Here is a 922,746-nt window from a genome sequence, read left to right on the forward strand (position 1 = left end):
GTTTAGCTTTATAATCCCATTTAATCACCCTTATAGATCCTTCAATGTTCCCTGAAAAATCTTTAGCAACAAAAATTTCAGAATCTTTGAAATAGTTTAGTTCTTCATCGTACACTTCCTGAGTGTCGTTAACAAGTTCCTTTGTAGTTACATTTTCGCAATGATGACTGAAATTCTCTTCAACTACAAACTTTGCTAATTCTGTTAGCTGATCTAATTCTAATCTTTCTAAATAACTTTGTGTAATGTTCATGGGTCTTGGTTTTCTAACAAAGCTAATTTTCATATATTATAAATTCACTACACCAAATTGTAGTATTAAATTGAAAATGAACAAACTATACTTTTGTGTAGTTGTATTAGAATAAATCAGTACCAAAAAAAGCTGTAATTTTAACAAAGATGTTTATAACTACACATTTACAATATTTACCTCATATTTTTTAATATTTAATTGTTTGAAAATCAGTTAAAATCATGTTTTTTTTTCAAACATGTATCTGTTATATTTTTCATTTGATAAAAACACACTACAAATATGTAATTATTTTCATACACAGTAAAAAACAATTAAATTTGAATAAAACTAGATGTAAATGAATAGAGCAGATTTAAATTCGTTTTTTGATTCGAGAAATATAATTTCTGGCTTAACTGATGAAGAAATTTCTAAAAGATTAGAATATTTAGAGCCAATAAAAGCGTTTTCGAGAGCTACTTATACCAGTATTTATGTTATAGATTACTTAAAGCAAGGCTTTGAATTTGTTTCTGATAATCCATTATTTCTTTGCGGTAATACTGCTGAAGAGATACAAGAAATGGGATATTCTTTTTATTTCAAACATGTTCCCGAGGCCGACTTAGAGTTACTGCTAAAAATTAATTCTGCTGGTTTTGATTTTTATGAAAAATTACCCATTACTGAAAGAACCCAATATACCATAACATATGATTTTCATTTAAAAAATAAAGAAGGGAAGCTGATTTTAATTAATCAGAAACTAACCCCTCTTTTTTTAACTGAAACTGGTAAAATTTGGAAAGCAATATGTATTATTTCATTATCATCCGAACGTAAAGCCGGGAATATCAAGATATATAAAAACGGTGAAAATAAAGTTTATAATTATAATCTCAATAAAGGATTTTGGGAAGATTCAGAAAAAACATCCTTATCCAAAAGAGAAAAAGAGATTTTACAGCTTTCTACCAGAGGATTTACCATAAATGAAATAGCGAATGAAATATATGTTTCACCAGACACTGTAAAATTTCACAGAAGAAAATTATTTGAAAAATTAGAAGTCACCAATATATCTGAAGCAATTGTTTATGCGACTAATAACAAACTAATTTAAAAATAACGTTCTGTAACTATATTATTAATTTTATAATCTATGCTAAAGCGTATTCTATAACTTTTTCCATCTTAAAACTTGCCATTGTTTCATTTATTTCTGCCGCGAGTTTATCTAACATATCAAAATCTGTTAAGGTATTTTTTTCAAATCTATCAACCATTTCAAGAAAAACATTCCAGTAGTCAGGATTATCGTCAGGATGAGGAATATGCCCTGAAACACCTAATTCCTGCAGCCTTAATGCTATATCCTCACGATCGTAGCATTGAGTACCGATTGTTAGGGATGCCACTCTGTTCATTATTGGATAATTATAAATTGAAGCGCTGCACTGATGAATTACTAAATTTGAAATTCCACATATATAGTGTAATGGAAATAATCTATTATAAAAAACTTCTTGTTTGTATTTATCATTTATTTCACAATTACAAGTAGTGATAACAGCATAGTTACGTTTGACAAAAAACTCTATAAAATTTTCTATTGGAGTCCGGTCTACAGTGCCTGTTGTAATAAAAACTATTGGTTTTTGTTTATTATTATTTAAAAAATCCTCTAATCTGGCAGATAAATCCTTAGAGGGTTTATCCATAACAAGAAGTGGCCCTGAATAAAAGTAAGATTCCCTGTCTGTAATGTTGTCCGGTAAACGTTCAATTGTGGAGATTCCTGGAATAATCTTAGCTTTCGGTTTTATATATTTTTCCAAAAAACATAGATCTGCCGCCTTGAACATTGATAATTCTGAATTATATAAATTTGAAGAATCTACAGATTTTACAAAATTACTTCCTTTGTGAAAAGAATGAATATGCTTATCATTTCTAAAAAATTTATCAATATATCTAAAAATACCAGTACGCTGAATTGAAACCCTGGGCAAATCGTTCTTCTCGGCAATCAATGGTGTAAAACAGGCTGTATCTTCTATAATTAATGATGGCTTCACCATTTCATATGCTTTTTTTTCCATTTCAACTACACACTGATTAATTTTCAGCAAATCTTTAGACATAATAAGATTCTCGTCAAATCCATAATCAATAGGTACACAGTCTACACCTTGCATCATAAGAAATCTTTGCGAATTATTATTTACTAAAAACTGATTTTTAACCCCAGTTATATTTGTTAAATACTTTTGCTGTAAAACATATAACGGAATCAAATGAGAAATTCCGCCAGCGATATAAGGTATAGTAAGAATATTCATGATATTATTGTATTAAGCATTTAAAAATGAAATCAATTATACTGTATAAAAAGATTCTTATTTAAATATTTTCTATGATAAAGCATATTCAATAACTTCATTCATTTCAAAATTTGACATGGTTGTATTTATTTCAGCATGAAGTTTATCAATCATATCACGATTTGTCAATGTTTTTGTTTCAAATTTATGGACCATATTCACAAACACACTCCAATAATCAGCATTATCTGCAGGGTGTGGAATGTGACCAGAAACACCTAATTCCTGTAATCTTATGGCAATGTCTTCCCTATCATAACATTGAGTACCCAGAGTTAACGAAGGGACTTTATTGATTATAGGATAATGATACATACCGGAACCACATTGATGAATAACTAAATTTGAAATTCCGCATATATAGTTAAGAGGAAGTAATTTATTATAAAAGACCTGCTGCTTATATGTATTATTTATTTCATAATTACATGTAGTGATGACGGCGTAGTTGCGTTTCACAAAATACTCTATAAACTTTTCTACAGGAGTCATGTCAACAGTTCCTGTAGTAATAAAAACGATAGGCTTTTCCTTATTACTTTGTAAAAAAACACTAAGCCGCTCAGATAAATTCTTTGAAGGTCTATCCATAATAATAAGAGGTCCGCAATAAAAATAGGATTCTTTTTTTTCTATGTTTTCAGGCAAGCACTCAATTGTTGGAATTCCAGGAATTATTTTGACTTTAGGTTTTAAATATTGTTGAAAAAAATACAAATCAGAATTATTATACTTTGGTAGCTCCTTAATTTTAGAATCTGAAAAAATTACAGCTTTTTCAAAATTATTACCTTTCATTATAGAATGAACATGGTTGTTATTCCTGTAACTCTTATCTATAGTTCTAAAAAAGCCGGTACGCTGAATTGAAATTCTTGGTATATGATTTTTTTCAGCAATTAATGGTGAAGTAAAAGAAGTGTCCTCGATAATTAGTGAAGGCTTAACTATATTGTAAGCTTCTTTTTCTTTTTCAACCAGATATTCTGTTAATTTAAAATAATCTTTAGATTTGATTAGTTCATCATTATCAAAATAATCCATTGATACACAATTAACATTTTGAATTTTAAGCAATGTCTGCAAATTATTACCTACCAAAAACTGATTGTTATATTTGACATTATTTCTAAAATACCTGTGATGCAGAACATACAAAGGAATTAAGTGTGAAAGTCCTCCTGCAAAGTAAGGTATGTTTAAAATATTTATCACTGCTTGATATTTAAAGTTATTTTAATTATAAAATGAGTGGATAAATCAATTATTTTATTTAATCTTGACTTTATCTTTAAACAAAAAAAACAATATTATGACAAAAGTTATAATATATATACTATCCAGCCATGGCTTTTTGAGTGTCAAAGTACTAAAATCAAAATGTTTAAATATTATGAAACCCAAGATAATGGCTATGATTATGGCAATTGGCCGAAACTGATTGTTACTCATAATTCTGTAATTGAAAATGCAAATTAACTGTAAAAAGTTATCAAACAACCACTAAAAAGTGGTTGTTTGATATAATTTAAAACTAAATAAGGTTTTAAAATTCTATACATGCGAACCCAGCCAGCATAAACCAAAACCAATACCAGCACCTATCGCATATGCTACTACTGGTAAGATTCCACCAGCCAACATTTCTAATTGTTCTTCTGTTAGTTCCAGCTCATCCAAATTGATTTTAGCAGGAATGTTGAAATAAATTACAGATTCGTCTGTCTGGTCTTCAACAACAATTCTTTTATCGCTAGGTAATAAAGCTTTTCCTGTAACTTGCTCGATTGCCGCGATAGGGTCTTTGATCAATTGCTCTTTAAAAGCTGTACTTTCCCATGCTTTTTGTGCCAGAACTTTTACTAACTCTGCACCTTTTTCCTGTTGTTCTATTGTCGTTTTCATTGTGTTTTTTTTATGTGTTATATATTTTATATCGAAATATTATTATTGATGTGATGCTGCATAAATTGCAATCCCAACACAAACCCCATACAGAATTAATGGTAAGACTCCGCCTGCTACCTGTTCTAATTGTTCTTCAGTTAATTCCAAACTGTTAATATCTAATTTTCTTGGAACGTTGAAGTAAACTGTAGAAGCATCAGACTGATCTACTACTACTAGCTTTTGTCCTTTAGGCAAACTAATTTTATGCCCGGTTAATTTTTCTATTGCTTCTACAGGATTAGCTATTAACTCATTCATATACTGTTTATCTTCCCATGCTTTCTGTACAACCTGTGAATTCAATTTTTGTTCTAATGTAATTTCCATGATCTTATGATTTTGATTTGTTAATACTAAATTGCGTTTATAATAGTTCTGGTTCTGGCCCTGGAGGAAAGCAAATAATAGGAGGCCATTTTGGGACTACTGAAATTGGAGGCCAGATTGCAATAGTCTGTAATCCTCCGGCTACTGACTCTAATTGATCTGCGCTTAATTCAACATCTTCCAGTTGTTTTGCTGCAGGAATATTAATATAAACCGCAGATTCATCTGTCTGATCTCTTACCACTAATGTTTTTCCTTCTGGTAAATTCAATTCTTTACCAATAAATTTTTCAATTGTAGCGACTGGGTTAGCTATTAATTCTTTTTTAAATTCAGCATCTTCCCATGCTTTTTGCACAATTTCAGCATACATTTTTTGTTCTTGTGAAAATTCCATGATTTAAAAGGATTAGGTTACTATTTTTATAATATAAATATATCTTTTGGAAAAGTTGGAGTTGGTATCCATGGACCTGGCATTGGGATACATCCTCCAGGACCTATTATACCACCAGCAACAGCTTCAAGTTGTGCATCACTCAATTGCGCATCTACTGATTTTGGAGCTGCAGGAATATTAATATAAACAGCAGACTCATCTGTCTGATCCCTTACAATAATCGTTTTGCCTGCAGGCAAATTCAATTTTTTTCCTGTAAAATTTTCAATGACTTCAACTGGGTTTGTTATTAATTTTTTTTTGAATTCAGCATCATCCCATGCTTTTTGTACAATTTCTGCGTACAACTTTTGTTCTTGTGTAATTTCCATGATAATAATTTTTTAAGTGTATTAATAGTAATATTGTTTAATAAATCTATAAGGATAATGGAGTTGAATAGATAAGTGTTATTCAAAACCATGTTTATATTATTATGTAATTTTTTAATGCAGGAAATAAACTATTAATAAGATCAGGCCATACTGTTTGTCCGCCTCCGGCAATTATTTCTAATTGATCTTCTGTAAGTTCTATATCATCGATATTTGGTTCACTCGGAATGTTAACGTAAACCTTAGATGTGTCTGTCTGGTCATTAATTACAAGTGTTTTTCCCTCAGGTAAAACAATCTTAGCTCCCGTCAGATTTTCTATTGCCTTTATAGGATCTGAAACCAGGATTCTTCTAAAATTAACATCTTCCCATGCTTTGGAGATTACTAATCTTAAAACCTCTTCTTCTTTATTTTGTTCCATGATTATGTCCTTTTGTATAATGTAAAATTAGAAGTCTTTTAGATTATAAAAATGACAAATAAACTGACAAAAAACACTTAAATATGTATTTCATCGATTAAAATACTATTTTCATCGACAATCATATCTTGTTTTGAAACGAAATACATTTTGATTTCTCCTTTTCCTTTAGCATAAATGTTTCCACGGTACTCAAATTGGAAGCTTTTCTCCTGTTTGATAAGATTGTATAAAGACTCACTTATATTAACTTTACCGGCCATTCCGTTACTCTCTACCCTGCTGGCAGTATTTACGGTATCTCCCCAAACATCATATTGAAACTTTTTGACCCCAACAATACCGGCAACAATTGGTCCAGCATGTATACCAAGACGCATTTCAAAAGCCGGCTTATTTATAACTGAATTCTGATTTTTTCTTTCTATCATAAATTCCTGCATTTCTAATCCCGCCAAAACGATATTTTTTAGCGAGTTCTCGTCTGGGTTTGGTATCCCTCCGGCAGCCATATAAGAGTCGCCTATAGTTTTTATTTTTTCGATATCATATTTATCAGAGATCAAGTCGAAGGCTTTAAAACAAACATTTATTTCTTCTACAAGATCTTGTGGTGACATTTTTTCGGCAGTTTGCGTAAAGGATTTAAAATCGGTAAAAAGAATTGAAACCAAATTAAAATCCCTGGCGTTAACAAAACCTTTTTCTTTTAATTCTTCAGCTATTTCTTCAGGTAGGATATTTAGTAAAAGCTTTTCTGAACGGTCTTTTTCAATTTTTAATGCCTCTCTGGATTTTCGAACATAGTTTAGCCTATTCCATAAAGCAATTGTTATCAATATTATAAAACCCAGAGAAATAATAATTAGATTTTTTTGCTTTTCCTTCTTTTGAACTTCTTCTTTATGTTTAATTTCAAGAGTATGCTCTTTTGTTACATAGGCAATGCTATCCATCAACATAGCCTTCTGAAATTCCATATTCAATATCTTATTAGATGTTTCTTCAGACTTTAAGCTATCATTGTAAGCATTAGATTTTTCATAAAAATTAAGAGCCGATTTAGAATTGCCAGAAGACTTATAAGCTTGATAAAGACATTTACAAGCTTCTTTTTTTACTGATAAGGCTCCTAAGTTTTCTGCAATTTTAAGTCCCATTTTACATTTTTCAATGGCTTTGTCATTTTTACCCAATTGATTTAATGTAGTACCAATAGCGACTTGCGAAATAGCTGTATATTGTAAACTATTAATTTTTTGTGCCCACTTTAGACAGCTATTATAATAGGATAAGGACTTTATAAGATCGCCCTGGGTGTGAAATAGTTCTCCTAAATTATAAAGTACTTCTATCTTTTTTTGTTGATCATTTATCTCATCAGCAATTTTCAAAGCCTGATTAAAGTAACTGTAGGCCTTAGTATATTGCTTCTGCATCATGTAAATTTTTCCTGCACCATTTAAGTTATGAGAGATTCCTGTTGAATCTTTTAGCTCTTTATAAATAGCTTTGGCTTTTTGGGAGTAAATCATTGCATTAGTGTAGTCTTTAATATCAATATATATACCTCCAATATTTTGAGTTGTTGCAGCAATTATTTTTTTGTCTCCAATTTTTTTTTGAATTTTTATGGCCTGATTATAAAATTCTAATGCCTTTGGATAATTTCCTAAATAATAATAAACAGCCCCCATATTATTTAATGCTGAAGAAACCCCTTTTTTGAAATCAATTTTTTCATAAATTTCTTTGCATTTCTTATAGTAAGAAAGGGCTTTTAAATAATCTCCCTGATAATAATATGTGGTTGCAATTTTATTAAAGCTATCCCCAATACCTTTTTGATCACCTAATTTTTGATATAAACTCAGGCATTTTTCAAACAAAACCATTGCTTCTAAAAACTTGCCTGTATCCTGATATTTAATTCCTATATTTAACAAACTATCAGCTGTTTTCTTATTTTCGGCAATAGGTTGTACGATACGCTTATGTGTCACAATTGTTTTTGGATACGCATAAAAACTTATTCCATAAGTCAGAAAAAAAAGAAACTGAAAATATGTATGTAAAATTTTCATTGATGGTCTTAATTTAAATTCAAAACGTATATGTTCAAATGAGCATATACGTTTTTATTTCAAGATTGAGATCTTAAACAGAAATACTACTCGTTTTAAATATCAAATACAAATCACTATTTAACAATAATTGGAGGAGTTTGTCCATCTCCGCCTCCACCTGAAATGTAGTCTAATTGTTCTTCGGATAATTCTGCATCTTCCATGATTATCTCTGGATTAACCGGTATACTAATATAAATGGCAGATGCGTTTGACTTATCTATAACACTAATAGTTTTTCCCTCAGGAAGCTGGATTGGCTTTCCTAAAAAGCTTTCAAGCGTTTGAATTGGACTAGCTATCAAATTACTTTTAAAAACTGGATCATCCCACGCTTTTTTTACAATGGATTCCAAAATTTTCTGATCATTAAATAATTCCATTTTTTTATGTTTTTAGATTAAACTTGTTTCTTTACACTTGTAAAATTATTAGCATTAAATAATATAGAATTGCCAAATAGACTGACAAAAAGCAAATAAGCTTATTTATTACCTTTTTTTGTAGTCTTTCATAATTACTTTTTTTATATACTACTAGGCTGATTATTTTAAATAAAAAAACTGTGACGAATAAATCCGACACAGTTTTAATTAAAATATAATTTGTATTGAAAGAAAATTTTACCTATCCAATCGTTGTAAAATAAAACTCTGGAAATGTTTTTACAGATTTATTCGTAGCAATGTCAAAAGAGATTGAAGTACAGACAGCTGCTGCCTGCCATGATGCAACGGATAACTGAGGCGGAGGGAGTTTTTTCTTCTCCTTTTTATATCTATCAACTATTTCTTCGAGCCATTCCTGTGGATTTCCAGAATTTCTCATATAATTTGAAACGTAATCTACAACATTTAGTTCATTGAATCTTTCGTTTTGTTTTTCTAAAATATGTAAACCAGATTTTTTTGAAATTACAAGAACAAGTGCTGCCCAGCCTAAATTATATGGGTGCAAGACTGGTATATTTTTCTTTTGACATAGAGAATCAAACAGTAGCGGAACATCTGAAGTGAAGTCCAGTGCATTGATAGCTATTTTATGGTCTTTAATATATTGGCCAACATTATCAGTCGTTAAAAAACAATTATGAATAGTAATTTTTGCTTCACTATTAATTAAAAGCAACCTTTCCTTAAGGGCTTCTGCTTTATCTGTTGATATATCTTTTTCAGTATAATTCTGTCTGTTTAAGTTGGATAGTTCTACAGTATCACCATCAATTATCGTCAAAGTTTCAAAACCTAATCTTAATAAACATTCGGCGATGACACTGCCAATACCGGCTCCAGCTAAAAGTATGTGAGTTTTTTTTATTAATTCCTGATCTTCTTTATTGATATAAAGCCGGTTTCTTTCATGTCTTTTTTCCATATATTTTCTTATAAAAATAACTAAAAAGATACCTTTTAAAAAATTTTTTTCACAAAACTAGCTAAAAGACAAACGTTTAAAATAAAAAACCATATCAAACCTCACATGAAAATTGAGATTTAATATGGTTTAATTAAAAGAAAGTTTATCTAAAATCTTGTATAAACTTTTTTATAACTAAGAATTATGAAATTGCCTTTACCCCTTTATCAAACAACTTGATTTAGTAAAATAAAATACAATTAAAACTTATTTACAGATTCATTTTTTTTGCATCTTCAACAAATTGTTTTAAACCAATATCTGTAAGTGGATGTTTTAATAAACCTTTAATTGCAGACAAAGGTCCGGTCATCACATCTGATCCGATTTTGGCACAATTTACAATATGCATGGTATGCCTTACAGAGGCTGAAAGTATCTGTGTTTCATAATTATAATTGTCATAAATCTGTCTGATTTCGGCAATTAGATTCATCCCATCTGTAGAAACATCATCCAATCTTCCTAAAAAAGGAGAAACATAAGTAGCCCCTGCTTTTGCAGCTAATAACGCCTGACCTGCCGAGAATACCAAAGTCACATTCGTTCTGATTCCTTTTGAAGAAAAATATTTGCAGGCTTTTACGCCATCGCCAATCATAGGTAGTTTTACAACAATCTGTTTATGTAAAGCTGCCAGTTCTTCTCCTTCCCTAACCATTCCTTCATAATCTGTAGAAATAACTTCGGCAGAAACATCTCCATCAACAATATTGCAAATATCAAGATAATGCTTCAAAATGTTATCTTTTCCTGTAATGCCTTCTTTGGCCATCAATGAAGGATTTGTTGTAACCCCGTCTAAAACTCCCATAGCCTGGGCTTCTTTAATATCTTCTAAATTTGCGGTGTCTATAAAAAATTTCATTAGTTGTGGTTTTTCTTTTTGATTAATAATAGTGTTTTAATCCTCATTCAATAAATGAACTGGAAATAAATAAATTTTATGTATAACGAAAGATGGTGAAGAAAATCACCGTAAAAACTTGTTTCAACCATTTTTTGTAAAATCCAGTGATATAACCGTTGATTATTTAATATCAACGGTCAAAAATCACTAAGTAAATCCACTGGATTTTCTCCGGCAAATACACTAACCAAAAATATTTGCCAGAGATAAAAAAACTACAAAACAATCATGATTTCGGTTTTTGATAACCGAAAAGTTTCTTTATTCAATCAATTAAATGTATTGATTGATGATGTTTTCAAACAATTCCTGTTTACCGCTTTGAAGAGTTAGTTCTCCATTTTGGTTTGCGATATCGTATAAATCTTTAAGGTTTAACTTTCCATCAGCAAAATCTTTACCTTTTCCTGAATCGAATGAGCTGTATCTTTCTTTTCTTAATTTCTCGTAAGGAGAAGAAGTGATGATTTTATCAGCTGTCAGTAATGCTCTTGCAAAAGTATCTGCACCGCCAATGTGTGCTAAGAAAACATCTTCTAAATCTGTAGAGTTTCTTCTTATTTTAGCATCAAAATTAACTCCACCACCTTGCAATCCGCCAGCTTTTAAGAATACCAACATCGCTTCAGTTGTTTCCTGAATGTTATTTGGAAATTGGTCCGTATCCCAACCATTTTGGTAATCACCTCTGTTTGCATCAATACTACCTAACATACCTGCTTTTGCAGCAACTTCAATTTCATGCTGGAAAGTATGCTGAGCCAATGTAGCGTGATTTACTTCAATGTTGATTTTAAAATCTTTGTCTAAGCCGTACTCTTTTAAGAATCCAATTGCTGTTGCAGAGTCAAAATCGTATTGGTGTTTAGATGGTTCCATTGGTTTTGGCTCAATAAAGAAAGTTCCTTTAAAACCTTGTGCTCTTGCGTAATCTCTTGACATTGTTAAGAATCGTGCCATGTGGTCTAATTCTCTTCCCATATCTGTGTTTAATAAAGACATATAACCTTCTCTACCTCCCCAGAATACATAGTTTTCCCCATCAAGGGCAATTGTAGCATCCAAAGCTAATTTTACTTGTCCACCGGCTCTTGCCACAACATTAAAATCTGGGTTTGTAGCCGCTCCGTTCATGAATCTTGGGTTTGAGAAACAGTTTGAAGTTCCCCAAAGCAATTTAATCCCTGATGCTGCTTTTTTCTCTTTTAAGTATTCTGTAATGAATGCCAAACGTTTTTCTGATTCTGCGAAAGTTGGTCCCTCAGCAATCAAATCGTAATCGTGGAAACAGAAATAATCAAATCCCATTTTGCTGATAAATTCAAAAGCAGCATCTGCCTTATCTTTTGCAGCCTGATAAGGATCTGAAGACTGATCCCATGCAAAATTTTGTGTCCCTGGTCCGAATGGATCGCTTCCTTGTCCGCAGAAAGTATGCCAGTAAGCAATCGCAAATCTAAAGTGTTCACGCATTGTTTTTCCTGCTACAACCTGATCCGGATTGTAATATTTAAATGCTAATGGGTTGTCAGATGCTGCACCCTCAAATTTAATTTCGCCAATACCTTTGTAGTATTCTTTATTTCCTAAAGTTATCATTTTGTTTTTTTTATTTATTTGTTAATAGTATTTCTAATTCTTTTTTCCAGTTTTGGTAAGCCTTTTCATATTCTTCTTTATTTTTTAAAGGTAAAAAGGTCATTACATGATCATTAGTTGTAATTGCTGAACCAAATTTTTCGAAATCACCGTCAGTTAAGCCAACTGCTCTGGCTGCTCCAACAGCTCCGGTCGTATTGTAAATTTCTATTTCGTGTCCAATTAATGTTGCAACTGTATTGGAGAAAATTTCTGAACGGAATAAATTATCATTCCCCGCTCTGATCACATTAATTGTGGCATTATCATCTTTCAGACATTCCATTCCGTATACAAAAGAAAACGCAATTGCCTCTAAAGATGCCCTGTATAAATGTGCGTTTGTATGAATATTAAAATTCAGGTTTAAAATATGAGATCCAATGTTTTTATTGTTGAACATTCTTTCAGCCCCATTCCCAAACGGAATTACAACTAATCCTTGTGAACCAACATTTATCTGAGATGCTTTTTCATTCATCTCTTCATATGATTCACTTCCTATGTTGTTACGCATCCATCTGTATTGGATTCCGGCTCCGTTTATATTCAGCAATTTTCCAACTCTCGGATTTGATTCGGAATAATTTACATGTACGAAGTTGTTTACACGAGTACTTTTACCCGAATTGGTTTCAGTAACTGCATAAAAAACTCCAGATGTACCTCCTGTTGCCGCGACTTCTCCCGGACGCAATACATTAAGTGATAATGCGTTGTTAGGCTGATCTCCTGCTCTGTAAACAATCGGAATTCCAACAGGAAGTCCTGATTCCTGTGAACCTTTTTCGGTAACAATTCCCTGATTTGTAAAGTTCTCTACAATATTTGGTGTCAGGGACTGATCAATTCCGTAATAATCCAAAAGCCAGTCCGCTACTTTATTTTCTTTGTAATCCCAAAGCATTCCTTCAGACAACCCATTTTTAGTTGTTGTTACCTCGCCGGTCAATTTCAAAGCGATGTAATCTCCAGGAAGCATGTATTTAGCAATTTTACTATAAACCTGAGGTTCATTTTCTTTAACCCATTTCAATTTTGAAGCAGTAAAATTCCCTGGCGAATTCAACAAATGTTCAGCACATTTTTCAGCTCCTATTTCAGTATAAGCTTTGTTTCCAATTTCAACAGCGCGACTGTCACACCAGATAATAGAGTTACGTAGCGGATTCCCATCTTTGTCGACAATAACCAGTCCGTGCATTTGATACGAAATACCAATTCCCTGAATTTTAGAAGCGTCAATATTAGCTTCCTTGATTGCTCTTTTCGTTGCTGTACAAATGTACTGCCACCACATTTCAGGATCCTGTTCTGCCCAGTCTGGCTGTAATGACGAAATTTCCATTTCGTTTTGCGGCTCGTTTAATACAATTACTTTTTTCCCCGTTGCTGCTTCCACCAGGCCAACCTTGACCGAAGAGCTTCCGATATCATATCCTATATAATACATAATTTTATAATGATTCTCTTAATATTAAACTTGTTGGTACGTAACACTGAACTACTTCGTCATTTGTAATAAATGCTGCCGCTTTTGTTCCTATTTCTTTAAAATCAGTTGAAATAACTGAAATTCCTTTATAAATAAATTTTTTCATTGGCGTTTCATTATAAGACAAAAAGCCAACATCCTGACCAGGCTCAAATTCTTTCTCTTTACATTGTTCTAAAAAATGCCCTAAAATGCGGTCACTGATACTTATATAAGCGACTCCTTTTTCAATATTAAAGTTTTTCGGATCTGTACTAATTTCATTTTTAAAATTAAAATCGGTACAGAATTTCTTAAAGCTCTCCAGTGTTTCTTTTGGATGATTCGTGTAATCCGGATAAACAAAACAGATGCTTTTATATTTTTTAAACAAATCAACTGCTTCTTTTAATGCAGTGTAAAATGCTTTTCCAAAATCCTGAAAAACATAATTATTTTCTTTTTTCGAATGTATATTCCAGTCAATCAAAAGCAATTTATCATTCGAAATAGCCGACAAAGTTGATGACACCTCTTTATCATCAAAATTCATTACTACATATTTATAATACTTTCCGACACTATTATTGATAATCGTTTTAAAAACTTCAATATTATAATGATGAAATTGTACATCAGTAATAATATTATCCGGTAGATTATTCACAAATGAGTGATATAAAACCTCTTTATATGCTTTGAAAGTATCTAATACCAAAAGCACTTTTCTTGTTTCGCCTGAAACATAATATCCTTTATTAGGAACAGAATCAATTATTTTCTGATCTTTTAAAATTGAATATGCTTTAAAAACAGTATCTCTTGACAACTGATTTTCTTTGCAAATGGCATTTACGGACGGAAGCAAATCCCCTTTTTGTAAAATATTCTCTGCAATTGCATTATTTATGCCGTTAACCAATTGCTGGTATTTCGGAATATCACTATCATGATTAATTACAAATACAAACTTTTCCTGTTCTTCCTTTAGCATACTGTTCCGTTCTGTTCTGGTCTGCTAATTTAAAATATTTTGTTTATTAAACAAAATATTTTGTTTCTATTTTTCTCTTAAAAAATAGACTATATCAAATAATCAATAAATTATAACAACTCAAAAGCATATTTCATTCTTATCTACTAAAAAATCGAAATCTAAAATATGCTTTTGAGTTATTATCAGGCTAATTGTAATTTGATTAGAATTATAAAATCTAATGGTTACATTTCTTTTCTGTATGGATCAATTGTATTTATTGAACCATCTTCATTATAAGTAATTTCAGTTACTTTTATCGATCTCAAATGGGTTACACCTTTTGAAAGACTGGAATCATGATAAAAAAGATACCATTTTCCATCTACTTCACAGATAGAATGATGTGAAGTCCAGCCAATTACAGGATTCAGAATTCGCCCCTGATACGTAAATGGCCCATATGGATTGTCACCAATTGCATAACAAATAAAGTGAGTATCACCAGTAGAATATGAAAAATAATATTTACCATTGTATTTGTGCATCCATGGACCTTCAAAGAAACGCTGCTCATTATTTCCAGCTAATAATACATCGCCATTTTTATCAAGAATTTTAATTTCTCTGGGAGACTCATTAAATTGAGTCATATCCTCTGTAAGCATCCCTACTATTGGTCCTAATGCAGGCTCATTTTCACCCGGCTCTTCATTTTCTTCAGAGAATTTATTGTTTCGGTATTTTTGAAGCTGGCCACCCCAGATTCCTCCAAAATAAAGATAAAATTTTCCATCTTCGTCTTCAAAAACTGCAGGATCAATTGAATAACTCCCCTTAATTGCTTCCGGCTCAGGAATAAATGGCCCGGTAGGAAAATCGCTTATAGCAACTCCAATCTGGAAAATTCCGTCAACACGTTTGGCCGGAAAATACAAATAATATTTACCATTCTTACAGGCAGCATCAGGAGCCCACATTTGTTTCTCAGCCCATGGAACATCTTTCACATGCAATGCAACTCCATTATCTATTACTTCAGAATCTATACTTTCCATAGAGAACACATGATAATCCTCCATACCAAAATGGTCACCGTTATCGTTAAAAGGAATCCCGGCATCAATGTCATGCGATGGATATATATAAATTTTTCCGTTAAATACATGTGCCGAAGGATCGGCCGTGTACATATGTTTAACTAATGGTTCTGATATGGCAATTTTATTGATTACCTCAAAATTAATGTGTTCAATGCTATCCTCAGGCATAGTTCTTTTGTTTTAAATAATAGTATAATTTTATAATCTTCGTTCTTTTAAATCAGCCTCGATCTGTACTTCCATTTTTTTGTCAATTTCATAGAAAAACAATAATCCTACACCAATTAAAAAAGGTATTGCCGGAAAAATGCTTACTAATAATTTAATTCCGTTAATGGCAATATCTGTTTGTTGTGCTGAATTTGGAACATAATCAAAATGTCCTAAAAGTGATGTTGTTAATGCGCCTCCAATACTTAATCCTGCTTTTAATCCCACCATCATTGCCGAAAATATAATCGCTGTTGCACGACGGTTATTTTTCCATTCAGAATAATCAGCTACATCTGCAATCATTGCCCAAAGCAATGGAATCGTAATTCCGTAGAAAAACCCATGAAAAATCTGAGAAAAAAACATCAGGCTCACTGAGCTTGGAGAAAAGAAATAAAAAGCAATAACAAATAAGGTGGAAATAAATAAAAACAGTCCAAAAACATTTCTTTTACCATACTTGTCAGCAAATCTTTTTGATAATGTAATTCCGACTATCATAAAGATAATACCTCCGGCATTAAACAAACCAAATCCGGCAGAAACAGGATCATTCCCAAAGGTATTCAGCCCTATTGCTGAAAGAAAATCTAAGATAGGGTGTATAAAACTGGCGAGTTCCTGTTTGTTTACATAATTCTCAAAATAATACACATAAGAACCTCCTTTAATTGCCAGTGTTATAAAAACTAATAAAGTAAGCGCCAGCATAATGATCCATGGCTTGTTTTTGGCTAAATCTAATAAGTCTTCTTTTACACTTGATTTTTGTTCTGGTTTTGGTACGATTCGTTCTTTAGTAGTTACGAAAGTTATTAGCAGCATAATAGTTCCAATTATTGCTAAAGCAGTCATTACTTTTTCGATGCCAATTGCTTTATCACCATTTCCGGCACTTTTAATAATGCCAAGCATAAAAACCTGAACAAAAAATTGAGCAAACATTACAGCAACAAAACGATATGAAGACATACTGTTTCTTTCTCCCATATCCCCTGTTATAACACCGCTTAATGCTGAATAAGGCAAATTATTAGCTGCATAAAATAATAAAAGAAATGAATAAGTCAGAATTGCATAGATTACTTTGCCCTGATACGAAAAATCAGGTGTTGTAAACGCTAAAAGAGCAATAACCCCTAAAGGAACAGATGTCCATAAAATCCAGGGGCGAAATTTACCCCATTTTGTATGGGTTCTGTCAGCAAGTGCACCAATTATGGGATTAAATATAAAAGCTGCAATGAGCCCTACAATCAACATAATTATAGATGAATGTGTTGGTGATAATCCGTATATATCGGTATAAAAATAAGCCAGATAGGTCATTAAGGTCTGAAAAACTAAGTTCGCTGCTAAATCACCCAGACTGTACCCTATTTTTTCTTTAATAGATAATTTTTGAGAAGATAAATTCATTTATTTTAATTGTGTGGTTATGTATTAGTTAGTTTAGTTTTTAAAAAATGACTTTAAATAATCCTTTGCCATTTAATTTGGCGCTAAAGTAATAATAAAAACAATCGGTTGTGTAAAATATTTTAAAAATATATTTTTATGACAAATTGTTATAAAAACAACTGTTCTAAAAAACAATTTATTATATCCAGTTGTATAAACATATACTTTTTTGCTGACTTATTAAATTTAAATAATACTAAATAAGTTTTTAACAGTAACTACTCTAATTATTTAGGATATAGATGTTGTAATCTATATCCTAAATATCATAAGCAATGCAAATATTTTAGTTTCAACAAAACATGTCAATCCCATACTTGTAATTATATAAGGTCAAATCTTAATTGTATAAATAAAAACATATTGAGGAATATAAATTTGATAGTGAAAAGCAATCCATTTTAAACCTTTTAGCATCTTTAATTTCTTCAAGATTAGTGGAAATTATTTATAATAACAAAATTTAGTGTTAAGCTCAGGCACTTAATTTTTACTCCTGATGTATTAATTATTATATAGTATACGTATGGATATCTATGCAATTTTACAAATTTTAATAGCCACAATTGCAGCAACATCTGCTATGACACTGTTCAGCTATGCTGTATCAGCAAGTTTCAGGGAACTGTATAAAGAGCCTGTGCTTTTAACATTTCTCTTAAAGCAGCTAAAAATTAATGTTTCAAATAAAGGAAAAGCAACTTTAGCATGGTTATTACATTATTTTATCGGATTTATATTTGTTTACACCTACCATCTTTTTATGGGTGAATCACATTTTAAGTTTATCCTTACTGAATGCATTTCTATTAGGAAGCATATGCGGAATTATTGGAATTGCAGGCTGGATGACACTATTTAAATTAGCTTATTATAAGCCTGATATTGATTTTAAAGGCTATTATATTCAGCTTTTCTTTGCCCACATCATTTTCGGTCTTGTAGCAGTATTGTTTTATTATCTTACTTTAACCATCATCTTAATCGCGAAGTCCAATGTCACTATCTAAATACAATCAGAAAAGAGATTTCAAACAAACTAAGGAACCAAAGGGAAAGGTTGAAAAGTCTGAAAGCGAACTTATTTTTGTCGTACAAAAACATGCTGCTTCTCACCTCCATTATGATTTTAGACTTGAAATGAACGGAGTTTTAAAAAGCTGGGCTGTTCCCAAAGGCCCTTCAATGAATCCGGATGATAAACGTCTGGCTATGATGGTTGAAGATCATCCGTACAGCTACAAAGATTTTGAAGGTACCATTCCCGAAGGCAATTACGGAGCAGGAAATGTAATTGTTTGGGATAACGGAACTTATAGTTATGACAAGGAAACAACAACTCCGGAAAAAGCGATTTTGGCTGATCTCAAAAAAGGCCGTTTGAGTTTTATTTTAAAAGGCAAAAAACTTAAAGGAGAATTTTCTTTGGTAAAACTAAAAGGAAAACAGGAAAACGCCTGGCTTTTAATTAAGAAAAATGACAAATATGTAACTGATGCTGACATTTTAGAAAAAAACAAATCAGTACTCTCGAAACGATCTTTGGAAGAACTGGAGGAGAAATCTAAAAAAGCAGTTCCAGCTGCCAAAAAAGAAATATCTTCAAAAAAAAAGAATGATACGCTTGAAAAAGCAATTTTCGTTAAACCGATGCTCGCAAACACAAAAGAAAAACCTTTTAATGACCCGGACTGGATTTTTGAAAATAAATACGACGGATATCGCACTATTGCAATAATAAACCCTCCTGAAGCAGAGCTATTCAGTCGCAATGAAATTTCTTTTAACCTCAATTTTAAAGCTGTGGCTGAAGATTTAAAAAAAATAGATCATACTGCTATCTTAGATGGTGAAGTGGTAGTTGAGGATAAATCAGGAAAAGCAAATTTTCAGTTGCTTCAAAATTACCTTAAAACAGGTTCCGGAGAGTTGAAATATTATGTTTTTGATCTTTTGAATCTGGATGGAAATTCAACTACAGAATTATCGCTGCTTGACAGAAAAGAGCTCTTGAAAATCCTTTTCAATAAATATGATTTTACAAATGTTTTTTATTCGGATCACATAATTAAAAACGGAATGGAATTATTTGATCTTGCCATAAAAAACAAAGAAGAAGGAATAATTGCAAAAAGAGCTGATAGTACTTATACAACAAACAGACGCAGTAATGACTGGCTAAAAATAAAAACTTCAAATCAGGAAGAAGCGATTATAATTGGAATTACAGAACCTAAGAATTCACGAAAGTATTTTGGAGCGATATTATTAGGACAGTACTACGGCAAAAAGCTACATTTTATTGGAAAATGCGGAACAGGTTTTACAGAAGACACCCTAAAAGAATTATATAGCAAACTAAAGCCATACTTCACTGACAATGCAGCACTGACAGAAAAAACAGGATTACGTGACAAAATACAATGGGTTAAACCCAAAATAGTCTGCCAGGTTAAGTTTTCTGAATGGACTCAAGACAAGCACCTAAGGCATCCGGTATATCTTGGATTACGAATAGACAAAAAAGCCAGCGAGGTTTTTACTCCTTACAATATTAAAAACCAGAATTTAGCAACAAAAGAAGAAGCTATGGAAACTGAAACCAAAAAAAATAAAACCAAAAATAAAATCGAAAAAGATTACGATTTGAAAATTGGTAAAACGGTACTTCATTTAACCAATCAGAATAAAATATATTTTCCGAAAGACGGCATTAGCAAAGGAGATGTTGTCCAGTATTATAATGAAGTAGCCGATTTGATATTGCCTTATCTTAAAAATCGTCCTGAATCGATGAACCGATATCCAAACGGCATTGATGCTCCAAGTTTCTATCAAAAAGATGTTGACACAGAAAAAACACCTTCCTGGTTAAAAACTAAAAAAATATTTTCTGAATCAAACAACGAAAACATTAACTATTTGATTTGCAATAACAAGGAAACACTTATTTATATGGCTAATTTAGGCTGTATCGAAATAAACCCATGGAATTCTACCATTCAAAATATCGAAAATCCCGACTGGCTCGTAATCGATATTGACCCTGATCAACAAGATTTTTCTGTTGTTGTCGAAACAGCTTTAGTCGTCAAAGATGTTATGGATGGACTGGAAACAGAATGTTATTGCAAAACTTCAGGTGCTTCGGGACTTCATGTTTACATTCCGCTTGGTGCGCAATATGATTATGATTCTGTAAAAATTTTAGCTGAACTAATTGCCCAAAAAGTTCAATCCAGATTGCCGGACACAACGTCTTTAGAACGCAGCATTAAAAAGAGAAATCATAAAATTTATATCGATTATTTGCAAAACAGAATCGGTCAGACATTAGCCGCGCCTTATTCTGTAAGACCAAAACCAGGTGCAACGGTTTCTACGCCATTAGAATGGAGTGAAGTAAACAGTAAACTGCATCCTTCGCAATTTACAATTAAAAACGTATTAAAAAGATTTGAGAAAAAAGGGGATTTGTGGACTCCTGTTTTATCAAAAGGAGCAAATATTAAAAAGATTCTGAAAAAAATTGAAGACCAAAAAGATTAAGAAGATTTTTTCTTTTTGGTCTCTAAACTTGCTTTGAGCATATCAATTAAACTATCGCCTTGTTTATGAACTACTTTGAGTTTGGCAGGTTTTTTAGGTGCTTTTCCTTTAGCTTTCTTTTTGATAATATCCAAAAGCTTAGCAGTATATTCATCTTTAAAGTTGCTAATATCAAACTTTTCCGTCAATTGTTCAATTAGCTTATTCGCCATATCAATTTCTTTGGTTTTGGCCTTAGAAACCGGTGGAAGTTTTAATTCGTCTGTAGCACGAATTTCCTGTTCGAAACGAATTCTGTTTAAAACAATAACATTTTTATATGGTTTTAGAATAGCCAGACCTTCCTTATTACGCATTACGAAACTTGTAATCCCAACTTTTCCTGAAGCAGCAAGAGCATCACGAAGCAAGGCATAGGCATTCATTGCACCTTTGTCAGGTTCAAGATAATAGGGCTGTTCATAATAAAGACTTGCAATCTCTTTTTCATCAACAAAACTCTGGATATCAATCGTCTTTGTTTTAACAGCATCTGCAGCTTCAAAATCTGAATCTTCAAGTACTACATACTTATCGTCAATTTTATAACCCTTTACAATATTCGAAAAGTCAATTTCCTTACCTGTATTTTCATTTACTCGTTTGAATTTGATATTGGCATGATCTTTTTTATCGAGCATATCCATGTCGAGACTGCTTTCCTGAACCGCAGAAAATAATTTAACCGGAATATTAATTAAACCGAAACTAATTGAACCTGTCCATATTGCTCTCATAATGAATAATTTTAAAGACGACTTTTCAGGAATTAAATATTTCCTTCAACCCAATTCAGGGCTTTGTTAAATTCAGCTTTTTTAAATCCACGAAATTCTCCCGGGACAACATAGCTGAAACCATTTGTAAATGAAATAATCTCTTCTGTATCTGTAACAATTGCAGCCCTGTTCCATTTTCCCAAATGTTTTAGTCCTATTAGCGCATCTTGTAACCATGCACCTGCAGTAAAGTTTCCAATGTCGGTATCCAATACCAGCAAAAAATTAATTTCATTGATTCTTTTTACTAAATTATCTATAGCAGGGACAACAGTGGCCTGAAAATCATCTTTTGTTACTTCTGCGAGAGCTCTAAAAGCAACTATATTATCGGGTGTATCAATTATGTGTATCATCGTTTGTTAGTTTTAATTACCTCAAAATTAGAATACTCCAAGTAAAGTGGTTTATATGTTATCTTTAAAGTTTTATAAAATATCTATCTACTAAATCCAATAAGTATTTCTATAAATGAATTGCGTGTAATTTTTAGTTAACTTTTAAAAAATTCACCCAAATTTATTTGTAAAAAAATTACTTTTGAGAACCCAATTCATATTTAAAATTATGTTTCAAAAAAGAATTTTTCTCCATCTGTTCGTTGCCATAATTACTTTAATTTATGCTCCGAATGCCAGTTCACAAACAACATCTTCTAAAAAAGAGCGTTCAAAATTATTTGAAGAAACTACCACAGACAGTGATTACTTAATGGCTATCGAAAAAGCAGGCGAAGTAATGGAATCTGCTTATAACGATGCTGATTTTGACAGTGCTTCTCACCATTTATTTGGCGAAATCAAAAGAACGCAAAGCAAACTGGATCTTATCCTGACAAGTCTTAAAGGCGCAAATCCTAATGTCCGCAATCAGCAAATGTATCATACGGTGCTGAAAGAAATCGAGCTGGATTTAGAAGAACAAAATACGGCTATTAATTTGCGAAACGAAAATCTTGAAAAAATTAAAAGCCGGTTTATAGAGCTCCGCAAAGACAAAACTTTGATGGTACTTATAAAAGATACCATTCGAAGAAAGCAATTTAAAAGAGAATTTGCCAACCTTAGAAAAAAATATCTGAGCACCGATAGTCTGATGACTAAAAATCAGGGAATCCTGAACAACAAAAAAAGAAACACGGTTCAGCGGAAAATCGCAGTTTCTAATGCTTTGATTGCTGTCGAAAATAATCTTGAAAAATCCGGAATCAGTATTTTTCATAAAGAGCAGCCTTTTTTATGGAATATCACGGAAACAGTCCCGAGAAAAGCGGTACAAAATATTGGCTCAAAAATAGTTATTGAAGAAAGTGTTGCCGAATATTACTTAAGTTATCGTATTGGCGGACTCATTACATTAGTGTTTTTTATGGGGCTTTTAGGCTGGTATATTTCACGTAATTTAAAGTACCTGAAAACTAACGGATACAAAGACAATCTTTCTCTTTTTAACTTTAAATATTTAAACAGAGGTATTTTGGTTCCGGTTGCAGTGGTAGGACTAAGTATTGCAGTTGTCAGCAATTTATATGCTCCTGCCTTATTCATAGAGCTTCTGCAATTGCTTTTACTCGGAATTCTGACCTTGCTTTTCAAAAATCAATGGTCCGGAACATCAATGCGAAACTGGCTTTTGCTATTAGGATTGTTTATCACACTTTGTTTTCTGGATTTATTTATAGAAGTTGGATTGTTGCAGCGTTGTGCCTTTATAATCATCAATATTTTGGGAATCCGCTACGGTCTTATACAAATCAAAAGTTTAAAGGATCAGTTGTATATAAAAGCTTTCTTTAAATGGGCCAGTATACTTTTTGTCGGATTAAATGGATTGTCGATACTGTATAACCTTTTCGGACGAGTATCGCTTTCTAATATGCTCAGCCTGACAGCTTTTATTTCGCTTACGCAGATTGTGGCGCTGAGTGTACTTTTGAAAATTATTTTAGAAATTATTCTTTTGCAAATCTATACGACCAGAGTGAAACGCGGTATCGAAAAGATTTTTGACCATGAAAGTTTATCTGAGACTTTAAAAAAGCCATTTATAATTCTGATGAGTTATATGTGGATTATAGTTATTGCTTCTAATTTAAATATTTGGGAATCGCTTCGTTCTTCCTTGGCATCACTCCTCACCCATCCTAATACTATCGGAAGCATTACTTTTACTTTAGGAAATATTGTGTTGTTTTTTATCATTATTTGGATTGCACATTTACTTCAAAAATATGTGGCTTACTTTTTTGGAGAAATTGAAGATGAAAACGAAGAGAACATCAATAAAAGACAACATTCAAAATTACTAATTACCAGACTTCTTGTATTAATTTCCGGTTATTTACTGGCTGTTGCAGCCTCCGGGATGCCTTTGGACAAATTGAGTATTCTTTTGGGAGCATTAGGAGTTGGGGTTGGACTAGGACTTCAGAATGTGGTAAATAATTTTGTGTCGGGAATTATTCTAATTTTTGACAAACCGATTCAGGTAGGTGATGTTATTGAAATCAGTTCTGAATCCGGTCGCGTAAAAGCTATGGGATTAAGAACTACAAAAATCAATGCTCCAAACGGAGCCGAGATTATTATTCCGAACGGAAATTTATTGTCTCAGAACATTACCAACTGGACTTATACTGACAATTTCAAATTAGTAGAAATTTCAATAGAAGTTAGCGGTGATACTACACCTGATGGCATTAATGAAATTATAATTCAGGCACTACAAGACGTGACTCTCATTAATATGGAAAAAGCTCCTCAGATTTTTTACAGCGCTATTTCCGAAGGAAAATATAAAATACTCATAAAATTCTGGTGCAGTATTTATCGTACCGAAGAGAGTATCAGCAATGCGCGTCAGGTTTTATTCAGTACTTTTAAAGCTAAAGGATTGACTTTTTCAACTTAACATATACTTCGCTATAAATTAAAAACGCCTCCAATTTGGAGGCGTTTCTGTTTAACAAATCAAATTAATGTTTACCCTTGCCGTGAGAATGGTTGTGATCATTTTTAGGATTTCCTTTTCCTTTACCGTTTCCGTTGTTATGACCATGAGCATTATATCTTCCTTCAGACTTATAAATTTTATCTGGTTTTGGGCCTCTGTTTTTTTGAGGTTTTCCAACATATCCTTTTGGATAAGCTGCTCTGTGTTTAGAATGATAACTGTAAGGTTTACTTCCTCTGTAATCTCTTAAAACCACTTTGTAGCCTGAATAAAAATCGTAATTTCTGTATCGGGCAGGTACTCTTCTTTCCCTAACCCAAACTCCATTATTAAAATAAATATACTGGCTTTGAGTTACATCATAATAAATATCAATATCAGGCAAATAATAATATCTGCTGTCATCATATCCTACTGGTCCCCAGTTTGGTGGTGTGCCAATATTTACATTAACTGAAACCTGTGAATGTGCCAAAACACTCATAAAAAGTGCTAAGGCGAATACTATCTTTTTCATCTTTTTTTGTTTTTAATTATTAACTTCATTTATAGTCTAATCTAAATTAATGCCAATATTTTAATTTATCAGCTTCCTATATACGAAAACACTAAAAAAGACGACGTACAGCACTTTACAACCGATATAAAGACAAAAAAACGCCTCAGAACCGAGACGTTTAATTTTATATTTAACTGTTTATTTCCATCCTCCACCCAAAGCCCTGTATAATTCAACTATGGCCTGAAGTCTTTGCAAATTATCATTTACGCCGCTTAATTGTGCTGACAGAAGATTTTGTTCAGAAGTTAATACATCAGTATAGTTGGTTGCAGAACTATATTCTAAGAGTTGACGGGTGTAATCGACTGCTTTCTCTAAATTTTCGATTTGTTTTGCTCTTGATTCGAGTTTGTCTGTAGCCATTTGGTAAGAATACAAAGAATTAGATACTTCCTGACCTGCTACCAATAAGCTTTGTTGGAAATTATTATATGCTTGTAATTGTTTTGATTGTGCAGTTGTCAGTCTGGCTTTGTTTTGCCCCTGATTGAAAAGTGGCTGCGTCAATCCTCCTATAATGGAATAAAATATTGAACGGTCAAAGAAGTCCTTTAACTGTAAACTAGAAAGTCCGCCACTGGCTGTCAGCGTAAGGCTTGGATAGAAATAGGTACGTGCAAGGTTGGTACTTTCGAAAGCAGCTCTGAAATTGAATTCGGCCTGACGCACATCCGGACGGTTTTGAAGCAATTGTGATGATAAACCTGTTTTAATATTCTCAGGCATTGGCTGATCATCTAAAATCCCTCTTTCAATTGGGCCGGGCGCTTGCGCAATTAAAATATTCAAAGCATTTTCGGTTTCTCGTATTCTTTGTTTTAAATCCGGTATTGAAACTTCGGCAGCGTAACGGTTTGCCTCACTTTGTACTACAGCTGCACCGTTTACGATTGCTCCTTCTTTTAATAGTTTTATTGTTTCGACATTTTCAATACGGCTTTCCAGCGTTTTCTGTGTAATAGCCAGTTGTTTATCATAAGCCATCAATAGAAAATAATTGTTGGCAATATCCGAAATCAATTGTGTCTGAACGGCTTGTTTTGCTGCATCAGTCGCCAGATAAGAGGCTAAAGCTGCTCTTTTTGAGCTGCTTAATTTCCCCCAGATATCTGCTTCCCAGGAAGTGCTTAAACCTAATTTATAGGTTGTAGTTAAGGTATTAATATTTATTCCGGGTGGAAAGTTAAGTCCCGCTTCTGATTGTTTGTTGCGGGTAACACTGGCATCAAGATTTAAATTGGGATAATACGCCAATTTGCTTTGACGCAAAGTAGCACGGGCCTGAACAATATTTTCGATAGCATTTTTCAGGTTGAGATTCTGGTCGATTCCTTTCTGAATTAAAGCAGAAAGTTTTGGATCTTTAAAAACACTTTGCCACGGCATATCTGCCATTGTCGTCGAATCTGCCGAAGTTTCATCACGAAAGAGCTTTTCTGTCGAGACAGTTGCGGGACGTTCGTATTTTTTAACTGCACACGCACTCAAAAGTACCGTCGCAGCCAATAAAAAAATATATTTATTTGAACTATGAGTCATTTCTTCTTAATTAAATTATTCTTTGTGCGCTTCCAGTAAATGAATTTCGTCTTCATCGTCTTCATCATCATAACCATCTTTTGCCGGTCCGCTGATTTTTTCCTGTAAAGTCTGGAATATGATAAACAAAACCGGAATAACGAACACTCCCAAAATAGTTCCGATTAACATTCCGCCAACAGCTCCGGTACCAATTGATTTATTCCCGACCGCACCTGCACCAGATGCAAACATCAACGGAACAAGTCCGAGGATAAATGCAAATGAAGTCATCAAAATAGGACGCAAACGTGCTACAGCACCTTCAATTGCCGCCTGAACAATAGGTAATCCTTTTCTCCTTCTGTCTAAAGCAAATTCGACAATCAAAATACCGTTCTTAGCTAAAAGTCCGATTAGCATGATTAAGGAAATCTGCAGGTAAATGTTACTGTTCAGTTTGAATATAATCGAAAACAAATACGCTCCTGCCAGTCCAAAAGGAATAGAGAATAAAACTGAAAACGGCAGAATATAACTTTCGTATTGTGCACTCAATAAAAAGTAAACAAAAACCAGACACAAAATAAAGATAAAAATGGTTTCGCTCCCTGAAGCTAATTCTTCACGCGTTAATCCTGAAAATTCGTAACCATAACCTGCCGGAAGATTCTCTGCTGCTACTTCCTGAATAGCCTTAATTGCATCTCCGGAACTAAATCCTGGATTTGGTGCACCTGTAATCGAAATTGACGTGAACAAATTAAATCTAGAAATAGATTCTGGTCCGAAAACCCTGGTCATTTTTACAAATTCGGTAATTGGCGCCATGTTGCCTGAACTGTTTCGGACAAAAATTTTATTTAATCCTTCAGTATTCGTCCTAAACTCCGGTGAAGCCTGTATCATAACACGGTATTGTTTTCCAAACTTATTAAAATTCGAAGCATACAATCCACCATAATAGCCTTGCATCGTAGACAAAATCGAATTAACAGAAACGCCTGCGTCTTTGGCTTTAGCCAGGTTAATATCCATCATATACTGAGGAAAACCCGGATTAAAAGGGGTTGTTGCATATTGGATTTCAGGACGTTTTGATAATTTTTCTAAAAAATCGGTATTGACTTTAAAGAATTCGGCTGTGGTATGACCTCCTTTGTCCTGCAACTGAAACTCGAATCCGCCGCTTTGTCCAAATCCCTGAATGGTTGGGGGTGAAATAAAGAAAATATTGGCTTCACGAATCCCGCTTGTTTTGGCAAAAAGCTGTCCTATTACATCATTAACACTTAAATCACGTTTGTCCCAGGTTTCCAGTTTTACAATAACCATACTGTAGGCACTACCCGCTCCAGCTGTAAAGTTCTGCCCCACGATACGAAGCGTATTTTTGACCCCCGGAATTGTATTAGCAATACTGTCAACTTGTTTGGCAATTTTATCAGAACGCTCCATAGATGCTGATGGCGGTAAACTGATATTCGCAAAAACTGTCCCCTGATCTTCCGCAGGTACGAAAGCTGACGGAGTTGTTTTCATCATATAAAATAATCCTGCACCGGCTATAAGAATGGATGCCAGAACAATCCATTTTTTTACTGAAAGAAACTGAACTGAACGTTTGTATCTGCCAGTTACATTATCAAACGCGACATTAAAAGCAGTGTAAAATCTTTGTAAATAACTTTTATGCTTATGATCATCTGCATGAGGCTTTAATAATAATGCACATAAAGCAGGACTTAAAGTTAAAGCATTTACTGCTGAAAGGATAATGGCAACTGCTAACGTAATACCAAATTGTTTATAGAAAACTCCGGTAGAACCTGTGATAAATGTAACCGGAATAAATACAGCAGCCATTACAAGTGTAATCGAAATAATGGCTCCTGAAATTTCATCCATTGCATCAATCGTAGCTTTTTTAGCCGATTTATAACCATGGTCGAGTTTAGCATGCACGGCCTCGACGACGACAATCGCATCATCGACCACAATACCAATCGCCAGCACCATCGCAAAAAGTGTCAATAAGTTAATCGTAAATCCGAAAAGACTCAGGAAGAAAAACGTCCCCACAATCGCCACCGGAACCGCAATTGCCGGAATTAGCGTAGACCTGAAATCCTGAAGGAAAATAAATACTACGATAAAAACCAGAATAAAAGCTTCAATCAAGGTATGGATTACTTTTTCGATAGAAGCATCCAGATTTTCATTGACGTCCACCAAAAGTGTATATTTTACTCCTTTCGGGAAGCTTTTTGCGGCTTCTTCAATCAGTTTTTTGGAATTATTGATTACGTCACGGGCATTTGATCCCGGAGTCTGGCTGATTGCCATCGCTGCAGATTCTACACCGTTTGTTTTAATCGTTGAAGCATAACTTAAAGATCCTAATTCAACTTTGGCAACATCTTTCAATCGAAGCATTTGCCCATTGCCAACGGATTTGATCACAATATCTTCAAACTCTTTTGGACTGGTCAGGCGACCTTTGTATTTGATTACATACTGAAAAGCCTGGTTACCGTTTTCACCAAATTTACCCGGTGCGGCTTCAATATTCTGTTCTGCCAAAGCTGCCGAAATATCACTTGGAATCAGTTTGTATTGCTGCATGATATCCGGTTTGAGCCAGATTCTCATCGAGTAATCTTTGGCACCAAAAACCGTTACATCCCCCACCCCAACTACACGCTGAATTTGCGGAACAAGATTAATCTTTGCATAATTTTGAAGAAAGGTCTGATCATATGTTTTATCGTCACTATACAACGAAAAAATCAACAAGTTACTGCTCTGACTTTTCGTAACTGTTACACCTGCCTGAGTTACCTCTACTGGTAATAAACTCGTTGCTCTTGAAACCCTGTTCTGGACGTTTACCGCTGCTAAATCAGGATTTGTTCCTACTTTGAAGTATATTTTGATAGAAGCATTTCCGTCATTGGTTGCCGTAGAAGTCATGTACGTCATGTTTTCTACACCATTGATTTGTTCTTCTAACGGAATAACAATACTTTTCAAAACCACATCAGCATTCGCTCCTGTATAACTTGCCGATACGTTTACTGTAGGAGGGGCAATATCCGGATATTGAGAAATAGGCAGCTCCACAAGACCTAAAACCCCCAAAATGACAATAATAACCGATATTACAGTCGAAAGTACCGGTCTTTGTATAAATATTTTAAACATCTTTTTTTATTTTAAGTCGGCATAAACCGTTTCTGCACTCACATTATTCGCTTTAATCTCAGTTCCTTCTTTAAGTGAGGCAACTCCTTCTAACACAATCTGATCGCCAGGTTTTAAACCGCTTGTTATTACATAATAATTACCGGCTGTATTTTCAAGTTTGGTAATATTCACATTTTTCGTTTTTTTGTCTTTGCCCACAGTAACTGCAAAAATCTTATCCTGAAGTTCGAATGTAGCACTCTGAGGAACAATTATTCCTTCTTTAACCACATTTGGAATTCGCACTGTCGTACTGCTTCCACTTCTGATAATCCCTTTTGGATTTGGAAAACGAGCCCTGATATTTACTGTACCTGTTTCGGTATTAATTAATCCGTTTACGGTTTCAATCCTTCCTTTTTCGTCATAAGTAGTACCATCAGAAAGCACTAAAGAAACTTGAGGCATTTTTTTGATTTTTTGTGCTAGTGGAGCCCCTGAATTTTCCTGGGTAAAGTTCAAAAGCATTTTTTCATTCAAAGCAAAATAAGCATATACATTCCCTATACTTGAAACCGTTGTCATTGGCTCGGCTGTTGCTGAACTTACGAGGCTTCCTAAACGAAAAGGTATTGAGCCTACAACACCACTAACCGGACTTGTAACGGTTGTATATCCTAAATTAACTTTGGCATTAACCAAAGCTGCATTTGCCTGAGCTAAACTGGCCATTGCAGACTCATAGTTATATTGTGCAGATTCAAGTTCATATTTACTGATAATTCCTTTTTCAACTAAAGGCTTTACCTTATTTACGGCCAATTTTGCTGTACTTACTTCTGCCTGGGCACTTTTTACACTTGCAGAAGCCGTACGAACCTGCTGTTCATATTCCGGTGCGCTAATTTTAAATAAAGCCTGTCCTGCTTTGACAACAGCACCTTCATCTACAAATATTTTATCAATATAACCTTCAACTCTTGGTCGGATTTCTATGTTTTGCTGCCCCTGAATACTAGCCGGGAAATCTGTATATAATGTTGCTGATTCTGGCTGCAAAGTCATGGTTTTATATTCTTTAACTTGCGGTGCTCCTCCTCCCTGAGCTGACTTATCATCTTTTTTACCGCATGATGCGATAACTACTGATGCTATGAGAATGCTTAAAAATGATTGCTTGTTCATTGTAATAAATGTGAAATTATCGATTATACACTGGTAAAATTAAATAAAATAAAAGGTACGAAAATTTTCAATAGACAAAGACCTGTGTACAATCGATAGAGATAAGCTCACACCCGATGGATTTTTTAAATTAATTAAACAAGTGTTTAAATTTTGCCTCGTCGGCTCTAAAATGCTTTTTAAGGATTGTAACACTCTGTTGAGCGATTCCTTAAAAATAGTATGTATATTAAATGTAATATTGCCATAATAAATTATAATTCAAATGGCTCCAAATGTTTTCAGACCCTACTTATTTGCCGGATTGCACATCCTTGGCTGGTTACTTTTGGGGTTTATTATGCTATTTTACATTCCGCTTACATGGAAAGTTATTCTTCCGCCAGAATTTTGGCTGTGGCAGATTATTATCCTGATTCTGTTGATTTTTTTATTTTATTCTAATGCGAAAATCGTAGTACCGAAAACGATTATCAAAAATAATACATCTCCCTATTTGGCCTGGTCCTTCCTGACAATTTTTGTTATGCAGCTTATCGCTTATTTGTATTCTTCTCAAACAGATGTACATACAAAAGTGAGCCGGGTTTTAGGTTTCACAAAATACAGAAATCCTTATTTTGATAACTACGTTTTTATGCTTACCCTGCTTGTATTGGGAATTAGTACCAGTTGGGCAATGCTGCAATACTGGCAAAAAGCGGCTCAGCATAAACAAAAGCTGGAACAGGATAAAACTATGGCAGAACTTGCAATGCTGAAGGCACAAATAAATCCGCATTTTTTCTTTAATTCCTTAAACAGTATTTATTCACTTACTTATTCAAATATTGAAGATTCAAGAAATGCATTGCACACCTTGAGCCGAATGATGCGCTATTTGCTTTACAGCACCGAAGGTGAAAGAACTACATTGCTTAAAGAAGTTGAATTTCTTAAGGATTTTATCGCCTTAATGAAACTCCGTGCCAACAAAAAATTAAATATTATTACAGAAATACCAGAAAAACTAAACGACTACCCCATCGTACCAATGTTATTATTACCTTTAGTAGAAAATGCTTTTAAACATGGGATACATGCAACTGAAAAAAGCGAAATTATCATAACATTAAAACAAAATGACACCAATCTGACATTTGAAGTACTTAATACTTTTTTTGAAAAAACATTTAATACTGAACCTGGTGGAATTGGTTTAGCGAATACAAAACGAAGACTACAACTTATTTATCCACATAAGCACGCTATAAATTGCGGTGTCAATAAAGACGGGAAATATGAAGTTGAACTACAGATAACTTTAGAACAATGACAGTACTAAATTGCATAGCGGTAGATGATGAACCATTGGCCTTAAAACTGGTCGAAACTTTTATTGAGCAAACCCCTTTTTTACAATTAAGCTGCAGCTGTGACAATGCTGTTGAAGCCTTAAGTTTAATTCGAGAAAAGCAACCGGATATTGTTTTTTTGGATATAAACATGCCTAACCTAAGCGGAATGGAACTGGCAAGACTTTTACAGGACCAGTCACCACCGATTCCGAAAATAATTTTCACAACTGCCTATAATCATTATGCAATTGAAGGCTATAAAGTAAATGCAGTCGATTATCTTTTAAAACCTTTTAGTTACGAAGAGTTTTTGCGTGCTTCCAACAAAGTCCTGCAAATAACTGAAGAATCTTCAAATCACTACCAGCATATTGCAACTGACGATGATTTTTTCTTTTTAAAGGTTGAATATCAATGGGTAAGAATTTCTTTAAAAGATGTGTTGTATATTGAAAGTTTAAAAGACTATGTAAAAGTTCATCTTCTTGATTCTGATAAAACCGTACTATCTCTTATCTCTTTAAAAGCTCTGGAAGAAAAACTACCCTCTCCAAAGTTTATGAGGATCCATCGTTCGTTTATTGTTTCACTTGACAAAATAAACAGCATAAGTAAAAATTCCATTTTTATTGGAAAAACTGAAATTACTGTTGGCGAACAATACAAAGAAGCGTTTAAAACCATTGTAGACAGATGGTTAAAATAAAACAGAATAATAATGGAAAAAAGATCAAATAAATATTATCTCACATTAAGCTTAAAAGAATATGCAAATGGCGAAACAGCGCCTGCAAAAGAACTTGGAATTGAATTTGAAAACCACGACGAAATATTTAGCATCATTGAAAAAATGAATGCTAAAAATTTATTTGAAAGCGAGTCTGAAGCAACACAATTTGCATTGGGTTTAAAACTATTTGGGGAGATAAAACTAAAACACAGAAAGAATCCTCTTTTTGATGAAATGAATGAAGTGTTTCCTGTTTTCATGAAAAAACTAAAAAGCCTATAAGACATAAAATTAGCAGCTGAAATAATTTTACACATCTTAAGCTAATTAACCATTTGATAACATTTAGGTTATGATCTGTTTATATTTGTTTTTTTATTTTGAATAAAACAAATAGTATGAAATTCTTTAGCTTAAAATTTTTGGTTTCCATTAAAGAATGGCTTTTTCTAAGAGCTATGCATTCATCATTTATTCATTAATTTTCAAAATAAAAGAAAATACATTTGAATGAATAAATTAGAGAAGTCATTTTTAAATAAAGACCAATTTGGTCAGGATTTTTTGTGGGGTGTTTCTACTGCCGCTTTTCAAATAGAAGGTGCTCATGATAAAGATGGAAAAGGTCCATCAATCTGGGATGTTTTTACCAGCCAAAAAGGTAAAATCAAAAACGGGCATCATGCCATTAATGCATGTGATTTTTATAATTGTTATAAAGATGATATTCATTTAATCAGAGAATTAAATATCCCTAACTTCAGATTTTCTCTTAGTTGGTCTCGAATCATGCCTACTGGTCTTCATCCGGTAAATCAATCAGGAATAGATTATTACAATAAAGTAATTGATTTTTTACTTGAATGCGGAATTGAACCGTGGGTAACGCTGTATCACTGGGATTTGCCTCATGCACTTGAAGTAAAAGGCGGATGGACTAACAGAGAATGTGCTTTATGGTTTTCTGATTATGCCGAAGTATGTGCGAAGCATTTTGGAGAGAGGGTAAAAAACTGGATGGTCATCAATGAACCTTCGGTTTTTACTGGTGCAGGGTATTTTCTTGGTATCCATGCTCCGGGAAAAAAAGGTATAACCAATTATTTGAAAGCTATACATCACGTAACATTGGCAACCGTTGCAGGTGCAAAAAAACTAAGGCAATTTAGTCCTGATGCTAATATTGGTACTACGTTTTCATGTACTCATATTGAACCATTTTCAGATAGATCTGCAGATATTCAGGCTGCAAAGCGAGTTGACACATTATTAAACAGAACTTTCATAGAGCCAATTTTAGGACTTGGATATCCACAGGATGATCTTCCGGTTCTTAAAAAAATTAATAATTATATTCAGGGTGATGATCTCGATCACTTAGCTTTTGACTTTGATTTTATTGGTCTTCAATGTTATACACGTGAAATTGTAAAATCTTCATTATTGACACCATATATTGGAGCCGAATTAGTAAGCGCTGAGAAAAGAAATGTAATATCGACCGAAATGGGCTGGGAAATTTACCCTGCAGCACTCTATCATATCCTCCAAAAATTTAATTCATATGATGGAATAAAAAAGATTATAATTACAGAAAATGGAGCCGCATTCCCTGATACAGTTGCAAATGGAAAAGTATATGATATTAGACGAACACATTATATACAAGATCATTTAGAGCAATTACTTAAAGCAAAGAAGGAAGGCTGTAAAGTTGACGGATATTTTGTATGGAGTCTTACTGATAATTTTGAATGGGCTGAAGGTTACAATGCAAGGTTTGGATTAATCTACGTTGATTTTGAAACTCAAAAGAGAACCATTAAACAATCTGGAATTTGGTTTCGGGATTTTTTAGAAAATGGTAGAGAAATTATATAACCAAGTCAGTAAATTATATAATAAAGTAAATCCGATTCATTCTTAAATTTATTTTTAATAAACTAAGAATGAATGGATACATCAGCACAAATCTTCTGGCTTTTGATATTGGCTATCCCTATCGCATGCGTTAGTTGGACAGTTACTCACGAAGAAGTATTTCGCGAACCCAGAGAGTGGTGTGTGAATCGTTCTCAAAGCGATAAAAAACTTTTTAAAAGAAAGTTTTTCTATCTCTTCACCTGCGAATATTGCTTTAGCCACTATATTACCTTATTTTTTATAGCTCTTTGCAACTTCAGGCTTTTATTACCAGACTGGAGGGGCTATATCATTGCGGGATTCTCACTTGTGTTTATAGCGAATCTATATATGAGTTTTTTTGCACTGCTGAGACAAACGATTAAAAAAGAAAAAGTTGAAATTAAAAAAATAGAAACTGATACAAATGAATCTAAGGATCAGGCAAATTAGCAGAAAACAACCATTTTTATCAAACAATAATATCTTCGTTTTTATTTTTGAGTTAAAATCTACTTTTTTTTTAATTATTTTGAATAACAAAATCTGCTTTATCTTCCTTTTTTCGTTTAATTATTTTAAAATATTCAGATGGTGATTTTCCGGTGTGCTTTATAAAAGCGCTGAAACAAGTAGTTCTTGACTTGAAACCTGACCCCAAAGCCATACCCTCCAGAGATAGATCTTTCCATTCGGGATCATTAATTTTTTCATTAAAATATTCAATCCTTTTAAGATCTACAAAATCCTGGAAATGAACATGAAATTCTGAATTAATCAAAATAAAAAGCTGATGTACCGATATGCCGGTTTCGTCCGACAAATCACGAATTACAAAATCTTTTTTTTTTAAAGCTACATTTACAAAATAAGATACATATTAGTATTTTATTGTTTAGATTTTAAGTTTTCAGCTTTATGTAAACTTAGTAATATCCCTTATAAAAGTTAGTGACTCAAAAGATAATATTCTTCATCAGTTACTTTTTCTAACCAAGTTCCGTGTCCTTTGTCGATTTCTGTTATAATGGCAACATAAGAGAACTTGTCAAATGGAGTGGCTCCGTACCAATGTTCAACTCCAGGCAGAATTGTAACTACTTCATCTTTAACAAGCATGCGAACTGCATTTCCTCTTTCCTGATAATAGCCAACTCCGTCTTTGGCGATAATCATATGCAAGCTTGCATTACTGTGCCAGTTGCTTCTCGCACAAGGTTCAAAAGTAACTTCTTTAATAACAGTATTTTCAGGATGAATATCACTGCTTTGCTTCTTATAGGAAACGTCGCCCGTCATATAGGCACTAGGGACTTTTCCTTCTTCGATAACGGCTGAATAATTTGTTGACATAAAATTTAGTTATTTTCGGGATTAACTTTATTTGAAACTACATTAGACCAACCGTATCAGAATCAGAAACTAAATTAAAAAAGCCAGAAATTGCTTTATGAAGTATTGTTTTAGATCTGTTATAACTGATAGGTGATTACTACTTTAATTTCAAAACAAAATTAGATTAAATATGCTTTTTGAAAATAACAATATTCAAACAAAAAATTATGAATTTGAAACAATTTATGCTCTTAAAGATTTTGGAATCTTGCCTGTCAGCCTTTTAAAATAATTATTAAAATAGCTTGGATATTCAAATCCAAGTGAATAGCCAATATCTGCAATACTCCAGTCTGTATGCTGTAGTAAAGCTTTTGCTTCTCCGATAATTCTTTCTGTAATATGGGCTGTTGTCGATTTTCCGGTAATTTCTTTTACCGAACGATTTAGGTGATTTACATGTATTGAAAGGCTTTGAGCATAATCCTGCGGTGTTTTTAAGGCAAGCGGCTGATCTTTTGTTTCAACAGGAAACTGTCTTTCTAAGAGTTCTAAAAACAATGATGTTATTCTCGAAGAAGCATTTTTATATTTGAAAAAATTCTCCGAAGGCTGCATTTTCATTGATTCATGCAATATAAGATTGATATAATTGCGAATCAAATCATCTTTAAACACATAATCAGTTTCCTGTTCTTCAATCATTTTTACAAAAAGCGAATCTATAAATACTTTTTGCTTTGCAGATAATGAAAAGATTGGGCTGCCTCCTATTTTAAACAAAGGAGACTCATTAAGGCTTTCTGAACGGTCTTTTGCCTTTAAAAAATCTTCTGTAAAAACGCAGGCATATCCATGATAATCAGGAGAAAAAATTTCCCATGAATAGGGAATAACAGGATTACCAAAAAACAAAATAGTTCCCTCTGTTTCAATTCCCCTGTCTGCATAATGAATAAGGCTTTTACTGGTATTAATGCAGATTTTGTAATAGTCGCGTCGATTGTAGCTCGGAATTTTACTTACATCCCCATTTATTTCATATACTTTAAAACCTTTGAGTTTTAAATCATTTATACTCAATTCTGCTGTCTGGGATTCTATCTGATCTTTCATTTTTCAAAGTTATGAAAATCAAATAAAAATTTCAAAAAAGTCAATTTCAAAAATCAATATCAATTTGAATTTTCTTTTTACTAAATTGGAATTTGTTTTTTATAGGAATTAAAATTTACACTTTATCTTTGTTCTATGAAGGATTTACTGCCCGTTATAGATTATATCTCAAGATATGTTGATTTGACTGATGATGAAAAAAATCATCTGAGTTCTTTTATGAAGATCAACAAAGTCAAAAAGAGACAATTTATTGTGCAGCCTGGTTTTGTTTGCAGACATAAGAGTTATGTTGTTAAAGGGGCATTCAGAGGTTACCTGGTTGATAACGATGGAAAAGAACATACACTTTCATTTGCAATCGAAGACTGGTGGATTTCTGATTACAGCAGTTTAATTTATCAGGAACCAGCCACATTATTTGTAGAAGCTCTTGAAGATTCAGTTCTAATTCAGATCGAATACCAAGACGAACAGCAATTTTTAAAAGAAATTCCGAAACTTGAAAAATTCGAACGCATTATTACGCAGCGCTCATTAGCTTTTCATCAAAAAAGGCTTTTATCTAATTTAACTAAAACTGCTGAAGAACGTTATGATGAATTTATGAGTAAATATGCTGCAATCGCTAAGCGTGTTCCTCAATATGCATTGGCATCTTATCTTGGTTTCAGTACCGAATACTTAAGCAAAATACGCAACGGCAAAACCTCGAAAGGTTAAACTGGTTCAACCTTATTTCCTAAACCAGTTCATTTTTATTTTTCTTATTCTGTCCCAGTTTTGCATAGTCAATACCGACAAATAATTTAAATTAATAAAAATGAAAACTACCATTTTGATTACAGCATTTTCGCTTCTTTTTATGGCTTGCGACAGCGAAAAAAAATCAGGAGAAACTTCTGTTTCCCTAAAAAGTAAATACACCATTACTGATCCAGGGCTGTATCCTGAAGGAATTGATTACGATTCCAAAAACCAAAGATTTTTATTTAGCTCTCTACAAAAAGGAGCTGTTTATGCAATGAATCTCAAAGGTGAACTATCTGTTTTTGCTACAAGCAGTAAACTGGTTTTGCCCACAGGAGTTTACACTGATGAAATTCGTAACCGATTAATAGTATCCAATGCCGATTTAGGGATTTCACAAAAAAGTACGGAAGGAAGTGCCGGATCAGTTGCTACAGTTAGTATTTTTAATCTTACTTCGGGTGAATTAATCAAAGAAATTGATTTTAAAAATTTTACTCCCAATACAGGTTGCTGCCCAAATGATATTGCGGTAGATAATAATGGAAATATTTACATCACCGATTCATTTTCTCCAATTATTTATAAGCTTGACACTAATTACAATGCCTCTGTATTTAGTAAAAATATTTTATTTCAGCCAAAACCAAATGAATTCGGTTTAAATGGAATTGTTTTTCACCCCGACGGCTATTTACTTGCAGTTAAAACGGACACTTCTAAATTGCTTAAAATAGCACTTTCTGATCCTGAAAAAATTACAGAAGTAACAGGGGCAGCATTTAGCGCTCCCGACGGAATAGAACTAGACAAAAACAACAATTTAGTTATTGTCGAAAATGGTTTAGGCTTAGGCAAAACTCACACGTTTAAAAGTACAGACAATTGGTCCAGTGCAGCCAAGATAAATGAAACAAATATTGGAAAAGATGAATTTCCAACAACTGCTGCTTTGGCTACAGACGGTAATGTGTACGTTATTAGCTCTAAACTAGGCAAATTTTTATCAGGAGACAAAAGCCAGTCAACTTATGCTATCCAAAGGATAAATTAATTTTTTTGTTTCAGGTTTCAAAGTTTGCGCATAATAACGTGAAATTTGAAACCTGAAATTATTTTTTCAAAACTAAAGTTCCTGTCTTTAAACCATTGGCAGTACCCGATAAAACTACTTCAGCATCATTTTCGTCTTTTTGGATTATAATCTGAGCGTATCCGTTGAAAAGCTTTCTTTTCCATGCTTCTGCCGGAGTAATTACCTGAATAATTCCAGGATCGGTATTCATTACATCCCATTCTTTTACTTTCTGCAAAGGCGGTGCAATAATCTGAATGGTATTTGTGCCTTGTCTTAAAACATTAGCATTCAAAATATACTTATGAACATCTTCTGTACTTGGAACAATTTTATTTCCGTTTACAAAGACAACTGCATCAGTACCTATTTTTTTGTAAAAGAAATTAACTGAATTTTTGCTTGAATTGTTGTTTAATTCAAATTTACCACGATACACGTACGCCGGAGCCTGATTTTTATAATCGCGATCTTTAAAAGCTTCTTTCCAGCTTTTGTCATCCGAAGATATTGGGTTTGTAGTATTTGTTGAGGCTAGCTTCTTTTCTTCAAAATTAGTAATGGATACAAGTTCTACAGCATCAATGAATTGGTCTTTTTCCAAAGAAGTTGGATTACCGTTTCCAACGCCTAAAATTTTTCCCCCTTTTACAGAAAATGTAATTTCATGATTGGAAGTCGGTACATGCAATCCTTTTTTATCTGTAGTTTCAACAGTTACGACTACGACATTTGCATTAGGCTGATTCTCTTTATCAGCAGTAAGTTTTATATTTTGAGCGAGTTCTGTAGTTTTTTGAACTTCAGAAAGTACTTTTTTACCGTTTTTATATCCAATTGCTTCAAGGGTCCCTGCTGCGTATTTTACTTTCCATTCTAAATGGCTGTTTTGCTCCATTTTCTTTTTACCAAGGCTCTTTTTGTTCAGAAAAAGTTCAACTTCCTCACAATCCGAATGTACCCAGACATCTATTTCTCTGCCTTCCATTCCACTCCAGTTCCAGTGTGGCATAATGTGCAAAACCGGTTCTTTTCCCCACCATGATTTAAGATAAAACACATTGTCTTTCGGAAAACCGCAAACATCCATCATTCCAAAATAAGAGGTAACCGATGGCCAGCCATAAGGTGTAGGTTCTCCACGATAATCAAAACCGGTCCAGATAAACATTCCGGCTAAATAAGGTCTTTCAGCATAAAACTTCCAGCCTTCTTCGATACTGTAAAATGTCGGGCGTGGTTTTTTGTCGTAAGCACTTTTATAATGTTTGGTTTCATCATCAAAATAAATACCGCGGGTTGCAAATGTAGAACCTTCTTCTGTCCCCATTCCGGGCTGTTGTCTGAATTGATTTCGGTGTGCATCAATATCTCCGTTCCCCATATAATTATAACCCATAATTTCGACTACAGAAGAAATTCCGCTTTTAAAACCACTGCTTATTCCAACTGTAACAGGTCTTGTTGGATCAATGCTTTTTGTAAATCCCTGCATCACATTCGTAATACTTTCGCCAACAATACCGCCTTCAATATTCCATTCTTCATTTCCTACCGACCAGCAAAAGATACTCGGATGATTGCGGTCGCGCTCTATCATTCGCTTTAAATCATTTAGGTGATAATCGTTAATTCCCATGAGACGGGTTTCGTCAATAACCAGCATTCCGAGTTTATCACAGGCGTCAAGCAGTTCAGGAGTTGGCGGATGATGCGAGCAACGGTAAGCATTTGAACCCATCTCTTTCAGCTTTTTGATTCGGTAATATTGCAGTTCATCTGGCAAAGCTGTTCCAATTCCGGCATGATCCTGATGATTATTGGTTCCTTTTAGTTTAACGGGTTTTCCGTTAAGGGAAAAACCTTTCTCTGCATCAAATTTTATCGTCCTGATTCCGAAAGGAGTTTCATAACGATCAATTATCTTTCCTTTCTGTTTAATTTCAGTAATTAAGCGATATAAATTCGGATTTTCAATATCCCATAGCAATGGATTATTGACTTCTAATTTTGAACTATAAATCGATGTTTTATAAAAATCCGGAGCAGTTTTACTTTCAGAAACAGTTGCAGTTTGCTTTCCGGATGCATCCAAAATATGCTGAATAACTTCAATTGGACCTTTATAATTTCCTTTGTTTTCAACAGAAACTTCAGCAGTAACGTCAGCATTGTTTTCTTTTACTTCAGAGGTTACATAAGTTCCATTCGTTACAACATGAATCGGATTTGTTTTCTGTAAATAAACATGTCTGTAAATCCCTGCTCCTTCGTAAAACCAGCCTTCTTCCATTGAAGCATCGACACGAACAACGATCGTATTTTCACCTCCATAATTGACATAAGCGGTTACATCATATTCAAATCCGTTATAACCGCTTTCTTCAGTTCCGAGGTAATAACCGTTGAAAAACACTTTCGAATTTCTAAAAACCCCATCGAATTTTAAAGAGATAATTCGCCCCTTATCACTTTCCGGAATAGCGATTTTTTTACGGTACCAGCCGATACTTTTATCAGGAAAACCCTTTCCAGCTGTTTTAAATCCGTGGCTAAAACTGCCTTTTTCACTAAATTCCTGCTCAACTGCCCAATCGTGCGGAAGATCTAATTTTCGCCACGCACGGTCATCAAAATTTTGAGCCGCCGGGCCATCACCAAATCCTGTTTTAGTCAGATAGGAAAAATAGCCTGTTGCATGGTTGAAATCTTTCTGGGTATCATATAAATGTCCAAATGAAAAACGCCAGTCTTTATCAATTAAAATTAAATTCCTTTGAGTCTTATTTTGAGCTGAAACACAAACAGATATAAAAAAAATAAAATACAGGTAAAATCGATTAGAAGAAATAGATTTCATAAATAATTCCGGTTTAATTTGATAGTTAAGCAAGGTGATAAATATATCCTTTTTGCACTACTGGAATTAATAGTATTTTATCAAAGTGTAATGATTTTAATGTAAACTGATAATTTTTAAGAAGCTAATCCCGCTATTCGTTGCAATCTTTTACTTTTTTAAAGAAAAAAGCAAAAGGATTTTCACTGCTATCGGGGCTAGGCACTTGTTTTCAAAAGAATTTATCGGTATAGTTTTTCATCCTATGTTTGTATAAATATTGGATGACAAGATTGCGCATTGTCAACGGATTAAAATTCGTTGAAAACAAATATTCTAATAAATAAAAAAGATTATTTTTTAACTAATGAAACATCATCAACCTGACAGGAAGCATTTGCTTCACCATAAGAAAGGAAACCAATTTCAACTTTGCCATTCTTAACCGGAATATTTTTTATCACAATTGTTTTCCATGATATATTTTCATTTTTGAAATCATATTGGAGTTTTTTGTCGTTGCTCAAAGCATACATTTCCAGGTTCTTAAAACCTTTTGTGTTTCTAACTTTGGCTGTAAGCGTATATAATCCATCTTCTAATTTTACATAAGGTGAAGAAATTATGGTTTGAAAAGTTTTTCGTTTAAAATCAACCTTATCGGTAATATTTAAGCTTTTTTCGCCTATTACTATCTTTCTGTCGTTTTCAGTATTAAAGTAATTGATTACCGGAGAAGTCAGCGTATCCAGGCTAATTTTGTTTCCTTCGATTACCTCATTCGTCCATCCGGTTAATTCTGTTTGAATAGGTTTAACAGGACTTGGAATATGCCTGCGATCAGCTTCGAAACTTCCGTTTTTGACGTAATTATTATCTTTTGCTACTTTCCATTCGCCTGTTTTAGCATCGATGTGCCATGAATTTAGCGAATTAAAATAAGGTGTTTGTCCATCGAATGACATCGGGCACCATTGATTATACCCTAAGCCATTTCCTGCAAAATTAGCCCATCGATCGCCACAATATAGTATAGTTTCCTGTTTGCTTCCTTTTACAGAAAAGAAAAAACCAGTTTGCGAAACATGTGCAAAATCATCTGAGGCACCATTGGTTACCAGCATTTCGTTGTTAGGCAGATACGGCCCTCTGATATCATCGGCAACTAAATAATAGGCAAACGAAGCATCCCAGCCATAAATATTAGATGCATACATGTAATATTTATTTTGATATTTAAACATACAATTCCCTTCACGGCTTTCTCCCTTAAAAATCTGCGTACAGTCTAAAAGATTTACTTTGCCTTCTTTAACACCAATTTCAGAAACATAAATTTTGTTTCTTCCCTTTCCATAAGAATAAATTAAATAGGATTTTCCGGTGTCTTCATCGGTAAATACGGTCTGATCACCCGTATTGCTCGTTCCGATCATTTTTTCCATGTTTATTTTCTGATGCCAGACAAATCTTCCTGTTGGAGAATCTGCAAGCATAATCAACACTTCATTTCCATGCTGAACAAACATAGCATACTTATTCATTTCTTTAACAAAGGCTACTCCTAAACGCCCAACCCAGGTTTTGCCTGACTTATTCACATCATCTTTGGTAACAACATCCCCTTCAAATGTCCATTTAACTAAATCTGTAGAACTATAACAAGTAACCGATTTAAATGTAGCATTGGGTAAAGTGATATAGGGCGCATTTCTGTACATATCAGCTTCTTCATACTGAACACCGTACCAATAATACCTTTGTATTCCATCAACCGGCTTTGAAAATTTAAAAATACCTCCACCCTGACTGTTTAATGGTTTTCCGTCTTTGGTATTCCAGAAAATATCATTTTTGATATTGTTTTTTTGGGCATTAACATTAGTAATGAAACTTAAAGCCAAAATAGTCATCATTAAAACAGGGTATGTTTTTTTAATTTTCATGTTCTTACTTTTTAGAATAAAATGCTTTGATATGCTAAGCCATATAAATCATTTTAAATAATAGATTTTTCAACTTTTTAAAAGTAATTAAAACATGTTATTAAACTATCCTGCTTAAAAAAATCAAAATTTATAATATTCCTGCCCTTTATCATGTACAATACGGATGTATTCAATTTCGCCTTCCGTCTGGCGGTACATAATATTATAAAAATCGGCTTTTGATCTTTCTTCTTCATTATCAAAACCATTGAAGGTCGTAAAATAACCATTGGATAACGTAGTGAGAGAACCATCTTCATTTTTCGAATTCATATCAGCATCATAATATTTAATGGCCGGTAAATCTGCAGCTAATCTTTTTTTATTAATATCTGTTACCTTCATTCCTGCTTTTACTTCTGCTCCTTCAATATTTAGAGATTTGGAGTAAATTTTAAATGGATAAATGAAATTTTTTGGTGCATCTGAACCTGTTGTATTTCTTTCTTCTATCCTTTCATATTTTTCCTTTTTATACTCTTCTTCAAGCCAGTCTACATTTTTATCTTTTATTTTTATATATCCAACGGATACCCTTCCTTTGGCCTGTTCAAGTTTTCCTCTCTGTCCTAAAGGACTGTCTAAGTTCATAAAGAATATATGGAGTTCATCAATACTATTATCTTTATCGGATTCGGAAACATAAATTCCTAAATCGTCCCATATATAGACTGTTGTTTGAAATATTCTATCGTATTTACCAAAAATTTTTACCCATTCGGCTACTGATTTGCCAAAAGGTAATTCTTTGCTTTTATAGCTAATGCTATGTTCGCTAATATAAAAATCTGTTTGTGACATCGTTTCTTTTTTTGAAGTTTGGCATTGCATAAATATGCTGCTCAATATTAAAATTGCAAATTGTTTCATTTAAAATAATTTAAAATTTCCTGAACTTTTTTGTTGCTTACAGTTCGTTGAGTTACCTTTTCTGCATGCTCATATACAGTAGCACTTTGGAGTCTTGGTATAATAGTATCATTTTCATCAATCCACTTGTTAACCGTTTCATTAGCCCAATCCGTAATTTGGTATACAGGGTGTAGCGTGTATTTGTTTATTACATATTTGGCAAGCTCTTCCCCTGTTGGGTCAGTGCCTGTCTTCCAAATCTCCAAAATTCTTGTGGCTACATCTCTTACCGCTATTTTGGCGAGCTCAGACGCCAACGGATTAAGGGGATGATTAAGTGCGTCTTTGGCTACCTGGGTATGGGTTGGATCAGTTCCATAATTTTTATTGCTATTTTCTGTTTGCTCTACCTTTATATCATCATCTGCAGAACCTAAAAGTAAGTTGTATGCTATATTATTAAACGTAGCTAATGAATCTCCCATATAACTGAGCCCTCTGTCGATTGTTCTGCCTAACCAGCCTGTATATTCTACTGTTGCTGATTTAGCATCAATAATTACATAATTTATTATACACTACGGGTATCTTAAAATCTTTTTTTGTAAATAAAGGATAAATATTCTTTAATCTCAATCCGGTCAAAATGAACAATGAATTCTTCATATCCACCATTTCTATGATTTTCTGTATCAAATATTGAAAAATCTATACCTCTAACCTGTTTGCTTTTATCAACAAGTATTTTAAAGTTTAATAAATCATTTCTCTTTACATATATCTTTGTTCCTTGATTTTTTAATATATTCCTAATTTCTTTTAAAAGTTTATCTTGTTTTAAAAATAAATCTAATCCAATTCTTTTTCCAGTGTTTAAATCAAAACAATAATATTTAATTCCTTCCCAAGGCGAACCATAAGATTGAATACTAATCGATAAGTTTATTATATTATTTTTATCATAATAAATCTCATAATGCTCAAACCCTGAATTTGATTCTCTAAGTCTGTTTTCTAAAATCCTCTTTGAAAGAGTATCCTTTTTTATTTTAATTCTCTCTTCAGGTGTGTCAAAATAGAGTCCGTCAAAAATATCGTAAGTACTTTGAATTATTTTATAAATTTTAGTTCTTATTACCTCATTTTTGGAAATGATTTTTAATTCTTCTAATTTTAAATATGAATTATCAATAAGGATCGAATCGTTTAAAATTTTAAAATTTTGGCCATTAACAAATATCGGGAAGAATATTGTGAACAGAATTGTTTTTATAATGTAATTAATAAACACCTATTTTCTTTTTAAAATCATCTTTTAATATCATTTTTAAATCATTGTATGAAATAAAAATATTATTCTCAATTGCAATAGAACAATTAGGAAAACCATAATTAAAAATATATTCAATTCCTTTTTCACTAATAGAAAATGTATCCAAATTTTCTTTTTTAAATAAACTTTTTGAATGAATTAATGATTCATACACATCTGAATTATTTAATTCATCTTTATTTTCTTTATTTACTTTATTTAATCTGTCTAGCAATATGGAGTTAATTTTTTTCAACAATTCATATATTTTATTTTCTTTAATAATATCATTAAATTGTAGTATTTTATTTTTTTCAATATCAAAATTATAATAATAAGAATCAATATTTATACTACCAGCCATTGATTCATAATTCATATTAATACTTACTATTTTAAAATTATTAAATGTGACTTTATAATTTGAACCTATAAATCCACTATAATTATTGTTATCATTACATTCTTTTTTACGCATAAGAATAGCCATATTAATAATATCACTTGGTCTTATATTTTTTTTTTCAATATCTAAATCCAAATAATTTAAATAATCAGTACTCATAGAATTGTTAAAAAAATTAATTTCATTTTTACTTAGAATATCCGGAAATTCATAATAATATTTTTCATTATTACATTTAACAGAATCAATTATAGAATTTATCTCTATTCGAGAATCTTTACCCGCTTGACTTAAACAAGAGTTTACATTAAACAATATGAATATTAGTGAATAAATTGTTAGTTTCATTGTTTTTACAAAAACTATTTTCATTCGTTTTTATTTATAATTAAAACTTTAAGTATTTCCTCAATATTTACTGGTTTTCTATTTATCTCAGAAATCTTTAATTTGGATTGATATTTTTTATAGTGATATCTCGTTCCGTTAGAAAATATTTCCCTAATACCAATAATTGAATCAAATAAGTTTCTTTTGTTCTTATATAAATACTCATTTTCGGAAGCTCTTTCGTTTATTGACCTATTTATAATATATACATTATGTTTATTATTTTCTTTGACATGTATTTTGCTAAAGAGATTTTCTCCTGAAATATTTTTCAAAATCCCATTTTTATCATATTCATAAGTGAAATTGTAATTAAAAAATTGATCATCAGTTTGATAATTTTTATTTTTTATTTTTGCTTTAATAATCTTAAATCTTTTATCTTCATTTTGATTCCTCCAATTCTTATTTAACGGATCTAATGATTCCGCATAATCTCCATACCCATCTTTTAGAAAAAAAGTCAAATCTAAAACTGATTTTTCAACAAGTATTTTTTGCTTTAAAAAAATATAATACTCTTTGTTTACTTGATAAATATCATTATTAACAATAATACTATTTTGATTATTAAAAGTAATTTTTATTTCATCTCCCACTGAACAATAAAATGTTATTGATTGATTGTTTTTCTTTTTCGACCAAAAAGAAAATTTTTCCGGTTTTTCACTTGAATTCGGATTTGATTTATATATAGTAACAGTATCATTTTTTTGAGGAAAAATGCCAATAAATTTGATGGATATTTTTCCTTCTCCTTTATTATAAATACTATCACCAATATTATTATATGAATAATTGCCCTCATCAATGTATATATCATTTACAAAAGCAATTACACAGCTAGAGTTGTTGTTTTCTAGTTTCGAACTACAATTGAATAACAATAGAAAAGTAATGCAAAGAATATTAATTATTTTTCTCATTTTTTCATGGGTGTTTCACTTGTTAATCTCGTTTTTGTTCTTTTACAAAATATACTTTTACCCGCACTAATTGTTCCTGAAATACCATAAGTTTGTTTCACTCCTTTGATTGCACTTCGAACTTTTGGGTACCAATTTTAAAAAAAAGAATTTAATACAATGTTTATCGCTACTTTTGAAAAAAAGATCATTAACTTGTGTAATCATAATATTTCTGCAAATCTATTTCTCCCTTTTTGTGGATTGAAATTTTCAAAATAAAATTTCATTATTATGAACCCATTGATTTTTTTTATTCCAAAATCCTCCACAATCCGTTTGCATTCTATAAACTATTTTTGAGTTTTTAACATCAATAATTATACAGTTATAATTCTCATGTAAAATGCTATCATTTTGCACATATACATAACCTTTGATAATATTATCTAAAACAAAATACTTTTTGTTTTTTGATATTTTTATTTTTGCCCCACTGTAATTATTTTCGTCAAAAGCTGAAACTAATTTTAATTTACCTTTGTGTAATATTCTTGGGTTTGAATACAAATTATAGTCTTTATTATATTTCAGGAAGACTAATTCATAATCACTACTTATTTTTTGAGAAAGAGCATATTTAGCTAAACTCTTTTTTTGTGAAAATAAAAAATTTGAAAGTAGTGAGCATATTATTAAAAGAAAAAGTTTTTTTATCATAATTTAGATTTTAAATCATTGTATCTTTTGGTTGCGCTTGTCATAGTATAAGAACCCTCACCTCTTAAAGGACCATAAATCTCTAATATTTCATCTTCATAAGTTGAAAAATTGGTACCCCATTCTGATGGTATTTTTGAAACCTTTGGATTTTTTTTAAAAAATGAATCTAAAGCCTCTCCAAAGCAATCATCAACTTGTCCTGGTCTATTAACATCATTATCTAAAACTAAAGCTTTTCCTAAGTTAGAACTAACAAAAGCAGATATTTTCAATGAATAGCCAGTTGGTTTTTTGTCTAATGAACTGTTTAATCGTTTAATAAAATCTTTAATTTGTATAATTTGATAATCACTATCTTTCATTAACCTTATAATTGGCTCAATAGGTTCACAATTAACTTTTGTCTTAAATTTATTTTTTTCAAAGCCTTCACGAATTTTATCTTTAAGTTCTTTACCTGATAAATCTTTATATTTAGCTTTATATTTATAATTAGTGCTTATTACAATTCCTTTTTTATCTTTTTTTTCCTTTTTTTCTTCTTCAACTTTCCAATTACAATTTTCTAAATACAGTATATACTTTTCCGGATAATTTTTTTTGAATTCCCAAAATTGAATTGGCAATTCACCGTAACCTTCGGGATTAATTGTTTTTTGCATAGCACCTGCTGTTAAAATTTCACTATCATAAGATTGTATAGAATCTAATTTACCTTCATTTTCTGACATTGCTATTAAAATTGATTTCTCATCTGTAGTTATACTATTATTTTTTATCAAATCATCCCACTTTGGAAAATCTTTTAAGGGTAATTCCCCCCAATAAACAGGTCCATAAATACTTCCATATCTAGTACATTCAACTGTTTCTTGATATTTTTCACCGCAATTACAATATTTAACCTCTAATCTTTCACCATCTTTATTTATAAATTCCTTATTTACCTCAAAGATTTTTAGTTCATAGGCTGCGTCAGCGTTTTCGGCTTTAAAATAGAGGAAAGCATTTTTATCCGTTCGCTTGTCAAATTTATCTATTAGAGCCTTTACATCTTCTTTGCTTTTGGGTTGAAGCGTAATTTCTTTTGCATAAGTATTGGGTGTGACAATTATATCTTTATAAATTTCAAACTCAATCTTTGTTTTTTCTTCTTCTCCAATTAAGAATTTTACAGGATTGTCATAAACTGTTTCCGCATTGGTCAGTTTGTTTTCATTGATTTCAATAGATAGTTTTCCTGTTGTTCCATTACAAGTTGCAACTACCCATACTTTTTCCTTAATCTTGGCTTTTGTGATTTTTTTGAACGAAATAGAATCTCTTACTTTTTTTTTGTAAGTTATTGTTACTTTTTCCTCACCTTTGGCCTTTTCAAAAGCTGTTTCTGGATCATAATCAATTAGGTCCTCTTTCTTTATTTTATGTTCTGTAACAAATCGGGCTTTTATCTTTTTTTTATTTTCTCCTTTTTTTGCAACAATAATTTCTTCAGTATTTTCATAAACAGGAGTTAATATTCTTTTTGCAAAATACACCGCAGTAACTTCTGAGATATTCTCTTCATTCATCACAGGGGTTTGAAATCTCGGTTTTCCAAATTCTACATTTGCCATATCTGTTTATTTATTACCTTTAATTTGAACTTTTTTATTTGAAATCAATTTCAAATTTTCTTTTATAGCTACTATTTCTACCTTTTCGGCTGTTTCCAAAAAAGTTTGACTTTCACTATTATAGTTGCCTTTTAATCTCACATATAAATTCTTTGCATTTTTATTAATTGCCATAAAATTTTTTTTTAGATGTTAAAACATATTCGATTTTTCTGCACTATTTACTTCTACCGTTTTTTTACTACTTTCTAAAAGCATATTTTCTTTAGTGCTAAAAATTGTAACTTCATCGGCATAATGTGTTGATTCTATTGAGCTTCTAATATGTGTTTTTTCTATGATTTCAGTTTTGTTATTTGCACTTTCGGTTATATCTCCAGCTGCATTTTGTGTAAGGTCGTGTCCCGCCGTTTGAATTATATCTTTACTTGCATCAACTTCAACATTCTCCCCTGCACTAACAGAAACATTTTTACCTGCCGTAATACTAACACTCTCCCCGGCATTGATAGTAAAATTCTTCGGCGCATTCACATCAATATTTCCCTGACCATCCATTTTCCAGATATTACCGCTCGGATCTTCAATCAAGATACTTCCCTCAGCATCGTTTAGAACTATTTTTGTCCCGGAACGGGTATGAATAGCCTTTACATTATTTTGACCGTCGGCATAACCGCTTGTAGCATTTCCATTATACTGTGTTCCCAAAACATAGGGATTCTGTGCATTGTCCCCTTCAAAGCCTACCAAAACCTCTTCATCGATTTCGGGAATAAAATAAAAGCCTTTTCCGCTTCCTGAGTGCGGCTGAATCATTCGTAGCCACTCACTGGAATTGTTTCCGCCTGCCCAGTTGAATTGTACTTTTACGCGTCCCAATCCTTCCGGGTCGTTGTTGTCTTTTACTTTCGCTGGCTGTGTTTCGGCTTTCACAAATACATGTACGTCTGTATAATGAGGGGCTGCAACATCTGCCGGAATGGCCTTGAAATTACAGGAATAGTTTCCATGGACCTGAGAAACATGTGTTACTTCTGTCACAATCAGTTCGTGTTCTACAGTCTGGTTTATGATACTAAAAACCTGTCCAAGTCCTAACGGAAAATAAGATATTCCGCTATAATAAACACTATTGGCGTCGCTGCCTGCAGTCTGCAGTCTGACCATTTCCTGGATTTCTTCGCTGCTTTGGGCATTGGTGGTGTAAGCTCCATGATTCAAATCGTTTTGGGCAACGGTTCCCTGGTTATGTCCCACTACAGCAGAAAAACTGTCTTTGCTTCCTGATGAAGTTCTGGCTGAGGCATTACGAATGTTGGATGCCCCATTGTAATCATACCCTCCCAAAGAAATTTTATGGGAAGCCATGTTGGTCTGGATTTTAAAACCATGAAGCGAAGACCCGTTGATGAGTTTTATTTTGCTGGTTTTGGTTTGTCCGAACTGCATCCGCATTCCATCAAAATAGAACCACTGCCCGTATCGGCTGGCCAATCGTTTCAAGAAATCAAAATTGGTCTCATTGTACTGGGCCAGGTATTTGAATTCCTGAAGGTAAGTCGATTTTATAGCATCCCTTTCATAGAATTCTCCCGGTCCTTCTGCTAAAATATCGAGCACGATATCATTCATGCCTCTTTGCTGATAGGTTCTTGACTTTTTCATATCGTCCAGCACAATAGTGTGGCTGATGCCTTTGACATGCAATCCTTCGGCACTGCCGTGAAGGTCTATTGATGAAAGCTCGGTAATGATTCCTTTGCTCATCAACCTTATTCCGGTAAGGCTTTTAAAGGTAAAGATAACTTCATCGCCAAGATAGGTTCGCAATGCCTTTGCCTGGTCTGCGGGGTTTATGATCGCCTTGCCTGTGTATTGCCATACAAAAGAAAAATGATGGTGATCGGCCATCTTTTGTGACAGTTCTAAATTATGATAAACGACGTTTTGGGTAAAACTCCCTATGCTGATATGTACCTGTTCTGAAAAATGTCCCATAAATTATTTGCTGATATTTTAAGTAAGAATTTATTTTCAAAAATAGAGTTTAAAATTAAATATGCAAATAAATTCTGATACTGTTTTTCAAATAAAGATGTTTCGATTTTTTATAGATAATTCTTAACATAAGTGCAAAAAAAAAAGTTGCCAGAACAAAAATCCTGACAACCTCTATTTACTTATACTTTTTATTACAACGATCGAATAATACCTTCTTCAAGCCCTCTCAACTCGGCTAAACCTCTTAATCTTCCAATTGCAGAATAACCGGGATTGTTTACTTTTCCTAGATCATCTAACATTTGATGTCCGTGATCAGGTCTAAAAGGAATGGAAAGATTATTGTTTTTTTGTATCAACAATAATTCTTTTACTACAGCATACATATCGACATTTCCGTCTAAATGATCTGCTTCGAAAAAATTACCTTCTTCGTCCCTGCGTACATTTCGCAAGTGAATAAAGTGTATTTTATCACCTAAAGCTTTTGCTATTTCCGGTAAATTATTTTTTTCTGAAGCTCCAAGAGAACCGGTACAAAAACAGATTCCGTTTGACTTATAAGGCGCCTTAGAAAGAATAAAATCATAATCTTCCATTGAATTTACAATACGAGGCAATCCTAAAATATCAAAAGGAGGATCATCCGGATGAATGGCTAATTTTACTCCAACTTCATCTGCAACCGGACAAATTTCATTTAAAAAATAACTTAGATTTTCTCTTAAAGCTGCTCTGTCAATATTTTTATACGGCTTTAGTTTTGCCTGCATATCGGCAACAGTCATCTTTTTTTCCCCAGGAATCCCGAACATTACAACATCTGATAATGCCTGTAATTGCTCTTCGTTTAGCGTATTAAAGCGTTCTTTTGCTTTAGCTGCAATACTTTCAGGAAAACTGCTTTCTGCATTCTCTCTTTTCAAGATATAAATATCAAAAATAGCAAGGTCCACCCAGTTAAAATACAAAGCTTCTGAACCGTCTGGCATTTTGTAATCCAACTGCGTTCTGGTCCAGTCGTTAACGGGCATGAAATTATACGTGATAATTTTGATTCCGCAAGCCGCTACGTTACGAATACTCTCTTTATATTTATCAATATATAGCTGGTAATCCCCGGTTTTTGTTTTGATGTCTTCGTGAACTGTTATACTTTCCACAACATCCCATGTCAGACCGTATGCTTCAACTTCTGCTTTTCTTTTATTGATTTCATCAATTGTCCACACATCTCCATGAGGAACATGGTGTAAAGCTGTTACAATTCCGGTAGAACCGGTTTGTTTTATATGCTGTAAACTTACGGGATCATTCGGACCGAACCATCTCCAGGTTTGTATCATTCTGTTCATACTTTCTTTCTTAAAAATTATACACCACTAAAAATTGTAAAACCACCATCTATAGTTACTTTTGAACCGGTAGCAAATTTTGAAGCATCACTTAGCAACCAAATTAAAGCTCCAATTAATTCGTCCGGATTTCCAAAACGTTTGTAAGGTGTATTTGCTATGATTAAATTGCCTCTCTCTGTTAGACTTCCGTCAGGATTAGTCAATAACGTACGGTTTTGCTCTGTTAAGAAAAACCCTGGAACGATAGAATTCATTCTGATTTTATCTCCATATCTTTTTGCCATTTCAACAGAAAACCATTTGGTGTAAGAATCAATAGCTGATTTAGCCAGACTGTATCCCAAAACTTTAGTTATAGCCTGTTCTGTTGCTACAGATGAAATATTAACGATGCTTCCAATACCCTCATTATTTTTGATCACTTCTCCAAAAACCTGAGTTGGCAAAAGTGTTCCGAATAAATTCAGGTTCATTACTTTTTGCAAAGCATCCATATTAAGTTTAAAAATATCCTGATCTGACTGAATTACAGCGTCCGGCATATTTCCGCCGGCAGCGTTTACCAAACCGTCAATTTTTCTGTATTTTGAAAGAACAAGGTCACGTGCTTTTACCAGATCACTTTCAATCGTTACATCTGCAATTAAAGCGATGGCTTGTCCACCGTTTTTAACGATTAATTCAGCTCTTTCATTGGCTACTTTTTCGTTTCTTCCCAAAACACCAACAATACCACCTGCTGCAGCTATACCGTTAACAAAGGCTTCACCTAGAACTCCGGTTGCACCAGTAACAATGATTACTTTTCCTTCTAATGTAAAATCTGTTTTCAATTTTTTTAGTTTTTTAGTTTCAATCCAGCAAAAATACAATTAATCCTCTTGCGCCGTGTGCGCCCAACACTAAAGATTGTTCAATATCTGCTGTTTTTGAAGGTCCTGCAATAAAAGTCCCGAAACCGTACTCCATATTACCAATTCTTTCATAAGCCTGATGCATCATTGGTAATATGTCAACTTTATTAACAACAATTGCTAAATATTGTGCAATAAAAGGAGCAACGCGCTGTCCTAATAAATCATCTGTAACCCAGAGTGCACTATTTTCGGCAACACCAAAATGAGCTTTCACAATCGCTAATTCAACATTCTGCAGGGTATGAGGATCATCATTTTTCCAATCCAGCGATGCTACTTCGGCTAGTTCGGGAATGGTTGTAATTATTCTTCTGTCAAGTGCATAATTCTGTCTGATAAAATCTAAAATTTCACTGTAATTAGTCACTTCAACACTATCTCCTCCAATGTTTTTTAAAACTGTTTTATAAGTTTCCAAAACATTCGGCATTTCTGATCCCAAAATGTCTAAATCAGGTAAATCAGTCACTAAATCAGGCTGATTTTGTTTTATTTTCTTTAATATCTCAGCTTTACTGCTCATTGTCTTTCGCTTTAGATTCACGTGAATTTTTCTTGTACCATTCTCTGAAAGACTCTTCAGGAACATCTGGCATTTCACGCTGATCATACCATTTGTTCATCTTATTGTTTACTGCCGCTGGAATATTCTTCATCATGAATCTTCCTGATTTGCCTGCAATATTGAATATCGTTGGATTTGCCAAAACAGTTGCCATAGTCTTCATCGCTATTGTTTTTGCAGTTGGTGTATGGCCTTCTTTAACCAATACCTGACGCCATTTGTACAATTGATCGTGAATGTCAATTTTCACAGGACACACATTCGTACAGGAACCACAAAGCGTACTCGCAAAAGGTAAATCCGCATTTTTGCTCATATCTAAATTTGGTGCCAAAATAGAACCAATTGGTCCGGCTACTGCATTATGATAACTGTGTCCTCCGCTTCGTCTGTAAACAGGACAGGTATTCATACAGGCACCACAGCGAATACATTTTAAGGAGTTTCTAAATTCTTCTCTTCCTAATTGTTTGCTTCTTCCGTTATCCACAATAACGATATGCATCTCCTGTCCTTCTCTTGGTTTTTTGAAATGGCTTGAAAAAGTAGTAATTGGCTGTCCGGTAGCACTTCTGGCCAATAATCTAAGAAAAACTCCCAGATGTTTACGTTGTGGAATCAGTTTTTCGAATCCCATACAGGCAATATGCACGTCTGCTAAATGTGCTCCCATATCTGCATTTCCTTCATTCGTACATACTACAAATTCCCCGGTTTCTGCTACAGCAAAATTAACCCCGGTCAATGCTACTTTTCGGGTCAAGAAAGTATTTCTTAAACTTTGACGAGCCGATTCGGTTAAATATTGAGGATTAAAATTTCCTTTTTCAGTACCCAGATGTTCGTGGAAAGTTTCACTTACATCTTCTTTTTTAAGGTGTATAGCAGGTAAAACGATATGACTTGGGGGTTCTTTACGAAGCTGAACAATGTATTCCCCTAAATCAGAATCGATAACTTCAATTCCTTTTTCTGCCAGATAATCGTTTAAATGGCATTCTTCAGTAAGCATTGATTTGGATTTTACCATTTGCTTTACATCATGTTTTGCCATTATCGAATGTACGATTTCATTATGCTCTTTTGCATCGGCTGCCCAATGCACCGTTATTCCGTTTTTTTGAGCATTTTCTTCAAATTCAATCAAATAATCATGAATATTTGAGAGTACATTATGCTTAATTTGTGAAGCCGTTTCCCTTAGCAGTTCCCAATCCGGAATCTGGTGTGCGGCCTTGTCACGTTTTTCACGAACAAACCAAAGTGTTTCATCATGCCAGTTTACACGCTCCACATCTTTGTTAAAACGTGTCGCTGCTTCGCTATGTGGTATTGTTTTTTCTGAAGACATTTTAAATGATTTTGGAAGAATTAAATTTAGTAATTGATATCAGTTATGAAGTAATTAGTTTCAAAAAAGACTATCGACTGATTATTTTAAATTCTAAATCTTAATTTCTGATGAGTTTAATATCTCAGCAATATGAATAGTCTTTATAGGGCTTTTTTGCCTTTTCAGAATCCCTTCCAAATGCATCAGGCAGGACATATCTCCTCCTGTAATATAATCTACATCATGTTTTTCATGATCTTTGATTCTGTCCTGCCCCATTTTTACAGAAACCGCTTCTTCTGTTACGCAAAAAGTACCGCCAAAACCACAGCATTCGTCTTTTCTGCTTAATGAAACCAAATCAAGACCTTTTATATTACGAAGTAATTGTTCCGGTTTAGAGAAATGAGGCGAGTTCAATTCTGTCATCTGCGAAAGCTTTAGTCCACGTTGTCCATGGCAGCTTTGGTGCATTCCTACTTTATGCGGAAAATTCCCTTCGATGTGATCGACCTTAAGTACATCAGTAATAAATTCTGTTAATTCAAAAACTTTTTTGCGTATTTCTGCTGCCAGTTCTTCCTGTTTTTCATCATGCAAATGATCTTTTACATGTAAAACACAGCTTCCTGAAGGACAAACTATATAATCAAATTCTGAAAAATTGGCTATAAAGTTAGCATCACAGCCCTTGGTTAAATGTGCATAACCACTGTTTGCCATGGGCTGCCCACAGCAGGTTTGTTTCATTGGAAAATGAACATCACAACCTAATTTTAATAATAATTCATAGGTTGCTATACCTACTTTTGGATAAAATTGGTCGACGTAGCATGGTATAAAAAGTCCAATTTTCATATTCTGGGTAATTATTTTTTATTTTTTCACGCAGATTTTATTCTCATTTTTGTCATCCTGACGAAGGAAGGATCTTCTCAAGAAACTCCGCAAAGAAAATCACCAATCTTTGTAGAGTTTCTTACGAAGATTCCTCGTGCCTCGGAATGACAAACTACGCTCAAGACAGAACTAAATCTGCGTGAAACAAGAATCTTTTTAAATCCTTTAATCTTTGGTGCTAATTTAGTGCTTATAAAACTTCAAATCAATTAAATCATTTTGTATAGGCTTAGGATTCCAGTTTTGATGAATCGCCAATGCTGCTCCCAAGGCACTTGCCTGAGCCATTGAAGCCGCATAAACTTCTACATCTGGGAAAGCTTCTGCTAGTAAATTCATGAAAATTGAATTTTTACTAAATCCACCATCCACGAAAATTTTCTTTACCGGGCTGTTATGAATTACTAAATTAGTTGAAAAAACTTGTTGTTCAACAAGATCCAGCATTAATTGATGATATGCGATTTCGTATGTTTTGAAAACAGAAAGGTCTCTCTTTTGAAATGGGCATTCTTTCAGAATATCAAAATCATATTTTTTAGGATAAACGATTTGAAAATTTACCGCTCTTAAATTCGATACAATTTTTTTATCAAAATAGACATTTTTAAAAGTATCAAACGGTACTTTAAAATGTTCCGCCAGTCTTTTTGCCTGAACTTCATGTTCGTTACCAGAAAACAAACGTGCTGCTTTTACTGGTTTTTCAGTGTATTGCATGTAACACAAACAATCATTTTCAAGTTCTTCAAACGTTAATGGCTTATTGTTAAAAGGATTCAGGGAAATACTCCAGGTTCCGGTTGACAATAAAACGAAAGGTTCTGTGAAGTTTATCGTGTACGGAATAATGGCTGATGAACTATCATGCAAACCAATTCCGACAGCCAGATCATTTTCTTTTTTTATCACATCTTTTCCTGGATGTATTGGTGGGAGTTTATCTTTAATACCTTCATTTTTCATCCATTTGTGATATTTCATCTTTTTGAAATTCCAAAGATTTGTATGACATCCAATGCTGGTAATATCGGTATAAGCTTCACCAGTTAAAAGAAAACTTAAATATTGCGGTAGATGCAGGCAATATTTTACTTTCTCAAATAATTCCGGATTTTCTTCTTTTAATCTGTAAATCTGCATTCCTGAATTCAGACTTCCTAAAACAGGAGAAGCTGTTTTTACTGCAAAAACTTCTTCTCCTTTGTATTTTTTGTAAAAACCGTTTTTCAGTTCTTCCGGATAATCTTTCAAATAATTGTATAAAGGCGTCAAAGAGTTGCCATCTTCATCAATATAAACAAAACTAGCTCCGTAAGTACTGAAATTTATAGCTTTCAGAACATAGCTATTCAGTTCTTTTATTTCTGATAATCGTTCGAGAATCCAGTTTTTTAATACTTCAATATCTTCGCAGGGAAAACCGTCTTCATCAACCGTTTCGTCCAGATTTACTGATTTTTCCCAAACGATTTTATAATTTTCATCAAATAAAAATACTTTTTTGTTGGTTTTACCAATATCAAAAATTGCAACTACGTTCATTTCTTTAATTGTAAATTGTGAATTATAAATTATAAATTTTGAATTACAGAATTATGAGTTTAGTAAAATCTTTTTAGCTTACAACTCATAATTCATAACTTATAATTACAATCCTGTGGCCATCGTTTTTAATCCTCTTTCGCCAATTAGATTTCCTCTAACATCAAGGCTTCGGTATAATTCAACCGGGTTTAACGCTGCGCCTGAACGTAAACGAGCTTCAGCAACCAAAGCGCGAACATCGGTACGGAAAGCATTTTGAAGAATTTCCTGTGCTTTTACCACATCATTTTCTTCCTGCGCAATTTCTAACGCTTTTCTGTCAACTGAAAGTGCCTGAGCATAAGCAATCATAATCGCTTCAACAGATTGCAATAGATCTTCCAAAGGATCTTTTACGTTGTGTGAGGCATCAATCATCCATCCTAAATCTTTGGCGTGATTCATTCCTCGGGCATCCATTCCTTCAACCAATTCATTGAAAATCAAGAATAACTGGTATGGTTTTAAAGCTCCTGCAGTTAAATCGTCATCCCCGTATTTTGAATCATTAAAGTGGAAACCTCCTAATTTATTATCCATCAATAAAATAGAAACAATCTGCTCAATATTTGCGTTTGGTAAATGGTGGCCTAAATCAACAAGCGTTTTTGCTTTGTCTCCTAATTTCTGAACGTATGAATAAGACTGTCCCCAATCTGCAACTGTTGTAGAGTAAAAGTTTGGTTCAGCACATTTGTATTCTAAAAACAATTTCCAGTCTGAAGGTAATGCATCGTAGATTTCTTCTAAACTTTCCAGTGTATTTTGGTATGCTTTACGAAAGTTCAATTGTCCCGGGAAGTTAGAACCATCCGCTAACCAAACAGTCAATGAGTCAGATCCTAATTCAATTCCGTGTTTAATAACTTCAATATTGTGAGCAATCGCCTGTTTACGAACTGCTTTGTTTACGTTTTGTAAAGAACCGTATTTATAAGTATGTTCTGCATTTGCCTGATCCTGGAAAGTATTTGAGTTCATGGCATCAAATTTCAATCCGTGTTGTCCGGCAAGCGTTTTGATTGCATTATAGTCCGTTGGAATGTCCCATGGAATATGCAAAGAAATAGCACCCGAAGCATTATTTAATTTATGAAGTAAACCTACATCTTCGATTTTTTCTTCTAATGAACGAGGTTCCCCACCACCTGCAAAACGTCCAAATCTTGTTCCCCCTGTTCCTAAAGCCCAAGATGGGATTGCAATTTGAAAATCGATTAATTTTTGAATAATAGCTTCACTTTCTGCAATTTCAGAAGCTGTAAAAATTAATTTATTCTGATGTTTTTTTAATAAATCATCATTATGAGAAGTGATAGTGTTTGATTGAATTAACATACTTATTTATTTTTAAATAGGGTTTACAATATAAGGCTATTTCTATAAACCAAACCCTTGTTATACGTTACTTTTTTGTGTTTTTTTGTTGTTCTTACCGTGTTTAGGAAATTTATTTATAAAATACAATTGTCATAAAAAATCTAACGTCCGACAGAATCGAACGTTAGAAAACAAAAACCACTTTGTTAAATAAACTTAAAAAAAACTAAACAACTTATCGGTAAAAGCCCATTGTTACTCCGCCGTCTACATTCAGGGCATTTCCTGTTGATTTATTCAACAGACCTCCTACGAATGCGAAACATGCGTTTGCAATATCATCAGGCAATATAATTTCATTTAATAAGGTACGTTTCGCATAATAAGCAGGCAATTCTTCAACGGTAATTCCGTAAGCTTTTGCACGCCCTTCAGCCCATCCGCCAGACCAGATATTTGAATCTGAAATTACAGCATCAGGATTAACTGTATTTACACGAATTTTGTCAGCACCTAGTTCTGCAGCCATCAAACGTGTTAAATGTGCCTGAGCTGCTTTTGCAGAACCGTAACCAGGATTGTTTGGACCTGCTACTACTGCATTTTTAGAAACAATGTTTACGATGTCTCCACCAAAACCTTGTTTACGCATTACTTCGATTCCGGCTTTAGAAACAATAAATTGTCCTTTAACCAAAATGTCGTATAATCTGTCCCACTCTTCAAGAGTATGTTCTGCGATTGATTTTGAAATACTGATACCAGCGTTGTTGATGATAATATCAGCACCACCAAATGCAAGACAAGCAGCATCCAAAGCTTTTTCTGTACTTACTTCGTCAGTAACATTTAATAAAGTACTTGAAACAGCATCTTTACCAAATGTTTTGATAAACTCTGCTTTTGCACCTTCTAAACGCTCTTCGTTGATATCGTTGATTACTACACAAGCTCCTTCTTCAGCAAATCTTTTAGCGATAGCTTTACCAATTCCTCCTGCAGATCCCGTAACTAAAGCTACTCTTCCTGAAAGTGCTTTTGGTTTTGGCATGCGCTGTAATTTTGCTTCTTCTAACAACCAGTACTCAATATCAAAAGCTTCCTGATGTGGCAATGAAGTATATTCTGAAACTGCTTCTGCACCTTTCATTACATTTACTGCATTCACATAATATTCAGATGCTAAACGTGCCATCGTTTTATCTTTAGCAAACGTAAACATACCTACACCCGGATATAAAATTACAACTGGATTTGGATCACGCATTGCAGGCGAATTAGACTTTTTACAAGCATTGTAATAATCTTTGTACATTGCTCTATAAGCTTCAAACGCAGGAGTCAATTTTGTTTTTACTGCAGCTACATCAGATAAATCTTCGTTTGGATCTAATTCTAAAACCAAAGGACTGATTTTCGTACGTAAGAAGTGATCCGGGCAAGAAGTTCCAAGAGGAGCTAATTTTGACAAATCATTAGAGTTAATGAATTCCAAAACTCTGGCATCATCAGTATAATGACCAATCATCTGACGCTCTGAAGAACAGAAACCTCTTAAAATCGGAGCAACTTTTGCTGCTTTTAATTTACGGTCAGCCTCTGGAAGACTGTCAATTTTTTTACCTCCGAAAACCGGACGTTTTTTTCCGTAATTGCTTTCTAAATATTCAGCACACTTTTCAATTACTTCAAGCGTGTTAATATAACTTTCGTAAGCAGTATCTCCCCAGGTAAACAAACCATGAGAACCTAACATGATACCACGTAATTTTTTTCCTTTTTTCTCAGCTTCTTCCAGACAGCTTCTTAACTGAAGCCCTAAATCGAAGCCCGGACGCTGCCATCCTACCCAACCGATTTCTCCGTCGAATAATTCTTCAGTGATTTTTGCTCCGTCTTTTGCTGCAGCAATAGCAATAGCAGCATCAGGATGCAAATGATCAATATGTTTGAACGGTAAGAAACCGTGTAAAGGTGTATCAATAGAAGGTGCTTTTGAAGCTAAGTCAAAAATACAGTGATTGAATAGCTCCACCATCTCATCTTCAAATTCAATTCCTCTGTATACATTTTCAAGATTGCGTAATCTGTCTAAATATAAAGCAGCACAACCTGATTTTGTCAACGTTCCGATATCTCCACCAGAACCTTTAATCCACATTACCTCTGAGCTTGCGCCTGTCAATGGGTCTTTATCTGTAATTTTAACTGAAGTGTTTCCTCCTCCATAATTAGTAAGTCTTAAATCTGCTCCTAATAAATTAGAGCGATAGATAAAAAGAGCTACTTCATCTCCTGCTAGTGCTGCAGCTTTAGCATCATCCCAAAGATAGCTTACATGCTGAAAAGTCATATTGTTTGTGTTTATATTTGACATTTTAATATATTAATTGATTATTATAAAGAGTTCCCGATTCCGACTACAACAATAGATAACATGATGAGTCCGATGCCCAACATAAAGGTGTTGAACGTTTTTTTAGTTACACCGGTCCATTCTTTCAGATAGAATCCCCAGAAGTTAGCGGTAAGTATGATAGTTGACATATGTAAAATCCATGAGCTGGCTCCATTTCCTAATTTACTTTCTCCCATTCCATAGAAGAAAAACTGAAGAAACCACATGGTACCTGCAATCGCAGAAAAAAGTATATTTTTTGAAATAGGTGTTTTAGTATCTGTGTAATTACTAAAAGTTTTATTTTTAAAATTAAGATAGATACACCATATAAAGTTTGTTGTTAGTCCGCCCCAAAGTATAACAATGTAACTCACATTATTTTGAAACAGGAATTCTCCCTGATTTGGATGCATTACTTTCCATGCTTCATTAGCCACATCAGCCATTGGTTTTGCTGCTTCAATTCCGAAATTAAAGAAAGAGCTTAAAATACCGGATACAATAGCAATGATTAAACCTTTTACTAAACTAAAATCCTTGTCTTTATCTTCGTGACCTGTTGCAAAATCTTTCTCTTTTAACATTCCTGCTTTTCCTAAAATGGCAATCCCAATGATACATATAAGTACACCAGCCAAAACCATTTGTCCACCTGAGTTAGCAAACATATCACTAATTGACTCTTTGCCTTCTACTGCATTGAAATTATAATATATTGGCGGAATCAAAGCACCAAAAGCAGAACAAAATCCTAAAGTGATTGAATTTCCTAATGACATCCCTAAATAGCGAACACCCAATCCGTAAGTCAATCCTCCAATTCCCCAAATCAGTCCCATTGTGTACGCTAACGCCTTAACTGATGGAGCAGCTGTAGTTATAATTTCAGTAAAATTCGGAATAGTCAAATAAGCAGCTATTGGCGGTACAATTAGCCATGAGAAAAAACCTCCTATTAACCAGTAACTTTCCCAGGCCCAGTCTTTAACTTTTTTAAAAGGCATATAAAAACTGCCTGAAGAAAATCCCCCAATGGAGTGAAAAATAATTCCGAGTAATGATTCCATTTAATTCTTTGTGGTTTAGTTGATAGTTATTGGTTCGGTAAAATAAGAGAATGTAAAAAAGAAAACTATCCTGTACTGTCCTTTCTCTAATTTATATTTATATTAAATCATAAATTATTGCGATAAGATTGGCTTTATTGCATTTTTTAAATTTAAAATTCATATTTTAGCGAACGCATGAATATTTAATATCTTTTAGTGCTTTTTAAAGAAAATTATTACATATTATGCAATTTATAATCCGGACTCTGACATAAAAGAGAAACTTTACTACACCAACCATGATTAAGCTAATTAAAATAGATGAAGATTCAAGAGTACCTAAGTATAAGCAAATTGTAGATTCTATACTGCAAAATATTGCTAATGGTAACCTGAAAATAAATCAAAAGATTCCGTCCATAAATAACTTCAGTGAAGAGTTTTATATGTCCAGGGATACCGTTGAGAAAGCTTATAATATTTTAAAAGAAAGGAAAATTATTTCTTCAATACGAGGAAAAGGATACTATATTACCAGAACAAAATTGGAATCTAAAGTCAATATTTTGTTTTTATTTAATAAACTGAGTGCTTATAAAATGAAAACCTACAGCTCTTTTATTAATACATTAGGAGCTAATGCGCATGTCGATTTGCATATCTACCATTGCGATGAAACTTTATTTTTAAATCTGCTCGATAAATTCGAAGGTGCATACGATTATTATGTTATTACAACACACTTTAAAACAGATGAACTAAAACATTTGAGTTTTACTGATGAAGTTGCAAAAGCAATCCAGAGAATACCACAGGATAAGCTTGTTATTATGGATAACATCAAAATTGGATTAGGAAGTGAAGTGATCAAAATCTATCAGGATTTTGAAAATGATATATATAATGCTCTAAAAGAAGGACTTACCAAAATCACCAAATATAAAAGACTAATTTTGGTCTATCCTGAGAAAGCTGTATATCCTTATCCAAGAAGAATTTTACATGGTTTTAGAAAATTTTGTGTTGAACATGAGATTAATTTTGAAATTCTAAGTGAAGTATACGACGATATGATCCTTAAAAAAGGAGATTTATTTATTACTATAGAAGAATCTGATCTTGTTAATTTAGTAAAGCAAATCAGGGATGAGGAATATGTATTAGGAAGCGATATAGGTGTTATATCCTACAATGATACTCCTTTAAAAGATTTACTAGGAATCACTGTCATGTCTACTGATTTTAATAAAATGGGGGAAATTGCTGCCAGAATGATTTTAAACAAAGAAAAAGGAGAAATTAAAGTGCCATTTAATTTTATTGACAGACATTCTATATGACTCTAAAATTTGGCTCTAAATATTAATTTTTTAAATCTTGTTTTTTTATTTAGAATAAATATAAATAATATTTATCTTTGCTCCGCTTTGAATCAATACCGCCTGGATAATAAAATAATCCGTACAGGAGCTACATTATAGATGAATATTAATACCAGTTTCGAATCCGATAAATTTAAATCTTTTAAAAAGGGAGAAGAAGCTGCGTTTAAATATTTCTATGATAAATACTTTCGTAGAATTACCTCTTTTAGTGTTCAGTTTATTTACGATCAGGATGAGGCAGAAAATCTTGCTCAGGAAGCTTTTATTAATTTATGGCAGAAAAGAAAGGAAATTGATTCTATAAACGGAATTCAGTCTTTTTTATATACCTATGCCAAATCGAAATGTCTGAACTTTATTCGTCATAATAAAGTTAAGGACAAATTCAAAAACGATTTATTAAATCATAAAGAAAGAGAACTGGACATTGAAGTCTTAAATTCGATTCAGTTTGATACTTTAGAATTAACTGAATTAGAACGGATAATTAATGAATCAATAAACGATTTACCTCCCAAAACCCGTGAAGTTTTTATCAAAAAACGTTTTGAGAATAAAAAAAACGCAGAAATCGCAGAAGAAATGAATGTGACTATAAAAGCTGTAGAAGCCCATATGACAAAGGCTTTGAAAATTTTGAAGACCAAATTATCTGATTATTTATTTATGATTTTTATTCTTATTTGTAATAATTAAAAATTAAACATAGGGTTTTTTATTTCTGAAGTGTACTTATCATAATAAGAAGTTTAAAATTCAAATTATGCCATCAGAAATAATTTATAAGTACTTATCTAATGAAGCCTCAGAACAGGAAATTCAAACTCTTTTTGAATGGATTGATGCTTCTGAAGAAAACAAAAAGCAGTTTATCACAATAAAGAAAACCTGGGCTCTTACTGCCCTTTCTGAAAATATTTCAGATGATACTGTTCCAGTAATTAAAATTAAACCAAAAAATAAGGCTGCTAAATATTTACAATATGCTGCAGCATTTTTAGTGCTGCTTGGTTTAGGCAAAATTGCTTTTAATTTTAGCCAAAAAACAAAAAATTCAAAAGAAATTGTTCTTGAATTAGGCAATGGCCAGACAGAATATATCACAAAAAAAAATCAGACCAATTTAGTAAATGATAAAGGCGAACTGATTGCCAGAAAACTTCCGGGTCAAATTGTATATTTCGGAAAAGCTAAAGATAATGATATTGTATACAATTCACTAAAAGTTCCTTATGGTAAAACATTTAAATTGATACTTTCAGACGGAACTACTGTAAGTTTGAATTCCGGAACCACTTTACGCTATCCTGAACAGTTTGGTATTAACGGGAAAAGAACTGTTTATCTAACAGGAGAAGCATTTTTTGAAGTAGCGAAAGACAAAGAGCATCCTTTTATAGTAAATGCCAATCAGGCAGCTATTGAAGTTCTGGGTACGAAATTTAATGTAAGTGCTTATCCTGAGAATCCGTCTGTAAATAGTGTTTTAGTTGAAGGAAGTATTCAGATGTATGAAACTGAAAATGCATCAAATGCTGTTTTACTGAAACCAAATCAGATGGCTACTTGGCAAAACAATTCGAGAAAAATTACCACAAAATCTGTTGATCCAACTTTTTACTCAGCCTGGACAAAGGGTGAACTTACATTTAATGATACTCCATTTTCGACCATCACTAAAATAATTCAGCGGACTTATGATGTTGAGATTATTAATAAAAATTCAGATTTAGCCAAACAGCATTTTACAGGAACTATCAAAATCAGGGAATCTAGTGTCGAAAATATTTTAGAACTCTTAAAACGTGATACCCCGTTTGACTATATTATCGAAGAAAATAAAATTACCATCACCAATATCCAATAAGCCAGCTGAACATGATATTTACGACTTTCTCTCAAAGGAAAATTCTATTTTTCTTTGCTCTCCTTTTATTCAGTTATCAGGGTTTTTCACAAAACAAATCAATTACCTTACATGCTAATAATGAACCTATAGGTTTGATTATCAAATCAATTGAAGAGCAAACCGATTTTAGGATTATCTACAATGCTAAAAAAATAGATACGGATCAAAAAGCCAGTATAAATGTCAATAATGCGTCTTTGGAAAGCGTTTTAACGAAATTATTTAAAGACAGAAATATTTCATTTTATATTCAGAAAAAACAGATTTTGTTAACATCTACAGTATCAGAAACACCGAAATCTAATGTTAAGGAAACCGAAAGATTTATAAGCGGAATCGTATTTGATTCCAAAACAAAATTACCGCTTCCCGGCGCTACTATCCGAATTAAAGGAACAGGAATGGGTGCTGTAACAGATTTTAATGGAAAATTTGTGTATGAGCTGAAAGGAAATGATATTTCTAATCTGGTACTTGAGGTGGGGTTTTTAGGAATGGAAACCCAATCGGAAAAGGCAGAAAACAAAAAACAGTTTTCATTTTATCTTCAGGAAACGACAGATGAATTAAATCCTGTTGTGATAACCTCTTCTTACGGAACACAGAAATTAAAGGAAGAAGTTGTGGGAAGCATTTCGACTTTACAGGCAAAAGATATTGCGGTTGAACAAGCTACCGAAACTATCGACAAAATGATTACTGGGCAAATAGCCGGTGTTTTAGTTGAAAACACAACCGGAGTTGGCGGACCTGTAAAAATAAACATTCGCGGACAAGGTACTTTATCTTCTTTGACAGGTGCTATTACCGGAACTTCATCACAACCTTTAATAATTGTTGACGGTGTTGTTATGAGCGAAGAATATGCTATTGATAGCAGTTTTTTTGACGGATCAGGAGATTCTGCAGAAAATTTAGCGAATCCTTTAATGAAAATTGCTCCTGAAAATATTGAAACTATTTCAGTTTTAAAGGATGCTGCGGCAGTGGGTATTTATGGCGCCGATGGAGCAAACGGGGTTATTTTGATCACAACAAAAAAAGGAAAAAAGGGAAAAACACAATTTGGATTTTCAAACCAACTTGGAATTTCTTCTGCTATAAACCGAATTAAATATTTAAGTGGAGAGCAATATACCGAGCTTAGAAATGAGTTTGAGAAAAATACAAGGTCTGAAGGTTATACTCCTATAGCCTATAATGGTGTAAACACTGATTGGTTTGAATTATTAAACCGTACCGGGGTTTACAATAAATATAATTTTAATGTCTCCGGATCGACTTCAAAATTTTCATATCGCACCAATATAAGTTATTTAAAAATTGACGAACCCCAAATGGGAAACAGCACTGAGCAATTAAACGCCGGAATTAATTTAGGCTTTAATTCAGGCAAATGGAATGTAAATCTGATGCTTAATCCAAGTTATGTACAAAAAGATGCCCCAAATATATTTTATGGTTTTGCTTATTTGCCAACCAATGCACCATACAATGAAGATGGTTCTTTTGCTGGTTTAGGCGTTAGCGGTCAGACAAGAGGAAATCCTTTGGCAGCTATTGCTCAAAATACAAATATAACAAACACTTATGGAATTTTAGGAAGTTTAAATTTATCATATGAGCTTAATAAATCGGTAAAATTAGCTTCTCTCTTTGGTATGGATTATACTGATAAGGAACAAGATCGTTATTTTTCCGGAGAAAATGAAAGCGGACAGTTTAATGGATCATTTAATCTTAATGGTACTCTTTATCCTGCTTGGGGACGTCGTCTTATAAATCAAAGGAATTCGACTAAATGGAACTGGCAGGGACAGCTTTTGTTTAATAAGCAATTAGGCAAAAATCATAATGTTGATGGTGTTGCTGGTTTTGAGCTTTCTGAGGACAAAGGAAATTTTGATTATAAATCAGGAGTAGGATTTGTAAATCCAAATCAGATTAACAATGTCACTGATGCTATTAGGGATGATAATCCGGCAACCCCATTAGTAGATGAATCAACCAATGGTCAGACATACAGAAACGAGATTAGCTACAGTTCCAGAGTTTCATTACTATCTCAAATAAACTATAACTATAAAAAACGCTACTACGTTTTAGGAAATTTTCGCCGAGATCAAAGTTCTGTATTTGGTGATGATACTGATGTTGCTTACAATGGTGGAGCTGGTATCAGCTGGATTACCAGCAACGAAGATTTCCTAAATACAAATACGTGGATTGACTTCCTGAAATTTAAAGCCAGCTATGGTACTACCGGAAACTCAAGAATTGGTTCTTACCGTTCCAAAGGTTTGTATAATATTAGTCAAAACGGTTATAATGGTGCTATTGGAGCCACAACCGGAGAAGCACCAAACGGTGAATTGAGCTGGGAAAAAAATACAAAATTTAATGCCGGATTTGATTTTAATGTTTTCAACCGAATAGAATTGACAGTAGAATATTATTATGATAACAAAAGTGATCTGATTACCACGAGAGATATTCCAACAGAAACAGGTTACAATTCTCTCCAATTGAATGCTTCAAGTATGTATAATAAGGGTTTTGAACTTACTACAAGAATAAAATGGATAAAAAACGATGCCTTTAAGTGGACAACAGCTTTTAATATTTCTACTATACAAAGCAAAGTTACAGATTTAAAAGGTTTAGGAAGCGACTATTCTCAGGCAAATCTGGCTCTTGCTCAAAAAATAGGCTACAGCACTACTACAATCTGGGGTGTAAAGTGGGTTGGGGTTGATCCCGCTACTGGACGAAATTTAGTAGAGAAAAACGGTAAAATATACGATACTAAAACTTATAATGACCTGTATACCATTGCAGACTGGGAACCCATTGGCGATAAACAGGCAGATGCTTACGGAGGTTTTTACAATAATCTGACTTTCTATAATAATCTGACTTTATCAATTAGAGGGGATTTTCAGATTGGGGGAGAATTTTTAGCCTCAAATCTGCTTATCGATCAATACAATAATACATCAAACAGAAATTTATCTGTAAATGCTTATGACTATTGGAGAGCTCCAGGAGATAACGCTTCGCAGCCAGCAGCCACCAGTGCTCCGATTTTGCCAAACTTAACCAAATATCTTTATGACGCTACTTATGTCAGAATCAGTAACATCAATTTGACTTATAATATTCCTTTGAAAAATACTTTTTTAAGTTCACTTTCTGTATTTACCGATGCCTCTAATGTGGCATACTGGTACAAAGAAAAAAGTCCAAAAGGGATGAATGGAGTAAGAGAATATAGTTACATCTATCCGCAAGCCAGAACCATCTCACTAGGAGTTAATGCTAAATTTTAAAAAATGAAATATTCAAAATACATCACATTATTTTTTCTGATTTTTTCATTACAAAGCTGTAGTGACTTTTTAGAACAGGAACCGGGAACACAAACTTCTATAGATGAGCTTTTGCAAAATAAAAAAGGAGTTTTAACTGCATTGACTGGTTTATATACAGAACTTGAAGCTAATGTGAGAGAAGAACGTTTTGCTGTTTATGCCGATCTACAAGGTGGTAATTTAAAATTCACTCCCCTGGCAACAGGTTCAAATCGAGGACAAATTGACCCTGCTACAAATACAAAAAAAGTATATTCTTTCGAAGACGATGCATTGGCCAGTGATTATAGGTCTTTTTATGATGGTAGTTATGATATTATCAATCAGGCAAATCTAATTTTAGAATTTACTCCTGCGCTAACAGACGCTACAGAAACAGAAAAAAATCAGATTATGGCTGAGGTACTGACCATACGGGCATATATGCATTTTCTTTTGTCACTCGTTTACAGTCAGGATTACGGCTACACAACAGACGCTTCACATGACGGAATTGTCTATGCTACCCAATCTATAAAAGAGGGACTCTGGTATCCTGCACGTGAGACAGCTGCGACAACGTATGATTTAATTGTAAAAGATTTAAAAACTGCAATTTCGAATTATTCAGAGCAATCACTTCTGGCAGGTCCTTCGTATTCTTTTTTTAGTCGTAATAGTGCAAAAGCATTACTGGCAAGAGTATATCTTCACAAAAAAGACTGGATTAATGCTTATGAAACTGCAAATGATGTTATTGCCAATTCAGGCGTTATATTAACAGCTAAAGAAAATCTAATTACAGAATGGGAAAAAACAGATCTTCCTGTGTCTGAAATTTTATTGGAATTCTCAGTAAAAAAAGATTCAGAAGGAATAGTTGGAGGATCAATGTCGAAAAATTTTGGATATACATCGGCTACTAGTTTTGAAAAATATGTCGCTTCGAATGACTTGATCAATTTATATGAGCCCAATGATTTAAGAAAACAATTATTTCTGGAAAAACCACTTTTGACCTTAGTAAACGGAAAACTGATTGAGGTAAATTACAACTTTACAAAAAAGTTTCAGGATAATCCGGGTTATGTTGCTTTCAGATTGAGTGAAATGTATTTAATCCGTGCCGAAGCTGCTTTAGAAACCAACAGATCTGATCTTGCAATGACAGATCTCAACATAATTCGAGCCCGTGCTAATGCAATATTAGCAACAAATACTACGAATATTAAAGAAGATATTCTTTTGGAAAGAAGAAAAGAGTTTTGTTTTGAAGGTCATTTGTTTTTTGATCTAATGCGAAACCACAAAAATATTTCCAGAAATGACGGTTGTATTTCTACCAATTGCAGTATCAACTATCCATCTTTAAAATTTGTATTACCAATACCGACCTTTAATACTAATCTTAATCCAAATCTGAAACAAAATGAATCTTATTAAGGCACTTGCTTTCCTAATGATAGCTTCACTTACTACTTCCTGTTCAAAAGATGATTATAAAATGGGTTCTGAAATAGATCCATATGTAAGATTTCATTTTCTGGTAAAAAGCGACAATACTCCATTGGTTTATCCTGCTGTAAATGGCAGTTTAGTACCACAATCCAGTTATGTAAACAACGCAATCAAAACTTTAAAAGTGCCGGTTGCCCTGACAGCAAGTTCTTTAAAAGATCCTGTGACAGTTAATTTTAGCACTACTTCGTCAACAGGGAATACTGATAGTTTTAAAATTAATCCCGTTAACGAATTGGTATTTCAGGGAGCAAAACTTACTGATACTATTTTTATTTCTTTTGATAAAAGATGGCAGGACAAACAGACTATAACCCTGAAACTTGAAAATGCTTCGAATCCTCTGGTTCACATTGGAAATCTAAATACTGAAGCTATAAATGATATTTTCACCATCACTTTAGGAGAAATTGCAACCACTTATACTTTTCCTGAAAATCAATTTATAGTGAAAGGAGAAGCCGGTGAAAAGATTGATTTTAAAATCAATTTCCCCAATGAATTTATTCCTTCAGAAATTGAAAATCTTTCGTTTTTCAAGTTTTCAAATGGTTTTGATTATTCTTTGACACATGATGAAATCGGAGATAACAGAAATTCTATTAATTACCATCTAACACTTCTAGAAGACATACAAAATGATGATGTTCGCTATGAATCTAAAATTACATTAGTAAACATCCCTAATTATAAGGCGACCGGTAATACTACATTGCGAATTGTAAAACCTACCAAGTCACCTCGGGATATCTACGCAAATCCAGCTTCAAAATTCTATGATCTTTCTAATGCTTTTTACTTAACCTACGGTGAGCACTGGTTTGACAAAAGCGGTACTTGTGCATGGCAGACCTTTAATGCGTTCACATTTCCGGTAGTAGTTACAAAAGATAGTGAAAATGCCATATTGTATAGTGACAAAGGAACGACAAGCCCTAATGATGATGTATATCATGATGCCTTTAAAATAGGTTTTAATGTAGTTACCGGAACTAATACAGTAAATTCTTTTGGTTTAAAAAGATGGTTTTCCAATGAAAATAATTCAGCTGCAATCTCTCCTGGATTCAATATTACTTCTGCTTTAGAGTTTTTCCCCGAAAACGGAAATAGTAAAACTCAAGGAAGTGTACTTGTGATACCACAAGATATAACAGTTGGTGTAAACGAAGACAATACTCATTCCATTGCTATTGAAGGAGAAGGAACTTACAAGGAAATCAGTAATGGTTTATTTGAAATTTCTTTTGAATTAAAACTAACAAACGATAAACTTTTTGGAGGAACCGTTTCCACACAATACAGAATATACAATAACAGAGTTTATCCAAAGCCGGCTGCCTTAAATATTGATTGTCCAAAAGAAGTCACACTATAATTTATGAAATTAAAAAAATTAATAATACCAGTTTTATTGTTATTAAGTTTAACCGCTTATAAAACAATTGAAGAACCTGAATACACCGATATTCAGGAATTACGAAAGGCATATTCCAGCGGAGATCATTCAAAATGGCCTGCAGCAGAATTACACGAAAGTATCGACAAATCTAAATTTCAGGATATTGGCGTGCTTCCGGCTGTTCCTTATCCTTCTTACAATCCGTATTCTAAGGAGAAAGAAAGTCTGGGCAAAATATTGTTTTTCGATCCGAGATTATCTGTAAGCGGACAAATTGCCTGTGCTTCCTGCCACAATCCGGAATTGGGATGGACAGACAATTTAACCCGTTCTTTTGGGCACGACCGCCAGAACGGAAAACGAAATTCGATGACCATTTTAAATTCGGCTTATGCTACTTCCCTATTTTGGGACGGGCGTGCGAAAAGTTTAGAAGATCAGGCGCAGTTTCCTGTGAGTGATCCATTAGAAATGAACGAAAAACTTACCATTGCAGTCAATAAAATTGCAAAGATTAAAGGTTACAACCCGTTATTTTCAGCTGCTTTTGGAGACAAAAAAGTGACCCTTGAACGAATTCAGTATGCCATAGCAACATTCGAAAGATCCATTAACAGCCCAAAAAGCAAATTTGACCATTTCGTTAGCGGAAAGTCAGACGCTTACACAGATCAGCAGGTAAAAGGACTGCATTTGTTCAGAACTAAAGCACAATGTATCAATTGCCACAATACACCTTATTTCAGTGACAACCAGTTTCATAACGACGGACAGGTTTTATTCGGAACAAAAAATGAAGATTTCGGGCGTTACAATGTGACTAAAGATGTGAAGGATATTGGCAAATTCAGGACACCTACACTTCGTGAAGTTGTCAACACCAAACCATGGATGCACCACGGGCATTTTCCTACTTTGCTGGATGTAGTTGAATTTTACAATTTAGGAAATCCCTCTCCAGTTCAGAAAAAATACCTGGGAACGCCACGTGATTCTTTGATTCCAAAAGTTGATCCAATGCTTAAGAAATTAAATTTAAGCAAAGAAGAAATCAGTGATTTATTAGCTTTTATTGAAACATTGAGTACTCCAACCAGAAGAATAATGACGCCGGAACTTCCAAAATAAGATAGTAATAAAAGTTTGTTTTTTGCCCCAATAAATCACAAACCTAAAAAGTCCGTTTTAATGTATTTGAAACGGACTTTTTTACTGTTCATTTGACAGAATAGTTACTTTAAAGGAACCAGAACAATATTAGGTTTCGGAGCTGGCTGCATACCACTTCCCAAATAAAAACCGGTGTGAGGTGGCTGGTTATACCCTACATTTTGCCAGGCAATACTCAAACGATACTGAGGATCGTGCATCAAAGTATATTGTCTCACATTGGTTGGAATTGTCGTTGAGTAAATTCGTAATTCGGTATTGTCTTCGCTTCTTAAAATCAATTCTTCTCTCCAGTCACCAATCAGATCTGCAGAAAGTGCAGGAGTTGATTTTGTTCCGTTATTCGATACAGCTCCAGTTGCTGTAAACAATCTGCCTTTTCCGTATTTGTCAATATAATTTGAGTTTAAAAGCTCCCTTGAAGTATCGCCGTCCCAGTAAATAAGGAAATTAATAGATTTCGGGGCATCGCCAATTTTGTTTCCTTTCATATCATATAAAAATGGAGAACCTGACCACCAGCATTGTGCTCCTTTTCGGGTTGGATCAATGTTATCTGCTACACCGCGCCCAACATCTTCATTAAGAGAATCAGTAAATAGAACTTTTCCGTCAGCGGCTGAAAATACAGCTACGCCCGGACCTGTTGTTTTATTCTCAATTTCATGGATTCCAAATGCTTCCAAACCGGGAACTTCCGGATTCAGATCGGAAACATGTAAAGCATCCCCATGTCTGAAACCTGTTGTGTACAATCCTTTACCATTATCATCAACACACATTGATCCGTAAACGATTTCATCTTTGCCGTCGTTATCAACATCAGCAACTGTTAGTCCATGATTCCCCATACCGGAGTACGGATTCTCAGCATCTTTACTGTCAAAAACCCATCTTGAAGTCAGTTTTTTATTTTTAAAATCAAAGGCTGCTAAAACAGTTCTCCCGTAATAACCACGACACATTACCACGCTTGGGTGAATCCCGTCTAAATAGGCAACACAGGCTGTAAAGCGATCGATTCTGTTTCCTTTGGTGTCATTTCCTCCGCTTCCTCCATGTCCTCCCCAGCCAGCCAAATCACCACGTTCCGGAATATAATCTGTGGTTGTAACCAGTTTTCCGGTTCTTCCGTCAAAAACAGAAAGGTATTCCGGACCTTTCAGGATTTTACCAAAAGTTCCCGATTTTGGATCTCTGTCTACCCAGTCTTTAGAAGCATCTCCAACCACATTGCCCTGACTATCGGTAGTTCCGTCAGCCGTTTTACAAACCAGTTCTGCAATTCCATCACCATCCAGATCATAGACCATAAACTGTGTATAATGCGCTCCTTCGCGAATATTTTTACCTAAACTAATCTGCCATAAAAATTTTCCTTCTAAAGTATACGCCTGAAAAATAGGTGAATCAGTAATACCGGTATGCGAATTATCATGTCCTTTTCCGGTCATATGAACTATTAAATCATACTTTTCATCACCATCTAAATCCCCTGTCGAAAGATCATTCGGAATATAACCTTCAACAGGCTTTATAGCTATAGACAAATAATTTTTGTCTGCGCTTGAAGCCGGAATTGTAAAACTCCCTTTTGCATCTGTTTCATTGCCTTTTAAAACCGTTTTTACAAACCAGGTGTTTTCTTCTTTCTCATTGGCTTTGGCATCAAGAAAATTTGTCGCTCCGGTTATGGGTTTGTCGTTTAATTTTATGGCTTTCTGAGTACCGCTTTTTCGATATAAATTAAAAGCCAGATCATCAGAATCTGTCCCTAAAACACGCCAGCTGATAAAAAACTGACCTTTGTCTTTTATCGCAATTACGCCACGGTCTAAGTTTTCCATTTGTCTTTGGGCAAGTAAAATTGAACCTGACAAAAAGAATAACAGTAATAAAATTTTATTTTTCATAATTTGGTTTTGGTTGGTAAAGTTTTTATTTAGACAGGTTTTAGTCGATAAGGTTTACTTAGGAAAAAAATAATCTCGCAAAGTCGCAGAATCGCAAAGTTTGTGATTTTACATTTTTCTTTGCGTCTTAGCGACTTTGCGAGATTAAAAAACTTAGCTCCTCAGAATCTTAGCACCTTAGCATCTTCAAAAACTTAAAACATCTTTTTAAATCCTTCACTTTTAACTTTCCATGTTCCGTCTTTAGGAAAGCCCGGATTCCCAATTGTATTTCCTTCCCAACCTGCGCACATCATCGCAACAGCAGTAAGTAATCCTCCATTACCTGGAAGATAAAGCGTTAACCTTCCCGACTGATAATTGTGACCATTTTTCAGATAGGTGTTGGTTACTACATTCATAAAAAGCGCGTCAATCGCTTTTTCCGGCATTTGTAAACGGGCTGCAGACATCGCTGTCATCGGAAAATCCCATCCCCATGTTTTGTCCCATGACCAGGTATCCCAAACTAAATTGAAAGTGTTTTTCATGATCTTTTTATCCAAAAGTGAAGTCTCCGGAAGCATCCCGTAAGTTCCTAAAACTGATGGATGATCTGTCTTAAACTCTGGATTTGTGTAAGAGTCCGTAGCGCTTTCTGTTGCCAGATAAACATCTTTAGCAATTGGCAAAGGCGATAATTTTGCCAAAACCGTTTCCCACTTTTCAGGTACTTTCTGGTTTAGTTTTTTCTTCCAGTTGATTGCAGTTTTTAAAGCCCAATTCCAGTACGCCAATTCATACGTTGGATTAAAAGTTTCGATGGCTTTAAATCTTTCCTGCGCCGGAATAACCCCTGGCCCTAAAACGTAACGGTCGCTTTTACTGTCATAATTGGCAAAAGAAGCCATGAAATCAGCTGTTGCAAAAACACGTTCACTGTATAAATTTAAAGTTGCTGCTGTTGGTTTTGCCTGATAAATCAAATCGGCATAAGTAATAAAATGCGGCTGCTGCCAAATCAGGAATACCCCAACCGATGACGGACTTTCATTACCATCATAATCTGTCATTTTTTGCCATCTTGCCCCTTCAAAACCTTGTCTTTTGGCAATATTTTTAGCTTTTTCAAAAACTTTCTGATACCACGGAAGACTTTTCTCCAGTAATTCTGGTCTGTCCCAAAGTGCAAAATGTACTCCATGCCACCAATGCATTTCTAAATGTGGTTTCCCGAACCAACTGTTGTAAGTCAAACCCGTTTCTTGTGGCGGAACTTTTCCGGTACATTGCAATTTGGTAAGGTACTGCGAAAGGATTACACGACGCTCCAATTCATGTGCACGTTTGTCTGTACTTCCCGAAAAATCAACTGCTGCTCCGCTTTGCCAAAAAGATTCCCAACCAGCGATACTGCTTTTTTCAATCGCTTCAAAAGAAGGAATAACTGATTTGTTTTTATCCGTTTGAATGAACGAACAGCTCAATTCGATCGTATTGCCTTTTGAAGGTTCTACAAGAAAATAATGTTTTGCTTTTTCTTTAATCGATGCAGTTCCTTTCCATTTCAAATTAATATCATACGAAATACTGTCCATTATGTGTGTAATGATAGCTTCTGATTTATTTTTGATTTTCAGATTGCTTTTATAATCTTGTTTTCCTCCCCATTTTTTCCCCATTTCAGTCCCCGCAATAGCTACATTTGAAATAGCTACATCCTGTTTTTCTTCCCATTTCGTCCCCATATCGCCCCATAATCCTGTTGGAAAAGGGATTCGGACACGAATTTTCAAACGTCCTTGCTGAATTAAATCCGATTCTACTTTAAAGCCTACAGCATCTTTTGTCTGATCGCAGGCTGTTATCACTTTCACGGAAGTGCCTTCTACCTCAAAATAGCTCTCAATTTTTCCGGTCCATAAATTCAGCTTTTGATTAATGGCTTTAATATCTTCCGGTTTTACCAAACTTCCATCTTTTTTGGTGATTTCAAAACCTATATTTCCCAATTGCAATAAATGCGGGTTCTGACGAAACCACTCGACTGCTTCTTTTTTTCGCGCAGGTTCCTTGATTTGTGTTGAATATGAAATCTTACGACCATACTGATCTACATCTTTTAAAGTTTCGGAAAACTTATAATTCTCCGTATTTTTATAACTATCCCAACCCCATTCAGATTGCGTTCCAAGCGGAATTCCGTTTTGGTATTTTTCAGGAAAACTTTGCAATCCTGTGGCATCTACCGTAAACGCAAAACTGCCATTACCAACCGTCAAAGAAGCTAAAGTATCTATTGCAGTAATTTGAATATTATGCCTTGTTACCAATGCTTTCCTGTCTATTTTTTGCTGTGAAAAAACAGAAAAAGACAATACCAAAAAGGATACAGATAGTAATTTTTTCATATTATAGTTTTAAAATTTTATTATTGCCATTGTTATTGATTTTTGAAATTGACTTTTGAAATTGTTATTGACAAATTATCTAATTTTCAAATTGACACATTATCTAATTAAGGTAGCACTCATCAAACCAATAACCACATCATTGGCAATCGTTTTCAAAGTAAGACTTTTTAAAGTTTTATTTTTATCCAAAGGCAAATCTAAAATTGTGCCTGCCCCACCATCTATTCCAAAATTCGAAAATCCTTTGATTCCTGTAAAATCTTTGAAGGTTCTGGAAATTTCTCCCGATTTCAAATAGACTCTTGGCGGTTTTGGAGCATCTGTTGTAAATGCCAATCCGTCAACAAAATAATCCTGCTCAATTGGCCACCAGTTTTCAGGGTTTTTCAACTGTAAAATTTCTGAAGTCCCGTCTGTATAATTTACTTCAATTTCACCATTTACGATACGGCTTTGCATTGGATTTGTAGTTCCAGCAACCATAAAATAAATATGCGATGCTTTTCCGCTTAACGGAATATTGACACTTTTTGGAAAATTATCCCACTGTGATGTAAAAACAATATTTTTTAGATTTGAATCAGAAGGCGTTTTAAAAACAATTCCTTCGGGAGTTGTAATTTTTCCAGTTGATTTTGCTTTTTGACGCAATCCTGAGTCGTCCAGTTTTACAGAAACATTTGGATAACACCAATTTCCAATTCCGTTAGTTGGAAGCTGTAAGGTTACAGTTTGTGGTCTTGGAGACAAGTACTTTTCATTAAAAACATCTGTTACTTTCGAATTAAAAAAAGAAGAAAGCAAAACAGTTTCTTGTTTTTTCAAATGGTTAAATGGAATATCCCAGTTAGTAAAAGTTACTTCTTTTATTGTATTCGAATCATCTTTAACAGAAAACTTATTGGTTCCCGGAACTAATTTCTCAAACGGAATTACAACAGTTTCTTTCTGATTTGTACTTAAAGATATCTTTTGCTGAGTATCTTTTGCTGAAGCATCAAAAACTACATTTCCTTCGATCTTGTTTTCCGAATTATTTTTCAGGGTAATTTCAACAGAATTGTTTTTTAACTGAATGCTTTCTGATTCAATTTTAGGCTTTAAATCCACATCAACAGCTTGCCACCACGTTACATCTCCTTGTTTTAACTGAATAAAAAAAGTTTTATTCTTATTGCCATAAGCAATTGCCTGATATAATTTTTTGGTTTTTGAAACTTCGTTAAGAATAGACTGCGGATCATAAACTGAAATAATTTCTGCCTTAGCCGTTGCTATGTTGAAAGACTCTCCTGCTGTCAAAGACTTTATAGATTGTATTTCTTCGAAAGCTTCTCCCTTCCAGTTAATTTTCACATCATACGAAGTATTATAAGGTACTTCTATTGCAATTTTTGGATTGCCGATACTTTCCGGAATACTTTTCCAGCTACCCGATTTTCCATTAATCGTAATGTTCTGAATTCCATCAAAAGGTGCATTTACAATCAGTTTCAGGTTCATTTTTGCTGAAAACTGATTTTTTATGAGATACGAATCGGTTTTGTTTTCTCTTTTAAAACCAATTGAAATATCCGGAATATCTAAAGCCGCATGATCCCATTTTGCAGGAAATCCCGGCTGAATCGTCAGTACTTCAGCCAAAGCATCTAGCTGTATTCCAAAAAGCCCTTCAACCAAAGTTCTCGAAGCCATTCCAATTGGGTCGGCAAAATCACGATACAATTCACCACGAATTGCATCCTGATACATCAGCTGTTCAAAACCACCCGGAGAAGCGCCCAAATACATACTTTCTACTAAAGCACTTTCCCACATTTTAAAAGCTTTTTCTGATTGTCCGCCTTGCCAAAAAGCCAAAGAAGTATGCAGCTGTTCTGCCAAAGCTACATTGTTTATCGACCAGGTATAAGGCTGCCAGTTGGTTGTACTGATCATATAAAGATCGGTTTTATCAAGTCCTTCTGCTGAAATAGGAATGTGTGGAATCTGATTATCAACGTAAGAAAGCATCTGATAACTTTCAAAAGGATTCGACAATTCCGAATCAATAGTATGATAAATACTCCAAACACCCGGAACATCATGCAATAATCTGTTACCGAGAGCATCTTTATATTCTGCAAAAATTCCTTTTTTCGGAATCCAGAGTTGGTCTTTCGAAGCTTTTAAAATTTTATTCGCTTCATTCGTAAACGGCTTTTCATTCTGCTGGATCTTTTTGGCCACTTCGGCAACTGTTTTATTCGCATAAAAATTATAAGCCGAAGAATGAATCACACCGCCACCACTATATTGCAAAGCATCACTCGCCCAGATAGTCGCATAGGCATCATAAAGTCCATCATTATCAGGGTCAAAGTTTCGTTTTTCCCAGTTTAAATGTCTTTGAATTGTTGGCCACATTTCTTTCATGAACGAAGTATCTCCTGTCCACTTAAAATGTCTCAGCATCTGATCGAAAAAAACCAGATTCATATCATAATGATGTGCTACAGTGTTTTTGTTTGGATTTCGACTGATGTACCCGCTGCTGAACATTGAGGTTCCCAAAATTTCTTTCTGGCGGGCAAAATTCCGAACGGTATCCAAAACTAAAGGACCTCTTTCCGGAGTTATAACCTGTGATTTGCTGTAACTTGTAAAATGCGTTTTCGCACGGTCATGCCAACCTAACGGATCAGCAGTGTAAGCCCCACGCCATGCATTCAGGTACATACGCCATGCGATAGCTCCGTGAAGATAAGCCGGGCTCTCCCAAATTGCATCAGCAGCGATAGAAAGTGCTGAACCTAATGTATTGATATAAGGATCCGGTGTTGTAACTTTTACTCTATTCGCCAAAAGATGTGTTTCCTGAATCGATTTCTCATACAACTGTGATATTCCTTTTTGAGAAACATCCGATTTTAAATCTTCGCTTGAAAAAAGCCAATACAATTCATTTTTCGAAATAGTGTTTTTTCCTGTAACAAGCGTTAGGTTTTCCGGATTAGAACTGTATAATTCCAAAGGCGTTTTTTGTTGTTTTGGATTGGCTAACTTTACATCAGAACCCGGAAAATATCCCATCAAACTTTTGTTGTTACCCGTTTTCTGCTTATTGCTTTCAGAACCGTATTCGAGTAAAAAAGATTGTTTTTTTAAAGTGTATTTATTATTAGCACAATATTCAGGCTGCAGATAAAACACCGACTCAGGATCCGCACCAATATCGCCGTCACGGCTGAATTTTTTACCGGTAGCACCTCCGTAAGCCCAAACTAAGTTTATTTTTTTTGGTACATTTTCACCATAAATCTTTACAACAAAACCTTCTTTTTCTTTTAAGGCAACTACTTTGACAATCAGTTTACCGTTACCTAAAATAGGATCCTGAATTTCGTATTGCATCGTCCCTAATACATATTTGGTACTAATTTTTGCTACTTCAGTAATCCATTTACTTTCTTTATCGTTTATTAAACCAAATTTCAAATTCCCTCCCATTCCCGGCATGTACATCGCAAATTCAGGTAAATCTCCGGTTTCTACTCTAAAGCCTGTATTTGATCCGTAAAGTGCACGATTGAATTTTCGGGTGCCATTTTTCAAAACAAAACTATTTCCCTCGGGAACATAATGTATTTTACGCTGCGTTTTTTCCTGTCCAATAATTAGCGCAGGACACAGCAATAGCAAGCCAATGAGTGTGTGAATCGTATTGTTTTTGGTTTTCATAAAATTTGAGAATCAGAAGGCACATAAACATTATCAACGCATAATAACTTTGATAATTTAATCGCAATTTCTTCGTTTTTTTATGGTATTGCATCCTGTACCTACCTGATTTTTTCAATATCATAATTTACATTCTTTCATTTTTTTAACATCATAGTACAGGATACTATATAAATAAGTAACAGTTAGTTTTGAAAATACAATAATTTAAATAGAAAAACTTTGATAAACATTAAAACTTCCTTCTGTCTGTTTTTTTGCTTAGTAATGCATCTAAATTTATTTGCTTTGAATAGTAATTCTCTTACTGAAATTAACTCACAAGAGAACACTGAAAGTCAGTTGTTTAATTTTGGAACTGTATTAAAAAACAAAAAAGGAATATCCATAAACACTCCTTTACTATATGATGTTACCAAAGGATATGGTTTTGATCTTAATTCGGCATCTAATGTAAAAATCAATTCGAATACATTTTCCGTAAACAAACCCACTTATTTTTCTGTAAAACTTCCTGAAGGCAATTATCAGGTTGAAGTGGTTATGGGAAGTACTGAAAAAGCATCAAATATTACCATAAAAGCGGAATCACGAAGATTAATGCTGGATCAGTTTTCGATAAAAAAAGGAAAACCGGTAACCAAAATTTTTAATGTCAATGTGAGAACTCCGAAAATTGATGATAGCCAGAATGTTTCCCTTAAAGACAGAGAAAAAGACATCCTGAACTGGGATCACAAACTTACATTAGAGTTTTTAGGAGACGTAACCATTCAAAGTATAAAAATTACTAAAAAAGACAATCTTACAGTCGTTTATTTAGCGGGAGATTCAACCGTAACCGATCAGGATGTAGAGCCATGGGCTTCGTGGGGACAATTCATCACGAATTATTTTGACGATACAGTTGTGGTTGCTAATTACGCTGTTTCCGGTTCTGCACTAAGTTCTTTTAAAGGAAGCAATCGTTTAAAAAAGATTCTTTCACTTATTAAAAAAGGAGATTATCTGTTTGTAGAATTTGGACATAATGACGAAAAAATTAAAGGTGAAGGAAACGGGGCATGGGGGTCTTACTCTACGCTTTTAGCCGAATTTGTTCAGGCTGCCAGAGATAAAGGAGCGATTCCGGTTTTGGTGACGCCTACGCAAAGGCGTGCTTTTAACGAAAACGGAACTTTAAAAGAAACTCACGGTGATTTCCCTGCTGCCATGCGAACCGTGGCACAAAAAAACAATGTTGCGCTTATCGACGTTACCAAAATAACAACCGAATTATACGAAACCTGGGGCGATGAACCTTCCAGAAAGGCTTTTGTGCAATATCCAGCGAATACTTTTCCAGGGCAGGTAAAAGCTTTGGAGGATAATACTCATTTTAATAGCTTTGGAGCAAACGAAATCGCTCTTTGTGTTTTGAAGGGAATTCGCGAACTTGACATTCCGTTAAAAAAGCAAATCAAAAAAGAAGTGCCAGATTACAATCCAAAAAAACCTAATTCCTTTTCAAACTGGACACTTCCTATGAGTGACCGATTTGAAATTACTAAACCAGAAGGAAACTAACCAAACCCTACTTATGCTACTAAAAAATACAATTCAAAAACTTGCTATTGCTGCCGTTGCATTAGTTTTTAACCAAAATAGTTCCGCACAGCAAACCGATAAAGTTTACCTATCCGGAAAAGATTTTGAACATCCTGTGCAATGGGATTTTTTTTGTACCGGAGGCAACAACAGTCAGAAATGGTCTAAAATAAACGTTCCTTCACAATGGGAATTAGAAGGTTTTGGAGAATATACGTATGGAAGATGGTACAAAGAACTGAACCAAAAAGACCCCAGCAAGGAAGAAGGTTTGTACAAATATGAATTTGAAGTCCCTGCTGATTATAAAGATAAGGAGGTTATTATTGCTTTTGGCGGAGCTATGACCGATACAGAAGTCAAAATCAACGGAAAACTGGCCGGCCCCATTCATCAGGGTGGTTTTTATGAATTTAAATATGATATTACTTCTTTATTAAAATTAGGTTCTAAAAATACTTTAGAAGTACATGTGTGGAAACATTCTGCTAATAAATCCGTAAATGCAGCCGAAAGAAGAGCTGACTGGTGGCTCTTTGGAGGAATTTATCGTCCGGTGTGGTTAGAAGTTTCCCCTAAAACGCACATTCAAAATATTGCTGTAAATCCAAAAATGGATGGTTCAATTACAGTTGATCTGAATCTTAAAAATATTTCTAAAAATGTTACTTTAGAAGCTACACTTAAAGATTCAAACGGAGAAAATTTCCAAACCTTTACTTTTCCGATAAAAGCAAAAAGTACAAAGGAATCAATAGCAGCGCAATGGAAAAACATCAAACCATGGAATCCGGAAAGCCCGAATTTATATGATTTGGAACTGGTTTTAAGGCAAAACGGAAATATCATTCACAAATATGACAAACGAATTGGTTTCAGGACTTTAGAATTTAAAAAACAAGACGGAATATATGTAAACGGGACTAAAATCGTCATGAAAGGTATCAACCGACATTCATTCTGGCCGGAAGGCGGACGAAGCACCAGCAAACGCATCAGTGAACTGGACGGTAAATTATTGAAAGACATGAACATGAATGCAGTGAGAGGACATTATCCTCCTGACACCCACTTTTTGGAAGTTTGTGATTCTTTAGGTCTTTTTGTTTTAAATGAACTGGCAGGCTGGCAAAACTCGTATGATACGGAAACCGGAAATAAATTAATAACCGAAATGGTTACCCGAGATGTCAATCATCCATCGGTAATTATTTGGGATAACGGTAATGAAGGCGGTTGGAATTACAACGTTGATAAAGTTTTTGAAGATAATGATCCACAAAAAAGAATCGTAATTCACCCATGGGCTGATTTCAATGGTTGGGATACGCACCACTACCCTACTTATTTAACAGGCATGCATCGTTTTAATGCCGGAGAAAATGTATTTTTCCCAACCGAATTCATGCACGGAACTTACGATAACGGACACGGAGCAGCTCTGGAAGATTTCTGGACCAGATACAAACAAAGTCCACTTTTTGCCGGAGGATTTATGTGGGCGATGCTGGACGAAGCTGTTTTCCGTTCAGACTGGACAGGAGATGCTAAATTTGACTCAAAAGGTTCTTTGGCAGCTGATGGAATTTTAGGACCGCACCGTGAAAGAGAAGGAAGCTATTATACCGTAAAAGAAGTTTGGGCACCTATTCAGTTTCAGCCAAAACAGGTTACAGCCACTTTTGACGGATCTTTTCTAATTACTAATGATTATCTTTTCAGCAATCTGAATTCCTGTAAAATGGAGTTTAAAGTCCTGAAATCTGATAATGATGTTTTATATACTAATGGAACTTCAAAGGAAATAAGTTCAGGTAAAATTGAAATTCCGAGCATTAATCCGGGTGAAACACGTAAGATTCAGTTCGCTGTTCCAAACAATCTGGCAGAAGGAGATATTTTATCCATTTCGGCTTATGATCAGTTTAATAAAGAAATTTATACCTGGACGTGGCCAATTCATAAAGCAAAATATTATGCTGCTAAATTTTTAGCGGTTCAAAATACAAAAACAAAAGCTTCTGGTGTAAAAACCGGAAATGATGTTACTTTAAAAGGAAATGATGTTACAGTGGTTTTAGATGCTGCAACCGGAGAAATTACTTCAGTTAAAAACGGTACAAATACAATTCCGTTAACCAATGGTCCAAGACCAATCGGAATGAAAGCCAAATTAAAAGACATCCAGGTTTCTCAGGAAGGCGATAAAGCGGTTTGTACAGTTTCTTATAGCGGAGGTTTATCTTCCATCAAATGGATTATGGAACCGGACGGAAGATTCAAAATGGAATTGATTGCCCTGAAAAATGCTTCAGGCGGAGAAGGCTTTGACGGTGCCTTTTTTGAAGACAAAATAAACTCCTGGGGCGTTACTTTCAGCTTTCCTGAAAAGGACGTAACCGGCATCAAATGGTTTGGAAAAGGTCCTTACCATGTCTGGAAAAACAGATTAAAAGGAACTACTTTCGGAATCTGGGAGAAAGATTATAATACTACGATTACCGGAGAAAGTTTTGAAAATCTGATTTATCCTGAATTCAAAGGATATCATGCCAATTTATTGGGAGCAAACTTAAAAGCTGGAGCTTCATCATTCAAAGTTTTTAGTGAATCTGATAATTTATACTTGAGATTATTCACACCGGATTTGCCTAAAAATGGTTTCGCCGGAAGCTATCCGCAGCCTGCATTTCCTGAAGGCGATATTTCGTTTATGTATGAAATTCCGGCTATGAGAGATTTTAAACCTTTGGAACATCAGGGACCAGAAAGCCAGGCAACTAACATCAGAATTAAAAGCGGTGATGACGGAATCAAAATGAATTTATGGTTTGATTTTAGGAAGTAAAAATTTGTTTCAGGTTTGGCTTGTTTCAGGTTTCAGGTTTTGCTCTTCGTCTATAATTTATGTTCATAGTATGTTCATAGTTTTGTCATTCTGAGGAACGAAGACACGAGTGATAACGAACTGGCGAAGCAATCTTCGCGAGAAACTCTACAAAGATTGGCGATATAGATTGCGGAGCTACTTACGGAGATTCTTCGTTCCTCAGAATGACAAACTGGATGGAATTAAACAATACAAAAAATACATTTTACATTTCACAAAATACATTTCACACATATGAAATCGATTAAAATAATTACAATACTAATTTTGGGTTTATTATTTTTCAATTTTACTCCAAAACAAAAAGATAACAATAAACCCACAGTTTACACCGTAGGCGATTCCACTGTAAAAAACGGCAGAGGCGACGGGTCCGGCGGACTTTGGGGCTGGGGAGATTATATTGGGCAGTTTTTGGATACTATGAAAGTCAGAATCGAAAATCATGCTTTGGGCGGTACCAGCAGCAGGACTTTTCAGGATAAAGGTTTGTGGACAGCCGTTTTGAACAAACTAAAAAAAGGAGATTATGTCCTGATTCAGTTCGGACATAATGATGACGGGCCATTAAACGATACCCTTCGTGCCAGAGGAACAATTAAAGGAATCGGAAACGAAACTGAGGAAATCGACAACATGCTGACCAAAAAGCATGAAACGGTACATACTTATGGCTGGTACATTCAAAAAGTAGTTCAGGAAGCCAAGTCAAAAGGCGCTATTCCTATAATTTGTTCGCCAATTCCAAGAAACGACTGGAAGGAAGGAAAAGTGCCTCGCAACAATAAATCATACGGATTGTGGGCGAAACAAATTGCTGAAAAAGAAAAGGTAACTTTTATCGAGCTAAACGATAAAATGGCGATTGAAATGGAAAAACTCGGCGAACAGAAAGTAACCGGAACTTATTTCTACAAAAAAGACCATACGCATCCCTCTGCAAAAGGGGCTGCATTAGCCGCTTCTTTAATTATCAATGAACTTAAAACAAGCAAAAATTCATTAAAAAAATACATTTTAGAAAACCCGAAAATTGTATTGCCTGCAAAGAAAAAACTATACTTAATCGGCGACTCTACTATGGCAAGCAATAACAATGAAAATGCTGTTGGCTGGGGTGTTGCTTTTCCGAAGTATTGTGATACTACCAGAATTGAAGTGATCAATAAAGCACGTGGCGGCAGAAGTACCAGAACATTCGAAAAAGAAGGTCTATGGGATGCTGTAAAAAATCAATTAAAACCAGGGGATTATGTAATGATCCAGTTTGGTCATAACGATGCCGGAGCTGTTGATAAAGAAAAATTCAGAGGATCATTAAAAGGAAACGGAGACGAAACACAACAAGTAGTTCGTGACAGCTTAACCGAAACGGTACATACTTTTGGCTGGTACATGCAAAAATTCATTAGGGAAAGCAAAGAAAAAGGCGCAATTCCGATTGTTTTGAGTCAGACACCACGAAACGAATGGCCGAATGATAAAGTAGAACGCAGAACCGATACGTATGGAAACTGGTCTAAAATTGCAGCCGAAAGGGAAAAAGCATTTTATATTGACCTGAATGAAATTGTAGCTCTAAAATATGAAGCTTTAGGCAAAGAAAAAGTAAAATCGTTTTTTCCAAAAGACCACACACACACAGGTGCTGAAGGAGCTGATTTTAATGCTCTTGCGGTAACCGAAAGTCTTAAAAAGATAAAAGATTGCGGGCTTAGGGAATATATTGAAATTCCAAAATAAGTTATTTGTCAGATGTTATAAGTTAAATGCCAAAACTAATAACTTATAATTCATTAATGCTTCAATTTTTTCCAAAAAAAACCTCGTTTAATTTAAACGAGGTTTTTAGTATTATTTTTTTGATTCTTCGATAGAAACTTTTCTGAACTCTTTTAAAAGTTTTTCAATCTCTAAAGATGATTTACGTGCTCTTGCTCCTGCTGCTTTAACACCTTTTTCAGATAATGATTCAGATTCTGTTTTGAATACTTCTAATTCAGCGTTGATTTTTACTAATAGATCTTTCATGCTTGTATATGTTAAATTAAGTTCGCAAAAATATAAGTTTGCTTCATAGATAACGTAAGTTTAGTGTTAAAATTATCACAGTTTTTACCATATGAGTTAATATTACATTCACAACACACAAGAGTTACTTATAATCAATAGTTTACAAAATAAAAAAAGTTGTTATTTTACTTTAAAAAGATTTTTTTTGTTTGTTTGCAAGCCCTTACAAGGCATATAACTGTTAAATTATTATTTATTTTTGTCATAATTTACCTTTTTGGCATCTTTTTTAAATTGATTTTCCAAGGCGATTTCCATTTTTTTGGCTACAGACTTCTCTTCCTGTATCAAATTTTTCTTCTCTTCAGGATCTTTTTCAATATTATAAAGTTCTAAATCTGCAGGAGTATCGGCATGTCTGGTTCTGATTATTTTCCATGGCTTTCTGATTAAAGATTCCTGCAAATGGCCTCTTACATAAATTTCCTGATCTGCTATTGTTTTATTTTCTGAAATTACCGGCCAGATATTTTTGCCTTCAATGCTTTTCGGCAGATTATTATCTCCAGCCAAAGACAAAATACCGGGTAATAAATCTATTACCGAAATATAATTTTCATTCTTGTATTTCTCCAAATGATCTTTCCAGTAAAATATGCAGGGAACTCTTATCGCACCTTCATAATTTGATGTTTTCCAATCCCTGAGCGGAGTGTTATCTCCCAAAGTGGTATTGGATGGATGAATCCCATTATATTCATTTTTTGAATCCCAGTTTTCCATGGCACCATTATCGCTCATAAAGATAACCAGCGTATTTTCATCCAGTTTTTGCTGTTTTAACTTTTCAAGCAATATTCCGATACTATTATCCATGTGGCTCATGGCTGCGGCAAAATCTCTTCTCGAACTGTCTTTTATGGAATTTATATACGGATCTTTCCATTTTTGTTCTTCCTGTAAAGGAAAATGTGGTGCGCTGTAAGCCACTTCCAAAAAGAAGTTTTTCTTGGAATCTCTTTTTTCTGAAAGCCATTTTATCGCTTCATTCGTAATTAGATCAGTAGCATGACCTTGTTCTTCGATAAACTCACCATTTCGGTACCAGCTTTTGTCTCCGTTTTTATATAAATGTGTGTACTGATCGATTTGTCCGTGTAAAAAACCGTATGAATAGTCAAATCCGTACGCTGTTGGTCCGCTGCTTTGCTGTAACCCAAGATGCCATTTACCAACAAGTGCAGTTTGATAATTGTTTTTGTGCAATAATTTTGGCAATGTCGGAATAGAGTCCGGAAGCTTAAATTGGCTTTTATCGCTAATTGGAGCTACAATTCCCATACGGCTGGCAGGTCTTCCCGTAAATAAACTTGCCCTTGAAGGAGAGCAGGTTGGATTGGCATAAAACCGATCCAGTTCTACCCCATTTTTAGCTAAAAAATCAATATTTGGAGTTTTGATTACAGAACCGTGATACCCAACATCATTCCATCCGGCATCATCTGCAATAATCAAAATGATATTCGGTTTTTCTGATGAACTCATTTGATTTTTCTGACTATATGAAATTGAAAAACTAATCAACAATACAATCAAAAATTGCTTTTTTGTATTCATATTTTTTATCATTTTAAAAATTTAATAAAACTTGCTTCATTGAAAGTTTTTACATTAAAAGGGCTTCGACTCCGCTCAGCCTGACACTTGTTTTCAATTACATCAAACGATATAAATTATTTTACAGTGATATAATCCAATACAATTCCGGTTTGGTTTACGTTAATTGTAATCGTATGTTTTCCTTTATTTGCATTTGAAAGAGGCAGTTTTACAATAGCGCTGTTACGCAACACATTTTCTTTCCAGGTTTTGTCACGGTCTTTTGTATTGATTGAAAAAGACTGCGTTTTATTTCCATCTAGCTGTACTTCGATTTGATGATCAAAATTGTTGGCATGTGTTGGCAGCAAATGAATTTCTATTTCGTAATCGCCCGCATTTTCAATTTCGAATTCATAAGAAACAGTAGGTTTTTCAGTTCTAAAATAATTATGTTTTAACGGAAATAAAGTAATAGCGTTATTACTATAGCCTAAACCGTTAATGGTTTTCCATTGGTATTCTTTGGATTCTTTTTTAGAAATAAACTGATTTGCACTTATGAATTTTATCGCTTTTGAAGTTTCCTTAACTGAGACTTCTTTTGAAAATTCGGCTTTTTTAATAGAATCAAAAACAGGCAGATTTCTCGGACGCATTGACATCATGTGATTCCATTTGCCTTTGCTCAGCTTTTCATTATAAAAATCCGTCAGTTCTTTTATTTTGTTGTAGGCTTCATTAGATAGCGTTTCGTATTTTTTCTTCTCATTTGCATCCGAAGTTCTGCAAGCCAGATTCCAATATAAAAATTTATGGTTCATATAAGCCGCTGCTTCAATTGGGTAAATGACCAGTTGAAAATAGGCATCTTCACTTCCATCAGGAACAGCCGGACCAATACCTACAGCAACAGCAGAAGCCCACATCTCTACCTGGTCAATCAAATCATCGTAGGCTTTTATTCTTTCCAGGCATTCCTTTTCTGTAAAATCGGAAAACTTTATTTGCGTAGTTGGTTCTGTCTGACTCCATCCCATATATTCCGGTTTTCTGAGAAATGCAAGTCGGTAATGTTCTTCAAATACAGGACCTAAATATTCTGCAATTTGGGGAGAAAACTCTCTGACAAGCCATTGTTTTAAATATTGATTAATGCCATCTGACTTTATACTATTGATATCCCAAGCCAAATCCAGAAAAAGTTCTGTATCGTATTCTGCAGGTTTTATGTCCCCAACATTTACAATCCACATTTTTTTAGCTCCATTTTCATACGCTTTGGTCATTTCGTACCAAATTAAGCCCGGCTGAGTAGTACTTAACCAAAGATAATCGTGAGGTCTTCCCCAATAACTAATATGATAATAAACACCGCTTCCTCCCACCCTCTTTTGTTCTTCTTCATTACTTAATCGACGGATATAACCATAATTATCATCGGGCCAGACCAAAGTTATATCATCCGGAACTTTAAGTCCGTTATCGTATAATTCCAACACTTCTTTGTACGGAACAAAAGCCTGTGGAATCTCTTTTAAAGGTTTCTTAAACGTATTCGAAAGCATTTCACGCTGATTCAAAATGATCTTTTCAACCATATCGATGGATTCTTTCAAATCTTTCGCCCCTTCCATTTTGCTGTCGTGAACACCACGCATTCCTAAAGTCATAATGGTTTCGTTTTGAGCCGATTTTAATTCGTCTAAACGATCCTGCCAGTATTTGTCAACCTGAGTTTTATTGGTAAAATAATTATAGTCTCCATGAATTTTAGGTTTCCATTCGTCAACATTATTCCGAAGCATGGGCTCAGCGTGTGATGAACCGATAACCATATGGTATTTCTGCGCCATTTCTTTATTCCCCGGAAGGGTAAAAAAACCTTTTGTAGAGGGATGCATTGCCGGCCAGATGGTATTGGCTTTTAAACGCAGTAATAACTGAAATATCTTTTCGTAGGTTTTAGGTCCGATGTTTCCGACTTCCGGTTCGAATGTTTTTTCAGCCCAGGGTTCTAATCCCCAATCTTCATCGTTTAGAAAAATCCCTCTGTATTGTACGGATGGAGATGAAATAATCCCTTTTTTAAGAATGTTAAGTACTAATTTTTCTTTTTTTATCGGATGAACATCTGCCCACCATTTCCATGGCGAAATTCCCAGACGCTCCGTTATTTCGAAAATAGCATAGACAGTTCCTCTTACATCGCTTCCGGCAACCAAAAGATTTTCTTTCTCTTTTTTAATCGAAAATTTCTCCCATTGACCAGACAAATCTTTTGATTTTGACTTAAAAAAAACTGAAGAAGCCTGTCCGATATAAATTCCTTTTTTAGAAAACACAGCAGTTTCTATGATTTCTGGTCTTTTTCCTGTGATTTCTTTTACGTCATCTGCCAGTTCATTTACTGCCCAGACAATCAAAGGATCTGCATTTTTATCAATATAAATTGAAGCTGACTCATTAGAATTTGCAATCGTAAAATCAACTGAATTTTTATCCTGACTGTAAGAACTACTGCATAACAGAGCAAACAGCAACAGAAATCCAATAAATATATTTTTATTCATCTTTAAAACTATTAATCATCAAAGGACTTTTTTATATTTCCCTAAAAACAAAAGTTCAAAGTTTCTAAACCATTTACGTTAAAAACTTTGAACTCCTGCATTATTAAATCCTAAAAAAATTACTCAACTAACTGATTATTGATACGTACATTTTTTAAAGTAATTCCATCTACAATGCTTTTGTCAATAGCTGTTTTTGTTGCTTCGATATTCAGATTTTCAAAAGTAAAATTAGACAAACGAACATTTGGGTCTTTTTCTACGTTAAAAAATGTATCCGATTTCATATTTATATTTTTTAAAGTCACATGATCCCCATAAGATAACGGAACATCAGGACGTCCTTTTAGATCAAAAAATTGTTTCCACGCCAGCACAACCAGACAGTTTTTAGCTGTTCCTTTAATATCTTCAACCCTGATATACTCATATCTTTGAGGAGTATCCGGTCTCATTTTTAACCACAACATTCTCGTTGCGCCTTCGATTGTAGAATTACGCATGATGACATTTCGGTTGTGGATAGACTCGCTTCCGTTGGTTAAAGCTGAATGGCAAAATCCATACGTACAGTCCTCTATAATGATATTAACATTTCCTCCGTTGTTTTTGTCCTGATCTGCATAAGGGCCTTTTCCACCTTTTAAAGCAACTGCATCATCGTTTACCGACATATAACAGCCCTTTATTAAAACATTGGTACAGATATCTACATCAATCGCATCGGTACTTGGAGCCTTAATTTCTAAATGTGGAGAGAAAATATAAACATCAAGCAATTTGACATTATTACATTTGTAAAAATGATTCGTCCAAAACCCTGAATTGATCAGTTTTACATCCTGAAATTGTACATTATTAGAGTTCCATACAAAAACCAGTCTTGGTCTTGAAACTTCTAAATTGGTACATTTTGGATTAATTTTGCGCCTTGCCCAGAAAGCTTCGTAGTATTTATAACCGTTTCCGTTGATGGTTCCTTTTCCCGAAATAGAAAAATTATCTACGCCATACGCATTTACCAAAGCCGGAAAATAATCCAGATTCTGACCTTCCATTCGGGATGGCATAATTGGATAATTTGAAATATCATCAGAACCTTTTAAAGTTCCTCCTTCCGAAACATATAAACTTGTTTTAGGTTTAAAAAACAAAGCACCACTCAGGAAAACTCCTTTTGGAATTACAATTACTCCCCCACCATTTTTAGATGCTTTGTCAATTACTTTCTGAATCGCAACAGTCTGAATTTTGGTACTGTCTTTTTTAACTCCAAAATCTGTAATCGTATACTGTTTCCCTAAATCTTTTAGCTGAATTTTAGTATAATCCTTAAACCATGGTGTAATTTCGCTTCCATCAGGAAAAGTGTCGTCTTTATAATTTTGAGAAAATGCAGACTGAGAAATTCCAAAAATGCAGATTGCAAGTGTCAGTAATTTTTTCATTGTATCTTTTTGGTTTTTAAATTTTATGAGGCATAATTTTAGTCTTCGTGAGCTATTAAGAATTCTTTTTTTCTTAAATATTTAAAAATAGCATAATTATTTCGACTCCTTTTTACGATTCCAATTCTTAATTAATCAAATTTATTCTATTCTTATTTTTTTTGTATCCTGTACTATCTGTTATAAGTGTTAAATAAAAACACAGGATGCTGCAGGATAACAATGCTGCCATATTCTGCTATTTTTACTTTTATAAATATTTTTTATGATACAGAAATCCCGACACATCTTCCTGTTAATGACTGTTTTATTTACGCTAAGCAGTTTTAAAAATGACGAAATTAACCTCGAAGGCAACTGGCATTTTGAAATTGACAGAAACGATGAAGGAATTACCCAAAAGTGGTACAACCGAAATCTGGCAGATGTTATAAAACTTCCCGGTTCTATGGCTGAATTTCTAAAAGGAGATGATATTACGCTCAAAACAAAATGGACGGCTTCTATTTATGACAGTTCTTTTTATTTTATTCCGAGATTAGAAAAATACCGCCAACCCGGAAACATTCATATTCCGTTTTGGCTAACGCCTGCCAAACACTATGTTGGAGCTGCATGGTATCAAAAGGAAGTCAATGTTCCTGCAAACTGGAAAGGCAAACGAATTCTGCTTCATTTAGAAAGAGCCCATATAGAAACCAGAGTCTGGATAAACGATAAGGAAGTCGGTTTGCAAAACTCTTTAGTTGCTCCACATGTCTATGATTTAAGTGCTTTTCTCGTTCCGGGCAAACAACGCATTTCTATTCGGATTGACAATAGGATTACCAAAATAAATGTAGGTCCTGATTCGCATAGCATTACCGATCATACACAGGGAAACTGGAATGGGATTATCGGTAAAATAGCCCTAGAGTCATTTTCGCCGGTTTATATTGATGATGTTCAGATTTATCCTGATGTAAAAAACAAAAAAGCACGTGTAAAAGTCACGATAAATAACAGTACGACAAATGAATTTAACGGACACCTTTCTTTATTCGCAAAAAGTTTTAATTCTGTAAAATCTGACCAGACAAAAGAAATTATAGATGAAATAAATGTTTCTGCTTCAAATAGCAAAACTATTGAAATAGAAGTTCCTTTCGGGAAAGGAATGCTTACATGGGATGAATTTGATCCCGCATTATATCATCTGGAAGCAAAACTGAATGCTAAAGGAATACAATCTGAAAAAAAAGTTCAGTTTGGAATGCGTGAATTTAAAATAAAAGGGAATCAGTTTTTGATCAATGATGTTCCGGTGTTTCTTCGCGGAACGGTGCACAATTGCGAATTTCCATTAACCGGTTATCCTGCAACCACTGTAGAAGCCTGGGACAAAATTTTTAAAACTATCAAATCCTACGGCTTAAATCATGTACGTTTTCATTCGTGGTGTCCTCCCGAAGCTGCCTTTATTGCAGCCGATAAAGCGGGAATCTATTTACAGCCCGAAGGTCCTAGCTGGCCTAATCACGGCCCAAAAATAGGATTGGGTCAGCCGGTTGATCAGTTTTTGTATGACGAAACTATACGAATGGCAAGAGATTATGGCAATTATGCGTCGTTTACCATGCTTTCTGCGGGAAATGAACCTGCAGGAAAACAGGTAGAGTATCTGAATGCCTTTGTGGATTTCTGGAAAGCAAAAGACAACAGAAGGGTTTACACCGGAATGTCTGTTGGTGGAAGCTGGCCTGTTGTTCCAAATGCAGAATATCAGTCCCGTGGTGGTGTAAGAGGTCTAAACTGGAATAAATTACCAGAAACAGAATCCGATTTCAGTACCGGAATTGCTCCTTTTAAAGTGCCATTTGTAGCACACGAAATCGGTCAATATTGTGTTTTTCCGAATTTTGAAGAAATACCAAAATACAAAGGGGTTTACAGAGCTAAAAATTTCGAAATGTTTAAGCAGGATCTTCAGGATCATAATATGGCTGATCAGGCGAAAGACTTTTTGAATGCCTCCGGAAAACTACAGGTTTTATGTTATAAAAACGAAATCGAAAAAATGTTGAGAACTCCCGGATATGCGGGATTCCAGGCGTTAGGCTTACAGGATTTTCCGGGTCAGGGAACCGCTTTAGTAGGTGTTTTGGATGCCTTTTTTCAGGAAAAAGGATATACGTCGACACAAGAATATAAGCGCTTTTGTAACGAAACAGTTCCTTTGCTGAAAGTTCCAAAGTTTGTTTACACCAATACCGAAATTTTAAAAGCTGAAATAGCACTTTTTCACTCCGGCAAAACTTCTTTGCAAAATGTGGTAATTAGCTGGACTTTAAAAAATGAGAAAGGAATTGTTCTTACTGAAGGCAATTTCGATGCTAAAACTTTCGAAAACGGAAACGGAATATTCGTTGGAAACCTTACTTTTCCATTAAATAAAATTAAAGAAGCATCTAAATTAAATCTTGAAGTAAAAGTCAATAACACTGCTTTTATCAATGATTGGGACTTTTGGATTTACCCTGAATCTAATCCTGAAATTGCTTCTTCAATTTATTACACAACTTCTTTAGATGATAAAGCAAAAGAAGTTTTACAAAATGGAGGAAAAGTATTTTTGAATGCTTCAGGAAAGGTTGTAAAAGGAAAAGAAGTAGAAATGCATTTTCTTCCGGTTTTTTGGAATACCTCCTGGTTTAAAATGCGTCCACCTCATGTTACCGGAATGCTTATTCAGGATAAAAGTCTCGCCTTTGCCAACTTCCCAACCAGTTTTCATAGTGATTTGCAATGGTGGGAAATTCAACACCGTTCACAGGTGATGAACCTTGAAGATTTTCCGGCAGATTTCCGTCCGTTGGTTCAGCCTATTGATACCTGGTTCATGAACCGTAGATTAGCTTTGGTGTTTGAAGCCAGTGTTGGAAAAGGAAAAATCATAGTAAGCAGCGCTGATTTAAGACCAGATGTTGAAAATAAACCAGCAGCAAAGCAGTTATTCATTTCCTTGCAGCAATACATGAATTCTGCTGCCTTTAATCCAAAAGGAAATTTGGATTTTGAAGTATTAAAAGACATTTTCGTGAGTCCTTCAAAAGAGCAATTTAAAACTTTTACCAAAGACAGTCCCGATGAACTGAAACCGAATTCTAATCAGAATAAAGTGAAATAAGTACTTAAGTTATACTTTATATAAATACAATTAAAAACTTAATAAAGAAAAAAAAGGCGATTATAAAATATTTTTCACAATCGCCTTTTTAGTATCAATCAGCCTTAGAATTTTATTCTTCTATTTAGTAATTTGAATTATTTGACATTCCTTTTCAGCCATTCTTTTGGAACATTCACAATACAGATATTCATCGAGCGATTGTCTTCAGAAAGCATTGCCGACTGGATCTGGATTTTCGTTCCGTCTCTGTTAAACGTGGGATGAATATGATCAGCCGCCGTTGTTTTATGTCCTGTGGTAAGTATCATCATTTCGTTTGTATTTCGGTCAATTAAATATAAACTTCTTGAAAAATCATCTCCAACTGCCCAGCGTCCGTCAGCGGAACCGTGTACATGCCATAATCCGCTACCGCTTTTGGTTTGTCCGGCAATAATCATTTCTCTGGTTCTAAGATTTACAATTCCTAAGCCAGTAGGTTTTTCACGTGTTCCGGTATTGCCCCAATTGCTTTCCTGTCCGGGATTAACCGGATTTCTGATTTCGCCATTTTCAGCAATTGCTACGGGAGCTTCTTTCTGAATATCTATTTTTCGATGCCCCATAATCGCTATTGCTACTTCATCTTTAGAAATCACTGCTTCGTGTGTGACCCATTCAAAATCAGATTCGGGATACAAAGGTCTTAGGCCTGTTCCATCTGCCATAACGGTCCACGTTCTTTGAGGCGACTTTCCTCCTGTTTCCCAACAGAAAACCAGTTCACCCGGATTCCAGATATTTGACTGGATATGCCCAACTTGAAATGGTACTGAAACCACATGCTTAAATTCGCCTGTTTTTAAATTCATGCTGCTTATTCCGCCTGGTCCTGCACCCATATTTCTTGGACCAATGCTTTTCTCTATTTTTACATTCGGATCTAAGTGTCTTGCTGCTTCTTCTTTTCCGATTCTGAAATAAATTCGTTCTTCATCAGCATCCAGAGCCACATCGCCTGAAGCTCCCATTTCCGGATTGGTTACACCACAAATTCGTTCATAAGCAGAAACTGGTTTCATTTTTCCGTCCTGACTGTCTTTAAAAACAGCTTCCAGATTTACCTCTATGATCTGCATTTTATCACCTTCGCCTTTTCGCATAAAATACAATTTCATGCTTTTTTGAGCCATACATAAAGTCCCGCTGTAACCGCCTTCTGTAACCTGAACCATTATACCCGATTTTTCATTGACCGCCACTGCTTCACCGTTCGCTCTTTTAGTTCTGAAAATGAGCCATTCTCCATCAGCTGTCCATTGCGGATGCGTTGGGTAAGTTTTAGAATCTCCTGCTGATTTTGTGGTTAAAAATATGAGTTCGTGACCCGTGACAGGGTCTTTGATTATCTTTTTTTCCGATGGAAAACGGGTACCAATCTGACTAAAAACGGCTACGGTAAAGAAAAAGGAAATTATGTTTATTGTGGGTTTTAATTTCATCTTGGTTTCATTTTTAGGAATTGACAAGTCTGTTATTACTGCCTGCATTAATCTCGCAAAGGCGCAAAGACGCAAAGTTTTATTTATTTCGAAGTAATAGAATTTGACTAAAGCCCATAATGCAAGACAATTTTAACCTCCAGCTCAAGCTAGAGGCTATTCAATTTTATGGCTCGTAAAATAGTTAACTATAATTTTTTTAGAATAATTTACTTCAATCGTTAATATGACTAAAATTCAAAACTTCTAACTTCTCACAAATAACATTTTACTTTTAACTTACTTGTGCAGATTGTTTTTACCTTCAACTTTTAGCTGTATTGCACTGTCGTTTATCTGAAACTGATTGTCTTTTAACAGCAAAATCACTTCGGCTCCAGCCAATAAAACCGGACCATAACCGTGAGCGGCAAAAACATTTATAGGACGGTAATAATAAAAAGCAGGGTCAAAGCCCATGCCTGTTCCTACGCAGGTTCCTTCTACCTGTCCTTTGTCATTAACTTTTGAAGCAACTGCATTCCAGCCTAGTAAAACAGCAGGTCCGTAGGTCATTTTATCTACATATCCACGATTAATTGCTCTGGCAATAGAATACGTGTAAATAGCCGTTGCAGAAGTTTCCAGATACGAATCATTTTTATCCAGCAACTGATGCCAGAAACCGGTTCCGTGCTGATACTGCACCAAGCCGGCGATATGTTTTTGCAATTGTGCCAAAACCTGAGGATATCCGGGATGATTTTTAGGCAAAACTTCAAGTAATTCAACCATGGTCATTATTGCCCAGCCATTAGCTCTTGCCCAATGAAACTGCGGGTGCACTTCCATAGACTCAACCCAGCCGTGCATGTAGATTCCTTTTTGCTCGTTGAACATTCTTTTAGAAAACTGATTAACCTGTTTTACGGCATCATCAAAATATTTTGTCTCACCTGTGTAAGCTCCCATTTGTGCTAAAGCCGGTACACTCATAAACATATCGTCTAACCAGAGCGTATTGTCCTGAGGCCTGTTTCTGGCTAAAGTTCCGTCTTTTAACCTAAACTGTTCATTGCTGATAAAGCGGATGTAATTATTAACCAAAGGATCAATATTGGCTTTTAAACCATCTTTTTTTGCCTTAATAAAAGCGGTACAAAGCGCTCCTGCAAAATCCAAAGCTTCGGGATGAAGCGTTTTCAGCATGTCTTTGTCTTTGATGTTTTTTTCCTGAATATTTTCTGCAACATCAGCGATTAATTGTATTCTTTTATTGGAATAATCGGCAAAGTATTTCTCTCCTGTAGCTTTAGATGCCAAAAGCATTCCGGCATAGGTTACGCCCCATTCGTAACTCGTAAGCCTGAAAGCACCCGGTTCGAAAATTACGTCTTCTTTATTTTTCTTATAGTCTGTAATTTCAGCCTTTGTTGCTGCATTTACAATTTTTGAAGCTGAATTTTTATCCAAAAAACTATAAACTCTGTCCAATACTGCTTTTATATTTTCCTTTTGAGGAATAACATAAGGTGTAGGATAATCAGGCTGCATTAAATGTAAAGGCGTTGTAGCATCATTGGTTTGGGCATTTGCAAAACTGCAAGTTCCAAAAACAAATAAGGCTATAATTTTGGTTGATTTATAGTTCATGGTTAGATATTTTAGTTAGTGAAATTTTATTATTTGCTTACTTCAACCTTTATTTTGGCCGAAAGCTGTTTAGCAAGAGTCGTTACATAATTGCTGAAATAAGCAGCATCTTTAAAGTTTGGATCAGCGCTCAGTTCCCATCCTGCAACAGGATAATAACTAATTGGCTGATTATTTTTTGTACTCACTTTTATCAAATAGGAATTGGTCAGTTTACCTGTTTTTGGAGCTTCGATATAACCTTTGTAAGCCTCTTTTGGAATAATTATAGCCGTTCCCAGAATCCACTGACGCTCATAGGTTAATTTATCATGAAGGATAAAACAAACGTAATCTCCGGAATCAACTACCTGCAACGGATTTTGGTTATTAATATTCGAGAATGCAATAGCCAGCGTTTCATTTCCTTTAAGTCCGTTTAAAGAAACCGTATTTTTATATCCGTACATTCCCGGCCAGATGGAAGCAGTTTCCTGTACCTGATATTTATTGCCGGAAGCCTGCCAGTTTTGATATTTATAACTTAAAACCGAATTTACCGGACCTTCACTCACAATTTTAAAAGTCGTTTTTTCAACATTATTGATTGTATCGTTAATCAGAATTCCGAGTCTATTGATTTCTTCTCCAACAATTAATCCATAACCGCCTAATCCGGCAGAAGTTCCAACAGGAAAAATATCCCTTCCCCAATCGTGCATCTGATGATAATTATCTTCTACGGCGCCTTTGCTGCTAATACCTACATTTTCAGGCGTGATTCCGGGAGTTCTTTTACCAAAAACATCTTTACAGTTTCTTCCGTCCAGATAATGCCTGAAACCTACCTTATCATTTTCCCAGGTTGGGCCATCGGTCTGGTATTTTTGAAAACCTAATTTTTTATACACCTGATTCGCTAACAAAACTTCTTCGGTTGCAGGCTGAACAGGTAAATTTTCCGCTTCTCTTTTTCCGAAACGGGCACTGGTTTTTACTGAATATTTAGGATCTGTCTCTGACCATTTCAATTCCACTGTTTTCTTTTCTTTTGCCGAAAAATCAGCCACAAAGAATAATTCATCCCATTTTCCGTCACCATCCAGATCATTTACCTGAGCTGGAATAGTATCTGAATTCTGCAAAAGGATTGGAAAAGATTTTTCAATACCTTTAACCTTAAGCGTACTTCTTTTTATTGAAACCGTTTTTTGAGGCAATTCCAAATCCAAATTATTGGTTAAAACAATTTTAGCCGATTGTGATTTTTGAGCTTTACAACTTATAAAAATCATAGTCGATAAAGCGATTGAAAGACAGAGTTTAGTTTTCATTATTGTGATTTTATTTTACTACTTATTTTACGGCAACATCCCAGATTTTTGATAATCTTGATTTTCCTTTTGGGCCTGAAATCTCTAAAACTACGATATATTTTCCGGCCTCATTATATTCATGAACCGGATTTTTTTCTGATGAAAAACTTCCGTCCCCAAAATCCCATCTGTAAGATTCAATTTCGCCTACAGACTGATCGATAAAAGCTACCGTTCTTTTGTTTTTATCAATTACATTGAACGTCCATTTAGCATTTATTTCCTTTTGGAATTGTTTTTCCAAAGGCATTAATTTAAACGGAAGACTGTAAGAAGCATTTCCGTACATCGTATGTTCTTTGGACAGGTTCCAGAAACCGTTATTTTTTTCGTTATTTACATCATCATAATCAATGATGGCCCAGCAAAGTCCGATGTTTTTATTTTCCTTCAATATGGATTCTACTGCTCTTGACGAATCGTTTCCTGCATAATCAAAAGGAGTGATCCAGAATTCTAATGTCAGTTTTCCTGATTCTCCAGCTTTAAAATTATAACTGGAAGCAGCATTCGCATACGGAAGTTCCTTAATCCATGGCTGACTGCCCCAAACCAGTGTCCAGTCTTTTCCTTCGGCAGGAGTGAAAATATGATAGTTTTGTGCATGAACACCATGATAAGAAAAATAAGCATCCATAGTATTTGTTAATGCTTTATTAGGATGAAACCGGTCTATAAATGGTCCGCCCGACTGATCTGCATCAACAATCACTTCAAACGTATCATTATGTAGTCCCGGCAGAGAAAAATCCCAATAGTCATCATAAGCTTCATATAAAAAATACAGTCGGTTCAGTCCTTTAACCCATGCCACTTTTACGCTTATATCTATGTTTTTAGGATTTGCTTTTGCATGTTTTCCGCTGTCTTCCCATAGCTGATCCATTCCGACAATATAACTTTCAGGGACCATTTTCCAGTCATCTGATTTTCCGTCAATGGTTGGAATTTTATTAGCTGGAAACTGAAAAACCTTAAAAGTCCTTGTGTCTTGTGACCAGCATTGAAACATCATGCAAAATAGTATCGCTCCTAAAAATGTGTTTTTTGTATGAAGTCTCATAAGTATATTTTAAAAATTTTCCTTTCCCTGTTGCTGTATATTAAATTATGGTAAATCACAAAAATAATTAATCTAAATGAAAAACTTCCTTCAGACCAATAGCAACAGGAGAATTATCCGGATTCGTTTCCATAATATCGCCCATGTAAGCCCACCATTTTTTTACAATCGGATGGTTTGGCAACAAATCAAAATCAAAATCATCACTTATTTTTTGAACGGCAAAAAGTATCAGTGTTTCTTCATCCAGAAAAATACTATAATCCTGTATACCGGTTTCTGAAAGGAGGCTTGCTAATTCAGGCCAGATCTCGTCATGTCGCTTTTTGTATTCAGCTTCAAAACCTGGTTTTAATTTCATTTTAAAAGCATTTCTAATCATCATTATAAGTTTTAATAAAGTTATTTTTTAAAGATATTTACATTATTTTAAAGATAAACGAAGAAGCCGTTTCAAATTTCCCGCCTTGTGAAGCAGTAAATAAATATGTTGCTTTTCCGTTTTGGAATAACAACTGTGGACGTTCTGCACGCCCATAACGGTTGAGATGTTTTGGCGCTTCTGGCTGAGTTATATATTTATTCAGCGGCTGATAGGATATTGAAGGTTCAGACCAATGAATTCCATCATCCGAGTCCATATACAATCCGTTGTCTTGTCCGAAAACACCCAAATCCCTTGCCAGCATTTTAAATTTATTATTTTCATACCACACAAAAGCATCTTCGCATTGTTTGTTGTCTCCTAATTTAGAGAAATCGATAACAGGATTTCCTTCATATTTTTTATAAGGCCCATTAAGAGATTTAGCAACTGCTAAACCATATTTTCTGTTTCCTTTAATTGGAAATTTTGAATGTACATAATTTTCTGTATCCAATGATTTATAATATAGCCAGTATTCGCCGTTTGGATGTTTTAAAAAAGAAGGATTTGTAGTCAAAAGATCATCCCAAAAGCCTTCATTTCCCGGAAGCAGCAAAGGTTCATCCGGTCTTTTCCATGGTCCGTAAAGAGAACCTGAAGTGGCTAATCCAATACGTTTTGTATTCATTTTACCATTAGAGTTTCCCATGAAAAAAAGTGCATATTTTCCATCCACAAAATGAATACTGGGATTATGACAGGTCGTTGCATCCCAAAAGCCTTCGCCACGGGGAGCCAAAACGGTACTAACATACGTATATGGGCCTTCTGGTTTATCAGCGGTAGCATGAGCAATTTCAGACCCGTTAATCCAGCCGCTCATTGATTTAGACTTTTTCCAGCGCGAAAAAAAGACATGAATTTTACCATCGGGCCCTTCAATAGGGCTGTTGCACCATACGTAATAATCTTCAAATTCAAGGGCACGTCCAACCGGTTTCAGTTTTTTTTCAAAATCAGAAATTTTTGGATCAGTTTTAAAACTATTTGCTTTAAGTGAAAAAGGAAGATATAGCCCTATAAGAGCTAGCGAATTTCCAATTATGAATTTTCTTCTGTTCATTTAATATTCAAAATTAATGTTTTAAATTAATCTTAACTGGCTTATCACGATTACAGACAATTTCGCCATTATTATATTCCAATTCAGCAACTTGTATAGAACTTCTTCTGGTTTCAAAATTGTCGATTCCTTTATTTTCAGGAATCCTTCCCGGATGCGTAAAGTAGAAAACATATGCTTTATCGCCATTTACAATTACATCTGCATGTCCGCCGATTACTTTATCGTCTTCACCCGTTCCCGGAATCCGAAGAATGTTTTGTTCCTGTCTTTTCCAGTTTATAAAATCATCCGAAGAGAAAACAGCCAAGCCTTTCCACGGATCTGTAATCATCCAGTTTTTTCCTTTCCAACTAAAAATTTTAGGGCCTTCTCCCCTGTCTTTTACTACTTTTTTGCCACTGTCTGTCCAATGGTACAAATCTTTACTGTCGGCATAATAAATGGATTTTCCATCATTCTCATTATTATAGTACATACGCCAGTTTCCGTCAGGCAATTGAAAAACAGAAGCATCTATATAGCGTTCTGAAGCGAGTTTTAGTTGTGATTCAAATTTCCAATCTATTAGATTTTTACTGGTTAAATGGACAATATATCTCGGATGTTTCCAATCTTCAAAAATACCCGGAACAATCGTCAGGTACATATGGTATTTACTTTTATGTTAAATAACTTCCGGAGCCCAATACGTAACATCTTTAATTGAATAACCAATATTGCAATTCGTTTTATGTTTCCAATGTGCTCCATCTTCTGATTTGGCAATTCCAATTGGAGTTCCATGCACCCAGCTTACACCATTTCCGCTAATATTCGCCCTTCGATTGGTATAAAACATGAGCCATTTTTTATACTTTTTGCTCCAGATAATAGTTGGGTCTGCAGCGCCATCAAAAACAGGATCGCGATATAAAGGTTTATCTGCGATTTCATTATTTATTTTTTGAGGAATATTCTGAGCAAAAATGGGAAGGCAAAATAAGAGCTGTAAAAAAACTATTCTTTTGAAGTTAATGAGGTAAAATTTCATAGAACACAGTATGGTGGTTGCTTCAAATATATTTATTTATTCTTCGAATAGTATCCTGTGCTATACTGTAGTTTTAAGGCATAAAAAAAGAAGATTTACAAAAACTGTAAACCTTCTTTTTTAGAGTCCATTACGATATTACTTTTCAATCATAATTTTAAGTGTTTCGGTATCTTCATCGCTAATTACTTTTAGAAAATATACACCCTGATTTTGATTCGGAATACTAAAGGCAACATTCTGATCATTACCAGTAAGTTCTATTTCCTTTTTCATTACAACCTGTCCGGTAATATTAGAAATTACAACTGTAGCCTTAGATGATTTAAAACCATTGAATCGAACATTAAATTGTCCCGAGGAAGGATTTGGATAAGCAAAAACTTTTGTGCTTATTGAAGCAGCTGATTTTTTAACTCCTAAATTAGAAATATCTTTTATGGTAATATTGGATGTCGGAACCGGAGCCATATCATAACCAAGAAAAAAACTTGGATGCGGAGGCTGATTGTAAGCCGAATTTTGCCATGCAATTGCCGTACGATATTGAGGATCATGCATCAAAGTAGGAATTCGATAATCTGTAGCAATATTAGTTGTAAAAAGAATCAAAGCAGTGTTATCTGTACGGCGAAGAATAATTTCCTCTCTCCAGTCGCCTAAAATATCACCCGTAAGAGCCGGATTCTTTTTAGAATCATTATTAGAAGAAACCGGAGCAGCCTGATAAATAGTAAACAAACGGTTTAATGACTGTGTTGCCGGATTCCATTTGTCCATAATAGTACCGTCTAACAATTCACGGCCTAAATCACCATCCCACCAAACAGCGCCATTTACCGCCTGACTTCCGTTAGTTGGTTTACTGGTTCCGATCTGACCATCCTGAACGTTATACAAGTTCCCGGAAGAACTCCACATTTCGTATCCTCTGTGGTTTGGGTCAATATCTGCTGCCAGCGCACGGCCAACGTCTCCTGTCGTTACAGCTCCAAAAATCATTTTTCCGGTTTTGGCATCGTTAAGCCGGATTCCGTATGGGCTGTACTGACTTTCAGACTCCAGACACTGCCAGATCTCCTGACCGGGACGATCGGGATCCATATCCGACATGTGAAGTGCGTCTCCATGTCCCTGTCCGTATGTCCAAAGACGTTTTCCATCATCGTTAATAGCACTTGAACCGTTGATGATTTCGTCTTTTCCGTCACCATCAACATCGCCAATCGTCATCTGATGATTCCCCTGACTTGAAAGTGCATTATTCCCAGGATCGCTTGCGTCTTTACTATCGAAAATCCATCGAAGCGTTAATTGTCCGTCACGCCAGTCGTAAGCGGCACGCATCAGTTTATCATAATACCCCCGTCCTACAATAAGACTCGGGCGGGCACCATCTAGATACGCTACAGCAGAAACAAAACGATCCTGACGATTTCCATACGTATCTCCCCAATCTGCTGTATTTGCCCTTGCCGGCTGATAGGCAACCGTTGCCATCGCTGCTCCTGTCAGACCGTTGAAAACAGTCAGGAATTCTGGACCTTGTTGTACCCATCCGCCTGAATTTCTATAATCTACAGTTGAATTACCAATCACTACTCCCGCTCCATCAATTGTACCGTCAGCTGTTTTTAAAATTATTTCAGCTTTTCCGTCTCCATCAAAATCATACACCATAAACTGATTAAAGTGCGGACCGGCATTTACGTTTTTACCAAGATTGATACGCCAAAGCAAAGTTCCATTCATTTTATAACAGTCAAAAATCTGATCTCCCGAAAATCCTCCTCCGTTATGATTCAATAATGTAGGATCCCATTTTAAGAAAATTTCATATTCACCGTCACCATCAACATCACCAACACTGGCATCATTTGCCGTATAAGTATAAGCTGTCCCATCCGGAATTGTGCCTGCCGGTGGAATTTGTATTGGAATTGACAATTGATTATTTGCCCAAACCGAAACAGGAGTTGTTGCTGCACCTTCAGTACCATTTATAACTGTTTTTATGGTATAGCTTCCATCTGTTGCAATATTATCAATATAATTTGTCGAAGTCGTAATTGGAGCAGCATTTATTTTTACATTATCACGGTAAACATTAAAAGCAATACCTGAAGGATCATTTCCTAACAATCTCCAGCTAATGAAAACCTCATTAGCAGATTTACGCAACGCAACAACCCCTCGGTTTAAAAATTCTACCTGTTTAGGGGTATTCACAACTGCATCAGGCAATGCTAATGTGTTCAATCTGACATTTTCTCCATAAGTAGTACCACCATTAATAGCATAAGCTCTTGCATAATAAAGCGTAGCTGGCGAAAGTCCAGAAATGCTTACCGAAAAATTGCCTTTTCCGGCGGTACCTGCAACAATTTTGGTATTGGCTACCGTTGGATTGATACTCATACTGTAAACAATTCCCCTTTCTGTAATTGCCGTTCCTCCGTCAGAAGTAATATTTCCACCAGATTCGGCAGATGTGGTTGTGATATTGGCTACTGCATTTGTAGTCAATACTGCCGGCGGAGGAGCAGGAGCATAACTCCTAACAATAGGCGTTACAATACTGCTTGAATTCGTTTTGGTATAAACTACAAAAGGATATAAACTTCCTGCAGCCATAGTTAAATTACCAACAGGTTCATCAATTCCTCTTGTTACTGTTGGGTCTTTCATTTCTGTCCATGCTGTTGCACCAGCGACTTGTTTGAACACACGGGCAGAATAGGTTGGCGTACTGCTTACATTATCTATAAAAGAACAGTAAAGATTACCTGAAACATCTTTAATTAAACTTAAACTTGGTGAATCTCTCGAAGCTATTCTTGTTGCAGAGCTCCATAATGTGGTAGTTTTGTTATACTCAATAGCTGTTGCCCTATTTGAATCAGCTGTATTAAAATAAACAATAACCGGATTACCTGCCGAATTGATTGCTATACTGGTATGTCTGATACTGGCAGTAACTGTTGGTGTAATATAGCTCCATGATCCTCCGCTGAATTTATAAAAAGCCATTGTTCCAGTTGAAGCTGTAGCTGTAGCCAGACTACAAAACACCAGCCAGGGTACATCTGCTTCATCTATTACAAGGCTTACCCCTACGGCTATTTGTGCTGCATTTGTTGTAGTATTTAAAGGAATTGTCCCTACAGTAACCCATGAAGTTCCATCAAATTTTTTAACTGTTGGAGTTAAAGAAGTACCTTCACCAAAAGCAATGTAAGGATTGTTATCCGAATCAAAAGCCAGCGAACATCTTGGTGTTGAGCCGTATTGTGAAACAGAATTGGTAACTGAACCAGTAGAAACATAAAGATTATTGTCCAAATTATTCAATGGTTCCCAGGAATCAGTTGCATCATTATATATTTTTACGGCCAATTTATTTCCATTTTCGGCATCCACGTAAGTCACGAAAAATCGATTGGTCTTATCTAGTATAATTCTGGAAAAATTGAGATTACCTCCAATATCATTACCCACTTGTTCCCAATTTCCCGTTACAGTATTTCTCTTTTTTACCTTAACAACAGATCCTGTTCCTTCCCTGAGAACTACATAAGGAACATCATTTAAAACTGCAATAGAAGTATAACTTGAGGCAGCAGCAGATACCTGAGATTCGTTGCCTAAAATATTCCAATTTTGAGAAAAAGAATTGTGAGTTATTAAAAGATTTAAAATTGTAAAAAGAAAAATTTTATAAAAATTATTCCGAAAATGAATCCGAGCAAATTCAAAAAGTACATGTTTTTTCATAATTGGTGGTTAAAAGGTTAGTACTACTAAAATTATCCGGATAATTCTTTAACACCATCCTGTTCCACCCTGCTAATTTTCTGTAAATTAGCTTTTTACATCTTATAAACTCCAGTAAAAAAAATCAATAACCTGAAAATCAAACACATAGAGTTCAAGAATTTGTTTTATTATAAAACCAATTATGAATTATTTAATTATCTATTTATCAACAATTTAAATACAGTTTTTATAAAAATAAAATTCCCGGTTTATTCTCTAGTTGAGAATAAACCGGGAATGAATGCTTTCAAATATAATACAGACTCGATTTTAATTATTTAGATCAGTACGAAAAGGAGATGCCGGTAAATTTTCAGCATTAAATAAATTAGGTTCCGGAACTGCTTTCCATGCAAAACGAACTGATTTTGGATTTTTTACTTTGTCAGAAGAAACCACTATCATCTTTCCGTCAATTTTGGCAACAGCCGGATAGTAGGTTTTATCATCTCCAGCAATTTCAAATTCTTTTAAATTTTCATTTGTTTTTTTGAAACCTGAATCAACATAATCAAAAAATAGCTGAATTTTGTCTTTTTTGATTTTCATGTGATCATAAATCGGTCCCGAATACACCAGTTTTTCTTCTTTGTACGTTTTTGCCAAAGCTATTAATGCCAGTCTGTGTCCTACGGTTTGTTTGTCAATTGGATGGATATTGTTTGTATCGCCTACATCTGTTGTAACTGCCATTCCGCTATTTGGTATTGTTTTTAATGATAACAATTGCGCTTCCCTGATTTCAGGAGTCTGTCCTTTATGAGGTGTTATTTGTACATAATAAAAAGGGAAATCACCTTGTTTCCAGTCATCTCTCCAGTTTTTTACCATGGCCGGAAATAAGGTTTGATATAATTGTGCTTTACCTGAATTGCTTTCTCCCTGATACCAGATTACACCTTTCATGGTATAATTTATTAATGGATGTAACATTGCATTGTAAAGTACGTAAGAAGTTTTATTGGCTTCTTTTTTAGGTTTTTTAAGTTCGGCTTTTAAAGTGTTATTATTAGCCTGTTTTTCATTTCTTAAATTCAGGTAATAAGTTTCTAATTTTTCCTGATATACTTTTTCGTTTTTAGCATCTTCTTCCAGAATAGTTAAGAATTCCGGATTATCTTCCAAAACATTTTGAGAAGTCCAGGCTTCTGCTTTTGTACCACCCCAGGAAGTAGAAATTAAACCGATCGGAATTTTTAATTTTTGATACAACTCTCTTCCATAAAAATAAGCCACAGCCGAAAACGTTTTTATTGTTTCAGGTGAACATGCTGCCCATCTTCCGGTAACGTCGTAAAGTGGTTTTGGAGAAGCATTCGTTAAAACTGTAAACAATCTGATATTTGGAAAATTGGCATTTATAATTTCTTCTTCATAATTTTTAACACCGGTTTTCCATGTTCCTTCTTCTTTTCCAACAGGAAAATACATATTCGACTGACCGGAACAAATCCAAACCTCACCAATAAGGACGTTATTGAGTACAATTTTGTTTGAAGCATTAATTGTTATGGAATATGTTTTTTCACTTCCTTGCGGAGTATCAACTGCAACTTTCCAGTTACCTGCTGGATCTGCAATAACTTCTGTTGAAGCATTTTGCCATCCTAACTGAATGTTTATTTTTTCGTTTGGAGATGCCCATCCCCATAAATTGACTTTTGCCTTTTGCTGTAAAACCATATTATCACTTACCAAAGCAGGCAGTTTAACCTGAGCTTTTATAGAAAATGTCAGAGTTAAAAAAATAAAAGATAAAAACAGATTTCTCATGTAAATAAGTAGGTGTTAGATTTTAAACTTTATCTTTTAAAGATAAATGACTCAGACAGTATTGCTATCCTGTACTTTCCTGTCTATTAGAGATTATAAATAAAAAAAGAGCACAACAATGTTATGCCCTTTAAAATTAAAACCACTTAATTTTTTTTATCAATTACCATTAAATTCCCAAACTATATTTTGAAAGATTTAATGTTCAAATTTCCCCACTATATCTCTCTTAACAATCCTGTTGCACCCTGCTCTCAAGGATAAAAAAACCGTCTCAAAATTGAGACGGTTTAGAAAAAAAATAACAGATATATTAATAACCCGGATTCTGCATTGCTTGTTTTTCAGCAGAAGTCAAAGGAACTCCATTAGCAGTAATTCCATCTAAGAAAGTTTGAGGAATAGGACGCAAAACATGGGTATCTTTAATATTTGGAGAAGCTTCTGGATTATAAGCCTTAGCTCTGGCAACTAAAGTTTTGGTTCTACTCAAATCTTCCCATCTATGAAACTCACCGCAAAGTTCTCTTGTGCGTTCATTAAGTATCAAACATAGCATTCTGTCATAATCACTACTGTAACCCAATTTTGCAATTACTGCAAGATCTTCAGCTGGCAATGTTGTAATCGTACTGATTGACAAAGTAGTAGCATCAGTTGTTGGAGTGTTAATATTATTAGACTCATAATAAGAATTTTCACCTATGTAAGAAGGAGGCACATTATTTTGTCCAGATACTGTCCATCCCGCTAAACCATCTACATAAGCTGCACGATTTTCACCAGCTTTAAAAGTTGCTCTATTGCGAACAGCATTAATATAAGGCAGTGCATCACTAAATGAAGCCGACCCAGCTTTTGCTAAACGAACTTTGGCTTCTGCTGCCATTAAATACGTTTCTGCAGAACGAGCCAAAATTATATCTCTTGATCCTCTCGTATTTGTTAAATCAATCCTGGAACCATCTAAATATTTACTTAAAGATGCAAAATACCTGTGTAAATCAGCAGAGAATCCAATTTTATCTGCTGCATAAGCTGCTATTACAGTAGGAATTGTTTTGCCCGTTTTTGGATTAATTATGATATCATTATTTCTACTATTTGTAAAACGGGTATCAGTTGATGCATTTAATAAATACATAACACCTAAATCCCCATTTACATATTTGCCCGATGCTTTATTAACATTAAGTTTTGTTTGAAAACTTTTCCAAACACGGGAATCATTAACCTTATCAAATACATCGTAAGCGAAATACGTTGGAGCCAAACGGCTAAATGGTCTTCCTCCAGCAACGTTACGCTGCATATATGGCAATTGGTCATAGACGGAAAGGAAATACAAATGCTGCTGATTAGAACCCGTATTTAGCAAACTTGAATTAAACTGACCTGCTAATATTATTTCAGGCAATTTTTCATTAGCTCCGTCTGCCACCGTAAAACTCCATAAATTAGCAAAGTTAGCAGCTAATGGATGACGAGCAATAACCTCGTCTGACAAAGTAACCACTTTTTGCAAATCTGCCGTTTTTGTTGCTGAATTCCAACTGTCGTTTATTTCACTTGCACGAGCTAAATAAGTTTTTGCTAAATAATGTGCAGCTGCATCTTTTGTAATTTTTGCAGATCCACCTGCATTATCAAGCAAGTCGTATGCTTGTGTAAAATCGCTTATTATTTGTGTAAAAACCTGCTCTGCTGTTGCTCTCTTAAATTCTGTCTCTGCAGTGGAGCTAACATCTAATTTTAATGGAACACCTCCATATTGACTTACGAGTCTTAAATAATTGAATGCTCTCATAAAATAACCTTCGCCTAAAGCAGTCTTTTTTATAGCATTATTTGTTGAAACGATTGCTGTAGCAGATGCTATTAATTGGTTGGCATTTCCAATTCCAACATATAAATTATCCCAATTAGTGTTGGCGACAACAGTGTTTGCGTTAGTTATCGTTATAAAAGAACCAAATCCAGATGCATAAGAATTCCAAATGTAATTTGATGAATCACTACCAGCCTGAAATTCATCAGTACCTGATTCTCTGGAAGTTAAAGGTACTTCACCTGCAAACTCTAAAGCAAAAACCTGATAATAGGTTCCAATTGCTAAAGCCTGAATTCCCGCTTCCGTTTTAAAATACTCACTGTTGTATTCTGTTGTTAACTTTTCATCCAGAAAATCATCACTGCAAGAACTGCTGAGGGCTAATGCAGCAACCAACATCAAATTAATATATAGCGTTTTATATTTTTTCATAATTATCATTATTAAATTTTAATCTTAAAGTTCTACGTTTAAACCTAAAGTAAATCCTCTATTAGAAGCCGTTGATTGTGTATCCATGTCCATCCATTTTGTTTTAGTCAAAATCATACCTGGATTCATGATTTGAAAATAAAGTCTTAATTTGTTAACTCCTGCTTTGGCTGCCATATCTTCAGTAAAGTTATACCCAAAAGAAATATTTCGCATTTTCAAGAATGTTCCATCTTCATAACCCAAAGTTGTAAAAAAAGGATCTCCAGTACCTGTAGAATAAATTGGTTTTTGATATTCAGCGTTCGTATTATTATCATTGTAATAATTAATTGATCTTTGACTTGTTTTACCACCTTGATTCTCACCGCCTGCATTAAAAATATATCCACTTTTTCCATAAATAAAGAATGATAATTCAAAATTTTTGTATCTAAAAGTATTTGTTAATCCCCCAATATATTTTGGATTAGTGCTTCCGATTACTACACGATCATTATTAGCATCAATTTTATAATCTCCATTTTGATCGACCGGTCTTGCGTTACCAAATGTAAAAACCGGAGTTGCTGAAAAAGCATTAAACTTAGCCATTTCCGCAGCATCTTCTGGTTTCCAAATGCCATTTGATGCATAACCATAAACTACATTTTGCGATTCTCCAATAAATAAACTGCTTAAAATATCATTACCATTTTGTAATTTCACAACTTCACTTTCCTGATATGATGCACTTAAATTTGAACTCCACTCAAAATCTTTTGCTTTTACGTTTATAGTATTTAATGTAAGTTCTACCCCGTTTCCTTTAGTTTCTCCTACATTTTTAAAAGTATCCTTAAAACCTGTAACCGGAGGTATGGTTGCTTTTAATATCAAATCAGTTGTACTACTAGTATAATACTCTAAAGATCCGGCTATTCTGCTATTTATAAAAGAGAAATCAATACCGTAGTTAAACTGTTTTGTTTTTTCCCATCCTAAATCTGGATTTCCTAAAGTTGGATGATTTACCAATCCAGAACCTAAAGGGTAAACAATACCCGTGAATCGTGTTTGTGTATCATAAGGATTAACAGAAGCGTTACCAGTTATACCAAAACCAGCTCTAAGTTTTAATTGGTTTATCCAGGAAACATCTTTTAAAAAGCTCTCTTGATTTAGATTCCATGCTAATGAGAGACTTGGGAAAAAATCCCATTTGTTTCCTTCTGCTAATTGTGATGCACCATCAAAACGTCCAGATGCTGTAAGTAAATATTTATCATTATAACCGTAAGTAACCCTTCCCATGTATGATAATAAACCTGACTCTATTAAACTAGAAGAATAATTACTAAGAGTTACATTAGCCGGGGTCAAAGCATTCCATTTGTTTTCAGGATTTTTAATATCATTTGCAGCCATCTGACTGTCTTCATAATTATAAACAGTTTTACTCTGTAAAAATGTCACGCCTAAATCGTGTTTGCCAAAAGATTTATTATAAAAAAGTAAATTATCCAAAGTATACGAAATTGTTTGCGCCTTAATTAATGATGCACTGCTTTTCCCACCAGTTGAAGAAGATTTGCCATCTAAATAAGCACCATCACGATATGAAGTAATATCTGGTCCAAAATTTAATCTGTATTTTAGACCATCTAATGCAGGAATAAGTTTGCCTATATCCACTTGTCCATAAAAACTACCAAATGCTCTTAAAGTAATACGTTGGTCCTGAGAATACTTATCTTCATCAACAACCGTTCTGATTGTATTATCTCCTCCTGGAAAATCAATTCTATTACCATTACTGTCATAAGGAACTGCATAAGGTAAATTTTGACGCGCCGAATTATATATACCAGTTGTACCATTAACCGACGTCCTTCCAATATTAGATTGTCCGTATTCATTTACACTATAACTTGTATTAATATTAGCCCCCATTGAAAACCAATTTGTTGGAGTTATATCTACATTAGCAATACCAGAATAGCGTTTAAAACTTTGTCCTTTTAATGTTCCTGTACTTCCTGTATAACCAAAAGAACCATATCCCTTCATTTTTTCAGTCCCTCCACTAACAGCAATCGTATGCTGCTGTGTAATTCCTGTGCGGGTAACAAACTTAGTCCAGTCTGTTGTTGCCACTTTAGAACCATCCCATACATCTTTACCGTTAGAATCCTTACTCCAACCTTTCAAAATATTTGCCCATGCAGAAGGATCAGATGATGCTAAGAAAATATTTGCATCATTAGTTGGATTAGGATTATCTCCTTTTGGAGTAGTGGTTGGAGCGGCATAATATCTTGACCATCTACGAAACTCAATGTATTCTCCTGCTGACATCATCGGAGCATTTTCATGAATCTCTTCAGTAGTAACTGCAGTGCTATAATTTAAAGTAAATTTGCCATTTTTACCTTTTTTAGTAGTTACAATAATAACTCCATTAGCACCACGGGAACCATAAATAGCAGTCGCGGATGCATCTTTTAAAACATCGATTGACTCAATATCAGTAGGATTCAAGAAGTCAATACCTCCAGCATTTGAATCACTGGAATTAGCTATTGTTTGACCTAATGCCCCAGACAAAGGCTTGCCATTTATCGGAACGCCATCAACTACATAAAGAGGTGCATTTGAAGCTGAAATAGAACGAGGCGCACGAATAGTAACTTTACCTACTGTGCCAGGACGTTCATTTGATGTAATATCTACCCCGGCAGCCTTTCCCTGCATTGCCTGAACAGCATTTTGAACTGGTCTGGAATTTATTACCTCAGAACTTACGCTCACAATTGATCCCGTAAGATCTTTTTTCTTCTTTACCCCATACCCAACAACAACAACTTCTTCTAGGGAATTATCTAACTCCTTCATTTCAATATTATACACTCCGGCCTGAGTAATAATCTTTTCTTCTGTCTTAAAACCTATAAAGCTAAATACAAGAGTTGTTCCTGAGGAAACGTTAATTGTATAGCTACCATCCAAGTCAGAACTCGTTCCTTTTTGAGTTCCCTTAATAAGTACATTAACGCCCGGTACCGGAAGCCCCGAAGCATCTTTAATAACCCCTTTTACCGTTGTATTCTGCGCATAACCAGATACCTGTAATAATACAAATACCGTTATAGCCAACAGAAGGCTAAATCTGTTTTTCATAAAGTTAATTTTGGTTAATTGATAGTTAGTTTATTACATTATTAAAATCTACATTCTTATTAATTCATTTTAAATTCAATTACTTTAAGTGTTAAAATCCACAAAATAGTTTCCTACAAAAAGGATTAACAAAACTAAAATGTTAAAAAAAATTACTAAGAAAAAAGAATCAATTATGCAATCGATTACACAAATGTATTATTTTTTTTTATAATAAAATAAATAAGTTAAAATTATATTTAATAATTAATTAATTATCAATAAAAATAAATATAAACCAAATAACGAATAAAATAATATTCAAAAAAATAGATAAATTATCATAATATGTAATCGATAACATTATTTATAAACTGCAAACATTAAGGAAATCTTACAAATAAAAACAAAAAACCGTCCATGTTATGAACATGCCCCAAAAAGTTAGACACTATTTGGGGCATTTTTTATGAACAGAAAAGTAAAATTCAATTATGCATTTAAGTTAGAATGTGTAGAATTAGTTTTAAAGAAACATTATTCGAACGTGTATGTTTCAAGATTGAAGGGTTTGGACGAGTCCAATATCCGTAAATGGGTAGCTTTTTATAAAGCATACGGCAAAGACGGCTTATTACCTAGAAGGAATCATAATTATACGGTTGATTTTAAGTTAAAGGTTCTAAAAGCCATTAAAAAAGAATCACTTTCCTTACGCGAGACCTCGGTGAAGTTTAATATTGCCGATGCAGCTATTCTGTTAAAATGGCAAAAAGATTTTGCTAACTTTGGAGTTGAAGCATTACAACCAAAACCCAAAGGCAGGCCCAAATCTATGAGCAATTTCAAACGTAAAAAACGCAAATCAGACAAGCCATTATCCAGGGAAGAAGAACTTCTCTTGGAAATTGAAGCCCTGCGCTGTGAGAACGATTTGCTAAAAAAGCTACAAGCCTTAATTCAAGCCGAAGAAGCAGCCAAAAAGCGCAAGCCATAATGGAATTAAGGCATTTATATGATTTAGATTTACTTTTGAATCGTACTAATATGGCACGTAGCAGTTTTTACTACTATGAAAAACAAAACAAATCTGTGGATAAGTATCAAATCATAAAAGAATTTATAAAATCCATTTATCACAAGCACAAAGGTCGTTATGGCTATAGAAGAATTACCGACGAATTGAACAATAAAGGGATAACTATCAATCATAAAACAGTTTTCAGATTGATGAAGCTATTAGGGCTAAAAAGCATTATTAGAATAAAGAAATATAAATCATATAAAGGGGAACAGGGCAAAATCGCACCTAATATTTTGGAACGCAATTTTAAATCAGAAGCTCCAAATAAAAAATGGGCAACCGACATAACCGAGTTTAATGTATCAGGAAAAAAACTATATTTATCGCCTATTATAGACTTATTCAACCAAAATTATCAGTTATGAGCTAGCGGAACGACCCGTATTTAGTCAAGTGGTCGTGATGTTAAAAAAAGCATTTAAGAAAATACCAAACAATACTAATTTGACCTTACATTCTGATCAAGGCTGGCAATACCAAATGAAACAATACCAGCATTTATTGAAAAAAAAGGAATCGTACAGAGTATGTCCAGAAAAGGGAATTGTCTGGATAATGCGATTATAGAAAACTTCTTCGGGATATTAAAATCCGAATTGTTTTACCTTAAAAAGTACAGTTCTATAAGTCAATTAAAACAAGATATCGAAAATTATATTATCTATTACAATAGAGAAAGAATCAAGTCAAATTTAAACAAAATGAGCCCGATACAATATCGAGCTCATCATTATCAAAATTAATTATAAATTTGTCTAAACTTTTGGGTGCAGTCTATTATTGGACGGTTTTTTCTACAACAAAACAAATATTCTTTGAAACTTATTTATATTAATCATAGCCTAAGTTTTGATCATATAAACCAGGTACTGCCAGCATCTCCTGCAATGGAATTGGATAAAGCAACATATTTGCATCGATAGTCCTAATTTTATTACCTGTATCTTCTGCAGCTTTCCATGCATTCATAATTGTTATAGCCTTACCGGACCTGATTAAATCAAACCATCTTGTTCCTTCTGAAAAGAACTCTTTTCTTCTTTCCTCAAATAACTGATCCAAAGTAACATTAGAAGCATTTGCTGTTACTCCCGCCCTTATTCTTACCTGATTTACAATTCCATCTACATCTGCCTGGGTTCCACCTCCTCCATGAAGTGTACATTCAGCCATAAGCATTAATATATCTGTGTAGCGGATTACCATAAAATCGACACCCCAGTCTTCGCGACCGCCTGTTCCATATCTAGCAGGATCAATATATTTTTTGTAGACTGGAAGTGTATAACTTCCTTTGTAAGTCCCGGAAGCAACCGTATAACTTGTTGCAATCCCCACAGTCTTTCTGTTATCATTAGCAGCAAACATGTTTAAGAAACCCGTTGAAATTGGTCTTGGCTCCAAAGCCCCTTGATTTGAACCTATTCCAACCGAAGCAAAATAAGGCTCATATCCTACTTCAACCATAAAATTTCCTCCAACCGAACCGGTTAAACTTTGTGTGTAAGGAATGGTAAGAACATTTTCTTTATTTGCAATACCCTCATCTTTAAATATTTTTGCATAATCTGTCCCAAATGTATACAAACCACTTATTTTGATATCATTCAATTGCTGATATGCTTTATCCCATTCATTAAGACCAAGCATTGCTCCATCAATCCCGTAAGTAGGGCTTGAACGTGTCATGTAAACGAGACCCAACAAGGCTTTTGCCCCATATTTAGTAACCCTTCCAAAATTAGCTGCATCATACGATGGATTCAGATCCGGAATGGCAAGTTCTAAATCTGAAAGAATCAAATTATAAATATCCACAACTGGACTTCTTCCAATCTTTGCTGCTTCTTGCGCCGTCATTGTTTTGGTAATTAGCGGAACCCTACCAAACCATCTTATTAAGTCAAAGTAGCAAAAAGCTCTTAAAAAACGGGCCTCGGCAGCAATTGAAGCTTTATCTGCAGGATTTGTAAAAATCTGATCTCCTTTTTCAGCAATTTTTTCTAATAATTGATTGGCCTTATTTATGGCATTAAAATTACTTACATAAGCTTCCCTTACATAAGTATTAGAGCTTATAGAAGTATAAAAGCTGTTGATTCCTTCCCAATCTCTAGAGGCTGTGGTCAATGCCAACAAATTATCAGATCTCGTTTCACTTAAATTTAATACCCTATTTGCATAACCATAAGTACCCGTGCCATGAAAAGCAACCGAATATACTGCGTTTCTTGCCTGAATAAAATCTCCCGGTGTAGCATAAAAATTTTCTTCAGTTCCCTGTGATAAAGGAATCTGTGTAAGCTCATCTGTACAGGACGCTGAACCTAACAAAAGCATATTAGCAGCCAATAAATAAATATATTTTTTCATTTTAATTAAAATTAATGTTAAGACCTAAAACTACAGATTTTGCTAAGGGTGCACCTCCATAATCTACAGGAACAGCAAAATCGCTATTTGAGCTTCCTGACGTGTTCACTGCCTCAGGATTAAAACCACCATCGTATTTATTCCAATTAAACCAGTTTTCACAAGTTACATACAACCTGGCATTATCAATTCTTTTTAAGCTTTTAACAGCCTCTTTCAAATTATAACCAATTGAAAGACTTCTTATACTAAGATAATCTGATTTATACATCCAGTCAGAATTTGCCTGATAACCAAAAGAAGTCTTCCAGTTACCTCTGACTGCAGGATCAACATTTAATGCATTTTCTACAGAACCCATCCCTGTACGGTTAATTGCTCTTCCTGTTAACCCATAAACTGTTCCTCCATTTTGACCTTGAACCAATATGCTTAAATCTAAGTTTTTATATTTAAAAGTATTTGTTATACCCCAAGTGTATTTGGGAGTTGGGTTCCCTAAATCAACACGGTCTTCAGCGTTGATTTTTTTATCATCATTCTGATCCACATATCTTGGATCTCCCAAAACTAATTTATTACCGCCAATAGTGGTTCCTCCTGCATCGATATCTGCCTGTGTTATGACACCATTTTGCTGTAAGCCAAAAATTGTATACATCGGTTTTCCCACTTCTAATTTTATAAAAGGCACATTTGCAGCAAAATCGTTGTTAATTTCAATTTTAGTCTGATCGGGGCCTAATGCCAATACTTTATTCTCGTTATGGCTTAGATTTGCAGAAGTTCTCCATTCAAAATTAGAAGTCTTTACGTTTACAGTATTTAATTCAAATTCCCAACCCTGATTTTGCACTGCTCCAACATTGGTAAGATAACTTGTAAATCCTGATGCAGCAGGCACAGGGAGTCTAAGCAATAAATCTGTATTCTTTTTTCTATACATGTCGAACGTTGCAGAAATTCTGTTTTTTAAAATTGACAAGTCCAATCCGAAATCAATACTTCTAGATTGTTCCCAATGCAACGATGGATTTCCAATAGAATTAACTCCTTGTCCAATTGCATTAGCAGCACCAATTGAATAATTAAATGATGCTAATGTTGAATATGATGAATAACTTCCTATATTATTACTACCGTTAGTTCCTGTGCTTGCTCTTAATTTTAAATCCGTCAGCCAATCCACATTTTGCAAAAAGAACTCTTGTTTAACTCTCCATCCCAACGAAAGTGAATAGAATGTCCCCCATCTGTTATCGCTTCCAAACTTAGAAGAGCCATCACTCCTAACACTGGCAGAAAGCATGTATCTCTCTTTAAAATCATATTGAAATCTACTAAAAAAAGACAATAAAGTATTTTTTTCAGCATTTGTAAAACCAAGAGATCCTGTTGGCAGTGTTTCTATTGTTGAGCTATTATAAAGTCCTCCTGAAGAAAGATTTGATCGCGTAATTTTATACGAACTGAATGACTCTCCCAAAAGAACATTAAAACTATGATTACCTATAGATTTATTAAAATTTAAAGTATTCTCATTTACAATGTTCAACCTTCTGTAAGTATTGTATGCCCCACGGATACTTGCCTGTACATCATTAGGCGTATAGCTTTCAAATGTATTATCAGAATTATCAAAGTTTATAGTACTTTTCAAAATAAAGGCTTTTGCAAATTTATAATCAGCATAAGTAGATACAATATTTCTATACATCGAATTTTTACCTGTTCTGGCCAAGGCATTAAGCATATTTGTTGTACTGCTTCCCCATGCGTATCGGGTAGTGTATTTCTCACCAGCTGCATTTGGTGCGCTTTCAAAAACGGGAGTTGCTGTTAAAGCCTTGAATAATGTATTATCCTTCCCTTCAACGCCTGGATCATTTCTTTCAGAATAAGATGGAGAAAAATTAATACCTATTTTAAAGCTTTCAGATAATTTAAAATCTATATTAGCTCTTGCAGAAAACAAAGTATAATCTGTACCTACAATATATCCTGTATTTTTTTGATAATTTGCAGAAACGTAATAATTGACTACATCAGTTGCTCCCGAGGCAGATAATTGATAATTACTAAACTCTCCGGTACGAAAAACTTTATCCTGCCAATCAATATAATCTAATCCTGGATGTCCAGGCATGTCCCATCTGTCATCATATAAATATGTAAAATATCTGTTATTACTTGTAGTAAGTGGAGCTGAGGGATTTACTGCATTATAAGCTGCAATACGCTCAGCATTGGTTTGATTTGCAGAAGCACCAGCAATCCCTGAACTCACCCATTGACTATCAATCATTGTTTTTGCTCTTTTGATCCATCCTTCAGCAGACAACATATCAACTCTGTTAGCTTCTTTGTTTATACCACCGTAAGTGTTAAAAGTATATTTTGTTTTTCCCTTTGTACCTTTTTTTGTGGTAATCAAAACAACACCATTTGCTGCTCTAGAGCCATAAATAGATGCTGCTGCTGCATCTTTCAATACTTCAATAGAAGCAATATCATTTGGATTCATATTATCTAATGGGCTGCCGTTTGAAAATCCCCCATTAGCATTTGATCCTTCTGTTGAAAGTGGAAAACCATCAATTACATACAAAGGCTCATTACCGGCAGTGATTGAACCAGCGCCACGAATTTCAATACTAAAAGGCTGACCAGGTAAACCAGTAGTTTGTTTTACACGAACCCCAGCAATCTGACCAACCAGTCCCTGATCGACTCTGGAAATTGGTCTTTCTGTAAAACTTTCTGTTTTAATACCTGATATTGCTCCTGTAGTTAATTTTTTCTTTTGCGTCCCATAACCAATAACTACAACTTCATTTAAGCTAGAACTTTCATTCTCTAAAACAACATCATAATTATTTGTAGATCCAACTTTTAATTCTTTGGAGACGAAACCCACGAAAGAAAAAACCAAAGTCTCTCCTGATGAAACAGATATTTTATAACGACCATCGAAATCTGTACTTGTTCCTCTATTAGTACCTTTAACTAATACATTTACACCCGGTATAGAGAGCTTACCAGAATCAGTAACCGCTCCCGTCACCTCTTTACTCTGCGAATAAGCTGATGTATGCAACAATGCAAACATGGCAATAATTAGCAGAAGATTAATTTTGTTTTTCATAAAAAAGTTAAATTCGTTAATAAATTAGTTTAATCAAATTTATTTAGAACCGTATCCGACAGCATCCTGTAGTATCCTGTTAACATTCAATATATTATGTCCTTTATTTAATCTTTAATTAACAAGAAATTCACAACTTACTGATTAGCAACAGTAAATACAGCTGTGTATTTGAATTATAAAAAAACAAACTTTAACTAATTTTTTTTTTCACATTAGCACTTTTTTACCCAAAATGATATTAAATAAAAAAAAATATAATTTTATTATTATACACTAAAATATTATGAATAATAAACAACAGGACGGAACAGGATAGCAATTTCGTAAATCACATTTATATTTACTTTTCATGATTTATTTGCTTTCAATACCAACTTCAAATAATTTTTCTATCAATCACTGTATATAATCATCATAATGAAACATACGAAAACCCTGCTTGCCTTTTTATCTGTTTTTTGTTTTGTTCTTAATTCATTTTCCCAAAAGTCAGATAAATCCCCCTGGCCAGATTCCAGTAACATAAATCAGCCTTGGACACGTTGGTGGTGGATGGGAAGTGCGGTGGACAAACCTAACTTAAAAAAGAGCCTTATAGATTTTCATAAAGCCGGAATTGGCGGTGTAGAAATTACCCCTATATATGGTGTAAAAGGTGAAGAAAACAATTTCATCGATTATCTTTCTCCAAAATGGATGGACATGCTCGATTATACTATTCATGTTTCGGATAGTCTTCATATGCAGGTTGATATGGTTTTAGGTACCGGATGGCCTTACGGAGGTTCTCATGTTACCCTGCCTCATGCAGCCACAAAACTGATTGTCGAAAAATATCAGCTAAAAAAGAATGAGACAATAGATCGTTCTATTAAACTTGAAGATACTAAGGAAAAAACTCCGGCTGAACTTTTATATGTAATTGCATACGGCAGCGATGGAAGTTATGTTAATCTAACAGATCAGTTGAAAAATAAAAATTCAAAACTAAATGATAAAGGTATTGATGGAACTTCTCTAAGCTTACCTAACAATTCAGAACCAAACAAATTAAAATGGAAAGCCAAAAAAACAGATTACACTATTTATGCTGTTTTTAGCGGCAAAACCGGCCAAAAGGTAAAAAGGGCAGCTCCAGGAGGAAGTGGCTATACGCTGGATCATTATTCTAAAGAAGCATTAAACGCTTATGTAGTTCCTTTTAACAATGCTTTGAAAGGACGCGAGGGGAAAATCAGGGCTATTTTTAATGATAGTTATGAAGTTTACGGAACGGATTTTACGCCAAATTTTTTCACTGAATTCCAAAACCGTAGAGGATATGATCTTAAAAAACAATTACCTGTGCTGTTAAGTGAATCTGACAATGAAATAGCAAATAGAATAAGAAGTGATTACAGACAAACTATAGGCGACTTATTACTGAATAATTTTGATAAGCCGTGGACGCAATGGGCCAATTCAAAAAACTTCAAGACCAAACTTCAGGCACACGGATCTCCCGGGAATTTGATTGATTTATATGCTTCTGCGGATATTCCTGAATGTGAAACTTTTGGATCAATGCCTTTTGATATTCCGGGTTTCAGACGTGAAAAAGACGATATACGTGAAGGTGATGCTGATCCGGTAATGCTTAAATTTTCTTCATCGGCAGCACATATTTCAGGAAAAAACCTGGTTTCGTCTGAAACCTTTACGTGGCTAAGAGAACATTTTAAAACCGCGTTATCACAATGCAAACCAGAAGCTGAAGATTTAATGCTAAATGGTGTCAATCATATTTTTCTTCATGGCTCTACTTATTCACCGGAAAGAGCTGCATGGCCAGGATGGAAATTTTATGCTTCTGTAAATTTCAACGCAAACAATAACATTTGGGAGGATGCTCCTTCCTTGTTTTCCTATATTTCCAACTGCCAGTCCATGCTGCAACAAGGAAAATCAGACAATGAAATTTTACTTTACTGGCCTATTTTTGACACTTGGGACCAATATCATAAAGGAACTTTATTTTTTCAGTTCAAAATACATTCTTTAGATGAATGGCTGCACGGAACTGCTTTTTACAACACTACAAAAGAGCTAATGCAAAAAGGCTATGGAGTCGATTTTATTTCGGATAATTTTATTGCCGAAGCTAAAGTCGTAAATGGTAATATCGCTCTTCCAGGCGGTACTTTCAAGTCATTAATTGTTCCGTCCTGCAAAAAAATGCCTCTGGCCACTTTACAAAAGCTGATTGAATTACAAAAAGCCGGTGGTAAAGTAATTTTTCAGGGCTTACCTGAATCTGTGCCTGGTTTTAATGATTATAAAACTCAGGAGACAAAACTTCAGTCTGTTTTGACTGAAAACAAAGAGGCAGTAAAACCTGTTTTAAATATTTTTGAAACGTTAGAAAAGGCTCAGATATATCCTGAAACACTTGTCAATACAGGTTTGAAATTTATCCGAAGAAATATTGACGGCGAAAAAATATATTATCTGGTAAATCATACTCCAAAGACAATTGATGGATTTATTCCGTTAGAAATTGGCAACAAGGAAGTTGTCATTTTTGATCCTTTAAACAGAAACTTCGGAAATGCAGTCGTTCAGAAAACTGCCAAAAACACTTTGGTAAAAGTCAAAATTGAACCGGGACAATCTTATTTCCTTAAAACAGAGAATACTGCTTCGCAAAAAAAATGGAACTATTACGAGCCAGCTTCTGATGCAATTGTTTTGAAAGGAAACTGGAAAATTAATTTTGATAAAGGAGGACCAAAATTACCTCCAAGTGTAAACATTTCGAATCTGGAATCATGGACAAAATTTGGCGCGGAAGCCGAAGCATTTTCCGGATCAGCAACCTACTCACTTGAATTTGAAAATCCAAACGCTAAAACAGAATCATGGAGTCTAAATTTAGGCGATGTGCGCGAAAGCGCCAAAGTATGGTTAAACGATGAATTCATTGGCACGGCCTGGTCAGTTCCTTATAAATTAAATATCGGAAAATTAAAACCTGGAAAAAATATTTTAAAAATTCAGGTAACAAATCTTTCCGCTAACAGAATTCGCGATAAAGAATTAAAAGGCGAAGAATGGAAAGTTTTCTACGAAATCAATATGGTTGACAAAGACTATAAAAAATTCGATGCCACAAAATGGAACCCAATGCCTTCCGGATTATTAGGACCTGTTACGATCACAGCTTTAAAACAACAAAATTAATTCCTATAAAGAATACAAAAATGAGAAAATTACTTTTATTGTTTGTAGTATGCCTTTCATATACGAACACTACAAACGCACAGCAGCCATTTGATAAAAAATTAGTATTGAAGCAAATGATTCTGGCAAATGATTATTTTATGCAAAAATGGCCTGAAACTGGTAAAACTATTATAACTAACAAAGAACGTCCAAGCAACATCTGGACTCGTGGTGTTTATTATGAAGGATTAATGGCACTGCATGAAATTTTCCCAAAAGAGGCCTATTACCAATATGCTTATGACTGGTCAGAATTCCATAAATGGGGTTTTAACGGCGGAAACGTAACCCGCAATGCTGATAATTACTGTGCAGCACAAACTTATATTGATCTGTACAATTTAGAACCGGATCCCAAAAAACTAAAGAATACCAAAGCCAATATAAACATGCTATTGAACACGCCTCAACTAGACGACTGGTCATGGATTGATGCTATTCAAATGGGAATGCCGGTTTTTGCAAAATTGGGTGTTTTAGAAAAAGATAACCGCTATTACGAAAAAATGTATCAAATGTACATGTATTCTAGAAACAAACACGGTGATCACGGCCTTTACAATCCGAAAGATGGCTTATGGTGGCGTGACGCTGATTTTGATCCTCCTTACAAAGAACCAAATGGCGAAGATTGCTACTGGAGCCGCGGAAATGGCTGGGTAATTGGTGCTTTAGCGAAGGTATTGACTATAATTCCTAAAAATGCACCTCACAGAGAACAATATGTAAAAGATCTAAAAGCAATGGCAGCAGCTTTAGTTCCAATTCAAAGACCTGACGGATTCTGGAATGTAAGTTTGCATGATCCAACCAATTTTGGTGAAAAAGAAACATCCGGCACGGCTTTATTTGTGTACGGAATGGCTTACGGAATCAATAGCGGAATCTTAAAAAAAGAAACGTATTTGCCAGTAGTTGAAAAAGCATGGAACGCCATAACTAAAGATGCTTTACATGATACAGGTTTTTTAGGCTACCTGCAATCTACAGGAAAAGAGCCAAAAGACGGGCAGCCGCTATCCTACGATAAAATCCCTGATTTTGAAGATTACGGATTAGGTTGTTTTTTACTGGCCGGATCAGAAATTTATAAGATGAAATAATGTGGGCGTGCCCCTCCCAAAAAGGTCGGGTCGGGCTATACGTTCCCGCTTCCCGATAAAAAATCGGGGGAGCTCCACTTCTATCCCTCACGCAAACTAACCAAAGACCATCATGAAAAAAATACTCTTTTGTCTTGTTTTGATATTTCTCAATTCAGGTCTTTTTTCGCAAGAATTTAAAAGAGAAAAATACAATTTCAATTCCGATTGGAAACTAAAAACAGGAGATTTTCAAAATGCGGAATCTCCTGTTTTTGATGATACCAACTGGAGAAAAGTTACACTGCCTCATGCCTACAACCAGGAAGAGGCTTTTGAAAAGGATATTGACCACCATACCACCGGAATTGTATGGTACAGAAAGAAATTTAAACTTCCTAAAGGAGTCAAAGACAATAAGATTTTTATCGAATTTGAAGGAATTCGACAGGGAGGTGTTATTTATGTAAACGGAGAAAAAGCAGGCATTCATGAAAATGGTGTGATGGGCTTTGGGTTTGATATTTCTAAAATGATCAAACCTTTTCCGGCAGAAAACACAATTGCCTTAAGAATTGATAATGACTGGAAATACAGGGAAATAGCAACGAATTCTACTTATCAATGGAATAATATGAATTTTAATGCCAATTATGGTGGAATACCGAAAAACGTTTTTCTTCATATTACAAATAAATTATACCAAACACTTCCACTCTATTCTAACCTAAAAACTACTGGAGTGTATGTTTATCCATCTGATATAAATATTCAGGAACAAACTGCTATTATCCATGCTGAATCTGAAATTCGTAATGAATTTGATACAGAAAAAAAGGTAGAATACAATGTCGTTATTGAAGATATCGAGGGTAAAACAATTGCTTCATTTACCGGTGAAAAAGCAAGCCTTCTTCCTAATGAAACAAAAATTATTAAAGCCAGTAAATTCATTAATAATTTACATTTTTGGAGCTGGGGTTACGGCTATTTATACACAGTAAAAACCATTTTAAAAGTCGATGGAAAAGTCGTTGATGAAGTTTCTACTAAAACCGGCTTTCGCAAAACAGCATTCAAAAATGGCGAAATCTGGCTGAATGACAGAGTGATTCAGATAAAAGGCTACGCACAACGAACCAGCAACGAATGGCCGGCTATCGGAATGTCTGTTCCGCCATGGCTGAGTGATTTCAGTAATAAATTAATTGTAGAAGGGAACGGGAATTTAGTACGCTGGATGCACGTTACACCCTGGAAGCAAGATGTAGAATCCTGCGACAGAGTTGGCTTATTACAGGCAATGCCCGCCGGAGATGCTGAAAAGGATGCCAAAGGCGAACAATGGAAGCAGCGTGTCAACTTAATGCGCGATGCTATCATTTACAACCGGAATAACCCAAGTATTATTTTTTATGAGAGCGGCAATGAATCTATCAGCGAAGAGCATATGAAAGAAATGAAAGCCATCCGAAATCTATACGATCCCAACGGCGGACGCGCTATCGGCTCCCGTGAAATGCTCGACAGCAAAGAAGCTGAATATGGCGGGGAAATGCTTTACATTAATAAAAGTGCAGGAATCCCTTTATGGGCAACCGAATATTCAAGAGATGAAGGCCTTCGTAAATACTGGGACGAATTCTCTCCTCCTTTTCACAAAGAAGGTGCTGGTCCTCTATACCGCGATAAACCTGCTGAAGACTACAACCACAATCAGGACCGTCATGCCATCGAAAATATTACAAGGTGGTATGATTATTACAGGGAAAGACCCGGAACAGGAAAAAGAGTAAATTCGGGTGGTGTTAATATTATTTTTTCCGACTCCAATACCCATCATAGAGGCGAATCTAATTACAGGACCAGTGGCGAGCTAGATGCCATGCGTATTCCAAAAGACGGATTTTGGGCACATCAGGTAATGTGGGACGGCTGGGTTGATATCGAAAAACACCGTACTCACATTATGGGACACTGGAATTATGCTGATAAAGTGGTCAAAAACATTTACGTGGTTTCAACAGCCTCAAAAGTAGAACTTTTCATTAACGGAATCTCGCAGGGTTTTGGAAAACAAAGCAACCAGTTTCTCTTTACCTTTGAAAACATTGCTTTTAAAGAAGGTACTATAAAAGCGATTGGCTACAATGAAAAAGGAACTATTTTGAGTGAAGACTCCAAAATAACTGTTGGAAATCCAGAAGTAATCAGATTAAAATTAATTACGCAAAAACAGGGATTTTTGGCTGACGGTGCTGATGTAGCAATAGTTGATGTTGAAGTGATTGACAAAAACGGAAATCGCTGTCCAATCAGCAATGACATGATCGCTTTTTCTGTTGAAGGTCCGGTAACCTGGTTAGGTGGAATTGCACAGGGTCCAAAAAATTATATTCTTTCTAAAACGATTCCGGTTGAAAATGGCGTTAACAGAGTTATGCTACAATCTATGATAAAAAGTGGAAAAATAAAAATTTCGGCTACAGCCAAAGGATTAAAACCTGCAGAAGTGGCTTTTGAAAGTAAAACGATAAAGAATCAAAATGGACTTTCTACAGCAATTCCGGGTATTAATTTAGCGTCAAATTTAGAAAGAGGTCCTACTCCTAAAACACCATCATACACAATAAAAAGAAATCCTGTTGCTATAGTAAACGCTTCATCGCCTTCTAATAATAATGAGACATTTAAAAGTTATGATGATAACGAATTGACGGAATGGAAAAATGATGGGAATATAAAAAGTGGTTCCATAACGTATACATTGTCAAAACCTTCAATAGTGGATGAATGTGTAATTAAATTGACAGGATGGAGGTCTAAAATCTATCCAATTCGTATTTTAGCAGGTGATAAAGAAGTTTTCGAAGGAAATACAACGCAAAGTTTAGGCTATATCACTATTCCTTTAGAACCGGTTTTAGCTGATAAAATAACAATCGAACTCATCGGATCTAACACAGAAAAAGATGGATTCTCTAAAATTGTTGAAGTCGAAGCAAACAAAGATTTGGATTTATTTAAAGACCCAACAGCAGTAAATGCAAAAGGACAATTACGCATTGTAGAAATAGAATTTTATGAAAAAATCAAATAATTTAAACCGATTTAAGGCAGCCTTATTTTGTATTTCTTTAGGGATGAGTCTTTCTGTATTCTCACAAAAAAAGGAAATTCCGTTATGGGACAAAATTCCTGATGCGATTGAAAACAAAGAATATACAGAAAAAATAGTCACTAATAAAGATGGCATTGCTGTAGACGTACGCAAAGTAACAGTACCTACTCTGACAGCTTATTTTGCAGATCAGGAAAAATCAAACGGAACTTCCGTTATAATATGCCCCGGAGGTGCTTACGGAATGCTAGCCATTGACAAAGAAGGCTATAAAGTTGCCGAATGGCTTAACAGCTTAGGTATAAATGCTTTTGTTTTAAAATACCGATTGCCTAGCGATTTGATTATGAAAAACAAAACTGTCGGACCATTGCAGGATGCACAGGAAGCCGTTCGTCTGGTTAGAAGAAATGCAGTAAAATGGAAATTAGACCCTAACAAAATTGGTTTCATGGGATTTTCTGCCGGAGGTCATCTGGCAGCAACTTTAGCTACACATTATGACGATAAAGTTTATATTCCTTCTGATACAACAAGCGCAAAACCTAATTTCTCAATTTTGATTTATCCTGTAATATCTATGCAGGAAGGTATTACGCATCAGGGTTCTAAAGACAATCTACTAGGCAAAAATGTTCAGGGCGAAATAGTTGACAAATATTCTAATGAAAAACAGGTAACGGCTTCAACGCCCAAAACATTTTTGATTCATGCTACAGATGATAAAGCTGTGCCAGTAGAAAATAGTATCAATTATTACCTCGCTTTAAAAAAAGAAAAAGTCCCGGCAGAGATGCATTTATATGAAAACGGAGGTCATGGATTTGGTCTTGGCGTAAAAGGCACTAATGCATACTGGCCTGAAACCTGCAAAAAATGGCTGGCTGTTAACGATTATATTTTAAATTCTGATGGTTATGTATTCACTTATTTTAAGGGTAATGGCGAAGACGGACTGCATATGGCATACAGCGAAGACGGCTATAAATGGAATACTTTAAAAAATGATACCTCTTTTTTAACTCCTGAAGTTGGAAAAGATAAACTTATGCGTGATCCTTGTGTAATAAAAGACGGTGACGGCTTATATCACATGGTTTGGACTGTAAGCTGGACAGACAAAGGTATAGGTTATGCTTCCTCAAAAGATTTGATTCACTGGTCAAAACAGGAATTTATTCCGGTTATGGCACATGAAAACAAAGCAAGAAATACCTGGGCTCCGGAAATTACGTATGATGAAAAATCTAAAACTTATATGATTTACTGGGCCTCAACAATTGACGGAAAGTTTTTAGAAACCAAATCGGAAGAAGAAAAAGGATACAATCACAGAATTTATTACACAAAAACCAAAGATTTCAAAAAGTTCTCCAAAACCAAATTACTTTACGAACCTGGGTTTAATGTTATCGATGCTTCTATTGTAAAAACAGACAAAGGTTACACCATGTATTTAAAAGACGAAACCAAAGTACCGGTTCAGAAAAATTTAAAAGTAGCAACCAGTAAAAAACTCAAAGGTCCATACACAAAGGCAAGTGAACCTATTACAGGAAATTACTGGGCTGAAGGCCCTACTGCTATTCAAATAAACAATGAATGGATTGTATATTTTGATAAATACACTCAAAAGAAATATGGTGCCGTAAAACAAACCTCCAAAGGCTGGGAAGACATTTCTGATGAGGTTAGTTTTCCTAAAGGCACACGTCATGGAACTGTTTTGAAAGTTCCCTCAAAGGTAATTACTGAATTGAAAAAACTATAAGTTAAATATACCAATAACCTAATTGGGTTGTAAAATCTACTATTATAATTTGCTAAAAAACATTTTCATACTTTATTCCCATGTAATATATCATTACTTTATTATGTAGTAAAATAAATACAAATTATAACTTATTATATTTGTTAAAGTAATTTAAAATTCTATTTTTACAAAAAAAATCTTACTTAATAATTAATGTAAAAATAGTTATGGGACATTTTTCAGAACAGGTACATATCAGCATAGGGAGTTTTACCCAAAACGTCGTTTATCATAATTTAGAACTGTCACAAAAGATGGCCGATCACCATCATTTTTCTTTTGTATGGCAATACACAGGCAAGGCGATCATAAACCCCGCAGACCAGGCAAAGGCATTGCGAACCTATCTTGGCGATGAAGTTATCTTTACCTTTAAAAGCCTTACCGGAATAAGGTTGATGAGCAAAGGAATCATTACCGAGCTTTCATCAATAGACCTTCACGGCAGTGCCGAAGGATTGCATGTCAAAGGCATCAGCCACACTATTGTGCTGGACGATATGAAAAAGTCAAGAACCTATCAGCAAAGAGGCATGAATGATATCGTGCTCGATATTTTAGCAGAAGGACCGGGAGAATTCTATGAAAGGGATGCTATAAAATCGACTTACCTTCAGGAATTCAAATACCTGGCCCAGTACAATGAGACCAATTTTGATTTCTTGAAACGATTGGCCAGCCGATACGGGCAGTGGTTCTATTTTGATGGAATGCGGATGCAGTTCGGACAAACCAAAACCAGCAAAATAAAACTCATCAACGGGTCTTCGCTTCATGGTTTTAAAATCCAGACCAACATGGCTTCCCATAAAATTTCTTTGGGAGGGTATGATTACAATGGAGCATCCAACATTCGTAATGCCTCAGCAAGAACTTCATCAGGAAGCAAAGACAGTTTTTCTGCTGTAGTGGGACATAATCAGGGAACCGTTGCCCAAAACGATTTGAATAATGGAGCTTACACCACCAATGCCCAAAGCAGCGAAGAAATACAGGAAATGGTCAGACTGCAGACCGCAGGCAGCGACGCCAATAGTGTATATTACAGCGGAATATCTTATTTTCCGTTAGGACTTGGACAGGTTTTTAGTATCATAAACCAGACTGTAGAACACGAACTGATTGTGACAGAAGTAACACATGTTTCTCAGGTCCATGGAAACTATTCCTGTAATTTCAAGGCCATTCCGGCAGATGTTGCAGCCCCTCATTATACAGACGTACATGTATTTGCGAAAGCAGAAACACAGCCAGCAAAAGTAAAAGACAACAACGACCCGGAAGGATTGGGACGCGTAAAAGTACAATTCAACTGGGCAGGCGGAAACAATTCAAGTGATTGGCTTCGAATGATTCAGCCACATTCGGGTTCAGGAAAAGGATTTTACTTTATACCTGAAATTGACGAAGAAGTGCTGGTGGGCTTTGAAGGGAGCAATGCACAGAATCCGTATGTTTTGGGAACGCAATACAATGGAAATGCTACAAGCGGTTATGCAGACGGTCAGAATAATGTAAAAGCGATTCATACCAGAAGTGGACATATTCTAAAATTTACGGAAGACGAAAGTATCATTATCACAGATAAAATTGGTAATGAAATTCAGTTCGATACGATTGATGGAAATATCAATATTACGGCACCAAAAATCATAACCATGAATGCCTCTAATATTATTATGAATGCTTCTGAAAATATTACAACCACTGCAGGAATGAATATTACTGAAAGTGCAGGGGTTGATAAATCGACCTCTGTTGGAATGATGCATAGTACGATAGTTGGAGGTGATAGTTTATTAAATGTAACAGGAAGCCATTCAGAATATTTCGAAGGAGAATTACATTCGGAAACCAAAAAAGAGCGAAAAACCGTAAGTGAAGGTGAAATTGTTTCCCATACCACAGAAAAATACAAAATACATTCAGAAAAAGGAATAGAGAAAAACAGTAGTGAAAGTACCAATCAAAATTAATTCAAAACCATGGAAACTATTCACGGAATAACAATAATACAGAGAGAAGGTAGACTCCAAATGTTTTGCAATCATAAAAACCAAGCTGTCTATATAATAAATAACGATGAAGTAACCTATAAAGATCCGTTTGGCAATTCTATGTCAAACACATCCTGTCAAGTACAAATTAATGGGGAATCTTTTGAATTAAATCATCATGGTGAAGAGATCCGATTAAAAAACGGTACAACGATAATGCTATTGCCTAAAGAAGATATTCAGGATCTGGCCAACAAGACATTTTATGATGACGGGCAATTTAAAGTAATCGATTTTCTAACAAATACAATAACCTCAGAGTAAAAAGTATGTCAAGAACCAGATATGTAAAAGGTAAAATTACCGAGATCACTGGTGGTACTAACACCATATATGCCAAGAGCGGAATCAAATTTATTTCCGAAAAAAAAATCGAGATGTCTGCTCCGGAAACTACTTATGGAGAACCGGAAAAATATGTTCCCCCTCCTGTTAAAATTATAGAGAGCAACTATAAACTCAATAGTACATACGCACATGAACAATTAGTTTCCTTAGCTAAGCAATTGGATGAACTGCCATTTATGTTTTTTATGGTTGGGGTTTTTGGCAATGAAATTGAAGCCAGCGCCTTAAGCAAACTATACAGAGGTCTTAGTGATGGGACTATTAAAGTTCCTGAGATAGTCGTTACAAGAACTCCTATGAATGGAAGAAAAGCCAATTACAGTAACTATCAAAAAAAGATACTCGTATGGGAGCATTTTATAGATCTAGCAATAAAGGACAATGATGTGAGAGCAGAATTGATGGCTGCTTTGGTAGAAGAATATGGGCATCATATAGATAATTTATTAAGAACAGAGCTCGCAACCAATGGAATAAAAGATACCGATTATATAGACGAAGGTGCCAAGTTTGCCTACGCCTTGTTTAATTTTGATATTTTTAACGAAAAACAGCTTTGTTTTGCTACAGTAGAAACCTCAAATTTTGCAGGAGAACTTATAGTCGATTTTAGTGAGTTACATACAGAGCTAAAAGAATATGTAAACGAAGAAAAACAATATGATGCCAACCCAAACGAAGACAATGAAGGCTTTGGCGCAGGCTTTGAGGCAGGTATGCACGGGGGTATTGAAAGAGAAGCTTTAAAAGAGATGGTTAGAAATAGAAAACTAACCGAATTACAGGTAAAACAAATCTATTATGGCAACTGGCTTCGCGATTATTCTCAAATTATTTTAGAAAGCAGTATTAGGCTTGAAAAACCGGATATTGACAAAATAAAGCAAAGTGGGATAAAGCATCTTAACAGCCTGCTGAAAATGAATCCTTACAAAGTATCTCATGAGGGTTTGATAAAACTTTTAGAAATATTGGCCGCCAAAGAATTTGTGTTTGGCTCTGATAAATTCACTCCTAATTATCAAGATCATGTAAAGGTTTTTCAAAAAGATTATGGTGGGCTTACCAAAGATATTTTGGGAATCTATCGTCCTGAAGAACACATAGACAATCCAAAAGATTTAAATGATTTTAGCAGTCTGAGTATTTCTTTTCAGTATGAATACGCAAAAGGGCAGTACATTATGAAAAAGCTCTATGCAGGAGAAGACCCTAAATCACTAGTGTTAAATGACCTTAATGTAAAAAATTATATAGCGACAAAAGATACTCCTGATCCTTTAAGACCAACAGCAGATGCATATATGTTTCAACAAATAAAACTGGCGGTTCAATATGGTAAAAACAAAGACGGTTTCAGGCATTTGGGTGCCGCTTTTCATGTGTTGGAAGACTTTTTTTCACACACTAATTTTGTAGAAATTTCGTTGATAAAAGCAGGAAGTTTGCTACTGGACCAAAACAAAAATAGTACCTTAGGAAAAAATCTTTTGTTGGTATATCCATGGGTAGAAGGCAAACAGGGTCAGGATTACAGTACGATTCCTATAGTAACAGGTAAGTTTTTGTTAGACGATACCATGGCAAGCGTATTACCTAAAGTAGGCGAAAAAATGTTTCCTGTTGGAATACAGGATTATGTACAAAGAAAACCTGGGGACAGGACATTTCAGGATGCTTTTATACTCACCCTTTTAGAGGATTTATCAAAAGGACAGCAGTCTGATGGTCTGGAAAAATATCCGGTGTATATGGGAATGAAGGCCTCTGAAATATTGACTATGTATCAAAATTATTTAAAATTAATTGATGCGAAAGCAGCGGCAGTAGAATTTATTGGCTGGCCGGCGAGAATAATAGACAGGGGACTAAGCTATATGGGAGATTGTTTAACAACATTTAATAATATTGCATATAATTTATTTCTGGGTTCTGCAGATGATGATCTTAAAATAGAACAGACCGAACACAGTAATAAAAACTATGGTACCGACCCAACCCATACCCAAATTGCCAAAGATGCCCTTAATCATCCACTTAATCCTTTAGCGGCTGAGCTAGCCAAAATTGCAGTACAGGATGTTGCCGAAAAAATTCTGGAGATCTGGAAAACAAATAGCGATCCCACAGGAGAACAGCTTGCCAAATATGTAATAAACAAATATACGATACACCCAGTTTACCAGGCTGCTGACTGGGCGAATCAAACAGTTAACAAATGGAGTAATCAAAATAAAGATATTATACCAAGACTTCAAAGTGCTACTCTGTATGAACATGCCGAACAGGTAACCGAAAGAGTGATCAGCAACAAAAAAGTGCAGGAAATTTTAAACTATTTTAAATGAAACAATTAGCAATCATACTATTGAGTACTATACTCATGCAATGTCAAACCCCAAAAAAAGAACTCATGCCTGGAACCGAATTTTACATCAGCGAACATAGTATTACTTATAGAAATAATGAGTTACCTTTTGGTAAACCAATAGCCGAATGGATAAAGGTTTTTGGTAAATATGACAGAATATTTCAAACAACTATTTATATATGGGATGATTTGGGAATATATGTTTCTGAATCAGAAAAAAATACTGACATTGACGAACTCCATATATTCTTTATGAATCTCGACAGTCCTTTGGGACAGATGGGAAAACTAGAAGAAGCAAAAGGAAGAGTATCCGTAGCATTTATAAAAGAAAAAGATAAAAAAACAGGATGGTTTACTTCAGATGCGGATTACGCAGATATGGAAAAAAGTGAGACTGTAGGATCCGAAGCGCCAAAAAACTTCATTTATCCGTTTAAAATTTATTCAAAATCCTTAAATATAGAAGGTGCAGAAGTAAAAGCAGGGATGAAAGTATCTGATATTAATAAAAAAAGAGAAGAGGCAGATTTACCTGTCATCAAATATTATGATGCAGATCTTAATTCGAATCATGAAGACGGTTCAACGACTACTTTGTCAAATGGTTATTTCACTACTTTTAATGGTTTCCTGACTCCTGATGAACAAGCAAAAGCAGATTTTTATAACATCATGTACCGCCAGACCGAAGGTGAAATAGAATATATTCGTATTGTACATGATAAAGGACAGGAATATTATAAATATTAATTTTAACTTCTTTTAGTAGGATTTTAGTACAATACCAATAAAAAATTCATGAAAGAACAAGTAAAATACTTTGCAAAAATAACATCTGTAGCAGTTTTCAGTTTTATAAAAGTTAATTCATTAGGAGCAGTTAATACTTTAATTTGCTGTGTAATTGGATCTTTTTTATTGTCCGCAAATGTTGGTCATGCAGCACATACTAATTCCGGAGCACTACTACTATTAGTCTTTTTTACCAGTAAACCTGTTGGAACAACCTTGCTTGTCCTAATTTTTTTCGCACCTTTTTTATATATGCTACTTGGAAACAAATACATTATAAGTAAAATTATACATCGCTTGATAAAAGATAAGTCAGAGAGCATAATTACTCCATTATTAGATACAGTATTAACAAAATTCAAAAACAATCAACCTGATGGTTTAAAAAAAGGAGCCGATTTAGGATTAGCCAAAATTAAACTTTTAGATCAGGTAAAATCAGAAACCGATAATAAATGGTTGAAAAAAGTATTGTCATTTGGATTAAAAAAAATAAAATTGGACGATGTCGATTTAAGTCAGGATAATATTGACTTGAAAGATATTATAAAAACGAAAACAATAACTGCACTACATAATAGTACCGAACCTAGCAGAAAAGGTATTTTAGCAATTTTAATTTTACAATGGATTTTTCTATTAATGATTTGGATAATTAAACTTTGATTTTTTTATAAAATCTAAGTAAAAGCAAATTTGCCCTTCTTCAAATATTATGATCCAGATCTTAATTCGAAAAATTAGACGGCTCAACTACTACTTTGTCAAATGGTTATTTCACTACTTTTAATGGTTTCCTGATTCCCGAAGAACAAGCCAAAGAAGATTTTTATAAATTATGTACCGGTCAGACTAAAAATGCAAATGACATTGTGAAAAACCGATTTATATCAGCGAACATAGTATTACTTATAAAACAGGAGTCGCCATACATTAAAAAAGGGTTTAGCTTTAATTAAAAAAAGCTAAACCCTTTAGTTTAAACTATTACCGCAGGAATATTATTCCCCACTAATATGAAGTTCACTAAACTCTTTATCTACAATTAAAAAATGATTTGCTTCTAAAGTAAGTGGATCAAATTCAACTTTTTCATTGTCAATTTCTATTTCAGTAACCTTAAACGGCAGTCCAATTAAATTAATTTTGTATTTACTGTATGGTGTATCATATTTACCTTCCTTATGCAATTGAACAATAAGTTCTTTTTCTTTTCCAATAGTTCTGAAAGATAAAAAGCTGTAACGTCCTTTTTTATAATCATATCCGTCTTGTGCGTCCTCGTAAACTACTGATTTCTCTTTACCGTTTTTATAATATAAATCAAGAGTTAATTCATCAAATTCTAATTCCCCAACATATTGCTGAACCGGATATTTCGGAATAATAGACCCAGCCTTTACGAAAACCGGAATTTCATCAAACTTAGAGTCAACCCAAACTTCACGGCCTCCTGTTGCAAATTCATTTGTCCAATAGTTGTACCATTCCCCTCTTGGAATATACATACGTCTTCCTACTGCATTAGGCTCTAAAATCGGGCAGACTAAAATATGATTTCCGAAGATAAATTCGTCATTGCGGTAATGGGTCTGCGTATCATCCTGATCGTAGTATACCAAAGGTTTTAGCATAGGAATCCCTTCTTCGATATACTGCCAGAACATCGTGTATAAATAAGGTAATAACTGGTAACGAAGACTCACAAATTTTCGGGTAATATTTATCACCTCTTCATCAAAAGCCCATGGTTCCTGATTTCCGTGATCTCCTGAAGAATGTGTTCTACAAAACGGATGAAAAACACCTAACTGAATCCAGCGCGCATATAATTCGCCTGTTGGCTGTTCTGCAAATCCGCCAATATCAGAACCAGTAAAACCCATTCCGGAAATACTCATACGCTGTACCTGAATATTCGCAATCCATAAATGTTCCCAGGTTGCTACGTTATCACCAGTCCATGAAGACGTGTAACGCTGAGCACCCGAATAAGCTGATCTTGTAATGACGAATGGACGCTTTGGATATACAAATCGTTTCACACCATGATAAGTAGCTCTCGCCATTTGAGTACCGTAAATATTATGTGCTTTTCTGTGACTGCAAGGGTTTCCGTCATAAACGTGACGAACATCCATGGGGAAAGTTTTATTCGGAACTTCCATAACGGCAGGTTCGTTCATATCATTCCACACTCCTTTTACCCCAATGTCTGAAATTAATTCTTTGAATAATCCTGCCCACCATTCCCTTACTACAGGATTGGTATAATCCGGAAAATTACATTCACCCGGCCATACTTTTCCTTTCATGTAAGGCCCGTCGGCTCTTTTACAGAAGTAGTCTTTTTCAAGACCTTCCTGATAAACCCAGTAATTTTTATCTATTTTGATTCCCGGGTCAATGATTACTATCGTTTTAAAGCCATCTTCGGCCAATTCAGCAACCATTTTCTTTGGATCGGGGAAATAATCCTTATTCCATGTAAAACATCGAAAACCGTCCATATAATCAATGTCCAGATAAATGGCATCACAAGGGATTTTAAGTTCCCTGAATTTTGAAGTGATTTCTTTTACTTTGCTTTCCGGATAATAACTCCATTTACATTGGTGGTATCCTAAAACCCAAAGCGGCGGCAATTCCGGTTTTCCGGTCAAATCGGTATAAGTGGTAACTACATCCTGCATTTGAGGTCCGTAAACAAAATAATAGTTCATCTCCCCTCCTTCACTCCAAAAACTGGTCACGTTTCTTCTTTCCTGACAAAAGTCAAAAAAAGTACGGAATGTATTATCAAAGAAAATCCCGTAAGATTGTTTATTGTGAAGACCTATGTAAAAAGGAACTACCTTATACAAAGGCTCCTGATCTTTATGATAGGCGTATTGGTCGGTAGCAAAATTTTCTACTCTTTTTCCTTTTAAATTCATTTGAGTAGCTTTATCGCCAAGGCCGTAAAAACATTCACCATCTTTTGATGATTTACTCATTTTTACAATATTTCCGCCATATTCATAGCTTTCTTCCCAATGAAAACCAAGTTCGTCTTCGAGAATCAAAAAGTCGTTTAAATCATAAATCGACAAACGAAGATCTGCCTTTTTAATTTTGCATTTTACTTTGCTGGTCCTGATTTCAAAATGATTCTCTTCTTCGGTAACATTCAGAAAATTATAACCGTGCAGCTGGCTTTTATCAATAGCATACGAAAAATCATTACTAAAATAGCCTTTTGTAGTAAAACGAAAACGAATTAAACTGTCCCTGAGAATAGTGACTTTTAAGATTACGTTATTATCTGTATTAAAAGAAATGGAATCGCCTTCATGTTCATACGAAACTACTTTTGACGGAAATAAATTACCCTTGTATTCTAGTGCGGTATTTGTAATCATATGACTAATGGATTAAATTTAATGCTGCTGCCTTTAGTTTCAAACTTACAAAAAAACTTAGTAATACGCTATGAATAAAAGGTTTATTAACGAAAACGTTTTTTCTGACTGAGTGATAATTTAGGTATTAAAAAAACATCAATTCAGTAATTTAGAACCTTAAAATTAAAAAAATCACAGCACGCTGACAGCTATACTTTTTATACAAAAGAATAAACCGTAACACTTAATGGAGGCAAAGTTAATTCCACTGAAAAATCTCTTCCATCATAAGGATAAGATTCTATTTTCAAAGTTCTCGGATTACTTACTCCACTTCCGCTATAAACAGGAGAATCAGTATTGAAAATTTCTTTTAATTTTCCTTTCTGAGGAATTCCAATTCTATAATTCTCACGAACAACCTGAGTAAGATTACAAACAATAATCAAATTTTCCTGAGGATTATTTCCTTTTCGGATATACGATATAACAGCATTTTGATGATCTGAATAGTTGATCCATTCAAAACCTTCCCCGCTAAATTGTTTTTCATATAAAGCAGGCTGTGATTTGTAAAACTGATTCAAATCGGTAATAATCTTTTTTATTCCTGAATGATAGTCATATTGTAATAAATGCCAGTCCAGACTATTCTCAAAATTCCATTCGGCAGTTTGTCCAAATTCAGATCCCATAAACAATAATTTGGTTCCGGGATGCGTAAACATATAGCCGTATAGCAGTCTTAAATTGGCAAATTTCTGCCATTCATCGCCTGGCATTTTATATACAATAGATTGCTTTCCGTAAACCACTTCGTCATGTGAAAAAGGCAGCATGAAATTTTCGGTAAAAGCATAGGTCATCGAAAAAGTCAGATCGTTTTGATGGTATTTCCTGTAAACCGTTTCTTTTTGAAAATATTTTAAAGTATCGTGCATCCATCCCATCATCCATTTCATTCCAAAACCTAAACCTCCGGTAAATGTTGGCCTTGAAACCATCGGAAAAGAAGTGCTTTCTTCTGCAATCGTTTGAACTCCTTCAAAATTAGCATAAATCACTTCATTAAATTCCTTCAGAAAACTGATGGTTTCTAAATTTTCATTTCCTCCGTAAATATTCGGTTCCCATTCACCATCTTTTCTGGAATAATCCAAATACAGCATCGAAGCTACAGCATCAACACGCAAACCATCAACATGATAATTTTGAAGCCAAAAAACAGCATTACTGATCAGAAAAGCCCTGACTTCATTACGTCCGTAATTAAAAACAAGGCTCTTCCAGTCGGGATGATACCCCTTTCTGCGATCCGGATGTTCATATAAATGGGAGCCATCAAAAAAACCTAAACCGTGAGCATCATCAGGAAAATGTGACGGAACCCAGTCGAGAATCACTCCAATACCCGCCTCATGCAGTTTATCAACCAAAACCATAAAATCCTGAGGCTTGCCGAAACGGGAAGTTGGGGCAAAATAACCAACTAGCTGATAACCCCATGAAGGATCATATGGATACTCCATAACGGGCATAAATTCTACGTGCGTAAAACCTGTTTCTTTAACATAAACAACCAAATCGTCAGCGAGTTCCAGATAGGTTAAGAACTTGTTGTCATTACCCCGTTTCCAGGATCCTAAATGTACTTCGTAAACCGAATAAGGTTTATCTAAAGCATTATGTTCCTGACGTGACTGCATCCACTTTTCGTCTTTCCAGTTATAATCCAGATCCCAGACTACAGAAGCTGTATGAGGCGGTTTTTCGCAGTATAAAGAGAAAGGATCTGCTTTTTCAGTTACAACTCCGTTAATATTAGACTGGATTTTATACTTATAAATAGCTCCTTTATCTAAATTGGGAATAAAGCCTTCCCAAATACCGGAAGAATCCCAACGCACCTGAAGCATGTGTTCACCCTGAGTCCAGTAATTAAAATCACCTACAACTGAAACAGATTGAGCAGTTGGCGCCCAAACAGCAAAATATACTCCTTTTACGCCACCTACTTCGATTAAGTGTGCACCGAGTTTTTCATATAACTTAAAGTGTTTTCCGGCTTTGAATAAGTCGATATCAAAATCAGTAAATAGGGAATGCGTAATAACGTTGGACATATTTTAATTAGTAATTAGTGACTAGTACTTAGTAATTAGTTGTTTTTTAGTTTTGATAATAGTTTTTAGTCTTTTGTGATTATTACAAAGTATACTCTTTACTAATCACAAAAGACTAAGGACTAAAAATTAATCTATCCTGAAATTATCCGGAAGAATGGCTCCTTTTTTAATAACAACAATTCCATCTTTAATTGTATACAATTCATTTGTAAAATTTTCCAGATGAGTACCTCCGTTGATGTGGACATTGTTACCAATACGTACATTTTTATCAACTAAAGCATTTTTAATAAAACAGTTCTCTCCTATTCCGATTTGGATTTTATTGTTCAGGGAATCCTGATTCATCTCATCAATATCCTGATAAAAATCGTTACCCATAACATATGAGTGCTGGATTACTGTTCCGTCTCCAATTCTGGAACGAATTCCAATTACAGATTTTGATATTTCGTTTGCATTGATAATGCACCCCTCAGAAATTAAAGACTGATTTATATTCGAGTTTCTGTATTTTGAAGGAGGAAGTAATCTCGGACGTGTAAAAATTTTGCTGTAGTTGTCAAACAGGTTAAACTCAGGAATATCGTCTGTAAGACCAATATTTGCTTCGAAAAAAGAATCAATGTTTCCTATATCTGTCCAGTAGCCTTCATATTGGTAGCTAAGTATCTTATGCTTGCCTACTGCCTGCGGAATGATTTCTTTTCCAAAATCCTTGGTATCCGGATCCGCCATCAATTCCTCCAATAACTGACGGTTAAAAATATATATTCCCATAGAAGCCAGGTACTTTTTACCTTTTTCCTGCATTTGTTCGCTCACTTCAGATTCCCATTCCGGCAAAAGCGAAGCGTGTGGCTTTTCGATAAAAGCTTCAATACAACTTTCATTGTTTGCTTTAAGAATTCCAAAATCCGGTGCATCTTTTGCATTAACCGGCAAAGTAGCGATAGAAATAGGAGCACCAGATGCGATATGGGCATCCAGCATCTCGTTGAAATCCATCTGATATAACTGATCACCGGATAAAATCAGAGCATATTCAAAATCATGTTTTACGAAATGTGACATACACTGACGAACAGCATCAGCAGTACCCTGAAACCAGGTTGGATTATCAGGGGTTTGTTCAGCAGCCAAAATATCTACAAAAGATTCACTAAAAATACTGAAATTAAATGTGTTTTTAATATGCGCATTCAGAGAAGCCGAGTTGAACTGTGTCAATACAAATATTTTAAAAATATCAGAATTGATACAATTTGATATTGGAATATCAACTAATCTGTATTTTCCACCAATAGGAACGGCAGGTTTAGACCTCGTTTCTGTTAACGGATACAAACGCGATCCCTGACCACCCCCTAAAATAATTGCAACTACTCCTTTTTTGTTAACTTTCATTTTTCTGAATTATTTGGTTATATGTTTCGATGTATTCTTGGCAAACTCTTTCCCAGGAATGATCTGTAGCCATTCCTTTTTTTATTATTTTATCAAACCCGCTTTTATCATCATACAGATTTACAGCACGATTAATGGAATAACAGACATCCTCAACCGACGCCTGATCGTGACAAATTCCGTTCCCATCATCACCAAAATCAATTACGGTATCTTTCAAACCTCCTGTTCTTCTTACAATCGGAACCGTTCCGTAACGCAATGCATACATTTGGTTTAATCCGCAGGGTTCTACTCTTGAAGGCATTAATATAAAATCAGAACCTGCATAAATTAAATGGGCCAGTTCTTCATTATAACCAATGAAAACATTGTAATTTCCTTTGTAATTGTCTCGTAACTGCAATAATTGCATTTCAATATCAGGATTTCCAGATCCTAAAATCAGGATATTGATGTTTTTAAAATGTTCAGAAAGCGCTATTGCTGCAGCCTGAGGCAAAAGATCGCCGCCCTTTTCATCAAATAATCTTCCAATAAAACTAAACAAAGGTTTTGAGGGATCTAACTCAAATCGTTCACATAGCTTCTCCTTGTTTTTTTGTTTTCCTAATTCAAAATTATCAATCGAATAATGGGATTCCAGCATTTTATCTGTGAAAGGATTCCAAACTTCAATATCTATTCCGTTTAAGATTCCTTTTGATTTGCTTCGTACTTTATTAAATAATGATTCCAGTCCGTTTGCTGAAACATTAATTTCATCCAGATAACTCGGAGAAACTGTTGTCACAGCATCAGCACATTTAACGGCTACTGCCAGTGAATTCAAGCAATTATCCCATTCCAGAAAACCTGCATGACGCACATCAAATTCAGGGATATAATGCATTTTATCGTGACCAAACCATCCCTGATACAATCCGTTATGAATAGTGATAACAGTTCGGACCTTACTTAAAACTTCATATTTATAACTGAACTGCAGCATAAACGGAATCAGTCCCGTATGGTGATCGTGGCAGTTGATGACGTCTGGAATTATATTCTCAGCCAGAATCCAGTCTAAAGTAGCAATCTGAAAAGATATAAAACGTTCGATATCGTCTTCATATCCATAAACATTCGGACGGTCAAATAAATCCTTAATTTCAATCAGATATAATTCATACCCAAGTTTATCAGTTGTTTCCTTTAGAACATTATAAGGAAATATAAAATTGCCTAAAACAACATTGCCTGAATGTACGGTTTCAAAATCATTTTCGTGTTTAAACTTTGTATCATATGCAGGAACCACTACTCTTACCTGATGCCCGGCATTTTGCTGATACTTCGGCAATGCCCCGACAACATCGGCTAATCCGCCAACTTTGGCCATTGGATAACATTCTGCACTAAGATGAAATATTTTCATTTAAGACGGCTGTTTTATAAAATTGGTACTAAATCAAATTAATACGTAAATTGCTATTATTGTGTAATTTTATGTTTTTTAAATTTAGGAAAAAACTTAGTAGAATTTAGCTCCAAAATAAAAATTATCATTATGCTAAAAAAAACACCGAATCCTGTAAAATCCTTAAAAATCCCATTGTTTATTATTATTTCTGCGAAATTATGTGCCATTGTTTCCAAAAAACTCGTAACTGCTTATGCAGCAAAACTTTTTACAACACCTATAAAACATAAAATTCCGAAAAGAGAATTAAAAATGGATTCTGAAAGCATCCAGAATACAATTCATATTCCGGCAATTGATAAAAGTATCAGGGCTTATGAATATGGAAAAAGCGACAAGAAAGCATTGCTGGTTCATGGATGGTCAGGACGCGGAACACAATTATTCAAAATTGCAGATTCACTTTTAGAAAACGGATATTCAATTGTAAGTTTTGATGCGCCGGCCCACGGAAAATCCAAAGGCAGTACTACTATAATGTCTGAGTTTATACTATCAATTTTAGAAATAGAAAAGCAATACGGACCATTTGAAATTGCCATTGGTCATTCATTAGGCGGCATGTCTGTTTTGAATGCAATCAAAAACGGCTTGAATGTAAAGAAGGCTGTTATTATAGGCAGTGGCGATATTGTACAGGATATTTTGGATGAATTTGTTTCAAAATTGAGATTAAAACCCGAAATTAGTAATCGCCTTCGTGATTATTTTGAAAATAAATATCAGGTAAAAATGGATGACTTCTCAGCATATCAGGCCGCTAAAAAAATAGCAATACCTGTTTTGGTAATACATGATAAAAATGATCCTGAAGTTCCTGTAAAAGCAGGAATTCATATTTATGAGAACCTGCATAATGGAAGTTTATTTTTGACAGAAGGACTTGGCCACCGAAAGATATTGGGAAATCATGACGTAATTAAAAAAATTATTGAGTTCATACTAAATTAAAAACTGACATGGATTTATTTGGAGAAACGAGAAATTGGGAACAGGATTTAAAACCCATTTTAAAGAAATATAAAGGAAAGAAACATCCATTGGACTATGAAAACACCTACCAATTACTGGTTATGGTTGTATTGTCCGCACAGGATTCTGATGCAAATATCAACAATATTGCTCCTGCTCTGTTTGCCGAATTTCCAACCCTAAAAAGTCTTTCAAAAGCAGATTTAGAAACTTTTATGCCGTATGTGAGCAAAGTTCACAATCACGCTACCAAGGCCAATTGGCTTTTAGAAATTGCCAAAACGATTCAAAATGATAAAGATATTCCGTTAACCTTGGATGGACTGACCGCTTTAAAAGGTTTGGGAAGAAAATCTGCTAATGTAATATTAAGGGAAACCGGTCAGCCTGCTGAAGGTATTATTACTGATTTACATGTAATTCGTGTTGCCCCGAGAATTGGAATCGTTAAGGAGAGCAAAGATGGCAACAAGGTTGAAAAACAATTGATGGAAGTTTTACCCAAAAAAGTCTGGTCAGAGATTGGTATGGCGATTTCTTTTTTAGGAAGGGAAATTTGCCGACCAAAACCCAAATGTGAAGAATGCGTTTTGAATGATATTTGCTATTATTATTTGCACCTTAGAAAAGGAATTTGATCAACCCATAACTTTACGCAGAAAAAATTATTATTTCTTTTTTTTATATAAACATATATCGTAATATTGCAATATAAAAATATACTTATTCATGGGCGCAACCAAAACAGATCATTTCACAGATAAGCAAAATCAGATTGCCATAATTGCAAAAGCATTAGGTCATCCCGCCAGAATAGCTATTATCGAATATTTATTAAAAGTCAATAGCTGCATATGTGGTGATATTGTAAACGAGCTTCCTCTTGCCCAGCCTACTATTTCACAGCATTTAAAGGAATTAAAAAATGCTGGACTTATTAAAGGTAACATTGAAGGTAATGCTATATGTTACTGCATTGATGAAAAAACTTTTGATGTTTTGAAAGATTATTTTTCTAATATCATACTAACTGTTACAAATCAGAAATGTTGTTAAACATTTTTTTTATTATCAAAATCGTAATATTGCAATAAACAATTAAATAAAAAATCATGAAACTTTCAGAAATTAAAAACCTTCTGCAAACTGTAGAAACAGTAAATTTTCAATTGCCAAACGGGAATTTCGTGCCGGAACATTTTCATGTTACCGAAGTTGGCCTGATTACCAAAAACTTTATTGACTGTGGCGGAACTGTCCGAAAAGAAACAGTAGTAAACTTTCAGCTATGGAATGCGAATGATGTGGAGCATCGTCTAAAACCTCAAAAATTAATTGATATCATAGCGCTTTCTGAAAAAATATTAGGAATCGAAGATTTTGAAATTGAAGTGGAATATCAGGACAACACTATCGGAAAATATGATTTAGGTTTCAACGGAAAAGATTTCTTATTACTGAACAAACAAACGGCTTGTCTTGCTCAGGATAATTGCGGAATTCCTGCAGAAAAACCAAAAATAAAATTATCCCAACTAAATAATGAAAACACTAATTCCTGCACTCCGGGCGGAGGTTGCTGCTAATTTTTACTTAAATTAATATGTTAAATAAAGGAGGCTTACTACCTAATATAAATAAAATTAGGGAATCATTTAATTTTGAAGAAATCACATTTGAACGTAAAACTATTTTACAATCACTTATTGATTTTATCAAATTGAAAGTTCAAAATCAAGAAGACATTCGGTTGAACTTTATTTGCACACATAATTCCAGAAGAAGCCATTTATCGCAGATTTGGGCCCAGACCGCGGCACATTATTACGGAATTAAAAACGTTTCTTGCTATTCGGGCGGAACAGAAGCTACTGCCATGTTCCCGAAAGTTGCCGAAACTTTAAAAAATACAGGTTTTAAAATTCAAAAACTTTCTGAAGAAAATAATCCGGTTTACGCCATAAAGTTTGCTGAAAATCAATCACCAATTATAGGGTTTTCTAAAGCGTACGATGATGAGTTTAATCCTGAAAATGGTTTTGCTGCTATCATGACCTGCTCACAGGCTGATGGCGGGTGTCCTTTTATCGCAGGAGCTGAAAAACGGATTCCTATTACATATGAAGACCCAAAAGCTTTTGACAATACACCACAGCAAACTGAGAAATATCAGGAACGCAGTATTCAAATTGCTACTGAGATGTTTTATGTTTTTTCTCAAATAAAAAAATAATATGGCTGTAAATCATTGTGTTCCTGTTGTAAAAAGAAAAAAACTGGGCTTTTTAGACCGTTTCCTCACCTTGTGGATTTTTCTTGCCATGATAATTGGCGTTTCTATAGGTTATTTTATTCCGTCAAGCGGAAATTTCATAAACTCCTTTTCCAGCGGAACTACGAATATTCCGTTGGCAATTGGACTCATTTTGATGATGTATCCGCCTTTAGCAAAAGTGAAATACGAAAATATGGGAGAAGTTTTTAAAAACACAAAAGTCCTTGGCGCTTCATTATTTTTAAATTGGATAATAGGTCCAATTTTAATGTTTACGCTGGCACTTCTATTTTTAAAAGGTTATCCCGAATACATGATAGGTTTAATCCTTATTGGTTTAGCACGTTGCATTGCAATGGTAGTGGTCTGGAATGACCTGGCTGATGGAAACCGTGAATATGCCGCCGGATTAATCGCTTTAAACAGTATTTTTCAGGTTTTGCTTTATAGTGTTTACGCTTATATTTTCATCACTATTCTTCCTCCCTGTTTTGGTTATAATGGCTTTGAGGTAAATATAAGTATTGGGCAAATTGCAAAAAGCGTTGGTGTCTATTTAGGAATTCCGTTTATACTTGGTATCCTAAGCCGTTACAGTCTGATAAAACTGAAAGGAGAAGAATGGTTTCAAAATAAATACATTCCGTTTATTTCTCCTATTACCCTGATTGCACTCCTGTTTACGATTGTAATTATGTTTAGTCTGAAAGGGGAATTAATTGTACAAATTCCGATAGATGTACTTCGAATTGCGATTCCTTTAGTGATTTATTTTGCTGTTATGTTTGTCATTAGCTTTTTTACCGGAAAGTATTTTGGTGCGGATTATTCAAAAAGTACTGCAATAGCTTTTACAGCTACAGGAAATAACTTTGAACTGGCGATTGCGGTTGCTATTGGAGTTTTCGGAATCAATAGCGGACAAGCTTTTGCCGGTGTTATTGGTCCGCTGGTAGAAGTTCCTGCACTGATTGCATTAGTGAATGTCGCATTTTGGTTTAGGAAAAAGTTTTTTTCCTAATTACGCTTTTCAAACAACCATTTCGGAATTTCCTCTGTTAGTAAAAACGGAATAACAATATTATTGTGATTGAGTTTCCTGAAAGTGGTAAAAGTCATTTTTTTGTTTGATGAGAGTTTGCTAAACAATTCTACACTTCCGATATAAGGATTCTCGTCATCTTTTTCTCCGTGAATAAGCCATATATTTTTCCTGCTTACTTTTTTAAGATTTGAAAAATCAGGAACAGCAGCAACAGAAACCATAGCCGCAAATTTGTCTGGCGCTATATGTAGTAAATTTTGTGCAGTTGAACCGCCCATCGAATAACCAGTCAAGTAAATTCTATTAGTATCGATGTTTGGATATTCTTTTTCGACATTTTGAATTAATTCCAATAAAGCAAAAACATCTTCTGAAGGTTTTGAAACCTGAATACCCTCGCTATTCTTTTCATAATTTGAAGAACGCTTGCTGAATTGCGGTGCAATGACATAACATTGATATTTGTTATAAATTTCAGGTCTTAGCCAAATTTTCGCAAAGGGTTCAAGCTGATTTTCATTGTCATTCCCAATTCGGGTTGAGTTATGGAAAGTGATTACTAAAGGATATTTTTGGCTATTGCTTTTATCTTTTGGAATCAGAAGCCTGTAAGGAATTTGTATATTTTCTTTAATAAATATCTTTTTTTCAAAGGCATCCGTATTGAGGCTGTTTAGTATTTTTCTGTTATTTGCGAAAGTTAGGCTATCAACACTTGTTTCCCGGAATTCTTTTTTCTGGGCAAAAGCGAAATTAACAGTTAAGGTCAGAAAAAGTATAGCTATGATTTGTTTTGAGTTTGATTTATGCATTTTAGGATTTATATGATTGTGATAATTTTAGATCACTTTCTTGCCAGAATATGTTTTTCTTGTCTTACTTTGTGGGCACAGAATTCAATTCCGCGCTATCTGGGTTGCTATTTTTTAATTGGAATATTTAATACTTGATAAATTCTGCCTCCATCTTTAGAAGAAAATAAAATTGTCAATTGAGAGATGCTTCTTTTAAAATCCTTGTTTGTCGGCGCAATAAATATTTTTAATTTATGATTGCTTATCGTATCAGTAATAATTGCGCCACTTATTCTAAGATCCTCTAAACTTACTTTTTCCAAAACTACGTTCATAAGCATCTTTCCATTTGAATTGAGCTTTTCATTTTCTTCATCAAATGTCAGCGTAATTTTTTGAGTTCCTTCTTTACAAACCCATTTATCTTTTGCACATGAACTTAGAAATATTAAAACAATAATTGTGAGAAGCAGATTTTTCATTTTGTACTGTTATTTTCGACGTGTGCGGATTCAGCAATCTCTGGTAACGTTCCCTTGCTACAAGAGGTTTGGGGTTAAATTAAGCCTTATTTTCGGATTTGCCTAAACTTCCCAAATACAAGACCATTTTTAAATTAAGCCAAATGCCCAAACCTCTTGTATCAAGTGCAGCCGTTCGGTTTTTTTTATTAATCATTTTCTAAGAATAATGCCCAATATTCAATATCCATCCAATGATTATCATTTTTAGTTTTAGTTAAAAATAACTCTAATTCAGTTTCTGAAATTGGATTTTTCTTTATTTCAGCTGGATTTTGCCTATTGATTGATAAAATCCTTAAATCGTTTAAAATAGATAAAAAATTTTCAATTGAAATTGCTATGTAGTTTTCTTCCCATTCCCCATTTCCGTGTTGAGAAATAAAAACAGGTAAATTTGGATTTTCAATATCGACAAATATTGGATCATCCATATTATCATTAGCAATCACAATCCAATTTTCTTTCCAATCTCCTTTCTTATTCCCGACTAATGATTTTCCGTTTTCTGTTATGCTATCTCCAATTTGTTCTTTTTCAATACTCTCTAATTTAAATATATTTATTTCACTATAACCAATCGATATATCTTCTGCTTTTGAAATAAACTTTTTGAAATTTTCATTCTCGAATAATATATTTAAGTTTGGTTTTTCGTTGCTGTTAAATAGTTTACTGAAAATATTCATTTATTTTTCGCTTAATTCTTATTACATTCTGCCCTGTCAAACTGACGGCTAACTTATTTATATACGAAACATACATTCGCATATCTATCCAAATTTCACATATGTAAGAAATTTTGTTTCTTAATTATATTTTCAAATATATTTTATTTTTTTTTACAAAATATAAAACAGAAACATTTTATAAATCTTATTATGAAACCAAACTTCTTAGCCCTGATGGAAACGGCATCCTTTTTCCTGCTCCTTTAGCAGGGAAAAGATATAGTGGACAGCAGGAAATAGCTCCTTATCAAAAATCTCAAATAAATGCAATATTAACATTTCATTTAATTAGGGTTCAAAGATTTAATTACTATTTTTGGGACTCTTTCAAAAATATGATTAACGCTATGCGAAAAACACAGTTATTTTTACTTTTTTTTATCAGTATTCAAATTTCTTTTGCCCAGCAGCCACAAAAACCTAATGCTGTCGAAATTTATAATCAAATTCAAAAATTAAATTTTCTGGGGTCTGTTTTATACATTGCAGCACATCCGGATGACGAAAACACACGTCTTATTTCGTATTTATCTAATGAGGTAAATGCAAGAACCGGTTATTTATCATTGACGCGTGGCGACGGAGGGCAGAACTTAATTGGTCCGCAACTGCGTGAATTATTAGGCGTAATCAGAACTCAGGAATTAATTGAAGCCCGAAAAATAGACGGTGGGGAACAGTTTTTTTCGCGTGCAAATGATTTTGGATTTTCAAAAAACCCAGATGAAACTTTAAAAATATGGGATAAGGATAAAGTCCTTGCCGATGTAGTCTGGACAATCCGAAAATTTCAGCCGGATGTGATTATAAATCGTTTTGATCATCGCTCACCAGGAACGACGCACGGACACCACACCTCGTCTGCAATGCTTAGTGTGGAAAGTTTTAATTTGACGAACGATGCCAAAAAATATCCTGAACAATTAAAATTTGTAAGCCCGTGGCAGGTTAAACGCTTATTTTTTAATCCGTCATGGTGGTTTTTTGGAAGCCAGGAAAAATTTGATGCTGCTGATAAATCCAAATATACTGCTTTAGAAACAGGCGTTTATTATGCCGGAATTGGCAAATCGAATCAGGAAATTGCTGCTTTAAGCCGCAGCCGTCATCAGTCACAGGGATTTGGAAGTACCGGAGCAAGAGGTGAAGAAACTGAATATCTGGAACTTATAAAAGGCGAAAAAGCCAAAAACCTCAATGATTTATTTGACGGAATTGATACATCATGGAACCGTGTAAAAAATGGTAAACCTATTGGTGACTTAATTTCACAGATTATTAAAAATTATAATTTCAGCAATCCGTCGACAAGTATTCCTGATTTGGTAAAGGCGTATTCGATGATTCAGGAACTGGAAGACACGCATTGGAAAGATTTAAAATCAGATGCAATAAAAAACATTATCGCATTGAGTGCCGGATTATATCTGGAAGCTGTTGCTGATGAGCAGGAAGCTACACCGGGAAGCAGTGTAAAACTAAACATTGAAGCTATCAACAGATCTTCAGTAGAAATGCAATTGACAGGCTTAACTTCGTTGCCGGATAACAAAACTACGGTTAAATTCAAGCTTTTCTTAAAAAACAATAATGACCAGCGATTTAAACTTAATATTCAGCTTCCTGAAACTATGGAATACACACAACCATATTGGCTGAAAGAAAAAGCAAGTGTTGGGATGTACACGGTTTCAAATCAGGAAATCATCGGAATTCCGGATATTATCAGAGATGTAAAAGTTATTTTTAATATCAGGATTAACGGTGTCGATATTCCGTTTGAACGAACTGTTGTCTATAAATATAATGACGGCGTAAAAGGCGAAATGTATAATTTTCTGGATATCGTTCCGGAAGTTACAACTTCGATTCTGGAAAAAGTTTTAATTTTCAAAGACACGAAAAGCAAAATGATTCCTGTAAAAGTCCGTGCTGGAAAAGATGGAATTAAAGGGGATTTACAGCTGGAACTACCTAAAAGCTGGGTGGTTACTCCTGCTAAAATTCCGTTTACACTGGAGAAAAAAGGGATGGAACAAACGTTTTATTTTGAGGTTATCCCTCCTTCCAACCCTGAAGAAGCTATTGCAAAGAGCGTAGTTATGATGGAAAATAAAAGTTTTGACAAAGACCAGACTATTCTTGATTTCACTCATATCACAAAGCAATTGGTTTTAAAATCAGCTGAATCAAAATGTATTCGAATAGATTTAAAAACTACGAATGATGCAATTGGTTATATTATGGGTGCAGGTGATGAAGTTCCGGAAAACCTGACTCAGATGGGTTATAAAGTAACTATTTTAAAACCAGAAGAAATTACACCTGAGAGATTGGAATCTTTTAATGTGATTATTACAGGAATACGTGCTTACAATACCGTAAACGCTTTGGCAAACAAACAGCCAATCCTTTTTGATTTCGTTAAAAGTGGCAAAACGATGATTGTACAATACAATACAAATGGCAAGTTAGTTACGGATAAAATTGCCCCTTACCCGCTTAAACTTTCTAATGACCGTGTGACTGAGGAAAATGCAAAAGTTACTTTTCTTGCTCCGGATCATCCTGTTATAAACACGCCAAACAAAATATCAACAAAAGATTTTGAAGGATGGACACAGGAACAGGGATTATATTACCCTAATCAATTTGATGATGCTTTTACTCCGATTATTTCATCCCATGACAAAGGCGAATCAGACAAAAAAGGAGCTTTGTTAGTGGCTCCATATGGAAAAGGCTATTATATTTACACCGGCCTGAGCTTTTTTAGAGAACTGCCGGAAGGTGTTTCCGGTGCTTACAGGTTGCTTTCGAATATTATTTCGCTAAAACAGCCTATCGAAGCTCCAAAGCAGGAATTAAAAAACTAATTAAAATGGAAGCGAAAAAAGAAAAAAGATGGAAAAAAAGTTACACTTATGTATTAGTGGCTAATGCCGTTTACATTATTATTTTTTTCTTAATCATGCAATTATACTCATAACTTATGCAGCTATTTGACTGGATTGTACTTATTGTTACTCTTTTATTTATTGTAGTATACGGATCATGGAAAACCAAGGGAAGCAAAAATGTTGAAGACTTTATTTTAGGCAATAATGAAACTCCCTGGTATACCGTTGGACTTTCTGTAATGGCAACGCAGGCCAGTGCGATTACTTTTTTATCTACACCTGGGCAGGCCTATCATGACGGAATGGGTTTTGTGCAGTTTTATTTTGGACTGCCAATTGCCATGATAGTCATTTGTCTGACCTTCATTCCTTTATACCATAAAAACAAAGTATTTACAGCTTATGAATTTCTGGAAAAGCGATTTGATGTAAAAACACGTTCGCTTGCAGCCATTTTATTTCTGGTACAAAGAGGATTAGGAACTGGTTTGACTATTTATGCTCCGGCCATTATATTATCGACTCTCTTAGGCTGGAATTTAACTTTGATGAACATCTTTATTGGTGTTTTGGTTATATTCTATACATTTTCCGGAGGGACAAAAGCAGTAAATGTAACCCAGAAGCAGCAAATGTTCGTGATTATGTCCGGGATGTTTATCACATTCTTTCTGATTCTGCATTATTTGCCACAGGATATGACTTTTTCAAGTGCCATGCATATTGCGGGTGCTAATGACAAGATGAATATTGTGGATTTTTCTTTTGATCCCGAAGAAAGATATACTTTCTGGAGTGGAATCACAGGTGGTTTTTTCCTTATGCTTGCCTACTTCGGAACAGACCAGTCGCAAGTAGGCCGTTATTTATCGGGAAAATCTGTCAAGGAAAGCCAGATGGGATTAATTATGAACGGACTATTAAAAGTTCCAATGCAGTTTTTTATATTGCTTACAGGGGTTATGGTTTTTGTATTTTTTCAATTCAATCCTGTTCCTTTGAATTTTAATCCAAATAATAAAATTATTATTGAAAAATCTGCTTTTAAAGAGGAATATCATGCTTTGGAAGTTAAGTTAAGCAAACTTTCTGAAGATAAAAAAGTAATCAATCTTTTATATATCGAACAGTTGAATCAGGATTATGACAATCCAATTCTTCGAAAAGAATTAGTTACATTATCCAACAAGGAAAAAGATTTGCGTGACCGTGCGAAAGAAATCATTTCTAAAGCCGACAGCAATAGTGAGACCAATGATAAAGATTATGTGTTTTTCCATTTCATTTTGCATTATTTGCCAAAAGGGCTCATAGGATTATTACTGGCAGTCATCATGTCGGCTGCTATGTCATCAACCGCTTCCGGATTAAATGCCTTAGCATCAACAACTGCAATTGACATCTATAAACGAAACCTGAAAGAAGAGAAGTCTGAAAAGCATTATCTCAATGCTACTAAATTCTTCACACTTTTCTGGGGAGTCGTTGCGATACTTTTTGCGTGTGTAGGAACATTGTTTGAAAATTTAATTCAGTTGGTAAATATTATTGGATCAATTTTTTACGGAACTGTTTTAGGTATTTTTCTAGTTGGTTTTTATCTGAGACGTGTTCAGGCAAAACCAATGTTCTACAGTGCAATTATTAGCCAGCTGACCATTTTTATCATTTATTATTTTATGATTTATATTTACCCGAGTGGGCAGGAAAAATTAGGTTATTTATGGCTGAATTTTATTGGTGCAATCCTGACTATCTTATTATCTCTATTCATACAAATTACTTTCTACAAAAGAAATAATCCTGAATCAAATGAATTATAATTCTAACTTGAACATTTTACATTTTTTATGCTAAATTTTAACTTCACCCCTTTTCCGGTTATAGAAACTGAGCGTTTAATTTTAAGACGAATTACAGATGATGATGTAAATGAAGTTTTTGAATTGCGATCAAATCCGGAAACAATGAAATATATTCCAAGACCTTTAGTTAAAACTACAGAAGATGCTCTTGGACATATTGCAATGATTGAAGAAAAAATCGTAAAAAATGAAGGGGTCAATTGGGGAATTACATTAAAAGGCAGCCCTGAAATTATAGGAATTATAGGATTCTACAGATTGCAGCCAGAAAATTATCGTGCCGAAATTGGGTATATGTTACTTCCTGAATTTCATGGAAAAGGAATTATTACTGAGGCATTGAAACGATTAATTTCTTATGGTTTTGATGACATAAAACTTCACTCCATTGAAGCTGTAATTGATCCTGAAAATTTTGCCTCTGAAAAAGTTTTACAAAAATGCAATTTTGTAAAAGAAGCGCATTTAAAAGAAGCTGAATTTTATGATGGAAAGTTTTTGGACAAAGTTATTTACTCATTAATAAACCGTTAATTTTTATTTTCAATAAAATATTTTTTATTATAGTTATTCTTTTTATTCCGCTATATTTGCCAAAAAAAAAACAAGAAATTCCTTGTTTTAAACCAAAGAACATGAAAAAAAAACTTATATTACTTTTTATTATCTCAATAAACGCACATAGCCAAACCTATATAAAATTCAATGCTTTTTCAGCTTTAGCTCTTGTACCTAACCTTGGAGTAGAAACAAATATTGGAAAAAAAACAACTTTTAGTTTTGATGTAATGGCTTCCTTTTGGGAGTCATTTGATGGTAAAAAGCCTATGAAATTTGCTACTTATACTCCTGAAATACGATATAATTTTAAAGAAAAATATAATGGCTTTTATACAGGTGCACATATAGGTTTTGACACTTATGAACTCCAAAAATGGAATTACTGGAGGGATTTTCCAACATATTACGAAAAAGGCTTTGGATATAGAATAGGAGCAACAATTGGATACAACAAAAAACTTAGTGATAAATTTTTATTGGATATTTTTTTGAGAGGTGGCTGGCATCAGGGCTTTTATAAAGGCCATTATAATGATGGTACCCCAGGAAGATACGAAGTAGCAAAAAAATATAATAAAAGCGGGGAATGGATGCCATATGGAGGTGGCATTATGATTTCTTACAAACTAAATTAATTTTCACTAAACTTAGGAATTGATTTAATATACAGATTTTCCACTTTTTTTCTGGCCCAATCTGTTTTTCTTAAAAATGTCAGACTAGATTTTACGCTAGGATTTTCAGTAAAACATTTGATCGGAATTAACTCGCCTAAAGTATCAAAACCATAATAATCTATAAGTGTTTCAACAATTTTTTGAAGCGTTATTCCGTGAAGCGGGTCTTTAGATTTGCTTTGCATGTTTATATTTTTAAATGAATAACAAAAGACCGCGCTTAAAAAGTACGGTCTTTTGTGCAAAATTAACGAATTGACCCAAAACAATTCATTTAATTTTAGAATAAGAACTTAAATCCAAAAGAAAGTGGTGATGTTAGGTTTGGATTACTTCCTGCCAGAGCCGTGTTGTAAAATGGATCAACATTTGCAACGTGCGCTAGTCCAAAATTAGTAACTGTCGTTTTCTCTCCATTTTTAGGCTCTACAGTTGTGGTTGTAAAATTGGCTAAGTCATAAGAAAATTCAACTGAGAAATTTTTAGTTATAAAATAATCAAAACCTCCTGATACAGATAACCCAAACTGATTTACTTTTAATTCGCTTTCCTTTTCTTTTCCCGTAATTACCGGCAAAGCAGCTTGTCCGAAGAAATACAGTGAACCGGCTACATTCCAATATTTTCTTACCAAAGGCTGAACAACAATAAGATCAGTTTTTGCAGCTGTACCTGCGTCTGATTCGGACTTGATATTGATGTATCCAACTCCTGCTCCCACAGCCACAGATGGAGATACAAATGTACCAACAATTGGCAATACAGATAAACTTGTGTTTTTTTCATCAGCCATTTTGGTCTGTTGATAGCCAAACTGTGAAGTTGCGAACCATGTTCCTTTTAATCCCTGACTACCCTCCTGAGCTTTAACGGTTAAACCAATTAAAATTATGCTCACTAATGTTACAATTTTTTTCATGTTATTATGTTTATTAATTACATGACAAACTTATGGTGAACCTTTTGGGACAGGAATGATTAAAATCATAGATTAAAAAAAACTTTAATTATATTTAAGCACATCAAAGTTTACAATTTTACTTATTTTTGCATCATGTTAAAATCAGTCAATATACTTAATAAAAGAGCCAGGTTTGATTATGAAATAATCGATACCTACACCGCCGGAATTGTTTTGGCAGGAACTGAAATTAAATCAATCCGATTAGGGAAGGCTAATATTACCGAAAGCTTCTGTGAGTTTAGTAATAATGAGCTTTTCGCTATTAATACATACATCGAAGAATATTCATTTGGAAATCAGTTTAATCATAAATCAAGAAGCGAAAGAAAATTGCTTCTAAATCGGAAAGAATTAAAAAACCTTCAGAAAAGTGTTCAGGCAAAAGGATTAACTATTGTTCCTCTTAAACTGTTCACGAATGAAAAAGGACTTGCAAAACTTCAAATCGGACTTTGTAAAGGAAAGAAAAATTACGACAAACGTGAATCCTTAAAAGAACAGGACACAAAACGTGACTTAGATCGTATAAAAAAAGCGTTTAATTAATATCCTTTGTAGGAATTGTAGTTTTTCTTAAAAACAAGATATTTTAAAAAGCAATATTAATGTATTGCTTTTTTTTATTTTAAATCTAATGACAAATTAAGTCAAGACAAACTTCATTTAAAATGAAATCACTACTTAAAAACGCTCGTGAACAAAAGGGACTAAAAACCCGTGAAGTCGCACAATTACTAAGGATTGATCAGGCTTTAATCAGTAAATTTGAAAGCGGCCTTCGAAAACCAACAAAAGACCAGGTTACAAAATTAGCCACACTTTTAGAAATTGATCATGAAACTTTGATGATTGCATGGTTAAAAGAAAAAATTTTACACGAAATTGGAGATGAAGAATTTGCTTTAAAAGCGCTTGCTGCGGCCGAAAAAGAACTTCAATATCAAAAATCGGTGTCAAAAATAAAAGTGTCAGGTGCTTTAGAAAAGATGCTGCAGGAAATTGAATTTCTGAAAGCAAAACTGGATTCGTCTGTCCAAAACAATTTTTATGAAATTTCTCAAAAATCCGAATTAGAATATACTTTTGAAAGTAATCGAATAGATGGAAATACCATGACTCTGAAAGAAACAGAAATGGTGATTAACGAAAGTTTGACTATTTCGGGTAAAAGTATGAGGGAACACCTTGAAACTGTAAATCACCAGGAAGCTATCCGTTTTATAAAAGATTTAGAAAAAAACAATTCTTTTACTGAACGTAATCTTTTATCAATTCACAATTTAATCCAAAGAGGAGTACATTCTGAAAGTGGGAATTATAAAAAAACCAGAACAAGTGAGAAGGAGTCTAAACCATTTTTGATTTCCAGGGAAATAGAAGAATATTTCATTTGGTTCGAAGTCAATAAAAACAAATTGCATCCTATTATTTTAGCCGCAGAAATGCATTTCCGTCTTTTAAAAATTGATCCTTTTGACGAAGGAAACGGAAAAATATCCAGACTAATCATGAATTTAGTTTTATTACAAAAGGGCTATCCAATTGTGAACATAAAGGGAGATGAAGAAAATAAAAAAAACTATTCCAGATTGAATGAAAATAATGATTCCGAAGAATTTATATTTTTTATTGCACAAACCCTAAAAGAAGTATTAGAAAAATATATCAAAATGAGTAAAGGAAATTAATTTTCAAGGCTCAAAAATGCTTTTCCAAGGTTTTTAATAATATCAGATGCTATGAAAGACTGATAACCGGTTTCTGGTAAAGCAATATCAGCTGTTAATCCGTGAATAAACACTGCTAATTGTGCTGCCTGGACAGGCACATAATTCTGTGCAAGTAAACTGGTAATGATCCCTGTAAGCACATCACCGCTTCCGGCAGTTGCCAACGCTGCATTTCCGGTTGTATTTTGGTAAACTTTTGTCTGATTGATAATGTAAGTTGGGGCTCCTTTCATTACAATAATTACTTTATAATGTTCTGAAAAAGCGATTGCTTTTTGAAACTTCTCAGATTCAGAATCCCATTTACCAATTAAACGTTCGAGTTCTTTTGGATGTGGAGTCAAAATTGTGCTTTCAGGGATTAATTCTAGCCATGCCTGATTTTCTGAAAGAATATTTAAAGCGTCTGCATCCAGCACTAAAGAAATTTTATTCGTTCGTAAAAATTCAAATAAAGCTTTTTGTGTTCCTAACTCCTTCCCTATTCCCGGACCTATGCCTATTGCTTGTGGAATTAACGGAAGCTGAATATGGGTTATAAAGTTTGTATTTTCATCAGTGACAACCATGACCTCAGGAATTGAAATCTGAAGAATCTGATAACCGCATTTTGGAGCAAAAGTCGTTACAAGACCACAACCCGATTTAATACAGGATTTTGAAGCCAGGACAGCGGCTCCTACTTTGCCATAACTTCCTGCAATTATTACCGCATGTCCCTGAAGTCCTTTGTGTGTCAATGGATTTGCAGGTTTGTAAAATTTTAGGATTTCTTCTTTTGTAATCAAATACGTAGACTTCATCGCGGTGCTATTTATTCTAAAGTTACATTAAAAAATCAAAATCATAAATTATTCTTTGCAACGATTACTAGCCCTGGTAGCAGCGACATCCTTTTTATTTTTTCTTTAAAAATAAAAAGATATAGCGAATAACAGGAAAGAGCTCCAAATCATTGCGAAATTTACAATTTAACCATTCATATTTGACATTTTTTGAATAGATTTGCAAAACAATTTTATACATCAATACAATGAAAAATACTGCGCTTACGCACATACATGAAGGTTTAGGAGCAAAAATGCTTCCTTTTGCAGGTTATAATATGCCAATTACTTACGAGGGTGTAAATGCTGAACACGAAACAGTTCGTAACAGTGTGGGGGTTTTTGACGTTTCACATATGGGGGAATTTTTGTTGACAGGACCTAACGCTTTAGCTTTGATTCAAAAAGTGACTTCAAATGATGCATCAACTCTGACAATTGGAAGAGCCCAATATTCTTGTCTTCCAAACAATGAAGGCGGAATAGTAGATGATTTGATTGTGTATAAAATGAAGGAAGAACAATATTTGTTAGTCGTAAATGCTTCGAATATTGAAAAAGACTGGAACTGGATTTCGTCTCACAATGATTTAGGAGTTGAAATGAAAAATCTTTCAGACGATTATTCATTATTAGCCATTCAGGGGCCAAAAGCGGTTGAAGCAATGCAATCATTGTCTTCGATAGATTTATCGGCAATTGCTTATTATCATTTTGAAGTAGCTGATTTTGCAGGAATCGAACATGTAATCATTTCTGCTACAGGATATACTGGCTCTGGCGGATTTGAAATTTACTGCAAAAACAGTGAAGTAGAACAAATCTGGAATAAAGTTTTTGAAGCCGGGGCTCCTTACGGAATCAAGCCTATTGGTTTGGCGGCACGTGATACTTTGCGTTTGGAAATGGGATTCTGTTTGTACGGAAATGATATTAATGATACTACTTCTCCACTGGAAGCTGGTTTAGGATGGATTACGAAATTCACTAAGGATTTTACTAATTCTGAAGCGCTTAAAAAACAAAAAGAAGCTGGTGTTACTAAGAAATTAGTGGCGTTTGAAATGCAGGAACGAGCAGTACCGAGACATGATTACGAAATTGTTGATGCTGACGGAAATATAATCGGAATTGTGACTTCCGGAACCATGTCGCCTTCTATGGGTAAAGGGATTGGTCTGGGCTATGTTACAGTTGCAAACAGCACAGTCGATACCGATATTTTTATCAGAATCAGAAAAAATGATGTTCCGGCTAAAGTGGTAAAATTACCTTTTTATAAAAAATAAAAATTTTAGATAAAATAGTCAAAAAATGCATTGCTTAATTGTGATGCATTTTTTATTGAAACACTATTTTGATATAAGAATATTCCGGAAAAATATAACAATTAATAAAAAATTAAACGTAAATTTAATTCTGGAATTCTTCAAAATATGAAAAAAATAATATTGGTATTTCTACTTATTACAAACATTCTATTTTCTCAAAATAGTGACAAGACATGTGAAATACTTACCAAAATAAATCACCTGATTCAAAGCGAACACATTAGACCAAAACCATTGGATGATAATTTATCAATTTATGTTTTTGATAATTTAATGGATGAGCTGGATCCTTCCCGAAATATTTTTTTCAAATCAGAATATGATGAAATGTCTAAACAATATCGACTGAATATAGACGATTTGATAGTACAAGGAGATTGTAGTTTTTTGTCTGATATTACGAACAAATACAGAAATGGACTTCTGCGCAATAAAGCTATTTTAGAGAAAATTCAAACCGGAACAATTGATTACAATAAAAAAGACACTATACGGTTTTACAAAAAAGCCTTCAAGTTTTATCTTAAAAAAGAAGATCTGGAAAAAGTGTGGCTCAAAAAACTCCGTTACCAAATCCTGGATGATATTGCTGAAAAAAGTGACAATCTTGATTCTTTAAAATTAAATTTCAAGTCAATTGAATTACAATCGAGAACTACTATTTTATCAAACGAAATCTGCAGGATAAACACACTTTTAGAACGAAAAGACACACAGCAGGAAAACCTTTACAACTTTTTTTGTACCTACTTTGATCCGCATACAGCCTATTTTAGCGATGATTCTAAATCAAGTTTTGTAGCATCTTTATCGAAAGAACATTTTTCATTAGGAGTAAGTTTAAAATTAAATGAGAAAAATGAAATCATTATTGATGAATTAGATCCAAATGGTCCTGCATTTCAAACGGGACAGATTAAAAAAGGAGACCAGATAGTTTCAATTTCAAATCAAAAAGAAACCTTAGAGGTTTCATGTGCATCATTAGAATCCGTTTCAAGTATGATATTATCTGAGTCTAATAGAAAGATCACACTTACTTTAAAACGAAACTCTGGTAAAAATTTTGAGGTTTATATCGAAAAACAAATAATGAAAGATGAAGAAAATTCTGTTTATAGTTTCATTATTGGTAAAGAAAGTAAAATTGGATATATTAAGATTCCCAGCTTCTATGCAGATCTGGATCAAAATAACCGTAAAGGCTGCGCTGATGATGTAGTCAGGGAAGTCATCAAACTTGAGAGAGATAACATAAAAGGTCTTGTAATTGATCTGATTAATAACGGCGGCGGTTCTATGGAAGAAGCTATAAGGCTGTCCGGTATGTTTATCGATTACGGACCACTTTCTGTTGTTATAGATAATAAGCAAAACAGAACTGTAATAAACGACCCGTACAGAGGTTTGATTTATAAAGGACCAATCGTAATTTTAATAAACAGCAATACAGCATCTGCAAGTGAATTTTTTGCTTCAAATTTACAAGACTATAACCGCGCTTTATTATTAGGCAGTAGCACGTTAGGAAAAGCTACCATGCAGACAATCGTTCCTCTTGATGAAAATACAACTACTGATTTTTTAAAAATAAGTATTAATAAATTTTACAGGATAACCGGTAAAAGCCATCAAAATACAGGTGTTAAACCAGATGTTATTCTTCCTGAATTCTATGAAAATATCTTTCAAAAAGAAAGCAGTTTCCCAACTGCTATCCAAAATGACAGTATCGACCTTTCATTAAAATACAAACCTTATGTAAAAAGAAATCTGATTGATAAAATTGCCAAAAACAGTTCGGCAAGATTAGCTGACAATTTCTATTTTAAACAAATCAGGGAAATCAATTCAAAAATTGACGAAATGATAAATGCTCCAAAAACGGAAGTACCAATGACAATGAATTCAATCTTTGAGCAGAAAACTATCAGAGAAAAAATATGGAAGGAAATCAATGCATTTAGTGATACAAATAATCCGTTAGATGTACATAATTCAACTGTAAATCAATTCTTGCTTGGTGTATACCCCGCTGAAAAAACAATAAATCAGTATAAAATTGATAATCTGAAAACGAATCCTTACCTAAACGAAGCCGTAAATATTATTAATGAATTTAATACTTCAAAATAAATTTCAGATTATCTAAATTTCAAACTTTTTTTATTTTTTAAACTAAAAGCATAATTTTAAAAAGAATATAATTTGATTTTGGAAAAATAAGGAATAACTGTATTTTTGCATCACAAAACTAAAAATTAGAAATGGGAAGAGCGTTCGAATTTAGAAAAGGAAGAAAAATGAAACGTTGGTCAGCAATGGCCAAAACATTTACCAGAATTGGTAAAGATATCGTTATGGCTGTTAAAGAAGGCGGACCAAACCCAGACGCCAATTCTAGATTAAGAGCAGTTATACAAAATGCAAAAGCAGCCAACATGCCTAAAGATAATGTGGAGCGTGCTATAAAAAATGCAAGTAATAAAGATACTGCCAACTATAAAGAAATTTTATTCGAAGGATATGCCCCTCACGGAATTGCCATTTTGATTGAGACAGCTTCTGATAACAACAACAGAACAGTAGCCAATATCCGCAGTTATTTCAATAAATGCAACGGTACTATGGGTACTCAGGGTTCTGTTGAGTTTATGTTTGACCACACTTGTAATTTCAGAATTGCTAATAATGGTCTTGATGCCGAAGAATTAGAATTAGAACTAATTGATTTTGGTGCCGAAGAAGTTTTTGAGGATGAAGACGGAATCTTAATTTATGCTCCTTTTGGAAGTTTTGGAGCTTTACAAAAAGAATTAGAAAACAGAGGACTGGAAATCTTATCATCTGGTTTTGAACGTATTCCTCAAATCACAAAAGAATTAACAGAAGCTCAAATAGCGGACGTTGAAAAACTGATTGAAAAAATAGAAGAAGATGATGATGTAATGAACGTCTATCATACTATGAAAGAGCATTAATATTCTTTTATATATAAAACAAGAGCCCTGAAAATTCAGGGCTCTTTTGTTTATAATGATTTTAAACAAATTTAGAACTATATATATTTTGCGAATATTATATTTGCACCTCCAAATTTAAAAATAACCTATGAAAAATTCCAAGTACACTAAAGTTGCCATAATAATTATGGTAATATTATTTGTAATTGTAAGTATGTTAGGATGTACGGTACACCACAACCACTCACATCCTCATTCGCACCACAAATCAAAAAAAATGCCTCCTGGTCAGGCTAAAAAAATATCCGGAGACAAAAGTGCTAAATCACATGCACATGGTCATCGTTAAAAAATATTTTTATTCAAAGCCTTTTAATTTTTAAGAGGCTTTTTAGTTTCTGTCAATAAAGAAACAACAGTATTTGGCATAAATACATTTTTTCTAAAAGTTAACACTGCTTCTTAAAATAATCACAAATCTTCATCTGTAAATAGCAAATCCTGACTACATTTGCACTGTCAAAAAATCACAGATATGAATTTACAGCATATTCCACAAATTAAGCATACTGACAGTGGCAATTTCTTTTTATTAGCAGGACCCTGCGCTATAGAAGGAGAAGAAATGGCGCTTCGAATTGCGGAAAAATTAGTTGGTATTACCAACAAACTTCAGATTCCTTATGTATTTAAAGGATCATTTAAAAAAGCCAACCGTTCCAGAATTGATAGTTTCTCCGGAATTGGTGATGAAAAAGCACTAAAAATTTTACGAAAAGTTTCTGAAACTTTCCATGTTCCAACAGTAACGGATATTCATACGAATGAAGACGCTGATATGGCTGCACAATATGTGGATGTATTGCAAATCCCTGCTTTCTTAGTACGTCAGACTGATTTGGTTGTAGCTGCTGCTAATACAGGAAAAACAGTAAATTTGAAAAAAGGACAATTTATGAGTCCGGAAAGCATGAAACATGCAGTTCAAAAAGTATTAGATTGTCATAATGAAAATGTTATGGTTACAGACCGCGGTACTATGTTTGGTTATCAGGATATGATTGTTGATTACCGTGGGATTCCCACTATGCAGCAATATGCTACAACGGTTCTGGATGTAACACACTCTCTACAACAGCCAAACCAAACTGCAGGTGTTACCGGTGGAAGGCCAGATATGATAGAAACTGTTGCCAAAGCAGGTATTGCTGTAGGTGTTGATGGTATTTTTATCGAAACTCATTTTGATCCTGCAAATGCTAAAAGCGATGGTGCCAATATGCTTCATTTGGACTATTTTGAAGGACTAATGACCAAATTGGTAGCTATCAGAAAAACGGTTAATTCATTCTAATTTCATAATAATAAATTGAAAAATAATTTTTTATTCTTGCCTTTTTTCTTAATGTGTTTCGCTGTAAATACATTTGCTCAGGAAGAAATTGCAATACAAGACAAATACACAGCACACAATAAAGGAAAGTTTTTTATTTCATGGGGAGGTAACAGAGAAAGCTACTCAAAATCAGATGTAACTTTTAGAGGAAAAGATTACGAGTTCACTGTGCAAGATATGAAAGCGCATGATAAACCTAAAGGATGGAATGTAGATTATGTTAATCCGTCTCGAATGACTATTCCACAAACCAATTTTAGATTGGGTTACTTTTTTAGCGATCATTATAGTGTTACTATTGGAGTTGATCACATGAAATACGTAATGACTCAAAATCAAATTGCAAAAGTTAATGGAAACATTAATTTACCTGTCGATGAAGCTGGTTCTATTTATAATGGTGAGTACATAAACAGGCCTGTAGACATGTCTCTGGGTGGTGCTAAGGAAGGTGGTTATAGTAATGGTATTACCCCAGCAAACGGCCCTGCTTTTTTAATGTATGAACATACGGATGGTTTAAATTACGTTAATACTGAAGTTGCAAGATTTGATGATGTTTCGAAATGGTTTAAATTACCAAACATTGATAAAGTTCAGATTAACTTAACAGAAGGTTTGGGTGCAGGAATTCTATATCCTAAAACTAACACAACACTTTTAGGAAAAGAACGTCACGACGATTTTCATATTTCCGGTTATGGTCTTTCTGCGAAAGCAGGACTTAATGTTACTTTTTACAAACACTTCTATATTCAGGGTGAATTAAAAGGCGGTTACATCAATATGCAGGATATTAAAACTACGACAAGTAGTGATGACAGTGCTTCTCAGGACTTTTTCTTCTTTCAGCGAATTATTGCTTTCGGAGGAATTTTCAGAATCTAAAAAAACATAATCAACCATAATAAAAAGCAGGTTTCATATTTAATTTGAAATCTGCTTTTTGTTTTTACTCTGAATACATATTAAGCAGATTGGTAACGGTATTCAAGTTTCTAATTGTTGCCGTGACATTAAGTTTTTTCTCAATATATTTTTGATCAAATCTAGTTTTTCCGGCACCTATAGCATATTTCATAAAAATTCTGTTTCCGTCAATACTTGCTTCGTCCGGTTTAAACTGGCTGATTTTTAAATCATTTATACTTTCTTTTTTCAAAGCAATTGAGACAAAAGCAACGTAAAGTTTTTTACTGTCAACTTCTTTTTCTTTCAGAAAAGGATTATTTTTAAAACACAATTCCAAATCTTCTTTTGCGATTACCACAACAGGAACTTCGTGTCCAAAAACTTTAAAAATTTCCTGTTTAATCATAAATCCTACTTTTGAAGCACTTTCTTCATCGGTATCTACAAAAACATTCCCAGATTGCAAATAGGTTCTGACATTCGTAAAACCAATATTTTCCAACATCTTTTTTAATGCTTCCATTTTCATCATGTTATGTCCTGAAACGTTGATTCCTCGTAAAAGTGCTAAGTGTGTTATCATTTCAAAATATTTTATTCCCCAAAGATATTATTTTCTAAACTTTAATTTTCAAATTATCTCATTTTCAAATTTCCCAATTAAAATCTATCTTCGCTATTCTAAAAGATAAAATTAAAACTTAGTTATTTCCAAAATCTAAGCAAGTCTAAAATCTAAGAAATATAAAAACTAATGTCAAATAATCTCCTAGAAACTCCTATTGAATACTTAAAAGGTGTTGGCCCAAGCCGTGGCCAATTGCTCCGAAAGGAATTAGGTATTCATAAATATGGAGATTTAGTTAATTTTTTTCCAAATAGATATATTGACAGAACACGTTATTACAAAATAAATGAACTTCAAAATACAGGTTCTGAAGTACAAATTATTGGAAAAATAATTCACATTAAAACTGTTGAATTTGCTAAAAACAAAAAGCGTCTGGTTGCTACTTTTGTAGATGAGACCGGACAAATGGATTTAAACTGGTTTCAGGGTCATAAATGGATTCGGGAGAGTTTAAAACTCAATGAAGTTTGCGTGATTTTCGGAAAGTGTTCTTTGTATGGAAATCAATTCAGTATGGCTCATCCTGAAATTGAACTTTTAAGCGAGCATGAAAAAAGCCTTCGTTCTGCCATGCAGCCGGTTTATCCTTCAACAGAAACCCTGACTAACAGAGGAATTTCAAATCGTACGATTAACAAATTGATGGAACAGCTTTTCATCGAAACCCAAGCTTTGTTTACTGAAACTTTTCCTTCTTATTTAATTGAAGAATTAAAATTAATTTCAAAGAAAGCAGCTTTATTCAACATCCATTTCCCTAAAAGTGCCGATATTTTGGCGAAAGCCCAATTCCGATTAAAATTTGAGGAATTATTTTTTATCCAGCTCCAATTAATCACCAAAAACCTAATTCGGAAACATAAAATAAAAGGTCATCCTTTTACAAAAGTAGGTCAATTATTTAACGAATTTTATCAAAATCATCTTCCTTTTGAGCTAACGAATGCACAAAAAAGAGTAGTAAAAGAAATTCGTTCAGATATGGGTAGTAATGCCCAGATGAATCGATTATTACAGGGAGATGTAGGTTCCGGAAAAACAATTGTAGCTTTCATGAGTATGCTTCTCGCGATTGATAATGGCTTTCAGGCTTGTTTAATGGCTCCTACAGAGATTCTGGCCAACCAGCATTTTATTGGATTATCTGAATTGGCAAAAACATTAAATATTAATATAAAAATCTTAACCGGGTCAACTAAAACTGCAGCCAGAAAAGTTATTCATGAAGAGCTTGAAAATGGTTCTTTACATATTTTAATTGGCACACATGCCTTATTAGAAGATAAAGTAAAATTTCAAAATTTAGGATTAGCCGTTATTGATGAACAGCATCGTTTTGGTGTTGAACAGCGATCAAAATTATGGAAGAAAAACGAAATTCCACCGCATGTTTTAGTAATGACTGCTACTCCTATTCCAAGAACTCTGGCAATGAGTTTATATGGCGACCTTGATATTTCTGTAATTGATGAATTACCTCCAGGCAGAAAACCTATTCAGACAGTTCATCGATATGACAGTAACCGCCTTAAAGTGTGGAAATTCCTGCGTGATGAAATTGCTAAAGGAAGACAGATTTATATTGTTTATCCATTAATCCAGGAATCAGAAAAAATGGATTTCAAGGATTTAATGGATGGCTATGAAAGTATTTCTCGTGATTTCCCACTTCCTCAATATTCTATTTCAATTTTACACGGAAAGATGAAACCTGCCGATAAGGATGCTGAAATGAAGCGCTTTTCAGAAGGAAAAACAAATATTATGGTTGCCACAACGGTCATAGAAGTTGGTGTAAATGTTCCGAATGCCAGCGTCATGATTATCGAAAGTGCCGAACGTTTCGGTTTGTCTCAGCTACATCAATTGCGTGGCCGTGTAGGACGTGGTGCTGAGCAAAGTTATTGTATCCTGATGACAAGTCACAAACTCAGTTCAGACAGCAAAACCCGAATGGAAACAATGGTTCAGACTAATGATGGTTTTGAAATTGCAGAAGTTGACCTGAAACTTCGGGGTCCTGGTGACTTAATGGGAACTCAGCAAAGTGGTGTTCTGAACCTTCAAATAGCTGATATTGTTCGCGATCGCGATATTTTGATTTTAGCGCGAAACTATGCCATGAAAGTTTTAAAAGAAGACGGACCTTTACAAAAACCTGAACATGCAATATTGAAATCCGTGTTTATTGAACTCACGAAGAAAAAAAACATCTGGAATTACATTAGTTAATCATTATAAAATTCAAGTCATTTTAAATTATTTACATTACTGATTTTTTATATTCAACTTGTACTTTCGATTCTTACCTTTGCAAAAAAAATATCTATGTCAAATATCTATTTAGGGTATCATTTTTCAATTGAGCCCAAAGAACTGGGATCGGAAATATTAATTGCCGAATTGGGCGAAAAAGCTTTCGAGAGTTTCACCGAAACTGAAAACGGAATTTCGGCTTTCGTAAAGAAAGATTTATGGGACGAGAATATTTTAGATGACATTTATATTTTACAATCGGAAGAATTTAAAATCGAATATACGATTGAAGAAATTGATCAGGTAAACTGGAATGAAGAATGGGAAAAGAATTTTGAACCCATTGATGTAGATGGAAAATGCCATGTTCGCGCTCCATTTCACCCAAAAACTGATGCAGAATTTGATATCGTAATAGAACCAAAAATGAGTTTTGGAACAGGGCATCATGAAACAACACACATGATGATTCAGCATTTATTAGAAATGGATGTTCAGGGTTTAAAAACTTTAGACATGGGTTGCGGAACTGCTATTTTAGCTATTTTGGCTGAAATGAAAGGTGCCCAGCCTATAGATGCCATCGATATTGACAACTGGTGTTATTTGAATTCAATTGAAAATGCAGAACGTAATAATTGCAGTCACATTACCGTTTATGAAGGAGATGCAGCCTTGTTGACTGATAAGAAATATGATTTGATTATTGCAAATATCAATCGTAATATTTTGTTAAACGATATGCAGTCTTATGTAGATTGTCTAAATCCAAAAGGAATCATCCTTTTCAGTGGTTTTTATGAAGAAGACATTCCATTTATTGATGCGTCCTGCACTGAAAAAGGATTAACTTATGTTAAAAAGTTTCAAAGAAACAATTGGGTTTCATTAAAATACGTAAATTAGTTAATAGTAAATTACCAGAGTACAAAATTTAAAATTATGAGTACTAAAGAAAAAGTAAGAGAAAAAGTCCGCGAAAAAGAAGCTGTAGGTTTTAATAATGAAATTATAGTTTATAATGATGATGTAAACACTTTTGATCATGTAATTGATACTTTAATGCGTGTTTGCAGCCATACAGCAGAACAGGCAGAACAATGTTCCCTAATTGTACATTACAACGGGAAATGCACAGTAAAAACTGGTCCAATAGATAAATTAAAACCACAATGCACGCAACTTTTGGAAGCAGGACTTAGCGCCGAAATTGTTTAAATTTAAATACAAACATTAAAAAAAGGCATTCTATATTATTCTAATTGTTGAATAATATAGAATGTTTTTTTTAGATGAAGGCACAATATTTGCTTATCCTATCGGCATGATCTAAAATCTTTTTACATTTGTATTAACAGCAATACTAAAAATCGATGAAAAAAATAACTTTACTTATTGTTTTATTAATTACAGCAGTTTCATGTGTAAGTACAAAATCGACATTAAAAAATGTAGATGATAATGCTCCTGACTTGGTTTTAAGCAAAAATAATACGTTTATTATCAAAGAGTTCAGCAAAGACAAAAAGTATGGTTATAACCCTAATTATCCTATCAATATTTTCTTCAGAAATACCAAAGATGAAGCAATAAATGAAACCCGTTTTTTAAATGCTTTAGCGGGGCCAAATGGTGAAAAAATCACTTATACAAGATTAGAGACCTGTTGCCCATTTCCAACTAAACGAAGTGACATGGGTGCAGGATTTTTAAATGTATATGAATTAAAATGGGAAGGACAAAAAAAACCGGTTACACTCTATCTTAATATTTATGAAAAAGGTATTCTAATGGTTCCAATGGGATTAAGCTTAAAGAAAGAAAACAATTAGAACAGATTATAAAAAAAGAAAGCCGTTTCAAATTGAAACGGCTTTCTTTTGCAAATATTATTTTAAATAGATTAAGAAATTCTTTCATTCATAATACCTTCAACAACTTCAGGATTTAATAAAGTTGAAGTATCTCCAAAATTAGAAAAATCTCCCTCAGCTATTTTACGCAAAATTCTACGCATAATTTTACCGGAACGCGTTTTTGGTAATCCGGAAACAAACTGAATTTTATCCAATTTAGCAATTGGCCCAATGTGATCCGCAATATACTGATTGATTTCTTTTGCTAAATTTTCTTTATTTCTGACTTCACCTGTTTCTTTTAAAATGACGTAACCATATAAAGCATTACCTTTTATATCATGCGGGAAGCCTACAATGGCTGATTCAGCAACAGCAGGATGTTCGTTTATCGCATCTTCAATAGGAGCAGTTCCCAGATTATGTCCGGATACAATAACAACATCATCTACTCTTCCTGTAATTCTATAATATCCAACTTCATCTCTTAATGCACCATCTCCCGTAAAGTATTTACCCGGAAAAGCAGAGAAATAAGTTTTTTTATAACGCTCATGATCTCCCCAGATGGTTCTGGCAATTCCAGGCCATGGAAATTTAATACATAAACTCCCAACTACCTGATTACCTTCAATTTCGTTACGCTTATCATCCATCAAAACTGGCTGAATTCCTGGTAAAGGCAATGTTGCATAAGTAGGTTTTGTTGGTGTTACGAAAGCAATTGGAGAAATCATGATTCCACCTGTTTCTGTTTGCCACCATGTATCTACAACAGGACATCTCTTGTCTCCAACGTGATCATTAAACCAGTGCCACGCCTCTTCGTTGATTGGCTCTCCTACAGAACCAATCACTTTAAGTGATTTTAAAGGATATTTTTGAATATAGTCAAGACTTTCTTTAGCCAAAGAACGAATTGCTGTCGGAGCAGTATAAAATTGTGTTATTTTATGTTTCTCAATAATTTCCCAGAAACGGCTAAAATCCGGATACGAAGGAACTCCTTCAAAAATTACAGTTGTACCTCCATTCAATAACGGTCCATATAAAATATAGGAATGTCCGGTAATCCATCCGATATCTGCAGTACACCAAAAAATATCATTTTCTTCGTGACTGAAAACATTTTTAAAAGTATAAGCTGTATATACCATATATCCAGCTGTTGTATGCACCATACCTTTTGGTTTTCCTGTAGATCCTGAAGTATATAAAATAAACAAAGGATCTTCTGCATCCATGATTTCGGCTACGTTATAATCAAGGGCTGCATCTAACAAAGGCTGTAACCAAACATCACGGCCATCCTGCATTTTTATTTCAGTCTCTGTTCTTTTTACAACTAAAACTTTAGAAACCGATGGACAGCTTTCCAACGCTTCATCCACTATTCCTTTAAGATCAATCGTTTTATTTCCTCTGTAGCCACCATCAGAAGTAATCACCATTTTACATTCACTGTCATTAATTCTTGCAGAAACTGCTGAAGCTGAAAATCCTGCAAAAATAACAGAATGTATTGCTCCAATTCTGGCACATGCTAAAACTGCTACAGCGAGTTCGGGAATCATTGGTAAATAAATGCAAACTCTATCCCCTTTGGTTACGCCCTGCTCACGCAAAACATTAGCCATTTTTGAAACTCTTTCATATAGTTCATTATAGGTAATGTGTATTGCTTCCTCAGAAGGATTGTTCGGTTCGAATATTATTGCTGTTTTTTCTCCTCTTTTACTCAAATGTCTGTCAATACAATTCTTTGTAATATTAACTTTGGCCTCTGTAAACCATTTTACTTCTGCTTCAGCCATGTTAAAATCAACAACTTTTTCCCATTGCTGGTACCATGTAAAGTTTTCTTCAGCAATTTTACCCCAAAACTTTCTTGGCTCTCTTATTGACTTATTGTAATGTTTAAAATATTGTTCTAAATTTTCAATTTTATAATAACTCATAGTTGTTGTAATTTTTTTATAAATGTATTAAATAACAACGTATTCTTAAAATTATTTAATTCATAAATTTTATCAAAAAAAAACAAATCATAAAAAAAACACATCGATTTAATGAATTTAATATAAAAAATAAAGTTTTAATCAAAAAAACATATTACAAAAAAAGGTATGATATATAAATATCACACCTTTTAATTTTAACAATTTCAATAACAATTAATTTTTTGACCACCTATTTCATGTATAAAAATAGCCAACAACATTATTAATTATAACAGAAACTTCTACAAGTATATATACTAAAACATAATAAATAAGATTAGGGATTACTTCACTTAACCCTTTATTAATTCGAGTTAAGTGAATGTAACATGCGCCATATCTGTTATTATCTTAATAAGTGCTTACTAATTCAAAATATTATATAAAACTAAGATACAGTGCAAAATCCCAACACACAAACGTGGTGTGTAATATTTATATTATCCTATTTTTTTCATTGCAGTCATAGACTCTCTTAGCCAAGCTCCTACTTCTTCGATAGGATGCTGGCGAATTTCTTTATTTACAGCAATCAAAACAGCATTATCTACTGCGTTTGAAGTTGAAAATGGCTTACCAATAATATTTGTTTCTACTTTTTTCATGAACTCAGTCAATAATGGCTTACATGCATGATCAAATAAATAACAACCATATTCTGCAGTATCAGAAATTACACGGTTCATTTCGAATAATTTCTTTCTTGCAATTGTGTTTGCAATTAATGGCAACTCATGTAATGACTCATAATATGCTGATTCTTCGATGATACCTGCTTCTGTCATAGTTTCGAAAGCTAATTCAACTCCAGCTTTAACCATTGCAATCATTAATACCCCATTATCAAAATATTCCTGCTCAGAGATTGGAGCTTCTTGTGGAGCTGTTTTTTCGAAGTTAGTTTCTCCGGTTGCAGCTCTCCATTTTAACAAATTAACATCATCATTAGCCCAGTCAATCATCATTGTTCTTGAGAACTCCCCAGAAATAATATCATCCTGGTGTTTTTGGAACAACGGACGCATGATATCTTTCAATTCTTCAGCTAATTCATAAGCTTCAATTTTTGAAGGATTATTTAAACGATCCATCATATTTGTAATACCTCCGTGTTTCAAAGCTTCTGTAATAGTCTCCCAACCATACTGGATTAATTTTGAAGCATACGCAGCATCAATTCCTTTTTCAACCATTTTATCAAAACATAAAATAGATCCAGTCTGCAACAATCCGCAAAGGATTGTTTGCTCACCCATTAAGTCTGATTTTACTTCAGCAACGAAAGATGATCTCAAAACTCCTGCTCTGTGTCCTCCTGTTGCAACCGCATAAGCTTTTGCCTGGTCCAAACCTAAACCGTTTGGATCATTTTCAGGGTGAACAGCAATAAGAGTCGGTACACCAAAGCCTCTTTTATATTCTTCACGTACTTCAGAACCTGGACATTTAGGCGCACACATAATTACAGTGATGTCTTTACGAATTTGCATTCCCTCTTCAACGATGTTAAATCCGTGAGAATATGCTAAAGTAGATCCTTGCTTCATTAATGGCATAATGGCAGTTACCACAGCAGTATGTTGTTTGTCCGGAGTTAAGTTACAAACTAAATCAGCAGTTGGGATTAATTCTTCATAAGTACCTACTTTAAATCCATTTTCAGTAGCATTTTTAAAAGAAGCTCTTTTTTCAGCAATTGCATCTGCACGTAAAGCATAAGAAATATCAAGACCTGAATCTCTCATATTTAAACCTTGATTCAAACCTTGTGCTCCGCAACCTACGATTACGACTTTTTTTCCTGCTAACGCATCTATCCCATTTGCAAATTCAGATTGCTCCATAAATTCGCAAACCCCTAATTGTTCTAATTGTAATCTAAGTGGTAATGTGTTGAAATAATTGGCCATTTTTTTTTAATATTTAATATGTATGATGTTTAAATTTGAATGCTTTTTAACTATTTTAATTCATTTAATAATAACGATGAAATTTCCATTTTTTCTTTGGAAACAGAAATTCTTCCAGAACGTACAAACTGCATAATTCCGTAAGGTTTAAATTTGGCGTATAATTCTTCAATTTCAGAGCGTCTGCCTGATTTAGAAATCACAAAAAAATCACGGGAAACAGTCACTATTGTAGATTGACTTTCTTTAATAATATTCTGAATTTGTTTTTCATCAAATAATAAACTTGAAGCTATTTTAAACAATGCGTTTTCTAAATAAATTGTTTCTTCATCTGTATGATAAAATGCTTTGATAACTTCAATTTGTTTTTCGATTTGTCCAACAATGTTTTTAACCCATTTCTCTGTGGTTTCAACTACAATAATAAATCTCGAAACATTTTCTATTTCTGATTCTGAAACGTTTAAACTTAATATATTGATGTGACGTTTTAAGAATATTCCTGATATCCTATTAAGCAAACCCACATTGTTCTCTGAATATACCGATATGGTAAATGTTTTTTCTTCCATGTCTTTTTAACTTAATCTGATCTCTGAAACACAAGCTCCCGTTGGAATCATCGGAAACACATTATTTTCTTTTTCTACCATAACTTCAAGGAAATACGATTCTTTTGAAGCAAGCATTTCTGCAACAGCTTCATCCAGTTCTTCTCTCTTAGTTACTTTTCTTGATTTAATGTAATACCCTTCTGCAATAGCGCAGAAGTTTGGATTAATCATTACTGTAGAAGCATATCTGTAGTCAAAAAACAATTCCTGCCACTGACGCACCATACCAAGGAATTCATTGTTAAGTACAACGATTTTCACCGGAACTTTTGTCTGATGAATTGTACCCAGCTCCTGAATATTCATTTGAAAACCTCCGTCACCAATTACAGCAACAACCTCACGGTCTGGTCTTCCCATTTTAGCTCCAATAGCGGCTGGTAAAGCAAATCCCATTGTTCCTAATCCGCCAGAAGTAACATTACTCTTAGTTGTATTGAATTTGGTATAACGGCAGGCAAACATTTGATGCTGACCTACGTCAGAAACCATTATCGCATCTCCTTTTGAATGTTTGTTAATCATTTCAATAGTTTCACCCATTGAAATACCTTTACCGTTCGTTGGAGCTAACTCCTCATTAATAACGGCATCACATTCAATTTTATATTTTTCTTTGAATTCATTATGCCATTCTGAATGTGATTTTTTATCAATTAACGGAATTAAAGCCGTCAATGCTTCTTTCACATCAGCTAAAACTGCAACTTCGGTTTTTACGTTTTTATCTATTTCTGCAGGGTCAATTTCAAAGTGAATTACTTTTGCCTGTTTTGCATAAGTTGCTAATTTTCCGGTAACACGGTCATCAAAACGCATTCCCAATGCAATTAAAACATCACATTCGTTAGTTAAAAGATTCGGACCGTAATTACCATGCATACCTACCATTCCTACGTTTAAAGGATGATCAGTTGGCAATGCTGAAAGGCCTAAAATAGTCCATGCAGCAGGGATTCCTGATTTCTCAATTAACCTTTTTAATTGTTCTTCAGCTTCACTTAATATAATACCTTGTCCAAAAACAATAAATGGTTTTTTTGCATTATTGATTAAATCAGCAGCTTCTTGTACTTTTTTACTATCCAATACCGGTTTTGGATGATAACTTCTAATTCCACTACATTTTTCATAACTAAACTCAAATTCATCAAATTGAGCATTTTTAGTAATATCAATTAATACAGGTCCCGGACGACCAGAACGTGCAATGTAAAATGCTTTCGCAATAATTTCAGGAATTTCATGAGCTTCAGTAATCTGATAATTCCATTTAGTTACCGGAGTTGAAATTCCGATAATATCAGTTTCCTGAAACGCATCTGATCCAAGTAAATGTTTTCCCACCTGACCAGTGATGCAAACCATGGGTGTTGAATCAATTTGAGCATCTGCAATACCAGTTACTAAATTAGTTGCTCCCGGTCCTGAAGTTGCAATTGCAACCCCTACTTTTCCCGTAGCTCTTGCAAAACCTTGCGCTGCATGTGCTGCCCCTTGTTCATGACGTACTAAAACATGGTGCAATTGATCCTGAAATTTATATAATTCGTCGTAAACTGGCATGATAGCACCTCCCGGGTAACCATAAACCAAGTCAACTCCTTCTGCTAATAAACATCTAATAACGGCTTCTGCCCCTGATATTTTCATTTGTTTTATTTTTAAATCCCTTATATCTATCATCAAAAGATTTAAGAGATAGTTTTTATTAAATTATTTGTCGGTAACACATCCATGAGAGGCACTGGAGACCGAACGCATATATTTAAGTAAAACTCCTTGTGTAATTCCGTTTTCTGGTCTCTTCCAGTTAGCTTTTCTTTTTGCTAACTCTTCATCAGAAACTTTCATATTTATAGTGTTATTTACAGCATCAATTGTAATAACATCACCATTTTTTATTAATGCAATTCCACCGCCTTCATAAGCTTCCGGAGTTACGTGTCCTACCACAAAACCGTGTGAACCTCCAGAGAAACGTCCGTCAGTAATTAAAGCTACAGTACTTCCTAAACCAGCACCCATAATGGCAGATGTTGGTTTTAACATCTCCGACATACCCGGACCACCTTTTGGACCGCAGTAACGAATAATCACTACGTTTCCTGGTTTAACTTCACCCGCTTGTATTCCTCTGATTACATCTTTTTCACCTTCAAAAACTACAGCTGTACCTTCAAAAAATTCTCCTTCTTTACCACTAATTTTAGCTACACAACCTTCTGTAGCGATATTTCCGTAAAGAATCTGAATATTACCGGTTGATTTTAATGCTTTTGAAATTTCAAAAACTACTTGCTGACCGTCATGCAAATCAGGCACTGAAGCTAAGTTTTCAGCAATTGTTTTTCCTGTTACAGTTAAACAGTCTCCATGTAAGAAACCTTCTTTTAATAAATATTTCATTACACCTGGAACACCACCTACATTGTGTAAGTCTTCCATCAAGTATTTACCACTTGGTTTCAAGTCGGCTAATAATGGTGTTTTATCACTGATATCCTGGAAATCTTTTAATGTCAATTCAATACCTACTGAGTGCGCCATTGCAATTAAGTGCATAACCGCATTTGTAGAACCACCTAAAACAGCCACCATCGTAATTGCATTTTCGAATGCTTTACGAGTCATAATATCTCTAGGCTTAATATCTTTTTCTAATAATATCCTGATGGCTTTACCGGCATCAACACATTCTTGTTTCTTTTCAGGACTTAAAGCAGGATTAGAAGAACTGTAAGGCAAACTCATTCCTAATGCTTCAATCGCTGATGACATAGTGTTAGCCGTGTACATTCCACCACATGCGCCTGCACCAGGGCAAGCATTTTGAATAACTCCTTTAAAATCTTCAGGAGTAATTGTATTCTTAATTTTTTTACCTAAAGCCTCAAAAGCAGAAACTATATTCAAATCCTCCCCTTTCCATTTTCCCGGGTGAATAGAGCCTCCATACACCATAATAGATGGACGATTTACTCTACCCATAGCCATTAAAGCACCAGGCATATTTTTATCACAACCAGGAACCGCAATCATACCATCGTACCATTGTGCACCCATTACAGTTTCAATAGAATCTGCGATTACATCACGGGAAACCAAAGAAAAACGCATCCCGTCATTACCATTAGAAATACCATCACTAACACCGATAGTGTTAAAAATCAAACCGACCAAATCAGCATCCCAGACCCCTCTCTTAATATCTTTAGCCAGGTCGTTTAAGTGCATGTTACACGGATTTCCGTCATAACCCATACTCACAATTCCTACCTGCGCTTTTTTAAGATCCTCTTCTGTCAAACCAATTCCGTAGAACATTGCCTGTGAAGCTGGTTGAGTTTCATCTTGCGTGATTGTTTTGCTGTACTTGTTTAATTCCATTATGTATTATTTGTAATTTTCTAAATTTTATTCTTAAAAAAAACCTCCCAACTATGTGGGAGGCTATAATATATATTTTCAATTATATTTATATCATTCCCTATGCAGATGTGCTATACACATTGACAATAATGACAGAAGTAATAATAATTGAGATTTGCATCATTTATTTTTTGATGCCACAAAAGTAGTAAAACTGATGCGATCAAAAAAACAAAAACTCAACATTTTAAACTCTTCTTGTTAATTATTGCATTATTTAACAAAAAATATTAAACAATCGTAGATTGTCCGAGATGAACGTTGTCATTATTAAAATATAGTAAATCGTCTTTGCTAAAAATAAAGTTAGAAACAAACTCTCCAACCTCATTAGTCCCAAATTTTGAATCAGCTCTTAAATCTATTGTTACTACCTTAAATTCAATCGCTTTTTCTACTGCCTTGTAAATCACATTTGCTTCCTTAGACAACCCAAAATGTTCTAACAACATTGCTGCTGATAAAATAGAAGCTATTGGGTTAGCAATATTTTTACCTTTTGCCTGAGGATAAGAACCGTGAATAGGTTCAAAAAGTGCATTTTTTTCTCCTAACGAAGCAGAAGCCAATAAACCAATAGATCCGGTAATTACACTGGCTTCATCAGATAAAATATCCCCAAATAAATTCTCTGTCAAAATCACATCAAATTGTTTCGGATTCAAAATCAGCTGCATTGCGGCATTATCTACAAATAAAAAGTCTAAAACTACATCCGGATAGCTTTCGCTAACTTTCTGCACAACTTTTCTCCACAGTCTTGAGGTTTCCAGAACATTGGCTTTATCAACCATAGTCAGCTTTTTACGTCGGTTTTGAGCCGATTTAAAAGCCAAATGCGCAATTCTTGTAATTTCTTCTTCTGAATACTCACATAAATCCGAAGCATGCGTTCCTTCTTCATTTAAGGATTTTGCTCCAAAATAAGCACCACCTGTTAATTCTCTGAAAATAGTAAAATCAGCACCTTCAATGATTTCTCTTTTTAAAGGAGAAGATTCGATCAGTGATTTATAAGGTTTAATTGGACGTATATTAGCAAATAAACCAAGTGCTTTACGAAGTTTTAGTAATCCTTGCTCAGGACGAACTTTTGCATTTGGATTATTATCATATTTAGGATCACCGATTGCCCCAAACAAAACCGCGTCAGTGTTTAGACAAAGATTTAATGTTTGTTCTGGCAGTGGATTTCCTGTCTTATCAATAGCAATTGCCCCCATGAGAGCTTCTTCAAACACAAATTCGTGATTATACACTTCGCCAATTGCATACAATGCTTTTTTAGCTTGTGCAATTACCTCCGGTCCAATTCCGTCTCCTGGTAAAACTGCTATTTTCAAATTCATAATGCCTCGTTCTTTATGTATTTAAAATCTGATTTTTTCTAATTAACTTCTTATTAAATCTCCCTGGATTTTGGAAGCTTCAATGATCTGATGAATATCTTCGTCTAAAACTTCTTTTTTAATGTCAGCAAATTTCAAAAACTCAATATATATAGTATCCAATTGTGTTTTAGTAAGTTCATAACCTACTTTTTTGGCTCTGTATGCCAAAGCTGCACGTCCGCTTCTTGCTGTCAAAATAATCGAAGATTCATTAACACCTACATCAAGTGGATCCATGATTTCATAAGTAGCTCTGTTTTTGATTACACCATCCTGGTGAATTCCGGAACTATGCGCAAATGCATTCGCCCCTACAATAGCTTTATTTGGCTGAACAATCATTCCCATACTTTCAGAAACCAAACGACTCATTTCATTTAATTCTCTTGTATTGATGTTTGTATCTAAGTTAAGATAAGGATGTTGTTTAAAAATCATCACCACTTCTTCAAGTGCTGTATTTCCGGCTCTTTCACCAATACCATTAATAGTACACTCAATTTGTCTTGCTCCGTTGATTGCTCCTGCAATTGAGTTGGCAGTTGCCATTCCTAAATCATTATGACAGTGGCATGAAAGAATTACATTCTCAATACCTTTTACGTTTTCTTTTAAATATTTGATTTTTGCCCCATACTCTTCAGGCAGACAATATCCGGTTGTATCCGGAATATTTAATACAGTTGCTCCTGATTTTATTACCTCTTCACAAACTTTTGCAAGGAAAGCATTATCAGTTCTACCTGCATCTTCTGCGTAAAATTCTACATCTTCAACATATGATTTTGCATGAGAAACGGCAGCTTTTGCTCTGGCGATAATATCTTCTGGTGTGGTATTTAATTTATGGAGTATGTGAGATTCTGAAGTTCCGATTCCAGTATGAATCCTAGGTCTTTTAGCATGCTTTAAGGCAGCAGCCGCAACATCAATGTCGTTTTTTACAGCTCTTGTAAGCCCGCAGACCGTTGCATTTTCTACAATTTTACAAATCTCAGAGACCGATAAAAAATCGCCCGGACTTGACACAGGAAAACCTGCTTCGATGATATCAACTCCCATTTTGTCTAGTCGTTCTGCAATAACCAATTTTTGATTGGTATCTAACTTACATCCTGGGACCTGTTCTCCATCACGCAAAGTGGTGTCAAAAATTTGAACTTTCTCTCTATTCATATTCATTTATTTAATGTAATTTCACATCTTGAAACAAATATATATTGTACTTCTTAAGTACGAAATTCATTTTAATGGAATTATACTGTTTATAAAACAATTTAAAAGTATTTAACGTACTAAAAACCAATAAATTACATTATTATATTTTACAATGGCTAACCATCAAAAAGATTTCTTATTTGTACTGATTAAGTCACTTTCTAAATCTGAAAAAAGACAGTTTAAAATTTTTGCAAGCCGTTTAGAAACGAGTTCAAATACTAAATTCATTGAATTATTTAATATTTTGGATAAGTCTGAAACTTATGATGAAAAGCTTATTTTAAAAAGCGGAATCATCAAAAAAGTTCAGTTATCTAACTTAAAATCCTATTTATACAAACAGATCCTGGTTAGTATCCGCTTAAATATTCCCAGCCAGAATATTCGATATCAACTACGTGAGCAAATAGACTTTGCTGTTATTCTATATAATAAAGGGTTATATAAACAAAGCTTGAAAATTTTGGATAAAACTAAAATGATAGCCCTCGAAAATGATGAAAAATACATGGCCTATGAAATTGTTGAATTCGAAAAGTTAATCGAATCACAATATATCACAAGGAGTATCCAGGGACGTGCTGATGAGTTGGTTATTCAGGCTAAAGAACTAAATTATCGAAATACAATTTCAAGCAAATTATCCAATTTGTCATTACAGCTATACGGAATTATGCTAAAAACCGGTTACGTAAAAAACGATGAGGAATACAAATATATAGATGACTATTTCAACAAACATATTTCAAAATTAGACGAAAGCAAATTTGGCTTCCGCGAAAAATATTGGTTTTATAATGCCAATTTGTGGCGCAGTTTCCTTGTTCAGGATTTTCTTGCGAGTTATAAATATGCTTATAAATGGGTAAGATTATTTTATGACAACCCAAATATGATTTACCAGAATCCTGTATTTTTTCTAAAAGGGAATCACTACTTTTTAGAATCACTTTATATGCTGAAATACAAATCAAATTTCAAAAAATACCTAACGCTTTTGGAAGAAACAATTCAGGATCCAAGGTTTCCTGTTAATGACAACATTGCGTCGCTATCTTTTTTATACATCTATAACAATAAACTCAACTATCATATTTTGGAAGGAACTTTCGCCGAAAGCGAATATTTGATTCCTGAGATTTTAGAAAAAATTAAAATTCACAGCGAACATCTTGATGAACATCACGAAATGTTGTTTTTTTACAAAATTGCCTCTATCTATTTTGGAAACGAAAAATACAATGAGTCCATTTATTATCTTGACAAAATAATCAACAATAAAAACCTGACGATGCGCGAAGATTTAATGTGCTTTGCCAGACTCTTGTCATTAATTGCACATTATGAATTAGGAAAAGATTATTATCTGGAAAACCATCTTAAAAGCACCTACAAATTTCTATTGAAGATGAATGATTTACATGAGGTCCAGAAAGAAATCATTAAATTTATGAGAAACTTAAATAATTTTTATCCTGCCGATATTAAAAAGGAATTCATCAAAATGAGGGAACGATTTATCGAATTAGAAAAAAACACTTACGAAAAAAGAGCTTTCCTGTATTTAGATATAATTTCGTGGCTGGAAAGCAAAATTGAAAACCGTAAAATTGCTGATATAATAAAGGAAAAAGCAAAACTTTACAGTCGCTAATTAAATCGATAATTATATATTAAAAATCTTAACTTAAGTCCAACAAAGTAATAACAAAACCTTAACAGCAAAAGAAAGATATATATCAGACCTTTGTAATGTAATAAACTGGTTATTTATTATTTTGGTTTTGGTTAGTTAAATGATGCCGGCATCTTCGAGATTGCCGGCATTTTTTTTATATTTAAATTCCAGATAAAAAATCCAAATCCCAACCTTATTGAGTTGAAATTTGGATTTTGGAATTTTAAATATTGAAGTTTAATTTCTAAGTCTTTCGTGGAGTAATTTAAAATACGAAAAAGCTTTTAATAATCTGCTTCCATGCCAGGAAAACATTTCGCCATCAACAAAAATGGTTTTGGCGTGATGAGTGAAACGTCCTAGTTCAAAAGCATCTTCTTCTTTGAAAGGGTAAGGCTCAGAAGAAAGAAAAACCAAATCAGGATCACCTTCCAAGCGCATTTTTTTTAGTTCAACTTCAGGGTAACGACCTTTATCGCCGTAGATATTTACAAAATGATTCAGCTTTAATAATTCATCAATATAAGTATCATTACCGGCCACCATATATGGATTTTTCCAGATAAAATAGGCCGCTTTTTTGATTTCAATATCCTGAACGTATTTTTTAAAATCGCTTAAAGCGAAAGTTAACTTATCATTCCATTTTTGAGCTTCAGTCCGGCAGTTAAAAAGCTGCCCAAAATCTGAGATCATTTGAAAATTATCCTCAACAGAAACAATATTCGTTACCCAAACAGGACAGATTTCACTCAACCGTTCCACAATATCAGCAGTGTTTTCTTCTTTATTACAGATAACAATATCAGGCTGCAGTAACTTTATCTTTTCAAAATGAATCTTTTTGGTCCCGCCTACAATTTTCTTTGTGGATTTTAAATGATACGGATGCACACAAAACTTGGTAATTCCAATAATTTTTTCTTCTAAGCCTAAATCATATAATAATTCAGTTTGAGAAGGTACTAATGAGACAATACGCCTTGGAGCTGTTTCAAAAGAGTGCAAAGTACCTATTTGATCTATTAATTGTTTCATGTTCAGGTTGCTTCTTGTTTAAAGTTTGTAGATTGTGAATTCTAACACCGGTTTCACAAATTAAAACTTTTAAACCTTAAACTTTAAACTAAGAATTTCTTCCATTTCCTGCTGTACTTTCAAAGCCTCTTCCCTCGCTTTTTCAGCAAAATCAGTTCCATTTGAAGCATAAATAATTGCTCTGGCAGAATTTACAAGCAAACCAACCTTCTCATTCATTCCATATTTACAAACTTCAGACAAACTTCCGCCCTGAGCACCAATTCCGGGAACCAGTAAAAAACTATCGGGTACTATTTTCCTAATTTCAGTAAAATACTCCGCTTTAGTAGCGCCCACAACATACATCAGATTATGACTGTTTTTCCATTCTTTAGAAGTCTCTAAAACTTGTTTGTATAATAGTTTTCCGTTAATATCTAAAGTTTGAAAATCAAATGCTCCTTCGTTTGAAGTCAAAGCCAGCATTATAGTGTGTTTATTTTCAAAAGCCAGAAAAGGTTCAACAGAGTCTTTTCCCATATAAGGAGCTACCGTTACACTGTCAAAGTTCAAATCTTCAAAAAATGCTTTTGCATACATACTTGAAGTATTTCCTATATCGCCACGTTTAGCATCAGCAATCGTAAAAATTTCAGGAAATTTTTCATTTATATAATTAATTGTTTTTTGAAGTGAAATCCAGCCTTTTATTCCATACGCTTCAAAAAAAGCTGTATTAGGTTTATACCCCACAGTCAAATCATGGGTAGCATCAATTATGGCCTTATTGAACTCAAAAATAGGATCTTCGGTCTCTAATAAATGTTGAGGAATTTTGTTTAAATCAGGATCCAGCCCAACGCATAAAAATGATTTTTTTTGAAGTATTTGTTGGTGCAGTTGTTGTGTAGTCATTGGTATTTTTTTAGTTTTTCAATTCAAAAAACGATTTTTTAGAAAGTATGCAAAAATAAAAAAAGCCACTCAATTAAGAATGGCTTTTAGTATTTATATTTCGATCAGAATTAGAAATTGCCTAAATAAACAATTTCTGTTCTTCTGTTTGCTGCTCTTCCTGCAGCAGTTTTATTAGATTTAACTGGTTTTGAAGCTCCAAAACCTTGTGAAGTTAAATTAGCAGGATTTACTCCTTTTTCAATTAAAGCATCCATAATAACTTTTGCTCTTTCTTCAGATAATTTTTGATTTGCCTTAGCGTTACCTACATTATCAGTATGACCATAAATGGCAAATTTTGCGTTTGGATAGTTTTTCAAAATTTCTTTAATTGCATCAAGCCTTCCTGAAGTTTCTACCTTCTTAGCATCACTTAAGATAGCCTTACCAGATGTAAAGAAGATAGATTTTGCCTCAACCTGTAATTGAGCCAAAGTAGCTTTACTAACTTCAGGACAACCTTTATTTTCTGCTGGACCTGCAACTAATGGACAATCATCAACGTTATCAGCAACTCCATCTTTATCAGTATCTAAAACCGGACATCCTTTGTTTTCTACTAAACCTGCAACATTAGGACAAGCATCATCTTTATCCAAAACTCCATCTCCGTCTGTATCAGGCCATGGGCAACCTTTATTTTCAACTGGGCCTGCAACTGTTGGGCATGCATCAACATTATCTAATAATGTATCTCCGTCACTATCTTTCCATGGGCAGCCTTTGTTTTCAACAGGACCGGCAACATCCGGACAAGCATCATCTTTATCAAAAACTTTGTCACCATCAGTGTCTGGCCAAGGACAACCATTGTTTTCAATTGGCCCAGCTACTTTTTTACAAGAATCTTGTTTATCTATTACCCCATCCTGATCTCTGTCTTTAAATTTCTTTTGGTAAACCGGAATTTTAATCCCAACGTAAAAATCAGCTGCTTTTGATTCTTTAGAAACTAAATTAGAAACAATTGATCCTGAGCCAACAAATAAAGTACCTACACGTAATCCTGTACCCACTTGAGTTCCACTATATTCCATCCACGTAACAGGAACGTAAAAACTAAACCATCTGCTTTCGTATCGAGGTGCCAAACTTACTCTGTTAGCAATATTGGTCGCATTTAATTTTGTATTTGAAACCATACTGATATCTCCATTAAGATTCAGATAGAATTTATTATGGATATTCCAGTCAACATCAGCATGAAGTGCTGTAGGCAAATTTGTTTTTACTCCTTTTGAAGTTGATGTTTTAGTGTAATTGGCATTCAATAAATCGTATAAATTATCTGTATCGTCAATCATTTCCTGAGTAACTTGACCATCAATATCATAGGTGTCAAGTTTTGATTTTTTATAATTTATAGAGCCAATATCCGTAACAGACAGCCCAAAACGTACTTTGTATTTATTCAAATCCCTGAAATTATTATCAGCAGGTTTAGCTTTACTTAAATCATATTTATCATAATCCGGTCTCCATTCGTAAACCAAACCAAAATCAAAACCTACTCCGCTTGAATTAATATCAAATTCATAATCTTCATTAGCCTCCCAATCCTGGCTTCCACCTATAGTCATTTCTCCAGTTGTAATCAATTTACTGTTTTCCGGATTGATATCTTCTTGTAATGATGCAGTAGCATTCTTTCCTTGAATATATGCATTTCCAATACCTTGTAAATACTTAGCAGTTATACCACCCTTTAAAAAATGCTGACCATTTTGATATAAAACTGCAGCATAAGAAAGTCCTAATTCTCCCCATGCGTGTGCAGCTCCGTTTGGACTACCAGCATTAAGGTTAAAATTGCTTGAATGATCCAATCCATCTTTTACCTCGTCAACAAGACTACCATTAACATCTCTAAGATTTGTAATCGATCTTGCTCTGGTAAAAAGTGCCAATGTATGATTAGGCGCAATATTGAACATAAAAGACGGCCCCATAATATCCAGATTAACAATGGCACTATTTGCATTTGAAGGAGTCATTTTTGACTGACTATCAAAGTCATAACCATCTTTAAAAACGTCAAAAAGTTTAACCCCGTACAAGTCATTACTAACAGCACTACTGACAGAAAACAAATTTACATCTGTTTTAAAACGGGAATCGGCTATTGATGCAGGGTTAAAAAGCACACTTTGCACACCGGCATAATTATCATTAAAATAACCTAAATACGACTGTGCCGTAGCAACAGCAGACGTTAAAAAAATAAATAAAATGAGTAATTGTTTTTTCATTAAATTGGGGTTTTAAGTTTAATTGGCGGCAAAACTACAATAATAGATTTAAAAACAGGTTAACAAATCATTGAATCATATAACAACTTGTATTAATTATGTAGAAAATTATAGAATAGCGCTACAATAAATGCGAATTATAGAAGAGTTTGAAAAATTTATGTAACAAAACACAAAGAAAAGTTATTGAATTTTACATTATATAAATATTAAATAATAAAGTCATGAATAGTACAGAAATAAAAGGAAACTGGAACGAGCTAAAAGGAAAATTAAAACAAAAATATGCTGATTTGACTGATGACGATTTGCTATATGAAGAAGGAAAAGAAGATGAAATGTACGGAAGAATCCAGCAAAAATTAGGTAAAACAAAAGAGGAATGGAATGATATTGTATCAAATTTGTAAATCTCTTTCAACTTTCATAAATGCCGCTTAACTAAAATTAGGCGGTATTTTTTTGATTTTCAAAGTATAAAGCTTTAAAATTTCTGAATTAACATGAATTACTCAAAAACAAAATAAAATAGTTATCTTTAACCATATTTTTACAAAATGAAATTATTTATAAAATTTGATATTAATACAATTTGCACACTTTACCTAAAAGAAAAACTGGAAGAACAGAATTTGAATTTTTCTACTTTAGGATTTGGAGAAATTGAATTAGAAGATAATCTTACTACTGAAGCATTAGATGAGCTTAAAAATAATTTAGAGCCATTTGGTTTTGAAGTAGTTGAGAATCAAAAAAGCGTTTTGGTTCAAAAAATAAAGGATGCTATAATAGAATTGGTTTATACTGATGACAACAATAATTATAAAAGTTCAGCTTATCTTGCTGATAAATTAAACCACAGTTATGGTTACCTGTCAAATGTATTTTCCGAAGTAACGTATTCTTCTATTGAGAATTTTATAATCATTCAAAAAATTGAAAGAGCAAAACAGTTAATGATTGTAAACGAAATGAGTTTAACCGAAATTGCTTTTTTACTGAATTATTCGAGTGTTGCGCACTTAAGTACTCAGTTTAAAAATACAACAGGAATAACTCCTTCAGCATTCTTGAGAATTATTAAAAAGCGTAGAGAAAATTTAAAATAAAACCCAAATACCTTAATCAATGCAGAAAAACGCATTACACATTTTACTCGCCGACGACGACGAAGACGACAGACTTTTCTTTAAGGATGCTTTCGAAGAAGTAAAAGTACAAACCAAAGTCGAATTTGTTTTCGATGGTTTACAGTTAATGGAACATCTTATGAATCCGGATACTAAATTACCTGATATTTTATTTCTGGATTTGAACATGCCCAAAAAAACAGGTAAGGAATGTTTGATTGAAATAAAAAAGACAGAGCACCTGAAAAATCTGATAATTGCAATTTATTCAACATCTTCTTCAGATGAGGATATTGAAGACACATTTATTGAAGGTGCAAATATTTATATCAAAAAGCCAAGTGATTTTAATGCGCTTAAAAAAATTATTAATGAAGTTGTTACACTAAATTGGCATTATCATACATCAGGATTAAATCGTGATAATTTCTTATTAAGCCTTAAGTAATTACAATAATAATGAAATGGATTCCTAAGTTTAATTCCTCAAATTACTTGAGAGTTATTTTTATAATAGCTATTTTCATTTTAATTTTTCTTTCGTCAATAGCTTACAAACATAACAGGGATCTTAATGAATCTACTAAGCTGCTCATGCACACCTATGAAATTAACATAGAGCTTGAGCGGCTTATGTCTGCTATAAAAGATGCAGAAACGGGTCAGCGTGGCTTTATGATTACCCGAAACCATCGTTTTCTGGCTCCTTATCTTTTTTCGCGTGACAAGGTAAATACTTCCTTCATTGCCTTAAAAAAGCTTACAGCCAACAATCCGGTACAAAAACAAAATCTCGAAAAAATATACAAACTGATCATTAAACGCTATGTTTCATTTGAAAATTGTTTAAAGTACAGTGATCCCGAAACGTATGATAAAAGAAAACTAGACAATCATATGTTTGGAGGCCGTATATTAATGGATAACATTCGTTTTAAAGTAGATGAAATGAATGATATCGAAAAAAACTTTTTGAAAAAAAGTTTAAAGAAATACGATGAAGAAATTTCTCTTGGTCCAATTTTTTCGATACTATTATTCTTAGCCGCTCTACTCTTTATTTTACTTGCATACAGACAAATAAGCAAAGACCTTGAACGCTTAAAAATCTTCAATAAGAAACTCTTGATTTCTTCAGGTCTCATGGCCGAATCTGAAGTAATTGGTAAATTTAGCACCTGGCAATGGGATCTGGAAACAGGGAAAATTGATTATTCTGACAATCAGTTTCGCCTTTTGGGAGTTGAGCCAAACGCTTTTGAACCCAAAAACGACAGCTTTTTAGATTTTGTACATCCAGAAGACAAAGAAGCAATTAAAGCCTCTATGGAGGGAATTATCAATAACGAAGAACTTCCATTTACCTATTATAAAATAATTCAGCCTAATGGCGAAACCAGATATTTAAAATCTACAGGCAAATTGCTGGTTGACCAGAATGGAAACAAAATCCTACTCGGTATCAATTTTGATATTACAGACGAACACTTACTAAACATTGAACTTCAGGAACGAAACAACCAACTTGAAAAAAGCAATAAAGAATTAGCCTCTTTTAATCATGTCGCGAGCCATGATTTACAAGAACCACTGCGAAAAATTCAAACCTTTATTTCTAGAATTTCCGAAGAAGACAAGGCAGTTCTTTCTGATAGCGCAAAAGACTACATTATAAAAGTAGAAACATCAGCCAAAAGAATGCGTGTTTTGATTGATGATTTATTATTATTCTCCAGAACTAATACTACCAAAAAAGAATTCATTAAATCAGATCTGAATGAATTGCTGGAAAATGCAATATCAGAACTTACTGTAATAACTGATGAGAAAAAAGGAAGTATCAACGTTACTAAATTACCTAAATTAGAAGTTATACCCTACCAGATAGAACAGCTCTTTATTAATTTGATTGGTAATTCACTAAAATACAGTCTTCCGGAAACAGCACCTCAGATTACTATTGATTGTGAAAAAATATTATCTAATGAATATCCGGAATTGATTGATCGTCCTTTCAAGAAATTTTATAAGATTACATTTACTGATAACGGAATGGGATTTGATCCACAATTCAAAGACAATATTTTTGTGTTGTTTAAACGACTACATTCTAAAAATGAGTATCCGGGTACAGGAATTGGATTAGCAATTTGTAAAAAAATTGTTGAGAACCATAAAGGTTACATAACAGCTGACAGCAAACCAGGCGAAGGCTCCGTATTTACTGTATTTCTTCCTCAATAAATCCCCTCATAAAACTTTATTAAAAACGTTATATTTTTCCAGAATGGGAATTATATAACGTTTCTTTTTTATGCTGTAAAGCAAACCTTACTATTCGTTAGCATCTTTGTAATGTAATAATGAAGTAACTATTTAGACAGATGTTTTCATCAAAAAGATCATTCTTCAAAACAGCTTTTATAGTAATTGTAACAATAACTATTTCGTCTTGTAATGAAAATGAAAAACCGGAAAACAGGAAACCGGAAAACAAAAAAAACAAATACGTTCTTACAAAAAACACGGAACAAATTGAAGCTTATTTTTTTGTTGCAACTGCAGAAGTAACAAAAACGATGATTTCTAAAGCGCAACTGGCAAAACGTAAAAGTTTACAAAATTCAATAAAAATTGTCAGCAGTAAAATAGAAAATAATCAAAAAATGTTATTACAGGAAATCAACGAAATAGTCGTTCAAAAACTCATTATAATCAGTGAAATAAACACATCGGTTACCAATAAGGATTTGTACGAGCTCTTTAACAAAAAGAATGTTGATTTTGATGATGCCTATCTGAATTCTATTACACAGTCTTTAACTGAAATGATAGGGTTATTGGAATCCATAGCAAAAGAAACAAATGATATGGTAATACTGAAATTAGTTGCTCATTATTTACCAAAACAATACGAATTTTTAAGAGAAGCAGAAAAAATTAAAAAACAAATCAATTAAAATCAAATTAGAATTATTAACTAAATTTTTAAATTATGAAAATGCAATCAAATTTCTTATACGCCTTAGCTCTAACATTATCAGCTTCATTCGGAATGCTACATGCTCAGGACAATAATGTAAATACCGAATTTGGTATAAAAGGTGGGGTAAATATGTCTAACTTTTATAATGAAGATGCAGACGATAAGAACATGTTGTTCGGTTTTAATGCCGGGGTTTATGCCACACTTCCAATATCAGATTTCGTTGCAATCCAACCTGAAATTTTATTTACTACCAGAGGATCTGAATTAGAATATAACACCGCTTTAGCATCAGGTAGTACAAAATTAAAATTAAATTATATAGAAGTTCCTTTGTTAGTAAGAGTTAATCTTACAAAAAACTTTAATATTCATGCAGGTGGTTATGCTTCATATCTTGTAAGCTCTAAAGCTACAGGAGAAGGTGCTTTAGAATTTGAACAAGATTTTGATACAGATAACTTTAATAAATTCGATGCAGGTCTAGCTGCAGGAGTAGGATTGGATTTCAACCCAATAAGTGTTGGATTACGCTACAATTATGGATTAACCACTTTTGTTAAAGATGGTGACAATTCATCCGATTTAAAAAACACTAATTTTTCTTTATATCTATCATATAAATTAAACTAGAAACATAAATTATTAACCCTAAACATTAAAAACCATGTCAAATTTATTATATACAATCGCGGTTATTCTTGTCATTCTTTGGGCCCTTGGGTTTTTTGTATACAGTGCAGGAAGTATTATTCACATCTTATTGGTAATTGCCATTATAGCAATACTATTCAGACTTATCAAAGGTCGCGAAATTTAAAATCAAACATTATTTAAACATTTTATATTAATTTTTTAAAATCAAATATTATGAAAACTAGTAGCACACTTTTAGGAATTTTAGGAGCCGCAGCGGCAGGAGCTTTTTTAGGAGTATTATTTGCACCGGATAAAGGTTCAGAAACAAGAAAAAAAATCAAAGACAAATCGAAAGATTACGGAGATAACCTTAAAGGAAAATTCGATGGTATCTTAAGCACAATTAATTCAAATGGCAAAGATATCATTGAAGAAGGAAAAGCAAAATTCAATCAGGTAAAAGAAGACTTCAACTCTATGAAAGATGAAGCAAAAACTGTAAAAACAAACTACTAAGATTGATTTTTTTCTTCAACCATAAAAAACACCAATATCATGGAAACTAATGCAACAACAAACGAAAACCTAAATATGTATGAAAAAGCAGAAAACTATACCAAAACAAGTTTAGAATTGATTAAACTTAAAACGGTATCAGCAACTGCAGATGTTTTATCAACATTAACTTCACGGATAGCGGTAGGCGTTGTTGTTGCATTTTTTACTTTGTTTCTTAATATCGGACTTAGCTTATGGATTGGAAAAGAACTTGGTGAATATTATTATGGTTTCTTTGCGATAGCAGGTTTTTATTTAATCGTTGCTATTGTATTGCACAAAACACAGCATAAGCTGATTAAAACTCCAATTGGAAATTTAATTGTTTCCAATATTCTGAAAGACACTAAAAACTGATTTAATAATTAATACTATAAAAAAGACTATTTATGGAAACTATTTACACTATTGACTCATTAAATCAAAAGATTAAGCTTTTAGAAGAACAACAAGACAGGGAATGGTGTGATATCAAAGACGAAATCGATGAAATTAAGGAAAATTTAAAACCTCTTAATCTCATTCGGAACACAGTCCAGGAAGTCAATGAAGCCGTGGGCTTCAAGAGTGATCTTGCCCAATCTGCTATAAGCATTGGAATAGGTTACCTGGCTAAGAAACTGGTAATAGGAAAAACCGATTCTACATTTAAAAACATCCTAGGGTCTATATTACAGCTTGCTGTAACCACTTTGGTAGCAAAGCCTGCAGACCATCACGAACCTTCTGAGAAGGAATTGTACAAGGAAGAATCATTTGAAGGGTAATTGTATAACTTAAATACAACTATTATGGAAAAGATAAACGAAATAATAATTAAAAATGGTGTTTACATTTACTCGAATTTCTATAAATGTTTTGAATATACGAGAGTATTTTTAGGTATCTAGCTAGTTTATACGTTTCTGCTATAACAAACGGTTAAACAGTTAATACCTCACTATAAATCTCTGTTTAGTTAAATAGAGCCTTACAAGAAAAGCAAAGTTTGCAATTAGTAAACTTTGCTTTTTTGCATTAAAAAAAATCCGAACTTAAAAATATAAGTTCGGATTTTTGTATATTATCTCTTAATTAAAATCTAAGAAGCCTAAAAAAATCTACTATCTAGAAGTCTAAAATTAAAACACTTCAGAAGCTTCCTTCAGTTTCTCCATATTATTTACCAGTTGAAGCTCAGCAACAATTTTCTGAATATCACCATTCATGATATTTCCTAAATCATAAAGTGTAAGTCCGATACGATGATCCGTTACACGACCCTGGGCATAATTGTAAGTACGGATTTTAGCAGAACGGTCACCCGAACTAACCTGAGAAGTACGTTTAGACGCATCTTCAGCTTCTTTCTTTGCCAATTCCATTTCGTACAAACGGGAACGTAAAACCGTTAATGCCTTATCTTTATTTTTATGCTGCGATTTCTGGTCCTGACATTGTGCCACTAATCCGGTTGGAATGTGCGTTAAACGTACAGCCGATTTCGTAGTATTTACCGACTGTCCTCCAGGTCCTGATGAACAGAAGAAATCGACACGAACATCATTCATATCAATCTGTACATCAAACTCTTCTGCTTCCGGCAAAACCATAACCGTTGCTGCCGATGTATGCACACGACCCTGAGTTTCTGTTTGAGGAACACGCTGAACACGGTGAACACCCGCTTCAAACTTCAAAGTTCCATACACATCTTCTCCCGAAACTTCAAAAATTACCTCTTTAAAACCTCCTGAAGTTCCTTCGTTCATATCCACCACAGAAGTTCTCCAGCCTTGAGACTCACAGTATTTAGTATACATCCTGAACAAATCACCTGCAAAAATACTCGCTTCGTCCCCACCCGTTCCGGCACGGATCTCCACCATTACATTTTTTGCATCTTCAGGATCTTTAGGAATCAGCATAAATTTGATTTCCTCCTCCAGTTGCGGCAAACGTTCTTTTGCTTCATCCAGCTGCATTTTGGCCATTTCGACCATATCAGCATCGCTTCCGTCAGCAATAATTTCGTTGGCTTCGTCAATATTGGCCAAAACAAGAATGTATTCTTCTCTCTTTTCAACCAAAGCTTTGATGCTTTTATATTCCTGATTAAGCTGTACATAGCGTTTTTGATCCGCAATAACATCCGGCTGAATAATCAAATCCGAAATCTCATCAAAACGCTGCTTTACATATTGAAGTCTGTCTAACATTTTCTTTTCCTTTTATTGGACTGCAAAATTACGAAAAATAGTTGATAGTTAAAAGTTGTTCATTAATGGTTTTTTCAGGAGCCAATTCCTGCTATTCGCTATATCTTTTTAGGCAGAGAATTTGGGTTTTATTAAGATGTTTTCATTTGCCTGAAAAGGATGCCGCTGCTATCAGGGCTAAGGGATTTTAGGTTTTATAAATAGTATCATAAAGGAATATCTTAGAGTTTTATATGATGTATTTCGTTACAAATAAACTATATTTGAAAAAATAATATGAATCAAAACATGCGCATAACACACCAATTTTGTAATAAAACTAGTTCAATTTATGCGTTTATAAACTAGTTACCAGAGATTGCAGAAAAAAAACTAAATAAGATCTTATGAAATTGATAAGTACGATTATGCTTTTATTTGTTATTTTATTGCCTCAAAAAGATGAATTTATTTTTAAGAACGGTAATCAAAAAATAATTTTGAAAGTTGACAATGGAACTAAAAACTTAATATGGGGAAAAACTTCAAAGCTAATTCTTCAATTTGAAAATATCGAAGTTCAAAAACTATCAGTGTCAGCACCCGGAATTAAACCAATCAAAAATGAGAAAAACATAAACGAGCTGAAATTAGAAATTACGCCTGAAAAGGAATTATTTGAAAGTGATTCACTCAGCTTGAATGTTGGCTATAAAGACGAAAGTAATAATTACATACATCACGCATTTTTAATTTTAATAAAAGACAAATAACGTACAGAAGCAACCTCTGGTAACACTTGCTACAATAGATTTGGGCATTTGGCTTAATTTAAAAATGGTCTTGTATTTGTGAGATTTGGCAAATCCGAAAATAAGGCTTAATTTAATCCCAAACCTCTTGTAGCAAGGGGACGTTAGCGGATATTTTGGAGAAAAACTGCGGAATAAAGACAATATCGAAAACAAAAAATCGAAAAATTAACTATATGAAAATTAAGTTTTTAAAAGTATTATTCACAATATTTATATTTTCAAATTTATCTTTCGGGCAATCAAAAACACCATATTTAATAAATAACGAATTATTTGAATTACCAGGAAAGTGGAAACATATTGGAAAAATTGAGAATTCTGCACAATGGGGTTTTGCAAACAAAAAATTAGAACTTACTTTACTTATAAATGTTAGAAAACCAGAAATTTTTGAGTTTTATAACAAAGAAATGACTGAACTGGAATTTTTAAATAAATTCTATGCTTGGGAAACAGAATTTTGGAAAAAAGATGATGGAAACATAGAAATAGAGAAAATTGAAACAAACGAAACGGATAAATACATAATTTGGAGATTAAAAATAATCGACAAAAATATTGAAAGTTTCATTTTTAGCGGAATTAGAAACAGCAAATTAATTGGATTGAGCTTGACGGATGACAACAAAAGAGAACCGAAAAGTAGAGCCGAAAAAATTGAATTTCTCAAGAATATTTACTTTAAAAAATAAAAACATCCGCTAACCGTCGTTTGGCAATATGGCGGGATTTGGCTTAATTTGAAGATGGTTTTGTACTTGGAAAATTAGTCATTAACCGAAAAATAAGGCTTCCTTAATCCGCCACATCGCCAAGCGACCAAACGTTGGCAGTAATTATCCCGCAGAATAACGAAAAATATACTTATAAATGAAAACTAAAATAAATTTAAGCCTATTCACTGCTAATTATTTTATTTTTAGTCTGTTCCTATTACTCTTAAATGATTTCTATTTGAAATATGAGTTTCATAATTTTATAACTGGAAAATTATCCGATTTTGCGGGATTATTCATTTTCCCCTATTTCATTTCTGTTTTTTTTACCAACAAAACTAAAGAAATTTACATTTTTACTTTTGTATTATTTATTTTTTGGAAACTTGAAATTTCTGAACAATTTATTAAGTTTATTTCAAGAATTACTAATATTGCTTTTTACAGAACTGTAGATTTGTCTGACCTCATTGCTTTATTAATTTTACCTTTTTCTTTTAATTATTTTCATATCCAAAACAGTGAGCATAAGAATAATAAACATACGAATTTTGCATTAAACTCATTAATTGGTGTCATAACGATATATTCATTTATAGCTGATTCAAATCCAAGACAAGAAGTGAAAGTAAAAAGGAATTCAAAAAAGGAATTCAAAATACAAATTAATAAAGAGCAAATATTAAATAATTTAATACCGAGATTTAGTTATACAAATTTTTTAAAAACAGATAGTTTAATCACTATTTGTTATGATATTCCAGAATATAGAGCCGAAGCAACTGCCAAAGTAAAAATTCTAAAAATAGACAAAGAAAATACAGTGATTAAAATCGATAGTATTAATGGAGTGGAAATTACTGGGCGTTTATTTTTTGGATTTAGTCAAAGTGACATTGATGCTTGTGAAAAAATGAATTCTTCAGAATTTGAAGAAAACTTTAAAACAAACTTCATTGATATAATTACAAATAAGAGAGAAACAGAATATCCAACTTATAGTGCATACAAAACAGAATAACTAAAAATAACTACTGCCAACACTTGCTACAATAGATTTGGGCATTTGGCTTAATTTAAAAATGGTCTTGTATTTGGGAAGTTTATACAAATCCGAAAATGAGGCTTAATTTAATCCCAAACCTCTTTTAGCAAGGGAACGTTACCAGAGATTGCAGAAAAAAAACTAAATAAGATCTTATGAAATTGATAAGTACGATTATGCTTTTATTTGTTATTTTATTGCCTCAAAAAGATGAATTTATTTTTAAGAACGGTAATCAAAAAATAATTTTGAAAGTTGACAATGGAACTAAAAACTTAATATGGGGAAAAACTTCAAAGCTAATTCTTCAATTTGAAAATATCGAAGTTCAAAAACTATCAGTGTCAGCACCCGGAATTAAACCAATCAAAAATGAGAAAAACATAAACGAGCTGAAATTAGAAATTACGCCTGAAAAGGAATTATTTGAAAGTGATTCACTCAGCTTGAATGTTGGCTATAAAGACGAAAGTAATAATTACATACATCACGCATTTTTAATTTTAATAAAAGACAAATAACGTACAGAAGCAACCTCTGGTAACACTTGCTACAATAGATTTGGGCATTTGGCTTAATTTAAAAATGGTCTTGTATTTGTGAGATTTGGCAAATCCGAAAATAAGGCTTAATTTAATCCCAAACCTCTTGTAGCAAGGGGACGTTAGCGGCAACCTTAACAGCACCCTGCAAAAAACTGACATTTACTGAAATTATGGCGAAAAATAAACTTGACACATTTAAAAACCATCTGGGTTATGACGGCAAAAAAATCAATATGGACAAAGCCGTTTTAATATTGAATGAAATTGGTGTAACTGCAACCAACGACATTGGCGAGACACCTTTAATTATTGCATCTTACTTGGAACGAATTGAGATATTAAAATTAATAATTGAACAAACTCAAAATATTGACCATAAAGTTCAAGGAAGTATAACAGAGACGGCTCTTTTGGAGGCTTGCGGACAAAGACGCTTGGAAAGTATAAAACTATTAGTTGATGCAGGTGCCAATTTGGAGCAAGAAGACAGATTTGGATTGACCCCACTTTCCAAAATATTTACCAATACATTTTCCGACCCAATTCCGAGTGCTAAATATTTAGTTTCTATAGGTGCAAAAATTACAGACAAAGTTATTAAAATGGGAATGTCGTGGAATAAGGAAAAATTTACCGACTTTTTGAAATTCATAAACTATGACTTGGAAAGCGGTTCATTACCAGTAGATGATACAATTCAGCAGAAAGCACTAAAAATTTACACTTCAATCGACATAGAAAATTTACACAATGTTCTTAATAAAAATGATTACTTTAAAACAGCGAAAGTAATTTGGCAAAAACTTGTCCCAAAATCAGGTCAAGCAGACACAATTCAAGGGGAATTATTGAGAGCAATTGAAAAATTAAGAGATGAAGCTCAAAGGAATGGAAATATAAATTTTAACAAAAACTGTCACGGAATACTTATTGACTTTTTGAGAAAACACTTAATTAACAATAAAATTTTTGAACCAGAAATAATCATCCAAATAAATAGTGACATAGAAAGATTATCAAAAGCTAATTCCCCTTACACAGACGATGACATATATGATAGAATTACTGAAAGGATAGTTGATTGGTATTTGAACAATCCAATACAAATCCAACACGACCAAAATGACAAATTATATTGCTAAACCAAACAAGGCAGCCGCTAACAAGGGTTTGCCAAAAGCGGGGCTGAAGTGCTTCGATTGAACATTTGTGCAAAGTTCAACATTCGTTCTTCGATTGAACTTTTGTACTAAAAATCCCCGCCTTCGGCAAGCCCCGAAACGTTAGCGGATATTTTGGAGAAAAACTGCGGAATAAAGACAATATCGAAAACAAAAAATCGAAAAATTAACTATATGAAAATTAAGTTTTTAAAAGTATTATTCACAATATTTATATTTTCAAATTTATCTTTCGGGCAATCAAAAACACCATATTTAATAAATAACGAATTATTTGAATTACCAGGAAAGTGGAAACATATTGGAAAAATTGAGAATTCTGCACAATGGGGTTTTGCAAACAAAAAATTAGAACTTACTTTACTTATAAATGTTAGAAAACCAGAAATTTTTGAGTTTTATAACAAAGAAATGACTGAACTGGAATTTTTAAATAAATTCTATGCTTGGGAAACAGAATTTTGGAAAAAAGATGATGGAAACATAGAAATAGAGAAAATTGAAACAAACGAAACGGATAAATACATAATTTGGAGATTAAAAATAATCGACAAAAATATTGAAAGTTTCATTTTTAGCGGAATTAGAAACAGCAAATTAATTGGATTGAGCTTGACGGATGACAACAAAAGAGAACCGAAAAGTAGAGCCGAAAAAATTGAATTTCTCAAGAATATTTACTTTAAAAAATAAAAACATCCGCTAACCGTCGTTTGGCAATATGGCGGGATTTGGCTTAATTTGAAGATGGTTTTGTACTTGGAAAATTAGTCATTAACCGAAAAATAAGGCTTCCTTAATCCGCCACATCGCCAAGCGACCAAACGTTATGTGATACCCAACAAGAAAAATGCGTAAATGAAATTACCTTTTATAATTAAATCACTTCTTTTACTAACAATTGTGAGAGGTATAGTTGTGATTTTACACGAACTTGGACACGCAATTCCAGCAATCATATTAACAAAACAAAAAGTTTCTATATACATCGGATCATATGGAAATCCAAAGAAAAGTATAAATTTCAGAATTGGACTTTTGGATGTGTGGTTAAGTTATGAAATGCTTTCTTGGAAAAATGGTTTGTGTGTTCCATCAGCAGAAAATATTTCAATTAATAGACAGATTATTTATGTTTTAACTGGACCTATTTGTTCTTCTATTTTTGCTACACTTTATTTATATGTAGCCCTTTTTAAAAATTTTAGTGATTTATATTTGCATTTCGCAGTAATATTTTTCTTAATCTCAATATTAGATTTATTTGGAAATCTGATACCAAATGAAAACCCAATTGAGTTATTTGACGGAACAGTAACTTACAACGATGGTTATACACTATCTAAACTTTTTAAGTACAGAAAATTTCCAAATCAATATACTGAAGCAATTGATTTATTTAACAAAAAAGAATACAAGAAATCAATAAATCTTTTTGATTACTTCCTAAAAGTAAAACTAAAAGATGAAAATATTTATCGTCTAAATATGTTTGCAAATATGCAAATTAAAAACTTCGAAAGAGCAAAAGAATTATTTGATAATTTCGAACAAGAATTCAAATTAACATCGGACGATTATTCAAATGGAGGGCTTATTTATAGTAAACTAAATATGAATAATGAATCCTTACATTTTTATAATAAATCTATCGAACTAAACGCCGAAAATGTGTATTCTTTAAACAACAAAGGTTTTACTTTAACTTTACTTGAAAAATATTCTGAAGCAATTCCGCTTTTTGATAAAGCAATTGAAATTGATGAATTTTTTGCTTATTCATACAATAACAGAGGGCTTTCAAAAATTAAAACAGGAAGAGTTAACGAAGGTTTAGCTGACATAGAAAAGTCTATTAAACTTGACGAAAATAATTCATATTCATATCGAAATCTTGGAATTTACCATTTTGATATTGGAGAAATAGAAAAAGCAAGAGAACTATTTTTGAAATCAAAAGAGTTAGATGGAGATACTCATATGATTGATGAACTAATTTTATCGACAAGTATATCGTAGATATGGGCATCACATAACACTTGCTACAAGAGATTTGGGCATTTGGCTTAATTTAAAAATGGTCTTGTATTTGGGATGTTTAGGCAAATCCGAAAATAAGGCTTAATTTAATCCCAAACCTCTTGTAGCAAGGGAACGTCAGGCTGTGAAAAAACCTTCCTTCTTCTATTAAAGTCTTAAAATTTCGCCGCACTATAATTCCAATAAAGCCTTACACTTGACCGCTTTTTTTAGGCTGTCAATTTCTCTGAATAAAAAACTGTTGCTGTATTTAGCTTTAAATAACTCGTTTTCAGCAAAAACAAGACCTTTTCCTTATAAGGTGAGTTCCATTTTTGGAGTTTGGCAATAAGTTCGGGAACGCCCAATATATTGATACTGCGTTTAATATTATAGACCAGCATAATCAGGCTGTGTTCTCCATTTACTTTATCGAGTCCTGTTAAATTGGTGTGGTTATAGCCCCATTGCCGTTTGATGGTTCCAAAGATGTGTTCGTTTATTTCCTGTCGCTTGCGGTACAGCTGTGGATTTTCCTGATAACGTTTGTTGTTTTCTTCTACGGCATCTGCATATTGGCTACGGTCAATTTCCCTGCCTGCCGCTCTACTGGTGCATAAATGTTTTACAGGACATTCCCTGCATTTGGATGTACGGTACTTTTTAAAATTATAGCTGTCTTTATCGGTTGTTTTCTTATGCCATCTTCCCGTGGTTTGTAGCGTTTGCCCTTCTGGGCAAGTGTAGGTATCATTGGATTTGTTGTATTGAAACCTGGCAACCAAATAAGCAGGCTGTGTGCCGTTTTCGTTGCTTTTTCCTTGCCCGGGCTGCGCTACAATGGTAGTGATGCTGCCTTGTTTGCAGATCTCTATTTGTTTGCCGTTGTGATAACCTTTGTCTACAAGGGCAGTATAAGTTTCAATTCCTAAATTCTCTTTGGCTTCAAGGGCAATAGCCGATAAAGCACTGCGGTCGTTCTTGTTGATAGTGTGCGTGGCTACTACAAGATTGTGTTTGGCATCCACTGCAGCCTGAACATTAAAGGATATTCAACTACTTGTCCCTGCACTAATAATGCTCTGGCATCACTATCGGTAGTGCTGATTTGAGGCTCTCCACTGGCCTTTAACTTTTCTTCCAGCAAATCATAGCGAAGCTTATTTTGTTTTAAGCGTTCTATCTTTTGTTGGATGTTTTTGATTTTTGGAGCATTTTCTTTTGCATCATTTTCTTCCAAAGCATCTAGATATTCTTGGGTTTTAGCTTCAATGTATTCTAAATGTTTGTCTATTTTCTTTTGGTTGAAATTAGCTTTACGGCTATTGTGCGCCCTGCTTTTAGTTCCATCAATAGCAATGGTTTCACAGCCTATTAAGTCGGCGTCTTTTAAAAACACAACATAGAGTTTAAACAAGTTCTTTAATGCCAATGAATTATTCTTTCTGAAGTCTGATATACTGTGGTAGTTGGGACGAATGTCTTCTAATAACCACTGCATTTCAATATTTCTGAAGGATTCTCTTTCTAATTTTCTGGAGCTTCTTATTCCGTTGATATAGCCGTACAAATAGGCCTTAAGGAACAACGTGGTATTGTAGCTCGGACGGCCTTCTCTTTTAATGGTCTGTACTGAAAACCCTAGTTTGGAAAGGTCTATAAACATAACAAATGCATCTATAAACCGCACTTGATTATCGTGAGCTATAGTGTCTTCCAGACTGGAAATACGCATTTGGTTACGAGAAATTCCTGAGATATGTTGCATCCTTAAAAATACGAAATTTCCTGCTGTAAGAAAACTTTTTTGCTATATTTGATTCGAATACAAACGGAAGTTTTTTCACAGACTGACGTTATGGGCAAGCTTACAAAAAACAACATATGAAATACACTCTTTTATTTTTTATAATTCCTTTTTTTTCTTTTGCGCAAGTTGACACTGTAAAAGCTGTTGTGATAAAAGAAAATAAATCCAAAATTGACTCAATCGAAACAAAAACGTATACCGATTATGAAAACGGTTACTCAATTGAAAAACCAAAATGGCTCAAAATTAATCCTGAATTGCCTTCAAATCGATATGGTGGAACTATTCCAGCCGTAGAAGGAATTGAGAATGCAATTATGATAACTGCCTTAAAAAAGAATCGTTACGAAAATTTTAATGATTTCGTGCGAATCTTTATAACAGGGAATAAATTCGGACAACCTACTCTATTTAACGACCAATTTATTTTTTATGGTAGAAATGAAAAAGACTTTAAAAAAATAAAACACGGAGTAGCTTCACGTTTATTCTATATGTACAAAAATAAAATATATCATAATCAGTTTGTTCTACTTGAAACCTCAAGTTCATATTTATTTGTACATTTTAGTTCAACACCTGAAACTTACGATATAAACATAAAGAAGTTTAATGAGTTTTTGAAAGGACTAACCGTAGAATAAAGCCTGCCCATAACAGCTAGAGTTTCGTTGCGTGCGTAGCACGAACAATGAAACTTGTGTTGAACGGAACCGCTGTGATTCCGCAACTATGGAGTTATCGTAAAAGAGATTTGTAATTTTTCAAGAGGATTTAGTGTCCTCTTTTTTTGTGGAATGGTTTGGCTTGGTTTTTTTCGTGTTTTCCTTCACTTTTGGACATAACTTCCCTTACCCGTAAAATTAGTTTTCACAGGCACGCGAATTTTGGCTACCGCCAAGATACCAAGGTGGTGGACCACGCTGGTCAAAAACCGCTATTCGGTGCAAGTTGCCTGTTTTGCAACAGGGACATTTTGGCAAAAAAGGTTTTTTTTCTGCTTTTTCCAGTACTTTCACTTGCAGTTTTACCACTCTTGTGCTCGTTTGCAACGAGTACCTACATAAATTAAAAAAGTAAATCGTAGCGTTTGTAACGCGGCTACCAAAACAAAATATTATTATACATTTTATGTAGGCAATCTATCTAAAAAGCCGCGTTACAAACGCTTTATTTAGTTTTCACAAGTAAAATAGATACTCGTTGCAAACGAGCACCAGATTGAGTAAACGTTGCGATAACTTATGCTTTTTTTACAAATATCACAACTGAAGCTTAAATAATTCATCCAACAATTCCATTTCTTCTTCAGGCAGTAACTGCAAAGCAATTTCAAGTAATGTCATTACATTAACATCCGTGTTTACGGTATGACTTGATAAACTTGGCATATCATGATGAAGCAAAAAAATACTTGCTTTTAGCAAATCTGAAACCATTAAGTTTAATTGGTTATAACCGGATACTTTTAGTTTTACGTCAAACGAATTATTGGTGTTATTGTGTGATTTTAGCTTTTTAAACTTTTTCGACGTGTACATTGATTGAAGAAATTCTGCTATTTGTTCTTTATGTTGTATTTCCATGACTTAAGTTGGATTTGTTTATCTATTCCAAATCAAAAATACAAAAAAAATCAGTCACATACAACCGAATGCATACATTCACTTAAAAACAATCGATTACTTGTAATTTCATCACATGAAAAGAACAAGAAAAAGTGAGGTTCCAGAAGTTGTAAAGCAATTAGGAATCAAAATAAAAACAATAATTCAAGACAAACAATTAAAGCAAAGAGAGGTTGCTCATGATGCAGAAATGGATGTTGAAACTTTAAGAAAATACATTAAAGGTACTCAGGAAATGAAAATAAGTACCTTATTCAAAATCGCTAGATCTTTAAAAATAGAACCAAGTGATTTAATTAAAGACTTATAAAATCAATATTTAATTTCTAAAACAATATAAATGGATTATTCAGTTTTGGGTTTATTGATAGTTTTGGGTGTGATAGCATTTGTATGGTTATTACCAATATTAAGTATTCTTTTCTCCCGTAAAACTACTGGTGGAGAAAAATTAGCTTGGATTTTGGCTGTACTTTTTATATCATGGTTTGCCTGGATTTTTTATTTATTACTTGCACCTATTAAAAAGAAATAAAACATAATAAACCTTTGACAAACAAAGACTCATACAATAAAATTATTGACAACTGGATCAAGGCCAGTAACAATGCTATTGTAAACAAACCCATCATTGATTTTGCTGACCACGTAAATTCAAAAGGAACTATTTTAGACATTGGCTGTGGAACCGGAATGCCAATAGCCAAATATCTTTCTGATCGTAATTTTTCCGTAACAGGCATAGATCAATCAGCTAAAATGATCGAAACAGCCCAATCTCAAGGAATTAAAAATACCGATTTTTATCTCGCCGATTTTTTTGATTTTGAATCAGATGAAAAGTTTGACGGAATTATCGCCTGGGATTCTCTTTTTCATTTTCCAAAAGACCGGCAAGAACACATTTATAGAAAAGTATATAACTTATTAGCACCTGGAGGTTATTTCCTTTTTACACACGGAAAAGTAGAAGACGAACACATTGATAGCATGTTTGGAGAACCGTTTTATTACAGCTGTCTCTCTAAAGATTTTGTTCTCGACTTAATGAAGGAACTAGGTTTTGAAATACTATTTTCAATTGAAAATTTTATTGAAGAAAAAGATCAGCGGGACTGGGTTGTACTCGCAAGAAAAAAGTAAAATTTAAAATCAATTCGCACCAATCGCTAACGTATTATAAATCAATATTTCAAAAAAAATTATTTTTAATTATTCTAAATAAATTTTGTCCTTACCTAATAAGTATCTATTTTTGCCTCGCTATTTTTAATTAATCTGAATAATAATGAAGCATAAAATTTTACTTTCCACAGCAATTCTTTTTTCTGTTGTCACTTTCGCACAAGAGGTAAAAAAAGACACGATCAATTCTTTACATGAAGTTGAAGTCACCTCTAAATCTAAATACAAAAGAGAAAAAAGTACTACTGTATCGAAAATGCCATTAAAAGACATGGAAAATTCGCAGGTAGTGACATCCATTACTGCAGGAATGTTAAAAGATCAGGTAAACATATCTTTTGATGATGCACTTAGTAACGCAACAGGTGTTACAAAACTTTGGGAATCTACCGGTCGTGGTACTGATGGAGGCGGTTATTATGGCACAAGAGGTTTTTCTGTTCAGCCTGGTTTAAAAAACGGATTGCCAAATGTAGGCAACGGAACTCCGGATCCTGCAAATGTTGAAACAATTGAAGTTATTAAAGGACCATCAGGGGCATTATACGGCGGCGCTTTGACTTCACATGGTGGTTTAATCAACATTAATACAAAACAGCCTTTTGACCGCACAAAAACCGAGGTTGGCTATACTTTCGGATCCTTTAATACACACCGGGCAACTGTCGATCATAATCAGGTACTGACTAGCGATAACAAAACTGCTTTTCGCATCAACGCTGCTTATACCAATAAAGAATCATTTCAGGATTATGGTTTCTCAAAATCATTTTTTGTAGCCCCTTCCCTATTGTGGACGATCAATGATAAGTTATCATTTCTGGTTAATGCAGAAATTATGAATTCTAAAGGTACAAATCCTACCATGCTTTTTGTGGACAGAGCTTCTCCTGTTCGTGCCAATACAGTTGAGAAAACTGGTTATGACCCTAACAGATCTTATACAAGCAATGATTTGACTTTAGAAAATCCGTATTACAATCTTCAGGCAACGATGAATTATAAGTTTAATAGTCAATGGTCTTCTAAAACATCATTCTCAAATTATACTTCTTATTCTAAAGGATATTATACCTATTTGTATGAAGGTACAACAGCAATTGAACAAATGCTTGCTCCTGCATTTGGTGGTAACCTTACAGTAGATGGTGCCATTTATTCCCGCTCGGTAAGCAAGCAAAATACCAGAAATAAAGGGCTTGACGTACAGCAGAACTTTTTAGGCGATTTTAAAATCAATGATAATCTAAGCAACAAATTATTAATTGGAGGCGATTATTATCATGAAAAAATCATTACCAATAACAGTTCATACGGAAATCAGGGTTTTATTCACGTAGGTGGAACAAATAATGTTCAGTTTCAGGCTTTACTTCCTTATCTGCACGCCGCTTACGGAAGTCCAATGAAATTGAATGCACAAGGAGACGACTCAGGTGATTTAACAGAAAGTGGTGCCGATCAGGTAATTACCGCCCAACCGGAAACGAATGCTACATTAGACAATTACAGTGTTTATATCTCAGATGTTTTCAATATTTCTGACCGATTGTTTATTAATGCTGCAATACGTTTTGATGTTTACGAATCGAAATACAATACAGTAGGCAGTGATAATTTCAACAAAAACTTTTCGAGTTGGTCACCAAAATTTGGTTTGGTTTTTCAACCAGTTAAAGAAAGGGTTTCTCTTTTTGCTAATTATCAAAATGGTTTTGGCCGTCCTCAGCAAGTTGCTGATTATAATGCCGGGGTGGCAACAAATTATTTCGCAAAGCCAGAACAGTCTATTCAGTACGAAGGCGGTGTAAAAGTAGATTTCTTTGATGGTAAACTTAGCGGAACTTTAAGCTATTTTGACATTACAGTTAACGACAAAACCATTTTCGTAGGAGATTACACAGATGGATTTATTACACAAGACGGAAAACAGCGTAACACAGGTTTTGAAGCTCAGTTTTTATTTGTCCCTCTAAAAGGCTGGAACATTACTGCAGGATACTCTTATATTGAAAGCAAATTAAAAGAAGGAAATACGGATTTTGTTGGTTTACGTCCTGAAGATGCGGGTCCACGCAACGTTGCTAATTTATGGACAAGTTATAAGTTTACTGATAATTTTGTACAAGGTTTAGGTTTTGGTTTTGGAGCCAATTACGGAAGTGAATATGCAACTTTAAGCAGAAATGTTGCAGGAAAGTTTTATCTGCCGGAATATTTAGTATTAGGCGCCACAGCGTTTTATGATGCGAAACATTTCAGACTTGCCGTTAAAGTTGATAACTTAACCAATGAAGAATATTACAAAGGATGGTCTACAATCAACCCGCAAAATCCAAGAAGCGTTTTAGGTTCAGTATCTTTCAATTTTTGATACATATTATTTTTTGTTTTTTTTACTCCTCATGAAAATGGGGAGTTTTTTGTTTAAACCGTGGCTAAATCGACGAGACTAAATCAGCAAGTACTAAAAAAAAACATCCCGTTTTACGGGATGTTTCAATTACTAATATGCTAAACAAGTTTCATTTCTTCTACTTTCAGTATTTCTAGTTTCAAATCTCCTTTCCTGGAAGGCCATTCTATAAGTTTTCCTACCTTATAACCAGCGATTGCAATACCTTCCTCAGAAAGTATTGAAATTTTGTTTTTATTTACTTTAGATTTATCAGGAGCAACAAAAATTACTGTTCTTTCTTCGTTCTTTATATGATCTTTGTAAGTTACTTTGCGGTTTATAGAAACGACATCCGAAGGCAGATCGCGCCTTAACACTTGTGATGCTTTTTTAAGCTCAGCATGTAATAATTCTTCTTCTTTTGCTGTTACCTTCTTTCTTCGCACATGATCTTTAATCAAATCATATAATCCTGTTGTTAAAATGATATTTTGTGACATAATTTTCTTCTTTAGTTCACTTTAAATAAGAATGATACAAAACTCTTCATTGAATATATTGAAGCCTTAAACTTCAGATTCAATGATTATCATAATTCTTAAAATGAAAATTAAATAAACGAGCTATCTAAGTTAAAAATGATCCCTGCCCAGAGTTATGACAGGGCTTAATAAATAAACTCTTTTGAATTTTTTAAGAAAGTGTCATCATGCAAATATAATAATGGATGTATAATGCACATCAAGCGATTATTTATAAAATAAAAATTTGAAATCTTCATTATTACATTTGATTTATAAGATTTATAAAGTTACTGATTATAATTGGAAATAAAAAATAGTCAAGTTGTTACTCTTACCAGACGATGATTATACTGATTAATTTCTGACGCTAAACTTTAATTCTTAAAAAAAAACTCAGTTATCTGAAAAATCTTTCTAAACTAATCACAACATATTTTTTTAATTTATTTCTATGGTTTGATACCTAAATACAGCTGTTTCAAGACATTTTTTCAGACGTAAGTTCCATAATTGGTTAGTTTCAGGTCTTTAAAAGAGACTCGCAATAAATTAACTAAGAAATCCAATTATGAAAACTACCAGAAACCTATTACTTTTAATTACGCTAACTTCATTGTTAGCCTGTAAAAAGGATGCAAAAGAAGAAAAAGCTACTTACACAGCTGTAAAAAATAGCGTTGCTGCTTCCGAGTGTTTAGCTCCTGCTAATTGGTTTACAATCGTAAACAACACCCGCCAGACTCCTCCGCCAAATGAAGGGCCGACAAGCGTATTTGCCAACAATGCAACAGTAACTAATTGTGACTTTCATCAATGGTCATGGCAAAAATTTCTTTGGCTTACAAATGAGGTAAATGGGGTTCCATTCTTTATGACTAATATGATTCAGGTAAATGCGGCTGGGCAGAAATTAGATCCAAGTAATGGAATCGTTTTAACAGATACTGCCCAGGCAAGCTCTACTACTGATATTTTAAAAACTCCTGCTGTTCCAAAATCAGCTACAGTTTATTATTCTATATTCATGGATAATCTTCTTTACTCAACCATGCTAAAATATGGCCCTATAGCAAAAAATGACCCATCAAAAATTAAAGAAATGACGTTTCCTGTAGGTTCATTAGAACTAAAAACATCCTGGATTGATGCCAGTATTCTCAAAGACCCTTCTTCTTATTTTGTTACCCAGGGAGTAATTAATGGCGTAAAAACAAAAGTGGCCCTTTTAGGAATGCATGTAGTAGGAGTTGTAGAAAACCATCCAGAATTTGTATGGGCCACATTCGAACACGAAAATCTTGCCCCTGCTTACGACTGGTCAAAAGCTACACCAACATCCGATGCTCCGGTAACCAGTACAGTTGACTATCCGTTTTTTAATAAAAACAGCACAGCAACAGTTAAGAATATAACTTCAGGAAATGGAATTTATACTGATGTTTTTTCACTTTATAAATATGGTGTACCAGTTGAAAAAGCGATGAAAGGTTCTTTTAATGTCCAGCTTTTTATGAAAACAAGTCAAAATGGTTCAGAGAATTTAAATAATATTCGAACTATTAATCAAAGCGTTAAGTCACAGCTGCAGGGAATTTGGAATAATTATTTTTATAATGGCTCAATATGGATTAATACAGCCGGTTACAATACCCCTCAGCAACAGGCGGCATTATTAAATTCTTTAAGCTATAATCTTTCAAATTCAGAACCCGGAAAATTGACAAGAGGCTCTGTTGCTGCTTACAATATTACTATGGAAACTTATGTTCAGGCAGGATTTTCTCCAACTTCCATACATCAGACTTCAGTAAATGACCTTGTTAACTGTTTCTCCTGCCATAACACCTATTACAATACTAACAATGTTTCGCCGCTTTATTTTAGCCATGTTTTTACAGGATATGTACAAAACCTACAGGGTTTAAACAGAAAACAAATCAAACAGGAACATGTTAAGGAAATTGTGAGAGAGTTTAATTTGCGTTTAAAATTAAAAACCAAGTAACCCCATCTTACTTTAAAAGAATATTAAAAAATTATAAATGCAAAACCACAGACAGAAGTCTGTGGTTTTTATGCTTTAAACATAATCTCAATAACTAAAAAACAAACCATTTTTTCGATGTTTATTTTCAAAAATTGCAATAATAAGCCAGGCCTTACCCGACTTGTTAATACAGCTGTAATAGAAACAAGTGAAAAAAACAATTGATAATTTAAAAATAAGTGTCAAAATATTTTCTTTAATTGATATATCAATTATATTTGTATCAAATATTTTATTTATGAAAAATAATAAAACAGTAACAGTTCTTTATACTGTTGAACAAACCATAAAAGAATACAGAAAAATAGCACAGAAAAATATAAGCAAGGTAATAAATGATATTACCGTTGATCAATGTTTATTATTGATTTTTCTTAACAATAATTCTAGTCTCTCTCAAAAAGAAATTGCAGAATTAATTTTTAAAGACAATGCTTCTGTTACCCGAATAATTGAATTAATGGTAAAAAAAGATTATTTAATCAGAAATATAAATCCTTTAGACAGAAGGAAGTTTAATCTGGAAATAACTTCTAAAGGAAAGAAAACCATAGAGCTTTTAACACCAATCATAAACCAAAACAGACAAACTGCACTGCAAGGATTATCAAACGATGAAATTGAATTATTAGATAAATTACTAACTAAAATAATTACTAATTGTAAAAAATAGAATGAAAAAATTTAACCCACTAAAGAAATCATTACAAACTTTTATATTTCTGCTTTTTACATCACTATTTTTTGGTCAAAAGAATGTATCAGCTAACCTGACAAAATATATGCAGGCACAAGTTGACATTAATCAATTTAGCGGAACAGTATTAATATCAAAAAATGATACCATTTTACTTAAGAAAGCCTATGGTTTAGCTGATTACGAATGGAATATCAAAAACACTACAGATACAAAATTCAGTTTGGCTTCTGTAACCAAACAATTTACAGCCGCTGCAATTTTACAACTGGCAGACAAAAAAAAATTATCACTTACTGATAAATTAAATAAGTTTTTCCCGGACTTTCCAAAAGGAGACAGTATATCAATTCATATGTTACTTTGCCATATGTCAGGATTACAAATGGATTATGATGAATTATATTTAAGCAAAGTAGCAATAAAACAGGAAGAAGTAAAAAGGCATGTAATACTAAAAGATATTATTACGCAGGATGATGCATTAAAGCATATTGAAAAAAAAACACTTTTGTTTTCACCCGGTACTAATACATCTTACAGTAATATAGGTTACTATTTACTTGCTCGTATTATTGAAAAATTATCAAATACAACTTATGCTAATTATTTAAAAGTGAACATTTTTGAGAAATGTAAAATGAATAATTCAGGCGTAATCACTAACGATGAATTAATATCTGGTAAAGCAAGAAATTATATCCGGTCAGAAAATAAATATTTGAACAATCCTTATATTAACTGGGAATTTAACATCGGACATGATGGAATTTATTCTACTGTTGAAGACCTGGCATTGTGGGACAAAGCCCTTTATGGAACAGAAATTTTATCAACAGAGATGAAGAAGCTTATGTTTACTTCTTATAATGAACAAAATTGGGGATATGGTTTTATGATAAATCCTTTTTATAACCACGGACATCAGCTAATTGCTCATGATGGCGGTTTTTTTGGAGCCATGACTTCTCTAAATCGGTTTACAAATGACAATGTATTTATAACTGTTTTATCTAATAACCAATCATTATCACATATCATTGCTTATGGACTATCAGGGATTATATTTCAAAAAGATGTAGAAATTCCGTATAAACATTATCAAACTAAAATAGATACTTCACTATATGACAAATATAAAGGTAAGTACGGCAACAATATTGAAATACTAAAAATTGACAACAAACTTTATTATAACAGTGTAGAAACAGAAATTATACCGGAATCCAAAACGAAATTTTTCAGAGCAGACAATAATGACAGAACAATTGAATTTATTGATGAAAAATCAGAAAATTATAACGCTGTAATTATAACAAACGGAGGAGTAAAAGAAATTGTTAGAAGAAGTATTCCCTAAAAAGCACAAACGGATAAATCATTTTTTTAATAGTTAAACAACGAATAAAAACAAAAAAGCTCCTGGAAGTAAATCTTGCCACTTTTTTATTTATAAAGGTACTTAATGAACTTGCATCAATATTTTGTAATAAATTTGACTTTCGTATAACAACGAATACAACATGAAATATGAACAAAGACTTCTACTACAAAGCTATAGCCCCAGACGAACCACTTCTTGATTTTGTAGAAAACATTGGGATGTTTCATAACAAGTCAGACAACCCCATGGAAGTAGTCTTACTGCCAGACGGAAGAATTGATTTGTTTTTTATGCAATCTGAATCTAATGCATTTCAAATTGCACTTATTGGTCTTGAAAATGTACCGGAACAACAAATTATTCCGGCAAAAACACTTGCTTTTAAAATTAGTTTTAAACCTTTGGGAGTGGAATATCTTTTACAGACTTCTATTGCTGATATTTTAAACAGTGCCAAAATTTTACCAGAAAACTTTTGGGGTATTACCAATGAAGATCTGAAAAATTTTGATGCCTTTCACAATAAAATAGCCAGAAAACTAAAAGAACTGTTACCTAAAGAAACAGATGAAAGAAAGCGCAAACTTTTTAAAATGGTTTACGCATCAAACGGCGAAGTAAAAATAAAAGAACTTTCAGAAAAAATATCCTGGGGCAGCAGGGAAATCAATCGTTATTTTAACAAGCAATTCGGTCTTTCATTAAACGCCTTCTGCAAAATTTTGCGTTTCAAAGCATCATTGGAACATATTGCTAAGGGGAAACTATTCCCAGAATTAAACTTTACAGATCAAACTCACTTTATAAAAGAAATAAAGAAATTTTCAGGTGTAGTTCCCCGTGAATTATTAAAAAATAAAGATGACCGATTTATACTATTATCTGTTCTGAAACAGCAATAATTTTGTCCTGTATTAATTTTAAACAGGACAGAAATGCTACTAGAAAATAAAAAAGTCGCTATTATTGGCGGCGGTCCGGGCGGACTTACCTTAGCCAGACTTTTACAACTTCAAAATGTAAACGTAAAAGTGTATGAACGGGATGTGAATAAAGATGCACGTGTACAAGGTGCACCGCTGGATTTACATGACGAATCAGGTTTAGCTGCAATCCATAAAGCCGGCTTATTTAATGAATTTATAAATAATTTTCTGCCCGGAGCTGATAAAACCCTGATTACAGATGAAAATGGCACGATATTTTTCAGTGATCACGAAACAAATATTGAAAAGGATTTTGGCAACGAACATTTTCGCCCTGAAATAGACCGGGGTGCTTTGAGAAAAATTTTACTCGAATCTTTACAGCCCAAAACTGTTATCTGGGATAGTCATTTCGTCTCAATGGATAAGCAAAATGATGGCTGGCTAATTCATTTCAAAAACGGAAATTCTGTTTATGCAGATCTTGTGATTGGTAGTGATGGCGCCAATTCTAAAATTCGCCCGTACATTACAGATATCAAACCATTCTATTCAGGCATAACGATGCTTGAAGGCACAATTTATGATTCGGAAAAGTCTGTACCGGTTATTCATAAAATTTTAAATGGCGGAAAAATAATGGCTTTTGGGAATGAAAAAAATATTTTAATGGGGCAAAAAGGAGACGACGCTATTGGATTTTATGCAAGTTTCAGGGCAGCTGAAAACTGGGCTTTTAACAACGGTTTGGACTACACTGATAAAACACAAATCTTAAATTGGTTCAAAAACAGTTATCCTGAATGGAGCAATACCTGGTACGAACTATTCGAAAACGCATCTGTACCTTTCATCCCCCGTCTTATCAATTGTATGCCCTTAGACCAAACCTGGAAAACCCTGCCAAACGTCACAATCATTGGAGATGCTGCACATGTTATGCCTCCATTTGCCGGAGAAGGTGCTAATATGGCCATGCTTGATGCTTTGGAATTAAGTGAATATTTAACTTCTGATGATTATACTACAATAGTAGAAGCTATTTCTTTTTATGAAATAAACATGCGTAAAAGAGCATCAAAAGCAGCACAGGAATCACTTGAAAATGGGGAAAAAATGCATTCTGAAAATTCTCTAAAAACAATGTTGGCTTTTTTTAGTGTAGAATAAAAAACTATTTTTTACACCTTCATAACTTGGTTACGGAAAATCAGTGATTAATTAAGAAGAAAAATATTTCATAATCATAGTGAAAAAATTCCTACTTTGCAAAAACTTTTACAATAGAAATATACAACATATCCAAAAGGATGTTCATCTACGATATTTTAAAAATGTTAATCCAGTGTTTAAAAAATAAAAAGAAACCTATGAAACTATTCATTTCCACCTTATTTCTGCTTTGTAATCTTACTCTGTTTGCACAATCAAATCAATTCACTGGTGATTACACCCGTTCACTTAGCGAACAAGGAAAGCATACAATCGAATATAAATTGACTTTAAATCAGGATGGAACATTTGTATTTCATTCCTATAAGAAAATGCAAGGCGCAACCCCACCAGAAGTAAACAAATACGGTAAAGGAAAATGGAGTGTAAAAGATAACCTTATTTCTTTTACAGCAAACAAGCCAGAAGATTTAGATGATACATATACTTTGGATTTTAATAAGTCAACAGCACGATTCATAACCAAAAATCCCAGAGATAAAAGCGACAAAGTAGTTAAGACTAAACTTCAGTTTTTAGAATCTGAAATTTTCTGGATGGAAAGAATTGACCTTTTCAAAATATAATTCAGATTACCTATTTTACCCCGGCCGATACAGATAGTATCTCAAAACCTTAGTGGCTTTTTTGTAAAAAATCCTTAATTTCGCTTTCCAATAAAAGAGAAAATGAAGGTCTGTATTGCTGAGAAACCTAGTGTAGCACGAGAAATTGCCTCCGTTCTGGGAGCCAATAATAAACATGATGGCTATTACGAAGGTAACGGTTACGCTGTGACTTACACTTTTGGACATTTATGCACCTTAAAAGAACCCAATGATTACAAGCCTCACTGGAAAAGCTGGGATCTCAATAACCTTCCAATGCTACCTGAAAAATTCGAAACAAAAGTAGTTCAGAATTCGGGTATCGAAAAACAATTTAAAATCATAAAAAGTTTATTCGACAAAGCCGAAGTGGTCATCAACTGCGGTGATGCCGGCCAGGAAGGAGAACTCATTCAGCGCTGGGTGATGAACGAAGCGCACTACAAAGGTGAGGTACAGCGTTTGTGGATATCGTCCCTAACTACCGAAGCCATAAAAGAAGGTTTTGAAAACCTAAAACCTTCAGCCAATTACGATAATTTATTCTACGCCGGATTTTCCAGAGCAATTGGTGACTGGTTGTTAGGCATGAATGCCACACGTTTGTACACGGTAAAACATGGAGGGTATAAACAGGTCTTATCCATTGGGCGTGTGCAGACACCAACTTTGGCAATGGTGGTTGACCGGTTTAAGGAAATCGAAAACTTCAGGCCTCAGCCCTATTGGGAATTGCAGACTTTATACCGTGAAACGCTTTTTAGTTATGAAGAAGGACGTTTCCTAAAAAAAGAAGACGGAGAAATTCTGGCAGAAAAAGTCAAAGAAAGCGAATTCGAAATTGTTTCTGTTGATAAAAAGAACGGAAATGAATATGCTCCGAAACTATTTGACCTAACAGGTTTACAGGTTTATTGCAATCAAAAGTTTGGGTTTTCGGCAGATGAAACGCTTAAAATCGCACAAACTTTATATGAGCAGAAAGTAATCACGTACCCCAGGGTTGATACCACTTTTTTACCCGGTGATATTTATCCGAAAGTACCCGGAATCCTGGAAAAACTAACCCGTTATGCGGAATTGACTCAGCCTGTTTTAGAAAAGAAAATCAAGAAATCGCCAAAGGTCTTCAACGATAAAAAAGTAACAGATCACCATGCGATTATCCCAACCGGAATCGAGATCAATCTGCCCTATAACCAGCAGCAGGTTTATGATATTATTACAAAACGTTTTATTGCTGTTTTTTATGATGATTGTCTGGTTGCTAATACAACCGTTATCGGAAAAGCAGCAGATGTAACCTTTAAGGCAACGGGAAAACAGATTCTCAAAAAAGGTTTTCGGGTGGTTTTTGAAGATCCGAATGCTAAAGAAAAAGAACCAGATTTACTGCCGAATTTTGTTGTGGGTGAAAAAGGGCCACATGAACCCTCATTCCTGCAAAAAGAAACCAAACCGCCCAATCAGTTTACAGAAGCAACTTTATTACGTGCCATGGAAACGGCCGGAAAACAAGTTGATGACGAAGATTTGCGTGAGTTAATGAAAGAAAACGGTATCGGTCGACCATCAACACGTGCCAATATTATCGAAACGCTTTTCAAACGTCAGTATATCGTTCGAAACAAAAAACAGGTATTACCAACACCAACCGGAATACAGCTTATTGAAACGATTCAGAATGAACTAATCAAATCAGCCGAATTGACTGGTTCCTGGGAAAAGCAGCTTAAAGACATTGAAAGGGGAACTTTTACAGCAGGAGCTTTTATTAAGAACATGAAACGCATGGTAGAAGCTTTGGTAAACGAAGTCAGGAGCGAAACCAGACATGCTAATATTTCGCATGCTGCAACAATTCAGTTACCTGTTGTTAAAGCCGAAAAAGAAAAAAAGAAAGCTTCCGGAATTACAGCAGAAACTTGTCCGAAATGTCAAAAGGGAACTATTTTAAAAGGAAAGACAGCTTTTGGATGCAGTGCATACAAATCGGGTTGCGACTTTGTACTGCCTTTTGTTTTTCATGATAAAAAAATTACGGAAAGTCAATATATACGATTGGTTCAAAAAGGTTCAACTGTCAACATAAAAGGCTTTAAATTAGAAGCTGAAACAGTTGAAGGCTTAATTCGTTTTGAAGAAAATTACAAACTGAAGCTAGAGCCAAAGAAAACTAATAAAAAAACCGACACAAAAGAAAATTCGGATTCCTTAGCCTGTCCAAAATGTAAAAAAGGAACAATTTTAAAAGGTAAAACCGCTTACGGCTGTGCAGAATATAAATCGGGTTGTGATTTTAAAGTAACTTTTGATGAAGTGAGAGCAAAACTAAAAGATCAAAAACCGACAAAGGAATTAGTTTACGAGATTTTAAGGGCAAACGTTTAATTTTTTTTGCAGCGAATTTCACTAATCCCTACTAATTTTAAAAATCGCTTCACGCAGATTCGGCAGATTGAGCAGATTTATTTTGATCTTAAAATTAAAAAAAGTGTAAGATTCACTTAAATCTTTTAAAATCTGAGTGAAACAAAAAATCTCTTTAATCCGTAGTAAATATTTAAAATAATTCGAGAAAATTCGTGAGATTCGTAGCGAACACTTTTTTTTCCTACTTTAGTACCTGTTTACAAACCAAAACTCAAAAATATGCTTCAGAAAATTACTCTTATCGCATTTATAATAGCTTTCGTTTCCTGCCAGAAGAAAGAAAGCATCGAAAAAGACAAAATCAAAAAAGCGGACTGGCTTATCGGAAACTGGGAAAACAAAAATCCAGATGGGGTTTTAACCGAAAACTGGGAAAAAGTAAACGACAGTACTTTTTCTGCTACTTCTTATTTTATTAAAGGAAAAGATACTTTGCATTTTGAAAGTATCATTTTAGCTCAATTAGGTGAAACACTCACTTATAAAGCAACTGTAAAAGGTCAAAATGAAAACAAACCGGTCTTCTTCCCTTCTACTTTGGAATCAGACAAACAATTGGTTTTCGAAAATCCGAAACACGATTACCCTCAAAAAATTACTTATACAAAAGGTGCTAATAATACCTTGACTGCTGAGATTTCCGGGAAATTGAATGGGAAGCAGACAACGGAAAGGTTTATTATGACGAAGAAGTAGACTCTAATCCTAAATTTTATTTAGGCAGTAGAAAAAATAATGAGAAGAAAATTTATTATTGGAAAATTAGAAGTTAGAAAACTAATTCTTTCAGATTTACTATACCTGTTTTTATATATAATTGCAATATTCTATTATATATATATCATTAAATACAAACCAGAAGATAAATTTGCTTCTTCATTTATAATTTCTTGGATCATTGGCTTATTAACTATTTCTTCTCCTTTCGGATTAAGGTTTAGAAATATTTATTTTTCAATAATCTGGCTGCTATTATCAATTGCATTTTTGATTAACGCTACTTTTATAGCAATAATCCCATTATTAACTTTCCTTCAATATCATATAATTAGATTAATATTTTGGAAAATACACCGAAGAGAGTTTATTCCATATGAACTTGGAAGAGGGGCAATGTTTAGATACAAAAGTTATTTTGAGCAAAAAAGCGGGGATATTAAAGATAAACGTTTTACAAAAATTCTTCTATCGACTGGAATTCTAATAATCTTTTTCTGTTTAATATTTGTTATCGAAAATTGAGATAACAAACAACAATCAGATAACAAATATTTATCTCATTTAAACTCTAAAAATATTTCAAAATATATTGATATGATCAAATAAACCAATTAAAATCCGTTGCTACAATATTTATTTCTAAGTAATTTTTAAGCTCTTTGTGCTTGCTTAAATCTTTATGTCTTAGTTATAGAAAGGATCCAATAGAAAAAACCAGAATCTTAGCACCTTAGAAACTCTCAAAAAACCTACTCATTCTCCCCTATCTTATTCACCATAAAAATCATCAGAATACCCAAAAGCGCGATAACTAAAAACGCCCATTTCATGCTTAAATATTCAGAGATAAATCCTACCATTGGCGGAACCAGTAAAAAGCCAAGATAACCAATTGTAGATATAGAAGTTATGGCCGTACCACTGTTTAATTTTGATGACCTTCCTGCTATACTAAAAACAAGAGGTACTACACAGGAAACCCCAAAACCAATCAAAACATAACCAAAGATGGTTGGATAAGGATAAGGAAGGATAAAACAAATGGCAAAACCTGCCGTAATTAATATACCACTATAAAGCAGAATTTTTTTAATCCCAAATTTCGTTACACCGTAATCTCCAAATATTCGTCCTAAAGTCACCGCTGTTGCAAAAAATACAAATGCTGCACTGGTTAATTTTGGGGATGTCTTCAATATATTTTCAAAATAAATACCGCTCCAGTCATACATCGTATTTTCGCAAGCCATTGAAACGAAACAAATTACAGCAAATTTTATTAGATTTTTTTCCGGCATTGCAAAAAACTTCTTCTTAACAGGAACCGGCTCATTATGAATACTTAGCGGATAAAAACAAGCCGTTAGCGCCAGCATAAAAACACTTACGCCTAGTAAATGATGAGAAGGAGCAATATGCTGTGTAACCATAACATACCCTAAGCCTGCTCCCGAAAAAACGGCAATACTCCAAACCGCATGAAAACGGGTAATAATTGATTTTGGATATAATTTCTGCACCTCAAGCGATTGTGCGTTAATCGATAAATTAAAAATATTACGTGAAGCCCCGAAAATTAAAAGTACTATAACCAATTGCCATACAAAAGCCACTAAGCCGGGTAAAGACAATACAATATTAAACATAATAGCTCCCAAAAGCATAATATACCGGCTGCTGTGTTTGTTTAATAATTTTCCGGTAAAAGGCATTGTTAGCATTAAGCCAATCGGAAATGCAAACAAAACAGCTCCAAACTGAGCTTCAGATAAATGTAGTTGCGCCTGAATGTGCGGAATTCTTGATACCCATGAAGAATATCCAAAACCTGAAAGGAAAAAAAAGACAGTATTCGCTATACGATAGCCTCGCGGAGTATTTTGTATGTTTTTAAAGAAAGGTAAAATCATGAAGTCATTTTTCAGACTGCAAAATTAAGTTATTTTAAACCAACATCACTCCTTTTATCCTTTCTTAAAAAAGAATTGTACAGTTATTAAAATAAATATTTAAAAATCAAAATTTTAGAAATTTATACCTCCATATTTTTCACTTTTATAATATATCCAATTAAAATTATATTTATTTATTCTAAATAAAACTTGTTAAAAAGATATTAATTTTTACTTTTGCACTGTTTTTATTAATTCTAAATAAAAACAATTCCTAATCAAATTTATAATTATAATGAAGTATCTAAAAAAGAAAACTTTACCCTTTCTACTCTCAATCGGTATGCTATTTTCAGCAATTAGTATGTTTTCACAACAAAACCACGGAAAAATAAAAGGAATAATTACGACCTCCGATGGAGCCGCTGCTGAGGATGTTAATATCATCCTTAAAAAAACAAAATATAGTGCCTCTACTAACGAAGATGGCAGTTTTGAGTTTAACAGAGTGGTTGCAAATTCATATACATTACAAGTTTCGCTAACGGGCTATGAAACTTTAGAACAGGATGTAAATGTTTCTGAAAATGAAACGACTACCATTAATTTACAATTAAAAATATCCAATAAGGAACTACAGGAAGTTGTAATAAGTGGTAAAAAAAGTATATTATCGAAAAAAACAGATTACGTTGCCAGAATGCCGCTTTCTAATCTTGAAAACCCTCAGGTATACAGTGTCATTCATAAGGAGCTTTTACAGGAGCAAGTAGCCGTAAACATTGAAAGTGCTATAAGAAACAGTGCCGGTGCTGTACCAGTAAGTTACCCTTCGGGCGGAATTGGCATCGGATTCAGAGGTTTTACTGTTGGTGTTAATGCCAGAAATGGTATGGAAACAGTTACTGGACGTTCTTCTATTGATCTTTCAAACGTAGAGCGAATTGAGGTCATGAAAGGACCTTCCGGAACTTTATTTGGTTCATCTGTATCTTCTTTTGGTGGTGTTGTAAATCTGGTAACGAAGAAACCTTTTGAAACTACAGCCAGTGAAGTAACTTATACGGGAGGAAGTTTTGGCCTAAACCGTCTTACAGCCGATGTAAATACGCCTTTAAACAAAGAAAAAACAGTATTATTTAGAATTAACCTTGCTGTAAATAACGAAAAAAGCTTTCTTGACTATGGCTTCAACAAATCACTGGCTGTAGCCCCAAGTCTTACTTTTAAAGCAAATGAAAAACTTACATTCAATTTTGATGCAGAATTATATAATTCGAACAATACACGACGGACGTATAACACTTATGAGGCAACTTCTGGTATAAACAATCCGGAACAACTAAAAATAGATTATAAAAAGTCTATGTTTCATGACGATAACGATGCAAAAACTTCGGCAACAAAAGTTTTTGCTCAGGCAGAATATAAAATTTCCGAAAAATGGAAATCGACTACTATATTCTCTTTCGCAGGTGAAGACGTAGAACGCAGTTATCAGAGTTATGCCAACTGGACTTCTCCAACCAACGCCTCCAGAAGAGTTGGACTTTGGGGGCCTATTTTTAATAATTATACCAATTTACAGGAAAATATCAATGGACAGTTTTCTACCTGGAGATTCAAACACAAATTTCTTGCAGGTATCAATTTAAGAAAATATGAATCTAACTTTTCAGGAGGAAGAACTGCAACAACCTATCTGGATAACATTGATGTAACTAGCAATTTTGCACCAATCAGAAGAAAAGCGGTAGATGCACTATTAACGCTGACTACATCTCCCGTTGGTGACCAGGAAACTTTTAGTGCATACGTATGTGATGTAATCAGCTTTACGGGTAGATTATCAGCAATGCTGAGTTTACGTTTTGATAATTTTAACCGTGACCAAGCCGGAACTGCAACTGCATTTCACCAAAATGCCCTGTCTCCTAAATTCGGATTGGTATATGAAATTGTTAAAGATCAGGTTTCTTTGTTTGCAAATTACATGAACGGATTCCAGAATTATGCTCCTGTAAATCAGCCTTCAACAAATGATATATTTGTATTAGATCCTGTATATGCCAATCAGTATGAGGGAGGTATAAAGGCAGAAACTTTCAATAAAAAACTGAGTTTTACAGCGAGCTATTATAACATTACAATAGATAATAGCACCAGAACACTTGAAAATGGAGATACAATGCAGGATGTAAAACAAGAAAGCAAAGGTGTAGATTTTGAATTAATCGCCAAACCTATAAACGGATTAAGTATTATTGCGGGATATGCATACAATGATAATCGGATCCTGAGGGCAACGAACCTAGCTCTTCAAGGAAACAAAGCTGCAAGTTCCCCTGAAAACGTTGTTAATTTTTGGACAACCTATACGCTACAAAATAAACTTCAGGGATTAGGTTTCGGCTTAGGAGCAAATTATGTAGATGACAATTATTTTACAGTGGATAATACTTTTTATATGCCTTCATACATGATTTACAATGCTACTGCATTTTATGATCAGCCGAACTGGAGAGTTGGTGTAAAACTAAATAATATAACCAATGAAAAATACTGGGATATTTGGGGCGCATCACAAGCGCCAACAAATGTTCTGGTAAGTTTATCTCTAAAATTTTAATAACAAAAAGCACCTTAATTACGTAAAAGAATTAAGGTGCTTTCAATAAAGTGGCGGTTTTTATTGAAACTGTTATAACATTAGTAAACATGACATTTAAAAACTTTATAAAAAAAGTACATTTATGGCTGGGATTGTCATCAGGGTTAATTGTGTTCATATTAGGTATTACGGGTTGTCTATATGTTTTTGAAGAAGAATTACGCCCTATCGTTCATGACTATTATTATTCAGACGAGGTAAAAGGCAAAAAACTGCCTGTTAGCCGGTTAATAGAAATTGCAAAAGAAGCCAACAAAAACAATCTAAAGCAGACACTTTCCGGATGTAAAATAATGAGTGATGATAAACGTACCGTAATGATCTGGTTTTTTGAAGAACTGGATGAAAATGCCATTTGGTACTGGAATCGTTATCAAAGTACTTACGTCTATTTAGATCCTTATTCCGGAAGTATAAAAAAACTTGAAGAATATAACTTTGAGTTTTTTGTTTTTGTCCGGATGCTGCACCAGACATTATGCCTTAACAGCAAAATAGGAGATCCAATTGTAGGAACGGCAACCATTATATTCATTATTTCATTGCTTACAGGATTGGTACTTTGGTGGCCAAAAAATAAAAGTGCAGCCAAACAAAGGTTCTGGTTTAGATGGAAAAACACCACTAAATGGAAACGTAAAAATTACGATTTGCATAATATTCTTGGTTACTACATATTGATTTTTGCTTTAATCATTGCCCTTACCGGATTAGTCTGGGCTTTTGAGTGCTACGACAAAGGAGTGCAATGGGTATTTAATGGCGGTAAAACTATTGAAAAGGAGTCAAAAGTTATCGAATCTGATACTCTTTATTACACCGAAAAAAAACCTGTTGATACGATTTACTTCTCCCTAAAACAATTGAGACCAGATGCGAAAAGCTATTTTATATTTATGCCTAAAGCAAAAGATTCAACAGGAACCATTAGGGCATTTATTAGACATGAGAGCCGCTTCGATGATGTATCTATACAATTTGATCAGTACACAGCGAAAAAACTTGAAACTATAACATATGAAGATAAAAGCAATGGTGAAAAATTCCGATTCATAAATTATGATTTACACGTAGGCAGCATTTTAGGATTTCCCGGTAAAGTATTAGCTTTTATTGCCAGTCTTATAGCAGCAAGTTTACCTGTCACCGGTTTTTTAATCTGGTGGGGACGAAAGAACAAAAAGCAAAAAAAATAATTTTATAAGCTATGGAATTCAAATCTGAAAGCTATTTTTCTATCACTAAAAAATATATGTTTTTATTTCAAAATTCACTTCGATTTGAATTTCTATATTAGGGTGTTTTTCTTATAAAAACAGAACTTGAGACAACTATTTATAGGGGTATCAGTCAATAATTCACTTTTGTATTATTAAATTTTTAGATTTGCAAAAATACCAATAATACCAAAGAAAATGAACCATCTTAACCAAAGAATACTGCATCTTGTAATTTGCATATTCTTAATTTCAACCACCACCTCCCTTTCACAAAACAATGGAAAATTAAAAGGCATTATAACTACATCTGACGGAGAGCCAGCAGCAGGAATAAATGTCTTTCTTAAAAACACAAAATATGGTACTTTTACCAATGACGATGGTTTTTTTGAATTTAACAAACTAAAGGCAAATATTTACACATTACAAGTCTCTTTGACTGGATATGAAACCCTAGAACAGGAAATAACTGTTTCAGAAAATAAAACAGCTACTCTTAATCTGCAATTGAAAGTTTCGAATAAGGAACTAAAGGAAGTAACCATATACAGTAATGGAGCAAAAGTTTTCCCAAAGCAAAGTAATTATGTTTCAAAAATACCTCTTAAAAACATTGAAAATCCGCAAGTTTACAATGTAGTAACAGCTGATTTACTAAAAGAACAAGCCATAACTAATTTCGAGGATGCAATGAAAAATGTTCCCGGAATTCAAAAACTGTGGGAATCCACAGGTAGTGCAGGAAATGGCGGATCTTTTTATTCATTACGTGGGTTTCAACTACAAGCGAATATTGTAAATGGATTACCAGGATTAACAAATGGTACTTTAGATCCTGCAAATATTGAAAGAATTGAAGTTATAAAGGGGCCGTCCGGAACTTTGTTCGGAAGCAGTCTTATTAGCTACGGCGGACTTATCAATACCGTAACAAAAACACCTTTTGCCGGTTTTGCTGCAGAAGTATCTTATCTGACCGGAAGTTTCGGGCTTAACAGGGTTGCTGCCGATGTTAATACTGCTGTGGATGACTCTGATAATGTTTTACTCAGAGTTAATACTGCCTATCAAACAGAAAACAGTTTTCAGGATGCCGGTTTCCGTACTTCCTATTTTTTAGCTCCTGTGCTCTCTTATAAGGTTAATGAAAAATTATCTTTCCTGATTAATACCGAATTTATGCAGGAAGAAAAAACAACTCCTGCAATGTTATTTTTAGGAAGAAGCAAATACTTGCAATTTGCCAATATCGAAGAATTAAATTATAACACAAAGTTATCTTTTACCAACAATGATTTGTCTGTAAAAAACCCTAAATACAATTTGCAGGCCCAGATGAATTATAAAATATCGGAACAATGGACTTCGCAAACAGTACTATCAAAAAGTTCGACAAAATCTAAAGGATATTACTCTTATCTTTCCGATAATGAAGATGGACAGGGAGATTTTTCTATTTACATTACAAAAGAAAATTCTTTTACGACCACTACTGATATTCAGCAAAATTTCACAGGCGATTTCAAAATTGGAAAGATGCGCAACAGAATTGTAATTGGACTTGATTATTTTCAAAAAAATTTAATGTACGGAGGCACCGGATGGAATGGCGTTTACAAAGTTACGCCTCAGGGAGAAATCAGACAATATGATGAGAACAATCCATATTATCTAACCACTTCATCTGTAGATAAATTACTGTCAACTACCGGAACCAGCAATGATAATTTAAGAAACAGTACCTATAGCATTTACGCGTCTGATGTAATTAATATAACCTCTAAATTAATTGCAATGGCAAGTTTACGTTTAGATTACTTTGACAATGAAGGGGACATCAATAACGATAAAGATGATTACAATCAAACAGCATTATCTCCAAAGTTTGGATTAATATATCAGCCAATTGAAGACAAATTAGCCTTATTTGCTAATTATATGAATGGTTTCAAAAATGTTGCACCAAATAATAGTCCAACTGAACCTCAAACTTTTGAACCAGAACAAGCCAATCAGTTAGAATTTGGTATCAAAGCAAATCTTTTAGCAGATAAATTAAATGCAACTGTAAGTTATTACGACATCAATGTTTCAAATTTATTGACAGTCGATCCTGCTAATATGGGGAGAAGCCTACAAGGTGGTAAGTCAAAAAGTAAAGGGTTTGAATTTGATCTGAATGCTTCTCCAGTAAAAGGTTTACATATTATTGCAGGATACAGCTATAATGACAGCAAAGTAACAAAAGGAGATCTGGATAATGTATGGCTGGAAGAAGGAAAAAGACCCATGTGGTCAGGTCCGGAAAACTTAATAAACCTGTGGGCAAACTATAAATTTATTGACGGAGCCCTTAAAGATTTTGGTTTAGGTTTTGGTGGAAATTATGCGAGCGAAAATGCTGTAGTAAACAGTGATAAACAGGGGAAATTTATACTCCCATCCTATACTGTTATAAACGGATCAGTTTTTTACGGAACAAAAAAAATCAGGGTAGCGCTAAATATCAATAATATTGCAAACAGAGAATATTTTAATGGTGGCTGGGCTACTGTAAATCCTCAAAAGCCAAGAAATATAGTGGCTAGTTTTAGCTATAAATTCTAAAACATCTAATTAATTCAAAAGGGAGCTGATTTTAAAATTAGCTCCCTTTAATTTTTAATCTAAAGTGATAAAAACTTCTTTGCTACAGTTTCTAAAAACAATTTATCTATTTCATATTTTAAGGATTCGAATCTTCTGCTATTAGTCAAAATATCAATTCATTAAATGTTCTTTCATTTATTCATCGATATCGGACAAACCGAATAATGTTTTTGAATTTGCCGAATTTTTAACGCATAACATGATGGTTGTTTTCGAATTATTCAGAAGACTCTAAAAGTTAAATGAGTAAAAACAACGGTTATTGTTTTTAATTATTCTAAATAAATATTAAGTTTGTGAAATATAAATTTTCCAATATAAACAGATTGAACTATGAAATCAAATTCACTTAAAAAATTAACTCTCTTAATGCTGATGCTTATAGCAACACCTTCCCTATTTGCTCACGCGTTATGGATCGAAACAAAAGCTACAGGTACAAAAGGCAAAGCCCAGGAAATATCCATATATTTTGGAGAATTCGCAGATAACGATATTACTAAAGCAGACAAATGGTTTTCTGATTTAAAAGACTTTACTTTAGTTTTAGTTTCACCTTCAAAAAAAGAAACGAAGTTAACTTCTAAAGCATTAGAAAATAAGTACCAGGCATTTTTTACTCCTGATGAAGACGGGGTTTACACCATTGTAATGCACCATAAAGTAAAAGATGTTTATGGAACTATGGTTTTAGATTATAACTCAAGTGCTACTGTGACAATTGGCAACAAAACCGCAGGTAATTATGCTACAGCAAATAATAATATAATTGGATTATTTAGTCAAAATGCTGATATAGCTAAGAAAAATGCTAACATCAACGTATTTGCTTTGTACGAAGGTGCATCTGCCAAAAAGCAAAAAGTAAAAGTGATTGCCCCAAATGGATGGGAAAAAGAATTATGGACAAATGATAAAGGAGAAATCTCTTTTACGCCAATCTGGTCTGGAAATTACATGGTAGAATTTGCTTATACTGAAAAAGCGACAGGTGAACACAACGGAAAAAAATACGATGAAATCTGGAAAATGGCAACTTATTTAATTGCCGTAAAATAAATTTAAAATTTAATTGCAGTAAGCCTTTTTCAATCCCGAAAAGGGCTTTTTTTGTTTAAAGACAATGTATAATATAAATTTTTACTTACATTATTTTAAAAATATACTTAAAAAAATTTAGTAAATAATTAACAAACAAGTAGTTGTAAAATTAATAATAATTAATCTAAATAAACTTTTAAATAATAAACTTACCTTCTATATTTGCAGAAAATTATTTTAAATTATTCTAAATAAACACCATGAAATATATTTTACTTTTCAGTTTATCATTTCTAAGTTTTGCTGCTTATAGTCAGGATTATTCAAATAACGATACTGCATCTGCAATTAATGATACTGTAAAAAACAAAAAGGGTGAAATACTGAATGAAGTTATTGTTACCAAAAGTAAAGAACCAAAACCTGTAACAGCAGTTCGTTCCGGATTAAAGCCAATGGATAATCCTCAAACCGTACAGGTTATTAATTCTGAAGTTATCGAACAACAACAAGCTATTAGGTTGAGTGAAGTTATAAAAAATGCCAATGGTGTTTATGTGAGTTCTGCTCGTGGAGGTGCACAAGAATCTTTTTACTCAAGAGGATACGATATGTCTTCCAATAATATGTTTAAAAATGGTTTTCGTTATAACGCCGGTTCTATACCTGATGTTTCTGGTTTAGACAAAGTTGAATTCTTAAAAGGCGGCTCCGCTTTATTATTTGGAAATGTAGCTCCCGGTGGAATTTTAAACCTTGTAACCAAAACACCTTTATTTACAAAAGGTGGTGAAATCTCAATGCAAATGGGAAGCTATACCTATTACAAACCGTCCGTTGATTTTTACGGTCCTCTTAGTAAATCAATTGCTTTTAGAATTAATGGTTCTTATGAAAATTCAGAAAGCTTTAGGGATGTAGTAAAAAACGAACGTTTGTATTTTAACCCGTCTTTATTGTTTTTCATCAATCCAAAAACACAAATTACAGTACAGGGAGATTATTTGACAGCTGACTGGACTCCTGATTTTGGAACTGGAATTATTGGAAAAAATATTTTGGATATACCTCGTAACACCTATTTTGGAGCACTTTGGTCAAATGGAAATACAAAATCTTCTAGTGCATCTGTATTGCTGAACCATGATTTTAACAAAAACTGGAAACTAAGCTTCAATAGCTCATACCAAACTTACGACAGAACTCAAAAGTCAACAGCTCAAATGTCTAATTTAGACGATCCTATAGTATACCCTGCTTATGGTAAATGGAATAGAGGATTAGTTCAAAATAAAAACTTAGAACAAATTCTTGGAGATCAATTGAGTTTACAAGGAACTTTTAATACAGGAAAAATCAAACATCAATTATTTACTGGCGTAGACTGGGAAAATTCATTCGTGACAGCTTACACTTATGCTTTCAGTGAAAAAGCTGTAAAGGTTAGACAATTTGACGGTACATATAAAAATGATCCTACTCTTTATGATACTATTGATCTTTTTAATTTTGATCCTTCAACACAAAGAACCGATATTCCTAATGGCAGAGCTACTCAAATTTTAAAAACAGATACGAATCGTTTTGGAGCGTATTTTCAGGATTTAATTTCAGTTACCAGTCAAATAAAAGTTTTAGTCGGTCTTCGTTGGTCTTGGCAGGAAGCAGAAGTTTCAACTTATAAAGAAACATTAACAAGTGGAGTTCAAACAGTATCTCCTGAAAAAGCTATTCCTACAGTTGCAGAAAAAAGATTAGACAATGCTTTCTCTCCAAAAATTGGCTTAGTATATCAACCACTAACAGATATGTCTTTATTTGCAAGTTATTCAAGCTCATTTACCCCAAATACAGGAAACACATTTAATAATGAAGCTCTTGATCCTTCTATTATAGATCAATACGAAGCTGGTATTAAAACAGATTTTTGGAAAGGAGTATTAAGTACAAACATAACCCTATATCAAATTACAAATGACAATTTAGTTCAAACTGCCGCATTTAAAGCAGATGGTATTACTCCAAATACTGATCAGAACTTGAAAATTTTAAGCGGAGGAACAAAAAGCAAAGGAGTAGAAATTGATGTTACAGCCAGACCTCTTGAAGGTTTAAGTATCATTGCAGGATATAGTTACAATGATATGCGTTACACAAAAACATCTGGAAAAGAAGGAAGTTTTGTTGAAGGAGATCGTCTTGCAAGAACACCAAAGAACACAGCTAATTTAAGTTTTTTCTATACAGTGCCAACAGGTATTTTAAAAGGATTATCAGTGGGAGCAGTCGGGAATTATATTGGTGACCGAATTGGTGGATGGAATAATTTATACTATTATGAGACAATCTTTAACCCCGTTACAGGTTTACCATTTATTGATCTAACAGACCCAACAAAACCAAAGCCTTTAAAATCAACAACTCTGACAATCCAAGATAGAGAAATTCCTTTAGAAGGTTATGCTACAGTTGATGTTTCAGCAGGATATAATTGGAAAAAAATATCAGTTTTATGCAAACTATCAAATATTACAAATGAACTGAATTATACAGTACACGAAAATTACAGTGTAAATCCAATTGCTCCCCGTCAGGTAATGGTTAGTCTGAAATACAAATTATAAACTTCTTTAGTTTATCAACTTTTAAAACTTTTTCTGCCTCTTTCAATTTTGAAAAGCAGGAAAAGTTTTTCTTTTTAAAATAAATAGTATTTTCGCCAGCGAAATACTGAATTTATAAAAAACCTTTTAAAATAAAAAACATGCCTAGTCCAGTTTCAGAATGCCTGTATTGCCAAAACAATGAAACCTTACACCAATTAATGATCAAAGTTGCAGATCTAAAGGTATCGCAGCTTTTTCTTTTTAAAGAACAATCATATACAGGCCGTTTAAATGTAGTTTACAAAGATCACGCAGTTGAATTTTATGAATTAAGTGATGAACAGCGCAATTTATTTATGGAAGATGTTGCTACAACAGCAAAAGCTATTGCAAAAGCATTTAATCCTGATAAAATCAATTACGGTGCTTTTAGTGACACTTTATCGCATTTGCACATGCACATTGTGCCGAAATACAAAGATGGTTATGGATTTGGAAGTGTTTTTGAAATGAACCCTCAAAAAACCTATTTATCTGATACGGAATATGATGCTGTTATAGCAAAAATTAAAGCCAATTTGTAATCAGATTTTAAATAAAGCATTTACTAAAAAAGCTTTTTCTGCCTCAGAAATTTGAAATGCAGAAAAAGCTTTTTCATTACAAAAACACTTGGTATTAATGCTAGATAACCCCCATCTTCTGCATCAGGAAAGTGGCACTTTTATTTTTACAAATTCCTTCTCGGAGTTTATAATCAAAATGTAAATCGTTATCTTTAATTTCTACCTCAAAACATTGGTTGGTCAAAGTTTCTGGATATTCATTCGTTGTTAAGCAAACCTCAATATCATGGGTTGCGATGGCACCGATTGCCTTTTTAGCAATCACCTTTTTAACCACTTCGATAGTTCCGTTCCTTTTGTCATCAGAGTTGGTTCCTCTTAAAATCTCATCCAGTAAAACAAAAGCCGGTTTCTCTTCTAAAGCATCCATAATTTGTTTTAAACGTTTGATTTCTGCAAAAAAGTACGATTCACTATCCGCTAAAGAATCTGATAATCGCATCGAAACTAAAACTGGAAGTGGATGAATTTTAGCCTCTGAAGCACAAACAACTGAACCTATTCCGCCTAAAACCATATTAATACCAAGACTTCTTATAAAAGTACTTTTTCCGGACATATTTGAACCGGTTAAAATCATAAACGATTCCGGATAAAAATGCGTATCATTCCCTACCCTGCTCACCGGATTTAATAACGGATGACTCAGACTTTTGAACTCTATTTTATACTCCGAATTAATTTCCGGAAAAACAAAATCAGGATTATTGTACGCCAGATTAGCAAGACTACTCAAAGATTCAAACTCCCCTATTACATCAATCCATTTTTCAAGCTGGTCAGCATAATTATGTTTCCACTTCAAAAGTGCCCTTAACACATGAAGATTGAATAAAAAGCTTCCGTTAAAAAGTGTAGCAGTCACAAGATTGCTAATTGTATCCATACGGGAAAACAATTCTGAAAGCTGTTTTAAATGTGAACCGGCTGATGTATTTTTAAAAATTAGCTGGCTTTGTAAATCAATTAGTTTTTTAGACTCAAATTTTTCCTGTTCAATCTTCTCAACCAAAAGACCATATTGTTTGATGATTTTATCGATATTATCTGCGTTGGCGATTTCAGACTGAATACGTTTCGTTACCCTTCCTAAAACAATCAGATTCGCAATAAATATATAAGTCACATAGGAGAGCAGAATCGTTTTTGAAGTAATAAAATAAGCTGTCAGTAAACCTAAAAACAACGTTGGCAAAACAATTGACAACACATTCAAAACTTTAGGTAATGAATTATTTCTAAATGATTTCCAGTGCATTAATGAATCATAACAATCTTTACTGTCATGACTGACAATTCCCAATGCGTTGAATTCCTGACGCCAGTCTGTTTTTGATGCAAGTTCTTTTATTGCTTCCTGATTTTGAATTATAATTTCATTAGAATTCAATTTCAACAATTGATTTGCCAATGTCTTTTTACCTATAAAAGTTGCCGTTCTGTTTAAATTCTGAAATAAAGAATGTTCTCCAAAGATATCCAGATCGTAGGCATAGGGATGATGAAAATCATTGAACTCAAAACCATTTTCAAAAGGAAGTTTTTCTCTTTTTAGGAAAGAAATTTCGTTTTTATTGACTTTTAAAAGCACTGTTAAAAGTTTTTTCTGGAAAGATAAACGCGAATGAATGCGCATTAAAAAGACAAAACCAGCAAAAAACAATAACGCACCAATTAGGTATATAACTTCATCTTTTTTGATGTAATAAAACATCAGAAACAAAAAAATAAAAATACTTAAAATCCTTAGAAGACTGATGGTGTTAAACTTTTTGCTCGTTTTGTTTAATAAATCTGTATAATGGGAAAACCTGTTTTTGTAATAGTCCATTTTTTCAATTTTGCTGAACCACAAATATAGGTTTTACGACTTCAAAATTTGATTTAATTTCAACGTAAATTAGTCATTATGCATTATTAAAACCGGAATAGAAACTTCTTTTGTTATTTTTTTACTAAAACTGGAAGTAAAAAGACTTTCAAAAAAAGATCTTTTATGCGTAATAGTTGTCAAAACGTCAACATCTTTGTACAGTACAAAGTCAAGTATGGTCTCTTTAACATCATCACTTGGCAATACTAAAAATTCTACATTTTCATTGGCAAACTCAACTTCCCATTCTTTAATGGTTTCGGCAGCCACATCAGATTCAGAGGTTTTTACGTACAAGCTTCGGACTTTAGCATTCGTTTTTTTAGCAATTTTCAATACCTTTCTCAATTCTTTTTTATCTTTTTCGCGATAACGGGTCGTAAATCCAATCACTTTTATTTTTTTGAATTTAGCATCTATCGGCACACATAAAACCGGAACATCTACACCTGAAATGACCGAACTTGTATTAGAGCCTGTAAAAAAAGTAGTCCAGTCAGAAATTCCGTTTGTACCCATAATAACAAAATCTGCTTTTTCCTCTTCTACAGCATTTTTTAAGTTATAAAGCAAATCACCATCCATCAAACGATGCTTGATAACAATTTCTTCTAAATTTCTTTCCATTGCAATAGTTTTCAGTTTAGGAATCTCATCCTTAAACATCTCAAAATTAGCCAGCTCTATAGAACTGTAGATAGCGGCATAATTTTCAGGAAAAAACTGGCTGTCATATACGGGAATTTCGAAGGTATGCAGTAGAACAAGTTCGGCGTTTACGACTTTGGCAAACTCTAACGCATGTACAAATGCATTTGTTGCTGCTTCAGAAAAATCGGTCGGGAATATTATCTTTTTCATATTACATTTTTTAGGTTATCTACATAAAGTTACTAAATCGTACTTAGAAGTTACCTGATAATTATCAGTTTTACAAAAATTTAACCCTAATTGATTATAAGAGATAATCTAATAAATTTTTAAAGCATCTATTTAAATAATATATAAAAACTTCTATCAATTAATACTTTATAAAATATAAAATACCAAATTCATAAGCCTTATAAAAACTTTGTACCTTTGCACCCTTGCAATTTACAACATGATACATCAAGATTCTATAGTCGCCCTGGCTACTCCATCCGGAGCAGGTGCTATTGCCATAATTCGTATTTCAGGTGCTGAAGCTATTTCTATTGGAAATTCAGTTTTTAAATCTGTAAAAAACAAAGATTTAACAAAGCAAAAAACACATACACTGCATTTAGGCCACATTGTCGATGATTCAAAAACTTTGGATGAAGTGCTGGTATCTGTTTTTAAAGGGCCTAATTCATACACAGGTGAGGATACTATCGAAATATCATGTCATGGTTCAACCTATATTCAGCAGCAAATCATTCAGTTATTATTGAGAAAAGGTTGCCGAATGGCCGATGCGGGTGAGTTTACACTGAGAGCTTTCCTGAACGGAAAACTGGATTTATCTCAGGCAGAAGCCGTTGCCGATTTGATTTCGTCTGATAACGAAGCCTCACATCAAATTGCCATGCAGCAAATGCGTGGCGGTTTTAGTAATGAAATTGCAAAATTACGGGAAGAGCTTCTGAATTTTGCATCGTTGATTGAACTGGAATTGGATTTTGCCGAAGAAGATGTTGAATTTGCTGACCGGACACAATTTAACGAATTATTAAACCGAATTGAATTTGTTTTAAAAAGATTAATTGATTCATTTGCCGTTGGGAACGTTATTAAAAACGGAATTCCGGTTGCTATTGTTGGAGAACCAAATGTTGGCAAATCGACTTTATTAAATGCTTTACTAAACGAAGAGCGCGCAATTGTGTCTGATATTGCCGGAACAACCCGTGATACCATTGAAGATGAACTGGTGATTGGCGGAATCGCATTCAGATTTATCGATACTGCCGGAATTCGCGAAACAAAAGATGTTGTAGAAAGTATTGGAATCAAAAAAACATTTGAAAAAATTGATCAGGCGCAGGTTGTCATTTATTTATTTGATGGCTTGAAATTCAAATCATCCAGTTCAGAGTTTATAAATGAAATTGAACAGATTAAAAACAAATACCCTTTAAAACCTTTACTTATAGTTGTAAATAAAAAAGATATTTTATCCGGGGAGGATGCTTTAAACATTAGTGCCAAACTCGAAAACTTAAATGCGAAACTTTTATTACTATCTGCAAAAAACAAAATTGGTATCGACGAATTAAAGAATGAATTATTGTCATTTGTAAACACAGGAGCTTTACGTAATAATGAGACTATCATTACAAATACAAGACATTATGATTCTTTATTGAAAGCTTTGGATGAAATACAAAAAGTAAAATTTGGACTGGAAAGCAATCTTTCCAGCGACTTAATTGCACTGGATATAAAAGAAGCTTTGTACCAATTCGGGCTGATTACGGGTCAGGTCTCAAACGATGAATTATTAGGGAATATTTTCGCCAACTTTTGTATTGGAAAATAGCAAGACAAAATAACGCAAAACAACAACAAACAAACGATTTAAAGCATTGATAAACAATACTTTAACTCATTTTTTAATTCCTTTTTCTTTTGGATGTTATGTGATGTTTTGATTAAATTTGTACCTTATTTGTACCTCGCTTGCTCGAGGTACAAATAATATTTTTTTTTGGCCAAATTATGGCACGCGTAGACACACATAGTCACAGTGGGACACTTAAAGTCACATTTCTATGAGTACGAACATTAAGATTACCCGAATCTGCGAATTCTGCCAAAATGAATTCACGGCCAAGACAACAAAAACACAGTATTGCTCGCTAAAATGCAGCAGCAGAGCCTACAAAGCAAGGACAAGAAAGTCTAAAATTGAGGAAAGCAACAGACAGACAGAAATTGCCCGGCATCCACAACTTGAAGCTGTAAAAACAAAAGATTTTCTGAGCGTTAATCAGGCCAGCCTTTTGTTTGGAATTAGCAAAAGGACAATTTACAGAATCATTTCCAGAGGAGAGCTCGATGTAGCCAAATTTGGAGCAAGGACGGTTATTCGAAAATGCGATATGGATGCTTTCTTTTCCATTCCACTGGAAGAGGCATTACTGCGTCCAGTTCAGGAATTCCCGGGATTAGAGAACTGTTATACTATTACGCAGATACAACAGAAGTTTGGCATATCGCCAGGGGCTCTCTATATGCTGATTCAGCGTCAGGGAATAGCCAAATATTCCATAGGGAAGTTTAATTATGTTGCGAAGAAAGATATTGATATTATATTTAATGTAAGAGAAAAATGAAAAAGGGAAATGTAAAACTGAGAAAAAAACTTTTGCCAAGCGGAATGATATCACTTTACCTTGATTTTTATCCGCCAATACTAAATAAAGAAACGAATAAGTACACAAGACGTGAATTCTTAAAACTGTACCTTTTTGAGCGTCCAAAAAATCAAATTCAAAAAATTTCCAATATTGAGACTCTCCATACAGCAGAGCTGATTCAGATTCGGAGACAAAACGAACTTCGGAAGCACGATGTCTATAGTGAATTTGAAAAAGAACAATTGGAAATCCAAAGGATAGCAATCGGCTCATTTTTAGATTATTTTAAAAATCTAGCTGATAAAAAACAGGGAAAGAACTATCAGATTTGGAACACTGCTATTATTCATTTTGAAAACTTTCTTTCTGGCGGAGACATTCGTTTTAAGATATAACGGTGACTTTGATGGAGGATTACAAGGAATATTTATTAAAAGCCAAAAACAGACGAGATAATGGGAATACTCTGGCTCGAAATACAGCGCTCTCCTATCATAACAAGCTTAAGACTACACTTAAAAGAGCATATAAAGAAGGAAAACTACGAACCGATATAAATGCCGGAATCGATTCAATTAAAGAGCAGGAGTCACAGCGAAATTTTCTAACTTTAAATGAAGCTAAAAAATTATTTGCAACTCCTTGCTCGAAAGAAATAGTTTTTAGAATTTCTATGTTTTCTACCCTCACTGGAATGAGATATTCAGATATAGCTAAATTAACCTGGTCAGAAGTTCAGTATAGAGAAGATGATGGATATTATATCAGGTTTAAACAAAAGAAAACTGAAGGCTTACAGACCATGCCGATATCAATTGAGGCATTTGAAACTCTTGGAGAGAGAGCAACTGATAATGACAAAGTTTTTACTGGTCTAAAAAAGTGGGATGTGGACAGGGTTTTACCAGTCTGGATTGCCCAAGCTGGAATTACAAAACACATAACTTTCCATTGTTTTCGGCACACCTATGCTACATTGCAAATTTTCTCTGGAACAGATATTTTTACCATTTCAAAAATGCTTGGTCATAAAAGTGTCAAAACTACCCAGATTTACACTAAAATAATTGATGAGAAGAAAAGAGAAGCATCGCTAAGAATAAGCTTCAAATAGAATATTGCAAAATTAAGGAAGACTTCTTCCAAAAGTATGTGTTCCTTATTTATTTAAATGATTTACTAGGATTAAATTTTAATTCAGTTTCCTGCTGTATTTCAGTAATAGTTTTAATTCTACCCAATTTTATCCAATTTAGTAGCTCTGTCCGATAAAAATAAAGACGCTTACCCTGTTTATTGGCTGGAATCTCATTTCTACAAACTTTTGTATAAATTGTAGCCACAGACAATTTTAACAGTATTGCTGCTTCTGAAATAGTAAGTAATTCATCATTAGCTGCTACCGTATTTAATTTATTTTCTTGTAAAAGTTTTTCAATACTATCAATTTTTGTCAGGAGCTCACCAATAATATCTGGTAAATCTTCAAATTTATATGGTTTCATAGTTTGCATAATTTTTATGGATGTATAGTTTGTTCGTACATTTTCTGAATTTCGTAATTTTTATGAATGCTATTTTCTTTATAAATGAAAGTAATAAAGCAGTAAAACTCAATTGACCGTACTCAACTACATTATAATTATGTGTTTTCATACGTAAAAGTCTTTCCTAACCTTCCAAAATAGGTAGTTTGTAATTTGTATCGTAGGGTTCAACTGATTAATCATTTGGTAAGCGTCTTCTGCATTACGGCTAAATCTATCCCACTTCATAAAAAGAACATGTTGATTCTATTATTATATTTTTTCAGATCAGCAAGAAAATTTTTCCATTGAGGCCTATTGAAAGTCTTGGCCGAATGATCTTCATATATTACAGTACGTATCTGTATCTGGTTAATACTGCAATATTTCCTCAGCATTTCCTCCTGATTGCGTTTTGAGAAACCTTTATCTGCCTGTTCAACACTTAAATCGAATCCCTAAAATCTAAGCATTTCCAAAGCTTTTTCCTGTGTCAATTTTGAATTACTATCATCAATATAATTTTTCATAATTTACTTTTTATTATTTCAAAAAAAAAAAGATAATTTAATTATAGAAATGGAGATATACAACAAGTGAACTTGTCACTCTATGGAAGTCTTTTTCTCCTTGCATTCATTATAATTTATCGGAGCTGTCAAAAAAAGCAAATAGTATAATACAGAAGAAAAATAAATTATGACGTTATAGTAATATTTTATTAGAATATTATATTAAACAAATTTTAGAATAAAAATTTTAAATAGTTGCACCTCTATTCTAAACCTCTATTTTTGTAGGCTTAATTTAAAAAAAATGTAACATGAAAGATTTAATAGCAAAAATCAATGCGGAAATCGAAAACTTCAAGACAGAATCTGAATCTTTAGCAGAAAAAGGAGTTAAAGCTGCCGGAGCAAGAGCCCGTAAATCTTCATTAGAAATTGAAAAACTTTTAAAAGAGTTTAGAAAAGTTTCTATCGAGGAATCTAAAAAGTAATTCATCTTACTATGAGCCTTTCAGGATTTCCTGAAAGGCTTCTTTTTATATAAAAGGTGCAAAGTCACGAACTTTCGCATAGTATTCTATAAGAACCCCGGAGAGCCGGAAGACAATTGGTAACCCTACCGAGTTTTACTTAATGAAAAAAAAATCATAGCCGGATTCTATTTTTACGATTTCGAGTTTAAGTTTCTTCTTTACCTCAGTTATTCCTTCTTGATCAAAAATATAATTTGTTTTATAAACAAAATGATATTGATTGGCCTTTTTTAGCTTTTCCTCGTTTTTTAATTATAACTTTTATATGAAATGCTATGTTGTCGATTTCTGTATCTAGATCGGAGTATTTCCTTATAATTGAAATTTCATCGGGACTTATTTTATGCTTTTCATAATCAAATTCCAGGCAGCCATTTTCATTGAGTTTTTGATAAGTATTTTCGTCAGCTAGTAAAATATCAAAATCACAGAATGAAGTAGATAGCAGGTAGAACCTTTTTGAAGGATTGTATTTTATTTGTGTCAGGATTTCATTTAATACGATAGTAATTCTTGTACTGTCAATATAGTGGCTTTGTCTATTAAAGTAAGTGTTAAAAATTTTATCTTCAATTTGCATTTCTATAAAGTACTTATCATCCTTTTCATCAATATTTAAAATAGAATAATTGATATCTGAACCTAAAAGATGGAAAGATTTACTGAAAACATCTAAATAATCTCTACCTTCACAAATAGCATCCGGAACATCATAGAAGTATTGATTTTCTGGAATTAATGACTCTATTTTTTTAAGCCATTATAGTAATAGGCATCATTTTTAAATTCTAAATTTTTAATATCTAAATAAAAATTTAATTTATTTTCAAGCTTTAAAGGTTTTAAGCCTGAATCATCCAGATCCATAATATTTATTTCATCTTTTCCGCTTTCAAAAAATAATACTTTGTAATTATTATTGACTGCAAATGGAATAATATTTGAAAAATTGTACAGAGGATATAGTCTCTGCTTTAAGGTATGAGCTATTTCTTTAGTAATGTAGTTTGGGTTGTCAAAGTTATCCTCGGTTGTGTTATTATAATCTATGACATAAAAGGTTCCAAAAAATGGGATTTCAAATCCTATTTCCTTATTGCTTTTAATTCTAAATTTAAGAACTGCGCTGATAAAGTCGGGAATCGTAAGGTTTTGTTTGTTTTCAAAATCTCGTATATTTTTAAATTCTCCATTAAGCAAAAGCAAAATTTTTGAGGTTTTAACGACTACAACAAAAACGCCATATAAAATAAATATAATTCCTGTATAATTTAGAAAAACATATTCGGCAGAGTATAAAAAATAACCAACCAAACATAAAACGCAACCTATAAGTATATTTTGTAACTCTCTTTTCATATTTTTTTAAGTTTGACTCTGCTAATTCGAAAAAAAGTATGGTCATCAAAATGAATTCGGTAAATTTTTACTTCTAAGAATAAGTGCAACATCAGAGACATTCGCACAATATTTTACAAGAACACTTCGAAGACCTGAGCTTCATTTTATCAATGCTTTAGACATCCTAATATTCAACGCGTTTTGTTTTATCCATTGAATTGAAATGTAAAAAGGTATTGTTTTATCGATAGACGATGTATCGTGCCCTAAAGTTGGAAACAAGGTATATTCAAAAGGTTTGCCTTGAACTTTAAATGTGTTTAATTGCTCTATACATAACTTCACAGGAATTTGTATGTCCTTTTCACCAAAAAGCCAAAGACCGGGAATTGAAAGAGTACTCAAAGAAATTTTTGGGTCAGTTGCCACAAATTGATACTTGTCAGGGTCATTTTTAATATGTTCACGAGCGTCTGCATCTGCATGATTTTCCCAAAAATTATTATTTCCGTTCGTATAAAACTGAAATCGAAGTTGTTCTAAAGTTGTTATCGTAGGACAACTAAATAAAACCATAAATTCAATTTGTGAATTTTTGCTTGCTGCAATTGGAATTATCCATCCCGCCTGACTAAAGCCAACTAATCCAATTGGTGTTTTTTCGTTTTTCAAAAAGGCCCGAAATGTTTTTACTGCCTCATTCGCGTCATCAGATAATAAAGTAAGGTTTGTAGTGTCAATATTATTAGTACCAACAGAAGGTCCAACATACACACCACCAGATTCTCCAACCCCACGTTTGTCATATGTCAGTACAGCAATACCTTCCTTTGCAAGTCTCTTTGCGAACTCCAGTTCCCTTTTTACTGGGTCAGAACCGTGAACAATTACAACTGCTGCTACTGGATTTTTAGGTTTTAAAATTGAACCTGCAAGAGTTATGCCCTGACTTTCAAATTTCACATCTTGAATGGTAAAGTTATTTGATTGAGAAAAGACCATTTCTGGTAAAATTATTAATGATAACCAAAGATATAAGTAAGAAAAAAAGTTATTGTTCATTTTAGTCAATCTATTTTAGGACGTATTACCTACAAAGTTCTTACGCTTGGTTTCGAGCTTGGGAACTGAATATTTTCTGCTAAAGATAAAAATTCTTGCGAAATGTAAACGTCAATTCACAACAAATTCGCAATCTTGCCAAACACTTTTGTAGGTAGATTTTTCATCCAATATTTTCTTTTTCAATTATCAGGTCAACAAATTCAGCATCTCTCAGTAGTCTGATTATAAATTCAAAATCTTCTTTCCCAAATACTTTTTCAAATTTTTCAGTACCAATAATTTCAATTATACAATCTTCTGGAAATCCAGGTCCTCCCGCTGTTATTGCGTTATTAAAAGCTTGAAGATTCTTTCCGAATAATTTTCCAGATTCAGAGTCAATTTCCGCTACATATTTATTCCAAAAGTCTTCCTTAGTTTCACAAAATTCTCCGTTTATGAAAATCTTTCTGCGATGTCGAATTTTTCCGTTTTCATCTTCAATAATATTAACGAAAGTATCTTTTCCATAAGCCATTTTGTCAAACACTTTGGAATATCCGTAATTCAACCATCTTTTATAAATCAATTTGTCATTGAAATACAAGTAAAGCTCATTATCGTCCTTAATTTCTTTTCGTATTTTCACGGTTTCTTAAATGACTTACAACGTATTTTGGCTTTGCGTTCTGGCGGGAAATCGAAGCACAAAAGGTGATATTATTACTAATGTTCAATTGAAAAACTGCCGTTGAATTTCACACTACAGCCCGCCTTATGCAGAACCCGTGTTGGGTGTGTACTTATTTTGGTTCAAATTTATAAATAATGTTTTCGAACTGAATATTTTCTGATGAAAATGAATTCATGAACTCAATAAATTCGTCATAAGAGTTCAAGTCCGCAGATATTTTGTCGGTTACAACAGTAAGTTGATTATTATTAAATTGTGCTTTGAAAAAAGTTTCCGTAGGCAACATTTGCCCGCCTTTATTAAATAGATTTTTAAAATCTTTAAGATAGTCTGCCAGTTCTAATTCTGTTTGCAATTTTTTAAATTCGTGCTGTCTGTCATAAATTGAAACATCTTGTAAATATTCGGGATTGTCAATTAACAACGATTTTACGAAACTTAAATACCTTTCGTTTAAAACAAAGCCTTTTTCTGCAAAAGCGTTTTGATTATTCGTTATGTTTTTTGGATTGTCAATCGTTCTGTAAATGCTTTCTAATTCAGAACTATATTCTTTAAAAAAGGAATTAGATGCAAATAAATTTTCTAAATAAATTCCGTTAATAGAGATCCAAATTGGCGTTGAAGATGTTAATTCGATTTGGATTTCTAATTTAATATTATCCTTGGATTTTGCAACAAAATGATATTCATAAGCAAATTGTTCTTCTTCAAAGTCAGAAAATCCAAAGTCTTTCAAAAATTGAAATTCTGCAAATAATGTCGTTTTAAAGTGTTCAAAGAAGTTTGTCATACGCGTCTTCAGAAGTATAGCACACAACGTTTGGCTAGTAGGCGATGGTCGGGGTTAAGTAAGCGAAATATTTCGGTTAATCACCATTTTTCCAAGTACAAAACTATTTTTAAATTAAGCCTAATTCCCGACTATTGCTTACTAACGGTTGTGCGCTGGCAAACTATTTATAAACATTAAACTGAATTTCTCTTGTTTGTTTTTTTAATTGGAGTCCATAAGCACTTAAATTTTTAATAATTTCTTCAATATTATTTTTGTTTAAAATAAAATTAAAATTTGTCGTTAAGTTAGATTCGTCTTCAACAATATAATTAAATTTTTCAGATATTTTATTACAAAGATATTTTGTGTTGGTATTATTGAAGAAAAAATAACTTTTATTTTCTCTTAATTGATTAGGCAATCCATTATCAATAGAATTTTCTAATTTATTTTTATCAACTAAACTTAAAACATAAACTTCTGTAGTTTTATTTTCTAAGTATTCTTTTAGGTTAAGTGTTCTTAGTAAATTAAATTTCACATCGCTCTTTATTAATTCTTCAGTGTTATTTAATTTATCTAATCTATTTTTGTAAATGATGTTAAAATTTTCTAATCTATTTTGAGGTGTTATTATTTTTAATTCGCTAATGCTGGTTAAATTTGAAATGTGCCTTTTTAAGTTTTCATTAATACAAACATAAATTCCATCATCTATTTTATTAACTACTTTTTTTACGGACTGTTCTTTTCTTTGGACGCTTGATAATGTAAATGAATATTTTACTTTTTCATATTTACTATTGATATTTAATAAGAACTCGTCAGTTGCTGGAGTATCTGTATCAATGTTTGTTGCATAATTATTTTCATAATTATCTTTTACGCTAAAAATTGTCTTATTATTTAAGAAATTTTCAATTATTTCTTCATTTAAGTTCTTTGAAGAATCTATCCATTTAATAATTCCTTTATTATCAATAAGTATAGTTTCATAATCTATCCAAGCACCATAATCTCCTTTTCGAACTCTATCAAAATCTTTAAACGACTTAGCTGTTTCGTCTATTATAATATTAGTTTCAAAAGGAATTATTTTAATTATACTCTTAATTTCATCAATATTTCTATATGTAATTGATAAGAATATTAGGTTTTTATTAGATTTGTATTTTATTGCTAACTTGTTTAAATGCGATATTTCATCTAAACAACTCGAGCATTCAGGATTCCAAAAATCCAAAACTATAAATTTGTCCTCTAAGTTTATATTTTTTTTTAAAAATGAATTAGTCACATCTATGGTGGGGGTTTTGCTACCAACAGTTAATGTAGATTGGCTGTATATATTATTAATATAAAATAATGTAATTAGAATAATGTTAATCTTTGATTTCATTTTGTTAGTTTTTTTATTGCTTACGCAAAACGTTCTCTTGTAGCAAGTGTTAGCGGTCGTTGTTTTCTGTTATTTTCATTTCGTTTTTATATTCTTCCTTATATTCTCCATTTACATCAAACTTACTTTCGAATTGTCTGTAATTGATATTTCCCCAAATGGCATTCGATTTATTACTTCCCATTGAAAGTCGTAATTGAGTTTTATAATTTCCTTTAAAAATTGGTACTAATGTTATGGCTATTTCTTTTGGAGGCAAAATGATAGTTCCAACGCCATTACCACACATATAAACAAATCTTTCTTGTATAGGTTCCCATTTACCCAATTTATTTTTCGCTTCCAAAATCAAAGGAATTCTATCTCCAAAACCAATTGGAATGGTATCTTTTGTTCTATTTCTTAATAGTGCAGTATGAAAATTATTAATTTTTTTTGAGCTTATTTGAATTTCAACTTTTTGCTCTTTCATAAATGAATAACGATTTTTTTTGTCCCATTCAATATAATATTCTGCGTTTGGACGTTGTCGCTTTTCAATTTTTGAGCCTTTCTTTCTATTCTGGGGAAATTCAGCAATTGAAAAAGCTTCTATCCCTAATGATATAGAATCTTTCAATTTTCCTATATAGTTAAAATTGTAGTTTGCTGTAGAAATCCAAGTTGGATTTTCTTCATCAAAAAGTGACCCATACTTAATATTTCTTGGATTTGTTACTGTTGGAAAAATCGTTACTGGTTCGCTTTTCGGCACGACCTTTTTTACTTCATCTTTGCATCCAAAAAACAACAGTGAAACAGATAATATTAGATATGATTTTTTCATAGGTATGTTTTTTACAATGACCGCCAACATATTTATATTACGCTAGAAAGTAGCGCCAATCTACCCAAAATGGGTGTATACAGGAATGTCTAATTCGCTTTATACATTTCAAAAATAACCAAAAAAGATTACAAAACATCAAAACGATATTTAGTTACCTCCTACCCTTTTCAACATTAAGATTCTGTACAAAAATTTTTTAACTTTCCGAAGCTACATCCCCGAAACTTGACCATAAAAAAGTGCGAAGTCAGAGTCAGAGACGTTCGCCAGCATTTTAGATGAACACTTCGGAGATCGGGGCGTTTTTCGTTGCATATTTTGCCAAAGCGCTTTGTGAAGATCCGTCATTATGGCTTTTTGATTAGTACTTGGAAACATCAAAAGCTAAAGCTTTTACAGGAAAAACTGCAAGTGAAAGTACTGGAAAAAGCAGAAAAAAAACCTTTTTTGCCGAAATGTCCCTGTTGCAAAACAGGCAACTTGCACCGAATAGCAGTTTTTGACCAGCGTGGTCCACCGCCTTGGTATCTTGGCGGTAGCCAAAATTTGAGTGCCTATGAAAACTAATTTTACGGGTAAGGGAAGTTATGTCCAAAAGTGAAGGAAAACACGAAAAAAACCAAGCGAAACCATTCCACAAAAAAAGAGGACACTAAATCCTCTTGAAAAACTACAAATCTCTTTTAAGATAACTCCATAGTTGCGGAATCACAGCGGTTCCGTTCAACACAAGTTTCATTGTTCGTGCTACGCACGCAACGAAACTCTAGCTGTTGGCGGTAGTTGTTATTAATCTGCTCCGTGAAATTTAATTACACCTGTTTCAATACTAACTACTGCAAAATCATGCTTTCCGTATGAAATTGTAATTGTTAGATTATTAAATGTAAGAACTCTAATTTCAGGTTTTCCAATTTTTGGATTTCCTAGAATCTTAATTATGTTTGTTTCCCATTTCACTTTTCCGTTCTCATAAGCTTTAAGAGTTTGAAGATCATTTTCGATATAATAGATAATATTTGCAACTTCAATTCCTCGCATTTCAGGTTCAATAGAACGATTTATCTCGTGCTTTTTCGAAATTGTTTTTCTATCTAAAGATTGTGAAAAACAGAAAGACGAGATAAGAAGCAAAATTATCAGGATATTTTTTTTGTCATTCATAAAACGATTGTTGATTTTCAATTACTGCCACCTTATTTGTATACACTACAAAGTAGCGCCAAACTACCCAAAATTGGGTGTTTATACGAATGTTTGCATTCGTTTTATACATTTCAAAAATAACCAAAAAAGATTACAAAACATCAAAACGATATTTAGTTACCTCCTACCCTTTTCAACATTAAGATTCTTTAGGAAATTTTTTAACTCCCCGAAACTACATCCCCGAAGCTTGACCATAAAAAAGTGCGAAGTCAAAGACGTTCGCCTTTACTTTGGATTAGATAAAAAATTTTAATTTTATTCAAAGGAAAGCAGAGGTGAACTTTAGACATTTGTAGTTATGAACCATGCTGTGCATTAGTCCTCTGCCTTCTCCTTGAATCCCGTTGAATTGCTTCAAATAGAATGATAGACATGCAGGTCTAATAAAGGCTCTAAAGAAGTTCAACATTTTTGTTTATCCTAAATTCAAAGTTATGAAAAAGTATTTATTTTATGTAGGGATCGATGTATCGAAAGCAAAATTGGATATTAACATCCTTGATTCTTTAACTCTTAAATCAGAGCATTTTATCATAGAAAACAATATTGAAAGTATTTCGATTTTTATTAAAAAACTGGATACTAAAGTTGATAAAAAATGTACTCTTTTTTGTTGCGAGAATACTGGTGTTTACACTAATCATTTATCAAGTGTTTTAGTGAAAATTAATTTAGATTTATGGATTGTTCCTGCTATTGAAATAAAAAAATCAAAAGGAATTTCAAGAGGAAAAAATGATAAAACTGATGCTAAAGATATTTCTTACTACAGCTATAGAAACATCGATAAATTAAAACTTTACACCTTTGCGAGCCTAGATATTCAAAAACTAAAAATGCTTTATACTGAAAGAGAAAAAATGGTAAAAGCTTTAATGCTTATACAAGCGACAAAGGAAAGTAAGGAATTCACAAAAAAAATAGTTTTTAAGGAAGTATCACAAATTAACCAAACTCTTGTAAAATCTATTAAAAATTCAATACACAAAATTGAATCAAAAATTAAAGAAGTCATTAAAGCAAACGATCAATTAAATAAACAATCTCAACTTATCAGATCAATTCCTGGATTGGGAGAACAAACCAGTGTGTATTTGATTATTGCTACAAAAGGATTTACCGCTTTTAAAACTTGGAGACAATTTGCGTGTTATTCAGGTGTTGCGCCCTTTGAACATAGTTCAGGCTCCAGTGTAAAAGGAAGGACAAGAGTAAATCATATGGCAGATAAAAAAATGAAGTCATTATTGCAAATGTGCGCTATGACAACATTAAAATACGATTCTCAATTAAAGGAATATTACAATAAGAAAAAAGTGGAAGGTAAAAATTCAATGCTGGTATTAAACAACATTAGATGCAAACTTATAAGTAGAGTTTTCGCAGTTATTAACAGAGAAACTCCTTATATCAATACCTATAAATTTGCATCTTAATTTTTAATAATTTTATTTGTTTTTTATCATAGAATGCACAGCATTTCATAAAGAAGACTTCGTAGAGCTGGAAGTTTAGAAAAATTTCGAAAAATCTAAAAAGTAATCATCATACTTTAAGCCCTTTGGAAATTTCTCCACAGGGCTCAAATTTATAATCATAACCATACTTCAATAAGATTATTATACGAGAATCAATTTCGTAACTATTGCAACGCAGGATGCATCATTTCATTTAGAATTGATAAAGTAAGAGGATCAAACTTTCCTGCAAAAAAAGCATCTAAAACTTCTTGAAATATAGGATTAGTATTATTTGTTAAACTAAAAAGTGTCATTGAGGATTGCAGTTTGCGTGCATCGAGATCTTCAAAAATAGTTTCTATTGATTTCATTTTAAAACGTAGCAATGCTTCTGCGGATTCAATAAGATGTTTTCCAAGAATTGGATGCCCTAAGAATTCTTCGCTTTGTTGCAAATTTTCAATAGCATATAACTCCGATATTTCACTTTTTCCGAGTCCTTTTATCTGGGGAAATATAAACCACATCCAATGCGTTTCTTTTTTGCCGTCTTTAAGTTCAGAAAGAGCCGTAAGATATAGTTTGTTTTGTGCTTCTAAAAAGCGGTTTAGTCCATTATTTATTGCTGCCATTGGGGTGGTGGTTTTAATAATAAGTTTGAAAAATAATAAAAAATATAATACCACCTAAAAAATGTACAAAAATATGCGGTTAATTTAACCTCAAATTTTCTGATTGCTTGAAATGGATTACAAACATTCTTTTATGATTATGTTTCAGAACGGCAAAAATGGAAAATGATGGTCAAAGTAATCATTCAATCTTATTTAAATCGAGATAAAATCTAGACCCTAGAAAATTCAAAAATTAGGGTCTCGCTAAATTACCTCAACACTTGCAAACATTAGGTTCAAAGACATGTTCTTAGAATTTAGCACCAAAAAAATTGTAGAAAAATCAAAATGGTCCAGCGAACTATCTGAAATGAAAGGAACAACAGATGAAGCACGTTCAATCAATAGCTACCTTGATTTAATGAAATCAAAAGTATTAGGTGCTCAAATGGAGCTACTCCACCGCAACGAAGCATTATCATTGAAAACTTTAAAAATAAGTTACTAGGAACCGAAGAACGCCAAAGAATGCTCGTTCCTATTTTCGAAGACCACAACAACAAACTCACAGAGTTGATGGGAAAAGAATACGCACCAGGAACACTAGAACGCTACACTACTTCTTTGAAGCACCACCGCTACAACTAAAACAGCAATTCTGGACGCTATTATACAAGAAAGGAAAGTAGAACTATTTACCGAGCAAGGGCACGGATCGTTTGATCTAAAAAGAACAGCAAGGGAAGAAAATGTATTAAGTCCACTAAAACCCAATTGGCAAAACACACAATTGTTATTGCCTATTCCCGAAGCAGAACTACTGCTAAACACCAATCTTTTACCACAAAATACAGGATATTAGATGAAAATAGAGCTACAAATGGAAAAAATGGCTAATTGATAGTTTTAATTTTTTAATTATTGATTATTGTAATATTGAAAAGCCATCCCTGAACAGGAACAGCTTTTCACACACTTATAATTACAAATAACCAACTTGTAAAAGTTTACTATTTTATTGGTACCCCGGATTTTGTTTCAATTTACTATTTCTCTCCAATTGAACCTTCGGTATTGGAAGAATAGCTCTAAAATAGTCTTTAGGTTCTACACCGATGTCTCCTTTCTTTGAAAACCAGGACTTTCTTGAATATACTCCAAATCGTATTAAATCTTGTTTTCTATGTGCCTCTCCAACAAATTCCCAGGCTAATTCATCAAGGAAACCTCCATATTCAATATCCGCTCCTCCTTCGTAATTTGTAATTACTCCTGCCTTATAAGTACCGTATTTATAAACACTTCCTCCCAACAGTTTCGCACCTGTAACAGTTGCTTTGGCCGGATTAGTCTTTCTAAAATTTCTTTCTCTTACTTTTGTTACAATTGCTGCAGCTTCGGCAGCATTTCCTGTTCTTAACAAACACTCTGCTTTAATCATCATAGCATCGGCTAATCTGTAAAAAGGAACATCATTACTTGTTTGTGCAATTTGACCCTTACCAATTTCATATTTAACCATTCTATATCCTTCGTTAGGTTCGCAGCCATTAACATCTGTCAGGTAATTAAGATACTCGAATTGTATCTTTTTACTTGAATCATTTGGATCAGTTATCATTATTGGTTCTCCTTTACTATCAAACTGTTTTCCTCCTAACCAGCAATCTTTTAATCTCTGATCATCAGAATCATACGTATCTATAAATTGAGGTATTCCACCAGAACCATTCCAGGGCCCTCCTGCTAATTCATAAGTTGCCTGACTTTCAACCGCTAATGTTTTAAATGGCCAGTAACTTCCACCTGCTTTTTTTTGATCAAAAGGAATAGAAAATATCTGTTCTGAAGAAGATTGATTTTCTATTATGAAATTATCCAAATAATTAGTTGTCAAAGCAAACCCACCATTATTTATAACATCATTAACTTCAGCTAAAGCTTCGTTCCATTTTGGCGTTCCTATATAAACCTCAGCATTTAGATACAGTTTTGCCAAAGTCATCTCAGCAGCCCATTTTGTAACTTTTCCATAATACTTAGTTTCTCTCTTATTATTATCATTCAAATAAGGTAAAGCTCCTTTTAGTTCGCTTTCTACAAAATCATATACTTCTTTACCTGTATTTTGTTCTGGCAAAAATCCTTTAGGTAAATCATATTTGGTTACAATAGGAACATTTCTAAAATTATCTAATAATAAATAATAATAAATAGCTCTTAAAGCTCTTAGTTCCTGAAAAACAGTTTCTTTATTTTCAAGATCCGGTATTTGTTCTATCTGAAAAATAGCTTTATTGACATTATTTACACCTCCAAACAAATAAGCCCAATTCCCTTCTGCATGAGGTAGTGGAGCCTCATAAGTGTGTTGGTGCATTGTAATGTAATAATCTCCCCAGCCAATACCGTTTCTTAATGGCGTTACTATTAAATCTGATGATTCTTCGTATAAACAAAATGCCGCATCCCAGCCCCAATAAACATCTCTAAATGACGTATAAGCAGGTGCCATAAGACTTGCCAAATCTTCTGCCTTAAATTTAGTTTCCTCACCAATTACTTTATCATAAACATTCTCATCTAAATCGGTGCATCCTGTTCCTAAAAGTAGTAAGCCCGAAGCAAGGATTTTATATATTATATTTTTATTTTTCATTTTGAATTAATTTAAAAAGTTACATTTAATCCCAAAGTCATACCCGTTGTACTTGGATATTTATCCCTATTATCCATTCCTTGAGACGTAGGGTCTTCTCTTTTTATCTCCGGATCTAAACCTTTATATTTTGTAAACGTGGCTAAGTTATTCCCGGATACATACAATCGCATTGCATTGATGAATTTAAACGGCTTAACATCAAAATTATAGGATAAAGTTATGTTGTCAACCTTTACATAATCTCCTTGTTCAATATAATAACTTACATAAGTTGGATTATAATTTAATACCGCCTTACCATACACTTTGTCAGATGCACTGGACAGCATATTATAATCGGTTTTAGAATTTCCATAAAACATACGTTGACTATTTAGTATTTGAAAATCGAAAGCTCCTGTGAGCACCATACTTAAATCAAATTTTTTGTAGCTAAAAGTATTGGTCCAACCTGCATAATATTGCGGAATACCATTCCCTAAATATTGCTTATTCGTATCATTGTACATAGAAGGTTCAAGTGTTTTCCTTGTACCATCCGGCAATTCAACTATCCATTCTCCATTATTAGTAATATCTACCGATTTTAAACCCCAAAAATTACCTAATGATTGTCCAACTTCTAATCTATGCGTATCGAATGAAATAGGATCTCCAGTGTTTCCTCTATTTATATAATCTCCTTCAATTTGATATAAATTATTGGAAAGACTTGTTAACTTATTTTTGTTGTGTGAAAAAGTCATTGAGGAATTCCAAACAAAATTATCCGTTTTGACAGGAATTGTATTAAGAAGAATTTCTATACCTTTATTTTCCATTTTTCCAACATTGGCAGTAGTCCAATCATATACATTAGGAGGTTTTGGCACAGCGTATCTCCATAACATATCAATTGTTTTTTTACTATACAAATCAACACTTCCGCTAATTCTATTATTGAAAAATCCAAAATCAAGCCCCATATTGACTTCTGTTGTTTTCTCCCAACGCAAATCAGGATTAGGATTACTTACCGGTTCCAATCCTCTCACCCATTTTCCATCATTATAAAAATAGCCTTCATAATTGTACAATGTCAGTGACATATAAGAATCATTAGGAATTACTCCTGTTACTCCATAACCTGCTCTTAATTTTAAAGCATTTACAGTTTCAACATCTTTTAAGAAAGACTCCTTATTAATACTCCATCCTGCAGAAACCGCAGGAAAATTTCCCCATTGGTAATTTGCACCAAATTTAGAAGATCCCTCTCTCCTGATGCTAACCAATAAATCGTATTTACTATTAAAGTTATAATTCACTCTACCAAAGAATCCAATTAATGTATTGTCATCTTTATAACTTCCCATCCCTGCTAATCCATCCGTCAAAGCATTTCCTGAACCCAAATTATTATAGGAAAAAGCATCGGTAGGAAAATCAGAATTACTAGCCGAAAATCCTTGATTTACGATATATTGATAACTATAGCCTCCTAATACTGTAAACTCATGCTTATCTAAAATTTTATGGTATTTGGATGTTATCTCAACTAAATCAGTATCCGTCGTACCTGTATTCCTGGAAGCCACACCGTTTCGTAAATTTATCGAATTTGAATAATGTTTTTTGGTTTCTGCGTATCCGTTTAAGCCCGTGTTTTTATTCTTTGAAAATTGTGCCCCTACATCCCATCCTGGCAATAAATCAAGTGTCAGATTGGCTGAAAATCTTTGCCATGTATTATTTCTATCTTCTATTGTTTCATTTATAATAGCTACAGGATTATAATATTGAAACTTTGTTTTACCATCTTCTTTTTCAACATAAGTTCCATCTGAATTATATATAGGCGCAGTAGGATTTCTAATCATTGCCTGTCTGTAGGCATACGCTACTGTTCCTTCTGAAAGTCCCATATTTTGGGTTCCATTTAGTAAGTTCAAATTAATTTTTAGCTTATCATTGAACATACTATGATTAACATCAAATGAAAATCGATACTCTTTATTAAATGTATTGTTAAAAACACCTGTTTCATCTATATAATTAAGGTTCACAGTATAATTTGTTTTAACATTTCCTCCTTTTAAAGCTAAATTATGATTTTGAGCAAATCCACTTCCTGAAATTTGATCCAGCCAATTGGTATCAGCCCCAGCATCTACATAAGGTATTCTTAATCCTTGAGCGCGAAAATTTCTTTGTTGTGTGGCATCTAAAAAATCAGCCTTATTATAAAAATTATTTATTGTAGCAAATGTTGAATAGGTAATAGTTGGTGCGATGTCTTTGTTTACCGTTTTTGTGGTAATAAGAATAACCCCATTTGCACCTCTTGTTCCATAAATTGCAGCTGCTGAAGCATCTTTTAATATATCGATAGAAGCAATGTCATTTGGGGCAACGGTATTCATACTTCCCGGCACACCATTAATTAAGATCAAGGGACCAGCGTTTCCTAATAAAGTAGAAACTCCACGCAATGAAATATTAGATGATGCTCCCGGATCACCGGACCCATTACTAATTGTTAGACCTGCTACTTTACCTCTAATAAGATCTGAAGCATCTCTAATAGCACCTCTTGTAAAATCCTTCTCTTTTATACTGGCAATAGCACTGGTTACTCTTTCTTTTTTTTGAGTTCCATATCCTACAACAACTACTTCATTTAACTCTTGTGTATCTTCTTTTAGAATTACATCTACTTTATTCTTACTTTCAGTTGCTACTTCCTGAGAAATATATCCCATGTAACTAACTAATAAAGCAGAATTTTGGTTCTTAAGTACAATTTCAAAGTTTCCATCAAAATCTGACAAAACCCCATTGGAAGTACTCTTTTCCATAATACTCACTCCCGGCATAGGAACTCCGTTAACGTCTTTAATAGAACCCTGGATCTTTTTTTGCGCAAATGAGGTAAAAAAGATTAAAAGAAAAAAAGTAGTAAACCTCATTTTTTTCTTCCAAAGTTTACCTTCAAAAATTTGCATTACTGAAAAGTTGATAAAATTCATAACTTTTGTTTTTTGGTTTGGTTAAAAATTAATGCGCTATAATTAACATAATAATTAACATAATAATTACATAATGTTATTTTTATAATTGTAAAGTTATAGTATATGAACCTGTCGGTATAGCCAAGAATTTATCCTAAATCTATATTATATTATCCTGAAATTTGTTTTTTATATAAAAAACGAATAAGTATAAGAAAAAACGTATTGATAATGTTAATTAAATCAACAAACAATATCTATAAAGAAATTAACAAAACGATACCATTAAAAAATTCTAAAAAAAACTGATCAAAAAAAATATTATATTGACAGCTAAAATGTTAATTAATAAATAATTGATACTAAAAAACCAAATAGGCTCACCTTTTATAATAAAGATGAGCCTATTTGGTTTTAAGAAAATAATTATTTTTTTATTCTCCTAACCACATAGCTAATGCTTTTTGCTGCGTTTCGTTTATTGGTTGGAGAATCTTAAATGAATATTTTTTACCAGCAGCATTAGGTTCTTCATTTAATCGCAATCCAGCAAATGCTAAATAATAATTGTAATCTATTTCTTTAGTGGTATATACATATTCGAAAACAGAGGCTAAAGAAACACCTGCTGTAGCCTCGCAAGCCTGTTGAAATTCAGCATCTGTAAATCCACGCTGCATTTTTTTGTAATACTGCCAATACAAAAGACGCATCACATCATCTAAAGACTTGTTGTTTTCTGTAGCCTGACGAATAGCAAAGTCAAGTATAAGGCCTACCGCAGGTCCTTTTTCATAATAAGAAATGGTTTTATTAGCATCTTTACCCTGTTTGCCAAATGGTCCATCACTCCAGGTTTCAAAACTCGCCTGTACCAATGATTGATACGATTTTCCTGTACCATTCTCAAAAGCGTTAATACTATTTTCAAAATTACTAAATAGCATTTGATCACTAGTAAGTCCAGCCCTTTTTACAATTAAATATTCGTAATAAACAGATAATCCTTCACTTACCCAAAGTAGATTTGTTCGATTTCCTTTGTCATAGTCAAAAGGGCCTAGTTCCAGAGGTCTGATTCTTTTTACATTATAATGATGAAAATATTCATGTGCTAAAAAATTCATAACCGTATTCATTGCTTCCGGATTATCTAATCCGTTACCATCAAAACTTACAGTAGTATTGTTTAAGTGCTCTATCCCGCCTTGTCCGGGACCAATTCCTATAAAAGTATATTGCGTATATGGAATATCGCCAATAACAGCCACAGCAGCTTCAACAACTTTTTTGAGATTACTCATAAAAACAACCTTATCAAAATTACCTAATTTATACCCTATAAAGCGGTGTTCAATCCCTTTAACCTTAAACGAAGGCAGCTCTTCTAAATCTCCAATTAATACTGGGCAATCATACAAAATATCAAAATCGGGGGCGAAAAATTCATCCTCTTTTCCTGAAATAGTTTCCAGTCCTGTTACAATTTTAAATCCTTTTTTAACTCCTGCTATTTTTACGCTGACAGGTGTATTTAAATTTTCATCCCTATACACAAACAGGCTATTCGGAATTATATAGGTATAAGTTGCATCTAAAAAGCTATTGGCAACAAATTGCTTATCTGCTTTTACATCATAACTCAATGTAAAGGGTTTGTTTTTTAAAACTTTAACCCTCCAGGTATTTTCATTTATTTTATTTACAGCAATTTCTTTAGTATTGCTTTTGGCAGCAAAATTTTCTACCATTTTGCTATAATTCATCATCTGATAATAGCCTGGCATCCAGTTTGGCATTTTAAAATCAATAGTTTCATCTTTCCCTCCGGCACATTGAAGTTCTACATGAAAATAATGATTCTCAGGATTTGGCATTGAGACGGTATACCGCATAACAGGTTTTGCAGATTGCGAGTAAACATCTGTTTGAAATCCTGTTAGAATATTCAAAAGCAAAACAAACACAAAAACAGGTCTGTACATATTGAATAAAATTTGTTGATTTTTCATAAAATTACTAATTTACATACGCTCAAATGCCCCGAATATTAATCACTTGGCATTTCACTATCTTTACTAAAGCTAAAATTGCTACTGGATCAAATTCTACTGAATTGTATTTATCTTTTGGAAATTTTATACGAACAATGCTCTTTAAAGAAACCCCGTTCATCTCCTTTTTATAAAAGTTCCCATGAAGCGGAAACAGGACTCCCAATACTCCTCTTATCAATTTGTACTCATTAAAAGGAAAATCCACAAACCCTCTGGAATATTTAAGAACTCTTGAGATTGTTTATGCTTTCTGTTTCTTTGCATTTCTTTAAAATATACGGAATGGTAACCTCTGCATTCACTTCAATCTTTGGTTTCCAAAAATCATCCGTTAAATGAACATGGGTAAAATCGACAGGCTGAATGGGATAATCTATTTTTTGAGAATAAAAAACACTGCTTATTCCACATAAAAAAGCTAATGCTGTTCTTGTAATATTTGCTATCATGGTAATATCTGATTAATGTTTTGTTGATGAAGCCCTAAATGGTTTCTCTTATTTATCTTTTTTATCTTTATTCACAAAATAGTAATAGATTGGAATTCCTAATAACACAATAGCTAATCCCGGCAAAGAAGAACTGTATTTGTATATCAGCAACATAATGCAAATACTCGAAGCCGTAACGATATAAATGGCAGGTAATACCGGATAACCTATTGCCTTGTAGGGTCTGTCTAACTCCGGTTTAGTTTTTCTCAATCTAAAAATACCCGCAATAGTTAAGATGTAAAAAATTAAAACCACAAAGATTACATAATCTAACAATTCATTGTATTTTCCGCTCAAACACAGTACAGAAGCCCAGATACATTGCATCCATAAAGCTTTTTCAGGAACTCCATTTTTATTTAGTTTTGATAATTTCTTAAAAAAAAGACCATCTTTAGCCATTCGATGATACACTCTTGCTCCAGAAAGAATCAATCCATTGTTGCATCCAAAGGTTGACACCATCAACAATATAGCAATAATATAAGTTCCTGAAGCTCCAAAAATGTGCTGTGAAGCTGCTACACCCACACGATCATTTTCGGAATGTGCTATCTCATCTAAAGTAAGAACCGATAAGTACATTATATTGGTCGCAATATAAATAAGGCTCACAATCAGTGTTCCTAAAAATAGACTTCTACCAATATTTTTAGAAGGATTTTTTATTTCACGTGCAATAAAAGTGACATTATTCCACGAATCACTACTAAACAAACTACCCACAAGACTAGCTGCAACCGCTCCCATTATAGCAAATCCTGAATAAGGGATCAGTGTATTCCCTTCTAATTTGTTTATAGAAAAACCGGTACTCCAATTGGCTTTCCAGACATCGGCTCTTGCAGCCAATATGAAACCAAAAATAATCAGACCAAATAATGCAATTAGTTTTACCAATGTAAAAACGGTTTGGATAATCTTACCTTCTTTGACACCTCTGGTATTAATATAAGTAAGAAATACAACCAGAATAATAGAGGTTAACTGAGCCGCCGATATTTGCAAAAAACCTAAATCCAATAGTATATTATTTTCGCTCAACGAAGGAAAAACATAAGCCGAAAATTTGCTAAAAGCCACACCTACTGCTGCAATAGAACCTGTTTGAATAACAGCGAAAAAACTCCATCCGTATAAAAAACCAGTCAGTGAATTAAAAGATTCCCTAAGGTAAACATATTGCCCTCCAGCTTTTGGAAACATTGCACTTAATTCCCCATAACTTAAAGCCGCAGCGATTGTAAGAAATCCTGTAAGCAGCCAAACCAGCAGTAAAGCTCCAGCCGAACCTACATTACGAACAATATCCGCACTTACTATAAAAATCCCTGACCCAATCATAGATCCGGCAACTATCATCGTAGCGTCTAATAAACCCAGTGACCTTTTAAAATTGTTTTTCTTTGTTGATGATTTCATTAATTGGTTGGTTAATTTGGTTATTTTTTGGGTTAATTATTTTTTTAATATGAAACAGAAATATAAGTTTAAAGCAACTACACTTTTTACCCTAATTAAAATCTTTCTACCTCAAATGCTTTAATCTCTATACTTGTAGGCACTTCATTAATTATTTCAGAAACTAATTTTCCGGTACCAGGACCAAGACTTAGCCCCATCATAGAGTGCCCTGTTGCGACTACGACATTTTTATATTTCTTAATTTTACCGATATAAGGCAAACCATCTGCAGAACAAGGCCTATATCCGTACCAAATATCTTTTTCTGCTGGCTTTTCAATTTGAAATTCGGGTAAAAAATCCTTAACAGCATTTAATACACCATTGATTCTTTCGTATTGTGGTTTGGCTGTAGTTGGCACTACTTCCATTGTTCCGCCAAATCTGATTTTATTTCCATCCATAGGCGTAATTGCAACTCTTCCTTCAGCAAGAATCATCGGATGGTTCAGCTTATAGTCTGAATCTTCTAAGGTTAATGAATATCCTCGGCCTGGCATTAATGAAATCTTCGCACCTGCTAACTCAGCAATTTCTTTAGACCAGGATCCTGTCGCAATAACAACATCATCAGCTGGATATGCGTTTTCTTTAGTAATCACTTTAGTAACTGCTCCATTGCTTTTCTCAAAAGATTGTACTGTTTCGCCATATTTAAATTCTACTCCATTTGCTATTAGCAGTTTTTTTAAACCATCCATTAATTTATCCGGATAAACATGAGCATCACAATCAAATTTTATTGCTCCAATCGCATTTATTTTTGTTTGAGATTCCAAAGCCTGTAACTCTTCATAATTCAATAAGCTAACATCAAGTCCTAATTCTTTTGCTTTTTCGACAGTATGATGCGCATGTTCTGCAACTTTTTCTGTCTGAAAAACTTCTAACATTCCTTTGTGTTCGTAAGCAAAATTAAAATCAGGAATTTTGGACCATTCTTCAAACTCGTGCTGACTTAATAAAGAAATATCTCTGAGCGGAATTGCCGATTTAATAACATTTTTGTTTGTGGCGCTTTTTGCAAAATTCAGTCCCCAACCAATTAAATTTTTGTTTAAGGAAGGCTTTACATAAAATGGACTCTTAGAATTGAACATCCATTTGAACCCCTGCCAAATAATTCCTGGCGCAGCCAATGGTATAAAGTGACTTGGACACACATAGCCGGCATTACCGTATGAACAGTTGTTTTCAAAATTATCTTTATCGATAACGGTGACTTTACAGCCACTTTGCTGTAAATAAAAAGCGGAACTAAGTCCAATAATTCCACCACCAATTACTACTACGTTTTTCATACAAAATTGTATCTGATATTATTAAAATTTATAAAATTTCCAGTTTGTTTTAAAATCTCTTTCCAGCTTTTGATTTGTTAAAATGGCTCTCAACAATTCGATTGGCATACTGTTTTCATGCAAAATAGCATCGTGATATTGCTTATAACTCATTTTCCCGCCCGTTACCAATTCGTTTTTCAAAGACATAAACTGCAATCCTCCCAGCATATAAGCAATTTGATACAAAGGACTGTAGCCTCCTTCAAAAGAGCGTCGTACTTCGCCTTCGGCATTGGCACTCTCATGTCCCACTCTGTCTACTAAAAAGTCGATACACTGCTGTGGGGTCCATTTTCCTAAATGATAGTTTAATGAAAATATAATTCTGGCACAACGATGCATACGCCAAAACAGCATTCCTATTTTTTCTTCGGGTGTCTGAGGAAATTTTAAATCCCACAATAACATTTCCCAATACAATGCATTGCCTTCAATCCAAAATGGTGTATCAAAATGACGATAGGATTTATATCGGTTGCCCATAAATCCTTGCAAATGATGACCCGCAATTAATTCATGATGCACCGTAGCACGTGAAAAATTTGGATTATTTCCCCGCATACTCATCATTTTTTCATCATAAGTCATCGTATTCGTTGGGTACGAAATAATAAGTGATTCACCTCCTAAAAAGAAAGGATTTACCTTTTGTGCTTCTGGAGACATCATGTACATTCTCCAGGTTTCTTCTGCTATTGACGGAATTGTTACGAGATCATTCTTTTTCAAAAAATCAACCGATTGATTGTATAAGTCAAACATGGCCTGAGGCTGATCCCCAGGAGCAACGAATGAATTTTTTACTTTTTCCTGAGCCGCTTTCCAATTATCGCCAAACCCCATTGCCTGAGATGCTTTTAGAAGTTCAGTATCGCACCAGGCAAACTCTTTGTTGGCTATTTTTACCAAATCTTCCGGGGTGTAGGGAATATATTCCGTTTCAAGCTGACGGATTAATTCGTCTCTGCCAATTGGATTTCCGACAATGCCACTAGGATCTTTTTTTTGAGTTGCGGCAATAGTTTCTTTTGATTTTAAAACCGCTCCATAATCTGCTAAAAGGCCATCTAATTCTTCGTAGGTTTTAGGAACCCACCACGTAAATAAAGGATCATATCCGTTGTAAAAATTATAGTAATTTTTAAGTGCTCCCTGAAGTGCTTTTGCATGCAGTACTGCAAAAACAGCATATTCCTTTTCTAAATCTTTTGTTTCACCAACTGTTTTAATGTGCTCTTTGATAGTTTTACATAATGCGTTCATTTCTTTAGCAACCGATTCTGCATTGACTTTACTGCCCCTAAGTCGTGGTTTTACCATTGTATAAATCTGATCTTCAAAAGGAAAATAGGGTTTTATTTTGTCGTATTTTTTTTGCTGCAGGACCAATTCAGACTTTTCGCTATTCAAATTTTTATTAAATAGAATGTAATCCACTTGGCCATTAATATTCATAGTATCAAAATCCAACCCTTTAAGTGTTTCCTGATATTGTGCAATTAATTTTAATAGACGTTCTCTTCTTTCGGGAGTATTGTAATTATTGTTCTCAAAATGATTTCCATAAGTATCAGCTGTACTGACCACGGAATAAAATCTCATAATACTTCCCTTATCAGCTTCATATTGAATCATTGTATTGTTTACTTCACTGGTTTGCTGATACAAATCCATATTTGAAGTTTGTGCTGCGCTAGTTCCTGGTAACATTATTAATAATTTTAGAAAAAGAAAAAGTTTAATTTTAGTACAAATATTACCCATAGCTCTATATTTTTTTACGCTTACATATTTTTCGATCCAGAAACATTAGTATTGCTATAATAATTCATCGTTGTTTCTACTTGGAGCATCTACACCGAGTAAATGTTTTACAAAAAAATCACGCTTACGTTTTCTTCCATAAGGCCCACCATCGCTATGACCAACTCCTGGCAAAGGCAAAAATTCAAAGGTTTTTCCACATTTGATTAATTCGTCAGCCACACGATAAGTAGATTCCGGCGGAACATTTTCATCTGCCTCGCCAATGATTAGCAATAAATCTCCTTTAAGGTTTTTAGCATTAGTCACATTAGATTGTTCTTCGTAGTTTTTATCAACAGGATAACCCATCCATTGCTCGTTCCACCATTGTTTATCAACCCTGTTGTCATGGCAGCCACATGCCGCTACACCTGCTTTGTAAAATTCAGGATGAAATAAAAGACCTCCTAATGCATTTTGCCCCCCTGCCGATGTACCGTACAATCCTACTCTTGAATCATCTACATAAGCATATTTTTTTGCCAAAGCTTTTATCCAGAGAATTCGATCTTCAAAACCGGCGTCTTTTAAATTTTTCCAGCAAACATCATGAAAAGCTTTTGAACGATTAGCAGTACCCATACCATCAATTTGTACCACAATAAAACCTAACTGCGCTAAACTTTGCATTTCTGTAGTGTAACGGTCCATAAAATTTTTGGGAACAAAAGAATCCTGTGGTCCTGCATAAATACTTTCAATTACAGGATATTTTTTATTTGGATCATAATTAGCGGGACGGCATATTATTCCCCATATATCCGTAACACCATCTCTGCCTTTTGTATGAAAAGGTTCCGGTAAAGACATTCCTGTTGCCAAATAATCTGCAGCGTCTGATTTTTCAAGATCGATTATTTTTTTTCCATCTAGTGTTCGACGAAGTTCTATTACTGTTGGCACATTAGGTTCCGAATAAGTATCTACATAAAACTGCTTATTGGGTGAAAAATTGACTATATGATTTCCTTTAGCCGGTGTAAGATTAATTAATTTTTTCCCATCGAAACCAATGCGGTAATGATGTACGTAATAAGGATCTTCACCTGCATTTATGCCACTTGCTGAAAACCATATTTCTTTTTTATTCTCATCAATACTGTCAATGCTTCTTACCACCCATTCGCCTTTGGTAATCTGTTTTTCTTTACCATTCAGGCTATTTACCAAATAAAGATGTCTCCAGCCGTCTTTTTCTGAAGTCATAACAATCTGGTTGCTCTCTTTAAGATAGTGTGTAAATAATCGGGATTCGTAAATAAAAGTTTTCGTTTTTTCATCTACTATCGAACGCGCTTTTCCTGTAGCAGCATTTACTTCCAATATTCTAAATCGCTGATGACCGCGATCTACTTTTTCATAGGTAAAATAACCTAAATCCCCTTTTCTCCAATGCAATTCAGGAGCATCAAAAAAATCAATTATTGGTGTATCTACTTTTGTTGCTTTTTGATTTTCAACATGAAACAAATACATTTCTAAAGTTGTAAAAGGATCTCCGGGCTGTTTATAAGGTTCCGAATGTAATTCTCCTCTCGTTGTATTCGCTACAGAAGTTAAAACATAATAAACAGGTTTATCAATTACGGGTGTAATATGATATCCAACTACGTAATGACTATCAGGCGACCACGCCAAAGAACCATACGGTTTTTCTTTGGTACCATCTTTTGTGAATTGAATAGATTCACCTCCATCAACCGGCTTTACAAATACATTGTTTTTGTTGATAAAAGCGATCCATTTTTTGTTGGGCGAAATACTATCGGTTCGAAAGGAATTCCATCTAGCCCACTGACGGTTTAACTTAGGGTATTTTTTAGGGTCTTTAGTTAATGCGTTTATCTTTTTAATACTGTAGTCAGATAACAATACTTCAAAATAACTTTTATCATATTTCAGAGTAATCAATTTTGTCCCGGCATCATAATTTAAACTATCAATAACTAAACTTTTCTCAGAAAGTACTTTTCCGGTGTTTTCGCTTAACGCTTTTTTTAGTTTAGCGGTATCAAACAATTCACTTTTTACACCTTTTACAGCATCGACCAGTATATATTCCCTAACACTGTCTTTTAAAATATTGCAATACCAAAATGATTTTTCATCAGGCTGCCAATTTGCGCGTATACTTGTTTTGAAAACGGTATTCTTAACAGCATCATCTAATTGTGATGCTTTTTTGTATCGTTCTAAAATTTCACTTTTAGAAGGCTGATAAGGTGTAATTTCTTTGTTCTGCGCATAAAAATTACAACTAAGAAATAAGGCAAAAAATGTAACTGGTATAATATTTTTCATAAGTGACTAGATATGAGAACCCTTTTTTTTATACTTATTTCAAAAGCAACTTCATTTTTTATTGAAAAACAATTAGTTACCAACAATAGTAAAGAGTTTTTATTAATAAATTAGGAACACTTGATGTTTATGCAAAACAGTAATTTGCAGCACACAATGTCGGTAGGTTAAGGATTAAATGACAAATTGATTGCTGATTTTTGATTAACGATTTTTGATTTTAGATGTAAAAAAGCCTGATAAAATCTATAATCTAATTTTTATTCACACCTATCTGAAATCAAAAATCGTTAATCTTCAATCTAAAATCCCTTAACTTAATAATATTGCTACAGTACCTGGAATCCGTGAGCATACGGATCATCTTCTTCGTCAATTATTATATTGTTATACCCATAGACTTTTGCCCAGCCCTGAATACTGGGAACAATCGCTTTAATAGCTCCGATTGCCGTTTCTTCTTCAATTCGTCCCACGAACTTACTTCCTATATAGCTTTCATGTATAAACTCCTCCCCCATTTTCAGAAGTCCTTTAGCGTGTAATTGCGCCATACGTGCAGATGTACCGGTTCCACAAGGAGATCTGTCGATAGCTTTATCTCCATAAAAAACTGCATTTCTTCCTGATGAAGACGGATCGATTGGAGAACCTGTCCAAAGCATATGACTAACATCCCTAATCGTATCATTTTCAGGATGTATAAATAAATTTGGGTATTTTTCGTTTATTTTTTTTCTCACTGCCTGACTGTATTGCACGATTTTGCTTGCCGTAAAATCCTGAATTCCGGAGAAATTTTTCTGAGGATCAACAATTGCGTAATAATTTCCGCCATATGCTACATCAAAAACCAACTTCCCTAATTCCGGACAATCAATAGTTAAGTTTTCGGCTGCTAAATACGATTTTACATTCGTTAATTTAACCCATTCTACTTTTTTACCAACCTGCTTATACTCTATTTTAACTAATCCCGCAGGAGCTTCCATGTTTATTTTTCCTGCCACTTTCGGGCTAACTAATCCTTCCTCTATTGCAATGGTAATAGTACCAATTGTACCATGTCCGCACATTGGCAAACAGCCGGAGGTTTCGATAAATAAAATTCCGAAATCATTTTCAGGATTACTTGGCGGAAATAAAATACTCCCACTCATCATATCATGTCCGCGAGGTTCAAACATCAATCCTTTACGAATCCAATCATATTCGCTCAAAAAATGTTGTCTCTTTTCGCTCATGTTAGCCCCAATTAAATTAGGGCCACCACCAGCTACAACTCTTACAGGATTTCCACAAGTATGTGCATCTACACAAAAGAATGTTTTTCTAGCCATTTTTTAAATTGAATCAGTTGTTTGAACATTATTAACTAATCTGGAAAGTCCCAGAGGATTTTCATTTTGTAAAGCTTCAGGCAGCAAATCATTCGGCCAGTTCTGATAACTAAAAGGTCTGACCCATCGCTTAATGGCATCAATTCCAACTGCTGTAAATCTGGAATCGGAAGAAGACGGATAAGGCCCTCCATGTACCATAGCAGGACAAACTTCTACACCAGTAGGCATACCATTAAAAATGATACGGCCTACACGATTCCCCAGGGCATCTACAACATCATTAAAAGCCTTAATTTCAGTTTCTTCCCCCAAAACGGTACCGGTTAACTGCCCTTCTAATGCATTAATTACAGCAATTAACTCAGCTTTGTTTTCACACTGTACAACCATTGAAAAAGGTCCAAAAACCTCTTTGTGTAAAACAGAATTTTTTAAGAAATCTTTTCCTGATACCGTAACTATTTTTTGAGAAGCATAATTTGGCTTCTCATTTTTATCATAAGCAGCTACTACTTCTACACCTTCTTGTGAGCTCAATGACTGATTATTACTTTGATAATTTTTATGAATGGATGGATTCAGCATACAAATAGGATCAATTTTTAAAACCTCACCAGCCAATTGATTAATAAAAGTTTCTAAATCGTCATTTTTAATTCCTAATATCAATCCGGGATTAGTACAAAACTGTCCTGCACCAAGCGTCACAGAACCAGCACTTGCTACAGCCCACTTTTGCGAATTTTGTTTTAATGCTTCCGGAAGAATGACAACAGGATTAATACTGCCCATTTCTGCAAAAACCGGAATTGGTTCAGGTCGCTGAGCCGCCAAATCGTATAACGAACGACCTCCTTTTATACTTCCTGTAAATCCTACTGCTTTTACTAATGGATCTTGTACCAATTGCACACCCACTTCAATGCCGCTGCTATTCAAGTTGGAGAAAACGCCTTCCGGCATTTTTGTTTTCTGAGCGGCTTTTATAACTGCCGATGCAACCATTTCACTAGTGCCGGCATGCATCGGATGACTCTTTACAATTACCGGGCAGCCAGATGCCAATGCGGATGCTGTATCACCACCTGCAGTAGAATAAGCAAATGGAAAATTACTGGAACCAAAAACAACCACCGTACCTAATGGCCGCATCATTTTACGGATATCAACTTTAGGCAATGGCGTTCTGTCTGGAATGGCTGTGTCAATTGTAGCTTCTACCCAGCTCCCCTGTTCCACTAACTCAGCAAAGGCATTAAGCTGACCAATGGTTCTGCCTCTTTCTCCTTCAGCACGTCCTTTTGGCAAACCGGATTCCTGACAATAAACCTCAAGCAAATTATCTCCTAAAGCCATGATTTCTTCAGCAATTGTTCTAAGAAAAAGTGCTTTTTCTTTGCCGGAAGCTCTTTGAAAAGATAAAAATGCTTTATCTGCAATAGATGTGGCTAATTTTATTTCATCACTACTTGCTTCAGTGAACTGCCAGGGATTTTCTATATTAAGTTGTGGGTCAAAGGTTTTGAAAACTTTATCTCCACCAGCTAACAACTGACTGCCTATATAATTTTTTCCAGTAATCATTTTTATTTGTTTTTGATTGGGTATTGTATTTATAAGATTGAAAAACATTTTCAAAATCTAAACCTGAATTTATATCCTTTTATAGTCAGGAAGCGTCGGTCTTGTTGCTAAAGAACTATTAATAATAGCCAAAACCCTTTCTCTTTCAGCACCCATTAATGGTACTCTTGGAGCACGTACATATTCGGTCCCTAAACCTGCTCCAACTTCTGCTAATTTAATATTCTGAACCAATTGTGGATTAATATCCAACTCTAATAAAGGTAAAAACCAACGATAAATTGTCAGTGCTTCCTGGATTCTTCCCGCTTTTGCTAATTTATAAATCGCAACAGTTTCTTCCGGAAAAGCATCAACTAATCCTCCAACCCATCCGTCTGCTCCCATTAGCAAACTTTCAAGACCTAATGTATCCACTCCGGTTAGTACTTTTAATCTGGATCCAAAACGATTAATGATTCTGGTTACGTTAGAAATATCCCTTGTAGATTCTTTTACAGCCTGAATGTTATCAAAAACCATCAGTTCTTCAAACATATCCAGGGTAACCTCAATTTTATAATCAACCGGGTTGTTATAAATCATAATTGGCAGCGAGGTACTTTTAGCAACATCAGAAAAATACTTTACAGTTTCATAATCAGTTGATTTATAACGCATAGGAGGCAACATCATTAAACCTTTGGCTCCATTAAGCTCTGCTTTATTAGCCGCTTCAATAGCTCCTCGTGTTGTTTGTTCAGCAATATTCATTATCACAGGAACTTTTCCGTCAACGATACGAACAGTCTCTAAAATCAACTCTTTCTTTTCTTCCTCTAATAACGTACTGGCTTCCCCTAGTGTTCCTCCAAGGATAATACCTTCAACACCTGCATCTAATTGAGCGGTAAGGTTCTTACCAAACATTTTAAAATCTAATGTGTCTTCAGCAGTAAAATTTGTGGTTACAGCTGGCATTACCCCTTTCCATTTAATATTCATAATAATAGTATTTTTTTAATTAATTTATTTATTCAAAGGTATTAAGTCAGGCGTAATAACTTAATTAAGCATGTTATCTAAAACAAATACTATATTATCTTATTTGCGCCAATATTGTAAAAAGTAGGCTAATTTTAATGCACCTTTTAATTTAATTACTACCTTTCACTTAACATCCAAAAAAAACCACGAGCATGAAAATTTTTCCGTTTAAAATTCCCAAATCAAATGAGGGAGCCTTTATTTATCAAGAAGATAGAGAATATATTTTTTATGATAAATACCATCAACATGAAGAAATCCAGATTAGTTATATTAAAAGAGGAGAAGGTACCGTTTTAGTGGGAGATATGATCTCTGAATACAAGGAAGGTGACATCCTTATATTAGGTAGCAATTTACCGCATGTTTTTAAAAGTGATAAATCCGAAAGTAAAAAACTATCTGTTATGGTAACCATTTTCTTTACCAAAGATGCATTTGGAAAAAACTTTTTTAATATGCCGGAATTAAGCAATATAGAACCCTTTTTTGAGGCTATTAAAAACGGTGTAAAAATATCCAGCAACAAACCCTCTGTTTTAAAAAAATTCAAGAAGTTTAAAGAGGCTGACAAATACGATCAATTTTTAATTTTCTTTCATTTATTAAAAGCATTTTTCGAAGCTGAAAAAAAACTGCTTTCCAGTTATGTTTTTAATAAACCTTTTACAGACGCCGAAGGAAAAAGAATGCAAATGGTTTTTGATTTTGTCATGAACAATTATCAAAAGAATATCACTTTAGATGAAGTTGCTCAAATTGCCACCATGACTAAAAATGCTTTTTGCAAATACTTTAAAACGCGTACGAATAAAACTTTTTTTCAATTTTTAATTGAAATCAGGATTGAGCATGCCGCTAAACTACTTATTAAAAACAAAGAATTATCAGTCATTGAGATTTCGGAATTGAGCGGATTTAATAATATTTCGAATTTCAACAGAAAATTTAAGGAAATTAAAAAGAAGACCCCGTTTGAATTTAAGAACTCATTGGTCAATTCATAATATATTGCAATTTGCTTTTTATTTTCGCTTAGCAATGAAAGCAAACAGACCTTATGTTTTAAGAAATCTATATTTTTTAAAATATCCAATTTTTATATTTTTTAAAGAAAAATAGATGAATATAGTATTTAATATTGATAATAAAATCCATCTTATTCTTTAAAAAACCAGCTATTTTTGAAAAGCAGCGCTTTTTTTACTTAAAACAAGTTGCTAAACAACTATATGTAAACTTCTCAAAACTTAAACAACATGAATAAAAAGTATTTCCTAACTTTTATTTTTCTAGGTATTACTCTAATTTCTTTTGGCCAGAACACTAAAAAACATACGCTTGCAGATACTTTGAGAGGGAGTTTAACTCCGGAAAGGCAATGGTGGGACGTATTGCGTTATGACATTACCGTACAACCTGATTATGATAACAAAACAATACAAGGGAGTAATTTTATCACTTATAAAACAGTTAAGGGGGAAAAAAATACCAAAATGCAAATTGACCTGCAAGAACCTTTGGTCATTGATAGTGTTATTCAGTTGGGGAAAAAATTAAACTTCAAAAAAGAAGGCACTGTCTGGTATATCGAAACCCCTAAATCTAAGGCAGCAACCACTCATAAAATAGACCTTTTTTATCACGGAAAAGTTCATGAAGCCATAAAAGCGCCCTGGGATGGTGGCTGGATTTGGACAAAAGATTCTTTAGGACGCCCCTGGATGACTGTAGCTTGTCAGGGACTTGGAGCATCAATTTGGTATCCTTGCAAAGACCATCAAAGTGATGAGCCTGATCAGGGTGCCAGCCTTACTATGATTGTTTCTGATACGCTAACAGCTATTGCAAATGGAAGACTGGAATTTAAAAAAGAAAATAATAATGGTACTACAACTTATAAATGGGCAGTTGTTAATCCTATTAGCAATTATTGCATCATTCCGTATATAGGTAAATATGTAAACTTTAAAGAAAATTATAAGGGAGAAAAAGGAAATTTAGATTTGAACTATTGGGTGCTGGACTATAATTTAGATAAAGCCAAAAGTTACATGCCTACAGAAGTACACAATATGTTGAAAGCTTTTGAATACTGGATGGGTCCTTACCCTTTTTATGAAGACGGCTACCAACTCATTGAAACCTCGCACACAGGAATGGAGCACCAAAGTGCTGTTTCATACGGTAATCATTATAAGCCTGGCTACCGCGGAAACGATGGTTCCGGAACGGGCTGGGGAATGAAATGGGATTTTATCATTATTCACGAAAGTGGACACGAATGGTTTGGCAACAACATCACAACAAACGACTTAGCTGATATGTGGGTTCACGAAGGCTTTACCAATTACAGTGAAACTTTATTTGTTGATTATATTTTTGGGGAACAGGCCGGTAATGAATACAATGCCGGAACCCGAAAAGGAATAAGAAATGACAGACCAATCATTCCGGATTACAACGTAAATGCACAAGGAAGTGGAGACATGTATCCAAAAGGCGGTAATATGCTGCACGCTATTCGTCATGGAATTGATAATGATGCTCTTTTTCGAAATGTCATAAGAGGTTTAAACAAGGAATTTTATCATCAGACTGTTACTTCTAAACAAGTCGAAGATTATGTTTCGAAACAGCTAAAATTCAATTACGCTAAGGTATTTAATCAATATCTGAGAACAACACAAATTCCAAATTTTGAGTTTTATTTTAACAAAGACAAAACAAAAGTTTTCTACCGTTATACCAACTGTGCTGCAGGATTTAATTTGCCATTAACCTTAAAAAATGATGCTGCAAAGATCAGAATAGTACCTTCAGGTAAGTGGCAAAACAGCAGTGTAACAAAAGCACAGGAAGCGCTATTCAATGAAGAAGCTATAACAAAAATGTACTACATAAATCCAACTTTAATTTCACAATTAAAATAACATTGAACCTCCGTTACTAATTTATAATATCCTACGATGAAAAAAATACCACATCTCTTTTTTTATTTATTACTTAACTTATTTTTTATTTCCACCCATTCACAAAAATTAAAATGGACTAGTGACAGCAGTGGCTATTATACAGTAGAAAAAGGTGAAATCATAAAATATACCTTGCCCGATTTTACTCGTACTAAAATAATTGATGCTGCACAGCTTATACCGAAACAAGGTTCAAAATCATTAGAAATCAAGGATTATGAGTTTAGTAAAGATGGCAAATTAGTTTTAATTTATACCAACTCAAAAAAAGTATGGAGACGGGAAACAAGAGGTGATTATTGGCTGCTAAACACGGAGAAAAAAGAAATACATCAGATAGGAAAAGGAAAACCGGCATCTTCATTAATGTTTGCTAAATTATCACCTGATAACAAATCTGTCGCCTATGTAAGCAATCATAATTTATATGTGGAAGACATTGAAAGCCAAAAAATAACGCCATTAACCAAAGACGGAACAGACCGATTAATAAACGGGACTTTTGACTGGGCTTATGAAGAAGAATTTGATTGCAGAGATGGTTTCCGATGGAGTCCTGACGGGAAAAACATTGCTTTTTGGCAAATTGACGCCACAAAAATCAAGAATTTTTTATTAATCAACAATACCGATTCTATATACTCTTACACAGTTCCGATAGAGTATCCAAAAGCCGGAGAAGATCCTTCTGCCTGCAAAGTTGGGGTTGTCGATATTTCGACACAGCAAACCATCTGGATGAATGTTCCGGGCGATTCAAAACAACATTACATTACGCTCATGCAATGGATTCCTGATGGCTCGTCTATCATGCTGGAACAGTTAAACCGCAAACAAAATGAGGCTAAACTATTTTTATGCAATCCTAAAAATGGTGATGCCAAATCCATTTATGAAGAAAAAAACAACTCGTGGGTAGATGTACTGACTACTGAAAACCTGGGCTGGAAATGGATCAATAACGGAAAAGATTTTCTTTCTCTTTCAGAGAAGGACGGTTGGCGTCATCTCTATCGAATGGATAAAAATGGAAAATCAGAAACACTAATAACGAAAGGCAATTATGATATCATTAGCCTTGAAGCGATAGATGAAAAAAACGGATTTGCTTATTTTTTAGCTTCTCCGGAAAATGCAACGCAACAATATTTATATAAAATAGCATTAAACGGAAAAGGAAAACTAATAAAAATGTCTCCCGGTGAGCAAGTAGGGACACACAATTATACGTTGACTCCTGATGCCAAATATGCACAACATAGTTTTTCTAACCATAAGAACCAACAGGTTACAGAATGGATAAGTCTTCAAGATCACAAAACGATTAAGGAAATAAACAGTAATAAAACACCAGGCGGAAACGTAGAAATGATTCAAATCACTACTGCTGATAATGTTACGCTTGACGGCTGGATGATAAAACCAACCCCATTTGATGAAACAAAAAAATATCCGGTATTATTTTACGTTTACACTGAACCTGCGGGAGCAACTGTAAAAGATGCTGCCGGTTTTGCCGGAACACGTTTATACAAAGGAGATATTGCTGCAGATGGCTACATCCAGATCAGCTTAGATGGCAGAGGGACTCCAGTTCCTAAAGGTGCTGCCTGGAGAAAATCGATCTACCAAAACATCGGAATTATAAACGTTAGAGATCAGGCTATGGCTGCCAAAGAAATTTTAAAATGGTCCTTTGTCGATGCGGATAGAATTGCAGTCTGGGGCTGGAGCGGCGGTGGCTCTACAACACTAAATCTATTGTTTCAATATCCGGAAATTTACAAAACAGGGATAGCCATTGCTTCTGTTCCAAATCAATTATTGTATGACAATATTTATCAGGAACGTTATATGGGTTTGCCGCAAGAAAATAAACAACCTTATATAAATGGCTCCCCAATTACGCATGCCAATAACCTTAAAGGCAATTTATTACTTGTTCATGGTACCGGAGATGACAATGTACATTACCAGGGAGCTGAAATGCTTGTTAACGAATTAGTAAAAGATGGGAAATATTTTCAAATGATGAGTTATCCAAACCGTACCCATAGCATTAATGAAGGTGCCGGAACTACGGAACATTTATCGCAATTATTCACACACTATCTGAAAGAAAATTGCCCTGGCGGAGCAAGATAAACAAATACAAAAAACATGTTTAGTAAAGAAACTTATAGCAATAGAAGACAAGTCTTAAAAAAAGCAATTGGCAGTGGACTTATCATATTACCAGGAAACGAAGAAGTTGGAATGAACTACAGAGATAATATCTATCATTTCAGACAAGATAGCAGTTTTTTGTATTACTGCGGAATTGACACTCCTAACCTGTTTTTAGTAATAGATGTGGATGCCAATATTGAAATTGTATTCGGTGATGATTTAACAATTGAACAGACTGTTTGGACAGGCCCTCAGGAATCTTTGGCAATTAGCTCTGCAAAATCAGGGATTACAGCAATTCAGCCTCTATCTTTTGTGGAAGCAATGATCAAAAATGCCGTAAAGCAAAAACGCGCGATTCATTTTCTGCCACCCTACAGAGCCGCAATAACATTAAAACTAAGCAATTGGTTAGAAACTCATCCTTCGGCATTGGTAAAAAAAGCTTCGATTACCTTATCAAAAGCTATAGTCGCACAACGCTCTTATAAAACAAATGAAGAGTTAGTTGAAATAGAAAAAGCTATTGACATAACAGCAGCCATGCATTTGAAAGCAATGCAGACAGCACGACCAGGAATGACTGAGTATGAAGTTGCAGGACAAGTAGAAGGAACAGCTATTACAAATGGTGGTCAACTTGCATTTCCTATCATTTTAACAGTAAACGGACAATACTTACACAATCATGCAGGCGGCAATATTTTACAACACGGACAAATGGTTTTGTGTGATTGCGGAGCCGAAAACAATATGCACTATGCAGGAGATATGACCCGGACTTTTCCTGTTTCAAATACCTTTACTACTCAGCAGAAAGAAATATACAACATTGTTTTAAAAGCGGAAGAAGCTGCAATTGCAACACTTAAACCAGGAACTTTTTTTAAGGATTCCCATCTTGTTGCCTGCAAAGAAATTTTAACCGGATTAAAATCGCTTGGTTTAGTAAAAGGAGATTTAGACGAAGCTGTAGCCACTGGCGTTCATACGCTTTTCTTTCAATGCGGTTTAGGCCATATGATGGGAATGGATGTTCATGACATGGAAAATATTGGTGAGGAATATGTAGGCTATACTGATACTTTAAAAAAGAGCACCGAATTCGGACTTAAGTCATTACGCCTTGGAAAGGAATTAGAAGAAGGTTTTGTTTTAACTGTTGAACCTGGTATTTACTTTATACCTGAATTAATAAACCAATGGCAAGCAGAAAAAAAACATAGTGAATTTATTAATTATGATAAAGTACAAAAATACAACAGCTTTGGAGGTATCCGCATAGAGGAAGATTTTTTTATTACGAAAGATGCTTACCAATTATTAGGCAAGCCGCTTGCCAAAACAGCAGAAGAAATTGAGGAATTGAGAAACTATTAAAATTATTAGATGTTTAAAATCAGATAAAACATAAAACGAGCCATTACAAATAATGTAGTGGCTTTTTTTTATTGATTTCCCTATTCAAAAATTTCTATTGCCATTATAAAAAATAAACACTGGTTAACTTTTACTAATTTTCTGATAATTAAGTATATATAAAACACCCCAAACTATACCTAAATTGCTAATTAAATGATAGTTGCCTAAATATATTAAAAAACATCTGTTAAACCCACAAAAACGTTTTTCCTACAATTTATTTAAAACTTAGTAACTATTCCAATTCTATTAATTAACAATTAAAACTTACAGAGATGAAAGAAAAAAAATTACTTCATTTTTTTTCTTTCCTATTATTTAACATCGTTATGTTAGGTATAGGAAAGTTAAATGCACAAACTAATTTAGCTGGACTAAGTTCTACAAAGGTTACTACTTCTCATGTCTCCCCCTGGGAAAATCTTGAATCGGTCAAGGATGGGTTTACACCGATAAACTCAGAAGACAGAACTAACCCTGTTTACGGAAACTGGGACGGTGATGCAGCTTATAATACTTACAATTGGATAGAATATGAATGGCCTTTTGCCCACGAAATAAATTCAATTGCAGTTTACTGGTTTACAGATTATGGAGGAATTGCTCAGCCTACAAATGCCTACATTGAATACTGGGATGGAATTAACTGGATTAATGGAGGTGCACTGGGACTTGCCCTTAATCAATTTAATACTACTGCTAATTTAAGCTTCAAAACACGTAAACTAAGAATTTACATGAAAAGCGATACCGCAACTGGTGTAATAGAATATCAGGCTTTTGGAGTTGAAACTACACAATGTGATGCTACCGAATTAACACCTGGTGTTGTTATAAATAACGGAAGCCAAAAAAATCAAAATTATGCTGTAATTTCTCCAACTGAGAGCGTGCAGTTTAAACCCTCAATAGCCAATATTGGAACAAATCCTAAAATGAAATGGACTGGTCCAAACAATTTTCAGTCTACTAATCAAAATATCACTTTGTCCAATCTGCAGGCAGTAAATTCGGGAACATATACTTTTTTATATGTCAATGAGTGTGGTGCAGAAAGTAGCTTGGATTTCTACTTAACCATAAAAGAGGATAATGACAGCGATTATAGCTCATGGCCGGCTTACGATTCGACTCTGCATTATGATTTTGTAAGTGACTATCCTAATTTTCCAAAACCAACAAAAAATTTGGAGGATGATTATCCCGGATATAATGGCTGTAATGCGGCCTGGTCCAAAGATTATGGATCATGGACATTTATTGCAGGTCCAAATGCTAATCCTTTAATAACAGAAACTTCCGTATCTGTAGACTTAATGCTAAAGCGTCTTGATGGAGATTTTACTTTTCTTAGAGATAATATGGGATGGCCACCGGACAAATTGTACAGAGCAGGATATCGTAGTTCGGTTTATTTGTTTGGATCCGGATTATGTACTGACAATGCCTCAAATACTGATTTAGGAGGTTGGCAAAGTGGCGTTGGCACTCCAGATGGACAAAGCTGGCCAATGGTATTGTTATCGTATTACCCTGTGGCCAGTTTCGATCCTAATAGTACTTTCCCTGATGCCCAATATCAAACAGGAGCCTGTGTTCACGAAGGAATTCATGCCATCTATGCTTCGTTGCCTGGTTGCAGAAATTCGGCCTGGTTTCATGAAGGTTCAAACGTTTGGCTGCAAACTGTCTTAGATATCAAAAAAACAGGAAGCACCGATTATAGTAATGTGGACTTAGGATGGCTAAGTGCCGGTTCTGTTATTGCTCCTTTTATTCCAATAGAATGTTATAGCGGATGGCTTTCTGATGGCACTTTTGGCGGTCCTTCTGCTGAAGGGGTAGATTCCGGAGTACAAAATGAAAATGGTATTACTTTAAGAAAAACCAGAGATGTTATCGGAGGTGTTCAATATAGTTCTGTATTTCCAACCTTTTTAGGTGAAATTGTTGGAGAAAAAAGTTTACCATGGGTTTGGAACTATTGTGAAGGCCGCGTATTAGAAGGAATTGCTAACGGTAATGGAACTGTTAGTGGTATTGGAGACACTAAAATGCGTAAAATGGTTCAGGAATACAGAGCAAGATTGGCCTTAGCTGATTTTGGAAAATTCGAAAAACCAATCTTAAGTTTATATCGTAATAATATGGGAATGGATGTTGGTCCTGAACAGCCTGCATTAATCAATGTCGCGAGATGGAAAGCAACACCTTATGCGGCTACTACTGCAGATCAGGATGGTTATTTAATTCCTGATGTAAAAACGTTACCGGGCTGGTCCGGAGCGAATTTTGTTCCTATTCATGTTCAAGGAAATGAAGCTACCGTATTTTTTGAACCATTAGGAAAAAATATGTCTATACAATTGTGCTACCGAACTAAGGATGGCAAAACATTTTACTCACAACCAGTATATGCGGGTGATTGCACTATATCTTTTGATCAGGGTGTACCTGCCAACGGTGTAATCTTTGCTGTGATTTGTAATTCAGACTATATTTTTAATGGAGAATCAACCCGTACCGCAAAATTTAATTACAAACTTAAACTTGGAGATGGTGCAGTAAAAACGGCCAGTATAGATAAAAACTGGTGGGATTGGAAAGCTGCTATCACTGAAACGCTATCTGTAACAGATCATGGTTTACCTTCTAATTTTGTTATTTATCCAAATCCTGTAGATAATTCAAATTCATTTATGATCAGGTTATCCAATAATAATTCAACTGTATTTAGCTATAGAATAACAAATATGACTGGACAAGTATTGTTTAAAAAAGAAAATTGTATCAATGAAGACCAATACAATGCAGAGGCGCTGCCTGGAGGTATTTATTTTGTAACAGTAGAATCGCAAAACTCTAAACAAACAAAAAAGATTGTTGTAAAATAAAAAACCAAGAAGTTCTCTTTTTGGTAAATCTAACTACACCTTCTTAATTGGAGGTGTAGTTGTTTATTTTTAAATATAAAAAAACTAAAATTCTTAATATTGTACACTACCAAAACAGATAAAGAAAACTTAATTTCATTCTTTCTTAAAGGACTAATTTAATCCTATGGTTGTAAAATAAAAAATAACTTTTAAGCATATTCGTCTGCTTATTTCAAACAATATCTTTTGTAGTTTAATACATAGACTATCATATATATTTTTTTACCATAATATTATCGCCGTATTCTTTATGCTAAAACATCGCAATATTGTCTGTTTCCATCATACGGCTATAACTGTAGTCACTCTCTTTCGAATCATAATTATTATGCTCCGGAACCAACCAGACTTTTGCAGGAATGTATAACTTCTTTGCCTCGACTTTATCTTGTGCATGACTAATACCAATTGCAGATAAAAAAACAAGCACAATACCCATTATCTTTTGCTTCATCTCAGTATTACTTTTTAGTTATAATGGCAGACCAGCCTCCGCCTGAAGCCATTCTTGCAGTGATTTTAGAACTTTTAGTAACTTCTATTACTTCTTTTTTATAATCTTCCGCATACTTGTCCACATTGATACCATCTGCAAAAACTTCCATAGAGAAATTTCCGTCACCGAGGAAAGAAAGATCAACAGGCAATTCTCTTGCATCTGCATCGGTCATACCGCCAACATACCATTTATCGACTTTCTTTCTGGCCACTACAATATAGTTTCCAACGGAACCCTGAAGTACTTTTGTTTCGTCCCAGACTGTTGGTATTTGAGTAATAAAATCTACCGTTTCCTGTTCTTTATAATAAATAGAAGGCGATTCGCACATCATTTGCAATGGCGCTTCATAGACCACATACATCGCCACTTGATGCGCACGTGTACCCATACTCATTGGACGTGAATGGCTAATAGAAAAATTCTTATGCTGCTTGTTTATCATAGCGCCCGGTGTAAAATCCATTGGTCCTGCTGCCATACGAATAAACGGGATAGTTACGGTATGCTCAGGAGTAATGTCTTCACTCCATTTATTGTTTTCATTTCCTAATACACCTTCGTAATTCATAACATTAGGATACATGCGTTCTAAACCAGAAGGTTTAAATGCGCCATGAAAATCAACTAACAGTTCTAATTTGGCACATTCTCTGGCGATTTGTTCGTACGAATTGACCATATATTGATCATTACGCTGCATGTAGTCAATTTTAATTCCTTTAGCTCCCCAGTTTTTATAAGTTTGAAGAATCGGCAGTAAATTAGCATCCAAAGGCTTCCAAAGTACCCAAAGAATTATTCCAACACCTTTTTCTTTACCATATCGAATCAATTCTTTCACATCCATGTCCGGATTAAAATCAAGTATTTGAGTAGTCGATTTTGTCCATCCTTCGTCAAGTATTACATATTCAATTTTATTCTTAGCGGCAAAATCAATAAAATATTTGTATGTTGCTGTGTTTAGTCCTGCTTTAAAATCAACACCAAAAATATTATTATCATTATACCAGTCCCATGCTACTTTTCCCGGTTTTATCCAATCGGTATTTTTAAGAACATTTGATTTTGCCAGTTGATATGTTAAATTACTTTCTACAAAAGTGCGGTCATCATCACTAATAATAAATACACGCCATGGATACGCCCTGTTTCCGGAAGTTTTTGCTATATAATCAGCTTCTTTTGTAATGGTTTGTACACGATCTGATCGTCCACCTTTATCAACTGCTTCTAAAACGTATTTTGGAAACATAGCATCCAAAGTTGTATTTCCGTTTCCTTTTAAAAACAAGCCCGGATAATCGTGTAATGCGGTTTCTGTAAATAAAACCTTTGCCTTATCAGTTGTAAACAAAACTGGTAAACTGCAAAAATCTTTAGAGGTAATATCACTCAGGGATTTATCTAAATACAAACGCTCGTTATGGGAATACATTGATTCTTCCTGCGGAAATAAAGAACGGGATCCTTTTGGGAATGTAAAGGAAACATGCTCTGAAACAACATTACGTGCTGCTTTCGCTTCATCGATAAACTGATACGCTACACCATCGTTATACGCACGAAAATTCAGTTTGTAATTTCCCTGATACGTGATGGAAAGTTCTGTGTACTCATCTTTTATATCTGAATCTTTATGAGAAACTACAGCATATATTGTTTGCGATACACTCCTGATTGTATGCTTTTTGACCTTCTGATTAGCGCCAAAATCCGTATTAGAAGAAAAATCCATCCCAGCCTGCGCTTTCTCTATAATTAAATTTCCATTTAATGACGCAGACCATGAAATTTCCTTTGAGTTCGTAACTTTTATTTCAATACCCCCATCAGGAGATTTAACCTCAAAATTTTGTGCTGCCATCTGGTATAAGCTAAAAGTAAAATAGCAAATCGTTAGTATTAAATTCTTCATTATTAGATGGTTTTTTATTATTTAATTTTAGTTTCTTTGAAGTGTTTTGCTATTTCTTCTTTAGTTAAGGCATAATCATACATCTGTAAGGAAGCCATATAACCCGAGTAATTTTCTCCAATATCCGATGCGCCAATGATGATTTTGGCTTTATCAATTGCAGAGGACAACATCATATTTTGAGAATTATCCAATACACTATCCACATACATTTTCTCTACAACACCATCAAAAGTCAAAACGATATGATGCCATTTATTTGCTTCAGGAAGTTTGTTGTATCTCATATCAAAATGACCGTCCAAATGTGGCGCAGCACCATAATGACTGCTATTGTAAGCCAAAGCATTGTAAGAATTAGCCAGATTATAGGCTGTTCTGTCACACCACGATGCTAAAATTTCACCTTCTTTGGCTATTTCCGGATTTTTTACCCACGTGGCAATGCTGTAAGAACCATTCCAAGCCAGCATTTTTGGAACTGCTTTGTCTAATACCAAAGAGCCATTAGTAAATTTAAATGCCTTAACCCCTTCATTATCTTTTTCTATTTTGACTTCACCATTTTTTGCAAAAGTTCCTCCGATAGTGCCTTTGTTTGATAACTTAGTAAAAGAGCTACCCTCTTTTTGATTATTTACATTAAGGTCAATCAACATTTTATGAGTACTTACAACAGCAGCCTGCTTATTCGATTTTTTATTTTCTAATGGTAACGGAATCTCAAATAAAGAACTATATACTTTTATATTCCAAACAGCAGCATACAGCCCTGCCTTTTCAGTTCCCAAGACGGTTAATTTTAAGTAACGTGCCGATATATCATTATCGTCAATCATGGGACTGCCGGAAGTCTGATTTTTAGATTTATCAGCATACATGTTCCATTTTTTACCATCACTTGAATATTGTAAAGTGTATTGGTAATAATAACTGGCAAACTCAAATTGGGTCATAACCCTTTTTATTTCTTTTACCGCTCCTAAATCTATTATTAAATCTTGTGGTAAAGAATTGTTGGCTACTTTCCACATGGTGGCATTATTATCGTCTGTGGCAAAAGCCGGCTTATATTGATAATCATATTCCGAAGATTGTAAATGATAATAAGACGACGCAGTTGCAGCAGCATTTAAAGCTATATTTTCTGGCGTTGTGGTCTTTACAATGTTTTCAATACCTTTAGAAGTAGGAACCACCTTTTTTATGACAGAATCATTTTCAAAAACCATTTTATCTATACATACTTGTCTTGCAAGACCTCCACGAGTCATAGGATAATCATGTTTGTGGTACACTATGTAATACTCATTTCCATCTTCTAAAACCGAATGATGGCCCGGGCCATGTGTGGTTTTATCCTCAGTAGTACTCAAAATTGGATTATTCTGACCTTCTGTAAATGGTCCGTAAGGAGTATCACCATAAGAATAACGAACATTATAGGTTTCATCATGGCAGGAATCACCAGAGTACATCAGTATGTATTTGCTGCCTTTTTTCATCATATAGGCTGCTTCAAAAGGCTTAGGTGTCTGACTCAAAGGAATGTTTTTTGAATTTACCATATCCTTCATTGTAGCGGTATTGAGTTCACCTACAGCATAACCACCGTTGTAATGTACCCAGGTTCCCCAATAGCCATAAACTTTACCATCGGTATCTTTAAAAAACTGTGCGTCAAGTGATGGAAACCCTTCTCTTGGGTATCCATTCGAAATAACAGGAACGTCATTTTCGCTTAATTTTTTCCAGGGACCAACAGGTGTGTCAGATACATATCCATAAATATTACAGCCCATTTCGCAGTTGCCAAAATACAGATAGTATTTACCATCATTTCCAAGAATTATATCCGGCGCCCAAAAATTCGTAATCGGTTTTGCTGTAAAAGATGGTATTTCCATAGTATGGTTATACCAGTTTTTTAAATCTTTGCTATACCAGACTGTTGGAGCTCCTGAAGCCAGCATCTCATTATCTGTAGTAGCATAAATATAATAAATGTCTCCAAATTTTTTAATAGTAGGATCTGCAAAATAACCTGGTAAAATTGGATTTCCAGCATTAGACATGTTAACATTCACTTTGTCCTGTGCATAACTACTAATTGCAAAGAATAGCAAAAAGTGAATAACAAATATGTTTCTTCTTTTCATTTTGTATTTTGGAGTTCTTTTGTTATTTAAAATTATGTTCTTCACAACTCTAAAAAGTGTCGCCTTTTTTATTTTGGAATAACTTATAAAAATAGGAAGCGGCAACTAAATCTTCTAACGCATGACCCACCGACTTAAATAGTGTAATTTCAGAATCTGAAGTTCTTCCTGATTTAGTAGTACTGCACAACTCAAATAAATCTGCTTTTATAGTCTCTTTAGAAAGGATACCAGATGTTAAGGGTATTAAAATATCGCCACTTTCTTTTAAGCCTCCCTGATAAGTATCTACAAAAACACTTGATTTGATTATAGCCTGATCATCAGCTTCACGGGTATCTTTTTTATAAGCCCCTACTAAATCTACATGCTGCCCTTTTTTTAAGAATTCTCCAAAAACCAAAGGCGTAGTAGATAAAGTAGCCGCACAAATAATATCAACTTCTGCGATTTTGTCCTCAATTTTTTCTATAGCAATACAAGTGAATGATTCTGCTTTTAAAGCATCACATATTCTTTGGGCTTTCTCGAAACTTCGTCCCCAGACATAAACAGTTGTAATGGGTCTTACGCTGCAATGTGCTTTAATTAAGTTAATTGACAATGCACCAGTACCTAGAATAAGGAGCGATGAAGAATCTTTTCTGGAGAGATAACTGCTCGCTAATGCCGATGCTGCAGCGGTTCTTTTGGCGGTTAACGATTTTGCATCTAAAATAGCTTTAATATACCCTTTGTGTGCATCCAGATATAAATACATCCCCTGAATAGCTGGCAAATTGTATTTTCCATTATTGGGACTTACCGTAACTATTTTTACCCCCAATTCTTTGCCCGGATTAAAAGCAGGCATCAATAGTAATGTCGAATCTTTATCTTCGTCAGGATTCTGAAAATCATGATGATGACGCATGGGCACTTCAATAGCCGAAGTTGAAAATCCATCTTTAAGAGCTTCTACTAAATCATTGAAATGGCAATAGTTTTCAATGAAATCATCCGTTATGTAAGGAACATTAGTATTCATGTATGATTTTTTTTTAAATAACTAATTCAGAATCAAACCATTTTATTTACTCTTAAAGACAGATTTCTGAAAAAAAAATGAACTGACAACTATAATTTTATGGTTAAACTCTTTTTCTGTAAAGGAATCTCATAAGCTCCTCTCTCTTTGGTATAAGGCAGGGCAATATCTTTGTTAATTCTTAAATAAGCATTTGGTGTAAACTCATTGGCAGGATTTAATGTAATTGATACCTCATCTGTTTTTGTGTTATAGGAAACTTTTTCAAAAGTACCAGCGTCTAATGTTAACCACAGCTGCTTTTGGCTGATGAAAACTTTGGATTTTGCTGCAGTAGTTAATTTTACTTCTACTATATCATCTTTTGTTGTTAAATTCCCTCCAAAAGCTAACCAGCCTAAATCGTTTTCTTTTGTAATATAAGTCGCTGTATTAACGGCATAGCCATAAAATCCGGAACCATAATCTCCCGATATATAATCAATTCTCAACTCAGTTGGATACGAGTGAAATGCTGCCGGTCCAAATCCATCTTCAGTAATGTTTGAAATTCCTCCTAAAAGTCCTCCATACCCTACTTTTAACAAATACAAATCGTCTGATTTTTTTCTGTATTGTTTCAATACCGGAATAGCATTCAATGAAGACCCGTAATGATGAATCTGACGCTCTACTCTTGACAATTTTCCACCGTATAAAAAATCCCAGTATCTACGGGCATTTCCATTGTAAGCCCAATGTGGCATTGTTGGCATATAAGCTAAAATTGCATTCAAAGTAACAGCTGCTTTTTCATCATAGCCAAAATAATCAGACCACATGTATACTTCTTCCTGACCTGTTGAATCCCATGGCATTTCACTTCCAAAAGGATATTCTAAAGCTCTCCAATGATTCGCCCTGTCTTTCATTTTTGCTTCTAAATTTGACGCCATATCCGTAAATTTTTCTGTCTTCAAATCATCCAGAATGAATAAAAATACAGAACCTTCCATTTGACCAAACTGTGCGTAATAAGGCGCTTGTTCAACCATTGCAATGGAAGTATAATAGGCTTGCTTTAAATACCAATCCCAGGTATTGCTATCCACCAATCCTTTATTATATCTCGCTAACCGGTACATTGTCCAGTAGGCTGCTGCAGCGTGTGGATAATTGTAAGATCTTCCTGGGTCATTTGCCTCTTTATGTTTCCACGCTGCCCATGTAGAATAATCTATGTCTTTGCTGTATGTTCCTTTTGGTAAAGAATCGGGCTCATAATAAAATACGCTTTTTTTAACACCATATTTATTTTTGCCTTCATTGTACTGAATATTACCCCAAAGTGTTGTGTTTACAAACTTTTCTAACTTTTTAATTTCTTCTTTATCCGGTTGAATAAGCTGTTTCATAATAGCCGCTAACCAGCCTCCAGCTCCACCCTCATCACTTAAACCGGCAACCCATGCCCTGCTATCCTGCGTTAATTGTTTTTTAGTTTCGTAATCATAACTAATTACAGATGGATTCCTTTTAAAAATTGGATCAGGCTGATCAAACCACTGTTCATTAGTTAAGAAGTGACCAAAATCTTTTATGACTTCGGTTTCAGGCTTAATAATTTTATAGTTGATGGTTTGTTTCACACCATCTTTGTAAATGATGCTTAATCGGGCACGTCCCCATTTTACGCCGCTTACAGTATATTTTTTTAATCCTTTAGGTGTTTTTCCATTTTCTTTTATTTGAATTGCTCCTTTAGGCTCTATTTCAAAGGAACTTACATCACTTTTGTAATTCAAAAACAATTGTGATTTAACATCCTGTGGAAGCACATAACCCGGAACACTTGTTGCCACAGGAAGATTTTCTGTTACCAGCGTATTCTGAATGGCTTCAATTCCGTCAGAAAGCACTAATTTTAAAGAGAAATTTTTAGATTCTTTTGGTTTTAATAGCAATGACGATGGAACATTCCATTGATCTGCATTTTTCCATTCATTATCTGCATAGGCTTTACTATATACCATCCATTCATGAAAACCTTCGAAAACGATACTTCTTGGAGTTGGATCGTCATTTAAAGGACGATAAGCCTCAAAGTTCATGTTCTCCTTTGGCAGCACTAGTAAAGCGGGTCCCTCGCCACTTAATCTTTTTACTTCTAAATAGCCTGCACCCATACCAATATAGGGATCAAAAAACACATTCTGAGCATGCGTTTCATTTAGCGACTTCCCTTCCAAAATATTATTGAAAACCATCGGAATTCCTAAGGCACCAATCTCAATATTTTTATCAGATTTATTGGTTATTTCAAATCGAAGCACCAATTGACCGCCATCGTTTTCATAATAGCGCTTAATGGTTACAGGAATATCACCGGGTAATGTATTTGCTAAATCTGCAGCAGCTAAAATTTTATCTGAAGTTGGTAAAGCAGTAATCGATCCACGTTTTGCAGCGGTTGAATAACTTTTCCAATCAGATGCATTCGCTTCTCTAATTCTTAAATTGATATCTCCTAAATGATACAATCCGTCTTTGTCTCTAATTTCAAGCCTGTCACTTGGAGTAAAATCAAAATTCAAATTCTTAACCGGTCTTAAACCTGCAACAGTCTGTGATGCTTTTACCAATTTTAATTGAAAAGAAGGAGTATTAATTTTTTGATAGATCTCGGCAATACCCAAAGTAGGTTCTTTTTTTTCAATCCTGCTCCAATACTCTTGTGCCTGAATATTAGCAGTTCCTATTACAAATAATAATAAACCAATCCTAAAATTTATATTTTTCATGTTTGCTACGTTTCTATTTTTCTTTCTATTTAATTTTAATTGAAACTTCAAGAAGTTTTTTTTATTTGACACTTTATAATCAAATTATTCTAGTGTGACATCCAAATAAACCGAATGGCGTCCGTAGGTGTTATAAAAAGGTTTAAATTCAACTCCATCAATAGTAAACTCTAATTTCTCCGGATTTCCTTTTATTGATTTACTTATATCTTTAGCGTCTAAAGTCACTTTTCTCCATTCTTTGAGAGGGTCCACTTCCTGAGCAGCCAGTAAAATAGGTCCATAAAACAAACTGGCAACATTTTGCTGATCCGCAACTGGGTCTAAATGAAATTGAAAAGGCATTTGCAGCTCGATTGTATCTCCATCTTTCCAATTATTGCTTAAAGTAAGGTAGTTTCCGGGTACTGCTTTCTCTTTTACCTCTTTACCATTTATTTTTACAAAAAAGCCTTTGGTTGCCCAATAGGGCACACGCACATTTACATCAAATTTCCCTTTTCCTTTAATGGTTAAAAGGGTATGGTCTTCATTAGGAAAAGAAGTCGTTTGCTCTATAATTACATTTTTTTGAGTCCATTTTAAAGTTGATGGTACATATAGATTTACATATAAAGCCTTATTATCTAAACTCTTAAAATAAATCGAATTTTGGAATTTTGTATTACTTTCTAAAGCTGTACCGTTACAACATGTAAAGCCATCCATTTTCGAATTACCAAACTGTTTTATTGAACCTGGTCGCAGCTGAATATGATAGGTATTTGCTGGCGTATTCTCTGCTACAGAAGCAAGAATATCGTTGTACAAACCACGCTCATAGTAATCCATTAATTCCCCACGTTGTTCGTAAAGAAACAAATCGCTGGTTAATTTTAGCATATTATAGGTAGCACATGTTTCATTTTGTCCCACAGCAGAAAAACCATTTTCATAAATAGTTGCTGGCTGGCTGATAAAACATTCTGCATTGGCAGGGTTACTGGCTCCGGCAACTCCCCCAATACTGTACATATAATCATTTGTAGTTTTGTACCAAAAATTATCTGCAATGCGGTAATAATCAGGAATATTTGAATCCTGATACATTTCGAGAGCACCAATAATTTGGGGAATATGTTGATTGGCGTGTAATCCTCGGAAAGTATCTACATTTTTGGCCAAACCATCAGAATGTTTTGCATCTCCATAAAACACTTTGATATTATCGAATAATTGCGCTACTTCTAGATATTGTTTTTCATTAGTTATTCTATAAAGACGCGCCATCGCTTCATTCATTCCTCCAAATTCTCCAGCAATGTAGGTGTTCCACATACTAATAAGAGTTTCAGTTGGCAACTTGGCCATACGGGCATGAACCCAGCTTCCCATACCTTTGGCAATCTCAAGAGCCTTCTTGTTACCAGTCACTTCATAAATATCCATTAATCCGGCCAGTATTTTATGTAAAGTATAATATGGGGCCCAAATTTGTGTTTTCTGTCCACCGTATTTAGCTCCTTTTTCTAACATTATAAATTGATCTGGCGGATAAGCACTAATAAATCCTTTACCCCAATTCCAGTAATCGGTACGCATACCTTCTGTACTCAAATCTGAATCATACTCTGTTTTACCTGGTCCCATCGGTACCAGCGTTGGATCTGAAACAGAAGGTCCTCCAGCCTCTTTTGGCTGACCAGACATTTGTTCTAATTCATAAAGCGTATTGACCATATAATCCATCTTAGCTGCAAAATTGTCGTGCAACGCTTTATCATATCCTGTACTTGCATAAGCCTGTGCAATTGCTGTCAGGTAATGTCCGGTAGCATGCCCCCGTAATTTAGTATCCTGGGTATCCCAAACACCCAATGGCCCTGCTCCTTTTGGCTGTTGTTGACCAAAAGCATTGCGAAACATATACAGAAAAGAATCCGGATTTGTATCCGCCAGGGTATTGATAAACTTATCACGATTCTCCATAAACTTGGTATGGTGCCCATGAAGATCTGAGTTCAATGATACCTCATCCAAATTGAAAGTTGCAAGCTTTAGTTTAGGAGCTGCAGAGGCTTTGCCATCTTTTACCGTAACAAAAGCTTTTGGTTTTAAATCGGTACCCGCAACAATTCCGCTTATAGTATATTCTCCTGCTTTTACTACTGAACTATTATCTGTTGGAGCAGGCCAAATTACTTTTACCTCAGGTCCTTCAATTCCATTTTTATACACACCCTTGATATAACGTGGTAATCGTGGAAGACTTCCCACTACTGTTTGCACTTTAACGTCTGCTACACTTGTCAGGTATTGATTATACAACTGAGGTGTTGTACTTGGAAATTTTACTAAATCTCCAACTGCTAGTTCTGCTTCTTCCTCTTCATAGCTATCATCCAAAGCAGTGTGGTAAATTTTTCTTATTTGTTTTTCATTTAAAGGAATTCGGTACAATCTAAAATCATGTAATTTCGCATCTAAATAGGAATCTTCGGTAACAAATGATTTTCCAATATAAAGTTTGTTATTTTTAGTCAAATTGGTATCAAATAATTGTATTAAATCAAGATCCAAATCCTTAATTGTAGATACCAATCCTCCATTTACATATGTACTTACCGTTTTATATGGACTGTCTATAACAATTGTAATGTAATACCATTTATTAGCTTCCAGTATTGGTGAATTAGACTCATACTTTTTTCCTGTTTTTGCAACAATACCGGTAGTAAACTCCGTTTTATTACTACTTCCCATTGGAGCAGCAAAAAAATGGGATTTAGCACTTTTTCCAAAATCAAAAAAATACTGTCCACTTTTAGCAGAACGCAAGTAAATCCATCCCGAAATACTGAGTGATTCTTCGCCTGTAAATGCATCCCCCGGAAGGGAAATAAGACCTTTAGCAGCTGGCGATAATGAAAGTACTTTCCCGAATTTCGGATCTTCTTCAAAAACCAACTTTGATTCTACTGTGCTTCCATGAAGATTATTTCGGGACCAGTCTTTAAGATCTCCATTGAAAACATAACGGGCAATCAATCCTGTTTCTCCAATACCGTCTAAAATCTGATCACCACCTTGCGCCCAAGCCACTGTATTTACAGAACCAAAACTCAAGATTGCAGCTATAAAAAGTTTATACATTTTCATAATTATTCTTTTTCACTATTTAAAATTAAAATACAAAAACAAAGTTTTACTTTTTTATATGAAGACTTTTTAAAATAAGATGTTGTTTTTTTTTAATAAAGTCACAATTTGTTAGCATATCCTACATTTGTAAATTTAAAAGCATTCTATCGAATACTCAACCGGTATTTTATCCTAAGTCGATACTATATTATCTTCTAGTAAGTCGTTTATTTGTATTTTATGAATAAATGATACAAGAACCTAAATACAGTGAAAATGTACCTATTTAATTTTGCTTCAATTACCCAACCCTTTTGTAAAAGCCGATAGTATATTAAAAAAATTATGACCATTTAAAATGAAAAAGAGGCTGCCGAAAAATAATTTTCAGCAGCCTCCTTTTATCATCTTTACAAGCTATAAAAAGCTAAAATAATTATAGATAAATTCTTATTATTGTTTTATAAATGATTTGTTTACAATACTATTTCCAATTTGGATTTTCAACAAATAAACTCCGTGAGGCAAATCATGACAGTTATATTGAATATCAACTTTGCCCGCCTCGTAGATTTTATCAGTAATCACATCTACTTTTTTCCCGTTTAAATCAAACAATAAAACGGTAACTTTTTCTTTTTGAGTCTGACCAAAGGAAATGTTTAAGTTTCCTTCTGTTGGATTTGGATAAATTATTAAATCAAGGTCTAAATCTAAAAGTACTTCAGAAGTCTCTGCTCTTTTTGCTGTACTAGGAGCAAATTCAATGTAATCCAAAATACAAGGATCTGCTGAATTAATTCGGGTTGCATAAATTTCAATTGTGTCACCATTAGCTACAGAAACATTAGAGAAAGTTTTCATGTACCAGCCAACACTTGTTGCATTACAATTCCAGGATTGATCTAACTTTACAGTTGTACCTGTTTTAATAACAAGTCTAAAGGTTCCGCTATAAGCAGTCGATTTATCATACCAGGGTACCTTTACAGTATAGTTTCCTGTTGATCCATTAAATACCGTGGTACTTCCACGAAGATTGTTTCCACCGCTATACTTCCCATTTCCTGCGGAAAATTGACTGGATGGAAGCCCACTAACTCCATTTGATAAATTCGAATATCCGGAAACAGCAGATAAATTTTCAAATTCTATACGCGTGGTTGATCCACCTGATTGTATTAGCGAAAAATTTGCTGTCACACTTTGATTGGTAGTCATACTAAGATTTAGTGACGAGTTTGTTCCTAAAACAGTCGCCCCGGAAGTCCAATTTACAAACTGATAGCCTGTCGTTGGTGTGGCCGTCAAAGTAACTGCTGTTCCACTATCATAAGTACCGGAAGACGGAGAAACTGACCCTGATCCTGTTGGTGTAACGGAAGTAGAAAGCGTATAAGAGCTCGTTGTACATACTGGTGTTGTTGAAAAAGCCATTTGAGCAGCTGTAAAGTTTGTGAATGCAGCATTTATGTCTACATTAGATACATCTGTGGCTCCTTTACCATCGCAGTCTGTTCTGCCATTTCTCCAATAAGGAAACTGCAGATAAACACCCGGAGTAGAACAACTGCCTATTTCTGCATCTCCACCAACCACAACTGAACTTCCAAAATTTCCGGCAAACAACATGGCATTTCCTTTAATATTAGCCGTATTTGCAACAGAACCGCCTTCCATCCAGGCATTTCCTTCAACAATCGCGCTGCTTGATAATGTGGCGTTATACACACAGGCATTACCTCTCACAATTGCATTACCATTTATAGTTCCTCCGTCTACCATAGCATAGTCTTCTATACGGGCATTTCCAGAAATAGTACCTGCTCTGACAACTGCATAAGGCCCAACATATACTGTCGATGCAACACTCGCATTATTAGAAACCCATCCTCCTCCATTAGTATGCAAATGTCCATTTGTTTTTAGAAATGCCCTAAAATCGGCTGCAGGCTGAAATCCTTCAGGATTGGCATTGGCAATTTTTACTTCATACGGATATCGTCTTTGCTTTGGGTACCCAACATCCATATTGTAATTTACGTGCACTTTGGGAGCAGAAAATACGACTAAGAACATATTAGCTTCTGTTGCAGTGTTGAGCGTGAATGAAGCTTCTCCTTCAGAACTATACATAGGACTGTAACGAGATATAGTCCCATCAGACTTTGTAGTAACAAACCCGTATCTCCAACCCGCCTGGGTCGTATTTACTTCTGTATGCCCTTTAAATTTAATGGTAACCTTTTTTTGTGTACCGGTACAAGTTGGATATAATGGAATAACATTCATTCCATAATCCTGCGGCGCCCAGTCGTTATTCGTATAATATTGATCCGTTGTTCCCGCTACCTTCGTTAGAAGTGTATATTGCCTGCTGGTGTAACGTGGCATATTCGTTTTGATGCTATTGTAAACGGTTCTGATCGTCTTTCCAAAATTACTGGTCGTATTGATTTGAGAATTCCATTGAATAGGATAATCAAAGGCAGCTTGTCTTTGGGCATAACCCCAGAGATAATCATCGAGTTGTTCCTGTGTAAAACCCTTTAGTCTTTTAATGGTTTCTAATGGATGTTCTTCATTTATGGATTCTGCCCACATTCTTCTAGTGAAATCGAAACCTTCTTTTTCCTGAACATAATACATTAGATGAAAATTTGTGTAATGATGCCGATTGGAGGACCACATAAAATGTCTGGTTTGTATCCAACGGGTTAATGTTCCGTCAATTTCCGCCCACTGTGGATAAGCCTGTGCACGCATAAAATTGGCATGTCCCTCAAAGAACGGACCTGCCCAATCATATCCGGAAAATGCAGTTCCGTTACCAGGATTTTCCTGAATACGCATCATCATCTGCATCGTATGGGCAAATTCATGAGATAACGCCCCGCCGTCCCTTGTTGCCTCGGGATGTACAAACATAGCGCCAATGGTATTACTAAAAGAGCTCGCTTGTGCAAAAGCCTGCAATCTGGGATCTGTAGAATTCCAGGTGTTCATCATCATAATAATGATTTTATACTTTCCCAGATTTGTTGTGGCCGCATTACTAACAAAATTCAAATCGGTTATGTAGCGTTTAAAGCTGGTCTCCAGGGTATCTGCAACCGATTGAGGAGTAAACCGTAAAGCAGCGTCAGCATATGCTGCAGGATTTGTTCCCACTTTATCTCCCCAATAAAGTACAAAGTTTGTAGACTCATACTTTCTGGAGTTTGAAGTCTTGTTATAAAATTCATTATTGGGATCGCTCCATTCAGTAGGAATAAAAAGTGTTTTCTGCGCAATCGAAAAATAACTGCAAAGAAAAAGGACGACGAACGTAATTAATTTTTTCATATTACTCTTATTAGTAGGTTAATATTTGTTATTTATTTATAAATGTAAAAATCAAATCAAACTAATTAAGAGCCAATATTAACTACAACCAATACTATATTATCATATTTTACTTACTTTACAAAACTCAATGGCTTAGGTTTAAATTCTGAAATTTATTTTAGAACAGGATATTTAAAAATGGTCAATGCCAATACAAAATTGGGGATTAATTCTCAATCAGTTCTTAACTATATTTGAAAAAAGGGTTCAACTTTAATTAAAAAGTCAAACCCCATTATTTTTAAACTTACACGCTTTTTAGGACAATATCGGCTTAAAATTTGAGCAGGAAAAAACTTTTTTGGGTTCCTTAACCTCTTTTTACTAAACTCAATCACTCAAAATATATTTAGGAGAAATTTGATACAGGCTAATATAAAAGATACCCATAAAACAGTACATGATGCTATAAACAGCCAGGTAAATATTCTAATATATTTCATAATATTTTATTTATTCAGAAAAAAAATATACATATAGACTTTACATAGATAATAGTAGTATTCTAAGAGTTTACGATTATTTTATTTGACAAACTTTGAATTTTCGTATCTCTTTTAATACTAAAAACTGAAAAAATACTAACGAAAAAAAGGGATGTAAGCTTCTAATAATAAAACATTACTTTAAGCTTACATCCTTTCAATACTAAAATTAAATTAGAGAATTAGTTCATTGAAACAATTAAAAACTCACTTCTTCTGTTCAACTGATGCTCTTCCTCTGTACAATCTACATCATCTGAACATCTGTTAATCAATTTGCTTTCACCATATCCTCTTCCTGTTAGTCTTTTTGCATTAATTCCTCTTTTCACAAACCATTCAATAGTTGCTTTGGCCCTCCTGTCAGATAACAGCATATTGTATTTTTTGGTTTGTCTGCTATCGGTATGAGAACGAACATCAATTTTCATATTTGGATACTGTTTCATAACAGCTACTATTTTCTCTAATTCAAAAGCAGCGTCTTTACGAATAAACGATTGATCTAAATCAAAATAAATAATAGGAATGTTTAAGGTTTTGGCTAAATCTGTTCCAACACCAATTTCCTTAACTTGTTTTTCTAATTTAACATCCAGTTCTGATTTATCAATTGATGGCTGAATGGTGATAACACTTTCATTTGTTTCGTAATCTTTCTTTGCTACTCTTACATGATACGTTTTATTACACTTCACATCAAAATTATAAGTCCCATCTGCAGCAGAAATTACTTCTGCAATTTGTTGAAACTTGTCGTCAAGTAAAGCTACCTTTGCCTCGCTTAAAACTTCATTGATATCAGAATCTGTTATGGTTCCCAATAATTTCTTTTCGCAATCCAGTTTTCTTGTTTCTGAAAATTTATAGATATCATCACTTCCTTTTCCTCCTTCTTTATTTGATGAGAAAAACCCCTTTCTTGTACTACTTTCAATAATAAAAGCAAAATCATCAAATTTAGTATTTACCGGTTCTCCGATATTTTGAACGTCATAAAAACCTGAATCAGCTTTAATTTTTGCGACAAATATATCCAGACCTCCTAATCCCGGACGTCCATCACTGGCAAAATATAGTTCGTTATCTCCCGATACAAAAGGAAATGTTTCTCTTCCCTCGGTGTTAATTGCCGGTCCCAGGTTTTGGGGCTTGCCAAATGTACCATCTGATTTAATTTCAACACTATATAAGTCAGATTGTCCTAAACTTCCCGGCATATCAGATGCAAAATATAACGTCTTCTCGTCTGCACTCAAAGCAGGATGAGCAACACTAAACTGATCACTATTAAAAGGTAGTTCTGTAATATTGGTCCATTTATCATTTACAAAATCTGCTTTATAGAGCTTTAGCAAAGTAATTCTCTTACTGTCTTTTCCTTTCTTTCCACTCAAAAAGTTATTTCTTGTAAAGTACATCGTTTTTCCGTCTTTGGTAAAAACAGGAGTTGATTCGTTTAATTTTGAATTAATCTTTTTCTCAAATCGAACCGGATTTTCTAAACTGCCATCTGATTTTAATTCTGCAGCATATAAATTCGTAAAAGACTTATTAGTCCATTTAAATGTTTTACGTGCTACAATACCTGTATCTCTCGCAGAAGCGAATACTAGCTTATTATTAAAAATCGTACTGCCATAATCTGATTGTCTGGAATTAATTCCGATATCTGATATTTCGAATCTTCCTGAATTCAATTTTATTTGTTCCAGATAGTTTTTATTATTTTCAAACAGAACTCCTCTTGTATCTGTCTTGGTTTTTTGATTAAAAACCTCAAGCATTATGTCTGATTTAGCATAATCTCCAATGGATTTTAGAGATTGTGCATATCTGTAAAAGTATTCCGGTTCCTGCTCCTTGTTCAAAGAGAATAGGGCGTCATACCATTTCACAGCCTTTGTAAGTTCAGCATTAAAATAATAAGCGTTTCCCAATCTCTGAAACATTTTTTCATCCTTATACCCGCTTTCGGCCACTTTCTCATAAATCGAAATAGCATCTACATAGGCATATTGATTGTAGTTTTTCTCTGCTCTGTTCAAAACTGCTTTTTGAGCCATTCCGTTAAAACAGATAAAAGGTAAAAACACAGTGTAAATTATTTTTTTAATTTTCATAATTAAAAGAATCTTGGTGAAGTTATTCGTCCATGTTTGTTTAAGAATTCAAAACGCAAAAATATCTCGTGCGATCCTGAATTATAATTGACCAGTTTTGTTGTCTCACGATCGTAAGCATAACCTAAATACAAACTGTCCGTAATCTGAAATCCGGCCAATGCACTTACAGAAGCACTCCATCTGTAAGCAACACCAATTACAAATTTGTCGTTAAACATAAAATTTGCAGAGCCATCAATTTGCAGAGGTGCTCCTTCAACCATTTTAGTTAACAAAGCCGGTTTGAATTTTATGGTTTCATAATGATCTAAATCAAACACATAACCTGCAATAAGGTAATAGTTTATCTGATCCTTGAATATGGCTACTTCGTTATCATCATAACGATTGGTCTGAATGAAATTGGGTACCGATAAACCAATGTAAGCTTTGTCTGTATGCCAATAAATACCGGCTCCAATATTTGGTGAAAATTTATTTTTGAAGTTCTGAAACTGCGAATCTCCCTGATTTTCCTGTTTCAGTTTGCTTGGATCAAGGTTAAATAAATTTGCAGATCCTTTTATACCAAAAGATAATTTTGCTGTTGCTGATGTAGCTATAGAGTATGAAAAATCTGCTGATATGTTATTTTCATTTGTTGGACCTATTTTATCATTTACTAAAGAAACCCCTAACCCTACATTATCCCCTAAAGGTGTATTTACTGAAAAGCTGCTCGTTTCCGGTGCTCCATCTAAACCCACCCATTGTGTACGATACATTCCAAAAACACTCAAATTTCCTCTGGATCCTGCATAAGCCGGATTTATATTAATAGTATTATACATGTATTGTGTAAACTGTGCATCCTGCTGTGCAAAACCTGCACCCGAACAAAACAATAAAACTAAAAGTAATTTTTTCATTTATTTCATTTTTAAATAATGGCTTAGCCTTGACTAAGCCATTTTAATTGTACAGAATATTATTTGGTCAGGTATAAATACCCTGCTTTCTGATGTGGGTTAGACTGCATATCTTTATACTTGATAATGTAATAATAAGTACCTTCAGGCAATCCGTTTGAGTCTTTAACAGTAACACGTCCTTCTGAAATACCTCTAAAAGCGATGTCATTATTATTGTAATGCTGTCTTTCATACACTAAAACTCCCCAACGATTGTAAATCTGTACCGTATTATCCGGATAACATTCTATACCTTGTATATAGAATCTTTCATTCTTATTGTCCCCGTTTACAGAAACAGCGTTAAATATTTCGATTACGCAACCACTTAATTCCAGAACTGTTGGTTTGTCGCCATCAGAATCACTGTAATCTGATTTATCTAAAACAATGATTCCACTTTTGGTTATACCTGTTACTGTTGCCTGATTGCTTATACTTCCGGCATTTACATCTGCCTGTGTTAAAGTATAAGTTCCGGTAATTGAAGAACTATCTGTTTGACCAGCTCCTAAACTAATTGGATTTCCACTCATAACAATTCCTGGTAAAGGATCAGAAACTAATATATTTTCAAGATCTGTATTACCGTTATTACTTATAGAAAAACTATACGTTAAGGTCTCTCCTGCTTCAGCATATCCATTTTTATTCGTATCATTCAACACAACTGTTTTAACAATGGCAATTGCCGGAACTTCAACAAAAATCTTAACCGTTGCTGTACTACAATTTGTATTTGGATTTGCTTTTTCACATATTTCGTATGTTAAAGTATAATCCCCTCCTTTTGTACCCGGAGCTACATCAATTGTTCCGTCAGCATTCAGCGTAATTCCTGCTGGAAGATTTAATCCTTTTACAATAACATCTGAAGCTTTAACCGGAATTCCGTTTAATTTATCATTATCTAAAACATTTACTACTTCTAACGCTCCGTTAAGCCCGTCTGCCAACGTTACATCGTCTTCATTCTCTGCCTGAATGCTAAATGTTGGCATAGCATTACATCCTGATGTCGCATCTGGGTAATTAACAACTACAGATTTAGTCGGGTTTAATGTAAATTGCATTGTAACTGCCGGTCTTGTTAATTCAAAACCATCGTTTCCTGCTATCCACTGACCATTTACCAAAATCCATCCCGGCCAGTCTGTTGGATTATTATTACTGTCAACAATTGCTCCCGGCCATAATACATTACCACTTAATGGCATATTGTTTTGAGTCGCTACAACATTATTAGCACTATCTATCCAGTTAATTGTTAACAATCCTGTTGGAGTGAAATTATCTGCTGTCACATTATAAGTAACATAAGGTGTATTCTTATCACAATAACTACTTGCTGTTATTGTCATGGTTGGCGCAACAACTGTAACGGAAACTAGAGCAGAACTACAATTTCCAGGGTTTGCTTTTTCACAAATTTCATATGTCAGATAATATGTCCCTGGCAGGGCATTCGGAATCAACTCTATTGAACCATCTGCTTTTAGTGTTAATACTCCATTTGGATCTGGTGTCACTACCTTTAAATCAAGATCTGCAATTAGTGCCGTACTATGGTTAAAAGTATCGTTATCAAGTACATTTAAGACTTTTACAATCTTATCAATTCCAACAACATCAAGTATGGGATCTGCAACTGCACTTATTTGCGTTTTTTCTACTACTATTTTTATTGTTGCCGGTGTAGCATCAATTGCACCATTATTATCTATAGCCGTAAAAGTGAATAAATCCTCCCCTGAAAATGCTCCACTAGGATCATACGTAAGTGTGCCTGCTTCTAAAGGTGTCAATATCTGATTTATAACTATTGGTGTTCCTGATAAGGCTAAAGTTCCATTAACCGGCAAACTTAAAATAGTATAACTTACAATTGTTCCGTCAGTATCTGTTGCAATTAAAGCGTTTATTGGCGTTGCACCCGCTCTTGAAGGAATACTTGCATTAGTATCGTCATGAACTACTGGTGGATTATTCGCAATCGGAATTATTACAGTTGCATCCGATAAAGCTACAGCACCGAGATCATCAGTTGCTGTAAATTTAAAGCTGTCATTACCAGTAAATGTTCCGTTTGGATCATAAGTAAGCATTGTTGCTTCAGCAGGTGTTAAAATCTGATTGGCTGTTACAGCTAATCCTGATAAAGCTAAAACTCCATGAGATGGTAATGTTAAAACTGTATAACCCGCAATTGTTCCATCAATATCTGTAGCTGTTAAAGCATTGATTGCCGTTGCTGCTGCTGTTGATGGAATACTATCATTAGTGTCATCGTTTGCAACTGGCGCGTCATTGACTGAAGTTACGGTAATCAGTTCGTTGGCTGTAGCAGTCGCAGTCCCGTCTGTAATCACATACGGGATACTGATCGCGGCAGCCGAATTAAAGTTCGCTGAAGGCGTAAAAGTAATTACACCAGTAGCGGATATGTTCACTGTTCCATTCGTAACTGATATAGTCTGAACACCTCCGGTTAAAGTTGTTCCGTTGATAGATACAATTGTCAGCGTATCGCCGTCAACATCCGTATCCAGTGCTAATGGGGTCAATGTTACTGTACCGTCTTCGGCAACAGTGTAAGTATCATTTACAGCAACTGGCGCGTCATTGACTGCTGTTACGGTAATCAATTCGTTGGCCGTAGCAGTCGCAGTCCCATCTGTAATCACATACGGAATACTGATCGCTGTAGCCGAATTGAAGTTCACTGAAGGGGTAAACGTAATTACGCCCGTAGCGGAGATATTTACTGTTCCGCTAGTAACCGATATAGTCTGAACACCTCCGGTTAAAGTTGTTCCGTTGATAGATACAATGGTCAGCGTATCGCCGTCAACATCCGTATCCAGTGCCAATGGCGTCAATGTCACTGTACCGTCTTCGGCAACAGTATAAGTATCGTTTACAGCAACTGGCGCATCATTGACTGCTGTTACAGTAATCAATTCGTTGGCTGTAGCAGTCGCAGTTCCGTCTGTAATCACATACGGAATGCTGATTGCGGTAGCCGAATTAAAGTTCACTGAAGGGGTAAACGTAATTACGCCCGTAGCGGAGATATTTACTGTTCCGTTGGTAACCGATATTGTCTGAGTTGTTCCTGTCAGAACAGTTCCGTTGATGGATACAATGGTCAGCGTATCACCGTCAACATCAGTATCCAGTGCCAATGGGGTCAATGTTACTGTACCGTCTTCGGCAACGGTGTAGATATCGTTTACAGCAACTGGCGCGTCATTGACTGCCGTTACGGTAATCAGTTCGTTGGCTGTAGCAGTCGCAGTCCCATCTGTAATCACATACGGAATGCTGATTGCGGTAGCCGAATTAAAGTCTGCTGAAGGGGTAAACGTAATTACGCCCGTAGCAGAGATATTTACTGTTCCGTTGGTAACCACTATTGTTTGGGTTGTGCCTGTCAGAACAGTTCCGTTGATGGATACAATTGTCAGCGTATCGCCGTCAACATCCGTGTCCAAAGCAAGCGGTGTCAGGGTTACTGTTCCGTCTTCGGCAACAGTATAAATATCGTTTACGGCAACTGGCGTGTCATTAACTGCCGTTACGGTAATCAGTTCGTTGGCCGTTGCAGTCGCAGTCCCGTCTGTAATCACATACGGAATGCTGATCGCGGTAGCCGAATTAAAGTCCGCTGAAGGGGTAAAAGTAATTACACCAGTAGCAGAGATATTTACTGTTCCGTTGGTAACAGCTATTGTCTGAACACCTCCGGTTAAAGTTGTTCCGTTGATAGATACAATGGTCAGCGTATCGCCGTCAACATCCGTATCCAGTGCCAATGGGGTCAATGTCACTGTACCATCTTCGGCAACAGTATAATTGTCATTTACAGCAACTGGCGTGTCATTAACTGCCGTTACGGTAATCAGTTCGTTGGCTGTAGCTGTAGCAGTTCCGTCTGTAATCACATACGGAATACTGATTGCGGTAGCCGAATTAAAGTCCGCTGAAGGGGTAAACGTGATTACACCCGTAGCAGAGATATTTACTGTTCCGCTAGTAACCGATATAGTCTGAACACCTCCGGTTAAAGTTGTTCCGTTGATAGATACAATGGTCAGCGCATCGCCGTCAACATCCGTGTCCAAAGCAAGCGGTGTCAGGGTTACTGTTCCGTCTTCGGCAACAGTATAAATATCGTTTACGGCAACTGGCGTGTCATTAACTGCCGTTACGGTAATCAGTTCGTTGGCCGTTGCAGTCGCAGTCCCGTCTGTAATCACATACGGAATGCTGATCGCGGTAGCCGAATTAAAGTCCGCTGAAGGCGCAAACGTGATTACGCCCGTAGCTGAGATATTTACTGTTCCGCTAGTAACAGCTATTGTTTGGGTTGTTCCTGTCAGAATGGTTCCGTTGATAGAGACAATTGACAACGCATCGCCGTCAACATCCGAATCCAAAGCAAGCGGGGTTAGTGTTACTGTTCCGTCTTCGGCAACGGTATAAATATCGTTTACGGCAACTGGCGCGTCATTGACTGCCGTTACGGTAATCAGTTCGTTGGCTGTAGCAGTCGCAATCCCGTCTGTAATCACATACGGAATACTGATTGCGGTAGCCGAATTAAAGTCCGCTGAAGGGGTAAACGTGATTACGCCCGTAGCGGAGATATTTACTGTTCCGCTAGTAACCGATATAGTCTGAACACCTCCGGTTAAAGTTGTTCCGTTGATAGATACAATGGTCAGCGTATCGCCGTCAACATCCGTATCCAGTGCCAATGGCGTCAATGTCACTGTACCGTCTTCGGCAACAGTATAAGTATCGTTTACAGCAACTGGCGCATCATTGACTGCTGTTACAGTAATCAATTCGTTGGCTGTAGCAGTCGCAGTTCCGTCTGTAATCACATACGGAATGCTGATTGCGGTAGCCGAATTAAAGTCCGCTGAAGGGGTAAACGTAATTACGCCCGTAGCAGAGATATTTACTGTTCCGTTGGTAACCGATATTGTCTGAGTTGTTCCTGTCAGAACAGTTCCGTTGATGGATACAATGGTCAGCGTATCACCGTCAACATCAGTATCCAGTGCCAATGGGGTCAATGTTACTGTACCGTCTTCGGCAACGGTGTAGATATCGTTTACAGCAACTGGCGCGTCATTGACTGCCGTTACGGTAATCAGTTCGTTGGCTGTAGCAGTCGCAGTCCCATCTGTAATCACATACGGAATGCTGATTGCGGTAGCCGAATTAAAGTCTGCTGAAGGGATAAACGTGATTACGCCCGTAGCAGAGATATTTACTGTTCCGTTGGTAACCGCTATTGTCTGGGTTGTACCTGTCAGAACGGTTCCGTTGATAGAGACAATGGTCAGCGTATCGCCGTCAACATCCGTGTCCAAAGCAAGCGGTGTAAGGGTTACTGTTCCGTCTTCGGCAACGGTATAGATATCGTTTACAGCAACTGGCGCGTCATTGACTGCTGTTACGGTAATCAATTCGTTGGCCGTTGCAGTCGCTGTACCGTCTGTAATCACATACGGAATGCTGATTGCGGTAGCCGAATTAAAGTTCGCTGAAGGGGTAAACGTGATTACGCCCGTAGCGGATATGTTCACTGTTCCGTTGGTAACTAATATAGTCTGAACACCTCCGGTTAAAGTTGTTCCGTTGATAGATACAATGGTCAGCGTATCGCCGTCAACATCCGTATCCAGTGCCAATGGCGTCAATGTCACTGTACCGTCTTCGGCAACAGTATAAGTATCGTTTACAGCAACTGGCGCATCATTGACTGCTGTTACAGTAATCAATTCGTTGGCTGTAGCAGTCGCAGTTCCGTCTGTAATCACATACGGAATGCTGATTGCGGTAGCCGAATTAAAGTCCGCTGAAGGGGTAAACGTAATTACGCCCGTAGCAGAGATATTTACTGTTCCGTTGGTAACCGATATTGTCTGAGTTGTTCCTGTCAGAACAGTTCCGTTGATGGATACAATGGTCAGCGTATCACCGTCAACATCAGTATCCAGTGCCAATGGGGTCAATGTTACTGTACCGTCTTCGGCAACGGTGTAGATATCGTTTACAGCAACTGGCGCGTCATTGACTGCCGTTACGGTAATCAGTTCGTTGGCTGTAGCAGTCGCAGTCCCATCTGTAATCACATACGGAATGCTGATTGCGGTAGCCGAATTAAAGTCTGCTGAAGGGATAAACGTGATTACGCCCGTAGCAGAGATATTTACTGTTCCGTTGGTAACCGCTATTGTCTGGGTTGTACCTGTCAGAACGGTTCCGTTGATAGAGACAATGGTCAGCGTATCGCCGTCAACATCCGTGTCCAAAGCAAGCGGTGTAAGGGTTACTGTTCCGTCTTCGGCAACGGTATAGATATCGTTTACAGCAACTGGCGCGTCATTGACTGCTGTTACGGTAATCAATTCGTTGGCCGTTGCAGTCGCTGTACCGTCTGTAATCACATACGGAATGCTGATTGCGGTAGCCGAATTAAAGTTCGCTGAAGGGGTAAACGTGATTACGCCCGTAGCGGATATGTTCACTGTTCCGTTGGTAACTAATATAGTCTGAACACCTCCGGTTAAAGTTGTTCCGTTGATAGATACAATTGTCAGCGTATCGCCGTCAACATCCGTATCCAGTGCTAATGGGGTCAATGTTACTGTACCGTCTTCGGCAACAGTGTAAGTATCATTTACAGCAACTGGCGCGTCATTGACTGCTGTTACGGTAATCAATTCGTTGGCCGTAGCAGTCGCAGTCCCATCTGTAATCACATACGGAATACTGATCGCTGTAGCCGAATTGAAGTTCACTGAAGGGGTAAACGTAATTACGCCCGTAGCGGAGATATTTACTGTTCCGCTAGTAACCGATATAGTCTGAACACCTCCGGTTAAAGTTGTTCCGTTGATAGATACAATGGTCAGCGTATCGCCGTCAACATCCGTATCCAGTGCCAATGGCGTCAATGTCACTGTACCGTCTTCGGCAACAGTATAAGTATCGTTTACAGCAACTGGCGCATCATTGACTGCTGTTACAGTAATCAATTCGTTGGCTGTAGCAGTCGCAGTTCCGTCTGTAATCACATACGGAATGCTGATTGCGGTAGCCGAATTAAAGTTCACTGAAGGGGTAAACGTAATTACGCCCGTAGCGGAGATATTTACTGTTCCGTTGGTAACCGATATTGTCTGAGTTGTTCCTGTCAGAACAGTTCCGTTGATGGATACAATGGTCAGCGTATCACCGTCAACATCAGTATCCAGTGCCAATGGGGTCAATGTTACTGTACCGTCTTCGGCAACGGTGTAGATATCGTTTACAGCAACTGGCGCGTCATTGACTGCCGTTACGGTAATCAGTTCGTTGGCTGTAGCAGTCGCAGTCCCATCTGTAATCACATACGGAATGCTGATTGCGGTAGCCGAATTAAAGTCTGCTGAAGGGGTAAACGTAATTACGCCCGTAGCAGAGATATTTACTGTTCCGTTGGTAACCACTATTGTTTGGGTTGTGCCTGTCAGAACAGTTCCGTTGATGGATACAATTGTCAGCGTATCGCCGTCAACATCCGTGTCCAAAGCAAGCGGTGTCAGGGTTACTGTTCCGTCTTCGGCAACAGTATAAATATCGTTTACGGCAACTGGCGTGTCATTAACTGCCGTTACGGTAATCAGTTCGTTGGCCGTTGCAGTCGCAGTCCCGTCTGTAATCACATACGGAATGCTGATCGCGGTAGCCGAATTAAAGTCCGCTGAAGGGGTAAAAGTAATTACACCAGTAGCAGAGATATTTACTGTTCCGTTGGTAACAGCTATTGTCTGAACACCTCCGGTTAAAGTTGTTCCGTTGATAGATACAATGGTCAGCGTATCGCCGTCAACATCCGTATCCAGTGCCAATGGGGTCAATGTCACTGTACCATCTTCGGCAACAGTATAATTGTCATTTACAGCAACTGGCGTGTCATTAACTGCCGTTACGGTAATCAGTTCGTTGGCTGTAGCTGTAGCAGTTCCGTCTGTAATCACATACGGAATACTGATTGCGGTAGCCGAATTAAAGTCCGCTGAAGGGGTAAACGTGATTACACCCGTAGCAGAGATATTTACTGTTCCGCTAGTAACCGATATAGTCTGAACACCTCCGGTTAAAGTTGTTCCGTTGATAGATACAATGGTCAGCGCATCGCCGTCAACATCCGTGTCCAAAGCAAGCGGTGTCAGGGTTACTGTTCCGTCTTCGGCAACAGTATAAATATCGTTTACGGCAACTGGCGTGTCATTAACTGCCGTTACGGTAATCAGTTCGTTGGCCGTTGCAGTCGCAGTCCCGTCTGTAATCACATACGGAATGCTGATCGCGGTAGCCGAATTAAAGTCCGCTGAAGGGGTAAACGTGATTACGCCCGTAGCAGAGATTTTCACTGTTCCGTTGGTAACCACTATTGTTTGGGTTGTGCCTGTCAGAACAGTTCCGTTGATAGATACAATGGTCAGCGTATCACCGTCAACATCAGTATCCAGTGCCAATGGGGTCAATGTCACTGTACCGTCTTCGGCAACGGTATAAATATCGTTTACGGCAACTGGCGCGTCATTAACTGCCGTTACGGTAATCAGTTCGTTAGCTGTAGCAGTCGCAGTCCCATCTGTAATTACATACGGAATACTGATCGCTGTAGCCGAATTGAAGTTCACTGAAGGGGTAAACGTAATTACGCCCGTAGCGGAGATATTTACTGTTCCGCTAGTAACCGATATAGTCTGAACACCTCCGGTTAAAGTTGTTCCGTTGATAGATACAATGGTCAGCGTATCGCCGTCAACATCCGTATCCAGTGCCAATGGCGTCAATGTCACTGTACCGTCTTCGGCAACAGTATAAGTATCGTTTACAGCAACTGGCGCATCATTGACTGCTGTTACAGTAATCAATTCGTTGGCTGTAGCAGTCGCAGTTCCGTCTGTAATCACATACGGAATGCTGATTGCGGTAGCCGAATTAAAGTCCGCTGAAGGGGTAAACGTAATTACGCCCGTAGCAGAGATATTTACTGTTCCGTTGGTAACCGATATTGTCTGAGTTGTTCCTGTCAGAACAGTTCCGTTGATGGATACAATGGTCAGCGTATCACCGTCAACATCAGTATCCAGTGCCAATGGGGTCAATGTTACTGTACCGTCTTCGGCAACGGTGTAGATATCGTTTACAGCAACTGGCGCGTCATTGACTGCCGTTACGGTAATCAGTTCGTTGGCTGTAGCAGTCGCAGTCCCATCTGTAATCACATACGGAATGCTGATTGCGGTAGCCGAATTAAAGTCTGCTGAAGGGATAAACGTGATTACGCCCGTAGCAGAGATATTTACTGTTCCGTTGGTAACCGCTATTGTCTGGGTTGTACCTGTCAGAACGGTTCCGTTGATAGAGACAATGGTCAGCGTATCGCCGTCAACATCCGTGTCCAAAGCAAGCGGTGTAAGGGTTACTGTTCCGTCTTCGGCAACGGTATAAATATCGTTTACAGCAACTGGAGCATCATTGACTGCTGTTACGGTAATCAATTCGTTGGCCGTTGCAGTCGCTGTACCGTCTGTAATCACATACGGAATGCTGATTGCGGTAGCCGAATTAAAGTTCGCTGAAGGGGTAAACGTGATTACGCCCGTAGCGGATATGTTCACTGTTCCGTTGGTAACCGCTATTGTCTGGGTTGTTCCTGTCAGAATGGTTCCGTTGATAGATACAATTGTCAGCGTATCGCCATCAACATCCGTATCCAGTGCCAATGGGGTCAATGTCACTGTTCCATCTTCGGCAACAGTGTAAGTATCATTAACAGCAACTGGCGCATTATTTGTAACTTTTAAAACTGCTGTGTTCGATGAAGGCTGTGCACAAACATTTGAAGTACTTGTAACGTCTACCTTATATAAATAATTATTATATGAGTATGGAATATTCGTTAACGTCAAAGAATTTGTGGCTGCATTTGAAAAAACAGGATTCGTTCCTCCATTAGTAACAGTTGTCCAGTTTAAACCATTATCAATACTTTGTTTCCAAACATATACAAGTTGGTTTCCTGTAACTGCAGTTGTAAAAGTTGCATTTGAACCTGGATTTATATTTGCATCAGTAGGCTGAGTTGTAATCAAGACCTTATTCGATACTAAATAATTGGCCTTTGATGTACCATTCGTGTTTAGTGGAGCGGTATATGATGCCGCTGTTACCTTACCATCAGCCGCATTTGTTGCGGGAGGATTTCCAGTACCATAATATCCATTTGAATCCGGATCTACCGCAGTACTTCCATATGCTTCAACTGAATCCGGGCATCCGTCATTATCTGAATCTAAATCCAGTTGATTTATTATTCCGTCTAAATCCTCATCATACCTGTCATCAATACCATCAGAATTTATATCTACAAATCCTGCAGCATCTTTATCTACATAATTTAATTTTTTATCTCCATCCGCATCTCCAAAAGGATCTGGTAAAGCTCCTATCTCAACTGTATCTAAAATACCGTCATTATCATCATCCAAATCACATTCTACATTAAGACCATCATTGTCCTGATTTCCTTCATAATTAGGGTTTTCTATTGGAATGTATAATGAAACGCTTCCTCCGTTTGATCCATTTTGAGATCCATTTCTTTGTCCGTCCAAATGCTGTCCTCCAATACCTCCGGTAGAAATCAATGTTACATTTGCAGGAAGGCTTGCTAAAGAATAAAGCAAAGCACCTCCACCTCCACCTCCACCAGGACCATGATACGTATTTGTATTCAAGTCCTGTCCGTCACCTCCTTTTGTAGATACCGTTAAATTACCTGTAAAAACAGGAGTCTTTAAAACGACTGTCCCACCAGCACCTCCACCACCTCCACCATCTGGCGCACCTGTTGGATTAACCGCTAACGGTGCGAAGCCATCAGCTATGATGGAGTAACCATTTCCAACAATTTCATTCGCAAAAATGATAACAATACCTCCTCCATCTGCAGCCGAAGAAGGGTTACTTGTTGTTACATATCCTGATCCTCCTGCTCCACCAAGAAAAACTTTGTCCTGGGCAAAATAAGTCGACAAACTTACACCGCCTATACCTCCGGAATTTGCCCCATTAACATCGCACCATCGTTTTCCTCCTTCTCCTCCGGCTCCATAGTTAGATCCACCACCACCGCCTGAATCACCAGAAACTCCGGAACCTCCTCCATTTGCACGTGGTGATCGTCCTCTATTATTAGCATTATTGTCTAAAACAATCCCATCCCCTTTTGTAAAAGAAGCTGTATAAGTGCTGCTTTGAACATATTGAATATTAGGGTTGATGCTACAGTCATTATTAGGTCCATTTGTCAACATTTGAATTCCCTGATATCCTTTTCCTGCAACATCTATATTAGCATTAAAAGTTACCTTGTCAGCCTGAATAGCTAATACGCCTCCTGTTTTATCCGAAGTAATCCAGTCTTTCGCAGTCAAAGTGCCGTTGATATTTACTGCCCCGGTATATTTTGGAACCCTCACCACCTGAACCAAACCACTAATTGTATAGTTTTTAATTAATGGATATACAGGTGTTATTACATTACCTACAATGCTTTTAATTTCAAAAAACTCATAATTACCAGTATTATTAATAGCTGATATATTTCCACCTGCACTAGTATTGGTCACATCGATGGCAGCACCTTTCATCTGAATAATTAAAGCCTTATCTCCAACCGAAAGTCCGGCAGAATTACTAACTGTAATTGTATTAAAACAAGTTAGGTCGCAAGGTGCACAAACTGGCTGATTAATAGCTGTAACTGAAAAATAGCTATTTACTATCCCTGAAATATTGGTTTGGGAAAAACCATTCAGGCTAAACAATAAAAAGAAAAAAAACAGATGTAGATTCAATCTTCTTTTTTCATTAATCAACAACATTTTCAAACTAAAAATTATGCGTTCTTTCCTATGTGTTTTTAGCAAAAAAGACTTAAGAAAAATCGCCACAAGTAATGGCAACATTTTTAGTTTTTGAAAGACTTCCCAAAAATTAAAGAGTCGAGTTTTTTTCATAAAAATTAATATTCTATTTAGTAGCGTGCAAAAGAACAAAATGAAATAATTTCTCATTTACAAGCGCTTCTAAACATTGTCCAAAAACGAAGATTTTGGCAAACAAAATATTTATGTACAAACTCACTTACTTATTATACTCAGTAATTCAAATAGTTAAACAAAGGAAACAATACCCTTATTATTTCTAAATATTCTTTTAAAATTAAAACCCTAAGCTTTATTGAATTAAAAAAACGGAAAAAATGTTATCTGTTAGTTACGATTTGCAATAAAAAACGTCTCATTTTTTTTGTTGATTGAAAACATTTTTATGTCAGATACACTTACAAAAAATGCTTAATTTAAGATTATAACTAAATCTATATAATCACAGCTGAAGAAGTCTTCGATTATTAGAAAAAAAACTGAAAACTGCCATTTTGAGGAAATTTATAAAGCACAAGGAACAGTTCTTAATGTTATGTATGCTATTGAAAATTTAGTCCGGAGTATTTTATGCTAATGCAGCCTTTTGCGAAAATATCGAAAACATTCTGAATATTAATAAGCAGAAAACACTATCTATAAATCACTAAATACCTAATATTTAAAGTTTTATTTAAAAAATTATAGTTATCATTCAAATTTTGAGAAAAAATAGAATTTGAAATTAGAACTACTTCCATGAAAAAACAAATTACTTTGTTACAGCAAAATAACACTAATTTTAACTTTCACAATTAATTTAGTTTAATTCTTTCTCAAGAGTCGATTTCATTTTTAAATATTCTCCAGGGGTGCAACCTACTTCATCTTTAAAGGTACTTTGAAAAGAAGAACGTGAAGAAAATCCGGCTTTATTACCTATTGCATCAAGTGTTAATGAGTCCGAAAGTCCATCTTCAATTAGCTTTTTAGCATATTCAATTCTGAGTTCAGCACGTATCTTTGTCAATTTAACTTTCAATATACTGTTAAAACAATAATAAAGATGATGCTTAGGTACATTCATAGATCGGGAAAGTTCTTCCATTGAAAAATTAGCATTTAGAAAAATCTCACTCTCTTTAATATAATCTAGAATCGATTGAGATAATTCAATAAATCTTGGGTCAATATCTTTTTCCTGAAGTTCTTCCTGAACCTCATTGTCCTGTTCTCTTTGTAAAACATTTACAGTATTATTTTCTAGAAGTACTGATCCATCTAATTGTAACTGTTTTTCTGGTCCTAAGAAATAATCATTCTTATTTTTATCCCTTTGCGGAATCCCATAAAGCAATTCAGGGAAAACCAATAAACTCACAGGGATAATTAGAAGGCAAAAACTAATAATATCCATTGGCAGACTAGTTTTCAATTTTGTTAAGTCAGGATTCGGCTCTTTTAAAAAAGAATAAGACAGTACCGCAAAACATACAATTACAAATACAATTATAAATATAAAACTAAAAAGCCATAACAATACCTTACGAGTCTGGACTTTAGGAATTCGTTTATTGGTTCCCATTTTTGTCCAAAAACGAAACACCATAACTAATACCAATATCAGATAAAAACACAATAAAGCAGGTCTCGCAATAATATTAACAATATTAGGATAAAGTCCTACGGTAAATGTTTTTGCAACCATAGTATCCTTCACTAGTCGCCGTGCCAAAGCTAATTTATAAGAAAAAGGAGTTAGTAAGTAAGGCGTTATACTAATTAAATTGATAAAAGCAGGAACCAAATGCAAAAAATCTTTCCTGGTAAATTTACTGTTATCGAATAAAGTGCCTCTAACATAAAAATATAATAATGGTCCAATTAGGAAACCAATCGGAGCCGTATTATTATAAAAAATAGCCAGCAAAAACACACTCTTTTTAAAAAACAATACATAGTGTATTAAAGAATATGAGCATAACACGTAAATGAATCCAGATAAAAAAATGGAATTACGGTTAATGTTCCAATTATGATAGGCCATTAAAATCGCCAGAAAAATAGTAAGTATAGATATATAGGGATGCATCTGTATTTTCAAAGCATGTAAAGTAACATACTTTAAGCGCAACAAAGTTAATCAATGGAATTTCAAAAACAATATTTTAAAAAAAATAGAGACTAAGTTTCCCAGGTGCTAAAAACCACTGTCTGAATCTTTTCATTAAAAAACCTAAAAATATTTTATTTTGATTTGAAATAACAATTCTGTTTAAAAATCACTTTCAAATAAAAGTAATAATTATCTATATTTGCCCGCCTTAAATCTTGAAGAAACCGATATGTAATATTCTAAAATCAGCTCATCTAATTTTATCTTATCATTTGAACAACTCCTTCAAATAAATAAAATTTATTATTTAAAGCACTCTCAAAAATTTTTAAATTATTACAAGTGTCTCAATGAAAAAAAATATTCTGTTCCTTATCTTATTGGGACAATACACTTACTCACAACACGGGATTGTAAAAGACAGTACAAAAAACAATCAACTTGAAGAAGTGATTGTTACTGCAAATAAAGTAGAACAAAAAAACGTAGAGGTACCTGTAGCAGTTACTTCTATTTCGTCCAAAGGAATTTTAGATTCAAGGTTAGTAAACTATTCTGATTTAACAGGCAGAATTCCCAATTATTTATATCAGGGTTCGGGAGTTGGTTTTCAATCTATAAATTCAATAAGGGGAATTCAGGTATTTAGTTATAACCCTGCGGTATCCGTTTATGTCGATGATGTAAATTCATTGGATATTATGGCAGGTGGTTTTGAACTTACGGATATTGATCGTATTGAAATTTTGCGTGGTCCGCAAAGCACTCTTTTTGGACGAAATGCTATGGGAGGTGTTATAAATATTTTTACCAAAAAGCCCACTAACAAAACTACTGGATTCATTGAACTTGAAAATGGAAATTTTTCCTTGCAGCGCTATTCTGCAGGTGTAAAATTCCCTATTATTAAGGATAAACTATTTTTTGGGTTAAATGGATTATTCCAAAAAAGAGATGGTTTTATGAAAAATGACATCAAAGGAACTACTACAACCGATACTAGCCTGAATGGAAGAACCATTGGTGATGAAGAAAATACGTATGGAAACATTTTTTTTAAATGGCTTGTTAATAACAAACTAAGTTTTACAGCAAACGTAAAACATCAGAGAGATTTTTCAAATGCATCCGGATATCTGGTTTCTCAAAAATCAGAAAAAATTGCATTAGAAACCCCAACGGTTATCAATGTGGCCAGAATAGGAACACATGAGAGAGAAATTACCAATTATTCACTTACAGCAAAATATCAGGCACAGAGCTTCGAACTAACTTCTATTACTGCTTTCCAGCAAATTTCGTTTTTATTTAGAAACATGGATTTCCCTGGCTATTATGAATCATTTTACAGAAGTTCTATTGGGGAAAAATTACCAACACAAAATGTATGGACCCAAGAGATCCGAATTAATTCTGCTAAAAAAGAGAACAAATTTCAATATATTGCAGGTTTATACGGTTTTAAACAAATTAGCTACGATCCTACAAGTAATTTAGCCTATGAATTGTCTCCTTCCAATTACGTAATTTACAGAAATAAAAGAAATAATAGTGGGTATGCTGCTTTTGGAGAAATTAGTTATAGACTTTTTGACAAACTAAAAATAATTGCGGGAATTCGTTATGATATAGAAGAACGGGAATCTATTTTTAATGGTTTTGGCGATGCTGTTTTTGTAGGCGGGGTATTTACACAAATTCGTCCTGACCTCGAAAAATCAGTAAAATACAATGCTTTTTCTCCTAAAGCATCATTAATTTACAGCCTTAATGAAAAGTCAAATATTTACGCCACTTTTACACGTGGTTTTAGAGCTGGAGGAATAAGTTCACAGGCTGTTCCTGTAGGAGTTCGACAAGATTATGATCCTGAATATTCAGATAATTTCGAATTAGGTTATAAAACCAATTTTTGGAATAACAGAGTCAACTTGAATGCTGCTGCATTTGCAATTAATTGGCAGGATTTGCAATTCTCTAATCTGGTTGCACCAACTACTTATTCTATGGAAAATGTAGGTAATGCCTACTCTAAAGGTATTGAACTGGAAGCCAACATTATCCCTCTGAAAGGATTACAATTAGATTTTGCTTATTCTATAAACGATGCCCAATATAAAGATTTCGATTTAAAAAGAATAAACTTCATATCAGGTACACAAATTACAACACCAATAGGAGGCAATAAATTATCGAATGCCCCAAAAACAACATTTTATACCGCTACTCAATATTCAATTCAAACATCTGAAAAAGTAAATTTACTATTTAGAATTGAATTTAGAAATATTGGCGGATATTATACGGACATCCAAAATAGTCTTTATCAGCCTACCTATCAGGTTGTAAACACCCGATTTGGATTAAATTATGACAATTATGGTTTGTTCTTATGGATCAAGAATTTAACTAATGAACACTATTTATTTTATGGAAGTAGTGATACCAGTTTAAGAAGGTCATCTGTAGCAGCAATGCCAAGTCAGATAGGAGTTACATTATCTGCCAGGTTTTAAAAAATTATGCAGAACTTTTAAAATATGACCTATATATCTTGCTTTTAGTAAAATTAACTTAATAAACATATTCAATAATCCGGCGGTAATCTTCAACAAATGAGTTAGATATTTGAACGTTTCTTGTTACAAAAAAAAATCAAAACTTAGGCTTTAAACAAATGTAAATCAATTATTTATAAATTAAAATTCACTAAGTATTTTCATAAATGCAATAAGATTCTCTTTAGTAGTCACTTTTTTTAATTTAAAAATTTCAAAGATAAAACCTATTCACAAATGCTAGAGACGCCATTTAAAACTCTAAACGGCGAAAAAACAAACTGGTAAAAAACACTTTGTAGCCAGGAATTATAAGAACTGGAAATTCTTTATCACAGCAATGACAGACTTAATCATATAACTTTTCCTAAGCACATATACACCTTAAATTCTACGCTATGTTCCTCTGAAAAATTCAAAACCTTTGGAACCTAAACCATTTTTTATCCTCAACTTTATAAATCGATAATCCTGATTAATAATATTATTTGGATATTAAATTCTAGAATCTCAATCAGCCCGTTTAGCCCTTTCCCAATTTACGGATTGTGATTTTTTGACATACCTGAAAAATCCAAGTATCACACATAAATTCATGATGAAAAAATAATAAGGAACAAACAGAATTTTAATCCTTGTCTCTCGATTTTCTAAAAACCATCCTAACAGCGCAGCTGCATAGAAAAAAAGTTGCATCCAAAATAATATAGAATAAAATCCAAAGGATACAATCCCTTCATTAAACGCTATAATAGATAAAACGGGAATTAATAATATAAGGCATAAAGGGGTAAGACTCCAACGCAAAACGCGATGAGAAATGTACTGAAATGAAAGTGTTCCATATTTAAAAATATTCAATAAGGAACGTAATCTTACAATAGACTGAATACCGCCCGCAGAGATTCTGATTTTACGTTTAAACTCTTCTTTTACACTAGCTGAAGCTGTTTCAATAGCATACGCTTCTGGGTCATATTGAATGGTATATCCTTCTTGAGCGACTCTTAATGATATAATAAAATCGTCAAGCAGCGTATCTTTTTCAACATGCCGATACAGTTCTGTCCTAATAGCGAAAAGTTCTCCGGCAGCTCCAACAACAGAATATAATTCCGCATCCCATTTTTTTAATGCCGATTCATATTTCCAGTAAATTCCCTCCCCTGCTCCCGAAGCCACATCACTTTCTTTATTAACAATTCGTTTTTCTCCCGAAACACAGCCAACAGCAGGATTACTAAATAGATTAACAATGCGTCTGATTGATTCTTTGCCTAAATTTGTATTGGCGTCACTAAATATGACAATTGGTGTTTTTACAAATTCCATACCCCGGTTCATAGCCCCGATTTTTCCATTTCTTTCGTCTAAATGATAAACCGTAGTATTAGCGTACCCAGTTAATAAGTTGGGGGTCCCGTCATCAGAACCATCTGTAACCCAAATAATGTTTAATTTTTCTTTGGGGTATTCAAGTCCTAAGGTATTTTTCATTTTTGCCTCTACATAATCTTTTTCATTATAAGCAGCGATGAACAATGTAACTTCGGGTTCATAATTGGGATTACTATTTACCTTATTTCCAAGTTTTAAAAAACGCCTTATTTTGATAATTACAAATAATAAAATCCCATATCCAACATAGGTATAAACAATAATAAACAATAGAAACCAGAATATAATTTTTAGTGCTGACATAGCTTTCAATTTAAGATGGATATTTATGCTTAATAATTTTTTCGAGAACATTTCCAAATTCTACCACTCTGCCTTCCCAGGAATTAAGTCTTGCAAATTCGATTCTCTCTTTAATTAATACGTCATTATCATTTTCTAACTCATATTCAATATATGACTTGAAAAGTTTTTTGTTTTCTGCGGATTTAACCATGGATTTAAAATCGGTTAAATTGGCGAAAGCTGTCATAACCACAGGAACACCAACGGCCAAATATTCATTAATTTTTAGTGGATAAATGTTTTTATTAACCTCATCCATTTTATAAGGTATTATGCCTAAATCATATTTCGATAATAGTTCAGGCACCTCATGTGCCTTTACCGATTTAAAAAATGAAACATTATCATATTTCGATAATCTTTCTTTTATATTCTGGTTGAGCAAATAGCCCGTAAATTGAAATAATACCTGAGGTAATCCTTGAATTGCGTATTCCATACAATCGATATCAAACCTAAAATCTAAGGTTCCTATATAACCTACTTTTTTTTGTGCAGAAGAACTTGAAACAGTTTTTTTAGCGTGGGATTCAAATAATTTAAAATCAACCCCATTTTTAACCACATAGCTTTGCGTATTTAATTGCTGCTTTTCAGAATTTAAATAATCCGATGTTGTTATAATGCCATCAACCTGCCTGCAAAATTGCTGCTCAATAGTATAAATTCTTGATTTGTGCCTTTGTGTATCCATCCCGTCATAACAGTAATACACATTTAGATATTCGTGTAATTTGCCAATCATGGGCAGGCCATACATTGGGTTGTATGCAGTGATGATAATTGGATTATCTAACTTTAATTTCTTTATGGTTTTTCGAAGCTGTGTTTTATAAATAAATGCATTGATGCTAAAAAACTTTTGAAAAATTGATTCATTTTTAATAAAATCTACCGGCAAAACCGGAGGCATTACCAAATGCTTAACAACTGCATTACTATCTGTTTTTTCTTCTATGATTCTTTTTTTTAAGCCCAACATTCTGGATACTTGTGCTCTTTGTTTTCCCAATAAAGACATTATAACATCTTTGACTGTAAATGGATATTCAACAAAAACTATGGTGTTTTTTTCTGCTAAAAGTGATAACAATTGCACCGTAGATTTAGTAAACTCACCATGCCAGGTAGTTTGAGAAATGCAGATAATATTTTTACCTTCAATCATAATCTATTGTTTTTTTGAATGTTCTGAATAAATTAATTCGTAAAGTTTTAAATACTCTTTTGCCATATTTCTCCAAGAAAATTGTTTGCTGCGCTCCAAACCTTTGTCGCAAAGAGATTTTCTGTACGCGTCATTATTTATGATTTCAATAATTCCCTGAGTAATTTCTTCGGGATTAAATGGATTTATAATATGGGCAGCATCTTCTGCAATTTCAGGCATCGATGATGTATTTGACGTAATAACAGGCACGTTACACGACATAGCTTCCAACATTGGAATCCCGAAACTTTCGCGAAGTGACGGATACAAAAAAATATCGCATTGGGAATAAATAGCAGGTAAATCGGTATTAATTACATAACCTGTCAAAACAATATGATTGATAAGATTGGTGTCATCAATTTCGACCAAGAGAATATTGAGTTCAGTTTTATCATAATCGAGCATAACCAGTTTATAATCAGTCTCTGTCTGTTTTAAAAAATCTGAAAAGGCTTTTAGTGTTCCTTTTGTATTTTTCTTAGGATCCGTATTACCAAGGAAAAAGAAATACTTATCAGGTAAATTGTATTTTTCTCTAACGCGTTTCAGTTCGTCTTTACTGGTAACTGGTTTAAAATGTTCACTTACGCCATTATAAATAGCATCGAGTTTTTTATCGTCTTTAATTCCAAAGAATTCACCGATTCTGTTTTTTTCAAAATGGGATACTGTAATCACTTTTTTACTCCTTTTTACAACACGTGGTACTACGAGTTTTCTATATATATTTCCAAATTTTTGGTAGGTACTTGCACTGCTTTTGAGTATTTTTAAATAACCGCTTTCCATGTAAATAATGTCATGAAGAATCGTAATTAAAGGAATAGAAGTAAAAAATGGTGCCGTATTACTCGTACAATGCAATACATCGCAACCATATTTTTTGGCTGCTTTTGGCAATGCTATTTGTTCCCATGCTGGGTATGGTCCCCCATTTAATTCAATAATCTTAAAGTTTGAAGTTTCTTTAAGAACGGAACTGTCTTGATCTGGTTTTACAAATATAAAATATTCATTTTCGTGGTCTAGATCCTGGAGATTCTTTATTAGTTCTAAAGCTACCATGTCCATACCATGTTTTTTTTTACGAAAAAGCCGCTGTCCTTCTATACCTATTTTCATGATGCTCTTTTTTAGATTAATTGCTTCTGCATCTTGATAAAAATCAGAAGTAATTATTATGATTTTATTTTCCCATCTCTTAATTAGTGTGTTTTCCAGTATAATTTCAAGTTTGTTTATTTGAACTTGAAGTATGCTTTGTATGTATAAATGTTTTATTGGCTCCTTTAATTTTTAACAGAGACAGCAGCATCATAAACATACCTTTTGGCAGACTAGCCAAAGCATTCAAAGTATTAATAGTATAGAAATATTTTGGAACTGAAAAAACAAAAGACATTATGCAGGCTGTTACTAAGATAATCCAATAATTAGAGTAAGGATTTTGGTTATCTAAAAAATAATTGATTACAAGAAAGCCAATACTGCACAGCATTACAGCTCCTAACAGTAATATTCTAGGTGGCTGTATAAATTGAATTGCCTTATCAAAATAATCAATATTACCATTCAATAGTAAATGTTTGCAGGCACTTAGAATATCTTTCCTGAAATAATGTAATTGTGCAGAAAGCCATCGACGGCGCTGATTGCCAAACACTTCAGCTTTTTGTATTTTTTCGTCAAAAACTACAGCATCATTGAGATAAACAATTTTGTGACCTTCTTTAAGCATTTTGAGTTCTATTTCCTTATCAAATCCGCCAACAGCAGTAACTGTTGCCATAAGTGTTTTAAAATAATTGTACTTAAAAGCCATTCCGGAACCTATTATTGCAGATGAAAGCCCCAAAACCCTGTGTCCTTTCCGAAAAATGTTATTGTTTATTTCTTCGCTAATGGCATCAAGAACAGCCCAGGAGTTATTCGTATTTTTTGCTGTACGATGACCTTGAACCGCAGTAAAACCATATTCAAAAGCAGCATTTATTTTTTTTAGAAAATCATTATTCATCACATTATCCGCATCAAGAACAACTGCAATATCATAATTATTTCCTAAGGCATCCATCGCTTTGTTTAAAGCCTTAGATTTTGTACTCTTTTCAAAACTTACTTCAATAACTATAATGGGTAAGGTCTTTAATTTTGCTATTGTTTCCTTTTGAAAAGAATCGGCAATAATTACGATATCATAAAGTTCTTGTGGATAATCTTGCAGCAATGCCGCATTTGCAACTTCAATAATTACCTCATCTTCTTTATACCCCGGAATAAGAACCGCTATTTTTTTTATATTTCCGTTATCTGAATATTTTTTCTGTTTATAAAATAAACTTGCTGCGGCAAATATTAAAATATATAAAGTTGCTAAACCCAGAAGGCTTAATAAAACAATTTGTATGATATTAAATACTAGCATAATAAATTTTATAATTAAAACCGTTAGGACTCAAGATTAAATAGCTCATCTTATTTAAACTTTCTCAGTTTATCCCTAAGTTTTAAAGCGTATTTTCTAAGGAAAGGCAGATGCTTGCCACTTTTAAGGTTATACATAAAAGATTCCGATTCAAATATCATTTCGAAATTCTCTGTACATAAAACCGGTTTTTTTGTTAATCTGTTTATCTCTACTGCCTGATGGTATTCACTTTCTATAAACAGCACATAAGGTTTTGACAGGTAAGCTTTAGCCTTATGACCGCCATGATTATTAGCGCGCTGTCTTGCCTCCATATTGGGTAAATCGAGCATAACCAGTTCATTATATTTGATATTGTTAGCCGCTAACCAAGTTTCTGTTTCTTTGCGGTATTTTTCTAAACGAGATGTTACAATTGTTCCAATTTTGCTCCCTGGAATGAACAATGGCGGAGCATTTAAAATAAAATCGGTATATTTTTCTCCGTCATCATTTTGCTCAGGCAAAGGGTCTGCACATAAAACACCATCAATGTCAAAACACGCTTTTTCTAAAGTGGTATGATTGAGAATATTCCATTGAAAATACCTTGGCAAGGGTACAATTTCAAAAAAATAATCCACCATTTTTTCTTTACCTGGAATTACATAAACTGCACAATATTTTATATTGAATTTATCATCAAGATGTTTTAAACTTTCTTTAACCTCGACCATCGCAGCTCCCGAAGCAATACTGTCGTCAACCACAAGGATATTTTTAAATTCTGAGATATCAAAAAACTGGCTTCTGGCACCAGCTTTATAAATATGTCCATTCAAAAATGAATGAATATCGGTATAAGGCTTGTTGAGATATAATGCTAATAAATTTGCAGGAAGCATACCACTCCTAGGAACACCAACTATCAAATCTAAATCACGCGGTATTATACTTAACCTTTTAAGTATAATATTATTCAAATCTTTTACATTTCTGTAATACATAGTGCTAAGTTTAAGGATTACTGGTTGTATTCTGTTTTTCTAAATTGTTTTTGAATGCTTAACTGTTTATTGTTTAAGCAATTCAGCTTGATTTTCTTCAATCTCTTGTTCATAAACATCGGAATTTAAAATAATTGCCATTGTTGCATAGATTAATAAAGCAGTTGGCATTTGCCCTAAGACAGCATTTCCATAAGAAGCTACCATAATTCCCGCCATTCCTGCAATTAGTGAAGCCATTTTAAACTTCAATATTGGATCCCGAATTTTAAACATCACTTTTAATGAGGCTTTTATCATTACATAAAAAAGAATTCCTAAATGCAGTATTAAGCCAACAATCCCTTGTTCGACCCAGATTAAAACATACCAGCTGTCGGTGGCAACATTGGATAGAAAAGCATTTGGCAGGTATTTTTGAGCTTTAGTGCCTCCGTGGCCAATACCTCCGCCAAATGGTCTAGAAGCTAAATAATTTTTGAGTATTTTTTGATTATCAAGCCTTACCTGCAAAGAAGCATCATTTGGATCAAAGGCAGTTCGCATCCTTCGTACCTGTGCATTTCCCTGTGCAATAGTCGTGTATTTGAAGAATATAAAAACGATAGCTAAAAATGTGACACCAATAATAATAACTTTTACATTTTTACTTAAGATAAAATAAGTCATAAAACCGACTATAGGTACACTCAAAGCACCTCGTGTACCCGAAATGACCATTCCATAAATCCCTAAAAGGCCTACAAAAATGAAAAATATTTTTTTTAATTTCTTTTGCTGTGACATGGCGTAAATCAAAAAAACAACTCCTGTATATCCTTGATTTGCACCAAATTGCCCGGCATCACTATAAAATGAAAAAACTCTAAGTTTACCAAATAGAATATGTGTTTTGTAACTTCCTTCATTTAGCCACTCTTGTTCTGCACCATCTACGCCAAGAGTCATCTGCATAATTCCTTTTAATGTTGCCAGTAACGAAAAGGCGGCCCATATGTAAAAAAAATAGCTGAGTCTCTTTTCATTCCTGATAAACATAAAGGTTAACGGTATGAATAAAAACGGGTAAAAAGCAATTCCTCTTCCAGAAATCCAAGCCTGAACACTTCTGGCTTCTGGATTAACCAACTCAAAAACAGAATAACCCAGCCATAATATGGATAAAAATGTAATATCTCTTTTAGCTGGAGTCCAATCAATACGGGTTCTGAACTGATTCATAAACAAGGCTAAATAAGTCAGAACAAGTATACCATCAATTGCAAACCCTAATGGCAGCCCTTTTACATATCTGCCCATACCTATGATGACAAAGTTTAATGCAATTGCAGTATAATACCCTAAAACTGGATAGCAAAATAAATAATATAAAAAGACAGATCCGAAAATGACAGCCAACAACAATCCAATTCCAATAACACCTAATTTTACTATAATCAGAGCAGAAACTGACATTATACTAAAGAGCATAATCAAATTCCCTGGTTTAGAAATATTCAGGGATCCTGAATAACTTTCAAATGGATTTATGTTATTATATTCACTCATGATCTAAAATTATTTTCAATTTTCACACAACTATCATAACGATTATGTGTCAGCTTATTAAAAACTGAGATATAAAACTTTAAACCGCTCCTAAAAATTTCTTTGAATGAAAGGGATAACTCCTGATTGATAAAATACATCCCCATCCAAATGCCAATAATGGTAAATATAATAGAAGCAATAGCTACAAAAATTAAAGATTTAAATATAAAAATAGCCACTAAATCCCCTATAACATTGGCAATTACCATAACAAATACCTTGATGGCATTAATTCTTGGCTTATTGATACTATCCAGACCAACTCCTGTCATTCTATCAATAGGTAATAATAATCCATATATGGAAAATACGCGAACGATGTCAACAACATTAAACCCTGTTATAGGATCTGTTTTCAAGAATTGTTTTCCGCTTATAAGCATAACAAAGAATTCAGCAAATACAAATGTGAATAAACTTATTGCGACGAAGAGATAGGTCAAAGCTCCAGAATAAGTATAAAACAAACTTTTAACTTCATTAATTTGATTGTGTAAACTAGCTTTAGACATCTTTGGAAAGGCCGTAGCGACAAAACTGCGCAATGGTATCTGCTGTAATTCAGTCAGCTTCAAAGGAATACTGTAAAGGGCAACTGCTGCACTGCCTAACGGACTTAAACTAATAATTAAAGTATCTACGCTTCGTAATAAATTAGTTCCTATAAGGGTAAAGGTTGTGTATTTGCCAAAATGCAATAAAGTCTTATTGGTTTCTGCACTTGCTTTATTAATGAGAAAAATTCCATCCCATCCCAGAATAAAACTTATAATTGATGTACCTGCATTCACAATAATTAAGCCTATGACTAATTGATTCAGGCTTAAATTTAATAGTGAAAAATGCATCAGGATTATTAAAAAAAAACAACCGCTATTTATTGCTTTAAGTACTAGAATCTGCTTATATTTTCTATCAGCCTGCAACACAACTAAAGCAATATTCCACGGAAGATTTAAAAATGCAAGCAAAGGATACCATGTAAAGAAAATAGTATATCCCGAATTTTGAATTGCCTCAGGAAATAATAATTTACAAACAATCAAAACTAAGGCAACTAAAATTGTGGCACCTAAGCTTATTAGTGCGTTAGAACCAATCAGTTTAACTCTCGATGAATCATCAGCTCCGGAAAGATAGCGTATCAAACCGGTATTGGTTATACCAAATCTAAACATTTCTACAAATGATCCAGCGGCCATAAACAAAACCCATTCACCAAATACTTCTAAAGATAAACTTCTGGCAAGCAAAGCAAAACCACCAATACCTAAAATAGCAATGACAACATTTCCTAATAATGATAGAAAATTATCTTCGCTTACTATTTTTTTGAGTGTTTTCATTTGCTGTGCAGTTAATTAAATTTGGCTTTTAGAAAAAAACTGAAATTTGAATATCGATTTTATTTTTTTCCTAAAAATACTTCTTTTTTTGGGCAGATCTCCCAAAACCGATTCAATTTCATTGAGATCAACCCCGTTAACTATTACATTAATTTTTGAAGCTGATACTCCTAATAAATTACTTACAGCTGATTGATCGGCATCAGACCATACTCTATTTGACCGGCATACAAGAATACCTAAATCAGCAGACATTATTAGTTCAGCCGGATAATTGTAATTGATCAGAGAAGGTAATTCTATAATTACAAAGTCTGGAGTATAATTTAATATAATATTATTTTGCTTTAAAATGTCTTCAAAATTTTTAGCACTATAAAACGAACTATCCATAGTGTACGAATGATATTCTGAATCATCAAGGTAATCAGAAACATCAGCCAAAAAAGGATTATCAATGTCTATACGCGGATCTGGGTAGCCTAAAATTTTAGTAATAAATGGAAATTTTCTTTGCTTTTCAATAGGCTTTTGTTTCGTATCATAATTTAGAAATACTATTTTCTTCCCTTCTTGTTTCAATGTCTTGGCAATATTACCAGCCAAAACGGTTTTCCCTTCCATTTTATGAGTACTGAACACGACTATCGTTTTTACTGTTTTTTCAGAGGCATGTATGCCAAAGTATTGCAATATATTTTGAGTAATTATTTCAATTAGTCTTTTTTGAATAAAAACCAGATTTACATTTCCGGGATCTAATATTATTTTAGGTACCATTCCTAGTGTTTTTAGCCCTAATTGTTTGCTTGCTCTGCTGGCATTTTTTATAGTATCATCAAAATACTCCATCATCAAAATAATTCCCAGAGTTAAAATACCTCCCAGAAAAGCCGCACCAACAATGAGCAGTCCTCTTTTAGTTGGATTGGCCGATAAGGGATAAAAAGGAGGGTCAATAGATTTTATGTTAGAAGACATCTCATTGTCTTGTAGTTTTAGTTTAGCCAAATTTAATCCGTGAAGCAATTCTAAATAGCCTTGTTCTGAAACTGAAATTTCACGTTCTAATCTTTTTATAGTAGCACCTGCTGGCGCATAAGTAGCATATTGTTCTTGAAAATCTTTGTTTTGTTTGTCCATTACCTTTATTTTGGCCTTAAGGTTTTCAGACTCAACAACAGTATTCATCCAGTCAGGAAGTGTTTTAGTTAAAGGAACACCATCAACAGTGTTATTATAACTGTATATTTCATCGACACTTTTTTTGATTTCATTATTTAAAGACTCTCTCTCCTTTTTTAATGTATTGATCTTAGATGAAATATTTTCGCTGGCATCAGATTCTAAATTGGCTTCGTTAAATGCAATTTGATAATTAATGTATCCTAATAATTTCTTTTTTTCAAGAATTTTGTTAGTTTCATCCTGAATATAGTCTTGTACATTTAACTTTTCTTCAATTTTTTTAGTTGATGCCTGTGTACCGGCAAGCTGTGCTTTTTTGTTATTATAATCAACCTCCATGTCTTCTTTTACAACCGCAACTGCCTTACTCTGCTCATAATAATTTATGATTTTGTTTGCCTTATTGAATTCAAGAAGTTTATCTTCGGCTAGTTTTAAATCATTATTAGCCATAGCAAGCTGCTGTTCAAAGTATTTAACAACAGCATCTGATCTATTCTCTTTTATGTTTTTGTAATTTTTTATACAAATAGCATTGTAAATTTCAAGTGTTTGCTGGCAAATACCCGGATCATCCACCGTATAAGTCATTTTTATTAAATCACTGCTATTGATGCGAATGGCTTGTATACTTGATAAAGCTTTAATAGAATAATGCTTGTCATTTTCATAATTAAGCAGCTCATAAATATAATTATCGTTACTGCTTCTCATTAATTTCAATAGTCGACTGACTGTCTTTTCGTAATTGTATCTATTAATTTCTGGAGGAATTGGGCTAGTAACAGCTAAAGTGTCAGTTTCTAAATCTCTATTACTGCCTTTTTCAATATAATTATAAATCTCTTTTGGAACTTTTAATTTTAACTCATCGAAATTTTTTTTTGAAATAAACTTTGGATTGGCCTTAGGCAGCATAAGATGTGTAGCTAATAACCGTACAGCTACTTCTTCCTGGGTTTCTCTTGAATTAATAATATTGATTAAATTATCAAAAGCGGTATTAGTAGCAAAATAATTGAATGTTTTATCCATTTCAATAGAAGAACCTGTGGCAAGTCCAGTATAAAGAATGGTTTGGGATGTGTATTCTAAATTAGGTTTACTGGTAAGGATTAAGACCAGCAAAGCCACACATAATGGTACCATAATTAAAAGTACCAAGTGCCTTACTATTAGTCTAATGAAATCAATTATTTTCATTTATTTATTTTGAATTTGTTAAATTAAATACAAACCCTGCCATATCTTCAAGTAATTGTTTAGTAATGATAAATTCAGACTTTGCAATTTCGTAATCTGCTTCTAAATTTGAAGTTATACCTGTTATCCTGACATATTCTGAAACTGGAACTACACCGTTTCGAAATTCCTTTTCAACCATCTGCATATTAATTTTACCATCACTCAGGCTCTTGGATCTTATTAAAAGTAATTTTTGTTTTAAAATTAAATCCTGATAAAGTTTTATAACCGTTTGTCTTATTTCATCTTCCTGAAAATCAGCCATATTTTTTGCCTCATCTATCTCAAATTTTGCCAATTTAATCTGGTTTTTTCTGTTTAACATATCAAACACCGGAAACTTTACATAAAAGCCTACACTATAATTATATTGTGTCGAAAGTGTAGAGTAAGCAGTGTTAGAAACACCATTTTCACTGCTTGAAAAATTGTTTAAGGTACCGTATCTACCATCTGCCTGAAGTCCCATATTTCTTGTCCAATAGATCCGCTCAGATTCCAAAGTAGATTCTTTAACACCAATATGATTCTTTCTGAATTTAAGCATAGAGTTTCGTTTTAATACCGAATCGATAACCGCTTTAAGAGGAGGAAATTCAGATTCACTTTCATTTATTGAAAGATTATTATGTTCAATTGTTTGTGCCTGTGTAAAATTCAATGAAAACATCATTAAAGCAAAAAGGACAATTATTTTGAATCTTTTTTTCATATATACTATTTGGAAGCTAAACATTTTTAAACTGAACCTTTTTGTAGCAAAGCAGGGATCGTTCTTAAAATAAGTTTTATATCATACCAAAATGAATAATTATCTCCTTTAAAATGATCTGCATATTCATTATCGAGGCGCATTCTTTCTTCTTCAGACATTTGTCCGCCTTTACCTCTTAATTCTACCTGCCATAAACCTGTAATACCGGGTGGAGCCAAAAACCTTTTTGATATATCGTCTGCTGTCAATAACTCAGCTTCATATACAGGTAATGGCCTATTGCCTACAATAGACATATCCCCTTTCAATACATTTATTAACTGTGGTAATTCGTCAATACTCGTATTTCTAATGAATTTTCCAACTTTAGTAATGCGGGGATCATCGATAATTTTGACAAAAGTTGAATTATTTTTTGCAGCTTCCCGCTTTTGAACATTAAACCAATAATCACAAATCACGTGAGTTTCTATATACATCAAAGGCGAACATGATTCTCCTTTCGGCAGTTCACTACATTTAGGGCAAGGAATGTCCAAAGGATTATTTGTTGCTGTTGCCGGTTCTTTTTTATACTGGTTTTTTTCCTGAGCTAATTTTTTCAAAAGTTCGTCTGAACCGGTACGCATTGATCTAAGTTTGTAAAAGTCAAATGTTTTACGCCCTACCCTTTTTGAAATGTAATATACTTTCCCTTTTGATTCTAATCGGATTGCAAGTATAATAAGCAGTAAAAATGGCGATGCCACTAAAAGTACCGTAGATGCTACAAAAACATCAAAAATGCGTTTTGACAAAGGCATTATGTAATTCTCTTCAGAGGCTTTTTGTGTTATTTTTACTCTTGAAGGATTTTTATTGACACAAAGAAATTCAATTCTGTTTAAAATATCTTCTGGCTCTGTCACAGAAGTTACATAAAAGTCATCTATTTGTTTTTTAAATGCTAACTTATAAATATCAATATTAAATTTCTTAGATAACAAAATAAACGGGATATTGTCAAATTCTTTTTTTTTCCTGATCCAATCAAAAAGATATATTCCATTGTTTCCCGCCAAATTATAATCACAAATAATAGTATCGGGATGTTTTTGAGAGTTCAAGTAATTAGTAGCCTGGGAACTATTTTCTAAAGTTACTATTGACCATTTATCTTTCTCTTCTATGCTATCAAAATAGGAAGGGAAATTTCCAATGTATAAAATATTAAAATTTGGATTTATGGAATCTTCCTATACACTTTAGGGAAATGTATTTCAAAGGATCACTTCTCAATAATTAATATGAAACTTTTTCTAAGTTTTTGTTTATTGTCTTATTAAATATTTTATAAATTTTTAATTTTTGGTAATCTCAATTAATGTCAAGCGTAAAGAAAAATGTAGTTCCTTTGCTCAAATCGCTTTCTACCCATATCTCACCATTATAATACTGGACAATTTTTTTTACAATAGAAAGTCCTATTCCTGACGAATTTCCGGAGCTATCAAGCTTAGTAAATATATTGAAAATTTTATCTTTATAGGCTTTATCGATACCTATCCCGTTATCCTTTACATAAAACTCAGGTAAGTTATTTTTATTGATAGAATACCCGATTTCTATAATTCCTTTTTCTTTATCGTTATATTTAATGCTATTATCAATTAGGTTTTCAAAAAGCTGTTTAAACCTATAGTAATTACCATAAATTTTTGGTAGTTGATTTTGAAGTTTTATCTTACAATTAGCAGGAATCAAGGTTGTTCTGATAATCTCATCTAAAAGAAAATTAAAATCAACAATTCTATTTTCAGACTGCAATTTATCAATAGATGAATAGTCTAAAATACCTTTGATCAAAAGATCCATCTTCTCAACATTAAGTAGAATCAGGTTTAGTGAGTTTAAATTATCAGTTGAGAGATTATCTCTGTTATCAGTTATAAACCACTCTATAAGGGTATTTATACTTCGCAAAGGAGCTTTTAAATCATGAGATACGGCATGTGCGTAATCGCTTAGTTCTTGATTTTGCAACTCCAGATTTTTGAGTAACTTTTCTCTTTGCCCGTTAATTTTAATGATCTCTTCGGACTGTCGTTTTATATATTCGGTTGCACTAATTTTATCAGATGAATCATTATTTATGTCAAGATTCATTGAACTCAATATAAATTCAAGGTTATTATTAACCTCTTTTAAAGTACGCGCTTCTTCCCTTAATTTTTCATTAGCCTCAAACAACTCATCTGAGCTAAATTTCATCGCTCTTTGAAGTAATGCCATTTGCTCATCAAAATTAATATATGAGTTGTTCACTGCATTTAAGAAACTCTCAAATCCATCAGGAACAGCACCTCCAAGGTGTTTTGTTATTTGTCTTTTTAATAGGGAATTGAGATTCATTATTCGCTAAGAAGTGTTAAAGTCATTGTCTGATTATGTAATTGACAGTTTGTACTTGCAAAAAAAGGTGCCATTTCTCCGTACGAGTAAAAACCTGTTAAAACCGTTTCGCTATCCAGAATTGATTTTACTTCTTCTATTTCTTCTTCAACACGCTGATCCATCACTAGTTTTCGGCCGACACAACTGATAAGAATTGCCAGACTTGGTTTTACGGTTCTGTTTTTCATAGCATACTGAGCTGCTAGACTGGCTCCTTCAGCGATACCATCTACTGATGCCATCATGAGCTGTACCTTCGAGTTGAGGGGTACATCTCCCGCAAGGATCATAGATTGATTGTCATTGTCAATATTAAGTATTGTCCTTACCAGAGCATCTTCTTTTCCGGGAGGCGTCACATTTAAGGGATATAAAAGAGAAGCTTGTGGAAGTTCACTAGCCTTTTCTCCCAAATATTTTTTATACAGCTCTAATGCCGGCTGCCCATCTATCTCGTACAAAATATTTCCTTCAGAACGTGTAATTATTCTTTCTGGTCCAAATGGCTGCCAGCCTCCATAACTGGCAAAACTAATTTCTAAAGTTTCTCCGTAAAAACCAATTAAAATTACTTCTCCTTCTTTTGGCTTTTCATTATAAGATGCAAGTGTTTTTTCAAATTTTGCATCATCACCACACATACCGCCTGTTATAGATAAACTTGAATCGATACCATCCTCTAGTCCGTTTATTAAAGAACTCCCGTTAGTGAAACTTCCTTCAGACAGTACAAATAGGTGTTTTAAGTTTTCTTTTGGCATGCTTGCGTACAAACTTTTACCCAAGGCAGCACCATCCTTATTATAATCTAGAATATTACCAGTTTTAATTACAAAATTACTTCTTTCAAATTCTATAGCTGTTACTGTGGCAGAGTCATCAAGTACATTTATATCAGCAATCTCGCCAGCTGTAGAGCCGTAAACTATATGTTCATAAGGGAATTCTCTTTTAATATCGTTTAAAAAAAGTTCGTCTTCAAGCAGCAACCGGTTTGCAAATACCAGCACTAATGGATCCTTTAGGGTGATTTTATCGGTAAGATAATTCCATGTAAGGTTATCTTTTTTAAAAGCTTGTATTATTTTCATAATTTTATTTGTTTAGCTGTATATAAAATGTAGTACCATAACCTAAATCACTTTCTATCCAAATTTTACCTTTGTAATAATTAACTATTTTTTTTACTATTGATAATCCCAGACCTGTAGATTTTTCGCTATTTGTGAGTGATTGAAATGTTTTAAAAATCTTTTCAAAATGTTCTTCAGCAATACCTGGACCATTGTCTTTTACTGAAAAAACATAATATGATTCATGTTCCTCTGCATTTACCTCAATTATACCTTCGGGTTTATCGTTGTAAGTAACCGCATTTCCAATTAAATTTTGAAACAACTGATGTATTCTGAACTTGTCTGCATTAATAACAGGCATTTGATCTGATACTTTTAGGTTTATGTTCTCAGGAATATCTATTGTTTTTATAATATTTTGTATAATTTCTAATGTATTTACAGGTTGGAAAATTTCAGCACCACCGCTGTTAATTTTTGAGTACGTTAGTATTCCTTGAATCAACCTGTCCATCTTTTCGATTTTACCCTCAATCAAATTTAGGTATTGCATCGATTTTTCTCCTAATTTAGCTTCATTATCCTCTTTTATCCAATAAATTAAGGAGTTAATGCTTCTTAAAGGTGATTTAAGATCGTGCGATACAATCTGGGCATATTCTTCCAAATCATTATTACTCTTCTCCAAACTGGCTAAAAGCTGTTCCTTTTGTTCTTCTAATATTTTTCGTTCTGTAATATCTTCTTCTATAGCAAAAAAACGGGAGATTTCTCCCCATTTATTATATAAAGCCTGACCTTGAATTTTAACCCAATATTTTTTTTCTTGTTTAGAATAATTAATAATTTCACAGCTAAATGGATTACCTTTTTCAATTTGTTGCCTTAAATATTCAACTGTTTCGGGGTTACTTTCTACTCCTTGAAGTAATTTACCTGGTCTTAAGCCTATAATTTCTGAGGCTTCATATCCAGACATAGCTGTAAAACTTGAATTAACCCATTCTATCTTTCCTTCTTTATCGCAAATTATAACCCCATTTATGTTTTTTTCAGCAATTAATGACAATAGAATTAATTGCTCCTCCTTCTTTTTTTCATCAGTAATATCTTCAATTACGGCAAAATACTGCAAGAGTTCACCTTTTTTACCATAAACAGGCTGTCCTTTTGTTCGGGTCCAAAAATAAGATCCGTCTTTGCGACCATGTGTAATTTCTACATCAAACGATTCACCAGTCATAAAAAGATTAATCATTTTTTTTATAGCTTGTTTATCTGTATTAATCGTTCTGCCAACTTCAATAGGAGATTTGCCAATAATATCTTCCTTTGTAAATCCTGTAATCTTATGATATGCATCATTACACCAAAATATTTTTGCATCAGCATCAGTAAAAACTATGGCATTTTTGTTATCGCTTGCAACTAATGAAAGCCGGTTTAGTTCCTCACGATCCTTATTAAGCTCTTCTCTTTGACGGTTATTAATTTGAAGTAATTCATTAAGTTCCTGATTCTTTACTTCCTGATTTTTGAGTATCTGCAGTAAATCAAGCTGTGGGTCATAATTAGCGAAGTCAGACAGGGCCAAATTATTTTTTTTTACCTCTTCTACTGACGTTAACCAAGGTGAACCAACAAATAAAAAACAATTATCTACAGTAATAAACTGCCCTCTAATTATAGATCTGTTACCTACTATACATTCTAAAATCACTAGTTGATTTACGTTTTCAGCTATTGTTTGTGCATCTATCCTTTCCATAAAAGGCCTTTTAGATGCGAAATAATCGGAAACTTTGGTTTGTTGTTGTATTGAAGGCAAAACCTTTTTCAAACTTTCTCCATAAGAATAAATACTCATTTGCTGATCAAACAAAATGTAAAAAGGGAAGACTTCATTCAAGCTCTCAGGAGTAAAATTAATTGAATCCATACATATTACCAGCTTATTTTAAACACATCCTCAAATTTGTTTAACTCCCTGGATACAACATGCTCAATTAATACACTGTTTTCAAATACTTTTACTAGTCCGTTAAGATACCCTTGTATATACTCTTTCATTCCGGGCGTACTTGTGTAATAATGCAACATTAAAATAGTATCATTTACAACAGTTACTTTAAATTCAGGAGGAGTTAGTCTTGGGTATATCAACAACATCCGGTTATGAAAGCTAGGTAAATTTAGTAAATAATCTTTAAAATCACTGTCCCTAGACTGCATAATTAACAGATATTTCTCACGAGTTATCTTTACTACGTACTCGCCTAATTGAAAAAGGATTTTATCGATAGTTAAATTAGTCCTTTTTGATAATTGTTTTGCTATTTCAAAAGTAATAGCATCATTATAAGGCTGATCTATGGTTTTAGTATTCATAGAGACTAAACTTTTAGAAATAGTATTATTCCATGTTTCTACATCAAAAGTATCTATGACGTATTGCTCAAAAGCCTTATAAATTATACCGTACATTACGCTATTTTATTGAGAAATTAACTCATTTATACTCCAGTATTCAATCATTTTTTTTATTTTATCAACATATTCCTCATATTTCAGTGGTTTAAGCATGTATCCGGCTATACCTATTCTGTAAAACTCCAGAACATCTTTATGATTATTAGAAGTAGTCAATACTATAGCAGGTATGTACTTTAAAACATCATCCGCTTTCAGAATACCTAAAAATTCAATACCGTTTATTTTGGGCATATTGAGGTCCAATACAATTATATCAGGAATAATTACCTTGTCTTTCAGTATTGTAAGTGCTTCTTCACCATTATTCGCCTCTATTATTTTATGAACCTGTTCCAAGTTTGCTAAAACCCTATTAAATTTCATAATCTCAATAGCATCGTCTTCTATTAGTAATATATTTAATGACTTTGACATGTAGTTTCTATATAAATATTAGTTATCAAATTTAATTATAGCTTGGCTTATTATGTACATAAATTCGGTCAGCTGTATAAAACTGTAGTTGAATGGTATCTATTTGCCGTTAAACTGAAATAAAGAAAATAAATCATTTATCTTAAATTGATGCCTTTTTGGAAACATATAGAATATATAAATCGTACTAAAACAAGCAGTTATATCATGCTTTTTATGAGCATTGCAAATAAGGGATTTTTATCTCCCAATTTAACAGAAAAAGTAAAAAATCAAGAGCTTATATACCTGTTAACGATTCTCAATGTCTATTCGTCTACAAAAACGAACTAATTATCTAATAGTTAAGATAAAAAAGTAAAAAGCAACCGACATTTGTAATGTAATAATTGCATAGTCCCCCAACAAAAATTATTATCCAAAAACAATTTTAGTTAAGTAAAAGCTCCTCGCCACAAGGGGCTTTTTTTATTTTTTTGCAAATGAAATCCTCTACTCAATTTTAACAGAAACCGGATCACTTACAAACAATCAATTATGCTTGTCAACGATTTTCAAATACCATTAGTCTACACTAAAAAGCTAATCATCTAATAGTTAAGATAAAAAAGTAAAAAGCAACCGACATTTGTAATGTAATAATTGCATAGTCCCCCAACAAAAATTATTATCCAAAAACAATTTTAGTTAAGTAAAAGCTCCTCGTCACAAGGAGCTTTTATCATTCCATTTTCAAAAAAAATTGGTTCAAAATCAGCAAAATAATTGATTTCTGTAAGATTCTAAATGTTACAGTTGAAGACTAACAATTTTTAGATTTATTAGAAAAGTGGAATAAATCATGGTCAGCTTTTTTTAAATACCTATAATAGACTTTCCACAACTTGTTGTATTCGGAAAGAATTTAGAGGATTTTAAAAAAACACTCGCAGTCAAATAATAAAATTTGTTTAACAGTTAATAATTAATTCAAATGAAAAATTCAAATTTAAAAATATTAATAGCGGAAGACGACGTATTATTAACAAAAATCCTGAAATATATTTTAGAAAAAGAAGGATATCAGGTAAAATGCTGCTCAAATGGTCTAAATGCCATAAAGAAAATTTCGGAATTTTTACCAGACTTGATAATTACAGATATCATTCTGCCCTTACGTTCAGGATTAGAAATTATTTCGTATTCAAAAGAAAATTTTGAACATATACCAATGATTGTACTTTCTTGTTTAGGTCAAGAAGAAGCAACCGTTTTAAAAGCTTTTAACTTAGGAGTAGATGATTTTGTATCTAAGCCATTTAAGCCAAATTTATTATTACTACGATTAGAACGTTTAATTTCCAAATCAAAACAAGTAATGATTGCATAGGCTATATTCATCGCGACTAGAGATGTAAAGATTTTAGTAAAAAATTTGAGTCAAACTTTTATCTTGTTTACTGTTGCAATAACTTAAAACTATAAAATTTTTAAAAACTTGAATATGGCAACAAAAATTTAGTAATTTCATACTATGAAATAATTTTACTGATACAGAAAACTAATTTTCAACACATTAAAGTAAAACCTCTTGTATGCATAAACCTGAAATCCCTGTCAATGAAAATCTCCGTTCAAAATCCTTAAAGGAGTATAATATACTTGATACACTCGAAGAAGAAGAGTATGATGCCCTGACGAAAATAGCAGCTCAAATTTGTGGCACTCCCATCGCATTAGTAAGTTTAATAGATGACAACCGACAATGGTTTAAATCACACTATGGCTTAGATGCAACTCAAACACCAAGGGATTTTTCTTTTTGTGCACATGCCATAAATTCACCAAATGAATTATTTATTATTCCGGATGCCACTAAAGACGAAAGGTTTTTTGATAATCCATTAACAACTAATGATCCTAATGTAATATTTTATGCTGGAGCCCCTTTAAATACGAAGGACGGTTATGCCTTAGGAACCCTTTGTGTCATTGATACAAAACCTAGAGAAGATCTTACAGAAGGCCAAAAAGAAGCCTTAAGAGCACTGGGAAATCAAGTAATATCACAACTTGAACTTCGAAAAAAGAATAGATTTCTAGAAGAGTTAAACAATGAAATCAGTAGAAAAAACACTCAGTTAAGTCAATTTGCCCATCGCCTTACGCATGATTTAAAAGTTCCGATTAGTGGGATAAACTCACTAATAACTTTTATAAAAGAAGATTACAAAACGCTCATTACAAATACTGAACTTGAAGAATGGATTGATTTGATCTATTCCAGAAATGAATATATGGACTTTTTAATTAATGGAATTTTAGAATATACTAAAGTTACTAATGATGAAATTTATTTTGAAGATTTTAATGTAGAAGATATAGTTCAATATATACTGAGCAACGGTATCCTACATACACCAACTCATGTTAATTACATTAATTGTGATGTCATTATAAAACATTCTAAAATAGGTTTTGTGCAAATTATTCAAAATCTCCTATCTAATACAATAAAACATACGGATAAAAAAGAATGCTGTGTTTGGCTGACATTCACAGAAAACGAATCCAACTATTCTTTTAGATTTGAAGACAATGGGCCTGGTATACCACAAGAATATTGGGAAAAGGTTTTTGAATTGTTTGAAACTGTAAATTCAAAATTTACTAAGAATTCAGGTATTGGTTTAGCAACAGTCAGAGCAATATTAGACAGGACAGAAGGCAGTATTTTTTTACAAAAAAGAGAAAATAATCAAGAAGGCGTTTGTTTTTGTTTTGTTTTGCCAAAACAGCCTAAGATTTAATTTAAATACTGTTTTTAGCAACTCACTTATCTTATATCCATCAAAATGTGCTGAAGAACTTAATAACTAAAATTAAGATTTTTTACTTAATACCTTGATAGGTTTGGCATTTTCAGGATTTAGGAAATTATCAATTTGAATCTTACTGCAATTTTATAGATTCACACAAGTACACTTCTTTTCTAAGCCCACTACTTGAAAATCGATGATTGCGCTTGTTAAAAACCAACTGAATTTCCATATTTTCACAATATTTTCGGCCTGTAAAATTCACGTTTCGATATTCGTCTCCCAAAATGCGAACATCAACTGGTAGTGCCTGGAGAATATCTTCGAGATCCATTTCAGTTGTATATGGGATTATTTCGTCAACAAATTTGCAAGCCTTTAATTGAATGTAACGTTCTACAACTGTCTGAGTAGGTTTGTTTTTTTCTGGTCGGTCTATCGTGGGATCAGTCTGTAATCCAACAATCAAGTAATCACAATGCATTTTTACTTCTTCAAGCATACGAACATGCCCTGCATGCAATAAGTCGAATGAACTAAATGTAATTCCTATTTTTTTCTTTGCTGACTTCATATTAAATTTTATTAATTATTATAAAAAATGTACTATTATATTTTCACAAACTTCTTTTCGCATTAATTCTGATACAAATCTATTTCTATTGCATATATACAAGTACATTTTTAGATAAATAGAATATGTATGTCGACCAATGGTAATTTACTATGGATATATTAAAATCACAGAATTAAATAAGAGAATCTCTATCATTAAAAAAATTAGTATATTTACTACAACACATTTGACTTAACTATTGAATAGTCAGAGACCTATATAAAAAAATCTGTTTTTTATAATTAGGTAGTTAAATAAACAAATTGATTATCTTTATTTGTGATGCTTATGGAACAGCCAAATCTTAACTACGTGAATAATCTGTGTGGGAATGATATGGCTTTTAAGCAATTAATCATTATTACCCTAAAAAAAGAACTACCGCTCGAAATAAAAGAATACCAAAATAAAATTCAGAATAATAATTTTACAGCTACAGCAGAAATTATTCATAAGATAAAACATAAAATCATTATTCTTGGAATGGAAAAAAGTTATTATCTTGCTGAAGAGTTCGAAATTAACTTACAAAAAACACAAGCTTTCAAAAACGAAGTAAAAGTAGGTTTTGATGAAGTACTTAATAAAATGCAAGACTTTGTTGATTCACTATAAATCTAACTAGATGAATTGTATTTTAATAGATGATGAAGCGTTGGCTAGGGCAATTATTGGTCAGATGATTGCAAACCATCCTGCTTTAAATTTTTTAGAGGAATTTCAAAATGCAATGGAAGCTTTAAAGTTTCTTAATCAAAGTACTATTCCGGTAGATATTATTTTTTTAGATATACATATGCCCGGCTTTACAGGCTTTGATTTTATTCAAACCACTAAAAATCCGCCTTTAGTTATTCTGATAACATCTGATAGAAATTTTGCTATAGAAGCTTTTGAATATAAATGTATTGTAGATTATTTGGTAAAACCAATTACCGAGGAGCGCTTTTTAAAAGCAATAAATAAAATCGAAGAAAAAATGCTTAAATTGCCTCCATCACCTCAAAATTCTGATCCGTATTTTATACAACCTTCTGATACTGAAACTGATTTTTATATAAACATCGACCGAAGACTTATAAAAATAAACATTGCATCTATTAACTTAATTGAGGCTAAAGGAGATTATATCCTGATAAAAACTGAAGGTAAAAATTATACTGTACATTCTACTTTAAAAAAAATAGAAGATAAACTTCCTGTATCTTCTTTTTTAAAAGTACACCGAACTTATATAATTAATGTAAAAAAGATAATCGATATCGAAGATAATAGTGTTCTAATTGCAAAAGATGTAGTTCCGGTGAGCAGATCAAATAGACCAGAACTCATGAAGAGACTTAATATGCTATAAATGTACTCATTTTAGTCAATTTTATAAAGCGCTACCAATTTCCTTTACTGCCTGCTAGCCATATTGACAGTAACTCCTGTAAATTGGGAACCTGACTTTAATAATAAAAAAAAAATAAAAAGGAAAAACACGAACTTATTCTCCTCAATTTCTCAAGATCGTATTCGTGTGTCCGTGTATTGTTCTTCGCAGGGATTATTTAGAGAGCACGGTATTTACTGATATAGCAAACTCAAATTAGTATTGGTAAATCCTGATTTTCCTAGAAAGAAGAAAAATCGATACATCAAAACAGGTAAAACGTACGAAGATTTAGCCGAAATTTATACCAAAGAAGGAAATTTCCATCTTACTTTTCTTCTTGATGCCAGGAAAGTATCAAAACCTGGCACGCTGAAACTACACCTGATGAGTGGATTACCTAAATAAAGGTAATCTTTGATAAGAAAAAATAACATATTTAAGGAGAACTAAATATTTTAAACCATACGGATAACATACAGCAACTGAACATTGGAGTACCCTGGATACACGTAGCGGTCTTTATACAAGAACTACTAATATGACATCCGACATTTATTAGCATTAACATCAAGTATAAATAGTCAAAACTAAATTAAAATTAACTTTATAAAAAACCATAAAAGTCAATGGCCCTTGGTGGTTTATAATTTTGGTGAATGATAAGAGTATTTAATCTAATAGCATCTAAATGTCTTATAAAAAGATAAAAAAACAACACAGGTATATATTAATTTATAAATTTGCTTCAACCACTGAATTAATGTGTTCTTAAAAAAGATGTTTTTACAGTTTAACAAAATTCAGCATTCTATTAAAAAAGGATAAGTTTGTTTGTTTTTATTTCGTTTTATTTTGTTCGGATTTGTATTTTTTTTGTACCTCAAGATCTGAAAACCTTATTAAACACTGAGTTGTTAATTTCTGTATCGAAAAATAGAAAGGCAAATATCACAAACTAAAAAAACCTCTGCAGTTTCAGTGCAGAGGTTTTTTTACAAGTACCTAAATTCACTATTTTACTTCACTCAAATGAAATTTTAGCTTAAACATTTTGATATTTATTGTATTTCAAAAGCTATTGCTGTGTTAAATGGCATATTTTGAGGACATGTAATCACTAAACCTTCATCGCTTTGTGTCCATTTTAATTTATGTTTATAGCCCAGCAACTTAACATTCACAATTTTTTTTTCATAATTCTTCTCATTTTTAGCAAGAGATTTAATTTTTATTTGACTATTCGGAGCTGGTACATTCATGCAAAAAGCATATAGTTTTTTGTTTTTACCTACTGTAAATCGGATATCCTGATTATTAAATTTGAATTCAGCCTGGTTTCGGCCTAATTTTCCTCCTGGGAGCATTTTCAATTTTCCATTAACCATTTCTCCTTCAGCAGGAATTACCCAGGCGTGACTTCCATAAACACCTTCTCCATTAATACGCATCCAGTTCCCTACTTCTTTCAGCATCTTTTGACTCTCTTCATTAATAGAACCGTCTGGCAATAGAGAAATACATATTGCAGCATTTCCATCACGTGCAATGGCTTCAATTATATAACGAATCATCATTCCAGAATCATAGGTAAAATTCGGCGCATAAAACCAGTCTCCAACAGGAGCTTCAGCAATCCACGGCTGGTCTTTTTTAATCTCTGCCGGAATACCAAATTCCTCTGTATTCACTGTGCCATTAGTTTTGTGACGAAACTTAACTATACTAAAAGTATTTACTTTTCCGCGGCGTTGCAAAGCAGTATTATAAAAATCAGCCATAACGCTTTGCATTGCATTTGCTTTTATACCTGTTCCTGTTCCATCACCGTTAAATGGCCCCTGGACAGTTCCATCAGTATAAATAAAATCGGGATCATAATTTTTTACAACATCCATCATTCTTAAAGCCCAATTTGTCGTATACCATTTCGCATAATCTAAATGATTACTAAAAATTCCTGCCGGCGGCGGAGACCACTCTGAATCAGCACTCTGCTCTACACCTTTGTATTCTCTTAAATCGATACCATAAAGCATTTTTGGATCATATCCTTCCCACCATTTTCCTTTACCATCGGCAAGAGTAAGATGACCATCATAAGGAATTCCTTTTTTAGCTCCCTCTTTATCACTTCCAAATGCTGTTTGCCACCACCACCATGTATATTCATGATGGAAAGTTACTCCATATCGCATTCCGGCTGCTTTACAGGCTTTTGCCCATTCACCAATCAAATCTCTCTTAGGGCCAATATTTACCGAATTCCATGGCTGGTATTTAGAATTCCATAAATCGTAATTATCATGATGCACACCCTGAATCATTAAAAAACGTGCACCCGCATCTTTGTAAATTTTTGTCAGTTTTTCAGGATCCAGCTTTGTTGGATTCCAGTCACGCAAAACTTCTTTATATCCTGATTCCGAAGGATGACCATACTTTTTGATATGGTTTTGATATGCTAATTTATCCTTTTTATAAAGGTTACGCGCATACCAATCTCCACTTTCTCCGGCTGCTTGCGGTCCAAAATGGACCCATATTCCAAACTTTGCATCACGAAGCCAATCAGGCTCACCAGGATAATTTTTCTCTATAGATTCCCAGGTAGGCTCAAAAGGTCCTTTTGTAATTGGCAAATCTAATTTTACTTCTTGAAATGTTTCCAAATCTCCCATTGGAACAGTATTAACAGCTAATGGAGTTCGTACAGCAGGTATAGGGTTTTTATCCTGAGCATTAGCAAAAAGCCCAATAAAGAATATCATATAAAATATTGTCTTTTTCGAAAATTTTCTGGTCATAATTTGTTTGGTTTAAATAGCTATAAAGTCGTTTATAAAAAAAGCTTAATTATATATTTACGTTTTTATCAGTTATTAAATAAAACAAACTAGAAAAAACCGATAAATTTGAAGTATAAAAAACATAAATTATTGATATACTTTGAATTAAAATCATATATATCACCTATAAAATTTCATTCCTGATCTATTTTATCCTTTTCTTAAAAATGAGGTAAAACAAATTTATAATTCACATGAATCAAGTATATTATTCAAAAACGATTTTTTATTATATAAAAACGTTTTTATTAGATAATTTTTAACTTTTCAGATTAATGATCTACTTAAGAAGTTTTATTTATGAATGACAAAACGGCTTGAAAAACTGATAGAAAATAAAAATTGAATGTATAACATTAAAATCCAGATCTTTCTGTCGCTAAATTTTAAAATTGGTTATATTTAGTTATTGTGGCTTGTACAACCCTATTATTTGAAGATTAAATAATGAAAAAAATAATTCTCATTTTATTTACAACATTGATTCCTGCTATCACTTTTAGTCAGGACATTACCAAAATATGGGAATCAGATTCTCTTTTCTTAAAACCTGAATCAGCACTTTATGACTCTCCAAAAAAGATTCTTTACATCTCAAATATAAACGGCGAATATCTGGCAAAAGATGGCAATGGATTTATTTCCAGGCTTAAAACAAATGGTGAAATTGAAGTTTTAAAATGGGTTGATGGATTAGATAACCCTCAGGGAATGGGCCTATATAAGAAAAAACTATATGTTGCAGATCTTAACAGAGTGGTGCAGATAAATACTAAAACAGCTAAAATTGAAAAAGTATATCATGTAGATAATGCTATATTCCTTAACGATATAACAACAGATACCAATGGAGATATTTACTTTTCTGACTGCTTTGGGAACAAGATTTATAAAATATCTGATGGAAAAATAAATGTATGGTGTGAATCCGGTTTTCTTTCTAAACCAAATGGATTGTTATGTACTAAAGAGAATCTTTTAGTGTTGAATATGCAAAGCAAAACCGCTTACGTAATAAACAAACTAACTAAAAATTCTCATCAGATTTTTAGCGGAATTGATAATCTTGATGGTATTGTCAGTAATGGAAAAAATGGCTATATAGTTTCAGGAGCCTGGCAGGGACAACTCTTTAATGTTGATGCAGACGGAAACAAAAAATTACTGATTGATCTGGGAAAAGAAAAAATTATTACCGCAGATATAGAATATATTGCAAATGATAATTTGCTCATTGTACCTACTTTAGATAAAACGGTATTAGGATTTCGACTGACATATTAGGAATCATTAATTTTGCTTAATAACAGATATCCTTAATTTCACTAATGTTTGATAAAAAATGACAAATATACAATTCAATAATAAACTGATTTTTTAAAATTCAGAAAATCTAATAAATCTTTCTAAAATGACATAGCCATTGCAAGTCCATACTCTCTTCCATTATATACTGGCAGAATCATTCCGTTTAGGTTTTCCTTTTTTTTGAATATTTTTTTACTAATTACCGGATGAAGCCAATAGGCTATTTTAGTACTCAAAATTCCAATACCGGCTCCGGCTGCAACATCACTAAACCAATGTCTGTCGTTATACATCCTGAAAAATCCTGTACCTGCAGCGACCAAATATCCTGAAATACCGTACCATACAGATACATCTTTATATTCCTGATACAGAAATTCAGCCCCCATAAAAGCAGTTGCTGTATGTCCGGAAGGAAATGAGTTGTTTGAAGTCCCATCAGGTCTCATCTCGTTTCCAGTCATTTTAATTACATTTACCGTTGTACCCATAATTAAATAAGCTGAAGCGAGAATAATCGTACGGTCCTTGAAATTATTTTTACCTTTAACACCTGCTGCATTCAGAGCATAAACAGACAAAAAAGCAGAGTACTGCGAAAAATCATCAATAGTAAACTTCTTGTCAATATGTTCATTTATTTCATTTTTTGTATCTGAATTGATGTCCTTGAGTGTGTGACTTTCGAGCCCAATAACTCCATATCCAATTAAAGCACTTGGAATAATTAATGCTTCATATTTAAATTTTAGCTCTTTATTAAAGCTAAGACTATCTGGATATTTTGACTGTCCAAAGGTGCTTAAAGTCAAAAGGGTACTTGCAATAAACAGCTGTATTTTCATCATTTTATAATTTTACAGCCTTGAGTTTAGGCTGAAGGTTAAAAGAAATGTTTTCCCTAAAGATATTCCAGACATAGACAATAATTTCCTCAAATTTAAAAAAAATAATAAATTAGTCTTACAAAAAATAAATTTATACGCAGATTTTAATTATTAAATTAATTATTTTCTCTTAAAACTTTTATTCAATATTCAATCAAAAACAGAGGCCATCATAGCATAAAATTTGCTAAAATAATTGTCATTCCGGATTATTAGAAACATAATATGATTATTTCAAATATAACATAATTCTTTACCGAAAATAATCAGTTTTAAATTTAGAACCATTCTACATTTTTCTCATACAATTACATTCTTTTTTAATGTAATTTTATACTGAATTAAAACCAAAAACACTGAAATTAAACCCATTACAAACAAAACCACTTAGATTCCGTTCTCAAAAGGATTACTATTAAAAGTGATAACGTAAGTAATAAAACAAAAGCCTTTATTGAATTTCCCGGACTACATGAAAGAAAAGATGTTACTGAAAATTATCCGGACTGTGAAAACATACTAATTGTAGTTTCCAGACACACATTTCTAATGAAATTTAAAAATATAAATGTTGTTATATCAAGAATTAGATTCCAATTCAAATACAAAGAAGAATCATTTGTCTGATTTATAACAATGTAAAGATATTTCCGAAAACCAAAATCAGTTTCAAATAAGACAGCTTCATCGAACAAGCTTTGGCGGAGGAAAAGACAATAGTAATTCGTTCTGAGAAACTTAATAACTCAAAAGAAATGAAAACAGAAAACCATTACATCATCAGAAGTGGATGGCTAAGGGCTGCTGTACTGGGCGCAAATGATGGAATTTTATCGACTGCGAGTTTAGTAATTGGTATTGCGGCAGCAAGTACAACAAGAGGGCCTATTATACTTGCCGCTGCTGCGGGCATAACTGCCGGAGCTCTTTCGATGGCTGCAGGCGAATATGTATCGGTAAGTTCACAAGCAGATGTTGAAACCTCAGACCTGAAACGTGAAAAGCTAGAGCTTGAAACCGACCCTGAGGCTGAACTGGAAGAGCTCACCAATATTTATATTCAAAGAGGATTAAATAAAGAACTCGCCCGTAAAACTGCAGAAGAGTTAACCGCTCATAATGCGCTTGAAGCACACGCACGAGATGAACTAGGCATTAATGAAATTACGCAGGCCAATCCTTTTATAGCTGCTTTCGCTTCAGCTCTCTCTTTTGTGATTGGCGGACTCCTGCCACTGCTGACAGCAGTTTTTGCACCAGTACAAAAAATGGTTCTATATCAGTACTGCTTTTCAATACTTTTCTTAGCTTTCTCCGGAATCCTGGCAGCTAAAGCAGGCGGATCGCATACTTTAAAAGCTGTGTTGCGTATCTGCCTTTGGGGTACATTTGCAATGGCTGCTTCAGCCCTTGTAGGGCATCTTTTTGGGGTTCAGAATGTTTAAGTTTTACAGATTCAAAATTTAATCAAATCTTAAGTCTGATAAAAAACCAAAAAGACACATATTTCGTTAATTAGTATAATATAAAACATGTCATCAAGATGAAACTAATTACAATGTTCCTTTTATTAGGTATTCTTCCCGGAACTATAAAATGGGAAGCTGATTTTGACACTGCGAAAAAGACAGCCAGAGAGCAGCACCGCCTTATCCTGCTTAATTTTTCGGGATCCGACTGGTGCGGTCCCTGTATCCTAACGCGCAGGGACTATCTCGAGAATCCAGGCTTTACAGAAATGGCCGATCAAAAGCTCGTACTGGTCAATGCTGACTTTCCGCGCAAAAAGAAAAATATCCCGTCTGCCGATCAGGTAAAAAGAAATGAGGCACTGGCCGAAATTTACAACAAAGAGGGCAGTTTTCCCCTAACCCTTCTTCTGGACGCAGAGGGTAAGGTCATCAAAACCTGGCATGGAAAACCGGAAAGCTCACCTGAGCAGTGGACAGCCGAAATCAAATCATTATGTGAAAGCCAAAAATAAGATGGCAGCTGTACAGAAATATTCCCAGTCCCTGAAACTGATGGGAAATATGTTCACCATTACTGTTACAGCAGCTGATCAGGCTACAGCTGACGAACATATTAATGCTGCCATTGAAGAGATTAAACGCATTGAAAAACTTCTTACCACGTATAAAGATGACAGTCAGACCAATCAGATTAATGCTGCTGCCGGTATGCATCCTGTAAAGGTTGAGCCGGAAGTTTTTAATCTAATCGAAAGGTCACTTGGCATTTCTGGCATCACCCAGGGAGCCTTTGATATTTCATACGGAAGCATCGATAAAACCCTTTGGAATTTTGACCGTACCATGACCTCACTTCCAGATAGTGAAACAGCGTTAAAGATGGTACACCTGATTGACTACAGAAATATAATTCTGGATAAAGAAAATACGACTGTATTTTTAAAAGAAAAAGGGATGCGTATCGGCTTTGGAGGAATTGGTAAAGGTTATGCAGCCGAAATGGCAAAACAGATCCTGCTGAAACGCGATGTAAAGAGCGGAATCATTAATGCCAGCGGTGATTTATGTGCATGGGGGTTACAGCCAGACGGCAGCAGATGGACTATTGGAGTAGCTGATCCGGACACTCCAAATACAGCTTTTTCTTATATGGAAATATCCAATAAAGCAGTAGCCACATCCGGAAATTATGAAAAATTTGTAACCATTAATGGCAAAAAATATTCGCATACCATAGATCCCAAAACAGGCCTTCCAATAACAGGAATAAAAAGTGTCACTATTATCGCATCAAATGCTGAATTTGCAGATGCCATGGCTACACCGATAGCAGTTATGGGAATTAAAGCCGGTCTATTTTTAATCGATCAGATTCCGGATTTGCATTGTATAATAATAGATGACAATAATAAAATTTACACATCCAAAAACATTCGCCTAAAATGAAAAATCAAAAGCAGCAAAATCTCGTACTCTTGTGCAGTATTGCTTTAGCAGGCATTCTCACATCATCCTGTACTTCTGTAAAAGAATATCAGAAGGGAAAAATCAATGATTCTGAAATGGTACTTGCCAACAGGAAAGTTGAAAAAACAGAACTTAGTTTTCAATCCTACCGCGAGGGAGCTTCCGGGGCAAATGCAGGTAAAAGCGGCGGAGGCTGTGGCTGTAACTAATTTGATATCATAAACAGATGAAAAGAATATTCATTACAGGGTTTGCTTTATTGGCATTATTCCAATTAAGAGCACAAAATATACCTTCTGATTCAACGGCTTACAAAAGTAAAAAATTAAAACTCGAAGAGGTTAATTTGGTATCCAGTTATTATAAACAGGATGGAAATAATTCAGCTGTAGGCGGAGGAATCGGATCACAACATTTAACTGATATAGCAAATACTATTGATGTTAAACTGATTAAATACGGCGAAACCGGAATCAAACACACCTTTGATATTGAAGCAGGAATCGATCATTACACCTCTGCTTCTTCAGACATGATTGACCTTAGTGCCAACTCTTCTGCTTCTTCTTCAGACAACCGCTTCTACCCTTCTTTAAGCTACCTTAGGGAGAATGAAGAAAAAGGGAGGACTTTGGGAATTGGTGTTTCATCCTCAACTGAATTTGATTATCAGTCTTTTGGAGGAAATATCAGTTTTTCTCAAAAAACAAAAAATAAGAACGGTGAATTTACAGCTAAATTCCAAACCTTCATTGACCAGCTAAAACTTATTGAACCCCTTGAACTGCGCACTCCGGGCGAGGGTTACGGAAGCGCAAATAGAAACACTTTTGCCGGAACACTAAGTTATTCCCAAATCATCAACCAAAGGCTTCAGGTGATGCTTGTAGGGGACATTATCAGTCAGAACGGCTACTTAAGTCTTCCTTTTCACAGGGTTTATTTTGCTGATGGCCCAGTTAGACAGGAAAAAATGCCTGATACCAGACTTAAAATTCCGTTGGGAATAAGAGCCAGTTATTTTTTAGGCGATAATATTATTATAAGAGCATATTACAGGTATTATACTGATGACTGGAATTTAAAAGCCCATACGGCTGATCTTGAAATACCGGTAAAGCTGACCCAGTCATTTTCGCTTAGTCCTTTTTACAGATATTATACCCAAAGTGCCGCAAAGTATTTCAAGCCTTATGGAGCTCATACCGCTGCTGATGAATTTTACACCAGCAACTATGACGTGTCTAAGTTTGACAGCAGTTTTTTTGGAATGGGGATGAAATTTACTCCGCCTGATGGCATCTTTGGCCTAAAACACTGGAACACCCTTGAAATCCGATACGGACATTACGATAGATCTAACAATTTGACTTCTGATATTATAAGCCTTAATATTAAATATAAATAATAAGGTTTAAAGCTTTAAATTAAAATACATTTTGGTACTTTTATATACTAAATCCGGATTTTCTAAGAAGAGAATATCCGGATTTTTTAATACTTATATCTAGACAACAAAAATTAGAGTTCAATTGCTTAATTTAATTGTCAAGTTTTATTTATACAGTAATCCTCAATTTACAAATTTGCAGTATACCTTTTGAGTTCCCACTCTGTTTTCTCCAGCAGACGCTCCAAAAGCATTATTTTATCTTTATAAAGCTGCTCTACAAAATGATTGGAAAAATGTCTGGTCTCAATCCCACATTCACTGGCTTTCTTTCCAATTGAAGATAAATCATTTTTAAACTGTAGTATATCCTCAATTGTAATTTCGAATACAGTCGCAATTTCTTCTAATTTTAAAAGTGTCATTTCTGTTTTTCCTTTTTCTATTTTACTATATGCAGCCTGGCTAATATTTAGCCTGTCAGCCATATACTCTTGCGTATAATTCTTTAATTCCCTTATATTTTTAATATTTTCTTTTATGCCTGCTGTCATTATATTTTTCATTATAAAATTAAGTATAGAAATAATACGATATTTTTGCTTTTGCTAAGCAAATAAAGAAAAAAATCAGCTATCAAAACAATAACAAATGTTATTACTTTTATGATGTATCATTCATATATTTTAAACGGCTCAAATGAACAGGGGTAATATTAAGATAAGATGCAATACAGTGCTGGGGCACACGCTGGTGTATTTTTGGAAATCGTTTATCCATATCCCTGTAACGTACCAGGGGAGCATTCACATACAATGCTTTGATTTTTTCATTGACCAAAAAAAAGTATTCTTCAGTGATCCGTCTTCCCAATTTTTCCCCATGCTGTAAATCACGATAAATATTTTGAAGCATTTCAAACGATATTACAAGCACATCGGTATCTTCCATAGCCTGAATTGAAAAACTGGAAGGAATTCCTTTCAAAAAACTCTCATAATCAGTACCAAAAGTATTCTCTAAACAAAAATGAAATGTTTTCTCTTCACCCTTGTCATCTATAAAATAGATACGAAGCAGTCCTTTTGCTACAAAGTAAATTTTAGAACATACTTCACCTTCCTTTAAGAGTATCTCTTTTTTTTTATAAACTTCATAGCTTAGCATACTAAGGCAATATTCCAATTCTGAATCTGAAATATCAATATAGTTTTTGATAAGCTGATAAAGTGCGAATATCCCGTTGTTTTCTAACCACGAATCTTCTTCCATATAATTAATACGATACTTTATTATTTTTAAACAAAAATACGCATCAGTATATTGGGAAGTAAAATAAAATTGGAGAGCAGTTATTCATCTAATGCAAGAAAATCATCATAAAAAAACTCCAAAAACATAGCTTTTGAAGTTTTTTATTTATTGCAATTATTAGAAGTTCTAGTAATTCAGGTTCAAACCAAACCCTACTCCCATATCACTGTCGTAATGCGTGGTGAGTCCAAAATTCTTTCCTATTATATATTTCAAACCTGCCATATATTCTTTGTCGGTATTCCACATCAGGTTCATTCGCAGCCTTTTCGAAAGAGGAATATCCATCCGTTCCAGCTGAAAGCGAAAATTACCATCAGTAAAAACTTCTGCCTGTGCAACAATTAACATTGGCAGAGTATAATTAACTCCGGCACTAAACACAGCTCTTTCATTTTTAGTATTGGTTTGTCCAAAGAGGTTCTTTTCATACTCCCCCATCTCCATCTTACGGTATCGCCAGTCAAACCCGATAAAAGGCATCAGCCACTGCATTTTGCCAATATACCTTCCAATATGGGTCTCTGTTTCGTAACCATGCATATCGGTGTACCCTAGCCTCCATTCAGTTCCTATACTCCATCGCGTATTTTGATACATTGCTTCACCATCATTACCATTGGTAGCAAAATCATTTTCTGCCATAAAATGGAACATCCTGTCATCAGCAAAGAGTTTTCTTTGAGCCGCTTTAGAATTTTGAATTTCCGGGTTAGACTTTTGGTTTTCATAGCTAAAAATCCTTCCCATACCACTCATCATATGATAAAGAATATGGCAATGAAAAAACCAGTCCCCTTCAGCATTAGCAGTAAATTCTATTGTATCGGTTTCCATTGGCATAATATCAACCACATTTTTTAGTGGTGCATAATCGCCCTGATTATTAATCAGACGAAAATCATGGCCATGCAAATGCATTGGATGGCGCATCATAGAACCATTGTACAATACAATACGCACATTCTCTCCTTTCCTGATCAGGATTTTATCTGTTTCAGAAATTACTTTATTGTCCAGGCTCCAGACATAACGATTCATATTGCCGGTAAGCTCAAACCGAAGTTCTTTGACAGGTGCATCCTTGGGAAGTGTCGTTTTAATGGTAGATTTGAGCATACTGTAATTTAAGGTTACAATATCGGACAATGCATTACTGTTGTATTGCGAAGATCCTTCTTCAGTATGGTTTTTATGGTTAGATTTTTCATTTTTAACTGCTTTGCCTGTTATCTCAGGATACATGACTACATTCATATCCATTTGATTCAGGGACATGCTCATACCCATATCATCCAGATCTCCATTCATTTTCATCATACCGTTCATCATCTTCATTCCTTCAAAATATTTTAATTTGGGAAGTGGTTCAACAAGCTGTTTGATTCCCGAACCAATATACAAGGAAGCCGATTTAGTTCTGTCTTCTGGTGTAGCCAAAAATTCATACGCTGTCTGATCTGCCGGAATTTTTACCACAACATCATAGGTTTCAGAAACTGCAATAAGCAGACGATCCACTTCTACAGGTTCTACGTCATTGCCGTCGTTTGCTACAACTGTAATTTTACCTCCTGCATAGGTAAGCCAAAAATTACTTGAAGCACCGCCATTAGAAATCCTCAAACGGACTTTATCTCCCCCTTTAAACTGAGACAACTGACTTTCATTTTTGCCATTCATTAAAAAACGGTCGTAATAAACATCACTTACATCCATGGCGTTCATTCGTTTCCATTCATTGACCACTTTCGTAGAAAAATGTCCCTGCCTGATCGCTTCTCCATAACTTTGGGTTGTTCCTTTTTTTATCGCAAACCAATCACTGGCATTATGCAGAAGCCTGTGAATATTGTGAGGTTTCATATCAGTCCATTCACTTAAAATAACAGGAACGGTGGGCAGATCATCAATACCTTTTCTAAAAGTAGGATCATCTGTTTTTTTATTAATTATAAAGGATCCGTACATCCCAATTTGTTCCTGAAGCCCACTATGGCTGTGATACCAGTGCGTTCCATGCTGAATTATGGGAAAAGTATATTTATAAACCGTATGCGGTTTTATAGGCATTTGTGTCAGATAAGGAACCCCGTCTTCCTTGTTAGGCAAGAATAGACCATGCCAATGAAGCGAAGTTTCTTCATCCATTTCATTGTGTACATAAATTTCGGCAATATCGCCTTCTGTGAATGTAAGTGTCGGCATCGGAATTTGTCCATTAACGGCAATAGCTCTTTTTTGTGTGCCTGTGAAATTGACAAGAGTATCCCTGACATAAAGATCGTACCGTACCACTTTTTGCGCAGTTGCAGTAACAGCAATCAGCAATAGTATATAGATTGATTTCATTCTTTAAATTTGAATTATTGAATGGTTTCTACCGTTTTACCACAGCTTAGCATTTGGGAACCATAATACGGATTTTTTATGGTATTCTCTCTGCTTAGCCAATTAGCATCTGCCATTGGGCAATATTGATAATAAACAGGCGCTGCTCCTTTAGCCGTTTTGAGCAATTCATAAAGATTTTTAGACAATCCCTTAAAACTTTCCCTTTGTTTATCTATTCCTTTTGCTGTTGCAATCGCGCCCGACTGTGCAGTCAATACTGAATTTAATTTCATCCAGATTGTATGTTCCTGTTCAGATAACGATTCCATTTTTATACCCGAAACAGCATCCAGAAATGCTTTTGCTTTGGAAGCTACAGCTTCAGTATCAGACTGAATAAAAGCATCATTAAGAGCAAAATAAGCATCATAAATTCTTTGAAATGAACCTGCTTGGGCTGCTTCATTATGAACTTTATGAGAAGTAGACACCATTTCAGATTTTGGTTCATCCTTTTTTAATTCCCTTACATATTTACAACAATCAGGAAGTTTGTCATAAGCCGATTGTGTTGCTAAAAAACTGCTATTGTCATAACCGGCTAGAGCAATACGTTTTAAAATCTGATCGGTATTTGTTTTTTTGGGATCATAGGTTACAGAAGCCATTTTGGTATTTTTATCCCAAATAACGGCAGCCACATTTTTTTGATTACCTGCTTGTTCTATATTGTCCTTGCACATGGAACAATTTCCATATATTTTGATGTTCTCAGTACTATCATTTTTAATCTGAGACTGGCTACTAACTGATAGCAACAGGAATATTGCCATCATTATATTTTTGAATGGATACATAATAGTTTTTTTTAAAAGAATAATAAAAATCAAATTACAGCAACTTATTCAAAGCATGGTTGAATTGAAAAGAACTGATATAATTAAATCCTGAGCATTAACTGCTCGTAAATGGACAGACCTTTGGCTGTCACACAATTCTATTAGCCTATTTTAGGGATTAGCCAAAGTGATCTGTAACCTGTCGATACAAGAGTTTCCAAATCTGGGAATCTTTGTGCTGCAGAAGCAATTTCTATTACAGTATTTGAAGTGACTGTTGGGGTAAAGAATAAAAATACTGAGCATGAAAAACTGCAGGCACATTTTGTATGTGTACATTTTCCGCCATCACAATTATGATTTTTATTTTTGGAATCAGATGATTTACAGCAGGAATGTTCTTTCACATTCTTTGCAGACATCTCTTTATGAGAAGGAGATTTCAACGATTTAATAGTACAGGCCATACCGGTGCCGGGCATCAGCAAGAAGCCCAAAATAAATAATAATAAAAGAAAAATCCTTTTCATTATTCCTGTGATATTTTACAAAGATATGAAATCTATATTCATCTTTTTGCCCGATTAACGTTCCATTAGTAATGTTCTTTTTTGAATATTTTAAACACCTATCCAGGCAAAAAACATCATTTATTAAAAAGGCAAATACGGCTCCCTTTCAGAATACCGTATTTGTCCAACTAATTCAATTTTTATAAACTTGCTTTTACTTCACCGCAAGTCAGCATATTTTTTGGATAGTAAGGATTTTTGATTTCCTTACTGTCACTTGTCCACGCCGCCCCTGTCATTGGGCAAACCTGAAGATATAATGTGGCGTCCTCAGCCTTAAACTTTGGAGCCAGGTCCCAGAATTTAACTGAAAGTTCCTGAACAATCTCACGCTGTTTATTGATATTTTTCGTTGCTGCTACCTGACTTACAAGATCAATGATTACTTTTCTTTTTGCAGTAGCTTCATTCATTTGTTCAAGCGTCAGTTTTTTAAATTTGAAGTTTTTTAATGAGGTCTTTAATGCTTCTGCACTTTTAGCAGCAGCAAGACTATCTGAAAGGACAAGGCTGTTTTTTAAAGCCAGATAATTATTTGTGATTTCCTTTTTTTGTGCTTCACGTTTTGCTACTAACTCAGGTGTTACTTCTTGTTTTGATGTTAACTGTGCCTGCATGAATGTGCTTAAGCAAATAAATGCTGTAGCTAGTATTTTTTTCATATATCTGTTTTATTTAATTTTGAAATAATTTTGTCAATATCGATCAGAATACTTTCGAAATGATCTTTATTAATTCCTGTTGCTGAATTCATTAATCTGGTAACATCTGCCCTTAATTTTACTAAGTGCTGTTTTCCATACAACACTACATCGCTGCGTTGTGCCGTATTTGATGCTTTGCCAGGTTCTAATTCCTTTGGTAACAAAAGCATGCCCAATTTTTCGACATATGCCCGCTGAAGGCTTCTTCTGTAAAAATCCTGCTTTTCATCACCGCTGAATTTTATCCAAACTGTCTGCTGTAAATCGTTTAAAAACTCAGGAACCGTATAAGCCCCTTCAAATTGCAGTGATTTAAGACTAATATTATAAAGCATGCCTGAACTTAATAGCATATTTAATACCTGGTTTTGCTGATCTAGTATTTGATCCGCTGTCTTTAAACGAATAAGCTGGTCAATTTCCTGAGGGTACATCCACAGAGGAGGAACAAACAATTGTCTTCCTACATAATCGATAGCCGCTTTTACTTTTGCTTTAGGGATTGGCTGATATACAATTCCTTTTTCATCAACTGTTCTTTTTGTAACGTAGTTGTTGCCAATATTTTTCAGTACATGATACAAATACCTTGAATATTGCGCTAAAACCGCTTTATGCATGTCATCTAAATTATCATAAGCATCGTTTGGCTCGTAAGTCCATTCTATAAGCTTAGGTACAACACGTTTTAAATTTTTAATTCCGTAATCGCTGGCAAGCACTGAGTCATCACCCAAATCTTCTGACTGGCTGCGCGGATCTTCGTCTTTTCCTTCACCTCCAAACCATAATTTAGGGTTGGCAGTCAGACTATCCGTAGCCATTTTGCTTAGTATTTTTTCTTCTTCAAACTCATCTTTTGCGTTTGGAAGATAGCTGTAACCCCACTTAATAGCCCATTTGTCATACATTCCAATTCGAGGGTAAATCCCTGCCGGCCCAATATTATCTTCTGGTTGCGCTACATAATTAAAACGGGCATAGTCCATGATAGAAACTGTATGTCCATTCGCTTCGACCCATTTTTTATCACGAAGTTTTTCAACCGGAGTAGCACTGCTCGCGCCCATGTTATGACGCAAACCAATAGTATGACCAATTTCATGCGAAGAAACAAAACGGATTAACTGTCCCATTAATTCATCATCCAAATGCATTTTTCTGGCTTTTGGATCTAAAGGTCCAGCCTGAATCATATACCATCTTTGTACCAGTTTCATAACATTATGGTACCAGCCCACGTGACTTTCGATGATTTCCCCACTTCTCGGGTCACTTACACGCGGTCCGTAAGCATTAGGCGTTTCTGAAGCATAATATCGTATCACAGAATATCTTGCATCTTCAAGACTCATTGTTTTATCATCTTCCGGCCATTCTTTACCAACAATTGCATTTTTGAAACCTGCTGCTTCAAAAGCTTTCTGCCAGTCATTAATACCTGCAATTAAATACGGTCTCCATTTTTTTGGCGTTGCCGGATCAATGTAATAAACGATTTGTTTTTTAGGCTCAACCAGTTCTCCTCTTAAGTACTTTTTGATGTCTTTGTCTTTTGGTTCCAGACGGTAGCGTTGAATAATGAATTTTTTCTCGGCCCGCTGCTGGTCGTCATCAAACAAAACATATTTATTGGCAAAAAAACCGACTCTTTCATCTGCAAAACGTTTCCGCATTGGCGTTTTTGGCAGCAATACAATTGAGGTGTTCAATCTTATTGTTACTGTTCCGCTGCTTGCTAAAGAACTCGTATAGGTTCTTGTTGATTTTACCTCAATGTTGATTGGATACGTTTCAATACTTTCAATAAAAGATTTATCATCTGCAAGAGTGGTTAATTTTTTTTCTGTTTTTTCTTTGGTTTCCAGAGAAAACATGGCATTGTCTTTTTTGAAAGCATCCGTAACATCAATAACAACATATCCATTATCAGGATTGGTAGTTTTTATTGGAAAAGCGCCTACAATAGGATTCTCGTTACTGCCCGCCAATGCTTTTGCCAGCATTGAATCTGCGTTACGAACATCCTGTCTGTATTGTAGTGATCTTAAAAAAACAGTATTATTAGTCCCCTTTTCAAAATAAATAGTCTGCTCATTCGCTTTTTCACCTCCAAAAATCCCCATTCCTTCAGGTGTCGAAAGGTATCGGGTTACTACCAGTAAGTATCTGTTAAACAAACTGTCCGGAATTTGAAAGTAGTATTTCGTATCTACCTGACTTACTGTAAAAAGACCTGCTTTGCTTTTCGCTTTATCGGTAATTACTTTATTATAAGCCAGCATCCCTTTTGGTTGCGTACTGGTACTATCTGCTTTTTTTTCGGTCACGTTTTGTGAAAAACCATGCTGCTGCGTGGCCAGCAGCATGATTAAAATTAAAAATAATTTATTCATCAGGATTAAAATGGGACTTTTTCGTCTGTGTTTAATGTAAGTTTTGGATTTTTCATCAAAGCTGTTAAAGGAAACGGCACAATGTACAATCTGGAATTTGGCTGCAACGTATATGTTTTTTGCGGAACAGTTTTGTTAACAATTGGAAATACTCTTGTAATTGTTTTTGCATATTCCGGTTCCGTATTTAACCTTTTAAGATCGAAAAAGCGATTAAAACCAAACATTAATTCTTTTCTGCGTTCATTTATCACCAATTCCATTGTTTCTTTTCGGGTAGCCGGTACCGCTAAATTTACCGTACCAGACAAAATACGTTTTGCTCTTAATTGATTTAAGATATCAACAGCTTCAGTAAGTTTGTTTTCTCTCGCATAGCATTCAGCAAGCATCAGGTAAACCTCGGTCGTTTTCATTCCGACTGTTGGATAAAAAAATCGGGTATACTGTGTTGACCAGTAAGCGGTATTGGAACCCTGATCTAAATTGGTTGTACTGGTTGTATTAAAAAACAAATTAAAACGTGCATCATTAGTACCGAATAGTGTTCTCAGTTCAGGGCTTATAATATTTTGCTGTGCAAAGTTCATTTCATTATAACCTGTCATGTACATATAACTAAGCACCTCTATATTATTTGCAGCAGGTACAGCAACCGCTGTTGGCCCTCCCTGAGCGCTATAGGCTACCAAATCAAATATTTTGTTATTGTAGCTTAATGATTTCTCCGCGGCTTCTTTTGCAAGAGCAACTTCGCGTTTGAACAAATGGACTTTTGCTTTGAAAGCATAAGCAAATGCAAGTGACGGATGATAAACATCACGAGGAGTTTCTTTAAGATATGGCAATGCCTCTTCAATATCTTTTTGAATAAAATCATACACCTGTGCTACTGTTGATTTTGACGGCTGTGCTTCTAAATCGAATTTATCCATAATGCAAATACCTCCATCGGTAGCAGCAGTCTGCGGATCATAGCCTTTTGCATAGTGATTTACTAACAAAAAGTGATCGTATGCTCTGTAAATTTTTGCCTCTGCTTTTGCTAATTGTTTGGTACTTCCTTCACCCTTGCTGTCATCTACCAATGAAATAATAGTATTCCATCTGTTAATGTAAACGTAAGCCTGGTTGTAAAAGCTAGAGCCAGACATTAAAGAAACCCTGTCAGTAGTTTCGTCAAAGGTAAAATTGATCGTGTTGATATTAGGAGTTACTCCTATTACAGCTGATTCTCTCATCCATTGGTCGTCTACCAAATATTGAAAGTTGTTGATCGGATAACCTCTGTTTGGCAGGGACACCATTTCGTAAAATTGATCTGCAGTCTCTATTACTAAAGCTCCTTTAGGAGTAAGGTCTGTATACTCTTCGCAGGATGCTGCACCAAACATTACCAGCAACAGCATTATGATATGTATCTTTTTCATTTTTTTTAAAGGGTTAGATTAAAACCAAATAAGTATGTTTTAGGCAATGGCAAATTACGTGTTCCGGAGTTTGCAGAATAAACTTCGGGATCAATACGGTTTCCGGCTGCACTCCAATACCAGATATTGTTTACCTGGAAAGTAAATTTTGCTGATTCCATTTTGATTTTGTTTGCGAAAATCTTTGGAAGACTATAACCTAATGAAATGTTTCTAAGTTTGATATAATCTCCATCTACCACATTCACATCCGAATTTCTCCATTGGCTGCTGATTGTCCCGGCATAACTTCTAATGTTTTCTGCAAAATCTACATACAAACGTGTGTTGCCATTTGGATTTGCATCTGTATAACGATCTGAAATCCCTGAAAGGTTTACTGCATCTGTACTCATGTCGATAGTCTCTTTGCGCATTACGTTACCTCCGGAGAAAACAAACAGCATATTCAAATCGAATCCCTTATATGAGAATCGCTGTGAAAATGAACCTGTATAAGTTGGGGTTAAACTTCCCATTTTTACCAATGCATTTGGATTAGAAACTGTTTTTATACTCGTTGATACCGGGTTTCCATTAGCATCAAAAGTGATTGATGGATTTCCATTTTCATCCAGAACATATGGGTATCCATTAGTTGTACCTCCATATTTATAAGCATACAGGGTATTGAACACATCTCCATCAAAAAAGTAATTTGATGGCGCACTGACATAAACTGATGAAGATGATTGTGCTCTGGTAACTTTATCAATTGTAGTTTTGTTGTAACCAAAAACTACATTAGAATTAATACGGAAATTACCATTATTAAACCATTCAGAACCAACAGTAAATTCAACCCCTCTGTTTAATAAAGCACCAGCATTGATCCTTCGGCTTGTTGCCCCAACGGTAGGGTCTAAATCAGTTGTTACTAATAAATCACTGCTTAGTTTACGATACACATCAATACTACCTGTCAGTTTATGTTTTAATACAGTATAATCTAAACCTAAATTGGTTATTTGTGTTTTTTCCCATCTTAACATTGGGTTAGGCTGAGATGTAATATTTATATACTGTAGAGACTGATATAAATTGTCGTTTCTTCTTGTAGCTGTTACGTAAGGTGTTGTACTTTGATCGACATTTCCACTTACACCATAAGTAGCCCTGAATTTAAGCATGTTAACCCATTTTACTTCTTTCATGAAGTCTTCATTACTAATATTCCACCCTAAACCTGCAGACCATAATGGACGGTTTTTATATTTAGAATCTACTCCAAATAAATCTGCACGATCCACGCGGTAACTTCCTGTTACGTTATATTTAGATAAATAAGTATAACCTGCTGTACTGAAAACAGAAAAGAAGTGATGTAAAACTTCCGTTTGTGATCTTGACAAAGCTCCTAAAGTAGCGTTACTCCCATAAATATAACTAGGAACTCCTGTTTGGCTAAGTGAAAGGTTATTCAATGTAGCAGAAGTAAGTGTAACCGGATCGTAACCATATCGTATTTGTTCAATACCTCTTGGAACAAAAGTTTCGCGCATTTCAAAACCGGCAACTGCATTAAAAGAATGCTTCCCTTCACTAAAATCCTGACTAAAATCTAACTGATTTCTAAAAGAATAGTTACTTGCCTGACTGCTCCATTGTTTGTATCGCCCTCCTGCAGAAAAACCATCTACATAAGTGTAGACATTTGTAGTTGGGTTATATCCTGTCAAGGCATTGATGGCATAACGCATTCTGTATGAGTCAACGGCATAATATTGATCGTTATCATTTTTTCGTAATTCATATTGAAATTGTGTATTAAAGCTCAACCCTTTCCATATCTTAGCACGAAGGTTTGTAAAAGCTCTTAAACTTAATGAGTTTTCATGTGTGATACCTTCATTAAGTGCATCCAATACGTTAAAATTCACTGATTTAAAACCACTTAAACTGTTTATTTTTGCAGCCATAGCCGGGTTAATAACACTACTACCGGTAAAACCATCTTTAATACCTACAAACTGTGATAATACGCGGTCTCCGTTATCATCTGTAATACGTTCGTATCTTTTTTGAATATTATAATTACCGAAATCAAAATCAGTAACATCATCGTTGCTATAGGTAGCATTTACTCCGAAAGTTGCATTTAACCAGTTGTTTACCTGAAAGCTGCTTTTAGCATAAAGATTAAACGCCTGACTTGTGTTGTTTACGATACGATTATCTGCGGCGTCATAATTTAATGACACATACGTATTTTGTTTAGTGGTACTTCCTGAAAATGCTAAATTGTAACGTTGTCTGAATTCATTTTGCCATACATTATCACGATAATCTTTTATATAATCGTTCTTTCTCCACTGACCAATAGTTGTATTATAATCTGCATTGCTTATTTTTCCGTCTTCTAAGTCCCTGTTAAGCTGGTATAGAGGGCTGTAATATTTTGGGCTGCTGCTTCCAATATCCCCATAAGCGTTGAACATCGTAGCTGTATTGGCAAATCTGGCTCTTTCCCTGTTGTACACAGCTTGTTCAAAATCAATTAAATCGCTTGTTGAAGCATAATTCATGTCTTTAATATCAGGTTTGGTATTAATAAAGAAATCAGAATTTATGCTCACTTTTAATTTACCATTTCCTTTTTTGGTAGTCAAAACAATAATACCGTTTGCCGCTCTTGAACCATAAATAGAACCGGCTGCAGCATCTTTAAGCACGTTTACACTTTCAATATCATAAGGATTTATCTGATCAAGAGTCAATTCCGTTGGCAGACCATCTATAACCAAAAGCGGACTATAACCAACTTCTCCAACAGAAAAAGTACCAATACCTCTTAATATTGGCGTATCAGCCGAAGCTCCGGTTGGATTTTTCTGAAACATCAAACCCGCAACACGTCCCTCAAGGGCAGATGCTAAATTGGTGTTGATATTTTCGTTTAATACCTTTTCATCTACTTTAGTAATAGCACCTGTAGAATGACTTCTGGTAAGTGTTTGAAAACCTGTTACTACTACGTCTTTCATAACAGAGATTTTATCCTCAACAACAAGCGTTAATTCAGTGCGACCGCTAATAGCAAAAGATTTTTTTTCAATAGTTAGTCCAGAACACTCTAATATAGCGTCCAAAGGTGCATTATCAAAAGAAAAGCTACCGTCAAAATCGGTAATACTATGTTTATTTGTACCGAAAATTGTAACATTAACTCCCGGAAACGGCTCATTTTTACTATTTAATACTTTTCCTTGTATTCTTCCGGATCCGTTTCCCCGCTCCTCTTCTTTTTCTTTTGTTGCGGTTATTACTATGGTCTGATTGGTAAGTGAGTATTTTAAATTTTGTGCACTAAAAATTTGATTCAGTGTTTCTTTTAAACCAGAATTCTTAACATTAATTGTTACCGGTTTTGAATCTTTTAGTAATTTCTGCGTATAAAAAACTTCATAATTAGCCTGTTTTGCTACTTCTTTAAGAACTTTATCCAGTGGTGCGTCCTTAAAATTAATGGTAACATTTTGTGCATGGCTTGTAAAACTGCAAAGCAGCATTACCAAAACACTCAACATCAGGGAATAATCAGAAAAATTTAGCCTGGAAATTTTTTCTCTGAGTTTTTTGTAAGGTTTTTTTGGTTGTAAATTAAATTTCATACATTTACATTTAGTTATAGTTAAACAATAGTGGACACTTATATTGGCTATACACCTATTAACAACCAGAAGCATCGCAACTGCCTCTGGTTTTTTAGTTTATATAATCACAACATAATCCGTTACATTTAAAATCATGGATACACAATAATCGTTTTTCCTTCGACCTTAAATTTTATATTACTAAGCTCAAGCACTTTTAATACTTCAGACAAATTTTTATTCATAAATGTACCTCCGTTAAACCTCACGTCTGAAACATCGCCACGGTACTCAACTTTAATTCCGTACCAGCGTTCCAATTGTTTCATTACCGCTTTCAGGTCGGCATCATCAAATTTGAAGCGGCCATTTTTCCATGCAATAGCTGCTTCTGTATCCACTTTTCGAATGGTAATCCTGCTAATATTAGCAGACACATTAGATTGTTCTCCAGGCTTTAAGATTGCTTTTTGATTTTTAGAAGTAACTGCTACACTTCCTTCCAGTAATGTTGTTTTTACAGATGGTTCATTATGGTAAGCATGAACATTAAAATGAGTTCCCAGAACCTCTATAGACTGGGTATCTGATTTTACGATAAAAGGCTTATCTTTATTTTTGGCTACTTCAAAATAAGCCTCCCCTTCTAATTCTACGATTCTTTCTTTACCATTAAAACGGGTTGGATATTTAATAGAAGAAACGGTGTTTAGATAAACTTTGGTTCCATCTGCCAAAACAATATTATATTGCCCTCCTGTTGGCGTTGAAAGTGTATTGAACGAATTAGCATCAGCTTTTGAAACATCAGCATCAGGATTTATGGTATAAGTAATAACCCCGTTAGCATCCATTTTGATTGTAACTTCTTCTTTTTCTCCTTCGTGGGCAATAGTATCTTTTGCAGAAATATCAGACAGAACAATTTGTTTTCCGTTCGAAAGTGTTAAAATCCCTCTGTTACCTCCAGGGGCAATGTCCTTTGGTTTTTCAGCAACCTCAATAATTTGTTCTTTTGGTTTTGTAAAATAAAATATTCCTGTACCCAGCAATAAAACTATGGATGCTGCAGCAGCATATTTATAAAACTGATTTTTATTTTTTTCCGGACTGATGTTTTTGTCAATAGCTTTCCATGCGTCATCCAGATTTATATCCTTGATATCCGTTTGATAGTTATTTTGAACTTTCGCAAAATAAGCCCTATTGGCTGCAGATTGATTGTACCATAAATCAAAAACGGATTCTTCTTCGGGGGTAAGAGTATTATGTATTTTCTTTATGATCAGTTTAAATTCCATTTTCAGAATCTCTTTAAATTAACAATTACCTGATGTAATTTATAACTAAGACAACCGAAACTAAAGAATGGGTGACAAAAGTTTAAGAAAAAGTGAAGAAAAAATTAAATTTAACAACAAACTAGGTAACTTTCTTACTAATGAAGGGATAATAATGCTAATATAATAACCAATGATTCACTGATTTTTACCTTTGCTCTCTTAAGCTGCGTTTTTACAGTGTTTACAGAAATACCCATTTCATCGGCGATTTCTTCGTATTTATAATTTTCAATAAATTTAAGTTTGAAAACCTGCTGCATACTTTCCGGAAAAGTTTCTATAATCTTTAAAATATGATGGTAAAGAATTGTTTTCTCTTCTTCAGAAATCAAATCCAAATCTTCTTCTAAAACCAGCATTGAATTTAAATCAATTACATTTAAATCATCCGTTATTTTCACCGATTTCAGATAATTCAAGCATTTGTTGCGTACCATTGCATACAGGTAAGCTTTAAGAGAAGTTTTTATTTCAATGTTTTTTGCATTTTCCCATAACGAAATAAATACTTCCTGCACAGCATCTTCACTTGCTTCCTGATCGAATAAAAAATTGTTGGCATAGATAACCAGCCCTTTATAAAAATGGTTAAATACATTTTTGTAAACGGATTTATTTTGATTTTGAAGTTCTTTTAAGACAATATCTATTTCCAAAGTAAGTATAAAAAAGCAAATAGGCTACAAAAAACAAATCTATGTATTTTTAATTTTTCAGCAAATATGTATTGAATTTCTTTGAATAATCACAAAAAAGGCCGTTATATTTCCTTATTATTTTGAATATAAAAAAAATATAACATTAAAATTATAATAAAAAAACAATATTAGTACTTCTCTTACTATGCAAATAATGTTCTTTAATACTATTTATCTGAATGATATTTCTATCTATTACTAATGTACGAATATAATTAGGAACAACGTTTGTAAAACACTTCCATTTTACTATTAGGATTAAACTAAAAAAGGAGCCATGATCAGGCCCCTTTTATTTTTTAACTTAACATGAATTTATCTGATTAAATCAAATCGATCCAGATTCATTACCTTATTCCATACAGCAACAAAATCATTGATAAATTTTTCCTGTGCATCACTGCTTGCGTACACCTCGGCAATAGCTCTTAATTCTGAATTAGATCCAAAAACAAGATCTGCACGTGTACCAATCCATTTTGGCTGACCGGTATTGCGATCGTTTCCGGCATAAAGTTCTTTGTCATCAGATAAAGCCTGCCATTTTGTATTCATATCCAGTAAATTGACAAAGAAATCATTGGTAAGCTGGCCCGGACGATAGGTGAAAACACCATTTTTACTTCCGTCTGTGTTGATATCCAGAACACGTAACCCACCTAAAAGTACCGTTAGTTCAGGTGCAGTAAGTGTCAGTAAATTTGCTTTATCTATAAGAAGTTCCTCAGTAGATACTGTCGATTTTGCACTTCTATAATTACGGAATCCGTCTGCTTTAGGCTCTAGATAACCGAAAGATTCAACATCAGTCTGTTCTTGGGAAGCATCCATTCTGCCCGGAGCAAAAGAAATATTAACGGAATATCCTGCATTCTTAACAGCATTTTCTATTCCTGCATTACCCGCCAAAACGATTAAATCTGCCAATGAAACTTTTTTGTCATTTCCTTGTGCAGCATTAAATTCTGTTTGAATACTTTCAAGTTTGTCTAAAACCTGTTTAAGCTGCGCCGGATTATTTACCTTCCAGTCTTTTTGAGGAGCCAGTCTTATTCGTGCTCCATTTGCTCCTCCGCGTTTATCTGAACCTCTAAAAGTGGATGCCGATGCCCACGAAGTAGCAACTAATTGTGAAATACTTAAGCCTGAATTCAGTATTTTTTGTTTCAATTGAGTAATGTCATTTTCATCAATTAAAGTATGGTTAACTTCAGGAATAGGATCCTGCCATAATAACTCTTCCTGAGGTACATCAGAACCCAGATAGCGTGAACGTGGCCCCATATCCCTGTGTGTCAGTTTAAACCATGCACGTGAAAAAGCATCTGCAAAAGCATCCGGATTTTCAAGAAATTTGCGGGAAATCTTCTCGTAAGCAGGATCAAATCTTAATGATAAGTCAGTTGTAAGCATCGTCGGTAAATGCTTTTTAGAACTATCAAATGCGTCCGGAATAACAGGTTCTGCATTTTTAGCTACCCATTGGTGAGCTCCGGCAGGACTTTTGGAAAGTTCCCATTCAAAACCAAACAAATTTTCGAAGAAATTGTTACTCCATTGCGTTGGCGTTTTTGTCCACGTTACTTCCAATCCGCTTGTGATGGTGTCAGGGCCTTTACCTGAACCAAAACTATTTTGCCAGCCAAAGCCCTGTAATTCTATACCTGATGCTTCCGGCTCTTTATCTACGTGATCTGAAGAAGCAGCACCATGAGTTTTACCAAATGTGTGTCCTCCAGCAATTAGCACTACTGTTTCTTCATCATCCATTGCCATACGGCCAAAAGTATCCCGTATATCTTTGGCAGCCAGAATAGGATCCGGGTTGCCATCAGGTCCTTCAGGATTTACATATATAAGTCCCATTTGTACTGCTGCAAGCGGTTTTTCCAGATTTCTGGTATGAACCTGACCATCAGCATTGTCATCAGATGATACTACTCCATGGTCTTTCGGTACTCCATCTGAACCATCAGCATAACGTTCGTCTCCTCCCAGCCATGTGGTTTCAGAACCCCAGTAAACTGATTCGTCCGGTTCCCACACGTCTACTCTTCCTCCGGCAAAACCGAATGTTTTAAAACCCATAGATTCCAGGGCAACGTTTCCGGTTAATATCATTAAATCTGCCCAAGATATTTTTCGCCCGTATTTTTGCTTGATTGGCCACAAAAGTCTTCTGGCTTTATCAAGACTTACATTGTCAGGCCAACTGTTTAAGGGAGCAAAACGCTGTTGTCCGGCACCGGCTCCACCTCTTCCGTCATGAACACGATATGTTCCGGCACTGTGCCATGCCATACGAATAAACAAACCACCATAATGACCAAAATCTGCTGGCCACCAGTCCTGAGAATCCGTCATAAGCTCATGCAAATCCTTTTTTACAGCTTCAAGGTCAAGAGTTTTAAAAGCTTCTGCATAATCAAAATCATTTCCCATTGGATCTGATAAAGAAGAATTCTGTCTCAGAATGTTTATTTTTAACTGTTTCGGCCACCAGTCACGGTTTTTTGTTCCTGAGGCCGCGGCTTTGTCTATACTGCCATTATGAAAAGGGCACTTACTAATGTCATTTGATTGATTTTCCATACTATACTTTTTTGATTTTTTAGGATTAACCGAAAACGAATTTAAGAACTAAATGCTTAGACTTTATGCTTGTTTTATATTATATCAATCTGCTTTAATAGATAAAATCTATTGAAAAAATATTTTCAAAACTCTACAAAATTATTCGAATAAAAATTTTTAACTAAAATTACAAAAAATACTTTTTAATTTTTATGAGTATTATCTTAAAAAAATAAGTTGTAATCAATAAAGCTTAGACTACTAATAATTAATCATAATGAAGATCATGTAAAAAACAGGAATTATTATATAAACAACCAATTAAGAATTATAACTTTATTTAGGACAGTGAATACTGTTTGATAAAATTTATATACCTGTACAATGAGCGATATAGCACACCGATTTCCTGAAAATCCAATATTAATGCCTAAAGATCTGAAATCAAGCACCCCTGATTTACAAATTATCAGTCTTTTAAATCCGGGTGTTTTTGTATTTGAAAACAAAACATGGCTCCTGGTACGAGTGGCTGAGAGTATTTCGCAAAAAGAAGGTGTTATTTTTTTTCCTGTAATTAATGAATTAGGAAAAGTAGAAATTATTGAAATCCCTCTGAATGATCCTGATCTTGTAGCTACCGACGCCCGTATTGTTCAATATAAAGGCCTGGATTATTTGACTACGCTTTCACATTTACGTATTCTGTGTAGTGATGATGGTATACATTTTTATGAACCTGAAGGTTATAGTTCTTTATTTGGTTTAGGTACGCTTGAACAATTTGGTATAGAAGATGCCCGTGTGAGCAAACTGGAAGATACTTACTATATTACCTACACCGCTGTTTCTTCCAATGGAGTTGGCGTTGGATTGCGTACCACAAAGGACTGGATAAAATATGAAACAAAAGGCATGATATTTCCTCCGCATAATAAAGATTGTGCCATTTTTGAAGAAAAAATAAATGGCAAATTTTATGCGTTGCATCGCCCGTCAAGCCCACAAATTGGAGGTAATTTTATTTGGTTAGCCGAATCTTCTGACGGTGTGCATTGGGGAAACCATCAGTTTCTCGTTGGAACCAGAAAAGGACTTTGGGACAGTGCCAGAGTTGGTGCAGGTGCAGCGCCAATAAAAACAGATAAAGGCTGGCTCGAGATATATCACGGAGCAAATGCAGAACACCAATATTGCCTGGGAGCTTTTTTAATGGATCTAAATGATCCTTCAAAAGTAATTGCCCGAACATTAGAACCAATTATGATGCCTCAGGAAAATTATGAACTAAGCGGTTTTTTTGGCTATGTGGTTTTTACTAACGGGCATCTTGTAGAAGGAGACAAACTTACTATGTATTATGGAGCGGCTGATGAATTTGTCTGTGGGGCTCATTTTTCTATTGCTGAAATTTTATCTTGCCTGGTTAACGAATCCTTATAATCTTTATTACTCACTTAATTATTAATCGAATAGTTTCAAAAAAATAAAACCCGCAAAATAATTTACAGGCTTTTAAAACTAATAAGGTTAAAGTGTTTTATTTTTCTTTATTCTTAGCAGGCTTAACATCGACGCTGTCTTTTCTTACTCCTGAAGAGCTTGTATATACAGATCCATCATTAGGGTCAGGACCAGGTCCGCTCCCAGTACCAGCACTGCTGGCATTTGGGTTGTTTGTACCGGTATTAACTTTTGAGGCATTACTTCCTGCTGCATTAGCTCCATTACTTTTATCGATGTTTGTGGTATCTGAAATTATGCCTGATGTATCAACTGTAGTCTTATGTGTATCGATTTCATCGCTGTACCCGTCCTGATTATTTTTACAGGAAGAAAATATTCCCATCATAATAAGTAATAATAGGATTTTTGAATTGAATAGTGTTTTCATAATATTGATTTTAAAGCTTAAAATTCAAATTTAAATGATGAAACAGTGAATTTTTTACATAATTATTCTTTTATCTTACAGAACTAAATATTATATATCATTACTTTAAAAAACAATCATATAAATTAAAAAAAATCATAAAAAAACTCCATTACAAAATAATGGAGTATGGAAGTGTAATGAGTTTATGGTATTGACAACCTACATCTAAATTTCATCCAGATCAAATATTTTCCCTAAGTGTTCTTCCATAATAAAATAAGGATTATTGGTCTGTGTAACCGATCTGATGTGAATAAGACTTGTTTTACTCATCATTCTGAGCATCTGCCTGCGTTCACATTTTATGATTTCACCATTTTCTATACGCTGGCCGGCAACAAAAGCACTTCGTCCATGCGCGCACAAATGATTGTTTACAAAAATAAGATCTCCTGAGTTAGGAATGTAATCATTATTAATCAGCGTTTTTGCTTCGTCCCAAAAATCCATTAAGTTATTAAGAGCTTCAGATGACTGTCCTGCATTTTCATTAAATATTTGCTCAGCAGCATCGAATCGAATAAAAGGGAGTTCCCTATTGCCATACAAAACAGAAGCTAGAGGTGCAGAATCTGAAGTATCTTCATCTTCATAATTGGCATCTTTTGGACACTGATAAATAGGTTCAAATAGCTTTTCCATCACAGTATTGACCTCTCCGTGTGAGCGAATTGAATACAAAGTTGATGGCACTCTTTCTTCATTTCTCAGATAAAGAAAACTTAAAAAATCGGCCTGATGTGATAAAAAAGCGTCTTCGGTATGTACAAATAAATCGGTTTTAGAGCCTGATCCGGTCTGTGTCATAGACATATTTTCATCCGGAATTACAGCATGTAAAAGTCCTCCACCTTTTCTCTGGGCATAATACTGAACAGGTTTTGAAGGCACAGCTCCGTGCAGTAACGAACAGATAAAACCATATTTGTTTAACTTTCCGTAATCTGCTCCCTGCCAGTTAGGAGGTGTAGGCCCTAAATCTTCCTGATCGACTTCTAAAAGTCCTTTAAAGACAATCGCACCATATTGTTCAGCTGAAAAATCGGTTCCAAACTGACTCAGGATCCGGGTTATTCGTTCTGGCAATAATTGAAAAGCATGGAGATGAAGAGACGATATATATTCAGGGTTTTCATAATTGCCAAATGCTTTCACTAAAAGGCTGCCCACATTTGATAAAATATTTCTCTCCTGAGGTGTTATTTCTATTATTAAAGGCTTTGTAGGAATATCAAAAGACAATGGCTGATCAGTAGGTCTTTCAATTGAAATAATTGATTGTGATTTCATTTTTTAATCCGTTTTTAGGTTATTAAAATACAATTGAAACATTAAACACAATGCATTAAAAATAAGTATTATATGAAATTAATCTGAGATAATAATTTTATTTATGTACGGGCATTCGTATAAAATTTTTCACATTTATTTTTTTTATTCATTTTAATTTATACATTTGTTTTTACTTAGTCTAAATAAGATTTACTTACAAATATATTTTTAATTAATCTAAATAACAATAAATTTCTTGGAAAAATTTAAAAAAATATGAAAATTAAAGACAATCCCAGTAAAACCAGAGCTTCAGATTATTCTGATAAACCAAAAAAAATTTCAGAAAACATTCGGAACAGAAGAAGCATTTTTGGTGATCAATTTGTCAAGGGAGAATTGCCTGATGACCTGCTCGATGAAATTCTAATAAACGCTACCTGGGCGCCCAATCACAAAATGACTGAGCCCTGGAGATTTATTGTATTAAGAGGAAAATATCTTGAAGAATATGGCGAATACATGGCCGATTATTACAAAGAATCCTATGCAAGAGAACTCACACCTGATGCGTTAGAAAAAAAACTGGATTATCTGCGGAACTATCCTTTGAACGCAGTTTGCATGATTGGAATAATTCTGGTCCGAAACACTAAAATCAATCTTCCTGAATGGGAAGAGATTGCCGCTGTATCATCTGCTGTACAAAATATGGCGTTAACGTGTACTGCTAATACTATTGGAAGTTACTGGAGTACCAAAAATGTGGCTATTGATTACGTGAGCGAATTCGGTCTTGCTGAAAACGAAAAGTCCTTAGGTCTTCTCTATCTGGGATATTATGCGGATGATTTAAAAATATCCAAAAAGAAGAGAACTCCTTTATCCAAAAAAGTGATTTATCTGCAATAAATTATTAACAACCTTAAATAAAACCCATTATGAACAACACATTAATGAATGATGAGGCACAAAAAAAATCGGTGCTTACACCCGATCAGGATTATTATAAAGATATTTTTCATCAACATGCTAATGACGAATATGCTGAAGCCATACAATTAGCAAAAGATCGCGTTTCGGACTTTCTAAAAAACAACCGAAAACCTTTCAGCGGAATCAGACCTGATGAAATGAAAGCGAAAGTAGAAATTGTAGATTTAGACACTCCCCTTCCCGATTATGAAAGCTTATTAAATGAAGCGGATGATCTGTATGTAAAACACGCTACAGCCTACCATTTACCAGAATATATTGCGCATTTAAATTGCCCTGTGGTAATTCCGGCACTCGCAGCCGAAGTATTGATCAGCGCCATAAATTCATCTCAGGATACTTATGATCAGAGCGCCGGAGGTACTTTTATCGAACGAAAATTAATTGACTGGACCAGCAAACAAATTGGCTATTCTGAAAATGCGGATGGTATTTTTACTGCCGGAGGTTCCCAAAGCAACTTAATGGGATTATTACTGGCCAGAGATTATTTTTCTCTTGAATATCAAAAATGGAACATCAAACTTGACGGTCTTCCGCCTGATGCGAGTAAGTTTAGAATTTTTGTTTCTGATAAAGCGCATTTCAGCAATCATAAAAATGCATGGATTTTGGGTCTTGGTGAACAGTCCATTGTACACGTTGGTGTAGATTCGAGATATCGAATGGATCCTAAGCAGCTTGAAAAAGCAATTACTGCAGAAATAGAAAAAGGCAATATTCCGATTGCTATTACGGCTACAGCAGGAACAACCGATTTTGGAAATGTTGATCCATTAACTGAAATAGCCCATATTGCCAGTCGTCACAATTTATGGCTTCATGTTGACGCCGCTTATGGATGCGGATTATTGCTATCAGAAAAATACAGATATCTTTTAAACGGAATTGAACTTGCAGATTCGGTAACCATCGACTACCATAAATCTTTCTTTCAGCCGATTAGCAGCAGTGCTTTTATAGTAAAAAACAAACTGCATCTTAACATTATCAAGCACCACGCCGATTATCTGAATCCAAAAGAGCAGGATTATGATGCACTTCCGGCGCAAATCAATAAATCCATTATTCAGAGTACCCGTCGTTTTGATGCGCTTAAACTTTGGTTTACGCTCCGTTACATGGGCAAAGATAAGCTTGGGCAATACACCGACACCATCATAGAAACAGCAGAACAAACAGCCAATTACCTGGAAAATGATGAAAATTTTGAGCTTTTATGCCACTCAGATATGGGTGTATTGGTCTTCCGTTACATCAACGGTCTTGATCCGGCTAATTATTGCAACATCAATCAGTACATCAAAGAAAAATTATTTTTTAGCGGAGAAGTTCTGGTTGCCAGCACAAAAGTAAATGGAAATTTCTATCTCAAATTCACCATTTTCAATCCTTTGACTACGCTTAATGACATCAAAAACATTCTTAACCTCATTAAAAAAACCGGAAATGAATACCAACAACTCAACTAATTTTCATCAACTGGCAGAGCAGGTTAATTTTAAATCCCTGCTGAATTGTTATTGCAGGGAATTCAGGAACTGGAGCCGTTATGAAGGTATTCCGAAATACGATCCTACACTGGCAGATTATATGCAGACTATCAATCATAAATCATTTCTGCGGTTTGATTTTACTGATATCGGTCAGGAAGTTTTTGCTCCCCTAACCTACTTTTCAGAAAGCGGCGTACATTCTTTTGGTTTTCCAATTGTTGTCCGCAATAGTTCTTCAGACGATATCAAAGAGATAAGTCCATTCGATTTTGTAGAAATTGTATCAGCATTTGCTAAAACAGATTATCCAGAAATAGATTCGCTGCCAACTCAAAAACGCATGCAAAACAGTATTGATAATCTGGCTTTTTATCTTTCTGAGTATAAAAAAAGTGATCAGGCTGTCAATAGTCCTGAACAGACTTTTATTGAAGCCGAGCAATCGCTGATTTTGGGACACAGCGTACACCCTCTGCCGAAAAGCAGAGAAGGTTTTACCCACGAAGAGCTGAAAAAATATTCTCCTGAAACAGCAGGGCAATTTCCGTTGCATTTTTTCCTTATTCATCCGGATAATGTGCTCGAAAAAAGTGCTGAAGAGTATCTTATGACGAGTTATCTCAGAAATGAAATTTCAAAATATGCAGATAATAGCACTAAAGAATTACTGACTTTATATCCCGAATGGAAAGTAGTTCCAACACATCCATGGGAAGCTGAGTATTTATTAAATCAGACTGAAGTGAAAGAAATGCAGTCGAAAAAACTTCTTTTCAGTCTGGGGCAATTCGGACCATCGTATACAGCTACCTCATCGGTTCGTACAGTATACAATGCTGAAAGCGAATGGATGTATAAATTTTCACTTCATGTAAAAATCACCAACTCTTATCGTGTTAATTATCTTCATGAATTAAACCGTGGTTATGATGCCGGCAAACTCATGAAAACAGAATGGGGAAAAGGAATTAAGAAAGAGTATCCTGAAGTACAGCTTATTTGCGATCCTGCTTTTATTGCTGTGGTTTATGAAGATAAGGTAATTGATGGCTTTAGCACCAGTGTACGCCAAAATCCTTTCCATGGAACAAATGCCCGAAAAAATGTAAGCATGGTTGCCTCTTTATGTCAGGATGGTGTGCTTGGTGAATCAGCCAGAATACTGAATATCATTAACGAATCGGCAAAAAGACGGGACAAAGAAGTTACAGAAACAGCTATTGACTGGTTTAAGCAATATCTTAAAGTGACTTTACATCCGTTAGTAGGTATCTTCAATAAATACGGATTTGGAGCAGAATTCCATCAGCAAAACATCCTTATTGAATTTGATGACCATCTTTTCCCGTCTAAAATGTATTTCAGGGACAATCAGGGTTATTTTTTCCGTCAGGGAAAAGCGAAGGAATTGCAGAATCTCATTAAAGATTTTGGTGACGAAAGCCGAAATTTTATAGCAGAAAACCGAATAATTAACCTTTGGGGCTATTATTTTTTAGTGAATCACCTTTTTGGAATCGTAAATGTTTTAGGCAAAAACAAACTGGCTAATGAGTCATTACTTCTTCACATGATTTATGAAGCATTCAAAGCTGAAGAAGCAACGGATACCACAGGTCTGACTTCTCATTTTTTAAACAGCATTCAACTGTATGCAAAATGCAATCTGCTAACGAGCCTCAACAATATGGATGAAGCCAGTGCGCCAAGAACCAACCCTGCGGTATATTTGAATTATCCAAATCCTTTAAACAAATACTTTTTTTCTCAAAAGCTAATAAAGCCTAAAGGAGAAGATGTGGTTTTTAGCCGATACTTCGAAAAGGAAAATGTAACCATAACCTTGCGTCCGGTTAATCCTGAAGAGGATTTGGAAATGCTGCACGAATGGTTTCATCGTGAACATGCCTTAAAAATCTGGAAAATGAACTGGCCTGTTAAAGAGTTGGAATTGTTTTACCGAACGCTCCTTCCCGGAGATATTTCACACAGTTATATCGGCGAAGTCAATGGCGAACCTACTTTTAACATGGAAGTATATTGGGCGAACCGTGACATTGTTGGAGGTTATTATGACTCCCTACCATCCGATTACGGAACGCATCTATTTATCGCGCCAACAGATTCCAAACTAAAATTCACTTCTGCTGTAACGCAATCGATGATGGATTTTGTTTTTGCAGAATCAAAAGTCGGCAAAATGGTGGGCGAAGGAGCTGTAGATTCGATAGCATCAATGCTGAATAAAGCGCATGTTGGATTCAAAATCGAAAAAGTAATTGAAATGCCGCATAAAAAAGCCAACCTCAATTATTGCTACAGAGAATGGTATTGGGAAAAATTTCCTGCTGCCAAAGACTTTCAGAACATTCCGGTTTCAGCACCTCAGGTTTAATTAATTAAAAAAGTAACAATGAGTACAGAAAAAATATACTCGGTCATAGGTATCGGGATTGGTCCTTTTAATCTTGGTCTTGCCGCCCTTATGGAGCCGGTAGACGAACTTTCATCACTGTTTTTTGATCAGTCAGCCAGTTTTGACTGGCATCCGGGTCTGATGTTAAACAACGCCACACTTCAGGTTCCGTTTTTAGGAGATTTAGTTACAATGGCAGATCCCACAAGTCAATATACGTTCCTGAATTTTATCAAAGAAAGCGGGCGTTTGTACAAATTCTACATCCGTGAAAATTTCTTTATTTTCAGAAGAGAATACAATGAATATTGCAAATGGGTAGCTTCTAAACTTGATAATTTGAAATTCTCCCACAAAGTAGTTTCTCTGGATTATGTTGATGGTTTGTACAAAGTAGTTGTGATGAATACAGAAACCTGTATCACCTCAACCTATTATGCAGAAAAAATTGTTTTAGGAACAGGAACTTCTCCATACATTCCTGATTTTATTGAAAAAAAGGAACTGCCAAATGTAATTCATGCATCTAAATATTTATATTCCAAATCAAGAATCAAAAACAATCATTCGGTTACTATTATTGGTTCAGGTCAAAGTGCTGCAGAAGTATTTCGTGATCTTTTACCGGAAACTGAAAACGGTTTACAGCTCAAATGGTACACCCGTTCTTCCCACTTCTTCCCTTTGGATAACAAATCAAAACTGACGCTGGAACTTACCTCTCCTGAATATGTAGATCATTTTCATAGTCTGACGTACGAAAAAAGAAAACAACTTTTAGCCAGACAACACGGACTTTATAAAGGAATCGATCAGGAACTGATTAACGAAATTTTTGACAGCCTTTATGAAATGAGTTTAGAAAACAAGCCTTTGAATGTGGAATTACGCTCCAATCTGCGTCTGACAACTGTTACTGAAAATGCGGACAGTTCTTACACTATGGACTTTATTCATACCGAACTTGAACAGCCGTTTCAGGATCAGAGTGATTATATTATTCTGGCAACAGGTTACAGTTACAAAGAACCGGATATCATTAAAGGAATTGAAAACAAAATTAACCGTCTTGAAAACGGCTTATTCAATGTAAATCGCAATTATACCATTGATAAAGAGGGAAAAGACATCTTTGTTCAGAATGCAGAACTGCATACCCATGGACTTTCGACTCCTGACCTAGGCATGGGACCATATCGAAATTCCTGCATCATTAACCAACTCACCAATCGTGAGGTTTATAAAGTTGAAAAACGAATCGCCTTCCAGGAATTTGGTGTACTGAAATCAACAGATGATTTTTTACAAAAGGATGCTATGGCAAGCATCAACGAACAATTAGATATCGAGGTCTTACTAAAAACAAATTAAGATGATAACTCCTGAAAATATATTCAACGACACCAAACATCTCGACACAGAAATCTGGAATAAAGTCAACCGAAATCTGTTGGCTAAAAGTATCTCTGAACTGATGCGCGAAGATCTGGCAAAACCGGAAATCATAAGCAAACAAGAAGATGGTCTGACTCATTTTAGATTAGCAACTGATAAAGAAAATCTGCATTATACTTTTTCTGCTTATCCAAGATTTATCAATTACTGGCATATTGTAAAGGAAAGCATCCGCAGAAATGAAGACGGACAGGAATCAGGCACAATTGATGTCCCTAATTTCTTTATAGAATTTCAGGAAACTTTTGGCATAAACTCCTTTACGCTGGCCCATTATGCTGAAGAGTTATTGCATACTTTATACGCTGATGCCTTTATCCATTCTCAGAAACGTTTGTCGGCTTCGGAACTCGCAGATGCCGATTTTCAAACTATTGAACACAGTCTGGATGGACATCCATGGGTCATTGTAAATAAAGGCCGCATTGGTTTTGATTCACAGGATTATCAGAATTTCGCACCTGAATCTGGTCAGAATACACGTTTGGTTTGGGTTGCCGCTCATAAAAGCCGTACTACTTTTCGTTTATTAGAAACTATGGATCAGCAGCGTTTTTTTGAAAATGAACTGGGCAAAGAAAAAATAGACTCTTTCAGAAGTGTGCTTAATCAGGCAAATGTAAATCCTGATGATTACATTTTTATCCCGGTACATTCCTGGCAATGGCAGAATAAACTTGTGATGCAGTTTGCCCATGATATTGCTTCGAAACACCTTATTCTTTTAGGACTTTCAGACGATTTATACAGTCCGCAACAAAGTATTCGTACGTTTTTTAACCAAAGTCAGCCGCAGAGACATTATGTAAAAACAGCAATATCTATCTTAAACACCAGCCACATCAGGGGATTATGCGCCAAACAATTGTCCATTGCGCCTAAATTAACCGGTTGGATAAAAAATTTATTAGAAAAAGATTTGCATCTACAAAATATGGGTGTTGTACTCTTGGGCGAAGTCGTTTCGGTAAGTTACACACATCCAAGTTACAGTAAAATTGCAAATCCTCCTTATCAGTACAATGAGTTTTTGGGAGCGATGTGGAGAGAGAGTCCGGTTAGCTTTTTAAAGCCAGGAGAAAATCTGATGACGATGGCGGCTTTATTATATGTAGACAATCAGGACAAAAGTCTGATTCAGGAACTGATTGAAAAATCGGGACTTTCTACAGAGCAGTGGTTAAAAGCCTATATGACGGCTTATCTTAAACCTGTTTTGCAGATTTATTACCAGCATTCTCTATGCATTGATCCGCATGGGCAAAACGTCATCCTTATTTTAAAAGATTATGTGCCAACGCGTATTGCTTTGCAGGATTTTGTAGGCGATATTTTAATTAATGAAGAAGGAAAGAAAAAACTGCCTCAGGAATTCATTGAGAATATGTTTAATGCCTCTCCAAATCCTGAAAATGCCCCATTGGTTATTCTGATAGCGGTTTTTGATGCTTTTTTCAGATACCTGAGCGATGTGTTAATCACAACTACAGACTATTCGGAAGTTTCGTTTTGGAATTGTGTTTACGAAATCATCACAGAATACCAGGAAGAACATCCTGAACTACAGGATATGTTTGAAAAATATGACTTGCTTATTCCGGAGTTTAAACGCCTCATTTTTAACAGCCGACGTTTGTTTAATGGGTATGAAGAAACTTCCGGTTTTCCTCATATGAAAAAAAGCGGTTTTATCCCCAACCCTTTGTATCAGCTGGTTACATCGGAATTGGCAACTTTAAAAGAAAATTTATGAAAGAAGCCCTATTGAAAACACGTTCCTTTTTTAGCCTTTTAAGGCATTCCATTTCCGGAAAGGAAAGTAATTTTACCTCAGGCAGTATAAACAGAACGATTATTTTATTGTCTGTGCCAATGGTTGCCGAATTACTGATGGAATCTTTATTTGTCTGTTCAAACTTGTTTTTCGTTAGCAGATTAGGAACCAATGCCATTTCTATTGCCGGTGCCACTACTACTTTTATTACTTTTTGCTATTCAGTTTCTATAGGATTGGGAATTGCAGCTTCGGCTATGATTTCAAGAAGAATTGGAGAGAAAAAGTTTAAAGCAGCGGGCCAAACCGCCATGCAGGTTATTTACATCACAACTCCAATAGCTGTAATCATCAGTATCGTCTGCTCCGTGTGGACTTCAGAAATCATGAGTCTTATGGGACTCTCCCCTGCCATGGTTCAGGAAGGATATAGTTATGGAGTAGTCATGTTTGCTTCCAGCGGATTTTTGATTCTGCGAATCGTAATCAACGGAATATTTCGTGGGGCCGGTGATGCTTCTACTGCCATGCGGGTGTTATGGGTCTCAAATGCACTGAACATCATTTTATGTCCGATTTTCATTTTCGGATGGGGCGTTATTCCTGCTTTTGGTTTACTAGGAGTCGGAATCGCAACCTTAATAGCCCGATTGATCGGAGTCCTTTATCAAACATGGTATCTCATCAGAGGCAAAACCGTAATGAAAATCGGTTTGGCGCAATTGGTATTCCATTTAGAGATTTTCAAAAGAATTCTCAAATTAGCTTTTAGCGGGACCGTTCAGTTTATTATTCCTGCTTCCAGCTGGGTATTTATGATAAAAATTATGTCCCATTTTGGAGAAAATGCCCTGGCCGGATATATTTTGGCACAAAGAGTAACTTCAATTGCGACAATGCCTGCCTGGGGACTTGGAAACGCTGCCGGAATATTAACAGGCCAAAATCTGGGCGCCAGACAGCCGGAACGCGCGGAAAAATCGGTTTGGAGAGCAGGAATGCTGAATATGGGATTTTTGGTGTTTATTGCTGTCTGCTGGATATTTCTCGCAGTTCCCGTGGTAAAAATCTTTACTGATATTCCGGAAGTGATTTCTCAAAGTACGATGTATATCCATCTTATTTCGATGGCGTATGTTTTATTAGGATACACGATGGTGATCTCAAGGGCACTCAATGCTGCCGGAGAAGTAAAAGTCGTTACCTGGCTTTATATTTTGATGTTTTATATCGTACAGATTCCTTTTGCCTATTTATTGGGAATTGCTTTTGACCTGGGCTCTAATGGTGTCTTTACTGCGATACTGCTTTCAGAAATTGTATTGGCCATTGCCTGTATTATCATCTTTCGAAAGGGAAAATGGAAAACTACAAAAGTTTAATAAAAATTTAAATCAATTAAAAATTATGAATACAACAGAACAATTACACAACGTATTTGCAAGAGCTTTTGAAATACCTGTTGAAACTATAAACGATCAGTTAGAATATCAGGGAATAGCCGAATGGGATTCTATGAGTCACTTAGTATTGGTAGAAGAACTGGAAAGAACCTATAACATTTCAATAGACATGGAAGATATTCTGGATATGGGAAACGTTGAAAAAATAAAAAACCTTCTTAAAAAACACGGATTTGAAATTAATTAGCAACCAACATTAGAAACATGGAATTATATGAATTAATCTCAAAAAACGAAAATTTAATCTTTACGGATGCTGCTTCAGGTTTTTCTAAATCAATAAAAGAAATGCACCAGTCGTTGGAAATTGAAGACTTAAGATCTGTTGTTTTTATATATAATGACAATCAGTTACCGGCCATAGAGACTTTATTAAATTTTTATCAAAGCCGATTTACAATTGCACTACTCGGACAGGGAACCAATACCGATTTTAAGGAAAATTTAGAAGCAAAATATACGCCTTATTACATTTATGATCCGTCACGAAATAGTATCGAAGGTTACACTGCTGTACATGTTTCTGATACTATCACACTTTTCAGACGCAATGAAAATTCGATTTATCCAATTCATCCTAAAGTTAAGCTGCTGTTGAGTACTTCCGGAACAACCGGATCTCCAAAATTTGTTAGGCTATCTGATGAAAATCTGACAGAAAATGCTAAATCCATTCTAGACTATCAGCCTATTAAATCAGACGATGTAGTACCGCTGAATGTTCCGGTCCATTCTGTTTACGGATTGTCTATTTTTCATACCAACTGTATAAAAGCACATCAGATTGTATGTACAGATAAAGATGTTTTTCAAAAAGAATTCTGGTCAGATTTGAAGCATTATGGGTATGCTACATTGGGAGGTGTGCCCTATTTTTACGAAATGCTTCATAGCATCGGTTTCTTTAGAAAAGATCATCCATCATTACGTTATTTTACGCATGGCGGGGGAATGTTAAGCCACAAGCTGATCGAAATCATTTCAGAATATAACGAAAGATTTGACAAACAGTTCTTTGCTCAATATGGCCAGACTGAAGCCAGCGGACGCATGGCTTTTTTACCTCCAAAAGACCTGCTGAGAAAAGCAACTTCAATCGGACGCGCAATTAAAAACGGGAGTTTCGAAATAGACAATGAAACCTCTGAACTTATTTATTACGGACCCAATATTTTTGGCGGTTATGCCGAACGAAGAGCCGATCTTCAATTTTATGATCAGGAAGAAAAACTACATACAGGTGATCAGGCAAGAGTAGATAACGAAGGTTTTTATTATATTACAGGCCGCCTGAAAAGAATCGTAAAACTATTCGGTACCCGGATCAATCTGGATGAAATAGAATTGCTTCTTAAAAATACTTTGGGAGGACAAACTTTTATCTGTCTGAATATACATGACAAACATTTAGCTGTCTTATACACAGATGAAACCGTAAACAAAGAAGTAATTGTAAACGTTTTAAAGGCAAAGTTAAGCCTTCACTCCAGTTCGTTAAAAGTAATTTATTTAGATACTGTGCCACTTACTGCAAACGGAAAAGTGAATTATCCTGTTATTAAAGAATCTCTTGAATCTGAAATAGCTGTGTAAACTCTAAACTCTAAAGCAAAAAGACCTCTATCCTTATGAATAGAGGTCTTTTTTATTGAAATAATATATAGCTTAAAACTTAAACGTCAAACTTCCCAAAATAGTGGTTGGTGCCTGAGGTGCTCCCCAGGTACTCCAGTATTTTTCATTAGTCAAATTGTCAATCTTAACTCCTGCTCTCCATGTAGGCTGCTCGTAAAATACAGTTGCACTATAAATAGTATATGAAGGGATGTAGAAAGTATTAGCTGTAGTCATATAACTCTCATCTACATAATTTGCTCCAAATCCTGCACCTAAACCTTTTAATTTATTCTGAAGTTTATAAGAAGCCCAAAAATTCGCAACATGTTCAGGAGCATCTGCCGCTTTATTTCCTTCGATAGCTTTATTAGCTTCACTTGTTTTTTCGATACGGTTATCATTATACGCATAACCGGCTGTAATATCTAACCCTGGAATAGGATTCGCCAAAAATTCAAATTCAACCCCTTTACTTACTTGTTTTCCATCCTGTTGATAAACTAAATCTGCTTGTCTTATTAAGGCATTATCATTAGTGATTTCATAATAACTCACTGTTGTGCTTACTTTTTTATTGAATAATTCAGCTTTTATACCTGACTCCCATTGATTAGCATAAAGTGGTTCCGGAACAAATTGTGATGCATCAGGCTGATTAACCGGAGCTAAATTTTGAAATCCGTTCATATAATTTCCAAACAACGATAACTGATCATCAAGAAGCTCGAATACCAATCCAAATTTCGGAGATACAGATGTTTGTTTATAGCCCGCCACTGTACCGCTTTGTTGACGTTCGAAATCATCCAGACGCAAACTTGTCATAATATGTAACCTGTCTGCAATACCCATTACATAAGAAGCATAGGCACTATAGGTATTTTCGTCTCTGCCTGCCCGTATAACCGGAGCTAATAATACCGCATCAATATCTTTTTTTCTAACCGGTACAAAGTTAGTTGTCACATCAATTGTTCTGAATGGAGCTGTTGGCGTTGGTGAAGAAGAAAAAGTATCCGAATAATTTCTGTAATTTACTCCGGCAACTATTTTATGATTTAAGATACCTGTTTTGAATTCCCCATTAATATTTTCCTGAATATTAGTATAGTTACTGGATATTGGTCCAAACATCGTAGCACGAATAGTGGCTGTTGTTGGAGAAGTCCAGGTTGGCAAAACCTGATAACTGTATTCTACATTTTCACTTACATAAGAAAATAAGGTAGTTGATTTCCAGTTGTCTGATATTTGGTATTCTGACTGGACAAAAGCTTTTGAAGAGGTTGATTTAGCATCGGCATCATCATGAACCAGCGATTTTTTATAATCTAATTTGATATCGGCTGGATTTGTTACACCTGATGTAGCAGTTGCACCTGGATATAATGGTTTAGTACTTTTAGCATTATATAATTCTGCATCCAAATTAAAAGTAAGTCTGTCTGTTGCTTTAAAAGTAAGACTCGGAGTAAAAGATAAAGTATTAGAATACCCATAGTCAAGGAAACTTTTTGCTTTATTTACCCCTACGTTAAGTCTGAAAAGCACTTTTTTATCTTTGGTAAGCGGTGTATTAACATCTGCAGTAAGCTGATGTGTACCATAACTTCCGGCAGTATATCCTATCTCTGTAGCTGTAGTTTCAAAAGGTTTTTTAGTAACTAAATTGACTACACCACCAAAAGAAGAAGCTGTTGAACCAAATAAAGTTCCTGAAGGTCCTTTTAATATTTCAATGCGCTCAATATTTGCAATACCTACAGAAGAACGGCCTGACAATGTTTCCATTCCGTTTCTGGCATTAATACCAACCGTAAAACCTCTAAAAATAAGTGCAAACCCTCCAGAAGGATAATTAAGCGGCACTACTCCTGGTGCATTTCTCATTGCAGTTGTGATATCGATTGCTACCTGCTCCTGAAAAAGCTCTTTATGAATTACATTGTACACCTGAGGATTTTCAAGGTTTTTCAGTGGCATTCTTGCTACTGTTTCTGTTTTCTTCGATAATAAACTTTTTCTGCTGCTAATGATAACTTCCTGTAATTCTTTATTTGAAACTTTTAGTTGTAGATTAACCGTTGCTGTTTTATTATCTTCAACAACAACCTCCTGTTCAGAAGTTTCATAACCTGATAAAGATATTTGCAGTGTATAAGTATTGCTTTTTACTCTGTTTATTTCAAAAGTACCATCTTCATTAGTAGCAGTACTATATTTTGAGTTTTTAAGGATGATATTTACATCTGCAGCAGGTTTTCCCTCAGAAGTTGTAATTTGCCCCTTTATCTTTCCATGATTTTGTTGTGCAAAAGAAGAAATTGATATACATAAAAAGCTAATAATAAATAAAAATTGTGATGTTCTTAAACTAAGATATTTCATTGATTCTTAAATTTGGTTAGTATTTGTTTTTATTTAGAATTAATAAAAACAATGCAAAAGTAAAAATTAATATTAGTTTAACAAGTAAACGTCTTGAAATTATTTAGAATGATACTAAAGAATATTTAGATTGTCTAAAAATAAGTATAGATTTGCAGGAAAATTTAAATTCTTTAAAACGAATGAAGAAAAAATTAAAGAAAAAGATTGGACAACTTCATCTGTGGTTAGGACTTGCTTCTGGCCTGGTTTTATTTACAGTAGCTTTGACAGGAAGCCTTTTGGTTTTCGAAAAAGAAATTGATCAATTTTTTAATCCTGAATTTTATCACGTACCCAGTGTTGGCCCGAATAAAAAAACAATTGACGATTGTACGGCAGCCATTCAGAAAAAGTATACTGTTGAAAAGATAAACAGAATCACACTCTACAACGATCCTAAACGTACTATGATCATCATAGGAAAAGACAGCGAAGGTGACAGCCAGATTTTCTCTGTGGATCCTTACACAGGTAAAGTACTTGGGAATATCGCACAGGAAAACCGTTTTTTCTCTATTGTTTTAAACATACACAGGCATTTACTGATGCATGAAATTGGCGAAATCATTACCGGATGTTCCTGTTTGATATTTGTATTCATGCTGATTTCCGGTCTTGTTTTGTGGTGGCCTAAAAAGGCTAAAAACCTGAAACAACGTCTGACTGTAAAATGGAAAGCGTCTTTTAAAAGAGTCAACTGGGATTTTCATTCGACTTTTGGATTCTACACTTTTCTGTTCTTGCTGATTATTGCCCTCACGGGACTCACATGGTCTTTTAAATGGTTTGAAAATGGTATGTATTTCATCGCTAATGGCACTACAGAAAGACCATCACCTAAAGTTGAAAACCCTACTAAAGTTGATCCACAGTCTAATAAAACTGCTTTTTATCAAAACCTATATCGAAAAACAGACAGTATATTTCCATATAAAGGCAACATCCAAATCAGAATGCCTGCCGATACCATCAACAGTATTCTGGTACTAAAAGAAAACTTAGATTTCAGCATTCCAAATCAGTCGAGTGCTATTTATTTTGACAAATATACCGGCAAAGATATCGAAATCAGGCCTTATAAATCTTTCTCAAAAGGAGACAAACTAAAGCGTCTCATGTACCCAATCCATACGGGAAGCATTTATGGTTATCCAACCAAAATACTTGCTTTCATAGTATGTATTTTTGCTGTAACCTTGCCTGTTACAGGATTATTGATCTGGCTTGGGAAGAAAAAAAGGAAAAATTAATTTCTAATGATTTTAGAGATTATCAATTGAAACAAACAAAGCTTCGGAGTAATCTGAAGCTTTTATTTTTTATTTTGTTCAAATATATTATGCTACAATAAACCTTAAAATAAATTATATATTAGCAATGGCTTAAGTTCTTTTTCAATCAAAGTTTGCAACCTAATATAAAAACCACATGAGCAAAAAAACAATAATTTTAATAGGTTTCATTATTTTAAAATTTGTTTTACAGTATTCCCTGATTAATCCTGAATACGATTTACAGCGAGATGAATATTTACATCTGGATCAGGCAAATCATTTGGCATGGGGCTATTTATCAGTCCCTCCGGTAACATCGTGGTTTTCTTATATTATTCTATTACTTGGAAATTCTGTTTTTTGGGTGAAGTTCTTCCCTGCCCTGTTTGGAGCCCTGACACTTTTGATTGTCTGGAAAACCATCGCACTTTTAAAAGGAAATCTTTATGCTTTAATTCTTGGCTCTGTATGCGTTTTGTTTTCCTGTTTGCTGCGTTTAAATATGCTTTATCAGCCTAATTCTTTTGATATTTTATGCTGGACTGCGGTTTATTATATTTTAATACAATACCTGACTTCAGAAAATACAAAATGGCTATATTTTGGCGGAGTGATTTTCGCTTTGGGTTTACTGAATAAGTACAATATCCTGTTTTTATTGCTCGGATTAATTCCTGCTATTTTATTTTCTAAACAGAGAAAAATAGCTGTACAAAAAGAATTTTATTTTGCTTTGATTTTAGGGCTAATTTTAATATTGCCTAATCTTTATTGGCAATACAGCAATCATTTTCCAATTGTACATCATATGAAAGAGTTAAAAGAAACGCAATTAGTTCATGTTGATCTGGGTGATTTTCTAAAAGAACAGATTCTATTTTTCATTGGCGGATTATTCGTGATTTTAGCCGGACTTTATGCCGTTTTATTTTACAGACCTTTCAAAAAATATCAGTTCTTTTTCACATCATTTGTTTTCACTCTTTTAATTTTTATTTATTTCAAAGCAAAAGCGTATTACACCATTGGCTTGTATCCAATTTACCTTGCTTTTGGAGCTGTTTACATTTCGGAAATGATACATAATGGATGGAAACGTTATCTAAAACCTGTTTTTATCCTGATTCCGTTATTGCTTTTTATTCCGATTTATTATGTCGCTTTTCCCAATAAAAGTCCTGAATATATGGTTGCACATTCTGAGCCATACAAAAAACTGGGATTGCTTCGTTGGGAAGACGGAAAAGATCATCATTTGCCACAGGATTTTGCTGATATGCTTGGGTGGAAAGAATTGGCTGAAAAAACAGATTCTTTATATGCTTTGCTTCCAAATCAGAAAGAAACAATTATCCTTTGCGATAATTACGGACAGGCCGGAGCAATTAATTATTATACTAAAAAAGGAATCAAAGCGGTTTCTTTTAATGCTGATTATCTGAATTGGTTTGATCTTAGCATTAAATATAAAAACCTGATTCGCGTTAAGGATTTTGAAGAAAGCGACAAAGAAATGAAAGAAACGAGTCCGTATTTTGAATCAGTTACTATTGGCGGCCGGGTCACCAATCAATATGCCAGAGGATATGGTGCTACGATTTTTGTTTTCAGGAATGCAAAAGTTGATATCAACAAAAAATTAGAACAGGAAATCAAAGAAGAAAAAAACGATATCATAAATGATTAATTTTAAGGACATATCTTATTTACAAACCGGAAATCCTAAACAGCAAGCCGCATTTACTCTTTTAACCCATCATAAAATTTTGGAAAATCTTGCTGAATTTGATCCTGTTTTGGTTGGCACAATTCCCATAAATATTGATATTGAAAACAGCGATCTGGATATTCTCTGCCATTGGAAAAACAAAGCTGATTTTATCAAAAAGACAAAACAACTGTTCGGAAAAGAAAATCATTTTTCCATTCGGGAAGATAGTATTGATAACCCGAAATCTGTTATTGTTAACTTCATCATAAGTGGCTTTGAAATAGAAATCTTTGGTCAAAATATACCAACAGAACTTCAAAACGGCTACAGACACATGGTAATTGAACACCAAATTCTTAATTCAAAAGACGAAAACTTTCGATTGGAGATCATCAGACTAAAAGAAAAAGGCTTAAAAACCGAGCCTGCTTTTGGTTTGCTATTAGGCTTAAAAGGAAATATTTATGAAGCATTACTAGATTATAAAATCTGAGAAAAACATCTTTTTTTAAAATTTTAAAAAATAAAATCCTAAAATAAGTTGCATAACCGTATTTAGTATGTATCTTTGCACCCGAAACATCGCGGGATAGAGCAGTAGGCAGCTCGTCGGGCTCATAACCCGAAGGTCACAGGTTCGAGTCCTGTTCCCGCTACAAGACCGGACAAATGAGATATTGATTCATTTGTTCGGTTTTTTTTAATCAAATAACACCTTATTAATCAACAAGATAGACCTTGCAATAACATTAACTCGCGGGGTTCGATATGTAGTTCCATCAAAAACCAGTTTTTCAGGATATATCGAACTTATAACTTTCCGCTTAAGCTCTATGTCACCCTCTTTATAAACTCTTGATAGCTTGCTAACCATAACAATTGCTCCCTCAAGACTTTTCTTAATGTCAAGATTTTTGTGTTCCGACATAAAAGCTGATAGTTCCTCTTCTAAAGTTTCAATGCTTTTTTTACATTCCTCTTTGATCTCCTTGTAATCATCTGAATCTATTTTTTCGGAAAAAAGTAAATCTCTTGCCTTTGAAACCTTTGCATTATACCTGTCAATTTCCAACTTGATGGCTTCATGGAAAAACCGGTCAATTTGACCACCTAATTCCGGAGTAAATTGACCACCCGTTCCGGAGCAAACTGACCACCTAATTCCGGAGCAAATTGACCACCAAGTTTTGTGGTGAATTAAGTATTAAAAACTATTGATTTTTTCATGTTGTTAGAACCATACATTCGTTAAAAATTTACGGATTATGGCAAACAAAATAACAGACATGAGTAAAATTAGAAAAGTAATTAAATTCTATTGTAATGGAAAGAGTAAGTTATTTATAAGTAGCTACTTATCCCTTTCAAGAAATACGGTAAAGAAATATATTTCTTTATTTGAAGTTCTCGAATTAAGCTTTGAATTAATCGACCAAAAAACCGATGCAGAGCTGGAACTTTTATTCTCCCAGACTAGTGTAGAGGCCATTAGCCCGAGATTACAGACACTTTATGATTTTTTTCCTAAAATGGAACGTGAACTAAAAAAAGTTGGCGTTACCGTACAGCATATGTGGGAACAATATATTGCTGTAAATCCTGATGGTTATCGAACTTCACAATTTCATTATCATTACAATATATGGGGCAAACGAGTTAATCCGGTCATGCATATGAACCATAAGGCTGGTGATAAAATGTATGTTGATTATGCCGGAAAGACACTCTCAATTATTGATATAGATACTGGAGAAGTCAAAGAAGTACAATTTTTTGTAGCAATATTGGGCGCTAGCCAATACACGTATGCTGAAGCTTCCATGAGCCAGCAAAAGGAATACTTTGTTGACTCGGTAGAAAATGCCATGCGCTTTTTTGAAGGCACTCCTGTCGCCATTGTTCCAGATAATTTAAAATCTGCCGTAATAAAAAGCAGTCGTTTTGAACCGACAATCAATGAAACCCTGGCTGATTTAGCAGAACATTACGAAACCACAATTTTACCTGCCAGAGCTTACAGACCCAGAGACAAATCATTAGTTGAAGGAGCTGTTAAGATATTATATCGAAGGATTTATGTAACCATAAAAGAAACTAAGTTCTTTTCTCTGGAAGAATTAAACCAGCAGATCTGGGATTTACTTGACTCTCACAATAACAGAAAACTAACAGGACGCCCTTATTCCCGTTTTGAATTATTTTTAGAAGACGAGAAAGAAAAACTGCGTCCACTCCCACAAGATCGTTTTGAAATTAAATACCAGTCTTTTGCAACAGTAATGCAAAACGGTCATGTTCAATTAAGCCAGGACAAAAACTATTACAGCGTTCCGTATCAATATGTAAAGAAGAAAGCCAAGCTGTTATATACCAAATCAACGGTAGAGATTTATTATAAATACAATCGAATAGCTGTACATCCAAGAAACTACAAACCTTATGTCTATACAACAACTCCTGAGCATTTAGCCAGTACACATCAATTTGTAGCCCAATGGAGTGCTGCCCGCTTCATTGAATGGGCTAATAATATTGATGAGTCAGTAGGAGAATATATAATGCAGATAATCGAAAGCAGAAATCATCCAGAACAGGCTTATAAAAGCTGTTTAGGAATACTGAATTTTGAAAAAAAGGTAGGCAGACAGCGATTAATAAATGCCTGCAGGCGGGCACTTGATTTTAAAATTTACAATTTTAAGACCATACAAAACATTTTAGAAAACAACTTGGATCATATTGATTTTGATCAAGAACCTGAGCAGGAACTTCCCGATCACAGTAACATAAGAGGAAAACACTATTATAACTAAATTAAATCTTGAAAAAATGAATGAATCCACAGTAACCAAAATGAAACAAATGAAGCTTTATGGCATGTTTAATGCTTTTAAAACAGCCATTGAAAGCGGGAAAACAGATCATTATACCCTTGACCAGTTTGTATCGATGATTATTGATGCAGAATGGGATGAAAGGTACAATCGTCGTATTGAACGAAGTATCACTAATGCCAAATTCCATTACAAATCAAATATTGAAAGTATCAATTTTGATGTATCACGTAACCTGGACCGAAACATGGTACTGCGTCTGGCAGAATGCGAATTTATAGAGAAAAACGAAAACATTTTAATCACTGGAAGCACCGGTGTCGGTAAAAGTTATTTAGGTACTGCATTAGGTTATCAAGCCTGTATACAGGGTTTTAAGGTAAGTTATTTTAATACCTCAAAATTGTTCGCTAGACTAAAAATGGCTAAAGCAGATGGTACTTATCTACGGGAACTTACCAAAATACAAAGACAGGATGTTATAATACTTGATGATTTTGGACTCCAGGCACTTGACAGCCATAACCGAATTACTCTTTTAGAGATCATAGAGGACAGGCATAATAACGGCTCTATAATCGTGACATCACAAATACCAGTTCAAGGCTGGTATGATATAATTGGAGAAAAAACGATAGCCGATGCAATATTAGACAGACTTATACACCAATCTCATAGGCTTGAATTACATGGAGAATCCATGAGAAAGAAAAGAGGAATAAACAAAGAGTGATATTTTATTATATTTGAATACTAATTAACAGATGAAAAAATATAGTTTTTAATCAAAACGGAGGTGCTCACTTTGCACCGGAATTAGGTGGTCATTTTGAACTGGAATCAGGTGCTCACTTTAAAACGGAATGGGGTGATCAATATAACCGGAATTTGCAGTAAATCCTGTAATCTTATGATATGCATCATTACACCAAAATATTTTTGCATCAGCATCAGTAAAAACTATGGCATTTTTGTTATCGCTTGCAACTAATGAAAGCCGGTTTAGTTCCTCACGATCCTTATTAAGCTCTTCTCTTTGACGGTTATTAATTTGAAGTAATTCATTAAGTTCCTGATTCTTTACTTCCTGATTTTTGAGTATCTGCAGTAAATCAAGCTGTGGGTCATAATTAGCGAAGTCAGACAGGGCCAAATTATTTTTTTTTACCTCTTCTACTGACGTTAACCAAGGTGAACCAACAAATAAAAAACAATTATCTACAGTAATAAACTGCCCTCTAATTATAGATCTGTTACCTACTATACATTCTAAAATCACTAGTTGATTTACGTTTTCAGCTATTGTTTGTGCATCTATCCTTTCCATAAAAGGCCTTTTAGATGCGAAATAATCGGAAACTTTGGTTTGTTGTTGTATTGAAGGCAAAACCTTTTTCAAACTTTCTCCATAAGAATAAATACTCATTTGCTGATCAAACAAAATGTAAAAAGGGAAGACTTCATTCAAGCTCTCAGGAGTAAAATTAATTGAATCCATACATATTACCAGCTTATTTTAAACACATCCTCAAATTTGTTTAACTCCCTGGATACAACATGCTCAATTAATACACTGTTTTCAAATACTTTTACTAGTCCGTTAAGATACCCTTGTATATACTCTTTCATTCCGGGCGTACTTGTGTAATAATGCAACATTAAAATAGTATCATTTACAACAGTTACTTTAAATTCAGGAGGAGTTAGTCTTGGGTATATCAACAACATCCGGTTATGAAAGCTAGGTAAATTTAGTAAATAATCTTTAAAATCACTGTCCCTAGACTGCATAATTAACAGATATTTCTCACGAGTTATCTTTACTACGTACTCGCCTAATTGAAAAAGGATTTTATCGATAGTTAAATTAGTCCTTTTTGATAATTGTTTTGCTATTTCAAAAGTAATAGCATCATTATAAGGCTGATCTATGGTTTTAGTATTCATAGAGACTAAACTTTTAGAAATAGTATTATTCCATGTTTCTACATCAAAAGTATCTATGACGTATTGCTCAAAAGCCTTATAAATTATACCGTACATTACGCTATTTTATTGAGAAATTAACTCATTTATACTCCAGTATTCAATCATTTTTTTTATTTTATCAACATATTCCTCATATTTCAGTGGTTTAAGCATGTATCCGGCTATACCTATTCTGTAAAACTCCAGAACATCTTTATGATTATTAGAAGTAGTCAATACAATAGCAGGTATGTATTTTAAAACATCATCCGCTTTGAGAATACCTAAAAATTCAATACCGTTTATTTTGGGCATATTGAGATCCAATACAATTATATCCGGAATAATTACTTTGTCTTTCAGTATCGTAAGCGCTTCTTCGCCGTTATTCGCTTCTATTATCTTATGAACCTGCTCCAAGTTTGCTAAAACTCTATTAAATTTCATAATTTCAATAGCATCGTCTTCTATTAATAATATATTTAATGATTTTGACATGTAGTTTCTATATAAATATTAGTAATCAAATTTAATTATAATGTGGCTTATTTTTATATAAATTCGGTCAGCTGTATAAAACTGTAGTTGAATGGTATCTATTTGCCGTTAAACTGAAATAAAGAAAATAAATCATTTATCTTAAATTGATGCCTTTTTGGAAACATATAGAATATATAAATCGTACTAAAACAAGCAGTTATATCATGCTTTTTATGAGCATTGCAAATAAGGGATTTTTATCTCCCAATTTAACAGAAAAAGTAAAAAATCAAGAGCTTATATACCTGTTAACGATTCTCAATGTCTATTCGTCTACAAAAACGAACTAACTATCTAATAATTAAGATGAAAAAGTAAAAAGCATCCGAGATTTGTAATGTAATAATTGCATTGTCCCCCAACAAATTATTATCCAAAAACAATTTAGTTAAGTAAAGCTCCTCGCCACAAGGAGCTTTTTTTATTGTTTTGCAAATGAAATCCTCTACTCGATTTTAACAGAAACAAGATCACTTACAAACACTCAATTATGCTTGTCAACGATTTTCAAATACCATTGGTCTACACTAAAAAGCTAATCATCTAATAGTTAAGATGAAAAAGTAAAAAGCAACCGACATTTGTAATGTAATAATTGCATAGTCCCCCAACAAAAATTATTATCCAAAAACAATTTTAGTTAAGTAAAAGCTCCTCGCCACAAGGAGCTTTTATCATTCCATTTTCAAAAAAAATTGGTTCAAAATCAGCAAAATAATTGAGTTATGTAAGATTCTAAATGTTGCAGTTGAAGACTAACAATTTTTAGATTTATTAGAAAAGTGGAATAAATCATGGTCAGCTTTTTTTAAATACCTATAATAGACTTTCCACAACTTGTTGTAGTCAGAAAGAATTTAGAGGATTCTAAAAAATACACGCAGTCAAATAATAAAATTTGTTTAACAGTTAATAATTAATTCAAATGAAAAATTCAAATTTAAAAATATTAATAGCGGAAGACGACGTATTATTAACAAAAATCCTGAAATATATTTTAGAAAAAGAAGGATATCAGGTAAAATGCTGCTCAAATGGTCTAAATGCCATAAAGAAAATTTCGGAATTTTTACCAGACTTGATAATTACAGATATCATTCTGCCCTTACGTTCAGGATTAGAAATTATTTCGTATTCAAAAGAAAATTTTGAACATATACCAATGATTGTACTTTCTTGTTTAGGTCAAGAAGAAGCAACCGTTTTAAAAGCTTTTAACTTAGGAGTAGATGATTTTGTATCTAAGCCATTTAAGCCAAATTTATTATTACTACGATTAGAACGTTTAATTTCCAAATCAAAACAAGTAATGATTGCATAGGCTATATTCATCGCGACTAGAGATGTAAAGATTTTAGTAAAAAATTTGAGTCAAACTTTTATCTTGTTTACTGTTGCAATAACTTAAAACTATAAAATTTTTAAAAACTTGAATATGGCAACAAAAATTTAGTAATTTCATACTATGAAATAATTTTACTGATACAGAAAACTAATTTTCAACACATTAAAGTAAAACCTCTTGTATGCATAAACCTGAAATCCCTGTCAATGAAAATCTCCGTTCAAAATCCTTAAAGGAGTATAATATACTTGATACACTCGAAGAAGAAGAGTATGATGCCCTGACGAAAATAGCAGCTCAAATTTGTGGCACTCCCATCGCATTAGTAAGTTTAATAGATGACAACCGACAATGGTTTAAATCACACTATGGCTTAGATGCAACTCAAACACCAAGGGATTTTTCTTTTTGTGCACATGCCATAAATTCACCAAATGAATTATTTATTATTCCGGATGCCACTAAAGACGAAAGGTTTTTTGATAATCCATTAACAACTAATGATCCTAATGTAATATTTTATGCTGGAGCCCCTTTAAATACGAAGGACGGTTATGCCTTAGGAACCCTTTGTGTCATTGATACAAAACCTAGAGAAGATCTTACAGAAGGCCAAAAAGAAGCCTTAAGAGCACTGGGAAATCAAGTAATATCACAACTTGAAATTCGAAAAAAGAATAGATTTCTAGAAGAGTTAAACAATGAAATCAGTAGAAAAAACACTCAGTTAAGTCAATTTGCCCATCGTCTTACGCATGATTTAAAAGTTCCGATTAGTGGGATAAACTCACTAATAACTTTTATAAAAGAAGATTACAAAACGCTCATTACAAATACTGAACTTGAAGAATGGATTGATTTGATCTATTCCAGAAATGAATATATGGACTTTTTAATTAATGGAATTTTAGAATATACTAAAGTTACTAATGATGAAATTTATTTTGAAGATTTTAATGTAAAAGATGTAGTTCAATATATACTGAGCAACGGTATCCTACATACACCAACTCATATTAATTACATTAATTGTGATGTCATTATAAAACATTCTAAAATAGGTTTTGTGCAAATTATTCAAAATCTCCTATCTAATACAATAAAACATACGGATAAAAAAGAATGCTGTGTTTGGCTGACATTCACAGAAAACGAATCCAACTATTCTTTTAGATTTGAAGACAATGGACCTGGTATACCACAAGAATATTGGGAAAAGGTTTTTGAATTGTTTGAAACTGTAAATTCAAAATTTACTAAGAATTCAGGTATTGGTTTAGCAACAGTCAGAGCAATATTAGACAGGACAGAGGGCAGTATTTTTTTACAAAAAAGAGAAAATAATCAAGAAGGCGTTTGTTTTTGTTTTGTTTTGCCAAAACAACGTAAGATTTAATTTAAATACTGTTTTTAGTACCTCACTTATCTGATATCCATCAAAATGTGCTCAAGAACTTAATAACTAAAATTAAGATTTTTTTACTTAACACCTTGATAGATTTTGCATTTTCGGGATTTATTAACTCTAAACTGATAAGTAGAATAAAAAAATCATTTTTTGTTTAGATTCACGATTTAGGTAGTTAACAATTTGAATCTTACTGCAATTTTATAGATTCACACAGGTAGACTTCTTTTCTAAGCCCACTACTTGAAAATCGATGATTGCGCTTGTTAAAAACCAACTGAATTTCCATATTTTCACAATACTTTCGGCCTGTAAAATTCACGTTTCGATATTCGTCTCCCAAAATCCGAACATCAATTGGTAGTGACTGGAGAATATCTTCGAGGTCCATTTCAGTTGTATATGGGATTATTTCGTCAACAAATTTGCAAGCCTTTAATTGAATATAACGTTCTACAACTGTCTGAGTAGGTTTGTTTTTTTCTGGTCGGTCTATCGTGGGATCAGTCTGTAATCCAACAATCAAGTAATCACAATGCATTTTTGCTTCTTCAAGCATACGAACATGCCCTGCATGCAATAAGTCGAATGAACTAAATGTAATTCCTATTTTTTTCTTTGCTGGCTTCATATTAAATTTTATTAATTATTATAAAAAATATACTATTATATTTTCACAAACTTCTTTTTGCATTAATTCTGATACAAATGTATTTCTAATGCATATATACAAGTACATTTTTAGATAAATAGAATTAGTATGTCGACCAATGGTAATTTACTATGGATATATTAAAATCACAGAATTAAATAAGAGAATCTCTATCATTAAAAAAATTAGTATATTTACTACAACACATTTGACTTAACTATTCAATAGTCAGAGACCTATATAAAAAAATCTGTTTTTTATAATTAGGTAGTTAAATAAACAAATTGATTATCTTTATTTGTGATGCTTATGGAACAGCCAAATCTTAACTACGTGAATAATCTGTCTGGGAATGATATGGCTTTTAAGCAATTAATCATTATTACCCTAAAAAAAGAACTACCGCTCGAAATAAAAGAATACCAAAATAAAATTCAGAATAATAATTTTACAGCTACAGCAGAAATTATTCATAAGATAAAACATAAAATCATTATTCTTGGAATGGAAAAAAGTTATTATCTTGCTGAAGAGTTCGAAATTAACTTAAAAAAAACACAAGCTTTCAAAAACGAAATAAAAGTAGGTTTTGATGAAGTACTTAATAAAATGCAAGATTTTGTTAATTCACTATAAATCTAACTAGATGAATTGTATTTTAATAGATGATGAAGCGTTGGCTAGGGCAATTATTGGTCAGATGATTGCAAACCATCCTGCTTTAAATTTTTTAGAGGAATTTCAAAATGCAATGGAAGCTTTAAAGTTTCTTAATCAAAGTACTATTCCGGTAGATATTATTTTTTTAGATATACATATGCCCGGCTTTACAGGCTTTGATTTTATTCAAACCATTAAAAATCCTCCTTTAGTTATTCTAATAACATCTGATAGAAATTTTGCTATAGAAGCTTTTGAATATAAATGTATTGTAGATTATTTGGTAAAACCAATTACCGAGGAGCGCTTTTTAAAAGCAATAAATAAAATCGAAGAAAAAATGCTTAAATTGCCTCCATCACCTCAAAATTCTGATCCGTATTTTATACAACCTTCTGATACTGAAACTGATTTTTATATAAACATCGACAGAAGACTTATAAAAATAAACATTGCATCTATTAACTTAATTGAGGCTAAAGGAGATTATATCCTGATAAAAACTGAAGGTAAAAATTATACTGTACATTCTACTTTAAAAAAAATAGAAGATAAACTTCCTGTATCTTCTTTTTTAAAAGTACACCGAACTTATATAATTAATGTAAAAAAGATAATCGATATCGAAGATAATAGTGTTCTAATTGCAAAAGATGTAGTTCCGGTGAGCAGATCAAATAGACCAGAACTCATGAAGAGACTTAATATGCTATAAATACACATTGATTTACAAATTAAGTAGAAAATTCATAATCGAATCTTTATACATTACATGCCAATCTATTCTTTTAATAGTTTTATACTTCAAAGTGAGTGTTCAATTTTTATTCTTCAAACTAGTTAACATAATATCACAAAATTAATTTAAGAAACACATGCAATAATGCTATAATAATCTTCAAAAAATCGGTTAGATAATTGAATGCTTCCCGATACACAGACAAAAAGCTTCGGAGAAATCTGAAGCTTTTTTGTTTTAAAAAAGTAATTTAAAGTTTTTCAATTAATCTGTGATCAATTGGAATTTTACGGGTTGAAAAAATACATTAGAATTTTTCTCAAAATAAATCCCATTTTCTTTTTTATCTAATTTTACCTTATAATTATGAATCATGGTAGCTTGTGCAATTACATTTACATGGTAAATATCCCCAATTTTGTTTTCTTTTGATATATCCTGAACAATACCATTAATAACAATCGATTTAGGAACAACAGCAGCATTCTTTAATTCAAAACTAACTACATATCCTCTCTCACTATTCCTGCTATAACTTTTGTATGTTTGGTTTTTAATATCTAAAAGATGTCCTGAACACGAAAAAAGAAAAAAAAACCCGAAAAAAAATAATAGAAAGACGGTTTTTGGAATACTATTTCTCATACTTTTGGCGTTTTATAACCACAAATTTAACGATTGAAAAAACAATGAAATTAAAATATATTGTTAAAACATTACTTATAGGATTGTTTTTTACAGCTTGCAGCAAGGATTCTGATTCTAATGAAACTACAGCTAGCGAGCCAGACGAGATTAATAATTTTGTCTGGAAAGCTATGAATTCCTGGTACTACTGGCAACCCAACGTTACTAATTTGTCCGACAGCAAAATCGCTTCTACCACAACATATGACAATTTTATTAACGGAAAAACTCCCGATGCGCTTTTTTATTCACTCCTATATCAAAGAGGAACAGTTGATAGATTCTCCTGGATTGAAAACAGTAATGAAATAGTGAATGCTTCAAAAATTGCAGAAGTCGAAAAAAAAGGTGGTTTTAGCTATGGAATTTATCCTAAAGATGCATCCAATACAAATATGGTAGCTTTAATTAACTACATTGTACCTGGCTCACCAGCAGCTTTGGCGGGATTGAAAAGAGGCGACGTTATTACGAAAATAAATGGAAGCCAGCTTACTTCAAGTAATTATGACCAATTAGAAAATACACAATTCACAATTACTTTGGCAGCAAGCGTGCAATTTATAAACAGTAGTTTAGTAACCACTGACAAAGCAGGAACTGTGACTGTAACAAAAGCAGAAATTAACGAAAACCCGGTTGCTTATTACGAAAAGAAAGTATATGGCAGCAAAAACATTGGTTATTTGGTTTATAATGGTTTTAAATCAGATTATAATGACGAACTCAATGTGGCTTTCGCTAAAATGCAATCGGATGGAATTAACGAATTGGTTTTGGATTTAAGATATAATGGAGGTGGCTCATTAGAAACTGCAGTTGCCCTGGCGCAAATGATTAATGGCAGTTTTACCAACAAACCCTACATTTACTTAGACTTCAATAATAAACATAATAGTGAAGATGGCTATGAAAATCTTTCCGAAAAAGTAAACATTTTTAACCTGGTTGATAACGAACCAACTTTTCAGAGAGAAGAAAGTATAAACAGCCTTGCTTTGACAAAAATATATGTGCTGATAAGTTTTCAAACCGCTTCTGCCAGCGAGCTTACCATACAATGTCTAAAAAAATACATTAACGTAATCACAATAGGCGAAGAAACAGTTGGAAAATTTGTAGGATCCAACACGCTATACGATTCCCCTGCTTATAATTATATCTCCTATGCCAATCGAAATACTAAACACAAATGGCAATTGCAACCCATTACCTTTTCATATTATAACAAAGACAAAGACGAAAATCCAGCGAAAATCATACCTGATTACGAAATTAATCCATATAGTACTTTCTTTAATCTGGTTGAATTTGGAAACGTAAAAGATCCTTATTTGAAGAAAGCCCTTGAATTAATTACAGGCCAAACCCTGCGAACTACAGCAAAAGCCGCCAATACTTCTTTGTCCTTTAATATTAGTAATCTTGCTGCATTCAACCCTACAAATACTGCCAAAGGTTTATATATCGAGGATTTTAAAAGGTTGAAAAAACAATAAAAGCAACGGAATTAAAATCATCAGTCCCCAACTCTCTGAAGTGTTCCTTTCTAACGCACTTTTCATAAGGAACTCTTCGGGAAACAGCAAAATTTTTGACGAAACAATATGACCCATATGCTTTTATTCTCTGCCGATTGCTTAACTATCTATCATTTTATATTAACAATCAATAAATTTAATTAATTGTTTGGGCATGGCCTCCTGTTCTTTTCTGTTTGGATGGTTACCTCTTTCTTTATAAGGAAAAAATAAGGTATATATTTTTTTATCGTGCAACTGATCAACGGCTTTTTGGATATAGCCCGGCCATTCAGAACCAGTCCTTGTAGCATCCATATTACCTAATGCTCAAATTATACTCGACCCAAGGATATTTGCTTCTGACTGAACGAACAAAATTAGCGTACGACTGAATTATAAAAGTTTCTGATGGTTTCTCTGTGCAAAATCTGCGCTTAAACTGTTCATTTTCCGGTTTGTTTACGATCCATGAATCATTCTGAAAAAGATTAATCACTACAATATCTGGTGTGTACTTTGCAAAATTCCATTTACTTAAAGGATCCAATGAAAGCAAATAATACTTATATGTTTAGTTTTTTAAATTGATCATACTATAAAATTGAAAATCAGGTCCTGTCGCATTTATCAGAATTTAATATAAGTTTTTTTATGATTTTAACTTTAAGTCAACAATTTTCAGAATAACAATCCTTCATAATGATTCCTGTATTGTCTTAATTACTTTATTAAGACAAAAGATTCAGATAAATCTGGAATTTTTATGTTTCATTTAAACTTCTTATTTGCAGATATTATATTAAAAACTTAAAATCATGATCTGAATATAATGAGTATCATATTGTAATAAGTAAAACTTTTGCAAAAAATAAAGGCACCTGATTATCAGATGCCTTTATAATTAATGTGATAGTATAGTTATGCTACAACTACGTTTACTGCGTTTGGACCTTTACGGCCTTCTTCAATATCATATCGTACTTCATCATTTTGACGAATGTTTTCTGACAAACCTGAAACATGAACAAAAACTTCATCTCCGCCATTATTAGGAGTTATGAATCCAAAACCTTTTTCTTCATTGAAGAATTTTACTGTACCTTCTTGCATTTTAATATATTTAATTGTTCAAAGATAACTTTATTTAATTAGAACTAATTGAATTTGAGAATTTTATTTCCAAATAAATTATTATCTCATTAAAATTGCTGAAATATACCTTAAAGCATAGATCTTTTTAGAAAATCTAATAGTATAATTAAAAACGAAATCACTATATACGAAATTGATTGTTTGAAAATATGGATTCTTTGCTTTACAATTCACGTCTATACGTATAAGAATTAAAAAAAGTTATTTTGATATAAAAAGTAAAAATGGTAATATAACTTTATTTACATTTTAATTTTTACACAGAAAATGTCTAATCACTAATATTTAATACATCTTTCAAAATATTTTTTAAATCTTCAAAATTGTACGGTTTTGAAATAAAAAATTCATTTCCATTAGTCAACAAGAGCTGTTCAGCAGCTTCCTTAGAATAAGCCGAGTATAAAATAACAGGAATATCTTTTAATCGTTTTTCATTCCTGATTTGTATTATGAATTCCTGTCCGTTCATGTCGGGCATATTATAATCCAAAAAGATAATATCTGGCAGCAATTCAGACTTTCGGAGCTTTACAAGAGCTTGATTTGGATTTTTCTCATCTGTATATAGTATATCATTCCCAAGTGATTTGACTGCCTCTTTAAAGATCTCTCTGTCATCATCGTCATCATCTATTAAAAGTATATTTTGATACTGCATAACGTTTCTTTTTGACTGGCCATTATCATGATCTAACCAATAGTTAATTTTGTACTTCTTAACTCAAAATTCAATAATTATTTCCCATATAAACTTATTATTTATCATATAGAATACTTTAATCTAGCATATAAGTAAAATTAAACTATAATATACATGACAATTTATACAACCACTTGCAATTGTTATAGAATATAGACCTAAAAAGGATATTGTTTACAACCAGTGTATGCTATTCATAAGTTCATGTTCTTATCCTAATTCCAGGCAGATAAAAAACTACTAATATTAAATATAGTTTAGAATGAGGCACTTAAAATTAATTACTTATGTACTTTATAGAAAAGTAATTACACAACCATCCAAAATTATCTTAAAATTTTTGAAGTTTATCTAAATAAAACAATCGGGATAGCCTTAGCAGTCACTAATCCTCCATGGTATTGTTTTCAGAAATAAAAAATATTTTTTTTAAAGGATTTATTAGAGCTTTTTTCCAATAAAGAAAAAAGACTTTTTTTAAAACGAGAATAAAACCTGCAAATGAACTAGGTTTTTGTATATAGAGGTCTGCTCCTTTATTGAAAGTATCCTCTATATCTTTAGGATGATTGGAAGTTGATAACATAACTGCAGGAATGTCCTTAAGTTTTTTATCATTCTTTATTTCTGCCAATGCTTCCTTACCACCTTTAACAGGCATATTTATATCTATAAAAATAATATCTGGTTTCTGTTCAGTCTCATCCTTCAAGATGTCAACTAGTTCTTCACCATTTCCTACCGTAATAATTTCAGTAGGAACTTTTGTTGCATCTACTGCATCAATAAATAATTCCTTATCATCATTATCATCTTCAGCCAATATAATTTTCAATGGCTCATTTTCTTTTAAATCTTTATTATTTAAGGGTGAATTTTCAGCACTTATCATATTGAAGTAGTTTTACAATTCAAAAGTACAGCATAAATGCCTAATAAGTTTCGTTAAAACAGAAATCTTAAAATTAATAAAATTTGAAAACACAATCAAATACTACTTAATTTAACTGTTATGTAAGACTAAATAAATTCATTTTAAAAAATTATCGCTATTTTTAACCAGTATTTAACCTCAAAATAACCGACTACATTACCAAAAATGAAAAAAATATTCCTCATATTCTTAATTGCAACCTTATATTCGTTCAATATTAATGAAGAAATAATAATTGTTTCGGGTAAAATCATAAATACAAAAATAAAACAATTCGAATTAAGGGAGAATTACTCGACAAAGAAATAAAGCTCAAAACAGATGGTAGTTTTTCAGAAAACCTGGCATTAGAATTTGATGGCATATATAGAATCGAAACTACTAAAAACAGTATTCCTATATATCTGTCTAAAGATTCTAAACTGGAAATATATGCTGATGACGCAAAACTGAATACCACTTTAAAATTTACAGGCAAAGGATATATAGAGAATCAATATCTTGCCAAAAAACAGCTTATAATTTCTGCAACTCCCGATGATCAACTTTATAAACTTAATGAAAATGAATTTCTGAAAAGGCTTCAGGAAATAAAAACTTCGGTTAATAATTTATATCTCAAAACAAAATTTACTGATATGGGATTCAAAGAAAAAGAAGCCAGAAGCATTTATTATTTGGAGCAAAAGCATTTATTATTCTATAAAAAATATCATTCTTACTATGCCAAATTAGATAGTTTTGATGTTTCTCAAACATATCCAAAGTTTGATAAAACAATGGATTTAGACACTAATTCTGATTTTTTATTCTCAAATCAATATCAGGACATTGTTGTACAGAATTTCTATGAAAACATCAAAACTGATGAAGAAGGCAATCTAATGTATTTCGCTAAAAATGCAATTCCCCAAATTAAAGCCTTAAAAAGTCAAAGCATAAAAAATCGTTTGATTGAAAACTTATCATACGATATAAACATTGAGAATGAGAGTTATGATAAAATATATCACGAATTTTTATTGATTACAAATGATCCAATATTAAAACGAAAACTCACAGCCAATTATAATGCGGCAAATGCTTTACAGCCTGGAAATACAGCTCCAGGTTTTAATTATGAAAATCAAAAAGGAGGAAAAACTTCTTTAGAAAATCTGAAAGGAAAATATGTTTATATTGATCTTTGGGCAACATGGTGTGGCCCATGTCGTGAGGAAATTCCGTTTCTTCAAAAAGTAGAAGAAAAATATAAAGGCAAAAATATTGAGTTTGTCAGTATTTCAATAGATGCAATAAAGGATCAGCCAAAATGGAGTAAATTTATTGTAGATAAAAAATTAGGAGGAACTCAATTGTTAGCAGAAAATGAATGGGAATCCAAAATAATGAAAGATTATAGTGTTCAGGGAGTTCCCACATTTATCCTTGTTGACCCAAATGGTAATATTGTTACTGCACGTGCACCAAAACCATCTGACCCAAAACTTATTGAATTATTAAATAGTTTGAGAATTTAATTATCCGATGACGAGGATCCCACTCTTTCCATAATTTTATTTTCACCACCAATATCATGTTTAGCTAAGAGATACAACAAACCATTGTGTTTAATGGGACAAAGAAAGTCCCTCAAGTTTTAACGCTTTTTATCAAAACTTTTAGGTTAATCTATTCCTGTATCTTTTGCTTAACCATCTACCATTTTATATTACGATCAATAAATTCAATTAGCTGTTTTGACATGGCCTCCTGTTCTTTTCTGTTTGGATGGTTACCTCTTTCCTTATAAGGAAAAAATACCGTATATATTTTTTTATCATGTAACTGATCAACGGCTTTTTTGATATAGCCCGGCCATTCAGAACCAGTCGTTGTAGCATCCATATTACCTAATGCACAAATTATACTAGCAGAAGGATATTTGCTTCTGACTGAACGAACAAAATTAGCGTACGACTGAATTATAAAAGTTTCTGAGGGTTTCTCTGTGCCAAATCTGCGCTTAAACTGTTCATTTTCTGGTTTGTTTACAATCCAGGAATCATTCTGAAAAAGATTAATCACTACAATATCTGGTGTGTACTTTGCAAAATCCCATTTACTTAAAGAATCCAGCGGTGCTGTACGATCGTAGGTTTCAGGCATAATTTCAGGGAACCAGCTTACTGTAATTCCTATCCCACTGCGCGCAATGATAAACGGTTTAGCATTATAATGTCTGGCTGTTATAGCCGCATAAGTATAATAGTTGTTGAAATCTTCCGGATATCCTGAGTCATTACCTCGTTCCGGCACATCTACACCGTGTCCTGCTGTAATGGAATTTCCATAGAATTCAATTTTTCTGGTACGATGGTCAGGATTCTTCAATAATTTTGTTTCCCCATAAAGCTCAAATCCATAAAATACATTTACCGATGTAGAATTTGATAGCTTATATATTTCTAATGTATGGATACCCGGGCTAAGATCTTTTGCTATATTTATCGTTTTGAGGGTATTATCTGTTTCAAACTTAAAAGGCTTTTTATCGTCTTTATCAATGATGGCGTAAAAAAATGCTTTTTCTTTTAAAGACTTCATTTTTACTGAAACGCCTGATCCTTTAAAGGTTATACCAGCTGTAGTACCAGGCCAGTAAATCATAGTAGAGTCTGCTGTAACATCTACCCTGCCCGTGTAATTGATTCTGGCATTATCGGGCTTAACAAACTCTTGTGAATATGAGTACGAAATGAAAGCAAATAATCCTAATATATGTAGTTTTTTTAAATTGATCATACTATAAAATTGAAAGTTAAGTCCTGTCGCATTTGCCAGAATTAAATATAAGTTTTTTTTAAAGCAGTTTGAATGCTAATTTACAGAATGGATTTAATATAATATCCTTTCTTATTCTATTTTAGCGACACCCTTTTGTTTTCGTATCACGACTTAGCCGTTTCAGATATAAAATTTTAAAGTGTTAGTAAGTGTATTCCATTTAATGTCGGTAAATATCATTTTCCTTACAAAAAGAAAAAATTAAAGTAATCATAAATACTAAATTATATTAGGGAACTGTTTCGGCTTGGCACTTTTCTGAGACCTTCCACACAGCCTCTAACATAATTTAGGTTTAAATAACTATTTTTATCAACTTCTTTTACAAAAAATTAGTTCAAAATGAAGACATTCAAATTCTTAAAAAATAAATATAATGTTGAGCTGCTAATTGATATTGGTACATATAAAGACATTCCATATTATTTTTTTGAAAGTGAGCTCCATCATACAGATTTTTATGAACTTATATTTTTCTCCAAAGGAAATGGCTATTTAGAACTTGATCATCAAAGAATTGAAATTTCAGATAAAACCGTCCTTTTTATTTCACCATTTCAAAAAAGAAGATGGTTTTTGGACAAAACTAAAATTGAATCTTATTTTTTATTTTTCCAGGATAGTTTTCTGTCTGATTTTTTCTCAGATAAACTATTTTCCTTCAGGCTGCAGTTTTTCTACAACAAAACAAAACCACTATATCTAAAAGTGAATGATGACTTCTTTTTGCAGTTGGCAAATATAATTCAGGAGCTGATCAGTGAAATAAAAACATTCAAATCAGATAGCGAACATATTATAAGGGCATTGTTATATTTTATACTAATCAAACTCAATCGTACTTATGCACAGCATTATCAACTGTCTTCAGAAACAGAAAATAACAGCATTGCGTATATGTTTAAAGAAATTTTGCAAAGTAAAGTCTGTAAAGTAAGAAACATTGACTATTACTCGCAAGAGTTAGGTATTAGCAGAGTAACACTAAATAAATGCATCAAAAAGCAATTTGGGGTTACCGCCTCTGAAATGATAAACGAATTTATTCTCTTTGAAATAAAGACTCTGCTAAACTATACGAAACTTAATATAAATGAAATTTCGGCCCTGCTACAATTCTCCCATGCGAATCATTTAACGCGTTTCTTCAAGGCGCAAACAGGGATTTCACCAAAAGAATTCAGAAATACTTATCAAAATGGTAGTTCTTTTATCTAACTGGTCATTATCCTTTTTTTATGTGTACTATTTTTGTACATGAGAATATTTTCACCGAAAAACAACAGGCCATTTCGTATTAAAATCACTAGAGAATGTGATCTTCTCTATTTTGGAATCACCTAACTCTTAAAACATAAAATAGCATTTCAATGAAAAAGCAAATCCAGTTTATATCTACTTTGACATTATTTCCCTTATTTCTATTCGGCCAACTCCGACAAGACATTGATCTCGTTAATCTTTACAGTAATGGAAAACTCAAATCTGTAAATAGAGAAATTAAAATCGTTTCGGTTGATAGTGGAGCATATCTAAAAATAAAAGAAAATAAAAAGGAAGGTATTGTATGGTTGCCTGTAAAAGACTTTAAAAACGGTACAATTCAAATACAAATGCGGGGAAAAGACGTTTTTCAACGAAGTTTTATTGGAATCGCTTTTCATGGTGCCGATGATAATAATTATGATGCTGTTTATTGTCGTCCTTTCAATTTTTTTGCAAAAGACTCTGTTCGGAGAATTCATGCTGTTCAATATATTTCACATCCCGATTTTACCTGGGAAAAATTAAGAAAAGAAAGAAATGCAGTTTTTGAGAAAGAAATTATCAATCCGCCAAATCCTAACGATTGGTTTACATTGAAATTAGTAATTGATAGCACAACTGTTAAAGCTTATATAAATGATGCGGCACAGCCTTCGCTGATAGTCGAAAAACTCAACAACCGAAAATCAGGAAAATTAGGGCTATTTACAGCAGACAGCAGCGGAGGAGACTTTAAAAATATCAAGATAAGTGATAACTAATGGTAATATTAATGTAAAATTACAGGAACAAATCTAAATACCTTTTTCAGAAAACAAGAGAAAGTTTTAGTTTTACATGCACTACCATAATCAATTATTTATATTCTAAATTTAAAAAATCATCTAGCCATTTAACGTCAAACATATACTTTAAATACTCCGGAAAATCTTTAGAGAATCCTGTTCACAACTAATACAAATGGCTTCAGAAAAAAATCTGAAGCCATTTCTCTTTAAGCTAAATATAAAAATTACGATACTTGTAAAGAATTTATAATTCGTTACAAAGCAAAAAATACTTTATAGAACAAAATCACCAAATTGTTATTCTGTCTTTTTCTGGCAAAAACATTTTATCTCCAGGTTGTACATTAAATGCTTTGTAAAAAGGTGTAGTATTCATTAGGGGGCCATTAACACGCCAATTTGGTGGAGAATGTAAATTATTATTAATCCATAACCGCAGAAACTCATCTTTCATTTTTACTCTCCATATTTTAGCTATAGAAATAAAAAATCGTTGATCTGGAGTAAAACCATCAATTTTTGTATTCCCTTTTCCTTGTTGGGTCATTTTAAAAGCATCATATGCTACTGCTATTCCGGCAATATCTGCTGTGTTTTCGCCAACTGTCATTGCACCATTAATGTGTAGATTGTCCAAAACAGTAAAAGTACTATACAAATTAATAACCTGTTGTATTCTTGATTTAAACTGTGCATAATCTTCTTTTGTCCACCAGTTCTTCAAGTTTCCATCCTTGTCATATTGAGCCCCCTGATCATCAAAAGTATGTGTTATTTCGTGGCCTATAACCATTCCAATACCCCCATAATTAAGTGCATCATCCGCGTTATTATCAAAATACGGGGCCTGCAAAATACCTGCAGGAAAAACAATTTCATTTGCAGTAGGATTGTTATATGCTGTAACTGTTGGAGTTGTGGTATACCATTCTGATCTATCCACATGTTTTCCCAATTTTCCCAATTGAAATTGATATGCAGCTACAGAGGCTGAAACCATATTTTCAAAATAGGTATTTCTAGCTATATTTACGTTGCTATAATCTCTCCATTGATCCGGATATCCTATTTTCTTAGTAATGGCAAATAATTTTTCTTTGGCTTTTTGTTTCGTAGCGGTACTCATCCACTCCAGTTTATCTATTCTTTTTCCGTATGCTTTTTGCAGATTATTGACTAGCTCCAGCATGCGTTTTTTTGCATCCTCTGAAAAATATTTTTTCACATACAATTCACCCAATGCCTCGCCTAAGTAATTGTCAATGACAGTAGCCATTTTTTCCCCACGTGATTTCTGAACCGCCTGACCAGAAATTACTTTTGCATATTCAAAAGCAGCATCTGCAAAAGGCTTACTTAAATCATCTGCATATCTTTCTATAGAGTTTGCTTTCAGATACACTTTCCAATTTGGTATGGGAATAGTTTTTAGCAGCTTATTAAGGGCATCGTAATAGGCTGTCTGCCCTACATTAATAGAATCGGTTTTGGCACCCAAATTATTTAAAAAAGCAGTCCAGTTTATGTTAGGATGTTTTTTTACAAGATCTGCGACAGCCGTTTTATTATAATTTGCCTGCACATCCCTAAGTTCAACTTTAGTTTTATGCGAAACAGCGAGTTGTTTGTCAATATCGTAAACCAAATTAGCATTCTTTTTAGCTTCGGCGGAATTGGTCCCTGTTAGCTGAAATAATGTAGTAAGGTATTTTTTGTAAGATTCCTGTATGGCAATAGTTGATGAATCTGATTTGAAGTAATAGTCCCTGTCAGGCAGTCCAAGACCTGTTTGGTAAATCTGGGCAATATTCATATTGCTGTTTTTCTCATCTGGCGATACTCCAAAACCTATAATAGAAGAATTGTCTACTTTTACCTGATTACCTACAAACTTCATTAAAGAAGATAAATCTCTTATAGCTTCAATTTTGTCAAGAAGTGGCTTGATAGGTGCATAACCACGTTTGTCAATAGTTACAGTATCCATACCAGATGCATAAAAGTCACCTACTTTTTGTGCTATACTCCCTGCCGGATTCTCGCTTTGAGAAATACTATCCAATATTCCCTGAAGTCGAATTCGCTGCGGAAAATTCATAAACATATAGGCACCAACTCCAGACTGGGATGAAGGTATGGATACAGAATCATACCATTTGCCATTTACATATCTAAAAAAATCATTACCAGGCCGTAATGTAGAATCTATTCCCGTAATGGTGACATTTTTGTTACCGCTATGTTTTGAACACGCTGTAAAAGCTAGTAATACAATGAAGAGCACTAATGTATTTTTCATAATGTGATTATTTCTGTAAATGAATGAAAAACGTTTGCAGACAGCTATTTAAAATGGATATGTCTGCATATTAATTTTAGCACAACAAGATACGAATTCAGTTTTTAATTATGAAGTTAAAAAATAGCAGCATAAAAAAAGAGGCATCAGCCTCTTTTTCAATTAAAATTTATAGGTAATTTTAAAAATATTATCGTTTAGACTTCAAATTAATTTTACCTGTCTGAAGCCCTTCACCTGTTACTTCGAGTTGGATAGCCCCCGGGGTTTCAATTGCTTTAACCAAAACCACTAGTTTACCACTGAAAAGCTTCATATGATCCTGATGAAACACTTCTAATGATGTAGCATCACCATTACATGCCGCTCTGTAAGTTGCAGCACCAGTTACTTTAAACTGCAGTTCATTATCTGCAACAGGACATGGTATGCCGTTTTTATCTACAACTGAAACCGTAACAAATGAGATATCCTCACCATTGGCCTTTATTGTTTTTCGATCTGCATTCAGTACAATTTGATAAGGATCACCAGCGGTTTTAACCTCGCTTTTAGCAGCTATTTTTCCATTCGAATCAAAAGCCACAACTTTTACTGTTCCCGGCTCATACTTTATATCATTCCACATTAAACGATAACGGTTTTGCGGAGTTGAATTATTCTTCTTTTGGATTCCCATGCTCTTTCCGTTTACAAAAAGCTCGGCACTGTCGTAATTGGTGTAAACAAAAACCGGAGTAATCTCTCCTTCTCTTCCTTTCCAGTTCCAGTGTGGTAATATATGAAGTGTTTTGTCTTCCTTATTCCATCTGCTTCTGTAAAGATAAAAACGGTCTTTAGGAAGTCCTGCTAAATCTGAAATTCCAAAATAAGAACTTCTTGACGGCCATTTTTCATCGTAAGGCGTTGGTTCTCCTAAATAATCAAAACCTGTCCAGACAAACTCTCCAATAACCCAGGGTTTGTCATCCTGAAGCACGAAATCTTCATCAGGAACATTCGACCAGCTGCAGGCTTCAAGATCATAAGATGAACTTTGAAAATCATCGTACTGTTTATTCTTTTCCTGTACCACAGGAAATTTATAAATTCCTCTTGAACTAACTGTAGAAGCCGTTTCAGAGCCTAATATAAATCCTTGTGGGAATGTTTTATAGGCTTCTTCGTAAAGATGAACCCTGTAATTTAATCCCGGAATATCCAGCAAAGCTCCAAAACCAGATTCCATAGTTGCTTTTACCTGATCCATACCAACAGTAACGGGTCTTGTAGGATCTTCACGGTGAAAAATGTCCTGTAGCCATCTGGCACGTTTTACCCCTTCTGCTCCCCATTGATCCGGAACTTCGTTTCCTGAGCTCCACATTACAATGCAAGGATGGTTTCGTGTGGCTCTTACTAAATTTACAATGTCTTTTTCGGCATATTCTTTAAAAAAGCGATTATATCCGTTTTCTACTTTTGGCTTTGCCCATTCGTCAAAACTTTCTGCCAAAAACATAAAACCCATTTCATCAGCCAGTTCAAGCTGTTCAAAAGAAGGCATATTGTGAGAACTACGGATGGCGTTACATCCCATGTCTTTTAGAATGGTAAGCTGCCTTCGAAGCGCCGCTTTATTTATTGCCGCACCAAGAGGCCCTAAATCATGATGAAGGCAAACACCTTTGAATTTAGTCACTTTTCCATTCAGACTAAATCCTATTTTAGGCTCATATTTTATAAACCGGATACCAAACTTAATGTTTTGTTCGTCTTTTAAAGTTCCGTCTGCCGCATATAATTTGGTTACTGCTGTGTACAAATAAGGCGTTTCAGGACTCCATAAATTAGGCTTGGCAACTTCTATTAGCTGATGGAATTTCCCATCCTTTGTATCAGTACTTTTTTGTGTTGCAACAACCTTGTTATTAGCATCTTTTATTTGGGTTACCATCGACAAGTTACTACCATTAAACTCTGCTTTTATATCAACAACAGCACTATTACCTTTCATCTCAGGAGTAGTAATAAAAGTACCCCATTGCGCAAAATTTTCCTCTTCCTTAACTACAATACTAACTTTTCTGTACAAACCAGCCCCCGGATACCATCTTGAAGAAAATGGTTCATTGGTTAATTTTACAGCCAGTATATTTTCTTTTCCAATAAGAAGATCATTGGTAATATCAATATAAAAATAGCTGTATCCATAACCCCATTGCCCAACCTTTTTCCCGTTTAAATAAACCTGAGGTTCGCTCATTGCACCTTCAAACAGAAGAAGTGCTTTTTGGCCTTTTTTAAACTCCGGAATGGTAAATGTATTTCTATACCAGCCCGTTCCTATATGTGGCAATGCTCCGGTTCTTCCTGTTTTTTCAGTTGCTTCTTTTTCTCCGTTTTGCTCAATGATACCGGTCTGTATGTCCCATTTTTTATCAAAAGGTCCATAAATCGCCCAATCATGAGGAATACTGACTTTTTCCCACTCTGAAGTATTAAAATTAACTGCAAAGGCATCTCCTTTTACTTCTTTAGAAAAACTCCAGTTGTCTTTTAAAACAACAGTAGTGGATTGCGACCAAATTTTTCCAGATGAAAAAAAGAGCAAAAACGCGAGTAATATGGACTTAAAAATTATCTTCATTTTCGTTTGTACTTTACTATTAAGAAATTATAAAACTTAAATCTTTTAATTCTTTAATGGCAATTAATTTATTTAATCTCTGAAGGCATCCAGTGCCGGCGACGGTTTTCCGTTTTCCAGCCATGCATTTAGCTGATAACCGCTCCAGCTTTTTGTGCCTTGTGGTTCCCAGTAAATAACGCCTAAACCTTTATTATAAGGTACGTTTTTTAAGGCTTGTATAGTGGCTTCAAGCATTTCCTTGGTATTTTGTTCCAAAGTATAATCTCCCCCCACTTCAACTACCATTACTTCTTTATTATAACGCGAAACCATATCTTTTAGATTATTCTCTAAATCAGTAATGTTTTCTTTATAATCTGTTTTTAGCCAAAACGGGTAATATGACAGACCAATAACATCGTATTTCACATGTAGCTCTGTTGCTTTATCAAAAAACCATATGAATTTTTCATTTTTGTTCCCTTCGTCTAAGTGTACAATTACCTTAATTTTTGAATCTATAGCTTTTGTTGCCTCATATCCTTTATTCAACAATTGTGCCAATTGAGGAAAATTGTCAGTGTGCCCTTCCGGCCAAAGCATACCGCTAGGAATTTCATTTCCGATCTGAACCCATTCTGGTGTAACTCCGGCTTTTTTCAATAATTTCAAAACATCATAAGTATGTTTGTAAACATCGTTAAGCAATTCCGGAAAAGAATGATTTGCCCATGCTGCTGGTTTGTTTTGTTTGCCGGGATCTGCCCACGAATCGCTGTAATGAAAATCGATCATGATGCGCATTCCCATCTTTTGCGCGCGAACCGCCATGACTACTGTTTCTTGGGGGCTACAGTGTCCGCTGGCTTTATCATTATTGGGGTTTACCCAAACGCGCAAACGAATGGAATTGATTCCTCTGTCTTTTAATAATTGCAGGCAATCCTTTTCAGAGCCGTCTGTATCATAAAATTTATATCCAGTAGCTTCCATCTGAGATAGCCAGCCTACATCTGCTCCTTTAGAAAAAGAACCTTCTTTACTTGTCATTTTTGTTTTACATGAAGTAAATACAAGTGCTATGACAAGCAAAAAAGGTACTATTATAAAATGCTTTTTCATTCTTATTATCTGGCAAAAGCCTGCATTACAGATAATGCATTATTGTCAAAACTATATAAAGCCTGATTTTCATAAGTAGAACCGAATGAAGATTGTTTTCCTCTAAAAGCAACCAATTCGCCACCCCAATATGCAAATCCTTGTCCGTGTGATGATGCTTCAACTGCAGCTCTGACAGCAAGAACAAAGGCCTTTTGTCCTTTAGGAGTCGCCGGAAATTCAGGTATTATTTGTGAACTATTACCTATAATATTGTTTGTAAAATCGTTATACAAGAATGTAAATGGATAAGATGTTTCTGCGATCACGACTTTTTTACCATATTTTTCTCCAAGGGCATCAATTGTAGATGTTACTTGACTTACATCTTTTCCATGATACATAGGGTAGTATGATAATCCTATATAATCATAATCAATGCTATTCATTCTATTGAAAAACCAATCAGTTTTACCACCATCTACACCTGCAAAATGAATCATGATTTTTGTATTTGATGATTTTGCGCGAACTGCCTGACTTGCAGCAGTCAATAAAGCAATGCATTGTTGCTCATTGCTCGATAATTTCCCTTGTGGAAAAAGTAATCCATCGTTGATCTCATTTCCGATCTGGATAATATCAGGATTGATTTGGCTGATGATTTCTTCTGTATAAGCAGTTACCGCTTTTTTCAGGTCCTCAAAAGAAAGTTTTTCCCATTCTTTAGGAGTTACCTGTTTTTCCGGATCTGCCCAGCTATCAGAATAATGAACCGTTAACCAAACCCTAAGACCTGCTCTTCTTGATTTTTCTGCCAGTTCTTTTACTTCTGCCATACCTGAACGACCATTTACAGGATTTTTCCATAAACGGATTCGAACTGTATTACAACCTGCATTCTTAAGTGTTGTAAGCATGTTTTCTTCCTTGCCATTATTGTAGAACTTAGTCTGAATAGCTTCCATTTCTGGAAGAGAAGAGACATCAGAAGCTCTTATAAAAGTATCATCTGCAGGTGGCTGAGCAACACTTGGAGCTTTGTCATCATCACCTGAACAAGAAAACTGAATTGCTGCTATTACAAGCAATCCAAGAAATTTTATATGTTTTTTCATATATGTAAGTTTTTTATCGAGCTGTATGTGTAGCAGTTACTAAAAATTAAAATTTTAAAATAACACACCAATACGGACAGCTTTTTTGTTTTTTTAAATATAATTTTAAAAAAGAGGAATAAGAAGCCTCAAATAATAGGAAATTTGAGGCTTATACTTATTTTATTGATTATTGTACTTTGATAAAAGTATAACGACCATCTAAATCGTTGAACCAAATATCATATTTCCCTTCTTTTTCAACAATAATGTCTGGCCCCCATTCTGCCATCCATTGATTATCAGCATAAAACAACATCTTCCCTGCTTTTAAAGTTTGAGCTGAAGCTTTCCAGATATGAGGATTAAATGTTGACTTAGTTAAAGCAACTTCTGTATTCCAGCCTGAATCATCTCCAGTTATTACTGAACCTTTATAAGCAATTTTATTGTAAGTAGTTGTTGTTGATCCTGTGTATTCAGGAAGTTTATATGTTAAATCCTTAATATTGATTTCAAGAGTATAATAACCCGCAGTAGCAATGTAGAAGTTACCATCTTGTGCATCAGAAGTATTTATAAATATTTTATCCCCCTCATAAGTAGGATAATATGCAGGAAACCACTGACCAGGTTTTTCGATCAGCTTAAATTGACCTACATTAAAATATCCTGTATAATAATGTTTTGTATTGTCATTAGGATCTGCAAAAATTGGCATGTTATCGCTGTTATTCCAAGAATTAGCAGGAGTAGCTGCAGAAGTAGCAGGACCTACCAAATATAAAGTTAAGACCGGTTTTTCCAGACTTCCGTAAGGAGTTACTAAAATGGTAATTATGTCTGAGAATTTTGGCTCAGCATTTGCAGTTCCTGCAGTAGCCTTAATTCTTACATCAATTGAGTTTTCAGCATTTGGTGTTAGTCCAAGTTCCAATGCTCTTGTGTTAAGTTCCGCAACATCAATAATTGAATAAGTCGAAGTTGAAGATGTAACATCAACAGGTGCCGCAAATTCAGTATCACTTTCTGCAATCTGAACAGTATAGGTAACAACAGTTGGTGTTCCGTAACTTACTTTTTCCCAGCTAAGAGTAAGGGCTGTATTTGCAGGTGTAGCTTCATTTAAAATAACAGAAGAACCATTTTCTGGTGTGATGATTGAGAAAGCAGCTTCCTGCGGTTTCAAAATCATTAAATTTTCTTCGTTTTCACAAGACCATAATCCTGCAAGTACTGCTATAGCAATAAAAATTTTATAAATATTTTTCATTTTCTTATCTTTTATATTGTTAAAAAGGATTTAGTAACCAGTATTTTGAGTTAAGTTTTTATTAGATCCTAATGATCCCTGAGGAATTGCAAAAAGTCTTCTGAAAGAAGGAATTGAAATTCCTCTGGCAGCATTTCCTTTCCATGACCAGTTGTAAGTTCCTCCTGTGTATAATCCAAAACGGATTAAATCCTGCCTTCTGTGTCCTTCCCAGTATAATTCGCGTGCTCTTTCATCAATTATAAACTGCAGGTTTAATTCGCTTGCCGTAATGTTTGCTGTTGTAGCATTGTCATTAGCTCTCTCTCTCAATTTATTTACATAAACAAGTGATTGTGCGATGGTACCGTTTCCTCCTCTCAGTGTAGCTTCTGCATACATTAAGTAAACATCTGCTAATCTGAATAATGGAAAATCAGTATCTGCAAAATCAATATTTTTTCCATCAACTCCTGTAGAAGTTACATTAGAGAATTTAGATACAATATATCCTTGTGTTTTTACATTAATATCGGCAATATCTATTGTTCTCTGTTGCGTAGCAGTACCTGTTCCAATAGTGTTTCTGTCGTCCTGACTAAATTTAGCACCATCAAATTTTTGTACAAATTGTTTTCTGACGCGGAGTGCACCTGTCCATCCTTTAATACCAAAATCCGCTGCATTGTTTTCTATTTCTCCAATTTGCCCATTAATTAAAAAGGTTGTACCTCCCCAGTTTTGAGTAAGAATCCCGTCTGACTGAACTGTAAAAATCATTTCCTCAGATGTATGGTTATCAGCCATAAAGTTTTCAAGATACTTTGGTTTTAAGGCATATCCTCCAGCAATGATTTCATTACACATGGTAATACAATCATTAAAACGATCAGTATCTGTATATACCTTGGCATTCAAATAAATTTTAGCCAGAATCATACGTGCTACAGCCTGATCTACTCTTCCGTATACATTCGATCTTGCAGGTTTTAAATCTGGTAAAACCGCTTTTAATTCCGTTTCAATAAATTCAAATAATTGCGTTCTGTTATATTCAGGTCCTGCAAAATTTAAAGGATCATTTTCTGTGTACATAGGCGCTTTACCAAACAAATCCATCATGTTATAGTAAGCATATGCTCTTAAAACACGAACTTCTTTTCTGTAAAGTTCAATTTCGGCAACAGTTCCGGCATCCGTAATATTTCTTCCTTTTAATTTTTCAGGTGTACTTTCACGTAAAAAATCATTAGCATAAGCAACAGAAGCCATTGTACGGCTATACATCCCCAGAATGATAGGATTTGCAGCTGTCCATATATTTCGTTGTAATTCTGCAGTCCCTTCGTCATTTTCATAACTCCATATCATTTCGTCTGTAGTCATTTCCTGTAGGTTCAGTAAACATCTTACATACTGGCTTGTTCCCGCTGCTAAACCTTCTAATGAAGAAAAAACAGGTCCCTGAGTACCCGTTAGGGTAAGGTTTCCGTAAACACCTGCAAGTGCTTTTTTATATCCTGCCGGAGAAGAGAACAAAGCATCAGCAGAAAGTACGTCGTCATCTTTAGAAACTACATTCATGTCATCCGTACAAGAATGAAAAACGGTAGCTATTGCTATAATAGTTATTATATACTTTTTCATTTTTATTAAAATTTAAGGTTGGCACCAAACAAGAAAGTGCGTTGTCTTGGATAAATTGTTTTATCAAAACCGTTATTTGTAATTTCAGGATCTAAACCACTGTATTTAGTAATTACAAAAACGTTTTGTACTCCTGTTGACAGTCTTAAAGAAACTTTTTCATTAATAACATTATCGAAAGTATATCCTAAAGAAATATTGTCCATTTTTAAGAAAGAAGCATTCTCTACATAAATATCTGACATCAAGACATTTTCAGTAGTCTGAAAGTTCGTCTCATTGATCTGGGTAGGTATATTATTTAATACTCCGCCACTTGTCAAAGAGTTGTACTGTGCTCTTGCAGCATTTACTCCGTTAAATATATTGTTACCTATGCTTGCTCTTAAATTGAAAGAGAAATCAATTTTTTTGTAATTCATATTTGATGCAAATCCTAAAGTAACATCCGGATCCGGGTTGTTATAGATGTATTTGTCAGCTTCATTTTTGATGTTATCACCGTTCAAATCAGCAAAAGCGCCATCAATTGGTTTTCCTGCAGTATCGTATAATTGTTTGTAAACATAGAAAGAATACGGAGTAAAACCTTCTCTGAAAATTTGTGCAGTACTTCCGTTCCCGGTGATATTGTCTCCTAAAAATATATCAGAGTTAAAAGCTAATTCACTAATTCTTCTTTCAAATTTAGAAGCATTAAAATTAACGTTCCATGAGAAGTTTTCAGTTTTAACAGCGGCTGCATTTACTGTAAGTTCAACCCCTTTTGTGGTAAAGCTACCAATGTTTTGATATACTCTGTTAGAAAAATTACTTCCGTCAGATATAGCTACATTTGCTAATAAATCTTTAGAGTCTTTGTAGTACATATCTAAACTAGCAGAGATACGATTATCTAAAAATCCAAAATCTAAACCTCCATTATATGTAGTGGTTTCTTCCCATTTCAAACCTTTTGTTAGTCTGTATGGAAGTGCGATTGTAACCGGATCAGTTCCGAAATAATATTGAGAATTTCCTGTTCCTGATTCGTATTTTTTAAGATAACCGTTAGGTTCCGGAATATCCTGCTGACCTGTTATACCATAACTTAATCTTAATTTTAAATCAGATAGTGTTTTGCTCTCTTTAAAGAAATCTTCTTTAAGTTTCCATGCAAAAGCAACTGAAGGGAAATTACCCCAACGATTTTCTTTATCAAATCTTGAAGATCCATCTCTTCTATAAGATAAAGTCAGTAAATATTTATCTTTGAAGTTTAAGTTTGTTCTGGCAAAGAAACCGATTAAAACCGTTTCAGTATCTAATGTAGTTTCAGGGAATGTTGCAGGTAAATTTACGTCTAAAACATTACCAGTTTCGAATCTTGAACTTTCAAATCTTTGGTACGAATAACCACCTGTTAATTCAACATTTAATTCGTCGAAAGTCTTGTTGTAAACTAAATAGGCATCCAATAATTTATTCTGTCTTTTTGCATCAGTATATTCATTAGCACCATAAGGGAAGTTGCCAAGAGTTGGGCCTGAACCGGCATTTGGGTTCACCAGTCTTCTTCTGTCTCCATTAGATTCGTCGAAGCCTAAATTTACAACCGCTCTTACGTCCGGGAAAAAGTACAGCTTGTAATCTACTTCAAAGTTTCCGAAAAAACGGTTACTTTTTGCTATATCCCTTGTGTTAAGTAATTGTGAAACAGGGTTTCTGGCTGCATTTGGGTTCAGGGGAAAGTTCCCTTGACCATCTGCTGCACTAAGATATTCAAAATAACCATCATATGGTGCTCCTTCAACCCTTATAGGCTGTGTAGGGTCAAAACTAATTGCAGTACCTTCTACAGCATCTGTAAATCTGTTTTTTTCGTATGCGTAATTAGCAGAAAGCTTTATTTTTAAGCTATTTTCAAAAAATGCAGGATTCATTACCAATCCAACAGTATTTCTTTTAAACTCATTTGTAATACGTAAACCTTCCTGGTTTGTATTTCCTAAAGTAAAACTAGTAGGGATAATATCGAACAAACTACCTCTAACCGCTAAACTCTGATCAAAAGATGATGTGTTTCTGTAAATCGCTTTTTGCCAGTCTGTATTTGCTGTACCTAACTTACCTGAATCCTGAGGTCTTCTGTCTGCAATAAGTTTTCTGAATTCATCTGCACTAAAAACATCAACTGTTTTAGTAAGTTTTCCTGCAGCATATTGTGCATTATAATCAACTGAAAATGTACTGCTTCCTTTTTTAGTTGTAATAATGATAACACCATTAGAAGCTCTTGAACCATAGATTGCTGTAGCAGATGCATCTTTTAAGACTGTCATCGACTCTACTGTAGCTGGGTTTAAAGAAGCCAAAAAGGAGGCAGAACCTGTATTAGTTGTATTTTCTAATGGTAGTCCATCAATAACGATCAACGGGCTGTTACTTGCAAAAAGTGAACTTCCTCCCCTGATTCTTATTTCAGATAAAGAACCCGGTGCACCGGATGAATTAATAGACAAACCAGCTACACGTCCGTTTAGGAGGTTTTCAGTGGTAATATTATTTCCTTTATTAAAGTCTTTTGTTGTAAGTGCTACTACTGAGCCAGTTGCATCCTTCTTTTTTACAGAACCGTATCCAACTTGTACAACAACTTCCTGAAGAATGTTAGGATCTTCCTCTAGTGATACCGTAATGTCTTTTTGAGTCCCAACAGTAATAATTTGAGTTGTATAACCTGTAAATGAAAAAGTAATTTGCGCTTGTTCTTTCAAACCGCTAAACTGGAATTTTCCGTCAAAATCCGTAGTCATGCTTAAATTACCTTGTGATACTTTTATATTTACTCCTGGTATGGGCTGTCCGGTGCTTTTGTCCAGAACAATTCCTTTTACTGTGCTCTGAGCGAAAACACAGAAAGGAAGAAGTAATAATAAAAGTAAAAATTTGTTGTAAATTTTTTTCATACTTTTTTAAATTTATTTATTTGATTCGGGTTTTGTGATTCAACAGGCTTTGAACGAAAAATAAAATAATCCTTATTCAAACATTAAGGCTTATTAATTCACGTTGCAAAATTAAGGATACTGTAGGGTCTTAAGACAGGGAAAAATTCATTTATAAAGGGGGGTATTTTCGTAAAAACGCCAATATAAGTCATTATAAAAAAATCAGGCTTCGCTATAGTGTCCTAAAAAAATGACAAAACAAATAATCAAACATTTTCATAAATATTTTATAAAATCAGCCAAATTGCTGTTAAAACCAGTATACACTGGATAGAGAGCCTGCACTCTCAATATTTTAACAAAGAGAAAGAAAACACAGAAGCGATAACATTATATTATTCTCAAAAACAAATGCTATTTTTACGCGTTTTTAACAAATTATTAATTCGGAGAGTAAACAGATATCAACTTTTTCAAATAAAATATTGATTCAGCTTTCAGTTTATACTCTTCTATTTTTATATCAAATAGCAGCAAGCTTTTAAAATTTATGAAGCTAAAGTCATTTATCATTCTTCTTCTTTGTCATACTATATTTGGACAGAATTATCCAATAAAACATCTGGATATTTCATCAGGGCTTTCTAACAATTCTGTTGCCACTATCTATCAGGATCAAAATGGTTATATGTGGTTTGGGACTTTTGATGGACTTAACAGATATGACGGAAATGATTTTAAAGTTTACCGCCATGTTCATACAGATCCATACTCTATCCAGGGAAACGCAATTAGCTGTATAGAAGGTGACTTTGAAAACAATTTGTGGATAGGAACAACTGCAGGACCAGTAATTTTTAATGCAGAACGATCTTCTTTTACTCCTTTACAATATTATGACACAAACAAAAAAGTCAAACCATTAAGCTTTACTGCCTACGAAATAATTGCTGTGCATCCTTTACACCTTATTCTGGTAGCTACAAAAGAAGCTATCATACTTTTCAAAGAAGGTGAGAAAATTGGAACTGCGATACCCTTTAACGGTAAATTAAATTATATCGCAAGATCCATCGCTTATAATGCAAAAAAGCAAATCTTCTACGTTTTTATAACCGGAACCGGTCTTTGTCAGTACGACATCAAATCAAAAAAATTAACGCTGCTCAACGAAACAATTACAGCTACAAACTGCATTAAACTGACCCATGAAGGACTCTGGATTGGATCTGATGAAGGTGCCTATCTATATAATGAACACCTCAACACCTATTCTAAAAACTACTTTAAAATAAAAACAGTCGTACGTGATTTTTTCCAGCAGAAAAACAGGCTGTGGATTGCTACTGACGGAGCTGGGCTATACACCATTACAAAAAATGAGACTACTCCTGTTTCATATCGTGCAAACGGCCCTGTTTCGTTGCTTAAAAGTAAATCCTTGTATGATATATTTCAAAGCAAAAACGGAGAAATGTGGTTCGGATCACTACGTGGTGGCGTAAGCATGATGGGAGAAAAACCGCTCGATTTCAATCACTATAAAAATAAGGATGCCCTGGGCAATAAAGAAGGCGAAAACCCTGCCACGAACTTTATGCTTTCTTTCTGTGAAGATGAAAAGAAAAACATCTGGATTGGAACTGATGGTGCCGGAATGCGATATTGGGACAGAAAACAAAACACGTATGACACATACTCGACGACGTCATCTGCCGGCAGAAAAATACAGAGCGATTTTGTGACCAGTATCGTCCGGGATTCTGACAATGCCATCTGGGTTGCAATGTGGAAAGGCGGAGTGTGTCGTATTGATCCCAAATCAAAAGCAATTCAGAATTTCTCAATTTATAATCAGTTCACTAAAAAAGCCGAACAGGAATCATGGGTGCTTTTTTTAGATTCGAAAAAAACATTGTGGCTTGGCGTTACAAATAACGGAGCACTATATCAATTCGACAGAAAACAAAATAAATTCATCTGCTACAGCAACAAACTGCGCGATGTTACTTGTCTCTATGAAACGAAAGACGGGAAAATATGGGGAGGAACTTTTAATTCTTTTTTTGAGATAAATCCAAAAACAAAAAAAGTAAAAACCTATCATTCAGATTATACAGTTAGATGCATCACCGAAGATCAAAATAAAAATCTTTGGATTGGAACTATAGAAGGAGGCCTGTTTTTGTACAACCGAAAAACGGCCACTTCTAAAAAGTACACCACAGAAAACGGTCTTTCAAGCAATACGATACTCCGCCTTTTAGAGGATAAAAAAGGAAATTTATGGATGAGTACATACGATGGAATTTCAAGACTAAACCCTAAGAATAATACTTTCAGGAATTTCGGCGTATCTGACGGGCTTCAGGGCACTCAGTTTAGCTGGAATTCAGGTACTAAACTTTCGACAGGAGAATTTATTTTTGGCGGTATAAACGGGTTCAATGTTTTTGATCCTGACAACATAAAAGACAAAAAAAATACCGGCAAATTTTTATTAAATGATCTGCTTGTAAATAATCAGCCTTTAAAATCAGATAGCCCTTACATTACAGAAAAGAAACTTGAAATGATAAGCGCTGCCGAACTTCCTTATGAAAAATCGGCAGTGAGTTTTGATTTTGTTTATCTGGATTATATCAATTCCGAAAAAATAAATACTGCTTATTTTCTTGAAGGATGGGACAAAGACTGGAACTATACCTCAAAAAATAACAGGGCAAATTATTCGAGACTATCAGAAGGAACTTATCTATTTAAGGTAAAAACTACTGACGTTTTTGGAAACTGGACTACTGAAGTAACGCTCGCCACGATAAAAATCCTTCCGCCATGGTACAGAACATGGTGGGCTTATACATTTTATTTAATTGTTGTTTGCGGTGCCATTTATGCGTATGTGGGCTATCAAAAAAACAAAGAAAGGCTTCGATACGAAATAAAACTTACCCGTATGGAGCATACAAAAGACAAGGAACATGCCGAAAAACAATTTTCTATGTTTACCTACATGGCACATGAGTTACGCACTCCCCTGTCTTTAATTATAAATCCGCTAAAAAGTACCATTGACAGAAAAAATGCCCCTGAAGATGATCTTGACCTGAATCTCGCCTATAAAAATGCCAAAAGATTATTGAGCCTTACAGATCAGTTATTATTATTCAGGAAAGCAGACACAGATCTGGATGAGCTTAAAATTTCTAAGATTAACTTAAACAGCCTGTGCCGTGAAATCTATAACAGCTTTACGCAGATGGCAGCTGTCAAAAATTTAAATTATCACTTTGTTGAAGAAAACACTCCTACTGAAATATATGGTGATTACGAGAAAATAGAAATTACACTTTTTAATATAATCTCCAACGCTTTCAAGTTTACACCTAATGACGGAACTATAAGCATTGAGATCATCGAGAAAACTGACGATGTTTCTATTATTATAGCAGATACCGGAAGCGGAATTCATGAAAAAGATATTGATACTATTTTTAAAAAATTTAAGCAGATTCAGTCTAAAAGCAGTAACGGTTTTGGAATAGGCCTGTATGTGGCCAAATATTTTGTGAACAAACATCATGGAGAAATAACATGTACGAGTAAAGTCGGAAAAGGAACTTCATTCACTATTGTACTTCCAAAAGGAAGAACACATTTTGCAGAAATGAGCATCAATGAGAATCGTCATCAGATGTCACCTATTGTTGGGGAACTTCTTGAAGGAATGCCGGCAGATAACACCAATACTCCTGAAAACAGTAATGAATTATCAAATCCTGAAAATATAAAATCAGCATTAATCAGTCCAAAGAAAGTTGTACTGATTGTGGAAGACAATACCGCAATGAATCATTATCTGGTAAAGCTTTTCTCCAGCAATTATATTGTTTATTCGGCAGCTAATGGACTCGAAGGACTGAAACTGTTGCAAAAACACATGCCTGATATTGTACTGAGTGATATTTCGATGGAAGGTATGAACGGCTTGGATCTATGCAAAAAAATCAAACAAAATGATTATTCAAGCCATATTCCGGTGATACTTCTGACAGCTACAACAAGCAATGACATTCATTTGCAAAGTATTAATGAAGGTGCAGACGATTATGTAACCAAACCTTTTGACAACAATATACTTTTGGCACGTGTAGATGCTGTCTTACGAAACAGAGGCCAATTGCGCAAATATTTTCTGGACAGCATAACACTTCGTGAAAATGCAAATAAGGTCCCCCTTGAATATAAAGAATTTCTCGATAAATGCATCGAAATCATCGAAGCCAATCTCGAAAACAGCGAATTTAATCTAAAAAGTTTCTCTTCTGCAATGGGCATGAGCCATTCCAGCCTTTACAAAAAGATTAAAGCAATTTCCGGGCAAACTGTAAACGGTTTTATCAGATCTATCAGAATCCGAAGAGCCGCAGTAATTATGCTTACTGAAAGCATTAATATCGCACAGGCTGGCCATCAGGTTGGTATAGAAGATCAACGTTATTTCCGCCAGCAGTTTGTAAAATTGTTTGGAATGAAGCCTTCTGAGTATATCAAAAAATACAGGAATTCTTTTAATAAGGAATTGAATGTTATTCAAAAAGAAGATGATATTGTTTAAAATCTAAATCAAAGAATTACATATTCATATCTTTTTATATATCTCTCTAAAAAAAACTAAATAGCATCTAAAAAACAACAGTAATGAAGCGTCATTTATTGCTTTCATTTATAAATTCACAAATTTATCAGAATCGCATTTTTTGAATTCTCACTGCATTTAAGATCGCCAGCAGAGCAACTCCAACATCAGCAAAAACGGCTTCCCACATTGTTGCCAGTCCTCCGGCTCCTAAAATAAGCACTACCGCTTTTACCACAAATGCCAAACTTATATTCTGCCAAACTATTTTTTTGGTTTGTTTTCCAATACAAATAGCTAATGGTATTTTCGAAGGCTTATCATCCTGAATTACCACATCAGCGGTTTCAATGGTAGCGTCGCTTCCGAGTCCTCCCATCGCAATTCCTACATCACTAAGCGCTACTACGGGAGCGTCGTTTACACCGTCTCCCACAAAAGCAACTGTCCCCATTTTTGCTTTAATTTCTTTAACCTTGTTTACTTTATCTTCAGGAAGCAGGTCACCAAATGATTTATCAATTCCTAATTTATCAGCTACAAATTTCACTACAGCACTTTTATCTCCGCTTAACATTGTAACTTTTATATTTAATTTGTGTAACCCTTCTATGGTTTTCTGAGAATCTTCTTTTATGCTGTCAGCAATCGTAATGTATCCCACAAACTTTTTATCAAAAGCTACAGCAATTGTAGTGTACACAATTGAAGAAGTATCGACCTCATAACTAATACCAAACTTGTCCATCAGCTTGAAATTACCCGCCAGAAATTCTTTCCCATCAATGAACGCTTTTAGTCCGTGTCCGGCAATCTCTTCGGTACTTTCAATTTTTATTGAACTGTCTGTTTCACCAACATACTCATGTATAGCAGTTGCAACAGGATGCGAACTCTGACTTTCAACAGCATTGAGCAGCTTTAGTATTTCATCCTTATCAAACTCAGGTTTAAAGACAGTTTCCTGAACTTTAAAAACCCCTTCAGTCATAGTGCCGGTTTTATCCATTACCACATTTTGAATACTGGCCATCACATCTAAGAAATTGCTGCCTTTAAATAAAATTCCATTACGGCTAGCTGCACCGATTCCTCCAAAATAACCAAGCGGAATTGAAATAACTAAAGCACAAGGGCAGGAAATAACTAAAAATACAAGCGCTTTGTATAACCAGGTATTAAAATCGTAATTGTTTATAAAGAAATAAGGCAAAAAACAAATTCCGGCAGCAAGGACTACCACAATAGGAGTATAAATTTTTGCAAACTTTCTGATGAATAATTCTGTTGGTGCTTTTTGGGAAGTTGCGTGCTGTACCAGCTCCAAAATTCTGCTTAGTTTACTCTCTGTATAAGCTGTAGTCACTTTAACCTGAGCTGCTACATTTAAATTGATCATTCCGGCCAAAACAATTTCTCCTTTTGTTTTGGTATCAGGTTTGCTTTCTCCGGTCAGCGCAGCGGTATTGAATGAAGCACTATCTGTCAAAAGTTCGCCGTCAAGCCCTAATTTTTCTCCGGGTTTTAACTGAATTACATCTCCAATATTAGCATCTGCGGCCTTAATTATTTTTGGTTTTCCGTCAATAAGAATAGTAACTGCGTCTGGCCTTTGGTCTAAAAGGCTTTTAATATTTCTTTGTGCCCTCGAAACAGCAAGTGTCTGAAAAACCTCTCCTACTCCATAAAAAAGCATTACAGCTACTGCTTCAGGATATTCTCCGATACTAAATGCCCCAATAGTCGCAATACTCATTAGCAAAAATTCTGAAAAAATGTCTCCACGGATAATACTCATAATTGCATCTTTTATAACTGCATAACCCACAATTAAGTAACCCACAAGATACCATCCTAGTCTTACTGGTCCTGCAAACCACGACTGAGAAATCCAGTTATCCATGACAATTGCGGCAATCAGAAGCATGAAAGACAAAACAGGCAAAAGGAACATTTTAAACATACCTCCTTCCATATTGCCATGGTCATGCCCGTCATCATGACTGTGTCCGGAATGGTCATGACCATCATCAGCCGAATGGCTTTCTGCACTTCTTTTTTTCCCTACGTTTCCGTAAGCTTTTTCAGAATGTGCGCAGCAGGATTGTTCAGTATTTTTGTGAGCCTTATTTTCCATGGTATTTTTTATATTTTCTAATAAAGAGATCGATAAGTCTCTATTTGGATTCCGTATTTTTTACATTATACTATTTTAAACATTTATCGCATATTCCTTTGGCCAGAATCTGAATTTCATCAATCTGCAGCCTGGAATTCATGTTTTCAGGAAAAACAATTTCTTCCTTGCAGGTCGTTTCATGGCACTTTTTACAATAAAAATGCAAATGCATGTCTTTATGACTTTCCTCACTGCATATTTCGGCACAAAGCTTATACTTTGTGGTATTTTCATCCAGAATTTTATGAACCAAACCTTTTTCCAGAAAGGTCTGCAATGTTCGATATATAGTTACTTTATCTGCTTTATGAAAATATTTCTCAATTTCAGCTAATGATAAAGCAGCTGTAACCGTTTCCAGATATTCATAAATTAAGATACGCATCGTAGTTAAACGAATATCTTTATCCTTAAAAACATCCTCAGTCGATTTTTTCATTTTAGCTTACTTTACAGAACCAGAAGGTTTTAATTTTAATCATGCCATTCGTAAATTTACGAAGATATTTCCCTTTCATTTTCCACTGATTCTATTTTAACAACTCAATATTTTTCATCCGGTTAATGTTCGTGCTCACCTGAATTACTTAGTTTGGCATTGACAAAAAAGGTACCTTTGGTAATAATTTTAGTTCCTTCCGGAATTTCTTTCACAGGTGTAATTGCTGTGTAACCTAATTCTGAAACTCCCTTTGAAACTTCAATTTTTTCAAAATTCACACTATTGGAATTTATTTCCTTTTCTTTTTCTTCATTATGTTCCTCACCGGGTTCACCATCGTCTCCATGTTCATCATGCATTTTCGGTTTTTTATCCGTTTTGGCAAAAATGTAATATTTTCCATCTGCCTCAGCAATAGCATCATTAGGAACAGCAGCAGTCAAAGCATTTCCGATACTGATCATGGCAGTGATATTCATTCCGTCTATAAGCCCTGTTTTATTTCCTGTAACAGTACAATGAATCGCAACTGTTTTGCTTTCGTTCTCGAATGATGAGCCAATATTAAATACTTTTGCCGTATAAGATGTATTGGGATTATTGGTTAACGTGAAATTTACTGTTTGTCCAATTTTTACCATCGGAAGATCTTTTTCGAAAACCTGAAGATCAAGATGAATAAGGGTGTTATCTACAATTTCAACTACCGGGGAAGAAACATCTACGTAACTTCCGATTTTGGCAAACTCACTGCTTACTGTTCCACTTACAGGACTAGTGACTGTCAGTGCTGATCTTAAACCCGAAGCACTAATTCCTGCCGGATTTATTCCCATGAGCTGAATTTGTTTTTGAAGTGATGCTTTTCGTGCGCGAAGTGAATTCACTTCAGCCGTAGCACTTTGCAGGTTTTTTAAAGCGCCCGCATTTCCTTCCTGAAGCTCTTTCTGACGTCTCAATTCCTGGTCTGCCAGTATCATTTTACTTCCAATAGTCAGATATTCCTCCTGAAGCTGAATAAACTGAGGATTTTCGATTGTAGCAATAACCTGCCCTTTGCGCACGTGATCTCCCAATTGTACTTTGAGCGATTTAATCACGCCACCGTACAATGAAGTTGCATTGGCTTTATTGTTATTAGGAACCCGCAAGGCCCCGTTTACCTTAATCGAAGCAGTCAGGTTTTTGTTTTCAATAGTTCCGAGCGTAATTCCCACAGCCTTTATCTGATCTTCGGTTAGAGTTGCAATTGTGGCTTCTTCTTCTGTGTGTCCCTGTTCTTTTCCTGCACCGGGTTTTTCGGTTTCAGAAGCATTTTCATTATTTTTTTGTTGACAGCTAATCAAGGAAAAAGTAGCAACAACAGCAATTAGAATTTTTATTTTGACTTTCATTTATGCATTATTTTAAATGATCTGATGAAATTCTGTTATTCTTACAACAGAAATTGCATGACATTGTTATTTATTATTAAAGTAATTAAACTGAACAGCAGATTGATTGTACTGGTTTAAAATATCCAGATAATTCTGGCGTATCCCAACAGCCTGGCTTAGAAACTGCCCCAACTCTGCAAAACTAATTTCACCTGATCTGTAACTTAATGTAGAAGCTTTTATGATTTCTTCTGCCTGTTTTAATCCGGTAGTTTCATAATAGTTCAGCAAGGATAGATTCTTTTCTATTTCTGCAATTGCAGAAGCTTTCTGTGTATGCATTTGCTGTGTTTGATAAAGTAGACTTTTTTCCTGCACTTCTTTCTCTGCCGAAGCCGCTTTTACTTTGTTACGCGCATAACCTGCCCCAAATAACGGAAAAGATGCCGTTGCCGAAAATCCCGTATAAGGATCATTTGCTCCCCATAATCTCTGACTGAAAACCCTTCCTGAAAATTCCGGCATATTGCTGTTTTTTTGTACTGAAATATTAGATTCAGCAATTTTTACATTTTGTTCCTGAAGCACCAGAAGCGGATGAGCACCATTATTTTCAGATAGAACTACATCTGCTTTTTCTAAAGGAGTTTCTAAAGGAAGCAGCCATGCATTCTGATTCAAAAGCATCATTAACTGTTGCTGCTGAACGATCATATCCTTTTTATTCTGGTCCGAAAAAGCTTTAAGTTCCTGCAGTTTTGCATCGGCAGCAATTTTGTCCAATGCTGCTACATCACCTGCTTTCAAGCGAACTTCTGCCGTTTTAAAAAGCAAGGTATAAATACTGTCCAGACGTTTATACAATAACTGTTTGTCCTGCAGATACCACAATTTATAATAAGCCGTTCGCACATCTCTTTTAATTGTGGCATTTAAAAGTCCGGTATTTAATTCGGCATATTTTAACTGTTCATTAAAATAGTCTTTTCGTGCTGCGTAAAGACCCGGCCATGCAACAGCTTGTGAAATTCCGATTTTTAATATTCCACTATTATCTGAAGGCCGGAGATCTTCATTCTCTGCAAATATTCCTGTTTTTGGAATATCTACAGCCGTTTTTACATTCAGCCCGGCAGTTCGAATTTCAGCTTCATTGACCCCAATCTGCTGATTGTTTTTTAAAGCCATTTCTACCGCATGATCCATTGAAATCCTTTCCTGCGCATTTGCAGATCCTAAACCTGCCAGACAAAGCAGTATTATAATGGTTGTATTTCCCATTTTAAATTTTCCATTAAAATTGAATTTAGAATTAAAAATAATATACAGCAACGGCAGTACAAATAAGGTCAAAAACGTAGCAGTTATTAATCCGCCGATTACTACTGTTGCCAAAGGTCTCTGAACCTCTGCTCCTGCACTACTGCTGATTGCCATTGGCAAAAATCCTAATGAAGCCACTGTCGCTGTCATTAATACGGGACGAAGTCTGGTCATTGTACCTTCTTTTACTCTTTCAAATATATCTTTCATGCCTTCTTTTTCGAGCTGATTAAAAGTTCCAATCAAAACGATTCCGTTCAATACAGCAACTCCAAACAAAGCAATGAATCCGATTCCCGCGCTGATGCTAAATGGCATTCCGCAAAGCATTAAAGCAAAAATTCCACCAATGGCACTCATCGGAATTGCGGTAAATATCAAAATGGCTTGTTTGAAAGAACGGAATGTAAAATACAATAATCCAAAAATCAAAAGCAGCGAAACCGGAACCGCAATCATCAAACGTGCATTTGCCTTTTGAAGATTTTCAAACTGACCTCCATACGTGAAATAATATCCAGGTGGCAATTTTACTTTTTCCGATAATTTCTTCTGAATATCCTCAACAACACTTTGAACGTCACGACCTGAAACATTAAATCCTACTACTATTCGGCGTTTTCCTGCTTCACGGCTTATTTGTGCTGGTCCCAATTTATAATTTACATTTGCAACCTGAGAAAGCGGAATCTGATTTCCAGTATTAGTAGGAATCATCAAATTACTTACATCGTCAATTCCACTTCTGTGAATGCTGTCCAAGCGAACAACAAGGTCAAAACGTCTTTCATTTTCATAAACCTGACCTGCACTTTTTCCAGCAAAAGCTGTGCTCACTACGTCATTTACATCCTGAATGGTCAATCCATAATTGGCAATTCGGGTTCTGTCGTATTCAATATTGATTTGTGGCAAACCGCTAACTCGCTCTACTTGTGGAGAAGTTGCACCTTCTACATTCTGAATAACTTTGCTGACTTCTTTTGCATAAACCGAAAGTGTGTCAATATTTTCACCAAAAATCTTAACGGCAACATCCTGTCTAATTCCCGTCATGAGTTCATTAAAACGCATCTGGATCGGTTGGTTTTTTTCAAAGAAAACTCCCGGGATAACTTCCAGCTTTTCGGTAATGGCATCAGCCAGTTCATTATAATCCCTGCCAGATTTCCATTCTTTTTGAGGTTTTAAGACAACCATCAAATCGGTTGCCTCAGGAGGCATCGGATCTGTTGGGACTTCTGCAGCTCCGGTTTTTCCGACAACCATTTTCACTTCATCAAATTGTTTGATAATTCGGGATGCCTGCATTGAAGTTTCGATACTTTGTTTTAAGGAACTTCCCTGTGGAAGAATACAGTGAAATGCATAATCTCCTTCCTGAAGCTGCGGAATGAATTCTCCTCCCATTCTGGTAAAACATAAAATAGCGATCACAAATAAAAAACTGGTGAAACCAACAACAACATATTTAATACTGATCACTTTTTGAAGTAATGGCTGATAAACACTTTGCAACTTCTGCATCATTTTATCACTAAAATTTTCTTTATGGTTTGGTTTTTTAGATAAGAATAAAGCACACATCATCGGGATGTAAGTCAGAGACAAAATCAAAGCTCCAAAAATCGCAAAACCCACAGTTTGCGCCATCGGACGGAACATTTTTCCTTCAACACCAACCAGCGTCAGAATCGGAATGTAAACAATCAGGATAATAATTTCCCCAAATGCAGCACTCGTTCTAATTTTAGAAGCCGACTGAAAAACTTCTTCGTCCATTTCTTCCTGTGTCAGACTTCTCATTGTTTTTCGCATTCCTAAATGGTGCAATGTTGCTTCTACAACAATTACAGCTCCATCGACAATAAGTCCGAAATCAATCGCTCCAAGTGACATTAAATTGGCACTTACACCAAAAACATTCATCATTGCCAAAGCAAATAGCATTGCTAACGGAATCGCTGAGGCAACAATTAAACCTGCCCTCAGATTTCCTAAAAATAAGACCAAAACAAAAATCACAATCAGAGCTCCTTCAACAAGGTTTTTCTCTACGGTACTGATCGCTCTTCCCACCAAATCGGTACGATCGAGAAAAGGTTCGATTGTGACATCATCCGGAAGCGATTTCTGAATAGTAGGCAGTTTTTCTTTGATTCGTTTTACGACTTCATTACTATTTTCACCTTTTAGCATCAGGACTACTCCACCCACGGCATCAACTTCTCCGTTATACGTTAAAGCTCCGTAACGAACTGCTTTTCCAAATCTAACTTCGGCGACATCACTCACATAAATTGGTGCAGCTCCGGTATTTTTTACCACGATCTTTTTTACATCATCCAATGAAGTAACAAGACCTATTCCTCTGATAAAATAAGCGTTAGGTTTTTTGTCAATGTAGGCTCCTCCGGTATTCTGATTGTTTTTCTCAAGTGCGGTGAAAATGTCAGGAATACTTACTCCCATTGCTTTTAACCTGTCGGGATTAACGGCAACTTCATACTGTTTCAATTCACCACCGAAACTGTTTACCTCTGCAATTCCGGGTGTCCCGTACAATTGCCTGGCTACAATCCAGTCCTGCATCGTGCGAAGATCTTTTGCATTATATTTATGCTTGCTTCCTTTTTTAGGGTGAATAATATACTGATACACTTCTCCGAGACCCGTACTTACTGGAGCCATTTTTGGTGTGCCGGCGCCTGGGGGAATTTGATCCTGTGCTTCCTTTAGCCTTTCATTAATAAGCTGTCTGGCAAAATAGATATCCGTTTCATCATCAAAAACCACGGTTATTACCGAAAGTCCGAATCGTGAAATACTTCTGATTTCCTGAATTTTTGGAACAGTGGCTATACTTTGCTCAATTGGAAAAGTCACTAATTGCTCCACTTCCTGTCCCGCAAGTGTTGGACAGCTTGTAAAAATCTGAACCTGATTGTTTGTGATGTCAGGTACGGCATCAATGGATAATTTAGTTGCGCTCCATACGCCCCAAATTATCAAAAGCAAAGTCATTAAACCAATAACGATTTTGTTCTTTATACTGAATTTGATTATATTATCTAACACAATGTAATTTGTTTTACGCTTAGAAAATAGTCTGTTCCACCCAAAAGTGGCGAAAATAGAAATGTGCGCTAACAGATTGCATGACTGCAAAATTAATTTACAGCATGATTTTTAGTGATTCTTAAACAAGAATCACTAACTGAAATACACATCAAAAGAAAATTAAGCGAAAAATTTAGGAGGTTCCCATATACTTCCCGAGTATCTGGAAATAATCTGGCAGTCTTTTATAACTATTTTTTTAAGGATAATAGCGGGTTGCTGAAAATTAAATTCCGGAATTTTAAAATTAAATTTAACTACCGAAACACTACAGCAAGAGCACTGGCAGAATGGTGTACAATGATCATCATGATCTTCATTATGGTTATGTGATACCTCTTTCTGATACGATATAGAATCTGCACAATTATTATAAACATCACTACACGGAACTAAAAGAAGTCCCAGGATATAGATTAATAATATTGTTGTTTTCCATTTCATACCAGACAAATGTATAAAAAAATTTATGCAATCAGATTGCAAAGTGATATACTGACTACAATAGTTGACAAAGTGGTCTTTGTATGTACTTTTAAAGCAAACAAGACACTAATTAGTTAAGGATTAATAATATTGCGGTTCTACAATTAAGTTTAATTATGTAACCACTTATTCCAATTATATAAAATAAAACAAGCTAATCCATGTAATTTTAAAATAATTAATATACTAAAGATCACTTAATAAATAAAATCATGGAAAACTTAATCAATCAGGAAAATCTTGAGGAAATCAGAGAATTTATTGAAGATAAAATTGCGGATGTGCCGGGCAGCTATATACTTATTGGTGCAATTGGCTCCTTGCTTTTATCTTCATACCTTGATAAAACGGGTAAAAAACAAGCGGCTTCTGCAATTGGAAAATTAGCTATCCCTATCATCGGAATCGGACTTGCCAAATACAAAGATGTAATAAAATCTGAGATCGAAAATCAGTTGGAAAAAGTGCAGTCCTAAAAAAATCAGCATATTTTTTCATTTTATTATTTAAGTTGTGCCCACCAATAAAGCCTGAGATTCACCTCAGGCTTTTCTATTTTAAATTATAACTCATTTAATGTATATGAGATTGTGTTTCACTATCCCACACAATCATTCAATTATTGGGTTCTTAATCCAGATATAAATGCAGGCACATTTAATCGAATTTTTGATATCCTTTTTATTCAAAATTCTACATTGCTGCAGGTTTAATTTGAAATAAAACTTCTGGTATGAAATCAAAAACCAAACACAATTACGAAAGAAAAATCTCTCTTTATAACAATTTTAAAAAATAATTTTAAAATTATTCGATAGCATCGTTTAACATAAAACTATGTTTGTTACTTTTTGAGAATAAGGAACAAATTATTATTAATCAAATAAATGCATCAAAAAACAATACCATCTTTACAAATCATGATTTATTAAACTAGGATAATTTTAAAAAAAACTAACAGACTTATTAAAAAAACATCTTGTGTATTCTAAAATTAATTGTATTTTTGCACGCGAAATAAAAAAGCAGGTCCGTTCGTCTATCGGTTAGGACGCCAGGTTTTCATCCTGGTAAGGGGGGTTCGATTCCCCCACGGACTACTTAATTAAGAAAAAGCTTCAGGGAAATCTGAAGCTTTTTTCATTTTAAATAATTTCGAACTTATACGAACAAAAAATTATAAGGTGTGGAACAATGCACATTTTGAAAATACTTTACATTAAGAGAAGCAAAGTATTTTTACTTCCTATCTACTGAAATCATATTTGACTTATCTTCAATTACAATTTTAACTTTATAATGCACACTTTTATCTCTGTGAAAATTGGATGATATTGTATAGATAACCGGTCCTTTTGAAAAATCCTGCTGGTCACCAATAGAGGGCGAGATACTGTATTTATTGTTGTCTAAATCGAATTGTTTTAAGCTCAGCATCAAACTCTGATGTACAGCGGGAATGGTTATTTCAATCTCCCCATACTTTTTTTCCTCTCCTTTCGCTAATTCAGGATGCACTATTTTGATTTTCATAAAAGAAACTTCAGATAAAGGAAAGCTTTTCAATTGAGCATTTTCTAATTCGGGATCAGGTCTCATTTCATTTGAATCTTCTCCCTGGCATGATACCATCAGAAACAAACTAATAAACTGAAATACTAAAAAAAACTTGGCTGTTTGGGTTTTCATAGTTAACGGGCTTTATAGATTTGATACAATTAGAAGCGCTATTCCGGAAATGCAATTATGTTTTTTTAGAGTAAAAAATACAAACTGATATCAGTTTAAATTGAATTGTTATGAAACCATTGCTTTTTCATAAAATAATTATTTTGTAATCATTTACAACACAAATTAGTAAAAAAAATATTTATTTTACTACAATTTAAACCTATTTTTCTTCTATTTTTTTAAAATTTTGTGATATACTTTTCTAAAGAAAAATGAAATCATTAATCACGATTTTGATTAAACGTTTAAATCGAATCTGCATTCAAAATTTCTATCTATACCGTAAATCTTCAAAGTTGAAGAACTAATGTCAGGGACGCACATGATAAATATGCCAATCAGGAAGTTTCTTATTTGATGCAGCGAATTGAAAATCATCGCGGACTAGTCATTCTGGCATCAAATATTAAAACGAATATTGCCGCGGCTTTCACCCGAAGATTTCAATCTATAATTGAATTTGAAGTACCTTCGAAGAAGAAAATAAAAACATTAGCCTCAATCACCTTCTTCAGGGAATAAAAAAAGAATATGTAAAAATGGGAAAAATGATGTAGCCAGATATTATAAAAAAATACATCTGCCAATAAAATTTTTTAATGACAGATGTACTTACAAATTAAATTTCTAATAAATTTTATTTCATCGTATACGAAACACTATTAGCTTCACAAAGCCTAAAATATCCTAATGCAAAATCATTTGTCTCTTTAGTATTGACAATATTCCCTCTAATGTTTCCTGGTGTTGTCCCAAACGGATTTGCACTTGACGCCTCAAAAATTAAATTCATATAATTAAAAAAGTTTTTCGAAATTCCACGATGCACTATTTGAACAGTTTTTCCCGGTTTTAAATCAGTATCTGAAAATTCGTCTGTAATTTCGTTTCCGTTATAAAAATCATCATTAGACATTAAAGTATAAGGAATTTTCAAAAAATCTGTTGTAAAATACGACAGGTAAAAGTTTTGCTGATCAGCCGGATCATCATAAAAAATAGAGAGCACCAATAAGTCAGGACCTGATATGTCAGGTCTGTATTCTTGTTCTATTTTTTTAATTGGTGTAACAGAAATCATTTTTTCTACAGCGGTAAAACTTTTTCCCTCAACATCAACAAAAAGAGTGTACTCCATATTAAGTACTGGAATGAAGTCGTTACAAACATACGAACCCGCTTCTGTTTCTGCAAAAGTAAAAACAACACCTTCGCTGTTTTCAACACGTACCTGTGCTCCCGAAACTTTTGGCGTACTAGTATTATAATAAGGAGCCATTTTACTTATTTTTATAGTTTGTACCTTTCCGTCAGTATCTTTATTCCAAAGGATTTCAGCATCAATTACTATCTTAGCTTCTCCTGTTTCAAGATCAAGATTCACCACCTCTTCACAAGAAGATAACAATAAAATAAAAAGAAGACTACATAAGATTAGTACTTTACTTTTAAAATTATTTTTTACAGCTTTATTCATATTGTTAAAATTTAAAATTATAAGAAACACCTGGAACCAATCCGTAAATAGATAGTTTTTTTGTCTCGTTTACTCCTGTATCCTCATTTGTTTGAAATGTAATAGAAGCGGCATTTTTTCTGTTATAGATATTATAGATACTAAAAACCCAATAGCTTTGCCATCCTTTCTTTTTATCCGGTTTTGGCGTGTAAGTTGCTGCTAAGTCTAAGTGATGATAAAGTGGAAGTCGGTTTCCATTTCGTAATGAAAAATTAGGCACGTTAAAACCGCCAAATTCATAATATCCGTTTGCATAGGTCACAGGCTGACCCGATTGCAATGAAAAATTAGCATTATAAGACCACTTTGCACTTCGTTCATAAGTAGCGACAACGCTTAAGCTATGCAATTTATCATATCCTGATAAATACCAGTTGCCATTTGCAATTCCGGGTTCTTCCGGAGTTCTTCCCGGAGTTTTTTGTTCTGCTCTTGACAAGGTATAAGAAACCCAACCGTTAAATCGACCAGTATTTTTTCTGAATAATAATTCCATACCATACGATCGGGCTTTACCACTCAAGATTACCTGTTCTATATTGTTGTTTGCTAATAAATTGGCGCCATCTACATAATCAATACGATTTTGAATCTTTTTATAAAATAATTCTCCCTCAAAAGAATAATCACGGTCTTTTATATTCTGAAAATACCCTATCGCATATTGATCCAGTAATTGCGGTTTCATAAAAGGTCCGCTTGGTGTCCAGAGATTCATTGGCAAAGGCGATTGCGTGTTAGACAACATGTGAATGTATTGTGCCATTCTGTTATAACTTGCTTTTATAGATGCATCTTCGCTAAAAGTGTATGATAATGCCGCACGAGGTTCAAAATTATCAAATTTACTTATGATTTCGCCTCTTTTATAAGATATTGTTCCGGTTGGAGCACCCTCTTCATAAATATTGTATTTTGGATTGTACACGACTGATTGTCCATTGTCGTAAGTACTTATTTCCTCGTTTCCTAAACGATAGAACATACTATAGCGAAGTCCGTATCGGAGATTTAGTTTCTCTGTAATCTGATGTTCAAAGTCTAAGTAAGCAGCAGATTCTAAAGAGTATTTTCTATCCAGTTGTTGGTAATTGTACTGTGAATCTGAGCTTGAAGGCCGGACTGTTCCGGGATTAAAATTATAATAAGTACCTTCAACTCCGTAGTTGAGTTTAAAATTTGGATTAACGGATTGAATCCAATTGTATTTTAAACCATAGGTTTGAACCATGTTTTTCCATTTGAACTCCTGAATATCGAGGTTAAGATTAAATTTATAATCACTATAGAAAACAGCTAAGTTGGTGTTTAAGTTATCTGAGAATCTATGCTTCCAGTTGAAAATACCCATCGTATTTCCAAATTGAATGTCTACCAGATTGTTTAGGCGAATAACGTCATTTCCTAAATAACCAGAAAAGCTAACTGTATTATTCTCGTTAAGGCGATAATTAAATTTAGCGTTAAGATCATAAAAACTAATGCCAGCCCTGAGATCTGTTAATTTTAAAAACAAATTTGCATAAGTAGTACGCCCACCAATTATAAAAGAGCCCTTGCCTTTTTTTATGGGGCCTTGTACTAAAAGACGGCTGGAGATCAAACCGATTCCTCCGTTAACTTTATAATTTTCAATATCTCCTGTTTGTTGATTTACATCAAGAACAGAGGAAACTCTTCCTCCAAACTTAGATGGAATGCCACCTTTATACAAATCCATTCCGTTAATCATATCAGCATTAAAAACAGAGAAAAAACCAAACATATGCGAATCTCCAAAGACAGGAGCGCCATCCAGTAAAATAAGATTCTGGTCTGCTGCGCCACCACGAACATTAAAGCCAGAAGAAGCTTCGCCGGCATTAGTTACTCCAGGCAATGTCAATAATGATTTTAAAGGATCCGGCTCTCCCATAGCAGCCGGAATTCTTTTAATTTCTTCCATTGTAAGTTTATTGACACTCATCTGGGTATTTCTCACATCAACTGCTTTTGAGTTGGTAATAATCACCTGTTCCAGCTGCTGACTGTCAGCATTCATAATAAAGTTTATTCTTTCATCGTCAGAAATTGTTATTAGCTTTTCTCCATTTTTAAAGCCAACATAACTCACGATAACCGTATAAGTCCCTTTATTCAATTCTAATGAAAACATTCCGTTTCCATCTGTTGTAACACCTGTTTCCAGTTCTTTAATAAAAATATTGGCGCCAATAACAGGCTCTTTATTCTCATCTAAAACCTGTCCGGTTAACTTGCTTTTTTTTTTGGCCGTAGCGGGTTTACTATTTTTTTGCTTTACGAAAATATTATTGCCGACAATAGAAAACTGAATGGAATTGTTTTTGTTAAGCTCATTAATAAGTGCTTTTATTTCGATATTTTTATAAGTATGTTTTTGATCGAAATACTTTTGACTGGTATTAATCTGATCTGTAAAAGCAAACTTAAAATCTGTTTGGCTCTCAATTTGCTTAAAGACTTCTTTTAATGTCATATTTTGATCTACTGTTACTGTAATTGTTTGGGAGTAGATACATAAACTGAATAAAAAAAAGCACGTTGAAATTATATGCTTCATGAATTTTTGTATTTTTGAATTATTATTAAATGGGACAGCTCTATACTGCCCTGATTATGAGGAGGATGTTTAGTTTCGCGGCTAGTGCATCCTTTTTCTTTTCTATCGAAAAGTAATCTGTTTTAAATCTTCATTTATTTCAAAGTTTAGGTTATACATTTCTGATACTAATTGTAGAATTGTTTTTAAATCTTCTTTTTTATTGATTCGGATTGTAATCCTTTGATTATCGTATTGTTCAGGAATAATCATTTTATAGCCATAATTCGCCATTATATAATCACTTACAGCGCTTAATTTTTCGTTTTCAAAATCTGCAAACCTGTTAAATTCTAAAACTTTAGCAACATTTTTTCCGTAAATAAATTTTTCTCCCGGTTTAAGTATCCATTTCTTGTCCTGGTCTTTTATACTCATTTGAACACTTCCTTCGTAAAGGAAAACCGTAACTCCTTTTTGTACATTTCCCTGAACCGTAAAACAAGTTCCTAACACAGTAGTTGTTGTCTCATTGCAAAAAACCTGAAACGGATATTTTTTGTCTTTTTTGACTTTAAAATAAGCTTCTCCTTCTACAACAATCTTTCTGTTGGTTTCAAAATTATTGGCATAAGTAATTTTAGAATCCGGACTAAGTTCTACTCTCGAACTATCCGGCAGCCCAACTATTTTTATTGTAGAAGTCGTATTTTCAATTGTATTTGAAGTAAGGTAAAAAGTATCCTGTAATGGACTTGTGTTAAGATAAATGCCAGTTCCTGTCAACATACAAATGATAACTGCTGCTGCTGCAACATAACGCCAAATTTTAATCTTTGGTTTTTTAGCAGCAAAGGTTTTAGACTGGAATTGTTGCCAGGAAGCTTCTTTTTGATCCTCAGAATGCGAAAAAGGAATTTCACTCCATAATTTTTCAAATTCCTTATCCAGTTTTTCTTTATCCATGACTTTTTATGGGTTAAGTTTTTTACAATAAAATCCTTGCTTAGAAAAAACACTATACACCATTTCCTGAATGTCTCTGTTGGTTTCTATTCTAAGAATCCTTTCTCGGTTTTTAAAATCAAAATTGATAATACAATCAGAAATGATGAATTGTAAAAGCGTTACAAGCAGACTTGCATCCTTCTTTGTTCTGACATTCGTTTTATACGCTTCAATATGCATTTTTGTTCTCGTTTTTATATATAACAAACGAGAACTAAAAAGTTCCTAATCGTTTTCGACTTTTTTTCGAATAAATTTGCTGGCGAGATAAATATGATTAGCAATCGTTTTTTCAGAAAGGTCTGTAATTGCTGCAATCTCCTTATAGCTAAGGTTTTCCAGTTTATGTAAAGTAAATATTTTTTGCTGCTGCTCAGGAAGCTGATTTATGAAAGTTTGTAGTTTTTCCTGCCTTTCTTCAAAAATTCCTGTTTCAGTATCTTCCTGCTCTGGGTTAAATTGTGAAGGATCGAGCTGTATAATTTTATTTTCGCGGTTAACGTGATTAATTATGATGTTTTTGCATATTGTAAACAATTGTTTATCAAATAAAACATCTTCATTAAGTAATGCTCTTTTATCGTACAACCTTAAAAAAGTCTCCTGAAGAAAGTCCTGTGGAGTAAGAACAGTAAAATTAAATCTTTTGGCAATGTTAATCAATCTATCGTAGTAATTTAAATAAGCCTGTTTAAAAGCAGCTTCATTGCCTTTTTTCAAACTTAATATAAACTCTCTGTTCTCCATAATATATCATGATAATAGATAACTCAATGCCTAAAATAATATTGCATTCAAATACTATAACCTTCCGGTAATTTCGCGATTCTCAAATGAGTACAAAGAACAGCAATTTATTCTTAAAATTTATATGAAAATTAATTTTTAAGTCATTTTAAAATATAACTAACCCTTATGTCTTCTCATAAACTATAGCTTTTTTTGGTCTAAAACTTAATTTTTTGATATAATTTAAAAATAAAAATCCTACAATTAAATATTTTTGTACATTTACACAACTTTTAAAAAGTTTTAAAACTAAAAATTCATTTTAATCGTATATACAAGAAACGATAATCTAATTAGAGAAAATTCAATTCACTGAACTGTTTTTGGAAAAACATTGAATCCTATCTAGTTTCTGGTTGTCGTTTTTTTATTCATTAGAATCATCTGTAAAATCCTTCTCTAGTTCCAAATCATAATAAATTTCTTATTATTAGGATTAATAAATCAAATTGGATATTTATATTTACTTTATAAATTGAAATAAATTAAATTGGATTTTTTAGAGAAAGCGTATAGCTATAATTTTGAAGGCATTACTAACGACGTTTATCAATTTCGTTTCATTAGTGCAGGCATACAGGAAATAACGAAAATTGTTTCCATTTCGCCTATAAATAAAAAACTAAATTGGTACAGCGTAGGTTTTGGAAATCTGGAAAATCATGAAGATGCCATAACTGTTAATGATCTTGCCGAAATTAACAACAATGATTATGATGAGGTTTTAGCTACTGTATTTATGTGCATTCTTCATTTTTTCATTTCTAATCCTGATCATACTATTTTGTTTTTTGGAAACACACTTCATAAACACCGTTTGTACAAACAAAAAATTTCTTCAAATATCAACCTTCTAAAACAATATCTGGAAATTTCAGGAGGCATAACAGAAGAGAATATTAGGCTCATAGAAAAAAAACAAACGATCAACCGAAAAGGAAGGGAACACATCAGGACTATTAGGGAAAAAGATCTTACATCACTTAATAACAGTATTGAAATAAAAAGCATTGAGAAATACAACACATCTAAAACATCTGATTATCAATTTGTTTTATTTAAGTTAAAAAAAGATCTGTAATTATTGAAATAATAAAAAAATAGTATATTTGTAACATTATGGGAGCAAAACAATTAAGAGAATTAGTCGAAAACCAAATAGAAAAATCTACTAATTTCTGGGCTGGTCGTCCTAAGATGACTATCCAGGAGTTAGAAGCCGTAGAGAAATTTGCAAAAGAAAAAAGTAAGCTTTTTGAAAGAGTATTTGATTCTCCCGAAAAAATAGATAAAATAAGCAAAATGCAAAATAGCGCATTATAATTTATATCCTTACATTCAAATCTTAACCATCTAAGCAATTAGATGTTTTTTTTTATGTTTGGTATATATTTTATAATTCTGTAAATCCTGTAAGAAATTATATAAAGAGAAGTGTTTTTTAGTTTGTCAATTTGTAAAAACAAATGACATTATGAAAACTTTTTTACGCAATAATGGTTTAGGTATCTGCTTTTTAGCATTATTTATTGTAGCATTATTTGGGCAGATAATTTTTGGTTTTAAAGAACATAATAAAGAACTTATAGAAGAAGGCAGTACAGCCATTGAATTTTCGGCTTATCTTGTTTCCGGCCACTTTATCCAGTCTACTTTCGAAAATTGGGAAAGCGAATTTCTGCAAATGGCCTTATTTGTTGTATTTACCATTTTTCTGATGCAGAAAGGTTCTTCTGAATCTAAAGATTTTGATAAGGAAGAAGAAGAAGTAGACAGAGAACCATCACCTATCCGAAAAGACGCACCATGGCCTGTAAAAAAAGGAGGATTGGTTTTAAGCCTTTACAAACATTCACTTACCATTGTTTTATTTTTATTGTTTATAGCCTCATTTATAGCTCATTTTACGGAAGTCTTAAAGACGAGAACGAACAGCTATCACTCAAAGGGTTGCCTATGGAATCTGCATCAGATTATATTGGGGATTCGAGGTTCTGGTTTGAATCTTTTCAGAACTGGCAAAGCGAATTTCTCTCTGTATTTGCAATTGTAATACTTTCCGTTTATCTGCGGCAAATTGGATCTTCACAATCTAAGCCTGTAGATGCGCCACATATGGAAACAGGTGGATAATACTTAAATCTTAAAAAAGGGATTTTATCAATTAAAAACTTATCATTATGCACACAGTTACACCCTGGAGCGCAACTGCGCAGGCAGATATTGAAAATAGTGACATCCTTTTGGAAAGGAAATTTCTTAATTACACTTATCAATTTTACAATACAGGCGATTCGCTCTGGATTGTAGTGGTCATGCCAGAAAATGGAAAAATAGCCTTTCGTGCAGCATTTGGTATGAATAGCTGTTTTGAAATTGTCAATCTTTTTGATGACGAAGACACGATTGTCATTATACTAAATTCAAGACTTGGAGCGTATGAAATCCGGGTTAATTTTCCGGATCTGACAATACCTTTGTTACACTATACAACTACTTTCAAGGGAAATACGGCCTTGATGATTCCGTTTTCGCCACGGGACATACTTCCGCTTACCCAAAATGGAAATATAGAAAACACAAGTGGAAAAATTCATATGGAGCAATTTGGATCCAGATCAGGATTATTATTTGCGAGCATTACAAAACCACGAACAGGGTCTTTTTTTTATTTTCAAAATCTTACTTCATTGTCTGAATACTGCGAAGCAACTAAAACGGAATCAAAAAATACGGTTGGAGGAAACTGGCCCGAAATTGGATTTCAGCTTCCTGCTACTGACGAATTACCACTTCCATCAGGAAAAGCTTTTACAATTTCAGATGCTTATGTAGTATTTGATACTGAAATATTTGAAGAAACATCTGCCATCTGTGAACATTTTTTAAATAATCTTGTTAAGGTTTATAAAGTGCTGCAGCAGCCCAGAATTGAATATCATGACTGGCCTGAAATTGCTAAAAAAGTAGCAACAGATTTAACTAATAACAAAGGTGCGTGGACACAAAAAAACGGAATTCCGTATTTGAATGCCTACTTATGCGATTATGAAACACCTCCTGAAAGCATGGTTCAGTTTGCTGTACTTACTCCATTTAAAGAATATGAAGAATGGATTGCTGAAAAACAACCAGTTTGCCATGATTTGATTAAAGGTGTGCCCGCTTTTTACGACCCAAAAATAAATTGTATAAATCGCTGGCTTCCTTCAATGGTTGATAAACTGGATCAGTCTGAGGAACAAAAGAAGGAAATGGTGATGGATTCCTGGTATTTGCATCATCCGTTAATGAATTTGGCAAGACTGGCTTTGGCAGGTGACAAAACTTCAGAGAAACTGGTATTGGATTCTATAGAATATGTTATAAAAGTTGCTCATCATTTTAAATATGAATGGCCTGTATTTTATAATATGGAAACCCTTGAAATAATCAAAGAAGAAACAGAACCAGGTGCTGGGGGAGAAAATGATGTTCCGGGTTCTTACGCGCATTTAATGCTGCTGGTTTTTAAGTTAACTAAAGAAGAGCGCTATTTAAACGAAGCAAAAAAAGCAGCAAAAAAATTAGCAGATTTGGGGCTAAACATTTTATATCAGGCTAATAATACCGCTTTTGCAGCAGGTGCATTATTAGAATTGTATAAAATTACCAATGAAAAATTATACCTGAATTTAAGTTATACCTGCCTGACGGGATTGTTTAAAAATATTCAGCTGTATGATTGCAGATACGGGTTTGGCAAAAATTACAGTAATTTCTTCTCCATTTTCCCACTAAATGATGCGCCGTATACTGCTGCATATGAAGAGTTAGAAGTATATGCTGCTTTATCAGAATATATGGTTCAGGCGAAAGATGTTGAAATTTTGCCGGCACTAAAAACGCTGCTTCCTGAATTCATTAAATATGCTGTTGGCCGGATTGCTTATTATTATCCAACGATGCTGCCTAAAGAAATGCTCTCTGAAGAAGTCAAAACGGGAGAAATTCAGGCTGATCTGTGGGTTCCGCTGGAAGATTTATACAACGGCTGGCAACAAAGTGGTCAGGTTGGTCAGGAAGTATATGGAGCGGGAATGGCATTTGGCGTTGTTCCTAGGCAATACATCAAAATTGAAGAAGATTTTCTTCTTTTTATCGATTATCCTGCTCCATATCATAAAAGAGGAAAAGCTATCACAATAAAACTTGATGGAGATAAGGACCTGTGCTACAATTTAAAAATTATAAAACTTAATAATCACAAGATTCAGATGAAAGTATTTCAGAATAATGAAATTCTTAAACCATTCAATAAAAGTGCTGAAAGGCATGAATATGAAATTTCGGGTCTGGGTGTAATTAAAGTTCAATGGTGATATAACAAAACCAATATACCTCATTGTAAATATAACAATCTGACAAATTTTAATCAAACTCTTTATAGAACAAATATGGAAAATTTAACAAACTACTTTGGGCAAAACATAAAAGACAAAAGAATTGTGATTACTGGCGGTACAACCGGAATAGGAAAAGCAATAGCCGATTTATTAGTATCACTAGGCGGGCGCGTGCTTATTTTTGGAAGAGATCACGAAGATTTTAAAAATGCATTTGATGACATCAAACAAAAATTTCCTGACTGTGAACTTTATGGCACTCCGGCCGATGTAACTATAAAGGAAGATATAAATAAAATCTTAAAATTGGCAGATGATGAGCTTGGCGGAATAGACATTCTGATCAACAATGCCGCTTTGCCTGCTGACGGTCTTACCGGAACCAATTACGAAGACTATAAATATGTCATTGACACCAACATTACCGGGTATCTGGCCTTTGCAGAGGAAGCTGTTTCCAGGATGAAAAATCAAAAATCAGGGCATATTATAAACATCGGATCAATGAGTGCAGAATCAAAGTCCCCAAAAAGTACGATTTATGTTGCCACGAAACAGGCAATAAGAGGTTTCAGTACTTCTTTACGTAAGGAAGTTAATCCTTTCGGAATCAAAGTTTCTCTTATTGAGCCCGGAGCGGTAACAAGTGACATGCAGCCCGGTTCAAAAGAAGAGCACAACGAAAAAATAGATAAAATGGAAATGCTGAAAGCAGAAGACATTGCCATGAGTGTTTTATTTTGTTTGTCCCAGCCTCAAAGATGTGATATTGTAACTATGCAGATACGTCCACATCTGCAGATTATTTAGACAGTCTACAAAGAAATGGTAATTGTGAAATATAGTTAAGCAATTGTATAAAATAGCCGTTTTTATATCATTTAAATTTGAAAAACAGGAGACCCCTACAACATAACACCCTGTTAATCTGTATTTATAAATAACAGATTTCTAAAAAAGATCCTCCAGATTTTAATTTTAACTATGTAAAAATTCATTAATCAGTATGAAAAATTTTCAAGATGACAAACAACGCGATTTGTCTATAAACAAATCAGACGGAACCAACAAATTCCTGACTACCGATCAGGGTGTCCGAATTAATGACGATAATAATTCGCTTAAAGCGGGCGAAAGAGGCCCTTCCCTATTAGAGGATTTCATTTTAAGAGAAAAAATCACCCATTTTGACCATGAACGTATTCCGGAAAGAGTAGTTCACGCACGTGGCTCAGGAGCACATGGCTTTTTTGAAGTCACCAATCCAATTCCAGAATTGACAAAAGCTGGTTTTTTAAAAGAAGCCGGAATTAAGACTCCCGTTTTTGCAAGATTTTCTACCGTTGCCGGTTCTCGCGGATCTACTGACCTTGCAAGGGATGTTAGAGGATTTGCTGTTAAATTTTACACACAGGAAGGTGTTTATGACCTGGTTGGAAACAATATTCCCGTATTTTTTATTCAGGACGCATCAAAATTCCCGGATCTCGTTCATGCAGTAAAACCTGAGCCACACAACGAAATGCCTCAAGCCGCGTCTGCACATGACACATTTTGGGATTTTATATCTTTAATGCCGGAATCAATGCACATGATTATGTGGGCAATGTCTGATCGGGCGATTCCAAGAAGCTATCGTATGATGGAAGGTTTTGGAGTTCATACCTTTAGATTGATAAATGAAGCTAATGAATCTACTTTTGTAAAATTTCATTGGAAACCAAAATTAGGAACCCACGCTGTAGCCTGGGATGAAGCACAAAAAATTTCTGGTAAGAATCCGGATTTTCACAGAGAAGATTTATGGCAGGCAATAGAAATGGGTAATTTTCCTGAATGGGAATTAGGCGTCCAGGTAATCCCATCAGAGGATGAAAACAAATATGAATTTGATTTACTTGACCCAACAAAAATTGTTCCCGAAGAACTAGTTCCGGTTACTATTGTTGGAAGAATGGTACTGAATAAAAATCCCGATAATTTCTTTGCAGAAACAGAACAGATTGCTTTTCATCCTGGACATGTTGTTCCCGGAATTGATTTCTCTAATGACCCATTGTTACAAGGAAGATTATTTTCTTACACAGATACACAGCTTACCAGATTAGGCGGGCCAAATTTTCATGAAATTCCAATTAACAGAAGCGTTGCTCCCGTTCATAATAATCAGCGTGATGGGTTTATGCGTCAGGAAGTTAATAAAGGCCGTGTAAGTTATCATCCGAATTCACTAGGCGGCGGATGTCCGTATCAGGCTCAAATTGCCGAAGGCGGATTTTCTAGTTTTAACGAACGTATTGAAGCACACAAGGTGAGAGAAAGAAGCGAGAGTTTTGCAGATCACTTCGGTCAGGCAAAATTATTCTTTAACAGCCAGACCCCTGAAGAAAAAAGCCATATCGTAAAAGCGCTTCGTTTTGAACTTGGTAAAGTAGAAACTACTGCTATCAGAGTAAGAATGCTAGGACTTCTTTCGCAAGTGGATGCACAATTAGCTGAAAAAGTCGCATTAGGTTTAGGGGCTTCTGTACCTCCAATACCTGAATTTCCTGCTAATAAAGGAGTTTCTCCGGAAAACGAAGGCGGAAATCAGGAACCTAAAACGGTTGAATCCTCTGTTAGTGTATCAGAAGCATTAAGTATGGTTAAAAACCCAACTAACTCACCTACAATCGAATCCCGAAAAGTTGCTATACTTTGCTCAGACGGAGTTTCTGAGGCTGCAGTAATGAATATCAAAAGTGCCCTTAAAAAGCAAGGCGCAAAAGGATGTGTGATTGCCCCACATTTAGGATCTGTTCTTACGGACTCTGATGGAGCACTTGCTGCTGAATTTAGTTTCCTAACGGCATCATCAGTTTTATTTGATGCAGTGTATGTGCCTCACGGAATTGGACTTAATGTTTTAGCAGAAAATGATGATGCCCTGGAATATCTTAATGATGCATACAAACATTGCAAGGTTATAGGAGCTGACGGAGAAGCATCTGAATTATTGAGCGCAACCACTTTTGCATCAAAACTAACAAATGATGATCCCGGAATTATTATTACCAGCGAAGTAGGATCTGAAGCATTTGCCCAGGAATTTATCGATGCAATGGCAATGCACCGTTTCTGGGATCGTGAACCAAACTTATATATTTAATTAAAAAAAACAACCATGAAAAATTCAGAAAAACAAGGTCAGACAAATGCGACCCAAGGAAAAGCAACTGAAACAAAAGCTATAAAAAATAATGACAAAGCAAATATTGTAGCACCAGCCGCTGATGCAGCAACCGAATTAAAAGAACTTTTTGTTGACAGCCTGAAAGATATTTACTGGGCAGAGAACGCACTTGTTGTCGCACTGCCAAAAATGGCTGCTAATGCGAGTTCTCCGGGACTTGGAAGCGCAATTTTAGAACATCTTGACATAACTCAGCTTCAGGTCGAAAGGCTGAAACAAGTTTTCGACCTTTTAGGCGAAAAAGCCGAAGGGAAAAAATGCGAAGCTATGGCCGGATTACTCAAAGAAGGCGACAGTATTCTTGAAGAAACAACCCCGGGACCTGTTAGGGATGCTGGTATTATTGCTGCTTCCCAAAAAATTGAACATTATGAAATAGCTACATACGGAACGTTGGTTGCTTTTGCAAAAACACTCGGAGAAAATGATGCTGCAAAACTATTAACACAAACACTTGCAGAAGAAAAAGAGGCAGATTGTATACTTAACGATGTTGCTTTAAATGTTGTAAATATGGTAGCAGCTGAGTAATACTATTTATTTTAAATTATTTAATATCAATTTTATTAGAAAAACATCTGTTATAACGACAGATGTTTTTTGTATTTATTATATAATTTGTTTTTGTTATGTATAAAACTGCTTTACATCCTCTGGTAGATAATTCCAGCAAAATATTGATTCTCGGAACAATGCCCGGCGATCAGTCTATCGCTAAACAACAATTTTACGGTAATAAAGGAAACCATTTCTGGAAAATCATGTTTACTATTTTTAATGAAGATTACAGCCAGTCTTATGAGGACCGAAAAATCTTTTTGAAAAAACATAAAATTGCCCTCTGGAATGTTTTAGCATCCTGTGTGAGGGAAGGAAGCAGCGATTCTAAAATAACCAATGAAACAGTAAATGATTTTTTAAATTTTCATAAACAATATCCAAACATTCAGTATGTGTTTTTTGAAAGTAAATCGGCAGCTAAATTTTTCCATAAATATACAACTCCACGAGCAGGTATATCTTATCACACCCTTCCCTCAACCAGTGGCTTAAATGCAGGAATCTCATTCGATCAAAAAGTCGAAATGTGGAAAATTGTAGCAAAAACAGCAAATGATTGAAGCTAAATTAGATTGAAATTTTATTAAAAGGAATAATCTAATTATATAAATAAATTGTTTTATAGTGTAAAAATTCTCATTTGTGCCTTTAATACTTTTAATCATAATGAAATAATTAATGTGAATTTTATGGAAGAGTTTTTCAGGGATATTATAAATCATATAAAGGGATATTATAACAATATTGTTGACCTTACACCAAAATTACTACTGGCTGTTGCTGTCATTTTAATTTCATGGTTTATTGCATCACGTGTCAGGGGATTTGCAGACAGAAGATTAAAAATCAGAATGCATGACCCATTATTGGCAACTTTTATTGCAAATCTTCTTAAAGCAGTTCTTATTATAATTGGCTTCCTGTTTATGTTTCGTGTTATCGGACTTACGGGTGTAGCACAAAGTATTCTTGCCGGAGCCGGAATATCAGCTTTTATCATTGGGTTTGCCCTCAGGGATATTGGTGAGAATTTTTTAGCCGGTATTTTACTGGCATTCAAAAGACCATTTTCTGTAGGGGATATAATTGAAACTAATGGCGTAAAAGGGAAAGTAGTAGCCCTTAATTTACGTGATACCCAAATAAAAAGCGCCAGCAAAAACATTTATGTGCCGAACGCCCTTTTAATAAAAAACACACTCATTAATTTTAATAGCGATGGATATTTACTGCAGGATTTTACCATTGGACTTGAATATGGTTCTGATTACAGAAAAGCCTTAAGCTTAATTACCGAAGTATTAAAAAAAGATAGTGAAATCGTAGATAAGGATTATTTTAATTCGGCTGTAGTTTCCGGCATTACAGGAAATACCGTTCAGATTAATGTGAGATACTGGGTAAAAACAGATCTTTCTATAAGTGAGCATCTGTCAGAAATGATTATTAAGGTTACAGAAATGCTGAAAGAAAACGGATTTAATATTAAATAAATTATGGATTATATACATATAATAAATCCTAATTCTAAAGATGATTTAGAATTAGGATTTTATTTTTGATACAAACTATTGCCATGGATCTAATACAACTTTCACACAGCCGTCTTCTCTTTTCTTAAAAATATCATAAGCATGAGAAATTTCAGATAAGGGCAATCGGTGTGTAATAATATCATCCAGTTTTACTTTGCCCTGAACTACATATTCTAAAAGCTTATCGATATGTTTATGGGCAGGAGCCTGGCCACCTTTAAGAACTATTCCTTTGTCAAAAAACTGGCCAATAGGGAAATTATCATAATTTACCCCATAAACACCTAATACGGAAACAATACCGCTACGTCTCACAGCACTCATACAGGCCTCAAGAACTTTAGTAGACCCTTTTTCAAAATTTACTGTAGCTTTTACACGATCAGCAAAACTACGATCTGGCTCGAAACCAACTGCATCAATACACACGTCTGCTCCACGGCCTTGTGTAAGCGCCCGAATTTGCTCTACTACATCTTTTGCGCCATCTTCCCAAAGTATTGTTGTAGCTCCTGTTGTTGCTTTTGCTTTGTCGAGTCGAAATTGTAAGGTATCTACAATAATAACCTGACCAGCTCCGCGAAGCCAGGCACTTTTGGCAGCCATTAATCCCACAGGACCGGATCCAAATATGGCTACAGTCTCCCCTCCTTTCACCTCTCCCCAGTCTACTCCTGTATATCCGGTTGGAAAAATATCAGTCAGGAAAAGCACTTCTTCGTCTGTCAGATTCTCAGGAACGATTCTGGGACCATAGTTGGCATATGGTACCCGAACATATTGTGCCTGACCTCCATCATACCCGCCGTATAAATCGGTATAGCCAAAAAGTGCACCTCCTTTTTCCGTCAATATTCCTCCTTCTGGTCCATAATTTTCAGGGTTGCTATGCTCGCAATTTCCCGGCACATCATGATTACAGAAAAAACAATTTCCGCATGCAATTGGAAAAGGGACTACAACCCGGTCTCCCCTTTTAAGATGGGTAACGGCAGAACCTGTTTCTTCTACTATTCCCATAAACTCGTGTCCCAGAACCATTGGCCTTGGCTGGGGGAAACCTCCTGAATAAATATGCAAATCAGATCCGCAAATTGCAGTTGAAGTTACCTTTAAAATAATATCATCTTTCTCTTTTAGTTTAGGATCATCTACTGTATCATATTTAATCGATCCCGGTCCGTGTATGACTGCTGCTTTCATATTATATTTATTAAAAATTAGGATCGTAAGTAACTATTATTAAATATGTTAGTTTTACATTATTTATCACAACTCTTACATTAAATACACAATGGCAATCCTATAAAATTTCAAAATAAAATTGTAAGAATTCAATACTCATGCACAGTAGCTTTGATATTGTTTGCCTTAACAAACTTTAAAAAAAGGCCTTTTAATTGAAAATTTTTATTTTAAAAATTACATTATGGATTCAGAAAACACATTAAAAAACTCCAGCATAACTTCGGGTGAAAATGTTTCATTTTGGATTGATTCTTCGCCTATCATTTCTGGCGATAAGCCAAATAAGGATATTCACACAGAAGTACTTATTATTGGAGGCGGAATTGCCGGGCTAACCACAGCTTATAAATTGCTCAAAGCAGGAAAAAAAGCAGTAATTGTTGAAGACGGTTTCATTGGCAGCGGCGAAACCGGACGTACAACAGCCCATTTGACCTGTGCCTTAGATGACCGTTATTACTTTCTCGAAAACACTTTTGGAGAAGCAGCAGCAAAACTAGCTGCCGAAAGTCATGCTGCAGCTATAGATGAAATCGAAAAAATTGTTGATGATTTAAATATCAACTGTTCTTTTAAAAGAGTAAACGGCTATTTATTTCTTCATCCTACTGACAAAGAAGAAAACTTAGAAAAGGAATTTAACGCTACACAAAGAGCTGGATTGAAAACTGCTTTACTAAAAGGAATTCCTGCATTAGCAAATTGTGAACAACAATCGTGCGTAGCTTTTAGCAATCAGGCGCAGTTTCATGTATTACACTATCTAAAAAGGCTCACTGATGCTGTTATTTCGCTTGGCGGAATCATCTATACCGAAGCCCATGCAGAAAATATAACGAGAAAGGGAGCTAAAGTAAATGGCTTTACTTTTTCGGCAGATCATATTGTTGTAGCCACAAATACCCCGATTAATGATATTTTGACCATGCATACGAAACAGCACGCATACAGAACGTATGTAATTGCCGGTAAAGTTCAAAAAGGCACACTTCCCTATTCCCTTTGGTGGGACACGGGAGATCAGGAATCAAAATGGGTTTCGCAGCCTTATCACTATGTGCGCCTGGAAAGCTTTGATGATAATTATGACTTGCTGATATCTGGAGGTGAAGACCATAAAACAGGTCAGGCAGATGAAGAAAACATTCCTGAAGCAGCGCGCTATGACAGACTAGAGGCATGGACAAGAAATTATTTTCCAATGTTGGAAGATGATCTTACTTACAGATGGTCAGGTCAGGTAATGGAACCAGTCGATTCATTAGGTTTTATGGGGAAAAATCCTGGCGACGACAATATCTATATTATTACCGGTGATTCCGGAAATGGCATGACACATACAACAATTGGTGCTATGATTATTTGCGACAGCATTATGGGCATTAAAAACAAATGGGAAGATTTATATAATCCGTCAAGAATTACTTTGAAAACCACAGGTGATTTTGTCAAAGAAGCCGGTAATATGGCTTCGCATTACCTGGACTGGATACGTGGATCCGATTTGGATAACACAGCAGATTTGCCAGCCGGCGAAGGCGCCATAATTAACTCCGGTTTAAAGAAAATTGCAGTGTACCGTGATTATGACAATGCCTTAAAAGTCTTTTCTGCAGTTTGTCCTCATCTTGGGTGTGTGGTACAATGGAACAATGATGAAAAATCTTTCGACTGCCCGTGCCACGGTTCCCGATTTGATTCGGAAGGAACCGTAATCAATGGTCCGGCACAAGGAGATTTATCCAAAATTCATATTAAATAAATGCTGAAATTATGCTATTTGCAACGTTAATTTGGTAAAAAAAAAACATTCTTCTGTTGAACATATTACAGGAAATATTGCTCATTTTTTCTGCAGCATCGGAGTTACGCTGCATCATTATTCATCAATTGATTTTATTGGGAAGGTCATGCTAAAGATTCAAATAAAAACAAAAGCACAAATCCTCAAATATTATAAAGATAATTATGTGGGGATGCAGAATAGATATCTGATCTTTAAAAAACAATATAAATCGAATACATAATTTCTATATCTCTAACGTAATTACAAAAAATGTAAATTATATAATTCTTAAAAATCGTTTTGTAAGAAATAGCAAACATTTAAATCTATTTTTGTGGGATTCAAGTACAAATAAAACCATTTAAAGATTTAAACAAACGTAATAAAAGAGAAAATGAAATTAAATAAAACAACAACCGGAATTACATTTAGTGCATTTGATTTATTACATGCAGGTCATGTGAGAATGCTTGAAGAAGCAAAACAGCATTGTGACTATTTAATTGTAGGATTACAAACCGATCCAACGCTGGACAGACCAGAAAAAAATAAGCCAACGCAATCTGTTGTTGAGCGCTACATACAGCTCAAAGGCTGCAAATTTGTTGATGAAATTATTCCATACGCTACTGAACAGGATCTTCTGGATATATTGCAGGCACTTCCTGTTGATGTAAGGATTCTGGGAGAAGAATATAGAAATAAAAATTTTACAGGCCGTGATTATTGCGAAAAAATGGAAATCAAACTTGTTTTCAATAAACGTAATCATCGCTTCTCAAGCAGCGGACTCAGAAAAGAAGTATATGAACGTGAATGCCTAAAATTAGTCTGATTATGATACATCCGGACACCGAAATACGCTTTATAAACTAAGAAAAAGGTAAAATATGTTCCTTAGCAGCGAGTATTAATAATATAAACTAAAATCATATGCCTTCAGATATTGTGATGAGATGCAGTAAAGCAATTGCAGCAAAAGGATGGAATATTGCTTTTGCAGAAAGCGCTACTGCCGGCAGAATGAGCGCAGAATTTTCAATGACTTCTTATTCAGGAGAAATTTTGCGTGGCGGTATTGTTTGCTATGATGTATTTGTAAAGGAACAAATCTTAAATGTTCCCCACATAACTATTGAAAAATACACTCCGGAGTCAGCAGAAGTCACGCAGTTACTGGCACAGCAGGCAGCCAAAATATTCAATTCAAAAATAACAGTCGGCATCACCGGATTAACAAGTCCTGGAGGCAGTGAAACTGAAGAAAAGCCCGTAGGCACCATTTTCTTTTACATCATAACTCCCACTGAAAAAATAAGTCATAGAGAAATTTTTCAGGGAACTCCGGAAGAAATAGTATCAAAAACAATTGACAAAACAGCAAATCTTATTATGGACAGTATTGCCGGTTTATAACTTCAATAAAAAGCTGTAATCTTCATTCCATATAAAGTTTACAGCTTTTTACTTAAATTCTACGCATATAGTCGAAGTGACTAAAAATGATTACAAAACCTTCATTCCACCGGCTATTGAAAAACTGGCACGGCAAATTGATGAGATCAACTTTTTGTTTCTGATTGATACCAGGATTAAAAAATTTACAACTGCTACCTTGATTGAATAGGCTATCATTGCCACTGAAAGTTTAGGAAAATAGAACAAAGCTTCAATCGTAACAGATTCTGATAACGACATTTCTTTCATTAATAAATTCAGTTATATCGCCACTTGGAGAATTTTAAGGTTATAAAAAAGAATTCTTTAATGAAGCGTTAAACTGAATCCATGACAACCAAATCAAACAAATAACTAGTTAAAATATTAGATTGTGGACGACAAACAAAATAAAAAATTGATTAATGAACAGATGGCAAATGAGAGAACTTTTTTGTCATGGATTCGCACGGGCATCGGAATCATGGTATTCGGTTTCGTGATTGTAAAATTTTCATTGTTTGTAAACCAGTTGCCGGCAACATTTTTTAAAGACGCAACAATTCCTAAAAACGGATTTACCATATTTATCGGAATTGCATTAGTATTTACAGGGGCACTCACCATATTATTGTCTTATTGGAAATACAAACAAACACATAAGCTGCTTCAAAAAGGTGAATATTTATATTCTACTATGTTATTGACAACATTAACAGTGATCATTTTTGTTATGAGTATCATAATTATTTCTTATTTGATTATGGCTGCTTACCCTCTCATCTTACCAATTAGTTAAACTAACAACCTGTAAATTATGTAATTAGAGGTTCTTGTGATGTAAATTTTTGATTCTTAGTACCTGTACTTTAGCTATATAACCTCAAAATTTAATTATTATGAATATAGATGAAAGAGAAAACTACGATCAAAGTGATCTGTATTTTCAAGATAAGGAACAATTCAAAGATGATGATTCAGTATCAAATGTATTAGACAATTCAATTACGAATGACGAAGAACAGAGTATGTATAATCAACAAGATCCGGATGAAGATTACAGAGATCCCGATGATATGGATCCGGATCTGCTCGAAGATGAAAATTTTACAGATGCAGATGAACTCGAAGAAGAGGATGATTTGTTTGAAGACAACGATGAAACAGATGACTTACATGAGGATGATATTGAGAATAATTTAGATGATATAGATGACGACGACGATGATCTAAATGAAGATGATATTATAAGAAACAAAAGAGAACTATATCGTGACAGAGATCTTTAACCAATTTAAAATAAACCGTTCTCTCAGAGCGGTTTATTTTTTAAACATTCTATCAAATCCTTTAAAATACAGCTTAAGGATAAACACAGAAAATTTTATAATTTATCTGTAAAATAGTATAAACCAATATTTTGCTAATCTACTTATTTTTAACGTTTAAACTAAAAAAAAATATAATCGAGTAATATTAAAATAAAAATTATGGAAACCAACACATTTACACCGGCACCTGCACAAAAAAAATTAAAATTAAAAACTAACGTATCGACACTCGAAAGAATCGCGATGATAACCAGCGGAACGTATTTATTATACAAAGGCTTGTCGCAGGAAAAGAAAAGTCCTGTACAAATAGGCACAGGCAGCACCATGCTGCTAAGGGGATTGTCCGGATATTGCCCAATATATGATGCAGTTGATCATTTAAAAAATGATAAAGCTTCAAATGTAAATATCAGAATTAACAGTACAATCAATAAGCCCATAAGTGAAGTTTATGCTTTTTGGCGTGATTTTGAAAATTTACCTAAATTCATGAATCATCTTGATTCAGTTGAACCATTAAGTTATACCACTTCTAAATGGACCGCTAAAGGACCGGCAGGAATTGGGAAAATTTCATGGATAGCTGAAATTGTTAAAGACGAAAAGGAAAGAATGATCAGCTGGAATTCACTTCCTGATTCATCAATCAAAAATGCTGGAAAAGTTGTTTTCAGACCTAGTGGCGAAGGTACTGAAATAATCGTGACCATCTCTTATCACGCACCACTTGGAATTGCAGGCGAAGGCGCTGCAAAACTTCTTAATCCCTATTTTGAAAAAATGGTAAAAGATGATCTTTTAAATTATAAAACTTATTTAGAATCAAATTAGCATTAAATATAATGCTTAAAATATCAAAAAACCCTGTAAATCATTGGTATTTGCAGGGTTATTTATTTTAAAGAAATAAAAATGATGTTATATATGGGTATTATGTAATATAATAACGGAATTATATAAATTTAAAGTTAATTTGCGAAATATTTTTATAGGAATTAATTGACTTATAAAATTTAAACGTTATGAAAAAATCGTACTTAACCATTATTTTAATCGTTGCATTTGTCGCTATAATAAGCAGTAATTGTTCTCCTCACTGTGATGATGAAGACTATACAAGAGATCAACAGGAAGCAGTTCTGCATCAGAGAGATTCGGTTAAATCCTGATCGATTAATCTAATTCCAACTATTTAAAGATTTTTAAACTGTAATTTCTTATTATGAAAAAATTCTACCCTTCTATATAATTTGACGGTTGAATCTACTTTTAAAAGAATAATTTTTAAGTAATTATTTGAAAATAATTTCAATCAAAACAATTATGAGATATAAAAATATTTTACAAATTGATGATGATTATGATGACTGTGATTTCTTTCTGGAAGCGCTGGAAGAAGTATCAGCCACCGCCTCCTACACTGCAATTCATAATCCTGTTCAGGCATTACAAAAACTTATGTGCAATGAAATACATCCAGATGTTATTTTTCTCGACATTAACATGCCTGTTATGAATGGTATGGAGCTGTTAGTCGAAATGAATAAAAAAGGACTCATAAAAGACATACCTGTAATCATACTTTCTACCTCAATACCGTTGGATTTTGCAACTAAACTTGAGAATTTGGGAGCGACAGGTTATTATATCAAACCAAACGACTTTGGAGCTATGAAAACAATTTTACAAAATTGTTTAGGTTTTTATAAGAATTAACAAACGCCTGTTAATAATAATCTTGCGCTTTTAAGTGTAAATATTACATAATTCCCACATAATACTAAAACCGTTGGTTTTATAGTAAAACACTGGTTATATTTGTTGAAAATTTTTTTCTCATGAAAGTAACCCAAGCTGATGAAACCCGATATACAGTTAAAAAATTTCCAATTGTAGGTATTGGTGCATCTGCGGGAGGATTGGATGCTTTTAAAAAAGTAGTTTCTGCAATATCGACAGATTCAGGAATGGCTTATGTTATTGTACAACACTTGTCACCAAATCACCCTAGCAGTCTTACACAAATTCTATCAGAATACTCGCCTATACCTGTACATGAAATAATTAGCGATATAACCCTTTTACCGAATAACATCTACGTTATTCCTGAGAACAACCTCCTTATAGTAGAAGAAGGGGCATTAAGACTTAAGCAGAGAACACGAAGCGAAAGACGAAATAATACCATCGACGTTTTTTTTGAATCACTTGCTGATGTGTACAGGACTTTTGCTATTGGAGTTATACTTTCGGGCACTGGTTTTGACGGTACTGCAGGATTCAAAAAAATCAAGGAACTAGGAGGTGCTACGATAGTTCAGGATCCTGAAACGGCAGCTTACAAAGGAATGCCTCAAAGTCCTATAGATACTGATGCAGCCGATTATATTCTGGCTCCTGAAAAAATTCCGTCGCAATTGATGGAAATACGAAACAGTTATATTTCTAATTATGGTTACACAGAAGAAGAACATATTCCGGGAAATGACGAGGAAATCATCTTACAAATCATCAACCTTATTTTTTCAAGGACAGGTAATGATTTTAGACACTATAAACATCCTACGATAAGACGCCGTATAGCGCGGAGGATGGTTATAGCAGAAAAAAACACTATTGAAGATTACTATAATTTTTTAAGAAACAGTAAAAATGAGCAGGATCTTTTGTTTAATGATTTCTTAATTCACGTAACCTATTTTTTCCGAGATGAGGACGCTTTTGAAAATCTTTCCAGAACCGTTTTTCCATCCTTAATCAAAAATATTACAAATAACAACTTACGAATTTGGGTAGCAGGTTGTTCTACAGGAGAAGAAGCATACTCTTTAGCCATTTCTCTTCATGAATATTTTTTAAAAAACAACATCAACGATATTAAGGTACAGATTTTTGCTTCTGACATATCAGAAAAATGTATTACAAAAGCAAGATCCGGCATCTATTCTTACCAAGATGTTCAGACCGTTTCAGAAGAAAGGCTTCAAAACTATTTTACTAAAAGTGAGGGCAATTACCATATTAACAAAGTCATTCGCGACATGTGTATTTTTGCCGTTCATAATTTTGTAAAAGATCCTGCATTTGCAAGAATCGATTTAATTACCTGCCGCAATACACTTATCTATTTCGATCCTTACCTGCAAAATAAAGTTTTGGGTACTTTTCATTATTCTTTAAAAGAAAAAGGTATGCTATTTCTGGGAAAATCAGAATCAGTAACCCACTCTCCGGATTTATTTGAGAGCATAAAAAAACATGAAAGAATATATGCGCGTAAATTTGTACCGGGAAGATATACGACACAGTCATTTAAACCCGTTCCGGGCAATTTGCAGGTAAAACTGCATACATCTGAAATGAAAGCATCACCGGAAGATGATTTCAGGAAAATTACTTCAGAAATCTTATTAACGAAATATACTCCAGCCAGTGTCATTATCAATAAAAATCTTGACATTGTACATTTTCATGGTGATACGAGTCCGTTTTTAGCCCCTTCACCCGGAAAGCCAAATTTTAATATTTTAAAAATGGCACGTGAAGGTATTTCATTCGAATTACAGAATGCTATTTCAAAAATAAAAGAAGAAAAAGAAAACATCAGAAAAGACGACATTAAGGTCAACGGACAGCCCTACCAGATTTCTTTCGAAATATTTTTGCTTCCGAATGACGACGAACACCTTATGGTTCTTTTTTACAAGATGCCACTCCCTGATTCAGATAAAAAACTGCATGATAAATCTGCGCAAAAACGTATTAATGAACTTGAGAAGGAACTGACACAGTTAAGGGAAAACATAAAAAGAATTACGGAAGAGCAACAAACTGCTTTTGAAGAATTACAAACAAGCCATGAAGAATTACTGAGCAGTGGTGAAGAACTGCAGGCGATGAATGAGGAACTTGAAACGACAACTGAAGAACTTCAGTCAAACAATGAAGAATTAGTGTGTCTTAATGACGAACTTATAGATCGCCAGAAACAGCTTATATCCATGCGTAATTATTCCGAATTAATTGTTAATACCATTCGAGAGCCGCTATTAGTTACAAGTAAAGACTTCATTATTAAAAGTGCTAATCCTGCATTTTACGATTATTTTAATACAAGAGATAAAATTACTGAAGGCCATAGTCTTTTTGAAATTGGAAATTGCCAATGGGACATTCCGGAATTTAAGGAACAATTGATTAAAATTGATGCTGAATTCTCTATAGATAACTTAAAAGTAGATCTTGTATGTCCTGACAACAATAAAAAAACCATTATAGTAAATGCAAGCCTTATAGCTGACTCAACCCCTGAAGGCTTAATTCTTCTGGCACTGGAAGATATTACAGATTTAGTAGCCACAAATGAATTACTGACAAATAAAAACATTGAATTACAAAAGCATAATGAGCAGCTTGAAGCTTTTACTTCTGCAGCAAGTCATGATTTACAAGAACCACTCCGAAAAATTCATATGTTCTGCAAAAGAATTTTTGAAAATGAAGAAGGTTTGAGCGAAACTGCAAAACATAATCTCGAAAGAGTACTGTTCTCAGTTACCAACATGAGTCAGTTAATTGCCGACCTTATTAATTATTCGAAAATTACCTTTGTAAAGAAAGAATATAAAAAAACAGATCTAAATGTTGTTTTAAAAAAAACAGTTGCAGATATCAGGGATTCTATTGTAGAAAAAGAAGCCATAATTACTATTTCATCTCTTCCTCAATTAAATATTATCTCCCATCAGATACAACAGCTTTTTACAAATTTAATTCTTAATGCTATCAAGTACACCAAAGAAAATATTATACCGGAAATTAAAATTGAAACAACGCAGCCTTTATCTGAGGAAATACTTGAAATTGACGGAAACAAAGACAGCAATTATATAAAAATTACGGTAAGTGACAATGGTATTGGCTTTAATCAGGAATATGCAACTAAAATATTTGACCCATTCTATAGATTACACAACAATGATCAATATCATGGAAGTGGTTTAGGATTAACGCTTGTAAAGAAAATTGTTGCCAACCACGAAGGTTTTATAAAAGTATTTAGTAAAGTCGATCAGGGAACTACTGTGCACATTTATTTACCTGAATAACAACAAAAGGCACCCAAAATGGTGCCTTCATTTTTAGTAAAATTACGATTTGGTCTTTATCGTTTTTTTAGGATGCTGAATGACTGACTTTGATTTTAACCAGTAGTCAATTATTGTCTTTATCATTTTTTTGAATTCAAGATAATCATAAGGCCTGGTAAAATAACTCTGAATAGGTATTGAGTAAGGATCAATTACGTAAGTCTGATTAAATGATGTTGTAAAAAACAGATAAGGACAATTAAATAATGTCCCTACATTATCAAGGTTATTTTCAATCACTTTATGATTCATTACATTCAATAAAACAATATCAGAAAAGAAAAGAAATGGCTTGATTTTATGTCTGAGTAAATAATTACAGGCAGTTTCGGGGTTGTTAAAATAAATTATCTGATTTGGATAATTCAATTCGGAAAAAACCTCTATAAATAACTTACGATCTCCCTGTTTATTCTCAATAATTACTATGGGTCCTTTTTTGTTCATAAGTTATACATTAAAATTTGACGAAGAAATGGCTGAGTAACTTTAAATAAAAGATACTTTTCAAATATTTCAAAAAACGATCATAAAAACTTACAAAATCTCCATGTGTACTTATATAATTATCATTATTGATAAATTCATCCTACTGACTAGAGCACTTATAATTATATAATCGCAATCCTAAATTCTATAAACAAAAAGTCTGATTTACAGTTAATTTTGATTGTACAGTTTGAGAAAATATTAACTTAAACCATTTCAAATGACAACACAAAACAGGGAAAATTACGGTCGGGATGTTCGTAGTTTTCATCACCCGGAAGATGATATGAAAACCGTTTCGGATATAACGAACCAAGCTAATCAAAGTTATGCGGATGAATACGAAAGACAAAATGATGATGAGGAAGAAATTGTAAATCAGGATGATGATATTGTCAACAATGAAGATGAGGGGGTAAATAATTTTTATAAAGATGGCTCAGATAATATCGATTTAAATGACAGGGATATAAATGATTTTGCAAAAGAAAACACTAACAAAGACCTTCTCGATCAGGAATATGATATAGATCAGGATCTTGAAGAAACAGATCCTGTAAACCATCCCCGAAATTTCCAATATTAACCTTTATAAAAAACCATTAGCCAAAACTAATGGTTTTATTTTTGATATATATTTTCGGAATGCGTTAGGAAACAGCCAAAGCAGATAATTCGTCATTACCCGTATCTTTTACACTGGTAAAATTACCTTTCGATATATTTTCGGCAAGGCTTACCATCGAACTGATTCTTTTAGTAGTGCATATCAGAATATATGCTATAATATTTCCCGCTGCTTATTATGACTACCAATCCTGTATTGCTGTTCTTTTATCAGGCCTGGCAAGATTTCACCTCCTTTAAAATAAGAATCCAGAAAAGTTTCGTCATTTGTCAGCAAGTATCCTCTAAAAACACTCTGAATTTCAATAATAGCTTTATGTGTTTTATTGGAGTTTCGAATGATCTCTTCTGATCTGGCAAGAAACTGTGAATTAAGCTGTACCTTTTTAGACAACATGTGATTAGTATAGGAATCAGCAACAGACAATAAAATTATCAGGGTAAATGCCAAAAGTATTTGATAGGATAATTTCATTATTAAAATTCAAACTTTTTGCGAATATGGGATTTCTAAGCTAATAAAAAAAGATTCTTAAATCTATATTTTTTACTTTTATACTGCTTATAAATCTTATTTACTAAAACTACTCATAAATTAACCGCTATGCAAAAATTAACCAAAGAAGATATCTCTCAGGAAGTGTTTGATTTATACGATGATTATGCCCATAATAAAATCGGAAGAAGACAATTTATAGAAAAGCTATCTGTTTTTGCTGTAGGAGCTATTACCCTACCGTCTCTCCTAAGCTTCATGAGCCCAAATTATGCGGATAGCATTTTAATTCCGTTTAACGATCCAAAACTAAAAACGCAATACATCAGCTACGATTCACCAAAAGGCGGAGGTACTATCAAAGCCCAACTGTCAAAACCTGCTGAAACCAAAAATAAATTACCCGGAATTATTGTCATACATGAAAACAGGGGATTAAATCCTTACATTGAAGATGTGGGAAGAAGGGCTGCAATAGAAGGGTTTATTACTTTAGCACCTGATGCTTTATCTCCATTAGGCGGATATCCGGGCAATGATGATGCCGGACGTGAACTACAAAAAAAACGTACCCGTGAAGAAATGCTGGAGGATTTTATTGCCGCATACGAATATCTGAAATCACACAAAGATTGTAATGGTCAGGTTGGTGTTGTCGGATTTTGTTTTGGAGGATGGATTTCGAATATGATGGCAGTAAAAATACCTTCTTTATCAGCTGCCGTTCCGTATTACGGCGGACAGCCTACCAAAGAAGAAGCAGAAAAAATAAAGACTCCGCTCCTTTTACATTATGCAGGTATGGATACACGTGTTAACGAAGGCTGGCCCGCATTTGAGGAAGTACTTAAACAAAACAAAGTCGAACATACTGCTTATTTTTATCAGGGTGTGAATCATGGTTTTCATAACAATACAACACCAAGGTATGACGAAGCTGCCGCAAATTTATCATGGAAAAGAACCATTGATTTTTTTAAAGAAAAACTGATAAAAAAATAAATCTAAACCAGCATTTTTTGTTCATAAAACAATAATAATTAAACAGTTAATAGAAATGTTTTTTACACGAGGGAACAAAAACCATATTTTTATAACAATTTTAAAAAAAAGAGTTAATTTAGTGCAGCAGCTTTGTCAGTGTTTTAAAACATGTCAAAGCTGTTATTTTCTGGTATAAAACCATAAAAGCTAAAAAATTCTCAGCAAATAATAAATTAATAATACAATAATGAGATTAGAAGATTTTGATAATGATGAAGATAAAGTAATTCAGGATCGTTTGAAACAAAAAACGTGGAATGAAATCAGGACCAATGACAGTTGGGCAATTTTTAAAATCATGGCCGAATTTGTAAACGGATACGAAAGTATGGGGCGTATTGGTCCATGTGTTTCTATTTTTGGGTCTGCTAGAACAAAACCAGACGATAAATATTATTTACTGGCAGAAAAAATTGCTTATAAAATTAGTAAAGCAGGTTATGGCGTTATTACAGGTGGTGGACCAGGAATTATGGAAGCAGGAAACAAAGGCGCTCATTTGGGCGGAGGAACTTCTGTTGGTTTAAATATCGAACTGCCTTTTGAACAGCATTTCAACCCTTATATTGATCATGATAAAAACCTGAATTTCGATTACTTTTTTGTTCGAAAAGTAATGTTTGTAAAATATTCACAGGGTTTTGTAGTCATGCCCGGAGGATTTGGAACATTAGACGAAATGTTTGAAGCAATAACCCTGATCCAGACTAAAAAAATTGGAAAATTCCCTATCATACTAGTAGGTGTTGAATTTTGGTCAGGACTGATTGAATGGGTAAAAACAGTGCTAGTGGAAAAAATGCATACAGTGAGTCCTGATGACTTAAACTTATTTAAAATCGTAGATACTGAAGACGAAGTAGTTGATGTGCTGGATAAATTCTACAAGAAATACGACTTAAGTCCAAACTTTTAATATTTTAAACCATTATAAGTAATATAAGAAAATGTAAGTTTTGACTTTTTAGAGGAAAGTTTAAATAAACTTATATTACTTATATGATGAAATTTTCATAATTTTTGTAAAAAACTAAGAGCTGTATTTTAAACAGCTTTTTTTATACTATTTTTACAACAAAACCAAAAAAGCCATAAGCCCGTAAGTACTATTATACACCTAAATGTAAGCCTGTATTGAAACCATTTTTTAAAATCTTTGTTTCCATTTTTGTTTTGATGTCCTCATTAAAACAATTCGCGCAGCACCAGTCCAAGATAGAGGTGGCGGTAAATACTGAGCTTAAAACACTGCACATAAAACAAGACATTACTTATTATAATACTGCAAACGATTCTTTAGGTTCTATTGTATTAAATGACTGGAATAATGCGTTTTCTGATAAAAACACTCCACTGGCTTTACGTTTCTCAGATGAATTTTATAAAGGCTTTCACTTAGCCAAACCGGAAGAACGCGGAAACACAACTATACTTGAACTGACAGATGCCCAGTTTGTGGCATTAGAATGGGAAAGAACAAATAAAAATCCTGATTTTATTGTAATTAAACTGAAAAACAAATTGCCTCCAGGCAGCAAAATTGATTTACATCTTACCTATATTACTAAAATTCCGAGCGATAAATTTACACGTTACGGCTATAATCAAAATGGCGATATGAACCTGAGAAACTGGTTTTTGAGTCCAGCACGTTTTGAAAATCATGATTTTATAAAATACCACAACTATAACCTTGATGATATTGCAAATGCTGTAACTGATTACGAATTAGAAATAAAAGTCCCAAATCAATATACCATTACCACAGATCTGGATTCCGTTTCAAGAGATTCTTCTTCCACTGCCTTCAGCACGTACTTTTTTTCAGGAAACAGCAGAACAGATTTTAATTTATTTATTGAAAAGCAAAATAGTTTCAAGAGTTATAATAATGGTGAGCTTGAAGTTCTTACCAATTTAAAAAACAAAAGACTTGATGAGATACAAAAAGCAATAATCATCAATAAAATAATCACTTTTGCGAATGATTTTATTGGAAAATATCCACATAAAAAAATTACGGTATCCCAGACAGATTATGACCGGAATCCTTTTTACGGACTAAATCAGCTTCCTTCTTTTATGAGTCCGTTTCCGGATGAATTTATATTTGAAATAACATTTTTAAAAACATTTTTAAATAATTACCTTCAGTACAGCCTTCGTCTCGATCCCCGAAAAGACAACTGGATTTATGATGGAATCCAGATTTATGCAATGATGAAATTCATGGAAGAAAACCACATGGATCAAAAAATGCTAGGCAGACTTTCCAAAATGAAGCTTTTTAAAAGCTATAACATTACCAATCTGACTTTTAATGAGCAATACAGCTATTATTACATGCTCATGGCCCGAAAAAACCTCGATCAGCCATTGGGAGATCCAAAAAATACACTCATTAAATTTAATGAACAGATTGCAGGCAAATATCGCGCGGGCTTAAGCCTGAGTTACCTGGATGATTACTTAAATCACAATATCGTGCCTGAAAGTCTTCAGGAATTTTACAACTTAAACAAGATACAACAGGTAAACCGATCTGATTTTGAAAAAATACTGACCCAGAAAAGCCTAAAAAAAATTGACTGGTTTTTTGAAACCATTATTGGTTCACGCGAAATCATCGATTATAAGTTTTCAAATGTTTCCAGAACCCAAGACTCCATCCATTTTTCGATAAAGAATAAAACAAACACATTTGTTCCCATACCTGTTTACGGCCTTAAAAAGAACAATATTGTTTTTAAACAATGGATTGAACCTCAAAACAATGATTCTGTTTACATTTTCGAAAGAAAAAATGCAGATAAAATTGTTTTGAATTACAATAATGAAGTTCCTGAATATAATCAGCGAAACAACTGGAAGTCATTAAAAAGTCTGGTCATTACAAATCGTCCCATTAAATTTAATTTCTCCAAAGATTTAGAAGACCCTTATTACAACCAAATATTATATGTACCAACACTTACTTATAATTATTACGATGGTTTTACGCCCGGAATACGCTTACATAACAAAACCATATTAGAAAAACCATTTACATTTGATATTAACCCGGCTTATTCTATAAAAGCAGGAACAATTTCAGGATCATCTGCTTTTTCATTAAATCATTATTACAGGGAAAGCAGATTATACAATATCCGATATTCTATCAGTCAGAATTATTTTCATTACGCCCCGGATGCGACTTATTTCAGACTAAATCCAATGGTTCAGTTTAGAATTCGTGAAGATAATTTCAGGGATAACCGAAAACAGTTTATTATCGCAAGACAGGTAATCGTAAATCGTGAAGCGACGGAATATATTACTGATAATTCTACTCCAAATTATTCTGTTTTTAATCTCCGTTATGTGAATACTAAAACAGAATTGATTAACCATTTTAGTTTCATGACAGATACACAGTTTTCAGGGAACTTTGGAAAATTAGCAGGAGAAATTGAATACAGAAGGCTATTTGAGAATAATCGTAAATTAAATTTGAGATTATATACCGGAAGTTTCTTATATAATTCAACCAATTCAGATTATTTCAGTTTTGGTTTAGACCGTCCAACCGATTATCTATTTGACTATAATTTCTACGGAAGATCTGAAAGTACAGGTTTTTTCAGTCAACAATATGTTATTGCCGAAGGAGGATTCAAATCTATAATCGAGCCTAGATACGCCAATCAATGGATGACTACTTTAAACGCAAGCTATTCAATATGGAACTGGATTGAAGCTTACGGCGACCTGGGTTTTACAAAAAACAAACATCAAAATGAACATTTTGTCTACGACAGTGGGATACGTTTAAACCTTTTGCCTGACTATTTTGAGGTTTTTTTTCCTGTTTATTCGAATAACGGATGGGAAATTTCCCAGCCAAATTACAATCAAAAAATCAGATTTGTTATCACCTTGTCTCCCAAAACATTAGTTAATCTTTTCACCCGAAAGTGGCTTTAATCATTCGTATTTTAAACAAAAACATGAATAATTATTAACTTAATATTGTTTTTGGTACAAATTACTCAAAAAAAATACGTAGTTTTTTGAATTTAACTACAAATAATTAAATTATATTTATTTTAATGAATTATGATTATTGGTAGATTTTGAGTAATTTTGCAACCTAAACATGACCCTTCCAGATTATGATTACAGAAAAAAGCAATACTATATTAACCTTTGAGGATTTTAGAACTGAAGTATTAAATGACTATAAAATTGCAGTTACAAGTCGGGAATGCAGTCTGTTAGGCCGAAAAGAAGTATTGACAGGAAAAGCCAAATTTGGAATATTTGGTGATGGAAAGGAAGTACCACAGCTGGCCATGGCAAAAGCTTTCAAAAATGGTGATTTCCGTTCAGGATACTATCGCGACCAGACCTTTATGATGGCTATTGGCGAATTTACTCCTAAACAATTTTTTGCAGGTTTATATGGTCACACCGATTTAGATTTTGATCCAATGTCGGCCGGAAGACAAATGGGCGGACACTTTGTAACGCACAGTTTAAACGAAGACGGTTCCTGGAAAGACTTAACCAAACAAAAAAACTCAAGTGCAGATATATCTCCTACAGCCGCACAAATGCCCAGATTACTGGGATTGGCGCAGGCTTCAAAAATTTACAGAAACGTTGACGGAATCGAAATCAAAGACAAATTTTCTGTAAACGGAAATGAAGTGGCCTGGGGAACTATTGGAAACGCCAGTACTTCTGAAGGTTTGTTTTTTGAAACCATAAATGCTGCAGGAGTTTTACAGGTTCCGATGGTAATGAGTATCTGGGATGACGAGTACGGAATTTCTGTACACGCTAAACACCAGACTACCAAAGAAAACATCTCTGAAATCCTAAAAGGATATCAACGCGATGAAGATTCTGAAGGATATGAAATTTTAAGAGTAAAAGGCTGGGATTATGCCGAGCTGGTTTCTACTTACGAAAGAGCCGGTGCCATTGCACGCGAACAACATATTCCGGTTTTAATACACGTCAATGAACTTACACAGCCACAAGGCCACTCTACCTCAGGATCGCATGAGCGTTATAAAAATGGAGAAAGATTAGCCTGGGAAAAGAATTATGACTGTATCCGTCAAATGCGTTTATGGATGATTGCTACCAATATCGCATCCCCAGAAGAACTGGATGAAATTGATGCCCAATTGAAAAAAGAAGTTCTGGAAGCTAAAAAGGAAGCCTGGAACCAATTTATCAATCCAATTATTGAAGATCAAAAAAATCTTTTAGACTTATTGGAAGAAATTTCAGCTGCGAGTATCAATCATAAAGATAAAATCCAGAAATATATTGGTGAATTAAAAGCAATCAAAGCGCCTTTAAAAAAGGAAATGCTGATGATTACAAGACGAATATTACGTTTTGTAGAAGTTCCAAACAGCAAAATACTGGTATCAAACTGGATCAAAAATTATATTGGACTAACACAGCCTAAATTCAGTAGTAATTTATATTCTGAATCAAAGTCAAATATATTTTCTGTTCAAAAAGTTCTACCTGAATACGCCGAGAACGCAAAACCTGATTTAGACGGACGAATGATTCTACGTGATAACTTCGACGCTCTATTCACTAAATATCCGGAAGTCCTGATTTTTGGTGAAGATGTTGGAAACATTGGAGATGTAAACCAGGGTCTTGAAGGTATGCAGGAAAAATACGGTGAACTTCGTGTTGCCGATGTCGGGATTCGTGAAGCTACTATTATTGGTCAGGGAATTGGTATGGCTTTGAGAGGCTTGCGCCCAATAGCCGAAATTCAGTATTTAGATTATTTATTATACGCCATTCAGATCATGAGTGATGATTTGGCTACTCTACAATACAGAACTGTTGGAAAACAAAAAGCACCATTAATCATCAGAACCCGCGGACACCGTCTGGAAGGTATCTGGCATTCAGGTTCTCCAATGGGAATGATTATTAACGCTATTCGTGGAATCCACGTTCTGGTTCCGAGAAATATGACTCAGGCAGCGGGCTTCTACAATACACTTTTAGAATGCGATGAGCCTGCTTTAGTAATTGAATGTTTAAATGGTTACCGTTTAAAAGAAAAGACACCTTTAAATTTTGGTGAATTCAAAACACCAATTGGAGTTGTAGAAACCTTAAAAGAAGGTACTGATATTACATTAGTTTCTTACGGATCGACTTTAAGGCTGGTTGAACAGGCCGCGAATGAACTTTTAGATTTAGGAATTGACTGCGAGGTGATTGACATCCAGTCATTGCTTCCATTTGATGTGAATAAGGATATTGTAAAAAGTATTTCTAAAACAAACCGCTTGTTAGTAATTGACGAAGATGTTCCGGGTGGGGCTTCTGCCTTCATTCTACAGCAAATTCTGGAAGAACAGGATGCATACAAATATCTTGACAGCAAACCACAGACTCTTGCTGCAAAAGCCCACAGACCTGCTTACGGAACTGATGGTGACTATTTCTCAAAACCTTCTGCTGAAGATATTTTTGAAAAAGTTTACGATATGATGCATGAAGTTAATCCTGCTAAATTTCCAAGTTTGTATTAGAACCAGCTATCAATTTAATATAAAAAAAGCTCCAAATTAATTGATTTGGAGCTTTTTAAATTCTATAGACTTTCTCAAACAAGAATCAACTGTGCAAAGATTTAATTATAATAAGAAATTATTTAACTATTGTATAATTTTTTAAACATCAAATGTATTATATTACATATCTTTTCTGACCGCTTGCCTAGTAACCAGGCAAAGTCCAGTAATATTTTAAATTAATTGAATGGCTATAATTATTACTTTTTGCGTTTTACTGTTAGTGGCTTATCTGTTTGATCTAACTTCATCAAAGACAAAGATCCCTTCTGTTATATTACTATTGCTTTTAGGCTGGATCGTACGGCAAATTACCGGATTTTTACTTATTGACTTACCGGATTTCTCAATGGTCTTACCTATTTTAGGTACCATTGGACTGATTTTGATTGTATTAGAAGGATCACTCGAATTAGAATTAAACCAATCTAAAATTGGACTGATAAAAAAATCATTTCTGGGTGCTTTCTTTCCGTTATTAGCTTTGTCTTTTATAATTGCATATTTATTTCAATATTATGGCGGCTATCCTTTTAAAATATGTCTATCGAATGCTATTCCTTTTGCTGTCATAAGCAGCGCCATAGCTATTCCTAGTGTCCGCAACCTTAACACAAACAAGCGGGAATTTGTAACTTACGAGAGTAGTCTTTCTGATATATTCGGCGTAATTCTGTTCAATTTTGTTCTTTATAATTCTAGTTTTGGAGTACCAACATTTGGTTATTTCTTTCTTCAAATACTAATAATCATTGTTATTTCTTTTCTGGCGACTGTTTTACTATCCTTTTTATTAAACAAAATAGACCATCACATCAAATTTGTGCCTATTATTTTGCTAACTATTTTGATCTATGAAATTTCAAAAATGTACCATCTGCCAGCCTTGTTATTTATTTTGATATTTGGGCTTTCTATTAATAATTTCGACGAACTTAAAAGATACAAATGGAGTGAGCGTTTTAGACCTGACTCCCTGAGCAAAGAAATTGATAAATTCAGGGAGTTGAATGTTGAAGCCGCTTTTGTTGTACGCGCACTATTTTTTCTGCTGTTTGGATATTTATTGGAAACATCAGAAATATTAAATCCCGACACCTTTATCTGGGCTTTCGGAATAGTACTCATCATATTTTCAATACGTGCTGTTCAGTTATATTTGTCTAAAATACCTTTAATGCCTTTACTTTTCGTAGCTCCCAGAGGTTTGATTACCATATTGCTGTTTTTAACCTTGGGCACTTCACAAAATATTCCTTTAGTTAATAAATCACTTATTATACAAGTCATTTTACTGACCGCTTTTTTAATGATGTTTGGTATTTTAGGAACTTCAAAAAAAACGGAAGAAGAGGATCAAAAAGAAGAAGACAGAAAATTATCAGAAAATGATGAAAACCAATCAGAAGCTTAATATGATTTACATATTTTCCTAAATCGACTATTTTGCAGCCAGAATATCCCTTGCCTTTTCTAAATCTTCAGCCGTATCAATCCCAATTCCGACATGAGTAGTTTCGACCATTTTAATTTTTTTTCCGAATTCCAAATAGCGAAGCTGTTCCAGTTTTTCAGAAGCTTCAAGGGATTTCATTGGCAGGCTGTGAAAGTCTAATAAAGCCTGTTTTCTAAAGGCGTAAATTCCGATATGCTGAAAATATCGTACACCAGCATCCTTATCTCTAGGATATGGAATTACAGAACGTGAAAAATACAAAGCAAACTGTGACTGATCCACCACGACTTTTACATGATTTGGATTGTTGATTTCGTCTTCATCTGTAATTTCACGCATTAGCGAAGCCAGGTCAATCTTTTTATCTTCATCATTTTTAAAAACAGACAAAACCTGCTCTAAAGGGCCGGCTTCTGTAAAAGGTTCGTCTCCCTGAACATTCACTACAATATCAACATCAAGATTCGCAACAGCTTCTGCAATTCGGTCACTTCCTGATTCGTGTTCTTTGATGCTCATAATGGCTTTTCCTCCATTCGAAACAATTTCATTGTAGATCAAATCAGAATCGGTTACAACAAACACATCATCAAACAATTTTGTGGCAACAGAGGCTTCATACGTTCTTAAAATTACCGTTTTACCACCCAAATCCTGCATTAGTTTTGCAGGGAAACGTGTTGATGCATATCGTGCCGGAATTACAGCTATTATTTTCATTTTTTTATGTCATTGCGAGGAACGAAATAATCTCATCCTCAAATTAATTTATAGTTTTTCTTTGTGAATCTCTGTGAAATCTCTGTGAAATCTTTGTGTGGTTTTGTGAAATAGTTATCCCACTGAGATTAGCAAAGATCTCGCAGAGATACACAAAATATATTACATAATTTTTACCGAAGTCATACTCAACGAACCTGCTAATAACTTATCATTAAACAAATCCAATTCATCCGTTTTGTCTTTTAATCCTAAAGTATAGAGCAAAGGCAAATAATGATCAGGAGTAGGAATTGCCATCTGAACCGCTTTGCTCATTTTTTCGAAATCAATTAAAGGTTGAAAATTTCCATCCAACAGATACTTATTGACCGTTTCACGCGCTTCAATAGCCCAGTCGAAACCGTAATTGTCTTTATCGAAATTCCTGAAATCAACCAAACGGAGGTTATGAACAATATTTCCGCTTCCAATAATCAAAACGCCTTTATACCGAAGTGATTGCAGTTTCTTTGCCAGTTCAAAATGATACTGACCTGATTTGGTATAATCAATACTCAGCTGAATTACCGGAACGTCTGCATTTGGGTATAAATGTTTGATTACGCTCCAGGCACCGTGATCTAATCCCCAGTGTTCGTCTAAATCGACCAAAACCGGATCTAATATTTTTTGGGTTTCCAGAGCCAGCTCGGGACTTCCTTTTGCAGGATACTGCACATCAAAAAGCGCCTGCGGAAAACCTCCAAAATCATGGATTGTCCTTGGCATTTGCATTGAAGTTACTTTTGTGCCTTTTGTAAACCAATGCGCCGAAATACATAAAATTGCATTCGGCTGCGGCAATGTTTTTGCCAGATTGCGAAAACCAGCTACAAACTGATTTTCTTCAATGGCATTCATAGGGCTGCCGTGTCCTAAAAACAGAACCGGCATTTTATCGGTATTCGAAAACACAGATGAAATCGAATGTAAGTCGTTTAGTGTTGTCATTGTAAATAAATTTAAACACAAATTGCACAGATTTTCACTAATCTTAATCCAAAATCAATTCGTGCTAATTCGTGAAATTAGTGTTTTTATTCCTCAAAACTCTCGTCTTTAAATCCTATCAAATATAGCCTATTTTTAGCACGTGTCATAGCCGTATAAAGCCACCTGATGTAGTCACGATCGATTCCGTTTGGTAAATAAGGCTGTTCGATAAAAACAGTATTCCACTGCCCTCCCTGCGATTTGTGACAGGTTATGGCGTAAGAGAATTTTACCTGCAGACCATTAAAATATTCGTTCTCTTTAACTTTTTGAAATCTCTTGTATTTGGTTGTTTCATCAGCATAATCTTTCATGACTTCCTCATACAAACGATTAGATTCTTCATACGTTAAAGAGGGTGATTCACTTTTTATGGTATCCAGAATCAAAACCGTTTCAAAAGGTTTCTGATCCGGATAATCAACCATTCTGATTTTGACTTTCGCAAAAGTAAATCCGTATAATTCTTTGATTCCAAAAAGTTCCAGAATCTCAATAATATCTCCGTTGGCAATAAATCCGGCTTCATCGGTTTCCTTTAGCCAGAAGTAATTGTTCTTTACCACCATCAGAAAATCCCCAACCGATAGCTCGCTTTCTTTAAACAATATTCGGGTCCGGATTTGCTCATTATACTGGTTTGCTCTTTTGTTTGAACGCACAATAAAAGCAGTATCTTCAATACTATAATTGCTGTACGCAGTATTAATTGCATCCTGAATATCGTAACCATCGCTCAGGCGGACAATATCTTTAAACTTTTTTACATTAAACCTAAATTCAGTTATAAACGATTCTTTCAATAGTTCACGCAATTCGGTAGCATTAAATAAAATCCCTGAATTTTCTTCCTGACGCATTACTTCATCGAGTTCGATATGTTCAATTTCTTTATCGTAATGAATGCCTAAAGTCTGAATATCAAGTGCCGGGCTAATATCTAAATTCACCGGAGGCAGCTGAGCCGTGTCACCCAAAAGAATCATTTTACAATTCGTACCTGAATACACATAATTAATCAAATCATCTAAAAGAGAACCACTATCCAATGTACTGTCTGAAATCATCGAAGCTTCATCAACTATAAAAATGGTATTTTTATGCTTATTGACCTGTCTGGTAAAAGCGATTCCTCCACCCGATGATTTTTTAGGAAAATATATTTTTTTATGAATGGTAAATGCGGGATTATTCGAATAATTAGCAATGACTTTTGCCGCACGGCCGGTTGGCGCCAGCAGAACATATTTTTTATTGATATCCCCAAGATTATTCACAATTGTCGAAATCACGGTTGTTTTACCCGTTCCTGCATACCCCTTTAATACAAAAATGGTATCGTTTTGGGGCTCGGTCAAAAAAATAGCAATTTTCTGAAAAAAAATATCCTGTTTGTAAGTTGGTGCAAAAGGAAATCTTTTTTGCAGAACGCCATAAAATAATGCTGAATTCATAGGGGTAAAATTGAGGAACAAAGTTACCAATTGCAATAACAATTTCAAGACAAAAAAATTAATAACAATTTCAATGTGTCTATCAAATGAATTTTGTAAAAACTATTTGCGAATTTAATTTTAAAACCGTCACGATTGAATTTTATCAATATTTAATATTCCTATTTGTTTTTTTTACATTATCATTGAATTTTGATATTGTAATTGTCATTGATTTTTGAAATTGATATTGAAATTATTATTTGTAAGTTTGTGTTCGAATTAAATTCTTTCCTTAAACTACTGTAAAGGATTATAAATCAAATTATGGCATTTCAGAACACCAATATTACATCCAAACTTTATAAAAAACTTTCTATTCAGGTTTCACTGACCGGATTTTCTTTTTGTTGTTTCGATACCCTGAACGACAGGATTACTTCATTCAGCGAAATTAAATTTGACGTTTCAAAAAAAACAACCAAAATAGAGGATCATTTCGCTGAAGCTTTCAAAAAATACCCGGAATTAAAAGATACCTATGATGACATTATGGTTATTCATAATAACAATCTTTCAACTTTTGTTCCTTCGGCACTTTTTGATGAAAATTATCTGGGCAGCTATTTGCAATACACCACAAAAGTTTTTGAAACTGATTTTTTTACCTACGACGAAATTTCCAATTATCAAATGAATGCTGTTTATATTCCGTATATAAACATCAATAACTTTTTGATTGACAACGTTGGATCTTTTGATTACAAACATGTAAACAGCATTTTAGTCGAAAAATTACTTGAGGCTTCAAAAAACAATGATGACAAAAAAATGATTGTCAACTTTAATCCGGAACATTTTGAAATCATTGTAGTTGAAAATCAAAAACTGCTGTTATTCAATTCTTTTGAATACCAGACCCCGGAAGATTTTATTTATTATTTACTATTTACGGCCGAACAACTGAGTCTGAATCCGGAAATTTTCCCGCTCGAATTATTAGGCACTATTAATAAAAATGATCCGTTTTATGCTATTGCGTATAAATACATCCGAAATGTATCCTTTTTGGATGTAAGCACTTTACAGCAAAAAAACAACTTCTCGACTGCAGAAAATCAAAAACATTATATCTTATTTCAATCATGAGAATCATTTCTGGAAAATACAAAGGACGTCGCATTTTTCCGCCAAAAAACCTTCCGGTAAGACCTACGACTGATATGAGCAAAGAAGCATTATTTAATGTTTTGAACAATCATTTTAGTTTTGACGGCTTAAAAGTTTTAGATTTATTTTCGGGAACCGGAAACATCAGTTATGAATTTGCTTCACGTGGAAGTGCGCCAATAACCTGTGTTGATGGCGATTTTGGATGCGTAAAATTCATTAAACAGATTTCTTCAGAATATGATTTTGATATTGCTGCCACCAAAAGTGATGTTTATAAGTTTCTGGAAAATTGCAAAACTTCTTATGATATTATATTTGCTGATCCGCCTTACGGATTAGAGCAGGCTGCATTTGAAAAAATTGTTCTTACCGTTTTCGAAAGAGAATTGCTTCATGAAGACGGAATGATGGTTATAGAACATTCTAAGTATACCAAAATGGATCATTTGAGTAATTTTTCTTTTCAGAAAAGTTATGGAGGATCCTTTTTTAGTTTCTTCGAACTGAACTCAACTGGTGACGATTAAGAACTTCCTGAGGATTCATCCGTAAAGTCAACAGAAGAAGAAGGATAATCGTTATCATTTACAATAAAAACAAAAGCCCTTTTATTTTCACAAGGGCTTTTGTTTTTATATAGCTTAAACATAAAAAGCTTAGGTTTAAATTATTTTCCGATTACCCAACCTAAAGTAAAATTTCCTATCAGAACAAATTCTGTTTCATATTTATCGAAATTAACTCCCGGTCCGACGTTGAATTCAAGATTAAACCTTCCTTTATATGTACGCTGCAATCCCCAAAGCGCTCCAATGGTAAACGAAGGAATAACTTCTCTGTAATCATCATTTGTAGAAATAGACTCAAAATTATAAATCGCATTGGCAGCTAAAAAATTTCCTGAATTACGTGCAGTTCTTTTTCCTTTTTCAGCTCGTTTTTCAAGATTGTAATAATGACGAAACTGTTCGTTTATATTGGGATAAAAAGCAAAATTTGAATTATCCGAATTTGATGAATATCCTAAGCCAATGCTTGCCTCGGAATATAATGTATTCTTTGCGTCAAAACCATGTTCCCAAACAAATCCCGGGAGTAACATATTAATTTTAAATTGATTTTTTACTACAGAAACCGAAGTTTCATCCTGGGCATGAACAGCATTTATTGAAAGAACAGACAAAAGTAAAAATAAGTACGTTTTTTTCATTTTTTAGTTTTTAGAGGAAGGCGCAAAAATACTATTTAAATAAGACGAAACTAAAAAAAGAATATTATTTTCTTACATTTTTACTGTCTGAAAATCATATAAGGTTTGTAAATAATTGTATAACAGATTAGAAGATTTTATAGGATAAATTTGAATTGAACATTAAAATCAAAAAATCATGAACCTAAAAAGATTTTTCGGAGGATTACTGACAATTCTCGGAATAGTTGGACTTATTTATACTGCAGTAATTTTTGCAGACACTTCCGGAGGAACACGTGATATTAAATCGCTTATTATTTACGGAATACTTGGAATTATTTTTTTTACATCAGGAATCAGTTTAGTACGTACAACCAAAGACGAATCCTAGATTTTAAATACCACACTCTAAATACCACAAGTTAAACTCACAAAGCGCTTAAGCAGATACGAAAGTATTAAACTTAGCGCTTTGTGTATTTATAATAAAAATTATTCATGAACCGGATTCAGATTCAGTTCTATAAAATCCTTTTCCGTTTTTGAAATTATTAGGGTCGCAACTGTATTTCCAATCAAATTGGTTATCGCCCTTGCTTCGCTCATAAATTTATCAACGCCCAGCAAGAAAGCCAGTCCTTCAACCGGAATTTTATGTAATGCCGTTAAAGTCGAAGCTAACACAATAAATCCGCTTCCGGTCACTCCCGCCGCCCCTTTTGAAGTAATCATCAAAATGCCGATGACGGTCAAAATTTCAAAAAAACTCAAATGGACATCATACAACTGTGCGATAAAAATCACCGACATTGACAAGTAAATAGAAGTTCCGTCGAGATTAAATGAATATCCTGTGGGAATCACCAATCCCACAACCGATTTGCTGCAACCCATTTGCTCCAGTTTCACCATTATACCTGGCAAAGCGGCTTCAGAAGAAGAAGTTCCAAGAACCAATAAAAGTTCTTCTTTGATGTATTTTAAAATCGGCAGCATATTGATTTTGTAATATTTCAAAAGACCGCCTAGAATCAAAAATACAAATAAAGCCATTGTAATATAAACACACAGCATCAGCTTACCAAGCGGAATCAAAGTTTCCAGTCCAAATTTTCCAATTGTGTAAGCCATTCCTCCAAAAGCACCAAGCGGAGCGAAATACATCACATATTTTAATCCGGTAAAAACAACTTTTGAAAAGCGTTCCAAAACTAAAATCGTCTGCTCTCTCTTTTGATAAAAATTCAAAGCTATACCACAAACTATTGCAGCCAGAAGAACCTGCAGCGTAAAATTCGAAAAGAAAAACTGCAGCCACGAAAAGTTTTCTGCCGCATGATTCGTGTACTTGCTTGCATCCTGTAAATCCAATCCTGATTTATCTATTTTTCCGGGTTGAAATAAATAAGCCACTGCCACACCAATTGCTAAAGCAATAGTTGAAACCACTTCAAAATAAGCCAAAGATTTTACCCCTATTCGTCCCACTTTCTTCAGGTTTCCCATTCCGGAAATTCCCAAAACAATCGTCAGGAAAATAATCGGACCAATAAATAACTTGATAATATCGACAAATGTATCTCCAACAATTTTCATTTTCACACCATTTTCAGGAGAAAAATGTCCGAGCAAAACACCTGCAATAATCGAAATTAAAACCCAGAAAGTAAGATTAGTTACTACTGAACGAAAAATTGATTTCTTAGTTTTTGAAGAAAACTTGGGAGAATTTACATTCATGAAAATGAGTTAGCGCTTTCACAAATATATAAAAAATGCAGACCTGTAAGCCGGATTCTGTTCTTGTCCCGCCTAAGCGAAACAATACCTTATCATTTATCTAGATTCCGAATTACTTCGGAACTCAAGCTACCTACCCTTCAGCAACGAACGAGAAGCCCTTAAATGCTGATATACTTGGTATTTCACCGCATAGAGTTTACCTGGTTTCACTACAGCATTACCTGTACATACTTTCTGTTGCACTTGTCCTTGCCTTATTACTAAGACCGACGGGTGTTACCCGCTATGCTTCTCTGTGGTGTCCGGACTTTCCTCCCTCCCGATGAATCGGAACGACGATAAGGCGGTCTGCGCTGCAAAAGTAACACTTTATCACCGAAGAAGCTAAAATATAAATTTCAGATTTCCTTACATTTTCTTAACCCATTAATTTCAAATTGGTTATCTTTAAGATTCTATAATTTTAAATACAGTTTATTATGAAAAGAATGTATCATTACGCAACTGTTTCAAAGGCTTTAGATCAATTGCATGAAAAAGGGTTTACGTGCGATTTCAATCGAAATGCAGACGTGATTAAAAAAAATCCTGAAAAATTTGAAATTGTTCATGTGTATCGATACGAAGGGGAATCAGACCCGGGCGATGAGGCAGTTGTATACGGAATTAAATCAACTACAGGTAAAAAAGGAGTCTATGTAGCCGGCTTTTCTGCTGATTCAGATCAGGAAACCGCTAAATTTTTATTTGATTTAAGTATTAGGGGAAGGTAGAATTTAAAATTCCAATTGTTAAACTTAGACAAAATAAAATTCCAAATTCCAATGTTACATTTGTACTATTGGAATTTGGAATTTTTTTATTGAATTTTTTCAATTTTATAATGTTGGTATTTTTAGTTTCCATCCCGGCTGTATCAGATCCGGATTTGAAATAATATCTTTATTGGCTTCAAAAATATCCTGCCAGGAAACGCCGTATGATTTAGCAATTTTAGAAAGCGAATCGCCGTTTTCAACAGTATATTCCCTTAAAACTCCCTGCGTAACTTCGATGTTCATTACCACATCCGCTGATCTGTAATCGGGATCTATATTATTGTACGTATCCCACAGTTTGTCTTTATCAGCGACTGACTTAGCGTTGCCATCAATGTATAATACATTGTTTTGTTCTCTTACCTGTAAGGTATCTACTCCTAAATCGGCAGCCAGATTAATTAATTCACTGTATTTATGCTGTAAGCCCATAACGATTTATTTAATTATTAATTTGTTGTCGACTTTTTGAGGTTTCAATTCCTGTATGCTTTGGATTAACGGCTGTAACTGGCTTCTTTTAATTTCTCCGGAAAGCGTAACCACACCACCCACAACTGTCGCACTTACACCATCATAAGATTTAATGACTTTACCAACCGATTTATCTAAATCAGCATCCGAATTGATAATAACAGCCGCAGCGGCAGGTTCTTCATTTGCAACCGGAAACTGGCAATTATTCACCACCGATTTTACTCCTTTAACCGCTTTCACAGAACGTTCAATGTTTTTCTTAAAAGCATCATCTTCGCAGGTTCCCACAATGGTTGCAACACCTTCATGAATCGTAACCTGCACTTCAGGTGCATCTGCTAATTTTTCATTAATTTCTTTTTGAATATCTGCATCTTTAGGCGTGCAAGCCAGTAAAGTAAGAGGAAGACTTATTCCCAATGCAATTGATTTGAATTTCATAATACTATTTTTTAATAATTATCTGTTTTAAAATTAAACAGACTACTACTCAAAATTTTATATGATTATCCATAAAGATTTATATGGTTTTCAGTAGATCGATCTTTTTCAAACTCAAAATTAAAAGCATGCACCATTAATTCTGTAAAGCATTTGAATAATAATATAACTCGTTTATTTCTAAGCAGATGTATTTTTATAAAAAAATTAGAAATCATGATACATCAATTAAAACCTTCAATATTAGTAGAAACACCACTAGGAACTGGCCAGGCCATTTTTCTTATCGATTACGGAATGCATCAGAATACGTGTTGGGTTGTAGCTTTGCAAGAAAATGGAGTTATCAAGCATTTTGACTGTAACGATGTAATTCTTTCTACAAATTACACATATGGTATGAATCTTAGAAAAAATAATTTTGAAGACAAAAAAGAAGTTACTTAATATAACTTTACAATTGTTTTCTATGCTTTTGAAGTAATCAAACTCATTAATGAGTGGGACAACGAAATAACAAGAGGATTTATATGGTTCACAGACACTGTCCTTAAAAGTGTGTAAGTTTAAAAATAACGGGGTTTGACTTTTTAATTAAAGTTGAACCCTTTTTTCAAATATAGTTAAGAACTGATTGAGTATTAATCCCCAATTATGGATTGGCATTGTCCATTTTTTGGTAGCTTCTCTTAAAGCCAAATATACAGATTTTAAAACAGCTTCATCTGTGGGGAATGATAATTTATTTTTGGTGTATTTTCTAACCTTTCCATTTAGATTTTCAATTAGATTAGTGGTATAAATTATTTTCCTAATTTCTATAGGGAAGTCAAAAAAGACTGTAAGTTCTTCCCAGTTTTCCTGCCAGGATTTAACGGCATAAGGATATTTTTGATTCCATTTAAAGGCAAAATCTTCAAGAGCAGCTTTAGCAGCTTCTTTAGTTGGAGCATCATAAATCTGCTTCATATCTTTAGAGAACTCCTTTTTATCTTTCCATACTACATAACGCGCTGAGTTACGTATTTGGTGTACTACACAGATTTGAGTCTGTGATTCAGGGAATACATTTTTAATAGTCTGAGTAAAGCCGTTTAGGTTATCTGTAGCTGTAATTAATATATCCTCAACACCTCTGGCTTTTAAATCTGTTAAAACCCCTAACCAAAAGCTGGCACTTTCATTCTTGCCTAACCACATGCCTAAAACTTCTTTTTTTCCTTCTCGATTCAGACCAACAGCAAGATAAATAGTTTTGTTAATAACCTTTGAGTTCTCTCGAACTTTAAAGACAATCCCATCCATCCAAACGATTAAATAAACAGGTTCTAACGGGCGATTTTGCCAAGCTGTTATATCATTGGAAACTGATTCGGTAATTCTGGAAATAGTGGAGGTTGATATGTCAAATTTATAGACTTCTCTTATTTGTTCTTCAATATCACTAACAGTCATTCCTTTGGCGTAAAGAGAGATAATTACATTCTCTAATCCATCAATCATGCTTTGACGTTTTGGAATAATCATGGGATTAAAAGAAGCTTCCCTGTCCCTGGGAACCTGAATGTCTGATTCTCCAAATGAAGTTTTTATTTTCTTATTGGAAAAACCATTACGAGAATTCGATGAAGCTGTCTTTTCGTGTTTCTCATATCCTAGATGAGAATCCAGCTCCCCCGATAGAATAGCTTCTATTCCTCGTTTTTGTAATTGAGCCAGAAAACCGTTTAGGTCTTCACCTGTTTTGAATTGTTTTAAAAATTCATCTGATAATAAATCTTCTTTTTTCATAAGACTGTGTAAAAGTTAAAGTTAAAAAAAATGATGGTGATTTAATAACCCCATCATTTTTTAACTTACACAGTTAGTGAGACACTACCGGTTCACAGCAGGTTTGGTATATTACTTCCATCCAAAAAAATCTAGTAAAACCTTAAAGTTCATTAAATCAGGCTTTTCTGAAAATATCCAAAAGTTTATAAAATTCAATCAACGCTTTTTCTTCATCAAAGTTATTTCTTTCAAGAATCATGCGACAATATCCGGAAGTTGATTCAGCATAATTCAATTCTTTAGCGATGAAATCATTAAATGTATCCCATTTTGGAATTAAATTTTCATTTATTTCATTATGTGTAGTATTCAGTATATAACCATTTATATTATAATATAAAGTCGATAATTTCTTATCTCCAATATACAAATAAGGCTTTTCTCTAATTAATTCTAATAATGTATATAAGTTCATTTAATTTCATTAAACCCATTTTCTCTTAATACGCACATTACATGAATTTTATAATCAAGCCAATGTGAATCATTTTTATGTTCAAGACTTTCAATTTCAGCTAATAATTTAAAGGTCTCTTGTATTCCTTTTTCATTATCGTCTTCATTTTCAATTATATTATTGATCAGGTTTGATGTTCTAAATTCAAGTAAATATAATTCATCTACTTTTGAATTTGATTCAAAATAGCGACTCATCATCTTCATGTTTTCAAAATTTTGCTGAGAATATATTTTCATCTAAATTCATTTAAAACAGCAGCGATAAAATATTAATACCTCCAAAAAAATAGAGAGTCAATATTATAAAAGCTGCAAAAATTGCAATTACAATTAATCCGGTAAGAAGTAATTTTTTAAACATAAATTTTTCGAAATTACAATCGATTATCTCTTCCTTTAAAATGCTAAAATAATCCTTTTTATTATAATTAATTATCTCTTCTAATTGTTAAAAAAGAGTATTATTGTATTAAAAATATTCTTTATGAAATTGAAATATAACTCTATAATTGTGTTTGTCTTTTTCTTTAATTATTCTTTCTCTTGCGACTGCAAACCAATTGACCGAGAAAATATTATCGAAAAAGGGTTAAAACTATCTGAAATTGTATTTTATGGAGAAGTTATAAAAGTAGATTCTGTGTCTAAAACTTTTACTTTTAGAATTATAGAATTATTTAAAGGCAAATACAATTCTCAATATATCAAAGGGAAAGAATTTACTAGCTGTTCTATTTTACCAATCCAAAAACAACTTTGGATTGTTTATGCCGATTTTAGAAAAGATAAAACTATGATTGACATAAGTGGTTGTGCACCCAGTATTGGATTTAATCCGCCTCAAAACTCATTTCCACCTCCGCCTCAAATATCAAATCCTTATAAGAGAAAAGAAAAACAGTTAGAATTATTATCTGAATCTGTATGGAAATTGCAATTGGAAAATGAAAATTTGATAGATTGGATTTATCAATTAGAAAGGTTAAGAGCCTACAAAAAATCTCAAGAAAAAAATCATGACCAACAAAAAACGGAAGTAAAAAATGAAATTTACAGCAAATACATCATCATTTCTTTGATTGCCAACATCGTATTATTTCTAAGTTTAATCTTCGTGATTTTGAAGAAAAAGAATTTAGCCAAATAACTAAATTCCACTTTAAACAACGAAACAAAAGTCATATATTTGCTATCGAATAAAAAAGAATATGGAGCAATTTGTAGTATCGGCACGTAAATACCGCCCACAGACATTTAAAGATGTTGTGGGGCAGAAAGCTATTACAAACACTTTGCTGAATGCCATAGAAAGCAATCATCTTGCCTCTGCCCTTTTATTCACCGGACCGCGTGGAGTTGGTAAAACGACCTGCGCACGTATTTTGGCCCGTAAAATAAACCAGTCCGGATATGATGATCCAAATGAAGATTTTGCTTTTAACGTTTTTGAGCTGGATGCGGCTTCAAACAACTCGGTTGATGATATCCGAAACCTGATTGATCAGGTTCGAATCCCTCCCCAAACAGGACAGTATAAAGTCTATATTATTGACGAGGTTCATATGTTGTCTTCGGCTGCTTTTAATGCATTCCTGAAAACACTGGAAGAACCGCCAAAACATGCTATTTTTATCTTAGCAACTACCGAAAAACACAAAATCATTCCGACGATTTTATCGCGTTGTCAGATATTTGATTTCAAAAGAATTACAGTAAAAGATGCCAAAGAACATCTGGCTGACGTCGCACAAAGTCAGGGAATCAGTTTTGAAGATGATGCTTTGCATATTATTGCTCAAAAAGCAGATGGTGCGATGCGTGATGCTTTATCCATTTTTGACCGCGTGGTTTCATACTGCGGAACAAATTTAACGCGTCAGGCCGTAACTGAGAACCTGAATGTTTTAGATTACGAGACCTATGTTTCGATTACCGATTTGCTTTTAGAAAATAAAATTCCGGAACTTTTGCTGGCATACAACGATATACTTGCAAAAGGTTTTGACGGGCATCATTTTATTGCCGGTTTAGCTTCGCATTTCAGGGATTTATTAGTAAGCAAAACGCCTGCTACTTTAAGTTTGCTTGAAGTAGGCGAACAGGCACAGCAGATGTACGGCATACAGGCCCAAAAATGTTCTCAGGACTTTTTATTGCAGGGAATAGATATTGCCAACGATTGTGATTTAAAATACAAATTAAGCCAGAATCAGCGTCTGTTGGTCGAATTATGTCTGATGCAATTAGCCTCTATCAACTTTGATGGAGAAAAAAAAAAGCTGAGCAATTTATAATTCCGCCCACCTATTTTAAAAAGGCAGGGTATTCTATAGTTGAAAGTCCAAAATCCAAAGTTCAAAGTCTTCCTGCTGAAGCTGAAATTTCTACATCTAAGGTCGAAAACTCAGAAACTATAACTGAAGATATAGCATCACAAAAAGTAGAAACAGTTGTATCTCCACAAGTACAAACTCCTGTTGCTGCTCAATCTGAAGTTAATAATGAACCTAAAGTTTCTGCTTTTTCCCTGGCAAGTATCCGCAAGAAAAAAGAACTCGAAGCCAATGCTAAATCTTACGTAAAACCTAGTTCGGTTTTGCTTACAGAAGAATTTACTGAAACAGACATGTTATTGTACTGGAACAAATACGCACAGCGTTTAGGCGAAAAAGGTTTCAAAATCATGGAATCGCTATTATTGATTAACGACCCAAAATTAAACGGTACTGTTATCACAATTGAATTGCCGAATGAAGGTTCGAAATTAGATTTTGAAAGCCAGATTAACGGGCTTTTAGGCTATCTAAAAGGACACTTACACAATCATGATATTACGATTGAGATTATTGTAAACGAAGCTGCTGAAACCAAACGAAATCTTAACGATCAGGACCGATACAATCGTTTATTGGAAATCAACCCAAATATTGAACTTTTACGTTCGACATTTGGATTGGATTTGCCTTAGTTTTACTATTTTTTATTGTTTATTTTTAATTTTTTCTTCTCGGAAAATGTGACTATTTGTTTCTCATACCGAAATTATAAACTTTCTGCAACCATTTTTTTCTTTGCCCTTCATCAGCTGTTTTTACGATTCCGATATAACTTACTTTTACCGGTGTAATGCCACAAAATTGCAGGGTACATTTTTTTAGCTGATTCACACTTGGTCTTCCATAAACCAATCGGTAATACCAACCCGGTTGATCTAAAGTGGTAATAATATGAGCCGTTTTTCCTTTTAAAAGTTTGTCCCACCAAACCGAATTTTCACGGTATTGAAATGCCATTCCGGGTAAAAATAAGCGATCGATAAAACCTTTAGTAATGGCAGGCAAGCCTCCCCACCAAACCGGATGAATCCAGACTAAATGATCGGCATTTTCGATTTTTTTCCAGGCTTCAGCTAAATCAGGTTCTAATTCGGTTCGTTTTTGATAACCAAACTGTAAACTCGGATTGAATTGCAATTCGGCAATGATTATGGTTTCAACCTGAGAGCCAGAATCAAGTACTCCTTTATGGTATTCATTAGCAATAGTAAAATTGAAACTTTCAGGATTGGGATGTCCGTTTATGATTAGTATTTTTTTCATTGGATTTTTTTCCAAAAATACTATCTGACGCTTTTTTTCTACTGGACAAATGTCCTGAAAAATATTGATGCTATCTTATCATAAGTTTTTTTCTTATAACTTAATCTTTCACGCAGATTTGATTAGACTCACCTTACTTATTGATCTAAAAAAGATTTACACAGATTTTCAAAAAAATAATCTCAAAAGTTTACAGTAAAAAATTAATTCAAATAAAGTCTATAAAACCGCTTTTCTGATTCGGCTTAAATGTCTTGGGGTAATCCCCAAATAAGAGGCTAAATATTGCAACGGAATCAACTGCAGGTATTTTTGGTGTTGCTGAAAAAGTTCTTCGTAGCGTTGTTTACCTGATAATTTCTGGAACGAAATCATTCTTTTGTTCAGGTTTACGAACTCAATTTCGGTTAGTTTTCTTCCTGTTTCCTGCCAGTTGTAACCTGACTGATAGAGCTTTTCTAAACTTTTACGGCTTAAAACCTGTACTTCTGTATCGGTCAAAGCCTGAATATTTTCCTCTGCCCTTTCTTCTGTAATAAAACTGGCAAAAGAGGCCATAAATTCATTTTCGAAAGCAAAACAATTGGTAATTTCATCCCCTTTATGATTTATAAAAAAGGAACGGAGAATACCTTTTTTAATAAAAACAATTTCATTGCAGACCTGATTTTCCTTCTGTAGAAAGTCACCTTTCTTTAGTTTTCGAAACGTAATTAGATCATCTAAAAGATTTAACTCATCCTCAGTAAAATCCTGAATGGACTGAAAAACAGCTTTCATGATTAATTAATCTTTTGAAGTGAAAACTTTTTCAATTCTTTTATCCGGAATAAGCCATAATAAAGCCACTGCCAGATAAGCAGCACCAGAAATCCATTCAGTATAAAAAGAAGAAACAATACCAACAACATATAAAATTGTAGAAGCAATTCCTTTAAAATCGCTTCCTATTGCTTTTGCCAGTACCGAATTTTCTCCTTCATTACTAATGATAAGCCTTTGCAGGATAAAATAAGCGATTGCTGATAAAAACAAAACCACACCGTATAAAGTCATAGCTGCTGGTTCAAAATTATGTTCTCCCATCCATCCTGTTGCAACCGGAATTAAGGATAGCCAAAACAGCAAATGCATATTTGCCCAAAGAATTTTTCCGTTTACTTTAGACAAACCATGAAGTAAGTAATGATGGTTATTCCAATAAATCCCAACATATATAAAACTAATGACATAACTCAGAAACTTAGGAATAAGTGGTTTTAGATCGGCAAACTCATGTCCATGCGGCACTTTAATTTCTAAAACCATAATGGTAATAATAATCGCTAAAACGCCATCACTAAATGCTTCAAGTCTGGTTTTGTTCATTTATAATTCTAAGTTAAATTTTACCATAGTACATCGCTTTTACAATTCCGTCAGAAAGTCCGATTTTTGGAACATAAATCTGACGTGCCCCACTCCATTTCATTGCATTCAGATAAATACGTGTTGCATGAATGATTACATCGGCACGGTCGGAATTCAGACCTAATTCGGCAATTCTCTGCTCATAAGTCAACGAATTTAAAAATGCATATTGTGAATTAATATAAATATAGGAAAGCGGTTTTTCCTGCTGCTTGCCGGACATTTTAAATAACTTATTGATGTTTCCACCAGAACCAATAAGGGTAACTTCCTCATAATCTTTGGTATTGGCTTTGATCCATTTTTCAATCTCATCCCAAACCACATCATGAACCATATTATTGAGCAAACGGACTGTCCCTGCCTTGAATGATCTTGAATTGATCATTTTTCCATCTGAGAAAAGCGTAAATTCGGTACTTCCACCGCCAACATCTACAAAAAGATAGGTTTGGTCTGTTCTCAGCAAATGATGTAAATCTGTTGAAGCAATAATGGCTGCTTCTTTTTTTCCGTCTATAATTTCAATTTTTATGTCGGCTTTTTTCTTAATCAGGCCTACCACTTCTTTGGCATTATAAGCTTCCCGCATAGCAGAAGTTGCAAAGGCCATATAACGCTCTACTTTATGAACTTTCATTAAAAGGTTAAATGCTTTCATGGCATCTACCATTCTTTCTATATTTTCTTCCGAAATTTCACCAACCGTAAAAGCATCCTGCCCTAAACGTATTGGTACACGAACAAGTGAACTTTTATTAAACTGAGGCTCTTTGCCATCCTGCTCCACAACATTAGATATTAGTAGCCTCATGGCATTTGAACCGATATCTATTGCTGCATATTTTTTTATTTTAATCATGCTCACTTATGATTTGAAATTTAAAATTTGTGTAATTATTAATTTGTTTTTTGGACAGCTGTTTCGGCTATTTCGATTTTATTCTGATAATATTTATAGGTTTCCAATTGTGCCCTGAAAGGAGCATGATGATTTCGGGCTTTGTATTTATTGTCTAATTTATAAGAATGGTATCTCACTTTTACATTCCCTTTCCAGGCAATATTGAAATTATCTATTAATTCTTTTTTAATCGACAAATCATAAATAGGGCAAGTCACTTCTACCCTTCCATCAAGATTTCTGGTCATAAAATCAGCTGAAGAAATATATACTTCTGTTAAACCGGCATTTCCAAAAATATACACTCTTGTATGTTCCAGATAATTATCAACGATACTGATGGCCTCAATATTTTCGCTCATTCCCGGAATTCCCGGAATCAGACAACAAATCCCTCTTACCTGCAATTGAATCTTAACTCCTGCATTACTTGCTTCATATAACTTATCGATCATTTTAAAATCAGATAAACTATTCATTTTTAACTTAATGTGAGTTTTTCTACCTGCCAGAGCGTGCAAAATTTCACGGTCAATAAGTTTAATAAATTTGGTTCTCGTATAATGAGGTGATACAATGAGATGTTTGTATCTGTGTATCCTGTAATTGATATCGAAGAATTCGAAAATTTTAGAAACATCTTTTAAAATTCCCTGATGACAGGTTAAAAGCGTTACGTCAGTATAAATTTTGGCTGTAGATTCATTAAAATTTCCAGTAGAAATAAATCCGTAACGACGTGTTTTTTCATCTTCTACTCTTTCAATAACACATATTTTACTATGAACTTTTAAGCCTTTCACTCCAAAAATAAGTTCAATACCTTCAGTCTGCATTTGTTCTGCATACGAAATATTCGAAGCTTCGTCAAATCGAGCCTGAAGTTCTATTTGAACCACCACCCTTTTACCATTTTTGACCGCATTAATCAGCGAACTGATAATTTGTGAGTTCTTAGCCAGACGATATAAAGTAATTTTGATACTCGTTACTTTTGGATCTAAAGCTGCCTCACGCAAAAACTTAGTCAGGTAGGAAAAAGACTGGTATGGAGCATGAACCAAATAATCTTTTTTGTTTATTTTTTCTAAAATACTTCCGTCGAGACTCAAACCCGGAACCGGCAAAGGTTCATTTGGTTTATAGAGTAAATCGTAACGCCCTAAATTTGGGAAACTCATGTAATCACGGCGGTTATGGTATCTTCCGCCCGGAATAATACTATCTGTTTCTACGATTTTCATTTTCTCTAAAAAGAAATGCAGTGTATCATCTTCAATCTGGCTGTCGTAGATAAAACGAACCGGTTCCCCTATTCGGCGGTCTTTTACAGATGAAGCAATTTTTTCAAGCATACTTTTACTCAAATCGCTGTCAATATCTAATTGGGCATCACGTGTAATTTTGATCATATGTGCCGAAACACTTTTAAAATTAAATATATTGAAGATGCTTTTTAGTTTATAGCGAATAACATCATCGATTAGAATCACATATTGTTTTTCGTCTTCTGAAGGAAGAACAACAAACCTGTTTATGTTTTTAGGAATTTCAATTAAAGCATAACGAATCTCATCATTTGCCAATTCTAAACGAACTGCCAGATAACCCAAAGTATCTTTAAGAACCGGAAAAACGGCTAGGTCATTCAAAATAATCGTCACCAGTTCCGGACTTAATTTTTGCATGTAAAAGTCCTTTAAGAAATCTTCCTGGGATGGGCTGATCTGATCTTCCGTTATAATAAAAATATTTTCAGTTTCAAGTTCGGCTTCTATATTCCCTAAAATACGTAAACTTTCAGATTGCTGCTGAATAACAATTTCTGTAATATCTTTAATTAACTGATGTGCAGAAATACCTCCTAAATATTTCTCTCCGGAAATTCCTGAAAGGCTCAGTCTACGTATTGCAGCATATCGAACTCTAAAAAATTCATCTAAGTTGTTTGAAAAAATTCCAACAAAACGCAGTCTGTCTAAAAGCGGAACCGTATTATCACCGGCTTCCTGAAGTACTCTTGCATTAAACGCTAACCAGCTTTTTTCTCTGTCGATATATTTCTGTTCGTGCACGTTATTTATTTTAAATCTTTGGGGAAAATAGTTTTATGGGTTTTGCCTTTATCAATCGTATCCCATCTTTCTGAATCGAATTGCAGTGATACGAAACCTGAAGTTGGAACATTTTCTATAAAAACATCCCCAAATTTATTAACAAAATTTGTAATAGCCTCGTTATGTCCAAAAAGAATAACGCTTTCTAAACTATTATCACATGATTTGATAACTTTTTCAAGATGCCTTTCATCAAAAGTATACAACTCGTCTTTGAATAAAATACTTTCTAATGGGTAGGATAAATTTTGGGCAAAAATTATTGCTGTTTCTGAAGCTCTGGCAGCGGTACTGCTCCAGATTGTATAGGTTTTAGGGAGAAATTCCGCAATGGCACCTGAAACGCTGTGGGCATCTAAAATACCTCTTTTCATTAAAGGTCTGTCAAAATCTTTCAGAGGGGCTTCCCAACTGGATTTTGCATGTCTTATTAAAATTAAATTTTTCATAAACAAGGATATTTTTAAGTGTAGCTACCAGGAATAATTCAATTCCTAATTTACAAAAGATATTTTAATAGCCTATGATTTTTTTATTCTGTTAACATTTAAAAATAATTATTAACCCGAACAAAAACACAGGATAAATTGTTAATTAAAAAAGCGTCATTCAACTCTTAAAACAATCACTTAATCGATATTTCTAAAAAAACAAAAAATACATCATAACAATTGATATATAACAAATTATACAAAAAAACATCTTTTAAAACCATTTAAAAAACTAAAAAATCACTTTTTAAGTTGTTATAATTCTATTTAAAAAAGAAATTTTAGAATACATATTTAACAAAAAATATGCACTTAAACGTTTTTTCAGGTTAGTTACAGATAAAGAAAACATAATTTAACCAATGTATATAACTTTGATTCATAGATTTAATGTTAAAATTTTAAGATTATCATAACACCTCTTTCCCGCCTTTATTAAATCTAAAACGCACTTTAACTGAATAACCCCAAAAATTCATTAAAAGGCAAGAAGTCCAAAAACATTTTTAATCCTAACTTAATAAAATTAGAGATTATGGAAATCATTACTTATTTTTTTACATTTAAAAATATTAGAAACGTTTTCATAACGTTGATGCTAGTATTTGACATTCATCTTTCATTTTCACAAGTTGATTTAAGAACCTGTAACTATGATTGTACATCTAACAATTATACCCTAAAAGATGTCTATCTAAGTTTATCGAATGTAAATGGTGATCCAATAACCAATACAACCTGTACGATTGGTGAAGTTAGGCAGGTATATATTTTTCTTAATTATTCTTCTAATTCCAATTCAAACATTTATTTCGCCAGATTAAATTCTGATCTTACAATTGCAGGGGTAACCACTTTTGTAAATGTCTTATTGGGAACTATCGTGCCAGGAGATAACAAAAAATTACTGTATGGCCCTTTCAACTGGACTTGCGGGGACGAACTAAGCCTTAGTAACACCATAATAGCATGGAAGACCAACAGTAATAACGACCCAGGCTCCAATTACAGCTGCAGTAGTTACACTAATTCACAATGCGATTTTACAAATTCATTTATAATTTCAAAACCATTGGCAGTTCAGTTTACTTACAAAGCTTGTAAATCTGGTACAAATACCACCGTTAAATTTACATCAACAACCAATGGTGGGATTGCACCTTATACCTATGCCTGGGATTTCAAAAATGATGGCGGAACACCCGATTCTACTATTGCAAATCCTACCTTTACTTATACTACATCTAATAATACTGCAAAATTAACCGTAACAGATTCACAAAATCTCACCAATACTTACATAGTGCCAATTGTTGAGCCGAATGAAATTATGCTCAGTGAGACCCATGCGAATATTGGATGTAATGGAGGAACAACTACACTTGCCTTAAATGTCACAGGCGGAACTCCCGGTTACACCTACTCCTGGAATACTGGAGCAGTAACGAAAGATCTAACCAACATAGTTCCCGGAACTTATACCGTTACGGTGACAGATGCCAATGGTTGCACCAAAACACAGTCCTTTATAATTAATCAGCCAACAACTTTGACTGCTACTACATCACAAACAAATGCAACTTGTGCAGGAGGTTCTAACGGAACTGCTACAGTAACACCTTCCGGAGGAACAGCGCCATATACCTACATATGGTCACCATCAGGAGGAACAAATGCTACAGCAACAGATCTTATGGCAGGAAATTATAGTGTTCTGATAACAGATGCAAATAATTGTACCGTAACTAAAAATATAACTATTATTGATGGCGACTCGATTCCACCAATAATCAATCCGCTACCATCTTCAACAACAATCAATTGTCCTGCATTGCCTGTATTCGCAGAGGCAACAGCAACAGATAATACCGGAGTAGTTGCCTCACTAACATATGTAGATTCTACAACACAGGGGAATTGTACAGGAACTTATACTACAATCAGAACGTGGACTGCCAAGGATGCCTGTGGTAACACCTCACTTCCTGTTAGTCAGACTATAACTGTACAAGACAATACAAAACCTGTGTGGATAAACGTGGCAGGTTCCTTAAATACAACTCTCGAATGCAGCAATACAATTGGTTTAGCTAACGCCCAGACTTTATTTCCAGTCGCTTCTGATTTATGCGATTCTGATGTTTCTAATATTGTAAAAATAAACGGTCCATTCATCGCTAATATGGGATGCACAAATGCCGGAACTTACACCAATACCTGGACTGTTACAGATGATTGCGGAAATATATCTGATACTTTTACACAAACTATAACAATTACTGACACTATTGCCCCTACCTGGACAACCCCTGCTGATGCTTTGAATGTTACTTTACAGTGTAGTGACATCTCAGGTTTAGCAACAGCTCAGGCAGTTGCTCCAGTAGCAACCGATAATTGCGGAGGAACAGTAACGTATACCAAAACAAGCGGAACTTTTTCTGCAGGTTCTTGTGTGAACTCAGGAACTTACACCAACACCTGGGTTGCCAAAGATGTCTGCAACAACTCTTCAACCACTTTTACTCAGGTAATTACTATCGAAGACACAATTGCACCAATATGGACAACCACTGCAACTTCCTTAAATGTTACTTTGCAATGTAGTGATCTTTCAGGATTAGCAACAGCTCAGGCAGTAGCTCCGGTAGCAACTGATAATTGTGGAGGAACCGTAACGTATACCAAAACAAGCGGAACTTTCTCTGCAGGTTCTTGTGCAAACTCCGGAACTTACACCAATACCTGGGTTGCCAAAGATGTCTGCAACAATTCTTCAACTACTTTTACTCAGGTAATCACTATCGAAGATACTACTGCACCAATGTGGACAACTGCTGCAGCCTCCTTAAATGTTACTTTGCAATGTAGTGACACTTCAGGATTGACAAACGCTCAGGCAATGTTCCCAGTCGCTTCAGATCTTTGTGATGCCGATGTATCCAATATCGTAAAAGTTAGCGGTCAGTTCATGGCTTCTGAGGGTTGCGCAAATGCCGGAACCTACACCAACACCTGGACCGTAAAAGACGATTGTGGCAATACTTCTGATGTTTTCACGCAAGTGATTACTATCGAAGATACCACTGCGCCAATATGGACAACCCAAGCTACTTCTTTGAATATGACGCTACAATGCAGCGACACTTCAGGATTAGCAAATGCCCAGGCAATGTTCCCAGTCGCTTCAGACCTTTGTGATGCCGATGTATCCAATATCGTAAAAGTTAGCGGACAGTTTATGGCTGCTGAAGGTTGTTCCAATACCGGAACCTATACCAACACCTGGACCGTAAAAGACGATTGTGGCAATACTTCCGAGACTTTCACTCAAATAATCACTATCGAAGATACTACTGCGCCAATATGGACAACCCAAGCTACTTCTTTGAATATGACGCTACAATGCAGCGACATTTCAGGATTAGCAAATGCCCAGGCAATGTTCCCAGTCGCTTCTGATCTTTGTGATGCCGATGTATCCAATATCATAAAAGTGAGCGGCCAGTTTATGGCTGCTGAAGGTTGTGGAAATTCCGGAACCTATACCAACACCTGGACCTTAAAAGACGATTGTGGCAATACTTCTGATGTTTTCACGCAAATAATCACTATCGAAGATACCACTGCGCCAACATGGACAACTGAAATGGGTTCTTTGAATGTAACTTTACAATGCAGCGATCTTTCAGGATTAGCAAATGCTCAGGAAATGTTCCCTGTAGCTTCTGATCTTTGTGATGCTGATGTATTGAATATCGTAAAAGTGAGCGGACAGTTTATGGCCGCTGAAGGTTGTTCCAATACCGGAACCTATACAAATACCTGGACTGTAAAAGACGACTGTGGCAATACTTCCGAAACTTTCAAGCAAGTGATTACTATAGAAGATACCACTGCTCCAACATGGACAACCCAAGCTACTTCTTTGAATATGACTTTGCAATGCAGCGACACTTCAGGATTGGCAAACGCTCAGGAAATGTTCCCAGTCGCTTCTGACCTTTGTGATGCCGATGTATCCAATATCATAAAAGTGAGCGGTCAGTTTATGGCTGCTGAAGGATGCGCAAATGCCGGAACCTACACCAACACCTGGACCGTAAAAGACGATTGTGGCAATACTTCCGAGACTTTCACGCAAGTGATTACTATCGAAGATACTACTGCACCGATGTGGACAACTGAAACAGCTTCGTTAAATGTGACTTTGCAATGCAGCGACACAGCAGGGTTGGCAAACGCCCAGGCAATGTTCCCTGTAGCTTCTGATCTTTGTGATGCCGATGTATCCAACATCGTAAAAGTGAGCGGACAGTTTATGGCCGCTGAAGGTTGTTCCAATACCGGAACCTATACCAACACCTGGACCGTAAAAGACGATTGTGGCAATACTTCCGAGACTTTCACTCAAATAATCACTATCGAAGATACCACTGTGCCAACATGGACAACTGAAATGGGTTCTTTGAATGTAACTTTACAATGCAGCGATCTTTCAGGATTAGCAAATGCTCAGGCAATGTTCCCTGTAGCTTCTGATCTTTGTGATGCTGATGTATTGAATATCGTAAAAGTGAGCGGACAGTTTATGGCCGCTGAAGGTTGTTCCAATACCGGAACCTATACCAACACCTGGACCGTAAAAGACGATTGTGGCAATACTTCCGAGACTTTCACTCAAATAATCACTATCGAAGATACCACTGAGCCAACGTGGACAACCACTGAAGCTTCCTTAAATGTGACTTTGCAATGCAGCGACACTTCAGGATTGGCAAACGCTCAGGAAATGTTCCCTGTAGCTTCTGACCTTTGTGATGCCGATGTATCCAATATCATAAAAGTGAGCGGTCAGTTTATGGCTGCTGAAGGATGCGCAAATGCCGGAACCTATACCAATACCTGGACCGTAAAAGACGACTGTGGCAATACTTCCGAAACTTTCAAGCAAGTGATTACTATAGAAGATACCACTGCTCCAACATGGACAACCCAAGCTACTTCTTTGAATATGACTTTGCAATGCAGCGACACTTCAGGATTGGCAAACGCTCAGGAAATGTTCCCAGTCGCTTCTGACCTTTGTGATGCCGATGTATCCAATATCATAAAAGTGAGCGGTCAGTTTATGGCTGCTGAAGGATGCGCAAATGCCGGAACCTACACCAACACCTGGACCGTAAAAGACGATTGTGGCAATACTTCCGAGACTTTCACGCAAGTGATTACTATCGAAGATACTACTGCACCGATGTGGACAACTGAAACAGCTTCGTTAAATGTGACTTTGCAATGCAGCGACACAGCAGGGTTGGCAAACGCCCAGGCAATGTTCCCTGTAGCTTCTGATCTTTGTGATGCCGATGTATCCAACATCGTAAAAGTGAGCGGACAGTTTATGGCCGCTGAAGGTTGTTCCAATACCGGAACCTATACCAACACCTGGACCGTAAAAGACGATTGTGGCAATACTTCCGAGACTTTCACTCAAATAATCACTATCGAAGATACCACTGTGCCAACATGGACAACTGAAATGGGTTCTTTGAATGTAACTTTACAATGCAGCGATCTTTCAGGATTAGCAAATGCTCAGGCAATGTTCCCTGTAGCTTCTGATCTTTGTGATGCTGATGTATTGAATATCGTAAAAGTGAGCGGACAGTTTATGGCCGCTGAAGGTTGTTCCAATACCGGAACCTATACCAACACCTGGACCGTAAAAGACGATTGTGGCAATACTTCCGAGACTTTCACTCAAATAATCACTATCGAAGATACCACTGAGCCAACGTGGACAACCACTGAAGCTTCCTTAAATGTGACTTTGCAATGCAGCGACACTTCAGGATTGGCAAACGCTCAGGAAATGTTCCCTGTAGCTTCTGACCTTTGTGATGCCGATGTATCCAATATCATAAAAGTGAGCGGTCAGTTTATGGCCGCTGAAGGTTGTTCCAATACCGGAACCTATACAAATACCTGGACTGTAAAAGACGACTGTGGCAATACTTCCGAAACTTTCAAGCAAGTGATTACTATAGAAGATACCACTGCTCCAACATGGACAACCCAAGCTACTTCTTTGAATACGACTTTGCAATGCAGCGACACTTCAGGATTGGCAAACGCTCAGGAAATGTTCCCAGTCGCTTCTGACCTTTGTGATGCCGATGTAGCAAATATCGTAAAAGTTAGCGGTCAGTTTATGGCTGCTGAAGGTTGTGCAAATGCCGGAACCTATACCAATACCTGGACTGTAAAAGACGATTGTGGCAATACTTCTGAAACTTTCACTCAAATAATCACTATCGAAGATACTACTGCACCAACATGGGCAACCCAAGCTAATTCTTTTAATATGACTTTACAATGCAGCGATACAGCAGGGTTGGCAAACGCTCAGGCAATGTTCCCTGTAGCTTCTGATCTTTGTGATGCTGATGTATCGAATATCGTAAAAGTGAGCGGTCAGTTCATTGCTTCTGAAGGTTGTGTAAATTCCGGAACCTATACCAACACCTGGACCGTAAAAGACGATTGTGGCAATACTTCCGAAACTTTCACGCAAGTGATTACTCTGGAAGACACAACGGTGCCAATGTTTACAGGAAATCTTCCTGCAGATATTACGGTTTCCTGCGATGCTGTCCCTGAACCAGCCACATTGCAAGTCTCAGATAATTGTAATAGTACTTTACCAGTTGTCTTTTCTGAAACAAAAAGTAATATTCAAAATGAATGCCTTAGCAACTACACCTTAACACGTATATGGTCAACAAGTGACTGCAGCGGAAATACTGCTTCACATTTTCAAATTATAACTGTAAGAGATACAACTGCACCTACAGGAACTGCCCCTGCAAGTGTAGCTGGTTTACAAAGTATTGCCAATATACCCGCCGGAAGCCCACAAGATATAAAAGATGCAGCAGATAATTGCAGCGAAAGCGTAAACATCTCGATAACTGATTCGAATAATGGAGGAAGCGGCTGTGATGGAAATGCTTATATCCTAACCAGAACCTATGCCTTAACAGATTGTGCAGGTAACAAAACTGAGCTGGTACAAACCTTTACTGTAGAAAATAAAATTTCAGTAACGGGAACAGCTTCTAATGTTACCTGCTTTGAAGGCAGTAATGGCTCTATTTTAGTAACTAGCAGCCCGGGGTCAGTAGTTGTGATCCGAAATCAAAACAATGAAGTAGTAGGCAATACTAATTTACGCGCCGGAGTCTACACTCTTACAGCAACCTCATCGGTAAGCAATAATAACCAGGTTTGTTCAGCCACATCTACCGTGACTATCACACAACCTGAAAATGTTATTCTCAACCTTAACAGCGATGCCTGTAATGCTGACTCATCACTCCTTAACCTTTCCAATTTATTGCCTGAAGATATTTCCAGAACAGGAATCTGGACTGACACAAGTAATACCAATGCATTACAGGGAAACATCCTTACTGTTTTTGGACTTGCATTAGGCAGTTATACCTTCGAATATAAGACCACTAACGAAGATTGTCCAAGAAGTATCTCATTAAATTTACTTGTAAATGATGACTGTAAAGTATTAGCCTGCGAAAATGTGGTAGTACATAATGCGTTCTCTCCCAATGGTGACGGTATCAATGATTTTTTCAAAATTGACAACATTGATCAGACTACATGCTATCCTGAAAATACTGTAGAAATCTATAATCGCTGGGGAATACTGGTATTTGAAACTACAAATTATAACAATACCACCAATGCTTTTGACGGAACTTCCAGAGGCAGAACGACTATCAAACAATCTGAAGGACTGCCTACAGGAACCTATTTCTACATTATTAATTACAAATCTTTAGATGGTAATAACAACCTTCAGTCTAATAAAAAAGATGGTTTTCTTTATTTGTCTAAATAAACACCATTTGTAATTCGGTGTAATGAGTTTACACCGAATTGCAAAATAATAAAAATCCTTGTTTGAGTAAGTGAATATCAAGGCTTATTGTTAAGGATTTTATTGATAAAAATCATTAGTAATAATTGCAAAAAAAATAGCTACTATGAGAACAAAATTATTTTCCTTCGCTTTTATGTTCGTATCCATGGTAAGTTTTGCACAGCAAGATGCTCAATTTACGCAATACATGTACAACACCATAAACATCAACCCTGCCTATGCAGGTTCACGTGGAGCTTTAAGTGTTTTCGGCTTATACCGCACGCAGTGGGTTGGACTCGATGGTGCTCCGGAAACAGGCTGTTTATCAGTCAACACACCAATAAACAACAGTAATTTAGGTATAGGCGGGTCTTTGGTCAATGACAAAATTGGACCTACAAATGAAACCAACTTTTCTGTTGATATTTCTTATACCGTACAGACATCGGCTGATTTTAAATTGTCTTTTGGTATTAAAGGAACAGCAAACATGTTCAATTTGGATGTAAATAAACTAAATCCGGATGTTGCAGGAGATCCACAATTTCAGGATTTTAACAATAAATTCTCTCCTAATGTAGGTGCCGGGGTTTACTGGCATTCAGATAAAGCTTATCTGGGTTTATCGGTACCTAATTTTATCGAAACAAATCGTTTCAATGACAATGATATTGTTATTTATAAAGATAAGATCAATTATTACTTTATGGCCGGATATGTTTTTGACCTAGATAAATACCAATATATAAGATTTAAACCAGCCTTATTAACCAAAATGGTAGAAGGAGCCCCACTACAAGTAGATGTATCAGCCAATTTTATGTTTATTGACAAATTTGTAGTGGGTGTTGCTTACAGATGGAGTGCTTCATTGAGTGCTATGGTAGGATTTCAAATTACTGACGGGCTTTATCTCGGATATGGTTACGATCGTGAAACCACCAACTTAAACAATTATAATTCTGGGTCGCATGAAATATTCCTGCGCTATGAATTCTTTACTAAAAATGGTAAAATAACAACTCCTCGTTTCTTTTAAAAATAGTTATCATGAAAAAGTTTATAATACTTTGCTTCACAATAGTAAGTGTTTTTTCATTCAGATGTTATGCCCAACAATCGAAAGTAAATGCTGCTGAAAAAAAATACGATGGCTATGCTTACATCGACGCCATAAAAACCTATGAGAGACTAGCCAAGAAAGGATACAAGTCTGAAGATATGTTTAAGAAACTGGGGAATTCTTATTACTTCAATTCTGATTTTGAAGGAGCTGCAAAATGGTACGGAGAGTTGTTTGCCATGAATGCAAATCCTGAACCTGGATTTTACTACAGATATGCCCAATCACTAAAGTCGACAGGGAAAACGGATCTCGCCAATAAAATCCTCTCAGAATTTAACTCAAAATATCCAAATGACAATCGTGCTAAACTTTATAAAGAAAATGTAAATTACCTTGATAAGATTAAAGCCAACTCAGGACGCTATACTATTGAAGATGCCGGAATTAATTCACAATATTCTGACTACAGTACTTTTGTAGCCAACAATAAAATTTATTTTGCTTCGGCTCGTGACACCGGTAATTTTTCACAGCGCAAACACAAATGGACAGGTGAATATTTTACCAATTTATATGTTACAGATGTTGATTCTGTAAAAGTAAAAAAATTCAGGACTGCACTGAATACCAAATTCCACGAATCTTCTCCGGTACTTACAAAAGACGGAAAAACAATTTATTTTACACGTAATAATTATTTAGATGGAAAAAAAGGAAAAAATGAAGACAAAATTACTTTTATCAAAATCTACAAAGCCACTCTTGAAAATGGTAAGTGGACTAATATTAGAGAACTTCCCTTCAGCAGCAACAATTACAGTACTGCTCATCCTGCACTTAGCCCTGATGAAAGAACTTTATATTTTGCTTCTGATATGCCTGGAAGTATTGGCCAGTCTGATCTGTTTAAGGTTAGCATCAATGAAAATGGTGACTTTGGTAAACCGCAAAACTTAGGTAAATCAATTAATACGGAAGGCAGGGAAACATTTCCGTATGTGAGCAATGAAACCGAAATTTATTTTGCTTCAGACGGTCACCCCGGACTTGGCGGACTGGATGTTTTTGTAGGCCAGATTGATCCCGACGGAAGCATTAGTGATATCCAAAATGTAGGTGCAGATATCAATTCTCCAAAAGATGACTTTGCTTACACAATTGATACTGCTACAAGAGAAGGCTATTTTAGTTCCAACAAAGATGGAGGTAAGGGTTCAGATGACATTTATAAATTTCTGGAAACACGAAGATTAAAATGTACTCAGGAATTATATGGTCTTATTACCGATGAAGCTACCGGAATGATTTTACCGGGGGCAAAAGTGAGTTTATATGATCGGAATTTGAATCTCAAAAGCACAATTTATGCTGATGACACAGGAAATTATAATTTTAAAGTTGAATGTAAAGAAACGTATTATGTGAGGGCTGAAAAATCAGAATATAATACCAAAGAAGTAAGCATTGAAATTCCTGATAAAACTGGCAGAACAAATCTTCCAATAGCTTTAGAAAGTGCAAAATGCAAAGTCACCATAGGCGATGATTTAGGAAAATGTTTCGGTATCAAAATGATTTATTTTGACCTGGATAAATCCAACATCAGAGAAGAAGCTGCTTTGGATTTAGAAAAAATATTAGATGTACTCAATCAAAATCCTAAAATGAAACTGGATATCCGTTCTCATACAGACAGCAGGGCAAGCCATAAATACAATGAATCTTTGTCAGACAGAAGAGCAAAATCAACCATCGAATGGCTAATTACAAATGGTGTTGACAAAAACCGTTTAACCGGCAAGGGCTACGGCGAGACACAACTTGTAAACGAATGCACTGATGGTGTAAAATGCAGCGAAGAAAAACATCAGGAAAACAGACGAAGCGAATTTATTATAACCGCTTTATAAAACTAAAATACCAAAAACCAATTCACCTCAGCTACCCTTCGGGGTAGCTTCTTAAAAAAATAAGTCGTTGCAAACATCACTTTACAACGACTTAATAACTAAACCTGAATACTAACTCTCTTTTTAAATTTTTGCAAAAATGTTGGTATAATATTTTTTACCGGTTTCTGCATCAATTTTAACAGCAATACCAAAGTGAGTGTAATCCCCTTCGATATTTTGTTTATGGGATGGACTATCTAACCAGGCTTTTAAAACACCTTGAGGGCTTTGATAGTCATATGCTACATTTTCTCCAACTTTTTTAGCTCCAAGAACAGCGATAATATTTTCCGACCGGGCTACAAAGTCATTATGATTTACAACTTTATTTGCAATCATGTAATTATCGTGTTCTTCTGATTTAAAAGAAATATGATTGACTGTTTTTAAGCTATTCAATCCTATACTTACACGATATTCGTTTATTAACTCCAACACTTCTAATTCTGAAGTATTATAATTATATTCTGTCACAAGTTCAGAGTTAGACATATTATTGCTCTCAACTGAATCTGATGAACAAGAACCAAAAATATAGACAACTGCCAAAAGGAATATTGTCTGAAACAATTTCTTCATAAAATAATTAGGTTAAAATATAAAGCAGAATTTGGGACAATTCGTTTTAATATTTGGAAACGTTATTAATTTACACTTCAAAAAAACAAAATTATCGTTTAAACGACAAATTTAATCGATGAAATGCATTATTATTTTTTATTTATAATACAAAACTTACAATTAAGGCGATAATCGCTGAATACTCCAAGTAAAATCTGGCTGACTTTTATAACAAATTCTATCATGCAGTCTATTAGCTCTGCCCTGCCAAAATTCAACTTCTAATGGAGTAACAATATAACCTCCCCAGTGCTCGGGTCGTGATATTGATTTTCCTTCAAAAGTAGTTTCGAGTTTTTTTAAATTTTCTTCTAAAAAAGATCGTGACGGAATCACCTCACTTTGATTCGAAACAACAGCTCCCAATTTACTTCCGTCAGGACGAGAATCGAAATAATTGTCTGAGATAATTTCAGAAGTCTTTTGAGCAATTCCTTTTATAATAACCTGACGTTCCATTTCCTGCCAGAAAAAAGAGAGACATACATGCGGATTAGCCGCAATCGCTTTACCTTTTTCTGAATTATAATTGGTATAAAAAATAAATCCTTCTTCAGAAAATTTCTTTAATAAAACCACTCTGGATTTGGGGAAACCATCTAATCCAATGGTCGAAACGGTCATTGCATTTACTTCTCCGCTTCCGCCAAAATCTTCTACTTCATGAAACCATCGGTTAAAAAGGTTAATTGGATCTTCAGGAATAGAATCTTCCAGTAATTCACTTTTTTCGTAAGATCGCCTGTAATTACTTAAATCGTTCATTTTTTATTTTTTGTTACAAGTTAATTGTATGGTGTGAAATGTAAAATAATAAAACTAAAAATATATTACATATAACTTTTCACATTTTACTTAACATCATTAAACTTAAACGAAACACCGTCATCTGCTAAAAGTACATTTGAAAAAATCGTTTCAGCTTCTTCTTTAAAACGCTGAATCGATTCGTATCTTGTTGAATAATGTCCTAAAACTAATTGCCTGGCATTCGCTTTTAAAGCAATCGTTGCTGCTTCCTTTGCTGTCGAATGTAATGTTTTTTGTGCTAAAGTAGATTCGGATTCCAAAAATGTAGATTCGTGATATAAAATATCTACATTCTCAATAATAGGGATAATGGCTTCATTATAAACAGTATCCGAACAGAAAGCATAACTTTTTGGCTGAATTGGATCAAAAGTCAGTTTTTCGTTTTCAATTACAGTTCCGTCATCAAGCGTAATGTCTCCTCCATTTTTTATTTTCTGATAATAAGCAACATGAATATTATAACGCTGAACTGCTTCAACATTTAATTTTCTCTCATCCGGTTTTTCTGTAAACAGATAACCATTGGTATAAACACGATGCTTTAACGGAATCGTCTTGACTATAACTTTCTTATCTTCAAAAATAACTTCACTTTCTTTTGATTCTAATTCATGAAAAAACAAACTGTAAGTTGTCCACGATTCGGTCAATTTCAATTGAAGAAGAATAAGTTCTTTAATTCCCTTTGGGCCATAAATATGTAAATCGGTAGTTCTTCCCAAAAGGGAAAAAGTCGAAACAGTTCCAATTAATCCGTAAAGATGGTCTCCGTGAAGATGCGAAATAAAAATGTGATTAATTTTAGAAAATTTAATCTTATTTTTCCGAAGCTGAACCTGGGTTCCTTCGCCACAGTCAATTAAAAACAGTCTGTTTTTAATTTCTAAAACCTGCGAAGTAGGGTTTGTAATTGTTCTGGGAGTAGCCGCATAGCAGCCAAGTATGGTTAACTTCAATTTAATATTTATTCGTTTATTGGGTTAATCGTTTTAATCGTCAAAGATTAAAAATAGATAAAAAATCGATTAAACAAATAAACGAATAACAAAAAAACATTTTTAGAATCCTAAGTCCCTTTCAATTTCTTCCATTTCAATAATATCATGCGCCTCCAGAAGAGAAGGTACAACGGTCAGTTTATCAGAAATAGCATTAAAATCAAGATCTGAAACAACAATTACAAATGATTTTTTTGCTTTTTTTTGCTGTTTGGAAAGCGGTAAAAAAAGCTTCAGATCATTTTCAGTTAAATTGGAATCCGAAGTTAAATCGATAATAATATTTTGTTTTTCAAAGGTTTTAAATTGCTGCGTCACTTTATCCAGGAAAGATTTAAAATCTCTCTGAGTATCCTTAATGGTAACGGTATGTCCTTTTTGATCTACTTTCATTTTATAGTTTGTGGGGCTTATATAAAAATTGATATTTCTGAAGGCAAAGGTACGAAGATTTTTCTTTGTTGTTTCAGGTTTCAGGTTTCAAGTTTAAACGTTCGCTGAGCAACTTGAAACCTGAAACTTGAAACAAAACTTTACTGAATCTTAGAAGCCAATAAATAAATAACCGCCATTCTAATCGCTACACCATTTTCTACCTGATTCAAAATCACAGAATGATCAGAATCCGCAACCTCAGAAGTGATTTCTACTCCCCTGTTGATTGGTCCAGGGTGCATGATTACGATTTCTTTATTAAGTGAATCCAAAAGTGGTTTATCAACTCCGTATTGCTGTGCGTATTCACGTGTTGAAGGGAAGAAATTCACATCCATACGTTCGTTTTGTACACGAAGCATATTGGCAACATCACACCATTCTAAAGCTTTACGCAAGTTCGGCTCGACTGTAACACCAAGTGATTCAATATATCTCGGAATTAATGTTTTTGGTCCGCAGACTTTAACTTCAGCGCCCTGCATCTGCAAAGCATAAATATTGGACAATGCTACTCTCGAATGCAGAATATCACCCACAATTACCACCTTTTTTCCGGCTACATCGCCTAGTTTTTCCCTGATGGAATAACTGTCTAATAACGCCTGAGTTGGATGTTCGTGCGCACCATCGCCTGCGTTTACGATACTGGCTTTGACGTTTTTGGATAAAAAATAAGCCGCTCCGGGATTGGAGTGGCGCATGACAACCATATCCACTTTCATGGAAAGGATATTATTTACAGTATCAATAAGTGTTTCTCCTTTTTTAACCGACGATTGTGCTGCAGAAAAACTGATGACATCAGCAGATAAACGTTTTTGTGCTAATTCGAACGAAAGTTTGGTTCTGGTACTGTTTTCGAAGAAAATATTAGCAATGGTAATATCTCGTAATGAAGGAACTTTTTTAATAGGCCGGTTAATGACTTCTTTAAAATGATCTGCCGTTTCAAAAATCAGGTTAATATCATTTTCGTTGATATATTTTATTCCTAATAAATGATTTACGCTTAATTCTTTCATGTTTAATGTTTAACTGTTTATTTGTTTAATCGTCTAATCGTTTGCTTTTCGATTAAACAGTTAACCGATTTAACGGTTCAACTTTTTTAATTTCTTTAATCGTTTAATCATTTCGTTTTCCCGATTAAACAATTAACCGGTTAACCGATTAAACTAATTTGTAACCAAATGCACTACATCTTCACCGTCATTTTCTTTCCAGCTCACTTTTACCTTTTCACCGTTAATCGCATCTACCTGACGGCCACGGTAATCGGGTTGAATTGGTAAATTACGGCTGAAACGTCTGTCGATTAACACTAGTAATTCTATTTCTGAAGGTCTTCCGAAAGACTGAATGGCAGTCAAAGCCGAACGAATGCTACGACCAGTAAACAATACATCATCGATAAAAATGACTTTTTTGTTTTCGACTATAAAATTAATCTGGGTTTTATTGGCTTCCAAAGGTTTATCAGTTCTGCGGAAATCATCCCTAAAGAAAGTAATATCCAGATATCCCAAAGAAATCTCCGGTGTTTTGTATTCGCTTTCTAAAATTTGTTTTAAACGTTCTGCTAAAAAAACACCTCTCGGCTGAATTCCGATTAAAATAGTATCTGAAAAATCAAGATGTTTTTCGATTAACTGACAAGCCAAACGATGGAGTATGATAGTAACTTCTTTTGAATTAAGTAATACTTTTTGGCTCATAATTAAGTGTGATGTTTGGTTTCGCAAATATACGGAATTGGAATTTATTTGTTGGGGTGTTGGGTGGGGAAATGTTTTTGATTTTTTTTGTTATTTTAAATAAAAAACAACAAAATCTAAAAAATGAACTACACAATTTAATAAAACTATCATTAATTTAAATTTAAAAATATATTTTAGCAAATAAATTAAGATAACTATATAACGAAATAACCAAAATATATCAATAATAAATATGATTGAAAATTTACCTAGAGAATTTACTATAAAACAATTACAACGCTTTAATTTTGGAAATATCGAAGCAAATGATGACGAATTATTATTTGCCAGTGTATGTGAAACTTCGGCTATCATAGAATTTATAAATGGATCTAAGAACATAGTTTTAGGAGAAAAGGGAACTGGAAAAACAGCATTATTCAGATTAATAAAGGAAGAAAAATTAAAATTTAATCCTAAAAATGGTTTTTTAAATATAATCATTCCAATTGAAGATAATTTTCAGTATAAAAACATAAAAGGAAAAATTTTAAATTATATTTCCACCAATAGTGAAGATGAGAATTTTAAATATCAAGTAGTTTGGGAATTATTTATATTCCACAAAATAACGCAAAGATTAGAAAAAGATGGAATAACAATTCCTCCATCAATAACCAAAGGAATTAATTTAGCAAAAAAGGTTTTCAATAATAATAGTATCGATGATTTTATCAAAACAAAAAAAACATTTGGAATAAAACTTTATGATACTCCTACTCTAATTTTGCCTGACTTATATTTTACAACAGAACCAATAGTAGCAGATGAAAACAAAAAAGAGATTTCAATCGAAAAATTAGAAATTGACTTGGACTTTTATAAGCAAGAAATTAACAAATACCTTCTAGAGAAACAATTAAATTTAATTTTAATTATTGACAGATTAGATGAATTTGTTAGCAAAACCTCTCAGCAAGCTCAACTTGAAATGCTTGAAGCACTGATTGTCGTAGAAAGAGAATATAGTAAATACTCAAACATAGATATTAAAATTTTTTTAAGAGATGATTTATTTAAACAATTATCATTCGAAGGAATTGGATATGATAAAGTTATTTCAAAAAAAGTAGACTTAAAGTGGACTCCAGAAAAAATTAGAGAGTTTATCGCCAAAAGAATTTGTTCTAATTACATTAGTCTATTTAAATTAGAAACTATTAAAATTTCTGTAGATCAAGAAACTTTAGAAATAGATACTTCAATCGATACCCATCATTATATCACACCTAACATATGGACTCGAGCTTGGAGAAAAATAATAAAAAAATTATATCCTCTTCATTACAATCAAAAATTCCCTAGAAAAGTGAATCTAAATGATAACCTGAATAAACAAATAATATTATCAATTTTTCCTAAATATGTGGATTATAAAAATGAAGAAGGAAAAATAATTGAAGTTGATATCTTTGATTATCTCTCAGAAAATTTTAATTTAGGCACAGGTAACTCAATTCCTAGATTAATATTAATTTTCCTTCAGAAAACACTTTCTGTTGCAAACAATTATTACATAGAAAATTTTGACCAAACTGCCATTATTCAAAATGAACAAAAATGCTTTGAACTTTTTAAAAAAGGTTTTTTTGAAGAAGCATATAGCGATTTTAAAACTGAAATTTATATAAATTTTGCAAAGCTAAATCCTGAATTTGAAAGTAAAATAATGATTTTTAAAGAGAAAATTGGTAATAGATTTTCTTTTAAAGCAAAAGACGTTAAAGTATTATTAAATATAAAAGATGATAATGAATTATATCATTTTTGCGAATACTTACTTCATATTGGTTTTTTAAAGCGAACAAATAGCACTTCAGCAATTGATGATATGAAGTTTGAATTACCGCTATTATTTAGAAATACAATAACCAAAAAATAATAAATAATAAGTTTAATTTGAAATTAAGTCTAATCCCGATCGTTCAGATCTACGCAAACTATGGAGACTGGGTAGCGCCTTTTGGAGATGAAGAATATGGTAAAGTCATGCAAAAACAAATGGAACCTGCAGATATTTTGTTGGGCAGAAAAACATTTGACATTTTTGAAGCCTATTGGCCTAAACATGCAGATGGCTGGCCGGGAATTAATGAAGTTTCAAAATATGTTTTATCGACAACGAGACAAAACTCAGATTGGGAGAACACAGAATTCCTTTCGACTATAGAAGACATCAAAAAACTCAAAAATTTCAGACGGCGGCGATATAAAAGTCTGAGGAAGCGCTACACTTGCTCAGCTTTTGCCTCAGCATGATTTGGTTGATGAACTTGGGCTCTTAGTTTATCCTATCCTTTTGGGTAAAGGAAAAAAATTGTTTGGCGATGGCGCAGTTCCTTCAGCATTTACATTAATTGAAAGTACGGTTACGCCGAGCGGTGTAATTGCTGTTAGTTACAAACGAGCCGGAGAAGTGCAGACTGGAATTATTCATGATTAAAAATATTTAGAGTGAGTAAATAATCACACATAATAACTATTTTGATACTATCAAATGATACTATCAAAAATATAAAGTTCCTAGCCAATAAACATTTTATATCAGAAAATAAATGTGCATGAAAGAAAGTATTCTACAGCTAATCATAAAACCTAAAAACATATTTCTGTTAGATGGCTTTGGCGCTTTACTCACTACTCTGCTGATTTTTTTCGTCCTCAGAACTTTCAATGACTTCTTTGGTTTATCAAAAAACACTTTGGAATTTCTTGCTGCTTTAGCCCTGGTATTTTCAATCTATTCTGTTTCCTGCTATTTTTTAGTAAACAATAATTGGAAAACGTTTTTAAAAATTATCTGTACTGCTAATATTCTTTATTGTGTTTTGACATTTGGAATCATACTGTACTATTTCCAAAGTATTTCAGTGTCAGGAATCGCTTATTTTATTGGAGAAATAATAGTGATATGCGGAATTGTATTTTTAGAAATTAGAATAATAGAAACCAGAAAATAATTCTCCCTCTTTTAACTCACTAAAAAATAATACTTAAATTTTTGCGAAACCGAAAAGTTGCGCATATATTTGCAACCGAATAATTTCATAATTAACATTAAAATAAATGAGAAGAGACATTTTTCAGGCAATTGCTGATCCAACAAGACGGGCTATTATATCTTTGATTGCTTTGCAGGCGATGACACCCAACGCCATTGCCGAAAATTTTAATACTACAAGACAGGCTATCTCAAAACACCTTCGCATTTTAACAGAATGTGAATTAGTAAAACAAGAACATAAGGGCAGAGAAATTTATTACTCCCTTGAAATTGAAAAAATGAAAGAAATTGACCAATGGCTGAGCCAATACAGAGCAATCTGGCAAACCAGATTCAATCAGCTCGACGAATTATTAACAACAATTAAAAAATAGAAAAGATGGGGAATTTATTATTTGATTTTACTGTTGACAAAGCCACAAAAACAGTAACAATTGTAAAAGAATTTGCAGCAGAATTACCTTTGGTTTGGGATGCATACACAAAACAGGAAATCCTCGACCAATGGTGGGCACCAAAACCATGGAAATCCAAAACAAAAGTAATGAACTTTGAAGTGGGCGGAAGACGATTTTATGCCATGGTAGGCCCGGAAGGCCAAGAGCACTGGGCTGTGCAAAAATATACGGCTATAAGTCCGAAAACTAATTTTAAGCTATTAAATGCCTTTGCAGACAAAGATGAAAACCTTCAACTGCCTGGTTCTGAATGGGATTTGAATTTTATAGACCAAAACGAAAACACTAAAGTCGTTATTACCATTTATAACGAATCTCTTGAACGAATGGAACAAATGATTGAAATGGGCTTTAAAGAAGGATTTACAATGACGCTGAAAAGCCTGGAGGAATTATTGGAAAATTTGTCTCAAAAATAATTTTGGTTTAATCAGCCCTGTAAGCATTTAATAAAAATGCAATATCACAATCCTAAAACTTTTTCAAAAAATTATATAAGTTAATTTTCTGTTTGTTAGAGTAATTTTATTCATGAACTTAAAAACTCAAAATCATGCAAAATAAAATTACAAGATTGTTAATGGTATTGTTTATACTATTTTCATTTACAAGCTGTGAATTAGTTGGAGACATTTTTAAAGCCGGAATGGGAGTCGGAATATTTATTGTGGTTTTTATAATCGCAATAATTATCTGGATCTTTGCCAAGGTCTTCAAAAGGTAAAACATAAAAAATGCCCGTTATTCTCTTCATAACGGGCACTTTATTTCCTAAACACATAACAATATAGTTTTTTAACTCAAAAAGGTATTTCACTTAAAAAAAACTTAGCTGTTGTGCCTTGTAATATTAAATATTCTACATCTTTATCTGTTAATTAGAAACACAATATTTCTGAATTCTAACTAACGTTTTGTAAATGTTTTGTAAATCATTAATTTACAAAATTATTTTTTTTGTATTAATGACTTTTACTTTTTCTGCATTTTCGCCCGTTAGCTTCGGGAGGTAAGGCAGGCGGACTATGAGGGATTACAGATAACGTTTTATAATTTTTGTTTTTGAGAAAGCCCAAATAATTTTATTTTTAGCTGCAATCCCCAGAACATCTTCTTCATGTGTAAAGTCTAAATTCCAGGAAAGTCCTCCATCAGTTGTTTTATAGATATTCTTTCCTGTGATTGCCCAACCATTATTAACATCAATAAAAGTCATTTTAGTAAAAGATTCTCCTTTGTAAATCTCATTCCAATTATCTCCTCCATCATTTGATTTAAAAATCTTTGAATTAGTTGGAGTTTGCATTAGTAATAACCCCGAATTGTCCTCAAAAAATTGCATATCCATAATTGCAACATCTTTACCCATATCTAAAAAGGATTTTTCTTTCCATGCTTCAGAACCTCCTTTTTTATAAATAATGTATGGCCTATATCCATACACTTTATCTACAGTACCTGCAATATTACCATAGCACCAAATATGATCACTATCTAAATATGCTGAACCATAAAACCATCCATTACCTCCAGCACTCGCAGTAAAAACATCTGAAAACGTGTTCCCATCACTAGTAGTATATACTTTCCCCCTTCTATTAATTACTACACCTGAATTTAAACTTTCATTAGTATACATGTGTACAAACTCACCAAGATTATTTGTAATTAAGCTTCTGTCATTTCCGCCAACAGGAATTTTATTTAACCTATTTGAACCATAAACTGACCAACCTTCATCATTAATTGTTGCAAAAAAAACATTTCCACTTGAATATATATTAGCTGTTTCTGTCCATGTTTCCCAAGTTTTACCATCATCTAATGATCTATTTACATAATTATACGAAATCGTACCTCCAGTTATTTGAGTAGATGTTTCAAAATTGTAATAAATCGCGCCATTGTCCAAGATTTGAATTTCCATTACATCAGAATTAGTAGTCGGACTGTTAGAAACAAGCCATGAACTTGCCGGATTTGTTTTCAAAATCGCAATATTTCCCTTGTAAGCATTCTTAACTGTATTTGTTATCGTTGTATTTACAATAGATAATTTGAGTTGGGGAATTACATTGTCAGTTGCCGGCAGTTTAAATTTTATCTCAGTTGGAGTTGCAGAAACGATTTTCGCAGGCACATTATCAAAATAAAGAGTAATATTTTCAGGCTTATCTGAAAAATTTTCACCTGTAATAGTAATTTCATCATTTGGTTTTCCATAATTACTACTGTAAGACGTAATCTTTGATTCAATAACTGGAACTGGTTTTGGAACTTCCGGAACTGGAGGTTTCACTACCTCTGGTTCAGATTCTGAATCCGAAGAACAGCTTATAAATAATACACAAAATAGAATCGAACACCATAGTTTTAAGTAAATTTTCATCAGTAATTTATTATTTTAATTTGGGCTCAAATGTATAAAATAGACTCTGAAATCCTACAAAATAAGTATTTTTTATTCATGCTTTTTTTTATATTTAGTTATAAAAAAAGCTCGTATTGTAAAAAACACGAGCTTTCGAAATTAAAATGTTGATTTTCAAAGATTATACATCTTTTTTCTCTGTTCCTGAATCTTTTCATCATCAAGATATTCGTCAAATGTCATGTAACGGTCGATTACTCCGTTTGGTGTCAATTCTACTACTCTATTACCTACAGTTTGTGCAAACTCGTGATCATGCGTTGTAAAGATTACAGAACCTTTAAAGTTTTTTAGTGAGTTGTTGAAAGCCGTAATCGACTCCAAATCTAAGTGGTTTGTTGGTTCGTCAAGCATCAAAATATTTGCGCGTTCCATCATCATTCTGGATAACATACAACGTACTTTTTCTCCTCCTGATAATACACGGCTTGTTTTAAGAGCTTCTTCTCCAGAGAAAATCATTTTCCCTAAAAATCCTCTAATAAAAACCTCATCGCGCTCTTCTTCCGTTTTAGCGTATTGGCGTAACCAGTCTACCAAAGTCAAATCATTTTCAAAATATTTATGATTTTCAGCCGGTAAATAGGCCTGATTGGTTGTAATTCCCCAGTCGAAAGATCCTGAATCTGCTTTTTGTTCTCCGTTTAAGATTTCGTAGAATGCTGTTGTTGCACGTGAATCTTTAGAGAACAGCACGATTTTGTCGCCTTTTGCCATATTCAAATCCACATCTTTAAACAAAACTTCTCCATCTACAGAAGCAGATAAGTTTTCTACATTCAAAATCTGGTCTCCCGCTTCACGATCCTGATCGAAGATAATTGCTGGGTAACGACGGCTTGAAGGTTTAATTTCAGAAATATTCAATTTAGAAATCATTTTTTTACGGGAAGTTGCCTGTTTTGATTTTGCAACGTTGGCGCTGAAACGACGAATAAATTCTTCTAATTCCTGTTTCTTTTCTTCTGCTTTTTTGTTTTGCTGCGCACGTTGTTTTGCCGCTAATTGGCTGGACTCGTACCAGAACGTATAGTTTCCGGAATAGTGATTGATTTTTCCGAAATCAATATCCGAAATATGTGTACAAACCGCATCTAAAAAGTGACGGTCGTGAGATACTACAATTACAGTATTTTCATAATTTGCAAGGAAGTTTTCTAACCAGGCGATTGTCTCAAAATCCAGATCGTTGGTAGGCTCATCCATGATCAATACATCCGGATTTCCGAAAAGTGCCTGCGCTAAAAGCACACGAACTTTCATTTTTCCTTCCATATCCGCCATTAAAGTATAATGATCTGTTTCTGTGATTCCTAAGTTAGATAACATTGAAGCTGCATCAGAATCGGCATTCCATCCGTTCATTTCTTCAAACTGCACTTGCAATTCTCCAATTCGGTCTGCATTGGCATCATTATAATCTAAATAAAGTTCATCCATTTCTTTTTTAACAGCGTACAGAACTTTATTTCCCATCAAAACGGTTTCTAAAACAGTATGTTCGTCGAACATGTTGTGGTTCTGATTTAAAACCGACATACGTTTTCCCGGTTCTAAATGAATGTGCCCCGAAGTCGGGTCCATATCGCCCGAAATGATTTTAAGAAAAGTTGATTTTCCAGCACCATTGGCTCCAATAACGCCGTAAATATTTCCGTGAGTGAATGTAGTATTTACTTCGTCAAACAAAATTCGTTTGCCAAATTGTACTGATAAATTATTGACTGTTAACATGAATGTCTTTTTAATTAATTTGGTGCAAAAGTACTAAAAAAGGTTCTAAGTTACAAAGATGCTTTTTGAATTGTAAGATGTGAAATGTGAACGGTAAAATGTAATCTGTAAAAGGAAAATGTTATTTAGTTTAAAATAAAAAAACATCTAACTTTTCACATCTAACATCTAACCTTTTACAACTTACTTTCTTTCTCCAAAGCAACCTCCAGACTTTCAAAATTGGAAACTACTTTTTTAATTAAACCTTCTTTATTGAGGATAAAATGCGTTGGAAAAGCATTCAGCTGTAAAGTAGTATTCATGTATTCTTTCATGTTGGGAATAACAGAATATAAAAGTGGTTTTCTTCCTAAAAACGTTTTTAATTGCTCCGGCGTATCTTCGGCAAGGCTTACAAAAACAATATCTTTTCGGTCTTTGTATTTTGAAACTAAGGCATTGACCTGTGGAAATTCTTTGATACAGGCCGCACAATGAATGTACCAGCATTTGATTACGATGATTTTTCCTTTCATGGTTTCGTTTGAAACTACATTTCCTTCTAAATCTTTAAATGAAAAATTTGGGAAAGGAGTTCCTTCCATTTTAAAATTATGCAACGCATCAAAAGCCTGCTGGTTGATTGTGGCTTTTATGCTGGTATCTGATTTTGGGAGTATTTTAAAAAGCTTGTAATAATAAATAGAATCAGCTGATTTCAGTCGGATTGGGATTAAGTTTCCGTTTACTAACTGGCTTAAAAATGTTTCTTTTGATATTTTTTTTGAAAGAAGATCAAAGGCGGTAAAATCTCTGGAAAGCATGATGTTTTTGCTTTGATAGGCTGACCATTCGGTGAAATTCTTTTGAATTTGGATGGGATCAACCTCGGGATTTCCCAGTTTACTTTGAGCTGAAGAAATAGTAAAGATTAGAAATGTTATTATAAAGCTGATTGATTTTTGCATGAAATATAATCGAATAATTTTAGGGTTCAAAAGTACGCAAAATTAATGTTTCCCGCAGATTGTGCAGAGTTGAGCAGATTTTTTTATTATGCTTTTCAATTGAAGTTAATTTCAAAAAAAAATCTAAAGTCGTAAATATAAATTTATCTCATTTTTGTCATTTCGACCTTTTGGGAGCAATCAGATTAGTAACTCAACAACAGTGCGTTGCTCTCCCTCAATGATTTCTCCTTCGTCGAAATGACAAGATTATTTAAAACTTTGCAAATATTCTTATGAAATGTAAAGCCCTAGCCCTGATCGAAGCGACATCCTTTTATGCCGGGGTTCGGCATAAAAGATATAGCGGAGAGCAGGAATCAGCTCCTAAAAATTACAATTCTTAACTACATTAAAACAAAAAACCTGACAATTGCTTGCCAGGTTTAAATGCTCTCCTCTAAGCAAAAACCAAATAACAAATTACCTAAAATCGATACATTGTGGAAATACAAATCAGATTAAAAAATAAATAACCAAACTCAATTTTAACCTTCCTAATTTTTTATTTCCTTACTTTTAAAACATTCAACTTATTAATCGGGAGAATATCTCCACCGGATTCATGCCGGCAGAGAGATCTGTTACCAATTAACACAACTTCACTTAAACTACTTTACTAACTCAAACTTTATATTAATTTTTTCAGACTTGTATAAACTGCCAACTCTACATCGGCATGGTCTTTTGTATTGCATTGCTCAATCAAAGTTTTTAAATCCTGTGATTTTAAAGTTGATTTATTATCTAAAACCTGCAACAATTCCTGTGATGCATCGCTCAGCTTTTTAGCCAACGGCAGAATTGGCTGTACTAATGGCGCGTTGGCACTTAAGTCATTTAATTCTTTATCTAAGGCAATCCATTTGTTGAAAAATGCAGCGACTTTTGCTTTGTTTTCTGGCGTTTTGTTTGCTAAATACTGCTTTACGGTATCATCAAAAGCCAAAGCATCTTTTGCATCAGGCGTGCAGGCATCTGCAAAAAGTGTAAACGGAGAATACATTTGATATTCTGTTCCGTTTTTATTTCGTGTATATCCTTTTAAGGGTTCACAAACATTTGAAAATTCGTTAAGCGATTTTACATTTTGGTTGTTTGCAATATTTCTTAGAATCACCTCTTTGTTGCGAATGTGCGTCAGACCCAATTCTTCTAATCGGAATGAAATGGTTTCAAGACGTCTGCGCATATCGCCAACATCAGTAATGTTTTCAGCTGACCAAAGTCTTTCGGCAATTGCTGCTGTTCTTGGCCAAATTCTGGAATCTATTGTTTCGGGTGTCGCTAATTCTGTCCACATTGGAGCTTCGCCACCTAAGATTCTTGCCTTTTCTTCTGTAGTCAAATCAACTCCTTTTGGCATTGGATCCGTTAAATAATGACTTTCAATTGGGTACATCAAATCGATATAATATCCGTTTGACAATACTGTTTTATAGCCTTTTTTTACTGCTTCGACTAAAGACTGCCCTGGCAAAACACCTTCATTTGGCCCTCTCCAGGAATGAATGATTGCATCTTTTGAAAGGTTTTTGGTTAAAATTTCTTCCCAACCCATTAATTGTTTTCCGTGTTTTTTTAGCATCGGAACCAGCTGCATGGTGAAATAAGTCTGTAATTCGTGGTTTGTTGCTAACTTATTTTTCTTTTTAAATTCCTGAATCTTAGGATTGGTATCCCAGTCTTTCCCTTCATTTTCATCTCCTCCAATATGAAAATAAGCTCCGGGAAACAATGGGCAGACCTCATCAAAGATCTCGCTTAATATTTGATATGTTTTAGGGTTTGAAGGATCTAATGTAGGTGTAAAAATCCCCGCATTTCTTTCTACTCCATAAGTCGCAATTGCTGTTCCCTCAATATTTTTTTCTGAAGTTCCGCCTTTTAGTGTAATCACTTTACTTCCTATTTCCGGAAAAGCCGTCAATATTGCAGTTCCGTGCCCTGGTACATCTATTTCGGGTACTATCAAAATACCGCGTTCATCTGCATATTTTACGATATTTTTAATTTCTTCCTGTGTGTAATACATTCCGTCCGAAGCCAGTTCAATTAGTTTTGGATGTTTTTTCATTTCGATTCTCCAGCCCTGATCATCTACTAAATGCCAGTGAAAAACATTCATTTTCATAGCAGCCAGTCCGTCAAGATTTCTTTTAATTACATCTACGGGCTGAAAATGTCTTGCAGCATCAATCATCAAACCTCTCCAGGTAAATCTTGGGAAATCTGAAATTTGTGCGTTCGGAAAATAAAATGATTTATTAGTATTCTGTAACATCTGCAATAACGTTTCAAGACCATGCAAAGCTCCTAAATCGCTGGTTGCCTCTATTGTAATTTTGTTCTCTTTAATATCTAAATGGTAGCTTTCATCTTCATACAAACCAATTTTTCCTCTTTTGGTACAGTTTATCTGAAGTTCTGCTGTGGGAACTTCGTTTAGTTTCGTAACAAAATCCTGTGAGAAAAAGAGACCTGTTCTGCCATCTAAGCGACGTAAAAAACGAGTTACGCCTCCAAATATTCTCGGATTTGGGTTTCCGGTAATATTTACTTTAAAGTCTTTTTTTAAAGCAAAATTGCCATCATTCAAAACAACATTTTGAGGCCAGGGCATAAGGTTTAGCTGCTCTTTTTTAATCTGAGCACTAGATGTTAAACCTGCTAATAGTAGGACTAATATATATTTCATTTTATGGCGCTTGAAAAGTTATTATCCGGAGATAACATTAATAAATAGATAAAATAAAATCCAGAATGATCTCTCTATTGATCCTCACTATCAGTATGAAATCAATCTGAATTTGGTCATTTGATTCAATCAAATCCTAAAAATAATCTTAGTAATCAAAACGTTTGAAAGCCTCAATAGCTTCATATTCAGCCAATCCTAATTCATCATATAGAATTGCTGTATTTTTATTTCGGTCTTCTGCCCTAACCCAAAACTCTCTGGAGTCGTTCCCCTGGAACATTACCCTGTCTTTTTGAGACTGGTGGTATAAAATCGCATGACGCTTCAATAATACTTCAGATGGAGAGAGCGGGACTGCCATATCAATTTCGTGAATATCCCATTCGTGCCATGCTCCTCTGTACAGCCATAACCAGCAGTCATCCATGTACTTTTGAGGTTTCAGTTCTTTCATCGCGGCAAATATGGCATTCAGACAAACTTCATGCGTCCCGTGCGGATCAGCGAGATCACCTGCGGCAAAAACCTGATGTGGTTTTATTTTGGCAATAATATCTTTTACGATAGCAATATCTTCAGGACCTAACGGGTTCTTTTTTACCTGCCCTGTTTCATAAAACGGAAGATCTAAAAAGTGTGTATTTTCATCTTTTAGTCCGATGTATCTTGTAGCTGCATACGATTCCCTTCTGCGAATCAATCCTTTTAATTTTCGAACTTCCAATGAATCTACCTGATCTTCAGATTTGTTGTTCAAAAATTCAATTACTGATTTGAAATTAATTTTAGCATCGGCATCGCCGACAAAATCGTTACATACTTCAGCAAACTTTAGTGCTTCATCATCTGTAACCGCAATATTTCCGGAGGTTTGATACACTACATGAACATCATGCCCTTGTTTAATTAATTTTGAAAAAGTTCCTCCCATAGAAATCACATCATCATCAGGATGCGGACTAAAAAGAATCACTCGTTTTTTTGCAGGATTGGCTCTTTCCGGACGATGTGAATCATCTGTATTAGGTTTTCCACCGGGCCATCCTGTAATGGTGTGCTGCAATACATTGAACATGTTAATATTCAAGTCGTAAGCAGAACCTTCCTGCGCCAAAAGATCAGACATTCCGTTATTATTGTAATCACGGTCTGTTAATTTTAAAATGGACTGTTTTGTTTTTTGGCATAACCAAACAATCGCTTTGCTTTTTAATTCCTGTGTCCAGATACATTCTCCTACTAACCAGGGCGTTTTGAAACGCGTTAATTCTGAAGCCGCTGACTGATCTAAAACGAAAGTTGCATTAGAGTGGTTTTGCAAAAATGTAGCCGGAACTTCAGAACTGATATCACCCTGAATAGTTCTTTTGATGATATCGGCTTTGTTTTGTCCCCAGGCCATAAGTACAATTCTTTTCGATCTCATAATAGTCGAAACTCCCATGGTAATGGCTCTTTTCGGAACGTTATCGATTCCATTGAAGTCAGATGAAGCATCTACTCTTGTAATGTGATCCAGTGTAATTATTCTTGTACCGGAGTTAATATGTGATCCAGGTTCATTGAAACCTACGTGACCTGTACGTCCAATACCCAATAATTGAAAATCAAGTCCGCCGGCTTGTTTAATATTCATTTCATAGTCGATGCAATATTGATTTAATTCCTCAATTGCAACGGTACCGTCAGGAATATTAATATTGTCAGGATCAATATCAATATGGTTAAAAAGATGCTGATGCATGAAATAGTGATAGCTTTGATTGTTCTCCTTTGTCATTGGATAATATTCATCCAGATTAAAAGTGATTACATTGCTAAAACTTAATCCTTCTTCTCTATGCATTCTTACCAATTCCTCGTACACTTTTATAGGAGAAGACCCTGTTGCCAGACCTAATACACAGGCTTTATTTTTTTCTTGTTTTGATCTGATTAATTGTGCGATTTCCTGTGCTACAATTACAGAAGCTTCTGCTGAACTTTTAAAGATTTCATTGTGAATTTTTTCAAATCTTGTTTCTTCAAATTTTCCTGCACTTTTATAGCTGATATCAGGTTTTATTTCTAAAGCACTTTTCATTTTTTTATTTTTTGTATTATATATGAATTTAAGATTTTTATGTAATGGTATAAGCAACTAGTGTTACCTATACCATTTACAACCAAACTTATTCTTTTAATCTTTATTTTTAGAAATTAGGTCCTGTAGTATCCCACCAAAGTCTTGTTCCTCCTGTGTCAGGGCCTCCCAATTTAGAGATACCTGAATCTACACCACCTTGATTGCTTGATTTCTCCGATTGAACAAAATTGATTCTTCGTACTCCGTACTCAGTAGTAATTGTGTTTCCACTGTAATTTTTAAGTACCGGAAAAAGTTTTGGATAACCTGTTCTTCTGTAATCAGACCAAGCCTCTTGTCCTTCTGGAAAACCAGCTATCCATTTTTGAGTAATAATTTTTTGCAATTTCACTTCATTTGTTGCTGAATCGTCCCAGGCAACAGTAACATTATTTACTGCAGGAGAATTATTTACAGGGAAGTTAGGATCAACATATGTCTTAGGTAATTTCGTGTTATCAGCGATATAAGCTGATACACCTGCTGCATCTCTTTGTCCAAATGATGCGGCAATACCTTGTTCATATAATGATTTAGCATCACCTCCCATATTCCATCCTCTTAAAGCACCTTCTGCTCTTAAGAAATAAGCCTCAGCTGTAGTCATTAAAACAATTTCGTTTGTTTTTGCAGCAGTTCCAAGACCCGAAAAGTCCTGGTGGTCTGCTTTCGCAGCGATTTCGATTCCTGTACGAACACCTTTATATTGACCAGGAAATTTAGATGATAAATCAAAATAATTTTCAATTCTTGGATCTTCATAGCCTCCCATAATAGATTCCATATCAGCAGACATACGAATATCTAACCATGAATCACTAATTGTAGCAAGCGGATTTGTATAAACAGGAGATACAATTTTAAATAAATCGCCGTTTGATTGCATTACTCCAAATTTATGTGATACTGCCTTCTCTGCCTGAATTTTTGCTAAAGCAGGATCTGCTTTTACAATACGCATCGCCAATCTTAAGCGCAAAGTGTTAGCAAATTTTACCCATTGTTTATATTTTCCTTTATATCCTGATAAATCAGTTGTTTTAAAAGTACTTTCTCCGGTATCTCCATCATCAACTCTTTGCGTCAAATCTGCAACTGCAATATCCAATTCATTAAAAAATTGATTGTAAACTTCTTGTTGGCTGTCATATTCTGTAGGGCTTGAATTTCCGTATTTAGAATATATGATTGGACCAAAAGTATCTGTTAGCCTGTGCATTCCTTCTACTTTCAAAATCAATGATAAAGCATAAAACTGATTGAATTTTCCTTTTGATTTCTTTTCGATGTCTACTGCATTATACATTACATTTTTATAAGCATAATCCCAGATAAATCCATTCCAGCCATCAACTAATGAATAGGTTGTATTATTTATACCTCCTGCAAAACCTGTTGGCGTAGCCATATATCCCGACCAAATATCAGCGTTTAAGTTTTGTTGTAATTGGTATACCCATTCGAAATTAGCAGTTATTACCTGAATATTATTAAATATAGGTGCGAAACCTTGTTTGATATGATTAAAATCCTGCTCTAATAATTCTGGTGTAATCCCTTCCTTATTGGTGTTAATCTCCTCAAAATTGTCTGTACAACCAAACGTTGCCAACAATGAAATACAAACAGCTGCTTTTGTTATATTATTTAGTTTCATGTTTTTAATTTTAGAAAGTTACGTTTAAATTAAGACCGATACTTCTAGTAGACGGTAAACCATAAATATCTACTCCCTGTAAACCTTGACCTGTACTTAATGCAATGTTTGGATCAAAAGGTGCATCTTTATAAATAAAGAATAAGTTTCTAGCAATTAATGAAATACTAGCAGATTGAATTAAAGGTAAAGTTTTTGGATTGAAATTATACCCGATAGAAACTTCCCTAACACTTACATTTGTAGCATCATAAACATACTCTCCTGTGATACCTGCTCTTCCTCCAACTTGAGTATAATATGATTGTGCAGATACATTTGTTACCGCTACACCATCACTTGCTCTAACTCCATTTATCGCAACTCCACCTGCATTTCTTGCATCACCTGTTGCTTTTGAAACTCCAAACGAGTCATTTTGTGCTTCAGTTAAGCTCATTACATCTCCACCAAAACGGCCATCAATCAATACATTAGCAAAGAAAGATCCTAGTTTAAATGAATTTGACCAACCTAACATGAAATCCGGATTAGAATTTCCAACTTCTTCAAAATCAGTTTTTTGAAAAGTTCCATCATCATTTAATAAAATTCTGCCCTGAGCATCTTTTTTAAAGTTGATTCCTTCAATAACTCCGTAAGGTTTTCCTTCAACCAAAGCATATCTGTAGCTGTTTACTCCAGCTTCAGTCAGGTTAACTCTGCCTCCTAATTCAGTAGGTATTTCTTTTACGTTATTTTTGTTTTTAGAAAAATTAAGGGCAGTATCCCAGGAAAATTTATCTCCTCTAATAATTCCACCGCTTAAAACAATCTCAACACCTTTATTTTCTATACTACCTGCATTAATTCCGTAAAAATCATAACCTTGATCATTTACTGGAGCTACTACTTGTAAGTATTGGTTTTTAGTTTCAGAGTTATAATAAGATATTTCAAAACTTAATCTGTTGTTGAACATTCTCCACTCAGTACCAAATTCAAATTCAGATTTCAACTCTGGCTTCAGTGTTTCACCTGGTCTTGGTCCTACTTTAGGATTAATTCCAGAAACACCTGGTGCAGAATAATAGGTAGGATTAGTAACAAAAGGATAAATATCATTACCAACTTTTGCAAAAGTACCACGAATTTTACCATAATTAATCCATTCAGGTAATGTTGCCATTTCGCTAATAAGAGCTGTTACCCCTACAGATGGATAAAAATAAGGATCTGAAACTGTAGATGACCAGTCATTTCTTCCTGCAAGATCTAAGAACAACATATCTTTATATCCAAAAGTAGTTGCAGCAAAAACTGACTGCACTTCTCTTTGAGAATCTACTGTTTGATAGTTACCCGTATTATTGTTAAAATTATGAAGTGTAAACCAGTTTGTAATGTTTAATCCTCCACTAATTCCAGAATCTAAAATTGTTTTCTGATTGGTTAAAGTATTAGTTATACTTGTTCCAATATTAGCATTAAAAGAAAAATCATTTCCAATTTTTGTATTTATTGTAGCGATTAAATCAGCGTAACGTTGTGTACTTAAAGAATTCTCGTTTATATATCTTCCGTTTACATGAGAAAGAGTTCCTTGTGTTGTAGCATATATTTTTTTATCAAAAACACTAGTCACTCTATTATAGCTGTATCTGGATGTAATACTTAACCAATTATTAGCTTTATAATTTAAAGACAATGCTCCGTTAAAGAAATCATTTTTATCTTCAGATTTATTTCTGTTAATTGCCCAATATGGATTTTGCATAATATCTCTGTTAGTCATCCAGTTTTGTGCCATTAAGTTTCTTGCAGGATTGAATACTTCATAATTATCTTTGTAATAATTAAAGTCATTTCCTCTTGGCATTAGGTAAACCCCTGTTAATGGGTTGAAATAAAATCCATTTACCGGTTTATTTGCAATTTTTTGAGATGTATAATTGGCATTAGCTGAAAATGTCAATTTATCATTAAAGAATTTAGCCGTTTGTCTAACCCCAAAGTTATTTTTCTTTAAACTATTTCCCTCTACAATTCCTGTAGCAGAAGTATTAGCATAAGAAAATGCAGTAGAGGAATTCTCAGAACCAATTGAATATCCTACTGAGGTAATTTGTGTAGTTCCAGTATTAAAAAAATCTTTTACGTGATCTTTTGTTTTCCCTGCTGGTCCCCAAGACTCATCAGCACCTGGAGCAGCAATATAATCTGTCTGAAATTTAGGCATATAAGCAGCTTCTTCAAAAGTTGTAACAGATGAAGCAGTAACGTTAGCTTTTCCGGTTTTAGCTTTTTTAGAAGAAAGTAAAATGACACCATTTGCTCCTTGCGAACCATATAATACAGAAGCTGCAGCACCCTTTAGAACTGTCATTCCTTCATAATCATCCGGATTTATTAAAGAAACTACATCTCCACCATCACGGTTACCTCCCGACAAACTACCAAAAGAATCATTTGGCTGTCCTGAACCTGAATTCAGCATCGGAATACCATCAATAACATATAAAGGCTGACTGTTAGAAATTGAAGAATTACCACGAATAACTACTTTTGTAGACCCACCAGTACCACCAGAACTTTTAGTTACAGCAACACCAGCTATTTTACCAGCAATAGTATTAACTACGTTAGCATCTCTAACCCTTGTTAACTCTTCGCCTTTTAGCTCTTGAGCAGCATATGTTAAAGATTTTCTTGTTTTCTTTAAACCTAATGAGGTTACCACAACTTCATTTAGTGCATTTGATTTAGCTTGTCCCATTTTTACATTAATTGTAGTTTCATCGCCTACAACAATGCTTTGTGTTTCAAGACCTACATAGCTAAAAAGTAAAGTCTGTCCTTTTTGTGCTTCAATCATATACAAACCGTGAAAATCGGTTGTACCACCTTTTTGACCTCCTTGTACAGCCACAGAAGCACCAGGTAATGGCATTCCATCAGAATCTGTAATCACACCCTTGATACTTTTTACCTGTCCAAGTGAAACTTGAGCTGTAAAAGCAATCATAAAGATTAATAAAATTTTTTTCATGTTTATTTATTTTGTTAGTTATGGTGTAAATTTATTCTTAAGGGATTGTTAAAAAAAATAATTTAAACCAACTGCAAAAAACTTTAAACCAACGACATAAAACAATCAATAATGTGTTTTACGAAAACGTTATCTTAACAAAATAATACACGCTTTCTATAATTTTATAAAATTTTATTTAAAAAAATTGCGTTTAATTAAAGAATTGTTTAAAGTTGCATGATAATTTAGCTAACCATAATCGACGTAATCCATCACTACATTGAGTGAAATTCAAAAATTAAATTTTGATATTAAACTTCAAAATCACATCTGGTTCTGGGGAAGTTATTTTACTCTTAATTTTTTAAGATGGGGTGCTTATTTTAATGATTACGATTATTCATTTAAATCAAACCTGATTGAATTTTCGCTGCATATACCATTAGTCTATTTCAATCTTTTTGTTTTGGTACCCAATTATGTTTTAAAACAAAAATATTTTAAATATACCATTGCATTATTAATTAGTCTTTTTACTGTCTATTTACTCAAAACAGCCTTAACCTATTATATTATTTCAGAAAATATATGGCCGGAAGCTAATCGTGAATATAAGCCTTTTGATATCAATCATATTTTTGCAGTTTGTATTGGAGAACTGTATGTTTTGGCAATGGCATCTTCTATTTATCTGACGCTAACGTGGCTGCGGGAGAGAGAAAGAAACAGGTCGTTGAGGGAAAATCAATTTAAAATAAAACTTAAATACCTCGAAAATCAGATTCAGCCACATTTTTTCTTTAATACATTAAATAATTTATATGCATTATCATTAGAATCTTCTGATAAAGTTCCTGATGTAATTATTAAATTATCAAATCTAATGGAATATGTTTTATATGATGTAAAAGGAAACAAATCTGTATTACTAATAAAAGAAATAGATTACATTCAGAATTATGTCGAAATTGAAAAACTTCGTTTTAAAAATGTTGAAGTCACTATTAACCTTGAATCGGATATTGAAGATATCAAGGTGCCACCTTTAATCTTTATTTCGTTGGTTGAAAATGCCTTTAAACATGGAGGGGTAAACAACCAGAATCTAAAAATTAAGATAAATTTCAAAATTGTTGACAATAAAATGCTTCATTTTGAAATCCTTAATAATTTTGTAATTTCACAAAAAAATAATCCTAAAGGCGGTATTGGTTTATTAAATACCAAGAAACGATTAAAGTTAATTTACAGGAATAATTTTAGCCTGCAATACAAAACAAAGCTGAATTACTATATAATAAGTTTGCAAATACCTATTCATAATGAAGATTAAATGCTTATTAATCGACGATGAACCTTTAGCAATTAAAGTTTTACAAAATTATTTCACCAATTTTCCTGACTTTGAGGTTATAGGTACGTTCAATAATTCTTTAGAAGCACTAGATTTTATAAACAGTACACCTGTCGATGCTGTTTTCCTGGATATTAATATGCCCATGATGACAGGTTTTGAACTAATTAGCTTAATCGAAAACAAAACTAAAGTAATTATTACAACCGCTTTTAGGGAATTTGCAGCCGAAAGCTATGATCTTGACGTTTTAGATTATCTCGTAAAACCTATTCCTTTACCAAGATTTATTAAGTGCATTAACAAAATCACGGCCGAATACAATTTAAAAAACAATATCAAAACCGAAATTCCTAAGGGAGATTCGCATATTTTCATCAAAGTTGATAAAAAAATGATGAAAATTAATATCGAAGAAATTTTATTCGTTGAAGGAATGAAAGAGTACATAAAAATTGTTACTTCTGATAAAACTTACATAACTCATAAATCTATTACTGCCCAATCAGAAGAATTGCCTGGTGATAAATTTATACGCATTCATAAATCCTATGTAATTGCGATTAATAAAGTTAAGTCGATTGAAGGAAACAGGATTCAAATCATGTCACATACAATTCCGATAGGCCGAAACTACAGTAAGGATGTAAAAGCCAAAATTCTGGAATAATCACTAAATCGATATCGCTACTCTTAAAATAATAACACATTGTTGAATAAATTATGTTGTTTGTATAATTTCTTCATTATTTATGATTTTTTATTTTTTTTTAAAAGTTGTAACAAATATATTTACCACTTTAAAAACCACTAAAAAACTTAATTACATTATGAATTCAGAAAATGTACAAACCAAATGGGGGCAATTTATTTCACTGATAATTGTCTTTTTCTTTTGGGGTTTTGTTGGTTCTGCCAATGATATCCTGATCCCAGTTTTCAAAAAAGTGTTTACCTTATCTCAGGTACAATCACAATTAGTTGCATGGGCGTTCTATGCCGCTTATTTTGTGGGATCTATAATTTTCTTTTTAGTGTCTCTAAAATCAGATGTTTTACAAAAATTTGGATATAAAAAAACACTTGCCGCAGGTTTACTGCTATCTGCTGTTGGTTCATTTTTATTTGTTCCTGCTGCTACAATGGAAAGTTTTCCGTTCTTTTTAACTGCCCTGTTTACAGTTGGATTAGGATTTTCTATTCAGCAAATTGTCGCTAATCCTTTAGCCATTAAAATGGGAAGCCCTGAAACCGGAGCACACCGTTTAACATTGGCCGGAGGCATCAATTCTTTCGGAACAACAATTGGGGCAATCTTATTAGGAATCGCCTTATTTGGAATGGGAGATAACAAAAAAACAAACCTTTCCCTTGAAGATATTAAATTGCCTTTTATCATCTTAGGTGCTGCCTTTATATTGGTAGCCATTTTCATGTACTTTTCTAAAATTGAAGATCCGGCTAAAATAGAAGAAGCTAAAATAGAGAACAAACATACTAATTTTAATATTCTTGACTACCCTCAGCTGTATTTGGGAATGTTGGGAATCTTTATTTATGTTGGAACAGAGGTTACCATCATCAGTAACTTGCCTGCATTACTTCACACAGCTGAATTCGGAAATGTATTGGAAGATGCCATTGCTCCATTCATCGCATTGTATTGGGGAAGTTTAATGATCGGACGCTGGAATGGCGGTGTGAATGTCTTCAATACCTCAAACCTTGTAAATACTGCACTTAAATTTATAGTACCGGCCCTTGCTTTTGGAGTAATCATTGGAGCCAATATTTTTGCTGCACATGATGTTTCCGCATTTTACATTTATCCAATCTGGATTTTACTATTTATAGCAGTAAGTTTTGTTGGAGGTAAAAATGCCGGAAAAACTTTAATGCTTTTCGGAATTTCAGGTTTATTAATGATGGTGTTTGGTTTATTTTGGCCAAATCCTGAAATTGCTAAATTCTTCTTTATTTCCGGAGGACTGTTCCTGTCTATCATGTGGCCTTCAATTTTCGATTTAGCTATCGCAGGATTAGGAAAAAACACAGGAAAAGCTTCTTCGTTCTTAATCATGATGATTCTTGGAGGAGGAGTTATCCCGTTGGTTCAGGGAAGTATCTGCGATTTGGACGCAACACATCCGGAAGGAATATTAGGGATAACTTATACACATTTTTCATATATCGTGCCACTTATTGGTTTCGCCTATCTTGCATTTTACGGTTTCTACTGCCCTAAAATATTAAAGAAACAAGGTGTTAGTCATGTAATAAGCGAAGGCGGAGGACATTAAAATTCAATTCTCCTAAAACATAAAAAAATCCGTTTTACTTCAACAAAAAGTAAAATGGATTTTTTATTCCTTTATAAAGTTATCAAATAAAAAATCGTCATATTCTAATGAAAATGACGATTTTAACTATTTTTATTTTAAAAGTAAACTATTTGTTTCCTTTCTCAAAATCAGCTACAAACTGAGCCAATCCAATATCTGTTAACGGATGTTTCAACAATCCTGCAATAGCAGACAATGGTCCTGTCATCACATCTGCACCAATTTTAGCACAGTTTACAATATGCATGGTGTGACGCACAGAAGCTGCTAAGATTTGAGTCTCATAACCATAGTTATCATATATTTCTCTAATTTCCTGAATAAGGTTCAATCCGTCTGTAGAAACATCATCCAAACGACCAATAAAAGGCGAAACATAAGTTGCTCCAGCTTTTGCAGCCAATAAAGCCTGACCTGCAGAGAATACAAGTGTTACGTTTGTTTTAATTCCTTTATCCGAAAAGTATTTTGCAGCCATAACACCTTCTTTTGTCATAGGCAATTTTACTACAATCTGATCATGCAATTCAGCTAATTCCTCACCTTCTTTAACCATTCCTTCAAAATCCAATGCATTTACTTCAGCACTTACATCACCATCAACAAGATTACAGATGTCAACATAATGTTTCAAAATGTTGTTTTTACCTGTAATTCCTTCTTTTGCCATCAAAGACGGGTTTGTTGTTACACCATCCAAAACACCTAGTGCCTGTGCTTCCTTAATTTGAGCTAAATTAGCTGTATCAATAAAAAATTTCATAATTATATTTATTTAATTGTGTTCATAATTTGAGCGTGCCCCAATGGTCGGGTGTTCCGCTGTATCTTTTATTTTTTTTTAAGAAAAAATAAAAGGATGACGCTTCACCCCCTCACGCAAAACCGGTGCAAAATTACAACTTAGAATCTAAATTTAGCACCAATAGCCAAATCAATTCTCCATAAATTTTCAAATTCTTCTTTATCGAGCTTAATAGTTTCAGTACTTCCATCGGCATGTTTATACTTTAATTTTTTTAAAACACCTCCTGCAAAATTAATCTGTGGACCTATTAAAAAATGAGGCGTTACTCTAAAATGATACCCTATTCCACCAATCATACCCAAATTACCCCCCGTTATTTTTAATGGACTTCCAATTATAGTAGATTTATTTTGATAAGCCATATACCCAATTGCTAATTCCAGATTAGCTTCACCTGTTCTTGAATTCTGACCTTCTGTCAATATAAACGAAGCACCAATAAATGAAATTGTTATATCATCACTAAAATCTCCTCGGTATGTGGTTCCATCATCCAAAGTAACCTGCTGATTACTGAGCGTTCCAGAGGACTTATAAGCATTATATTTTAAACCAAAGCCTGTCCTCTCATCCTTAAGATAATATGCACTTATATCATAACTCAATCCCGATTTCAATTTCTTTAAATACTCTTTTTGCTCTGAATTTAATCCATCTGGAGAGGAAGCAACCCGGAAACTTTGTGCCACATTTGCCAATAATAGAAATTTTGAAGTTTTAGAATTACCATAATAAACCGGACCATATACTATAGCATCATTTAAGACTGGTTTTGAATTGTTAGTTGATTTCACAGTGTCTTTTACAATTTCCGGTTGAATATAATTTGTCGTATTTTCAATTCTCAACAAATCTGCAGTAATTCGATGACAAGAACTACCAAAAACACTTGGATATAAATGCTCTGTAATCAATAATGCATTCGCACCACTTTTTTGAGCTTCAATTTTTGCCTTTTCAAGCACAGTTCCATAATCACAATTGACAGTAAAGCCAGTGTCTCCAATTTTAGTAGTTCCAATTTTACTATAAGTTGAGGGAAGTTCAGATTTGTCATTAAAAACAACAACTTTGTCAGTTTCACTTAATTTTTCATGCTTTTCAGAAATAGATGTTCTTATTTTGGAAGAACAGGAACAAAAAGCAATAGTAGCAAGTAGTAAAAGGTATTTCATTTTGAAGTTTAATATTTTTTACAATTTATAATGATTCATTAACATTTTTTCATATACTTTATCCGGAAGCGCACGTTTCAGTACAATTGAAAACTTTTGCATAAAGACGCCTACTTTATAATGTATTTTTGGAGTTTTCTCCTGCATGATTTTATAAACCGCTTCGGCCATTTCGTTCGGATTGCTTCCTGCATCTACATGTTCGTTCATAGTTGCAAGTGTATCGCCATATACTTTTTCATAAGCCGATCCTTTAATAACCGGTGCATGAAAACGCCCTGAAGCAATATTGGTGGCAAAATCTCCCGGCGCAACATTCGTAATTTGTATTCCAAATTGTTTTACTTCCATTCGTAAAGCTTCCGTAATCAGCTCCAAAGCACCTTTTGATGCCGAATAAACGCTGCGATATGGCAATCCCATATAAGCTGCAATCGACGTAATATTGATAATCAGACCTGATTTTTGTTCACGCATCTGTGGTAAAACCGCTTTCATCACTTCAATCGGACCGAAAAAATTGGTTTCAAAATTATTCTTGATTTCCTCCATCGGAATTTCTTCCAAAGGACCCGTAATCCCAACACCGGCATTATTTATTACAACATCTAACCTTCCTGAAGTCTCAATAATAGTAGCAACAGCAGTTTTTATGGATTCCGCATTTCGAACGTCAAGAGCCACAAGCGGAAAAACAGAATCTAATACCTTTTCAGGATTTCTGCTTGTTCCGTAAACCACAAAACCTTTTTTGTGTAAAAATTCCCCAATTGATTTCCCAATTCCTGAGGATCCTCCGGTAATTAAAACGACTTTGCTCATTTAAAGTTAGATGTTAAATGTTATAAATTAATAGTGACTGTCTATGTGTAGAATTTTATGTAGTAGGTAAAACTTTCTAACCTTTCACATGTAACTTCTAACTTCTGACAGGGGTAAAAATAAAAAAATCCTCCCGAAGGAAGACTACTTTTGTATAAATTCTAAAAATAAAAAAATGGCAAGCGACCTACATCGCACCGCTCAACCACGTACCCTTGCTATGTTCCCATCCTGGGGGAGTCTGCAGGAGCTGGTCGTGTAGGACTTGCCGGTGCAAATATACAATCTTTTTATATTTTTGCAAGAGCTTTGTTGCTATAAAAATATCATCGTATATTGGACTATTCAAATTTTAAACTATGAAAAAACATAACTTCCTAGCTGCCATTTTATTAGGAATCACATTAATTGGATGTGGCGATAAAAATAAAGGTGAAAATTCTTTATTTACTATAGACGATTCTGCTTTTCCGGCACATTTTCTGCCTCAGGAAGCTGTTTCAATTGCTGTTTTAAATCCAAAATCGAAAGAAATCGACAGCATTGCCTACTTTGTAAACGACAAAAAAGTTGGAAGCACTAAAGGTTCTGAAAAATTCAAATTCGAATTAAAAGACCAAAAATTAGGATATCAATACCTAAAAGCAACTGTTTATTTTGGCAGCGATTCGTCTGATGCTACAAAAAGAGTAGAATTAGTTTCAAATGTCAATCCTAAATTATTAAAATATAAAATCGTAAATACTTATCCTCATGATACTGCTTCATTCAATGAAGGTTTAGAATTTCATAACGACACATTATATGAAAGCACGGGACAAAAAGGAACTTCGTATATCAGAAAATATGATTATAAAACGGGGAAAATTCACAAACAAGTTGATCTTGACAAACAATATTTTGGAGAAGGAATCACTATTGTGGACGAAAAATTATATCAATTAACCTGGCAACAAGAAACTGGTTTTATTTATGATGCCAAAACTTTAAAGTTAGAGAAATCTTTTAAATACGACAAAAAAATAGAAGGCTGGGGAATGACAAATGACGGAAAATACATTTATCGTTCTGATGGAACAGAGAAAATCTGGAAAATGGATCCGCTCACTCAGAAACTGATTGATTATATCAATGTATATTCCGGAGATTCAAAAATAAAGGCCGTTAATGAATTAGAATGGATTAACGGAAAAATTTATGCAAATATTTGGCAAAAAGATGCAATTGCTGTTATTAATCCGCTTTCAGGAGCTGTAGAAGGCATTTTAAATATGACTGATCTGCGTAAAAACATGAGCAGCAAAATCACTACTGATGATGTCTTAAACGGAATTGCTTACAATCCTAAAACCAAAACTATTTTTGTTACCGGTAAAAACTGGGAGAAAATATTTGAGATAACGGTTTCTGAATAAATCAGACAAAAAATAATCTAAAACACGAATTTCACAGATTTCACTATTACAAAGTGACGTTTGCGAAATTCGTGTTTTTAATTTTATTAAATTTATACAATGACAACTCTTATTACTAACATAAAAGAATTGCTTCAGGTTCGTGAAACCTCTGTTGCGAAAGTTTCCGGAGCCGAAATGGCCATTCTTCCCACCATAAAAAATGCTTTTTTAATTATAAGAGACAATCTCATTGCTGATTTTGGAGCAATGGAAAATCTTCCGGATGTTACAGCTGATCAAATTATTGATGCAACCGGAAGAGTTGTACTTCCATGTTGGTGCGACAGTCATACACACATTGTTTACGCAGGAAATCGCGAGCAGGAATTCGTAGACCGGATTAATGGATTCTCGTATGAAGAAATTGCAAATCGTGGTGGTGGAATTTTAAATTCTGCTAAAAAATTAAACGAAACTTCAGAACAAGAAATCTACGAGCAGTCGAGATTACGTTTAGAAGAATTGATGAATTTAGGAACCGGAGCTGTCGAAATAAAATCAGGTTACGGATTAACCGTTGAAGGTGAATTAAAAATGCTCCGTGTCATTAAAAAACTTGCCGACAATTATCCAATTTGTATAAAATCGACTTTTTTGGGTGCTCATGCTTTCCCATTGCATTACAAAGAAAACAAAGAAGGTTACATTGACGAAATAATAAGCAAAATGCTTCCTGAAATTGCAAAAAATAAACTGGCAGAGTATATTGATGTATTTTGTGAAAGTGGTTATTTCTCAGTAGAAGAAACCGAAAAAATCATGCAGGCGGGAATCGATTTTGGCTTAAAGCCGAAAATTCACGTAAACCAATTTAATTCTATTGGCGGAATTCAAGCTGGAGTTAAATTTAACGCTATTTCTGTAGATCATTTAGAAATTATGAATCCAGAAGATATTGAAGCTTTAAAAGCAACAGAAACTATGCCGGTAGCTTTACCATCATGCTCTTATTTTTTAAGCATTCCTTATACTCCTGCCCGTGAAATGATCAATGCAGGTTTACCAATTGCTTTAGCAACAGATTTCAACCCCGGATCTACTCCATCCGGCAATATGAATTTTGTCGTAGCAACCGCATGTATTAAAATGAAAATGACTCCCGAAGAAGCCATTAATGCGGCTACAATAAATGGCGCGTATGCAATGGGACTTTCAGAAACGCATGGAAGTATCACAAAAGGCAAAAGAGCTAATTTGATTATCACAAAACCTGTTTCCTCATTTTACCAGATCCCCTATGCTTTTGGAAGCAACCTGATTGAAAGTGTCATCATTGAAGGTAAATTTTTAGCATAAAAAAAGAGGAGTTTTTATCTCCTCTTTTTTTTTATCTGTTGATTCTATATACTATCTTAAAGAAAAGCTTGTTTTAGAAACTAACTCTCCACCATCAAAAATATTAATAAAATAAGTTCCTTTTTCAAAATCCTTCCCCGGTAAATCTTCAGAAACATTTACAGTTTTATTTTCGTATTGTACTGTTGTTTTAAAACTATAGGTTAATGAATTATCTCCAAAGCTTTCTGTTTTCTTGTCACCTAACACATTATTCTTGCTATCGATTACCTGCACATAATAGGTTTTATCTCCTGACTTTGCAATTTGGTTTTCAGCAATAGTAAAACTAACTTTTAAAACATCAGCACGACTTGCTTTATCTGTTTCAATTTGCTTACCTGAACTTTTCAATTTGTAAGCGGCAGTTTTTGTATTTAAAACAGATAATTTAGAACCTTTTTCAACTGTTTTAGACAATGCTTCGTTTTGCCCCACTAACACTTCATTGAATTTTTTTGACTCTCCCAAAACCACAATTGTACTGTCTCTCTGAACTGTTAAAACACCATTTTGTTTTTTTAATTCATCGTTTTCAGCAACCAACGTTTTCATTTTAGTCTGCAATCCCTGAACTTGTGATCTGAATTTAGAAACATCACCTTTTGACTTGTTCAAATCATCCATTAAAGCGACAACTTTATCTCTTTCCTGAATTAATTCATCTGACATCGATGTATTTTCAGCAATAGCAGCATCGTATGTTGCTTTCAATTCCTGAAGATCCTTCATTACAGATTCTTTTTCTGTCAATGTTGATGTTAGTTCTGTTTTTACAACATCTGAATCAGAAGAAAGTTTAAAAATGTACACTAAACTACCAATTAGTAGGACTGCTAAAACAGCGATTACCGCCTTTAGACTTGAGTTGTTTTTGTTTGGGTTTTCCATATTTAATAATTTTCTTAAAAACAAATTTAAATAATTAATATAACGTAATAACGTAAGTTGCCACAATTATATTATTTTTGGATAATATTTTTTTTTATGGATAAATTAATCCCTTTTACTGTTAGTGATTTAGCAAAAGTCACCAATCACCGCAGTGGTGAAATAAAATTTGGAGAAAAAATGATTACTATTCCGAAAGGAGTGGATATACATGAGTTTATAAAAGAAAGTGAAGCTAAATATGTTATTTTGGGGATTCCTGAAGATATAGGCGTACGCGCTAATTACGGGAGACCGGGAGCAGCTTCGGCCTGGGAATCTGCTATAAAAAGTATTGCAAACATCCAGCATAATCGTTTTTGCAAAGGCAGTCAGATTATTGTTTTAGGCAAAATAAATGTTTCCGAGCTAATGCGCGAGGTTGAAAATCTTGATTTCAATGATATAGATGATCGCTCAAAGCTAAGTCAGCTGGTGGAAAAAATTGACAAAGAAGTATCACATGTTATTTTTACTATAATTAAGGCCGGAAAAACACCTATTATAATTGGAGGTGGTCATAACAATGCTTATGGAAATATAAAAGGCACGGCTTTGGCTAAAGGCAAATCAATAAACGCAATCAATTTTGATGCTCATTCCGATTTCAGAATTCTTGAAGGACGGCATAGCGGAAATGGCTTTTCTTATGCCTATGAAGAAGGTTTTCTTAAAAAATACTTCATTTTTGGTTTGCACGAAAACTACACTTCAAAAAGTGTTTTAGACATTATAAAAAAACTTGAAGACCGCGTACGTTATAATACATATGACAGCATAAGCATACGTGAAGAGAAAGATTTTACAAACGAAATGATTTCAGCACTTGAATTCATAAAAACAGATTCGTTTGGAATAGAGATTGACCTGGATGCCATTCCGAATATTGCCAGCAGTGCCATGACAATCAGTGGTTTTTCAATTGAACAGTTGAGACAGTTTGTTTCTTACTTTGGACAACACAAAAATGCTGCTTATCTGCATATTTGTGAAGGAGCTCCTGATTTAGATAATTCTCCTAACAATCATTTAATAGGCAAATTAATTGGTTATCTTGTAACTGATTTTATTAAAGCAAATCACGAAAAAGTTTAAAATCGGAGTACTATTAACAATTTGTAATTATCACTTTTGCCAAATAAACCTAAATTCAATTAAACCATTGCCTGAATAAAACTATCTTTGCAACGAATTTTAGTACTTAAAACTAAGTTCTTAATACCTAAGATATGTTATTCGAAGATTTATCACTTTCAAAAAGTATACAAAAAGCCGTATTTGAAGAAGGCTACTTAAACCCTACCCCTATCCAGGAACAAGCTATTCCGATTGTTTTGGCCGGCAGGGATTTAATTGGCTGTGCACAGACCGGTACCGGAAAAACAGCTGCATTTGCCATTCCGATCATACATCAGTTACACCGAATTGTAGGCTCATCAAAAAAAGCTAAACAAATCCGTGCCCTTATAGTTACCCCAACCCGTGAATTGGCAGTACAAATTGGACAAAGTTTTGAAACCTATGCCAAATACACAAACCTGACCCAATTGACAATTTTTGGCGGTGTTTCCCAAAATCCGCAGGTTGATACCTTAAAAAAAGGTGTTGATATTTTAGTAGCCACACCGGGAAGACTTTTAGATTTACAAAAACAAGGTTTTCTTGATTTAGATCATTTACATGTTTTAGTGCTTGACGAAGCAGATCAAATGCTGGATATGGGATTTGTAAACGATGTGAAAAAAATCGTAAAACTAACACCTAAAAATAGACAAACACTATTTTTTTCGGCAACTATGCCAATAGCAATACGTGAACTGGCTGAAATGTTTTTGACAGATCCGGAAACAGTAACTGTATCTCCGGTTTCTTCAACTGCTGAAAATGTGGAGCAGCGTGTTTATTTTGTAGATAAAACTGAAAAGAGAAATTTACTATATCATTTAATTAAAACAGAAGGATTATCCAACGTATTGGTTTTTGCAAGAACCAAACATGGAGCTGACAATGTTGTTAAAGCATTGCGCAAAAAGGATATTCCTGCTGAGGCAATTCACGGAGACAAATCTCAAAATGCAAGACAACGCGTTTTAGATGCTTTTAAAAACAAAGAAGTGGGCGTATTGGTTGCAACCGATATTGCAGCCAGAGGAATCGATATCGACCAGTTACCGTTTGTAATTAATTTTGATTTGCCTAATATACCGGAAACTTACGTTCACAGAATTGGAAGAACTGGACGTGCAGGAAATGGCGGAATTGCAATATCATTCTGCGGTAAAGATGAGCATCCATATTGGAAAGACATTCAAAAATTAATAAAAGTGGATGTAAAAACAATTAGCGACCATCCCTATCAATGGCATGCCGGAAGTCCTGACGCAACTGCTGAAAAGCCTAAAAATTCAAATAGAAGTGGCGGTGCTCATAAATCAAGAAAATCAAATGCTTCTAAGCAAAATAAGAAACGCTGGTATTAACCAGCGTTTTGTTTTATTTAAATATCGTGAAATAATATATTTTACTAATTTTCTGAAGCTGATCCTAAATCATTATTACCTTCCCATTGTCCAACTACTGAAGTTGCCAAAGCATTTCCTAAAACATTTGTCGCACTTCTGAACATATCACAAAAATGATCAATTGGCAAAATTAAAGCAATACCTTCAACAGGAATATCAAACATACCGCAAGTTGCCGCAACCACTACCAAACTTGCCCTCGGCACACCTGCAATTCCTTTACTGGTTAACATCAAAACCAAAAGCATTGCCATCTGAGTTCCTAAATCTAAATGTACATTATAAAACTGAGCAATAAAAATACTGGCAAAAGTCATATACATCATACTTCCGTCAAGATTGAAAGAATAACCCAGCGGAAGCATAAAAGAAACAATCTTGTCTTTTACTCCAAAACTCTCTAATTCTTCTGTTAACTTAGGAAAAACTGCTTCACTGCTCGTAGTACCAAAAGCAATCGCTAAAGGTCCGGTAATACGTTTCAACAATTCAGTCATTCTTCCTTTCAGAAAAATATATCCTACCGCAATTAACAAAGCCCATAATGTGCTTATTCCGATTAAAAAAGACCCGAAAAATTTAAAATACGTAATGACCAATTCCTGTGCATCTCTTACCGCAAATACTGCTGCAATAGCACCAAAAACACCTATCGGGGCAAAATTCATCACATAATTCACCATCTTTAGAACGATGTGTGACAATTTATCAAAAGCACCTATAATAGGCTTAACAGTCGAACCTAACGATGCCGCTGCCAATCCAAAGAAAATAGAAAAAACTACAATCTGCAGGATTTCATTGGTTGCCATAGCTTCTATTATACTTTTGGGCACAATATGTTCAACAAAATTATCAAAAGAAAGATTTTGGGTTTTGCCTGTAACTTCAGAAGCAGTTGCCATATCAACATTATCAAGTTTCAAACCTACACCTGGCTGCAAAACATTTACATAAAACAATCCAATTAACAAAGATATAAAGGAAGCTGTAAAAAACCACCCTAGCGCTTTTCCTCCTATTCTTCCAACAGTTTTAATATCTCCCAACTTTGCAATTCCTACTACCAAAGTGGTAAAAACTAAAGGAGAAATAATCATTTGTACCAATCGGATAAAAATAGTAGCAAGCATTTTTATCTTTGTACTAAATGATTGGGCAGCTTCAAGTGAAATCATATTGTGCAATATAATTCCTAAAGTAGCTCCAAGAACCATCGCTATTAAAATTTGACCTGTCAGTCCGGAAAAAAAAGATTTCTTTTGGTTTTGGATTTTATCCATTATTTTTTGAATTTAAATTAAAAAAAGACCCTCACTGCCCGCTTTTAAATTAATAGGTCTTGTTAATTAAATAAAAATCAGCTAGAACAATAGCCGCCATAGCCTCAACAATAGGCACGGCTCTTGGTACCACACACGGGTCATGACGTCCTTTTCCGGTCATGGGCGTAATGTTACCTTTATTATCTAACGAATCCTGGGTCTGCATGATAGTCGCTACAGGTTTGAAGGCTACCCTGAAATAAATATCCATTCCGTTGCTGATTCCTCCCTGAATTCCACCGGAAAGATTCGTTTTTGTAGTTCCGTCAGTATTGTATAAGTCGTTATGCTCGCTTCCTTTCATTTCTGAGCCTGAAAAACCGCTTCCGTATTCAAAACCTTTTACGGCATTGATTGAAAGCATTGCTTTGCCTAATTCGGCATGCAGTTTATCAAAAACTGGTTCTCCTAAACCAACAGGAACGTTCTGAATTACACATGAAACTACTCCACCAACAGTATCTCCCTGTTTACGGATATCACGAATGTATTCTTCCATAATTGCTGCTGATTTTTCATCAGGGCAACGAACTGGATTGCTTTCTATTTTAGAAAAATCCAATTCCTGATAAGGTGTCTCTAAATGAACCGGACCAACAGATGAAACGTAAGCATTAATTTTAATTTCCGGCAGCATTTGTTTTGCAATCGCTCCTGCAACTACTCTGCTGGCAGTTTCACGTGCAGAACTTCTTCCACCACCGCGATAATCCCTGAAACCATATTTTTGATCATACACATAATCTGCATGACTTGGTCTGTAGTTGTCTTTTATATGTGAATAATCATCTGATTTTTGATTGGTATTCGGAATAATAAAACCAATTGGAGTTCCTGTCGTCTTACCTTCAAAAATACCCGATAAAAACTGAACCGCATCCGGTTCTTTTCTTTGTGTAACAATTGCTGACTGTCCTGGTTTTCTTCTCGCCATATCGAACTCAATTGCTTCAAAATCAAGCTGAATTCCTGATGGACAACCGTCGATGATTCCGCCTAAAGCTTCCCCATGAGATTCTCCAAATGTGGTAACTTTATATAGTGTGCCGTAGCTATTTCCTGCCATTATAATTAGTTTTGAGCAAATGTAAGTTTTATGAATTAAATTAAAAAATTTAAAATGAGTATTGACCACAATAGCACTCTTTAAAAAAATCATAATTTATTAAAACTGAACCCCAATTGATAACGTTTTGATAAAATAAAACCTATTTTGATTTGCTTAATTTGTTAAACTTCAAATTGAGAAAAATTGAAAAAAAGAAATGTCGAATTAGTCATCATTTCCGATGTGCATTTAGGAACTTACGGCAGCCATGCCAAGGAGTTAAACAACTATCTTTCAAGCATTAAACCCAAAACATTAGTTTTAAACGGAGATATTATCGATGCCTGGCAATTTAGAAAATCATACTTTCCAAAATCACATCTAAAAGTTATTCAGCGCATTATCGGAATGGCTTCAAAAGGCACTAAAGTGTTTTATATCACCGGAAATCATGATGAAATCCTGAGAAAATTCAGCGATATGAATATGGGTAATTTTTCTTTGGTAGATAAATTAGTTTTAGAATTGGACGACAAAAAAGCATGGGTTTTTCATGGAGACGTTTTTGATGCATCCGTACAACACTCAAAATGGATTGCAAAACTAGGCGGCCTTGGTTATGACTATTTGATTTTGTGTAATCGATTTGCAAATTGGTGTTTAGCCAAATTAGGAAAAGAACCTTATTCATTTTCAAAAAAAATAAAAGCCAGTGTAAAAAAAGCCGTAAAATTTATTTCTGATTTCGAAACTACTGCGACCGATCTGGCAATTGAAAAAAAATACGATTATGTAATCTGCGGACATATTCATGAGCCTAAAATTATTGAAAAGGAAAACAAATATGGATCAACTCTATATTTAAATTCAGGAGACTGGATCGAAAATTTAACAGCTTTAGAATATCACAAAAAACGCTGGAAATTATTCTCCTATTCTAATGCTGACTTTGCCGAAACTGAAGAAAATCTCTTTGAAATGGAAGATATTTTAACTTCAGAATTATTTACCTCTATAACTAAAAAGTAACTTTTTAACAATCAATAGTTTACCAAAAGCCCAAATTGAAACAATCATAAAATTTGATAAAAAATGGGAATTACATAACAATTTCGAACAATTTTATACGTTTGAGTTGAACAATAATTATAATTTTGAACAAAAATTAATAACCATTTTTATGAAAAAAATCATTTTATCAGCAATTGCGCTATTAGGTATAGCGTTTACTGCGCAATCACAAGAAATTTCTAAGCACGCATTAGGATTACGTCTTGGAGACAATAACGGTTTTGGAGGAGAAATCTCATACCAATTGGGCTTGAACCAGAAAAACAGACTTGAATTTGACTTAGGATGGAGAGATGACAGACATGTTGATGCTATAAAAGGAGTTGCTCTTTATCAATGGGTTTGGAATATTGAAGGAGGTTTCAACTGGTACGCTGGTGTTGGGGGTGGTGTTGCAGCCTGGGATTATGATTACAGATATGCTGACAATCACTTCAAAGATAGCGGAACTTATGTTTTTGCAGCAGGAGATATTGGTATCGAATACAGATTTAAAGAATTCCCTCTTACTTTATCATTGGATGCAAGACCTGAAATTGGGTCAGGATATTATGATGATGACAACTTTGGTTTCGACGTAGGTTTAGGAGCAAGATTCAGATTCTAATAAAAAACTTACTTTATAAAAAAACCTGTCGTTTAAAAGCGACAGGTTTTTTTTTACTTAATAATAATTTCTTTCTTAGAATGTATTTTAACAACTGTATATGGATAACTAACTACCTGCATTAACATAGCGTCTTTCGCAGGAGCATTCTCTTTGACAGTAATAATAATATTTTTGTCCGTTTCTTCTACTTTTTCAACTCCTATTGAATATCCTCCGGTATTTTTTTCACCCATATTCAAAATCACATAATTAGAAGTAGCAATATCATCGTGTTTCATTTTATCCTTTAAAAGAGGGTCATTCTGAAGCATCATGATTTCATTTGGTTCAGTCAAAATTTCAAAAAACTTGATATTTCCGCCTCCGTTAGACTGTTCTGTCAGGATTTCATATAATGGAATATTTGAATTTGATGTTTTTTTTGCTCCACAGGAAATCAAAATAAAAACCGCTAAAACCGAAACTACTTTTTTCATTCACCGCTTATTTTAAGTTATCTATTCTTTATAATCGTCTATTGCTTTTTGATATAACGCTTCATATTTAGGTAATATGTTTTTAATATCGAATTTTTTAGCAACTTCTAAAGCATTGTTTTTAAATTCTTTCAAAACCTTATCGTCTTTAAGAATTTTAATGGCATTTGCGGCCATTTCTTCAACATTCCCTACATCGCTCAAATATCCTGAAACACCGTCGAAATTTACTTCCGGCAAACCTCCTGAATTACTCGAAATTACCGGAACTCCACAAGCCATTGCTTCTAAAGCCGCCAGACCAAAACTTTCTGTTTCTGATGGCAGTAAAAACAAGTCTGTCAAAAGCAAAATCTTATCAATCTCATTGCTGTTCCCAAAGAAAATTACTTTATCCTGGATTCCTAGTTCCTGACATAACAGTTCTGCATTTTCTTTTTCGGGACCATCGCCAACCATCATAAGTTTCGCCGGCATTTCTTTTTGAATAAGATAGAAAATTTTAATTATATCCGGAATTCGTTTTACTTTTCTAAAGTTACTGATATGGGTAATAATCCGTTCATTTTCATTTGCCATAACACTACGATGACATGGTGCCTGCGGATCCTTAACAACCTTATCCAATTCAATGAAATTCGGAATTACCTTAATTTTATTCTTAATTTTAAATAATTTCAGCGTATCATCTTTAAGACTTTGTGAAACTGAAGTCACATAATCCGATTTATTAATACTAAAAGTTACAGCAGGTTTATAAAAAGGATGGTTTCCAACCAGCGTAATATCGGTTCCGTGAAGGGTTGTAACCATCGGAAGATTAATCCCTTCGTTCTTCAGCATTTGCTTTGCCATGTACCCTGCGTAAGCATGCGGAATAGCATAATGTACATGCAGGAGCTCAATTTTGTATAATTTTACCATATCAACCAGTTTGCTAGACAAAGCCAGTTCATAGGGCTGATAATGAAAAAGAGGATATTCAGGAACGTTTACTTCGTGATAATGGACATTTGGATTTAAAAGCGCCAATCGTACAGGCTGGCTATACGTAATAAAATGGATTTCGTGTCCGCGTCTGGCTAATTCAAGACCTAATTCAGTGGCTACTACCCCACTTCCGCCAAAGGTCGGATAACAAACTATTGCTATTTTCATGTATTAAATTTAATTCTACGAAAATACTCAAAAATAGCATTTAATTTACCCTTTGATTTGTTAGATTTTTGTGAATTTTAGAGAGATCAGATTATTAGATAGTTAGAATTTTGATTCTAATTTTAATCAGAAGCAGAGAAATTTATTTTCAAAAGAAACACTTGTCCCGCTGTTCGCTGTATCTTTTGTGCCAAACCCCGGCCCAAAAGGATGCCGCTTCCATCTGGGCTAGATTAGACATATTTATTTCATAAGGCTTCATATATTTTAATCTATTCAACAAAAAAAACATAACCAATTAAAAACAAGAAAACTGCATAAAAAAAGGCACAAAATCTAAATTTCATGCCTTAAAATATTCTTTAAGTTTCTATTTAAAAAAAACGACTGTGCCAGCTATCAGCCGCCGGAACTTCCCACGATTCATTAAACTCTTCGATATTGTTTACCAGATTATTAAATACAATCGTATTTTCAGAAACCGATTTGTCTTTTACCATCTTCTTAAAATCAATCAATGGTTTATGAGCGATGTGTTCACCAAGTTTAAAAGTAACATTCATTTTATCAAGCAGATCGACGTTATATTTCTTCTCTAAACTTTGAATGAATTCTACAGAGCTGTCAATTGAACAGCCTGTAGCTGCCTGTACTTCCTGATTAACTGCTAATATAATAAAACGATTGTATTTCAGCAAGAAAGAGGCTTCAAGACTAGTTCCGTGAGCTGCCCAGCATTCTACGAATGCTTTTAAGTCAGTCTCTATTTCCGAAAATTCCTCCTCAGAAAATTTTCTGTTCGATTGATAAATCCAGACTCTGGATTCACCAGGTAAATTTTCAAAAGGTATATACATTTTGTTTTTTCTTAATTTGTTTCTTTCAGTTCCAAAAATAGAACTTTATTATTGTTTCTCTAATTTAGTAAGGATTTTATAATATCGGAATTCTTTTGCTTTCACATCAAATAATTCAATTTCCGAGTAACTTGCTTTAAGTTTATCCTTTTTTTTAATTTCATTATTAGTCAATAATGATGCGGTCTCAAAATAATCCAGCAAAAGAAGACTATAACTTCTTCCGTTTTTATCTTTTAGCTGCAAAGTCAGAAACTGTTCTGATTTGATATCGGTTACTTCCCCGGTAACAGAAACATCTTCTGCTTCAGCTTCTACATCACTTTTAGATTCCTTTCCTAATTCCATAATCATATTAGGACAAGTTTCGAGCATTTTCACAGCAACATCCTGACCTAATTTGGTCATTCCTCCTTCATCCCCAAACTTCACTTTTTCATCACCTTTAAACTCAGACATATGATCAGAATAACTACTAATCATACACAATCCTACAGCTGTTTTTAATTCATCTCCCGTAAAATTATCCGATTTACTTTTTTTGGCATCCAGACATTCACATGTTTCTTTAGCAATAACACTTAAAACATCTTGTGAATAAGAAACAACATTAAAAAGGACTGACAGTAAAAATAGTATTCTCTTCATTTATTTTACAAATCTTGTGCATTCGCAATTAACTCAGCAATATCCATCACTTTCACCTGTCCTTCTTTTTCTTTATTCTTAATACCGTCGGTTAGCATGGTATTACAAAACGGACAGCCTGCTGCAATAATATCCGGTTGGGTTTCAAGTGCATCTTCGGTCCTCTCGATATTCACTTCCTTGTTACCAGGTTCAGCATCTTTAAACATTTGTGCCCCACCTGCTCCACAACACAATCCATTAGCTTTTGAACGCTTCATTTCAACCAGTTCAACATCCAGTTTCTGAATTAAATCCCTAGGTGCTTCATAAACTTTGTTAGCTCTTCCTAAATAACACGGATCGTGAAAAGTAATTTTCTTTCCTTTAAATTGTCCGCCTTCAACAGTAAGTCTTCCTTCATCTATTAATGATTTCAAAAACTCGGTATGGTGAACAACTTCGTAGTTTCCTCCTAATTCAGGATATTCATTTTTCAAAGTATTAAAACAGTGCGGACATGCCGTAACTATTTTTTTAGCTTCGTATGCATTTAAAACCTCGATATTCATCATAGCCTGCATCTGAAACAAAAATTCATTTCCGGCTCTTTTTGCCGGATCACCGGTACAGCTTTCCTCAGTACCAAGTACTGCAAAAGAAACGTTTGTACGATTTAGAATTCGCACAAAAGCTTTTGTAATCTTTTTTGCCCTATCATCAAAACTTCCTGCACAACCAACCCAAAACAACACTTCAGGCTGTTTTCCTTCGGCCAGCATTTCTGCCATTGTTGGTACTACTAAACTTTCTGACATCTTCTTTTGTTGATTTATTAATCGATATTTTAAATTCAGTTAAATCCGTAAAAGTAACCTACTACATATATTTTAATTCTCGTTTTTCCAGTTCAATCGATCCTGCTGACTGTATTGCCAGGGAGCACCATTATTCTCTATATTAGTCATCATTGCATTTAGTGACATTGGTGCAGCACTTTGCTCCATTACTAGGTAACGACGCATATCCATGATAATAGATAACGGACTAATATTTACAGGACATTCTTCTACACAGGCATTACAAGATGTACAAGCCCACAACTCTTCAGGCGTTATATAATCGTTCAGTAATGTTTTATTATCCGGAACAAAAACGCCCTTATTGGCATCGATATTTTTTCCTACTTCCTGCACACGATCCCTTGTATCCATCATGATTTTACGAGGAGACAACTTTTTACCAGTCTGGTTAGCCGGACAAGCCGATGTACAACGCCCGCATTCTGTACAAGTGTAAGCATTCAATAGTTGTACCCAGTTTAAATCCTGAACATCACTAGCACCAAATTTTGAAGGCACTGCATTTTCATCTACTGGTGCTGCTGCAAACGGATCAGCATTTGGATCCATCATCAATTTCACTTCTTTAGTAACAGATGCCAGATTATCGAACTGTCCTTTTGGCTTCAAATCGGCAAAATAAGTATTTGGAAATGCTAAAAGAATATGCAGGTGTTTTGAAAAATACAAATAGTTCATAAAACACAAAATACCTACAATATGCACCCACCAGAACACTTCAAATAAAACGACAACCATTTCATTTGACATTCCGTTAAAAATTGGTGCTATAAACTGGCTTACCGGAAAACTTCCTGCTTTATGAAAAACACCTCCAGGAACATTTTGTAAATGCAGATCTGAAGCGTTCATCAATAAAAACAAAATCATCAGAACCGTTTCAAAGTACAGGATATAATTAGCATCATTTTTGGGAAAGCCATTTAAATCAGAATGTATAAAACGTTTCAGCCGAATCAGATTCCTTCTGATCCAAAAAACGGTTACAGCAAAAATCACAAGTATGGCTAATATTTCAAAAGAAGCAATCAAGACATCATACACACCACCTAAATAAGGCGCAAAAATTCTATGTGTTCCGAATAGACCATCAATTATAATTTCGAGTAATTCAATATTGATAATTATAAATCCAACATACACAAAAATATGAAGCACTCCTGCTATAGGACGTTTCACCATTTTAGATTGTCCGAGTGCAATCATGGCCATGTTTGTCCAGCGTGCTTTAGGATTATCGCTTCTGTCTACGTCAATACCTAAATTGATATTTCTGATGATTTTTTTTACTCCGGAAGCAAAAAAAGCAAAACCTGCTATCAGAACTATAGCAAACAAAATATTATCTAGATAGCTCATCTCTCTTATTTATTATTCGTCGGATTTTCCTCTTCTTTTGGAGCTAAATAAGGTTTGTTTTTCTTTCCAAAAACAGAAACATTTACGTAACGTGTTGGATTAAGACGTACATCCTGTAGCAATAATTCTAGTTCTTTTGAAGTTTTAGACAAATTATTATACAAAGCATCATCATTTAGTAATTTACCCGCAGTTCCTTTACCTGAGTTCAAATTACTCATAATACCATCAACTTTTGCCAATGTCTGGTTTAAGTTCCTAACCGTTTTACCTAAATCAGCCTTATTTAAAGAATCTGATAATTTATTGAAATTACCTGAGATTTTATTAAAATTTGTCACAATTCCGTTAATCTGCCCTTTATTAGTATCCAAAATAGAATTCAGGCTTCCCGAAGCTCTGTGAAACTGTTCCATAGTCTCACTCAACTCTGACAATGATTTTTTTAAATTTTCCTGACCTTTTTTATCCAAAACATTGTTTAAGCCCGAAACCAGCGTATTAATGTTAGCAAGCATTAAATCCAGTTTTTGTTGAATTGGTTCAATTTTACCTCCTAATGATTCTGTTAATCCTAACTCAACTGTTGACTCAAGGGTCTGTCCATCTTCTGCAGGAATTTTATCAGCTAAATTTGGAATAATTTTAATTTGTTTCCCTCCAATCAAGCTCGGTGAATACAGTGACGCTTTACTGGTTTTAGAAATTGGAAAATCAGTTTTTAACTGAAGTTCTACCAATAACTTCCCTGTTGTTTCATTAATTGTAATTTTATTTACTTTACCAATTCCAAGTCCGTTTAAAGTTACGGGAGCTGACTGAGCCAAATCCTCAACATTATCATATTCAACGTATAATGTTTTGTAGTTAGTAAAAAGATCCCTGCCTTTTAAAAAACTATATCCCCAAATAAATAATAGAATTGACGCGATGACTAATATAGCCGTTTTAATTTCTCTTGTTAGTTTCAAAATTGTAAGTGTTTAATACAAAAATAATATAAATATTCGAACTTATCAGTATTATTTGATAGCGTCCTGAATATTGATTTTTTCCCCATTTCTTGTTGCTACTAAAAATGAAGCACCATATCCTTTACTCTTAGCTTCTTGCAGGTATTTTTTAGCCATTTCGTAATCTGAAGTTTCCTGATAGAAATATTTATAAATATTATTTTCATAAATCATGGTTATGTTTTTCAGCCCTTTGAAGTTTTTAGGTTCTAATGGCGTTTTTTTTATACTTGCAATAAGCTGCACTTTAAAGAAAGTTCCTTTAGGGGCATCTTTAACAACCTTTGGAGCAGCTTCAACTGTCTTTGGCTTTGCAGGGACAGAAGTATCTTTTGCAGGTTTAACGTCATTTATTTCCAGGGCTCCTGTGCCAAAATATTCCCTTTTATAACTTAAAATTGCCTGGGCAATAGCTTCTGCAATATCGTTTTGACCGGCTTCTGAATTTAAAATATCCCCTTCAGTAGGATTAGATACAAAACCAGCTTCAACTAAAACCCTTGGCATATAAGCTTTATGCAACACCATAAAAGGAGCTTGCTTTACACCTCCGTGACGAAGCTTTTTTCCTAATTTTTCAAAATTATCCTCAATTTTGCTGGCTAACGAGATACTATTATCAAGATATTCTTCCTGCATTAGCGTCATTCCTATCATAGATTCAGGTGAATTAGGGTCGAACCCTTCGTATTTACGTTTATAATCTTTTTCCAAAGTAATAACCGAGTTCTCTTTTTTCGCAGCTTCAAGATTCGAGGCCACTTTACTTAAACCCATAACATAAGTTTCTGTTCCATCTGCAGCCGTATTTTTATTTGCATTACAATGTATGGAAACGAAAATATTGGAGTTGGCTCTGTTTGCAATATTAGCCCTTTCAACCAAATCTATAAAAACATCTGTTTTTCGGGTATAAATAACCTGAACATTCGGACTAGCTTCTAATATTTTTCCAACTTTAAGTACAATAGCCAAAGCAATATTTTTTTCAATACGACCACTGTAAACGGCCCCGAAATCGTGATCCCCGTGTCCTGCATCAAGGGTTACTTTAAAAACATTGGACTGAGAGTAAGCACAAAAAGACGTTATCGTTAGAAAAGAAATAAATAGTAGTTTAGTTTTGTTAAAAACATTCATAAATCCAAAAGTTAATTTTAATAAAATGCAAAGCTATAATTTTTACAATTGATTATTTTTGCCAAAAAATTATATGTAAGTTTGACATATCAAAAAACAAGCCATACTTTTACAAAAATAGCATTTAAACCTTTGCACACAAACTTATTTAATATCGTTTTATTATCATTTTTCCTAAGTGTAGGATGTGGTAATTTATATTCACAAGAAAAAAAGACTAAAAAATCCCAGGTACCTTCTGCAAGACAAACAGATAAGACTAAAAAAGTTGTCACAGATACTACAAAAACGGCTACAGATACAATTAAAACAGACAGTATCAAACCGAAAAAAGCTTTTTTAGACGGAATAGTGAAACGTACTGCAAAAGGGTATCAGAAAATCGATCAGAAAAATAAAACACTTACACTCTACGATGAGGCTGAATTGTATTACAAAGATATTGAACTAAAATCCGGTATTATTGTACTTAATTATGACAAAGATGAAGTATATGCCGGAAGAATAAAAGATTCTGCAGGTGTTTTGATACAATATCCGAATTTCAAACAGGGTTCTAATGAGGTTCAGCCAGATTCAATTCGTTTTAATTTCAAAACTAAAAAAGCTTTAATTTACAATTCAAGAACAGAACAGGGAGAATTTAAAATAAAAGCACAAATAACCAAGAAAGAAAATGACTCTGTTTATTTTTTAAAAGGAGCACGTTTTACTACCTCTACAGATGTTGACAACCCTGAATATTATTTTAGAACCAGCAGAGTAAAATTTGTTCCCGGAAAAAAAGTAGTGGTCGGATTGACTAATATGGTGATTGCTGACGTACCTACTCCTATTGCATTGCCTTATGCCTATTTTCCGATGAGCCAGGAAAAAAGTGTTTCTGGAGTCATCATACCCAGTTATAACGATTCTAATACAAGGGGGTTTTCGCTGCAAAATGGAGGTTATTACTTTGCATTGAGTGACAATTACGACTTAACGGTTTTAGGCGATTATTACACAAACGGAAGTTATGCCATGCGTTTTGAATCTTCTTATGCCAAAAGATACAAGTATAGAGGAAACGTCAATTTTAGGTTTGAGAATTTAATTTCAAGTGAGAGAGGCTATCCTGATTATTCCAAACAAAACATCTACAACTTACAGTGGTCACATTCAAAAGACTCAAAATCTAATCCAAATTCGAGTTTTTCTGCCTCCGTTAATATGGGAAGCAGTAAATATTTTAAGCAATCTATTAATCAGGCTAATATTGGTTCAAACTTAAACAACACACTTAGTTCTTCTATTTCCTGGAATAAAACTTTTAATACAATTCCACAAGCACGTATTGCTTTAACGGCAACACATTCCCAAAACACACAAACAGAACAAATCAATATGACATTGCCATCCTTGCAAGGAAGCATTGATCGTATATATCCTTTTGTTGGAAAAGATGGTGCAAAAAAAGGATTAATCAAAAATATCAATTTACAATACAATCTGAGCGGTAAAAATAGTTTTGTAACTACTGATTCATTATTTTTCAAACCACAAATGTTTAGGGATGCACAAATTGGAATGCAGCACAGTATCCCGCTTAGTACCAATTTTAAAATATTCAAGTATTTTAGTGCCAGTGCATCTACCAATTATCAGGAAACATGGGTAACAAAAACAATTAAAAAATCTTATGACGAGGATTCAAATAAGGTTGTTGACCAAACAGTTAATGGTTTTGACGCTTTTAGAACGTATAACTTCAGTTCAAGTTTAGGGACTACAATTTATGGTACTTTCAAATTTGGCGACACAAAGAAAATACAAGCCATACGCCATGTTATGCGTCCGTCATTTTCCTACTCCTACACACCTAGTTTTGAAAAATATTATGACACTTATGCAATAGATGCCACTGGAACAACCTACAAGGATTATACCCGATTTGAAAATGGAGTTTACGGACAGCCTGGCAAATCAAATTCCAACATAATAGGTTTTGATTTAAGTAATACTTTTGAAGCTAAAGTAACAGATAAAGACAGCACTAAAACAGAACCTAAGAAGGTCATGCTTTTAAATAATTTGAATTTCAGCACCAGCTATAATTTCAATGCTGACGGAAAGACAACATTTGCCCTTGAGCCTGTACGTGTGAGCGGAGGAACTCAGCTTTTTGAAAATAAGATGAATGTCAATTTTGCCGCGACTTTAAATCCGTATGCAATTGATAATTCAGGGCAACAAATTAATGTATTTAACATTAACAATGGAGGAAGTTTATTTCGAATGACAAGTGCTAACATGACACTTAATTATTCGTTTTCAAACAAAAATGACAAAAAAGAAGAAAACAAACAAAGCAAGCGAAACGGAGGACGTAGTGACGATTTATTTGGTACAAACACTGATTTGAATGACACAAGAAAAAGTCAATTTTCGGAAGAAGAATCTGAGAATGTAATTACCGAATTCTTTAATTCAAAACTTCCCTGGGATATGACTATGGCTTATTCTTTAACTTATTCAAATGCTCAAAGAGAAAATAAGATTACAGGAAATTCCATCATGGTTTCTGCAAATATGGATATTACACCCAAATGGAAAGGCGGAATCTCAAGCGGTTACGATTTTGTACAAAAAGGGGTTACTTTTACACAATTGCGCTTTGAAAGAGACTTGCTAAGCTGGAGAATGTCTTTTAACTGGACACCTCTTGGGGCATACTCAAACTGGAATTTCTTTATCGGAATAAAATCAGGAATGCTTAGTGACATCAAATGGAACAAACGAAGTACTTTAAACCGATAATCCTCAATAAAAAACTTAATATTTTGATATGAAAAAAGTAATTTTTACGGAAAAAGCACCAGCACCAATCGGACCATATAACCAGGCTATATTATCAGGAAATACTTTGTATGCTTCAGGTCAAATAGCTTTAAGTCCTACTACAGGAGAGCTTGTTACTGAAAACATCCATGATGAAACCCATCAGGTTATGCAAAATATTGCTGCTATTTTAGAAGCTGCAGAAATGACTTTTGAAAATGTTGTAAAAGCCACTATTTTTATAATGGATATGAATAATTTTGCAGCAATCAATTCTGTTTACGGATCTTATTTTAATGAAAAAACCGCTCCAGCACGTGAAACGGTTCAGGTGGCATGTTTGCCAAAAAATGTAAATGTTGAGATTTCTATAATTGCAGTGCAATAGCATCTAATAATAATTGTGCCGTTGCTTCATTAGTTGCCAGCGGCACATTATGTACATCACAAACCCTGATTAGCATATTAATATCTGCCTCGTGTGGATGGCTAGACAAAGGATCCTTAAAAAAGAAAACCATATGCGTTAAGCCTTCCGCTACTCTTCCGGCTATTTGCGCATCACCACCCAAAGGTCCAGAGAGCATTCGTCTTGTTTTAAAACCTGCTGCTTCCGCTTTTCCTCCGGTTGTGCCAGTACCAATTAAACTTATATTCTCCTTTTGCAGAACCTCGGTATTTTTACTTAAAAAATTAATTAAATCTGCTTTTTTACCGTCATGTGCAATAATTGCAATTTCCATTCTAATTCTTTATTTATTAGCAACGTGATACGCAATAAGCCCGTCGATTGGACGTCTTAAAACATTTCCTAATTTAAGTTCGTATTTATCAAATATCTCCTGCAGCTCATCCTTCAAATAAAAAGCTATAGATCCAACAAAATGAACGGGAACTTCCTGGCAATTATCATATTGTTTGATGTAATTTTTAACAAAAGATTTCATTCCTTTAAAAATGATTTTTCTGCAAAAATCGGAATCTTTATGCTGAATAAGAAATTTAGCAAAAGTTGCTAAATAGGCATTTGGATTTGGTTCTTTATATAATTTATTTTTAATAAAATCAGGATCCACATCGTATTCTTTTTCAAACTCAACAGCCAGTTCTTTAGGCATTTTATTGAAATAATACTTTCTGATCAGTTCTTTTCCAAAAACATTCCCACTGCAATCATCCATTACAATATAACCTAATGATTGTACCTTTTGATGCAACACTTTTCCATCAAAATAACTGCAATTAGATCCCGTACCTAAAATGCTGACAATTGCTTCTTCTCCCTTAGGTGTAGTAGCATATACTGCAGCATAAGTATCTTCCTGAACTTCTACAATAGCGTTTTCAAAATACCCCTGAAATACCTGTGATAAAGACAGTTTCATTCTGTCAGTGCCGCAACCTGCACCATAAAAAAATAAATGAGTAGCTTCTTTTCTGTTCTGTGAAATATCAAAACGATCATTTACTCTTTCAATTATCTCCGGACCATCAAGAATCTCAGGATTTAGACCTAAAGTTTGTGTTGTGAATAACACTTTTCCACTATCATCAATTGCAATCCAATCAGCTTTGGTAGATCCACTATCAACTATTAATTTCATGTTAGTTTAGTTTTTTAGTTTAGTTTTCTTCAATTAAAAGTGTGTTTTTCACATTAATTAAAGACCTTACAAAATAAGAAATCCCGTTATTTAAAAATAACGGGATTTTCTCACTTCATAATATATTATTTTAAACCTGCGATATGCACAGATAAATCAATTAATTTACTAGAATATCCGTACTCATTATCGTACCATGATACTAATTTGAAGAAAGTTGAATTTAAACCAATTCCTGCAGTAGCATCAATAATAGAAGTTCTTTTGTCAGAAATAAAATCCTGAGAAACAACAGCATCTTCAGTATATCCTAAGATACCTTTCAATTCATTTTCAGAAGCTTTTTTCAAAACTGCCATAATTTCTTCATAAGAAGTTTCTTTAGCAACTTTTACAGTTAAATCTACTGTAGAAACGTCTGCTGTAGGAACACGGAAAGCCATACCTGTTAATTTTCCGTTCAATTCAGGAATAACTTTTCCAACTGCTTTAGCAGCACCTGTTGAAGAAGGAATAATATTGATTGCAGCAGCACGTCCACCTCTCCAGTCTTTTCTAGAAGGTCCGTCAGCTGTCATTTGAGTTGAAGTTGTAGCGTGAACAGTAGTCATTAAAGCTTCAACAATTCCGAAGTTATCATTGATTACTTTAGCTAAAGGTGCTAAACAGTTGGTAGTACAAGAAGCGTTAGAAACAACAACATCAGAAGCTTTTGCAGTTTCGTGGTTAACTCCCATTACAAACATTGGAGCATCTGCAGAAGGAGCAGAAATGATTACTTTTTTAGCACCACCTTTAATGTGCTCACTTGCAGTTTCGATAGTTGTGAAGATACCAGTACATTCAGCAACAACATCTACATCAACTTCATTCCATTTTAAGTCAGCTGGATTTCTTTCGGCAGTAATACGGATATTTCTTCCGTTTACGTAAAGTTTTCCTTCTTTAACTTCTACAGTTCCGTCGAAACGACCGTGAACTGAATCATATTTTAATAAATAAGCTAAGTGATCTACATCTAACAAGTCATTGATCGCAACAACTTCTACGTTATCTCTATTGAAAGACTCTCTAAAAACGATTCTTCCAATACGTCCAAATCCGTTTATTCCTAATTTTACTTTTGACATTTTACTCGATTTTGTTTTGTTTTTATTTAACTGATTTAAAGTTTAATTTCTCACTATAAACTTCGTTTCTTTTTATGTTGACATGATATCAGATACCCTTAGTAACTCCATATCAATTTCAGATTTCCCTTTAATTGCCTGCTCAAGTGGCGTTAAAGTCACTTTATCCTGTTGCAGACCCACCATATAATTTGATTTACCATCTATTAATGACTCTACGGCTTTTACTCCTAAACGGCTTGCCAAAACACGATCAAAACATGATGGAGAACCACCTCTCTGCATGTGCCCAAGAACTGAAACACGCACATCGTATTCTGGTAAATTAGCCTCTACGTAATCTTTTAATTCGAATACGTTTTTACCAATTTTATCACCTTCGGCAATAACTACGATACTTGATGATTTTCCTGAAGCTTTACTTTTTTGAAGAGAATCCAAAAGCCTGTCAAGCCCTAAATCTTCTTCAGGAATAAGGATTTCCTCTGCTCCTGCACCAATACCGGCATTAAGAGCAATATGACCTGCATCCCTACCCATAACTTCTACAAAAAACAGACGGTTATGTGAACTGGCGGTATCCCTAATTTTATCTATACAATCTACAACGGTATTTAAAGCAGTATCATAACCTAAAGTATGACTTGTTCCAAAAATGTCATTATCAATTGTACCTGGAATTCCCATTACAGGGAAACCATATTCAGAATTAAAAATTAACCCTCCGGTGAAGCTTCCGTCTCCTCCAATAACCACCAAAGCATCAACCCCGGCTTTTACAAGATTATCGTGTGCTTTTTTTCTACCCTCAGGTGTTCTAAATTCAAGTGAGCGTGCCGATTTTAAAATCGTGCCTCCTTTGTTTACAATGTTATTTACACTTCGGGGTCCCATTTCTTTGAAGTCTCCTTCAATCATTCCCTGATACCCTCTATAAATTCCTAAACATTCTATATTATGATAAGCGCACGTTCGAACTACTGATCGAATAGCAGCATTCATTCCTGGTGAATCTCCTCCTGAAGTAAGAACACCTACTTTTTTTATTGTTTTTGGCATTATTTAAGTATTAAAGTGTAAAATTAGCAAACATTGATCACTTTCCAGTTGATGATTATAATAAATTAGTAAAAAAACTTAATTCAAACGTTTTCGGTTAATAAGTTTTTTATACTTAAAAATTCATTTAAAATAATAAAAGTGCCATTTTTTAATTAAAAATGCAAAATTAACAATCAGCAAATGAAGTGTTATAAAAATCTATTTTATGATAATCATGAACAAATCTATAAAATTTAAATTCGTTTAATAATCATTATCCGGAATTAATCCTTCATTGTTATTCTTTTGCTCTTGTTTTTCATCCTTTTTTTCAGGCTTCCTTTTATCCTTTTCTGCTTCTTTTTTAGCATTTGTAAAATTTATATAATCAGGGTTCAGATTAGAATCCTGTATATCATTTGAACCTTTACTTGTTTTGCCTATTTTATTCTTCTTGAAGATCTTATTAACTAACTCGCTAAAAGTATCAAAATCTACTTCATAACTAATACCTACCCCCTGCGTGTAGCCAATACCCTGACCTACGTAGCTAAGGTCATTTTCTTTATTGAACAAACGCAAATTAGCGGTACCGTCTTCATTAATACGATATTGCACTTCAATGTCCCCTACGATTGCTGATTCATTTATACCTCCCACAGGCACACCAACTTTTCCATTAATAGTAATGCGTTCATTAATTTGTGATGATACTGTTGCTACTACTTGTCCATCAGCTTCCTGTCCTATACGCCTGTCCGCAGAAACATAATTAAAGCCAACATTAATTTTATCATTGTCTGATTTAATTATATCCCCTAATAAACTGGAAGCTGTTTCAGCAAATGTTCCTGATAAATCTCCCTGGCTAAAACCATCCGTGCTCATAAAAGAACCCGTTGATAATAAATATAAAGCCTGGGTCTGACGAATGTCTTTATCATCCAGTTTATATTGTATTTCTGACTTTAAAACACTACTTACAGAAGGAAACTGAATATCAAAATTAGGTTCCGGACTGGCTAAATCGCCCCTTAAACCAATAACTACTTCGACAGGAACCTTTTTATTAAATGAAGAGTTTTCCAATAATACTGCAGGATTAGCTATTGTTCTGTATACAGCTTCTAAATTTAATTGTGCTCTCATAGGGTTTCCTTCCCAAATAATTGAACCACCTTTTCTAACGGCAAATTTTTTATCAATTAATCCGCCGTATTTAAAATTATAAGTTCCTTCATAAGCCTGAAAATCCCCCCACATATTAAACTTACCGAGCGTATTAATTTTAAACAATAAAGATCCATATCCTTTCCCTTTCATACCATGTCCGGAATCCCTGTCTAAAATCACTTCAATTTCCGCATCTGGTGTAATATCAAAATCAAATTCTAATTCGAGACCATTATAGTTTTTTGTTTTTTCGACAATACCATTTGCTAAATTATACTTTTCCTTAGCTGTTATAAAATGTATAAAACTTTTTTCTCCAACACTTTGAACATTGCTGATTGGAATTTTTATCTCAGTTCCTTTCTCAGATTTTGCATCTACTTTAATAAACAATGCCTCAGTTGGCCCTTTTATACTTGCAGTACCATTTATAAAAGCTGTTCCAAAATAGGCAGCATCATCACTATCTTTCGTGTCTAATGCCAGTAGTCTTTTTGAAGTTATAGTTAAATCTAATTTCCAGTCTCCAAAATTCTTATGCTCTATACTTCCGTTTAACAGACCTTTTGTTCCAAATTTGGTGTCCGTCAGCTGATTATTCCTAAACAGAAACTTTTCATCAGTTAAATCAACTACAGTTCTATTGTTTAGTTCATAATCTGTATTAAGATAAGTAACTGTCATCCCTGCTTTTTCAACATAAAGTCTTCCATTAATTTCCGGCTTTTTCAGATTCCCTGCAATTGCAGCATTTCCGGATACTGTACCTCGTATATTAGACAAAACATCTCCCCCGATTGTACTCAAAGCAGCCAGATTAAATTTATCAAGCTTTAACTTTAAGTCTAATAAAGTTTCTTTGTTTTGAATGGAAAAATTCCCTTCGGCTTTGAAGGATTCGGCAAAATTATTCTGAATAGAAGAATTTATAGTGAATTTTTTAAATGTTTCATCTCCCGAGATATCAAACTTTAAAGTCCCTAAATCTATCTTATTCAAATTTAGATTATCAATTTCAATGTTAGCAGTAGGCTGATAAATATTTTTATTCTGCTTAAAATTTATATTTCCGTTTAATTTACCGTTAACTACAAATTTTTTATTTAAAGGAGTAATTTTATTGATATCTACATCTTCAAAATTCAGAACAAGGTCTTTATAATCTGTTCCTTTTATAACTCCGTTTAAATCTATTTTTTGATTTTCATGCGACAATATAATGTTGTCAATGTTGAAATTTTTAAATTTTTTATCAAAAACTACCTGATTATCATCTTCTTCATCTTCATTCAAATACCATAAATAGTCCTTAAATTTCATTTCTGACTTATGGATCCCAACTACATTGTTTTTATTTTTATCTATTGTATGATAGAGATTCAGATTAAAATAATCCTCCCCTTTGCTTCCACCTTTAAATTCAGAACGAACAAACAAAGTGTCTTTTGATGTTACATTAATTAAATTAAAATCACGAACCTTATAATAAGGCGTTTTAATACTGTCCAGTTCGATAAAAGCATTATAAAGCGGATTCTTATTATCAATATTAATGCGAATATTATCGAATGTATTTTTTGAAGCTGTAATTTTTTGTGAATTGAACCTGAACTTAAATTCTTGTTTATCAGAATCGATTTTACCGCGCATTACAGTACTCGAATCGATTTCAATATCCGGGTACAACATTTCAACCACTTTATTGTACACATGGAAATTAAAACGCAGAAACTGCCCTTTTTTAACTTTGTAAGGTTTATAATTCGTGTAAAGACTTCCGACAGAATTCATAACTAGTTTGTCTAATTGGTCAAATTGAAATTTCCCTACAATTTTTCCATTTACAACATCATTTGAATTAACAGTTATAGTACGCAAATTGTCTGAATCGAAACTTGAATTTACCGTTATTTCATCAAAAGCATATGTTGATTTTGGATTTTGGTAAACAGCATCTTTTATAAAAATATTTCCATGTAAACTTTGCAGAGAATTACCACTAACCTGTACAATTGCATCACCAGTAAAACTGGAAATTGAATCATTAACGAATTTCAGTTTTCTCAAATCTGAATTTTCGATATTAATATGAAAATCATATTTATTTTCCCGTTTGCTCAAATCAACCAAACCATCAAATGTCAGGTTTAAATTAGGATCGTTAATAGAAATCTGACCTTTATAATATGGCAGTTTAAAATTGCCATTTACAACAATATTATTGTAAGTGTACTTATTATAATCGAGTTTTGCGATATCCCCTTTTACAATTGTATTTAAATATTTCTTAGAAAATCCTATACCATCAACATTTAGGTTTAGAGTCGTTTTTCCTATATCTTTCCTTTGCAATAAAGTTCCGAGGTCAAAATCATTAAGAACAATATTTCCTGAATAAGAAGCTTTATCTATAAAATCAATATTATTCATATGCAGATCGATTTCTCCATTACCGAGATCGCTAGCCATTTTGAATTTTGATTCTAAATCTGTGGTTGATACTTTTATAGCTCCAACTATATTAACTTTACCAATTCTTTTTAATTCTTTAGGAAGCTTTTTTCCTAAAACATCTGGCAGCAAAACGACTAAATTATCATAGCTGGTAATGAGTTTATCAAATTTACCATCCATCGAAAATTTTTGGGATTTGCTTCCTAAAAGATTTTTAAAATTGATATTTCCAATAATTCTTGTCCCGTTTGTATCACTTAATCTTAGCTTCTTCAAATTAAGGTTATTCAGCGGCCCCTGTATTTTAGTTTTTACTTTAAAATGCTGATTTTTACCTAATCCTCCATAAAAATAACGAATATCATTTGAAGCCAGTGAAGCTGAGTCTAACACTACATCAAACCTAACTTTGTCAGTAAATTCTAGGAAATCTTTTACTTGATAATTTAAAATAGCTTTACCATAAATAGTCGATCTTTTAGTAGTAATGGCTAAATTTTCAAGTTTTATTTGTTTTTTGCTATAACTGAATTTTGAACTTAAATTTGAAACATATAGACCTCGATGATCCAGAAAAGAAAATCTGTGGATATTTGTATTAATTTCAGAACCGTATATTTTAAATTCACTGATATACGTATTCAGGTTTTTAAAATCTATAATCTTTGGAGTCTTTTTGTTTTCGTCAACTGCAGAAAATGAACCTTGCGATATGTAAGCATTTTTTGCTGTTAAAAGAAAATGTTTGCTTGATTTTGTAGGTTTTCCTGATTCAAATAATCGTATAAAAACATTGATATTATTTTCATCTTCGTTTTTATATGTTTTCAGGTTAAAAATTAATCCTGTCAAACGAACATCCCCAAAAATTAAATCCCCATCAATTAATCTGGTTACGCTTAACACATCTGTGGTAATAATATCGGAATAGATTAACGTTTTTTTGTGATGGTCTAAAATTAGCACTTTTTTAAGTTTAACGCCTCCAAAAGCATTAATTGCCACCTTTTCGATACTGATATTCGTTTTAAAATCAGTATTAAGCCTATCCGCAATGTAATGGGCAATTTTTGTTTGCACGAATGGCAAAGACAAAGTAATAGCAATTACCAAAACGAGTAAAACTAACCCCATAAGGGTCCTGGATATTATTTTCTTTACTTTTTTAATAACTGCTTTTATTTTTAGTTTTCTTTAAATTTATTTTTGAACAGACAAACAACGGCTGTTTTGATAAAAATTCTTTAATTTTGGCTCCTCCTTTTACGATTAAACAAAGTTAAAAATTTGATTTGTCAAATATAATTCAAAATTTGTGCCTTTATATGCAAAATTCAGAGGTTTTTATTCTTGCCATTGAAAGTTCCTGCGATGATACTGCTGCCGCGGTTTTACATAACGACAAAGTACTCTCAAATGTTGTGGCAAATCAGTTAATTCACAATCAATATGGGGGTGTTGTTCCTGAACTGGCTTCGAGGGCACATCAACAAAATATTGTACCTGTAATTGATGCCGCATTACGCAAAGCTAATATACAAAAAGAACAGTTAACAGCTATTGCTTTTACACAAGGTCCGGGTTTAATGGGTTCTTTATTGGTTGGAAGTTCTTTTAGCAAGTCATTGTCGCTGGCTTTACAAATCCCATTGATTGCTGTAAATCACATGCATGCTCATATTTTGGCGCATTTTATTGATGAAGAAGGATTCGACAAACCGGAGTTTCCGTTTTTAGCGCTAACAATTAGTGGAGGACATACCCAAATTGTAAAAGTGAATGGCTTTTTTGATATGGAAATCATTGGTGAAACTACGGATGATGCTGTTGGGGAAGCTTTTGATAAAAGTGCCAAAATTCTTGGACTTCCTTATCCTGGCGGTCCTTTGATTGATAAATATGCCAAAGAAGGCAATCCAAAAGCTTTTCAGTTTACAAAACCAAAAGTTCCCGGTTTAGATTTTAGTTTCTCTGGCCTAAAAACAGCCATTTTATATTTTATCCAGAAGAATAAACAGGAAAACCCAAATTTTATTGAAGAAAACCTGAATGATATTTGTGCCTCGATTCAATATACAATTATTGAAATTTTGATGGATAAATTAAAATTAGCGGTAAAAGAAACCGGGATTAAACAAATTGCTATTGGCGGAGGTGTTTCTGCTAATTCAGGAATCAGAACCCGTTTGAAAGAAAGTGAAGGCAAATATGGCTGGAAAACGTTTATTCCTAAATTTGAATATACGACAGATAATGCTGCAATGATAGGAATTGTTGGGTATCAAAAATATTTATCAGGCCGTTTTGAAACCTCAGCTGTTGTTTCTAAAGCACGAATTCAATTTTAATTATGCAGTTATTTTATAATCCGAATATAGACGAGACAACTGAAACTTTTTCTTTCGACAAAGAAGAAAGTCGTCATATCATTAAAGTTTTACGAAAAAAAGATTCAGATATCCTTCATGTTACAAATGGCATGGGATTATTATTTGAAACCGAAATTACGCTTGCTTCAGATAACAAATGTATTGTAGAAATTCGCTCCATACAAAAATCACCTCAACCAAAATTTTATTTACATCTTGCGGTGGCACCAACCAAAATGAATGACAGATTTGAATGGTTTTTAGAAAAAGCAACCGAAATCGGAATTCAGGAAATCACACCCATTATCTGCGACCGGTCTGAAAGAAAGGTTATTAATAAGGACCGATTTGAGAAAATCATTCTTTCAGCAATGAAACAATCCAATGAAACTTTTTTGCCAAAATTAAACGAAGCAATTTCTTTTAAAGAATTCATCAAACAAAAAAACGAAGGATTACAGTTCATTGCACATTGTGAGGAAACAGATAAAAAGTCGCTGAAGGAATCATTAAAGCAAAACGAAAACATAACACTTTTGATTGGTCCCGAGGGCGATTTTTCTGAAAAAGAAATTGCTTTGGCGGTTGCAAATAAGTTCCAGCCCGTTACTTTAGGAAACACCCGTTTACGCACTGAAACCGCTGCAGTTGTCGCATGCCATAGTGTTGTATTTTTCAATGAAAACTCAAATTAACCGACTTTAAAATTGATATGAAAAAAATATTGTGCCTGTTTTTATTGGCTTCTATTTCTTCTTTCGCACAAGAAATTGCCTTATTAAAATATAGCGGCGGCGGAGACTGGTATGCAAATCCTACTTCACTGCCAAACTTAATTCGGTTTTGTAATTCCACCATTCATACTCAAATAAAAGCAAAACCCTCAACAGTAGAACCCGGAAATCCTGATTTGCTCTCTTACCCTTTTGTACACATGACGGGACATGGAAATGTTGTTTTTAGTGATGCTGATATAACAAATCTTAGAAACTACCTAAACGGAGGCGGTTTCCTGCATATTGATGATAATTACGGGATGGATCAATATATTAGAAAAGAAATAAAAAAAATATTTCCAAATACTAATTTAGTTGAGATTCCGGCTAATCATGCTATTTTTCAAAAACCTTTTCCTTTTCCGAACGGGCTGCCAAAAATTCATGAACACGATGCTAAAAGACCTCAGGCTTTTGGGATTTTTGTAGAAAATAAGCTGGTTTTACTGTATACTTACGAATGTGACCTCGGTGATGGCTGGGAAGATCCAGAAGTAAATAATGATCCGGCCGAAGTACGCCAAAAAGCATTAAAAATGGGTGCCAACATCATCAATTATATTTTCACCAATTAATCTATACACAGTGCAGCTTACCCACGAAGAAAATCAATTTGAAAGTAAAACATTTCCCATAACCCTCGTTTGCGATCATATCTACTTTCAGCAAAATATTGGTTCTCTTTTTAGGATTAGTGAAGCTTTTGGCATTGAAAAAATCATTTTTTTAGGAAAAGATATTCCGTTAAATCCCAGAAAAATAAATAAAACTTCAAGAAGTACTCATCTTCATGTTTCTCATACTGTTATTGAAGAAACAGATGAATTAATTCATTATCTACTTGAAAACCAATTTGAAATTATTGCTTTAGAAATTACACATAACAGCAAGCCTTTAAAAGAAATCATAATTCCTGATGATAAAAAAATAGCACTTTTGATAGGAAGTGAAATTGACGGAATTTCAAGTAATCTCTTAAAAATTTCAAATCAAATTGTCCATATTACGATGTTTGGAAAAAACAGCAGCATGAATGTTGTTCAGGCAACAAGCATAGCTTTGTACGAATTAACTTCTTAAATAAAAATTTAACATTTTTATAAGAACTAGACTACATAAGGGTTTATAAGATTCTGATCAACAAATTGTTATAAAAATTTTGACAATTATATTTTTTGTTATAAAATTGTGTAAGAATTTAACTAATTAATCATTTTATAACAAAACCCCTTTATTATGAAAAAAATTCTTTTTTCCGCCGTTACAGCTCTAATGCTGTTTTCTTGTCAAAATGATAAGACAGAATCTTCAGATCCTGATTTAAATGTAGCTTCAAGACGTGGTTGTGCATCGCAAGAAGTTTTAGAAGGACAATTAAAAGCTAACCCCGCATTAGCTCTTAAAATGAATGAAATTGAAGCTTTTACAGCTAAACATTCCTTAGATAAATTTACAGGTCGTTTAGTAAACGGTAAAATCGAAATTCCTGTAGTAGTAAATGTATTATACAGAACTACTGCACAAAACATTTCTGATGCACAGATTCAATCGCAAATTGATGTCCTTAACAAAGACTTTAACGCCCTGAATTCAGATTATAATAATGTTCCGGCACTCTTTTCGGGTGTAAAAGCGAATATCGGGATTACATTTGTTTTAGATCAGGTCATTAGAAAATCTACAACAAAAACTTCCTGGGGTACAAATGACGCCATGAAAAAAACTGCCCAGGGCGGTCTGGCACCAACATCACCTACAACCAAACTTAATTTATGGTCATGTGTGATTGGTAATGATATTTTAGGATACGCACAATTTCCGGGAGGACCATCATCAACAGACGGAGTCGTAATTGATTACCGCTATTTTGGTTTATCTGGTGCAGCTAATGCTCCCTTTAATTTAGGAAGAACAGGTACTCACGAAGTAGGTCACTGGATGAATTTACGTCACATTTGGGGAGATGCAACTTGCGGAAGCGATTTAGTAGCTGATACACCAACCCATAATGCAGAAAATTACGGTGTACCGGCTTATCCTCATTATAGCACATGTGCCGGAAATCCTGTAGAAATGACAATGAATTACATGGATTACACCAATGATAATGCTATGTATATGTTTACAAATGGACAAAAAACCCGAATATCAGCCATATTTACAACGGGAGGAGCAAGAGCCTCATTTGCTCAATAATTATTGGCAAAACAACACTTAAAGCGGGATTAATAATCCCGCTTTTTTGATTTAAGGACTAAATTTTAAAAATGGTTTTACTACATTTATAGTCTAAATATTAAACATGGTAACATCAAAAACTATTTCGAACGGTATTTTAAGAGCCTTAGCCACAATCTTAATAATTGGTCTTGTTTTATACTTTTTATACGAAATACAAACCGTAATTGTGTACTTATGCATTTCTTTACTATTATGTTTAATTGCAAATCCTTTAGTTTTATTTTTAAAAAATAAACTGAAGTTCAGCAATTCGCTGGCTGCTACTACAACAATCGTCTTTTTTATATTTCTAATTGTGGGTTTTATACTTCTGTTTGTTCCTTTAATTATTTCACAGGCAAATAATTTGGCACTATTAGATACCGCTCAACTTCAAACAAAATTCATAGAAACTGAGAAACATCTTGAAGATTACTTTAATATTCAGCATATTGACTTAAATAAAATTATAAAAGACTCTAAACTTACTTCGGTATTGGATTTTAGTTATTTTACCGGATTTATCAATTCAATTATTAATTTCATGGCCGATATGGGAATGGGATTGGTTTCTGTTTTCTTTATCACTTTCTTTTTTATTAAAGATCAGGATATTTTTAAAAATCAGGCCAGAAGAGTACTTCCTGATTCAAATGAAGATAAAATCCTGAATTCAATCACAAAAATAAACCACTTATTAACACGCTATTTTATTGGTTTGCTGTTACAATTAATTGTGGTATTTGTCCTGTATTTAATTGTATTGCTAATATTTGGAAATGAAAACGCTTTTGTCATTGCTTTTTTATGCGCAATTCTAAACATAATTCCATATTTAGGGCCAATTATCGGGACAACACTGGCTGGGATCTTAACGATGATCAGTATGATTGGCCAGGATTTTCAATCTGAAATAGTACCAAAAACAATCTATGTGATTATAGGCTTTTTGATAGTACAAGCGATTGACAATAATATTAGCCAGCCAATAATTTCATCAAAAAGTGTAAATTCGCACCCGTTGGAAATATTCTTGATAATCCTGATCAGTGGAATCACATTTGGAATTGTAGGTATGATAATAGCAGTTCCCGCATTTACAATGATTAAAGTGATTTTAAAAGAATTTTTTCCTGACAATAAAATTGTGTCCGTATTAACCGAAAGAATTTAGCTTTGAATACTTCTATTTTGCATCCAGATATACAGAAATTTATAATTCAAAATACTGGGGCAGATGTAACAAAATTAGCGCTTCAGAAAAACCCGTTTCCTGAAGCAGAATGGATTTCAATTTTAAATCAGATTGAAGCCAGGACTAAAGCAAAAGAAAAATTACCAACCTGGTTTTCAACTGACAAAATCATTTATCCAAGTAAAGTCTCTATTGAACAAACCTCTTCAGAAAAAACAGCTGCTTACAAAGCTTCTTTAATTACAGGAAAAAGTTTAATAGATTTAACCGGTGGCTTTGGAGTGGATGATTATTATTTTTCTAAGAAGTTCAAAACAATAGCACACTGTGAAATAAATAAAGAGTTATCGTCAATTGTAAAACATAATTTTGAGCAGCTAAAAGTTGGGAACTGCACTTTTTATGCAGATGACTCAATGAATGTTTTAAACAATTTTAATCAAAAATGGGACTGGATTTATATTGATCCATCCCGTAGAAATGATGCTAAAGGCAAAGTTTTCATGCTGAAAGACTGCTTGCCAAATGTTCCGGAATCGTTGGATTTTTACTTCGAAAAAGCAGATTCAATTTTAATTAAAACTGCACCGTTATTAGATATTTCTGCAGGGTTATCTGAATTAAAATTTGTAAAGAATATCCATATTATAGCTTTGGAAAACGAAGTAAAAGAATTGCTTTTTGAAATACATAATCACTATTCTGGTGACATTACTATAAAAACAGCTAATCTTTTAAAGGATAAAACTGAAACTTTCGAATTTGTTATGGGTGAATTTGAATATCCAACCTACCATTTACCTCAAAAGTTTCTGTATGAGCCTAATTCGGCCATTATGAAGTCAGGAGGATTTGATGAAGTTAGCAATTCATTCGAAATAAATAAACTCCACAAAAATTCCCATTTATATACTTCAGATGAATTAATTGATTTTCCGGGACGAACTTTTGAGATCGAGAAAGTAATTTCATATAGCAAAAATGATATGAAAACAGCACTTTTAAATCAACAGGCAAATGTTACGACACGTAATTTTCCTGACACAGTAGAAAACATTCGAAAAAAATGGAAAATAAAAAATGGAGGGAATTTGTATTGTTTTTTTACAACTGATAAAAATAATAGTAAAATAGTTTTAATTTGCAGAAAAATAACTTAAAAATGAAATACTTAATTACACTAGCTTTTTTTCTGTTAACTTATAGCACATTTGCCCAAAAACCTTGTGAATACAGTACAAACGTAACAGATTCAATTGGTACTTATAAAGTTACAAATGAATATCTGGTAAGTGAAAAAAACTTTGGAAACACTTTTGATTATATCTTTTTTTCTTTGGCACAAACTGACGGTTTGCCAACATTAAACTTACAATTGATCCAAAAAAGCAAGGATTTTATAAAAGCTAATTGTTTTGATAAAAACTCAAAAGTATTTTTACAATTACAGAATGGTAAAGTTGTTACATTGCTACATGTCAATCAGGAAAATTGCGGAACCCTGCTTCATGACAAAGATTTTAATAACCGGATCAATACCGGTATTTTTATGTTTATGAAAGATAATTATGAAGAATTGAAGAAATCGCCTGTAACCATTATGCGAATTAAATATTTAACGGCAACCGAAGATTATATTATAAGGGGTGAAATTACATCAGAGATGAACGGAAAAACATACAAGCCTGCTACTTATTTTATGGAAAATATCAGATGTGTGGAATAAATTATTCGCAATCCCATTTTTGATTTGAAACCTTATCTTTTAAACCTGTTTTCAAATTATAATGCCACCATTCTGAATCAAAAGAATTAAAGCCATTCTTTATCATTACTTTTTTAAGTAATTTTCTATTCGATAATACTTCTTTAGAAAGTTTAGTATAATTATGACTTGCCTGAATCCCAAAAAAGTCAAAGGGAGTTCCCATATCAACTTCTTTACCTTTAGAATCAACTAAAGAAATATCAACGGCTCCTCCTCTGTTATGGATGGAGCCTTTTTTTGGATCTGCCACATACTCCGGATTTGAAACTATCTGCCACATTTTGTTCTGAATAGATAATGGTCTGTAGCAGTCATAAAGTTTAATTTTATAGCCTTTCTTCATAAAATCCCTGTTGGCTTCTATCAGAGCCTGAACAGTCTTTAAACGCAAAAAACATTCAGCACAATCATACACTTTTGCTTTTAAAAAATTATCCTCAGTAGCATATTTCATATCGTAGATGAAATCTTTACTGTAGTCCTTTAAATTGACGAAAGTAGTATCAGCCAGAGAGACATCTTTATATACATCATTCTGAGCGCTTGAAGAAATTATCCAAAAAAAAGAAACTAAAAAAAATAAAAAGTTTGAATATGAAATTACCTGTACTGTTGACTTCATTATAAAAATTCACTGTGTTTAGGTAAATATAAACAAAACATTTTTTTTATATCTCTCCTTCCATCATAATATTTTCCTTTATTCCTTTATTCTTGAGTATTCGGAAATGGGACCTTACAGCATGATAAAATGGATAAATAAGCCACATATAGATATGCTGATATTTATGATAATTAAATAGCGGGCTGTTAGGAAATATTCTGACGATATCGCTTTGCTTTATATCAACATCCCAATCAGGAATATTGGTATAAACATGATGAAGGTTAATATGACGCCTTGTCCAAAGCCAGTGATTACTCCCAAAAAGCTCCAAAACATACATAAACCACTGATTATGCTTATTTTTTTTAAATAATGCTCCGTGTGCAGCATCATGAAATGCATTGATGAACAGTACGATCATCGTAATTCCACATAAAATGTAAAATAAAAATAATAAAGGAGTACTGTTTCCCAAAGCAGATAATACAGGCATAAAATAAAAAGAAGGCAATAACAAGTCCCAGAGACTTTATAATATTTAAGAGGTATAAAGATGAATTCTGCAAAACAGTTTCATTAACTTCTTTTCTAATCTTTTTAAAAAAATCATCAGTATCAGGTTTTAGATAAACCGGGCGTTTAACTTTTCCATAATGATTATTAGATACAAAACCTTCCATCAAATGTAAGAAAAAAAAAATAAAATAAAATAAAACACACAAAAACAACACCTTACACAAAAACCTTTAAAGTAAAAACTACTTTAAAGGTTTATTTTATTTAGCATTGTCTTTTTTTATTTACCTAAACAATTTTGAAGCAAATTGGTATAAACATCTTCGCCATGTAAGCCATTCATGAGCTGTTTCAGGCGACTCATAATATACATATTTAATTTTTTGCTGATCTAACATCGCCCGGAATGCGCCAACAGATTTTGGGAAAGGAACAGGTTCTTTAGTACCTAAGCCTAACCAAAAAAGTTTTATTTTTTTATTGAGAGCATCGCCATCTTTATATTTTCCGTCTAAAAATGTAGAAACATCAATTGGATCTGTATTAGGATAATTTGACGTACCGCTAAATCCGCCGTATTGAGAAAAAGTATCCAAATGGTTCATCATAATTCTCATCGTTTGATTTGCACCCATAGAAAGGCCGGCAATTGCCCTGTTTTCGCGATTTGAGATAGTTCGAAACTTTGCATCAATCATTGGAATTACTTCAGTGGTTAGTACCTCTTCGAATATAGATACCATTTTTTCTTTTTTGTCTTGCTGACTATTTTGTGGTTTATAGGCATATCCATTATCCATTACAATAATCATAGGATTTGCTTGTTTTGCAGCGATCAGATTGTCTAAAATCAAATTTGCTTTCCCCTGGGAAGACCAGCCCGTTTCATCCTCAAAACTTCCGTGTTGTAAATAAAGAACCGGATAACGTGTTTTAATGTTTTCATTGTAACCAGGTGGTGTATAGATAAAACAACGTCTAAATGAATTTGTTAGTTTTGAGAAGTAAATATTTTCACTGACAAGACCATGAGGTACATTTTTCAGCGAAAAAAAATCCTGATCTTTAGCAGGAATCTCTATTCCGCTTCCTAATCGGCCGGCACCGTAGAAATATAAGGTTCCCGGATCCGGAACGGAAGCCCCGTCTATATTTAACTGATAATAATGAAATCCTTCATCCTGCGGATTAGAATCCCCTGTCCATATACCATTAGCATCTTTTACCAGATCATATTTAACACCGCCCAGATCAAGCTGAACTTTATTAGCATTTGGCGCAGCAATACTGGCACGAACCCTACCCTGCGAATTAACCTGAGGAAATTTCTTTTCAGGCTGATTGACTGATGAAGGCTTAAAATCTTCCGTTATTTTTGTTTCCTGCCCCGAAACTAATTGAAAATATAGGCAGAAAATTATAGGGACTATAATAAGATTATTTTTCATTTTTTGTTTTTTTAAGTTTAAATTATTTTTTTCAGACAAATCAGTAAAGCTAAAAAGTATTGCCACTTTCGATAAAATTCTTGTTCAGATCAATAGATTCATCCAATTAAAAATCTATTATTTAAATAAAAGTGGAGCTAATTCTTTAAAGCTTCTACGCCAGGTCTGAAATTCATGACCTGTGTTATCCGAAACATAGGAAACAGCATTAAAGCCAGCACTTTTAAGACTTGATACTGCACTTTTAACAGCATCAGGACGTTCTTTGCTTCCACAACTTAAAAAGATAAGTTTTACTTTTGATTTATCCTTAATATCTTCTGGTTTATAAGTTCCTCCACTAAGAAGTGCATAATGAGAGAAAACTTCAGGTTTATTAAGTGTTATACTTTTTGTTTCCATGCCTCCCATTGATAAACCTGCCATTGCACGATTACTATGATTGGCAACTGTACGAAAATTGGAATCAACATAAGGAATTAATTCATCTACAAGAACCGTCTGAAAAGGCTCTATTTTGAAACTTGACAAACCACCAAATTTCACTTCATTCGTCATTCCGTAAGTCATAACAATAATAAATGGCTTAATTTTTCCCTCTGCAATCAAATTATCCATAATTAAATTAACACGTCCCTGATTGCTCCAGGCGGTTTCATCTTCTCCCCAGCCATGCTGCAAATACAAAACCGGATATTGTTTAGCTTTGTCTTTATGGTAACCAGGCGGAGTATAAACAAAAGCTCTGCGGGATGTATTAGTGCTTTTTGAAGGGAAAAGGATTTGCTGTACATTTCCGTGTGGAACATCTTTTAGAGCATAAAAATCCTGATCGTGTGCCGGAATTTCAATACCACTTTCCCAGCGCGTAGAGCCATAAAAATTGAGTGCCCCCGGATCGTTAAAGATACCTCCGTCGATAGTCACATGGTAATAATGAAAACCTTCATCCATGATATTTGCTGTAGTTCCTCTCCAATAGCCATCTTCACTTTTAGTGAGAGCAGTACCTCCTTTTGCACCACCTAAGCCAAGACTTACAACAACGGATTTAGCTTCAGGAGCCAAAATTTGAAAACGCGCATAGCCCTGAGAATTAACCTGAGGATATTCCTGACCTAGCTGATTAACTGTTGAAGGTTTGAAATCCTCAGCAATGGAGGTCTGACTTGTTTGTGAAAAGCCTGCAAAACCTGATAAAATAAATGCGTATAGCATTACAACTGCATATTGTTTCATATTTTTATTTTTTCGATTAAAAAATTATTTAACTGCTGGATGTATAATTTGGTAGTTACCACTAAGATGCATCAGGCTGAAGAGATACATTAGCCCATCATAATAGGGGTCAAAATAACCATCTTCATAAGGTTCAAGCTTAGCTTTCCAAAGTGCATGAACAAAATCCATACTCTTCTTATCGGGACTCACCAATGATGCTGTGGCTGAAGTTCCTACTAATCCTATTGAGTGTCTGAGTTTTTTGACTGGTCCGGCCTGTAGAATAAAATCTGGTGTGGAACCATCAAGATTGTATTGATCTACAAACGTTTCTATTCCTTTAGATCTAAGGAAGTTTTGAAATTTTACAGCATATTCTTCCTGCCATTTTTTATCCTTTCCGTACCAGGTATAATCCATAGCAATATTCATAGGCACACGCCAGGAATCATAACGAAATCCGGGGGGCATCCATGGTGTAGGATGTGGTTCTCCGCTAAACTCAGCATAATCCGAGTTTAATCCTGTTACGGGATGACATGCCTTATGCAGAAAATTACGAGAAACTTCAGCACATTCTTTGTAAAACTGTTCATGTCCGTCTTTGGCATACAAAGCCCATATTTCATAGAATGCAGGAACATGATAGGATGGGTCTGTCCATTCGTATCCTCGCCCTTCTGGCACAAATGATATTTGTTTATGCTCTGTATTAATGATGTTATGAATATTACCTGTCCCATCTTTTTTCCACATGGCGTCTAATATTCTTCTTGCTTCATTATAATAATGAATCCCGGTATCATTCCCCCACTTGTTCGAAGCAAAAAGCAAGCTGGTTATGTAATACAATTCTCCGTCTGATGCAGAACCAGGTGAATTTTGTTTTTTAGTTTCAGGATTTACACTCCATGCAAAATAGCCTTCTCTTGGACCATCCTGATGCTGCATGTATTTTACTGACCATCGCCAGAGACGATCAAAAACATCTTTTTTATTGAACTGAACTGCAACCATCATACCGTATGACATTCCTTCAGTGCGTGCATCTTTATTTTTTACATCAGAAACATATCCTAAAGAATCACCTTCTTCAAAATAAACTTTATTAGGTCCTTCAAATACATCATAATAAGCTTTGGCTACTTTTTTATCTATTTCGTCCTGGCTATATCCTGCTTCTTTAAACAGATTACGATAATGCGGTATTTTAGACTCTGATTTTCCTGCTTTCTTTTTATTTTGGCAAATCGCCAAAACGGGTACAAAAAAACAGAAAATCAGTATTAAAATTTGAATCTTGATCAAGAATATTCTAGTGTAATTTTTATTTATTACCATCGTTTGTTGTTTTAATTTTTAATTTTAAACCAATCAAAATCTACATAACCTCCCGTTTCTTTTGTGGCATAATTAAATAACCCAAAACGGTAGCCCATAAATTGTGGAATAGTATACTTCATTTTTAAGGTTTCGCCTATGGGATTCCATGTCTTTCCGTCTAAACTATAGAAAAAATTAGCCTCATCTTTTTTATTGGTGAAATCACAATCTATTCTTAAATAAATCTGATCCTGATGCAAAGGAACTCTCTGAAATTCTGTGGATTTATCATCCTTGGTACTTACCATTATAATAGACTTTTGATTCCCTTCAACTTTTACACCTACTAATCCAAAATCTTTTTGTAATACACTTAATCCTGCAAAATCTCCTTCTTTCAATTTGGAAACATCTAATGAAACAGAACCTTTACTTGTAGGGCCAATAGTGCGCTGTGTAAGTGTATTTCTTGCTAAAAGAAAATCGGTATCAATTCTTCCCGTCTTAAGACGCAAGTATCCTTTTCTTTCTGTTACTGACCAAAGTGTATTGTCTGGATTATGATTCCATTGCCAAACTAATGGAAGTGCTTCCTGCCCTTTTTTGCGATTGAATTCATCTGAAGCAACAAGACCCGGAATTAGTCCTTTACTAACCGGCAAATCTATCGTTTCCGGCACTTTGCCATTTTCACCTAATACTGGCCAGCCATCCTGCCATTTAACAGGAACCAGATAAGGAATTCTACCTACCGCACCAAAATCGCGAAAAAGGTAGGAGAACCAGCGCCCATCAGGAGTATCAATAAGTCCGCCCTGGGCAACACCCAAATCCTGCAAACCTACTTTCCCTTCCCATGGACCATTAAGATTGTCAGCTCTGTGTATTACTACTGTACGCATTCCCCCTTTAGGCCAGCAAATATTAAACAGATAATATTTTCCGTTTACTTTAAACAATTGAGACCCTTCAGAACCCAGCATAATATTATCACCCGCAGGTTTACTGGCATTCTCAATAATAACTTTTTCGGCTGAACCATCTTTTATACCTGTGAGTCCTTCGTTTAATTCAATGATTTTTATTTTTCCAGCCCCATAAATTAAATATGATTTTCCATCATCATCAAAAAACAAAGAATGGTCATGATAAGATGGTTTAAAAGAGATTCTTTGCCAGTTTCCTTTTTCTATATCTTTTGTCTTAAAAATATACGTTTCTCCCGTTGTGCCCGAAAAAGTTGTTACATAATACATTCCCTTATGAAATCGTAAACTACTCGCCCAGGATCCTCTACCGTAAGTACTTTTTCCCTCAGTTAAATTTAATTCAGGTATATCGGCTAAAGTATCATAGGCATAGTTAATAAGTTTCCAATTAACGAGATCTGTAGATTTCATAATAGGCAGACCAGGGTTCATATGCATTGTAGTACTACTCATGTAATAATTTTGTCCAACCCTGATTATAGCCAAATCCGGAACGTCAGCAAAAACAGTAGGGTTATGAGCTTTTTTTTCCTGAGAAACAGAAGATTGAATAATTAAACTAAAACAAATAAAGATGAAACTGATTTTATTTTTCATTTGATCGAGATAAAATATATTATTTGATTTTACTTACTCCTTTGGTAGTCTGTATTATTTTTTGAATGGTTCCATCTGCATTATAATACATGTAGTCCACACATACAGAACGTCTGTAACTTCCTCCTGTAGGCAAACTACCATTATGATAAAAAAAGTATGATTTACCTTTGTAATCTATAATTCCGGGATGTGTTGTAAAACTATTGGTTACATTTTCCTGAATAATACCTTGATACGTCCATGGTCCGACTGGACTTTTAGCGGTACAATATTCTATCATTTCTGGTTTTGTTCCTGCACTGGCATAGACTAAATAATAAAGATTTTTTCTTTTATACACCCATGGCCCCTCAATATAATTTTTGGGTTTAAAAGTGCTAATAGAGCCCTCTATTTCTGTCATATTTTCTTTAAGTTTTACCCATTTACAGCTACCGTTACCCCAAAACAGATAAGCTTGTCCATCATCATCCACGAATACACTTGGATCAATATCATCCCAACCATATTTCATGTCAGTTGTCATTTCATTAATTACTAAGGCTTTACCTATCGCATCTTTAAAAGGTCCCGTAGGTTTATCTGAAACTGCAACACCTATGGCTGCTCCACCTCCACTCACCTCATCTTTTTTATGAAATGTGGAAACAAACCAATAAAACTTACCATTTCTTTCGATACACTGAGCGGCATATGCATCCCCTGTTGCCCATGAAAATGTACCTGGTGAAAGTGGTGCCCCATGATCTTTCCATTTTACCATATCAATTGTAGAAAACACACGCCAATCGGCCATTTTATAATTGGTATCGGCTTCTGTGGCTACGTCGTGCCCGGTGTATAAAAACAAGGTGTCTTTGTAGACCATTGGTGAAGGATCAGCAGTAAAAATATGGTTAATTATTGGGTTTTGAGCTGTCATTTTAAACGTTGGAATACAACAAAATATTAATAGTATAGTGATATTAAATTTCATGTTACAGTTTTTTGGGTTTAATAATTATGTGGTTTATCTTTTCCTTTTTTTTATTATATCTGTTTACCATTAATTTCGATGCAGGATTCTGATAGTAATTTTACTTGTATGGATACATAAACTTAAAAGTTGTTTTCTGATAAATAATTTATCTCAATAACTGTATTTTTTATAATACATCTTTTCAAAAGAAATTCGCACATACAATATGAATCTGTAATGAAAAAGCCGAAAGGGATTTGAACTTCCGGCTTTAATTTAAAAAACTAACACTAACTAACATTAGTTATAAACTATCTATACAACTAGGAATATAACCAAATATTAAACTTTTAAATCCTGCTCAAAATAATTTTTACTTATTTCTCGCGTCAACTATATTTTCTAGAGAATACTAATTAAAAAGATGTATCCTCTTTTTAAACTACATGCAAATTATTATCAAATGATAAACAAAGTTTATATTATGATTCTATTATGAGAAACTTAAAATACATCTCTGTCGAATAAAAAATAAACCAGCGTAGATAATAAGTGTATTTATTACAAATATATAAAAATATTTAATAGAACAATCGGTTGTTTTTTATTTTTATTGTTAATTTCAAACAAATACAAGAGGTAAAAAACAGTGTATGTATTTATATAGTTAAAAAAACACTATATTCATTATTAACAGTGTTCATGATAGATATAAATCCTTATAAGCTATTTTTTATTTTAGCAACAGCTATACTCACCTCCTTTTCGGGTTTCTTACAAGCCTTATTGACACAAACGTAGATATAGGTTTCATTATCTACAAAACGATCCTTTAAAATTGGGAGAGCGCTTTCTTTTGTAGAACCCGCTATAAGAATATTGGGCAAATAGTAATTTTGAAACTGAACTGCTTTAGTCATAGTAGCTTTTCCCGAAATGGCAACTTCAAAATAATTATCGGTGTAATTCAGCATTAAATTCAACCAGTTATAATATTCTGCTGGTGACTGCAATACATCATCTTTTATATTATTTAGCATTCTTTCAGCTGTTTTTTCATATACATCATCAGAATAATAATGCCCCAAGTGAAATAAATTATTGGCAAAAATTGAATTTGATCCTGGAATCACATTGTCAGCAATTTCCATCTTCCTGGCAATTAGATTTGCAGAACTGCCAGATGTAAAATAAAACATATTTGATTTTTTATCCCAAAAGTGTTTCATCGCATAATCTGTTAATTGCCTGGCTTTGCCTAACCATTGTTCATCTAATGTAATCTGATAAATTGCAATAAATGCATCTGCAACTGTGGCATAATCTTCAGAAAAACCAGTGATAGTACTTTTACCCTCTTTATAACTGTGATTTAAACTTCCGTCTTTTTTAAGCTGGTTATTTACAATAAAACTGGCGTTTTTTAATGCGATTTGCTTGTAATGCGGATTTTTGAATGCACGATAAGCACTAACATATCCTTTTATCATTAAAGCATTCCAGGAAGTAAGGGTTTTGTCGTCCAAATGAGGCCGGGATCTTTTGTTTCTGGCTGTTAATAGTATTTGCTTCCAATTTTTTACTTTGGCTTCCAGTTCTTTCATTTTCAATTTATTGCTTATCGCAAAATCTTTATTTGATTGGTTTTTAAACAAAACATATTGCTGATTTTCCCATAAGCCGTTTTCATTAATATTAAAATATTTTTGAAAAAAAGTGTAATCCGATTTTAATAAAGACTGTAACTCTTCTTTGGTCCACACATAATAAGCCCCTTCTTCTAATTTTCCTTCCTTATTTTTACTGTCTGCATCTAACGAAGAATAAAAAGCGCCGTTAGAAGCCATAAGCTCCCTCTCTACAAAATCCAGTGTTTCATGAACAGCTTTTTTATATGACTCATTTTTGGTAACCAGATATGCATCAGAGTATAAACTTACTAACTGTGCATTATCGTAGAGCATTTTTTCAAAATGAGGAATATGCCATTTTGTATCTAATGAATATCTTGAAAAGCCTCCACCAATCGCATCATAAATTCCACCGTCAGCCATTTTGGTAAGTGTCGTTTCTACATATTTTTGAATCGATTTATCATTATTTTGAATACTATATCGAAGCAAAAAATTTAATATACCCGGCATTGGAAATTTGGTTTCACCAACTAGTCCTCCTTCTTTATAATCCAAATCCTTCTGCCATGATTTTACAGTTGTAAAAACATCTAATTTTTTAAAATTGGCTTCATCGTTATTGACTTTAATTAATTGTAATTCCTTAATTCCCTTTACTAATTTATCTGCGTATTCAATAGCTTTTTGTGGATTATTTCTATACAAATCAGAGATTTCAGTCAGCGCTTTATTCCACTCCTCTTTTGTAAAATATGTTCCTCCAAAAATAGGACGACCATCAGGAAGCGCAATACAGTTTAATGGCCAACCACCTTTTCCTGTCATCAATTGTACTGCGTTCATGTAGATTTGGTCAATATCAGGACGCTCCTCCCTGTCTACTTTTATACTGATAAAATTATCGTTCATTAATTTCGCTACAGCTTCGTTTTCAAAACTCTCTTCTTCCATCACATGGCACCAATGACATGCCGAATAACCTACAGAAATAATAATGAGTTTGTTTTCTTTCTTAGCTTTTTCAAGGGTTTCATTATTCCATGCTTTCCAGTCTACCGGATTATGTGCATGCTGTAAAAGGTATGGACTCGTTTCATCAATCAGGTCATTGGTATATTTATGATTTTCCTGATTATTCTGTTTGTTATTACAGCTGGTAATAAAACATGAAATGATTAATAAAAGAGATAAAAAACGCATATAAATTGAATAAAACAAGTGATTAATTATATGAAAATGAGGATGTATTTTTAACTAAGAAGCTAAAATAACAATTTATATTTAATAGATTCAATGTTGTCAAATTATGCTTCAAATATGCTATTAAACGCTTCAAAATTGACAATCATATTTCAACTTTCAAACTATTTTTACCGATTAGTTTTTATCAAAAATGAATAAAAAACATGTTCATTCTGATAAATTTTATTTAAATAATATTTTTCAAAATTGGTATAGCTACCAATAAAAAACAATATCCTATATGAATAACACATCACAAAAACTTTCAGTAATAGAAAAAATAGGTTATGGTTTAGGTGATTTTGCAGCAAATTTAATTTTTCAGACATTACTGACCTTTCTGGCTTTTTTTTACACTGATGTTTATAAAATTCCTGCCGGAACAGCAAGTGTTATTATTTTTATTGGTGGTTTTATAGGTGCTTTTTTCAATATTATTATGGGAATTATTGCTGACCGTACTAAAACCAAATGGGGAAAATTCAGACCCTGGATACTATGGACAGCATTTCCTTTTGGCATTGCTTCAGTCCTGTCTTTTCTGACTCCTGATTTTGGACTGAGAGGCAAAATAGCCTATACACTCCTTACATACTTTTTTTTAGTCTTAATTTATGCCGCAAACAATTTACCTTATGTTGCTTTAAGCGGTGTGTTGACAGGCGATATGAAAGAAAGAAACAGTCTCTCTTCCTATCGTTTTGTAGCTGTAATGATAGCTCAATTTATAATTCAGTCGCTTTTATTACCACTCGTTTTAATTCTTGGGCACGGTGATAAAGCTATTGGTTTTAAAAATACAATGTTATTGTTTGCAATTGTAGGGGTAATTTGTTTACTGATTACTTTCTTCACCACGAAAGAAAGAATCATTCCTAAAAAAAATCAGGAATCTTCCGTTAAGCAGGATTTTATAGATTTATCTAAAAACGGTCCCTGGATTGTTATGGTATTAGTTACTATTTTGGTTTTTATAACCTTGTCGTTAAAGGGCGGAATGTATGTTTTTTATTTTAAATATTATTTAGATCCTGCTGCACAAACTCTTTTTTTAAAAGATATTGGCTTCACTGCATTTATTGGTTCAGTGAATAACTTGCTAACTGGAATTGGATTAACAGATCTTCAGTGGCCAAAAGATGTACCTACTACTGCCTTTAGTCTTTTTAATGCTGGTGGAATTCTTTTTATGATTTTTGGAATTATGTTTTCAAAATCACTTGCAAATGCATTTGGAAAAAGAAATATTTACATCACCTTCATATTTTTATCAGCTATAAGCTTATTGCTTTTTAATTTTTACAGCAAAACAGCTATTACATTGGTTTTTGTTACACAATTAATACACGGATTTATTTATGGCATAACAATTCCGTTATTATGGGCAATGATCGCTGATGTAGCAGATTATAGCGAATGGAAAAACAATCGAAGAGCAACAGCAACAATTTTTTCGGCAATGATTTTCGGATTAAAAATAGGAATAAGTATTGGAGGTGCTTTGGGAGCCGCTTTTTTATCAAAATATGGTTATGTAGCAGAAGAAGTTCATCAGGTATCAGCAGCTCTTGAAGGAATTAAATTATCAATAAGTATTTATCCTGGTTTTATATTTATTATAAGTGCTGTTTTATTATGCTTTTATGTAATTGATAAAGACATGGAAATTGAAATTGAAAATGATTTAAGAGAAAGAAGAGAGAAGTAATGGTTTTGAACAACATAAAAATTCAGGTTATTTAGACTAATCTTATTCATTTATGATAAAAAACACACCTAAAAATATCTTTAAAATAGTACTAAAATTGAATCCTAAAAAAAACAAATAGTTGGTTTTCAATTAAAATAGTATATATTTAATTCTAATTTCATTAATCATAATATAAATGCTTCCACAAAAATGTTTTAGAATCTGTGTCATCTTATTCTTTACAATTCATTGTTTGTTTTCTCAAAATACATTTGAAAACTACCAGTTTAGACTCGTAAGTAAAGAAACTTCCAAGAGCGGCATTTACACCATTGCACAAGATCAGTCCGGAGTTATCTGGATTGGCACAAACGGAGCTGGTCTATACAAATTCGATGGAGTTAACTATGTGGCTTACGAGCAAAACTCTAAAATAACCAATTCTATTAATAGCAATTTAATTTATGTTGTTTACGTAGATAAACACAACCGATTGTGGGTGGGTACAGACGAAGGTTTATGCCTGTATAACAGAAATTTGAATACTTTTGAGAATATTGAAATTCAAAAGAAAACCGGAAACAAAACGGTAATTTCTGTTAAAAGTATTGTAGAAGATAGTAATGGAAATCTTTTTTTGGGAACATTTAATGGCGGCCTTTTAAAACTAAATACAAATACCCGAAAAATTACTTCAATAAAACTGGACATCCCAAATTCAGAAAATTGCCTTATTAATTGTCTTGCAAAAGATAAAAATGGTACGATCTATTTAGGAACTAATTTTGGTCTGAAAGTAGTTAATCCAATAAGAAATAAAATCAAAAACGTTAAAATCAACTATGCCGATCAACTGCTTAAAGGGTCTTTAGTATCGATGTGCATTGACAGTAAACAAAATTTATGGATTGGTAATGGTTATAAAGGACTTGTAAAAGTAGACTTAAATCAGAAGACCAAACAAGCTATATTGTATCCCATAACCACGAAAAGAATTATGTCTATACTGGCAACAGACCCTAAAACTATTTTGTGTGCCACAGAAAACGATGGGCTAATTATTGTAGATGATAAGGGCGATATCCAGAAAAAATATGTCAACAGCAAATTCAATAGCCGCAGCTTAAGCTCAAATTCTGTCTGGTCATTATTTTTGGATAAAGAAAAAAGAATCTGGCTGGGTTATTACAACAAAGGCCTTGGCATTTTTGATAAGATAAACAGCAAAGTAAATATTATTGAAAGTCTACCGGGAAATCCCCAATCATTACAAACTAGTTGTGTTACCGGTATTGCAAAGGATAGTGAAGGCCAGTTATGGATTTCTATGGAAGGCGGCGGTGTTGATGTTTATAATCCGAAAACTAAACTTTTTAGACATATTACCAAATCTGATACCAGCCTGTATTCAGGATTAACCAATGACAACATCACAAACGTATTTATAGATAAAAATCAGGACATTTGGTTATCAAGCTGGAATGAGGGCATTTTTGTTTTAAAAAAAGGGAGCAGAAATTTTATTAATTACAATACAAAAAATACTCCTGGTTTAACTTCAGACAATATTATGAGTATTGCTCAGGATTCCAGAGGTATTATCTGGATAGGTACTTTTGCGAAAGGGCTTCATTATTATACCCCATCAGATGGTAAATTTCACCATTGCGACTCTAAACCATTTTACACAAATGGCCTGACTAATTTAGATATCAGAAAAGTCATTGCTGATTCTGACAATGCTGTTTGGGTGGGTTCAACAACAGGTCTCTACAAAGTTAATACGGATGATTTTGTCACTTTTTCAGTAACTTCTTTTCGGAATAAAATGTCTGAAAAGCTTAAAAATCATAAAAGTACGCATACTATCAACACCTTATATCAAGCCAGCAACAAAGAAATCTGGATTGGTACTGATGGTGCCGGACTATTTAGCTACAATAAAAAAACAGATGTATTAAAATGGTATATTAATTTCAAAGGACTGCATGAAAAATCTATTTCATCCATTTCTGAATCGAATGACGGATCTATTTGGATAAGTGGAAAAAAAGGAATTACCAAACTTGATTTAAAAAACAAAATTTCACTCAATTATTCTACACATGACGGATTGCTTGGAAACGACTTTAATAATAATTCTGTACTAAAAGATAAAAATGGACTGCTTTATTTTGGAAGCTACGAAGGCGTAAATTACTTTGACCCTGCAAGTTTAGTCAGAAGCAAAAAACAGCTTCCAATTTACCTGACTGATTTAAAACTTTTTAACAAGTCAGTAGCGCCACTAGAAAAAAATTCACCCCTGATTAAAGTATTATCCGAAACAAAAAAAATAATCCTTAAACATGATCAGTCTGTATTTACAATTGATTTCATTGCTATAAATTATTCTTTTCCTGCCAGAAATGAATTTGCTTATTATTTAGAGGGATTTGAAGATTCATGGAATTATGTTGGTAGTAAACGTTCTGCCACTTACACTAACTTAGCGCCAGGCAATTATGTTTTCAAAGTCAAAGCATCAGAGAAAAATGGAGTTTGGAACCAAAAACCATTAGAATTGAAAATTGAAATTTTACCGCCCTGGTGGAAAACATCTTTTGCTTATCTGTTTTATTCCTTATTATTATTTGCTGCAGTCCATTTTGCAAATCAATACTATCAAAATCGTTTTAAACAAAAACAAATGATAGAGTTTGAACAGAAAAAAGCGATTCAAATCGAAAAATTAAATAATAAAAAATTACAATTCTTTACCAATATATCACATGAGTTCAGGACTCCGCTTACTTTAATTTTAAATCCATTAGGAGATATAATAAAAAATAACAGTACGGAATTACCTGAAGGTGTTGTCATTAAATTGAAAACTATTCAAAAAAGTTCAGACAGGCTTTCGAGATTAATCAATGAGTTAATGGATTTCAACCAATTGCAGTTTAATCAAATGACGATTAAGCTTCAGTTTATTGAAGTTATAAGCTTTACAAAAGAAATCGTAAGTTATTTTGATGAAGAAGCATCAAGCAGGGGTATTCATCTGCAGTTTGAGTCCAACAAAACATCTTTAAAAGACTGGATAGACCCTAAAATGTTCGAGAAAATTATTTTTAATGTAGTCTCAAATGCTTTCAAGGTTACTGCTGATAATGGAAAAATAAAGGTAAAAATAGTGGTGAATGAGGAATTTATAAATTTCCCGATGATCAATTCCACCGACACTTATCCTTCATTTGAAATTATTGTGGAAGATAACGGCGCGGGACTTGACAAAAAAGATATTAAGAAAATATTTGACCGTTTTTATCAGGTCAACAACTTAAACAAGGCCTATTATGGAAGTACCGGAATAGGATTAGAAGTTGTACGCGGATTTGTGGAACTACATAAGGGAATAATTGAAGTCGAAAGTGAATTGGGAGTTGGCACAACTTTCAAACTAATATTTCCTGTTGGAAAAGATTTTTTTAATGAGAACGAAATATCATTAGAGGAATATAAAAAAGAAAAAAGAATAAGCTATACACCAGTAATTGAAAAAACAGAAGAGCAATTACAAGATGATCCGGAAAAGCAAGATCGGATTTATACTATTTTGATTGTTGAAGACAATGTAGAACTTCGAAATTATTTAAAAAACGAACTCAAAAAAGAATATAAAGTTTTAGTCGCTGAAAACGGTCAGGTTGGTTTGGAATTAGCTTTGCAAAAATTGCCCGACTTAATTTTAACAGATGTAATTATGCCTGTAATGAGTGGCCTGGAATTGTGCAAAAATATTAAGTCCAATTTAAAAACAAGTCATATTCCGTTAATGATGCTTTCTGCTAAAGCTCTGATTAAAGATAAATTAGAAGGTATTGATTCTGGTGCAGATATGTACCTGAGTAAACCCTTTGATATGGATATTTTGAGGTCAAGTCTGGTACAATTAATCAACAGCAGACAGATTATGTTTAACAAATTCTACAACGGAATTACGCCAAAAGCAAAAGAAAAAACAACTACCTTAGATAACGAATTTATAAAAAACACACTGAATTACATTAATGAAAACATTAGTGAACCCGAACTAAGCGTTGAAGTTTTGGCTTCGAAAGTATTTTTGAGCAGAAGTCAGTTGTATCGAAAAATTAAAACGCTAACGGGTGTATCTGTAAATGAATTTATACGAAACGTACGTTTAGAAAAAGCAAAAGAACTAATAGAACTGGGCAATGATAATATAACTGAGATTAGTTACAAGGTTGGCTTTAGTTCTCCTTCCTATTTCACAAAATGCTATAAAGAAAAATACGGATATCTACCAACACATAATAACAAACAATAAAAATTAAAACATTTAAAAAGTGGCTGTCTCAAAAGGACAGCTTTTTTTGTTTAGAATATTCAATTATATAAATTTTTTAACTAAATCATTCTAGTCATTCCTACCTAAATAAAATTGATTTCTTTCTAATTTTTCTCTTACATTTTTATTTTTCAGTATTATCAAATACAAAAAAAATATCTTTTATTTTTTCTGATACTAAAAAAATAATATAAAAATATTAATAATTTCTAAGTTACATTTCCTTACATGAAACCATCTGTAAATGTTGATTTTACTGGTTTTGTACATCTTATGCTACAAATTTGATAGTTTTTGCATCATTTGTGATATGTGAAATTTATGTTAAGGTGATATTTTTGGGTTTAACAATTATCAAATAACTAAAAATAATTACTAACAATTAAAACAAATTTAAAGCATGAAATGAAAACCAATTATTTATTGAATACCATTTAAAATAAAAAAATCGAACAATAAAAAATATGATTTGAAAATATAAAATTGAGAAAACATATTATTTACTATTCCTAAAATTTTAAAGAACAGAAAACAGCATTCAATACAATAACAAATTTTACAACCGAACAATTATTTAACTAAACAAAAAAACCAATTAACTATGATGTTAAAATTGAAATTTGCAATAATCGCATTGCTTATAGTTAGCACTCAGAATGTGATGGCACAAACTAAAACCATAAAAGGTGTCGTTACGGATCCTTCCGGGGTTCCATTGCCTGGTGCCAGTATTAATGTACAAGGATCCAAAAATAGTGCATCAACTGATTTTGATGGTAACTACGCATTACAAGGAGTAAGTGCGACAGACAAAATAACATTTTCCTACGTTGGATTAACTTCACAAACAGTCACAGTTGGAGAACAGACTGTTATTAATATCAAATTAGCAGAATCAACACAAACCTTAAATGAAGTTGTTGTAGCTTACGGTACTCAAAAGAGAACTAAAGTTACCGGAGCTGTTTCAACGGTTAATTCAAAAGATATTGTAGCAGTGCCTATTACTAATGCTGAATCGGCTTTACAAGGTAGGGCAGCCGGTGTTACAGTTACCAATGGTGCACCGGGTTCAAGCCCAACAGTTAATATTCGTGGTATTGCTACAATGAATAATGACTCTCCTTTATATGTAGTTGATGGAGTTTTAGTGGGTAACTTATCAGGATTAAATCCAAGTGATATTGAATCCATGTCTGTACTAAAAGATGCTTCTACAACTGCTTTATATGGTTCAAAAGCTTTTAATGGAGTAATTATGGTAACTACTAAAAAAGGGAAAAAAGGTCCCGGTCAGCTGAATTTTAGTTCTTATGTAGGTTTTCAAACAGTTACCAAAAGATATGATGTTCTAAATACGCAACAATATCTTAAGTATGCTAAAGAAGCTTTTAATCAGGATTTGGCGGCAAGAGCTGCTCAATTTGGTAATGTAAATACAAATTGGCAGGACGAAATTTTTCAGACAGGTCTGATGCAGGATTACAATTTGAGTTTCTCTAATGGAACAGAAAATTCTACAAGCCGTTATTCTGCGGGATATTTAAAACAAGAAGGATCTATTATTGGAACGGGCTTCGAACGCTATTCTTTCAGATCAAATAATACCCAAAACATTGGAAAATTAACTGTAGGTAGCAGTATTGGGGTATCCTTTAACAAAACAAATCCAGAACGTTCTTCAGGAGGTAGAACGTTATTAGAGCATGCAATCAAAATGGCTCCCTATATCCCTGTTTACAATGCTAATAATGTAGGTGGCTATGAAGGTGTAATTAAAGATATTGATGGAACAAATGATGCCGAAAACCCAGTACGCGTTGCTAATAATGGGTATCAGGAAATCATTGGAACCTCTATAATAGGAAATATTTTTGCTGAATTGGAACTTTACAAAGGACTAAAATACAGATCACAAGTTTCTTTAGATTATTATCAAAATAGAGATCATACGTTTATACCAGGGTTTTATGAAGGTACAAATTTTCAAAACTATTCTTCAACTGCAGAGATTAACACTCAAGGCCAAACCATTGTTTTTGATAATAGTTTAACTTATAAAACTACTATTGCAGAGAAACATAATATTGAAGTATTAGGGGTTATAACTAAAATTGAGAGTAAGAATCGGAATGTAACAGCTGGTAGCCGTAATTATATTTCAAATGATATTGATCAGTTGAGCATCACCGATCCAACTTTAACATCGGCTAATTATGAAACTAATAACTTAGGGTATGTTGCTCGTATCAACTATGATTATAATGAAAAATATTTATTCGCTGTTTCAGGACGCCGAGATGGTTCTTCACGTTTTGGGTCCAATAAACGTTTTGGTAATTTCTATTCTGTAGCTGTAGGTTGGAATGTAGCAAAAGAAAGTTTTATGGCAGGCTCTATTTTTAGTACCCTAAAGCTTAGAGGAACAATTGGTACAACTGGTAATGATAAAATTGAAGACTACAGATATGCTTCAGCATTAAATACAAACTATACATACCCTATTGCCGGATCTGCTGCTTTAGGAACAACTGCAGGTGCTGCCCCTAATCCAAATTTACAATGGGAATCCAAAAACGACAGAAATATAGGTTTGGATTTTGGTTTATTTGATGAAAAATTTACGGGATCGATTGAATATTTCAACAATAAAAGTAGTGATATTCTTTTTGCAGTACCATTAGCTACTTCTCTTGGTGCTCAAGGAGGAACTCAAATACAAAATATTGCCGATGTAAAAGTATCAGGCTTTGAAGTTTCGTTAGGTTATAATGACAGACAAGGTGATTTTACGTGGTCTGCAATAGCAAATCTTGGAACTAGTAAAAATGAAGTTACGGCTTTAGCTCCGGGAGTTACAAATGTTTTAGGCGGCCCTGTACCTCGTGCTGGTTTAGAGAACTTCTCAAGATTAGAAGTAGGTAAACCATTATTTTATTTCTATGGTTATCAAACCAATGGGATTTATCAAAACCAGGCAGAAGTAACTGCTGCTCTTGGTAGCACACAGACTTCTGTACAACCGGGTGACATTAGATTTGTAGATCGTAATGGTGATAAAGTAATTAACTCAAGTGATAAAACAGATATTGGAAATCCGTATCCAGACTTTACATACGGTCTGAATCTTACTGCTGCTTATAAAAATTTTGATTTCAACTGTTTCATATCGGGAGTTCAGGGAAATGATATTTTTAATGCAAATAAATTTGACTTAGAGAGTATGGATCGTCTATTTGGAGCAAGTACTGATGTTTTGAATAGATCAATTATAACAGGTGGCACTGTTAATAGTAGTGGAGGTCCTGGATCCCTTACAGGTGGTGTCGTTTCAAATCCATCAGCAACACTACCAAAAGCTGTAGGTGTAAGTCAAAATGCAGGGTCTGCAAGTACGAGATATATTGAAGATGGTTCATTTACACGACTAAAAAATGTTACTATAGGATATACATTCTCTGGAGATGCATTTAGTAAGTATTTTTCAAAAGTACGATTTTATGTAAGTGGACAAAATTTGGTGACTATAACGAATTATTCTGGTTTAGATCCTGAAATAACACGTACAGATGGCAATGCAAATTCTGCTGGCATAGATTTAGGAAGATACCCACAGCCTAAATCAGTAATTTTTGGTTTTGATGTTTCATTTTAATATTAAAATAATGAGAAAAATAAAATATACAGTTGTGGTATTGTCTGCAATTTTTGCAATAAATTCATGCGACACTAAGGACTTAGAATTATCTAATCCAAATGCCCTACTACCTGAAACTTTCTTTAAAACAGAAGGCCAGATACAGTCTTCTGTAAATGCAGCCTATGCTAATTTACAAACGAGAGGACTTTATGCAAGACATATCTTCTTTGCTTTAGACTTAATGTCCGGAGAAAATCAAGGAAATGGTGGATTAGAAGGTAATAAAAAACCATTTGGGAATTTTAGTTTTGATGCAAGTAGTGATATTATTCAGTACTATTGGGATACCTGCTATTTAGGAATAGCGAAAGCCAATTTTGTGTTGGATAATGAAGAAAAAATTAATGCTTTACAAACTTCAATTATATCAGAAGAAAAAAAGAAAAAATTTTTAGCAGAAGCTCATTTCTTGAGAGCCTATTATTATTTTTTATTAGTACCTCGTTTTGGCGATTTGCCAATTTATACAGAACAAACCCTTGTTCCTAAAGCCAGAAGTCCAAAAGCTGAAGTTTATAAATTAATTGAAGAAGATCTTGACTTTGCTTCAAAAAACTTATTAAGTAAAGACGTTGAAGAAAAAGGAAGAGCTACTAAAGAAGCAGCCTATGCATATTTAGGAAAAGTACTTTTGTATCAAAAGAAATATGATGAGGCTTTAGCCGCTTTTAATAAAGTTACTGGATTTACATTAGAACCAAAAGGTCAATTCTATAATAATTTTATGGATGAAACAGAGCATGGTCCAGAATCTATTTTTGAGATTGAATATGATGAAGCTTTAGGAGTAGGTGACAAATGGGGTAGTGACACTTCAGGAGAAGGAAAAGCTGAATCGACACTTAGAGGTCAGGAATATGGAAATTTAGATTGGTACAATGTCTGCCCAACGGATGATTTGTTAGATGAATACGAACCTGGCGATCTTCGTTTCGGGGATACTTTTTATGTTCCTGGATCAAAATATAATAAGGGGAATAGTACTATGACAGCTGCAAATTTTGGTAATGGTAGTAGAAGAGCAGGCTGGAAAAAATACCAGAATTACTACAAGAGAACATCCGAATTACAACAATCAAGTATTAACTTTAAAGTTATGCGTTATTCAGATGTATTGCTTATGAAAGCAGAATGTGAAAACCAAAGAACAGGAGGTTCACAAACTGCTGCGATAGCTTATATAAAAGAAGTTAGGGACAGAGCTGGTTTAACAACTAATATCCCGGCAACAAAAGATGATGTTTTTAAAGCCATTATTCACGAACGTAAGGTAGAATTAGCTGGAGAGCAAGTTCGTTTTGACGATCTTATAAGATGGGGTATTGCAGGTACTGATCCTCTATTAAAAAGTAAAGGTTTTCAGGTTGGTAAAAGTGAATTATGGCCAATACCAAACAGAGAAACATCTTCTAATCCGAATATAAAACCAAGTGATAATAATCCTGGTTACTAAATGATTTAAGTTAGTTAGGTTGAGTTAGTGTTTTGATAAACAGCGCATGTTAAATGCGCTGTTTATTTACTAAACATATAAATAATTATCTGCCTGAATATATTTTTAAACTTACACACCATAGTTAATCATTGCAAAAAAACAGAATACCAATTATTAAATAATACAAGAACACTGAGCCGTTTTTATTTCATATGAAAAAAATTGCATCGCTTTTTTTAATCTTAACGTTGTTTTACAATGTTTTAGGATTTTATATCATGTTTGCTGAACAACAACAGCAAGTGTGGGTGAATGCTATGGAGAAAACTGACAACTCCAATTTTGAAGTAATTGAAATTAAAATTGATCCTTATGCATATGTTGTAGATTCTGGCTTTGAGGAAGCTAATGAAGATTTTGTGATAGAAAATAAAACCTATCATGTCTTTAAGAAAAGAATTATAAACAACGTTTTAAAATTATATTGTCTAAAGAATTCTCATCGTCAGATGTTGAATAATGATTTAAAAAAAATTGTAGACAGTCAAATATTTGATACCGATTCAAATAAAGAAAATCCAAGTAAAAAATTAATGAAATCCTTTATACAGGATTACATACCTAATGAAAGAATTAATTTAACGACCAATAAAACTAAATTAGTTTACACTATTACTTTAAACTCTTACAATCCAAAAGAAAAACTCCTTTCCGGGTATTTTACTACTAACTACCCTCCTCCCGATATGGTATAGTATTTCAGATGTTAAAAACATAAAAACAGACCTGATTATAATCATGCTCTGAAATTCCATCTTAGTCTCTACTTAAGATTGAAACGTTTATTTAAAGTTTAACATCAACTCTCAATTATTAATACTAATTGAAAAGAAAACTATCAAAAACCATATAAAACCACCAAAATGAAAATTCACAAACTAGTATATAAAATACTATTATTTAGTATTTTAACCACTCCTCTATTGGCTCAAACTAAAGATAAAATTAAAGAACCTACCGGAGAAAACAATATGGCATATAAATGGTCGCAAATTGCAATCACTGCCACAGGTAATGATACTGACAGATTTAAACCAAGACCAACAGTTACTTCCCGCTACTTAGGACTCACATTTGTTGCGGTTTTTGACGCCTGGAGCCGTTACGATCAAAAAGCCATTCCGGTCTATTTAAAAGATACAAAAAGAAGACCCGCTAATGAACAGACTTTAAAAAATAAAGAGATTGCCATTAGCTACGCTGCTTATAATGCGTTATGCGAATATTATTTTTCAGACAAACAATTGTTTATCGACTTTATGGTTAAATTAGGGCTGAATCCAAATGATAAATCATTAGATCCTACAACTCCAGTGGGAATAGGAAATTTAGCTGCAAAAGCTGTAATTGAAGCCAGAAAACATGACGGATCAAATCAATATGGAGAAGAAGATGGTTCGAACGGCACTCCCTATTTTAATTATGTAAATTACAATCCTGTCAATTCTCCAGACGAAATGATCGATGTTATTCATTGGCAGCCTAAATATTTTTCAGATGGAAAAGGCGGTAAGTTTGCACCAGGCTGTGCGACTCCATTCTGGAACAAAGTTAAGCCTGTCGGATTAAAATCAGGAGATCAGTTTCGTGCTGTACCCCCACCTTTATTAGATTCAGAACAACTTAAAAATGAAGTAAAAGAACTACTTGATTTACAATATAATTTAACCAACGAACAAAAAGCACTGGTAGAATTTATGCGTGATGGACCAAAATCGGTACAACAGGCAGGACACTGGCTAAAATTTGCCCAGGATGTTTCGAGACGTGATCACCATACTTTAGATCAGGATGTCAAAATGTTTTTTTACAATCAGGTAACCGCTATGGATTGTTTTATAGCCTGTTGGGATACAAAAATGTTTTATGATTTTGCACGCCCTTATGCTTTGGTCCATCACTATTATAAAGATCAAAATATAAAAGCCTGGGGCGGTCCAGGTTTTGGAAATATAGAAATGAAAGGACAAGACTGGAGACCTTATTCGCCCGATATATTTTTATGTCCTGCTTTTCCGGGTTATGTTTCGGGACACAGTACGATAAGTGGAGGCTGTGGCGAAGCATTAAAATTATGGACCGGAAGTGATACTTTCGGAGAATCTGCAACATGGGAAACTCCAGGCTCTATGACAGAACCAAATAACATTGGAAAACCTGTAGTATTAAAATTTCCAACATTCACAGAAACAGCTAATATGGCTGGGATTTCAAGAGTGATGGGAGGTTATCACATCCAGGCAGACAATGTTGAAGGACTTAAACTGGGCAGAAATGTGGCTCATGAAGTCTGGAAATTTTACAATTTTCATATAGGAAATAAAAAATTCGACAAGTAGCAATCCAAACTAAATATTTTAATTATGAAAATTAAACATTTCATATTGCTACTTACAACCGTTATTTTGGCAGAATCCTGTGACTATTTTTCTAATCCTAATGACAAGATGATTAAGATTCTGGAGGCTAGAAACAGAATGTATGATGTCAGAAAAAATCCATTTGCTACAAATGCAGAAATCCTCTATCTTGATTCAATAATAAAAAATTCCTATGAAGGTCATTTAAAATTATATTATGAATTAAATAAAGGAAATGCATTATTAAAGCTCGGTAAAGAATCAGAAGCAGTTTCAATTATGGAAAGCGCTATCAAAAGACAAAAAGCAATTGATGGCAGAGACAACGCCCAGTCATTAAATTTTTTAGCAATTGCTTACATGAGACTGGCAGAAAAACAAAATTGCGTTAATTACCATAATCCGGAATCATGCATTATCCCAATACAAAAAAGTGGAATTCATACTATACGTCAAGGTTCTCAAAAAGCAATTGAAATTTATAAAAAATTACTGGATATAAATCCTAATGATTATGAATCGAGATGGCTGCTGAATATTGCTTACATGACTATAGACGGATATCCTTCTGATGTTCCTGAAAAATGGCTGATACCGAATCTAAATAAGGAAAATTCAACACAGTCTGTAAAACCATTTGTGGATGTTGCCGCAAATGTGGGCATAAAAAGCAGGAATATGTCTGGTGGAGTCATTATCGATGATTTCAACAATGATAATTATTTAGATATTGTAACTTCTGACTGGAGTCTGGATGGAGTCATGCATTATTATCAAAATGATCAAAAAGGAAAATATATTGACTATTCCAAAGCATCACAAATAGGGCGTTTCAAAGGAGGACTAAATATGATACAAGCTGATTATGACAATGATGGCGATACCGATATTTTTGTTTTAAGAGGTGCCTGGATGCGTAAATTCGGAAGACAGCCTAACTCTTTGTTACAGAACAATGGTGACGGAACTTTTACTGATGTAACGATTAAAAGCGGCTTGTATTCTGAATTTCCTACTCAGGCAGGCACCTGGAATGATTTTAACAATGACGGTTATCTGGACTTATTTATTGGTAACGAGTCATCAGATGATGACATTTTCCCTTCTGAGCTGTATTTGAATAATCAGGACGGAACATTTACTAATGTTGCCAAAGCGGCAAAATGTGATGTTATTAGTTATATAAAAGGCGTAACATCTGCTGATTACGATAATGATGGTGACATAGATTTATTTCTTTCCGGAATGAATAAAAGAAAAATAGTATTGAAAAATACCGGACTAAAAAATGGCATTCCACAATTTATCGACGTTACAGATAAAGCAGGTTTAGCAGGGATTAATGTAATGACTTTTCCAACATGGTTTTGGGATTATGACAATGATGGCTGGCAGGATATTTTTGTTTGTGGTTATGAGTTTAATGGTGCTGTTGCTAGTCAAATTGCAATGGATGCATTGAAAATACCATATGAAAGCAGTAAAATGTATCTCTATCATAATAATCATGACGGAACTTTTACAGATGTATCAAAAGCTTCTGGTTTAAGTAAAACGGTGTTTGCTATGGGGGCTAATTTTGGTGATATAGATAATGATGGATTTCTGGATATGTATCTTGGTACAGGAAACCCTGATTATAAGTCCCTAATACCTAATAAATTATTTAGAAATATGGGTAATGGCAAATTTGCTGATGTTACGACTTCCGGCAGGGTAGGAAATTTGCAAAAGGGTCATGGTGTGGCTTTAAATGATTTAGATAATGATGGAGATACTGACATTTTTATAGAAGTCGGAGGTGCTTATAATGGAGATTCTTTCTATAATTCTTTATACCTGAACCCGGGTCAAAATAACAACCGTTGGATAAAGTTACAATTAGAGGGCACAGACAGTAATCGTTCTGCGATTGGAACAAAAGTAAAGGTCAGTTTCAAAGAAAACGGCGTTTGCAGATCAGTATACAGAATATTAAATTCAGGAGGAAGTTTTGGAGCATCAGCTTTAAGAATGGAAATTGGAATTGGACAAGCTAATGTAATTGATCAAATTGAAATAATATGGCCAAAAAGCGGTAAAAGACAAATATTTACAAACGTACAGCCTAATCAATATATCAAAATCACAGAGGAAAAAAAAGATTTTTCGAAATTAAATATTAAAAAATTACTTTTCTCTACAGCAGGTGCTACATCTTCAATATGCATTTAAATTGATAGATTATGAAGTTGAGGCTGAAAAAACGTAAATCCTCATAGAATTTTAGTCAAAAAAACATTTTATTATAATAAAAATGAGAAATAGAAAAATTAAACAACTTTTATTTAGCTTGTTAATCCTATTATTGCTTGTCAACTGCACTAATAAAGAATCAGATGAAAAGATATTTTCAATGCTAAACCCAACCGATACAGGAATTGATTTCAGCAATAACTTAACTGAAAATGACTCTCTTAATTACTTTACGTACCATTATATATATCTGGGAGGAGGGGTTGCTACAGGTGATATCAATAATGATGGGCTTGCAGATATCTTTTTTACAGGAAATCAAGTACCTAATAAATTATATCTAAACAAAGGAAACCTAAAATTTGAAGATATCACTAAAAAGGCAGGTGTTGGAGGTGATGACCGCTGGTACAATGGAGTTACTATGGCAGATGTAAACGGAGATGGTTTTTTAGACATTTATTGCAGTGTAAGTGGAAAATTTGGACCAAAGAATAACCAATTATACATTAATAATGGTAACGGTACCTTTACAGAAAAAGCTAAAGAATATGGCATTGATGATGCTGGAGATAGTACACAAGGAACATTCTTTGATTATGATAAGGATGGAGATTTAGATTTATTTGTAGCTAATTATCCTCCAACCAAATTTAATTCTCCAACTTTTGCTTATGTACAAATGATGATAAATGTAAAAGATAATGAATCAGGTCATTTGTATCGAAATGATGGTAATCATTTTGTCAATGTTACCCAAGATGCAGGAGTCAAAGCGTATGGATTATCATTGAGTGCCACAATTGGTGATTTAAATAATGATAGCTGGCCAGATATTTATGTTTCAAATGATTTCAGTTCTCCTGATTTCATGTATATCAATAATCAGGATGGCACTTTTAAGGAAGTAGTTAAACAATCAATGGCACATAATTCTTTTTATGGAATGGGCGTAGACATTTCTGATTTTAATAATGATGGAAATCTGGATCTTTTTCAGGTAGATATGGATGCTAAAGATAATCGTCGCAAAAAAGCAAATATGTCCAGTATGAATCCGCAGCTTTTTTGGGATGTTGTTGATGCCGATTTTAATTATCAATATATGCACAATTGCATGCAGTTAAATACAGGAATTATAGAGAATGGAATACCACATTTTGGAAACATATCCCGTATTACAGGAACCTCCTCTACTGACTGGAGCTGGGGACCATTATTCGCAGATTTTGACAATGACGGAAATAAAGATTTGTTTGTAAGTAATGGTACCAGAAGAGAAATTAATAATAATGATTTCTTTAACAGCTTTGAGGCTCTAAAAGAACGTCCTAAAGATCTTCTTAAAAAATCGCAGGAAATCCCATCTGAGAAAATCGATAATTTTATGTTTCAGAATAAAGGTAATTTGCACTTTGAACAGGTTAATAAAAAATGGGGAATTGAATACAAAGGCTTTTCAAATGGTGTTGCATATGTTGACTTGGATAACGATGGCGATTTGGATTTGGTAGTAAACAATATTGATGATTATGCCTCTGTTTTTGAAAATTCAAGCTCTAAAATCAATAATTATATCAAGATAAAATTCAAAGGAAATTCAAAAAACACTTATGGTTTAGGGAACCGTGTTTACATCAAAACAAAAAAGGGAACCCAGATGCAGGAACTTACTTTAACAAGAGGTTTTCAGTCGTCAGTTTCTCCTGAATTGCACTTTGGATTAGCAAAAGACAAAACTATCGACGAAGTAAAAGTAGTCTGGACAAACGGTAAAGTTCAAAAGTTATATAATGTGAAGGCAAACCAAACACTAAACTTCAAAGAACAGGATGCGAAAGAAGAAACAGCTGCAAAAACAATTGTAAAAAATACTCTTTTCAAAACAGAAAATGGTGTATTCCCGGTTTTTAAACATGAAGAGAACAAATACGATGATTTTAAAGATCAGGTCTTGCTGCCTCATAAAATGTCTACTTTCGGACCCACTATTTGTGTTGGCGATCTGAATAAAGACGGTCTTGATGATTATTTCATTGGAGGTTCCTCAGGTTATACCGGAAAAATATTTTTGCAAACTCAAAATGGATTTACAGAAAAAAAAGTTCCGGCACTGGAGGAAGATAAATTTAGTGAAGATACAGGTTCATTGATTTTTGATGCTGATAACGATGGTGATAATGATTTATATGTAGTAAGCGGAGGCTACGAATTTTTTATAAATGATTCAAAACTACAAGACAGATTATACCTGAATAACGGAAAAGGTGATTTTATCAAAGCGCCAAAAGGAGTGCTGCCAACGATGCTGACAAGCAGTTCAAAAGTATATCCGATTGATTTTGATAAAGATGGAAAAAAAGATCTTTTGGTTTTAGGAAGACAAGTCCCGGGACAATATCCATCACCCACTACCACGTATTTACTACATAATATCAGTACTGCTGACCAGCCTCGATTTGAACTTTCTAAAAAAGCCCCTAAAGAATTTATAAATTTAGGAATGGCAACAAGTGCTGTAATAACTGATTTTAATAATGACAAATCAGACGACATCATTATTGTTGGCGAATGGATGCCAATACGTGCTTTTCAAAATACAAAAACAGGTTTCAAAGAAGTTACCAAAAACATGGGGCTTACTGATGACACTACAGGATGGTGGTGGAGCATTCAGCAAGGTGATTTTGACAAGGATGGCGACATGGATTATATTGTTGGAAATAACGGATTGAATTATAAATATCAGGCCACTCCAAATGAAACTTTTGACATTTTTGTAAAAGACTTTGATAATGACAAACACAAAGATATTGTATTAAGCTACTATAATGATGGCAAGCAATATCCGGTGCGTGGGCGTGGCTGTTCTTCTCAGCAAATTCCAAATATCAAGAAAAAATTCAAAGACTACGAAAGTTTTTCACAAGCAACACTTGTTGATGTTTATACCGAAAAATCACTTAAAGAAGCTTTACATTATAAAGTTAAATCTTTTGCAAGTATCTATCTGGAAAACAGAAATGGAAAATTTATCATTCATAAATTACCTATTCAGGCGCAGATTAGCTGTATCAATCAAATAGCGGTTGAAGACTTTGATAAGGATGGTAACCTTGATGCTTTAATTACAGGCAATATGTTTAACTCTGAAGTGGAAACGCCAAGGAACGATGCAGGTCATGGCTTGTTTTTAAAAGGAAACGGCAAAGGTGCATTTACACCGGTTTCAGCAGTTAAAAGTGGATTCTTTACTCCTGGAGATGTGAAAAACATGGAAAAAATTAAAGTAAAAGACAAAAATTACTTTCTGATAACCAAAAACGATTCATTTTTACAAACGATCAGAATTAATTAGAAGCTTCATACAACATGTATAGGCGATAGCATTTGGTCTAAAATATTTACAGATTTAATATAAATTGAAATTCTTCAAACAGGATATTTCACTTTCAGATATTAAGTTAAACAATACTTACAAGGTCTCTTTTTGATCTTGTAAGGGATTGTTTTTCTGAAATTTGGTATAGAGAAACATCTCAAAAGTTGTGATTAACCAATTGCTAAATAATTCAAGTCTGTTCTATTAATTGATGCGCACTCTATCTCCTTGTATCATGTTTTCTAAATAATTAAATCTCATTTTCTAAAATCAACCACTAAATATTTAATCATTTAATCGTCTTTTAGGAACAGACCAGTTAGGTAATGCTTCATTGAGATTAATAAATTCCATCATGTTGTTTTTTATGTTCAGTCAGATTTGTAAAACTGATTGTCAATCCTATGCTTATTAACTGTATTAAAGCAATCAAACCATGAAAAAAATACTATCATTATATCCTGCATTTGTTTTTATAACATTTGTTTTAATCAATTTTACTGCGCAAAAAATATCTGCTCAGGGATGTGTCGCTGTTCGTCAAATGGGTGGTCTTTACATGAATTCTGCCAGTTCTTATAATTTAAACGAAGGTGAATTTCAGGTAGGAACAAATTACCGTTATTTTCATTCGTGGCGGCATTTTGTTGGCAAGGAAGAACAATTAGAGCGTCAGACTTCAGGCGGTGGTCATGACAAAAACGGTGTGGAGAGAGGAAATGCCGTAAACATTTATTCGCATGCGGTAGATTTCAATTTTTCGTACGGAATAACCAGCAGAATCCAGATAAATGCCACTTTACCTTATGTACATAATGAGCGTTCTCAGGTTCTGCGACAAACAACTCCTGTAAAAGATACACTTAGATACAGTGTTTATGCACAAGGTATTGCAGATGCAAGACTAAGTGTAAATTACTGGTTTTTTGATCCAAAAACGACTCATAAAGGAAATTTAATGTTGGGACTCGGGTTAAAATTAAATACTGGAAGCCATGACCGAATGGATGATGCACCACAAGCAGATGGCACAACGAAAAGTGTGGTAATGGACCAGGCCATCCAGCCCGGTGACGGCGGAATTGGAATTTCTATAGAGGCACAAGTTTTCAGACAATTAACAGGACGCTTGTACGGATTTGCTAACGGTTATTATTTATTTAATCCAAAAGAATCAAATGGCACATTCAAATCGGCTCCTAAGCCAGGTCTGGAAGGATATGAAATATATGCCAGTCCCGATCAATATTTTGCAAGAGCCGGTATATCTGCAGGAATAGACAAAAAAGAAAATTTTAATGTTTCCCTTGCCGGAAGAATTGAAGGTATTCCTGCTTATGATGCTTTTGGAGGACAGGTAGCTTATCGTCGTCCAGGATATGTAATCGCAATAGAATATGGTTTTTCTTATCATGTCGGAAAACATAATTTTAGTTTGTTTATACCTTATAATATCGTAAAAAACCGTATTCAGAGTGCTGCAGATATTGCCAGCCAGAATCTTCAAAATTCGGTTATTACTGATCCTTCCAAATATGTTCATGTGCAAGGTGATGCAGCATTTGCAGATTATTCTTTGAATATAGGATATTCTTATCGCTTTAGCTTAGGAAAAAAAATGAAAGTAACGATGCTTAATTAATCTATTATTATGAAAACTACCTTTAACTTTTTCTATTTCTTATTAAGTGATAAAATAGGAAAGCATAGTGTCAATCTGATGCGCATCGCACTGGCAACAATTTACATTTGGTTTGGCGTTTTGAAAATATACGGACTCAGCCCTGCAGGTGATTTAGTAGAGAAAACCGTTTTTTGGTTTAAACCTGAATTCTTCATACCAATACTTGGAGTTTGTGAAGTCTTTATCGGGTTAGGGTTGCTTATAAGAAAATGGATTCCCGAAACTATCCTCTTGCTCTTACTTCACATGATAGCCACCCTCACTCCTATTTTTATTGTGCAGTCGAGCTGTTTTGAGAATTTCCCTTTCGAGCCTACGATGGCAGGTCAGTATATTATCAAAAATCTTGTTCTGGTTGCTGGTGCACTAGTGATTTCCGGAAAATACAATGAGGATTATTATGCTGCAATCAAATTGAAAAAAGAGCAGGACAAATTTGTGACAACAATTCAAACAGGCAATCATCAAATTTTAAACCAAGAACACGATGTTCCGCAAAATGTAGAGCATAGGACAGCTATCGAATAGCTTCTGAATAATTTAAAATAAAATCAATATTTAATAATATGGTATTAGAAAAACATTTAAAATTAATGCTCCTCTTTTTCTTTTTTCTTACTGTACAGCTTTTTGCTCAACAGCAAAACATAAAAGGAAAAGTTATAGATGCTAAAGATAATATACCCTTAAATGGTGTAAGAGTTCAGTCGGAAACTGAAGAAGTTATTACTAACGAAGAGGGTGAATTTGTTATTGAAAATCAAAAATTACCATTAACATTAAAGCTGAGTTATATTGGATATACGACGCATGAAATTGTGGTACGCTCATTTGATTTAGTGACAGTTAAACTAAATAAAGAATCAAATCAGTTAGATGAAGTCCTGATTTCGAGTGGCTATTTGTCGCAAAAAAAATCTGAATTTTCAGGTTCAGTTTCCACAATTTCAGCAAAGCAATTACAGAACCGGCCTACTACCAGCTTCGATCAGTTATTAGGCGGTCAGGGAACCGGAATTGATGTAATTCAGTCTACAAGCGTATTGAATAACACACCTGTCATTAGGGTTCGGGGTTTAAACACTATTACATCCGGTCTTTTCCCTTTAATAGTAGTAGATGGGATTGCGGTTTTTACCGGATCATTGGGTGGATTTATTGGTAACAATCCGTTATCCGGAATCAATCCCAATGATATTGCCTCTGTGGATGTATTGAAAGACGCTTCTGCTTCAGCTATATACGGATCAAGAGCAGCAAATGGTGTGATGGTCATTACTACCAAAAAAGGCAAAAAGGGTAAAACCAGATTTAATTATAACACCTGGTTCAGTCGAAGCACACCCTACAATCTGCCTAAATTATTAAATGCGGAGGATTACACCATGATAAAAAATGAAGCTTTGGTTAATGCAGGTAAAGCACCCGGTTTTTTTCTTTCTCAAAATGCTGACGGTAGTACTGTAGATACGAATTGGTATGATGTCGCTTATGAACCAGGGTATTCCAGCAACCATAACATTAATGTTTCCGGAGGCAATGAAACGACTCAATACTATTTTTCATTAGACTATACCAATCAAAATAGTTTTATAAAAAATAACACCTTTCAAAATTACATGACACGATTAAACATTAGTCATGAGCTTAATAAGTTTATCAGAGCCGGAGTGAATCTTTCTTACAGCAACGCAAAAAATGTTGGGCCAAATACGGGTGCTGTTGCCGGTAACACTTTATCTTCATCAACCTATAATACAGAGTATATTACGAATGAACCTTTAGGCAGAATGACGTATGTTTTACCTCCGAACGTACCCGTTTATAATCCTGACGGATCTTATAGTATTCAGAATGGTATAAGTGTAGGCTATGGAGCTAATATTCCGTCAATTATTGGTACAATCAATGCCTACAACTTAGCGATGGTCCAGGAACTTGATCTGACTACTTCAATTAGTAAATCGCTCTTAGGCAATGTATATGGAGAGTTTGATATCACCAAAAAGCTAATTTTCAGAACGAGTTTTGGTTTGAATAGTATTGGACTCGAAAACAAGTTGTTTTTAAATCCACTTCACGGAGGAGGTGCCGCTTACAACGGAGTAGCAACCAATATCGCTACTGATTTATCAAGAACCGACTGGGCAAATACCATAACTTATAAAAATTCTTTTAACGAGGATCATAATTTGATGATTTTGGCTGGTTATGAAAGAATTAAAACCACTTTCGAAAGCTGGGGAGCAACACAAAGCAATGTAACCGACACTTATTATAAAAATTACCAAGGAAGTTATGCTAATATTTCACCAATTGGCAACGACCTTTCAGAAAATGCCTTAGTGTCTTATTTTACTAACTTAAACTACAATTATAAAAACAAATACTTCCTGACCTTAAATTATAGAATTGATGGTTTATCTGCATTGTCTGAAGGAAATAAATATGGTAGTTTTTGGGGAGGATCTGTAAGCTGGAATCTGCTGGAAGAATCTTTTTTTAATGATTCAAAACTAAAGGGATTTCTGGATAACTTAAAACTCAGGGCGAGTTACGGAATTGTAGGAAATAGCGAAATAGGAAACTACCCTTCCATTGGAGCTTATAATTCATCTACTTATGGAGGCGCACCAACATTGGGCTATTCGCAAACTGCTAATCCAAATCTAAAATGGGAAACGAGTTCAAAACTTGATTTGGGATTGAATTTCGCTATGCTAAACAATCGTATTTCAGTAGAGTTCGATTATTACAACAATAAAATCAGGGATTTAATCCTGAAAACCCCACAGTCACTTTCTGCAGGAATTCCGAATAATTATATCAACGAAAATGTGGGCGGTATGTACAATACCGGATATGAAATCGGAATAAATGCGCTTGCTGTTACTGCGAGGGATTTTAATTGGAATATAAATTTAAATTTTTCTACACTTAAAAATAAAGTAACTTCATTAGCCAGTGATGTATTTGTGCCGAGCGTATTTGGGGTACAAAACATGACCAGAGTAGGCTATTCAATCGGGTCTGTTTTTGCGGTGCCAAACAAAGGTGTGAATCCCGAGAATGGACAAATGATCTTCATAAACAGCGAAGGCAAAGAAGTACAGTACAATCATATTGGTTCACCAAAATGGACTTATCTCGATGGCAGTGCTGCCCCGGCAATAGACAATTATAAAGATGGTGTTATACAAGGCCCTTCATTGCCAAAACTCTTTGGAGGATTGAACAATACTTTTAATTATAAAAATTTTGTTTTAGCTGTAAACCTGACTTTCTCACAAGGAAACAAACTCTACAACGGAACGCGCGCCACCAATTCAGACCAGCGTTATTTTAACAATGGCGAATTTATAAAAAACAGATGGACAACTCCTGGTCAGATTACGGATATCCAAAAGTTGTATTATGGCGATAATGTTTCGGCAGGTTTTTCTTTTTCAAGCACGTCAAAAGTAGAAGACGGCTCTTTTGTAAAGCTGAAAAATCTTTCTTTAGGATACAATGTGCCATTAGAAGCATCTTTTCTAAAAAATACATTCAGTTCAATTTATGTGTATTTACAGGGAAATAACCTGTACACCTTTACCAAATACAGAGGTTCTGACCCTGAAGTTTCTATCAATGGAAACTCTATTAATTCCGGAAAAGATCAGAATGTCCCACCAAATGCCCAGGTATATACTTTGGGGTTGAATATTGGATTTTAATTAAAAGCAAAAACAATGAAAAAATATATTTTAATCAGTTGGGTTGTTTTATTATTCACCTCAGCCTGCAATGACGATTTATTAGACACGGAGCCTGAAACCAGTATTCCCGAGTCAATTGCATTTAGCACTCCGGCTAAAATTTTAGCTCAGACCAATAATTTATACAAGCAACTGCAAAATCAAAGTTTTTATGGTGGGCGATTCATTGTTTTTAATGAACAGCGCGCGGATCAATTTGGGCAGAATGATGGAAATGCAGCAACCGGATCTGCCGTATGGAATCAAAACGTAGCATCAACAAATGACTTTGTAAATAATGTCTGGTCCGTTGGATATACTGCTATTAATGCATCGAATATTTTAATCAGTAAAATGAATGAAACTACGGTAATTTCAAAGGAACTGGCTAAAAACTATATCGCAGAAGCCAAATTTGTGCGTGCCCTGTGCTATTTTAATTTGGTTCAGACCTATGCCAAACCTTATAATCAGGACAAAAGTTCTTTAGGTCTGCCCTTGCGATTAACACCAATTACGACATCCGGCAATAATGATTTGGCCAGAAGCTCCGTAGAAATGGTGTACATCCAAATTCTAAAAGATTTAGATGAAGCCGAAGGAGATTTGCCTGTTAGTTACTCTACACCATTACTGAATACTTCCAGAGCTAAAAAATGTACTGCAATTGCCTTAAAAACAAGGGTATTATTGGTTCAGAATAATTTTGAGAAAGTAATTTCAGAATCTGAAAAAATCGTTTCTTCTACCGTCCCTTTTCAATATACAGAAGGAAATTTAACCCATAAATTAGAAACGAATTATACTGCTATTTTTGGAGGGAGCTATACCGGAACTGAAGCCATTTTTTCTATTCCATTCGCGAACTCAACAACCGAAACGCCTTCTGCACAATACTCATTGGCATATAATTATTTAGCACAGCCCATTATTTTTTTGGCTGCGGAAGGTATTGTGAGTGATCCGGTATTCAGCTCAGCAACTGATGCCCGTTCGGGTCTTATTGGTAAAAGCGCAGCGAATCAAAAAGTATTAAAGAAATTCAGTGTCACAACAGCACCTTTTAGGGACTATGTTCCTGTAATTCGCTATGCTGAAATACTATTAAATTATGCCGAAGCAGCTGCTCATACCAATGATTTAGAAACATCGAAAGCATTGCTGAAAGCGGTAAGAAACCGCGCAGATCCTGGTTATGTTTTTCCCGAAAATGAGATTGCAACCAAAGAAGTCCTGATTGCGACCATACAAAAAGAAAGAAACATTGAACTTTTAGGAGAAGGTTTCCGATTAATGGATTTGCAAAGAAAAGTACAAACCCTGCCTGCCAAAAAAGGGGCTATCGGTACAGCTCCATTGGTACTGCCAACAAGCAGCAATTATATCTGGCCAATCCCTAGCGGTGAAATATCGACCAATCATTTGATGGAGCCTAATCCTTAAAAAGATAAAAGAATTCAACTGAAATCATGTAAAACATCCGTATTAAATTAAAGTTTTTATCCAGCTTTAAAAATTTAGCTTTTTTTATTTAAGTCTGCTTCATTTATTATATAAAATGCGCGATTTGTATGATTCCAATACCTTTCATTCGGCTACTTTTGAAAACTTTAATCGGGTTTATTTCCGAATTTATCATTAAAAAGATTATTTAATTTAACCAATTAAGGGTTTCTAAAACATAAAAAATGAGATTACGATTTATGGCTATTGTTTTGTTTTCAGCATTTCAAAGTTCTTTTTCACAAACAGATAATAATGCTGTTGAAAAAAGAATTCAACAGTTAATTAAGAAAATGACTTTGAAAGAAAAAGTCGGTATGCTGCATGGGAATTCTAAATTTTACACTTCAGAAATAAAACATCTTGGTATTCCGGAATGGGCTTTATCTGACGGTCCTCACGGAGTCAGGGCTGAAATGAACCGTCATAACTGGAAATACACAGGTCAAACCGATGATTTCTCTACCTCTTTTCCTCCCGGAACAGCTATGGCGGCAAGCTGGAATCTAAATCTGGCTAAACAGCGTGGATTTGTTTTAGGTGAAGAAGCCCGTTTTCGTAAAAAAGATGTTTTGCTTGGCCCGGGAATCAATATTATCCGTTCTCCGCTCTGTGGTCGAAACTTTGAATATTTGAGCGAAGATCCTTTTCTTATTTCTCAACTTTCAATAAATTATATCAAGGCTTTACAAACAAAAGATGTTGCAGCTTGTGTAAAACATTTCGTAGCCAATAATCAGGAAGAAAATCGTTTTGTAGTAGATGTAACAATGAGTGAAAGGGCTTTACGAGAAATTTATTTACCGGGTTTTAAAGCTTCAGTTGTTGATGCCGGAACGTTAGGAGTTATGGGTGCTTATAATAAATTCAGAGGCGAATATTGTACCGAGAATACTTATTTGGGACGTACAATTTTACGAAATGAATTTAATTTCAAAGGTGTTTACATGTCTGACTGGGATGCTGTACACAGTACAGAAAAAGCAGCTTTGGCTGGGCTGGACTTAGAAATGGGAACCGAAAAAGAAAACTACAATGACTGGTACTTTGCTGATCCTTTGATTAAAGCGGTAAAAGAAGGACGTGTAAAAGAAAGCGTAGTTAATGAAAAAGTGGCAAACATTCTGAGAGTCATGATCAAAACCAAAGTTTTAGATCCTGAAACGCGTGTAAAAGGTGCTATAAATACAAAAGAGCACCAGGAGGCAGCCTATCGTTCTGCTGTAGAAGCTATTGTTTTATTAAAAAACGAAAAGGAAACACTGCCTTTGAACATGAGTGTCATAAAATCAATCGCTATTATTGGTGACAATGCAACCCGTACGCATTGTGAAGGTGGCTTTAGTTCAGAAATCAAGGCTTTATATGAGGTTACCCCACTTCAGGCTATGACCAGGAAATACGGCAAATCGATGCAGATCAATTTTGCACAGGGTTATGAAAAACAATCCCATGTTGTTGAAAGAAGCAGTGCAGGTCAATTAAATACCGATAAAGTAGACTGGAAATTAATTGATGAAGCCGTGGCGCAAGCCAAAAAATCTGATGTAGCAATCGTTTTTGCAGGTTTAAACCATGATTTTGATTCAGAATCGTTTGACAGACTGCATATGCGATTGCCATACGGACAAGAGACTTTGATTCAGGAAGTAGCTAAAGCAAATCCTAAAACGATTGTCGTAATTATTGCAGGATCACCACTTGAACTGGCGGGCATTGAATCCCGCGTTCCAGCATTAGTATGGGGATGGTATGGCGGAATGGAAGCAGGTAATGCTATTACTGATGTATTGAGTGGTAAAGAATTTCCTTCAGGAAAACTGCCATTTACTCTTCCAGTTACTTTAAGCCAGTCTCCTGCCCATGCATTAGGAGCTTATCCGGGACACGATTTGAAAGTAAATTATGATGAAGATATTCTGGTAGGGTATCGCTGGTTCGACACTAAAGAAATTGAGCCTCAACATGCTTTTGGTTATGGGTTATCTTATACTTCTTTTGAAATTTCTAATGTTACATCTGACAAAAAAGTTTATAACGTTAATGACGAAATAACAGTTAAATTCAACATTAAAAATACAGGAAAATCAAACGGTGCTGAAGTCGTTCAATTGTATGTTGGACAAACTAATGCATCTGTTCTAAGACCTAAAAAGGAATTAAAAGCTTTTGATAAAATATTCCTTGCTCCTGGAGAACAAAAAACTGTGGACTTAAAAGTGAAAGTAAAAGATCTGGCTTTCTACGATGAGAAAAGTTCCGGATGGAAAATCGAACCTGGTGAATTTATGCTTTATACCGCAACATCAGCCAAAGATATTGTGAGTAGTTTACCTGTGAATGTAAAATAACACCATTGCCTGATATTAAAAAATACTTTGCTTAGTAAAGAAAAAAAGTTGCGAAAGGCAACTTTTTTTCTTATTATAAATGTAACAAAAATGGATTCAAGAATAAGTAAAACTGCGTTTGACCGAATGATTATCTAGTTCTTGAGTGTTATTAATATTAAAAAAATGATACTGGATTACTTTTATGATTTAAAAACATTTATAAAATACAATTACTGAACAATCAGCTTAGTCATTTTTAAATCTTTATCATTTGAACTAGCACCATAATATACCTCATATTCACCAGGAGTTACACTCATCGCCCTGCTATTAGAATCATAAAACTCAAACGAAGAAGATGGCAAATCAATAGTAATATTTTGACTTTCCCCAGCTTTTAAACTGATTTTTTTAAAACCTTTCAAAGTTTTTAGAGGACCGTCTGTATCATTTACTTTTCGAACATAAACTTGGACAATTTCTGTTCCTTCACGTTTACTAATATTTTTTATTTGTAAGCTCAATTGTGTGTTTTCATTCGCTCTTATTTTTGTTTTACTCAGATTTGCTTTGCCAATATTAAAATTAGAGTAACTTAAACCAAAACCAAACGGAAACAAAACATTATTTGTATATCTGTAAGTACGCCCTTTCATTGAATAGTCCTCAAAATCTCCAAGTATATCTGAATTTTTATAAAATGAGACAGGCAGTTTTCCTGCAGGATTATAATCTCCAAAAATAACATCAGCAACAGCCTGCCCACCAGATTCGCCCGGATACCATGCCTGCAAAATTGCATCACAGCTCTCTGTCTCCGGGGTTAAAGCAATTGCAGAACCCGAGCAGTTTACAAAAATTACTTTTTTGCCTGCAGCCTTAAGTTCTTGCAAACATTTTCTCTGAACAGCTGGAAGTTCTATATTAGTCCTGTCTCCGCCTTTGAAACCAGGATAAGAAACAGGCATTTCTTCCCCTTCAAGCAGAGTGGAAAGTCCACCAACAAATATTACGGTATCAACACCTTTCAGTTTTTGAATTAAAGCCCCAAAATCTATATCATGTTCTTTTCCAAAATCGAATTCCAGATTGGCCTGCCAATTATTTGACTGTGCAAAAAGAATTTCGATCTTATATTTTTTGCCAGCTTCAACCGGAAAAGGAATATTACCGGGAATGGTGCGCCAGTTGGTATATTTTGCTATGGATCTACCATCAACCAATAATTCGAAAGCACCGGTAGCTCCAGTCTTAAAAACAAGAGTGTCATTGGTTTTCGCTGAAAATTCTGTTTCATATTTTGCTGAAAATCCTTCTAATTTAACTCCCGAAGCAAATTCATGCTGTCCGGCAGTTGTCATTTTTATCGGATTTAAAATGTACTGTGATATAACACTATTCCCTTCCCTGTTTGGATTATTCCAATAAGTAGCTTTCATGCCTTTTTTTCCTTCAAATGAAATCTGTTCAAAATAACTTTGATTAACCTTGTCTTCCACTAAATCACAGGCTTTGTCATACACTATATTATTTGCCGAAACTTTTGATTCTATTCCACTTTTGATGGTAATTGTTTTGACCGGCGTTCCGTTGTAGTTTCCCCACAACATCGGTTCATTATCTGCATTCGGCCCTATAAGTGCCACTTTATTTGTTTTATTTAAAGGAAGAATGTTGTTTTTGTTTTGCAAAAGTGTCATTGATTTCTGGGCCATTTCAAGTGCTAACTGCTGATGTTCTTTGCTATTAAGCACAGATGCTGGTATTTGAGCCCAAGGCACTATTTTATCATCATCCATTTCTCCTAAATCAAAGCGACCAATTAACACCCGAAGCAGGCTTTTATCTATATCAGCTTCCTTTATTAAATCCTTATTAACCGCTTCCGGCAAATTTTTAAATGGATATTTTTCCCATACACATTCCACATCCGTACCAGCAAGTACAGCCTTAGATGCTGCGTGTACTGCGTCTGACGAAACTTTATGTGTAGTATAAAAATCTGTAACTGCGCCACAATCTGAAACAACCAGATATTTAAATCCCCATTCATCACGAAGAATACGCTGCAAAAGACGGGTATTGCTGCAACACGGCTCATCATCTAAGCGCTGGTATGCACACATCACCTGCCTAACATCTGCATCCTGTACCAGCGATTTAAATGCCGGGAGATACGTTTCGTACAATTCCCGTGGATTTACATTGTTTAAATTCAATTCATGCCTGCTCCACTCTGGCCCAGAATGAACGGCAAAATGTTTTGCACAGGCTAAAAGCTTACGGTATTTAGCATCTGCCGGCCCCTGAAGTCCCTTAACAACTGAAACTCCCATTCGCGAGGTTAGATACGGGTCTTCACCATAAGTCTCCTGACCTCGCCCCCAGCGGGGATCCCTGAAAATATTTACATTAGGTGTCCAAACCGAAAGACTTAAAAAGCGTTTGTTTTCGTTACCGTCTTGTATCCATTGATTGTATTTTGCCCGTGCTTCATCCGAAACTGCGTTAAAAATATTATAGACTAACAAATCGTCAAATGAAGCTGCCATACCAATAGGTTCAGGAAAAACAGTTACATTATCATTATTAGCATAGCCGTGCAAAGCCTCACTCCACCAATTAAATTTTTTAATCCCGAGCCTTGGTATTGCATCACTTTGATCACACATTAGTGCTGCTTTTTCCTCAAGGGTTAATCTTGAAATTAAATCCTTTGCCCGTTCTTCTGAACTAAGAGATGGATTCTTAAAAGGATATTGTTGTGCGTTGGCATTAAAAACAAATAGTAAACTGATTATAACGAAACTGATTTTCATAATTTGTGTATTTGAATGGATACAATGCTATTTAGTCTATAAATTCTCAAACATTTACTTTCTGAAATCTTTATAGATTTTTCAATTTCAGGATTACGTCAAAAAATATTCTTTTTTTAATCTTTTAAAATTCTAAACTGATAAAACTTTGGACTATTACTGCCCGGATTAGTTACTATTTTAATATCTACTGTTTCAATCTGATCTATACTTAGTCTTATTACTTTATCTTTCACAAAGATTACATTTGCCGGTTTCTCGTTTATAAGAATTTTGATGTTCTCTGTTTTAAATTCATTTATACTACTGATATCCAAAAACTTTCCTGACTTATTTTTATTTAATAACTGATAGGAAATATAAGAGCGGGTACTCCTCCATGATTTTGTATCATCGTAACCTGAATCACTTTTTTCACCTTTATAACGATGATCAACTTCTGACTGCTGTTCACCGCAATTAATCTTATCTATCGTTTTTGATTCTAAAGCCAGAGCCTCAATTTCCTGCTGCTTTAATAATTCATGCTTTTCTTTATACTGTTCTTTGGTATAACTCTGAAAATACATTTGATAACGAGAGTCATGCACTTCAAAAAAAGGTTCTAACTCTAATGAATCGAGACGAAAACGCATATTTCCTAAATCCTTGAGTTTTGCCAGATAATCAGCCTTTTCTCCTACCATTGCATAAGCCTGATCAAGAGGATAATATTTTCCGGATGCCACATGTCCCATACGGCTGTCATCTGCAAATAATCCGTCTAAATCCTTGTTTGATGTTTTAGCTGCCAATACAATGGGACCGTTGACAAAAGCACTCCAATTTGAACCATCGGGTAAAGTTTCTAAATGTATGGAAGTTTTGAATTGAACCGTAATCTGGTCGCCTGATTTCCATTTTCTTTTTAGCCTTAAATAAGCAGATGGTTTGGCTTCTATATCCTGAATTTTTCCATTAATGAAAATTTCAAAATTCTGAGCCCATTCCGGACAGCGGATATTCAGTGAAAATGTTTTATCTTTTTTAAGTTTTAAACTAATATCTGTACTATTCTGATATGGGAATTTTGTGCTTTGTTCTATAAAAACTCCCTTTTCTTTCCAGTCTAACGTTGATGAAATAAAGAGATTTATAAAAAGATCGTCACCTGTATGACTGTAAATTAATTCTCCGTATTTTGAATGATTTTCAAGCCCGGAACCTACACAGCACCACATACTTGTCTCCGGTTGAGAATATACTCGATAATGATTAGGCCTGATAGGTGTAAAATAAACAAAACCACCTTTTTTAGGGTGCTGACTTGACAAAATGTGATTATAAAGTGTACGCTCATAAAAATCAAGGTAAGAGACATCATTTTTATCAAGAAATAAAGCTTTGCCTAAACGCTCCATATTATAAGAGTTACACGTTTCCGGTCCCTGGTTTGATTTTATCATACCACTAAAATCATCAGTAGGATTAAAATGTTCTGCAAAACTATTTCCTCCAAAAGAAACGCTCCGCTTTTGGGTAACATTTTCCCAAAAAAACTCAACTGCATCTGACCATTCTTTTTTATTTGAAAGAGCGGCAATTTTTTCAAAACCAATCACTTTTGGAATTTGAGTATTGGCATGTAATCCTGTTAACTTGTCTTCCTTTTTAATGAGTGGATTCAGTAGGGCTAAGTGCGAAATTTTTTCAGCTGTTTCAAGATACTTTTTGTTTTTAGTAATAATGTACAGGTCGGCAAAAGATTCATTTATTCCTCCATGCTCCGTTTTTAATATATTCTGTATCTGCTCATCAGAAAGCGGACGGATTAGTTCTATAAACCAGTCTCCAAGTTTTATTAAAATATCTTTTGCTTTTTCATTACCAGCATAGTGATAAGCATCATTTAAACCCGCAAAAAGTTTATGGATGTTATACAGTGGCACCCAGGTATTATTTAGCCCAAAATTACTCCCATCGATATCTCCATTATGAATTCTATCCCAAAAAACCTTTCCCTGAGGAATACCGCCTACATATCCATTACCATTTTTGTCCTGACATAAAGCCAGTTCTTCAATCATGTAATCTAAACGATTTTTAAGAGTTGTATCCCCGGTTGAAGCATACATCATAGCCAGTGCAGAAAGATAATGTCCGGCTATATGCCCGTCAAGTCCTATGCTTTCCCAATTCCCGTATCGTTCTGCCTTTACAGGTATATCAGAAGCTATTAGATAAGGGGCTAAAAGTCTGTCAGGATTCAGTTCTAAAATGTACTTAAGATCTACATCCTGAGCATTTTTAAAGATTCCATCTTTTAACCTTACCTGCTTTAAATCAAACAACTGCATTTGGGCTGCAGCAGAAGACCCTATAAACAACATTAGTACAAAACCTAAAATTTTATACCTCAAAAAAACATTTTTCATACTATTAATTAAATATATTCTCATAAGTATTGAGTTTCGAATCATTATTTCCAGAAGATATAAAATTAGCATTATTAAGATGTAAAATTATCATTTGTAATCATTTTACCTTTCGGGAGCAAGCAGATAAGAAAGCTTGTTTTATTAAAACTAAAACCCTGCGATGCTGCGATGATTGATATCGCAGGGTAAAATATTGTTCCGTTTCTGCTTTATAATTTACTGATAATTATTATTTTTTTTAATAATGGTCTCAAACTTAAGTCTTATTTCTTTATAAACTTCTTCACTATTTTAGACTGACCGTTTGTTCCATTAATAAAATAAACTCCGGCAGGCAATAATTCTATTGTTATTTTGGTATTGCCGTTTTTCAAAGTCCCTGAGTTCACTAAACTTCCCTGGATATTGAAAATTTTATAATCAAAATCAGAAGAAAGCATATCAACAAAAATTTCCTCTACTGCAGGATTTGGATATAATGTGAAATCCGCCTTGCTGAATTCTTTCTTATTTGTACTTAATGTATTAAACTCAAAAGGAAGAACCGCAGCATTATATCCACTTTTTTCACTTAAGTAAAAGCGGAATGAGGAAATTAAGGGCTCACTTCCAACAGTTACAGGATAAAATGCCGTAACATTATTTACCGTTTTCAATGTGTAACTTCCGGCAGGAGCTTTAATACCAATGTAAACCGGATTCATCTGATTAACAGTTAAAGCCTTTGGTGTTGAAACATTTCGGGTACCATTAAAAACGAATGTACCTGAACCACTCAATAAAACAGGCGTATTGGCCGGAATTGTACTTTCAATTTGATTACATATTATTTTAGCAGATGATGGCTGCATTGTATAAGCTGTAACACCCTGAGGTATAATGGCTTCAAATGGAAGCACCAAAACATCGTAATCTGCAATTGTTTTGGTAAAGGTTGCTGCTGTAGCTGAAAATGTGAAAGGAACATTAAAATCACCTCCCTGATCCGTAAGATTCAAATTATTGCATACCGTACCAGATATTACATTGGTCGAAGTATTATTTGCAGTTACATAAAAGATACTGTTTTTATTGGCTGATTTGAAATGCCAGTCCTGAGATGAACTTATACCAGTCGCATTTCTAAAATCTAATGACACATATTTGGTGCTTTCCAGTGCATCCATTAAAAGACTGTCATCTTCTGAATATGTACCGCCAAATTCGGCTGCTTTTTCATCAGCAATATTAAAATATACATCACCTAAGTTTAAAGTAAGTACTGAACTGTAATTAGAATTTCGCAGGCCAATAATTCCGGTACATCCATCCGTTAAAACAGCTTTTGAAATATCAAATGTCAAATCAAATTCAACTCCGGTAGGAAAATTGAATTTTCCATAGTTTTTAGACTTTACCTCACCATTATCATTGATATAATAAAGTGTTGTATTGTCAGTATTAGCCTGGTTTGCAGTAGTGAAGCTTTTAACATGCACTATAAGTTTATTATAACGATTGTCTAATTTCAAATATCCATTAGCATCGGTCATATTAGCACTTATCATCGGATTTGCGTTTGCAAATGTTATGGTTTTACCACTAATCTGGTATGTTGTTCCAAACGCAGGATTTGTAACAGACTGGTTTTCGATCTTAGCGTAATGAACTTCTTTACTTGTCATTTGTGAAGCGATCCTGTCTTTGCTCTTTTCAAAAGTTAAAGTAATAAAACTAGAAGGATCAATACTCACTACCGGACGGAATGTTTCTGCAAAATTAATCGCAGTATTTTGTAAATCAATACTCTGAGTGGTTATTGTTTTAGTACCTTTTACAGCATAAAATGGCAAATCTACAGTTAGATTATAGGTATTCTGTGATGGATTAATTATAGTAAGAACAATTTTATCGCCGGCATCATTGATGTATGAAGAACCTTTAAGCTGTGCAGTAGCGTCACTCCATGTTGCTTCTATACGTGTTGTACCTGTGGTGAATTTTGCATATTGCGAAAGTATGTGGCCTCTTTTGGTAATTTCTCCGGCTACTGTTCCGTTTGATCCATCACCCATCAGAGCATAATATCGCTTAGTAGCGTAGTGAATCCAGGCATTAACGTTTCCTAGGATTGCATCATTGACACTATTTGCGAAACTAAAAGCATCAATTCCCCAATTGAAATCACGAACCGTACCTCCGGAATTCCAGTTAATGAGATACTCTGTCATCCATATCTGCTTATTGTAATTTTGAAATTGTTTGTATTTGGACTGGATACCACCATATTGATGAACGCCGTAAACTTCAAAATTCTGCATGACATCAGCATCAAGAAAAGCATTTGCAAAAGAATCTGAATAACCAACGCTTTCAGGCGCAATAACTTTACAATTAATAAGATGACCATAATTTTTAACGAAAGTAGCTATTTGTACCGGTGTCCAGATACAACCCTGATACGTTGCCATTTCATCTGGTTCATTTTGAATCGAAATATAATCAAGTTCCACACCATTATCACGAAGATAGGTTACATACCGATTAAGATACAATGCATAATCCTCATAATGTTCTTCTTTTAGATAGCCAATTTGCTTAACTCCGTTTTCATCAGTAAAAACTGCAACCTCACTGTTATTTGTTTTCCATTCTGCCGGCATTGTCCAGGGACTTGCAAAAATCGTTAATCCCAGCTCATTCTTGGCCAATTTTGCAGTGGCAAGAGTTGAAGACCAGTTACTTTCTCCGGGAATATAAAGACGCATAATAGTATAACCGGCATCACTATTTGTTCCCCACATTTTTTTAATTTCGTCAGTTGACATGTAATTATATCCAAACTGTGGACTGCATACAAAACCTCCAAAACCGGTAACTTTCTGGTAAGTTTTATTTTTATCAATTTGAACTTTTGCATTCTGTGCATGCAAACTGGAAGATAACGCAAATAAAACTGCAAACAATACTGAACTTAATTGGTATAATTTTTTCATATATTTTACTTTTATTAGTTACTAAAATTGAATCACCTGAAAAATTAGAATTTACTCATACACAATATCACTTTCGGGAGCGCCAAGGTAAGCTGGTTTTAAACCGCCACAATCGATAAGGATTTTTTGCAGCACAATTCCCGGATCTAATACACGTATACGCAACGTGTGTTTACCTGATTTTAAAATACTATGCTTGGTAACGGATTTAATAATATGTTCTGCCTGCCATTTTCCTAACTCACCTTTGTAATGTCCATTAAAATTTACAATTTGAGGCTCATTGCTATCAAAAGAGATTTCATATTTGAGTCCTTTGTTGCTATTAAAATTGAGGGTTGGGGCTAACCAGAGCTGAACACTCATTTCTCCTTTAGATTCAAAATTGATCTCATATTCCAGAAAAATATTTTCATCTTTTTTTGGATATGCATTTTGAGGAAAAGTAGTTATGCCTGATTTTGTTTTTCCAAAGTCAGGAATGACTTCCCAGTGGATATTTTTAGAATTGTTTAAAACCGAATAATTTTCAGCTTCTATAGAAACATAGCCGTTTTTTTCCTGAAAAACAGGTTTTTTAGAAACTTTTTCTTCAGCCACATAAGTAACTTCGGGAAGGATATTTTTAGGAGTATCATTCCATGATTTGTATCCAATTCTCATCTGATCCATGATGTGAGTCCATTTTCCGCCTGAAATTTCATTATTGTATTTGTTTTGAAGAATAGAATCTCTTGCAAAAGTGCTTTTCACCTGATCTGCAAAAGTGTTCGCTAAAATGTTTTTTTCTGAAGCCAGTTTTCTGTTCTTTGCCTGAGCAAAATACATTTCGTAAAGGTTACTACAGGCATCAATAGGATATAAAACAAGCTGAAAATAGGCATCTTTGTATTGCTGTGGAATATCATTATAAATTCGATAAGCATCAAGTGACAGATTCTTATAATCAGTAACCACGTTTTGAAATTCATTGTAATTTTCAAGACTGTATGTTCTGCTGTCCAGCATTTCAGGAGTAACTCTTCTGTTGAATTTTGGATACGTATTTAATAGTCTTGCGATTTCTTTAGCATGTTTTTTTCCGAATTGGTCAGCAGCCCATTTTTCGGTAAATTCAAAAAGATTCTTAGAATTGAACTTTTTAGGATTCCAGGCCATATCTAAAAAGAAACTAATCGGAAATTCCATTGGTTTAAGATCCCCTACATTGACAATCCATATTTTATCTACACCGTGTTCATAACTGAGATTCATTTGTTCCCAGACTCTTTGTATCGGATTTATGTTGATCCATTTTGAATTTCTTGGCGCTCCAACATAATCAAAGTGGTAATACATTCCGTAACCTCCTTTGTGCAAAGGTTTGGTCAGGTCCGGGAGTTTTCGGACATTTCCCCAGTTATCATCACAAAACAACAGAATAACATCGTCAGGAACCCTCATTCCCTGATCATAATAGTCTTGTACTTCCTTATATAATGCCCATACCTGAGGTGTTTGTTCGGCTTTTTTCTGAGTAACGGCTGCAATAATTTTACGCTGTTCTTTTACAATATTCTCCAGAAGACTTATATTGGTTCCTTCGCTCATCGCTTCATCCCCGTCTCCGCGCATTCCAATTGTCACCAGCTTCTCCCAATTCTTACTGCGTTCAATTCCGCCTTTCCAGAATTCGTCTAAAACAGTTTTATTTTTAGCATAATCCCAAACATTTGGAAGATTGTTTTTTTTAATATATCGACGCCAGTCGGTCTGAGCCAAAGCCATAGGTTCATGATGCGAAGTACCTACAATAATTCCCATCTCATTAGCAAGAGGTCCGCTGGCGACATCATCATCATAAAAAGCATTTCCCCACATCGCCGGCCATATATAATTGCCTTTTAGACGAAGCAGTAATTCAAAAACTTTTTCATAAAACTTACTGTTAAAGCCTCCAAATGTTTCTTTAGACCAGCCGCTCAATGCAGGTGCTTCATCGTTGATAAAAATCCCCCTGTATTTTACAGCAGGTTCACCATCACTATATATTCCTTTTACGAAATAGATATTTTCTTTTTGCGCAACAGGTACATCAGCCCAGTAATACCATGGAGAAATACCAATTTGTCGGGACAATTCATAGATTCCGTAAATTGTTCCGCGTTTATCACTACCTGCAATTACAAGAGCTTCTTCCACTCCGCTGAACGGATTTTTAACGCTTTGAATAACGAATTTTTCATTTTTACCTTTAAGGAGCTTTCCATCAATTTTTTTCTGTTTTACTAAGTCATCAATGACAGAATTGGTACCAATTACCCCAATTATGATCAGTGGCGAAGACCAATTTGGATTCTGATTAAAAATCGTTGGCTTCTGACCTGTTACTTTTTCAAAATCTGACTGAAGATTGCTTACTGCACGCCCGATACCAGGATCTGTTCCGGTATTGACAAAAAAAGAAAGAGAGGTTGATTTCTCTTTCAGAACAAGAACATCACTGCCTTTTTTATCTGTTATAAAAGACTGAGCCTTTGATTTGCCCGATATACAGATGGTAAACAGTGTTATGATAAATATTGAAAATCTTTTCATTGTATTTTTATTAAAATCAATTATAAAAATTACTTTTTCTATTTGAACAACAGAGGCGCAAACATAAATAAGTCGTGCCTCCATACTGGCCAGCTATGCCCTCCAGGGTATTCACTGTATTTATATTTGATTCCAATCTGATCAAACCTGCTTAGCATTATTTTACAATTTTCAAAAGCAATATCTTCTTTACCTCCTATCGACACCCAAAATTCTTTAATATTAGAATTAATAGCGGCGGTATTGCTTTTCATAAATTCATACTGAGGTTCTGACCATGTCTGGTTATTAGCCCACCAGCCCGAGCTAAATACACCTATATAGGAAAACATATCTGAGTTTTTAACCCCTGTATAAAGAGTCTGTAATCCGCCCATTGATAATCCGGCCAAAGCTCTGTTTTTAGCATCAGCTGCTACTCTAAAATTACTTTCTACAAATGGTATTACTCCAGATTTCAATTCATTTTCAAAAGCTTTTAGGGAATTTTCATTAAAGCCTTCATTCCCTCCCATATTGCCATCAATCATAGCTATTACCATTGGTTTTGCTTTATTCTCAGCTATCAGATTGTCTAAAATCAAATTAGCTTTGCCCTGAGTGGCCCATCCTCTCTGATCTTCACCTCCGCCGTGCAATAAATATAAAACAGGAAATTTTTCTGAAGCATTTTCATAACCCGGCGGTGTATAAACATACATTTCACGCCATGAATTAGTTCCTTTTGAAAAATATTTCTTAATCCTGATATCACCATGTGGAATGTCTTTTAAAGCATAAAACTCCCCTTCTTTATTCGGGATTTCAATTCCGCTTGCCATACGTCCCATACCATAAAAACTTTCGCTTGACGGATCAGCAACAGCAACACCATCAATAAGCAGGGAATAATAATTAAATCCTTTATTAACGACATCAGTAGTTACATTCCATGTTCCTTCTTCATCTTTTATCAGGTCATATTTTTTCCCTAAATCAATTTGCACTTTTGTGGCTTGTGGTGCTTTGACTTTAAAAACTACCCGGTTATCCGGCAATATTTGAGGATATTTAGCATTGCGGATATTCGTTTCTGCCGGTGTTCCTAAAACAGTATATTTTGCAAAATTTGAAGCATCTACGGGTTTGAACAAAAATTGTGAGAACATATACAGACCGTTTTTCCATACTTTAAAATCATGAACTCCCGGTTCTATATAGTACACATGCGGAACATAATTTTTATATAAATAATCGTGGGTGCGTTTGCTGTTACTAATAAGCCAGTCGTTATCTCCACAGGAAATCCAGAGCAATTTTAATTTCTTTTTTGCTTCTTCAGGATCAGGAAGAAGCTCTTTGGGGATTTTGGTATTTGGAGCTGCAGAAAATGCGCCAACCCATGCAAATTTATCTAAATTACCTAATCCGAAATTCAGTGATTGTCCGCCTCCCATTGACAATCCTGCAATAGCGCGATGTTCTCTATCTTTGAGAACCGTATATTTTTTTTCAATAAACGGAATTAAATCATTCAATAAGTCTTTTTCGAAAGTAGAAAATGCCTGTACTTTATCAGGAGCCATTATATTGCCATTGGCACTATCATCTTTCATGGCTCTTCCGTTTGGCATCACTACTATCATAGGTTCTATTGTACCTTCTGCGTAAAGGTTATCGAGAATAATCTGCGGATTCCCGCCGTTAAGCCACTCTTTTTCATCGCCTCCTATTCCGTGCAAAAGATATAATACAGGATATTTTTTCTTTTTATTGAATCCGGGTGGTGTATAAACGGTAGCTTTTCGGATTGAACCCACAGTTTTAGATTCATAAGTAATGGTCTCTATTTTTCCGGCTGGTATGTCTGCATTTAACTGATCAAAGCCAACAGGAGCCTGTATTCTTAAAGAAATACCTTTATCAGAGAATTGATATCCCAACAAAGAAAGCATTTTCTGAGCATAGCGTTTTCCTAATTCTCTGTAACCAGAAGCATTAAAATGTAAAAAATCGGGTTCTACTGTACAACCTTTAGATGAAATTACATAAGAATTCGATATTGTTTTTGGCAGTGTTGCAATAATTTTATTCATGCTTCCACATTTACCATTCTGGTCTTCATTTACCGTCTCACCAGAAAGAAGCGGCACTTTTTTCGGATCCAGATTCAGATCTTTCATTAAATTATCATAGACAATTTTTACTTTTTTAGGCCAAAGTGTATCACCGGTGTTAGATTCTCCCTGATGCAGTAAAATACCTTTAATAACTCCTTTTTTTTGTGCAATTTTTGCCATCTCAACTAGCCTCGCATACGGATTTCCGTCGTATTCCTTAATCATACCCTTCATCCATTCAGGCGCTGTTGCTATATATTCTGCCGATTTATCTTTATCAAAAAGCTCAATTTTACAACCTCCAACTGCTACATTGATAACGCCTACTTTTACTTTTTTAGGAAGATTAGCAATTAGGTTTCTTCCAAAATAATCAACAGGCGTTAGCCCGGTATTACATCGGCATAAAGGCGGGACTGCGGTATACCAGTTTCCCATTTTACGTCCTGTCTCCGGGCAGCTTACCGCTGCCAAGACCTGAAACCTGTCATCAATTCCTACTTTGTCCTGAGCTTCTATTTTAGCATATCCTTCCATATTAGACTGGCCAAAACTTAAATAAACATGAAAATCAGGATCCTGAGAGTATCCTCTTTGTGCTATTGAAAAAAGGATAGCAAATGCGAAAAATTTAGTTATTAATTTCATACAGCTATTTTTATTATCAAAAATCATTAAAATCTTATTTAAATAAATCCAGATCGACTGCTTCTCCCATCCTAAGATAACCTGATTCGTTTGGATGCAAAAAGTCGCCGTCATGCATATCTGATAAAATAGTTTTGGAGCCCATTCCTGAAGCCATTTCTTTATCAAAATCAATTACAGCATCAAAGGCATTACTGTTTCGAATCCATTCGTTTACAATATCTCTTGCTTCCTGTCTGTGAGGGGCGTCATAAAACGATTTCTGAAAAGGTAAAATAGTACATCCATATACTTTTATTCCTTTGGCATGTGCTTTATCAATCATGACTTTATAAGCTTCGATCAGTTCCTGAGCTTTAAGAGGAGCATCTTCAGGATTTTTAATTCCTCCAATATCATTTACGCCTTCAAGAATCATTAACCATTTTGTGCCTTTTTGAGATAATACATCCCTGTCAAAACGATTCAGCGCTGTTGGCCCTAATCCGCCTTTAACCACACAATTTCCTCCTATTCCTAAATTCAAAACCCCTATGTGGTCTGTTTTTTTATTGGCCAGTAATCTGGCAGATAAAATGTCCGTCCATCTGTTTTGTTTGTTTGTTCCTGATCCGCGCCCATCAGTAATAGAATTTCCAAGACATACAATATTGGCACAGCTATCATTATTGACATCTATTCCCATAATAGAGTACCAGTGATCCGTTTTTATGGCACCTGAAAAAGCTGCATTGGCAATGTTATCACCCTGTAAAATATAAGAAGTTGTCCTGGAGCCCGGATGGCCTGATGTTTTATGGGATGCAGCTCCATAATGAATGGTAATGGCTAAAAGCTGTCCCGGTTTTAAATCAAAATCAAAGGCATCTGAAAAAACTTCCTGTTCGGGATTCATTGTTATTTCAGGATTTCCGTTGAAACTTAATATTTTTTGCGTTGTCGGATCAATCTCAGGAGCAGTAACCACATTTGCAACACTTACCGATTTTAAAACAGTTGGCTGATCACTAAATATATTAGAGAAACGCATACGCAGCTGCTTTCCTCCTATTGAAACCCTTATAATCTGTCGAATCGTATTCTCTGCGAGACCCGGTTCCGGGGGCATGTTATTAGGCTCTACCAGCATTTGCGCTGTTGCCCATGTACCTACCCAATTTTTATCTGTTCTTTGTGTACTGACTTGACTAGATTTACAACTAACAATAAAAATGAGCAGATTTAATAAGGCCAGAATCGATATTATTTGTCTTTTTTTCATGGTTTATCAGTTTACATTATTACCAAATTTGAAAAATTTCAAAATAGTGTATATAAAGTTATCGTATTGATTATATTTTTTTGATTACCTGTTATGAATCACAGAAAATCTTTATTTAGATGAAATTGCATAATAATTTTATTGAAATTACACTAAATACAGATTTCTATATTATTTACAAGTAGTATTTGAAAACGGCTAATTAATGATAACTTCTGTTAATTCAAATCTGAATCATTTGCGTGACTGACTAAATGCAACTACCAATCATTCAGAATTTAAAAGCCGAGGGAATTACCCCCCGGCTTATAACTTTTAAAACTTAGAACTAATTATGAGAAGGTATTCAGTAGACTTACACTAAAATAATTATTTCTATATTCATATATTAAAAACATTAATTGTAACCTGGATTCTGGTATTTAGCTTTTTCTTCAGCAGTCATCTCCATACCATCTAACTGACCTTGCGGAATTGGTCGTAAATAATGATACTTTTCGATTGTTCTGGTAACAACTACCGGAGTATGATCACCAACAGCTATTCCACCTATTGTATATTTACCTGCAAGCTCATTCCATTTTTGAGTTCTCACTAAATCATACCAACGATATCCTTCACCAAAATATTCACGGGAACGTTCAGCTAAAATATAATTGATGTCAATTACAGCAGGCGTTGTACTTGTTAACAAAGCACTATTATCCGCAGTTTTTGCAACCCTTCCATTATTATCCCAACGCCATTTACCAGCACGGGCACGAATTACATTTATAAGATCTCTTGCAGTCATACTACCTGTTGCACCTTTTACTGCAGCTTCCGCAGCAACAAAATAAAATTCAGAAAATTTAGCAATAGGGAATGGTCTTGTGCTGCCTGCATTTGGCTGTCCTAATCCTCCATTATTATCAGTACGGTATGGTCCTAATTTCCAGAAGCCAGGGAATGTTCTTCTACTTATCCCTTTTGGCGAAATCACATAATCAGCTCTTCCGGGTAAAACTCCTGCGCCAACATTGCTTGGAGATGTTGCAGAATAAGTAATTGGCGTTGCAGGCTCATCATTAAGGAAAGTTAAAATTGCCTCACCTGGGTGAACTGGTAAACCATTAGCATTATTAAGCGTTCCTAAATCTGTTAGACCTGTTCCGCTTAAGTTCCAGTTTCCACGATATACAGTAGAAAAAGTTCCATCATATCTTGAATCATTTGTCTTATCAGCAAAAGTATTAGTAAATACTTCAATAGGTGGTGCCATCCTTACCCAAGGGCGGCCTAAGAATTGGTCAGCTGCACGTTGTACACTCGAAACTGATTTTGCATCTGCTGGATTTGTACTTCTGATAGACGTATAATCCCATGTTACCATCCAACCTGCAAAATTATCCGGTGAACCTCCACTACCGCTTGTAAGACTTCCTCCATTATAATATTCACTTGCCTGAGTATGGTCTGCATAAAGCATAACTTCTTTATTGCGATCGTTTGACCCTAAGTTTACATCATAATAATATGGCAGTAACTGATACGTTGTTCCTGCACCATTAATACCTGCTAATGATATATTATATGCCTGCTGAAAATACCATTGAGCATCATGTCCATCTGGATCTACTCTTGGTGTTTCAGGATAAGTAGGAATATCATTTGGGTTTTGTAGCCACCATCCATAAGTAAGGTAAGCTTTGGCTAATATCAAACGCGCCACGGTCTTTGTTACAGTTCCTGTTAATCTTGGAGCATCAGGTAATTCATTTATAGCAGCCACAAGATCAGGAAAGATAGCTCTGGTGTAAACTTCAGTTACTGTATTTCGCTTTGAATATCTTGAAGGTTTGCTATTAAATTTCAATTCTCCTGCTCCTAAATCTAAAGGTACGCCTCCAAAGTTCTGCACCAATAAAAAATAATCAAAAGCCCTAAAAAATTTAGACTCAGCTATTAAACTGCTTGCAACACCTACTGCTGCACCATTTTCAATAATTCCACTTGCTGTATTAATATCACTATAAGAATTGTTCCAAACTACATCAGCTCTGCTTGAACTAGGAGTTATAACACCTACACCTGACAAATCATGATCTTTGAAATTTCCATCAGCTTGTTGTCCATATGTATGTTCATCAGTACCTGTCTGAACAGAATTGTAATAATATGCCTGACCGTATATCCATCGTAAGTGTGCATAATGTGAAGTTAAACCTTGTAATACACCAGATTCTGTCTTAAAATAACCTGGTTCGTAAAAATCATGTGGTTTTTCTTCCAGAATATCAGAGCAGCCTGTAAAAGAGAACAAAACTACTGATCCTATAATTAAATTTTTAAAAATATATCGTTTCATGGTTGTTCCTGATTAAAATGTTAAATTAAGTCCAAATAAATAATTTCTGGTAGTAGGTGTATTGGTTCCAATAACCAAAAATCTACGTTGGTAAGAAGCTACAGCCTGATTTTCGTCTCCAAATGAATTTGTTTCAGGATCCATACCAGACATTTTATGGTAAGGAGAGAAAAATACAAAAGGATTTTGAGCCGTAACATAAAGTCTAAGCCTTTCAATACCTAAATCTCTCATAAACTGCTGATCTAATGTGTACCCTAGTGTTAATGCTCTGATTTTTACATACGATGCATCAAAATAACTCATAGTTGACATATATTTTGGGTTATCACCACTTCTTAACCCTTTTGGGTTAGGATATTCTGCATCTCTATTATCCGGTGTCCAGTAATCAACATCTACATTACTTCTTCTGCCATTAAGAAGGTTAAGGTAACTAGCTCCTCCATATAAAGTACTTACTAGTACACCTCCACTTTTAAATGCTCCAACAGCAGAAAAATCAAAACCTTTATAGCTTAAGTTAGTATTAAAACCTCCCTGAAAGTCTGGATCGGTTTCAATTATTTGCCTGTCACTTGCATTGATTGCACGAGTCGGCGAACCATCTGGATTGTAAGTTCCATTATACTTAACCTGAATAGATCCTACAACAGTTCCCGGGTCATTAATGCCGTATTTCTGGTTTGGCTCCAATATTGACATATATGGATCTCCCTCTTTCCAAAGACCAACTTTCTCATAATCATAAATTGAATTGATATTATATCCTACAAACCATGAGTTTCCTTCATCTCTTGTAGCTCCTGAAGCTAGTTTAACAAGCTTATTTTCATTAGCATATAAGTTAAAACCAACTGACCAACTAAAGCCTTTAGGATTATCCAGAATAACTCCATTCAAAGATATTTCATAACCTTTGTTTTCACTTTCTCCAACATTTGCGACATAACTCGCAACACCAGATGTTACTGGTAGATTTACTCTTTGTAAAAGGTCTTTAGTGTTTGTTTTATAATATTCAATTGTACCGGACAAACGATTGTTAAAGAATCCAAAATCCAATCCATAGTTCCATGTTGTTGAATATTCCCATCCTAAGTCTGCATTAGGTAACTCTGTAACATAAACGCCAGTCGAATTTGTATTTCCAAAATTATAAGGTCTGGTACTTAAGGATCCTAAAGTAGAATATGGGTTTATAGCCTGATTAGAAGTTTCACCATAACCAGCACGTAATTTCAAAAGATTTAACCATGAAAAGTTTTTCATAAAAGATTCATTAGAAACTGTCCAACCTACAGATACTGCCGGATAAGTTACCCATTTATTTCCTTCAGACAATCTTGAAGAACCATCCGAACGAACTGTTCCTGAAATAAAGTATTTATTATCATACGAATACATTGCTCTTGCCATGTAAGAACTTAAACCCCATTGAGTATAATCCTGCTCTTCAGGTTTAATAATGATTGGCTCTTCACTCTGAGCCATGTTATAAAACTGAAATGCATCAGAAGTAATTCCTCTTCGTGTTATTCTTGAAGTATTTCCTGTGTATTGCTCATTTGAATATAATGCAACAAAATTTATAGTATGTTTGTCTGCAAAAGTCTTGTCATACGTCAGTAAGTTTTCAACAAGCCATTGAGTTGACAATTCATTTCTTATTGCTGCTTCTGATAATGTAGTAGGATTTACATCAAATACTCCCTGACCTTCATAATATCCGCCGTTGGATACACGAAAATTTAATCCGGTATTCATACGATATTTTAAACCCTCTACCCCAGGAATTTTCAATTCAGCAAAAATATTATTGTAAGAACTAAAAGCTTTGGTTAAGTTTACATAAGATTCTCCCAGATTGTTAATTGATTCTCTTGTATATACCCAGTTTTCGTCAGCAGCCATTCTAACAGTTCTTTTTAATGATCCATCAGGATTATATGGATTTGCTAAAGGTGAAGTCCCCAAAGCAGTACCAGTACCAATGTTATCACCGTTAGTAATAGAATAATTACTATTGGTATTAAACCCTAAACGAAGTACTTTTCCTATTTGTTGATCTAAACCTGCTCTAAGAGTATAACGTTCAAAACTTTGACCTGGCAATACAGCATCTTCTTTATAATAACCCAAACCAGCATTATAAGCTCCACCTTCACTTCCTCCTGAAACGCTTATATCATGACTAATCATTTCACCAGCCCCGTAAAGACTATCCTGCCAGTTAGTATTGTTATTATTTGATTCATCTAATCCATTAGTATATAAACCAGCAGCGGTACGAAGTGCACTGAATTTTGCACCGTCCATCATATCATATTGACTAAAAACTTGTTTGATACCTGTAAAACCATTGTAATTAAAAGTAGCTTTTTGATTTTTACGCCCTTTGTTACTTGTAATTAATATAACACCATTCGCACCACGTGATCCATAAATAGCAGTAGCAGAAGCATCTTTCAAAATATCAATAGATTTTATATCAACAGGATTGATATCACCTATCTGACCAGCAAAAGGCACACCATCAAGAACAATCAATGGATCATTACTTCCTGTAAGAGATCTTGTACCACGTATACGAATCTGCATAGCAGCTCCGGGTTTTGAAGAAGTTTGTAACAATTCAACCCCAGCTAATCTTCCTTGTAATGCCTGTGTTACGTTAGACGATTGTACTTCATTTAATTCCTTACCTCCAATTGAAGCTACAGAACCAGTTACCGCTTCTTTTCTTTGTGTACCGTATCCAATAACCACAACTTCTTTTAAAACGCCTGATTCTTCTTCAAGCTTTACGTTGATTTGGTTTTGTCCATTTACAGCTACTTCTTTGCTTTTTAAACCGATAAAGCTAAAAACAAGTACTCCGTTTGAAGGAACATCGATAGAGTAAGTACCATCAAAACCTGTACTTACGCCAGTTTTAGTACCCTTTAAATTTACATTAGCCCCAGGGATAGGACCATTTGCATCCGATACTGTCCCTTTGACTTTCGTTTGCGCACCCGCATGGAGTGATAAGCCAAACATTAAGATCAAAAAACAAAAGCATTTTAAATGCTTCGATTTAATTGTAACAAAATAGTTAGTCATAAAAATTGATTTAAATTAAAATTCATTTTGGTTTAGTCATAAGTGTATTTAAAACAAATGTAGAAAAAAACAATCAACACACAATCGGTTGTTTATTTTTTTTTTTAAATTATTAATAATTATATCCAAATAAAAAACATTGTACATAATATAATGCTAAAAAAAATAAATTATATGTAATTTAAAACCGATTTTGAGTTTAAAAATAATAATTTAGAAGTAAATACTTTAATTAGATAAATAAATCATAAATATTAGACTTTATCAAAAACCCTGAAATTAAAAAGTAAAGTATTGTTAAAATAAGCTACAAAACAGGCTATATAATTGATTTCTTAATAAATATGTAAAATGATGTGCTTAATTCCCAATAAAGAATTTAAAAAACAAATACAATCGGTTGCTCATTTAAATAAAAAAGCTCCTATACAAAAGAGCCTTTTAAAAGTCATAATTTTTATGATGTTATGATATAAATTTATGGGAATGAATTATCTAATCATATTTTTTAGCTGTTCAAATGATAAACGTTTCATAGCTATCAATATGTATTAATCATTTTTTCTAAACTATAAGCTATTCAGCTATTCTTCTTATGCCATAAGAATCTATTGTAACAATTTTGCCGCTTTTCATATAATCTATTTTAATACACTTTATATTTCTCAAATCCTGTTTAGAAGTCAAAAATGTGGGATCATGATAAAACAAATACCATTCATTATCTAACTGATATATAGAATGGTTTAAATTCCTGCCTGCAAATGGATTAAATATTCTTCCCTTATATGTAAAAGATCCATAAGGATTATAGCCAATTGCATAGAAAATAAAAGTACTGTCTTGCATTGAATAAGAAAAGTAAAATTTACCATTATACTCATGAATCCATGAAGCTTCGAAAAAATGTTGGTAATTATTTGAAGATAGCATAACAGCTCCTTTTTCGTCCAGAATTTTAATTTCTTTGAGATCTTCAGCAAGTTCCAAAATATCATCTGCTACCATTTCTACTATAGTATCCAATTATTTTTTTACTTCTTTTAACTTCAGTACGCTATCATACGCTTTCTTAGGTTTTAAATCTTTATCAAATAGTAATGGGTAATTTGTCCTTCCTTTTATTGGCCAGTCATTTAACCAGGACTGACCATCATGAACACCCCAAAATGTTACCCTGCTGATTTTATCTTTATGCTTTAAAAACAATTTAAAGATTGACGCATAACGCTCAGCTAGTTTCACCTGAACTGAATCGGGAAGTTTTTCCGGATATGGATTCATTTTTGCACTTCCTTCAAAATTTTGATTTACATCTGCGCCTTTTAAATCCCAGGGATTTGGCAAAACGGTGATATCTAATTCTGTAAAAGCAACTTTTAAGCCCAAAGCAGAATACGCTAAAATACTTTCTTCGATCATTTCTATAGAAGGACTTTCTAATCGCCAGTGAGCCTGTATTCCTACTCCATCAATTTTTCCTCCTCCGGCTTTGATTTTTTTGATCAGATCAATATTGCCTTTTCTTTTTGCAGGCTCTTCATTATTATAATCATTATAATACAAATCTACTTTTGGATCTGCAGCAGCTGCCAGTTTAAATGCATCAACAAGATATTGCTCTCCAAGTGCCTTCAGAAAAACTGATTTTCTTAATGTTCCATCTTCGTTCAAAGCTTCATTGACAACATCCCAGGAATCAATTCGTCCTTTGTATTTAGAAACAATTGTCGTAATATGATCTTTCATAAAAGCTTTCATTTCTGTACTGTCTTTAATTTCTGCCATCCATGGGGCCAATTGACTGTGCCAGATTAGAGTATGCCCATGTATGAACATTTTATTCTTCTCTCCATATCCCACAAATTTATCAGACAAGGTAAAATCATACTTATCCTTCGAAGGATGCAAAAACATCGATTTCATGATATTCTCTGCAGTAATAGCATTAAATTCTTTTTTGATTAAAGAATCTTCTTTTGCATTTTTTTCTTCAATCTGATTTAAATCCAGAGCAGTACCAATATAAAAGTCTTTTTTGTAACTGTCTTTCAATGAAATACCATTTTTTTCTTTTTTTTGTGCATTACAGCTTGTGAAAATGATTAGAGGTAAAAGCAGTAAATAATGATTAATTAATTTCATTTTATGGTTTTTAAGGTTGATAGTTTTGTATTTTGATTTCTTGTACAGTTTTTATTTGTCTTTTAATACAATCAGTAAGTAACAATTGCGATTTTTAGCTTATCTATTTTTAATTTCCGGGTGCAAAAGGGAATTTTAATGATTTAAAATAATCTAACGATTGTGTTGGTTTCTCTACTTCAACAGGCAATTCCTTACCCGAATATTGCTGAAAATAAAGCAGACATGCATCCCTCCACCATTTTGCTTCTTTATACTGAATTTCTAATAACATCTGAACTTCTTTGAAACGTTCGTTATCAATATATTTTTCAGTTTTATTCCATGTATTTTGCATACTTTTTACCTGATCGACACCTTCCTGATACTTCAAAGCTAAACCATTCCAAAGCGTTTGCCCGTTTTTTAATCTATAATCCCAGGATAGATGATGAAACCATAGCAAATCTTTTTCAGGACATGTCTTTACATTATCAAACAATTTTTCTACTTCAGGAGCATATTGTGATGTTGCATTTGTTCCGGTTTTAGACCGGTCAAAACCTATTCCGTTTTTATCTGCTTTATGATAATACACCGGATTCCATTCCGGCCTTGATAAATTAGAAACCCACGGCCCCGGGCCGTAATGATGCCCTGTATCCATAATATGATGTAATCCGAGTGGCGTCATATAATTAACAACTGCTTCACGCGATTCAATCATCATCTTTTTAATTGGGGTGATGAAATTTTCATCGTTCGAAAACGTACATCTCAGCCATTCATCAGCAATAACTTCAGAATCTAAATTTGGGTTCCAGGCCAGCCTTCCAAAGCCATACCAGTTTGCCTGAGCAAAAGGGTGACCGGTCCAGTTTAAATCGTTCCCAATATTGGAAACTCCTGCAATACCTGTTAATTTCGTTTTTGTATAAGACCCCTCAACTACTTTAGCAACTGTTGTTCCTTTTCCGTTTTGATAAGTATCTGCTTCTAAAACTTCCTGAAATAATTTAGGCAGAAAAACCAAATGTGTGCTAAAACCTAAGTATTCCTGAGTAATTTGAAATTCCATCATTAATGGCGTTTTAGGCATAGCCCCAAACATAGGATGAAAAGGTTCGCGTGGCTGAAAATCGATTGCTCCGTTTTTTACCTGAACGATTACATTCTCTTTGAATTTTCCGTCGTAAGGGACAAATTCAGCATAAGCTTGTTTTGCCCTGTCATTGGCATCGTGTTCAGAATAAACAAAAGCTCTCCACATAATCACGCCGCCAAATGGCGCAACGGCATCGGCAAGCATATTGGCGCCGTCAACATGATCCCTTCCATAATTTTGTGGTCCTGGCTGACCTTCTGAATTCGCTTTTACAAGAAAGCCCCCAAAATCCGGAATTCTTTTATAAATTTCTTTGGCTTTATCTTTCCACCAATTTACAACACCAGCATCTTTTGGATCTGCAGTTTTTAATCCTCCAATTTCAATTGGTGCTGAAAAGCGCGCTGTTAAATAAACTTTTATTCCGTACGGTCTAAACACCTTGGCCAAAGCTTCAACCTTTTCTAAATATTGAGGCGTTAAGATTAGAGCGTTTGCATTTACATTGGTCAAAACGGTTCCGTTTATTCCAATTGATGCATTTGCTCTGGCATAATCAACATATCGCTGATCAATAAAACCAGGGAGTTTTTGCCAGTTCCATAATGAAAACCCGGCGTAGCCACGCTCTACAGTGCGATCTAGATTATCCCAGTGATTTAAAATCCTGATATTTGTTTTTGGTGCATCAGCAATATTTAAATTTTGTATTGGTTTATTTGTCTGGATTAATCGCAAAAAATGATAAACACCGTATAAAACTCCAATATCTTTTTTACCAGTAATAACAATATGTTTTTTATTACTTACAGAAATCGATTTGATAATAAAACCTTCATCATTTATAAGATCGAAACCAGACCCAATTGCTTTTTGAATTTCAGGACTTAAGGCCAATTTTGAACCTAAAATTATAGTATTATTCCCTTCTAATTTTGCTGCTGCCTGCATTTTATTTCCAAGCATATCATTCAAAGCAGTATGCAATTCATTTTCAGCAATTTTTAAAGTTTCTGTGTTTTCTAATACTACTATCCCTTTAATATTTGATACGTAATCTGAAATTGTTTTTGAATTAGTTTTCTTTTCATATTGCAACCACAATTTGTAATCTTGCTGTGCCAATGCCGGACAACAAAATACAAAAAACAATACGCTCAATTTGAAAAAAGTCTTCTTTATAGGTTTCATTATTCTTCTGTTTACTGCTTAATTAGCTACAAACATCATCTTATTGATAAACTGATTATTTAGCAATATAAATACTAAAAAAATACAGTATTAAAAATATCAAAGTGTTCGCAATCGGTTGTGCTAAAATACAAAAATAAAGCAATTAAAAAATAAAAAATAGGTTTTATGCTGTATTATTAAAAATTAACAGCACAAATCCTGTATAGAAGAGTACAAAATATTTAAAAAAATCGGCTCATACAAAGACATCGTAATGACCTAGATAGTTTGTCATACAATATTTAAATCTTTTTGGACGATTCACGTATAAGCACCTGCGTATTTAAGAATGTAATTTCTTTCGCATCCTCTTCTTTATCAGATTTAAGATTTTTAATAATTAATTCGGCGGCAGCTTTACCCATTTTCTCAGCTGGATGTGTGATAGTAGAAATGTTAGGCTCAATTATTTCAGAGATAGGGTCATTATTGAATCCAATTACCGCAAATTGATCAGGCACCTTAATCCCTCTTTTTTTTGCGGTTTGAACTGCGCTTACTGCAAGAATATCTCCTGGAGCAAAAAGTCCGTCTGGTGGTGATTTCAAGTCAAACAACTGATTACAGGCTGTTACACCATCCTCGTAAGTCATTTCCTTTAAACTAATAATAAGATTTTCTTCAACGGGAATGCCATGCTCAGATAAAGCATCGATATACCCTCTTTTACGTTCATTGTAAAGTGTCCCAAATTCTGATCCGGCAGTTAAATGAGCAATTCTTTTACATCCCTGCTCTACAAGATGTTTTGTCGCCTTATATCCCGCTAAGTAATTATTGATTACAACACGAAAAGTATCATAATCTTTAGGTACCCTGTCAACAAAGACTAAAGGAATATTATTATTTGAAAATTGTTTAAAATGTGAAGTATCTTTAGTTTCCATTGCAAGCGAACAAATAACGCCACTTACCCTATTACTGTATAAAGACTTGGCCATATCGACCTCCATCTGGTATGAATCATGCGATTGCATAATAATGACGGAATAATTAGATTTTTGAGCGGTAATCTCAATTCCACTAATTAATGATGATAAAAATGGCTGTGTCACGGTTGGGATCAAAATCCCAATGGTTTTCGTTACATTACCACGAAGTCCTGCCGCTAAAGTATTAGGCACAAACCCCATTTCTTTAGCTGTCTGTTTTACTTTTTTAATTGTTTTCTCACTTATGCTGTGATGGTCTTTTAAAGCCCGCGAAATTGTTGATGCTGCAAGATTCAGTTTTTCTGCAATATCATAAATTGTTACGTGTCTGTGTTCTTCCATGAATTAGAGTAGTAAATAGACGTAAATGTACTTATTTTAATGTTAAAAAATCAATACTTCATTTATTTAGGATATTAAAAGAGTTATTTTGAAAATTTTATATGTGAATATATTAAATTATTATTTTTTAAAATATCTCTTTGCACATAATTTTTTTATTTTAAAAAAAAGTTATTCCTTTACACAATCGGTTGTTTAAATTATTAGTATTTAATTAAGTTCCCATCTTTATAAAATATAGTTTATGAAAACAAAAAAAATCACAACTGTAATTGCACTGATCATTTCATGCTATTGCTTAGCACAAGAAAAGGATAAATTCCGGTTTCAAAATACCAAATTAAGTTTTGAAGAACGGGTAAATGATCTTGTAAGCCAGTTAACATTAGAGGAAAAAGTATCACAGATGTTAAATTCGTCTCCGGCAATCCCAAGACTGGCAATACCGGCATACGATTGGTGGAACGAGACTTTACATGGGGTTGCCAGAACTCCTTTTAAAACAACTGTCTATCCTCAGGCAATAGCAATGGCAGCCACATTTGATAAAAATTCACTTTTTAAAATGGCAGACTATTCGGCACTTGAAGGAAGAGCTATTTACAATAAAGCCGTCGCAGCTGGACGAACCAATGAACGTTATTTAGGTCTCACCTACTGGACACCTAATATTAATATATTTCGCGATCCACGCTGGGGACGCGGACAGGAAACCTATGGTGAAGATCCGTATCTTACAAGTATTCTGGGCGATTCGTTCGTAAAAGGCCTTCAGGGAGATGATCCTAAATACCTAAAAGCTGCTGCATGCGCCAAGCATTATGCCGTGCATAGCGGACCTGAATCTTTACGCCATACTTTTAATGTTGATGTAACCCCATATGAACTTTGGGATACCTACCTGCCTGCCTTTAAAAAATTAGTAACCGACTCTAAAGTGGCCGGCGTAATGTGTGCTTATAATGCTTTCAGGACACAGCCATGTTGTGCCAGCGATATATTAATGAAAGATATTTTAAGAAACCAATGGAAATTTGATGGCTATGTGACCTCGGACTGCTGGGCAATCGATGATTTTTTCAAAAACCATAAAACACATCCTGATGCTGAGTCCGCCTCAGCAGACGCTGTTTTTCACGGAACAGATATTGACTGTGGTACTGATGCTTATAAAGCTTTAGTACAAGCTGTAAAAAACGGAAAAATAAGTGAGAAACAAATTGATATCTCTGTAAAACGTCTTTTTATGATTCGTTTCAGGCTTGGAATGTTTGATCCTGTTGAAATGGTAAAATATGCACAGACACCGGACTCTGTTTTAGAAAGCACTGCACATCAACAGCATGCTTTAAAAATGGCAAGACAATCCATGGTTTTGCTTCGAAATGAAAAAAATGTATTACCACTAAATAAAAAACTGAAAAAGATTGTGGTACTGGGTCCTAACGCAGATAACTCCATATCTATTTTAGGGAATTACAACGGAACTCCCAACAAGCTAACAACAGTTTTAAAGGGAATTAAAGAAAAAGTAGGTCCTAATACGGAAATCGTTTATGAAAAAGCAGTAAACTTTACAAATGACACTTTATTAGTATATCAGAATCTTAAAAATCAATACGCTTACGAAGGAAAACAGGGCTTTAAAGCCGAATATTTTAATAACAAAAATCTTTCCGGTGAACCTGAAGCTGTAAGAACAGAACCAGAAATCAACAACTTTTGGCAGGAAGGCGAAGTTGTTATAAAAAACATTAAAGCGAACCAATTTTCTGCACGCTATACTACAAACTTTACAGCAGAAAAGGATGGCTCCATTACTTTTGAACTTAGTGCAGATGATGGATATCGTTTTTTAATAGATGGAAAAGAAGTTATAAACGCATGGGAAAGAAACAGATGGGGAGAAAAAACATTTAAATTAATTACGAAAAAAAATACTGTTTATAAATTGGTTTTAGAATACTGGCAGGGTGAAGGAAAAGCCAATGTTGCATTGAATACTGGTAATTTTGAAAAAACGGATTTCAAAAAAATAGTGGATAACAATAAAGACGCCGATGCATTCATCTATGTTGGCGGGATATCCCCACAACTGGAAGGCGAAGAAATGCCTGTAAACTTTCCAGGCTTTGCCGGTGGTGACCGTACCTCTATCCTACTTCCAAAAGTCCAGACCGAGTTAATGAAAGCTTTGAAAACCTCTGGAAAACCAGTCGTTTTTGTCATGATGACAGGCAGCGCTATAGCCATCCCTTGGGAGGCGGAAAATATTCCGGCAATACTCAATGCATGGTATGGAGGCCAGGCCACTGGAAATGCTGTGTCTGATATCCTTTTCGGAGATTATAATCCTGCAGGAAGACTACCTGTTACATTTTATAAAAGCGATTCAGACCTGCCTGCTTTTGTTGATTACAACATGGATAACAAAACGTATCGTTATTTTAAAGGTAATCCATTATATGGTTTCGGATATGGGCTTAGTTATACTTCATTTAAATACGATCAGTTAAAAGTACCCTCCAAAATAAAAAAAGGACAGCCCGTTTTAGTTTCTGTCAAAATAACAAATACCGGAAAATCGGAAGGAGAAGAAGTTGCCCAATTGTATATTATCAACCAAAACCCATCTGTAAAAACACCTTTAAAAAGCCTCAAAGGATTTGAAAGACTTAATTTAAAATCAGGTGAAAGCAAAATAATCAGTTTCACACTTTCTCCTGAAGATCTTTCTTCAATTACTGCAGAAGGTAACCTGAAACAATTTTCCGGAAAAATAAAACTTGCTATCGGAGGCTGTCAGCCAGATGAAAAAAATGAAATAAAAAACAATATTGTAACCCAGATTATTCAAATAGACTAATAATAAATCTAAGTTTAATAACAACTCAAGATTACATTAATTAACAAAAAATGAACAAGACAATAGACCAGTTATCTGCGGATAATATTAGAGCATTAGCCATTTCAATGGTAGAAAAAGCAAATTCAGGCCACCCAGGCGGATCTATGGGCGGAGCCGATTTTATGCATATCCTTTATACAGAATATTTAAAATACGATCCATCAGACATGCAGTGGATTTTCAGGGATCGTTTTTTTATGGATGCGGGGCATCTTTCGGCTTTAATGTATGCCCAGTATCATTTGTTAGGCAATTATGAAAAAACAGATTTAGAGAATTTTAGACAATGGGGTTCTGTTACGCCAGGACATCCTGAAATTGACGTAAAAAGAGGTATAGAAAATACATCAGGCCCTTTGGGTCAGGGTCATGTTATGGGTGTAGGTGCCGCTATTGCAGCGAAGTTTTTATCTGCCAGATTTAATAATTTATTCGATCATAAAATTTACGGATTCATAACTGACGGAGGCGTTCAGGAAGAGATTTCTCAGGGAGCAGGTCGTATTGCAGGGCATTTAGGACTAAATAATTTCATTATGTTTTATGATTCAAATGATGTACAGCTATCGTCAATGACTGATGAAGTTACGACTGAGGATACTGCTATGAAATACGAATCCTGGGGATGGAAAGTCATTACTATCGATGGTCATAGCCATACTCATATCCGTTCTGCGCTCAATGCCGCTCATGCAGAATTAGAAAGGCCTACACTTATTATTGGAAGAACCATTATGGGTAAAGGATGCGTTACAGCTGATGGAGAAATGTACGAAGGACAGTGTGAACTGCACGGAAAACCAATTGGCGGTACAAAAGCATGTTTTAAATCAACATTACTCAATTTAGGAGCAAATCCGGAAGATTCATTTGCTGTTTACGAAGACGTTGCTGCGCATTACAAAAACGTCTTAGCCAGAAAAACAGCAGAAGCAGCAGAAACAAAAACAAAAATTGCTGCCTGGGAAAAGCAAAATCCTGAACTGGCAAAAAAAATCCAGCAGTTTTTTAATGGTGACCTGCCGGAACTTGATTTCAGCTCGATAGCACAAAAAGCCAATTCGGCTACACGCGATGCTTCGGCAGCAGTTTTGGGATATCTGGCTGAAAATGTAGAAAATATGATTGTTTCTTCTGCCGATTTATCCAATAGTGACAAAACTGATGGTTTCTTAAAAAAATCTTCGGTTCTGAAAAAGGATGATTTTAGCGGTGGATTCCTTCAGGCTGGAGTTGCAGAACTTACTATGGCTGCAATCGCAAACGGAATCGCCCTTCACGGGGGAGTTATTCCGGTTGTAGCTACCTTTTTTGTGTTTTCTGATTATATGAAACCTGCTATTCGACTTGCAGCAATTCAGGAACTTCCTGTAAAATATGTATGGACCCATGATTCCTTCCGCGTAGGCGAAGACGGACCAACGCATCAGCCAATTGAACAGGAAGCTCAGATTCGATTATTAGAAAAAATCAAAAATCACTCCGGAGATCAAAGTTTATTAGCTTTACGACCAGCTGATGCTATTGAAACTTCTATAGCATGGCAAATGGCTTTGGAAAATAAAAAAACGCCAACGGGATTAATTCTTTCGAGACAAAACATTACCGACATTCCAACTTCAGGAAATTCAAGATTTGAAGAAGCTTCCAGAGCAAAAAAAGGAGGCTATCTTGTAAAAGCTGTTGAAAACCCGGATATTACTTTAATAGCAAATGGATCTGAAGTAGCTACTCTTATTGAAGCAGCAACTGAATTAGAAAGCAGCATTAAAATAAAAATAAATGTGGCCTCTATAATTTCTGAAGGACTTTTCAGGTCACAGCCAAAAGAATATCAGGAAAGTATTATTCCAACAAACGGATTAGTATTCGGACTGACAGCGGGTCTTCCGGTTAATCTGGAAAATCTAGCGGGAAGCCGTGGAAAAGTTTTCGGACTGGATCATTTTGGTTACTCTGCTCCTGCTAATATTTTGGATGAAAAATTTGGTTTTACGAGTAAAAATGCCTGCGATGAAATCATTAAATATTTAGATGCAAATAAGTCAAACTAAATAAAAATTAAAAAATGATTTAACAGAAACTACAATTATTCTATTTTACTAATGAGCCTTCAAATCGATGAATTTGAAGGCTTTTTTTATTTCGTTTTTTGGTGTAAATCACACTCCTTTTTTATACGATTTTTTGAAAATTAAATTAATCTTAAAAAACAAAAAACTGGCGTCTTCGCAATTAATTTAGTAACTTGTAGTAGTTAAGTTATATTTTGCACTGAATTTAGTTCTGGATGACATTAAAGAAATGTCATGCCATACAGCCCATAGCAACGATAAAAAAATATATCGTTCTTATTCCTGCAAATGCAGAGCGTGAGCCAGGATTTTTCCTTTCTCTTCTAAAAGTCTGGAACATTGGCAAAAATTCAGGAGCAAGAATGAGTTTCTATGCCAATGAAAAAACGAACCAGATTTTAAAAAGCATTATTAAAAAAGCTAATATTGAAGCCGTTTTTAATACTATTACAACATGGGAAGAAGGTCAGCAGGCAGCTTTTAGTTTAGAAGATGACGAAGGTTTGATAATGCTAATGGCAGAGAGAGGTATGGAGTCTTATTTTTCGCAAATGCAAAAAGTCCCGGAAATATTAAACAAAAACCTCAGCAACAATAAATTATATCCTTATTTATCCTTTTTCAAAAACTGATAATACAGTAACCGAAAAAAAGAGCTGTGAGTAATCTGGATGATTTTGCCGATATTGGAAAAATTATTGGAAGGATTTTCAAATAAACCAATACGATTTATACCCTCAGTTAACTAATAATACCTTTCTTTTTATCTTAACTTTGCATTTTAAAATACCGATAATAATTATCAAGTAAAAAATTGAAAATAGAAAAAGTGGAAAATGAACCTGTAAGCTGGACAATATGCCGGGAATGCCAGGGACGCGGAAAAAAAAGCCGAAGAATAAGCAAAAAAACACGGCTTCTTTACCAGATTGCATTGGAGGAATTTCAAAAAATGCAAGGCAAAGGTACAGAACCGCTTCCGCCAAAAGGGAACCTGTATTCATGTCCAGACTGTTCCGGATCTGGGTTAATTACTGCTTCCAACACTCCTGTCGCAGACAAACAATATCCACATATTGCCATTATCGGTGGCGGAATCGGTGGAATTGCTCTTGCGGTGGCATGTTTGCATCGCGGAATTCCTTTCACACTGTACGAACGTGACAAAGACTTTAATGCGCGATCTCAGGGCTACGGACTCACTTTACAACAAGCCAGCAAAGCAATTCAGGGATTGGGGATTTTCTCTTTAAAAGATGGGGTGATTTCAACAAGACATCTGGTTCATACTCCGGATGGAAAAGTAATTGCTGAATGGGGAACCAGAAAATGGCTTCAGTCAGACACAAAAACATCTTTGAAACGTACGAATGTGCATATTGCACGTCAATCATTACGATTAGCTTTACTGGAGCAGCTTGGAGGAAATAATCAAATAAAATGGGGACATCAGTTAATGGATTTTAAGGAGTCTGGAAAAGGTGTTGATCTCAGTTTTCAGGTTGATGGACAAATTAAGAAAACCCAAGCAGATCTTGTAGTTGGAGCCGATGGTATTCGAAGTTCTGTCCGAAGGCTGCTTATTGGAGAAGAAACTACGCCTTTGCGTTATCTGGGATGTATAGTGATTTTAGGCATCTGTCCATTAAGTGCTTTAGAAAATCTTAATAATCCTTTATTAGATTCTGCCACTATATTTCAGACTGCTAATGGCAACGAACGCATCTACATTATGCCTTATTCATCAGATTCAGTAATGTGGCAGCTTAGCTTTCCGATGGCTGAAGAAGAGGCGAAATCATTAAGTACTAAAGGACCTAAGGCTCTCAAAGAAGAATCATGCAGAAGAACACAATGGCATGATCCTGTTCCTCAAATTGTATCAGCAACAGAGGAAAGCTACATTTCCGGATATCCTGTTTATGACCGTGAATTGCTTAAACCCGAATTACTGGAAAAATCAGGATCCGTAACACTGATTGGAGATGCTGCACACCCAATGAGCCCGTTTAAAGGACAGGGTGCCAATCAGGCAATTCTGGACGCACTTACATTGTCAAAAAGCATTTTTAAAGGATGCAGGCCTTCATCTGACTGGAGAAAAGCAGGAATACGAAAAAGTGCATTAATGGAATTTGAATCAGAAATGTTAGAACGCAGTGCAGTTAAAGTACAAGATTCAGCACAAGCTGCTCAGTTCCTGCATTCTGAAATTGTACTTCATGAAAATGATGCGCCGAGGAGATGGTTTAAGAATGACCAATAATATTATTTTTTTTAACTTCTGTTCTTTTACAAGCAATGCTGTCCTTTTTGATGATCCAGTGAAATTTACTAGTCTTTGGATTTTGCTTTAAAATTTAAAAGAAAATGTAATATTTGCCATGCTAAACAGGTAGGAAAATATGAAATTTTGTCCCTTTATTCGGTTCTGATTCTGCATACATTACACCTTGATGATTCATCACAATTCTTTTGCAAAGTGCCAGCCCGATACCGGTTCCCGGAAAAATATGCTGTTCATGAAGACGTTTAAAGATTTCAAAAATCTGATTTTCATAATCTTTTTCAAAACCTATTCCGTTATCAGTAAAAGTAATATGATGGTAATTATCTGAAACAATCGCATCTCTGGTAATGTTCTCCAGATAAGTTCGGGTTACAGTTTCAACATTTATTTTAATTTCAGGGCGAGTACCCGCTTTTGTAAATTTAAGAGCATTACTCATCAGATTATAAAACAACTGATTCATCTGCAGTTTTGAAGCATTTACTACCGGCAAACTTTCTACAATTAATGTTGCATTTTTTTCCTGTGCAGCAATTTCAAAGTCATTCCACAAATCTTTAATTACAACGTTTAAATTTACTGGCTTAAATGATTTTTCAGGATTAAGAAGACGTGAAAAGGCAAGCAAATCTGAGATCAACAGGCTCATTCTTGCGCCTGAGGATGCTATTTTGCTTACAATTGTATCAGGATCCATGCTGGATTTTCCATCCTTAAGCAATCCTGCAAAAATTTGAATCTTACGCAGTGGTTCCTGAAGGTCGTGACTTGCAACATAGGCAAATTGCGCAAGTTCATGATTAGAATGTTTAAGGGCATCGTTAGATTTTTCAAGTTCCAAATTTGAAATTTGCAGCTTTTTCAAAGTTGTCTCTAATTCAGATGTCCGCTGTTTTACCTCGTTTTCTAATGCAAGCTGTAACTGCCTTTGAATCGTTATATCCTGGGCTGTACCGTTTATTAGTACAGGCTGACCTTCATCATCAAAAAAAGTCTGGCCAATTGAATGTATAATTTTTTCCCTGCCGGTGATTCCGTGAATTATTTTATATTCGGCTTCATATTTTCCGGAAGACCCTATTTTTTGAGCAGCGAAAAAAGCTTCTTTCACTCTATTTTGATCCGCGAGTATTATAAGTGACCTTGCTTTTTCTGATGTCATTACGGTATCTTTAAAGCCAAACATATCAGCGTGTCGTTGGGATATAGTGGTAATACCTGATTGTACATCCATCGACCAGGTACCCAGTTCAGCAAGTTCGACGGCAGAACGCATTACTGCTTCTGCCTGCTCTACTTTTCTTATAGAATCAAGTTCAGAGGTCACATCTGAACCGACATACAATACAGCATAAATATTTCCTTCTCCATTTAATAACGGAGTAAGACTGACTTTATAAAAATGTGTTTCTTTTTCTTTTGTATTTAAGCCCGGAATCCCGCTGGCAGAAAAACTTCTGCCTGTTTGATAGACTTCTTTTACTGTTTTGAGAAAAGTTTCAGAGCCACCATCTTTTAGGACATCAGAAAGCATTTTACCTTCAGGGTTGGCAGCTGTTCCGGCGTACTTGGTAAAAGACTGGTTAGCATTTTTTATGATTAAATTTTCCCCAACAAATAAACTAACTGCAACTGGTGCTGCCGCAATTACTGCACGAAGATTAGATTCACTTTCACGAAGAGCCATTTCAGTTTTTTTACTCTGCGTTATATCTGTAGCATGAACAATGAGCCCAGCTACATTTCCGTTACTAAGTATGTGTGGTGTATAGACAATACTAAGCCATCTGTCGGTTCCCATTCTTGAAGGTGCAAACATTTCATATTTTTCCTGCTGGCCCGCATAGGCAATTTTAAGGTGAGGCAGTACTTTCTCATAACCTGCCTCTCCTATAAACTCGCGTACTGTTTTACCAATAGCTTCCTTTTTGTCAACCGAAAACCAATCCATAAAAACAGAATTATACGACTGATAACGCTGTTCTCCATCGAGATAAAAAATCATGGCAGGCACTGTATCCCTTAATAATTCCAGATGTGCCTCACTTTCTTCAAGTGCGTGTTGTGCCTGAACTTGTGCAGTTACATCTATAGCAATATCTAATATCGCATCAATTTCTCCTGATTTATTTCTTATTGGCGTATAAGAAATATTATAATAATTGTCTTTTAGTATTCCGCTTTGAACAATTTTAACAAGAGATGCAGGGGAAATAAAAGGAATGCCTGTTGTCAAAACATCATCGAGTATTTTAAGATAGGCCTGGCCTTCAGTAATAAGTTCAGGCATCACCTCACGCAGAGGCAGCCCTTCAATATTCGGACCTTTTCCAACAATATCAATAAAAGTCTGATTAGGATTTTCAACGATTAAATCACGTCCTACAAATAAACCAATCCCGGCAGGAGCAGCAGCAATTAGGCTTTTTAGCCGTGCTTCACTTTCTTCAACTGCACGGCGACTCAAAACCTGCTTTGTTACATCAGTTGCTACAACAAGAAGATTGTTTGTTTTTTGAAATCCGCTTTTATTAACCTGATAAGTAAGATCTACATAAACATTGTCCAATACCCCACTACGAAAAAGCTCAACCTCAACTTCTTTAGCCATATAAGGATTTCCTGTAATAATCACTTCTCTCAAAAGATCGTCAAACCCCTGTCCTTCAAGTTCCGGAAGTGCCTTTAGCAAAGGTTTCCCAATTAGATCTTTTCGGTTTCGTCCAACCAATTCACAGTAGAAAATATTTGCACTTTGAAAAACCAGCTCATCATCCACGCTTAATGTTGCAATACCCACAGGTGAATCCTCAAAAATAGACGCGAACCCGCTTTTATTTATTTCGATAGTATCTAAGTTACATGATGTATTTTCTGTACAGGTTACAAAAACTCCTTGAATGTTATTAAATGAAGTATACAATGGGCTATATCCTAAAGAAAGCTGGAGACTCAATATATCATTATTTCTAATTAATGTTAGGTCTAAAGCATCTTTTGATTTAAAAATACTATCATCAAGCATTGCATTTATAGTTTGAGCTATAGTATGCCATTGAGAAGTTAATACTTTATCCATAGGCTGGCCCAATAAATCAGAAAATTTATCTCCAACTGTTAGATAGTTCTTAAATGAATCGTTAAAAAAGAAGTGTTTTTCATTGCCCCATACAATAAACATGGCAACTGGAGAAGTAACCATAATTCCTATCGCAGTCCTAAGACTTTCAGGCCAATCTGAAACATGCCCTAAATCAACAAGATTTAAGCTACTTAGAAGAATACCAGTCTCTCCTCCGTTTTTCAAAAATGCGTATTCCAAACCACTATTCCCTTCCAGTACTTCCTTCATTTATTTCACTCTAATTTCTAATGTGAAGGTACTATAAATTTAGGTTTGAAGTCGTTCCTTTTTACTACAAAATTATTTCTATCTGATTTTTTCCCGGAAGAATAAAAATAATTTGTCGTTTGTCTGTTTCAAGGTAATTCACAAATACATTCGAAACTAAAAATCTGCAAATTATGGAAAACCGTAAACACCGTATTTCTTTTACGTCGAACTTTAGGTTACTAATGAAAGAATCAAACTTAAAGTTGAATGCAAGGTTTTTAATTTCAAATTGAATTTATGCTAAAAAGAACTATTCTAATTGAAAACAAATTTTCTATTACGGCAAAAAACAATCAGCTGGTACTGAAATCAGAAATGCGGGAGAGTACAATTCCTATTGAAGATATCGGATTTCTTGTTCTCGATCATAATGAAATATACCTGAGTATTCCTGCTATGAATTTACTTGTTGAAAACAATACATCTATTGTAATCTGCGGAAAAAATCATCTTCCTAATGGCATGGTTTTAAACCTCAACAGTCATCATATTCAGCAGGAAATATTCAAAAATCAAATTGAAGCTTCCATACCATTAAAAAAACAATTATGGCAGCAAACCATAATTGAAAAAATTAAAAACCAGGGGCTTTTACTTGAAAAAATAACAAAATCCAAAAACAGTTTCCCTTTTCTGGCCAGTAAAGTATTGAGTGGTGATTCTTCAAACATGGAAGGAGTTGCTGCACAACAATATTGGAAATACTTCCCCCAGCCGCATTTAGATTTTGACGGAATCAAAAGGGAACGCTATGGGGACTATCCTAACAATTTTCTGAATTACGGTTACGCCATTTTAAGAGCAGCTACTGCCCGTGCGCTTTCCGGAAGCGGATTACTCAATACATTAGGAATTCACCATAAAAGTAAATACAATGCTTTTGCACTTGCGGATGATATTATGGAGCCATTCCGCCCTATTGTCGATGAAAAAGTATTTGAAATTATGCAGTGTTTTGAGGAACAGGAATTAAACACCATTATTAAGGCTGAATTATTACAAATATTAACCCGGACAGTTTATTTTAAAGAGGAGAAAAGTCCTTTAATGATCGCTTTGCAAAAAACGGCAAGTTCGCTTCAACAATGTTTCACAGGAAATCGAAAAAAAATTAAATATCCTGCATTATGGAACTTAACGGATATCGAATAATGTGGCTTTTTGTTTTTTTTGATCTCCCTACAGAAACAAAAAAAGACAGGCGAAATGCATCTGGATTTAGAAATAATTTACTGAAAGATGGATTTTCGATGATGCAGTATTCTGTGTATGTACGCCATTGTGCAAGCGGTGAAAGTGCTGATGTACATGAAAAAAGAATTCACAAATTGCTCCCTCCTTTAGGCAAAGTAAGCATACTTCGAATCACCGATAAACAGTTTGGTAATATTTTGAATTTTTGGGGAAAAGCAGCTGTACCTTCAGCACCTCAGCCCACGCAATTAGAATTGTTCTAACGATTAACAAAAAAAGTATCTGCCACCCATTTTTCAGGATTCAAATCAATGTAATTACTAATGTTGTGATATGATTTATCGTTTCGAATGATATGATCATGAAAAGAACGCTGCCAGGAAAATTCTTCAAAACCAGCCCTATGAATCAATTTTGATGATGTGGTTTTAAACGCTCCTATTAAACCTGATAATGATTTTATTTTGATTTCCTGATCCTGTTCGGACAGCTCGCGAGCTGTCCCTATTCCTTCGATTAATTTATTTCTATTAATTTCAATAATCATATGAACATGATTAGGCATCACAACATAATTATGAATTTCAACGTATTGATATTGTTCGGCCAGCCATTCTATTTGCTGCTTTACGATTTTTCCAAATTCATTCAAATTCATTTTTAGATCTGCACAATTATTTTCGAAATGATTTTCATTGGAATGATTTTCATTGGAATGATTTTCATTGGAATGATTTTCATTGGAATGATGTACGGACAGGTCGCGATCTGTCCCCACGGATCCAAAACAACAAATTCTATCCTGAACACATATCGTGACGAAATATAAATTATCGCTGGAATAATCAAATCCCTGCATTCTATTTCTTTTTCTATTTTTCACTATCCTTAAATTTATAATTGCATCTGCGCATACATTTACCAAACATGCATATCAGTACGGACAGCTCGCGAGCTGTCCCTTCTCAAAAACAATGATGATTTCATGATAAAAATATTGAAATTGAAATTATTACAAACAAAAAAATGCTTCAATCCTGGGTTATCAATCCAAAAAAGAAGCATTTTTTTATACGATATTTCAATTTAATCCCATGATTATCAGAAGGAAACAGACCAACTAATATCGTGTTTTCTAATCTTTAATCAAACCACAACCGCGTATGTTTCCGATATTGATCCAGACGAAATATCGTGTTTTCTAATCTTTAATCAAACCACAACCATAACAACAATTGTTTAAAAACTGGTTGTAATATCGTGTTTTCTAATCTTTAATCAAACCACAACTGTTTAAGGGATTTACCCCGTGTATAACAAAATATCGTGTTTTCTAATCTTTAATCAAACCACAACCTTGCGGATCTTTAAACGGTTTTAAACTTGAATATCGTGTTTTCTAATCTTTAATCAAACCACAACCGAGCATTTCAGTTAGATTGTTTTTTGTTCAATATCGTGTTTTCTAATCTTTAATCAAACCACAACCTTTGCTATAAAGCTGCTCTCTACTTTGAAAATATCGTGTTTTCTAATCTTTAATCAAACCACAACCTTTTACCTCAGCATTGACAAAAGTAGCATAATATCGTGTTTTCTAATCTTTAATCAAACCACAACCGCCACTAAGGACTGCGTTTCTAAGGACTGAATATCGTGTTTTCTAATCTTTAATCAAACCACAACTGCTGTTTGTAATTGCCCCAATACCAACGCAATATCGTGTTTTCTAATCTTTAATCAAACCACAACCCTTTTTGGTTTAAACTAAAGTTATGATAGAATATCGTGTTTTCTAATCTTTAATCAAACCACAACCATGGCTGATTCTCTCCAAAAATTACTATTAATATCGTGTTTTCTAATCTTTAATCAAACCACAACCCAAATGTATCAGTTTTAGATAATACGCTAAATATCGTGTTTTCTAATCTTTAATCAAACCACAACATTCGCTCCTAGATCCCCAATCAGCATTGCAATATCGTGTTTTCTAATCTTTAATCAAACCACAACATAGTATGACCGATGGTTTTGGAACAATAAAATATCGTGTTTTCTAATCTTTAATCAAACCACAACTGAGTCCGTATGGAGTGATGAGCTTGACAAAATATCGTGTTTTCTAATCTTTAATCAAACCACAACTTTCGCCGTGTAAGTATCACGCGTTATCTGAATATCGTGTTTTCTAATCTTTAATCAAACCACAACTTGCCGGAGCATGTGGACTTATGGAACAAGAATATCGTGTTTTCTAATCTTTAATCAAACCACAACAAAACTAAATCAATTGAAGATTGGGAAAAGAATATCGTGTTTTCTAATCTTTAATCAAACCACAACTCTAATGGCATTATCTACGATTTGTTACAAAATATCGTGTTTTCTAATCTTTAATCAAACCACAACAGATATTGAAAAGTATCTTTCTGCATTTTCAATATCGTGTTTTCTAATCTTTAATCAAACCACAACTCAAAGGAACGAACTTTAAAATCACACCATAATATCGTGTTTTCTAATCTTTAATCAAACCACAACATTGATTCAGCATTTACAGCAGGAGTTTCTAATATCGTGTTTTCTAATCTTTAATCAAACCACAACTAATATGATCTTTGTTGTAATTTCCAGACAAATATCGTGTTTTCTAATCTTTAATCAAACCACAACTTAAAGATAAGCTTAAATAATCAGTTAAAGAATATCGTGTTTTCTAATCTTTAATCAAACCACAACTAATCTTACTCAGGGAAAAACATTGGAAGAAATATCGTGTTTTCTAATCTTTAATCAAACCACAACCGTTGGAATATGGAGAAACTACAGAATACAAATATCGTGTTTTCTAATCTTTAATCAAACCACAACAAGAACGCTTCAATTGAAAAACCAGTAAGCAATATCGTGTTTTCTAATCTTTAATCAAACCACAACTACCTTACGCCTCCATTATCTGCAATAGTAAATATCGTGTTTTCTAATCTTTAATCAAACCACAACTACACAGGTAAAAAATTATCTAATTACTTTAATATCGTGTTTTCTAATCTTTAATCAAACCACAACTAGAGCATCGAAGACATTCCTACACCTTTAAATATCGTGTTTTCTAATCTTTAATCAAACCACAACGGAGGCGAGACTTCTACGCAGATAAAAGATAATATCGTGTTTTCTAATCTTTAATCAAACCACAACTGTGGACCCGAAACAATCTGGTGACGGTGAAATATCGTGTTTTCTAATCTTTAATCAAACCACAACACTGCTACAACGATTAATGCAATCGCTTTAAATATCGTGTTTTCTAATCTTTAATCAAACCACAACCATTGAACTTAAACCTTCTTCTTCCCACGAAATATCGTGTTTTCTAATCTTTAATCAAACCACAACTCAAAAGATCGTAGGTGATAGACCGACAACAATATCGTGTTTTCTAATCTTTAATCAAACCACAACTAAAGCATTGAAGACATTCCCACGCCTTTAAATATCGTGTTTTCTAATCTTTAATCAAACCACAACAGAAGCTAACATCGGCTTTTATTCAAAATAAATATCGTGTTTTCTAATCTTTAATCAAACCACAACTCTAAAAGCAGGATTGCTTTGCATCTTCCAAATATCGTGTTTTCTAATCTTTAATCAAACCACAACTTTCATTAAGAGAAACGATGTTGTTTTCTTAATATCGTGTTTTCTAATCTTTAATCAAACCACAACAGAAATTTCAAAAGAACGTGCATTGAAATTAATATCGTGTTTTCTAATCTTTAATCAAACCACAACCAGAAATGCAGGTCTTTTTTTATGCTAAAGAATATCGTGTTTTCTAATCTTTAATCAAACCACAACTCGTCTGCTCAGGTTAAGAACTTTGCAAAAAATATCGTGTTTTCTAATCTTTAATCAAACCACAACCAGCACCGCCACCGGTTCTTTCAAAATCTAATATCGTGTTTTCTAATCTTTAATCAAACCACAACCCCGGCTTCTTTATTTTCTAATTTACTCAAATATCGTGTTTTCTAATCTTTAATCAAACCACAACACAGGCTATCGACGGAATGCTGGCGCTACAAATATCGTGTTTTCTAATCTTTAATCAAACCACAACACAAAGTTAGAACAAATGGCGAGCAGTGTGAATATCGTGTTTTCTAATCTTTAATCAAACCACAACTATGACATCATTCCTTTAAATGCCATCAACAATATCGTGTTTTCTAATCTTTAATCAAACCACAACCCATTGATACCTTTGCCGCTGACAACAATCAATATCGTGTTTTCTAATCTTTAATCAAACCACAACTTAAAGCTACTGCATCCATTCTGGGCGGATGCCACATCTTTAAGTTGTGGTTTGAGAGGTTTAAGATTTTGAAAATTATGTCAATGAACTTTTTAATACTCTTGCCTTCCAACAATTGTTACAATTTCAACCATATCATCATTGATAATTCTGTAAAAAATAGTATCGACACCACAAACACAGTAACGATAACCTTTCATTAAATAATCCGAATTTGGAAACATAAAAGGATTAGATGCAATTTTGTCAAAACATTGAAAAAACATTTCATAATATTTATCCGCCTGAAGCATTCCAAATTTAGCAACACCGTAGTCATGTATCCGCTCTAAATCATCTTCAGCATCTTTTGTCAAAACATAACTATACATTATTGTACTTGCTTTTTATCTTTGCTAAAAGCTCTTCTTTAGTCAAAGTACTATGACCGCTTTTTTCTGCTTTTTCAATCTTATTGCGCACAAAATCATAGTATTCCTCTTGCGAACGTGCTTTTTTAATGAGATAATTAATCGCTTCACTTTTGCTCGTAAATTCGTGTTCTGCGACTTGATTTTTTAACCATTCATCATTTTGTTTGGCTAAAGTGATACTTTGTCTTGGCATAATTAAAAAAGTTAAGTGGTGTAAATATACATCATTTTTACTAAATCAAAAAATCAATTTTTCCGGAGGGATGCAGTATAAAATCTTTTCCTTCATAAATTGCTTTTATATTGCTTAAACTAATTCTTAGTTTTTGAGCAGATTTTTCAAAATCCAAAGATGATTCTTTTTTTAAATCTTTATCTGCTCCGCCTTGAGCATGATGGCGGAATTGAATTCTTCCGTCACTCTCAAATTGTGTTATTTTAAACAATCGTTTACTTAAATTTTCTTTAGAAATTGCTTTTAATTCTTCTGGATTATTTTCATAAAAAATAGCCATCTGGTTCACTTTTAAGATCTTTGATAATGGAATCAAAACCTCAGTCTTTTTGCCTTTATTTTTAAATATATTTTCTTCAACTGGCATTTCTAATTTAGCATTTCCTTGATTGTGTTTTGCCAAATCAAATGCCGAAATAGTATTAAAAGTTTGTTCTTTTTTACCTTTATCATTCACAGTTTCATAAATCGCCATCGCAAATATGTTTTCTAAAGTAGCATAATAACTTTCTTTATATTCTTTTCTTTTTCCTTGCGTAAAGTGGCTTTGTGCTTTTATTTTTGGCAGGTTTTTATTGGCTGTTTTAACACGGATTTTTTTAATTAGCATTTCTTTGACTTCCTTTCCTTTAGGATCTGCTTCCCCTGGCAATAAAATCCAACCTTCTGGAGTTCTAATGTTTTTAAGTCCGTGTTTTAAAATTCTATTTTTGATTCCTTCATCAACTATAGCATTAACTTCAGCTTCTGAAAACGCATTTGTTACAGGCTTTCGAATAACAAACCACATTTCTTTTTCACTGTTTTCATTTTCTCTTTCAATAGCGCCATAAAAAGTATCTTTATGTAATGAAGCTCTTATTCCCTGGCCTTTTTCATAAACAACATTTCCTAATTTGTCGTATTGAATTTTATTCCTCTTTCTTAACTTTTTTACTGTTTGTTTATCAATCGTATTTTTATGATTGTGAACCACAATTATATCATTTTTTAATTGATTAACATCTTCTGTAAAAGTACTCCAAGGCTTTTTGATTTTGAATTTATCACTATATCGATTCTCTTCTGATTCTTTGAATGCCTCAGCCAAACCATCACGAATATTTTTATCCATGCAAGAAAGAACTACAGCATCAATTGCGTGATGATAATGGTAATTACGATCTTTTGCTTCCAACCCCCAAGATTTTCGAACATCAGCAACCATTGAACCTTTCGCAGGAAAAACTCTTTGAAACAATGATTTTAAGAATAATTCAGAATATTTAGTAATTATTCCTGTATCAACTAACTGGCTGTTTTTGAAATTAGGCTTGATTTCAGTCGCCATAAATCGATATAATTTCTGTTTCCAGTAATCTAATTCTAATTTTAAATAATGTCGTTGTTGAATGGCTCTGTTTTTTTGCTCAACGGTACTGGCAACTTTTGAAAAATACTTTTGCTGTTCAATCTTTTCTTCTAAACTTTCAATAGTTTCTTTCCAATGAAGTGTATTATTGATGAAATTTTGCTTGTACTTATCATTGAGATTTTGTGGAATTTGATTTCCTTTTATTTGATTGAACTTTTTATCAGCCAATGTTTTATTGACTAATGAATTATCAAATGATTTACTTCTGGGAAAAGTGTGCTCTATATCAAATTGAGGATTGGAACCCAATAATTTTTCACAGCTAATCGTTTCATTGGTATACAAACACTTATTATTCTGTTCCTGACATAATCGGTATTTTATCACATCCGTTTCGGTAACAATTGAATTGGTATCTTTTGCAAATTCCTCTAATTTCTCTCTAAACTTCTTGTTTTCATTTTCTCTTTCACGTTGCCATCTTTCAATTGCTAATCTTTTGTTTTTATCATTTAATTCTCTTGCTAACTCAATAATAATTTCGGTATCGGGCGCAATTTTTTTCTCTTTTAATAGCGTATTGACTAATTTTCGCAAATAAAACAAAGTACGCATTGCCATTGGATTTTTAATCGAATTGGTAAATGGTAATCCTAAAAAACCGTCCTGACTTTGCGGATAAGCGTCCATTGCAGAAGGATGATACAATTTATCAGCCTGTTCTTTTGAAACTTTATATTCACTAATTAAAAAGTCTTTGATAATTTCATCAATTCTTGGTTTAGATAAATAATATCCGCCAATTCTTCTTTTCTGTAATTGTTGCTGAAAAGTAATTTCTATTTCATTTTGAAGTGCTTCTTTTTGATCTTCAGACATTTTATCCCAAAGATATTTTCCATAGAAAAGTTTGATTTTTTCTAAAACATTGTTTCTGTCTGTTTCATCAAGAATGTAATCGTAATTAGAATTATCATATTCCTTAATAAAATCACCAACCAAACCATTAACGATATCAATTTTTAATATTTCATCTTTGTAGCCTGAAATAATATCAATAATGGTATCTTGAATAAATTGCTTATTTTCATTCCATTTTTCCTTTCCAATTATGACATCAACATTTGCGAAGAAAACAGCATACGGATAAATTATTTTTTCTTCTAAATAAGGCAAAATCTTAAAAATTGCTTTTTTACTCAAAGAAGAATAGCCTTGTTTTAAATTTATACTTTCATAATAATTTACTTTTTCTTCAGAAATTGAAAAACGATCCCTGATAAAACTTTTTACTTTCTCAGAAGTAATATCGTTGACAAAATCTCCCGAAAAAAACAATGTATGCCAAAGTTCATCAACCAATTCAGCTACTGTTTTATTATCTTGTTTTTTGTATTTTGACTGAATTACTTTTTTACAATCATTCCAATCTTTGGCGTCAAAAACTTCTATCAGTTTACTTACCGTTGGACTTCCTACAACAGGGTATTTATCATTATAATTGAACTCAAAAAACAGACTTTCTTTTTTTGCCTGATTATTAATGCTTTTTGAGATATCAACGAATTTGAAGTTTTTAGCACTTACCCTGTAAAATTTATCTTCTGCAATTTTATAATAATCCGGATAATCGGATAGAAAAACAAAAGTATCGCTATTACGCTCTTTTACTTTAATAGAGTTTAGATACTGAAACATTCTAAACTCCTCAAACAATGGATGACTTATGGCACAGCGTGACTTTGTTTTTTCTAAAGTACATTTGCCAACAGAACCTTTTTGAGATTTTAAAGGTCTTTGAAAAAAGATGGTATCAAAAAATTGATCAGCTAATTTTTTTTCAACATTTTGGCTTTTCATCAAAAAATTAAACTCTTCAACATAACTAATTCTTGAAGAATTTACTTCCTGATCATCGGCACTAAATTTTGTCTTCCTTACTTTCTCATTTCTTCTTAATAAGTCAAAATAATATTCGCCTAAAGTTTTGAAACCATTCTTTTCTAACAGTTCTTTTTCCTCCAAATATCTTTCCAAATCTTTTCCAGCATCTGCATCTTTTCTTCCGCTTTTAAAACCTCTTCTTTGACACATATGATACAAAGCTCTACCTAATTCAAATTTTGAAACTATAGAATTAACAGCTTTGCTTCTTACTTCATAAGGATTTATTTTTATCCACTCAGAAAATTCAAAATTCTCAGTTGGATATTTCATCTCTTGTCCTTTTTTGTATACAGACCAAAGTAATAATTCATCTGTAGTCAGCGGACAAAAGCCATTATCAATCAGCAGATTCAGCAAATTTGTTTTTCTTTGCTTTCTTCTTCTGTATAATTTTCTTGAAGCCCTGTGTTTAGTTCTTTCTGTAGCCAAAGAAAACTCCACTCCTTTTTCTTCTCCAACACCTTGTGGAAAAACAATAACATTCGAATCTAAAATCTGATTTCCTTCTTTATTTGTATCTCGAATCGCCCACCCAATCGAATTCGTTCCTAAATCTAATCCTAAAATTTTTGCCATAATAATCTGTCTGTTTGAAGATTTTAAATTTACACAGGAAAATATTCTTGTCGTTACGGTTTTACATAATTATTTTCTATCAAAAAATCATACCATCAAAAAATAAAACAAAAAACCTTTGGTAAAGATAATTATTTTATATTACATTTGCATATATAACATATTAATATTTATGTATAGCATATAATATAAGTAAACCTAATTTATAGATTTATATATGCATAAAATATAAGATTGTGATTTGACAAAAGATTAGAAAAAGCAAAGCACCATAAAGGTGCTTTAAGTTGAGTAAGAGTTTTTAAATAGTCTCATTAGCTATTGTAAAAATGGTCAAAAACCAATCTTGCTTTTGTAATTTAAGACCGGCAAACATATCCCGAGTTGAAAAGTAGCAACAATGCCTCATTAACATTAAATTGCAAACTCAAAATTACAATTAAGATTGGAGGTGTCTTCAGCACCTCCTTTTTTATTTTGCAAATATAATATAATTACATATATTTACAACTGATTAAAATTTCTAATCTTTAATCTTATCACAATAAGGCTATATGCCGTAGATGAAAATCTTTAGTCCTGCTTCGGTGGGACTTTTCATTTATATAAATTTAGAGAATTGGTATGCACCGTATATCATTTTAGCAGTAAGTATTTCAAAACAAAACAACTACCAAAGATTTCCTAATCCTGCTTAATAAAATAAAGTTGCTCCGGATCATTTGCAATTGCTACTAAAGCATTATAAATATATTGAGTTACCAAAGCACCTCCTTCAGTATTTATTAAATCAATATCATCTTCGGGTGTATGATATTGTGGGTGGCCACCGGTGTGGAATCCCACAGCAGATATACCAGCTTTATAAAATGAGACGTGATCTGATCCTCCCACTTCACCAGCATGTACAACTGGATTAAGGTTACTGTTTACGCCTAATTTCTTCATCAATTCTACTCCATCTGGAAACGTTCCGGCGCCTCCCATGTAAATTTGCTTCTCTTCATTTAGCCTTCCCACCATATCCATATTCAACATTACTTTGACAGCTTCTTTTTGAACGGGCAAATGAGATACGAAATATTTAGAACCTAACAGCCCTTCCTCTTCACCACTAAAAGAGATAAAAATGATACTTCTTTTGGGTTTGACTTTAGCTTTTGATAATTCCTCAAGTATGCAGAGCAATGCCGAAACTCCGGAGGCATTATCATCTGCTCCGTTATGAATGGCGAAGGCTTCTTTCTTTTTACTGCCTGAGTTTTGTCCGCCCCATCCCCAATGATCATAATGAGCGCCTACTACTATATATTCATTCTTACGTTTTTCATCAGAACCTTCCAGATATCCTACAACATTTTGGGTCCAAACACTATCTGATTTCATCTTGTTTATTCCTTCCTTCACAAAAAGTTTAAAAGGCTGATAATAGTTGTTATCAAATTTTTTTAAACCGTATTTCTTAAAATACTTTTTGATATAAGCAGCTGCTTCATTATTGCCTTTGGTTCCCGGAAAACGCCCTTCTAACTTATCCGAAGAAAGGTATTTGTCGTGTTTGTAAAAGGTTTGCGAATTTTGTGCATTCCCGAATGTGAAGCAAAAAACGGTGATCGTTACAAGAAGTTTTAATTTCATAATTGATTATTTATGGAATTGAACGCAGATGATGCTGGTTCACTTAGTGAAGACGTGGATAAAAACGGATATTTATAAAATAAAACCAACAAAAAGATCCGTAAAAATAAGCCTATTATTATTTATTTATTTTTTAAATCAAAAGTTGTATGTTTAATAAATTTACGATTATACGTATATAAAACATGTATCTTTTTATCTGAGGTCTGGATAATGGCGGGATAACTGAATTCGCCTTCTTTTTGATTTTCTAAATCAAATAATTTCCTCCAGGACACCCCATCTTTAGAATATTCTACATCCAGGACATTTCTTCCGTTAAACCAGTCTTTACCCATCTTTAATGGATTATTAACCAATAAAAATGATGTATTGGATAAAGTTAGTGCATCTATTCCCGAATTCGAATTCACAACGTTTATACTGTCTGTTTTCTGCCAGGTTTTGCCATTATCTTCTGACCAGCTTGAAATTAATTTATTGTGCCTGCTTCGTGATAAAATCTGAATCTTTTTAGATGAATGAACTAAAAAAGTGGGCTGTATGATATCGAAATTTTTACTGTCATTAATATCCGTTATTGTCCAGCTGTCTGTTGCTTCGGTGTACGTTTCTATAAATACGCGCCATTTATTATCATCGATACTTTCGGTACTGCTTCCGCATAAAATAACTCCGGGTGAAGTTTCAATTGGTTTATTTCGAATTGGCCCCAATATTCCTTTTGGAAGATATTTTGCCTCGCTCCACGTGTTTCCGTTATCTTTAGAAACTATCATAGCACCAAACCATTCCCTCGGATTTTTGCCCACTTTATAAAACAAATATAAATTTTGAGCCTTACTTTTAAATAAAACCGGATTCCAGCAAGGCAGTATATCTCCATTTTTAATTAACGGCTCAATAATTTTTTTAGGGGCTGACCATTTTTTTTCTTTATAAGAAGCCATATAAATACTGACATCTTTCGCACCTTCATATTTTCCGCCAAACCAGGCAGCAAGAAGGAAATTAGGTTCTATTTCTACCAATGTTGAGGCATGGCTCGCTGTTGTAACAGGATTTTCGGTAATGTAATTTTGAGTAATAGTAACGGCTTTTGGATTAGTTTGTAATGACCTACAGGAAAAAGCTGTCAGAATGAATAACAGCACTACACAATTAAATTTTAAAGGCATTTTCATTTCGCAATTAATTTTTCAATTCACCCACCAAAACACCAGAAATATTCCAATGGTTTGTGCTGGGACCTTCATTTGGACCTTGTTCTATAACTACTTCTATTACATGATTGCCTTTAGGAAGCCCCATCGGAATAATATAAGGAGGTGTTAATGTTCCCGGACACCAATTTGAACGGCTTAAATCACTGGAAGATAAACCATCAGGGAAATTTCCTGAAGCAGGATTAGACAATCGGTATGTTGCACAATCAGTTCGCCAGGGGATAACTTTAAAAACTTCCTGACCATCAACCAATATTTTGTTCATTCTTGGTACAAACTCATCTCCATTTTCCCAGCCACCATGACCTGTTGTGGTATACAAAAGTTGTAAGTTTTCTACCTCATCCTTAATTTCAAAATTTACTTTTAAAGTATCATTAGCAAAAAGACCTCCATAATTTTGACCCGACATTTCCATAGTGTTAACTGTCGAAAATAAAGGCTCTATATACTTTTTCTTAGCCGGTTTGCTTACTTTATTGTTCATCGATGGATAAATATCTAACTCAAGACTTATTGTATGGCCTCCGGCATCATAATTGCCTATAAAAACACCCATCCAGATTTCATCTTCATCAATAGGAATAAGAGATGTGACTTCTTCTTTATAAACAACTTCTTTTGCCCAGTTGTAATTATTTATTTTTCGTTTTTCATTAAAGTAATTAACTCCAAATGGCGTAAAAAATCTCATTATTTCAATTGCCGGCAAATAGCCATCTTCTTTTTTAATACCCTGATATTTGTTTTTTTGATTGTCTGTATAAACTGGTAATTTGTCTAAGCCATTTAAATAAGCATCTAATAATGTAGTTGTGTTTTCATTATTTTTTGGAATAATGAATACTGAACCAGTCCTGTCATACGCATCCCCATTAGACTTACAGGTTAATTTTGCAAAAATCGAACTGCTGTTTCTAAGTTCCGGAGTAATTTTTATCTTTTTCAAAACCACACTTCCTTTAGAAAAATGAAAAACCTTGTCTGCAATAAGGTCTTTTTCATTTGGAATTACTGACTTAGGGTCATAATTTATGTTTTCATTCTCAAAAACATGTAATTTAGTATACCTGGAGTTAATGATAATTTCTTCAAATTCTGACTTATCTACCACTATTGTCTTATCATCATAATTAACAAGCGGCTGATAATTTTTAACTTTAGTGATAGCATTGGCTGTCAGGGTCTGATTGCCATTGTAAACCATTTGGAGTACAAGTGCATTTTTATCAGGCAAATAATTACTGTTAGGAGTTCCCTTTGCAGCAGCTTTTTCAGTAAACCAGACATCAATTCTATTTGAAAAATAAGAAAAAGAAACATGCTTACAATCATATCCCAGTATCACACGGGTATCATTTTCTTTTTTAGGAACAGGCAGACTGTCAAATGGAGTTATTTTTTTGAAAACAGTATTTCCATTCTTAATGGTGCTAACGTTATAATTGTTTTTTAAATCAATGTATTGCTGTATTTTATCAGTAAGTTTTGATAAAAAAACGATTTGATTGTTTACATAGATTTCGGTATTCCCGTCTGTTTTTTTTCCGTTTTCAAATTTATCATACGTAATTTTATATACCTCTGATTTTGTTTGTGAAAAGAGTACTAAAGAAAAAAACAACGATATGGTACTAAAAAATTTTATCATGTATGTAGAAATAATTTATATCTAATTTTTGTCAAAGTTTAAACTGGATAAAACCTTAAAAACAGAGGCAAGAACAACATTCTCACCTCTGTTTACTAATTGTTACAAGTGCTTTAATCGCACATTATTATTGAAATTTTACTTTACATCCCAGAATATTTTGGTACTTAGATTATCATTTGCTTTAACAGCATTATAATTATCCGGATTATAAACACTCTCCGAAGTTGGATATGTCCAGCGTGTTGGAGGTGTTTTTCTGATACTGCTTGTTTCATCTTCACGGAATGGTAATGCCGGAAGTTTTAATCTTCTTTGTTCAGCCCAGGATTCATCAGCCTGCATGATGTTGTAATGAATGTACTTTTGAAAAGCAATTAATTCCAATTGAGCTGCTGGTGTTGTAGCTCCGGCAAAATTTATAGCCGTAATATAGTCCTCAATTTCAGCCGATGTTGGCTCTACAGTTGGTTTCCAGTTCAGGACATCTGCTTTATCTCCTAATCTTACATAATACTCTACAGATTGTCTGATGGCTTTTTTGAAATGCGTTTCAGCTGTTGCAGCGTTTCCATTTCTTGAATAGTATTCTGCAAGAATCAGGTTTATTTCAGGGGCATTTATTAACGTGCCCGGCAACCATTTATTTCTGCTTAGAACGGAACGATTGTATACAGCAATCTTACCATCAGTTATTAGTTGTGTCTGAGCACCCGATGCCAATGTAGGATCCAGTCCTTCATAAGTTGGAGCAACTATCGTCACATTGTTTACTACACGTGATCCTTTTTCAAACAACCAGGGTTTACGAGGATCATTATTTGCATTCATGTGATCAATCATTGGTTTTGGAGCAAGATTATTTAAATCATCTTCTAAAGCATTAATAAAACCTGAAGTATCTAAATCACTATCCTGAGTATAAACCCTGAAAGCAATATTTTCAATATTTTCATCTACAATTTGTCCGCTTGCAATGATTTCAGCCATTTCAGTATTTGCTCGTGTTGCAAAAGCCGGAACTGCCGAAACTCTGTTCAACATTCTTAGACGTAAAGAATTACAGTAGTTTTTCCAGCTTACCAAATCTCCTTTATTGATCAGATCCTGATTTTTGAAATCTAGTTCCACATCAGAAGACAAAGTGATTGAATTCAATTCAGCAGAAAAGGCTTTCAATTGATCCAGCATCATAGTATATAATTCTGTTTGATTATCATACTTAGCTAATGCAGCTGCATAATTAGTTCCAACAACACTAATAAAACCGGATTTAGAGAAAGGAATATCTCCAAAATTATCAATCATTTTTTGAGTATGATCGTATAAATAAATCGTTGAAGTAATGGTATAAATTCTGTTTTCAGCCTGTTTAGCAGCTGGCAAAGCAGCCATTACTTTTTCCAGTTCTCTATATTGCACAATGAATTTATAAAAACGATCCCATCTATTAGTTGGTGCAGCACCTGAAACATAACGTCCTGATGAGTTTACAAACCCATGCGCCTGCGTGTAGCTAAGAGAAGTAGATTTTAGAACCGTATAATAATTCCAATAAGAAGGAATTACATCCTCATAATTAATTTTCATAAATCCGGCAAACTGTTTGGATACATTAGTTGTTTCAACCGTAGACGGATTTGGATACGCATCTGCAAAATCATCTTTTGAACAAGAGCTAAAAAAGACAGCTGCAGTTGTTAGCGATATATATAATAATTTTTTCATGTTATATTTTTTAAATTATGAAATATCAAATTAAAAAGAAGCTCTCAACATAACACCAATGCTTCTCGTTGCCGGATTTGTTCCTGCATTGTTTATATTTTGAGACCATTTAGAACCTGCTGTAGTGGCTTCAGGGTCCATATCCTTAATTGATCTGTAGATGAAGAACAAATTACGGCCATAAGCAGAAAAATTAACTTTAGAAGCACCCATTTTACTGGCCCATGCAGTTGGCAGACTATAAGACAAGGATATCTCTCTCATTTTTATATAGTTGTTTTCCTTGATATACAATTCATAACGTGAGCTGCTGTATTGAGGGCCTCCCCAGTTATAAGTCATATTATAATAACCAGCCTGAGAAATTACATTCGTATTTGGTGCACCATCTGCTGTCACACCAGTCATCAGCATACCATCACGATATAATGTTTGACCAGTTGGTCCGGAAGTAGCACTGTTAGGAACCTGAACCCCTTTGCCATTTGCATCAACATAATAAGTCAGACCACCACGCTCATTCGTACTGTAGTTCAAACTTTCTTCAGTTAATCCCCTTGAAGTCATCCAATTAACACCTGTAGGCATCAAAGAACCTCCATAAGAATAATCAATATTAAGATCTAAAGTGAAATTTTTATAAGTAAATGAGTTCAACAAACCTCCCACACCCTGAGGCATTGCAGTACCATATTTTTCCCATTTATCCCCATCAATCATATAAAATCCATCAGAGTCAACCATTTTATTACCATTAGCATCTGTCTTTACGGGATGTGCATAAATACCTCCCATTGGATCACCTACTACTGATTTTAATTGAGCTGCTGAACCATCATAGTCTGCATGCAATAATTCAGATGCACCGTTAGCCAGTTTCACGACCTTGTTTACATTTTTCGCCCAGTTTAAAGTAACATCCCAGGAAAAAGATGTCGTTTTTATTGGAGTACCGGTCAAAGCGATTTCAACTCCCTGATTACTCAATTCTCCAACATTCGCTAAAACTGATGATGCCCCTGTTGTTTGTGCCAATGTCAAATCTAGAATTTGATCCTTAACTTGTGCATTATAGTAAGAAACATCCAGTCCCAATCTTCTGTCAAAGAATTTGGTTTCAAAACCAAACTCATATTCATTTTTCATCTCAGGTTTTATCAGTTCGTTACCATATTTATCCATAGAATTTGTAATCAATACCGGAATTTTTGTACCCTGATTACCTAATGTAGTCTGATTGTAAGCTACATTTGCCTTATACAACTCTGGGTAGTTACCCACAATACCCCATGAAGCACGTAGTTTTGCATAACTGATTACTTCTGGTAATTTAACCGCTTCAGACAATACAAAAGATGAATTTACAGAAGGATATGTAAATGCATTATTATTAGGATTCATCGTAGAAGTACGATCTCTTCTTAATGTTCCTTCAAGGAACAAATAGTTTTTGTAACTACCATTTATAGTTCCAAATACAGCGTCTTTTACAACTTTATATTTTGTATCCGTACTCTTTGCTATGTTTACTGAAGCATTCATATCATACCAGCCTTCCACGCTCAAACCACCATCTGTAAATCTTGCTAAAGTAGAACCTGTTTCCCTTGTAGCTGTATAACCTGCCGAAGCACCGATTTCAAAAGCTTCATTAATTTTTTTGTTGTATGTCAGCATCACATCTCCATAAAGAATATTATAGTCTTTGGCATCCATTTGATAAGAACCAGTACCAAATCCATAAACCAAAGGCTTTTCAACCGGATTTTTAGTTTCTACATTTACTGAAGTTAAATCTGTAGAAACACGACCACGTAATTTCAAATCCTGATTAATCGTATAGGTTTCAGTAACACTGGCAATCAAACGATTTGTGATTTCGTCTTGTTGATTTGCATCTGTATTCCAAAAATAATCAGCAACATCTGCCTTGAAGCCATTACGGATAATATTTTCATCCGGAGTTAAACTTTGATTTGAACCCGTTACATATTTGTATCCTAAACTGGTTCTGTATTTAGCTTTGTACCAATCACCATTATCAAAAGGACTTATCATACCCGTAAAGTTATTGATCAATCGATCCATACCAATAGCACGGTTATGAACATTTTGATTCATATAACTCACAATTACATCAGTTTTCAAATTTTCACCAGTTTTGAATGATGCATTCAGGTTAAGCGTATTCTTTTTATTCATGTTTCCCATACTGAGACCTTTCGATTCATTGTGGGTGTAAGAAAAACGAATACTGCTATTGTCAGTATTGTTAGACAGCGCGATGTTTGTTACGCTATCCCATGAATCCTGGAACATATTTTTGTACCCGTCTTTTTGAGCAGAATAAGGACGAACAACTCCATCCCATGACATAATTGGCTGACCATCGAACCAAGGTCCAAAGTTGTTACTACTAGCTGAAACACCTCTGGTATCAGCAATTCCATCACCATTTGTATCATAATGAGCGAAACCATCTGGTGCCAAATATCCGGAAGAATAATTTGCATTTGTCCAGCCCGGACCTCTTTCATATTGAAATCTTGGCAAGTATGCAATTTGGTTTTGTGCGTAACTGGTACTGAAATCTACACCAAACCCTTTTTTACCTTTACCGGATTTCGATGTAATCAAGACCACCCCGTTTACAGCTTCAGAACCATACAATGCAGCTGCCGAAGCGCCTTTTAGAATAGAGATACTCTCAATATCTTCAGGATTTATATCTGCTAAACCATTGCTTCTAATTCGCTGGTCTGCCCAATAATCATTATTTTTAGCCTCTCCATCGCGAATTGGAACACCATCCAAAACAATAAGCGGTTGGTTCTTCCCTGTGATAGAGTTGATACCACGAATCTGAATATTGATATTTCCGGCTCCTCCCGGAGTAGAAGTGATACGAACACCTGGTGCTTTCCCATACAGGGCATTAGCTACAGTAGCCGAACCTGTCTTAACAAGTGCATCAGACTTAATTACACTCGTAGCATAACCTAAAGCTTTTTTCTCTTTAGACTGACCAAGTGCAGTTACAACAACTTCTCCTAATTGTTCACTGCCTGCGCCTAAAACTACATTAACAGTAGTCAGGCCTGCTACAGAAACTTCTTTTGTAGCAGAACCTACATAAGAAAATATCAAAGTCGCTGATTGATTAGGAACAGAGATAGTATATTTCCCATCAAAATCTGTCGATGTATTTGTTTTAGTTCCTTTAACATTCACATTCGCTCCTGGTATTGGCATCCCTTGCGAATCAGTGACTGTTCCTGTTACTGTAGCTGTTTGAGCCTGAAGATTTTGAACCCCGAACAGGAAAAACAAAAACAGTAATTTTAATACTTTTTGATTCATAGTTTAATTGTCTTTTGAGTTAATAACATGTTAAATTTATGAATCTGATTTGTTAACTAAATCATTATTTCGACAAATGACATCTTTGAAAAGGTGTTGGGCATTTTTTTGCCAAAAAATTCTATTTCACTAATAAAATCCTTACGTTTTACTATTCAGTATTTAATTAATCTTTGTGATTTACCATATTCACAAAATTATTCTAAACAAAACAACCAAAACATTAAATATTTTATTTTGATTTGCATTAAAGCATTACTCTATAACAGTAAAATTCAGCTTCTGTAATTCTGTAGAATTTCCTCCAACCATCACTTCAAAATCTCCAGGCTCTGTAACTCGTTTCATTTCTCTGTTCCAAACAGATAATTCATCTGGTGTAAGGGTAAACTCAACAGTTTTAGTTTCTCCTTTTTTGATGTTAAGCCTTTTGAAACCTTTTAACGTTTTTTGAGGTGTTGTTACAGAGCTATATACATCGTTTATATACAATTGTACCACTTCATCTCCGTCTCTGTCTCCTGTGTTTTTCACATCAACGCGCACTTTCAATTCGCCGTCTTTTTTGATTTCAGTCGAGCTGAGAGTCAAATTCGCATATTCAAACTTCGTATAACTTAATCCGAAACCGAAATTGAATAACGGATTTTCACTCTCTGCCACATATCTGTGTATCGCAGATGGCTTTTGGTTATAATATATAGGTAACTGTCCAACTGATTTCGGAACTGTAATTGGAAGTCTTCCTCCCGGATTGTAATCTCCAAATAAAACATCAGCTACAGCTCTTCCTCCAAATTCTCCCGGAAACCAGCCTTCTAAGACAGCAGGAATATTATCAGCAATCCAGTTGGTAGAAAGTGGGCGACCGTTTAACAAAACACAAACTACCGGAGTTCCTGTTTTTTGAATTGCTTCTATTAATTCCTGTTGCATTCCGTGTAAATTCAAATCAGCAACATCTCGGTTTTCTTCTACCAATTCGTTTGATTCTCCTAAAACTACAATCGCAACATCGGCTTTTTTAGCAGCGTCGATTGCCGGCTGCATGTTTACTTTTTCTAAGTTCCAACGCAAGTGCGCTCTGGCTCCCCAGCCTCCTTCCCACATTTCTATGCGGACTTTATATTTTTTACCTGCTTCAATATTTTTTGGAGTAGTTACGATACTTGTAGCTCCTTTTGTCCAGTTGTCGATAACCAATTGATCGTCAACCCACATTCTGATTCCATCATCAGAACTTAAACCTAACCAGCCATCAAATGATTTGTCTGATTGAATGTAACCTGTCCAGCGAATAGAGAAATCATCTACATTAACACCATCACCAGGCGCCCAGGGCCAGTCAAACTCCAATTGGCTGTCAATACGAGTAAGAGCTGGAGTTCCTTCTAAATTTCTGTTATTAAAATATTCTCCTTTTAATCCGTTTTGAGATCCGTCTGAAGTAAATAAATATTTAGATGGAATTGCCTGTCCTTTTACGATCAGCGGCACACCTTCTTCATAAACCACATTCGCTGTTTTTCCAACTAACTGTTGAACACCTTCAAAAACGGTCATTCCAACACTATTTTTAGGAGCATAACCTCCCATTCTTGAAGCATTTGCATTTGGTCCGATAACTGCAATATTTTTAAGGTCTTTTTTTAGTGGAAGAATATTGTTTTCATTCTTCAATAAAATCATCGATTTTTGAGCCGCTTCTAAAGCAACTGCCTGATTTTCTTTGGTATGAAAACGCTCTTTAATCAGGTTTTTATCTGTAAACGGATTTTCAAATAACCCCAATAAGAATTTCAAACGTAAAACTGCGCCCGCTGCACGGTCGATGTTTTCCATTGTCAATTTCTTTTCATTCACCAATTCAATTACTGTATTTTGCCAAAATTCATTAGAAAAATCGTAAAACTGCATATCAACACCTGCAGAAACTGCTTCTCTGATACTTTCTTTCGGAGAATCGGCAACTTTATGCGTCGTTTGAATGTATTTAATTGCTCCTAAATCGGATACTACTAGCCCTTTAAAACCCCATTCTTTTCTCAAAACATCCGTCAACAACCAATGATTCGCTGCACAAGGAATTCCGTCTAACTCAGAATACGCGCACATAGTTCCCAATGCACCGCCTTTTGTAAACGCTTTTCTAAAAGAAGGCAGATGATCTTCACGAGCTGAACGTTCTCCCACTAAAATCGGAGAAGAATTTCCTCCCGCCTGTGGAATCCCATGAACAGCAAAGTGTTTAGGTTCTGCAATAATCGAACGATCCGATTTTAAATCGTCTCCTTGTAATCCTTTAATGAATGCCAAACCAATTTCACTGTTTAGATAAGCATCTTCACCAAAAGTTTCAGCAACACGTCCCCATCTTGGCTCGCGTCCTAAATCTAAATTTGGACCAAAACCAAAATGAACACCATGAGCACGAGCTTCCATACCAATAACTTTACCCACTTTGTCTAAAACAGAAGTATCCCAGGTTGCTCCAAGTCCAATATTCATTGGGAAAGCGGTACTTCCTTCGTCTAAATATCCGTGAAGCATTTCACACATAATCAGCGCCGGAATTCCCCAGCGGTTTCCTTTGATTACGTTGGTTTGAAGATCGTTGATCATTTTCGCTGAACGCGGATACAAATCATGAATTGCTCCGATTCCTAATTTCCCGATTTTTTCAGCCGATTTACCTTTTGCAAAATCTTCCTTTTCTTTAAAAAAATCTCCTCTGTACATATCCATCTGACGCACTTTTTCTTCAAGTGTCATACGGCTTAACAAGTCTTGTACTCGCTCTTCTACCGGCAGTTTGGCATCCTGATACGGATACTTTTTTTGCGCATGGCTCTGGTTAAAAAAACCAACAGCCATTACAAAAATAATGGCCGTTTTCTTCATTCTTAATTGTAACATAGTGGTGTGTGTTTAGTTTTGAATCACTTTTAGCATTGTTCCATTCACAAAATCATCGTGCGAAATAAAAAAGCTGTTAAGTGTTTTTCCGTTTAGCTCAATCGAATTGATTTTTCCGTCATTATTGATTTGTCTTTCAATTACAATGCTTTCTTTTTTATAATATCTTGGATCTAATTTAATTGTCACTCTATGAAACATTGGCGCTGTAATCGTATAAATTGGATCTCCCGGAGAAATCGGGTAAATTCCCATCATCGCATATACCAACCAGGCCGACATTGTTCCTGTATCATCATTTCCGGGTAACCCTTTTGGTTCATTTTTGAAATATTGTGCAACCAGTTTTTTTACCATTTCCTGACTTTTCCATTCTTCTCCTTTTATATAATTGAATAAATACGGATACGCAATATCCGGCTCGTTTGCCATATCAAATTGTTTGCTGTCAAAAACCTTTTGCAGCTGATCTGAAAAAGGTTTATCACCACCCATAAGTTTGATTAATCCTCTAATATCATGCGGTACCATAAAAGCATATTGCCATGCATTTCCTTCAATGAAACCAACATTTTCCTGAAAATTAGCGCCTGATTCAGGATCAAAAGGTTCATACCATTTTCCGTTAGCTGTTCTTGGCCGGAGTAATTTTAAATCCTTGTCATATAATTTTCGGTAGGATAATGAACGTTTTGTAAAACGCTTATAATCTTCTTTTTCGCCTAAAGCTTTCGCTAAAAGTGAAATCGCATAATCTGAAGTATTGTATTCCAGTGTAGTAGAAACGGGACCGCGATAATTTGTTGATACATATCCTTTTTCGACATATTCTTTAAGTCCCGGACGCAGTGGATTATTTTCCATTTGATCAGCACCTTTTAACATGGCATAGTAGGCTTTGCGAAAATCAAAATCCTGAATTCCTTTTAAGCTGGCATCAACTATCACGATACTTGCGGGATCTCCTACCATGGTAAAAGTTTCAGTTGAATTTAATTCCCATTTTGGCAGCCAGCCATTTTCATCATACATTTCCAACATGCTTTTTATCATATCCGATTGCTGCTTAGGATACACTAAAGAAGTCAACGGATGCATGTTGCGATAGGTATCCCATAATGAAAAAGTGGTATAACGAGTGCCTTCGGTTTTAGCAATCTTGCTTCTTTTTATTACCGGATATTCTCCATTGACATCGTTTAAAGTATTTGGGTGAATTAAAGTATGGTACAATGCCGTGTAAAAAATAGTATTGTCGTCATTTGATCCTCCTTCGACTAAAATCTTCGAAAGTTCTTCATTCCATTCGTTGTAAGTATCTTTATAAACAGCTTCAAACAATTTGTTTCCGGTTTCTTTTTTTAAATTTTCTCTTGCATTTGCAATACTTACGTATGATATTCCAATTTTCACCTCAACTGTTTCCTGTTTATCAAACTTATAGGTAAAATAAGTTCCAATGCTGTCGCCAACAACCGTTTTAATGGTATTATCCATCATTCTGGTTTCTCCGTTGTAGGTCATCCATTGTGCTTCTGTGCCTTGATATTTTGATGGCTTTTTCCAAACACCAAACTTATCTGCGGGTTTAGAAAATTTCGCCACAAAATAAACCGGGTACGCATCATCCGGACTGTTATAACAAAATGATCCAACACTTCGCATTCCTTCAATTTCTGTCGAAGACACCACTTTTACCATCGCGCCTTCTTCATTTGTTAAACCAAGACCAAGATTTAGTAAAACATTCGATTGCCCTTTCGGAAAAGTAAATTTGCTTACACCCACTCTTTTTGATGCCGTAAATTCTGCTTTTACATTGTATTTGTCAATGTCTACACTGTAATATGCTGCTTTTGCCACTTCATTTTTATACGTTGAACCGTATTTTAAATGATTGGTTTCTACAGCTCCCGTTGTTGGCATTAATATTAAAACACCTAATTCAGGACAGCCGACACCGCTTATATTAACCTGACTAAATCCGGTTAAAAAAGTGTTTTCGTTTACATACGGATTCGAAAGCCACTGACTGTCTTTCTCTAATTTATTTTGCTTTCCGGCAACATTAAACGGACTTATACTCGCCATTCCTCTTGGTGCAATTGGTCCTGGAAAAGTGGCTCCGTAGTTGGAAGTTCCAATAAACGGATTGACAAAATCTGCGGGTTCTTTCTGTGCAAAAATAAGGATGCTAAAAAACAGCATATACAAAATACATGCTGTTTTGGATATTATTTTTTTTGATATTGAAAACATACTTTTATCTGTTAAATAGCTTCAATTTTTAAAGTCCAGGCTTCTTTACATGGTAAATTATTTCTTAAGTTTTCCGGAATAACTACTTTAAATCCGTTTCCTTCTTTTGTCCATTTTAAAGAAGTTTTAGAACCTAACATGGTAATTTTTGTTCCTTTTTTAGGGCTGATTGATTTCACAATAATTTCTGCCGGAATTTTATCTTCTCCTTCTTTAGCTAAATAAAAAGCAAATACATTTCCTGCTTTATTTTGTGTAAAACAGATATTTTCTTCTTTGTAAGGTTCGATTGGTTTTGTATTGTAAATCGCTGTGCTATTTACTTTCATCCAGTCTCCATAAGCTTGTAACAGATCATAAGCCCCTTTATCCCATTCTCCTTCCGGACTTGGCGCCACGTTTAATAATAAGTTTCCGCCTTTTGCTACGATATCAATTAACATATGGATACCTTGTCTTCCAGTCATATATTCTGCACCTGGAGAGTAAGACCATCCACCGCCGGCAGGAATACAAGATTCCCAAGGATAGGGCAAAGTTTTAGCCGGAACACGTCCTTCCGGAGTTAAGTAGTTTTGGTTTTTACCGTGAACAGCTCTGTCAACTACAATTAAGCCTGGTTGTTTCTGACGTGCTTTAACCACTAATTCATCCATTTTAGGATCCTGATCTACTACTCTGTGTTTGATGAAACCATTTTTAGCTTCGTTCTCTGTAAACTTCTCATCATAGTATTCTTTGATGTTTACCTGGTCTCTTTTACGAACCCATCCTCCATCTAACCAAAGAATGTCTACTTTTCCGTAGTTGGTTAAGATTTCTAAGATTTGGTTATGCGTAAAATCAACATATTTCTGCCATTTTTCCGGATATAAAGCCGGATCGTAATTTACGTTTCTGTCGAATGGAGGAAAATACGGATCCCAGTAGTTTTCGTTATGCCAGTCTGGTTTTGAGAAATAAGCACCAGTTGAAATTCCTTCACCTCTAAAAGAGTTGAAAATTTCTTTTAAAACATCTGCTTTTGGATTGGTATGAAAAGGAACGTCATTACTAGTGATCTTATAATCAGAATATTTAGTATCGTACATATTGAATCCGTCATGGTGTTTGGTGGTAAAAACCATGTATTTCATTCCCGCATATTTAGCCGCTTTAGCCCATTTTGCAGGATCAAATTTCACCGGATTAAAAGTCTTTCTTAAACCTTCATAATCTGCAATATATTGGTTGTAATTGGCAGGATTGCTCCCTTTTTTACGTTCACACCATCCATAATCTTCCGGGCAGATAGACCAGGATTCTACAATTCCCCATTGACTGTAAGTACCCCAGTGCATTAGCAGACCAAATTTTTTGCCTTGCCATTCGTATAAGTTTTTCAATACCAACGGATCTGTTTCTGGCACGTATCTTTCATCTTCGTAAATAGCCTGTGAAAACATATTTATCGAAAACAAAAGAGCGATTATGAATATTCCTTTTTTCATCTTTAATATAAATTTATATTTATAGTTTTTGTGCTTTGTTTAATAAGTAGTTTTCTCAATTTAGCTTTTCAAGTATAGGTTGATCTGTAAAAGTTAATTCTGTTTTACTATTTTCATTAAACTGCTCCAATACAACAAACTTATTTTCACCTTTTTTCAACCAACAACCTGGTACATACAGCGTTTGTTGCGGCCCTACTTTCCAGTAGCGTCCAAGATTGTGTCCGTTAACAAATACAATTCCTTTTCCCCAATTTGTCATATCAAGAAAAGTATCGGCTGGTTTATCTATGTTTACTGTAGCTTCATATAAAACTGGTCGTTTCGATTTTATCGTTTCATTTTTAAGAACCGGCACTTCATTCATCGGCATTTTATACATTTCCCATCCGCCACTAATTTCAAATTCATTAATGAATATCGGACTAATGATTCCCTTAGTATTATGAACTATTTCGGCACCGTAATTAATGCGTCCCATGTTTTCAACCAGAATTTCTAAATTAGCGTTAAAAGGAATAGTAACATCCAACTCGTAGTTATTAAAAACTCTATTCAATTCTCCCGCGTAAACTCCGTTTATATAAACTGTTGCAAAGTCTCTCAATCCCTCAATTTTTAATTTACCTGAAATGGGCTGCGTAAATCTTTTTCGATACAAAACATATCCATGTCCCTGCCCTAATTTTTCAAATGTTAATGGCTGATCGTTTACAACAGCTTTTTCTTTTTTGATCCAGCTTAAAACATCCATGCTAGATTTGATAAGCTGATTAGGATATTTTGTAACTGGTATTTTCTCTGGAATCGGTGCTAATTTCGTTTTAGAATACTTTTGCATTACTTCACGAATTGCCATGAATTTTGGTGTTGTCCACCCTGCTTCGCTAATTGGTGCATCATAATCATAACTTGTAATATCAGGCTGAATATCCTTTTCTTCATTATAATTTGCTCCAGAAGTAAATCCGAAATTAGTACCACCATGTACCATATAATAATTGAAAGAAACCCCTGCATCAAGATACTTTTTAGTCTGGCTTGCAATTTCCTCAGATCCAATTTTAATAAATGGTTCTGCCCAATGATCTAACCAGCCGGAATAAAACTCTGCAACCATATAAGGCCCCTGTCCTTTATGGAATTTATCAACCTCTTTCTTTAAATTATCGATATTTGATTCTCCATTTGAAGTTGGCAAAACGCCATCAACCATTCCGCCTTCAAACAGCCAAGTACCGTCGGAAGTAAAAAAAGGCTCTTGAAACCCAGTTTGTTTAAGCGTATTGTAAATTGCAGTTTTGTATGCTGTATGATCAGCAGATGTAATATCTGTTCTCTGAGAAACATAAGAACCAAATTCATTTTCAACCTGAACCATAATAATAGGTCCTCCCTGATTAGAAAAATATCCTTTTACCACTGCAGACAACTGCTCCAAATACGTTTTACAAGCTTCTAAAAATGCTTTGTTATTGGTACGAATTACTAAATCCGGATTATTTTGAAGCCACCAGGGGTATCCTCCAAATTCCCATTCACCACAGGCATACGGGCCTGGTCTAAGAATCACATACAATCCTTCACTTTTGGCAATACGTAAAAACTCAGCTAAATCTCTATTTTCTGATTTAAAATCCCATACACCAGGCGCTGTTTCGTGATAATTCCAAAACACATAAGTTGCCACAGTATTCATTCCCATAGCTTTAAGCATTTGCAATCTATGTCTCCAATACTCTTTAGGAATACGGGCATAGTGCATTTCGCCTGAATGTATTTTAACAATTTTCCCGTCTTGCTTAAATTCTCCATTAGATATAGAAAACGCTTTGGTTTGTGCTGTGCCAAAAAATGGCATCAACCCAATCAATAATATCCCGAGCTTAAATAGTATCTTATTCATTTTTTATCTAACTAAATAATTAATCGATTAAAATTTCATCGACAAACAACCAAGAGCTTTCTCCTTTTGGACTTTTCTTTAAGTTACCTGCGATAACTTTTACAAAACGTGCATTTTGTTTTTGGAAATTGATTTTGAAATCTTTTAATTCTGGAACTGCATTTACGGCATAAGGACGAGTAATTTTCCCCACCTGAGTGTAATTAACGCCATCTGTAGAAATCAAGACTTTAATTTGAATTGGGAAATTAACCCCAGCGCCCTGACTTTCTAAAGCTCCAACTTTTACCTGTTCGATGCTTTCTATTTTTTCTAAGTCGATTACCAATTCCATATCGTTAACCAGCCAAGCCTGCCATTGTCCGTCATGGAAATTTTTACTTCCTCTAATCGTGTTTACCATTGTATTGGCATCCCCTTTATAACTCTGATTGTAAGGCGTTAAGTATTTTACTTTTTTAGCAAATCCTTTGTGGAAAACAATAGTATCGGTATAAGTTTTTCCGACTGGTTTGTCATCCTGAAATAAAGAAGCTTTTAAAACAGTAGTTGCTGCTATTTCAATTGGAGCAACATATTTTACAGCGTGGTGATCGATACTTTTATCGCCTAAAACATAACGAATGTCTGGATTTGGAAACTCATTTTTCAATTCGACTTTGATTTGTTTATTTCCTAAATCAGCTGTAGAAGAAGCCGTTACCAAATAAGCACTTTTCGCATAATTGATTCCTAAATAATCGTAACGTTTGAATAAAGAGAATAATCTTGTTGTAAAATCATTCCAATTGCGTTTCTCTTTCGGGCTCCATAAAGTTTCTGATAAAGCAGCCAATCTTGGAAAAATCATGTATTCAGAATCTTTTGGTAATGCTAAATGTTCTGCCCATAAATTTGCCTGTCCACCTAAAACGTGTGCTGCTTCCTGAGGTGTCATGGTTGAAACTACAGGATCAAATTTGTACACTTCGCTTAAAGGATTGTAAGCATCAAAAGCTAAAGGTTCTTCGTTTTGAGGACCTTGGTAGAAGTTGAAATAACAAGGAGATTCCGGAGTCATAATTACATCGTGACCTTGATCTGCTGCTTCGATGCCGCCTTTCATTCCTCTCCAGCTCATAACAGTTGCATCTGGAGCCAAACCTCCTTCTAAGATTTCATCCCAACCGATCACTTTTTTACCTTTTGAATTGATGTATTTTTCCATACGTTTTACAAAATAACTTTGTAATTCGTTGACATCTTTTAATTTCTCGTCTTTGATTCTTTTCTGACAATGCGGACATTTTGCCCAATTGGTTTTCGTCGCTTCATCACCACCAATATGAATATATTTTGAAGGGAAAATCGTGATTACTTCATCAATTACATTTTGCAAAAATTCAAAAGTTGATTCTTTTCCTGCACAATAAATATCCGTTATCGGCCATAGCCCACCTGATGGAACACCAATTCGCTGATTGAAACAGGCCAATTCTGGATATGCTGCAATTGCACTGCTTACGTGTGCCGGCATTTCGATTTCTGGAATTATTTCGATTCCTTTTGTTGAAGCATATTTTACGATTTCTCTTAATTCATCTTGCGTAAAGAATCCGCCGTACGTTCCTTTTTGATCTGCTGTAACCGGAAGCCTTGCATTCCATGATAAGCTTTCCTGATCTACTCTCAACGCACCAACTTCTGTTAATTTTGGATATTTTTTAATTTCAATTCTCCAACCTTGGTCATCAACCAAATGCAAATGCAACACATTCATTTTGTGCATTGCCAGACGATCGATTGTAGCCAGAACATAATTTTTATCGAAGAAATGACGCGATAAATCCAACATTAAACCTCTCCATTTAAAACGAGGTTCGTCTGTAATGGTCAAACTCGGAATTTCCCATTTTGCAGAAGTAATAGCAAATTTACTTTCAATAGCTTCAGGAAGTAATTGTCTAACACTTTCTAAACCATACATAAAACCAACATTTCCTTTCGCAGAAATCACAATGCTTGTCGGATTTACATCCAAAACGTAAGCTTCGTTTTTTAAATTCGGATCTACTTTAAACTGAACAAAATTACTTGCTGGCACTTTAGTTGTTGTTTCGGGTTTCCATCCTGCGGCCACTTCAAATTTAGAAGCCAAAGCATTTGCAGCATCTTTTTGAAAATCTCCGTTTACGACAAACTTGGTATCTTTTGTAAATTCAAAAACACCCGTTTTAATAAAAGTCTGACTCGGTTTCGGAATGATACGAATATCACTTTCTGTGTAAACTTTCTGGGCATGAGCCGAGAAAACTGAAATGATTAGCGTTAATAGGAATAGTAATTTTTTCATTCTTTGTTTTTTGGTTTGTTTCTTGGTGGTTAGTTTTTAAACACATAGAAACATAGTTTTTTGTTGTGTTGAAAAAGGCGTTTCACTTTGCATTAATTCATATAGTAAACGCTTTGTTTGTCATTTCGACGAAGGAGAAATCGCACTAGAAATTCCGCAATAATAATCGACAATCTTTGTGGTTACGAGTGCGATTTCTCCTTTCAGTCGAAATGACAAATAATACGCTATTTATCCCACGACATTTTAAATTTCGCATCTTCCATTCTGTGTCCTTTTTCATCATCAGAAACAGCGTAATTAAAACCAGATCGCAAACTGTAACCTGCATATTCCCCGTTTTTATTCAAAGCAATAAAACCAACTTGCAGGTATTCCATGTCCTTGTGGTTTTTATGTTTGTTATAAATACGTTCTGTAATTTCTTTACAGGCATCGTAAGGTGATTTTCCCTGACGCATTAATTCGACAACCATTGCGCTTCCGGCAGTTCTGATCACGGCTTCTCCCAAACCAGTTGCTGCTGCAGCACCTACTTCGTTATCCAGGAAAAGGCCCGCGCCGATTATTGGGGAGTCACCGACGCGTCCGTGCATTTTCCAGGCCGCACCACTCGTGGTACAACCGCCAGAAAGATTACCTTCCTGGTCTAACATTAGCATGCTTATAGTATCGTGGTTTTCTATATTAATAACTGGTTTGTATTTAGAATCTTCCAGCCATTTTTTCCAGTCTTTTTCAGATTCCGGAGTCAGTAAATTTTCTTCTTTAAAACCTTCGGCTAAAGCAAATTGTAATGCTCCTTGTCCGGCTAACATAACGTGAGGCGTGTTTTGTAATACTCTTTTTGCAACAGAAATTGGGTGTTTAATTCCTTGAAGAAAACAAACCGAACCACAATTACTGTTGTGGTCCATAATACAGGCATCCAGCGTTACTTTTCCTTCGCGATCGGGATACCCTCCATAACCAACACTACGAACAGTCGGGTCTGCTTCAGGAATTTTCAAACCTGCTTCAAGTGCATCTAAGGCTGATTTTCCGGCTTTCATTTGTTTCCAGGTTTCCTGATTGGCTGGTAAACCATGATTCCATGTTGAAATCACAACTGGCTTTTTTACTTTTTTTAAAGGAAATTCCAGTGTTTGTTCAGTCTCCTCTCCGTGATTTTTTGCAAATCCTCTAAATCCTAAAACAGAACTTACAGCTATTGTGCCTAAGGTTGCTTTTTTTATAAAATTTCTTCTGTTTGACATGGTATTTTTACTTTTAAATGAAATCTTCAGAATTATTTTAAACCTGCTTTTGTTTCTTTGATGGTTTTTAAATTACTTTCAGATAAAGCATTTCCGTCGAAGAAAGAAACTCCAATTGCTCCGTTTTCTTTTGCAAGTAAAATAGCTTCTTTCAATTCCTTATCATTTTCAATCCCGGAATATAAATTCCTGTATTGATTTTGGTTTTCTTGTCTTGTAAATCAGCAACTCCCTGTTTTGTAGCATACCCTACCCAGTCAATTTCTTCATCATAAAAACTGTGGTAAATCATTGGATACACCTCATCAATATTCCACTTGTCCCAACGCTGACGAACCATGTGATCTGCCATTTCGGGATAAGGAAAAACAGCCGCAGTTAATTGTTTGTTGTGTTTGTGTGCAATTTCATACGCATCATCAACAACAGCTCTAATGGCATTTAATCTGAAATTTTTCCACTCCATATCAATAGAAGTGTTGTGGCTTTCTTTTGGATTTTTATGATGGATTTTCTCGAATGCTTTTACACATTCATCACAATAGCAAAAGTCGAATTGCGGTAATTCTACATCCTGAACCAGATTGTATTTTGGCAATAAGCTGATTGGCAAAAAGATGTCCGGGAAACGAATATAATCCAAATGTACACTTTCGATTCCTTCAACTTTTGCTAATTCTTCCACTAAATGCAAAACGTGATTTCTGGATTCTTTTCTTGTTGGACAAAGCCATTGGTAATAATCGACATAAGGTCGATTATCGAAGCAGGATTTTCCTTCTTTACTAACCTGATACCAGTCCGGATGCTGTAATGCAACTGAATCTCCGGGTCTGTTCATCGCCATAATCCAGGCGTGCACTTTCAGGCCTTCTTTTGTAGCTAAAGGCACTATTCTTTTTAAAAGTTTTGGATCTGCTCCTGTATTGATTAATACTTCATCGATTCCTCCATCTTTGTATTTTTTAAATTCTTTTGTATAGTCTGCATCAGATTTTTTAGCATCTGCCGTTGTCCAGACCCCGAATTTAAAAGTAGTTTGTGCTTCTTTTTTGCCACATGAAAGAACACTAAGTGACAGTAAAAAAAATAATAGTTTTGTTAGTTTCATACTTAATTTCTTTGTCTTGTTTGACCTGCACTTTGGTACAATTTGTTTAATAACTCCTGTTTATTGTCTAAGCTATATTCCCAAAACATAGCCCCGCCTAATTTTTTCTGTTTAATAAATGCTGTCTTTAAAGCAATTTCTTTGGGAGTTTCATAAGAAATAAAAATATTGTCCTGAGCATTCCATAAATAGGATGCTTTTGCAGCGTCATCATATAATTCCTGAAATTTTCCTGATTTTAATTCCGCTGCAATTTCCCATGATGACACAATAGCACTTCCTGTTAAGGCTGACTGGTATAAACCATTATTTTCCGGCGTTACTTTTTCCCACTTTCTTCCATAAAAAGGAATTCCTAAAATAAGCTTTTTGGCAGGCACACCTGCTTTTAAAAATTTATCTACCGACTCACTAATACTGTTTCCTCCAAATTTTTCTTCTTTTGATGGAAATAAATTAGCATGATGTCCTGTTTGATAAAACCAGCCGTTATAAAAATCGTAGCACATCAGATTTATAAAATCAAGATATTGATGTGCTTTTTTTAAATCAGTATGATTGATATATTCCTGATCTGTTGCTGCTGCAATAGAGACTAAATAATGCTTATTATCTACCTTAGTTTCCATTTCTAATTGTTTCCGCAATTCGCCTAATAGTAAAGTAAAATTTTCTTTGTCTGAAGGTCTGAAAACATTATCCTCTGCGCGCTGCCCGGGAAATTCCCAATCGATATCAATTCCGTCAAAACCATACGTTTTCATTAGTTTAACAGCACTTTTAGCAAATTTTTCTCTTGATTGCGCATAAGCAGCTATATTTGAAAATTGATCTGACCAAACCCAGCCGCCAATAGAATACAATATTTTTAAACCCGGATTTTGCTTTTTAAGCGCCATTACGCTTTCTATTTTCGCTTTATCTGTAGCCAGTTCAAACTGAACATTACCATCAACAATATTGGCAAAAGCATAATTAAGATGAGTCAGCTTGCCCGCATCAATTTTTGTCACATCAAAATTCTCATAGCCCGCAACATATCCAATTATTTTAAAATCCTCTTTGGGTTGATTTTGTTTTCTTTCTAATGAAGAACAAGCAAAAAAAACACTGATAATCAGGACTGAAAAAAGGGATTTAATTGCCATATTATGCTGTTTAAAATGAACCATTACTGATAAATTGTCTAAATTATTTTTACTTTAAAAACTGACCATCTTCTTTTATGGTAAAAGTTTGATTTGAAAAAGGACTTTTTACCATAATATTATATCCCGAAGAATGATTTTCTAAGATAGGTTTTAAAACCTTACCATCGACTTTGATGGTTTCTTTCGTTAAATCCGTTAATGCTTTTGCCCAGACTTTATTGTTTTGATAATATTCTTTTTGAGCCCTGTATAAATTATAAAGCTCCCATTTTACTTTTTCGTCCTGTGGAATTGTAAAAGTGTCTTTTTCCTCCTTCGAAGAAAAATAAACATAGCCCCATTTTTCGGGTTCATGCATATTGATTACTCCCATTGGTGACCAAACCCAGTTGTACTCCGGAAGAAATTTTCCGTCAGCGTCTTTTTTGCGTTCGTATTTACCGTTAACAATTGTATGCTGCCAGTTTACTCTGGAGAAATTAACTCTCCAGAATTTATCTGCCGGCACATTATATTCGTTGTAAGATTTTTTATAAGATGCCCAGGGAATTGCCATTTCTAAAACCCATCCTTCATCAGTATCGTTTGGGTTATTAAGCGTTCCGTTGATTTTTACCGCTGATTTCAGACCCGGAATATTCCAGTCGTTTAAAACAACATTATCATTTTCTCTGTAAGGTTTTGACAAAAACAAATCCCAGGCTGTATTTAAAGCATTAATTTCTAATTCATAATAATTAAAAGTGTCGCCATCAGGATCAATAAAAACTTCAAAGTCGTTATTATAAAAAATAATCGTATCACGTTGTTTTAAATTTGCCCAGACATGCGGCTCCTCAATTTTTGCTAAAATATAAAAATTGGTTTCATCCCAGAGCATTTTAACTTTTGTTGCATATTTTGGTTTAATATTGTTTTCGATATCTTCAAAAAGAGCTGTCCAGTCTGCTTTATTCCAGGAAATATCAGATTCATCTCCATCGATTAGAATCGGATTTGAAGTTTTAGAAGCTACATAAGTTTTAGGCACAATAGTATTTTTCTTCGATTGTGAAAACATAGCAATCGAAGAAAAAACTAAAACAATTGTTAACCATTGATTTTTTAAAAACATGCTTATTTTTTTATAGACTATTATCTTTTGTAAACTGAATCACTTCACTCAGTTTTCCGAAAGCTATTGCTACTGCTGTATCCGCAGCACCATAATAAACGGTTAATTTATCCTCTTCAGTATCATGCAAAGCTGCACAAGGGAAAACTACGTTTGGAACATCTCCAACCATTTCATAAATCTCTGCCGGGCCTAATAAATAAGGCTGCGTTCTGTATTTTACGATATCCGGTGAGTCTACATCTAAAAGTGCTGATCCCATGGCATAACGAAAACCGTTGCAGGTATTGATAACACCGTGGTAAATCATTAACCAGCCTTCGTCAGTAAGAATCGGAATTGGCCCTGCTCCTACTTTTGTACATTGCCATGCGCTGTCTTCAAAAGGAGTTGGTTTCATTACCAATCTGTGTTCTCCCCAATATTTCATATCCGGGCTGTAACTGATCCAGATATCTCCAAAAGGTGTATGTCCGTTATCACTTGGACGACTTAACATCGCATATTTTCCGTTTATTTTCTGTGGAAATAAAACACCGTTTCTGTTGAAAGGTAAAAAGGCATTTTCGCACTGGAAAAATTCTTTGAAATCAAAAGTATAACCAATTCCAATTGTTGGGCCGTTGTAGCCATTACACCAGGTAATCCAATAACGATCTTCAATAAAAACAACACGGGGATCATATTTATAAGCCGATTCTATCATTTCGGTATTTCCGGATTGCATTACGATTGGATCATGATTAATATCCCAATCAATTCCGTTTTTACTGAAACCGGCAAAAATATTCATTTGAACCGCTTTGTTATCACATCTGAAAACACCTGCATAACCATCTCCAAAAGGAACTACTGCACTATTAAAAATACTATTTGATGATGGTATAGCGTATCTGTCAATAATTGGATTTTCAGAATATCTCCACATTACATCATTGCTGTTTTCGGGTCTGTCTTGCCAAGGGATACTGCTCATTTTTTTGTTTTTTATTGTTTGTTTTATTGTAAAGCTTTGTCATTAATTTAAACACATAGAAACATAGTTTTTGAAAACCGCCTAAAGGCGTTTCACTTGTATTAACAAACATAGCTATGTGTTAGAAACTAGTTTCTTTTTGTATTCTTTTATACACATTTAAAACCTATGTTTCTATGTGTTTAATTTTTTTCTCAATCTTGTCATTTCGAGGAACGAGAAATCGCACTAGAAATTCCGCAATCTAAATCGTCAATCTTTGTCGAGTTTCGTGTGCGATTTCTCGTTCCTCGAAATGACAGACTGTATGTCTTATCTAATCTTCTATTTTTCTAACCTTATCTAACCATGTAAATTTCAATATTGTAGTTGTCACTAAAAACACAACCAATGCTGTAATTGCTTTTGGATAATCCCTGATTATGAAGAATATCGGAAGCAAAATCATACTCGACTGCCACACAATTCCAATTGCACAGTTCATCATATCCAGCCAGAAATCATTGTTTTTTTCGAAAGCCTGATCTTCTGCTTTTAATTGTTTATAAACCGGATTCCAGAATCCCCAAGGTCTTACATTGGAATAGAACGATTTTAAAACTTCCATTTCTGTCGGCTTACTTAAATACGTTCCTAAAAGACAACCTAAAATTGAGAATCCGAATATTAACGGGAACAGATAAATAGCCTGCACTTGCGCTAAATCATATAAAAAAGATCCTTCAGTCAAACTTCCTTTGGCCTGACCTAAAGCAAACTGTAAAGAAGCTACAATCAAACCCGCAAACATTCCCCAGAAATAGCCCCAACCATTAAAACGCCACCAAATCCATTTTAAGAAATTCGCTGCTACGTAACCTCCGTATAAAGCACTTGTAATCCATAGCGTTAAAGAGTTGATGGAATCTGCAAAGAATCCCATGAAAACACCTAAACCCACTACAAGAAAAGATGAAATCTGGCTTACTTTAATATAATGTGCATTTGAAGCTACTGGTTTGAAATATTTTTTATAAATATCATTTACAATGTAAGCCGGTCCAGCGTTTACGAATGCTGAGAATCCCGACATAAAAGCGGCTAATAAACCGGCTAAAAGAATTCCTTTAATTCCAACCGGAATGTATAAATTGACCACTTTGGGCATTAATAATTCCAGGTCAGCTCCTGTTAATCCTGTGTTTGCGTTTAATTCAGGCGCTAAGTTTACTAACGCAATTACCACGATTCCGGTAATTAATAAATATCTCGGGATGAATAAAATCAGGTTGGTAAATCCACTCATATAAGCCGCCTCTTTTACTGATTTGGTCGAAAGAACCCTTTGTAAATCATAACTTGGCGTTGGTCCTGCTACACTTGCAAAAAAACCTTTGAACAAGGTCATCCCAATGAAAGCGCCAAACATTTTGTAGCCTTCTGAATCAATTAAATTATTGAATGTCTGAAACTTATCACTCCATTGAGTTTCAAACTGCCATCCAAAAAACACATTCTTCCATTCTTCTGTAATAACCGAATTAATCTGAATATCTGTATAATTAATGAATGCATAACCTGCAATTAAAGCTCCGGCTGTAATCATAATTAAATATTGTACAACTTCTGTTGCAACTACAGAGAACATTCCGCCCTTTACGGTGTAAATGGTTGTTAGAAAAATAATTAATAAGGCATAAGAACGTTCAGATGTCAATAAAATCATATCGCCGTAGTGGAGCGTTAAATCCCACGGAAGAATAATGGTTACAAATTTTCCGATTCCTTCGAAGAAATAAGCAATGAAACCAATTGTTGAGATAATGGCAAAAATGGCTACAATAATATGAGAAGCTTTTCCTGCTTTGTCGCTTCCAAAACGTGTTAGAATCCATTCAGAACCCGTCATTACTTTTGATCTTCTAATCCAGACCGCAAGGAACATCATCACGAAAATCTGGTTCCAAATCGGCCAAAGCCACATGAACATAAAACTTTTTACTCCATATAAAAACAAAACCCCAATCATCCACGAAGTTCCTGAAACATCAAACATTCCTGATCCGTTGCTCAGACCTAAAAAATACCATTTGATTGTTTTTCCGCCAAGGAAATAGTCATCAAGTCCTTTTGATGCTTTTCTTGAAATCCAGATTCCTATTCCTACCGATAGTAGAATATAAGCTATGATGATTGATACGTCAATTATATCCATTAATTTTTATTGTTAATTAGTTTAGTTCTTTTTTTAGTCCTTAGTTATTAGTCCTTAGTTTTTTAGCTTATGGTTTTATTGTTTGTTTTTTATATTTCTTTTGATGACTGATTACTACAAACTGTAAACTATAAACTGAACACTGACTACTTACTTCCCCAGTTTTTATTGGGCTCTGATCCCATTATAAAATGTAAAATTCCGCCTTGCAATATTTCTTTATGTGATATTGCTGTTTTATTGAATGGAACACCATTAAGTGTTGCTGATTGGATATAGAAATTTTTCTCTGAAACATTTTCTGCTTCAATTACAAATGTTTTTCCGCCATCCAGATTTATGGTGGATTTTTCGAAAATTGGGCTTCCAATTTCGTATTCTCCAGAAGCCGGATTCATTGGATATAACCCCATGGAACTGAAAACATACCAGGCCGACATTTGTCCGCAGTCTTCATTACCGCTTAATCCGTTTGGAGTTGTATTGTATTGTGTATCTAAAATATGACGCACCCAATATTGCGTTCTCCATGGCTGATTCGCATGATTAAACATGTAGGCAATGTGGTGGCTTGGCTCATTTCCGTGCGCATATTGCCCAATTAACCCTGAAATATCTGCAGAAACATTGCTTCCTGTGATTTCTGAACTTTCTGTAAATAACTGCTCCAGACGTTTTGTAAACACTTCGTTACTTCCATGAAGTGAAATTAAATGATCTACATCCTGAGGTACAAACCAACTGTGCTGCCATGCATTTCCTTCAGTATAATCAGTATGTTCCCTGTGATTGGAATGTTTCGGATCAAAAGGCTCATTCCATGATTTTCCGTCTTCAGATTTTCCTCTCATGAATCCGCTTTTCGAATCAAATAAATATTCGTATGCCTGAGAACGTTTTAAGAAAAACTGATAATCATCGTTTTTACCCAATGCTTTGGCCATTTGCGCTACACACCAATCATCATAGGCATATTCTAAAGTAATGGTTACGGATTCGTCTAATTTATTGTACGGAATATAACCGTATTTTTTGTAGAAATTTAATCCGCGTTCATCCTGCATCATGGTGGTTTTCATCGCTTCAAATGCTTTTTCGGCATTAAAACCTTTAATGCCTTTTAAATAGGCATCTACAATTACAGGAATGGAGTGATATCCTGTCATGGTATTAGTTTCATTGGCATATAAAGTCCAGACTGGTAATATTTTTTTTGTATCGTAATACGTTAACATAGAGTTCACCATATCTGAAACTTTGTCTGGTGCCAATAAAGTCAGCAAAGGATTTTCGGCTCTAAAAGTATCCCATAGTGATAAGGTAGAATAGGCGGTATACTCTTTTGCTGTAACAATCTGATCATCCTCTTTTCTAAACTGACCGTTTCTATCACTATAGGTTACAGGGGCAACTTGTGTATGATATAATGCAGTATAAAACATCGTTTTTAACGAATCTACTGGTGTTTCAACTTCAATTTTATTTAAAGCAGTATTCCAGATAGAAACTGCCTGAGATTTTGTATTGTCGAATGTTGATTTTTCATCATCTAAATTATCTTTGGCATTAGCCACACTAACAGATGACAAGGCTACTTTTACCACTAATTCATTGGTATTACTGCTTCCGAAAAATAATTGTGCTGCAGTATTTTCTCCGTCTGCTCTGTTTCCTTCGGTAACCTGCTTATCAGCCAATAAAACTGATTCCGTAATTGGTTTTGAAAATTTAGCAACAAAAAATACTTTCTGATTTTTTGCCCAGCCCGTACTAAAACGATATCCGCTTATGGTATGCTCATCCTCAATTGTAATTCCCGTTTTCAGGGCTTTGTCCCAGTTAATGGCAAATCCCAGATCGATTATAACCGATTGTTTATCATTTTTGAAAAATGTGTATTTATGATAAGCGGTTCTTTGTGAAGAAGTTAATTCTACATTGATCTTAGGATCCTCAAGAAAAACCTGGTAAGAACCCGGTGCTGCTTTTTCGTTAACATGAGTGTATTTAGATTTATAAGGTAATTGATCGCGTGATGTTGTTTTGGTAGTTAAGTCAAGTTTTTTATTAGTTGGCATAAATAAGATATCTGCCAAATCTCCAATTCCTGTTCCGCTTAAATGCAAATGACTGAAACCGGAAACAATAGAATCAGAGTAATGATAACCGGAACACCAATCCCAGTTTGAAACACCGTTGTCCGGACTTACCTGCAGCATCCCAAAAGGAACTGTTGCCCCAGGATATGTATGCCCATGACCACCAGTACCTATAAAAGGATTTACGTGGTCCGTAAAAAGTGTTTCGTGATGATGCTTTTTGTTTACATTTATTTTGCAACTTGCAATTAAAATAACAACCAAAAAAAGCAGGGTAAAATTCTTCATATAAAAACAATCTTAATTTAATTTTAAATTTAAACAAATTCAACTTTTTATTAAAAGTAATTTAGACGGACGACATATAAACTAGGATAAACATCAAAAAATCATAAAAACATATCATTATTATGAATTTAAATTCGGGCAAATCTTATCGGTTACCATTGCATTATCACTTCTTTTTTTGGCTTACTTATTTTTTATTTAATACATTTCGGTGGGGAAGCTATTTTAATGATTACCTGTATTCCTTAAAAACAAACTTATTAGGCTTTCCAATTCACATGACATTATGTTATCTGAATATTTTAATTTTCATGCCTTATCTGGTTTATCGAAAAAGATATCTATTGTATGTATTGGCTGTTTTATTAACCATTTTCTTAATGGTGGTTATTAAATTCAATCTTACGTATTTATTAATAACGCATAACGTCTGGCCGGAAGGACCTGAGACTATCGATAAATTAACACTCAATTATACGATAGATATGATGATGGGAGAACTCTATGTTATCACTTTTGTAACAGCAATCAAAATTACATTTGATTTTTTGCAAGAGCAAAAAAGAGTAACCGATCTTGAAAAGTCTCAATTAGAAACCGAATTACTGTTCCTTAAATCTCAAATTTCGCCACACTTTTTTTTCAATACATTGAATAACATTTATTCATTATCAGTAGAAAAATCAAACAAAACACCCAAAATTGTCCTTAAACTTTCTGAACTAATGCGGTATATGCTCTATGATACAAAGGGTAAAAAACAATCTTTAGAAAATGAAATTTTATGCATCCAAAATTACCTTGATCTGGAACGAATCAGGAATGATGAAAGGCTTGAAGTTAACATGTCTGTCTCGGGAGATATTCATGAGAAAGAAATTTCTCCGGTGATTTTACTGACTTTTATTGAAAATTCTTTTAAGCATGGTGTAAATAAAAACACCGGAAAAGTAAAAATTGACATTGATTTTAATGTAAAAGGTGACTATCTGCATTTCAAAATTTCAAATCCTACACCCGAAATTACGCAACATAAAGACAATTTTAACAAGTCAAGTGGTATAGGTTTGGAAAATGTAAAAAAAAGACTTGAATTAGGTTATAATAAAAATGATTATAAACTTTCATTTAAAAATAAAAAGAATATTTTTGTCGTAAAGCTTGTAATTAAAGTCACTTAAAACAAATACTCTCCTTATTAATTTTGCCCGCAAAATTATTTCGCTCGAATAACTAAGATTAAAGAAATGAAAATAAATTGTTTGATTATAGACGATGAGCCATTGGCAATTAATATTATTAAAAATTATTTAGAGCCACTTGAAAATTTTGAGGTAATAAATACTTTCAGTAATCCGATTGAAGGCCTGAATTTTATTAAAAATAATAATGTCGATGTTATTTTTCTGGACATAAACATGCCAGTTCTTGATGGAATTAATTTTATAAAAAGTCTCGAAAATCCTCCGTTAATTGTAATCACAAGTGCTTACAGCCAGTTTGCGATAGAAACTTATGAACTGGACGTTTTAGATTATTTAGTGAAGCCAATTGAGTTTCCTAGATTGATGAAAACATTAAATAAAGTAAGCAAAAGGATTGAGAAAAAAGAGAATGAAACTCAGGACAGCCAGCCGGACAGCCCTTTTATATTCGTTAAAATTGACAAAAAAAGAATGAAGAAAATCTTCTTCAACGAAATTCTGGTAATTGAAAGCCTTAAAGATTATTTAAAAATAAACACTTTAACAGGCAAATACATAATTCACAGTACCTTATCTGATTTTACTGATTTATTACCCGAGAAAAACTTCCTGAGAATACACCGATCATACACAATTGCAATTGATAAAATCGATGCTGTTGAAGGAAATAGTATTGAGATTGAAGGTCTTAGATACGTAATTGGAAGATCTTATATTGATCATGTGAAACAACGAATTTTGAATTCTTCTATATAGTTTAAACGCAAAAAAAATGCAGCCTAACCGGGGCTGCATTTTCACATTGGTAACTAACCAAAATAAACCACGTGAAATAGTTTATTATATTTTAAAAAGATTTTATAATCTAGAAATGATATCGCTTAAATGCTTCGATAGCCGAATAATCTGCTAATCCTAAAGCATGGTATTTTTCTGCTGTCATTCTGTTTCTGTCTTCAACTCTTACCCAAAATTCCCTACTGTCATCTCCCTGAAACATTACGCCGTCTTTTTGAGACTGGTGATAGAAGATAGCATGACGTTTTTTCAGCACCTGATCAGGACTCATTGGAACCGCCATTTCAATTTGGTACGATTCCCATTCATGCCAGGCTCCTCTATACAGCCACACCCAGCAATCATCCATAAAACTTTTATGCTTCAATCGTTTTAAAGCCTCAAACAAACTGTCTAAACAAACTTTATGGGTTCCATGCGGGTCTGCTAAATCTCCTGCGGCATAAATCTGATGTGGTTTTATTCTTTCGATAATATCACACATAATTTCTATATCGGCTTCACCCAGATTATTTTTCTTAACTGTACCTGTTTCATAAAAAGGTAAATCCAAAAAGTTAACATTTGAATCCTGCAAGCCTAAATATCTTGTAGCCGCTAAAGATTCGCTTCTTCTAATTAGTCCTTTTAATTTTCTAACTTCTAATGAATCAATATCATTCGCTTTTTTATTCTTTAAAAAGTTGATTATGTTTTCAGATTCACTGGAGTTTTTATTTAATGCCTTCGAAATTTCAGCAAATTTTAATGCCTCTTCATTAGAAACCGCAATATTTCCAGATGTCTGGTAAGCAACATGAACATCATGTCCCTGATCTACCAGCCTGTCAAAAGTTCCTCCCATTGAAATCACATCATCATCAGGATGCGGGCTGAATATGATAATTCTTTTTCTTTCCGGAGTTGCGCGTTCCGGTCTGTAAGTATCATCTGCATTTGGTTTTCCTCCGGGCCAGCCTGTAATCGTCTGCTGCATTTTATTAAACATCTTAATATTTAAATGATAAGCAGTTCCCTCTTCACTCAGGACACTTGACATTCCGTTGTCATTATAATCTTTATCAGTAAGCTTAAGAAAAGGTTTTTTCGTTAATTCGCTTAACCAGACTACAGCTTTTAGTTTTAACTCTTCATCCCACACAACTGATTTTACCAGCCATGGTGTTTTTACTCTCGTTAATTCTGATGAAGCCTCCGTATCTAAAACAAATGTGGTATTACTGTGCTGTTGCAAATAGGTTGCAGGTACTCGTGCAGAAATCTCTCCTTCTATCGTTTTTTTAATGATTTCAGCCTTACTGATTCCCCATGCCAGAAGTACAATCCTTTTGGCCGTTTTTACAGTACCAATTCCCATTGTAATGGCTTTTCGGGGTACATTATCGATTCCTAAAAATGAAGATGCTGCATCAATACGGGTCAAATGATCCAGCGTAATGCTTCTTGTCCCTGAATTTACATGAGATCCAGGCTCGTTAAATCCGATGTGACCTGTTCTTCCAATTCCTAAAAGCTGAAAATCTAAACCACCATATGATTTGATTTTCATTTCATAATCGATACAATATTGCTGTAAATCTTCATTACTGATATTTCCGTCAGGGATATTAATATTTTCGGGATAAATATCAATATGATCAAAAAGGTGCTCATGCATAAAATGCCAATAGCTCTGAATATTGTTTCTTTCCATTGGATAATATTCATCCAGATTGAAAGTTACCACATTAGCAAAACTTAAACCTTCCTCTTTATGCAGTCTTACAAGCTCTTCGTAAACTTTAACCGGTGAAGATCCTGTTGCTAATCCTAAAACGCAAGGCTCATTTAATTCTTCCTTCCTTTGAATTATGTTTGCTATTTCCTGTGCTACTAATACAGAAGCTTCCTGAGAGGATTCGAAAATTACATTGTGAATCTTCTCAAATCGTGTTTCTTCAAATTTTCCAGCCTCTTTAAAATTTATACCTTCTTTAATCATTTGCCTGTTCCTTTAATTATAATAGTATAAAATTAACACTTCGTTTATCTGTAAAATTAAAAATTCGACTAATAACCTCTTAGCTTCGGCAAAAGACAAAATCGGAAACAAAAAAGAGGAATCGTCATTTATTGTGGGTTTGTATTTAGTTTTCGACCACATTTATTTCGCCAATAGAAAATACCTGGCCTTTTCTTCCATCATTTGATTTAGCGACAAATCGCAGATATCTTGCCTTGCTTTGGGTAAATGTTTTTACCTGCTCTATGGGGTTGTTTTTAATGTTCGAAAATTCTCCCTGAGATTGCATGGTCCATTTGCTATTATCTAAACTGGTATAGAACTCATATTTTGATATCAGGTTAAGATTATTTCCTACTTGCTGAGGAATATAAGTGAAGCCATTTATTTTGATCGTGGTTCCCATATCAATTACTAATTCCTCTGAAAGATTATTACTCCCGCCACCAAAATCCCAGTCTGTATCAGGATTTCCGTCTATTATTCTATTTACAGAGTTCATATCCCCACTCGAAGTGCTCACAACTTTCCATTTCTCTTTTGAAACTCCATACTTTGCTGTTGTGACTGCACTGCTGCTATTTTCATTTTTATGGACTGCTATCGCTTTTATCACTACTGCTTTATTGTACTTAAAACCCTCCTTATACAAGTTACTTTTTACAGATGGCTTAGAACCATCAGTAGTATAATAAATATCATTCCCTTCTTCAGATTTCATAGATACATTTCCATTTTTATCACGCCCAATGACAGGAGACTTCACAAAAGTTGGCGCATTATAAGCTTCAATATTCGAAATTACAACACACGCTTTTGAGTCGGTAATGTTTATTTTAAGTGCCGAGGCCTTAATTCTGTCTATCCTTAAAATTCTTTTATAGCCAATAGTGGTTTCATTGGCAACCGTTTTCCAGTTTCCATCAATCCTGGCTTCAACTGTAAAAGCCTTAATGCGTTGTCCTAATTTTATATATTCCTGAAGCAGAATCCGATTGATTGCTAAAGGTTTTCCAAAATCAAATACAATTGAAGCTTTTTTTACATTATCGTCTGTAGCCCAGTAAGTATTTCTATCTCCGTCTGTTACATTTTTTGCTGTAAATAAAGAACTGTTTCCTCTTACATTATCAGCAGAAACTTTTGTCCCTGCTAATAATTCCGTTTTAAAATCGGCTTTTATGGTTGAAATTAATTCTGTTAGCCGCGCTTCGTCATTTTCATGAACCAAACCTCTTTTATCAACCGGGAGATTCAATAATAAATTCGCATTACGGCCAATAGATTCATAATATATATCAACCATTTCATCAAGTGAGCGTACTTTGTCATCTTCAATACTATGATAAAACCAACCTGGTCTGATGGAAACATCGGCTTCACCCGGAACCCATTTTTCGCCGTCTTCATGCCCCGACATAAATTCAGTATAATGAACTTTGCCCGCTAATTCATCTTTTTGACGTAAAAGCGACCAATTGGTTTTTCCGGCACGTCCTTCTTCATTTCCAATCCATCTCGCTTCAGACGGACCGACTCCCCAGACCAAAGTTTTAGGTGCAGTTTTGTAGATGAGTTTATAGGTTTCATCCCAATCGTAGTATTCCAGCGTATTGATTTTTCTTGTTTCATTGGCTCCGCCATAATAACCATCACCACCATTGGCACCATCAAACCACATTTCGAAAACATCACCATAATTAGTAAGCAACTCTTTCAGCTGATTTCTGAAATAGGTGATGTATTCCGGTTTACCGTATTGAGCATGGTTTCTATCCCATGGTGAAAGATACAGCCCTAATTTTAAACCATACTCTTTGCAGGCAGCAGCCAATTCTTTTACAACATCTCCTTTTCCGTTTTTCCAGGGAGAATTTTTAACAGAGCGTTCTGTGTAAGCTGATGGCCATAAGCAAAAACCGTCATGATGTTTGGCCACTAAAATGATTCCCTTCATTCCTGCCTGTTTGACAATACGCGCCCATTGCCTTGTATCTAAAGCTGTTGGATTAAACAATTCAGGCGATTCATCTCCATAACCCCATTCTTTGTTAGTGAACGTATTTAAAGAGAAATGAACAAAAGCATAAAATTCCATTTCATGCCAATCCAATTGTTTTTGTGTTGGCAACGGACCAAATGGCTCGGGAGATTTCACGATTTCCTGAGAACAGATTGGTGTTATGATTAAAAAATAACTCAGCAATAAAAAAATATTTTTCATCAGGACTCTAATTAATATTTTGTTAGAAAGGTAATTAAGATTTAAATTTAAGATAAATCAATATTCTGATTTATACTATTTCGACCAACAACATTTTTAAAGGAGTATTGGAGTCATTCTTTACTACATGACAATTCTATACTTCTATTTTTAGATTCAGTTTAATCATTATATAATTATATTTGTCAGCATCTCACAATTAGAATCATGAACAGGATATATTCTGATAACGGAACACTATTCCTTGGCCTGGAATCTGAAAAAACTCAGTTACTGGATAGCCCTGTTCAATTTAGTGTATATACTGTTATATTCATTAGTGAAGGTGAAGGAATTTATCATGCAGACTTTGCTTCTTTTACATTTAAAGCTCCTGTGGTACTTTTCTCTACTCCTCAGCAGTGCATTTATATCAGAGAAACTAAAAAAATAACCTTAACAACTTTACAATTTCACGGAGACTTTTACTGTATTGAATTTCACAGAAATGAGGTAGCCTGCAACGGATTGTTATTCAATAATATTTATCTGGAACCTTCTGTAAAACTAACAGATGAACAGCATACCTTTTATACGCAGATAACAGCCAATATTGCTGAAGAATTACTGCAGAGAGAACCCTCAGAAATTGTACTTAGAGCGCTTTTACAGCTTTTTCTCGCCAAGTCAAGCAGTATCAAGATGAACAGTTCAGACAGGTTGAAATTGAAGAAGGACGAAAAAATGGATGATTTCAGAATACTGCTGGAAGAAAATTTTCTGACCCTGCATAAACCTGGTGATTATGCATCATTGTTATCCATTACGCCAAACAGCCTGACCAAACAATGTAATAATCGCTTTGGTAAAACACCAACACAACTGATTCAGGAACGTTTAATTCTTGAGGCTAAAAAACATCTTCACCTTACAAGACTCAGCATTAAAGAAATTGCATTTGCTTTAAAATTCCAGGACGAATATTATTTCAGTCGTGTGTTTAAAAAAATGACAAAAATGTCACCTCAAATGTTTAGAAAAACCACCGGCATATCCATTGTAGCAGATTTGTCTAAGGAATAACATTTTTTGTCCATCCTTTCAATCAATTTACTGAATTAGCTTTGCATTGTAACTATAAAAAAATAAACAATGAAAAGTAGCATTCTAAACACAATAGCAAATCTGGACAAAGCCGGAAAAAAGATGGTTCGAGCAGGCATCGTGATAGTTTTTCTGTGGATTGGCGGACTCAAATTCTTCACTTACGAAGCTGACGGGATTGTGCCCTTTGTAGCAAACAGTCCATTTATGTCTTTTTTTTACGAAACCCCTTCAGATTATAAAAATTATACAAACAAAGAAGGTGAACTAATTGCTGAAAATCACCAGTGGCACATAAACAATAATACTTACGGTTTTTCAAATGGACTGGGTATTTTGTTGATAGGCATTGCATTTCTGGTTGCAATTCATAATTGGGCACCACTAGCCAGTATCATTGGCAGTATATTGGTTTTTATACTCACCATCGGAACACTTTCATTTTTAATTACTACACCCGAAAGCTGGGTTCCTCATCTGACAGATCATCAATTTGGCTTCCCGTACTTATCAGGAAGAGGAAGACTAGTTCTTAAAGATATTGTTATACTTGGCGCATCATTAATAACGATGAGTGAATCTGCAACACTTTATCTAAAAAGAAAGGGATAACAATAAACGTGTTAAACAAAAAAAAAGACTCTGTAATTTAATGCATACCAGAGTCTTTTAAAAGCTTTACTTAAAAAGTTTTATAGTACCTTCCAGATTTTCCTTTTCTATAAAAGCATTTATGTATTCCTGAACTTCATTTTTAAACTCTGTAGAAGTTTCAAAGAAATTAATGTGAAATTCATCATCCTGATCGGTAATGTGAATAATTTCCGTATATCCGCGGGAGATTAAATTTCCCTTTAATTTTATAACATTTTGCTGCTGATGGTTATTCAAATCTTTTCGCACCTGCAGTTTTACAGACTTTTCCATTTTTTCATATTTAAAAACCAAACTTTAAACATAAAAATAGAAAAAAAATGAATTCAAAAATCAAATCTTTTTTGGATTTTACTCTAATTTATTAACATTAACACAATTGGCATTTATTGCTAAAATTGTGAGGCTTCTTTTAAAAATGAGTTTGAATCTAAAAATTAATCAATCACTCATTGAATACAAGAATAAATACATATGAGACGTTTCGGAAATAAATTATACTACTGTTAAATTTCCCATTTGTATAAATTAATTTGTGGATATTTTTTTAGCTAATTTTCTAAAATTGACTAATTTTTGACTAATTTTCGGCTAATGTTGCGGGTTTCTATTTTTATCCCTCACTTTTACTATATTATCTAATTAATTATAAATACAATGTCAACAACCAAAAATTTAAAATTCGAAACACTACAGGTACATGCAGGGCAAGTTCCTGATCCAACAACAGGGTCAAGAGCAGTGCCAATTTATCAAACGAGTTCATATGTGTTTGAAAATGCACAACATGGTGCCAACCTGTTTGCATTGAAAGCGTTCGGAAATATTTACACCCGCCTTCAAAATCCCACCACAGATGTTTTTGAAAAACGTATTGCTGCATTAGAGGGAGGTGTTGCTGCATTAGCAACTGCTTCAGGACAGGCGGCACAATTTATTGCATTAAACAATATTTTGGAAGCCGGAGACAACTTTGTATCAAGCAGCAATATCTACGGAGGTACTTACAATCAATTCAAAGTCGCCTTCAAAAGAATCGGAGTTACCGTTCAATTCACAAAAGAGACTACAGCCGAAGCTTTTGAGTCACTAATTAACGAAAACACCAAAGCATTATATCTGGAAACAATTGGAAATCCGAGTTACGACATTCCTGACTTTGATAAAATTGCAGCTGTTGCTAAAAAACATGATCTGCCTTTGATTGTTGATAATACATTTGGAGCTGGCGGTTATTTATTCAGACCCTTGGAACATGGGGCTGCTATAGTGGTTGAATCTGCAACAAAATGGATTGGTGGTCATGGTACAAGTATAGGCGGTGTGATTGTTGACGGAGGAACCTATAACTGGGGCAATGGGAAATTCAAACAATTTTCAGAACCTTCTGAAGGCTATCACGGACTAGTTTTCGCTGATGCTTTTGGAGTTAGTAGTCCGTTTGGTAACATTCAGTTTGCAATCCGCGCGCGTGTCGAAGGTCTACGTGATTTTGGTCCAGCTATCTCACCATTCAATTCATTCCAGCTAATTCAAGGGTTAGAAACATTATCGTTACGTGTTCAGCGCCATGTTGATAACGCTTTAGAAATTGCGAAATGGCTGGAAGCGCATCCACAGGTTGAGAAAGTAAATTATCCGGGACTTGAAAGTTCGCCAAGTTATGCTAATGCACAGAAATATTTTAAAAAAGGATACGGTGCAGTTTTGTCATTTCAAATAAAAGGCGATGTTACAAAAGCAGATGCGTTTATTGACAGCTTAGAATTAATCAGCCATTTGGCCAATGTAGGTGATACAAAATCCCTGATTATTCACCCTGCAGCAACAACACATCAGCAACTGAGTGAAGAAGCACAAAAAGCAGCTGGAGTATTTGTCGGACTCCTTCGCTTATCTGTCGGAATTGAGCATATCGATGATATCAAAGCAGATCTGCAACAAGCTTTTGATAAAATAAAGTAAAAATCAGTACATAGAATCTTAACTTATATTTGAATTATTAAAAGTAAAAAAGAGCCTGCAAAATACTTATTTTGCAGGCTCTTAAATTTTACTGCCACACAACATTTAGCTATAATTTAATATCCAACTTTTGTACCTGATCCGTAATTTCCTCCAATAAAAAAAATCGCAATTACTTTTGTATAAGTAATTGCGATTTAGTACTCAGAGCGGGAGTTGAACCCGCACGGACATTGCTGTCCACTGGATTTTAAGTCCAGCGTGTCTACCAATTTCACCATCCGAGCATTTTGTGGTACCTCCAGGGATCGAACCAGGGACACATGGATTTTCAGTCCATTGCTCTACCATCTGAGCTAAGGTACCTCATTTTAAACAAAAAACCCTATTCATTTTCAGAATAGGGTTCTTAAAGAAAGGCGACGACATACTCTCCCACAAAACTGCAGTACCATCTGCGCAGGCGGGCTTAACTTCTCTGTTCGGGATGGGAAGAGGTGAGCCCCGCCGCAATAACCACCTTAAGGTTTTTGGTTTGTAGTTTATTGTTTTTAGTTTTCACTTATAACACCTGACTTATAACCGCTCGCGTCGAGCAAATATCTTAACATACTGAGATAAAAAATATAAATAGTTTAGAAAGTTTCTCCCTCCCGTCTTTTGGACAGGAGGAAAAGGGTGTACATAAGCTTACGGATTATTAGTACTACTCGACTATGACATTACTGCCTTTACATCTATAGCCTATCAACGTGGTCATCTTCCACGATCCTTAAAAGAAATCTCATCTTGTGGTGGGTTTCGCGCTTATATGCTTTCAGCGCTTATCCCTTCCCAACGTAGCTACTCTGCGGTGCCCCTGGCGGGACAACAGATACACTAGAGGTTAGTCCAATTCGGTCCTCTCGTACTAGAATCAGATCCACTCAAATTTCTAACGCCCACAGTAGATAGAGACCGAACTGTCTCACGACGTTCTGAACCCAGCTCGCGTGCCACTTTAATGGGCGAACAGCCCAACCCTTGGGACCTTCTCCAGCCCCAGGATGTGACGAGCCGACATCGAGGTGCCAAACCCCCCCGTCGATATGAGCTCTTGGGGGAGATCAGCCTGTTATCCCCGGCGTACCTTTTATCCTTTGAGCGATGGCCCTTCCATGCGGAACCACCGGATCACTATGCTCTACTTTCGTACCTGATCGACCTGTATGTCTCTCAGTCAAGCTCCCTTATGCCATTGCACTCTACGCACGGTTACCAAGCGTACTGAGGGAACCTTTAGAAGCCTCCGTTACTCTTTTGGAGGCGACCACCCCAGTCAAACTACCCACCAAGCACTGTCCCCCGCAACACGGGGTTAGGCCTCAGATAAACAAAGGGTTGTATTTCAACAATGACTCCACAACGCCTGGCGACGCCGCTTCATAGTCTCCAACCTATCCTACACATCATTTATCCAAGGTCAATACTAAGCTATAGTAAAGGTGCACAGGGTCTTTTCGTCCCACTGCGGGTAAACGGCATCTTCACCGTTACTACAATTTCACCGAGCTCATGGCTGAGACAGTGTCCAGATCGTTACACCATTCGTGCAGGTCGGAACTTACCCGACAAGGAATTTCGCTACCTTAGGACCGTTATAGTTACGGCCGCCGTTTACTGGGGCTTCAATTCAATGCTTCTCCGAAGATAACATCTCCTCTTAACCTTCCAGCACCGGGCAGGTGTCAGGCCCTATACTTCATCTTACGATTTTGCAGAGCCCTGTGTTTTTGATAAACAGTCGCCTGGACCTCTTCACTGCGGCCCCGATTGCTCGGGGCGACCCTTCTCCCGAAGTTACGGGTCTATTTTGCCTAATTCCTTAGCCATGAATCTCTCGAGCACCTTAGGATTCTCTCCTCAACTACCTGTGTCGGTTTACGGTACTGGTACTAATTACCTGAAGTTTAGAGGTTTTTCTTGGAAGCCCTTAGGCGCACTATCTCTTTGTCCGAAGACTCCGAGTACTATCGTATTTCACCAAAACCTGCGGATTTGCCTACAGGTCTTATAGCTAGGTACTTTAACGAACTATTCCGTCAGTTCGCGGCGCTTTCATCACTCCGTCACCCCATCACAGTAATTAGTAGTACGGGAATATTAACCCGTTGGCCATCGACTGTCCCTTTCGGGTTCGCCTTAGGACCAGACTAACCCACAGCTGATTAGCATAGCTGTGGAAACCTTAGTTTTTCGGTGTGCGGGTTTCTCGCCCGCATTATCGTTACTTATGCCTACATTTTCTTTTCCAGCCAGTCCAGCATACCTTACGATACACCTTCAACCCTGCTGGAATGCTCCCCTACCACTTACAATTGCTTGTAAATCCATAGCTTCGGTAATATGCTTATGCCCGATTATTATCCATGCTCGTCCGCTCGACTAGTGAGCTGTTACGCACTCTTTAAATGAATGGCTGCTTCCAAGCCAACATCCTAGCTGTCTGGGCAGACAAACCTCGTTCTTTCAACTTAGCATATATTTGGGGACCTTAGCTGATGGTCTGGGTTCTTTCCCTCTCGGACTTGGACCTTAGCACCCAAGCCCTCACTGTTATCAATCATTATATAGCATTCGGAGTTTGTCAGGAATTGGTAGGCGGTGAAGCCCCCGCATCCAATCAGTAGCTCTACCTCTATATAACTAAAATAACGCTGCACCTAAATGCATTTCGGGGAGTACGAGCTATTTCCGAGTTTGATTGGCCTTTCACCCCTACCCACAGGTCATCCGAAGACTTTTCAACGTCAACCGGTTCGGTCCTCCACTGTGTGTTACCACAGCTTCAACCTGCCCATGGGTAGATCACACGGTTTCGCGTCTAACACTACTGACTAAAGCGCCCTATTCAGACTCGCTTTCGCTACGGATCCGTGGCTTAACCACTTAACCTTGCCAGCAACGTTAACTCGTAGGCTCATTATGCAAAAGGCACGCCGTCACCCCACGAAAGGGCTCCGACCGCTTGTAAGCGTATGGTTTCAGGATCTATTTCACTCCGTTATTCACGGTTCTTTTCACCTTTCCCTCACGGTACTGGTTCACTATCGGTCTCTCAGGAGTATTTAGCCTTAGCGGATGGTCCCGCCAAATTCAGACAGGGTTTCACGTGCCCCGCCCTACTCAGGATACCACTATCTATTATACTTGTTACCCATACGGGGCTATCACCCTCTATGGCCCGACTTTCCAGTCAGTTCCGGTTCCGTGTACATAAAATATCGTGGTCCTACAACCCCAATCATGCCGTAACAAAATTGGTTTGGGCTAATCCGCGTTCGCTCGCCACTACTTACGGAATCACTTTTGTTTTCTTCTCCTCCGCCTACTTAGATGTTTCAGTTCAGCGGGTTTGCCCACCTATCGGTGTACTATGTCTTCAACATAGTGGGTTGCCCCATTCGGGTATCTGCGGATCAAATGGTGTGTGCCCATACCCGCAGCTTTTCGCAGCTTATCACGCCCTTCATCGCCTCTGAGAGCCTAGGCATCCCCCATACGCCCTTATTTTGCTTATTGTACCAATCATTCAATTAAGAATGACCGTTTTTTTTTGTTTTTTGCTCTTTGTATTACTACAAAAACAAAAAACGCTTTCTACTTTTTAAATTTTTCTTATCTCAATATGTCAATGAACTTTAACTTACCATTTTCATGATAGTTTCGTGGAGAATAACGGAGTCGAACCGTTGACCTCCTGCGTGCAAGGCAGGCGCTCTAGCCAGCTGAGCTAATCCCCCATTTTCTTAGTGATGAGTTATTAGTTATGAGTTATGAATTATTGCTCATAAGGCCTCAACCTCTAAAATTTCCTTTTTTAAGTTAAAAGAGTAGTCCCGGGCAGACTCGAACTGCCGACCCCTACATTATCAGTGTAGTACTCTAACCAGCTGAGCTACGAGACTCTGTTTTTACTTAATTTTCATTATTTTTTTAAATTAACAGCAAGAGTAATCGAACCTTACGATTCAGAAACTTCAAAATATCCATCTTTTATCCCCAACGTGTGTTGCCACTAACATATGGGGCTCTAGAAAGGAGGTGTTCCAGCCGCACCTTCCGGTACGGCTACCTTGTTACGACTTAGCCCTAGTTACCAGTTTTACCCTAGGCAGCTCCTTGCGGTCACCGACTTCAGGCACCCCCAGCTTCCATGGCTTGACGGGCGGTGTGTACAAGGCCCGGGAACGTATTCACCGGATCATGGCTGATATCCGATTACTAGCGATTCCAGCTTCACGGAGTCGAGTTGCAGACTCCGATCCGAACTGTGACCGGCTTTGTAGATTCGCTCCTGGTCGCCCAGTGGCTGCTCTCTGTACCGGCCATTGTAGCACGTGTGTAGCCCAAGGCGTAAGGGCCGTGATGATTTGACGTCATCCCCACCTTCCTCACAGTTTGCACTGGCAGTCTTGTTAGAGTTCCCGACATGACTCGCTGGCAACTAACAACAGGGGTTGCGCTCGTTATAGGACTTAACCTGACACCTCACGGCACGAGCTGACGACAACCATGCAGCACCTTGTAATTTGTCTTGCGAAAGATCTGTTTCCAAACCGGTCAAACTACATTTAAGCCTTGGTAAGGTTCCTCGCGTATCATCGAATTAAACCACATGCTCCACCGCTTGTGCGGGCCCCCGTCAATTCCTTTGAGTTTCAAACTTGCGTTCGTACTCCCCAGGTGGGATACTTATCACTTTCGCTTAGCCACTGAAGTTGCCCCCAACAGCTAGTATCCATCGTTTACGGCGTGGACTACCAGGGTATCTAATCCTGTTCGCTACCCACGCTTTCGTCCATCAGCGTCAATCCATTAGTAGTAACCTGCCTTCGCAATTGGTATTCCATGTAATCTCTAAGCATTTCACCGCTACACTACATATTCTAGTTACTTCCTAATAATTCAAGTCCAGCAGTATCAATGGCCGTTCCACCGTTGAGCGATGGGCTTTCACCACTGACTTACTAGACCGCCTACGGACCCTTTAAACCCAATGATTCCGGATAACGCTTGGATCCTCCGTATTACCGCGGCTGCTGGCACGGAGTTAGCCGATCCTTATTCTTACGATACCGTCAAGCTGATTCACGAATCAGTGTTTCTTCTCGTATAAAAGCAGTTTACAATCCATAGGACCGTCATCCTGCACGCGGCATGGCTGGATCAGGCTTGCGCCCATTGTCCAATATTCCTCACTGCTGCCTCCCGTAGGAGTCTGGTCCGTGTCTCAGTACCAGTGTGGGGGATCTCCCTCTCAGGACCCCTACCCATCGTTGCCATGGTAAGCCGTTACCTTACCATCTAGCTAATGGGACGCATGCTCATCTTTTACCGTTGTGACTTTAATAGTAGATTGATGCCAACTCACTATACCATGGGGTATTAATCCAAATTTCTCTGGGCTATCCCCCTGTAAAAGGTAGATTGCATACGCGTTACGCACCCGTGCGCCGGTCTCTAGCACCGAAGTGCTATACCCCTCGACTTGCATGTGTTAAGCCTGCCGCTAGCGTTCATCCTGAGCCAGGATCAAACTCTTCATCGTATATTTTAATATTATATCACGACGAATATCTATCGGTTCTTTTTCGAATCTAACGATTCCATTACTCTTATTTCTTTTGCCTTAACATCTCTGTTAAGACGGCTGTCAATTCAATATGTCTACGAACGTATCTTCTTTTTATTTTCGCTTGTGTTTCAAAGCGGGTGCAAAAGTAGTCTACTTATTTAGATTTACAAGCTTTTTTACAGAGTTTTTTGAAATTTTTTCGAAACTTTTTCCTAACACTCTGATAACAATAAATTTAGATTAGAAATAAAAAACAAAAAAACAAAACCTTTTCTTACTTTTTTAATTTTTTATTAATTTTAATCTATCAAAAAGAACTGATTTTATAGAATTGGCAACTATTAAGTATTTGATAAGTAAAATTTCAAATAACAATAATACAGAGAACTTTCTCAAAACGGATCAATACGAAATGTTGTGGGGAAATATTAAAAAACTAAATATCATAAAACAAAAAGAGGATAATCAGTTACGATTATCCTCTCGAGTGATCCCAGAAGGATTCGAACCTTCGACCTACGCATTAGAAGTGCGTTGCTCTATCCAGCTGAGCTATGGAACCATTTCTTTTTAAACTTATGGCAAAGTTTTGTCGGGGTGGCAGGATTCGAACCTGCGGCCTCCTGCTCCCAAAGCAGGCGCGATAACCGGGCTACGCTACACCCCGAGGCAAAATTAAGCGGAGAGACAGGGACTCGAACCCTGGCGACGGTTACCCGTCGACAGATTAGCAATCTGCTCCATTACCGCTCTGGCACCTCTCCATGCTCAAGGAATTGATTCCCGTTTTGCGGTTGCAAATGTAAGACAACATTCGATATCTCACAACTATTTTTGTGCTTTTTTCAATCTTTTTTTAATCTTTTTTTTAAAACACTTCACAATCAAACAAATAGAATTAACAAAAAAATCATCTAAATTTAAAATCTGCCCTATTCCATACAAAATTTGAATTTGTTCAAATAAACAGTAAATTTGCTTTACTAACTAATATTAAACAGAACATGAACAAAAGAGTTGTTATCGTTTCTGCCGTTAGAACGCCTATCGGAAGTTTCATGGGAGGTCTATCTACCGTACCCGCACCAAAATTAGGAGCCGCTGCCATAAAAGGAGCGCTCCAAAAAATTAATCTTGACCCAAAACTGGTCGATGAAGTTTTCATGGGTAATGTAATTCAGGCCGGTGTTGGTCAGGCTCCTGCCCGTCAGGCTGCACTTTTTGCAGGTTTGCCCGAAGAAGTTGCCGCTACAACAGTAAACAAAGTATGCGCTTCCGGAATGAAAGCTGTCATGTTCGCTGCTCAGGCAATTTCCTGCGGAGATGCTGAAATTGTAGTAGCCGGAGGAATGGAAAGTATGAGTTTGATTCCACATTACGTACAAATGCGTGCAGGAAACAAATTTGGTCCTGCCACAATGCTCGACGGAATGCAAAAAGATGGATTAACAGATGCTTACGATAACAACGCAATGGGAGTTTGTGCGGATTTGTGTGCCACTGAATATAAAATCACCCGTGAAGAACAAGATGCTTTCGCAATTCAGTCATACGAGAGAAGTGCAAAAGCCTGGGATGCCGGAAAATTTGACAATGAAGTTGTTCCCGTTGAAGTTCCACAAAGACGCGGTGAACCGGTTATATTTTCAAAAGACGAAGAATACACGAATGTAAAATTGGATAAAATACCTTCGTTAAGTGCCGTTTTCACAAAAGACGGAACCGTAACGGCTGCAAATGCTTCTACAATCAATGACGGAGCTGCTGCTTTAATTTTAATGTCTGAAGAAAAAGCAAATTCATTAGGTTTAAAACCGCTTGCTTACATTAAAGGCTATGCCGATGCGGCACAGGAACCAAAATGGTTTACGACAAGCCCTGCAAAAGCATTACCAAAAGCGTTGGACAAAGCCGGAATCTCAATCTCAGATGTAGATTATTTCGAATTCAACGAAGCATTTTCTGTTGTTGGCTTAGCCAATGCAAAAATCTTAAATCTCGATAATGATAAAGTAAATGTAAACGGTGGAGCAGTTTCTTTAGGCCATCCTCTGGGTGCTTCAGGAGCACGCATCATTGTTACATTACTAAATGTACTGGAACAAAACAATGCCAAAACCGGAGCTGCTGCAATATGCAACGGCGGCGGCGGAGCATCTGCCATTGTTATTGAGAGAGCTTAAATAAATATTCATATCAGGAGTTATAAATCGAATAACTCCTGATTTTTAACTTATAAATTTCCATACATGTACGGAATTTGCAATTTAGCCATAGTACCCGTTCGATCTGAAGCCAGTGACAGGAGTGAAATTGTTACACAACTTTTATTTGGAGAACATATCGAAATTTTAGAACGCAAAAATCAATGGGCACGAATCAGGATTCAGTTTGATGATTACGAAGGCTGGGTAGATTCTAAACAATATCAGGAAATTACCAAAGATCAATTTAATCAGTTAAGTAAAGAAGCCATTATCTTAAATGCCGATTTAATTGATTATATCACGGCACCGGATAATTTATTGCTTCCTATTCCGCTTGGTGCTTCATTGTCGTTTTTAAACAACAGCGAAATCAACACTTCAAATTTTGATTTCGAAGGCACCAAAACAAGTGGCATAAAACCTAAAAGCGCTCTTATAAACACCGCGTTTATGTACCTAAATGCACCTTATCTTTGGGGCGGAAAAACGCCTTTCGGTATTGATTGCTCAGGTTTTACACAAATGGTTTACAAATTAAACGGTTATAAAATTCACCGCGATGCCTCTCAGCAGGCCCTCGATGGAGAGCCTTTAAGTTTTATTGAAGAAAGTGAACCTGGAGACTTGGCTTTTTTTGATAATGAAGAAGGAAATATCATTCATGTCGGAATCATCATGGACAATAATTACATCATTCACGCAAGTGGAAAAGTCCGCATCGACCGTCTGGACCACCTTGGAATTTACAATCCTGAATTAAAGAAACATACGCACAACCTCAGAGTAATTAAGAAAATTATTTAATTTCCATTTTTCGCGTAGCAACTTCTAAAAAAGCAAAATGACTAAAATTGAATTATCAAAAACAGGCTTTCAAATTAATGGTACAACCATCGAATTCCCAATTGGCATCACAATTTTACAAGAAGCTTTAGGAAATTCCAGATACGTTAAAAAAAAATACAATCATATCTACACCTGGGACGATCAAGGCATAATGGCTTTTTCAAAAGAAGGAGACAAAGTAGAAAGTCTTGCGATTGAATTTGAAGTTAAAGAATATGATTATTGTGCAAAAAACATTTTTACCGGAGAATTTATTTTCGAAGGAGAAGAATTGTTTCACTACTACGAAAACAACAAAAAACAGCTTGTAAAACTTTTTAAAGGTGACAGAAGCGGTGCTTTTATTTTAAACGGAATTAGCGTTTGGTTTGACAAAGAAGACGGCAAAATCACAAGTTTAAGCATTTCCCCACGTGAGGAAGAAGAAAAAAAAGTTTCAGCTCCTGTTGATCCCGAATTCAAATTCTTTCAGCCACTTTGGAAAGAATGGATTTCTGAAATCAATAAAATTATTTCTGAGAACAATGATTATTACAATCTTGCAGAAGGAATTTCAGAAGAAGACATCAACAATCACTCGGTTATTGAAGATGAAATAAAAATGCCTCTTACGCTAGTAAATTTCTACAAAGTACATAATGTTGATTATGATGCTGTAACTTCAACTTTTCAGATTTTAATCAATAATTGGCCTTACGAATTAATTCCTTTTCAAGACATTGCAGAAGAATGGAATTCAATACAAGATCTACAATTTGATGAAGACGATTTACCGGAACAGGAAATTGACTTCGAAAAAATCAATACAACCAATTACGCCAATCCAAAATGGATTCCGTTTGCCACAGGAAGAAACGGCGATTATTTACTTTTTGATACCGATCCTGCTTCAAAAGGAAAATATGGACAAATCATCGAACTTCAAAACGAATCCTGGTCTAGAGATATCGTTGCAGAATCGTTAGAAGAATTAATTCAAAACGAAATCAACAACCTAAAAACCGGCAAAACCAAGCATTTTGATTTTATCATTGGTAAACAGAATTAAAGCACGCGGACAAAACAGATTCGCTTTCGCGAAGACGCAGATTTTTACGGATTTTATTTTTTATTTCTCTCACAGATTTAGCAGATAAAACAGATTTTTAAAATGCTTAATCATAATCATCTTGTCCAAATATTATAATGTCATTTTTTCGAATAATAAAGAAACAAGCAAACCAGCCAATGTGATATTCACCCCATGGCATTGTTGAAACAATTATTCTATCAGTTACATCATTCAATAATTGATCAACAAAATCTTGAATCATAGTTTTAATTTCTTGTTCAGAATAATTTATTCTTTTATAACAAGAGCCTACAATAGCTAAACTTAACAAGTTTCTTTTAAATTCTTCACTATTAATCTCAAAAAGCCCAATTTTTCTAAAACTTTCTAACGAATTAAAATCCATTGAAAACTCTGTAAAAAAAACATCGTCATTATATCTCCATTTTTTGTCTATGTCTTTATGTTTGAGTAATTCATAGATAAAATCATGAATTTGATTATTAGCTTCAATTCGAATTAATCCTCCTGTATTTTGATTTTTTACTTCGTTTATTTCTTTACTAATACTCCCTGAAAAAACTAAAGAAGATTTCGTTCCAATCCGCTTAAAAATAATTCCTTTATTAAAAGATAAACTTGAATAAACTGAATAGAATTTTGTCGATTCTAACTTTGAATTATCTAATTCTAATAAATCTAAATCGTTAATTTTCATAGTTATATTTGTAAATGGAAACAAAAAATTAGTGAAATTCGCGTAATTCGTGGCTAAAAAACTAAGCACTCAATCGAATCGTCTTCCTAAACTCAGAAGGACTATACCCCTTTTGCTTTCTAAAGAATTTATTAAAATGGCTTTCATCCGTAAAACCAAATTCATACGCAATCTCATTAATGCGTTTATCACTAAACTGCAAGCGATGTTCTATCAGTTTGGTTTTGTAATTACTGATATATTGCTGCATTGTTTCGCTCGCATGTTTCTTAAAATAACGCCCTAAATAGGTATTCGAAATTCCGAAATAATCACTGATTGATTCGGCTTTGATTTTCTCCGGATAATAAATATTGTTCTGAATGTATTGCAGAATATCCATCGCTTTAGCCTCTGTATCAATAGTAACCTGTTCCGGAAGATATTTTGCAATATTTCTGGCCACAATAATAATCAGTGTATTAACCAATTGCTGAATCAATTCCTGATTGTAAATATCCTTATCGTTTTTTTCCCGGCAAATGGCTTCAATCATCACCTTTACCAGACATTTATCAGGATCATTTTTCAAAATGCAGCCCGGCTGATGGTTTGCATTTTGCAGAATATATTCCAGCCGCTGAATATTTTCATTCTGCAGACTTGAATTTTTTAAATAAATATCATTAAACCTCAAAAAGAAAAATTTCGTTTCGGTTTCGATTGTAAAATTATGGCAATCATCAGGCGTCAATAAAAACAAATGTCCAGGGTCATAACTAAAAATATTTTTATTGATACATTGAGAACCTGTACCCTCCAAAATATAAACCAGTTCGAAAAAATTATGACGATCGCCTACATCCGGATATTCGCTCAGCGTTTCAAAGGAAACCGTAAAAGGTTCATATAAATTTTCTTTTTTCATGTAGAAATTATTTGAAGTTGCAAATATACCTAAAAAACACAAAAATATACCAATTAACAATCACAAAAACAGTATAATTTTGCTTCATCAATTTTTTAAAAAAAAAATCACCATTATGGAATATAGAAAATTAGGCAGCTCAGAACTTGAATTATCAACCATCACTTACGGTGCTTTTGCAATTGGCGGAACTATGTGGGCAGGAACAGATAAAAAAGATTCAATCGACTCTATTCACGCCTCAATCGATCACGGGGTTACCACAATCGACACCGCTCCTTTTTACGGATTCGGCTTAAGCGAAGAAATGATTGGCGAAGCTGTCAAAAGTCACGATCGTTCAAAAATTCAGTTATTGACTAAATTCGGTTTGGTTTGGGACGGAAGCAATAACGGAAAAGGCGATTACTTTTTTGATGCCGATGACAACGGTAAAAAAGTGCCGATTTACAAATATTCATCCAAACAAAATGTAATCAAAGAAATCGAAGAAAGCCTAAAACGACTTCAGACTGATTATATCGATTTACTGCAGATTCATTGGCCGGACATTACAACACCAATTTCTGAAACAATGGAAGCCGTTGAAACGCTAATTCAACAAGGAAAAATCAGAGCATTTGGCGTTAGCAATTATAATGTTGCTCAAATTCAGGAAGCACAAAAAACAGTTCAGGTTGTTTCTAACCAAGTTGCCTACAGTATGCTAAACCGTAAAATTGAAGAGGAATTAATTCCGTTTACCATCGCAGAAAACATCGGAATCATTGCTTACAGTCCAATGGAAAGAGGTTTACTGACCGGAAAATATTTCTTAGACAGCAAATTAAAAGAAAACGATCATAGAAACGGTTATTTCGGGAAATTTGACCTTCAGCAAGTCAAAACCTTAATCGAAGAATTGAGTTCTTTAGCCCATTCTAAACACGTTTCAATTTCGCAGTTAGTTTTACGCTGGACGACTTTACAAAAAGGAATTGCAATAGTTTTAGCCGGAGCCAGAAACGCAGAACAAGCCATTTCAAATGCCAAAACAATGGATTTCGATTTATCAGCTTCAGAATTGGATTTCATCAATCAGGCGATTTCAAAAGTGAAATAACACTTTAGTTAAATATTTAAACACATAAAAACATAGTTTTACTTTGCGTTCAAAGGCGTTTCACTTGCATCAATTCACATAGCTATGTGTTTGAAACTAGTTTCTTTCTACTTCCTTTTCCAGAAACAAAAAAATCTATGTCTCTATGTGTTTAAAAAAATCTCAGTCATTTATATAATCTGGGTGTGCCCCGCAGAAAAAGCGGGTCGGGCTATCCGTTACAATCTTTTGTGGCAAACCACGCCACAAAAGGATTTCCACTTCTATCCCTCACACATCCGCTTTTCAAAAGAAGTAACAATTAAAATGAAAAAGATATTTATAATCAACGGCGGACAAAAATTCGCACATTCAGGTGGACAATTCAATCAGACCGTTCAGGACTGGACAGTTGAATTTCTTTCTAAAAACAACGATTACCAAATCAAAACAACTCGGGTTGAAGACGAAATTGATCTTCAAAAAGAAGTAGAAAAATTCGTCTGGGCAGATTTAATCATTTACCATACACCGGTTTGGTGGTTTCAATTGCCAAATCTTTTCAAAAAGTACATTGACGATGTCTTCACACACGGACATAACAACGGAATCTACAAAAGCGACGGAAGAAGCCGCGTAAATCCCAACATCAATTACGGAACCGGCGGACTTTTACACGGTCGCAAATACATGCTTACCACGAGCTGGAATGCGCCTGCAACGGCTTTTACACTTCCGGGAGAATTTTTCGAAGAAACTTCTGTTGATGATGGTGTCATGTTTGGTTTTCACAAAATGAACAAATTTACAGGAATGGAAAAAGTAAACGGATTTCATTTTCATGATGTCGAAAAAGGCGCAACACCTGAAAATATTGTTATCTTTAAAGAAAATTATACCAATCATTTAAAAGAAATTCTTAAAACTTTATAATCATGATTTCAATTACTGCCATTTTCAAAGGTAAACCGGAACATAACGATCAAATACAAAAGATGATGCATCATCTGGTTACAGAAACCAGAAAAGAAGCTGCCTGTGTCCGTTACGATTTACATGCAGCCGAAAATATATTCATCATTTGGGAAGAATGGAAAGACCAGCCAGGACTTGACATACACAATTCTCAACCCTATTTAGCCGATTTTATTTCTCAAATCAGGGATCTCGTTTCAGATCCGATACAGGTTTATAAAACGAATCAGATTCTATAAGTTTTATTTGCCACGAATTCTCAAATTAATCTAAAATCTTTGCGTATAGATTTTAAAATTATAAACTCGTGGCAAATAAACTTTACTTAATTCCTCCAAAAGCTCCGAAACACATGTTTTTGTGTAAAATTTCGACTTTCGAAAAACCCACTTTCTTCATCAAATCCAATTGATAATTCATTGATCTTGGTGAATCTTCTTTCTCAATATAATCCAAAACTTTTTGTCGATACTCTACCCCACCTATTCCTTCCAAATAATCTCCATAACGCTGCCACGTGTATTCATTCAACAAATCCGTGTCTTGTGTGATCAAGTCAGAAATCATTAAACAGCCGCCCGGTTTCAATAATCTGAATAATTTAGCGAAAGTCGCCTCCCAATCCTTATCATCTCGTAAATGATGCAAAACCGCACCTGCCAAAATAATATCAAAACTATTGTCTTCTAAATCTATTTCGCGAATATCTCCTTGTATAATTTCGACTTCTCCGTTTGTTGAAGCCGAAACCCTCTCAAAAGCGCGATCTAGCATTGGCAAACTCAAATCGACCAAAGTGCAGTTTAAATTTGGTACTTTAGATAACATCATTAAAGTGTAATTTCCGGCTCCACAGCCTACATCTAAAACAATTGCAGCATTTGGAACAATCCGTTTTGAAGCTTCCGTTATTAATTCTAAAGAAATGGTGGCATCGATTGTGGCTACTTGCCCTGTTTCTAAGTTCGAAAATCGTTCGACGTCATTGTCAAATCGTTCTTTGATTTCTTCGATAGTTGATTTTTTCATGGTTTGTTTTTTAATCTCCCGCAGATTTCGCGAATCTTTTTTGCTATTATAGGATTAGGATTATTGTGATTTAGATGATTTCTCTAAATTAATACTATGCTTGATCTGCGAAAGACTTGTTATTTTTCTTTTTCAAAACTACCTCTTTCATAAATACTTTAAAAATACTATTTTTATCAATTAATAATACTTTAAAAGTATCATGGAATTACGTCACTTAAAATATTTCTTAGCTGTAGCCGAAGAACTAAATTTTACAAAAGCTGCAGAAAAACTCTTCATTTCCCAGCCGCCTTTAAGTCGCCAAATAGCTGAATTAGAAGAAGAACTTCAGGCCAAGCTCTTCATTCGAAACAATAAAAAAGTAGAATTGACCGAACCTGGAAAATATTTTAAAGAAGAAGTCACAGTACTTTTTCAGAATCTGGAACGGATTTCTGTGAAAACAAAAAAGATGGCAGAGAACGTTTCGGGCGAATTCAGAATCGCTTATATAAGTTCGATTTATTCGTCTGTTATTTCCGATTTAATAAAACATCTTAAAGCAAAGTTTCCGTATGTTAATTTCAAACTTTTCGAAATTTCAACCACCAAACAAATCGATGCTTTAGAACAAGGAAAAATCGAAATGGGAATCATCAGGTCACCCATTCATTCGCCCAAAATAAAATCACATTTGTGGTTTAAGGATGGATTTTCATTGGCTTACAATAAAAACATCTTTCAGATAAAATCAGAAAACGAGATCTTAAAACTGCAAAATGAAACATTTGTGTTTTTCAATAAAGATTATGCACCGCATTATCATGAAGTTTTATTAGAACTTTGTGCTTTTTATGGTTTTACACCGAAGATCATTCACGAAGCGAATAATATCAATTCGATCGTTCAATTAGTAAAAAATGGTTTAGGGATTTCAATTGTTCCATCCAACATTGCTAAAAATAATCAAGATTTAGAAATTGGATTCATTGAATTGAAAAAGGTAAATCTGTGTACGAATGTTTCTTTAATAACTTCAAAAGATGATCATTCTGAAATCACGCAATCAGCGGTTGATTTTTTATTGAAAGGATAAGTTTGCTACAAATTTTTACAAATTAATCTCGCAAAGACGCGAAGACGCAAAGTTTTTCTCATTTTTTTGTCATTTCGACGAAGGAGAAATCGCACACGTAACCACAAAGATTGTGGATAATTATTGTAGAATTTCTAGTGTGATTTCTCCTTCGTCGAAATGACAAACAGAGCAATTAATTATTGAAACTTCGCGCCTTCTCGTCTTTGCGAGATGTTCATCCCAAACAAAATCCATAAAATCCTTTTAATCTGTGGCACAAAATTCATAGCCATACAAAAAATTAGTTACAATTTAGTACCGAAATCCACACCATAAAAAGAGAACTTTTAAATACCTTAGCAAATTATAATTCCACTCCATAAAATCAATAAAAATGGCTGAACAATCTTCAATTCAGTGCCCAAACTGCGGAACTCCTATCGATGTAAATGATGTTTTAAAACACCAGTTAGAAGACAGCATCCGTAAAGAATTTCAGCAAAAAGCTACGATTCAAAACCGTGAATTAGAGCTTAAAAACGAGCAATTCGAAAAAGCCAAAGCCGAATTTGAAGCTAAGAAAAAACAAGAAAATGAACTTTTTGCGGAGCGTTTGGAACGTGAAAAAAAAGCAGCCGAAAAAGAAATTGGCGAAAAGCTGAAAACCAAGCTTGAAGAAGAAAACAAAGACCGTTTGTTATTGATGGAAAAAGAACTTTCTGAAAAGTCTGAAAAAATCAGGGAACTAAATAAAATGCAAGGTGAAATTGCCAAATTGCAACGCGAAAAACTGGAAATGAAAGAAGCCATCCAGGCCGAAGCCGAAAAGCAATTGAATGCACAATTGACTTTGGAACGTGAAAAAATCAGAAAACAGGAAGACGATAAAAATGAGTTAAAATTCAAAGAACTTCAGAAACAACTGGAAGAACAAAAAAAGCTGACTGAAGAAATGAAACGCAAGCAGGAACAAGGTTCCATGCAATTACAGGGTGAAGTAATGGAACTGGCAATCGAAGAATGGCTAGCCAACAACTTCCCTCTTGACAGTATTGACGAAGTCAAAAAAGGGGCAAACGGTGCCGACTGTCTTCAAATTGTAAATACTCGTGAACATCAAAACTGCGGTTCTATTTATTACGAAAGCAAACGTACCAAAGCATTTCAACCTTCATGGATTGAAAAATTCAAAAACGATATCCGAACCAAAAGAGCCAATATTGGTGTTTTAGTTACCGAAGTTATGCCAGCCGGAATGGAACGAATGGGCATGCGAGACGGCATCTGGATTTGTACTTATGACGAATTTAAAGGCTTAAGCGCTGTTCTGCGCCAATCAATAATTCAGGTGAGCCAGGCTGTTCAGGCACAGGAAAACAAAGGTGATAAAATGTCGATGTTATACGATTTTTTAACTAGCAACGAATTCCGTTTGCAGATTGAAGGAATCGTAGAAGGTTTCACCCAAATGCAGGGCGATTTAGATGCTGAAAAAAGAGCCATGCAGCGAATCTGGAAACAGCGCGAGAAGCAAATCGAAAAAGTGGTACATAACACCTTAGGAATGTACGGCTCAATTCGTGGTATTGCCGGAAATGCAGTTCAGACCGTAAGAGCTTTAGAACTCGATTTTATTGAAGACGATAATGACGATCCTAAAGAATTAGAATAATTTTTTAGGATAACTATCAGTAGCTTGTTCCAGCTGTACACTCTATCTTTATGTTCCCGATAGCCATCGGGAACATAAAAGGATGCAGTTCCCATCTGGGCTAGGCTGTCATTTCTTAAGACCTTTAAACTTTCAGAAGCATTATTTTTTCCAAATTATAGTCCAATTTTTCATGTAGAATTGTTAAGAAATTTTGATTTTTATTTTTAGGTAAAAATTCAAAATATTCGTTTTCAACACCTTAATGTTTTTTATTTACTAAAAACTTAACATTGGGAGGCTTGTTTTATAATTATCTTTACTTAACAATCAGATAACAATTTAGTTACATTGTAAAGATAATTCTCATTAAATGCACTTATAATATGGAAAACAAGACCGAAGAAACAACTACCGAGAAAATTGATTCTCCAAAAACTGAAAATATTCAGCCGGCTGCAGAAAACGAAAATTCACCGGAAATAAAAAAGCCTGTCCGAAGAGCTCCGGCTAAAGCAACTCCTGCTAAATCTGCTACAGCGGGCACAGCAAAAACTCCTGTAAAACCTACAGCAGCTGCTAAAACGGCAGCAATAAAAAAAGCTCCTGCAAAAAATATAGTATCTACAACGGAACAACCAGAAGAAATAGCTGTAGAATCTGCTGTTACTGAATCAATTCAAACTACAAACGAAGTTGCTGTTACAGAAACTTCAAAAGACAAATCCGATAAAAAGAAGAAAAAAGTGAAAGACAAAGAAAAAGACAAAGCCAAAAAGAAATTAGCGAAGAAAAAAGAGAAAGCTAAAAAAGACAAAAAGAAAGAAAAAGCGAAAAAAGCAAAACTAAAAGCGGCTGCCAAGAAAAAGGAAAAAGCTAAAAAAGCTAAGGAAAAAGCGAAAGCTAAAAAAATAGCAAAAAAGAAAGCAAAGTCTAAAAAAAAGGCAAAAGCTAAAAAGAAAAAATAATATTGAGAAAGGTTTGACTTGAATAAGTTGAACCTTTTTTTATTACCGCTCCTACTAGTCATTGCGAGGGACGAAGCAAACACACTCGAATATCCACAACAGTTGACAATGCTAATGAGATTGCTTCGTCCCTCGCAAAGACAAAACAATAAAAATTACCCCCCAATCGCAATCATACTGCGATTATCGAAGTGCAGTTTCGGATCATCCATTTCAGAAATTGTAACCATACCTGATCTGACTTCCTTTTTGCTTTTTACAGATGCTGATATCAATTCGGTAATGGATTCGCCGTTTCTGAAAGCGGTCAACAAATCGGTTTCAGAATTGGAAAAAAGACAGTTTTTAATTTTTCCGTTTGCTGTGAGGCGGATTCGGTTACAGCTGTCACAAAACGGATTCGTAATCGAACTTATGATTCCGAAATCGCCCTGAAAACCTTTAATTTTATAAGTTCTGGCCGTGAAGTTTTTCTCATCCTCCAATTTCTGAATTTTATCAGAAGTAAAACAAGTCTCAACCTTTGATAAAATTTCATTTTGTGATACCATTTTGCTCCTGTCCCACTCGTTTCCTGCAAAAGGCATAAATTCAATAAAACGGACAGAAATGGGTAATGATTCCGTTAAATTGATAAAATCGGTAATTTCATTGTCATTAAATCCTTTCATCAAAACGACATTTACTTTCACCTGAAAATCATGATTCAAAAGTAAATGCAGATTATCAATCACTTTTTCAAACTGATTTCGAAGTGTTATCGAATGAAATTTTGATGAAACCACAGTATCTAAACTCAGATTTATTTTTTTGATGTTGGCATTCTTTAAAACTTCAATATGACGGTCGATTAAAATACCGTTGGTGGTAATGGAAAGTGAAACGTCTAAGGCTGATAATTTCGAAACAATTTCAGGAAAATCTTTTCGCAACAAAGGCTCTCCGCCAGTTAATCTGATTTTATCGACACCATTTTGTACAAAGGTTTGGGCAATGGAAAAAATCTCATCCGCCGTCATTAAGCTGGCTTTAGGAGACAATGCGATTCCGTCAGCGGGCATGCAGTACGTACAACGCAGATTGCATTTCTCTAACAGCGAAATACGCAAATAGTTGTGTTTTCGCCCAAAATCATCCGTTAAAATGGTTTTAGAGGGTGTCATGATTTTTTCCTTTTAGAATATGAAAAACGTGCAGCAAATGCGGAAAAACAGCATCCATAGATTCTCTCGCTCCATTTGTTGATCCCGGCAAAGCCAAAACTATACTTTTTCCTAAAGTTCCTGCAACCGTTCTTGACAACATGGCATACGGCATTCGTTGCTGACCATAATCACGAATGGCTTCTTCTATTCCGGGAATCCTGCTTTCTAATAATGGCGAAAGTGCTTCGGGCGTTACATCCCTTGGCGATAATCCTGTTCCTCCCGTAAAAATTACTAATTGGTTTTCTTTAGCGAAAGCTTTTGTTCGCTCCTGAATCATATCAATTTCATCCGGAATAATCTCGTAATGCGCTGTTTCCACACCACAAGCGTTTAATTTCTCTACAATAATTTTACCTGAACGATCTTCTTTATCTCCTGCAAAAATCGAATCGGAACAAACAAAAACTGCAGCTTTAATTGTATTCGGAAATTTATTTTTGAAAGACGATTTACCGCCTTCTTTGTTGATTAATTTAATAGTCGAAATTTCGATTTCCTTATCAATTGGTTTCAGCATATCGTACATTGTTAGTGCTACAATTGACGCGCCGTGCATAGCCTCTACCTCTACTCCAGTTTTGTAAACGGTTTTTACTTTGAAAATAATATGAATTTCTAAATTTTCAATTTTATATTCTACTGAAGTAAATTCAATTGGCAATGGGTGGCAATCCGGAATTGATAAGTGTGTATTCTTAACTGCAAACAAGCCAGCCGTTTTAGCCATTTCCAGCACATTACCTTTCGGCACCAGATTATTGACAACTGCATCAATTGTTTCCTGTTTGCTTACTTTGACAATTGCTGTGGCTGTTGCGACTCTTAATGTGCTTATTTTATGCGTAATATCTACCATTGCTTATTTTTAGGTATTTTGTTTCCAGGTGAAAGTATCGTTTTCAAACATTTCTTTGCCAAAAATCGGCACATCGGTTTTAATCCAGTTAACGATAGCTTCTGTGGCTTCGTAGACTTGTTTCCTGCGTGTTGCAGATACAAATACAAACAAACAGATTTCGCCTGCTTTTACTACGCCTAAACTGTGATAAATATGCATACAGGTCAGGTCGAATTTGGCAAATGCTTTTTCGCGGATGGTGTGTAAAGCTTCGTTCGCCATATCGGTATAAGCGGAATAATCAATCGCAACAACCGTATTATCATGGATTACATCGGCACGAACTTGCCCCAGAAAGATATTATGTGCACCAATCGTATGTTTTGATTGATGTTTGGCTATTGAATCAGCAATAAATACCGGCGAAATTGGTCCTTCTACAAATACATTTTTACTCATTTTTTTTATTTTTTTAAGCCACAGATTATATAGCTTAATTGTTTTTACCACAAATTACACAAATTTTCACAAAATTAATTTCATGTAGAAAGGTTAGCGACATTCTGTGCGGAGTTACTTGCGAAGATTCTTCGTTCCTCAGAATGACAAACAATACGGATAACTACAGCTTTTAATCGTTGACTATATTTTTATTTCTTTAGTTAATAATTGTTTTAGTGCCAAAACTCCACCAACAACATTTTTTACATTTTTAAACTGATGTTTCTGAAGCAATTCAACCGCCATTTTACTCCTGATTCCGGATTGACAATAAACGTAAATAGTCTGGGTTGAATTTAACTTTTCTAATTCATTTTCTAAATTCATTAACGGAATCTGGATTTCATTTTTGAAATTAATTTTCGGAAGTTCATCTGCATTTCGAACATCTAAAAAAAGAATTTTCTCAGAATCCATTTCTTCCAAAACAGCTTCAGCATCTATTTCATTTTCAGTATTTTCAAAGATCATATATTTTTCTTCGAAAGCAATTTTGTCAATCAAAAAGGAACTGTTTTTTTCAAAATCATATTTCTGCTGCTCGTTATTCAGAATATTATAAACCAATATTTTACCACTTAGCACTTCTCCATTACCCAGAATAATTTTTATTACTTCATTAGCCTGCAGCAGACCTATAATTCCAACTGAAATTCCGATAACTCCCGCCTCAATACAATTTACAGACGAACTGTTTTCATCCGGATACAAACATCTGTACGTTGGGCCATTTCGATAATTAAAAACCGAAACCTGTCCCTGAAACCTGAAAATTGATCCGTAAACCATTGGTTTATTTGTTATCAGACAGGCATCATTTATGAGGTATTTTACTTGAAGATTATCTGTTGCGTCAACAATAATATCATATTTTTCGAATAAAGCAATGGCATTTTTCCCTGAAAGTTTTTCAGCAACAGCGTTTACTTTTACATCGGGATTCAATTCTGCAGCCATTGCTTTGGCTTCTTCAACCTTATATTTTCCAACCGATGAACTTTTATAAATCACCTGGCGCTGTAAATTTGAAACTTCGACTACGTCATCATCTACAATTCCTATTTCGCCAACTCCTGCAGCTGCTAAATATGGCAATATCGCAGCACCCAAACCTCCTGCCCCAATAATTAAAACTTTGGATTTTAATAATTTGTACTGGCCATTTTCTCCAATTTCAGGAAGAATGATTTGTCGGTTATAACGGGAAGATGCATTCATAAATTATAAATTATCCTCCGGCAAAAGGAGGCAGTAAAGCGACAATATCACTTGTCTTTAAAGCATAATCGGTTGTTTTTGAAACTATCTTCTGATTGACGGCAACGCTGAAAGAAAGCGATTCGAAACGGTATTTTTCTTCTAAATCCTGCAATAAATCCTGCAGGGAAATATTCGAAGAAATTACATTTTCGAATGAACATTGTGTTTTTTCGGCGACAGCTCCAAAATACTTAACTTCAATCATTATTATAGATTTAAATTCTGAAATATAAATTCATCTTCAAAATGTTCCTGAAAATAAGAAGTCAGTTTTGAAGTATTTTTTACCACTTCACCAATCACAATAATGGCTGGTGATGAAATATTTTTTTCGGCAACTAATTTAGTAATTGAGCTAATGTTTCCCTCCACTTTTTGTTCCGAATTTTTAGTTCCGTTTTGAATAATCGCAATTGGCAGATCATCGGTACGATTGGTTTTATAAATGTCAACGATTTCATTTAATTTATGCATCCCCATCAAAATAACCACCGTCGCAGCCGATTTGGATGCTAAATATACATCTTTTGATAATTCATGGCTGGAAGTTGTACCTGTAATCACCCAGAAACTTTCAGCAACTTTTCGTTGTGTAAGACTGATTCCCACTGAAGCCGGAACACCTAATGCTGATGAAATCCCGGGAACAACAGCTGTTTCTAATCCGAACTTTTCTGAATATTCGATTTCTTCACTTCCACGCCCAAAAATAAACGGATCTCCGCCTTTCAAACGTACCACATGTCCGTAACGGTTTGCCATTGACACAATCAACTCGTTAATCTGATCCTGTGTATAAGCATGACATCCTAAACGCTTGCCTACAAAAACGATCTCTGCTTTTGTTGCATATTGCAATAATTCTTCATTTACTAAAGCATCATACAAAACTACGTCGGCATTTTCTAACGCTTTTATTGCTTTCAGCGTAATCAATTCAACATCTCCCGGGCCTGCGCCTACTACTGTTAACTTTGGTGTTCTTGAGTTTTGCATAATCTATTAACTTAAATTGATATTCAGGTCGTTTAATTCGTCAGCCGAATTAATATTCGTTAAAGGAAAGTTTTCACTTTCTTCTATTTTTATAATCTGATGTGGCACTTTCGATAGAAAATCCATCATTTTCAGTTCATTTTCATTAATCGCTTCTTTTATAATTGGAAGTAACTTTTTAGAATAAATTCCGATTAACGGATGTATCCTGCTTTCTGTGGCAAAAATGGTAATCTGAGCTTCCTGATTGTGTTTTGCAATTAATTCAGCCAGCAAATCTGAAGAAATCAACGGAATGTCACAACTCAGAATCAGGTTAAATTCGGTTTCAGAATTTGTCAATGCCGTGTAAATTCCGCCCAAAGGCCCTTTATCTTTAACTATATCAGCCGACTTTTGATAGGGTAAATAATCATATTCCTTAGTATTTGTTATTAACTGAATATTTTCAGTAACAGCCAAAATCGCCTGAATAATATGTTCTATAAATGGTTTTTCCTGAAACAAAACCAATCCTTTCTCTGACTTCATTCGGGAGCTTTTTCCTCCGCAAAGAATAAATACTGTTAGTGTTTTCATATCAGATTATTTATTGGTTTTACATACAATTACGGAAAAATCAATTTTACACTTGCCATTAAAATCACAGTTCCTAAAACTATTTTTAAGGTTTTGTTCGAAAAATAACCGCTTCCGTAAAATCCGCCTAACATTCCTCCTATTACTGCAATTGGAACCAGATAAAAACTTTCTATCGGAATAATTTTCCCTCCCAAAAGGAATCCTAACATTCCGGCAAATGAATTGACAAATATAAACAGACTCGAAATAGCTGCCGATTCTTTTACCGAAGCCCATCCTAAGAACAATAAAATCGGGCTTAAAATAATTCCACCACCAATTCCTAACATCCCTGACAACAATCCGATTACAAATCCGATTGCCAAAGCAAAAGGCAATTTGATCTGAACCGCTTCTTTTTCTTTAAAATTGAATATTCCGAACAATCTCAGTGCGGCAAATACTAATACGACTCCTAAAATAATTTTATAAATCGTGTTATCCAAAGTAACAAATCCGCCAATAAATGCTGCCGGAACAGAAGCTATTGCAAATGGATAAAACAGTTTCGGTTTGAAATAATTCATTCTGTAATAAAAGAGAAACGAAATACTTGAAACAAACAAATTCAATAACAATGCCGATGGTTTCATAATAGCCACCGGGAAAGCGAAAATGGTCATTAACGCCAAATAACCTGATGCCCCGCCATGACCTACACTTGAGTATAGAAACGCAATCACAATCAATGCGAAGCTGAACAGGATCATATTTTCGGAAGTAAGTAATTGCATTTTTATTGTTTATTGTTTATTGTTTATTGTTTATTGTTTATTGTTTATTCTAATATTTTTAGACTTATTTCCAGATTCCGTATGTTTTTATTTATACACTGCGTTTCAACATTTTATACTAAAATCTATATTCTTTACTCTTTTTTCTATTTTCTAAAATTCTTTAATCAATCGGCAACAAAGTCACAAATTGTTCTTTTTCAATTATTTCTACATCATCCGGAACAATCAATAAGCTGTTTGCTGTTGCAAAAGTATTGAGCATTGCCGAACTCTGACCGTCTAAAACTGTTACATGAGTTTCATCATACAACGCTTTTAAGAACAATGTTTTTCCCGAAGTATTTTTAATATCCGCATTTAATTTTCGGATTACTTTCGGTAGATGAATATCTGAAAATCCCATTCGGTTTCGGATTGCCGGATACACATAAACATAAAAATTAGTCAGTGATGAAGCCGGATTTCCGGGTAAAGCAAAAACCAAAGTTTCATTTTTAGAACCGAAAAACATCGGTTTGCCTGGCTTCTGATTGATTTTATAAAAAAGTTCCTTAACTCCGTTTTTAAGTAATGCTTCTTTTACAAAATCATAATCCCCAACTGAAATTCCACCGGAAATTAAAACCACATCGTATTTTTCCAATATCTCTTTTAAAGCTTTTCTAGTCGCTTTAAGATTGTCTTTTACTTTAAAAACCTTTGTTTTCTTTATACCAATTGTTTGAAGCGCTGCCTGTAACATCACCGAATTACTTTCGTAAATTTTTCCTTTTGGCAATTTTTTCCCCGGCTTTACCAGTTCGTTACCGGTAACCAAAATAGCCACTTTAGGCTTTTTGTAAACCATGATTTCTGTAATTCCCAAACACGCCAGAAAACCAATTGCTGCCGGTGTAATTAAAGTATTGGCTTCAAAAACAACTTCTTGTTTATTAATCTGCTCTCCTTTTGCACGAACATTAGCCAGTTTTTCCGGCATTTTAGCAATCAAAATCGAATTTTCGTTTGCCATTACGTGCTCCTGCATCACAACAGTATCCGCATCATCAGGAACAAAAGCTCCGGTAAAAATTCGGATTGCTTCATTTTCTTTAAGTTTTACATTAGAATGATCACCCGCTTGTGAAGTACTTACAACATCATATTGATGTTTTATGCTGTGTCTGAAAGCATAACCATCCATTGCTGACTGGCGAAACGGCGGCATTGCAATTGGCGAATAAACCGTTTCTGCCAAAACATATCCTAATGCTTTTCTCACTGCTATTTTTTGCAATGGCATTTTTGAACTGTTTTCAGCTACAATCGTTAAGGCTTCATTTACTTGTATCATTTTATAAAATATAAAACTAAGTATAAATACTTATTGCAAATATAAGTATTTTTTAGTAGTATGATTAAAAAATTTAATTTATTTTTTTGCCCATAAAATTACTCTAATTTATTTAGAATCCATGGGTTAAATTGAATCTAGTTTTGCTCCTGAAATTATGTTAATTCAGTTTGAACAGATGTTATTCAGTATTCTTTCAATCTTATCGAATATTAAAATTGATAAAAATTGAGAATAAATTAAGTATAAAATACTACATTTTCATTATCATCTGAAAAGTTTTTTAACATTCTCAGAGACAGCAACAAAAAAATAAAATACTAATAATCAATATCTTAAAAATAAAAACATCTGTAAATTTGAATACATTTAGTTATTATTTAAAAAAAATGCAGCAATTTTTTGGATATTATTATATTAAAATTAACTTTGTCTATAGAATTAGTAGAATTTAATATTTGTATTGAAACCATATAAAAAACTACATTTTGAAAACAAACCAAAGCATATCGTATTTTATTTCTTCTACAAAAAATACTTATAACACATCTTGTTGTTGTATGTGCTTCTGTTGCTAATTGTGAAAGCAATTGTTTGTTCATTTTCAATTCCAAACTCTAATTGAAATAAACAATCCCATAAATTCAAAAAATTATTGTTTACTGCAAATCTGTTCCACACAATTATTTGTGCCGAAACAGCATTTGAAACTATATCTGAAAAACAAAAAAATTAAATTAAAACTAAATAAAAATGAAAAAGATGCACAACAGCTGCTGTAAATAAAGAAAAAAAGCCATTTCTGCGGCAACAGAAATGGCGTGGCTTAAAGAAAATTTATCGCTAAATAAAAGAAACACGAGAGAGTTGAAAAATCAACTTTCAGGGCCTCTTGTTAATTACTTAAACCAATACAAAGAAATGAAAAAAAATATAAATGTTTACACATTATTATTTTTCCTGTTTTTACTATCAGGAATAAATGCACAAAATACAACTCCCCTTATTCAGTCAAAACTGGATGGGACAATAGTGGATGACATTACAAACCAGCCAATTATTGGAGCTTCAGTTATTATTAAAGGAACAACACATGGGGTTCAGACAGATACTGAAGGAAAATTTTATTTTCAAACTGGTCAGAAATTGCCTTATACTTTAATAATAACCTATATCGGATATAAGAAAACTGAAATTATTGTCGACAAAAATCCTGTCACTATCAGTTTAAAAGAAGAACGCCAGGAACTGGATGAATTAGTCGTTGTTGGATACGGTTCTCAAAAGAGAAAAGACATTACCGGTTCAGTATCCTCTGTTCCAAAAGCAAATCTTTCTCAGGTTTCATCATCTGCAGATAATTTATTACGCGGTGCAGTTTCGGGTGTGGTAGTTACACAAAGTTCAGGTCGTCCGGGTGCTTCTTCAAGTGTTCGTATTCGTGGGGGAAACTCTATTACTGCGGGTAACGAACCTTTATATGTTCTGGATGGAATTTTGATTTACAATGACAATGCCAACAGCTCCGCCGGAATAGCAAATGCAGGAGCGAGTTTGAACGTTTTGTCCACCATTAACCCATCTGATATAGAATCAATTGAAGTTTTAAAAGATGCTTCTGCAACTGCAATTTATGGTTCTCGCGGTGCAAATGGTGTTGTTATTATTACCACTAAAAAAGGAACAAAAGGTCAGGATAACATTTCGTATCAGGGTTATTTTGGATTTCAGAATATTTCAAAAAAACTTAGCGTAATGAATGCCAGCCAATGGGCAAGCTTACGAAATGATGTTCAGGCAAGTATTGGTCAGGCACCCTCTTTTACTGATGCACAAATTGAAGCTTTTAAAACTTCCGGTAACTACGACTGGCAGTCTGCAGCTTTTAGAAGAGCAACTCCGGTTCAAAATCATCAATTGTCATTTTCGGGCGGAGATGAAAGGTTCAGATATTCTGTTTCTGCCGGATACTTTGATCAGGAAGGAATTGTTTTAGGATCTGATTTTAAAAGAATTTCACTTCGTGTTAACTACGAAAAAAACTATTCTCAAAACTTTAAATTCGGCGTAAATGCCAATTACAGTAATTCTGTTTCAAATGGTATAGCAAGTAATAGTGCCGGCGGAAGAAACCCAAATCCTTTAGTGAGTGTTTTATTAACCGCTCCGGTTGTTCCTATTCGAAATGAAGATGGTACCTATAATGTAAAAAATAATATTTACGCCACTTCTGTTAACGGCTTTGTTCCAAACCCGATTAATGACTTGGAAAATACAATTAACGAAACTAAAATTAACCGAATTCTTACCAGCTTATTTGGAGAATACAAAATCACTAAAAAACTGACTGCGAAAGTTGCGGTAAGCGGTGACGTAATCGATACTAAACAAAATTATTACGCTCCTGCAAATACATCAAACGGAGCAGGAACAAAAGGTTCTGCTGCCATAGGTGACAGATTGGTGAGTTCTGTATTAAATGAAAATACCCTGAATTATAATACTAACTTCGGCGAAAGCCATAAATTCTCAGCTTTAGGAGGTTATACACTTCAATATACTAAAGGAGAAGTCGTTACAGCAGGATCAAATACTTTTGTAAATGATGCCAATACTTATAATGCCTTACAAGATGGTGTCGCAGTAAAACCATACAGCGATGCATACGAAAGTGTTTTAAAATCATGGCTTGCAAGGGTAAACTATTCTTATAAAGGAAAATACAACTTTACACTTTCTGCCCGTGCAGACGGATCTTCAAGATTTGGTTCTGAATCGCGCTGGGGTTATTTCCCGTCAGCAGGTTTCTCATGGAATATTACGGATGAAGAATTTGCAAACAATATCAAAGGTGTAACTGAGGCAAAACTTAGAATTACTGCCGGAACAACAGGAAATCAGGAAATTGGAAACTATCTGGCGTTAGCTCAAATGGGTTCTGTAAACTATTCTTTTGGCGGAACATTATACACAGGACTTGCTCCTACCCGATTATCTAATCCGGATTTGAAATGGGAAAAAACAACACAGTACAATGTTGGTTTAGACTTATCATTATTTGAAAGAAAAATCAATTTTGTTTTTGATGTGTATTACAAAAAAACAAACGATTTGTTAATCAGCGTTCCAGTGCCGTTAACATCAGGATATGCAAGTGTACTTCAAAATATTGGAGGTGTTGAAAATAAAGGTATTGAGATTGGTTTAAATACAGAAAACCTAAAAACAGAAAATTTTTCATGGAATTCGAACCTTGTATTTTCTGCTAACAGAAACAAAGTCGTAGCAATTGGAAACGGAGTCAATCAGTTTTTTCCTGTAGTTCCAAACGGATCTTTATTGCAGCAGCAGCCTGTAACGGTAAAAGTTGGTTTGCCATTAGGAACTTTCTGGGGATACAGAACAAATGGAATTTTCCAGACTCAGGAAGAAGTTAACACACAGCCAAAAATCAATAGTTTAGCCAACACAAAAGTGGGAGACAGAAAATATGTTGATACCAACGGAGACGGTGTAATTACAGCTCTGGATAAAGGAAATTTAGGTTCATCTCAGCCAAAATTTGTTGGAAGTTTCAGCAACACAATTTCTTATAATGATTTTGATTTGAATTTTTCTTTTCAGGGTTCTTATGGGGCTAAAATCTTCAATGCTTTAAATCAGCAGTTAGAAATTTCTACTCTTGGAACAAATGCTTCAACTGCTTTAGCTGACCGCTGGACACCAGCAAATCCAAGTAATGAAATTCCGAGAGCAACAAGTTCTCCTTTAGGAATAGTTTCTGAGCGTTATGTAGAAGATGCTTCTTTCCTGCGACTAAAACTGATCACTTTAGGATATACATTGCCTAAAAGCATTTCTAAAAAATTAGGTACAAAGAGCGTTAAATTTTATGTATCTGCAGAAAACTTAATTACATGGACAAAATACACCGGCTATGATCCAGAGGTAAGTTCATACGAACAAAATAATTTATATCCGGGAATTGATTTTGGTTCTTACCCAAACTCAAAAACATTCATCTCGGGACTGAACGTAACTTTCTAAGCAAAAAAATATAAAATGAAAAAGATAATCATAACATTACTATTGAGTGCCGGACTCTTTGCATCGTGCACCGACCTTGAGGCAACACCAACCTCTTTTGTAACCGAAGACAATTACTTTATAACTCAGGATGATGCTATTGCAAGTGTAACTGCGGTTTATGCTTCTTTAAGCCTAGATCCGGGAGAGCAGAGCTTATTTGGAAGAAACTTATATTTCTTAACCGATATGGGGTCTGATTATGCTGCGGCCGGGGTTTCTGCAACAAACCCTCAGGTTAGGGCAATGAGCAGTTTAACACACGACGCAACAAATGACCGTGTTCAGGTGGCATGGAGACAAATTTATGCCGGAATTAACAGAGCCAATGTTGCTATTGACAACATTCCAAAAGTAACCGGAAACGAAGAAGTAAAAACAAGATTGATCAATGAAGCCAAATTTATCCGCGGATTGCTTTATTTTCAGGCAGTTCGTATTTGGGGAGGCGTTCCGATTGTATTACACGAACCCACTTCTATTCAGCTGGAAAGCTTAAAATCAAGAAGAGCAACTGTAGAGGAAGTTTATGCTCAGATTATTAAAGATCTGACAGATGCAGAAAGCTTACCGGCATCTTATACAACTGCCGATGCCGGACGCGCCACTTCCGGAGCTGCAAAAGCGATTTTGACCAAAGTATATTTAACCCGAAAAGATTGGGCAAATGCTATTTTGAAAGCAAGAGAAGTAATCAACGGCGGATATGGATATGCATTATTCGAAAACTTTCAGGACATTTTTACAAAAACAAAAAAGAACGGAAAAGAGCATATTTTCTCTGTACAGTTTGAGCCAAACCAAGCCGGAAACGGTTCTAGCGGAAGTACTTTTCAGTCCACATCATTTACCGGATTTACGGCAACAGAACCTGCTGATATTATCTCAGACGTAGCTTTGTTTTATGATATTTATGCACCAGAGGATGTAAGAAGAGATGTGAGTTACAAAAAACAACTATTGAATCCGGCTACCGGAACACTTTATACTTTTCCAAAACCTATTTTCAGCAAATATCTTGATCTGACCAATTTAGCAACTCCTTCAAATGTAGCTATTAATTTTCCGGTTATTCGTTATGCAGACATTTTATTGTCTCTGGCAGAAGCCATAAACGAACAAAACGGAGCACCAACTGCGGAGGCTTTTGAATTGATTAATCAGGTAAGAAGAAGAGCTTTTGGAAAACCAATCACAACGCCAGACGCAACAGTAGATCTAGTCGGATTAAACCAAACCACTTTTAGAGCTGCAATTCAGGAAGAACGTAAAAAAGAGTTTGTTCAGGAAGGCCAGCGCTGGTTTGATCTGGTTCGTTGGGGAACTTTGGTTACTGAAGTGAAAAAAGTTACGGCAAAAAACTCCGTTTCAGAACGTAATAATCTGTATCCAATTCCGCAAAGCGAAAGAAATATTGATCCGGTAGGATTACCTCAAAATCCAGGTTATTAATAAACAAGTAAATAACAATGATTAAAAAACTCTTCATTATTGCCCTATTGGTAATTGCACAATTACAAATGTCTGCACAGAAAAAGCAACCTAACATCATCGTCATTCTGGCAGATGATTTAGGTTTCTCAGATATTGGCGCTTTTGGCTCAGAAATTAAAACTCCAAACCTGGATAAGCTTGCTAAAAACGGGCTTATTCTAAAGCAGTTTTATAATGCCGGACGCTGTTGTCCTTCACGGGCTTCATTACTTACGGGATTGTATTCGCACCAGGCAGGTATTGGGGACATGGTTCAGGACAAGGGACTTCCTGCCTATCAGGGTTATTTAAATGAGCATTGCATTACAATTGGACAGGCACTCAAACAGGCAGGATACAACACTATCGTATCGGGAAAATGGCACGTAGGTTTGGTTCCGTCAGCCTGGGCAGTTAATAGAGGGTTTGATGATTCTTTTATTTTACAAAACAATGGAAGCAGTTATTTCAACTCGGAACCTTTATATAATGATGGAAGAAAGGTTACTTTTTTGAAAGGGGATCAGGAAATTACAAGAACAGACAAATCTACTTATCTGACTCAGGAAATAACCAATTTTGCCATTAATTCTTTAGAAAAACACAGCAAGGAACAAAAGCCTTTTTTTCTGTATGTTGCCTATAATGCACCTCATTGGCCCGTTCAGGCATTACCTGAAGATATTGCTAAATACAAAGGCAGATACCTAAAAGGCTGGGATAACCTAAGAGCAAGCCGTTTTGAGAAATTAAAACAACAAGGTATTATTGATAAAAACTGGGACTTATCCAATCGTTTTGTAAAAGTACCAGATTGGGAAAAATTAAGTGCCCAAGAAAAAGACAAATGGGACACCCGAATGGCAATTTACGCTGCTATGATTGACCGAATGGATGCCGGAATTGGAGAGATTCTGCAAAAAATAAAATCTCTGGGAGAAGAAGATAATACACTTATTCTTTTTCTTTCTGATAATGGCGGTAGTGCAGATGATGTAAAAAACTGGAATTATGTTACCCAAAAAAATGGAACACCAGGTTCAGCAGGATCGATTGACAGTTATGAAAGTCCATGGGGAAATGTAAGCAACACGCCTTTTCAGTTATTTAAAAAAAATACTCATGAAGGTGGTATTGCTTCGCCTTTTATTGCTTATTATCCAAAGCATATCAAAAGCAGTACACTAAGTAATAGAGTAAGCCATCTGATTGATATTTTTCCGACTTGCCTGGAGTATGCCGGCTTTCAATATCCAGATTCTTTTCAGGAAAAAAAACTAATACCCTTAGAGGGTATTAGTTTAAAAAAGGAATTTGAAGGGCAAAAATCTGATGCACATGAAGCTTTGTTTTGGGAACATGAAGGCAGTAAAGCAGTACGAAAAGGTCAATGGAAAGCAGTAGCCGAAAACAATCAGCCCTGGGAATTGTACAATCTTGCTGCCGACCGGACCGAAACAAAGAACCTGGCAAAATCAGAACCAAAAATCCTTCAAAATCTAATTGAATTACATGAGAAATGGTCAGCAAAAGTAGGTGTAGAAAATTGGAACAAAATAAAATAACAGTACTGAAAATAATATTACAATCAAAATACTCAAAAGTAAAATGATCATTTGAAATCAAAAGAAAATGAAATTAGTATGGCCTGTTATTTATCTGGTGCCGTTGTCGATTTTAATGGGCATTTTTTCTATTATCCGTTTTATAAAAAAACAGATCAATAAGCCTGTAAAAACAAAATAAACAACAGTTATTCCTAATTCCTCACTTTATAATTTATCAAAAGACTACAACAAAAAACTATACTAAACACATATAATTAATAAACATTTAATTAATCGCTTAAAATATAAAACAATGAAAAAATTTAAAAACAACAGTAGAATCAAAAGTCCAACAAGAGGGATTTTGATTACAGCACTACTAGCAACTCAGTTTGGATTTGCACAGGAGAATCAAAATGCAGAATTTAAAGGAGTTGTGGGTAAAACATTGGCCGATTCAAAAGAATATTGGCCTGAGCCAGTAAAAGCCCCAAAAGGCGCTCCAAATGTGGTTTGGATTTTACTGGATGATGTAGGATTTGGCGCTTCCAGTGCTTTTGGAGGATTAATTGACACACCTACTTTTGACGCTTTGGCAAATAATGGGTTACGTTATACCAATTTTCATACAACCGCTATTTGCGCCCCTACCCGCGCCGCTTTATTAACTGGAAGAAATTCAGGCAGAGTTCACGTTAGCGGCTTTTCTCACACCATTTTATCTGCGGGCTTCCCGGGTTGGGATGGCAGAATTCCATCAGACAAAGGAACTATTGCTGAGATTTTACGGGAGAACGGCTACAACACTTTTGCAGTAGGGAAATATGGTATAACTCCGGATGAGGATGCTACAGATGCAGGTCCGTTTGACAGATGGCCTACCGGAAAAGGTTTCGATCATTTCTATGGTTTCTTAGGATCACAAACCGATCAGTACAACCCTGATTTGGTAGAAGATCAGGTGCATATAAAACCAGACGGCCGCCATCTGAACGAATTAATTACCGATAAAGCAATCAGTTACATTCAGAAACAACAAAAAGCAGCTCCCGGAAAACCATTCTTTTTATATTATGCACCCGGAGCAGCACATGCACCTCATCAGGTGGCAAAGGAATGGAGTGATAAATACAAAGGAAAATTCGACGAAGGCTGGGATGTGTATCGTGAAAGAGTTTTGGCAAACCAAAAGAAACTGGGTGTAATTCCTGCCAATGCGGTTTTACCTGAACGTAACCCATTAATTGAGGAATGGAAAAAACTGACTCCGGATCAAAAGAAGTTATATGCAAGATTTATGGAAGTTTATGCAGGATTCCTGACGTATACCGATGCTGAAATTGGAAGAGTTGTAAATTACCTCAAAGAAACCAATCAATTTGATAACACTGTAATTTTTGTGGCAATTGGTGATAACGGTGCCAGTAAAGAAGGCAGTCTGGTAGGTACTATCAACCAAAGTCTTTTTGCTCAGGGTACATCTGACGAAAAAAACCTTCAGGATAATTTAGCCAACATCGGTGAAATTGGAACTCCTCAGGGACGTAATACCAATTACCCTTTGGGCTGGGCACAAGCTACGAATGCACCGTTTAAAAACTGGAAACAGGATGCTCAGTCAGAAGGAGGAACGCGTAATCCTTTGATTATTCATTATCCAAACGGAATAAAAGATAAAGGCGGAATCAGGAATCAATACAGCCACGTAAACGACATTTTGCCTACTACGCTTGATATTGCAGGAATCAAAGCTCCGGAATATATTAAAGGAATTAAACAAGATGTTATCCAGGGCTCTTCTTTATATACTTCTTTAAATAATGCTAAAGCAGAGTCGTTACACAAAGTGCAATACTACTATATTTTTGGAAACAGAGCCATTTACAAAGATGGATGGAAAGCAGCCGCAGCGCATCCGGACCCGTTTACCTTATTGAAAACTGCTGGTAAAAATCAGGCACCTTCAGCAAACAGTTTTGATAATGATGTTTGGGAATTATACAACTTAAACGAAGATTTTAACGAACGTAATAACCTGGCCAAAAAATATCCTGAAAAATTACAAGAACTAAAAAAACTGTTTGATGAACAAGCCAAAGAAAACAATGTATATCCGTTAATTGACTGGCAGGATGTACTGGGCAGAAAAATTCACAATAGCGGAGCTGACAAAGGCAAAAACCTTCAGGAGCTGATTAAAGAAGCTACAAAAGGAGCAAACGGCAGTTCGCATTAAATAAATAATGAATATGAATTTACTCCAAATTATAAATTAAAGTATTAACAAAAAAATTGAAACACATGAAACTAGTAGATTATCAAATTATAGGTAAAAAGATTATCGTTGGGGCGATTCTTTTTTTGGTTCCGCTTGTGATTTTGGCGGGCGGCTTAACATTAATCAATCAATTTTTAAAATAAGAAATCATGGCAACAGTTCAAAATTCAAACAAAAATCTGACAAGAGATTTAAGCATTAGTCTTTTTATATACGCATTACCGGTATTGGCAATTTATCTGTATTTTAAATTAAGTAATAACGTGGTAAGCGAATCGCACATTGCATTACCCGCTTTTTTGGAATTTGCAAAACCTGCCTTCCAAAACATTCGTACCTGGGGATTAACCGTTTTTATGATTGTCCTGGGCATTATAGAATTTACAGCAGGTCTTTACGATGATGAATGGACAGGAGAAGAACGCAAAATTGACATTGTTAGTTTCCTTGCTCCAAAATTAATTTTACCAGCGGTTATTTCTTTTTTCAGCTTAAAGGTTTTACCAGTTTTGATTCCGAATCTTGAAAACGCACTTTCGTGGGTTCCGTTTTGGGGAGGTTTTTTTTTAATCGCGGTTGCAGATGATTTGACCCAATACTGGTACCACCGTTTACACCATCAGGTTCCCTTTTTGTGGCGTTTTCACAGAACGCATCATTCGGCTCCATACATGGGAATGGCGATGCTTTCAAGACAAAACTTTATCTACACCATCTTTTTCTCTCAAATATATTTAACAGCAACGTTGACATTTTTAGGTTTAGGACTGCCGGCTCTGTTTGTTTTGGTGATAAAAAGTATCATCACCCTAACGGCACATTCGAGCATTGCCTGGGACAAACCATTTTACAAATACAAAGTTTTGCATCCGATTGCATGGGTGTTGGAAAGATTAATCTCTACTCCGGCTACACACCATGCACATCACGCAGATACAAGCGGTGATGGCGTTGGACACTTTAAAGGCAACTTTGGAAATATGTTTTTTATCTGGGATGTGATTTTCGGAACAGGTTTAATTACGCGTCAGTTTCCAAAATCATATGGTATCAAATCCTATAAACAGGAAGAATGGTATGCGCAGTTCCTTTGGCCAATATTCAAATCTAAAAAAGAAGGAAGCGCACTGGCAGAAGGAGTTCTTTCTGTACCCTTAAAACAAACTCCAATTATTGAAAATCAGCCAGTACTTGAAACCGTTCAATCCTAATATCATGAAAAATAAAATATTAAAAAACAGTATCTCTGTCGTAACTCTTTTTGTAACAATTATTGGCTTTTGCCAAAATAAAAGCTCCAATACAGTATCATTAGATGTCTATTACAGTAAAATTCAGGCTGAAAAAAAACCACAAATTATTGATGCCAGAGGTCCGGAAGAATTTGCTTTAAACCATATTAACGGAGCGGTAAATTTTAATCTGGAATCTAAAGATTATGCTCAGCAGATTGCAAAATTAGATAAAACAAGGCCCGTTTTCACTTATTCTATCGGAGCAGGAAGAAGTGTCTGGCTTGCTGATGATCTGTTAAAGAAAGGTTTTAAGGAAGCTTATAGTTTAGAGGGTGGAATTGCAAACTGGATTGGCAACGGAAAACCATTTTATGCTAATTCAAAAAGTAAATTAACATTGGCAGAATACAATACAATCATCGCTGAAAATAAAGATGTTTTGGTAGATATTGGATCCATTTATTGTGGTGCCTGTAAAAAAGTTAAACCAGTTCTGGAAACTATCAAAGCCCAATATGGTACGAATCTGAAAGTGATAGAAATTGATCTTGAAGATAATCCGCAATTCATAGCCGACTTGAAAATAATAAAAGTTTTTCCAACCTTGATTTTATATAAAAACGGTAAAATAGTTTTCAAAAAAGAAGGTACAGCCGATTTGAAAAAAGAGGTAGATGTAGCTTTGGCACAAAAATAATTAAATCGTTATACGTTTTTAGTGTAATCTAAATCCGTCTTCTCATAAAAAAGCAAATATATTTTACTCTTTAATGCACTAGAAATATGGTATTTAAATTTGATATCTTTATGAGTTTTAGCTAAAATAATCTGTCAAGCCTATTATGTTTATCCATAATTTTTAATACAAACCAAAACACCTGTAAAAAAAACAACCAATGCTTATTAAAACAAAACAACTTAACCTTCATGAAGACTGGACAGTCGTATTATTAGGGTTCTTAATCATCGGCATTTCACTGTTTGTATTTCTTCCTGAAGTCCCGGTATTCAAGTGGTCAGACGGATCCGATTTATTGACAGAAGTATTTGCTGCCGGAAATCTGCAAGTGCTGCTGATTCAGTTTATTTATCTGCTTGTTATCGGAACTATGGCTGCTTTTTTAATTGGCAAATCTGTAAAAAACTTTTTGTTGGGTTTCCCAATCGTTTATCTGTTAACTGTTTTAGCTTTGATTATAGCAGGAAATACTTTTATAAAAGGACTCAATTTAGAAGCCGTAATTTTTAGTTTGATCATTGGTCTGGCAATTGGTAATTTTTTCAAACTTCCGGAATGGTTTCGCTCAGCGCTTTCTACAGAAGTTTTTGTAAAAATCGGATTGGTTTTATTAGGAACCAGCGTCATTTTTTCAGATATTTTAAAAGCAGGTTCTTTAGGATTGATTCAGGCTTTAGTTGTTGTATTATCAGTTTGGTATTTTGCTTTCTGGCTTTGTAAAAAACTAAAAGTCGATGATGAACTCACCATGATGATTTCAAGTGCGGTTTCTATTTGCGGGGTTTCGGCTGCTATTGCAACATCGGGAGCGATTAAAGGCGATTCGAAAAAACTGTCGTATGTGATTTCGATGGTATTGGTAACCGCCATTCCGATGATGATTTTCATGCCCATAATTGCAAAATATTTTAATTTTCCAGAAGAAGTAACTGGAGCCTGGCTCGGAGGAAGTATCGATACATCCGGAGCTGTTGTGGCATCTGGAACACTGGTTGGAGAAACAGCTTTGAAAATCAGTACCATTGTCAAATTCTCTCAAAATGTTTTATTGGGACTGGCCGCTTTCGCAATCTCAGTTTATTGGACATACACTCATAATAAATCGGAAGAAGCTATGGCTTCAAAACCAACTTTAAGTGTAATCTGGGAACGTTTTCCAAAGTTTGTACTTGGATTTATATTCGCCTCTTTAGTCTTTTCATTCTTACTGACTTCTGAAACAAGAGATACTGTAAAAGACAGTCTGAAAAATATACAGGGAATTTGGTTTGCCCTAGCTTTTACCAGTATCGGTTTAGAAACCAACTTTAAGGATTTATTCAGTAACAACAGTAAAAAACCATTGTATGCATTTTTGATTGCGCAGTTTTTTAATGTGGTTATTACCCTGATTATTGCTTTTTTATTGTTTGGAAAATAATTAAGAACTATAAAAATTTCCTTTTCAATGATGTAATAGTAGTTTTAAAACTACATAAAACAAGAGTGTCTAATACCTAAATTGGTATTTGACGCTCTTGTTTATTTTTAAAAATACTTAAAAATCAATAACTTAAAAACAACTTTTATATTTCTACTACTCAATTCTTTCCCCCCACTTCAAAAAAAATTAAAAAAACTTTTGGATATCATTATATTAAATTTAACTTTGTCTATAGGATTAGTAGAGTTATAAATTTTATCAAAAAAAAAATAATATTTTGAAAACAACAGGTAGCACAACCCATTACATTCTTATTGAAAATTACATTTATAAGACTTCTTCTTGTATGTGTGGCTGTTGCTAAATCTTCACGATTACGTCTGCCAATTACTTTTTTTTATAATTGATTTCAGGCGAATCATTACCTCATCAAAAAATTTAATGTAAATACCACGCATTTTGCTTCAATTATGGGCAAAAAGCATATTTAAATATATTCAAAAACAAATTTTAAACTCAATAATATGAAAAAAATGAACTGCAACTGCTAAAACCAAAATATTTCTGCGGCAACGGAAATATCAGGATTAAAGAAAATTTATCGCTAAATGAAAGGACTACAGAGAGTTTAAAACAAACTTTCAGGGCTCCTTGTATAATTACCTAAACAACGTAATGAAAAAAAATATCAACATCCTTTTTTGGATTAGCATTTTATTGATTTCAGTCGGAATTAATGCCCAAAATACACAAGCAACAATCAACTCTACATTGAACGGAACTGTTATTGATCAGGTTACCAATCAGCCAATTCCGGGAGTTAATATTCAAATTAAAGGTACCACCCACACAGCAGTAACCGATTTAGACGGAAAATTCTATTTCCAGACCGGTCAGAAATTCCCATACATACTGATCGTAAGTTATATTGGTTATGTGACTGCAGAACACACTGCAAATACCGATTTTGTTCAGATTTCGTTAAAAGAAGACCGCAAGGAACTTGACGAACTGGTAATTATCGGATATGGAAGCACGACCAAAAAAGATTATACAGGTGCTGCCGAAACCGTTTCTTCCACAGCATTAAAAGCAACGCAAAGAACACTCGAGAGTTCGCTTCAGGGTTCTGTGGCGGGTGTAAATGTTACACAAACTTCAGGTCAGCCGGGTGCCAGTTTAAGTATCCGAATTCGTGGAGGAAGTTCAATACAGGGAGGAAATGAACCTCTTTATGTAGTGGACGGTTTTCCGCTTTACAATTCCGATTTTACAGCCGGAGTTTTGAGCGGTACACCAACCAATCCTTTATCTTCCATAAATCCGGCAGATATTGAATCTATTACGGTTTTAAAAGATGCTTCTTCTACAGCTATCTACGGATCAAGAGGTGCCAATGGTGTCGTTATTATTACTACCAAAAAAGGATCTGCCAGTGCCATGACAGTAAATTATGATTTTACGATTGGTCAGCAGGAAGTCCGCAATAAAGTGGATGTTCTGGATGCAAAAGGTTTCGCCCGACTTAGAAATGCTGCTCTTTACGATACAAATCCTGCTTTGGGACCAAACCAATATTTAACCGATGCACAAATTGCCGCATTAGGCAAAGGTGTTGACTGGCAGGAAGAAGCTTTTCAAAAAGGACTTGTACAAAACCATCAGCTGAGTATTTCTGGTGGTAATAACCAAACCAAATACGCTGTTTCCGGAAATTACTACAATCAGGAAGGAATTATAAAAAACACCGGTTTTGAAAGGCTAAGCGGAAGAGTTAATTTAACTTCAAAAATAAGCAGCAAAGCAAGATTTGGACTGAATCTTACTATTGCAGAAACGAAATCAAAAGTTGCTCCTGCAGGTTTAATCACTTCTTTATTGAGCATGCCTCCTACTGCGACTATTTATGAACCGGATGGTAGCTACACTTTACGTAATCCTTTTGAAAACATATTCGCAAACCCGATTGCAACTTTAAACGAACGCAAAAACGAAGCGATTACAGATCGTATCCTCGGGACTATTTATGGTGAATATGATATTTTGAAGAATTTGGTTTTCAAAGTATCTTTTGGAACCGACCTTATTTTCAACAAGGAGAAAAGTTATCTGCCATCCTCTATTTATGAAGGTTTGATTACTAATGGAGAAGGAAAAATCGGTACAGCAGATTCTAAAACATGGTTAAACGAAAACACATTGACCTACTCTAAAATTTTTGCAGAAAAACACAGTCTGAACATTCTGGCAGGTTATACACAGCAAAATTCTACAAGGGAATTTGTGACGGCAGGATCACAGCAGTTTGTAAACGATGTAACCTATTATTACAGTCTGCAAAGTGGAAATGTGGCATTAATGCCTACTTCCGGAGAAAGTACCTGGGCTTTGAACTCGTATTTATCAAGGGTAAATTACAATTACGATTCAAAATATTTCTTAACAGCAAGTTTAAGAGCCGATGGTTCTTCCAGATTTGGAAAAAACAACAAATGGGGTTACTTCCCTTCTTTCGCTGCGGCATGGCAAATAAGCAACGAAGATTTCTTTTCTCCTCTAAAAGATGTCATTAACAGCTTAAAAATCAGAAGCAGTTATGGCGCTACAGGTAATCAGGAAATTGGGGAATACCAGTCACTTTCGACATTAAGCAGTGTAAAATACCTTTTCGGAGATCAGATTTATACCGGTTTTACACCAACGAGAATCTCAAATGACGATTTAGGATGGGAACTGACCAATCAGTTTGATGCCGGTGTTGACTTAGGTTTTTTTGATGATAAATTAAACCTGACGGTAGATGTTTACCGCAAGACAACGAAAGATTTACTGTTGGCTGTTCAGATTCCGTACACCACCGGATTTACGTCTTCTTTGCAAAACTTTGGTACGGTACAAAATCAGGGAATTGAGTTAGGAATCAATACAGCTCTTGGAAATACAGCATTTTCATGGACTTCGAATTTTAATATCTCATTCAACAGCAATAAAATTATTGCTTTGGGAAATGACGCCGAATTCTACACTTTCGGAAATTATATCCTGAAAAAAGGAGAATCATTGGGAACTTTTTACGGTGCTGTAACCGACGGAATATTGCAGACCGCAGATGTTGCCACAAAAGGGGTTTTTACAGGAAATACAACTCCTAAAGCAGGTGATCGTTTGTACAAAGATATTAATGGAGACGGTGCTTTTACAACCGCTGCTGACAGAACCAGCATTGGCGATGCACAGCCTGATTTTATCTTTGGCTTCACCAATAATTTTAGCTACAGAGGTTTTGAATTATCAGCACTTATCAATGGATCTGTTGGAAATAAAATCCTGAACGGAAATGCTCAGGCTTTAGAATTATACAATGGTCAGCAAAATGCTTCTACAAGTGCTTTGGATGCCTGGACGCCAACAAATCCAAGTACAACAACGCCCCGTGCTAAACTGGATCCGGCTCCCGTTTTTTCAAACCGATTTGTGGAAGACGGTTCTTTTGTGAGAATCAAGAATATCACATTCAGCTACAATTTACCTAAAAAAACGGCAGAAAAACTGCTTCTGACTTCTGTGAAATTCAGAGTTGTGGGAGAGAACCTTTTCACATTTACCAAATACACAGGATTCGATCCTGAGGTAACCAACGGAACCACTATTTCTCCAGGAACAGATACCGGAATTTATCCTGCATCCAAAACAATTTCGGGTGGTTTAACCGTAACATTTTAAAAAAGACAATCATGAAAAAGACAATTCTATATAGTTTATCACTTCTTTTTATCATTAGTGCTTGTAATCCTTTGGATGAAAATCCGAAAGCTTTTATCGGTTCAGGTAATTTTTACAATACAACAGAAGATGCTGATGCGGCCGTACTATCCATTTACAATGCCATCAACAGCAGCACACACACGCTTTACAATCGACTCATTCAAATCTCAACCGAAATGGCAACGGATGATTATGAAGCAGGTCCAAGAGCCAGAAATGCGCATGTTAGAGCCTTATCAAATTTAACTCATGATGCCTCAAATGACCGTATGCTGGAAATCTGGCGTCAAAGTTATGACGGAATAAACAGAGCGAATGTCGCCATTGATAACATTGCTAAAAATCCGAATTTAAATTCACAAAAGGACAAGGATTTAATCAATGAAGCGAAGTTTTTAAGAGCCGTTTTATATTTCAATATTGTGAGATGGTTTGGAGATGTGCCGTTGGTTTTACACGAAACTACTTCACTTACTCCGGAAGCAATAAATCCTCCCAACAGCCCGGAAGCTGATGTTTATGCACAGATAGAAACCGATTTACTTGATGCTGAAGCTTTACCGGTTGTACAGCCAATTAAAGGAAGAATCACTTCGGGAGCTGCCAAAAGTTTATTGTCGAAAGTCTATCTGACGCAAAAAAAATGGCAAAAAGCGGCTGATAAAAGCCAGGAAGTTATTGACAGCAAGGTGTATGATTTATTTGAAAATTTTGCTGATGTGTTTAATGTGGCCACCAAAAACGGCAAAGAGCATATATTTTCGGCACAGTTTAAAGGTCTTACCAACTGGAACGGAAACATGTTGGCTTCTACTGCTGCTCCTACCTCCGTTCCCGGAATTGCAGGAGATCAGGCGGATGCACTACATACTGCCGGAGGTTTGTTTCAGGCTTTCGCCGAAAATGACAAACGAAAATACATCACGTTTGCTGTAGAATTTGTGAGTCCGACAGATGGAAAAACATACAAAGTAAGTCCGCATTTCAACAAATATTTTGATCCTGCAACTCCTGCTTCACCAGGGCAGTCTTCAAAAAATACACCTATTATTCGATTTGCAGAAATTTTGCTAATCAATTCAGAAGCATTAAATGAACTTAACGGACCAACAACAGAAGCCTTTGCAGGAATCGACCGTGTTAGGGAAAGAGCCGGAATTGATTTACTGTCGGTTACTTCTCCTTCCATCAGTCAGGATGATTTTAGGGAAGCCGTTTTTGAAGAAAGAAGAAAAGAACTGGTGTACGAATACCAGCGCTGGTTTGACCTGGCAAGAAGAGGTCCTGATTATTTTGTTGCCAAATTAAAAGCAGCGGGTAAAACGAATGCACAGCCAAAACATGTTCATTTCCCAATTCCGCAAAGAGAACTGGATCTGAATAAAAATTTGAAACAGGTTCCGGCGTGGAGAGATAAATAATTTTAACACATAGAAAAACATAGGCTTTCTTTTATTGAAAAGGATATAAAAAAGAAACAAGTTTCTCAACACATAGCTATGTGTTTTTTGAATAAGTGAAACGCCTTTTAGGCTTACAAATCTATGTTTCTATGTGTTAAAAATTTCTAGAGTTAAATAAATACTAACAGTAATTATAATAAAATGAATAAAAAAATGAATATTTTATTTTCTGTTCTATTGACAGGAATAATTGGTAATTATCGAGCCAATGCACAAACCAATTCGGCAAAACCAAACGTAATCCTGATCATGGTGGATGATATGGGTTATTCTGACCTGGGAAATTATGGATCAGAAATAAAAACTCCAAACCTGGACAGATTAGCAACCGAAGGAACACGCCTTCGCGAATTTTACAATAACTCGATTTGTGCACCAACAAGAGCTTCACTTTTAACAGGGCAGTATCAGCACAAAGCGGGTGTTGGTTATTTTGATGTAAACTTAGGATTACCGGCATATCAGGGTTATCTGAACAAAGAATCTTTAACTTTAGGAGAAGTTTTCCGTTCAGGAGGTTACAGCACTTTAATGTCCGGAAAATGGCACGTAGGTTCTGAAGACAAAGCGCAATGGCCAAACCAAAGAGGTTTTGATAAGTTTTACGGAATCTTAAAAGGTGCTTCTAATTATTTTAATACGGATGGATTGCCTTTTGGAAAAACGCCTTATCCTGTAGCTTTGATTCGTAATAATGAAGAACTGCATCCTAAAGCGGATTCTTATTATTTTACAGATGAAATCGGGAACAATGCTGTTCAGTTTTTGGATGAACAAAATAAAGAAAACAAACCTTTCTTTTTATATTTAGCTTTTACAGCTCCCCACTGGCCATTACAGGCAAAACCGGTTGACATTGCTAAATACCGTGGAAAATTTGATGAAGGCTGGGATGTTCTAAGAGAAAAAAGAATCAAAAAACTGAAAGAAAACGGTATTTTATTAGCAGACCAAACCATTGCTCCAAGAGATCCTGAAGTACCAGAATGGAACAAATTAACCTACGACGAAAAACAATTCTGGAAAGCTAAAATGGAAGTCTACGCTGCAATGGTAGACAATATGGACCAGAATGTGGGTAAAGTTTTAGACAAATTAAAAGCCCTGAAAAAAGACAAAAATACTTTGATTATTTTCATATCTGATAATGGTGCTCAGGGCGGTTTCAATACCTACAATCCGTTAAGAAGAGGATTAGTGAAAAATGACGGGCCAATTGGAACTTCAGGTTCTTTCGATTATCAGGAACAAAACTGGGCTTATTTGTCGAATACGCCATTACAGGATTATAAAAACAATATGCACGAAGGTGGTTTTAGTTCTCCATTTATTGCCTGGTTTCCATCCAAAATCAAAGCAGGAAGAATTGATAAAGGAACCGGGCATTTAATTGACCTTGCCCCTACTTTTTATGATTTAGCAGGAATTCAGTATCCAAAAGAACTGAATGGCGTAACGTCTAATCCTTTACCTGGAAAAAGTTTACTGCCTGTTTTAATTGATGGTGCATCTGAGGTAAACCGTGGTGCTCCGATATTCTGGGAAAGAGCCGGAAACAGGGCCGTAAGAGATGGAAAATGGAAACTGGTTTCTATCTACCCTTCTTACCAATGGGAACTTTACAATCTGGAAAACGACAGAGGTGAAACTAAGGATGTAGCACAGCAAAATCCGGGTATTGTAAACGAACTATCAGCTAAATATTTTGACTGGGCAGACAAAACCGGCGTGGTGGAATACAGCAAATTCAAACAAAAAAATGAGCTTATTCCGGGTGCAGCGGCTAAAAAGTAATGGCGTTTTTGATATTTTATGCCATTATAAATAAAAGGCGATTGTTGATTCAATCGCCTTTTGTGTTTGTAAATACTGGGTTTCGCTTTTCTTCAAATCTTAAATGGCATCTTACTTAATATGTTGTAAAATTTGCCGAACCTCAGCGATATCATTGACAAAATACCTTGCTGCTGTTTTTGTATTTCCAACCTTTATCGTGTAAGCACTATCCAGCAATTCCTGAAACATGAATTCGTCAGTCCAGTCATCTCCAATGGCTAAAATAAAATCATAATTACCCTCAGTTACCAATCTTCCTGCTGCACGTCCTTTATTTACATTACTGCTCTTTACTTCGAGTACTTTATTCCCTTCGAGCACTGAAAGTGAATTATTAGCCAAAAGGCTTGTCAGGACATGCTTGAGTTCCATGGTTCTCAAATTCGCAAGATCTGCATCCGCTCTTCTGTAATGCCAGGCTAGAGAATAGTTTTTTTCTTCAATAAAAGTACCTGGAGTACTATCTGTAAAACTTTCAATAATAGGCCGGATATTTTCTTTCCATTCTGTTTTAATATGTTCCAGGCTTATCCATTCTTTTTCTTTTTTTCTAAGCCATACTCCATGATCCGTTATTAAAGTATAGTTTTTATGTCCAAACCAGCTTTCGAGTGTTTTACGGTCACGTCCACTGATTATGGCAATTTCTGTATTTTCATCTGCTGCAATATTGTCCAGAAGGGCATATAATTCATCATCTGGACTTGCCTCTCCGGGTATATTCTTAAATCCTACCAGTGTTCCGTCATAATCCAGTAAAAGCAGTCTTTTCCCGGAATTCTTATAATCCAGTGAAATATCGTGAAGTATTTCAGGATTCATTTTTTTGGTAATGGTGACAGGGGGTGAAGTTTTAGTCAATTCAAGAGCATTCAGAAATGAGTCGGCCCATTTTTCTACATTATAGCGTGACACTCTTTTCTGCAAGGTTTCCAGTCTCGATTTTTGTTCGGCTTCAGGCATTTCAAGAGCATATTTCAGCGTATCGGCAATCTGCTCAAAATTATTGGGGTTTACTAAAAGTGCCTCATACATTTCTTTAGCAGCACCGGCCATTTCGCTTAAAACAAGTACGCCTTTTCCTTGTGTTTTTGTTGCTATATACTCTTTGGCTACAAGATTCATTCCGTCCCTTGTTGGCGTAATAAGTGCTACATCAGCAGCAACATATAAATCAATGAGATCATCAAAGGGCATTGACCTGTAAAAATACCAGATCGGTGTCCAGTTTACCGTTGCAAGCTGTCCGTTTATCCTGCCCACTAATTCGTCTGTTTCCCGCTTTAAACGCTGGTATTGCGGAACATTCTCCCTTGAGGGAACAGAAAGCATTACCAGACGTACTTTTCCCTTATACTCAGGATATTTGTTCAGGAAATATTCAAATGATTTTATTCTGCTTGGAATTCCTTTTGTATAATCCATTCTGTCGATTGACAAAATAAGTTTACTTTCAGAAAAAGACATATTATGCAGTTCGAGACTATGCATCAGATCAGACTTATTGGCATCCGGACGAGCTGCATGTTCAAGAGCCGAATTAAAGTACTTGTCATAATCAATTCCCATAGGAAAAGAATCTACTTTTACAATTCTGTCTTTGTAAAATATTTCATTAAATCGAATTTCAAGTCCGGCAATCCTGGATGTCGAACTGATAAAATGCCGAACATAATCATAGGTATGAAAACCAATAAGATCGGCACCAAGCATACCGTATAACAATTCATCGCGCCACGGACAAGTCCTGAAAAGTTCAAATGACGGATACGGAATATGAAGAAAAAAACCAATGGTAAGGTTTGGCATTTTCTGCCTTAGTAGTTCAGGAACCAGTAACAGCTGATAATCATGAATCCATACAGTATCTCCTTCGTTTACATTTTGGAGGATAACATCGGCAAACTTCTGATTGACCTGCTTATAAGATTCCCAATGTGTAATTTCAAATTCTGTATATGCCTGAAAATAATGAAAAAGAGGCCACAACGCGGTATTGCTAAAGCCATAATAATAGTTCTCAATATCGTACACTGTCAGGGGAACACTGATGCATTTTTCTTTTGCCAATGCAATTTCAACTTCATTTTTCCTTTCTGGTTCAATTTGTTCATCTGTAAGTCCAGACCAGCCTATCCAGATTCCGTTTCCTTCAGAGTGAACTGATTTCATTCCGGTCGCAAGTCCCCCTACACTTGATTTTACTACTAACTTTTCGTCATCAAATTTAAGGTCTACAGGAAGGCGATTGGAAACTATAATTGTTTTATTCATCAAAAAATGGTTTGGATTAATAACATCGTTTTAGTAAATTTAAATAATTAATACCCTTTTACCTAACTAAAAGATGACTTTATGAAGAATTTAAACTATGGTATAATTGGTAATTGTCGCAGTGCTGCATTGGTTTCGGATAAAGGAGCTATCGAATGGTGCTGCCTTCCAGAATTTGATTCTGCATCAGTATTTGCAAAAATATTAGATCAGGAAATTGGCGGAAGTTTTGAAATACAGGTGACTGATGATTATACAATTACCCAAAAATATATACCGAACACAAGTATAGTAGTAACAACCTTTTTTAATGGTACAGATGCTTTTGAAATTAACGATTTCATGCCGCGATACCGAAAAGAAAAAGGAGGATATATGGCGCCTCCGGAAATTATCCGGTATTTTAAAAAGCTATCAGGAAATCCTTCATTCAGGATAATTTATGATCCCCGTCTGGATTATGCATCAGGTGTGACAAGCAGCTATGTTAAAGAACACCATATTGTCAGCCTTACCGGTACAATAAAATTCGATTCACTTTTCCTGTACAGCAATTTAGATTTGGAAAGTATTGCCAACGGAAACGAAATCACACTTAAAGGTGACAGTTATCTGCTAATGGCTTATAATGAGAAAATTTTTATTCCAACGCTCACAAAAATAAATTTGGAGTTTGAACGAACCAAAACCTACTGGCTTAGCTGGAGCGATAAAACAACTGAATACAAAAAATACAATGAGCAGATTGCCCGTAGTGCCATTACGCTAAAATTACTCAGTTATGAAAAAACAGGCGCTGTTTTGGCTGCTGCCACAACTTCACTGCCGGAAACTATTGGCGAAGTGCGAAACTGGGATTACAGATTCTGCTGGATTAGGGATGCTTCGATGGTAGTGAAAGTGATTTCTGAACTTGGTCATAAAAAACTGGCTAAAGATTACCTGCAGTTCATTATTGATTTAGTTCCTAATAAAGATGAGAAACTGCAAATCATGTATGGCATCAATAAAGAGAAAAAACTGACCGAAGAAACACTCGATCATCTCAGCGGATACATGGGCAGCAAGCCGGTAAGAATTGGTAACGCAGCGTATTCTCAGCGTCAGAATGATATTTATGGTATTTTGATGGATGTGATTTACCAGCAGCTCATCTCTTTTAGTAATGATACTGAAAACGGCGAAGAACTCTGGAACATAACCAAAGGAATCGTTTGGGTTGTAAATAAGCACTGGCAGGAGCCTGACAAAGGAATCTGGGAATTCAGAACCGAGGAAAGACATTTTACATTCTCTAAAATATTATGCTGGACAGCCATAGACAGAGCCATCAAAGTTGCCAGAATATTAGGCAAAAAACACAAAGCAGAAAAATGGGAACCTTTGGCTGCTGCCATAAAAAATGACATCATGGAAAATGCCTGGAATGAATCGGTACAGGCTTTTACACAATCCTATGGCTCTAATGACCTTGATACTTCAGTACTGTTAATGGAAAGTTACGGTTTTATTGAAGCTATGGACCCAAAATATGTGGCAACAGTTAAAGCAATTGAGCGTGATTTAAGCAATAACGGACTTTTATACCGTTATAAAAACAAGGACGATTTTGGTCTTCCGTCTTCTTCTTTTACGATTTGTACTTTTTGGTTCATTAACAGCTTGTACAAAATTGGAGAAGAAAAGAAAGCGGAAAAACTTTTCGAAAAATTACTATCTTACAGTAATCATTTAGGATTATTCAGTGAAGATATCGATTTTGAAACCAAACGACTTTTAGGGAATTTCCCTCAGGCATATTCGCATTTAGCCCTTATAGAAACAGCTATCAATCTTTCTAATATTACTCATGAAGAGGTAGTGCTTGATGCGATACGATAATTTTTTAAGCAATTACAACAAAAGCGATTGTCTCAGGACAATCGCTTTTGATTTATATAACTAGAAAGAAAGTGAAATTTAAGATGCCATAGCAATTTCTAATGGTGCAGCTATTTTTGCTAACGTAAGCGGATCTGAATACCCTAAGAAAAAAATATCCAGTATTTCCTGAAATACAGGATCTGCATTTTCTGCCTGAGAAAAAAGTGTCATTGAAGAACGAAGCTTTCTCGCATCTAATTCTCCCAGAATAGCCTCAATCGATTTTGCTTTATACTCTAATAAAACTTTACAAATTTCAATTAAATGTTTCGCTAAGACAGGATGATTTAAAAAATCTTCTGCTTCTTTAAGATCTGCAAGTGCATAATACTTTGCTATCGTGCTTTTTCCCAAGCCTTTCAACTGAGGAAAAATAAACCACATCCAGTGCGTTTCTTTCTTCCCTTTTTTTAATTCGGAGTAAGCAGTAAGATAAAGTTTGTTCTGTGCATCTAAAAAGCGTGTTAAATCATTATTTGCGTAAGCCATTCTGAAATAATTTATAAGGTTAAACAATTTTTTAGGTTTGTTTATAAAGTCCTCCAAAACTACTCAGCTTCCCGGCTTACAGTTTTATATAATTATTAAAGTCACATTATATAATTTCAATTTATAAAAACCAAAACAGCTGCAAAAACAAGTAATGCAGCTGTTTCGAAAAAATATACAATTAAAAGAATTTTAATTTTTGAAATAATTCAACGATTTTTCAATAATAGAAAGGCATTCCTTAATTTGATCTTCAGTAATAACCAAAGGCGGAGCCAGACGAATTTTGTTTCCGTGAGTTGGTTTTGCCAATAATCCGTTATCCCTGAATTTCAGGCAGATTTCCCAGGCCAGATCCGATTCTTCATCAGTATTAATTACAATCGCATTTAGTAAACCTTTTCCGCGAACCAGTGTAATTAAATTATTACTTTTAGCAATTTCGTTTAAACCTTTTCGCAAAATAATTCCCAGACGTTCAGCATTTTCAGCCAGTTTTTCTTCTTTTACCACTTCAAGGGCAGCAATTGCAACAGCAGCCGCAACAGGATTTCCGCCAAAAGTAGATCCGTGCTGTCCCGGTTTGATTACGTTCATAATTTCGTTATTTGCTAAAACCGCAGAGACAGGATAAACCCCTCCTGAAATTGCTTTTCCTAAAATCAAAATATCAGGCTGAACATTTTCGTGATGAACCGCTAAAAGTTTTCCGGTACGCGCAATTCCGGTCTGAACCTCATCTGCAATAAACAACACATTATGTTTTTCGCAAAGGGCTTTTGCTTTCGCTAAATAACCTTCAGACGGAACATAAACTCCCGCTTCTCCCTGAATAGGTTCTACCAGGAAGCCGGCAATATTTTTTGATGATTCCAATGCTTTTTCTAAAGCCTGTAGATTATCATATTCAATTTTTACAAAACCTTCTGTAAAAGGGCCGAAACTCTTGCGGGCACTTTCATCATTCGAAAATGAAATGATGGTGGTAGTTCTTCCGTGAAAATTATTCTCGCAAACAATAATCTGTGCCAGGTTTTCATGGATTCCTTTTACTTCATAAGCCCATTTTCTGCACAATTTCAAAGCTGTTTCTACCGCTTCGGCACCTGTGTTCATTGGCAGGACTTTATCAAAACCAAAATAATTGGTTACGTACTCTTCGTAATTTCCTAATTTATCATTGTAAAATGCACGGGAAGTTAAAGTCAGTTTTTGCGCCTGCTCTACCATTGCCCCCACAATTTTGGGATGACAGTGTCCTTGGTTTACGGCAGAATAAGCGGATAAAAAATCATAATATTTCTTTCCGTCCACATCCCAGACATACACACCTTCCCCCCTGTCTAAAACTACAGGAAGCGGATGATAATTATGAGCTCCGTATTTGTTTTCTTTCTCTATTAAAACTTCTGATTTAGAGGAAAGAGTTTCTTGTGTATGTGCCATGATTTTGTATTTATAACTTTTACAAAAATAATTATATTATATTATTCAACAACAAAAAACACTACTTTTGACTTTATATATCAAATAAAAAGTCAATTTAATTAACTTTAAAAATTAAAAAAGTCAATTTTAATTTTAAACAATATAAAAATGGATTCATTAGACGAATTTGACATCAGAATTATAAAAGAGCTTGAAAAAGACGGCAGAATGGCTTTTTCTACCATTGCAGCAAATCTGAAAATCTCAAATACAATGGTACATCAGCGTGTGAATCGTTTAACAGAACAAGGGATTATTTCAGGGATAAAACCTTTGGTTAACGAAAAAAAAATTGGTTACGACTGGGCTTCCTTTACCGGAATAACACTCAATAAAGATTCGGATTCAGAAAGGATTATCGAAGCTTTAAAGACTATTCCGGAAATCACCGAATGCTATTATGTTACAGGATCTTTTACACTTTACATCAAAATCATAGCTAAAAACCACGAACATATGAGAAATGTACTTTACGAAAAAATAGACCGGATTTCAGGCATTGCCAAAACCGATTCAATTGTAGAACTGGGATGTGCTTTTAAAAGAAATATTACACTTTAAAGTTATATATCTTTAAATTTAAAATTTTAGTTTTCAATAATTTAATCCCTATACACAAACCTCAAAAGAAAAAAGCTTTGAGATTTTTTTGTACGATTATATTTCAGATATTTGTTTAAAATTGTACAAAATCATGAAAAAATCAACATTCTTAATTTTAGTTATTTCCTTGTATTTCAACACTATTAACGCACAATTAAAAGCAGTAAAATACAGCGATGGAAATCAGGTTTTAAACGGACTATCAGTTAAAGCTACAAAAAAAAGCAGTCAGAATCCAGGTATATTACTTTTGCCAGCATGGCTTGGAATTGACAATGCTTCAAAAGAAATTGCCGAAAATTTATCCAAGCTGGGCTATACTGTTTTTATAGCTGATATTTATGGCGAAGGTAATTATCCTAAAAATACTGCTGAAGCAGGAAAACAAGCCGGTTTTTACAAAAATAATTATCAGGCGTACCAAAAACGTATTCAGCTGGCTTTAGATCAGTTAATCAAATCAGGTGCAAATGCGGATAATATTGTGGCTATTGGCTATTGTTTTGGTGGAACAGGAGTTTTAGAAGCTGCCCGAGGTAAATTAAATGTAAAAGGTGTGGTATCATTTCATGGCGGTTTAGGTAAAGATGCTGCCAGACCTTCTGAAACTATCACTGCCAAAGTTTTAGCTTGTCATGGAGCAGACGATCCATTTGTTTCAAAAGAAGAAATAGCTGCTTTTCAACAAGAAATGCGAGACACTAAAGCAGACTGGCAAATGATCTATTATGCAAATTCTGTACATTCATTCACAAATCCAGAAGCCGGAAATGACAATTCTAAAGGTGCTGCTTACAATCCGGTTGCTGCAAAACGATCTTTTGAACATTTACTGCTTTTCCTGAACGAGGTACTTAAAAAGTAACCGACAAACCAACCAAAACTAAACCAAAAACCGATGTCACATAATAAAATCAGAGAAGATAAAACCTGTCTTAACTGTCGTCATGTTGTAGAACAAAAGTTTTGCCCCAATTGTGGACAAGAGAACTCAGAAAGCAGAAAAACATTTCATCATTTGTTTATCCACTTTTTTGAAGATCTGACACATTACGAAAATGCCTTTTGGAAAACGATACGAAATCTGCTTTTCAAACCGGCAACTTTAACCAAAGAGTATCTGTCGGGAAAAAGGCTTTCCTATTTGGCTCCGGTTCGTTTATATATTTTCATCAGTTTCATTACGTTTTTATTAATTGCTATGTTTCCTGTTAAAGTCAACGAAAACAGTAATAAAAGTGAAAAGGAAATAAATGACGAAATAGCTAAAGCTACACAAGGATTAAACATTAAAAAAGAAAATAATAAATACTTCCATTTTTCAAACATAAAGAAAATTGATTCTATTCCGAAATATGGAAAAGAAGAAGAAAAACTGAATGCTACCAGCTACTGGTTTGCTGAAAAAGCAATTCACATCAGTGAGAAATATACCAAAAAAGAAATTTTTACAAAATTTACAGAATCTTTCTTTCATAATCTTCCTAAAATTTTATTTATCGTTATGCCATTTTTTGCTTTTTTCTTATGGCTTTTTCACAATAAAAAAAAATGGTATTATTTTGATCATGGCATTTTTACACTTCACTATTTTTCTTTTTTATTATTAATTTTCCTTGTAATGTTTATTATGGACCGTGTTGTCGGTCTTTTTGGTGAAGATAGTCCCCTGAATATTATTTCCACTATTACCAGCATTGTTGGAACAATCTGGATGTGTTATTATTTTTATCCGGCTCATCATCGTTTTTATGGTGAATCAAGAATAGTTTCTTTTGTTAAAAGTGTATTGTTATTCATTATAAACTCTCTTTTTATTCTATTTTTGCTAACCTTGTATATTCTGTATACATTTATCAACATACATTAAAAACGAATAATGAAAAAAATTGCATTTCTGTTATTGATTGTTTCTGCATTTTCATGTAAAAACACTCAAAATATTACCTTTAAGGACAATTCCAATCCTTCTGAATACACTGAAAAAATTTCCGAAACAAATTTAAAAACAATGCTTTACAGAATAGCTTCAGATGAAATGGAAGGCCGTGAAACCGGCTCGAAAGGACAAAAGAAGGCTGGACTTTACATGATAGAGCAATACAAAAAAAATGGAATTCCTTTTCCAAAAGGTGCTACAGATTACTATCAGCATATTCCTGCATCTTACTTAAATGCAAGACACAATGAAAACTTACCGGATTCAGAAAACATCTGGGCATACATTGAAGGTTCAGAAAAACCAGATGAAATTTTGGTAATCTCAGCTCACTACGACCATGTGGGTATTCAAAACGGAGAAGTTTACAATGGCGCTGATGATGATGGTTCCGGGACAGTAGCATTATTAGAAATGGCTAAGGTTTTTGCAAAAGCTAAAAAAGAAGGACACGGACCTAAACGTTCCATTTTATTTCTTCATGTAACCGGAGAAGAACATGGATTGCATGGTTCTCGTTATTATTCTGAAAATCCATTGTTTCCTTTAGCAAATACAGTTGCCGATATTAATATTGACATGATTGGCCGCCGTGATGTAGAACATGCTAAAACAAACAATTATGTCTATGTTATCGGAGCCGACAGATTATCATCTGATCTGCATAACGCTGTGGTGGCACAAAATGAAAAATATATTAAAATGGATCTTGATTTTAAATTCAATGATCCTAAAGACCCAAACCGTTTTTATGAGCGTTCTGACCATTATAATTTTGCGAAACACGGTATTCCGGCCGTTTTCTTCTTCAATGGCGTTCACGAAGATTACCATGGCAAAGACGATATAGCAGAAAAAATCGAATATGATGCTTTAACAAAAAGAACAAAATTAGCTTTTGTTGTTGCGTGGGAACTGGCCAATAGAGAAAACAGACCTATAGTTGATAAAAAATAAGGTTATATTTAAGTTCCTAAGTTTTTCTCTTAGTGAATAAACAAAAAAGCTGCCCTTTGAGACAGCTTTTTTTGTTTTGTATCAATTTTAAAAAATCGACATTAATCTTTATCTCCTCTAATAAATTTACCTTCCTTCGTAAATTCAAGATCAATTTTGTTTGTTAAATCTACATCAACGTCTTTGTGCCCGTAATCTATATGGGTAATTTTTTCATTTGGATAATGCTTTGCCACATACTCTTTTATGTTTTTGGGGATAAATGAGGTTGGGATAGGTTTATCGCCACCATCAACTTCACGATAAGCGCCGTCTTTCCAAAACTCTACTTCGGTACCGTCTTTCAGTTTTACTTCGTATCCTTTTTCACCATGTTCAGCATCTTTTTTAACTGTTTCTACTGCAGTATTACTGAAATACTTTTTCAAAAACTCCTGTGCCGGCTTTGGTAATTCAGTAAGTTCAATTTTCTTTTGTGCGTGAGTCGATACTGCAAAACCAAGTAATAATGCGACTGTAATTATTTTCGTTTTCATAATTGCTTAATTAAAATTTCATACTCTCTAATTTACAATAAGTAAAAACACATTCAAACGAATTTAAGAAACCTTTAATTTTTTATAAACAGCTTAAATTGAATACCAAAACAAAAATCAAAACAACCAAGGGATAAAGCAATTAAAAGCCACTACTATAAAAGACGAAAATAAAACAGCTTTTTAGAGCTATTTAATGGCTTCTTATTCTTTTAATACTGTGAATCTAAAGCGATATAAAAACTAATTTTAAAAAAGAAAGGCTACCAAATTAGGCAGCCTTCAATTTACAATGTTTTTAAATTTATTTTTTAATTACTTTTATGACTGAGGATTGTTTAGCAGAAATAACTTTTATAATATAAGTACCTTCACCCAAAAACGATAAATCAACTTTTGCTCGTACAGAATGAACCAATTGTCTCTTCAGCAGCTGACCTGTAACATTCATCACAATAACCTCTGATATTTCCTGATTCATTTCAACATTTACCATTTCATACGTAGGGTTTGGATAAACCAATACCAAACTTTTATCGTCTTCAAAATCAGGATTAGACAAAGAGCCAACGTAATATGCAGTATTGTCTTTTTTCCAGTTATTGCCAATTGGAGCAGTATCTTTATCAGCTTGAATAACGGTAAGATTAGGGTTTATTGTGGCATCAAACGTCTTTATATTATTGTTGTTTTTATTATCAATGTTTAAAGTCATTAATTGATTATTAGAACAATCTAAATAATTCAAATCCACACTTTTAGTTGCATTTAAAGAGGTTAATTGATTAAACGAACAATCTAAATAAATTAAATCCGTATTTTTTGATATATCAAAAGCGGAATCATTTAAAAATTTATTTTTAGCACTCTTTTTTGCTTCTCCTAATTTATTATGAGAAGAATCTAAGTAAGTCAAAAGCGTATTTAATGTTACATCTAAAATGGTTAATTGATTATAAGAACAATCTAGATAAACCAAAGCTGTATTGCTTGTAAGATCTAAGGAGGCTAATTGATTTGAACTGCAATTTAACTCAGTTAAAGCTGTATTTTTGCTTAGGTCCAAAGCAGTCAATTGATTTTCGTAAGCATACAATTTAGCTAACGATGTATTTTTTGTCAAATTTAAAGCAATCAAACGATTTTTATAAGTATACAAAGTATCCAACATGATATTTTGAGTTAGGTTCAAATCAGTCAATTCATTCTCGGAACAATCTAAAGTTTTTAATGACACAAAATCCTGTATCCCTTTTAAGCTAGAAATTTTTTTAGATGAAATATTCAGATTGGTTACGGTCGCAATTTTCGAAGTCAATATTTTGCCATTGATGCTTCCTGAGTCGAGTCCTAAATCAATCAAGGCCTGCTCAAAATTAATATCAGGAATTTCAGTATATGTTATTGCTGGACAAGCGGCAGTACTATAAGTTGCTGTATCATCTTTGTTCCATCCATCAGGTTCTTTGATGCTGTCTGCCTGAATACAGGTTAAATCAGGGTTGTTGGTTACTTCAAAATAAAGTATTTTATTATTATTTCCATTTTTAATATTCAATTCAACTAGTTCATTATAGCTACAGTATAACTTCCCTTCCAAGGCAGTGTTATTACTTAAATCTAAAGCTTTCAATTTATTAAATCTGCAATCAAACTGATTTAACGAGATGTTTTTAGTTAAATCTAAAGAAGTTAATTGATTGGAATCACACCATAAGTTAGCCAAGGCTGTATTTTGTGATACATTTAAATTAGTTAACTGATTTGAAGAGCATTCTACAGAAGTCAAAGCTATATTTTTGGTAAGATCCAAAACAGTTAATTTATTTTGTGAACAATAGAGTGTTTTTAGTTTCACAAAATCTTGTATTCCTGTCAAATCTGAGATATTTTTACCTGTAACATCTAAATTGAGTATACCGGCTACGCCAGAAGTAAGTATTCTCCCGTCAACACTACCAAAATCGTAACCAAGCGAAATCAAAGCTTGTTCAAAGTTCGTATCCGGAATCAATGTATATTGAGGCATTGGACAAGAGATAATACTATAATTTGCTGTAGCATCTTTTTTCCAGCCTGTATTTGGAGCAGTGGTTCCGTCAGCCTGAATACAAGTAAGATTTGGATTATTTATGGCATTAAAAGTTATCATTTTGCTATTCTTGCCGTTTTTCACATTTAAACTCACAAAATTATTGGATTGGCTATCCAAATGAGTCAAAGCTATATTTTTACTTACATCTAATGTGGATAATTGATTATGATGACAGGTCAAAAATGTCAGAGCGGGATTCTCAGCTACATTTAAAGAAGATAATCTATTATTATTACAATCCAATTGGACCAAAGATGCGCTTCGTGGTAAAATTAAAGATATCAATCGATTAGAATTACAATGAAGTTCAGTTAAAGCATTATTTTTGGCTGCATCTAAAACGGTTAATTGATTATTATAACAGGATAAATAAGTCAAAGTGGTATTTTTACTTACATCCAGAGTAGTCAATTTATTATCAGAACACTGTAATTCTATTAGACTTATATTTTTACTTACGTCTAAAGAGGTCACTTTGTTTGTACTGCAAGCCAAATAATTCAAAACTGTATTGTTGGTTACATCCAAAGCCGTTAATTGATTTAAATCGCAAACCAACTCTTTTAAATTGGTATTCTGTGTTACATTTAAAGCTGCTAATTTATTATTTGAGCAAATTAAATCGTTTAAGAGGATATTTTTGCTTACATCTAAAGTAGTCAATTGATTTGAAGAACACCTCAATTCATTCAAAGCAAGGTTTTTACTAATATCTAAATCTGTGAGTTTATTATTATCACAATATAAAGTTTTCAAACCCACAAAATCATTTAGACCTGTTAAACTTGAGATATTTTGGCTTGTAACGTTCAAAGTAATTAAGCTGCCAATATTTGAAGTAAGCACTTTTCCATCAATACTGCCAGAGTCGTGCCCTAAATTAATCAGGGCTTGTTCAAAATTTGGATCAGGTATATTGGTATAAGCCATTGCCGGACAAGCAGTAACACTGTATATTGCTGTAGCATCTTTACTCCATCCGGAATACGGAGGAGTGGTACTATCGGCTTGTATGCAAGTAAGTTTTGGATTCCCGGCAACTTCAAAATTGGTTATTTTAGTGTTATTTCCGTTTTTAATATTCAGAAAGGTTAATTTATTTGAATAAGCATCCAATTTCTGTAGAACAGTATTTTTACTTAAATCCAAACTGGTCAATTGATTGGAGTAGCAAATAAAATTAGTCAGGGCGCTATTTCTGCTCACATCCAAACTGGTCAATTGATTGGAATAACAAGTCAAATCACTCAAAGCTATATTTGCAGTAACATCCAAAGTAGTCATTCGATTACTATTGCACCATAAAGTTGCTAAAGCTGTATTTTTGCTTACATCTAAAGTGGTAAACTGATTGGAATAGCATTGTAATATTGTAAGCGCTGTATTATTACTTAAATCCAAATTAGTCAATTGATTATCGAAACAATACAAAACACTTAAATCCTTATTTTTACTAATATCTAAAGTTGTCAATTTATTGCTGCTGCATTGCAAGGATGTCAGCCCCGTATTTTTGGTAACATCCAAACTATTCAATTTATTTGCATAAGGATGTAATATATTTAAGGCTAAATTTCTACTTACATCAAGAGAAGTCAATAAATTTGAACCACAATTTAATTCTTTCAAAGCAGTATTTTGGCTTACATCCAGAATTGTCAGTTTATTTAACCAGCAAACCAACTGAGTCAGGGAGGTATTTTTACTTACATCCAAAGCAGTTAATTCATTAGTATTACAAATTAAATTAGTTAACGCAATATTTTTAGACACATCCAAACCAGTCAATTTATTTCCTCGACAATTCAGACTAGCCAGAGCTAAATTTTGGGTAACATTCAGAGATGACAATAAGTTAGAAGAACAATCCAAAGTTTTTAAAGCCATAAAATCCTGTATCCCGGTTAAGTCTGCTATGCCTTTATTAAAAACATCTAAACTCGTTACACGAATGATGTTATCAGTAAGTACTTTTCCGTCTGTAATGCCAGAATCGTATCCTAACCCAATTAAAACTCTCTCAAATTTAACATCCGGAATAGCAGTGTAACAGCCAGTTATGCTGTAATTCGCGATGGCGTCTTTTATCCATGCTGAATTAGGAGGAGTTGTGCTATCGGCCTGAATACACTTAAGGCTGGAATTGCCACTAGCATCAAAAGATGTTATAATGGTGTTCTTCCCGTTTTTCACATTTAAGGTTGAGAGTTGATTATTATTACAAGACAAAGAGGTCAAAGAGGTGTTTTTATCAAGATTTAAAGTGGTCAGTTTATTTGAGGAACAATTCAACACTTTCAATGACACGAAATCTTCTATACCAGCTAAATTTGTGATATTTTTTGCTGATACATCCAAATTTGTAACACCTGCAATATTAGAAGTAAGTACTTGTTTATCCAGTGGCGTAATATCATAACCCAAATCAATCAGTGCCTGTTCAAAATTAGGATCTGGAATTGCTGTATATCCAGCTTCTGCACAAAAAACACTATAACTAGCAGCAGCATCTTTAATCCAGCCAGCATTTGGAGGTGTTAGATTATCAGCCTGGATACACGAGAGTCCCGGGTTATCTTTACCATCGAAAGTCGCTATCCCGCTATTGTTCCCATTTTTAATATTTAAAGACGTTAGTTTATTAGAATAGCAATAAAAGGATATTAGATTTGGATTTTTACTTACATCCAAAGAAGTCAATTGATTAGAAAAGCAACTCAAATAATACAAATTAGGGTTTTTGCTAACATCCAAAACGGTTAATTTATTTTCTCTGCATTGTAAAAAACCTAAAACCGGATTGTTGGTCACATCCAAAGAGGTCAATTGATTTAAATAACAATTCAATGTAGTTAGAGCTTTATTTTGACTAACATCCAAAGCAGTCAGTTGATTTAATTCACAATAGAGTATTTCTAAAGCAGTATTTTTGGTTACATCCAGAGTGGTAAATGAATTTCCTCCACATTGTAGATTGATTAAAGCCGTATTTTGGGATAAATCCAGAGGAGTATTAAATTTATTTACAATGCAATACAATCTTTTTAAAGCCTTATTTTTAGTTACATCAATTGTTGACAGCTGATTTTCACTGCAATTAAAATCTGTCAAAGCCAAATTTTTGGACACATCCAAAGAAGTTAACGAGTTTTTAGAAGTAAACAGTATATTCAAAGTCAGATTTTGGGTAACATCTAAACTGCTTAGCCGATTACTATCGCATTCTAATTCCGTTAAAGCTGTATTTTTAGATACATTCAAAGTGGTCAATGCGTTTGCGGAGCATTTCAAAATTTTCAACGCTAAAAAATCCTGTATTCCTGTTAAATCTGAGATATTTTTACCCGCAACATTTAAACTGGTTAGATTAGCAATCCTATTTGTAAGTACTTTTCCATCTTTGATACCGGAATCGATTCCCTGATTAATTAAAGCCTGTTCAAAATTAGCATCAGGAATAGCGGTGTATTGGGCATTTACTGTAAAGCATAAAAATAACATTGCAAAGAATGTCATAAAGAGTTTGTTTTTTATCATTTAGTCCACGGTTAAGTTTTAGTATTCAATAGTATTCTTTATAAATCTTAGTTTCCTTTTTTATTTGTGATGAATATAAAGCTCATACCCAAAACTAATATTCTTTTTACATTTGAAAAAAAGCTGACTTAATAAATGAGACAGCTTTTTTTTGATTATCGTATCAATTTCACATAGGCACTATAGGCGTCGTCTTTAATCGAAGTCCGCAGGTAAACTTCGTTTTCGTCTTTTGTTTTAAACTCAAACTGAATTAAAGCAGCATCAGAAAAATAAAACAACGATTCATCATCGCTGGCAAATTCAAAATTCGAAATTGGTCTGGTGGTTAATTTAACTTCTGATGCTATTTCGCCATTTGTCAAGTCTATCTGAAAAAGTTTTCCTTTTCGGGTGTATCCCCAAATGTTATCACTTTCTTCAATCATGTATGCGATAGTATCGGCTTTAAAATCCGTTTTCCATAACTGAGTTCCTGTTTTAGCATCTACAGCGTATATAGAAGAAACGTCCTCCCCTTGTGCCGCAAAGTAGACTTTTTTGTCTTTCCCAACTATATGTTCCCTTACATTATTTTGATTTTCATCGAATTTAAATTCCCACAAAACATCTAATTTATCCGGGCTTAAAGCATAAACTGTATTTTTTTCATTGGCTATAAATATAGTTTCCCCATCAGTTGCAGGCTTTCCGGAAATGCCCCCTTCAAAGCTTTTCTGGCTCAGGATCTTTCCTGTATTGGCATCAAAACTATAGACATTTGACCCGCTTTGGGTAAAAACTTTGTTGTCAAAAAACAGAACAGGCATATCGTTATTAGCAGCTTCTAACTTGTTGCTCCAGGCTAAACTTCCGTCTTTTACATTCAGGGCATAAATGGTATTATTGGGACTTTGAGTCGTTACAAACAGTTTCCCATTATTGATGACCGGAATTTGATTTTTTAGTATAATTTGATCTTTACTATCCCCTAATCTTGATTTCCAAAAAATTTCACCGGTTTGATTGTCAATCGCGAAAATCTCTCCGTTGATAAACGGAACGTATAAAACCCCATCAAGAAGCGTCACCCCATTTGCACACATTTCTGTAAAAGCATCTGTCGCTTTTACAGTCCAGGCAATGGTTTCAGATTCTAAATCGAATGTAAAAAGCGTGCCGTCGTAATCATAAATCAGGATTAAAGCTTCGTCTAAAGGAACTTTTTTTACCGGCCTTATAGATTTATTACTGAAAGCATCTGCAGTTGCTGAAATAGTGTTAGCAGGATCGATTGTTTCAGCTGGCTTTGAAGTAACCGGCACTTGTCCAAATACATTTATAACAGTAAATACAAACAGAAGGATGATAAGTTTTTGTTTCATTTTTAAAATTTTGATTTTCGATTTGGGGACAATAATTTAAAAGTGGAATCTGATATTTAAATTAAAATTGACTCTATAAAAAATTTATTAAAACCAACAATAAACCAATATCTATGCCAAATATAGTGAAAAACTATTATAGTTATAGTTATATGCTATTGAGTCGTTTATGCAGGATTTGAACAGGATTTCGTTAAGGTTATACGATGTCTCTTCCTGAAAAAAATTAGATTACATTTTTTGATTAATCCTATTTTATATTAAATGGTGATACTTTTATAAACAAAAACAAGTCCATACCTATGGCACAGACTTGTTTTCATATAATCAAAATTATTGCATTATCTTGGACCGGTGCTCCCTCCTATTTTTGTCACCATAGAGGTCAATGTAAAACTTGACGATACCGTAGGATTGCTAAATGTTCCTCCCAGATAAAGTCCGTTAAAATCTGAAGCGTCAGTTACAGCAGAAACCGTAACCAATTTATAGGTTTTGCCAGAACTGAATTTGCTACCGGACAAGAGTAATGTAGTAAAACTCGCAGGAGACTTAAACGTCATTACCTCCGCATTATCACTATCTAATATACTAAATATCGTCCCTGCATTTCCACTCCCCAAAATGGCAGAAGCCTGAGTAGATACACTGGCAGTTGGCGAACTGGTTGCCCCTCCGGCGCCAATCAGCAGTCCGCCGGTAATTTTAAACGTATTATTATCACAATCAAAACCTTCTTCAGGGCTTTTGGCTCCTGTAGAAAAGATTCTTCCTCCGGTTACTGTCAGCGTACCGTTAGAATCAATACCATCATTTGTCGTACTGTAAGCTACAATAGTTCCGCCATTGATATAAATCGCATCTGCGGCATTGATCGCATCATCGACAGCCTTGATATAAATAGTGCCGTCGTTGATGGTCAGTTTACTTTTGCTCTCTATTCCTTCACCCCCTTGGTCTGTTGTCGTGATTGTAATGGTACCGCCATTGATCACCACATAAGGATCTATCGTATCATCTGTATCGTATGAAGCCACTATTCCGTCATCAGCCACATTAGCGGTTATGGTTCCGCCATTGATGATAATATGCCCCTCTTCGGCTTCGATACCGTCGCTTGACGCAACAATGTTCAGAGTACCACCATCGATATAAACCGCATCATTTGTATGGATACCATCAGAAGCCGCTTTGGTAATGTTAATCGTACCACTTTGTACACGCACATAGTCATCAGCGGCAATACCATGTTTATTGTTACCAACAATAGTAAGAGTTCCGGTACCTGAAAAAATAAGCTGTCCTTCACTAAAAAAAGTTCCTTTTTGGTCTTCTGTAGAAGTAGCATAAGTTGTTCCATCCTCTAAGGTATTGGTACCGCTCAGTACAATAAAAGCACGCTTGCCTGACTGAATATTTACTGCCGGTCCATCATTATTTTTGATCGACACACCATTCAGCGTAAGCTTGTATTTTTTATCACTATAGATTTTAAGCATTCCATCTGTGGTAGTACCGGTTATTTCATAAGCGACTCCGGCAACAGTTGAGTTCACTGTAACATCAGCACCAGAAGTAGTAACTGTTACTCCGGTTACTGCATTTTCTACCGTTACATTTGTACCGCTAAATGTTATTTTCACCGTAGAAGCAAATGTGGAATTAGTTAATATATCTTCCTCGTTTGCACCAGTCTCCGATGAGCCTTCTGCTGTTCCCTTTACAGTCGTGGCACTAATGGTAACAGGGGTATTGGTCGTAACGCTGGTTTCATCATCATTGCTGTCGTTGTCTTTAGAACAGGAAAGGGCAAGAATGCCTAAACAGAGATAGAAATATTTTTTTGTTTTCATAATGGTAGGTATAAATAAATTACTAATTGCACAATATGTTTATAAAAAAGTTCAAAAGTGAATAAAATAAATAGCGCTTTTTTCCTGATAAACGGTTATCCCCATAATATTCCGGAAAAGGTATAACTGCAATACTATATATATTCAGGAACTCCAACAATAAATTGAGGTGAATGTGCAATATCTTGGGGTGAAAAAATTATTAACTTAAATCCATCTCATTTGGCAAACATCTGCAATGAGTCCCTGCTTACATTTTTTTGAATCAGACAAAGCTTTGTAACGCAACTACAATACAGATATAATTCAATTCATTAAAGATTTGATAAATCCAAAAACAGAAACTAATTTAGTCCCAAACTACAAACAGCAGAACTGTGATGTAAAAAACAAAATTCAAAAAAATATAAAATGGAAATACGTTTATTGGTTCTAAGAACAAGCGACACAAAAAAACTATCCGATTTTTACAGCCTGTTCGGATTGGCTTTTGAATACCACCAACACGGAAATTCGCCATTTCATTACAGTGCAACTATCGGAAAGACCGTTTTAGAAATTTATCCCTTAACCAAAAGTCAGACCCAGGCTGACAAAAGCCTAAGGTTAGGATTTGGAATTGACAACTTCGAGGCGACAATTCAAAAATTAACAGCCTTAGAAGTCGTGTTTGCCTTACCTCCCAAACAAACAGAGTACGGGTTTATGGCTGTAATTGAAGACCTTGACGGAAGGAAAATTGAGTTGTATAAAAATAGCTAGTTGAAATTTAGAAAATTTAGCCTTAACAATTTTCAAAATTAATAGGTAATTATTATAAAATAGGTAGTGTCGTTTTCGGAAAGTTATATTTGAAAGAAATTAAAATTGGAAAGTGTCATAATTAATTCTTTCCTTGTTTATTATTCTATTTCTCTCAATTACAAAATTTTTGACTATGGTATCATAAATATGTTGATAATCACTACCTTCAAGTTTCGAAATTTCAGTCGCCTTTTTTATTCCCATTTGATTATATGAAGTTCCTAATCTGAGTGCTTTTTTATTTGAAATAGAGAATATATATCTATCATGAAAGGGAGAACTTGAATCTGATTTTGAAGCAAAAATAAATTCACTGATTGGAAAATTTTCAGATGACAATTGTTTCCACTTATTTAATGTTTCACTTTTTTCCAAAACCTTATTTCCTAAAATAGACAATTCAACTTCATTATTAATTGAAGTAATTAATTTTATTAATTCCAAATCTTCGTAATCGAAATAGGAGTCAATAATTATAATGTTATCTTCAGAAATATTTAAAATCCAATCTTTAATAAATGATTTTGCTTTTTCACGCTCTCCTATTTCAATACTTAAATTACTACTTTCATCAATCATATTGAATTCAACATCTCCTTTTTCTTTAAAATTGTGCATATGTAATCTTTTTAAAAACTCGAAATTTTCAAATGTACTTTTCAAATTTTCAACTAACAATTCTTTAATCTTTTCCTCTTCTATTTTTGGATAGACCTTCCTTGAAATATTTTCTAAATAGTATATATAGATAATAATTGATTTATCAATTGGAATACTGTATGAAACATCAAGAAATTTGTTGATGTCTCCAATTTTCTTTGGAGATAACTTATTAGAATTTAAAAGCATCAATGAATTAAATATTGCATATAGCATATTATGCTGATTTTCTTTCTCTTTTTCTTCAACGGTTTGATTGTTCTTTATCTTTTTTAATAATTCAAGTCTCGCATGATGCTTTTTAACAAGTCCTTTATTGTCTATTTTATCTACACAGTCTACTGATTCTATTAACTCGTTACACAATTTTTCGTCAATTTTGTGAATTGTATCTATAAGATTTCTTTGATATTTATAAACTTCATACTTATCATCTAAATTATTTGAAATTGTCAATGCTGACTTTACTACTCTACCCCATGCCGAATTATTGGTTGCATACATTATTTCGGAAATTTCATTAATTCTTTCTATATATTCGTAAGTAACTTTTAAGGACTTTAAATCATCTATAATCTCATCAAATAATCTTTTCTTCTCTACAATCTTTGAGCTTTGTAAATTTTTAAGAATAATTGACTTTATAAATATTCGATCAGATAAATTAGGTACATTTAGAGTATCATCATATATACCCTGAATTTTTTGAAAGTCTTTTTTAATCCTAATTAATTGCAAAGTGCTTATTAATTTAAAACCTTGATGTTTGACATTTAACATTTCGGGTAATTTTGAATCAATAATTATTTCTAATTCGCTTACAACATAATTTATCTGGGTACTTGATAAATTAGTTTCTCTATGCGTCATTTTATCACTGATTCTTTCAATGACCTTATAAATATCTATATCCCTCTCAATATTTCTAAGAACAGCTATACATTTAGATAAATTATTATATGTAAAACCGGATATGGCAACTTTGTCCTCATATATTTTATATGGGTTCTTGTTATCCAAATAGAAAAGAGCTATTTTATAAAAAGCTTCATTCTTATGATGATATGAAAATTTTTTAATAATTCTATTTGCATAGTCCTCATTATTTATATAAACAAATATTACGATATTAGTATCCTCTAGATTAATTTTATCATTATTTAATAAAGGATAAATATTCTTTTCTAATAATTTACTACTAAGTGGAAAAACCGGTCAATTTGACCACCTAATTCCGGAGTAAATTGACCACCCGTTCCGGAGCAAACTGACCCCCTAATTCCGGAGCAAATTGACCACCAAGTTTTGTGGTGAATTAAGTATTAAAAACTATTGATTTTTTCATGTTGTTAGAACCATACATTCGTTAAAAATTTACGGATTATGGCAAACAAAATAACAGACATGAGTAAAATTAGAAAAGTAATTAAATTCTATTGTAATGGAAAGAGTAAGTTATTTATAAGTAGCTACTTATCCCTTTCAAGAAATACGGTAAAGAAATATATTTCTTTATTTGAAGTTCTCGAATTAAGCTTTGAATTAATCGACCAAAAAACCGATGCAGAGCTGGAACTTTTATTCTCCCAGACTAGTGTAGAGGCCATTAGCCCGAGATTACAGACACTTTATGATTTTTTTCCTAAAATGGAACGTGAACTAAAAAAAGTTGGCGTTACCGTACAGCATATGTGGGAACAATATATTGCTGTAAATCCTGATGGTTATCGAACTTCACAATTTCATTATCATTACAATATATGGGGCAAACGAGTTAATCCGGTCATGCATATGAACCATAAGGCTGGTGATAAAATGTATGTTGATTATGCCGGAAAGACACTCTCAATTATTGATATAGATACTGGAGAAGTCAAAGAAGTACAATTTTTTGTAGCAATATTGGGCGCTAGCCAATACACGTATGCTGAAGCTTCCATGAGCCAGCAAAAGGAATACTTTGTTGACTCGGTAGAAAATGCCATGCGCTTTTTTGAAGGCACTCCTGTCGCCATTGTTCCAGATAATTTAAAATCTGCCGTAATAAAAAGCAGTCGTTTTGAACCGACAATCAATGAAACCCTGGCTGATTTAGCAGAACATTACGAAACCACAATTTTACCTGCCAGAGCTTACAGACCCAGAGACAAATCATTAGTTGAAGGAGCTGTTAAGATATTATATCGAAGGATTTATGTAACCATAAAAGAAACTAAGTTCTTTTCTCTGGAAGAATTAAACCAGCAGATCTGGGATTTACTTGACTCTCACAATAACAGAAAACTAACAGGACGCCCTTATTCCCGTTTTGAATTATTTTTAGAAGACGAGAAAGAAAAACTGCGTCCACTCCCACAAGATCGTTTTGAAATTAAATACCAGTCTTTTGCAACAGTAATGCAAAACGGTCATGTTCAATTAAGCCAGGACAAAAACTATTACAGCGTTCCGTATCAATATGTAAAGAAGAAAGCCAAGCTGTTATATACCAAATCAACGGTAGAGATTTATTATAAATACAATCGAATAGCTGTACATCCAAGAAACTACAAACCTTATGTCTATACAACAACTCCTGAGCATTTAGCCAGTACACATCAATTTGTAGCCCAATGGAGTGCTGCCCGCTTCATTGAATGGGCTAATAATATTGATGAGTCAGTAGGAGAATATATAATGCAGATAATCGAAAGCAGAAATCATCCAGAACAGGCTTATAAAAGCTGTTTAGGAATACTGAATTTTGAAAAAAAGGTAGGCAGACAGCGATTAATAAATGCCTGCAGGCGGGCACTTGATTTTAAAATTTACAATTTTAAGACCATACAAAACATTTTAGAAAACAACTTGGATCATATTGATTTTGATCAAGAACCTGAGCAGGAACTTCCCGATCACAGTAACATAAGAGGAAAACACTATTATAACTAAATTAAATCTTGAAAAAATGAATGAATCCACAGTAACCAAAATGAAACAAATGAAGCTTTATGGCATGTTTAATGCTTTTAAAACAGCCATTGAAAGCGGGAAAACAGATCATTATACCCTTGACCAGTTTGTATCGATGATTATTGATGCAGAATGGGATGAAAGGTACAATCGTCGTATTGAACGAAGTATCACTAATGCCAAATTCCATTACAAATCAAATATTGAAAGTATCAATTTTGATGTATCACGTAACCTGGACCGAAACATGGTACTGCGTCTGGCAGAATGCGAATTTATAGAGAAAAACGAAAACATTTTAATCACTGGAAGCACCGGTGTCGGTAAAAGTTATTTAGGTACTGCATTAGGTTATCAAGCCTGTATACAGGGTTTTAAGGTAAGTTATTTTAATACCTCAAAATTGTTCGCTAGACTAAAAATGGCTAAAGCAGATGGTACTTATCTACGGGAACTTACCAAAATACAAAGACAGGATGTTATAATACTTGATGATTTTGGACTTCAGGCACTTGACAGCCATAACCGAATTACTCTTTTGGAGATCATAGAGGACAGGCATAATAACGGCTCTATAATCGTGACATCACAAATACCAGTTCAAGGCTGGTATGATATAATTGGAGAAAAAACGATAGCCGATGCAATATTAGACAGACTTATACACCAATCTCATAGGCTTGAATTACATGGAGAATCCATGAGAAAGAAAAGAGGAATAAACAAAGAGTGATATTTTATTATATTTGAATACTAATTAACAGATGAAAAAATATAGTTTTTAATCAAAACGGAGGTGCTCACTTTGCACCGGAATTAGGTGGTCATTTTGAACTGGAATCAGGTGCTCACTTTAAAACGGAATGGGGTGATCAATATAACCGGAATTTGCAACTAAGATCATTATGATTGTGTAAATGAAAAATAAAACCTAATTTTGAAAAATAGTCTAGTCTGGCTAAATCTGATGGTATTTTATTTATTGCAATAATTATATTGTCTATATATTGTTCAATATTTACTTTCTTCTCAATTAAACTTTCTAAAGAAAATATTAGATATTCCAAATTATAATGATAGCTCTTACAATATAATTCAGAGTAAAAAACATCACTATCTTTAATATTTTTTATTTGGCTATAAATCTCGGTAGTAAAATGAATATCAAATTCTGCCAACTCAGCACAAATTGTATTAACTATTTCATATCGTGTCCAATCTTGTGAAAAAGCATTTATAAGTACTTTTAATCTGTCTTTTGTAGCAGTAAAATCTTTTCTATTAGTTTGGATATTTTTTTTAAATATCTTGAAAAGTAGAATGTTTAAATAGACAAGCGAGGAATCTGAATTTAATTCTTTTTCAATTGAAAAATATATCTCTTTAATTTTTATTAAAAAATGATTTTTCAATGAGTCCTCTTCTGCAAATTTTTCAAAAATTAATGATACCGCCCATGATTTGAAATATATTTCATTAAACAAATTTAAATGAGAAATTAAATTTTCAATATTTATAAATTTAACGTCAACATTATCAATACTATTTTCAATACCAGTTAATAAACAAAAATCTCTACTAACTGAATTATTTAATCTTTTAGAAATATCCACTGCGAAATGTAAATCAACAGAGCTAATGTTTTTAATCACATTTGTAAATACCAATTTTTGATTCGCTGTACATTGAATTAATGAGTCAACAGTGATATTTAGAATATTATAATTTTTTGATCTTAAATTTTTTAAAATGGGACTATTACATTTAAACAAAGATTTGTAAACTAAAGATAAACTTTCAGCTTTTATTAGCAAATCTTCCTCTGTTTCAATTTCTGATATTATTTCGTCTAAAATTTCAAATGATTTATCTGGGGCTTCAGATAGTTTAATGTTGAAAATATTGATTTTGTATCGAATTTTATTTATGAACAACCCCTTATCAATTATTAATTGATCTATTGAGTTTAGTTTTTTCAATAGATTTTTCTTATCATCAATGCTTTTTACAAGTAATATTTTTGAAGACAATAGAATTAATATTTCCAAGTTTATCAAATTATTTACATTTGACGATAATAAAATATCAAAGGTTTTATCTATAAGTTTTTCTAAACCTTCAGTAGCAGTTTTAATATTTTCTAAATATAACCTTGTTAACTTTATTTTCTCAATTGAATCATCAATTTTATCAATCTCATTAAGAATTTTATCTAAGGAAAAATTGCTTAAAATGTATCCTAAAGCACGAGCAATCTTTCGTGATTTTATATTATTAAATTTTTCTAACTTTTCATTTGCTGATTCTTTCTTGTCATTATCAACTTCGTTATTTAACGACATCATAGAAAGTTTGGCAACTATTAAATCATTTATATTAGAACTATCAATCTCTTTATTGTCAAGAATTTTCAAAGCCATTGATGGATCAATGTATAAAAGATCAGAAACGATGTCATATATATCATCTCCACTATTAGAAAAATCACTGTTCTCAAATAGATCTTCAATATCAGAAAGTAAAATTTCTTCAATTATATTATTGTCTAGTTTTTGCTTTTTAGCAATTAAACAATATAGTTTTAATCTTTCGACATTGATAACAGACTTATTTGCTATGTTTAATGCGCCATCATAATCTTTGAAAGCTAACTTGGTGGTAACATCTGATAATAGCTCTAAATTATTTTGTAAATAATTAAAAAAACTGCCTTTTATTGATAAATGAACTAAATTGTTTTGTAATTTTAATTGATTAGATGCATTATTTCCAATATTAATTATGGAATTTATTTTATTTAAGTTACCGGTATGTCTAAATGAATTAATTAAAAGTTCATCAGTCATTTCAGAATGTATATCAGTCCATCTTTTTCTGTCAAAAAGTAGTTTTATTAGTTCTATTTTCTTATCCAAGTCGGACGTCTTATTCAATAATTTGATTAAACCATTTTCAACCCAATCTAAATTATTATTAAATTTTTCTGAAATAGAAATTTTATATGAATCTGAAATAAAGCTCAAATTATTACCTTCACATTTAACAAAATCTATATTTGATAATATTTGAGATATCTGTTCTTTATCTATTTCCATTATAAATGAAATATCCTCTAAAGATATTTTATTTGGACTTAATGATAATAATGACAATATCTTAGCAATAGTATCATTAGATAAGTCGATTTTTTCTAATTCAATATTAATCCACTCCTTATAATTTTCTGATTCCATTATCTTTGATAAGGAGATGTTTTTTTCCAGTTGTCTTTTAATTAAAAACAATCGTGATGGAAGTCCTCTAGTAATTTTAAAAATATCATCTTCCTCTCTTTGACTTATTTCAGATACATTGAGATAATATTTAATGTCATTTATAGAAATTCCTACAACTTTTATGCTTGTTGATAAATTAATTTTGCTAAGACCCTTAATTTCCTTTTTAAAGATTGCATCATCACCTGTAATAATATATCGAAACTCCGTCTGTCCTAAAAATAAAAGTTCTTCTATTTCTTTTAGTAGACCAACAGAGTCACTTAATCCATCAATTACAAAATAAATTTTTTTGCCCTTGTAATTTTTTCTTAGTTTAGTAAGCAATGTACGATAGCGGTCAATATTAAGTTCGTCATTATCAATTTCGTCTAATTTAAAACCTACTTGATTAATTATATTCTCTAAAAAATAATTAACTGAATAATCCATTTTGTTATGAGGATTAAAAAAAACAGAAAAAGTTATTTTATCGAATTTTTTTACAAATTCTTGACAGATAATTGTTTTTCCAGAGCCTTCTTCCCCTTTTAAAAATACAACCTGATTATCATTTAAGAGCTCTTCTAATTCTGTAATATATTGTTTTCTATCTATCGACGGAACAATATTATAGTTAAATCCCATTGAAAAATCGTAGGTGTGTAGTACTTTTGCTTCCAAAGACATTTTAAATTTATTTTATTAATTAAGAAAGAAATTTCGTAAATATAGAAAATAATTAATCCCTTTTAATTAAAAGAAAAAATAAAGGTGTTGAATTATTAGAATTATTTTAATTGTATGGGTTCAGAATTCCTTTAGCACTAAATTTATTTCCCAAATTATTTCCATTATAAATGTACTGAGTTTTATGATCTAAGTAAGTGCTTCCTTCTTCACTATCTGTTTTTTATAAAATTCCAAATCATATATTTCATTGATAACAGCCACTATTTCTTTTTCTTTCATTAAAATGATTCGATAAGTGGTTACAATGAGTTATTAAATAGTGCCATCTTATCTGTTCACTTAATTTTCAGCGGGTACTACTCTAAATTTTTTTTCAGTTAGTCATATCCATAGGAGTGAATCGCAGTCTCACGATTCTTGTTCTGTTTGAATTTTCTCTTTCCATCATTTTTCCTTTTCATTGTTTGCAAACTCTTCTTCTTTGAATGTCTCCACCATCGAGTTCCCAGGTAATGGGTGGCTATAATGGACATATTCTGTACATAATACTATTCTGGTTAGCTTTTTTTTGAGAATCCTTTTTTATCATAAATTTTTTCAAAAGAAAAAGGGGAAAAAGAAAGCAGTTGCAAAATTGGAAATGAATAAATGGAGTGATATAAATCTCGAAGGGTGGTAAGGCGAGGAACGAGGCTTGTCATTATACGCACTTCGTTTTTCAATTTCCAATAACTTGGGTTGCTTTTTCTTCTTTTTTAAGAAAATTTAATCGCCTCTATCTATACTAACATAAGAAAATGACGAAAGAATTATAATAGAAAACAAAAAAGAGACTTGAAGTCTCTTTGTGGAATTAATGTATCTTTATAACAGATTATTTATTGATTAGTTTTTCAAGTCTTGTCATCATTTCATCTTTCTCTTTTAACATACGCTCGTACAAAGCGATTTTCTCATCATATAACTGAACAATTTTATCAACGGGATTGAAAGAAGGTTGGTAGCTAAATCCGGAAGCAACCGCATTATCCTTAAAGTCTTGAAAGGAATAAGTATTTGCAATAACATTCACAGCCTGCTCCTCATCAAAATTCTGAAAAGCCTCAACTGGTATTTTTAATACAGCTGAGATTTGTTTTAGCAGATTGTCTTCAATTACATCTTTCTGCTCCAGCATAGAAATTTTCTTTTGGTTCCAGTCTTCTCCCAGATCATAAGCCAATGCCTCCTGCTTGATGTTAAGCATTTCTCTAAAACGTTTTACGTTTCTTCCCTGATGTATTTTTTGTTCCATAGCGAGTACAATTTCTGAAGGCTCAAAGATAAAGCCATCTGTATTAAAAAGTGTGAATTTCAAAGATAAAAAAATATCCGTAAAATATCCCTTTGTTCAGATAGTATATCCAAATCAGGAATAGTTTATCCTTTTGAAAGAATAGAACTTCGTTGGTGAATCGTAAGCTACTCACTATGAAAAAGAATAAAAACTATAAGACAGAAAAAAGGCTTATAAAAACAAGGACACAAGCAAAAAAGGTATTAAGTATGTTTTGGCAGGATCCTGAAAAAATGAATATCGAAAAAGGAATTGCAACACTGCTCAATAAACTCAACAATCCCGGGCTCAACCTGTTATTCGACAACTATCCTGATCTTTTAGAGCAATACGGTTTACAGGAACTGCTTTCAGGTAATCTGGAAATCCCTAACACCAAAATACAGGACGTCAAGACCGCAGGACTGCTTACGTGTCTGGAATTACTGGTCTATTTTTGTCATGACCTGAAAGAAAACCCAAATCCGGCTGACAAGCATTTTGATAGCCTCCGGTATATTTTAAAATCCATTACAGCATCACAATTTGTAAAAGAATTGCTTCTTGTTGTAATCACAGTGACAGGAGTAGACTATTATAAAAAATATCGGCAGAAAATAGAGCACTTCGATTTTGACAAACAAAACGCCATACTTCTGGAAAACGACCCTGAACTGCAGGAACACCTCAGCCTGATGGTTTGGTTTGCAATGTCCAGGCTGTTTATAGAGTCAGTATACGTGTATTTCGACCATCCAAAACAAAACCATAAAACCAAAACCGTATGAAAACCGCAGCAAAACTTTCATTCCCACAGCTCCAAAACGAATATCTGGAAAACATCCTGCGCCAGTCGGTCAGTCAGCATGCTATCGTTCAGGTATTTTTTACAGTAGAGCCTTCTCCCCTTTTTTCACAACTCATCATTCATACCGAAAAAAACACCGCTATCCTGAACAAATGGGTGGAAAAAGTGAGAAACCAGTATCACATCAATGTGTGTTGGGTCTATTCTTCAAAACTGCATCGTCAGTATGCTTTGGGTTCGCCTTTCATTGCATTCTACTGCCGTCCGGCTGCTGTAATCTATCAAAATGAAACGTTAGAAGAAGCTATTTTCAAAACAAAAGAATGGAAAAAATACAAAAAGAAATTTAACACGTATCAAAACAACTTTTACCACGATCACGAACTTCAGAAATGGCAGATTAAAAACCTCATGGCAGATGGCGCCTCAAACAGTGTTTTCACATCCTATGCAAGACTGATAGAATATGACCTCGAGTGTTTAGAAGAACTCTATACCGGAAACACTTTCAACACACTAAATCTGAACGAAAGAATCCGGAACCTGACCACATGCATTCCCGAAATTCAAAAATACTTCGTACAAAACAGCCGCAACCGCTATTTCCTTACCGATCTTTTCACAAAAGCAAAAGAAGCCGCCTCAGAAGGTGATGCAATCTACAGGGATGAAATGTACCAGTCAGTCGAAATTACAGAGCAAAATCTGCTTCGCTTAGCCACAGAACGTTATGACGATTTAAAGAAACAAATCAAAAAAGAAGCCGCTAAAAAACAAGAGCTTCCCCATCAAATTGAGAACAAACCAAAAGACAGCATCCTTGACACCGCCATCGAAAGCATCCTAAATTCGGCTGAAGTCGAACAGATTTACATATTCCGTCAAATCACCTATGGCGAAAAAACAACGTATTACCTGTTGCTCATTGCCGATACGGTTGGCAACGAAAAATTAAAAACAGTAACCCAATCCCTCAAAAGCAAATGGGGCGACCAATACGATTTTGTACTGTTAAGCCACAGCCGTTACTGGATTCAGAAAAACCTGTATCTGTATCAGCATTTCTTTGCCGGTATTATGCAGGACCAAAATCTCATCTGGTCGTCTGAACCGTACCACCCTGATTTGCATTGGGAAGTACCTTACGAACCGTTTCATGCCGATTTGCATTTTTACTATAAAGCAGCCAAAAATGTGGCTTTCCAATTTTTTGCAATAGACGGCAATCCCAAACAAAACTACCAGGGTTTAGATTACCTGTTTACATTGTTTTTTCTGTCGTTTTGCAGAACCTATATTTTTGTAAAAACATACTACCTGCCCAATTACCTGTCCTCGCAGTCCTTATGGCAGCTGTGCAGTTACGCAGATCCCGACATAAGAAAATACAATTACCTGATCGAACAATTCTGGACAGACATTTTTCTTTACACAGACAAACACATGACCCTCCACCACAGACTGTCAAAACTCAGCAAAGAGCAGGTCAGTCAAATGAACATCATCGTCGAAAAACTAATCTTCGAATTACACCATCTGGTTATTGAAGGAAAATTAATATACTCTGACAAAGACGAAGAAGAGGAATAAACTCCGAGGCAAAGCAGAAACAATTTTCACCCCTCAGTGGAATCGAAGGATTTATGGAAACAAAAGGCTTCGATAAGTAATTCTTTTGCCCTCAAAAAGATTTACGATTTTATCTGGAAATAGCATAGAACTAATTACAAATCAGTTTCATTGTTTACCTAATGCCATTGGGGAGTTATACAAAAGCCGTTGGTAAGTAGAAATCTTTTTCAGAGATATAATCAAGCAGTTACTTCATATAAAATCGTTCATAGGAACATTCAAAAATGTGGTTATGATTCAAATCTGGATTGCTTTAATTATCATTGTCATTCTAAAAGCTCAATCAAAATTTGACTGGTATTTATCCAATTGATAGCTTTTGTACGTTTGAATCTTTTCGTTAAAATTGACTTACAAAAATGACTAGATAAACCATTTGAAGAACACCTGGAGCCTGCCCCGGAAAACATACAGTTTTTTTTGAAAAATGACCATTTCAAAGGCTAAACTCAATGAAATGATCGAATTTGATATGCCGCAATTTCATTTAGAAAAGGATTGATTTAAAACCAAAGAAAGAGGAAAAAAGTAAATAATACAAATCAATTTTAACATTTATAAAGTATTTTATACATTTGCCCGAAAATTAAAAAAAAATATTCCCTTGCTTATAAAAAACGACTTTATATTCAAATTATGTAGTGGCTTTTTTTATTAAATATCAAAGTTTAAAACTAATTACAATTGAAGTTTGTTGATAGTATCAGTGCTAAACTTACACTTAGTAGGTATCGATTGGGCAAATGGCCCTTATGTTATGGAAACAGCTATTAACGTAACTGGAGGAATCAATTATTCGGTAATGGGAGCCAATCAGATTTCTAAAAATAGTTTATTAATTAAAGGAATTCCTCAATACCAGTTGACACTAAGAGAGAGGAAGAAATTATTGTAATGGTATCGGAAGGTTTTCGACATAAAGAAATTTAATAAAGTGAGATATTAAAAAAGGAAAGTCAATATTTAAAATTAATGTAAAACTACATATTCTTATGAATTCTAAATTTTTCAAATTGTTCTTGGTTATGTTTTTAACCCAAATATTCATAACAAACAATTTAAAAGCGCAAGAGCTACTATTTGACAATGGTCCTTTTACAACAAATACTGGTGTTGGTTTTGGTGGTTCAGATGTTTCTGTACTGCAAAACGTTACATTAGGATATGGCACAGTAGGATTCTCAATAAACAACACAGGTAATTTCCGTTTAACTGATCAATTTACTAATGCTGCGCCATGGTATTTAGATTATGTTGATGTTTTTGCTTACCAAACTGGAAGTTCGGTTTCATCCACGTTTACAAGTGGTGTTGTTAAAATTTGGAATAGTGACCCTAGCAGTGGAACAGCTATATCAGAATTTGGTGATTTTACCACTAATCGAATGATTTTGACTGATTTTACAAATTGCTATCGAGTTCAAGAAGACGCTAGTTTGCTCACAAATAATCGTCCGATAATGAGAATACGGATTTCGATTGGCGCCATAATTCAACCTGGAACACATTGGATTGAATGGGCGTTAACAGGCACATTGGCTTCTGGACCATTTGCTCCGCCAATTAGTATTTTGGGCACTGGTAATACAGGAGATGCAAAGCAGTTTAGTGCAACCGGATATACAAACACCATAAATAATGGCGCATACCAAGCAGGAATACCATTCAAACTTTTTGGAACTCAATTTGTATCCTATTCACCTAGTCCCAATGCTATTTGTCCTGGAAGTAATGTGACAGTTAATTTTTTAGATCCCGTAATACGAAATACAGGGAATTCCTATAAATTAGAATTATCAGATGTAAACGGAAATTTTCCTGGGACAGTTTTAACGACTACTGTCGTAAGTTCGAGTCAATTATCAGCTGTAATTCCAATATCTACCGTTGGAAGTGCTAACTACAAGATCAGAACTGTTGCCTCCAGCCCAAGTGAAAATAGTTCCCCTTCAGATTTTCTGAATGTCTACACGCCGCCAAACGCTGTCGTAACATCTCAAACAGATGTTTCATGTAATGGAGGATCGAACGGAACTGCTTCAGTATCTGCTTCAGGTGGTACTGGTGGATATACCTATTCTTGGTCTCCTTCCGGTGGAACAGCTGCTACAGCAACCGGATTAAGTGCAGGAACCTATACGGTAACAGTAACCGATGCTAACGGATGTAAGGCTACTCAAAACTTTACCATTACAGAGCCTACAGCTCTATCAGCTACTGCAGCTTCACAAACCAATGTTTCTTGTAATGGTGGTTCTAACGGAGCGGCTTCAATTAATACCCCAACAGGAGGTGCAGGTGGATATACCTATAACTGGACGCCGGGTAACCCAACTGGTGATGGTACAACTTCGGTAACTGGACTAACTCCTGGTACATGGACCTGTACTGTAACTGATGCAAATAATTGTACTGCAGCGGTTAACTTTACCATTACGCAGCCTACGGCTTTAACAGCTACTGCCGCTTCACAAACCAATGTTTCTTGTAATGGTGGTTCTAACGGAGCGGCTTCAATCAACACACCAACTGGTGGAGCGGGTGGATATACCTATAACTGGACGCCGGGTAACCCAACTGGTGATGGTACAACTTCGGTAACTGGACTAACTTCTGGTACATGGACTTGTACCGTAACTGATGCTAATAATTGTACTACAGCAGTTAACTTTACCATTACGCAGCCAACGGCTTTAACAGCTACTGCCGCTTCACAAACAAATGTTTCTTGTAATGGTGGTTCTAACGGAGCGGCTTCAATCAACACACCAACTGGTGGAGCGGGCGGATATACTTATAACTGGACGCCGGGTAACCCAACTGGTGATGGTACAACTTCGGTAACTGGGCTAACTCCTGGTACGTGGACCTGTACCGTAACTGATGCAAATAATTGTACTGCAGCAGTTAACTTTACCATTACGCAGCCAACGGCTTTAACAGCTACTGCCGCTTCACAAACAAATGTTTCTTGTAATGGTGGTTCTAACGGAGCGGCTTCAATCAACACACCAACTGGTGGAGCGGGCGGATATACTTATAACTGGACGCCGGGTAACCCAACTGGTGATGGTACAACTTCGGTAACTGGGCTAACTCCTGGTACGTGGACCTGTACCGTAACTGATGCAAATAATTGTACTGCAGCAGTTAACTTCACAATTACAGAGCCTACAGCTCTAGCAGCTACTGCCGCTTCACAAACCAATGTTTCTTGTAATGGTGGTTCTAACGGAGCGGCTTCAATCAACACACCAACTGGTGGAGCGGGTGGATATACCTATAACTGGACTCCGGGTAACCCAACTGGTGATGGTACAACTTCGGTAACTGGACTAACCCCTGGTACGTGGACCTGTACCGTAACTGATGCAAATAATTGTACTGCAGCAGTTAACTTCACAATTACAGAGCCTACAGCTCTAGCAGCTACTGCCGCTTCACAAACCAATGTTTCTTGTAATGGTGGTTCTAACGGAGCGGCTTCAATCAACACACCAACTGGTGGAGCGGGTGGATATACCTATAACTGGACGCCGGGTAACCCAACTGGTGATGGTACAACTTCGGTAACTGGACTAACTCCTGGTACATGGACCTGTACTGTAACCGATGCTAACAATTGTACTGCAGCGGTTAACTTTACCATTACACAACCAACGGCAATTAGTTTCACAACAACAGTTTTGTCTGGTTATGATTACAATACAGGATATAGTCAAACTATAATAGCCTCAGAAGGAACAGGATCTAAAACATATGCCGTTACAGCGGGAAGTTTGCCTTCTGGTTTCACGCTATCAACAGCTGGACAGATAACAGGTACTTCAACTCAAATTGCTGATAGTAATTTTACGGTCACTGCTACTGACGCTAATAATTGTACTGCTACCTATAATTATGTACTGAAATTAAATCAAATTCCAATTACGGTAACTGCAACACCTTCTCAAACTAAAATATATGGAGAGAGTGATCCTGTTTTAACTTATACAGTGTCACCAAGTTTGCTTTCCGGAGATGCATTCACAGGGTCTTTAACAAGGGTTAGTGGTGAAAATATTGGTAGTTATGCTATTAATCAAGGTTCGCTTTCAGCTGGGTCTAAATATTTAATTACTTATGTTGGTGCTAACTTTGCTATTACTGCTAAACCAATTACAGTAACAGCAGCTCCATCACAAACGAAAGTTTACGGAACAACAGATCCTGTTTTTGATTATACAGTTTCACCAAATTTAGTAGGTAGTGATGCCTTTACAGGAGCGTTAACTAGAGTTGCCGGGGAAAGCATTGGAAATTTCGCTATTAACCAGGGAAGTTTGAGTGCCGGATCTAATTATACGATTAGTTACGCAGGTGCTAACTTTACTATTACGGCAAAACCAATTACAGTAACAGCAACTCCATCACAAACGAAAGTTTACGGAACAACAGATCCAGCTTTTGCATATACCGTTTCGCCAGGTTTAGTAGGTAGTGATGCCTTTACAGGAGCTTTAACGAGAGCTATCGGGGAAAACATTGGAAATTACGCTATTAACCAGGGAAGTTTGAGTGCCGGTTCTAATTATAACATTACTTATGTAAGCAAAGATTTTACTATTACGGCAAAACCTATTACAGTAACGGCAGATGCTTCACAAACAAAAGTATATGGAACAAACGATCCTGTTTACACTTATACGGTTTCTCCAAGTTTAGTAAGTGGTGATTCTTTCACCGGAACTTTAACAAGAGCTGCCGGAGAGAACGTGGGTGTTTACGCTATCACACAAGGTACCTTAAGTGCGGGAACAAATTACAATATTACTTATGTAAGCAAAGATTTTACTATTACGGCAAAACCTATCACAGTAACAGCAAATGCTTCACAAACCAAAGTATATGGAACAACCGATCCTGTTTTTGATTATACTGTTTCTCCAAGTTTAGTAAGTGGTGATTCTTTCAGCGGAGCTTTAACAAGAGCTGCCGGAGAGAACGTGGGTGTTTACGCTATCACACAAGGTACCTTAAGTGCTGGTGGAAATTACACTATTACATATAATGGCTCTGATTTTACTATTACAAAAGCAAATCAGGTAATTACATGGAATCAGACTTTGGGATTAGGTTGTGATGGAGAAACTAGTATTGTTTTGACTGCTGTCGCTAATAGTGGTTTAGCTGTAAATTATGCTTCTTCTAATGCTACTATTGCTACTGTCTCGAATAATTCATTAATTTTTCAAAATTATGGATCTGCAACCATAACGGCTTCGCAACCAGGAAATATGAATTACAATGCGGCACCATCTGTAGTTTTACCAGTAGTAAGCAGCCAGCCAAACCTGATTAGAAAACATTTTGAAGATGTTATTTTCTTTGACAATAGCTCTAAGAGTTTTAAATCGTATAACTGGTATAAAAATGGGGTGTTAGTTCCTGGTCAAACTTCACAATATTTCAAAGAAAGTGGTCCTTTGAATGGAACTTACTATGCAGTAGCAACAAAACTAGACGGAACTTTAATTACAACCTGTACGTTAACTTTATCTCCTACAATGGAAGAAGAGTATATCAGAATTGTTCCAAACCCTGTTAGAAGTAATACTACTTTCCAATTGATAACAAATGTTAGTGCAAACAGATTACAAAATGCGCGTGTTGAGCTTTATAATTTAACAGGAAGCCTGCTAACTACTATAAACACAAGTCAAAACACTATTGACATGACAGCTCCTAATGTCGAGGGAATTTATATTGTAAAAATGACCTTAGCAAATGGTAAATACTTTACTAAAAACCTTTTAGTAAGAAATTAAAATAATTTACAGAATAGGACATCCTCATTTTTTAATGAATGGGGATGGATTATTCTAATTAAAAAACAAGTATGAAATCGCCATTATCACCAAGTTTGCGTGATCAAAAGCAAATAATAAAAAAAACGATTACATATATTACCTCTAAAAAATAAAATTTACATCTATGAAACTCAATATTAAAAATATAATTTCAACTATAGCTTTCTTAATTTCCCAGGGAATAGCTGCACAGTTTTATGTAGGTATACAGTCGGGAATAGGAAATATTCAAAGTGATATTACTGGCACACAAGAAGGTAACCGCCTTGGAGGAGCTGTAAAAGCAGGTTATATCTACTCTTTAAATACTCATTTTGGTATTGGTGCAGGGCTGGAATTTTCACAGTACAAACAAGAAGTCTCTTTGTCTCAGCCTACTGCAACACTTTCAAATTTTGAGGTTGATGCTTCAACTTCGGCATTTGTTTATAACGTTACAACCAACAATTATATAGAAAAACAAACTTTACATGCTCTGCAAATCCCTCTTTTTGTCCAGTATAAAACAAATATTAATAAGGGTATTGATTTTAATTTTAGAGCCGGAGCTAAATATTTTTTACCGGTAAAATATAAAATTAAAGCAACAGCCGATTACGTAAATGGCAGCGCTTATTATCCAGATGTAAACCTGACTATTGATAATCTGCCAGAATATGGTTTTGGTAGCCAGGATAATTATTCCTCATCAGGAGAGTATAAAACTAAAGGAATTCTAATGAGTTCTTTTGAGTTAGGATTTACATTTGATATGGGAAAGAAGAATTCGTTATATGCAGCCATGTATCTGGAAAGTGGATATGGTACAATTTTAGACCAAAACAAGAATGAATCTTATGTTGGTTATAATGAAACTGCTGTATCCGACAGGAAAGCTAATGGCTTATATAGTATTGATAAAGATGCTGAAATTAAACCTGTAGCTTTTGGTGTAACACTAGGATGGAATTTTAAATAACCTGTATAGTTATTTCAGGACGGGTCAAATCAGCATGACTGAAAATGGAGATCCTTATGAAAACGCATTGGCAGAACGTGTAAACGGAATCATCAAGACAGAGTTCAATCTTCATAGTAGCCAGTTGGGTTTTGAACAAACCTACAACCAGATAAAGAAAAGTATTAAAGTTTATAATGAAATCAGACCACATTCAAGTTGTAATTACCTAACCCCAAATCAAGCTCATTTGCAATCAGGGAACTTGAAGAAGCGATGGAAGAATTATAATAAAAAATTTAGCCATGAAAAAACAGTTGTATAGTAAGTTTAGGATTAAAAATTATATTTGTATAGCTATAACAGGATTTATTTAATAATCTGTATAGTTATTTTAGGACGATTCATAGGACGATTCACATATATAGATAAGGCATAGATAAAGCATGGATAGTGCATGGATAGTGCATGATAATGCATGGAAAAAAATGCGCTTCTCTAATTGTATTTTAAGGTTTGCCGGTAATGCTTTTTCAGCAGCAATAACAGTATATTTATAACCCGGTTTTTGTAATTGTCCAACGAATTGTTCTACTAAAATTTCTTCGGATTACTTAAGTTTAATTTATCATTTTCCCACACGATCGGATTTTGTATAATGTAATTCGCTATTCTTTGATATTCAAAATCATTTCTGACAATATGATCGTGGTAATTGGGTTGAAAAAAATGATTATGTTTATTGTATTTTGGTATTGGTAGATGATGTTCGTCGATATAATCATCAATTTTGGTATTTACCGCCGATTTGAATCCGGCAATAAACGATGAAATGGATTTCGGTAATCGTACAGGACGATTCGGTTTTATCGATTCCAATTGTTGAACCGCACGGTTGGGTTGAACCGCACGGCCGTGCGGTTGTACATTAACGTTATCAATCAAATCGTTTGATTCATTACCCGGATGCCATATTTCCACAATCATATGCAAATGGTTGGGCATTATGATATATTCGTGTACAAACAATTCATTTCGAATTTCAAATGATTGCAAAAATTCCTTTTGCACAATTTTACCCATTTCGGATAATTGTATTTCCCCGGCTACAATATCACCCAAAATACATTCCCTGTTTTGGGTAACAATGGTAAGAAAATATAAGGCATTTGAAGAATAATCCCAATTAAGTAACCGATGCGAGCCTATTTTATATTTATTCTTGTATTTATCCATTTCAAAGTGATAGTATACGAAAATAAATAAATTCTATAGTTATTTATCTTACAAATCCTGATTGAAGTACTATCTAAATGAATTAATTGAAAGTGGAGGATTAAGTAAAAAAAGAATAGATAATCTGAGAAAATCGTAATCCATAAACAATAAAAACCATAAGTTTAGGGAATAAAAAAACTCCAAAATCGCAAGACTTTGGAGTTTTTAGTATTTTGTGGGGAGAGCAGGATTCGAACCTGCGAAGTTCACACAGCAGATTTACAGTCTGCCCTCGTTGGCCGCTTGAGTATCTCCCCAAATTTGATTGTGAATCTACAATCTTTCAACACTCTGAAAATCGTATAAAAAAACTCCTTAATTTCTTAAGGAGTTTCTTGGTGGGCGATGAGGGGTTCGAACCCCCGACCCCCTCGGTGTAAACGAGGTGCTCTGAACCAGCTGAGCTAATCGCCCTATTTTACTAGGCTGCTATCATTTCGTGATTGCGAGTGCAAATATACACCTAGAATTTGTAATTGCAAGCCTTTTTGGCAAAAAATGTAAAAGAAAATTTTCCCGCACTTTTAGAAAGCTATTTTTCAGCTTATTAAAAACAAATAAAACTGAAGTATTCTTATGCATTTAGTTAAAATAAAAAATCTATAAAGCTAATTTTAATTATTCCTTTTGTATTCACTCGCTATAGTCATACATTTGCATACCTTAATTGTATATTCAAATGGCAAGATACCAGGAAAATGATTTACCGAAAGCTAAATTAGACGCAAACTCCCTTCAAAAAGCAATCCGAATTTTTAAATACGCTAAAAACCACAAATGGAAATTTTTCCTTGGTTTAGTTTTTTTACTCTTAACCAGCGCCACTGCCCTCGCCTTTCCTAAGTTAATGGGAATGCTGGTAGACTGTGTTACGAATAAAAACCTTAGCCGGGCCAACGAAATTGCAGTTGCGCTATTGGTAATCTTAATGCTCCAGGCAGTTTTCTCGTTTTTCAGAATTTCTCTTTTCGTTAATTTTACAGAGAATTCATTGTCGAACATTCGTTTTGCATTGTATGAGAATTTAATCAAACTCCCGATGTCGTTTTATTCACAAAAACGTGTGGGGGAACTGAACAGCCGGATCAGCGCAGACATTTCGCAGTTACAGGATACTTTTAGCACAACAATTGCAGAATTTTTACGTCAGTTTATTTTAATTATCGGCGGATTTATAATTTTAGGTAATATAAGTCCGAAATTGACTTTGATGATGCTTGCCATCGTTCCTATTGTAGCTGTTGCTGCTGTTATCTTTGGAAGATTTATTCGTAAATACGGAAAAAAAACACAGGATAAAGTAGCCGAAAGCCAGGTAATTGTTGAAGAAACATTGCAGGGAATCAGCAATGTAAAAGCGTTCGCCAACGAATGGTACGAAATTCAGCGTTATAAAAACAAAATCAAAGAAATTGTAAAAATAGCCATCAAAGGCGGTCAGTACAGAGGTTATTTTGCTTCTTTTATCATTTTATGCCTTTTTGGATGTGTCGTTGCCGTTGTCTGGTACGGAATTACCTTAACAATAAAAGGCGAAGTTGAAGGCGTTGGTGATCTGATTTCGTTTGTACTCTATACCACATTCATTGGCGCTTCTTTTGGAGGAATAGCCGAAATGTATGCCCAGATTCAAAAAGCAGTTGGCGCTACAGAACGTGTTTTCGAATTACTCGAAGAAACTCCGGAACCAATCAATGCAAATCCGAAAGCTTCAGCTTCAGTTATAGAAAAAATAAAAGGAAACGTAGCTTTTAAAAATGTAGCTTTTAGTTATCCGTCCAGAAAAGAAGTTGAGGTATTGAAAGACGTAAATTTCAATGCTGATTTCGGTCAGAAGATTGCTCTTGTTGGTCCGAGTGGTGCTGGAAAATCGACTATTTCTTCATTATTATTGCGTTTTTACGATATTACTTCAGGAGAAATTCTTGTTGATGGAAAAAGCATTTACGACTACGATTTAGAAAATCTTCGCGGGAATATGAGTATTGTTCCTCAGGATGTGATTTTATTTGGCGGAACCATCAGGGAAAATATCGCCTACGGAAAACCAGATGCCTCTGATGAAGAAATAATGCTGGCAGCAAAACAGGCTAATGCATTGAATTTCGTAGAAAGCTTTCCTGAAAAATTTGAAACACTGGTTGGGGAACGTGGCGTAAAACTATCAGGAGGCCAGCGTCAGCGTATCGCAATTGCAAGGGCCTTATTAAAAAATCCTAGTATTTTAATTCTGGACGAAGCTACATCTTCTTTAGACAGCGAAAGTGAAAAACTGGTTCAGGAAGCACTAGAAGTTTTGATGGAAGGAAGAACCAGCATTATCATTGCACACCGTCTTTCAACCATTAGAAACGCTGATAAAATTTTAGTTTTGGATAATGGAAGAATCACCGAAGAAGGAACGCATCAGGAGCTTATCAACCTTGAAAACGGTATTTATAAAAACCTGAGCAATCTACAGTTTAGCAATTCTTAACAAGTTTTGAAAATCAATACTTTAAATGCAATAAGACAATAACGTTTTATTGCATTTTTTTTGCAGGTATACAAAATCAAATATCCCAATAATTAAAAAGCTGTCAGGGAAATAAATCTCTTTAATCCCAAAAGCCCTAGCCCTGATCGTAACGGCATCCTGTTGTTGCGGGGTTCGCAACAACAGATATAGTGGAGAGCAGGATAAGCTCCTGAAAATTATAAAAAAAACATTTTGAATTAAACCTTTTTTCAAAACCAATGTCTAAGTTTATTAGGATTAGAAAAACCGAAGCAAAATAGCCTTAAAAACACTTGTACATACAATTGTTAAATAACCATTAAGCCCTTTTGTATTCACATCAAAAAACTAAATTTGTAACACCAATTCAAGACATAAAATCCATTTACTTCAATTTTCATGAAACTAAAACACCTAATTTACGCCCTTATCATTATAGTACTCGGAGGTTTTATCACGTACCGCGTCATATCCAACAAAAAGAAAAACGAAGAATCTAAGAAATTCGGTGATAAGGACAGACCTACAAGTGTAAACGGAATTGTGGTAAAAACTTCGGTTTTTGATAATAATTTATCGTTATCAGGATCTATTGAAGCCAATGAACAGGTTGAGATTCACAGTGAAATTTCCGGAATTGTGGAAGGAATTTATTTTAGCGAAGGAAGTAATGTAAAGAAAGGACAGGTACTTTTTAAGGTAAATGATATTGAATTGAGAGCTCAGTTAAGACAGGCTCAGACAAAAGAAGGTCTGGCAGGCGAAAATCAAAGAAGAGCTAAATTATTATTGCAAAAAGAAGCTATAAGTCAGGAAGAGTTTGATGTTTCCAATGCGGACTACGCTTCCGCGAAAGCACAGACTCAATTGATAAGTGCACAGATTGCCAAAACCTCTGTAAAAGCCCCTTTTTCAGGAAAAATCGGTTTGCGTTCTATTTCACCGGGAACTTACATTACGCCAACTGTTTTGGTAGCCAAACTGGTAAACACTGGGAAATTAAAAATTACATTCTCCATCCCGGAGAAATATGCTGCTCAGGTAACTTCGGGATCAGTTATTGACTTTTCGGTTTCTGGATCTGACAAAACCTATAAGGCAAAAATATACGCAATTGAACCGGAAGTAGAAGTCGCAACACGTACTTTGAAAATCCGTGCGATTGCTGAAAATACCGACGGCAAACTTTTTCCGGGAACATTTGCAGATGTAAAACTTCCTTTGAACATCATTAAAGATGCGATCCTAATACCTTCACAAGCTATTGTTCCGATACAGGATGGTAAAAAAGTGTACATCGCCAACATGGGCAAAGCTAAAGAAGTTAAGGTAGAAGCAGCCACCAGAACAGACGCTTCTGTTTTAATTTTATCCGGATTAAAAGCAGGCGATACTTTAATAACAAGTGGCGTAATGTCTTTAAAAGATGAAGCACCTATAAAGGTTAAAGTAAAATAGTTTTTAAGTTACGAGTCTGGAGTTTTATGCTTTGAAATTCAAATTATTATTTCAGGTATACTAACTCATAATTCATAACTAACAATTTATAATTCAACAAAATGAGTTTATCAACTACAAGTATAAAGAGACCTGTTTTAACCATTGTACTGAATCTTTTGATTATTTTATTCGGTTTTATTGGTTACACTTTTCTGGGTGTCCGTGAATTTCCTTCGATTGACCCGGCGCAGGTTTCTATCAGAACCAATTATACAGGAGCCAATTCTGATATTATTGAATCACAAATTACGGAACCTCTTGAAAAAGCTGTAAATGCGATTGATGGAATCAGAAATATAACATCATCCAGTAATCAGGGGAGCAGTAATATTACTATCGAATTCAACTTAGATAAAAACCTTGAAGAAGCAGCAAATGATGTTCGTGACAAGGTTTCACAGGCTGTTCGAAATTTACCGCAGGACATTGATGCACCTCCGGTTGTTTCTAAGGCAGATGCCGACAGTGAATCTATTATTTCGATGACGGTTCAGAGTGATACCAGAAGCTCATTAGAATTAAGTGATTATGCCGAGAATGTTATTTCGCAGCGTTTAGAAACTATTCCGGGAGTGAGTGGTGTTCAGATTTGGGGTCAAAAACGTTACGCCATGCGTTTATGGATTGACCCTGTAAAATTAACGGCCTACAAATGTACAGTAGCTGATGTTCGTAATGCCTTAAATGCACAAAATGTTGAACTGCCTTCAGGAAAACTGACCGGAAACAATACTGAACTTACCGTAAAAACAATAGGAAATCTTTCTAAACCGGAAGAATTCAACAACATTATCATTCGTACAGATGGTGATAAAATTATTCGTCTTAGCGATGTAGGAGGTGCAGAATTAGGACCAGAAAATATCGAAACTTCATTAACTTCTTCCGGACTTCCAATGATTGGTCTGGCAATTGTTCCGATGCCGGGAGCAAATTATTTAGATATCTCATCCGAATTTTATAAAAAATATGAAGCGCTAAAAAAAGATTTACCAAAGGATATCAAACTTAATATTGCGCTTGATAATACGTTGTTTGTAAAGAAATCAGTATTGGAAGTTGCTGAGACTTTAGGGATTTCTATTCTGTTAGTAATCATAATTATTTATCTGTTTTTCAGGGACTGGGCAATTGCGTTCAGACCTTTGATTGATATTCCTGTTTCCTTAATTGCCACATTTTTCATTATGTGGATGCTTGGGTTTTCCATAAACGTATTAACCCTTTTGGCTATTGTTTTAGCTACAGGACTTGTGGTAGATGACGGAATCGTGGTGACAGAAAATATCTTCAAAAAAGTCGAAGAAGGAATGTCCCCTATTGAAGCAGCTATAAAAGGTTCTAACGAAATTTTCTATGCTGTAATTTCGATATCCGTAACGCTGGCAGCTGTATTTTTACCAGTAATTTTCCTGGAAGGTTTCGTAGGACGCCTTTTTAGGGAATTCGGGGTTGTGATTGGTTCCGCTGTTTTGATTTCTGCTTTTGTATCCCTGACTTTGACACCAATGCTGAATGCTTATCTGATGAAAGGCGGTGAACAGAAAAAATCCAAATTCTACATGAAGACGGAGCCTTTTTTCGAAAAAATGAACAGCACTTACGCAGAAAGTCTTTCTAAATTTATGGATCGAAAATGGATCAGTTTCCCGATTCTGATTGTTTGTTTTGGAATTATTTACCTCTTTTTTACCATACTCCCAAAAGAAACAGCACCCTTAGACGACCGTAGTTCTGTCGTTATGCGTATGACAACTCCTGAAGGATCTTCTTATGAATATACCGATCGTTTTATGCAGGAGATTTCAAAATTGGTAGACGATTCTATTCCGGAGAAAAAAGTAAGCTTAGTTATTACTTCTCCAGGATTTGGTTCTTCATCTGTAAACAGTGGCTTTATCAGGCTTTCTTTAAAACAGCCCGATGAAAGAGTTCGTTCGCAAAAAGATATCGCCGATAAATTAACCAAATGGACTAAACAATATCCGGATGCCAAAACATCTGTTATCCAACAGCCCACAATTGCTGTGAACAGACGTGGAGGATTGCCTATTCAGTATATTATTCAGGCTTCGACTTTCGAGAAATTAAGAGAAAAAATCCCTGTTTTTATGGAGGAAGTGGGCAAAAGCGACGTGTTCTCTATTAGCGATGTCAATTTAAAATTCAACAAACCGGAAATCAATGTAAGTATCGATCGTGAAAAAGCCGAGAGTTTAGGGATTTCTATAATGGATATTGCACAGACCCTACAGCTTTCGCTGAGCGGACAACGTTTTGGATATTTCATCAAGAACGGAAAACAGTATCAGGTAATTGGCCAGTTTAATCAGGAAGACCGTTCGAAACCGCTTGATTTAACTTCAATTTTCGTAAAAAACAAAAACGGTGAATTGATTCAGATGGATAATGTTGTAAAAATTGAAGAGCAGAGTAATCCGCCTCAATTGTACCACAATAACCGCTACATGTCGGCAACGGTTTCTGCTGGTCTGGCACCAGGAAAAAGCATCAGTGATGGTATTGAGGAAATGGACCGGATTAAAGCAAAAGTTTTAGACCAGAGTTTCACCACTGATTTAAGTGGGGAATCACGCGATTTTGTAGAAAGTAGCTCCAATACCTCATTCGCATTTGGATTAGCATTATTGTTGATTTTCCTTATTCTTGCTGCTCAGTTTGAAAGTTTTATAGATCCGTTAATTATCATCCTGACCGTACCAATGGCGGTCGCAGGTGCTTTATTCTCTTTATGGCTGTTCAATCAGACCTGGAATATTTTCAGCCAGATTGGGACCGTAATGCTTATTGGACTTGTAACTAAAAACGGTATTTTGATAGTAGAATTTGCTAATCAGCTGCGTGAACAGGGAAAACCAAAATTAGAAGCGATTCTTGAAGCTTCAGAAGCACGTTTAAGACCTATTTTAATGACGAGTCTGGCTATTGCCTTAGGAGCATTACCAATCGCAATGTCACTAGGAGCAGCTTCTACCAGCAGAATCGGTATGGGAGTTGTTATTGTGGGAGGAACTATTTTCTCTTTGGCATTAACCCTTTTTGTTATTCCGGCTATTTATCTGATGTGGTCAAAAGCCAGAAAACATTATCCTGAGTTTGATCATATTGACGAATACGAAAAAGAAAGTATAAAATAGCACTAAATCATGAATTTTAAATTTTAGAATTCATGATTTCAGTAAAAGAAAATAAACATGAATAATAGAAATTTATATCGCATTTTAATAATCCTCTTATTATGTATTGGCAAAACCAATGCGCAGGAAGTCCTGACTATTGAAGAGGCCATGAAAATAGCTTTAGAAAATAATTTTGAAATTAAAATTGCCAAAAACAATTCAAAAATATCTGAAACGAATGTAACAATTGGAAATGCAGGAATGCTCCCAACCGCTACCGCTTCGATTACAGACAACAACAGTATCACCAACTCCTCTCAAACACGTCAGGACGGAACGACAACAGCTTTGGACAATGCCAAAAACAACAGCTTAAACTACGGGGTAAGCCTTGGCTGGACGGTTTTCGATGGAATGAAAATGTTCGCCAGGCTGGATCAATTAAAGGAACTTCAAAAACTAGGCGATGCTGAGTTAAAAAGAACAATTTTACTAAAAATTTCACAGGTTAATTCAGCTTATTATGACCTGGTACAACAGCAACAGCAGCTAGCTGCTTTAGACACCACCATTGTTATTTCAAACCAAAGATTAGAACTGGCAAAAAACCGTTTTACAATTGGTAAAGCATCAAAATTGGAAGTTTTGAATGCACAGGTTGATTTGAATTCAGACCAGGTAGCTTTGTTACGCCAAAAAGAATCGTATATCAATTCAAAAATTTTACTTAATCAATATTTAGCCCGTGATCCAAAAATTGATTTCAAAGTCACAGACCAGCTTACCGTTGATGATAAATTAATTTTTGCTGATTTGTTGGATTTGGCACAAAAACAAAATCCTGCATTAGAAGCTCAAATAATCAATAAACGAATTGCAGAATTGGAATTGAAACAGGTAAAAGCAGACCGATATCCTGTGATTAACTTAACCACCGGATATAATTTTGCAGAAAGTCAATCCAGTTTAGGTTTTACAAGTGAAGCTTCTTCCAGAGGATTAAATTATGGTTTTAATGCTACGCTCAACATTTTCGATGGTTTTAATCAGCATAGAAATGAAAAAGTGGCAAAATTGCAAATCGAAAATTCTCAAATTGCTATCGAACAGCAAAATATGATCCTGAATACACAATTAAGTACTGCCTTCCAGACCTATTTAACCAACATCGAACTTATTGGACTGGAAGATGATAATGAAGAAATAGCAAAACAAAATCTTTCAATTACGCTGGATAAATTCAGGATTGGAACAATTACAACATTAGAATTCAGAACAGCTCAATTGAATTATGTGAATGCAAAAGTTCGTAACAGCAACGCTCAATATCAGGCAAAATTATCTGAAATTGCATTAAAAGAATTAGCCGGAAATATTAGTTTTTAGTTTAATTTTGTTCGAAAAGCATTTAAATGATTTCATACAATACAAAGGACTGGGTAACTTTTATTTTTCGTTTTCACAAATCTGACACCATAAGAAAATTGTTTTCTGTCATGATTGTGATTGGAATTTATAGTGCGGCCGTTGGTTATCTTGAAGTTCAGTATTTTAAAATCGGGAAAAACGATTACATACACAATATCAATATCATGCACGGCATGCTGGGTTTTGTCATCTCGTTACTGCTTGTTTTCAGGACAAATACCGCTTATGACCGTTGGTGGGAAGGAAGAAAATTATGGGGCAGCCTTGTCAATAACAGCCGTAATCTCGCCATCAAGCTGTCTGCCATTTTAAAAGATGAAACCGACAGAAGCTTTTTCAGGAAATTTATTCCAATGTATGCCCATATTCTTCAGATCCATTTAAAAGATGATGACACAAGTAAACAGCTTTTTGAAGATGTTGATTTAGAAATCGATCACCATAAACACAAACCCAATCAGTTAAAAAAAATCATATATCAAAAAATTAATGATTTGTATGATACAAAAAAAATCACCGGAGACCAGCTCATTATTTTAAACGAAGAATTAAGATCTTTTACTGATATCTGCGGTGCCTGTGAACGAATAAAAAACACTCCTATTCCGTATTCTTACAGTGCATTTATCAAAAAATTCATTTTCTTTTATACGATGACGCTTCCTTTTGGATATTCTGTAAGCCTGGGTTACTTTGTAGCTCCAGTCGTTGTTTTTGTATTTTATGTTCTGGCAAGTTTAGAATTAATTGCCGAAGAAATCGAAGATCCGTTTGGAGATGATGAAAACGATTTGCCTATAAAAAAGATATCCGAAAACATCAAAAAACATGTTGAGGAATTGATTTAGAAATTGTATTTATTTGATTTTAATTTCTATTAATCCATTTCATTTAAACCGAAAACTATATTCTTTCGGAAGAATTACATGCTATAAAAAACAAAAAAATAGTTTCCAACTCCAGCAATCAATCCTTATATTTGTACACTTATCAAGAATACTGAAATCAAAATGAAAATATCTTACAACTGGTTAAAACAATTTATTAAAACAGACTGGACATCAGAGCAAACTTCAGAATTACTTACAGATTTAGGTCTGGAAGTTGAAGTGGTCGAAAAATACCAATCAGTAAAAGGAGGCTTAGAAGGAGTTGTTGTAGGACATGTACTTACTTGCGAAAAACATCCTGATGCGGACCGATTAAAAGTTACTAGTTTAGATATTGGTTTAGAGAATCCTATTCAGGTAGTTTGTGGTGCTTCAAATGTTGCGGCAGGTCAAAAAGTGCCTGTAGCTACTATTGGAACAGTTTTATATGATAAAGAAGGAGGAGAATTTACCATTAAAAAAGGTAAAATTCGCGGACAGGAAAGCCACGGAATGATTTGTGCTGAAGATGAATTAGGTCTCGGAACAGGTCATGATGGCATTATGGTGCTGGATGAAAAACTAATTCCGGGAACTCCTGCTGCTGAAGTTTTCAAAATAGCAAATGATGAAGTTTTCGAAATCGGGTTAACTCCAAATCGTGCAGATGCCATGAGTCATTTTGGAACGGCACGTGATTTAAGAGCCGGAATGTTGCAGCGCGGAATAAATGTAGAATTGATTACTCCTTCTGTTAGCAATTTCAGGGTTGACATGCGTACTTTAAAAATTGATGTAAGCGTAGAAGAGCCTACCCTTGCACCAAGATATTGTGGCGTTACCATTTCAGGCATTACTGTAGAAGAATCACCGGCATGGCTTAAAGATCGTTTAAAAGCTATTGGATTAACTCCAAAAAATAATATTGTAGACGTTACCAATTATGTTTTACACGAATTAGGACAGCCATTGCATGCGTTTGATGCTGCAAAAATCAACGGAAAAATAATTGTAAAAACACTTCCTGAAGGTACTAAATTTGTCACTTTAGATGATGTTGAAAGAACCTTACACAAGGAAGACCTTATGATTTGTGATGAAAAAGGGCCACTTTGCATTGCAGGTGTTTTCGGCGGGAAAAAATCAGGTGTTTCTGAAGTAACTACTTCTATATTTTTAGAAAGTGCTTATTTTGATGCCGTAAGTGTGCGTAAAACCGCCAAAAGGCATCAGTTAAATACCGATGCTTCTTTTAGATTTGAAAGAGGAATTGATCCAACTATCACAGAATACGCATTAAAACGTGCGGCACTTTTAATCCAGGAAGTGGCAGGCGGAAAAGTTACATCTGATATAATAGAAGTATATCCTAAAAAAGTAGAAGATTTTTCTGTTTTATTAAATTTCAGCCATGTTTATAAAATCATCGGGCAGGAAATCCCAAAAGACACCATCAAGAAAATATTAGTTTCTTTAGATATTAAAGTGAATAGTGTTTCTGAATCTGGTTTGGGATTAACTATTCCCGCATATCGCGTAGATGTTCAGCGAGAAATAGATGTGATTGAAGAAATTTTAAGGGTTTACGGATACAATAATATTGATTTTTCTAAGAAATTTAATGCTACAGTAGCCAATTCCCCAAGAACAGAAGACTACAAAGTACAAAATATAATTGCATCACAATTGAACTCTCAGGGGTTTCATGAAATGATGGCAAATTCATTGACTACGGCTGATTACGCAAAATTATCTGCTGACCTGAAAGAAGAATATAATGTTACGATGCTGAATCCGTTGAGCAGTGATTTATCAACCATGCGTCAGTCGCTATTATTTTCAGGTTTGGAAGCGATTTCATATAATATCAACAGAAGAAATTCTGATTTGAAATTATTCGAATTCGGAAAAACGTACCATAAATACCTTAATGGATACGAAGAACACAAACATTTAAGTTTGTTAATTTCGGGTAACAGAAATAAGGAGAGCTGGACAAATCCGCAAAAAACTACTGATTTCTTTTTACTAAAAGGATATGTTACCGGCATTTTAAATCGTTTAGGAATAGATAAAATTTCAAATGTCCCATCAAAATCAGATGTGTTTTCTGAAGGAACTTCAAAAGTTTATAACAATGAAGTTTTAGTAGAGATTGGAGTAGTTAAAAAATCAATTTTAAAACATTTTGGAATCAAACAGGATGTTTATTATGCTGATTTTAACTGGGATTTGGTACTGAAAATAATCACAGGAAAAATTAAATATTCAGATATCCCTAAATATCCGGAAGTACGCAGGGATTTGGCATTACTAATTGACCAAAGCACAACTTATGAAAGTATTTATACACTGGCTAAACAAACGGAAAAGGCACTTTTAAAAGATGTGAATTTATTCGATGTTTATGAAGGTAAAAACCTTCCTGAAGGCAAAAAATCATATGCTTTGAGTTTCACAATTCAGGACAGCACCAAAACACTTACCGATAGCCAGATCGATAAAATCATGTCTAAATTACAGCAGACTTTTGAAACTGAGCTAGGAGCAAGTTTAAGATAAGTTATAAAAAAACACCAGCATTATGAATTGCTGGTGTTTTTTTTATGACTTGCTGTTAATGTTTCTTTTTGAAAATCTTTTTAAACAAATTTACGATTACCAAAACAACACAGCCTAAAACAAGACCCGTTACAAATTCTTTTACTATAGAAGGAAGCTTAATACCTTCTGCCAAATGATGAAAATATGGAATATAATGTACAAAGATTCCTCCAGCCACTAATAATAACGCAATTGTACCAATAACCGTTAAAGCTTTGATAACTAACGGAAGTGCTTTTACAAGTATATTACCAATAAATTTTGAAATACTTTTTTCGTTTTTACTAAACTTAATAAGCTTATATCCTGCTTCATCCATCCTCACAATAAGAGCTACAATTCCATAAACTCCAATAGTAGCAACTAAGGCAATTATTGACGTTACAATGATTTGCTGAATAATTGGCTTTCCGATTACAGTTCCCAAAGCGATAATTACAATTTCTACAGACAATATAAAATCAGTAATAATGGCTGATTTTACTTTTCCTTTTTCCATCTCAAGAATTTGTTCTTCAGTATAAGTATTTTCAGTTATTCCTTCTGACTCTTCATGCGCATGAGGAAACACAAATTCATATATTTTTTCGGCTCCTTCGTAAGCCAGGAATAATCCACCCAAAACTAAAATTACAATAATAGCATCTGGCATAAAAGCACTCAATAAAAACGCTATTGGAAGAATAATTACTTTATTAAGCAAAGATCCTTTGCTAATTGCCCACAGTACCGGAAGCTCTCTGGATGAAGCAAATCCTGAAGCTTTCTCGGCATTTACCGCTAAATCATCCCCTAAAATTCCTGCTGTTTTCTTTGCTGCAACCTTACTCATTACAGCAACGTCGTCCATAATTGCTGCTATATCGTCTAATAGTACGAAAAAACCTGATGCCATTATATTTTGCTTTTTTTAATGTTAGTGGTGCGAATCTACTACTTTTATCCTAAATCATTTTAAAGAATTCGGGATTTAATTTTAACTGCACTGACCCAACAAAAACCAAAGAATTATAAAAACTATTATAGTACCAAAGCACCCTCCTCCTAATTTTTTTGCCCCGTAACCGGCTAGCAACCCTCTAAATATATTGTTCATAATAATCTATTTTAATGTTAGTGTAAATTTGACGATTAATAGTGTCTATTATTTTATAATACTTTTTAAAAATCTTTCATTATTCACGGATTACCCAAAAAAAACACCAGCATTTCTGCCGGTGTGATTATAATTAATATCTCTTTAATTCTACATTTATATCTGATTATACTACTGGTTGTGTCTGATTTCTAAAAACAAGTTTACCATCAAAAGCATCGATTAAAATGATACTTTCCGTTGTAATATTTCCAGCCAGAATTTCTTTCGATAACTGGTTTAAAACTTCTCTCTGCACTACACGTTTTACAGGTCTTGCTCCAAATTGAGGATCATATCCTTTATCTGACAAGTAAGCAATTGCTTCCGGAGTCGCGTCCATTGTAATGCCTTGTTGTGCCAGCATTTTGGTAACACCTTTTAACTGTAAGCTTACAATTCTTGAAATATTGTCGACTGTAAGCGGTGTAAACATTACAATCTCGTCGATACGGTTTATGAATTCAGGACGAACTGTTTGTTTTAATAATCCTAAAACCTCGTTTTTAGCCGCCTCTGTAGCCGCTTCTACTCCACCTTTTAGGTTTTCGAATTTCTCCTGAATAATCTGGCTTCCCATATTAGAAGTCATGATGATAATCGTATTTTTGAAATCGGCTAAACGTCCTTTATTATCTGTTAAACGTCCCTCATCCAGAACTTGTAATAGAATATTAAAAGTATCAGGATGTGCTTTTTCAATCTCATCAAGCAAAACTACAGAGTAAGGTTTTCTGCGAACCGCTTCTGTCAATTGCCCACCTTCATCGTAACCTACATATCCGGGAGGCGCACCAACTAAACGGCTTACACTGTGACGTTCCTGGTATTCACTCATATCGATACGGGTCATTGCATTTTCATCATCAAAAAGATATTCTGCTAAAGCTTTGGCTAATTCTGTTTTACCAACTCCGGTTGTCCCTAGGAATAAGAAAGTTCCAACTGGTTTTTTCATATCCTGTAAACCTGCACGGCTCCTACGAACAGCATCACTTACGGCTTCTATCGCCTCTTCCTGGCCTACTACACGTTTGTGCAATTCATCTTCTAAATGCAATAGTTTTTCTCTTTCTGTCTGAAGCATTTTCATTACCGGAATTCCAGTCCATTTTGCCACAACTTCTGCAATATCTTCCCTGGTTACTTCTTCTTTGATTAAAGAATTTCCGGATTGGAATTCCTGCAATTGTTTCTGCAAATTTTCCTGACGCTCCTGAGCTTCTTTTATTTTTCCGTAACGAATTTCCGCCACTTTTCCGTAATCTCCGTCACGTTCTGCACGTTCTGCTTCGTATTTAAAGTCTTCTATTTCATGTTTTACAGCCTGAATTCCGTCAACGATATCTTTTTCTTGTTTCCATTTTGCATAGATTTCATTACGCTCTTCTTTCAGGTTGGCCAATTCCATACCTAAAATCTTAAGTTTGCTTTCTTCTTTTTCACGTTTAATCGCTTCGATCTCGATTTCAAGCTGCATGATTTTACGATCCAAAACATCTAATTCTTCTGGTTTTGAATTGATTTCCATACGTAGTTTAGAAGCAGCTTCGTCCATTAAGTCAATTGCTTTATCTGGTAAAAAACGATTCGTAATATATCTTTGTGAAAGCTCAACCGCAGCAATAATCGCTTCGTCTTTAATCTGGACTTTATGATGCGTTTCATATTTCTCTTTGATTCCACGAAGAATCGAAATAGCACTTTCTGTATCTGGTTCATCGATTAAAACCTTTTGAAAACGTCTTTCTAATGCTTTATCTTTTTCAAAATATTTTTGATATTCATCTAAAGTAGTAGCCCCAATCGCTCTCAATTCGCCACGAGCCAAAGCTGGTTTCAGGATATTGGCAGCATCCATTGCACCTTCACCTCCACCCGCTCCTACAAGCGTGTGAATTTCATCAATAAACAAAACGATATCACCTTCTGCGGCCGTAACTTCTTTAACAACCGATTTTAAACGTTCCTCAAATTCTCCTTTGTATTTTGCTCCGGCAATCAAAGCTCCCATATCTAATGAAAAAACGATTTTTTCTTTTAGATTTTCCGGAACGTCTCCGTCAACAATTCTATGCGCCAAACCTTCTGCGATAGCCGTTTTACCAACTCCGGGTTCACCAATAAGCATTGGATTGTTTTTAGTTCTGCGAGTTAAGATTTGCAACACACGACGAATTTCTTCATCACGGCCAATAACTGGGTCTAATTTTCCCGTACGCGCTAATTCGTTTAAGTTTTTAGCGTACTTATTTAATGAATTATAGGTTTCTTCTGCCGATGCCGAAGTTACTCTTTCACCTTTACGTAATTCTTCAATTGCCGCTTTAAGACCTTTTCCGGTAACGCCCTGATCTTTTAAAATTTGAGAAACTTTACTTTTTGAGTCAAAAATGGCTAAAATTAAATGTTCGATTGAAACGTATTCGTCGTTCATTTTTTGCGCAATAATTTCAGCTTCATTCAAAGCTTTATTTGCATCCCTTGAAAGCATAATCTCGCCTCCAGAAACTTTTGGAAAACTCTGAATTGTACTGTCTAAAATTTGCAAAAACAACGGCACATTTACATTTAATTTTTTAAGAATAAAGGGTGCCACGTTTTCGTCAACTTCAAAAATGGCTTTAAAAATATGCTCGTTTTCAATTTGCTGCTGTCCATTTCGCTGCGCTAATTGCTGCGACAACTGAATAGCTTCCTGTGATTTGATTGTAAATTTGTTAATGTTCATGTTTTTATGATTTGATGATTATTTTTTTAAATATTCGATATCATTAAAGTTAAGATTTATACAGCTACATTTTTAGCTCAAAAAAATTAACTTTGTAATTCAATAGACAAATTATATTCCATAGCAAAAAAACAGACAAAACGGCATTTAAAATTGAATTTAATCGATTTTAACAAGTCAAAAAGTCATAAATCAAGCCAAATATGAGTTTTTTCAATTCAATCTTCGGAAGTTCAGATCATTCAGAAATCCCAAAAAGCAATGTAAACTGGACCGAATTAACCAACATTCTTCAATTACAGGAAGTAGAAGCAATATCACACGAAAAACCAGTCGTGATTTTCAAACACAGCACAAGATGCAGCATCAGCCGAATGGCTTTAAAACAATTTGAAAGAGAATATGCTCTTGAAAATATTGTTGATGCTTATTTTTTAGATTTGATTGCACATAGAGATGTTTCTAATGAAATTGCCAGTAAATTTGGTGTATATCATGAATCACCACAATTAATTTTAATCAAAAATGGAAAAGCTGTTTACAATGTTTCACACAGCGATATTGATGCTACAGCATTAAAAAACAAGATTTAAGTCTCTTCGTTTTAAATAAAGATTTCAAAGGCAGAGTTACACCTCTGCCTTTGAAATTTTCACCAATTTCATTGATTTACCATTATAAATAAATCTTAATATCGACTTAGGTTGCTACCTTTTTCATAAATTTGAAAAAAATTAAATCAATTGAAGAAATTACTCTTTTTCATATCTTTTTGTTTGCTTATAGGAAGTTTCCAGACAGTTTCAGCCCAAACTCCTAAGAAAATAATAGTTGAAAACTCAGACTTTTCAGATGTCAACGAAGTAGAAATTCCCGGAGCACTTTTGCTTACCGGAAATGTAAAAATAAATCATGATGGTGTAGTCCTTACTTGCAATAAAGCCTATTTCTTTCAAAAAGAAAATTATATAAAAGCCTTCGGTAACGTACAGCTTGTACAAGGTGACACCTTATTTTTAAATAGTAAATATGCTGAATACAGTGGTAACGTAAAAAAAGCTTTCGCAACCGGAAACGCTGTTATGACTTCTCCTGATGCAACATTGCAAACTGACACCATCAATTTTGACAGAAATGTTCAGGAAGTTTTTTACAATACTAAAGGCACAATTGTAAACAAAGACAATACCCTGGTTAGTAAATCCGGAAGGTATTACGTGACACAGAAAAAATTTCAGTTTTTAACAGAAGTAGTACTTACAAACCCTAAATATGTTATGAAATCTAATCACTTAGATTACTATAGTAACTCAGGGCACTCTTACTTATTTGGACCATCAACCATCACAAGTAAAACAAATTATATCTATACTGAAAATGGTTTTTATGACACAAAGAAAAACCTCGCCCATTTCCTGCGAAAATCATATATTAAATATGACGACCGGCGAATAGAGGGCGACAGTTTATACTACAATCGTAATACCGAATTTGCATCAGCAACACGAAATGTAAAAATTACAGATTCTATAAACAAGGGAATCGTAAAAGGTCATTACGCCGAATTATACAAACTAAAAGATTCAATGTTTGTAACCAAAAGAGCGGTTGCCATAAATCTGGTCGAAAATGATTCAGTCTATATTCATGGCAAAAAATTAATGGTCACCGGAAAAGAAGGCGAAAGAATTATCAGAGCTTTTAATAATGTTCGCTTTTTCAAAATAGATATGAGCGGAAAATGCGACTCACTTCATTCAAACAGTAAAACTGCCCTCACGAAACTAATAGGAAAACCCATTTTATGGAATGCTGAGAGCCAGATCACAGGGGACCTCATGCACTTAATTGGAGACAATAAAACCCGAAAAATAGACTCGCTTAAAGTGTTCAATAATACCTTTCTAATCTCTAAAGATACACTTGGAACAGGTTACAACCAGGTCAAGGGTATGAACCTCATTGGGAAATTCAGGGATGGAAAGTTACATGATGTCGATATAATAAAAAACACCGAAGCGATATATTACGCAAGAAATTCAGCAAACGAACTTGTGGGAATTGACAAAAGTGTAAGCAGCAGAATCAATCTTATTATAGAGAATAACAGAGTTGAAAACATAACTCTTTTTAAGAATGTTCAAAGTGATAGCTATCCAGAAGATGAGTTGGCGGAAAATGACCGAAAATTAAAAGGTTTTGTCTGGCGTGGAGACGAAAGGATAAAATCAAAGGATGATATTTTTCCTCCTGAAGAAAACGAACTCAACGATAAATTAGTCAAAGAAGGTAAAGCAGAAGATGCAAAACCCAATGTTCCTATGAAAATCAGGAAGGAAACACTAAATTACGACAAAAAGAAGCCTGCTGCTAAAACCAGTAAAGGAACTAACAAAAAAGCTAAAAAATAATTTTTAGTAAAAAGCAGGCTTTAAGCAACCGAAAGAATCAAAACATCAAAATCTTAGTTCTCAAAAAATGAATCCAGATTTTATAAAATATCAGGCACAGACTTCTCCATATCCACTAGGAATGGAAGTTTCACATGCAATAGGCTCCTATATTTACGATACAGGTAATAAAAAATATTTAGATTTTGTTGCTGGTGTTTCAGCCTGTACACTTGGACATCAGCATCCAAGGGTCAATCAGGCCATAAAAGACCAGCTGGATAAATATTCACATGTAATGGTTTATGGAGAATACTCCCAAAGTCCTGCCGTGCAATATTGTAAACTAATAGCTTCACTGCTTCCGGAATCATTAAACAAAACCTATTTAGTGAACTCTGGTACTGAAGCAATCGAAGGCGCCCTTAAATTAGCCAAACGTTCTACAGGCCGCAGTCAATTAATATCATGTCATAATGCATACCACGGAAACACCATGGGATCTATGAGTGTTATGGGATTCGAAGAACGCAAACAAGCCTTTCGTCCTTTGCTTCCTGATGTTGATTTTATAACTTTCAACAACGAAGAAGATTTACAAAAAATAACCACACGAACAGCCGCAATCTTACTTGAAACAATTCAGGGAGGAGCTGGTTTTATTGAACCAAAAGGCAACTTTCTGCAAAAAGTACGCAAACGCTGTGACGAAGTTGGTGCTATGATGATTGTAGATGAAATCCAGCCTGGCTTTGGCCGCACCGGAAAGTTGTTCGGTTTCCAAAATTATGATGTCGTTCCCGATATTGTAGTTATGGGAAAAGGAATGGGTGGCGGAATGCCGGTAGGTGCTTTTACAGCATCCGCAGAAAAAATGGATCTTTTAACCGAGAATCCAAAATTAGGGCATATTACAACTTTTGGAGGTCATCCTGTCATTGCGTCAGCCTGCTTAGCAACTTTGAAGGAATTAACTGAGACTAATCTGATGCAGGAAACTTTAGAAAAGGAAAAACTCTTCAGATCACTTTTGGTACATCCTTTGATAACAGAAATTAGAGGAAAGGGATTAATGCTTGCCGCAATGACCGAAAGTGCTGAAATAACGAATCAGGTCATTTTAAACTGTCAGGCCAAGGGACTCATTTTATTCTGGCTATTATTTGAAGGATGCGCCATTAGAATAACACCGCCATTAACCATTTCTGAAGAAGAAATAAAAGAAGGATGTGCCATAATTCTCGAAGTTATGGATGAAATTTTGAATAATAACGAAGAGCTTAATTAGGAGCTATTTCCAGCTATACGTTGCAATCTTTTTTGAAGCTGAAAAATGCTTCAAAAAAGGATTTCCACTTCTATCTGGGCTATGGCTTCCCGTTAAAAAGAAACTTTAGATAATAAACACATTAATCTTTTATAAATCAAAGATTAAAACTAAAAACAGAACATATTTCCTGTCCATATTGTTAATTAAATTGTTCAAAACAATAAATTTCCTTTCCTCACAAAATAATATGGTTGCCTAAATTTATAACAGGCTAATTTCAAAAACAAAAAGTATGCAATTAAGCAACGAAGAAGAAGATTATAACCTATCCCTATCCAAATTTGAGTCGATGTTAAAAACCAACAAAGTACTCTTTTTTGATTCTGAAGAATTCGAAGAAATTATTCTTCATTATTTAGATATAGGTAAGGCTAATTTAGCAAAAAAAGCCTTAAAACTTGCATTAGACCAACATCCAAAATCTACAGGCTTAAAATTAGTACAAGTAGAAATGCTGGTTTATGATGACAAACTTGACATGGCTGAAAAGCTTTTAAACGAGTTGTATGCAATTGAACCTAACAACGAAGAAATTTACATCCAGAAAGCCAATATTTGTTCCAAAAGAGACCAGCACGAAAAAGCAGTAGAATTGCTTAAAATTGCCCTGCAATACACAGATGATTTTGCTGACGTTTATAACTTAATGGGAATGGAATATCTTTTTATGGATAATCTTGAGATGGCAAAAGACAGTTTCATCAAATGTCTTGAAGAGGACATAGAAGACCAGTCAGCACTTTACAACGTAGTTTACTGTTTTGAATTTTTAGACCAAAATCAGGAAGCTATTGCTTATCTTAATGAATATATCAACAAAAACCCATATAGCGAAATCGCCTGGCATCAGGTTGGACGATTGCATTACGGGATAAAAGAATACGAAAATGCGATTCGTGCTTTCGATTACGCAACGCTCATTGATGAAGAATTTCTGGGAGCATTCATGGAAAAAGCAAAAGCATACGAACGTCTTAAAAAATATGCACAGGCAATAGAAAGCTACAACCGAACCATAGAATTAGATGATGCAACCTCTTATGCCTTATTGAGAATTGGTAAATGCTACGAAAAGCTGGGAAATAATGTCCTTGCATTAAAATATTACAACCAAACAGTTCACGAAGACCCTCTTCTGGACAAAGGATGGATTGCTATTACTGATTTTTATGTGCGCCAGAAAAATTTTCAGAAAGCATTATTTTTTGTCAATAAAGCATTGGCTATAGACAATCAAAATCGTTTATACTGGAAACGTTATGCTACTATAAACAAACAAATGAACTTTTTTGAAGAAGCTGAGTTTGGTTATAGAAAAGCAGTAGAATTTGGAGATTATGCGTTGGATACCTGGTTATTTTGGGTAGATATTCTTCAGTTTTTAGGTGAATTTGAGAGCGCCATACAAACATTACTGCAAGCCTCTGAATATTTTCCGGAAGAAAACGAAATAGAATACCGTTTGGCCGGATTGTATTTTATGATTCAGGACAATACAAAGGCAAAGTTTCATTTAAGCAATGGTTTACGTTTAAACTTTGATAACTACATTTTGATTGAAGATCTTTTCCCTGTTGTCTGGTCAAAAAAAATGGTGAAAAATTATATTGAGAAACATAGAAAAGAATAATGATTGATATTTTAAGAAGACGCTTTGGCTTATTAGGCCGTAATATTAGCTACTCCTTTTCAAAAGGATATTTCACAGAAAAATTTAATGACGAAATTTTCGCAGGGAACAGTTACGAAAATTTTGATATTTCTGAAATTAGTCATTTCACAGGCTTACTTAAAAACAATCCAGACTTAAAAGGCCTGAATGTTACGATTCCATACAAAGAACAGGTCATACCATATCTGGATAAGCTTTCCAAAAAAGCAACTTTGATTGGTGCAGTAAATACTATAAAATTTACAAAAAACGGAAAATTAAAAGGATACAATACTGATTATTATGGCTTCAAAAAATCATTAAAGCCATTACTTGAACCACATCACAAAAAGGCACTCATTCTGGGTACTGGTGGTGCATCAAAAGGAGTAGCATTTGCACTTGATGAACTTGATATCCCATATACTTTTGTTTCAAGAGAAGCGAAAGAGAATATCATTGATTACAATTTAATTAATGCAACAACTTTTGACAATTATCAAATCATAATTAATTGTACTCCTGTTGGAACAAGTCCAAACATTGAGGCTTGCCCCGACCTTCCCTATGAGTTTTTTACAGATAAACATATCGCTTATGATTTGATTTATAATCCTGCTGAAACTCAGTTCTTAAAGAACGCCAAAAAAAGAGGAGCAGTAATAAAAAATGGTCATGACATGCTTATTTTTCAGGCAGAAAAAGCATGGAAAATCTGGAATAAATAAATACAAATTAATATATATGAGCTGTCACAAAATGACAGCTTTTTTTATATATTTTTTTATTCTAATTCTTCCGATACTAAAAAAACTTAGCATCTCAGAACTTTAGCAGCTTTTTTAGTCATTCATCGAAATCAAAAACTCTTCGTTATTTCTCGTCTTTTTGAAACGATCATTAACAAAATCCATAGATTCTACCGGATTCATATCAGACAGGTATTTACGCATAATCCACATTCTTTGCAAAGTTTTCTCGTCTAATAATAAATCGTCGCGACGTGTACTTGATGATGTAAGATCGATGGCAGGGAAAATACGTTTATTTGCAATTTTACGATCCAGTTGAAGCTCCATGTTACCGGTACCTTTAAATTCTTCAAAGATAACCTCATCCATTTTAGAGCCGGTTTCTGTCAATGCTGTTGCGATGATACTCAATGAACCACCGTTTTCAACATTTCTTGCAGCTCCAAAGAAGCGTTTTGGTTTTTGAAGTGCATTGGCGTCAACACCTCCGCTTAATACTTTTCCTGACGCTGGCTGAACAGTATTGTAAGCTCTTGCCAGACGCGTAATTGAATCCAGAAGAATCACAACATCATGTCCGCATTCAACAAGGCGTTTTGCTTTTTCAAGTACAATATTGGCAATTTTCACATGTTCCTGCGGTTCTCTGTCAAAAGTCGAAGCAATAACTTCTCCGCGTACACTTCTTTGCATATCTGTAACCTCTTCAGGACGCTCATCAATCAAAAGAACGATTAGATAAACTTCGGGATGGTTAGCAGCAATAGCATTAGCAATATCTTTTAACAACATGGTTTTACCTGTCTTCGGTTGTGCGACTATCATACCACGCTGCCCTTTTCCAATTGGAGAAAATAAATCGATAATTCGGGTTGATACAGAACTGCCTTTTTCGGCTAATTTAAATTTTTCAGAAGGAAAAACCGGTGTAAGGTGTTCAAAGGAAACCCTGTCGCGAACTACCTGCGGATCGTGACCATTAATTTTAAGAACACGAACCAAAGGAAAGAATTTCTCACCTTCTTTTGGAGGACGTACAACCCCTTTTACAGTATCTCCGGTTTTAAGTCCAAACAACCTGATTTGTGAAGTTGACAAATAAATATCGTCTGGAGAAGCTAAATAATTATAATCTGATGAACGTAAGAATCCGTATCCGTCCGGCATCATTTCAAGAACGCCTTCACTTTCTATAATTCCGTCAAACTCAAAGTCTGAATCCCTAAAATTATTCTTTTTGTTTTTATGATTTGGATTCTGATTTCCGTTATTTCCATTACCATTCCCGTTTTGATTCGGATTTTGATTTTGAGTTTGGTTCTGGTTCGGATTTTGTTTTTTATTCTGATTAGGATTAATCTTTTTTACAGGAGCAGTTTCTTCTTCTTTTTCAGCTATGGGAGTAGCAGGAACATCTGTTTCTGACTCTACAGCTTCTTCAGTACTTTCCTCTTTTACAGTTTCTTTCTCTTTCTGCAAAGCAACCTTTTTCTCGTATGCTGATTTATTAAACTTAACGATTTTTGGTTCTTTTTTATCTAATCCTTTTTCCTCTACTGCTATGTTTTCGACAACTTCCTCTGCTTTTGGCTTTGGCTGGATTTTAGCATTTGGTTTTGAAGCCGGAGTTTTTATCTCCTCACGTGGTTCTTCCACTTTATCAAATTCTAAAACAGGAGCATTTTTAATTGCTACTACCTTTTTTACCGGAGCAATTCTTGCCCTCTTTGGCTTATCCTCTACTATTTCTGCATTTGCAACAACAGGTATCGACTGCTCTGAAGCCGTTTTTTCCTGATGCGCTAAAATCTGACTGATCAAAGTATCTTTTTTGACACCATTAAACTTTATAGTTTTAGCTAATTTAGCTATTTCTTGAAGCTCAGAAAGCTTCATTTCTTTTAATGCAGAAATATCAAACATGAATGTTCTATGAATTTAATTATTTTAAAGGAAAATACTGTAAAAAGAATAGGTAGATAATTATTTTGAATGAACCGCAGTATGAAGTGCTTACGGTAATATGATGCAATAATACGAATAAATTTTTATCATACAATAGTATTTATAAAAAAGAAAATATATTTTTGTAAAACAATTTCATGTTATGATACAACGAATTCAAACAATATATCTGCTACTCACCTTTTTGGTAACCGGAGTTTTACTCTTTTTTGTTCCGCTTTGGACAGTAAACGGAAAAGATTTTTACTTTATGCAGGATCAAGTCTATACCATATTATTAGGCTTGAGTACAATGTTAACTATTATTAGTATTATATCATACAAAAAAAGACAAAATCAGTTTGTCATGGGCAGACTGAACATCATATTAAATTTAATTTTATTAGGATTATTTGTTTACCGTTCACTAAATTTATCTGGAGAAACTGCTAATGTTGTTTCTGAGAAAGGTATTGGGATGTTTCTTCCTATTGTTGCTATCGTGTTATTAGTTTTAGCTAATAAGGCCATCAAAAAGGACGAAGATCTTGTAAAATCTGTTGACCGTTTGAGATAAACCTATAAACTTAGTTTATTGCGCGAAGAGAACCCGAATTGTATGATTCGGGTTTTTTTGTGAAAAACATATTACAATTAATAACAAAAACAGAAAATAAATTTAAGAAACATCATGTTGTAAGTAGATTTTTCATAATTTCGCTTTTGTTATTTCAATTTATTTATGGCACATAAAATAAGAATACACCTAGCAGATGACCATTTAGTACTTATTGATGGATTGATAAATTTATTAAGTACTGTTTCTGAATTCGAGATTGTAGGTTCATCCTCTAATGGTTTGAATATTTTCGATGAAGTAACAACCAACAATGCCCACATTCTGGTACTTGATCTTAGTATGCCTGAGAAAGACGGCATTGAAGTTTTAAAAGAGTTTCAGCAAAAAGGATACCCTTGCAAGGTCATCATCCTGTCCAGCTATGATGATTTAAAAATAATCAGGGAAGTAATGAATTTAGGTGCTAGTGGCTATCTCACTAAAAAATGTGCAGGTGAAAATATAATCGAAGCCATTGAAGTAGTCAATGAAGGACAAGAATATTTTTGCAATTCTGTAAGAGAAAAAATCTTCAATACTTTTACTGAAAACAACCCTAAATTAAATAAAAAGAATATCGTTCCTGAAAATTCAATCTTAACATGTAGGGAATTAGAAATTGTAACCCTAATTTCACTTGAGTATAGCGGAAAAGAAATAAGCGAACAATTATTTATAAGCACCAATACTGTAGAAACCCATCGCAAAAATATTATGAAAAAACTGCAGACAAAAAACACTATTGGACTTGTAAAATATGCTATTAAAAATAATTTGATTAAATCCTAAAACTATCTCCCCGATTCATAAATTACCTATATAAAATTAGTATTTTCCTCTTGAGTATTTTCTGATCTGGACAATATTTATTTTTAAAGAACATTTTTTTAGGAAAAATAACACATTCCGTTATTTATGAATTTGTTTTTAACTTTATAAGCTATATTTTTATCCAATAATTTTTGAATATGTTGGATTTTCGCAATTTTAGAATTCTTTTTTTTATTTCATTTTTTTGTATCGCTGCAGTTGGTCAAAAGAAAGTTTTTACTGACAAGGAATTATTAAAACTTTACAACCAGGCAACCACAAATCTTCACAATGAAGATTATGAAAAATCATTAATACAATCCAGATTACTACTAAATCACTCTCTTTTATCACAGAATTATAATTTAATAGGAAAAGCATACAATACAATTGCAGCTAATTTTGATGGCATCTCAGAACCTGAAAAAGCCCTTTTTTATTACAAAAAAAGCTTAATATATGCTGAAAAAGCAAATGATTTAGAACTTCAGAACTGGCTATACAATAATATTGGTAACATTTATTGTTTTGATAAAAAAAAATACGAAAAAGGAATTTCTTATTATATTAAATCATTATATTTCAGCAGATTAACCAAGGATTCTTCACAATTTTTTTTCACTAAGCTTAATATAGCCTGGGCCTATTTTGATATTGGGCGTTTCTCAGAGGGATATCCTTATCTAAAATATATTAATAAATACAACGATAAATACGGCATGGAAACCACAGCCGCCGTTACCAATATGCTTAATGGCATGTACTATAGTTATACAAAAGATAATCCTAAAGCGGATTACAATTTCAAAAAGGGTATTGAAAATGCCATAAAATACGATGAAAAAACTGATTTATCCTACATCTATCAGGAATATTCAAAATTTTTATCTAAAAATAAAAATTTTGAAGCTGCTTATAAAAACTTAAGCGCTTTTCAGCAATTAAATGACGAAATTAATTTTCAGGATAAGGCAAAAAAAGCAAAAATTGCAGGAATAAATCTCGAAATTGACGAATACAAAAGAGAGATAGACAAAATGGGCATTGAAAGTAAAAAACGGGAAAAATTATTTCACTCTGAAAGTGCCCGCAAAAACAAGATGACAACTATCATCTTATCATTATTCCTTATTAGCCTTATCTTATTTTACTTTTTCTATCAAAACACAAAATTGAAACAAAAAAACAGAATTAAAGACATTCAGAATAAAATAAATCAAAACCTAATCAATGCTACTATTGACGGTCAGGAAAACGAACGGAAAAAGATCGCTTTGTTTTTGCATGATACTATCAGTGCTTCATTATCTTCGGCCGGAATGCATTTGAATGTTTTTTTATCCCAGCACAGTAGTCTGCCTGCTGAGATAACAAAAACAAAATTAATTTTAGACGAAACCCATGATAAGGTCAGAGATCTTTCCCATGATCTTATTCCCACCTTATTGGCACGTTTTGGTTTGTTATATGCTCTGGATGATTTATGTGAAAAATATTCAAATTCCACATTACATTTTGAATACCAAAATTCGATTCCAATCAAAAAAAGATACACTGAAAAATTTGAAACCAGGCTTTATTTTATCATTTCTGAGCTTTTGAACAACGTTATAAAACATAGCGATGCAAGTAAAGCATTAGTTTGCCTGATTGAAAATCATAACGAGATGATTATTGAAATTAAAGATAACGGCAAAGGGTTTGATATAAACAAATTTAATTTTGTGGAAGGATTTGGTCTTCATCAAATAAAGGCTAGAATAAACAACCTGAATGGACAATTTGATGTCAAATCTAAAATTAATGAAGGAACCTCAATTAATATAAGTGTTCCATTAAATAGCTAAAAAACGCTTCAAAAATGAAGCGCCTTTTATTTTTATAATGTTATGAAATCCTTTAAAAAAGATTCTTTTTAAAGGATGTGCCTATCTAGGCATCCGTTTTTCCGCCTTTTCTATCATTTTCTGGTTGATTTTTTTCTTCCTCTTTTGTTTCCTCTTCATCTGCAAAAAAATAGGCAGTTTGTTCTTCACCCGCTAAATCTTGAACTTCTTCTACTTCTAAAAATCTCTTTGTCATAATTGGTTTGTTTTAGTTAATATTTAAATTTTAGTCTCATTTTACAATTTCAAGATATTCCTAATTGAAACTTCATAAGCAACTCAACCTTAACACCTGATATTAATTGCATTACAATAATAATGTATTTTTTTTAATAAGAATAAATTTAATTATTAAATTTGAAACAAAATGTTGTAAAACAAACCACATAAATAATTCTATATTGTAAATGCATCAAATCCGGGTTATTTTTCTATCGCTTATTTTACTAATTTGTTTTAGCAGCAATTTTTATTCTCAAAATAAAATTCTCTCTAAAAATGAAATTGAGAAATTAGTAACAGATGCGACTAAAAACTGGAAAATACATGACTATGAAAAATCATTGACACAATCCAGAACTGCTTTAAAAAACGCTATTGCTATTAATGACAATTATCTAATTGCAAGGTGTTACAATCTAATTGGAGTAAATTTTGATGACTTGCTTATGCTGGATAAAGCATATCCATTTTATATAAAAGCTTTATATTATATTGATAAAACAGAAAATAATATTTTAAAAAGTAAAATCCACAACAATTTAGCTAATATCTGTTTTTTTGAAAAAAAGCAATATAATCAAGGTATATTTCATTATAAAAAAGCTCTTGAATACAGTAATAAAGCATCTGATAAAGCTAAAATATACCTTAGAAAACTTAATATTACCTGGGCCTATTTTGAAGTAGGAAATTTCAAAGAAAGTTTAGGATATTTTAAATATATAAATGAATTTAAACAACATGGAGATGAATCAACACAGGTTGCCTTTAATATGTTAAATGGAATTTATTATGATCATAAAAATGATACCCTAAAAGCAAATTTTTATTTCTCGAAGGCAATTGCATTAGGAAATAACAGTGATGAGAAGTTTGATTTATCGATAGCCCATCAAAAATATGCTGCTTTTTTATTTAAAAACAAGGATTATAAAAAGGCTTATGAAAATATATTAGCATTCAATCGCATTACGAATGAAATTGCTGATTTAGCAAAACAAAAAAAAACAAAACTTGCCGGGGTTAATCTTGAGCTGGACGAATTTAAAAGAGAGGTTGATAAAATTGAGGCTCAATACAAAAAAAAGCAACAAATATTACAAAGAGAACAATCACGGCATAAAAAAGTATTCAGTATAATTGTTGTTTTATTTCTCATTATAACTATTATTTTTTATTTTTTTTATCAAAATACAAAACTGAAACAAAAAAACAGAATAAAAAATATTCAGAATAAAATACACCAAAACATCATTAATGCCAGTATTGACGGACAGGAAAGCGAACGGAAAAGAGTTGCCTTATTTTTGCACGACACCATTAGTGCCTCACTCTCATCTGCAGGTATGCATTTGAATGTGTTTTTATCTCAAAACAGCACTGTTCCTGATGAAATCATAAAAACAAAATTTATTCTGGACGAAACACATGATAAAGTTAGAGATCTTTCACATGATCTCCTTCCTACTTTATTAGTTCGTTTCGGATTATTATATGCCCTTGATGATTTATGCGAAAAATATTCAAATTCTACATTGCATTTTGAATATCAGAATACCATTTCAAGTAAAAAAAGATATGCTGAAAAATTTGAAACCAGACTCTATTTTATTATTTCTGAACTACTGAATAATATTATAAAACATAGCAAGGCCACCAGGGCTGAAGTTTCATTATCAGAAACAGAAAACCATAAACATTTGGTTATCAAAATTACGGATAACGGAAAAGGATTTGATATTAATGATTTTAATTTTGTTGAAGGATTTGGACTTAATCAGATAAAAGCCAGAATAAATAACCTGAATGGACAATTTGATGTGAAATCAAAGATTAACGAGGGGACTTCCATTAAAATAACGGTTCCTCTTGGAGATTGAGTTTCTTAGTCATTAGTCTTTAATTCTTAGTTATTTTTGTTTTGAGTCACTAACTATTTAAACTCTTTTATCTATTTCGATGATTTCTAAATCTTTTATTTTATCTCCTTCAATTACAAAGCGTAACATCGTACGAACCTGATGAAAGCCGCTTTTGCCCGCTGCTCCCGGATTCATATGCAGCAGATTATTTTTTTTATCAAATATCACCTTCAAAATATGTGAATGACCACAAATGAATAATTTTGGGGGATTATTTTGCATTTCTTCTTTAATGGCAGGATTATATTTTCCTGGATATCCTCCTATATGCGTAATCCAAACAGAAACTTCTTCGCAAAGGAAACGATTGTGGAGCGGAAATTCTAATCGAGCCTGAGCATCATCAATATTACCATAAACACAACGCAGTGGTTTTAATTTTTTTATAGTGTCGGTAACATTCAAATCTCCAATATCTCCTGCATGCCATACTTCATCAGCCTGCGCAACATATTTTAGAATTGTGTCATCAATATGACTGTGCGTATCTGAAAGCAGGAGGATTTTTTTCATTCTAAATTTTAATGTTATTTTAGTAAAGATTTAAAGAACCAAAGATACAAAGGTTTTTTCTGTAGAGACGCACAGCAGTGCATCTGTCTTCAGGTTTTCGAATTCTTTTTAATTATAAAAAAACCGACCTTCGATGAACATGCCCCAAAAAGTTAGACACTATTTGGGGCATTTTTTATGAACAGAAAAGTAAAATTCAATTATGCATTTAAGTTAGAATGTGTAGAATTAGTTTTAAAGAAACATTATTCGAACGTGTATGTTTCAAGATTGAAGGGTTTGGACGAGTCCAATATCCGTAAATGGGTAGCTTTTTATAAAGCATACGGCAAAGACGGCTTATTACCTAGAAGGAATCATAATTATACGGTTGATTTTAAGTTAAAGGTTCTAAAAGCCATTAAAAAAGAATCACTTTCCTTACGCGAGACCTCGGTGAAGTTTAATATTGCCGATGCAGCTATTCTGTTAAAATAGCAAAAAGATTTTGCTAACTTTGGAGTTGAAGCATTACAACCAAAACCCAAAGGCAGGCCCAAATCTATGAGCAATTTCAAACGTAAAAAACGCAAATCAGACAAGCCATTATCCAGGGAAGAAGAACTTCTCTTGGAAATTGAAGCCTTGCGCTGTGAGAACGATTTGCTAAAAAAGCTACAAGCCTTAATTCAAGCCGAAGAAGCAGCCAAAAAGCGCAAGCCATAATGGAATTAAGGCATTTATATGATTTAGATTTACTTTTGAATCGTACTAATATGGCACGTAGCAGTTTTTACTACTATGAAAAACAAAGCAAATCTGTGGATAAGTATCAAATTATAAAAGAATTTATAAAATCCATTTATCACAAGCACAAAGGTCGTTATGGCTATAGAAGAATTACCGACGAATTAAACAATAAAGGGATAACTATCAATCATAAAACAGTTTTCAGATTGATGAAGCTATTAGGGCTAAAAAGCATTATTAGAATAAAAAAATATAAATCATATAAAGGGGAACAGGGCAAAATCGCACCTAATATTTTGGAACGCAATTTTAAATCAGAAGCTCCAAATAAAAAATGGGCAACCGACATAACCGAGTTTAATGTATCAGGGAAAAAACTATATTTATCGCCTATTATAGACTTATTCAACCAAGAAATTATCAGTTATGAGCTAGCGGAACGACCCGTATTTAGTCAAGTGGTCGTGATGTTAAAAAAAGCATTTAAGAAAATACCAAACAATACTAATTTGACCTTACATTCTGATCAAGGCTGGCAATACCAAATGAAACAATACCAGCATTTATTGAAAAAAAAGGAATCGTACAGAGTATGTCCAGAAAAGGGAATTGTCTGGATAATGCGATTATAGAAAACTTCTTCGGGATATTAAAATCCGAATTGTTTTACCTTAAAAAGTACAGTTCTATAAGTCAATTAAAACAAGATATCGAAAATTATATTATCTATTACAATAGAGAAAGAATCAAGTCAAATTTAAACAAAATGAGCCCGATACAATATCGAGCTCATCATTATCAAAATTAATTATAAATTTGTCTAAACTTTTAGGTGCAGTCTACGAAAGCAGGTCGGTTTTTATAACTCTTAGGTTAGACGCACTGCTGTGCGTCTCTACGTATGACTTTGCGCCTCAACGTTGTAACCAAAAACAAATTATTGTTTTTTAGGATTTTGGATTTTAACTTCTTTCAAATCTTTTGTGTCTTTGGTATCCATCATCTCCATTAGTTTTAATCCTAACAAACCGCTGATCGAACCATCAGATCCTCCGTTACCGGAAATTAAAACATCAGGAATCACTTTGATATTTCCTTTTCCAATCTCTTCGGTTACTTTATAACGGGTAAAATTGTCTCCACCCATCGCACTAACCTGAAGCTGATAGGCTTCTGCGGTAGATTTACCAATCGCCATGATTTTTTCGGCTTCAGCCAAACCTGTTTTTGAGATTCGCTCTGCCTCAGCACTGGCATTCAGTTTTGTGGCTTCTGCCTGTGCTCCTGCTCTGGCCTTTGTCGCTTCGGCTTCGGCATTTGCACGCATTTTGGTAGCTTCAGCCTCGGCATTTACATTTAGTTTTAAACTGGTTGCATCCCCTTCTGCTTTTTTTACGGTTGCATCAGCAGTACGCTGTGCAATTTCAACACTTTGCGATGCGCGTACAATCTCCTTCTGCATATCTGCAATAGCGGTTTCTTTCTCCATACCCTGACGTTGCTCCTGCGCCATCTTTTGCGTCTGATATGTTTTTTGCTCTTCTTCAGCCAGTTTTCTGTCTGTTAGCGTTTTCATCAGCGAATCTGGCGGAACAATATCTCCAATCAAAGTATCAACTGCATTTACATTATATTCGTCAAGTACTAATTTAATATGATTTTTAGCCGATTCCTGACGTTCTTTTCTAGTTGTCAAAAACGAAATCACATCACTGTCCTGTGCCGAGTTTCTAAAATAGTTACCAATTGTTGGCTCTAAAACCTGAGAAACAAGATTGTTCATGCTTCCGAAACGTGCAATTACTTTTGGTGCTTCTGCTGCCGGTACGTGAATAATCTGTGCCACGTCTAAATTAAATGGGAAACCATCTTTTGAACGAACCGTAATAGTAGAAAGATTTTTATCCAAATCATGCGATTCACTTCTGGCATTTGCCCAGTTCAATACTAAATTCGTTGTGGGAACGGGTTCCAATTTTGTGGTATACTTATTTAAAGCGTATTTTCCTGGACCAAATGGCTCCATCCATACACCACGCTGTCCTTTAGAAACAATATTTCCGTGTTTGAAAGTATCTCCCGTCACATCTTGGCCGTCTTCTCCAATATAAGAAATAACAACCCCAACATATCCAATGGGCACATCAGTCATTGGGTTTTGCTCTATCAAAATTCCCCATGTATTAATGTAGTACGATCCGGCCAACATAACCTGAGGCTGCAAACCACGATTTCCACCGTGCTCCAAAAACTTGTCAAAATCCTGAAAATTGTTATGATCATTTACAAACTTACCAGCAATTTGTCCCTGTGGAATTGGTTCTCCATCAAGAGCTGTTACAATACCAATCATATTTTCGTAAATCTTGATCTGATCGGCCATTACAATTTCAAATAAGAATGTATTAATACGATACGATCCTGTGGTAATAAAAGCAGTCTGACGCCCTTTTTGCCCTCCATTATTTAAGAAAGCTGTGGCATCCTGAAAGTTATCGCTTTCTACTCGTCTGGCAAGAATTCGCCCGGTTGGAATTTCTTTTCCGTCCTTGCTTAAAACCAGTCCGATTTTACCTTCCGGTATTATTGTAAATCCGGTCATATCGATTGAATATTGCCAGATCCACATTCCCCAGTACAAACCCGGAGCTAATGTCTGCGCCTGATAACCTGCTTCACCTTTTGTAGCAATAATACGACCATCTGGTAATGACTTGTCTGCGCCAAACAAAACGAATTTTTTTGTTACTAAACCAATTCTATCCTCGGGAACCATTACCATTCCGAAGAAAACACGCAAAATAAATTTGTAGAACACAATGGAGAATAAGATTAAAATTATCCACCAGTAAGAAGTAATTTCATTCATAATTTTTGATATTTAGACTACAAACATAACAGAAATATTTCCTGTTAAAATTCAATAGCTATAAAATTTAACTTTTGGCTTCTTGAAACCAAAAACGTTAAAAAAATACTGATTTTATATCGTTGGAATTTGAGTTTTAGTACACGATTTTTACCAGAGTAAACTATGATTTGTATTTTGGTTTTTAACGTTTTTAAGAACAATTTTGAGGTTCTAAGCTGGTAAGATCCTAGAAGTTTCGTTTGTAAATTACATTGTTGTGTTTTAATCCAGGAACCAATTTATAAACCTATATATAAAGACGCACTGCTGTACATCTCTACGGAAAAACTTTGTACCTTTGCAACTTTGTCACTTTGAACCTTTACTTTGAGATATTTTATTCACTTTGCTTATAACGGAACACATTATCATGGCTGGCAATTTCAGCCGAATGCATCGTCAATTCAGGAGACTTTAAATAAATCACTTTCTGTTTTGCTGAATTCTACGATAAATGTAATGGGTGCCGGAAGAACAGACACTGGTGTTCATGCTTCTGAAATGTACGGGCATTTTGATTTTGAAAGCCCTATTGATGTTCCGGTTTTGGTACATAAACTCAATTCGTTTTTACCAAAGGATATTGCTGTTTTTGACATTATCCATGTTCATGATGACGCACATTGCCGGTTTGATGCCACTAAAAGAACGTATGAATATCATATCAATACGGTTAAAAATCCGTTTTTGGAAGGTTTGAGCTGGTATATGAATCAAAAATTAGATATTGATTTAATGAATGAAGCAGCAAAGATTTTATTGAAACATACCGATTTTCAATGTTTTTCTAAAGTAAATACAGATGTCACTACATTTGATTGCACGATTTTTGAGGCGTACTGGAAAAAAGAAAACAGCAAACTGATTTTTACTATTTCGGCAAACCGTTTTTTGAGAAATATGGTTCGGGCCATTGTCGGTACTTTGGTAAATATTGGTCTGCACAAAATTTCGCTGGAAGATTTTGAAAACATTATTGCCAGTAAAAGCAGAGAAAAAGCGGGATTTTCGGTTCCGGCACATGGTTTATATTTAACCGAAATTAAATACGATTACATTATAAAATAGCCCTGATTGCAATGGAAATCCTTTTTTGTTTTTTCTTTAAAAACAAAAAAGATTGAAGTGAAAAGCAGGAAGAAGCTCCTAAAAATAAATGAAAGCAAAAGCATTTGACACCGGATTATTCAAACGAATCCTAAAATATACCAAACCTTATAAATGGCGCTATTATGGCGTTATTCTTTTTGCAGTGTCATTATCGATATTTGCTGCACTTCGCCCGTATTTACTGAAACAAACTGTTGACGGCTACATTAAAACACATGATAAATACGGCTTGTTGATGTACATTATCCTGATGGGAATTGTGTTGCTTATGGAAGTATTCTCTCAGTTTTATTTTGTTTTTTGGGCAAACTGGCTGGGTCAGGATATTGTGAAAGATATTCGGAATAAGCTTTTCAGGCACATTTTAAGTTTCAGAATGAAGTATTTTGATTTGGTTCCGGTTGGCCAGCTGGTGACCCGGTCTGTTTCGGATATTGAATCGATTGCGCGTATTTTCAGTCAGGGGTTGTTTATGATCATAAGTGACTTGATGAAAATGCTGGTGGTTTTGATTTTTATGTTTTATATGAACTGGAAACTAACCTGGATTGTGGTAGTTGCGATGCCGGTTCTGGTTTACATTACGAGGATTTTCCAACGTAAAATGCAGGTTGCTTTTGAGGAAGTCCGTACACAGATTGCCAATATGAATTCCTTTGTTCAGGAACGTGTAACGGGAATGAAAATCGTGCAGCTTTTTAACCGTGAGAAAATCGAAGCAGAAAACTTTAAAAATATTAACGACAAACATCGTGTCGCTTGGATTAAAACGATTTTATACAACTCGATCTTTTTTCCGATTGCCGATATTATTTCGTCTATCACTTTAGGACTGGTTGTTGTTTTTGGCGGATTTAAAATTCTGAACGGAGATAACTTTACAACTTTCGGGGATTTATTTTCGTATACTATGTTTATTGGAATGCTGTTTAATCCGCTTCGTCAGATTGCCGATAAGTTTAATGAGATGCAATTAGGAATGATTTCTGCCAATCGTGTTTTTGATATTATTGACACCCAGGATCACATTCAGGACACGGGAACCCTTGAGGCACCCGTTTTTCAGGGAAGCATAGAATTTAAGGACGTTCGTTTTAGTTATATTCCGGAAGAAGAAGTTATAAAAGGCATAAATCTGTCTGTCGCTTCTGGTCAGACGATTGCAATTGTTGGATCAACAGGAGCCGGAAAATCGACCATTATTAATTTACTGAACCGTTTTTACGAAATCAACAGCGGAAGTATTTTTATAGACGGACACAATATAGAAAATTATACCCTGGCTTCGTTGCGAAAACAAATTGCGGTGGTTCTACAGGATGTGTTTTTGTTTGCCGATACTATTTATAATAATATCACACTTCATAATCCTGAAATAAAACGCGAACAGGTTATTGAGGCTGCCAAAAAAATTGGCGTGCACGATTTTATCATGAACCTGCCAGATAATTATGATTTTGATGTTAAGGAGCGTGGTGTTATGCTTTCTTCTGGTCAGCGGCAATTGATTGCTTTTTTACGTTCGTATGTGAGTAATCCTAGTATTTTGATTTTGGATGAAGCAACTTCTTCTATCGATACTTATTCAGAAGAATTGATTCAGCGTGCTACAGAAACCATCACCAAAGGCAGAACATCAATTGTTATTGCCCACCGTCTGGCAACTATTGTTAATGCTGATAAAATTGTGGTGATGGACAAAGGTTTGATTGTAGAACAAGGAAACCATCATGAATTACTCAATAAAACCGATGGTTATTACAAAAACCTGTACGACTCGCAATTTTCGGTTGCTAATTAAAACACTCCTATTTATATATACTTCTTTTGAAATTTAGATTAAAAAAAATAACTTCCAGGCGGGCATTTTTTATATATGTTGCCTTCATAATTTTAGTTACCGTTTCTTCTGTTTACATTTTTAGTAATTTAATTACTGATCTTACTGAAAAAGAAAAAGAGATTCTGGCAGAGCAAGACTTTTTCAAAAGACAGGAATTCTTGTCGCAGGAGTTTTCAAAACTGCTGGAACAGGAAAACCGAATAAAACATGTTCTAAAAATTAGCAATCCCGATAATTTGTCTACGAATTTAAAGGTTTTGTCTTCGCTACAAACAATGAATTCTCTGATCGTAAATAACTGGTTTCAGATTAACGATGAAAAAATTCAGTTTGAAACTGATTCTACTGCTAACCAGGCAGAAATTAATGATACTGAAAATTTTGTTCTTCAACATAAAAATGCAGACCATGTAAGTACAATTGTTCCGTTTAGAAAGGAATGGATCTGGCGGGTTTACTTTAAACTAATTTCTAAAAATCATACTACTGTTCGTTTTGGTTACGACATTAGCCTAAAAAAATTCCGCGATTATTTATCTATTGCTGATAAAACAAGGAATAATTATGCTTTTATTTTTGATCAAAACGGCAAATGCTTATATCATCCTGATTCCACTTTTATAGGCAAAAATATTTACGAAGTTTCTTCTATCCGGCCTCTTGATACTGTTTACAGCAAAAACCAGGATTATGTAAAAAAAGTTACCATGTCTGAGTATTTAAAACTAGATGTGATTCGGTTTACAAAGAGGCTAGATGTTAAAGGTTCTCACTGGTTTATATGTGTCAATTTTCCAAAAATATTTATTAATGAAAACGCTGATCGAATCAGAAAATATTCAACCTGGATTTATTCGATCACAACTGTAATGCTTCTCTTGATTTTCTATTTATTCTCTTATGCAAACAGACGTGCATACAGAGAAAAAGGAATCGCCATTAAAGAAAAAAACAGACTGCTTGTTGAGAACGAAAAAATTGTAAAAGAAAAAGCCCTTATCCAGCTTCAGCAATTAAAGGAGCAGATTAATCCGCATTTTTTATTTAATTCACTCAATTCTCTTTATATGCTGGTTGGAACCGATGTAAAAACAGCACAGAAATTTACATTGAACTTATCCCGTATTTATCGTTATCTGATCGATCCTCCAAAAAAGAATATAGTTCCGTTGAAGGACGAATTGCTATTTATTGAAAAATATATCTTTTTACAGCAAACCCGCTTTAAGGAAGAATTATTTTTTTCTATCAAAATAGAAGACGAAACGGCACTGGAAAAATTTATTCCGTATCTGGCATTTCAGGTTGTGGTCGAAAATGCTATCAAGCACAATATGGCAACACAGGAAAATCCTTTAACCACTCAAATTATAATCCAGAAAGATCAGGTAATTATTAGTAACAATCTCCAAAAAAAGACACACAGCGAACCTGGTGCCAATTTTGGCTTAAAATACTTATCGAGTATTTATACTTTTTATTCCAGAACCAATTTTGAAACTTCAGAAAAAGACGGCAATTTTGTATGCATTCTGCCATTAATATCCATTCACTCCCAAAAATAAGCCACTCACTCCCTTTCCTTTTTTATTTGAGCACGAAAGAAATATTTTCGCGCTAAAATTAACCTAAAATTAACAACAAATGAAGGAAAAGGCATTCCTGCATCATATAAGATTATTCTGTTTATTAATTTTATTATTGTTCATTCCTGTGACGGTTGTTTCACAAAAGAAAAAGAAAAAAGACGCAGAAACGGAACTCATAAAAAAAGATTCTGCTGACTCCAAAAAAGGAAAAAAATACACTGACCTTATAAAAAAAGGTACAATTAAAAAAGGACTATTCAATATCATTCAGGTTAAAACCGATGTCTATTTTGAAATTCAGGATAGTTTATTTAAAAGAGAATTTCTGGTTGTAAACAAATTATCTCAGGTTCCTTTTCAAATCAACGAATCAGGATTAAACAAAGGAATGAATTACGAAAACAAAGTCATTTCCTTTTATAAAGATACTATTGCAAAAAAAGTTTGGGTTAAATCGTATATCCCTAAAGTTTCTTCTCCTAAAGAAGATGCCATCACAGCATCTGTAATTGATAATTTCTCTGAATCTATAATTGAAGTTTTTGACATTGAAACCAAAAACAACGATTCGAGTGCAGTCATTATTAAAGTAAACAAGGTTTTTGACGGAAAACAAAAAAGTTTCAATGATGTTTTTACCAACATTGGCCTTGGCGGTTCTGCAAAATCTGAGTTATCCTATATCGAAGGATTAAAATCTTTCCCTAAAAACATTGTTGTAAAATCACAGCTTTCAACTACATTCAGCGACATCGGCGGACCATCATTACCGCTTACCCTGGGTGTTACTAGTAATATTATTTTATTGGATAAAACTCCAATGAAACCCCGTTTTTCTGATAAAAGAATAGGTTATTTTACTGAAAAGCATTGGTATTTTTCCGATGCACAGCAGGCAATGCTTGAAAAAGAATTGATTACACGCTGGCGTTTAGAACCTAAAAAAGAAGATGAAGAACGTTATTTGAAAGGTGAATTAGTAGAGCCGAAAAAACCAATCGTTTACTATATCGATCCGTCTACTCCAAAACAATGGAGACAATACATTATTGATGGAGTTCACGATTGGCAGGCCGCTTTTGAAAGAGCTGGTTTTAAAAATGCTATCACAGCAAAAGAACCTACTGAGCAAGATTTAGATTTTGACGTTGATGATGTACGTTATTCGGTTATTACGTATGCTGCATCTCCAAAAGCGAATGCCATGGGCCCATCAGTGGTTGACCCAAGAAGCGGTGAAATTATCGAGGCCGATATTATATGGTGGCACAATGTTATGACTTCGCTTCATAGCTGGATGCGTATTCAGACTGGGGCAATCGACCCGAAAGCAAGAGGAAACAAATTTAGTGATGAGCACATGGGAGAAGCAATTCGTTTTGTATCGTCTCACGAGGTAGGGCACACATTTGGTTTAAAACACAATATGGGTGCTTCTTTCGCTTATGATGTTGAATCTTTACGCTCTAAAGAATTTACTGCAAAAATGGGCGGTACTGCTCCTTCTATCATGGACTATGCCCGATACAATTATGTAGCTCAACCGGAAGATAACGTAACTGTAATTACCCCAAAAATTGGTGAGTATGACAAATATGCAATCGAATGGGGTTACAGATGGTACAGTCCAAACGAAAATGAAACGGCAAGACTAAACGAAGCTATTACAAAACATCAAAACGACCCGATTTATTTTTACGGTGAACAACAAGGCGCTACAATTGATCCTCGTTCACAGTCTGAAGATTTAGGAAACGATGCTGTAAAAGCAAGCGAATACGGTTTGAAAAACTTAAAACGTGTTGTAGATAATATCTTAAAATGGACATACGATAAAGATCAGTCTTACTACGAAACCGGTAAACTGTATATTGAAGCTATCGGACAATGGCAAACGTACAATGGTCATGTATTGACCAATATTGGCGGTGTTTACTTAAACACAACTGTTCATGGCGATAACAAACAAAGCTATGTCCCGGTTCCTGCAGCCATGCAGAAAAGAGCAGCAGATTATTTAGCTAAAAATGTACTTACGATTCCGCAGTGGTTGTTTTTCAATGACATTACAGACAAAACAAATCCGCTGAAAGATTCCCCTTTTGGACCTTATGAGTACACGCCATACACACTGTCAAGAGGATTGCAATATGATGTTATGTATAGTTTATTCAGTGATGATCGTTTGCTTCGAATGACAGAAAATGAATTATATCAGCGAAATAAAACCGATGAGAAAGTTTTTACCGTAAATGAGTTGTTTAAAAAAATGCACCAGAATGTATTTGCAGGAACTATCCAAAACAAATCACTTACTATTCTGGAGCGTATGACACAGAAGAATTATATAGATGTATTAATTGTTTCGACAAACAAAATATTTGAAAAAACCGATGTGAAGAAAGCAATTAAAATACAAGAAACATTGCAAATGCCTCATTTATGTTCTTTAGACGATGCACATATGGCGAGAAACATTAATAATTCTTTCTTAAAAAGAGTTACAGAAGTAAGTTCAGATAAAAAAGGAGAATTAACAAAAGTACTTCAGTTAGTAAAACTGAAAAAAAGTACCGGAGACCAATCGACCCAAAACCACTACCGCGATTTGATACAACGAATCGAAAGAGCCCTGAATAATACAACCTTTTAATACAAACCCAATTCCAAAAACATGAAAAAAATTTTACATGCCTTACTGCTGTTCCTGGCCATCGCAGGATACTCGCAGGAAACCCGAACAATTACGGGAATAATACAGGACGAAAGTGATAAATCCCCTATTCCGGGAGCATCAATTTTTGTCGAAAACAATTCGATTTCCAATAAAACTTCAATGGCGGGAATTATCGAGAGTTCAACTATCGGAACTACTACCGATTTTGATGGTAAATTTCAATTAAAAATAGCCAAAAATGTAACTTCCCTGAGAGTTACTTTTATGGGATATGTTTCTTATACCTTAGAGCTTTCTGCACAGAGAGATTATACTATTAACCTGAAATCTGAAACTGCAAAACTTCAGGAGGTTGTAGTAACAGGTTACCAAAAAATTGAGAAAAGAAAACTTACTGCTGCGGTTACCAAAATCGACATGGCTGCAATTCAGCAAACAGGGGTTTCCAGTATTGACCAGTTATTAGTGGGACAAATTGCCGGAGTTGCTGTAAGTACACCATCAGGAGCTCCTGGAGCACCAGCAAAAATCAGAATCAGGGGTACTGCTTCTCTTAACGGCACACAAGATCCGTTATGGGTACTTGATGGTTTGCCTTTAGAAGGAAATGAAGTTCCTAAAAACTTTGATAAAGATAATATAGACGTATTAAGCAACTATTCTATTTCTGGCTTAAATCCCGATGATATTAAAGATATTACGATTTTAAAAGATGCTGCTGCAACTGCTATTTACGGAGCACGTGCTGCAAATGGAGTAATCGTTGTGACCACTAAAAAAGGTAGAGCAGGTAAAATGGTAGTAAGTTTTAATACCAATACCTTTATCACACAAAGACCTGATTTCTCTAAATTAAATTTGATGAATTCTTCTGAAAAAATTGATTTGGAACTTGACATGGCAAGCCGTGCGGATTTAACATACAGGGATACCGGTGGAGATATTTCCCGCATCTTAAACGGATCTAACGAATTAGCTGCCTTCAGATCTGGAGGATTCTCTTCTTTAAGCCCGGCAACTCAGCAATCTATAAATGATTTAAGAAATAACAATACAAACTGGGGTAACCTATTATATCAAACCGCAGTGAATACACAGCATGGTTTAAGTTTATCCGGAGGTGGGGAAAAATCAGACTACTATTTTTCTGTAGGATACTATGATGAAAAAGGAACTACAGTTGGAACTGGTTTCAAGCGTTACAACCTAACCTTAAAAAACAACTTTGAATTAACAGACAAATTTAAAGTTGGTGTTGGGATTTTTGGCTCAGAAAACAAAACAACATCCTATTTAACAGATACAGATTTATTTACAAACCCTGCCAATTACTCAAGAAACGTAAACCCATATTTAACTCCATATAATGCTGATGGCAGTTATAAATATGATCAGGATATTGCGGGATACTCTGACCGTTATGTTCCTTTTAACATTCTGGAAGAAAGACAAAACACGTCTTATGATTTAAAATCAAGAGCTGTAAAAGCTTTATTTGATGCAGAATATAAAATAACAGACGCTCTAAAAGTTACTTCACAGTTAGGTTTACAATTAGACAATTCTTCAAGCGAAAAATTTGCTGATAAAGACACGTATTACACCAGAAAACAAAAGGAAGGATCTCGTTACTTTAATAACGGAACCTACAAATATTTCCTTCCTGAAGGCGGTATTATTCAAAATTCCAACACAGACTTCTTCCAGTATAACCTGAAAACAATGGTTAACTACAAGAAAACTTTAGCAGAGAAACATGAAATTGAAGCAATGGTGGGTAATGAATTAAGAAGAAGCTACACAACATTTGTAGCAACTAAAGGTTTTGGTTTTGATAAAAATAATTTGACTACGCAGCAAATTGTATTCCCTAATACAGATTTTTCTAACTATGAAATTTATAAAACCTATGTAAAAAATGAAAATGAGAATGCATTTGCTTCATTTTTTGCAACAGCGGCTTATACTTATAACAGAAAGTACAGTATATTTGGTAGTGTGAGATATGATGGTTCTGATTTATTTGGTGTAGATCCAAAATATAAATATTTACCACTTTGGTCAACATCTGCTTCATGGACAGTTTCTGAAGAAGATTTCTTAAAAGAAAATTTAACCCTTTCAAACCTTAGACTTCGTGCTTCTTATGGTTTACAAGGTAACATTGACAAGGGCACTTCTCCTTATGTAATGGGTAGAAATAATAGTGCAGTAATTCTACCGGGACAAACAGAGCCTGTAATTGTGATAGACAGTCCGCCTAATGACAAATTACGCTGGGAAAAAACTGAAAACGTTAACCTTGGTGCTGACATAGGCCTTTTCAATAATCGTATCAGCATTGTAACTGATTTATACGGAAGAAAAAGTTCTGACTTAATAGGATTAAGAGCACTTCCTTTAGAAAATGGTTTTGAATATAGCAACTTAAACTGGGCACAAGTAAGTAATAAAGGTTACGAGATTACTTTGTCGACTAAAAACATTGATCGTCCAAACTTTAAATGGAATACAAGCATTAACTTTTCTCACAACAAAAGTAATGTTGACCGTATAGAAGTTCGTGACACCGATTACCTGCCAAGCAGAGAAGGTCTTCCGGTAAATGCGGTATTCGGATTTAAAACAAACGGTATTGACGAGAATGGATATCCTTTATTCGTAAACAAAAATGGAGAAACAGTAAATACACAGACATTTTTTGGATTATTCGATCCTTTTGCTGACTTTTTCCCGGGAGAACTTACGCAATCAAGATTAACGGCCAGCGAATTTAGAGATTTGTTTACTTATCTAGGAGACAGAGATCCAAAATTTACAGGTGGTATTACTAACACATTTAAAGTAAGCAATTTTGACTTGACCATAGCTGCTTCTTTCAACATTAAGCAGACTGTTACAAAAACACCTCCATACAACGGAACACTCGTAGACAGAGGACAAAATTACAGCAGAGATATCTTAGACGCATGGTCTCCAACCAATACATCATCTAATTTACCTGGAATTACAAGTAAAGATTCCGGAACTGGTGATTCTTACATGGCCTATTTGTGGTATTCAGGACAAAATCAAATAACAACTTACAATTATTTAGATACATGGACAAGTGAAATGAGTTATATGAGATTGAGTAGTATGCGTTTAGGATATACTTTCCCTAAAACAATTACAGATTATCTTAATATTCAAAGCATCAGATTTAATGTTGAGGCAAGAAACTTATTCGTAATTAGTTCTGACTATAAAGGTTATTTTGACCCGGAAACTTTCGGAAACATCTATGCTCAACCAGTTCCTAAGTCATTTACTTTAGGATGTAATGTAACTTTCTAATAAAATTAAAGATGAAAAAAATCTCAAAATATATACTACTTTTTGTTGCTGCGATGGCTGTAACAAGCTGCGATGATTATCTGGACATCCAACCGGTAGGGCGTGTTATTCCGGAAACGTTAGATCAATATCGTGCGGTTTTAACCAAAGGATACCACACTTACCCTCAACACAAATCTTTAACAGCAGTTCGTACAGATGAATTGGCTTTAAATGAATTTAGTGACGATATAATTTATTACCGCGATATTTATATCTGGAAGGATGCTAATCCTGACCGTATCACGACCACTTTTCATTATCAGGATCTTTACACGGTAATTTTTTATACAAATGTTATTATCAATGAAGCTTCTAAAAAATTGGAAGTATCAGAAGAAAGAAACCAACTAATTGGAGAAGCTTATGCTTTAAGAGCAATGGCTTACTTTGATTTGGTTAACCTTTTCGGAAAACATTACAATGCAGCAACAGCTGCTACAGATAAGGGGATACCATTAGCATTAGAGATTGATTTAGAGCAGGCTTTCGTTCCTCAAAGTGTTGAAGTAATTTACAATCAAATTATTTCAGATACCAACAAAGCTGAAGAACTGATCAATTTAAATACGCAGCCAACTGGTAAAAATTATCGTTTTTCGAAAGCAGCTTTATACGCTTTTGAAAGCCGCATTTACTTATATCAGCAGCAATGGCAAAAATCGTTTGACGCTGCAGAAAAAGCTTTAGCAATCAATAATGCATTAATTGACTTAAAAGCCACTCCTGCTTTGGCAACAAAATACACTTCTGTTGAGTCTGTCTTAGCCCTTGAGGATGGATTAATCAACAATCTAAAAGGTACTGTATATGCATCAGCGGATTTAATAGCATCATACAATAAAACAACTGATTTACGTTTTCCTCTTTACTTTTTAGCAAGCGGAAGCCGTTACAGAATTCAAAAAGGGGGCAACGATGACCAAAGATGCTCTTTCAGAACTTCAGAATTATATCTTACGAAAGCTGAAACTTCATTAAAGCTGAATAATATTGCTGATGCTAAAGCGACTGTTTTAAGTTTCATCAAAAACAGATACACAGCAGCTGCCTACACGCAGCTTGAAAGTGATGTTAATGCTATGAATACTGTAAATTTAACAAACTTCATTTTAGAAGAAAGGCACCGTGAGTTTGCTGTTGAAGGACAGCGCTGGTTTGATTTGAGAAGAACTTCCCAAAAACAAATTGTCCACACATTTAATGGAGATGATTACACATTGATCCAAAACGATCCGCGCTATACCATTCCTTACCCGGCAAACGCGAGATTAAACAATCCCAATCTATAATTACCTATTATTGTTTTTTGCAAAAGGGCTCAGTTTTAAACTGGGCCTTTTTTGTTAATTTAAAATAAATAAAAATATTTCGACTTTAAATAATTATAAACCTTAACTAAATATATTTGCAAAAAATTTAAAAGCAGCTTCTCAGGATTGCAGCTTCAGTAACTTTACTTTCAAAAGAATGAAAATTGCCATTGTTGAAGATGAACATCTTGCTTCAAGTTATTTACAATCCATTTTAGAGCAGCAGGATGTTTTACCAATAACTCAGGCTACCGTTTTAAAATCTGTAAAAGAAGCTGTTGCATTTTTTAACGAAAACAATGTCGACCTGGCTTTTATGGACATTCATCTCGGTGACGGAAAAAGCCTTGAAATTTTCGAGAAAGCCACGGTTTCCTGTCCGGTTATTTTTATTACCGCATACGATTCATATGCTATTTCAGTTTTTAAGCATTTTACGATTGATTATCTTTTAAAACCTTTTGAAGAGCAGGAACTCTTAGAAGCCTTAATCAAATTCCAAAAAATCAAAGATAGCTTCAATACCGATGCAACCCTGCAGTCCCTTGTGGCAATAGAAAGTCCTGAAACATCTAAGATACAACGTCATTTTCTGGTGAATTACGGTTATAAACTGATTTCGATAAATGAAACAGAAATCACTTATTTTGCCGCCTCCGGAAAGCATTTGTTTATTTATACTAAATCGGGAAATAGTTATTTATACGATAATACACTTACAGATATAATTCACGCTCTCGATCCTTTTTTATTCTTTAAAGTAAACCGGAAATATATCGTAAGCAGAAAAATTATCAAGGAAGTTGTAAAACATTCCAATCAGAAAATCGAATTGATTCTTACCGTTCCCGCTATAGAAAACGATCCTATTATAATTAGTAAAAAAGAAATAAATAATTTTAAAAACTGGCTCGACCAATAAAATCAGGCATTTAATTTCTAAAATACATACCGAAATATCTCTAAAAAACCATTTAATTATGTTAATTCCTGTATTTAACTCACAAATACAGCCCCGTATTCTTTGTAAAAGTTAAAAAAGCGTTATAAGAATCATAAATTTCACACTTCATATTCAGGCAAATAGCTTTTTTTTCTTTGAAATTGTATCTTTGAGATAATAGAATTAAATGCAAAAGAATATGCCACAGATTAGATTTTATCCAAATGAAGAATTCAAAGAAATAGATATTAATGAGTCCTTACAATTTAGATATGCCATTTCAAACAAAGGAAGATTAGTTAGCTTTACAGATGAGATACAAAACGGACGTCTTTTAAAAGGCGGACTGAGCGACGGATATCCCACGTTTCGTTTCAAAATCAGACAAGATGATAAAATTGTCAATAAATACCTTTTTCTCTACAAATTAGTTGCCCACTATTTTCTTCCGAAACAATCTGAAGAACAAACCTATGTCCTTCATCTGGATTATGTACGAAACAACGATGATGTGAACAACCTGCGTTGGGCTACGAGAGAAGAAATGATAGCGCACAGCCGTAAAAGCCCGCACGTTATTCAGGCCAAAAAAAACCTCATTGAACACAATATAAAATCAGACGGCAGAAAACTGACTACTACCAAAGTAATGCTGATCAAAAAAATATTAGCACGTCCGGAGCAAAAAACAAGACTTAAAATGATCGCCAAACAATTTGGCGTAAGCGAAATGCAGATCAGACGCATTGCCAGCGGGGAAAACTGGGGACATGTGAAAATTTAATGATCAATTGTTAATGGTAAATTATTAATGATACCGCACTAAACAAAGTCTAAGAGCTGTAAAGTTCCTAGGCTTTATTTTTTTTGGAAGCACTTCGTTTTTCAGATTTATTTTCAAAATTTCAATTTATAGTTCATAATTCACAATTTACAATTCACAATTCCCTTATTTTCTGTGAAAAGATTAAAATTTCCAATGGTAAAAACAATTTTACAAGTGTTTTTTAAAATAAATCCTTAAATTCGCAGGCACAAATAATCGTGAATTATTGGAATTGAGTTTCGAAAAAAATAACCCTTAATTTCAATAGTAAAACTAAAAAGCAAAAATAAAATGACACGAGCGTTAGCGACTGCATTTTTTACAAATAACAAATAAATAAGCAAAAAATGACACGAGCTTTAGCGACTGCATTTTAGCATTAAAAACAAATTAAAAAACTTTAAAATGAAATACGACGTTATTGTTTTAGGAAGTGGTCCGGGCGGATATGTAACAGCCATCAGAGCATCACAATTAGGCTTTAAAGTAGCCGTAGTTGAAAAAGAAAACTTAGGTGGTGTATGCTTAAACTGGGGATGTATCCCAACAAAAGCATTACTAAAATCGGCTCAGGTTTTTGATTATTTAAAACATGCTTCTGATTACGGATTAACCGTTTCTGAATTCGATAAAGATTTCCCGGCAGTTATCCAACGCAGCCGTGGTGTTGCAGAAGGAATGAGCAAAGGAGTTACTTTCCTGATGAAAAAAAACAAAATCGACGTTATTGAAGGTTTCGGAAAACTTAAACCGGGAAAAAAACTTGACGTTACAGATAAAGACAATAAAGTTACAGAATATAGCGCTGATCACATTATCATCGCAACAGGTGCCCGTTCACGCGAATTACCAAACCTGCCTCAGGATGGTGTAAAAGTAATTGGGTACAGACAGGCAATGACTTTGCCAACACAGCCAAAATCTATGATCATTGTAGGTTCAGGAGCAATTGGAGTGGAGTTCGCCCACTTTTACAACTCAATGGGAACAGACGTTACGATTGTAGAATTCATGCCAAACGTCGTGCCGGTAGAAGACGAAGATATCTCAAAACAATTTGAAAAATCTTTGAAAAAAGCAGGTATCAAAGTAATGACTAATTCTTCTGTAGAAAAAGTTGATACTTCAGGAGCTGGTGTAAAAGCAACTGTAAAAACAGCAAAAGGAGAAGAAATCCTTGAAGCAGACATCGTACTTTCTGCAGTTGGAATCAAAACCAACATCGAAAATATCGGTTTAGAAGAAGTAGGTATTGCTGTAGACCGTGATAAAATCTTAGTAAATGCTTTCAATGCAACCAACATTCCTGGTTACTACGCTATTGGAGACATTACTCCGGGTCAGGCTTTAGCTCATGTAGCTTCAGCAGAAGGAATAAACTGTGTGGAGAAAATCAAAGGGTTACACGTAGATCCAATCGATTACGGAAACGTTCCGGGTTGTACGTATGCAACTCCAGAAATCGCTTCTGTAGGTTTAACAGAAAAACAGGCTAAAGAAAAAGGATACGAACTAAAAATTGGTAAATTCCCTTTCTCAGCTTCAGGAAAAGCAAAAGCTGCCGGAAATGCTGACGGATTCGTAAAAGTAATCTTTGATGCTAAATACGGAGAATGGTTAGGATGCCACATGATTGGTGCCGGAGTTACAGATATGATTGCTGAAGCAGTTGTAGCCCGTAAACTGGAAACTACAGGTCATGAAATCCTTAAATCGATCCACCCTCACCCAACCATGAGCGAGGCGGTTATGGAAGCGGTTGCAGATGCTTACGGCGAAGTAATTCACTTGTAATCAATAGCCGTTTTACGGTTACATATAATTTTCAATTTAAAAAATCCGGTTTGTGAAAACAAGTCGGATTTTTTTATGGCATGCCCCGCAGAAAAAGCGGGCCGGGCTATTCGCTAAATTCCCGATAAGAAAAACTACGGCAAAAAAGCTACCGTCTGGACACATCTCTAAAGAGTATCCAGCCTTGCATGACTGAATTGAATTTTTGCAGGCCAATCCAAAAGGTTGTGACGCCAGGTTTTCTTTCTGAAAGATAACCTTTCCATCCTCCTAATCTAGCAATAGCCCATATATATCGTTTCAAATCGGACGATTTATATGGGTTTTTTAATTTTTCGGTTTTACCCTCTAATTGTGTGATTTGCAATTCTAAACATTCTATTTCTTGCTCTGAAAAACAGCTTCTGGGTTCGGTATCTTCTTCGCTGGCATAGGCTATTTGCATGATAAAGAGCTTTATAATAGTCTCCAACATCAAAAGACATAGTTTGCGAACTGCTTTGCCTTGGGATAATTCGCTGGCTTCGATATTGAAACCCTCTTTCTTTAAAATTCTAAATACTTCTTCAATAGTCCATCTATAGGTGTACCATTCAATACAAAGCAAAGCAGTTTGTAAATCTTCAATTTTCTTTGTCGTTAGCAATCTCCAAAGTATTGGGTTTTCAATATTTTCTCCAACCTCTTTTGCCTCAATAGCGTAAAGATTGATTTTATCGGGAAGATGTTTGCCTGAATATTGATGTTTGCCTATTGTTATTTCTGAAAAGCGTACTTCTATAGTAGCTGTTCTTTTCTGGATATTTCTTCTTTTGTCTCCTTCTAGTTCAATTGTGTACGTTCCTTGAAGTGGCTGAGAACTAAGATGATCGAAAAGTTTTATTTTATTACTCAACAATCGATTAAATCGCGATCTAATCAATAAATGCGTTTTACTGTCTGGAACAAGGCAAAATTGTTCGAAAATATCTCCCTCTCTGTCCTGAATAATTATTATTTCTTTTGCTTTACTTAATCTTTTCTTAGTTTCAAGAGAAGAATCTATCCATCTATAAGACTCTTTTTCTTCAATGGGTATGCGATGGTGAGTATTGGTCTTCATTTTAGGTGGCAGTTCATGCCCTCTATTCCATATTTTTACATCTGAAAAACCATATGGCATTAAAGTATCTGCATCTATGATAAAACTTGGATGAATAAAAAAGCCAAGTCCACCAACAGAAGCATTGGTCAGTCCAATTGACTCATCCTTTTTGATCCTATTCTTGTGATTGTACAGGTTTATTTCACTGCTGTCCTGAATACACAAAACAGATTTATCTTCAACGCAGCTTACACAATTAAGAGACATGTTCTTTATAATATCAGCTTCACTAACATTATCATTTTGCAAAAATCGGTAAATAGCTTTGGCTTCAGCGTCACTTCCTGCTAATTGTCTTATCGAATAAATACTATTAGCAAACAAGCGATTGAGAATAGAATCACCTCTATTCAACAATCGCTTGTCTTTTAAATTTTCAAAATATCTAGTCTGCACTTTTTCTCAAATATAATTAAAAATATATTTGTGTCCAGACGGTAGGCTAAAAAGCCTTGTTTTTCTAAACCGGGAAATATCGCTGCTATCCCTCATGCGGGCATCCGGTTTTCATGATTGAATTATTGCTTAATATATAATAACGTATTCCAGGCAAGAATCCTTTTGAAGATTTATAAGAAAATATCATATATTTGAGAACAATAAAATCTGATTTTTTCAGACATAGCTACCGGATTTGGGGTGGATAGGTCTGATGATTTCAGGCATATATATGAGTTAGCAGATATATTACTCACAAATAATGAAAAATCCAGTAAATCAAAAGCAACACAAATTACCTCAAGTTTATATGAGGGAATTTGGATACAAATTTAACACTCAATGGAAAGTTTCAGTAATGAAAGTTGGAGAAAAATTTGTTAGACAAAAGAGTATTGAGGGTTTTTTATCTGAAACAAATATTTTCAAAATAAAAAATAGTTATGAAAGCTTAGAAAACATTTTTGAAGGTTTAAACGGGATGATTGAGAATGAATATCTAAATCTTATAAATGACTTAGAAAGTCAAAAGAAATTTTCTGAAAAATCTTGTTTTCTTTTATTACAAATTATTCCTAATTTATTGTGTAGAACTGACTCAATAAGAGATTTGGTAAAAGAAATACTTAATTCAGATTCAAAAATTAACTTTATTAAAATGATCTGCATTGATAATTATGCAAAAATAGAAGATTTAGAATCTCAAAATTATTTTAATGTAATGATAAATCAAACCCTAAGTGAAGGTTTAATAAATAAAACACTCATTTTTTTATCTAGACATTTACAATTGCGATTAATGAATTATGAAATAGTAATTTTAAAGTCACAAGATGAAAAAACTTGGTTTACAACTGATAATCCAATAATTTTTGAAAATAGAATTGGTAAATTTGATATTTTGAACGTAGATAGTGAAATTTATTTTCCTCTAAATCCCAAATTTTTGATTTATCTTCATAATAAGAAATCAGTGGACAAACTCAACAAATTTAGGTCATTAGAAACTAATAAAATATACGAAGTTAATAATGACGAAAATGTCGAGCTACAACAAAAGATAGTATCAAATGCAATTGAGTATGTTATATTTGACGGAGAATTTAAATATAAAATTGAATAAAAATACATGTGGTAACAGCTAGTAAGCGATAGTCGGGAATTTGGCTTAATTTAAAAACAGTTTTGTACGTGTAAAAACAGTATTAACTGAAGTATTAAGATTATCAAACCCGCCCATGGCCTACTAGCTAAACGTTAGCAGTAATACAATCGCAAATAAGAAAACTACACTAAATACTAATAAAATGGAATTTTCCGAAAACTATATTGAACTTGGCGAAATAGTCGTTAAAAAAATGCGTGATGAAAATTTTGAAAATTATATAAAAATTAGAGATTATGGAAAATCTATGTCCATAAAACAATATTCTGAATTACCAAGAAATTTGAATTTAGCTCCTGAATTTCAGAAATTAAATGATGAACGATTTGATTTTTTTAATAGTTTAAGTGAAATGCAAACGGAAACTCTCAACCGAATAATCTTAAATATTTTAGATTCTTCATCATTTAATTTTTTAAGAGAAATTGAAGAAAACTTGGAAGAAAATAATAGTATTGGTTTGACAATTAATGGTGAAAAGGTTGAGAATATTACAACCGAATTTTTATCAGGAACTTTATTTGGAGAATATTTTTTATGGATTGAGAAAAATAGCAAATTTGGTAAATTTCAACATTAAAAATAATAAATGAGATTTTCAAATAACGCATCAAAATATCTGGCAAAATTAAAGCGGAACAACGAATTTGTTGTTAGTCGAGAGCAATTAGTTGATTATTTTAAAAAACATAATATCCCAGAGTTTGAAAAAATCATTAAATTTCAAATGGATTTTTCGGGATTAGAACTGACAATTAAAAATAAAGACTCTTCAAAATTTAATGCATTTCTAATTTCTAAGAAAAATCTTTTAAAAAACGAAGTAATTGATTATTTAATAATTAACAATAAATATTATTTTTTTTGTGGTGACCATGAAACTGCTCAATTCTGGTTTGTAATAAGTGAAAACGGAGAAATATGCACTTATGATAACAATGATGAAACTGTAAATACGATTTATTCTTCTTTCGAGAAATTCATTGAGAGTTATACTTTAATTGACTTAATAAATCAAAATAAAAAATATGAATATCCCGGCTATTTCAAATTAATAGAAAATAATCGTTTTGAAGAATTAACTAAAAACTATCTAATATATAATTCTTCAAATGATGAATTTAATAAATGGATAAACACTGGTAATTTGATAATAAATAAAGGGATTTGGCTACATGAACATTCTTTTTATATACATATTTATGGTGACACTAAGAGTGAGTGTGAAAAGTTTATTGAATTATTAAAAAGAGAACAAATAATAAAATAAAAAATCCCAGATGGCTTGGATATCTCTCCTCTGGTGCTCGTTTGCAACGAGTACCGATATAAATTTAAAGATAAATTGTAGCGTTTGTAACGCGGCTAATAAAACAACAATTTCTTATAAACCCTTATTTATAAATTTATCTGAAAAGCCGCGTTGTAAACGCTTTATTTAATTTCCATAAGTAAACAAGTACTCGTTGCAAACGAGCACCAGAATAAGAATTACACAAATATTAATAAAAAAATTAAAATGAATAACATAAAACAATTTACCATATTTCTAATAGTATTAACTTTAACAAGTTGCGGAACTTCTCATAATTATTCAAATAATGATTTAAAAAAACATTTTTTTGACGGAAAAATTATTTATTTCAAACTTAATAATAAAAGCAAAAAATCAATAAATTTTAGCGGAATGGTTGTAGGTCTAGGTGGAGGAATTAGACAACCTAATGTTAAGGAGACCTTTAAATTATCCATTGAAGAACTTGCAATTGAAACTAATTTAAGATTAAAGTTTATTGAAAATTCCGAAACTACAGAAGGGCAAAGTAGTAATGATATTGTAATTGAATCAGATATTGCTGAAATAAATTGGCATTTTGGCTTTTCAGTTGCTACTTTAAAAACCCTTGTAAAGTACAAAAACACTTCAAATAATCAAGAAATTAGCACTAATGGAATTCGAAAAAGTGGCGGTGGGGATGAAAAAAATAATTTAAAGAAATCATTAAAAGATGCAACTTATAATTTTTTGAAAGAATTTGAAAAAGAACAAAAGTGATTGTAACCGTGCTTAAGTAAAAAATAAATACAAACATCGCAAACAAAAACTGATTTGAGAAATCACACAAGATTTCCCCACTATTACTTTACACCCAACAACTCCACCATTAACAAAAAAATAGTAAAAATTTCATAGAAAAAAACTTTTATACTGTATTAAAATTCCTATTTTTAGTCCAGTAAAAAATACCGTATGAAATTACCCTTTATAGAAATAATTGAAGCCACAACAAGCAATCCTAATTTGTTAATGTGGAAATTCCCTGATGAAGACAAAGAAATAAAAAACGGGGCGAAATTAACCGTACGCGAAAGCCAGCAGGTAATGCTATTAAATCAAGGACAGCTCGCCGATGTATTTTCTCCCGGACTTCACACCCTGTCAACAGAAAACATTCCTATTTTAAGTTCATTAAAAGGATGGAAATACGGATTTGAAAGTCCGTTTAAAGTGGATGTTTACTTTTTCAATACACACCAATTTATAAACAATAAATGGGGAACTCCCGCTCCTATCCTGCTCCATGATCCGCAATTTGGACAAATCAGGGTAAGGGCATTTGGAAGTTTTGATATCCGAATTGTTGATGTTGCAAAATTCTTCCGACAATATGCCGGCACTTATGAACAGCTGACTATTTTTGAACTCCAAAACCAGTTGAGGGATTTTGTAGCTCCAAAGTTTGGGGAAGTCTTGGCAAATGAAAACATTACCATTACAGATGTTGCCGGAAATATTACGCAATTAGGCCAAAAGATCGAACCTTATCTCAAACCCTATTTTCTGCAATTCGGAATTGAATTAACGCAATTCGTCATTACCAGCGTAACCTTACCGGAAGAAGTTACCGCCCATTACGACAAAATCACCAACATGAATATGGTAACCGATATGGATAAATTTACCAAATTCAATACCGCAACAGCAATTGGTGAAAAAGGAACTGCAATACACGATGCCACCCAAAATGCCTTAAGCATGGGAATTCTTTTAAACCAAATTCAGCAAAACAAAGAAACTTCAAAAGAAGACCCCAAAGACGACCTGACTTCTAAACTTCAAAAACTGAAATCGTTATTTGATGCCGGTTTAATAGAAGAAGATGAGTTTAAAACTAAAAAAGCCGAATTATTAAGCCAATTGTAATGGAAGAGAAAAAAGTGACTTCGTTTCTGGACAAGCTGAAAGAAAAGGCGCAAAAACAAACCAATTATGGAGGTGAAACTGAAATGACCGATGCCCAGATGAGCCTGAGGGACTGCCCAAAATGCGGTGCCGGAAGAGCAAAACACGACGGTGTAACGCATTGTGCCTATTGCGGATTTGAGTTCATACCAGTAAATCTTACTGACGGATTTTATATCAAAAAGGAAGATAATTCAATTTAAAAAACAATAAAGTGTTCGGATTATTCAACAAACAAAACAATGAAACATCTGCAATCCCCGAATGGAATGCAGAACTTCAGGAATCAAAAGAAAGATGGTTTACTTTTCTGGAAAAACTGGAAGCCAAAATGGAAGAACTGGCAACAGCGGCAATTCCGGAACTGAAACAGCTTTTACAGGAAGATGATGATCTTTATAAAAGGACTTTTCACAGAGTGCTGGCAGGAGTTAATGGCCAGTTAAACAACATCAGGGAAAAAGCCAGGGATACATACGAACAAAAAATACATAGTCTTTACTACGACCTAAACGCTCAGGTTTCTATTTTGAGTCCACATTATAATTTGCTTTCTGATTTTAGAACGGCCTGCTCAGACCTACATAATGAATTTGAAAGAAAATTTGAATATTGGAGGGATCAAATCGAAAAAACACAGCAACGTGATCTCGAAATTGAGTACCAAAAAATCCTCAATGAATTTGAAGCTATTAAAGATAAATTCAGCTGTAAACAGTGCGGCGGAAATATCACTATTGATAAGATTTTTTTAATCGAAACCTATATTCCGTGTCCGTACTGCAAATCTCAAAATACTTTTGCGCCAAGCACACAGGCCAGAATGCTGCAAAATATTGCACGAGGCCTGGCAGAACAAAGGACAGCCCATTTATACGAAGCTTTTGAAACTGAAAACAACAAAGAACGAGAGTTGTATCACCAGCGCCATGAATTAAGCCTGAGCAAAATTCATGAAAATGACAGTAAAGTTCTAAATGACATCAAAACCAAAATGGATCAGCTGGAAAACGACAGACAAAATGCAATAGAAAATGCACCAAAATTATATCAGGCGTATTTGAGAGCCATGTATGACGAGTGGAACAAAATCACACCCGATTTAAAAGAGCACAACGAAAAAATGTATCAGAATCAATTACACTACAAATAAATTAATAACCTTAAAAACAGAAAAATGTTTAAAAAACTTTTTGGTTCCCTAACCGGAGACAACAAACAAGAAAATCAGATTGATGCGCAAACTTCAAATGATAATTATGAGAATAATTATGAAAACGAATATCAGGAAACAGAATACGATCCTGAAACTTTGCACGGAACACATTACGCTGTTGAAGATTTTGACAATGAAGTAGAAAGAAGAGCAGAAGCCTGGATTCAGGATGAGCGTGAAAGTGGGGAAAATTTACAGGAAAGCGACATCAAAAGCATTTATACCAATTACAGACGACAAGTTTACCAGGAATGGAATAACTGCGATTCTGATCAAATGATCCGGTTTGAACATGCCAATTCATTAAAATACAGCGGTGTTCAGACTTCCGGATTTGTAAAAGTAGAAGACAACAATCCGTTTCTTGAGCCGGTACATGGAATCTCATTGCGAGATTATACAGCCATGTGCCTGAAAATTAGTGCCGGTGTAGATTACAACGAAGTGTGCAGGGCAATGGGCATCGAATCGGTAATCTGGGAAGAATTAAATACCATCTGGCCACAGCGTATGGGCGAAGATACTTCTTTTACTGTTACCACTTTATTCGGTCAGTATTATGCAGAAAATGTTACGATTCCGCAATTAGAAAATATCAAGGCTGAAGTTTCAGAAGAAGGACTTGCCAATCTTGAAAGAATCAAAAGAGACCGTTATTTCTACGAAGAACTTGCCGGAGCGAGACAGGCGGCTTACGAATACGGAATCGACGGAGCACAATGGATCCTGGATAACTACGGCATCAATCTGGCCGATTTCCAGTCGGTTGCCATGCAGTGGATGACAGAACAGAATCAAAACTGGAACTCAGAAGAGATAATGGAGTTTTCAAATTACCAGCAGGAAAAACAAAAAGAATATGCAGCAAAATTCGCCGCAGAACAAGGCGGAAACGTAGCGGATGATGTAGAGTTCTAAACTATTTTTAGTGCATCGATTTAATCCGGTTTGCAATTGCAGACCGGATTTTTTTATGGGTTCCCAGCAGAAAAAGTAGGTCAGGTTATTCGCTAAATATTTGTTCGGGTTGGCGCCAGAACCGGGAAAGCCGAAGTTAGAAACTTAAAATTACATTGTTTATAGATTTTTTTTTAAAATAGTGTAATTTTTTTTATCCATATGACAACTAATAAATTAGTAGAATAATCAAATAACATTAAGCTTTGATTGATGAAAGAAGACTTTATAAAATCCATTAATGAATATCAAAATATAATTCACAAAATTTGCAGGCTATATAGAAACAGCCCTGAAGACCGTGAAGATTTATTTCAGGAAATAGTTTATCAATTATGGAAGTCGTATCCTAAATTTAAAGGAGAATCAAAAATAAGCACCTGGATATACCGGGTGGCTTTTAATACCTCAATAGTTACATTTAGAAAAAATAAAATTTCTATTTCTAACTATAAAAATATTCCCGAAAAGTTCCATCCTACACTAGAAAATTCATACTCGGAAAACGAAGAACGCATTTTTGAACTTCTTAGCAAATTAAATAGTATTGAAAAATCTATTATCACACTTTATCTCGAAGATTACAATTATGAAGAAATTGCGACTATAATTGGGATATCCGAAAATAATGTAGGAGTCAAACTGAACAGAATCAAAAACAAATTAAAAATAAAATAATATGGACTTACAAAACTTAAAAACAAACTGGAGTAAAATGAACTATTTACCAAAAAATGATATGGAATTAGAAAAAATGACTTCAATAAAAAATCATCCTGTCTTGAAAAAAATAAAAACAAAGCTTGTAATTGAAACTTTGGCTATTAGCATTTTCTTACTCACATATTACAGTGGATTCGACGGTGATAAAAAACCTCTTTACGCTAATATTCTTCTTATTTTTAGTGCCATTGCATATATTATCAACGGTTTATTAAGTTTACAGGTAATTCAAAAACCAATTCAGGGAGAAAACTTAAAGGAATCCATTTACACTTATTATAAAAAAGTAAAGACTATTTCAAAAATTTCTTTGAGCATTACGATAGTATACAGTGCTAGTCTGTTACTTTTTTTTGGGCTTGCAATCAATTTTAGAGGAGAAAAAAAATGGATGCTTCTATTTAGTATTATTGTACTAATCCAACTACTATTTTTATCATCCAGAATTTGGAAATCCTGGCTGGAAAAGTTAAAAATCGAAATCGAAAATTTCAACTAATCCACTCTAAACTTTTAATTCAGTGTACTTAAAAACCAAAAAGTGTTAGTGGTAAATTGAGTAAGAAAACAAGCCCTGAATTTAAGTCAACTGCTTATTAAAACATTGTCCGAAAGAAATAATCTACAAAATCCGATTTGCAATTGACGATTGGGTTTTTTATGGCATGCCCCGCAGAAAAAGCGGGTCGGGCTATACGCTAAATCTTTTGTTCCGTTTCTCTTCACAAAAGGATATCGCTGCTATCCCCTCATGCGGCATCCTGTTTCATGATAGAATCAATCTTTAATAAAAAGCTTTTTGAAGACAAATACGAAATTATTATATATTTGACGACAGCAAAATCTGATGATTTTCAGATATAGCTACATGAGTCTCGAGGGATAAACCGTATTTTGTCATACATGTATAACTTCTAACCAATATGAAAAAACTGATATAAATATAATATGTTTAATTTTTTAAATAAGAAAAAAGATTTATCAAAATTTGAATTTATTAAGTCATATTTCTGACAAGGAAAAATATTTTGTTCGAATAAAAAAATGGAATTGGTTAAATGCTGAACAAATCTCATTATTTGAAAAAGACTCTGAAGGAAAAATTAAAATGACGACACTAGATTATTGGTGTCAAGAAATGTTCTTAGATGCTGACGGACAAAAAACTATTTCCGAATATTTAAGTATTTTAATTAAACAATTTAGAGACAGTAAAATGGAAATTCCTATTGATTTGGATAAATTTATGGTAGAAACGCTTTTGAGTTTAAAAACGGATTTAAGCGCGATTGAGTTTATGGATTCGCCATCTGAAATAGAATCTGAATATAAGAGCCCAATAAAACAATAAAAAAACTGCTTTCCATACTTTCTACAGGAGAATATTGATGAGTACAATCATTATTTCACATCTGGTTTTATTCCGCCAAAAAAACCAGCGGGATTGCACAAGAAGCCGTAGACACTGCCAGAAAATCACAGCGTATAATGCGTAATTATAATTAGCTACTACGCAACCTTTTAGCAATATCTACATCTTTTTAGTAAACTATCTTAAAAATGTAACCTATGAAAAAATTTACTTTACTATTGATTTTCATATCACTAATTTCCTGCAGTAATGATAACAATGATGTATCTTCTAAAAATAACTTAAATGGCAAATGGAACTGGCTTATATCATCCGGAGTGTTTGGAGGCACACAAACCCCTAAAACAACAAATCAAACCCGGATTATTGAATTCTCAGGCAATACTTTAAAAACGTATAGTAATGGCAATCTGTTACAAACTCAAAAATTTTCTATTCAGACCAAACCATCCCCTTTTGGAGGTAACCGAAAAGTAATTGTAATCGATAAAGGAAATTCATTAACGAATGAGGTTTATTTTGATCAGTCTTTTGAAATTATTGGTGAAAAACTTTATTTAAGAGATGAATGTGTTGATTGTTACACACATGAATACGAGCGTATCAAATAGTCTTATTAACTGATAGAAGTTTGGATTAGCCCTGATGGCAGCGGTATCTCCCGATTTAGAAAACAAGGCTTTTTGCCGTAGTTTTTCTTATCGGGAATTTAGCGTACAGCAGGACAAAATATTCTGATGAAAAAGGAATGTTGTGCTCCTGAAATTTATTATAAGTTGTCCGAATTGATGCTAAAATTGTCCTTTTACGCCCCTAACCTATTGAATTTTAACACTAAATTTGTTTGTAAACATTTAAAACACACAAAATGAACACATCAGATTTTAGTACTGTAATTCAGGTTGAACAGTCTGCGGAGGAAGTTTTTAATGCCATTACAAATGTTCGTGGCTGGTGGTCAGAAGAAATTGAAGGCGATTCGGCGAAACTCAATGATGAATTTAATTATCATTACGAAGATATTCACCGTTGTAAAATCAGATTGACAGAAGTGATTCCGAACCAAAAAATCGTCTGGCTGGTCGAACAAAACTATTTTAAGTTTACCGAAGACAAAACGGAATGGACCGGTACAAAACCCACTTTTGAAATTACTGAGAAAGACGGAAAAACAGCACTTAAGTTTACGCATGTTGGTCTGGTTCCTGATTATGAATGTTTTCAAATCTGCAGGGATTCGTGGACCAATTATATTCAGAACAGTCTAAAAAAACTCATTACGACCGGCAAAGGTGAACCCAACGCGAGCGGAAAACCTCAGACAGAAAACGAAAGAAAACTGAGTGCAGGCGAATAATACTGTTCGAAAAACCAACAATAAAATATACTCCGTTACAAAACTCCCATCATAATTGACGAAATATTCAGCTTATCAGCTTAACTTTGCAGTCTATAAAACTAAAAACGTTAAAATACAGTACCATGGATATTTTGGAATTAATGAAAAAAAGATACTCTGCGAAAAAATACAATGCTGACAAAGCTATTCCGCAGGAAAAAATCGAAGCTTTGAAAGAGGTTTTATACCTGAGCCCTTCTTCTATAAATATTCAGCCATGGAAATTTACATTTGTCCAAAATACGGGAGTTAAAGCACAATTAGCTGCAGTTTCGATGCACAATCAGGAAAAAGTAAATCAGGCACAGCTGATAGTTGTATTTAGTGTTGCCGATGATCTGGATGCTTTTCAGCAAATAGTAGATACCCAAATGCCCGAAGCCCGCAGAAACTGGTACAATCAGATTAAAGCCAGTAAGCCTGAAGCTGAATTAAAAACTTGGCTTTCTCAGCAGGTATATATTGCTCTGGGAGTTGGTCTCACTGCCAGTATTGCGTTAGGTCTGGATTCTACAGCGATGGAAGGGATCGAATCTGATAAATACAAAGAAATCCTAAATATGCCGGCATTTAAACCATTATTTGCCATGGCAGTTGGTTATGGTGCCGAAGATGATTTTAACCGAATTGAGGCTACACCAAAATCGAGAAGATTACTGGACAGTGTCATTGAGAGCATCTAAACTTTATATAAAAACATGACCACCGACATCATTGAATTAAACAATTTTATCGTCCTGATCGAACATTCTAATGCAGAGAAAACCTTTGTTCAGAAGTGTGAAATCGACGGAGATGCGGTGGGTTTTGCTTTTTATGGTTCCGGAAATGTTGAGTTAGAAATCAAACACAACAATCAGACAAAATATTTGACGAATACTACCGGACTGGCGATTTCGTTTTTTGGCAATCAAAAAGTAGAATTTGCCCATAAAATCGCTCCTGACAAACCATTGCAGTCCATTAGTATTTTTACGAAACTTAAAAACCTGCATACGCTCTCTCAGGTCGAAAAAGAAATTTTCGAAAAACAGCTGCCTGAGTTATTAAATCCGAAGGAACATTTTGTAAAAGGCCCTACCTTTTTTATGACGCTTGACATGCAGCTTGCTGTTCAGAAGATTTTCAATACCCCCTACTCCGGCAATACAAGGCTGTTATTCTTAAAAAGTCAGGTCAACGAATTACTGTCACATTATTTTGCCCTTTTGTCTGATGATAAAAAAGTAGAACTGACCGATAAGGACAAAGAGAAACTTTTTCAGGCAAAAGAAATCGTGAGCACACAATATTCAAAACCTCCCACTATTTCAGAATTGTCAAGACTTATCGGACTCAACAGTACCAAATTAAAAAAGAATTTCAAAGAGCTATTTGGTATTCCTATTTACAAATACATTCACGAAGAACGGTTGAACAAAGCGTATGAACTGCTTTCCCAAACCGAGAAAACTGTTCAGGAAGCCGCCTGGGAAGTTGGATACGAAAGCCTGAGTTCGTTTTCGAATGCTTTTCAGAAAAAGTTTAGTTCAAGACCTAACGAAGTAAAAAAACAATTCTTTTCAAACAAATCTTAATTCTTTTCCGACAAATGATTTGGTTATGATCCCTGCAACTTTGCAGTATCATTAATCTTAAATCATATAAAATGGAAAATCAGAAAATTTTAGTTCTTGGCGGAAACGGAAAAACAGGCCGCAGAGTGACAAAACTGTTAAAAGAAATAAGCAAAACCGAAGTTTACATCGGATCCAGAAATGGCATCCCTCCTTTTCACTGGGAAAATCCCGAAACCTGGCCTGAGGTAATGGAAGGGATCGATACCGTTTACATCACTTTCCAACCCGATTTAGCTATTCCGTCAGCTCCGGAAACGATTCAGAAATTCACAACTTTGGCCACTCAAAACGGTGTACAGAAAATAGTACTTCTTTCCGGAAGAGGCGAAAAAGAAGCGCAGGTTTGCGAAGAAATTGTAAAATCTACAGCAAAAAACTGGACAATTGTAAGAGCCAGCTGGTTCAGTCAGAATTTTAGCGAGAGCATCTTTTTAGAGCCTGTTCTGGCAGGTTATGTAGCCATTGCAAGAGCTGAAACGCCGGAACCTTTTACCGATGCTGATGATATTGCGGCCGTAGTAACCGAAGCGCTTTTAAACGAAAAACACAATGGCAAAACATACGAACTTACTGGTCCGAGGCTGCTCAGCTTTGAACAGGCGGTTGCAGAAATAGCCCGGGTTACTGGCAGGGAAATTCAGTTTCATCCGCTTTCTGTAGACGAATACATCAGTATGCTGCGCGAATATCAGGTTCCGGAAGACGAACTATGGCTGGTAAACTATCTTTTCACTGAAGTTCTGGATGGCCGAAATTCCAGCATCACCAGCGATATTGAAAAAGTCTTAGGCCGAAAAGCCAAAGATTTTACTGATTACGTAAAAGAAACAGCCCAAACAGGAATCTGGAATTCTCCTGCATCAACTCAAACACCATGAATTATCCAAGAGCTATCTAAACTGAAATACTAACGTAAGCCAAAACTAAAAAACGTTATTTTAAAATCCGATTTGTGATAAGCAGATCGGATTTTTTATGGCATGCCCCGCAGAAAAAGCGGGTCGGGCTATTCGCTAAATTTTTTGTTCCGTTACTCTTCACAAAAAGATACCGATGCTATCCCTCATGCGGTATTGGGTTTCATGATGAACTGTGGTTTAATTATTAAATTTTTGCGAAAAACTAAAATCCATTACCTTATTTCAAAAATAAAGAATTTTCTTATATTTACAAAAAAACTTATTTATGATTTGGAAAGCTGGTATAATAAAGCATAAAAAGGAAAGCAGAATAAGTGTGTCTTTTGAAAAAAAAACCGAATTGATAAACCGGGTCAAACAAATTGAAGACGCAAGGTGGAGCCAAACATTAAAAATCTGGCATATTCCAGATACTATCGAAAACAGAATTCGATTTAAAATCGAATTGATTCCCACTCTTTCATCAGAAGCAATTACACAAATTCAGAAATTTGCTGATTGGCTGAATTCAAAACGGTATAGTCCCAATACGATCAAAACTTATACAGAAGCATTAAAATCGTTTTTACTTTTTTTTAAAGAAAAGCCAGTAGCCGAAATTACCAATGAGGATGTTATTTGCTATAATAATCAATACATTCTTCAGAACAATTTGTCTTCTTCTTATCAAAACCAAATTGTAAATGCGATCAAATTATATTTTGCAACCGTATTAGACACCAAAATCGAAATAGATAAAATTCATCGCCCAAGACGGGAGAAAGTCTTACCGAATGTCCTGAGTAAAGAAGAAGTAAAACAAATTTTAAACGCCCATACCAATCTGAAACACAAAACAATGCTGAGTTTAATTTATAGTTGTGGTTTGCGAAGGAGCGAACTTATAAATTTAAAACCTACAGATATTGACTCAAAAAGAGGTATTGTCATTATTCGTCAAGGCAAAGGTAAAAAAGACAGAATTGTTCCTTTATCACAAAAAATATTACAAATGCTACGGGAATATTATTTAGGCTATAAACCTAAACTTTGGTTGTTTGAAGGGCAAAATGCAGGTGAAAAGTATTCTGAATATAGTTTACAAAGTGTATTGAAACAAGCTCTTAAAAAAGTTGGAAACAAAAAACCTGTAACTCTTCACTGGCTTCGTCATAGCTATGCCACACATTTGCTTGAAAGCGGTACTGATTTAAGATTTATACAAGAATTATTAGGTCATAACAGCAGTAAAACAACTGAAGTATACACCCATGTAAGCACAAAAAGCTTACAGCAAATTAAAAGTCCCTTTGATGATTTGTAAACATTTATTTATATATTCGTATCCACAATAATATAATATTATCACACATATCTGACCAAATAAGGGGGCTATGTGTGATTTCATCACACATATAAATAAGTTGGGAGTAATTGGCAGTAGACTACGGAGTTTCTTGCACAATAAATTTTCGGGATATTTTTTTGGGATGTTTAAAGGATAAAGCATTTAGGCTTCAAGTCTTTCGATTGGGAATCGTAGAAAGTTCACTTTCAATACGTTTGACAACGTAAAAGACTTGGCGAAGTTATCGAAAATAAATGACAAAGTCAAGAACTTACTTTCGAAAACTTAAACATCCCAAAAAAACAGCGCCCAAAAACCCCTATTATTGACTTCGCCTAGCAGGCTTGCTAAGCGCAATAAATAATTGGTTTCATTGATTTGGATTGTGTAGAAAGAAAAAGACAGGAGTAGTCTATCCAACTCCGTTACTGATTAAAATATGGATTGTGTATAAGTCAGTAACTACTCCCAACAGCGGCTATGAGAAATGCCTTCCGCTTTTTTTGGATAAAATAGTACAAATTGAAAAATTTGGCTATTTTAGCTATTATTAGTGAAGCGGCAAAGAGAAGGCACTTCGCATAGCCGCGAAACGTTACCAGTAACCATAGAAAACCAACAGAATGAGTGAAATTGACAAAATTCTAAAAAAATATAACTGGCCAACAAAGGAATCAGAAGACGATTTAGATTTTAGTGAGATTGAGAATCGAATTGGGTTTACGTTGCCTGAAGACTATAAAGAATTTCTCCGAAAGTATTCCTTTTACGAAACTCATATAGGAGAAGAATCATTCAAACTTTGGGACTTTGAAAAATTGTTGGAATGGAATGAAGGTTATGAAATAATTGAGAGCCTTAAAATGACTATTGGAATTGGAGACAACGGAGGTGGCGAATTTATCGGAATTGAAAAAATGGTTGACGGCAAAATCAGAACAGTTCTGACACCATTTATTGACCTTGACAAAGAATATCACATTGAGATTGGTATTTCATTCACAGACTTTCTAAAGAGAATGGACAACGGAGAAAAATGGTTCAAAGAAAATGAAACGAAATAAAAATGGCTACTGGTAACAGCTACTACAACGGATTTGGGCAATAGGTTTAGTGGAAAGTTGGTTTTGTACTTGGAATGATTGGGCAAATCCGAAGAATGGGCTTAATTTAATCCCAAACCCGCTGTAGTAGCGACACGTTAGCGGATAGTTTGAGACAAAATTGCAAATAAGACAAACATGAAAATAAAATTCACTTTTTTAATTCTAATTATACTTCAACTTTCGTGTAAAAACAATACCGATAAACAAGAAGATACTTGGAATAATAGAATTCAGGAATTTGAATCTCAAAAGGAAAAGACTAAAAAATTTGATTTTGAAGAATTCGAAATATTAAAAGGACAAGTTGGTGATATAAAAATTGGAATGAATATTAAAGATGCAGAAGAAAAACTAAATGAATTAACCAAAAAGGAAGCCGAAGCATATGATTTTGGTTTTGATGGTGGAGGAAAAGCATACATTTATTCATTGGAAAACGAACCTATTTTAGCACTAATTCCTAAAAGGGATTCTGAAGAAATATTAGTCATTATTGCTCTGAGTAAAAATCTAAAAACAAATAATGACCTAAATCCGAAATCTAAAGTGACAGAAATACAAGCGAAATATCCAAATATTGAAATAAATCAAGATTTAATGATGGGTTGGGAATTTATGTCCGATAAGAAAAATAATTGGGACTTTGTATTTATGACAGAAGAAAATAGCAGAATTGGAGAATATAAAGAAATTGAAGTTCCAACAAAGCCTAAAAGAACTGAAACGAAAATGGACTGGATCACAGTTAAATAAAAAACCATCCGCTAACACTTGCTACAAGAGATTTGGGCATTTGGCTTAATTTAAAAATGGTCTTGTACTTGGGAAGTTTAGGCAAATCCGAAAATAGAGCTTAATTTAACCCCAAACCTCTTGTAGCAAGGGAACGTTAGCTGCAAGATTACCTCCCAATAAACCAAATCAAATGAATAAAGAAGAAATATTAAATTTAATAGTTGAAAAGCAAAATCATATAAAAATAATTAAAGAAAAATTTGAAGCATTAGATTTCGAAGACGACAAATTATGTGAATATTACAAAGAACTAAGTTTTACTGAAAACTATTTATTTGACATTTCTAAAGAATTGGAGGATGAAATAATCCCGAAAATATTTTATAAGAAGATATACAATAACATTTCAGCAGTAAATACTAATAATTTATTTAATACATTAAACAATCCAAATTATGTAGTAAATACCGATAGTTTAAAAACTTATTGTGAACATAATAAGTTAAATACAATAGGAGCGTTTGTTACTTACAAATTTTATAAAGACTTAGGTTTTTTTACAGAAAATATTGTTGTTGTTGGCGCAAATGGTTCAGGTAAATCAACTTTAGCAAATAATCTTAAGACAGTAATTGACGAGAAAGATGGTATTGTTATTCCTGCCCAAAAATTATTGATTATTCCAACTTTTGATAACACACCTAATTACAATAGTTCAAGTAAAGAATATGATGATTATCAAAAAAATTATAGGGACAATAAAGTAACTTATAATGCGTCAAAAACTGACGACATTCCATATTCAGAAACAAAAAAATATGGCTCTGAATATAAGTATGTTTTAAAAACATTAATAGCTGAAAGAGCACATATTAGAAATACATTCTGTACAAATTTTTCTAAAGATTTAGAAGTTAATAAGGATGATTTACACAGCAAATTGGATACTGCTATCGAAATTTGGAACTCATTAATCGAACATCGAGAAATGTTTTTTAATGAAAGTAATGAACTGATGATTAAAGATCCCTCAAATGGAAACGATTACCCTGCTTATAAAATGAGTGATGGTGAAAAGAATATACTTTACTTAATCGGTCGAGTTTTATTGACGAATACCAATTCATTAATTATAATTGACGAACCAGAAATGTATCTTCACAAAGCAATTGTGAATAAACTTTGGGATAAATTAGAAGTTCTAAAACAAGATTGCATCTTTGTATATTTAAGTCACGATTTGGATTTTGCTTCTTCAAGAAAAGCTCAAAAATATTGGATTAAGAATTTTCAGTTTCCAATAAATTGGGACATAGAAAATATTCCTGAAAACGATATCCCTGAAAATCTTCTAATGAAACTTTTGGGTAGTAGAAAGCGAATTCTATTTTGTGAAGGAAAAATTAATAGTCTAGACATAAAGATATTTGAAATATTATTTCCGAATTTCACAATAACCCCATTATCCAGCTGTAAAGATGTAATTAATTATGTACGCTCCTTTAACAAAATTCCAAATAGAAATGTGGAAGCAATTGGGTTCATTGATAGAGATTTTAGAATCAAAGAACAACTAGAAAAATTAGAAACCGAAAATATATATTCATATTCAGTTTCAGAAATTGAAAATCTATTCTTAATAAAGGAATTCGTAGCTAAATATGCTGAATATAAAAAAGAAAATATTGATTTACAAAAATTAGAGGACAAAGTATTAAAATTACTTGATGAAAATAAAGTATTACAAGCTTCCAATTTTGCTTCTTCAAACATAAATTATAATTTCTCTGAATCCCACGTTAAAAAGGGAAATGATTTAAAAAATGTGAAAGCGAATCTTGAAACTTTCATAGCAAACTTAAGTATAGAAAATGTTTACAATGAAAGAATTAAACTATTAGAAAAAATCGTTAACGATAAGGATTATCAGCAAGCGATAATGCATTATAATAACAAAGGGATATTAGGTATTGTTGAAGATATATTATCTCTAAAATCTAATTCTTATCGTTTAAAAGCTTTGGACTTTTTAAAAATAAATGAAGAAGCTCAAAATATTATAAAAAAGGCACTTCCAAGTATTTAAAAAATCCTGCAGCTAACACACGCTACAAGCAATTTGGGGATTTGGCTTAATGGAAAAATTGGTTTGTATTTGGAAGATTTTGCAAATCCGAAAGATAACGTACATTTAGCCCCAAACTGCTTGTAGCGCGAGAACGTCAGGCTGTGAAAAAACCTTCCTTCTTCTATTAAAGTCTTAAAATTTCGCCGCACTATAATTCCAATAAAGCCTTACACTTGACCGCTTTTTTTAGGCTGTCAATTTCTCTGAATAAAAAACTGTTGCTGTATTTAGCTTTAAATAACTCGTTTTCAGCAAAAACAAGACCTTTTCCTTATAAGGTGAGTTCCATTTTTGGAGTTTGGCAATAAGTTCGGGAACGCCCAATATATTGATACTGCGTTTAATATTATAGACCAGCATAATCAGGCTGTGTTCTCCATTTACTTTATCGAGTCCTGTTAAATTGGTGTGGTTATAGCCCCATTGCCGTTTGATGGTTCCAAAGATGTGTTCGTTTATTTCCTGTCGCTTGCGGTACAGCTGTGGATTTTCCTGATAACGTTTGTTGTTTTCTTCTACGGCATCTGCATATTGGCTACGGTCAATTTCCCTGCCTGCCGCTCTACTGGTGCATAAATGTTTTACAGGACATTCCCTGCATTTGGATGTACGGTACTTTTTAAAATTATAGCTGTCTTTATCGGTTGTTTTCTTATGCCATCTTCCCGTGGTTTGTAGCGTTTGCCCTTCTGGGCAAGTGTAGGTATCATTGGATTTGTTGTATTGAAACCTGGCAACCAAATAAGCAGGCTGTGTGCCGTTTTCGTTGCTTTTTCCTTGCCCGGGCTGCGCTACAATGGTAGTGATGCTGCCTTGTTTGCAGATCTCTATTTGTTTGCCGTTGTGATAACCTTTGTCTACAAGGGCAGTATAAGTTTCAATTCCTAAATTCTCTTTGGCTTCAAGGGCAATAGCCGATAAAGCACTGCGGTCGTTCTTGTTGATAGTGTGCGTGGCTACTACAAGATTGTGTTTGGCATCCACTGCAGCCTGAACATTAAAGGATATTTCAACTACTTGTCCCTGCACTAATAATGCTCTGGCATCACTATCGGTAGTGCTGATTTGAGGCTCTCCACTGGCCTTTAACTTTTCTTCCAGCAAATCATAGCGAAGCTTATTTTGTTTTAAGCGTTCTATCTTTTGTTGGATGTTTTTGATTTTTGGAGCATTTTCTTTTGCATCATTTTCTTCCAAAGCATCTAGATATTCTTGGGTTTTAGCTTCAATGTATTCTAAATGTTTGTCTATTTTCTTTTGGTTGAAATTAGCTTTACGGCTATTGTGCGCCCTGCTTTTAGTTCCATCAATAGCAATGGTTTCACAGCCTATTAAGTCGGCGTCTTTTAAAAACACAACATAGAGTTTAAACAAGTTCTTTAATGCCAATGAATTATTCTTTCTGAAGTCTGATATACTGTGGTAGTTGGGACGAATGTCTTCTAATAACCACTGCATTTCAATATTTCTGAAGGATTCTCTTTCTAATTTTCTGGAGCTTCTTATTCCGTTGATATAGCCGTACAAATAGGCCTTAAGGAACAACGTGGTATTGTAGCTCGGACGGCCTTCTCTTTTAATGGTCTGTACTGAAAACCCTAGTTTGGAAAGGTCTATAAACATAACAAATGCATCTATAAACCGCACTTGATTATCGTGAGCTATAGTGTCTTCCAGACTGGAAATACGCATTTGGTTACGAGAAATTCCTGAGATATGTTGCATCCTTAAAAATACGAAATTTCCTGCTGTAAGAAAACTTTTTTGCTATATTTGATTCGAATACAAACGGAAGTTTTTTCACAGACTGACGTTATGGGCAAGCTTACAAAAAACGACATATGAAATACACTCTTTTATTTTTTATAATTCCATTTTTTTCTTTTGCGCAAGTTGACACTGTGCGAGCTGTTGTGATAAAAGAAAATAAATCCAAAATTGACACAGTCGAAACAAAAACGTATACCGATTATGAAAACGGTTACTCAATTGAAAAACCAAAATGGCTCAAAATTAATCATAAATTACCTTTAAATCGATATGGTGGAACTATGCCAGCCGTAGAAGGAATTGAGAATGCAATTATGATAACTGCCTTAAAAAAGAATCGTTACGAAAATTTTAATGATTTCGTACGAATCTTTATAACAGGAAATAAATTTGGACAACCTACTCTATTTAACGACCAATTTATTTTTTATGGTAGAAATGAAAAAGACTTTAAAAAAATAAAACACGGAGTAACTTCACGTTTATTCTATATGTACAAAAATAAAATATATCATAATCAGTTTGTTCTACTTGAAACCTCAAGTTCATATTTATTTGTACATTTTAGTTCAACACCTGAAACTTACGATATAAACATAAAGAAGTTTAATGAGTTTTTGAAAGGACTAACCGTACAATAAAGCCAGCCCATAACACTTGCTACAAGAGATTTGGGCAATTGGCTTAATTTAAAAATGGTCTTGTATTTGGGGAGTTTTGGCAAATCCGAAAATAAGGCTTAATTTAACCCCAAACCTCTTGTAGCAAGGGAACGTCAGGCTGTGAAAAAACCTTCCTTCTTCTATTAAAGTCTTAAAATTTCGCCGCACTATAATTCCAATAAAGCCTTACACTTGACCGCTTTTTTTAGGCTGTCAATTTCTCTGAATAAAAAACTGTTGCTGTATTTAGCTTTAAATAACTCGTTTTCAGCAAAAACAAGACCTTTTCCTTATAAGGTGAGTTCCATTTTTGGAGTTTGGCAATAAGTTCGGGAACGCCCAATATATTGATACTGCGTTTAATATTATAGACCAGCATAATCAGGCTGTGTTCTCCATTTACTTTATCGAGTCCTGTTAAATTGGTGTGGTTATAGCCCCATTGCCGTTTGATGGTTCCAAAGATGTGTTCGTTTATTTCCTGTCGCTTGCGGTACAGCTGTGGATTTTCCTGATAACGTTTGTTGTTTTCTTCTACGGCATCTGCATATTGGCTACGGTCAATTTCCCTGCCTGCCGCTCTACTGGTGCATAAATGTTTTACAGGACATTCCCTGCATTTGGATGTACGGTACTTTTTAAAATTATAGCTGTCTTTATCGGTTGTTTTCTTATGCCATCTTCCCGTGGTTTGTAGCGTTTGCCCTTCTGGGCAAGTGTAGGTATCATTGGATTTGTTGTATTGAAACCTGGCAACCAAATAAGCAGGCTGTGTGCCGTTTTCGTTGCTTTTTCCTTGCCCGGGCTGCGCTACAATGGTAGTGATGCTGCCTTGTTTGCAGATCTCTATTTGTTTGCCGTTGTGATAACCTTTGTCTACAAGGGCAGTATAAGTTTCAATTCCTAAATTCTCTTTGGCTTCAAGGGCAATAGCCGATAAAGCACTGCGGTCGTTCTTGTTGATAGTGTGCGTGGCTACTACAAGATTGTGTTTGGCATCCACTGCAGCCTGAACATTAAAGGATATTTCAACTACTTGTCCCTGCACTAATAATGCTCTGGCATCACTATCGGTAGTGCTGATTTGAGGCTCTCCACTGGCCTTTAACTTTTCTTCCAGCAAATCATAGCGAAGCTTATTTTGTTTTAAGCGTTCTATCTTTTGTTGGATGTTTTTGATTTTTGGAGCATTTTCTTTTGCATCATTTTCTTCCAAAGCATCTAGATATTCTTGGGTTTTAGCTTCAATGTATTCTAAATGTTTGTCTATTTTCTTTTGGTTGAAATTAGCTTTACGGCTATTGTGCGCCCTGCTTTTAGTTCCATCAATAGCAATGGTTTCACAGCCTATTAAGTCGGCGTCTTTTAAAAACACAACATAGAGTTTAAACAAGTTCTTTAATGCCAATGAATTATTCTTTCTGAAGTCTGATATACTGTGGTAGTTGGGACGAATGTCTTCTAATAACCACTGCATTTCAATATTTCTGAAGGATTCTCTTTCTAATTTTCTGGAGCTTCTTATTCCGTTGATATAGCCGTACAAATAGGCCTTAAGGAACAACGTGGTATTGTAGCTCGGACGGCCTTCTCTTTTAATGGTCTGTACTGAAAACCCTAGTTTGGAAAGGTCTATAAACATAACAAATGCATCTATAAACCGCACTTGATTATCGTGAGCTATAGTGTCTTCCAGACTGGAAATACGCATTTGGTTACGAGAAATTCCTGAGATATGTTGCATCCTTAAAAATACGAAATTTCCTGCTGTAAGAAAACTTTTTTGCTATATTTGATTCGAATACAAACGGAAGTTTTTTCACAGACTGACGTTACCAACAAGGCTAAGATAAAAAAAAAGACAACAGAGAATAATGAACTACGATTTTTTCGCAGACAAAGCAGACAAATTAAAAGTACTTGATTTTATTTTCAAGGACACTGACCTACAAGTTTATGACCTAGGCTCACCTTATGGACAAGAGATCTGTCAATATAAAACTGTTGCAGAAATATCATCAAAGTTTGATCTTGAAATAGACGAATTCGGAACGACATTTCAACTCTGGACGCCACGACATGGAGGCGAACCAACTTTTAGAAAAGTTGACCTTGATCCAAAACGTTGTAACGGACATACGTTTCGTTATTCGACAGATGGTTGGGGACTTATTCAATTGTATTTTGGTGGACTAAAAAACAACGAGCTTAGACATTCGCACATCGGACATTCTAGCGAAAAGAGAGCATTATTATGGGAAGACATTAATAAGTCAAGTGGTCCTGTTAGTTCTTGGGATTGGACTGAAATCCAAGTAACTTCGAGAAAATTAAAATATCAAATCCATAACAAACTTGCGACAAGAAAAATCGGAAGTTTTGGAGTTTTATCGGGTGCAAACCAACTTGAAACACAAGGGATAAAACTAAGATGAAATAACTGCCAAAAAAACAGCCCAGCTGGTAACACTTGCTACAAGAGATTACTCCGTGGACGAGAAACAGGCGATTTTAATCAGTTCTTTTAAGCGAAAAGAATTTAATGAAACTGAAAACGGGCTGACCGAAATCTAAACCGAAATTGAATCTTAAATTGTTATGGAAAAACTAAACGTGAACCGCTTTACGGACAACCTAAAGCGGATTTTTTTGTCGATTTTTTTTGAGATTTAACTGAAGTTTGAAATTCAAAAGCGGAAACTTATTGGAGCGGAAATCGAAAGGCGGAAAAAATTGCCGAAATTGGATTCGACAACTTGGAACGGCAAATCATTCTTGCTTTTCGTCCGTGTCGCAACCTCTCCTAACCGTCGTTACAAGCGATTTGGGCAATTGGCTTAATTTAAAAATGGTTTTGTATTTGTGAGAATTTGGTGAGTCCGAAAAATAACGCTACTATAGTCCCAAACCGCTTGTAGCGACAAACCGTTAGTAGTAATTTACTAGAAAAACCACACAATTATAACACATGAAACTTAAACACTATTTATTTGTATCGTTTTTATTGATCGCAACTTCAACTATTTATTCGCAAAACGACAAAAAACTTTATGAAATTATTATTTTTAAATGGACAAAAGTGGAAAATAAAGATGTCATGAAAGTGATAAAAATTGATTCACTTGGAAATATTTTTTTGTCGAAACAAAAAACCGAAAAAAAAGTTGAGTTAAAAAATTTTACAAAAAAAATTAATCAGTTCATTTTAGAAGAGAAACTTGAAAAAGTTCCTGGAGACAACAATCCGCCAAGAATGAGTTTAATACCAGCCGAAGGAAAACAAACTATTGCAATTTCCATAGTTTTTTTAGATGATTACCGAAAGGAAACTAATTTAGCGAACAATACATATTATTCTTGGACAAAAACAGGATTAGAAATCAATAGTGAAGATTATTTGATTTTTAAATATTTAAACAAAACTGATATCAATACAATAAAAAGTCTTCTAAAATAAACTACTACTAACACTTGCTACAAGAAAGCAATGATAAAAATCGATAAAATTAACTTTGAAAAGAGTATTAAAAATAAAATGCTAATCTTTAAAGAAGATTGGTACTTAATCTTTGACAAGTTTTTTATAGTAGTCTATTTATCTGGAATAAGCTTTATGTTTAGTTTTATCATAGTTAAAGAAGAAAAGAAAGAATATTTAATCTTATTGTTACCAATTGCTTTTGTTTTATTTGGAGTATATCGAAAAATTACTGAAAAGAAATTATCTACAATTTGTTTTAGAAAATCAACGGAAGAAAAAAGACAAATTGTTGAAGATTTTTGTACCCAAAAAAAGTTTGAAATTCAGCTTAGCTCCAATAAAGTTGTAATTTTAAAAGAGCAACATGGTTTTGGAAATTATCATCGTTCATATGTTTTTTTATTGGACGATGAGGCTTTTTACTATTGTACGCTAAGAGACAATTTTAGAACTAATTTTCCATCAATTTGGAGTCATTATTTTGTAAAGAGAGACTTTATGAAATTTTTGAAACTAAGAGCTTAATTTTGCCTTCTTGGAACACTTGCTACAAGAGATTTGGGCAATTGGCTTAATTTAAAAATGGTCTTGTATTTGGGAAGTTTAGGCAAATCCAAAAACAAGGCTTAATTTAATCCCAAACCTCTTGTAGCAAGGGAACGTCAGGCTGTGAAAAAACTAAGTCAAAAACAGAAACTATTCAGAGCCTGTCGAAGAAAAAATTCATACAGCTTATTCTTAAATCCTCCTTTTGATTTTATCCAGATTCAGATGTGACCAGTAATTTTACAAAATTGATATGAAAGAAAATTGGCTTTTTATTAAAACTCCAGATCATTACGGAAACCTGGAAATTATTTAGATTGATGATGATAACCCTGATTATTTTATCGTTGAAAAAATAATAAAATCTTTCTAATTAAAAAAGGAAACAAAAATGAAAAGCTAAGCGAGACAGAACATAAATTTATAAATCAAAATCGGATTAGATTTTTCAGAAATGGAAAAATTCATAAAGTTTTAAGCGAGGAAAAGTCTATAACTGATGATTGTGTATTCGAGAATGATTACGAAAAACTTAACACAACAGAAACTGAATTAACAGAAACTGAAATTCAAAATTTAAAGTTTGAGTTTAATTGGAATGGAGAAAAAAAGAATCTTAAGTTCAATGAGATAATTGACTCGCCAGATATACAAGAAATAAATAGACACTTGAATAAAGAAGGAAGTATAATTGTTCTTGATAAAATTAAATGAAACGTTATTTGTCTCTCTTTATATAGACAATTATCTTGACAAACTGATTCCTATAAAATACGTAGACAGACAAAAAATGATTTTATATGGTTTTCCAAAAGAACCTTATGAAATTAATTGTTCAATAATAGAATAAAAATTATGAAAAAACTCCTACTGAACTTGATTTAATTACAATGAAAAAGAAAAAAAAACGTGAAGAATTCCAGGAATAATTAAACCAATAAACAAAAAAATGAGTTTTGACAGAAAAATAAACTCAGCTTTTTCCGAAAAAAAACAATGAAAAAATAACAACGATAAAACAGAAAAGTTGAAACAACTCCTGCCTACTTTTGCCGTCACCCTATGAGCATTCCTAGCAACATAGGGCAAACGAACAAATTATTTTACTTTTATAACAACTTTTCCCTTAGCACGACTTGACTCAACATAAGAAAGTGCTTCATTTGTTTGTTCAAACGGAAATACTTTATCAACTATTGGATGAATTTTTCCAGCTTCAATCAACTTGGTAATTTCGGTTAATTGTTTGCCTTCTGCTCTCATAAATAAGAACTTAAAATTGACATTCAGCTTTTTTGCTTTTCGTCTTACCGACAAACTCAATAACCCCATCAGCATTTGAAAAGGCCAAGCCAAACCAATTTTCTTAGCAAATTCGGCTGTTGGGGGTCCTGTTAATGAAACAAGTGTGCCGCCCGATTTTAGAATTTTTAAAGATTTTTCAAGAATTTCAGCTTCTCTATTGCTATGCAATACCACATCATAATCTTTTAAAATAGTAGCAAAATCTTGCGTTTTGTAATCAATCACTAAATCAGCACCCAGGCTTTTAACCAAAGTAGTATTTGTTGAACTGGTTGTAGTAGCTACAAAAGCCCCAAGATGCTTTGCTAATTGAATAGCAAAAGTTCCCACACCTCCAGAACCTGCTTGAATGAATACTTTTTGACCTTTCTTTAAGTTTGCAATTTCCACCAGCGCTTGCCAAGAGGTAAGTCCGACTAAAGGAACAGAAGCCGCTTCTTCCATCGAAATAGTTTTAGGTTTCAGAGCTAAATCGGTTTCATTAACTGCAATATATTCTGCAAAAGTTCCAATCCTGAAATCGCCTACCCGTGAGTAAACTTCATCCCCTACTTTAAACTTAGAAACTTTATTTCCTACTTTTGTGATAACACCGGCCATATCATGTCCATTAACAAAAGGAGTTTTGTAGGGTAGAAAAAGCTTGAATTCGCCATTTCTGATAAGTGAATCCAATAAATTCACACCAGCACTATCGATTTGAACCAAAACTTCATTTTCGTTTATGCCTGGCGCATTTACATTGTTTAAATGTAATGTTTCTTTTTTGCCGTATTTTTTTACTATGAATGCTCTCATTATTTTTACTTTATAGTTTCTAAATAACTTTTTCGTAATTCATCGCTTCCACTGACTACGTTTCCAAAAAAAGTAGTTTCAGTTTTAATGCCACAAAATTCAAAAATACCTTGTTCAATTACTCTAATTTGCGCTTGGTTCATTTGGGTTTCTTCATAAATAGCTGTTGGTGTATTCGTATTTATGTAAACGTGTGCTGTTTTCCCTGTTAACAAACCAAGTGGTCCATTTTCGGTTATTTGAAATGCAAATCCGTGTGAAAAAGCCCGGTCGATGAATCCTTTTAACATAGCAGGCATTTGTGCCCACCACATTGGGTAAACAATCGTTAAATGGTCTGCCCAGTGTATCAGTTTTTGATAATGCGCAATATCATTAGGCATTTCCTTACCCATAAACATGTGTTCAATATCAGGCATTTCTAAAACCGGATTAAACTTCTCTCCATAAAGATCGATAATTTTAACCTCTTCTCCTCTGTCCTTTGCTTTTTTTTCAACTTCATCAACAATAGCTTTTGTAAAACTTGCAGGATTTAAATGCGAATAAATGATAAGATGTTTCATAATTGTAAATTTTAAAATGTTGTTATTTGTTTAATTGTTTCAGAATACTTTTTTCCAAAATTCCATAAGCAAAATGCTGCATATTAATTAGCATTGTAGTGCCTTTACCCACAATATTTCTAAATTTTGGTTGTTTGGTTTGAATCACTTTAATCACTTTTTCTGCTACAAGAATTGGATCTTCTGCTTTATTTAATAACTCATCAGAAAATTTTTGAATCTTTTTTCTTAAAGCGTTATAGTCGGGAATTTTATTTACAGCAGCAGTTGAATTAGTTATGACATTAGTTTTAAATGCTGCGGGTTCAATCATAGCTACCTCAATATTAAATTCATTCAACTCATATCGCAATGATTTGAAATATCCTTCTAAAGCGTGTTTTGAAGCGGCATAATAGGCTGTATTAGGAAAAGACACAAGCCCTATGATAGAGGTTACTGTAATAATTTTACCTGATTTTTGTTTTCTAAAATGCGGCAATATTGCGTTTGTAACCTTAATAGTTCCCCAGAAGTTGGTTTCTAATTGTTGTCTGCCCAACTCAATAGGCGTTTCTTCCGCAATTCCTGACACATAAAACCCGGCATTATTGATAAGGACATCTAATTTAGAAATTTGTTGAAAAAGCCTTTCTGAAAAAGTACGTATTGATTGCTCTGAATCTAAATCTAATGCTATCATTTTGAACGGCACAGTTGCCGCATACTTTTCAGGATTTCTACTGGTACCAATTACATTAAAGCCCGTTTGATGTAATTGGTTTGCAATTAACAAACCAAAGCCTGAAGATGCTCCTGTAATTAAAATTGTTGGTTTCATTTTATTTCTTTTAAATATTATTTTGTAAGTTCGCTTTCTTTTTGCAAGTGCAAATATATAAACTACTTTTAAAATGCAAGTGAATTTTTTGAAATATTTTTAGAGTGATGGAAAAAAATAAAAAAAGATCAAACTGTCCAATTAGCTGTACCCTTGATATTTTGGGAGATAAATGGTCGTTATTGATAATTAGAGATATGATGTTTCGTCAAAAATCGACTTATGGTGAATTTTTAAAATCGGAAGAAAAAATTGCCACCAATATTTTGGCTTCAAGACTACAAAATCTCGAAGAAAATGAGCTTATTAAAAAGTCAGAACACCCGGAAAGTAAAGCTAAAGTGTTATATAAACTTACACAAAAAGCAATCGATTTATTACCTGTTATTGTAGAAATATATTTCTGGGCTGATAAATATTTTGACGTTCCAACTGACATTAAATCGATGATAAACGATGCCAAAAAAGGAAAAGAGGAATTTATAAAAGCCACAACAAAACACTTAAAAAAACAAATAGCAAGTTAAAAAAAGGTGAACGGATAACAGGTGTTTGCAGTTATCATATCCTAATATCATACTAAACAATATTATCAAACATAAAAAAGATATTAACTCTTTTTGTATTTTTAAACTTCAGTAACATGTACACTCAGGAAGTCAAAAAAATAAATCGAAAAATATGAGTTTTAGTAGCGGTTATTCAAACGTCAACGGTTTGAAGATGTATTATGAAATCTATGGTGAAGGCGAACTTCCACTTGTTTTGGTTCATGGCGGCGGATCGACAATTCAGACAAACTTTGAAAAAATTATTACTTTACTCGAAAAAAAAAGAAAGGTGATTGCCGTTGAGCTGCAATCACATGGGCGAACTAATGACCGAAATTCTGACCTTACATTTGAACAAGACGCCGACGATGTATTCACGCTCTTAAAAAATCTAAATATTAATAAAGCTGATTTTTTAGGTTTCAGTAACGGAGGGACAACAACACTTCAGATTGCGATACGTCATCCTGAAATTACGAATAAAATTGTTTTAGCATCTGCACTTTCAAAACGAAACGGAGTTTTTGATTGGTTTTGGGAGTTCATATCTCAAGCCAGATTAGAGAATATGCCACAGCAATTAAAAGAAGGATATGAAAAAGTTGCAGAGAATAAGGCAGATTTACAAATTATGCATGACAGGGACGTAAAAAGAATGATAAACTTTAAGGACATTCCCGACGAACAAATAAGAGGCATAAAAATCCCGGTTCTAATTATAATTGGAGACAAAGATGTTATTACGCCAGAGCATGCATTAGAATTAAATCGTCAAATTACTGATTCTGAATTAGCTATTATACCTGGAGTTCATGGGGAATATATTGGAGAAATTACAACTTTAAAACCGGACTTTAAAGAAGATGAGTTGATAGTCCCATTAATTGAAAAATTTTTGAATAAACCTAACAACCGCTAACTGAAGTCAGGCAACATGATTTTTTTGTCCAACAGCAACATTTTTCACGTACAATTTTTGTATTGCCGGTAGTACGCAATCCGCTTTTTCGCAGAAATCGCCTGTCAAACCGTTATTCGTAACGCTATGACCTATGAATGATAAAAAAATGAAAAATAAAATTATAAATACTGACAATTCTAAAACGACCATCTTAATCCGATTGATGGTTGGTACGGTATTCCTTTCCGAAGGAATTCAGAAGTTTTTATTTGCAGACAAACTTGGAGCAGGACGATTTGAAAAAATTGGCTTGCCTTTACCTGAATTTTTAGGCGGTTTTGTAGGCAGTTTTGAAATTGTTTGCGGAATTCTAATCCTTATCGGACTCATGACAAGACTGGCAAGTGTGCCCCTCATCATCATAATGTTGGTAGCTATGGGAACAACAAAATCGGAAATTTTAGCTGATAAAGGTTTCTGGGAAATGATGCACGAAAGCAGAACCGATTGGGCAATGCTTTTGGGAAGTATCTTTTTACTCATTAAGGGAAGTGGCTGTTGGTCGGTGGACAAAACTTTTAAAAAAAATGAAGCATAATGCGGATTTAAAAGATATTGCCAGTCTCTTCCTTAAACTCGGCATTATTGGTTTTGGCGGGCCTGCAGCACATATTGCCATGATGCAGGAAGAAGTCGTGACAAAGCGAAAGTGGCTGACCGAACAGCATTTCCTGGACTTAATGGGAGCAACCAACCTAATTCCCGGACCAAACAGCACCGAAATGGCAATCCATATCGGTCACGAAAAAGGTGGCTGGAAAGGGTTGCTAATTGCAGGTCTTTGTTTTATTCTGCCTGCCGTTTTTATAACCGCAATTTTTGCTTTTCTATATAAACAATACGGGCAACTTCCAGAGGTACAACCTTTTATTTACGGGATAAAACCAGCTATAATCGCCATTATTTTGGGAGCTGTCTTTCCATTGGCAAAGAAATCGTTAAAATCGGCTCAGCTGATAATTATTGGGTTACTTGTTTTGCTTGGGGCTTTATCCAGTGTTAACGAAATTTATTTGATGTTTGGAGCTGGTTTTGTTGCTCTGTTTTTGAGATATTTTAGAAATATGAAACGAAATAATCTCAACAGTTTTTTTACTTTGCCAATATTACAAATCACCAGCACGACTGTAATTTCTGCAACCAGCGGCAACTTATTTTGGATTTTTCTAAAGATCGGCGCTATCCTTTACGGAAGCGGATATGTTTTATTTGCATTTCTTGATACAGAATTAGTCTCGACCGGGCTTTTAACACAACAACAATTAATTGATGCCATTGCCGTGGGACAATTCACACCTGGGCCCGTTTTTTCTTCGGTAACATTTATTGGCTACCAGATAAATGGCTGGGTAGGTGCTGTCGTTTCGACAATTGCTATATTTTTACCTTCATTTGTTTTTGTTGCATTGCTCAACCCTATCGTAAAGAAAATGCGAAACTCAAAACCATTTTCTGCATTTTTAGATGCTGTAAATGTGGCTTCTGTGGCCATAATCGCAGCCATTTGTTTTGAAATGGGCAAAGACACCATCACTGAATGGCGGACAATTTTGATTTCGGTTTTAAGTATTACAATCGCATTTGGATACAAGAAATTAAATAGTGCTTTTGTTGTTTTGGGTGGTTCATTAATCGGCTATTTATTGACACTAATATGATGTAAAGAACTCGGCAAAAAAAGTATGAACTTCACAAAAGCAGTTTAGCAAAATGGTTAAATACTAAATTCAACTGCCTTTCTTCAATATAGCTTCTTAATATCACATCGCCAATGCTAAAAACCTCAGTTTGTGAATATGCTTCTTATTCTTAGCTCCGTATAATTGCAAAATTGATGAGCTTTCTACTTTTAATTTTGCCTGACATTTAAGCTTTGGAAATATTATGAAATTATAAAAACTTTATTTCATAACTTAGATTTCTTTTAAAGCAAAAATGCCATGACTAAGAAATCCATAGCCCGAAACTTCTTAAAACTCGCTGCAACAGGGCATTCCCATGAAGCATTCCGTTTACATGTAAGCAAGGATTTTAAACATCATAATGCCTATTTCAAAGGTGATGCCGACACACTAATGCTGGCTATGGAAGAATCTGCAAGAACAAATCCTAATAAAATTTTAAAAATTCATCATATCCTGAGTGATGGTGATATGGTCGCAGTGCATTCACATGTTCAACAAAATTCAACAGATTCAGGCGTAGCTGTGGTTCATATATTTCGTTTTGAATCAGATAAAATAATTGAGCTTTGGGATTTGGGACAGCCTATTCCAAAGAAAAGCATTAATGAAAATGGAATGTTTTAACTAACGAAAAATGGCTAAAATTAAAACTACAGAAACAGACAGCAGCGTGATTGATTTTATTAACACCGTTGCAGAAGATCCTAAAAGGAATGATGTTTTTGAACTTCTGAAAATAATGGAGGAAGTAACCGGCTTTGAACCTAAAATGTGGGGACCTGGTATTATTGGTTTTGGAAGTTATCATTATAAGTACGAAAGTGGACACGAAGGAGAAGCTCCATTAACCGCTTTTTCTCCCAGAAAAGATGCGATTTCACTTTACCTCAGTTCTTCTTTCGAAAATAAAGAGGAACTTCTTTCTAAATTCGGAAAACATAAAGCCGGAAAAGGCTGTATTTATATCAAAAAATTAAGTGATATAAATACTGATATTTTAAAACAAATCATTTCGCTTTCGGTTGACTATTTAAAAAAATCATATCCTTCAAATTAACTCTCATGATTACCACAATAAGTATTATTTTACTTGCCATTCTTTTTTATTTCTTACTGCATCCCCGATTCGGGAAAAAACCTTCTGGCGAAAGACTTGCGTTAATTAAAAAATCGCCTCAATTTAAAAATGGAAGATTCGAAAACATAAGCTTTACTCCCGAACTTGCAGAAGGTTATGGCTATTTTGAAGTTTTGTATGAGTTCTTCTTTAAAAAAGTTGATCGAAAAATTCCAACTGATACTATTCCTTCCACAAAAACCAATTTATCAGAACTTTCTCCTGAGGAAAATATAATGGTCTGGTTTGGTCATTCTTCTTACTTTATTCAACTCGAAGGAAAACGGTTTTTAATCGATCCTGTTTTCAGCGGCAATGCCTCCCCTGTTTATGGCAGTACAAGATCATTCAAAGGAACAGATATTTATACAGCAGATGATTTTCCTGAAATTGATTATTTATTAATTACTCATGATCATTATGATCATCTTGATTATAAAACCATAATGGACTTAAAACCTAAAATAAGAACGGTGATCTGTCCGTTAGGAGTTGGTTCCCACTTTGAGTTTTGGAAATTTCCTGTCGAAAATATTATTGAGAAAGACTGGCACGAAAAAGTAGAATTAGATCAAAACTTAACACTTTATACCACACCATCAAGACATTTTTCCGGCAGAAGTATCAATCGCTGTAATACGCTCTGGACATCATTTGTATTAGAAAGCAAAGATTTCAAAATGTATTTGGGCGGAGACAGTGGTTACGATTCTCATTATGCGCAAATTGGAGAAAAACATGGCCCATTTGATATTGTACTGCTTGATAACGGTCAGTACAATGAAAAGTGGAAATACATTCACAATATGCCTGAAGATGTAATAAATGCAATGAAAGACCTGAAAGCGAAAAGAGCATTTCCTGTACATAATTCAAAATTTCCCTTGTCTCTTCATCCCTGGGATGAGCCATTGGTTAAAATAACAGAATTAAATGCTGCATCAGAAAATCCGATTCCACTTATTACACCCATGATTGGTGAATTAGTTGAACTGAAAAATGAAAAACAACAATTTAAACAATGGTGGAAAGGTGTGAAATAGCCAAAAAAATGAAAAATGTTTTCTGCCTCCAGATTAAGAATAAACCAAAAAGCCCTTAAATGACGATATCAAATTTCAATTTACAGCCGGAGATTTTAGAAAATGAAACCATAAAATTAATTCCGCTTCAGGAAGGTCATTTTGAGGCTTTGTATGAATTAGCCTCAGACCCTTTAGTTTGGGAACAGCATCCTATTAAAGACCGGTATAAAAAAGAAAAATTTATGCCTTTTTTTGAGGCGGCTGTAAATTCAAAAGGTGCTTTTTTAATTTCAGACCGAAAAACAAACGAAGTTATCGGCACTACACGGTTCTATGATTACAATCCTGAAAAATCTAATGTAGGGATTGGTTATACTTTTATTGGTAGAAAATTCTGGGGCGGCCCTTATAATGCAGCAACAAAAAAGCTGCTGATTGATTATGCTTTTGAAACCGTTAGTTCTATCCTTTTTCATGTTGGCGCAGAAAATATCCGTTCTCAAAAAGCTGTGTTAAAATTGGGCGCGGTAAAAATAAACGAAATGTTTTTTCCTCATAATGGGATCGATTTACCTCACTTCGAATATGAATTGCGTAAAGAAAAAAGTTAAAAATGAGTATTTTTGCCGCTAAATACAAGTCATAGGCACTAAGATCTTAGTTCTTAATTTATGACTATAACCTGTAAATAAAAAAATAATGAAAAGAATAACAGTCTTTTGCGGATCCAGTTTCGGTACTGAAGAAATTTACACACAACAAGCAGTATTATTAGGAGAAACATTAGCAAAGCAAAATATAGAATTGGTTTATGGCGGTGCGAATGTAGGTTTGATGGGTGCAGTTGCAGATGGCGTTTTAAATAACGGTGGAAAAGCAATTGGAGTCCTGCCTGATTTTTTAAGATCAAAAGAAATTGCGCATCTGGGGTTAACGGAACTTATTCTGGTTGAAAGCATGCACGAAAGAAAAACCAAAATGAATGATTTATGCGATGGTGTCATTGCACTGCCTGGTGGATTTGGAACCCTTGAAGAGCTTTTTGAAATGCTTACCTGGGCTCAATTAGGACTGCATAAAAAACCAATCGCAATTTTAAACATCAACGGTTTTTATGATTCCCTGATTCAACTAACTGAAAATATGGTGAGCAAAGGCTTATTGAAAGACGTGAATCAGCAGATGCTTTTAGTAAGTGATAACATTGATGATTTACTGAATAAAATGAAGAATTACAAAGCTCCAACTGTTGGAAAATGGATTGAAAAAGAAGAAGTTTAGTCACTTTTGACAGGGTGATTTTTAGTTTTTAACACAATTTCCGGAATAACTTTCTTATCTTGTGGCTCCAAAAAACTGAAAATCCGTTATCAAAAATGAAATATTTAAAAGCCTATTACCTTCTATTCGCCCTTATTATATCTGTAAATTTAATAAATGCTCAGGATACTGATACCGGAAACTGGTTTATGTATTTTGGAAATCAGGCCATCAACAAAAAATGGAACTGGCATAATGAAGTACAATACCGTAATTATAATTTTGCAGGAGATACTCAGCAGCTATTATTAAGAACGGGAATTGGCTACAATCTTACCGAAAACAATAACAATATTTTGTTAGGTTACGGTTTTATCAATTCACAAAATTATATTCCCGGAACTGATGATAAGAAAGGCAATAACGAACATCGTATTTTCCAGCAGTTTATAACACGCCAAAATTTTGGAAGGATTTATCTGCAACACCGTTATCGCGTGGAAGAACGCTTTTTGGAAAATGATTTTCAAATGCGTTTTCGTTATTTTTTAGCTTTGAATGTCCCAATAAATAAACCCAAAATGGAAGACAATGCCTTTTATTTTTCAGCCTATAACGAAATTTTCATAAACGCAGAATCTCCTGTTTTTGACAGAGACCGTCTTTATGGCGCATTAGGTTATATGATCAATAAGAATTTCAGGGTTGAAGCTGGTTTTATGCGACAAATACAGGAAAAAACCGGACGAAATCAATTTCAGATTGCAGTTTACAATTCTATACCTTTTAACAGTAGTAAATAACCTTTTAAAATCTGTAGATATGGCAACAGTAAATAATAATTTTGCAAAAGCCGAAATGTTGATAAGAAAACCTGTCTCAGAAGTTTTTCAGACTTTTATTAACCCTGAAATTACCAGTAAATTCTGGTTTACTAAAGGATCCGAAAAATTAGAAGAAGGTAAATCAGCTCAATGGTCCTGGGAGATGTATGGTTTCTCTCTTACTATTTTTACTAAAGTAATTGAAGAAGATAAACGAATTGTAATTGAATGGGGAAATAGCGGAGAAGAGACCATTGTAGAATGGATTTTTAATGCTTTGGATGAAAAAGAAACTTTTTAGCATCACTAATTATAATTTCAAAGGTGATGCTGATACAATACTCTCTGAAGTTCGCAATTCTACTGAAGGTTTCACATTGGTTTTAGCCGGTGCAAAAGCTTTTTTGGAGCATAACATTCAGTTGAATTTAGTCCTGGACAGATTTCCAAAAGGTTTGAGTTAATCAACTAAAAATAAAGTCATGGCAGCTGTACCTATTTCTAAACCAGCAAATGTTGATGAATATATTGGATGTTTCCCAAGCGATGTTCAGGAAGTATTAGAAAAAATCCGAATGACAATTCACAAGGCAGCTCCTGATGCTAAGGAAAAAATCAGTTACTCCATGCCGGCATTTGAACAAAACGGAATTGTGGTGTACTTTGCCGCATTTAAAAATCACATTGGCCTTTATGCATTGCCAAGCGGTCATTCAGCATTTAAAGAAGCTCTTTCTAAATATAAATCGGGCAAAGGCTCTGTACAATTTCCATTAAATCAGTCAATACCATTCGATTTAATTACCAAAATTGTAAAATTCAGAGTACAGGAAAATCTTGAAAAAGTAAAAAGTAAAAATAAATAATCGATTATGAATTTATCTGAACATTACAATACGCTTTTCAAAACATCATCTGAACTGATTTTATCTGAAACTTATTCTATAGATTCTAAAATTAGGGATGATTCAGATAAAAGATTTGGCGTTACTTTGCTAATTCGCCCGAATGATGAAATAAAAAATAATATTCAGGCATTCCTAAAAGAAATAAAAAAAGCAGAACCGGAGCAATACTACTATCCAAATGCTGATATTCATATAACTGTTCTATCCATTATTTCGTGTACTGAAGGTTTTACACTGAATCAGTTTCCTACGTCACAATACGTTGAAATTATTGAAAAAAGCCTGGTAGATATAAATGAAATAGAGATAGAATACCGGGGCGTTACGCTATCTCCCTCAGCGATAATGGTTCAGGGTTTTCCATCTGATGATTCATTGAATACCTTCCGTAGTAAATTACGCGAAAACTTTAAAAAATCTTCCCTACCGCAAAGTATGGACAGCCGTTACACTTTAACCGCTGCGCATTCGACAATTATGCGCTTTCAGAATAAATTACAAAACCCAAAAAAGCTTATTGAAATTGTTGAAAAATTCAGAAATCACAATTTTGGAAAATTCACCGTCGATAAAATTGAATTAGTTTTTAACGACTGGTATCAGCGTGAAAAGAACACTGTAAATATGTGCGATCTTTATCTGAAATATTTTTAGGCTTGTTTTCTTTTTAACCTTTTTTCAAAATATTTCCTAATCCTTTTCCAATCTGTTCAATCGCTTCTATACCTTTTGTCAATGGAGTTGCGGTAAAGTCTTCATAAGCATCCATTGCACTTTCTTTTCGCCCATCCTGTGGGTAAACCAGGATCAGGTTATTATCACTGAAGGATTTTTCAAATTTCTGTGGCAATTTATCAAAGATAGACTGATAAGAAACAGACCCTTTTCTTGACAGATTAAACACAATCAAATCTGTTGGTTTAATTTCATCCGAAATAGCTTCAAAATCATCCCAGTCTAAAATACTTTTGAAAGCCAGTTTTGTATTTAATTTCAGGTTATTCACTATTTGCTGAATTGCCTGATATGTTTTATATTCCCCATAAATAACTATCTGAGTGCTTAATTCCTGTGCTAACCTGCATATTTTCTGGATTAAAGGCTGAAATCCGATTCCTCTTTCAGAAAAAGGCGGACAAATGAAAACCAGTCTTTTCTCTTCGACAAAAGGTTTTTGAAACCTGCAGATAAAAAGGTTTTTATCAACATTATTGATGATAGAATCAACATTTTCTCCAAAAATCTTGTCGAGAAAACCTGTTTTTCTTGGCCATCCAATGATTACAATATCAGACATAATTTCTTTGGAGGTCCTTGCTATACCACTAGCCGGATTGTGATCTATTCTTGCAATGGTATTGATCTTAATTTCAGAAGCAGATCCCTGAATAACAAATTTATCAACTGCTTTTTGATATTTTAAAATATTAATTTCGGCCTGATCATTATTAGGAACAATGGTCAATAATGTGACTGGATTGGCTGATTTTTTGTCCTTGATTAAAAGAGCAAAATCCAGTAAAGGTTCCGTTGCCGATGTTTTGGCTAAGGGAATTAAAATGTGTTCATCTAAAATCTGATCTTTATGAGCATCCTGAGGAGAAATCTCTTCTTCACAAATCGCAATTTTTTTAGCGGCTTTTTCGGTAGCAAAAGAAGCGACAATGCAGGTAATCAATATTAAGATAATAGTTCCGTTTAATATATTCTCATCCAGAATATTTGCTTTAAATCCAACCAAAATGACTGCCAGTGTAGCCGCAGCATGTGCACTGCTTAATCCGAAAATGAGCTGTCTTTCAGTTTTCGTGTATTTAAAAACAATCTGCGTAAAAAATGCGGCAATCCATTTTCCAAAAATAGCTACTACACTCAAAGTTGCAGCAACAATAAGAGCTGTTGGACCACTTAAAATCACACTGATATCAACAAGCATCCCCACAGAAATCAGAAAAAACGGAATGAACAAGGCGTTCCCAATAAACTCAATCCTGTTCATTAAAGCAGAAGAGTGCGGAATTAAAGGATTTAAAGCCAAACCTGCCACGAAAGCACCAATAATAGGCTCTACTCCTGCTACTTCGGCTAAAAATGCAGCAAAGAAAACTACAGAAAGGACAAAAATATAATGCGCATGTTTTTCACTTTCCAGTTTTTTAAAGAACCATTTTGCTACTCTTGGAATCACCAGAAACATGATGGCTGAAAATATAGCCAGTGAAATGGTTAATTTTATCCAGAAAGCCTGATTAAGATTTCCCTCACTGCTTCCCATAATGACGGCCAGAATAATCAAAACAGCTGTATCTGTCAGAATAGTTCCTCCGACAGTTATAGCAACCGCCTGATTTTTAGCTATACCTAATTTACTTACGATCGGATATGCCACCAACGTGTGCGTTGCAAACATACTTGCGGTTAAAAAACTGGCGTTAAAATCATATTGTAGTAAATAATAACAAACCGGAAACCCAATAGTAAGTGGAAAAATAAAAGTAAAAAATCCGAATAATAAACTTTTGTTGCGGTTTGCTTTAAACTCATTCATGTCGAGTTCAAGACCTGCAATAAACATAATATAAAGCAATCCAATAGTTGAAAATAAATCGACTGCGGAGTTTTTGGCCAGAATATTAAGTCCGTGAGGCCCAATTACCACACCTGAAATAATCAAACCAATAATTCCCGGAATATTAATTTTTTTAAGTAAAATGGGACTTAATAAAATTATGAAAAGTATCAACGAAAAAATTAATACGGGATTGTTAAGCGGTAGTTCAAATTCTTGTATTAAATGCCTGAAAAATTCTATCATAGTGTAATTTTAGCTGCTGGGTATCTTATTGCTTAAGTCAAACCAGATACTCAAAGTTGCCGTTTATATCAATTTTTAAAAAACTAAAAAGCGAGTTTTTTAGAGAAATTCCCTTTACAAAAATACCCAAAAAGGGCTGAACTTTTTATCAAAGTCCTATATTTACTAATTAATTTTATTTCATTGATAAATTATTATTATTTAATATATTTTTTAACAAAACTGCAACATTAACAAATAAAAAAGAAACTTCTTTGCATTATTCAATTATCTTTGTTTGAATAAAATTGGAACAATGGAAGAATGTATTTCTGTTTTCGACATGCTTAAAATTGGCGTTGGCCCATCAAGTTCCCATACACTGGGACCCTGGAGGGCAGCGGAGCGTTTTTTAAAAGAACTGAGAGCGCAATCCATTTTAGATCAGATCACTAAAGTCAAAGTTGATCTTTACGGGTCACTTTCCCTTACAGGAAAAGGCCATGCTACCGATTTAGCAGTTATGCTGGGGCTAAGCGGTCAGGACCCCGAATATATCCCGATAGAGAATATTTCAGGAATTATTAAAACAATTGAAACCAAAAACGAGATTGTTTTGGGCAATGAGCTTACAATTCCGTTTTATTTTCTTCAGGATATTGTTTTCAATAAAGACTTCCTTCCATTCCATGCCAACGGATTAAAATTTACAGCTTATAAAGATGATAATGCTGAATACGAATCTACTTTCTATTCTATCGGTGGCGGTTTTGTAGTGAAAGAAGAACGCACCAATGCCATAAATAAGATTGCCATTAAATGTGCTTTTCCATTCATGATCGATAATGCCGATGACTTATTGAAATATACCATTCAGGAAAACAAAAAGATTTCTGAAATTGTATATGAGAATGAAAAATCGATGCGCTCTGAAGAAGCAATTCATACAGAATTAATGCGAATCTGGAAAACCATGCTGGAATGTATGTACATTGGCTGCCACTCTGAAGGAATCCTTCCGGGAGGACTGAATGTTCGCAGACGAGCTTTTGATATGCACCAGAATCTGATTGGTTTATCTAATTATAATAATCCGCAATCCTGGCTGGAAGAAATCAGGAAAACCGAAGTAAAATTTCGTCAGATTTTAAAATGGGTAAGCTGTTTTGCTTTGGCTGTTAATGAAGTCAATGCATCATTAGGACGCGTTGTTACGGCTCCTACAAACGGTAGCGCAGGCGTAATTCCGGCTGTTTTAATGTATTATTTAGTTATCGAAAACCATAATGCAAGTGAAAAAGAAATCAAACAGTTTTTGATGGTAGCCGGAGAAATAGGAAGTTTGTTCAAACAGGGTTCTACAATTTCTGCAGCAATGGGCGGATGCCAGGCCGAAATTGGCGTTTCGTCCTCAATGGCTGCTGCTGCACTTTGCGAATTAATGGGCGGAACTCCTGCCCAGGTTTTAATGGCTGCCGAAATTGCCATGGAGCATCATTTAGGTTTAACCTGTGACCCAATTGGCGGTCTGGTTCAGATTCCGTGTATCGAAAGAAATACAATGGGTGCCATAAAAGCCATCAACGCAGCCGAACTTGCGCTTGAAACCGATTCTAAAAATGCGAAAGTGCCACTGGATAAAGTAATCAATACCATGTGGGAGACGGCAAAAGATATGAATTCAAAATATAAAGAAACTTCAGAAGGCGGTTTGGCAATTGCAGTAAATATGGCCGATTGTTAGTATAATATTGCTTAATTTCGCAGAAAAATTTCGTTTTAAAGAAAATCAACTTTAAGACTATTCAAAAAAACTAAAAAAAGTATCAATGTCAGCAGCAAAAAAAGATTATAAAAGAATCACTACAAAGTCGTTAATCGAAATGAAAAGCCATGGAGAAAAAATTTCTATGCTGACGGCTTATGATTATACAATGGCAAAAATTGTTGATACTGCAGGTGTAGATGTAATTTTGGTAGGCGACTCTGCTTCAAATGTAATGGCGGGACATGAAACTACCCTTCCTATTACTTTAGATCAAATGATTTACCACGCTTCATCAGTTGTCCGTGCAGTTGAGAGAGGTCTTGTGGTGGTTGATTTACCTTTTGGAAGTTATCAGTCTGATCCTAAAGAAGCTTTGCGCTCTGCTATCCGAATCATGAAAGAAAGCGGCGGGCATGCTGTAAAACTTGAAGGTGGAAAGGAAATTAAAGAATCTATCCGAAAAATATTAAATGCTGGAATTCCTGTAATGGGCCATTTAGGTTTAACACCTCAGTCCATTTACAAATTTGGTACTTACAGTGTTCGCGCCAAAGAAGATGAAGAAGCCGAAAAACTGATTGAAGATGCCAAAATGCTTGAAAAAGTGGGGTGTTTTGCAGTAGTGTTAGAAAAAATACCTGCTGATTTAGCAGAAAAAGTAGCCAAAAGTATTTCTATCCCGGTTATCGGAATTGGAGCCGGAGGTGGTGTTGACGGACAGGTTTTGGTAATCCATGATATGTTAGGAATGAACAATGAATTCAGCCCGCGTTTCCTTCGCCGTTATCTGAATTTGTATGAAGAAATGACCAAAGCAATAGGTCAGTATGCTGCTGATGTGAAATCGAAGGACTTTCCTAATGAGAAAGAGCAATATTAATATAGAGATTGTTCGATTTTTGGAATATTCGATTTTTAGATCAGAAAGATTAGTATCAGACTTAATAAAACAGAACTATTTATAAATATTTACAATGCATCGATTTAAGGATTTAGAAATTTGGAAATCAAGTAGAAAATTTTGTTCTGAAATTTATAGTGTAACTTCTGATTTTCCAGATGCTGAAAGGTTTGGGTTAGTAAATCAACTTCGGCGTGCCTCTGTTTCTATTCCTTCAAATATAGCTGAAGGCTGTTCGAGAAGCAGTAATAAAGATTTTTCAAGATTTCTTGAAATTGCTATTGGTTCGATTTTTGAAATCGAAACTCAGTTATTGATTTCTTTTGATTTAGGTTATATTGATCAAATGAAATTAGACGAATTATGTCTTAATTTAGATAAAATTGTAAAAATGACTTCTAAATTTAAATCAACATTAATTTAATCTTCGTCTTTCGATCCTAAAATCCAATAATCTAAAAATCAATTTTGAAAATAATTTCCAATAAAAATAATCTCCAAATCCTCCACGAAGACAACCATATTATTGTAGTCAATAAACGTGTAGGCGATATTGTTCAGGGCGACAAAACAGGCGACAAACCTTTATCTGATATTGTAAAAGAATACATCAAAGAAAAATATAATAAACCCGGCGATGTTTTTCTGGGTGTAATTCATAGGCTAGACCGTCCCACAACGGGGATTGTGGTATTTGCCAGAACCAGCAAGGCATTGTCAAGAATGAATGAATTGTTTAGCAACCGTGAAACTAAAAAAACATATTGGGCTATTGTAAAAAATAAACCTCAGGAACAAGCAGCTAAACTCGTTCATTATCTAAAAAGAAACGAAAAGAACAATACTTCAAAAGCGCATTTGAAAGAAGTTCCGGACAGCAAAGTGGCCAGTCTGGATTATAAAATTATTAAAGAGCTCCAAAATTATACTGCTTTAGAGATTAATCTTCATACCGGGCGCCATCATCAAATCCGTGCCCAGTTATCTGCTATTGGCTCTCCCATAAAAGGTGATTTAAAATATGGGGCTGACAGAAGCAACCCTGACGGAGGGATTCACCTGCATGCCCGAAAATTAGTTTTTATCCATCCCGTTTCAAAAGAAAGCATCACTATAACAGCGCCAACTCCGGATGAAACGATCTGGAATGCTGTATGATTTTTATGATTTAATTGTCAGATTTTCAATTTATATCCGTTAACTTGCATAGCCAAAATTTAAGTTTTCACTAAAATGGACTACAAAAACGATATAAAGTACCGAAAAGAAACGCTTAAAAAATTACTTTTCAATATTCAGAAGGATGAGGATTTAATTGTGAAAGCCTTGTTTGATGATTTTAAAAAACCGGAATTTGAAGCTGTTTTAACAGAAACTAATTATGTTATTTCAGAATTAAAAAACACCATCAAAAATATTGACAAATGGGTGAAACCCATACGTGTTTTTCCTTCCCTGCTCAATTTTCCTTCTACCGATTTCATTTATAAGGAACCTTACGGAAACGTATTAGTCATAGCTCCCTGGAATTATCCTTTTCAACTTGCTTTATGTCCCTTGATTTCTGCAGTTGCTGCCGGGAATAAAGTGGTTTTAAAACCTTCAGAACTTACTCCGAATACAGCTGGCATCATTGCCAAAATCATTGAAAAATCATTTCACATCAATCACGTGGAAGTTGTTCAGGGCGGTGTTGAAGTCTCTGATCAGCTGCTGGCCAAACGATGGGATTATATTTTCTTTACCGGCAGTGTTCCGGTTGGCAAAATTGTAGCCAAAGCTGCTGCAGAACATCTCACGCCCATCACCTTAGAATTAGGAGGCAAAAATCCGTGTGTCATTGATCAGACCGCTAATTTAAAACTGGCTGCCAAGCGTATTGTCTGGGGAAAATTCATCAATGCCGGACAAACCTGTATTGCCCCGGATTACATTCTTATCCAAAAAAACATGAAGATCAATTTTATTACGTATCTGATTGAAGAGATTATCCTGGCTTATGGAAAGAAAATAAAGAATTCCCCTGATTATGCCCGGATCATCAACAGTAAAAACTGGGTACGCCTAACCGGTATGATTGCTTCAGAAAAATTAATTTTTGGAGGAGAATCGGATGCTAATGATTTTTACATTTCGCCAACTCTTATTGATGAACCTGCATTAGACAGTCTTGTCATGAAAGAAGAAATTTTTGGTCCGATATTACCGATTTTAGTTTATGAATCTGAGAATGATATTGATACGCTAATAAGCCAATATGAAAAACCGCTGGCATTTTATATTTTCAGCGAAAATGATTCTTTTGCTAAAAAAATGATTAAACGCTATTCTTTTGGTGGCGGCTGCATCAATGATACTGTCGCTCATTTTACCAATAAACGGCTGCCTTTCGGAGGAGTAGGCCATAGCGGAATGGGTGCTTATCACGGAAAACTAAGTTTTGATGTTTTCTCCCATCACAAATCAATTGTCAAAAAAGCCAACTGGCTTGATCTCCCTATGCGTTATGCTCCTTACAAAGATAAATTAAAGGCGATTAAGAAATTGTTAGACTGCATTTAAAAGCTCTAAAGCCAGTCTTGTACTATTATACCATATTATGAAATGGAATTGATTAAAAGTACTATATTTACGTTTAAATAATACATTTATAACACTGAAAGTACAAAACAATTCCAGTCAATATGAAATCTACTCTTAATCAAATCGAAGACATAAAAAACAACGGATATTCTTTAGATTTTTCGAATGTTTTTAATCATGCTTTTGAGAATTATAAAAAGATAGCCGTTTATGCAGGACTTATTTTATTAGTCGTTTCTATACTATGCTTTTTCCTTGGAGGCGGCATATTAGTCGCATTATACGGAGCTGAACACTTCAACAAAGAATTTTTTGAAAGTTTACAACACAATCAGCCACAGGGAACAACCCTACTAATCTACACACTAGTTATTACTTTTATAACTGCGCTTATGACTCCTTTTACTGCAGGATTTTTGAAAATGGCAGACAGTGCTGACAAGGATGAAGCCTTTAATTTCTCTACCGTTTTTACGTATTACAAAGCTCCTTATTTTTCACGTCTTTTTATTACTGCTTTATTGATTGGCCTAATCAGCGGAGGTATTTCTGTGGTATTCAATCTTATTGGAATTCCCGCTATCGATAGTATTATTGCCATCATTATTTCATTGTTTACCTCCATGACTGTCCCGCTCATCGTTTTTGGAAATTTAAATGTAACAGATTCAATAAGATCCAGTATTATCATTGTTGGCAAACAGCCCCTTGTTATTGCCCTGCTATTTATAGTGGCCGGAATTGGTGCAGCAATTGGCTTTATTGGTTGCTGTATTGGTGTGGTATTTACCATTCCCATTACGTATTCTGTAAAATATGCTATATACAGTGCTATTCTGGAAATTGATAACCCGGACTCCATTGATGCCATCGGCCAGTCTGATCTGGAATAGATAGAGATTATTTAAAAAAACCAAGACCTAAATTCTATGGTATCCAGCTGTAGTTTTTTAATTTTTTTATTTTCCCGGCTGTCCCTTTTTGGAAGCGGCCTGAAATCATTTGGGATACATTATTTTTTAAAATCCAGTCCTGTTTTTTACGAAAACCCTAAATTAATCATGTTAGAGATATGCCTGATTGCTTTTATGGGATTCCTCATTTACCAATTTTTTAATATCAAAAATAAAATTGGCTCTTTCATCGAAAAAAATAAGGAAAAAGAAGTTTCGCATAAAGAATATCAGCTGTACCTTTTGTTTTTCAGTATTACTATTATTGTAATCGAAATCATTAATGAAATTTTTAAATTACGTCCCCACAGTCTTTTGTATGTCAATTTAACGATTGGCGGTTCGATTTTATTATTTTATTATCTGGCGATTAAAATTGAATATCTAAGAAATAAGATTTCAGTCTTTTTTATTTCCATATTCATATTATTCACGGGACACATTGCACATAACATTATCATTCAGCCCCATGATATTGTTCCTATTATTGCCCTTTTAATTACTTTTTATTTTTCGTACAGCGTCCTGAGACCTATCAAAATTTACTGGTACTATACCGCGGCTCTATTTCTCTTTCATATCATCACTCTGGCTTTTGATTTCATTCCGATGAAATCTTCTGTTTTACTTCTCAGCTATTCCCTGGTCATTTTTGTGATTAATCAGGTTAAATATGCTATTTTTCTGAATACCCGTGACAATTTCAGGTTTACCAACGAGATCGTGCATAAAGGAAGCTCCCTGACCATCGCCACCAATAAAAAAGGCGAACTTATTTTCTGCAGCGAATCCATCACGGAAATCCTGGGTTATACGCCTGATGAAGTTATGGGAATGGGGTTCTGGCAGCTTACAGAAGACCCTGATTTTATTGGCGAACAATTTCTGGACCATTATCAGGACGACATTTTGTACACACGGAAATTAAAATGCAAAAATGGTGATTACAAATACATACAATGGAAAGACAAACGTTTTTCTGAAGACTTATTTATTGGCATTGGACAGGATATCACTGAGCAGATCAAACTTCATGATCAGTATAAAAACCTGATCCAGACTGCTGCAGATATCATTTTTGAAATCGACACTGATGGCAATTTTACTTTTATAAACGAATTTGCCTTTTCTGTTTTACATTATACCGAAAAAGAAGTCATCACTAAACATTATGCTAATTTTATCCATCCTGCTTATCGAAAAAAAGTTGCCGATTTTTATAAAAACCTTGAAGAAAAGGAATTTAATTATGACACTATTGAATTCCCTATTTTAAAGAAAAACGGCGACGCCATATGGATATCCCAAAAGGTCATCATCCGAAAGAACGATATAGGAGACACTATCGGTTTTGCCGGTATCGCCAGGGATATTACCGAGCTCAAGAACAATGAAAAGGAAAAACGAATCAGGCTTGAAAAAATTGAGGCTTATACCCTTTCTACCAAAAAATTATCCACTACCGATTTTAGCCATTATGAAAGCTTACACAGCGTAATCGATTTTATTGTTGAAGAGGCTGCTGTTTCAAAAGCCAGCAGAATCAGCTTCTGGAAATATTATAATAATAACATTATCTGCAAAAATATTTACAGCCAGGACAAATTTGATGTTTATTACAAAGAGGTCATGGACAAGGCCTCCTATCCTATTTATTTTGAGACGTTAGAAAACAAAACAGTCATTAACGCCAGCGATGTATTCAATACAATGGAAACCTCTGAATTTCAGAAAGCGTATTTTATCAAAAACAAGATACAGTCAATGCTGGACGTACCTATTTTTTTTAATGGAAAACTGGCAGGGGTTGTATGTTTTGAGAGCACTTTAAGAAAAAGGGAATGGGATAATGAGGACATTAATTATGCCCGTACCATTGCTGACATAATCTCGCTTGCCATATCATCACAAATGCGTTTAAAGGCCGAGCGGAAATTAGAATTGAAAAGCCAATTATTGTCTGCCTTAGCCCTTTGTACCGAGAAATTCTTACTGAGCAAAACAAGTGAAGAAATGTTCAAAGAGACCTATAATATCATTGGAAAAGTCGCACATGCCGATCATATTTATTATTATGAGAAAGATTTTCACACCAATACTATTAGCCAAAAATATAAATGGTCAAGAGCAGAGAATCCTGATGAAATCATTATTCTTCAGAATTTTACAGAAGACAACTTAAAAGAAATTATCGAAAAAGCAGAAAACAAGAAAATCCTCAATATCCTGACGCGACAACTTGGAGATACGTTTTTTAAAAATTTACTTGAAACACATCATATAAAATCGATACTAATCCTGCCTTTATATGTTGAGGATGTTTTTAGCGGATTTATAGGTTTTGATGACTGCCATACGGAATATAAGTGGTCTGAAGAAGAAATCTATATTTTTCAAACCCTTGCCAATAATATATCTTCTGCTTTGGAGAGAAACCGAAACCAGAGCAAAATTATTGAAAGTGAAGAGAAATTTAAGCTGATTACTAATAATATCCCCGGTACGGTTTACTTGTCTAAATTTGACGCCTTTTCTACTAAAATATTCCTTAATGACCAGATTTTTAACCTTACCGGCTATTCAAAAGCGGAATTCCTTGAGAAAAATCTGTCTTTCCTATCCCTCATACACCCCGATGACAAAGATGAAGTTATTGATAGCCAGTTCCAAAACTTAAAAAGAGGAAACGCACTGCACAACACCTACCGGATCAAGCGCAAAACAGGAGAATATATCTGGATTGAAGAATTTGGGGATGTCATTAAAAAGGGCGACGAAATTGAATTTGTGGGCGGCATCTATTTTGACATTACCAATAAAAAACAAACCGAGGATGCCATAAAAGCGAAACAGCTTGCAGAAGCTGCGAGTAAATCAAAATCGGATTTTCTTGCCAATATGTCACATGAAATCCGAACGCCGCTTAATGGCATTATTGGTTTTACCGATCTTCTCATGAAGACCGAACTTGGGGAAATCCAGGAAAAATATATGACTACCATTAACCAGTCTGCCCATTCGTTACTGGAAATCATCAACGATATCCTTGATTTTTCTAAGATTGAGGCTGGAAAACTAGATTTGTTTATCGATTTGTACGATATCCATAAAATTGTAGGCCAGGTTTTTGACCTGATTGTATATGAATCTAACCTAAAAAAACTGGATTTAAAACTTCATATCGCCCCGGACGTTCCCCAATACATCTGGACTGATATTGTACGGCTTAAACAGATCCTGATCAACCTGCTGTCTAATGCAGTAAAATTTACCCACCAGGGTTCTATCACAGTCAATGTAGTCGTTTTAGAAAAAAAAGAAGATGGTATCTGCATCATACGATTTTCTGTAACTGATACGGGCATCGGTATTCTAAAACAAAACAAAAATAAAATCTTTCAGGCTTTTTCGCAGGAAGACAGTTCTACCACACGAAAATTTGGGGGAACCGGACTTGGGCTTACCATCTCGAACCACCTGCTTGCCCTTATGGAAAGCCGTCTGCAGCTTAAAAGCAAAATAAATAAGGGAAGCACTTTTTATTTTGACCTGACCCTAAAAACGAGCACATATAACAACAACGAAAACTACAATACCGATTTCAAACATTTTAATACCAAAGCAGTACAAATTCCTGCCAGTACCCATACGGCCAAATTGACTTTTATGATTGCCGAGGACAACAAGGTCAATATGTTGCTGCTTAAAACCATTATCAAAAACCTGTACCCAAATGCCAACATCCATGACTGTGAAAATGGCTATGAAGCTTTAAAAGTATTTGAGACTATCACCCCTGACCTCATTTTTATGGACATCCAAATGCCTATCATGAACGGCTATGAAACCGCCGTAGCCATTCGTAATTCCCTCAACGGACAACAAGTCCCTATTATTGCCGTGACGGCAGGTACTGAAAAGGAAGAACGTAATAAATGTATTACCTCGGGCATGAATGATTATATACCCAAACCAATCATGAAAGGTTCCGTAGAAGAAATCTTAACAAAATGGCTGAAATAATTCCTTGTTTTTATTAGCCAATTGCTTAAAAAAAATATAAATTAGTATTGGATAAATTCCCCAATTAACTTAAAAATATATTCTTTTATGAAATGGTTAGGAAGAAGACAAAGTGACAATGTTGAAGACAGAAGAGGTTTCTCTGGAGGAAAAGCGGTTCTGGGAGGCGGTGTTATCGGGATTATTATTTTACTGCTGAATGTTTTTGGGGGTGAAACCGGCAAAACTGTAGGAAGTGCTTTAGAACAACTTCAAGGCAGCCCGCAACAAACTGAGACAGCAGCCCCGTTAAGTACAGCCGATAAAGAAATGGGCGATTTTGTGCGTGTTGTACTAGCTGATAACGAAGACATCTGGGGTAAAATCTTTGCTGAAAACGGCATGACTTATAAAAACCCTAAACTGGTACTTTTTAGAGGATCTGTGCAAACTGCCTGCGGTGGTGCCTCTTCGGCATCAGGCCCTTTTTACTGTCCGGGGGATCAGAAAGTGTATATGGACCTTGATTTTTTTGATGAGCTCAAAACTAAGTTTGGTGCGAAGGGAGGTGACTTTGCCATTGCCTATGTTATTGCCCACGAAATAGGCCATCATGTGCAAACCCTACTTGGCACCTCAGCCAAAATGCGTGAAGCCCAGGAAGGAAAAAGCGAAGCCGAGGCCAATAAATTATCTGTTGCCCTGGAACTACAGGCTGATTTTTATGCCGGAGTATGGACCCATTACAATAAGGAAAACCTGGATACCGGTGATATTGAAGAAGCGCTAAGTGCTGCGAATGCCGTTGGGGATGACGCTATCCAAAGTAAAATGCAAGGCCAGGTTGTACCCGATTCCTTTACACACGGTACTTCTGAGCAGCGTATGTACTGGTTTAAAAAAGGATTTAGCAGCGGTGATTTTCATCAGGGAAATACATTTAACGAAGTGAGATAATATTTAAACCAACCATAATTAACCAGTAAAAGCATGATCTTAAAGTCATGCTTTTTTATTTAAAACTAAAAAATCCATTTTACAAATTGCAAAATGGATTTTTGATAATAATTATCTATTCCTTGATTTAGAAACTAATTCTCTATAAATAATCGATACGGAAACACATTTGAAGATTTGTTCATTAGGTTTTTCATATAGCTTTCACACAAATAATCCCACTCTGTTACTGATAAAGATTCTTTTTCTGCCTGATTGGTTTTTATATGAATATCAACAGTACGGCTAAAACCTGCTTTACTTGAAATTTCTTTTCGGGTGCCTTTTTCAATTTTTACATCATTAATATAACTTTTAAAATGATTAAAACTAAATGCTTTTATATCTGCAAAAGTTACTATCCTTCCCCTTGTCAACAGAGCATTTCTGTATTCTAAAATTCGGTCTTTATTGTTTTGTTTGTTTGTCCCTCCTACTGTATTGGTAACCAGGATTGTTTCCTTACTCATAAAAAACAAATCATCTTTGGCTTCCAAAACCGTTCCGGCTTTAATGTCATTACCGTCTTCTGCACAAGTTGACCAATAACTGATTGTAAATGTTTTCCCGGAAGATTCATTCACTTTAGGTTTAATCATTAAATAAGGGTCATTATTTTTAGAAAAATTACTTTCTTTAGCTTGCTGTTCAACAGAGGCTAGTAATTGATTAATCTCTATCAAAGAACTATTCATAAAATCTTTTCCTAAACCAGCAAAAGAAGAACTTTCATCTTTTAATAAGTCCAATACATTCTGAAGCAGTTCTGAAGCTGACCTGGAATCAAACCTCGAAACTCCTCCTGTACGTAATACCGCATTTCCTTCTTCGAGTACACCATCGCTAAAATCTTTAATTTCATAATGATTTGCATATGTATCCACAACCGCATCAACATCCAGATAAATATCGTTACCTGTGTCTAATGCTACATATGACAAAAATCCTCCAAGAGTTTTGTTTATCACATGACGTTTTTTATTAATCACCGGAAAACAATTTGCCGTAAAAGACACGTTATCTAATATTTGAGGAATTAAAGATTCCGGGAAAACCATTTTTATCCAAATAACAGAATTTCCGTTATGCTTTGTTATATTGTCAAAAAACTTATATTCAGGATTATATTCGTCTATTTTTTTATGTTTTAATACTCCTTTCAGTGTATAGAAATTATCAAAATAAAACTCATTCACTTCCTGCATCAATTCACTCAGATTTGTATAATTGCGGTTTATGATGTTTTCAATATCAAGACTGTTTACCGGAACATTATACCCCTCTTTCACTTTAATTTCTATATCATCCTGATAGCATTTCATTTGCTTCAGATAATAATGAAACATTTCTTTTTGGTGGATATTTTTAATATCGATGTACAGCATCAAATCCTCTAAATCCAATACATTAGGGTCTTTTAATTCTATTCCTAAAAACACTTCTCCGGAAGGCAAGGAATGTTTGTAATCCCTAACAGCATCTTTATAAAAAAGATTAGAAACTTCATACAGATTTCTTTCGTAAGCTACATATTTAACCTCACAAGAAGATAATTTTACTTCCAGGGTTGGTGAAAGAACAATTTCTTTAGTAATAGGCGCCAAGGGGTTGTAAATATTGTGCAGTCTTCTGCTCACCATCATTTGGTTTTGCATAGAAACTTTCATATTGTTTTCTATTGGCAAAGCGTGCATGATTGCCCTCGTTGGTTTAGCCCCTGCAGTAACTTCAGGAAACATAATTTCCAGGACTCTTTCGACTACGCGAGTTTTGGAGTCTTCCAGTTCGTGTGCTACTTTTTCTAATTCATATGATAATGCATTTAACATCATAGATACAACAGGATCAAATGAGGTTTCCATTTCCACATCTGAAAAACCCCATGATCTGGCTGCTCTTTTTAATACCCTGTCTTTTATTCGTTCTTGTCTCATTATTGTTGGTTGAAATCTAATATTTTATAATCTTTTAAATCTGGAGTTTAACAATTAGCTATTCTTTGAACATTTCAGCCTATTGTACTAAACAATAGTAATAGTAATATTATTTTTTGTATCATGATTATCTAACATTAGATTTTACAATGTTCCACTGCCAGTGCCCGGTAGTTATTTTCGTGTTATCCGGATGTGCAGCGTCAGCATAAGACATAACATTGGTAGTTTCGTAAATAAACTTTTTTGATGGAGTCGTTGTACCTCCAAGATATAAGTGTTTACAATCTTATAATGTAAAATGTTCATTTACATTATTCCATCCTAAAACGTCGAATCTAATATACCTTTGGTTTCAATAAATTTTAGTCCAGTCAACGCTTGAGATTTTTATACTATCTTCACTGAATTTATTTTATTGGTGTTCGGTAATTACTTTGCAATTGAGGCCAATTTCCGATCATACTCATTTCATACAAAATTTGTTTATGGCTTTATTTGCTTACCATTCAACATTTCCATTATAGTTTCTCCATTTAAGGCATTAATTTCTAAATTTACTGTTCCTTTATTCAGAATAGAAAATTTTAACTGATACATTGGTACTCCTTTTTTGTAAATACCCCCATCACTATGATACCCTTCCCATCTATTCACAATTATTAGTGTTGGATCACTATCCTTATAATCTGAAACAATATCTACTTTATATTCTCTTTTTATTTTTTCTCTCAAATCTTCTATTGAAAATTTATAAAGCAAATCATAATTAGTTTCTTTAATTAATTCTCCATTTTCGTCATATTCTTTAGTAATACCAATAGAGAAACCATAAAAAGTTTTCTCTATTCCTTTTAGATTAAAAGTGTTTTTAAAATATATTTTATATAATTTGTATGGAGAATCTACTTTTCTTTCTTCAACTTGTATTACATCTTGAAATATAATCCTGTATCGAGTAATATCTGATCTATAAAAAACATCATTTTCCTTGGATTCATATTTATTATCTTTTTCAAGTTTCTCATATTTTTTAATATCAAACTGTTCCATACTATCTTTTTGTTGAGTTGTTATGTTCCCTTTTTTTTCTTGACTTTTGCAGCCTATCGCACTAAACAATAGTAATGCTAATATTATTTTTTGTGTCATGATTATCTAACATTAGATTTTACAATTTTCCACTGCCAGTGCCAAGTGGTAATTTTCGTGTTATCCGGATGTGAAGCGTCAGCATAAGACATAATATTGGTAGTTTCGTAGAGGTCAAAAATAAACTTTTTTGATGGAGTAGTTGTGCCTCCAGGATGTGTGTGTTCTAATCCTAAACCATGAAGCCCCTCATGATTTAAAGTATAATCATTACGGATTGAAAATATAAATACATTTTTTTTCTTAATCTCTTCTACTTGTCCCAAGGTACCTGAATATCCCCTTCCTGGAAAAACGACCATATCATATGGAATATCCCCAAAACAAAAAACGGTAAAATGATTAGCATATTTGACGGCATTGCCGGGTTGCGCTAAGAATTGGGTATGTAAATAGGTAAACATTTGCTTTCCCGGATAATCTTCATATAAGCCACCATCTGTTGTGTCTGTTCTTCTTGCTGTTGGAGGCTCTATTACATTTTTTTCATAAATAAACTTACCATACGTTTTTACCCCAGTTGTTACATTTGTATTTATAGTAAAATTAGAATCTGTAGTTAAGTCAAATTCGTTTACACTTAAAGAATTTGAATAATCTTCAAAATTACCTTGAATTAGTGATTGATGTAGCGCATACTGTAAACTATCTTTTTCCGCAGAGGTAAAAGTACCTGTGTTTGATCTTAATGTCCTATTAATATTTGTTTTAACATTCACAAAAACAAACTTTTGCACTTTTCTATTGGCAGCATCATTTGGCCCAACTATAATTTTACCCGCTAATTTCTTCAACCCCATTAATTCTGCGGGGGTTTTACCATTGCTTCCTTTTGGATAGGCATATACTTTTATTTCCTGTGCGGCAGCAAACTCGGCAATACACTTAATCTTTAAGGTATCTGTGGCTGTGCGCTTGACCCCAATAGTTTTATCGGCAATAAGTACCGGGTGGGCATCGCTACCATCATCACCATTTATTTCAAAATAAGTTTTATTAAACTCCACCCGAATTTTATCCGGTTCATCGGGGCCATCAACTTGTATCAAAATTTTAAGCTCTGCCTCGCAAGGTGGCTTGGGTGTTGTGGTTATGCTGTCGCTATATGGTTTTGGGAAAATATTGAGCCAGGGTATAAAATATTCAGCATCGGGTGGCACGGCTTTTTTAACCGCTACCTTGTTATACTGTTTTTTTAAAGCTTTAAATGCTTCTGCGGGAGTTTCGTATTCTGTATTACTGTCTCTATGGGGTGCCTTTCCGTTCGGTGCTTCATAACCATTTTTAAGTATAGTTTCATAAGCAGGTTCTGGCGTTAATACTCCATCATCAATACGCAGCCAGTCAAAACCAAACTCGCCTGTATAAGTAGGTAAAGTTCTAAACTCAACGAGCGCCAAACTTATTTTATCTTCTTTTTTAGGCGCTTTTTTATTTTTGCCGTGTTTTACCCCTCCTTTTTTACCAACTCCAACAACTTGCTTCATTGAGCTATTCTCAATTCCGGTTCCGGAAAATATTTTATGGCTACCACCTGTAATTTCGGTTATATTACCATTTACATATCTTGTTCTGCTCATTATTAAAACATTTTGCTTTTTTCTGCTGAGTTATTTTGTATATGCTGATCTGAATGTTGTTCTAAATTTTCTTTACTATGAGTTACAATTTTTTTATCACTAATAGTTGTTCTGTCATTCTTAACTTCCGAATGTAGATCGCCTTCAATAATTTCATTTAGTGCTCCTTTCACATTCATAGTACTGTCACCACCAATGAAAACATTATGCATCATTCCAACCGAAGTTAATTTATCACCCCCAGCACTTTCATAAATATTCATAGCCGCTGATGAATTAATATTTTGTCCAGCTGTCATAAAAATATCACCACCGGCATTCAAAGTCAAATTCTTCGGTGCATTCACATCAATATTTCCCTGACCATCCATTTTCCAGGTATTACCGCTGGGATCTTCAATCAAAATACTTCCCTCTCCGTCGTTCAAAATAAATTTGATTCCTGAACGGGTGTGGATCGCTTTTACATTATTCTGACCGTCTGCATAACCACTGGTGGCGCTTCCATTATATTGTGTTCCTAAAATATATGGATTCTGTGCATTGTCACCTTCAAAACCTACCAAAACCTCTTCATCGATTTCGGGAATAAAGTAAAAACCTTTTCCTGAACCTGAATGTGGCTGTATCATTCGAATCCATTCACTTGAATTGTTTCCGCCTGGCCAGTTGAATTGTACTTTTACACGTCCTAATCCTTCCGGATCGTTGTTGTCTTTTACTTTCGCTGGCTGTGTTTGGGCTTTCGCAAATACATCTACGTCTGTATAGTGAGGGGCTGCAACGTCTGCCGGAATAGCTTTGAAATTACAGGAATAATTTCCGTGGACCTGAGAAATGTGTGTTACTTCTGTCACAATCAATTCGTGTTCTACAGTCTGGTTTATGATGCTAAAAACCTGTCCAAGCCCTAACGGAAAATAAGATATTCCGCTGTAATAAACACTATTGGCGTCGCTGCCTGCGGTCTGCAGTCTGACCATTTCCTGGATTTCTTCGCTGCTTTGGGCATTGGTGGTGTAAGCTCCATTATTCAAATCGCTTTGGGCAACGGTTCCCTGATTATGTCCTACTACAGCAGAGAAGCTGTCTTTGCTTCCTGATGAAGTTCTGGCTGAGGCATTACGAATGTTGGATGCATTATTATAATCATACCCTCCCAAAGAAATTTTATGGGAAGCCATGTTGGTCTGGATTTTAAAACCATGCAGCGAAGACCCGTTGATGAGTTTTATTTTACTGGTTTTGGTTTGTCCGAACTGCATCCGCATTCCGTCAAAATAGAACCACTGCCCGTATCGGCTTGCCAATCGTTTCAAGAAATCAAAATTGGTCTCATTATACTGGGACAGGTATTTGAATTCCTGAAGGTAGGTCGATTTTATAGCATCCCTTTCATAGAATTCTCCCGGACCTTCTGCTAAAATATCCAGCACGATATCATTCATGCCTCTTTGTTGATAGGTTCTTGATTTTTTCATATCGTCCAGAACAATAGTGTGGCTGATGCCTTTGACATGCAATCCTTCGGCACTGCCATGAAGGTCTATTGATGAAAGTTCTGTAATAATGCCTTTGCTCATCAACCGGATTCCTGTAAGGCTTTTAAAGGTAAAGATAACTTCATCCCCAAGATAGGTTCGCAATGCCTTTGCCTGATCTGCAGGGTTTATGATCGCTTTGCCTGTATATTGCCAAACAAAAGAAAAATGATGGTGATCGGCCATCTTTTGTGACAGTTCTAAATTATGATAAACTACGTTTTGGGTAAAGCTCCCTATGCTGATATGTACCTGTTCTGAAAAATGTCCCATAATAATACTATTTATTGGTTCTTTACAATTAGCTTAAGGCAATCCAGTTGTTAGAAAATTTCGCATCTCCAAAAGTCAATTCTTTAGCTACTAATTCTATTGTAATTTTCATTGGTACTTCAGTAGTACTCGTAAATTGTTCGTCATAACCAATACAAAATGCTTTCGTAAACGTAAGCTCTTTCATTTTGCTCATAGCATCCCTTCTGTAAAAAATGATTTTACCATCTTTTGTTAAATCACCATTTAACATCCAGGACAGAAAATTGCTGTTTTGAGTAGCTTCAATAATCATTTTTATAATTCCTCCTTTGGCATTTCCGGTAGGTTTACTTGTATTATCAATTTCCTGTTTAAAGCTTACATTGAATGCAAGTACGTTATATTCTTCTCCGTCTATATTTAATTTAGATAAAAAACTCATTTGTAGATTTGTTAGGTTATTAAAAGATTTGAAATAGATTTAGTGCTGATTAAACAAAAAAGGAAGTCCCATAGCAGGACTCCCTTTAATAGTTTCAAGCTTAAAAAAGTTTGATAAAGTCCAAAGGATTATACCCAAGCATTATCAAATTCCCCTCCGCCCATCGAAATTTTGCGTGCTGAAATCATAAAAGTCTCCGTTAAAGGAGTATCACTGTTATGATCAAAGTTTTCTTTGTACTTAACCATGTAAGCCTCTGTAAACTTTAGCTCTTTTAAAGTAGCATTAGAATCACGTTTGATGAATTTAACAGAACCATCTTTTCTTTCGAAATTATTGGTCATCCACTCAAACAATTCAGTACTTCCTGTAGATTCTACTTCAAGCATAATTCTTCCTCCACGAGTTACTGTAGATGGACGCCCTGAAGCATCTGTTTCCTGAGCTAAATCATAACTCACATTCAATACTTTGTAATCCTTTCCGGCTACTGACAACGATGTTAAAAACGACATAATAAAAATTTTTTAATTATTAATTTATTTATTCATAGGGCAAATATAAAAATAATTCTTACAATTAAAAATAAATTAACGCTATTTTATTTACTTTTTTATTTATAAGATAATGGCCCTACAAAAAAGTATCCCTTAAAGTCGAAAATTCTATTGGTACTTTTTATTGTTGCATCAATTATAATGTCAACCCTCTTCTTTGCCCTGCTCATATCATCTACAAAAAAAGTTTCTTCTGACAATTCTACCCTGAGATCATTAAGTTTGATCCTGCCCTCATGCAAAAGCAAAGATTGTTTCATGGTCTTCGATATTATTTCTTTAAGCGTATTTTCATTCATAAGCAAATCAAAATCGATCTCCCATATTTTAGATCCAAAAGTTTCATCAAATTTACATTCGCCAAATGTTGTTGTAGCCAGCAAAATTATCTGCTGGGCAATTGAATGTTCAATGGATGTTTTCTCTAATTCTTTTTTTTGAATAATAGCATTAAAATCTATGGGCAGTTTATAAAAAGCTCCTTTCATATCTTCCTCAATTAAATATAAATTATCCTGTCTGTTTTTCCATTATATCCTGTTTCTATAGCTTTAGAAACTTTTTTCCTCTTAATAATACTAAGTGTTACTTTTGGTGTAAGTTTCAAAAATTTCTCCCGGTACAAAATATCACCAATAAAACGTTTGCCTTTATTTTCGTCAACAACAATAAAATAGCTTGTTCCTTTTTCAATTTTGAGTGTATTGATATCCCCGGCAAAAAGCTGAATATTTTGATTCTCTTTTTGAAAAGTATACCAGAGTTCTTCGTCATTTAATTTTCTGTGTTTCGAAATATCAAATACTTCTATTTCTTCTTTTAAGGGTTCGAAAGGAATATTTTCAAAAAGAAAATTCTTTGGTGCTAAAAATTTCAGTCCAAAAAAACTCCAAATTCCTTTTTTTCTGGTTTTCTCTTTAAAGAAAAAAGTGTCCCGTGTAACTTTATATATTTCTTTTTCGTTGGTTTTATCATCCGTTACGATCATTTGATATGTTGGAACCTCAATTTCTACAGGAATTTCAGAAGTCTCAAAAAATGTTTTGAGATTTACTGTTCCAACTTCCTGCTCTGAAATTACAATACTTATAGTATGCTTCCTTAAAGCCGAATCTGTTCTTACCACCACATCACCTTCTCCGCTGCCGGCGTAAAAAACAGAACCTTCGTTATCTGTAAGTCCTAATGAAAGATTTAATTCTGGAAATGGCATATTTTAGCTATTTATATGATGATTTTAATTTTATAAACAGACAGCTTATCCGTAAACTATCTGAAATTTTAAGCTAACTACTTTTTTCTAATCTTATATACTTTCAAACAATTGAGATAATGTTTTAAATTCTCATTATCCACAGCACTCGGACTAAACTCATAATCTTTTTTAAGCGTATAAAATCTTATTGAATTAATGGTGTTGGCATTAAGTTTTTTTATATCTGCACCTGTAAGCTCTACAACTGCAGTACCGTCACAGTTTACTGCAAACGAATTTTTTAAAATATACATGTCCCCATTTTTGAAATAAAGTTCTAATGGCTGTTCCTGTTTTACACAAACATTATCTGTAAATATTTTAAAGTATAGATATAAACTACCTTTTCTTTTCCCAAGCTGCAATACTGCATATTCAGAATCTTCATTAAAAACCCTCAACAAAATTGGAGGTGCACTTGCAAAAAGCTTCCCCGAAAGCAACAAATCATTTTGCGAAACAGGACAATTTATTTCACTTAATACGGGTATTTTTTGAGCTTTAACCGGATTTGGAGTTAGTAACAATACAGTGACTGCAAGAAAAATTTTCAGTAGGTTCATAAATTTGAATTATTTGGTTTGACCATTCAAAAGATCAATGTTTTGTTTAAAAAGGAAACATAAAAATATGTTTCCTTTTTATAGAGGCATTACTATTATTTTTGTTCGTAATCTGTATCCCATTCAGTTCCGTCATCCCCTTTATGCCCATCCATTTTGATAAGGAAGTTTTTTGCCGGGAAATAAGGCTTCATGTGGATATCCATATAAATTCTGTCTTTTTGAATTGGATCCTGCTCGAATCTGCGGATTTCAAAATTTTCGATTAATTTATCAGGACCTGTGATTCCGTCAAGGAAAGCCACAATCTGATTCATGATTTCTTTACGTGTTTTTGCTGTAAAGTTTTCGAAAGCACGACGGTTAAGGAAATCCATTAATACTTTGGTCACATAATCAAAAACACGAACTACAGAATAGGTTTGCAACCCTAAGTTATCACCGCTGAATAATGTTTTGGCAGAGAAAGCCATTACTTTTCCGTACTCGTTTACCATAGGAACCAGTCCTAAGTTTTCAAGGTTCGCAATTTCACTTTTCTTAAGATCAAATTTTACTCCGTCAACTTCATTGATTCCACCGAATTTTTTACCAGCTGTAACCTGAGACATCAATGTTTTGTAAATTTTTCCGGCAAGGGCTGCAGAAGGAGCTATATGTAAATCTTCATTTTCACCAATCTGGTCAAATCTGCCACGTCCTACTAACCAGTTACAAGTCATGATTACGTTAGAACGGTACACATCTCCACCTGTTAGAGAAGCTGCATCAAACATTTCCATTACATCATCCGGTTCATCCAGGTGTTCGAAATCGGTAACCAGCATTACTTTATTTTCATGTGCAATTTTTGCCCATTTTTCGATCACTTTATTTGAACCTAAATAGCCTGGAATTACCAAAATACCGTAGTTGTTTTTAAGATCTAAACGATCGTAATTGTCTACCAGTTCTGAATGAATTGCATCGATAAAACGTGTGTTATCAAGATCTTTTAATTGCTCTAAATCAGCATTTACGATCGTCACATTTTTTACTTTATCTGTTTCAGTGTTTTTGAAGAACAAGGCAACTGTTCTGTAAGCTGCTTCGATTTCTCTTGTATCTTCAACTGCTTTCGCAAGATTCTTTTTCAATAATGCTTCAGACTCTTTACTTTTGTCTTCACTTTGTGCCACCATATCAGTCAAAGCTTCATTGCTGCTTAAAACTGAAGACCATAATTCTAAAGTCTTTAAAAGTGTTTCTCTTTCTTTTGCTTTGTTTACTTCTCCAAGGAAAATTTTTCTTCTTGCTTTTCTATCCGGATTAAGATTCTGAATTCCTTCAATTGACATTTCCAGTAAATCAAAACCGCCGTATTTAGCCAGTTTTTCAATATTTTTCTCAATTGAACCTGCTCCTGCAATTACTCTAGGCTCTAATACTGCAGTATCACCGTCGTTATTTTTATATGCTTCTTTATTTGACATCTCTTCGTATTTTTAAATTTTATTTATTTTGTTTTAGTTCATTGATAAGCGTTCCAAGACTTTCTAATAAAGCTTTTTTTGCTTCTCCGTCTTCTAAAGCCGCTTTCAGGATTTTGTTAGACTTTAACTGACGGATGATTTTTTGATACTGGTCTTTTTCTGTTTCCAGTTCAGATAAAAAATTACTTTGTGATGTAATTCCTTTTATTCCAAAATCTCCCAGGTTTTTAAAATTTAAAGCTTCCACTTTTGTTGCTCCTTCAGCAGTTTCAAAGTTCACCTTTACTTGTGGTTTAAAGTGTTCAAATGCTTTTTCGATACTTGTGATTCCTTCAACCAACTCTGGTTTAATAGGCGCATCAACCGTTAATTTCTGAGCAACAAGTGTTCTGTTTTGAGGAATAGCACTGATGGCCTCATCAGCATCTAATTTTACTTCATTACCTCCAATTCCATAATTTGATAACATAATTTTTAATTTTTAGTGATTATTCTATTAATTCTTTTTACTCTAATTCTAATTATTGATTTTGATAAATCTGGCGGCACACGTCCAGATCCCTGCTTACTTTTTCCAGCTCTTCTTTATACGTTTTTGCCGATTGGTTCAAACTGTCTATAAGGTGTGAATTATGTGTAAGGCTTCTAATCTGCTTTTTGTAGTCGATAATGTTCTTGTATGCGAGAATGATATTGTTGTACAGCTTTTTATTCTCTGTAGTATCTTTTGGTATTTTCTGATACATATTGGCAATCATAACATTTGCCAGACGCTGTTGAAAATCGTTATCTACTTTTGGTGAATTAATAGAATCAATCGTCATTCTGATACTATCAATTTTTACTGAAAAGTTAGTTTGATAATCGTATTCCCTTTTCATCATTTCGTTTTCTGCCTTAAGTAATTTATTTTCTGCTTTTGGCATATAAAAATTAAATGATACTGCAATTAACATCACTGAAAAAGTCAGGATAAATGCTATTAAAAAAGCTATAAATGCTTTTTGACGTTCTTGTTTGTTTAATACTTCCATATTTATTATTCGTAATTATTTTTAATCTTTTATGAAAAAACTGTGTCGTTTAGAAGTATGAACAATATCCTTCTGATCTGTTTCGGCAACAAACAGTTCAATATTTTCTTTCTTCTTACCTATGTAATCCAGTTTGTTTAGGGTTTCGTATAATTTTTCAATCTTAACCAGGAAATTCATGACCAGCGTTGCCGTTTTATCAATATGAACATGATCGTATCCGGAGTTAATAAGGGACGCAAAAAGTATTTCTAATTCTCCTTGTGATATATCGCACCATTCGGCGAAATAATTAAGCAGTTCTTCTTTACCCGCTCCCGATTTTGAATCAATAAAGTTTTTGATGACTCTTGCAAATGATACTACAGTAGTCAACATTGCTGCAGGATGCTGATGCAAAGAGAACCAACGAAACTGTGTAAGACAACTTCCTAAATAATAACTGGTCGTATCTGTTAACTGAATTACTGTCTGAGGTAAAACCCCTGATTGCTGGATACGGTTAATTTTTTGAGAAATCTGAACCGAATAAATTTCTATCTGTCCAAACGTACGGGCAATCTGTGCATGCATATCAATCAGTTTTGGATGACAGGAAACAGTTACTGATGGCGGAATATAGTTTTCGTCAAGGATTGTATTATCACCAATTAAAATTTTACCGATCGCCAGATAAAAACCTCCGTAACCAATTCCGGAACGAAACTCCTCAGCTTTAATTAAGTGAAGCTTGTATTCAGGTTGCGTGTATGGATATCTTGGCGGAACTTCCTCCGGATCTGGCTCTCCAAACGGAATTCTTTTTTTAGAATTAACCGATATACAAGCCAGCAAAACCAATTGTTCTCCATCTTTTATTTCATAAGTATCTTCCGGGTACGGAACCTGAAGATCTAATGTGTCTGTACTGCTCCTGCTGATTTCAATTCTGGAACCATTTGGTGTAATGGCATGACATTCTTCTACACGAACTCTCAACAATTTATGATTATCAATTCCGAGTGTGATTTTTGTAGCCTCCTTATTCTGATTCCCGGAATCCAGTAAACCATAACTCATCGGGGTGGTATGAATTCCTATTGCATCATTTACCAACTCAGAAACATTGTTCTGCATGGATAAGAAATGGCTTTTGTTTATTTTCATCCCGTCAATCCAGTTTACGGGAAAATGATTTAGTTTTTCTATCATATCTTTTTATGTATTTCTTTTAAACAAAGCTTTATTGCATTTTACCTTCAACTCTTATAATGGCGTTATCATAAACTGTATTTTCTTTAAACTCTTTTGCTAGCTTATAATAATTCAATGCTTCTTCTAAATCATTATCGTTTTCGAAAATCTTAGCAATATTATAGTAGGCACTGGCTTTAGTGGTATTTATAGAATTACCTGCAGCAAATGTTATTGCCTTCCTATTAGCGTAAATAGCCTCTGCCTTATATCCTTTTTTAATATACATTAATCCTAAATTTCCATAAGCCTGCCCAAATACAGGATTGTACTCTATTGCTTGTTTATAAAAATTCATAGCCGCATCAATGTCTTTACTTTGATAAGCCAAATCTCCTTTTTGGTTCAATTGAAGAGCTCTTTTCTTATCTTCAGTAGATACATAAATCTCTTCTTCTCTATCATCACTAGAATTCCCGCCTATGCCAACTTCCTGTGTCGTTTTAGAAATAATATTATTTATGTCTATAATTTCCCCATTCTCATTTATCTTAAATAAATTCCAGACATTTCCCTTTTTATTTTTTGGGATGTAATACGTTTTAACTAATGACTGCCCTACGTAAACAAATACTTTTGCTTCGCTTGCAGAAAGTTTATAAGAATCCAAGTCATTCTTATTGGAATAATCATGTACAAAATAATGATAGGTTTCTCCAAATTTTTTGTTTTCAATTGTTATGGTTTCCGGTCCGTAGCTATCAGTATCATCTACGTCCAAATTTGCCAGGTTTCCTTCCTTTTGTTGAAAAAAGATATGATTTCCGGGAAAAGTAAGATGCGAATCTAAATCAGAGGGATATTTTCCCCAGTTCAGTACGATTCTCATTCCGTCCAGATTTTTCATGTATGGACTCAGTGCATACGTCATATCGTTGCAGGGGCATTTAACTACTAAACTTGAATAGTTGTCTTTTTTGATAATCAATAATGTGTTTGAATCATCCGGAAATCCACTATTAATTGTGGCTCTGCCCTGATTGTTTGTCAAACTCTTTGCGGATGATTCACCATTTCTCTGAATCATTACTTCTGCATTACCAATCACTTTATCTTTTTCGACTGCTGACAATACCTGTACAGATATATTTTGTGCGCTTACATTACTACTAAAAGCCAGAGCTAAAAAGGGGATTACTAATTTAAATTTCATTATGTTTTATTATTAAAAATTTACTTGTATTATTATTCATATTATCGTAATTATTTAGAGATTTTTTGGGTTAATTTTTTAAATTTAATGGCTTTAACCTTAAAAAAATTAATTTATTCGCAAGTTATTAATATCATATTCTAAAACCTTATTCTTAATTTTATTTAATATCTTCTAAATTTGAATAGATATTTCTCAAATCTTAATTGTTTAGAAAATAAACACTTAAGTTTTAATAAGACTCACTTTATTTTTTTGGATTAGTTTGACTTAATTTTATTAAAAAATCTTCCGTAACATCTTCAAAATTAACTTCATTAAAATCTTTTTGTGTCCAAGTTTTTGATGGTATTTTTTTATCGTGATCGGCTTTATCAAAGTAAGTTTCACCATATTTATGAAGAAGTATTTTGTCCTCAAATACTTTGAAAGTGGTATAAGTCGAAATAGATATATAATCAGAACATACGTAATCTTCTATGGTAAAATAATTTCCTTTAAATACGATTCTATTAAATCCTTCTGCAGCACAATTAAAATTGTTCTTAAATATAATATTATGGTTTTCATACCAAGATTGAAAAGTATTATTTGGCAACCCTTTTTTTATTTCCATCGGAAGTCCGAAATGAATTCTCTCAAAATCTCCTTTCTCTTCATGATTTATATAAAGTATGATTTTATCTTTTATACCGTCTTGATTCAAATCATAATCATAAAAATATGCAATCTTTTTATTCTCATTTAATTTCGAAACTTTATCAAAAGAAAATAATTCCGGAAATAGTTTTAAAAAATAATTATTATCATGATAGGGAGGAAGGATATTTTCTTTTAGTTGTTTTATTAAATTCCAACTATTATTAGTTTGATCTAATAGATAAATATTTGCAATACTATTATCTTTAATATTCACACTTTCTTCCGAGCAAAGACGATCTCTTACTATATATTCTTTATTAATTTTATATAAAAAAATATTATACAAATTATAATTATCCTTTAAAAGACTACTAATATGCTTGTTTTCTGTATCCATGTCGTCATATTCATACTTGTATGTTTTTTTATATTTATCTGTCCAGAAAACCCTTAGCATATCTTTTTTAGGTATAAAGTGCATTGTAAAATAACCTTCGTTTTCACAATCAAGATAATTTACAATTGGATGTTCTGACAAAGAGGAACCGTCGATATTTAGTTGATAACCTGTTAAATATTTTTTATTTAAAAAATTAATATTTTCACCATTATTATGATTTCGTATTCCTTCATGTGATTTTTCTATAATTTTAGTTTTATTCTGCCCAGTGCACGAATTTATGAACAAACTCAATATCAATAATTTTAAAATTGTTCTCATCCTTTTAAATTTTATCTCCATTACTATCAAATTTTGTCTTCATGTAATCCTCAGCTTTTACCCTATAACTTCCTAAATAATAAAAATTATTTGAGCCTTCACCTTTTGTGGCAGCTTCAATATGGCAATGCCAATTCTCTTTTTCTATACCATGTCCTGCAACCCCATTTGGCAATCCGCTATAAGAGGCATTCCCAGTGCTTCCAGATTTAGCTACTTTTTGTCGATGTGTTACTTTATCTCCTTCTCTTGCATAAATTTCGTCTAAATGACAATATAAAATAAAAACCTCTTTCCCTTCCTTGTCTTTAGATTTTATCATCAAAGTATTTCCTAAACTACTGGCTTTATATTCATTTGTTCTGAATGAATTAACTATTTTTCCTACTGTATCACACATTAAAGAATTCACATCTTTATATTCGTGTTATAATGTCATCTAATACATTTTACCTATTATTTTATATTTTTTTTAAAAGGCACATTTGCTTCACACCATAACCAAAATTTATATCAATATATGGGCTACTCAAAATGTATTTATTACCATCATACGTAATCACTCCAAAATCTTTTATTTTCTGTATTTGAGGATCTTCAAATTCGGTTAAATCTTTTATTAATTCCAATTTCAATTTATTTTCTACTTCTTTAGCACTTAATAAATATTTCTGAGACACATGATAACCGTTTATTTCAAATATTATTGAGTCTTTTTTTATTTTTAAAGAAACAATATGCATTGTATTGGCATCATTACTCTTTTTATTTATTTGTGTTTGATAGTTACCAAACCACTTATCTCCATATGTTTTTATACTTTGCTGTATCTTTTTTTGAATATTATATTTCTTCTCATATAAAAATTTATCCCCTAAATAAAAATTAGATTTTAATATATCACCTTCTTTCGAAATGTTACTTATTAAGTCTTTAGCTCCTAGTTTCTCTGGATCATCTTGTCTGAAAACTAATGTATCATCAATTTCTATTATAGAATTAGATTTATTATCAATGTAGTAGATTCCCAAATTACTACTATAGTAATCTCTTCCTTCTATTAACAAAACAAGATTACCTAAATTGGATTTATAAAGTTTATAAACTATATCTCCATTTTCATAATAAAAATTTAATACCTTTTTTATTTCTGTTTTGTTTTTAAAAAAAGTTAATTCTTGATTATTTGAAGTAGAATTTAGAAGTACTTTGAAACCATTGTAAACAGCCTCGTCAGATTGTTCTTTTGTTTTATTTATTGGTTTTTCTAATTTAAATATCTCTACATCTACTTTATTTTTTGTCTCTGAAACTGTTTCTTGTTTTATTTTTTTTAGTTCTTCTTTTTTTTGTCCGTAACATTGCAATTGCAAATAGCATAATATTAATAGACTTACTTTTATTGCTCTTTTCATTGTGTCCAATATGATGGGGTTATTTTTACTTCTTCTTGTTCTTCCTTGTCGGCATCAGTTAAGGTGTCTTCGTCTTTATAAGTTAAATAGACACCGGGATTGCACTTTTTATCTAATCCTGCTTGTTTTTCAACATTCATTATTTCAAAATGTAAATGCGGATTTTTTGTTGAAAATGGCACGCCATTTTCTCCAGACGTTCCAGTTAATCCAATAATTTTACCCGCATTTACAATATCTCCTATAGCTACTTTTCTTTCTTTTAAGTGAGCGTAAACAAGATAAAATGGCCCGTTATGATCAAAATTCTGTAATTCAATTTCTGACTTATTTGAATACTTTAACACAAAAGGATTTTTTCTTCTGGATTTAAATGTTTCTTCATCAATTACTTTTATTACAATTAATTCACCAAACATACTGCTATTAATTTCGCTTCTAACAACTTCGCCTTTTACGCATGAATACACATTAGTTCCTGGTTTTGCAAATAGATCCATTCCTGTATGTTTATTAACACCATCTCTAATTGTTGGTCCAAATGAACCATGCCATGGTTTTTTAGTACCTCCCCCTTGAGAGTACAAACACAACATTGGATTATCTAATGGATCATGCCATTCTCCGGATCGGCTATTTATTGGACTGCATTCATTTACTTTAAATACTTGTACAGCTTTTTCAAAGAATTTTTTAGCATCATTCCAACCTGCTAAGCCTCCATTTACCATTCTTCTAATTTTCTGAATATTGGCGTCATTTGATTCTTTTAGAGTGTCAGCTGTTTTCCATATTTCATGTTTTTCCCAATATGCTATAGCTGATAAAACAGCATATTTTGCCTCTTTAACCTTATCAGGATTAGCTTCTAAATCTATATAGTCATCCGGAAATATTTCCCTAAATGTTTTTGATGCCTCGATATAGTTATCCTTACCTGTTAATTGTTTTAATCCTCGTCCTCTATATCTATATCCATCACCGCTGGCTTCATTTCCATTTCCATTACCTTTACCATTTTCATTGGCATATAAAAAACTTAACAATTTTATTTGTGGCCTTTCGTCACAAAAAGTTTCAATTTGACCACGTCTCTCTAAGACACCACTTCTATCTCCAAATATGGATGTGTTTCGAATATTTGTTGGTGTATAGGGTATAACATCTGTTTCAATAATCCAATCTGTATTAATTCCTGATGTTTCTGCACCGACTTGTGCAAAAAAATGTGCTTTACGTAAACAAGTATTAAGATGTATTGGTTTATCTGTATTTTCTCGTTGCTTAATAAATTGGTTTAGATAATTTACAACTTCTTCCCTAAATGCTTTAGAACGAGAATGTGAACCAAAGAGGTCCTCTATTTGTTTTAAAGTAATTTCTTGCTCACATCTAGGGCATTTCCCTTTTCCAATCACAAAATACTCCCCATCTCTTTTTAAAAATTCCTTTTCGTGTTTTATAGTATCGCCTTGACATTCTGCTTTTAACCAAAGGTTTTCAGCTTGTGTTTTGTAGGTATCAAAGCTAATTGTGTCACCACTGATATAAGTTCCGTTTTCTAATGCTTTTTCCACATCGTCTGCAAAGGCCGTTTTTCCGGCAGCGATTTTGGTATTGCCTTGTTTTCCTTCTTTTGCGTTTTTTAGTATTATTGCAGCAAATTTCTTTTTATTGTCAACTGTAATAGTTGTTTCTTCACTTTTAAATGTATAGGTATAAGCTTCTTCTTTTTTTCCTTTAAGCAGTTTTTCTTTCCATTTTTTCAAATCCTCATCGGCTTTTGGGCGTAATTTTATCTTTACCTTTGCTATACCGTTTTCAACTGTTGCCTTAAGTGTTGTAAGTTCTTCTCCATTTTCTTTGGCTTCCAAAACAGGTACAGCTGCATCTCCATCTACCACAATGGTTTCTTTTTCTTTTATTGTAATAGATACTTCTTTTCCATCCAATAAAAATGTCTTAGCAACTACATATACTTCCTCTTCCAGTGGGGCACTATTAATTTTTATAAATTTAGCTCCTAATTTGTACAAATTAAATGATATAGTTTGTCCTTCTTCATATGAACTCCCAAGAGCATTTTTAATATCATCAAGTTTGGCATATTTTTTATCTGCCTTAACTAGTGGATCAACTCGGTTTTTTATAATCCTTGCTATATTATCTTTGTTAACATTAGTATTACTAGTTTTAAATTTGTACTCGTGTTGACCAGCAATATCTGTTGTTTCTAATGAGAATTCTTCTTTAGCAAAATAGGCCGTAAAAATGCCTTCTGTTCTTACTGTTTCCTCTACTGGAGTTGTATCAATTGTTAGAGGAGCTGTATTAGTTGGTACTTCAAATACGGGGATTGTAATTATACTTTCTGTTTTTATTATATTAAACGAAAGTATTTTGTCACTTCCATTTGTATTTTTAATATACTCATTTTCAATATTAATTACTTTTACATAAAAATTTTCTACCTCTTCTGGTAATCCTGGAAATTTCCTATAAAAAGACATCGTTTTAAACGTCGCTCTAATTATTCCATCTACACAGTTTGTTTTTACACGTTCTATAGGCTTATTCGTTTTTCTCGGACTATACAATTCTAATGTTAGAGTATTACCATTTAACCCCTCTGTTTCTAATGTGATAAATAAGTCCTGTCCATAATTTATTTCACTATGATCTGCTGTATTTTCTTTTTTACTCCAAGAGGAAGAGGTTATTTTTTTTTCACATTTACCAAATACGTATATCCCGGTGTTTCTTTGATGATGTCCACCATACAAACTGGTTTCTAAGTAGTAAGCATAACTCCCACATAGTTTTTTAGGAAGGGTAACACCGTAAGGTACTCCTGCTGGTTTTATTGTTTCCTTAAAAGTTTGTATCTTTTTATGATCCATCCACAGCCATGTGATATTTCTTCTTCTTTCTTCCTCAGTGGTTTCATTATACCATTCGCCAACAACAAACGAAGCCTCTTGATCTGGATTTACACAGGTTATACCACCAGTATTAAAATAATAGTCAAGTTCTAAACTGTTTGATAACCTTTTTATTTTTTTTACTCCCTTTGCCATTTTATGCTTTTAGAAAATAGTGAAATTATTTTTTAACTGTATAATATTCCTTCGTCTGTATGCTTCCTTTGAAATAGTTCTTCTATATCTACCATCGGGTTTATTTGCTTTTGGACTTCGGGTTTGGCATTCTTTACATTCTGTTTACCCACTTCTGCTTTTTGCCCATGTTTGTCAACCGTGATACAATCAGCACCTCCAATAGGACAAGTGGCTTTGCTGTCTTCCAGTAATATCTTTCCTTTATTAGATAGTGTAACTTTTTCATAAAAACCACTCCATTTGTTAATTACTGCCTGACATGGCAGGTAATCGCCACTTCCGTTCGGCTGCATTTTACATTTACCAAAGGTGTTTTTCTCTAAGGTCTGCCCAATTTCTTTATCGGTTGCTATGAGTTTTTTTTCAGCATCTTTATCATTCGCATAATGCTTACTCTGTGATTTTACCTTAAGCTTATCTAACTTAGGCTCTACACTAAACTTACATTTTACGGTCGCCCCCTGTACCACTACATGTTTTGCACTCATAACCTTACCTTTTGGATGTTAAAAAAATACTTTCTTTAATTTTCAATTAGTTATCCTTCTTTTCATTTTCAAAAGCTCAATTTCAATCGTTGTTTTTATAGGTTGAACTTTCTCAATATTGCATTCCAGATTCATTTTTTCTATAGTATAAGTATCCGAATTTAGAAAGTAAACGGCATTATAATTTACTTTCAAATGAGCATTGCCATATAAAAAACCAAACCCAGAATCTATATAATTCCCTTTTTGCTGTACTCTAATATAACCGGTGTCATCCAAATTGGGAGCCATTTTATGTTGTACCTTAAATACAGCTTCTGTTTCTTTTTGTAATGGAAATGACAACTCTCTCTCAAATTCATAATCAGCTGTATAACCTACATGAATACCATTAAAAAAAGCCCTCAAAAAATAATCAGATCGAAGTGATATCAATAATCTCTCTGAGCTCTCAAGCGTACATTCTACATGCTCTATATACTTTTCAACTACTTCACCTTCATAATACTCTAAAATTTCACTTTTAATTTTTCCCCAACGACTTTCAATTTCAGCATGATTATAAATATCAATCCATTTACCAAATTCGTCCACAACAATTTTTAACGGATACAAAACTTCTGCCGTTTTAGCTGCCAATCCGTCCATCATAGTATCCGGGATTTTACCGTTTATATAAATATCTGGCGCTCTGTTAATTTCAAACAAATGAAATTTATTTTTATCTGCAGCAATCCATTTCACACTAATCTGCATTTCTGTAACATCAATCCCATCTTCGCCTTCATAAGTATATTTTATCTTATAACTTTGGTCAAGTTGTTTGGGCGTAAAGGGCAATCTGTAATTTTTACCTAAACTGACTTCCCGAGGTTTTTCATCGATTATATCCGTTTTAGAAATTTCACTTTTTTCCGGAGCCAAAATCAAAAACTCTAAATGTCTTTTAAAATCGGCTTCGATCAGATCAGGAATATCACAATATATATTATGATATCGTCTGAGTTCACTGGCTGCGATACCAAGTTCAAGGGAAACACTCTCCAGCGTGTCTCCTTTTTTAACTTTATAAGTACGATGTTTGCCGTGATATGAAACTTCTGCTTCTTCTATATAATACATTGGTTTAGGTATAGCTAAATTTTATCAATTCATTCCCGCATTTGCACCGTATACAAATTCAGGTTCTTCTGTTTTATCTTTTTTGGTTATTTCAACCTTTTTTTCTTTTTGTCTTTTACAGATGATAACCGAGTTTTCTGTTATACCATTCATTCCTAATGTATATTTAGCATCTACATATCTGGCTGCCTGATACCATTTTGGCTGAAGAAAAAATACCCAGTTGCAATTTTCTCCTTTATATTTCAATTGTATCTTACTCTCGGGATTATGTTTATTATAGCCCGTAACGGTATGGTAAAACAAAGCGCCAAAATCAATTCTTACCGGTCCTTTTGACCTAAGGGAAGTGTAGGTTTCACTCTCAGCATCTTTTTGAATCAATAAAGTAATCAGTAAAAGGTCTTTCATTTCGACATTCTCTATAACCGGAAACGGGTTTTCTCTTTCCGGAATTTTCCAGGTAACATATTCTTTTGGAGGTATCTGCAGCATATAATTGAACACCGCATAAACTCCGGTAGGAACTATAAATACAAGAAAATGTGAGCACATTAAAAAAGTAAGTCCAATACCGCTTAATGCTGTATAAATAATAATGAACAATACACTTGAATAAAGCATAATCAAACATGAAAACAGTAATTCATTAGCAACCAGCTTTTGATTAAATTCATTAAAATAAATGCGGTACAAGTAAACATGAAGCGTTCCGAATAGTAAAGAGGCGATCTGATAAAAAAGAAACTCATCTGATACTTCAGTAAATAATTTGTTGTAGCCTAAAAATGCTACCAATGCATAAATGAGCACCGCTGAAAAAATATAGATATAAAATTTCTTTTTATATTTTACTGCAAATTCTTTCACTTTATCACTAAAAACCATTGTAAGTAAAACACTAACGGCTATAATAACAACCAAAAATACAATGAGCCTGACGTCAATAAGGGCTCCTAAATGCTTTTTTACCATTTCTAAAGTCGTGTTGTATAGCCCAACACAGGCTCATTATTAAAATTAAACTTTTCTATTTCGTTGTTTATCAACAAGACTATCTTAATCTCTACTTCCATCGGAAAAAAATGTTCACAAAAGCAGTCTATAAACTTTTTTATATCTCCTTCATTAATATAATTATGAAAGGGTTTGTTAACAATCGGTCCAATTTCTATGGTTACATTCATAGAATAATCGGTATAATTTTTTCCACTGATAAAATCGACCCCTAATCTGTTTTCTCCTAATACAATCTGCTCTCCTTCTTCACTAAGCTCCTTTGATGTTGTCGTTTCAAAAGTTACCTTTTCTTCAATAATTGTTGATAAACATTTACAAGCCAAATCAATATCGCCAACAATTTTATACGCATAAGGCAAAAGCCTGATAAATTTTGAAACCAATACTGCCGGATAAATATGCGGCAGCCCCCAAAAATCATAGAAAAACTCTAGCGACTTACCCGAATTGAGTTTGTATAAAAAATCTCTTTCAACACCTTCAATTTTGGTTTTGTAATGAAAAATTTCATTCTCAAAAGGACTAAAAAAATTACGTGCTTCGGCTTCCTGCTTTTTCTGGTGTTTATGCTCCCTGATCATCTGCTGGACAGATTTATCAGCGTTGTTCTCTTTTAAACTGTGTATATACCCTTCCGGCAGCGTATCATAAATACTATCCCTGGACAAGAGTATAGTGAGATATTCGCGTTTATCGTAATTATCATCTTTAATACCTGCCCCTAAAATATCACTTCTGAAAGCTCGTGAAAACTGCCCCTGATTAGAAATCATAATTTCATCCTGAGCAACAGCAGTATTCTCCAAAAGCTCATTAGCGATTACTTCAGCCCTTATGTCGTCTGAAATATTCTCTATTTCCCGAACAAGATCTTCAAGATTCATATTATTTTTTCTTTGTGTCCTCATTGATTCTTCCTGCTCCTATGTATCGCAACTGAAAATATTCGTCGTTAAAATTATAAATCGCCATTCCCTTGCTTGTACATGCCAAAATCCTGTCATTATGGAGGTATATCCCAACATCTGAAATTGGATGATCCTTATCGTATCTGAAAAAAACCAAATCTCCTTCTGCCAAAAAGCTTCTTCCGGTAAAAATCTGTATTGATTTTGATTTCCACATACCGGCAGGATCTTTAGGAAGCGTAACTTTATAAACTTCACTGTAGAGTGACTGAACGAAATAAGAACAGTCAACACCTGTGCTGGAAAAGCTTTTTTCTTTATAAGGCGTATTCACCCAGGGATCTATGTATGAATATAATTTGTAATTCGTAATCTTGTTTGGTATTACACCCAGCACTATAGAATATTTCTCTTTTAAAGCCAGAGTGGCATCACTTAAATTCTCTGAATTATCATTTACAACTGTTTTATTGCTCAAACCTGAATCCTCCATTTTAGCCTGCTTTTTCAATGTTTCCAAAGAATAATCATATTTGAAAGGAACCTGAGCAATATATTTCTTACTACTGCATCCTATACCAAAGAGCATAATGAGCACTAATACAATTGTTTTATTCATAAAAAAATACTTATTGTTATGCCATGTAATTGATGGCAATGATAAAATCATCTTTAACTTATTAATCTTTTCGGATCAGGAACTGACTGAAGTGGTATTTGTCAGTTGATATGTTTTTTTTACTCGTGAAATAATTCCTTTCACAAATATTGAGGTCGCAAACCTAAGAAATTATTTTGTAAGAATTGTTATGAAATTTATAAAAATTTACGGTAATTTTTTTACAATTTTAAAATAATAAAAACTATTTTTGCCAGCGTCTTTATAAAAAATATCTTACTTAATTATTAGCCCCAAAAAAAAAGATGAATAAAAAAAATATCGATATCAGGGTTGTATTTTTCTTTGTGACCCTACTGTTAATTGGAATTATTGCTTTTATAATTCAATTTTTTAACCACGTTGATTGTGAAGATGTACGATTTTATGTTTTGGCAGAAAATCCAAGAACCGAGGAATCGATTGAGTTTTTTGATAAGACACCAAATGCAAAATCATGGAAATGGGATTTTGGGGATGGCTCTGAAACTGATGTAAGAAAACATACCTTTCACGTTTATAAAAGGCCTGGAAAATATCTAATTACCCTGACCATAAACGGGGAATGCATTCATAATAAAGAAATTACAATTAAAGATAAATATTTAACTGACAAAATAGGAACTCCTAAAATTATTGTTTCAAAAATTATTACTGCAGGACAGCCTACCTATTTCAATTCAGAATCTGAAGATGCTAAAACCTGGGAATGGGCTTTTGGAGAAAATAAAGGCATTGATGACACCTCTGCTAATCCTGTGTATACCTTTTCGACACCAGGTGAAAAAACGGTTACCCTTGTTGTTAACGGAAACTTTGGTACAGTGGCAAAAAAGATTATTTACGTACATCCCAAAGTAATAAAAAAAACAAATCCGCTTAATCTGACTTCTTACGAATACGAAAAAAAAGCAGAAGCTTTTTCACTGCCAAGAGGTGCCGCAAAAAAAGATCCGCTTGAGGAAATGCTGCAATACGTGCCCGTGGCTCCTAAGACTAAAACACAAAAAGACAGCATTGTAGCAATTAAAAAAGCACCTAAAATATCTGAAGACCAATTTGAAATTTTACTGAATAAAGTGGCTGAAGGAAGCAAAGTAAAAGATGATTTTTCAGAATATTTATGCGATGATTTAGACATTCCAATTGTAAAAAATGATAGTGATTTATTGACATTTTCTCAACTATGTGCCTCCATTAAAGGAAAAAAAATCAGAATCGAATCTATTCGTCTTAACAAAGACAAACAAAATAATTGCATCAAAGGATTAAACATTAGTTATAAAGTAAAAAAATACCTGATCTGGTCTAAAGATTAAATAAGGATGGAAGAAAAAAATATTTTCAGTACAGAATTACTCAGTGCATTTGAAATTGCTAAAAAAATTGCTAAAAACAATTCAAATAAATTTTACTCTGCATCACATTTGCTAAAAGCCATCCTGAATCGGGATTTATCTCTATTAAAACGTCTTGAGGCTACAGGCAAGGATGTTTACTATCTTGATGAATGGGCTGAAGTCCGTATGGAGGATGAGCCAAAAACAACAAATATTTCCGATGCTGAACCAAGTGATCTGATTGATGAAATTATAAAAGAAGCAGAATCGGTAAGTGTAATTTTAAGTGAAGATGAAATTAGTCTTTATGCAATATTAGTCGCTTTGAGTTCTCCGGGAGTTGGTTTTAATTTCGACCAAATGAAGACCTATCCTATTTCCCGAAACGAATTATTAGAAAATCTTGCAATAGCTGAACCTAACGTTAATAATACTCATCAGGAAGTAAAAAAAGGTTTCCTGAGTAAATATTGCATCCACAAAAATTCTGAAAAAAAGAAAAGGATTTTGGCGATTGGCCGCGAAACAGAGTTAAATACAATGAAGGAAATCCTGTGCCGATTTTCTAAGCCTAATATTTTATTAATTGGCGACAGAGGTATCGGAAAATCAATTTTAATCGATACACTTGTTCAAAATGTAATTACAAATCAGGTACCTGAGGTATTAAGTAAAGTGCAGCTTTTTGAACTGGATTTATCCACACTAATTGCGGGTGCATCTTACAAAGGCGAAATCGAAGACCGGTTAAAAAATTGTATCCAGGAATTAAAACAATTTCCTAAAGCAATATTAATTATCGAAGAAATCCATACTTTACTGGATAAAAACGGAGGCGACTCAGGTGTATCTAACGTTTTGAAGGGCGAATTATCAAAAGGATTAAATATCATTGCCACTTCTACTATTGAAGAATATTCCAAGAGAATTGAAAAAGAACAGGGACTTTCAGGAATGTTTGAAATTGTAAAATTAGAAGAATCTAATGATGAAACGTTATTCCGAATGATTCGCGAATCGATAAAACCCTATCAGGAGCATCATAAAATTCAAATTGATAACGAGACCATTACAGAATCAATCCGATTATCAAAAAGGTATTTAAAAGAGAAAAGCCTGCCGGAATCTGCCATAAACCTTATTGATCATACGATGTCCGTTTTAAAGACATCAGGTGAAACTTATTTAAAAGAAAAGCAATCCCTTTTGGATAAATTATCGCTTTTAAAACAGAATAAAAATGAGTTACCTGAAGATGAGTTACTAAAAGAATACAAATGGTTTCTTTCAGATTTGATTAGTAAAACAACATTTTTAATGATTGCAGATGATGAAAATGAACCACAAACTTTTCAAACTTCTGAAACTATCCTTAAACATATTGAAAACCTTATCAATATTCTTGAAGAGAGAGCACTTGATAAACGTATTCATATCGAAGCTTTTGATTTATCACTTATAATTGCTCAAAAAACAGGTATCCCTGCTGGGAAACTTAAAGAAGAGGAAAAACAAAAGCTGAATACTATCGAAGATGTTTTAAACCGCAGGGTAATTGGTCAGGACCATTGCATTGCAACAGTTGCAGGATCAATTTTAGAATCAAGATCCGGATTAAGCAAAGCAGGTCAGCCTATTGCTTCTTTCTTTTTCTTAGGGCCAACTGGAACAGGAAAAACAGAACTAGCCAAAAGTCTGGCTGAGTTTCTTTTTCAGGATGAAAATGCGATTATCCGTTTTGACATGTCTGAATTTAAAGAAGAACATTCAGCAGCCTTGCTTTATGGAGCACCTCCGGGATATGTAGGTTATGAAGAAGGCGGACTATTGGTAAATAAAATCAGACAAAAACCGTATTCTATTGTTTTATTTGATGAAATCGAAAAAGCACATGCCTCTGTTTATGATGTATTCCTTCAAATTATGGACGAAGGAAAATTACATGACCGACTTGGAAAAGAAGGCGATTTTTCTAATGCTATTATTCTTTTTACTTCAAACATTGGGTCAGATCATATTGTAGAAACCTTCAATAATGGTCAGATTCCGGGTTCATCTTCGCTAATGGAAATCATGGCAAATTATTTTAGACCCGAATTTTTAGGACGTTTGACAGAAATTGTACCTTTTGCGCCTATCAGCAAAGAAAATGCATTAAAAATATTTGAGATCCACCTCAAAAAAGAGTTTTCTGATTTACTCCAAAATATGAAAATCGAAGTTGAAATTCCAATGGAAACCAAACTTCATCTTGCAGAAAATGGGTATAATGCCAAATATGGTGCAAGACCTATAAAAAGTATCATTAGAAGTCATTTGCGAAGACCTTTGGCTAAGAAAATAATTTCGGGTGAAGTTAAAGATGGTGATAAAATGATTGTTACTGTAGAAAATGAGGAACTAAAATGGATAAAGGAGAATGTTTTAACTACACTTTAAATAATTTCAAAATTGCTTATTCAATTTCTTACATGTATTAATCCTAATTGATGAGACTTAACATCCTCATTTTGAGCCAAGCGTTTAATTTATTTACAATTCATTAACTAATTTATATTGGTAAGTGATTTAGTAAAAGCCCACAAAAAGATGTAATTTCTAAAATGTACTAAAAGTTTAGAAAGTTTTATAGTTCTTGTTACCACAGTGAGCCCGAGATTGTCTCGGGCTTATCTTTTTATTATTATATCTATTATATTTGATAAATTTGGTAACAAAAGGAGTATCATCTTATAAATAACTTTGTCCTGTTCGTCTTATTTTTGAATTACTAACAATAAAAAGATGAAATTATATGAACTCCATTTTTAAAAAAAATCAGGAAGTACGCCAAGAGTTTGGCGGGCCTGTTATGAAGGTAATTGGTTTTGAACCTGAACTGATTGAAAATATTATTACCCAATGGGAAGATGAAGAAGGGACTATTATTACCGGAAAATTTATGGAGTCTGTGCTTGTACCGGCAGCTGAGTAACCCGAAATAAAATTCTGCTTTACATCATCTGCTTAACCTTTATTCTTCCGTATTTGGTTTACTTCTCTCTTTACATCTAAAATCAATTCTTTCAGGTCCTGAATTTCATTTAATTCCTGCTTTTTATCTGTACGCCCTATATTGCAGCGGTATTCCCAGATTTCGATAATATCTGAAAGCCTGACTTCATAATTGGGATAGAAATTATTGTCTGATTCTAACACCAAAGCATTTTTTTTATTTTTATTGAGACGTTTGTACACCATCCCTTCATTTTTAGTAATGAGTATATACGTTTTGCCATCCTGCACATCTCCCAGCCTTTCTACATAACGTCCTACAATAATACTTCCGTCTTCGTGCGGCGGCATTGAATCTCCTTCGACAGGAAAGCCTCTGTGTTTGCCTGGCCCGAGAAAAGGAAGCGAAATCTGCTGAAGGCTTTCAATATATTCCGGGTCTGCGTATCCATTAAGATAGCCTGCTTTTACTTTTTGCGTTACGATTTCGATAAAATTTTCCCCTCCATGATCTACAAGAATCGGCAAGACCAATCTGTTGCTTTCGAGTTTCAGTAACTGCTGCATATCGATTTTTCGGATATCGACCGAAAGCAGTAAATCAATACTCATGTGATAATAGCGGGCTATTTTCTTTAAAATTTCATAAGGAGCCTCAGAAGTACCATCCTCGTATTTTACATACCTGCCTCTGGTAATCTGAAGATTCTCTGCTAATTTTTCCTGCGAGATTTTTTGCCTAACCCTTAAAACCCTGATGTTATCTGAAAATAAGGACATATTTTATTTGTTACAATTTATAACCACAAATATAGAAAAAATTGTTACTATCTGTGTTAATTTTGTATCTTCCAAAAACAATGAAAATGACGCTTTTCAATGATACCGAATTGTTTTCGAGCGGTACAGGAGGTAAAAAACAGTTTGAAGTTCCTGATGCTGACCTGCTTTTAATCGACAATTTTTTTTCGAAAGAAGAGTCTGATTATTATTACACTACCTTACTTCATCAAACGCAGTGGCATGAATATGATATGCCTATGTATGATAAAATAGTTACCGCCCCCAGAATGATTTCGTGGTACAGTGACACCAATTTAGACGGAAACGAATCCAGTCAAAGCTGGCCGGCTGAACTGCAAGTAATCAGAGAGCGTGTAGAAAAAGAAACCCATATACAATTTAATGCGGTCCTGCTTAACCTTTATCGAAACGGAAAAGACGGTGTGGGATGGCATAGCGACAAGACAAAAAGCAGCAACAAGGACATGGATATTGCCTCTGTTACCTTTGGAGAAACCAGAATGTTCAGGCTGAGACACAAGTTTAGAAAAGAGGTTCCGCAAATTGAGATTCCGCTGCATCATGGCACATTTTTACTAATGGCAGGCGCTACAAACAGTTTCTGGCAGCATCAGGTTCCTAAAACCTCCCGTGATGTGCTACCGAGAATTAACCTTACTTTTAGGAGGACTATGAAATAGTGTCCCCTTAATGTCAGTAATTTTCGGTATCCATTTTAGAAAATCGTTAGCTCTTTAACATGCCCCCGATCTACGAAATGTCCTCATGAAAACTTCAGTTTTGCTGAACATTTCCGACTTTGCGTATTTTTATGCTATCAACTTAAAATCTCTTAAAAATATCAAACCTTTTACTAAATACTTTATGATGATATAGCAATACTGTATATTTATCAAAAACTTTAAAATAACAGAAAGCATATGCCTTTACTGATAGAAGTTTAGGCTAAAAGTTAAAAACTATTGAGAGGTCTTGGATTCTTATGAAATTTTAAATGAGGTAAAGTCGGAGACGTATACTCAGAAAGGAGAACCTCGAATGAGTTGGATAGCTAACACTTAAATCATTAATTTAACTGAAGTGATAGTGATTTTTGTATCAACGACATTACAAGACAGAGTTTGGATAGATTTTACAACTAAGTATGTTATAATTAAAGTTAGTTGAGTAAAATATGAAAAAAACATTTTTTAAGAAAGTACAAATAGCAGAACAACCTGAAGAATGAAAAAAATATTGTGTTACGTTACATTAGTTTTTTCCTTTGGCGGACTTATTTCTGAATCAATGAATGACTTTATGAATCTTAAATTGATTTATTATAATTTACATCCGGACAAATACTATGAAAAAGATAAATTATATATTTCTAAAAAAGAAGAAAACAATTCTACAAGTTCTAGCGGATCAAATTCATGGTATTATGGTACCCTAGAAAAACATCAAAAAAAAGATAATATCTATTATAGCAGATCCTATTTGAAACAAAATACATTGTCAGATTCTAAAGGCGAATATTTAAAAGTATGGTACTGTAAGAAAGTACAAAAAATGATTTTAAGAGAGGACGATAAATTGAGCCCAAAAATTTATTTTAGCGGTATAATTGTCTATGCTTTAATCATAATGATAATTCCGTGCTTAATCACTGTAACAAAAAAAAGTAAAAAAACGAAAAAATAAACTTTCAATAGCCTATATTATTTGCAATAACAATTAAATTATTTTCACAAAACCCCGATTGTTCGGATATGTACTAAATTTCTCTGTTTGATAGTTCGGAATTACATTCTATGACTATAAAGTTGAGCAAATTCGATAGCGCAGATCTACACAACGATAGTACAAAATTATTTCGTCAATTCCCTATCTTAAATATCTAAAAATGAGCAATCAATCATATATTGTATTGAAGGTGAGAAACATGACAGAAATAATATTTATCCATGGTGTTTTTGAAAAAATCTGAATTTGCGCTTTTTTATGTCCTTGATAATCTCTTAAAGTCTCCGGGCTTTTTACCTAAAATCCTGTTTATAGCACGATTAATTTTGTTATTGTTGGCTTTGCGGAAACATATTACAAATCTCCTAATAATACATATTAGAAAAATCAAAAGGATTTAAAAATGGCTTGCCATAATGATTACTCGAAACCTTTTCCTAATCTGTAATTTAACACTAATCCAAAGTTATCCGGGATCACAACATTATCAATTGCTTTGTTGTACGTACAGATAACCCTGAAGTTATCTGAAATATGAAACCCGGCCAGAAAGTTCAGTGCATTTGAAGTTCTATAGCCGCCGCCAAATTCTACTTTATTTTTGTAATTGATTAAAAGATTTAAGTCGGCCTGAAACGGTGCTCCTTCTACATATTTGAATAAAACACTAGGATTGACGAGTACTTCTTCAAAACGGTTTGTAAAAAACTTATAGCCAAAATAACTGTAATACACGTTTTTTAGGTTGGTATTATTATTCGAATTAAAAGCAGAATTTAATAAATTTGGCGCCGACAATCCGAAATAAATGTGGTCGCGGTTATATAAAAACCCTACTCCAAAAGCAGGTGTAAAACTGTTTATGTTTTCCTGAAATTCAGGGTCATTTTCGATTCCAAGTTTGGTTAAGTTTTCATTGTATAGCATTCCTCCTGCTGTAACTCCAAATGAAATAATATTAGGATCGTATGCCCACCATTTTCCGTATTTATAATCAGAATCATAATAAATTTTATACGAATAAGATGTAAAGAAACTGGTCGTATTGGTTACGCCTATTTCGTCGTAAGAAATTCCTGCTGCCAAACCAATTTTCTCTCCCCAGGTTAATTTATTTATGGAGAGGTCAAAATTCTTTGGACTTCCTTCTATTGAATTGAAATATCCATTTGTGGTCATAACCATATCGATATTATTGTAATATCCGGCGTGGGCAGGATTTATAAGAACGGCATTATAATTATAACTTGAAAAAGCAGGGGTCTGCTGCCCGGAAGCACTTTCTAAAATAACGATTGTGATAAAAAAGGCTAAGATTATATTGATTTTACTTTTCATGAATTAACGTTTTAAAACAAGATATCCCTTGGTTTTCTTAAAGTGATTGGGCTGTTCTGTGCGGATTTCAAAGAAATAAGTACCTTCTGGCAGTTGATTGGCGCCCAGATTTCGGCTTTTATTCGCGATTCCGGCAAACACGTTTGTTGTATTATTGTAGTTTTTGGTCTGGAAAACCAAATCGCCCCAGCGGTTGTAAATCAAGACCTCATTGTTGGGGTATTCTGTTATATCGTCGATTTCCCAGAAATCATTTATGCCGTCACCGTTTGGCGAAAAGCCATATTTTGTTTCGTCTTTTTCTAAAGGAATAACCGTTATGGTAATATAATCCTCTACCTTACAGCCTTTCGAATTTGTAAAAACTACTTTATAAGTGGTGGTTTCTGAAGGTTTTGCAATTGGATTTTCGGTTTTAGTAGTATTCAATCCCGTTGCAGGCGACCAGGAAAAAGTTCCTTTTTCTAATGCCAAAGCATACAGCTGCACTGTTTCGCCTTCATTTACCTGTACATCATCACCCGCATCCACTAACACCGGATCCTTAAACAACTGAAAAGAACAATTTGCACTGTTATTGTTTTTATCTGAAACTTCTATGGTAATTGTCATTCCATCAGAAAATGCAGTTCCGGAAATGGGTGTCTGTTTGATGATTGGATTGGGATCCGTATTGTCTGTCGCAAAAATCATTTTGGTATAATCTGGAACCGTGCTTACACTGCACTCCAATACCTGATCTGTAATACATGAAAAAACTGGTGCTTCAGTATCTTGTATAATGTAGATCTTAAATGAACAAAGTGCAGGATTTCCGCTGTTATCAGAAACAGTCATAGTTACGGTCATTCCATCAGTAACATTTGTTCCGGCAATTGGTGTTTGGGTTACCGTTAAATTCGAATCGCAGTTATCGGTCGCAAATATCATTGATCGATAATCTGGCAAAACAGTTCCAAAAGCTAAATTTTGATCTGCAATACAGGTAATTAATGGCGCTGTTACATCTGCAGCCATATTTACTTTAAAACTACAATAAGATGTATTGCCAGATGCGTCTTTAGCAGTTAAAGTAACGGTCATTCCATCTGTAAAAACACTTCCCAGAGAAGGGCTTTGTGTAATTATTGGCGAGGAATCGCAATTATCATTTGCTGAAACTAAAGGCGTATAATCCGGAATTATGCTGCCACATGATAATGTCTGATCCCCAATGCAGGTAATTACAGGCGAAGTTGTATCTGCGGAAGTGTTTACTTTAAAACTACACATTGAACTATTATTCGAAACATCTTTGGCTGTAATGGTAATGGTCATTCCGTTTGTAAAAGCAGTTCCCGCAATTGGACTTTGTGTGAGCAACGGTGAAGCGTCGCAATTATCAGTTACCGGGATTAAAGCTGTATAATCCGGAATTGTACTGCCACATACTAATGTCTGATCTCCAATGCAGGTAATTACAGGTGCAGTCGTATCTGCGGAAGCGTTAACTTTAAAACTACAAGTTGACGTATTATTCGAAACATCTTTGGCTGTAATGGTAATGTTCATTCCGTTTGTAAAAGCAGTTCCCGCAATTGGACTTTGTGTGAGTACCGGCGAAGCATCACAATTATCAGTTACCGGGATTAAAGCTGTATAATCCGGAATTGTACTGCCACATACTAATGTCTGATCTCCGATGCAGGTAATTACAGGTGCAGTCGTATCTGCGGAAGCGTTAACTTTAAAACTGCAAGTTGACGTATTATCCGAAACATCTTTGGCTGTAATGGTTACTGTCATTCCAGGTGTAAAAGCACTTCCTACAATTGGATTTTGCGTATATGTAATGGTTCCCAGACAATTATCTGTGGCAGAAATTAAACTCCTGTAATCCGGTAATACGCTTCCGCAAGCTAAGTTTTGATCTGTAATACAAGTAATAACTGGAGGTGTAAGATCTGGTGTAGCTAAATGTACATTAAAACTGCAGGTATCAAAATTTCCTGATTCATCTGTATATTTAATTTTAATTAAAATTCCGTCATAAAATGGAGTTCCTGGTGCGGGTGTTATTTCGTAATGTACATTTTGACTGCAATTATCGCCCAGATTCATCATTGGATCTATTGCATAATTCGGAATAACGTCTCCACAGTTTAAAGTCACATTTGAAGGACATGTAAATGTTGGAGGAGTTGTATCTGGTCCTGAAACGTTTATAATAATACTGCAATTGCTCACATTTCCCGCTTTATCTTTGGCTGAGAAGTCAATCTGCATTCCGTCAAAAAAGGTTGATCCTGGTCCCGGATATTGTGTAAGCTCTATATCACCGGCCGTGTCATCTGTTACCGTCAATAAATTAAAATAATCGGGAACGAGCGAACCACAAGCTAAGAGCTGATTTCCCGGACAGATTAATACGGGTGCCAGGTCTGCGTTTGCCGCTATTGTAAAGGTGCATGTTTGTTCATTCGTACTGCTGTCTGTTGCTTTTAAAATTATCGTTTGTATACCTCCTGTATACACCGTTCCAGGTACTGGACTTTGTGTTATTACGGGACTATTATCGCAATTGTCAGTTACAGTAAGAGTTGTTTTATAATCCGGAATTGCATCCCCAATGGCAAGAATTTTATTTGTAGGGCAATTGCTAAAAACAGGTTTTTCTGTATCAGCAATCACAGCTTTCCCATATATAACATAGGCTTTTCCGGGGTCTTCGTTTATTTTGATCGATTCAAATGGCGAGTAATATTTATTGTTTCCAATAATAATATCATCAAATCCGTCATTATTAATGTCACCTGCAAAACCTGATGCCGTTTTATATGGATAAAATCCAAGATTAATCTTTAATCCGTCTTTAGGTGTAATAGTAGAAAGATTAACATTATTAGTCCAGGTATTTTTACCATACAAAAGATACACTGTACCATCATTATCTTTAAAAAGATAATCTTCAATTCCATCTTTATTAAAATCCCCAATTCCTCCAAAATCATTAACACCAGATCCTGCTAATATTTTAAATCCGTTACTACCGTTCAGGTTATTTAGATCTACAGAAACCGGAAAACCAGAGGAACCAAAAAGAATATAAATACCATTAAAAGAAATATCATTAAGTCCATCGTGATTTAAATCGCCCACTTTACTAATGTTTCCATATTGTAATGATGCTGACGAATGCGTGACAACAAATCCGTTACTTCCGTTTAGATTATCAACATTAAATGTACCTGGGAATCCTGAGCGTCCATAAATTACATACATTTTTACACCGTCATAAGTTGAAATGGCAATATCTGGAATTCCGTCTCCATTGACATCCCCTAGTCCCGTAACCGATCTTCCTACTTTAGCAGACGGGCTACTTGTAATCAGGCAACCGTTAGTACCATCGATATCAGATCCAGAAATCAAGGCTGGAAAACTGCCATTTTTACCATAAATAACAAATACTTTTTCAACATTTCCTGTTCCTGCAAGCGCAATATCATCAAAGCCATCGTTATTAAAATCCCCAATAGCATCAATACTATATCCTGCGGCTTCATAGTAATTATTTCCCATAAAAGTAAAACCGTTGCTGCCATTTAGATTGGATAAAAGCATCTCTGCCGGAAAGCCGCCTGATTTTCCAAATATTACATATAGTGCCCCTACATTCCAGTTGACTCCTTTTCGGGTTGGTGCACTGAACATAAAGTCATCTATTCCGTCTTTATTTAAATCCCCTGCTGCAGACACCTTATATCCGGTCTGATCATCGGCTTTGAAGTTAATATCGTCTAAGATTTTAAATCCGTTAGTACCATTTAGATATTTTAAATCAACAACAGACGGAAATCCTGTTGATTTACCAAAAACAACATATATTCTTGCTTTTATAAAATCATTCGTATTGCTAAAAGTCCCAGAAAAAGGGTAAGAACTGCCCATAGCACTTACAATAAAATCGCTTATACCGTCTCCGTTTACATCTCCCGCTTTATTAACACTGTAACCTGTGTTTACAGTTCCGTTTTCTCCTATAATGGTGAATCCGTTAGAACCGTTTAAATTTTCGGGTAAATATGTAAGTGTTTTACAGTCAGGCACCGGAGGGGCACTTTTTAATTTCACCAAAAAAGTACACGAATTTGTATTGCCAGATAAATCTGTTACAGTAATAGTAACATTTGTATCTCCTGTAAAAAGAGTGCCCTGTGGCGGATTTTGTGTAATGCTTAAATCGAAGTTATTTACATAGGTACAATTATCTATTAAATCCGGTAAAAACGAAACATAATTTGGAAGTGGCGTATTTGCAAAAAGCTGCTGATTGACAGGACAACTGATTGTAGGTTTTACAGCATCAATGCGATCTATCTTTTCACCATAAAAAATATAGGCATTTCCTTTGTCTCCATAATAATCGGCATTTCTTATATATCCTAAAATAAAATCGTTTTTACCATCCTGATTAAAATCACGAATTCCGGCAACATCACATCCAAAAATATTCGTTGAATAACCATCGTAACTATCAAAAATCTGATATCCGATAGTGTTTAGAATCATCTTTTCTTTAACAATTCCTGTTGCAGTAGTCCCTCCAAATACTATATATACAGATCCGTTGTTAGAAATACCTCTTTTTGATGAAATAGCAATATCACTTTTACCATCGTTGTTTACGTCAAAAATTCCTGCTACAGTAAACCCAAACTGACTTCCCAAGTCTTTTCCCTGAAATATAACTCCCGTACTGGCATTAAGACTTTCAATAGCAAAAGTAGCCGGAAACGTACTTCTGCCAAAAACGACATACGCTTCACCTACACTATTTTGGCCATCCAGGGCTTTACCTGGTGCACCAATAATAAAATCATCAATTCCGTCAGCGTTGAAATCGCCAGCTGCAGCTACAGATTTGCCCAGATTGTTATAAGAACCTGTGTTAGTAATCACAAAACCGTCTGCTACATTTAAAGTTTCTAACTGAACAGAAGCAGGAAAAACCGAATTTTTTCCAAAAAGTACAACAACCCTTCCTACATTATAATCAGAGCCTTCTTTATACGAAGGGCAGCCAATAATCAAATCACCAATACCATCATGATTTACATCTCCGGCATTGCGCGCCGTTGAATCCGTTCCTGAACCCGACTGTAAGTATCCTTTAATCGTGAAACCATTTGCCCCTGATAAAGACGACGTATTTAGACTGCTTACTGAAGCATGGCCAAAAATGATATAATAGTTTGTTTTTCCGTTGCTATTTTCAGTAATCACAGCATCTGGCACCCCATCATGGTTAATATCTCCGGCGGCACTGACATCCTTTACTGTTGTAGTGGCGGTAGCATCTAACGTAATAAAGAGCCCCTTACTATTATCAATATCGGTTCTGTTATAAAGAGGCTGAAAACCTGAATTTTTTCCATAAAAAATAAAGGCGGTTCCTTTTGCTCCACTATTAAAATTATCCCCAACAATGATATCATCAATTCCATCCTGATTAAAATCGCCTACGGAACTAATCATGTCACCCAATTTTTCGTCAGCTACAACTCCTCGTATTACAAAGCCATTGGTTCCGTTTAAAGTGGAAACATCGAATGAATCAAATGAAAATCCTGATCCCCCAAAAATCACGTATATTTCACCAACATTCGATGCTCCTCCAAAATCGGCACCCGGAGCCCCTATCATTATATCCGGAATCCCATCTCCATTTATATCTCCGGCTGACTTGGTTTTAAATCCTAAATCATCCTTAGCAGCCTTTCCATCGATTTTAAATCCATTTGCACCATCTAAAATTGACTTCGCTACTTGCGGGCAGCCATTTTGCCCGTATACCATTGCTGCTGACACAAAAAACAATAATAACCCTAAAACAGTTTTCAAACAAGGGGATATTCTATAATTCTTTATCATATTAATGTTTTACTTTACCTTATAAAAAGCAAAACTAGAACACACATAAATTTTGTACATCACTATAAATAATGATTTTTACGGTTTAAAATAAACAAGTGGTACCTAGATGTCCAAGTAAAAGCCCAAAAACACGGGAATAGAATTCATTTCTATTATTTACCCACTGTAATTGATCCTGAGTTTGTGATCGAACCAGAAGGCTTTAAGGATTTAGTTTTTAAAATAAATTCTAATGACGCAAATTCAGAAACATTTGCTAAAGAGATAAATTTAGGGATATGGCAGACGAATAAACTGTCAAGCAAGGACTCGATTTATTTTGCAACAAATCCAGAAAATGATTTTGAGGATTTCGTTGTAATTATCTTAGATTATCCGGATAGGCTGATCAAATAATTATAGGAATATAAATAAGAAAAAAATTGCATTTAATTCCTTATTAGATAACCATATTAAAATTATATTTTCACAGTATTTCCTGTCTAAGTTTTTCACGATGACTGATTCCAAAATCCCTTAGCGCGAGGATTACCGGCTTTACTGACCAGCTATATTCCGTGAGTTCATACTCAGTTCTGATTGCACTATCTGTAAAAATCTTTTTTTCAACAAAACCGTTGAGTTCCATTTCCTTTAATTGCTGTGCCAATACTTTAGAAGTAATTTTTGGAATCTCTTTCATAATCTCGCCAAATCTTCTATTTCCTTCCATGAGCGCTATTGTAATGGGGATTCTCCATTTACTACCTGCTATAACGTAAATAGCGTCCATAATAGAAACTACTTCTGTTTTACATTTCAAAATCCTTTCTTTTCTATTATTCCCGTCAGGGACACTTTCATCAGTTATAATCATTGGTCACAAATATTTGGGGTTACTTTTTTTATTGATAAATAAATCAAAAATATATATTTTCACCATTCGCTATGTAGGATATGTATGCTTAAATTTTATCTCATTATAATCAAAAATGATATTATAGTTACCTTGAGGTAAGTTTATATTTCTGAATCATAAATGTGTATACTTTTGTTTGTTGTGAAATATAACTATCACGATTTTTGTCATATGTGGAGTGCTATACTAAATAATATCAAGAATATACGGGAATTAAAAAATTATACCCAGGAATATGTAGCCGGACAACTGGGATTAACACAGTCAGGTTATAATAAGATTGAAAAGGGAAAAACTATTTTAGGAAACAACCGCTTACTAAAAATAGCTGCTGTTTTAGAAGTAAGCGTGGATGACATTATTAATTTTCAAAGTTCTATATCTTTTAAAACTGAAGTTGAAAAAACTCAGGAAATTGAAGCTATTGTCAAGCTTAATAAAATCTATCAGAAAAAAATAAAACTTCTTGAAAAGGCTTTAGAAGATAAGACTAATGAACTTGATACTGCAAAGAAGAACTAATACAATCCGCATACTGGTTATTCTTTTCGTCTTAGGTAGATTGTTATATAAATTAAGAAGCATATATTACAGTTTAAAAACCGAATATATGCTTCAAAAAAAGTAGCTCGTCAGGTAATTCAAAGTCTAATTCAATACATTTTTTTTACCATAATTATTACGTACATTTCTATGTACTAAAATTACACTAACGGGCTAACTCTAAAAAGAACCACAAATATTGCCGGTAAAAGTTGCGCCGGCATTAGCCGTAACATCAGCTTTTACAGCAGCTGTAAGCAATGTAACGATAGTATATGGGGGTGTAAAAGCATTACTCCCGCTTACAGTATTTGTGGTATTAGGAAAACTGTTATCCAGGACTGTTACAGCTGTAAAACCAGTCATTAAATCAATAGGCTTATTAACGCTTTCAAATACATTTTTTTCGATTCTGATATCCGCTTCAAAGCCTGCCATAATGCATTTATTACTTACTGAACTGCTAAAATAACTGTTTATAATGTGCACTTTTCCAAATCTTACTCTTGGCATTCTCTCTTTACAGCCAGGTCCCCACCAACATCTTGCAAAAGTAATTCTTAATTTCCCACGATCTCCTGTAGCCGTGTCACTTGAGCCAATTAGATTTGAAAACCTGTGATCATCTGTTCCGCCAGGACCACCTGCTTTTGGAGTTTTCAAATAAGTGAATTTTGTATAAGATACCGTAACAAAATCAGATTTATTTTTGATATCTAAATTACCATCTACGCCATCTCTGAATTCGCAATGATCAACCCAAACATTCTGGCAGTTATCTATTATCGCATTGTCCCATCCGTCTGTATCGTAAGCACCCGGGCCTTCAAATATTAAATTTCTTATGATAATGTTCGTACAGTTCTTTATATTAATAATTCCTGAATTTGCTGTAGTCTGATCTGTTGAAACCAGTTTTGCCCCGCTTTCACCATATATAGTTTTTCCGGATTGTCCCTGAAGCAGTAATCTTCCGCCAGAAGTAGCAGGAATTGTGATAATACCAGATACTTTGATCACTTTTACACTACTGTTTTCGATAGCTGTTTTTAGACTGGAATAATTAGCAACAACAGTCTCCTGGGAACTCCCACCACCGGTGGTTCCTCCATTTTGAGAAGCCCAGCCCGGAACTTCACTACAATTGCCAACTTTTGCAGTACTTGGCGCAGTAGTAACTGAGGCTAGTGAGTTTTCATTTTTAACAGTGCCGTTATCTTCGTTACTGCAGGAAAGAGTAAAAAAAAATGAGGCAAAAAGCAATGGCATAATTTTTTTAAATTTCATCATTCATAGATTTAGGGTTATTTAATTTATAGTACAAATTTTACAGAAATCCTTGTTTAATTTATTGAACTAATTCAATCTTTTAGGAATAATTTATGAGCACCTGATTCTGAAATATTTTTTAATAAAAGCGTATACTTTAAATCACAAAATCAGTATTTTTCTTTGAAAAAAATTATAGTCTTACCCAAATTTGATAAATCTTGATTGCTTACTTTTACCGCTATAATACCGAATCAATTTTGTTTTAAAATCCTCATTATGTTCCAAAAAATAACTTTTTCTTTAGCTTTTCTTTTTATTTTAAATTCATGCGCGGTTCAACAAAAAAGCCTGTCAGCAGATGACTGGTACGCTTTTACAAAAACCAGTACTGAAAGACAGCAGCCTTCAGAAGTTTATGAATTCTCAGATGGCTTAATCAGGATGTACGGTGAAACAAACAGTTATCTGATGTCTAAAAAAAGCTATAAAAATTTTGAACTGAGTTTAGAATACCGATGGAATATCGAAGAAAAGTTTAAAACAAAAAACAAGAAAAACAGCGGTGTTATGTACAATATTCCTGCAGATTACCCTGATAAGATCTGGCCAAAAGGAATTCAGTTTCAAATTAAAGAAAATACTACCGGCGACTTTATCTTTTTAGATCAGGTAACTGCAAAAGTAAACGGGAAACTAATTGAGGCAGGCGCAAGCGTAACTTCTGCCAAATTTATTGAAAACGAAAAGCCTTACGGTGAATGGAATTCTATTGTAATCAAATCTTTCAATGGAAAAATCACACAATATTTGAATGGCAAACTGGTAAACGAATGTACGGAAGCAACCGCAACAGAAGGTAAAATTTCTTTAAATTACGAAAGTTCACCTATTGATTTCAGAAATATCGTTATTAAAAATATATCTGAAGAGTAAACCTAGGATTTTATATTTTCTGATTCATTTTACTATAGAATTCATAAGAAAAAAATATCCCAACAACTTTATTTTCAAATTTTTATACTATTCTTCATTTACAGGAATATAAATATTAAAAGTGGCACCTTTATTTTGCTCACCGCTTGCAGTAATAAATCCGTTATGGTTTTCTACTATCTTTTTTACAATGGCAAGACCTATTCCGGTTCCTGTGTATTCCAGTTTTCCGTGTAAACGCTGAAACACTTCAAATATCTTTGCACTATATTGCTGATCAAAACCAATACCGTTATCTGAGATGCTGATATGACAATAGTCAATAGTATCTTGTGCTTTTTTATTTCCCAGTGCTGATCCTTTAATTATTTCGCAATTAATTTTTATTACCGGGAAAACTTCCGGCTTAGAAAACTTAATCGCATTACTCACTAAATTATACAACAATTGCCTAAACTGAAAAGGAATAAGGTCAACTTTAAAGGTTTGACCCTTTTCTATAACAGCTTTCTTTAGTTCTAGTTCTTCTTTGAGGTCTTCTTCTACCTCATCTATAATCTTTGATAAATCTGTTTTTTCGAATATTCGTTCCTGAACATTGGTTCTTGAATAGGCTAAAAGATCATTAATCAGGGTTTGCATTCGCTGAGCTGCATTCTGCATTCTTTGAAATTTGTCTTTTCCAAAATCTGACAAATTATCCGATTCCTTTTCTATAATCTGGGTTGCAAAAGTCTGTATTTTTCGGAGAGGTTCCTGCAGATCATGGCTTGATATATAGGCAAAAGACTGGAGTTCTTTATTCATTTGTTCCAGTTCTATATTTTTTTGTTCGAGCTCCAGAGCATTTTG

At 34.3% G+C, this 922,746-nt stretch carries 689 protein-coding genes, 11 tRNA genes, 3 rRNA genes, 2 other RNA genes, 8 pseudogenes and 1 CRISPR repeat array (2 of these 714 running past the window's edge); of the genes and pseudogenes, 344 read left to right on the forward strand and 369 right to left on the reverse strand.

The window, feature by feature from the left end:
• Positions 1-253: the 5' end (the start) of a hypothetical protein gene (locus OZP09_RS01810; protein WP_269236231.1), read on the reverse strand. It extends 413 nt beyond the left edge of the window; only the first 253 of its 666 coding nucleotides appear in the window; its start codon is at positions 251-253; its stop codon lies beyond the left edge, outside the window.
• 343 nt (positions 254-596) lie between these two features.
• On the opposite strand from OZP09_RS01810, the gene OZP09_RS01815 reads away from it, so the two are divergent.
• Positions 597-1,361 carry a response regulator transcription factor gene (locus tag OZP09_RS01815; protein ID WP_281310181.1) on the forward strand — a complete coding sequence of 255 codons (765 nt, stop codon included), beginning with the start codon at positions 597-599 and terminating at the stop codon, positions 1,359-1,361.
• 37 nt (positions 1,362-1,398) lie between these two features.
• Here the strand turns inward: OZP09_RS01815 and OZP09_RS01820 are convergent, their stop codons facing one another.
• The 16 genes from OZP09_RS01820 to OZP09_RS01895 form a co-directional block, all read right to left on the reverse strand.
• Positions 1,399-2,580, reverse strand: coding sequence for a hypothetical protein (locus OZP09_RS01820; RefSeq protein ID WP_281310182.1), 1,182 nt, complete (start codon positions 2,578-2,580; stop codon positions 1,399-1,401).
• A gap of 72 nt (positions 2,581-2,652) precedes the next feature.
• A complete protein-coding gene (locus OZP09_RS01825) occupies positions 2,653-3,837 on the reverse strand; it encodes a glycosyltransferase family protein (protein ID WP_281310183.1) in 1,185 nt (394 codons plus the stop codon).
• A gap of 339 nt (positions 3,838-4,176) precedes the next feature.
• On the reverse strand, positions 4,177-4,527 hold the full coding sequence (locus OZP09_RS01830) for a class IIb bacteriocin, lactobin A/cerein 7B family (RefSeq protein WP_269236236.1): 351 nt from the start codon (positions 4,525-4,527) through the stop codon (positions 4,177-4,179).
• Positions 4,528-4,569: 42 nt separating this feature from the next.
• Positions 4,570-4,899, reverse strand: coding sequence for a class IIb bacteriocin, lactobin A/cerein 7B family (locus OZP09_RS01835; protein WP_269236237.1), 330 nt, complete (start codon positions 4,897-4,899; stop codon positions 4,570-4,572).
• A gap of 37 nt (positions 4,900-4,936) precedes the next feature.
• Complete coding sequence (locus OZP09_RS01840) at positions 4,937-5,296, reverse strand: NHLP leader peptide family RiPP precursor (RefSeq protein WP_269236238.1); 360 nt, start codon at positions 5,294-5,296, stop codon at positions 4,937-4,939.
• Positions 5,297-5,322: 26 nt separating this feature from the next.
• Positions 5,323-5,670 carry an NHLP leader peptide family RiPP precursor gene (locus OZP09_RS01845; protein ID WP_281310184.1) on the reverse strand — a complete coding sequence of 116 codons (348 nt, stop codon included), beginning with the start codon at positions 5,668-5,670 and terminating at the stop codon, positions 5,323-5,325.
• Positions 5,671-5,764: 94 nt separating this feature from the next.
• Entirely contained in the window at positions 5,765-6,097 is a 333-nt protein-coding gene (locus OZP09_RS01850) for a hypothetical protein (protein ID WP_269236240.1), read from the reverse strand.
• Between the two features lie 77 nt (positions 6,098-6,174).
• Entirely contained in the window at positions 6,175-8,181 is a 2,007-nt protein-coding gene (locus tag OZP09_RS01855) for an adenylate/guanylate cyclase domain-containing protein (protein WP_281310185.1), read from the reverse strand.
• A gap of 116 nt (positions 8,182-8,297) precedes the next feature.
• Positions 8,298-8,606 (reverse strand): NHLP leader peptide family RiPP precursor, encoded by a 309-nt coding sequence (locus OZP09_RS01860; protein ID WP_269236243.1) that lies wholly within the window; start codon positions 8,604-8,606, stop codon positions 8,298-8,300.
• Between the two features lie 244 nt (positions 8,607-8,850).
• Positions 8,851-9,597 (reverse strand): HesA/MoeB/ThiF family protein, encoded by a 747-nt coding sequence (locus OZP09_RS01865; RefSeq protein ID WP_281310186.1) that lies wholly within the window; start codon positions 9,595-9,597, stop codon positions 8,851-8,853.
• A gap of 253 nt (positions 9,598-9,850) precedes the next feature.
• A complete protein-coding gene (gene fsa, locus OZP09_RS01870) occupies positions 9,851-10,507 on the reverse strand; it encodes a fructose-6-phosphate aldolase (RefSeq protein ID WP_278009981.1) in 657 nt (218 codons plus the stop codon).
• A gap of 315 nt (positions 10,508-10,822) precedes the next feature.
• A complete protein-coding gene (gene xylA / locus OZP09_RS01875) occupies positions 10,823-12,148 on the reverse strand; it encodes a xylose isomerase (RefSeq protein WP_269236245.1) in 1,326 nt (441 codons plus the stop codon).
• Positions 12,149-12,158: 10 nt separating this feature from the next.
• Positions 12,159-13,640, reverse strand: coding sequence for a xylulokinase (locus OZP09_RS01880; protein WP_269236246.1), 1,482 nt, complete (start codon positions 13,638-13,640; stop codon positions 12,159-12,161).
• A 4-nt stretch (positions 13,641-13,644) separates the two neighbouring features.
• Positions 13,645-14,655 (reverse strand): GntR family transcriptional regulator, encoded by a 1,011-nt coding sequence (locus OZP09_RS01885; RefSeq protein ID WP_269236247.1) that lies wholly within the window; start codon positions 14,653-14,655, stop codon positions 13,645-13,647.
• A gap of 227 nt (positions 14,656-14,882) precedes the next feature.
• Positions 14,883-15,908 (reverse strand): glycoside hydrolase family 43 protein, encoded by a 1,026-nt coding sequence (locus OZP09_RS01890; protein ID WP_281310187.1) that lies wholly within the window; start codon positions 15,906-15,908, stop codon positions 14,883-14,885.
• A 30-nt stretch (positions 15,909-15,938) separates the two neighbouring features.
• Positions 15,939-17,372, reverse strand: coding sequence for an MFS transporter (locus OZP09_RS01895; protein WP_281310188.1), 1,434 nt, complete (start codon positions 17,370-17,372; stop codon positions 15,939-15,941).
• Between the two features lie 568 nt (positions 17,373-17,940).
• Between OZP09_RS01895 and OZP09_RS01900 the strand changes: the two genes are divergently transcribed.
• Complete coding sequence (locus OZP09_RS01900) at positions 17,941-18,276, forward strand: hypothetical protein (protein ID WP_281310189.1); 336 nt, start codon at positions 17,941-17,943, stop codon at positions 18,274-18,276.
• Between the two features lie 134 nt (positions 18,277-18,410).
• Positions 18,411-20,963: a DNA ligase D gene (ligD, locus tag OZP09_RS01905; protein WP_281310190.1), complete on the forward strand. Its 2,553-nt coding sequence runs from the start codon at positions 18,411-18,413 to the stop codon at positions 20,961-20,963.
• On the opposite strand, the gene ku is transcribed toward ligD, so the two are convergent.
• Positions 20,960-21,739, reverse strand: coding sequence for a non-homologous end joining protein Ku (ku, locus tag OZP09_RS01910; protein WP_269236254.1), 780 nt, complete (start codon positions 21,737-21,739; stop codon positions 20,960-20,962). The two genes, ligD and ku, sit on opposite strands and share 4 nt — an antisense overlap.
• Positions 21,740-21,771: 32 nt before the next feature.
• Positions 21,772-22,137: a SpoIIAA family protein gene (locus tag OZP09_RS01915; RefSeq protein ID WP_223678446.1), complete on the reverse strand. Its 366-nt coding sequence runs from the start codon at positions 22,135-22,137 to the stop codon at positions 21,772-21,774.
• A 211-nt stretch (positions 22,138-22,348) separates the two neighbouring features.
• On the opposite strand from OZP09_RS01915, the gene OZP09_RS01920 reads away from it, so the two are divergent.
• On the forward strand, positions 22,349-24,691 hold the full coding sequence (locus OZP09_RS01920; protein ID WP_269236255.1) for a mechanosensitive ion channel family protein: 2,343 nt from the start codon (positions 22,349-22,351) through the stop codon (positions 24,689-24,691).
• A 64-nt stretch (positions 24,692-24,755) separates the two neighbouring features.
• Here the strand turns inward: OZP09_RS01920 and OZP09_RS01925 are convergent, their stop codons facing one another.
• The 4 genes from OZP09_RS01925 to OZP09_RS01940 form a co-directional block, all read right to left on the reverse strand.
• A complete protein-coding gene (locus OZP09_RS01925) occupies positions 24,756-25,250 on the reverse strand; it encodes a hypothetical protein (RefSeq protein ID WP_269236256.1) in 495 nt (164 codons plus the stop codon).
• Positions 25,251-25,430: 180 nt separating this feature from the next.
• Entirely contained in the window at positions 25,431-26,834 is a 1,404-nt protein-coding gene (locus OZP09_RS01930; RefSeq protein ID WP_281310191.1) for an efflux transporter outer membrane subunit, read from the reverse strand.
• A 15-nt stretch (positions 26,835-26,849) separates the two neighbouring features.
• Positions 26,850-30,017, reverse strand: coding sequence for an efflux RND transporter permease subunit (locus OZP09_RS01935; RefSeq protein ID WP_281310192.1), 3,168 nt, complete (start codon positions 30,015-30,017; stop codon positions 26,850-26,852).
• A 6-nt stretch (positions 30,018-30,023) separates the two neighbouring features.
• Positions 30,024-31,184 (reverse strand): efflux RND transporter periplasmic adaptor subunit, encoded by a 1,161-nt coding sequence (locus OZP09_RS01940; protein WP_269236258.1) that lies wholly within the window; start codon positions 31,182-31,184, stop codon positions 30,024-30,026.
• Positions 31,185-31,449: 265 nt separating this feature from the next.
• Here OZP09_RS01940 and OZP09_RS01945 point away from each other — a divergent pair, with 265 nt between their 5' ends.
• The 5 genes from OZP09_RS01945 to OZP09_RS01965 all read left to right on the forward strand — a co-directional run bounded on the left by OZP09_RS01945 (position 31,450) and on the right by OZP09_RS01965 (position 35,606).
• Positions 31,450-32,499: a sensor histidine kinase gene (locus tag OZP09_RS01945; RefSeq protein ID WP_281310193.1), complete on the forward strand. Its 1,050-nt coding sequence runs from the start codon at positions 31,450-31,452 to the stop codon at positions 32,497-32,499.
• Positions 32,496-33,227 carry a LytR/AlgR family response regulator transcription factor gene (locus OZP09_RS01950; protein ID WP_269236260.1) on the forward strand — a complete coding sequence of 244 codons (732 nt, stop codon included), beginning with the start codon at positions 32,496-32,498 and terminating at the stop codon, positions 33,225-33,227. The genes OZP09_RS01945 and OZP09_RS01950 overlap by 4 nt, the downstream gene beginning before the upstream one ends.
• Before the next feature lie 12 nt (positions 33,228-33,239).
• Positions 33,240-33,533 (forward strand): DUF3861 domain-containing protein, encoded by a 294-nt coding sequence (locus OZP09_RS01955; RefSeq protein ID WP_269236261.1) that lies wholly within the window; start codon positions 33,240-33,242, stop codon positions 33,531-33,533.
• Positions 33,534-33,761: 228 nt separating this feature from the next.
• The gene (locus OZP09_RS01960) at positions 33,762-35,132 is read left to right on the forward strand and encodes a GH1 family beta-glucosidase (RefSeq protein WP_269236262.1); all 1,371 of its coding nucleotides are present in this window, start codon (positions 33,762-33,764) and stop codon (positions 35,130-35,132) included.
• Positions 35,133-35,204: 72 nt separating this feature from the next.
• A complete protein-coding gene (locus OZP09_RS01965; RefSeq protein WP_269236263.1) occupies positions 35,205-35,606 on the forward strand; it encodes an MFS transporter in 402 nt (133 codons plus the stop codon).
• A 70-nt stretch (positions 35,607-35,676) separates the two neighbouring features.
• Here the strand turns inward: OZP09_RS01965 and OZP09_RS01970 are convergent, their stop codons facing one another.
• The 3 genes from OZP09_RS01970 to OZP09_RS01980 form a co-directional block, all read right to left on the reverse strand.
• A complete protein-coding gene (locus OZP09_RS01970) occupies positions 35,677-35,976 on the reverse strand; it encodes a helix-turn-helix domain-containing protein (protein ID WP_269236265.1) in 300 nt (99 codons plus the stop codon).
• A 125-nt stretch (positions 35,977-36,101) separates the two neighbouring features.
• Positions 36,102-36,506, reverse strand: coding sequence for a cupin domain-containing protein (locus OZP09_RS01975; protein WP_269236266.1), 405 nt, complete (start codon positions 36,504-36,506; stop codon positions 36,102-36,104).
• A gap of 225 nt (positions 36,507-36,731) precedes the next feature.
• Positions 36,732-37,604: a helix-turn-helix domain-containing protein gene (locus OZP09_RS01980; protein ID WP_269236267.1), complete on the reverse strand. Its 873-nt coding sequence runs from the start codon at positions 37,602-37,604 to the stop codon at positions 36,732-36,734.
• Between the two features lie 135 nt (positions 37,605-37,739).
• Between OZP09_RS01980 and OZP09_RS01985 the strand changes: the two genes are divergently transcribed.
• Both OZP09_RS01985 and OZP09_RS01990 read left to right on the forward strand, forming a co-directional pair.
• Entirely contained in the window at positions 37,740-38,327 is a 588-nt protein-coding gene (locus OZP09_RS01985) for a Crp/Fnr family transcriptional regulator (protein ID WP_269236268.1), read from the forward strand.
• A gap of 100 nt (positions 38,328-38,427) precedes the next feature.
• Entirely contained in the window at positions 38,428-39,408 is a 981-nt protein-coding gene (locus OZP09_RS01990) for an SMP-30/gluconolactonase/LRE family protein (protein WP_269236269.1), read from the forward strand.
• Between the two features lie 58 nt (positions 39,409-39,466).
• On the opposite strand, the gene galA is transcribed toward OZP09_RS01990, so the two are convergent.
• The 20 genes from galA to rhaT form a co-directional block, all read right to left on the reverse strand.
• Positions 39,467-42,289, reverse strand: coding sequence for a beta-galactosidase GalA (galA, locus tag OZP09_RS01995; RefSeq protein WP_281310194.1), 2,823 nt, complete (start codon positions 42,287-42,289; stop codon positions 39,467-39,469).
• 332 nt (positions 42,290-42,621) lie between these two features.
• Positions 42,622-44,214 (reverse strand): family 43 glycosylhydrolase, encoded by a 1,593-nt coding sequence (locus tag OZP09_RS02000; RefSeq protein WP_269236270.1) that lies wholly within the window; start codon positions 44,212-44,214, stop codon positions 42,622-42,624.
• A 123-nt stretch (positions 44,215-44,337) separates the two neighbouring features.
• Positions 44,338-45,126, reverse strand: coding sequence for a DUF7738 domain-containing protein (locus tag OZP09_RS02005; RefSeq protein ID WP_281310195.1), 789 nt, complete (start codon positions 45,124-45,126; stop codon positions 44,338-44,340).
• On the reverse strand, positions 45,123-45,593 hold the full coding sequence (locus OZP09_RS02010; RefSeq protein ID WP_269236272.1) for an HET-C-related protein: 471 nt from the start codon (positions 45,591-45,593) through the stop codon (positions 45,123-45,125). Before OZP09_RS02010 ends, OZP09_RS02005 begins: the two co-directional genes overlap by 4 nt.
• Before the next feature lie 104 nt (positions 45,594-45,697).
• Positions 45,698-46,399: a hypothetical protein gene (locus OZP09_RS02015; RefSeq protein ID WP_269236273.1), complete on the reverse strand. Its 702-nt coding sequence runs from the start codon at positions 46,397-46,399 to the stop codon at positions 45,698-45,700.
• Complete coding sequence (locus OZP09_RS02020) at positions 46,389-47,198, reverse strand: hypothetical protein (protein ID WP_281310196.1); 810 nt, start codon at positions 47,196-47,198, stop codon at positions 46,389-46,391. The genes OZP09_RS02015 and OZP09_RS02020 overlap by 11 nt, the downstream gene beginning before the upstream one ends.
• Entirely contained in the window at positions 47,195-48,142 is a 948-nt protein-coding gene (locus OZP09_RS02025; protein WP_269236275.1) for a hypothetical protein, read from the reverse strand. Before OZP09_RS02025 ends, OZP09_RS02020 begins: the two co-directional genes overlap by 4 nt.
• Before the next feature lie 252 nt (positions 48,143-48,394).
• Positions 48,395-48,841 (reverse strand): hypothetical protein, encoded by a 447-nt coding sequence (locus OZP09_RS02030; protein ID WP_269236276.1) that lies wholly within the window; start codon positions 48,839-48,841, stop codon positions 48,395-48,397.
• Positions 48,838-50,460 carry a hypothetical protein gene (locus tag OZP09_RS02035; RefSeq protein WP_281310197.1) on the reverse strand — a complete coding sequence of 541 codons (1,623 nt, stop codon included), beginning with the start codon at positions 50,458-50,460 and terminating at the stop codon, positions 48,838-48,840. The genes OZP09_RS02030 and OZP09_RS02035 overlap by 4 nt, the downstream gene beginning before the upstream one ends.
• 6 nt (positions 50,461-50,466) lie before the next feature.
• The gene (locus OZP09_RS02040; RefSeq protein ID WP_269236280.1) at positions 50,467-50,634 is read right to left on the reverse strand and encodes a hypothetical protein; all 168 of its coding nucleotides are present in this window, start codon (positions 50,632-50,634) and stop codon (positions 50,467-50,469) included.
• Positions 50,635-50,652: 18 nt separating this feature from the next.
• Complete coding sequence (locus tag OZP09_RS02045) at positions 50,653-52,461, reverse strand: type VI secretion system Vgr family protein (RefSeq protein WP_281310198.1); 1,809 nt, start codon at positions 52,459-52,461, stop codon at positions 50,653-50,655.
• 194 nt (positions 52,462-52,655) lie between these two features.
• Complete coding sequence (gene uxuA / locus OZP09_RS02050; RefSeq protein WP_281310776.1) at positions 52,656-53,810, reverse strand: mannonate dehydratase; 1,155 nt, start codon at positions 53,808-53,810, stop codon at positions 52,656-52,658.
• A gap of 26 nt (positions 53,811-53,836) precedes the next feature.
• Complete coding sequence (locus OZP09_RS02055) at positions 53,837-54,655, reverse strand: SDR family oxidoreductase (protein WP_269236282.1); 819 nt, start codon at positions 54,653-54,655, stop codon at positions 53,837-53,839.
• A 19-nt stretch (positions 54,656-54,674) separates the two neighbouring features.
• On the reverse strand, positions 54,675-55,349 hold the full coding sequence (locus OZP09_RS02060) for a LutC/YkgG family protein (RefSeq protein WP_349293620.1): 675 nt from the start codon (positions 55,347-55,349) through the stop codon (positions 54,675-54,677).
• On the reverse strand, positions 55,252-56,655 hold the full coding sequence (locus OZP09_RS02065) for a lactate utilization protein B (protein ID WP_281310199.1): 1,404 nt from the start codon (positions 56,653-56,655) through the stop codon (positions 55,252-55,254). Before OZP09_RS02065 ends, OZP09_RS02060 begins: the two co-directional genes overlap by 98 nt.
• A 93-nt stretch (positions 56,656-56,748) precedes the next feature.
• Positions 56,749-57,495, reverse strand: a complete 747-nt coding sequence (locus OZP09_RS02070; protein ID WP_269236284.1) for a (Fe-S)-binding protein — start codon at positions 57,493-57,495, stop codon at positions 56,749-56,751.
• Positions 57,496-57,720: 225 nt separating this feature from the next.
• The gene (locus OZP09_RS02075) at positions 57,721-59,082 is read right to left on the reverse strand and encodes an FGGY-family carbohydrate kinase (RefSeq protein WP_269236285.1); all 1,362 of its coding nucleotides are present in this window, start codon (positions 59,080-59,082) and stop codon (positions 57,721-57,723) included.
• Between the two features lie 105 nt (positions 59,083-59,187).
• Positions 59,188-60,462 (reverse strand): sugar isomerase, encoded by a 1,275-nt coding sequence (locus OZP09_RS02080; RefSeq protein WP_281310200.1) that lies wholly within the window; start codon positions 60,460-60,462, stop codon positions 59,188-59,190.
• A gap of 217 nt (positions 60,463-60,679) precedes the next feature.
• Complete coding sequence (locus OZP09_RS02085; RefSeq protein ID WP_269236286.1) at positions 60,680-62,821, reverse strand: bifunctional aldolase/short-chain dehydrogenase; 2,142 nt, start codon at positions 62,819-62,821, stop codon at positions 60,680-60,682.
• Between the two features lie 20 nt (positions 62,822-62,841).
• Positions 62,842-63,912 (reverse strand): L-rhamnose/proton symporter RhaT, encoded by a 1,071-nt coding sequence (rhaT, locus tag OZP09_RS02090; RefSeq protein WP_269236287.1) that lies wholly within the window; start codon positions 63,910-63,912, stop codon positions 62,842-62,844.
• A 281-nt stretch (positions 63,913-64,193) separates the two neighbouring features.
• Between rhaT and OZP09_RS02095 the strand changes: the two genes are divergently transcribed.
• From OZP09_RS02095 to OZP09_RS02125, 7 genes are all read left to right on the forward strand, one after another.
• Complete coding sequence (locus OZP09_RS02095; RefSeq protein ID WP_269236288.1) at positions 64,194-65,234, forward strand: GntR family transcriptional regulator; 1,041 nt, start codon at positions 64,194-64,196, stop codon at positions 65,232-65,234.
• 141 nt (positions 65,235-65,375) lie between these two features.
• On the forward strand, positions 65,376-65,975 hold the full coding sequence (locus OZP09_RS02100) for an RNA polymerase sigma-70 factor (protein ID WP_269236289.1): 600 nt from the start codon (positions 65,376-65,378) through the stop codon (positions 65,973-65,975).
• Positions 65,976-66,042: 67 nt separating this feature from the next.
• The gene (locus OZP09_RS02105) at positions 66,043-67,146 is read left to right on the forward strand and encodes a FecR family protein (RefSeq protein ID WP_281310201.1); all 1,104 of its coding nucleotides are present in this window, start codon (positions 66,043-66,045) and stop codon (positions 67,144-67,146) included.
• Positions 67,147-67,157: 11 nt separating this feature from the next.
• Entirely contained in the window at positions 67,158-70,517 is a 3,360-nt protein-coding gene (locus tag OZP09_RS02110) for a SusC/RagA family TonB-linked outer membrane protein (protein ID WP_281310202.1), read from the forward strand.
• A 3-nt stretch (positions 70,518-70,520) separates the two neighbouring features.
• The gene (locus OZP09_RS02115) at positions 70,521-71,981 is read left to right on the forward strand and encodes a RagB/SusD family nutrient uptake outer membrane protein (RefSeq protein WP_281310203.1); all 1,461 of its coding nucleotides are present in this window, start codon (positions 70,521-70,523) and stop codon (positions 71,979-71,981) included.
• Positions 71,968-73,434, forward strand: coding sequence for a hypothetical protein (locus tag OZP09_RS02120; protein WP_269236296.1), 1,467 nt, complete (start codon positions 71,968-71,970; stop codon positions 73,432-73,434). The genes OZP09_RS02115 and OZP09_RS02120 overlap by 14 nt, the downstream gene beginning before the upstream one ends.
• Positions 73,435-73,437: 3 nt before the next feature.
• Complete coding sequence (locus OZP09_RS02125; protein ID WP_269236297.1) at positions 73,438-74,586, forward strand: cytochrome-c peroxidase; 1,149 nt, start codon at positions 73,438-73,440, stop codon at positions 74,584-74,586.
• A 104-nt stretch (positions 74,587-74,690) separates the two neighbouring features.
• Here OZP09_RS02125 and OZP09_RS02130 read toward each other — a convergent pair whose 3' ends face one another.
• The 3 genes from OZP09_RS02130 to OZP09_RS02140 all read right to left on the reverse strand — a co-directional run bounded on the left by OZP09_RS02130 (position 74,691) and on the right by OZP09_RS02140 (position 82,654).
• The gene (locus OZP09_RS02130) at positions 74,691-76,541 is read right to left on the reverse strand and encodes a rhamnogalacturonan lyase (RefSeq protein WP_269236298.1); all 1,851 of its coding nucleotides are present in this window, start codon (positions 76,539-76,541) and stop codon (positions 74,691-74,693) included.
• A gap of 194 nt (positions 76,542-76,735) precedes the next feature.
• Entirely contained in the window at positions 76,736-78,931 is a 2,196-nt protein-coding gene (locus OZP09_RS02135; protein ID WP_269236299.1) for a hypothetical protein, read from the reverse strand.
• Between the two features lie 99 nt (positions 78,932-79,030).
• Positions 79,031-82,654: a DUF4450 domain-containing protein gene (locus OZP09_RS02140; protein WP_281310204.1), complete on the reverse strand. Its 3,624-nt coding sequence runs from the start codon at positions 82,652-82,654 to the stop codon at positions 79,031-79,033.
• Positions 82,655-82,942: 288 nt separating this feature from the next.
• On the opposite strand from OZP09_RS02140, the gene OZP09_RS02145 reads away from it, so the two are divergent.
• From OZP09_RS02145 to OZP09_RS02155, 3 genes are all read left to right on the forward strand, one after another.
• Positions 82,943-84,220: a rhamnogalacturonan acetylesterase gene (locus OZP09_RS02145; protein WP_269236303.1), complete on the forward strand. Its 1,278-nt coding sequence runs from the start codon at positions 82,943-82,945 to the stop codon at positions 84,218-84,220.
• Positions 84,221-84,233: 13 nt separating this feature from the next.
• Positions 84,234-87,089, forward strand: coding sequence for a glycoside hydrolase family 2 protein (locus tag OZP09_RS02150; protein ID WP_281310205.1), 2,856 nt, complete (start codon positions 84,234-84,236; stop codon positions 87,087-87,089).
• Positions 87,090-87,365: 276 nt separating this feature from the next.
• Positions 87,366-88,874: a rhamnogalacturonan acetylesterase gene (locus OZP09_RS02155; RefSeq protein WP_281310206.1), complete on the forward strand. Its 1,509-nt coding sequence runs from the start codon at positions 87,366-87,368 to the stop codon at positions 88,872-88,874.
• A 111-nt stretch (positions 88,875-88,985) separates the two neighbouring features.
• Here the strand turns inward: OZP09_RS02155 and OZP09_RS02160 are convergent, their stop codons facing one another.
• The 4 genes from OZP09_RS02160 to OZP09_RS02175 all read right to left on the reverse strand — a co-directional run bounded on the left by OZP09_RS02160 (position 88,986) and on the right by OZP09_RS02175 (position 94,764).
• Entirely contained in the window at positions 88,986-89,162 is a 177-nt protein-coding gene (locus tag OZP09_RS02160) for a histone H1 (RefSeq protein ID WP_031453507.1), read from the reverse strand.
• Positions 89,163-89,393: 231 nt separating this feature from the next.
• Positions 89,394-90,761, reverse strand: a complete 1,368-nt coding sequence (locus OZP09_RS02165) for a sulfatase-like hydrolase/transferase (protein WP_269236308.1) — start codon at positions 90,759-90,761, stop codon at positions 89,394-89,396.
• A 116-nt stretch (positions 90,762-90,877) separates the two neighbouring features.
• Positions 90,878-93,316, reverse strand: a complete 2,439-nt coding sequence (locus tag OZP09_RS02170) for a glycosyl hydrolase 115 family protein (RefSeq protein WP_281310207.1) — start codon at positions 93,314-93,316, stop codon at positions 90,878-90,880.
• Positions 93,317-93,435: 119 nt separating this feature from the next.
• Positions 93,436-94,764 carry a rhamnogalacturonidase gene (locus OZP09_RS02175; RefSeq protein WP_269236311.1) on the reverse strand — a complete coding sequence of 443 codons (1,329 nt, stop codon included), beginning with the start codon at positions 94,762-94,764 and terminating at the stop codon, positions 93,436-93,438.
• Between the two features lie 265 nt (positions 94,765-95,029).
• On the opposite strand from OZP09_RS02175, the gene OZP09_RS02180 reads away from it, so the two are divergent.
• Complete coding sequence (locus tag OZP09_RS02180) at positions 95,030-97,930, forward strand: exo-beta-1,4-galactosidase (RefSeq protein ID WP_281310208.1); 2,901 nt, start codon at positions 95,030-95,032, stop codon at positions 97,928-97,930.
• A 137-nt stretch (positions 97,931-98,067) separates the two neighbouring features.
• Here the strand turns inward: OZP09_RS02180 and OZP09_RS02185 are convergent, their stop codons facing one another.
• The 12 genes from OZP09_RS02185 to OZP09_RS02240 form a co-directional block, all read right to left on the reverse strand.
• Entirely contained in the window at positions 98,068-99,414 is a 1,347-nt protein-coding gene (locus tag OZP09_RS02185; RefSeq protein WP_269236315.1) for a hypothetical protein, read from the reverse strand.
• 279 nt (positions 99,415-99,693) lie between these two features.
• Positions 99,694-101,046: a glycoside hydrolase family 88/105 protein gene (locus tag OZP09_RS02190; protein ID WP_269236316.1), complete on the reverse strand. Its 1,353-nt coding sequence runs from the start codon at positions 101,044-101,046 to the stop codon at positions 99,694-99,696.
• A gap of 29 nt (positions 101,047-101,075) precedes the next feature.
• Positions 101,076-102,359 carry a DUF4861 domain-containing protein gene (locus tag OZP09_RS02195; protein ID WP_269236317.1) on the reverse strand — a complete coding sequence of 428 codons (1,284 nt, stop codon included), beginning with the start codon at positions 102,357-102,359 and terminating at the stop codon, positions 101,076-101,078.
• Between the two features lie 22 nt (positions 102,360-102,381).
• Positions 102,382-103,464: a PKD domain-containing protein gene (locus tag OZP09_RS02200; protein ID WP_269236318.1), complete on the reverse strand. Its 1,083-nt coding sequence runs from the start codon at positions 103,462-103,464 to the stop codon at positions 102,382-102,384.
• Positions 103,465-103,531: 67 nt separating this feature from the next.
• The gene (gene rhaM / locus OZP09_RS02205) at positions 103,532-103,846 is read right to left on the reverse strand and encodes an L-rhamnose mutarotase (protein ID WP_269237789.1); all 315 of its coding nucleotides are present in this window, start codon (positions 103,844-103,846) and stop codon (positions 103,532-103,534) included.
• A gap of 37 nt (positions 103,847-103,883) precedes the next feature.
• Entirely contained in the window at positions 103,884-104,954 is a 1,071-nt protein-coding gene (locus tag OZP09_RS02210; protein ID WP_281310209.1) for a glycoside hydrolase family protein, read from the reverse strand.
• A gap of 13 nt (positions 104,955-104,967) precedes the next feature.
• The gene (locus OZP09_RS02215; protein WP_269236320.1) at positions 104,968-105,603 is read right to left on the reverse strand and encodes a glycoside hydrolase family protein; all 636 of its coding nucleotides are present in this window, start codon (positions 105,601-105,603) and stop codon (positions 104,968-104,970) included.
• 18 nt (positions 105,604-105,621) lie between these two features.
• Positions 105,622-105,987, reverse strand: a complete 366-nt coding sequence (locus tag OZP09_RS02220; protein ID WP_269236321.1) for a glycoside hydrolase family protein — start codon at positions 105,985-105,987, stop codon at positions 105,622-105,624.
• Positions 105,988-106,125: 138 nt separating this feature from the next.
• Positions 106,126-109,761: a rhamnogalacturonan lyase family protein gene (locus OZP09_RS02225; protein WP_269236322.1), complete on the reverse strand. Its 3,636-nt coding sequence runs from the start codon at positions 109,759-109,761 to the stop codon at positions 106,126-106,128.
• A 312-nt stretch (positions 109,762-110,073) separates the two neighbouring features.
• Positions 110,074-111,576 (reverse strand): sialate O-acetylesterase, encoded by a 1,503-nt coding sequence (locus OZP09_RS02230; protein ID WP_269236323.1) that lies wholly within the window; start codon positions 111,574-111,576, stop codon positions 110,074-110,076.
• A gap of 313 nt (positions 111,577-111,889) precedes the next feature.
• Positions 111,890-113,839: a RagB/SusD family nutrient uptake outer membrane protein gene (locus OZP09_RS02235; protein ID WP_281310210.1), complete on the reverse strand. Its 1,950-nt coding sequence runs from the start codon at positions 113,837-113,839 to the stop codon at positions 111,890-111,892.
• A 24-nt stretch (positions 113,840-113,863) separates the two neighbouring features.
• The gene (locus OZP09_RS02240; RefSeq protein ID WP_281310211.1) at positions 113,864-116,998 is read right to left on the reverse strand and encodes a SusC/RagA family TonB-linked outer membrane protein; all 3,135 of its coding nucleotides are present in this window, start codon (positions 116,996-116,998) and stop codon (positions 113,864-113,866) included.
• A gap of 448 nt (positions 116,999-117,446) precedes the next feature.
• On the opposite strand from OZP09_RS02240, the gene OZP09_RS02245 reads away from it, so the two are divergent.
• The 3 genes and pseudogenes from OZP09_RS02245 (at position 117,447) to OZP09_RS22640 (ending at position 118,804) form a co-directional block, all read left to right on the forward strand.
• Positions 117,447-117,974, forward strand: a complete 528-nt coding sequence (locus OZP09_RS02245; RefSeq protein WP_269235004.1) for a helix-turn-helix domain-containing protein — start codon at positions 117,447-117,449, stop codon at positions 117,972-117,974.
• Entirely contained in the window at positions 117,974-118,426 is a 453-nt protein-coding gene (locus tag OZP09_RS02250) for an IS3 family transposase (protein WP_269236327.1), read from the forward strand. The genes OZP09_RS02245 and OZP09_RS02250 overlap by 1 nt, the downstream gene beginning before the upstream one ends.
• Positions 118,416-118,804, forward strand: a pseudogene (locus OZP09_RS22640) (transposase). The gene OZP09_RS02250 and the pseudogene OZP09_RS22640 overlap by 11 nt, the downstream one beginning before the upstream one ends.
• An 88-nt stretch (positions 118,805-118,892) precedes the next feature.
• Here OZP09_RS22640 and OZP09_RS02255 read toward each other — a convergent pair.
• Entirely contained in the window at positions 118,893-120,434 is a 1,542-nt protein-coding gene (locus OZP09_RS02255; protein WP_281310212.1) for a RagB/SusD family nutrient uptake outer membrane protein, read from the reverse strand.
• 1 nt (position 120,435) lies between these two features.
• Positions 120,436-123,579, reverse strand: a complete 3,144-nt coding sequence (locus OZP09_RS02260) for a SusC/RagA family TonB-linked outer membrane protein (protein ID WP_281310213.1) — start codon at positions 123,577-123,579, stop codon at positions 120,436-120,438.
• A gap of 420 nt (positions 123,580-123,999) precedes the next feature.
• Here OZP09_RS02260 and OZP09_RS02265 point away from each other — a divergent pair, with 420 nt between their 5' ends.
• From OZP09_RS02265 to OZP09_RS02305, 9 genes are all read left to right on the forward strand, one after another.
• Positions 124,000-126,801, forward strand: a complete 2,802-nt coding sequence (locus OZP09_RS02265) for a glycosyl hydrolase (RefSeq protein ID WP_269236329.1) — start codon at positions 124,000-124,002, stop codon at positions 126,799-126,801.
• 20 nt (positions 126,802-126,821) lie between these two features.
• A complete protein-coding gene (locus OZP09_RS02270) occupies positions 126,822-127,946 on the forward strand; it encodes a glycoside hydrolase family 88/105 protein (RefSeq protein WP_269236330.1) in 1,125 nt (374 codons plus the stop codon).
• A gap of 112 nt (positions 127,947-128,058) precedes the next feature.
• Entirely contained in the window at positions 128,059-131,025 is a 2,967-nt protein-coding gene (locus OZP09_RS02275; RefSeq protein ID WP_269236331.1) for a glycoside hydrolase family 2 protein, read from the forward strand.
• Positions 131,009-132,817 (forward strand): prolyl oligopeptidase family serine peptidase, encoded by a 1,809-nt coding sequence (locus tag OZP09_RS02280; protein WP_281310214.1) that lies wholly within the window; start codon positions 131,009-131,011, stop codon positions 132,815-132,817. Before OZP09_RS02275 ends, OZP09_RS02280 begins: the two co-directional genes overlap by 17 nt.
• 209 nt (positions 132,818-133,026) lie before the next feature.
• Positions 133,027-134,835 (forward strand): type VI secretion system Vgr family protein, encoded by a 1,809-nt coding sequence (locus OZP09_RS02285; RefSeq protein WP_269236334.1) that lies wholly within the window; start codon positions 133,027-133,029, stop codon positions 134,833-134,835.
• Positions 134,836-134,844: 9 nt separating this feature from the next.
• Positions 134,845-135,180, forward strand: a complete 336-nt coding sequence (locus tag OZP09_RS02290) for a hypothetical protein (protein ID WP_269236335.1) — start codon at positions 134,845-134,847, stop codon at positions 135,178-135,180.
• A 5-nt stretch (positions 135,181-135,185) separates the two neighbouring features.
• Entirely contained in the window at positions 135,186-137,612 is a 2,427-nt protein-coding gene (locus OZP09_RS02295; protein ID WP_281310215.1) for an HET-C-related protein, read from the forward strand.
• Positions 137,609-138,388: a DUF7738 domain-containing protein gene (locus tag OZP09_RS02300; RefSeq protein ID WP_269236337.1), complete on the forward strand. Its 780-nt coding sequence runs from the start codon at positions 137,609-137,611 to the stop codon at positions 138,386-138,388. Before OZP09_RS02295 ends, OZP09_RS02300 begins: the two co-directional genes overlap by 4 nt.
• 48 nt (positions 138,389-138,436) lie before the next feature.
• Positions 138,437-139,096, forward strand: coding sequence for a hypothetical protein (locus tag OZP09_RS02305; protein WP_281310216.1), 660 nt, complete (start codon positions 138,437-138,439; stop codon positions 139,094-139,096).
• Positions 139,097-139,431: 335 nt separating this feature from the next.
• On the opposite strand, the gene OZP09_RS02310 is transcribed toward OZP09_RS02305, so the two are convergent.
• From OZP09_RS02310 to OZP09_RS02325, 4 genes are all read right to left on the reverse strand, one after another.
• Complete coding sequence (locus tag OZP09_RS02310; protein ID WP_281310217.1) at positions 139,432-141,831, reverse strand: glycoside hydrolase family 31 protein; 2,400 nt, start codon at positions 141,829-141,831, stop codon at positions 139,432-139,434.
• 200 nt (positions 141,832-142,031) lie between these two features.
• On the reverse strand, positions 142,032-143,936 hold the full coding sequence (gene glgB / locus OZP09_RS02315; protein WP_269236340.1) for a 1,4-alpha-glucan branching protein GlgB: 1,905 nt from the start codon (positions 143,934-143,936) through the stop codon (positions 142,032-142,034).
• Between the two features lie 129 nt (positions 143,937-144,065).
• The gene (locus tag OZP09_RS02320) at positions 144,066-145,346 is read right to left on the reverse strand and encodes a glucose-1-phosphate adenylyltransferase (protein WP_269236341.1); all 1,281 of its coding nucleotides are present in this window, start codon (positions 145,344-145,346) and stop codon (positions 144,066-144,068) included.
• Complete coding sequence (locus tag OZP09_RS02325) at positions 145,336-146,763, reverse strand: glycogen synthase (protein WP_269236342.1); 1,428 nt, start codon at positions 146,761-146,763, stop codon at positions 145,336-145,338. Before OZP09_RS02325 ends, OZP09_RS02320 begins: the two co-directional genes overlap by 11 nt.
• Positions 146,764-146,895: 132 nt before the next feature.
• Here OZP09_RS02325 and OZP09_RS02330 point away from each other — a divergent pair, with 132 nt between their 5' ends.
• The 6 genes from OZP09_RS02330 (at position 146,896) to arsB (ending at position 151,076) form a co-directional block, all read left to right on the forward strand.
• The gene (locus OZP09_RS02330; RefSeq protein ID WP_269236343.1) at positions 146,896-147,759 is read left to right on the forward strand and encodes an alpha/beta fold hydrolase; all 864 of its coding nucleotides are present in this window, start codon (positions 146,896-146,898) and stop codon (positions 147,757-147,759) included.
• Between the two features lie 8 nt (positions 147,760-147,767).
• A complete protein-coding gene (locus OZP09_RS02335) occupies positions 147,768-148,418 on the forward strand; it encodes an endonuclease III domain-containing protein (protein ID WP_269236344.1) in 651 nt (216 codons plus the stop codon).
• A 91-nt stretch (positions 148,419-148,509) separates the two neighbouring features.
• Positions 148,510-148,836: an ArsR/SmtB family transcription factor gene (locus tag OZP09_RS02340; protein WP_269236345.1), complete on the forward strand. Its 327-nt coding sequence runs from the start codon at positions 148,510-148,512 to the stop codon at positions 148,834-148,836.
• Positions 148,837-148,892: 56 nt separating this feature from the next.
• The gene (locus tag OZP09_RS02345) at positions 148,893-149,366 is read left to right on the forward strand and encodes a DUF6428 family protein (protein ID WP_269236346.1); all 474 of its coding nucleotides are present in this window, start codon (positions 148,893-148,895) and stop codon (positions 149,364-149,366) included.
• A 17-nt stretch (positions 149,367-149,383) separates the two neighbouring features.
• Positions 149,384-150,013, forward strand: coding sequence for an arsenate-mycothiol transferase ArsC (locus tag OZP09_RS02350; protein WP_269236347.1), 630 nt, complete (start codon positions 149,384-149,386; stop codon positions 150,011-150,013).
• Between the two features lies 1 nt (position 150,014).
• Positions 150,015-151,076 (forward strand): ACR3 family arsenite efflux transporter, encoded by a 1,062-nt coding sequence (gene arsB / locus OZP09_RS02355; RefSeq protein ID WP_281310218.1) that lies wholly within the window; start codon positions 150,015-150,017, stop codon positions 151,074-151,076.
• On the opposite strand, the gene OZP09_RS02360 is transcribed toward arsB, so the two are convergent.
• The 3 genes from OZP09_RS02360 to OZP09_RS02370 form a co-directional block, all read right to left on the reverse strand.
• Complete coding sequence (locus OZP09_RS02360) at positions 151,073-151,912, reverse strand: carboxylesterase family protein (protein ID WP_281310219.1); 840 nt, start codon at positions 151,910-151,912, stop codon at positions 151,073-151,075. The genes arsB and OZP09_RS02360 overlap by 4 nt on opposite strands.
• Before the next feature lie 107 nt (positions 151,913-152,019).
• Positions 152,020-152,376 carry a hypothetical protein gene (locus OZP09_RS02365; RefSeq protein ID WP_269236350.1) on the reverse strand — a complete coding sequence of 119 codons (357 nt, stop codon included), beginning with the start codon at positions 152,374-152,376 and terminating at the stop codon, positions 152,020-152,022.
• 188 nt (positions 152,377-152,564) lie between these two features.
• The gene (locus OZP09_RS02370) at positions 152,565-153,104 is read right to left on the reverse strand and encodes an SMI1/KNR4 family protein (RefSeq protein ID WP_269236351.1); all 540 of its coding nucleotides are present in this window, start codon (positions 153,102-153,104) and stop codon (positions 152,565-152,567) included.
• A 389-nt stretch (positions 153,105-153,493) separates the two neighbouring features.
• Between OZP09_RS02370 and OZP09_RS02375 the strand changes: the two genes are divergently transcribed.
• The 4 genes from OZP09_RS02375 to OZP09_RS02390 all read left to right on the forward strand — a co-directional run bounded on the left by OZP09_RS02375 (position 153,494) and on the right by OZP09_RS02390 (position 159,107).
• The gene (locus OZP09_RS02375) at positions 153,494-156,022 is read left to right on the forward strand and encodes a PIG-L family deacetylase (protein ID WP_269236352.1); all 2,529 of its coding nucleotides are present in this window, start codon (positions 153,494-153,496) and stop codon (positions 156,020-156,022) included.
• Between the two features lie 116 nt (positions 156,023-156,138).
• Positions 156,139-157,869 carry a sodium:solute symporter family protein gene (locus OZP09_RS02380; RefSeq protein ID WP_269236353.1) on the forward strand — a complete coding sequence of 577 codons (1,731 nt, stop codon included), beginning with the start codon at positions 156,139-156,141 and terminating at the stop codon, positions 157,867-157,869.
• A 27-nt stretch (positions 157,870-157,896) separates the two neighbouring features.
• Positions 157,897-158,445 (forward strand): GNAT family N-acetyltransferase, encoded by a 549-nt coding sequence (locus OZP09_RS02385; RefSeq protein ID WP_269236354.1) that lies wholly within the window; start codon positions 157,897-157,899, stop codon positions 158,443-158,445.
• Between the two features lie 101 nt (positions 158,446-158,546).
• On the forward strand, positions 158,547-159,107 hold the full coding sequence (locus tag OZP09_RS02390) for a DUF3575 domain-containing protein (RefSeq protein ID WP_281310220.1): 561 nt from the start codon (positions 158,547-158,549) through the stop codon (positions 159,105-159,107).
• Here the strand turns inward: OZP09_RS02390 and OZP09_RS02395 are convergent.
• Both OZP09_RS02395 and OZP09_RS02400 read right to left on the reverse strand, forming a co-directional pair.
• Positions 159,104-159,334 carry a VF530 family protein gene (locus tag OZP09_RS02395; protein ID WP_269236355.1) on the reverse strand — a complete coding sequence of 77 codons (231 nt, stop codon included), beginning with the start codon at positions 159,332-159,334 and terminating at the stop codon, positions 159,104-159,106. The two genes, OZP09_RS02390 and OZP09_RS02395, sit on opposite strands and share 4 nt — an antisense overlap.
• Positions 159,335-159,429: 95 nt before the next feature.
• Positions 159,430-160,068 carry a hypothetical protein gene (locus tag OZP09_RS02400; RefSeq protein WP_269236356.1) on the reverse strand — a complete coding sequence of 213 codons (639 nt, stop codon included), beginning with the start codon at positions 160,066-160,068 and terminating at the stop codon, positions 159,430-159,432.
• Between the two features lie 135 nt (positions 160,069-160,203).
• On the opposite strand from OZP09_RS02400, the gene smpB reads away from it, so the two are divergent.
• Positions 160,204-160,659 carry an SsrA-binding protein SmpB gene (smpB, locus tag OZP09_RS02405; protein ID WP_025571512.1) on the forward strand — a complete coding sequence of 152 codons (456 nt, stop codon included), beginning with the start codon at positions 160,204-160,206 and terminating at the stop codon, positions 160,657-160,659.
• A gap of 122 nt (positions 160,660-160,781) precedes the next feature.
• On the forward strand, positions 160,782-161,801 hold the full coding sequence (locus OZP09_RS02410; protein WP_269236357.1) for a Fic family protein: 1,020 nt from the start codon (positions 160,782-160,784) through the stop codon (positions 161,799-161,801).
• Here OZP09_RS02410 and OZP09_RS02415 read toward each other — a convergent pair.
• Complete coding sequence (locus OZP09_RS02415) at positions 161,798-162,646, reverse strand: NAD(P)H-hydrate dehydratase (RefSeq protein WP_269236358.1); 849 nt, start codon at positions 162,644-162,646, stop codon at positions 161,798-161,800. The genes OZP09_RS02410 and OZP09_RS02415 overlap by 4 nt on opposite strands.
• Before the next feature lie 230 nt (positions 162,647-162,876).
• Here OZP09_RS02415 and gcvT point away from each other — a divergent pair, with 230 nt between their 5' ends.
• The 6 genes from gcvT (at position 162,877) to OZP09_RS02445 (ending at position 169,248) form a co-directional block, all read left to right on the forward strand.
• The gene (gcvT, locus tag OZP09_RS02420) at positions 162,877-163,959 is read left to right on the forward strand and encodes a glycine cleavage system aminomethyltransferase GcvT (protein WP_281310221.1); all 1,083 of its coding nucleotides are present in this window, start codon (positions 162,877-162,879) and stop codon (positions 163,957-163,959) included.
• A gap of 147 nt (positions 163,960-164,106) precedes the next feature.
• Positions 164,107-166,137: a carboxy terminal-processing peptidase gene (locus OZP09_RS02425; RefSeq protein ID WP_269236360.1), complete on the forward strand. Its 2,031-nt coding sequence runs from the start codon at positions 164,107-164,109 to the stop codon at positions 166,135-166,137.
• 131 nt (positions 166,138-166,268) lie between these two features.
• The gene (locus OZP09_RS02430; RefSeq protein ID WP_269236361.1) at positions 166,269-166,982 is read left to right on the forward strand and encodes a YebC/PmpR family DNA-binding transcriptional regulator; all 714 of its coding nucleotides are present in this window, start codon (positions 166,269-166,271) and stop codon (positions 166,980-166,982) included.
• Between the two features lie 130 nt (positions 166,983-167,112).
• On the forward strand, positions 167,113-167,313 hold the full coding sequence (locus OZP09_RS02435) for a hypothetical protein (protein WP_281310222.1): 201 nt from the start codon (positions 167,113-167,115) through the stop codon (positions 167,311-167,313).
• Between the two features lie 186 nt (positions 167,314-167,499).
• Positions 167,500-168,318, forward strand: a complete 819-nt coding sequence (kdsA, locus tag OZP09_RS02440; RefSeq protein WP_269236362.1) for a 3-deoxy-8-phosphooctulonate synthase — start codon at positions 167,500-167,502, stop codon at positions 168,316-168,318.
• Positions 168,319-168,369: 51 nt separating this feature from the next.
• Positions 168,370-169,248 carry a hypothetical protein gene (locus OZP09_RS02445; RefSeq protein WP_432419458.1) on the forward strand — a complete coding sequence of 293 codons (879 nt, stop codon included), beginning with the start codon at positions 168,370-168,372 and terminating at the stop codon, positions 169,246-169,248.
• Positions 169,249-169,312: 64 nt separating this feature from the next.
• On the opposite strand, the gene OZP09_RS02450 is transcribed toward OZP09_RS02445, so the two are convergent.
• On the reverse strand, positions 169,313-169,855 hold the full coding sequence (locus OZP09_RS02450) for a DUF1697 domain-containing protein (protein ID WP_269236364.1): 543 nt from the start codon (positions 169,853-169,855) through the stop codon (positions 169,313-169,315).
• A 171-nt stretch (positions 169,856-170,026) separates the two neighbouring features.
• Here OZP09_RS02450 and recG point away from each other — a divergent pair, with 171 nt between their 5' ends.
• The 4 genes from recG (at position 170,027) to OZP09_RS02470 (ending at position 173,991) form a co-directional block, all read left to right on the forward strand.
• Positions 170,027-172,135 (forward strand): ATP-dependent DNA helicase RecG, encoded by a 2,109-nt coding sequence (gene recG, locus OZP09_RS02455; RefSeq protein ID WP_281310223.1) that lies wholly within the window; start codon positions 170,027-170,029, stop codon positions 172,133-172,135.
• A 96-nt stretch (positions 172,136-172,231) separates the two neighbouring features.
• Positions 172,232-173,065 (forward strand): 50S ribosomal protein L11 methyltransferase, encoded by an 834-nt coding sequence (gene prmA, locus OZP09_RS02460; protein WP_269236365.1) that lies wholly within the window; start codon positions 172,232-172,234, stop codon positions 173,063-173,065.
• A 36-nt stretch (positions 173,066-173,101) separates the two neighbouring features.
• A complete protein-coding gene (locus tag OZP09_RS02465; RefSeq protein ID WP_223678613.1) occupies positions 173,102-173,377 on the forward strand; it encodes an ATP-dependent Clp protease adaptor ClpS in 276 nt (91 codons plus the stop codon).
• Positions 173,378-173,532: 155 nt separating this feature from the next.
• Positions 173,533-173,991 carry a 2-dehydro-3-deoxyphosphooctonate aldolase gene (locus tag OZP09_RS02470; protein WP_278010091.1) on the forward strand — a complete coding sequence of 153 codons (459 nt, stop codon included), beginning with the start codon at positions 173,533-173,535 and terminating at the stop codon, positions 173,989-173,991.
• Between the two features lie 71 nt (positions 173,992-174,062).
• On the opposite strand, the gene acs is transcribed toward OZP09_RS02470, so the two are convergent.
• The 7 genes from acs to OZP09_RS02505 form a co-directional block, all read right to left on the reverse strand.
• Entirely contained in the window at positions 174,063-175,973 is a 1,911-nt protein-coding gene (acs, locus tag OZP09_RS02475; protein WP_281310224.1) for an acetate--CoA ligase, read from the reverse strand.
• Between the two features lie 482 nt (positions 175,974-176,455).
• A complete protein-coding gene (gene ilvC, locus OZP09_RS02480; protein WP_281310225.1) occupies positions 176,456-177,925 on the reverse strand; it encodes a ketol-acid reductoisomerase in 1,470 nt (489 codons plus the stop codon).
• A 50-nt stretch (positions 177,926-177,975) separates the two neighbouring features.
• A complete protein-coding gene (gene ilvN / locus OZP09_RS02485; protein ID WP_223678617.1) occupies positions 177,976-178,500 on the reverse strand; it encodes an acetolactate synthase small subunit in 525 nt (174 codons plus the stop codon).
• A gap of 6 nt (positions 178,501-178,506) precedes the next feature.
• Positions 178,507-180,195, reverse strand: coding sequence for a biosynthetic-type acetolactate synthase large subunit (gene ilvB / locus OZP09_RS02490; protein ID WP_269236366.1), 1,689 nt, complete (start codon positions 180,193-180,195; stop codon positions 178,507-178,509).
• Between the two features lie 63 nt (positions 180,196-180,258).
• A complete protein-coding gene (gene ilvD, locus OZP09_RS02495; protein WP_281310226.1) occupies positions 180,259-181,932 on the reverse strand; it encodes a dihydroxy-acid dehydratase in 1,674 nt (557 codons plus the stop codon).
• Between the two features lie 272 nt (positions 181,933-182,204).
• Positions 182,205-183,323, reverse strand: coding sequence for a 3-isopropylmalate dehydrogenase (leuB, locus tag OZP09_RS02500; protein WP_269236367.1), 1,119 nt, complete (start codon positions 183,321-183,323; stop codon positions 182,205-182,207).
• A gap of 42 nt (positions 183,324-183,365) precedes the next feature.
• The gene (locus OZP09_RS02505; protein ID WP_269236368.1) at positions 183,366-184,541 is read right to left on the reverse strand and encodes a 2-isopropylmalate synthase; all 1,176 of its coding nucleotides are present in this window, start codon (positions 184,539-184,541) and stop codon (positions 183,366-183,368) included.
• 154 nt (positions 184,542-184,695) lie between these two features.
• On the opposite strand from OZP09_RS02505, the gene OZP09_RS02510 reads away from it, so the two are divergent.
• Positions 184,696-186,240: a hypothetical protein gene (locus OZP09_RS02510; protein WP_223678622.1), complete on the forward strand. Its 1,545-nt coding sequence runs from the start codon at positions 184,696-184,698 to the stop codon at positions 186,238-186,240.
• Positions 186,241-186,501: 261 nt separating this feature from the next.
• Here the strand turns inward: OZP09_RS02510 and OZP09_RS02515 are convergent, their stop codons facing one another.
• The 3 genes from OZP09_RS02515 to OZP09_RS02525 form a co-directional block, all read right to left on the reverse strand.
• Positions 186,502-187,302, reverse strand: a complete 801-nt coding sequence (locus OZP09_RS02515) for an ABC transporter substrate-binding protein (RefSeq protein ID WP_269236369.1) — start codon at positions 187,300-187,302, stop codon at positions 186,502-186,504.
• Between the two features lie 69 nt (positions 187,303-187,371).
• Positions 187,372-188,199, reverse strand: a complete 828-nt coding sequence (pyrF, locus tag OZP09_RS02520) for an orotidine-5'-phosphate decarboxylase (protein ID WP_281310227.1) — start codon at positions 188,197-188,199, stop codon at positions 187,372-187,374.
• A 110-nt stretch (positions 188,200-188,309) separates the two neighbouring features.
• On the reverse strand, positions 188,310-190,490 hold the full coding sequence (locus OZP09_RS02525; protein WP_269236370.1) for a DUF5723 family protein: 2,181 nt from the start codon (positions 190,488-190,490) through the stop codon (positions 188,310-188,312).
• 224 nt (positions 190,491-190,714) lie between these two features.
• On the opposite strand from OZP09_RS02525, the gene OZP09_RS02530 reads away from it, so the two are divergent.
• From OZP09_RS02530 to OZP09_RS02575, 10 genes are all read left to right on the forward strand, one after another.
• Positions 190,715-190,900, forward strand: a complete 186-nt coding sequence (locus OZP09_RS02530; RefSeq protein ID WP_223678626.1) for a CsbD family protein — start codon at positions 190,715-190,717, stop codon at positions 190,898-190,900.
• Positions 190,901-191,047: 147 nt separating this feature from the next.
• Complete coding sequence (locus OZP09_RS02535) at positions 191,048-191,599, forward strand: helix-turn-helix domain-containing protein (protein WP_269236371.1); 552 nt, start codon at positions 191,048-191,050, stop codon at positions 191,597-191,599.
• Between the two features lie 19 nt (positions 191,600-191,618).
• The gene (locus tag OZP09_RS02540; RefSeq protein WP_223678628.1) at positions 191,619-192,068 is read left to right on the forward strand and encodes a response regulator; all 450 of its coding nucleotides are present in this window, start codon (positions 191,619-191,621) and stop codon (positions 192,066-192,068) included.
• 146 nt (positions 192,069-192,214) lie between these two features.
• Complete coding sequence (locus OZP09_RS02545) at positions 192,215-193,864, forward strand: CHASE3 domain-containing protein (RefSeq protein WP_269236372.1); 1,650 nt, start codon at positions 192,215-192,217, stop codon at positions 193,862-193,864.
• A gap of 140 nt (positions 193,865-194,004) precedes the next feature.
• Positions 194,005-194,580 (forward strand): DUF4142 domain-containing protein, encoded by a 576-nt coding sequence (locus tag OZP09_RS02550; RefSeq protein ID WP_281310228.1) that lies wholly within the window; start codon positions 194,005-194,007, stop codon positions 194,578-194,580.
• 35 nt (positions 194,581-194,615) lie between these two features.
• Positions 194,616-195,239 (forward strand): porin family protein, encoded by a 624-nt coding sequence (locus OZP09_RS02555; protein ID WP_281310229.1) that lies wholly within the window; start codon positions 194,616-194,618, stop codon positions 195,237-195,239.
• Between the two features lie 34 nt (positions 195,240-195,273).
• Positions 195,274-195,426, forward strand: a complete 153-nt coding sequence (locus OZP09_RS02560) for a lmo0937 family membrane protein (protein WP_007811479.1) — start codon at positions 195,274-195,276, stop codon at positions 195,424-195,426.
• 50 nt (positions 195,427-195,476) lie between these two features.
• On the forward strand, positions 195,477-195,761 hold the full coding sequence (locus OZP09_RS02565; protein WP_281310230.1) for a YtxH domain-containing protein: 285 nt from the start codon (positions 195,477-195,479) through the stop codon (positions 195,759-195,761).
• A 39-nt stretch (positions 195,762-195,800) separates the two neighbouring features.
• Positions 195,801-196,160, forward strand: coding sequence for a hypothetical protein (locus OZP09_RS02570; RefSeq protein ID WP_269236375.1), 360 nt, complete (start codon positions 195,801-195,803; stop codon positions 196,158-196,160).
• Between the two features lie 32 nt (positions 196,161-196,192).
• On the forward strand, positions 196,193-196,570 hold the full coding sequence (locus OZP09_RS02575) for a hypothetical protein (protein WP_269236376.1): 378 nt from the start codon (positions 196,193-196,195) through the stop codon (positions 196,568-196,570).
• A 354-nt stretch (positions 196,571-196,924) separates the two neighbouring features.
• On the opposite strand, the gene prfA is transcribed toward OZP09_RS02575, so the two are convergent.
• Positions 196,925-198,001: a peptide chain release factor 1 gene (gene prfA, locus OZP09_RS02580; protein WP_223678635.1), complete on the reverse strand. Its 1,077-nt coding sequence runs from the start codon at positions 197,999-198,001 to the stop codon at positions 196,925-196,927.
• 386 nt (positions 198,002-198,387) lie between these two features.
• On the opposite strand from prfA, the gene OZP09_RS02585 reads away from it, so the two are divergent.
• The 7 genes from OZP09_RS02585 to OZP09_RS02615 all read left to right on the forward strand — a co-directional run bounded on the left by OZP09_RS02585 (position 198,388) and on the right by OZP09_RS02615 (position 204,301).
• Positions 198,388-198,753 carry a hypothetical protein gene (locus OZP09_RS02585; RefSeq protein WP_281310231.1) on the forward strand — a complete coding sequence of 122 codons (366 nt, stop codon included), beginning with the start codon at positions 198,388-198,390 and terminating at the stop codon, positions 198,751-198,753.
• Positions 198,754-198,968: 215 nt separating this feature from the next.
• Complete coding sequence (locus OZP09_RS02590) at positions 198,969-199,487, forward strand: hypothetical protein (RefSeq protein ID WP_269235674.1); 519 nt, start codon at positions 198,969-198,971, stop codon at positions 199,485-199,487.
• A 178-nt stretch (positions 199,488-199,665) separates the two neighbouring features.
• Positions 199,666-200,532, forward strand: coding sequence for a hypothetical protein (locus OZP09_RS02595; RefSeq protein WP_269236378.1), 867 nt, complete (start codon positions 199,666-199,668; stop codon positions 200,530-200,532).
• Positions 200,533-200,711: 179 nt separating this feature from the next.
• Entirely contained in the window at positions 200,712-201,077 is a 366-nt protein-coding gene (locus tag OZP09_RS02600) for a hypothetical protein (protein WP_281310231.1), read from the forward strand.
• A gap of 194 nt (positions 201,078-201,271) precedes the next feature.
• Positions 201,272-202,243 (forward strand): ankyrin repeat domain-containing protein, encoded by a 972-nt coding sequence (locus OZP09_RS02605; RefSeq protein WP_269236380.1) that lies wholly within the window; start codon positions 201,272-201,274, stop codon positions 202,241-202,243.
• A 213-nt stretch (positions 202,244-202,456) separates the two neighbouring features.
• Positions 202,457-202,975, forward strand: coding sequence for a hypothetical protein (locus OZP09_RS02610; RefSeq protein WP_269235674.1), 519 nt, complete (start codon positions 202,457-202,459; stop codon positions 202,973-202,975).
• 165 nt (positions 202,976-203,140) lie between these two features.
• Positions 203,141-204,301 carry a tetratricopeptide repeat protein gene (locus tag OZP09_RS02615; RefSeq protein ID WP_269235677.1) on the forward strand — a complete coding sequence of 387 codons (1,161 nt, stop codon included), beginning with the start codon at positions 203,141-203,143 and terminating at the stop codon, positions 204,299-204,301.
• A 230-nt stretch (positions 204,302-204,531) separates the two neighbouring features.
• Here the strand turns inward: OZP09_RS02615 and OZP09_RS02620 are convergent, their stop codons facing one another.
• A complete protein-coding gene (locus OZP09_RS02620; protein ID WP_269236381.1) occupies positions 204,532-205,329 on the reverse strand; it encodes a transposase in 798 nt (265 codons plus the stop codon).
• Complete coding sequence (locus OZP09_RS02625) at positions 205,305-206,069, reverse strand: transposase (protein ID WP_269236382.1); 765 nt, start codon at positions 206,067-206,069, stop codon at positions 205,305-205,307. The genes OZP09_RS02620 and OZP09_RS02625 overlap by 25 nt, the downstream gene beginning before the upstream one ends.
• A gap of 116 nt (positions 206,070-206,185) precedes the next feature.
• Between OZP09_RS02625 and OZP09_RS02630 the strand changes: the two genes are divergently transcribed.
• Complete coding sequence (locus OZP09_RS02630; RefSeq protein WP_269236383.1) at positions 206,186-206,755, forward strand: hypothetical protein; 570 nt, start codon at positions 206,186-206,188, stop codon at positions 206,753-206,755.
• Positions 206,756-206,974: 219 nt separating this feature from the next.
• Here the strand turns inward: OZP09_RS02630 and OZP09_RS22645 are convergent.
• Both OZP09_RS22645 and OZP09_RS02635 read right to left on the reverse strand, forming a co-directional pair.
• Positions 206,975-207,139 (reverse strand): annotated as a pseudogene (locus OZP09_RS22645) (IS91 family transposase); the annotation flags it as partial.
• 234 nt (positions 207,140-207,373) lie between these two features.
• Entirely contained in the window at positions 207,374-207,697 is a 324-nt protein-coding gene (locus tag OZP09_RS02635; RefSeq protein ID WP_269236384.1) for a hypothetical protein, read from the reverse strand.
• 115 nt (positions 207,698-207,812) lie between these two features.
• Between OZP09_RS02635 and OZP09_RS02640 the strand changes: the two genes are divergently transcribed.
• The 4 genes from OZP09_RS02640 to OZP09_RS02655 all read left to right on the forward strand — a co-directional run bounded on the left by OZP09_RS02640 (position 207,813) and on the right by OZP09_RS02655 (position 211,298).
• Entirely contained in the window at positions 207,813-208,049 is a 237-nt protein-coding gene (locus tag OZP09_RS02640) for a helix-turn-helix domain-containing protein (protein WP_269236385.1), read from the forward strand.
• A 30-nt stretch (positions 208,050-208,079) separates the two neighbouring features.
• A complete protein-coding gene (locus tag OZP09_RS02645; RefSeq protein ID WP_269236386.1) occupies positions 208,080-208,274 on the forward strand; it encodes a PLDc N-terminal domain-containing protein in 195 nt (64 codons plus the stop codon).
• Positions 208,275-208,288: 14 nt separating this feature from the next.
• Positions 208,289-208,882, forward strand: coding sequence for a class I SAM-dependent DNA methyltransferase (locus tag OZP09_RS02650; protein ID WP_269236387.1), 594 nt, complete (start codon positions 208,289-208,291; stop codon positions 208,880-208,882).
• Positions 208,883-209,027: 145 nt separating this feature from the next.
• Positions 209,028-211,298 (forward strand): TonB-dependent siderophore receptor, encoded by a 2,271-nt coding sequence (locus OZP09_RS02655; RefSeq protein WP_269236388.1) that lies wholly within the window; start codon positions 209,028-209,030, stop codon positions 211,296-211,298.
• A gap of 140 nt (positions 211,299-211,438) precedes the next feature.
• Here the strand turns inward: OZP09_RS02655 and OZP09_RS02660 are convergent, their stop codons facing one another.
• On the reverse strand, positions 211,439-211,822 hold the full coding sequence (locus OZP09_RS02660; RefSeq protein ID WP_269236389.1) for a GreA/GreB family elongation factor: 384 nt from the start codon (positions 211,820-211,822) through the stop codon (positions 211,439-211,441).
• Between the two features lie 592 nt (positions 211,823-212,414).
• Here OZP09_RS02660 and OZP09_RS02665 point away from each other — a divergent pair.
• The 9 genes from OZP09_RS02665 (at position 212,415) to OZP09_RS02705 (ending at position 222,395) form a co-directional block, all read left to right on the forward strand.
• Positions 212,415-213,851, forward strand: coding sequence for a hypothetical protein (locus OZP09_RS02665; protein WP_281310232.1), 1,437 nt, complete (start codon positions 212,415-212,417; stop codon positions 213,849-213,851).
• Positions 213,852-214,131: 280 nt separating this feature from the next.
• Positions 214,132-214,566 carry a MarR family winged helix-turn-helix transcriptional regulator gene (locus OZP09_RS02670; RefSeq protein WP_281310233.1) on the forward strand — a complete coding sequence of 145 codons (435 nt, stop codon included), beginning with the start codon at positions 214,132-214,134 and terminating at the stop codon, positions 214,564-214,566.
• 1 nt (position 214,567) lies between these two features.
• On the forward strand, positions 214,568-215,950 hold the full coding sequence (locus tag OZP09_RS02675) for a serine hydrolase domain-containing protein (protein ID WP_281310234.1): 1,383 nt from the start codon (positions 214,568-214,570) through the stop codon (positions 215,948-215,950).
• Positions 215,951-216,120: 170 nt separating this feature from the next.
• On the forward strand, positions 216,121-216,876 hold the full coding sequence (locus OZP09_RS02680; RefSeq protein ID WP_269236395.1) for a helix-turn-helix domain-containing protein: 756 nt from the start codon (positions 216,121-216,123) through the stop codon (positions 216,874-216,876).
• Positions 216,877-216,909: 33 nt separating this feature from the next.
• Positions 216,910-218,070, forward strand: a complete 1,161-nt coding sequence (locus OZP09_RS02685) for an FAD-dependent oxidoreductase (RefSeq protein WP_281310235.1) — start codon at positions 216,910-216,912, stop codon at positions 218,068-218,070.
• Between the two features lie 200 nt (positions 218,071-218,270).
• Positions 218,271-218,699 (forward strand): copper resistance protein NlpE N-terminal domain-containing protein, encoded by a 429-nt coding sequence (locus tag OZP09_RS02690; RefSeq protein WP_269236397.1) that lies wholly within the window; start codon positions 218,271-218,273, stop codon positions 218,697-218,699.
• Positions 218,700-218,801: 102 nt separating this feature from the next.
• The gene (locus OZP09_RS02695; protein WP_281310236.1) at positions 218,802-221,111 is read left to right on the forward strand and encodes a type IA DNA topoisomerase; all 2,310 of its coding nucleotides are present in this window, start codon (positions 218,802-218,804) and stop codon (positions 221,109-221,111) included.
• A 261-nt stretch (positions 221,112-221,372) separates the two neighbouring features.
• Complete coding sequence (locus OZP09_RS02700; protein ID WP_281310237.1) at positions 221,373-221,849, forward strand: DUF6265 family protein; 477 nt, start codon at positions 221,373-221,375, stop codon at positions 221,847-221,849.
• Between the two features lie 39 nt (positions 221,850-221,888).
• Positions 221,889-222,395 carry a hypothetical protein gene (locus tag OZP09_RS02705; RefSeq protein ID WP_269236399.1) on the forward strand — a complete coding sequence of 169 codons (507 nt, stop codon included), beginning with the start codon at positions 221,889-221,891 and terminating at the stop codon, positions 222,393-222,395.
• Positions 222,396-222,622: 227 nt separating this feature from the next.
• Here OZP09_RS02705 and OZP09_RS02710 read toward each other — a convergent pair whose 3' ends face one another.
• Entirely contained in the window at positions 222,623-223,783 is a 1,161-nt protein-coding gene (locus OZP09_RS02710) for an MFS transporter (RefSeq protein ID WP_281310238.1), read from the reverse strand.
• 277 nt (positions 223,784-224,060) lie between these two features.
• Between OZP09_RS02710 and OZP09_RS02715 the strand changes: the two genes are divergently transcribed.
• From OZP09_RS02715 to OZP09_RS02740, 6 genes are all read left to right on the forward strand, one after another.
• Positions 224,061-226,394, forward strand: coding sequence for a TonB-dependent receptor (locus OZP09_RS02715; RefSeq protein WP_281310239.1), 2,334 nt, complete (start codon positions 224,061-224,063; stop codon positions 226,392-226,394).
• Between the two features lie 89 nt (positions 226,395-226,483).
• Positions 226,484-227,632 carry a PepSY-associated TM helix domain-containing protein gene (locus OZP09_RS02720; RefSeq protein WP_281310240.1) on the forward strand — a complete coding sequence of 383 codons (1,149 nt, stop codon included), beginning with the start codon at positions 226,484-226,486 and terminating at the stop codon, positions 227,630-227,632.
• A gap of 219 nt (positions 227,633-227,851) precedes the next feature.
• Entirely contained in the window at positions 227,852-230,263 is a 2,412-nt protein-coding gene (locus OZP09_RS02725; RefSeq protein ID WP_269236403.1) for a TonB-dependent receptor, read from the forward strand.
• A 375-nt stretch (positions 230,264-230,638) separates the two neighbouring features.
• On the forward strand, positions 230,639-231,364 hold the full coding sequence (locus OZP09_RS02730; RefSeq protein ID WP_269236404.1) for a hypothetical protein: 726 nt from the start codon (positions 230,639-230,641) through the stop codon (positions 231,362-231,364).
• Positions 231,365-231,606: 242 nt separating this feature from the next.
• Entirely contained in the window at positions 231,607-233,970 is a 2,364-nt protein-coding gene (locus OZP09_RS02735; RefSeq protein WP_281310241.1) for a TonB-dependent siderophore receptor, read from the forward strand.
• Positions 233,971-234,110: 140 nt separating this feature from the next.
• Positions 234,111-234,536, forward strand: a complete 426-nt coding sequence (locus OZP09_RS02740; RefSeq protein WP_269236405.1) for an HIT family protein — start codon at positions 234,111-234,113, stop codon at positions 234,534-234,536.
• A gap of 100 nt (positions 234,537-234,636) precedes the next feature.
• On the opposite strand, the gene OZP09_RS02745 is transcribed toward OZP09_RS02740, so the two are convergent.
• Complete coding sequence (locus OZP09_RS02745; RefSeq protein WP_269236406.1) at positions 234,637-236,409, reverse strand: MutS-related protein; 1,773 nt, start codon at positions 236,407-236,409, stop codon at positions 234,637-234,639.
• A gap of 69 nt (positions 236,410-236,478) precedes the next feature.
• A complete protein-coding gene (locus tag OZP09_RS02750; protein ID WP_269236407.1) occupies positions 236,479-237,312 on the reverse strand; it encodes a universal stress protein in 834 nt (277 codons plus the stop codon).
• Between the two features lie 241 nt (positions 237,313-237,553).
• Here OZP09_RS02750 and mnmE point away from each other — a divergent pair, with 241 nt between their 5' ends.
• From mnmE to OZP09_RS02770, 4 genes are all read left to right on the forward strand, one after another.
• Positions 237,554-238,954 (forward strand): tRNA uridine-5-carboxymethylaminomethyl(34) synthesis GTPase MnmE, encoded by a 1,401-nt coding sequence (mnmE, locus tag OZP09_RS02755; RefSeq protein ID WP_281310242.1) that lies wholly within the window; start codon positions 237,554-237,556, stop codon positions 238,952-238,954.
• 232 nt (positions 238,955-239,186) lie between these two features.
• Positions 239,187-239,750, forward strand: coding sequence for a helix-turn-helix domain-containing protein (locus OZP09_RS02760; RefSeq protein ID WP_281310243.1), 564 nt, complete (start codon positions 239,187-239,189; stop codon positions 239,748-239,750).
• Positions 239,747-240,169, forward strand: a complete 423-nt coding sequence (locus OZP09_RS02765) for a hypothetical protein (RefSeq protein WP_269236410.1) — start codon at positions 239,747-239,749, stop codon at positions 240,167-240,169. The genes OZP09_RS02760 and OZP09_RS02765 overlap by 4 nt, the downstream gene beginning before the upstream one ends.
• 11 nt (positions 240,170-240,180) lie before the next feature.
• Positions 240,181-240,888 carry a site-specific integrase gene (locus OZP09_RS02770; protein WP_281310244.1) on the forward strand — a complete coding sequence of 236 codons (708 nt, stop codon included), beginning with the start codon at positions 240,181-240,183 and terminating at the stop codon, positions 240,886-240,888.
• Between the two features lie 49 nt (positions 240,889-240,937).
• Here OZP09_RS02770 and OZP09_RS02775 read toward each other — a convergent pair whose 3' ends face one another.
• From OZP09_RS02775 to OZP09_RS02785, 3 genes are all read right to left on the reverse strand, one after another.
• On the reverse strand, positions 240,938-241,279 hold the full coding sequence (locus tag OZP09_RS02775) for a helix-turn-helix domain-containing protein (RefSeq protein ID WP_269236413.1): 342 nt from the start codon (positions 241,277-241,279) through the stop codon (positions 240,938-240,940).
• A complete protein-coding gene (locus tag OZP09_RS02780; RefSeq protein ID WP_269236414.1) occupies positions 241,266-241,430 on the reverse strand; it encodes a hypothetical protein in 165 nt (54 codons plus the stop codon). The genes OZP09_RS02775 and OZP09_RS02780 overlap by 14 nt, the downstream gene beginning before the upstream one ends.
• 115 nt (positions 241,431-241,545) lie before the next feature.
• A complete protein-coding gene (locus OZP09_RS02785; protein WP_269236415.1) occupies positions 241,546-241,698 on the reverse strand; it encodes a recombinase family protein in 153 nt (50 codons plus the stop codon).
• Between the two features lie 425 nt (positions 241,699-242,123).
• Between OZP09_RS02785 and OZP09_RS02790 the strand changes: the two genes are divergently transcribed.
• Positions 242,124-242,300 carry a histone H1 gene (locus OZP09_RS02790; protein ID WP_111376282.1) on the forward strand — a complete coding sequence of 59 codons (177 nt, stop codon included), beginning with the start codon at positions 242,124-242,126 and terminating at the stop codon, positions 242,298-242,300.
• Positions 242,301-242,541: 241 nt separating this feature from the next.
• Here the strand turns inward: OZP09_RS02790 and OZP09_RS02795 are convergent, their stop codons facing one another.
• The 7 genes from OZP09_RS02795 to OZP09_RS02825 all read right to left on the reverse strand — a co-directional run bounded on the left by OZP09_RS02795 (position 242,542) and on the right by OZP09_RS02825 (position 248,424).
• Positions 242,542-242,922, reverse strand: a complete 381-nt coding sequence (locus OZP09_RS02795; protein WP_269236416.1) for a hypothetical protein — start codon at positions 242,920-242,922, stop codon at positions 242,542-242,544.
• 164 nt (positions 242,923-243,086) lie between these two features.
• Entirely contained in the window at positions 243,087-243,701 is a 615-nt protein-coding gene (locus OZP09_RS02800) for a hypothetical protein (RefSeq protein ID WP_269236417.1), read from the reverse strand.
• A 141-nt stretch (positions 243,702-243,842) separates the two neighbouring features.
• The gene (locus OZP09_RS02805; protein WP_281310245.1) at positions 243,843-244,745 is read right to left on the reverse strand and encodes an alpha/beta hydrolase family protein; all 903 of its coding nucleotides are present in this window, start codon (positions 244,743-244,745) and stop codon (positions 243,843-243,845) included.
• 163 nt (positions 244,746-244,908) lie between these two features.
• Entirely contained in the window at positions 244,909-245,265 is a 357-nt protein-coding gene (locus tag OZP09_RS02810; protein ID WP_269236419.1) for a barstar family protein, read from the reverse strand.
• A 265-nt stretch (positions 245,266-245,530) separates the two neighbouring features.
• Positions 245,531-246,214: a hypothetical protein gene (locus OZP09_RS02815; protein WP_269236420.1), complete on the reverse strand. Its 684-nt coding sequence runs from the start codon at positions 246,212-246,214 to the stop codon at positions 245,531-245,533.
• A 163-nt stretch (positions 246,215-246,377) separates the two neighbouring features.
• Positions 246,378-247,598 carry a TlpA family protein disulfide reductase gene (locus tag OZP09_RS02820; protein ID WP_281310246.1) on the reverse strand — a complete coding sequence of 407 codons (1,221 nt, stop codon included), beginning with the start codon at positions 247,596-247,598 and terminating at the stop codon, positions 246,378-246,380.
• A 49-nt stretch (positions 247,599-247,647) separates the two neighbouring features.
• Positions 247,648-248,424 (reverse strand): hypothetical protein, encoded by a 777-nt coding sequence (locus OZP09_RS02825; protein ID WP_281310247.1) that lies wholly within the window; start codon positions 248,422-248,424, stop codon positions 247,648-247,650.
• A gap of 303 nt (positions 248,425-248,727) precedes the next feature.
• On the opposite strand from OZP09_RS02825, the pseudogene OZP09_RS02830 reads away from it, so the two are divergent.
• Positions 248,728-248,994, forward strand: a pseudogene (locus tag OZP09_RS02830) (IS91 family transposase); the annotation flags it as partial.
• 222 nt (positions 248,995-249,216) lie between these two features.
• Here the strand turns inward: OZP09_RS02830 and OZP09_RS02835 are convergent.
• Positions 249,217-249,591: a hypothetical protein gene (locus OZP09_RS02835; RefSeq protein ID WP_269236423.1), complete on the reverse strand. Its 375-nt coding sequence runs from the start codon at positions 249,589-249,591 to the stop codon at positions 249,217-249,219.
• A gap of 479 nt (positions 249,592-250,070) precedes the next feature.
• On the opposite strand from OZP09_RS02835, the gene OZP09_RS02840 reads away from it, so the two are divergent.
• The gene (locus OZP09_RS02840; protein ID WP_269236424.1) at positions 250,071-251,072 is read left to right on the forward strand and encodes a transposase; all 1,002 of its coding nucleotides are present in this window, start codon (positions 250,071-250,073) and stop codon (positions 251,070-251,072) included.
• 206 nt (positions 251,073-251,278) lie between these two features.
• On the opposite strand, the gene OZP09_RS02845 is transcribed toward OZP09_RS02840, so the two are convergent.
• Positions 251,279-251,728, reverse strand: coding sequence for a DUF1810 domain-containing protein (locus OZP09_RS02845; protein ID WP_269236425.1), 450 nt, complete (start codon positions 251,726-251,728; stop codon positions 251,279-251,281).
• Positions 251,729-252,014: 286 nt separating this feature from the next.
• Here OZP09_RS02845 and OZP09_RS02850 point away from each other — a divergent pair, with 286 nt between their 5' ends.
• Both OZP09_RS02850 and OZP09_RS22720 read left to right on the forward strand, forming a co-directional pair.
• Positions 252,015-252,218 (forward strand): hypothetical protein, encoded by a 204-nt coding sequence (locus OZP09_RS02850; RefSeq protein WP_269236426.1) that lies wholly within the window; start codon positions 252,015-252,017, stop codon positions 252,216-252,218.
• A 266-nt stretch (positions 252,219-252,484) separates the two neighbouring features.
• On the forward strand, positions 252,485-252,607 hold the full coding sequence (locus OZP09_RS22720) for a hypothetical protein (protein ID WP_489886122.1): 123 nt from the start codon (positions 252,485-252,487) through the stop codon (positions 252,605-252,607).
• A gap of 118 nt (positions 252,608-252,725) precedes the next feature.
• Here OZP09_RS22720 and OZP09_RS02860 read toward each other — a convergent pair whose 3' ends face one another.
• From OZP09_RS02860 to OZP09_RS02910, 11 genes are all read right to left on the reverse strand, one after another.
• Positions 252,726-254,369: a RagB/SusD family nutrient uptake outer membrane protein gene (locus OZP09_RS02860; protein ID WP_281310248.1), complete on the reverse strand. Its 1,644-nt coding sequence runs from the start codon at positions 254,367-254,369 to the stop codon at positions 252,726-252,728.
• Positions 254,370-254,380: 11 nt separating this feature from the next.
• Positions 254,381-257,380 (reverse strand): SusC/RagA family TonB-linked outer membrane protein, encoded by a 3,000-nt coding sequence (locus tag OZP09_RS02865; RefSeq protein WP_281310249.1) that lies wholly within the window; start codon positions 257,378-257,380, stop codon positions 254,381-254,383.
• Between the two features lie 416 nt (positions 257,381-257,796).
• Positions 257,797-259,374: a M61 family metallopeptidase gene (locus tag OZP09_RS02870; protein WP_269236430.1), complete on the reverse strand. Its 1,578-nt coding sequence runs from the start codon at positions 259,372-259,374 to the stop codon at positions 257,797-257,799.
• A 266-nt stretch (positions 259,375-259,640) separates the two neighbouring features.
• Positions 259,641-259,868 carry a hypothetical protein gene (locus OZP09_RS02875; RefSeq protein ID WP_269236431.1) on the reverse strand — a complete coding sequence of 76 codons (228 nt, stop codon included), beginning with the start codon at positions 259,866-259,868 and terminating at the stop codon, positions 259,641-259,643.
• 48 nt (positions 259,869-259,916) lie between these two features.
• Positions 259,917-261,335, reverse strand: coding sequence for an APC family permease (locus OZP09_RS02880; RefSeq protein WP_281310250.1), 1,419 nt, complete (start codon positions 261,333-261,335; stop codon positions 259,917-259,919).
• 95 nt (positions 261,336-261,430) lie between these two features.
• Positions 261,431-262,678 carry an NAD(P)/FAD-dependent oxidoreductase gene (locus tag OZP09_RS02885; protein WP_269236432.1) on the reverse strand — a complete coding sequence of 416 codons (1,248 nt, stop codon included), beginning with the start codon at positions 262,676-262,678 and terminating at the stop codon, positions 261,431-261,433.
• A gap of 21 nt (positions 262,679-262,699) precedes the next feature.
• The gene (locus OZP09_RS02890; RefSeq protein WP_281310251.1) at positions 262,700-264,430 is read right to left on the reverse strand and encodes a DUF885 family protein; all 1,731 of its coding nucleotides are present in this window, start codon (positions 264,428-264,430) and stop codon (positions 262,700-262,702) included.
• Between the two features lie 108 nt (positions 264,431-264,538).
• The gene (locus tag OZP09_RS02895) at positions 264,539-266,827 is read right to left on the reverse strand and encodes a S9 family peptidase (protein WP_281310252.1); all 2,289 of its coding nucleotides are present in this window, start codon (positions 266,825-266,827) and stop codon (positions 264,539-264,541) included.
• A gap of 329 nt (positions 266,828-267,156) precedes the next feature.
• The gene (locus OZP09_RS02900) at positions 267,157-268,167 is read right to left on the reverse strand and encodes a 4-hydroxyproline epimerase (protein WP_281310253.1); all 1,011 of its coding nucleotides are present in this window, start codon (positions 268,165-268,167) and stop codon (positions 267,157-267,159) included.
• A gap of 3 nt (positions 268,168-268,170) precedes the next feature.
• Positions 268,171-269,754, reverse strand: coding sequence for an aldehyde dehydrogenase (NADP(+)) (locus tag OZP09_RS02905; RefSeq protein ID WP_269236436.1), 1,584 nt, complete (start codon positions 269,752-269,754; stop codon positions 268,171-268,173).
• A gap of 69 nt (positions 269,755-269,823) precedes the next feature.
• Complete coding sequence (locus tag OZP09_RS02910; RefSeq protein WP_269236437.1) at positions 269,824-270,738, reverse strand: dihydrodipicolinate synthase family protein; 915 nt, start codon at positions 270,736-270,738, stop codon at positions 269,824-269,826.
• A 194-nt stretch (positions 270,739-270,932) separates the two neighbouring features.
• On the opposite strand from OZP09_RS02910, the gene OZP09_RS02915 reads away from it, so the two are divergent.
• From OZP09_RS02915 to OZP09_RS02935, 5 genes are all read left to right on the forward strand, one after another.
• Entirely contained in the window at positions 270,933-271,787 is an 855-nt protein-coding gene (locus OZP09_RS02915; RefSeq protein ID WP_281310254.1) for an AraC family transcriptional regulator, read from the forward strand.
• Between the two features lie 252 nt (positions 271,788-272,039).
• On the forward strand, positions 272,040-273,713 hold the full coding sequence (locus tag OZP09_RS02920) for a M1 family metallopeptidase (protein ID WP_281310255.1): 1,674 nt from the start codon (positions 272,040-272,042) through the stop codon (positions 273,711-273,713).
• A 36-nt stretch (positions 273,714-273,749) separates the two neighbouring features.
• Positions 273,750-275,900 carry a S9 family peptidase gene (locus OZP09_RS02925; RefSeq protein ID WP_269236439.1) on the forward strand — a complete coding sequence of 717 codons (2,151 nt, stop codon included), beginning with the start codon at positions 273,750-273,752 and terminating at the stop codon, positions 275,898-275,900.
• Positions 275,901-275,915: 15 nt separating this feature from the next.
• Positions 275,916-277,304, forward strand: a complete 1,389-nt coding sequence (locus OZP09_RS02930) for an aminopeptidase P family protein (protein ID WP_269236440.1) — start codon at positions 275,916-275,918, stop codon at positions 277,302-277,304.
• Between the two features lie 317 nt (positions 277,305-277,621).
• A complete protein-coding gene (locus tag OZP09_RS02935; protein ID WP_281310256.1) occupies positions 277,622-280,240 on the forward strand; it encodes a T9SS type A sorting domain-containing protein in 2,619 nt (872 codons plus the stop codon).
• A 295-nt stretch (positions 280,241-280,535) separates the two neighbouring features.
• On the opposite strand, the gene OZP09_RS02940 is transcribed toward OZP09_RS02935, so the two are convergent.
• The 11 genes from OZP09_RS02940 to OZP09_RS02990 all read right to left on the reverse strand — a co-directional run bounded on the left by OZP09_RS02940 (position 280,536) and on the right by OZP09_RS02990 (position 312,671).
• Positions 280,536-280,721: a hypothetical protein gene (locus tag OZP09_RS02940; protein ID WP_281310257.1), complete on the reverse strand. Its 186-nt coding sequence runs from the start codon at positions 280,719-280,721 to the stop codon at positions 280,536-280,538.
• 22 nt (positions 280,722-280,743) lie between these two features.
• On the reverse strand, positions 280,744-282,702 hold the full coding sequence (locus OZP09_RS02945) for a glycoside hydrolase family 97 protein (RefSeq protein WP_281310258.1): 1,959 nt from the start codon (positions 282,700-282,702) through the stop codon (positions 280,744-280,746).
• Positions 282,703-282,719: 17 nt separating this feature from the next.
• The gene (locus OZP09_RS02950) at positions 282,720-284,861 is read right to left on the reverse strand and encodes a family 43 glycosylhydrolase (protein ID WP_281310259.1); all 2,142 of its coding nucleotides are present in this window, start codon (positions 284,859-284,861) and stop codon (positions 282,720-282,722) included.
• Between the two features lie 49 nt (positions 284,862-284,910).
• Positions 284,911-285,888, reverse strand: coding sequence for a bifunctional Delta(1)-pyrroline-2-carboxylate/Delta(1)-piperideine-2-carboxylate reductase (gene lhpI / locus OZP09_RS02955; RefSeq protein ID WP_269236446.1), 978 nt, complete (start codon positions 285,886-285,888; stop codon positions 284,911-284,913).
• Positions 285,889-285,977: 89 nt separating this feature from the next.
• A complete protein-coding gene (locus OZP09_RS02960; RefSeq protein ID WP_281310260.1) occupies positions 285,978-288,668 on the reverse strand; it encodes a DUF5695 domain-containing protein in 2,691 nt (896 codons plus the stop codon).
• An 84-nt stretch (positions 288,669-288,752) separates the two neighbouring features.
• Entirely contained in the window at positions 288,753-291,806 is a 3,054-nt protein-coding gene (locus OZP09_RS02965; protein ID WP_281310261.1) for a beta-L-arabinofuranosidase domain-containing protein, read from the reverse strand.
• A 435-nt stretch (positions 291,807-292,241) separates the two neighbouring features.
• Positions 292,242-295,133, reverse strand: coding sequence for a DUF6055 domain-containing protein (locus OZP09_RS02970; protein WP_269236449.1), 2,892 nt, complete (start codon positions 295,131-295,133; stop codon positions 292,242-292,244).
• A 709-nt stretch (positions 295,134-295,842) separates the two neighbouring features.
• Positions 295,843-297,783, reverse strand: coding sequence for an OmpA family protein (locus tag OZP09_RS02975; RefSeq protein WP_269236450.1), 1,941 nt, complete (start codon positions 297,781-297,783; stop codon positions 295,843-295,845).
• A 2-nt stretch (positions 297,784-297,785) separates the two neighbouring features.
• Positions 297,786-298,694, reverse strand: coding sequence for a PorP/SprF family type IX secretion system membrane protein (locus tag OZP09_RS02980; RefSeq protein ID WP_269236451.1), 909 nt, complete (start codon positions 298,692-298,694; stop codon positions 297,786-297,788).
• Positions 298,695-298,753: 59 nt separating this feature from the next.
• Positions 298,754-310,672, reverse strand: coding sequence for a cadherin-like domain-containing protein (locus OZP09_RS02985; protein ID WP_281310262.1), 11,919 nt, complete (start codon positions 310,670-310,672; stop codon positions 298,754-298,756).
• Between the two features lie 889 nt (positions 310,673-311,561).
• On the reverse strand, positions 311,562-312,671 hold the full coding sequence (locus tag OZP09_RS02990) for a helix-turn-helix domain-containing protein (protein WP_269236453.1): 1,110 nt from the start codon (positions 312,669-312,671) through the stop codon (positions 311,562-311,564).
• A 536-nt stretch (positions 312,672-313,207) separates the two neighbouring features.
• On the opposite strand from OZP09_RS02990, the gene OZP09_RS02995 reads away from it, so the two are divergent.
• Complete coding sequence (locus OZP09_RS02995) at positions 313,208-315,373, forward strand: TonB-dependent receptor (protein WP_281310263.1); 2,166 nt, start codon at positions 313,208-313,210, stop codon at positions 315,371-315,373.
• Positions 315,374-315,925: 552 nt separating this feature from the next.
• Here the strand turns inward: OZP09_RS02995 and OZP09_RS03000 are convergent.
• The 15 genes from OZP09_RS03000 to OZP09_RS03070 all read right to left on the reverse strand — a co-directional run bounded on the left by OZP09_RS03000 (position 315,926) and on the right by OZP09_RS03070 (position 334,285).
• The gene (locus OZP09_RS03000) at positions 315,926-317,116 is read right to left on the reverse strand and encodes a glycosyltransferase family 2 protein (RefSeq protein ID WP_281310264.1); all 1,191 of its coding nucleotides are present in this window, start codon (positions 317,114-317,116) and stop codon (positions 315,926-315,928) included.
• 10 nt (positions 317,117-317,126) lie between these two features.
• Entirely contained in the window at positions 317,127-318,326 is a 1,200-nt protein-coding gene (locus OZP09_RS03005; protein ID WP_281310265.1) for a glycosyltransferase, read from the reverse strand.
• Between the two features lie 3 nt (positions 318,327-318,329).
• Complete coding sequence (locus tag OZP09_RS03010; RefSeq protein ID WP_281310266.1) at positions 318,330-319,493, reverse strand: glycosyltransferase family 4 protein; 1,164 nt, start codon at positions 319,491-319,493, stop codon at positions 318,330-318,332.
• A gap of 106 nt (positions 319,494-319,599) precedes the next feature.
• Positions 319,600-320,796, reverse strand: coding sequence for a glycosyltransferase family 2 protein (locus OZP09_RS03015; protein WP_269236460.1), 1,197 nt, complete (start codon positions 320,794-320,796; stop codon positions 319,600-319,602).
• A 50-nt stretch (positions 320,797-320,846) separates the two neighbouring features.
• Positions 320,847-321,785, reverse strand: coding sequence for a phosphoribosyltransferase family protein (locus OZP09_RS03020; protein ID WP_269236461.1), 939 nt, complete (start codon positions 321,783-321,785; stop codon positions 320,847-320,849).
• A 66-nt stretch (positions 321,786-321,851) separates the two neighbouring features.
• Positions 321,852-323,333 carry an O-antigen ligase family protein gene (locus OZP09_RS03025; protein WP_281310267.1) on the reverse strand — a complete coding sequence of 494 codons (1,482 nt, stop codon included), beginning with the start codon at positions 323,331-323,333 and terminating at the stop codon, positions 321,852-321,854.
• Entirely contained in the window at positions 323,330-324,721 is a 1,392-nt protein-coding gene (locus tag OZP09_RS03030; protein WP_281310268.1) for a lipopolysaccharide biosynthesis protein, read from the reverse strand. The genes OZP09_RS03025 and OZP09_RS03030 overlap by 4 nt, the downstream gene beginning before the upstream one ends.
• A 15-nt stretch (positions 324,722-324,736) precedes the next feature.
• Complete coding sequence (locus tag OZP09_RS03035; protein WP_281310269.1) at positions 324,737-327,058, reverse strand: exopolysaccharide transport family protein; 2,322 nt, start codon at positions 327,056-327,058, stop codon at positions 324,737-324,739.
• Positions 327,059-327,116: 58 nt separating this feature from the next.
• Positions 327,117-327,866: a TolC family protein gene (locus tag OZP09_RS03040; protein WP_269236470.1), complete on the reverse strand. Its 750-nt coding sequence runs from the start codon at positions 327,864-327,866 to the stop codon at positions 327,117-327,119.
• A 26-nt stretch (positions 327,867-327,892) separates the two neighbouring features.
• Positions 327,893-329,095: a sugar transferase gene (locus tag OZP09_RS03045; protein ID WP_349293633.1), complete on the reverse strand. Its 1,203-nt coding sequence runs from the start codon at positions 329,093-329,095 to the stop codon at positions 327,893-327,895.
• Positions 329,096-329,225: 130 nt separating this feature from the next.
• Positions 329,226-330,260 (reverse strand): sensor histidine kinase, encoded by a 1,035-nt coding sequence (locus OZP09_RS03050; protein WP_269236472.1) that lies wholly within the window; start codon positions 330,258-330,260, stop codon positions 329,226-329,228.
• Complete coding sequence (locus OZP09_RS03055; protein WP_269236473.1) at positions 330,260-331,393, reverse strand: FIST signal transduction protein; 1,134 nt, start codon at positions 331,391-331,393, stop codon at positions 330,260-330,262. Before OZP09_RS03055 ends, OZP09_RS03050 begins: the two co-directional genes overlap by 1 nt.
• 4 nt (positions 331,394-331,397) lie before the next feature.
• On the reverse strand, positions 331,398-333,317 hold the full coding sequence (locus OZP09_RS03060; RefSeq protein ID WP_281310270.1) for a PAS domain S-box protein: 1,920 nt from the start codon (positions 333,315-333,317) through the stop codon (positions 331,398-331,400).
• Positions 333,318-333,322: 5 nt separating this feature from the next.
• Positions 333,323-333,862: a heme NO-binding domain-containing protein gene (locus tag OZP09_RS03065; RefSeq protein ID WP_269236478.1), complete on the reverse strand. Its 540-nt coding sequence runs from the start codon at positions 333,860-333,862 to the stop codon at positions 333,323-333,325.
• Between the two features lie 9 nt (positions 333,863-333,871).
• Positions 333,872-334,285 (reverse strand): response regulator, encoded by a 414-nt coding sequence (locus OZP09_RS03070; RefSeq protein WP_269236480.1) that lies wholly within the window; start codon positions 334,283-334,285, stop codon positions 333,872-333,874.
• Between the two features lie 973 nt (positions 334,286-335,258).
• On the opposite strand from OZP09_RS03070, the gene OZP09_RS03075 reads away from it, so the two are divergent.
• Positions 335,259-335,654 carry a response regulator transcription factor gene (locus OZP09_RS03075; RefSeq protein ID WP_269236481.1) on the forward strand — a complete coding sequence of 132 codons (396 nt, stop codon included), beginning with the start codon at positions 335,259-335,261 and terminating at the stop codon, positions 335,652-335,654.
• A 205-nt stretch (positions 335,655-335,859) separates the two neighbouring features.
• Complete coding sequence (locus OZP09_RS03080) at positions 335,860-337,074, forward strand: sensor histidine kinase (protein ID WP_269236482.1); 1,215 nt, start codon at positions 335,860-335,862, stop codon at positions 337,072-337,074.
• 142 nt (positions 337,075-337,216) lie between these two features.
• On the opposite strand, the gene OZP09_RS03085 is transcribed toward OZP09_RS03080, so the two are convergent.
• On the reverse strand, positions 337,217-337,657 hold the full coding sequence (locus OZP09_RS03085; RefSeq protein ID WP_281310271.1) for an adenylyltransferase/cytidyltransferase family protein: 441 nt from the start codon (positions 337,655-337,657) through the stop codon (positions 337,217-337,219).
• A gap of 354 nt (positions 337,658-338,011) precedes the next feature.
• Between OZP09_RS03085 and OZP09_RS03090 the strand changes: the two genes are divergently transcribed.
• The 3 genes from OZP09_RS03090 to OZP09_RS03100 all read left to right on the forward strand — a co-directional run bounded on the left by OZP09_RS03090 (position 338,012) and on the right by OZP09_RS03100 (position 339,482).
• Positions 338,012-338,314, forward strand: coding sequence for an Hpt domain-containing protein (locus OZP09_RS03090; RefSeq protein WP_269236483.1), 303 nt, complete (start codon positions 338,012-338,014; stop codon positions 338,312-338,314).
• Positions 338,315-338,324: 10 nt separating this feature from the next.
• Complete coding sequence (locus OZP09_RS03095) at positions 338,325-339,053, forward strand: LytR/AlgR family response regulator transcription factor (RefSeq protein ID WP_281310272.1); 729 nt, start codon at positions 338,325-338,327, stop codon at positions 339,051-339,053.
• A 243-nt stretch (positions 339,054-339,296) separates the two neighbouring features.
• A complete protein-coding gene (locus OZP09_RS03100; protein WP_269236485.1) occupies positions 339,297-339,482 on the forward strand; it encodes a hypothetical protein in 186 nt (61 codons plus the stop codon).
• A gap of 653 nt (positions 339,483-340,135) precedes the next feature.
• On the opposite strand, the gene OZP09_RS03105 is transcribed toward OZP09_RS03100, so the two are convergent.
• Positions 340,136-341,881, reverse strand: a complete 1,746-nt coding sequence (locus tag OZP09_RS03105; RefSeq protein ID WP_281310273.1) for an alpha-L-fucosidase — start codon at positions 341,879-341,881, stop codon at positions 340,136-340,138.
• A 489-nt stretch (positions 341,882-342,370) separates the two neighbouring features.
• Here OZP09_RS03105 and OZP09_RS03110 point away from each other — a divergent pair, with 489 nt between their 5' ends.
• A complete protein-coding gene (locus OZP09_RS03110) occupies positions 342,371-343,207 on the forward strand; it encodes a hypothetical protein (protein WP_269236488.1) in 837 nt (278 codons plus the stop codon).
• A gap of 122 nt (positions 343,208-343,329) precedes the next feature.
• On the opposite strand, the gene OZP09_RS03115 is transcribed toward OZP09_RS03110, so the two are convergent.
• Positions 343,330-344,079 carry a phosphatase PAP2 family protein gene (locus OZP09_RS03115; protein WP_281310274.1) on the reverse strand — a complete coding sequence of 250 codons (750 nt, stop codon included), beginning with the start codon at positions 344,077-344,079 and terminating at the stop codon, positions 343,330-343,332.
• 794 nt (positions 344,080-344,873) lie between these two features.
• Here OZP09_RS03115 and OZP09_RS03120 point away from each other — a divergent pair.
• The 5 genes from OZP09_RS03120 to OZP09_RS03140 all read left to right on the forward strand — a co-directional run bounded on the left by OZP09_RS03120 (position 344,874) and on the right by OZP09_RS03140 (position 348,465).
• On the forward strand, positions 344,874-345,563 hold the full coding sequence (locus OZP09_RS03120) for a VIT1/CCC1 transporter family protein (RefSeq protein ID WP_269236489.1): 690 nt from the start codon (positions 344,874-344,876) through the stop codon (positions 345,561-345,563).
• A 98-nt stretch (positions 345,564-345,661) separates the two neighbouring features.
• On the forward strand, positions 345,662-346,102 hold the full coding sequence (locus OZP09_RS03125) for a thioredoxin family protein (protein ID WP_281310275.1): 441 nt from the start codon (positions 345,662-345,664) through the stop codon (positions 346,100-346,102).
• Between the two features lies 1 nt (position 346,103).
• Complete coding sequence (locus OZP09_RS03130; RefSeq protein ID WP_269237797.1) at positions 346,104-347,036, forward strand: FAD:protein FMN transferase; 933 nt, start codon at positions 346,104-346,106, stop codon at positions 347,034-347,036.
• Positions 347,033-347,266, forward strand: a complete 234-nt coding sequence (locus OZP09_RS03135; protein WP_025571095.1) for a DUF4266 domain-containing protein — start codon at positions 347,033-347,035, stop codon at positions 347,264-347,266. Before OZP09_RS03130 ends, OZP09_RS03135 begins: the two co-directional genes overlap by 4 nt.
• Before the next feature lie 17 nt (positions 347,267-347,283).
• Positions 347,284-348,465 carry a DUF3570 domain-containing protein gene (locus OZP09_RS03140; protein ID WP_269236491.1) on the forward strand — a complete coding sequence of 394 codons (1,182 nt, stop codon included), beginning with the start codon at positions 347,284-347,286 and terminating at the stop codon, positions 348,463-348,465.
• Between the two features lie 170 nt (positions 348,466-348,635).
• Here OZP09_RS03140 and OZP09_RS03145 read toward each other — a convergent pair whose 3' ends face one another.
• The 12 genes from OZP09_RS03145 to katG form a co-directional block, all read right to left on the reverse strand.
• Entirely contained in the window at positions 348,636-349,013 is a 378-nt protein-coding gene (locus tag OZP09_RS03145) for a helix-turn-helix transcriptional regulator (protein WP_269236492.1), read from the reverse strand.
• A gap of 97 nt (positions 349,014-349,110) precedes the next feature.
• Positions 349,111-349,719, reverse strand: a complete 609-nt coding sequence (locus OZP09_RS03150; RefSeq protein WP_281310276.1) for a Crp/Fnr family transcriptional regulator — start codon at positions 349,717-349,719, stop codon at positions 349,111-349,113.
• A gap of 168 nt (positions 349,720-349,887) precedes the next feature.
• On the reverse strand, positions 349,888-352,113 hold the full coding sequence (locus OZP09_RS03155) for a multicopper oxidase domain-containing protein (protein ID WP_269236494.1): 2,226 nt from the start codon (positions 352,111-352,113) through the stop codon (positions 349,888-349,890).
• Between the two features lie 14 nt (positions 352,114-352,127).
• Entirely contained in the window at positions 352,128-352,952 is an 825-nt protein-coding gene (locus OZP09_RS03160; RefSeq protein WP_269236495.1) for a DUF3347 domain-containing protein, read from the reverse strand.
• A gap of 143 nt (positions 352,953-353,095) precedes the next feature.
• Positions 353,096-353,464, reverse strand: coding sequence for a hypothetical protein (locus tag OZP09_RS03165; RefSeq protein WP_269236496.1), 369 nt, complete (start codon positions 353,462-353,464; stop codon positions 353,096-353,098).
• A gap of 182 nt (positions 353,465-353,646) precedes the next feature.
• Positions 353,647-354,168, reverse strand: coding sequence for a DUF3347 domain-containing protein (locus tag OZP09_RS03170; protein ID WP_281310277.1), 522 nt, complete (start codon positions 354,166-354,168; stop codon positions 353,647-353,649).
• Positions 354,165-356,606: a zinc-dependent metalloprotease gene (locus OZP09_RS03175; RefSeq protein WP_281310278.1), complete on the reverse strand. Its 2,442-nt coding sequence runs from the start codon at positions 356,604-356,606 to the stop codon at positions 354,165-354,167. Before OZP09_RS03175 ends, OZP09_RS03170 begins: the two co-directional genes overlap by 4 nt.
• A 5-nt stretch (positions 356,607-356,611) precedes the next feature.
• On the reverse strand, positions 356,612-358,036 hold the full coding sequence (locus OZP09_RS03180) for a RagB/SusD family nutrient uptake outer membrane protein (RefSeq protein WP_269236499.1): 1,425 nt from the start codon (positions 358,034-358,036) through the stop codon (positions 356,612-356,614).
• 5 nt (positions 358,037-358,041) lie between these two features.
• Positions 358,042-361,686 (reverse strand): SusC/RagA family TonB-linked outer membrane protein, encoded by a 3,645-nt coding sequence (locus OZP09_RS03185; RefSeq protein ID WP_281310279.1) that lies wholly within the window; start codon positions 361,684-361,686, stop codon positions 358,042-358,044.
• Positions 361,687-361,820: 134 nt separating this feature from the next.
• Positions 361,821-362,969 (reverse strand): FecR family protein, encoded by a 1,149-nt coding sequence (locus OZP09_RS03190; protein ID WP_269236501.1) that lies wholly within the window; start codon positions 362,967-362,969, stop codon positions 361,821-361,823.
• Positions 362,970-363,106: 137 nt separating this feature from the next.
• Positions 363,107-363,667, reverse strand: coding sequence for an RNA polymerase sigma factor (locus tag OZP09_RS03195; protein WP_269236502.1), 561 nt, complete (start codon positions 363,665-363,667; stop codon positions 363,107-363,109).
• A gap of 357 nt (positions 363,668-364,024) precedes the next feature.
• Positions 364,025-366,301 carry a catalase/peroxidase HPI gene (gene katG, locus OZP09_RS03200; protein WP_269236503.1) on the reverse strand — a complete coding sequence of 759 codons (2,277 nt, stop codon included), beginning with the start codon at positions 366,299-366,301 and terminating at the stop codon, positions 364,025-364,027.
• Between the two features lie 366 nt (positions 366,302-366,667).
• Between katG and OZP09_RS03205 the strand changes: the two genes are divergently transcribed.
• Positions 366,668-367,726, forward strand: a complete 1,059-nt coding sequence (locus OZP09_RS03205) for a glycoside hydrolase family 130 protein (protein ID WP_281310280.1) — start codon at positions 366,668-366,670, stop codon at positions 367,724-367,726.
• 97 nt (positions 367,727-367,823) lie between these two features.
• Here OZP09_RS03205 and OZP09_RS03210 read toward each other — a convergent pair whose 3' ends face one another.
• Both OZP09_RS03210 and OZP09_RS03215 read right to left on the reverse strand, forming a co-directional pair.
• Positions 367,824-368,177 (reverse strand): hypothetical protein, encoded by a 354-nt coding sequence (locus OZP09_RS03210; protein WP_269236506.1) that lies wholly within the window; start codon positions 368,175-368,177, stop codon positions 367,824-367,826.
• A 207-nt stretch (positions 368,178-368,384) separates the two neighbouring features.
• The gene (locus OZP09_RS03215) at positions 368,385-369,509 is read right to left on the reverse strand and encodes a Fe(II)-2OG oxygenase family protein (RefSeq protein WP_269236507.1); all 1,125 of its coding nucleotides are present in this window, start codon (positions 369,507-369,509) and stop codon (positions 368,385-368,387) included.
• 258 nt (positions 369,510-369,767) lie between these two features.
• Here OZP09_RS03215 and OZP09_RS03220 point away from each other — a divergent pair, with 258 nt between their 5' ends.
• From OZP09_RS03220 to OZP09_RS03255, 8 genes are read left to right on the forward strand one after another with little or no spacing between them, the layout of a single operon-like run.
• Complete coding sequence (locus OZP09_RS03220; RefSeq protein ID WP_281310281.1) at positions 369,768-370,403, forward strand: nitroreductase family protein; 636 nt, start codon at positions 369,768-369,770, stop codon at positions 370,401-370,403.
• A gap of 29 nt (positions 370,404-370,432) precedes the next feature.
• Positions 370,433-371,959 (forward strand): pyridoxal phosphate-dependent decarboxylase family protein, encoded by a 1,527-nt coding sequence (locus OZP09_RS03225; protein ID WP_281310282.1) that lies wholly within the window; start codon positions 370,433-370,435, stop codon positions 371,957-371,959.
• Positions 371,937-374,378: a GNAT family N-acetyltransferase gene (locus OZP09_RS03230; protein WP_281310283.1), complete on the forward strand. Its 2,442-nt coding sequence runs from the start codon at positions 371,937-371,939 to the stop codon at positions 374,376-374,378. The genes OZP09_RS03225 and OZP09_RS03230 overlap by 23 nt, the downstream gene beginning before the upstream one ends.
• An 18-nt stretch (positions 374,379-374,396) precedes the next feature.
• Positions 374,397-375,770, forward strand: coding sequence for a lysine N(6)-hydroxylase/L-ornithine N(5)-oxygenase family protein (locus tag OZP09_RS03235; protein WP_269236514.1), 1,374 nt, complete (start codon positions 374,397-374,399; stop codon positions 375,768-375,770).
• A gap of 1 nt (position 375,771) precedes the next feature.
• Positions 375,772-377,607, forward strand: coding sequence for an IucA/IucC family protein (locus OZP09_RS03240; RefSeq protein WP_269236515.1), 1,836 nt, complete (start codon positions 375,772-375,774; stop codon positions 377,605-377,607).
• Positions 377,604-379,010 carry an MATE family efflux transporter gene (locus OZP09_RS03245; RefSeq protein ID WP_269236516.1) on the forward strand — a complete coding sequence of 469 codons (1,407 nt, stop codon included), beginning with the start codon at positions 377,604-377,606 and terminating at the stop codon, positions 379,008-379,010. Before OZP09_RS03240 ends, OZP09_RS03245 begins: the two co-directional genes overlap by 4 nt.
• A 25-nt stretch (positions 379,011-379,035) precedes the next feature.
• The gene (locus tag OZP09_RS03250; protein ID WP_269236517.1) at positions 379,036-379,278 is read left to right on the forward strand and encodes an acyl carrier protein; all 243 of its coding nucleotides are present in this window, start codon (positions 379,036-379,038) and stop codon (positions 379,276-379,278) included.
• 17 nt (positions 379,279-379,295) lie between these two features.
• Positions 379,296-380,684 (forward strand): AMP-binding protein, encoded by a 1,389-nt coding sequence (locus OZP09_RS03255; RefSeq protein ID WP_269236518.1) that lies wholly within the window; start codon positions 379,296-379,298, stop codon positions 380,682-380,684.
• Positions 380,685-380,756: 72 nt separating this feature from the next.
• Here OZP09_RS03255 and OZP09_RS03260 read toward each other — a convergent pair whose 3' ends face one another.
• On the reverse strand, positions 380,757-383,096 hold the full coding sequence (locus tag OZP09_RS03260; protein ID WP_281310284.1) for a TonB-dependent receptor: 2,340 nt from the start codon (positions 383,094-383,096) through the stop codon (positions 380,757-380,759).
• Between the two features lie 182 nt (positions 383,097-383,278).
• Here OZP09_RS03260 and OZP09_RS03265 point away from each other — a divergent pair, with 182 nt between their 5' ends.
• The 4 genes from OZP09_RS03265 (at position 383,279) to OZP09_RS03280 (ending at position 386,779) form a co-directional block, all read left to right on the forward strand.
• Positions 383,279-384,388: a PepSY-associated TM helix domain-containing protein gene (locus OZP09_RS03265; RefSeq protein WP_269236521.1), complete on the forward strand. Its 1,110-nt coding sequence runs from the start codon at positions 383,279-383,281 to the stop codon at positions 384,386-384,388.
• Between the two features lie 178 nt (positions 384,389-384,566).
• The gene (locus OZP09_RS03270) at positions 384,567-386,099 is read left to right on the forward strand and encodes an ArnT family glycosyltransferase (protein ID WP_269236522.1); all 1,533 of its coding nucleotides are present in this window, start codon (positions 384,567-384,569) and stop codon (positions 386,097-386,099) included.
• Entirely contained in the window at positions 386,092-386,616 is a 525-nt protein-coding gene (locus tag OZP09_RS03275; protein ID WP_269236523.1) for a DUF4269 domain-containing protein, read from the forward strand. The genes OZP09_RS03270 and OZP09_RS03275 overlap by 8 nt, the downstream gene beginning before the upstream one ends.
• Before the next feature lie 90 nt (positions 386,617-386,706).
• Positions 386,707-386,779, forward strand: a tRNA-Met gene (locus OZP09_RS03280).
• Positions 386,780-386,823: 44 nt separating this feature from the next.
• On the opposite strand, the gene OZP09_RS03285 is transcribed toward OZP09_RS03280, so the two are convergent.
• Positions 386,824-387,195, reverse strand: coding sequence for a hypothetical protein (locus tag OZP09_RS03285; protein ID WP_269236524.1), 372 nt, complete (start codon positions 387,193-387,195; stop codon positions 386,824-386,826).
• A gap of 193 nt (positions 387,196-387,388) precedes the next feature.
• Between OZP09_RS03285 and istA (OZP09_RS03290) the strand changes: the two genes are divergently transcribed.
• Both istA (OZP09_RS03290) and istB (OZP09_RS03295) read left to right on the forward strand, forming a co-directional pair.
• The gene (gene istA / locus OZP09_RS03290; protein ID WP_269236116.1) at positions 387,389-388,936 is read left to right on the forward strand and encodes an IS21 family transposase; all 1,548 of its coding nucleotides are present in this window, start codon (positions 387,389-387,391) and stop codon (positions 388,934-388,936) included.
• A gap of 16 nt (positions 388,937-388,952) precedes the next feature.
• Positions 388,953-389,690 carry an IS21-like element helper ATPase IstB gene (gene istB, locus OZP09_RS03295; protein WP_056251131.1) on the forward strand — a complete coding sequence of 246 codons (738 nt, stop codon included), beginning with the start codon at positions 388,953-388,955 and terminating at the stop codon, positions 389,688-389,690.
• 120 nt (positions 389,691-389,810) lie between these two features.
• On the opposite strand, the gene OZP09_RS03300 is transcribed toward istB (OZP09_RS03295), so the two are convergent.
• From OZP09_RS03300 to OZP09_RS03310, 3 genes are read right to left on the reverse strand one after another with little or no spacing between them, the layout of a single operon-like run.
• Positions 389,811-390,455 carry a hypothetical protein gene (locus OZP09_RS03300; protein ID WP_281310285.1) on the reverse strand — a complete coding sequence of 215 codons (645 nt, stop codon included), beginning with the start codon at positions 390,453-390,455 and terminating at the stop codon, positions 389,811-389,813.
• A 5-nt stretch (positions 390,456-390,460) separates the two neighbouring features.
• Entirely contained in the window at positions 390,461-391,000 is a 540-nt protein-coding gene (locus OZP09_RS03305; RefSeq protein WP_269236478.1) for a heme NO-binding domain-containing protein, read from the reverse strand.
• Between the two features lie 9 nt (positions 391,001-391,009).
• Entirely contained in the window at positions 391,010-391,423 is a 414-nt protein-coding gene (locus OZP09_RS03310) for a response regulator (RefSeq protein WP_269236480.1), read from the reverse strand.
• 967 nt (positions 391,424-392,390) lie between these two features.
• Here OZP09_RS03310 and OZP09_RS03315 point away from each other — a divergent pair.
• Together OZP09_RS03315 and OZP09_RS03320 are read left to right on the forward strand one after the other, a co-directional pair.
• A complete protein-coding gene (locus tag OZP09_RS03315; RefSeq protein WP_269236481.1) occupies positions 392,391-392,786 on the forward strand; it encodes a response regulator transcription factor in 396 nt (131 codons plus the stop codon).
• 205 nt (positions 392,787-392,991) lie between these two features.
• Positions 392,992-394,206, forward strand: a complete 1,215-nt coding sequence (locus OZP09_RS03320; RefSeq protein ID WP_269236526.1) for a sensor histidine kinase — start codon at positions 392,992-392,994, stop codon at positions 394,204-394,206.
• Between the two features lie 202 nt (positions 394,207-394,408).
• Here OZP09_RS03320 and OZP09_RS03325 read toward each other — a convergent pair whose 3' ends face one another.
• The gene (locus OZP09_RS03325; protein ID WP_269236527.1) at positions 394,409-394,849 is read right to left on the reverse strand and encodes an adenylyltransferase/cytidyltransferase family protein; all 441 of its coding nucleotides are present in this window, start codon (positions 394,847-394,849) and stop codon (positions 394,409-394,411) included.
• Positions 394,850-395,203: 354 nt separating this feature from the next.
• Between OZP09_RS03325 and OZP09_RS03330 the strand changes: the two genes are divergently transcribed.
• Positions 395,204-395,506: an Hpt domain-containing protein gene (locus OZP09_RS03330; RefSeq protein ID WP_269236528.1), complete on the forward strand. Its 303-nt coding sequence runs from the start codon at positions 395,204-395,206 to the stop codon at positions 395,504-395,506.
• A gap of 10 nt (positions 395,507-395,516) precedes the next feature.
• Positions 395,517-396,245 carry a LytR/AlgR family response regulator transcription factor gene (locus OZP09_RS03335; protein ID WP_281310286.1) on the forward strand — a complete coding sequence of 243 codons (729 nt, stop codon included), beginning with the start codon at positions 395,517-395,519 and terminating at the stop codon, positions 396,243-396,245.
• Between the two features lie 288 nt (positions 396,246-396,533).
• Here the strand turns inward: OZP09_RS03335 and OZP09_RS03340 are convergent, their stop codons facing one another.
• Positions 396,534-396,914, reverse strand: coding sequence for a hypothetical protein (locus OZP09_RS03340; protein WP_281310287.1), 381 nt, complete (start codon positions 396,912-396,914; stop codon positions 396,534-396,536).
• 44 nt (positions 396,915-396,958) lie between these two features.
• Here OZP09_RS03340 and OZP09_RS03345 point away from each other — a divergent pair, with 44 nt between their 5' ends.
• Positions 396,959-398,455 carry a S41 family peptidase gene (locus tag OZP09_RS03345; RefSeq protein ID WP_281310288.1) on the forward strand — a complete coding sequence of 499 codons (1,497 nt, stop codon included), beginning with the start codon at positions 396,959-396,961 and terminating at the stop codon, positions 398,453-398,455.
• A gap of 162 nt (positions 398,456-398,617) precedes the next feature.
• Here the strand turns inward: OZP09_RS03345 and OZP09_RS03350 are convergent, their stop codons facing one another.
• The 4 genes from OZP09_RS03350 to OZP09_RS03365 all read right to left on the reverse strand — a co-directional run bounded on the left by OZP09_RS03350 (position 398,618) and on the right by OZP09_RS03365 (position 401,226).
• Positions 398,618-398,794: a hypothetical protein gene (locus OZP09_RS03350; protein ID WP_269236533.1), complete on the reverse strand. Its 177-nt coding sequence runs from the start codon at positions 398,792-398,794 to the stop codon at positions 398,618-398,620.
• Positions 398,795-399,397: 603 nt separating this feature from the next.
• Positions 399,398-399,589 carry a cold-shock protein gene (locus tag OZP09_RS03355; RefSeq protein ID WP_269236534.1) on the reverse strand — a complete coding sequence of 64 codons (192 nt, stop codon included), beginning with the start codon at positions 399,587-399,589 and terminating at the stop codon, positions 399,398-399,400.
• A gap of 313 nt (positions 399,590-399,902) precedes the next feature.
• The gene (locus OZP09_RS03360; protein WP_269236535.1) at positions 399,903-400,292 is read right to left on the reverse strand and encodes a response regulator; all 390 of its coding nucleotides are present in this window, start codon (positions 400,290-400,292) and stop codon (positions 399,903-399,905) included.
• A gap of 427 nt (positions 400,293-400,719) precedes the next feature.
• The gene (locus tag OZP09_RS03365) at positions 400,720-401,226 is read right to left on the reverse strand and encodes a response regulator (RefSeq protein ID WP_281310289.1); all 507 of its coding nucleotides are present in this window, start codon (positions 401,224-401,226) and stop codon (positions 400,720-400,722) included.
• Between the two features lie 680 nt (positions 401,227-401,906).
• Here OZP09_RS03365 and OZP09_RS03370 point away from each other — a divergent pair.
• Positions 401,907-402,788, forward strand: a complete 882-nt coding sequence (locus OZP09_RS03370; protein ID WP_269236537.1) for a TlpA family protein disulfide reductase — start codon at positions 401,907-401,909, stop codon at positions 402,786-402,788.
• 178 nt (positions 402,789-402,966) lie between these two features.
• On the opposite strand, the gene OZP09_RS03375 is transcribed toward OZP09_RS03370, so the two are convergent.
• Entirely contained in the window at positions 402,967-404,052 is a 1,086-nt protein-coding gene (locus OZP09_RS03375; RefSeq protein WP_281310290.1) for an SGNH/GDSL hydrolase family protein, read from the reverse strand.
• A 384-nt stretch (positions 404,053-404,436) separates the two neighbouring features.
• Here OZP09_RS03375 and OZP09_RS03380 point away from each other — a divergent pair, with 384 nt between their 5' ends.
• Entirely contained in the window at positions 404,437-405,312 is an 876-nt protein-coding gene (locus tag OZP09_RS03380) for a helix-turn-helix domain-containing protein (RefSeq protein WP_269236540.1), read from the forward strand.
• A 152-nt stretch (positions 405,313-405,464) separates the two neighbouring features.
• Positions 405,465-406,121 (forward strand): hypothetical protein, encoded by a 657-nt coding sequence (locus OZP09_RS03385; RefSeq protein WP_269236541.1) that lies wholly within the window; start codon positions 405,465-405,467, stop codon positions 406,119-406,121.
• A 313-nt stretch (positions 406,122-406,434) separates the two neighbouring features.
• Here OZP09_RS03385 and OZP09_RS03390 read toward each other — a convergent pair whose 3' ends face one another.
• From OZP09_RS03390 to OZP09_RS03420, 7 genes are all read right to left on the reverse strand, one after another.
• Positions 406,435-408,447: a M13 family metallopeptidase gene (locus tag OZP09_RS03390; RefSeq protein ID WP_269236542.1), complete on the reverse strand. Its 2,013-nt coding sequence runs from the start codon at positions 408,445-408,447 to the stop codon at positions 406,435-406,437.
• Positions 408,448-408,637: 190 nt separating this feature from the next.
• A complete protein-coding gene (locus tag OZP09_RS03395; protein ID WP_281310291.1) occupies positions 408,638-411,076 on the reverse strand; it encodes a DUF4982 domain-containing protein in 2,439 nt (812 codons plus the stop codon).
• A 72-nt stretch (positions 411,077-411,148) separates the two neighbouring features.
• Complete coding sequence (locus OZP09_RS03400) at positions 411,149-412,108, reverse strand: glycoside hydrolase family 53 protein (protein ID WP_269236543.1); 960 nt, start codon at positions 412,106-412,108, stop codon at positions 411,149-411,151.
• 77 nt (positions 412,109-412,185) lie between these two features.
• Positions 412,186-413,277, reverse strand: a complete 1,092-nt coding sequence (locus OZP09_RS03405) for a glycoside hydrolase family 53 protein (protein WP_269236544.1) — start codon at positions 413,275-413,277, stop codon at positions 412,186-412,188.
• A gap of 169 nt (positions 413,278-413,446) precedes the next feature.
• The gene (locus OZP09_RS03410; RefSeq protein WP_269236545.1) at positions 413,447-414,529 is read right to left on the reverse strand and encodes a SusE domain-containing protein; all 1,083 of its coding nucleotides are present in this window, start codon (positions 414,527-414,529) and stop codon (positions 413,447-413,449) included.
• 30 nt (positions 414,530-414,559) lie between these two features.
• Positions 414,560-416,155, reverse strand: coding sequence for a RagB/SusD family nutrient uptake outer membrane protein (locus OZP09_RS03415; protein ID WP_269236546.1), 1,596 nt, complete (start codon positions 416,153-416,155; stop codon positions 414,560-414,562).
• Positions 416,156-416,160: 5 nt separating this feature from the next.
• Positions 416,161-419,103: a SusC/RagA family TonB-linked outer membrane protein gene (locus OZP09_RS03420; protein ID WP_281310292.1), complete on the reverse strand. Its 2,943-nt coding sequence runs from the start codon at positions 419,101-419,103 to the stop codon at positions 416,161-416,163.
• A gap of 532 nt (positions 419,104-419,635) precedes the next feature.
• Between OZP09_RS03420 and OZP09_RS03425 the strand changes: the two genes are divergently transcribed.
• Positions 419,636-423,703: a hybrid sensor histidine kinase/response regulator transcription factor gene (locus OZP09_RS03425; protein WP_281310293.1), complete on the forward strand. Its 4,068-nt coding sequence runs from the start codon at positions 419,636-419,638 to the stop codon at positions 423,701-423,703.
• 127 nt (positions 423,704-423,830) lie between these two features.
• Here the strand turns inward: OZP09_RS03425 and OZP09_RS03430 are convergent, their stop codons facing one another.
• From OZP09_RS03430 to OZP09_RS22650, 5 genes are all read right to left on the reverse strand, one after another.
• Positions 423,831-425,861, reverse strand: coding sequence for a heavy metal translocating P-type ATPase (locus OZP09_RS03430; RefSeq protein ID WP_281310294.1), 2,031 nt, complete (start codon positions 425,859-425,861; stop codon positions 423,831-423,833).
• Positions 425,862-425,931: 70 nt separating this feature from the next.
• Positions 425,932-426,342: a Fur family transcriptional regulator gene (locus OZP09_RS03435; RefSeq protein WP_269236552.1), complete on the reverse strand. Its 411-nt coding sequence runs from the start codon at positions 426,340-426,342 to the stop codon at positions 425,932-425,934.
• A 122-nt stretch (positions 426,343-426,464) separates the two neighbouring features.
• Positions 426,465-427,739: an efflux RND transporter periplasmic adaptor subunit gene (locus OZP09_RS03440; protein ID WP_281310295.1), complete on the reverse strand. Its 1,275-nt coding sequence runs from the start codon at positions 427,737-427,739 to the stop codon at positions 426,465-426,467.
• Positions 427,740-427,805: 66 nt separating this feature from the next.
• Complete coding sequence (locus tag OZP09_RS03445; RefSeq protein ID WP_281310296.1) at positions 427,806-432,122, reverse strand: CusA/CzcA family heavy metal efflux RND transporter; 4,317 nt, start codon at positions 432,120-432,122, stop codon at positions 427,806-427,808.
• 162 nt (positions 432,123-432,284) lie between these two features.
• On the reverse strand, positions 432,285-432,608 hold the full coding sequence (locus tag OZP09_RS22650) for a DUF6660 family protein (RefSeq protein ID WP_432419445.1): 324 nt from the start codon (positions 432,606-432,608) through the stop codon (positions 432,285-432,287).
• Positions 432,609-432,862: 254 nt separating this feature from the next.
• On the opposite strand from OZP09_RS22650, the gene OZP09_RS03450 reads away from it, so the two are divergent.
• Positions 432,863-433,126 (forward strand): hypothetical protein, encoded by a 264-nt coding sequence (locus tag OZP09_RS03450; RefSeq protein WP_269236554.1) that lies wholly within the window; start codon positions 432,863-432,865, stop codon positions 433,124-433,126.
• Positions 433,127-433,678: 552 nt separating this feature from the next.
• A tRNA-Glu gene (locus tag OZP09_RS03455) sits at positions 433,679-433,750 on the forward strand.
• Positions 433,751-433,889: 139 nt separating this feature from the next.
• On the opposite strand, the gene OZP09_RS03460 is transcribed toward OZP09_RS03455, so the two are convergent.
• Complete coding sequence (locus tag OZP09_RS03460) at positions 433,890-434,339, reverse strand: hypothetical protein (protein ID WP_281310297.1); 450 nt, start codon at positions 434,337-434,339, stop codon at positions 433,890-433,892.
• A 342-nt stretch (positions 434,340-434,681) separates the two neighbouring features.
• Here OZP09_RS03460 and OZP09_RS22585 point away from each other — a divergent pair.
• A pseudogene (locus OZP09_RS22585) lies at positions 434,682-434,938 on the forward strand (ATP-binding protein); the annotation flags it as partial.
• 80 nt (positions 434,939-435,018) lie between these two features.
• Here OZP09_RS22585 and OZP09_RS03465 read toward each other — a convergent pair.
• From OZP09_RS03465 to OZP09_RS03485, 5 genes are all read right to left on the reverse strand, one after another.
• Positions 435,019-435,858: a DUF4249 family protein gene (locus tag OZP09_RS03465; RefSeq protein WP_269236557.1), complete on the reverse strand. Its 840-nt coding sequence runs from the start codon at positions 435,856-435,858 to the stop codon at positions 435,019-435,021.
• Between the two features lie 4 nt (positions 435,859-435,862).
• On the reverse strand, positions 435,863-438,481 hold the full coding sequence (locus tag OZP09_RS03470; protein WP_281310298.1) for a TonB-dependent receptor: 2,619 nt from the start codon (positions 438,479-438,481) through the stop codon (positions 435,863-435,865).
• Between the two features lie 102 nt (positions 438,482-438,583).
• On the reverse strand, positions 438,584-439,426 hold the full coding sequence (locus OZP09_RS03475; RefSeq protein ID WP_269236559.1) for a FecR family protein: 843 nt from the start codon (positions 439,424-439,426) through the stop codon (positions 438,584-438,586).
• Positions 439,427-439,432: 6 nt separating this feature from the next.
• Positions 439,433-439,648 (reverse strand): hypothetical protein, encoded by a 216-nt coding sequence (locus tag OZP09_RS03480; protein WP_269236560.1) that lies wholly within the window; start codon positions 439,646-439,648, stop codon positions 439,433-439,435.
• A 45-nt stretch (positions 439,649-439,693) separates the two neighbouring features.
• Positions 439,694-440,215, reverse strand: coding sequence for an RNA polymerase sigma factor (locus OZP09_RS03485; protein WP_269236561.1), 522 nt, complete (start codon positions 440,213-440,215; stop codon positions 439,694-439,696).
• A gap of 532 nt (positions 440,216-440,747) precedes the next feature.
• Between OZP09_RS03485 and OZP09_RS03490 the strand changes: the two genes are divergently transcribed.
• The 9 genes and pseudogenes from OZP09_RS03490 (at position 440,748) to OZP09_RS03530 (ending at position 449,928) form a co-directional block, all read left to right on the forward strand.
• On the forward strand, positions 440,748-441,338 hold the full coding sequence (locus OZP09_RS03490; RefSeq protein ID WP_269236562.1) for a DUF6934 family protein: 591 nt from the start codon (positions 440,748-440,750) through the stop codon (positions 441,336-441,338).
• Between the two features lie 38 nt (positions 441,339-441,376).
• The gene (locus OZP09_RS03495) at positions 441,377-441,580 is read left to right on the forward strand and encodes a hypothetical protein (protein ID WP_269236563.1); all 204 of its coding nucleotides are present in this window, start codon (positions 441,377-441,379) and stop codon (positions 441,578-441,580) included.
• Between the two features lie 151 nt (positions 441,581-441,731).
• Positions 441,732-442,390: pseudogene (locus OZP09_RS03500) on the forward strand (DUF6766 family protein).
• A gap of 47 nt (positions 442,391-442,437) precedes the next feature.
• Complete coding sequence (locus OZP09_RS03505) at positions 442,438-444,618, forward strand: hypothetical protein (RefSeq protein ID WP_269236565.1); 2,181 nt, start codon at positions 442,438-442,440, stop codon at positions 444,616-444,618.
• Positions 444,619-444,693: 75 nt separating this feature from the next.
• A complete protein-coding gene (locus OZP09_RS03510; protein ID WP_269236566.1) occupies positions 444,694-445,452 on the forward strand; it encodes an SDR family oxidoreductase in 759 nt (252 codons plus the stop codon).
• 196 nt (positions 445,453-445,648) lie between these two features.
• The gene (locus OZP09_RS03515) at positions 445,649-447,790 is read left to right on the forward strand and encodes a catalase (protein WP_269236567.1); all 2,142 of its coding nucleotides are present in this window, start codon (positions 445,649-445,651) and stop codon (positions 447,788-447,790) included.
• Positions 447,791-447,805: 15 nt separating this feature from the next.
• Positions 447,806-448,405: a YciE/YciF ferroxidase family protein gene (locus OZP09_RS03520; RefSeq protein ID WP_281310299.1), complete on the forward strand. Its 600-nt coding sequence runs from the start codon at positions 447,806-447,808 to the stop codon at positions 448,403-448,405.
• Between the two features lie 98 nt (positions 448,406-448,503).
• Positions 448,504-448,995: a DNA-deoxyinosine glycosylase gene (locus tag OZP09_RS03525; protein WP_269236568.1), complete on the forward strand. Its 492-nt coding sequence runs from the start codon at positions 448,504-448,506 to the stop codon at positions 448,993-448,995.
• Between the two features lie 129 nt (positions 448,996-449,124).
• Positions 449,125-449,928, forward strand: a complete 804-nt coding sequence (locus OZP09_RS03530; RefSeq protein ID WP_269236569.1) for a mechanosensitive ion channel family protein — start codon at positions 449,125-449,127, stop codon at positions 449,926-449,928.
• A gap of 75 nt (positions 449,929-450,003) precedes the next feature.
• On the opposite strand, the gene OZP09_RS03535 is transcribed toward OZP09_RS03530, so the two are convergent.
• Positions 450,004-451,173 (reverse strand): zinc-dependent alcohol dehydrogenase, encoded by a 1,170-nt coding sequence (locus OZP09_RS03535; RefSeq protein WP_281310300.1) that lies wholly within the window; start codon positions 451,171-451,173, stop codon positions 450,004-450,006.
• A 226-nt stretch (positions 451,174-451,399) separates the two neighbouring features.
• Here OZP09_RS03535 and OZP09_RS03540 point away from each other — a divergent pair, with 226 nt between their 5' ends.
• The 9 genes from OZP09_RS03540 to OZP09_RS03580 all read left to right on the forward strand — a co-directional run bounded on the left by OZP09_RS03540 (position 451,400) and on the right by OZP09_RS03580 (position 460,883).
• Entirely contained in the window at positions 451,400-452,980 is a 1,581-nt protein-coding gene (locus OZP09_RS03540) for an FAD-dependent oxidoreductase (protein ID WP_269236570.1), read from the forward strand.
• A 418-nt stretch (positions 452,981-453,398) separates the two neighbouring features.
• On the forward strand, positions 453,399-453,839 hold the full coding sequence (locus OZP09_RS03545; RefSeq protein ID WP_269236571.1) for an adenylyltransferase/cytidyltransferase family protein: 441 nt from the start codon (positions 453,399-453,401) through the stop codon (positions 453,837-453,839).
• A 98-nt stretch (positions 453,840-453,937) separates the two neighbouring features.
• Positions 453,938-454,420 carry a CinA family protein gene (locus tag OZP09_RS03550; protein ID WP_269236572.1) on the forward strand — a complete coding sequence of 161 codons (483 nt, stop codon included), beginning with the start codon at positions 453,938-453,940 and terminating at the stop codon, positions 454,418-454,420.
• 415 nt (positions 454,421-454,835) lie between these two features.
• Positions 454,836-455,240 (forward strand): YidH family protein, encoded by a 405-nt coding sequence (locus OZP09_RS03555; RefSeq protein WP_269236573.1) that lies wholly within the window; start codon positions 454,836-454,838, stop codon positions 455,238-455,240.
• Positions 455,241-455,340: 100 nt separating this feature from the next.
• On the forward strand, positions 455,341-455,730 hold the full coding sequence (locus OZP09_RS03560) for a hypothetical protein (protein WP_269236574.1): 390 nt from the start codon (positions 455,341-455,343) through the stop codon (positions 455,728-455,730).
• Between the two features lie 201 nt (positions 455,731-455,931).
• Positions 455,932-456,606, forward strand: a complete 675-nt coding sequence (locus OZP09_RS03565; protein WP_269236575.1) for an SRPBCC family protein — start codon at positions 455,932-455,934, stop codon at positions 456,604-456,606.
• 191 nt (positions 456,607-456,797) lie between these two features.
• A complete protein-coding gene (locus OZP09_RS03570; protein WP_269236576.1) occupies positions 456,798-456,944 on the forward strand; it encodes a hypothetical protein in 147 nt (48 codons plus the stop codon).
• Between the two features lie 154 nt (positions 456,945-457,098).
• The gene (locus OZP09_RS03575; protein WP_269236577.1) at positions 457,099-457,491 is read left to right on the forward strand and encodes a response regulator; all 393 of its coding nucleotides are present in this window, start codon (positions 457,099-457,101) and stop codon (positions 457,489-457,491) included.
• Positions 457,492-457,613: 122 nt separating this feature from the next.
• Positions 457,614-460,883: a CheR family methyltransferase gene (locus OZP09_RS03580; RefSeq protein ID WP_269236578.1), complete on the forward strand. Its 3,270-nt coding sequence runs from the start codon at positions 457,614-457,616 to the stop codon at positions 460,881-460,883.
• 42 nt (positions 460,884-460,925) lie between these two features.
• On the opposite strand, the gene OZP09_RS03585 is transcribed toward OZP09_RS03580, so the two are convergent.
• Entirely contained in the window at positions 460,926-461,372 is a 447-nt protein-coding gene (locus tag OZP09_RS03585) for a response regulator (protein WP_269236579.1), read from the reverse strand.
• A 262-nt stretch (positions 461,373-461,634) separates the two neighbouring features.
• On the opposite strand from OZP09_RS03585, the gene OZP09_RS03590 reads away from it, so the two are divergent.
• A complete protein-coding gene (locus OZP09_RS03590) occupies positions 461,635-462,000 on the forward strand; it encodes a hypothetical protein (protein WP_269236580.1) in 366 nt (121 codons plus the stop codon).
• A gap of 195 nt (positions 462,001-462,195) precedes the next feature.
• On the opposite strand, the gene OZP09_RS03595 is transcribed toward OZP09_RS03590, so the two are convergent.
• Entirely contained in the window at positions 462,196-462,516 is a 321-nt protein-coding gene (locus OZP09_RS03595; protein ID WP_269236581.1) for a CHASE3 domain-containing protein, read from the reverse strand.
• 129 nt (positions 462,517-462,645) lie between these two features.
• Here OZP09_RS03595 and OZP09_RS03600 point away from each other — a divergent pair, with 129 nt between their 5' ends.
• From OZP09_RS03600 to OZP09_RS03620, 5 genes are all read left to right on the forward strand, one after another.
• The gene (locus OZP09_RS03600) at positions 462,646-463,539 is read left to right on the forward strand and encodes a dienelactone hydrolase family protein (RefSeq protein WP_281310301.1); all 894 of its coding nucleotides are present in this window, start codon (positions 462,646-462,648) and stop codon (positions 463,537-463,539) included.
• 229 nt (positions 463,540-463,768) lie between these two features.
• Entirely contained in the window at positions 463,769-464,497 is a 729-nt protein-coding gene (locus OZP09_RS03605; RefSeq protein WP_223680337.1) for an LOG family protein, read from the forward strand.
• 299 nt (positions 464,498-464,796) lie between these two features.
• Complete coding sequence (locus OZP09_RS03610; protein ID WP_281310778.1) at positions 464,797-467,547, forward strand: gluzincin family metallopeptidase; 2,751 nt, start codon at positions 464,797-464,799, stop codon at positions 467,545-467,547.
• Positions 467,548-467,735: 188 nt separating this feature from the next.
• The gene (locus OZP09_RS03615) at positions 467,736-470,147 is read left to right on the forward strand and encodes an alpha-ketoacid dehydrogenase subunit alpha/beta (RefSeq protein ID WP_281310302.1); all 2,412 of its coding nucleotides are present in this window, start codon (positions 467,736-467,738) and stop codon (positions 470,145-470,147) included.
• 229 nt (positions 470,148-470,376) lie between these two features.
• Entirely contained in the window at positions 470,377-471,603 is a 1,227-nt protein-coding gene (locus OZP09_RS03620; RefSeq protein ID WP_269236583.1) for a cation:proton antiporter, read from the forward strand.
• 27 nt (positions 471,604-471,630) lie between these two features.
• On the opposite strand, the gene kdsB is transcribed toward OZP09_RS03620, so the two are convergent.
• The 3 genes from kdsB to OZP09_RS03635 form a co-directional block, all read right to left on the reverse strand.
• On the reverse strand, positions 471,631-472,365 hold the full coding sequence (gene kdsB / locus OZP09_RS03625) for a 3-deoxy-manno-octulosonate cytidylyltransferase (RefSeq protein ID WP_281310303.1): 735 nt from the start codon (positions 472,363-472,365) through the stop codon (positions 471,631-471,633).
• A gap of 162 nt (positions 472,366-472,527) precedes the next feature.
• Positions 472,528-473,358: a 4,5-DOPA-extradiol-dioxygenase gene (ygiD, locus tag OZP09_RS03630; RefSeq protein WP_269236584.1), complete on the reverse strand. Its 831-nt coding sequence runs from the start codon at positions 473,356-473,358 to the stop codon at positions 472,528-472,530.
• An 86-nt stretch (positions 473,359-473,444) separates the two neighbouring features.
• Positions 473,445-474,854 (reverse strand): ATP-dependent DNA helicase, encoded by a 1,410-nt coding sequence (locus tag OZP09_RS03635; RefSeq protein ID WP_269236585.1) that lies wholly within the window; start codon positions 474,852-474,854, stop codon positions 473,445-473,447.
• Positions 474,855-475,160: 306 nt separating this feature from the next.
• Between OZP09_RS03635 and OZP09_RS03640 the strand changes: the two genes are divergently transcribed.
• Complete coding sequence (locus tag OZP09_RS03640; RefSeq protein WP_281310304.1) at positions 475,161-475,982, forward strand: DUF3822 family protein; 822 nt, start codon at positions 475,161-475,163, stop codon at positions 475,980-475,982.
• On the forward strand, positions 475,979-476,533 hold the full coding sequence (locus tag OZP09_RS03645; protein WP_269236586.1) for an RsmD family RNA methyltransferase: 555 nt from the start codon (positions 475,979-475,981) through the stop codon (positions 476,531-476,533). Before OZP09_RS03640 ends, OZP09_RS03645 begins: the two co-directional genes overlap by 4 nt.
• Here the strand turns inward: OZP09_RS03645 and OZP09_RS03650 are convergent.
• Both OZP09_RS03650 and OZP09_RS03655 read right to left on the reverse strand, forming a co-directional pair.
• Positions 476,530-476,655, reverse strand: a complete 126-nt coding sequence (locus OZP09_RS03650; RefSeq protein WP_269236587.1) for a hypothetical protein — start codon at positions 476,653-476,655, stop codon at positions 476,530-476,532. The two genes, OZP09_RS03645 and OZP09_RS03650, sit on opposite strands and share 4 nt — an antisense overlap.
• An 18-nt stretch (positions 476,656-476,673) precedes the next feature.
• Positions 476,674-477,216 carry a DUF3575 domain-containing protein gene (locus OZP09_RS03655; protein WP_281310305.1) on the reverse strand — a complete coding sequence of 181 codons (543 nt, stop codon included), beginning with the start codon at positions 477,214-477,216 and terminating at the stop codon, positions 476,674-476,676.
• A 178-nt stretch (positions 477,217-477,394) separates the two neighbouring features.
• Between OZP09_RS03655 and OZP09_RS03660 the strand changes: the two genes are divergently transcribed.
• On the forward strand, positions 477,395-477,589 hold the full coding sequence (locus OZP09_RS03660) for a hypothetical protein (protein WP_281310306.1): 195 nt from the start codon (positions 477,395-477,397) through the stop codon (positions 477,587-477,589).
• 101 nt (positions 477,590-477,690) lie between these two features.
• On the opposite strand, the gene OZP09_RS03665 is transcribed toward OZP09_RS03660, so the two are convergent.
• Together OZP09_RS03665 and rnpB are read right to left on the reverse strand one after the other, a co-directional pair.
• A complete protein-coding gene (locus tag OZP09_RS03665; RefSeq protein ID WP_269236590.1) occupies positions 477,691-478,938 on the reverse strand; it encodes a cation:dicarboxylate symporter family transporter in 1,248 nt (415 codons plus the stop codon).
• Between the two features lie 30 nt (positions 478,939-478,968).
• Positions 478,969-479,296, reverse strand: an RNA gene (gene rnpB, locus OZP09_RS03670) — RNase P RNA component class A.
• 124 nt (positions 479,297-479,420) lie between these two features.
• Between rnpB and OZP09_RS03675 the strand changes: the two genes are divergently transcribed.
• Positions 479,421-479,714, forward strand: a complete 294-nt coding sequence (locus tag OZP09_RS03675; RefSeq protein WP_223680356.1) for an SH3 domain-containing protein — start codon at positions 479,421-479,423, stop codon at positions 479,712-479,714.
• A gap of 105 nt (positions 479,715-479,819) precedes the next feature.
• Here OZP09_RS03675 and OZP09_RS03680 read toward each other — a convergent pair whose 3' ends face one another.
• Positions 479,820-480,191 (reverse strand): LysM peptidoglycan-binding domain-containing protein, encoded by a 372-nt coding sequence (locus OZP09_RS03680; protein WP_269236591.1) that lies wholly within the window; start codon positions 480,189-480,191, stop codon positions 479,820-479,822.
• A 6-nt stretch (positions 480,192-480,197) separates the two neighbouring features.
• The gene (locus tag OZP09_RS03685; protein WP_269236592.1) at positions 480,198-480,677 is read right to left on the reverse strand and encodes a BON domain-containing protein; all 480 of its coding nucleotides are present in this window, start codon (positions 480,675-480,677) and stop codon (positions 480,198-480,200) included.
• Between the two features lie 216 nt (positions 480,678-480,893).
• Here OZP09_RS03685 and OZP09_RS03690 point away from each other — a divergent pair, with 216 nt between their 5' ends.
• A complete protein-coding gene (locus OZP09_RS03690; protein ID WP_223680362.1) occupies positions 480,894-481,124 on the forward strand; it encodes a hypothetical protein in 231 nt (76 codons plus the stop codon).
• 147 nt (positions 481,125-481,271) lie between these two features.
• On the opposite strand, the gene OZP09_RS03695 is transcribed toward OZP09_RS03690, so the two are convergent.
• From OZP09_RS03695 to OZP09_RS03705, 3 genes are all read right to left on the reverse strand, one after another.
• Positions 481,272-482,468 carry an IS256 family transposase gene (locus OZP09_RS03695; protein WP_269234850.1) on the reverse strand — a complete coding sequence of 399 codons (1,197 nt, stop codon included), beginning with the start codon at positions 482,466-482,468 and terminating at the stop codon, positions 481,272-481,274.
• Positions 482,469-482,625: 157 nt separating this feature from the next.
• Positions 482,626-482,925 (reverse strand): hypothetical protein, encoded by a 300-nt coding sequence (locus OZP09_RS03700; RefSeq protein WP_269236593.1) that lies wholly within the window; start codon positions 482,923-482,925, stop codon positions 482,626-482,628.
• Positions 482,922-483,206 (reverse strand): hypothetical protein, encoded by a 285-nt coding sequence (locus OZP09_RS03705; protein WP_269236594.1) that lies wholly within the window; start codon positions 483,204-483,206, stop codon positions 482,922-482,924. The genes OZP09_RS03700 and OZP09_RS03705 overlap by 4 nt, the downstream gene beginning before the upstream one ends.
• A 247-nt stretch (positions 483,207-483,453) precedes the next feature.
• On the opposite strand from OZP09_RS03705, the gene OZP09_RS03710 reads away from it, so the two are divergent.
• From OZP09_RS03710 to OZP09_RS03720, 3 genes are all read left to right on the forward strand, one after another.
• Positions 483,454-484,116, forward strand: a complete 663-nt coding sequence (locus OZP09_RS03710; protein ID WP_269236595.1) for a hypothetical protein — start codon at positions 483,454-483,456, stop codon at positions 484,114-484,116.
• Positions 484,117-484,177: 61 nt separating this feature from the next.
• Positions 484,178-485,263, forward strand: a complete 1,086-nt coding sequence (gene dnaX / locus OZP09_RS03715) for a DNA polymerase III subunit gamma/tau (RefSeq protein ID WP_281310307.1) — start codon at positions 484,178-484,180, stop codon at positions 485,261-485,263.
• Positions 485,264-485,565: 302 nt separating this feature from the next.
• Positions 485,566-485,937: a DNA polymerase III gene (locus OZP09_RS03720; protein ID WP_269236597.1), complete on the forward strand. Its 372-nt coding sequence runs from the start codon at positions 485,566-485,568 to the stop codon at positions 485,935-485,937.
• Positions 485,938-485,989: 52 nt separating this feature from the next.
• Here OZP09_RS03720 and OZP09_RS03725 read toward each other — a convergent pair whose 3' ends face one another.
• The 6 genes from OZP09_RS03725 to OZP09_RS03750 form a co-directional block, all read right to left on the reverse strand.
• Positions 485,990-486,568, reverse strand: a complete 579-nt coding sequence (locus OZP09_RS03725; RefSeq protein ID WP_269236598.1) for an NAD(P)H-dependent oxidoreductase — start codon at positions 486,566-486,568, stop codon at positions 485,990-485,992.
• Between the two features lie 219 nt (positions 486,569-486,787).
• The gene (locus OZP09_RS03730; protein ID WP_269236599.1) at positions 486,788-487,348 is read right to left on the reverse strand and encodes a Crp/Fnr family transcriptional regulator; all 561 of its coding nucleotides are present in this window, start codon (positions 487,346-487,348) and stop codon (positions 486,788-486,790) included.
• Between the two features lie 6 nt (positions 487,349-487,354).
• Positions 487,355-487,936 (reverse strand): TMEM175 family protein, encoded by a 582-nt coding sequence (locus OZP09_RS03735; RefSeq protein WP_269236600.1) that lies wholly within the window; start codon positions 487,934-487,936, stop codon positions 487,355-487,357.
• Positions 487,937-487,949: 13 nt separating this feature from the next.
• Positions 487,950-488,840: a Ppx/GppA phosphatase family protein gene (locus OZP09_RS03740; protein WP_223680379.1), complete on the reverse strand. Its 891-nt coding sequence runs from the start codon at positions 488,838-488,840 to the stop codon at positions 487,950-487,952.
• Positions 488,841-488,878: 38 nt separating this feature from the next.
• Positions 488,879-490,957, reverse strand: a complete 2,079-nt coding sequence (gene ppk1, locus OZP09_RS03745; protein ID WP_269236601.1) for a polyphosphate kinase 1 — start codon at positions 490,955-490,957, stop codon at positions 488,879-488,881.
• Between the two features lie 5 nt (positions 490,958-490,962).
• Positions 490,963-491,448, reverse strand: a complete 486-nt coding sequence (locus OZP09_RS03750; protein WP_269236602.1) for a SixA phosphatase family protein — start codon at positions 491,446-491,448, stop codon at positions 490,963-490,965.
• Between the two features lie 577 nt (positions 491,449-492,025).
• On the opposite strand from OZP09_RS03750, the gene OZP09_RS03755 reads away from it, so the two are divergent.
• From OZP09_RS03755 to OZP09_RS03765, 3 genes are all read left to right on the forward strand, one after another.
• Positions 492,026-499,408, forward strand: coding sequence for an HYR-like domain-containing protein (locus tag OZP09_RS03755; protein ID WP_281310308.1), 7,383 nt, complete (start codon positions 492,026-492,028; stop codon positions 499,406-499,408).
• Positions 499,409-499,553: 145 nt separating this feature from the next.
• On the forward strand, positions 499,554-500,471 hold the full coding sequence (locus tag OZP09_RS03760) for a PorP/SprF family type IX secretion system membrane protein (RefSeq protein WP_281310309.1): 918 nt from the start codon (positions 499,554-499,556) through the stop codon (positions 500,469-500,471).
• An 11-nt stretch (positions 500,472-500,482) separates the two neighbouring features.
• Positions 500,483-502,408, forward strand: coding sequence for an OmpA family protein (locus OZP09_RS03765; RefSeq protein WP_281310310.1), 1,926 nt, complete (start codon positions 500,483-500,485; stop codon positions 502,406-502,408).
• Positions 502,409-502,531: 123 nt separating this feature from the next.
• Here the strand turns inward: OZP09_RS03765 and OZP09_RS03770 are convergent, their stop codons facing one another.
• The 6 genes from OZP09_RS03770 to pyrR form a co-directional block, all read right to left on the reverse strand.
• Complete coding sequence (locus tag OZP09_RS03770) at positions 502,532-503,029, reverse strand: CAP domain-containing protein (protein ID WP_269236606.1); 498 nt, start codon at positions 503,027-503,029, stop codon at positions 502,532-502,534.
• A gap of 162 nt (positions 503,030-503,191) precedes the next feature.
• Entirely contained in the window at positions 503,192-503,836 is a 645-nt protein-coding gene (pdxH, locus tag OZP09_RS03775) for a pyridoxamine 5'-phosphate oxidase (RefSeq protein ID WP_278010267.1), read from the reverse strand.
• A gap of 86 nt (positions 503,837-503,922) precedes the next feature.
• On the reverse strand, positions 503,923-504,840 hold the full coding sequence (locus tag OZP09_RS03780) for a ribonuclease Z (RefSeq protein ID WP_281310311.1): 918 nt from the start codon (positions 504,838-504,840) through the stop codon (positions 503,923-503,925).
• A 102-nt stretch (positions 504,841-504,942) separates the two neighbouring features.
• A complete protein-coding gene (locus OZP09_RS03785; RefSeq protein ID WP_281310312.1) occupies positions 504,943-505,275 on the reverse strand; it encodes a ribonuclease Z in 333 nt (110 codons plus the stop codon).
• A 140-nt stretch (positions 505,276-505,415) separates the two neighbouring features.
• Positions 505,416-506,342, reverse strand: coding sequence for an aspartate carbamoyltransferase catalytic subunit (locus OZP09_RS03790; RefSeq protein ID WP_065449375.1), 927 nt, complete (start codon positions 506,340-506,342; stop codon positions 505,416-505,418).
• 153 nt (positions 506,343-506,495) lie between these two features.
• Positions 506,496-507,035 carry a bifunctional pyr operon transcriptional regulator/uracil phosphoribosyltransferase PyrR gene (gene pyrR, locus OZP09_RS03795; RefSeq protein ID WP_099708618.1) on the reverse strand — a complete coding sequence of 180 codons (540 nt, stop codon included), beginning with the start codon at positions 507,033-507,035 and terminating at the stop codon, positions 506,496-506,498.
• A gap of 235 nt (positions 507,036-507,270) precedes the next feature.
• On the opposite strand from pyrR, the gene OZP09_RS03800 reads away from it, so the two are divergent.
• From OZP09_RS03800 to OZP09_RS03830, 7 genes are all read left to right on the forward strand, one after another.
• Positions 507,271-508,959 (forward strand): P-loop ATPase, Sll1717 family, encoded by a 1,689-nt coding sequence (locus OZP09_RS03800; RefSeq protein ID WP_269236608.1) that lies wholly within the window; start codon positions 507,271-507,273, stop codon positions 508,957-508,959.
• A gap of 17 nt (positions 508,960-508,976) precedes the next feature.
• Positions 508,977-509,336: a dihydrofolate reductase family protein gene (locus OZP09_RS03805; protein ID WP_281310313.1), complete on the forward strand. Its 360-nt coding sequence runs from the start codon at positions 508,977-508,979 to the stop codon at positions 509,334-509,336.
• Positions 509,323-509,520 carry a dihydrofolate reductase family protein gene (locus tag OZP09_RS03810; protein WP_281310314.1) on the forward strand — a complete coding sequence of 66 codons (198 nt, stop codon included), beginning with the start codon at positions 509,323-509,325 and terminating at the stop codon, positions 509,518-509,520. The genes OZP09_RS03805 and OZP09_RS03810 overlap by 14 nt, the downstream gene beginning before the upstream one ends.
• A gap of 118 nt (positions 509,521-509,638) precedes the next feature.
• Positions 509,639-510,037: a hypothetical protein gene (locus OZP09_RS03815; protein WP_269236610.1), complete on the forward strand. Its 399-nt coding sequence runs from the start codon at positions 509,639-509,641 to the stop codon at positions 510,035-510,037.
• 106 nt (positions 510,038-510,143) lie between these two features.
• Complete coding sequence (locus OZP09_RS03820) at positions 510,144-510,455, forward strand: ArsR/SmtB family transcription factor (protein WP_269236611.1); 312 nt, start codon at positions 510,144-510,146, stop codon at positions 510,453-510,455.
• Between the two features lie 5 nt (positions 510,456-510,460).
• On the forward strand, positions 510,461-510,958 hold the full coding sequence (locus OZP09_RS03825) for an SRPBCC family protein (protein WP_269236612.1): 498 nt from the start codon (positions 510,461-510,463) through the stop codon (positions 510,956-510,958).
• Between the two features lie 134 nt (positions 510,959-511,092).
• Positions 511,093-511,263, forward strand: coding sequence for a hypothetical protein (locus OZP09_RS03830; RefSeq protein ID WP_269236613.1), 171 nt, complete (start codon positions 511,093-511,095; stop codon positions 511,261-511,263).
• Positions 511,264-511,572: 309 nt separating this feature from the next.
• On the opposite strand, the gene OZP09_RS03835 is transcribed toward OZP09_RS03830, so the two are convergent.
• The 7 genes from OZP09_RS03835 to OZP09_RS03865 all read right to left on the reverse strand — a co-directional run bounded on the left by OZP09_RS03835 (position 511,573) and on the right by OZP09_RS03865 (position 525,204).
• Positions 511,573-512,928, reverse strand: a complete 1,356-nt coding sequence (locus OZP09_RS03835; protein WP_281310315.1) for an IPT/TIG domain-containing protein — start codon at positions 512,926-512,928, stop codon at positions 511,573-511,575.
• A 156-nt stretch (positions 512,929-513,084) separates the two neighbouring features.
• Positions 513,085-514,704: an ABC-F family ATP-binding cassette domain-containing protein gene (locus tag OZP09_RS03840; RefSeq protein ID WP_281310316.1), complete on the reverse strand. Its 1,620-nt coding sequence runs from the start codon at positions 514,702-514,704 to the stop codon at positions 513,085-513,087.
• Positions 514,705-514,880: 176 nt separating this feature from the next.
• Positions 514,881-515,654, reverse strand: coding sequence for a TlpA family protein disulfide reductase (locus OZP09_RS03845; protein ID WP_269236615.1), 774 nt, complete (start codon positions 515,652-515,654; stop codon positions 514,881-514,883).
• Between the two features lie 670 nt (positions 515,655-516,324).
• Positions 516,325-518,391: a beta-N-acetylhexosaminidase gene (locus tag OZP09_RS03850; RefSeq protein WP_281310317.1), complete on the reverse strand. Its 2,067-nt coding sequence runs from the start codon at positions 518,389-518,391 to the stop codon at positions 516,325-516,327.
• Positions 518,392-518,539: 148 nt separating this feature from the next.
• A complete protein-coding gene (nagB, locus tag OZP09_RS03855; protein ID WP_269236618.1) occupies positions 518,540-520,477 on the reverse strand; it encodes a glucosamine-6-phosphate deaminase in 1,938 nt (645 codons plus the stop codon).
• A gap of 109 nt (positions 520,478-520,586) precedes the next feature.
• Entirely contained in the window at positions 520,587-522,176 is a 1,590-nt protein-coding gene (locus tag OZP09_RS03860; protein WP_269236619.1) for a RagB/SusD family nutrient uptake outer membrane protein, read from the reverse strand.
• Positions 522,177-522,186: 10 nt separating this feature from the next.
• Complete coding sequence (locus OZP09_RS03865) at positions 522,187-525,204, reverse strand: SusC/RagA family TonB-linked outer membrane protein (protein WP_269236620.1); 3,018 nt, start codon at positions 525,202-525,204, stop codon at positions 522,187-522,189.
• A 262-nt stretch (positions 525,205-525,466) separates the two neighbouring features.
• On the opposite strand from OZP09_RS03865, the gene OZP09_RS03870 reads away from it, so the two are divergent.
• The 3 genes from OZP09_RS03870 to OZP09_RS03880 all read left to right on the forward strand — a co-directional run bounded on the left by OZP09_RS03870 (position 525,467) and on the right by OZP09_RS03880 (position 528,840).
• Positions 525,467-526,519 carry a sensor histidine kinase gene (locus OZP09_RS03870; RefSeq protein WP_269236621.1) on the forward strand — a complete coding sequence of 351 codons (1,053 nt, stop codon included), beginning with the start codon at positions 525,467-525,469 and terminating at the stop codon, positions 526,517-526,519.
• On the forward strand, positions 526,509-527,210 hold the full coding sequence (locus tag OZP09_RS03875) for a LytR/AlgR family response regulator transcription factor (protein ID WP_269236622.1): 702 nt from the start codon (positions 526,509-526,511) through the stop codon (positions 527,208-527,210). Before OZP09_RS03870 ends, OZP09_RS03875 begins: the two co-directional genes overlap by 11 nt.
• Before the next feature lie 160 nt (positions 527,211-527,370).
• Positions 527,371-528,840, forward strand: a complete 1,470-nt coding sequence (locus tag OZP09_RS03880) for an MFS transporter (protein ID WP_269236623.1) — start codon at positions 527,371-527,373, stop codon at positions 528,838-528,840.
• Positions 528,841-528,988: 148 nt separating this feature from the next.
• On the opposite strand, the gene fsa (OZP09_RS03885) is transcribed toward OZP09_RS03880, so the two are convergent.
• The 4 genes from fsa (OZP09_RS03885) to ffs form a co-directional block, all read right to left on the reverse strand.
• Positions 528,989-529,645 (reverse strand): fructose-6-phosphate aldolase, encoded by a 657-nt coding sequence (fsa, locus tag OZP09_RS03885; protein WP_163399817.1) that lies wholly within the window; start codon positions 529,643-529,645, stop codon positions 528,989-528,991.
• A gap of 140 nt (positions 529,646-529,785) precedes the next feature.
• Positions 529,786-530,865, reverse strand: a complete 1,080-nt coding sequence (locus OZP09_RS03890) for a hypothetical protein (RefSeq protein WP_281310318.1) — start codon at positions 530,863-530,865, stop codon at positions 529,786-529,788.
• Between the two features lie 18 nt (positions 530,866-530,883).
• On the reverse strand, positions 530,884-531,687 hold the full coding sequence (locus OZP09_RS03895; RefSeq protein ID WP_269236626.1) for an SDR family oxidoreductase: 804 nt from the start codon (positions 531,685-531,687) through the stop codon (positions 530,884-530,886).
• Between the two features lie 173 nt (positions 531,688-531,860).
• An RNA gene (gene ffs / locus OZP09_RS03900) (signal recognition particle sRNA small type) lies at positions 531,861-531,958 on the reverse strand.
• Positions 531,959-532,046: 88 nt separating this feature from the next.
• Between ffs and OZP09_RS03905 the strand changes: the two genes are divergently transcribed.
• Complete coding sequence (locus OZP09_RS03905) at positions 532,047-533,102, forward strand: glutaminyl-peptide cyclotransferase (protein ID WP_269236627.1); 1,056 nt, start codon at positions 532,047-532,049, stop codon at positions 533,100-533,102.
• A 99-nt stretch (positions 533,103-533,201) separates the two neighbouring features.
• A complete protein-coding gene (gene hutI / locus OZP09_RS03910; RefSeq protein ID WP_281310319.1) occupies positions 533,202-534,440 on the forward strand; it encodes an imidazolonepropionase in 1,239 nt (412 codons plus the stop codon).
• A gap of 51 nt (positions 534,441-534,491) precedes the next feature.
• Here the strand turns inward: hutI and OZP09_RS03915 are convergent, their stop codons facing one another.
• Complete coding sequence (locus tag OZP09_RS03915) at positions 534,492-535,370, reverse strand: DUF8428 domain-containing protein (protein ID WP_269236628.1); 879 nt, start codon at positions 535,368-535,370, stop codon at positions 534,492-534,494.
• Positions 535,371-535,466: 96 nt separating this feature from the next.
• On the opposite strand from OZP09_RS03915, the gene OZP09_RS03920 reads away from it, so the two are divergent.
• Entirely contained in the window at positions 535,467-536,504 is a 1,038-nt protein-coding gene (locus tag OZP09_RS03920; RefSeq protein WP_269236629.1) for a formimidoylglutamase, read from the forward strand.
• Positions 536,505-536,638: 134 nt separating this feature from the next.
• On the forward strand, positions 536,639-537,889 hold the full coding sequence (locus OZP09_RS03925; protein ID WP_281310320.1) for a DEAD/DEAH box helicase: 1,251 nt from the start codon (positions 536,639-536,641) through the stop codon (positions 537,887-537,889).
• Positions 537,890-537,933: 44 nt separating this feature from the next.
• Here OZP09_RS03925 and OZP09_RS03930 read toward each other — a convergent pair whose 3' ends face one another.
• Both OZP09_RS03930 and aroC read right to left on the reverse strand, forming a co-directional pair.
• Positions 537,934-539,214, reverse strand: coding sequence for a dicarboxylate/amino acid:cation symporter (locus tag OZP09_RS03930; RefSeq protein WP_281310321.1), 1,281 nt, complete (start codon positions 539,212-539,214; stop codon positions 537,934-537,936).
• 49 nt (positions 539,215-539,263) lie between these two features.
• Positions 539,264-540,322: a chorismate synthase gene (aroC, locus tag OZP09_RS03935; RefSeq protein ID WP_269236631.1), complete on the reverse strand. Its 1,059-nt coding sequence runs from the start codon at positions 540,320-540,322 to the stop codon at positions 539,264-539,266.
• 186 nt (positions 540,323-540,508) lie between these two features.
• On the opposite strand from aroC, the gene OZP09_RS03940 reads away from it, so the two are divergent.
• Both OZP09_RS03940 and OZP09_RS03945 read left to right on the forward strand, forming a co-directional pair.
• Positions 540,509-541,333 (forward strand): UDP-2,3-diacylglucosamine diphosphatase, encoded by an 825-nt coding sequence (locus OZP09_RS03940; RefSeq protein ID WP_269236632.1) that lies wholly within the window; start codon positions 540,509-540,511, stop codon positions 541,331-541,333.
• Positions 541,334-541,484: 151 nt separating this feature from the next.
• Positions 541,485-541,982: a hypothetical protein gene (locus OZP09_RS03945; protein WP_269236633.1), complete on the forward strand. Its 498-nt coding sequence runs from the start codon at positions 541,485-541,487 to the stop codon at positions 541,980-541,982.
• 53 nt (positions 541,983-542,035) lie between these two features.
• Here the strand turns inward: OZP09_RS03945 and OZP09_RS03950 are convergent, their stop codons facing one another.
• The 8 genes from OZP09_RS03950 to OZP09_RS03985 form a co-directional block, all read right to left on the reverse strand.
• Positions 542,036-542,461 carry a protease complex subunit PrcB family protein gene (locus OZP09_RS03950; RefSeq protein WP_281310322.1) on the reverse strand — a complete coding sequence of 142 codons (426 nt, stop codon included), beginning with the start codon at positions 542,459-542,461 and terminating at the stop codon, positions 542,036-542,038.
• 21 nt (positions 542,462-542,482) lie between these two features.
• Positions 542,483-543,619: an N-acetyl-alpha-D-glucosaminyl L-malate synthase BshA gene (gene bshA, locus OZP09_RS03955; protein WP_269236635.1), complete on the reverse strand. Its 1,137-nt coding sequence runs from the start codon at positions 543,617-543,619 to the stop codon at positions 542,483-542,485.
• Between the two features lie 374 nt (positions 543,620-543,993).
• Positions 543,994-544,476, reverse strand: coding sequence for an ABC transporter ATPase (locus OZP09_RS03960; RefSeq protein WP_269236636.1), 483 nt, complete (start codon positions 544,474-544,476; stop codon positions 543,994-543,996).
• A 48-nt stretch (positions 544,477-544,524) separates the two neighbouring features.
• Positions 544,525-545,124: a hypothetical protein gene (locus OZP09_RS03965; RefSeq protein ID WP_269236637.1), complete on the reverse strand. Its 600-nt coding sequence runs from the start codon at positions 545,122-545,124 to the stop codon at positions 544,525-544,527.
• Between the two features lie 5 nt (positions 545,125-545,129).
• A complete protein-coding gene (locus OZP09_RS03970) occupies positions 545,130-545,921 on the reverse strand; it encodes a (Fe-S)-binding protein (protein WP_269236638.1) in 792 nt (263 codons plus the stop codon).
• A gap of 72 nt (positions 545,922-545,993) precedes the next feature.
• On the reverse strand, positions 545,994-547,325 hold the full coding sequence (locus tag OZP09_RS03975; protein ID WP_281310323.1) for a 4Fe-4S dicluster domain-containing protein: 1,332 nt from the start codon (positions 547,323-547,325) through the stop codon (positions 545,994-545,996).
• 5 nt (positions 547,326-547,330) lie between these two features.
• Complete coding sequence (locus tag OZP09_RS03980) at positions 547,331-548,296, reverse strand: MlaD family protein (RefSeq protein ID WP_269236639.1); 966 nt, start codon at positions 548,294-548,296, stop codon at positions 547,331-547,333.
• A gap of 51 nt (positions 548,297-548,347) precedes the next feature.
• Positions 548,348-549,478, reverse strand: a complete 1,131-nt coding sequence (locus OZP09_RS03985; RefSeq protein WP_269236640.1) for an N-acetylmuramoyl-L-alanine amidase family protein — start codon at positions 549,476-549,478, stop codon at positions 548,348-548,350.
• 81 nt (positions 549,479-549,559) lie between these two features.
• Here OZP09_RS03985 and OZP09_RS03990 point away from each other — a divergent pair, with 81 nt between their 5' ends.
• On the forward strand, positions 549,560-552,274 hold the full coding sequence (locus OZP09_RS03990; RefSeq protein ID WP_269236641.1) for a putative LPS assembly protein LptD: 2,715 nt from the start codon (positions 549,560-549,562) through the stop codon (positions 552,272-552,274).
• A 28-nt stretch (positions 552,275-552,302) separates the two neighbouring features.
• The gene (locus OZP09_RS03995) at positions 552,303-552,683 is read left to right on the forward strand and encodes a RidA family protein (protein WP_269236642.1); all 381 of its coding nucleotides are present in this window, start codon (positions 552,303-552,305) and stop codon (positions 552,681-552,683) included.
• On the opposite strand, the gene OZP09_RS04000 is transcribed toward OZP09_RS03995, so the two are convergent.
• The 5 genes from OZP09_RS04000 to OZP09_RS04020 form a co-directional block, all read right to left on the reverse strand.
• Positions 552,664-553,038 carry a methylglyoxal synthase gene (locus tag OZP09_RS04000; RefSeq protein WP_269236643.1) on the reverse strand — a complete coding sequence of 125 codons (375 nt, stop codon included), beginning with the start codon at positions 553,036-553,038 and terminating at the stop codon, positions 552,664-552,666. The genes OZP09_RS03995 and OZP09_RS04000 overlap by 20 nt on opposite strands.
• Positions 553,039-553,047: 9 nt before the next feature.
• Complete coding sequence (locus tag OZP09_RS04005; RefSeq protein ID WP_269236644.1) at positions 553,048-553,899, reverse strand: N-acetylglucosamine kinase; 852 nt, start codon at positions 553,897-553,899, stop codon at positions 553,048-553,050.
• A gap of 125 nt (positions 553,900-554,024) precedes the next feature.
• Positions 554,025-555,029, reverse strand: coding sequence for a type I glyceraldehyde-3-phosphate dehydrogenase (gene gap / locus OZP09_RS04010; RefSeq protein ID WP_269236645.1), 1,005 nt, complete (start codon positions 555,027-555,029; stop codon positions 554,025-554,027).
• Positions 555,030-555,101: 72 nt separating this feature from the next.
• Entirely contained in the window at positions 555,102-556,088 is a 987-nt protein-coding gene (gene pfkA / locus OZP09_RS04015; protein WP_278010304.1) for a 6-phosphofructokinase, read from the reverse strand.
• A 246-nt stretch (positions 556,089-556,334) separates the two neighbouring features.
• Positions 556,335-560,831 (reverse strand): translocation/assembly module TamB domain-containing protein, encoded by a 4,497-nt coding sequence (locus OZP09_RS04020; RefSeq protein ID WP_269236647.1) that lies wholly within the window; start codon positions 560,829-560,831, stop codon positions 556,335-556,337.
• A 191-nt stretch (positions 560,832-561,022) separates the two neighbouring features.
• Here OZP09_RS04020 and tsaD point away from each other — a divergent pair, with 191 nt between their 5' ends.
• From tsaD to OZP09_RS04060, 8 genes are all read left to right on the forward strand, one after another.
• Positions 561,023-562,045, forward strand: a complete 1,023-nt coding sequence (tsaD, locus tag OZP09_RS04025; protein WP_269236648.1) for a tRNA (adenosine(37)-N6)-threonylcarbamoyltransferase complex transferase subunit TsaD — start codon at positions 561,023-561,025, stop codon at positions 562,043-562,045.
• 2 nt (positions 562,046-562,047) lie between these two features.
• On the forward strand, positions 562,048-562,761 hold the full coding sequence (locus OZP09_RS04030) for a 16S rRNA (uracil(1498)-N(3))-methyltransferase (protein WP_269236649.1): 714 nt from the start codon (positions 562,048-562,050) through the stop codon (positions 562,759-562,761).
• A 17-nt stretch (positions 562,762-562,778) separates the two neighbouring features.
• A complete protein-coding gene (locus tag OZP09_RS04035) occupies positions 562,779-563,417 on the forward strand; it encodes a DUF4159 domain-containing protein (protein ID WP_269236650.1) in 639 nt (212 codons plus the stop codon).
• A gap of 10 nt (positions 563,418-563,427) precedes the next feature.
• A complete protein-coding gene (locus OZP09_RS04040; RefSeq protein ID WP_269236651.1) occupies positions 563,428-563,922 on the forward strand; it encodes a TrmH family RNA methyltransferase in 495 nt (164 codons plus the stop codon).
• A gap of 156 nt (positions 563,923-564,078) precedes the next feature.
• A complete protein-coding gene (locus OZP09_RS04045) occupies positions 564,079-565,038 on the forward strand; it encodes a zinc metalloprotease (RefSeq protein ID WP_281310324.1) in 960 nt (319 codons plus the stop codon).
• Positions 565,039-565,144: 106 nt separating this feature from the next.
• The gene (locus tag OZP09_RS04050; RefSeq protein ID WP_269236652.1) at positions 565,145-566,236 is read left to right on the forward strand and encodes an AI-2E family transporter; all 1,092 of its coding nucleotides are present in this window, start codon (positions 565,145-565,147) and stop codon (positions 566,234-566,236) included.
• 2 nt (positions 566,237-566,238) lie between these two features.
• Positions 566,239-567,417 carry a THUMP-like domain-containing protein gene (locus OZP09_RS04055; RefSeq protein ID WP_269236653.1) on the forward strand — a complete coding sequence of 393 codons (1,179 nt, stop codon included), beginning with the start codon at positions 566,239-566,241 and terminating at the stop codon, positions 567,415-567,417.
• A gap of 2 nt (positions 567,418-567,419) precedes the next feature.
• Entirely contained in the window at positions 567,420-567,983 is a 564-nt protein-coding gene (locus tag OZP09_RS04060; RefSeq protein WP_223680495.1) for a hypothetical protein, read from the forward strand.
• A gap of 1 nt (position 567,984) precedes the next feature.
• On the opposite strand, the gene OZP09_RS04065 is transcribed toward OZP09_RS04060, so the two are convergent.
• The 8 genes from OZP09_RS04065 to OZP09_RS04100 all read right to left on the reverse strand — a co-directional run bounded on the left by OZP09_RS04065 (position 567,985) and on the right by OZP09_RS04100 (position 578,521).
• Complete coding sequence (locus tag OZP09_RS04065; RefSeq protein ID WP_281310325.1) at positions 567,985-568,647, reverse strand: M15 family metallopeptidase; 663 nt, start codon at positions 568,645-568,647, stop codon at positions 567,985-567,987.
• A 46-nt stretch (positions 568,648-568,693) separates the two neighbouring features.
• Positions 568,694-569,125, reverse strand: coding sequence for a fatty acid desaturase (locus OZP09_RS04070; protein ID WP_281310326.1), 432 nt, complete (start codon positions 569,123-569,125; stop codon positions 568,694-568,696).
• Positions 569,126-569,432: 307 nt separating this feature from the next.
• Positions 569,433-570,596, reverse strand: a complete 1,164-nt coding sequence (locus OZP09_RS04075; RefSeq protein WP_281310327.1) for an alpha/beta hydrolase-fold protein — start codon at positions 570,594-570,596, stop codon at positions 569,433-569,435.
• A gap of 117 nt (positions 570,597-570,713) precedes the next feature.
• Complete coding sequence (locus OZP09_RS04080; protein WP_281310328.1) at positions 570,714-571,835, reverse strand: alpha/beta hydrolase-fold protein; 1,122 nt, start codon at positions 571,833-571,835, stop codon at positions 570,714-570,716.
• A 24-nt stretch (positions 571,836-571,859) separates the two neighbouring features.
• A complete protein-coding gene (locus OZP09_RS04085; RefSeq protein ID WP_281310329.1) occupies positions 571,860-573,158 on the reverse strand; it encodes a family 8 glycosyl hydrolase in 1,299 nt (432 codons plus the stop codon).
• Between the two features lie 11 nt (positions 573,159-573,169).
• Positions 573,170-574,726 carry a glycoside hydrolase family 43 protein gene (locus OZP09_RS04090; RefSeq protein WP_281310330.1) on the reverse strand — a complete coding sequence of 519 codons (1,557 nt, stop codon included), beginning with the start codon at positions 574,724-574,726 and terminating at the stop codon, positions 573,170-573,172.
• Between the two features lie 19 nt (positions 574,727-574,745).
• A complete protein-coding gene (locus OZP09_RS04095; RefSeq protein ID WP_269236658.1) occupies positions 574,746-575,705 on the reverse strand; it encodes a glycoside hydrolase family 43 protein in 960 nt (319 codons plus the stop codon).
• A gap of 701 nt (positions 575,706-576,406) precedes the next feature.
• Positions 576,407-578,521, reverse strand: coding sequence for a thioredoxin domain-containing protein (locus tag OZP09_RS04100; RefSeq protein WP_281310331.1), 2,115 nt, complete (start codon positions 578,519-578,521; stop codon positions 576,407-576,409).
• A 283-nt stretch (positions 578,522-578,804) separates the two neighbouring features.
• Here OZP09_RS04100 and OZP09_RS04105 point away from each other — a divergent pair, with 283 nt between their 5' ends.
• From OZP09_RS04105 to OZP09_RS04165, 13 genes are all read left to right on the forward strand, one after another.
• On the forward strand, positions 578,805-580,271 hold the full coding sequence (locus OZP09_RS04105) for an MFS transporter (RefSeq protein WP_281310332.1): 1,467 nt from the start codon (positions 578,805-578,807) through the stop codon (positions 580,269-580,271).
• A 178-nt stretch (positions 580,272-580,449) separates the two neighbouring features.
• Positions 580,450-584,586, forward strand: a complete 4,137-nt coding sequence (locus tag OZP09_RS04110; protein WP_281310333.1) for a hybrid sensor histidine kinase/response regulator transcription factor — start codon at positions 580,450-580,452, stop codon at positions 584,584-584,586.
• A gap of 625 nt (positions 584,587-585,211) precedes the next feature.
• Positions 585,212-588,262, forward strand: coding sequence for a SusC/RagA family TonB-linked outer membrane protein (locus OZP09_RS04115; RefSeq protein WP_269237807.1), 3,051 nt, complete (start codon positions 585,212-585,214; stop codon positions 588,260-588,262).
• 10 nt (positions 588,263-588,272) lie between these two features.
• Positions 588,273-589,760: a RagB/SusD family nutrient uptake outer membrane protein gene (locus OZP09_RS04120; protein WP_223680522.1), complete on the forward strand. Its 1,488-nt coding sequence runs from the start codon at positions 588,273-588,275 to the stop codon at positions 589,758-589,760.
• Positions 589,761-589,954: 194 nt separating this feature from the next.
• Positions 589,955-590,497: a hypothetical protein gene (locus tag OZP09_RS04125; RefSeq protein ID WP_269236663.1), complete on the forward strand. Its 543-nt coding sequence runs from the start codon at positions 589,955-589,957 to the stop codon at positions 590,495-590,497.
• A gap of 168 nt (positions 590,498-590,665) precedes the next feature.
• A complete protein-coding gene (locus OZP09_RS04130; protein WP_281310334.1) occupies positions 590,666-592,141 on the forward strand; it encodes a vanadium-dependent haloperoxidase in 1,476 nt (491 codons plus the stop codon).
• A 24-nt stretch (positions 592,142-592,165) separates the two neighbouring features.
• Positions 592,166-594,376: a CRTAC1 family protein gene (locus OZP09_RS04135; RefSeq protein WP_281310335.1), complete on the forward strand. Its 2,211-nt coding sequence runs from the start codon at positions 592,166-592,168 to the stop codon at positions 594,374-594,376.
• Positions 594,377-594,557: 181 nt separating this feature from the next.
• Positions 594,558-597,755 carry a VCBS repeat-containing protein gene (locus tag OZP09_RS04140; protein WP_281310336.1) on the forward strand — a complete coding sequence of 1,066 codons (3,198 nt, stop codon included), beginning with the start codon at positions 594,558-594,560 and terminating at the stop codon, positions 597,753-597,755.
• 460 nt (positions 597,756-598,215) lie between these two features.
• Positions 598,216-599,421 carry a hypothetical protein gene (locus OZP09_RS04145; RefSeq protein ID WP_281310337.1) on the forward strand — a complete coding sequence of 402 codons (1,206 nt, stop codon included), beginning with the start codon at positions 598,216-598,218 and terminating at the stop codon, positions 599,419-599,421.
• Positions 599,422-599,430: 9 nt separating this feature from the next.
• A complete protein-coding gene (locus OZP09_RS04150; protein WP_269236670.1) occupies positions 599,431-599,991 on the forward strand; it encodes a DoxX family protein in 561 nt (186 codons plus the stop codon).
• A gap of 38 nt (positions 599,992-600,029) precedes the next feature.
• On the forward strand, positions 600,030-603,179 hold the full coding sequence (locus tag OZP09_RS04155; RefSeq protein ID WP_281310338.1) for a SusC/RagA family TonB-linked outer membrane protein: 3,150 nt from the start codon (positions 600,030-600,032) through the stop codon (positions 603,177-603,179).
• Between the two features lie 15 nt (positions 603,180-603,194).
• Positions 603,195-604,643 carry a RagB/SusD family nutrient uptake outer membrane protein gene (locus OZP09_RS04160; protein ID WP_269236672.1) on the forward strand — a complete coding sequence of 483 codons (1,449 nt, stop codon included), beginning with the start codon at positions 603,195-603,197 and terminating at the stop codon, positions 604,641-604,643.
• A 245-nt stretch (positions 604,644-604,888) separates the two neighbouring features.
• Positions 604,889-607,054, forward strand: coding sequence for a beta-glucosidase (locus OZP09_RS04165; RefSeq protein ID WP_281310339.1), 2,166 nt, complete (start codon positions 604,889-604,891; stop codon positions 607,052-607,054).
• Positions 607,055-607,266: 212 nt separating this feature from the next.
• Here the strand turns inward: OZP09_RS04165 and xyl3A are convergent, their stop codons facing one another.
• From xyl3A to OZP09_RS04225, 12 genes are all read right to left on the reverse strand, one after another.
• On the reverse strand, positions 607,267-609,855 hold the full coding sequence (gene xyl3A / locus OZP09_RS04170; RefSeq protein WP_281310340.1) for a xylan 1,4-beta-xylosidase: 2,589 nt from the start codon (positions 609,853-609,855) through the stop codon (positions 607,267-607,269).
• A gap of 116 nt (positions 609,856-609,971) precedes the next feature.
• Positions 609,972-612,293, reverse strand: coding sequence for a glycoside hydrolase family 127 protein (locus OZP09_RS04175; RefSeq protein ID WP_281310341.1), 2,322 nt, complete (start codon positions 612,291-612,293; stop codon positions 609,972-609,974).
• Between the two features lie 242 nt (positions 612,294-612,535).
• Positions 612,536-615,247: a T9SS type A sorting domain-containing protein gene (locus OZP09_RS04180; RefSeq protein ID WP_269236677.1), complete on the reverse strand. Its 2,712-nt coding sequence runs from the start codon at positions 615,245-615,247 to the stop codon at positions 612,536-612,538.
• A 51-nt stretch (positions 615,248-615,298) separates the two neighbouring features.
• Complete coding sequence (locus OZP09_RS04185) at positions 615,299-617,824, reverse strand: glycosyl hydrolase 115 family protein (RefSeq protein WP_281310342.1); 2,526 nt, start codon at positions 617,822-617,824, stop codon at positions 615,299-615,301.
• A 38-nt stretch (positions 617,825-617,862) separates the two neighbouring features.
• Positions 617,863-620,571 (reverse strand): alpha/beta hydrolase-fold protein, encoded by a 2,709-nt coding sequence (locus OZP09_RS04190; RefSeq protein WP_281310343.1) that lies wholly within the window; start codon positions 620,569-620,571, stop codon positions 617,863-617,865.
• 34 nt (positions 620,572-620,605) lie between these two features.
• The gene (locus OZP09_RS04195) at positions 620,606-621,832 is read right to left on the reverse strand and encodes an SGNH/GDSL hydrolase family protein (RefSeq protein ID WP_281310344.1); all 1,227 of its coding nucleotides are present in this window, start codon (positions 621,830-621,832) and stop codon (positions 620,606-620,608) included.
• A 397-nt stretch (positions 621,833-622,229) separates the two neighbouring features.
• Complete coding sequence (locus tag OZP09_RS04200) at positions 622,230-624,179, reverse strand: RagB/SusD family nutrient uptake outer membrane protein (RefSeq protein WP_281310345.1); 1,950 nt, start codon at positions 624,177-624,179, stop codon at positions 622,230-622,232.
• Positions 624,180-624,191: 12 nt separating this feature from the next.
• Positions 624,192-627,284: a SusC/RagA family TonB-linked outer membrane protein gene (locus OZP09_RS04205; RefSeq protein WP_281310346.1), complete on the reverse strand. Its 3,093-nt coding sequence runs from the start codon at positions 627,282-627,284 to the stop codon at positions 624,192-624,194.
• Between the two features lie 576 nt (positions 627,285-627,860).
• On the reverse strand, positions 627,861-628,310 hold the full coding sequence (locus OZP09_RS04210; protein ID WP_269236683.1) for a glycoside hydrolase family protein: 450 nt from the start codon (positions 628,308-628,310) through the stop codon (positions 627,861-627,863).
• Positions 628,311-629,429 carry an endo-1,4-beta-xylanase gene (locus OZP09_RS04215; RefSeq protein ID WP_281310347.1) on the reverse strand — a complete coding sequence of 373 codons (1,119 nt, stop codon included), beginning with the start codon at positions 629,427-629,429 and terminating at the stop codon, positions 628,311-628,313.
• A gap of 109 nt (positions 629,430-629,538) precedes the next feature.
• Positions 629,539-631,704 (reverse strand): alpha-glucuronidase family glycosyl hydrolase, encoded by a 2,166-nt coding sequence (locus OZP09_RS04220; RefSeq protein WP_281310348.1) that lies wholly within the window; start codon positions 631,702-631,704, stop codon positions 629,539-629,541.
• Between the two features lie 284 nt (positions 631,705-631,988).
• Complete coding sequence (locus OZP09_RS04225) at positions 631,989-633,020, reverse strand: LacI family DNA-binding transcriptional regulator (protein ID WP_269236685.1); 1,032 nt, start codon at positions 633,018-633,020, stop codon at positions 631,989-631,991.
• 244 nt (positions 633,021-633,264) lie between these two features.
• Here OZP09_RS04225 and OZP09_RS04230 point away from each other — a divergent pair, with 244 nt between their 5' ends.
• The 4 genes from OZP09_RS04230 (at position 633,265) to OZP09_RS04245 (ending at position 640,269) form a co-directional block, all read left to right on the forward strand.
• Positions 633,265-635,886 carry a glycoside hydrolase family 3 protein gene (locus OZP09_RS04230; protein WP_269236686.1) on the forward strand — a complete coding sequence of 874 codons (2,622 nt, stop codon included), beginning with the start codon at positions 633,265-633,267 and terminating at the stop codon, positions 635,884-635,886.
• Between the two features lie 50 nt (positions 635,887-635,936).
• Positions 635,937-637,982, forward strand: coding sequence for a transketolase family protein (locus tag OZP09_RS04235; RefSeq protein ID WP_269236687.1), 2,046 nt, complete (start codon positions 635,937-635,939; stop codon positions 637,980-637,982).
• 236 nt (positions 637,983-638,218) lie between these two features.
• Positions 638,219-638,635 carry a hypothetical protein gene (locus tag OZP09_RS04240; protein ID WP_281310349.1) on the forward strand — a complete coding sequence of 139 codons (417 nt, stop codon included), beginning with the start codon at positions 638,219-638,221 and terminating at the stop codon, positions 638,633-638,635.
• Positions 638,636-638,823: 188 nt separating this feature from the next.
• Entirely contained in the window at positions 638,824-640,269 is a 1,446-nt protein-coding gene (locus OZP09_RS04245; RefSeq protein ID WP_269237812.1) for an FAD-dependent oxidoreductase, read from the forward strand.
• A gap of 121 nt (positions 640,270-640,390) precedes the next feature.
• Here the strand turns inward: OZP09_RS04245 and OZP09_RS04250 are convergent, their stop codons facing one another.
• Positions 640,391-643,645, reverse strand: a complete 3,255-nt coding sequence (locus OZP09_RS04250; protein WP_269236689.1) for a PAS domain-containing protein — start codon at positions 643,643-643,645, stop codon at positions 640,391-640,393.
• A gap of 279 nt (positions 643,646-643,924) precedes the next feature.
• On the opposite strand from OZP09_RS04250, the gene cas1 reads away from it, so the two are divergent.
• On the forward strand, positions 643,925-644,839 hold the full coding sequence (gene cas1, locus OZP09_RS04255) for a type II CRISPR-associated endonuclease Cas1 (RefSeq protein ID WP_281310350.1): 915 nt from the start codon (positions 643,925-643,927) through the stop codon (positions 644,837-644,839).
• Complete coding sequence (gene cas2 / locus OZP09_RS04260) at positions 644,815-645,144, forward strand: CRISPR-associated endonuclease Cas2 (RefSeq protein ID WP_269236691.1); 330 nt, start codon at positions 644,815-644,817, stop codon at positions 645,142-645,144. Before cas1 ends, cas2 begins: the two co-directional genes overlap by 25 nt.
• Here cas2 and OZP09_RS04265 read toward each other — a convergent pair.
• The 21 genes and pseudogenes from OZP09_RS04265 to OZP09_RS04365 all read right to left on the reverse strand — a co-directional run bounded on the left by OZP09_RS04265 (position 645,141) and on the right by OZP09_RS04365 (position 684,425).
• Entirely contained in the window at positions 645,141-645,764 is a 624-nt protein-coding gene (locus OZP09_RS04265; RefSeq protein WP_269236692.1) for a transposase, read from the reverse strand. The genes cas2 and OZP09_RS04265 overlap by 4 nt on opposite strands.
• A gap of 239 nt (positions 645,765-646,003) precedes the next feature.
• A CRISPR array of direct repeats spans positions 646,004-649,205; the repeat unit is 36 nt; unit sequence AATATCGTGTTTTCTAATCTTTAATCAAACCACAAC.
• 92 nt (positions 649,206-649,297) lie between these two features.
• Positions 649,298-649,576: a type II toxin-antitoxin system RelE/ParE family toxin gene (locus OZP09_RS04270; protein WP_269236693.1), complete on the reverse strand. Its 279-nt coding sequence runs from the start codon at positions 649,574-649,576 to the stop codon at positions 649,298-649,300.
• Entirely contained in the window at positions 649,569-649,811 is a 243-nt protein-coding gene (locus OZP09_RS04275) for a ribbon-helix-helix domain-containing protein (RefSeq protein WP_269236694.1), read from the reverse strand. The genes OZP09_RS04270 and OZP09_RS04275 overlap by 8 nt, the downstream gene beginning before the upstream one ends.
• Positions 649,812-649,851: 40 nt before the next feature.
• Positions 649,852-653,730, reverse strand: coding sequence for a type II CRISPR RNA-guided endonuclease Cas9 (gene cas9, locus OZP09_RS04280; RefSeq protein ID WP_281310351.1), 3,879 nt, complete (start codon positions 653,728-653,730; stop codon positions 649,852-649,854).
• A 684-nt stretch (positions 653,731-654,414) separates the two neighbouring features.
• Positions 654,415-655,368 carry a M20/M25/M40 family metallo-hydrolase gene (locus OZP09_RS04285; RefSeq protein WP_269236697.1) on the reverse strand — a complete coding sequence of 318 codons (954 nt, stop codon included), beginning with the start codon at positions 655,366-655,368 and terminating at the stop codon, positions 654,415-654,417.
• A gap of 122 nt (positions 655,369-655,490) precedes the next feature.
• Positions 655,491-656,552 carry a sialidase family protein gene (locus OZP09_RS04290; RefSeq protein ID WP_281310352.1) on the reverse strand — a complete coding sequence of 354 codons (1,062 nt, stop codon included), beginning with the start codon at positions 656,550-656,552 and terminating at the stop codon, positions 655,491-655,493.
• 7 nt (positions 656,553-656,559) lie between these two features.
• A complete protein-coding gene (locus tag OZP09_RS04295) occupies positions 656,560-658,245 on the reverse strand; it encodes a PNGase F N-terminal domain-containing protein (RefSeq protein ID WP_281310353.1) in 1,686 nt (561 codons plus the stop codon).
• 138 nt (positions 658,246-658,383) lie between these two features.
• A complete protein-coding gene (locus OZP09_RS04300; RefSeq protein WP_281310354.1) occupies positions 658,384-659,973 on the reverse strand; it encodes a SusD/RagB family nutrient-binding outer membrane lipoprotein in 1,590 nt (529 codons plus the stop codon).
• Positions 659,974-660,003: 30 nt separating this feature from the next.
• Positions 660,004-663,333, reverse strand: a complete 3,330-nt coding sequence (locus OZP09_RS04305; RefSeq protein WP_281310355.1) for a SusC/RagA family TonB-linked outer membrane protein — start codon at positions 663,331-663,333, stop codon at positions 660,004-660,006.
• 255 nt (positions 663,334-663,588) lie between these two features.
• Positions 663,589-666,249 carry a glycoside hydrolase family 3 N-terminal domain-containing protein gene (locus OZP09_RS04310; RefSeq protein ID WP_269236702.1) on the reverse strand — a complete coding sequence of 887 codons (2,661 nt, stop codon included), beginning with the start codon at positions 666,247-666,249 and terminating at the stop codon, positions 663,589-663,591.
• A 12-nt stretch (positions 666,250-666,261) separates the two neighbouring features.
• Entirely contained in the window at positions 666,262-668,508 is a 2,247-nt protein-coding gene (locus OZP09_RS04315) for a GH92 family glycosyl hydrolase (RefSeq protein WP_281310356.1), read from the reverse strand.
• Between the two features lie 11 nt (positions 668,509-668,519).
• The gene (locus tag OZP09_RS04320) at positions 668,520-669,998 is read right to left on the reverse strand and encodes an alpha-L-fucosidase (protein ID WP_269236704.1); all 1,479 of its coding nucleotides are present in this window, start codon (positions 669,996-669,998) and stop codon (positions 668,520-668,522) included.
• Positions 669,999-670,053: 55 nt separating this feature from the next.
• The gene (locus tag OZP09_RS04325) at positions 670,054-671,904 is read right to left on the reverse strand and encodes a beta-galactosidase (protein WP_281310357.1); all 1,851 of its coding nucleotides are present in this window, start codon (positions 671,902-671,904) and stop codon (positions 670,054-670,056) included.
• A 19-nt stretch (positions 671,905-671,923) separates the two neighbouring features.
• Positions 671,924-674,236 carry a glycoside hydrolase family 20 protein gene (locus OZP09_RS04330; protein WP_269236707.1) on the reverse strand — a complete coding sequence of 771 codons (2,313 nt, stop codon included), beginning with the start codon at positions 674,234-674,236 and terminating at the stop codon, positions 671,924-671,926.
• A gap of 227 nt (positions 674,237-674,463) precedes the next feature.
• Complete coding sequence (locus tag OZP09_RS04335) at positions 674,464-675,492, reverse strand: isoaspartyl peptidase/L-asparaginase family protein (protein ID WP_269236708.1); 1,029 nt, start codon at positions 675,490-675,492, stop codon at positions 674,464-674,466.
• A 32-nt stretch (positions 675,493-675,524) separates the two neighbouring features.
• Positions 675,525-676,603: pseudogene (locus tag OZP09_RS04340) on the reverse strand (putative glycoside hydrolase).
• Between the two features lie 2 nt (positions 676,604-676,605).
• Positions 676,606-677,751 carry a glycoside hydrolase family 18 protein gene (locus OZP09_RS04345; RefSeq protein WP_281310358.1) on the reverse strand — a complete coding sequence of 382 codons (1,146 nt, stop codon included), beginning with the start codon at positions 677,749-677,751 and terminating at the stop codon, positions 676,606-676,608.
• Between the two features lie 49 nt (positions 677,752-677,800).
• Positions 677,801-678,868 (reverse strand): carbohydrate-binding family 9-like protein, encoded by a 1,068-nt coding sequence (locus OZP09_RS04350; protein WP_269236711.1) that lies wholly within the window; start codon positions 678,866-678,868, stop codon positions 677,801-677,803.
• A 10-nt stretch (positions 678,869-678,878) separates the two neighbouring features.
• On the reverse strand, positions 678,879-679,844 hold the full coding sequence (locus OZP09_RS04355; RefSeq protein WP_269236712.1) for a glycoside hydrolase family 130 protein: 966 nt from the start codon (positions 679,842-679,844) through the stop codon (positions 678,879-678,881).
• 316 nt (positions 679,845-680,160) lie between these two features.
• Positions 680,161-682,038, reverse strand: a complete 1,878-nt coding sequence (locus OZP09_RS04360) for a sodium:solute symporter family protein (RefSeq protein WP_281310359.1) — start codon at positions 682,036-682,038, stop codon at positions 680,161-680,163.
• 146 nt (positions 682,039-682,184) lie between these two features.
• Entirely contained in the window at positions 682,185-684,425 is a 2,241-nt protein-coding gene (locus OZP09_RS04365; RefSeq protein ID WP_269236714.1) for a GH92 family glycosyl hydrolase, read from the reverse strand.
• Between the two features lie 122 nt (positions 684,426-684,547).
• Between OZP09_RS04365 and OZP09_RS04370 the strand changes: the two genes are divergently transcribed.
• Together OZP09_RS04370 and OZP09_RS04375 are read left to right on the forward strand one after the other, a co-directional pair.
• Complete coding sequence (locus OZP09_RS04370) at positions 684,548-685,606, forward strand: sensor histidine kinase (RefSeq protein ID WP_281310360.1); 1,059 nt, start codon at positions 684,548-684,550, stop codon at positions 685,604-685,606.
• A gap of 66 nt (positions 685,607-685,672) precedes the next feature.
• Positions 685,673-686,386, forward strand: a complete 714-nt coding sequence (locus tag OZP09_RS04375; RefSeq protein ID WP_269236715.1) for a LytR/AlgR family response regulator transcription factor — start codon at positions 685,673-685,675, stop codon at positions 686,384-686,386.
• Positions 686,387-686,495: 109 nt separating this feature from the next.
• Here the strand turns inward: OZP09_RS04375 and nagB (OZP09_RS04380) are convergent, their stop codons facing one another.
• Positions 686,496-688,409, reverse strand: a complete 1,914-nt coding sequence (nagB, locus tag OZP09_RS04380; RefSeq protein ID WP_269236716.1) for a glucosamine-6-phosphate deaminase — start codon at positions 688,407-688,409, stop codon at positions 686,496-686,498.
• A 145-nt stretch (positions 688,410-688,554) separates the two neighbouring features.
• Positions 688,555-690,654, reverse strand: a complete 2,100-nt coding sequence (locus OZP09_RS04385; RefSeq protein ID WP_269236717.1) for an alpha-L-fucosidase — start codon at positions 690,652-690,654, stop codon at positions 688,555-688,557.
• Between the two features lie 207 nt (positions 690,655-690,861).
• Between OZP09_RS04385 and OZP09_RS04390 the strand changes: the two genes are divergently transcribed.
• Both OZP09_RS04390 and OZP09_RS04395 read left to right on the forward strand, forming a co-directional pair.
• On the forward strand, positions 690,862-691,716 hold the full coding sequence (locus OZP09_RS04390; RefSeq protein WP_281310361.1) for a helix-turn-helix domain-containing protein: 855 nt from the start codon (positions 690,862-690,864) through the stop codon (positions 691,714-691,716).
• 69 nt (positions 691,717-691,785) lie between these two features.
• Entirely contained in the window at positions 691,786-692,349 is a 564-nt protein-coding gene (locus tag OZP09_RS04395; RefSeq protein WP_281310362.1) for a DUF417 family protein, read from the forward strand.
• Positions 692,350-692,415: 66 nt separating this feature from the next.
• Here OZP09_RS04395 and OZP09_RS04400 read toward each other — a convergent pair whose 3' ends face one another.
• A complete protein-coding gene (locus OZP09_RS04400; RefSeq protein ID WP_269236719.1) occupies positions 692,416-692,664 on the reverse strand; it encodes a hypothetical protein in 249 nt (82 codons plus the stop codon).
• A 384-nt stretch (positions 692,665-693,048) separates the two neighbouring features.
• Here OZP09_RS04400 and OZP09_RS04405 point away from each other — a divergent pair, with 384 nt between their 5' ends.
• Entirely contained in the window at positions 693,049-694,356 is a 1,308-nt protein-coding gene (locus tag OZP09_RS04405; RefSeq protein WP_269236720.1) for an O-acetylhomoserine aminocarboxypropyltransferase/cysteine synthase family protein, read from the forward strand.
• A 201-nt stretch (positions 694,357-694,557) separates the two neighbouring features.
• Here OZP09_RS04405 and OZP09_RS04410 read toward each other — a convergent pair.
• From OZP09_RS04410 to OZP09_RS04455, 10 genes are all read right to left on the reverse strand, one after another.
• Positions 694,558-694,643, reverse strand: a tRNA-Leu gene (locus OZP09_RS04410).
• Positions 694,644-694,649: 6 nt separating this feature from the next.
• A tRNA-Phe gene (locus tag OZP09_RS04415) sits at positions 694,650-694,722 on the reverse strand.
• 48 nt (positions 694,723-694,770) lie between these two features.
• A 5S ribosomal RNA gene (rrf, locus tag OZP09_RS04420) occupies positions 694,771-694,880 on the reverse strand.
• Positions 694,881-695,036: 156 nt separating this feature from the next.
• A 23S ribosomal RNA gene (locus tag OZP09_RS04425) occupies positions 695,037-697,917 on the reverse strand.
• Between the two features lie 147 nt (positions 697,918-698,064).
• A tRNA-Ala gene (locus OZP09_RS04430) sits at positions 698,065-698,138 on the reverse strand.
• 91 nt (positions 698,139-698,229) lie between these two features.
• Positions 698,230-698,303 (reverse strand) — tRNA-Ile (locus tag OZP09_RS04435).
• 129 nt (positions 698,304-698,432) lie between these two features.
• A 16S ribosomal RNA gene (locus OZP09_RS04440) occupies positions 698,433-699,946 on the reverse strand.
• Together the 16S, 23S and 5S rRNA genes with 4 tRNA genes alongside form the textbook arrangement of a ribosomal RNA operon.
• 515 nt (positions 699,947-700,461) lie before the next feature.
• Positions 700,462-700,535 (reverse strand) — tRNA-Arg (locus OZP09_RS04445).
• Between the two features lie 30 nt (positions 700,536-700,565).
• A tRNA-Pro gene (locus tag OZP09_RS04450) sits at positions 700,566-700,640 on the reverse strand.
• Positions 700,641-700,653: 13 nt separating this feature from the next.
• A tRNA-Ser gene (locus tag OZP09_RS04455) sits at positions 700,654-700,737 on the reverse strand.
• A gap of 240 nt (positions 700,738-700,977) precedes the next feature.
• Here OZP09_RS04455 and OZP09_RS04460 point away from each other — a divergent pair.
• From OZP09_RS04460 to OZP09_RS04470, 3 genes are all read left to right on the forward strand, one after another.
• Positions 700,978-702,156 carry an acetyl-CoA C-acyltransferase gene (locus tag OZP09_RS04460; protein ID WP_269236721.1) on the forward strand — a complete coding sequence of 393 codons (1,179 nt, stop codon included), beginning with the start codon at positions 700,978-700,980 and terminating at the stop codon, positions 702,154-702,156.
• Between the two features lie 66 nt (positions 702,157-702,222).
• Positions 702,223-702,984: a C40 family peptidase gene (locus OZP09_RS04465; RefSeq protein WP_269236722.1), complete on the forward strand. Its 762-nt coding sequence runs from the start codon at positions 702,223-702,225 to the stop codon at positions 702,982-702,984.
• Between the two features lie 37 nt (positions 702,985-703,021).
• Complete coding sequence (locus tag OZP09_RS04470) at positions 703,022-704,074, forward strand: SMI1/KNR4 family protein (RefSeq protein WP_281310363.1); 1,053 nt, start codon at positions 703,022-703,024, stop codon at positions 704,072-704,074.
• Between the two features lie 106 nt (positions 704,075-704,180).
• Here OZP09_RS04470 and OZP09_RS04475 read toward each other — a convergent pair whose 3' ends face one another.
• Entirely contained in the window at positions 704,181-704,795 is a 615-nt protein-coding gene (locus OZP09_RS04475) for a hypothetical protein (RefSeq protein WP_269236726.1), read from the reverse strand.
• Positions 704,796-704,856: 61 nt separating this feature from the next.
• Positions 704,857-705,702 (reverse strand): AraC family transcriptional regulator, encoded by an 846-nt coding sequence (locus OZP09_RS04480; RefSeq protein ID WP_281310364.1) that lies wholly within the window; start codon positions 705,700-705,702, stop codon positions 704,857-704,859.
• A gap of 115 nt (positions 705,703-705,817) precedes the next feature.
• On the opposite strand from OZP09_RS04480, the gene OZP09_RS04485 reads away from it, so the two are divergent.
• From OZP09_RS04485 to OZP09_RS04495, 3 genes are all read left to right on the forward strand, one after another.
• Positions 705,818-706,804, forward strand: a complete 987-nt coding sequence (locus OZP09_RS04485) for an aldo/keto reductase (protein WP_269236728.1) — start codon at positions 705,818-705,820, stop codon at positions 706,802-706,804.
• A 306-nt stretch (positions 706,805-707,110) separates the two neighbouring features.
• Positions 707,111-707,716, forward strand: a complete 606-nt coding sequence (locus OZP09_RS04490; RefSeq protein WP_269236729.1) for an NAD(P)H-dependent oxidoreductase — start codon at positions 707,111-707,113, stop codon at positions 707,714-707,716.
• Between the two features lie 2 nt (positions 707,717-707,718).
• Positions 707,719-707,997, forward strand: a complete 279-nt coding sequence (locus OZP09_RS04495; protein ID WP_269236730.1) for a putative quinol monooxygenase — start codon at positions 707,719-707,721, stop codon at positions 707,995-707,997.
• Between the two features lie 82 nt (positions 707,998-708,079).
• Here the strand turns inward: OZP09_RS04495 and OZP09_RS04500 are convergent, their stop codons facing one another.
• Positions 708,080-708,787: a class I SAM-dependent methyltransferase gene (locus tag OZP09_RS04500; protein WP_269236731.1), complete on the reverse strand. Its 708-nt coding sequence runs from the start codon at positions 708,785-708,787 to the stop codon at positions 708,080-708,082.
• 202 nt (positions 708,788-708,989) lie between these two features.
• Between OZP09_RS04500 and OZP09_RS04505 the strand changes: the two genes are divergently transcribed.
• The 3 genes from OZP09_RS04505 to OZP09_RS04515 all read left to right on the forward strand — a co-directional run bounded on the left by OZP09_RS04505 (position 708,990) and on the right by OZP09_RS04515 (position 712,466).
• Entirely contained in the window at positions 708,990-709,865 is an 876-nt protein-coding gene (locus tag OZP09_RS04505) for a LysR family transcriptional regulator (RefSeq protein WP_269236732.1), read from the forward strand.
• Positions 709,866-710,241: 376 nt separating this feature from the next.
• Entirely contained in the window at positions 710,242-711,519 is a 1,278-nt protein-coding gene (locus tag OZP09_RS04510) for a DUF2130 domain-containing protein (RefSeq protein ID WP_269236733.1), read from the forward strand.
• 365 nt (positions 711,520-711,884) lie between these two features.
• On the forward strand, positions 711,885-712,466 hold the full coding sequence (locus OZP09_RS04515) for a hypothetical protein (RefSeq protein ID WP_269236734.1): 582 nt from the start codon (positions 711,885-711,887) through the stop codon (positions 712,464-712,466).
• A 155-nt stretch (positions 712,467-712,621) separates the two neighbouring features.
• Here the strand turns inward: OZP09_RS04515 and moaA are convergent, their stop codons facing one another.
• The 9 genes from moaA to OZP09_RS04560 form a co-directional block, all read right to left on the reverse strand.
• Positions 712,622-713,629 carry a GTP 3',8-cyclase MoaA gene (moaA, locus tag OZP09_RS04520; RefSeq protein WP_269236735.1) on the reverse strand — a complete coding sequence of 336 codons (1,008 nt, stop codon included), beginning with the start codon at positions 713,627-713,629 and terminating at the stop codon, positions 712,622-712,624.
• Positions 713,616-714,530: a bifunctional molybdenum cofactor biosynthesis protein MoaC/MoaB gene (gene moaCB, locus OZP09_RS04525; RefSeq protein WP_269236736.1), complete on the reverse strand. Its 915-nt coding sequence runs from the start codon at positions 714,528-714,530 to the stop codon at positions 713,616-713,618. The genes moaA and moaCB overlap by 14 nt, the downstream gene beginning before the upstream one ends.
• Positions 714,531-714,539: 9 nt before the next feature.
• The gene (locus OZP09_RS04530; protein WP_281310365.1) at positions 714,540-714,971 is read right to left on the reverse strand and encodes a molybdenum cofactor biosynthesis protein MoaE; all 432 of its coding nucleotides are present in this window, start codon (positions 714,969-714,971) and stop codon (positions 714,540-714,542) included.
• Positions 714,972-715,154: 183 nt separating this feature from the next.
• Entirely contained in the window at positions 715,155-716,231 is a 1,077-nt protein-coding gene (gene moeB, locus OZP09_RS04535; RefSeq protein ID WP_269236738.1) for a HesA/MoeB/ThiF family protein, read from the reverse strand.
• A 10-nt stretch (positions 716,232-716,241) separates the two neighbouring features.
• Positions 716,242-716,478, reverse strand: coding sequence for a MoaD/ThiS family protein (locus tag OZP09_RS04540; protein ID WP_269236739.1), 237 nt, complete (start codon positions 716,476-716,478; stop codon positions 716,242-716,244).
• A 2-nt stretch (positions 716,479-716,480) separates the two neighbouring features.
• Positions 716,481-717,269, reverse strand: coding sequence for a uroporphyrinogen-III C-methyltransferase (gene cobA / locus OZP09_RS04545; protein WP_281310366.1), 789 nt, complete (start codon positions 717,267-717,269; stop codon positions 716,481-716,483).
• Positions 717,270-717,275: 6 nt separating this feature from the next.
• Complete coding sequence (locus OZP09_RS04550) at positions 717,276-717,848, reverse strand: molybdenum cofactor guanylyltransferase (RefSeq protein WP_269236740.1); 573 nt, start codon at positions 717,846-717,848, stop codon at positions 717,276-717,278.
• A gap of 29 nt (positions 717,849-717,877) precedes the next feature.
• Entirely contained in the window at positions 717,878-718,624 is a 747-nt protein-coding gene (locus OZP09_RS04555; RefSeq protein WP_281310367.1) for a sulfite exporter TauE/SafE family protein, read from the reverse strand.
• A 163-nt stretch (positions 718,625-718,787) separates the two neighbouring features.
• On the reverse strand, positions 718,788-719,960 hold the full coding sequence (locus tag OZP09_RS04560) for a molybdopterin molybdotransferase MoeA (protein ID WP_281310368.1): 1,173 nt from the start codon (positions 719,958-719,960) through the stop codon (positions 718,788-718,790).
• 921 nt (positions 719,961-720,881) lie between these two features.
• Here OZP09_RS04560 and OZP09_RS04565 point away from each other — a divergent pair.
• The 10 genes from OZP09_RS04565 to OZP09_RS04610 all read left to right on the forward strand — a co-directional run bounded on the left by OZP09_RS04565 (position 720,882) and on the right by OZP09_RS04610 (position 739,763).
• Positions 720,882-724,007: a SusC/RagA family TonB-linked outer membrane protein gene (locus tag OZP09_RS04565; RefSeq protein ID WP_281310369.1), complete on the forward strand. Its 3,126-nt coding sequence runs from the start codon at positions 720,882-720,884 to the stop codon at positions 724,005-724,007.
• A gap of 15 nt (positions 724,008-724,022) precedes the next feature.
• Entirely contained in the window at positions 724,023-725,498 is a 1,476-nt protein-coding gene (locus tag OZP09_RS04570) for a RagB/SusD family nutrient uptake outer membrane protein (protein ID WP_269236746.1), read from the forward strand.
• A 17-nt stretch (positions 725,499-725,515) separates the two neighbouring features.
• Positions 725,516-727,084, forward strand: a complete 1,569-nt coding sequence (locus OZP09_RS04575) for an arylsulfatase (RefSeq protein ID WP_281310370.1) — start codon at positions 725,516-725,518, stop codon at positions 727,082-727,084.
• Between the two features lie 295 nt (positions 727,085-727,379).
• On the forward strand, positions 727,380-729,302 hold the full coding sequence (locus OZP09_RS04580) for an arylsulfatase (protein WP_281310371.1): 1,923 nt from the start codon (positions 727,380-727,382) through the stop codon (positions 729,300-729,302).
• Between the two features lie 191 nt (positions 729,303-729,493).
• Positions 729,494-730,555 carry a sterol desaturase family protein gene (locus OZP09_RS04585; RefSeq protein ID WP_281310372.1) on the forward strand — a complete coding sequence of 354 codons (1,062 nt, stop codon included), beginning with the start codon at positions 729,494-729,496 and terminating at the stop codon, positions 730,553-730,555.
• 4 nt (positions 730,556-730,559) lie between these two features.
• Positions 730,560-731,276 (forward strand): thioredoxin domain-containing protein, encoded by a 717-nt coding sequence (locus OZP09_RS04590; RefSeq protein WP_269236751.1) that lies wholly within the window; start codon positions 730,560-730,562, stop codon positions 731,274-731,276.
• 199 nt (positions 731,277-731,475) lie between these two features.
• Positions 731,476-732,738 (forward strand): YeiH family protein, encoded by a 1,263-nt coding sequence (locus OZP09_RS04595; protein ID WP_281310373.1) that lies wholly within the window; start codon positions 731,476-731,478, stop codon positions 732,736-732,738.
• Between the two features lie 678 nt (positions 732,739-733,416).
• The gene (locus OZP09_RS04600; protein ID WP_269236753.1) at positions 733,417-736,464 is read left to right on the forward strand and encodes a SusC/RagA family TonB-linked outer membrane protein; all 3,048 of its coding nucleotides are present in this window, start codon (positions 733,417-733,419) and stop codon (positions 736,462-736,464) included.
• 11 nt (positions 736,465-736,475) lie between these two features.
• Positions 736,476-737,927 carry a RagB/SusD family nutrient uptake outer membrane protein gene (locus OZP09_RS04605; RefSeq protein ID WP_269236754.1) on the forward strand — a complete coding sequence of 484 codons (1,452 nt, stop codon included), beginning with the start codon at positions 736,476-736,478 and terminating at the stop codon, positions 737,925-737,927.
• Between the two features lie 195 nt (positions 737,928-738,122).
• Positions 738,123-739,763 carry an arylsulfatase gene (locus tag OZP09_RS04610; protein ID WP_269236755.1) on the forward strand — a complete coding sequence of 547 codons (1,641 nt, stop codon included), beginning with the start codon at positions 738,123-738,125 and terminating at the stop codon, positions 739,761-739,763.
• Positions 739,764-739,874: 111 nt separating this feature from the next.
• On the opposite strand, the gene OZP09_RS04615 is transcribed toward OZP09_RS04610, so the two are convergent.
• A complete protein-coding gene (locus tag OZP09_RS04615) occupies positions 739,875-742,079 on the reverse strand; it encodes a bifunctional alpha,alpha-trehalose-phosphate synthase (UDP-forming)/trehalose-phosphatase (protein ID WP_281310374.1) in 2,205 nt (734 codons plus the stop codon).
• Positions 742,080-742,160: 81 nt separating this feature from the next.
• Between OZP09_RS04615 and OZP09_RS04620 the strand changes: the two genes are divergently transcribed.
• Positions 742,161-743,960 carry a glycoside hydrolase family 15 protein gene (locus OZP09_RS04620; protein WP_269236758.1) on the forward strand — a complete coding sequence of 600 codons (1,800 nt, stop codon included), beginning with the start codon at positions 742,161-742,163 and terminating at the stop codon, positions 743,958-743,960.
• 78 nt (positions 743,961-744,038) lie between these two features.
• Here OZP09_RS04620 and OZP09_RS04625 read toward each other — a convergent pair whose 3' ends face one another.
• Both OZP09_RS04625 and rocD read right to left on the reverse strand, forming a co-directional pair.
• Positions 744,039-744,491, reverse strand: coding sequence for a DUF1810 domain-containing protein (locus tag OZP09_RS04625; protein WP_269236759.1), 453 nt, complete (start codon positions 744,489-744,491; stop codon positions 744,039-744,041).
• Between the two features lie 192 nt (positions 744,492-744,683).
• Positions 744,684-745,937, reverse strand: a complete 1,254-nt coding sequence (gene rocD, locus OZP09_RS04630) for an ornithine--oxo-acid transaminase (protein ID WP_281310375.1) — start codon at positions 745,935-745,937, stop codon at positions 744,684-744,686.
• Positions 745,938-746,087: 150 nt separating this feature from the next.
• Between rocD and OZP09_RS04635 the strand changes: the two genes are divergently transcribed.
• The 4 genes from OZP09_RS04635 to OZP09_RS04650 all read left to right on the forward strand — a co-directional run bounded on the left by OZP09_RS04635 (position 746,088) and on the right by OZP09_RS04650 (position 749,478).
• Positions 746,088-746,540: an Lrp/AsnC family transcriptional regulator gene (locus OZP09_RS04635; protein ID WP_223682820.1), complete on the forward strand. Its 453-nt coding sequence runs from the start codon at positions 746,088-746,090 to the stop codon at positions 746,538-746,540.
• A gap of 133 nt (positions 746,541-746,673) precedes the next feature.
• On the forward strand, positions 746,674-747,447 hold the full coding sequence (locus OZP09_RS04640; protein ID WP_281310376.1) for a dienelactone hydrolase family protein: 774 nt from the start codon (positions 746,674-746,676) through the stop codon (positions 747,445-747,447).
• Positions 747,448-747,480: 33 nt separating this feature from the next.
• Positions 747,481-748,452 (forward strand): DUF3667 domain-containing protein, encoded by a 972-nt coding sequence (locus OZP09_RS04645; protein ID WP_281310377.1) that lies wholly within the window; start codon positions 747,481-747,483, stop codon positions 748,450-748,452.
• Between the two features lie 9 nt (positions 748,453-748,461).
• A complete protein-coding gene (locus OZP09_RS04650; RefSeq protein ID WP_281310378.1) occupies positions 748,462-749,478 on the forward strand; it encodes a M28 family peptidase in 1,017 nt (338 codons plus the stop codon).
• A 101-nt stretch (positions 749,479-749,579) separates the two neighbouring features.
• Here OZP09_RS04650 and OZP09_RS04655 read toward each other — a convergent pair whose 3' ends face one another.
• From OZP09_RS04655 to OZP09_RS04670, 4 genes are all read right to left on the reverse strand, one after another.
• The gene (locus OZP09_RS04655) at positions 749,580-750,014 is read right to left on the reverse strand and encodes a PepSY-like domain-containing protein (protein ID WP_269236761.1); all 435 of its coding nucleotides are present in this window, start codon (positions 750,012-750,014) and stop codon (positions 749,580-749,582) included.
• Positions 750,015-750,318: 304 nt separating this feature from the next.
• Positions 750,319-755,625, reverse strand: a complete 5,307-nt coding sequence (locus tag OZP09_RS04660) for a T9SS type A sorting domain-containing protein (RefSeq protein WP_269236762.1) — start codon at positions 755,623-755,625, stop codon at positions 750,319-750,321.
• A 176-nt stretch (positions 755,626-755,801) separates the two neighbouring features.
• Complete coding sequence (locus OZP09_RS04665) at positions 755,802-757,010, reverse strand: outer membrane protein assembly factor BamB family protein (protein WP_269236763.1); 1,209 nt, start codon at positions 757,008-757,010, stop codon at positions 755,802-755,804.
• A 341-nt stretch (positions 757,011-757,351) separates the two neighbouring features.
• Positions 757,352-758,863 carry a carbohydrate-binding domain-containing protein gene (locus tag OZP09_RS04670; protein WP_269236764.1) on the reverse strand — a complete coding sequence of 504 codons (1,512 nt, stop codon included), beginning with the start codon at positions 758,861-758,863 and terminating at the stop codon, positions 757,352-757,354.
• A gap of 411 nt (positions 758,864-759,274) precedes the next feature.
• On the opposite strand from OZP09_RS04670, the gene OZP09_RS04675 reads away from it, so the two are divergent.
• Complete coding sequence (locus OZP09_RS04675; protein WP_269236765.1) at positions 759,275-759,625, forward strand: VOC family protein; 351 nt, start codon at positions 759,275-759,277, stop codon at positions 759,623-759,625.
• 99 nt (positions 759,626-759,724) lie between these two features.
• On the opposite strand, the gene OZP09_RS04680 is transcribed toward OZP09_RS04675, so the two are convergent.
• Positions 759,725-761,347, reverse strand: a complete 1,623-nt coding sequence (locus OZP09_RS04680) for a hypothetical protein (protein WP_269236766.1) — start codon at positions 761,345-761,347, stop codon at positions 759,725-759,727.
• Positions 761,348-761,710: 363 nt separating this feature from the next.
• On the opposite strand from OZP09_RS04680, the gene istA (OZP09_RS04685) reads away from it, so the two are divergent.
• Both istA (OZP09_RS04685) and istB (OZP09_RS04690) read left to right on the forward strand, forming a co-directional pair.
• Positions 761,711-763,258, forward strand: coding sequence for an IS21 family transposase (gene istA / locus OZP09_RS04685; protein WP_269236116.1), 1,548 nt, complete (start codon positions 761,711-761,713; stop codon positions 763,256-763,258).
• A gap of 16 nt (positions 763,259-763,274) precedes the next feature.
• Entirely contained in the window at positions 763,275-764,012 is a 738-nt protein-coding gene (istB, locus tag OZP09_RS04690) for an IS21-like element helper ATPase IstB (RefSeq protein WP_056251131.1), read from the forward strand.
• Positions 764,013-764,151: 139 nt separating this feature from the next.
• On the opposite strand, the gene OZP09_RS04695 is transcribed toward istB (OZP09_RS04690), so the two are convergent.
• Both OZP09_RS04695 and OZP09_RS04700 read right to left on the reverse strand, forming a co-directional pair.
• Positions 764,152-767,223 carry an NB-ARC domain-containing protein gene (locus OZP09_RS04695; RefSeq protein WP_281310379.1) on the reverse strand — a complete coding sequence of 1,024 codons (3,072 nt, stop codon included), beginning with the start codon at positions 767,221-767,223 and terminating at the stop codon, positions 764,152-764,154.
• An 877-nt stretch (positions 767,224-768,100) separates the two neighbouring features.
• Entirely contained in the window at positions 768,101-768,520 is a 420-nt protein-coding gene (locus OZP09_RS04700) for a helix-turn-helix domain-containing protein (RefSeq protein WP_269236770.1), read from the reverse strand.
• Positions 768,521-768,696: 176 nt separating this feature from the next.
• Here OZP09_RS04700 and OZP09_RS04705 point away from each other — a divergent pair, with 176 nt between their 5' ends.
• From OZP09_RS04705 to OZP09_RS04730, 6 genes are all read left to right on the forward strand, one after another.
• Positions 768,697-769,329, forward strand: a complete 633-nt coding sequence (locus OZP09_RS04705) for a hypothetical protein (protein ID WP_281310380.1) — start codon at positions 768,697-768,699, stop codon at positions 769,327-769,329.
• Complete coding sequence (locus tag OZP09_RS04710) at positions 769,326-770,939, forward strand: hypothetical protein (RefSeq protein WP_281310381.1); 1,614 nt, start codon at positions 769,326-769,328, stop codon at positions 770,937-770,939. The genes OZP09_RS04705 and OZP09_RS04710 overlap by 4 nt, the downstream gene beginning before the upstream one ends.
• A 736-nt stretch (positions 770,940-771,675) precedes the next feature.
• A complete protein-coding gene (locus OZP09_RS04715; protein WP_269236775.1) occupies positions 771,676-771,876 on the forward strand; it encodes a hypothetical protein in 201 nt (66 codons plus the stop codon).
• 130 nt (positions 771,877-772,006) lie between these two features.
• On the forward strand, positions 772,007-776,788 hold the full coding sequence (locus OZP09_RS04720) for an MBG domain-containing protein (protein ID WP_281310382.1): 4,782 nt from the start codon (positions 772,007-772,009) through the stop codon (positions 776,786-776,788).
• A 166-nt stretch (positions 776,789-776,954) separates the two neighbouring features.
• Positions 776,955-777,788 (forward strand): outer membrane beta-barrel protein, encoded by an 834-nt coding sequence (locus OZP09_RS04725; RefSeq protein WP_269236779.1) that lies wholly within the window; start codon positions 776,955-776,957, stop codon positions 777,786-777,788.
• Positions 777,789-777,822: 34 nt separating this feature from the next.
• The gene (locus tag OZP09_RS04730; RefSeq protein WP_269236780.1) at positions 777,823-778,092 is read left to right on the forward strand and encodes an integrase core domain-containing protein; all 270 of its coding nucleotides are present in this window, start codon (positions 777,823-777,825) and stop codon (positions 778,090-778,092) included.
• Between the two features lie 269 nt (positions 778,093-778,361).
• On the opposite strand, the gene OZP09_RS04735 is transcribed toward OZP09_RS04730, so the two are convergent.
• The 3 genes from OZP09_RS04735 to OZP09_RS04745 all read right to left on the reverse strand — a co-directional run bounded on the left by OZP09_RS04735 (position 778,362) and on the right by OZP09_RS04745 (position 779,459).
• On the reverse strand, positions 778,362-779,003 hold the full coding sequence (locus OZP09_RS04735) for a transposase (RefSeq protein WP_281310383.1): 642 nt from the start codon (positions 779,001-779,003) through the stop codon (positions 778,362-778,364).
• A 218-nt stretch (positions 779,004-779,221) separates the two neighbouring features.
• Positions 779,222-779,302 (reverse strand) — tRNA-Tyr (locus tag OZP09_RS04740).
• Positions 779,303-779,381: 79 nt separating this feature from the next.
• A tRNA-Val gene (locus OZP09_RS04745) sits at positions 779,382-779,459 on the reverse strand.
• A 265-nt stretch (positions 779,460-779,724) separates the two neighbouring features.
• On the opposite strand from OZP09_RS04745, the gene OZP09_RS04750 reads away from it, so the two are divergent.
• From OZP09_RS04750 to pheT, 6 genes are all read left to right on the forward strand, one after another.
• Entirely contained in the window at positions 779,725-781,521 is a 1,797-nt protein-coding gene (locus tag OZP09_RS04750) for an ABC transporter ATP-binding protein (protein WP_281310384.1), read from the forward strand.
• A gap of 420 nt (positions 781,522-781,941) precedes the next feature.
• Entirely contained in the window at positions 781,942-783,000 is a 1,059-nt protein-coding gene (locus tag OZP09_RS04755; RefSeq protein ID WP_269236782.1) for an efflux RND transporter periplasmic adaptor subunit, read from the forward strand.
• Between the two features lie 101 nt (positions 783,001-783,101).
• A complete protein-coding gene (locus OZP09_RS04760; protein ID WP_281310385.1) occupies positions 783,102-786,200 on the forward strand; it encodes an efflux RND transporter permease subunit in 3,099 nt (1,032 codons plus the stop codon).
• A gap of 57 nt (positions 786,201-786,257) precedes the next feature.
• Positions 786,258-787,568 (forward strand): TolC family protein, encoded by a 1,311-nt coding sequence (locus OZP09_RS04765; protein WP_269236784.1) that lies wholly within the window; start codon positions 786,258-786,260, stop codon positions 787,566-787,568.
• Positions 787,569-787,594: 26 nt separating this feature from the next.
• Positions 787,595-788,458 (forward strand): bestrophin family protein, encoded by an 864-nt coding sequence (locus OZP09_RS04770; protein WP_269236785.1) that lies wholly within the window; start codon positions 787,595-787,597, stop codon positions 788,456-788,458.
• 162 nt (positions 788,459-788,620) lie between these two features.
• Complete coding sequence (gene pheT, locus OZP09_RS04775) at positions 788,621-791,041, forward strand: phenylalanine--tRNA ligase subunit beta (protein ID WP_269236786.1); 2,421 nt, start codon at positions 788,621-788,623, stop codon at positions 791,039-791,041.
• A 55-nt stretch (positions 791,042-791,096) separates the two neighbouring features.
• Here pheT and OZP09_RS04780 read toward each other — a convergent pair whose 3' ends face one another.
• Together OZP09_RS04780 and clpB are read right to left on the reverse strand one after the other, a co-directional pair.
• Positions 791,097-791,978, reverse strand: a complete 882-nt coding sequence (locus tag OZP09_RS04780; RefSeq protein ID WP_269236787.1) for a DUF808 domain-containing protein — start codon at positions 791,976-791,978, stop codon at positions 791,097-791,099.
• 367 nt (positions 791,979-792,345) lie between these two features.
• Positions 792,346-794,949 (reverse strand): ATP-dependent chaperone ClpB, encoded by a 2,604-nt coding sequence (gene clpB / locus OZP09_RS04785; protein WP_269236788.1) that lies wholly within the window; start codon positions 794,947-794,949, stop codon positions 792,346-792,348.
• Positions 794,950-795,152: 203 nt separating this feature from the next.
• Here clpB and ytxJ point away from each other — a divergent pair, with 203 nt between their 5' ends.
• From ytxJ to OZP09_RS04810, 5 genes are all read left to right on the forward strand, one after another.
• Positions 795,153-795,542 carry a bacillithiol system redox-active protein YtxJ gene (ytxJ, locus tag OZP09_RS04790; RefSeq protein WP_269236789.1) on the forward strand — a complete coding sequence of 130 codons (390 nt, stop codon included), beginning with the start codon at positions 795,153-795,155 and terminating at the stop codon, positions 795,540-795,542.
• A 150-nt stretch (positions 795,543-795,692) separates the two neighbouring features.
• On the forward strand, positions 795,693-797,360 hold the full coding sequence (locus OZP09_RS04795; protein ID WP_281310386.1) for an OstA-like protein: 1,668 nt from the start codon (positions 795,693-795,695) through the stop codon (positions 797,358-797,360).
• A gap of 67 nt (positions 797,361-797,427) precedes the next feature.
• Entirely contained in the window at positions 797,428-798,627 is a 1,200-nt protein-coding gene (locus OZP09_RS04800) for an aspartate aminotransferase family protein (protein ID WP_269236791.1), read from the forward strand.
• A gap of 274 nt (positions 798,628-798,901) precedes the next feature.
• On the forward strand, positions 798,902-800,299 hold the full coding sequence (locus OZP09_RS04805) for a tetratricopeptide repeat protein (protein ID WP_223683048.1): 1,398 nt from the start codon (positions 798,902-798,904) through the stop codon (positions 800,297-800,299).
• Positions 800,299-801,048, forward strand: coding sequence for a shikimate dehydrogenase family protein (locus OZP09_RS04810; protein ID WP_269236792.1), 750 nt, complete (start codon positions 800,299-800,301; stop codon positions 801,046-801,048). The genes OZP09_RS04805 and OZP09_RS04810 overlap by 1 nt, the downstream gene beginning before the upstream one ends.
• A 114-nt stretch (positions 801,049-801,162) precedes the next feature.
• On the opposite strand, the gene rho is transcribed toward OZP09_RS04810, so the two are convergent.
• Entirely contained in the window at positions 801,163-802,995 is a 1,833-nt protein-coding gene (gene rho / locus OZP09_RS04815) for a transcription termination factor Rho (RefSeq protein ID WP_269236793.1), read from the reverse strand.
• Positions 802,996-803,179: 184 nt separating this feature from the next.
• Between rho and OZP09_RS04820 the strand changes: the two genes are divergently transcribed.
• The 3 genes from OZP09_RS04820 to OZP09_RS04830 all read left to right on the forward strand — a co-directional run bounded on the left by OZP09_RS04820 (position 803,180) and on the right by OZP09_RS04830 (position 806,292).
• Entirely contained in the window at positions 803,180-803,593 is a 414-nt protein-coding gene (locus tag OZP09_RS04820) for a DUF4293 domain-containing protein (protein ID WP_269236794.1), read from the forward strand.
• A 165-nt stretch (positions 803,594-803,758) separates the two neighbouring features.
• Complete coding sequence (locus tag OZP09_RS04825; protein WP_269236795.1) at positions 803,759-804,424, forward strand: response regulator; 666 nt, start codon at positions 803,759-803,761, stop codon at positions 804,422-804,424.
• A 179-nt stretch (positions 804,425-804,603) separates the two neighbouring features.
• A complete protein-coding gene (locus OZP09_RS04830; protein ID WP_281310387.1) occupies positions 804,604-806,292 on the forward strand; it encodes a tetratricopeptide repeat-containing sensor histidine kinase in 1,689 nt (562 codons plus the stop codon).
• An 85-nt stretch (positions 806,293-806,377) separates the two neighbouring features.
• Here OZP09_RS04830 and OZP09_RS04835 read toward each other — a convergent pair whose 3' ends face one another.
• Complete coding sequence (locus OZP09_RS04835; RefSeq protein WP_269236797.1) at positions 806,378-806,527, reverse strand: hypothetical protein; 150 nt, start codon at positions 806,525-806,527, stop codon at positions 806,378-806,380.
• A 211-nt stretch (positions 806,528-806,738) separates the two neighbouring features.
• Here OZP09_RS04835 and OZP09_RS04840 point away from each other — a divergent pair, with 211 nt between their 5' ends.
• Positions 806,739-808,433: a tetratricopeptide repeat-containing sensor histidine kinase gene (locus tag OZP09_RS04840; protein ID WP_281310388.1), complete on the forward strand. Its 1,695-nt coding sequence runs from the start codon at positions 806,739-806,741 to the stop codon at positions 808,431-808,433.
• Between the two features lie 57 nt (positions 808,434-808,490).
• Here OZP09_RS04840 and OZP09_RS04845 read toward each other — a convergent pair whose 3' ends face one another.
• Positions 808,491-808,988: a metallophosphoesterase family protein gene (locus tag OZP09_RS04845; RefSeq protein ID WP_269236800.1), complete on the reverse strand. Its 498-nt coding sequence runs from the start codon at positions 808,986-808,988 to the stop codon at positions 808,491-808,493.
• 177 nt (positions 808,989-809,165) lie between these two features.
• Here OZP09_RS04845 and OZP09_RS04850 point away from each other — a divergent pair, with 177 nt between their 5' ends.
• From OZP09_RS04850 to OZP09_RS04860, 3 genes and pseudogenes are all read left to right on the forward strand, one after another.
• Positions 809,166-809,465: a helix-turn-helix domain-containing protein gene (locus OZP09_RS04850; protein WP_269236801.1), complete on the forward strand. Its 300-nt coding sequence runs from the start codon at positions 809,166-809,168 to the stop codon at positions 809,463-809,465.
• 66 nt (positions 809,466-809,531) lie between these two features.
• Positions 809,532-809,693, forward strand: a complete 162-nt coding sequence (locus tag OZP09_RS04855; RefSeq protein ID WP_281310389.1) for a hypothetical protein — start codon at positions 809,532-809,534, stop codon at positions 809,691-809,693.
• Positions 809,693-810,525: pseudogene (locus OZP09_RS04860) on the forward strand (IS3 family transposase). The gene OZP09_RS04855 and the pseudogene OZP09_RS04860 overlap by 1 nt, the downstream one beginning before the upstream one ends.
• 129 nt (positions 810,526-810,654) lie before the next feature.
• Here OZP09_RS04860 and OZP09_RS04865 read toward each other — a convergent pair.
• Complete coding sequence (locus OZP09_RS04865) at positions 810,655-812,586, reverse strand: SPFH domain-containing protein (RefSeq protein ID WP_269236803.1); 1,932 nt, start codon at positions 812,584-812,586, stop codon at positions 810,655-810,657.
• A gap of 369 nt (positions 812,587-812,955) precedes the next feature.
• Between OZP09_RS04865 and truA the strand changes: the two genes are divergently transcribed.
• The 9 genes from truA to lpdA all read left to right on the forward strand — a co-directional run bounded on the left by truA (position 812,956) and on the right by lpdA (position 828,098).
• Positions 812,956-813,696, forward strand: coding sequence for a tRNA pseudouridine(38-40) synthase TruA (gene truA / locus OZP09_RS04870; protein WP_269236804.1), 741 nt, complete (start codon positions 812,956-812,958; stop codon positions 813,694-813,696).
• Positions 813,697-813,784: 88 nt separating this feature from the next.
• Positions 813,785-815,539 carry an ABC transporter ATP-binding protein gene (locus OZP09_RS04875; RefSeq protein WP_269236805.1) on the forward strand — a complete coding sequence of 585 codons (1,755 nt, stop codon included), beginning with the start codon at positions 813,785-813,787 and terminating at the stop codon, positions 815,537-815,539.
• Between the two features lie 26 nt (positions 815,540-815,565).
• Positions 815,566-817,146 (forward strand): histidine kinase, encoded by a 1,581-nt coding sequence (locus OZP09_RS04880; protein WP_269236806.1) that lies wholly within the window; start codon positions 815,566-815,568, stop codon positions 817,144-817,146.
• Between the two features lie 79 nt (positions 817,147-817,225).
• Entirely contained in the window at positions 817,226-819,823 is a 2,598-nt protein-coding gene (locus OZP09_RS04885; RefSeq protein WP_281310390.1) for a zinc-dependent metalloprotease, read from the forward strand.
• Positions 819,824-819,844: 21 nt separating this feature from the next.
• Positions 819,845-823,183 (forward strand): SusC/RagA family TonB-linked outer membrane protein, encoded by a 3,339-nt coding sequence (locus tag OZP09_RS04890; protein WP_281310391.1) that lies wholly within the window; start codon positions 819,845-819,847, stop codon positions 823,181-823,183.
• 11 nt (positions 823,184-823,194) lie between these two features.
• The gene (locus tag OZP09_RS04895) at positions 823,195-824,514 is read left to right on the forward strand and encodes a RagB/SusD family nutrient uptake outer membrane protein (RefSeq protein WP_269236807.1); all 1,320 of its coding nucleotides are present in this window, start codon (positions 823,195-823,197) and stop codon (positions 824,512-824,514) included.
• Positions 824,515-824,692: 178 nt separating this feature from the next.
• Positions 824,693-825,457 (forward strand): LytR/AlgR family response regulator transcription factor, encoded by a 765-nt coding sequence (locus OZP09_RS04900; protein WP_269236808.1) that lies wholly within the window; start codon positions 824,693-824,695, stop codon positions 825,455-825,457.
• A 220-nt stretch (positions 825,458-825,677) separates the two neighbouring features.
• Positions 825,678-826,262 carry an NUMOD4 domain-containing protein gene (locus tag OZP09_RS04905; RefSeq protein ID WP_281310392.1) on the forward strand — a complete coding sequence of 195 codons (585 nt, stop codon included), beginning with the start codon at positions 825,678-825,680 and terminating at the stop codon, positions 826,260-826,262.
• 447 nt (positions 826,263-826,709) lie between these two features.
• Positions 826,710-828,098 (forward strand): dihydrolipoyl dehydrogenase, encoded by a 1,389-nt coding sequence (gene lpdA / locus OZP09_RS04910; RefSeq protein WP_281310393.1) that lies wholly within the window; start codon positions 826,710-826,712, stop codon positions 828,096-828,098.
• Positions 828,099-828,246: 148 nt separating this feature from the next.
• Here lpdA and OZP09_RS04915 read toward each other — a convergent pair whose 3' ends face one another.
• Positions 828,247-829,638, reverse strand: a complete 1,392-nt coding sequence (locus OZP09_RS04915; RefSeq protein WP_269236811.1) for an IS4 family transposase — start codon at positions 829,636-829,638, stop codon at positions 828,247-828,249.
• Positions 829,639-829,942: 304 nt separating this feature from the next.
• Between OZP09_RS04915 and OZP09_RS04920 the strand changes: the two genes are divergently transcribed.
• From OZP09_RS04920 to OZP09_RS05015, 20 genes are all read left to right on the forward strand, one after another.
• Positions 829,943-830,803: a DUF4238 domain-containing protein gene (locus OZP09_RS04920; RefSeq protein ID WP_269236812.1), complete on the forward strand. Its 861-nt coding sequence runs from the start codon at positions 829,943-829,945 to the stop codon at positions 830,801-830,803.
• A gap of 184 nt (positions 830,804-830,987) precedes the next feature.
• On the forward strand, positions 830,988-831,425 hold the full coding sequence (locus OZP09_RS04925; RefSeq protein ID WP_269236813.1) for a hypothetical protein: 438 nt from the start codon (positions 830,988-830,990) through the stop codon (positions 831,423-831,425).
• 9 nt (positions 831,426-831,434) lie between these two features.
• The gene (locus OZP09_RS04930) at positions 831,435-832,115 is read left to right on the forward strand and encodes a hypothetical protein (RefSeq protein WP_269236814.1); all 681 of its coding nucleotides are present in this window, start codon (positions 831,435-831,437) and stop codon (positions 832,113-832,115) included.
• A gap of 249 nt (positions 832,116-832,364) precedes the next feature.
• Complete coding sequence (locus OZP09_RS04935; protein ID WP_269236815.1) at positions 832,365-832,901, forward strand: hypothetical protein; 537 nt, start codon at positions 832,365-832,367, stop codon at positions 832,899-832,901.
• A gap of 195 nt (positions 832,902-833,096) precedes the next feature.
• Positions 833,097-834,050 (forward strand): SPFH domain-containing protein, encoded by a 954-nt coding sequence (locus OZP09_RS04940; protein ID WP_269236816.1) that lies wholly within the window; start codon positions 833,097-833,099, stop codon positions 834,048-834,050.
• Positions 834,050-834,292 (forward strand): hypothetical protein, encoded by a 243-nt coding sequence (locus OZP09_RS04945; protein WP_269236817.1) that lies wholly within the window; start codon positions 834,050-834,052, stop codon positions 834,290-834,292. The genes OZP09_RS04940 and OZP09_RS04945 overlap by 1 nt, the downstream gene beginning before the upstream one ends.
• 11 nt (positions 834,293-834,303) lie before the next feature.
• Entirely contained in the window at positions 834,304-835,242 is a 939-nt protein-coding gene (locus OZP09_RS04950; RefSeq protein ID WP_269236818.1) for a hypothetical protein, read from the forward strand.
• Positions 835,243-835,266: 24 nt separating this feature from the next.
• Positions 835,267-836,223 carry a DUF6620 family protein gene (locus tag OZP09_RS04955; RefSeq protein WP_269236819.1) on the forward strand — a complete coding sequence of 319 codons (957 nt, stop codon included), beginning with the start codon at positions 835,267-835,269 and terminating at the stop codon, positions 836,221-836,223.
• 252 nt (positions 836,224-836,475) lie between these two features.
• Positions 836,476-836,940 carry an RNA polymerase sigma factor gene (locus OZP09_RS04960; RefSeq protein WP_269236820.1) on the forward strand — a complete coding sequence of 155 codons (465 nt, stop codon included), beginning with the start codon at positions 836,476-836,478 and terminating at the stop codon, positions 836,938-836,940.
• 1 nt (position 836,941) lies between these two features.
• On the forward strand, positions 836,942-837,484 hold the full coding sequence (locus tag OZP09_RS04965) for a hypothetical protein (RefSeq protein ID WP_281310394.1): 543 nt from the start codon (positions 836,942-836,944) through the stop codon (positions 837,482-837,484).
• A gap of 489 nt (positions 837,485-837,973) precedes the next feature.
• Positions 837,974-838,336 carry a hypothetical protein gene (locus OZP09_RS04970; RefSeq protein ID WP_269236822.1) on the forward strand — a complete coding sequence of 121 codons (363 nt, stop codon included), beginning with the start codon at positions 837,974-837,976 and terminating at the stop codon, positions 838,334-838,336.
• 218 nt (positions 838,337-838,554) lie between these two features.
• On the forward strand, positions 838,555-838,968 hold the full coding sequence (locus OZP09_RS04975) for a hypothetical protein (RefSeq protein ID WP_269236823.1): 414 nt from the start codon (positions 838,555-838,557) through the stop codon (positions 838,966-838,968).
• A 257-nt stretch (positions 838,969-839,225) separates the two neighbouring features.
• A complete protein-coding gene (locus OZP09_RS04980) occupies positions 839,226-839,714 on the forward strand; it encodes an SRPBCC family protein (protein WP_269236824.1) in 489 nt (162 codons plus the stop codon).
• Between the two features lie 125 nt (positions 839,715-839,839).
• On the forward strand, positions 839,840-840,439 hold the full coding sequence (locus OZP09_RS04985) for a nitroreductase family protein (protein WP_269236825.1): 600 nt from the start codon (positions 839,840-839,842) through the stop codon (positions 840,437-840,439).
• Positions 840,440-840,454: 15 nt separating this feature from the next.
• The gene (locus OZP09_RS04990; protein WP_269236826.1) at positions 840,455-841,333 is read left to right on the forward strand and encodes a helix-turn-helix domain-containing protein; all 879 of its coding nucleotides are present in this window, start codon (positions 840,455-840,457) and stop codon (positions 841,331-841,333) included.
• A 71-nt stretch (positions 841,334-841,404) separates the two neighbouring features.
• Entirely contained in the window at positions 841,405-842,253 is an 849-nt protein-coding gene (locus OZP09_RS04995) for a Rossmann-fold NAD(P)-binding domain-containing protein (protein ID WP_269236827.1), read from the forward strand.
• Between the two features lie 307 nt (positions 842,254-842,560).
• Complete coding sequence (gene xerA, locus OZP09_RS05000; RefSeq protein WP_281310395.1) at positions 842,561-843,598, forward strand: site-specific tyrosine recombinase/integron integrase; 1,038 nt, start codon at positions 842,561-842,563, stop codon at positions 843,596-843,598.
• A gap of 647 nt (positions 843,599-844,245) precedes the next feature.
• Positions 844,246-844,686, forward strand: coding sequence for an SMI1/KNR4 family protein (locus OZP09_RS05005; RefSeq protein WP_269236829.1), 441 nt, complete (start codon positions 844,246-844,248; stop codon positions 844,684-844,686).
• A gap of 177 nt (positions 844,687-844,863) precedes the next feature.
• Positions 844,864-845,481: a hypothetical protein gene (locus OZP09_RS05010; protein ID WP_269236830.1), complete on the forward strand. Its 618-nt coding sequence runs from the start codon at positions 844,864-844,866 to the stop codon at positions 845,479-845,481.
• A gap of 172 nt (positions 845,482-845,653) precedes the next feature.
• On the forward strand, positions 845,654-847,549 hold the full coding sequence (locus OZP09_RS05015; protein ID WP_281310396.1) for an AAA family ATPase: 1,896 nt from the start codon (positions 845,654-845,656) through the stop codon (positions 847,547-847,549).
• 228 nt (positions 847,550-847,777) lie between these two features.
• Here the strand turns inward: OZP09_RS05015 and OZP09_RS05020 are convergent, their stop codons facing one another.
• Entirely contained in the window at positions 847,778-849,316 is a 1,539-nt protein-coding gene (locus tag OZP09_RS05020) for an IS1182 family transposase (RefSeq protein WP_281309990.1), read from the reverse strand.
• Positions 849,317-849,432: 116 nt separating this feature from the next.
• Here OZP09_RS05020 and OZP09_RS05025 point away from each other — a divergent pair, with 116 nt between their 5' ends.
• Positions 849,433-850,002, forward strand: coding sequence for a hypothetical protein (locus OZP09_RS05025; RefSeq protein WP_269236833.1), 570 nt, complete (start codon positions 849,433-849,435; stop codon positions 850,000-850,002).
• A 226-nt stretch (positions 850,003-850,228) separates the two neighbouring features.
• Here OZP09_RS05025 and OZP09_RS05030 read toward each other — a convergent pair whose 3' ends face one another.
• The gene (locus OZP09_RS05030) at positions 850,229-851,767 is read right to left on the reverse strand and encodes an IS1182 family transposase (protein WP_281309990.1); all 1,539 of its coding nucleotides are present in this window, start codon (positions 851,765-851,767) and stop codon (positions 850,229-850,231) included.
• 130 nt (positions 851,768-851,897) lie between these two features.
• Between OZP09_RS05030 and OZP09_RS05035 the strand changes: the two genes are divergently transcribed.
• The 3 genes from OZP09_RS05035 (at position 851,898) to OZP09_RS05045 (ending at position 854,029) form a co-directional block, all read left to right on the forward strand.
• The gene (locus OZP09_RS05035; protein ID WP_269236834.1) at positions 851,898-852,458 is read left to right on the forward strand and encodes a hypothetical protein; all 561 of its coding nucleotides are present in this window, start codon (positions 851,898-851,900) and stop codon (positions 852,456-852,458) included.
• 533 nt (positions 852,459-852,991) lie between these two features.
• Positions 852,992-853,480, forward strand: coding sequence for a hypothetical protein (locus OZP09_RS05040; protein WP_281310397.1), 489 nt, complete (start codon positions 852,992-852,994; stop codon positions 853,478-853,480).
• Positions 853,481-853,510: 30 nt separating this feature from the next.
• On the forward strand, positions 853,511-854,029 hold the full coding sequence (locus OZP09_RS05045; protein WP_269236836.1) for a hypothetical protein: 519 nt from the start codon (positions 853,511-853,513) through the stop codon (positions 854,027-854,029).
• 1,119 nt (positions 854,030-855,148) lie between these two features.
• Here OZP09_RS05045 and OZP09_RS05050 read toward each other — a convergent pair.
• Genes OZP09_RS05050 through OZP09_RS05060 form a run of 3 tightly spaced genes read right to left on the reverse strand, consistent with a single transcriptional unit; the run spans position 855,149 to position 857,539 of the window.
• Positions 855,149-856,153 carry an NADP-dependent oxidoreductase gene (locus tag OZP09_RS05050; protein WP_269236837.1) on the reverse strand — a complete coding sequence of 335 codons (1,005 nt, stop codon included), beginning with the start codon at positions 856,151-856,153 and terminating at the stop codon, positions 855,149-855,151.
• Between the two features lie 5 nt (positions 856,154-856,158).
• Positions 856,159-856,719, reverse strand: a complete 561-nt coding sequence (locus OZP09_RS05055) for an NAD(P)H-dependent oxidoreductase (RefSeq protein WP_281310398.1) — start codon at positions 856,717-856,719, stop codon at positions 856,159-856,161.
• Between the two features lie 22 nt (positions 856,720-856,741).
• Positions 856,742-857,539: an SDR family NAD(P)-dependent oxidoreductase gene (locus OZP09_RS05060; protein ID WP_269236839.1), complete on the reverse strand. Its 798-nt coding sequence runs from the start codon at positions 857,537-857,539 to the stop codon at positions 856,742-856,744.
• Positions 857,540-857,646: 107 nt separating this feature from the next.
• On the opposite strand from OZP09_RS05060, the gene OZP09_RS05065 reads away from it, so the two are divergent.
• From OZP09_RS05065 to OZP09_RS05125, 13 genes and pseudogenes are all read left to right on the forward strand, one after another.
• Complete coding sequence (locus OZP09_RS05065) at positions 857,647-858,066, forward strand: winged helix-turn-helix transcriptional regulator (protein ID WP_269236840.1); 420 nt, start codon at positions 857,647-857,649, stop codon at positions 858,064-858,066.
• A gap of 154 nt (positions 858,067-858,220) precedes the next feature.
• Positions 858,221-859,009, forward strand: coding sequence for an alpha/beta fold hydrolase (locus tag OZP09_RS05070; RefSeq protein ID WP_281310399.1), 789 nt, complete (start codon positions 858,221-858,223; stop codon positions 859,007-859,009).
• Positions 859,010-859,157: 148 nt separating this feature from the next.
• On the forward strand, positions 859,158-859,589 hold the full coding sequence (locus OZP09_RS05075; RefSeq protein ID WP_269236843.1) for a DoxX family protein: 432 nt from the start codon (positions 859,158-859,160) through the stop codon (positions 859,587-859,589).
• Complete coding sequence (gene chrA, locus OZP09_RS05080; RefSeq protein WP_269236844.1) at positions 859,579-860,709, forward strand: chromate efflux transporter; 1,131 nt, start codon at positions 859,579-859,581, stop codon at positions 860,707-860,709. The genes OZP09_RS05075 and chrA overlap by 11 nt, the downstream gene beginning before the upstream one ends.
• A gap of 282 nt (positions 860,710-860,991) precedes the next feature.
• Positions 860,992-861,360: a nuclear transport factor 2 family protein gene (locus OZP09_RS05085; protein WP_269236845.1), complete on the forward strand. Its 369-nt coding sequence runs from the start codon at positions 860,992-860,994 to the stop codon at positions 861,358-861,360.
• Between the two features lie 10 nt (positions 861,361-861,370).
• Positions 861,371-861,793, forward strand: a complete 423-nt coding sequence (locus OZP09_RS05090) for a DUF1801 domain-containing protein (RefSeq protein ID WP_269236846.1) — start codon at positions 861,371-861,373, stop codon at positions 861,791-861,793.
• Between the two features lie 5 nt (positions 861,794-861,798).
• Positions 861,799-862,896, forward strand: coding sequence for an MBL fold metallo-hydrolase (locus OZP09_RS05095; RefSeq protein WP_269236847.1), 1,098 nt, complete (start codon positions 861,799-861,801; stop codon positions 862,894-862,896).
• A 59-nt stretch (positions 862,897-862,955) separates the two neighbouring features.
• Positions 862,956-863,489 carry a GNAT family N-acetyltransferase gene (locus tag OZP09_RS05100; RefSeq protein ID WP_281310400.1) on the forward strand — a complete coding sequence of 178 codons (534 nt, stop codon included), beginning with the start codon at positions 862,956-862,958 and terminating at the stop codon, positions 863,487-863,489.
• A gap of 88 nt (positions 863,490-863,577) precedes the next feature.
• Positions 863,578-864,159 carry an LOG family protein gene (locus tag OZP09_RS05105; protein WP_269236849.1) on the forward strand — a complete coding sequence of 194 codons (582 nt, stop codon included), beginning with the start codon at positions 863,578-863,580 and terminating at the stop codon, positions 864,157-864,159.
• Between the two features lie 95 nt (positions 864,160-864,254).
• Complete coding sequence (locus OZP09_RS05110; protein ID WP_269236850.1) at positions 864,255-864,941, forward strand: DUF2490 domain-containing protein; 687 nt, start codon at positions 864,255-864,257, stop codon at positions 864,939-864,941.
• A gap of 19 nt (positions 864,942-864,960) precedes the next feature.
• Positions 864,961-865,426 (forward strand): annotated as a pseudogene (locus OZP09_RS05115) (SRPBCC family protein).
• Between the two features lie 18 nt (positions 865,427-865,444).
• Positions 865,445-865,828 carry an iron chaperone gene (locus OZP09_RS05120; RefSeq protein ID WP_269236851.1) on the forward strand — a complete coding sequence of 128 codons (384 nt, stop codon included), beginning with the start codon at positions 865,445-865,447 and terminating at the stop codon, positions 865,826-865,828.
• A gap of 6 nt (positions 865,829-865,834) precedes the next feature.
• A complete protein-coding gene (locus OZP09_RS05125) occupies positions 865,835-866,524 on the forward strand; it encodes a 2'-5' RNA ligase family protein (protein WP_281310401.1) in 690 nt (229 codons plus the stop codon).
• 13 nt (positions 866,525-866,537) lie between these two features.
• Here OZP09_RS05125 and OZP09_RS05130 read toward each other — a convergent pair whose 3' ends face one another.
• Positions 866,538-868,685: a cation:proton antiporter gene (locus tag OZP09_RS05130; protein ID WP_281310402.1), complete on the reverse strand. Its 2,148-nt coding sequence runs from the start codon at positions 868,683-868,685 to the stop codon at positions 866,538-866,540.
• A 295-nt stretch (positions 868,686-868,980) separates the two neighbouring features.
• Here OZP09_RS05130 and OZP09_RS05135 point away from each other — a divergent pair, with 295 nt between their 5' ends.
• The 8 genes from OZP09_RS05135 to ypfJ all read left to right on the forward strand — a co-directional run bounded on the left by OZP09_RS05135 (position 868,981) and on the right by ypfJ (position 879,828).
• Positions 868,981-870,408: an L-serine ammonia-lyase gene (locus OZP09_RS05135; protein ID WP_269237819.1), complete on the forward strand. Its 1,428-nt coding sequence runs from the start codon at positions 868,981-868,983 to the stop codon at positions 870,406-870,408.
• Positions 870,409-870,493: 85 nt separating this feature from the next.
• Complete coding sequence (gene panB / locus OZP09_RS05140; protein WP_269236854.1) at positions 870,494-871,312, forward strand: 3-methyl-2-oxobutanoate hydroxymethyltransferase; 819 nt, start codon at positions 870,494-870,496, stop codon at positions 871,310-871,312.
• A gap of 94 nt (positions 871,313-871,406) precedes the next feature.
• Positions 871,407-871,757 carry a four helix bundle protein gene (locus tag OZP09_RS05145; RefSeq protein WP_269236855.1) on the forward strand — a complete coding sequence of 117 codons (351 nt, stop codon included), beginning with the start codon at positions 871,407-871,409 and terminating at the stop codon, positions 871,755-871,757.
• 44 nt (positions 871,758-871,801) lie between these two features.
• Positions 871,802-872,491: an RluA family pseudouridine synthase gene (locus tag OZP09_RS05150; protein ID WP_269236856.1), complete on the forward strand. Its 690-nt coding sequence runs from the start codon at positions 871,802-871,804 to the stop codon at positions 872,489-872,491.
• Positions 872,492-872,566: 75 nt separating this feature from the next.
• On the forward strand, positions 872,567-873,895 hold the full coding sequence (locus OZP09_RS05155; protein WP_281310403.1) for an aldehyde dehydrogenase: 1,329 nt from the start codon (positions 872,567-872,569) through the stop codon (positions 873,893-873,895).
• A gap of 122 nt (positions 873,896-874,017) precedes the next feature.
• Positions 874,018-874,809, forward strand: coding sequence for a hypothetical protein (locus tag OZP09_RS05160; RefSeq protein WP_281310404.1), 792 nt, complete (start codon positions 874,018-874,020; stop codon positions 874,807-874,809).
• Between the two features lie 168 nt (positions 874,810-874,977).
• Positions 874,978-878,892 (forward strand): PAS domain S-box protein, encoded by a 3,915-nt coding sequence (locus OZP09_RS05165; protein ID WP_281310405.1) that lies wholly within the window; start codon positions 874,978-874,980, stop codon positions 878,890-878,892.
• 87 nt (positions 878,893-878,979) lie between these two features.
• Complete coding sequence (gene ypfJ, locus OZP09_RS05170) at positions 878,980-879,828, forward strand: KPN_02809 family neutral zinc metallopeptidase (protein ID WP_269236860.1); 849 nt, start codon at positions 878,980-878,982, stop codon at positions 879,826-879,828.
• 134 nt (positions 879,829-879,962) lie between these two features.
• Here the strand turns inward: ypfJ and OZP09_RS05175 are convergent, their stop codons facing one another.
• From OZP09_RS05175 to OZP09_RS05285, 23 genes are all read right to left on the reverse strand, one after another.
• Entirely contained in the window at positions 879,963-881,801 is a 1,839-nt protein-coding gene (locus OZP09_RS05175) for a type VI secretion system baseplate subunit TssF (protein ID WP_281310406.1), read from the reverse strand.
• Positions 881,802-882,287: 486 nt separating this feature from the next.
• Entirely contained in the window at positions 882,288-882,953 is a 666-nt protein-coding gene (locus OZP09_RS05180; protein ID WP_281310407.1) for a hypothetical protein, read from the reverse strand.
• 2 nt (positions 882,954-882,955) lie between these two features.
• Entirely contained in the window at positions 882,956-884,533 is a 1,578-nt protein-coding gene (locus tag OZP09_RS05185) for a zinc metalloprotease (RefSeq protein ID WP_281310408.1), read from the reverse strand.
• A gap of 2 nt (positions 884,534-884,535) precedes the next feature.
• Positions 884,536-886,347: a type VI secretion system Vgr family protein gene (locus tag OZP09_RS05190; protein WP_269236865.1), complete on the reverse strand. Its 1,812-nt coding sequence runs from the start codon at positions 886,345-886,347 to the stop codon at positions 884,536-884,538.
• A 28-nt stretch (positions 886,348-886,375) separates the two neighbouring features.
• A complete protein-coding gene (gene tssD, locus OZP09_RS05195; protein ID WP_269236866.1) occupies positions 886,376-886,771 on the reverse strand; it encodes a type VI secretion system tube protein TssD in 396 nt (131 codons plus the stop codon).
• A 128-nt stretch (positions 886,772-886,899) separates the two neighbouring features.
• Positions 886,900-887,286, reverse strand: a complete 387-nt coding sequence (gene tssD, locus OZP09_RS05200) for a type VI secretion system tube protein TssD (RefSeq protein WP_110345063.1) — start codon at positions 887,284-887,286, stop codon at positions 886,900-886,902.
• Between the two features lie 98 nt (positions 887,287-887,384).
• A complete protein-coding gene (locus tag OZP09_RS05205; RefSeq protein ID WP_223682523.1) occupies positions 887,385-887,816 on the reverse strand; it encodes a GPW/gp25 family protein in 432 nt (143 codons plus the stop codon).
• An 11-nt stretch (positions 887,817-887,827) separates the two neighbouring features.
• Positions 887,828-888,541 carry a type 2 periplasmic-binding domain-containing protein gene (locus OZP09_RS05210; RefSeq protein WP_269236868.1) on the reverse strand — a complete coding sequence of 238 codons (714 nt, stop codon included), beginning with the start codon at positions 888,539-888,541 and terminating at the stop codon, positions 887,828-887,830.
• A gap of 77 nt (positions 888,542-888,618) precedes the next feature.
• Positions 888,619-889,146, reverse strand: a complete 528-nt coding sequence (locus OZP09_RS05215; protein ID WP_269236869.1) for a hypothetical protein — start codon at positions 889,144-889,146, stop codon at positions 888,619-888,621.
• Positions 889,147-889,241: 95 nt separating this feature from the next.
• Positions 889,242-890,618 (reverse strand): DUF5458 family protein, encoded by a 1,377-nt coding sequence (locus tag OZP09_RS05220; RefSeq protein WP_281310409.1) that lies wholly within the window; start codon positions 890,616-890,618, stop codon positions 889,242-889,244.
• Between the two features lie 19 nt (positions 890,619-890,637).
• Complete coding sequence (locus OZP09_RS05225; protein WP_269236870.1) at positions 890,638-891,087, reverse strand: hypothetical protein; 450 nt, start codon at positions 891,085-891,087, stop codon at positions 890,638-890,640.
• Between the two features lie 52 nt (positions 891,088-891,139).
• Positions 891,140-891,652 (reverse strand): type VI secretion system TssO, encoded by a 513-nt coding sequence (tssO, locus tag OZP09_RS05230; RefSeq protein WP_269236871.1) that lies wholly within the window; start codon positions 891,650-891,652, stop codon positions 891,140-891,142.
• Positions 891,653-891,673: 21 nt separating this feature from the next.
• Positions 891,674-892,843 (reverse strand): hypothetical protein, encoded by a 1,170-nt coding sequence (locus tag OZP09_RS05235; protein ID WP_269236872.1) that lies wholly within the window; start codon positions 892,841-892,843, stop codon positions 891,674-891,676.
• A 31-nt stretch (positions 892,844-892,874) separates the two neighbouring features.
• Positions 892,875-894,038, reverse strand: coding sequence for a DUF2135 domain-containing protein (locus tag OZP09_RS05240; protein WP_269236873.1), 1,164 nt, complete (start codon positions 894,036-894,038; stop codon positions 892,875-892,877).
• A gap of 247 nt (positions 894,039-894,285) precedes the next feature.
• Positions 894,286-895,401 carry a hypothetical protein gene (locus tag OZP09_RS05245; protein WP_281310410.1) on the reverse strand — a complete coding sequence of 372 codons (1,116 nt, stop codon included), beginning with the start codon at positions 895,399-895,401 and terminating at the stop codon, positions 894,286-894,288.
• A gap of 4 nt (positions 895,402-895,405) precedes the next feature.
• The gene (locus OZP09_RS05250) at positions 895,406-895,801 is read right to left on the reverse strand and encodes a M23 family metallopeptidase (RefSeq protein WP_269236875.1); all 396 of its coding nucleotides are present in this window, start codon (positions 895,799-895,801) and stop codon (positions 895,406-895,408) included.
• Positions 895,802-895,862: 61 nt separating this feature from the next.
• Positions 895,863-896,816: a hypothetical protein gene (locus OZP09_RS05255; protein WP_281310411.1), complete on the reverse strand. Its 954-nt coding sequence runs from the start codon at positions 896,814-896,816 to the stop codon at positions 895,863-895,865.
• On the reverse strand, positions 896,813-899,893 hold the full coding sequence (locus OZP09_RS05260) for a peptidoglycan DD-metalloendopeptidase family protein (RefSeq protein WP_281310412.1): 3,081 nt from the start codon (positions 899,891-899,893) through the stop codon (positions 896,813-896,815). The genes OZP09_RS05255 and OZP09_RS05260 overlap by 4 nt, the downstream gene beginning before the upstream one ends.
• A gap of 32 nt (positions 899,894-899,925) precedes the next feature.
• Positions 899,926-900,423, reverse strand: a complete 498-nt coding sequence (locus tag OZP09_RS05265; RefSeq protein WP_269236879.1) for a DUF4280 domain-containing protein — start codon at positions 900,421-900,423, stop codon at positions 899,926-899,928.
• Positions 900,424-900,465: 42 nt separating this feature from the next.
• Positions 900,466-901,545, reverse strand: coding sequence for a LysM peptidoglycan-binding domain-containing protein (locus tag OZP09_RS05270; RefSeq protein WP_269236880.1), 1,080 nt, complete (start codon positions 901,543-901,545; stop codon positions 900,466-900,468).
• Positions 901,546-901,569: 24 nt separating this feature from the next.
• The gene (locus OZP09_RS05275; RefSeq protein ID WP_269236881.1) at positions 901,570-902,520 is read right to left on the reverse strand and encodes a TssN family type VI secretion system protein; all 951 of its coding nucleotides are present in this window, start codon (positions 902,518-902,520) and stop codon (positions 901,570-901,572) included.
• Between the two features lie 2 nt (positions 902,521-902,522).
• Positions 902,523-903,449 (reverse strand): type VI secretion system baseplate subunit TssG, encoded by a 927-nt coding sequence (locus OZP09_RS05280; RefSeq protein WP_269237821.1) that lies wholly within the window; start codon positions 903,447-903,449, stop codon positions 902,523-902,525.
• A gap of 1 nt (position 903,450) precedes the next feature.
• Positions 903,451-904,092, reverse strand: coding sequence for a C40 family peptidase (locus OZP09_RS05285; RefSeq protein ID WP_281310413.1), 642 nt, complete (start codon positions 904,090-904,092; stop codon positions 903,451-903,453).
• 305 nt (positions 904,093-904,397) lie between these two features.
• Here OZP09_RS05285 and OZP09_RS05290 point away from each other — a divergent pair, with 305 nt between their 5' ends.
• From OZP09_RS05290 to OZP09_RS05300, 3 genes are all read left to right on the forward strand, one after another.
• On the forward strand, positions 904,398-905,450 hold the full coding sequence (locus OZP09_RS05290; protein ID WP_281310414.1) for a PKD domain-containing protein: 1,053 nt from the start codon (positions 904,398-904,400) through the stop codon (positions 905,448-905,450).
• Between the two features lie 6 nt (positions 905,451-905,456).
• Positions 905,457-907,910, forward strand: coding sequence for an AAA family ATPase (locus OZP09_RS05295; RefSeq protein ID WP_281310415.1), 2,454 nt, complete (start codon positions 905,457-905,459; stop codon positions 907,908-907,910).
• Between the two features lie 355 nt (positions 907,911-908,265).
• A complete protein-coding gene (locus OZP09_RS05300) occupies positions 908,266-908,445 on the forward strand; it encodes a hypothetical protein (protein WP_269236884.1) in 180 nt (59 codons plus the stop codon).
• 32 nt (positions 908,446-908,477) lie between these two features.
• Here OZP09_RS05300 and OZP09_RS05305 read toward each other — a convergent pair whose 3' ends face one another.
• Positions 908,478-909,245, reverse strand: coding sequence for an XRE family transcriptional regulator (locus OZP09_RS05305; RefSeq protein ID WP_269236885.1), 768 nt, complete (start codon positions 909,243-909,245; stop codon positions 908,478-908,480).
• Positions 909,246-909,331: 86 nt separating this feature from the next.
• On the opposite strand from OZP09_RS05305, the gene OZP09_RS05310 reads away from it, so the two are divergent.
• Entirely contained in the window at positions 909,332-909,949 is a 618-nt protein-coding gene (locus tag OZP09_RS05310; RefSeq protein WP_269236886.1) for an alpha-ketoglutarate-dependent dioxygenase AlkB family protein, read from the forward strand.
• Between the two features lie 544 nt (positions 909,950-910,493).
• Positions 910,494-910,952, forward strand: a complete 459-nt coding sequence (locus OZP09_RS05315; RefSeq protein ID WP_269236887.1) for a hypothetical protein — start codon at positions 910,494-910,496, stop codon at positions 910,950-910,952.
• Between the two features lie 462 nt (positions 910,953-911,414).
• Here the strand turns inward: OZP09_RS05315 and OZP09_RS05320 are convergent, their stop codons facing one another.
• The 3 genes from OZP09_RS05320 to OZP09_RS05330 form a co-directional block, all read right to left on the reverse strand.
• Complete coding sequence (locus tag OZP09_RS05320; protein ID WP_281310416.1) at positions 911,415-912,332, reverse strand: PorP/SprF family type IX secretion system membrane protein; 918 nt, start codon at positions 912,330-912,332, stop codon at positions 911,415-911,417.
• 3 nt (positions 912,333-912,335) lie between these two features.
• Positions 912,336-918,245, reverse strand: coding sequence for an HYR domain-containing protein (locus OZP09_RS05325; RefSeq protein WP_281310417.1), 5,910 nt, complete (start codon positions 918,243-918,245; stop codon positions 912,336-912,338).
• A 469-nt stretch (positions 918,246-918,714) separates the two neighbouring features.
• A complete protein-coding gene (locus tag OZP09_RS05330; protein WP_269236892.1) occupies positions 918,715-919,104 on the reverse strand; it encodes a winged helix-turn-helix transcriptional regulator in 390 nt (129 codons plus the stop codon).
• A 183-nt stretch (positions 919,105-919,287) separates the two neighbouring features.
• On the opposite strand from OZP09_RS05330, the gene OZP09_RS05335 reads away from it, so the two are divergent.
• On the forward strand, positions 919,288-919,668 hold the full coding sequence (locus tag OZP09_RS05335; RefSeq protein WP_281310418.1) for a helix-turn-helix domain-containing protein: 381 nt from the start codon (positions 919,288-919,290) through the stop codon (positions 919,666-919,668).
• A gap of 201 nt (positions 919,669-919,869) precedes the next feature.
• Here OZP09_RS05335 and OZP09_RS05340 read toward each other — a convergent pair whose 3' ends face one another.
• Positions 919,870-920,976 carry a pectate lyase family protein gene (locus tag OZP09_RS05340; protein ID WP_281310754.1) on the reverse strand — a complete coding sequence of 369 codons (1,107 nt, stop codon included), beginning with the start codon at positions 920,974-920,976 and terminating at the stop codon, positions 919,870-919,872.
• A 261-nt stretch (positions 920,977-921,237) separates the two neighbouring features.
• On the opposite strand from OZP09_RS05340, the gene OZP09_RS05345 reads away from it, so the two are divergent.
• Positions 921,238-921,894: a 3-keto-disaccharide hydrolase gene (locus OZP09_RS05345; RefSeq protein ID WP_269236895.1), complete on the forward strand. Its 657-nt coding sequence runs from the start codon at positions 921,238-921,240 to the stop codon at positions 921,892-921,894.
• Between the two features lie 87 nt (positions 921,895-921,981).
• Here the strand turns inward: OZP09_RS05345 and OZP09_RS05350 are convergent, their stop codons facing one another.
• Positions 921,982-922,746 carry the end of a PAS domain-containing sensor histidine kinase gene (locus tag OZP09_RS05350; RefSeq protein ID WP_281310419.1) on the reverse strand. Its footprint extends 2,859 nt past the window's final position, so the window shows 765 of its 3,624 coding nt (coding positions 2,860-3,624); its start codon lies off the right edge, out of view — the gene reads right to left on this strand; the stop codon is at positions 921,982-921,984.

The sequence above is a fragment of the Flavobacterium flavigenum genome (assembly GCF_027111255.2).
GTDB classification, from domain to species: domain Bacteria; phylum Bacteroidota; class Bacteroidia; order Flavobacteriales; family Flavobacteriaceae; genus Flavobacterium; species Flavobacterium flavigenum.

What these genes read in the sequence shown, in the direction of transcription:
- OZP09_RS02885 (WP_269236432.1), bottom strand. Translation starts at nt 262,678, where the DNA reads ATGAAAAACGTAGTAGTAATTGGTGGTGGAATTATTGGACTTAGTTCC.
- OZP09_RS04590 (WP_269236751.1), top strand. Translation starts at nt 730,560, where the DNA reads ATGAAAAATAAAATATTAAAAAACAGTATCTCTGTCGTAACTCTTTTT.
- OZP09_RS02120 (WP_269236296.1), top strand. Translation starts at nt 71,968, where the DNA reads ATGAATCTTATTAAGGCACTTGCTTTCCTAATGATAGCTTCACTTACT.
- OZP09_RS03550 (WP_269236572.1), top strand. Translation starts at nt 453,938, where the DNA reads ATGCCTTCAGATATTGTGATGAGATGCAGTAAAGCAATTGCAGCAAAA.
- OZP09_RS04345 (WP_281310358.1), bottom strand. Translation starts at nt 677,751, where the DNA reads ATGGCAATTAAATCCCTTTTTTCAGTCCTGATTATCAGTGTTTTTTTT.
- OZP09_RS02085 (WP_269236286.1), bottom strand. Translation starts at nt 62,821, where the DNA reads ATGTCAAATATAAACACAAACAATATGACTTTTCAGCATGTAAGCTAT.
- OZP09_RS02125 (WP_269236297.1), top strand. Translation starts at nt 73,438, where the DNA reads ATGAAATTAAAAAAATTAATAATACCAGTTTTATTGTTATTAAGTTTA.
- OZP09_RS05315 (WP_269236887.1), top strand. Translation starts at nt 910,494, where the DNA reads ATGAAAAAAATATTGTGTTACGTTACATTAGTTTTTTCCTTTGGCGGA.
- OZP09_RS04295 (WP_281310353.1), bottom strand. Translation starts at nt 658,245, where the DNA reads ATGATAAAATTTTTTAGTACCATATCGTTGTTTTTTTCTTTAGTACTC.
- OZP09_RS04100 (WP_281310331.1), bottom strand. Translation starts at nt 578,521, where the DNA reads ATGCGTTTTTTATCTCTTTTATTAATCATTTCATGTTTTATTACCAGC.
- OZP09_RS05055 (WP_281310398.1), bottom strand. Translation starts at nt 856,719, where the DNA reads ATGAAACATCTTATCATTTATTCGCATTTAAATCCTGCAAGTTTTACA.
- OZP09_RS02700 (WP_281310237.1), top strand. Translation starts at nt 221,373, where the DNA reads ATGCTTCAGAAAATTACTCTTATCGCATTTATAATAGCTTTCGTTTCC.
- OZP09_RS04610 (WP_269236755.1), top strand. Translation starts at nt 738,123, where the DNA reads ATGAATATTTTATTTTCTGTTCTATTGACAGGAATAATTGGTAATTAT.
- tssD (WP_110345063.1), bottom strand. Translation starts at nt 887,286, where the DNA reads ATGTCGTTTTTAACATCGTTGTCAGTAGCCGGAAAGGATTACAAAGTA.
- OZP09_RS04890 (WP_281310391.1), top strand. Translation starts at nt 819,845, where the DNA reads ATGAAAAAAATTTTACATGCCTTACTGCTGTTCCTGGCCATCGCAGGA.
- OZP09_RS04635 (WP_223682820.1), top strand. Translation starts at nt 746,088, where the DNA reads ATGGATTCATTAGACGAATTTGACATCAGAATTATAAAAGAGCTTGAA.
- OZP09_RS03110 (WP_269236488.1), top strand. Translation starts at nt 342,371, where the DNA reads ATGAAAAAAATAATTCTCATTTTATTTACAACATTGATTCCTGCTATC.
- rocD (WP_281310375.1), bottom strand. Translation starts at nt 745,937, where the DNA reads ATGGCACATACACAAGAAACTCTTTCCTCTAAATCAGAAGTTTTAATA.
- OZP09_RS04840 (WP_281310388.1), top strand. Translation starts at nt 806,739, where the DNA reads ATGCATCAAATCCGGGTTATTTTTCTATCGCTTATTTTACTAATTTGT.
- OZP09_RS01900 (WP_281310189.1), top strand. Translation starts at nt 17,941, where the DNA reads ATGGATATCTATGCAATTTTACAAATTTTAATAGCCACAATTGCAGCA.
- OZP09_RS03420 (WP_281310292.1), bottom strand. Translation starts at nt 419,103, where the DNA reads ATGAAAAAAATTTACAACAAATTTTTACTTTTATTATTACTTCTTCCT.
- OZP09_RS02100 (WP_269236289.1), top strand. Translation starts at nt 65,376, where the DNA reads ATGAATATTAATACCAGTTTCGAATCCGATAAATTTAAATCTTTTAAA.
- OZP09_RS03235 (WP_269236514.1), top strand. Translation starts at nt 374,397, where the DNA reads ATGAGTACAGAAAAAATATACTCGGTCATAGGTATCGGGATTGGTCCT.
- tssD (WP_269236866.1), bottom strand. Translation starts at nt 886,771, where the DNA reads ATGAGTTTTTTATCTAAATTAAATATAGACGGAGAAGAATATAACGTA.
- OZP09_RS04845 (WP_269236800.1), bottom strand. Translation starts at nt 808,988, where the DNA reads ATGAAAAAAATCCTCCTGCTTTCAGATACGCACAGTCATATTGATGAC.
- OZP09_RS03985 (WP_269236640.1), bottom strand. Translation starts at nt 549,478, where the DNA reads ATGAATGTTTTTAACAAAACTAAACTACTATTTATTTCTTTTCTAACG.
- galA (WP_281310194.1), bottom strand. Translation starts at nt 42,289, where the DNA reads ATGAAATCTATTTCTTCTAATCGATTTTACCTGTATTTTATTTTTTTT.
- OZP09_RS02725 (WP_269236403.1), top strand. Translation starts at nt 227,852, where the DNA reads ATGAACCATCTTAACCAAAGAATACTGCATCTTGTAATTTGCATATTC.
- OZP09_RS04165 (WP_281310339.1), top strand. Translation starts at nt 604,889, where the DNA reads ATGAGATTACGATTTATGGCTATTGTTTTGTTTTCAGCATTTCAAAGT.
- tssO (WP_269236871.1), bottom strand. Translation starts at nt 891,652, where the DNA reads ATGGAAGTATTAAACAAACAAGAACGTCAAAAAGCATTTATAGCTTTT.
- OZP09_RS04105 (WP_281310332.1), top strand. Translation starts at nt 578,805, where the DNA reads ATGAATAACACATCACAAAAACTTTCAGTAATAGAAAAAATAGGTTAT.
- OZP09_RS03255 (WP_269236518.1), top strand. Translation starts at nt 379,296, where the DNA reads ATGGAATTATATGAATTAATCTCAAAAAACGAAAATTTAATCTTTACG.
- OZP09_RS04765 (WP_269236784.1), top strand. Translation starts at nt 786,258, where the DNA reads ATGAATAATAGAAATTTATATCGCATTTTAATAATCCTCTTATTATGT.
- OZP09_RS04900 (WP_269236808.1), top strand. Translation starts at nt 824,693, where the DNA reads ATGAAAATTGCCATTGTTGAAGATGAACATCTTGCTTCAAGTTATTTA.
- OZP09_RS03050 (WP_269236472.1), bottom strand. Translation starts at nt 330,260, where the DNA reads ATGAATCTCAATTCCCTATTAAAAAGACAAATAACAAAACACCTTGGA.
- OZP09_RS04300 (WP_281310354.1), bottom strand. Translation starts at nt 659,973, where the DNA reads ATGAAAAAATTATTATATATATCGCTAACAACTGCAGCTGTCTTTTTT.
- OZP09_RS02925 (WP_269236439.1), top strand. Translation starts at nt 273,750, where the DNA reads ATGAAAAAAATACCACATCTCTTTTTTTATTTATTACTTAACTTATTT.
- OZP09_RS04365 (WP_269236714.1), bottom strand. Translation starts at nt 684,425, where the DNA reads ATGAAGAATTTTACCCTGCTTTTTTTGGTTGTTATTTTAATTGCAAGT.
- OZP09_RS04700 (WP_269236770.1), bottom strand. Translation starts at nt 768,520, where the DNA reads ATGGAACAAAAAATACATCAGGGAAGAAACGTAAAACGTTTTAGAGAA.
- OZP09_RS05345 (WP_269236895.1), top strand. Translation starts at nt 921,238, where the DNA reads ATGTTCCAAAAAATAACTTTTTCTTTAGCTTTTCTTTTTATTTTAAAT.
- OZP09_RS05130 (WP_281310402.1), bottom strand. Translation starts at nt 868,685, where the DNA reads ATGATAGAATTTTTCAGGCATTTAATACAAGAATTTGAACTACCGCTT.
- OZP09_RS01990 (WP_269236269.1), top strand. Translation starts at nt 38,428, where the DNA reads ATGAAAACTACCATTTTGATTACAGCATTTTCGCTTCTTTTTATGGCT.
- OZP09_RS01930 (WP_281310191.1), bottom strand. Translation starts at nt 26,834, where the DNA reads ATGACTCATAGTTCAAATAAATATATTTTTTTATTGGCTGCGACGGTA.
- OZP09_RS04125 (WP_269236663.1), top strand. Translation starts at nt 589,955, where the DNA reads ATGAAAAAAATTGCATCGCTTTTTTTAATCTTAACGTTGTTTTACAAT.
- OZP09_RS02625 (WP_269236382.1), bottom strand. Translation starts at nt 206,069, where the DNA reads ATGCAACATATCTCAGGAATTTCTCGTAACCAAATGCGTATTTCCAGT.
- OZP09_RS04460 (WP_269236721.1), top strand. Translation starts at nt 700,978, where the DNA reads ATGAACAAAAGAGTTGTTATCGTTTCTGCCGTTAGAACGCCTATCGGA.
- OZP09_RS03260 (WP_281310284.1), bottom strand. Translation starts at nt 383,096, where the DNA reads ATGAAATATCTTAGTTTAAGAACATCACAATTTTTATTTATTATTAGC.
- OZP09_RS02645 (WP_269236386.1), top strand. Translation starts at nt 208,080, where the DNA reads ATGGATTATTCAGTTTTGGGTTTATTGATAGTTTTGGGTGTGATAGCA.
- OZP09_RS02240 (WP_281310211.1), bottom strand. Translation starts at nt 116,998, where the DNA reads ATGAAAAACAGATTTAGCCTTCTGTTGGCTATAACGGTATTTGTATTA.
- OZP09_RS02570 (WP_269236375.1), top strand. Translation starts at nt 195,801, where the DNA reads ATGGAAACTAATGCAACAACAAACGAAAACCTAAATATGTATGAAAAA.
- OZP09_RS05190 (WP_269236865.1), bottom strand. Translation starts at nt 886,347, where the DNA reads ATGGGACATTTTTCAGAACAGGTACATATCAGCATAGGGAGCTTTACC.
- OZP09_RS01985 (WP_269236268.1), top strand. Translation starts at nt 37,740, where the DNA reads ATGAAGGATTTACTGCCCGTTATAGATTATATCTCAAGATATGTTGAT.
- OZP09_RS03645 (WP_269236586.1), top strand. Translation starts at nt 475,979, where the DNA reads ATGAGAATCATTTCTGGAAAATACAAAGGACGTCGCATTTTTCCGCCA.
- OZP09_RS02870 (WP_269236430.1), bottom strand. Translation starts at nt 259,374, where the DNA reads ATGAAAAATCAACAAATTTTATTCAATATGTACAGACCTGTTTTTGTG.
- istA (WP_269236116.1), top strand. Translation starts at nt 761,711, where the DNA reads ATGGCAAACAAAATAACAGACATGAGTAAAATTAGAAAAGTAATTAAA.
- OZP09_RS04760 (WP_281310385.1), top strand. Translation starts at nt 783,102, where the DNA reads ATGAGTTTATCAACTACAAGTATAAAGAGACCTGTTTTAACCATTGTA.
- OZP09_RS03065 (WP_269236478.1), bottom strand. Translation starts at nt 333,862, where the DNA reads ATGTACGGTATAATTTATAAGGCTTTTGAGCAATACGTCATAGATACT.
- OZP09_RS02135 (WP_269236299.1), bottom strand. Translation starts at nt 78,931, where the DNA reads ATGAAAAAATTACTATCTGTATCCTTTTTGGTATTGTCTTTTTCTGTT.
- OZP09_RS04875 (WP_269236805.1), top strand. Translation starts at nt 813,785, where the DNA reads ATGAAAGCAAAAGCATTTGACACCGGATTATTCAAACGAATCCTAAAA.
- OZP09_RS04485 (WP_269236728.1), top strand. Translation starts at nt 705,818, where the DNA reads ATGGAATATAGAAAATTAGGCAGCTCAGAACTTGAATTATCAACCATC.
- OZP09_RS05065 (WP_269236840.1), top strand. Translation starts at nt 857,647, where the DNA reads ATGGAAAAAAATAAAAAAAGATCAAACTGTCCAATTAGCTGTACCCTT.
- OZP09_RS04800 (WP_269236791.1), top strand. Translation starts at nt 797,428, where the DNA reads ATGAATCCAGATTTTATAAAATATCAGGCACAGACTTCTCCATATCCA.
- OZP09_RS02300 (WP_269236337.1), top strand. Translation starts at nt 137,609, where the DNA reads ATGAAACAATTAGCAATCATACTATTGAGTACTATACTCATGCAATGT.
- OZP09_RS03520 (WP_281310299.1), top strand. Translation starts at nt 447,806, where the DNA reads ATGAAAAATTCAGAAAAACAAGGTCAGACAAATGCGACCCAAGGAAAA.
- OZP09_RS03135 (WP_025571095.1), top strand. Translation starts at nt 347,033, where the DNA reads ATGAAAAATCAAAAGCAGCAAAATCTCGTACTCTTGTGCAGTATTGCT.
- OZP09_RS03905 (WP_269236627.1), top strand. Translation starts at nt 532,047, where the DNA reads ATGAAAAAACATAACTTCCTAGCTGCCATTTTATTAGGAATCACATTA.
- cas1 (WP_281310350.1), top strand. Translation starts at nt 643,925, where the DNA reads ATGCTAAAAAGAACTATTCTAATTGAAAACAAATTTTCTATTACGGCA.
- OZP09_RS02800 (WP_269236417.1), bottom strand. Translation starts at nt 243,701, where the DNA reads ATGAAAAGAGAGTTACAAAATATACTTATAGGTTGCGTTTTATGTTTG.
- OZP09_RS05330 (WP_269236892.1), bottom strand. Translation starts at nt 919,104, where the DNA reads ATGATTATAACTGATGAAAGTGTCCCTGACGGGAATAATAGAAAAGAA.
- OZP09_RS04310 (WP_269236702.1), bottom strand. Translation starts at nt 666,249, where the DNA reads ATGTTACAATTAAGAATGAAGAAAACGGCCATTATTTTTGTAATGGCT.
- OZP09_RS04965 (WP_281310394.1), top strand. Translation starts at nt 836,942, where the DNA reads ATGGACTTACAAAACTTAAAAACAAACTGGAGTAAAATGAACTATTTA.
- OZP09_RS05340 (WP_281310754.1), bottom strand. Translation starts at nt 920,976, where the DNA reads ATGAAATTTAAAAAAATTATGCCATTGCTTTTTGCCTCATTTTTTTTT.
- pfkA (WP_278010304.1), bottom strand. Translation starts at nt 556,088, where the DNA reads ATGCCAAAAACAATAAAAAAAGTAGGTGTTCTTACTTCAGGAGGAGAT.
- OZP09_RS02365 (WP_269236350.1), bottom strand. Translation starts at nt 152,376, where the DNA reads ATGAAAAATCTGCTTCTCACAATTATTGTTTTAATATTTCTAAGTTCA.
- OZP09_RS03475 (WP_269236559.1), bottom strand. Translation starts at nt 439,426, where the DNA reads ATGGATAAAGAAAAACTGGATAAGGAATTTGAAAAATTATGGAGTGAA.
- OZP09_RS04555 (WP_281310367.1), bottom strand. Translation starts at nt 718,624, where the DNA reads ATGCAATTACTTACTTCCGAAAATATGATCCTGTTCAGCTTCGCATTG.
- OZP09_RS02635 (WP_269236384.1), bottom strand. Translation starts at nt 207,697, where the DNA reads ATGGAAATACAACATAAAGAACAAATAGCAGAATTTCTTCAATCAATG.
- OZP09_RS01860 (WP_269236243.1), bottom strand. Translation starts at nt 8,606, where the DNA reads ATGGAATTATTTAATGATCAGAAAATTTTGGAATCCATTGTAAAAAAA.
- OZP09_RS04805 (WP_223683048.1), top strand. Translation starts at nt 798,902, where the DNA reads ATGCAATTAAGCAACGAAGAAGAAGATTATAACCTATCCCTATCCAAA.
- OZP09_RS03250 (WP_269236517.1), top strand. Translation starts at nt 379,036, where the DNA reads ATGAATACAACAGAACAATTACACAACGTATTTGCAAGAGCTTTTGAA.
- OZP09_RS02820 (WP_281310246.1), bottom strand. Translation starts at nt 247,598, where the DNA reads ATGAAATCAAAGATTAACATTATTCTAATTACATTATTTTATATTAAT.
- OZP09_RS02265 (WP_269236329.1), top strand. Translation starts at nt 124,000, where the DNA reads ATGAAACATACGAAAACCCTGCTTGCCTTTTTATCTGTTTTTTGTTTT.
- OZP09_RS01845 (WP_281310184.1), bottom strand. Translation starts at nt 5,670, where the DNA reads ATGGAAATTACACAAGAACAAAAGTTGTACGCAGAAATTGTACAAAAA.
- OZP09_RS01925 (WP_269236256.1), bottom strand. Translation starts at nt 25,250, where the DNA reads ATGAAAAAGATAGTATTCGCCTTAGCACTTTTTATGAGTGTTTTGGCA.
- OZP09_RS04660 (WP_269236762.1), bottom strand. Translation starts at nt 755,625, where the DNA reads ATGACATTCTTTGCAATGTTATTTTTATGCTTTACAGTAAATGCCCAA.
- OZP09_RS03755 (WP_281310308.1), top strand. Translation starts at nt 492,026, where the DNA reads ATGGAAATCATTACTTATTTTTTTACATTTAAAAATATTAGAAACGTT.
- OZP09_RS02305 (WP_281310216.1), top strand. Translation starts at nt 138,437, where the DNA reads ATGAAAGAACAAGTAAAATACTTTGCAAAAATAACATCTGTAGCAGTT.
- OZP09_RS03495 (WP_269236563.1), top strand. Translation starts at nt 441,377, where the DNA reads ATGGGAGCAAAACAATTAAGAGAATTAGTCGAAAACCAAATAGAAAAA.
- OZP09_RS04955 (WP_269236819.1), top strand. Translation starts at nt 835,267, where the DNA reads ATGTTTAAAAAACTTTTTGGTTCCCTAACCGGAGACAACAAACAAGAA.
- OZP09_RS03035 (WP_281310269.1), bottom strand. Translation starts at nt 327,058, where the DNA reads ATGGTACCATTATGTGTGGCTTTGCTGGTCTTAATCCTTACCAGTAAA.
- OZP09_RS03325 (WP_269236527.1), bottom strand. Translation starts at nt 394,849, where the DNA reads ATGAAGCCAGCAAAGAAAAAAATAGGAATTACATTTAGTTCATTCGAC.
- OZP09_RS03130 (WP_269237797.1), top strand. Translation starts at nt 346,104, where the DNA reads ATGGCAGCTGTACAGAAATATTCCCAGTCCCTGAAACTGATGGGAAAT.
- gcvT (WP_281310221.1), top strand. Translation starts at nt 162,877, where the DNA reads ATGAAAAATACTGCGCTTACGCACATACATGAAGGTTTAGGAGCAAAA.
- OZP09_RS02430 (WP_269236361.1), top strand. Translation starts at nt 166,269, where the DNA reads ATGGGAAGAGCGTTCGAATTTAGAAAAGGAAGAAAAATGAAACGTTGG.
- cas9 (WP_281310351.1), bottom strand. Translation starts at nt 653,730, where the DNA reads ATGGCAAAAATTTTAGGATTAGATTTAGGAACGAATTCGATTGGGTGG.
- OZP09_RS02605 (WP_269236380.1), top strand. Translation starts at nt 201,272, where the DNA reads ATGGCGAAAAATAAACTTGACACATTTAAAAACCATCTGGGTTATGAC.
- ligD (WP_281310190.1), top strand. Translation starts at nt 18,411, where the DNA reads ATGTCACTATCTAAATACAATCAGAAAAGAGATTTCAAACAAACTAAG.
- OZP09_RS03880 (WP_269236623.1), top strand. Translation starts at nt 527,371, where the DNA reads ATGAATTCAGAAAATGTACAAACCAAATGGGGGCAATTTATTTCACTG.
- OZP09_RS03705 (WP_269236594.1), bottom strand. Translation starts at nt 483,206, where the DNA reads ATGAAAATATATTCTCAGCAAAATTTTGAAAACATGAAGATGATGAGT.
- OZP09_RS02675 (WP_281310234.1), top strand. Translation starts at nt 214,568, where the DNA reads ATGAAAAAATTTAACCCACTAAAGAAATCATTACAAACTTTTATATTT.
- OZP09_RS03450 (WP_269236554.1), top strand. Translation starts at nt 432,863, where the DNA reads ATGGAAAACTTAATCAATCAGGAAAATCTTGAGGAAATCAGAGAATTT.
- OZP09_RS03725 (WP_269236598.1), bottom strand. Translation starts at nt 486,568, where the DNA reads ATGAAAAAAATACTAATCATAAACGGACATCCCAATCCTGAAAGTTTC.
- OZP09_RS04565 (WP_281310369.1), top strand. Translation starts at nt 720,882, where the DNA reads ATGAAAAAAAATATAAATGTTTACACATTATTATTTTTCCTGTTTTTA.
- OZP09_RS03105 (WP_281310273.1), bottom strand. Translation starts at nt 341,881, where the DNA reads ATGACCAGAAAATTTTCGAAAAAGACAATATTTTATATGATATTCTTT.
- OZP09_RS03965 (WP_269236637.1), bottom strand. Translation starts at nt 545,124, where the DNA reads ATGAAGAGAATACTATTTTTACTGTCAGTCCTTTTTAATGTTGTTTCT.
- OZP09_RS02975 (WP_269236450.1), bottom strand. Translation starts at nt 297,783, where the DNA reads ATGAAAATTAAAAAAATAATTTACACTGTGTTTTTACCTTTTATCTGT.
- OZP09_RS04720 (WP_281310382.1), top strand. Translation starts at nt 772,007, where the DNA reads ATGTTTTTAACCCAAATATTCATAACAAACAATTTAAAAGCGCAAGAG.
- OZP09_RS03820 (WP_269236611.1), top strand. Translation starts at nt 510,144, where the DNA reads ATGAGAAGAGACATTTTTCAGGCAATTGCTGATCCAACAAGACGGGCT.
- OZP09_RS02670 (WP_281310233.1), top strand. Translation starts at nt 214,132, where the DNA reads ATGAAAAATAATAAAACAGTAACAGTTCTTTATACTGTTGAACAAACC.
- OZP09_RS03845 (WP_269236615.1), bottom strand. Translation starts at nt 515,654, where the DNA reads ATGCAAAAATCAATCAGCTTTATAATAACATTTCTAATCTTTACTATT.
- OZP09_RS03385 (WP_269236541.1), top strand. Translation starts at nt 405,465, where the DNA reads ATGAAAAAGCAAATCCAGTTTATATCTACTTTGACATTATTTCCCTTA.
- OZP09_RS04385 (WP_269236717.1), bottom strand. Translation starts at nt 690,654, where the DNA reads ATGAAAAATATTTTTTTATTGCTGAGTTATTTTTTAATCATAACACCA.
- OZP09_RS05040 (WP_281310397.1), top strand. Translation starts at nt 852,992, where the DNA reads ATGAAACTTAAACACTATTTATTTGTATCGTTTTTATTGATCGCAACT.
- OZP09_RS02070 (WP_269236284.1), bottom strand. Translation starts at nt 57,495, where the DNA reads ATGAAAATTGGACTTTTTATACCATGCTACGTCGACCAATTTTATCCA.
- OZP09_RS04465 (WP_269236722.1), top strand. Translation starts at nt 702,223, where the DNA reads ATGTACGGAATTTGCAATTTAGCCATAGTACCCGTTCGATCTGAAGCC.
- OZP09_RS03580 (WP_269236578.1), top strand. Translation starts at nt 457,614, where the DNA reads ATGAAAGTAACCCAAGCTGATGAAACCCGATATACAGTTAAAAAATTT.
- OZP09_RS04755 (WP_269236782.1), top strand. Translation starts at nt 781,942, where the DNA reads ATGAAACTAAAACACCTAATTTACGCCCTTATCATTATAGTACTCGGA.
- nagB (WP_269236618.1), bottom strand. Translation starts at nt 520,477, where the DNA reads ATGAAAAGTGCTTTAGAAATAAAACCTGATATCAGCTATAAAAGTGCA.
- OZP09_RS03840 (WP_281310316.1), bottom strand. Translation starts at nt 514,704, where the DNA reads ATGTTAACAGTCAATAATTTATCAGTACAATTTGGCAAACGAATTTTG.
- OZP09_RS04195 (WP_281310344.1), bottom strand. Translation starts at nt 621,832, where the DNA reads ATGAAAAAAAGACAAATAATATCGATTCTGGCCTTATTAAATCTGCTC.
- OZP09_RS01835 (WP_269236237.1), bottom strand. Translation starts at nt 4,899, where the DNA reads ATGGAAATTACATTAGAACAAAAATTGAATTCACAGGTTGTACAGAAA.
- OZP09_RS02835 (WP_269236423.1), bottom strand. Translation starts at nt 249,591, where the DNA reads ATGAATGACAAAAAAAATATCCTGATAATTTTGCTTCTTATCTCGTCT.
- OZP09_RS04275 (WP_269236694.1), bottom strand. Translation starts at nt 649,811, where the DNA reads ATGCCAAGACAAAGTATCACTTTAGCCAAACAAAATGATGAATGGTTA.
- istB (WP_056251131.1), top strand. Translation starts at nt 388,953, where the DNA reads ATGAATGAATCCACAGTAACCAAAATGAAACAAATGAAGCTTTATGGC.
- OZP09_RS04865 (WP_269236803.1), bottom strand. Translation starts at nt 812,586, where the DNA reads ATGAATGAAATTACTTCTTACTGGTGGATAATTTTAATCTTATTCTCC.
- OZP09_RS03040 (WP_269236470.1), bottom strand. Translation starts at nt 327,866, where the DNA reads ATGAAAAAAAGATTCAAAATAATTGTCCTTTTTGCTTTAATGATGTTT.
- OZP09_RS22650 (WP_432419445.1), bottom strand. Translation starts at nt 432,608, where the DNA reads ATGAAATGGAAAACAACAATATTATTAATCTATATCCTGGGACTTCTT.
- OZP09_RS02415 (WP_269236358.1), bottom strand. Translation starts at nt 162,646, where the DNA reads ATGAAGTCTACGTATTTGATTACAAAAGAAGAAATCCTAAAATTTTAC.
- dnaX (WP_281310307.1), top strand. Translation starts at nt 484,178, where the DNA reads ATGGAGCAATTTGTAGTATCGGCACGTAAATACCGCCCACAGACATTT.
- OZP09_RS02560 (WP_007811479.1), top strand. Translation starts at nt 195,274, where the DNA reads ATGTCAAATTTATTATATACAATCGCGGTTATTCTTGTCATTCTTTGG.
- OZP09_RS05175 (WP_281310406.1), bottom strand. Translation starts at nt 881,801, where the DNA reads ATGAGACAAGAACGAATAAAAGACAGGGTATTAAAAAGAGCAGCCAGA.
- OZP09_RS02225 (WP_269236322.1), bottom strand. Translation starts at nt 109,761, where the DNA reads ATGAAAAAACATGTACTTTTTGAATTTGCTCGGATTCATTTTCGGAAT.
- xyl3A (WP_281310340.1), bottom strand. Translation starts at nt 609,855, where the DNA reads ATGAAAATCAGTTTCGTTATAATCAGTTTACTATTTGTTTTTAATGCC.
- OZP09_RS05220 (WP_281310409.1), bottom strand. Translation starts at nt 890,618, where the DNA reads ATGTCAAATAAAGAAGCATATAAAAATAACGACGGTGATACTGCAGTA.
- OZP09_RS03950 (WP_281310322.1), bottom strand. Translation starts at nt 542,461, where the DNA reads ATGAAAAAAGTAGTTTCGGTTTTAGCGGTTTTTATTTTGATTTCCTGT.
- OZP09_RS03480 (WP_269236560.1), bottom strand. Translation starts at nt 439,648, where the DNA reads ATGCATATTGAAGCGTATAAAACGAATGTCAGAACAAAGAAGGATGCA.
- OZP09_RS02610 (WP_269235674.1), top strand. Translation starts at nt 202,457, where the DNA reads ATGAAAATTAAGTTTTTAAAAGTATTATTCACAATATTTATATTTTCA.
- OZP09_RS03320 (WP_269236526.1), top strand. Translation starts at nt 392,992, where the DNA reads ATGCATAAACCTGAAATCCCTGTCAATGAAAATCTCCGTTCAAAATCC.
- OZP09_RS03505 (WP_269236565.1), top strand. Translation starts at nt 442,438, where the DNA reads ATGCACACAGTTACACCCTGGAGCGCAACTGCGCAGGCAGATATTGAA.
- OZP09_RS03425 (WP_281310293.1), top strand. Translation starts at nt 419,636, where the DNA reads ATGAAGCTAAAGTCATTTATCATTCTTCTTCTTTGTCATACTATATTT.
- OZP09_RS02665 (WP_281310232.1), top strand. Translation starts at nt 212,415, where the DNA reads ATGAAAACTACCAGAAACCTATTACTTTTAATTACGCTAACTTCATTG.
- OZP09_RS02445 (WP_432419458.1), top strand. Translation starts at nt 168,370, where the DNA reads ATGTGTTTCGCTGTAAATACATTTGCTCAGGAAGAAATTGCAATACAA.
- OZP09_RS02030 (WP_269236276.1), bottom strand. Translation starts at nt 48,841, where the DNA reads ATGATAAAAAAACTTTTTCTTTTAATAATATGCTCACTACTTTCAAAT.
- OZP09_RS04090 (WP_281310330.1), bottom strand. Translation starts at nt 574,726, where the DNA reads ATGAAAAATAAAATCAGTTTCATCTTTATTTGTTTTAGTTTAATTATT.
- OZP09_RS03650 (WP_269236587.1), bottom strand. Translation starts at nt 476,655, where the DNA reads ATGTTTAAGCTATATAAAAACAAAAGCCCTTGTGAAAATAAAAGGGCT.
- OZP09_RS05015 (WP_281310396.1), top strand. Translation starts at nt 845,654, where the DNA reads ATGAATAAAGAAGAAATATTAAATTTAATAGTTGAAAAGCAAAATCAT.
- OZP09_RS03665 (WP_269236590.1), bottom strand. Translation starts at nt 478,938, where the DNA reads ATGAATGTAAATTCTCCCAAGTTTTCTTCAAAAACTAAGAAATCAATT.
- OZP09_RS03680 (WP_269236591.1), bottom strand. Translation starts at nt 480,191, where the DNA reads ATGGGCTTACAGCATAAATACAGTGAATTAATTAATCTGGCTGCCGAT.
- OZP09_RS03530 (WP_269236569.1), top strand. Translation starts at nt 449,125, where the DNA reads ATGGAAGAGTTTTTCAGGGATATTATAAATCATATAAAGGGATATTAT.
- lpdA (WP_281310393.1), top strand. Translation starts at nt 826,710, where the DNA reads ATGAAATACGACGTTATTGTTTTAGGAAGTGGTCCGGGCGGATATGTA.
- OZP09_RS04655 (WP_269236761.1), bottom strand. Translation starts at nt 750,014, where the DNA reads ATGAAAACGAAAATAATTACAGTCGCATTATTACTTGGTTTTGCAGTA.
- OZP09_RS05270 (WP_269236880.1), bottom strand. Translation starts at nt 901,545, where the DNA reads ATGTATTATATAGAAGAAGCAGAAGTTTCATATCACGGCAAACATCGT.
- OZP09_RS03535 (WP_281310300.1), bottom strand. Translation starts at nt 451,173, where the DNA reads ATGAAAGCAGCAGTCATACACGGACCGGGATCGATTAAATATGATACA.
- OZP09_RS02075 (WP_269236285.1), bottom strand. Translation starts at nt 59,082, where the DNA reads ATGAACGTAGTTGCAATTTTTGATATTGGTAAAACCAACAAAAAAGTA.
- OZP09_RS01945 (WP_281310193.1), top strand. Translation starts at nt 31,450, where the DNA reads ATGGCTCCAAATGTTTTCAGACCCTACTTATTTGCCGGATTGCACATC.
- OZP09_RS02245 (WP_269235004.1), top strand. Translation starts at nt 117,447, where the DNA reads ATGAACAGAAAAGTAAAATTCAATTATGCATTTAAGTTAGAATGTGTA.
- OZP09_RS02190 (WP_269236316.1), bottom strand. Translation starts at nt 101,046, where the DNA reads ATGAACTATAAATCAACCAAAATTATAGCCTTATTTGTTTTTGGAACT.
- OZP09_RS04920 (WP_269236812.1), top strand. Translation starts at nt 829,943, where the DNA reads ATGAAAAATCCAGTAAATCAAAAGCAACACAAATTACCTCAAGTTTAT.
- OZP09_RS05240 (WP_269236873.1), bottom strand. Translation starts at nt 894,038, where the DNA reads ATGAAATTTAAATTAGTAATCCCCTTTTTAGCTCTGGCTTTTAGTAGT.
- OZP09_RS02175 (WP_269236311.1), bottom strand. Translation starts at nt 94,764, where the DNA reads ATGAAAAAATTACTGACACTTGCAATCTGCATTTTTGGAATTTCTCAG.
- OZP09_RS04505 (WP_269236732.1), top strand. Translation starts at nt 708,990, where the DNA reads ATGGAATTACGTCACTTAAAATATTTCTTAGCTGTAGCCGAAGAACTA.
- OZP09_RS04725 (WP_269236779.1), top strand. Translation starts at nt 776,955, where the DNA reads ATGAAACTCAATATTAAAAATATAATTTCAACTATAGCTTTCTTAATT.
- OZP09_RS04360 (WP_281310359.1), bottom strand. Translation starts at nt 682,038, where the DNA reads ATGGATATAATTGACGTATCAATCATCATAGCTTATATTCTACTATCG.
- OZP09_RS05035 (WP_269236834.1), top strand. Translation starts at nt 851,898, where the DNA reads ATGAACTACGATTTTTTCGCAGACAAAGCAGACAAATTAAAAGTACTT.
- OZP09_RS04570 (WP_269236746.1), top strand. Translation starts at nt 724,023, where the DNA reads ATGAAAAAGATAATCATAACATTACTATTGAGTGCCGGACTCTTTGCA.
- OZP09_RS04150 (WP_269236670.1), top strand. Translation starts at nt 599,431, where the DNA reads ATGAAAACTACCTTTAACTTTTTCTATTTCTTATTAAGTGATAAAATA.
- OZP09_RS02295 (WP_281310215.1), top strand. Translation starts at nt 135,186, where the DNA reads ATGTCAAGAACCAGATATGTAAAAGGTAAAATTACCGAGATCACTGGT.
- OZP09_RS04190 (WP_281310343.1), bottom strand. Translation starts at nt 620,571, where the DNA reads ATGAAATTAATAACTAAATTTTTCGCATTTGCTATCCTTTTTTCAATA.
- OZP09_RS04395 (WP_281310362.1), top strand. Translation starts at nt 691,786, where the DNA reads ATGAAAAGTAGCATTCTAAACACAATAGCAAATCTGGACAAAGCCGGA.
- OZP09_RS02270 (WP_269236330.1), top strand. Translation starts at nt 126,822, where the DNA reads ATGAGAAAATTACTTTTATTGTTTGTAGTATGCCTTTCATATACGAAC.
- OZP09_RS02325 (WP_269236342.1), bottom strand. Translation starts at nt 146,763, where the DNA reads ATGAAAATATTTCATCTTAGTGCAGAATGTTATCCAATGGCCAAAGTT.
- OZP09_RS05320 (WP_281310416.1), bottom strand. Translation starts at nt 912,332, where the DNA reads ATGAAAAGTAAAATCAATATAATCTTAGCCTTTTTTATCACAATCGTT.
- glgB (WP_269236340.1), bottom strand. Translation starts at nt 143,936, where the DNA reads ATGTCCAACGTTATTACGCATTCCCTATTTACTGATTTTGATATCGAC.
- OZP09_RS03240 (WP_269236515.1), top strand. Translation starts at nt 375,772, where the DNA reads ATGATAACTCCTGAAAATATATTCAACGACACCAAACATCTCGACACA.
- OZP09_RS05255 (WP_281310411.1), bottom strand. Translation starts at nt 896,816, where the DNA reads ATGAAAAGAGCAATAAAAGTAAGTCTATTAATATTATGCTATTTGCAA.
- OZP09_RS02330 (WP_269236343.1), top strand. Translation starts at nt 146,896, where the DNA reads ATGCTAAAAAAAACACCGAATCCTGTAAAATCCTTAAAAATCCCATTG.
- OZP09_RS01855 (WP_281310185.1), bottom strand. Translation starts at nt 8,181, where the DNA reads ATGAAAATTTTACATACATATTTTCAGTTTCTTTTTTTTCTGACTTAT.
- OZP09_RS04175 (WP_281310341.1), bottom strand. Translation starts at nt 612,293, where the DNA reads ATGAGAATATATTTAATTAATAGTATGAAAAATGTTTTTTTGAGGTAT.
- OZP09_RS03315 (WP_269236481.1), top strand. Translation starts at nt 392,391, where the DNA reads ATGAAAAATTCAAATTTAAAAATATTAATAGCGGAAGACGACGTATTA.
- xylA (WP_269236245.1), bottom strand. Translation starts at nt 12,148, where the DNA reads ATGATAACTTTAGGAAATAAAGAATACTACAAAGGTATTGGCGAAATT.
- OZP09_RS04820 (WP_269236794.1), top strand. Translation starts at nt 803,180, where the DNA reads ATGATACAACGAATTCAAACAATATATCTGCTACTCACCTTTTTGGTA.
- OZP09_RS04270 (WP_269236693.1), bottom strand. Translation starts at nt 649,576, where the DNA reads ATGTATAGTTATGTTTTGACAAAAGATGCTGAAGATGATTTAGAGCGG.
- OZP09_RS02905 (WP_269236436.1), bottom strand. Translation starts at nt 269,754, where the DNA reads ATGATTACTGGAAAAAATTATATAGGCAGTCAGTTGTTAGCTGGTGGA.
- OZP09_RS03340 (WP_281310287.1), bottom strand. Translation starts at nt 396,914, where the DNA reads ATGAGAAATAGTATTCCAAAAACCGTCTTTCTATTATTTTTTTTCGGG.
- OZP09_RS04945 (WP_269236817.1), top strand. Translation starts at nt 834,050, where the DNA reads ATGGAAGAGAAAAAAGTGACTTCGTTTCTGGACAAGCTGAAAGAAAAG.
- OZP09_RS02140 (WP_281310204.1), bottom strand. Translation starts at nt 82,654, where the DNA reads ATGAAAACCAAAAACAATACGATTCACACACTCATTGGCTTGCTATTG.
- OZP09_RS05155 (WP_281310403.1), top strand. Translation starts at nt 872,567, where the DNA reads ATGGACTACAAAAACGATATAAAGTACCGAAAAGAAACGCTTAAAAAA.
- OZP09_RS01820 (WP_281310182.1), bottom strand. Translation starts at nt 2,580, where the DNA reads ATGAATATTCTTACTATACCTTATATCGCTGGCGGAATTTCTCATTTG.
- OZP09_RS02180 (WP_281310208.1), top strand. Translation starts at nt 95,030, where the DNA reads ATGATACAGAAATCCCGACACATCTTCCTGTTAATGACTGTTTTATTT.
- OZP09_RS05075 (WP_269236843.1), top strand. Translation starts at nt 859,158, where the DNA reads ATGAAAAATAAAATTATAAATACTGACAATTCTAAAACGACCATCTTA.
- OZP09_RS03395 (WP_281310291.1), bottom strand. Translation starts at nt 411,076, where the DNA reads ATGAAGATAATTTTTAAGTCCATATTACTCGCGTTTTTGCTCTTTTTT.
- OZP09_RS05060 (WP_269236839.1), bottom strand. Translation starts at nt 857,539, where the DNA reads ATGAAACCAACAATTTTAATTACAGGAGCATCTTCAGGCTTTGGTTTG.
- acs (WP_281310224.1), bottom strand. Translation starts at nt 175,973, where the DNA reads ATGAGTTATTATAAAATTGAAAATTTAGAACAATATTTTAAACATTAC.
- smpB (WP_025571512.1), top strand. Translation starts at nt 160,204, where the DNA reads ATGTTAAAATCAGTCAATATACTTAATAAAAGAGCCAGGTTTGATTAT.
- pheT (WP_269236786.1), top strand. Translation starts at nt 788,621, where the DNA reads ATGAAAATATCTTACAACTGGTTAAAACAATTTATTAAAACAGACTGG.
- OZP09_RS05005 (WP_269236829.1), top strand. Translation starts at nt 844,246, where the DNA reads ATGAGTGAAATTGACAAAATTCTAAAAAAATATAACTGGCCAACAAAG.
- OZP09_RS03790 (WP_065449375.1), bottom strand. Translation starts at nt 506,342, where the DNA reads ATGAAAGAATTAAGCGTAAATCATTTATTAGGAATAAAATATATCAAC.
- OZP09_RS05215 (WP_269236869.1), bottom strand. Translation starts at nt 889,146, where the DNA reads ATGAACCTACTGAAAATTTTTCTTGCAGTCACTGTATTGTTACTAACT.
- OZP09_RS02185 (WP_269236315.1), bottom strand. Translation starts at nt 99,414, where the DNA reads ATGAAATTAAAACCCACAATAAACATAATTTCCTTTTTCTTTACCGTA.
- OZP09_RS02210 (WP_281310209.1), bottom strand. Translation starts at nt 104,954, where the DNA reads ATGAACAGAAGAAAATTCATAATTGGAAATTCGCTAGCTCTTATAGGG.
- OZP09_RS02375 (WP_269236352.1), top strand. Translation starts at nt 153,494, where the DNA reads ATGCGAAAAACACAGTTATTTTTACTTTTTTTTATCAGTATTCAAATT.
- OZP09_RS03750 (WP_269236602.1), bottom strand. Translation starts at nt 491,448, where the DNA reads ATGAAAAATTTAATTTTAATAAGACATGCAAAATCCAGTTGGGAAGCC.
- OZP09_RS03095 (WP_281310272.1), top strand. Translation starts at nt 338,325, where the DNA reads ATGAATTGTATTTTAATAGATGATGAAGCGTTGGCTAGGGCAATTATT.
- OZP09_RS04135 (WP_281310335.1), top strand. Translation starts at nt 592,166, where the DNA reads ATGAAAATTAAACATTTCATATTGCTACTTACAACCGTTATTTTGGCA.
- OZP09_RS03485 (WP_269236561.1), bottom strand. Translation starts at nt 440,215, where the DNA reads ATGGAGAACAGAGAGTTTATATTAAGTTTGAAAAAAGGCAATGAAGCT.
- OZP09_RS04240 (WP_281310349.1), top strand. Translation starts at nt 638,219, where the DNA reads ATGACATTAAAGAAATGTCATGCCATACAGCCCATAGCAACGATAAAA.
- OZP09_RS05295 (WP_281310415.1), top strand. Translation starts at nt 905,457, where the DNA reads ATGGAAGAAAAAAATATTTTCAGTACAGAATTACTCAGTGCATTTGAA.
- OZP09_RS02025 (WP_269236275.1), bottom strand. Translation starts at nt 48,142, where the DNA reads ATGAGAAAAATAATTAATATTCTTTGCATTACTTTTCTATTGTTATTC.
- OZP09_RS02370 (WP_269236351.1), bottom strand. Translation starts at nt 153,104, where the DNA reads ATGAATATTTTCAGTAAACTATTTAACAGCAACGAAAAACCAAACTTA.
- OZP09_RS03185 (WP_281310279.1), bottom strand. Translation starts at nt 361,686, where the DNA reads ATGAAATTTAATTTACAACCAAAAAAACCTTACAAAAAACTCAGAGAA.
- OZP09_RS04185 (WP_281310342.1), bottom strand. Translation starts at nt 617,824, where the DNA reads ATGAAAAGATTTTCAATATTTATCATAACACTGTTTACCATCTGTATA.
- OZP09_RS02660 (WP_269236389.1), bottom strand. Translation starts at nt 211,822, where the DNA reads ATGTCACAAAATATCATTTTAACAACAGGATTATATGATTTGATTAAA.
- OZP09_RS02980 (WP_269236451.1), bottom strand. Translation starts at nt 298,694, where the DNA reads ATGAAAAAATTACTTTTAGTTTTATTGTTTTGTTCGGGTGCAGGTTTT.
- panB (WP_269236854.1), top strand. Translation starts at nt 870,494, where the DNA reads ATGTCAGCAGCAAAAAAAGATTATAAAAGAATCACTACAAAGTCGTTA.
- OZP09_RS02735 (WP_281310241.1), top strand. Translation starts at nt 231,607, where the DNA reads ATGAAATATATTTTACTTTTCAGTTTATCATTTCTAAGTTTTGCTGCT.
- OZP09_RS03865 (WP_269236620.1), bottom strand. Translation starts at nt 525,204, where the DNA reads ATGAAAAAAATTTTATTAATCTTTATGATTGCTTTTACAGCTCAAGTT.
- OZP09_RS04830 (WP_281310387.1), top strand. Translation starts at nt 804,604, where the DNA reads ATGTTGGATTTTCGCAATTTTAGAATTCTTTTTTTTATTTCATTTTTT.
- OZP09_RS05135 (WP_269237819.1), top strand. Translation starts at nt 868,981, where the DNA reads ATGGAAGAATGTATTTCTGTTTTCGACATGCTTAAAATTGGCGTTGGC.
- pyrR (WP_099708618.1), bottom strand. Translation starts at nt 507,035, where the DNA reads ATGAGCCAAAAAGTATTACTTAATTCAAAAGAAGTTACTATCATACTC.
- OZP09_RS05050 (WP_269236837.1), bottom strand. Translation starts at nt 856,153, where the DNA reads ATGAGAGCATTCATAGTAAAAAAATACGGCAAAAAAGAAACATTACAT.
- OZP09_RS02350 (WP_269236347.1), top strand. Translation starts at nt 149,384, where the DNA reads ATGTTAAATAAAGGAGGCTTACTACCTAATATAAATAAAATTAGGGAA.
- OZP09_RS02900 (WP_281310253.1), bottom strand. Translation starts at nt 268,167, where the DNA reads ATGGCTAGAAAAACATTCTTTTGTGTAGATGCACATACTTGTGGAAAT.
- OZP09_RS03020 (WP_269236461.1), bottom strand. Translation starts at nt 321,785, where the DNA reads ATGTATTACAGAAATGTAAAAGATTTGAATAATATTATACTTAAAAGG.
- OZP09_RS03270 (WP_269236522.1), top strand. Translation starts at nt 384,567, where the DNA reads ATGAGCAAAAAAACAATAATTTTAATAGGTTTCATTATTTTAAAATTT.
- OZP09_RS02880 (WP_281310250.1), bottom strand. Translation starts at nt 261,335, where the DNA reads ATGAAATCATCAACAAAGAAAAACAATTTTAAAAGGTCACTGGGTTTA.
- OZP09_RS02345 (WP_269236346.1), top strand. Translation starts at nt 148,893, where the DNA reads ATGAAACTTTCAGAAATTAAAAACCTTCTGCAAACTGTAGAAACAGTA.
- OZP09_RS03000 (WP_281310264.1), bottom strand. Translation starts at nt 317,116, where the DNA reads ATGTCAGCACTAAAAATTATATTCTGGTTTCTATTGTTTATTATTGTT.
- OZP09_RS04675 (WP_269236765.1), top strand. Translation starts at nt 759,275, where the DNA reads ATGGAAATACGTTTATTGGTTCTAAGAACAAGCGACACAAAAAAACTA.
- OZP09_RS03220 (WP_281310281.1), top strand. Translation starts at nt 369,768, where the DNA reads ATGAAAATTAAAGACAATCCCAGTAAAACCAGAGCTTCAGATTATTCT.
- katG (WP_269236503.1), bottom strand. Translation starts at nt 366,301, where the DNA reads ATGGAAAATCAATCAAATGACATTAGTAAGTGCCCTTTTCATAATGGC.
- OZP09_RS03915 (WP_269236628.1), bottom strand. Translation starts at nt 535,370, where the DNA reads ATGGAAAACCCAAACAAAAACAACTCAAGTCTAAAGGCGGTAATCGCT.
- OZP09_RS02860 (WP_281310248.1), bottom strand. Translation starts at nt 254,369, where the DNA reads ATGAAAAATAAAAATATAATATATAAAATCCTTGCTTCGGGCTTACTA.
- ilvN (WP_223678617.1), bottom strand. Translation starts at nt 178,500, where the DNA reads ATGGAAGAAAAAACATTTACCATATCGGTATATTCAGAGAACAATGTG.
- OZP09_RS02340 (WP_269236345.1), top strand. Translation starts at nt 148,510, where the DNA reads ATGGGCGCAACCAAAACAGATCATTTCACAGATAAGCAAAATCAGATT.
- ilvC (WP_281310225.1), bottom strand. Translation starts at nt 177,925, where the DNA reads ATGGCCAATTATTTCAACACATTACCACTTAGATTACAATTAGAACAA.
- OZP09_RS03245 (WP_269236516.1), top strand. Translation starts at nt 377,604, where the DNA reads ATGAAAGAAGCCCTATTGAAAACACGTTCCTTTTTTAGCCTTTTAAGG.
- OZP09_RS02230 (WP_269236323.1), bottom strand. Translation starts at nt 111,576, where the DNA reads ATGAGAAATCTGTTTTTATCTTTTATTTTTTTAACTCTGACATTTTCT.
- OZP09_RS04550 (WP_269236740.1), bottom strand. Translation starts at nt 717,848, where the DNA reads ATGAAAACACTAACAGTATTTATTCTTTGCGGAGGAAAAAGCTCCCGA.
- OZP09_RS03590 (WP_269236580.1), top strand. Translation starts at nt 461,635, where the DNA reads ATGACAACACAAAACAGGGAAAATTACGGTCGGGATGTTCGTAGTTTT.
- OZP09_RS03365 (WP_281310289.1), bottom strand. Translation starts at nt 401,226, where the DNA reads ATGATAAGTGCTGAAAATTCACCCTTAAATAATAAAGATTTAAAAGAA.
- OZP09_RS02060 (WP_349293620.1), bottom strand. Translation starts at nt 55,349, where the DNA reads ATGATCAGCGTGAAATGCCAGATGTTCCTGAAGAGTCTTTCAGAGAAT.
- OZP09_RS03945 (WP_269236633.1), top strand. Translation starts at nt 541,485, where the DNA reads ATGAAAAAAATCATTTTATCAGCAATTGCGCTATTAGGTATAGCGTTT.
- OZP09_RS03800 (WP_269236608.1), top strand. Translation starts at nt 507,271, where the DNA reads ATGATTGAAAATTTACCTAGAGAATTTACTATAAAACAATTACAACGC.
- OZP09_RS05260 (WP_281310412.1), bottom strand. Translation starts at nt 899,893, where the DNA reads ATGGCAAAGGGAGTAAAAAAAATAAAAAGGTTATCAAACAGTTTAGAA.
- ilvB (WP_269236366.1), bottom strand. Translation starts at nt 180,195, where the DNA reads ATGAAAATATCAGGGGCAGAAGCCGTTATTAGATGTTTATTAGCAGAA.
- OZP09_RS03070 (WP_269236480.1), bottom strand. Translation starts at nt 334,285, where the DNA reads ATGTCAAAGTCATTAAATATATTACTAATAGAAGACGATGCTATTGAG.
- cas2 (WP_269236691.1), top strand. Translation starts at nt 644,815, where the DNA reads ATGGAACTTAACGGATATCGAATAATGTGGCTTTTTGTTTTTTTTGAT.
- OZP09_RS02215 (WP_269236320.1), bottom strand. Translation starts at nt 105,603, where the DNA reads ATGTACCTGACGATTGTTCCGGGTATTTTTGAAGATTGGAAACATCCG.
- OZP09_RS04075 (WP_281310327.1), bottom strand. Translation starts at nt 570,596, where the DNA reads ATGAAAAATAATCTTATTATAGTCCCTATAATTTTCTGCCTATATTTT.
- gap (WP_269236645.1), bottom strand. Translation starts at nt 555,029, where the DNA reads ATGTCAAAAGTAAAATTAGGAATAAACGGATTTGGACGTATTGGAAGA.
- hutI (WP_281310319.1), top strand. Translation starts at nt 533,202, where the DNA reads ATGACAACTCTTATTACTAACATAAAAGAATTGCTTCAGGTTCGTGAA.
- fsa (WP_163399817.1), bottom strand. Translation starts at nt 529,645, where the DNA reads ATGAAATTTTTTATTGATACAGCTAATTTAGCTCAAATTAAGGAAGCA.
- OZP09_RS04400 (WP_269236719.1), bottom strand. Translation starts at nt 692,664, where the DNA reads ATGGAAAAGTCTGTAAAACTGCAGGTGCGAAAAGATTTGAATAACCAT.
- OZP09_RS04355 (WP_269236712.1), bottom strand. Translation starts at nt 679,844, where the DNA reads ATGAGCAGTATCCCTTGGCAAGACAGACCCGAAAACAGCAATGATGTA.
- OZP09_RS05300 (WP_269236884.1), top strand. Translation starts at nt 908,266, where the DNA reads ATGAACTCCATTTTTAAAAAAAATCAGGAAGTACGCCAAGAGTTTGGC.
- OZP09_RS04960 (WP_269236820.1), top strand. Translation starts at nt 836,476, where the DNA reads ATGAAAGAAGACTTTATAAAATCCATTAATGAATATCAAAATATAATT.
- ypfJ (WP_269236860.1), top strand. Translation starts at nt 878,980, where the DNA reads ATGAAATGGTTAGGAAGAAGACAAAGTGACAATGTTGAAGACAGAAGA.
- OZP09_RS02275 (WP_269236331.1), top strand. Translation starts at nt 128,059, where the DNA reads ATGAAAAAAATACTCTTTTGTCTTGTTTTGATATTTCTCAATTCAGGT.
- OZP09_RS01950 (WP_269236260.1), top strand. Translation starts at nt 32,496, where the DNA reads ATGACAGTACTAAATTGCATAGCGGTAGATGATGAACCATTGGCCTTA.
- ku (WP_269236254.1), bottom strand. Translation starts at nt 21,739, where the DNA reads ATGAGAGCAATATGGACAGGTTCAATTAGTTTCGGTTTAATTAATATT.
- moeB (WP_269236738.1), bottom strand. Translation starts at nt 716,231, where the DNA reads ATGAATGCATCTTCCCGTTATAACCGACAAATCATTCTTCCTGAAATT.
- OZP09_RS01895 (WP_281310188.1), bottom strand. Translation starts at nt 17,372, where the DNA reads ATGAATTTATCTTCTCAAAAATTATCTATTAAAGAAAAAATAGGGTAC.
- OZP09_RS02435 (WP_281310222.1), top strand. Translation starts at nt 167,113, where the DNA reads ATGAAAAATTCCAAGTACACTAAAGTTGCCATAATAATTATGGTAATA.
- OZP09_RS04825 (WP_269236795.1), top strand. Translation starts at nt 803,759, where the DNA reads ATGGCACATAAAATAAGAATACACCTAGCAGATGACCATTTAGTACTT.
- OZP09_RS03375 (WP_281310290.1), bottom strand. Translation starts at nt 404,052, where the DNA reads ATGATCAATTTAAAAAAACTACATATATTAGGATTATTTGCTTTCATT.
- OZP09_RS03970 (WP_269236638.1), bottom strand. Translation starts at nt 545,921, where the DNA reads ATGTCAGAAAGTTTAGTAGTACCAACAATGGCAGAAATGCTGGCCGAA.
- OZP09_RS05090 (WP_269236846.1), top strand. Translation starts at nt 861,371, where the DNA reads ATGGCTAAAATTAAAACTACAGAAACAGACAGCAGCGTGATTGATTTT.
- OZP09_RS03740 (WP_223680379.1), bottom strand. Translation starts at nt 488,840, where the DNA reads ATGATTAAAATAAAAAAATATGCAGCAATAGATATCGGTTCAAATGCC.
- OZP09_RS05205 (WP_223682523.1), bottom strand. Translation starts at nt 887,816, where the DNA reads ATGAAAGGAGCTTTTTATAAACTGCCCATAGATTTTAATGCTATTATT.
- OZP09_RS01830 (WP_269236236.1), bottom strand. Translation starts at nt 4,527, where the DNA reads ATGAAAACGACAATAGAACAACAGGAAAAAGGTGCAGAGTTAGTAAAA.
- OZP09_RS02890 (WP_281310251.1), bottom strand. Translation starts at nt 264,430, where the DNA reads ATGTTACCAGGAACTAGCGCAGCACAAACTTCAAATATGGATTTGTAT.
- OZP09_RS02235 (WP_281310210.1), bottom strand. Translation starts at nt 113,839, where the DNA reads ATGAAAAAATATAAAACGCTATATATTAATTTGATGTTGGTTGCTGCA.
- OZP09_RS04235 (WP_269236687.1), top strand. Translation starts at nt 635,937, where the DNA reads ATGAACAAGACAATAGACCAGTTATCTGCGGATAATATTAGAGCATTA.
- OZP09_RS03960 (WP_269236636.1), bottom strand. Translation starts at nt 544,476, where the DNA reads ATGTATATACCTTTTGAAAATTTACCTGGTGAATCCAGAGTCTGGATT.
- OZP09_RS02920 (WP_281310255.1), top strand. Translation starts at nt 272,040, where the DNA reads ATGAATAAAAAGTATTTCCTAACTTTTATTTTTCTAGGTATTACTCTA.
- OZP09_RS03640 (WP_281310304.1), top strand. Translation starts at nt 475,161, where the DNA reads ATGGCATTTCAGAACACCAATATTACATCCAAACTTTATAAAAAACTT.
- OZP09_RS04405 (WP_269236720.1), top strand. Translation starts at nt 693,049, where the DNA reads ATGTCAACAACCAAAAATTTAAAATTCGAAACACTACAGGTACATGCA.
- OZP09_RS02465 (WP_223678613.1), top strand. Translation starts at nt 173,102, where the DNA reads ATGAGTACTAAAGAAAAAGTAAGAGAAAAAGTCCGCGAAAAAGAAGCT.
- OZP09_RS03160 (WP_269236495.1), bottom strand. Translation starts at nt 352,952, where the DNA reads ATGTATCCATTCAAAAATATAATGATGGCAATATTCCTGTTGCTATCA.
- OZP09_RS02615 (WP_269235677.1), top strand. Translation starts at nt 203,141, where the DNA reads ATGAAATTACCTTTTATAATTAAATCACTTCTTTTACTAACAATTGTG.
- OZP09_RS04110 (WP_281310333.1), top strand. Translation starts at nt 580,450, where the DNA reads ATGCTTCCACAAAAATGTTTTAGAATCTGTGTCATCTTATTCTTTACA.
- OZP09_RS02760 (WP_281310243.1), top strand. Translation starts at nt 239,187, where the DNA reads ATGAGTACGAACATTAAGATTACCCGAATCTGCGAATTCTGCCAAAAT.
- OZP09_RS04490 (WP_269236729.1), top strand. Translation starts at nt 707,111, where the DNA reads ATGAAAAAGATATTTATAATCAACGGCGGACAAAAATTCGCACATTCA.
- OZP09_RS04885 (WP_281310390.1), top strand. Translation starts at nt 817,226, where the DNA reads ATGAAGGAAAAGGCATTCCTGCATCATATAAGATTATTCTGTTTATTA.
- OZP09_RS04855 (WP_281310389.1), top strand. Translation starts at nt 809,532, where the DNA reads ATGAGCAATTTCAAACGTAAAAAACGCAAATCAGACAAGCCATTATCC.
- OZP09_RS02535 (WP_269236371.1), top strand. Translation starts at nt 191,048, where the DNA reads ATGAAATTATTTATAAAATTTGATATTAATACAATTTGCACACTTTAC.
- OZP09_RS05160 (WP_281310404.1), top strand. Translation starts at nt 874,018, where the DNA reads ATGAAATCTACTCTTAATCAAATCGAAGACATAAAAAACAACGGATAT.
- OZP09_RS03890 (WP_281310318.1), bottom strand. Translation starts at nt 530,865, where the DNA reads ATGAAATACCTTTTACTACTTGCTACTATTGCTTTTTGTTCCTGTTCT.
- OZP09_RS04155 (WP_281310338.1), top strand. Translation starts at nt 600,030, where the DNA reads ATGGTATTAGAAAAACATTTAAAATTAATGCTCCTCTTTTTCTTTTTT.
- OZP09_RS04330 (WP_269236707.1), bottom strand. Translation starts at nt 674,236, where the DNA reads ATGAAAAAATTACTATTCCTATTAACGCTAATCATTTCAGTTTTCTCG.
- OZP09_RS03850 (WP_281310317.1), bottom strand. Translation starts at nt 518,391, where the DNA reads ATGAAATATATATTAGTCCTACTATTAGCAGGTTTAACATCTAGTGCT.
- OZP09_RS03695 (WP_269234850.1), bottom strand. Translation starts at nt 482,468, where the DNA reads ATGAAAAAAGAAGATTTATTATCAGATGAATTTTTAAAACAATTCAAA.
- OZP09_RS02595 (WP_269236378.1), top strand. Translation starts at nt 199,666, where the DNA reads ATGAAAACTAAAATAAATTTAAGCCTATTCACTGCTAATTATTTTATT.
- cobA (WP_281310366.1), bottom strand. Translation starts at nt 717,269, where the DNA reads ATGCAAAACTCAAGAACACCAAAGTTAACAGTAGTAGGCGCAGGCCCG.
- OZP09_RS03140 (WP_269236491.1), top strand. Translation starts at nt 347,284, where the DNA reads ATGAAAAGAATATTCATTACAGGGTTTGCTTTATTGGCATTATTCCAA.
- istB (WP_056251131.1), top strand. Translation starts at nt 763,275, where the DNA reads ATGAATGAATCCACAGTAACCAAAATGAAACAAATGAAGCTTTATGGC.
- OZP09_RS02790 (WP_111376282.1), top strand. Translation starts at nt 242,124, where the DNA reads ATGAAAGATTTAATAGCAAAAATCAATGCGGAAATCGAAAACTTCAAG.
- OZP09_RS02260 (WP_281310213.1), bottom strand. Translation starts at nt 123,579, where the DNA reads ATGAAAAACAAAATTAATCTTCTGCTAATTATTGCCATGTTTGCATTG.
- OZP09_RS05285 (WP_281310413.1), bottom strand. Translation starts at nt 904,092, where the DNA reads ATGAATAAAACAATTGTATTAGTGCTCATTATGCTCTTTGGTATAGGA.
- OZP09_RS03660 (WP_281310306.1), top strand. Translation starts at nt 477,395, where the DNA reads ATGAACCTAAAAAGATTTTTCGGAGGATTACTGACAATTCTCGGAATA.
- OZP09_RS02815 (WP_269236420.1), bottom strand. Translation starts at nt 246,214, where the DNA reads ATGACAAACTTCTTTGAACACTTTAAAACGACATTATTTGCAGAATTT.
- OZP09_RS02585 (WP_281310231.1), top strand. Translation starts at nt 198,388, where the DNA reads ATGAAATTGATAAGTACGATTATGCTTTTATTTGTTATTTTATTGCCT.
- OZP09_RS02115 (WP_281310203.1), top strand. Translation starts at nt 70,521, where the DNA reads ATGAAATATTCAAAATACATCACATTATTTTTTCTGATTTTTTCATTA.
- OZP09_RS03735 (WP_269236600.1), bottom strand. Translation starts at nt 487,936, where the DNA reads ATGAACAAAACCAGACTTGAAGCATTTAGTGATGGCGTTTTAGCGATT.
- clpB (WP_269236788.1), bottom strand. Translation starts at nt 794,949, where the DNA reads ATGAACATTAACAAATTTACAATCAAATCACAGGAAGCTATTCAGTTG.
- OZP09_RS05325 (WP_281310417.1), bottom strand. Translation starts at nt 918,245, where the DNA reads ATGATAAAGAATTATAGAATATCCCCTTGTTTGAAAACTGTTTTAGGG.
- OZP09_RS02035 (WP_281310197.1), bottom strand. Translation starts at nt 50,460, where the DNA reads ATGGCAAATGTAGAATTTGGAAAACCGAGATTTCAAACCCCTGTGATG.
- OZP09_RS02290 (WP_269236335.1), top strand. Translation starts at nt 134,845, where the DNA reads ATGGAAACTATTCACGGAATAACAATAATACAGAGAGAAGGTAGACTC.
- OZP09_RS01815 (WP_281310181.1), top strand. Translation starts at nt 597, where the DNA reads ATGAATAGAGCAGATTTAAATTCGTTTTTTGATTCGAGAAATATAATT.
- OZP09_RS02845 (WP_269236425.1), bottom strand. Translation starts at nt 251,728, where the DNA reads ATGGCAGCAATAAATAATGGACTAAACCGCTTTTTAGAAGCACAAAAC.
- OZP09_RS03620 (WP_269236583.1), top strand. Translation starts at nt 470,377, where the DNA reads ATGGCTATAATTATTACTTTTTGCGTTTTACTGTTAGTGGCTTATCTG.
- OZP09_RS03690 (WP_223680362.1), top strand. Translation starts at nt 480,894, where the DNA reads ATGATACATCAATTAAAACCTTCAATATTAGTAGAAACACCACTAGGA.
- OZP09_RS01885 (WP_269236247.1), bottom strand. Translation starts at nt 14,655, where the DNA reads ATGCTAAAGGAAGAACAGGAAAAGTTTGTATTTGTAATTAATCATGAT.
- rhaT (WP_269236287.1), bottom strand. Translation starts at nt 63,912, where the DNA reads ATGGAATCATTACTCGGAATTATTTTTCACTCCATTGGGGGATTTTCT.
- OZP09_RS03860 (WP_269236619.1), bottom strand. Translation starts at nt 522,176, where the DNA reads ATGAAACTAAATAATATAACAAAAGCAGCTGTTTGTATTTCATTGTTG.
- OZP09_RS02150 (WP_281310205.1), top strand. Translation starts at nt 84,234, where the DNA reads ATGCTACTAAAAAATACAATTCAAAAACTTGCTATTGCTGCCGTTGCA.
- OZP09_RS02400 (WP_269236356.1), bottom strand. Translation starts at nt 160,068, where the DNA reads ATGAAAAAAATTGTAACATTAGTGAGCATAATTTTAATTGGTTTAACC.
- OZP09_RS04225 (WP_269236685.1), bottom strand. Translation starts at nt 633,020, where the DNA reads ATGGAAGAACACAGACACGTAACAATTTATGATATTGCAGAAAAACTG.
- OZP09_RS04390 (WP_281310361.1), top strand. Translation starts at nt 690,862, where the DNA reads ATGAACAGGATATATTCTGATAACGGAACACTATTCCTTGGCCTGGAA.
- OZP09_RS03115 (WP_281310274.1), bottom strand. Translation starts at nt 344,079, where the DNA reads ATGATGAAAATACAGCTGTTTATTGCAAGTACCCTTTTGACTTTAAGC.
- OZP09_RS02850 (WP_269236426.1), top strand. Translation starts at nt 252,015, where the DNA reads ATGTTCTTAGAATTTAGCACCAAAAAAATTGTAGAAAAATCAAAATGG.
- prfA (WP_223678635.1), bottom strand. Translation starts at nt 198,001, where the DNA reads ATGTTAGACAGACTTCAATATGTAAAGCAGCGTTTTGATGAGATTTCG.
- OZP09_RS04605 (WP_269236754.1), top strand. Translation starts at nt 736,476, where the DNA reads ATGAAAAAGACAATTCTATATAGTTTATCACTTCTTTTTATCATTAGT.
- OZP09_RS03080 (WP_269236482.1), top strand. Translation starts at nt 335,860, where the DNA reads ATGCATAAACCTGAAATCCCTGTCAATGAAAATCTCCGTTCAAAATCC.
- OZP09_RS03230 (WP_281310283.1), top strand. Translation starts at nt 371,937, where the DNA reads ATGAATACCAACAACTCAACTAATTTTCATCAACTGGCAGAGCAGGTT.
- OZP09_RS02950 (WP_281310259.1), bottom strand. Translation starts at nt 284,861, where the DNA reads ATGAAAAGAAGAAACATATTTGTTATTCACTTTTTGCTATTCTTTGCA.
- OZP09_RS02805 (WP_281310245.1), bottom strand. Translation starts at nt 244,745, where the DNA reads ATGAACAATAACTTTTTTTCTTACTTATATCTTTGGTTATCATTAATA.
- OZP09_RS03515 (WP_269236567.1), top strand. Translation starts at nt 445,649, where the DNA reads ATGAAAAATTTTCAAGATGACAAACAACGCGATTTGTCTATAAACAAA.
- OZP09_RS01880 (WP_269236246.1), bottom strand. Translation starts at nt 13,640, where the DNA reads ATGTATTATATAGGATATGATATCGGAAGCTCTTCGGTCAAGGTTGGC.
- OZP09_RS04205 (WP_281310346.1), bottom strand. Translation starts at nt 627,284, where the DNA reads ATGACTAACTATTTTGTTACAATTAAATCGAAGCATTTAAAATGCTTT.
- OZP09_RS05210 (WP_269236868.1), bottom strand. Translation starts at nt 888,541, where the DNA reads ATGCCATTTCCAGAATTAAATCTTTCATTAGGACTTACAGATAACGAA.
- arsB (WP_281310218.1), top strand. Translation starts at nt 150,015, where the DNA reads ATGGCTGTAAATCATTGTGTTCCTGTTGTAAAAAGAAAAAAACTGGGC.
- rho (WP_269236793.1), bottom strand. Translation starts at nt 802,995, where the DNA reads ATGTTTGATATTTCTGCATTAAAAGAAATGAAGCTTTCTGAGCTTCAA.
- OZP09_RS03215 (WP_269236507.1), bottom strand. Translation starts at nt 369,509, where the DNA reads ATGAAATCACAATCAATTATTTCAATTGAAAGACCTACTGATCAGCCA.
- OZP09_RS04230 (WP_269236686.1), top strand. Translation starts at nt 633,265, where the DNA reads ATGAAAACAAAAAAAATCACAACTGTAATTGCACTGATCATTTCATGC.
- OZP09_RS02555 (WP_281310229.1), top strand. Translation starts at nt 194,616, where the DNA reads ATGAAAATGCAATCAAATTTCTTATACGCCTTAGCTCTAACATTATCA.
- ytxJ (WP_269236789.1), top strand. Translation starts at nt 795,153, where the DNA reads ATGAGTTTTTTCAATTCAATCTTCGGAAGTTCAGATCATTCAGAAATC.
- OZP09_RS04595 (WP_281310373.1), top strand. Translation starts at nt 731,476, where the DNA reads ATGCTTATTAAAACAAAACAACTTAACCTTCATGAAGACTGGACAGTC.
- OZP09_RS04480 (WP_281310364.1), bottom strand. Translation starts at nt 705,702, where the DNA reads ATGAAAAAAGAAAATTTATATGAACCTTTTACGGTTTCCTTTGAAACG.
- OZP09_RS04200 (WP_281310345.1), bottom strand. Translation starts at nt 624,179, where the DNA reads ATGAAACGATATATTTTTAAAAATTTAATTATAGGATCAGTAGTTTTG.
- xerA (WP_281310395.1), top strand. Translation starts at nt 842,561, where the DNA reads ATGATTTGGAAAGCTGGTATAATAAAGCATAAAAAGGAAAGCAGAATA.
- OZP09_RS02965 (WP_281310261.1), bottom strand. Translation starts at nt 291,806, where the DNA reads ATGAAAATGTATAAACTTTTTATAGCTGCAATCTTGAGTTTTGGTTCT.
- OZP09_RS04930 (WP_269236814.1), top strand. Translation starts at nt 831,435, where the DNA reads ATGAGATTTTCAAATAACGCATCAAAATATCTGGCAAAATTAAAGCGG.
- OZP09_RS02695 (WP_281310236.1), top strand. Translation starts at nt 218,802, where the DNA reads ATGAAGGTCTGTATTGCTGAGAAACCTAGTGTAGCACGAGAAATTGCC.
- OZP09_RS02335 (WP_269236344.1), top strand. Translation starts at nt 147,768, where the DNA reads ATGGATTTATTTGGAGAAACGAGAAATTGGGAACAGGATTTAAAACCC.
- OZP09_RS05145 (WP_269236855.1), top strand. Translation starts at nt 871,407, where the DNA reads ATGCATCGATTTAAGGATTTAGAAATTTGGAAATCAAGTAGAAAATTT.
- OZP09_RS04145 (WP_281310337.1), top strand. Translation starts at nt 598,216, where the DNA reads ATGAAAAAAATACTATCATTATATCCTGCATTTGTTTTTATAACATTT.
- OZP09_RS03415 (WP_269236546.1), bottom strand. Translation starts at nt 416,155, where the DNA reads ATGAAAAAGTATATAATAACTATTATAGCAATAGCTACCGTTTTTCAT.
- OZP09_RS02450 (WP_269236364.1), bottom strand. Translation starts at nt 169,855, where the DNA reads ATGATAACACACTTAGCACTTTTACGAGGAATCAACGTTTCAGGACAT.
- OZP09_RS02705 (WP_269236399.1), top strand. Translation starts at nt 221,889, where the DNA reads ATGAGAAGAAAATTTATTATTGGAAAATTAGAAGTTAGAAAACTAATT.
- kdsA (WP_269236362.1), top strand. Translation starts at nt 167,500, where the DNA reads ATGAATTTACAGCATATTCCACAAATTAAGCATACTGACAGTGGCAAT.
- OZP09_RS04290 (WP_281310352.1), bottom strand. Translation starts at nt 656,552, where the DNA reads ATGAAAATGCCTTTAAAATTTAATTGTGTAGTGCTGTTATTCATTCTG.
- OZP09_RS02255 (WP_281310212.1), bottom strand. Translation starts at nt 120,434, where the DNA reads ATGAAAAAATATATTTATTTATTGGCTGCTAATATGCTTTTGTTAGGT.
- OZP09_RS04475 (WP_269236726.1), bottom strand. Translation starts at nt 704,795, where the DNA reads ATGAAAATTAACGATTTAGATTTATTAGAATTAGATAATTCAAAGTTA.
- OZP09_RS02780 (WP_269236414.1), bottom strand. Translation starts at nt 241,430, where the DNA reads ATGAAAACACATAATTATAATGTAGTTGAGTACGGTCAATTGAGTTTT.
- OZP09_RS02095 (WP_269236288.1), top strand. Translation starts at nt 64,194, where the DNA reads ATGATTAAGCTAATTAAAATAGATGAAGATTCAAGAGTACCTAAGTAT.
- OZP09_RS03830 (WP_269236613.1), top strand. Translation starts at nt 511,093, where the DNA reads ATGCAAAATAAAATTACAAGATTGTTAATGGTATTGTTTATACTATTT.
- OZP09_RS02195 (WP_269236317.1), bottom strand. Translation starts at nt 102,359, where the DNA reads ATGAAAACTAAACTCTGTCTTTCAATCGCTTTATCGACTATGATTTTT.
- OZP09_RS03165 (WP_269236496.1), bottom strand. Translation starts at nt 353,464, where the DNA reads ATGAAAAGGATTTTTCTTTTATTATTATTTATTTTGGGCTTCTTGCTG.
- OZP09_RS04620 (WP_269236758.1), top strand. Translation starts at nt 742,161, where the DNA reads ATGAAGAATTTAAACTATGGTATAATTGGTAATTGTCGCAGTGCTGCA.
- leuB (WP_269236367.1), bottom strand. Translation starts at nt 183,323, where the DNA reads ATGAATTTGAAAATAGCAGTTTTACCAGGAGACGGAATTGGACCGGAG.
- OZP09_RS04060 (WP_223680495.1), top strand. Translation starts at nt 567,420, where the DNA reads ATGAAATACTTAATTACACTAGCTTTTTTTCTGTTAACTTATAGCACA.
- OZP09_RS04935 (WP_269236815.1), top strand. Translation starts at nt 832,365, where the DNA reads ATGAATAACATAAAACAATTTACCATATTTCTAATAGTATTAACTTTA.
- OZP09_RS02935 (WP_281310256.1), top strand. Translation starts at nt 277,622, where the DNA reads ATGAAAGAAAAAAAATTACTTCATTTTTTTTCTTTCCTATTATTTAAC.
- OZP09_RS02165 (WP_269236308.1), bottom strand. Translation starts at nt 90,761, where the DNA reads ATGAATACAAAAAAGCAATTTTTGATTGTATTGTTGATTAGTTTTTCA.
- OZP09_RS04250 (WP_269236689.1), bottom strand. Translation starts at nt 643,645, where the DNA reads ATGAAGGAAGTACTGGAAGGGAATAGTGGTTTGGAATACGCATTTTTG.
- OZP09_RS02470 (WP_278010091.1), top strand. Translation starts at nt 173,533, where the DNA reads ATGAAAAAAATAACTTTACTTATTGTTTTATTAATTACAGCAGTTTCA.
- OZP09_RS02000 (WP_269236270.1), bottom strand. Translation starts at nt 44,214, where the DNA reads ATGAAAATTAAAAAAACATACCCTGTTTTAATGATGACTATTTTGGCT.
- OZP09_RS05095 (WP_269236847.1), top strand. Translation starts at nt 861,799, where the DNA reads ATGATTACCACAATAAGTATTATTTTACTTGCCATTCTTTTTTATTTC.
- OZP09_RS03025 (WP_281310267.1), bottom strand. Translation starts at nt 323,333, where the DNA reads ATGAGTGAATATAATAACATAAATCCATTTGAAAGTTATTCAGGATCC.
- OZP09_RS01915 (WP_223678446.1), bottom strand. Translation starts at nt 22,137, where the DNA reads ATGATACACATAATTGATACACCCGATAATATAGTTGCTTTTAGAGCT.
- bshA (WP_269236635.1), bottom strand. Translation starts at nt 543,619, where the DNA reads ATGAAAATAGCAATAGTTTGTTATCCGACCTTTGGCGGAAGTGGGGTA.
- OZP09_RS02730 (WP_269236404.1), top strand. Translation starts at nt 230,639, where the DNA reads ATGAAATCAAATTCACTTAAAAAATTAACTCTCTTAATGCTGATGCTT.
- OZP09_RS02630 (WP_269236383.1), top strand. Translation starts at nt 206,186, where the DNA reads ATGAAATACACTCTTTTATTTTTTATAATTCCTTTTTTTTCTTTTGCG.
- OZP09_RS03305 (WP_269236478.1), bottom strand. Translation starts at nt 391,000, where the DNA reads ATGTACGGTATAATTTATAAGGCTTTTGAGCAATACGTCATAGATACT.
- OZP09_RS03925 (WP_281310320.1), top strand. Translation starts at nt 536,639, where the DNA reads ATGTTATTCGAAGATTTATCACTTTCAAAAAGTATACAAAAAGCCGTA.
- OZP09_RS05100 (WP_281310400.1), top strand. Translation starts at nt 862,956, where the DNA reads ATGACGATATCAAATTTCAATTTACAGCCGGAGATTTTAGAAAATGAA.
- OZP09_RS05245 (WP_281310410.1), bottom strand. Translation starts at nt 895,401, where the DNA reads ATGAGAACAATTTTAAAATTATTGATATTGAGTTTGTTCATAAATTCG.
- OZP09_RS05120 (WP_269236851.1), top strand. Translation starts at nt 865,445, where the DNA reads ATGGCAGCTGTACCTATTTCTAAACCAGCAAATGTTGATGAATATATT.
- OZP09_RS04575 (WP_281310370.1), top strand. Translation starts at nt 725,516, where the DNA reads ATGATTAAAAAACTCTTCATTATTGCCCTATTGGTAATTGCACAATTA.
- OZP09_RS03225 (WP_281310282.1), top strand. Translation starts at nt 370,433, where the DNA reads ATGAACAACACATTAATGAATGATGAGGCACAAAAAAAATCGGTGCTT.
- OZP09_RS03525 (WP_269236568.1), top strand. Translation starts at nt 448,504, where the DNA reads ATGTATAAAACTGCTTTACATCCTCTGGTAGATAATTCCAGCAAAATA.
- OZP09_RS04095 (WP_269236658.1), bottom strand. Translation starts at nt 575,705, where the DNA reads ATGAAATTTAATATCACTATACTATTAATATTTTGTTGTATTCCAACG.
- OZP09_RS04560 (WP_281310368.1), bottom strand. Translation starts at nt 719,960, where the DNA reads ATGATACAAGTAAATGAAGCCTTAACGATTGTAGCTGAAAACAGTTCA.
- OZP09_RS04810 (WP_269236792.1), top strand. Translation starts at nt 800,299, where the DNA reads ATGATTGATATTTTAAGAAGACGCTTTGGCTTATTAGGCCGTAATATT.
- OZP09_RS01865 (WP_281310186.1), bottom strand. Translation starts at nt 9,597, where the DNA reads ATGGAAAAAAGACATGAAAGAAACCGGCTTTATATCAATAAAGAAGAT.
- OZP09_RS04000 (WP_269236643.1), bottom strand. Translation starts at nt 553,038, where the DNA reads ATGGAAATTGCAATTATTGCACATGACGGTAAAAAAGCAGATTTAATT.
- OZP09_RS03360 (WP_269236535.1), bottom strand. Translation starts at nt 400,292, where the DNA reads ATGCAGTATCAAAATATACTTTTAATAGATGATGACGATGATGACAGA.
- OZP09_RS05110 (WP_269236850.1), top strand. Translation starts at nt 864,255, where the DNA reads ATGAAATATTTAAAAGCCTATTACCTTCTATTCGCCCTTATTATATCT.
- OZP09_RS03825 (WP_269236612.1), top strand. Translation starts at nt 510,461, where the DNA reads ATGGGGAATTTATTATTTGATTTTACTGTTGACAAAGCCACAAAAACA.
- OZP09_RS04645 (WP_281310377.1), top strand. Translation starts at nt 747,481, where the DNA reads ATGTCACATAATAAAATCAGAGAAGATAAAACCTGTCTTAACTGTCGT.
- OZP09_RS05045 (WP_269236836.1), top strand. Translation starts at nt 853,511, where the DNA reads ATGATAAAAATCGATAAAATTAACTTTGAAAAGAGTATTAAAAATAAA.
- OZP09_RS03540 (WP_269236570.1), top strand. Translation starts at nt 451,400, where the DNA reads ATGGATTCAGAAAACACATTAAAAAACTCCAGCATAACTTCGGGTGAA.
- OZP09_RS04600 (WP_269236753.1), top strand. Translation starts at nt 733,417, where the DNA reads ATGAAAAAAAATATCAACATCCTTTTTTGGATTAGCATTTTATTGATT.
- OZP09_RS03760 (WP_281310309.1), top strand. Translation starts at nt 499,554, where the DNA reads ATGAGAACAAAATTATTTTCCTTCGCTTTTATGTTCGTATCCATGGTA.
- OZP09_RS03710 (WP_269236595.1), top strand. Translation starts at nt 483,454, where the DNA reads ATGAAATTGAAATATAACTCTATAATTGTGTTTGTCTTTTTCTTTAAT.
- OZP09_RS03460 (WP_281310297.1), bottom strand. Translation starts at nt 434,339, where the DNA reads ATGAAAACCCAAACAGCCAAGTTTTTTTTAGTATTTCAGTTTATTAGT.
- OZP09_RS02575 (WP_269236376.1), top strand. Translation starts at nt 196,193, where the DNA reads ATGGAAACTATTTACACTATTGACTCATTAAATCAAAAGATTAAGCTT.
- OZP09_RS03785 (WP_281310312.1), bottom strand. Translation starts at nt 505,275, where the DNA reads ATGAAAGTAGATCAAAAAGGACATACCGTTACCATTAAGGATACTCAG.
- OZP09_RS02970 (WP_269236449.1), bottom strand. Translation starts at nt 295,133, where the DNA reads ATGAAAAAATTAATTACGTTCGTCGTCCTTTTTCTTTGCAGTTATTTT.
- OZP09_RS03675 (WP_223680356.1), top strand. Translation starts at nt 479,421, where the DNA reads ATGAAAAGAATGTATCATTACGCAACTGTTTCAAAGGCTTTAGATCAA.
- OZP09_RS05265 (WP_269236879.1), bottom strand. Translation starts at nt 900,423, where the DNA reads ATGAGTGCAAAACATGTAGTGGTACAGGGGGCGACCGTAAAATGTAAG.
- OZP09_RS01850 (WP_269236240.1), bottom strand. Translation starts at nt 6,097, where the DNA reads ATGGAACAAAATAAAGAAGAAGAGGTTTTAAGATTAGTAATCTCCAAA.
- OZP09_RS04285 (WP_269236697.1), bottom strand. Translation starts at nt 655,368, where the DNA reads ATGAAATTAAAACTTCTTGTAACGATCACCGTTTTTTGCTTCACATTC.
- OZP09_RS03600 (WP_281310301.1), top strand. Translation starts at nt 462,646, where the DNA reads ATGCAAAAATTAACCAAAGAAGATATCTCTCAGGAAGTGTTTGATTTA.
- OZP09_RS01940 (WP_269236258.1), bottom strand. Translation starts at nt 31,184, where the DNA reads ATGAACAAGCAATCATTTTTAAGCATTCTCATAGCATCAGTAGTTATC.
- OZP09_RS03030 (WP_281310268.1), bottom strand. Translation starts at nt 324,721, where the DNA reads ATGAAAACACTCAAAAAAATAGTAAGCGAAGATAATTTTCTATCATTA.
- OZP09_RS02945 (WP_281310258.1), bottom strand. Translation starts at nt 282,702, where the DNA reads ATGAAGAATTTAATACTAACGATTTGCTATTTTACTTTTAGCTTATAC.
- prmA (WP_269236365.1), top strand. Translation starts at nt 172,232, where the DNA reads ATGTCAAATATCTATTTAGGGTATCATTTTTCAATTGAGCCCAAAGAA.
- OZP09_RS04350 (WP_269236711.1), bottom strand. Translation starts at nt 678,868, where the DNA reads ATGTTTTTAAAAAATCAATGGTTAACAATTGTTTTAGTTTTTTCTTCG.
- OZP09_RS05025 (WP_269236833.1), top strand. Translation starts at nt 849,433, where the DNA reads ATGAAATACACTCTTTTATTTTTTATAATTCCATTTTTTTCTTTTGCG.
- OZP09_RS02200 (WP_269236318.1), bottom strand. Translation starts at nt 103,464, where the DNA reads ATGAGACTTCATACAAAAAACACATTTTTAGGAGCGATACTATTTTGC.
- OZP09_RS01975 (WP_269236266.1), bottom strand. Translation starts at nt 36,506, where the DNA reads ATGTCAACAAATTATTCAGCCGTTATCGAAGAAGGAAAAGTCCCTAGT.
- OZP09_RS04220 (WP_281310348.1), bottom strand. Translation starts at nt 631,704, where the DNA reads ATGAAACCTATAAAGAAGACTTTTTTCAAATTGAGCGTATTGTTTTTT.
- OZP09_RS02930 (WP_269236440.1), top strand. Translation starts at nt 275,916, where the DNA reads ATGTTTAGTAAAGAAACTTATAGCAATAGAAGACAAGTCTTAAAAAAA.
- OZP09_RS04085 (WP_281310329.1), bottom strand. Translation starts at nt 573,158, where the DNA reads ATGGTAATAAATAAAAATTACACTAGAATATTCTTGATCAAGATTCAA.
- OZP09_RS03345 (WP_281310288.1), top strand. Translation starts at nt 396,959, where the DNA reads ATGAAATTAAAATATATTGTTAAAACATTACTTATAGGATTGTTTTTT.
- OZP09_RS05020 (WP_281309990.1), bottom strand. Translation starts at nt 849,316, where the DNA reads ATGCAACATATCTCAGGAATTTCTCGTAACCAAATGCGTATTTCCAGT.
- OZP09_RS05085 (WP_269236845.1), top strand. Translation starts at nt 860,992, where the DNA reads ATGACTAAGAAATCCATAGCCCGAAACTTCTTAAAACTCGCTGCAACA.
- OZP09_RS04615 (WP_281310374.1), bottom strand. Translation starts at nt 742,079, where the DNA reads ATGAATAAAACAATTATAGTTTCCAATCGCCTTCCTGTAGACCTTAAA.
- OZP09_RS03700 (WP_269236593.1), bottom strand. Translation starts at nt 482,925, where the DNA reads ATGAACTTATATACATTATTAGAATTAATTAGAGAAAAGCCTTATTTG.
- OZP09_RS04080 (WP_281310328.1), bottom strand. Translation starts at nt 571,835, where the DNA reads ATGAAACAATATGCAGTTGTAATGCTATACGCATTTATTTTATCAGGT.
- OZP09_RS03355 (WP_269236534.1), bottom strand. Translation starts at nt 399,589, where the DNA reads ATGCAAGAAGGTACAGTAAAATTCTTCAATGAAGAAAAAGGTTTTGGA.
- OZP09_RS04005 (WP_269236644.1), bottom strand. Translation starts at nt 553,899, where the DNA reads ATGAAATTAATAGTTGATAGTGGATCTACCAAAGCTGATTGGATTGCA.
- OZP09_RS02825 (WP_281310247.1), bottom strand. Translation starts at nt 248,424, where the DNA reads ATGAAAAAATCATATCTAATATTATCTGTTTCACTGTTGTTTTTTGGA.
- OZP09_RS02390 (WP_281310220.1), top strand. Translation starts at nt 158,547, where the DNA reads ATGAAAAAAAAACTTATATTACTTTTTATTATCTCAATAAACGCACAT.
- moaCB (WP_269236736.1), bottom strand. Translation starts at nt 714,530, where the DNA reads ATGGTAGATATTACGCATAAAATAAGCACATTAAGAGTCGCAACAGCC.
- OZP09_RS02410 (WP_269236357.1), top strand. Translation starts at nt 160,782, where the DNA reads ATGAAATCACTACTTAAAAACGCTCGTGAACAAAAGGGACTAAAAACC.
- OZP09_RS03815 (WP_269236610.1), top strand. Translation starts at nt 509,639, where the DNA reads ATGAAAGAAAGTATTCTACAGCTAATCATAAAACCTAAAAACATATTT.
- OZP09_RS03410 (WP_269236545.1), bottom strand. Translation starts at nt 414,529, where the DNA reads ATGAAAAATATTTATAAAATTTTTATTGCTATAGCAGTACTTGCAGGA.
- OZP09_RS02995 (WP_281310263.1), top strand. Translation starts at nt 313,208, where the DNA reads ATGAAAAAAAATATTCTGTTCCTTATCTTATTGGGACAATACACTTAC.
- OZP09_RS04510 (WP_269236733.1), top strand. Translation starts at nt 710,242, where the DNA reads ATGGCTGAACAATCTTCAATTCAGTGCCCAAACTGCGGAACTCCTATC.
- OZP09_RS03435 (WP_269236552.1), bottom strand. Translation starts at nt 426,342, where the DNA reads ATGAAAAAATCGACTGAGGATGTTTTTAAGGATAAAGATATTCGTTTA.
- OZP09_RS02740 (WP_269236405.1), top strand. Translation starts at nt 234,111, where the DNA reads ATGCCTAGTCCAGTTTCAGAATGCCTGTATTGCCAAAACAATGAAACC.
- OZP09_RS02745 (WP_269236406.1), bottom strand. Translation starts at nt 236,409, where the DNA reads ATGGACTATTACAAAAACAGGTTTTCCCATTATACAGATTTATTAAAC.
- OZP09_RS03265 (WP_269236521.1), top strand. Translation starts at nt 383,279, where the DNA reads ATGAAGAAAAAATTAAAGAAAAAGATTGGACAACTTCATCTGTGGTTA.
- OZP09_RS02005 (WP_281310195.1), bottom strand. Translation starts at nt 45,126, where the DNA reads ATGAAACAATTTGCAATTTTAATATTGAGCAGCATATTTATGCAATGC.
- OZP09_RS04990 (WP_269236826.1), top strand. Translation starts at nt 840,455, where the DNA reads ATGACCACCGACATCATTGAATTAAACAATTTTATCGTCCTGATCGAA.
- OZP09_RS04160 (WP_269236672.1), top strand. Translation starts at nt 603,195, where the DNA reads ATGAAAAAATATATTTTAATCAGTTGGGTTGTTTTATTATTCACCTCA.
- OZP09_RS02155 (WP_281310206.1), top strand. Translation starts at nt 87,366, where the DNA reads ATGAAATCGATTAAAATAATTACAATACTAATTTTGGGTTTATTATTT.
- OZP09_RS04585 (WP_281310372.1), top strand. Translation starts at nt 729,494, where the DNA reads ATGGCAACAGTTCAAAATTCAAACAAAAATCTGACAAGAGATTTAAGC.
- tsaD (WP_269236648.1), top strand. Translation starts at nt 561,023, where the DNA reads ATGCAAAATTCAGAGGTTTTTATTCTTGCCATTGAAAGTTCCTGCGAT.
- fsa (WP_278009981.1), bottom strand. Translation starts at nt 10,507, where the DNA reads ATGAAATTTTTTATAGACACCGCAAATTTAGAAGATATTAAAGAAGCC.
- OZP09_RS05275 (WP_269236881.1), bottom strand. Translation starts at nt 902,520, where the DNA reads ATGGTAAAAAAGCATTTAGGAGCCCTTATTGACGTCAGGCTCATTGTA.
- OZP09_RS04470 (WP_281310363.1), top strand. Translation starts at nt 703,022, where the DNA reads ATGACTAAAATTGAATTATCAAAAACAGGCTTTCAAATTAATGGTACA.
- OZP09_RS03585 (WP_269236579.1), bottom strand. Translation starts at nt 461,372, where the DNA reads ATGAACAAAAAAGGACCCATAGTAATTATTGAGAATAAACAGGGAGAT.
- OZP09_RS01840 (WP_269236238.1), bottom strand. Translation starts at nt 5,296, where the DNA reads ATGGAATTTTCACAAGAACAAAAAATGTATGCTGAAATTGTGCAAAAA.
- OZP09_RS04500 (WP_269236731.1), bottom strand. Translation starts at nt 708,787, where the DNA reads ATGAAAAAATCAACTATCGAAGAAATCAAAGAACGATTTGACAATGAC.
- OZP09_RS05180 (WP_281310407.1), bottom strand. Translation starts at nt 882,953, where the DNA reads ATGACACAAAAAATAATATTAGCATTACTATTGTTTAGTGCGATAGGC.
- OZP09_RS05235 (WP_269236872.1), bottom strand. Translation starts at nt 892,843, where the DNA reads ATGATAGAAAAACTAAATCATTTTCCCGTAAACTGGATTGACGGGATG.
- OZP09_RS02940 (WP_281310257.1), bottom strand. Translation starts at nt 280,721, where the DNA reads ATGGGTATTGTGCTTGTTTTTTTATCTGCAATTGGTATTAGTCATGCA.
- OZP09_RS03005 (WP_281310265.1), bottom strand. Translation starts at nt 318,326, where the DNA reads ATGATTGAAGGTAAAAATATTATCTGCATTTCTCAAACTACCTGGCAT.
- OZP09_RS04580 (WP_281310371.1), top strand. Translation starts at nt 727,380, where the DNA reads ATGAAAAAATTTAAAAACAACAGTAGAATCAAAAGTCCAACAAGAGGG.
- OZP09_RS02720 (WP_281310240.1), top strand. Translation starts at nt 226,484, where the DNA reads ATGACATTTAAAAACTTTATAAAAAAAGTACATTTATGGCTGGGATTG.
- OZP09_RS02285 (WP_269236334.1), top strand. Translation starts at nt 133,027, where the DNA reads ATGGGACATTTTTCAGAACAGGTACATATCAGCATAGGGAGTTTTACC.
- OZP09_RS03300 (WP_281310285.1), bottom strand. Translation starts at nt 390,455, where the DNA reads ATGGATTCAATTAATTTTACTCCTGAGAGCTTGAATGAAGTCTTCCCT.
- OZP09_RS04035 (WP_269236650.1), top strand. Translation starts at nt 562,779, where the DNA reads ATGAAAAAAATATTGTGCCTGTTTTTATTGGCTTCTATTTCTTCTTTC.
- OZP09_RS03015 (WP_269236460.1), bottom strand. Translation starts at nt 320,796, where the DNA reads ATGCTAGTATTTAATATCATACAAATTGTTTTATTAAGCCTTCTGGGT.
- OZP09_RS05185 (WP_281310408.1), bottom strand. Translation starts at nt 884,533, where the DNA reads ATGAGCAGAACAAGATATGTAAATGGTAATATAACCGAAATTACAGGT.
- OZP09_RS02080 (WP_281310200.1), bottom strand. Translation starts at nt 60,462, where the DNA reads ATGTTAATTCAATCAAACACTATCACTTCTCATAATGATGATTTATTA.
- OZP09_RS04065 (WP_281310325.1), bottom strand. Translation starts at nt 568,647, where the DNA reads ATGAAGTCAACAGTACAGGTAATTTCATATTCAAACTTTTTATTTTTT.
- OZP09_RS04665 (WP_269236763.1), bottom strand. Translation starts at nt 757,010, where the DNA reads ATGAAACAAAAACTTATCATCCTTCTGTTTGTATTTACTGTTATAAAT.
- OZP09_RS03770 (WP_269236606.1), bottom strand. Translation starts at nt 503,029, where the DNA reads ATGAAGAAATTGTTTCAGACAATATTCCTTTTGGCAGTTGTCTATATT.
- OZP09_RS03125 (WP_281310275.1), top strand. Translation starts at nt 345,662, where the DNA reads ATGAAACTAATTACAATGTTCCTTTTATTAGGTATTCTTCCCGGAACT.
- OZP09_RS04305 (WP_281310355.1), bottom strand. Translation starts at nt 663,333, where the DNA reads ATGAATCAAAAAGTATTAAAATTACTGTTTTTGTTTTTCCTGTTCGGG.
- OZP09_RS04180 (WP_269236677.1), bottom strand. Translation starts at nt 615,247, where the DNA reads ATGAAAAAATTATACCAATTAAGTTCAGTATTGTTTGCAGTTTTATTT.
- OZP09_RS04770 (WP_269236785.1), top strand. Translation starts at nt 787,595, where the DNA reads ATGATTTCATACAATACAAAGGACTGGGTAACTTTTATTTTTCGTTTT.
- OZP09_RS03730 (WP_269236599.1), bottom strand. Translation starts at nt 487,348, where the DNA reads ATGAAAGCTGTTTTTCAGTCCATTCAGGATTTTACTGAGGATGAGTTA.
- OZP09_RS05165 (WP_281310405.1), top strand. Translation starts at nt 874,978, where the DNA reads ATGTTAGAGATATGCCTGATTGCTTTTATGGGATTCCTCATTTACCAA.
- OZP09_RS02910 (WP_269236437.1), bottom strand. Translation starts at nt 270,738, where the DNA reads ATGAATATTAAATGGAAAGGGGTAATGCCAGCTGTAACCACAAATTTT.
- OZP09_RS02550 (WP_281310228.1), top strand. Translation starts at nt 194,005, where the DNA reads ATGTTTTCATCAAAAAGATCATTCTTCAAAACAGCTTTTATAGTAATT.
- recG (WP_281310223.1), top strand. Translation starts at nt 170,027, where the DNA reads ATGTCAAATAATCTCCTAGAAACTCCTATTGAATACTTAAAAGGTGTT.
- OZP09_RS02515 (WP_269236369.1), bottom strand. Translation starts at nt 187,302, where the DNA reads ATGAAACAATTAATAGATCAAATAGGTACTTTGCACTCTTTTGAAACA.
- OZP09_RS02250 (WP_269236327.1), top strand. Translation starts at nt 117,974, where the DNA reads ATGGAATTAAGGCATTTATATGATTTAGATTTACTTTTGAATCGTACT.
- OZP09_RS03975 (WP_281310323.1), bottom strand. Translation starts at nt 547,325, where the DNA reads ATGAGCTATCTAGATAATATTTTGTTTGCTATAGTTCTGATAGCAGGT.
- OZP09_RS04625 (WP_269236759.1), bottom strand. Translation starts at nt 744,491, where the DNA reads ATGGCTTACGCAAATAATGATTTAACACGCTTTTTAGATGCACAGAAC.
- OZP09_RS03655 (WP_281310305.1), bottom strand. Translation starts at nt 477,216, where the DNA reads ATGAAAAAAACGTACTTATTTTTACTTTTGTCTGTTCTTTCAATAAAT.
- OZP09_RS02280 (WP_281310214.1), top strand. Translation starts at nt 131,009, where the DNA reads ATGAAAAAATCAAATAATTTAAACCGATTTAAGGCAGCCTTATTTTGT.
- OZP09_RS03510 (WP_269236566.1), top strand. Translation starts at nt 444,694, where the DNA reads ATGGAAAATTTAACAAACTACTTTGGGCAAAACATAAAAGACAAAAGA.
- OZP09_RS05010 (WP_269236830.1), top strand. Translation starts at nt 844,864, where the DNA reads ATGAAAATAAAATTCACTTTTTTAATTCTAATTATACTTCAACTTTCG.
- OZP09_RS04325 (WP_281310357.1), bottom strand. Translation starts at nt 671,904, where the DNA reads ATGAATAAGATACTATTTAAGCTCGGGATATTATTGATTGGGTTGATG.
- OZP09_RS03565 (WP_269236575.1), top strand. Translation starts at nt 455,932, where the DNA reads ATGGAAACCAACACATTTACACCGGCACCTGCACAAAAAAAATTAAAA.
- OZP09_RS03995 (WP_269236642.1), top strand. Translation starts at nt 552,303, where the DNA reads ATGAAAAAAGTAATTTTTACGGAAAAAGCACCAGCACCAATCGGACCA.
- OZP09_RS02105 (WP_281310201.1), top strand. Translation starts at nt 66,043, where the DNA reads ATGCCATCAGAAATAATTTATAAGTACTTATCTAATGAAGCCTCAGAA.
- OZP09_RS02040 (WP_269236280.1), bottom strand. Translation starts at nt 50,634, where the DNA reads ATGGCAATTAATAAAAATGCAAAGAATTTATATGTGAGATTAAAAGGC.
- mnmE (WP_281310242.1), top strand. Translation starts at nt 237,554, where the DNA reads ATGATACATCAAGATTCTATAGTCGCCCTGGCTACTCCATCCGGAGCA.
- OZP09_RS02600 (WP_281310231.1), top strand. Translation starts at nt 200,712, where the DNA reads ATGAAATTGATAAGTACGATTATGCTTTTATTTGTTATTTTATTGCCT.
- OZP09_RS03310 (WP_269236480.1), bottom strand. Translation starts at nt 391,423, where the DNA reads ATGTCAAAATCATTAAATATATTATTAATAGAAGACGATGCTATTGAA.
- pyrF (WP_281310227.1), bottom strand. Translation starts at nt 188,199, where the DNA reads ATGACTACACAACAACTGCACCAACAAATACTTCAAAAAAAATCATTT.
- OZP09_RS03190 (WP_269236501.1), bottom strand. Translation starts at nt 362,969, where the DNA reads ATGGAATTTAAACTGATCATAAAGAAAATACATAATACTCTTACCCCC.
- OZP09_RS05070 (WP_281310399.1), top strand. Translation starts at nt 858,221, where the DNA reads ATGAGTTTTAGTAGCGGTTATTCAAACGTCAACGGTTTGAAGATGTAT.
- OZP09_RS02960 (WP_281310260.1), bottom strand. Translation starts at nt 288,668, where the DNA reads ATGAAAAATATAAATTTTAGGATTGGTTTATTATTATTTGTAATAGGA.
- OZP09_RS02540 (WP_223678628.1), top strand. Translation starts at nt 191,619, where the DNA reads ATGCAGAAAAACGCATTACACATTTTACTCGCCGACGACGACGAAGAC.
- OZP09_RS04735 (WP_281310383.1), bottom strand. Translation starts at nt 779,003, where the DNA reads ATGGATAAATACAAGAATAAATATAAAATAGGCTCGCATCGGTTACTT.
- OZP09_RS03120 (WP_269236489.1), top strand. Translation starts at nt 344,874, where the DNA reads ATGAAAACAGAAAACCATTACATCATCAGAAGTGGATGGCTAAGGGCT.
- OZP09_RS04130 (WP_281310334.1), top strand. Translation starts at nt 590,666, where the DNA reads ATGAAAATTCACAAACTAGTATATAAAATACTATTATTTAGTATTTTA.
- OZP09_RS04980 (WP_269236824.1), top strand. Translation starts at nt 839,226, where the DNA reads ATGAACACATCAGATTTTAGTACTGTAATTCAGGTTGAACAGTCTGCG.
- OZP09_RS02530 (WP_223678626.1), top strand. Translation starts at nt 190,715, where the DNA reads ATGAATAGTACAGAAATAAAAGGAAACTGGAACGAGCTAAAAGGAAAA.
- OZP09_RS02505 (WP_269236368.1), bottom strand. Translation starts at nt 184,541, where the DNA reads ATGAATAGAGAGAAAGTTCAAATTTTTGACACCACTTTGCGTGATGGA.
- OZP09_RS03370 (WP_269236537.1), top strand. Translation starts at nt 401,907, where the DNA reads ATGGGATTCAAAGAAAAAGAAGCCAGAAGCATTTATTATTTGGAGCAA.
- OZP09_RS03465 (WP_269236557.1), bottom strand. Translation starts at nt 435,858, where the DNA reads ATGAATAAAGCTGTAAAAAATAATTTTAAAAGTAAAGTACTAATCTTA.
- OZP09_RS03170 (WP_281310277.1), bottom strand. Translation starts at nt 354,168, where the DNA reads ATGAAAAAAATACTAGCTACAGCATTTATTTGCTTAAGCACATTCATG.
- lhpI (WP_269236446.1), bottom strand. Translation starts at nt 285,888, where the DNA reads ATGAATACTAATGTTCCTTACATAACGGATGATTTCATTGAAAACTAT.
- OZP09_RS03400 (WP_269236543.1), bottom strand. Translation starts at nt 412,108, where the DNA reads ATGACAAGTAAAGAAGGTTCTTTTTCTAAAGGAGCAGATGTAGGCTGG.
- pdxH (WP_278010267.1), bottom strand. Translation starts at nt 503,836, where the DNA reads ATGAACGATTTAAGTAATTACAGGCGATCTTACGAAAAAAGTGAATTA.
- OZP09_RS04070 (WP_281310326.1), bottom strand. Translation starts at nt 569,125, where the DNA reads ATGCCTGTATTATCTGCTTTGGGAAACAGTACTCCTTTATTATTTTTA.
- OZP09_RS03615 (WP_281310302.1), top strand. Translation starts at nt 467,736, where the DNA reads ATGATTACAGAAAAAAGCAATACTATATTAACCTTTGAGGATTTTAGA.
- moaA (WP_269236735.1), bottom strand. Translation starts at nt 713,629, where the DNA reads ATGACACCCTCTAAAACCATTTTAACGGATGATTTTGGGCGAAAACAC.
- OZP09_RS02715 (WP_281310239.1), top strand. Translation starts at nt 224,061, where the DNA reads ATGAAGTATCTAAAAAAGAAAACTTTACCCTTTCTACTCTCAATCGGT.
- OZP09_RS02310 (WP_281310217.1), bottom strand. Translation starts at nt 141,831, where the DNA reads ATGATTACAAATACCGCACTAGAATACAAGGGTAATTTATTTCCGTCA.
- OZP09_RS02770 (WP_281310244.1), top strand. Translation starts at nt 240,181, where the DNA reads ATGGAGGATTACAAGGAATATTTATTAAAAGCCAAAAACAGACGAGAT.
- OZP09_RS01935 (WP_281310192.1), bottom strand. Translation starts at nt 30,017, where the DNA reads ATGTTTAAAATATTTATACAAAGACCGGTACTTTCGACTGTAATATCG.
- OZP09_RS04670 (WP_269236764.1), bottom strand. Translation starts at nt 758,863, where the DNA reads ATGAAAACAAAAAAATATTTCTATCTCTGTTTAGGCATTCTTGCCCTT.
- OZP09_RS03595 (WP_269236581.1), bottom strand. Translation starts at nt 462,516, where the DNA reads ATGAAATTATCCTATCAAATACTTTTGGCATTTACCCTGATAATTTTA.
- OZP09_RS03085 (WP_281310271.1), bottom strand. Translation starts at nt 337,657, where the DNA reads ATGAAGTCAGCAAAGAAAAAAATAGGAATTACATTTAGTTCATTCGAC.
- OZP09_RS02360 (WP_281310219.1), bottom strand. Translation starts at nt 151,912, where the DNA reads ATGCATAAATCAAACTCAAAACAAATCATAGCTATACTTTTTCTGACC.
- OZP09_RS02065 (WP_281310199.1), bottom strand. Translation starts at nt 56,655, where the DNA reads ATGTCTTCAGAAAAAACAATACCACATAGCGAAGCAGCGACACGTTTT.
- OZP09_RS01920 (WP_269236255.1), top strand. Translation starts at nt 22,349, where the DNA reads ATGTTTCAAAAAAGAATTTTTCTCCATCTGTTCGTTGCCATAATTACT.
- OZP09_RS04115 (WP_269237807.1), top strand. Translation starts at nt 585,212, where the DNA reads ATGTTAAAATTGAAATTTGCAATAATCGCATTGCTTATAGTTAGCACT.
- OZP09_RS03430 (WP_281310294.1), bottom strand. Translation starts at nt 425,861, where the DNA reads ATGGAAAATAAGGCTCACAAAAATACTGAACAATCCTGCTGCGCACAT.
- OZP09_RS04695 (WP_281310379.1), bottom strand. Translation starts at nt 767,223, where the DNA reads ATGTCTTTGGAAGCAAAAGTACTACACACCTACGATTTTTCAATGGGA.
- OZP09_RS04640 (WP_281310376.1), top strand. Translation starts at nt 746,674, where the DNA reads ATGAAAAAATCAACATTCTTAATTTTAGTTATTTCCTTGTATTTCAAC.
- OZP09_RS02775 (WP_269236413.1), bottom strand. Translation starts at nt 241,279, where the DNA reads ATGAAACCATATAAATTTGAAGATTTACCAGATATTATTGGTGAGCTC.
- OZP09_RS02425 (WP_269236360.1), top strand. Translation starts at nt 164,107, where the DNA reads ATGAAAAAAATAATATTGGTATTTCTACTTATTACAAACATTCTATTT.
- OZP09_RS03930 (WP_281310321.1), bottom strand. Translation starts at nt 539,214, where the DNA reads ATGGATAAAATCCAAAACCAAAAGAAATCTTTTTTTTCCGGACTGACA.
- OZP09_RS05290 (WP_281310414.1), top strand. Translation starts at nt 904,398, where the DNA reads ATGAATAAAAAAAATATCGATATCAGGGTTGTATTTTTCTTTGTGACC.
- OZP09_RS02010 (WP_269236272.1), bottom strand. Translation starts at nt 45,593, where the DNA reads ATGGGAGATTCATTAGCTACGTTTAATAATATAGCATACAACTTACTT.
- OZP09_RS01960 (WP_269236262.1), top strand. Translation starts at nt 33,762, where the DNA reads ATGAATAAATTAGAGAAGTCATTTTTAAATAAAGACCAATTTGGTCAG.
- OZP09_RS02110 (WP_281310202.1), top strand. Translation starts at nt 67,158, where the DNA reads ATGATATTTACGACTTTCTCTCAAAGGAAAATTCTATTTTTCTTTGCT.
- OZP09_RS02545 (WP_269236372.1), top strand. Translation starts at nt 192,215, where the DNA reads ATGCACACCTATGAAATTAACATAGAGCTTGAGCGGCTTATGTCTGCT.
- OZP09_RS04140 (WP_281310336.1), top strand. Translation starts at nt 594,558, where the DNA reads ATGCTAAACCCAACCGATACAGGAATTGATTTCAGCAATAACTTAACT.
- OZP09_RS03010 (WP_281310266.1), bottom strand. Translation starts at nt 319,493, where the DNA reads ATGAAAATAGGTATAGAAGGACAGCGGCTTTTTCGTAAAAAAAAACAT.
- OZP09_RS02915 (WP_281310254.1), top strand. Translation starts at nt 270,933, where the DNA reads ATGAAAATTTTTCCGTTTAAAATTCCCAAATCAAATGAGGGAGCCTTT.
- OZP09_RS04050 (WP_269236652.1), top strand. Translation starts at nt 565,145, where the DNA reads ATGGTAACATCAAAAACTATTTCGAACGGTATTTTAAGAGCCTTAGCC.
- chrA (WP_269236844.1), top strand. Translation starts at nt 859,579, where the DNA reads ATGAAGCATAATGCGGATTTAAAAGATATTGCCAGTCTCTTCCTTAAA.
- OZP09_RS03180 (WP_269236499.1), bottom strand. Translation starts at nt 358,036, where the DNA reads ATGAAAAAGATACATATCATAATGCTGTTGCTGGTAATGTTTGGTGCA.
- rhaM (WP_269237789.1), bottom strand. Translation starts at nt 103,846, where the DNA reads ATGATTAGAAATGCTTTTAAAATGAAATTAAAACCAGGTTTTGAAGCT.
- OZP09_RS02320 (WP_269236341.1), bottom strand. Translation starts at nt 145,346, where the DNA reads ATGAAAGTTAACAAAAAAGGAGTAGTTGCAATTATTTTAGGGGGTGGT.
- OZP09_RS03575 (WP_269236577.1), top strand. Translation starts at nt 457,099, where the DNA reads ATGAGATATAAAAATATTTTACAAATTGATGATGATTATGATGACTGT.
- OZP09_RS02020 (WP_281310196.1), bottom strand. Translation starts at nt 47,198, where the DNA reads ATGAAAATAGTTTTTGTAAAAACAATGAAACTAACAATTTATTCACTA.
- OZP09_RS03150 (WP_281310276.1), bottom strand. Translation starts at nt 349,719, where the DNA reads ATGGAAGAAGATTCGTGGTTAGAAAACAACGGGATATTCGCACTTTAT.
- OZP09_RS02380 (WP_269236353.1), top strand. Translation starts at nt 156,139, where the DNA reads ATGCAGCTATTTGACTGGATTGTACTTATTGTTACTCTTTTATTTATT.
- OZP09_RS03145 (WP_269236492.1), bottom strand. Translation starts at nt 349,013, where the DNA reads ATGAAAAATATAATGACAGCAGGCATAAAAGAAAATATTAAAAATATA.
- OZP09_RS04370 (WP_281310360.1), top strand. Translation starts at nt 684,548, where the DNA reads ATGAATTTAAATTCGGGCAAATCTTATCGGTTACCATTGCATTATCAC.
- OZP09_RS03560 (WP_269236574.1), top strand. Translation starts at nt 455,341, where the DNA reads ATGAATATAGATGAAAGAGAAAACTACGATCAAAGTGATCTGTATTTT.
- OZP09_RS05250 (WP_269236875.1), bottom strand. Translation starts at nt 895,801, where the DNA reads ATGTGTGATACAGTAGGAAAAATAGTTAATTCATTCAGAACAAATGAA.
- OZP09_RS04120 (WP_223680522.1), top strand. Translation starts at nt 588,273, where the DNA reads ATGAGAAAAATAAAATATACAGTTGTGGTATTGTCTGCAATTTTTGCA.
- OZP09_RS03635 (WP_269236585.1), bottom strand. Translation starts at nt 474,854, where the DNA reads ATGAATTCAGCATTATTTTATGGCGTTCTGCAAAAAAGATTTCCTTTT.
- OZP09_RS03210 (WP_269236506.1), bottom strand. Translation starts at nt 368,177, where the DNA reads ATGAAAACACTATTCAATTCAAAAATCCTATTATTACTTATTATGATG.
- OZP09_RS02510 (WP_223678622.1), top strand. Translation starts at nt 184,696, where the DNA reads ATGGCTAACCATCAAAAAGATTTCTTATTTGTACTGATTAAGTCACTT.
- OZP09_RS02785 (WP_269236415.1), bottom strand. Translation starts at nt 241,698, where the DNA reads ATGCTGAGGAAATATTGCAGTATTAACCAGATACAGATACGTACTGTA.
- OZP09_RS04975 (WP_269236823.1), top strand. Translation starts at nt 838,555, where the DNA reads ATGAAAAAATTTACTTTACTATTGATTTTCATATCACTAATTTCCTGC.
- OZP09_RS04925 (WP_269236813.1), top strand. Translation starts at nt 830,988, where the DNA reads ATGGAATTTTCCGAAAACTATATTGAACTTGGCGAAATAGTCGTTAAA.
- OZP09_RS04985 (WP_269236825.1), top strand. Translation starts at nt 839,840, where the DNA reads ATGGATATTTTGGAATTAATGAAAAAAAGATACTCTGCGAAAAAATAC.
- OZP09_RS03875 (WP_269236622.1), top strand. Translation starts at nt 526,509, where the DNA reads ATGAAGATTAAATGCTTATTAATCGACGATGAACCTTTAGCAATTAAA.
- OZP09_RS02170 (WP_281310207.1), bottom strand. Translation starts at nt 93,316, where the DNA reads ATGAATAAAAATATATTTATTGGATTTCTGTTGCTGTTTGCTCTGTTA.
- OZP09_RS04020 (WP_269236647.1), bottom strand. Translation starts at nt 560,831, where the DNA reads ATGGGGTTAGTTTTACTCGTTTTGGTAATTGCTATTACTTTGTCTTTG.
- kdsB (WP_281310303.1), bottom strand. Translation starts at nt 472,365, where the DNA reads ATGAAAATAATAGCTGTAATTCCGGCACGATATGCATCAACACGTTTC.
- OZP09_RS03175 (WP_281310278.1), bottom strand. Translation starts at nt 356,606, where the DNA reads ATGAATAAATTATTTTTAATTTTAATCATGCTGCTGGCCACGCAGCAG.
- OZP09_RS02045 (WP_281310198.1), bottom strand. Translation starts at nt 52,461, where the DNA reads ATGGGACATTTTTCAGAACAGGTACATATCAGCATAGGGAGTTTTACC.
- OZP09_RS01965 (WP_269236263.1), top strand. Translation starts at nt 35,205, where the DNA reads ATGGATACATCAGCACAAATCTTCTGGCTTTTGATATTGGCTATCCCT.
- OZP09_RS04515 (WP_269236734.1), top strand. Translation starts at nt 711,885, where the DNA reads ATGGAAAACAAGACCGAAGAAACAACTACCGAGAAAATTGATTCTCCA.
- OZP09_RS02865 (WP_281310249.1), bottom strand. Translation starts at nt 257,380, where the DNA reads ATGAATTTTATCAACTTTTCAGTAATGCAAATTTTTGAAGGTAAACTT.
- OZP09_RS05105 (WP_269236849.1), top strand. Translation starts at nt 863,578, where the DNA reads ATGAAAAGAATAACAGTCTTTTGCGGATCCAGTTTCGGTACTGAAGAA.
- OZP09_RS04895 (WP_269236807.1), top strand. Translation starts at nt 823,195, where the DNA reads ATGAAAAAAATCTCAAAATATATACTACTTTTTGTTGCTGCGATGGCT.
- OZP09_RS03440 (WP_281310295.1), bottom strand. Translation starts at nt 427,739, where the DNA reads ATGAAAGTCAAAATAAAAATTCTAATTGCTGTTGTTGCTACTTTTTCC.
- OZP09_RS02395 (WP_269236355.1), bottom strand. Translation starts at nt 159,334, where the DNA reads ATGCAAAGCAAATCTAAAGACCCGCTTCACGGAATAACGCTTCAAAAA.
- OZP09_RS03390 (WP_269236542.1), bottom strand. Translation starts at nt 408,447, where the DNA reads ATGAAAAATACATTAGTGCTCTTCATTGTATTACTAGCTTTTACAGCG.
- OZP09_RS02640 (WP_269236385.1), top strand. Translation starts at nt 207,813, where the DNA reads ATGAAAAGAACAAGAAAAAGTGAGGTTCCAGAAGTTGTAAAGCAATTA.
- OZP09_RS04320 (WP_269236704.1), bottom strand. Translation starts at nt 669,998, where the DNA reads ATGAAAAAAGGAATATTCATAATCGCTCTTTTGTTTTCGATAAATATG.
- OZP09_RS03335 (WP_281310286.1), top strand. Translation starts at nt 395,517, where the DNA reads ATGAATTGTATTTTAATAGATGATGAAGCGTTGGCTAGGGCAATTATT.
- uxuA (WP_281310776.1), bottom strand. Translation starts at nt 53,810, where the DNA reads ATGATACAAACCTGGAGATGGTTCGGTCCGAATGATCCCGTAAGTTTA.
- OZP09_RS02690 (WP_269236397.1), top strand. Translation starts at nt 218,271, where the DNA reads ATGAAACTATTCATTTCCACCTTATTTCTGCTTTGTAATCTTACTCTG.
- OZP09_RS05310 (WP_269236886.1), top strand. Translation starts at nt 909,332, where the DNA reads ATGACGCTTTTCAATGATACCGAATTGTTTTCGAGCGGTACAGGAGGT.
- OZP09_RS03205 (WP_281310280.1), top strand. Translation starts at nt 366,668, where the DNA reads ATGAGCGATATAGCACACCGATTTCCTGAAAATCCAATATTAATGCCT.
- OZP09_RS04650 (WP_281310378.1), top strand. Translation starts at nt 748,462, where the DNA reads ATGAAAAAAATTGCATTTCTGTTATTGATTGTTTCTGCATTTTCATGT.
- OZP09_RS02655 (WP_269236388.1), top strand. Translation starts at nt 209,028, where the DNA reads ATGAAGCATAAAATTTTACTTTCCACAGCAATTCTTTTTTCTGTTGTC.
- OZP09_RS04530 (WP_281310365.1), bottom strand. Translation starts at nt 714,971, where the DNA reads ATGAGTAAAAATGTATTTGTAGAAGGACCAATTTCGCCGGTATTTATT.
- OZP09_RS03895 (WP_269236626.1), bottom strand. Translation starts at nt 531,687, where the DNA reads ATGAGCAAAGTCGTTTTAATTACCGGAGGATCCTCAGGAATTGGGAAA.
- OZP09_RS02590 (WP_269235674.1), top strand. Translation starts at nt 198,969, where the DNA reads ATGAAAATTAAGTTTTTAAAAGTATTATTCACAATATTTATATTTTCA.
- OZP09_RS03405 (WP_269236544.1), bottom strand. Translation starts at nt 413,277, where the DNA reads ATGAAAAAACATATAAAATTTCTTGGATTGCTTGTAATAGCAGCAATT.
- OZP09_RS02840 (WP_269236424.1), top strand. Translation starts at nt 250,071, where the DNA reads ATGAAAAAGTATTTATTTTATGTAGGGATCGATGTATCGAAAGCAAAA.
- aroC (WP_269236631.1), bottom strand. Translation starts at nt 540,322, where the DNA reads ATGGCAGGAAATAGCTACGGCACACTATATAAAGTTACCACATTTGGA.
- OZP09_RS02385 (WP_269236354.1), top strand. Translation starts at nt 157,897, where the DNA reads ATGCTAAATTTTAACTTCACCCCTTTTCCGGTTATAGAAACTGAGCGT.
- OZP09_RS04375 (WP_269236715.1), top strand. Translation starts at nt 685,673, where the DNA reads ATGAAAATAAATTGTTTGATTATAGACGATGAGCCATTGGCAATTAAT.
- OZP09_RS04030 (WP_269236649.1), top strand. Translation starts at nt 562,048, where the DNA reads ATGCAGTTATTTTATAATCCGAATATAGACGAGACAACTGAAACTTTT.
- OZP09_RS03060 (WP_281310270.1), bottom strand. Translation starts at nt 333,317, where the DNA reads ATGGATTCAATTAATTTTACTCCTGAGAGCTTGAATGAAGTCTTCCCT.
- OZP09_RS04335 (WP_269236708.1), bottom strand. Translation starts at nt 675,492, where the DNA reads ATGTCAAACAGAAGAAATTTTATAAAAAAAGCAACCTTAGGCACAATA.
- OZP09_RS03275 (WP_269236523.1), top strand. Translation starts at nt 386,092, where the DNA reads ATGATTAATTTTAAGGACATATCTTATTTACAAACCGGAAATCCTAAA.
- OZP09_RS01980 (WP_269236267.1), bottom strand. Translation starts at nt 37,604, where the DNA reads ATGAAAGATCAGATAGAATCCCAGACAGCAGAATTGAGTATAAATGAT.
- OZP09_RS03350 (WP_269236533.1), bottom strand. Translation starts at nt 398,794, where the DNA reads ATGGATGCTACAAGGACTGGTTCTGAATGGCCGGGCTATATCCAAAAA.
- OZP09_RS04315 (WP_281310356.1), bottom strand. Translation starts at nt 668,508, where the DNA reads ATGTTTTCAATATCAAAAAAAATAATATCCAAAACAGCATGTATTTTG.
- OZP09_RS03470 (WP_281310298.1), bottom strand. Translation starts at nt 438,481, where the DNA reads ATGAAGCATATAATTTCAACGTGCTTTTTTTTATTCAGTTTATGTATC.
- OZP09_RS04995 (WP_269236827.1), top strand. Translation starts at nt 841,405, where the DNA reads ATGGAAAATCAGAAAATTTTAGTTCTTGGCGGAAACGGAAAAACAGGC.
- ygiD (WP_269236584.1), bottom strand. Translation starts at nt 473,358, where the DNA reads ATGACAACACTAAACGACTTACATTCGATTTCATCTGTGTTTTCGAAT.
- OZP09_RS03545 (WP_269236571.1), top strand. Translation starts at nt 453,399, where the DNA reads ATGAAATTAAATAAAACAACAACCGGAATTACATTTAGTGCATTTGAT.
- istA (WP_269236116.1), top strand. Translation starts at nt 387,389, where the DNA reads ATGGCAAACAAAATAACAGACATGAGTAAAATTAGAAAAGTAATTAAA.
- OZP09_RS03685 (WP_269236592.1), bottom strand. Translation starts at nt 480,677, where the DNA reads ATGAAATTCAAATCAATTGCATTGGGAATAAGTCTTCCTCTTACTTTA.
- OZP09_RS02895 (WP_281310252.1), bottom strand. Translation starts at nt 266,827, where the DNA reads ATGAAAAATATTATACCAGTTACATTTTTTGCCTTATTTCTTAGTTGT.
- nagB (WP_269236716.1), bottom strand. Translation starts at nt 688,409, where the DNA reads ATGATTAAAGAAGGTATAAATTTTAAAGAGGCTGGAAAATTTGAAGAA.
- OZP09_RS04850 (WP_269236801.1), top strand. Translation starts at nt 809,166, where the DNA reads ATGAACAGAAAAGTAAAATTCAATTATGCATTTAAGTTAGAATGTGTA.
- OZP09_RS02765 (WP_269236410.1), top strand. Translation starts at nt 239,747, where the DNA reads ATGAAAAAGGGAAATGTAAAACTGAGAAAAAAACTTTTGCCAAGCGGA.
- OZP09_RS04780 (WP_269236787.1), bottom strand. Translation starts at nt 791,978, where the DNA reads ATGGCATCAGGTTTTTTCGTACTATTAGACGATATAGCAGCAATTATG.
- OZP09_RS02685 (WP_281310235.1), top strand. Translation starts at nt 216,910, where the DNA reads ATGCTACTAGAAAATAAAAAAGTCGCTATTATTGGCGGCGGTCCGGGC.
- OZP09_RS02795 (WP_269236416.1), bottom strand. Translation starts at nt 242,922, where the DNA reads ATGCAAATTGAAGATAAAATTTTTAACACTTACTTTAATAGACAAAGC.
- OZP09_RS04730 (WP_269236780.1), top strand. Translation starts at nt 777,823, where the DNA reads ATGACTGAAAATGGAGATCCTTATGAAAACGCATTGGCAGAACGTGTA.
- OZP09_RS02875 (WP_269236431.1), bottom strand. Translation starts at nt 259,868, where the DNA reads ATGATAGCAAATATTACAAGAACAGCATTAGCTTTTTTATGTGGAATA.
- OZP09_RS02130 (WP_269236298.1), bottom strand. Translation starts at nt 76,541, where the DNA reads ATGAAAAATAAAATTTTATTACTGTTATTCTTTTTGTCAGGTTCAATT.
- OZP09_RS03570 (WP_269236576.1), top strand. Translation starts at nt 456,798, where the DNA reads ATGAAAAAATCGTACTTAACCATTATTTTAATCGTTGCATTTGTCGCT.
- OZP09_RS03075 (WP_269236481.1), top strand. Translation starts at nt 335,259, where the DNA reads ATGAAAAATTCAAATTTAAAAATATTAATAGCGGAAGACGACGTATTA.
- OZP09_RS02810 (WP_269236419.1), bottom strand. Translation starts at nt 245,265, where the DNA reads ATGGCTTATGGAAAAGATACTTTCGTTAATATTATTGAAGATGAAAAC.
- OZP09_RS01890 (WP_281310187.1), bottom strand. Translation starts at nt 15,908, where the DNA reads ATGCCTGAGGATAGCATTGAACACATTAATTTTGAGGTAATCAATAAA.
- OZP09_RS02565 (WP_281310230.1), top strand. Translation starts at nt 195,477, where the DNA reads ATGAAAACTAGTAGCACACTTTTAGGAATTTTAGGAGCCGCAGCGGCA.
- OZP09_RS05125 (WP_281310401.1), top strand. Translation starts at nt 865,835, where the DNA reads ATGAATTTATCTGAACATTACAATACGCTTTTCAAAACATCATCTGAA.
- OZP09_RS03155 (WP_269236494.1), bottom strand. Translation starts at nt 352,113, where the DNA reads ATGAAATCAATCTATATACTATTGCTGATTGCTGTTACTGCAACTGCG.
- OZP09_RS03380 (WP_269236540.1), top strand. Translation starts at nt 404,437, where the DNA reads ATGAAGACATTCAAATTCTTAAAAAATAAATATAATGTTGAGCTGCTA.
- OZP09_RS02525 (WP_269236370.1), bottom strand. Translation starts at nt 190,490, where the DNA reads ATGAAAAAACAATTACTCATTTTATTTATTTTTTTAACGTCTGCTGTT.
- OZP09_RS04705 (WP_281310380.1), top strand. Translation starts at nt 768,697, where the DNA reads ATGAAAAAGAATAAAAACTATAAGACAGAAAAAAGGCTTATAAAAACA.
- OZP09_RS02750 (WP_269236407.1), bottom strand. Translation starts at nt 237,312, where the DNA reads ATGAAAAAGATAATATTCCCGACCGATTTTTCTGAAGCAGCAACAAAT.
- OZP09_RS03835 (WP_281310315.1), bottom strand. Translation starts at nt 512,928, where the DNA reads ATGAAAATTTACTTAAAACTATGGTGTTCGATTCTATTTTGTGTATTA.
- OZP09_RS02160 (WP_031453507.1), bottom strand. Translation starts at nt 89,162, where the DNA reads ATGAAAGATCTATTAGTAAAAATCAACGCTGAATTAGAAGTATTCAAA.
- OZP09_RS04710 (WP_281310381.1), top strand. Translation starts at nt 769,326, where the DNA reads ATGAAAACCGCAGCAAAACTTTCATTCCCACAGCTCCAAAACGAATAT.
- ilvD (WP_281310226.1), bottom strand. Translation starts at nt 181,932, where the DNA reads ATGGAATTAAACAAGTACAGCAAAACAATCACGCAAGATGAAACTCAA.
- OZP09_RS03605 (WP_223680337.1), top strand. Translation starts at nt 463,769, where the DNA reads ATGAGATTAGAAGATTTTGATAATGATGAAGATAAAGTAATTCAGGAT.
- OZP09_RS02220 (WP_269236321.1), bottom strand. Translation starts at nt 105,987, where the DNA reads ATGAAATTTTACCTCATTAACTTCAAAAGAATAGTTTTTTTACAGCTC.
- OZP09_RS02680 (WP_269236395.1), top strand. Translation starts at nt 216,121, where the DNA reads ATGAACAAAGACTTCTACTACAAAGCTATAGCCCCAGACGAACCACTT.
- OZP09_RS03055 (WP_269236473.1), bottom strand. Translation starts at nt 331,393, where the DNA reads ATGAAAATAATACAAGCTTTTAAAAAAGATAACCTTACATGGAATTAT.
- OZP09_RS03920 (WP_269236629.1), top strand. Translation starts at nt 535,467, where the DNA reads ATGGATAAATTAATCCCTTTTACTGTTAGTGATTTAGCAAAAGTCACC.
- OZP09_RS03765 (WP_281310310.1), top strand. Translation starts at nt 500,483, where the DNA reads ATGAAAAAGTTTATAATACTTTGCTTCACAATAGTAAGTGTTTTTTCA.
- OZP09_RS04045 (WP_281310324.1), top strand. Translation starts at nt 564,079, where the DNA reads ATGAAAAAAATTCTTTTTTCCGCCGTTACAGCTCTAATGCTGTTTTCT.
- OZP09_RS05030 (WP_281309990.1), bottom strand. Translation starts at nt 851,767, where the DNA reads ATGCAACATATCTCAGGAATTTCTCGTAACCAAATGCGTATTTCCAGT.
- OZP09_RS01955 (WP_269236261.1), top strand. Translation starts at nt 33,240, where the DNA reads ATGGAAAAAAGATCAAATAAATATTATCTCACATTAAGCTTAAAAGAA.
- OZP09_RS04940 (WP_269236816.1), top strand. Translation starts at nt 833,097, where the DNA reads ATGAAATTACCCTTTATAGAAATAATTGAAGCCACAACAAGCAATCCT.
- OZP09_RS04215 (WP_281310347.1), bottom strand. Translation starts at nt 629,429, where the DNA reads ATGAAATTAATTAATCATTATTTACTGCTTTTACCTCTAATCATTTTC.
- OZP09_RS05225 (WP_269236870.1), bottom strand. Translation starts at nt 891,087, where the DNA reads ATGTTATCAAATTATGGAATTGGAGGTAATGAAGTAAAATTAGATGCT.
- OZP09_RS04540 (WP_269236739.1), bottom strand. Translation starts at nt 716,478, where the DNA reads ATGATTGAAGTTAAGTATTTTGGAGCTGTCGCCGAAAAAACACAATGT.
- OZP09_RS04750 (WP_281310384.1), top strand. Translation starts at nt 779,725, where the DNA reads ATGGCAAGATACCAGGAAAATGATTTACCGAAAGCTAAATTAGACGCA.
- OZP09_RS02710 (WP_281310238.1), bottom strand. Translation starts at nt 223,783, where the DNA reads ATGATTTTACCTTTCTTTAAAAACATACAAAATACTCCGCGAGGCTAT.
- OZP09_RS04835 (WP_269236797.1), bottom strand. Translation starts at nt 806,527, where the DNA reads ATGACAAAGAGATTTTTAGAAGTAGAAGAAGTTCAAGATTTAGCGGGT.
- OZP09_RS04905 (WP_281310392.1), top strand. Translation starts at nt 825,678, where the DNA reads ATGCCACAGATTAGATTTTATCCAAATGAAGAATTCAAAGAAATAGAT.
- OZP09_RS05305 (WP_269236885.1), bottom strand. Translation starts at nt 909,245, where the DNA reads ATGTCCTTATTTTCAGATAACATCAGGGTTTTAAGGGTTAGGCAAAAA.
- OZP09_RS04495 (WP_269236730.1), top strand. Translation starts at nt 707,719, where the DNA reads ATGATTTCAATTACTGCCATTTTCAAAGGTAAACCGGAACATAACGAT.
- OZP09_RS05280 (WP_269237821.1), bottom strand. Translation starts at nt 903,449, where the DNA reads ATGAATCTTGAAGATCTTGTTCGGGAAATAGAGAATATTTCAGACGAC.